The 651,181-nt window shown below is 59.0% G+C and carries 648 protein-coding genes, 15 tRNA genes, 2 other RNA genes, 6 pseudogenes and 1 riboswitch (1 of these 672 running past the window's edge); of the genes and pseudogenes, 319 read left to right on the top strand and 352 right to left on the bottom strand.

The genetic code is table 11. The features are described from left to right. Both KJA79_RS07370 and KJA79_RS07365 read left to right on the top strand, forming a co-directional pair. Positions 1 to 358, top strand: a 358-nt coding sequence (locus tag KJA79_RS07370; protein WP_246507479.1) for a helix-turn-helix domain-containing protein, incomplete at its 5' end; no start/stop codon positions are given. Continuing rightward, positions 345 to 1,421 carry a tyrosine-type recombinase/integrase gene (locus tag KJA79_RS07365; protein WP_213041321.1) on the top strand — a complete coding sequence of 359 codons (1,077 nt, stop codon included), beginning with the start codon at positions 345 to 347 and terminating at the stop codon, positions 1,419 to 1,421. The genes KJA79_RS07370 and KJA79_RS07365, both read left to right, overlap by 14 nt. A 6-nt stretch (positions 1,422 to 1,427) precedes the next feature. Here KJA79_RS07365 and KJA79_RS07360 read toward each other — a convergent pair. Then, positions 1,428 to 1,505 (bottom strand) — tRNA-Glu (locus tag KJA79_RS07360). A gap of 168 nt (positions 1,506 to 1,673) precedes the next feature. Between KJA79_RS07360 and KJA79_RS07355 the strand changes: the two genes are divergently transcribed. The 3 genes from KJA79_RS07355 to KJA79_RS07345 all read left to right on the top strand — a co-directional run bounded on the left by KJA79_RS07355 (position 1,674) and on the right by KJA79_RS07345 (position 3,185). Continuing rightward, the gene (locus tag KJA79_RS07355) at positions 1,674 to 2,108 is read left to right on the top strand and encodes a hypothetical protein (RefSeq protein ID WP_213041320.1); all 435 of its coding nucleotides are present in this window, start codon (positions 1,674 to 1,676) and stop codon (positions 2,106 to 2,108) included. Between the two features lie 122 nt (positions 2,109 to 2,230). Next, the gene (locus tag KJA79_RS07350) at positions 2,231 to 2,755 is read left to right on the top strand and encodes a hypothetical protein (RefSeq protein ID WP_213041319.1); all 525 of its coding nucleotides are present in this window, start codon (positions 2,231 to 2,233) and stop codon (positions 2,753 to 2,755) included. 16 nt (positions 2,756 to 2,771) lie between these two features. Continuing rightward, positions 2,772 to 3,185, top strand: a complete 414-nt coding sequence (locus KJA79_RS07345; protein ID WP_213041318.1) for a DUF6941 family protein — start codon at positions 2,772 to 2,774, stop codon at positions 3,183 to 3,185. A 131-nt stretch (positions 3,186 to 3,316) separates the two neighbouring features. Here the strand turns inward: KJA79_RS07345 and KJA79_RS07340 are convergent, their stop codons facing one another. Then, positions 3,317 to 4,465, bottom strand: a complete 1,149-nt coding sequence (locus tag KJA79_RS07340) for a hypothetical protein (RefSeq protein WP_213041317.1) — start codon at positions 4,463 to 4,465, stop codon at positions 3,317 to 3,319. A gap of 200 nt (positions 4,466 to 4,665) precedes the next feature. On the opposite strand from KJA79_RS07340, the gene KJA79_RS07335 reads away from it, so the two are divergent. The 3 genes from KJA79_RS07335 (at position 4,666) to KJA79_RS07325 (ending at position 8,852) form a co-directional block, all read left to right on the top strand. After that, positions 4,666 to 6,369 (top strand): glutamine--tRNA ligase/YqeY domain fusion protein, encoded by a 1,704-nt coding sequence (locus tag KJA79_RS07335; protein ID WP_213041316.1) that lies wholly within the window; start codon positions 4,666 to 4,668, stop codon positions 6,367 to 6,369. A gap of 146 nt (positions 6,370 to 6,515) precedes the next feature. Beyond that, positions 6,516 to 6,851 (top strand): hypothetical protein, encoded by a 336-nt coding sequence (locus KJA79_RS07330; protein WP_213041315.1) that lies wholly within the window; start codon positions 6,516 to 6,518, stop codon positions 6,849 to 6,851. A 153-nt stretch (positions 6,852 to 7,004) separates the two neighbouring features. Continuing rightward, positions 7,005 to 8,852: an ABC-F family ATP-binding cassette domain-containing protein gene (locus tag KJA79_RS07325; RefSeq protein WP_213041314.1), complete on the top strand. Its 1,848-nt coding sequence runs from the start codon at positions 7,005 to 7,007 to the stop codon at positions 8,850 to 8,852. 10 nt (positions 8,853 to 8,862) lie between these two features. On the opposite strand, the gene KJA79_RS07320 is transcribed toward KJA79_RS07325, so the two are convergent. The 3 genes from KJA79_RS07320 to gltX form a co-directional block, all read right to left on the bottom strand. Then, positions 8,863 to 8,936, bottom strand: a tRNA-Gln gene (locus tag KJA79_RS07320). A gap of 53 nt (positions 8,937 to 8,989) precedes the next feature. Beyond that, positions 8,990 to 9,063 (bottom strand) — tRNA-Gln (locus KJA79_RS07315). A gap of 67 nt (positions 9,064 to 9,130) precedes the next feature. Continuing rightward, a complete protein-coding gene (gene gltX, locus KJA79_RS07310) occupies positions 9,131 to 10,546 on the bottom strand; it encodes a glutamate--tRNA ligase (RefSeq protein WP_213041313.1) in 1,416 nt (471 codons plus the stop codon). Between the two features lie 117 nt (positions 10,547 to 10,663). Here gltX and KJA79_RS07305 point away from each other — a divergent pair, with 117 nt between their 5' ends. Further along, positions 10,664 to 11,362, top strand: coding sequence for a ferredoxin--NADP reductase (locus KJA79_RS07305; protein WP_213041312.1), 699 nt, complete (start codon positions 10,664 to 10,666; stop codon positions 11,360 to 11,362). 27 nt (positions 11,363 to 11,389) lie between these two features. Here the strand turns inward: KJA79_RS07305 and KJA79_RS07300 are convergent, their stop codons facing one another. Further along, entirely contained in the window at positions 11,390 to 11,806 is a 417-nt protein-coding gene (locus KJA79_RS07300; RefSeq protein WP_213041311.1) for a 2Fe-2S iron-sulfur cluster-binding protein, read from the bottom strand. Between the two features lie 198 nt (positions 11,807 to 12,004). On the opposite strand from KJA79_RS07300, the gene KJA79_RS07295 reads away from it, so the two are divergent. The 7 genes from KJA79_RS07295 (at position 12,005) to iscX (ending at position 17,492) form a co-directional block, all read left to right on the top strand. Beyond that, entirely contained in the window at positions 12,005 to 12,484 is a 480-nt protein-coding gene (locus KJA79_RS07295) for an RrF2 family transcriptional regulator (RefSeq protein ID WP_213041310.1), read from the top strand. Continuing rightward, positions 12,481 to 13,698, top strand: coding sequence for an IscS subfamily cysteine desulfurase (locus KJA79_RS07290; protein WP_213041309.1), 1,218 nt, complete (start codon positions 12,481 to 12,483; stop codon positions 13,696 to 13,698). The genes KJA79_RS07295 and KJA79_RS07290 overlap by 4 nt, the downstream gene beginning before the upstream one ends. A 44-nt stretch (positions 13,699 to 13,742) precedes the next feature. Beyond that, positions 13,743 to 14,126 carry a Fe-S cluster assembly scaffold IscU gene (iscU, locus tag KJA79_RS07285; protein WP_213041308.1) on the top strand — a complete coding sequence of 128 codons (384 nt, stop codon included), beginning with the start codon at positions 13,743 to 13,745 and terminating at the stop codon, positions 14,124 to 14,126. 20 nt (positions 14,127 to 14,146) lie between these two features. Further along, entirely contained in the window at positions 14,147 to 14,506 is a 360-nt protein-coding gene (locus KJA79_RS07280; protein WP_213041307.1) for a HesB/IscA family protein, read from the top strand. A gap of 14 nt (positions 14,507 to 14,520) precedes the next feature. After that, positions 14,521 to 15,237, top strand: coding sequence for a Fe-S protein assembly co-chaperone HscB (gene hscB / locus KJA79_RS07275; protein ID WP_213041306.1), 717 nt, complete (start codon positions 14,521 to 14,523; stop codon positions 15,235 to 15,237). Between the two features lie 155 nt (positions 15,238 to 15,392). Beyond that, positions 15,393 to 17,213, top strand: coding sequence for a molecular chaperone DnaK (gene dnaK, locus KJA79_RS07270; protein WP_213041305.1), 1,821 nt, complete (start codon positions 15,393 to 15,395; stop codon positions 17,211 to 17,213). A gap of 66 nt (positions 17,214 to 17,279) precedes the next feature. Further along, positions 17,280 to 17,492, top strand: a complete 213-nt coding sequence (gene iscX / locus KJA79_RS07265; RefSeq protein ID WP_213041304.1) for a Fe-S cluster assembly protein IscX — start codon at positions 17,280 to 17,282, stop codon at positions 17,490 to 17,492. Between the two features lie 117 nt (positions 17,493 to 17,609). Here iscX and KJA79_RS07260 read toward each other — a convergent pair whose 3' ends face one another. After that, positions 17,610 to 20,003 carry a penicillin-binding protein 1A gene (locus KJA79_RS07260; RefSeq protein WP_213041303.1) on the bottom strand — a complete coding sequence of 798 codons (2,394 nt, stop codon included), beginning with the start codon at positions 20,001 to 20,003 and terminating at the stop codon, positions 17,610 to 17,612. A 227-nt stretch (positions 20,004 to 20,230) separates the two neighbouring features. Here KJA79_RS07260 and typA point away from each other — a divergent pair, with 227 nt between their 5' ends. The 5 genes from typA (at position 20,231) to KJA79_RS07235 (ending at position 24,947) form a co-directional block, all read left to right on the top strand. Next, the gene (typA, locus tag KJA79_RS07255) at positions 20,231 to 22,114 is read left to right on the top strand and encodes a translational GTPase TypA (RefSeq protein WP_246507476.1); all 1,884 of its coding nucleotides are present in this window, start codon (positions 20,231 to 20,233) and stop codon (positions 22,112 to 22,114) included. A 37-nt stretch (positions 22,115 to 22,151) separates the two neighbouring features. Beyond that, positions 22,152 to 22,907 carry a hypothetical protein gene (locus tag KJA79_RS07250; RefSeq protein ID WP_213041302.1) on the top strand — a complete coding sequence of 252 codons (756 nt, stop codon included), beginning with the start codon at positions 22,152 to 22,154 and terminating at the stop codon, positions 22,905 to 22,907. 158 nt (positions 22,908 to 23,065) lie between these two features. Then, positions 23,066 to 23,536, top strand: a complete 471-nt coding sequence (locus tag KJA79_RS07245; RefSeq protein ID WP_213041301.1) for a redoxin domain-containing protein — start codon at positions 23,066 to 23,068, stop codon at positions 23,534 to 23,536. Between the two features lie 73 nt (positions 23,537 to 23,609). Beyond that, entirely contained in the window at positions 23,610 to 23,942 is a 333-nt protein-coding gene (locus KJA79_RS07240) for a thioredoxin family protein (protein WP_213041300.1), read from the top strand. A gap of 156 nt (positions 23,943 to 24,098) precedes the next feature. After that, positions 24,099 to 24,947, top strand: coding sequence for a formylglycine-generating enzyme family protein (locus tag KJA79_RS07235; protein ID WP_213041299.1), 849 nt, complete (start codon positions 24,099 to 24,101; stop codon positions 24,945 to 24,947). 187 nt (positions 24,948 to 25,134) lie between these two features. Here the strand turns inward: KJA79_RS07235 and KJA79_RS07230 are convergent, their stop codons facing one another. Both KJA79_RS07230 and KJA79_RS07225 read right to left on the bottom strand, forming a co-directional pair. Next, a complete protein-coding gene (locus KJA79_RS07230) occupies positions 25,135 to 25,887 on the bottom strand; it encodes an OmpA family protein (RefSeq protein ID WP_213041298.1) in 753 nt (250 codons plus the stop codon). 1 nt (position 25,888) lies between these two features. Then, positions 25,889 to 27,115: a hypothetical protein gene (locus KJA79_RS07225; RefSeq protein WP_213041297.1), complete on the bottom strand. Its 1,227-nt coding sequence runs from the start codon at positions 27,113 to 27,115 to the stop codon at positions 25,889 to 25,891. A 266-nt stretch (positions 27,116 to 27,381) separates the two neighbouring features. On the opposite strand from KJA79_RS07225, the gene KJA79_RS07220 reads away from it, so the two are divergent. Continuing rightward, positions 27,382 to 27,711, top strand: a complete 330-nt coding sequence (locus KJA79_RS07220) for a hypothetical protein (protein ID WP_213041296.1) — start codon at positions 27,382 to 27,384, stop codon at positions 27,709 to 27,711. 178 nt (positions 27,712 to 27,889) lie between these two features. On the opposite strand, the gene KJA79_RS07215 is transcribed toward KJA79_RS07220, so the two are convergent. The 7 genes from KJA79_RS07215 to KJA79_RS07185 form a co-directional block, all read right to left on the bottom strand. Next, a complete protein-coding gene (locus KJA79_RS07215) occupies positions 27,890 to 28,642 on the bottom strand; it encodes a 6-carboxytetrahydropterin synthase (RefSeq protein ID WP_213041295.1) in 753 nt (250 codons plus the stop codon). A gap of 84 nt (positions 28,643 to 28,726) precedes the next feature. Beyond that, positions 28,727 to 29,314 (bottom strand): DUF3501 family protein, encoded by a 588-nt coding sequence (locus KJA79_RS07210; RefSeq protein ID WP_213041294.1) that lies wholly within the window; start codon positions 29,312 to 29,314, stop codon positions 28,727 to 28,729. 24 nt (positions 29,315 to 29,338) lie between these two features. After that, positions 29,339 to 30,640 carry a heterodisulfide reductase-related iron-sulfur binding cluster gene (locus KJA79_RS07205; RefSeq protein ID WP_213041293.1) on the bottom strand — a complete coding sequence of 434 codons (1,302 nt, stop codon included), beginning with the start codon at positions 30,638 to 30,640 and terminating at the stop codon, positions 29,339 to 29,341. 108 nt (positions 30,641 to 30,748) lie between these two features. Continuing rightward, positions 30,749 to 31,177: a rubrerythrin family protein gene (locus tag KJA79_RS07200; RefSeq protein WP_213041292.1), complete on the bottom strand. Its 429-nt coding sequence runs from the start codon at positions 31,175 to 31,177 to the stop codon at positions 30,749 to 30,751. A 35-nt stretch (positions 31,178 to 31,212) separates the two neighbouring features. Continuing rightward, positions 31,213 to 31,665 carry a Fur family transcriptional regulator gene (locus KJA79_RS07195; protein ID WP_213041291.1) on the bottom strand — a complete coding sequence of 151 codons (453 nt, stop codon included), beginning with the start codon at positions 31,663 to 31,665 and terminating at the stop codon, positions 31,213 to 31,215. Positions 31,666 to 31,873: 208 nt separating this feature from the next. Then, positions 31,874 to 32,431 (bottom strand): dTDP-4-dehydrorhamnose 3,5-epimerase, encoded by a 558-nt coding sequence (gene rfbC / locus KJA79_RS07190; RefSeq protein WP_213041290.1) that lies wholly within the window; start codon positions 32,429 to 32,431, stop codon positions 31,874 to 31,876. Positions 32,432 to 32,604: 173 nt separating this feature from the next. Further along, positions 32,605 to 33,006, bottom strand: coding sequence for a hypothetical protein (locus KJA79_RS07185; RefSeq protein ID WP_213041289.1), 402 nt, complete (start codon positions 33,004 to 33,006; stop codon positions 32,605 to 32,607). A gap of 107 nt (positions 33,007 to 33,113) precedes the next feature. On the opposite strand from KJA79_RS07185, the gene KJA79_RS07180 reads away from it, so the two are divergent. After that, positions 33,114 to 33,386: a MoaD/ThiS family protein gene (locus KJA79_RS07180; RefSeq protein ID WP_213041288.1), complete on the top strand. Its 273-nt coding sequence runs from the start codon at positions 33,114 to 33,116 to the stop codon at positions 33,384 to 33,386. Positions 33,387 to 33,488: 102 nt separating this feature from the next. Here KJA79_RS07180 and KJA79_RS07175 read toward each other — a convergent pair whose 3' ends face one another. Further along, complete coding sequence (locus tag KJA79_RS07175; protein WP_213041287.1) at positions 33,489 to 33,776, bottom strand: HU family DNA-binding protein; 288 nt, start codon at positions 33,774 to 33,776, stop codon at positions 33,489 to 33,491. A 296-nt stretch (positions 33,777 to 34,072) separates the two neighbouring features. On the opposite strand from KJA79_RS07175, the gene KJA79_RS07170 reads away from it, so the two are divergent. The 5 genes from KJA79_RS07170 (at position 34,073) to KJA79_RS07150 (ending at position 38,220) form a co-directional block, all read left to right on the top strand. Continuing rightward, positions 34,073 to 34,630 (top strand): hypothetical protein, encoded by a 558-nt coding sequence (locus tag KJA79_RS07170; RefSeq protein WP_213041286.1) that lies wholly within the window; start codon positions 34,073 to 34,075, stop codon positions 34,628 to 34,630. Between the two features lie 5 nt (positions 34,631 to 34,635). Beyond that, positions 34,636 to 35,244, top strand: coding sequence for a YkgJ family cysteine cluster protein (locus tag KJA79_RS07165; protein ID WP_213041285.1), 609 nt, complete (start codon positions 34,636 to 34,638; stop codon positions 35,242 to 35,244). Positions 35,245 to 35,310: 66 nt separating this feature from the next. Further along, positions 35,311 to 35,387 (top strand) — tRNA-Arg (locus KJA79_RS07160). A gap of 49 nt (positions 35,388 to 35,436) precedes the next feature. Next, positions 35,437 to 35,512, top strand: a tRNA-Lys gene (locus KJA79_RS07155). Positions 35,513 to 37,755: 2,243 nt separating this feature from the next. After that, positions 37,756 to 38,220, top strand: coding sequence for a PilZ domain-containing protein (locus KJA79_RS07150; protein WP_343224232.1), 465 nt, complete (start codon positions 37,756 to 37,758; stop codon positions 38,218 to 38,220). A gap of 47 nt (positions 38,221 to 38,267) precedes the next feature. Here KJA79_RS07150 and KJA79_RS07145 read toward each other — a convergent pair whose 3' ends face one another. The 8 genes from KJA79_RS07145 to KJA79_RS07110 all read right to left on the bottom strand — a co-directional run bounded on the left by KJA79_RS07145 (position 38,268) and on the right by KJA79_RS07110 (position 45,391). Further along, the gene (locus KJA79_RS07145) at positions 38,268 to 38,615 is read right to left on the bottom strand and encodes a c-type cytochrome (RefSeq protein WP_246507474.1); all 348 of its coding nucleotides are present in this window, start codon (positions 38,613 to 38,615) and stop codon (positions 38,268 to 38,270) included. A gap of 186 nt (positions 38,616 to 38,801) precedes the next feature. Further along, positions 38,802 to 39,353 (bottom strand): DUF1264 domain-containing protein, encoded by a 552-nt coding sequence (locus KJA79_RS07140; protein ID WP_213041283.1) that lies wholly within the window; start codon positions 39,351 to 39,353, stop codon positions 38,802 to 38,804. Between the two features lie 51 nt (positions 39,354 to 39,404). Further along, complete coding sequence (locus KJA79_RS07135; RefSeq protein WP_213041282.1) at positions 39,405 to 39,911, bottom strand: DUF1264 domain-containing protein; 507 nt, start codon at positions 39,909 to 39,911, stop codon at positions 39,405 to 39,407. Between the two features lie 111 nt (positions 39,912 to 40,022). Next, positions 40,023 to 41,093 carry a cytochrome-c peroxidase gene (locus tag KJA79_RS07130; RefSeq protein WP_246507472.1) on the bottom strand — a complete coding sequence of 357 codons (1,071 nt, stop codon included), beginning with the start codon at positions 41,091 to 41,093 and terminating at the stop codon, positions 40,023 to 40,025. Positions 41,094 to 41,260: 167 nt separating this feature from the next. Next, complete coding sequence (locus KJA79_RS07125) at positions 41,261 to 41,857, bottom strand: VOC family protein (RefSeq protein ID WP_246507470.1); 597 nt, start codon at positions 41,855 to 41,857, stop codon at positions 41,261 to 41,263. Beyond that, positions 41,838 to 43,394 carry an L-piperidine-6-carboxylate dehydrogenase gene (gene amaB, locus KJA79_RS07120; protein WP_213041281.1) on the bottom strand — a complete coding sequence of 519 codons (1,557 nt, stop codon included), beginning with the start codon at positions 43,392 to 43,394 and terminating at the stop codon, positions 41,838 to 41,840. The genes KJA79_RS07125 and amaB overlap by 20 nt, the downstream gene beginning before the upstream one ends. Positions 43,395 to 43,400: 6 nt before the next feature. Further along, positions 43,401 to 44,492, bottom strand: coding sequence for a saccharopine dehydrogenase family protein (locus KJA79_RS07115; protein WP_213041280.1), 1,092 nt, complete (start codon positions 44,490 to 44,492; stop codon positions 43,401 to 43,403). A 125-nt stretch (positions 44,493 to 44,617) separates the two neighbouring features. Beyond that, entirely contained in the window at positions 44,618 to 45,391 is a 774-nt protein-coding gene (locus tag KJA79_RS07110; protein WP_213041279.1) for a PSP1 domain-containing protein, read from the bottom strand. Positions 45,392 to 45,609: 218 nt separating this feature from the next. Between KJA79_RS07110 and KJA79_RS07105 the strand changes: the two genes are divergently transcribed. Then, positions 45,610 to 45,855, top strand: coding sequence for an ImmA/IrrE family metallo-endopeptidase (locus KJA79_RS07105; protein ID WP_213041278.1), 246 nt, complete (start codon positions 45,610 to 45,612; stop codon positions 45,853 to 45,855). A gap of 53 nt (positions 45,856 to 45,908) precedes the next feature. On the opposite strand, the gene KJA79_RS07100 is transcribed toward KJA79_RS07105, so the two are convergent. After that, positions 45,909 to 46,394, bottom strand: coding sequence for an EVE domain-containing protein (locus KJA79_RS07100; RefSeq protein ID WP_213041277.1), 486 nt, complete (start codon positions 46,392 to 46,394; stop codon positions 45,909 to 45,911). 79 nt (positions 46,395 to 46,473) lie between these two features. Here KJA79_RS07100 and KJA79_RS07095 point away from each other — a divergent pair, with 79 nt between their 5' ends. Continuing rightward, entirely contained in the window at positions 46,474 to 47,286 is an 813-nt protein-coding gene (locus KJA79_RS07095) for a YdcF family protein (RefSeq protein ID WP_213041276.1), read from the top strand. Between the two features lie 37 nt (positions 47,287 to 47,323). Here the strand turns inward: KJA79_RS07095 and KJA79_RS07090 are convergent, their stop codons facing one another. Then, positions 47,324 to 47,695, bottom strand: coding sequence for a hypothetical protein (locus tag KJA79_RS07090; protein WP_213041275.1), 372 nt, complete (start codon positions 47,693 to 47,695; stop codon positions 47,324 to 47,326). A gap of 271 nt (positions 47,696 to 47,966) precedes the next feature. Here KJA79_RS07090 and KJA79_RS07085 point away from each other — a divergent pair, with 271 nt between their 5' ends. Both KJA79_RS07085 and thrH read left to right on the top strand, forming a co-directional pair. Further along, a complete protein-coding gene (locus KJA79_RS07085; protein ID WP_246507468.1) occupies positions 47,967 to 48,644 on the top strand; it encodes a YkgJ family cysteine cluster protein in 678 nt (225 codons plus the stop codon). 107 nt (positions 48,645 to 48,751) lie between these two features. After that, complete coding sequence (gene thrH, locus KJA79_RS07080; protein WP_213041273.1) at positions 48,752 to 49,372, top strand: bifunctional phosphoserine phosphatase/homoserine phosphotransferase ThrH; 621 nt, start codon at positions 48,752 to 48,754, stop codon at positions 49,370 to 49,372. Between the two features lie 331 nt (positions 49,373 to 49,703). Here thrH and KJA79_RS07075 read toward each other — a convergent pair whose 3' ends face one another. The 6 genes from KJA79_RS07075 to KJA79_RS07050 all read right to left on the bottom strand — a co-directional run bounded on the left by KJA79_RS07075 (position 49,704) and on the right by KJA79_RS07050 (position 56,730). Continuing rightward, the gene (locus KJA79_RS07075; RefSeq protein ID WP_213041272.1) at positions 49,704 to 51,557 is read right to left on the bottom strand and encodes a RecQ family ATP-dependent DNA helicase; all 1,854 of its coding nucleotides are present in this window, start codon (positions 51,555 to 51,557) and stop codon (positions 49,704 to 49,706) included. A gap of 285 nt (positions 51,558 to 51,842) precedes the next feature. Continuing rightward, positions 51,843 to 52,271 carry a hypothetical protein gene (locus KJA79_RS07070; protein ID WP_013250561.1) on the bottom strand — a complete coding sequence of 143 codons (429 nt, stop codon included), beginning with the start codon at positions 52,269 to 52,271 and terminating at the stop codon, positions 51,843 to 51,845. 110 nt (positions 52,272 to 52,381) lie between these two features. Further along, positions 52,382 to 54,046 carry an alginate export family protein gene (locus KJA79_RS07065; protein WP_213041271.1) on the bottom strand — a complete coding sequence of 555 codons (1,665 nt, stop codon included), beginning with the start codon at positions 54,044 to 54,046 and terminating at the stop codon, positions 52,382 to 52,384. 253 nt (positions 54,047 to 54,299) lie between these two features. Then, positions 54,300 to 54,599 (bottom strand): Sec-independent protein translocase subunit TatA/TatB, encoded by a 300-nt coding sequence (locus KJA79_RS07060; protein WP_013250563.1) that lies wholly within the window; start codon positions 54,597 to 54,599, stop codon positions 54,300 to 54,302. Between the two features lie 93 nt (positions 54,600 to 54,692). Next, positions 54,693 to 54,977: a twin-arginine translocase TatA/TatE family subunit gene (gene tatA, locus KJA79_RS07055; RefSeq protein ID WP_213041270.1), complete on the bottom strand. Its 285-nt coding sequence runs from the start codon at positions 54,975 to 54,977 to the stop codon at positions 54,693 to 54,695. 271 nt (positions 54,978 to 55,248) lie between these two features. Then, positions 55,249 to 56,730 (bottom strand): SAM-dependent methyltransferase, encoded by a 1,482-nt coding sequence (locus KJA79_RS07050; protein ID WP_213041269.1) that lies wholly within the window; start codon positions 56,728 to 56,730, stop codon positions 55,249 to 55,251. A gap of 186 nt (positions 56,731 to 56,916) precedes the next feature. Here KJA79_RS07050 and KJA79_RS07045 point away from each other — a divergent pair, with 186 nt between their 5' ends. From KJA79_RS07045 to KJA79_RS07020, 6 genes are all read left to right on the top strand, one after another. Then, complete coding sequence (locus KJA79_RS07045; protein WP_213041268.1) at positions 56,917 to 57,492, top strand: hypothetical protein; 576 nt, start codon at positions 56,917 to 56,919, stop codon at positions 57,490 to 57,492. 155 nt (positions 57,493 to 57,647) lie between these two features. Beyond that, positions 57,648 to 58,379 carry a sulfite exporter TauE/SafE family protein gene (locus KJA79_RS07040; RefSeq protein WP_213041267.1) on the top strand — a complete coding sequence of 244 codons (732 nt, stop codon included), beginning with the start codon at positions 57,648 to 57,650 and terminating at the stop codon, positions 58,377 to 58,379. A gap of 98 nt (positions 58,380 to 58,477) precedes the next feature. Next, positions 58,478 to 58,552: riboswitch (Fluoride riboswitch) on the top strand. A gap of 20 nt (positions 58,553 to 58,572) precedes the next feature. After that, the gene (locus KJA79_RS07035; protein ID WP_213041266.1) at positions 58,573 to 60,264 is read left to right on the top strand and encodes an ATP-binding cassette domain-containing protein; all 1,692 of its coding nucleotides are present in this window, start codon (positions 58,573 to 58,575) and stop codon (positions 60,262 to 60,264) included. Positions 60,265 to 60,377: 113 nt separating this feature from the next. Further along, on the top strand, positions 60,378 to 61,139 hold the full coding sequence (locus KJA79_RS07030) for a glycosyltransferase family 2 protein (protein WP_213041265.1): 762 nt from the start codon (positions 60,378 to 60,380) through the stop codon (positions 61,137 to 61,139). Beyond that, positions 61,136 to 61,435, top strand: coding sequence for a lipid-A-disaccharide synthase N-terminal domain-containing protein (locus KJA79_RS07025; RefSeq protein WP_213041264.1), 300 nt, complete (start codon positions 61,136 to 61,138; stop codon positions 61,433 to 61,435). The genes KJA79_RS07030 and KJA79_RS07025 overlap by 4 nt, the downstream gene beginning before the upstream one ends. A gap of 11 nt (positions 61,436 to 61,446) precedes the next feature. Further along, complete coding sequence (locus KJA79_RS07020; RefSeq protein ID WP_213041263.1) at positions 61,447 to 63,234, top strand: ArnT family glycosyltransferase; 1,788 nt, start codon at positions 61,447 to 61,449, stop codon at positions 63,232 to 63,234. A 4-nt stretch (positions 63,235 to 63,238) separates the two neighbouring features. Here KJA79_RS07020 and KJA79_RS07015 read toward each other — a convergent pair whose 3' ends face one another. The 20 genes from KJA79_RS07015 to KJA79_RS06920 form a co-directional block, all read right to left on the bottom strand. Further along, entirely contained in the window at positions 63,239 to 64,324 is a 1,086-nt protein-coding gene (locus KJA79_RS07015) for a phosphatase PAP2 family protein (protein ID WP_213041262.1), read from the bottom strand. Next, the gene (locus KJA79_RS07010; protein WP_213041261.1) at positions 64,321 to 65,433 is read right to left on the bottom strand and encodes a TolB family protein; all 1,113 of its coding nucleotides are present in this window, start codon (positions 65,431 to 65,433) and stop codon (positions 64,321 to 64,323) included. The genes KJA79_RS07015 and KJA79_RS07010 overlap by 4 nt, the downstream gene beginning before the upstream one ends. 7 nt (positions 65,434 to 65,440) lie before the next feature. Beyond that, positions 65,441 to 67,633, bottom strand: coding sequence for a M1 family metallopeptidase (locus KJA79_RS07005; protein ID WP_213041260.1), 2,193 nt, complete (start codon positions 67,631 to 67,633; stop codon positions 65,441 to 65,443). Between the two features lie 33 nt (positions 67,634 to 67,666). Continuing rightward, entirely contained in the window at positions 67,667 to 68,452 is a 786-nt protein-coding gene (locus KJA79_RS07000; RefSeq protein WP_213041259.1) for a response regulator, read from the bottom strand. 154 nt (positions 68,453 to 68,606) lie between these two features. Further along, positions 68,607 to 69,521 carry a signal recognition particle-docking protein FtsY gene (gene ftsY / locus KJA79_RS06995; RefSeq protein ID WP_213041258.1) on the bottom strand — a complete coding sequence of 305 codons (915 nt, stop codon included), beginning with the start codon at positions 69,519 to 69,521 and terminating at the stop codon, positions 68,607 to 68,609. A 70-nt stretch (positions 69,522 to 69,591) separates the two neighbouring features. Next, the gene (gene ybeY / locus KJA79_RS06990; protein ID WP_213041257.1) at positions 69,592 to 70,050 is read right to left on the bottom strand and encodes an rRNA maturation RNase YbeY; all 459 of its coding nucleotides are present in this window, start codon (positions 70,048 to 70,050) and stop codon (positions 69,592 to 69,594) included. Next, positions 70,050 to 71,108, bottom strand: a complete 1,059-nt coding sequence (locus KJA79_RS06985; RefSeq protein WP_246507466.1) for a PhoH family protein — start codon at positions 71,106 to 71,108, stop codon at positions 70,050 to 70,052. The genes ybeY and KJA79_RS06985 overlap by 1 nt, the downstream gene beginning before the upstream one ends. 120 nt (positions 71,109 to 71,228) lie before the next feature. After that, entirely contained in the window at positions 71,229 to 72,227 is a 999-nt protein-coding gene (locus KJA79_RS06980) for an Ig domain-containing protein (RefSeq protein WP_213041256.1), read from the bottom strand. Then, complete coding sequence (locus KJA79_RS06975; RefSeq protein ID WP_213041255.1) at positions 72,212 to 76,615, bottom strand: pilus assembly protein; 4,404 nt, start codon at positions 76,613 to 76,615, stop codon at positions 72,212 to 72,214. The genes KJA79_RS06980 and KJA79_RS06975 overlap by 16 nt, the downstream gene beginning before the upstream one ends. Positions 76,616 to 76,692: 77 nt before the next feature. After that, entirely contained in the window at positions 76,693 to 77,013 is a 321-nt protein-coding gene (locus tag KJA79_RS06970; protein ID WP_213041254.1) for a hypothetical protein, read from the bottom strand. A 14-nt stretch (positions 77,014 to 77,027) separates the two neighbouring features. Continuing rightward, complete coding sequence (locus KJA79_RS06965; protein ID WP_213041253.1) at positions 77,028 to 77,663, bottom strand: PilX N-terminal domain-containing pilus assembly protein; 636 nt, start codon at positions 77,661 to 77,663, stop codon at positions 77,028 to 77,030. 14 nt (positions 77,664 to 77,677) lie between these two features. After that, positions 77,678 to 78,781, bottom strand: a complete 1,104-nt coding sequence (locus KJA79_RS06960; protein ID WP_213041252.1) for a PilW family protein — start codon at positions 78,779 to 78,781, stop codon at positions 77,678 to 77,680. Positions 78,782 to 78,801: 20 nt separating this feature from the next. Continuing rightward, on the bottom strand, positions 78,802 to 79,317 hold the full coding sequence (locus KJA79_RS06955; RefSeq protein ID WP_213041251.1) for a type IV pilus modification PilV family protein: 516 nt from the start codon (positions 79,315 to 79,317) through the stop codon (positions 78,802 to 78,804). A gap of 16 nt (positions 79,318 to 79,333) precedes the next feature. Then, a complete protein-coding gene (locus KJA79_RS23140; protein WP_213041250.1) occupies positions 79,334 to 79,837 on the bottom strand; it encodes a GspH/FimT family pseudopilin in 504 nt (167 codons plus the stop codon). 317 nt (positions 79,838 to 80,154) lie between these two features. Further along, a complete protein-coding gene (locus KJA79_RS06945; RefSeq protein ID WP_213041249.1) occupies positions 80,155 to 81,954 on the bottom strand; it encodes a GspE/PulE family protein in 1,800 nt (599 codons plus the stop codon). 67 nt (positions 81,955 to 82,021) lie between these two features. Continuing rightward, positions 82,022 to 83,509 carry a pilus assembly PilX family protein gene (locus KJA79_RS06940; protein WP_213041248.1) on the bottom strand — a complete coding sequence of 496 codons (1,488 nt, stop codon included), beginning with the start codon at positions 83,507 to 83,509 and terminating at the stop codon, positions 82,022 to 82,024. A 21-nt stretch (positions 83,510 to 83,530) separates the two neighbouring features. Next, on the bottom strand, positions 83,531 to 84,307 hold the full coding sequence (locus KJA79_RS06935; protein WP_213041247.1) for a PilW family protein: 777 nt from the start codon (positions 84,305 to 84,307) through the stop codon (positions 83,531 to 83,533). Then, positions 84,304 to 84,807 carry a type IV pilus modification PilV family protein gene (locus KJA79_RS06930; RefSeq protein ID WP_213041246.1) on the bottom strand — a complete coding sequence of 168 codons (504 nt, stop codon included), beginning with the start codon at positions 84,805 to 84,807 and terminating at the stop codon, positions 84,304 to 84,306. The genes KJA79_RS06935 and KJA79_RS06930 overlap by 4 nt, the downstream gene beginning before the upstream one ends. 20 nt (positions 84,808 to 84,827) lie before the next feature. Next, on the bottom strand, positions 84,828 to 85,262 hold the full coding sequence (locus tag KJA79_RS06925; protein ID WP_213041245.1) for a GspH/FimT family pseudopilin: 435 nt from the start codon (positions 85,260 to 85,262) through the stop codon (positions 84,828 to 84,830). A 295-nt stretch (positions 85,263 to 85,557) separates the two neighbouring features. Beyond that, positions 85,558 to 86,331 carry a prepilin peptidase gene (locus KJA79_RS06920; protein ID WP_213041244.1) on the bottom strand — a complete coding sequence of 258 codons (774 nt, stop codon included), beginning with the start codon at positions 86,329 to 86,331 and terminating at the stop codon, positions 85,558 to 85,560. Between the two features lie 217 nt (positions 86,332 to 86,548). Between KJA79_RS06920 and KJA79_RS06915 the strand changes: the two genes are divergently transcribed. Further along, positions 86,549 to 86,839 carry a LuxR C-terminal-related transcriptional regulator gene (locus KJA79_RS06915; protein ID WP_213041243.1) on the top strand — a complete coding sequence of 97 codons (291 nt, stop codon included), beginning with the start codon at positions 86,549 to 86,551 and terminating at the stop codon, positions 86,837 to 86,839. Positions 86,840 to 86,849: 10 nt separating this feature from the next. Here KJA79_RS06915 and rlmB read toward each other — a convergent pair whose 3' ends face one another. The 13 genes from rlmB to alaC form a co-directional block, all read right to left on the bottom strand. Next, on the bottom strand, positions 86,850 to 87,626 hold the full coding sequence (gene rlmB, locus KJA79_RS06910) for a 23S rRNA (guanosine(2251)-2'-O)-methyltransferase RlmB (RefSeq protein WP_246507464.1): 777 nt from the start codon (positions 87,624 to 87,626) through the stop codon (positions 86,850 to 86,852). After that, entirely contained in the window at positions 87,601 to 89,064 is a 1,464-nt protein-coding gene (gene cysS, locus KJA79_RS06905) for a cysteine--tRNA ligase (protein ID WP_343224241.1), read from the bottom strand. The genes rlmB and cysS overlap by 26 nt, the downstream gene beginning before the upstream one ends. A gap of 6 nt (positions 89,065 to 89,070) precedes the next feature. Continuing rightward, entirely contained in the window at positions 89,071 to 89,697 is a 627-nt protein-coding gene (locus KJA79_RS06900) for a DedA family protein (RefSeq protein ID WP_343224240.1), read from the bottom strand. A gap of 5 nt (positions 89,698 to 89,702) precedes the next feature. Continuing rightward, a complete protein-coding gene (surE, locus tag KJA79_RS06895; RefSeq protein WP_213041241.1) occupies positions 89,703 to 90,518 on the bottom strand; it encodes a 5'/3'-nucleotidase SurE in 816 nt (271 codons plus the stop codon). A 163-nt stretch (positions 90,519 to 90,681) separates the two neighbouring features. Next, a tRNA-Pro gene (locus KJA79_RS06890) sits at positions 90,682 to 90,758 on the bottom strand. Positions 90,759 to 90,820: 62 nt separating this feature from the next. Continuing rightward, on the bottom strand, positions 90,821 to 91,174 hold the full coding sequence (locus KJA79_RS06885) for a MerR family transcriptional regulator (protein WP_213041240.1): 354 nt from the start codon (positions 91,172 to 91,174) through the stop codon (positions 90,821 to 90,823). A gap of 41 nt (positions 91,175 to 91,215) precedes the next feature. Continuing rightward, positions 91,216 to 91,491 (bottom strand): integration host factor subunit alpha, encoded by a 276-nt coding sequence (locus KJA79_RS06880; RefSeq protein WP_013250598.1) that lies wholly within the window; start codon positions 91,489 to 91,491, stop codon positions 91,216 to 91,218. 145 nt (positions 91,492 to 91,636) lie between these two features. Next, entirely contained in the window at positions 91,637 to 93,280 is a 1,644-nt protein-coding gene (gene cimA / locus KJA79_RS06875) for a citramalate synthase (protein ID WP_246507459.1), read from the bottom strand. A 66-nt stretch (positions 93,281 to 93,346) separates the two neighbouring features. After that, a complete protein-coding gene (locus KJA79_RS06870) occupies positions 93,347 to 94,582 on the bottom strand; it encodes an aspartate kinase (RefSeq protein ID WP_213041239.1) in 1,236 nt (411 codons plus the stop codon). A 5-nt stretch (positions 94,583 to 94,587) separates the two neighbouring features. Next, positions 94,588 to 95,838 (bottom strand): 2,3-bisphosphoglycerate-independent phosphoglycerate mutase, encoded by a 1,251-nt coding sequence (gene apgM, locus KJA79_RS06865; protein ID WP_213041238.1) that lies wholly within the window; start codon positions 95,836 to 95,838, stop codon positions 94,588 to 94,590. Positions 95,839 to 95,856: 18 nt separating this feature from the next. Next, positions 95,857 to 96,915: a threonine synthase gene (gene thrC / locus KJA79_RS06860; RefSeq protein ID WP_213041237.1), complete on the bottom strand. Its 1,059-nt coding sequence runs from the start codon at positions 96,913 to 96,915 to the stop codon at positions 95,857 to 95,859. 43 nt (positions 96,916 to 96,958) lie between these two features. Continuing rightward, the gene (locus tag KJA79_RS06855; RefSeq protein WP_213041236.1) at positions 96,959 to 98,272 is read right to left on the bottom strand and encodes a homoserine dehydrogenase; all 1,314 of its coding nucleotides are present in this window, start codon (positions 98,270 to 98,272) and stop codon (positions 96,959 to 96,961) included. Then, positions 98,269 to 99,465: an alanine transaminase gene (gene alaC, locus KJA79_RS06850; RefSeq protein WP_213041235.1), complete on the bottom strand. Its 1,197-nt coding sequence runs from the start codon at positions 99,463 to 99,465 to the stop codon at positions 98,269 to 98,271. Before alaC ends, KJA79_RS06855 begins: the two co-directional genes overlap by 4 nt. 302 nt (positions 99,466 to 99,767) lie before the next feature. Between alaC and KJA79_RS06845 the strand changes: the two genes are divergently transcribed. The 5 genes from KJA79_RS06845 (at position 99,768) to mutS (ending at position 105,687) form a co-directional block, all read left to right on the top strand. Then, positions 99,768 to 100,481 (top strand): pyridoxine 5'-phosphate synthase, encoded by a 714-nt coding sequence (locus KJA79_RS06845; RefSeq protein ID WP_213041234.1) that lies wholly within the window; start codon positions 99,768 to 99,770, stop codon positions 100,479 to 100,481. A 66-nt stretch (positions 100,482 to 100,547) separates the two neighbouring features. After that, positions 100,548 to 102,104: an NAD(P)H-hydrate dehydratase gene (locus tag KJA79_RS06840; RefSeq protein WP_213041233.1), complete on the top strand. Its 1,557-nt coding sequence runs from the start codon at positions 100,548 to 100,550 to the stop codon at positions 102,102 to 102,104. Next, the gene (gene tsaE / locus KJA79_RS23300) at positions 102,076 to 102,702 is read left to right on the top strand and encodes a tRNA (adenosine(37)-N6)-threonylcarbamoyltransferase complex ATPase subunit type 1 TsaE (protein WP_425518097.1); all 627 of its coding nucleotides are present in this window, start codon (positions 102,076 to 102,078) and stop codon (positions 102,700 to 102,702) included. Before KJA79_RS06840 ends, tsaE begins: the two co-directional genes overlap by 29 nt. After that, positions 102,699 to 103,043 (top strand): LapA family protein, encoded by a 345-nt coding sequence (locus KJA79_RS06830; RefSeq protein ID WP_213041231.1) that lies wholly within the window; start codon positions 102,699 to 102,701, stop codon positions 103,041 to 103,043. The genes tsaE and KJA79_RS06830 overlap by 4 nt, the downstream gene beginning before the upstream one ends. Beyond that, a complete protein-coding gene (mutS, locus tag KJA79_RS06825; protein WP_213041230.1) occupies positions 103,036 to 105,687 on the top strand; it encodes a DNA mismatch repair protein MutS in 2,652 nt (883 codons plus the stop codon). The genes KJA79_RS06830 and mutS overlap by 8 nt, the downstream gene beginning before the upstream one ends. A gap of 111 nt (positions 105,688 to 105,798) precedes the next feature. On the opposite strand, the gene KJA79_RS06820 is transcribed toward mutS, so the two are convergent. From KJA79_RS06820 to KJA79_RS06750, 15 genes are all read right to left on the bottom strand, one after another. Then, the gene (locus tag KJA79_RS06820; RefSeq protein ID WP_213041229.1) at positions 105,799 to 106,473 is read right to left on the bottom strand and encodes a hypothetical protein; all 675 of its coding nucleotides are present in this window, start codon (positions 106,471 to 106,473) and stop codon (positions 105,799 to 105,801) included. A 60-nt stretch (positions 106,474 to 106,533) separates the two neighbouring features. Beyond that, positions 106,534 to 107,046, bottom strand: a complete 513-nt coding sequence (locus tag KJA79_RS06815) for a hypothetical protein (RefSeq protein ID WP_213041228.1) — start codon at positions 107,044 to 107,046, stop codon at positions 106,534 to 106,536. A gap of 372 nt (positions 107,047 to 107,418) precedes the next feature. Continuing rightward, a complete protein-coding gene (locus KJA79_RS06810) occupies positions 107,419 to 108,672 on the bottom strand; it encodes a M16 family metallopeptidase (protein ID WP_213041227.1) in 1,254 nt (417 codons plus the stop codon). Positions 108,673 to 108,674: 2 nt separating this feature from the next. Further along, positions 108,675 to 110,792 (bottom strand): polyribonucleotide nucleotidyltransferase, encoded by a 2,118-nt coding sequence (pnp, locus tag KJA79_RS06805; RefSeq protein WP_213041226.1) that lies wholly within the window; start codon positions 110,790 to 110,792, stop codon positions 108,675 to 108,677. 187 nt (positions 110,793 to 110,979) lie between these two features. Continuing rightward, positions 110,980 to 111,249 carry a 30S ribosomal protein S15 gene (gene rpsO, locus KJA79_RS06800; protein ID WP_213041225.1) on the bottom strand — a complete coding sequence of 90 codons (270 nt, stop codon included), beginning with the start codon at positions 111,247 to 111,249 and terminating at the stop codon, positions 110,980 to 110,982. Positions 111,250 to 111,255: 6 nt separating this feature from the next. Further along, positions 111,256 to 112,254, bottom strand: a complete 999-nt coding sequence (gene truB / locus KJA79_RS06795) for a tRNA pseudouridine(55) synthase TruB (RefSeq protein ID WP_213041224.1) — start codon at positions 112,252 to 112,254, stop codon at positions 111,256 to 111,258. A 36-nt stretch (positions 112,255 to 112,290) separates the two neighbouring features. Beyond that, complete coding sequence (gene rbfA, locus KJA79_RS06790) at positions 112,291 to 112,689, bottom strand: 30S ribosome-binding factor RbfA (RefSeq protein ID WP_213041223.1); 399 nt, start codon at positions 112,687 to 112,689, stop codon at positions 112,291 to 112,293. Positions 112,690 to 112,698: 9 nt separating this feature from the next. Then, positions 112,699 to 112,980 carry a DUF503 domain-containing protein gene (locus KJA79_RS06785; protein ID WP_213041222.1) on the bottom strand — a complete coding sequence of 94 codons (282 nt, stop codon included), beginning with the start codon at positions 112,978 to 112,980 and terminating at the stop codon, positions 112,699 to 112,701. Next, a complete protein-coding gene (gene infB, locus KJA79_RS06780; protein WP_213041221.1) occupies positions 112,977 to 115,556 on the bottom strand; it encodes a translation initiation factor IF-2 in 2,580 nt (859 codons plus the stop codon). Before infB ends, KJA79_RS06785 begins: the two co-directional genes overlap by 4 nt. A 63-nt stretch (positions 115,557 to 115,619) precedes the next feature. Beyond that, positions 115,620 to 116,759, bottom strand: a complete 1,140-nt coding sequence (nusA, locus tag KJA79_RS06775; RefSeq protein WP_213041220.1) for a transcription termination factor NusA — start codon at positions 116,757 to 116,759, stop codon at positions 115,620 to 115,622. Positions 116,760 to 116,800: 41 nt separating this feature from the next. After that, positions 116,801 to 117,283, bottom strand: a complete 483-nt coding sequence (locus KJA79_RS06770; RefSeq protein WP_213041219.1) for a ribosome maturation factor RimP — start codon at positions 117,281 to 117,283, stop codon at positions 116,801 to 116,803. Between the two features lie 129 nt (positions 117,284 to 117,412). Further along, the gene (gene dat, locus KJA79_RS06765; protein ID WP_213041218.1) at positions 117,413 to 118,252 is read right to left on the bottom strand and encodes a D-amino-acid transaminase; all 840 of its coding nucleotides are present in this window, start codon (positions 118,250 to 118,252) and stop codon (positions 117,413 to 117,415) included. A gap of 23 nt (positions 118,253 to 118,275) precedes the next feature. Next, complete coding sequence (locus KJA79_RS06760; RefSeq protein ID WP_213041217.1) at positions 118,276 to 118,608, bottom strand: protease inhibitor I42 family protein; 333 nt, start codon at positions 118,606 to 118,608, stop codon at positions 118,276 to 118,278. 36 nt (positions 118,609 to 118,644) lie between these two features. Then, positions 118,645 to 118,962, bottom strand: coding sequence for a Rieske (2Fe-2S) protein (locus tag KJA79_RS06755; protein WP_213041216.1), 318 nt, complete (start codon positions 118,960 to 118,962; stop codon positions 118,645 to 118,647). 18 nt (positions 118,963 to 118,980) lie between these two features. Next, the gene (locus KJA79_RS06750) at positions 118,981 to 119,478 is read right to left on the bottom strand and encodes a DUF192 domain-containing protein (RefSeq protein ID WP_213041215.1); all 498 of its coding nucleotides are present in this window, start codon (positions 119,476 to 119,478) and stop codon (positions 118,981 to 118,983) included. Between the two features lie 248 nt (positions 119,479 to 119,726). Here KJA79_RS06750 and KJA79_RS06745 point away from each other — a divergent pair, with 248 nt between their 5' ends. Together KJA79_RS06745 and KJA79_RS06740 are read left to right on the top strand one after the other, a co-directional pair. Beyond that, the gene (locus tag KJA79_RS06745) at positions 119,727 to 120,074 is read left to right on the top strand and encodes a 4Fe-4S dicluster domain-containing protein (RefSeq protein WP_213041214.1); all 348 of its coding nucleotides are present in this window, start codon (positions 119,727 to 119,729) and stop codon (positions 120,072 to 120,074) included. Between the two features lie 227 nt (positions 120,075 to 120,301). Beyond that, positions 120,302 to 120,637, top strand: a complete 336-nt coding sequence (locus tag KJA79_RS06740; RefSeq protein ID WP_213041213.1) for a hypothetical protein — start codon at positions 120,302 to 120,304, stop codon at positions 120,635 to 120,637. 101 nt (positions 120,638 to 120,738) lie between these two features. Here KJA79_RS06740 and KJA79_RS06735 read toward each other — a convergent pair whose 3' ends face one another. The 3 genes from KJA79_RS06735 to KJA79_RS06725 form a co-directional block, all read right to left on the bottom strand. Then, entirely contained in the window at positions 120,739 to 121,218 is a 480-nt protein-coding gene (locus KJA79_RS06735) for a hypothetical protein (protein ID WP_213041212.1), read from the bottom strand. Positions 121,219 to 121,501: 283 nt separating this feature from the next. Continuing rightward, positions 121,502 to 123,067: a fused MFS/spermidine synthase gene (locus KJA79_RS06730; protein ID WP_213041211.1), complete on the bottom strand. Its 1,566-nt coding sequence runs from the start codon at positions 123,065 to 123,067 to the stop codon at positions 121,502 to 121,504. A gap of 64 nt (positions 123,068 to 123,131) precedes the next feature. Next, entirely contained in the window at positions 123,132 to 123,542 is a 411-nt protein-coding gene (locus tag KJA79_RS06725) for a CBS domain-containing protein (protein WP_213041210.1), read from the bottom strand. Positions 123,543 to 123,732: 190 nt separating this feature from the next. Between KJA79_RS06725 and KJA79_RS06720 the strand changes: the two genes are divergently transcribed. Further along, complete coding sequence (locus KJA79_RS06720) at positions 123,733 to 125,052, top strand: UDP-glucose dehydrogenase family protein (protein ID WP_213041209.1); 1,320 nt, start codon at positions 123,733 to 123,735, stop codon at positions 125,050 to 125,052. A 20-nt stretch (positions 125,053 to 125,072) separates the two neighbouring features. Here the strand turns inward: KJA79_RS06720 and KJA79_RS06715 are convergent, their stop codons facing one another. From KJA79_RS06715 to KJA79_RS06685, 7 genes are all read right to left on the bottom strand, one after another. Continuing rightward, the gene (locus tag KJA79_RS06715; protein ID WP_213041208.1) at positions 125,073 to 125,783 is read right to left on the bottom strand and encodes a HEAT repeat domain-containing protein; all 711 of its coding nucleotides are present in this window, start codon (positions 125,781 to 125,783) and stop codon (positions 125,073 to 125,075) included. A gap of 22 nt (positions 125,784 to 125,805) precedes the next feature. After that, the gene (locus KJA79_RS06710; protein WP_213041207.1) at positions 125,806 to 126,567 is read right to left on the bottom strand and encodes a HEAT repeat domain-containing protein; all 762 of its coding nucleotides are present in this window, start codon (positions 126,565 to 126,567) and stop codon (positions 125,806 to 125,808) included. After that, positions 126,560 to 127,660 carry a HEAT repeat domain-containing protein gene (locus KJA79_RS06705; RefSeq protein WP_213041206.1) on the bottom strand — a complete coding sequence of 367 codons (1,101 nt, stop codon included), beginning with the start codon at positions 127,658 to 127,660 and terminating at the stop codon, positions 126,560 to 126,562. The genes KJA79_RS06710 and KJA79_RS06705 overlap by 8 nt, the downstream gene beginning before the upstream one ends. 37 nt (positions 127,661 to 127,697) lie before the next feature. Next, positions 127,698 to 128,780 (bottom strand): HEAT repeat domain-containing protein, encoded by a 1,083-nt coding sequence (locus KJA79_RS06700; protein ID WP_213041205.1) that lies wholly within the window; start codon positions 128,778 to 128,780, stop codon positions 127,698 to 127,700. Between the two features lie 250 nt (positions 128,781 to 129,030). Continuing rightward, positions 129,031 to 130,401, bottom strand: coding sequence for a HEAT repeat domain-containing protein (locus tag KJA79_RS06695; RefSeq protein ID WP_213041204.1), 1,371 nt, complete (start codon positions 130,399 to 130,401; stop codon positions 129,031 to 129,033). Further along, positions 130,382 to 130,807 carry a hypothetical protein gene (locus KJA79_RS06690; RefSeq protein WP_213041203.1) on the bottom strand — a complete coding sequence of 142 codons (426 nt, stop codon included), beginning with the start codon at positions 130,805 to 130,807 and terminating at the stop codon, positions 130,382 to 130,384. The genes KJA79_RS06695 and KJA79_RS06690 overlap by 20 nt, the downstream gene beginning before the upstream one ends. Before the next feature lie 67 nt (positions 130,808 to 130,874). Continuing rightward, positions 130,875 to 131,924 (bottom strand): alkaline phosphatase family protein, encoded by a 1,050-nt coding sequence (locus tag KJA79_RS06685; protein ID WP_213041202.1) that lies wholly within the window; start codon positions 131,922 to 131,924, stop codon positions 130,875 to 130,877. 364 nt (positions 131,925 to 132,288) lie between these two features. On the opposite strand from KJA79_RS06685, the gene KJA79_RS06680 reads away from it, so the two are divergent. The 5 genes from KJA79_RS06680 to KJA79_RS06660 all read left to right on the top strand — a co-directional run bounded on the left by KJA79_RS06680 (position 132,289) and on the right by KJA79_RS06660 (position 136,154). Further along, positions 132,289 to 133,392 carry a hypothetical protein gene (locus KJA79_RS06680; RefSeq protein WP_213041201.1) on the top strand — a complete coding sequence of 368 codons (1,104 nt, stop codon included), beginning with the start codon at positions 132,289 to 132,291 and terminating at the stop codon, positions 133,390 to 133,392. After that, a complete protein-coding gene (locus tag KJA79_RS06675; protein ID WP_213041200.1) occupies positions 133,389 to 133,952 on the top strand; it encodes an LPP20 family lipoprotein in 564 nt (187 codons plus the stop codon). Before KJA79_RS06680 ends, KJA79_RS06675 begins: the two co-directional genes overlap by 4 nt. Before the next feature lie 67 nt (positions 133,953 to 134,019). Continuing rightward, positions 134,020 to 135,273 (top strand): hypothetical protein, encoded by a 1,254-nt coding sequence (locus KJA79_RS06670; RefSeq protein WP_213041199.1) that lies wholly within the window; start codon positions 134,020 to 134,022, stop codon positions 135,271 to 135,273. Positions 135,274 to 135,435: 162 nt separating this feature from the next. Then, on the top strand, positions 135,436 to 135,639 hold the full coding sequence (locus KJA79_RS06665) for a hypothetical protein (protein ID WP_213041198.1): 204 nt from the start codon (positions 135,436 to 135,438) through the stop codon (positions 135,637 to 135,639). Then, positions 135,618 to 136,154 carry a nucleotidyl transferase AbiEii/AbiGii toxin family protein gene (locus tag KJA79_RS06660; protein WP_213041197.1) on the top strand — a complete coding sequence of 179 codons (537 nt, stop codon included), beginning with the start codon at positions 135,618 to 135,620 and terminating at the stop codon, positions 136,152 to 136,154. Before KJA79_RS06665 ends, KJA79_RS06660 begins: the two co-directional genes overlap by 22 nt. 197 nt (positions 136,155 to 136,351) lie before the next feature. Here KJA79_RS06660 and KJA79_RS06655 read toward each other — a convergent pair whose 3' ends face one another. From KJA79_RS06655 to KJA79_RS06640, 4 genes are all read right to left on the bottom strand, one after another. Then, entirely contained in the window at positions 136,352 to 138,577 is a 2,226-nt protein-coding gene (locus tag KJA79_RS06655) for a KAP family P-loop NTPase fold protein (RefSeq protein WP_213041196.1), read from the bottom strand. A gap of 217 nt (positions 138,578 to 138,794) precedes the next feature. After that, positions 138,795 to 139,181 carry a metallopeptidase family protein gene (locus KJA79_RS06650; protein ID WP_213041195.1) on the bottom strand — a complete coding sequence of 129 codons (387 nt, stop codon included), beginning with the start codon at positions 139,179 to 139,181 and terminating at the stop codon, positions 138,795 to 138,797. A gap of 172 nt (positions 139,182 to 139,353) precedes the next feature. Beyond that, positions 139,354 to 141,999, bottom strand: a complete 2,646-nt coding sequence (polA, locus tag KJA79_RS06645; protein WP_213041194.1) for a DNA polymerase I — start codon at positions 141,997 to 141,999, stop codon at positions 139,354 to 139,356. A 144-nt stretch (positions 142,000 to 142,143) separates the two neighbouring features. Then, positions 142,144 to 142,497, bottom strand: a complete 354-nt coding sequence (locus tag KJA79_RS06640; protein ID WP_246507455.1) for a PGPGW domain-containing protein — start codon at positions 142,495 to 142,497, stop codon at positions 142,144 to 142,146. 170 nt (positions 142,498 to 142,667) lie between these two features. Here KJA79_RS06640 and KJA79_RS06635 point away from each other — a divergent pair, with 170 nt between their 5' ends. Further along, complete coding sequence (locus tag KJA79_RS06635; RefSeq protein ID WP_213041192.1) at positions 142,668 to 143,063, top strand: hypothetical protein; 396 nt, start codon at positions 142,668 to 142,670, stop codon at positions 143,061 to 143,063. Positions 143,064 to 143,068: 5 nt separating this feature from the next. Further along, a complete protein-coding gene (locus KJA79_RS06630) occupies positions 143,069 to 143,488 on the top strand; it encodes a hypothetical protein (protein WP_213041191.1) in 420 nt (139 codons plus the stop codon). An 80-nt stretch (positions 143,489 to 143,568) separates the two neighbouring features. Here KJA79_RS06630 and KJA79_RS06625 read toward each other — a convergent pair whose 3' ends face one another. From KJA79_RS06625 to KJA79_RS06605, 5 genes are all read right to left on the bottom strand, one after another. Next, a complete protein-coding gene (locus tag KJA79_RS06625) occupies positions 143,569 to 144,228 on the bottom strand; it encodes an endonuclease III domain-containing protein (RefSeq protein ID WP_213041190.1) in 660 nt (219 codons plus the stop codon). 70 nt (positions 144,229 to 144,298) lie between these two features. Then, positions 144,299 to 144,493: a 30S ribosomal protein S21 gene (gene rpsU, locus KJA79_RS06620; RefSeq protein ID WP_013250651.1), complete on the bottom strand. Its 195-nt coding sequence runs from the start codon at positions 144,491 to 144,493 to the stop codon at positions 144,299 to 144,301. Between the two features lie 23 nt (positions 144,494 to 144,516). Continuing rightward, entirely contained in the window at positions 144,517 to 146,076 is a 1,560-nt protein-coding gene (ftcD, locus tag KJA79_RS06615; RefSeq protein WP_213041189.1) for a glutamate formimidoyltransferase, read from the bottom strand. Between the two features lie 141 nt (positions 146,077 to 146,217). Continuing rightward, complete coding sequence (locus KJA79_RS06610) at positions 146,218 to 146,463, bottom strand: sulfurtransferase TusA family protein (protein ID WP_213041188.1); 246 nt, start codon at positions 146,461 to 146,463, stop codon at positions 146,218 to 146,220. Between the two features lie 19 nt (positions 146,464 to 146,482). Continuing rightward, positions 146,483 to 147,013 carry a DsrE/DsrF/DrsH-like family protein gene (locus tag KJA79_RS06605; protein ID WP_213041187.1) on the bottom strand — a complete coding sequence of 177 codons (531 nt, stop codon included), beginning with the start codon at positions 147,011 to 147,013 and terminating at the stop codon, positions 146,483 to 146,485. A 230-nt stretch (positions 147,014 to 147,243) separates the two neighbouring features. On the opposite strand from KJA79_RS06605, the gene KJA79_RS06600 reads away from it, so the two are divergent. After that, on the top strand, positions 147,244 to 148,332 hold the full coding sequence (locus KJA79_RS06600) for an aromatic ring-hydroxylating oxygenase subunit alpha (RefSeq protein WP_213041186.1): 1,089 nt from the start codon (positions 147,244 to 147,246) through the stop codon (positions 148,330 to 148,332). A 32-nt stretch (positions 148,333 to 148,364) separates the two neighbouring features. Here the strand turns inward: KJA79_RS06600 and KJA79_RS06595 are convergent, their stop codons facing one another. Next, positions 148,365 to 150,389, bottom strand: a complete 2,025-nt coding sequence (locus KJA79_RS06595; RefSeq protein WP_213041185.1) for a monovalent cation:proton antiporter family protein — start codon at positions 150,387 to 150,389, stop codon at positions 148,365 to 148,367. A gap of 139 nt (positions 150,390 to 150,528) precedes the next feature. Here KJA79_RS06595 and KJA79_RS06590 point away from each other — a divergent pair, with 139 nt between their 5' ends. After that, positions 150,529 to 151,248: an HAD family hydrolase gene (locus tag KJA79_RS06590; protein ID WP_213041184.1), complete on the top strand. Its 720-nt coding sequence runs from the start codon at positions 150,529 to 150,531 to the stop codon at positions 151,246 to 151,248. Positions 151,249 to 151,292: 44 nt separating this feature from the next. On the opposite strand, the gene KJA79_RS06585 is transcribed toward KJA79_RS06590, so the two are convergent. Next, entirely contained in the window at positions 151,293 to 151,703 is a 411-nt protein-coding gene (locus KJA79_RS06585) for a hypothetical protein (protein ID WP_213041183.1), read from the bottom strand. Positions 151,704 to 151,975: 272 nt separating this feature from the next. Between KJA79_RS06585 and KJA79_RS06580 the strand changes: the two genes are divergently transcribed. Beyond that, positions 151,976 to 153,112, top strand: coding sequence for an IS5 family transposase (locus tag KJA79_RS06580; RefSeq protein WP_213041182.1), 1,137 nt, complete (start codon positions 151,976 to 151,978; stop codon positions 153,110 to 153,112). A gap of 157 nt (positions 153,113 to 153,269) precedes the next feature. Here KJA79_RS06580 and KJA79_RS06575 read toward each other — a convergent pair whose 3' ends face one another. From KJA79_RS06575 to KJA79_RS06565, 3 genes are all read right to left on the bottom strand, one after another. After that, positions 153,270 to 154,292: an NAD-dependent epimerase gene (locus KJA79_RS06575; protein ID WP_213041181.1), complete on the bottom strand. Its 1,023-nt coding sequence runs from the start codon at positions 154,290 to 154,292 to the stop codon at positions 153,270 to 153,272. Positions 154,293 to 154,411: 119 nt separating this feature from the next. Next, positions 154,412 to 156,034, bottom strand: a complete 1,623-nt coding sequence (locus KJA79_RS06570) for an MBL fold metallo-hydrolase (protein WP_213041180.1) — start codon at positions 156,032 to 156,034, stop codon at positions 154,412 to 154,414. Positions 156,035 to 156,058: 24 nt separating this feature from the next. Beyond that, positions 156,059 to 156,484, bottom strand: coding sequence for a VOC family protein (locus KJA79_RS06565; RefSeq protein ID WP_213041179.1), 426 nt, complete (start codon positions 156,482 to 156,484; stop codon positions 156,059 to 156,061). 174 nt (positions 156,485 to 156,658) lie between these two features. Between KJA79_RS06565 and KJA79_RS06560 the strand changes: the two genes are divergently transcribed. Continuing rightward, positions 156,659 to 157,498: a formylglycine-generating enzyme family protein gene (locus tag KJA79_RS06560; RefSeq protein WP_213041178.1), complete on the top strand. Its 840-nt coding sequence runs from the start codon at positions 156,659 to 156,661 to the stop codon at positions 157,496 to 157,498. Positions 157,499 to 157,539: 41 nt separating this feature from the next. After that, complete coding sequence (locus tag KJA79_RS06555) at positions 157,540 to 158,382, top strand: uroporphyrinogen-III synthase (protein WP_213041177.1); 843 nt, start codon at positions 157,540 to 157,542, stop codon at positions 158,380 to 158,382. 85 nt (positions 158,383 to 158,467) lie between these two features. Here KJA79_RS06555 and KJA79_RS06550 read toward each other — a convergent pair whose 3' ends face one another. From KJA79_RS06550 to KJA79_RS06535, 4 genes are all read right to left on the bottom strand, one after another. Beyond that, positions 158,468 to 159,397 carry a formylglycine-generating enzyme family protein gene (locus tag KJA79_RS06550; RefSeq protein WP_246507453.1) on the bottom strand — a complete coding sequence of 310 codons (930 nt, stop codon included), beginning with the start codon at positions 159,395 to 159,397 and terminating at the stop codon, positions 158,468 to 158,470. Positions 159,398 to 159,427: 30 nt separating this feature from the next. Continuing rightward, entirely contained in the window at positions 159,428 to 160,024 is a 597-nt protein-coding gene (locus KJA79_RS06545) for a hypothetical protein (RefSeq protein WP_213041176.1), read from the bottom strand. Between the two features lie 350 nt (positions 160,025 to 160,374). Next, the gene (locus KJA79_RS06540; protein WP_213041175.1) at positions 160,375 to 160,986 is read right to left on the bottom strand and encodes a YceI family protein; all 612 of its coding nucleotides are present in this window, start codon (positions 160,984 to 160,986) and stop codon (positions 160,375 to 160,377) included. Positions 160,987 to 160,988: 2 nt separating this feature from the next. Beyond that, positions 160,989 to 162,017, bottom strand: coding sequence for an energy transducer TonB family protein (locus tag KJA79_RS06535; RefSeq protein WP_213041174.1), 1,029 nt, complete (start codon positions 162,015 to 162,017; stop codon positions 160,989 to 160,991). 247 nt (positions 162,018 to 162,264) lie between these two features. Here KJA79_RS06535 and tdh point away from each other — a divergent pair, with 247 nt between their 5' ends. Both tdh and KJA79_RS06525 read left to right on the top strand, forming a co-directional pair. Then, entirely contained in the window at positions 162,265 to 163,299 is a 1,035-nt protein-coding gene (gene tdh / locus KJA79_RS06530) for an L-threonine 3-dehydrogenase (RefSeq protein WP_213041173.1), read from the top strand. A gap of 53 nt (positions 163,300 to 163,352) precedes the next feature. Then, positions 163,353 to 164,543: a glycine C-acetyltransferase gene (locus tag KJA79_RS06525; RefSeq protein ID WP_213041172.1), complete on the top strand. Its 1,191-nt coding sequence runs from the start codon at positions 163,353 to 163,355 to the stop codon at positions 164,541 to 164,543. Positions 164,544 to 164,547: 4 nt separating this feature from the next. On the opposite strand, the gene KJA79_RS06520 is transcribed toward KJA79_RS06525, so the two are convergent. The 5 genes from KJA79_RS06520 to KJA79_RS06500 all read right to left on the bottom strand — a co-directional run bounded on the left by KJA79_RS06520 (position 164,548) and on the right by KJA79_RS06500 (position 168,486). Beyond that, on the bottom strand, positions 164,548 to 165,528 hold the full coding sequence (locus tag KJA79_RS06520; protein ID WP_213041171.1) for an MlaA family lipoprotein: 981 nt from the start codon (positions 165,526 to 165,528) through the stop codon (positions 164,548 to 164,550). 219 nt (positions 165,529 to 165,747) lie between these two features. Further along, entirely contained in the window at positions 165,748 to 166,509 is a 762-nt protein-coding gene (locus tag KJA79_RS06515; RefSeq protein ID WP_213041170.1) for an alpha/beta hydrolase, read from the bottom strand. Positions 166,510 to 166,515: 6 nt separating this feature from the next. Continuing rightward, entirely contained in the window at positions 166,516 to 167,148 is a 633-nt protein-coding gene (locus tag KJA79_RS06510; RefSeq protein ID WP_213041169.1) for an outer membrane protein, read from the bottom strand. Positions 167,149 to 167,254: 106 nt separating this feature from the next. Next, entirely contained in the window at positions 167,255 to 167,581 is a 327-nt protein-coding gene (locus KJA79_RS06505; RefSeq protein ID WP_080879671.1) for a TRL-like family protein, read from the bottom strand. Positions 167,582 to 167,763: 182 nt separating this feature from the next. Beyond that, positions 167,764 to 168,486: an outer membrane protein gene (locus tag KJA79_RS06500; RefSeq protein ID WP_213041168.1), complete on the bottom strand. Its 723-nt coding sequence runs from the start codon at positions 168,484 to 168,486 to the stop codon at positions 167,764 to 167,766. Positions 168,487 to 168,768: 282 nt separating this feature from the next. Between KJA79_RS06500 and KJA79_RS06495 the strand changes: the two genes are divergently transcribed. Further along, complete coding sequence (locus KJA79_RS06495) at positions 168,769 to 169,191, top strand: PEGA domain-containing protein (RefSeq protein ID WP_213041167.1); 423 nt, start codon at positions 168,769 to 168,771, stop codon at positions 169,189 to 169,191. A 23-nt stretch (positions 169,192 to 169,214) separates the two neighbouring features. Here the strand turns inward: KJA79_RS06495 and KJA79_RS06490 are convergent, their stop codons facing one another. The 5 genes from KJA79_RS06490 to KJA79_RS06470 all read right to left on the bottom strand — a co-directional run bounded on the left by KJA79_RS06490 (position 169,215) and on the right by KJA79_RS06470 (position 174,285). Next, positions 169,215 to 171,116 (bottom strand): lipoprotein N-acyltransferase Lnb domain-containing protein, encoded by a 1,902-nt coding sequence (locus tag KJA79_RS06490; protein ID WP_213041166.1) that lies wholly within the window; start codon positions 171,114 to 171,116, stop codon positions 169,215 to 169,217. Between the two features lie 59 nt (positions 171,117 to 171,175). Continuing rightward, the gene (locus KJA79_RS06485) at positions 171,176 to 171,685 is read right to left on the bottom strand and encodes a DUF3015 domain-containing protein (RefSeq protein ID WP_213041165.1); all 510 of its coding nucleotides are present in this window, start codon (positions 171,683 to 171,685) and stop codon (positions 171,176 to 171,178) included. A 125-nt stretch (positions 171,686 to 171,810) separates the two neighbouring features. Continuing rightward, positions 171,811 to 172,296: a metallophosphoesterase family protein gene (locus KJA79_RS06480; protein ID WP_213041164.1), complete on the bottom strand. Its 486-nt coding sequence runs from the start codon at positions 172,294 to 172,296 to the stop codon at positions 171,811 to 171,813. Between the two features lie 14 nt (positions 172,297 to 172,310). Then, the gene (locus KJA79_RS06475) at positions 172,311 to 173,444 is read right to left on the bottom strand and encodes a M48 family metallopeptidase (RefSeq protein WP_213041163.1); all 1,134 of its coding nucleotides are present in this window, start codon (positions 173,442 to 173,444) and stop codon (positions 172,311 to 172,313) included. A gap of 157 nt (positions 173,445 to 173,601) precedes the next feature. Then, the gene (locus KJA79_RS06470) at positions 173,602 to 174,285 is read right to left on the bottom strand and encodes a TIGR00266 family protein (protein ID WP_213041162.1); all 684 of its coding nucleotides are present in this window, start codon (positions 174,283 to 174,285) and stop codon (positions 173,602 to 173,604) included. Between the two features lie 213 nt (positions 174,286 to 174,498). Here KJA79_RS06470 and KJA79_RS06465 point away from each other — a divergent pair, with 213 nt between their 5' ends. Genes KJA79_RS06465 through KJA79_RS06455 form a run of 3 tightly spaced genes read left to right on the top strand, consistent with a single transcriptional unit; the run spans position 174,499 to position 176,641 of the window. Then, positions 174,499 to 174,834 carry a hypothetical protein gene (locus KJA79_RS06465; RefSeq protein ID WP_213041161.1) on the top strand — a complete coding sequence of 112 codons (336 nt, stop codon included), beginning with the start codon at positions 174,499 to 174,501 and terminating at the stop codon, positions 174,832 to 174,834. Then, positions 174,831 to 175,667, top strand: a complete 837-nt coding sequence (locus KJA79_RS06460) for an HDOD domain-containing protein (RefSeq protein WP_213041160.1) — start codon at positions 174,831 to 174,833, stop codon at positions 175,665 to 175,667. Before KJA79_RS06465 ends, KJA79_RS06460 begins: the two co-directional genes overlap by 4 nt. Continuing rightward, complete coding sequence (locus KJA79_RS06455; protein WP_213041159.1) at positions 175,664 to 176,641, top strand: GGDEF domain-containing protein; 978 nt, start codon at positions 175,664 to 175,666, stop codon at positions 176,639 to 176,641. The genes KJA79_RS06460 and KJA79_RS06455 overlap by 4 nt, the downstream gene beginning before the upstream one ends. A 47-nt stretch (positions 176,642 to 176,688) precedes the next feature. Here the strand turns inward: KJA79_RS06455 and KJA79_RS06450 are convergent, their stop codons facing one another. The 5 genes from KJA79_RS06450 to KJA79_RS06430 all read right to left on the bottom strand — a co-directional run bounded on the left by KJA79_RS06450 (position 176,689) and on the right by KJA79_RS06430 (position 183,583). Beyond that, positions 176,689 to 177,195 carry a DUF3106 domain-containing protein gene (locus KJA79_RS06450; RefSeq protein WP_213041158.1) on the bottom strand — a complete coding sequence of 169 codons (507 nt, stop codon included), beginning with the start codon at positions 177,193 to 177,195 and terminating at the stop codon, positions 176,689 to 176,691. Then, positions 177,192 to 177,485 (bottom strand): hypothetical protein, encoded by a 294-nt coding sequence (locus tag KJA79_RS06445; RefSeq protein ID WP_213041157.1) that lies wholly within the window; start codon positions 177,483 to 177,485, stop codon positions 177,192 to 177,194. The genes KJA79_RS06450 and KJA79_RS06445 overlap by 4 nt, the downstream gene beginning before the upstream one ends. A 10-nt stretch (positions 177,486 to 177,495) precedes the next feature. Beyond that, complete coding sequence (locus KJA79_RS06440; RefSeq protein WP_213041156.1) at positions 177,496 to 177,852, bottom strand: hypothetical protein; 357 nt, start codon at positions 177,850 to 177,852, stop codon at positions 177,496 to 177,498. Continuing rightward, entirely contained in the window at positions 177,849 to 178,400 is a 552-nt protein-coding gene (locus tag KJA79_RS06435; protein WP_213041379.1) for an RNA polymerase sigma factor, read from the bottom strand. Before KJA79_RS06435 ends, KJA79_RS06440 begins: the two co-directional genes overlap by 4 nt. Before the next feature lie 494 nt (positions 178,401 to 178,894). Then, positions 178,895 to 183,583, bottom strand: a complete 4,689-nt coding sequence (locus KJA79_RS06430; protein WP_213041155.1) for a tetratricopeptide repeat protein — start codon at positions 183,581 to 183,583, stop codon at positions 178,895 to 178,897. Between the two features lie 552 nt (positions 183,584 to 184,135). Between KJA79_RS06430 and KJA79_RS06425 the strand changes: the two genes are divergently transcribed. Further along, entirely contained in the window at positions 184,136 to 184,960 is an 825-nt protein-coding gene (locus KJA79_RS06425; RefSeq protein ID WP_213041154.1) for an HAD-IIB family hydrolase, read from the top strand. A 61-nt stretch (positions 184,961 to 185,021) separates the two neighbouring features. Here the strand turns inward: KJA79_RS06425 and KJA79_RS06420 are convergent, their stop codons facing one another. The 8 genes from KJA79_RS06420 to pyrF form a co-directional block, all read right to left on the bottom strand. Then, on the bottom strand, positions 185,022 to 185,240 hold the full coding sequence (locus KJA79_RS06420; protein WP_213041153.1) for a hypothetical protein: 219 nt from the start codon (positions 185,238 to 185,240) through the stop codon (positions 185,022 to 185,024). 29 nt (positions 185,241 to 185,269) lie between these two features. Beyond that, a complete protein-coding gene (locus tag KJA79_RS06415) occupies positions 185,270 to 185,977 on the bottom strand; it encodes a mechanosensitive ion channel family protein (RefSeq protein WP_213041152.1) in 708 nt (235 codons plus the stop codon). 57 nt (positions 185,978 to 186,034) lie between these two features. Next, positions 186,035 to 187,336, bottom strand: a complete 1,302-nt coding sequence (locus KJA79_RS06410; RefSeq protein WP_213041151.1) for a glycosyltransferase — start codon at positions 187,334 to 187,336, stop codon at positions 186,035 to 186,037. Positions 187,337 to 187,670: 334 nt separating this feature from the next. Further along, positions 187,671 to 188,039 carry a hypothetical protein gene (locus KJA79_RS06405; RefSeq protein WP_213041150.1) on the bottom strand — a complete coding sequence of 123 codons (369 nt, stop codon included), beginning with the start codon at positions 188,037 to 188,039 and terminating at the stop codon, positions 187,671 to 187,673. Between the two features lie 152 nt (positions 188,040 to 188,191). Continuing rightward, the gene (locus KJA79_RS06400) at positions 188,192 to 188,536 is read right to left on the bottom strand and encodes a PilZ domain-containing protein (protein WP_281412664.1); all 345 of its coding nucleotides are present in this window, start codon (positions 188,534 to 188,536) and stop codon (positions 188,192 to 188,194) included. Positions 188,537 to 188,693: 157 nt separating this feature from the next. Further along, a complete protein-coding gene (locus KJA79_RS06395) occupies positions 188,694 to 189,068 on the bottom strand; it encodes a PilZ domain-containing protein (protein ID WP_246507500.1) in 375 nt (124 codons plus the stop codon). A gap of 35 nt (positions 189,069 to 189,103) precedes the next feature. Then, positions 189,104 to 189,180 (bottom strand) — tRNA-His (locus KJA79_RS06390). Positions 189,181 to 189,305: 125 nt separating this feature from the next. Then, positions 189,306 to 190,025 carry an orotidine-5'-phosphate decarboxylase gene (pyrF, locus tag KJA79_RS06385; protein WP_213041147.1) on the bottom strand — a complete coding sequence of 240 codons (720 nt, stop codon included), beginning with the start codon at positions 190,023 to 190,025 and terminating at the stop codon, positions 189,306 to 189,308. Positions 190,026 to 190,152: 127 nt separating this feature from the next. Here pyrF and rpsT point away from each other — a divergent pair, with 127 nt between their 5' ends. Continuing rightward, complete coding sequence (gene rpsT, locus KJA79_RS06380) at positions 190,153 to 190,431, top strand: 30S ribosomal protein S20 (protein WP_213041146.1); 279 nt, start codon at positions 190,153 to 190,155, stop codon at positions 190,429 to 190,431. Here the strand turns inward: rpsT and holA are convergent. From holA to leuS, 3 genes are read right to left on the bottom strand one after another with little or no spacing between them, the layout of a single operon-like run. After that, positions 190,412 to 191,524: a DNA polymerase III subunit delta gene (holA, locus tag KJA79_RS06375; RefSeq protein WP_213041145.1), complete on the bottom strand. Its 1,113-nt coding sequence runs from the start codon at positions 191,522 to 191,524 to the stop codon at positions 190,412 to 190,414. The genes rpsT and holA overlap by 20 nt on opposite strands. A 22-nt stretch (positions 191,525 to 191,546) precedes the next feature. Beyond that, positions 191,547 to 192,239 (bottom strand): LPS assembly lipoprotein LptE, encoded by a 693-nt coding sequence (gene lptE / locus KJA79_RS06370; RefSeq protein WP_213041144.1) that lies wholly within the window; start codon positions 192,237 to 192,239, stop codon positions 191,547 to 191,549. 1 nt (position 192,240) lies between these two features. Beyond that, positions 192,241 to 194,676, bottom strand: coding sequence for a leucine--tRNA ligase (gene leuS, locus KJA79_RS06365; RefSeq protein ID WP_213041143.1), 2,436 nt, complete (start codon positions 194,674 to 194,676; stop codon positions 192,241 to 192,243). 216 nt (positions 194,677 to 194,892) lie between these two features. Between leuS and KJA79_RS06360 the strand changes: the two genes are divergently transcribed. Further along, positions 194,893 to 195,501 (top strand): class I SAM-dependent methyltransferase, encoded by a 609-nt coding sequence (locus KJA79_RS06360; RefSeq protein ID WP_213041142.1) that lies wholly within the window; start codon positions 194,893 to 194,895, stop codon positions 195,499 to 195,501. Between the two features lie 123 nt (positions 195,502 to 195,624). Further along, positions 195,625 to 199,569 carry a PAS domain S-box protein gene (locus KJA79_RS06355; protein ID WP_213041141.1) on the top strand — a complete coding sequence of 1,315 codons (3,945 nt, stop codon included), beginning with the start codon at positions 195,625 to 195,627 and terminating at the stop codon, positions 199,567 to 199,569. A 30-nt stretch (positions 199,570 to 199,599) separates the two neighbouring features. On the opposite strand, the gene KJA79_RS06350 is transcribed toward KJA79_RS06355, so the two are convergent. Further along, positions 199,600 to 200,283, bottom strand: a complete 684-nt coding sequence (locus KJA79_RS06350; RefSeq protein ID WP_213041140.1) for an HAD family hydrolase — start codon at positions 200,281 to 200,283, stop codon at positions 199,600 to 199,602. 78 nt (positions 200,284 to 200,361) lie between these two features. Here KJA79_RS06350 and der point away from each other — a divergent pair, with 78 nt between their 5' ends. The 8 genes from der to KJA79_RS06310 all read left to right on the top strand — a co-directional run bounded on the left by der (position 200,362) and on the right by KJA79_RS06310 (position 207,933). Further along, complete coding sequence (der, locus tag KJA79_RS06345) at positions 200,362 to 201,738, top strand: ribosome biogenesis GTPase Der (RefSeq protein WP_246507448.1); 1,377 nt, start codon at positions 200,362 to 200,364, stop codon at positions 201,736 to 201,738. 243 nt (positions 201,739 to 201,981) lie between these two features. Next, positions 201,982 to 203,016 (top strand): hypothetical protein, encoded by a 1,035-nt coding sequence (locus KJA79_RS06340; protein WP_213041139.1) that lies wholly within the window; start codon positions 201,982 to 201,984, stop codon positions 203,014 to 203,016. A gap of 78 nt (positions 203,017 to 203,094) precedes the next feature. Continuing rightward, positions 203,095 to 203,727 carry an RNA polymerase sigma factor gene (locus tag KJA79_RS06335; protein ID WP_213041138.1) on the top strand — a complete coding sequence of 211 codons (633 nt, stop codon included), beginning with the start codon at positions 203,095 to 203,097 and terminating at the stop codon, positions 203,725 to 203,727. A gap of 28 nt (positions 203,728 to 203,755) precedes the next feature. Beyond that, entirely contained in the window at positions 203,756 to 204,055 is a 300-nt protein-coding gene (locus KJA79_RS23295; RefSeq protein WP_425518095.1) for an anti-sigma factor family protein, read from the top strand. Between the two features lie 9 nt (positions 204,056 to 204,064). After that, a complete protein-coding gene (locus tag KJA79_RS06325; protein ID WP_213041136.1) occupies positions 204,065 to 204,451 on the top strand; it encodes a c-type cytochrome in 387 nt (128 codons plus the stop codon). A 90-nt stretch (positions 204,452 to 204,541) separates the two neighbouring features. Then, on the top strand, positions 204,542 to 206,257 hold the full coding sequence (locus KJA79_RS06320) for a hypothetical protein (RefSeq protein ID WP_213041135.1): 1,716 nt from the start codon (positions 204,542 to 204,544) through the stop codon (positions 206,255 to 206,257). A 150-nt stretch (positions 206,258 to 206,407) separates the two neighbouring features. After that, positions 206,408 to 206,833 (top strand): PEGA domain-containing protein, encoded by a 426-nt coding sequence (locus KJA79_RS06315; protein ID WP_213041134.1) that lies wholly within the window; start codon positions 206,408 to 206,410, stop codon positions 206,831 to 206,833. Between the two features lie 53 nt (positions 206,834 to 206,886). Further along, positions 206,887 to 207,933, top strand: coding sequence for an NAD(P)-dependent alcohol dehydrogenase (locus tag KJA79_RS06310; protein ID WP_213041133.1), 1,047 nt, complete (start codon positions 206,887 to 206,889; stop codon positions 207,931 to 207,933). Positions 207,934 to 208,123: 190 nt separating this feature from the next. Here the strand turns inward: KJA79_RS06310 and KJA79_RS06305 are convergent, their stop codons facing one another. Together KJA79_RS06305 and KJA79_RS06300 are read right to left on the bottom strand one after the other, a co-directional pair. Next, positions 208,124 to 209,089 (bottom strand): multicopper oxidase domain-containing protein, encoded by a 966-nt coding sequence (locus KJA79_RS06305; protein WP_213041132.1) that lies wholly within the window; start codon positions 209,087 to 209,089, stop codon positions 208,124 to 208,126. Positions 209,090 to 209,405: 316 nt separating this feature from the next. Continuing rightward, positions 209,406 to 210,776, bottom strand: coding sequence for a M20/M25/M40 family metallo-hydrolase (locus KJA79_RS06300; protein ID WP_213041131.1), 1,371 nt, complete (start codon positions 210,774 to 210,776; stop codon positions 209,406 to 209,408). 97 nt (positions 210,777 to 210,873) lie between these two features. Here KJA79_RS06300 and KJA79_RS06295 point away from each other — a divergent pair, with 97 nt between their 5' ends. The 3 genes from KJA79_RS06295 to KJA79_RS06285 are packed head-to-tail and all read left to right on the top strand — an operon-like array spanning position 210,874 to position 213,052. After that, complete coding sequence (locus tag KJA79_RS06295) at positions 210,874 to 211,353, top strand: hypothetical protein (RefSeq protein WP_213041130.1); 480 nt, start codon at positions 210,874 to 210,876, stop codon at positions 211,351 to 211,353. A gap of 3 nt (positions 211,354 to 211,356) precedes the next feature. Then, positions 211,357 to 212,307 (top strand): NAD(P)-dependent oxidoreductase, encoded by a 951-nt coding sequence (locus KJA79_RS06290; protein WP_213041129.1) that lies wholly within the window; start codon positions 211,357 to 211,359, stop codon positions 212,305 to 212,307. Positions 212,308 to 212,320: 13 nt separating this feature from the next. Then, positions 212,321 to 213,052: a hypothetical protein gene (locus tag KJA79_RS06285; protein WP_213041128.1), complete on the top strand. Its 732-nt coding sequence runs from the start codon at positions 212,321 to 212,323 to the stop codon at positions 213,050 to 213,052. Between the two features lie 133 nt (positions 213,053 to 213,185). On the opposite strand, the gene KJA79_RS06280 is transcribed toward KJA79_RS06285, so the two are convergent. The 21 genes from KJA79_RS06280 to pyk form a co-directional block, all read right to left on the bottom strand. Continuing rightward, entirely contained in the window at positions 213,186 to 214,418 is a 1,233-nt protein-coding gene (locus KJA79_RS06280; RefSeq protein ID WP_246507446.1) for an outer membrane beta-barrel protein, read from the bottom strand. Between the two features lie 132 nt (positions 214,419 to 214,550). Continuing rightward, positions 214,551 to 215,072 (bottom strand): NADH-quinone oxidoreductase subunit B family protein, encoded by a 522-nt coding sequence (locus KJA79_RS06275; RefSeq protein ID WP_213041127.1) that lies wholly within the window; start codon positions 215,070 to 215,072, stop codon positions 214,551 to 214,553. Between the two features lie 84 nt (positions 215,073 to 215,156). After that, a complete protein-coding gene (locus KJA79_RS06270) occupies positions 215,157 to 216,749 on the bottom strand; it encodes a hydrogenase large subunit (protein ID WP_213041126.1) in 1,593 nt (530 codons plus the stop codon). Between the two features lie 3 nt (positions 216,750 to 216,752). Continuing rightward, positions 216,753 to 218,285, bottom strand: a complete 1,533-nt coding sequence (locus tag KJA79_RS06265) for a hydrogenase 4 subunit F (RefSeq protein WP_213041125.1) — start codon at positions 218,283 to 218,285, stop codon at positions 216,753 to 216,755. Between the two features lie 37 nt (positions 218,286 to 218,322). Next, a complete protein-coding gene (locus KJA79_RS06260) occupies positions 218,323 to 218,988 on the bottom strand; it encodes a hydrogenase (RefSeq protein WP_213041124.1) in 666 nt (221 codons plus the stop codon). Between the two features lie 4 nt (positions 218,989 to 218,992). Continuing rightward, positions 218,993 to 219,949, bottom strand: coding sequence for a respiratory chain complex I subunit 1 family protein (locus KJA79_RS06255; protein ID WP_213041123.1), 957 nt, complete (start codon positions 219,947 to 219,949; stop codon positions 218,993 to 218,995). A gap of 61 nt (positions 219,950 to 220,010) precedes the next feature. Continuing rightward, positions 220,011 to 222,038 (bottom strand): hydrogenase 4 subunit B, encoded by a 2,028-nt coding sequence (gene hyfB / locus KJA79_RS06250; protein WP_213041122.1) that lies wholly within the window; start codon positions 222,036 to 222,038, stop codon positions 220,011 to 220,013. Between the two features lie 332 nt (positions 222,039 to 222,370). Then, positions 222,371 to 223,300: a carboxypeptidase-like regulatory domain-containing protein gene (locus KJA79_RS06245; protein ID WP_213041121.1), complete on the bottom strand. Its 930-nt coding sequence runs from the start codon at positions 223,298 to 223,300 to the stop codon at positions 222,371 to 222,373. A gap of 244 nt (positions 223,301 to 223,544) precedes the next feature. Next, positions 223,545 to 223,784, bottom strand: coding sequence for a tetratricopeptide repeat protein (locus KJA79_RS06240; RefSeq protein ID WP_013250751.1), 240 nt, complete (start codon positions 223,782 to 223,784; stop codon positions 223,545 to 223,547). A gap of 516 nt (positions 223,785 to 224,300) precedes the next feature. Further along, positions 224,301 to 225,659, bottom strand: coding sequence for a sigma-54-dependent transcriptional regulator (locus tag KJA79_RS06235; RefSeq protein ID WP_213041120.1), 1,359 nt, complete (start codon positions 225,657 to 225,659; stop codon positions 224,301 to 224,303). After that, positions 225,656 to 227,053, bottom strand: coding sequence for a two-component system sensor histidine kinase NtrB (locus KJA79_RS06230; RefSeq protein WP_213041119.1), 1,398 nt, complete (start codon positions 227,051 to 227,053; stop codon positions 225,656 to 225,658). Before KJA79_RS06230 ends, KJA79_RS06235 begins: the two co-directional genes overlap by 4 nt. Before the next feature lie 108 nt (positions 227,054 to 227,161). Further along, the gene (locus tag KJA79_RS06225) at positions 227,162 to 228,841 is read right to left on the bottom strand and encodes an ATP-binding cassette domain-containing protein (RefSeq protein ID WP_213041118.1); all 1,680 of its coding nucleotides are present in this window, start codon (positions 228,839 to 228,841) and stop codon (positions 227,162 to 227,164) included. A 917-nt stretch (positions 228,842 to 229,758) separates the two neighbouring features. After that, complete coding sequence (locus tag KJA79_RS06220; RefSeq protein WP_213041117.1) at positions 229,759 to 230,232, bottom strand: Lcl C-terminal domain-containing protein; 474 nt, start codon at positions 230,230 to 230,232, stop codon at positions 229,759 to 229,761. Positions 230,233 to 230,308: 76 nt separating this feature from the next. Further along, a complete protein-coding gene (locus KJA79_RS06215) occupies positions 230,309 to 230,953 on the bottom strand; it encodes a hypothetical protein (protein ID WP_213041116.1) in 645 nt (214 codons plus the stop codon). Between the two features lie 81 nt (positions 230,954 to 231,034). Next, complete coding sequence (locus tag KJA79_RS06210; RefSeq protein ID WP_213041115.1) at positions 231,035 to 231,994, bottom strand: site-2 protease family protein; 960 nt, start codon at positions 231,992 to 231,994, stop codon at positions 231,035 to 231,037. Positions 231,995 to 232,009: 15 nt separating this feature from the next. Beyond that, on the bottom strand, positions 232,010 to 232,852 hold the full coding sequence (locus KJA79_RS06205) for an MBL fold metallo-hydrolase (RefSeq protein ID WP_213041114.1): 843 nt from the start codon (positions 232,850 to 232,852) through the stop codon (positions 232,010 to 232,012). A gap of 201 nt (positions 232,853 to 233,053) precedes the next feature. Further along, on the bottom strand, positions 233,054 to 234,493 hold the full coding sequence (locus KJA79_RS06200; RefSeq protein WP_213041113.1) for a M16 family metallopeptidase: 1,440 nt from the start codon (positions 234,491 to 234,493) through the stop codon (positions 233,054 to 233,056). Between the two features lie 56 nt (positions 234,494 to 234,549). Continuing rightward, a complete protein-coding gene (locus KJA79_RS06195; RefSeq protein ID WP_213041112.1) occupies positions 234,550 to 236,121 on the bottom strand; it encodes a M16 family metallopeptidase in 1,572 nt (523 codons plus the stop codon). Beyond that, positions 236,118 to 236,768 carry an HAD family hydrolase gene (locus tag KJA79_RS06190; RefSeq protein ID WP_213041111.1) on the bottom strand — a complete coding sequence of 217 codons (651 nt, stop codon included), beginning with the start codon at positions 236,766 to 236,768 and terminating at the stop codon, positions 236,118 to 236,120. The genes KJA79_RS06195 and KJA79_RS06190 overlap by 4 nt, the downstream gene beginning before the upstream one ends. Next, positions 236,765 to 237,325, bottom strand: a complete 561-nt coding sequence (locus KJA79_RS06185; RefSeq protein ID WP_213041110.1) for a hypothetical protein — start codon at positions 237,323 to 237,325, stop codon at positions 236,765 to 236,767. The genes KJA79_RS06190 and KJA79_RS06185 overlap by 4 nt, the downstream gene beginning before the upstream one ends. A 3-nt stretch (positions 237,326 to 237,328) precedes the next feature. Continuing rightward, positions 237,329 to 238,780, bottom strand: a complete 1,452-nt coding sequence (gene pyk, locus KJA79_RS06180) for a pyruvate kinase (RefSeq protein ID WP_213041109.1) — start codon at positions 238,778 to 238,780, stop codon at positions 237,329 to 237,331. 204 nt (positions 238,781 to 238,984) lie between these two features. Between pyk and KJA79_RS06175 the strand changes: the two genes are divergently transcribed. The 4 genes from KJA79_RS06175 to KJA79_RS06160 all read left to right on the top strand — a co-directional run bounded on the left by KJA79_RS06175 (position 238,985) and on the right by KJA79_RS06160 (position 242,875). Then, entirely contained in the window at positions 238,985 to 241,324 is a 2,340-nt protein-coding gene (locus KJA79_RS06175; protein WP_213041108.1) for a 6-phosphofructokinase, read from the top strand. Positions 241,325 to 241,484: 160 nt separating this feature from the next. Then, positions 241,485 to 241,886 (top strand): guanyl-specific ribonuclease, encoded by a 402-nt coding sequence (locus tag KJA79_RS06170; RefSeq protein ID WP_213041107.1) that lies wholly within the window; start codon positions 241,485 to 241,487, stop codon positions 241,884 to 241,886. Positions 241,887 to 241,892: 6 nt separating this feature from the next. Then, the gene (locus KJA79_RS06165; RefSeq protein ID WP_213041106.1) at positions 241,893 to 242,429 is read left to right on the top strand and encodes a barstar family protein; all 537 of its coding nucleotides are present in this window, start codon (positions 241,893 to 241,895) and stop codon (positions 242,427 to 242,429) included. A 35-nt stretch (positions 242,430 to 242,464) separates the two neighbouring features. Continuing rightward, positions 242,465 to 242,875, top strand: coding sequence for a YidB family protein (locus KJA79_RS06160; protein WP_213041105.1), 411 nt, complete (start codon positions 242,465 to 242,467; stop codon positions 242,873 to 242,875). A 51-nt stretch (positions 242,876 to 242,926) separates the two neighbouring features. Here the strand turns inward: KJA79_RS06160 and KJA79_RS06155 are convergent, their stop codons facing one another. After that, complete coding sequence (locus KJA79_RS06155) at positions 242,927 to 243,169, bottom strand: hypothetical protein (RefSeq protein WP_213041104.1); 243 nt, start codon at positions 243,167 to 243,169, stop codon at positions 242,927 to 242,929. Positions 243,170 to 243,868: 699 nt separating this feature from the next. Here KJA79_RS06155 and hemL point away from each other — a divergent pair. After that, a complete protein-coding gene (gene hemL / locus KJA79_RS06150; RefSeq protein WP_213041103.1) occupies positions 243,869 to 245,152 on the top strand; it encodes a glutamate-1-semialdehyde 2,1-aminomutase in 1,284 nt (427 codons plus the stop codon). A 146-nt stretch (positions 245,153 to 245,298) separates the two neighbouring features. Here hemL and KJA79_RS06145 read toward each other — a convergent pair whose 3' ends face one another. Beyond that, entirely contained in the window at positions 245,299 to 245,529 is a 231-nt protein-coding gene (locus KJA79_RS06145; RefSeq protein WP_213041102.1) for a hypothetical protein, read from the bottom strand. Between the two features lie 234 nt (positions 245,530 to 245,763). Here KJA79_RS06145 and KJA79_RS06140 point away from each other — a divergent pair, with 234 nt between their 5' ends. The 4 genes from KJA79_RS06140 to KJA79_RS06125 all read left to right on the top strand — a co-directional run bounded on the left by KJA79_RS06140 (position 245,764) and on the right by KJA79_RS06125 (position 248,079). Then, positions 245,764 to 246,393, top strand: a complete 630-nt coding sequence (locus tag KJA79_RS06140) for a thermonuclease family protein (RefSeq protein ID WP_213041101.1) — start codon at positions 245,764 to 245,766, stop codon at positions 246,391 to 246,393. Between the two features lie 257 nt (positions 246,394 to 246,650). Next, positions 246,651 to 247,223 carry a dihydrofolate reductase family protein gene (locus tag KJA79_RS06135; RefSeq protein ID WP_213041100.1) on the top strand — a complete coding sequence of 191 codons (573 nt, stop codon included), beginning with the start codon at positions 246,651 to 246,653 and terminating at the stop codon, positions 247,221 to 247,223. 117 nt (positions 247,224 to 247,340) lie between these two features. Then, positions 247,341 to 247,748: a DUF1398 family protein gene (locus KJA79_RS06130; protein WP_213041099.1), complete on the top strand. Its 408-nt coding sequence runs from the start codon at positions 247,341 to 247,343 to the stop codon at positions 247,746 to 247,748. 40 nt (positions 247,749 to 247,788) lie between these two features. Then, on the top strand, positions 247,789 to 248,079 hold the full coding sequence (locus KJA79_RS06125) for a sunset domain-containing protein (RefSeq protein WP_213041098.1): 291 nt from the start codon (positions 247,789 to 247,791) through the stop codon (positions 248,077 to 248,079). 119 nt (positions 248,080 to 248,198) lie between these two features. Here KJA79_RS06125 and KJA79_RS06120 read toward each other — a convergent pair whose 3' ends face one another. After that, a complete protein-coding gene (locus KJA79_RS06120; RefSeq protein WP_213041097.1) occupies positions 248,199 to 248,414 on the bottom strand; it encodes a tautomerase family protein in 216 nt (71 codons plus the stop codon). Between the two features lie 60 nt (positions 248,415 to 248,474). Further along, a complete protein-coding gene (locus KJA79_RS06115; RefSeq protein WP_213041096.1) occupies positions 248,475 to 249,197 on the bottom strand; it encodes an SDR family NAD(P)-dependent oxidoreductase in 723 nt (240 codons plus the stop codon). 160 nt (positions 249,198 to 249,357) lie between these two features. Here KJA79_RS06115 and KJA79_RS06110 point away from each other — a divergent pair, with 160 nt between their 5' ends. The 5 genes from KJA79_RS06110 (at position 249,358) to KJA79_RS06090 (ending at position 252,732) form a co-directional block, all read left to right on the top strand. Then, on the top strand, positions 249,358 to 249,726 hold the full coding sequence (locus KJA79_RS06110; RefSeq protein ID WP_213041095.1) for a winged helix-turn-helix transcriptional regulator: 369 nt from the start codon (positions 249,358 to 249,360) through the stop codon (positions 249,724 to 249,726). Positions 249,727 to 249,862: 136 nt separating this feature from the next. Beyond that, the gene (locus tag KJA79_RS06105) at positions 249,863 to 250,405 is read left to right on the top strand and encodes a GNAT family N-acetyltransferase (protein WP_213041094.1); all 543 of its coding nucleotides are present in this window, start codon (positions 249,863 to 249,865) and stop codon (positions 250,403 to 250,405) included. Between the two features lie 54 nt (positions 250,406 to 250,459). Beyond that, positions 250,460 to 250,960 (top strand): META domain-containing protein, encoded by a 501-nt coding sequence (locus KJA79_RS06100; RefSeq protein WP_213041093.1) that lies wholly within the window; start codon positions 250,460 to 250,462, stop codon positions 250,958 to 250,960. A gap of 196 nt (positions 250,961 to 251,156) precedes the next feature. Further along, a complete protein-coding gene (locus tag KJA79_RS06095; RefSeq protein ID WP_213041092.1) occupies positions 251,157 to 251,837 on the top strand; it encodes an N-acetylmuramoyl-L-alanine amidase in 681 nt (226 codons plus the stop codon). A 157-nt stretch (positions 251,838 to 251,994) separates the two neighbouring features. After that, complete coding sequence (locus tag KJA79_RS06090; RefSeq protein WP_213041091.1) at positions 251,995 to 252,732, top strand: GDSL-type esterase/lipase family protein; 738 nt, start codon at positions 251,995 to 251,997, stop codon at positions 252,730 to 252,732. A gap of 162 nt (positions 252,733 to 252,894) precedes the next feature. On the opposite strand, the gene KJA79_RS06085 is transcribed toward KJA79_RS06090, so the two are convergent. Further along, the gene (locus tag KJA79_RS06085) at positions 252,895 to 253,296 is read right to left on the bottom strand and encodes an acyl-CoA thioesterase (RefSeq protein ID WP_213041090.1); all 402 of its coding nucleotides are present in this window, start codon (positions 253,294 to 253,296) and stop codon (positions 252,895 to 252,897) included. Between the two features lie 20 nt (positions 253,297 to 253,316). Beyond that, on the bottom strand, positions 253,317 to 254,573 hold the full coding sequence (locus KJA79_RS06080; protein ID WP_213041089.1) for a TIGR02710 family CRISPR-associated CARF protein: 1,257 nt from the start codon (positions 254,571 to 254,573) through the stop codon (positions 253,317 to 253,319). A 143-nt stretch (positions 254,574 to 254,716) separates the two neighbouring features. Between KJA79_RS06080 and KJA79_RS06075 the strand changes: the two genes are divergently transcribed. The 10 genes from KJA79_RS06075 to KJA79_RS06030 all read left to right on the top strand — a co-directional run bounded on the left by KJA79_RS06075 (position 254,717) and on the right by KJA79_RS06030 (position 265,739). Continuing rightward, positions 254,717 to 255,154 (top strand): NfeD family protein, encoded by a 438-nt coding sequence (locus KJA79_RS06075; protein WP_213041088.1) that lies wholly within the window; start codon positions 254,717 to 254,719, stop codon positions 255,152 to 255,154. A 27-nt stretch (positions 255,155 to 255,181) separates the two neighbouring features. Further along, complete coding sequence (locus KJA79_RS06070) at positions 255,182 to 256,120, top strand: SPFH domain-containing protein (protein ID WP_213041087.1); 939 nt, start codon at positions 255,182 to 255,184, stop codon at positions 256,118 to 256,120. A 55-nt stretch (positions 256,121 to 256,175) separates the two neighbouring features. Then, on the top strand, positions 256,176 to 256,754 hold the full coding sequence (locus tag KJA79_RS06065) for a D-sedoheptulose-7-phosphate isomerase (protein ID WP_213041086.1): 579 nt from the start codon (positions 256,176 to 256,178) through the stop codon (positions 256,752 to 256,754). Beyond that, positions 256,738 to 257,736 (top strand): GSU2086 family protein, encoded by a 999-nt coding sequence (locus tag KJA79_RS06060; protein ID WP_213041085.1) that lies wholly within the window; start codon positions 256,738 to 256,740, stop codon positions 257,734 to 257,736. Before KJA79_RS06065 ends, KJA79_RS06060 begins: the two co-directional genes overlap by 17 nt. A 55-nt stretch (positions 257,737 to 257,791) precedes the next feature. Beyond that, complete coding sequence (locus KJA79_RS06055; protein ID WP_213041084.1) at positions 257,792 to 258,415, top strand: SprT-like domain-containing protein; 624 nt, start codon at positions 257,792 to 257,794, stop codon at positions 258,413 to 258,415. Positions 258,416 to 258,421: 6 nt separating this feature from the next. Then, a complete protein-coding gene (locus KJA79_RS06050; RefSeq protein ID WP_213041083.1) occupies positions 258,422 to 259,615 on the top strand; it encodes a DNA polymerase Y family protein in 1,194 nt (397 codons plus the stop codon). 92 nt (positions 259,616 to 259,707) lie between these two features. After that, positions 259,708 to 260,190, top strand: a complete 483-nt coding sequence (gene rfaE2, locus KJA79_RS06045) for a D-glycero-beta-D-manno-heptose 1-phosphate adenylyltransferase (RefSeq protein ID WP_213041082.1) — start codon at positions 259,708 to 259,710, stop codon at positions 260,188 to 260,190. Positions 260,191 to 260,197: 7 nt separating this feature from the next. Beyond that, positions 260,198 to 263,671: a transcription-repair coupling factor gene (gene mfd, locus KJA79_RS06040; protein WP_213041081.1), complete on the top strand. Its 3,474-nt coding sequence runs from the start codon at positions 260,198 to 260,200 to the stop codon at positions 263,669 to 263,671. A 29-nt stretch (positions 263,672 to 263,700) separates the two neighbouring features. Beyond that, positions 263,701 to 264,597 carry a peptidylprolyl isomerase gene (locus tag KJA79_RS06035; protein WP_213041080.1) on the top strand — a complete coding sequence of 299 codons (897 nt, stop codon included), beginning with the start codon at positions 263,701 to 263,703 and terminating at the stop codon, positions 264,595 to 264,597. Between the two features lie 110 nt (positions 264,598 to 264,707). Beyond that, positions 264,708 to 265,739 carry a peptidylprolyl isomerase gene (locus tag KJA79_RS06030; protein WP_213041079.1) on the top strand — a complete coding sequence of 344 codons (1,032 nt, stop codon included), beginning with the start codon at positions 264,708 to 264,710 and terminating at the stop codon, positions 265,737 to 265,739. Here the strand turns inward: KJA79_RS06030 and yihA are convergent. Further along, positions 265,729 to 266,331 carry a ribosome biogenesis GTP-binding protein YihA/YsxC gene (gene yihA / locus KJA79_RS06025; RefSeq protein ID WP_213041078.1) on the bottom strand — a complete coding sequence of 201 codons (603 nt, stop codon included), beginning with the start codon at positions 266,329 to 266,331 and terminating at the stop codon, positions 265,729 to 265,731. The genes KJA79_RS06030 and yihA overlap by 11 nt on opposite strands. Positions 266,332 to 266,431: 100 nt before the next feature. On the opposite strand from yihA, the gene mtgA reads away from it, so the two are divergent. Continuing rightward, positions 266,432 to 267,211, top strand: a complete 780-nt coding sequence (mtgA, locus tag KJA79_RS06020; protein ID WP_213041077.1) for a monofunctional biosynthetic peptidoglycan transglycosylase — start codon at positions 266,432 to 266,434, stop codon at positions 267,209 to 267,211. A gap of 26 nt (positions 267,212 to 267,237) precedes the next feature. On the opposite strand, the gene KJA79_RS06015 is transcribed toward mtgA, so the two are convergent. From KJA79_RS06015 to KJA79_RS05975, 9 genes are all read right to left on the bottom strand, one after another. Continuing rightward, positions 267,238 to 267,666 (bottom strand): VOC family protein, encoded by a 429-nt coding sequence (locus KJA79_RS06015; protein WP_213041076.1) that lies wholly within the window; start codon positions 267,664 to 267,666, stop codon positions 267,238 to 267,240. 16 nt (positions 267,667 to 267,682) lie between these two features. Next, positions 267,683 to 268,645 (bottom strand): isoaspartyl peptidase/L-asparaginase family protein, encoded by a 963-nt coding sequence (locus KJA79_RS06010; protein WP_213041075.1) that lies wholly within the window; start codon positions 268,643 to 268,645, stop codon positions 267,683 to 267,685. Continuing rightward, positions 268,642 to 269,208: a hypothetical protein gene (locus tag KJA79_RS06005; RefSeq protein WP_213041074.1), complete on the bottom strand. Its 567-nt coding sequence runs from the start codon at positions 269,206 to 269,208 to the stop codon at positions 268,642 to 268,644. Before KJA79_RS06005 ends, KJA79_RS06010 begins: the two co-directional genes overlap by 4 nt. Positions 269,209 to 269,522: 314 nt before the next feature. Continuing rightward, positions 269,523 to 269,972, bottom strand: coding sequence for a D-aminoacyl-tRNA deacylase (gene dtd / locus KJA79_RS06000; protein WP_213041073.1), 450 nt, complete (start codon positions 269,970 to 269,972; stop codon positions 269,523 to 269,525). A gap of 202 nt (positions 269,973 to 270,174) precedes the next feature. After that, entirely contained in the window at positions 270,175 to 270,669 is a 495-nt protein-coding gene (locus KJA79_RS05995) for a methylated-DNA--[protein]-cysteine S-methyltransferase (RefSeq protein ID WP_213041072.1), read from the bottom strand. 1 nt (position 270,670) lies between these two features. Continuing rightward, the gene (gene murJ / locus KJA79_RS05990) at positions 270,671 to 272,299 is read right to left on the bottom strand and encodes a murein biosynthesis integral membrane protein MurJ (RefSeq protein ID WP_213041071.1); all 1,629 of its coding nucleotides are present in this window, start codon (positions 272,297 to 272,299) and stop codon (positions 270,671 to 270,673) included. Between the two features lie 58 nt (positions 272,300 to 272,357). After that, positions 272,358 to 273,020 carry a TPM domain-containing protein gene (locus tag KJA79_RS05985; protein ID WP_213041070.1) on the bottom strand — a complete coding sequence of 221 codons (663 nt, stop codon included), beginning with the start codon at positions 273,018 to 273,020 and terminating at the stop codon, positions 272,358 to 272,360. Then, the gene (locus KJA79_RS05980) at positions 273,007 to 273,891 is read right to left on the bottom strand and encodes a TPM domain-containing protein (protein WP_213041069.1); all 885 of its coding nucleotides are present in this window, start codon (positions 273,889 to 273,891) and stop codon (positions 273,007 to 273,009) included. Before KJA79_RS05980 ends, KJA79_RS05985 begins: the two co-directional genes overlap by 14 nt. Positions 273,892 to 273,922: 31 nt before the next feature. Further along, positions 273,923 to 274,525, bottom strand: coding sequence for a LemA family protein (locus KJA79_RS05975; protein WP_425518094.1), 603 nt, complete (start codon positions 274,523 to 274,525; stop codon positions 273,923 to 273,925). A gap of 162 nt (positions 274,526 to 274,687) precedes the next feature. Between KJA79_RS05975 and KJA79_RS05970 the strand changes: the two genes are divergently transcribed. Next, entirely contained in the window at positions 274,688 to 274,996 is a 309-nt protein-coding gene (locus KJA79_RS05970) for a hypothetical protein (RefSeq protein WP_213041068.1), read from the top strand. Positions 274,997 to 275,075: 79 nt separating this feature from the next. Here KJA79_RS05970 and KJA79_RS05965 read toward each other — a convergent pair whose 3' ends face one another. After that, positions 275,076 to 275,405, bottom strand: coding sequence for a PilZ domain-containing protein (locus KJA79_RS05965; protein WP_213041067.1), 330 nt, complete (start codon positions 275,403 to 275,405; stop codon positions 275,076 to 275,078). A 695-nt stretch (positions 275,406 to 276,100) separates the two neighbouring features. On the opposite strand from KJA79_RS05965, the gene KJA79_RS05960 reads away from it, so the two are divergent. Then, entirely contained in the window at positions 276,101 to 276,280 is a 180-nt protein-coding gene (locus KJA79_RS05960; RefSeq protein WP_213041066.1) for a hypothetical protein, read from the top strand. Positions 276,281 to 276,337: 57 nt separating this feature from the next. Here KJA79_RS05960 and xth read toward each other — a convergent pair whose 3' ends face one another. From xth to KJA79_RS05925, 7 genes are all read right to left on the bottom strand, one after another. Continuing rightward, positions 276,338 to 277,111, bottom strand: a complete 774-nt coding sequence (gene xth / locus KJA79_RS05955) for an exodeoxyribonuclease III (RefSeq protein ID WP_213041065.1) — start codon at positions 277,109 to 277,111, stop codon at positions 276,338 to 276,340. A gap of 150 nt (positions 277,112 to 277,261) precedes the next feature. Continuing rightward, a complete protein-coding gene (locus tag KJA79_RS05950; RefSeq protein WP_213041064.1) occupies positions 277,262 to 277,654 on the bottom strand; it encodes a hypothetical protein in 393 nt (130 codons plus the stop codon). 135 nt (positions 277,655 to 277,789) lie between these two features. After that, positions 277,790 to 278,614, bottom strand: coding sequence for a mechanosensitive ion channel family protein (locus KJA79_RS05945; protein WP_213041063.1), 825 nt, complete (start codon positions 278,612 to 278,614; stop codon positions 277,790 to 277,792). Between the two features lie 17 nt (positions 278,615 to 278,631). Continuing rightward, entirely contained in the window at positions 278,632 to 279,099 is a 468-nt protein-coding gene (locus tag KJA79_RS05940; RefSeq protein ID WP_213041062.1) for a hypothetical protein, read from the bottom strand. Positions 279,100 to 279,106: 7 nt separating this feature from the next. After that, complete coding sequence (locus KJA79_RS05935; protein ID WP_213041061.1) at positions 279,107 to 279,322, bottom strand: hypothetical protein; 216 nt, start codon at positions 279,320 to 279,322, stop codon at positions 279,107 to 279,109. Positions 279,323 to 279,399: 77 nt separating this feature from the next. Then, positions 279,400 to 280,083, bottom strand: a complete 684-nt coding sequence (locus KJA79_RS05930; protein WP_213041060.1) for a tetratricopeptide repeat protein — start codon at positions 280,081 to 280,083, stop codon at positions 279,400 to 279,402. Then, positions 280,080 to 281,540: a dihydrolipoyl dehydrogenase family protein gene (locus KJA79_RS05925; RefSeq protein WP_246507442.1), complete on the bottom strand. Its 1,461-nt coding sequence runs from the start codon at positions 281,538 to 281,540 to the stop codon at positions 280,080 to 280,082. Before KJA79_RS05925 ends, KJA79_RS05930 begins: the two co-directional genes overlap by 4 nt. On the opposite strand from KJA79_RS05925, the gene KJA79_RS05920 reads away from it, so the two are divergent. Then, complete coding sequence (locus KJA79_RS05920) at positions 281,539 to 281,757, top strand: DUF1653 domain-containing protein (RefSeq protein ID WP_213041059.1); 219 nt, start codon at positions 281,539 to 281,541, stop codon at positions 281,755 to 281,757. The two genes, KJA79_RS05925 and KJA79_RS05920, sit on opposite strands and share 2 nt — an antisense overlap. On the opposite strand, the gene KJA79_RS05915 is transcribed toward KJA79_RS05920, so the two are convergent. From KJA79_RS05915 to KJA79_RS05905, 3 genes are all read right to left on the bottom strand, one after another. Further along, positions 281,701 to 282,210, bottom strand: a complete 510-nt coding sequence (locus KJA79_RS05915; RefSeq protein WP_213041058.1) for an MEKHLA domain-containing protein — start codon at positions 282,208 to 282,210, stop codon at positions 281,701 to 281,703. The genes KJA79_RS05920 and KJA79_RS05915 overlap by 57 nt on opposite strands. A gap of 91 nt (positions 282,211 to 282,301) precedes the next feature. After that, positions 282,302 to 282,853, bottom strand: a complete 552-nt coding sequence (locus KJA79_RS05910) for a hypothetical protein (protein ID WP_213041057.1) — start codon at positions 282,851 to 282,853, stop codon at positions 282,302 to 282,304. A 187-nt stretch (positions 282,854 to 283,040) separates the two neighbouring features. Next, positions 283,041 to 283,274, bottom strand: coding sequence for a hypothetical protein (locus KJA79_RS05905; protein WP_213041056.1), 234 nt, complete (start codon positions 283,272 to 283,274; stop codon positions 283,041 to 283,043). 159 nt (positions 283,275 to 283,433) lie between these two features. Between KJA79_RS05905 and leuC the strand changes: the two genes are divergently transcribed. The 3 genes from leuC to KJA79_RS05890 all read left to right on the top strand — a co-directional run bounded on the left by leuC (position 283,434) and on the right by KJA79_RS05890 (position 285,945). Beyond that, complete coding sequence (leuC, locus tag KJA79_RS05900) at positions 283,434 to 284,837, top strand: 3-isopropylmalate dehydratase large subunit (RefSeq protein ID WP_213041055.1); 1,404 nt, start codon at positions 283,434 to 283,436, stop codon at positions 284,835 to 284,837. Between the two features lie 78 nt (positions 284,838 to 284,915). Continuing rightward, positions 284,916 to 285,536: a 3-isopropylmalate dehydratase small subunit gene (gene leuD, locus KJA79_RS05895; RefSeq protein ID WP_213041054.1), complete on the top strand. Its 621-nt coding sequence runs from the start codon at positions 284,916 to 284,918 to the stop codon at positions 285,534 to 285,536. Positions 285,537 to 285,555: 19 nt separating this feature from the next. Then, positions 285,556 to 285,945 (top strand): hypothetical protein, encoded by a 390-nt coding sequence (locus KJA79_RS05890; RefSeq protein WP_213041053.1) that lies wholly within the window; start codon positions 285,556 to 285,558, stop codon positions 285,943 to 285,945. A gap of 8 nt (positions 285,946 to 285,953) precedes the next feature. Here KJA79_RS05890 and corA read toward each other — a convergent pair whose 3' ends face one another. Next, a complete protein-coding gene (gene corA / locus KJA79_RS05885; RefSeq protein WP_213041052.1) occupies positions 285,954 to 287,018 on the bottom strand; it encodes a magnesium/cobalt transporter CorA in 1,065 nt (354 codons plus the stop codon). Between the two features lie 148 nt (positions 287,019 to 287,166). On the opposite strand from corA, the gene KJA79_RS05880 reads away from it, so the two are divergent. Further along, complete coding sequence (locus tag KJA79_RS05880; protein WP_213041051.1) at positions 287,167 to 287,979, top strand: 3'(2'),5'-bisphosphate nucleotidase CysQ; 813 nt, start codon at positions 287,167 to 287,169, stop codon at positions 287,977 to 287,979. Between the two features lie 257 nt (positions 287,980 to 288,236). Next, positions 288,237 to 289,112, top strand: a complete 876-nt coding sequence (locus KJA79_RS05875; RefSeq protein ID WP_213041050.1) for an NAD(P)-dependent oxidoreductase — start codon at positions 288,237 to 288,239, stop codon at positions 289,110 to 289,112. A gap of 3 nt (positions 289,113 to 289,115) precedes the next feature. Here KJA79_RS05875 and KJA79_RS05870 read toward each other — a convergent pair whose 3' ends face one another. Continuing rightward, on the bottom strand, positions 289,116 to 289,601 hold the full coding sequence (locus KJA79_RS05870) for a hypothetical protein (protein ID WP_213041049.1): 486 nt from the start codon (positions 289,599 to 289,601) through the stop codon (positions 289,116 to 289,118). 345 nt (positions 289,602 to 289,946) lie between these two features. Here KJA79_RS05870 and KJA79_RS05865 point away from each other — a divergent pair, with 345 nt between their 5' ends. From KJA79_RS05865 to KJA79_RS05850, 4 genes are all read left to right on the top strand, one after another. Further along, positions 289,947 to 291,329, top strand: coding sequence for a response regulator (locus KJA79_RS05865; RefSeq protein ID WP_213041048.1), 1,383 nt, complete (start codon positions 289,947 to 289,949; stop codon positions 291,327 to 291,329). Between the two features lie 5 nt (positions 291,330 to 291,334). Further along, the gene (locus KJA79_RS05860; protein ID WP_246507498.1) at positions 291,335 to 291,661 is read left to right on the top strand and encodes an Hpt domain-containing protein; all 327 of its coding nucleotides are present in this window, start codon (positions 291,335 to 291,337) and stop codon (positions 291,659 to 291,661) included. Positions 291,662 to 291,880: 219 nt separating this feature from the next. After that, complete coding sequence (locus KJA79_RS05855; protein WP_213041046.1) at positions 291,881 to 292,276, top strand: response regulator transcription factor; 396 nt, start codon at positions 291,881 to 291,883, stop codon at positions 292,274 to 292,276. A 22-nt stretch (positions 292,277 to 292,298) separates the two neighbouring features. After that, complete coding sequence (locus KJA79_RS05850) at positions 292,299 to 293,411, top strand: HEAT repeat domain-containing protein (RefSeq protein WP_213041045.1); 1,113 nt, start codon at positions 292,299 to 292,301, stop codon at positions 293,409 to 293,411. Positions 293,412 to 293,478: 67 nt separating this feature from the next. On the opposite strand, the gene KJA79_RS05845 is transcribed toward KJA79_RS05850, so the two are convergent. The 3 genes from KJA79_RS05845 to KJA79_RS05835 form a co-directional block, all read right to left on the bottom strand. Beyond that, on the bottom strand, positions 293,479 to 295,419 hold the full coding sequence (locus KJA79_RS05845; protein ID WP_213041044.1) for a polysaccharide deacetylase family protein: 1,941 nt from the start codon (positions 295,417 to 295,419) through the stop codon (positions 293,479 to 293,481). 4 nt (positions 295,420 to 295,423) lie between these two features. Further along, a complete protein-coding gene (locus KJA79_RS05840; protein ID WP_213041043.1) occupies positions 295,424 to 297,673 on the bottom strand; it encodes a tetratricopeptide repeat protein in 2,250 nt (749 codons plus the stop codon). Positions 297,674 to 297,818: 145 nt separating this feature from the next. After that, positions 297,819 to 299,384, bottom strand: coding sequence for a hypothetical protein (locus KJA79_RS05835; protein ID WP_213041042.1), 1,566 nt, complete (start codon positions 299,382 to 299,384; stop codon positions 297,819 to 297,821). 61 nt (positions 299,385 to 299,445) lie between these two features. Between KJA79_RS05835 and KJA79_RS05830 the strand changes: the two genes are divergently transcribed. Then, a complete protein-coding gene (locus KJA79_RS05830; protein ID WP_213041041.1) occupies positions 299,446 to 300,852 on the top strand; it encodes a glycosyltransferase family 2 protein in 1,407 nt (468 codons plus the stop codon). A gap of 23 nt (positions 300,853 to 300,875) precedes the next feature. Here KJA79_RS05830 and KJA79_RS05825 read toward each other — a convergent pair whose 3' ends face one another. From KJA79_RS05825 to msrA, 6 genes are all read right to left on the bottom strand, one after another. Next, complete coding sequence (locus KJA79_RS05825) at positions 300,876 to 302,030, bottom strand: pyridoxal phosphate-dependent aminotransferase (RefSeq protein WP_213041040.1); 1,155 nt, start codon at positions 302,028 to 302,030, stop codon at positions 300,876 to 300,878. An 81-nt stretch (positions 302,031 to 302,111) separates the two neighbouring features. Then, on the bottom strand, positions 302,112 to 302,729 hold the full coding sequence (locus KJA79_RS05820) for a lytic transglycosylase domain-containing protein (RefSeq protein ID WP_213041039.1): 618 nt from the start codon (positions 302,727 to 302,729) through the stop codon (positions 302,112 to 302,114). 34 nt (positions 302,730 to 302,763) lie between these two features. After that, positions 302,764 to 303,150 (bottom strand): hypothetical protein, encoded by a 387-nt coding sequence (locus KJA79_RS05815; RefSeq protein ID WP_213041038.1) that lies wholly within the window; start codon positions 303,148 to 303,150, stop codon positions 302,764 to 302,766. A gap of 150 nt (positions 303,151 to 303,300) precedes the next feature. Further along, entirely contained in the window at positions 303,301 to 303,741 is a 441-nt protein-coding gene (locus KJA79_RS05810) for a hypothetical protein (RefSeq protein ID WP_213041037.1), read from the bottom strand. Next, positions 303,738 to 304,187, bottom strand: a complete 450-nt coding sequence (locus KJA79_RS05805; protein ID WP_213041036.1) for a CoA-binding protein — start codon at positions 304,185 to 304,187, stop codon at positions 303,738 to 303,740. The genes KJA79_RS05810 and KJA79_RS05805 overlap by 4 nt, the downstream gene beginning before the upstream one ends. After that, the gene (msrA, locus tag KJA79_RS05800) at positions 304,184 to 304,804 is read right to left on the bottom strand and encodes a peptide-methionine (S)-S-oxide reductase MsrA (protein ID WP_213041035.1); all 621 of its coding nucleotides are present in this window, start codon (positions 304,802 to 304,804) and stop codon (positions 304,184 to 304,186) included. The genes KJA79_RS05805 and msrA overlap by 4 nt, the downstream gene beginning before the upstream one ends. Positions 304,805 to 304,943: 139 nt before the next feature. Here msrA and KJA79_RS05795 point away from each other — a divergent pair, with 139 nt between their 5' ends. Continuing rightward, complete coding sequence (locus tag KJA79_RS05795; RefSeq protein WP_213041034.1) at positions 304,944 to 305,429, top strand: LEA/WHy family protein; 486 nt, start codon at positions 304,944 to 304,946, stop codon at positions 305,427 to 305,429. Positions 305,430 to 305,692: 263 nt separating this feature from the next. On the opposite strand, the gene KJA79_RS05790 is transcribed toward KJA79_RS05795, so the two are convergent. The 6 genes from KJA79_RS05790 to KJA79_RS05765 form a co-directional block, all read right to left on the bottom strand. Next, entirely contained in the window at positions 305,693 to 306,223 is a 531-nt protein-coding gene (locus tag KJA79_RS05790; RefSeq protein ID WP_213041033.1) for an SLOG cluster 4 domain-containing protein, read from the bottom strand. Positions 306,224 to 306,231: 8 nt separating this feature from the next. Beyond that, positions 306,232 to 307,044: a class I SAM-dependent methyltransferase gene (locus KJA79_RS05785; protein WP_246507441.1), complete on the bottom strand. Its 813-nt coding sequence runs from the start codon at positions 307,042 to 307,044 to the stop codon at positions 306,232 to 306,234. A 58-nt stretch (positions 307,045 to 307,102) separates the two neighbouring features. Then, positions 307,103 to 308,737 (bottom strand): tetratricopeptide repeat protein, encoded by a 1,635-nt coding sequence (locus KJA79_RS05780; protein WP_213041032.1) that lies wholly within the window; start codon positions 308,735 to 308,737, stop codon positions 307,103 to 307,105. Positions 308,738 to 309,053: 316 nt separating this feature from the next. Then, the gene (locus KJA79_RS05775) at positions 309,054 to 309,761 is read right to left on the bottom strand and encodes a hypothetical protein (RefSeq protein ID WP_213041031.1); all 708 of its coding nucleotides are present in this window, start codon (positions 309,759 to 309,761) and stop codon (positions 309,054 to 309,056) included. A 114-nt stretch (positions 309,762 to 309,875) separates the two neighbouring features. Continuing rightward, the gene (locus KJA79_RS05770; protein WP_213041030.1) at positions 309,876 to 311,222 is read right to left on the bottom strand and encodes a TldD/PmbA family protein; all 1,347 of its coding nucleotides are present in this window, start codon (positions 311,220 to 311,222) and stop codon (positions 309,876 to 309,878) included. Next, complete coding sequence (locus KJA79_RS05765) at positions 311,219 to 312,682, bottom strand: TldD/PmbA family protein (protein ID WP_213041029.1); 1,464 nt, start codon at positions 312,680 to 312,682, stop codon at positions 311,219 to 311,221. Before KJA79_RS05765 ends, KJA79_RS05770 begins: the two co-directional genes overlap by 4 nt. Positions 312,683 to 312,832: 150 nt before the next feature. Here KJA79_RS05765 and KJA79_RS05760 point away from each other — a divergent pair, with 150 nt between their 5' ends. After that, a complete protein-coding gene (locus tag KJA79_RS05760) occupies positions 312,833 to 313,144 on the top strand; it encodes a transcriptional regulator (protein WP_213041028.1) in 312 nt (103 codons plus the stop codon). A 114-nt stretch (positions 313,145 to 313,258) separates the two neighbouring features. After that, positions 313,259 to 313,480: a tetratricopeptide repeat protein gene (locus KJA79_RS05755; RefSeq protein WP_213041027.1), complete on the top strand. Its 222-nt coding sequence runs from the start codon at positions 313,259 to 313,261 to the stop codon at positions 313,478 to 313,480. Positions 313,481 to 313,797: 317 nt separating this feature from the next. Here the strand turns inward: KJA79_RS05755 and KJA79_RS05750 are convergent, their stop codons facing one another. Further along, a complete protein-coding gene (locus KJA79_RS05750; protein WP_213041026.1) occupies positions 313,798 to 314,598 on the bottom strand; it encodes a DUF1295 domain-containing protein in 801 nt (266 codons plus the stop codon). Between the two features lie 45 nt (positions 314,599 to 314,643). Here KJA79_RS05750 and KJA79_RS05745 point away from each other — a divergent pair, with 45 nt between their 5' ends. Continuing rightward, positions 314,644 to 315,144, top strand: a complete 501-nt coding sequence (locus KJA79_RS05745; protein WP_213041025.1) for a c-type cytochrome — start codon at positions 314,644 to 314,646, stop codon at positions 315,142 to 315,144. A gap of 205 nt (positions 315,145 to 315,349) precedes the next feature. Here the strand turns inward: KJA79_RS05745 and KJA79_RS05740 are convergent, their stop codons facing one another. From KJA79_RS05740 to ettA, 4 genes are all read right to left on the bottom strand, one after another. Next, complete coding sequence (locus KJA79_RS05740) at positions 315,350 to 316,234, bottom strand: SDR family oxidoreductase (protein ID WP_213041024.1); 885 nt, start codon at positions 316,232 to 316,234, stop codon at positions 315,350 to 315,352. Beyond that, positions 316,231 to 316,905 (bottom strand): SDR family oxidoreductase, encoded by a 675-nt coding sequence (locus KJA79_RS05735; RefSeq protein ID WP_213041023.1) that lies wholly within the window; start codon positions 316,903 to 316,905, stop codon positions 316,231 to 316,233. The genes KJA79_RS05740 and KJA79_RS05735 overlap by 4 nt, the downstream gene beginning before the upstream one ends. Further along, the gene (locus tag KJA79_RS05730) at positions 316,902 to 318,158 is read right to left on the bottom strand and encodes a patatin-like phospholipase family protein (RefSeq protein WP_213041022.1); all 1,257 of its coding nucleotides are present in this window, start codon (positions 318,156 to 318,158) and stop codon (positions 316,902 to 316,904) included. The genes KJA79_RS05735 and KJA79_RS05730 overlap by 4 nt, the downstream gene beginning before the upstream one ends. A gap of 543 nt (positions 318,159 to 318,701) precedes the next feature. Beyond that, a complete protein-coding gene (gene ettA, locus KJA79_RS05725; RefSeq protein WP_213041021.1) occupies positions 318,702 to 320,384 on the bottom strand; it encodes an energy-dependent translational throttle protein EttA in 1,683 nt (560 codons plus the stop codon). 99 nt (positions 320,385 to 320,483) lie between these two features. On the opposite strand from ettA, the gene KJA79_RS05720 reads away from it, so the two are divergent. Next, positions 320,484 to 321,203, top strand: coding sequence for a lipid-binding SYLF domain-containing protein (locus tag KJA79_RS05720; RefSeq protein WP_213041020.1), 720 nt, complete (start codon positions 320,484 to 320,486; stop codon positions 321,201 to 321,203). Positions 321,204 to 321,251: 48 nt separating this feature from the next. Here KJA79_RS05720 and KJA79_RS05715 read toward each other — a convergent pair whose 3' ends face one another. From KJA79_RS05715 to KJA79_RS05675, 9 genes are all read right to left on the bottom strand, one after another. Then, entirely contained in the window at positions 321,252 to 322,058 is an 807-nt protein-coding gene (locus KJA79_RS05715; protein WP_213041019.1) for a HugZ family pyridoxamine 5'-phosphate oxidase, read from the bottom strand. A gap of 217 nt (positions 322,059 to 322,275) precedes the next feature. Next, positions 322,276 to 322,443 (bottom strand): hypothetical protein, encoded by a 168-nt coding sequence (locus tag KJA79_RS05710; protein ID WP_213041018.1) that lies wholly within the window; start codon positions 322,441 to 322,443, stop codon positions 322,276 to 322,278. Positions 322,444 to 322,445: 2 nt separating this feature from the next. Beyond that, positions 322,446 to 323,237: a hypothetical protein gene (locus KJA79_RS05705; RefSeq protein WP_213041017.1), complete on the bottom strand. Its 792-nt coding sequence runs from the start codon at positions 323,235 to 323,237 to the stop codon at positions 322,446 to 322,448. Further along, the gene (locus KJA79_RS05700) at positions 323,234 to 324,094 is read right to left on the bottom strand and encodes a hypothetical protein (protein ID WP_213041016.1); all 861 of its coding nucleotides are present in this window, start codon (positions 324,092 to 324,094) and stop codon (positions 323,234 to 323,236) included. Before KJA79_RS05700 ends, KJA79_RS05705 begins: the two co-directional genes overlap by 4 nt. Before the next feature lie 208 nt (positions 324,095 to 324,302). Continuing rightward, entirely contained in the window at positions 324,303 to 325,052 is a 750-nt protein-coding gene (locus tag KJA79_RS05695) for an alpha/beta hydrolase (RefSeq protein WP_213041015.1), read from the bottom strand. 4 nt (positions 325,053 to 325,056) lie between these two features. Further along, a complete protein-coding gene (locus KJA79_RS05690) occupies positions 325,057 to 325,770 on the bottom strand; it encodes an alpha/beta hydrolase (protein WP_213041014.1) in 714 nt (237 codons plus the stop codon). An 89-nt stretch (positions 325,771 to 325,859) separates the two neighbouring features. Beyond that, the gene (locus KJA79_RS05685; protein ID WP_213041013.1) at positions 325,860 to 329,111 is read right to left on the bottom strand and encodes a hypothetical protein; all 3,252 of its coding nucleotides are present in this window, start codon (positions 329,109 to 329,111) and stop codon (positions 325,860 to 325,862) included. 228 nt (positions 329,112 to 329,339) lie between these two features. Then, positions 329,340 to 330,815 (bottom strand): protein adenylyltransferase SelO, encoded by a 1,476-nt coding sequence (locus KJA79_RS05680; RefSeq protein ID WP_213041012.1) that lies wholly within the window; start codon positions 330,813 to 330,815, stop codon positions 329,340 to 329,342. Positions 330,816 to 330,820: 5 nt separating this feature from the next. Then, positions 330,821 to 331,189 carry a Na-translocating system protein MpsC family protein gene (locus tag KJA79_RS05675; protein ID WP_213041011.1) on the bottom strand — a complete coding sequence of 123 codons (369 nt, stop codon included), beginning with the start codon at positions 331,187 to 331,189 and terminating at the stop codon, positions 330,821 to 330,823. Positions 331,190 to 331,557: 368 nt separating this feature from the next. On the opposite strand from KJA79_RS05675, the gene KJA79_RS05670 reads away from it, so the two are divergent. From KJA79_RS05670 to KJA79_RS05650, 5 genes are all read left to right on the top strand, one after another. Then, positions 331,558 to 333,252: an NADH-quinone oxidoreductase subunit 5 family protein gene (locus tag KJA79_RS05670; protein ID WP_213041010.1), complete on the top strand. Its 1,695-nt coding sequence runs from the start codon at positions 331,558 to 331,560 to the stop codon at positions 333,250 to 333,252. 58 nt (positions 333,253 to 333,310) lie between these two features. Then, complete coding sequence (locus KJA79_RS05665) at positions 333,311 to 334,618, top strand: hypothetical protein (RefSeq protein ID WP_213041009.1); 1,308 nt, start codon at positions 333,311 to 333,313, stop codon at positions 334,616 to 334,618. Next, positions 334,606 to 337,872 (top strand): DUF2309 domain-containing protein, encoded by a 3,267-nt coding sequence (locus tag KJA79_RS05660; RefSeq protein ID WP_213041008.1) that lies wholly within the window; start codon positions 334,606 to 334,608, stop codon positions 337,870 to 337,872. The genes KJA79_RS05665 and KJA79_RS05660 overlap by 13 nt, the downstream gene beginning before the upstream one ends. A 54-nt stretch (positions 337,873 to 337,926) precedes the next feature. Further along, a complete protein-coding gene (locus KJA79_RS05655; protein WP_213041007.1) occupies positions 337,927 to 338,268 on the top strand; it encodes a P-II family nitrogen regulator in 342 nt (113 codons plus the stop codon). Positions 338,269 to 338,386: 118 nt separating this feature from the next. Next, positions 338,387 to 338,656, top strand: coding sequence for a hypothetical protein (locus KJA79_RS05650; protein ID WP_213041006.1), 270 nt, complete (start codon positions 338,387 to 338,389; stop codon positions 338,654 to 338,656). Positions 338,657 to 338,827: 171 nt separating this feature from the next. Here the strand turns inward: KJA79_RS05650 and KJA79_RS05645 are convergent, their stop codons facing one another. Next, complete coding sequence (locus KJA79_RS05645; RefSeq protein WP_213041005.1) at positions 338,828 to 339,865, bottom strand: tetratricopeptide repeat protein; 1,038 nt, start codon at positions 339,863 to 339,865, stop codon at positions 338,828 to 338,830. A gap of 18 nt (positions 339,866 to 339,883) precedes the next feature. After that, positions 339,884 to 341,365: an FAD-dependent thymidylate synthase gene (locus tag KJA79_RS05640; protein ID WP_213041004.1), complete on the bottom strand. Its 1,482-nt coding sequence runs from the start codon at positions 341,363 to 341,365 to the stop codon at positions 339,884 to 339,886. A gap of 325 nt (positions 341,366 to 341,690) precedes the next feature. Between KJA79_RS05640 and hisS the strand changes: the two genes are divergently transcribed. The 9 genes from hisS (at position 341,691) to KJA79_RS05595 (ending at position 352,749) form a co-directional block, all read left to right on the top strand. Then, entirely contained in the window at positions 341,691 to 342,968 is a 1,278-nt protein-coding gene (gene hisS / locus KJA79_RS05635) for a histidine--tRNA ligase (RefSeq protein ID WP_213041003.1), read from the top strand. A 97-nt stretch (positions 342,969 to 343,065) separates the two neighbouring features. Continuing rightward, complete coding sequence (locus tag KJA79_RS05630; RefSeq protein WP_213041002.1) at positions 343,066 to 343,386, top strand: DsrE family protein; 321 nt, start codon at positions 343,066 to 343,068, stop codon at positions 343,384 to 343,386. 22 nt (positions 343,387 to 343,408) lie between these two features. Further along, entirely contained in the window at positions 343,409 to 343,759 is a 351-nt protein-coding gene (locus KJA79_RS05625; RefSeq protein WP_213041001.1) for a DsrE family protein, read from the top strand. Positions 343,760 to 343,774: 15 nt separating this feature from the next. Continuing rightward, complete coding sequence (locus KJA79_RS05620) at positions 343,775 to 344,047, top strand: hypothetical protein (RefSeq protein WP_213041000.1); 273 nt, start codon at positions 343,775 to 343,777, stop codon at positions 344,045 to 344,047. A gap of 348 nt (positions 344,048 to 344,395) precedes the next feature. Then, positions 344,396 to 345,739, top strand: coding sequence for a chromosomal replication initiator protein DnaA (dnaA, locus tag KJA79_RS05615; protein WP_213040999.1), 1,344 nt, complete (start codon positions 344,396 to 344,398; stop codon positions 345,737 to 345,739). Between the two features lie 23 nt (positions 345,740 to 345,762). Beyond that, complete coding sequence (dnaN, locus tag KJA79_RS05610; protein ID WP_213040998.1) at positions 345,763 to 346,893, top strand: DNA polymerase III subunit beta; 1,131 nt, start codon at positions 345,763 to 345,765, stop codon at positions 346,891 to 346,893. A gap of 92 nt (positions 346,894 to 346,985) precedes the next feature. Continuing rightward, positions 346,986 to 349,460 (top strand): DNA topoisomerase (ATP-hydrolyzing) subunit B, encoded by a 2,475-nt coding sequence (gene gyrB / locus KJA79_RS05605; protein WP_213040997.1) that lies wholly within the window; start codon positions 346,986 to 346,988, stop codon positions 349,458 to 349,460. A gap of 173 nt (positions 349,461 to 349,633) precedes the next feature. After that, positions 349,634 to 352,093, top strand: a complete 2,460-nt coding sequence (gene gyrA / locus KJA79_RS05600; protein WP_213040996.1) for a DNA gyrase subunit A — start codon at positions 349,634 to 349,636, stop codon at positions 352,091 to 352,093. A 47-nt stretch (positions 352,094 to 352,140) separates the two neighbouring features. Beyond that, positions 352,141 to 352,749: a hypothetical protein gene (locus KJA79_RS05595; RefSeq protein ID WP_213040995.1), complete on the top strand. Its 609-nt coding sequence runs from the start codon at positions 352,141 to 352,143 to the stop codon at positions 352,747 to 352,749. Here KJA79_RS05595 and KJA79_RS05590 read toward each other — a convergent pair. Then, the gene (locus KJA79_RS05590) at positions 352,694 to 353,191 is read right to left on the bottom strand and encodes a DciA family protein (protein WP_213040994.1); all 498 of its coding nucleotides are present in this window, start codon (positions 353,189 to 353,191) and stop codon (positions 352,694 to 352,696) included. The two genes, KJA79_RS05595 and KJA79_RS05590, sit on opposite strands and share 56 nt — an antisense overlap. Positions 353,192 to 353,242: 51 nt before the next feature. On the opposite strand from KJA79_RS05590, the gene smpB reads away from it, so the two are divergent. The 11 genes from smpB to KJA79_RS05535 all read left to right on the top strand — a co-directional run bounded on the left by smpB (position 353,243) and on the right by KJA79_RS05535 (position 361,191). Then, a complete protein-coding gene (gene smpB / locus KJA79_RS05585) occupies positions 353,243 to 353,722 on the top strand; it encodes an SsrA-binding protein SmpB (RefSeq protein WP_213040993.1) in 480 nt (159 codons plus the stop codon). 437 nt (positions 353,723 to 354,159) lie between these two features. Then, complete coding sequence (locus KJA79_RS05580; protein ID WP_213040992.1) at positions 354,160 to 355,017, top strand: NmrA family NAD(P)-binding protein; 858 nt, start codon at positions 354,160 to 354,162, stop codon at positions 355,015 to 355,017. A 14-nt stretch (positions 355,018 to 355,031) separates the two neighbouring features. After that, on the top strand, positions 355,032 to 355,916 hold the full coding sequence (locus KJA79_RS05575) for a pirin family protein (RefSeq protein WP_213040991.1): 885 nt from the start codon (positions 355,032 to 355,034) through the stop codon (positions 355,914 to 355,916). Next, on the top strand, positions 355,913 to 356,554 hold the full coding sequence (locus KJA79_RS05570; RefSeq protein WP_213040990.1) for a DsbA family oxidoreductase: 642 nt from the start codon (positions 355,913 to 355,915) through the stop codon (positions 356,552 to 356,554). The genes KJA79_RS05575 and KJA79_RS05570 overlap by 4 nt, the downstream gene beginning before the upstream one ends. 12 nt (positions 356,555 to 356,566) lie before the next feature. Further along, the gene (locus KJA79_RS05565) at positions 356,567 to 357,013 is read left to right on the top strand and encodes a VOC family protein (protein ID WP_213040989.1); all 447 of its coding nucleotides are present in this window, start codon (positions 356,567 to 356,569) and stop codon (positions 357,011 to 357,013) included. Beyond that, positions 357,010 to 357,468, top strand: coding sequence for a DUF5069 domain-containing protein (locus KJA79_RS05560; protein WP_213040988.1), 459 nt, complete (start codon positions 357,010 to 357,012; stop codon positions 357,466 to 357,468). The genes KJA79_RS05565 and KJA79_RS05560 overlap by 4 nt, the downstream gene beginning before the upstream one ends. Positions 357,469 to 357,819: 351 nt before the next feature. Continuing rightward, positions 357,820 to 358,926: a Rieske 2Fe-2S domain-containing protein gene (locus KJA79_RS05555; protein WP_213040987.1), complete on the top strand. Its 1,107-nt coding sequence runs from the start codon at positions 357,820 to 357,822 to the stop codon at positions 358,924 to 358,926. A gap of 29 nt (positions 358,927 to 358,955) precedes the next feature. Continuing rightward, the gene (locus KJA79_RS05550; protein ID WP_213040986.1) at positions 358,956 to 359,348 is read left to right on the top strand and encodes a hypothetical protein; all 393 of its coding nucleotides are present in this window, start codon (positions 358,956 to 358,958) and stop codon (positions 359,346 to 359,348) included. Between the two features lie 109 nt (positions 359,349 to 359,457). Continuing rightward, positions 359,458 to 359,904 (top strand): VOC family protein, encoded by a 447-nt coding sequence (locus KJA79_RS05545; protein ID WP_213040985.1) that lies wholly within the window; start codon positions 359,458 to 359,460, stop codon positions 359,902 to 359,904. Between the two features lie 264 nt (positions 359,905 to 360,168). After that, positions 360,169 to 360,405 (top strand): CDGSH iron-sulfur domain-containing protein, encoded by a 237-nt coding sequence (locus tag KJA79_RS05540; protein ID WP_213040984.1) that lies wholly within the window; start codon positions 360,169 to 360,171, stop codon positions 360,403 to 360,405. 45 nt (positions 360,406 to 360,450) lie between these two features. Continuing rightward, on the top strand, positions 360,451 to 361,191 hold the full coding sequence (locus KJA79_RS05535; RefSeq protein WP_213040983.1) for a ferredoxin--NADP reductase: 741 nt from the start codon (positions 360,451 to 360,453) through the stop codon (positions 361,189 to 361,191). Here KJA79_RS05535 and KJA79_RS05530 read toward each other — a convergent pair. Beyond that, positions 361,185 to 361,349, bottom strand: coding sequence for a hypothetical protein (locus tag KJA79_RS05530; RefSeq protein WP_213040982.1), 165 nt, complete (start codon positions 361,347 to 361,349; stop codon positions 361,185 to 361,187). The genes KJA79_RS05535 and KJA79_RS05530 overlap by 7 nt on opposite strands. Before the next feature lie 154 nt (positions 361,350 to 361,503). Between KJA79_RS05530 and KJA79_RS05525 the strand changes: the two genes are divergently transcribed. The 9 genes from KJA79_RS05525 to KJA79_RS05485 all read left to right on the top strand — a co-directional run bounded on the left by KJA79_RS05525 (position 361,504) and on the right by KJA79_RS05485 (position 372,577). Continuing rightward, entirely contained in the window at positions 361,504 to 361,845 is a 342-nt protein-coding gene (locus KJA79_RS05525) for a c-type cytochrome (RefSeq protein ID WP_213040981.1), read from the top strand. Positions 361,846 to 361,859: 14 nt separating this feature from the next. Next, positions 361,860 to 362,738 (top strand): twin-arginine translocation signal domain-containing protein, encoded by an 879-nt coding sequence (locus KJA79_RS05520; protein ID WP_213040980.1) that lies wholly within the window; start codon positions 361,860 to 361,862, stop codon positions 362,736 to 362,738. A gap of 18 nt (positions 362,739 to 362,756) precedes the next feature. Continuing rightward, on the top strand, positions 362,757 to 364,301 hold the full coding sequence (locus KJA79_RS05515) for an FAD-binding oxidoreductase (protein ID WP_213040979.1): 1,545 nt from the start codon (positions 362,757 to 362,759) through the stop codon (positions 364,299 to 364,301). A 56-nt stretch (positions 364,302 to 364,357) separates the two neighbouring features. After that, positions 364,358 to 365,488, top strand: a complete 1,131-nt coding sequence (locus KJA79_RS05510; RefSeq protein ID WP_213040978.1) for an NAD(P)-dependent alcohol dehydrogenase — start codon at positions 364,358 to 364,360, stop codon at positions 365,486 to 365,488. A gap of 38 nt (positions 365,489 to 365,526) precedes the next feature. Beyond that, positions 365,527 to 366,045, top strand: coding sequence for a hypothetical protein (locus KJA79_RS05505; RefSeq protein WP_213040977.1), 519 nt, complete (start codon positions 365,527 to 365,529; stop codon positions 366,043 to 366,045). Between the two features lie 151 nt (positions 366,046 to 366,196). Then, a complete protein-coding gene (locus KJA79_RS05500) occupies positions 366,197 to 367,270 on the top strand; it encodes an HlyD family secretion protein (protein WP_213040976.1) in 1,074 nt (357 codons plus the stop codon). After that, complete coding sequence (gene rbbA / locus KJA79_RS05495; RefSeq protein ID WP_213040975.1) at positions 367,267 to 370,065, top strand: ribosome-associated ATPase/putative transporter RbbA; 2,799 nt, start codon at positions 367,267 to 367,269, stop codon at positions 370,063 to 370,065. The genes KJA79_RS05500 and rbbA overlap by 4 nt, the downstream gene beginning before the upstream one ends. Then, positions 370,066 to 371,187: an ABC transporter permease gene (locus tag KJA79_RS05490; RefSeq protein ID WP_213040974.1), complete on the top strand. Its 1,122-nt coding sequence runs from the start codon at positions 370,066 to 370,068 to the stop codon at positions 371,185 to 371,187. Positions 371,188 to 371,278: 91 nt separating this feature from the next. Beyond that, positions 371,279 to 372,577: an NAD(P)/FAD-dependent oxidoreductase gene (locus tag KJA79_RS05485; protein ID WP_213040973.1), complete on the top strand. Its 1,299-nt coding sequence runs from the start codon at positions 371,279 to 371,281 to the stop codon at positions 372,575 to 372,577. On the opposite strand, the gene hepT is transcribed toward KJA79_RS05485, so the two are convergent. Both hepT and mntA read right to left on the bottom strand, forming a co-directional pair. Continuing rightward, entirely contained in the window at positions 372,561 to 372,974 is a 414-nt protein-coding gene (gene hepT, locus KJA79_RS05480; RefSeq protein ID WP_213040972.1) for a type VII toxin-antitoxin system HepT family RNase toxin, read from the bottom strand. The two genes, KJA79_RS05485 and hepT, sit on opposite strands and share 17 nt — an antisense overlap. Next, the gene (mntA, locus tag KJA79_RS05475; RefSeq protein ID WP_213040971.1) at positions 372,967 to 373,362 is read right to left on the bottom strand and encodes a type VII toxin-antitoxin system MntA family adenylyltransferase antitoxin; all 396 of its coding nucleotides are present in this window, start codon (positions 373,360 to 373,362) and stop codon (positions 372,967 to 372,969) included. Before mntA ends, hepT begins: the two co-directional genes overlap by 8 nt. A 112-nt stretch (positions 373,363 to 373,474) precedes the next feature. Between mntA and KJA79_RS05470 the strand changes: the two genes are divergently transcribed. From KJA79_RS05470 to KJA79_RS05420, 11 genes are all read left to right on the top strand, one after another. Next, a complete protein-coding gene (locus KJA79_RS05470; protein ID WP_213040970.1) occupies positions 373,475 to 375,556 on the top strand; it encodes a sigma 54-interacting transcriptional regulator in 2,082 nt (693 codons plus the stop codon). A 94-nt stretch (positions 375,557 to 375,650) separates the two neighbouring features. Beyond that, entirely contained in the window at positions 375,651 to 376,091 is a 441-nt protein-coding gene (locus KJA79_RS05465; RefSeq protein WP_213040969.1) for a Spy/CpxP family protein refolding chaperone, read from the top strand. Positions 376,092 to 376,094: 3 nt separating this feature from the next. Continuing rightward, positions 376,095 to 377,198, top strand: coding sequence for an HlyD family secretion protein (locus tag KJA79_RS05460; RefSeq protein ID WP_213040968.1), 1,104 nt, complete (start codon positions 376,095 to 376,097; stop codon positions 377,196 to 377,198). After that, complete coding sequence (locus tag KJA79_RS05455; protein WP_213040967.1) at positions 377,195 to 379,174, top strand: ATP-binding cassette domain-containing protein; 1,980 nt, start codon at positions 377,195 to 377,197, stop codon at positions 379,172 to 379,174. The genes KJA79_RS05460 and KJA79_RS05455 overlap by 4 nt, the downstream gene beginning before the upstream one ends. 20 nt (positions 379,175 to 379,194) lie before the next feature. Continuing rightward, complete coding sequence (locus tag KJA79_RS05450) at positions 379,195 to 380,325, top strand: ABC transporter permease (RefSeq protein ID WP_213040966.1); 1,131 nt, start codon at positions 379,195 to 379,197, stop codon at positions 380,323 to 380,325. 10 nt (positions 380,326 to 380,335) lie between these two features. Then, positions 380,336 to 381,490 (top strand): ABC transporter permease, encoded by a 1,155-nt coding sequence (locus tag KJA79_RS05445; RefSeq protein ID WP_213040965.1) that lies wholly within the window; start codon positions 380,336 to 380,338, stop codon positions 381,488 to 381,490. A 266-nt stretch (positions 381,491 to 381,756) separates the two neighbouring features. Beyond that, positions 381,757 to 382,263 carry a DoxX family protein gene (locus KJA79_RS05440; RefSeq protein WP_213040964.1) on the top strand — a complete coding sequence of 169 codons (507 nt, stop codon included), beginning with the start codon at positions 381,757 to 381,759 and terminating at the stop codon, positions 382,261 to 382,263. 40 nt (positions 382,264 to 382,303) lie between these two features. Continuing rightward, entirely contained in the window at positions 382,304 to 382,591 is a 288-nt protein-coding gene (locus KJA79_RS05435) for an STAS domain-containing protein (protein WP_213040963.1), read from the top strand. A 13-nt stretch (positions 382,592 to 382,604) separates the two neighbouring features. Next, on the top strand, positions 382,605 to 383,522 hold the full coding sequence (locus tag KJA79_RS05430; RefSeq protein WP_213040962.1) for a hypothetical protein: 918 nt from the start codon (positions 382,605 to 382,607) through the stop codon (positions 383,520 to 383,522). A 119-nt stretch (positions 383,523 to 383,641) separates the two neighbouring features. Then, positions 383,642 to 383,944: an antibiotic biosynthesis monooxygenase family protein gene (locus KJA79_RS05425; protein ID WP_213040961.1), complete on the top strand. Its 303-nt coding sequence runs from the start codon at positions 383,642 to 383,644 to the stop codon at positions 383,942 to 383,944. Between the two features lie 56 nt (positions 383,945 to 384,000). Next, positions 384,001 to 384,348, top strand: a complete 348-nt coding sequence (locus KJA79_RS05420) for a hypothetical protein (protein ID WP_213040960.1) — start codon at positions 384,001 to 384,003, stop codon at positions 384,346 to 384,348. 92 nt (positions 384,349 to 384,440) lie between these two features. Here KJA79_RS05420 and KJA79_RS05415 read toward each other — a convergent pair whose 3' ends face one another. Then, entirely contained in the window at positions 384,441 to 385,217 is a 777-nt protein-coding gene (locus tag KJA79_RS05415) for an HAD family hydrolase (protein WP_213040959.1), read from the bottom strand. 103 nt (positions 385,218 to 385,320) lie between these two features. Here KJA79_RS05415 and KJA79_RS05410 point away from each other — a divergent pair, with 103 nt between their 5' ends. From KJA79_RS05410 to KJA79_RS23130, 5 genes and pseudogenes are all read left to right on the top strand, one after another. Next, positions 385,321 to 387,708 carry a glycoside hydrolase family 65 protein gene (locus KJA79_RS05410; RefSeq protein ID WP_213040958.1) on the top strand — a complete coding sequence of 796 codons (2,388 nt, stop codon included), beginning with the start codon at positions 385,321 to 385,323 and terminating at the stop codon, positions 387,706 to 387,708. A 49-nt stretch (positions 387,709 to 387,757) separates the two neighbouring features. Continuing rightward, positions 387,758 to 388,183: an OsmC family protein gene (locus KJA79_RS05405; protein WP_213040957.1), complete on the top strand. Its 426-nt coding sequence runs from the start codon at positions 387,758 to 387,760 to the stop codon at positions 388,181 to 388,183. Positions 388,184 to 388,188: 5 nt separating this feature from the next. Beyond that, positions 388,189 to 388,880: pseudogene (locus KJA79_RS05400) on the top strand (HAD family hydrolase). 24 nt (positions 388,881 to 388,904) lie between these two features. Beyond that, a pseudogene (locus KJA79_RS23135) lies at positions 388,905 to 389,450 on the top strand (sugar O-acetyltransferase); the annotation flags it as partial. Between the two features lie 57 nt (positions 389,451 to 389,507). After that, complete coding sequence (locus tag KJA79_RS23130; RefSeq protein WP_213041374.1) at positions 389,508 to 390,113, top strand: nitroreductase family protein; 606 nt, start codon at positions 389,508 to 389,510, stop codon at positions 390,111 to 390,113. A gap of 16 nt (positions 390,114 to 390,129) precedes the next feature. Here the strand turns inward: KJA79_RS23130 and KJA79_RS05385 are convergent, their stop codons facing one another. Beyond that, positions 390,130 to 390,813, bottom strand: coding sequence for an SAM-dependent methyltransferase (locus KJA79_RS05385; RefSeq protein WP_213040955.1), 684 nt, complete (start codon positions 390,811 to 390,813; stop codon positions 390,130 to 390,132). A 104-nt stretch (positions 390,814 to 390,917) separates the two neighbouring features. Here KJA79_RS05385 and KJA79_RS05380 point away from each other — a divergent pair, with 104 nt between their 5' ends. Genes KJA79_RS05380 through KJA79_RS05360 form a run of 5 tightly spaced genes read left to right on the top strand, consistent with a single transcriptional unit; the run spans position 390,918 to position 394,300 of the window. After that, positions 390,918 to 391,649: an SDR family oxidoreductase gene (locus KJA79_RS05380; protein WP_213040954.1), complete on the top strand. Its 732-nt coding sequence runs from the start codon at positions 390,918 to 390,920 to the stop codon at positions 391,647 to 391,649. Between the two features lie 18 nt (positions 391,650 to 391,667). Then, positions 391,668 to 392,051 (top strand): RidA family protein, encoded by a 384-nt coding sequence (locus KJA79_RS05375; RefSeq protein ID WP_213040953.1) that lies wholly within the window; start codon positions 391,668 to 391,670, stop codon positions 392,049 to 392,051. Between the two features lie 59 nt (positions 392,052 to 392,110). Then, a complete protein-coding gene (locus KJA79_RS05370; RefSeq protein ID WP_246507435.1) occupies positions 392,111 to 392,701 on the top strand; it encodes a DNA-3-methyladenine glycosylase family protein in 591 nt (196 codons plus the stop codon). A gap of 43 nt (positions 392,702 to 392,744) precedes the next feature. After that, a complete protein-coding gene (locus KJA79_RS05365; RefSeq protein ID WP_213040951.1) occupies positions 392,745 to 393,620 on the top strand; it encodes an MBL fold metallo-hydrolase in 876 nt (291 codons plus the stop codon). Then, on the top strand, positions 393,617 to 394,300 hold the full coding sequence (locus KJA79_RS05360) for an ankyrin repeat domain-containing protein (protein ID WP_246507433.1): 684 nt from the start codon (positions 393,617 to 393,619) through the stop codon (positions 394,298 to 394,300). Before KJA79_RS05365 ends, KJA79_RS05360 begins: the two co-directional genes overlap by 4 nt. 26 nt (positions 394,301 to 394,326) lie before the next feature. On the opposite strand, the gene KJA79_RS22775 is transcribed toward KJA79_RS05360, so the two are convergent. After that, positions 394,327 to 394,443, bottom strand: coding sequence for a hydroxyisourate hydrolase (locus KJA79_RS22775; RefSeq protein ID WP_246507431.1), 117 nt, complete (start codon positions 394,441 to 394,443; stop codon positions 394,327 to 394,329). A 26-nt stretch (positions 394,444 to 394,469) separates the two neighbouring features. Next, a complete protein-coding gene (locus tag KJA79_RS05350; RefSeq protein WP_213040949.1) occupies positions 394,470 to 395,384 on the bottom strand; it encodes a hydrogen peroxide-inducible genes activator in 915 nt (304 codons plus the stop codon). A 131-nt stretch (positions 395,385 to 395,515) separates the two neighbouring features. Here KJA79_RS05350 and KJA79_RS05345 point away from each other — a divergent pair, with 131 nt between their 5' ends. From KJA79_RS05345 to KJA79_RS05330, 4 genes are all read left to right on the top strand, one after another. After that, positions 395,516 to 395,722, top strand: a complete 207-nt coding sequence (locus tag KJA79_RS05345; RefSeq protein ID WP_213040948.1) for a hypothetical protein — start codon at positions 395,516 to 395,518, stop codon at positions 395,720 to 395,722. A gap of 45 nt (positions 395,723 to 395,767) precedes the next feature. Beyond that, positions 395,768 to 396,841 (top strand): cytochrome-c peroxidase, encoded by a 1,074-nt coding sequence (locus tag KJA79_RS05340; protein ID WP_213040947.1) that lies wholly within the window; start codon positions 395,768 to 395,770, stop codon positions 396,839 to 396,841. Between the two features lie 145 nt (positions 396,842 to 396,986). Continuing rightward, entirely contained in the window at positions 396,987 to 398,612 is a 1,626-nt protein-coding gene (locus KJA79_RS05335; protein WP_213040946.1) for an MFS transporter, read from the top strand. 15 nt (positions 398,613 to 398,627) lie between these two features. After that, positions 398,628 to 399,581, top strand: a complete 954-nt coding sequence (locus tag KJA79_RS05330) for a DedA family protein/thiosulfate sulfurtransferase GlpE (protein WP_213040945.1) — start codon at positions 398,628 to 398,630, stop codon at positions 399,579 to 399,581. Between the two features lie 19 nt (positions 399,582 to 399,600). Here KJA79_RS05330 and KJA79_RS05325 read toward each other — a convergent pair whose 3' ends face one another. Further along, entirely contained in the window at positions 399,601 to 400,635 is a 1,035-nt protein-coding gene (locus tag KJA79_RS05325; protein WP_213040944.1) for an STAS-like domain-containing protein, read from the bottom strand. Positions 400,636 to 400,970: 335 nt separating this feature from the next. Between KJA79_RS05325 and ssrA the strand changes: the two genes are divergently transcribed. Then, positions 400,971 to 401,321: a transfer-messenger RNA gene (gene ssrA / locus KJA79_RS05320) on the top strand. Between the two features lie 137 nt (positions 401,322 to 401,458). Here the strand turns inward: ssrA and KJA79_RS05315 are convergent. Beyond that, positions 401,459 to 402,412, bottom strand: a complete 954-nt coding sequence (locus KJA79_RS05315) for a LysR family transcriptional regulator (RefSeq protein ID WP_213040943.1) — start codon at positions 402,410 to 402,412, stop codon at positions 401,459 to 401,461. Positions 402,413 to 402,551: 139 nt separating this feature from the next. On the opposite strand from KJA79_RS05315, the gene tmpT reads away from it, so the two are divergent. The 9 genes and pseudogenes from tmpT to KJA79_RS05265 all read left to right on the top strand — a co-directional run bounded on the left by tmpT (position 402,552) and on the right by KJA79_RS05265 (position 409,175). After that, positions 402,552 to 403,196, top strand: coding sequence for a thiopurine S-methyltransferase (tmpT, locus tag KJA79_RS05310; protein WP_213040942.1), 645 nt, complete (start codon positions 402,552 to 402,554; stop codon positions 403,194 to 403,196). Between the two features lie 2 nt (positions 403,197 to 403,198). Beyond that, complete coding sequence (locus tag KJA79_RS05305) at positions 403,199 to 404,614, top strand: MFS transporter (protein WP_213040941.1); 1,416 nt, start codon at positions 403,199 to 403,201, stop codon at positions 404,612 to 404,614. A 191-nt stretch (positions 404,615 to 404,805) separates the two neighbouring features. Further along, entirely contained in the window at positions 404,806 to 405,081 is a 276-nt protein-coding gene (locus KJA79_RS05300; protein ID WP_213040940.1) for a type II toxin-antitoxin system Phd/YefM family antitoxin, read from the top strand. Next, positions 405,081 to 405,422 carry a type II toxin-antitoxin system RelE/ParE family toxin gene (locus KJA79_RS05295; protein ID WP_213040939.1) on the top strand — a complete coding sequence of 114 codons (342 nt, stop codon included), beginning with the start codon at positions 405,081 to 405,083 and terminating at the stop codon, positions 405,420 to 405,422. Before KJA79_RS05300 ends, KJA79_RS05295 begins: the two co-directional genes overlap by 1 nt. Positions 405,423 to 405,509: 87 nt before the next feature. Then, entirely contained in the window at positions 405,510 to 405,815 is a 306-nt protein-coding gene (locus KJA79_RS05290; RefSeq protein ID WP_213040938.1) for a hypothetical protein, read from the top strand. Between the two features lie 12 nt (positions 405,816 to 405,827). After that, positions 405,828 to 406,313, top strand: a pseudogene (locus tag KJA79_RS05285) (ATP-binding protein); the annotation flags it as partial. A 156-nt stretch (positions 406,314 to 406,469) separates the two neighbouring features. Then, positions 406,470 to 407,930, top strand: a pseudogene (locus tag KJA79_RS22770) (class I SAM-dependent DNA methyltransferase). Positions 407,931 to 408,048: 118 nt separating this feature from the next. Continuing rightward, positions 408,049 to 408,612, top strand: a complete 564-nt coding sequence (locus tag KJA79_RS05270) for a heme-binding beta-barrel domain-containing protein (protein ID WP_213040935.1) — start codon at positions 408,049 to 408,051, stop codon at positions 408,610 to 408,612. 152 nt (positions 408,613 to 408,764) lie between these two features. Next, a complete protein-coding gene (locus KJA79_RS05265) occupies positions 408,765 to 409,175 on the top strand; it encodes a cupredoxin domain-containing protein (RefSeq protein ID WP_213040934.1) in 411 nt (136 codons plus the stop codon). A 235-nt stretch (positions 409,176 to 409,410) separates the two neighbouring features. Here the strand turns inward: KJA79_RS05265 and KJA79_RS05260 are convergent, their stop codons facing one another. Further along, positions 409,411 to 411,195 carry a glycoside hydrolase family 15 protein gene (locus tag KJA79_RS05260; protein WP_213040933.1) on the bottom strand — a complete coding sequence of 595 codons (1,785 nt, stop codon included), beginning with the start codon at positions 411,193 to 411,195 and terminating at the stop codon, positions 409,411 to 409,413. A 50-nt stretch (positions 411,196 to 411,245) separates the two neighbouring features. On the opposite strand from KJA79_RS05260, the gene KJA79_RS05255 reads away from it, so the two are divergent. Both KJA79_RS05255 and otsB read left to right on the top strand, forming a co-directional pair. Then, positions 411,246 to 413,477: an alpha,alpha-trehalose-phosphate synthase (UDP-forming) gene (locus tag KJA79_RS05255; protein WP_213040932.1), complete on the top strand. Its 2,232-nt coding sequence runs from the start codon at positions 411,246 to 411,248 to the stop codon at positions 413,475 to 413,477. Between the two features lie 8 nt (positions 413,478 to 413,485). Next, positions 413,486 to 414,259 (top strand): trehalose-phosphatase, encoded by a 774-nt coding sequence (otsB, locus tag KJA79_RS05250; protein ID WP_213040931.1) that lies wholly within the window; start codon positions 413,486 to 413,488, stop codon positions 414,257 to 414,259. Here otsB and KJA79_RS05245 read toward each other — a convergent pair. Further along, complete coding sequence (locus KJA79_RS05245; protein ID WP_213040930.1) at positions 414,256 to 414,741, bottom strand: macro domain-containing protein; 486 nt, start codon at positions 414,739 to 414,741, stop codon at positions 414,256 to 414,258. The two genes, otsB and KJA79_RS05245, sit on opposite strands and share 4 nt — an antisense overlap. Positions 414,742 to 414,925: 184 nt before the next feature. Here KJA79_RS05245 and KJA79_RS05240 point away from each other — a divergent pair, with 184 nt between their 5' ends. The 4 genes from KJA79_RS05240 (at position 414,926) to KJA79_RS05225 (ending at position 419,019) form a co-directional block, all read left to right on the top strand. Then, entirely contained in the window at positions 414,926 to 415,744 is an 819-nt protein-coding gene (locus KJA79_RS05240) for a polyphosphate kinase 2 family protein (RefSeq protein WP_246507429.1), read from the top strand. Positions 415,745 to 415,857: 113 nt separating this feature from the next. Continuing rightward, positions 415,858 to 416,733: a DUF4412 domain-containing protein gene (locus KJA79_RS05235; RefSeq protein ID WP_213040929.1), complete on the top strand. Its 876-nt coding sequence runs from the start codon at positions 415,858 to 415,860 to the stop codon at positions 416,731 to 416,733. Further along, positions 416,733 to 417,401 (top strand): DUF4412 domain-containing protein, encoded by a 669-nt coding sequence (locus KJA79_RS05230; RefSeq protein WP_213040928.1) that lies wholly within the window; start codon positions 416,733 to 416,735, stop codon positions 417,399 to 417,401. Before KJA79_RS05235 ends, KJA79_RS05230 begins: the two co-directional genes overlap by 1 nt. A gap of 1,081 nt (positions 417,402 to 418,482) precedes the next feature. Beyond that, a complete protein-coding gene (locus tag KJA79_RS05225; protein ID WP_213040927.1) occupies positions 418,483 to 419,019 on the top strand; it encodes a mechanosensitive ion channel family protein in 537 nt (178 codons plus the stop codon). Between the two features lie 40 nt (positions 419,020 to 419,059). Here KJA79_RS05225 and KJA79_RS05220 read toward each other — a convergent pair whose 3' ends face one another. Beyond that, entirely contained in the window at positions 419,060 to 419,992 is a 933-nt protein-coding gene (locus KJA79_RS05220) for a glycerophosphodiester phosphodiesterase (RefSeq protein ID WP_246507496.1), read from the bottom strand. Between the two features lie 13 nt (positions 419,993 to 420,005). Between KJA79_RS05220 and KJA79_RS05215 the strand changes: the two genes are divergently transcribed. The 3 genes from KJA79_RS05215 to KJA79_RS05205 all read left to right on the top strand — a co-directional run bounded on the left by KJA79_RS05215 (position 420,006) and on the right by KJA79_RS05205 (position 422,838). Then, positions 420,006 to 420,494, top strand: a complete 489-nt coding sequence (locus KJA79_RS05215; RefSeq protein WP_213040925.1) for a CBS domain-containing protein — start codon at positions 420,006 to 420,008, stop codon at positions 420,492 to 420,494. Between the two features lie 91 nt (positions 420,495 to 420,585). After that, on the top strand, positions 420,586 to 420,936 hold the full coding sequence (locus tag KJA79_RS05210; protein ID WP_213040924.1) for a 4a-hydroxytetrahydrobiopterin dehydratase: 351 nt from the start codon (positions 420,586 to 420,588) through the stop codon (positions 420,934 to 420,936). A gap of 39 nt (positions 420,937 to 420,975) precedes the next feature. Then, on the top strand, positions 420,976 to 422,838 hold the full coding sequence (locus KJA79_RS05205; protein WP_213040923.1) for a RiPP maturation radical SAM C-methyltransferase: 1,863 nt from the start codon (positions 420,976 to 420,978) through the stop codon (positions 422,836 to 422,838). A gap of 124 nt (positions 422,839 to 422,962) precedes the next feature. Here the strand turns inward: KJA79_RS05205 and KJA79_RS05200 are convergent, their stop codons facing one another. The 3 genes from KJA79_RS05200 to KJA79_RS05190 all read right to left on the bottom strand — a co-directional run bounded on the left by KJA79_RS05200 (position 422,963) and on the right by KJA79_RS05190 (position 424,590). Beyond that, positions 422,963 to 423,295, bottom strand: coding sequence for an arsenosugar biosynthesis-associated peroxidase-like protein (locus KJA79_RS05200; RefSeq protein WP_213040922.1), 333 nt, complete (start codon positions 423,293 to 423,295; stop codon positions 422,963 to 422,965). 89 nt (positions 423,296 to 423,384) lie between these two features. Next, entirely contained in the window at positions 423,385 to 423,654 is a 270-nt protein-coding gene (locus KJA79_RS05195) for a hypothetical protein (RefSeq protein ID WP_213040921.1), read from the bottom strand. 105 nt (positions 423,655 to 423,759) lie between these two features. After that, positions 423,760 to 424,590 (bottom strand): inositol monophosphatase family protein, encoded by an 831-nt coding sequence (locus tag KJA79_RS05190; protein WP_213040920.1) that lies wholly within the window; start codon positions 424,588 to 424,590, stop codon positions 423,760 to 423,762. Between the two features lie 249 nt (positions 424,591 to 424,839). On the opposite strand from KJA79_RS05190, the gene KJA79_RS05185 reads away from it, so the two are divergent. After that, entirely contained in the window at positions 424,840 to 425,352 is a 513-nt protein-coding gene (locus tag KJA79_RS05185; RefSeq protein WP_213040919.1) for a winged helix-turn-helix domain-containing protein, read from the top strand. Positions 425,353 to 425,597: 245 nt separating this feature from the next. On the opposite strand, the gene lpxC is transcribed toward KJA79_RS05185, so the two are convergent. From lpxC to rplI, 6 genes are all read right to left on the bottom strand, one after another. Next, a complete protein-coding gene (lpxC, locus tag KJA79_RS05180) occupies positions 425,598 to 426,524 on the bottom strand; it encodes a UDP-3-O-acyl-N-acetylglucosamine deacetylase (RefSeq protein ID WP_213040918.1) in 927 nt (308 codons plus the stop codon). A gap of 283 nt (positions 426,525 to 426,807) precedes the next feature. Continuing rightward, a complete protein-coding gene (locus KJA79_RS05175; protein ID WP_213040917.1) occupies positions 426,808 to 427,479 on the bottom strand; it encodes a response regulator transcription factor in 672 nt (223 codons plus the stop codon). Continuing rightward, complete coding sequence (locus KJA79_RS05170; protein WP_213040916.1) at positions 427,466 to 428,587, bottom strand: sensor histidine kinase; 1,122 nt, start codon at positions 428,585 to 428,587, stop codon at positions 427,466 to 427,468. The genes KJA79_RS05175 and KJA79_RS05170 overlap by 14 nt, the downstream gene beginning before the upstream one ends. 107 nt (positions 428,588 to 428,694) lie before the next feature. After that, positions 428,695 to 429,159, bottom strand: a complete 465-nt coding sequence (gene nrdR, locus KJA79_RS05165) for a transcriptional regulator NrdR (protein WP_213040915.1) — start codon at positions 429,157 to 429,159, stop codon at positions 428,695 to 428,697. 15 nt (positions 429,160 to 429,174) lie between these two features. Beyond that, positions 429,175 to 430,452: a serine hydroxymethyltransferase gene (locus KJA79_RS05160; protein WP_343224238.1), complete on the bottom strand. Its 1,278-nt coding sequence runs from the start codon at positions 430,450 to 430,452 to the stop codon at positions 429,175 to 429,177. Between the two features lie 53 nt (positions 430,453 to 430,505). Continuing rightward, on the bottom strand, positions 430,506 to 430,982 hold the full coding sequence (gene rplI / locus KJA79_RS05155) for a 50S ribosomal protein L9 (protein WP_213040914.1): 477 nt from the start codon (positions 430,980 to 430,982) through the stop codon (positions 430,506 to 430,508). Between the two features lie 300 nt (positions 430,983 to 431,282). Here rplI and KJA79_RS05150 point away from each other — a divergent pair, with 300 nt between their 5' ends. Together KJA79_RS05150 and KJA79_RS05145 are read left to right on the top strand one after the other, a co-directional pair. Continuing rightward, positions 431,283 to 432,758, top strand: a complete 1,476-nt coding sequence (locus tag KJA79_RS05150) for an AAA domain-containing protein (protein WP_213040913.1) — start codon at positions 431,283 to 431,285, stop codon at positions 432,756 to 432,758. A 91-nt stretch (positions 432,759 to 432,849) separates the two neighbouring features. Further along, positions 432,850 to 432,936 (top strand) — tRNA-Leu (locus KJA79_RS05145). Positions 432,937 to 433,111: 175 nt separating this feature from the next. Here KJA79_RS05145 and KJA79_RS05140 read toward each other — a convergent pair. Beyond that, positions 433,112 to 433,576, bottom strand: a complete 465-nt coding sequence (locus KJA79_RS05140) for a flagellar basal body-associated FliL family protein (protein WP_213040912.1) — start codon at positions 433,574 to 433,576, stop codon at positions 433,112 to 433,114. Between the two features lie 395 nt (positions 433,577 to 433,971). On the opposite strand from KJA79_RS05140, the gene KJA79_RS05135 reads away from it, so the two are divergent. Next, positions 433,972 to 434,403, top strand: coding sequence for a ribonuclease H family protein (locus KJA79_RS05135; RefSeq protein ID WP_213040911.1), 432 nt, complete (start codon positions 433,972 to 433,974; stop codon positions 434,401 to 434,403). A 19-nt stretch (positions 434,404 to 434,422) separates the two neighbouring features. Here the strand turns inward: KJA79_RS05135 and KJA79_RS05130 are convergent, their stop codons facing one another. After that, positions 434,423 to 434,824: a thiol-disulfide oxidoreductase DCC family protein gene (locus KJA79_RS05130; RefSeq protein WP_213040910.1), complete on the bottom strand. Its 402-nt coding sequence runs from the start codon at positions 434,822 to 434,824 to the stop codon at positions 434,423 to 434,425. Between the two features lie 16 nt (positions 434,825 to 434,840). Then, entirely contained in the window at positions 434,841 to 435,758 is a 918-nt protein-coding gene (locus KJA79_RS05125; protein WP_213040909.1) for a MerR family transcriptional regulator, read from the bottom strand. A 138-nt stretch (positions 435,759 to 435,896) separates the two neighbouring features. Here KJA79_RS05125 and KJA79_RS05120 point away from each other — a divergent pair, with 138 nt between their 5' ends. From KJA79_RS05120 to pyrE, 23 genes are all read left to right on the top strand, one after another. Further along, positions 435,897 to 436,193 (top strand): hypothetical protein, encoded by a 297-nt coding sequence (locus tag KJA79_RS05120; protein ID WP_213040908.1) that lies wholly within the window; start codon positions 435,897 to 435,899, stop codon positions 436,191 to 436,193. A 47-nt stretch (positions 436,194 to 436,240) separates the two neighbouring features. Further along, on the top strand, positions 436,241 to 437,200 hold the full coding sequence (locus tag KJA79_RS05115) for a formylglycine-generating enzyme family protein (protein ID WP_213040907.1): 960 nt from the start codon (positions 436,241 to 436,243) through the stop codon (positions 437,198 to 437,200). Between the two features lie 73 nt (positions 437,201 to 437,273). Beyond that, positions 437,274 to 438,332, top strand: coding sequence for a formylglycine-generating enzyme family protein (locus tag KJA79_RS05110; RefSeq protein WP_213040906.1), 1,059 nt, complete (start codon positions 437,274 to 437,276; stop codon positions 438,330 to 438,332). Between the two features lie 53 nt (positions 438,333 to 438,385). Continuing rightward, positions 438,386 to 438,754: a hypothetical protein gene (locus KJA79_RS05105; protein ID WP_213040905.1), complete on the top strand. Its 369-nt coding sequence runs from the start codon at positions 438,386 to 438,388 to the stop codon at positions 438,752 to 438,754. Beyond that, positions 438,751 to 439,611: a formylglycine-generating enzyme family protein gene (locus KJA79_RS05100; protein ID WP_213040904.1), complete on the top strand. Its 861-nt coding sequence runs from the start codon at positions 438,751 to 438,753 to the stop codon at positions 439,609 to 439,611. Before KJA79_RS05105 ends, KJA79_RS05100 begins: the two co-directional genes overlap by 4 nt. 171 nt (positions 439,612 to 439,782) lie before the next feature. Continuing rightward, the gene (locus KJA79_RS22930) at positions 439,783 to 439,914 is read left to right on the top strand and encodes a hypothetical protein (RefSeq protein WP_281412652.1); all 132 of its coding nucleotides are present in this window, start codon (positions 439,783 to 439,785) and stop codon (positions 439,912 to 439,914) included. 171 nt (positions 439,915 to 440,085) lie between these two features. Beyond that, entirely contained in the window at positions 440,086 to 440,358 is a 273-nt protein-coding gene (locus KJA79_RS05095) for a hypothetical protein (RefSeq protein ID WP_213040903.1), read from the top strand. Positions 440,359 to 440,389: 31 nt separating this feature from the next. Next, on the top strand, positions 440,390 to 441,307 hold the full coding sequence (locus KJA79_RS05090) for a TIGR01777 family oxidoreductase (RefSeq protein WP_213040902.1): 918 nt from the start codon (positions 440,390 to 440,392) through the stop codon (positions 441,305 to 441,307). Beyond that, positions 441,304 to 441,786, top strand: coding sequence for a DUF4149 domain-containing protein (locus tag KJA79_RS05085; RefSeq protein WP_213040901.1), 483 nt, complete (start codon positions 441,304 to 441,306; stop codon positions 441,784 to 441,786). The genes KJA79_RS05090 and KJA79_RS05085 overlap by 4 nt, the downstream gene beginning before the upstream one ends. Before the next feature lie 19 nt (positions 441,787 to 441,805). Further along, on the top strand, positions 441,806 to 442,291 hold the full coding sequence (locus tag KJA79_RS05080; RefSeq protein ID WP_213040900.1) for a PDZ domain-containing protein: 486 nt from the start codon (positions 441,806 to 441,808) through the stop codon (positions 442,289 to 442,291). 7 nt (positions 442,292 to 442,298) lie between these two features. After that, entirely contained in the window at positions 442,299 to 442,823 is a 525-nt protein-coding gene (locus tag KJA79_RS05075; protein WP_213040899.1) for a hypothetical protein, read from the top strand. A 50-nt stretch (positions 442,824 to 442,873) separates the two neighbouring features. Further along, on the top strand, positions 442,874 to 443,305 hold the full coding sequence (locus KJA79_RS05070; RefSeq protein WP_213040898.1) for a hypothetical protein: 432 nt from the start codon (positions 442,874 to 442,876) through the stop codon (positions 443,303 to 443,305). Next, positions 443,302 to 444,747 carry a cryptochrome/photolyase family protein gene (locus tag KJA79_RS05065; RefSeq protein ID WP_213040897.1) on the top strand — a complete coding sequence of 482 codons (1,446 nt, stop codon included), beginning with the start codon at positions 443,302 to 443,304 and terminating at the stop codon, positions 444,745 to 444,747. Before KJA79_RS05070 ends, KJA79_RS05065 begins: the two co-directional genes overlap by 4 nt. After that, entirely contained in the window at positions 444,744 to 445,697 is a 954-nt protein-coding gene (locus KJA79_RS05060; RefSeq protein ID WP_213040896.1) for a YbgA family protein, read from the top strand. The genes KJA79_RS05065 and KJA79_RS05060 overlap by 4 nt, the downstream gene beginning before the upstream one ends. Before the next feature lie 70 nt (positions 445,698 to 445,767). Then, positions 445,768 to 446,277 carry a sirohydrochlorin chelatase gene (locus KJA79_RS05055; protein WP_213040895.1) on the top strand — a complete coding sequence of 170 codons (510 nt, stop codon included), beginning with the start codon at positions 445,768 to 445,770 and terminating at the stop codon, positions 446,275 to 446,277. 87 nt (positions 446,278 to 446,364) lie between these two features. After that, complete coding sequence (locus KJA79_RS05050; RefSeq protein ID WP_213040894.1) at positions 446,365 to 446,913, top strand: chalcone isomerase family protein; 549 nt, start codon at positions 446,365 to 446,367, stop codon at positions 446,911 to 446,913. Between the two features lie 42 nt (positions 446,914 to 446,955). After that, positions 446,956 to 447,372, top strand: coding sequence for a nuclear transport factor 2 family protein (locus KJA79_RS05045; protein ID WP_213040893.1), 417 nt, complete (start codon positions 446,956 to 446,958; stop codon positions 447,370 to 447,372). Between the two features lies 1 nt (position 447,373). After that, positions 447,374 to 448,144 (top strand): SDR family NAD(P)-dependent oxidoreductase, encoded by a 771-nt coding sequence (locus tag KJA79_RS05040; protein ID WP_213040892.1) that lies wholly within the window; start codon positions 447,374 to 447,376, stop codon positions 448,142 to 448,144. Beyond that, positions 448,141 to 449,400 carry an NAD(P)/FAD-dependent oxidoreductase gene (locus KJA79_RS05035; protein WP_213040891.1) on the top strand — a complete coding sequence of 420 codons (1,260 nt, stop codon included), beginning with the start codon at positions 448,141 to 448,143 and terminating at the stop codon, positions 449,398 to 449,400. Before KJA79_RS05040 ends, KJA79_RS05035 begins: the two co-directional genes overlap by 4 nt. After that, the gene (locus KJA79_RS05030; RefSeq protein ID WP_213040890.1) at positions 449,397 to 450,182 is read left to right on the top strand and encodes a DUF1365 domain-containing protein; all 786 of its coding nucleotides are present in this window, start codon (positions 449,397 to 449,399) and stop codon (positions 450,180 to 450,182) included. Before KJA79_RS05035 ends, KJA79_RS05030 begins: the two co-directional genes overlap by 4 nt. Then, on the top strand, positions 450,179 to 451,489 hold the full coding sequence (locus KJA79_RS05025) for an SAM-dependent methyltransferase (protein ID WP_213040889.1): 1,311 nt from the start codon (positions 450,179 to 450,181) through the stop codon (positions 451,487 to 451,489). Before KJA79_RS05030 ends, KJA79_RS05025 begins: the two co-directional genes overlap by 4 nt. Beyond that, the gene (locus tag KJA79_RS05020; protein WP_213040888.1) at positions 451,486 to 452,022 is read left to right on the top strand and encodes a DUF2878 domain-containing protein; all 537 of its coding nucleotides are present in this window, start codon (positions 451,486 to 451,488) and stop codon (positions 452,020 to 452,022) included. The genes KJA79_RS05025 and KJA79_RS05020 overlap by 4 nt, the downstream gene beginning before the upstream one ends. Before the next feature lie 113 nt (positions 452,023 to 452,135). Then, complete coding sequence (gene pyrE / locus KJA79_RS05015; protein WP_213040887.1) at positions 452,136 to 452,714, top strand: orotate phosphoribosyltransferase; 579 nt, start codon at positions 452,136 to 452,138, stop codon at positions 452,712 to 452,714. Position 452,715: 1 nt separating this feature from the next. On the opposite strand, the gene KJA79_RS05010 is transcribed toward pyrE, so the two are convergent. After that, on the bottom strand, positions 452,716 to 453,027 hold the full coding sequence (locus KJA79_RS05010; protein ID WP_213040886.1) for a hypothetical protein: 312 nt from the start codon (positions 453,025 to 453,027) through the stop codon (positions 452,716 to 452,718). 63 nt (positions 453,028 to 453,090) lie between these two features. Between KJA79_RS05010 and KJA79_RS05005 the strand changes: the two genes are divergently transcribed. After that, complete coding sequence (locus KJA79_RS05005; protein ID WP_213040885.1) at positions 453,091 to 453,516, top strand: rhodanese-like domain-containing protein; 426 nt, start codon at positions 453,091 to 453,093, stop codon at positions 453,514 to 453,516. A gap of 9 nt (positions 453,517 to 453,525) precedes the next feature. On the opposite strand, the gene KJA79_RS05000 is transcribed toward KJA79_RS05005, so the two are convergent. From KJA79_RS05000 to KJA79_RS04925, 16 genes are all read right to left on the bottom strand, one after another. Next, entirely contained in the window at positions 453,526 to 454,452 is a 927-nt protein-coding gene (locus tag KJA79_RS05000) for a phosphodiester glycosidase family protein (protein WP_213040884.1), read from the bottom strand. Positions 454,453 to 454,585: 133 nt separating this feature from the next. Next, entirely contained in the window at positions 454,586 to 456,226 is a 1,641-nt protein-coding gene (locus KJA79_RS04995; RefSeq protein WP_213040883.1) for a response regulator, read from the bottom strand. A gap of 22 nt (positions 456,227 to 456,248) precedes the next feature. Then, the gene (locus KJA79_RS04990) at positions 456,249 to 456,716 is read right to left on the bottom strand and encodes a response regulator (RefSeq protein ID WP_213040882.1); all 468 of its coding nucleotides are present in this window, start codon (positions 456,714 to 456,716) and stop codon (positions 456,249 to 456,251) included. Further along, entirely contained in the window at positions 456,713 to 458,212 is a 1,500-nt protein-coding gene (locus KJA79_RS04985) for a sensor histidine kinase (RefSeq protein WP_213040881.1), read from the bottom strand. Before KJA79_RS04985 ends, KJA79_RS04990 begins: the two co-directional genes overlap by 4 nt. A gap of 153 nt (positions 458,213 to 458,365) precedes the next feature. Further along, a complete protein-coding gene (locus tag KJA79_RS04980; RefSeq protein ID WP_213040880.1) occupies positions 458,366 to 459,862 on the bottom strand; it encodes an NADH-quinone oxidoreductase subunit N in 1,497 nt (498 codons plus the stop codon). Then, on the bottom strand, positions 459,859 to 461,514 hold the full coding sequence (locus KJA79_RS04975; RefSeq protein WP_213040879.1) for a complex I subunit 4 family protein: 1,656 nt from the start codon (positions 461,512 to 461,514) through the stop codon (positions 459,859 to 459,861). Before KJA79_RS04975 ends, KJA79_RS04980 begins: the two co-directional genes overlap by 4 nt. A 4-nt stretch (positions 461,515 to 461,518) precedes the next feature. Next, complete coding sequence (locus KJA79_RS04970) at positions 461,519 to 463,078, bottom strand: complex I subunit 4 family protein (protein WP_213040878.1); 1,560 nt, start codon at positions 463,076 to 463,078, stop codon at positions 461,519 to 461,521. A 24-nt stretch (positions 463,079 to 463,102) separates the two neighbouring features. After that, positions 463,103 to 465,106, bottom strand: coding sequence for an NADH-quinone oxidoreductase subunit L (gene nuoL, locus KJA79_RS04965; protein ID WP_213040877.1), 2,004 nt, complete (start codon positions 465,104 to 465,106; stop codon positions 463,103 to 463,105). Between the two features lies 1 nt (position 465,107). After that, positions 465,108 to 465,410, bottom strand: a complete 303-nt coding sequence (gene nuoK / locus KJA79_RS04960; protein WP_213040876.1) for an NADH-quinone oxidoreductase subunit NuoK — start codon at positions 465,408 to 465,410, stop codon at positions 465,108 to 465,110. Then, a complete protein-coding gene (locus KJA79_RS04955) occupies positions 465,407 to 465,931 on the bottom strand; it encodes an NADH-quinone oxidoreductase subunit J family protein (RefSeq protein WP_213040875.1) in 525 nt (174 codons plus the stop codon). Before KJA79_RS04955 ends, nuoK begins: the two co-directional genes overlap by 4 nt. Positions 465,932 to 465,942: 11 nt before the next feature. After that, positions 465,943 to 466,530 carry an NADH-quinone oxidoreductase subunit NuoI gene (nuoI, locus tag KJA79_RS04950; protein ID WP_246507426.1) on the bottom strand — a complete coding sequence of 196 codons (588 nt, stop codon included), beginning with the start codon at positions 466,528 to 466,530 and terminating at the stop codon, positions 465,943 to 465,945. Between the two features lie 44 nt (positions 466,531 to 466,574). Beyond that, positions 466,575 to 469,283: a molybdopterin-dependent oxidoreductase gene (locus KJA79_RS04945; protein ID WP_213040873.1), complete on the bottom strand. Its 2,709-nt coding sequence runs from the start codon at positions 469,281 to 469,283 to the stop codon at positions 466,575 to 466,577. A gap of 77 nt (positions 469,284 to 469,360) precedes the next feature. After that, positions 469,361 to 470,503 (bottom strand): NADH dehydrogenase (quinone) subunit D, encoded by a 1,143-nt coding sequence (gene nuoD / locus KJA79_RS04940; RefSeq protein WP_425518100.1) that lies wholly within the window; start codon positions 470,501 to 470,503, stop codon positions 469,361 to 469,363. Between the two features lie 134 nt (positions 470,504 to 470,637). Then, positions 470,638 to 471,135 (bottom strand): NADH-quinone oxidoreductase subunit C, encoded by a 498-nt coding sequence (locus KJA79_RS04935; protein ID WP_213040871.1) that lies wholly within the window; start codon positions 471,133 to 471,135, stop codon positions 470,638 to 470,640. Positions 471,136 to 471,153: 18 nt separating this feature from the next. After that, entirely contained in the window at positions 471,154 to 471,681 is a 528-nt protein-coding gene (locus KJA79_RS04930; RefSeq protein ID WP_213040870.1) for an NADH-quinone oxidoreductase subunit B, read from the bottom strand. Continuing rightward, a complete protein-coding gene (locus tag KJA79_RS04925) occupies positions 471,672 to 472,055 on the bottom strand; it encodes an NADH-quinone oxidoreductase subunit A (protein ID WP_213040869.1) in 384 nt (127 codons plus the stop codon). The genes KJA79_RS04930 and KJA79_RS04925 overlap by 10 nt, the downstream gene beginning before the upstream one ends. A gap of 579 nt (positions 472,056 to 472,634) precedes the next feature. On the opposite strand from KJA79_RS04925, the gene KJA79_RS04920 reads away from it, so the two are divergent. Together KJA79_RS04920 and priA are read left to right on the top strand one after the other, a co-directional pair. Next, entirely contained in the window at positions 472,635 to 474,185 is a 1,551-nt protein-coding gene (locus tag KJA79_RS04920) for an OmpA/MotB family protein (protein WP_213040868.1), read from the top strand. A gap of 128 nt (positions 474,186 to 474,313) precedes the next feature. Then, positions 474,314 to 476,677, top strand: a complete 2,364-nt coding sequence (priA, locus tag KJA79_RS04915) for a replication restart helicase PriA (protein ID WP_213040867.1) — start codon at positions 474,314 to 474,316, stop codon at positions 476,675 to 476,677. Positions 476,678 to 476,683: 6 nt separating this feature from the next. On the opposite strand, the gene KJA79_RS04910 is transcribed toward priA, so the two are convergent. From KJA79_RS04910 to KJA79_RS04895, 4 genes are all read right to left on the bottom strand, one after another. After that, a complete protein-coding gene (locus KJA79_RS04910) occupies positions 476,684 to 477,115 on the bottom strand; it encodes a hypothetical protein (protein ID WP_213040866.1) in 432 nt (143 codons plus the stop codon). Positions 477,116 to 477,232: 117 nt separating this feature from the next. After that, the gene (locus KJA79_RS04905; protein WP_213040865.1) at positions 477,233 to 477,604 is read right to left on the bottom strand and encodes a response regulator; all 372 of its coding nucleotides are present in this window, start codon (positions 477,602 to 477,604) and stop codon (positions 477,233 to 477,235) included. A gap of 107 nt (positions 477,605 to 477,711) precedes the next feature. Further along, positions 477,712 to 479,304, bottom strand: a complete 1,593-nt coding sequence (locus tag KJA79_RS04900) for a PAS domain-containing sensor histidine kinase (RefSeq protein WP_213040864.1) — start codon at positions 479,302 to 479,304, stop codon at positions 477,712 to 477,714. A 412-nt stretch (positions 479,305 to 479,716) separates the two neighbouring features. Beyond that, positions 479,717 to 479,800 (bottom strand) — tRNA-Leu (locus tag KJA79_RS04895). A gap of 225 nt (positions 479,801 to 480,025) precedes the next feature. On the opposite strand from KJA79_RS04895, the gene KJA79_RS04890 reads away from it, so the two are divergent. The 6 genes from KJA79_RS04890 (at position 480,026) to KJA79_RS04865 (ending at position 485,303) form a co-directional block, all read left to right on the top strand. Next, the gene (locus tag KJA79_RS04890; protein ID WP_213040863.1) at positions 480,026 to 480,718 is read left to right on the top strand and encodes an HAD family hydrolase; all 693 of its coding nucleotides are present in this window, start codon (positions 480,026 to 480,028) and stop codon (positions 480,716 to 480,718) included. A 52-nt stretch (positions 480,719 to 480,770) separates the two neighbouring features. After that, positions 480,771 to 481,409 (top strand): 7-carboxy-7-deazaguanine synthase QueE, encoded by a 639-nt coding sequence (gene queE / locus KJA79_RS04885; protein ID WP_213040862.1) that lies wholly within the window; start codon positions 480,771 to 480,773, stop codon positions 481,407 to 481,409. A gap of 37 nt (positions 481,410 to 481,446) precedes the next feature. Next, entirely contained in the window at positions 481,447 to 482,967 is a 1,521-nt protein-coding gene (locus KJA79_RS04880) for a leucyl aminopeptidase (RefSeq protein ID WP_213040861.1), read from the top strand. Positions 482,968 to 483,040: 73 nt separating this feature from the next. Beyond that, positions 483,041 to 484,192, top strand: a complete 1,152-nt coding sequence (gene nagZ, locus KJA79_RS04875) for a beta-N-acetylhexosaminidase (protein ID WP_213040860.1) — start codon at positions 483,041 to 483,043, stop codon at positions 484,190 to 484,192. Between the two features lie 46 nt (positions 484,193 to 484,238). After that, positions 484,239 to 484,619, top strand: a complete 381-nt coding sequence (locus KJA79_RS04870) for a hypothetical protein (RefSeq protein WP_246507424.1) — start codon at positions 484,239 to 484,241, stop codon at positions 484,617 to 484,619. Positions 484,620 to 484,838: 219 nt separating this feature from the next. Next, entirely contained in the window at positions 484,839 to 485,303 is a 465-nt protein-coding gene (locus tag KJA79_RS04865; RefSeq protein WP_213040858.1) for a hypothetical protein, read from the top strand. A gap of 39 nt (positions 485,304 to 485,342) precedes the next feature. Here KJA79_RS04865 and KJA79_RS04860 read toward each other — a convergent pair whose 3' ends face one another. The 4 genes from KJA79_RS04860 to KJA79_RS04845 all read right to left on the bottom strand — a co-directional run bounded on the left by KJA79_RS04860 (position 485,343) and on the right by KJA79_RS04845 (position 488,707). Further along, positions 485,343 to 486,782 (bottom strand): amino acid permease, encoded by a 1,440-nt coding sequence (locus KJA79_RS04860; RefSeq protein ID WP_213040857.1) that lies wholly within the window; start codon positions 486,780 to 486,782, stop codon positions 485,343 to 485,345. Between the two features lie 64 nt (positions 486,783 to 486,846). Beyond that, positions 486,847 to 487,623 carry a gamma-glutamyl-gamma-aminobutyrate hydrolase family protein gene (locus tag KJA79_RS04855; protein ID WP_213040856.1) on the bottom strand — a complete coding sequence of 259 codons (777 nt, stop codon included), beginning with the start codon at positions 487,621 to 487,623 and terminating at the stop codon, positions 486,847 to 486,849. Between the two features lies 1 nt (position 487,624). Further along, positions 487,625 to 488,095 (bottom strand): hypothetical protein, encoded by a 471-nt coding sequence (locus KJA79_RS04850; RefSeq protein WP_213040855.1) that lies wholly within the window; start codon positions 488,093 to 488,095, stop codon positions 487,625 to 487,627. 150 nt (positions 488,096 to 488,245) lie between these two features. Continuing rightward, positions 488,246 to 488,707: a hypothetical protein gene (locus KJA79_RS04845; protein WP_213040854.1), complete on the bottom strand. Its 462-nt coding sequence runs from the start codon at positions 488,705 to 488,707 to the stop codon at positions 488,246 to 488,248. Positions 488,708 to 488,801: 94 nt separating this feature from the next. Here KJA79_RS04845 and KJA79_RS04840 point away from each other — a divergent pair, with 94 nt between their 5' ends. From KJA79_RS04840 to KJA79_RS23290, 3 genes are all read left to right on the top strand, one after another. Next, positions 488,802 to 490,019, top strand: a complete 1,218-nt coding sequence (locus tag KJA79_RS04840) for a M24 family metallopeptidase (RefSeq protein WP_213040853.1) — start codon at positions 488,802 to 488,804, stop codon at positions 490,017 to 490,019. 142 nt (positions 490,020 to 490,161) lie between these two features. Next, positions 490,162 to 491,013, top strand: a complete 852-nt coding sequence (gene tatA, locus KJA79_RS22925) for a twin-arginine translocase TatA/TatE family subunit (protein WP_213040852.1) — start codon at positions 490,162 to 490,164, stop codon at positions 491,011 to 491,013. 192 nt (positions 491,014 to 491,205) lie between these two features. Continuing rightward, positions 491,206 to 492,048, top strand: a complete 843-nt coding sequence (locus KJA79_RS23290; RefSeq protein ID WP_213040851.1) for a HEAT repeat domain-containing protein — start codon at positions 491,206 to 491,208, stop codon at positions 492,046 to 492,048. Here the strand turns inward: KJA79_RS23290 and KJA79_RS04825 are convergent. The 6 genes from KJA79_RS04825 to KJA79_RS04800 all read right to left on the bottom strand — a co-directional run bounded on the left by KJA79_RS04825 (position 491,969) and on the right by KJA79_RS04800 (position 496,807). Further along, positions 491,969 to 492,487 (bottom strand): PilZ domain-containing protein, encoded by a 519-nt coding sequence (locus KJA79_RS04825; RefSeq protein ID WP_213040850.1) that lies wholly within the window; start codon positions 492,485 to 492,487, stop codon positions 491,969 to 491,971. The two genes, KJA79_RS23290 and KJA79_RS04825, sit on opposite strands and share 80 nt — an antisense overlap. A gap of 65 nt (positions 492,488 to 492,552) precedes the next feature. Beyond that, positions 492,553 to 493,077 (bottom strand): PilZ domain-containing protein, encoded by a 525-nt coding sequence (locus tag KJA79_RS04820; protein ID WP_213040849.1) that lies wholly within the window; start codon positions 493,075 to 493,077, stop codon positions 492,553 to 492,555. A 213-nt stretch (positions 493,078 to 493,290) separates the two neighbouring features. Next, positions 493,291 to 494,547, bottom strand: a complete 1,257-nt coding sequence (gene clpX, locus KJA79_RS04815) for an ATP-dependent Clp protease ATP-binding subunit ClpX (protein ID WP_213040848.1) — start codon at positions 494,545 to 494,547, stop codon at positions 493,291 to 493,293. Positions 494,548 to 494,573: 26 nt separating this feature from the next. Then, positions 494,574 to 495,209 carry an ATP-dependent Clp endopeptidase proteolytic subunit ClpP gene (gene clpP, locus KJA79_RS04810; protein ID WP_213040847.1) on the bottom strand — a complete coding sequence of 212 codons (636 nt, stop codon included), beginning with the start codon at positions 495,207 to 495,209 and terminating at the stop codon, positions 494,574 to 494,576. Between the two features lie 125 nt (positions 495,210 to 495,334). Then, on the bottom strand, positions 495,335 to 496,660 hold the full coding sequence (gene tig / locus KJA79_RS04805) for a trigger factor (protein WP_213040846.1): 1,326 nt from the start codon (positions 496,658 to 496,660) through the stop codon (positions 495,335 to 495,337). 64 nt (positions 496,661 to 496,724) lie between these two features. Then, positions 496,725 to 496,807 (bottom strand) — tRNA-Leu (locus KJA79_RS04800). A gap of 242 nt (positions 496,808 to 497,049) precedes the next feature. Between KJA79_RS04800 and KJA79_RS04795 the strand changes: the two genes are divergently transcribed. Together KJA79_RS04795 and KJA79_RS04790 are read left to right on the top strand one after the other, a co-directional pair. Beyond that, on the top strand, positions 497,050 to 498,228 hold the full coding sequence (locus KJA79_RS04795) for a HEAT repeat domain-containing protein (protein WP_246507423.1): 1,179 nt from the start codon (positions 497,050 to 497,052) through the stop codon (positions 498,226 to 498,228). Between the two features lie 288 nt (positions 498,229 to 498,516). After that, positions 498,517 to 499,767, top strand: a complete 1,251-nt coding sequence (locus tag KJA79_RS04790; protein WP_213041368.1) for an ABC transporter substrate-binding protein — start codon at positions 498,517 to 498,519, stop codon at positions 499,765 to 499,767. A 23-nt stretch (positions 499,768 to 499,790) separates the two neighbouring features. Here the strand turns inward: KJA79_RS04790 and KJA79_RS04785 are convergent, their stop codons facing one another. The 11 genes from KJA79_RS04785 to KJA79_RS04735 all read right to left on the bottom strand — a co-directional run bounded on the left by KJA79_RS04785 (position 499,791) and on the right by KJA79_RS04735 (position 513,066). Continuing rightward, positions 499,791 to 501,233 carry an OmpA family protein gene (locus KJA79_RS04785; RefSeq protein WP_213040845.1) on the bottom strand — a complete coding sequence of 481 codons (1,443 nt, stop codon included), beginning with the start codon at positions 501,231 to 501,233 and terminating at the stop codon, positions 499,791 to 499,793. Positions 501,234 to 501,478: 245 nt separating this feature from the next. Continuing rightward, the gene (locus KJA79_RS04780) at positions 501,479 to 502,702 is read right to left on the bottom strand and encodes an OmpA family protein (protein ID WP_213040844.1); all 1,224 of its coding nucleotides are present in this window, start codon (positions 502,700 to 502,702) and stop codon (positions 501,479 to 501,481) included. 67 nt (positions 502,703 to 502,769) lie between these two features. Further along, positions 502,770 to 503,195, bottom strand: coding sequence for a large conductance mechanosensitive channel protein MscL (gene mscL / locus KJA79_RS04775; RefSeq protein WP_213040843.1), 426 nt, complete (start codon positions 503,193 to 503,195; stop codon positions 502,770 to 502,772). Between the two features lie 51 nt (positions 503,196 to 503,246). After that, the gene (locus KJA79_RS04770) at positions 503,247 to 504,359 is read right to left on the bottom strand and encodes a DUF481 domain-containing protein (RefSeq protein WP_213040842.1); all 1,113 of its coding nucleotides are present in this window, start codon (positions 504,357 to 504,359) and stop codon (positions 503,247 to 503,249) included. Between the two features lie 265 nt (positions 504,360 to 504,624). Then, on the bottom strand, positions 504,625 to 504,942 hold the full coding sequence (locus KJA79_RS04765; protein ID WP_213040841.1) for a response regulator transcription factor: 318 nt from the start codon (positions 504,940 to 504,942) through the stop codon (positions 504,625 to 504,627). Positions 504,943 to 505,205: 263 nt separating this feature from the next. Beyond that, complete coding sequence (locus KJA79_RS04760) at positions 505,206 to 507,002, bottom strand: sigma-54 interaction domain-containing protein (protein WP_213041367.1); 1,797 nt, start codon at positions 507,000 to 507,002, stop codon at positions 505,206 to 505,208. Next, on the bottom strand, positions 506,992 to 507,528 hold the full coding sequence (locus KJA79_RS04755) for a Rab family GTPase (protein WP_213040840.1): 537 nt from the start codon (positions 507,526 to 507,528) through the stop codon (positions 506,992 to 506,994). The genes KJA79_RS04760 and KJA79_RS04755 overlap by 11 nt, the downstream gene beginning before the upstream one ends. 12 nt (positions 507,529 to 507,540) lie before the next feature. Further along, positions 507,541 to 509,271 carry a hypothetical protein gene (locus KJA79_RS04750; protein WP_213040839.1) on the bottom strand — a complete coding sequence of 577 codons (1,731 nt, stop codon included), beginning with the start codon at positions 509,269 to 509,271 and terminating at the stop codon, positions 507,541 to 507,543. Positions 509,272 to 509,387: 116 nt separating this feature from the next. Then, positions 509,388 to 510,002, bottom strand: a complete 615-nt coding sequence (locus KJA79_RS04745; RefSeq protein ID WP_213040838.1) for a hypothetical protein — start codon at positions 510,000 to 510,002, stop codon at positions 509,388 to 509,390. A gap of 136 nt (positions 510,003 to 510,138) precedes the next feature. Next, entirely contained in the window at positions 510,139 to 510,939 is an 801-nt protein-coding gene (locus KJA79_RS04740; protein WP_213040837.1) for a mechanosensitive ion channel family protein, read from the bottom strand. A gap of 18 nt (positions 510,940 to 510,957) precedes the next feature. Beyond that, on the bottom strand, positions 510,958 to 513,066 hold the full coding sequence (locus KJA79_RS04735) for an AsmA family protein (RefSeq protein WP_213040836.1): 2,109 nt from the start codon (positions 513,064 to 513,066) through the stop codon (positions 510,958 to 510,960). A 223-nt stretch (positions 513,067 to 513,289) separates the two neighbouring features. Here KJA79_RS04735 and KJA79_RS04730 point away from each other — a divergent pair. The 6 genes from KJA79_RS04730 (at position 513,290) to KJA79_RS04705 (ending at position 517,105) form a co-directional block, all read left to right on the top strand. Continuing rightward, a tRNA-Ser gene (locus KJA79_RS04730) sits at positions 513,290 to 513,379 on the top strand. Between the two features lie 108 nt (positions 513,380 to 513,487). Further along, positions 513,488 to 513,587: signal recognition particle sRNA small type (ffs, locus tag KJA79_RS04725), an RNA gene on the top strand. A 90-nt stretch (positions 513,588 to 513,677) separates the two neighbouring features. Next, positions 513,678 to 515,540: a DNA polymerase III subunit gamma/tau gene (gene dnaX, locus KJA79_RS04720; RefSeq protein WP_213040835.1), complete on the top strand. Its 1,863-nt coding sequence runs from the start codon at positions 513,678 to 513,680 to the stop codon at positions 515,538 to 515,540. Beyond that, positions 515,537 to 515,860 (top strand): YbaB/EbfC family nucleoid-associated protein, encoded by a 324-nt coding sequence (locus KJA79_RS04715; RefSeq protein ID WP_213040834.1) that lies wholly within the window; start codon positions 515,537 to 515,539, stop codon positions 515,858 to 515,860. Before dnaX ends, KJA79_RS04715 begins: the two co-directional genes overlap by 4 nt. A gap of 76 nt (positions 515,861 to 515,936) precedes the next feature. Beyond that, the gene (recR, locus tag KJA79_RS04710) at positions 515,937 to 516,539 is read left to right on the top strand and encodes a recombination mediator RecR (RefSeq protein WP_213040833.1); all 603 of its coding nucleotides are present in this window, start codon (positions 515,937 to 515,939) and stop codon (positions 516,537 to 516,539) included. A 158-nt stretch (positions 516,540 to 516,697) separates the two neighbouring features. Then, positions 516,698 to 517,105, top strand: coding sequence for a TraR/DksA family transcriptional regulator (locus KJA79_RS04705; RefSeq protein WP_213040832.1), 408 nt, complete (start codon positions 516,698 to 516,700; stop codon positions 517,103 to 517,105). A 66-nt stretch (positions 517,106 to 517,171) separates the two neighbouring features. Here the strand turns inward: KJA79_RS04705 and KJA79_RS04700 are convergent, their stop codons facing one another. Both KJA79_RS04700 and KJA79_RS04695 read right to left on the bottom strand, forming a co-directional pair. Next, entirely contained in the window at positions 517,172 to 518,317 is a 1,146-nt protein-coding gene (locus KJA79_RS04700) for a tetratricopeptide repeat protein (protein WP_213040831.1), read from the bottom strand. A 148-nt stretch (positions 518,318 to 518,465) separates the two neighbouring features. Next, complete coding sequence (locus KJA79_RS04695) at positions 518,466 to 518,795, bottom strand: hypothetical protein (RefSeq protein ID WP_213040830.1); 330 nt, start codon at positions 518,793 to 518,795, stop codon at positions 518,466 to 518,468. Positions 518,796 to 519,361: 566 nt separating this feature from the next. On the opposite strand from KJA79_RS04695, the gene KJA79_RS04690 reads away from it, so the two are divergent. The 7 genes from KJA79_RS04690 (at position 519,362) to KJA79_RS23125 (ending at position 525,175) form a co-directional block, all read left to right on the top strand. After that, positions 519,362 to 519,616: a hypothetical protein gene (locus tag KJA79_RS04690; protein WP_213040829.1), complete on the top strand. Its 255-nt coding sequence runs from the start codon at positions 519,362 to 519,364 to the stop codon at positions 519,614 to 519,616. Positions 519,617 to 519,629: 13 nt separating this feature from the next. Further along, positions 519,630 to 520,019, top strand: a complete 390-nt coding sequence (locus KJA79_RS04685; RefSeq protein ID WP_213040828.1) for a putative toxin-antitoxin system toxin component, PIN family — start codon at positions 519,630 to 519,632, stop codon at positions 520,017 to 520,019. 947 nt (positions 520,020 to 520,966) lie between these two features. Further along, entirely contained in the window at positions 520,967 to 521,212 is a 246-nt protein-coding gene (locus KJA79_RS04680; RefSeq protein WP_213040827.1) for a DUF2188 domain-containing protein, read from the top strand. A gap of 290 nt (positions 521,213 to 521,502) precedes the next feature. Continuing rightward, the gene (locus KJA79_RS04675) at positions 521,503 to 521,856 is read left to right on the top strand and encodes a Rap1a/Tai family immunity protein (RefSeq protein WP_213040826.1); all 354 of its coding nucleotides are present in this window, start codon (positions 521,503 to 521,505) and stop codon (positions 521,854 to 521,856) included. 846 nt (positions 521,857 to 522,702) lie between these two features. Continuing rightward, a complete protein-coding gene (locus KJA79_RS04670) occupies positions 522,703 to 523,710 on the top strand; it encodes a replication initiation factor domain-containing protein (protein WP_213040825.1) in 1,008 nt (335 codons plus the stop codon). 42 nt (positions 523,711 to 523,752) lie between these two features. Beyond that, positions 523,753 to 524,067, top strand: a complete 315-nt coding sequence (locus tag KJA79_RS04665) for a helix-turn-helix domain-containing protein (protein ID WP_246507494.1) — start codon at positions 523,753 to 523,755, stop codon at positions 524,065 to 524,067. Next, on the top strand, positions 524,054 to 525,175 hold the full coding sequence (locus KJA79_RS23125) for a tyrosine-type recombinase/integrase (RefSeq protein ID WP_213041366.1): 1,122 nt from the start codon (positions 524,054 to 524,056) through the stop codon (positions 525,173 to 525,175). The genes KJA79_RS04665 and KJA79_RS23125 overlap by 14 nt, the downstream gene beginning before the upstream one ends. Here the strand turns inward: KJA79_RS23125 and KJA79_RS04655 are convergent. After that, positions 525,132 to 525,206 (bottom strand) — tRNA-Val (locus KJA79_RS04655). The two genes, KJA79_RS23125 and KJA79_RS04655, sit on opposite strands and share 44 nt — an antisense overlap. A 204-nt stretch (positions 525,207 to 525,410) precedes the next feature. Here KJA79_RS04655 and trmFO point away from each other — a divergent pair. Genes trmFO through KJA79_RS04625 form a run of 6 tightly spaced genes read left to right on the top strand, consistent with a single transcriptional unit; the run spans position 525,411 to position 531,282 of the window. Continuing rightward, complete coding sequence (gene trmFO, locus KJA79_RS04650) at positions 525,411 to 526,727, top strand: methylenetetrahydrofolate--tRNA-(uracil(54)-C(5))-methyltransferase (FADH(2)-oxidizing) TrmFO (protein ID WP_213040823.1); 1,317 nt, start codon at positions 525,411 to 525,413, stop codon at positions 526,725 to 526,727. After that, positions 526,700 to 527,656: a tyrosine recombinase XerC gene (locus KJA79_RS04645; RefSeq protein ID WP_213040822.1), complete on the top strand. Its 957-nt coding sequence runs from the start codon at positions 526,700 to 526,702 to the stop codon at positions 527,654 to 527,656. Before trmFO ends, KJA79_RS04645 begins: the two co-directional genes overlap by 28 nt. Further along, positions 527,653 to 528,189: an ATP-dependent protease subunit HslV gene (gene hslV, locus KJA79_RS04640; protein ID WP_213040821.1), complete on the top strand. Its 537-nt coding sequence runs from the start codon at positions 527,653 to 527,655 to the stop codon at positions 528,187 to 528,189. Before KJA79_RS04645 ends, hslV begins: the two co-directional genes overlap by 4 nt. 12 nt (positions 528,190 to 528,201) lie before the next feature. Beyond that, positions 528,202 to 529,605 (top strand): ATP-dependent protease ATPase subunit HslU, encoded by a 1,404-nt coding sequence (hslU, locus tag KJA79_RS04635; RefSeq protein ID WP_213040820.1) that lies wholly within the window; start codon positions 528,202 to 528,204, stop codon positions 529,603 to 529,605. A 30-nt stretch (positions 529,606 to 529,635) separates the two neighbouring features. Continuing rightward, positions 529,636 to 530,532 (top strand): acetylglutamate kinase, encoded by an 897-nt coding sequence (gene argB, locus KJA79_RS04630; protein ID WP_213040819.1) that lies wholly within the window; start codon positions 529,636 to 529,638, stop codon positions 530,530 to 530,532. Positions 530,533 to 530,583: 51 nt separating this feature from the next. After that, a complete protein-coding gene (locus KJA79_RS04625) occupies positions 530,584 to 531,282 on the top strand; it encodes a hypothetical protein (RefSeq protein WP_213040818.1) in 699 nt (232 codons plus the stop codon). 46 nt (positions 531,283 to 531,328) lie between these two features. On the opposite strand, the gene KJA79_RS04620 is transcribed toward KJA79_RS04625, so the two are convergent. Further along, entirely contained in the window at positions 531,329 to 531,868 is a 540-nt protein-coding gene (locus KJA79_RS04620) for a gamma carbonic anhydrase family protein (RefSeq protein WP_213040817.1), read from the bottom strand. Between the two features lie 83 nt (positions 531,869 to 531,951). Between KJA79_RS04620 and rimO the strand changes: the two genes are divergently transcribed. Continuing rightward, positions 531,952 to 533,406, top strand: coding sequence for a 30S ribosomal protein S12 methylthiotransferase RimO (gene rimO / locus KJA79_RS04615; RefSeq protein WP_213040816.1), 1,455 nt, complete (start codon positions 531,952 to 531,954; stop codon positions 533,404 to 533,406). 39 nt (positions 533,407 to 533,445) lie between these two features. On the opposite strand, the gene KJA79_RS04610 is transcribed toward rimO, so the two are convergent. The 7 genes from KJA79_RS04610 to KJA79_RS04580 form a co-directional block, all read right to left on the bottom strand. Next, positions 533,446 to 534,924 carry a DegQ family serine endoprotease gene (locus KJA79_RS04610; protein ID WP_213040815.1) on the bottom strand — a complete coding sequence of 493 codons (1,479 nt, stop codon included), beginning with the start codon at positions 534,922 to 534,924 and terminating at the stop codon, positions 533,446 to 533,448. Between the two features lie 120 nt (positions 534,925 to 535,044). Further along, positions 535,045 to 536,448 (bottom strand): sensor histidine kinase, encoded by a 1,404-nt coding sequence (locus KJA79_RS04605; RefSeq protein WP_213040814.1) that lies wholly within the window; start codon positions 536,446 to 536,448, stop codon positions 535,045 to 535,047. After that, positions 536,448 to 537,119, bottom strand: a complete 672-nt coding sequence (locus tag KJA79_RS04600; RefSeq protein ID WP_213040813.1) for a response regulator — start codon at positions 537,117 to 537,119, stop codon at positions 536,448 to 536,450. The genes KJA79_RS04605 and KJA79_RS04600 overlap by 1 nt, the downstream gene beginning before the upstream one ends. A gap of 69 nt (positions 537,120 to 537,188) precedes the next feature. Further along, on the bottom strand, positions 537,189 to 538,331 hold the full coding sequence (locus KJA79_RS04595; RefSeq protein WP_213040812.1) for a M48 family metallopeptidase: 1,143 nt from the start codon (positions 538,329 to 538,331) through the stop codon (positions 537,189 to 537,191). A 2-nt stretch (positions 538,332 to 538,333) separates the two neighbouring features. After that, positions 538,334 to 539,611 carry a YjgN family protein gene (locus KJA79_RS04590; RefSeq protein WP_213040811.1) on the bottom strand — a complete coding sequence of 426 codons (1,278 nt, stop codon included), beginning with the start codon at positions 539,609 to 539,611 and terminating at the stop codon, positions 538,334 to 538,336. Positions 539,612 to 539,614: 3 nt separating this feature from the next. Next, positions 539,615 to 540,928 (bottom strand): ankyrin repeat domain-containing protein, encoded by a 1,314-nt coding sequence (locus tag KJA79_RS04585; RefSeq protein ID WP_213040810.1) that lies wholly within the window; start codon positions 540,926 to 540,928, stop codon positions 539,615 to 539,617. 176 nt (positions 540,929 to 541,104) lie between these two features. Then, the gene (locus KJA79_RS04580; protein ID WP_213040809.1) at positions 541,105 to 542,760 is read right to left on the bottom strand and encodes an FAD-binding protein; all 1,656 of its coding nucleotides are present in this window, start codon (positions 542,758 to 542,760) and stop codon (positions 541,105 to 541,107) included. Between the two features lie 202 nt (positions 542,761 to 542,962). Here KJA79_RS04580 and gcvP point away from each other — a divergent pair, with 202 nt between their 5' ends. From gcvP to rbsK, 4 genes are all read left to right on the top strand, one after another. Further along, positions 542,963 to 545,848, top strand: coding sequence for an aminomethyl-transferring glycine dehydrogenase (gcvP, locus tag KJA79_RS04575; RefSeq protein WP_213040808.1), 2,886 nt, complete (start codon positions 542,963 to 542,965; stop codon positions 545,846 to 545,848). Next, positions 545,835 to 546,494 (top strand): hypothetical protein, encoded by a 660-nt coding sequence (locus tag KJA79_RS04570; protein ID WP_213040807.1) that lies wholly within the window; start codon positions 545,835 to 545,837, stop codon positions 546,492 to 546,494. Before gcvP ends, KJA79_RS04570 begins: the two co-directional genes overlap by 14 nt. 74 nt (positions 546,495 to 546,568) lie before the next feature. Next, positions 546,569 to 547,564, top strand: coding sequence for a nucleoside hydrolase (locus KJA79_RS04565; protein WP_213040806.1), 996 nt, complete (start codon positions 546,569 to 546,571; stop codon positions 547,562 to 547,564). Then, positions 547,552 to 548,469, top strand: coding sequence for a ribokinase (gene rbsK, locus KJA79_RS04560; RefSeq protein ID WP_213040805.1), 918 nt, complete (start codon positions 547,552 to 547,554; stop codon positions 548,467 to 548,469). Before KJA79_RS04565 ends, rbsK begins: the two co-directional genes overlap by 13 nt. 53 nt (positions 548,470 to 548,522) lie before the next feature. Here rbsK and KJA79_RS04555 read toward each other — a convergent pair whose 3' ends face one another. Beyond that, positions 548,523 to 549,164 carry a tetratricopeptide repeat protein gene (locus KJA79_RS04555; protein WP_213040804.1) on the bottom strand — a complete coding sequence of 214 codons (642 nt, stop codon included), beginning with the start codon at positions 549,162 to 549,164 and terminating at the stop codon, positions 548,523 to 548,525. Positions 549,165 to 549,218: 54 nt separating this feature from the next. Further along, positions 549,219 to 549,803 carry a mismatch-specific DNA-glycosylase gene (locus KJA79_RS04550; RefSeq protein WP_213040803.1) on the bottom strand — a complete coding sequence of 195 codons (585 nt, stop codon included), beginning with the start codon at positions 549,801 to 549,803 and terminating at the stop codon, positions 549,219 to 549,221. Positions 549,804 to 550,080: 277 nt separating this feature from the next. Here KJA79_RS04550 and KJA79_RS04545 point away from each other — a divergent pair, with 277 nt between their 5' ends. Continuing rightward, a complete protein-coding gene (locus KJA79_RS04545; protein ID WP_213040802.1) occupies positions 550,081 to 550,305 on the top strand; it encodes a hypothetical protein in 225 nt (74 codons plus the stop codon). 75 nt (positions 550,306 to 550,380) lie between these two features. On the opposite strand, the gene KJA79_RS04540 is transcribed toward KJA79_RS04545, so the two are convergent. The 12 genes from KJA79_RS04540 to KJA79_RS04485 form a co-directional block, all read right to left on the bottom strand. Continuing rightward, positions 550,381 to 550,899 carry an NUDIX domain-containing protein gene (locus KJA79_RS04540; RefSeq protein WP_213040801.1) on the bottom strand — a complete coding sequence of 173 codons (519 nt, stop codon included), beginning with the start codon at positions 550,897 to 550,899 and terminating at the stop codon, positions 550,381 to 550,383. A 2-nt stretch (positions 550,900 to 550,901) separates the two neighbouring features. Then, positions 550,902 to 552,011, bottom strand: a complete 1,110-nt coding sequence (gcvT, locus tag KJA79_RS04535) for a glycine cleavage system aminomethyltransferase GcvT (RefSeq protein ID WP_213040800.1) — start codon at positions 552,009 to 552,011, stop codon at positions 550,902 to 550,904. A gap of 58 nt (positions 552,012 to 552,069) precedes the next feature. Next, positions 552,070 to 552,441: an FKBP-type peptidyl-prolyl cis-trans isomerase gene (locus KJA79_RS04530; RefSeq protein ID WP_213040799.1), complete on the bottom strand. Its 372-nt coding sequence runs from the start codon at positions 552,439 to 552,441 to the stop codon at positions 552,070 to 552,072. A gap of 127 nt (positions 552,442 to 552,568) precedes the next feature. After that, positions 552,569 to 553,789, bottom strand: a complete 1,221-nt coding sequence (locus KJA79_RS04525; protein WP_213040798.1) for an FIST signal transduction protein — start codon at positions 553,787 to 553,789, stop codon at positions 552,569 to 552,571. Positions 553,790 to 553,836: 47 nt separating this feature from the next. Beyond that, entirely contained in the window at positions 553,837 to 554,064 is a 228-nt protein-coding gene (locus tag KJA79_RS04520) for a hypothetical protein (RefSeq protein WP_213040797.1), read from the bottom strand. A gap of 86 nt (positions 554,065 to 554,150) precedes the next feature. Next, on the bottom strand, positions 554,151 to 555,416 hold the full coding sequence (locus KJA79_RS04515) for a DmpA family aminopeptidase (protein WP_213040796.1): 1,266 nt from the start codon (positions 555,414 to 555,416) through the stop codon (positions 554,151 to 554,153). A 44-nt stretch (positions 555,417 to 555,460) separates the two neighbouring features. Next, positions 555,461 to 556,858 (bottom strand): MBL fold metallo-hydrolase RNA specificity domain-containing protein, encoded by a 1,398-nt coding sequence (locus KJA79_RS04510; RefSeq protein ID WP_213040795.1) that lies wholly within the window; start codon positions 556,856 to 556,858, stop codon positions 555,461 to 555,463. Next, complete coding sequence (locus KJA79_RS04505; RefSeq protein WP_246507420.1) at positions 556,855 to 557,712, bottom strand: LOG family protein; 858 nt, start codon at positions 557,710 to 557,712, stop codon at positions 556,855 to 556,857. Before KJA79_RS04505 ends, KJA79_RS04510 begins: the two co-directional genes overlap by 4 nt. Positions 557,713 to 557,770: 58 nt before the next feature. After that, positions 557,771 to 558,193 carry a hypothetical protein gene (locus tag KJA79_RS04500; RefSeq protein WP_213040793.1) on the bottom strand — a complete coding sequence of 141 codons (423 nt, stop codon included), beginning with the start codon at positions 558,191 to 558,193 and terminating at the stop codon, positions 557,771 to 557,773. Positions 558,194 to 558,197: 4 nt separating this feature from the next. Continuing rightward, positions 558,198 to 558,578 (bottom strand): hypothetical protein, encoded by a 381-nt coding sequence (locus KJA79_RS04495; protein ID WP_213040792.1) that lies wholly within the window; start codon positions 558,576 to 558,578, stop codon positions 558,198 to 558,200. A 36-nt stretch (positions 558,579 to 558,614) separates the two neighbouring features. After that, complete coding sequence (locus KJA79_RS04490) at positions 558,615 to 559,133, bottom strand: GNAT family N-acetyltransferase (RefSeq protein ID WP_213040791.1); 519 nt, start codon at positions 559,131 to 559,133, stop codon at positions 558,615 to 558,617. Then, positions 559,130 to 559,756, bottom strand: a complete 627-nt coding sequence (locus KJA79_RS04485) for a DUF502 domain-containing protein (RefSeq protein WP_213040790.1) — start codon at positions 559,754 to 559,756, stop codon at positions 559,130 to 559,132. The genes KJA79_RS04490 and KJA79_RS04485 overlap by 4 nt, the downstream gene beginning before the upstream one ends. A 94-nt stretch (positions 559,757 to 559,850) precedes the next feature. Here KJA79_RS04485 and KJA79_RS04480 point away from each other — a divergent pair, with 94 nt between their 5' ends. Further along, complete coding sequence (locus KJA79_RS04480) at positions 559,851 to 560,195, top strand: Trm112 family protein (protein ID WP_213040789.1); 345 nt, start codon at positions 559,851 to 559,853, stop codon at positions 560,193 to 560,195. Positions 560,196 to 560,324: 129 nt separating this feature from the next. On the opposite strand, the gene KJA79_RS04475 is transcribed toward KJA79_RS04480, so the two are convergent. The 4 genes from KJA79_RS04475 to KJA79_RS04460 all read right to left on the bottom strand — a co-directional run bounded on the left by KJA79_RS04475 (position 560,325) and on the right by KJA79_RS04460 (position 561,753). After that, positions 560,325 to 560,561, bottom strand: a complete 237-nt coding sequence (locus tag KJA79_RS04475) for a hypothetical protein (protein ID WP_213040788.1) — start codon at positions 560,559 to 560,561, stop codon at positions 560,325 to 560,327. Between the two features lie 112 nt (positions 560,562 to 560,673). Then, positions 560,674 to 560,913 carry a hypothetical protein gene (locus KJA79_RS04470; RefSeq protein ID WP_213040787.1) on the bottom strand — a complete coding sequence of 80 codons (240 nt, stop codon included), beginning with the start codon at positions 560,911 to 560,913 and terminating at the stop codon, positions 560,674 to 560,676. A 57-nt stretch (positions 560,914 to 560,970) separates the two neighbouring features. Continuing rightward, entirely contained in the window at positions 560,971 to 561,339 is a 369-nt protein-coding gene (locus tag KJA79_RS04465) for a hypothetical protein (protein ID WP_213040786.1), read from the bottom strand. Positions 561,340 to 561,423: 84 nt separating this feature from the next. Continuing rightward, positions 561,424 to 561,753, bottom strand: coding sequence for a hypothetical protein (locus KJA79_RS04460; protein WP_213040785.1), 330 nt, complete (start codon positions 561,751 to 561,753; stop codon positions 561,424 to 561,426). 275 nt (positions 561,754 to 562,028) lie between these two features. On the opposite strand from KJA79_RS04460, the gene KJA79_RS04455 reads away from it, so the two are divergent. After that, positions 562,029 to 562,103 (top strand) — tRNA-Gly (locus KJA79_RS04455). A 664-nt stretch (positions 562,104 to 562,767) separates the two neighbouring features. On the opposite strand, the gene KJA79_RS04450 is transcribed toward KJA79_RS04455, so the two are convergent. The 10 genes from KJA79_RS04450 to KJA79_RS04405 all read right to left on the bottom strand — a co-directional run bounded on the left by KJA79_RS04450 (position 562,768) and on the right by KJA79_RS04405 (position 573,394). Beyond that, the gene (locus KJA79_RS04450; protein ID WP_213040784.1) at positions 562,768 to 563,187 is read right to left on the bottom strand and encodes a BLUF domain-containing protein; all 420 of its coding nucleotides are present in this window, start codon (positions 563,185 to 563,187) and stop codon (positions 562,768 to 562,770) included. 493 nt (positions 563,188 to 563,680) lie between these two features. After that, entirely contained in the window at positions 563,681 to 564,805 is a 1,125-nt protein-coding gene (locus tag KJA79_RS04445; protein ID WP_213040783.1) for a PstS family phosphate ABC transporter substrate-binding protein, read from the bottom strand. Beyond that, on the bottom strand, positions 564,802 to 565,257 hold the full coding sequence (locus tag KJA79_RS04440; protein WP_213040782.1) for an arsenate reductase ArsC: 456 nt from the start codon (positions 565,255 to 565,257) through the stop codon (positions 564,802 to 564,804). The genes KJA79_RS04445 and KJA79_RS04440 overlap by 4 nt, the downstream gene beginning before the upstream one ends. Then, positions 565,257 to 565,727: an ArsI/CadI family heavy metal resistance metalloenzyme gene (locus KJA79_RS04435; protein ID WP_213040781.1), complete on the bottom strand. Its 471-nt coding sequence runs from the start codon at positions 565,725 to 565,727 to the stop codon at positions 565,257 to 565,259. Before KJA79_RS04435 ends, KJA79_RS04440 begins: the two co-directional genes overlap by 1 nt. Positions 565,728 to 566,001: 274 nt before the next feature. Next, the gene (gene arsB / locus KJA79_RS04430; RefSeq protein WP_213040780.1) at positions 566,002 to 567,102 is read right to left on the bottom strand and encodes an ACR3 family arsenite efflux transporter; all 1,101 of its coding nucleotides are present in this window, start codon (positions 567,100 to 567,102) and stop codon (positions 566,002 to 566,004) included. A gap of 47 nt (positions 567,103 to 567,149) precedes the next feature. After that, entirely contained in the window at positions 567,150 to 567,473 is a 324-nt protein-coding gene (locus KJA79_RS04425; protein ID WP_213040779.1) for an ArsR/SmtB family transcription factor, read from the bottom strand. 95 nt (positions 567,474 to 567,568) lie between these two features. After that, positions 567,569 to 569,782 (bottom strand): transglutaminaseTgpA domain-containing protein, encoded by a 2,214-nt coding sequence (locus KJA79_RS04420; protein ID WP_213040778.1) that lies wholly within the window; start codon positions 569,780 to 569,782, stop codon positions 567,569 to 567,571. Then, on the bottom strand, positions 569,754 to 570,914 hold the full coding sequence (locus KJA79_RS04415; RefSeq protein ID WP_213040777.1) for a DUF58 domain-containing protein: 1,161 nt from the start codon (positions 570,912 to 570,914) through the stop codon (positions 569,754 to 569,756). The genes KJA79_RS04420 and KJA79_RS04415 overlap by 29 nt, the downstream gene beginning before the upstream one ends. A 59-nt stretch (positions 570,915 to 570,973) precedes the next feature. Further along, a complete protein-coding gene (locus KJA79_RS04410; protein WP_246507417.1) occupies positions 570,974 to 571,915 on the bottom strand; it encodes an AAA family ATPase in 942 nt (313 codons plus the stop codon). A gap of 150 nt (positions 571,916 to 572,065) precedes the next feature. Further along, complete coding sequence (locus tag KJA79_RS04405; RefSeq protein WP_213040775.1) at positions 572,066 to 573,394, bottom strand: hypothetical protein; 1,329 nt, start codon at positions 573,392 to 573,394, stop codon at positions 572,066 to 572,068. Between the two features lie 141 nt (positions 573,395 to 573,535). On the opposite strand from KJA79_RS04405, the gene KJA79_RS04400 reads away from it, so the two are divergent. From KJA79_RS04400 to KJA79_RS04390, 3 genes are all read left to right on the top strand, one after another. Continuing rightward, positions 573,536 to 574,552 (top strand): ChaN family lipoprotein, encoded by a 1,017-nt coding sequence (locus KJA79_RS04400; RefSeq protein WP_213040774.1) that lies wholly within the window; start codon positions 573,536 to 573,538, stop codon positions 574,550 to 574,552. A 266-nt stretch (positions 574,553 to 574,818) separates the two neighbouring features. Continuing rightward, positions 574,819 to 575,631 (top strand): SWIM zinc finger family protein, encoded by an 813-nt coding sequence (locus KJA79_RS04395; protein ID WP_213040773.1) that lies wholly within the window; start codon positions 574,819 to 574,821, stop codon positions 575,629 to 575,631. A gap of 144 nt (positions 575,632 to 575,775) precedes the next feature. Then, positions 575,776 to 575,952, top strand: coding sequence for a hypothetical protein (locus tag KJA79_RS04390; RefSeq protein ID WP_213040772.1), 177 nt, complete (start codon positions 575,776 to 575,778; stop codon positions 575,950 to 575,952). Here the strand turns inward: KJA79_RS04390 and KJA79_RS04385 are convergent. After that, positions 575,939 to 576,811, bottom strand: a complete 873-nt coding sequence (locus tag KJA79_RS04385; protein ID WP_213040771.1) for an arylesterase — start codon at positions 576,809 to 576,811, stop codon at positions 575,939 to 575,941. The genes KJA79_RS04390 and KJA79_RS04385 overlap by 14 nt on opposite strands. Before the next feature lie 154 nt (positions 576,812 to 576,965). Here KJA79_RS04385 and KJA79_RS04380 point away from each other — a divergent pair. Together KJA79_RS04380 and KJA79_RS04375 are read left to right on the top strand one after the other, a co-directional pair. Continuing rightward, positions 576,966 to 577,574: pseudogene (locus KJA79_RS04380) on the top strand (ABC transporter ATP-binding protein); the annotation flags it as partial. Next, entirely contained in the window at positions 577,571 to 580,243 is a 2,673-nt protein-coding gene (locus KJA79_RS04375; RefSeq protein WP_213040769.1) for an ABC transporter permease, read from the top strand. The pseudogene KJA79_RS04380 and the gene KJA79_RS04375, both read left to right, overlap by 4 nt. Before the next feature lie 23 nt (positions 580,244 to 580,266). On the opposite strand, the gene KJA79_RS04370 is transcribed toward KJA79_RS04375, so the two are convergent. From KJA79_RS04370 to KJA79_RS04345, 6 genes are all read right to left on the bottom strand, one after another. Continuing rightward, the gene (locus KJA79_RS04370) at positions 580,267 to 583,044 is read right to left on the bottom strand and encodes a M1 family metallopeptidase (RefSeq protein WP_213040768.1); all 2,778 of its coding nucleotides are present in this window, start codon (positions 583,042 to 583,044) and stop codon (positions 580,267 to 580,269) included. Continuing rightward, positions 583,041 to 583,742: a ribose-5-phosphate isomerase RpiA gene (gene rpiA, locus KJA79_RS04365; protein ID WP_213040767.1), complete on the bottom strand. Its 702-nt coding sequence runs from the start codon at positions 583,740 to 583,742 to the stop codon at positions 583,041 to 583,043. Before rpiA ends, KJA79_RS04370 begins: the two co-directional genes overlap by 4 nt. Further along, positions 583,739 to 584,824, bottom strand: coding sequence for a glucokinase (glk, locus tag KJA79_RS04360; RefSeq protein ID WP_213040766.1), 1,086 nt, complete (start codon positions 584,822 to 584,824; stop codon positions 583,739 to 583,741). Before glk ends, rpiA begins: the two co-directional genes overlap by 4 nt. Next, the gene (gene pgl, locus KJA79_RS04355) at positions 584,821 to 585,603 is read right to left on the bottom strand and encodes a 6-phosphogluconolactonase (RefSeq protein ID WP_213040765.1); all 783 of its coding nucleotides are present in this window, start codon (positions 585,601 to 585,603) and stop codon (positions 584,821 to 584,823) included. Before pgl ends, glk begins: the two co-directional genes overlap by 4 nt. 1 nt (position 585,604) lies before the next feature. Next, positions 585,605 to 587,311, bottom strand: a complete 1,707-nt coding sequence (locus KJA79_RS04350) for a glucose-6-phosphate isomerase (RefSeq protein WP_213040764.1) — start codon at positions 587,309 to 587,311, stop codon at positions 585,605 to 585,607. Positions 587,312 to 587,484: 173 nt separating this feature from the next. Beyond that, entirely contained in the window at positions 587,485 to 588,633 is a 1,149-nt protein-coding gene (locus KJA79_RS04345; protein WP_213040763.1) for a L,D-transpeptidase family protein, read from the bottom strand. A 478-nt stretch (positions 588,634 to 589,111) separates the two neighbouring features. Between KJA79_RS04345 and rpmH the strand changes: the two genes are divergently transcribed. The 18 genes from rpmH (at position 589,112) to KJA79_RS04255 (ending at position 606,053) form a co-directional block, all read left to right on the top strand. Beyond that, the gene (gene rpmH, locus KJA79_RS04340; protein ID WP_080879302.1) at positions 589,112 to 589,249 is read left to right on the top strand and encodes a 50S ribosomal protein L34; all 138 of its coding nucleotides are present in this window, start codon (positions 589,112 to 589,114) and stop codon (positions 589,247 to 589,249) included. Positions 589,250 to 589,416: 167 nt separating this feature from the next. Continuing rightward, positions 589,417 to 589,785: a ribonuclease P protein component gene (gene rnpA, locus KJA79_RS04335; RefSeq protein WP_213040762.1), complete on the top strand. Its 369-nt coding sequence runs from the start codon at positions 589,417 to 589,419 to the stop codon at positions 589,783 to 589,785. Beyond that, positions 589,782 to 589,991, top strand: coding sequence for a membrane protein insertion efficiency factor YidD (gene yidD, locus KJA79_RS04330; RefSeq protein WP_425518099.1), 210 nt, complete (start codon positions 589,782 to 589,784; stop codon positions 589,989 to 589,991). Before rnpA ends, yidD begins: the two co-directional genes overlap by 4 nt. Positions 589,992 to 590,038: 47 nt before the next feature. Continuing rightward, positions 590,039 to 591,790 (top strand): membrane protein insertase YidC, encoded by a 1,752-nt coding sequence (gene yidC / locus KJA79_RS04325; protein ID WP_213040760.1) that lies wholly within the window; start codon positions 590,039 to 590,041, stop codon positions 591,788 to 591,790. 21 nt (positions 591,791 to 591,811) lie between these two features. Then, positions 591,812 to 593,242: a tRNA uridine-5-carboxymethylaminomethyl(34) synthesis GTPase MnmE gene (gene mnmE, locus KJA79_RS04320; RefSeq protein WP_213040759.1), complete on the top strand. Its 1,431-nt coding sequence runs from the start codon at positions 591,812 to 591,814 to the stop codon at positions 593,240 to 593,242. A gap of 13 nt (positions 593,243 to 593,255) precedes the next feature. After that, the gene (gene mnmG, locus KJA79_RS04315) at positions 593,256 to 595,136 is read left to right on the top strand and encodes a tRNA uridine-5-carboxymethylaminomethyl(34) synthesis enzyme MnmG (protein WP_213040758.1); all 1,881 of its coding nucleotides are present in this window, start codon (positions 593,256 to 593,258) and stop codon (positions 595,134 to 595,136) included. Positions 595,137 to 595,231: 95 nt separating this feature from the next. Continuing rightward, on the top strand, positions 595,232 to 595,879 hold the full coding sequence (rsmG, locus tag KJA79_RS04310; protein WP_213040757.1) for a 16S rRNA (guanine(527)-N(7))-methyltransferase RsmG: 648 nt from the start codon (positions 595,232 to 595,234) through the stop codon (positions 595,877 to 595,879). Positions 595,880 to 595,942: 63 nt separating this feature from the next. Continuing rightward, on the top strand, positions 595,943 to 596,719 hold the full coding sequence (locus KJA79_RS04305) for a ParA family protein (RefSeq protein ID WP_213040756.1): 777 nt from the start codon (positions 595,943 to 595,945) through the stop codon (positions 596,717 to 596,719). Further along, entirely contained in the window at positions 596,697 to 597,545 is an 849-nt protein-coding gene (locus KJA79_RS04300) for a ParB/RepB/Spo0J family partition protein (protein ID WP_213040755.1), read from the top strand. The genes KJA79_RS04305 and KJA79_RS04300 overlap by 23 nt, the downstream gene beginning before the upstream one ends. Positions 597,546 to 597,695: 150 nt before the next feature. Further along, complete coding sequence (locus KJA79_RS04295; RefSeq protein ID WP_213040754.1) at positions 597,696 to 598,178, top strand: bactofilin family protein; 483 nt, start codon at positions 597,696 to 597,698, stop codon at positions 598,176 to 598,178. 122 nt (positions 598,179 to 598,300) lie between these two features. Beyond that, positions 598,301 to 598,756 carry a bactofilin family protein gene (locus tag KJA79_RS04290; RefSeq protein ID WP_213040753.1) on the top strand — a complete coding sequence of 152 codons (456 nt, stop codon included), beginning with the start codon at positions 598,301 to 598,303 and terminating at the stop codon, positions 598,754 to 598,756. Between the two features lie 29 nt (positions 598,757 to 598,785). After that, a complete protein-coding gene (mnmA, locus tag KJA79_RS04285; RefSeq protein WP_246507414.1) occupies positions 598,786 to 599,871 on the top strand; it encodes a tRNA 2-thiouridine(34) synthase MnmA in 1,086 nt (361 codons plus the stop codon). Positions 599,872 to 600,018: 147 nt separating this feature from the next. Continuing rightward, the gene (atpH, locus tag KJA79_RS04280; protein WP_213040752.1) at positions 600,019 to 600,558 is read left to right on the top strand and encodes an ATP synthase F1 subunit delta; all 540 of its coding nucleotides are present in this window, start codon (positions 600,019 to 600,021) and stop codon (positions 600,556 to 600,558) included. Between the two features lie 2 nt (positions 600,559 to 600,560). Continuing rightward, positions 600,561 to 602,078, top strand: coding sequence for a F0F1 ATP synthase subunit alpha (gene atpA / locus KJA79_RS04275; RefSeq protein WP_213040751.1), 1,518 nt, complete (start codon positions 600,561 to 600,563; stop codon positions 602,076 to 602,078). Between the two features lie 82 nt (positions 602,079 to 602,160). Continuing rightward, entirely contained in the window at positions 602,161 to 603,045 is an 885-nt protein-coding gene (gene atpG / locus KJA79_RS04270) for an ATP synthase F1 subunit gamma (protein ID WP_213040750.1), read from the top strand. A 67-nt stretch (positions 603,046 to 603,112) separates the two neighbouring features. After that, on the top strand, positions 603,113 to 604,555 hold the full coding sequence (atpD, locus tag KJA79_RS04265) for a F0F1 ATP synthase subunit beta (RefSeq protein ID WP_213040749.1): 1,443 nt from the start codon (positions 603,113 to 603,115) through the stop codon (positions 604,553 to 604,555). 122 nt (positions 604,556 to 604,677) lie between these two features. After that, positions 604,678 to 605,100, top strand: coding sequence for a F0F1 ATP synthase subunit epsilon (locus KJA79_RS04260; RefSeq protein ID WP_213040748.1), 423 nt, complete (start codon positions 604,678 to 604,680; stop codon positions 605,098 to 605,100). 185 nt (positions 605,101 to 605,285) lie between these two features. After that, a complete protein-coding gene (locus tag KJA79_RS04255) occupies positions 605,286 to 606,053 on the top strand; it encodes a hypothetical protein (RefSeq protein ID WP_213040747.1) in 768 nt (255 codons plus the stop codon). 134 nt (positions 606,054 to 606,187) lie between these two features. Here the strand turns inward: KJA79_RS04255 and KJA79_RS04250 are convergent, their stop codons facing one another. After that, complete coding sequence (locus tag KJA79_RS04250; RefSeq protein ID WP_213040746.1) at positions 606,188 to 606,784, bottom strand: Tll0287-like domain-containing protein; 597 nt, start codon at positions 606,782 to 606,784, stop codon at positions 606,188 to 606,190. Between the two features lie 527 nt (positions 606,785 to 607,311). Between KJA79_RS04250 and KJA79_RS04245 the strand changes: the two genes are divergently transcribed. Further along, entirely contained in the window at positions 607,312 to 608,274 is a 963-nt protein-coding gene (locus KJA79_RS04245) for an RluA family pseudouridine synthase (RefSeq protein ID WP_213040745.1), read from the top strand. Here KJA79_RS04245 and KJA79_RS04240 read toward each other — a convergent pair. Then, entirely contained in the window at positions 608,257 to 608,742 is a 486-nt protein-coding gene (locus KJA79_RS04240; RefSeq protein ID WP_213040744.1) for a hypothetical protein, read from the bottom strand. The two genes, KJA79_RS04245 and KJA79_RS04240, sit on opposite strands and share 18 nt — an antisense overlap. A gap of 380 nt (positions 608,743 to 609,122) precedes the next feature. Here KJA79_RS04240 and KJA79_RS04235 point away from each other — a divergent pair, with 380 nt between their 5' ends. Further along, a complete protein-coding gene (locus KJA79_RS04235; protein WP_213040743.1) occupies positions 609,123 to 610,088 on the top strand; it encodes an RluA family pseudouridine synthase in 966 nt (321 codons plus the stop codon). Positions 610,089 to 610,368: 280 nt separating this feature from the next. Continuing rightward, on the top strand, positions 610,369 to 610,791 hold the full coding sequence (locus tag KJA79_RS04230) for a hypothetical protein (RefSeq protein WP_213040742.1): 423 nt from the start codon (positions 610,369 to 610,371) through the stop codon (positions 610,789 to 610,791). Between the two features lie 76 nt (positions 610,792 to 610,867). On the opposite strand, the gene KJA79_RS04225 is transcribed toward KJA79_RS04230, so the two are convergent. Then, entirely contained in the window at positions 610,868 to 611,047 is a 180-nt protein-coding gene (locus KJA79_RS04225) for a hypothetical protein (protein ID WP_213040741.1), read from the bottom strand. 63 nt (positions 611,048 to 611,110) lie between these two features. On the opposite strand from KJA79_RS04225, the gene KJA79_RS04220 reads away from it, so the two are divergent. After that, positions 611,111 to 611,551: a GNAT family N-acetyltransferase gene (locus KJA79_RS04220; protein ID WP_213040740.1), complete on the top strand. Its 441-nt coding sequence runs from the start codon at positions 611,111 to 611,113 to the stop codon at positions 611,549 to 611,551. A gap of 87 nt (positions 611,552 to 611,638) precedes the next feature. Here the strand turns inward: KJA79_RS04220 and KJA79_RS04215 are convergent, their stop codons facing one another. From KJA79_RS04215 to KJA79_RS04205, 3 genes are all read right to left on the bottom strand, one after another. Next, positions 611,639 to 612,460: a metal ABC transporter permease gene (locus KJA79_RS04215; protein ID WP_213040739.1), complete on the bottom strand. Its 822-nt coding sequence runs from the start codon at positions 612,458 to 612,460 to the stop codon at positions 611,639 to 611,641. 104 nt (positions 612,461 to 612,564) lie between these two features. Further along, positions 612,565 to 613,344 carry a metal ABC transporter ATP-binding protein gene (locus KJA79_RS04210; RefSeq protein ID WP_213040738.1) on the bottom strand — a complete coding sequence of 260 codons (780 nt, stop codon included), beginning with the start codon at positions 613,342 to 613,344 and terminating at the stop codon, positions 612,565 to 612,567. A gap of 58 nt (positions 613,345 to 613,402) precedes the next feature. Then, the gene (locus tag KJA79_RS04205) at positions 613,403 to 614,329 is read right to left on the bottom strand and encodes a metal ABC transporter substrate-binding protein (protein WP_213040737.1); all 927 of its coding nucleotides are present in this window, start codon (positions 614,327 to 614,329) and stop codon (positions 613,403 to 613,405) included. 145 nt (positions 614,330 to 614,474) lie between these two features. Between KJA79_RS04205 and KJA79_RS04200 the strand changes: the two genes are divergently transcribed. Next, the gene (locus tag KJA79_RS04200; RefSeq protein WP_213040736.1) at positions 614,475 to 615,659 is read left to right on the top strand and encodes an anhydro-N-acetylmuramic acid kinase; all 1,185 of its coding nucleotides are present in this window, start codon (positions 614,475 to 614,477) and stop codon (positions 615,657 to 615,659) included. Positions 615,660 to 615,674: 15 nt separating this feature from the next. Next, the gene (locus KJA79_RS04195; RefSeq protein ID WP_213040735.1) at positions 615,675 to 616,193 is read left to right on the top strand and encodes a DUF2726 domain-containing protein; all 519 of its coding nucleotides are present in this window, start codon (positions 615,675 to 615,677) and stop codon (positions 616,191 to 616,193) included. Positions 616,194 to 616,253: 60 nt separating this feature from the next. On the opposite strand, the gene ybgF is transcribed toward KJA79_RS04195, so the two are convergent. Continuing rightward, positions 616,254 to 616,769 (bottom strand): tol-pal system protein YbgF, encoded by a 516-nt coding sequence (gene ybgF / locus KJA79_RS04190; protein ID WP_213040734.1) that lies wholly within the window; start codon positions 616,767 to 616,769, stop codon positions 616,254 to 616,256. Between the two features lie 331 nt (positions 616,770 to 617,100). On the opposite strand from ybgF, the gene KJA79_RS04185 reads away from it, so the two are divergent. Further along, positions 617,101 to 617,934, top strand: a complete 834-nt coding sequence (locus KJA79_RS04185; RefSeq protein WP_213040733.1) for a right-handed parallel beta-helix repeat-containing protein — start codon at positions 617,101 to 617,103, stop codon at positions 617,932 to 617,934. Positions 617,935 to 617,951: 17 nt separating this feature from the next. On the opposite strand, the gene KJA79_RS04180 is transcribed toward KJA79_RS04185, so the two are convergent. Further along, positions 617,952 to 618,884 carry a GGDEF domain-containing response regulator gene (locus KJA79_RS04180; protein WP_213040732.1) on the bottom strand — a complete coding sequence of 311 codons (933 nt, stop codon included), beginning with the start codon at positions 618,882 to 618,884 and terminating at the stop codon, positions 617,952 to 617,954. Positions 618,885 to 619,444: 560 nt separating this feature from the next. Between KJA79_RS04180 and KJA79_RS04175 the strand changes: the two genes are divergently transcribed. Continuing rightward, positions 619,445 to 620,209: a lytic transglycosylase domain-containing protein gene (locus KJA79_RS04175; protein ID WP_213040731.1), complete on the top strand. Its 765-nt coding sequence runs from the start codon at positions 619,445 to 619,447 to the stop codon at positions 620,207 to 620,209. A gap of 363 nt (positions 620,210 to 620,572) precedes the next feature. On the opposite strand, the gene KJA79_RS04170 is transcribed toward KJA79_RS04175, so the two are convergent. From KJA79_RS04170 to KJA79_RS04155, 4 genes are all read right to left on the bottom strand, one after another. Then, a complete protein-coding gene (locus tag KJA79_RS04170) occupies positions 620,573 to 621,877 on the bottom strand; it encodes a BamA/TamA family outer membrane protein (RefSeq protein ID WP_213040730.1) in 1,305 nt (434 codons plus the stop codon). 808 nt (positions 621,878 to 622,685) lie between these two features. Next, the gene (locus KJA79_RS04165) at positions 622,686 to 623,750 is read right to left on the bottom strand and encodes a PDDEXK family nuclease (RefSeq protein ID WP_213040729.1); all 1,065 of its coding nucleotides are present in this window, start codon (positions 623,748 to 623,750) and stop codon (positions 622,686 to 622,688) included. A 108-nt stretch (positions 623,751 to 623,858) separates the two neighbouring features. Continuing rightward, positions 623,859 to 624,542, bottom strand: coding sequence for a hypothetical protein (locus tag KJA79_RS04160; protein WP_213040728.1), 684 nt, complete (start codon positions 624,540 to 624,542; stop codon positions 623,859 to 623,861). Positions 624,543 to 624,686: 144 nt separating this feature from the next. Continuing rightward, positions 624,687 to 626,261, bottom strand: a complete 1,575-nt coding sequence (locus tag KJA79_RS04155; RefSeq protein WP_213040727.1) for an AAA family ATPase — start codon at positions 626,259 to 626,261, stop codon at positions 624,687 to 624,689. 251 nt (positions 626,262 to 626,512) lie between these two features. Here KJA79_RS04155 and KJA79_RS04150 point away from each other — a divergent pair, with 251 nt between their 5' ends. From KJA79_RS04150 to KJA79_RS04135, 4 genes are all read left to right on the top strand, one after another. Continuing rightward, positions 626,513 to 626,761 (top strand): plasmid mobilization protein, encoded by a 249-nt coding sequence (locus tag KJA79_RS04150; RefSeq protein ID WP_213040726.1) that lies wholly within the window; start codon positions 626,513 to 626,515, stop codon positions 626,759 to 626,761. A gap of 145 nt (positions 626,762 to 626,906) precedes the next feature. Continuing rightward, a complete protein-coding gene (locus tag KJA79_RS04145) occupies positions 626,907 to 627,914 on the top strand; it encodes a replication initiation factor domain-containing protein (RefSeq protein ID WP_213040725.1) in 1,008 nt (335 codons plus the stop codon). Positions 627,915 to 627,957: 43 nt separating this feature from the next. After that, positions 627,958 to 628,251 (top strand): helix-turn-helix domain-containing protein, encoded by a 294-nt coding sequence (locus KJA79_RS04140; protein ID WP_213040724.1) that lies wholly within the window; start codon positions 627,958 to 627,960, stop codon positions 628,249 to 628,251. Beyond that, positions 628,248 to 629,348: a tyrosine-type recombinase/integrase gene (locus KJA79_RS04135; protein ID WP_246507413.1), complete on the top strand. Its 1,101-nt coding sequence runs from the start codon at positions 628,248 to 628,250 to the stop codon at positions 629,346 to 629,348. Before KJA79_RS04140 ends, KJA79_RS04135 begins: the two co-directional genes overlap by 4 nt. A gap of 17 nt (positions 629,349 to 629,365) precedes the next feature. Here the strand turns inward: KJA79_RS04135 and KJA79_RS04130 are convergent. After that, positions 629,366 to 629,442: transfer RNA gene (locus KJA79_RS04130), tRNA-Met, on the bottom strand. 87 nt (positions 629,443 to 629,529) lie between these two features. Here KJA79_RS04130 and fmt point away from each other — a divergent pair. From fmt to pheT, 5 genes are all read left to right on the top strand, one after another. After that, positions 629,530 to 630,480, top strand: a complete 951-nt coding sequence (gene fmt, locus KJA79_RS04125) for a methionyl-tRNA formyltransferase (protein WP_213041363.1) — start codon at positions 629,530 to 629,532, stop codon at positions 630,478 to 630,480. Between the two features lie 61 nt (positions 630,481 to 630,541). Continuing rightward, positions 630,542 to 631,984 carry a 16S rRNA (cytosine(967)-C(5))-methyltransferase RsmB gene (rsmB, locus tag KJA79_RS04120; RefSeq protein WP_213040723.1) on the top strand — a complete coding sequence of 481 codons (1,443 nt, stop codon included), beginning with the start codon at positions 630,542 to 630,544 and terminating at the stop codon, positions 631,982 to 631,984. Beyond that, positions 631,984 to 632,685: a ribulose-phosphate 3-epimerase gene (gene rpe, locus KJA79_RS04115; protein ID WP_213040722.1), complete on the top strand. Its 702-nt coding sequence runs from the start codon at positions 631,984 to 631,986 to the stop codon at positions 632,683 to 632,685. Before rsmB ends, rpe begins: the two co-directional genes overlap by 1 nt. A gap of 30 nt (positions 632,686 to 632,715) precedes the next feature. Beyond that, positions 632,716 to 634,260 (top strand): phenylalanine--tRNA ligase subunit alpha, encoded by a 1,545-nt coding sequence (pheS, locus tag KJA79_RS04110; protein WP_213040721.1) that lies wholly within the window; start codon positions 632,716 to 632,718, stop codon positions 634,258 to 634,260. A gap of 9 nt (positions 634,261 to 634,269) precedes the next feature. Then, the gene (gene pheT / locus KJA79_RS04105) at positions 634,270 to 635,988 is read left to right on the top strand and encodes a phenylalanine--tRNA ligase subunit beta (protein ID WP_213040720.1); all 1,719 of its coding nucleotides are present in this window, start codon (positions 634,270 to 634,272) and stop codon (positions 635,986 to 635,988) included. Between the two features lie 51 nt (positions 635,989 to 636,039). Here pheT and rplT read toward each other — a convergent pair whose 3' ends face one another. The 7 genes and pseudogenes from rplT to KJA79_RS23120 all read right to left on the bottom strand — a co-directional run. After that, positions 636,040 to 636,408, bottom strand: a complete 369-nt coding sequence (gene rplT / locus KJA79_RS04100) for a 50S ribosomal protein L20 (protein ID WP_213040719.1) — start codon at positions 636,406 to 636,408, stop codon at positions 636,040 to 636,042. 43 nt (positions 636,409 to 636,451) lie between these two features. Continuing rightward, positions 636,452 to 636,643: a 50S ribosomal protein L35 gene (gene rpmI, locus KJA79_RS04095; protein ID WP_213041362.1), complete on the bottom strand. Its 192-nt coding sequence runs from the start codon at positions 636,641 to 636,643 to the stop codon at positions 636,452 to 636,454. 39 nt (positions 636,644 to 636,682) lie between these two features. Next, a complete protein-coding gene (gene infC / locus KJA79_RS04090) occupies positions 636,683 to 637,189 on the bottom strand; it encodes a translation initiation factor IF-3 (protein WP_213041361.1) in 507 nt (168 codons plus the stop codon). 3 nt (positions 637,190 to 637,192) lie between these two features. Further along, positions 637,193 to 639,178, bottom strand: a complete 1,986-nt coding sequence (gene thrS / locus KJA79_RS04085; RefSeq protein WP_343224237.1) for a threonine--tRNA ligase — start codon at positions 639,176 to 639,178, stop codon at positions 637,193 to 637,195. Between the two features lie 59 nt (positions 639,179 to 639,237). After that, positions 639,238 to 639,312: transfer RNA gene (locus KJA79_RS04080), tRNA-Val, on the bottom strand. A 134-nt stretch (positions 639,313 to 639,446) separates the two neighbouring features. Next, entirely contained in the window at positions 639,447 to 639,719 is a 273-nt protein-coding gene (locus KJA79_RS04075; protein ID WP_213040718.1) for an HU family DNA-binding protein, read from the bottom strand. Between the two features lie 104 nt (positions 639,720 to 639,823). Then, a pseudogene (locus KJA79_RS23120) lies at positions 639,824 to 639,979 on the bottom strand (helix-turn-helix domain-containing protein); the annotation flags it as partial. Between the two features lie 742 nt (positions 639,980 to 640,721). Between KJA79_RS23120 and KJA79_RS04065 the strand changes: the two are divergent. The 10 genes from KJA79_RS04065 to KJA79_RS04020 all read left to right on the top strand — a co-directional run. Next, the gene (locus tag KJA79_RS04065) at positions 640,722 to 641,174 is read left to right on the top strand and encodes an RrF2 family transcriptional regulator (protein WP_213040716.1); all 453 of its coding nucleotides are present in this window, start codon (positions 640,722 to 640,724) and stop codon (positions 641,172 to 641,174) included. 51 nt (positions 641,175 to 641,225) lie between these two features. Then, complete coding sequence (locus tag KJA79_RS04060; protein ID WP_213040715.1) at positions 641,226 to 643,730, top strand: sulfurtransferase TusA family protein; 2,505 nt, start codon at positions 641,226 to 641,228, stop codon at positions 643,728 to 643,730. Positions 643,731 to 643,747: 17 nt separating this feature from the next. Next, a complete protein-coding gene (locus KJA79_RS04055; protein WP_213041359.1) occupies positions 643,748 to 644,470 on the top strand; it encodes a phosphoadenylyl-sulfate reductase in 723 nt (240 codons plus the stop codon). Positions 644,471 to 644,511: 41 nt separating this feature from the next. After that, a complete protein-coding gene (locus KJA79_RS04050) occupies positions 644,512 to 645,570 on the top strand; it encodes an anthranilate phosphoribosyltransferase (protein ID WP_213040714.1) in 1,059 nt (352 codons plus the stop codon). Positions 645,571 to 645,583: 13 nt separating this feature from the next. Next, positions 645,584 to 646,381: a sulfate adenylyltransferase subunit CysD gene (gene cysD, locus KJA79_RS04045; protein ID WP_213040713.1), complete on the top strand. Its 798-nt coding sequence runs from the start codon at positions 645,584 to 645,586 to the stop codon at positions 646,379 to 646,381. An 82-nt stretch (positions 646,382 to 646,463) separates the two neighbouring features. After that, on the top strand, positions 646,464 to 648,311 hold the full coding sequence (locus KJA79_RS04040; protein ID WP_213040712.1) for a GTP-binding protein: 1,848 nt from the start codon (positions 646,464 to 646,466) through the stop codon (positions 648,309 to 648,311). 147 nt (positions 648,312 to 648,458) lie between these two features. Then, entirely contained in the window at positions 648,459 to 649,385 is a 927-nt protein-coding gene (locus KJA79_RS04035) for an Mrp/NBP35 family ATP-binding protein (RefSeq protein ID WP_213040711.1), read from the top strand. Positions 649,386 to 649,411: 26 nt separating this feature from the next. Next, a complete protein-coding gene (locus KJA79_RS04030) occupies positions 649,412 to 650,161 on the top strand; it encodes a PCP reductase family protein (RefSeq protein ID WP_213040710.1) in 750 nt (249 codons plus the stop codon). Between the two features lie 96 nt (positions 650,162 to 650,257). After that, complete coding sequence (locus KJA79_RS04025) at positions 650,258 to 651,019, top strand: hypothetical protein (RefSeq protein ID WP_213040709.1); 762 nt, start codon at positions 650,258 to 650,260, stop codon at positions 651,017 to 651,019. Between the two features lie 146 nt (positions 651,020 to 651,165). After that, positions 651,166 to 651,181: the beginning of a YebC/PmpR family DNA-binding transcriptional regulator gene (locus KJA79_RS04020; RefSeq protein WP_213040708.1), read on the top strand. It continues 740 nt past the right edge of the window; the window shows 16 of its 756 coding nt (coding positions 1–16); its start codon is at positions 651,166 to 651,168; its stop codon lies off the right edge, out of view.

Here is a 651,181-nt window from a genome sequence, read left to right as displayed (position 1 = left end):
GGGGGACTGGGGGTGTCGTCAGACTCCCCCGGTGTATCTGCACATGCTCACTGTCAAAGAGCTTTCGGCTTGGCTCAACATCAAAGAATCCACACTCTACCTCTGGGCCTCACGGAACAAAATTCCGTGCCGTCGCATTCATGGCCTCGTCAGATTTGAACGAGAAGACATTCGGAAGTGGCTCGATGCCTTTGAATCGGCCACAGCAAGCCGCTTACCCGCCCTCAGACGCGACGATACCCGCGACCTAGACCATCTCATTGAAGCGGCGAAATCCGAGGTCTATACTCCCCGGCACGGGGAAACTAGACCGAAATCAGGCCTCATCCAGAAGGAGGATGCAGATGGGGCTGTTTAAGCGCAACAAAGTGTGGTGGATGACGTTTGTCTATCAGGGGCGGCAAATCCGGCGGAGTACCGAATGTACGGACCGCCGACTCGCAGAAGCGGTGCTCGGAAAGATCAAGGTCAAGTTGGTCGAAGGTCGCTATTTCGACCGGCTCGAAGAACAAGAACGGACCTTTGAAGAGATGGTCGAGCGTTACGTGGCTGAACGAGTCGTGGGAGCGAGCCGTCATGGCGAACGAAGGGCGCGAGGCGTCCTGGCTCACCTTCTACCGGTCTTTGGAAAGAAGACCTTGGTTCAGGTCACACCGAAGGAAATTGCCGCGTACAAGTGGAAACGGCAACAAGCGGGAGCCGCGCCAGCCACCATCGTGAAGGAATTGGCCTTGATGAAGACCGCCTTCAATATCGCCATTCGAGAGTGGGAATGGTGCCGTGATAATCCGGTCTGTCGCGTGTCGATGGGCAAGGTGAACAATGCCCGCGTCCGGTACTGCGATGACGAGACGTTGGCGAGGATTTACCAAGCCTGCCCGATATGGTTGCAACCGATCGTGATGCTGGCACGCTATACCGGCCTACGCCGGGAAAACGTGGTGTGTTTGCAGTGGGAGCAAGTCGATATGGCCCGGGGGCTCATCATTCTAGATCACACGAAGAACGGGGATCGTTTAGGCATCCCGCTGTGTGATCCTGCATTGAGGACCTTGGAAACCGTGAGACCATCCAGACCACTCGCAAGCGGCCCGGTGTTCCTGCAACACACGGAGGACAGGGAACCGGTGACGCCGGATATGGTCACGACGGCCTTTCGACGCGCCTGCGAGTCTGTAGGCGTGACGAACTTCCGCTTTCACGACCTGCGGCATACGTTCGCTTCTGCGCTGGTGCAGAAAGGCGTAGATCTGTATCGCGTACAGCGTTTACTGGGCCATCGCGACGGACGGATGACGCAACGCTATGCGCATCTGGCGCCGGAGAATTTGCGGGAAGCGGTGCAGGTGTTTAAGGACGACTATCACAAATTTAGCACAATGCCGGGGGTAGGTCCGACCCGGCTCGTGCTAACTGCCTGAAAAGGTTGGTGGTCCCAACGGGATTTGAACCCGTGTCTGAGCCTTGAGAGGGCTCCGTCCTAGGCCAAGCTAGACGATGGGACCGGAGAGTCGACTCATGCGGAAGCGGAAAGAGCAGGACTGTACCATAGCCGGTTTTACCTTTTCAAACGGCAAGTCACTGGGGCACGGACGCGCCAGTCGATACAAAAACCACCGCCCGTCGCGCAACCCCGGCTTGCAGCGTTTAGCGAATTGGCCTAAAGTGCGCCTATGCATCTGCTCTCTCTGGGTCCCAAGGAGTTCGTCGTTGCCGGCTTGCTTCCCACCTTTATGACTTTGGCTGGCTGCGGAGCCAGCTTCATGGAAGGGATGATCGCCCCACCCAATTCGAGCGCATGGACCAAGTGTGGCACTACCACGAAGGTGCATGTGAAGCCGCCGAAATCCACCATCACCGTATCGTATACCGAACCCACGACCGGGACGGACGGCAAACCGCTCACGAACCTCGCCCATACCACCATTTACTATAATGCCGGAGATGGGCCCGTGATCGCCAAGGTGGTCCCGGCCTCACATAAAACCGGGGGCGGCGCCGTCTCTCAGACCATTACGATTCCGCTAGCCAACCAGACGGAGCAAGACGTCACCGTCTGCGTGACAGCCACCGACTCAGACGAGCGTGAAGGCCCTGCGACTCCCTAGCCGATCCCACAACAGACTTGACAGCGCCCGACTAACGGCCTACCTTGCTCTCCACTTGCTCAGGGAAACAACGCTCGAATGCGTTGCTCAACCGGTCTTCTGATCGCCCTAGATCTCGACGCATGGACCTACGCAATCCTGACGCATCACACGCATCCCACCAGGCCGAGTCGGACCGCCACAAACACAGCCTGGAAATCCGGCTTGGCTCCAACATTTTCCGCAATACCAACGGCGTCATCCGCGTACAAGGCAAAGAGCAGCTGGTGCTGGAGCTCGCACCAGAACTGGATCGCATTCTCCTCACGATCGACCTGTACGACGGCAGCGGCAATCATGTTGCCCACCTGCGTCGCAATCGTTGGGCGTTCAACGACGGTAACCGCTTTTCCCTGAATACGAGCGATTCCCCGCCTACTCTCTTTCCCAACCTGCCTTGGCTTAAGGTGACGGATCAGGAAAGCGGCGAGACGGTGTTAGAAGCGGCGGTGGCACCGGGGGAGAAAATCCACGTGGCGACGGGAAAGTTCTACTCGCATCGCGGCCAACTCATCGAAATTACCTCGCACTTCTGCCGCATCGGCTCCACCCATACCCTGTTCGGCGACGTATTCGAGGCGCGCGGCGGCACCGCGGTGCTGGGGTGAGCCTCCCCCTAATCCCATGACGGACAGTCCGACTCCCAGCATCCAAGCCTTCCTGGTCTGCGACTCCGTCATCGAAGACAGCCTCACTAAGAAAAAATCCCTGATCGGTCTTTTCACGCACCTTCAGGCGATGAGCTTCCCCTTTCAGCACCAGCAACTCGGCCTCTACTTCTGCCTGACCGACGCCGAAGGCATCTACCATTTCGACATCGACCTGATGCACGTCAACACCGACCAACTGGTCTGTCGCGCCTCGCTTCCGGAGATTGTGGTCGGGGATCGGCTACAGATTGCTGATTTCGGCATCAATGTTCCGGCCTTGCTGTTCCCCCTGCCGGGGCGTTACGAATTTCGGCTGCGCATGAACGGCCGCGTGATCGCGCAAAAAGATTTCAACGTGATCCAGGTGACGCCCCCGGCCGGCATCTAGCCCGGGAAGCGCTCGGCAGATCTCGAAGGGGAACCGGACACGGTGGGCATGCAGAGCGGGTTCCGCAACGAGCGCGCGGCATCCGTCACCACCTCATGCGCGAGGAAGGATCGGGGCGATCAGCAGGCTGATTAAAACGCCGTGGCGTTGGCGAGGCAAGCCTCGACGTACGGCTCTTCGCCCCTGCGACAGGCCTGTGCCCGCTTATTCTTATCATCATACAAAGGCACAACCATTTCGCCGACGGTGGCGTAGCAGTCTTTCTTAAACGGCCCATCCAGGCTCCGGCACAGGGCCAGACCGGGATCCGGATTGGCATCAGTGAGAATGAAGTCCTTCACCGCGCCGATGAAGCATTGTTGGATCTGATCGCCTTGCCCCAGCCGACAGAGTTCGTTTACCCGAGCCGCATCACGCAACGTGTAGCCGCTGATATCGCGCCCCAGGCTTCGGTAACAAGTCGTCTGGTGCTCCCCTTCCACCCGGGCGCATTGCGTAAAGGCCTGGGCGAAATCGTAATTCAAAAACGTCAGCACCGCCGATGTCTGCATCAAGTAACAGGCCCGCAGGTATTTCTCCGTCAGAACCGAGCAGGGATACAACAGGTCCTGGGGATTCAGGAAACTGGTCGCCTCATGGTGATGATGCTCGCCGGCCGGTTGCACCCGGTGCGCCTGCTGGAAGGTGACGATGTTTTCCATGAACACCCCGCCATAGCAGGACTCTCGATCCCAGCTCCCCGGTAAGGCATCGCAGAACGCCAGACTCTTGAGCACGTCATAGCGAAACTGAATGGTGAGACCATGACCGAGACCATGCAAACAGTTGTACCGCTGAAACGAGTAGGCCGAAACCGTCTCACTGATGGGGCAGAGCGGCAGGATATGTTGGGGTCCCACATTGGAAAGGCTGCTGAGAAATGCTTGCAGCACACCGTGGTAACAGCCGGACCAAAAAACATCCCGGCAGTGCGAGAGCGCAGCCGGAGCCGTTCCGTAATGGGCAAACGAGCGCTGGCCGATGTGGTGCACGAGCGGATGGGCCTCGCGTAGTGCTTCGGGATCCTGTGTCGTGATCTGTTCCAGAGCGGTCAACGCCGACTCGGTCCCTTCGGACCGCAACACCGTTTCCAAATGCTGTTGGTAGCACTCCATCTTCGCCTCAAAAGGCTGGGGCCTACAGGTCTCGGGAGGGGCAGGCTCTCCTGCCTGAAGCCCTCCAACCCACACCATGCCGAGCAGCACCACCAATACCCGTGCGCTCCATTGACCACGCATCATCCGATCTCCCTTAAATTACATTCGGTCGGCTTACGAGGAACATTGATCGCAGACTGAGATTCTAAAATACCAGCTGAGATCGTTCCAGAAAAAACCTCCTCGCCACGGTGCCACCACGGCGCCCCCCTTCTCCCACCCCGTGGTTCTGTGATAGAACCATGCGCGTTTCATCATCGTGCCTCGGCGAAATCGCAACCACCATGTCGACCACACCAGAGCCTCCCACACGCTCCGACTTTATTCGCGAGATCGTCGCGGCCGACCGTGCTGCCGGCAAACACCATGGGCGGGTCGTCACCCGCTTTCCGCCGGAACCGAATGGGTATCTCCACATCGGCCATGCCAAGTCGATTTGCCTGAATTTCGGCATCGCCAATGAGCAGCCGGGCGGCGTGTGCCATCTCCGTATGGATGACACCAACCCGACGACTGAGGACCCTGAATACGTACAGGCGATTCAAGAAGATGTCCGCTGGCTTGGATTTGACTGGCATGACAAGATGTTTTTCGCATCCGATTATTTCGAGCGGCTGTATGAGTTTGCCGTCGGCCTCATCAAGAAAGGGCTCGCCTACGTCGACAGCCTGACGGCCGACGAGATGCGCCGCTACCGCGGAACCCTTACGGAACCGGGCCAGCCCAGCCCCCATCGCACACGCAGCATCGACGAGAACCTGGACCTCTTCAGCCGGATGAGAGCGGGGGAATTTCCCGACGGCGTCCATGTGCTGCGCGCCAAAATCGACATGGCCTCGCCGAACATCAATCTCCGCGATCCGGTGCTGTACCGTATCCGGCATGTGGCGCACTACCGGACCGGTACCACCTGGTGCATCTACCCCGCATACGATTTCGCGCATCCGCTCTCCGACGCCATCGAGGGCATCACCCATTCGATCTGCACCCTGGAGTTTGAAGACCATCGCCCGCTGTACGACTGGGTGATTGCCCAATGCGAGACTCCGCAGCGTCCCCAGCAGATTGAGTTCGCCCGGCTCAACGTGACATTCACGGTCATGAGCAAACGCAAATTGCTCGACCTGGTCGAACGCAAACTGGTGAACGGCTGGGATGATCCCCGCCTTCCGACACTCAAGGGACTCCGCCGCCGCGGCTTCACCCCTGAGGCGCTGCGTGCCTTTTGCGAGGCGATCGGCGTGGCAAAGCGGGATGCCATCGTCGAGATGCAGCTGCTCGAGCACTTTGTCCGCGAAGACTTGAATAAACGCGCCCCCCGTGTGATGGCCGTGCTGCGCCCCTTGCGCCTGGTGATCGAGAATTATCCCGAGGGGCAGGTCGAGCAGCTCGATGCCGTCAACAATCCTGAAGATCCGTCCGCGGGCACACGTCAGTTACCCTTCTCCCGCGTGCTTTATATCGACCAGGAAGATTTCAAAGAAGATCCGCCCAAGCAGTTCTTTCGCCTTGCACCAGGCCGCGAGGTGCGATTGCGGTATGCCTACATCATCACCTGTGTCGGCGTCGTGAAGGACCCGGCCACCGGGGAGGTCACCGAACTCCGCTGCACCTATGATCCCGAGACGAAAAGCGGCGGAGCGCAGGCGCAACGGAAAGTGAAGGCCACGATCCACTGGGTGTCGGCCAGCCATGCCGTCGACGCGGAAATACGGCTCTATGAAAGTCTCATGCTCACGGATCCGGCCAAGATCCCAGCCGATCAGGATTGGACGCAACACCTGAATCCTCGTTCGCTGGAACGGCTGCCGGCTTGCAAAGTGGAACCCAGCCTGGCCTCGATCACTCCCGGCACCAGCGTCCAGTTCGAACGCGTCGGCTACTTCTGTGCCGATCCCGACTCATCTCCCGCCAAGTTGGTCTTCAACCGGACCGTCACGCTCAAAGACGCCTGGGCGAAGATCGAAAAATCCCAACCCTCACGCTGACGCCTTCCAGTCACCCGCCAAGTCCGCTTCAGCCCCACTCAAGGTGGGAGCAGTCCAGACTTCGGCAACCTTGCGCCTGCCCCCATTGATGCAGGAAAATCCCGTCTCACCAATCGAGCCCAACACAGACCGAAGGAGCCAAGAGGATGAGCACGAGACCAGAGCGCGACGAGTATCAGGCGAATAGCCCCTCATTCCACGATCGCCTGTCCATGCTCAAGGCGGCGATCCCCGTGGCAGTCCCCGCGGCACAGGCGCTGCTCACAAGCATATATCACTCTACTCGCCGGCTGCACGACGAGCTGCAGCGCATCGACACTGCACCGCTCCTGCCGCGATCCATCGTCAGCCGGGTCCGCTGCTTCGATTGCGGCGCCACGAACATGGACTCGTTTCATACGTCATCACAAGGCGGCTACAATCTCTGTCCAAGCTGCTTCCAGCATCGTCTTCGCACCGGCCGCGCAAAAACTGCGCATTGACCGCCACCGCCGGAGCCGAAACGCGCCCCCCATGCAGCCTCCAGACTCTCGAGCGCCTCGGCGGAAGACCATTCTGCGCTGCCTTCTAGCCCCGAACCGCCCGCACACCGTATACTGCAGGCTTTACCGTCCCAAGAGAGGTACGTCAGGGTTATGGCCCCGAACATTCTATTGAGCTGCGAATCGATCAGTAAAAGTTATGGCGTGCGAGCCTTGTTTGCCAACCTGACCCTGGCGCTCTTCGAGGGCGACCATGTCGGGTTGATCGGCCCGAACGGGTCCGGCAAGTCGACGCTGCTGAAAATTCTGGCCGGGCTTGAGCCTCCGGATGACGGCACTCGCACCCTGCGCGGCCATACACGGGTCGGATATGTCCCTCAGGAACCGAGTTTCCCCGCCGGCTTCAGCATCGAGCAAGTCTTGCAACAGACCCTCACCGACGCAGGGCGTGATCCTCACGAAGAAGGGGGCCGGATCGCTCGAGCCCTGAGCATCGGCACCTTTCCCGATCCGGAACAGAGCATCGATACCCTCTCCGGAGGCTGGCGCAAGCGATTGGCCATCACCCAGGCGTTGCTGCTCGAACCGGATGTGCTGCTCATGGACGAGCCGACCAACCATTTGGATGTCGAGGGCATTCTTTGGCTGGAGCGACTGCTGAAGAATCGCGCCAAGGCCTTTCTCGTCATCAGTCACGACCGCCGCTTTTTAGAGTCGATCGCCACACGCATGGTGGAACTCAATCGTTGTTATCCCGAAGGGCGCTTTGAAGCCAAAGGTCGATACAGCGACTTTCTGGAACAACGGGATGCCGCGCTCCAGGCGCAGGCGGACTATCAATCATCGTTGGCCAACCGTGTGCGGCGAGAAGTGGAATGGTTGCGGCGCGGCCCCAAGGCTCGCACGACCAAAGCCAAGGGTCGGATTCAATCTGCGGGGAAACTCATTGATGAACTGGACCAGGTCGAGGCCCGCGCGGCGCAGTCAACCATCGGCATCGACTTTGCCGCCTCCGGCCGAAAATCCAAACAACTTCTGGTGGCGAAACAGGTCACGAAAAGCTTTCAAGGCAGGCCGGTCGTCTCAAATCTTGACCTGCTCCTCGGCCCCGGCCAGCGACTCGGCCTCCTCGGTCCCAACGGCAGCGGCAAAACCACGCTCCTCCGCCTACTGGCGGGCACACTGGAGCCTGATGCGGGCACGATCATGCGTGCCGACGGGCTGCGCATCGTCTCGTTCGAACAACACCGGGAGTCGCTGGACCAAGCTGCCAGTCTCCGCCGTGCACTGGCCCCGACCGGTGATGCGGTCATCTATCAAGGCCGCTCCGTCCATCTGGCGTCGTGGGCGAAACGTTTTCTCTTTCGCCCTGAACAGCTTGACCTACCGGTCTCGCGACTCTCCGGAGGCGAACAGGCACGGCTGCTGATTGCCCAACTGATGTTGCAACCGGCAGACCTACTGATTCTCGACGAACCGACCAATGATTTGGATATTCCAACACTCGATGTGCTGGAAGACAGTTTGCTCGAATTTCCCGGGGCGTTGGTGCTGGTCACCCATGATCGCTGGTTGCTGGATCGCGTCTCAACCATGCTGCTGGCTCTGGACGGCACCGGCCGCGTTGAATGGTTTGCCGACTACGCCCAATGGGAAAGCGCGCAAGAACGGGTCGCCGAGTCGGAAACGAGCGCGAACAAGGAGACCACCGCGTCCGCCACGACCGACGAAGGGGCCGGAACTACCACGATTCGCAAGCCCAAGAAACTGAGCTATCGCGAACAGAAGGAATGGGGCGCGATCGAAGACAGTATTCTGAAAGCCGAAGAGCTGGTCGCGAACTGCCAGGATGCCCTTCAGGATCCGGCGGTGGTGTCGAATGCCGCAGAGTTACAGGCGCGGAGCGAAGCCTTGGTGGCAGCGCAGGCTGAAGTGGAGCGCCTCTACGCCCGCTGGGCCGAATTGGATGAGAAACGCGCGCAGACCGTGCAGAGTTCGTGACAGGGGGATTTGGCTGGGGGACTAGGAATCGAACCTAGGTAGCCAGCTCCAAAGGCTGGCGTCCTACCGCTAGACGATCCCCCAGCGCGGTACGGAACCGAGACGTCGAGCTGAAGAGCAAGGCAGGGAAAAGATTTTGGCTGGGGGACTAGGAATCGAACCTAGGTAGTCAGATCCAGAGACTGACGTCCTACCGCTAGACGATCCCCCAACCGGTCCACACAGTAATATAAGCCTCTCCATTGCGTCAAGATCGAGCGCGATTCTTGAGTAGCCCATCAGGATTTAGAAGCCTGCTCGATCGCTTTGCGCAAACGAATCAACGTACGTTCCCGGCCGAGAACCTCCATCACTTCAAACAGGCCCGGGCTTGCCGTTCGGCCGGTCAGGGCAACTCGCACAGGCTGGGCCAACTGCCCCATTTTAATGCCCGCTTCCTCGACCAACTTTTTGAACGCCTCTTCCCATTCCTGCTTGGAGAAGGCAGGCAACGCCTCAAAGCGTTCCACCAACCTGAGCAGCATCGGAGCCTGGGCCGCAGTGAGAAACTTCTTCGCCGCCTCCTCATCAAACGACACCGCTTCGCCGAAGTAGGGCTTTACCCAATGAACCATCTCAACCAACGTCTTGGTCCGCTCTTTCACCAAGACCACCAGTTGCGCAAGCCATTCAGTGGACACAGCGCGAACTTCATCCTTGAGACCGGCCTCTTCCAATAGGGGCACAAGTGCCTGGGCGATCTGCTCCGGAGGATTGGTCTTGAGGTACTCGGCATTGAGCCACAACAGCTTGTCGGGGTTGAAGACAGCGGGAGAAGTCTGGACATTCTTCCAGGAGAATTTTTCGATCAGCTCTTCTCGCGAAAAGAGCTCTTGATCTCCATGCGACCACCCGAGGCGAACCAGATAGTTGACCATGGCCTCCGGCAGGTAACCCATGTCCTTATAGGCCATGATCGACGTCGCGCCATGACGTTTCGAGAGCCGCGTCTTGTCCGACCCGAGAATCATCGGTAAATGTCCGAAGCGCGGCAGCGGGAACCCGAGGGCCTGAAAAATAGGAATCTGGCGCGGCGTATTCGTAAGATGGTCGTCCCCCCGCACCACATGCGTAATGCCCATCAGCGCGTCGTCCACCACCACGGAAAAGTTGTAGGTGGGAAAGCCGTTTGATCTCAGAATGATGACGTCATCCAGAATTTGATTGTCGAACACCACCCGCCCCTTGATGAGGTCCTCGACAACCGTCTGACCGTCCTGCGGTGCCTTGAACCGGAGCGCCGCGTCACCGGGTGGCTTGGACAGGCCCAGATTCCGGCAACGGCCGTCGTATCGGGGCGATCCGCCCTTGGCTTCCGCTTCTTTTCGGCGCACCTCCAGCTCCTCCGGCCTGCACACGCACCAATAGGCATGGCCCTGCTCAAACAACCGAAAGGCATGACTTCGATAGAGATCCATGCGGTCGGTCTGACGAAAGGGACCTTCATCCCAATCCAGCTTGACCCAGCGCATGCCATCGAGAATAGCTTGGATCGATGCGTCGGTCGACCGATCCTGGTCGGTATCTTCAATCCGAAGAATAAACACGCCGTTCTGTTGCCGAGCAAACAGCCAGTTGAACAAGGCCGTCCGCACCCCGCCGATATGGAGGAAGCCGGTCGGACTGGGCGCAAATCGAACCCTGACCTGACTCATCGCGTCACCGTAGTGTGTGTGGAAGAATGTAACGGGGGGCTATCTATAACATGGCACCGAAACGATGTACAGAACGGGGCAGTTCCATTCTGAATCCGATTTTGCTAAGAACAGTCCATGGCTGAACCAACACAACTTGCTGAAGTCGTCTCGCTCACCGCGTTGACACCCCATACCACAGAACTCGTGCTCCGCCCGATTGAGTTCCCCCTGGCGTTTCAACCCGGCCAGTGGATCTCCCTCCAATTGCCGGTCGGAGACCATCCACCACTGAATCGCGCCTATTCGCTGGCCGAGCCTCCGTCACCCCACGGGCATCTGACACTCGTCTTTGACCATGTTCCAGGGGGGAAAGGCTCAGGCTATCTCTCGTCGCGTAAGCCAGGCGATCGCATCCCGCTCTCAGGCCCCTATGGCCACTTCATACTTCCCGAGACGGAGGCGCAGCACCTATTGTTGATCGGCCGGTATTCGGGCCTTGTCCCGCTCCGCTGTATGGTCCGTGCGCTTGCTGGACACAACACCCTGCGCAAGACAACCCTGATTGCCCATGCGCCGACCACTAGCGAACAGCTGTACCACGAAGAGTTCACGGCGCTGGCCGCGAGGCACTCACATTTTCACTATCTGCCGTTTGTGAGCGAGGCCCCGGAGGGCCATGCAGGGACGGTAGAGGCGATCAAACAACTCGCCGGAAACGGGCGCCGCGTCACACCAATGATCGCAGGGATCAAGGCTTTTGCGCGCCCGCTCCGGAGCCTCTTCATGGAACTAGGATTCGATCGGCGGGAGGTGAAACTCGAAACGTACGACTGACGCCTCGGCAGACCTCTGCCTCCTCGATCAGTGGCCTTCTTTCGCCAGATTCTTATTGATGGCGGGAATTTCCACAATCACATCCATCGATCCGTTCGGGACACACTGACAGCCCAGGCGCGATTGCAGCGTCGTGACGGGGGCTTCGTCTAATTGATCGAACTCATCGTCCGTGCCCTCATTGCAGGTCTCTAGACCCTTCTTCACCATGACATGACAGGTGGAGCAGGCGCAGACCCCCCCGCACACATGCTCAAGATCGATGTCGTTCCCCATGGCGATATCCAGAATGCTACCCGGCAGTCCTGTCGGTCCGTAGGGAATCTTGTCCGGGAGCACTTCCACCTTCTTTTCGCTCTTGTCCGGAAAAATAAAGGTCACGGTATAACGTTTCGACGGCAATTCGACATCGGCTTTTTCGATGTAGGGATTGGTTCCACCCATGTTGCGTAACCCCTTCTGTGATTCAACCAGTGATGCGAGGTCTGGCGTACCAGCACTCAACGGCTTGTGAAGCACAATGCTTGTGCGTTCTTGGTCTTTTCAACCCTTGACAGGTCAAAAGATCACATGATAACTTTTGTACGACTCATTTGATCGGAGATCATTATAGTCTCCGATCTGAAAGATCGGCAATAGGTCATGTTGAAATTATCCAAGAAAGCAGACTACGGGCTCATGGCCCTTCAACACATTGCTTCGAATCAATACGGCGATGTGGCTCATGCCCGGGTGGTGAACACCAAAGAGATCGCCGAGGAATATCATATTCCGGTCGAGTTACTGGCAAAAGTCCTTCAAACCCTCTCCAAGAGCGGCATCATCGAAAGCCACAACGGCCCCAAGGGTGGCTACCTCCTCGGCAAAAATCCCCGTGAGATCACGATCGCCCGCGTACTCGAAAGCCTGGAGGGGCCGCTCGGGATTATGGATTGCGCCCATGAGAAAAACGGCGACGCCTGCATGCAGCGCGAACACTGTAACATCAGGACCCCGCTTCTGAAAATTCAGAGCAGCATCTATCAGCTTCTGAACAGCATGACATTGCAAGATATGCTGGGGGGCACCCCTCTCATCACCATTCAATCCGTCGCGACGGAACAACAAGGAGTCGAGCGATGAAGTTCCCGATCTACCTGGATAACCATGCGACCACCCCGATGGACCCTCGGGTGTTGGAATCAATGCTGCCCTATTTCATAGAAAAGTTCGGGAACGCCGCCAGCCGGAACCACGCGTTCGGATGGGAGGCTGAAGAGGGTGTGGAAACCGCGCGTAAACAGATCGCCAAGTTGATTCATGCGGACGCCAAAGAAATCGTCTTCACGAGTGGCGCCACCGAATCCAACAACCTAGCCCTCAAAGGCGTGGTGGAGATGTACCACGAGAAGGGCGACCACATCATCACCTCGTCGACCGAACATCGCGCGGTGCTGGATACGGCCAAAACGCTGGAAGCCAAGCGCGGCGTCAAGGTGACCTACCTCCCCGTCGACAAGTTCGGCATGGTGAATCCGGAGGACGTCCGGAACGCGATCACCGACAAGACCATTCTCATATCCGTCATGTTCGCGAATAACGAAATCGGAACGATCAACCCAATTAAGGAAATCGGAAAGATCGCAAAAGAAAAGGGCATCCTCTTCCACTGCGATGCGACGCAGGGCGTGGGAAAGGTCCCGGTCGACGTGCAGGACATGGGCATCGACCTGATGTCCTTCAGCGCGCATAAGATTTATGGGCCTAAGGGCGTCGGCGCGCTCTACGTCAGAAAAAAGAATCCTCGGGTGCGTATCGCCGCTCAAATGGATGGCGGCGGACATGAACGCGGCATGCGGTCAGGAACGCTCCCGGTGCCTTTGATCGTGGGGTTCGGGAAGGCTTGTGAACTGTGCGAACAGGAAATGGGGGCCGACGCGACGCGACTCTCCGCCATGCGTGACCGGCTACATGCAACCATTACCAACGCGCTTGAGGAGGTCTACTTGAACGGTCATCCGACGGAACGCCTCCCGCACAACCTGAACATTTCGTTTGCCTATGTCGAGGGAGAGTCGTTGCTGATGGGCTGTAAAGAAATCGCCCTCTCTTCCGGCTCGGCCTGCACATCGGCGACACTGGAACCGTCCTATGTCTTGCGCGCCTTGGGAGTCGGAGCGGAACTAGCGCACTCCTCTATCAGGTTCGGACTGGGACGTTTCACCCTCGACGAGGAAGTTGACTATGCCGCGAAGAAGATTATCGAAACCGTGACCAAGCTGCGCGAAATGTCGCCGCTCTATGAAATGGCCAAAGAAGGCATCGACCTGAAAACCGTGCAATGGGCAGCGCATTAATCTGAAACCATCACCATTCTGACTGATATTTTCCGGAGGACACCATGGCCTACAGCGAAAAAGTCGTCGACCATTTCAACAATCCCCGCAATATGGGCAGCTTCAAGAAGGAAGAAGACGGAGTCGGTACAGGTATCGTGGGCGCCCCCGAGTGCGGCGATGTCATGAAGCTCCAAATCAAGGTGCAAAACGACACGATTGTGGACGCGAAGTTCAAAACCTTCGGATGCGGTTCCGCGATCGCCAGTTCCAGCCTGGCCACCGAGTGGCTGAAAGGCAAAACGGTGGAGGAAGCCGGCAAGATCAAGAACACCGATATCGTCCAGGAACTCAATCTGCCCCCGGTGAAAATCCACTGTTCGGTATTGGCAGAGGATGCCATTAAGGCGGCCCTCGCCGACTATCAAAAGAAAGCCGAATCGAAGTAATCGACAGGAAGGAGCGCACTATGGATGTCACCACGAATACCGATGCCCAAGCCCCGGTGATTACGCTGAGCGATGCCGCCCTCAAGGAAGTGAAACGCCTCATCAATGTCCAAGGCATTGATGAAGGGGGCCTCCGCCTGGGCGTCAAAGGCGGCGGCTGTTCCGGACTGAGCTACACCATCAACTTCGATGAAAAAATCGGCCAGTACGACCAGGTGTACGAATTCGACGGCGTGAAGGTCATCGTGGATGCCAAAAGCGCCATCTATCTGCAAGGGACTCAATTGGACTTCCAGAAAGACCTGATGGGCGGGAATTTCAAATTCGTCAACCCCAACGCCAACAAGACCTGCGGCTGCGGAGAATCCTTCTCGGCTTAAGCGAGCAAACGCAGATGGACGAACATACTCATAACACCGGAGACCGGCGCGAACTCCGAATGGCTCGCAGCATGTGCTGGCATTGCCAATCCGAAATGGCGGGGGAATATTTTTGCGACCGATGCGTCAAGGTACAACCGGTCTCGAAAGATCTCGACTATTTCACCTGCTTTGGGCTACCCCGGCGCTTGGTCATCGACACGAACGTCTTGGAAACCAAGTTCTACGAATTGAGCCGCGCTTTTCACCCTGATTTTTACCAAAACAAGAGCGATGCAGAGCAGACGATCAGCCTCGGAAACTCGGCGATGCTCAACACCGCGTACCGCACTCTGCGAGATCCGATTCAACGCGCCGAATATCTGCTGGACCTTGAGGCCGGTGCGGTGAAGGATATCCGAACCACGCCCCCCGCCGACCTGTTTGAGGAAATCCTCGAATTGCAGGATACGCTCGACGAATTTCGGGGGAGCGATCGCGCCTCTGCACATGCGTCTACACTCCGGACTAAACTCCACGCTGATCGGACAGCACTGGAACAACGCCAACGTGAGATGGAAGCCCAACTCCTTCAGCTGTTCGGCCGGTGGGATGCACTACAGGACCGCGGCGAAGCCACTGAGCAAGTCAGAGCCGAGCGTAACCACTTACTCAAAGACATGCGCAACATCCTGTCCAACCGTACCTATGTCAAAAATATCGTGAACGACCTCGTCGAAACCATCGCCTAACCACCAATGAACCACCAGCATGGCGCACACAGCACACTCCAGAGACGTACGCATGAGACTGGTTGGAAGAGAGCACGCCTCGCCGGCCTCTATGACCTCGCGGACTAGGCGACCGGACGAAACACCGAACTGAGAAACCGTTTCAGGATTTTTCTATGACACGCATTGTCGGCATTGACCTCGGGACCACGAACTCGCTCGTCGCCTATATGGATAAGGACACCCCGCGTGTCATCTCGGCCCGCCATGAACGCGGGATGGTGCCTTCCGTCGTGGCACTGACCGACAACGGGCTCATCGTCGGTGATCCAGCGAAAGAACATCTCACGAGAAGTCCCGAGCGTACCGTCTATTCCGTCAAACGCTTCATGGGCAAAAGCCTCGCCGATGTCCAGAGCGAACTCGCCTACTTCCCCTATACACTCACTGAAAAAGGCGGGGTCATCCGAATCACGCTGGGCGAAAAATCCTATTCACCTCCACAGATCTCGGCCATGATCCTGAAGGAGCTCAAACTTCGAGCCGAGGCTTTTCTCGGAGAGAGCATCAGCAAAGCCGTCATCACCGTACCGGCCTATTTCAACGATAGCCAGCGGCAAGCCACCAAAGATGCCGGCATGATCGCCGGACTGGAGGTGCTGCGCATTATCAATGAGCCGACCGCTGCCTCGCTGGCTTACGGCCTGCAGAAAAAGACACAAGGCACGATTGCCGTGTACGACCTTGGCGGCGGAACGTTCGACATCTCGATCCTGAAATTGAAAAACGGCATTTTCGAAGTGCTGGCCACCAATGGCGACACACACCTCGGCGGTGATGATTTCGATCAGGTGCTGACCGAACTACTCCTGAACGAGATCCGGACGCAGCATGGGCTCGATCTGGCCACACTGCCGGACCAAATGCAGGCGATCCGCCTGGAGGCCGAACGCGCAAAGATTCGCTTGTCCGAAGAGTTGCAGACTACCGTGACACTCGACCTACCCAACGGCCAGGGGCGGTTCAGCCGAGAGCTGACTCGTGATCAACTCAATGGGCTGTGCACCGCATTGGTTGAGCGAACCCTCGGCCCTTGCCGTCTCGCCCTCAAGGATGCAGGCCTCAATCCGACTGATATCGACGAAGTCGTCCTCGTGGGAGGATCAACCCGCATGCCGCTCGTGCGCCAACAGGTACAGGCGCTCTTCGGCAAACAACCGCACTGCGACCTGAACCCGGATGAAGTCGTCGCGCTGGGCGCCGCGGTCCAGGCCGACATCCTCAGCGGTGGCACGACGGACATGTTGCTGCTCGACGTCACCCCGCTGTCCTTAGGCATAGAAACGATGGGCGGGGTCATGAGCAGCCTCATCCGACGCAACACCACGATTCCCGCCAGCGCCAAGGAAATGTTCACCACCTATGTGGACGGCCAAACCGGCGTCGACATTCACATTCTCCAAGGCGAACGCGAACTGGCACAAGACAACCGCAGCCTGGCTCGCTTCCGATTGAAGGTTCCACCCTTACCTGCGGGGGTTCCACGCATCGAAGTGACGTTCTTGATCGACGCCAACGGGATCTTGAACGTCATGGCCAAGGACATGCGAACCGGAGAGAGCCAATCGATCGAGGTCAAACCCTCCTATGGCTTATCGGATCAAGAAGTCGAACGAATGATCGAAGATTCATTTAAGTTCGCGGCGGACGACGTCAGCGCACGTAAGTTGATCGAGGCCCGGCTTGACGCGGGGGCGCTGATCACCACTACAGAAAAATCATTGGCTGACAACGGCCATCTCGTCGCACCAGAGGAAGTCGCCGGCATTCGTGCCGCACTTGCTGGCCTAGCTGCGGCGAAGGATGGCACCGACCCTCGGGCCATCCGAGGGCGCATGGCCGACCTTGAACAAGCAGCCAAAACCCTAACTGTAGCCATGTTGGACGATTCCTTGAAGCAAGGGCTTCAAGGCAAAAAAGTCTCCGATGTGACATGATTGACGGAATGGACGACGACCGTCCGGACGAATATTTCCAGCACCTGTGAGTAGCGAGGAGCCGTGATGGATCTCAAGTGGCAGAACGCAGAGGATATTGCAATCCGACTGGTTGAGGAACACCCACATACCGACCCGTTGACCGTGCGATTCACAGACATGCACGCCTGGATCGTCGCCCTTCCGGATTTCAAGGATGACCCCAAGAAATCCAACGAGAAGATCCTGGAATCCATTCAGATGGCCTGGCACGAGGAATATCAGGATTCACAATCCTGACCGGCCTCGCCCCTCACCACTTTCTCCCTGAACGCTGACACCACACCTCTTCGTGAGGAGGCATGCCTCCAGGATAGGCGAATGCCTGTAGCGGAGCGCCAGCCTGTGGGAGAGTCGCTACGGTTCGACCGCTGGCGGTGGGGCACTGTCCTGGAGCTGATCCAGTCTGTAAAAATCGGTGGGATCAATCTTGGATCCGGCGCTCTTCGTCGGCTCAGTGCCTTTTGTGAAAAGCTCCACGGTACCGTGTTGTTCATCCTGGTCGGTGAGCAGTGCCGTCGTCGGATCCACCTTCACGAACATGACGCCGTCAGGAATTTCAAAGGGCACGACCGGCAACTGTTTGAGGGCCTCTTTCATAAACGCGATCCAAATCGGCAACGCCGCATGCGCTCCGGACTCGGTTTCGCCCAACGGCCGCCGATCGTCAAACCCCACCCACGCCCCGGTCGCCAAATTCGGCGTGGACCCGATGAACCAGGCATCGGTAAAGTCGTTCGTGGTTCCGGTTTTTCCCGCGACCGGCCGATCGATGACCGCTTTGGCCGCGATGCCCGTACCACGCTGGATCACGTCTTCCATCATATTGGTGATCAAATACGCGGTTTCGCGGGAAACGACCTGTCGAGGCTGGACAACCGCCTGATCCAGTGTACGCCCCCCGCTGTCCTGCACGCTTGCCACGGCATAGGGCTCCACACGCACGCCCTGATTGGCAAACACCCCATAGACAGAAACGAGTTCCATCAAGCCGACACTGGAAGAGCCCAATGCGAGCGACAGGTCGGCAGCCAATGGACTGACGACGCCCACCGTCCGGGAAAAATCGATCACGTTCCGAATCCCGACTTTATCCAGAAGGCGAACAGTGGCTAGGTTGTGGGAATGGATCAATGCTTCCCTCAGGCTGACAATACCGTGAAAGCGCCTGCCGTAGTTCTCCGGCTTCCAGGTTTTGTCTTCCTCTTCCTGCTCATACACCACCGGCGCATCCAACACGACCGTCGCCGGACTCATCCCTTGATTCATCGCCGTGGCATAGATGATCGGCTTGAATGACGATCCCGGCTGACGGCGAGCCAGCACCGCGCGATTGTATTCGCTGCGTGCAAAATCATACCCGCCGACCATGGCGCGAATCGCCCCGGTCTTCGGATCTACGGCCACCAGCGCACCCTCGACCACCGGTGTCTGCTCCAACCGCAGATGCACAGTCTCCTTTTCAAGCTTCTTCACTCCGACCTCAATCACATCGCCGGGCGTGAGGAGTTGCTTGATGTTCTTCACGGGAACGGCGTCTTTCGTGGGATCTTTCCCCTTGAGATACTTGGAGGCCCAGGCCATGTCGTCGAAACTCAGCCGGCCCGTCGTGCCCCCGATCTGCACCAGCACATGATCCTTCGCGATCTTCGTCACCACCCCTTCCATCATATCGCCTTCGGCAAGTTTGACCGCGGGATCAGGGGCCGGGACCTCCAGAGTCGTCAGATCAACCGTGCGCAGCGGGCCACGCCATCCCTGGCGTTTGTCCACCTCGCGCAGTCCGTGAAACACAGCCGCTTCCGCGGCTTTCTGCATATCGGCATTCAGCGTGGTGAAGACTTCCAGTCCACCCTTGTAGACCATGGCCTCCCCGAACTTGGCCACCAACAGCTGACGGATGTACTCAACAAAATATGGCCCAAGGTGTTCGCTACCCGGCCGGCGAAAGTTCAGTTTTTCTGCCACAGCCTGGTCCCGATCAGCCGCGCCGATAAACCCTGCCTCGGCCATGCGGCTCAATACATGCTCTTGGCGCTTCTTGGCCCGGTCGTATGCTTTGAACGGCGAATAGTGGCTGGGTGATTTGGGAAGCCCGGCAAGGAATGCCGATTCAGCCAGCGTGAGCTTCGAGAGTTCCTTGCCGAAGTAGGTTTGAGCGGCCGCCGCCACGCCGTAGGCGCCCTGCCCGAAGTAGATCTGGTTCAGATACATCTCCAGAATCTGCTCCTTCGTCAGCACCAACTCCATCTTGTAGGCCAGGATCAGCTCGCGGACTTTGCGATCAAACGTCCGTTCCGCCGAAAGAAACAACGAACGCGCCAACTGCTGGGTGATGGTGCTGGCACCCTCGACTTTTCGGCCGCCATGTCGAATATTCGTCCAAGCTGCGCGAAGAATGCCGACGATGTCCAAGCCGGGATGCTCGAAGAATCGCGTATCCTCGGTGGCAATGACGGCCTGAGTCAGGCTCTTCGGCATGTCCTGAATGGGCTTGAGAAAGCGTCGTTCGATGAAAAACTGGCCGATCACCTGCCGGTCATCGGAATACACCCGCGTGACCAGACTGGGCTGATAATTCTGTAACGGGTCTAGGGACGGCAGATCTTGAGAAAAATACCAGAGGATCCCGGCAGCGCCGCCGCCCCCGAGAATCAGGGAGAGGAGAAGCCCAATCAGGGCGATTTTCCACCATCGCCAGCGACGACGAGGCTTCTCCGGCTTATCAAGTAGGTGATCGAGTTCGGACATGAAGTTGGATGGTTGCGAGGGAAGAGGTCAACCCGCGACACACCCACCATACAATGCACACCCGACAAACTCAAGCAAGGTTCGAATCGTCGGCCGAAGAAGTTTCCGTTGCACATTCCACAATCAGCTTGCGAGAAGATTATTGAATCGGGTATAGTCCATAGGCTTAGACGCCTTCATTCGAAGGCGTCTTTTTTTTGGCACTTTCACGGTAGGCACTGGAGACTATGAACAGCTCAGCCCCCTCATCCACCCCATCCGGTCTGCATGCACCGCAAGGTCGTCGGACCGATATTCGCAACATCGCCATCATCGCGCACGTCGACCATGGGAAAACGACCCTTGTCGATGCCGTGCTGCGTCAGACCCACGTCCATCGAAAAATCGACGACATGGGCGAACGGATCATGGACTCCATGGATCAGGAGCGCGAGCGGGGCATTACCATCCGAGCCAAGAATGCCAGCGTCACTTACAAAGGCGTCAAGATCAACATCGTCGACACGCCGGGGCACGCTGACTTCGGAGGCGAGGTGGAACGTACCTTGCGCATGGTCGATGGGGTGCTGATCCTCGTCGATGCCAAGGAAGGACCGATGCCGCAGACAACGTTCGTGCTGCGCAAAGCATTGGCCCTCGGCCATAAGGCCATTGTCGTCGTCAACAAAATCGACCGCCCGGACGCCGTGATTGACGATGTCGTGAATCGCACCTTCGACTTGTTCGTCCATCTGGGAGCCAGCGACGAACAGCTCGACTTCCCCATCGTGTACGCCTCGGCCATCAAGGGTCTCGCCACGCTCGATCTGAAACAGCCCGGAACGGATATCTCCCCGCTGCTGGATACGATCCTCGACAAGATTCCCGCACCGGCCATCAATCGGGACAGCCCATTTCAGCTTTTGGTGCTGGCCCTGGCGCAGGATTCGTATAAAGGGAAAATGGGGATCGGCAAGATTCAGTCGGGCTCAATCGCCCGACGACAAAACGTGGTCACCCTCACGAAAGACGGTGACCAGGTGCCGGGAAAAATTTCCGATCTTGCGGTGTTTTCAGGGCTTGAGCGCACTGATATCGAAACGGCTGAAGCCGGCGAAATCGTCGCCCTCTGCGGGCTGGAAGAGGTGAACATCGGGGACACCATCGCCGACCCCAGTAACCCCGTCGCGCTGCCGCGGGTGACAATCGATGAACCGACTGTTCAAATGACCTTTTCCGTGAACAACAGCCCGTTCGCCGGCCGTGAAGGCAAATATCTCACCTCCCGCCACCTTCGCGAGCGATTGTTCAAGGAGTTGGAAACCAACGTGTCCTTGCGCGTCCAGGAGACCGACAGCGCCGACCGATTCCTGGTGGCCGGTCGAGGCGAACTCCATCTCGGGGTCCTGATCGAACAGATGCGGCGCGAAGGGTATGAACTTCAGATCTCGCAACCCGAAGTCATTCTGCATCGGGACGGCGAGACCGTCACGGAACCGTTTGAAGAACTGACGATCCAGGTGCCGGCGGAATATCAAGGCCCGGTGATCGAGGAGATCGGCAAGCGACGTGGCGAACTCCGTCACATGAAACTCGTCGGGGGGGAGACTGCGTCGAGCGAAATGCACATCGAATATCACATTCCCACTCGCGGCATCATCGGCCTAAAAAACATGCTATTGGCCAAGACGCGGGGGACGGTCATTATGCATCACGTGTTTTCCGGCTACGCCCCGGCCGACGAGAAGGCGCTCCTCGTGGCGCCCCATGGCTCACTGGTGGCCTTTGAGGCCGGAACCAGCACGGCCTATGCCCTGTTCATGACCCAAGAGCGTGGGGAACTATTCATTGGCGCAGCGGTCGATGTGTACCAAGGCATGATCGTCGGCCAGAACAGCCGCGATGAAGACCTGGACGTGAACGTCTGCAAGCAAAAGCAATTGTCCAACATGCGTGCAGCCGGTACCGACGAAGCTCTGGTCCTCACTCCTCCGCGAGAGATGTCTCTGGAATTTGCCATGGAGTACATCGGCCCCGACGAACTGGTCGAAGTGACCCCGAAGCATCTGCGCCTCAGGAAACGGCTCCTGAACCCTGAGGACCGCCGGAAAGCGAAGAAGAGCGCCAAGTAGCTCCCGACGAGTGAGCAGGGCCTGACGTGCGGACGGCATGAAGATTCGGAAAAAAATCCCGAAGCCTGCACCCGCCAAGTTGCCGTTGTATGTGATCGGCTATCGAGGGATCCCCCCGTCACTCGATGAACTGAAACTCTGGTACGACCTCCAATACGGCGGCCCACTCCTGTGGACCGACCGTCACGAGGATGGTCGTGCCAGCGCCTCCCACGGCCCATGGCGCGCCCATGTCCTGGCCGGCCTGCCCGAGACAGAGGCCGTGCACTGGCAGTCCGTCCTCACCTGGGAACACCCTCAACTCGGCGTCGTCTCGCCATCCACGACCGCACCGGGCACCAAAGGCGACACCGTACTGGTTGCTGCCCGGCTTGCCCGCGGCCTGACGTTACTCACCGACGGCACCGCGTTCGATGTCACCTGCCATGAGTATCTGAACCCCTCTGATTGGAACGACCGGCCGTTAACGGTCTTCGTGACGCGCGACCATGTCACCGTCCAGCATCAGGAGACCGATGACGCAGGCTCCGACTGGTATTACACCCTCGGCCTGACGAAATTCGGCCTGGATGAGCTGGAGCTGATCCAACCACGCGGCCTCCCGGAAGCCGACGCGATCGCGCTGCTCGAATCGGCGGCCGACGAGGTCCTACGAATCGGACACAACCAGAAAGTCGGCAGTGCGTTGGACCTCTTTGCCCTTGCCCGCACCATTCACTTCATCAAACATCGTACGACGGCACCGACCGGTCGCATGGTGACATTCAGGCAAATCGCAATCACGCCCCGCTAGCACGACGGCACGAATGGGCTCACGCTCTGGGAAATCAACACGTTGGGTCTGCCCCTCTCGCCGGTAGGCCTTCTGGCCCCGTTGACAAGGTTTTTCTGGGCATGGTACCACGAAAGGGTTTTGCGTCGTGCTGTAGGTCTAACCTAGGAGGATTCTCAATGAGTGATGTGGCTGCAGAAATTAAGGTCGGCGATACCGCGCCGGATTTCACATTAAAGGATCAGGACCAGAAGGACGTCAAGCTGAGCGATTACCGAGGCAAGAGCAATGTCGTCCTCGCGTTTTACCCGCTCGACTGGAGCCCGGTCTGTCAGGGCGAGAACAAGTGCCTGACCGATGACTTTCCCAAGTTCCAAAGCGCCCACGCTGAGCTCTTCGGGATCAGCTGCGACAGCTTCTTTTCGCACAAGGCCTGGGCGGATTCGCTCGACCTGAAGCACCGTCTCTTGTCCGACTTCAACCGCGAAGTGGTCAAGAAGTACGGATTGTATTTTGAGCCGTTGAATTGCGGCAAGCGCGCCACGGTCATCGTCGACAAGAACGGCAAAGTGGCCTACGTCAAAGTTCAGGAAATCAAGGTGGCACGTGAAGATAAAGATATTCTCGCCGCCCTGGCAAAGCTGAGCTAATTTCTCTCAACGATCGAGCAGGAGGCGTATCACTGCCTCTTGCTCGATCAGTGCCCACCCCTGAGGAGCGCGCATGACCGGCACAGTGCAGGACGTCAGAGACGAGAACTACAAAGAGTTTACCGAGAGCGCCGGAGCCGTAGTTGCCTATGGCCTGGCCACCTGCGAGCCCTGCAAACAGTACGATCCCATCCTGGAAGAAACCGCCGCCAAGTTTCCGGACATCAAGATCGGCAAGGCCAAGATGCACGTCCCCGGCCGGTGCCGCGAGATCAAGAAGGCCCATACGTTCGAAACCTATCCCACCACCCATTTCTTTGCGCACGGGAAACTCCTCCTCACCCGTGAAGGCGTCGTTGAACCGGCAGAACTCGCCGCCCTCATCAACGATCACCTCCTGAAATAGCGCTCTCCGAGTGCCGACAGTGACCATCTCCTCTCTCAATCGACCCTTCCGCTCCATCAAAACGTGCTCACGTCCCACACTTCCTCACACAAAGCAGATACAATGACTACGGGCGTCCCCATCTGATGCCACACTCCATCGCTTGGGTACCACAGCATGCGACGCATTTCTCTGTTCACCTACACCCTGGTATTGCTCCTGTTGGCCATATGCGCCGACGTCAGCCGCAGCCACGACCTCGCCGTACAACCATCACCTCCCAATTCATTCCAATCACATTCCGCCTCCGGCAACCCAACTCGTGATGCGCCGATGATTCTGGTTCCCGCCGGCGAGTTCGCCATGGGAGACGATCGCGGACAGGATGATGAACAGCCGGTCCATCGAGTCACAGTCAACGCCTTCTACCTGGATGCCTATGAAGTGACGGTGTCCCGCTACGCTGAATTTCTCCATGCGCAAAAGCCGGACCCGCCCTTTAAATGGCATGAAGCGAACCTCAACACCCATGCCCGCAAGCCGGTCATTGGGATGAGCTGGTTCGATGCACGTGACTACTGCCGATGGGTGGGGAAACGACTACCGACCGAAGCGGAATGGGAGTTTGCGGCACGCGGCACCGAAGGCCGCACCTATCCTTGGGGCCACGCACACCCGACAAAAGGGCACACAACCGCAGGGCAGACCGCTTGGCGAGGCTATGACACCGTGAGCAATGTGGGACAGTTGGAACTCGGCCGGACTCCCAACGGGATCTACGACCTGGCCGGCAACCTCTGGGAGTGGGTGGCCGACTGGTACGACTCCACCTATTACCAATTCAGCCCACGCGACAATCCAACCGGCCCCAAAGCCGGTCCACTGCGAAGCTTGCGGGGAGGCGCCTGGAACAATGACTCGAAGGCGATACGATCCGCGAATCGCGCCGGATACGCACCCGACGCCAAACGAAACGATGTGGGATTTCGTTGTGCCAGGGACGCACAACCGTCAGGCACCCGCTAGCCCGTATTATTCATGACGGTTCGTCGCGACATCGCAGAGTCATGTTGCGAGACCGGCGCGCGGAGCCGGGAGGATCCGACGCGTACTCGTGCAGTACGTTGAGGATCCGAGGGGCGAGCCCGCCGGCCGAAGGCCCGTCGCAGCCATGAATCGGTGATTGCAGCAGAAACGTCATGAATAATGCGGGCTAGAACAGGCGAGAAGTGACGGTTGTGGATTCGAGCGGTTGCATGAGGTGACTCGCTTCTGCCAGTTGGTCCGGTGATCGCAGACGAATCTTGAACACGACCCGTCGACTCTTCTCTCGGTCCAGCGCGCGGGATTGATCCAGCACCAAGTCCTGTCGCCCTCGACCACTGGCGGAAGTCTTCTCCTGGAAGCAACGATAGGCCCAGGGCGCCGAATCCTTGATGACCTCCAGCCCTTTGACCATCACATTGAGCGAACGTTCCTGGCTCAGCTTCAAATTGTAGATATCCGACCCTCGATCGTCGGTATGCCCTTCGATCACCAGCGAATCGATGCGATCCCGCATGGCGCCGCACAAGAGCGCGGCATACGTCGGCATTGCATCCGCGAGGAATTGATCAGCGACCACGGAGAGCGTGCCCTTGCCAAACTCAAAATTCAACAAGGCATCGGGCACGACAATTCGTACCACATTGGGATCCGTTGAATCGGCATCCAGCGACAAATCAAACCGCTGGAAATGATCCCGCAATACCCCTCTGATATCCTCCGTCGTCTTCTTTGCCACACGTGGCTCAGACGTGGGGTCAGGGATCGACGCCTTCGTCTGCGCGTCCGTTTCGGACACCTTGGTGACATACGCGCTGAACAGGAGAATAAAAATCACGGCCAATGAGGTCATCAAGTCCGTCACCCCGATGGTCAGCACCGACGAATGTTCCGGAGAATCCACCGACGAATGCGTTTGCATCTCAAGCCGCCTCCTTTATGGAAGCCCCTTGCCGCCAGTTGGCAAACCAGCGTAGCCCACGCATACTGTCATCCGGGATGACGTCTTCATCCCCCTGCTGCGGCACCTCGTCATCGAACATGGTCAGCTCCTGCTCGGGAGCGGCCGAGTGGCGCTCCTGCTTGAGGTCGTCAACAGAACGGGCCAGCGTCTGAATCGCCTGATTCAATTCTTGGATCGGTGTCGCCATCGTCTGCTGCATGACCCGTGACAAGTCCTCTGCCAGCCGATCCGAAGCTGCAGCGCGACCACCGTGATCCCGCCGACCCAGCGCTTCTACAGCCTCCCTCAGCGCAATGACGGTGGGATTCAAGCGATCGGTCAGGGTCCCGACTAATCGATCACCGAGATCGCCGGGAATCACGCCCTTGCCGGCTGAAGCTTTCGTGGACCCAGTCCCCGGGGTGAAGTTCTCCAACATTTGCTCCATGGTTTTCCGAGGAAAGAGCTCATCGACCATGGTCACAAACTGCTGCTGAGTCGTCGCCAGGCGATGCAAGGCCGACTTCTCGAGCAACACAAACACATTGGCACAGAGCAATCCCACAATCGACGTCAGAAACTTTCCGGCCAACCCATTGATCAGCCCCTGAATGCCGACGATATGAGTTCCATCCGCATGCAGCTTACTCAGGCCGATGAGAATCGCCAGGAACGTGAACAACAACCCGCCCCCCGTAATCAACGACGGAAACTGATGATAGAAGGAGAGATTCAACCGGCTATTCAGCAGATCGCGCGGGAAAAATTCCGCTGCCGTCCGGGTCGCGAACACTTTCGGTTCGATGAACCACGCGGTACGCTCCACGACAAATGTCTTTCGAAAGTGTAACCAGGCCTGTTCAAGACGCGGCTCGCCACGCATCGCCCTGTCCAGCGTGTGGAGATCGTCCAGATCAACCCGTTCTGGTTGTGCGCCGGTTTGATTCGCTGCTTTCTTGACCTCACTCAGATGAGGGACCACCAGCCATTCGGCCTGGAGACTTTTTCGGCTGGCGGCGAGGCTTTCCAGGGTGGGCCACACACGCATGTAACAGGCCTGTCCACTAGAGATGGCCGACATCAACCTTCCGGCATGCCAGAGAAATAGGGCGATCAATCCGCCTGAGCCAAGCCAGCTCAACATCGGGCTGTGAAGTTCACCGAAGAGCGTTATATCTCGGCCGAAGAATTCCCAGATAGACATCATGACGCCCGTTCCTCCAGAAAAGACCCAAGCATGCGATCACACCGGGAATCAGTCTTTTCAACAATCGAGCCAGAGGCACCACCTCATGGAACTGGCCACATTTCAGTCAGTTGAAAGAGTGTGCCATGGGAAGAACAAGGTCACCCGGCAAGAACTGCCGGCCTGAGACGGAGCTTTTTTCCGCCTCCAGGCAAGTGGATTTGGGCATCCCCCCTGTGTCATGAATAGGCAGAAGCATGTGTGAACAATGGTTCGGATAGGTCAGCATGAACATTCCCTGGATCGCCGCGCTGCAGGTTGCCAAAAAGTTGTTGCCCGTGGTCGTGGACAACGCCCCTGAGTTATTCAAGACCATCGGCCGGCTTCGCACACCAGTTCCCGCCGAGCCGCCGACCACTGTCGACCCGATCGTCGCCGCACTTCAGGAACAGATCGATGCCCATCAACGCACCATCGCGGTTCAAGCCAACACCATCGAGGGGCTCCAGGCGGCCTTGCGCACAACACAACGATCGCTCTCTGTGGCTCGGAGCCTCCTGGTCGCGATTGCACTGCTTTCTCTGGCGACATTCGCCTACGTCCTAGTCCGCGGGTAAGATCCTCACGATCCCCTCGATAGGCTCACTGTCAGCCGGTCGAGTACCCTGGCAAGATCCAGTCGCATAATGTGAAGCGACTACCTGGCTGATCAGAAACGGGACGGGATGAAGAGGGATGGGGTAATGACGGAAGATCAGAGGCCTGCCAGAGAACAGACCTGCCAGTTGCTGCGGCTCACCCGCAGTATTCGTAGGAGAGGTCGCGAGTTTGGACCAGCTTGACGAGCTCTAGTCGCCCTGCCGGCACCGCCGAGACGATTCGATCCCACACGGCTTTGGCCAGATATTCTCCCGTGACGGATGGCGTCGCGAGCGCAATACGGAGATCGCGGCCTTCGAATGGCACGAGGACTCGGTCATGGACCAAACGATCCAGCGCGACAATATCGGTCACCATCCCGGTCTCCCGGTCGATCGGCCCGTGCACCGACACAAACATATCCCAGGTGTGTCCGCGGTGGCCTTCATGGACGGCAGTAAATGAATAGCGCCTGGTGACCGACGCCACATCCAGACCGGCTTCCGCTGTGAGATCTGCGCACAAATCCTCGTCCTCATAGAGAGACAACCGTTGCAGCGTGCCGATGTCCCGCTGGGCATTGAGTTTGTCCCAGAGTACACGCGCGATGTTTTCAGAAGTCGGAATCTGTTCCTTGAAATAGGGTAGGTCGAGGTTGAGATGTTTGTGATCAAACTCTTCCAGCACCTGCAACAACACGACCTTCAGATCAAACAAATTCACGACCATACCGGTTCGTGAATCAACTTCACCCGCCACGGTCACTTCCAGCATATAGTTATGGCCATGCCCCGGATCGTTGTTACAGGCACCGAACGTCGCCCGGTTCTTCGCCGCATCCCACTCGGGTTTGTGATAACGGTGAGAGGCACAAAACTCTATGCGTTTATTGAGGAGTACCGAGGCCATAGCACCGTAGTTCTAAGTTGTGATTGGTGAATGCGGTGATTATAAATGAATCCTGACTTAAAACTGACAATTAAAACTCGACACTCATGCCTGCATGTCAGCCAACCACTCCTGACGCATGATCCATGGGACCTCGACTTCGGCATCGTAGCCGGGATGATGAACGGACAGAGCTACGCGTGCGGCTGGGTCGGCCAGGGTGGCAACCATAGCGGAAGTCGGACGGAATCGCACAAAATGCACCGCGCTGATTTTTGTCTCATGGCTATGCCCGCCTTCGAATTCCCCGTAGATCACTTCGCTCCCAGCTCGCAACTCGACCTTCTCGCCATGATCGAGCCCCATAAAAAGATCGAGCCACTGCTTCATCGTGTTCGAATCCGTCAGTTCGATCAAGAGCGTCGCGCTCAACTCACCGGGAGCAGGCAACAGGGCGTTATAGACATCCAACTCCTCCTGGATCTTCTGCGGATCCACGATACGTTCCACCCGGATCATTTCTTGAACTTGGAACCATAAGGTCTCGCGATTCTCGAAGACGAGAGTGAGTTTATCACCCACAGAGATCCGCCGGCGACGCTTGAGCTCAATAATGCTCTGCCGATACGGCTCACGCTGTCGTTCGTACTCGTCCGAACCCACTACATCAGCCTGCGTCAGCGGTTGCATCATGACGTTCCTCGCACGCTCCCTCTCTTATCTGTGCCCAACCGAAGAAGCCGGCGGATCACTCGGCAACCCATAGGCATCACGGACAATCTGAACGGGATGCCGTGTGGACCTTCCTCCGACATGGGCGGCCGCCCCGGCTTGGTCCAATTGCAGACCCGCCAGCGGACAATCGGACGCAACCAGGTCTGCCGGGACCTGCTCCACCAGACGGACCACCTTCTGTGCGATTTTCATCGACAGCGGGAAAAATTCCGTCTTGGCCGACCAAGATCCATCATGGCCGGAACATTTCTCTATCAGCTCGACCTTCGCCCCGGCGCACTCCATCAATTCTTTGGATTTGAAGCCGATGTTTTGGTCTCGTAAGTGACAGGGCATCTGATAGGCAATCCGGCCTGGATTCCTGGTGAAGTCCGTCGAAAGTCCCCCCTCGCGCTTAAGCTTCATAAGGTATTCGCAGATGTCGTATGTCTGATTTGCGACGCGCTGGGCGGCGTCTCCCTTCAGAAGACTGGCATATTCACGCTTGATCATCAGGCTACAACTGGGGGTAGGGACCACAACATCGTAGCCCTGGTCGATCCACGGCTTCAGGGACGCGACCGTTCGTTCCGCCGCCGCAACCATCGCCGCCGTATCCCCGATATCAAACGTCGGCATCCCACAGCACGACTGGTCCGGCAACTCCACATGGACATTGTTTTTTTCGAGGACCTGCACGGTCGCCTTACCGACATCGGTAGCCTGATAGTTGACCAAACAGCCGGCAAATAACGCCGCCTTCTTTCCCGTCGCCGGCTTGCGGCTTCTCACCCACTGCCCCCACCACCGCACAAATGTCTCACGCTGATAGTGCAATACCTGGCGCTCACGGTGCACTCCCAGAAGAGACTGCATGAGCCCGCGCACCCACCCCTGCGCAAGCCCCCAATTGACCAACGGCGCAAACGCGCTGTTCAGTCGCCCCAGCAAGTCGGTCCTCGTCAGAAACCAGTCTCGCCACCTGGTGCCTCGTTCCGCTGCCAACCGTTTTTTCCACACTGCCATCAAGAGCGGAAAGTCGATCCCATATTGATGCGGCGGCGTGTAAGGGCAATGGTTGAAGCACAGTTTGCAGTAGTAACACTCATCGACGACGCGGTGATGATCCGCGGGGGTCAACCTCGCCACATCGCTTTCGTACTCATCGATCCGATCCAGCAACGTATTGAAGGATGGACAAAGATTAAAGCAGCGACGACAGCCATCGCACACATCGTAAATTCGCAGCGTTTCTTGTTCGAGCGTCGACGGATCGATGGGTTGGAGCAGGCGAAGTTCTTTCACGGACGGAAATCCTTGTCCCTGAGTCGACCGAGGCAGGATGCGCGGCCGGTGGTATCCCGCACCCCCCATCCTGCCCCAGACACGCCCATGGCCGACATTGGAGGGAGGTTATTGCTGCTTCAAGCTATCAAGGCCCTTGGTAAACCGGTTGGCGTGGGACCGCTCGGCTTTGGCCAACGTCTCAAACCACTCGGCCAATTCGGAAAAGCCTTCATCACGCGCCGTCTTGGCCATGCCCGGATACATCTGCGTATACTCGTATGTTTCGCCTTCAATGGCAGACTTCAAATTGGCCTCGGTATTCCCGATCGGCACACCGGTCGCGGGATCACCGACTTCCTTCAGAAAGTCCAAATGTCCGAAGGCATGGCCTGTTTCCGCCTCGGACGTGTCGCGGAACAATCCACCGACGTCGGGGTATCCCTCAATATCGGCGCGGCGCGCAAAATACAGATATCGCCGGTTGGCTTGCGATTCACCGGCAAACGCGTGCTTGAGATTTTCATGACTCTTGGTGCCCTTCAAACTGTTTCCCATGCTGCCCTCCTTACATGAATGGATGCTGTTGCTACTTATCCCTGCGACGGTGACGCATCCCGCCTGCCCTCTCGACAACTCGCACAATAGCCGTGAAACTCAACGCGATGTCCGAGAACGTGAAATCCCTTGGCCCGCCGGTTTGAGATTTTCACTTGATCCAGCTCCTGGTCCATCACGTCCTCAATCCGACCGCACTGCACACAGATAAGGTGGTGATGCATCGTGACGTTGCCGTCAAACCGCGCCACCTCGTGCCCGACGTTGACTTCCTGCACCAATCCGGCTTTCCGCAACACCCCCAGGGTGTAATAGACCGTATTCCGCGACATCGCCGGATGCTGCCGCGTCACCATCCGGTACAGATCGTCGGCAGTGGGATGGCTACCAGTCTCGACCAACGCGGCATAGATGGCCGCTCGCTGACGCGTCACACGAACTGCGTGTCGACGAAAGCGGGCCTCGATTTCCTGCGGATGCAGCGTCATGGCATTGATACCTAGACAGGAATGATTCCTACATAGCATGATGCTCTATCGCACGGCAAGACGCGCGCTCGCCCCGGAAGTGCCAGGAGGAGCGTCGCCTGGAGTGAACCAAGCACGGGTGAAGGAACCACTCCCTCGGATCGAGGGTCGAGAGCTCGCACGACGGAGAGTTGTGAAAAAGTCGGTCCGGCAAAAAACGCTGTTCAGGCTACCGACCGGAGTAGCGTGGCAATTCCGTCATCATATCGGCGAGGCACTTGTACGCCTGATCTTTTGCCGAAAGCAGCGGCGTGGTGATGGGCCAGGAAATGGCCAGTTCCGGATCATTCCACAGAATGCCCCGCTCATCGGCCGGGGAATACACATCGGTACACTTATACAGGAACCCGGCCTCTTCACTGAGTACGCAAAACCCGTGGGCGAACCCGGGCGGAATGTAGAGTTGCCGCATCGTCGTATCCGACAATTCCACCCCATACCATTGCCCGAAGGTCGGCGATCCCTGCCGGATATCCACCGCCACATCGTAGACCGAGCCTTTCACGACTGTGACAAGCTTGCCCTGGGGACGCCCGAGCTGATAATGGAGCCCCCGCAACGTGCCACGCACGGACCAGGAAAAATTGTCTTGCACGAAAGGCTTCTCGATCGCCGCCGCGTCATAGCGCGACTCACGAAAAATCTCGACGAACTTCCCCCGAGCATCTCCAAAGACATCGGGCTCGATTTGAAACAGACCGCTAAGCGGCGTCGGCAGAATCCGCATGACACCTCCGGAATCAGAGCCAGTAGCCATCATACCTGATCTCGTCCAACGTGAAAACTCGATCGAAGAAAAATTCGGCGACCGCCGCACGGACCATGGCTCTGGGAAGGAAACCGCTCAGCGGCAATCGTGGTGAACATCCTGATCAAGACTCTCAGATGTTCAACAGATGGTCAGTTATGGTTGGAAGGATCTGAGCTCGGAGGCGGATCCGGATACAATTTGTGCAACCGGTCAATGAGTGGTTCTGCAGCCGGGCTGCTGGGACGTGTGGGGTCGCTGGGCGCATGATCCCATGTCAACGTTGCAATTCCCGCTTCCGAAAAGAGTTGGCGAATCGTCGCCACAAGCGCATCCAGCGTCAACTCCGTACCAAACCGAAGGTCCAACACTCGCTCCGCCTGAGTGACGGGGGGAGGATCGGTGTTGACCAAGGCCCAGCAGGCATCAAAGACTCTCCGGCGGAGCTCTTCCGGTACGTTCAGCGTCTCCAACCCGGAGGTGCATAGTGCGGACACGACGAGCACGAATTGGAGATCCGGCATCCCGGGACGCTGGATATTCAGGGATTGCATAGTGGTAATATTAGACGCGGCTGCCAAAGCGAGTCAATTTTGCAAAACTCTACGGAATGCTCCCCTCAACACTGCGTGATACATCGTCGACGGAGGATTCACAACGCATGATTACCATCACCCTCATGGGACAACTCCAGACCACGGATGGGGAGCGGGACTTGGCCTGCGAACTGCCTGCTCCGGTTACGGTCCGCCAGGTCATTCAGCGGCAGGGCCGTGGTCTTCGCCACATGCTCCAACTCTTACGTGAAAAAAAGGTCTTGGTTACGATCAACAAGCGGATCGCGAGCGAGGATTCGATCGTACAGGATGGAGATGCGGTTCGTTTTGTGGGGCACGACGGTGCCGGAGGAAGCGGGCTGGCCCCGTCGTTTTAGGGGTTGTGCGCCACCGGATCACCGGCAAACCTGTAGGAAAAGCAGGGCCGGTGCTTTCCCGCGGAAAGCACCGGCCCGTAAGTCGGCAGAGGAACGGGCTGCTTACTTCTTTCCGAGGATCGAATCTTTGGCCATCTTCGCGACCCGGAACTTCACCACGCGCTTGGCGGGAATCTTGATGGGCTCACCGGTCTGCGGATTCCGGCCCATGCGCGCTTTCCGATTGGCAAGGACCAACTTTCCGATGCCGGGGACGACGAAAGCATTCTTCGCTTCTCGATAGGCAAGCGCGGCAAAATCGTCCAGGAGTTGGACCGCGGTCTTCTTCGTAATTCCCGCCTTTCCAGCAAGATGGTCAGCAATCTGCGATTTCGTCATCGACTTGGCCATGCGTTCCTCCCTTTGAACAACGAATGAAAGTGAACTGACTTGTGCGGGCTGCGATCTATAAACTCGTACGTACAGAGGTGGAGCCGGAAATCTGCGCGTGGTCTGCAGAATCAGTCCGAAAACAGGGCGAGAGTGTATCCAAAGCCCTGGGGGCTGTCAAGAGCCGCTATGCGGAGCACGCGCGTCCAGACTGGCGAGAAGCACCATGCACGCCCTTGCGCGTGGTACAGACCAGAGAGTAGAGTACGCTGACAACTCGATAGTCAGCGTATCACTCAGCGTCACGAGGCGTCTTCATGGCCAGAGAACTTCCCATACTTCCCTCAACAGCCCAACCGGCGGAAGGCACCGCGCCGGAGGCGGTCATTTATTCACGGGTCTTTTGCAAGAATGAAAATGCCCCTCCTCTGCGGCTACTCGTCGAGTTTCTCAAATCTCGAGGACAACTGCCGATCCTTCCTCCTGATATGAGCGACGCCATGCTGGATGACTGGGCATGGGTTCAGGTGATTTTGGGGTATGCGCGCGATCGCAAGCCCATTCAGGTGTTCTGCGTACGGGATCGCGGCACGTATCAAGACCTGTTCGAACAGGAACAGCGGCAGTTCCGGGAGGACCTCTCCTCCCACGATGACCTTGAGGCCAGCCTTGCTCAGGAACACGTGACTCGGGCGCGCTTCATTCTCACCACGCGCATGATTGAGGCGGATATCACGGAAGACGGTTACGATTTTAATGGCTGGATTCTGGAGTTTTTCCAGGAACACTGCAACGGCATCGTCCAGATCGATCGTCAAGGATTCTTCTCTCCTAAGGGAGAACTCATCGTCGATCTTTCCCTACCCGAGGAGTAGGGCTTATGGGGACGGATCCGGCCTCCCCACTCCGCCTCTCCATATTCGAAGAAGCGTCTGGCTGGTTCCGTCGCGCGCGCGCCTCGCTTCTCGAGGCTATTCCGTGCGGCCGCGGCTGTTGTAACTGCTGTGTCGGCATCTTCCCCATCACCCGCCTTGACGCCCAAGAGTTGCGGCTTGGTCTCAACACCCTGCCCCCCGCGCAACGAGAGGCCATCGTCGCGCGCGCGACGCATCAGATCGGCGTGATCGAAGCGAGTTACCCAAGGCTCCGCTCAACACCCTGCCTCGATGCATGGGCCGATACGACCATCGATGCGATGGTCGAGCAGTTCGCACACCTACCCTGTCCCGCCCTCGGAGAAAATGGCACTTGCCACGTCTATGCATTTCGCCCGATCACATGTCGCACCATGGGAATTCCAACTGAGTCCAACGGAATGGTTGAGGGCGCCTGCACCGTTCAAACTGCCGTTCCCCTTATCCGCCTCTCGCCTAGCCTCCAGGCAGAGTCGGTCCGATTGGCCGAGAATGAAGCGGCCGCCTTATCTGCAGTAGGCCAGAATCATCTCCAAGCTGGCGACGAACTCCTCCTGCCATACGGATTCCTCTAAGCCCCTGACAACTCCCTAGACAGACACAGAAACGCTATGCTAATGTGCCTGGTCTGATCGACAGGGGCGCCTGTAGCTCAGCTGGATAGAGCATCAGCCTCCGGAGCTGAGGGCCACAGGTTCAAATCCTGTCAGGCGCACCAATCGCTCCGTCAGGCACATCGAGTTCGATACACATAGTGCACACCGGTGGGGCCGTTAGCTCAGTTGGTAGAGCAGCTGACTCTTAATCAGCGGGCCGTAGGTTCGACCCCTACACGGCCCACCATTTTTTTCCTTTCACCTTTTTAAGTGCTTGCGATTCTCGCCCAGCCGAATCCCCTTCATTTCCACCGTTGGTGCCAAACTCTCTCAAACTCTCCATCCAGCACATCGTCCCAGCGGCGATTCTCATTCGGCATCCGCATGGCATGGTGACCCCAAAATCAGGTTGGCTTCGAATAAATGGAACTTTTGGCTAGCGAAAGCTCGAGTGAACATCTTTCCAAGATACCGTTCCCACATCGGTTCACCGTTGTTGTGGGCCAATAATCAATCATTCTGTCACTCCTATCCAGGGCAATCGCTCTCGAAGCCAGCAAGGTCATATAGTCTCCAGGGGAGCACGATTTACCGTCGGCTTTCGAATTCCTAAATCCTTCCGTCGAAACGCCCGCCCTATTTTCTACCTGGGCGTTCGCCCTTCCTTCAACACCGGCCAGCATCGGCAGGGACTGCCGATCGCCTTGGTCAGAACTTTCCCAATTCTTTCAACTTCAGGAAAGTGAACATTCCCAGGATCTCGAATGATAGGCATACTGATTTTGAGAATTCATATCATATGCATGAATTCACCCTGTTCCGCCCTCTACGCGACCAGGAACTGAACAGTTCGTTTATGTCCCTCGCGAGACGGCGTTACGGCACTGACCTTACCCATCAGTCCGGGAACAGCGTGAATGGACCCGCAGGACGGAGCGAGTGGAGTGGCATATCCCACTTCACCCGCCTCCCTCCTGTGGCTTCGTGCAAGCCGACGCAGATCGGAAGGATGATCCGTGAAATGTCCACGATGCGAAAGGCATCCTGCGCCCGACCAGTCCATCGAGTTTATCAGCGAAAAGGTCGTTGGGCTGCGTCAACTGCGAAGTTCGCAACGATGTACGGACTAGCCCCTCTTCACAATTGGTTACCCGCTCGCTCTCTTTGCAAGATCACCCAGTTACGCATGCAAATTCCGAGAGTCGTCGACTCAACCTCATCAATCGCCGAAGATCAGTCACTAATGCAGGAGCTTGGCAATGAAAATTTATGACTGTCCCCGCTGCAGACATCACAGCTTAATCCCCACAGGAGGCTTCTTCTCCTGCGAAGAGTGCAGCTATGCCATCACTGCTGCTGCCCTCGCTGTCGAACGACGGCTGAGTACCTCCCGGTCGCACGACGCACAGAAGTAATCCTAATCTGCCACCGCATGAGCACGGAGAAGATAGCCCCTGAGGGCATGTTCACACGATGAAAAGGGATCTTCCGGCCGCACTTAGTCTATTCATGTCCTTGCTCATGGTACTCGTCGCATTGTTGGGCTCTCTCCTGCTCGCGCATTGAGCCTGATTTCCATTGCGCCTTAGAGAGACGGTCTTACACAGGACCGTGCCGCTTGACGAACAACCGTCAACGCATGTCGCAGCAACGGACAGCGCCAAAGCCTTCCTCACCTAACACCTCGATTGAGCTCCATAGTATTTCCCCCACGGATCACATTCAGACTCTGCAACTTTATCCAAATCGATTCGTTTTTATCGAATCGGATACACCCCCAGCACACTCCGAGTGAAGTACAGCCGGGAAGGCAAATACGTTGCCTTGCAACTCAAAGAAATTGTCGCATCCTCACCAGATGGGCAGAATGGCTTCAGTGGTATGCGAGTTGCTTCTTGCAGGAAACAATACGTCATCCGATGCAACCATCATTTCAGTGCAAGTGGGAGGATCACATCATGCTCTGGGCAATCTTCATCGCAGGAACCTATGTGGCGGGAATTTATCTAATCCGTTTGGTGTGGTGGCAGGAGTGACGAACACTCACACACCAGCCGTAAACCGGTTCAACCGGCACACCGTTTCGGGCAGCCAAGAGGAGCGTGCGCTCCAGTCCCGCTGTAGGCGTTTTGAATTGCGACTCATCCCAATCGAGCCCGAGTGTTGCGTCTGAGGCAAACGCGGCGAAGTGCGATCTACACCTATGCGGCTCTTCCGACGAACGTGTCGCCAAAGGGATATGCCCGACAATAGACAGGTCCGGACATGAGCGCTCCTGATATTCGTGGTCGCCCTCCGCTTCCGATAGAGTCGTGCGCCTCTCTCACTTGCCCCCGCTGCATTGGACTCATGCGCCGATCCGCGCGTCGCGGGTTGCGAAACTGCATCTGGCATGATGCAGCCGGTTCCCCTGGCAATACCGGTCCTGTCACCATCGACTCTACGCTTCCACCCGAGGACGCTCCCTGAGGACCACGCCAGCAGCAGTTGATGCCCCCAAGGAGCGACCCCACCTGCTCGACACACTCCCCTCCAAGGCAGGGATGTTGTTTTGTCTTTCCACGCCGTACACTGCAACTCATGCGCTCAGATTCGTCATCATTACTCAAGTCACAAAGCCACCCCCTCGCGGCAACAACTGCCCTTACCTTTCAGCGATCCCACGATCGCCTGAAAATGAGCTGTCCGATCATGTTCGCCGGCGCCCCGTTTATTGGAGAGGGATTGATCCACAACCTGTCGGAGACAGGGTGCCTGATCGAGTGTGAGCGTAGGGTCCTGGAAGGCAGTTACGTCACCGCACGCCTGCTGCTGCCTGACCATGTTCGTGCCCTGGTCATTGAACTCGCGGCCATTCGCTGGGTTCGCGAGCATTGCTTCGGCATTGAGTTCCTGCGGGTTCCCGCTGAAGATCGCAGTCGTCTCAGGCGGTTCTTATCTCCCCACCGTCTTTGATTCCCATCTTCCCCATAAGACCGCCACAGAAGTGCCAGGCCTACAGCTCATTGCCTACCAAACGATCGAACATACATCAGAACCTGCCAGGCTTCCTCTTCGGTCAAGATCAACGGAATGAAGGACGCCATGTCGGTACCGGGACTTCCATTCTTCAAAATCCAAAACAATTCACCATCCGTCCTCGCCTGCTGCCACATCTTATCGGTAAAGTTCCTCGGGAGCGGCCCTTTAAAAGTGGAATAGTCCAAATCCATCCCCAACCCCTTTCCATCTGCCCCGTGGCAGGCCCGGCAGAATGCTTTCCCTTCAAACAGCACTTTGCCCTTCTGAAGCATATCAGGGTTCACAGGGAAGGGATTGGTCACGGCGCGAGCGGACTCCATCTGATCCATCGGCACACGAGGTCGCAGGACCTCAGAATCTGCAGACCAACCGATACCAGTAAGGCCACCTAGAACTCCCGCGGTCATACACACCAGTCCAAATCGCATCATGGCATCCCCGTCCCTATTAAAAATGGCACAGGCGGAGAGGCGACCGTCTTCGGCCTCTCCGCCTGTGCCCATTGACTCGTTCGATTACTCAGTTCGATGCTTGTGGCCAACCGACTGCGGGTGCCCCACCTCACCATTCGGCGCCTTCGCCCCGTCAGGCCAGAGGTGGAAAATGATCCCATCTGTCTTAGCCGCAACCGCTGCGACTTCCTTCGCTTGCGCCTCGGGCATGTCGAGAATCTGAACCCGCCCCGTCGCGATCTCTACCTCATGATCATGGTAATACTTATTCCATGTCTCCAACGGGACATGAGCTCGGGAAACCGACTTAGCGACGAAATATTCGATGTCCGTCAGCAATGCGTTCGAATCGGTTGATTCGAACAGCAGACATTGCAGCACCTCTGGAGAAATTGGCTTGCAGTAATGATGATACGGCCCATGGACCGACCCGTCTTCAAACTTATGAGGCGCCATCACGTGAATAGTATAGCCCTGCGCCGGAGTCGGCATGGCCTTCGCCGCTGCAGCCGGAGCTGCAGTAGAGGCAGTTTTCATCTCGTGCGACGTTTCCGCACAACCAGCCGCCGTCAATACAGCCGCGCACAACCCAATCATCGCAATCGCACTTCGCATAAAGGCCTCCTTACTCTGGGGCTAAGAATCAGTCATTGGTGAACGACAGCGTTACTCCGTCCTCGGCTTGTGTCCCACAGAGGTCGGATGCCCGACCGATCCATCCGGAGCTTTGGCGCCTTTCGGCCACAAATGAAAAATGATGCCGTCCGTCTTGGCTGCGGCGGCCGCAACTTCCTTAGCCTGCGCATCAGGCATATCCAATACCTGAACCCGACCGGTGGCAATTTCCACTTCATGATCATGATAAAATTTATTCCATACATCGAGCGGCACCGCCGATCGAGACACGGGCTTCGCCACAAAATACTCCACATCCGTCAGCACCGCATTCGGGTCCGTCGATTCAAACAACAGACACTGCAGGACTTCAGGCTTGATGGCCTTACAGTAGTGATGGAACGGGCCGGCCACCGAGCCGTCTTCCATTTTATGCGGCGCCATCACGTGAATGTCGAATCCGTCGGCCGGACCCGGCTTCATATCAGCCGCCAATACGGGCCCACCGATGGCCAGCGCCAGCGTGCCCGCACCAAGCACGCAAAGATGTCGAAACATATGAGGCCTCCTCTGGTTGGGGTTGGAATGCACCGATGTGACGCATGAACAGACCAATCCGTCATACGCATCTGGCCGTGAGAGTCATGGCCATTCAAAAGGATTCACAACTTATTTTGGCAACTGCGGCATGGAGAACTTGAGCGGTTCCCCCGTCAGCGCTTTCAAAAATGCCACAAGATCGGCCTTTTCTTCTGTCGTCAAATGCAGGGGTTGCACCAGCGAACTCAGATGGGGATTGCTCCCTCCGCCCTGATCCATAAATTCAACCACTTCCTCCAGCGTCTTAAACGCACCGTCGTGCATGTATGGGGACGTTTCCGTAATGCTGCGCAGCGTGGGTGTCTTAAACGCGCCTTTGTCTTTTTCCGCCCGAGTGACATTGTACCGGCCGAGGTCTTCTTTCATCGGCCCGACCTGGGGCACGCCAAGATTGTGGAACTGATTATCGGTCAAATTTGGCCCATTGTGGCACAGGATGCAGCGAGCCTTTCCCTTAAAAAGCGCAAGACCTCGAGCAGCCGCCTCGTCCATCGCCTTCTGATCCCCCATCATGTATTTGTCGAAGGCTGAGTTCGTCGAAAGGACCGTGCGTTCATAGGCTGCGATGGCTTCAGCGATGCCCTGCAAATTCACATCCGTGCCAAAGACGGCTCGAAATCGCTGTTGATAGCCCTTGATCTTGCCCAATTTGGCCACCACGTGTTCGTGCGTTTCGGCCATCTCGACAGGGTTATGAATCGGCCCGATAGCTTGTTCTTCCAAGGAGCGCGCCCGCCCATCCCAGAACTGCACATGGTTGAATGCCGTATTGTAGACCGTCGGCGACTGGCGCCCCCCAATCCCACCACCGACTCCGATTGATGTCTGCCGAGAATCCGCAAAGCCGGTTCCCGGATTGTGACAGAAGGCGCAGGAAATGGCGTTATTCTTGGAAAGACGCCCATCGAAATACAATTGTTTCCCAAGCTCGATCTTCGCCGCATAATTCAGATTGGAGGAAGGAACCGGAACGACGGCAGGCAGCGGACCAATATCGGGGACGGTCACGCCATCAATTGTCACCGTGCCATGAGGAGCATGGCCGGAAGGCGAGGCCTGCACGAGGCCGTCACCGCCTCCAAACGCACTGATAGCTACCAGCATTGTGATTGCTCGAAGCGGCAAGGCAACTCGCACCATATCAATGACCTCCTGTGTAGTTCGCAGCAAAACGAACCGATCACCTCGATTCAGCTAAGGGGAGCATTGTACGCACATTCGCGGAATCGGTCGAGACTCAACGTGCAGCAACCACACGCCCGTTGCAACACACTGGTGGGAAGAAAGGAAGGCTCTGACCAAGGGGGTCAACGCACGGTAGACCGCATCAAACTGTCCGCTTGCGGAGGAAGAAACCCCTGATACCCCTGATGCCGCTCGGCCAATTCCAGCACTGAGAAGGGCTGGCCATCGACCATCTCGGGTGCCGTAAAAATCTGCCTCAGTGGGCCTCCAGGCGCACCAACAATCTCCCCTGAAAAGACGACGCCCCTCGCTTTCAACTTGAGAATGGCATGCTCGATGTCTTCGACCCGTACCGCCACATGGTGCCACACTCGATCACCGAACTTTTCAACCCAGCGAGGAATGATACTGGTTTTCCCGCGGTCGTCGGGATAAGCCTGATCGACGAAAAGCGCCGGATACCCAACCTTCCTGTACACCTTGGCGTACCAATCCTCATAGCGAATCGTTTCATCATACCCATACCCCAGCCCAACGAACTCCTCCGCTCGACGGTCAATATCCGTCGTTCTGATGGTCACGTGATCCATGACCGGCACAAACCCGATCCCGATCTCATCCAGCGCCTGACGAAGCAGTTCAGCCGCACTGTTATGTGCCAGAAAGTCAGCGGTCATTCGAGCCAGGACGGCATCGAGTTCAGTGGATTGCTCCATCATCGCCTCCTTCCGCTCGCCCAAACCTCACGCCCTGCGCCAACGGCAACTCTGTTCCCCAATTGATCGTCGTAGTCTGCCGCCGCATATACGCTTTCCAAGCATCAGACCCCGCTTCGCGCCCGCCCCCAGTGGCCTTCTCCCCGCCGAATGCCCCACCAATTTCCGCTCCCGACGTACCGATATTGATGTTCGCGATTCCGCAGTCACTACCCATGGCCGACAAGAAGGTCTCGCTCTGGCGAAGATGCTGGGTAAACAGGGCAGACGACAGCCCCTGCGGCACCGCATTCTGCATGTGGATAGCTTCATCCAGCGTTTGAAAGGTCATCACATAGAGGATCGGCGCAAACGTTTCTTGTTGAACAATGTCCCAATCGTGTTGAGCGCGCACGATCGTCGGCTGGACAAAATGTCCAGGGCCTGGCAACACATGCCCCCCGTAAAGAATTTCCCCACCAGCCTGAATCACCGCATCCAAGGCCGCTTGATACCTCGCCACCGCGTGACCATCGATCAACGGCCCCATCAAGACATCAGGCATCAGGGGATCGCCAATCGTCACCTGAGCATAGGCAAAACGGAGTCGAGACACCAACTGCTCATATTGCGACTCATGTACGATCACCCGTCTGGTACTCGTACAGCGCTGCCCCGCTGTCCCGACCGCACCGAAGACAATCGCGCGGGTGGCTAATTCTAGATCTGCCGTCTCATCCACAATCACGGCATTGTTCCCACTCAATTCCAACAGACTGCGGCCCAGGCGATGTCCGACCACTTCCGCCACATGCCGTCCCACCGGTACAGACCCGGTAAATGAGATCAGGGGAAGTCGCTCGTCACGAACCATCCGATCTGCGAGGGCGTTCCGATCCGTGATGAGCAGCGCGAAGACGCCGGGATGCCCGGCATCATCCAGCACACGGTTGCAGAGATGGTGCACGGCCAGAGCACAGAGCGGCGCTTTCGGCGAGGGTTTCCACAGTACCGTGTTGCCGGCCACGGCGGCGATGAATGCGTTCCAGGCCCAGACGGCAACGGGAAAATTGAACGCGGTAATCACCCCCACGACCCCCAAGGGATGCCATTGTTCGTACATCCGATGTCGAGGGCGTTCCGATTGCATGGTCTGCCCATACAACATGCGGGAGAGCCCCACGGCAAAGTCCGCCATGTCGATCATCTCCTGCACTTCACCGTCACCCTCGGCTTTGATCTTGCCCACTTCCAGCGACACCAGCGTCCCCAGAGCGTCTTTGTGCTCCCTCAACGCCTGCCCAATCAATCGAATCACCTCGCCTCGCTTGGGAGCCGGCACCTGCCGCCAGGAGAGCTGCCGTTGGCACACGCCGTCGACGAGTATGGTGTAGTCTGCATCGGAACACGCGCAGACACGACCCAACACCGCGCCATTCGACGGATTCCGAGACTCCACAAATCCCGCCCCCGCCGCACTGGTCCATGCGGTGGAGGAGAAACAGCCTCCCGGCTGTTCCTGCGATAAGCCCAATGACGTGAAAAGTTCCGCCGTTGTCATGATCTACTAGGAGCGAAAGCAGTCTCCGAAGCGATTGTCCAACACATCCTGCAGGAGGAAGTCTTCCTGTCTAACAAAGCCGCGATAGTCCGGTGAACTGGCCATGACAAGATCAACCACACAGCACAATGACGAGGCTGTGGTCACCTGAATCGCAGACCACAGACGTCCCATCATGGTCCGCGGATAGACCTTCTTGACGTAGGTTTCTTCAAAGAGCTCGCCCTGCCGAGTCCCCGTCACGGAGGCGTACATCAAGACGACATCTTGATGTGTCTGCGGAATCGCTCGTTCCAGAATCCGTTTCAGTGTGTCCCGATCTTCATTCAATTTTAGATCGTTCATGAGGAATTGAATTTTTTCGCAATGGCCAGGGTACCGCAATGTCTTATAGTTCATGGTGCGGACCCGTCCACGATAGGTATCCGCTAACGTCCCCAACCCACCGGACGTATTGAACGCCTCGTAGAGCAGACCATCCAATTCAATCGTCTCGTACCCTTCCAGGGGTTGCAGACGGACCTCCTGCCCCCCCTCGATTCCGACACAAGCGTTCCCATACTCATTGAGGAGCCCGTCGGTGGACCATGTGAGGGAATACTTCAACGCATTGCTCGGATGGACCGGCAGCGCACCGACACGCATCTTCACATGGTCAATGGAATCGAAGTGGCCGATCAGATCGTTGGTGACGATACTGATAAACCCTGGTGCCAAGCCGCATTGAGGAATGAAGGCCCGATCAGCCCCTTCGCTGATCAGCTTCACACGCTCAGTTACGGCCACGTCCTCAGTTAGGTCAAAATAGTGCAGGTGATGGGTCCGTGCGAGTTCGGCGACCGCTGGATTATGAAAATAGGGCAGCCCGGAGAGAACGGCATCAAACCGATGGGAGGTCACATAGTCTTCAAGCGAGTCTGGACGACGCACGTCCACCGCACACGGCGTGACCGTGGACAGAGACAATTCTTCGATCAGTCGCTTAGGGGCATCGAGAGTGAGATCGGCCAGGTGAACATGATACTCCCCCTTGGTCGCCAACAGCGCCGCAACCAACGACCCGATCTTCCCGGCCCCGAGCACAAGTACCTGAGGCATTCAGCACCTCATAGTGATTATACTCTTTCGAGGGAAAAGCACGAGGGGGTCCGAGCGCAAACCACGGAACAATCAGAGTTCCGGTTTTTGAACCGGTGCGAGACACCGGAGTGGAGGCCTATAGACTAGGACGAAGCCAGACGGGAACGGGAAGGATTAATGAGGGTGGACCACTTTGACGAGGCCGGGATGGGCTGACTCTCCATAGCCTCAAATAACAGGCAACACTTGAGGCGGCCACACACGCCCAGCAATTTGGGATCGTCGACCGGAAGCCCCAAGACTCGGGCCTGTTTCACAGTCACCGGCTTGACCTCTGTCAGAAATGCCGCACAACACAGCACGAGGCCGCAGGTATCAATTCCACCCAATCGGCTCGCTTCGTCACGCACTCCCACCTGGCGCATTTCGATGCGTCCTCCGAACCGACGCGCGAGCACGCGAACCAGTTCGCGAAAGTCGATGCGATCATCGGCGGTATAGACGAAGGTCATCTGCCGTCGATGAAAGGAGCAGAACACCTCGACCAGCTTCATCCTGAGCCCAAGTGCTGCCGCCTGCTCCCGGCAGGCCCTCATTCCTTCAGATGCCAGCCGCTCATACCGATCGATGGTCACCGCATCTTCCGGGGTGGCCTTCCTGACAATCGGCTGCATCACACGCATGGGTGGGATAAACGGCGTCACCTGCGGAACCCCATACACCACTCCATAGGTCAATTCGCCGGAGACATCGAGCAATACGCGATCCCCAAACGCCAACGCTGCTTCTCCAGCATCGAACTTCTTTACCTCTCCCCGATCACGAATCTTCACCCCCACGATCCGCACGACCGAGGGATAGGGAGTTGCCAGTTCCTGTGCAAGCAGTTTGTCGACCATGGCCGGATGATACACCATCCAAGCGTTCAATTGAAATCCTCAAGCACGGCCCCTCACGATCCGGCACGGTGCGGTCGCCCTGGGGTGTCCAGCAAAGCCTCCCTTGGAAGAAATTACACAACCGATTGATATTAATCGACATTTTAACCAGGAAGCGAAAAAGGGAAATGTGTTAGGCTATCCGGGAGCAGGAACAGGGCGCACAAACGCCCATTGGGAAGACAGCGAGGGATACGGTGCGAATACCAAATAAAGTCGTCCTTCCATTTGGCTATCACATCATGATCCGCCAGGTGACCGACTCTGAGATGGACCGGCAGGATGCAAACGCGGATGGAATTTGGGACAACGAAGCCAAAGTCATCTATATCCGCAAACGACTTCCTGTCACGCGCCGACGATACATACTTGCCCATGAGCTCGGACATGCCTGGTTGGATTGGCAACACCGCTATCTCGATGACGGAAAAGCCCGTAGCTAGCCAGCCTTCCTCCCCCAGCAGCGCTTCTCCGCAACCCATTTGAATCAGTCGCCCTATCCGTCGGCGCGACCGCGGCCGAGCCGAACAACCTGATTCCACTCGGCTGCCCGCACCGGCTGAACCGACAACCGTGATCCCCTCCTCAGCAACTCCATCCCCTTGAGCCTGGGCTGCCCTCGCAGCACATCCAGCGAGAGCGAGGTCTCGAACTTGTGCACAAACCGGATATCGACGACATCCCAACGCGGTTGCTCAGGCTTACTGGCTGGATCAAAGTGCGGATCCTGTGGATCGAACTGGGTCGCATCGGGGTAGGCGATCTTCACCACCTCAGCAATGCCCACCACAGACGGCGGATTGGCATTGCTGTGGTAAAACAGCACCTGGTCTCCCAGCTTCATCGCACGCATAAAGTTGCGCGCCTGATAGTTCCGCACCCCGTTCCACGACGTCGTGTGGTTCGGCGAACGGGCCAGGTCGTCGATGGAAAACACGTCAGGCTCCGACTTCATCAACCAATACTGACGTCCCTCACCCATCAATTCCTCCTCACGGCTTGGTGTCTCCACTGCCTCCGTGTATGCTGAACCTCTGTCGGTCAGTCAACTGGGAGTGGTTATGGCCCTAACACCGCTATGGTATGGCGTTTATAAGGCTTCGAAATATGTCCTGTATCCTCTGTCTTGGATCGTCGTAGCAGGACTCCTCACCCTGCTCTTCGCCTGCCTCCCAGTGACACCCAGGCGCACAACCCGGATCAGGCGCTTCGCCTTCTGCACGGTGCTGCTCTTACTCCTCACCGCAACCCCTATGCTCGCCACGACGTACATTGGGGCCCTCGAAATGAGATATCCGCCGTTCATCCCGGGTTCGGAATCGAACTTTGACGCCATCGTCGTGTTGGCAGGTGGCATCTATCACAAGGGATCACTGCGGCCATCGGACGAAGCCAAGGACGCATCACGCCAACGGACCGCCTGCGGGGCCGAATTGTGGCGTCAAGGCCTGGCGCCCACGCTGCTGCTGACGGGAGGTGATGCCACCGTCTTCCGGACCGGCCCATCCGAGGCCAGCGAGATGAAACGATGGGCCCTCCATCTCGGCGTCCCCGAATCCGCCCTGGGGCTCGAGGAAAAATCCCGCACGACATACGAGAATGCCCTGGAGACCAAGGCCATGCTTGGATCGGCACGCATCCTGCTGGTCACCGCCGCCTACCACATGCCACGCGCCGTGGGCCTGTTTGAGAAGCAGGGGGTTGTAGTCACGCCGGTCGCCTGCGGCTTTGAAGCGCAGCACCGGCCACAGGAGGCTTGGGCGAGGGCGACGTTATTCGACTTCATCCCAACCGTCAACGCCTTACTGCTCACCACAGAGGCCGTCGATGAGGTGATCGGCATCCTCGTCTATTGGCTCGCAGGGAAATGGTGAGTCCGGCGATGGCATGGCGCCCGCTGACCACACGCGCTCATTCCCCAACTGAGTCCTCCTCGAGATATTTGATGAGAGCCGCGTAGGTCAGTTCCCGGATCCTAGCTTTGGAGGATCCAGGCGGACCGAGGTTCGTCTCCATCCACACGTGGTCCATCACCTGACTGCGGGCCTCGTTACAACGACGCCACATCTCATGCAGAAACTCCAGGGGCATACCGACCTGGACGCCCTCCGACTCGATACGGTCATCCAAGATGGCCAGCAAATCGGCAATGGCATGATCCAGCTGATACGGTGGCGCGGAAAAGCCGAAGGCTTGATGGGCGTACGATTCCTGTCTGGCCTGCTCGACCAGATCCCCCATATATTCCTTCAACAACCCGATGATATGACCGGAAACACGCATCGACGACAGAGTAGCCCCAACGGTCCATGGGGAGCAAGTCCAGCACACAGCGCGGTTGACCCTCGATTCGGGGGTTCTCTATGATAGGTGCCGGCACAACGCCGTTGGGCTTCGCCGCTAATCACCTCAACGACATTCGGACACCAGGCCCGTGAGCAATCAGTCCCTAGTTGAACATTTTGAGATTTCCCTGCATGCCCCGTGTGGAGAGGTGTCCACGTCCGTGGGAGTCCCCACGAGTTTCGTGCCGGTGACCGCAATCCTCCCCCTGATGCGGGGTCTCGGCGAGGAGGTCCAGGCGCTGGAACTGACTCGTGTGCGACAGACCGGCCACACCGTGTCCTGCCACAAAGGATGCGCGGCCTGTTGCCGCATGCTGGTCCCGATGTCGGCGCCTGAAGCCTTTGCCCTCGCAAATAGGATCGATCGCCTGGACCAGCCGGAACGCGACCGTCTGCTCACCAAACTCGGGCTGGCGCAACAACAGCTCGCACGAGCCGGGGTATTGACACAGCTCTCTGCCTTGGCCGAGTCTTCTGACCCTCCGAGCGACGAAGCGATTGAGCCCCTGAATAGGGCCTACTATGCCCTCCGCATGCCCTGCCCGTTTCTGGAGAATGAAGCCTGCAGCATTTACGAGGACCGCCCCGCGGCCTGCCGGGAACTCGCGGTCACCTCGCCGGCCACGGACTGCCAGAACATGGCGAGCCAACGCATCCGACCGGTTCCCGTCGCCCTTCGGATCAGTACGGCCTTGAGCCTGCTCTGGGCGGACCTGACGGGAACGGCACCGCGACTGATTCCGCTCCCCCTCGCCGTCACGTGGGCGAAACAGCACCACGCCGAGCACACTCGCCGATGGACGGGAACGGAGATTTTCGAGAAGGCACTGGACAAAGTCTGGCGCTATCTCAGCCAGGAAAAGGCCCGCCGCGAGAGCGGCGGATAGAGAATAGTGTTGAGTGCCGAACCGCGAGTGCTGAATGTTGTGTGAGCAGTTCTTTATTCCACTCAACACCCAGAATTCAAAACGCAGAACTTTCTGAAGGAGGATCGATGCAGAACCCCGTGATTGTCTGTCTGGACCTTGAAGGCGTGCTGGTTCCGGAAATTTGGGTCAACTTTGCCATCAAGACCGGCATCGAGGAACTCAAGATTACGACGCGCGAAATGCCCGACTATGATGCGCTCATGACTCGCCGCTTGAACATTCTGGCGCAACACGGATTCACGCTCGCCGATATTCAATCCGTCATCGACGCCATGGGCCCGATGGAAGGAGCCGCCGACTTCATCGCCTGGCTGCGTGAACGTGCCCAGGTCATCATTTTGTCCGATACGTTTTACGAGTTCGCCCTCCCGTTGATGCGACAACTAGGCTATCCCACGATTTTCTGTAACCAATTGGAGATCGGAGCCAACGGCCGCATCGTCAATTACAAACTCCGCCAGCCCAACCAGAAAAAACATGCGGTCGCCGCGCTGAAGAACCTGAATTTCCACGTGATGGCGGCAGGAGACGCCTACAACGACACAGCGATGTTGGGCGAAGCCCATGCCGGATTCTTCTTCCGTCCTCCGGACCATCTTCCTAAGGAATTCCCGCAATTTCCCGTGACGAGGACCTATGCCGAGTTGCAGGAACAGTTTCGCAAAGCGGGTGGGCTGAAGTCCTAGCAGGTTGCGGGAAAACTCATGGTGAGTCCCATAGCCACTACAGATCCGCGGTGTGGGACGACGTTGAACAGCCTTGCAGGATGCGCAAACAGGCCGTCCAGCAAGGCCGCAGCGAGGTCCGCGACGCGAGCGAAGAAGGAGCGTCACGTCTGCGGACGGGCGAGAGTCGGTGAGCGCCCAATGTCCCAGGGGCGGAATCGTACTCTTGCGGTACGGTGAGCCGCTGAGGTTCACGACGCGCGGAATAACGCGCGGCACGCTTGTGAACGCCGCTGGTGGACTTTTCCGCATCCTGCCAGGCCGGAAAGATGCAACCGGGAAGGAGGACACCCTACTGCGGCTCAGGATTCACCACGTTCAGCACTCGGCGACCATATCGCTCCACCTTGACCTCGCCGATGCCGGATATCTCCCGCAAGGCGCTGAGCGTCATGGGCCTATGTCCGGCGATCGTGCGAAGGGTCTTGTCGTGGAAGATCACAAAGGGGGCAACGCCTTCTTCCTCAGCCAATTCCTTCCGCAGCTGGCGCAGACGTTCAAAGAGTTGCGGATCGACGGATGAGGTCAGCGCCGCCGAATTCCCACCCGTGCCCCAGGCCTGATTTGTCGGAGCCGGCGTCGAGGATTCAGCCCGACCCAATTCCACGGGACCCATCCCTTCCAACACTTCCCGGCCACGTTTCGTCACATCGAGTGTGGGATACTCCTCTCCCTCAACACGCAGATAGCCCCGGTCGATTAATGTTGTGCCCAGACGGGTCAGGGCCGGCTTCGACCAGGCATGATACAGCCCATATTCGGGGCAAGCCTCGGCGCCGCACGCCAGCAGGACTTTGGACCGGCTCCCGCGCAACAACTCGACGATGCGAGTTACCCCGAATCGTCCCCGGCACCAGGAGACTGCCGCCACAAACGCACGGGCGCAGGCAACCTCATCGTCGGCAACAGCCTCCCGAACCGGCCTGGTTACGACACAACGATCGCACAGCCTGCAGGGCCCGAAGGCTCGTTCGGCCTCATCACTGAAATACTCAAGGATGGCCAGCTGGCGGCAGGTCTGCACCGAGACATAGTCCAACATGTCCTGTAGCAATGTCTTCATGCGCTCGACGCGCGCCGCACTACTTGACTCCTTCGCTGCCTGCTGAATGAAATATTCCTGCGTGGCCACATCCCGTTTATGAAACAGCAACAGGCAGGAGGCAGGCTGTCCGTCACGGCCGGCCCGCCCAACTTCTTGGTAGTAGGCCTCCAGGCTTCCGGGAATGTCGAAATGGACGACCAGCCGGACATCCGACTTATCGATCCCCATCCCGAACGCGTTGGTCGCTGCCAACACACGCAGTGCCCCGGCGCAAAACCGGTCATGGACCGCTCGCCGTTCCTCATCCGACAATCCGGCATGATAGTACCCGACAGACGGGTCAGACCGCCCGAGACAGGTGGCCACCTCTTCGACTGCGCGGCGGGTGGCGCAGTAGACTAGAATCGTCCCCGTCTCGTACTCACGCACCATGCGCTCCAGCACCGCCAACTTCTCCTGTCGCGACCGGCAAAGTCGCACAGAGAGGGCGAGATTGGGCCGACGAAACCCCGTGACCAGTCGAAGCGGGTCGTGGAGTGAGAGTCGCTCACAAAGATCCGCCTGCACACGCGCTGTGGCTGTGGCCGTTAAGGCCAGACAAGGCGGATTTTCAAGCTCGCGGCGCAGCCGGCCGATGTTCAGATAGTCCGGTCGAAAATCATGTCCCCACTGGGAAATACAATGGGCCTCGTCCACGACCAGCAGGGACACCCACAAGGATCGCAAGAGGCGAAGGAAGCGCTCATGTTGCATCCGCTCAGGGGCCAGATAAAGCAACTGCAGCCGCCGCAGCTTGAGATGGAGCACCACACGATCCCGTTCCTGCTCGGTGAGCCCGGAATGGAATGCCGCCGCGGCAATATTGCGAGCCTTCAAGGCATTCACCTGATCCTGCATCAGCGCGATCAATGGAGAGATGACGAGAGTGAGCCCGGGCAGAATCGTCGCCGGTAGTTGATAACACAACGACTTTCCCTGGCCTGTCGGCATCACCGCCATGGCATCACGACGAGACAACACGGCATCGATCACCTCGCGCTGGCCAGGGCGGAATGCAGAAAACCCGAAGTGTTGGGCCAGTTGCTTGGTCAGATCATCCACGGTGAGAACTCAGAACACGCGGTACAAGACATGGCAGATGAGCGGAGTATAAGACGCTCGATGAACCGTGGGCAAGCCGCTTGGCAGACTCATTCCGCGATATGCGTGAAGCGAGCGGACAGTCGGTCTACTCCCAACCAGGCTCCCGTCGGACCATCAGCATCGGGAACCTTGACGAACCGGGTCTAAAACAGAAACCCCGCCGGGGGTCACCCGGCGGGGTTTCAGAAGTAGAGACAGACAGGGGATCTCCCGGCCGCCTCGTCGTGAAAGTCACGGTTCCGGTTATGGTGCGGTGTAGCTCCCGAACTTCGGTACCGTGTCACAGCCAGGACCCTGATCCTGATTCGCGACGCACAGATGACGCAGCGCGCCCTGCGCGGACAAACGGGCTTCCTTGTGCAGACGCGCCTTGCCGTAATCCACCGCCAGCTTCAATTGGCGCATGGCATCGGCTCCGGCTCCACCGGACTGAGCCTTGCTGAGCCCGTCCTGCAATTTCGCCGTGGCGCTATCGATGACGGACCGGTCGGCCCCCCACCGCTTTGCCAGATCGACGGTCGTCCGCTTGCCAAGACCCGGCGCATCGGTCAACTCGACGATGGCATCGTTGACTGCTTGAATCGCATCCGCGACCTGGGCCTGCGCAGTGACCGGCTGGCTGCCGATCGCCAACGCTGCGACGCCCAGCGTTACGAACATGAGTTTCTTCATTGCGTGTCTCCTTTTCTTTTCATCATCGGGAAGGACGCCCCGCCAAATTGACACCGATCAGCAGGAACAACGGCCCGTCCCGACGCGTCACGTTTACACCTCACGCATACTTAGAAGTTCATCCATAGCGACAGATTGGCCCAATGCTGATTCTGCGTCTGGTTCAAGGTGCTGGTCAAATAGCCACCAGCGAAAATGGTGCCATACGCAGCCTGAAGGGCCACCTTGCCGTCAGCGAACATTCTGGTATAGGCCACATCGATTTCGTCGCCGATGTGGGTCTTCGTGTTGTTGGCGTTCGAGAACACGTAACAGCCTTGAGCCCCACGATACCAACAGTCTTTGGAATTGGCCAGGTTCAGATTCGTGTACCAAATTTCGATATGGTCACGCGCCGAAGGACGGGCCTGCAAGTTGACTGACGGCGACAGCATGTTCTTCCACGCTTGCACGTCCATATAACCCATGTGGATGTGGTTCGTCGGGAAGAAGTTTTCAAACGTGTTGGCCGATTTACATGTCGCGGCGTTGGTACAGGTATTGTTCCGGCTGTCGCCGGACGCGTAATCGAGGTTGAAGGCGATGCGCGTCTTCCACGCCGTATCGTAGAACGTATAGCCGATCCAGTTTCTGGTCGCCCAGGCATTGATGTGCAAACACTTCTGTTCGCCCACGCAGGCCCCGGCCTGTCCCATCTGACCAAATTGATAGGCGATTTCGTTGCTGAAATCGAACCCGCCTTTGCGCACTTCGATCCGGTTTCCGATCATATGCCGGGTCTGGTTGGAGTGTTTCGCGGTTCCCAGTCCCTGCGCCGCGTTGTCGGCAGAACCATAACGGTTCTGATACAACACATAGAAGGGCTCGATGACCATGCCGGGCACCATTTTAATCTGGTTGTAGAAAATGAACATGTCGGCATCGCGCTGCGCATCCTGTGCGCCGCTGCCTGCGATATTGGGTGCCCCGCTCCCGACGGGAGAGGCCTGACCCAAATCACTCTCTGAGTTGCGGAACCAACCAAAGTAGCTGTCCCAGTTCTTGGTCTGATACGCGAACATCACACCGTCATGTGAATAGCCAGTGTTCGCCCAGTCAAAGTGACCGAACAGGGAGTGGTTACCAAAGACGACATATTGACGCCCGACCTTCACGCTCAAGCCTTGAATGTCGGCCAGATTGCGGACCAACATGTAGGCCGCCCTGACGCCCAATCGGCCGCCGTTTCCGGCCCCGCCGGCGCTGGCGCCGTTATGGTTCAAGGGATCGCCGCCGTTGCCCGCATTCACGGCGCTCCCGTTGCCGCCCCACACCGCGCTATCAATGATTTCCACATAGAAATTGACGTCCGGCGAGAGATCGTACCCGATGCCCAAACGCATCCACTGTTGCACGAAGAAGTCGTTTCCTTTGTTCCCGCCGCCGGGAGCCGCGCCTCTGGCGTTGGCGCCGCCGAAGGAGTTACAGGCTCCGCCGCCAAGCTGAGCACCTCCGAAACAGGCATTGTTGCGCATTTCCGGACGCACACGCAGGTCGGCGCGCATCCAGAGATTCTTGATGTCGAAGTTCCGGCCGATGACCGGATCGTACAGTTCGTACGCTTCTTTTTGCGGCATGTTGCGGGGAATGGCAGGGAGATTGGTGATACGTTCGCCCGGGGGAAGTTCGAATCCGGCGAAGGCCGGGAGTGACAGACACTGCAGAGCCGTAACTGCCGCAGCGCCAAAGATGGCGGCCAACCGGCCCCATCTGGTCCGTCCATGGATGCTGTTCATAGCGTTCCTCCTGTGAATTGGATGGCATCCCTTCGTGTACCCATTTCACTCCGGGTGCCGCCTCTACATCCAACCGCTATTGCACTACAAAGCCAACTCGCGCATGCGGGGGTTGGTCTGCCGAACCTGAATGGTGCCCACCATCCGGCTACGACTCCGCTTCAGTCCAGAAGCGGACCCCACACACCGTCCGGTCTTGTATTGTCGCTGTGGTCACCTCCCTTCACAGCCGTAGAGCGAGTATGAATTGGTATTAGGCCTGCTTGGGCAAACCCGATTCCTCTGCCCCGTGCTCTACGCCCGATGTTGCATGGTTGATCTGTTCTTCTGCTTCCTTCATCGACGACTCGAAATCCTGTTCCACCATCTTCATTTCCTGTTGAATCATGTTGAGCTCGGGCTCAACCGTCTTTTTCAAGTCATCCGCTGTTTCCTTGAACCCTTTGACGGCCTTGCCCACTTGACGTCCGATTTCGGGCAATTGCTTAGGTCCGAACAACAAGAACGCAATGACCAGGATGATGAGAATTTCTCCAGCGCCAAGACCGAACATGGTGTTCCTACTGAGGAGGTTGTGGTAAAGACCGGGCGGCGTATCTACGACATACCAATGCCGTCATTCGGTCTGCATCCTCAGTCCCGCAGGTTATCCCTGCGTCGTCCGTGGCGGTGGAGCCGCGGCGGCCTGCTGCGCAGGCGGCGGCGTGGATGGCTGTCCGGGGTGCTGGATTTGTGCCGTGGGTTGAGCCGCGGTTGGTTCCGCCTCGGTCGCCGTCACATCGATGGCATCCGCTTCGTGAACCGATTTCTTGAACCCTTTGATGGCCTTACCTAATCCCTCACCGAGCTGGGGGATTTTCCCCGCCCCGAAGATGATCAGGACAATGATAAGAATCAGCAGCAACTCCATCCAGCCGAACGAACCAAACATGGTACTGTATGCTCCTTGTTACAGCTGTGCGATTATTCGCACGACGTATATCCACGCCCCGGCGACGACACTGCCGTCTCGTGAAGGAAGTCGTCTGAGATGATCGTGTCTGCGAATCCTACCCTCGTCTGCATGCTCGCGATACCTCAAGCAGAGACAGGTCTTCTCTCGGAAATCGCGGGAAAGGCTATAGAAACGAATTTAATTAGTCAAGCTCTTTCTCCTACGAACGCCACGCGCGCAGCCTGCGGCGAAGACCGTTCCACGCTCGTTACGGTCGAAACGCGAAGTGATAGTACTCGACAGGACTCGGCGGCGCCCCGAGGGCCATCATCACCGCCTCACGCTCATAGCCGAGGGTCTCCAACTCGGCCTGCGCCTGACTCAATTCCTCTTCTGTGACATAGGCGATCGTATCGGGAATCCCGTTCGGCTTCAGCGAACGCAGGATCCCCTGCGCCGATTCACGCTCCTGCGCGGGCATCTCGTGGCGGAGCGGGAAATCGATCGTGCGCTGATAGGGGCTTTCATAGATCTCGTTCAGCGCGCGAATGGTCTGCAAGGTCAAGCGATCCAACTCCCAGGCCGGCACTTTTGAACCGACCATCGGATGGCAGGCCAGTACATCCATCAGCGTCATCACGTTAGTCCCGAGCCGGCTTCCAACGAACTCCCGTTGCGTTTCCACGGTGGTGGTCGCAATGCCCAGGTGCTTGGCCACCGCCTGAATCAATGCCAGGTTCACCATGAAACTGTGTTGTCCTCCGAACTGACCATAACAGGGCTTGTCGGGATCGTTGAGCACCCGCAGATCCGCCGTCCCGGCATCGAAACTGCTGAACCCTACGGCATTCGACGCCAACACCCGCTTGGCTTCCTTGATTGACGCGCAGGCGCCAAGATTCACCGGCACCAGCACCTCGTCGTCGATGGCCTTCATAAATTCGGTGATCGTCTTGCGATATGGAACATCTTTCCACTCCACCTTGTGGTACTCGCGCTCCCAGATCAGGTCGTCCAGGAACGGCGGACACTGCTTCAACTTCTCGATATCTTTCGCTTCAAAGGCCCGGACAAAGCCGGACCAATCGGCAATCGCGGCTGCCTTGCGCTCATTGAGGTTCGGCCGGAGATGTTCTTCCTCATACTCCCCGCCCTTCTTCACAATGAGCTTGGTCGCCAACTCATTCCAAAGTTCATTGCAGACGATGCGATCGACGGTTCCGTCCGCAACGGTAGCCAGATTCTCGACATCAGCGCAGAGCGACTCCACCTTGGACAGATGAGGAACCAAATCGGGATGGGAGCGCGCCTGTTCCAAGGCAGAGGCCTGAGAATCAACCAGGACATACCGCACGCGGGGGTAGACCTGCCCGGCCTTGTCGAGCCTCTGTAAATGGCCAAGGAAGCAGGCTGCCAGATTGCCGTTTCCGGGGCCCCACTCCATGACCGTCAGCGACGCCGCAGACACAGCGGGTGCCGTATCACCGGCGCTCCGAGTGACGGACGAACCTTGCTTACTCGCGGCGCGGTCTCGCTTCGTCACCTGCTCAAAATAGTCGGCGGCCAGCGCGTGGGCCAATCGATAGTCGGCCGATGTGAATGTCTGATAGAAACTCCGTTGCTGGTCGCCCCGTAGTTGATAGAACAGAGTATTGATATGCGCCTGCCAGTAATCGACCGGCTTGTACTCCCCGAGCGGTTGAGGCAATGCGTCGGGATCCTCTACCTGCGTCATCAGGTGCTGTTCCATGCTGTCCCCCTGTGGAAAGGGGGAAAGTCTAACAGGAAGCAAATTTCACCCGCAACCAGTCTCCGATGACTCCGGAACCCATCGCGCCTCGACATGGCCCCCCTGATGCGCCGCCCTCACACCCCAACATCCGCACGCCCACGCACTTCCTTGACAGGCCTGCTAGGGCAGGTGTACCAAGACAGCATGCGGGAGCTCGGCGCGCTTGTCTGCCTCATCGTCCTCCTCTCAGGCTCCCCCCTTGGAGCTGAGGATCTCCCTCTCACGCGCAATGTGCCGATCCCGGACTTTCAGAACCGCACTGAGAACGCCAAACCTTACAATTTCGACGCCCCGCCCGAAGGCATGTTTCGCCGCATCGTGCTCGCCGAGGGATTCGATGAAGAACTGGGGTTTCAACGGACCCATGAAATCGTTCCCGTCGCCCCCACAGAGCAGTTCACCGCCGGATCGAAGCCGATTTTCATCGTGTTCGAACTGCACCAGCACTATCAATCGTTTCAAGTATTCGGGCGCTGCTATCCCGAGCCGGAAGCAGGAGCCGCGGGGCAACCGGTCGTGGCCGAAGACGCCATGTACATCGCCCTGGAAGACCAAACCGGCTACCTCACATTGCTCCCCGCGGAAGGCAGTTGGAAACCCGGTCGCTATAAAGTGGAAATCCACGCTGGCGAACAGATCAACGACATGAGCTTGATGGGCACCATGCGCTTCACCGTCTCCGCTCCGCCCGATCGCCCGGTTCCCTCCAAGCCACAATAACCCCGCAGGCATGCCGTTCCATCAACCGCCGATCACCTCCTCGACGCCATTTACACTGTTTGACCGGCGCTACGACCCTGCGCTATATCCGACAGCAACCGTAAGAGGCACAAGCCGGGCCGAGAAAAGCCCGCGCCGGATGGGACAGCGTCACCATGCACTGGGACATTCTCGCAACGATTCTCCTGACGGCCACCATTCAATCCCTCTTCGGCGTCGGCGTCCTCCTGTTCGGCACCCCGATTCTGCTGGTCTTGGGCTACGACTTCATCACCACCCTGACCACACTCCTGCCGATCTCGCTGGCCATCAACCTGCTCCAAGTCAGTAAGGACTATCGGCAGATTCATCTTCCGTTCTACCGGCAGATCCTCACCCTCTCGATTCCCTGCGTCATCCTCTGGCTTCTGCTGGTGACGACACGCAAACTGAACATCGGCGGCATCGTCGGGGTTTTTCTGATCGTGGCCGCCCTGAAAAGCGTATATCCGCCGTTTCAACGAGTCATCGAATCACTCGTACGGTATGAGCGTACGTACTTCGTGGTGATGGGCATGGTGCATGGCTTGACCAATCTGGGCGGCTCACTGCTGACGGCCATCATTCACAGCAAGCCATACGACAAAGACCAGACCCGCGCCACCACCGCGGTGTCCTACGGGACCTTTGCGCTCTTTCAACTCCTGACGCTCGGGCTCTCCCTTGGTCCTTCGACCATCGCCACCCCCACGACTGTCTTATACCTGGCCGCGGGCATCAGCATGTTCCTGGGCACCGACCTGCTGCTCTACAGCAAGATGAGCACGGATCGATACCGGACCACGTTCGCGGTATTTCTGTTTCTGTCGGGCACCGCGCTGATTTTCAAATCGCTCTTCCTGCGTTAGCCCCTCCACGGCCTCAGCGACAGGCTCAGCGAACCGAGAACCGTCGATTGTCTTGACGGCGGCAGGGATGCCGGTCTAGACTTCGCACTGTTCCTGACGAGTCCCAAGGTGATGGAGTTCACCGAGAACCGCCGACCGCCCTTCCGCGCCCGGCTGATAACTCCTACCAGCGCCCCACGCGGTAGGAGCCTCTTTGAGCGAACAGCCCACGACCAGCCCGGCCTATCCGCAATATCAACTGACCCGGGTCCTCCGCGACATCTTCACGCACTTGAGCCTCCTCCTGACGCTCGAACGGTCGATGCTCGGTATCATCGCCTCATACGCCGTCGCGATCGGATTCTTCCTTCTCTGCGTCCCCATCGCCGTCCAGGAATTGGTCAGCACCTTCTCCTTTGCCATGGAGCCGCGGATGATCTTTACGCTGACGATCTTCGTCGCCAGCTCGCTGACCGGGGTCGCCGCCTTCCGCGTGCTCCAGGCGCGCGCGGTCGAAACGCTCCAGCAGCGGATCTATACACGCATCGCCATCGCCTTCACGCGGCTGCTTCCTCGCTTGCGTGACGACACGTTCGCGCCGCAACAGGCCCATCGATTCATGGAGGCTGACTTACTCACCCGGGCGCTGGTTGCCATGGTGGCGGATCTGTTCAACGTCGCGGTGGTCGGCACCATCGGGGTGACCATGCTGATCCTGTTTCACCCCTACTTCACCCTCTACATTCTGGTCCTGATTCTGGGCTTTGTCGGACTGCTGACACTCTTCGGCCGCGGCGGCTTCTTCATCACCCTGGAGATGTCCCGACTGCACTACCAGATTTTCGGCTGGATTCAGAACATCGCACACAACCTCCCGCACCTTCGCGCGGCAGGCGACAGCCCCTATCTGCTGGAACGCACCGATGGCCTCACCCGCCTCTATGCCCGTATTCGACAACGCCGCTCGGATACCTTGACCGGAAGGCAGTACAAGGCCGCCGCTCTCTGGCAGGTGGTCGGCCACAGCGGACTCATCATTACCGCCGGACTTCTCGTCGTCGACGGCCAATTGACCGTGGGCCAATTCGCCGCCGCCGAGGTGCTGGTGGGGAATCTGCTGGTGAACATGGACACGTTGGCACGACGCATGGTGGCCATGTTTTTCGCCTTCGTCTCCTGCCGGGAAATCGCCGCCGTGTTTTCACTACCGACAGAAGAAGAGCAGGCCAAGGAGGATGTACCGGCGATGCAATTCGGGGTATCAGGTATTCGGCTGACCTGCCGGAACCTGTCCTATACCAGTCCGGATGGAAGCACGATGTTTCAGAACGTCTCGCTGGAGGTGTCACCAGGAGAAAAGGTCGCCATCCTCTGCAGCAGCAATCCCGCCAAGACCGCTCTCGCCAAAGTGCTGGCCGGGCTTCATCCCCCGACCACAGGCTTCGTCCGGTACAACGAAATGAATCTGGTCGAAGTGAAGCGGGATGCCATCAGCCGGGTACGCGGCCTCATCCTGGACTCTCATCCGACGTTGCTGGACGGCACGCTGGAGGACAACCTCACCCTCGGGCGACCGAGCATCGAATATGACGACCTCCAATGGGCCCTGCGCTTCGTGGAGTTGGATACCGACATCGACGCGATGCCGCAGGGGTTGCACACGCCGGTCTCCGGCCTGGAGGTTACCCTGTCCATCAGCCAGATTCTCCGTATTCTCGTGGCCCGCGCGATCGTGACACGGCCGCAGGTGCTGATTTTCGACGGGACCCTACACAACATGCTGCCCGCGACACGCACCCTGCTCCTGCGTCGGCTGTGCGCCAAGGACCAGCCATGGTCGGTCGTGTTCCTGTCAAACGATCCGACCTTCTCGGCCGACGTGGAGCGACGGATTATCATCGAATAGCCGTCTGGCCCGTCTCTCGGTGCGGGAACTGTTTGACCACTCCTCCGCCCCTTCTGTAAAATGGCTCCGATGTTGACCGATAACCTGCGGCTTGAAGGACCTGTTCCCTCTCCATGACTGTAGCGACCCGCCCATGGGCCTCCGTTGTCATCCCCATCAAGGATGAGCGCGAGAATCTGGTTCCCCTGACAGAGCAACTCGTGAAAGCACTGGAGAGCCGGGAGGAATCCCGATCGGCCCCGTTCGAACTGCTGTTTATCGACGACGGCAGCACGGACGGGAGTTCCGAGATCCTTGATGGCCTGGCCGCGCAGTATCGCTGGGTCAAGGTGTTTCACTTCGACCGCAACTACGGCCAGTCGGCGGCCTTCGATGCAGGGTTCAAACAATCGACCGGAGACCTAGTCATGACGATCGACGGCGATCTGCAAAACGACCCGGCGGACATCGCCACCCTGCTCCCGCTGATCCACCGGTTCGACCTGGTCTGCGGCTGGAGGAAAGACCGGCACGACAACTTGACGCGGAAGATCTCCTCCCGGATCGCGAACAGCGTCCGTAGCGCCGTCACCGGCGACCGGGTACACGATACCGGCTGCTCGCTGAAACTGTTTCGACGGGCGGTGGTCGACAAGTTGCAACTGTTCGAGGGCATGCACCGATTCTTTCCCGCCCTGGCCTTGATGCACGGATTTACCGTCACCGAAGTGCCGGTACGCCATTACCCACGCGCGCATGGCACATCGAAATATGGTGTGGGCAACCGGCTCTTCAAGGGCCTCTACGATCTGGTAGCCGTGCGGTGGATGCAGCACCGTTGCCTGCGTTACCGTTACCGCGCGACCGGGACGCCACCAGCCCCCGTGCGCCTATGACACTCGATACCATCTGGATCATCATTGGATTCCTCGGGCAGGGGATCTTCTTCATGCGCTGGGTTGTCCAATGGATCGCCTCCGAACGCCATGCAGAGAGCCGTGTCCCGACAGCATTCTGGTACATGAGCATGATCGGCGGACTGATCACGCTAGCCTATGCGATCTATCGGCAGGACCCGGTCTTCATTGCCGGACAGAGCATCGGCAGTATTGTGTACCTACGTAACCTCATGCTCATCCACCGCCCTAACCAGGGCGCCTCCGGTACGGCCTCTCCGGCGACCAAATCGTAATGGAACCACAGATGAACGGAGAGCTCACTCCATTGTCGGCGTCTGCGCCGATTGACCGCTCCATCCAGCCGCTCGCACTCGTGCTGTTGCTGGCGATGGCCACGGTGTTGTTTTTCGTCGGACTCGGCTCCCTCGGTCTCACCGACCGGGACGAAGGACGCAACGCCGAAGCCGGCCGGGAGATGTATGAAACGGGCAACTACATCAGTCCAACCTTCAATTATGAACCGCGCTTCGCCAAGCCGGTCTTTGTCTATTGGCTGATGACCGGTTCGTACCACCTGTTCGGCGTCAACGAATTCGCGGCGCGATTCCCCTCGGCTCTCTTCGGGCTTGGGCTGATTCTGCTCCAATATCTCTTCCTGACACGGTGCCGGGGGCGGGTCGTGGGCCTCTTCGGCGCGGCAATGCTATTACTGAACCTTGAGATCATCGGTCTCAGTCGCATGGCCCTGACCGACAGCGTGTTGATCTTCTTTACCACCCTGTCGCTGTATGGCTTCTGGCTGGGCGTATCCGGAGAGGAACGTGAGCGTCACTACATGTGGCTCTTCTATGTCGGCATGGCGCTGGCAACGCTGACCAAGGGCCCGATTGGTTTCCTCATTCCCATGCTGGCGGTAGGCTTATACCTGTGGCTCACCCGCTCCTGGCCGCTGTTCCGTCGTCGCGGGTATCTCATTCCCGGCCTCATCCTCTTCGTTGCCCTGGCGCTCCCCTGGTATCTCACGATGCTGAACATTCACGGGGAGCGTTATACGAGGTCTGCACAGGGCGATACGATCGGTCGTTTTTTCGGGGCCATGGAAGGGCATGGCGGCACGCTGCTGTTCTACATTCCCGTTTTCCTGCTCGGATTTTTTCCCTGGAGCGGCCTACTCCCCTTTGCCTGGTACCACAGCTATCGGAGTTGGCGTGAGGCGAGACGGGCCGGAACCCTCCCCCCCCGCCAGCCCTCTCCTGTCGAGGCCCAGGCGTCGCCCGATGCGCTCGAATGGTTCGCCGCCGCCTGGGTCCTGGGAGGCTTCGTCTTCTTCAGCCTCTCCTCGACCCGCTTGCCGCACTATATCGGTCCCTTGTTTCCTGCTGCGGCAATTCTGGCGGCCTGCTATTGGAATCGCTGCGTCACGGATCAGGCTGCGCCGGGCCTGCGGGCCGCGATCCATACCATGACCGCCGTGGGCTCCATTCTGGCACTGGCCTTTGCCGTGCTTCCCCCGCTCTACGCCAAATTCGCCGGGAAATTGGTGGATGAGTTTCCTCTGGCTGGACAAGTGACGCTCGGGCCCGGCCCCTACACCGTCGCCTCCATTTTCCTCCTGGGCATGGGACTCGTCGCCTATTTCGGGTTGAGCGAGACGCGAAAACCGGCCGCCTTCTGGGCCGCCGGCGGATCGCTCGCCCTCGTGGTGTTGGCCGTCACGCAACTGACGTTTCCACTCATCAACCATTTTGTCATCGAGCCGCCCCAACAACTGGCCGAAGTCGCAGGGCTCAACCTTGGGCCTCAAGACCGGCTGATTCTCTACGGGCAACCACGCCCGTCACTCGTGTTTTACGCCAAACGCAAAGCCATCGTCGTCCCGAAGGGAGAAGAGGCCAACATCAAGCCCTACCTGACTCAACCGGGACGCACCATGATCCTCTTGCCGGCAGCCCTGCGCAATCGATTGCCGTTTGAGACGATGGACTACCCGGTCATGCTCGAGCGTTACGGCTACATCCTACTGGCTAGTCAATCGCTGATCCACGTGCCGGAAGAGGCCGAGAAGCCAGCGATGCGCATCCCCGGCCATTGACCGGTTAGTGCAAGGGCACAAGCCCTTTAAGCAGCTGAACCGCAACCACAGCCGCGAGCAGGCCCAGCGCATACACGCCGTCCGCGCGCCAGGATCGTCCTGCCGCCGACTCGCAGGCCGGCACACCGGTGGCGGCAATCCATTGCGCCACGCAAAGCAGCGCCGTCAATCCGATCACGACGGGTGCACCAGTGGCCACTCCCAGCCCAAACAATATGAGGGCATTCGAACCTGTTCCTCTGTCGCCTGCTGCGGCACGTCTTGCGAGTAGGCCCCATCCCGTCCGCACCAACCAGCCGCTCCCTAACAGCACCAGTCCCACCACGAGGAACACAGTGTCCATCACGGGATCGACAACACGGTGCGTGAGCACCCAGAAGAGTCCCGTCAGCAACAGAACGATCGGCGCGATACGAACCAGTGCCCGTGAGCCTGACTGCCTCCACTCGCGCAATGGTTCGTTACAGACCGAACCTACCACAAACCCCAACGCTACCCCGCCCACCACATCGCCCGGGAAATGAGATCCTCGCCAGATCCGACTGGCCCCGACCCATGTGGCCAGTGCGAACGGCACCCAACGCAGGCGAGGCAGTGCCCGCGCCAGAACAGTCACCACGGCGACCGTCGCCGACGTATGGCCGGAGGGAAATGAATCCAGACCCGACTCCAGCGAGGGCCACCAGTGCCACCCGCCCGAGTGCGTCAGACGCGGCCTGGGACGACCGATGATATGTTTGAGACTGTTCACCACAATCGCCACCATGCCGTGCGCCAGCAAGCTATCCAGCGCAATCTGCATCCATGCTTGACGCTTCAGCCAGAACCCGGCTCCCAACAGGAGCAGACTGATGGTGATGAGGGTCCCGCCATTGCCGAGCTTTTCGCCGAGATCACCGAACGACTGGAGCGCCGACAAATTGTGGGATCGGAGAAACCTGAGGATGGGAATGTCGATTTGGAACAACGCGGCGAACGACCCAAGCAGCACGAGCACCGAGAAGATCACCGCCGGAACCGACGGGCAATCCGGCGCTGGTTCAGGCTGCGCCGGAGCCGACGCAACCTGCCCGTCACCCGATCCGATCATGGAACCCAGTCGGCAAGAAACACGTTGAACTCTCCCGGCTCTTTCGCGTTTCGGTCGGATACCCAGACGAAATGCTTGCCGTCCGGCGAGAACATCGGGAAACTGTTGAACTTCCCGCCAAAGGTCACTCGTTCCAGCCCCGTCCCGTCCTCATTGATGAGATAGAGGTGAAACTCGGGTCGCCCTCCCTCGTTGCGGGTTTCCACATTCGAAGAAAAGATGACGCGATGGCCATCGGGATGGAAATAGGGAGAGAAGTTGGACGCGCCATTGTTCGTCACCTGCTGTTTGTTGGCCCCATCGGCATTCATAATGAAAATTTCGAGCCGACCCGGTTCCACGAGGTGTTGCGCGAGCAGCGCCTTATACTGATCCAGCTCTTCCTGATTGCTCGGGTGCTGGGCACGATAGACGATCCGCTTACTGTCGGGAGAAAAGAACGCTCCACCGTCGTAGCCCACCTCGTGGGTCAGCCGCCGTGGATGGGTCCCGTCGAGATCCATGGCATAGATATCCAAATCCCCATCTCGCATGGAGGTCCAGACAATGGTCTTCCCGTTGGGAGACACCGTGGCCTCCGCGTCATACCCCGGCGTGTTGGTCAACCGTTGGGGGTCTTGCCCATCGATCCGAACGGAAAACAGATCGTAGTCGTCCAAGGCCCACCGGTATGCCCCACCGTCACGCTTCGGCTTCGGCGGACAGTTCGGTCCACGCAGGTGTGTGGACGAATACAGCACCCGCCGGTCGCCGGGGAAGAAATACCCGCAGGTCGTGGTGCCGGAACCGGTGCTGACCATCCGAATCTTTTCGCTTCCGAGGTCCATCACGTACATTTGATAACAGCCGAGCGGGATGTCGGCCGGATGCATCGCCGCGGCAAACGTATCCTTCATCCAATTGTTCGTCGACTGGAAAATCAGTTTGTCGCCGCTGAACGAAAAATACGCCTCGGCATTCTGCCGACCAAACGTCAGTTGTCGGACATTCGTCAGATGTCGCTCACCCGACACGGCGGCCGGCGACGCGGGCGTGGCTTGCTTTGAAGTCTCTGCCCATGCCGAACCCGTCGCGGCGGTGGACAGCAGCAGTCCCAACACCCCTGCCATGAATCTGTTACCGTGTTTCACTGGGCACCTCTGCACTCATCATATCCTCCCAATCTCCGCGTGCTACCACGGCTCCGTCCTGAAACACCACATAACTCTGCCACCCGTAAAAAAACAAGAGCCGGGCGACACGACCCAATGCCTGTGGGGTCACCCCGTACAGCAGAGTCACCACGCTGCCCGGATGGTCCTCCCGCCGACAAGAAACCAACAGCGCCATGCCTGCCCCTTCGTAGGTCTTGCCGTCAACGAAAAAGCCGTTGTCGGTCAGTCGAAGATGATCCCGGCACTGCTGCACCACTGCGGACGCTGCCGGATTGTCTCGGGGGCCGCCCAGCACCAACCAGGATCCAGCCCGCGCAGCACTCCACTCCTCCGAGCCCGCAGTCACCACTGTCGTGCGTGACAGGGCTGGTTTTGCCGCTTCCTGGGCAACGATACGTTGCACGATGTCGGGAAACGGGCCGGGGGTTCCGGAGCCCTCCCGCGAAACGACCATGGTCCGCTGAGCGTCTGTCACATACAGATTCAGCATCGGTGCCATGTCGGCTCGAGCGATGCGCCGAAACAGGTGGACGCCGGGATCCAGCCGTACCGCCCGCGGCCGTTCCGGTACCAGGACGATGACGTCTTGCTGTGAGTCGGTGAGTTGCACCCGCGTCCGGTGGGTACGCCCTTCGCTCAGCACAAACTCCAGTTCGATCGAGACACGGTAGGGCACCCCCCGTTGAGCGAGATGCACCACCACCTCAGTTCCGCCCTGTGCCTCGGCCACGCTGCGGGACGGCTGCACACGCAAACCCGACAGCTCGATGTCCGGCACACCGGCCCGTTCAACCCACTGGGCAAAAAACCAGCGAAGATTTCGGCCGGCCACCTCCTGGAAAATCCGCTCGAGATCGTCCCAGTCTGCCACGGCACCGAGGTATCGCTCCGGGATCTGCCTCACAGCCCGCCAGAACGCCTCTTCGCCCACTTCCTGTCGAAGGGCGTGAAACACCATGGCGCATTGCTGATAGCCGATGGCATTGTCCTTTTCATCCTGCTTCTGTGCAAACTCCTTGACGGGATATCCCTCGCCTGGACGAACGTAGACGGCATATCCCAGCAGCATTAACCGCCGCTGCTCGCGCGCCTGAACCGCGTCGCCCGTCAGTTCATGATAATAGTAGTTGGACAAATAGGTCGTGAGCCCCTCCACCCAATTGCCACGACTCACCCGATTGAACACCCCATTGCCGATCCAGGAATGTACGATTTCATGCCCCAGCGCATAGGGCTGAGTATAGTGCCGCTTGATCACTCCACTTCCTAGCAGCGTAAACGACGGCATGCCCAGGCCGCTTGAAAAAAAGTTCTCGACGACTGCGAATTGCGTAAACGGATAGGGGCCGAGCAATGGAATATAGGCATCGAGATAGCGGGCCGACGCATCGAGATACTCATCTGCCAACGCCGCTTCGTCCGGAAACAGATAGGTGGCCAGAAGGATTGCCTGCCCTGATTGCGCCTTCCATGGACGGGTCTTCACCACGAATCGGTTGGCGACCACCGTCAACGCTTCACTTTTCGTGGAGACAATCCAGCGCGCGGGATCGGATTGAGCCGTTCCTTGCGTGACGGCAGACCATCCTTCCGGTACCGTAATCCTCACGTCATAGGTAGCCAACGAATCGTCCAGATCGGGGTACCACTGACTTTCGCTACTCAAGTACACCCCCTCCGGGCCAATGTGGCCGGACGTCTCACTCGGGGTGACAAAACGCAGGTGACGTGGATCACGCGGAGGATCGTCGATGACACCACGGTAGGAAAATTTCAACTGTACCCGGTTGTCATTTTCACTGTTAGCCGGCTGCGACAGGATGACGCGAGGCAGGACTGTCCCACCGGCCACATTCTCTCTTCTGAACACAACCTCTGGAGCAGACTCGCAGGGATCCTGACAACGAGTGACATCCTCTATCCGTTCCAGCACAAGAGCCGGCGCAAGGGAAAACACCAACTCCTGCCCAGAGAGCCCTCCGCGCACGGTCAGACGATCCGTCGCGATCAGTTGATGGGAGTCCGGCCGCAGTTCGAGGATGAGTTGATGGTGTTCAATCGACGGGGTCTGGGAAAGAGGATGGGCCGCTGCAAGCGCAGGAACGAGCAAGCAGACAAGTAGACTGAAGCGGAAGAGGCGATACAACCAATTCACCCTTCACCGACACCACAAGGTGGAGGGTGAAGATTAACACTCCCGGCAGACCATCACAAGCTGAACGGCCATCAAGGTCCGTTCCAAATCCAGGGGCTTATCCAGCACCTCCTGCGGCCCCAACGCCCAGGCGTCGGCCAGCAACGGATCGTTTTGATGCCCGCTCAAAATAATCGTTCTTCCGGCATAGTCCCTCGCGGCCAGCGCCCGCAGAAGTTCCACACCGTTCATCTCCGGCATGGCCAGGTCGAGTATCAGCAAGTCAGGGGCCGATTCCTCGACCAGGCGTAAGGCTTCACGGCCGTCTTTGGCCGCACGCACACGATAGCCACGCAGACTGAGGAAACGGACGAGCAGCTCACGCGCCATCACATCGTCATCAACCACGAGGATCTGTTCTTCCGGAGTGTGCTCCCTGTCCTCTCCCGCTCGCGACTCGGACGCGGATGCGTCTCGCTTAGCCTGCTGTGCCGCACGGTGCACGGCCCCGATGAGCACGTCCAGCGACAACCCCTTCCGAAAAAAATCTGTGACGCGCAATTTCCGAGCATGATTTTCTAACTCCTCGGTTGCGCCGCCTCCCAACATAATCACCCCCGCCCGGGGATCGAGCGTTCGAATCTCCTTGAGCACAGCCAGCCCGTCCATCTCCGGCATACGGAGATCCAGCAGTGTCACGACGGGTCGGAGCTGCCGAAACAATACCACGCCTTCCCGACCGCCTGTGGCCGTGCTGACCTGATACCCATGACGCGCCAATGCCACCTGCAACAGGTCGCAGTGCAACCGATCATCATCAATCACCAACAGCGTACTCATAAGCTGCTCCCGATGCGGTGCAATGCCCGGCACTGCCGAAGCTCCTCCTCGCGGGAGCCCGGCAGAAATAGCCTAGCATGGGCCACACCGGATGAGAAGAAATTGCACGAAAGCGTTTGAGCAGACGGGACCGCCGTCGGCCAGGGATGGACGGTTAGAATAATGCGTCGACAAACGCCTTGGCGTCAAAGTCCTGTAAATCTTCGACTGATTCTCCGACTCCGATCAGGCGAACCGGAATCTTGAACGTATCGGCGATGGCCACCACGATCCCGCCCCGCGCCGTTCCGTCTAGTTTGGTCAGAGCGATACCTGTCACGCCGACCGCGTCGTGAAATTGCCGTGCTTGGGCGATGGCATTCTGACCGACCGTGGCATCGAGGACAAGCAGGACTTCATGGGGAGCGCCGGGACACTCTTGCGCGACCACACGTTTGATCTTTCGCAGCTCGTCCATCAGATTGGTCTTGGTGTGCAGCCGGCCGGCGGTATCGATGAGTACCACGTCGACCCCACGCGCCTTGGCGGCCGTGATTCCGTCGTAGGCAACCGCCGCCGGATCGGCACCGGGTCGATGGCGAATGACCTCCACGTTGATGCGGTCCGCCCACACCTGGAGCTGATCGATCGCCGCCGCACGAAACGTGTCCCCGGCAACAAGAAGCGGGGTCTTGCCCTGTTGACAAAATCGCTGGGTCAGCTTGGCCACGGTGGTCGTCTTCCCGACACCGTTGACCCCCACGGCAAGGATCACAAATGGGCGCGGCCCCTGACTCACAAGTTGTTCCATCGAAGCGGATTGCGTCGGAAGCAAGATATCCAGCACGGACTTGCGCAGCAGCTCGCGAACCTTCTCGGAGTCGGAAAAATTCCCCCCGCGCATCTGCGCGCGCAGCTGTTCCATCACGCGATCCACAACCGGCATGCCCAGATCCGCGCTGATTAGGGCCACCTCCAGCTCGTCCAGGAGCGCCGGATCCGCTGCGCGTCCGAGCAGTCGGTCGAGGTGCCCCGTGACCGCATCACGCGTTTTGGCCAGCCCCTCGCTCAGTTTCTGAAACCAACCCACGCTCACCTCGTACGTCTGTCTGCCCAGGAGCTACACGCACTAGCCGTCAGGGGGGTCATCATACCCGATCTCAATCGCCGGACACCAATAGTCTGGGGATTCGGCCGACGGCACGGAGCACAGCCCGTTCACGCCGAGTCATTCTTCTCGCTTCCCGCTCACTCCGCTCATGGTCGTAGCCGCACAGATGCAGAATGCCGTGAATCAACAGCACCACCAGTTCATAGTCGACCCCTCGTTGATGTCGACGGGACTGCCGAATAGCCTGGGGCAATGAAATGACCACGTCTCCGAGCAGCGCAGAAGGCGGCCCTGGACCTTCCCTGGTCGCGAACGCAAGGACGTCGGTTGTTTTGTCGCGCTGGCGAAACAGTCGATTCAGGCGACGCATCCGCACGTCTCCCACTATTTCCAGGCTCAGCAACGCGTCAGATTCACCGATGGACTGAAGGATATGACCGGCGAGTTTCGTGAGCTGTTCGAGGCGGAGACGCCGCCGCCGAAGCCGCATGCCGACGACGACCGGCATTAATGCGATTGGCCCCAGGAGCCTGACTGGGAGGGAGTGGACCGAGAAGCCTTGGAGTCCTGTTGCTGCCTTTTGGGTGGCTCACTCTTTCGCGAGGGAGAAAAGTGTGGCGGCGTGGCGGAATGACGATCGTACGCCTTGATGATTTCTTGCACGAGACGATGTCGAACGACATCTCGCTCATCGAAGTGGACAAATTCAATCCCCGCAATGCCCTGGAGAATTCCCCGTACTTCGATCAACCCGGAGACCCGGTCCGAGGGCAAATCAATCTGCGTGATATCACCCGTGACGACGGCTTTCGAGTGAAAACCCAAACGCGTAAGGAACATCTTCATTTGTTCGGCGGTGGCGTTCTGCGCCTCATCCAAAATCACAAACGAGTCGTTGAGCGTACGTCCGCGCATGAACGCAAGCGGAGCGATTTCGATATCTCCCCGATCGATCAACCGGTTGGCCCGCTCCATATCCATCATATCGAATAGCGCATCATAAAGAGGACGAAGGTATGGGTTGACCTTGGCATACATATCACCCGGCAAATACCCCAGCTTCTCCCCTGCCTCCACGGCCGGCCTGGCGAGAATGATGCGACTGACGTCCTTTTTCATCAGTGCGCTCACTGCCATCGCCATCGCCAAATACGTCTTGCCGGTTCCGGCCGGACCGATGCCGATCACGATGTCGTGCTTTTCGATGGCCTCGAGGTAGTGCTTCTGCGTTGGAGTCTTCGGAACAATGAAGCGCTTTCTGGTGACGATAGGAGAGGCGCTGAAGAGCAGCTCTTTGAGCGAGGCGTCCTGGTTGTGGCGGAGTGCGGTTAGGGCATGACTAATATCATCGGACCTGAGTTCATAGCCCTCATTGGTGAGCGCGGCAAGTTCGTTCAGGACTCGTTCGGCCTGCTTCACAGTCTCAGGCATTCCTTCGACCGTGACTTCTTCCCCCCGCGCCGAACATCGCACGCCGTATTCCTCCTCAATCAACTTGAGGTGGCGATCGTGATGTCCAAAGAGGACCGCGGTGTTCGTGCCTTCCCGTAGTTTGATCTTGCGCACGCCGGTGTCGAGAACTCCTTTCGCCGAGGCGATAGAGAGATTCTAACAAACAGCGAAAGTCCGGAACAAGATCGGAAGAAGCATGTGAGGGCAGGAGGGATCTCCGCCGCCCGCAGACCATTAGCCTTGAGGCAACGGTCGCGCCAACGACTGGGCCGTCGAGGGAATAGACAGTTCGAATTCTTGCCAGGCCGCCCCTCCCTGTCCGTCCTCTGCCATAACCTTCACACGATGGGTGCCCGCCACACCAGATAAAAGTTTCCAGGTCACTTGTCCCGTCGCCGCATCGATCGTCATTCCCGGAGGCCCTGTCTCCAACACATAGGTGACGCTATCTCCGTCAACATCCTTTGCTTGCACGAGATACTCGTACAACTCTCGATTCGTCAACGGAACCGGATCCGACACAATCAGCGGCGGCGAGTTCCCCAATGCGCTGGGGACTGAACGGACCGGAGCGGCGGCCGCATCCTGATCCCGCGCAATCACCTCGACCACAATGACATCTTTCCTGCCAAATCCTGTGGTGTCGAGCACACTCTCCTCGCCTTCCTGGATCTGTTTGTCATTCCTCCACCAGCGATACGTGTAGTGGATCTCATCCCGATCAGGGTCGACGGCGTCTACCTTGGCCTGCACCCGATTGCCGTTTCCCGGAGACTCCGTCTCCACCACCACATGGGCAATCAACGGCGGGGTATTCACCACAGTCATCGGCTGTGTGCGATAGGGTGCGCTTTCCGACTGACCATCTGTGGCAATCACCTCAAGAGCAACCCGATCCCCTCGCTTGACGTGACTCGGAGCCAATTCCAAGCCAGTCGCACCTAGCACAGGTACCTCATTAACGATCCATTGAAATCGCGTCGTCGGTTCCGTCCCGTCCGGATCATCCGCCACGACGTGCGCCGTAATGGGTGCCGCGAGCAAAAGAGGATCCGGAACGATCGTCACGAGACGAATCGTGGGAGGGTGATTACTCTTCACCCCACCCCCGGCAGCCGGTCCGTCCTGGGGGGAGGAAGAACAACCCCAGTATGCAGCAGCCGCCAAAGCCATCAGCGGCACCCGAAGGGCCGGGAGAAGGGTTCGCCAGACGGTCTTCACTGGTTCGTCCATGAGAAAAATCTACTCCGCGGGTCAATCGCGACAGGAACACTAATATTTGACCCTAAGGTCCCACCAGCAGTCGTACAGGTCGCACAATCTCCGAAATTTCCCTGACTCATATTGATCAAAAGCCCGAATGGGCTTCCGCCATCCCGGCCGGACCCCATGTGAACCACGACACCGAAGGCCAACCCTTCGCCGAGCGATCCAAATTTGTTGACGGTCTGATTTGCCCCTGCTCCAGTCGTACCCAAAATCGGCTCCTGATAGGCGCTCCCTGTTTTGTAGAATAACGCCCAGAGCCGGCTGGTTCCGGACGAGACGCAGATGTCGTTGGTCGGAATAAAGGTAGGGAAAAACACCACGCCGCCAAAGACCGTCGGACTACTTACTGCCCGCTCTCCAATGCCATACGGAACCGGCTTCGTCGGCGGGTTGGCAGGCTCAACAAGCTTGGTCACCCACCCATCCTTGCTTTGAACAAGACCGATCAAGCCTGCGAAGGTTGTCGCACCGGTCACACCAGATACCTGATTGGTGCCACTTGCCAACCCGCAATCGCCGACACCCACCACACATACCGTGGCATTTGACACATCCACCAAATCATTATCCATACAGCTCAACGCGCCGGCGGACTGATTGCATCCGGTATTGAGCACAGAATCTTTCATCCCTACGAAATACTGAGTAGAGAGATCTGTCTTGTCAGACTTGCTGTAGTAACGTCCGCTGCCGACAAACACCCAGACATTCGCGGCATCATCCACCGTGACGGAAGGGGCACTCGCAACGGGCCCCATCTCCGCTCCAGAGGTGAACGTATCCAACATTTCCGTCGGCACACGCGCACTGCCCGAGGCAATCCCCCACTGCGACGGATTCGTGACTGTGCCGAACTTCGATGTCGCCCCCCCTGCGCCCATCGTCAGCCTATAAATCTTCCCTCTCCATGGAAGCGCGCCATCATGAATGACACGACCGAAATAAACGACATCGTGGCGGTAATCGAGATCCCGATCCAGCGCCGTGATATCACCAATATAGGAATCCCACGACCCCACCGAATACGATGTCACCAGAGCGTTACTGCTCCCCGGCCCCGTTGCCAGGTCTACCGCAAAGACTTTCGCACTCTGTGTCACGCTGGCGTCGTACCCGGTCGGCCCGGACCCCACCACCATGTACCATTTCGCGTTGGTATTGCTGGCTTTCGCATCAGCAGCCGGATTCACGCGAACCACCGCCGGTACGCTGGTCGACAAACCCAGATTCGAACTGCTGAATGACCACAGCAGTTTTGGGCTGTCGGGATTCGTGACATCCATCGCAAAATAGGCGCTGTAGAACGTGTAATCCGTCCCGCTGATATTGACCGTCATCGGAGGCGCACCGGTCCCCGCCGTGCACGCGCCACAACTTCCCCCCATCCTAAATCCGCCGATCAGAATTGTGCCCCAACCGTTGGGGTGGTCCGTATCCGCGGTAAAGATCCGCACATCGGCCACCTTCAGGGGCAAATCTACATAGTAAACATGTTGATAGTCGGCCCGGCTGAGGAACTCGAGCTGCGGGAGGAGTTCATAGGGCACAAACCCCCACAACTCGTCACCGAGCGCCGCGCCACTGGAGTTGTCGGCTGGGGCCGTCGTAAACCAGCCGTGCTCGATCGTATTGGCAGGGGCAGACGCGCTCGCGTCATCACCCGGATGGTAATACCCGGCGTTGAACGCATGCAGCATACCGTCGTTGCCACCGACGTAGGCTACCTGTCTACGGTTGTACCACTTCTGAAGAAACGCGGTATAACTCTGATCCCCATAGATCGCATCGTGCCGGTCTCGAGGCCCCGCCACCACCGTGGGTGTTGAGTGGATCACATCTCCCAGCTTCCACACCTTTAAGCTTCCGCTTCCGGCGGGCACCTGCAGGCGCCGATCTCGGGTCGTCGCCTGCTCAGTGCACGTGGCCACATCGCAGCCGCGCACGAAGTTGATAATCTTCGTCCCTTCCGTGCTCGATGCGGCACGAAGGTATGGGCGAAGAGTCGGCTCATTCGCCGTTGAGAACGCGATCTGCTCACCGGAGTCAACCACTCCGTCATGATCGGCATCGACCCAGGTAAGAATGTTCCGAGTGGACGCATCCTTCAATGCCAACTGCTTCCCGGCTTCCCAGATCGGCAGGATATCGCTCAGCGCTTGCCCGCATGGGTTGCAATCTGCCAGCGTCACGGCGCCGTCGCTATTCTGATCATTCGGCAACCCATCGCCGTCGGTATCGACAAATTTATCGACCCTCACCGAGTTGGAGAGTGAATCAAAACGAGTTTTGATGATCTTGTCGACCTTGTAGTCAAGGCGACCATCTTGATTCGTGTCCTCCCGGGTATTGCCGAAGGTATCGACAAACAACGCCTGTGTATAACCGGTCCATTTCACATCGCTCAACGTCGAAGGCTCAATCGTGCTGGGATAGAAGTACGACTGATAGAGCGCTCCTTCGCCGGTCGACGCGGTGGCCAACACCGATACGGATGAGCCGGAGGCGCTTCGTCGGAGAATGCTCGCGATTGTGGCAAGCAGCTTGTCCTGAAGGTCGTCAACGTTAGAGGATTCGAAATAGGCGTCAGGGATCCCGTCGGGAGTCGCCGCGCCTGTGAGATTGTTCTCTTTATCCCACTCATTGGTTTGTGGAACGCCATCGTTGTTGGAATCCTCAAAGCCTCCCAACCGAGCGGCTTGAGCCAAGATGCCCCGACCATTGATGTTGCCGAACGCAAAGAACGAGTACACCGTCAAACTCTGAGTTCCTGCGATGCAATGTCCGGTCACCGATAAACCGGCGATGGTACCGTCACTGGTACCGCTGCAAGGCCGCAGATCGGTCGTATGAGCCCAATAGGCGACATCGTCCAAGTAGTGGCTTCCGCTATCGGCATAGTCGGTTTTGTGCTCCGCAAGTAAATCACTATAGGGGGTCGCGGCGTTCGTGTTACAGGTTCCATTGATGGGACGTGGAGGCGCGGCGTTATCGCTCCCGTTGCAATGCTGCCCATGATGGGCATGCGCATAGTCTTGCAGAGCCGTCGGGATATTCTGATCTTGCGTCGGTTCGCCGTCGGTGAAGACGATCACAAACGTCCGGCAGCAGGCCACCACCTGAGAACTGGCAGACCAAGGCGGAGTATGGTTTTGCCCAAAGAAATACGGGTCACGGCCACAGGCATTCGTGATATAACCGGCGGGGCACGTTTCAGATCCGACCAATGCCGTGATTTCACTTGTGCCGATGGAGCCAGCTCCGCTCGTGGCAAAATTGACCCCGTTGGAAATACCACCGGAAAACGCGATCGGATACACATAGCCCGTCGTAAACGTGGATTGGATCTGCGCAACATAGCGCGCGGTTTCATACAGAGCCTCACTGAGCGGGGTCCACGTGGAAGGGTAGGACTCCTGCACGGCATCAACCATGGCCGCCGTGTTGGTCGTGAACGTCTCCACGTCGCCGTCGGCCCAGTCGATTGATTGGCGAGAACCGGCCCCTACCAGCATGCGCGCGCCTTCGCTGCTGGACTTGAACTCAACCAATCCAAACCGCGCCTTGCTTCCGATCTGCTGAATGACCCCGGTCGGCTCGGTCGTGTACCCAATCTTCAGATGATATTTTCGAACACTGTAGGAGTCCCCGCAGTTGCTATTGAAGCTCGTATCGTTCTCAACACAAAAATAGGCATCAGATACATGGATAGAAATCGTGGCCGGGCTACCGGTTCGATCGGCCAATGGAATACGGCCGACATAGGTATTGGCGCCTGTGCCACCGCCATAGTTCACGTCTGCACGTTCGTTGCTGAGGCCGCTGGCCTGCGCGCGAACGGTCTTGAGTGCCGGCGTTCCGCTGGTCGGACAGGTTCCATCGGTCGCTCTCGTGCTGGCGCAATCCCCGCCGATCATCGCTCGCTTCACCGCATCGAACCGGCGCAGGGTGGCCCAGTTGAGGAAATTGCCGTCCCATTCCGTGTCCGGACAAGCCGTCGCCAATGCCGTTTTTCCGGTTCCGCTCTCGAATCGAGTATCGGTCGTGTTGTAGGTGTAGCACCGCAGCGAATCAAAGTACCCGGAGTATCGTGTGCTATTGGTCCATGTGGTGGTCGTGGACGTGCTTCCGTCCGCCAGCGTTCCGCATGACGATGACTCACACGCCCGGTTGCTCATACTGCCCGAGTTGTCCATGACCACAATGATGTTCGGCGTCGTCGCGCTTGAGACAAAGGGTGGTACGGCAGTGTAATCGGCATTGGAGACGACGGCGGCCACATTGCCGGAGCCAAACAGACCGGAACTGACACTACCGGCAAGCACCATCAGCGAAACCAGAGTTCGGCGATTCATGCGTTCTTCCTCCTCATCTCAAACAGGACAACAGCCGTCGCGTTTCGGCTACGAGTTGAGACAAGACCTTTCATGCGCTATTGCGGCAACGTCACCACCATCTTATCGATGTGGCCTTCTTTCAAATGAAATTTGACGAGGGAGGTGGGAACAATTCGCTCAACTTCGAGGGGCTCCATCTCGTGAGTCACGACCACCACCGCGGTCTTCAACGCGTACGTCCGGCCATCAATACGAATCGTCGATCCCTGCATCTCATCAATCACACCGGATTGAAACCCGACGGTCGAAAACAACATCGACTCCTGGCTTTGCTCGACGTCGGCGTAGACGGAAGGCGATCTCACCGGCGCCAGTATCAGGAGCCCAAGTACGACAAGGCAAATCGTGCGTGTCATGACCATCCCCCTTCTCAGCTGACCTTTTTTACACATGTATCGCCGAGCAAACATCCGTACACCGACGTCACCGTACTATTCGAGCCGGTTGCCGTGTTCGTTGCCGCACAGGTGATGCGGTAGACAAATTCCGTCGAGATCACTCCACTACCTTGTCCGTCTTTGGAATGGGCATACAGCCGGTCGATGTCGCCATTGACCGTAAAGCCGGGCATGTTCGTCATGACAAAATTTGGATCCGTCGCTGCTGAGTCGGCATAGTTTTCGGCCAATGTTCCGGTGGGCGCCGGCGACGGAAGGGGCGAGGTGCCGTAGATTTCCTGCGCGAGGATCGTGGCATTGGCGACAGGAACGGGGCCTGTCGGCGCAATGAATGCTGCCGGAAGGATTCCTGGGGGCGACAACGTTTGCTGGATGATATTCACCCCGAGGCCTTCACAGGAATCCGCTGCCGCCACCACCGCCTCGGTCGTGCGAAAGAACCCCGCCATCCGATTCTCCATGCTGGTCACGGTGATCGAGGCGATGCCGAGTATCGACAAAATCAACAGCATCAACATGACGGTCAGCAGCGCGATGCCGTGCTGCCCTTCCACAGCAGTAGTGGCCTGCATCCGTTGCCCGGCAGTTGTGACCTGTCGAAGACTCATGACCCTATCTATCATTACAAATTCCTCGGTTGGATCGTGCGGATCACCACCCGCCTTCGCTGCTGTTGATACGTCTGTGCGTCGTAGCCGGCATCCGCCGATGGATTGTGATCACCGACGATCACCGGTCCAGTCGTATTGACGGCTTTGGTTCCCTTCTCATCCAAGCCGTCGTCGGTTTTCGTCGGCCTCACCACCAGGCTCACCTGCGCCATTCTGATCTTGTCCGGCGTCCTGGGTGTGATCGCCCACGAGCCGTTGGAAACAAAGTCCCCTTGCGAGAACGTTGGGAAACCGCCGGACGAGGACCCGTCCTGATCATCGATCACGCCATCTGGATAGAGAGGATTGGGCGCGGATTGGTTGCACCCGTCACACGCATAGGTGATCTGCATATCCTCCACGCCATCGACGAGTGGCACATTGTCTCGAACCAGGCAGGGAGCATCACTGCCACAAGTGGCCGGCGTATTGGTGATAATTTGATATCGGACGCATTGCATCAAATACACCGGAGTGCCGACGGGAAATTGTCCGCTCACGTAGTTCCCCGTGCCGAATCCGATGGACGTCGCGCCGATGGTCTTGACGGTTTTTGACAGTGCTCCCCCGATCGAAACGGTCGAATTGACCGCCAAGCCCTGAGCGACCATTTCAGTAATGGCAGTTCCTGAGAGGCTTATCGAATCTTCCAGTGCCACCGCGTTGGCTGTGCCACCCGCCGCTGCCGTTAGGGTCCATCCCGTGGTATTCATCACCGGTAGCACCATCGAGATGCCATCAGGACCGCTATCCGCTGCATTTGGTGATTGGTCCTGAGGGAGGAGTCCGACCGGTTTAGTCACGGCACCAATGGTCGCGTTACAGGCACCTACCGCCGTACTCGACGGATCGGTGGCATTGTAGTTATACCCCGCAAGTTTGATATCTCGACTGAGGAGGTCGATGGCTAACCGGACGTTCTGCTGAGTGTCGGCCACCTGACTATTCACCACATTGGCGCGATTCGACGTCACAACCGTGGTCATCATTGCCGCCACGATCACGACGGTGATCAACACCGCTGCCATCAACTCGACAAGCGTGAAGCCTTGTTGATTTCCTGTCACTCGACGCATGGTCGTGCTCCACCCCATATCTATTCAGGCGCAATGATCGTGGTGAACGCGGCAGTCTTGTTGCGAGAGGTACTCACATCTGTCCTTCTGGTCTGCCAGTTCAGAGTGACCGTGACCAAGAAGCGATTCATCGTCACGGGGTTCGTCGTCGGATCAGGATCGAGACGAGTGGCTGTCACGGTGCCAACAGCCAACTGGAGACCGGAGTTGGCCACCAGCGTTGACCATTGCGTACAATCACCCCAGGCCATACGTTGCGTACTGACGCTCTGCGGACAGGCCGCATTCGTAGCCGTGCCATGGTAATCCAGCACACGCTGGCGGTTATTTTGAATACGCTCGGCCATGTCCGCCGCAAGGTTTGTGACTCGCGACATGTCGTTGGCATCCACATTCTTTCCCAGCGCCATTCCCGACAATCCCGCCAAACCCAACAGGCCGACCGAGAGCACCCCTGCCGCAAACATCGCCTCCAACAAGGTAAATCCTCGTTGGCGGCGCGCTATGGCAGCAAATTGTCTTGTATCGATTCCCATGCTCGTCATTCCGCCTCTAGGGGCAGCTCGCGCGGGCGCACCAATTCACCTTGCCTGCCGGTGTGATGACCAGGGAATAGACTGTTCCGTGCTGTGAGACCAAGGTCAGGGGCACATTCACTGACGACCCGCTCAGCCCCTGCCTCGTGAATTGCACCGTCGGGCCGCCGGTAAACCCAACAATCCCTTGGGGCAGCACGATAGGAGCGAGCGCACCACCGAAATCCACGTTCACTCTCCCAGAGACCAGAGCCAGCGTCACGGTGACAGCAAGGTTGCGGTTCATGGCCGCCATCCGGGCCAGAGTGAGACTTCCAGCAAGTTCGGTCGTACCTTGCTTCAGCTGATACCGCGCATTCCATTGGAGATAGTTGGGAACGGTCACCATGGCCAGAATGCCGACGATCGCCACCGCGATCATCACTTCGATAAGGGTGAACCCCACCTGAGAACGGGCGGCGGCAGTTCCTGACTGGTAGCGGTGGCTACACATAGCAACAGGCAGATGAGCAAGTGCCATGCCGATGACGCCGCGCCAAAACTTTATCGCAAGCCTTTGATATATAGGGCTTGTTCATTGAGGCAGGCGTACAATTCCGCGCGTTTCGCAATCCAACAAATGACAATTTTTGCCGAGGGGCTTGCGATAGTGCTTCAGGAGAGGAGCCAGAATTTAGATGGGAGTGCGCCCACCGGGCAACGCGCGAGGACAAAGACACGGGATTTCCGGCCGCACGTAGGCTCACCACCACTTTGCCGGGTTGGCCTAAATATGTGCTGAAGCGGAATGATCCTTGACGGAGGGCAACATGTCATTGCGGGAGAACAGTCACGCCACTATTTGATCGCTACCGCTCGCACCTGCTTGTAGGTCGTCATTCCCTGAAGGACTTTCTCGATCCCGTCTTGGAGTAATGTCTTCATACCTTCGCTCTTCGCGAGAGCCAACAATTCACCCGTGCGAGTTCGTGCCTGAATCAGCGCCTTCATGCGATCAGAGACCACCATGAGTTCATGAATCGGTACCCGTCCATGATAGCCGCTGTGATTGCACGCCTCACACCCACGCCCCCGGTATAACGTAAGCGACGTAGATCCACCAGCGTGAACGCGCTCCCATTCTCCGAGGCCAAATGCCTGAACTAACTCCTCAAATTCGTTACGAGTGGACTGGTACGCCTCACGACAATTGAGGCAGATACGCTTGCATAACCGCATGGCCAGCACACCCAGCATAGCATCAGAAAAATTGAAGGGATCGCACCCCAAATCGAGCAATCGCACAACGGTTTCCACGGCGCTATTCGTATGGATGGTGCTGAAGACCAGGTGTCCCGTCAGAGAGGCTTCAATAGCGATATCGGCCGTTTCCTTGTCTCGCATTTCTCCGATCATGATCACGTCCGGATCCGCCCGTAGAAATGCCCTCATGGTGGTCGCGAACGTCAGGCCGATCTTAGGATGAACCTGCACCTGTCGTAGGCCGTCCTGCGTGATTTCGATCGGGTCTTCTGCCGTCCAGATCTTCCGTTCGTCCGTATTGATCGATGCCAGAATAGCGTGCAAGGTCGTGGTTTTGCCTGAGCCCGTAGGTCCTGCGCACAACACAATGCCGTGCGGCTTCTCAGCCAACGCGCTGACCAACCGACGCGTTTCATCGCTGAATTCAAGATCGTCAAGACGCCGAGGCCCATTGGCACTCAAGAGCCGAATGACCACATCTTCGTTAAACCCCGCGGTGGGGAGCGTCGCAACACGTAATTCGATCTCCTGCCCTGTACTCAGCTTGAATCGAATCTTTCCATCCTGAGGCTTTCGCCGTTCTGCAATATCCAGACTGGCCATGATCTTCACCCGAGACACAATCGCACGACGATACGCAGCCGGGATCTTCATATAGATAAAACAGCTGCCGTCGACGCGAAAGCGCACCGCCGTTTCCTTTCGATCGGAATAGGGCTCGATATGGATATCGGAGGCGCCGCGCCGATACGCCTCCGCAATAATCTGGTTCGCGAGGCGAACAATGGCCGAATCGTTTTCCGTGATCGCCGCAATGGTCGCATTCTGCTGCTCTTCCAACTGAGCTTCACTCACCAGCTCGCCAAGGATGTCATTGATCGGATCACCGACCTCTCGTCCGGACACCTCACTGAGGACACGCTCAATGTCGGCTCTCAGGCCGACACGGTACGAGATAGCCTGTCCGGGGAACGCCCGCCGAATATCGAGAAGCTTGTCGGCATCGTGAGGGTTGTCGATCAGCACGTCGACTCCAGAGCTGTGGCGCCGAAGCGGAACCCAATGATTCATTCTCAGATAATCGAAGCTCAAATTTTTCAACAGATCACGCTCGACGACTATCTGTTCATCATAGTCAAGAAAGGGACAACGATAAAATTCAGCCAACGCGGCGCCGATGGCCGGCTTAGGGATTCGATACCGATCCATGAGGCACGTGGCTGCGTCAAGCCGTTTGCGTGCCGCTTCCGACAGAGCGATTGCCAATTCCTCCTGCCGAAGAAACCCCTGTAGAACAAGCTGGTCATAACGGCCACGGCCGTGCGTTTCCTGTGCACGTGAAACGGATTGACCTACTCCCGCTGACGGTAGTGCGGATACAGTTGCACGAATCATCACATCAGTTCCTTTCTCACGGTCTGAGGCTGAGACTCTACGACAAGGATGTACACTCCCCTGAGAGCTACAGCTTGGCCTGCCAACTGCCAGGCGCAACGAACACCAGTGGCAACCCTTGCACGAACCCCTCGCGAAGATCATGGTTGTACCAGACCTCTAGCGTACTCGATCCATTGGTTCCATCCGCAATCGTGCCCTGCGCCACCACTCCGCCATAGACCTTAAGGTGTCCCGCATACCGCACGTCTCCCGCCGCATACAACACACCCTGCAGATGGATGCCTGACAAGTGCACGGGGATTCGAGCCCCAAGCGAATGTTGTCCATCTGGAGGTGGACTCAGCGCGGGGACGGCTCTTCCCGCTGGGCCCGCCTTCCAGAGCACATGGGCATTCACGATGAAGATACCTTCCGCATAGTCCTGCTCCAGCACGATCGAGCCCAAGTTATCGAGGCGGGGCGGCATCCCATCAAGTGTGTCCACAAAAACAAGTCCCCGATGATCCCCCGGCCCCCTTGAAGCAAACACCTCCGACGCAGGGCGTCCCAATCCCGGCTGAATCACACCGCCCGGATATAACAGACCGTCCCGATCGATCCCATACAACTGACCAAACTGCATGGCCATTCGCTTCAATGTTGCATACTCCCACTGATCCACCTGAATACCGGGGATCGGTTCCTGATGAGCCTGGAGGTTCAATGGGACATCCGCCCACGCTTCGAGAGGCAGTTGAGCAAACCTAGCGTCCCCCCCGATCTTGATGTTAAACCAACGATCGGTGCGTTGCCCCATCTCGTCATAAGTCTGCCCCGTCACCGGAGCAAGGGCGCTCTTCACCGGCAGCTCGCTCGGTTTTGGGAAATGAGCCTGGCCACGAACGATCATCTCCCCCCAGTGAGCAAACACAACTCCGGCACCCAATTCACTAAACTGACTCCCCAGCGCACCGCTCTGCAGGGGGGCATGCAAGGTCGGAACGGCATACGCTCCGAATTCCACGGATGATGTCTTCGTCACCCGAGCGGCCTTGCCGGCTCCTGCCGTCACCTCCACCGTGCAGAGCAAACCGGGTCGCGTCGCTCCGTACACTCGTAACTTAAGAATCCTGGCCAGCCCCTTGAGAGACTTGAACCACCCTGTTTGAGGATCGTTCAGCAAGCGGTCGTGCTGGGGATTGGCCGCATCAAAGACCATGTCGGGCTGAGCGACGGTGCCCACGAATTGGGCACGCCCCTCCGCATCAAAATATGAGGGATCGCCTTGCGCATTGACGAATCGCTTCGCGAACCATGTCGTCCCGATCTCCTGCGGCACAAGCGAAGGATCGTGAAACCATCCCATCACGACATCAACAGCAGATTCCGCAGCGTGATGGGCGAGACGCTCTTCCTGCAGCACACTGACGCCGACAACCTCCTGTCCAGCCAGATGCATGGAGGTCATCCCCAACAGCGTCAACAAACACACCACCATCAACACCGCCAACAAGGCAATACCGCGCTCATCCCGTTGGTTGCCGACACGTCGCTGCGCGTTACTCATATCCATGTTTCTCTTCCTTCTTCCTCATTACGTCCGAATCGCGATATCTCTCGAGAGCACCAATCCTTGCGTTCCGACCTCTATCCTCACTTGCACACGGACCACCTCCCGCGCATCGTCCGTCACGTTTCCAAGCCTGTTGAAATATCGCAGTTGGAAACGGCGCACGTCGCTCAATAGCGTACTGACCCCACCATCCACCTCGCGCATCAGCCGCAGCGCCCCCTCTCCTTGGGGTTTGACGTAATAGCGTACGCGATTGAGCAGAAACACAGCACTGCGGATCTGGAACTGTTCCGTCGGCGGTGTGGCGAGCGTCAGCTGGTGCTTCCGGCCGTCCGCCGCCAGTTGATTCCACATACAACGCGTCGCTGAGCACAACACGATCTGCTTTCCCCTCGGCCAATCAGTGCCATCGTCTACCTGCAAATCCTGCAAACCGGGAACCGCACTCTGCGTCAAGGTGGTGGCGGAACTGCTCAGATTGGCGAAGAACTCGGCTTCGTTTGCTTCCGCTTTCAGAAATGGAGCCTCGCCCCCCAACAACCCGCTGCTAGCCAGACGTAGCTCGCTGCACAGCACATCCATCCCCAGCCGCAATTCCTGGTTCCCGATCATCGCGACTTGTTGCTGGCTCAACCGAAGACCATACGCCGCAAAGGCTTGGATCGCAGCCGAGATTCCAACACTGCTGATCGCCAAGGCGATGAGCAGTTCAACGAGACTGACCCCAGCCGAACCCAATCGTGTATCGGCCTGTTTTCGCGCTACGGAGCTCGCCCAAACCCTTGTGATGTTCATCATGAGAGCACCGGCAGGCCAGCATAGCGCGGGTTGGCGCGGATCGTACGAACCCGCACCTCCCGTTCCTCCCCTCCCAGCACCCTGAATAGTGCTCGTGCTTCGATAATCGCGAGACTGGCGGCACCGGGCTGCCTGCCGCGATTGAATTCCACCGTCCACACCAGGCGTATATTCGAACGCGACATGCTTCCGGTAAAGATCCCGTCTCCATTCGTCATATCCTCCTGCGTTCCGTCGTCATGCATGACCGACTCCGCCGTCCCGTCTTGATCCAAATCATCCGTCAACAACTGTTCCCACGGTAAGCTGCGCTTCTGCTCCATCCGCGACTCCACCATCGCCAACGCCGTCGTCGTCAACGCCCCGCGCTGAAGGCCCTGCTGCGCCCACTCACACATCGCGATCGTCCCAATCACGCCAATGGAGAGCACCACCAAGGCGACCATGCTCTCGACCAGCGTGAATCCGCCTATTCCCTTCACCAGGACACCTTGCTTCATGATCCTCCCCATCACATATTTCATGACACCACCACCCGTCCCGTGAGACTCACCGTGACCTGGTGCATCACCCGTCGCGAATCGACGAGCACCATGGTCGTCGCTGTTGCCGAACGCCCACTCGGCTGAAAGACGATTTCGGGCCGCGTACTCATTGAGTCGACGACCGTCCCTGTCTGCCCAAACTCATAGCGACGAAACGCACGCTGATCACCGTCCATGCATTCCGTCCTCAACTCGGACTGCTCCAAGTTCACCACCACTCGAACACGCTCATGCCGCGCCATTGCCAACTGCCTGGCCATACGCAATTCAGATGCAATTTCCGTCACCGTCGCATGCTGGCGATGTTTTGCAACCAACGCCGTCCAGCCAGGCACGCTCACCCCCATCACCACTGCCAAGACCGCTAGCACCACACACAGTTCCACGAGACTCACTCCACGTTCACTCATGCCTACTCCTTTCGTCGAGCGTGTAGAGCGATTCCAAGTTCCATGCCGTTGCCTAGGCACAGGACACGCGGGAGACGACAGTGCTGCCGACCTCTCAAAACCGCACGGGAACATGCCGGGATTTCCAGAAACGACTCAGTAGTGGAGGTCCGTCAACACCGGAACTCACTGCAGTCAGGAGGCAGGTACAATTGTGAACTGTTCCCAATCAGATACAGTTCTACATCGATTCAGATACAGAGAAACATCGGCGAAAATGCCGGAGAAGTGGCTCTGCAAGCCAGTTTGCGGGTTATTACTGGGGGACGGCGATCAGCGACCAATACCAATCAAACAGCGGTTGATGGAACAGGAGCGCAAGGAGGGAGCCTGCTGCAAGGAAGGGGCCGAAGGGGATATACTGATCGCGACGCATGATTCCGAGGGCCATCAACCCCACACCGACCACGGAGCCAAGAAACGATCCGATCATGATGGCCAACAACACCGGCTTCCATCCGATGAATGCGCCGACCATGGCCATCAGCTTGATATCGCCACCCCCCATACCTTCTTTTCCAAACACATATGGGCTCGCCCAAGCCAACCCCCAGAGAAGCCCTCCCCCCAAGACCACACCGAGCAGTGAGTCCACCAAGCCTATGGGTAGAATCACGGCGGCACAGAGCAGGCCGATGACGATTCCCGGTACCGTCACCGCATCGGGAATCATGGTGTGCGAGAGGTCGGTTCCCGTAATCACGATCAGGGCGGAGAGCAAGCCGGCGTACACATAGGCCTCCCCGGAGAACCCGAACATCCCAAATATCATCAGATATCCGAGGGCATTCGCCGCCTCAACCAGCGGATACCGGATCGCGATTGGCACCCCGCAGGTGCGGCACCGCCCCCGCAAGATCAGATAACTCACGATCGGAATATTGTCGTAGCTCGCGATTGACTTCCCACAAGACGGACAATGAGAGGATGGCCATGCCACGGACTCCTCACGCGGCAAGCGATAGATGCAGACATTCAGAAAGCTGCCGATGACTGCACCGAACACACATACGATCACATAGGACATCATGAGGACACTCGTATCGATCGACCTTGCTGCACCCTCTACCGTAACAGCAGATAATACGTATTAAGGCCTAATATTTTAATACGAGAAACATCAGACCCGCCGGCCGGCGCTTTCCATTTACAAACGCCCGAGGCACTGCGTATAATCCGGCATCGATTTGGGCACGGGAGGTCGCAGGCCTCAATCTGTGAATTGCCTTTACCCGAAGTGGAGCTAGATGTACATGTCGACAGCCGCCAGGACCACCAAAAGTCGAACCAAAGCCATAGTCGCCGATCCGATCCCTCTCCCTCGCAAACGACGCCCGGAAGCGCTGACCACCCGGGAGCAGGAAATTCTTGAGCTGATCTGGACTGGATTTAAGAACAAGGAAATCGCGCAGCGCCTCAAAATCAGTGTCAAAACCGTTGAGGCCCATCGGGCAAACATGATGAAGAAAATTCGGGTCTCCAATACCGCCCAACTGCTCAAGGCTGCCATTCAAGGGAAAATGTTGAAGCTCCGGTAACCCGGTCGCCTCACACCGTTCCGCCTCCCCCCTCTCGACGCTGGCGCACCGCTTCATAGAGTACGACGGCTGCCGAAACCGAAACATTCAGGGAACTGACCTTCCCCAACATGGGAATCTGCGCCGCATCATCACAGGCAGCGCGAACACCGGGACGCACACCCTTGCCCTCTCCCCCAAATACCAATGCAATCGGGCCTCGAAAATCCAGCTGTGTATACGACTTCGGAGCCTCAGCATCCAACGCGTACACCCACACACCCACGCTCTGAAGACGCTCGATCCATCGCGCAAGGTTTGGGACACGCCCGACAGGCATATAGTCGACGGCGCCGGCTGAAGCCTTGGCGACCACACTGGTCAGCCCCACCGCACGACGTTCTGGAATGAATACGCCCTGGGCCCCTGAGGCTTCAGCCGTTCGGAGAATCGCTCCGAGGTTGTGCGGATCCTCCACTCCATCCAGCAATACCAACAGCGGCGTGTGGCCGACCGCCCGAGCGGAAGCAAGGATGTCTTCCGGCTCCGCATAAGCTTTCGCGGCCACGAACCCAACGACACCCTGGTGGTGCCCCCCTGGAACAAGGCGATCCAGCGCGACGCGCGGCTCGACGTACACTGGAACCCGCTGCTCCCTGGCCAAGCGTACGATTTCGCCGAACTGTCGATCGGTTCCCAGCACGGACAACCGTTGAAGCGGGCGAGCACCGGCGCGGAGCGCCTCGCGAACGGCATGGAGGCCGTAAATCAGCTCCGGGGAATTATCGCTTCCAGCGGCTGGTGCCATCCGGTCGATCCTCAATCGTAATGCCCTGGGACGCCAACTCGGCTCTGAGCTGGTCGGCAAGCTTGTAATTCTTGGATTGTTTCGCGGCCAGCCGCGCGGCAATCTTCGCACCAATCTCTTCATCCGACAGGCCTGCCTTCTCGCCGTCAGATGTCCCTGAAGCAACCAGCTTCGGTTGGCTCTTGAACTGCCAGTCGTCGGACTGCAGGAGACCCAACACCGCGCCCAAGCTCCGAAACTCTTCTCTGACGAACCGACGCGTGTCACCGGACAAACCGCCATCGAGAGCTTTGTTGGTTTCCCCGCGGAGCTTTTGCAGGGCGGCGACAGCGTTGGGCGTATTCAGGTCGTCATCCATGGCGTCGACAAAGGCTTGCCGCGCTCGAGCCATTGTCTCGCGCAACGACAGATCAGCGATTCCTTGCTCGGGAGCCGTCTCCTTGAGTCGGTCGAAGAGGTCGTAGAATCCATTGAGGGCATTCTTCGCTTCCGCCAGGCTTTGATCAGAAAAATCCAACGGGCTGCGATAGTGCGTGGAGAGCAGAAAGTATCGCAACATCTCGCCTGTGACTGCATCGGGCCATTCAGACTTGTCGAAAATTTCGCGAATGGTAAAGAAATTCCCCAAAGACTTGGACATCTTCTCCTGATTGATCTGCACAAATCCGTTGTGCACCCAATAGCGCGCGAATTCTTTACCGGTCGCTCCGCACGATTGCGCGATCTCATTCTCATGATGCGGGAAGATCAAATCCATCCCACCGCCGTGAATGTCGAAGGTCTCACCAAGATGCCGCATCGCCATCGCCGAGCATTCGATATGCCAGCCTGGACGGCCAGGGCCCCACGGGCTGTCCCAGGATGGTTCACCGGGCTTGCTCCCTTTCCACAAGGCAAAATCCATAGGGTGACGTTTTCGCTCGTCCACGTCGACACGCGCGCCCGCCTGCAAATCATCAATCTTGCGCTTGGAGAGGCGACCATACACCGGGTACCGATCGACTTGGAAATAGACATCCCCTTCGACGCGATAGGCCATTCCCTTGGCCAGCAAGGTCTCCACCAGGGCGACAATGTCGGCGATGTGCTCCGTCGCCTTCGGCTCAAGGGTGGCCCGTCGAACTCCGAGCTTGTCCATATCGTCGTAATACGCCTTGATGTACGTCGTCGTGATGTGCTCGCAACTGACCCCTTGTTCATTGGCGCGCTTGATGATCTTGTCATCGACATCGGTGAAGTTCTTGGCAAACTCCACGGCCATGCCGGAATATTCCAGGTACCGTCGCAACACATCAAAGACTAACGCACTGCGGGCATGCCCGATATGACAATAATCGTAGACCGTGACTCCGCACACGTACATGCGGACCTTCCCGGGGGCCATTGGTTTAAACAGGTCTTTGTGACCGGTCAGCGTATTGTAGACACGCAGCATAATCCGTCATTACTCCACAGATGCACGGCGCTTCGGCCAGTGTGACCAGAGAAAATACCCGAGGCCCAGGGCGAGACACAACCCGATCACCAGATCCGCATGATGGAAATACTGATGCAACTGATTCCAGTGCTCCCCCATCTTCAAGCCCACATAGGCCAGCGCGTAACAAAAGGGCACCGCTCCAACAAACGAATAGAGCACGAACTTTTTGATGTCCATGCGCGCGATGCCCGCCGGGAGGGAGATGAATGTTCGCACCACGGGCAAGAGCCGGCCGATCAACACCGCCGCCTCGCCATGTTTGGCAAACCAACGGTCGGCCAAATCGACATCCTGCTGGGAAATGAGCACATAACGCCCATAGCGCTCGACGAACGGACGACCTCCCCATACCCCCACATAGTAGGCGACCAGCGACCCAAGCACATTCCCGATCGCGCCGGCCAGTGTCACTCCCAGCAAGGAAAACTGTCCGGTGGAAACCAGGTAACCGGAGAAGGGCATGATGATTTCACTCGGCAGGGGAATGCAGGCGCTTTCGATCGCCATCGTAATCACGATACCGGTGTAGCCGAACGTCGAAATCGTCGCAATGACGAATCGCCCGAGCACCTCGATCAACCACTCGATCAGGCCGCTCATACACGGGACCTCCCTGGCACACGCCGACGCCCGCGGGGCCGGCTCACGAGCGGGCGCGAAAGCGTCCCCTCCCAGGCTTTGAAGTGATCCAACATGGCGTGATGGGTTGTATCGAGGCGGATCGGTGTCACGGAGACCATATGACGCGCCAGGGCTTCATGATCGGCGTCTTTTTGCCGACTCCACGATTGCCGAGTCCCGGCGATCCAATAATACTTTCGCCCCCTCGGATCAACCTTCTCCACGATGGGATTGTTGAAGCGGCGCCGACTGAGACAGGTCACCTTGACCCCCTTGATTCCACGCAAGGGAACATCAGGGATATTCACATTCAAGATGGTTTCCGGCGGCAAGCCGTGCGCCAATACTTCTGACGCCACCCGAGTTGCATATCGGGCTCCGACCTCAAAACGAAATGTGTCTTCACCTTCCTGAGAGACGGCCACAGAAGGAATACCGAGAATCGTCCCTTCCAAGGCACCCGACACCGTGCCGGAATACATGACATCATCACCGAGATTGACGCCGCGATTGATCCCCGACACGATGAGGGCAGGCTTGTCCGGCAAGACCTTCACGAGCGCAAGATTGACACAATCCACCGGGGTCCCGTTGACCATGAACACCCGAGGGGCCATTTTGGTGATGCGGAGCGGCTTGTGCAAGGTCACCGCATGCCCGACCGCAGTCCGCTCCCGATCCGGGGCGACAATCCATACCTCTCCCAACGCACCGAGTGCGGTTGCCACTGCATGAATCCCGGGAGACGCAATCCCATCGTCGTTGGTTACAAGAATCCGTACACGCGCCACGCCTGCTCCTTATGTATCGAGCCCGTGAAGAAAGGGGAGAATCGGAACCGTCGGAATAAGGGGAGTGACAAGAGAGGGGAGCACACTCACACAGGCGCGCGCATAATCGGTCGCAGTTCTCAACGTGCCTCAGGACAGTGCGTGCTGGACAACATCATGCCGATGGTCGGGGCGGCGGGATTTGAACCCACGACCCCTCGCACCCCAAGCGAGTGCGCTACCGGGCTGCGCTACGCCCCGACACGACCGACATCGATGTGACCTACACGGTTGGACGCAGCCGCCCGCATCACCGGAACGAGTTATGCGGAATGTGAATCGATCATCCGGATGATCGCCTGGAGATCGCCCCTGACACGTTGCGCCAGTTCTTTCCGCGAGCCGCTCTTTTTAACGGTTGCCCGTCCTCGACGGGCCCAGTACCGCTTCACGCCTGCCAGCGTGTGCCCTTCATCATAGAGCATTCGCTTAATCTCCAGCACTGTATCCACATCACGCTGCACATACAGACGCTGATTGCCGCGGCTTTTCTTGGGCCTCAGGAAGCTGAATTCCGACTCCCAAAACCGCAAGACATAAGCCGGCAATTTAGAAATCTTGCTGACTTCGCCGATCTTATAAAAAACCTTACTTCCCAGTCTGGGCTCATTCCCCATGACCGGTCCTCATGCTGCATGTGCTCGTGGCAAGATGGTGACTAAGAATTGACGTACTTCTTAAAGACCTGACTGGGACGAAACGTCACCACTCGACGGGGAGTAATGCCGATTTCTTCACCGGTTCGAGGATTGCGTCCCTTCCTGGCCCCTTTGCTTCGAACGACAAAATTTCCAAATCCCGCGATCTTGACCGCATCGCCTTTTTGGAGCACCCCCTTCAGCAGATTGAGCACGAGTTCGACGATATCGGCTGCATCGTTTTTAGACACTCCAACCTGCTTGAAGATTTCGTTCGCGATATCCGCCTTTCTCATGCCTTTCCCCCCGCCGTCCACTAGCGTCGTTCCTTAGGAAGTGCTTCTTGGTGTCGAGCGTCCAAGACAAAGAATTTCCCCATAAGTTACGTGAGGTTACCTGGCCTGTCAAGGATTATATGTGCCGAACGGAGGGAAAACAGCGCTAGCGGTCGGTGAGCAGCAACTTGTACTCGATGCTGTCGGCCAGCGCCTGCCAGCTGGCCTCCATGATGTTTTCTGACACCCCGACTGTGCCCCACTTGTCCTTGTGATCTCCCGATTCGATCAACACCCGCACCTTCGATTCCGTTCCCTTTTCCGCCGATAACACTCGCACCTTGTAGTCGAGTAATTTCACTTCACGCAGCTGCGGATAAAACTTCTCCAACGCCTTACGGAGCGCATGGTCGAGCGCATTGACCGGGCCAGCCCCCACGGCCGCCGTGTGTTCGACCACATTACCAACCTGCACCATGACCGTCGCTTCCGACAGCAGGAGCCCATGTTCCTGTTTTTTTTCGACAATCACGCGAAAGCCCAACAATTGAAAGGACGGGCGATGACTGCCCATCGCCTTCCGCATCAGCAACTCGAACGACCCTTCCGCACCTTCGAATTGATAGCCCTGGCTTTCTCGCTCTTTGAGCGTTTCAACCAGCTCCTGCAGTTTCACATGGTTCTTGGTCAACGAAATGCCATAGGCCTCGACCTTCTCCAACAGCCCGCTACGGCCCGCGTAGTCCGAGACGAGGATCCGGCGACGGTTGCCCACGACCGCGGGATCGATGTGCTCATAGGTGGCCGCGTTCTTGAGGACCGCATGAATGTGCACGCCCCCCTTATGCGCAAAGGCCGCATCCCCGACGTAGGGCTGCCGCTTGTTCGGCATGAGATTAGCGATCTCCGTCACGAATCCCGACACATCCTTCAAATGGGTCAGTTTGTCTCCGAGCGCCGGCCGTTGCATCTTCAACTGCAAGTTCGGAATGATGGAGCACAGATTGGCGTTACCACAGCGCTCGCCGATCCCGTTGATGGTGCCTTGCACCTGTACGATTCCCGACTCCACCGCCACCAGCGAGTTGGCGACCGCCATCTCACTGTCATTGTGCGCGTGGATGCCCAGCGGCACGGGGCACTCCTGCTTCACTACGCGGCAAATCTCGCGAATCTCCCAGGGCATGGTGCCGCCGTTCGTATCGCAGAGGATCACGCGCTCGGCCCCTCCGGCAATCGCCCGGCGGATGGTTTGGAGTGCATAGTCGGGATTGGCTTTGTAGCCGTCGAAAAAATGCTCGGCGTCATAAAATACCCGCCGATTCTTCGATCGTAAATAATGAATAGAGTCTTCAATGAGTTCCAGGTTCTTCGCGAGGGCGATCCCTAGTGCATCCGTCACCTGAAACGACCAGCTCTTTCCGAAGAGCGTAATGGTCGGCGTACCTGAATCGACCAGCGCTTGAAGGTTCTTGTCCTTACGGACAGAATTACTGGCCTTCCTCGTCGAGCCGAATGCCACGACGGTCGCATTGCGAAGCGGAACGGTTTTGATTTTCCGAAAAAACTCAATGTCTTTGGGGTTCGCCCCTGGCCATCCACCCTCGATGAAGTGCACCCCGAGTGCGTCGAGCTGTTGCGCCACACGGAGCTTATCCTCCACGGAAAAACTCACGTCCTCCGCCTGAGCACCGTCTCGCAACGTCGTGTCGTAAATTTCCAGCGCCGACGCCGGGGTGGCAGTGAGGCTCGGCACCGAAACAGGCTCCGCAACACGAGGGCGGCGGGAGGGTGTGGTTCGACGTGTCATAAATTAGAGGGTAACAAGGCCGGACAGGATCTGTCGAGGGCTCAGGCCATCGCCGGTTCCGGACGATTAGCCCAATGCGGGCGCTGACACGCGATCCAGACCGAACGCCGTGTGGAGCGTGCGCATCGCCAACTCCAAATACTTTTCCTCGATGACGCAGGAGATTTTGATTTCGGATGTGCTGATCATCATGATGTTGACGCCTTCGCGGGACAACACCTCGAACATTTTCGCTGCCACGCCAGAATGCGAGCGCATGCCCACACCGATGAGGGACACCTTGGCGATCGATTCCGTCACTGCAACCGACCGGGCGCCGATCTCCTGCGAGAGAAGCTGGACGAGATCCACGGCCTTGCGCAAATCCGGCTTCGGCACCGTAAACGAAATGTCGGTCATGGAGGCCTGACTGACATTCTGAATGATCATGTCGACGACGATATTGGCGTTCGCGACGGCCCCGAACACTCGCGCGGCAATTCCCGGGCGATCCGGCACCCCGACAATCGTAATCTTGGCCTGATTGCGGTCTCCCGTCACCCCCGACACCATGACCCCTTCCATATCGGCATCTTCACGTGTCACGAGCGTTCCCTTTCCTTCCTTGAAGCTTGAATTAACTTCCACTGGAACGGAATATTTGGCCGCAAACTCGACCGAGCGACTCTGAAGGACTTTCGCCCCAAGACTGGCCATCTCCAGCATTTCCTCATAAGAAATCTTGTCGAGACGACGCGCAGCCGGCACGATGTTCGGATCAGCGGTATACACCCCATCCACATCCGTATAGATAATACAGCGGTCGGCCTTGAGCGCAGCGGCCAAGGCGACGGCGGTCAAATCGGACCCGCCCCGCCCCAACGTCGTGACATCCGAACTGGCATTGATCCCCTGAAACCCGGCTACGACCGGAACGGTCCCCTGCGACAGGGCCGCCTTGATACGGTCGGCCGAGACACGAGAGATTCGTGCTTTGGTGTGGGCGCTATCGGTGTGAATGCCGACCTGCCGACCCGTGAAGGACTGCGCCTGGACCCCTCGACCACGAAGCTCCATCGCCAGCAGTGCAATGGTCACACGCTCCCCTGTCGAGAGGAGCATGTCCAATTCACGCTCATCCGGCGCACTCGTCATCTCATGCGCCAATTTGAGCAACCGATCTGTCTCTCCGCTCATCGCCGACAACACGACGACAACGTGGTGTCCTTCTTTACGGGCTCGTTCCACTCGCTCGGCTACGCGATGAATCCGCTCGACATTGCCGACCGACGTACCGCCATATTTTTGAACGATGAGTGACACAGGTGTTAGGCTCCACGAGGAAAGAGTCGGATCATGAGCTTCGTGGCATCGCGCGGCGCGCTTCCGGCAATAGTCTTGTCCTGCTCGTGGAACCGTGTCGTCGCGCCAGACTGTGGCGCGGCAGCACTATCACAAAGGGCATAGAGGATTGGGGGAGCCGCAGCTCCATGCCCTCGTGACAAACCCGGATCACAGACAATCAGCAATCGATGAGCCGGATACTTGGCCAACGCCGCAAGGACCGGCCCGACCACCTGGGTATCGAAACGTTCGATCGCCCGCACCTTGTCCTGAACATTGGTCGCATGCAGCACGTCATCGGACAAACCGGCATGAAGATAGACAAAATCGCGCTTGGCCAACTCTTGTGTGACTGCAGTGACACAAGCGGAAAACTTCTCCGCTTCCTCACCACCGTCAACAGGCAACTCTGCGGCATCCAATCCCGCACACAACCCGACGCCACGGTGCACGTCGCTCGGCGAGATCACGACGCCAGAGACTTGATACCGTTCCGGCAAGGGCGGCCAGAGAGGGGCACGGCCCTGCCCCCACAACCAAAGACAATTGGCTGGCTTGAGCCCATCCGCCTCGCGTTCTTCATTGACCGGATGGTCACGCAGGATCACAAACGATGCGTCCATAATCTTTCGCAAGACATCGGCTCCATCACCGTTCGGCAACGCCTCGGCAATCGATCGACCAACCAATTCTTGAGGATCCACACAAGCCGCGCGGGATTTGCCCCCCACCCAGACCATGAGATGCCGATGACCGGACCCCGGGTAAAACTGAATGCTCTCCGACCCAAGCTGTTCGTTGACCGCATCCAGCAATTCGCGAGCCTGCTCCGTATCGATGAGGCCCGCCGTCGCATCCTCCATCACGACATGTGGCCCTAACTTCTTGATATCAGCAGCCCGATCCTTGACACCGGTCGAGGACTCGCCACGCACCGTCACCATGGTGCACCGGAACACCACATCTTGCTCACCAACCGTCACCCCCAATCCCGCAGCTTCCAGCGGACCAGGGCCCGGATAGTACTTTTTCGGGTCATACCCCAACACGGCGACGCTCGTGACATCGCTGCCCGCAGCACCCGCGTCTGAGGGAAGACTGAGCAGCCCTACCTCTCCACGTTGGGCAATGTGGTCAAGGAATGGAGTTGACGCCGCCTGAAGCGGGGTGTTGCCACCAAGCTCCGCACACGCAAGATCAGCCATCCCGTCGGCATGCAGGATCAAATATTTCATGCAATGTTCCTGAAGTAATCAGACATGAAGGAGGCGGGCCACATCATCGCGGGTTGCTTTCACCGTTTGAGGCTGACGTGAAATGCCAATCGCCGTATCGGCATCTTTCAAACCATGTCCAGTCAACGTACAGACGACCGTCGTACCTTCCTGTAATTGCCCGGCCTGACTCAACTTAATCACTCCGGCCACGGAGGTCGCAGATGCCGGCTCGCAAAATACGCCTTCTTCGCGAGCCACCAGGGCGTAGGCGTGCAAAATTTCTTCGTCGGTCACCATATCAATGGCGCCGGAGGATTCCTTCACTGCGGTCAACGCCGATTGCCAACTGGCCGGATTGCCGATTCGGATGGCCGTGGCCACGGTCTGCGGCGCTTCAACCACATGACCCAGCACGATCGGTGCAGCCCCTGCAGCTTGAAATCCCATCATGCGAGGCAACCGCGTCGTTTGGTTGGCAGCCCGATATTCACGATACCCGCTCCAATAGGCGGTGATATTACCCGCATTCCCCACTGGAAGTACATGGACCGTCGGGGCATCACCGAGGTCGTCGCAAATCTCCATTGCCGCGGTTTTTTGTCCCTCGATCCGGAAGGGGTTGAGCGAGTTCACCAATTCAACGGGATAGGTGGCCGAAAGCTCTTTCACGATCGTCAAGGCCTGGTCAAAGTTTCCCTCAACCTGAATCACGGTGGCCTGATGCATCATGGCCTGCGACAACTTCCCAAGCGCGATTTTCCCAGCTGGGATGAGCACATACACGGCAATGCCCGCCCGGGCACCATAGGCGGCAGCCGACGCAGAGGTGTTGCCCGTGGAAGCACAAATCACCGCCCGGGCACCGGCTTCCACGGCTTTCGAAATAGCCATGGTCATGCCGCGATCTTTGAACGATCCCGTCGGATTCATCCCTTCATACTTCAGATACAAATCCACTCCCGGTGCGATCTTTTTGGCCAGCCGCGCCGCGCGAATGAGCGGGGTATTCCCCTCCCCCAGCGTGATGACCGGCGTCTGAGCCGTCACCGGGAGAAACTTCCGATACTCTTCGATAATGCCACGCCAACGGCTCATAACCACCTACCCACACTGCCTCCGACCATAGAGGGAATGCGCATCATTCGTCACGCCCCTCCACACGAATCAGCGTCGTCGGCTCGGAGATGTACGGCATCGGATTGATTTCGCGGAGCGCGTTCTGGATATCCCGTTCTTTGGCCATGTGCGTCATGATAACAACCGGCACAGTCTGCCCTTCTTTGCGTCCCTGCTGCAACACGGAGGAAATGCTGATGCCATAATGTCCCAACACCCCGGCAATCTTGGACAAGACGCCCGGCCGGTCCAGGACCATGAAACGGATGTAATACAGCGAAGTGATTTCCTCCATCGGCCGCATCCGCAATGGCCGGCGTTGATCAGGCTGATAAGAGGCCGGTGGCACACGTCCTGTTGCGTTCTTGAGCACGTCGCGCGCGATGGACATCACATCGCTCACGACTGCGCTGCCGGTCGGCATCGATCCCGCGCCACGCCCGTACAGCACCACGTCTTCGACGGCGTCACCGACTAACTGAATCGCATTGTAGACCCCATCTACTTTCGCAATCTGCGAGGCAGACGGCACCATAGTGGGATGCACACGCGCTTCAATTTCTCCATCAGAAAACTTGGCGATCGCCAGCAACTTGATGGTGAACCCGAATTCTTTGGCGTATGCGATATCGAGGGGCGTGAGCGCGGTGATCCCCTCCGTGTAGATTTCTTTGAAATTGACGGGGGTGCCGTACGCCAGGCTGACCATGATCGTCAACTTGTGCGCCGAATCAATCCCAGCCACATCGAAGGTGGGATCGGCTTCGGCATAACCGGCCCGCTTTGCTTCCTCCAGCACCACATCGAACCGCTGCCCCTCGCTGGTCATGCGGCTCAGAATGTAATTCGAGGTGCCGTTGATAATGCCGTAGATCGACTGAATGTTGTTCGCGGCCAGCCCTTCGGTCAACGCGCGGATCACCGGGATGCCGCCCCCGACACTCGCTTCGAATCCAAGATCGATGCCTTGACGGGATGCTGCGGCAAAAATTTCTTCCCCATGCACGGCCAGCAGCGCCTTATTCGCCGTCACCACATGCTTTCCCCGCTGCACCGCATCCAACATGACGCGCTTCGCCACGTCATATCCGCCCATCAACTCGATGACGATATCCACGCGCGGGTCCGTGAGCACCTGCTGAATATCCGTGGTCAACACCCCAGCTGGAATTGCCACCCCACGATCACGGGTAATGTCCAAATCCGCAATGCGAACCAACTTGATGGGCACGCCCACGCGCCGGCGGATCAGTTCCGCATTCTCAGTCAGCACTCGAGCCACGCCGGTACCGACGGTGCCGAAGCCGATCAACCCTACTCCGATCTCAGTCTTCATGGCTCCTGATCATCCAGATTCAACACTTTCCGAATACCGCGAAGGGCCTGGCGTGTACGATGCTCGTTTTCTACTAACGCGAATCGGACGAATTCATCTCCACCTTCTCCGAATCCGATGCCAGGTGACACCGCCACCTTCGCTTCCCGCAACAACAGCTTTGAAAACTCCAACGACCCCATGTGGCGGAACGGATCCGGAATACGGGCCCACACGAACATCGTGGCTCGGGGCAAAGCCACCGGCCAACCGATGCGATTCAGCCCATTCACCAAGACATTCCGACGGTTTTGATACCGCTGCACGACCTCTTTCACGCAGTCCTGCGGTCCATTCAAGGCAACGGTACTGGCGATTTGAATCGGCTGAAAAATACCGTAGTCGAGGTAGCTCTTCAGTTTCGCGAGCGCGCCCACCACTTCACGGTTCCCCACACAAAACCCGACTCGCCAGCCCGGCATGTTGTAGGCCTTCGAGAGCGTGTAAAACTCGACGCCCACATCCTTTGCCTCCGGCACTTGAAGAAAACTCGGCGCCTTGTAGCCGTCGAACGCGATATCCGCATAGGCCAGATCGTGAATCACAATGACATCGTGCTCTTTGGCAAACGCGACGATTTTCTTAAAAAACTCGAGATCGACCACGGCGGTCGTGGGGTTGTGCGGGAAATTGATGACCAAAATGCGCGGACGCGGCAAGGTCTGTCGATAGACCCGCAGCAGATCGTCGAAGAAATCGCTGTCCTGACGCAGCTCAATCCCACGCACTTCGCCGCCCGCAATAATGAAACTGTACATGTGAATGGGATACGTCGGCGTCGGAGTGAGCACGACATCGCCAGGCCCGATCGTGGCCAATGCCAGGTGCGCAAGACCTTCCTTCGAGCCGATGGTGACGATCGCCTCGGTCTCGGGATCCAAGTCCACATCATAGTTGCGCTTGTACCAACCGGTAATCGCATGACGCAGTTTGGTGATGCCACGCGAGGCTGAATAGCGATGATTTTTGGCTTTTCTGGACGCCTCAATCAGTTTGTCGACGATATGGGGCGGGGTGGGCTGATCCGGATTGCCCATCCCGAAGTCGATAATATCCTCACCCCGTTGACGCGCCTCAAGTTTCAGGGTTTGTACTTGGGCAAATACGTACGGAGGAAGTCGTTTGATGCGGTAAAATCCGTCGCTGATCGACATGTCGTTGTCAGGCTCCTACAGGCGGGTCCTCTACTGAACTGGTTCGATCGCCATGCCTCTGAAAGGGGCGTATTTTAATGGAGGCCTCAAAACGAGTCAATTTCACTACAATTCTGGGGAGTTGTGGAGAAGCACGCGGCGCCGACGTCCCATCGAGGGGTCAGAATTCCCTCACCATGGCCGCCTTGCTCCGCCCCATCCTCTTCTGTTAATAATGCCTCACTGACAACAGAATTGTCTATGAATTTCGGCCAGTTCCGAAATCTTTCTCGTGCACCATTCATGGTAATTGCGGAGGCATCATGGCTCGATTGGGCGTCAATATCGATCACGTAGCGACACTGCGACAGGCACGTGGAGGAACAGACCCCGATCCCCTGACCGCCGCCATTCTAGTCGAGTTGGCCGGCGCAGACGGCCTGGTGGTGCACCTGCGTGAAGATCGTCGGCACATTCAAGACCGCGACCTCACCCTGTTGCGAGAGATCGTCCGTACGAAATTGGACTTAGAAATGGCTGCCGATGACGCCATGGCGAAGATCGCACTCAGCGTGAAGCCCGACCTCGTCACACTGGTTCCCGAACGCCGGCAGGAACTCACCACCGAGGGGGGACTGGATCTCGTCAACCATCGCGAACGAATCCAGAAGATCGTCGATCTGCTTCGAGATGGCGGCATCCCCACCAGCCTCTTTGTGGAACCGACGCTCGATCAAATCAAAGCCGCCCACAAAATCGGCGCGGCCTACGTCGAACTCCACACCGGTCGATACGCCAATGCCAAGCGGTCCAAGGAAGAGGATGAGGAATTCGAGGCCATCACCCAAGCGGCCAAGCTGGCTTACAAACTGGGGCTCGGGGTCAATGCCGGCCATGGCCTGAACTACAAAAACGTCAAACGACTGGCCAAACTGCCGGAGATCGTTGAATTCAATATCGGCCACAGCATCATCGCCCGATCCGTGATGGTCGGGCTCATTCAAGCCGTCCGCGAAATGAAGGAACTGGTGAACTAAACAGTCGGACCGGCGGCAATGATCCCTCGCCGCCGCCTGCCCCAGACTGGAACACCACGTGGCACCATGATACCAATCGTAACCGCAGAACAGATGCGCCTGCTTGATGATCAAACGATCACACAAGCCCACGTCCCCTCTCTGGTCCTGATGGAGCGGGCCGGAGCCGGTGTCGTGACTCAGCTTGAAGCCCTGTATGGACCGATGGCCGGAAAATCGGTTGCGATCCTCTGCGGAAAGGGCAACAACGGCGGAGACGGCTTCGTCGTCGCCCGGCTCTTGCGGCGGAAAAAGGCGCGCGTCCAGGTGCTGCTCCTCACCCCACCCTCCGAACTCAGTCGCGACGCGAAGACCATGTATCAACGCTTTCAACGAACGGCCGGTCAGGCAGCCGTGACACGTCCTGTGGATGCTCAGGGCCTTCAGCAACGTCTGAGGACAAGCGACCTCGTCGTGGATGCGATTCTCGGCACAGGACTCTCCACAGGTGTCACTGGTCTCTACCGTGACGCGATCGAGGCCATCAACACGGCCGCACGTCCGACGGTGGCAGTCGATCTTCCCTCGGGCCTGCATGCCGATAGCGGCGCCATTCTGGGCGCGGCCGTGCGTGCAGACCTGACCGTCACCTTTGGATTGCCGAAAGTGGGCCTGTATTGCGGAGCCGGCATCGAGTGCAGCGGCCAGGTCCGCCTGGTCGATATTGGAATTCCAGCACCGTTTGTCGATGCCATCGGAAGCCGGTTATTACTCCTCACCGACCGCGCCGCGCGAACGGCACTTCCCGCCCGCCGTCCATCCTCGCACAAGGGAACCTACGGCCATGTCGGCATCATCGCGGGATCGGTTGGCAAAACAGGCGCAGCGGCCATGGCGGCCCTCGCGGCACTTCGAATCGGGACCGGGCTCGTCACCGCCGCCGTACCGTCGAGCGTCAACGACGTTCTCGAAGCCAAATTGTTGGAAGCCATGACCCTCCCCATGCCAGAGACGAAGGCGCGGACCTTCGCACGGTCAGGCCTTGATCGTCTGCTGGCATTCGCGGGTGCCCGGGATGCGGTGGCCATCGGCCCGGGCCTGACCACCCATCCGGAAACCGTCGAACTCGTGCAAGAATTCGTCAAACGCGTCGACAAACCGTGCGTGCTGGACGCCGACGCACTGAACGCTCTGGCGGGAAAAGCCTCGCTCCTGACGGAATGCAAGCGCCCGCCGATCATCACCCCTCACCCCGGCGAAATGGCCAGATTGGAGGCTGAGGCAACCACGCAGTCCGTGAATGAGGACCGCCTTGGCACCGCCACCAGGTTTGCGCGTGAGCGCGGGGTGTTTGTGATTCTCAAAGGAGCCAGGACAGTGATTGCCAGGCCGGATGGGCTGGCGGCCATCTGCCCCACCGGCAACCCCGGGATGGCCACTGCCGGAACCGGGGATGCCCTCACGGGCATGGTCGGGGGATTACTGGCTCAAGGCCTCTCTCCATGGGATGCCGCCTGCACCGCCACTTATTTTCATGGCCTCGCCGGAGATTTGGCCGCGCAACAATTCGGCCAGGCCGGCATGATCACACGCGATCTCATTCGGCAGATTCCCCATGCCCTTGCGCCAATCACGCACACCTAAACCAAACCGCCCATCCGACTCCTCTCCCCCTGAGGCGCAGGCAGGGGCAGGGCCTATCGGCAAGCCCTGGCACCTCGTCCTTCGGACCCCTCAACAGACACACCGCCTAGGACAGTGTGTGGGTGCCCTTCTTCGTGGGGGAGAAGTCATCGCACTGTTCGGCGAACTGGGGACGGGGAAGACCTCGCTGGTTCGAGGCATGGCCGACGGATTGCTCGCCGACTCCGCTGCCGTCAGCAGCCCAACCTTCACGTTGATCCATGAATACCGGGGCCGCCTTCCCCTGATCCACACCGATTTGTACCGGCTCACCGCCTCCCAACTTGAGGACACGGGTCTTGGCGACTACGTAGACGGACACACCGTTGTCGCAATCGAATGGGCAGATCGATGGAGAGAAGGACTTCCTGCGGATCATCTGGAGGTGCGCCTGAGCCATCACCCGCCTGCCGCACGGCAGGCCCTCCTGACAGCCACGGGACCTTCGTCGGCCCGCCTCCTCGCCGAACTCCGCACCAGCCTCTCCCGGCGTCGTCCCACTAGAGTGGTTCGACAATCCCGTGTACAATCATCTCGGCCAAGGAGGGCCTCGCATTGATCCGATTGATACTGGTGGGAACGCTGCTACTGCTCGCCCTATCGTTTGTGCTCCAGAATCAGGAACAGGAAGTCACCCTACGGTATTTCTTTGGCCTACGCTCCGCCTCCATCCTGATCTATAAGCCGATCTTGGCCGCGTTCGGCGTCGGCCTCCTGGTATCGGGCATCCTCCTCTTTCCCGCCTGGGTCCGCGGGCGCATTGAGCTGCGACGAAAGACTAAGGCCCTGCAGGAAGCGGAGGTGGATCTCGAGCGTCTCCGCCAGGCTCTCGATAAGGCCGCCCGCCGTGTAGGGAGCTCCTCAGACCTTCCCTCCGAGGGAGAACAGACCGATGGGTGAGACCGAGGGCACCCCCTTGATGCGGCAATATCGCGACATCAAGCAAGCCTATCGCGATGCCATTCTGTTTTTTCGAGTCGGCGATTTCTACGAGATGTTTCAGGAGGACGCGGTGGAAGCGTCCAAGCTCCTGTCGATCGCGCTCACCTCTCGCGACAAGTCGAGCGACACGCCGATCCCCCTCTGCGGCGTCCCCTACCATGCGGCCACGAGTTATATCGCGAAGCTGCTGCGTGCAGGCCGCACCGTGGCCCTGTGCGAACAAGTGGAAGACCCCAAACTGGCCAAAGGCCTGGTGCGCCGAGAAGTTGTTCGGCTCTACACACCCGGCACCCTGATCGATAGCGAGTTTCTCCCTGCCGCAGAATCCAACATTCTCGTCGCCGTGGCGACCCGTCTCCGCACGGGCGGCCCGGACAACAAAGGTTACGCCATTGGCCTTGCGACATTAGAGGTATCGACCGGCGACTTCTGGCTGTCTGAATTTCACGGTCCTCGCGCGGAAACGGCTCTCCTGGACGAACTTGCGCGACTGGAACCCAAGGAATTGTTGTTTGCCGAGGGCCCCCCTTCCGATGAACACCAGTGGATGAACGGGTTGACGGGCCTTCGTTGCTGCGCGCAACCCGCCGCCTGGTTTGACCTGGACGCGGGACGCCTCAGGCTGCAGGAACACCTTCGCGTCCATTCTCTGGATGCCTTCGGCTGCCACAACCTGACCCTCGGCATCCAAGCCGGAGCGGCCGTCCTGCGATACGTCCGCGAGACGCAACCAACCGCCTCACTCGACCACATTCGCCAGGTCCGCGTCCGACATCAGCACGATGCCATGCATTTGGACAGCGTGACGATCCGCAATCTGGAACTCGTGAGATCAACAAGCCGCACCGACGAATCATCGGGTCAGTCATCTACGACCCTCCTTGGCGTCTTAGACCGCACCGTGACCGCCATGGGCAGTCGCTTGCTCCGCGAATGGCTTTTGCGACCACTGATTGCTTGCGCCCCCATTGAGGCACGGCTCACTGCAGTCGCAGAGCTCCATCGCCACCTTGATACGAGGGTCCGTCTTCGATCGGCCTTACGCCCCGTTCAAGACATCTCCCGTCTCTGTAGCCGTATGTCTCTTGGCGTCGCAAACCCGCGAGATGTCTTGGCCCTCAAATTGTCGCTCTCCTCACTCCCAGCCATTCACGCCGAGTTGTCGGAGTTGAAGGCTCCGCTCCTGATCGATCTGACCGCGTCGTGGGACAACGCCACCGACTTGTACGAGTTGATCGAGCAAGCCATCGTGCCGGAAGCTCCGGTGTCGGTTCGTGATGGTGGCATTCTGAAGGATGGGTACCATCCTGACGTGGATGAACTCCGCAAGGCCAGTCGCGAAGGCAAAGGCTGGATCGCTAGTCTGGAGACGAAAGAACGCGCCCGGACCGGCATCGAGTCGCTGAAAGTACGATATAACCAGGTCTTCGGCTATTACCTGGAGATTACCAAGGCCAATCTGGGAAAGGTCCCCCCTGACTATATCCGCAAACAGACGCTCGTCAATGCCGAGCGATTCATGACCGCGGAGTTAAAGGAACTGGAGGAACGTGTCACCGGAGCCGATACGAAACTCACCGCCCTCGAACAACAACTGTTCGAGCAACTGAGAACAGAACTCGCCGCTCAAACCGCACGACTACAGGAGATCGGCCAAAGGCTGGCGATTCTGGACGTACTGGCGGCCCTCGCCGAAACGGCCGCGCAACATCGATATGTGCGACCGAGTGTTGATACGGGGCCCGTCCTCCACATCGTCCAAGGTCGTCACCCGGTTGTTGAACGACTCACTCTCTCAGACGGCTTTGTCCCCAATGATACCCATCTGGACCTTCAGACCAGTCGCCTCCACATCATTACAGGGCCCAACATGGCCGGAAAGAGCACCTACCTCCGACAGGTCGCGCTCATTACCTTGATGGCTCAGATGGGAAGCTTCGTGCCCGCCACCGAGGCTCGAATCGGACTCGTGGACCGCATCTTCACTCGCGTGGGGGCCTCGGACAATCTCGCCGCCGGCCAAAGCACGTTCATGGTCGAAATGACGGAATCAGCGCATATTCTCAACTGTGCCACCGCCCGCAGCCTGATCCTTCTCGACGAAGTCGGACGAGGAACAAGCACGTATGATGGATTAAGCATCGCCTGGGCCATCGCAGAATTTATCCAGGCCCCCTCGCGACTCGGGGCGCGCACGCTGTTCGCGACGCACTACCATGAAATGACGCAGCTGGAAGGGTTACGAGAGGGGATTACGAACTATTCTGTGGCCGTCCAGGAACGGAACGGTCACGTGCTCTTTCTGCGCAAGATCATTCCGGGTGGGGCTGATCGAAGTTATGGCATCCATGTGGCTCAGCTGGCAGGCCTTCCAGAGGTGGTGATACACCGAGCCAAAGCGGTCCTGGCACAGCTCGAATCTACAACTTCCTCCCAAGCACCCATTCGCGAAACTCAACAGGCACTGCAATTCGATTCCACCCTGCCTGCGCCTCACCCCATGCTGGAGGAGGTCCGGCAAATGGATCTCTTCTCCATGACACCGCTTGACGCCCTCAATCGACTCGCCGCGCTCCAACAGCGCCTCTTGCAGGAAGAATAGTCTCCCGCTCGAATCAACCCACCTGCCTTCGCTTCGTTGAGAACAAAGAAAAAAGCGGCACCCCGCAAGGAAGTGCCGCCTTCTCTTCTCAGGCCAGGTGCCTGCTAGAACTCAGTGATGCCCACCGCCACGATTGTAGTGAGCAGTCCAAGGAATCAAATTCGCGATTGGCTTGCCATTGGGCAAGAGCACATCATACTGCAACGGCAACATCGCTCCATCCGGCGACTTCGGCGACGTGTTCAACGTCTGTTTCGCCGCGGCGCAAGGTGCGTCAACTTCAGTCTTCCCTTCACACTCCTTCAAACGGAGTGAAGAGATGCTTTTTGGCTTACCCATTTCGCCGGCATTGTCATTGAGCTTCTTCACGGAAGTGATCACGCGATGATTCTGCTCGGTCTCTTGAGCCACAAACTCAACCAGCGTGGTCGGAGATCCCGGAGGAACTTCCTTCGCGGCAGCCGGGCCTGAGTGCGGACGGGCCATCGACTTCAGTTGTTCCCAGACGTTCTTGTCGGCCGGATAGAACTTGAGGTTCTTCCCTGGATGAACTCTCTGCCACCACAAACCACTCTCGGCATTGCCGCCGAACACCGCAATGTTGAGCCACACCGCCTCATCGTATGGGTCCAGGATGATGACGCGACCCTGCAACGTCGTGGGCTTGCTCAGATCTCCCCACTCAAAACGCTCCTGGAATGCCTCAATGGCCAGCGCAGTGGAGGCAAAACTTACCACCAAAGCCGCGGCAGCCATAAAGGTCCACCCTTGCTTTTGAAGCTTCATAATCACATCCTCCTTAAAGAAGACAAAAGAACCTAAAGAATGTCGCCTCGCGTATAAATTCTACTTCAGAACCTTGAATCCGGTAATGGTACGACCATCAAGCGTCACTTCCATCGCGACGAGCTCCTGCGATGCCTTGATGATTTGGTCCATCAAACCCTTGTCCTTAACGGCCAACCGGACCGTTGTCTGAGCATGGTGCCAACCGGCATAGGGATTATTTTTGTCCGTCCCGCCAGTGTAGCCCCAGGCGCAGCAGGTGAACAAGGGATCCGGCGGCTTCACATCCATGGAGGTAGAAGAACGGCCACCACCCTCGCCGGACGCAGGATCGCCGGTGTTCCAATACTGGATACCGAACAAAATTTCACCATCAGGATTGTCTGCCCACTGCGACCACACACGGCCCTTCAGGGTGTTCGTAGGTTCACCCTTAAAAAACTTTCCGCTCCCCGTGGTGATTTCGCTGGGTCCGCCACCGGCTGGAGCGTCGGCCGCCATCGAGACACCGGCGGTCAACAAGCCGACAACGGAGGAGACTGCTAGTGCGGCTAGAATTCCGACCCTATTCATAACCCTACCCTCCTTGGAAAAATGATGACCAGAGAACCGTTGAATCACAATATCCAAAAAAATAGTTCAAAAAACAAAAAATCCAGAGAACGCGCTAGCAGGAGGAAGTGCGAACCACACCCCCTTTCTCTCTGCTTACCTTCCCCTGTAATGCAGTCGAAATAAATTCGAACTTATGGGACGAAAACGCGGCCATGGTACTTAAATCCACCAAACGTGTCAAGAAAATGTTTTCCTAAAATTCCGGTTCAACCTTTCCCGCCAAGCCTCTGAGTATTCAATGAGTTGGGTATTCCTCTCCAGCGATGGCTCGGCTGTTTCCCTCATGAATACCGGCTCATTCCACGCAAGGCTACTTTGCCCTGTGATCGATTATGAGGCAAATGCCTGAAGACTATTCGCCGGGATCGGCCCAAGTGCCGTGATGGCAAGACACCGTTGATCTAAGAGAGTTTGCGCCACTCGATAGACTTGGTCTGTTGTGACTCGATCAATTTCCCCGATCATCTGTTCGAGGGAAACATGGCTCCCCTGCGTCAACTCGTCCTTTGCCAACTTACTCATCCGACTATGAGAACTTTCGAGACTGAGCATAAGACTGCCCTTCATTTGATTCTTCACTCGGGCCAGGTCTTTCGCATCAATGCCGTTCGTACGAAGTTTCTTCAGTTCACGGCACACGACTTCTACCACACGCTCCACTTCCTTCGGGCGCGTGCCGGCATAGACTGTGGTCATACCTCCATCCGAGTATGTGGATAAGAACGAATAGATTGAGTAGACCAGCCCGCGCTTCTCCCGCACCTCTTGAAACAGGCGTGAACTCACGCTTCCACCGAGCACACCGTTCAACGCGTGCGCGGCGTACCGATCCTTGTGCCCGGCGCTCAATCCCTGGAGCCCTAAACACAAATGCACCTGTTCGAGCGATTTCCGTTTTACCAGCACCCCCCCACGAACTTCCGGCGGACGACGGCTTGGCTTGACCGCCACGCCCTTGTGGGATGCGGAAAAATAGCGAGCCAACAGTGACTCAAGGCGCTTCCACGTAAAATTGCCTGCCACTGCGATCACCGTGCGCTCAGGGTCGTAATGGGAGCCGACATACGACACGAGGTCTTTGCGCCCCAATGCCTGAATCCTTGGTGCCTGCCCGAGGATGGGTCTTCCCAACGGGTGACTGCCGAGCGTGTGCTTCATATGGAGTTCTTGGACAAGGTCCTCCGGATCATCCTGAACCATCCGGATCTCCTCCAAGACCACCTGCTTTTCTTTCTCGACTTCCTTAGGCTCAAACCGGGAGCGGTAGAACAAATCGGAGAGCAGCTCCAGGGCCGCCTCCAATTGCTGATCCAGCACCTTGACGTAAAAGGTCGTCGTCTCCCGGGTGGTAAAGGCATTCATCTCCCCACCGAGCGCATCAATTTCGCGGGAGATCTGCGTGGCCGTTCGGCTCCGTGTCCCCTTGAAAAACATGTGTTCGAGAAAGTGGGACAACCCCTCTTCACCCGGTCGCTCATCGCGTGATCCGACGTTCACCCAGATCCCGATGGTGACGGATTTCAAGGTCGGAAGCAGTTCGGCCACGATGCGCAGCCGGTTGTCGAGCACGATCTTTCGATACACGATTATCCCGCAGGCGTTGGTTCGGTCGCGGGAGACCCCGCTGGAGCCGGCATCGCTTCTTTCCGACTGAGGCGGATTTTCCCCTGCTTGTCGATTTCCAGCACCTTCACCATGATCTGATCACCTTCCTTGACCTCATCGGTGACCGCCTTCACGCGGTGGTGCGCCAACTGAGAGATATGCACCAATCCGTCCGTGCCGGGCAGGACCTCGACGAAGGCGCCGAAATCCATGATCTTTCTGACGGTGCCCTGATAAATTTTCCCGACTTCGACTTCTTCGGTCAGACGCTTGATCATGTCGATCGCCTTCTGTGCGGAAGCCTCATCCGACGACGCAATCGTCACATCGCCCGTATCCTCGACATTGATCTTCACTCCGGTCTCGGCAATGATGCTGCGGATCATTTTGCCACCCGGCCCGATCACATCCCGAATCTTGTCTTGCTTGATCTTCATCGGGAAAATGCGCGGAGCGAACGCGGACAACTTGGTCCGCGGGGCAGTCAGGGCCTGAGCCATACACCCCAAGATGTGGAGCCGACCCGCCTTCGCCTGTGCCAGCGCTTCCCGCATCAGCTCGGACGTGATCCCCCCGATCTTGATGTCCATCTGCAGCGCCGTGACACCGTTTTTGGTCCCGGTCACCTTGAAGTCCATATCACCCAAGTGATCCTCAAGCCCGAGAATATCGGACAGCACCAGCACTTGGTTGCCTTCCTTGATCAATCCCATGGCGATGCCGGCCACCGGCTCTTTGATCGGCACCCCCGCATCCAACAGCGCCAGAGTACCTCCGCACACCGTCGCCATGGACGAGGAGCCGTTGGACTCCAAAATCTCAGACACAATCCGAATGGTATAGGGGAATTTATCCTTTCCAGGCATGATCGACTTCAACGCACGTTCGGCAAGTGCCCCGTGCCCCACTTCACGGCGTCCGGGCGACCGAAGCGGCCGCGCCTCGCCGACGCTGAAGGGAGGAAAGTTATAATGCAGCATGAACGTGCGCATGTACTCTCCCTCCAGAGCGTCAATGCGCTGTTCATCGTCAGTGGTCCCCAGCGTGACCACCGCCAAACTCTGCGTTTCTCCACGGGTAAACACCGCCGATCCGTGTGCGCGCGGTAACACCCCCACTTCGCAGGTAATCGGACGAATGTCCGCAGGCCCACGGCCATCCGCGCGAACCCGTTTCTCAAGAATCATGTTACGGACTTCGGTGTACTCCAATCCATGGAAGATGATCTTGACGTGCCGATCCCGATTCGGTTCATCCGACTTCAGCGCCGCGAGCGTCTCAGCCAACACCTGATCCAACCGCTCCTGTCTGGCGCTCTTATTGGGAATTAGGATCGCTTCACGAATCGCTCCGGCAACCAACTTGCGCACCTGTTCGGCCAAGACAGCATCGATCGGTTCTTGCGTGACAACCCGTTTCGGCTTCCCGGCCAGCGCACGCAGCTCTTCAATCTTCGCGACGATTTTCTTAATCTCGCTGTGCGCGAGTTCGATCGCCTCCAACATGGTCGCTTCCGACAACTCATTGGCTCCCGCCTCAACCATCATCACGGCATCGGCAGTACCCGCCACCACGAGCTGGAGCTCGCTGGATTCCAACGTCTCAAGGTCAGGGTTGACCACCAGCTGCCCATTCACGCGACCGATTTTCACGCCGGCGATCGGTCCGTTGAACGGAATTGACGAAATCGACAGAGCCGCAGATGCAGCGATGATCGCAATTACATCGGATACGCCGGTCTTATCTGCCGACAGCACGGAGGTGATGACCTGGGTTTCAAAATAATAACCCTCAGGAAAGAGGGGCCGAAGCGGACGATCAATCAACCGGCTGGTCAACACCTCTCGCTCCGACGGACGACCTTCGCGCTTGAAGTATCCGCCGGGAATCTTGCCGGCCGCGTAGGTCTTCTCCTGGTAGTCCACCGTAAGCGGGAGAAAATCCACACCCGGCTTCGCCGTCTGGGACGCAACCGCCGTCGCCAACACCACCGTGTCGCCGTAGGTGGCCCAAATCGCACCGTCCGCCTGCTTGGCAATTCGGCCGGTTTCCAGCGTCAAGCGGCGGCCTGCCAGCTCGATCTCTACAACATGTTTCATCTATGGTCTCCTTCGGTTAAATCCCACAGATGCCCACAGAGATACGCTCAAACCATACAACAGGCCCTTCAGCCCTTCTGGGCACCGTTGCATAGGTTCCCTCAGTTTGAACGTGTTTCAGTGTTCACCTGCGGGGACAATAGGTCGGCCGCCACGCAACAAGGTGGCGGCCGATTCGATCACCCGTCTACTTGCGGATGCCCAGTCGCTCAATGACGGCCCGATAGCGACTCTCTTCGATGCGCCGCAGATAGTCCAATAACCGACGGCGCCGCCCTACCAGCGTCAACAATCCACGCCGCGAATGATGGTCCTTCTTGTGCAACTTGAAATGTTCCGTCAAATACGTGATGCGATTCGTGAGAATGGCGATTTGCACTTCCGGCGATCCGGTATCCTTCTCGTGCTGCTGGAAGTTCTTCACCAATTCCGTTTTCACTTCTTTTACCAGTGCCATACGTCCCTACTCCTCTATTGAGTTCGCGATACTTGACCCTTGTGACTCATCTGTGACCAATACTTTTGAGACGGCAATCGGGAGCTCTCCCGCGCTCCCCCCTTGAATTCGTAGGCCGGCGGGCATGGTGCCGATGGCCAATAACCGCCCGTCTTCGTCTTTGATCCGAATCGCACGACTGGTTCCCTCAGGAAGGTCCGTAGGCACCCCTTCCCAGCCCAGCACTTCCGAACATGGAACCGGCATGCCGTGCAACACGCGTCTGGCCGTTCCTGCACCCACCATGCACGTCGGAAGCCCGAATAACGCCTCATCCAGCGTTAACAATGAGGCCTCCAACGTTCCCTGCGTCAACCGCGATTCGACTTCGCCCACGGTCAACGCCTGCTCCAGCACGAGTGGCCCCACACGCTCACGAACAAGCGAGCCCATATGACCACCCGTCCCTAACTGCGCTCCGATATCCGCGCACAACGTTCGGATGTACGTCCCTTTGGAGCATGTCACGCGAAGCATGACGTGCGGGAGCTGCATACTCACAATCTCGATTCGATAAACAGTGACGTCACGCGCCTGACGCGCCACGTCTTTGCCGGCTCGTGCAGACTTATAGAGGGGAACTCCCCCAACCTTTACCGCTGAATACATGGGGGGAATTTGCTGAATAGGCCCCTCAAACGCGGCCACCACGTCTCGGAGGCGGGCTTCACTCAGCGAGTCAACCGGTAAGCGCTGAAGTACGGTTCCCGTGGCATCTTGCGTGTCGGTTGTTTCACCGAGTCGCATCTCGGCGAGATAGGTCTTATCCCACTCGAGCAAATATTCTGCGATACGTGTCCCGCGACCCAGAAGTAGAGGCAGCACCCCGGTGGCGGCCGGGTCCAACGTTCCCGCGTGTCCAAGCTTGATCCCGCGCAACTTCCCACGGATGCGCGCCACTACGTCGTGAGACGTCCACCTCGCTTCCTTATGGACATTCAGCACTCCGTCCTGAAGCTTCCTCACGACCTGGGATTCCGTCGTCGGCATCGCGATCATTTGCTAGACATCGGTGCGAGGGGATTCCATGAGCACCTCATCCTTCGCCTCGTCACGCTGCAATCCATCCAATAGCTTCAGCACCCGATCCGCCCGTGCGCCGCTGACATCCTTCATGAAGATCACTTCCGGCAGATACCGCAACGCCAGGCGTCGGCCTAATTCCGCCCGCACAAACCCGCTCGCCTTCGCCAACCCGTCGAATACGTGCCGTTCGTCCTTGTTTTGCTCCATCGTCGTCACGAAGACGCGCGCGATGCGCAAATCCTTCGTCAACTCGACATCCGTCACGGTCACGGACCTCACACGCGGATCTTTGATCTTCCGCATCAGGATGTCAGCCACTTCCATGCGAATCTGATCGGCCACCCGATCGGCTCGGCTATATGTCGACTTTGACATGAGTCGGCCTTAGAGCAATTCGATTCGCGAGCGCAACAACTGGATCGTGGGTACCGCCTGAATCAAATTCACCGCTTGGTCGAGGACCTGATTCACGTGCGTGGACTCATTCGCCACGCAGGCCAAGCCGAGAATGGCCTTCTGCCACAACTCCTGATCACCGACCTCAGCTACCGACACATTGAATTTATCCCGCAGCCGGGCTTTCAAACTTTGCAGGACCTGGCGCTTCTCTTTCAATGAATGGCCATCAGGAATAAACAATTCGACCGTGCAGAGCCCAACGATCATGCCCGGTGACTTTGCGGAGCCGCACCACGATTTGTCGTTTCAAGCTTGGCCGCAACCTTATCTATCGCAAACGCCTCGATAATGTCCCCGGCCTTAAGGTCATTGAAGTTTTCAACCGTAATACCGCACTCATATCCCTGCTGAACTTCACGCACATCATCCTTGAAGCGCCTGAGCGAGCCCAGCTTGCCTTCATAGACAACCACACTGTCCCGAATGACGCGCACCCCCGCACTGGCCCTGGAAATTGCGCCATCCACGACGTAGCAGCCGGCCACCAGGCCAGCCTTCGGAATCGTGAACATCTGCCGTACCTCAGCCCGCCCAAGCACGCGCTCCTTGAGCGTCGGCTCGAGCAGCCCTTCCATCGCCGCGCGGATGTCGTTCAGCGCGTCATAGATGATGCTATAGAGGCGAACATCAACGCCTTCACGCTCGGCCAACGCCGCCGCCTTCGGTTCCGGACGGATATTGAATCCGATCACGATGGCCTTGGACGCCGCCGCCAGAAGAATATCGGTTTCCGTAATTCCGCCGACCCCAGTGTGCATCACTCGCAGCTTGACTGCACCAGCCGGCATCTTCTCCACCGCAGCCGCCAAGGCCTCCGCAGAGCCCTGCACGTCGGCCTTGATCACGATCGGCAACTCCTTGACGTTGCCCTCCTGAATCTTGGCAAACAGATCATCCAGGCTCACCTTCGCCGGACCGGCCAGATCGGCGGCTCGCTGTTTCATTGCCCGCTCCTGAGCGATCTCACGAGCCACGCGCTCGTCCTTCACAATGGTAAAGACATCACCGGCGGACGGCACTCCCGGCAATCCGATCACCTCAACAGGCACCGACGGCCCGGCTTCCACGGTCTTTTTCCCTGTGTCTGTGACGAGAGCACGAACACGGCCGCTGAAATTGCCGACCACAAACGCATCACCGACATGCAAGGTCCCGCTCTGCACCAACACCGTCGCGATCGGTCCACGACCACGGTCCAGCTTCGCCTCGATCACTAACCCCTTCGCCATACGCTCGGGATCCGCCTTCAATTCCAACACTTCCGCCTGCAGGAGAATCATTTCCAAAAGATTATCGAGGCCGGTTCGCTGCTTCGCAGAGACCTCGACCATGATCGTATCGCCGCCCCAAGACTCCGCGACCAATCCGTGCTCGGTCAGCGCATTCTTAACACGATCGACATTCGCCCCCGGCTTGTCCACTTTGTTAATGGCGACGATCAGCGGCACTCCGGCAGCTTTGGCGTGATGAATCGCCTCGACCGTCTGCGGCATCACACCATCGTCGGCGGCCACCACCAGAATCACAATATCCGTCGCTTTGGCGCCACGAGCACGCATTGCCGTAAACGCTTCATGGCCGGGAGTATCGAGGAAGGTGACCTGCTTGTCGCGCACCCCGACCATGTAGGCGCCGATATGCTGCGTGATACCTCCCGCCTCGCCTTCCGCCACCTTCGTCTGCCGGATTGCATCGAGCAAGGACGTTTTCCCGTGATCCACATGGCCCATGATCGTCACGACCGGAGGGCGCGGTACGGCATGTTCCTCACCTGACGATTGCGCAGCCTCTTCCAGTAACGCCTCTCCGGCTTTTTCCGTGGATACTTCCACCTTCGCCCCGTACTCTTCAGCGATCAATGAGGCCGCCTCGAGATTGATCGACTGATTGAACGTCACCATCTGCCCCATCTCCATCAGCTTCCGGACAACATCCGCAGGTCGCTGACCGATGAGTTCCGCGAACTCCTTGACACTGACTCCCGCGCTCAATTTCACGCTTTTCTTTCTCGGCTTTGTGATTTCCGTCGGCGAGGCATGGTGGATATGCTTGGACCGGTCTTCGCGCCGCTGGACCGGGATCGCCCGCAGATCACCCCATCGGGTGGCGTCGTTCTTGAACTTCGCTTCGTCTTCTTCCCGCGTCCGTGGCGCCTTTTTAGCTTTTTTCAGCTTCTCGCGGGCCGCCGCTTCACTCTCCAGCGCCTCCGTTGCTAAAGCCTTCTTTTTCGCAGCTGCCGCCGCATCGGCGGGAGTCGCCGTGACCACAGGAGGCTGGGTCGGCTTCGTCGCCGCTTCTACCACAGCCGCGGCAACCGGCGGTTGCGAGACAGCTTCGTCAACCGGGGCCGCCTCTGACGACACAGCCTCAGCAACCTCAGGAGCGGTTACCACAGGAGGCGCAACCGGCGCCGCTTCGGCGCCTTGAGAAGCAGCCGGCGCAAACACCGCCTCTGCCGCAGCCAGCGGCGCAGCAGCCTCCTCCGCACCCTCCTCCTTCTTCTTCTTGATGAGGATGCGCTTTTTGTCAGGCTTCGGCGGCTCTTCATGCACCAGTGCATGTACGGCCCCATGCTCTTTGGCGCGACCCGCCTTTTTCCCCTCATGCCCGGCAGAGGTTTCTCCGGCTCGTGCCTTAGAGCTGAGCTTCTCGATCGCCACGCGAACCGAATCGTCATCCAAGGCGCTGCTGTGGGATGCCACCGGAATCCCGAGCCGTTTCAGTTCAGGAATCAGCTCCCGATTTTCCATCCCCAGCTGCTTTGCTAATTCGTACACGCGCATACTGTACCGCTCAGCTCCACCCGCTTAGATAATTGCCAGTCGGCTCGTGACCATCGAGCCGCGTTACTCTGCCTGCTGGGCCGCAGCCCGCGCCTCGTCCTGCTGGCGCTGGGCTTCCGTCTCTTCCGCTAAGGCCGCCTTAATATCCCGATCCCGCTCAGCCTTTTCCTTCTCGTACTCTGTCGCGCTGATGATGTCGATCTTCCAACCAGTCAGACGCGCGGCAAGTCGAACGTTCTGCCCGTTCTTCCCGATTGCCAATGACAGCTGCGAATCCGCCACCACCACGAGTGCCGACTTCTTTTCCTCGTCGATTCCGACCTTCTCGATCGTCGCCGGGTTCAGCGCTTCCGCGATGAAGACACGAGGATCCTGCGTCCACGTAATAATGTCGATCTTTTCTCCACGCAACTCGCGGACCACCGCCTGGACTCGCGACCCCTTGATGCCGACACAGGCCCCCACCGGATCCACAGCCTTATCACGCGACGACACGGCGATCTTCGTGCGATCACCAGGCTCACGCACGATCGACTTGATCTCAACGATTTTCTCCCCGACTTCCGGTACCTCCAACTCAAACAACTTGGCCACAAATTGGGGATGACTGCGCGAGAGAATCACCTGGACATCTTTGGGCGTCCGGCGCACTTCCAACAACAAGGCCTTCACGCGATCGCCGCGGCGATAGGTTTCGCGTGGGATCTGTTCCTGAATAGGAAGGATCGCCTCCGTCTTGCCGAGATCGACCAGGAAGTTCCGCCGCTCCATGCCCAGAATAATGCCGTTGACCAAGTCACCTTGACGGGTCGAATACTCCTTTTGAACGGCTTCCCATTCCGCCTCTCGCACCTTTTGGAAAATGACCTGCTTGGCCGTCTGAGCCGCGATACGGCCTAACTCATCCATCTCGATCAGCGAGCCGATCTCATCGCCCACTTCTGCACCTTCGTCATACTCGCGGGCTTCCTTCAGAGAGATTTCAGCCTTTGGATTGGCAACGGTATCGACGATGATCTTCTTGGAGACGACCGAAATTTCTCCGGTCTTGCTGTCAATTTCCACCTGAATATTTTCCGCCTGGCCAAATCGTTTTTTGGCGGCAGTTTGAAGCGCGGACTCGATCGCGCCAATGACCCGGGCCTTGTCGATTCCTTTTTGACGGCCGATTTCATCGATGACGGCGATCAACTCTCGGTTCATAGCTCACACCTCATGGTTAACACAGCCCTCGGCCACCTCTGCTATTTGGAAAACTCGATCTTCCGGCGCGCCAGGGCGATATGATCAAACTCAATTCGCATCGTTTCCGCAGTTTTCTTCTGCGGGACCGACAGCGTGACCGCACGGTCATCCACATCCAGGACGGTACCCTCAAGCCGCCACTGTGCCTGAATCGGTTGCCGCAATTTCAGAGTGATCGGCTGCCCGATCAGTCGCCGATAGTCTTGCGCGCTCCGTAACGGACGATCCAGTCCCGGCGAGGAAATTTCCAGCGTATAGGCATGCGGGAACGGATCAATAACATCCAGCGCCGGGCTCAACGAACGATGCGCTTGCTCACAGTCCGTCAGCGAGATACCGCCGGGCTTGTCGATGAATACTCGAATGACGGTCCGTGGCCCCTGACCGACACACACCGCCTCGACTAACTCAAGACCGTGGGACTGTAAAATGGGGGCTGCGACTTCCTGCACGCGAAGGTTCAGCGCCTCAGCTCGTTTCACCGAAGGCTTTCCTTCCGACACTGCTCCCGCGTCACGCATAAGCAAAAGTTGCTCAAACAAAAAAGTGGGCCCAGGCCCACTTACAGCGCTGGCACCTTACCATGCCATAGGAGTGAAAGCAAGGGACGGCTAGCCGACCAGGGCTTCCCAGCGGCGAGACAGAAGCTGAGCAATGGGGCCAGGAACAGCAGATCCGATCGCCTGTCCATCCACACGCACGACCGGCAACACCTCCACAGTTGTCCCTGTCAGGAACACCTCTGACGCCCCGAGCAAGTCTTCGCGCCGGACCATGGTTTCGGCAACCGGAATCCCCTCTTTCTTCGCCAGCTCCAAGACCTTGGCCCGCGTCACCCCCGAAAGAATGCGTGGTCCTTCAGGCGCAGTCTGAATCGTCCCGTTCCGCACCACCATGACATTACTGACGGACCCCTCAGTCACCACTCCATCCCGAAGCAAAATTGCCTCAAACACGCCAGCTTCCTTCGCTCGTTGGCGCGCCAAGACGTTCGGCAACAGATTGACGCTCTTGATATCGCAACGCCCCCAGCGAATATCTTCCAGCAAGATCGCCTGAACTCCGGTTTGGCGAACCAACACGTCCAGGGGATGGAGCTCACGAAAGGTCAACACCGTCGTCGGAAGGAGCGGAACCGGAAAGGGATGATCGCGCGGCGCCTGCCCACGGGTAATCTGCAGATAGATTTTCGTCTCGGGAAGATCGCTCAATCGTAGACCCTCCTCAATCAGTGTGCCCCATTGAGCCTTCGAGGGCCCAAGAGAGAGTTGGAGCGCCTGGGCACTCCGTTCCAGTCGGGCCAGATGCTCGTCGACGGCGAAGGGCCGACCTCGATACGTACGAATGACTTCGTATACCCCATCCCCGAACTGGAAGCCCCGGTCTTCGACGCTGACGACGGCGTCGGCCAAAGGACCAAACCGACCATTCACGCACGCAATGTCAGGCATGACCTCTTTCCACACCCGGCAAGTCAAGACACCGTGACATAATAGATCTGCCGGTCTTCAGACGTAAATTTCCATCCCATCCGCTTTTCGAAGACCAACCGATGCGTGCCGGCGGCCACCGGCCTGAACTCGAAACTGCGCTGCCCCGCATCCACCGCATTGTTGCTGGCTATCCGGAGAAAATCGTCTTCCACCAGCGACATGACGCCAGGGTCATAGGAAGGAACCCACTGCTCTCCCCTCGTCCGATCCTCCCAGAGCCGGATATGGACCGGTATGCCCACCTGGGCCTTGATCGTCCTCGCGCCCGCCTCCGGTTCAGTACCCGTCGGCATCACTTTACTTAATGGACTCATAGACGCTCTTACTACCTCGACTAGAATTTCGTACGACTAGACCTTCCGTCTGGCACCAACAAACACCTCCCCACCCTCAATGCGCACATCATAACTCCCCACACAGTAGCCCCCACCGTCCGTGCCTTGACCATTTCGCACATCAAACTTCAAGTCATGCCAGGGACAGGAGACGACATGCCCCTTCACGCGCCCTTTGTGCAGAGGCCCGCCTTCATGAGGGCAGGAGTTATAAATCGCGTGAAAGCGACCCTCGATATTGAAGACGGCAATATCGCGCTCGTTCACCTTCACGACTTTCACCTGGCCGGGCGGAATCTCCTCGACCGTAGCGACGCACTGAAACCCTTCCATAACCAATATCCACTCCCTCTACATACGAAGCGTAAACCTGAGCTCCATCCCGGTCGTGATCTCGGCGCGTTTGGCGTAACCGGCCTCGGCCTGGATGAGGTAACGAACCGGCTCGGGAGGGGGGCCATACAGGGGGCAGGGGTCCTGGGCACAAGGCGGCACCTGCTCCAGGATCTGCACGATGTGATGACTTTCATCAATCCACAGCATGTCGACGGGAATACGAAACTGCCGGGTCCCCACTCGATGCAATCCGGTCGACTCAAAGATATAGAGCATCCCCGTGTCGGCTGGCAATCCTTCCCGGAACGCGAGACCAAACAGTAACTTCTCCGGCGTACTCGCCACTTCCGTTTCCATGGTTTTGCCGTTCGGAAACTCGACGATAATGAGTTCCGACTCCTTCGGTCCCCCGAGAAACAGGGTCACGCTGATCAGCAAAATCACCAGCAGCACAAACGTCACAATTTTCTTGCGACGCTGCTCCGACTCCGCTCCACTCGAACGCGTTACCATACGCACATGCTGTCGAACATCGATGCATCCTCATGTGACCACACACGCGCAGAGCCGCATGTATATTGGGCCCAAAGCCCCATGACTTTCCCGGCGCTAGGCCTTCTTACCAAGCCGCACTCTGTTGACTTGCCGAAGAACGCCAGCTTAGAATGCGGACCTGTTTCGCCGCGAACTATGGTCGCGGCGGCACGAAATTGTCAACATCTTATCCGTCATTAAAAGGAACCGAGAAGGAGGCACAGGCCATGGCGCTTCTGATCACCGATGAATGTATTTCCTGCGGGGCATGCCTGCCAGAATGTCCCAATGAGGCGATTTTCGAGACGCGAAGCGACGCTGAAGGTAAGGGCAACCATGTCGGAGACGGTCAGGGAGTCGGCGACAATATCTATGTCATCACGCACGACCGCTGCACCGAGTGCGTCGGGCACTTCGATGAACCCCAATGCGCGGCCGTCTGCCCGGTGGATAATTGCTGCATCGCAGATCCAGCCTACCCGGAAACGACCGACGTGTTGCTCGAAAAGGCCAAGTCCTTGAATCCGGACAAAGAAATCGATCCAGCCAAAGTGTGGAGCGGCGTTCGCAACTAACGCATCCGACCGACACCTGTGCATGGGACCACGAAGGCTCCTCCGGGAGCCTTCGTCATTTCCAGACCGAATCAACTCCGCCCTGACCGCTCGTCAGTAACGGACACTTCCCTGGCTTTCCCCGCTCGACCACTGTAGACTTTAAGAAGACGTGGCATGCGAAGGCCACCGTTCTCACGTGGCCCCGATGCACCCGTATTTCTCCATCCTCTCAATGGGAGGTCCACATGAGACGTCTTGCTCGCCTGGCGCTGCTCGCCTGCCTGACCCTCGCCCCGCTCCCAGCATCCGCCATGACTGATACTGCTGATATCGGAACGCTAATCGACAGTTTCGTCACTCGACAATTTCCTGATGCTGCCAGTCACTTCTGGATCGTGAACGAAACCCAATGGGATGGCGATGAAATGATTGTGGATGTGAATGCTATCGTGACAGAGCGTCGGCAATCCGCCCCCACGGAGAATCGCTTCTTGCTACTGATCGTGGAGGGACAACTCAAAGGGATCCAAAGTATCCCGTTGGACGCTGCGGTTGAATGTCAGAAAGAGCAGGAAGCGTAGCCGGACGCTACTTGCTCCGCATCAGTGGCGCACAAACACCAACGCCCCATCTGCATCACTGCAGATGGGGCGTTGCGCTAGATGCGATTGTCCCAAACCGACTACTTGATCATCACGAGCTTGCCACCGACATGAGCCGGGTGCAAATGGCAACGATAGGTCAGGGTATTGCCCTGGGTCGCATTGAACATGTCGCTGGTCGGCACACCAATGTACTTGGTCTCGCCAGGCTTCAGCACCACTTCTGCCTTCATCACAAACGGAGAAGCGGCGTTCACCGGATCGGTCATTTGGAAACCGTGCTCACTCGAAGAGTTGTTCGTCACTTTCAGAACAACCGGACGACCGGGGCGAACCTTAAAATCGATCACGGTCACCGGCGGATACCACGCCTTCATGTTGCCGATTTCGACGGCGTACAATTCCGCATCTACGACCAATTCTTTAAACGGTTGGCCAACGACAGAACCGGTATCCAAATCACCGATTTCGACACCGCCAGCTTGCAGCGCGTATGCGCCTGATGCCCCAGCGACCAGCATGACCAGGCCGAAAAATACTGCCACCATCGTCTTACCCATGACCTACCTCCTTAAAGAGATTAAGAAGAGATGCGATTAGGTTGGTAAATAATGACCACCGCGCGCTGAACCTTCTGCTAGACGCTCCTCCCAGGAGGCTAGCAACAACTACTCGAATGTATCCTAAATAACAGGCTAATGAGCGACCCCTTATAGCACAGGGATTTAAAAGGAAGCAAGAAAGTTTCTTGGGCGGCCAAGGCCAACAGGAGAGGACCATCTACCTCGGGGGCCGTCAGGCAATGACGCAGAATAGATTCTGCATTTCAACGGCTTGCGACCATCACTTCCCGTCGGGAGCCATCTCCACCGCGTGGGATCCGATCAAGAGGTCGTAGGGAGTGTAATCGTCCGTCAACTGCAAGCCCGGCGACCAGGGGGTGGTCCGTCGGGCAGCCAGGAGCGAAACCGCTTCAAGCGGCAAACGTCTGGCCTCCACCTGCGATTGAATCCGCTGCACGAACTCACCGTACGGCATGGTATCGATCGGACTGCCGCCGAAAAAGATTAGATTCTCCGCCGTCGTTTGGTGTGCCCGCCACGGCCCTTTGACGCCAAAGGACTCGACCGCGGGAAATGCCGTCTTCAGTGTCTGCACCACCGCACTCGCACGCTGGAGGTCCCCTCCCTCACCGGAAGAAGCCAGGTTGAGAGCCAGCACCCCGCTTGGGTTGAGTCGCTCACGGAGCTCGGAAAAGAACTCCACGGTGGTCAAATGAAAGGGAATCAGGTGCCGGGCAAATGCATCCACCCAGATGACATCATACGTCGCCTTCGTGTCGCGCAGGAACACACGAGCATCCTTGACCCAGACATGGTGATTGGCCGGGGGATGATACTCGAAGTACTGTTCCGCCATCCGCACCACGACGGGGTCAAACTCGACGACATCCAACTCCAGTTCAGGCCAGACCTGGGCCAGCCACTTCGCCAGCGATCCTCCTCCATGCCCCAATATGAGTCCCCGCTTGGGTTCAGGAGTCAACGCCACCGCAGCGACCATGAGCTGACTATACGGAAGAAAGAGGGTGTGTGGATCAGCCCGCCACATGACGGCATGCCAGGTGCGGTCAAGCACCAGATACCGAAACAGATCGTCGTCCCGCACCCGCACTTGTTGATAGGGACTATCCTCCTGGTACACCAACCCCGCTACAGGAGGAGCCTGGCCGAATAATTGCCACCCTAGGATGAGCAAACCGGTGAAGGCGATCCCAGTGAGCCTTGTCACCTTGCCGCTTCCCTGTTGCAACCACGCCAACCCCAACAGGAGTTGGATCACCCCCAATGACGCCACCAGCGTCTGGGTCCCCAGCCACGAGAGCAGAAAGAATGCCGTCCCCCAAGTCCCTGCCAGGCTCCCCACGGTCGACAAGGCAATCATGCTCCCCGTGTGACGACCGAGATAGCCCATATCGACCACGGCCAATCTGAGCAATGCGGGCATCACCCCGCTCAATCCAAACGCGGGAGGGGCGAGCAGCACGCAGGCCGCAACGCTGGGGCCCCAGCGAGGGTCCTCAATCATTTTGGCGACCTTGAAAATCGCACCTTGCCCCAACCACGACATCAGCAAGGTCCAGGCACCTGACCCCAGCAGGAGCCACGCCAACACGGCCGCAACACGATACCGATCCGATGCCCAACCGCCGAACGCGTAGCCGGAACTCATCGCCGCCAGAATAATGCCGATCAACGCGCCCCATACAAAGAGCGAATTCCCAAAGACGGGAGCGAGCAAACGACTGCCCAGGATCTCGAGCGCCATGACAATCGCGCCCGTCACCAGCGCCGTCGCAAGGAGAAAGAGACGTGAAACGGACGCAGCGGAAGGTCCCTGAGTCATCATAAACGGGGGACCGCGGAACACCAGGTGGGAGCAGGAAATGGTTTGCGGGCTTGTCGAATCATCGCTACAGCGTGCCCCAATTTTTGAAGTATCGCAGCAAATCGCGCACGGAGATCATGCCGACTACTCGCCCTTCTTCGGTGATCACCAGATGCCGGATGCCTCGTTCAGCCATCAGGTCGCTCGCGTCATGCGCCGACTGAGCGATGTCGATCGTCATGACCGGCGTACTCATCACAGTACGAGCCAACACCTGCTCAGCTGGTGCCCCGCTGGCCATGGCTTTTCGGACGAGATCGGCCTCGCTGACGATCCCCACGTAGTCACCGTGGTCGGCCACCAGCATCGCCCCGACCCGGGCATCACGTAACCGCTGCGCCACCACCAACAGAGAATCATCGGGGCGCACTGTGTTACTGATGGGACGCATCATCATTGCTAACGGTCGCTGGATCGGTCCGCCTACCACCGCCATCTGTCGGCGTCTCCCGTGAAGAGGCCCGAATTCTACTGAACTGCACCACAATCTGCAATTCACCTCGTCGACGCTCCCCGCAAAAACCTGCGAGATGATTGCTCGGTTTCCCGGGCATTGTTATACTACCGACTCTACACACGTACTCACCCAAACGGCTCGCGGCTGTTCTTCAAGAGGAGATGCATCCATGCATATTAGCGTGATTGGAACGGGCTATGTCGGCTTGGTTACCGGTGCCTGCTTCGCGGAATTCGGCGTCAACGTGACCTGCATGGATACAGACGCACGCCGGATTGCCAAGCTCGAAAAAGGCGAGGTGCCGTTTTTCGAGCCCGGCATCACCGAACTTGTCTCCAAGGGCATCAAAGAAGACCGACTCCATTTCACAACCGATGTCGCGAAAGCCGTCGATAAAGCGCTGGTCATCTTCATCGCAGTTGGCACACCGCCGAAATCCGACGGCTCCGCCGATCTGTCCTATGTCGAAGAGGTCGGTCGCGGGATTGCCAAGAACATGACCGGATACAAAGTCATCGTCACCAAGTCGACGGTACCGGTCGGCACCGGCGAAAAATTGCGCGAAGTCATCAAGGCCAACCAAACCGGCCGATTCCGATTCGATATCGTGTCCAACCCCGAATTCCTGCGGGAAGGCTCCGCCATCGAAGACTTCATGCGGCCCAACCGCGTGGTCATCGGCGCGGACAGCGAACAGGCCGTGGCCATCATGAAGGACCTCTACCGCCCCTTGTATCTACTCGAGACCCCCATTGTCGTCACCGACATTCCGACCGCTGAAATGATCAAGTACGCCTCCAACGCCTTTCTCGCCGTCAAAATCTCGTTCATCAATGAAATTGCGACGGTCTGTGAAAAGGTGGGAGCGGACGTGCAGATGGTGTCCAAAGGCATGGGGCTCGACAATCGTATCGGCAACAAGTTTCTGCACGCCGGCCCAGGATTCGGCGGTTCCTGCTTCCCGAAAGACCTGGCGGCGCTGGTGCAGACCGGCGAGCGCGTGGGCTACCCGTTTCAGATTGCCGGCGCGGCGGCCAAAGTCAACTATGAGCAGCACCTGCGCATGGTTCAGAAGGTGAAGGACGCGTGCGGGGGCGTCAAAGGGAAAACCCTCGGCGTCTTGGGCCTCTCCTTCAAGCCTAATACGAACGACATGCGCGAAGCCCCGTCACTGACGATCCTGAGCGAACTGATGAAGGAAGGGGCGACGATCCGCGCCTACGACCCGGCGTCGATGGAGGAATCGGTCAAGCTCTTGCCCGGCATGGTTCCCTGCCAGGATACGTATGACGTCGCAGAAGGCGCCGACGGCCTGATCATCATGACCGAATGGAATCAGTTCAGAAATCTTGACTTTGAGCGGCTCAAGAAATCAATGAAGGAACCGCTGTTGCTCGACCTGCGCAACACTTACGAATCCGATCGCGTCGTCACCTACGGCTTCCGCCACGTGTCGGTCGGTCGTACGACGAAAAATCCGGCCGCCTAACGGCGGCCGGACGGCCACTGTTAACTCAGGAGCTTCGCCGGCTCAGCCTGGGCACTTTCCTTGGGCTTCGGTTTATAACCCATCCGGTCCAGCACCTTCATAATCTTCGTTTTCAATCGGTCATCCGCGTCCGCCAACGCCGTAGCCAGCGGCTCCACAGCGGGCTTGCCGATTTTCCGAATGATTTCCGTCGCCGACTGACGCACATCGTCTTCTTCCGCCGCCAACAACGGCACGAGCGACGGCACGGCCGACCCTCCGATCTTAATCAACGAGTCATACGCCCGCTGCCGGACATCCCCGACCTCGTCGGTGAGGGCCTCCACGAGCGGGACGACCGCCCGCGGATCCTTCAATTCGCCAAGGACCTCCGCCGCATATTTGCGATTGAGCCAATGCGAGTCTTTCAAATCGATGAGCATGGCGTCGGCCTTCGCGGCATTTGGATCCTTCGCACGAATGCGGAAGCTTTTCGCCACACGTTTGCCACCCTCTTCCACAACACGAATCGTGGCTCCGTCACCAGGCTTGATCTTGAGAAAATCTTCGAGCGCTTCGTCCCCCACATCCAGCACAACGGTCTTTCCGTCATACGCGAGCAGCTCGACTTCCAACTGCTTGGCTTCTGGATTGACCGCGACAACCCGCTCCGTGACCAGGTTGAATCCATCCTTCTTGGGCCCGCCCTTGGGTCCGATCTGAATCAGTTTTACCGGTGCTTCTTCAGCCATAGTAACGTTCCTTTATCCGGGGTTATGACGAGGTCGCCTGTTTCCATCCCAAACTCGCAAGGACACCTTCGACGGTCTCCTGCACCATCGTATTTTCGTCTTCCAGGAGGGGAAGCAGCGGTTCGATGGCCTGCTTCGCTCCGAGCCGTGCCAGCGATTCAGCCGCATTCCGGCGCACGAGCCAGTCCTCATCCTGTAGCGACTGGATCAGGGCCTCGGTGCTGCGGGGGTCGCCGATTTTACCGAGCGCCTCCGCGGCATGGCGCCGCACCATCCAATTGGGCCCCAAGAGCCCCTCAATCAACGCATCGACCGCTCGAGTATCACCGATCTTTTTCAGCACCCGGGCAACATCCTCACGCACCGTCCCATCGCCAAGCGCTTCAATCAATCCCGGCGTCGCACGTGAGTCCCCGATGCGCTCCAATGCCCACACGGCCGCCGTCCTGACCGCCCCATCCTTGTCCTTGAGCGCCGCCATCAGGGGATCGACAGCACGGGGATCGCGAAACCGTCCAAGCGCATTGGCCGCCTGCTCGCGAATCGCCCATTCATCGTCACCCAACGCCTCCACCAGCTGATCGAACGCGACGGGGCCGATGCGCACCACCGCCGTAGCCGCCGCCTCGCGAATAACCACATCCTCATCCGCCATCAGACCGATAAGTTGTGGAACGGCCTCGACGCCCATCTGCCCGAGACTTGCCATCGCATGGTCCCGCAGCGCTTCGTTGTCATCCCGCAATGCGGCAATTAGTTGTGCAATTCGCTCGGCATCACTCATGATCCTCCGACTCCTCCTGTCCGACCGGCTGCTCGCCTTCAAGCGCCGCCAGTTTGTCCGCAATAAGGCCGGCGCTGTATGACACGATGCCGTCCCGATCACTGCGCAACCGGTTGAACAGCTCGTTATAGGGACGCAGGACCTCGACGTCTTTGATCTTCGCCAACGCCTCGATGGCCATCACCCGCAACGGTCTGATCGGAATGGCCTCGATGTACAATTGTGCCGGGCGCGGGTCACCGATGAGTCCCAACGACTTCACGGCGTACTCCTTCACTCCGGTATCCTTATCCTTCTCCAGCCGCGTCATCAGCGGTTCAACCGCCCGCACATCGCCGATTTTTCCCAGCAAATCCGCGGCAGCTTCGCGGATGAGCCAATCGTCGTCCTCAAGATATTCAATCAAAATCTCAACCGCCGGCCGCCCGATTCCCAGGAGCTCCATGACGGTTGCCATACGAGCTTCTTCGCGCTCACTGGCCCCCTCCACGTCGCGCAAGGCATTAAACGTCGCGTCGATCCGTTCCCGGATCGCGCCCAGTTTCTTCAACGTCCGCACCGCGATGTCGCGAACCGCCGGCGAGGCCATGGCATCGATCAATCCGTCTGCTGAACGCGGGTCGAGCAGATGCTCGAGAATCGTCGCCGCCGTCGTCTGTGCCTCGGCATCCGGATGCTTTAACATGTCACAGAGGGGCGTGATCGCATTGGGGATCACACCCAGGAGCTGCCGAACGCGGTGACGCACATCCTCATCCGGTGATTCATGAAGATTGCGCACCAACCCCACCGCGGTCTCGTCGTCTACATTGCCGGCCATCTGCTCAAGGGCGGCAAAGGCGGCCTGCCGAACCGACTCCTCGGAATCCCGCAACGCATTGACCAACGCGACTCCCGCAGCCGGATCCTTGATGCGCGACAACATCGCCGCCGCTTCAATCCGAAGCGGGACATCTCCCGTCCGCAACGCCTGTGTCAACGCCTGCACCGCACGAGGACCACCGGCCAAACACGCCGCCGTCGCCCGCATGCGCCGCCACTCCTCCTCATGGGTCAGTTCGGCAACGAGTGTATCGATACTTTCTTTCGGCATAGTTCCCGACAAGACACAGGAATGGGTGCTACACCCGCTAGACTCGCCCCGCGCGCCATCCGACGGCCGTCAGCGTTTCCCGCAGATGGTACCGCACGTTTTCATCTTGCTCTTTGGCCAACATCGGCAACAGCGAGGGGATCACGGTCGGGCCAAATTTCGTCAGTGCCGCAGCCGCTTCAGACCGCGTAATGGTATTCCGCAACGCGATGATCAAAGACGGAATCGCCACGGCATCGGCAATCATTCCCAGCGCACGAGCCGCCATGCCCATGGTGGCCATTTCGTCCGTCCATCCATCGGCACAAGGAGTGGCCGAATCTCTTGGCTCTCCAAGCGGCACCCCCTCCACCACACGACACAGCAGCGGCACCACACGACGATCCCCGATATGGCCGAGGGCTTCGACGGCCAGGAGCCGCAGTCCCGGCTCCTTCATGACCACCACCAGGTAATCGACCGCGCGCACATCTCGAATCGCACCGAGTGTTCTGACCACATCCTCACGGATCGCGGAATCTCGCTCATTGAATAACGCACGGAGCAAGGGTTCGACGGCGTCCGGAGACCTCAGCTTGCCTAATGCCTCCACCGCATGGAGGCGAACCAGCCAATCATCATGCTGCAGGGCCTCGATCAATCCGGCCATCGCGGCAGCGCCGATGGCGGCCAGCGCACTGGAAGCTTCCTCGCGGACAGCTTTGACCTTGTCCTGCAACAACGGCATCAACGCGGGAACAGCTTCCGGATCGCCGATCCGCCCCAACCCCTTCGCCGCGTGCATGCGCACAATCCAATCGCGACTATCCAAGGCCTGCATCAGCGGTGTCAATACTCGCGCGTCTGCCAGGGAAGCGAGAATCGCCGAAGCCGCCTCCTGCACTTGCAGGGCCGGATCAGTCAAACATCCGGCCAGCGCCGGGACCGAGACGGGACCCAACGCTGACAACGCCCCGACAGCCGCCTCGCGCACCGCACGATCCGAATCACGCAGAGCCTTCGTCAGCGGAAGAACCGCCCGCGCATCCTTGAGGACACCCAGCAGAGTCGCAGCTTCTTCTCGAATGGCCCAATCTTCATCCGACAATGCTGCAATCTGCTCACTGACCCTGTCGGCCATGGTACCTCGGCATCCGGTGGGGCCATCGACCTTCGCTTCGAATTCGTGGGCAGATGACTGATCGAGCAACCAGCGCGCCTACCGCAGGAGAGGACAGGTCACTGGAGGGGACCGCTCTCATGCCCTTCGTTGCCTGCTTCAGCGAGGCCTCACACCATCATCACGGAGCCAGTCAACACATCAAGAGAAGAAACGGCTGGAACGCCGGACGCTCCCAACAGACAGGGCTGCTGGGAGAGCTCACCGGAGATTACCGCACCGATCCTTTTGCAAAATCTCCGCTCGGGCCGAAGCGCCCGATATCCCCCAAGGGCCGATCGACGCGAAGATTGTCGGCCTGGCTGGAATCCACCGACGCTTCTTCTTCCGGAGGAGTCCACCCGAGCTGCTCCAACGTTTGCAGCACCAGCAACCGCAGAGAATCTTTGGCCGTCAACCGCACCGAGGCATAGGAGAGCACCCGCTCCCCCTCGGCTTCGACCTCCGAGGCCTTAGGATCGTAGAGGAAGGAAATCAGCGGCTCGATAGCCGAGTCACCGATCAGCACCAGCGCAGCAGCGGCCTTCTCACGCAAGACGCCGTCTTTCAACAGCATGATGAGGTCAGGGATTACGCGCGGATCGCGGAAATGTCCGAGCGCCGTGGCGGCAGCCTCCTTGATGAATGCATCTTCACTCACGATGCAACCGGGAGTCGGCGTTCCATCCTGGCGTACACCTTTTCCCTTGAGCGCCGCCAAGACGGCAGGAAGGGCGCGTGGATCTCCAATCATCCCGAGCGAGGCGATCGCGTGACGCTTCACGGCACCGTCTTTCATCGCTTCCAATAACCCATCGATGGCGCGCGGATCCCCGATCATCCCTAACGCGATCGTCGCATCCTCCCGCACCGCTCGATCCGGATCTTTCAACGCCTCGATCAATGCATCAACCACGCGGGGTTCGCGAACCCAGCTTCGACCGATTTGGTAGTCGGTCGTCATGCCTCCCAGCGCACGAGCCGCATGGCAGCGCACGACAAAATCCTTATCCTTCATGGTCTCGAGCAGCAGATCAACCGAAGGCTGTCCGATGGCGACCAACGCGATGCCGGCGGTTTCACGAACGATCTTGGACGAATCCCGGAACAACTTCACCAACGCAGGCACAGCCTTCGCGTCGCCGATTTTTCCCAGCGCTTCCGCGGCGGCGCTCTTCACCGCACCGTCGCGATCCCGGCAGGCAAACATCAAGCCGTCGACGGCGCGCGCATTGCGGAGATCACCGCAGGCTTTCGCCGCGTGTTCCCGCACCCGCCATCGTTCGTCTTTCAGCGCGGTCAGTAGGCGATCCAATTGGCCCGCCCCCAGTGAGACGACGGCTGCCACCGCTTCGTTGCGGACCTCCATGATCGGATCGTTGAACAAGGCGATCAGGGCTTCAACGGCTTTGGGGCCGCCGATCTTCGCCACGCCCCAGCTGGCGCGCGTCCGGACGGACCAGTACTCGTCGCCACAAGCGCCGATCAGCGCATCCAGGGTCGTCGGGTCCGCCAACTGTGCGAGAGATTTTGCGGCCTCCTCGCGGGTCGCATCATCCGGATCTTCGAGGGAATCCAGCAGATCATCGAGTGCCTGTGCCATCACCCACCTCACTATTCCCATAATAGGCATCACGTTGACCGCCATGGGGATAGGTTCGCTTGCAGAGTACCACCAGGGTCTGCGTCCCGCGGCCCTCCACACATTGATCGAGTGACTTGGAGTATTCCAGTTTCCCGTCCAAATTCACCGTGAAGGGGAAGTCGAAGGTAAAACTGATGAACTTGTATTGTCCCGGCTTGAGCTTCAGTTCACGCGTTTCCGTCGTACGATAGGCATCTGAGGTTTCGGGATCCAACACCCAGAGCGGGGGCGTGATACCCGGCACCTGCCACCATGATTGCGGCACCAGCGGAGTCGGGTCGATCGTAATCGTATGCTCCTTCGTATAGGCAGGGGGAGGGCCGGCCGCCAGAAGCCGCTCCGAATAGCCCGCTACACAGGTCATGATCAGGGCTAACAGGAACGCCGACCGCCCGATATGAGATCTATGCGACGCTGTATACATCGGTCCTCTATTGCAGCAGTGGGCTGACGGGAGCCGCCGTGAATGCCGTCTTGAAAATCTCTTCGACAGGATGGCTCTCCCATTCAGTGTATGTGGTAAGTCCCAGCGCGCGCATAACGGTCGCGCCGGTATCCATGATCGACACAGGCTGACGGATCGCATAACCGGATTTAATCCCAACTCCGGACGCGATCCACGGCACCACCGGAACGGCAGCCGTCGGGTCGGCGGACATCTCCCCTGAAGAGAACTGCGTTTCCCCAAAGGCGCTTAGCGACGTGGCAAACACCGTCGTCCGTTTCATCAGGCCAAGTTCACGGTACAAATCCAGCACCGTGCCCATCGCCTTATCCACGGCTTTTAAGGCGTCTTTGTATGCGACCGATTTCCAGCCCTGGGCCTCGCCAACGCGACCGGGAGCCGGCAAATGAACAACCAGAAGATGAGGCAACGAGGGAATGGCATGACCATATCCGGAACCGCTCGTGGCCTTCTTGAAATAGTCCCGCACGTACCCGACCAATCGGTCGGGACTGCACTCGGCCCTGAGTGGCCCACACATTTGATAGTCCGTATACGGTTCCGGCTTGGCGAGCTGATACAAGGACTCATCCATATAGAAGATGGCGCTGTCCCGGCCTCCGCTCAGGTCAAGATAGTCAAACACGGTGGGAGCGCGCGGATACCCACGGCTGAATTCAAAGACGTTCCAGGTGATGCCGTGTTTGGCGACCGGCATCCCCGTCACCAGCGAGGCCATCGTCGGCAATCGACGCGCGGGCGCAACGGCAGTGGCCGACCAGGTGACGGATCCATCCTTGACAAGGGACGACAGCACCGGCATCGCCCCGCTTTTCAATGACTCTTGGCCGAATCCTTCCAACACAAACAACACCACATGTTCGGTTGACGCTTCAGGCGTTGACGGTGCACCAGCCCCTCCTCCGCGCGCGGCCAACGCCATGGAAGACGTCGAGGAGAACAAGAGAATCACACCCAGGAAAAGGGCCATACGGAATGCTGCCGCAGTGACAGAAAACGTGCGGATATCACTCATGAGCTGCCTCACCACAGGATCGTGTAAAAATGCGAAGAGAAAATACCTTAGCACGCTGTTTTCCGCGAAGGCAAGGCGCGAACCGCGCCTCTCATAGCGCTCAAACAGGATCGATGCTATTCTGAGTACGACGGCAGAATACTCCCAAAAATCCAAGCATCGGTGGATTCCCGTGCAGCGGTGCGAGCCCATGATCGACAACCGTCAACATCACGATCCGCGTCTCCCCACACACAGGTTCCTCCAGAAATTCGCGGCCTCCTCACTTCGCAGCCTGACTACGCTCAGCTTGGCCCTCTCAATCGCCTGGCCCGTTTCAGCCCATGCCGAAATTCGAGTGGTGAAGGCCTCGGGGGAGCATCGCATGACCGATCGGGAAACGAGGGTGGATGCCATCCGGCTTGCCGGTGAACAGGCGAAGAAAGAGGCATTGGAGCAGGTAGCCTCCTATCTCGAGAGCGTCACGGTCGTGCGAAACCTGGACGTCACCCGGGATGAACTGCGCAGTTACACAGCCGGGATGGTGCTGGTGCTCGATCAACAGGTCGACACCAGACTGGACGGAGACGTCGTGGTGATCCGCGTCGACCTGAAGACGCAAGTGGACACCGACCAGGTGGCCCAGGCTCTCGCAACTCTGAAGCAACAAGAGACCGTGCGGGAGGAATTGCTGGCGTTACGGGCAGATGTCGATCACCTCCAACAGCAATTGGGTGAAGCCAATCGAGCCCTGGCGCAAGCGCGCTCACCCGAACAGAGCCGCCAGCTGAATCACCAGCGCGCCAACTTGCTTGATCAGGCCGAGTCACACGCGATTGTGGCGCAAGCCTGGACCGATTGGCTGTTGATCGCCCCGTTTGCGCAGCCCTACCCAGCGGCGGGCCTCGCCCATATCCAAGCCCTCCTCGGCCTTGCCGGCCGGCTCAATCCTGATAATCCCCACCTCGCCTTCGCACAACAGATGGTGGCAGCGAACACGGCGCCTGCCCCCCCTCAGCCGCGACAACCGCCCGTGCCCCATACCGTTCCCTTTCTGCCCGGCTACTACGTGGTCCCACAACAACCGGCTTCGCCCGGCACCACCCCGTCCCCCGACTCCCGGGAACTGTCCAGTGTTTCTCAACTCAATCCCCTGCTGCCCAACCCGTCAGGACAGCCGCCCCAACCAGGCAACAGTACGACCATCATCCAAGTGCACCCTCCGCCGGGGACAGCCACGCCTCCCGCGGACCGCGGGATGATGCCCACCTATCGGCAAGTCCCAACACCCAACGGTCAGCCGAGTCAACCGACCTTGCACACCTATCGCGCCGGTGGAGCCACTGGTGCACCGGGCGGGTTGGCGCCACAAGGTCCGACCGCTCGCGGGATTCACCCTCCGAGTCCTCCACAGACTCCACAGAGTGGTCCCCCCAGCCTGATTCCGCCAGGCAGTGTGCCCCGGAGCAATGACCAGGGAGGGCAATGACGATGTCTGCGGCAACCGGCTTACTCCCTGCGGGAAGGTGGCTTCTCTGTGCCCTCGTGATCACCTCTCCTGCGCTGGCTGCGGATTCGTCCTCCGATGTCCGCAACCATGCCGACCGCACGTTCCGCCAGATGCGCACCGGGGAGCAGAGCGTTGCGCCTGAACAGCAGAATCGGCCGCAGCCTCCAGCTGCTCAGGCCTATGATGTTGATCGCTTTCTGATCGGGCAGGGCCAGGGTGATTTGAGTAAAGGCCCCTTGGTGTGTCAACGCGTGTCGGAATTGGCCGCACGGGCCGACATCGCCAAACAAATTCGCGTGCAGGTCAAGGAACATGCGATCGATCGTCTGCGCGAGCGGAGCGGTCGCGAGACGGAGCAGGACATTGAAGTCGTGCGCGAGGAAATCGTGCAGGAATACCTGCAGGGCGTCACCATCGTGGAACGCCGCAAGGATGAGGAATCAAAAACCTGCTCAGCAATGGCCGTCATGCCGAAAAGCACGCTCCCAACTCCCCTCGCCATCGAACCAATGACCACTGATTCGCCCGCACATCGATAAACAGATACAGCGAACGCCACGCCCTCCATTGAACTTCAGGTTGTATTTCGGGTAAGACAGTCGTCCCATGCCCGTCGAGAATAATTTTCAGCACGACGAACTTTCCCGAAAGAATCCCGGCGATCGCCTGACGTATGCCGAGTGGACGCCTCCACCCGATATCGGATCACCTGCGTGGCAGGTCGCCATGGGGGACATCGGACAGAAATTGTCGCAAACCGGGGTCCGTGTCATCCTCTTCCTTCACGGCGCCATCCCAGGGACGGATATCTTCGGACTGGGACGACTCGATGAAGTGGGGGGCCTCAAACGCGGCTACTCACGTGGGATTTCCGGCCTGGATTCGCTCCTCTCCTTCATGCGGGAAGGCACGAACGGCATCACACCGCTCCCCGGCGGCCTCAAACCGCCGCTCCCTAACGACGAGGCCACGAAAAACCTGCTCGACAGCCAGATCGGCGACGCGGGCAATTTCACCGCTCAGACCGTCGAACAATGCCGGAAGGCCCTGAATCAGCAGGTCTCGAAACCGATCGCCTGCGTTCGAGAACTCTGGTCCAGCGAGCACCACCATCTGGGGCGCGCCCTGGCTGCCTGTCGGCTATTGGATCGTTTGCACACCCTTGTGAGTGAACACCATCTGGGGGCCGGGGATCGAATCCTGATCCAGGCCCACGGTCAGGCGGGACTCATACTGGCGCTGGCTTCCAATCTGCTCTGCCCTTCACCGATCACCGGCCGGAAGACGTTCTTCGATCTGCTCCTCGCGGCGAACCCACAGGGCCCGGATGCGCAGGCCATTCACCGGATCGATCCCTTATTGACCTCGGGCTCCTTACTCAACAGCGCAGCCCTCGATCTCGTCACCTTCGGGACGCCGGTGCGTTACGGATGGGACCCCTCCGGCATCGGCAAGCTGCTCCACATCGTGAATCACCGCAATCTGCGCACCGACGGAAAGACCTGGCTCTCCAAAATGGACTTGCCACAGATCACCGTGGAAATGCCCATCGCCTGGGGTGGCGATTATGTGCAGGAACTGGCCGTGGCCGGAAGCGATGCCCTACCCGCTGAGAGCGCCAAGGCCGCCAATAAAGCGGTGTGGGAATTGCTGGAACCGTACGATGGGTTCGAACGCTGGGTGGAATGCGCGCGCCGCGCCACGCGTTTCCCAAGCGAAGGACAATGCCTCCTCGTCGATTACAAAGACTGCACCAGCTCAACCAACGTCCGCGATCACTACTACGGCCACGCCGCCTACACCCGCGCGAACGCCATGCTCTTCAACTTCAATCAGATCGTCGCGCGGCTGTATTCGTAAGGCTGAACTCTCATCTCGCTCAGCAGTGATGCCCCCGCATCGATGCCCGGTGCCACCCTTCCACCAGAGAGACCACCAGCAGAGTGCGCCTTCTTGCTTGCTCCCTCTCGAATCGTCAAGTAGACTCACTTTCAGAGTCCATTCTTCCTCGGAGCCCCGGTCATGTCACGAACCTCCTCCCATCCGGACGACAGGCGCATTGCCGATAATTTGCGCCGCACGATCGAACTGACGGAGTTGGGGCTGGCCTTGCGTCAGGCCGTCATTGAGCAGCGGAATGGGCTTAGCGCCGGTGAAGGCATCACCCGGCTCATGCATGAAATTCGACTGGCTAAAGAGCAGGCATGGCAGCAGAGCCAATCCTAGTCCAGGCGTTCTCCGACCTCATCACCGACTTCAACAGACGCAGCGTAACCTATGCGCTGGCGGGGGGCTGGGCCTACAGCGCCTTGGTGGAGCCTCGGGCCACCACGGACATCGACCTTCTTATTCTGCTGGATCCGCCTTCACGCGAACAAATACAGACACTCGTCTCATCTCTCTTCGACTCCACCATCATTCATCCGAGTCCTATGGTGCTTCAGGGGATCTTGATTTGGCGAATTGTGGGAATCCGTTCCGAGCAGGAAGTCGTGATCGATTTCCTCTTGGCAGACTCGGCCTACCTTCGCACCGCATTGGAACGCAGACATATGGTTGGATTTGGCGCACTACAGGTCCCGATGCTGTCAATCGAGGATCTCGTCATCCTCAAGATTGTGGCGGGGCGACTCCAGGATCGTGCCGATTTGGAGAAAATTCGCGCACGGGAAGCCGATTTGCGTATCGATTGGTCGTATGTGGACCGGTGGAAGGCGACGCTCGGGCTCGTCGACCGTTAGATCGTGCGAAGGCCAGTGCCTGCTGGTCGATTACAAGAATTACACGAGTTCCACCAATATCCGAACCACCACTACAGCCACGCCGCCTACACCAGCACCAACGCAATGCTGCTTAACTTCAATCAGATCGTGGGGCGGCTGTATTCATAACGCGCAGTGCTTCTGCGCTTCCTGAACGGCGGAACGCTCATACGCTGCTAGCCAACGACGTCCAACCAGTCGGGTGTGAGCAACAGCTGTTCATCGCCCAATGACTCAACTAATCGCGCTCTTACCTCTTTAAGCGATCCAAGCGTTCTGGGTTGAATTTTTCTTGAGACGGCTCCTTGCCATACTAACGGCATGATTTCCTTGTCGCTTGCCAGAGGATTTACGTCGGATGGGCCCAATACTTTGAGACCATGTCTCGATGCATTGCCGATCATCAACACAAACTGCAACAAATTCGAATGGATTATGGCATCTGTACTGGCACGCCCAACAATAGACCTAAGGAACTCCAAGCCACTCTTAGAGTAAAAACCGCTGTCTCGTCGGAACAAGATCCATTTTTCCACCAAATGCCGATCATGCCCCCACATAGAATTGACTCCATCATTCCGTGTGAAGCGGCTCCTGACTTCCTCAATCACACCAGGAATCAATTCATCAACGACACTGTCCCTCAACGCTTGAGCCTCCTTTACCATTGATCCTCGAAGAGGGTCCCAAGGTTTAAGGTCATTCAAAATATCCACAGCCCGCTTTGATGCTTCGCGTCCTCCTCGCTTCAACACTTCAATCTCTGCTGCACGTGCCTGAACATAGCGAGGATGGTTCGTGAAGTGTGCCCACTTTGAGAAATGCTCAAACATTCCCATAAAGTCGTTGGTGAACAGAAATGCAGGTTCTCCGGCAAACCCTCGCAAATCGGAAATCAGCATACTCATCATCGAAAGGCATACCTGAGCCATTTCCACCGCAGCGACTAAATCACTCTCAGTGCCAGAATCAGCTGCTTCAGCTAAAAATTGCTCCCTGTATGCGATAACCATTCCGAACAGATCTCTCAGCACAATCTCCGCAGGCGTCTCTGTTCGCTCGGCATGATCCTTCCCCAGTTTCTCCAGGCTGGCTTTAGTGGGATCACCCCGCCACTCTTGGAAAATATTTCTGAACTCCTTCCATGTGAGTACAGGAGGATCATCTTCAAGCCTCGCCCAATAGCGAACATTGCTTAACTTCTCGGCAGAAATGAGGTCCCTCATTGCATTCATGAGTTTAAAAAACTGCGCCTTCTCTAGCTCCTTCTTTTGTTGCTCCTTATCTGCCTCCTCATCAATGATGTTGGTCATGATCTTGGCCCATTTCTCTTCCTCGATCACTTGCCTATCCCCTCGGTCTGGCATACGGCCGACAAATGAACTTTTCTGCAATTCATCCCACAGATCTTTGTTCGCGAGCAGCCGTTCTGCTGTCTTAAAGGAGATACCTCGAAGAAGTTCTATGAGTAGTAGGAACATCCACTCCCTATCAGCCTCATCATGGCGCTCAATCTGAGCATTGAATCGCCACAGCCCTCGAAGAAAACGTTTCAACTTCCTGGGATTTGTTGGCAATAGGTGCGTAACCTCCTCGAGTGCATGGCGGTCAAGGTTGACCGGAGAAGACTTTAGCTCCTCGTCCAGAAGGCGGCGGAGGTCATCGCTTTGAACGGGAGGAAGCCAGAATGGAAAGTCGATGATCTTCTCTAGAAATTCTGGTGTGCTTCCCCACCCAGCATGAACCGCAGGAAGTGCTTTCGAAATGACAACGGGATCGAACCCCATAACAAATGCACACTGTTGTAAATCTAGTATCTCCCGCAACCCCAGCAACAGGTGCGGCACTAGGTCTGGGTTAGCTCGGTCAAGATCATCTACGAGAACTATTAGCTTGCGATCACCCAATCTCTTTCTAATTACATGCTCAGCATCGCCTTTTTGCATGCTCAGCTGGCCTTGAATCAAAGGCCCTAGAACGCCTCCGATTGCTTCCGCGACTTCCCCTAGTCCGGCAAACTTGAGCCCCTCATCCAATACCTTCTTCGTCACTTCAGACTGGACAATCTTTTCTGCCTTACCCTTGATTTTTGCTTTACTGAAATTCCCTGCTTTGAAAGCATCTTCTATGGCAAGAACCAACGTTTTCCAAAGCTCTTTCCTATCCTGGACAGCCCAAGGATTAAACTTTGCGACAGGACATTCATCTCTTTGTGCCATCTGTTCAATAAAGTTAAGAACCGTCGTTTTTCCTTCACCCCACCGGCCGAAGATTCCGATCCGCAACGACCACTCCTTGGGAGCACCATGGATCAATTGATAGATTGAGTGAGCAAACGTCCAACGGCGAAGAGCATCGCTCTCGCGGCTATACTGTGGCATTTCAGGCTGCTGTTTAGTCATTGTGTGTTCTCAAATGTGGCTCTTTATGCTCGCCACTATCCAATCCTAAGCGGATCTTGCGAAAAGTGTACGCCCTCATCCACTTCACCCTTGCAGGATGGTCAAAAAGTCTGCCCGGCAAGGCCGCAGGAAGCGCGACGACTGAGGCGTACACGTGTGTACGTCGCAGGGAGGCGTGCGACCGAGAACGCCGCTGGCGGCCTTTTTCACCATCCTGTCAGTACGGCATCTCGTCGTCGTCAAACCCGAAGTGATGCCCGATTTCGTGCACGACCGTATCACGCACTTCCTGCACGACTTCTTTTTTGGTGCGACAGAGCCGGAGAATCGGCCCACGGTAGATCGAGATTTTGGCCGGGAGTTGCCCGCCCGCCTGGAAGAAAGATTCTTTGTCGATGGGCAGCCCCTGATAGAGGCCGAGGAGATCCTCGCCGTCCTCCAGCTCCAGATCGGTGCGGACATCGGGCGAAGGCTCTTCTTCCACGACCACGGCCACGTTGGTGAGGAGTTTGGCGTATTCGTCAGGTAGCCCGTCGAGCGCTTCTTGGACTAAAGCCTGGAACTCCGGCTCAGGTATGGTCAATGAGCGCTTTCGCGGCGACATAGGCTACATTGGATCGACTCACGCGCTGTACACCATCCACAGTGTGTCAGGATGTTCAAACGGGCTGCCGGCAAGGCCGCAAGGAGCACGTCGACTGAGGCGTACAGCCGGGCGTACGTCGCAGGGAGGCGTGCGACTGAGAACGCGGCCAGCAGCCCGTTTCAATATCCTGCTACGGATGGGCGACTCGCCAGTTACCTCCCACACCCACATCCACTTTGAGCGGAACCGACAGTTTCAGCGCTGCGCCAGTGGCCTCCATTTCCCCCTTCACGAGCTGCTTCGCTTGCTCCAACGCCCCGTCCGGCACTTCGAAGATCAATTCGTCATGGACTTGCAGGATCATCTTGCAAGCCGGCAACTCGTCCTGCAACCGCCGGTGCACGTTGATCATAGCCACTTTGATGAGGTCCGCAGCCGAGCCCTGAATCGGACTGTTGACCGCCATCCGTTCTCCGACCCCGCGTTGAGAGGGATCCCCGCTTTGCAGCTCCGGGATTGGCCGGCGGCGGCCGAGAATCGTCGTCGTGTACCCTTTTGTCTTGCCGTCGTCGATGTTCCGGTCCATGAGCGCCCGGACGGCCGCAAACTTCTCAAAAAAGGTCTCAATATAGTGTTTGGCTTCCGCCTGGGTCACACCGATGTTCGACGCGAGACCGAACGGACTGATACCGTACACGATGCCGAACACCACGCTCTTGGCCGCTCGCCGCATCTCACGCGTCACCTCACCGGCGGGCAGATTAAAAATCTCCATGGCCGTGGCCATATGAATATCCTCACCCTTCTCGAACACATCCAGCAGCCGGGGGTCTTGCGAAAGATGCGCCAGAATCCTCGGCTCGACCTGACTATAGTCGGCACAGAGCAACTGATGTCCGGGCGGCGCAATGAACGCTTCGCGGATGCGCAGGCCGTAATCGCCCTTGACCGGAATATTCTGGAGATTCGGGTCGGTGGAAGACAGGCGCCCCGTGGCCGCCACTGTTTGGTTGAGCGATGTGTGGAGCCGCCCGCTGTCGGGATTCACCAACTGCGGCAGAGCATCGACATAGGTCGATTTCAGCTTCGTCAGGGTCCGGTAATTGAGGATGTGCGCGGGCAACTCATGCTGACCGGCCAGCTGAGTGAGTGTATCCTCATCGGTGGAGAAGCCGGTCTTGGTTTTCCGGAGCGGCTTCAAGCCCAGGTTCTCAAAGAGCACCGTGGCCAACTGTTTTGGCGAGCCAATATTGAACTCGCCTCCGGCCAGCCGATAGATGGTGCCCACCATCTGCTCGAGTTCCCGCTCCAGTTCTCGGCTCAGCGCGCCTAAGCCCTCCACATTGAGCAAAAACCCGTTTTGTTCGATCTCGACCAGCACCGGGACCAGCGGCATTTCGACGTCTTCAAACAACGACAAGCTACCCTGCGCCCTCAAACGGTCGCGCAACAGCGGCGCCACCTTGGCCGTCACGGCGGCCGCCTCACCGGATCGACGAATCACCCGCGCATCAACGTCAAACAACGATGGCGGATCTTCGTCTGGCTTGTCACTCGCTCCGGCACCGAGCTGATAACTCAGCACATCCATCGCGATGGCTTCCAGCGTGTGTGCACGACGATTCGGATTCAGCAGATAGTCAGCCACCATGGTGTCGAAAGAGGGCCCCGGCATGTCCAGGCCCTGCCGATGGAGAGCCAAGAGGAGGGGCTTGAGATCCTGCACGACCTTCCTGCGGCTCCCGTCGCGCAGATAGTCGATCAACGGACGAGGCCAGCTTCGAGCTTCGCCTTGCACGAACGCCGCAGCCCCGTCCGGCCAACCAAACGCACAGCCCCGAATGTCCGCCCGCACGCCCGGCTCGTCGTTCAACACACAGGACACTCCCAGGAACGGCTCGGCCCCCGGCCGCGCCAGAAATTGTTTCGCTTCCGCATCATCACGGATGTCGATAACCTCTGCGCCTAAGCGGTTCGGCTCCGGCGTGTCGCCCTGGAAGGCTTTGGCCAGCGTCATGAATTCCAATTCGCGCAACAGGCTCACGAGCGCCTCGGTGTGCGGCGCCTTCGCCTGAAACCGGGCTGGAACAAATTCCACCGGACAATCGATCTCGATCGTCGCTAGTTGCTTACTCATGCGGGCGTTCTCGCCCTGCGCCAGGAGTAGCGCCTTTGTCTTGGCCGGAGTGACTTCCTCGACCCGGCGCAGGAGTTCATCGATCGTCCCAAATTGCGAGATCAATTTCAGCGCGGTTTTCTCCCCGATTCCTTTGACGCCGGGAATATTGTCGCTCGTATCGCCCATGAGGCCCATGATCTCGACGACGCGCGCCGGCTCCACGCCGAACCGCACCAGCGAATCCGCCTCGTTGAACCACTTATCCTTCACCGGATCGTAAATCCGTGTCTTTGGCGTCAGGAGCTGGAACATATCCTTATCACTGGTCACAATGACGACGTCGAGCCCCTCGCCCTCACCTTTCCGCGCCAAGGTGCCGATCAAATCATCCGCCTCATAACCCGCTTGCCGGATGACCGGCAGGGACAGCGCTTCCACGACGCGATGGATATAGGGAATCTGCGCGCTCATCCCTTGCGGCATGGGCGGCCGTTGCGCCTTGTACTCCTTGAACGCCTCATGGCGGTGGGTGGGGCCTTTTTCATCAAACACTACGGCCACATAGTCCGGCCGATGGTCGCGCAGTACTTTCAGCAGCATGGTCGTAAATCCATAGACCGCGTTGGTCTGCAGGCCCTTGGAGTTTGACAGGGGAGGCAGGGCAAAAAACGCCCGATAGATGTAGGCGCTCCCGTCGATGAGATACAGAGTCGGCACGTGAATAGGCCTCAGGTTTCAGTGATCGAGCAAGCGACGGTTCGGCATGTCCATTCCAACCGGAGCGAACGCGATGACACATGTCGTCGATGCGTTCCCTGATCCAGTTCGAGATGCTACACGCGGAGAACCGACGGCGGACGACTATCGATCCGGCGCAATAATCAAGGGCGGTTTGCCGAACTTGGCTCGCATGCTGTTGATCGTGCTCAGAACGGTGGACTGGCCCACGATCTTCGCCTCTACCCGCCGCTTACCGGGGAATTCAATCAGCGACAGGCCGATCAACATCGTCAACACCCCCTGTCCAGGCAGGAACAGCATGAGAAACCCCGCAAAGAGGAAAATTGCTCCGACGACATTCTTCACAATATGTCCCAGCAGCCGAAGCACCGGATGGTGGTTTTCCATCCAGGGGCGCGGCTTGCGGATATCGAAATAATCAGCCGGCAGCCGCATGAGAATGATGGGAATCGCGATGAGGGTCCCGACGAACATGAATACCGAGGATACAGCGAACCAAATAAGCACATTCGCCGGCACGTAGGATTCGATCTGCGCTAACACGTCGGATATCACTCGCGCATCCTAGCATGGGGCTTTGGACGGCGGGAAGAGTGTCGGCAAGCCGGTTTACGTTCCCCGCGTCTCCGGATATAATTCCCCCCATGCGGTCGCAACCATGTGATAGTGCTTCCCCGATACGCCATCGCGCTGCCGCCTCTCTCCTGCCCCTGTTGGGCCTCACGCTTTCACTGAGCTACCTTGTCCAGAGCGATCACAGAGCGCTGGCCGCGGATGCGCCTGCTGAGCCCCCGCTCGCGATCGAGATCACCAAAATCGGGCTCGGAAAGGAAGTGGTCATCACCCAGGGCGAAAAAGAATGGTTCATGCGGGTCGAGGTGACTCCAGAAAACTCTGTGGTGGTCCGGCAGGAAAAAGAAGGCGTCCGTTATTTGCTTGATGAAAGCGAGGTGCACGATCGTGCCATGACGCCGGCCGAAGTGGATGCCGCTATCGCCGATTTTGTGAACAGCATCAAGACTCGACAGAAGGTCAAATAGCCATCATGGCCGAGAAACCCAAGTTCGTCATCTTCGCCCACAACGCCACGTACGACAAGCTCCACCAGGTGGCCACCCTCGGCCTGACCGCTGCGGCCATGGGCAAAGACGTCATCGTCGTGTTGCTGTTCTGGACGATCAAGAAACTGGCTGAGGGCAAGATCGATCAGATCGACTTCCCGCAGGAATATGCCGCCTCCGCCGAAGAAGTCACCCGCCTCCTGAAAGAAAAAAAGGTTCCTACGATTTCCGAGATGTTTCACGAAGCTCGGCTCGTGGGCCAATTCCGCCTCATCGCCTGCAGCGCAGGCCTCGAATACATGGGAGTGGAGGCGGGTGCCGTCGAGCGTCACGTCGACGAAGTGCTCGGCCTGCCCTCCATCCTGTCACTGACGGCGCAGGCCGAAACCAAGCTGTTCATCTGACCGCGTCTACTCTCACAGCCACACCACACGTTCCGCCGGCGGACGTCTGCACTCCGGCAATCATGAGGGTGGCCTCATGCCTAGCGGCTTTTCGTGACGCCCACTCGATCGCAATACTCCGCAATTTTGCATCGGCTGCAGAAAGGTGACACGGGCTGGCAGAGGTGCTGCCCATACGGCACGAGTAAGTCGTTGAAGGTAATCCAATACCGGCGGGGTAATTTGTCGCGGAGCGCCTGCTCCGTCTCCTCCGGGGTCTTCGTCTTCACGTATCCCCACCGGTTGCTGATCCGGTGGACATGAATGTCGACACAAATTCCCGGCTTCTCATATCCAACCGTGACCACGAGATTCGCCGTCTTCCGGCCTACGCCCGGCAAGGTCAACAACTCGTCGATGCAGTCCGGCACACGTCCCTCGTAGCGTTCAAGCAACTGGGTACAAATCTGCTGGATCTGTTTCGCCTTGGTTCGATAAAACCCGACGGGGTAGATGGCTTTCTCAACAGCCGGCAGCGTGAGCTGCCGCATCGTGGCCGGAGTAGAGGCCAGGGCAAAGAGACGCGCACTGGCTTCGGCAGTGGTCTTGTCTTTGGTACGTAAACTGAGAAGGCAGGAAATCAGGACCAGGAACGGATCGCGGCCGCTTTCCTTGGCCACCACACCCACGACCGGATCAGGCCAGCGGGCAATCTCCCGCTTGACCTTGCGAATGGCGGCGTGGATCTGTTGCGCCTGCATGAATCTGCCGGAACGGGGAGCTCAGCTGGAGTGATCGAACCGGTCGCCTGAAGGAAGGAATACCCGACGACTATTCAGGCCGTCGCTTCGCAAGCCACTTCTGCCGCCGACGTTGTGCCTCGCGCTCTTTCGCCTTCTTGCGGACACTCGGCTTTTCATAATACCGGCGGCGCTTCAGTTCGCGGAACAATCCTTCGCCCGCCAACTTTTTCTTGGCGACCTTCAGGGCTTTTTCAACGTTGTTATTGAAAACCTTAATTTCCATCGTCAGCTACCTTCGACTCTCTTTCACCGAAGTTTCAGGATATTCAACATGTTTTGGGGCCACGAATCGAAGGGCGGAGTGTAGCATAGCGATTTCGCATCCACAAGCATTTGTTCCACATGTGAAAACCGCTGCCGTATCGACTCAATAAGTTGCTGATTTGGTTGAGTTTTCATATTTTCCTCAACCATGGCGACACAGCCATCAATAACCGCATCGGCAAGCCGCAACCCCATCGTCAGATCCGGATGCACCTCAGGCTTCGCCTGCGCCATGAGGCCGCGCAAAAGGGGAATGAGTTCACAGGAGAGCTTCACAATTTCCAGCGGTGTCTCGACCGCACCCAAAAGACTGGACGAGAGCGCGACCCCACGATCGGGGTGATTGGGAGGCAGCTTCTTCGCCTGGAGCACCAGGGCGTAGGCGTCACGATCGGCCTGCACCAGTTCATGGAGTCTTGTGGAAATTTCGGTCAAACGTGTTTCCACCGTGCGCGCACGGTTCAACTTCGCCACCATGATCCCTAACGCCGCCGCAAATGCTGCCGAGCGAGCGCCGACACTGCCTCCGGTCACCCCCTGCTCAGCGGCCCCCCTCACTTCAGGCATCCCGAAGCGAGTCGCAGGAGGTTGTTCCTTGGGCGGCGGTGATGCAGCCAGGCGCCCGATGGCTGATCGTGATTCGACGCTCTCCAAACGCGCTTCAAGCACCTGCCGCCCATCGAATCGATCCAGAGAAAGCGCCTGTTGCGCCGTCTCGATCAGTGCTTGCTCGGGAACGAGGCCGATGATTTCCGTTCCGGCCACCTCCACCCCACGGGCCGCGGCCTCCTGCTGCACGGCGGCGAACGCCTTGTGCAGCGGAGTTTCCTCATGGTTTGTCAGATTCATCGAGACCTGCACGAGCCCCTGGCTGCGCAGATCGACGCCGATGGCTTTCACAGAGGGAAGCCCTCCGCTCGACTGACGGACCACCTTCGCAATCGCCTTGGCAACCGACAGATCCTGAGTCTTCAAACTCACGTTGAAGGCGATGAGCGGCCACCGCGCGCCCACCACCGTCGCCCCGGCGGACGGATGCAACTGCTTCGGGCCGAAATCCGGAGCCCATCCAGGATCGGAAGCCATTCGGTCCGCCAATCCCTTCATCCCTCCCTTTCGAATCCATTCCAGTTGCTTCCGCTCAGGCTTACTCGCTGCTTGTTCGTACAGAAAGACGGGGATTTTGAGTTCGTTTCCGATCCGTTGCCCCACCATACGAGCCAACTGCACGCAGTCCTGCATACTGATGTCCCGAATGGGCACGAAGGGCATGACATCCGTCGCCCCGACGCGCGGATGTTCGCCCTGGTGACTTCGCAGATCGATCAATTGCGACGCGAGCCGCGCCATCTGAAAGGCGACCTCCGCCACGGCATAGGGCCTCCCGGCAAAGGTGAGAACCGCCCGATGGTGGTCCGGATCCTTCGTCTCATCCAGCAACACCACGCCGGGAACCGATCGAACGAGCGCAGCAAGCGCCTGAATCACTTCTGGATTCCGGCCTTCACTGAAGTTCGGCACACATTCAACGATTTGAGTCACTGCACGGCGACTCCCATTTCCTCATGGCATGGCACCTTCATCAGGGGCGTTTCTACACAAGAAAAAAGCCGGGGGGTTGCGGTCATCCCCTCCGGCTTGATCACACGTGACAGCCTCGCATATGCGGCCTGTCGCTGAATGTTACTTGGCCTTCTTGACGAACGCCTTGTAGATCCGCTTGGAAGAACTTTGCTCTTCCTCCAACCCCACCATTTGATGGCCGGTCGTTTCACACCAGGCCGGCATGTCTTTCTTGATGCCTTCATCGTCCGAAACGACTTCCAGCACCTGCCCCATCGTCAGTTCCTTGATCTTCTTCGACGTCAGAATGATCGGCATCGGACAGAAATACCCGAGCGTATCCAGTTTCACATCCGCCTGTATCATGCCCTCTCCTCAGCCCTGCTTAAATGAACAGATTGACGCTGCCCTGCTTGGCTTCAGCCAAGTAGGTGGTCACGCCGGCAAACTGATCCACCCCGTCGATCAAGGTATCCTTGGTAATCCCCATCAACCCCATCGTCGTCGTGCACGCGATGAAGCGGACGCCCAAGTCCAGCGCCATCTGCATGAGTTCCGGCACACCGGGCATGCGATTCTGCTTCATCACAAGCTGCATCATTCTCGTGCCCAATCCCCAGAAGTGGAAGCGGGACAGAGGCAAGGTATCGGCGCCGCCCTTGTTCAGAACCCCGAACATCCGGCGCAGCCAATCCGACGCGGAGCTGCTCGCCCCCTTCTTGCGGATTGTGTTGAGTCCCCAGAATGTGAAGAACACCGTCACCTGCATACCCATGGCAGCGGCACCGGTGGCAATAATAAACGCGGCCATCGCCTTATCCAGGTCTCCGCTCAGAAGCACGATCGTCACACGATCTGCCTTGGAGTCACGGAGTTCTGCCAGGGCAGCTGCCGGCTCGATTTGTGCGGTGGTCATCGCATCCCTCGCCAATAAACACTCAGGGCGCACTAGGACAAACTGCTAAAATTGACTATAGTCTCCGCTTCTTTTTCTTGTCAAGAAAAGCGGGCTCAGGCCCCTCACAGACTCACACGGACGTCACCTCAAGGCGGCCCTCAACCAACACGGGCACTTGCTTGACCTGCTGCAGGCCCGCCGTTATAGTCCACTCGTTCAGTCAGCCTTGGAATCTTGCCGGATCATCCATGAGCACAGACCTCATCACGGAACTCAAACCGACGAAAAGCGCCCCCCTGTTCGGTTTCTGGTATCCTGCCACGACCAGCGAGGCCTTGGCCGTCGGCCAGATGCAGACCCAGGTCATGTTGGGACAGCCGATTCTCGTGTGCCGTGACCGGCAAAGTGCAGTGGCGGCCATGCGAGATATTTGTCCGCATCGAGGCATGCCCTTGTCCTTCGGTCACTTCGACGGAGAACGGGTCGAGTGCGCCTATCACGGATGGCAATTTGATACGGGCGGTCGCTGTCGTCACATTCCGGCCCTTGTCGAGGGATCGGCGCTTCGACCCGAGAAGATCGGGATCACCTCCTACCCTTGCCAGGAAGCAGACGGGTACGTGTGGGTGTATCTGCCCGATCCGCAGCGGCCGGATCAGCCGATACCGGAACTGCCGCGCCTTCCGCTGCCGTCCACGCCCTATCGCATGGTCCAGATCTCCACGATCTTGGATTGTACCATCGACGACGGCATCGTCGGGCTCATGGATCCCGCGCACGGCCCCTTCGTCCACCAAAGCTCGTGGTGGCGAACCCAAGCCAGCATGCACGACAAGGCAAAGACCTTCGAGCCCATCCCCAACGGGTTCCGGATGGTGCCGCACGCGCCTTCCAAAAACAGCGGGCCGTACAAGCTCCTCAACAAACTCTACGGCGGGCCGCTGACGACGACCATCGACTTCGTCCTCCCCAATCAGCGGTTTGAGTTCGTGCAGTGCGGATCGATGTTCGTCTCCTCTCGTGCCACCGTGACGCCGGTGGGGGAGCAGCAATGCCGGATCGATTTTGCCGCCGCCTGGAACATCCTTCCCTGGCTCCCGTTCGCCAAGCCCCTGTTCCGGTATTTCGCCAATATTTTCATGAAGCAGGACAAACAGGCAATGGAGCGGCAAGCGGTGGGATTGAAATACAAACCGGCACTGATGCTGATCGACGACGCCGACACCCCGGCCAAGTGGTACTACAAGCTGAAAGCCGCCTACCTGACTTCGGTGCAAACCGGAGCACCGTTGGACCATCCATTGAAAAACCGCGTCACGCTTCGCTGGAGAAGTTAACAGATCGGTGAACTTGGGCAGGACCGATGAGGCTAGCTCATCGGGTGACTCGTGCCGTGGTTCGGCTCGTTCAGGAGCGCCATAGCCCGACGAATCTGCTCCCGAGAACCAAGCAGTGTGACTACGTCACCTGCCTGCAGACGCACGTGCTCCGACGGATTGGATTGCGTGACCTGACTCCTGGTCCACGCGATCACCGAGGCACCGGTCCGCGGACGAATGGACAGTTCGGCCAACGATTTTCCGACCGCCGGCGCCTCATCATCGATCCGGCATGTCTCCACCTCGACATCGGTCAATGTCCCGCCACGGAGGTGATGCGCCAATTCCGGCATTTCGCTGCGTCGCAGCAAGGCATACCCTTCCCGCCGGATCTGCTCGGCCTTGCGCGCCACGAATTCCTGCGGCAGGCTGTAGGTGCGTAGCACCAGGGCAAAAATCTCGATCGATGTCTCGAATTCTTCCGGCACCACGTCATCCGCGCCCAACTGGTGCAGTTCTTCCAGCTCCCGCAGGTACCGCGTCCGCACCACGATGTGTAACTTCGGATTCAAACCCTTCGCGACTTTCACCGTCCTCCGCGCAGTAAAGGGGTCGGACAGGGCGACGACCAGCACTTTGGCATCCTCGATCTTCATATGCCGTAGCACATTGGCATTCGAGCCGTCGCCGTAATAGATCGGCACACCGTGGCGCGCCTCGCGACGGACGGTTTCACCATCCAGATCCAGGGCCACATGGGGAATTTCCGTCTCACCCAGAACGCGGGCCAGGTTGCGACCATTGAGCCCGTATCCCACAATGATGACATGATCCTTGATACGGACCTGCGTCCCCTCCAATTGTTCGACATGCGCGGCCGTGCGCGTCGGCATCCACCCTCGAACCCGCTGCAACGCCTCGATCCGCCTCCCCAGATGCGGAGACCATTGCATGCCGAAGGGCGTCACCACCATCGTCAGGACCGACACCGCCAGAAACAACTGATACTGATCTCCCGTGAAGAGGCCGGCATCCTGCCCCTGCTGCGCGAGGATGAAGCTGAACTCTCCGACCTGCGCGAGCGCAACCCCCACCAGCAACGCCGACCTTGGAGGAGCCCCTGCCGCCACCATCGCCCCGGCGCCGGTGAGCAGTTTACCGGCAATCACGGCCAGCAACAGTCCCAAGACGATGAAGGGATGGTCCAACACGACCCGCAAATCCATCAGGACGCCGATCGACACGAAAAACAAACTATTGAAGCTATCGCGGAACGGGAGGACCTCTGCCAGTGCCTGGTGACTGTACTCCGACTCCGACATCACCAGCCCCGCGATGAAGGCACCCAAGGCCAACGACAGTCCACCCAAAGAAGTCAGCCAGGCGATCCCCAGGCATAACACGATGATCGAGAGCAGGAACAATTCACGGCTTCGGCTCCGCACGATATGCCGCAACAGGCGCGGCACCAGATACCAGGCCGCCGCGACAATCAACCCGACCACGACCGCCGCTTTCACCAGCGTCATCAACACCATCCCCATCGCACTCCCGCTGGGCGTGGCCAGAATCGGCGTGATGAGCATCATCGGCACAACCGCAAGATCCTGAAAAATCAAGATCGCCACCGTGGCACGGCCGTGGAAGGAATCGCTCTCTCCCTGTTCAGAAAGCGCCTTCAAGACAATGGCCGTGCTGCTGAGCGAGAGAAGGAATCCCCAGAAAATACCTTGCTGATAGGACAGTCCGACAACCAGCGCCCCGAGCAGCGCGAGAATGAGCACCCCCCCGGTCTGCACCGGTGCCGCCACCATCAGCGTGCGGCGGGCCGCCGCAAAATGCGCGGACGAAAACTCCATGCCGATTGTGAACAGCAATAACACGATGCCGATCTCGGCGAGCACATGAACCTGCGACACATCGGGAATCAGATGCAGTCCGTGCGGGCCGATCAGGGCCCCGGCCACAAGAAAGCCGGCGATCGACGGGAGGCGAAATTGGTGAAACGTGAAGACGACAGCAGTGGACACTGCATAGATCACCAACAGGTCGCCGAGAACTGCGTAATCACTCATAGAGGAAGTTGGGCCGGCACACCGCTTCGAACGGCTAGAATGCGGATTGGTGACGCAGCATACCGTAGGGACCTCGCTGGAACAAGGCGTTCCATTTGTCCTACGCCTGTCGCTCAGTTAGAGTAGTGCACCGGGCCACTTGCTCTGCACGAAGGAGGCTGCTCTGCGCGCCATCATTTTCGATTTCAACGGTGTCATTGCCGACGACGAAACCCCGCACCTGGAATGTTTTCAGCAGGCGCTTGCCGAATCCGGACTCACGTTGACCAAGGAGGAGTACTACGGCACCTACCTCGGGATGGATGAACGAACTTGTGCCGCCGCCCTGCTCCTGAAGCGAGACGGCCGGTGCGCCCCCTCGATCCATGCCAGGATCGCCGAACGCAAAGCGACTCTCTTCCGTGACCATACTGCGACACAGAAGCCGGCACTGTTTCCCTGGGTGTCTGGGTTTGTGGAACGAGCGGCCGGGCCATACCGGCTGACCATCGCCTCCGGAGGACGGCGGGAACAGATTCTCTCCGCCCTCGCAGGAACGGCCATCGAACAGCACTTCGAACTCATCGTGTCCGCGGACGAATGCGCGGTCGGCAAACCCGATCCCGCAATTTACGAATTCGCCCTCCGACAACTCAACGCCCGTCGCCCCAGACCACCGCTGCTTCGGTCGAGCGAATGTCTAGTGATTGAGGATTCCCGCGCCGGAATTCAGGCGGCGCTGAAAGCAGGCATGCGCGTGCTTGCGGTTGCAACCACCTACCCAGCGTCGCAACTCACCGACGCGCATCTGGTCGTCCCCTCCCTGGATGGAATTCAGCCGAAAGACCTGGCCCAGCGGCTCTTTCCACCCGGCAATTGAGGCACGTACCGAATCCGCGCAATCATGTGGGAGATGGATTGGGACTAGAAGGGAATGCGAATGCCCATCTGGAACTCGTTCGGCATCATGCTTTTCCCCATGGAATCGCCGAAGAGACTTTGCTGCGGAAGGACCGGTTGAAGGTTCAACGCCCGATCACGCTCAGTCACATAGCCCCCGCCAAAGCCGGCGCCGATGTAGGGAATCAGGGTCTGTTCGCTGACACGTATTTGACCGCTCAGCGTGGGCGACTGGCGAAACAGGTCCGGCCGCTGACTGGTTGCTGCTGGTGCCTGCGAGCCATCGCTCAGCGCCTGGGTCCGTAACTCAGTCCAAGCCGGTGCATCGGTCGCAGGAGAATCCGCCAGTGCCGCGCCCACCCCTCCAACATGCAACAATGCTGTCACAAGCAGTGCGCTTCCCGTCGATGCCTTCCGAATGCCGATTGATCGCATGATTGTTTACTTTACTCCATCCATCCTGCAGCAACAAGGGCAGGAACTCGTGGAGTTGCGGAACGGTCGGCTGAAGATCCCCTGGCGTTACCGCAGGCCAACCAGGATCGTGAGACCCTATGCGAGGAGGGCCGCCGACAATCCGCGACTGCAGGAGGGTGGCCGCGTGCGGCGGAGTCACGCCCCAACCTTCCTAGCAGTGTGTTGACAAACCCCTCTTGCCTTCGCTGTGCCATATGGTAGAAGGGGGCGTCACCTGGAGGGGCACACCAATGATGGGTACCGCCGATCCCCAGCCATCGATGTTCTACCATATCAATTTAGAGCAGTTTGTGACGGTCGCTCATCCCATGCGGAAGATCCGGCCGTTGATCGACGCCGAGCGGATTCGGCAGCTGTGTGAGCCGCTGTATGCCGAGACGGGGCGGCCCTCGATTCCGCCCGAGCAATTGTTCCTGGCGCTCTTGGGCGGCTATTTACTGGGCGTGACCTCCGAACGGGCGTTGGTGCGGGAGTTGACCGGCAATCTGGTGCTCCGCTGGTTTGTCGGCCTGGATCTGGATACGGACCCATGGGATCACTCCACGTTCTCGCAGAACCGGAAGCGGCGGTTTACGGAGAGCGGGCTCCTCGAACAACTCTTTGATGAGACGGTGGCCCTGGCCATCAAACAGAAACTGGTCTCCCAGCATACAACGCTCGACGGCACGCTGGTGCAGGCCAATGCGTCGCACAAGAGCTTCGTGCCGATCGAGGTCTTTCTGCAGCCCGAGGACTATAAGAAACGGATTCGGTCGCTGGATTCACCAGCGGAGCAAGATCCGGGCAACCCGACGATCACGTTTCGGGGCGAGCGGCGCTCGAATCAGACGCATGTCTCGATGACCGATCCCGACGCCAAACTGGCGAACAAAGGGAATGGGACGGCGGCGATGGTGGGCTATACGGTGAACGGGCTGATGGAGAACCGGCATCGACTCTTGTTGGGGATCAACGTGGAGTCGTTCCGCGGGCCCGCCTCCGAGACCGACGGGGGACGCACCCTGATCGATCGGTTCCCTCGAACCCATCGCCAGCGGATTCAGACGGTCGGTGCCGATAAAGGGTATTTTGCCCAATCATTTCTGACGGCGCTCTTCCGGCGACGCATCACCCCGCACATTGCGACCAAGGCGACCGGACAGGAGGCGGTGCATCAGCGAGTGCGTCGGCTGGGTCAGACGGTGGGTTACCGCCTTTCGCAGCGGGCGCGCAAGAAGATTGAAGAGCTGTGGGGCGAGGCGAAATGTTGGCACGGCTTCCGCCGATTTCGCCGCCGGGGGCTGCTGCAGGTCAGAGATGAAGCGTACCTGATGGGATGGCTGCTGAACCTGAAGCGGCTGGCAAAACGGCTTCCAGCTCCAGCTTAGTGGGTGATCCACAGCGTTTGCGGCGTGGGGAGTGAGCGGGAGATGGGCGAACTGAGGGAACGGCAACCATGAGAGACACACCGCCCATCAATCACTGCAGTGAACTGATCAGTGCAACGCCGGTGGGTTTCAAAAACCACCGTTTGTCAACAGCCTGCTAGATCTTGTAATACTCCCGGTACCAGCCCACGAATCGGGCGATGCCGGTTTCGATCGACGTGGCCGGCTTGAAGCCCGTGTCACGCATCAGGTCTGCGACGTCGGCATAGGTCGCCGGCACATCGCCTGCCTGGAGCGGCAAGAAGTTTTTGACAGCCTTCTTGCCAAGGGTGTTCTCCAGCACCTCGATGAATCGCAGAAGGTCTACCGGCTGGTTGTTGCCGATGTTGTAGAGGCGATACGGCGCCGAGCTGCTGCCGGGATCGGGCTGATCACTCGACCACTGCGGATCAGCCTGCGCGGGCCGATCGAGCGTGCGCAGCACGCCCTCGGCGATATCGTCGACATAGGTGAAATCCCGTTGCATCTTCCCATGATTGAAGACATCGATAGGTTTGCCTTCGAGAATCGCCTTCGTGAACAAAAACAGCGCCATGTCCGGGCGACCCCAGGGGCCATAGACGGTAAAGAACCGTAGCCCCGTAATCGGGAACCGGTACAGGTGCGCATAACAGTGGGCCATCAGCTCGTTGGCCTTCTTCGTCGCCGCATAGAGCGAGACCGGATGGTCGACGTTGTCATGCACCGAGAACGGCATTTTCGTATGACCGCCATACACCGAGCTCGTCGATGCATAGACCAGATGCTCGGCCTGATGATGCCGGCACCCTTCCAGAATATTCAGAAACCCTTCGATATTGCTTGCCGTGTAGGCATGGGGATTGACGAGTGAATACCGAACACCGGCCTGCGCCGCCAAATGCACCACCCGCCGAATGGATTGCTTCTCGAAGAGGGCAGCCATACCGGGCCGATCCGACACGTCCAGCTTCACGAATTGAAACTGCGGATGGGCCTGCAGCCGCGCGAGACGCGCCTCCTTCAGGCGGACGTCATAGTAGTCGTTCAAGTTGTCCAGACCGAGAACAGCATCCCCGCGATCCAGCAATCGCCTGACCACATGAGATCCGATAAACCCGGCGGCGCCGGTGACCAGCACGACCCCTTTTGAAGCCCCCATAACAGCGCTCTCCTTTTGACAAGCAATTTAACCAACCCGATCGGCAAGGACACAGCATACACCGCAGCAGTGCACCGGCGCCTGCCTCACGGAACGCGCACGAGCGGCAACCCAGCGGCTTATCGGCCCCCGCGCGTCATAAACGATGGGTCCCCATGATCAACTCGGTAGAGCGGCAGCGGGGTCAAGACTTCGGCCGCAGAGAGGACCTGCACCGATCCATCGCCGACGCTGCGGAACACATCCAGCGCCTGAGCGCGATGATAACGGCAATCGTGGTGCGCCAGAAGATCTTTCAGTTTTTCCGGCGGCTCCCAATGCGCCGTGAGCAGGGCCGTGCGGGCGGGATTGCGCTGGCTGAACATAAACGACAGATGATCGGGATACCAATCGGCGCCGCCCGTAGCATAGGACACGAACAGCCGCGCCTGTGCGATGGCACATAACTCATCCAGGTATCGATTCGTCAGGTACCCGTTTTCACCCACATCGAGCCACTGACCCGGGTGCGACAGCGGCGCGTGAGCAGCGTAGCTGCGAATCTCCTGTAATTGTTGTTGGGAAGCCAGGACCAGCGAGAGTGGACCATACTTCTGGACTAACTGCTGAATGACCCCTTCCTGAATGGCCGACCGACCGCTGTTCGTCGGGCCACTGTCGGCATGCACCAGCACATTCTGCCCCCGATCGGTCACGAGATAACAATTTCTCGGCATCTCCAAGTCGCACGGGTCCTCGCCATAGAACGGCACCGAGACCACGGCACCGCCGTCAAAGTTCCAACTCTCGCCATGCGCGAGTTCAATGATATGGCTGAACCCCAATTCTCGGAGTAACGGCAGATAGTCATAATAGAACTTCTTGCGATTCCGACGGCTGGGGATGACGATCGGGACATCCTTCGGCACATGCAACAACGTGCGGGGATCCACATGATCGTCATGATCATGCGTCAGGAAGATCGCCGCCGGCTTCGGCAGTAACGACACCCAGAGGCTCGGCACATTGGATTCCGCAAACCAGGGCAGCAGCCAGGGGTCGAAGAGGAGAAAATGATCGCGTTGCCGGTACAGCAACGCGGCGTGGCCGAGATGCACGGTGTCCCGGTCTTTCGTCTGCTGCAACCATTGATTGCGAACCGAGGACTGCGTCGTGGGCGTGAGGCACTCATATTGAACGAACAGTTCCATCAATTTGGTGAGCAGCCGCTCGCCCTCTCGTCCCGCCGTCGTCACGATGGTCCGAATCGCCCCGGCCTGCTGCGTGCCATCCAGCATGCCCAACAGTTTACCGACCAGCGGGCCCATCGGACGTTCGAAGGGCACAGGAATCGCCTGCCGCTTCACCGCGTTGAAGATGCGCAAACCGGTATTGACTACGGTGGCGGATTTTGTGGGGTCGAAGGGATGCGCCCAAAGGAATTGCCCGTCAGATTGGCGACGGGCCGTGATGTGTTGACTCAGTTGCTGCCGGGAATTGACCAGTTCGGCATAGGCATCCTCCATCCGCACTCTGGTCTGCGGGTCGCCGAGCGTCGCGCGGCGGGAGAACACATCGCTGATGGCGGTTTCCACACAGGCGAGAAAGAGGCTATGGGCCTCGTGCAGACTCGCCACGACCTCCGGAGCCACCCCGCCCACAAACGGAAAAGGCCCGGGCGACTGGTTGCTTTCAAGCTGCACCCACACCCAGGGGGCCAACCCCACATACTGATCCCGCAGCAATGCGTCCCAAAGTCCCATGCGTCACAGGCCTGTGCCGTAGCCTTATGGCTTCAGTTCCATCCGGCTGATCGTCGGCTCGTACAACGCCTGAATCACGTTGCCGTCCGGGTCGGTGAAATAAAAGGAGTAACTGCCGTCACGATGCTGCTTGGGGGGCTTGGCGATGGTGGAACCGTATTGCCCCCCTTCGCGCTGCACCTCGCGGAACAGGTCGTCAACGTGGGCGGGGCTTTCCAGAATCACGCCGAAGTGGTCGAGTAACTGGCCTCGCGGCGGCTGGTACTGGGCCAGCTCAGCCTGGCCGATTTGATGCAAGGCCAGATTGTCGGACCCCGAGCTGAAATACACGTTGTCCGGATCCGGCTCCCAGACGACCTTCATCCCTAAGAGATGTTCATAGAAGGCGCGTGATCGGGCCAGATTCGTGACGCGGAGGGCCAAATGTCGTAAGCCTCGATGAGGCGTCATGCCGCAATCTCCTGGCGCGTATAGTAGGTGCGGGCCCACCATCGCGTCAATCCTCAACCGCCAGGGTTGAACTTTCCCCCGGCGATCATTTTGCGTCGGCCGGTCATGTTTGAAAACTCTGCGGCTGTGGTACGATCGGGTATCGTTTGTTACGAACCAAAGGAGCTTGGAGCTATGTTGGCACGATCCGTCCTCGCACTCGTGGTGGCGCTCATCGGACTCAACGGAACAGAATCTCACACATTTGCCGCAGAGCAGGCCGCACTGCCCAAAGAGATCACGGGAAAAGACGGGGCACCGCTGGTGCTGATTCCTGCGGGCTCGTACCCCATGGGGGTGCCGTTCGGCGACCGTGACGGTGGACGCGATGAATATCCCCGCCATGTCATTGAGATCGATCCGTTCTACATCGACAAGTATGAGGTCACCAATGGACGGTACTTGGAATTTGTGAAAGCCACCAATCACCGCGTGCCGCAAAATCCCAAAAATCCCACCCGGAATCTCTGGGAAGGCATCGGCATTCCCGCCTCCCTGGCCGACCGCCCGGTGATCAATGTAGATTGGGCCGATGCCGACGCCTACTGCAAATGGGCGGGCCGACGGTTGCCGCGTGAAGCCGAATGGGAGAAGGCCGCCAAGGGCAATAATGATTGGCGCTTTCCCTGGGGCAACGTCGAGCCCACCAACGGCCATTTGAACTTCAATCAGAAATGGATCGGCGAAAAGACGCTGATGCCGGTGGGCAGTTACGAGAAGGGCAAGAGTCCATACGGGGTCTACGACATGGCCGGCAATGTTTGGGAATGGGTCAACGACTGGTATGACGCGAAGTATTATGAAAAGAGTCCCGACAAGAATCCGCCGGGCCCGGACAGCGGCGAGAAGAAGGTCATCCGGGGAGCCGGCTGGCAGAATGAGACCCCGACCGTTCGTATCTTCACCCGCGTGGACAGCGACCCGACCATGAGAAACGAATCGACGGGATTCCGATGCGCGGCGGATGCCAAGTAACCCAGTCGGCTTCCTAGCCGGCGATTGAATCACGGAGTGCGATGGCCAGTGCAGGGTATCACGGGTTGACCGTCGTCGCATTTGAATCGCGCATGGCGGCCGAAATGGGGCGACTGATCGAGCGCCACGGCGGCAAACCACTGGTAGCGCCGGCCTTGCGCGAGATTCCGCTGGAAGACAATTCCGCCGCGTTGCAGTTCGGCGAACAGCTGATGCGGGACGGGTTCGACGTGCTGGTGTTGATGACCGGTGCCGGCACAACCACCCTCTTTGAGGTGCTGCATCGCCGTTATTCCAATGACCAACTCGCCGCAGCCCTGCGCAATACCCTGTTGATCGCCCGCGGCCCCAAACCGGTGGCCGCACTCAAAGTCCTGGGATTCCAACCGACGTTCACGGTCCCGGAGCCCAACACCTGGATGGATGTCGTCTCCACATTGGACGCCCACCGGCCGGTCAAAGGGTTGCGCGTGGCGGTGCAAGAATACGGGCTACTGAACCGCGACTTGGTGGAGGCGTTGAAGCAGCGCGGAGCCGCTGTGGTTTCAGTCCCCGTCTACCGCTGGGCGCTCCCGGAAGACACGGCGCCACTCAAGCAGGCCATCAGGCAGATCCTGGAAGGACAGGTGCAGGTGATGCTGGCGACCAATGCCGCACAGATTGATCACGTGATGCTGGTCGTCGAGCAGGAGGGAAAGACGGAGGAGTTCAAAACGATCTGCCGGAAACTGGTCATCGCGTCTATCGGTCCCACCGCCAGCGAACGCATCCGCAGCCACGGACTGCCGGTGGATTTCGAACCGTCACACGGCAAGATGGGCATTCTCGTGAAGGAAACGAGCGAGCAGGTTCGCATACTTATGGCGAAGAAAGCGGTCGTGTGATCTTATCCAGGACCAGGTCCCTGAGCACTGAGACGAACTGATTTGTCCTCCGCTGTGGTGGAATCGTGAGGTGGGGCACCTCGTCCTACTTCCCCTCCGCCGGCTGCCCGGCGACTCCTTCGTTCACATCTCGCGCACAGCGGAACCCCATCCAGTTCATCTTGGTGTTGGGATCCGTCCCATTGCGCTGCGCGACGCGGACGCTGGGCGTGCTGTCGATCCAGCCTCCGCCGCGAAAACCCCGCTGACTTCCGGTCTCGGGCCCTTTCGGGTTCTTGTCCGGCCCGGTGCTGTAGTATTTCGGGTCGTACCAATCCGCAACCCATTCCGACACATTGCCGGCCATTTGAAGCACCCCATAAGGGCTGGCGGCATTGTCGTACTTGTCCACGGAAATGATGGGCGGATAGAGCAACAGTCGTTCAGGACGATCCCGCACCGGTCCTGACAGACCCGTCCGGCCGAAGTTCGCTCGCGAGAGTCCGGCCATTTGATTGCCCCAGGGATAGATGCGCCCATCCTCGCCACGCGCGGCCTTTTCCCACTCCGCCTCGGTCGGCAACCGTTTCCCTGCCCACTTGCAGTAGGCCTCCGCGTCGAACCAGGACACATGCATCACCGGGTGGCTGACCATCGTCTCCTGAAAATTCCCGCCGTCGTACTGCCAATCGATCAGCGGGGCGAGGTTGTGCGCGAGGACATACTTCAAGAACTGTACGGTGGTGACTTCGTACTTGTCGATCTCATAGGCATCGAGATAGACCTTCCGCTGCGGAAACTCAGCCAGGTAGGAATTTTTATCGATCTTCTTATCGCTCCCCATGAGGAACTCACCCGCCGGGATACGGATCATCTCGTCATGTGCCGGCAACTTGGCACGCTCCATCGCCAGCTTCTTTCCTTCCGGCGTCCATTCACGAACTACGTCCGCGACATCCAACGCATAGAGAGATCCGCTCATTCCCAGTAGCGCCGCGCCCAACACCCACATTGCGAGACCTCGTGTACGCACCATGACACTCCTTTATTGAGGGATCACACCTTGTTACATCGGCTGGTGATTCGGCTCCGCAGCAGCCGGCTGGTGATCAAATTCTTCCAATGGTTCGAAATTGAGCGGCAACTGAAATAGATAGTCGATCAAGGGCCGGAATTTCACATGCTGGTACTCGACGATCCAACTTCCATCCTTCTTCGCTAGTTTCATCGGAAAGTGAATATCGGTCGCGAGCCACTGGTAGTACACTTCGGTCCGCTCCCCCTCCTTCACCGTCACCTCATACAAGGTCGTCGGGTGCCCCTCGCGCGTTTCCGTGCCGATTTCCTCGCGCGACACCTCCCCTTCCAGATGCTCCGTCACTTTGAGATCCTGCTCGGCCTTGTACGGCACGGTCTTGAAGTGTTTCATCCTCGATAACAGGAGCCAGACCACCTGCTTGTCCTTCCGGACAATGCTGACGTTGACCGGACCCATCGTATGATGCTCGATCCGCCACATATTATCGCGGTAGTAGATGTTGGCTTTCTGAGTCCGGCCATTGATCTTGGTTACCTGATCCGCCGTGAATTCCAGCGCCACGGCGTTCCCGATGCCGATCGTCCACAACAAGGCCAGCGCCCCTACCAGCTTCCAGGACCACATCCGCCGTATCCTACCGATGACCTGCCTGAATTTTCCAGTCTGCGTCATGCACATGGCCATACCCCTCGGGACTCGCAGTCCACTCAGTTAATCGCTCCCTTGGTCCCCACCCCATCCTCATCGTCCAGCACGCGGTGCAACCGGCGCACCGAGCCCGGTCGCGAACCAGATGCCGAGACATCCTCGCTACACGTTCACCAGCGGCTCTGTCTGCTGAGATCGGCGTCACGAGATGGGGGCGGCCTGCATCCCTGGATCAGAGATACCCCGCCGCATGCGCCGTTGCTGGTTCAGCCTGCCCGGCAGAAAACCGGGCAGGCGCGTGGCCCCTTGGAGAGGGGGTGTTCGACCTACGATTTCGCCTTAATACATTCGATATCCAATTTAATAAACACCTCGTCGCCGACCACGAGGCCCCCGCTATCAAGCGCCTTATTCCACACCATGCCGAAGTCTTTGCGGTTCACTTTCCCTTCGGCCGTAAATCCGGCGCGGGTATTGCCCCACGGATCCTTGGTCACGCCGTTAAACGTCCCTTCCAGCGTGATTTCCTTCGTGACACCATGTAGGGTCAGATCGCCGACCGCGATATAACCGTCGCCGGCTTTCTTGTAACTTTTCATCTTATAGGTAATGGTCGGGTACTTCTCGACATCGAAAAAATCAGGGTTCCGCAGATGCGCGTCGCGCTTTTCATGATTGGTGGTCACCGACGCCGTCTTGATCGTCGCTTCGAGCGCCTTCACCGTCCCGGCCTCGGGGTCCATTTCGATGAATCCGGTGTAATCTTTGAAATGCCCGGTCGTTTTGGACACCACCATGTGCGCCACCTTGAACTCCACGATCGAATGATCAAGATCGACGTCATACCGGGCCGTCTCCGCCTGCACAACCGCTGCACCGAGCAACATCCCGGCTCCAAGACACCACATGGTGAGCACACGACCGATCGATTTCGTCATAGCTACTCCTTTGTGGAACCGCTTGGTGCAGTTCCGTCCTTCGGTGTTGGGGATGCGGGCGGCGCAGACTTAGACGGCTTTTTCTCAACCGTCATCTGCACATCGCGCGTGGCGACTTTCGCTCCCGTTCTCATGCGCACATGCACATCGACCACATCGCTGCCGAGATCGGGCGGAATCGGAGGGAACGGCTGCGCATGGATAATGGTCTGTAATCCCGCATCGTTGACATCCCGTGCCCCGGAACTCTTTTCCAATTGAATCACCTGGGCCACGCCGCTTGCATACATTTTGAAATAGACCCTAACGGTTTCGCTGCTGGGTGCGCGACGGATGGAACGGATTTGCCGGCTCCAGTTCCGGCTGATCAAATCGCTGACCTGTTTCCAATAGGCTTTCGATTCGCCGGGCGGGGGCAGGGGCAGCAAATCTTCCTCGGCGATCGTCGCATTCACGGCCAACACCTGCTCCGTCGCCTTTTGCACGGCCGCGGCATCGGCATCAGAATTTTCGGCCACCGGCCCCGGCTGGACTTCGGCTTCGGTATCACTGGGGGGCGGATCACCGAGTGTGACGTAGACATCACGCTTCAAGAATTCTTCCAGTCCCGTGATCTTCGCACGCGCAAACGACACCCGAACTCGCACGGCCTTTGGATGCACCGTGGTGCGGCTCTTCAGCGTCGAGTTCGGCTCGAGAATGACCGTGCCCTGGTAGACCGAGGCCGTCGGCTCTTCGCTCAGGGACACCGTCTGGCTTTGAAATCCGTTGGACTCGATGATGGCCATGACGGATTCCGTTCCCGCCGGCACACCCCCCAACGTGATACTCAACACCACGTCTTTTCCGGCTTGCACCGATCCATCAGGCTCGGTGCTCACCAAATCGAACTGGGCCCATCGTTTGGGCGCAGCCGGAGCCGGGTTGGCAGAAGGCCCGGCCAGGGCACCAGCTACAGGCGCGCCGACACAGATCAACAACGCCACCGCCCCGATTAGCCCCCTGCAGAACGTGTCACACTGGCGCAGCATGCTGGCATCCTACCCAGGAGCCTGACCCAGTTCAACCCGTTTTTTCCGTCGTCACGAAGGCCACCAGACATCATCAGGGCACAGGCGCGCAAGCGTCCGCCCCGGTACAGGCAATCCCCGACACCCCATCGAGTGACGCTCCGGCGCAGCAGTCTAATCCCCTTGGCGGATCATGACATCGCACTCCACACGATGCCTCTTTCACTCCTTGACTAGGCATTTCACGCCGTCTTGTTATAATGGACCGATGCGTGCGCTCGTCAAAACTGCCGCCCAACCCGGCCTCACCTACACCGAACGCCAAGACCCAACACCTGGCCCCAACGACGCCGTCATCCGAGTCAAAGCGACCTCCCTCTGCGGAACGGATGCTCATATCTACAACTGGGACGCCTGGGCTCACAGCCGGATTCATCCGCCACGGACGATCGGACATGAAATGTGCGGTGAGGTGGTCGCGGTCGGAACGGATGTCAGCCTGGTGAAGGTAGGCGACTACGTCGCAGCAGAATCACATTTGACCTGCGGCGCCTGCTTTCAATGCCGCACCGGCCAAGCCCATGTCTGTAAGAACTATCGCATTCTCGGCGTCGATCTCGATGGATCGTTTGCCGACTATATCGTGCTGCCTGAGACTGTCCTCTGGAAGACGTCGCCGGACATTCCCCCGGAGTTGGCCTGCCTGCAAGAACCGTTGGGAAACGCCGTCGATGCGGCACTCGTCGAGGACTTGACCGGCCATACCGTCCTGATCACCGGCTGTGGCCCGACCGGCCTCTTCGCGGCCGCGGTCGCCCGTACGGCCGGAGCCGCCACCATTATCGTCACCGACGTCAGCGACTACCGCCTTGGATTGGCGAAACAGGTGGGGGTGGATCACATCCTGAACGCAGGAGCCGACAGCTCGGAAGCCATCGCCGCCGCCATTCAGGAAATCACCAACGGCGAAGGCGTCGATGCGTCATTGGAAATGTCCGGACACCCGACCGCGCTGCACCATGCCTTTCGATCCGTAAAAAACGGCGGCCGGGTCACCTTGTTCGGTATTCCCACCGGGCCCGTCACCTTTGACCTCGCCAACGAAGTCATCTTCAAAGGCATTCGCGTCCACGGCATCACCGGCCGCCGCCTCTTCAGCACCTGGTATCGCCTGGCTGGACTCTTCAAGGCCGGCCTCAACATCCGTCCTGTCCTGACCCACACCTTCCCCCTCAAAGACTTCGCCCAAGGATTTGAATTGATCAAATCCGGCCAATGCGGCAAAGTAGTCCTGTTTCCATAACCTTATTTTCCGTTGTACCTTGCACGCTTTCTAGTTCACCTTTCATGAAGACGATGGCGTACACATCCCTCAAGCGAGCGGCGGAACAGCAATTGGCGGACATCCGCTCGGCAGGCCTCTACAAAACCGAACGGCAGATTTTAAGCCCGCAGAGCACCGAGATTCGTGTGGCGCAAGGCGAGGTCATCAATCTCTGCGCCAACAACTATCTCGGCCTGGCCAATCATCCGGCGGTCAAACAGGCGGCCGAGGACGGCCTCAGGGAATTCGGCTACGGAATGGCCTCTGTGCGTTTTATCTGCGGAACGCAGCACCTACACAAGCAGCTGGAGCAGGCCATCAGCACGTTTTTCGGCACCGACGACAGCATCCTCTACAGTTCCTGTTTCGATGCCAATGGGGGACTGTTCGAAACGCTGCTCGATGAGCGGGACACCATCATCAGTGACGCCTTGAACCACGCCAGCCTGATCGACGGCATTCGTCTCTGCAAGGCCGCCCGCCTGCGGTATGCCCACGCCGACATGGCGGAACTCGAAGCGCGATTGGCTGAATCGGCAGGGAGCCGCGTGCGGATGATCGTGACGGACGGGGTGTTTTCGATGGATGGCGATCTGGCCAAACTGGACCGCATCGTGGACCTGGCCGATCGCTACGAGGCCGCGTTGGTCGTGGATGATAGTCATGCCACCGGCGTGCTGGGCAAGGGTGGGCGCGGGACTCCCGATCATTTCGGTGTGGCCGGACGAATCGACCTCATCACCAGCACATTGGGCAAGGCACTTGGGGGCGCAGCCGGCGGTTTTACCACCGGCCGCAAGGAACTCATCGAATTGTTGCGGCAACGCTCACGACCATACCTCTTTTCAAACAGCCTGCCGCCGGTGATCGCCGCAGCGGCACTGAAGGCCCTGACCTTGGTCGAGCAGGGCGAGCACTTGCGCGCCACCCTGATGGAACAGGCCCAGTGGCTCCGGAGTCGGCTCACGGCTCTCGGCTTCACCCTTGTGCCCGGCCACCACCCGATCATTCCGGTCATGTTGGGGGATGCGACGGTGGCCGCGAACATGGCCGACCGTCTGCTGCAGGAAGGCATCTATGTGGTGGGGTTTAGTTATCCGGTCGTGCCCAGAGGACAGGCGCGGATTCGCCTGCAACTCTCGGCGGCCCATACCCGCGCACAACTCGAGCGAGCCGTTGGCGCCTTTTCCACCGTCGGCCGCGAGCTCAACGTGATTCGTTAGCCGATCACTCCCGAATCGCGTTCCGCCGCTTCTGGATGTAGGCGTTCTTCACAGCCGTATACAAATCCAGCGTGGCTTCCTCCACTCCTTGAAACTTTTCCAAGTTCAGGGACCGATCATTGAGAATTTCTTCGACACGGCCGCCGATCTGCGCGATCGAGGAGGTAGTCCGGTTATGGTGCGCAACCAGTGAAGGCACCCCGTTTACCTCAATGATGGGAAACACCATCCAGTTGATCGGATTCAATGCAATGTCGCCGACATACCCGACGAGATCCCGCAGGGTAAACGGCGGCAGGAACGGCAGCACGACGTAGGGTCCCGGCTTCACCCCGTAATAACCCAGCGTCTGCCCTGTATCCTCCTCCGGCGTGGTGATGTCCATGTACTTGGCCACATCGACCAACCCGCCCAACCCGAACGTGCTATTCAGCAAAAACCGGCCGACTTCCGCCCCGGCGCCCGAGAGTTTGCCCTGGGCGAGGTTGTTGATCAATCGCGACGGAAACCGCATGTTGTAGAACAGATTACTGATGCCGATTTGCACGGGATTCGGCACCACCTTGTTATATCCCTGCGCGACCGGCTTGAGCACCCACCGGTCCACTTGGCGATTAAACTCGAACACCTTGGTATTGAGCGGCTCCCAGGGATCGTACTCCTCCCCTCCCGGCGGCTCGTCGCCTTTCGCAAAGGGATCGTAGAACGGATCTTCGGCCGGATCGAGATCCGGGACCTTCTTCTCGGCCGGAACGGCCGCGTTGGCGATCAACACGACTTGTGGTGATGCCACCTGGAGCGCGGCACGCTCAGCTGATTCGGAGCGGGTGTTCGACTGTTTCTCCGATGCCACAAGCCGCTCTTCCGAACCGGTATTCACGGTCGGGCGTCCAGGCCCACCGGCACATCCCACCATCAACAACAGCGCCACCACAGACACCGCACTCGCAAACCCCGTCTTGCTCACGCCTGTCCGCTGCACCATGCCTCCTTAGCAACTTACACCAGACGCCGCTCTCCCGCCGCATATGACCAGCGCGGCAAGCGGTCGCACTCTACCAGAATGTTCCTGCACTCGCCAGATGAGGAGTCGACTTCTGAACATCCGAGGCAGGTGACGCGCTCGCTCTACGTGATGCATCTTACCAAGCGATCCGCGCATGAACAGAAAAAACACACAAGCGGCAGCGCAGGGCACGCTTCTTCATCGACCGATCACGCCCGAAATAAATTCGTACAGTTTGGTGAAATAGGCCCGCCCACCGACCGTCGGCACATCATTGTGATCGGCACCCTGCACGACATACCACTCCTTCGGTGCTTTTGCGGCAGCATAGGCCCGTTGTCCCAATTCAATCGGAATGATGTCATCACGATCGCCATGCACAAACAGCTTGGGTAGAGAAAGCTGGGGCAGTCGGTCCTCCAGCCTGAACGAAGCCCCCAGCAACCAATGGACAGGCAAGCCCAGGTAGTGGTGGCGCGCCACCGCTTCGATTGAGGGAAAACAGGATTCCAGCACGAGACCCATCGCCGGTCGTTGGGTCGCTAATTCTCCGGCCACCGCGCCGCCCAACGAACGACCGAATATGACCAGGCGCTCCGGCCTAATTCGACGAACACGCGTGAGATGGTCATAGGCCCCGATCGCATCCTGATAGAGTCCTTCTTCAGACGGACGCCCCCGGCTCTTCCCATACCCACGATAATCGAAGAGGAACACCGAGAACCCCAACCGATACAAAGCACGAAGATTGTCCAATCGGTGGATCATATTGCCCGCATTACCATGGCACCACAGCAAGACCGCAGAACCGGCAGATTGCTCCGCATACCAACCGAACAGTTTCGTCCCGTCCGCAGCCTGAAACCAGACATCCTCCAACGGCACGCCGGCGGCGGCCGACCAGTCACGCTCTTCCCAGGGATGGGGATGATAGACGAAGAATTGATCGAGCAGACTCATGACGTCTCAGAAGCGGAGTCCCGCACCGAACAGCCCGTAGTGCGCACGAAAGTCCAGCGCGAGACTGTCCCAGTGGTAGTTGGCTGAAAAATGGCGATATTCGCCGAACACGAACACCCTGGAACTGACCATGACCTGCACACCGGCCAGATACTGATGGCCGAAGGCACGGGCAGAATCAAAATCTCTGTCGTTCCGGCCGATGATATTGGGATTGAGCAGCGTTCCATGCGACCAGCCGCCCCCGATGCCGATGTACGGAGTCACGGTCTCGCCGGGATATCTGAGCACGAGATTGAACATGGTATTCAGCACCAGGAGATTCGAGCGCCCGGTTCCATGGTGCTGTCCGTTCGCAGTATTGGGAAACGACAACGCGCCGCCGTGCGCGGACGAATCGATCTCGATGCCGAGCATCCGTCGTGTGGCGTGGGGGAACAGGCCGATTTTCAGGCCCGCGCCAAACCCCTGCCGAATCGAACCCGACACCGTGCTGCCCTGATTAAAAATCGGCTCATCGCGCGGCCAGCTTCCCAACAGATAGGCGGCTAAATCGACCTCCCCGAATTCAGCGCTCCTGCCGGATACGGGATGCCATGCAGAACCGATCAGAACGAGGATCAGGATGGGGACCCACATACACCGTCTACCGTACCATGCAGAAGGTGACGGGGCGAAGAACGAAAAAAGGGTCTTCGGGAGAAACTCCCGAAGACCCTTTTCCTCAGAGGGACAACAAGCGTGATCAGCTGCCCTTAACGATCGTGCACCATTCGCCAAGGATGCCGAGGATGTTCTTCGCCGAGTGATCGACCGACGCCACCGTGGTGATTCCGCCGGCCGCTTTCGCCGCCGAGACGCTGGCATCACCGGTTGCCACCCAACCGAGGATGGACGTACCGCAGGCCTTGCCTTCCTTCGTCGCGCTGTTGTGGGTCGTGGCCACATCGCCGTACTTCGTTTCGTTGTAGATTCCACCCGCCATCGGAGACGCCACGATCTGACAGCCCGTGAGGCTGAGATACGCCGCGCTGATCAGGCTCAGAGAAAACAAGACGGTCACCTTCTTCATAAGTCCTCCCTCTCGAGGTTAGTTGATGGCGCCCACCAAGTTGGGGCTCTACGTGGCGGGAGTATAGGTAACCTCTCCAGGCTTGTCAATCGCAAAGCCGGTTCGTGCCACGTACCATTACGTCTGACCGTACTAACCCTAGGGCCATATGACTCCATCAAGCAACAACTGTCGAGTTCGATTCAGAATGTGATCCCGAAACCGGCCGCCACAATATGCGTCCGAAAAGTCAGCGATGTCGTTGGTCCCGATCCTCCGGAGGAGCTTTCGCTCTTCCAGTCGTACGCGGAGCCAAAATACTTATACTCGCCAAACAGGTAGAGTTGCTTATTCATGTAGGCACGCGCCCCGGCCAAAAACTGGTAGGCAAAGGCGGCATCACTCCCCTTACCCGACAATGAAGCGAAATTCGTCTGCAGGTTGAGATCGCGGAGCTGCGCGTACGACACACCCGCGCCGGCGCCCACGTATGGTTGAATCGTATCCCCGGGGTACCGCAGCAATAGATTGACCATCGAATTGATCACCAGCAGATTGGCGTCAGCACTCGGGAAAGCCCCTCCGGGAGTCTTCAGCTTTCCGCCATGTCCGAACACTTCGCCCTCCAATCCGATCACGCCTCCCATCGCGCCGGGATAGACACCGGCTTTGAGTCCCCCGCCGGCTGATCCTTGAATGTTGGTCCCTAAGAACGGAGTATTCCCAACGCCGTTGCCTCCAAGCGACAAACTCTTATCCACCGGGAACGTACCGAGCAGATATGGAGCGATATATGCCTCCGTCTTTCTCAGACTGCTCACCCCGGACTCCTGGGCAGGCCCATCCTGGGCCTGCCCATTCGACAACAGACCGAGGCTCCCCCCAAGCACCACACCGGCACAAAGAACCACTCGCAACAACAGCATAGCCCCTTCCCCTTTCTTACAGATGACCTGATGCGCGAACGCCGCAGCCTCAGGTTGAGGGCTCCTAAGTGCCATGAATGCCTACCGTGTGCTACCCCACGTATATGTGCCCTCATCCTCCTTCGGTATAGCCCAGCTTGGCCTCCGTAGGATTGCAGGGGATCCTGCTTCGGCCACATAACACCTCACGTGATCGGCTCACATCGTGGTGTCCTGGCAAGCGCGTACGTTGACGGTTACACACAGTACAAGGAGGGGATGATGGCGAGGGGATGGCACACAATGGCAGCGTTGACAGTAGTGGCGATGATGACTTCCGGCTGCGCCACTATCGTTCATCTTGGTAGCAACGAAGAGCTCAGCGTGTCGTCAGAGCCGCCCGGCGCAACAGTGGTCATCGACGGGACTGAACGGGGCGTGACCCCACTAGCCACCAAGGTGGAGCGCAAGAAAGATCATGCCGTGGTCCTGACGAAGGAAGGCTTTGAGGAGAATCAATCACGGGTCGAGAGCCATATCTCCTGGTGGATCGCGGGTAACGTCATCCTCGGCGGCCTTGTCGGCATTCTTGTGGATGTGATGAGCGGCGGCGGGTATACGATCGAACCTGACAAGGTCGCTGTCACCCTGAAGCCGGTCGAGGGGGGTGGCAGCTCTCCGGCACCCTCACTCTCTAGCCTCACACAATCTCCCCCCATTCCGTAACCCACCCCAGCCGTACAGGCGTCCTAGAAAAACGCCTGCACGGTGAACAGCACGTCATTGTCGTGATCACGGTGGTTGTATTCCAGACGAAGGGCCCAGTTCTGCGCCAGCGTATAGCGTTGTCCGACCGACCAACGGACATCATCGGATTGTTCTCCTAACGCATAGCGAAGATAGCCAGCCGAGGCCAACAGGCGCCAACGCTCGGCAAGATCGACGTAGAACCCTGCCGATGCACCGCCTCCGATCCGATGCCGCTCCTCATACGCCCGGCTGTAATTCCCCTCTACCTCGGCAAACGCAAAGAAGACTTCGCGCCGCAGCAGATGCGTTTCAGCCGACGCGCCGATTCCACCATTGACACTCCAGTTACTGCAGAGTTCACACCCTCGGTGCGTGATGGTCTGCATGCCCAGATTCAATTTCCACGACGGCGCATGAAACAGGCCGTCGATTGGAGAAAGGGACACCACGTTCAGCAAAGTCGCCCGCTCAATCCGCGTCTGCTCGGCCCGGTTGTAGTGTCGCAGACTGAGGGAACCCACTTCGATCTGCGCATCCGGCGTGTACCCGGGCTCTGGATCGAGCAGATCATGATAGGCGGCACGGACCGTGATCTCTTCGAACGTATCATTGTTACGCCAGCCTCCTCCCAGCGACGCACGCGACGTGCGGTGCCCCACGTCCGGCTGGGTGGCAAAGGGGCGTATCGAGATGTCTTCCGATGGAATACGTAGGAGGCTTCGCGCCGTGAGAATCTGTCGATTGTGGACGCGAGCCGATGCCGCCTCGGCTTCATCGCGTTCACCCCTGTAGCGCACATAGTCCGATGCCACATCTAACACAAACGCCTGGCGCGACAAGGGCAGGCTCCGCAGCTCCTCAGACTGCGCGGCTGTCGCATCGCGCACGACTCGCCTGACCAGTTCGTGTTCAGACACGGACAAGTGCTCCCGCTTCCGACGAATGAGGGTGACACGGGATGGGCGAAACGCGATGTCGGTTACCAAACTCGGTTGGGCGGCAAGCAGGCGCACGGTATCCGCGGGGATGGTCCAAAAGCCGAACTGCTCTGTGAGGTGCAACGAGGGGTCGGCATATTCCAGCAATGACAAGAGGTGATACGAGCAATTTTCCTTGAAGAAGAAATAGTCGAAGGACGCGTTCCCCAATTCCCATGCGTGCATCAGCAATCGTCGGATTTGCGGCTCGCCAAAGTTCAGTCGGTACTCCCAGATATCGCGATTCTCCATGTCCCGGTACTCCTGCACTTTGAGGTAGTAGGGAATGGTCGAAAAATACCCCCGATACCCACCGAAAATACCCCGCACGGGATAGGCCAGGCCTTCGTCCTTCGGGACATCGGCGGCGAAATTAATGGTGTAGGCGAGGATGCGCGTCTGAGGCGTCTGCCCTTCCTGATCGATCCGGAGCAGCGTGTGGCCGAACATGGACGCCGGGTTATTCATGAAGGCCGATGGAAACACCAGCGTAATAGACCGAGCGTGAAACTCTTCAATCCATCGTTCGAAGCGCTCGCAAGGCATGGGCGGAAGCTGGCCTGGATCAAAACCAAGACGATCTTGGAGCCACGCATACCGCGCCACAAAGGCACATTGAGCCGGCTGCTTCGATCGACCGACCAACTCCGGTGAAAAGAATTGAGTCAGGGTGGCGTCGAGCTCGGCCTGAGGATTGGTCTTGCCTTTGGGAGAAAGAAAAAATCCGGGTTCGTCTTGTTCGCTCGTATAGCCGCCGAACAGATCCGCGCGATAGTGAAGCAACAAATGCCACTCACGCTCATCAGCCAGATGCGCGTCGTGAGCCCGCTGAAGCAGGTGCGAAAGATAGGGCGACGGTGGCTCCTCCGCCTGGACAGAGATTGCCCAGAGACAGGCGGCCAACAGGAGAGTTAGGAGTTGCACGATCGGGGCAGAACAACACAGGGCCCCGGTCGATGACCGGAGCCCTGGTCGGATATGAATTAGCGGCTGACGACTTGGGCGAGGACGGGGCTCTTGGAGACCGCGTCATTCAACGTCTTCACCAGCGCGACGGATGCGGTCTCACCGTCCTGCACCAGCGCGGTGTACCGCTCCTGGGTCAAGGCGAAGAAGGCTGCATGCTGCTCGCTCGGTACGCCCATCAGGGTCGCCAGGGACGCCAAGTGTTCACCTTTCCCCTGCGCCATTTCCTGCGTCAGGTTCTCGAAGTTCAACAGCGCGAACATCGTGGTCTTTTGATCCGCCATGACTTGACCATCATTCGTACAGCCTGACGTGCCGGAACTGATACCGAACGTCCCGCTGCCAAACGTGCCGTTCGTCGTGGCCATCATGACCTGCGGCGCAATGTTCTTCTGGTTCTTATAATCCGCCCAGGCCAACTTTCCCAGACCGCACCCCGGACCGGTATCAGGATTGGCCGCCATGACCAAGCCGGCCTGTGACGCAACAGCGACCACACCCAACGCAACGATGACTTGTCTCAGCATACGTCCTCCTCCTCTCAACACGTGGATAATTACGCTCGCTCGACCGTCGGACAATCAGACAGCCTGGCGCATTATAGCCAAGCCTCCGCAGCATGTAGAGGGAAAAATCCCCTGCTTGGCTTCGGCTATTCCGCTCGATCGGCCAAGAGGATGTGTCTCGATTCAACGCTATCGTGGCCGAGCAGGAGCACCCCCACCGCTCGGGGCAAGTGAAACCGCTTCGGCCCGGCGGAACCCGGATTGAACAACAATACCCCGTCTCGCCATTCGGCCTTCGGCTGATGCGTATGCCCATACACACACACCGCTGGACGGAGGCGCGCCAACAGATCCATCCCGTCTTTCGTCAGCCGCCCGCCTTCATACAGACGATGGGTGATCGCAATTCGATGGCCCACCAACTCGACGAGCTGCTCGACCGGAACGCCGCTTGCTTCGAATCCGTCCACATTGCCGGATACCGCCGTCACCGGCGCGATTCGTTGAAGCTGCGCGAGGACATCCCCTCGGCCGATATCACCCGCATGCAGAATATGGTCGACTCCGGAAAAATGACGCAGGATCGCCCGATCAAACAATCCGTGCGTATCCGAAATCACCCCAATCCGCATCAGAGGCTCCGGGCCTATTTCCTATGCTCGGATGAACCCAGCGAATCCTGAACCAGCTTCCATTCGAAGGTGAACGGGTCCGGCGCCCGTTTGGGCAACGCGGCCAGTTCGGCCTTCAATCGTTCCGCACGGGCCGCACTCATGGGATGGGTGGAGAGCAGCTCAACACGTTCCTTGTCTTTCTCAGACAAGCGTTCAAAAAATCGGATCATGCCGTCCGGCGCGATCCGCGCATCAGAGAGCAATCGAAGGCCGGTGATATCGGCTTCCGTCTCCTGTGCGCGGCCGAACTTGAGCGTCGCCAGCTCCATACCCAACTGCTTCGCCAGGCCAAGCATGCCCTGCTGATCCCCCAACACAATGCCGACCACAGCGGCCAACCCCAACATTTTGACCATGCGCTCCATGCCGTGCCGTTGCAGCACATGGTTCAGCTCGTGGCTCAAAACCCCGGCCACTTCCTCGCCGCTTTCTGCCTTGTTCATCAAACCGGTAAACACCACCACATAGCCTCCGGGTAAGGCGAAGGCGTTCACCACGGGGCTCTGCACCACCGACACCTGAAATTTGTAGGGACTGTTGGGAATTTTCTCGGTCAGCCGCTGCGTCATCTCCTGCACGGCGCTGACCGCCGGCCCTTCCTTCAGGACTGTCTCCTTGGACAGGAAGTCCTGGTACACCGTTTCGCCCACTTTCTGTTCCCATTCGACGGGGATTCTATCGACCGCCCATTCGACGATCAGATCAGACCCGAACCACAGGAACAGGAACAGGCCAACCAGCACGCCAAGCACGCTGCTCCACAGCAGACGATGGCTGTGCCGCGCGCGCCGGACCTGCTCGGCCGCCCGCTCAAGATGCGCGGTCAACTGTTGCGGAGCTGTGCGGCGGAACGCGACGATCAAGGCCGGATCCTTGAGATACAACGTCCGGACCGATGCGCCGGCTTCCCACGACACCACCAGCTGATCATGATCCAGCCCCCCCGCCTCAACGGACATGGCCGTGAATGCGATAGCCTCTTCGCGAAGCACAGAGTCCCCGACCGGAACCATGGTCAACCCGTTGTCGGATACCGTGACATGACACGGAGCACCCGCGCCCGGCAGACCATCACCAAAACAGAGTGCATTGGGAACGAGGGGCATCTTCAGTACTCAACCCTCTTCACACGGGTGCTCAAAACGGCGGCCAACGCGGCCGCAGGCGAGAAAAAACCGGAGGCGTACCCTCGGGGGTACGTTGAGGATTTTTTCGAACCGAGAACAAAGTTGGCAGGCGTTTTCAGCGCCCGCCATTCAGTCGCTACTCCGAGACGGGGATGAATTGTCGTATCCAATTTCCAAAACTACCGGGATTGCGGCTTTGAATGTAGACAACTCCCGGACCACGGAAGCGACACACGAGTCCTTCACCCGACGTGAGGCTCGCGATCCAGCCGGATGAGGCCTTCTCGATATTGTACGTTGTGGTGGAGGTCCAGGCCACCAGGTGGCTGTTGTCGACGATGTACTCTTCGTTCGGCTTCAGCTCAATTTTATGGATGGCGCCGAAGCTGTTGAGGACGAGCTGGCCGATCCCACCGATTTTGAGGATAAAAAATCCTTCCCCGCCCAACAAGCCGCGCGTGAGGCTTTGCATCTTGCTCTCGATCTTCACGCCCTCCGCGCCGGCCAGAAACCCGTCCTTCTGCACCATGTATTCATTCACACCGTCGAGGTCCAGCAAGACAATCTCACCGGGCACCGTCGGCGCCAGCAGAACCTCACCCGCCCCGCGGCTGGCCCGGAGGGTCTGAAAGAAAAATTTTTCGCCGCTTAACATCTTCCGTGACAACGCGCCCAGGAATCCGCCCTCCATCTTGCTTTCAATGTCGATGGTCGGCGAGGCGGCCACCATGGCCCCGGATTCGGCCTTCACCGTCTCATTGGCATCCAAATACACCCGCACCATCGGAAAAGCTCCGGGATACAAAATCTCACACTTCATCGATCGTTCCTTTCGTCAAACGACAGCCCCTGGTGACCGGCATGATTCTGTGGAATGTCCCCCATCCTGTCAAGCCGACGACACAAAGTCGTATGCCGCCTTGATACTCTCAGCCGCCAGGTTCCTTCACTCCTTTAGATTCAGACGGAATCGACCGATAAGGCACTACCGTATCAGGCCCCTGCACCGTTCGCCCCAGCAGAGACCAGTCACATGAAACGCGTCGTGATCGAAGAACTCACGCCGGGGATGATCCTGGCCAAGCCTGTCACCAACAGCACGGGGTTGGTCGTGCTCCCCATCGGCGCGGAACTGGATGATGCGACCCTGGCCCGGCTCCAACGCCTGGGGCTCCCCTCCGTCTACGTGGACGGCGAAGCCGGTGGCGCCAGCGGGAAGACCCTCGATGAGTTGGAAGCGGAACTCGACCATCGCTTCCGACGCGTGATCGACGATCCAATCCAATACCAGCTTCGTGAAGCAATTCGCCTCCAACTTCGGGCGACACACGGAGTGTCCGATCCTCCGGAGGCACCGCCGACCACATGAGCCCTTCGGCCAAGGTAGACCTTCGACGACGGATTGAGCAGGTGGGGGAATTGCCGACCCTGCCCCATGTCGTACAGAAACTGGCCTCCATGATCGGCCGGCCTAATGTCTCCGCCGAGGAGATCGGCATCCTGATCGAAAAAGACCAAGTGCTGTCGGCCAAAGTCCTACGACTGGCGAATTCGCCGTTTTACGGATTCCCCTCGCGCATCGCCTCGGTCGCCCATGCCGTGGTGGTGCTGGGCCTCAATGTCGTGAAGGGCCTGACGTTGTGCGCCACCGCCTTCGACATGATGCGTAACGCCGGGATGAATGAACTGTGGCGCCACTCCTTGGGCGTCGCCATCACGTCCCACATTCTCGGCACGAAGGCGGGCCTGAAGAACCCGGAAGAAGTATTTGTCGGTGGGCTGCTGCACGATATCGGTAAGGTCGTGCTGTATGTGAAATGGCCTGATGTCGGCCAGCAGATCACGCAGGCAACCAAAAACACCTCCCACTCCCTGATGGAAACCGAACAGGCGCTGTTCGAGGTAACCCATGCGGACGTGGGGGGCTGGCTCGCCACCGCCTGGCATCTCCCGGCCAGCCTGCGGGAACCTATCCTCCATCATCACACGCCGGCGGCGGCGCAAGACGCGAAGCTGCAAACCGCCATCGTGCACGTGGCCGATGTCTTGGTGAAAGGCCTTGCCTGCGGCAACCCCGGCGACGATCTCGTGCCCCCGCTGTCGCGCCAGGCCTGGGAACTGGTCGGCTTGGACGCACAGAGCCTCGCCGGATGTCTCGCCCAAGCCACGGAAGAATTCCAAACCATCGACGACTATTTATGAGTGGGCTTCCTGCCAATCGACGGATCCTGCTCCTGCACAACGACCCGATCGAAATCGAGCGGTTGACGATCGGGCTCAATCGGTCAGGGTTCAGCGTCATCGCCGCCGATGCGGGACGATTGGCCATGCATGAACTGGTGCACGATCCGCCGTGCCTGGTGCTGGCGGCGGAAGGCACGAATGGGCGCTCGGCGGACACGCTGGCCCGGGAGCTACGCACCGATCCTTTCTTGGGGCGGCTGCCATTGATCATCCTGGTGCGGGATATCCGGGTCAACGATTTGGATTGGGCCACACTCGGCATCGACGATTACATTGCCGTGCCCTACCGCCCGGAGGAAGTCCCGCAACGGGTGCGTCTGTGTCTCAGTCGGCTTGAGCGTTCGCTGGACGCCAATCCGCTCACTCGCCTGCCGGGGAACAGCACCATTCTCCACGAAACGACGGCACGGATCGAAAGCGGCGCGCCCTTCGCGCTCGCCTACCTGGACATCGACAACTTCAAATCATTCAACGACCGCTACGGGTACGCCCGAGGCGATGAAGTGTTGGTGGTCACCTGCCGGATTCTCACGACCGTCGTGAGCGAACTAGCGGGAACGGACGGATTCGTCGGCCATGTGGGCGGAGACGATTTTGTGTTTATGAGTGTGCCGACCACCATTGAAGTCATTTGCCAGACCCTGATCAAACGGTTCGACTTGGTGATCCCGGATTTCTACGATCCGGAGGACCGCGCCAAAGGATTCATCGACTCGGTCGACCGACGCGGCAACCACGAACGCTTTCCGATCATGAGCCTGTCGATCGCCGTCGTGACCAATGAACATCGCACCATCTCCCACCCTGGCGATGTCAGCAAGATTGCCTCGGAATTGAAGAAGCTTGCCAAGAGCCAACCGGGCAGTGTCTACGTAAAAGACAACAGAAAGACAGAGACCGAAGACCCAGCCTCCGACTCACACGCAGCCTAGCAATCCGCGGGAGCACGGGAAGCTGAGGGACTGAAGGCGCCCCGCTACTAACGTGAGGATGTCCCCTCCGGAGCCTGGTTGCCGCCATTCCCCCCGTACTGGCGTCGCAGCTCGCGTCGATAGGCACGACGTTCCTCCGGGGACATCGTCTGAAACTTTTCCCGCAATTCCTTCCGCTGTTCGGGAGGGAGCGACCGAAACCACCGTCGGGCATTGCGCACCGACTCACGCTGTTCCAGCGGAAGCTGACGAAACTGTTGAAAACGTTCACGCATCTGCTGTTGTTGCTCCGGCGGAAGCGCTCGCCATTGTTTGAAGCGTTGCTTCGCCTCCTGTCGCTCTTCAGGCGTCATGGTGCCCCACTGTTGGGCACCCTTCCGCAAACGTTGCTGTTTTCGCGGCGGTAACTGATCCCAGCTGTCACTGAACCGCTGCAACAATTGCTGCTCACCCGGACTCAGCTGGTTCCACGGCACCGCTGCCGGATCACCCTGCGCCCAGGAAGGCATCACCCCGATGAACACCAGCATGATTCCTACCAACAGTATGTTCATGGGCCAGTTTCCATGCTCAGCGGGTCACGCGAACGGTCTTTGCCGGACGTTGGCGAGGGCTCCTGTGCAGGCTTGCGAGTTTCCGCGGGCATGCCGTTGAGATTCGGTTTCGGTTCGGCATGGGGCAGCGCAGCATGATCGTCGGTTGAGGTAAAGGGATCGATCCAACGGCCTTGCTCGTCCTGCCAACTGCCCAAGAAATCCAGCAACTCACCATCGGGCTCGTCTGCTGGCGGCGTTGATGCCGGCGCCGCGTCTCCAACCGCGACCGCCAGACAGACCAGAAGCATCAGTCCCGACCTACCCGGTTGTGGCAGTACCATCGGCCAGCCAATCGTAAAACTCGAAGTCTTCAGACAATTCGAGATTTTCCGGCGATTGCATTAGTTCGAGATCTTCCAACAGCAGAGGCGAATGGTTCACGCCATTCACCTGCCACAGCCACATCGTCACCGCCAAAGCGGCCATCGAGGCCAAGGCCAGAGCAGGGGCCCATCGAGGCCAGGGTCGCCGCGTGCGCGACAAGCTGACAGCATTCAGCCGCGCACGCTGCAGTGCGAAAACTGTCTTCCGATCAAGCTCCTCGACACTCTGATCAAGCAGACGCTTCGCCGCTGATGCCAGCGGATCCAGCTGCTCATCCGATCGTTGGTTCATGGCCAATGTGCTCCCAATCGCTGTCGCAAGACCTGCAGGGCACGAAACAAATGGGTTTTGACGCTGCCTTCCGAGCACCCCATGGCCCGCGCCGTTTGTGCCACGTCCAGTTCCTCCCAGATACGCAAGAGAAACGCCTGTTGCTGGCGCAGCGGAAGGGCTTGCAAGGCGACCTCCAATGCCGCACAGGCCCGTTTCCGCTGTACCTCCTCATCGGGTGCGGGCCCCGTCGAGTCGGGAACCTGCTCCAGCGGGTCTTCGCCCTCTTCCTCGTCCTGCGAACCGCGAAAGAACTCTCGCAGCCGATTCCGCACCCGTTCCCGTCGATACCAATCCCGAATGCGGCTTTGAAGAATACAATGAAACAGCGGCCCCCATTCCTCCTCAGGCCGCGCACCATACTTCTGGGCCAGTTTCAGCATGGCATCCTGGACGAGATCCAGCGCCTCATCTTCATTCCCCGTGGCGAGATGCGCCATACGAAATGCGCGCCGCTCAATCCCCGCCAGGAACCGGTCCAATGCCTGGATTCGATCCAGAGAGCCCACCCTCTCACCCAGGCAGAGGTCGCCTGGCTGTCCATCGACGGCTGCGGGAGCATGCCAGCCGCTCATTCCCCCACCCATTTCACATGCATCGAGAGGCCGGCCTCTGGAGAACAACCGGCACTCAACCATCCACCGATGCCCTCTTGCCGATGAGGCCTGCCCTGACAATCCTGCGGAGTCTCGTATGCCTGGGGCCAAAAACCGATGCAACCGCTCCGATTCTCGGCCTGCATCATCATGAAATCAAGGGTCGCTGCAGATCGCACCATGACACTGGGAAACATCCGTGCACTCCCTGATCCGCCCTGCCGGATGGCCGTCCTGTCTCGGTTCCGATGACACGCCGGACGAGCCACTCCCTTGAGAGGAGAAAACGCAGACACCCACGTCCGGTTGACCTGATTTACGATGGGATTTGATCGGGCTGAGAAGAGCCAACGCCCAAGACAAGAGGGATACCAAGCGGCATCGAGGAACAAAAGTGGCGGGAAGGATTATTTGGCGGCGCCCTGATCTATCCCCTTCTTCCCGCCGCTCCAGGCGACCGGCGGAATCTTGGCGACAAGGTCCAGCCGCTCATGCGCCTCATGGTCCTTGAGGTCAGGACCGACGCTGTAGAGGACACCTTTCTTGAGATTCACCAACATCGGCAGGCCCGTGAAGGGGTCATACACGCCTTGTCCGGCCTTGGCGAGCCTCGTCAGCAGGTCTTGTTCCGACGGTGTCCGGCGCAACCACGCCTGCAATGAGGCCAGTCTCAAGCGCGCGTCGGTTTCCAACACTCGACCGGCATAGGCCTCCCAGGTCGGGAGGGGATCGACTCCGACGAGGCTTTCGATGGGATTTAGCACAACATCGCTCACGCCGTACGGAGGCGCATGCACATATTGCGATTGCTTCGGCAAATCGGCATAGCGGCCGTCAGCCGCGGCCTTTCCGGCGACATCATAATACTCGGCATAGGCATTGAACCGACGTTGCTTGGGCAGGGGCAAGACCGCCGCAATCGCACCGTAGAACGGACGGGTAGCAGCCCGGTCACGGCTGATGGCCTCATCCACCGAGTTCGTGGCCAACACGAACTGACTCTGCATCGGCCAGCGAACGGACTGCTCCGCAGGCTCAAGCGGCCGCGCCAGTTTGGCCAACCGGCCGATCTGGCGTTCATCGAGGTCGGGCCGTTGGAACAGCCCCCCCATCACCGCAATGTCGTCATTCATGGCGGCAGCGGCCAGTAACTTCATCGGCATGGTCTTCGCCTGACCCAACACCGTTCGCCACGCCGTCAGATCGGTTTCGAGCCGGGCCACCCCTGTCTCAACATCCTGCGCAAACCCTTCCGCAACATAGAGCCGATGGGTCTGGAGGATCAGGGCGCAGTTCGGACTGATCGGTTTCCCGTATCCCTCGTCTTCAAACGGCTTGCTCAACCATTGTCGATACCGAGCCAACCCGACCTCGTTCTGGGACACCAAGGCCTTCACCCCACCGGCGTTCTGCGATATCTGCAAAGCCGGGTCTGAGGCCTTGAGCCACTTTCCGGCCGCCTCCGCCGATGCGCTTTGTTCCCCGCCGACTCCTGCGCCTTCCCCGCCGAGGCAGGTGAGCGCGAAGGCCTGATCGGCTCCTTCGACGCGTCGGTCCATCCCCACTTGAACCGGATCCTGCGTCGAGGACGCACCGAGGCCGAGGAGAAGGAAATACCCGTTCTTGGTCGAATCCTGCAGCATCTGCTGTGGCACCGATGTCATGTTGCGATAGGCCGCACTCGGCTGCTCCTCGAGAACCAGCCATGTGAGCGCTACTACCGCCACCGTTCCCCCGACGAGGAACAACACCAGCCCGACCAGGGCCAACACCATGACAACCAACGATCGCGTCGTGGACACTCCGGCGCCGACGAGCGAGGCCACCACCTCTCCCACGCGGGTCCACACAGGTTTCCCGGCAGGCCGGCTGAGCGCAGGGCGCTGAGGAGGCTCGTGCACAAGCACCGGGGCAGCCTCTGCCACCGGCTCAAGCACGGGCTCCTCCAGAGGCTCAGCGGGAGTCTCCTCGTGCAACGGCAGCGGAGCTTCAGCTACAGGCGGTTGATCAACAGACGGTGCGACCTCTGCAACCGCACCGGTGTCAGCATGAATCGGCGCGGCGGACTTTTTGAACCAGCGGGTCAACAGGTTCCCGCTGGAGGCAGCGGGGGGCGGCGCTGAGGACGAATCCTCCCAGAGAATCTTCACACCGTCATCGGCCACCGGCTCTAAGTGGGCTGTCGTCGCAGGCGTGGACTCCTTTGCTACGGGGAGCGCGACAGCGTCAGCCGGCACCTCTATCTCCGTCACACCAGCAGACACCACCGGCTCCGGGCCATCCACAGTCTCAACGGGGATGGGGGCCGGGACCGATTCTTCCACCGGAGCCATTGCCGCAGCCTGGATCTCCGCAACCGCCGACGACTGTTGAATGGAATCCGTCGGCACAGGCACGCACTCGATACGTTCAGCGAGGGGCTCACCGGTCGGAGCCTGAAGCGGACTGTCCACCTCGGGGACTGGCATCGGTTCCTGCCCAAGAATGGGAGCATCCTCTGAGGCCGGCGGCTGCACCCCAGCCTCTTCCACTTCAGCGGCGATGGGCTCGACCAATGGCTCAGGCAAATCTGGCGAAACAGTGACCTCCGAGGTCATTTCGATCGGGGCGGGCTCAACGATCTCCTGCACGGCCGTCGCGTCAACAGGTTCCACTACCGGCGTGACCACTTCCGACGCTGAGGCCTCCATCGATGTCTGTTGGCCCTCGGCAAGCGCGAAGTCTGTGACCGGCTCCATGCTGACAGGAGGCGGGGCCTCTGCTGCCGTCGGCATCAGCATGGTGCTCTCGGCCAGACGGAAGGCCGGCTCCGCAGACTGCACTCCCGTGACTGTCGAAAGCTGGTCAGCCTTCGACAACTCTCCCGGTAACAGATCCGGCACCGGTTCATGAATCGTCTGCTGTGTCTGCACGGGCAGCGGGGTCGATTCCCGTTGTGGCTCTATCGGAACATCTGGAGACAGAATCCTGCCCTCCGACGCGGCATCGGCATGCGCGTCCAGGGCGGGAGCGACCACGACGTCCTGTTCGGGGATCTCGTCTGTCGCCGCCGGGCCTGACAGCTCAGGCGCAGCCGGTAACACCAACGTGGGCTCCCGTTCGACACCGGCAGCCTCAGCCGTGACGGGGACACCCTCTGTGTCCGGCTCCTGCCGCGGAATCGTGACGTGCTCCAGTTCGATCTGCTCCCACGGCATGGGTGCCGACAACGAGCGAGCGGCAATGCCCGATTCGCCCAAGGGCTCCACCGCCGGCAGATCGGCCGGCAACGGGTCTGCATCGACACCGTCAGCAGAGTCGGTGACCACGGAAGCAGATGATTGAGCTGGAGGCTGATCGGAAACCAGTTCAGGCGGCTCATGTACCTGGGTCGATGCAGGCTCGGTGGGAGCTTGCATGGCCGCAACTGCCGCAAGAATCTCGTCCCACGTCAGCCCGGAGGACGTGACTTCAGAACGGGCCTGCCCGGCAGCCTGTTCCGACGTCACAGCAGAATCAGTCGCAGGCTGGGCCACCGCTGTTTCGCCAGGCAGCGTGGTTTCCACGCTGGGGCTGTCATCTGTGAGCTCAGCTGGTACAGCTGTCGAACTCGTCCCCTCCTGAACTTGATCCCATGGCATGGAGGCCGGGCTCGTCGGTGCCTGGGCAATCGGATGGCTGCTGGTCTGTGTGAGGACTTCGATGGTGGGAGGCGTCATCTCAGCCGATGCCGAAGGCTCGGTCGGCGGTGGAATCAGGATGGCCGTCTCCTCCACTTGGTCCCAAGGCATGGGTACAGGGGCCTTGGGCACCTCGGCGATCGGGTGAGTCCCACTCTGAGCCAGCACCTCCAAAACAGGAGGCACCGGGTCGACCATGGAGGTTGGTTCCATGACCGACTCAGTCGACTGGACAGGAGCTGGTGCGCTGGCCTCTTCCGCCACGCTCGCTTCCGGAGTTAAAAGGGGAGGGGCGATTGCCGCGACATCTTCCTCGACCTGATCCCACGGCATCGCCTTCGGGCCAGTCGGCGCCTGGGCAATCGGGTGCGGATTGGGTTCCGTCTGGACTTCGATTACAGACTGGGGCACGTCCGCAACCGGAGAAACAGGCACCGCCACCTCTTCCGTCGACGCAGCAGTCTTGTCGCTCACAGGCGGGAGATCGTGAACGACGAGTTCAACGGGCTCTGCCGCACCAGCTGCAAGGACAGGTGCCGGTTCGATAGATACCTCCGGTTCCGGCTTGGCATCAAAATCCACGGCTTGCGCCGGTGCCGGCACTTCGGGCGGCATCTCCTGTTGATTCATCACTGACGCCGCTTCATCCGGCAGGACCGGAGGCGCGATCGCTTCCAGCGCCTCCGTCGATGGCTCGGCTGCCGAGGCGGGCAACACCTCTGGAGTCACTGGCACCGTCGGCACCGAATCCATCTGCTCCCAGGGCATAAGCCCGGCACTCTCCACGGACGAGTCCGGCACCGCCTCAACAGCAGTCGGTTCACTCGCCACATCGGCAATCGTGGGCTGAGGGGCGGCCTGCAACACTTGCCCCGTCACGGTGTCAAACATAGCAGCGAAGCGGAAGGCGACCGGGCTCCCGGGTGCGAGCGCACGAATGCGCGCAAAGAGTTCACTGGGCCGATTCGGGTTCTCGGCATCGGGATCTTCCAGCAAGACTTCGACCGCCTTGCCGTACTCGGCCACCGCAGCCATGACATCGCCCTTTTCTTCATAGACATGTCCCAGCATTTCCAGGAAGGGGACATAACGAGGGCCCGCCGTGAGGTATTCACGCAAGAGCGACTCCGCCAACCAATAGTCCTGGCGCTCCATGGCCTCCCGGGCCAATGATTCGAACGCCGTCCTGGCGCTCATGAGACTGCCCAGCCGCAAATGCAGCGTGGCAAATAGCCGTCGCGCTTCGGCATTGAGCGGATCGAGCGCGAGAAGATCTTTCAACGCAGACGAGGCACGGCCGTACTTGCCGGCGTTCATTTGCGTAATGGCGTCTTCCAGCAACGCCGACTTTTTGTTATAGCCGATGCTGCCCTTCTTCTGGGTCTTTGGCGGGACTTTCTTGTCGGATTTCAGGGGCGGTTTTTTATCGAATCGCACGGGGTAACCCTATGACCTTCCAGATGTGTTGATCGCGCTTTGACTGAGTTGATGGAACGGCCGTTCCACCAGGATCGTGCGAGCCTGCTGGCAACAAGCACGAGAGCGTTCGGGGAAAAGCAAAGGAAGTGCCTTGGCCACAACAATGGTCCTCTTCTGAGCCATGGCGCACGGGGGGTCGGAACTGCCGTTCAGGGCCCTGCCTGTTTGCCAGATGATCCGACAGTGCCATGTAACTATCCTTGTCGGCATCTCTGGGTACGATCTTGATTGGGGATTCTCCTGTGCCAGTTCTGCTACAGCCGAAAGCAGGCCAAATCTCCGACAGGACATGGCAGTCAGGTTCATGGAGTGGGTAGATTGGGGGACCTGCGGGACACCAGAGGGTAAGCCAGAGAGGGCCGGACTCCTTCGTGCGCCGACACACAGTCGACGTTGAACCAACGGGCCTCCCAGCCGGAGCCGGTCCGACCATGCCGGTCGTGTGCCGACACCGGGTTTTATCTGCGGCAGGAGTTCCGTATACTTCCGTGAAGGAGTGCCTCCGTCACCATGCGCCGCATCCTCATTTTTACAGACCTGGACGGCAGCCTGCTCGACACGACGACCTATTCCTACCAGGCCGCCGGCGAAGCACTCGCGCTGCTTGAGCGGCTCGGCGCACCGCTGATCCTAGTATCCAGCAAGACCCGGTCGGAGATGGAGCCGCTTCGCCTCCGACTGAACAATCATCATCCCTTTATTGTCGAAAACGGCGGGGCCCTGTTCATCCCGAGGGGTACCTTTCCCTTCCCAATTGAGAAGGCATCGACTCGGAACGGGTACGAGGTCGTCGAAATCGGCACCCCCTATGCCAGGCTTCGCACCGCGTTGAACAGCATTCGAGAGGAACTCGGTTGTCGGTTGCTGGGATTCGGCGATCTCTCCGTTGAAGAAGTCGCCCACTTGACAGGCTTGCCAGCCGCCGAGGCGCTCTTAGCGACTCAGCGTGAATATGACGAGCCGTTTATTCTGGAAGACGAAGGAGTCGCTTGGGATCGGCTCTGTGCGGCGGCGGCCGCGCAAGGGCTGCGCTGCACCAGGGGAGGACGGTTTTATCACTTGATGGGCGCGAATGATAAGGGCATAGCCAGTAGGATGCTTATGTGGTGGTATGAGCGGTTGTCGGGGCGGGACGGGCAACGGCCGGTGACCATCGGCCTCGGGGACAGCCTCAATGACCGTCCCCTGTTGGCGGAGGTCGACTATCCCATCCTTGTCCGGAAACCTGACGGCTCCTACGATCCGGATGTGCAGCTTCCCCACCTCATCCGCGCAGATGGAGTCGGCCCGGTCGGATGGAACCGGAGTCTCACCGCTCTCTTGTCTCGTCTGTGAGGCTCGGCTGAGCCACACTCTCGTACCACCCTGAGCCAACGATACAGCGGTCGACGCATAATTACCCCTTTGGTGGAGCAGTAGGGCGCCGGCTCTGCAACCCTAGCAACAATCCACCGGCAAACCCTAACCCAACGGCGAAGGCCACCAACCCCAACAACGAGCGGTTGAACCGAAATGGATTCTGGCGCCGGTGCGGGTAGCGGGGCACCGCCGCCTCCCCGCCCAACCAACGTCGTGCTTTCGCCTCGCCATCGATTTCCGAGATTTTATTGGTCATACCATGTCCTTTATACGCACGCTCGGCAGTCATAAGTGCCTCAAATCATCGGGCGCGCCATTGCGCGTACGAACCGACAACCCCCGCTCGAGGTAGTCTTTGGCCAAATCTTTAGCGCCCAGACCAAAGGCGATCGCCCCCGCCATGACTATTCCGCCCAATGTAATACCGAACCCGACGACCACGATATTTTGTGCGATGCCCAGCTGCTCCAGCGCCATCGCGACGGCCAACAGTTGGATGCCCCAGCGGGAACAGGTCGCCACCAGGCGCGCGGGAGGCAGTCCTGCGTTGACCGCAGCGATCAGCACCGCCTGGGAGACGAAGTTGGACAGCAACCATCCAGCAATGAGGATCAGACTGGCCGTCACCAAATGCGGCACGTAGGCCAGGAACGACTTGGCAAAATCGTTGATCGGTTGCAGATTAAGTGCGCCCAACGCGGCGACGGTGGCAAAGATCATCACCAGCCAATAGGCTGCCTGCCCGATCAATCGAGAGGGATCAGTCTTTACTCCACCACGGAGCAAGGCGCCGGTGACACCCAATCGATCGAATAGTCGATCCAGCCCGACCACACGCAACAATCGTTCAAGAGCCTGACTGGCGGTCCACGCCACCACGAGACCCGCGAAGAAAATGATGGACATCGCCAGGAGGCTCGGCAATACCGCGAGCACCTGCCGCGCCATCAACTCCAGAGGGTCGAGGAGACCCTTCTCGAAAAATTCCTTCATAGTTCCCTCCTCCGGCCTCGACTGCAGCCTGCCTTCAGATGGACGGAATTGCGACCATCAACTGGTATGCGGTTCATTCCAACGCGCCACCAGGTACGACTTATCCTTTTCAAACGCCTGGCAGAGCGCCTCGATCCGGCCCTCGGCTTCGCTCGACGTCAGCCCCTGGGTATCCAACACGAACGAGGCAGTCCGCCCCAGATACAAGGGAGTGAACGCCTTCAACACGTGATCACGCGGCAACACACGATTGCGGTAGGCCACGGCGGCGTCATAGACGACTCGCGCCCACAGACTATCGGCGATGCGAAAATCCTGCAAGGCACAGGTTCCCAACGGTCGCAGGCTTTGCCTGGTCCCGGGAGCGAGAATTTGATCCCAGATCGTCCCCAAGTCGCTCAATCCCTGCCGGAAGGTGCTGATCATGCGATCGACATTCACGTTGACCGGCTCCACGCCGACTTCGTACTGGAACCCGAACAGGGGCACCGCATTCGAGCCATCCGTCTTGCCCCACACCGCATAATGATCTTCCATGAGGGCGAACACGGCGCCGAGCACCTGCACCAACATGGCCGACAAATCAGCGGCCGGGTCCTTGGGATTGTGGATTTTGGCACCCAGAAAGCTCTGGCACACCCTCGCCCCGCTGGCAATGGCCTCTGTCGTCATCCAGATGTCGATCCCGAACTTCGCGACTTCCGACTCCCACACATGTTTGTCCAAATAGTGCTGGGCCAATTGGCCGGAAAATCCGAAGTCCCCGCCGATCGGCTGCCTGATCCGGTGGCCATAAAGCGTGCGCGTCAACGGATAGACAATGCTGTTGGTGATGGTCCCGTCATATTTGTGCCGCAGGTAATAGGGCGCGACATAGTCGAACCCCTGCTCGAACACCGGACTCACCAGCAGCTCAATCCACTCGGGAGTAATGCTGCGCAAGTCCGAATCCACGACGGCACAGGCCTTGGCTTTCAAGCGGCGCGCGATTTCAAAGATCGTCCGAAATGCGCTGCCCTTTCCCGGAATCCCGTGATAGGGCGTGATGATCTTATGGAGCGAACTCTGTTGGTCCCCGATAAACAACGTCTTCAGGTCGACCACCGCTTGGGCGACCACTTCCTGCGTCCCGTCGGTCGACCCACCGTCCGAATTCACCAAGACGGCGCGGGCGTCGGGGAAATATTTCGCCAGGCCGGCACTCACCGCCTTGACCACATGACCGATCGTTTCGACATTGTTGAAGCTGGGAATGCCAACCAAAATATCCGTCTGGGCGAATTGGTCGACCTGCGCTTCCGTTTCCGGGGTCAGGGGCGTGGTATGGGCGGTATCAGGAAGATTGGAGCCAGGCGTCATACGTCTTTCTCGCACGCCTCCGCCCTGGCAACACTGTTATGACATGACCGAACAGAAGCGGCGAAAGGCAGGTGTGTGTACAAATGTCTCTTAGCTAAGAGACACCATCTTACCCAACGATGTCAAGCCAATCGACCGCGACACCGACCGTTGGTTGAATATGCGTGCAGCAGCGAACGACGCAAACCGAACCGGACCCATTGCGTCTGTTTTCCGCATAGCGAGGCGGCACCTGGACATTGGGCTGATGCCTTCATGCTTGCAATATGATTGCAGCGAGGAATTCGAACGACGGCAGGTGGGGAGAGGCCAGATGGGACGAGGTTCGACCGAATTATCCGGCATCCGAAATGACAATCTGTTCTCGTCGATCGCTACTGAACGGCGGCAGAGGAACATGTGCGCTGACGAAGTCGTTGAGACGAAGTTGATCATCGGCATCCATGAGAATGGGATCGACCCCGAGCCGAGAGTCATTCGCCCAACGGATCGTTGCCAACCTCACGGACAGCGGCCTCGGCTGTCCAGGAATATGCAGATGCAATTGGAGGAGATCCCCGGCTTGCAACCCTTTGAGTCCGGTTCGCGACCAACCCGGAATGGACAGGTCCAGCATTCGACCATTCCACACCAGCAATCCGTCCTCGGAACGCGATCCGGTACACTCGATAATAAACCGCGGGCGATTCTGTTGTTCCATCATCCCTCCAAGCAAACGCCTCGGCAGAATATGAAAAACAACAGATTGCGGGATAGTCCCCGAAAGTGGGGGACTTGCATGAGCCAACCGATCGTGGGGCGAGGATGCGCGGGAAGGCCGGAACGGCCAATGAGGTGAGGGACCTGCCCTCCCGGTCAGGCGACGCGGGAGGAATCCGAAGACTTCACCACTGACTCGACAAATCTGTGAATACGCGCTTCCGCGCCGGCGTTCATTTTGACCGTTTCGAGGCCGAACACTCGATCCTTCACCCACTGAACCGTCACCCCTTCCACATCAATGGCCTTGGGTTGATCGGGCAGAAAGACCCGCAGGGTGAGTTTCATACCGACTGTGACCGGCTTATCCCCCTCGATCCGCCAGCCCTTGACGGAAAGATCACAGACCTTGCCGGTCCCGACCAGCCCTTCCCCGAGGTAATAGAGAAAGCAGCTGACCGGCACGCGCGAATGCGAACGAGATGTGTGTGACTTGGCCATGGTCATGAGCAACAATGTTGGCTGTGGACGAGAAGAACCCCGACCATGGTCGAGTCTACTCAACTTGCGGACAATGACCAAGGAGATTCTCGTTCTCCAGCAGAGGCACCCGTCTCGATACGCAGGCATGTGTGGGGAGAAACCGCCAGGGAAGGAATTAGACGAGGGCTGTCACAAACTGTTCGAGCCGAGCCCGCTCATCGGCTTTGATCGAATCAACTTCGATCCCGAATTCCTGGCCCCGGGACCAGCGGACAACCGCCCGATCAACAAACACCGTGGGATGGTGATCAGGGAGAAAGATGCAGAGCGTGACCATCATCCCAGGCTCAACCGGATGCGTCCCATCGACTCGCCAGCCGTTGAGGGAGAGATTCCAGGCCATCCCGCTTCCTTGAAACGCATCACAGGAGTAATACACCGAGCATTGAATAGGAAAGCGCCGAAACGATCGAACCTGAAAGCGGGTACTGAGAGCGACTGGGGGGCGAGAAGGAACCAGCGGAGTCAGATGTTTGTTGCCACCGGTCATCATATTCCTGTTCGAACAATCCGGCCGCACGAGGTTGGGGTGAGTGACGGGTTTCGAACCCGCGACCTCCGGATCCACAATCCGGCGCTCTAACCAGCTGAGCTACACCCACCGCACACACCCACAGGGACGCGCATCTTAACAAACCACGAAGAACAGTCGCAACCGCCCGCCCCATTCCCAACCAGCTGACACCTCTGGATGACGAACGGGGCGAGAGCATCACACCCTGGGCCGCTATCCAATTCGGCGATCGAACGCCGTCTGCATTTCTGCCAGGATCGCCGCCGTCGCGAGCGCAGGATCGTCTGCATCCCGAATGGGTCGACCTATCACCAGGTAATCAGCACCGGCCGCGATAGTCTGGGTGGGAGTGGTCGCCCGAGCATGGTCGTCGGTCCCTGTTCCCGCCGGCCTGACCCCCGGTGTGACGATGATCAACCCTGGACCCACCGTGGCGCGAATTGCCGCAGGCTCTTCTCCTGATGCGACGACCCCGTCACACCCCACTTGCGCCGCCAACTGGGCTCGGGCCGTCACCAGATCCCTGACGCTCCGCTGAATGCCCATATCACGCAGATCTTCTCCGTCGAAGTTCGTCAAAACCGTCACTGCAAGCAATTTGAGATTCGACTGTCCCCGCCCTTGCACGGCAGCCAGCAACGCCTTGCGATTCGCATGAACGGTCAAAAAGGTGGCTCCCATCGCGGCAACCCTGGCAGTCGCACGCCGGACGGTTTCTTCGATATCAAGAAATTTGAGGTCAAGAAAGACGCGTTTTCCACGGTCCACCAATATCCGTACGATGTCGGGTCCCGCCACCGTATAGAGCTCCAGCCCCACTTTTACGAAACGCACCTGGTCTCCCATGCGATCGACCAGCCGCTCGGCCTCGGCAGCCGAAGGGACATCCAGTGCGACAATTAACCGATCTCGAGCATCGATGTGCGTGTTCATAACTACGCCGCAGCCACCAGGGAAGCCCCCCCTGCAACCCGGCTGACTCCTTTCCCTCGTTCACTCTCCTTGACCTATCTTCTCCACCTGTGCTACAAGACCAAGCTTTGAACGTAGGAGATTCCGTATGCCTGTTGTCCACAAATCCACGATCCGACGTGCCCGTCAATCTGAGAAGCGCCGGTTGCGCAATCGCGCCACCCTCAGCTCGGTCCGGAGCATCCTCCGCAAGGTTCAGGATGCGATCACGGCCAAGAAACCGGAAGAAGCCAAGGCGACCTTGCGTGATGCGACGGCAGCCCTGGGCAAAGCGGTCACCAAAGGTGTCCTGAAGCCCAACACGGCCTCACGCCGCGTGTCTCGGCTCGCTGTTCGAGTGAACGCACTCACCGCTTCCGCGTCGTAACTGTTCTGACATTCGACACCGGTCTCGAACTCGACGGGCGCGGGGCCGGTGATGCCGTTTGCATCCGCTCCACCGATGCTGTCGGTTTTGACGGCTGTCCGCAGAGTCGGAACAACAGATCTTCCATCACACGGACAGGACTGCTCCCGCTCCCGCCTTTGAGCTTCGAATCCGTGTCCAAAAACCACTGAAACGCCTGCGTCAACTGCGTATCTGGAAATTGCGCGAAGAACCCACGCACCCGTGATGGGTCCATCCTGAACGTCCGCGCCGCCTCGCCCTCACGCCCTCCCGACTTCATCTGCTCTTTCAATTTCCACAGTCGCCGATACTGCCAGACCAACGCTCCCAAAATGCGCAGCGGCGCCTCTCCATTCTCCACATTGCGCGTCAGAATCCGCATCGCCCGCCCATGATCATGGGCACCGATGGCGTTCATCAGGTCAAACACCGACGCGCCCGGCTCGGTTCCCCGCAACGCCTCCACCTCCGCCGACTGGACAGTTCGCTCGGACGGCACATAGGCAGCCAGCTTTTCCAACTCCCGCTTCACGGCATAGAGCGATTCGCTGCCTACCTCTTTGAGCAACTGAATCGCGTCATCCTGCATGCGTACCCCCAAGGCCACCGCTTCTTGACGAATCCATGTCGACAGCTGGGCTTCACGCAGCGGCGCGCAACTGACCGACACCGCCTGCTTCGTCAGCGCCTGGGTCCACTTGAGCCGCCCATCCAACTTCACCGCGACGACGACCAGCGTCGTCGTGTCATTCGGAGCCGAGAAATAGGACAGGAGCTTTTCCCCCTCACGCGCCGGGAGCTTCTCCACCGTTTTGTAGACCACAACGCGGCGCTCAGCGAATACCGGAATCTCCGCCGCGCAGGCCAACACGTCCTCAACCGCCGCATCGTCGCCATGAAAGATATCGTAATTGAACCCACTGTCCGAAGCTGAGCCGAGAGCGGCGACTCGCAATGCGGCGACGGCCTGGTCGCGGAGATAATCCTCCTCCCCGACTACCGCATACAGCGGCCCGACTCCACTCCGCGCAAGCGCCTGAGACAATTCCAGACTCGTGACCGAGGCACCCATCCGCGACAGCCTTTCCGTCCCCCTATCGCGCCGCCTCGGGCCGTGGCTGGACACCCTGGCCAGCCTCCGCCTTCACCGAGCGCTTCAGCACCTTGTCTAACTCACCCGCATCCAGAAACAGCAAAAAGCGTGACGCGAGATCTTCCGCGACAAACCGCCCTGCCTGCTCAAGCGCGCGATTTTGCAGAACCCGATTGAATTGCAGGTCCTGGGTGAGAAAAAACTCCGAGGTGCCTTTGGCGACCTGCGACCAGACGACTCGCTTGGTCTTCGCCTCCTCGATCTTCACACTCACCAGCATTTCCACACGGCTTTCAAAGGTCGTAGTCTGATCAAAACTTAGCGTCGGCAGGAGGATTTGCATGATTTGCCCGGACAAGAACAAGTCGGCTCCGGCCGAAGGGCCGACAATTTCCGCCCCCGCCCCCGCCGAAAATTCCCGGCGCAGATAGTTGGCGAGTTTGATCTCGAAATTCGGCTCATACGTCGTATTGGAGATGGGAAGAATGGCCAACCGTGGAGTCTGTGTCCGCTTGGTCGTCTGCTCCGCCGCCCCGCCGACCGTCGGACCGGCGCCTTGCACTCGAAACTGATAGCCGCACGCACTGAGCAACAGGCTCAGGGTCACGACACCGGTCGCACGGAACACATACCCGGGAACGGCCGAGCCACGCAGGCACCCATGATCTCTGTTCCCTGTGTCCAGACGAACCATTTCACACCACGAAATTCATCAACTTCTTCTCGACGTAGATCACCTTCTTCGGCTCCTTCCCTTGCAGCCACTCAGCAACTTCCTGCTTGGCCATGGGCTCCAGCTGATCGCGGGACGTGCCGGCATCCACCTCCAGCTTGCCGCGGAGTTTGCCGTTCACCTGAATCGGAATCGTCCAGCGGTCGCTGACGACCAGGGCCGGATCGAACTCCGGCCAGGACTGCTGACCGGCGCTGGGGGCATGCCCGAGACGCTCCCAGAGTTCCTCGCTGAGGTGGGGCGCGAAGGGCGACAGCAGCAGAACAAAGGGTTCCAGCAGCTGTCGAGGTCGCTGCTCCAGCTTGGTCATCTCGTTCGTAAACACCATCATCTGCGAAATAGCGGTGTTGAATCGCAGCCCGTCGATATCGTCGGTGACTTTCTTGATCGTGTAGTGCAGCAGCCGCTGCTGCTCGGGCGTCGGTGCCGCCCCTGTCACTGCCGCGCTCAACGCACCATCCTCGCCGATCATCAAGCGCCAGACACGATCCAGGAATCGTGTAATGCCTTCGACGCCGCGCGTGCTCCACGGCTTCATGGATTCCAACGGCCCCATGAACATTTCATACAATCGCACCGCATCGGCACCGAACTGGTCGATCATGTCGTCCGGGTTCACCACGTTGCCGCGCGATTTCGACATCTTCTGATTGTCTTCCCCCAACACAATGCCCTGATGCACCAGCTTCTTGAACGGTTCCGGAGTACTGACCACTCCCGCATCGAACAGCACTTTGTGCCAGAACCGGCTGTAGAGCAGATGCAACACCGCATGTTCGCTGCCGCCGATGTACAGGTCCACCGGCATCCAGTATCGCTCCTTCGCCGGATCGACCATCTGCCGGGAATTCTTCGGATCGATGAACCGCAGGTAATACCAGCAGGAACCCGCCCACTGCGGCATGGTATTCGTCTCGCGCCGCGCCGGTTTGCCGGTCGCGGGGTCCGTCGCATTCAACCATTCCTCCAGATTGGCCAAGGGGCTCTCGCCGCTTCCGGACGGCTTGAAGTTCTTGGTCTCGGGCAAGGGCAGCGGCAACTGCTCCTCCGGCAATGGTCGCGGCTCTCCATCGACCCACACGATCGGAAAGGGCTCGCCCCAATACCGTTGCCGGGCAAACAGCCAATCCCGGAGTTTGTAGTTGATGGTCTTCTTGCCCTTCCCCGCAGTTTCGAGCCAGGCGGTCATTTTTGGGATCGCGTCGCTGGGTAACAACCCGTTGAGCGAACAAGACCCGTCCGGGGTGGTCGAATTGATGACCCGGCCGCGATCCGTGTCGACGAAGGCGGACTTGTCGATCTGCCCGCCCTGAATCACCTCGCGAATCGGAAGGTGGTACTGCGTGGCAAAGGCCCAATCGCGTTCATCGTGGGCCGGCACGGCCATAATGGCCCCGGTGCCATAACTCATCAATACGTAGTCGGCGATCCAAATCGGCAGCCGCTCCTGATTGACGGGATTGATCGCATAGCCGCCGGTGAAGACGCCGCTCTTGACCTTCTCCAATTCCTGGCGCTGCAGGTCGCTCTTCCGGGCGGCGGCTTCGCGATAGTCCATCACCTGCGCCCGTTGCGAGGGAGTCGTCACCACATCGACCAGCGGATGTTCGGGGGCCAGGACCATATAGGTGGCACCGAAGAGCGTATCGGGGCGGGTGGTAAAGACGCGAAGATTTCCCGGCGCGTCGGCAAGCGCAAAATCGACCTCGGCCCCGATGGAGCGTCCGATCCAATTCTTTTGCATCTCCAGCGTACTGGCCGGCCACTCCACGAGACTCAGATCTTCCAACAACCGCTCCGCGTAGGCGGTGATTTTCAGGACCCATTGCCGCATCGGCTTGCGGATGACATCGAATCCGCCGACTTCGCTTTTCCCGTCGACGATTTCCTCGTTGGCCAGCACCGTTCCCAATGCCGGGCACCAATTGACCGGAACCTCGGCCACGTAGGCCAGCCCCCGCTCGAACAGCCGGAGAAAAATCCACTGGGTCCAACGATAGTAATCCTGGTCGGTGGTGCTGAGCTCACGCTCCCAGTCATAGGAGAGACCCGCGCGCTTCATTTGTCGCTTGAAGGTTGCAATATTTTGCGCCGTGGTGATGGCGGGATGAACCCCGGTTTTCACGGCATACTGCTCGGCCGGCAGCCCGAATGCATCCCAGCCCATGGGGTGCAAGACGTTAAACCCGCGCATCCGCTTATACCGGGACACAATGTCCGTGGCGGTATACCCCTCCAAATGCCCGACATGCAGGCCGGACCCGGAGGGATAGGGGAACATATCGAGACAATAAAACTTCGGCTTCGAGGGATCATCCGACGCTCGAAACGGACGATGCGTCTCCCAATAGGCCTGCCATTTCGACTCAAGAGCCTGGTGATCGTACGATTTACTCATCCTACTCACATCACATGCGAGGCGCCCATTCGCACTCGGCGAGAGAACGGACGACTCTAGCATACGCGGCACGGAGCGACAAGGATGAGTCCGGCCAGCGCAGTATCGCAGAGCACATCCCGGCCTCTTGATCCCCGGTCCGACTCCTGGTCAAATGCGGAGAAGACAGCGACACACGACAGGCTCCCTCATCCATCGCCGGGATCCGCCCACGCCATGTACGCGACCTACATCTTCCCTCGACTCATGGATTGGGTGCTCCGGGGAGAGCGTTTCCAAACCGAGCGTCGCCGTCTGCTTGTCGCTGCGCATGGCAACGTGGTGGAGATCGGCTTTGGAACCGGACTGAACCTGCCGCATTACCCTCGAACCGTCACCGCCTTGTATGCGGTCGACCCCGCCCCGCTCCTTCCCGATCGTGTGGCGCAGCGAGTCGCGAGCGCCCCATTTCCGGTCCATCTCCAGCATGTGACCGCAGAGGAGCTGCCGTACGACGATCGCACGTTCGACTGCGCAGTCAGCACCTTCACGCTCTGCACGATCCCGGATCCGCTGCGATCGTTGCGCGAAGTTCGGCGGGTCCTCAAGCCAAACGGACGGTTCCTGTTTCTGGAACACGGCCGGAGCGACGATCCTGCAACCGCCCGCTGGCAGGATCGTCTCAATCCACTGCAACGTCACCTGGCCTGCGGATGCAATCTTAACCGGCCAATCGACCGGTTGGTGATCGAGGCGGGCTTGCGGATCGAACAGCTCGATCGAGACGTCCTGCCCGGCGTGCCCAGAATCGGCGGCGAGCTTTACCGTGGCATCGCCAGCTCCTAGCACCATCACTTAAGTGGAACCAACGAGATCTCGCAAATTGTATCCCTCACGGCAATTTTGTAGACTGCAGCCTATGACGCACGTGCCTCGCAGTCGTCCGTCCCCAAAGCGGGAGTGATCCCGATGGCTTCCTCGCAACCAGTTCCCGGCGACCGACCTTCTTCCACGTCCGCCATCCCGCAACCCATCGATGCAGCCATGGACGCCAACCTGATGTGGCAGCGGGTCACGCTGCTCTACGAGAGCATGCCGGCGGCCCTTGCGGCCGGACTCGGCTGTGCATTCGCGCTGGTGGTCGTCAACTGGAACGTGCTGCCCCACAACCAGCTCCTGGCGTGGCTGACCTATCATGTCATCCTCGCGACCGGTCGCTACCTACTGGCGAGATCATTCAGGGCTACCAGGCCGACCGCGACCACGAACCGACGCTGGCACCGGGCATTTCTGACCGGCACCACCTTGGCCGGAGTCGGATGGGGCGCGTCGGCGCTGATCCTGTTTCCGGAATCATCTCCCACCCACCAGGTATTTCTGGCCTTCGTGCTGGCAGGGGTTTCGGCCGGTGCCTCCTCCACGCTGTCGGCGCGCTTCGATGCATTTCTCTCGTTTGCCCTTCCGACCCTGACGCCGCTCATTCTGCGTTTTCTCTTTCTCAATCATGCGCAGGCCCTGCCCATGGCGGTCTGCACCTTGTTGTTCTCCTTGCTCATGATCTATACCGCCTCCCGAACCTCGAACACCGTGCTCGAAACTCTCCGGCTGAAATACCACAACGCACAACTCGTGGATCAACTCGCCTCGCAATTGGAGGAAGGGGAACAGACCGCGCTACTCCTGAATGTCCACTCCGAACACTATCGTTTCATCATGGAGTACGCACAGGACATCATTTACCGCACCGACCGGAGCGGCCGGTTCACGTTCATCAATCCCGCCGTGATCCGCCTGCTGGGGTATCACGAGACAGAAATGCTCGGGCACCGTGCGCTGGACCTGGTGCATCCGCACTACCGCCGTACCACCGAGCATTTTTACATCCGCCAGTTTCTCAGAAAGATTCCCAGCACCTACTACGAATTCCCGCTGGTGACCCGAAACCGCCAGACGCTGTGGGTTGGCCAGAACGTGCAGCTCTTGCTGCGCGACCAGGAGGTCATCGGGTTCCAAGCCGTGATGCGTGACATCTCTTCACGCAAACAGGCCGAGGAAGCGTTGCGCTTCAGCCAGGAACGCTACCGGGCGTTGTATGAGAGCAGCCCAGAAATGTTGCTGACCGTCGACGCGAAAGGCACACTCCTCACGGTCAACGCCACCGCTGCCGCCGAACTTGGGTATGATGCGGACACTTTGATCGGTCAGCCCGTGTCCCTGATCGTCCATGCGGACGATCAAGCCAGAATGCAGCAGCATTTCGATGATTGTCTCGCCCATCCGGGTAACGTGCTTCGCTGGGAGTTCCGGAAAATCAGGAAAGACGGCAGCCATCTTTGGGTGCGAGAAGCCGCTCGAGCCGTCCGGAACCCAGACGGCCGGGTCGACATCGTCATCGTCTGCGAAAACGTGACCGACCGCAAAGGCATGGAAGACGCGCTGACCCATACGCGCCAACTTCTGGAGTCGATCGTCGAACACATTCCCCACATGGTGTTTCTTAAAGACGCGCGGGAGTTGCGCTTCGTCCAGTTCAACAAGGCCGGGGAACAGCTGATCGGCATTCCGCGGGAGGCGCTGCTGGGAAAGAACGATTATGATTTCTTCCCCCGCGAACAGGCGGAGTTTTTCACTGCACGGGATCGTGAGGTCCTGACCGGCGGGACCCTGCTGGACATTCCAGCCGAACCGATTCAGACAAAGGACCACGGGTTGCGTTGGCTCCATACCAAAAAACTTCCCCTCTACGATCACACCGGCGTGCCACGGTATCTCCTGGGAATCTCAGAAGACATCACGGACCAGAAGCAGCGACAAGAGATCGAGCAACAGCGCCTGGGACAACTCGCGACGCAGCAATCGGTCCTCCACAAACTGGCCGAAGATCCGGCCATTCATAGCGGACATCCTCAACAGGCCTTTCCTGTGATGACCGAGCATGCCGCAGCCACATTCGCCGTCGAGCGGGCAAGCATCTGGCTCTTCGACGAGACCCAAACCACGCTGATCCTACAAGACCTGTTCGAAGCCACCCCCACACGCCACCTGCGTGGAGCCACCCTGTCCACCACACAATACCCGGCATACCTTCGAGCCCTGGAAACCGAACCCTATTCCCTGGCCGCCCATGCGGCCCAGACCGATCCCCGCACCAGCGAACTCACTGCATCCTACCTGGCCCCGCTCGGCATCGTGGCGATGCTGGATGCTCCGATTCGCCGGCATGGGCGCGTGGTCGGGGTCTTGTGCCTCGAACATATCGGCCCGCCCAAAACCTGGACCAGCGAGGAAGAGGCCTTCGCCGCATCACTGGCGGCCATGGCCACCCTGACGCTGGAAGCCGCCGACCGCCGACAGGCCCAAGAAGCGCTCGAGCAACATGTTCGTGAGCGCACCGGTGAACTACGCCGCATGACCGCCCACCTGCAGACGATCATCGAAGAATCCCCGCTGGCCATGATCGAATTGGACCAGGCCGGACATGTCACGACCTGGAATGCAGCCGCCACCTCCCTGTTCGGCTGGACCAGGGAAGAGGTCATCGGACAGGAACTTCCGTACGTACCATCCGGGCAGGAGGGGGAGTCCGATGCATTGTGGGCCTCGGTCATGAGCGGAGGCGCGCCACGGGGCCTGGAACTGCGCCGGAAGCGCAAGGACGGCACCGTCATCGACGTCAACATGTGGGGGACGCTGCTCCAGGGCCCCGGTGGTCAGACGACAGGGTCTATCGGCTTCTTCATCGATGTCACGCAACACAAACAACTGGAGGAGCAGCTCCGGCAAGCCCACAAGATGGAGGGCATCGGCCGGCTGGCCGGCGGTGTCGCCCACGACTTCAACAATCTGCTGACGGTCATCAACGGGTGTGCCACCCTCGCTCTGGAACAGGTACGGGCCGAAGATCCGCTGCATCGCTCGCTGACGGAGATCCTGACCGCCGGACAGCGGGCGGCCGCGCTCACCAAACAACTGCTCGCCTTCAGCCGGAGACAGGTCCTGACCTTCCAAGTCTTCGATGTGAACGAGGCGTTGTCGTCGATCAGTTCGATGATCGAGCGGCTGATCGGTGAGGATATCGTCCTCATCCGGGATCTCACACCGCAACCATGCATCATCCGCGCAGACCGTGGGCAGATCGATCAAGTGATCTTGAATCTGGCGGTCAATGCCAAGGACGCGATGCCTCACGGAGGGACCCTCACGCTGAGCACGCGCATCCTGCTCATTACCGAGGAGACGCCGGTGCCACATCCGGCCCTGCTCCCGGGGAGCTACACACACCTGTCGGTCCGCGACTCTGGAACGGGCATGGACCGCGCCACCCTGTCGCATATCTTCGAGCCGTTCTTTACGACCAAGGAAGAGGGCAAGGGAACGGGCCTGGGGCTGGCAACAGTCTATGGCATCATCAAACAAAGCCAGGGATTCGTCTTTGCCGACAGCAACCCCGGCGAGGGCACCACGTTCGACATTTATTTTCCGTCGGCCGAGGCGCCCCCCTTGGCCGTTGGGCCACCTCCCGCCTCCCGACCGCATTGCGGCCGGGAAACCATCCTGCTCGTGGAAGATCAACAGGCCGTGCGGCTGCTGCTCACCCAGGCACTGTCCGACTACGGGTACACCCTATTGGAAGCCTCCAGCGGACAGGAAGCGCTGCGGCTCGTGGCCGCAGCCAAGACACCCATCCACATCCTGCTCACCGACGTGGTGATGCCGCAGATGACGGGACCGGCGTTGGCCGAGCGCCTCCGCCAACAATGGCCGGAGCTGCGGGTCCTGTTCATGTCGGGATATGCGGAAGGAAGCGTGCTGCCGACGTTCCTCGCCGAACCGGGCACCGGCTTCATTCAGAAACCGTTTCTCCCCACGGAACTAGCCAGGAAATTGCGCGAGCTACTCGATCCGGCCAAATAACACACCTGGCGAAGAAACAGGGGGACTGCCCTACCCCGGCAAAATCGACTGAAAGGTTTCGATGGAGTGAAATCGCAAGGAAGGGACCGCGGACGCCTGCGAACTCGACTTCGAACGATGAAGGATGCGGCCGATGCCGAACTGCGCAGCCGCCGCGAGGCACTGCTCGTCGTCATCAATATAGAGCGCGCGTGACGGCTCAAATCCGACCAGTTCCCGGCAGGTCGGCCAATATTCAGACCGCATCTTGAGCCATCCCACCTCGAAGGCGTCCACGATACGATCGACCTGCCGGTCCAGCCCTGTCTTGGCGGCTTTGACTTCGACTCCCGCCCGATGCGCATTCGTGAGAATCGTGACGCGTTTCCCCAATCGCCGTAACGACATCAGGAACTCCTCTGCGTCGGGGAGAAAGCCGATCATATGGTCGAGCTCGCGATGCATGGCCACCACGTCGATGTCCACCCGCTCCGTCCAGTAGTGCAAATCCGTCCAGGCCAGTTCTCCCTCCACGGAACGATACATGCCCATCAAGCGGTCCCGGGCTTCCTCAAACGGCAGCGCATGCTTCGCGGCATACCGTCTCGGCAGCTCCTCCTCGAAGAAGAAGTTGTCGAAATGGCGATCCAACAGCGTGCCGTCCATATCGAGCAACACATCGTCGATCTGAGTCCAATCAAGCGTCTGAGGAGGCCGACCGGCTTGGTGGTGCATATCCGCAGTATACCGGAGACCCGTTGGAGATGACGAGTGATTGTGTTCCTTGAAATCTCTGTGTTACCGTCCCTCACCATGCCCCGCTCAAAACCCGCTCGTGGTCCCGTTACGCCACTCTTCACGCTTGAAGGCGGTCGTCTGCCCATCATCGCCCTGATCGGGCGGCCCAATGTCGGCAAATCGACGCTCTTCAACCGCATTCTCGGAACGAGAGCCGCCATCGTCGACGACGTCCCAGGCGTGACGAGAGACCGCAACTATGCGGATACCACCTATCGCAACCGGCACTTCCGACTGGTCGACACGGGCGGACTTGATCCGACGGCCCAGGAGGGCATGTTGTCGTTGATCCGGCAACAATCCCAACTCGCCATTGCCGAAGCCGACATCCTGGTCCTCGTCCTCGACGCCAGAGCCGGCCTGACTCCGCCGGACGAAGAGGTCGTGGCCACCTTGCGTGGAACGGACAAGCCCGTGTTTTATGCGATCAACAAGGTGGATACACCGAAGGCCGATCCGCTCATCGCCGATTTCTATCGCTTAGGCCAGGAACAGCTCTATCCCTTGTCGGCCGAACATGGGATCGGCGTCGCCGAGCTGCTTGACGACCTGTTTCCTCACATGGTGGAACTGTCCGAGGAGGAAACCGCGTCGGAGATCCCTCGGATCGCCATCGTGGGACGCCCGAACGTCGGAAAATCCACCCTGGTCAATTCGGTCCTCGGTGAAACGCGGGTGGTCGTCAGCAATGTGCCCGGCACAACGCGAGACCCAGTGGATTCGGTAGCGACGTTCAAGGACCGTCAATATGTGTTGACCGACACCGCCGGCATCCGTCGGCGAGGCCGCGTGGAGCGCGGCATTGAAGGCTACAGCGTCGCCCGTTCGTTGCGCGCCATCGGCCGTTCAGACGTGGCGGTGCTCCTGCTCGACGCTGAAGAGGGCGTCACGGAACAGGACACCAAGATCGCAGGCCTGGTCCTCAAACAGGGGCGCGCCTGCATCCTGATCGTCAACAAGTGGGACCTCAAGGCCGACGACGTGGGCGCCCGAGAGACCTACAAACAGGACCTCGAACGCCGCTTTCCTTTCCTCGCCTGGGCGCCGGTGCTGTTCATCTCCGCGCTGGGACAGGATTTTTTGCGCGGCCTGTTTGCCCTGATCGACCAGGTGTACTTGTCCTTTTGCAAGCGGGTTCCCACCGGCAGCTTGAACCAGTTTTTCCAGGGTCTCCTGGAAGAACATCCGTTGCCGGTGCGAAAAGGCAAACCGGCCAAGGCCAGCAAATCAGCCTTTATGACGCAAGTTGCGACACGCCCTCCCGCGTTTGCCCTGTTTGTGGGACACCCTGACAACATGACTCCGGCCTACCTGCGTTTTCTTGAGAACCAAATCCGCAAGGAATACCATTTTTCAGGCACGCCCATTCGGTTGATGGTCCGCAAAAAATGACTTCGTCTCCGCGCGGGTGCTCGCTCTCAGTTCGCGAGACCTGACACTGGGCCGATACGAACCTCTCAGCGGCCGTGCCGAGAGGCTTTCAACTTGACTCACACCGACCAGCATGTTATTCGCACAGGAGACGTTGTACGCCACGCACGATCCGGCAGGACTCGTCATTCGAAGAGGATGACTGGTTTCTCCCCCGCTCAATCGGCGTCACACCATTCCACACAGAATCGGTCGACGAACACTATGGCTACCTTCGTGCATTCCCAACAGCGATCGCTGCGTTTCTCTCTCGCATGGCGCGCCTGTGTGTCCCTGGTGTGTCTGGCGGCACCGACTTGGGCAGATACAGCCACACCGCTCATCGAACCGCCGCCCCTGACTGAATCCGGCGAGGCCCCCCCTGCACCCGTCCCTGCCGAAACGGCTGAGCCCGAGGCACCGGCACCGCAGGCACCGGTCTCGCCATCCGTGCGAGTATCCGGCTCGATCTGGCGGTCCAGACCCGGAATCATCTTCCTGCAGACCCCGATCGGCCCGCTCTCGCTCAGTTCAAAAACCACGCTGCGCGATATCAAGAACTCGCACAAGATCACGCTGTATGTTCACGGCACCACCAGCGTCGTTGATATTCGCGAGAGAAGCGCCGATAAACTGGTGCACCGCTACGTCACCGGTATGCCCAACTTCACGACGCCGGACAAGCATGCCGTCACGCTCTGGACCCCGGACGGCGAACGGTCTTTCACGCTCGGCGTATTTGAAGCGAAAATCGCCGGCCGTTCGGACCAGCAGCCGTTGACCGTCGAAGTCGACGGGGCGGGAACCGTTCGCGGCCTGCACGACGTGCAGTTCGACCTTCAGGTAAACCAGATTCCCCGCAACACCTCGGCCGTCCAGCTGCTGTTAAATGGAACGGTCTCCAAACTGAAATCGAACTATGTCTTCCTGAAAACCTCGCTCGGCATCGTGACCGTCAGCTCGAAAACCGGCGTCCGTAACGCAAAGGTTGGGCAGGAGATGTCGGTCTGGGTCCAGGATCGGCACGTGGCCATCGACCTGTATCAAGACGGCCTCACCACCCCGTCCCGCCGGTTCCTATCCGGCCCGCTGGCGTACGAGGATGGGCAGAACGCGCTGATCATGCAGAGCCCGGAAGGGACGCAGTCCATTCCTCTCGCACAGCGACCACCCTCCCTCGCGGCGATGAAAGAAGGCGTGCCGATTACTGTGGAGCTGGGCCAGCAGGGTGAACTCGTCGAGATCCGTCGCGTCCCCTAACTGCGGCCGTAGCCACGTTGGGGTCGGTTCCGCTCCCTTGACAGGGTTTGGACGTGGCCCGTAGACTCGCCTCCGCGTATGGCAGCACGGAAGCACAGTGAGTCCGGCTCAACAGACGGCCATGGCGCGTCTTCCCCCACTGCCCGTCCCTTCGACCAGCTCTATCGCGACAACGTCGATGTGATGTACCGCTTCGCCTATCGCCTGTGCGGGGAGGCGGAGGCGGCCAAAGATCTGGTCCAAGAGACATTCCTGAACGCGTATCGCGCGTACGACCGCTTCCGCGGGGACTCGCAAGTGTCGACCTGGCTCTACGCGATCGCGTCCCATGCCTGCCAGCGCATGCGACGCAAGCGAAAGGGAGAACCGGAACGCGAGTTGTCCCTCACCGAGTTCATCCCGACGTCGGAAGGCGAATTTTCCTTACAGATCCCGATGGAGGGCCTGAGCCCTCAAGAAGCGCTGGAAAATAAGGAGCTGCGCCAGATTCTTGACCGGGCCATCGCCAAACTGCCACGCAAATACCGCATGGTCCTGGTCCTGCGCGACATGGAAGGATTGAGCGCCAAGGAGGTGGGCGGCATTCTCGGGCTGAACGAACGCGCCATCAAGTCCCGCCTGCACCGTGCCCGCTTGTTTGTCCGAAAGGAACTGAGCGGCAAAGGCTTGACTGTCGATGGGCACGAGGACGTTACCACCCGACACCGATAGTTTGGTATAGTCAAGAAGAAGCACCACCATGGCAGACCGCGTACGCACATATCCAGGCACTCGCAAGCCCACCCCTCACCAGGGTCACCGTAAGCGGAATTGTGTGAAAGTCCTCGAACGTCTCTCGGCCTACCTGGACGACGAGCTCTCGGGCGACGTCTGCTCGGAAATTCGCCTGCACCTTGGCGATTGCCCGAATTGCGAGGTCTTCCTCGACTCCCTGCGTCAAACGGTCCGCCTGTGTCAGCACCGCCCCTCACCGCCCCTCTCTGAAAAAGATCGCGCCGCCCTCCGCCTCCAGATATTAAAAGCTGCCGACGCAGTGTGACCGGACGTGATGGCTCCGTTCTCCGACCGCCTGTTCCTCGCGCTTGTGCTGGTCGGAAGCGGCAGTGCGCTGCTGATGGCCCAGCCTTCGGACGTGCTTGATCGCGGCCAAATCATCTATCGCGAGCATTGCATGGAATGCCATGGAGAAACCGGCAAAGGCGACGGGCCCAAGGCCCCGTTCCTCTCGCCACGCCCCGGCAATCTCGTGTCGGCCGCCACCTCCGCCAAAACCGATACAGAACTGCTGCGCACGATCGCGCATGGCAAGCCCCGCACCGCCATGCCGGCCTGGCAAGACCGGTTAGCGGTGGAAGATCAACAGGCCGCGCTCCACTATATTCGTTTCCTGGTGCGGTTCAGCCGATCCTCCACGCCCCCTCCGCCTGCCCCCTAAACCCGTCCTCTTCCCGATCGCGCCTCTTTCGCCTGAAAAGAGCCCCATGATAGAGTGATCCTCTTTTCATCCTCACGGGAGGTCGTTCGCATGATTCTCGGGAACCTGTTCCATCGACGACAGACGATTGTTATCGCAACCCTCGCGGTCGCGCTCGGGGCCTGGGCCGGAACGGCCGAATCGGCACCGGCAAGCGGCACGAAGGGACATGCCAAAGCCGGCACAGTCAAAACGACACCGGCCATACAGACTGCCATCCGGTATGCCGAAGCCCTTTCGCAGGGTGATCGAGTCACAGCAGGACAGCTGGACTTTGCGTGCCAGTACCGTTTCGTGACAGCCCTTCAGGGAAAGGCCAAGCAGTTTGCCCCAGCCGGAGATGCCTTCTACGATGCCTGCTGGCAAACCCTGACCGAAGCCTATGCGCCGATGCTGAAACGGTCGGACATTGCCATGGATATTCTATGGCCGAGCACAGGTCCATTGGTCTTTTTCGGGGATGATCTCCCGAGAGCCCCAGCCTCCGCCTTTGTAGCGGATGTGGTGGGGATTTCCCCGCCCGGCAGCGGCCTCCATGTGAGAGCCCTCGGCAGCCGCACGATTCCATCCGGCTCATTCAAGCTGACACGCGCCGGCAAAGTGCTGGCGGCTCCGACCACCTTGGTGCAACTTGCGATTCAGTATCAGGACCCCCTCACCTCGCCCGTGAGCTACGCCGCGGGCCATGTGAAATGGACGAGCACGATCAAGCGCCCACGGCGAGCGCTGAAATCCGTGACCACGCAGTGGGTCGTCTTTACCGGCCTGAAGCAACATGGATTCCCCGGCGATACGGCGGTGTTCAACCTGCCGGTGGCGTCACAACCGGAAGCGCCAGGCATGATCGCAGATAAAATCCCGTTCACCACCGAAGTGAGCCGGGTGTTGCCGGAATCCCTGGCCTGGTGGGAGCCGAACGACCAACCGGGTGTCCTGACCGCGGCGGCCGCGCGCGCGGCTATTTTCCCCGAGCTCCGCGATCGAGTCGCCTTGCTCAACCGGGTACTGATCATCGACCCGCAACAGCCGGACGCCCTCACAGTCCTGACTCGGCATCTCTACAGCGCTCTCCTGTTTGAAGCGCGAGGCGCCCATCAGGTGCCGGCAAAAGATCCGGCGCTGGGGATCGTGGTGGACGAGTTTTACTGGAACATCTATGCACAGGGCCTCCGGATGGATCTCTCAAACGCGATGGAAATGGGCGGCCTTTCCCAACCCACGCCGGCCGACCTCCTCTATCGCTTGATACCGGCCCTCCAAACCCTGACCACAATCAGGCCGGAACAACTGGACAACCGGTTCAGACTCGGGGTGGCCTATCGATGGAACAACGACCAGATTCCCATGGTCGAAACATTCGAAGCTCTCGTCAAAGACATTCCGGAGAACCGCAAGACGCCCAAAGCCGAGGCCTTGCTCCAACTCGCCTGGTCTCGCATCAACAAGGTCTCCTGGAACCGTATTCTGCATGACCCGGAAACCCCACGAGCCTATGCCAACGCCGAGGCCTCCTTGGCCTATGCCGAACTGCCGCTCGACAAATTTCTGGCCGAATACGCCATGGCCTACGCCATGATCTTTTTGCCGAACTATGGGGACAAGACGAAGATGCTGCACCACCTCACCGAAGCCAAACGGTGGTTTGATGAGGTCCCCGGCAAGTCGGATGAAGTGTGGCGCTACTTTCTGCACACCGGACTGCTGAAAGCGGTGCTCGACGCCGATCCGATCTTCGCTCCCATCCTCGCCACGACTCCCCCAGTCTAACCGACACACCCTGGACCGGTAGAGGGCAATACCAGCCTCTGCCGGTCTGTTTGATGACCCATGTGAGCGCCCTCTCCGTTCCCCTTCATACCTTGTCAACTACGGATAGCTGTGGTAACGATGTCGCGGATGTGTCGCCAGGGAATCCCTATGCCATGCAGAGGCCGGAACCCAAGCACCCCGAAGACCGCCACAGCCGTGATGCTGCTCGCCTGCTGCCTGCATCTTGCCGGCTGCTCGATCTTTGGTGGAACGTCACAACCGCTGATCGTCAATTCTGAACCGCCGGGGGCGGACGTGATGATCAACGGGACCCTTGCCGGGACGACGCCGCTGCAGCACCAGGTCCCACGCCGGGGGGACCTCACGGTGGAGATACACAAAGCCGGCTATACGCCACAGACCAGAGTGACAGGCCGAAAACTCAGCAGCGTCGGCCTCGTGGATGTGATCGGGGGAGCGTTCTTCCTGTTACCGCTGCTCGGCCTCATCGCACCCGGCGCATGGGAGCAGGACCCGTCGGCAATCGGCGTCACGCTCGAACCGGAGCATTCTCCACCGGCACCCACGCCATAACCGATCCGACCGTCACGCGCCGCCCCCAAACCAGATCGGAAGGAACACACACCATGATCGACGTACGAGGCTACGCCGCTCGCACCGCGAAATCCCGGCTCGCTCCCTTCACATTTTCACGCCGAGAGGTAGGCCGGCAGGACATACTGATCGGCATCCGGTACTGCGGCATTTGTCATTCGGACGTGCATCAGGCACGAGATGAATGGGGCGGCTCGATCTTCCCCATGGTGCCCGGGCATGAAATCGTGGGAGTCGTCGAACGGGTCGGCGCCTCGGTCAAGCAATTCAAAGTCGGCCAGATGGTCGGAGTCGGATGTTTCGTCGATTCCTGCCGGACCTGCCCGCAATGCAAGAAAGGCCAAGAGCAGTACTGCGAAGGCCATCTGAGCTTTACCTACAATGGCAAGGAGCGGGACGGCATCACTCCGACCTATGGCGGGTATTCCACCAAGCTGGTCGTTGATCAGCGATATGTCCTTCGCATCCCCAAGCAATTACGTCCCGAGGAAGCCGCACCGCTTCTGTGCGCCGGCATCACCGCCTATTCCCCCTTACGCCACTGGGGAGTAGGCAAGACCCATCGCCTGGCAGTTGTCGGCCTGGGAGGACTTGGTCACATGGCCGTCAAAATCGGAAAGGCCTTGGGCGCTCACGTGACCGTGCTCAGCCACTCCGGCAAAAAACGTCACGACGCCAAGCGATTGGGGGCCACAGACTTCTTCAAGACATCCGACCCCAAGACATTCACCACACTGGCCAAACGGTTCGACTTCATTCTGGACACGGTCTCGGCGCCTCATGATCTGGATGCGCAGTTGGAATTGCTCAAGACCGACGGCACGATGATCCTCGTCGGCGTGCCGGACAAACCGGCGCAACTGGGAGCCTTTCCGTTGATCCTCAAACGGCGAAGACTCGTGGGATCATTGATCGGCGGCATTCAGGAAACGCAGGAAATGTTAGACTTCTGCGCCAAGCACAAGTGCGGGGCCGACGTGGAGGTCATCCCGATTCAGCAGCTGAATGAGGCCTACGATCGATTAGTCCGCGGTGACGTCCGGTATCGTTTCGTCATCGACATGAGCTCGCTCACGTAATCCATCATGAACTGCCCCTTTGCAGACGACGTCCGCGCCCGACTCTCGCCCAGGCGTGAACTATCAGGCCGCACCGGCACGCCATCAAGTTTGCGATGTTGTACAAGTTGGTGAGTCGGAAGAAAAAGTAGGCCGGGCGGCTGTGAAGCCGCCCGGCCTGTCGTCAGTGGCGCGAGACGCGGCGCGCCGATTACTTAGCAGGCGTCACAAGCGGCATGAGCGGCAACTGCCTTGCATCCTTGTCCACCTTCAACAGTGCAATGGCACCGCGAAGCGCGTCGGTCAAGGAGTGGGTGACGATCGGATACACCCCGTCATTGTTATCCAGGACCATATCGAGGATCGCCGCGCCGGCAGGTGGAATCAGCTGAGTCTGCACGCCGCGCGTATGGTTGGCAGGATTGCCGCTTTCCCACACATCGTCCCAAATCTCAGCGATCGGATGGACCGCTGACACGTTGTTCGGGCCGGCGTTCACAAAATAAAACCGAACCCGCTCGCCCGGCTTGGCGTCTAAGAAATCGCCTCCCGCCTTGCTGTGCACCGGGTCATACCGGAAGACGGATCCGTTGAACACCACATGCTGGTACTTGCGATCGAACATGGCGTCCGCATCGTCCGGATCTTTGAATAACTCACTCTGCACCAGCACGTATTCCCGATCCGCCTTCGGCAACGCCTTAGGATCTTTGGGATCGACGATAATCGCCCCCATCATTCCCCGCGCGATGTGCTGAATCATGGGAGACGCGCCGCAATGATAGGCAAAGATGCCCGGCCACTTCGCCTTGAATCGATATTGCAAGGACTCACCGGGGCGCACTTCCTTGTAATGCTCGAGGAAGTTGGTCTCCGCGGCATGGAAATCCATGGAGTGGGGACGCCCGTTGGTTTCAGGATTCGTCAGCGAAAACACGACTTCGTCGCCTTCCTGCACTCGAATCACCGGACCAGGAAATTGCCCGTTGAACGTCCAGGCATCGTATGTATGTCCCTCGCCGTCGATGACGAGCTTCGTTTCTACGGCGGTCATGGAAACTTCAACGACTTTCGCGAACGCGGACTCGACCGGCTGCATGGCGAGGCCCGAGACTGCGGCCAGCCCCAAAACCGTGCGGATCACCGACTGACGAAAGCGGGTATTGCATCCTGTCATGATACTGCGGCTCCTCCTGTTAGTGTGAATGGGCACCGATCCATTGAGACACACTGGCAGGATACCGAGGTTACCAGCAATAAAATATGATGTGTATCATGTTTCAAAAATACCGCGATCTGCGCACTCGAAGCAGCGTCCGAGGGGCGAGGGACGATTATCGCCCTCCTGCCAATTCCGAAAACGATCTGTGAATCCTTGCTGTATACGGCACGTGATGCCATGCCAGTGGCCTGGCTGGGCTCCCACTGCGCGCGCCCAACGAGGGTCTGTGAGACCGCGCGTTGCGCGAGCAAGGGAGATCCACCAGATCACTCTATCCCCTTGCCATCTTCGCCAACTCCGAAAAATAATGGGAAAATGCTTTGATGCCGCCGGAGGCCTGCCCCCAATCGAAATACTCATTGGGCGCATGGTAGCCATGCTCAGGCAGACTCAGGCCCATGAACAGAATCGGGACCTTCCAGGCCTTCTGCATCGTCACCACCGCGCCGATAGAGCCCCCTTCACGGATGAACGCCGGTTGCTTCCCGAATCCGGCTTGCACCGCACGCTTCACCGCCTCGACATACGGCCCCTCGAAGGCACCCCGGAACGGGTGCAACATGCCCTCTCGTTCCACCTTCACCGCGGGATTCAACTTGGCCACATATGTCCTCAGCAAGGTGAAGACCTTCTCAGGAGTCTGACTCGGCACCAGCCGCATGCTGATTTTGAGTTCGCTATGGCCGGGCACGATGGTCTTGACGCCGGGACCATGATAGCCACCGGTAAGCCCATGCACCTCGAACGTGGGAGCGGCCCAAATCCGCCGCATGACCTCAGCCGGATCCTCCGTGCGCAACGTCCTGAATCCGTAGGCTTGCTTGAACTTGCTCACCTGAAAACCCGACTTCAGGAAACTCGCGATCTCAGCCTTTGTCGGCGGCACGACCTCATCATAAAACCCTGGGATCTTCACCTTCCCGGTCTTGGCATCAACACAGGCATGGACAATGTCCATCAACTCGACGAGCGGGTTACGAGCAGCCCCGCCGGTCACACCGGAATGAGCGTCCTTGGTTCCGGTTCGCAGCACCAGGCGCGCGCCGAGCAACCCCCGCAATCCGTACGGCATCGCCGGCTGATTCTTGGAGAGCCAGATCGTATCCGAAATGACCACTGAGTCGGGACGCGGGATCGCCGCCCGGCTCTTGATCGCCGAGGCAAAACTGGGACTCCCGTTCTCCTCTTCCAGCTCCCAGAGAAACCGCACATTGATCGGCACCCCCTGGTCGATCGCATAACGCGCGCCGAACAGGGCCGCGAGGGCCGGCCCCTTATCATCCGTCGCACCACGTCCTCGGTAGATGCCGTTGTCGTTCTGAAAGGCAAAGGGAGACTGTTTCCACTCGGGCTCCTGCGCCGGCTGGACATCCATGTGATTGTAGACCGTGACGGTGGGATAGCCGGGATCGACCGTCCAACCGCCCGACACCACCGGATATCCCGGAGTCTCGACGATGTGCGCCTCGGCGCCCGCAGCCCGCAGGTACTGTGCAGCGAGTTCGGCCATGCGGTGCACGTCGGGAGCATGCCGGGGATCCATGCTGATGGAAGGAATTTCCACCGCCTGCCCGAGCATCTCTTCATACTGCGGACGACTGTCATTAATGTAGGTCTCCACCTGCCGTTGCACGTCGCTCATTGATCTACCTCCCTCATGGTCGTGGCGATTATATCGACTCGCGGCGCGAAAGCCTATGAGAGGGATCCTCGAAACAAACAATGCTAGAATGCCCGCAATGACTATCCTGACTCTCTCCACTGCGCCACGCCTCAGGACCGCCCTGCTCGCGTACGCCACGCTCTTGTTCCTGTCACCTCTCGGCCTAGGCCGGGCACAAGAAGTCCTCACCGTACAGGAGGTGCTGGCGGACCCCGCGTTGTTCCATCTGCGGCAAGTCACGCTCAAGGGAACCGTACGCCAGGTGCAGCCGCTCGATCCCTACGAAATCCCGGCCGGCTCGACCTGCTATGGGGGCTACCTGTTCAACCTGGAGGATGACACTGCAACGCTGTCCGTCGCCGTACCAGGGCTCTGCGGAGTTCCGATGGTGAAAGATCCAGACGTGGAGGATGGCGCGCGTGTGGTCGTGGATGCCACCATACAAGCCCCGAGCCACGGAGGATATGCATTAAGCTTCAAAGGATCGAAGATCGCCATGGATCAAGAGGGAATCGTGCAAGCGATCGCCAACCGGATCACCCCCTTGGTAGAGTAGCCCATGACCTCACCTCTCCCTCCCCAACTTCCCGGCCTGGCGGCTCCAGCCACGACCCGCATCGGGTGGATCGGCACCGGCGTCATGGGCGGGCCCATGTGCCAACACCTACTGCACGCCGGTTACCGTCTCACGCTCTTCACCCGCAACCGCACCAAAGCCTTGCCGCTCCTGACAAAGGGAGCCACCTGGGCCGATTCACCCCGCGCCGTGGCAGAGCAAACCGACGTGCTGTTCACGATGGTCGGCTTTCCCAATGACGTGCGGGAGGTCTACTTCGGAAAGCAGGGCGTGCTCGCCGGATCACGTCCCGGGATGGTGCTCGTCGATATGACCACGACGGAACCGTCCCTGGCCTCTGCCATCGCGGAAGCCGCGCAGACCCATGGCGCTGCAGCCCTCGATGCGCCGGTGTCCGGCGGTGACGTCGGAGCGCGCAATGCCACCCTCTCCGTCATGGTCGGCGGCGAGACCGAGGCGGTGCAGGCCGTCATGCCGCTGTTTGAATGTCTGGGAAAGAACATTGTCCACCAGGGCGGGCCCGGCGCAGGACAACATACCAAACTGTGCAACCAAATCGTGATCGCCGGCACCATGGTCGGCGTCTGTGAAAGCCTGCTCTACGGATACCGCGCCGGACTCGACGTGCCACGCATGTTGGAGTCGATCCGCGGTGGGGCTGCCGCCTGCTGGACGCTGGACCACCTGGCCCCGCGCATATTGGCGAGAAATTTTGATCCCGGGTTTTTCGTCGACCACTTCGTCAAGGACATGGGCATCGCGCTGGAAGAAGCGCGGCGACGCGATCTCACGCTGCCGGGTCTGACCTTGGCGCATCAGCTCTATCAGAAGGTCCAGGCGCTCGGCCATGGCCGCTCCGGCACCCATGCCCTCATGCTGGCACTGGAAGCTCTGTCGCATGGCCAAGAGTCCGCGTCTTCCCCCTCACGGTAACCGCAGGAGAGACATGAACAGAGCCACACTACCCATCGTTCTGGTACTCGTTGGAGTGATGAGTCTCTCTGCCTGCAGCGGCAGTCGAGGGCTCAACCGCCAGATCCTGCAGGAATCGTTTCACGATCATCCCGAGGTAGTCACGGACCGCGATGTCGCTGCCACCATGGCCTTGCAAGCGAACCTGCCGACCCCCTATCGCCTGGCTATCTATTTCAAACACCGGGATTTTCCAAGCCGGCCGGCATTACAACGCGCAAACTGGTTGGGGGCGGATGCCGACCGCCTGCAGCGGGCGCTCGCGTCGGTGCAGGAGGAAGGTATTCTTCAACAGGCATTTCTCCTGGCAAACTCCACGGTCCAAGGGAGCACGCTCCGCGACATTCGCTTGGCCGCCGCGCGCTACAATGCCGATGCGTTACTCATCATCGATGGAGCCTCCGCCGTGGAGCGCTACAACAACGGGCATGCCGCCTGGTACGCCACCGGCATCGGCGCCTACTTTGCGCACGGCACGGAAAGCCATGCCCTGTTCATGGTGGAGGGAACACTCTGGGATGTTCGCACCGGCGCCCTGTACGGCACACAAACCGCCGATGGCGAAACGACCCTCATCGGCCCGGCGCCGTCACTCGACGACAAGGCTGCTGTGGCCGAGGCGAAGGATGTCGCGATGGCAAGGTTCGGCAGAGAACTCGCCGATACATTGCGGCTTTTGAGAGAAAAACAGCGCGTCCCTGACTGAGCGGCGGCGCGGACACTCTATAGGGCTGCAGGGCGAGGCCGCAGTGAGCAAACAGGCTGAGGCGTACTTCAGACAGGGCTTCGAGGGCGTGATCGAGGCGAGAACGAAGCCCCAAGCCAGTTTCAGCGCCGGCTCACGGGCTATCGAAGGTCCACAGAATCCCCAACAACACCAGGTGCTGATTCGGCGTGAGACTCAGCACGCCGGGTTGTACCTCACCCCGCCGAAAAAATCCCCCGCCTGCTCCGGTCGATTCATCCCATCGATGCTCGAGCCGAACCGTGGTGTTGGTCCATTTGTAGGGAATTCGATATTCGATAGTTGAAGTCACGGCCTTGACGAATTGCTCCGACCCCGTCCAGCGCCCGTTTCGGTCCCAATAGAACTCCGGTCTCACTGCCAGAGTCCAGGGGCCAGTCACATGCCACCGTGCCACGATATTCCCACCAGTGACGAACGCACGAGGATGCCCGGGACGATCGGCGATGTTCTCCGTTCCAATGTCATAGGAAGCCGCAAGCGTCAGAGCGTCCCCCTTCCACTCGACTATGTGATTCGCGTAGAACCGCCAGAACTGCACGGCTGTGTTGGTCTGGTCGGGACCGCCATACAACGTTTGAGTCAGGGTGAGCCGCGGCGTCGCGTGATACGACCACTGGCCTCCATACGACGGCTGATCGTTCGTGTACGCGAGATGAAAGTATCGGTTGATGACAAACGCAGCGACGGTCAACCGGTCACTGAGTGGATATTTCGCATTGATGCCGAACATCATGTACGGCGTATTGTCGGCGATCCATGAGCGGGTGTAATTCGTGTTATCCTTCGCGTACAGCGATTCATACCCGATGAGGCTATTAAACAACCCGGCAGTGATGGTGAGACCGTTGCCGACCGGGGCAAGGTAGGACACATTCGCCCGATGGATGTGCCGAAGCGCATCCGCCCCGTTTACCTCACGCTCCCCCTGCAAAAACGCGAATCGTTCGGAGTCGTACCCGCCTTGCATCCCGAGTTCCATCCCCCAACGCGATGACTCATTCGCATCCTTCCGAACATACACCAGGGCCATATTCGGCACGAACTCGTTGTGCCGCACCGCCGTCCCACGACTCCGCCAGAGATGGTTCTCGGGAAAATTGAAATTGAGCACGTAGCCGACATCGAGATACGCGCCGTAATGCCAGAGCGAGACCGCCTCATCGGCTTCAGGTGACGAATCCGTCGCAGGAACACTTTCGGCACAGGCTGGCGCGACAACAAAACTCCACAGGAAGGCCGCCCCGCCAAGCCACATCGTCCACCGGCGCAGAACATTCCGGAGATTTACCCTGACAGGGGTACTCGAATACTGAACTAGCGCCATCCCACACTCACAAGCCAGCACGCATCACACCTTGGCGATGCGCGCACTCAGGTCATCGAGAATCAGGAGAGATGTAAACGAATCGCGGAGAGAAAGGAACCGAAAAAGTACATGCAGTGCGCCCGCGGCTGATCACGTGCCCGGACCGGCAGGCTCGTGCCGGAGCGTGTCCAACACCGCGAGAATCTCCGCCGGCCGCGGAGGACAACCGGGGATACGGACATCGACCGGAATGTGACGTTCTACCGGACCCGTCACCGCATAACTGCCCTTAAACACCCCGCAGGTGATCGCGCAATCCCCCAGCGCGATGACGAGCTTCGGCTCAGGCGTCTGCTTATAGACATCCTTCAATGCACGCTCCATGTTGACGGTCACCGGCCCGGTTACTACCAAGGCATCGGTGTGACGCGGCGAAGCCGCAATGTGCACTCCGAACCGCTCCACGTCGTAGACGGGATTGGCCAGCGCATTCATTTCCATCTCGCAGGCGTTGCACGACCCGGTGTCCACTTCACGGATCGTCAGGGATCGCCTGAACGACTTCGCCTTTTCGATCGCCTCCCGGCTCACCGGCTCAGAAGGGGACTTCGCGGCAGGATACTGCCCCGTCACGACACCGGTCGCGAGACTCTTCTTAATGATCCGAAACATGGCACCTCCTTAGCCGTCAGCAGTCAGCGATCAGGTGGCCGCTCGGAACCGGCTGCTCAGAGCGGATTGCTCAAGGCTAGTTTCTCACAGATCATTGCCTGCATAGGACAAATTGAAGCTTTTATTGATCAACGGAAAATCCGGCACGATGTTTCCCACAGCCGCCCACTGAATCGCCGGCCAGTGCACAAACGACGGGTCACGGACTTTGCACCGGTGAATCCGCCCCTCCGCTCCCGCCATGACGACATACAGGATTTCGCCGCGCCAACCTTCGACAGCCGCGATTGCCCATTCACCCGGCGACGGATTCCGGATCGGCTGGACCATGAGCGGCCCCAACGGCAATTGTCGGTGAAGCGCATGGATGAGACGGACCGAGTCATGCACTTCATCCAGGCGCACTCGCATGCGGGCACGGACATCTCCGTAGCGATAGCCGGCCACCGTCGGTTGACACTCGTGATACGCGGCGAATGGCCGATCTCGACGAAGATCTCTGTCGATACCGGACGCGCGGCCCACGACCCCCATGACCGCATGGTCCCATGCGATGTGTTCGGACAGCACTCCCGTGTTCTCCAATCGTTCGGTCAGCGAGGCATTCGCAAACAGAATTTTTTCAATTCCGGCAAACTCCTGCTCAATGGCCTGCAACTCCGCATCGACTTGTGACAGTTGCACGCCGGAGAGGTCCATCGACACTCCGCCGACCGTATTCACCCCCCGCAGGAACCGTGACCCGGTCAGGCGATCGTTCAGCTGCATGAGCTGTTCTTTCATCCGGCCGCAGTGAGCATGCGCCAGGGCATAGGCCGTATCGTTACAGATGGCGCCGACATCGCCGATGTGATTGTGCAACCGCTCGAGTTCGAGAAAGATGCTGCGCAGATACCGGGCTCGCGGCGGCACCGTCACCCCCAAAAGCCTCTCCACCGCCTGGCAATAGGCCAAGCTATGGCCGACTGAGGTATCGCCGGACACCCGCTCCGCGAGCGTCACGGCTTCCGTCAGGCGCTGTTGCTCGAACAGCTTTTCCACCCCACGGTGCTTCCAGAAATGACGCACTTCGAGCTGCAGGATCGGTTCGCCGGCCACCGAAAACCGGAAATGGCCTGGTTCGATGATCCCGGCATGGATCGGGCCGACAGGGATTTCGAACACCCCGTCGCCATGAATTTTCCTGAACGCGTACTCTCCCTGCATGCGGCCCAGCACCTGATCCCATCCAAAATCTTTCTTCAGCGGATGGGACCCCTTCGGCCAATGTTCGTGACGAACCAACCTCCGCATGTCCGGATGGCCAACAGGAATCAGACCGAAGAGATCACGAATCTCCCGTTCGTACCACTTTGCCGCATGCACCACCGGCGTGATCGACGCAAACTCGCGCTCGCCTCCTGTGAGATCAACCGACAGGAGCAGCCAGTCTTTGCGTTCCGCCAGCGTGAACAGATAGCAGAGTTCATAGCGGGCCTCGCGAGGGCGGTGATCGACAGCCCAAAGTAGCGAAAGCGAGCCGCGCAAGTGTGGATCCGTATGGATATAGCGGGCGACCGCCGGGACGTCCTGCTTCCGCAACCGCAGCATCGGCACACCGTCAACGGCACCGATGTCCGTGATGGCCCGGGCGAACGCCCCTCGTATCTGCTCGACCGCTCCCGATCCGTCGTTCATGTGCTACCTCTGGACGATCACCGTGACAGCCCGGGCCAGCAATGTCCGTACCGGCTCAGGGAGTGCGAACCCTAAGCCGATCAACGCCACCATCATGGCCAGCAGAGGCACATGTCCCACCGTCCAGGACTCGCCTCGAGCGACGCCCTCCCGTGGAGCGCCCCACACCATGGAGCCGATTTTCGACAGCATGCCTCCAAACAAGACGACTCCAAACAGCAAGAACACGGCGACGAGCCCCACGCTACGCATCTCGTCCGAAATGGTCACGGCCACAAACCGGCCCACATGCACCGTATCGGAGGCGAAGTTCTGGGCAGACAGGGCCGATACCACCAGTAACTCGCTCACGAACGGCGAAAAGGGAGGCAGCCCGACCAGCGCGAAAGCCGCCACCAGCGTCGCCACCGCTGTGACCGGCTGAGACTTGGCCAGACCCCGCACATCGTCGATTTCCAACGTGTCATGCCGCCGGTGAATATTGCCGGCAACGAAAAACGCCAGTGCCTTGGCAAGGGCATGGTTCAGCAGATGGAAGAGCCCGCCGAACGTGCCGACGAGTCCGCCGACCCCGAAGCCGATCATGGCCAGCCCCATATGCTCGATGCTCGAATAGGCAAAGAGCCGTTTATAATTGTGCTGGAGCAGGATAAACAGCGAGGCCACCACAAACGACACAAACCCGAAGACCAGCAGCAGATTTCCGGTGAATTCGGACGGGAGCGCCTGATCGACGATGGCCTTGCTGCGCAGTAGCGTATACACCGCCACCGTCTCCAAGACCCCGGCCAACATCGCCGCAATCGGCGCTGGCGCTTCCGTGTATGCATCCGGCAACCAGGTATGCATCGGCACCAAGCCGACCTTTGTGCCGTACCCGACGAGAATAAAGAGAAACGCCAGCTTCAGGACGTTCGGGTCTAATCGATCGGCGACTCCGATCAACTCCGTGACGTTCAACGCCGAACTCGCATCGCCGAGCACCCGCACCGACGAGTAGTAAGTCAGCACGACGCCAAACAGGGCCAGGGCGATACCCACCGAGCAGAGGATCAGATATTTCCAGCCCGCCTCCAGCGACTCCCGCCTCCGGAAGAAGGCAATCAGGAAGGTTGTCGCCAGCGTGGTGCCCTCCACCGCCACCCATTGCACGCCGAGGCTGTTGGCCATCGTCGCGGCCACCATCGCGAACAAAAACATATGAAACAGAAAGAAGAAGACACCCAGATGCTTCGGCGCAATCACGCCACGCGCCACCTGTTCGTCCATATACGACCACATGTACAACGAGCAGGACAGTCCGATGGCGGTGATGATGATCAGAATAAAATCCGACAGCGCATCCACATAGACGAGCGCGCCCAACGTCGTGACCGCTCCTTCCGCCAACACCTGTCTGGTCAAGACGGTCTCGGCGACGCCCAATGCCAGCATCGTTGCAAAATTCACGGCGTGCAACACCCGGGCACGGCGGATCACCAGGCTCAATAACCCGGCGAGGACCGGCCCCGCCAGCAAGACGATCACCGGCCACATGTGGCACCCGCTTCCAAGACGTCGCTCATCACTCCGCTCATTCCTTCAATGCCGTCAGCTCGCTGGTGTCCACACTGTCGAAGGCATCCTGCAGTCGATGGGTGTAAATCCCTGCGATCAGGCCCGCGACGAGTACATCAAAAAACACTCCTAATTCGACGATCAACGGCATGCCGTAGGCCGCTGCCGTGGTGCCCAGAAACACGCCGTTCTCCATCACCAGGAATCCCACCATTTGCGTGACCGCCTTTTTACGGGCGATCATCGTAAAGAATCCGATCAGAATAATGGCCAGGGCGAGAGCCAATGAATCCCGAGTCAGGAGATACCCCAGCGGAATGATGGGCTGCGTGATGAAAAACGCCACCACCACCAGTCCGCCACAGATCAATAACCCGGCCGGAATGTTGATGTTCATGACCAATTCCCGCGACACATTCAGGCGCTCGATGACCTTCCGGAGAATCCGTGGCAACACGATCACTTTGATAACCACGGTCAACGCTGCGGCAAAATAGATGTGCCGATGCCCGGTCAGGAACGCGACCAACGCCGCCGTGCAGGCCAGGAAGAACGACTGCAAAGCGAACAGATCCACGCAGGCCGAGAGCCGTCGCTGTGCGACGATGGCGAAACAACTCAACAGCAACAGCACAGAGCAGAGGTTGACCAACTGCGACCCGAGATGCGTGGATTCCGACACCGCCTTATCCTCTCAACGTGTAGAAAAACACCAACGCCAACAGGGCCAGAATGAAGGCCGCACCCAGCAGTTCCGGCACGCGAAACAGCCGCAACTTGGCGAACATCGATTCAATCACCCCGATGACGACCGCCAGCCCGGCCACTTTCAGCACATACACCACGGTGCCCGTCGCCAGGGCAGCCGGCGCCAGGCTCGTCGCGATGCCCCAAGGGGCGAAGACATTTACGATAAGCGTCAACAATACCAACAGCTTGATTCCCGCCGCCCATTCCATCAACGCCAGATACCGGCCGGAGTATTCCAGCAACATCGCCTCATGAATCATCGTCAGTTCGAGATGGGTCGCGGGATTGTCCACCGGCACACGCCCTGTCTCCGCCAGCGTCACGATAAACATCGCCGCCAGCGCCATGAGGTGCGCGGGAGGAGCCAGCACCACGCCCTCAAGCAACGCCGACTGGTGGACGATCGTGCTCAAATTCGTGGACCCTGCCGTCAGCGCAATGGCCAAAATGGACAACATCATCGCCGGTTCAGCCAGGGTCGCGATGATCGCCTCCCGGCTGCTGCCCATGCCGCCGAATGCCGACCCGGCATCCAGCCCGGCCAGAATCAGGAAAAAGGTCCCCAGGGCCAGGAGATACACCAGCGCAATAATGTTGCCCGCGAAATTGAGTGGCGTGTGGGAGAGGAACACGGGCATCAACAAGCCTGCCGCCACGGTCGACGCGAATACGATGTACGGGGCAGCCGCAAAAATCCAGGATGTGGTCGAGGAGCGCACCGGCTGTTTGCGGAACAGTTTCGCCAGGTCGGCATAGGGTTGGAAGAGGCCGGCACCGCGACGGCATTGCAGCCTGGCTTTGACCTTCCGGATCACCCCGACGATGAACGGAGCGAGGGCGAGCAGCATGATCAACTGCACGACGATCAGCACCACTTGCACCATCACCTGCATCCTACGTCTCACCTCCACGCCGGTACACCGGCATCACCCCATTCGACACGTCCGGCGCGAGCTACCCCGCCCAGAGCAACAACAAGACGAGCGTCACAAAAATATAGGTCAGATACAGATGCAGGCTCCCGACCTGAATGACGCGTAGGCGCTCCGCCAGGGCCAGCAGCTTCCTGACGACCGGCCGGTAGAGATACGTCTCGAAGAGTGGTTCAGTGTGAAATTCCACTCGCTGATGCCGGATGAAGTACTTCGACTGCTCCAGAAATTCCCGCTCCAGTTTCACCGTCGGCTGGTAGACCGTCTCAAACACCTGCTTGATCGGTTGCACGAAGCCGGTGGCGGTATATTCCATACGCGGCGTGAGCGGGAGCCCGCAGCCCCACGTTCTGGTGTAACGCGCCGGCACCCCTTTCCCGAGCCAGCGAGCGATCAACAACCCCAGCAGTCCGGCGCCGACCAGGAGCCCCGCCAACACCGGCGTCGAGATACTGGAGAATTCCACCGTCACCGGGGCCACGACCCAGCCGTCAAGCGCCAACACTTTTTGGCTGATCGCCACCCCTGTCAACGGACCGGTGACCCGATCCAACAGAGGCACGACCAGCATGGGAGCGAGTCCGAGTACCACACAGCTCCCCGCGAGGATCCCCATTCCGATTCGCATCGACACCGGTACTTCCACCGCCTTCCGGGCATGGGCGCTGCGCGGCTGCGCCAGAAACGCCATGCCGAAGGCTTTCGCGAAACAGGCCAGCGCTAGCGCACCGGTCAGCGCCAGGATCGCGGCGGCGATCGGCAACATCAGCTTGAGAAACAAGGTCGGCAATTGCACGCTGAGAAAGAGGCTCTGAAAGACCAGCCACTCACTCACGAATCCGTTGGTGGGCGGAAGCGCCGCAATCGACACGGCACCGATCAGAAAGAACAGCCCGGTCCATGGCATGCGGCGCAGCAAGCCGCCGTACTCCTCGATATCCCTCGTGTGTGTGGCGAACTGCACGGCGCCGGCACCGAGGAACAGCAGAGCTTTGAACGTTGCGTGGTTGATCGTATGGTACAGACCGGCGAGGAGGCCGAGCGCGGCCAGTTCATGCAGCCCATAGGTGTGAAAGATCATGCCAGCGCCGATGCCCAACAGGATAATCCCGATGTTCTCCACACTGTGAAAGGCCAGTAGGCTCTTGAGGTCGTGCTCCATCAACGCGTACATGACGCCCAGGAGGGCGGACAGCGCGCCGATGCTCAACACTGTAAAGCCCCACCACCAGGGAAACACCCCTTCAAGAAAATCGAAGTACACCCGGATCAAGGCATACACGGCCGTCTTGATCATGACGCCGGACATCAGCGCTGAAATATGGGACGGCGCCGCTGGGTGGGCGTAAGGCAGCCACACATGCAAGGGAACGATGCCGGCCTTGGCCCCGAATCCGATCAAGGCCATGAAAAAAGCGATCGATCGCAACCCATCTGGCAACCGTTGATCGGGATGACGAAAGTCTTCGAAGGAAAAGGACCCGGCCTCCTGCGAGAAAATCACAAACGTCAGAATGATACACGCGGTGCCGACGTGCGTCATGATAAAATAAAACAACCCAGCATAACGAACTTCGGCTTTTTCGTGTTCCGTAACCACCAGAAAATAGGACAGCAGCGACATCAGCTCCCAGACGATCAAGAAGAAGAACCCGTTGTCGGCCATGACGACGAGCATCATCGCGAGCAAGAAGCCGTTGAAGAGAGATCCCATTGCGCCGAGGGACGACCGACCATAGAATTCAGTCACGTAACCCAGCGCAAAAATAGACGAGGCAAGGCCGACCACGGAGATCGTGAGGACGAAGAACGACGCCAGCGGATCGAGGCGGATTGCAAAGCTGAGAAAAGGTATTGTTGATTCAGCGGAGGCTGTCCAGGGCTCCGGTGCCAGGAGTCCGGCAAGCCCAAGAGCGGTGCCTACGAGACCTGCCCCGATCGCAAGCCCATGCGCGACAAGGTTCTGAATCCTCGGTCTCCCGGGGAAACAGGGAGGAAAGATGATGCCGGCCATGTAGATCGCCAGCAGGCCGACGAATAGAACGGTCATCGTTGCAGGATAATCCTCAAGAAGCATGCCCAGAAACTAGGCACATAACACATCTTCTCGCCCCCACTGGTAGTTTCCCGGCACCTTACAATGGACGGATGGACACATCAATTGATATCCGAGAAGCAGCCGTGCATGAGGGACAACGAGCAGTACCCAGAAAACCACTTCATGCGAACTGAGGCTCCTCCGTGGGACCATGCCGGCTCGAATTGGACCGGCTCCCTCATTCTCTTCTCATGCCAGCGTCGCCAGAGGTAGCGCGCCTTTTCTTCTACTGTTCGGCCTCCACCAGATACGGCTTGGCGCTTCGCTCCCCGATCACTCCCGATTTAGTGCGCCTGCTTGTGGATCATTGGATCGATTTCTCGCTTCGTTTCCTCAAGCACGTTATAGCGAGTGTACGGATGCTCCATCACCTCGTTGGCATAGAGCCGCCCCGTCGGCGCCGGGACGCCGATGGTGGCGTCAACAGTTCCCTTAGGACCAATGGTGACCGTCTGCTCAACGGTCGTCCTGATGTAGGGATGCCAGACAACCAACTTATAGGTGCCCGGCGGCACATCGGTCAGGGTAAACCGGCCATGCTCGTCGGTCTTGGCAAAATACGGATTGGTGACGGCCAGCCCCCAGCTCTCCATGTAGGCATGGAAGCCGCATTGCATGACGAAGATCCGGCGACCCTTGCTGAGATTGACCAATTGCTTCATCGGCGGGCCGGCCATATGTTTGTGGTACATCCCGGCATCGCTGCGATCTTTTAGATTGCGCGGGTGTTGCGGATTCATGGGCAGCGGCACATTGAACAATACGCGGGCACCTAATTGGGACGTTTCATACGCCTGAATGTCGTGCATGACGGGATCCATGTTGACCACTGTCACAGATTGATCGTCCCGCACAACCGTGGTGAACGGTTCGAAGAGGCAGTCTTTCGCATCGATTTGCGGTACGCTCCCTTCGCTGAAGGGTTTGCCCTTGTCGATCCCTTCCAGATAAACCACGACGTCGCGAAACTCGCCTCCAGGCCCGACCTGGAACGGTTGCAGGATGCGCCAGCCTTGCCCATCCGAAATGCGCCCGCAGTAGAATTGGTCCGGCAAGGTCGTGAGGTTGTACCCCTTCGGCTTGGGGACAGTCCCTTCGAGCTTGACGGTGCCCGTAAGAGTCCCACCCTCTGAAACCGTGATGGCTTCATAGGCCCAGACGGCTTCTCCGCACATGGTCGCAACAAGCAGTAAGACAGTCATGGCGTAATACATATGTGGGCTCTCCTCTACCAGGTTGCGGAAAAACTCATTTTGAGTCCCAAAGCCACCACAGATACGCGGTGTGGGACGACGTTGAACAGCCTCGCAGGATGCGCGAAAAGGCCGTCCAGCAAGGCCGCAGCGAGCACAGGGGCGAATCGTACTCTTGCGGTACGGTGAGCCGCTGAGCGATGCGAGAACGCCGCTGGCGGACTTTTTCCGCATCCTGCTACAGCGTCATACAGCGATGTTCTGTTCATAGCAGAGATTGCAGCGGTCGGCCCGTTCGACGTCGGCAGCGGGCGATGCCTTCACGAGCTTTGAGATTATTCGGATCAGAGTCCAGTACCGCCTTCCAGTTAAATTGAGCTTCTTCATGCTGGTCTAGTCTTTCAAGTAGGAGAGCCAAATCACACCGTGAGGCGAGATCGGTGGGAAAGACCGTCAGCACTTCTTGCAATTCAGCCAGTCGCACCATCCAAGACTCATTCAACATGGGAGTCCTTGCTCACTTTCTGGGTGGAGAGGAACATGCAAGCCGGGCACGCGATGAGCGGTCCCCATCTGAGGACAATCGAATGATGCCCGGACATCCGGCAATACTCCATACGCCGCGACCAACAGAATGAGCACAATGGCGATGTCGAACGTCAAGAGTTCAAGGGGATTCCCATCCCCAGATACAGGGTTGCGACGATTACACGAGCTCGACTCGCCCAGTCGCGTTTTCAGGCGCGGCTATGCTCATCTGCTCAAGGCACGTCGCAACGCATGGCATGACATACTGCAGGGAAGATGCCTGCGGTCACGGTCTGCGGCCATTCAATGAGAGCATGAAAGAAATAGCATACTTACGAGCGGGAGCGGATTCTCCCTATAGATTGCGCAAGCGTGTTTTCTCCACCATCTGCAGGACTTGCAGATGATCCCGCAGCGCCGGTGGCGGGGTCTGCAAATATTGCAGTCAGACATCAGACCTGCTACTGCATGGGAGATCGCAACGTGGTGAGCGTTAGGCCCGGATGCCGTACTCTTTGATCTTGTACTGCAACGCACGGAGGCTGATGCCCAGGAGTTTGGCCGCTTTCTCTCGATGATTCGTCACTTCGGCCAATGTCCGTTGGATGACATCCCGTTCGATCTGTTCCAGGGGCGCCCCCAACGTCACGAGCATCGTGCGGGCATCCTCCTTGCTGGCCTGGATTTCCTCCGGCAAGTGTTCGGGCTGAATCATGGCATCTTTCACCGTGACCACCAGCCGCTCCATGAGATTTCGGAGCTGGCGAATATTCCCGGGCCAGGCATAGAGGCGGAGCAACCGCATGGCGTCACGTGACACCTCCTTTGGCTCGCGGCGGTACTGGGTCGAGAAGGCGATCAGAAACCGGTTCACGAGCAGCGGGATATCTTCGGCACGCTCGCGCAGGGGCGGGAGGTGGATCGGGACGACATTCAATCGATAGTAGAGGTCTTCGCGAAAGTCACTCTGCTTGACGGCTGCTTCGAGATTGCGATTCGTGGCGGCAATGATCCTGGTATCAACCTTGATCACCTTGGTTCCGCCCAGGCGTCTGAATTCCTTCGTCTCCAAGACACGAAGGAAATCCACCTGCGATTTTAAAGAGAGCTCGCCGACTTCATCCAGAAGCAGCGTTCCCTCATGGGCGAGTTCGAATCGCCCCAGCTTCGTGGCCATCGCTCCGGTAAACGCCCCTTTGTCGTAGCCGAACAGTTCACTTTCAAACAGGTTCTCTGGTAATGCTCCGCAGTTCAGCGTGATAAATGGTCCGTTCGCCCGGGCACTCCTATGATGGATCGCCCGGGCGACAAGTTCCTTTCCGGTCCCGCTTTCCCCCGTCAGTAACACTGTGACATCGCTCTCGGCCACCATCCCAACCATGTTGTAAACACGCCGCATCGGCTCGCTGTCACCGACCATCTGATCGAAGCGTGTGCGTGTGTCCAGGCGGCTCTTGAGCTGCTTGTTCTCCGTCGCCAGCGCATGGCGCTCCAGCGCTTTCTCGACCACGATGGGAAACCGCTCGCGATCGATGGGTTTCGTGAGGTAATCGTATGCGCCGCATCGCATGGCCTCTACTGCCGTATCTATCGAGCCATACGCCGTCATGACCACGAGTTCCGTCTCCGGCCACTTCTCCTTCAGACGACGAAGGAACTCCATGCCGCCGATCCCGGGCATCTTGAGGTCGGTCATCACCAGATCGGCCGGGACGACCTCAAGCTGTTCCAGCGCTTCTTCTCCTGTCCCGGCCCCGCGCACGCGGTGACCTTTCTTTTCAAGAAGCGTCACTAACGCGCCACGAATATTGACCTCGTCGTCTACGACGAGAATATGTGCCCCTTGCGTCATGATCCCACCGCAACACTCTGCTGATGATCGACAGCAACAGGAAATTGCATGACCACCTGGGTGCCGTTTCCCGGCACACTTGTCACATGAATGGTCCCGCCATGATCCTGCATAATCCGGTAGGCGATCGCGAGGCCGAGCCCTGTTCCACCCGACTTGGTCGTATAGAAGGGCTCAAACAGTCGCGGCAGATCTTCCTGCTCAATACCGATGCCCGTGTCGCTCACGACAATCTCTACCAAGCGATTCCCTTCCTCCGTGCGTTCTTCCGTAGCGATACAGCAACGCCCACCATTCGGCATGGCATGGAACGCGTTGACGACGATGTTCACCAACACCTGGCTGATTTGCGTCTCATCACCCAGCACCGGAGACATATCCTTGCTCACCCGTTGCTCAAGTTGAATCTTACGCTCCTCCGCTTCGAACCGCATGAGCGCCACGATGTGTTCGATCAAGGCGGGCAAATCCACCGCATGGAGACCCATGGAGCCGGGTCGCGCGAACTTCATGAAGTTATCGAGAATCACCGACAAGCGGCGGCATTCGGCATTCAACACGCGGAGGTAATACGCGGCCTGTTTCGCCGGCCCCCCCTGCTCTTTGAATTCTTCCTCAAGGAGATGCAAATTCAAATCGATCGCGCTCAACGGATTGCGCAACTCGTGCGCCACCCCGGCAGACAGGGTATGCAGAGCCGCCAGTTTTTCCGCAACCCGGACTCTCCGCTCAAGAGCCAACCATTCCGTGACGTCCTGCGCCTGGAGGATGACGCCGGCGGGCCGTCCATCGTCTCCGGTCAACTCGGCCGTACTGACGCGGATGGTGTGCAGGGTTCGATCGCGGCTTTCATAGGGCAAATCTTTCTGACACATGTGCCGATGGATCCGCAGCGCTGCATCAAGCGCCCTGCGGATGGTATCGCCCTCCGTAAAGACGGATTCGTACGAATGGCCCAGCAAGTCGGTCGACGCACGTTTCAACACCACCTCAGCCGAGGGATTGACGGCCGTAATAATGCCGCTGCGGTTCAGCGTCAGGACACCGGTTGGAATGCTCTCGAGGATATTGCGCGCCAGCCCCTTCACTTCTTCGAGAGTTCGTAGGGTGCTGTCATGGTGCAGAAACGTGATGACCGCGGTGATCCCGATCGCACTCACCAGAAAAACGAGGAGCGCCACAAGCGTCAAGTCGCGGCGCGACTGCCAGAGCGCTGGAAACAAATCCGTCGGAACCGTCTTGCCTTGAGTGACGCCCTGCAGGAGAAGTTTCTCCTGTTCCAGACTGAAGAGCAGGATGACGGACACCACCAAAGCCAAAATCAACAGCACCGCCGCGATCAACCGATAGGGAGCCCTTCGAAGGAGAGCGGCTTCAGGAATAGGTCTAAACATACCTGCGTCCTATAGGAAGATCCGAGCAGGATTTCATGCTACCACGCAGGGTTGGGGCTGTATAGCCGAACGGTCTGGCAGCCGAGGGCAACCACCGCGCGGCTGAACTCACCCCAGCATGACGCGGCGATCGACATATTCTCCGATGGAAGGGTCATTCGTGACGAAGATCACAGACCACGTTTCCTCTTTTGAACAGAGTCGCCGCAGCAGAATCTGCCTCAAATCCGGCTCCATGTTATGGAGCGTCCCGTCGAAGACAAGCAATTGCGGCCTCGTGACGATTGCGCGAGCAAGCAGAATGCGAAGAATCTGACTCTTCGTGAAGAGCTTCCCCCCTGCCAGAGTCGGGGTTTCCAGGCCCTGCGGCAATCTATCGGCTTCCTCATCTAATTCTGCGAACTTCAGCGCCCAGCGCAGGTCTTCAAACCGGACGGACGGGCGTCCGAGTGAGACGTTTTCCTCCAGTGTCCCGCCGAACAACGTGAGATGCGAATCGAGAACCAGTGCGCGGGCGGCATTGATATCGTCCATGGTCATATCGCGCAGATCCATATCGTTGAATCGAACCACCCCGGTGGTCGGGCGAGAGAGACCGGCCAGCAAGAGGGCAAGGGTGGACTTGCCCGTGCTGGTGCGAGAAATGACCGCCACCTTTTCCCCGGGAGCCACCTCCAAGTTGAACCCCGCAATGATCGGTGGGGAGTGGGGATAGGCAAAGCCCACGTCTTTGCACGTCACACGCAGTCCGTGGATGGTGGGATCGGGCAACCGTGCGAATGACGCCTCCTCTCTCAGATCATCTTTTGGAAGAGAGAACACCCGCGTCAGCTCATCGAAGGACGTCAAGATATAGGTCACGGCATAGATTCGACGCGTCACCGTATCGAGGTTCAGAAGGAGCGTGCCGACGATCACTTCTGCGGCAACGAACTGACCGAGCGTGATCTGCCCGATCGACAGCAGCCATCCGCCCATGCCGATCATGCCGCTATGGCAAATCGCCTCCCAGATCACCGTGCTGATGTACTGGCGCCAGGTCAGCACCCCTGAGCGAACCCTTCGCGCCGCAAGGTAAGACTCCAACAAGCGGTCGGTTTTATTCAGCAGTAACGGAGCGCTCTGGGTGGCCTTGAAATGCAGGCGGTTCTGCGCGATATCCTGCATCCAGGTCATGAGATCGTAATGGTGTTGTGAGACCGTCTGCGTCGCTCGAACCCCTCCTTGCCCGGAGGTGAATTGCACCAGAGCAAATCCACCGAGCAGGAAGGCGTTGTACACAAGGAAATACGGATGATAGACCACGAGAATCACCATCCCCGTAGCACCTGAGATGAAGACATTGATCAGGTCCACCAGCACAACCACCACGGCGCGCGGCAATAATTCCGCTTCTCCAAAGTAGTTCGCGTAGCTGGGCACGAACACTTCTTCCCGTACCCGTGGCAAGTGCTCCGTCATGGCGAGAGCGATACGGGTGTAGAGCCGTTGAAAGAGTATTTCCGTCGCGCTCGTCTGAAAGACCCGGAAGAAGCCGATGAAGAGGAGTCCGATCAGAATGATCAACGTGAGGGTGACGATCATGACCGGCTCGATCGAAAACGCAAATGTGCTGACGAGTTCCTGCACGGTCAGGGGAACGACCAGGGAGAAAAGAGCGATGGCCAAGGCGTAGGAGACGATGAGAGTGAGGACGCGCTGTTCGAGGCCGATCACCAGCGCCAGCCGGGAAACTTCCCCCCAGAAGGTGCTGCGAACCGGCTTCAGCTCTAAATAGCGACCGGGCATGAGAGTCTCTCAGGGAGAACGCCGTCCCGGATCGCACCGCACCGGTACAGCGTGATGAGGGACAGTCCCGCCGCGAGCAGGAGAGAGGAGCGAGCCATGAGGATCCTTACTGTCTTGGCTTCGTTGGCCTGGTGATAAATCCTCTTCGCTTGGTCAAACGGTTCAGGCATTCGGAGCAGAGCTCTTGCCGGCTGAGGTCGTCGAAGCATAGTTGGACAGAGCGCCTGGCGCAGCGCTCGCAATACAAGATCACGGCGGATTGTCGATTATTCGAGATCACAGTAGACTCCTTCGCTTTCCTTCCCCCATTCATTCATGCCCTGGGATGACCCAGCCGATGCCTCAGGCATCTCAGCCTCGCGCAGAAGAGACCATGTCTGCTGCCACCTCATGCACTCGAGGCAATTTTCGCAGAGCAGCAGTTTGCTCCATGGGTCGGAGATGAGCCGCGCGTCGGTTCGACTGCATCGCTCACAAGGATGATCCGTCGGTTCCATAACTTCACATTCCTATTCCGATCCGTTCATTTGAAGGATGCGACTATTCCGCTGCTGGCCTAAGCAACTCGTATGCCTTACTGTCCAAGCCAGGAAATCTATTGAATCTATGATGGTTTGGACCTATACGCCGAGTCGCCTACAGCGCCGCAATCCTGACCCAAGTAACATTCAGGCGGTAGTTCTGCAAAAATTGCACGTAGGCTTATAGTAGGAATGGCGTCCTGCCCATGGAAAGAAACAGCAATGCTCGCCACCGCTGCCCGACGCTCGAAGAAGTCTGCGTACGTGAGGCGCGTTGCCGTAACGGCGAGAGCTATTGGTAGTTGCCATCCATACGGGTTACGGATGGACGGAGAACCATCCCGGCAAATCAGGCTAGGCGTGGGAGGAAGGGACCACCGGCGAGATCGTCATGGCTTACTTACGCACATCCCCCAACACACACCAGAGCCGGCGCGTGCCGGATTTCTGGTCGGTCACAGCTTGGCCTGAGAAGAAACTCTGTTGCCAGGCGACAATCTCGTCTTTGGGATGGGCGGTGGCGGTCCAGTAGATGCCGGATCGGATATTGCGGAAGGGATGACCTTGCGGAAGCGAGGGATCCTGCTGATCGGGATCAACCAATGTCTTGATTTCGTCGATGGTCGGTGCCCGCCAGCCCTGCCGGCCTCCGACAGTTTTCGTCGCGCATCGCGCGACAGAGCGGTCCCACACATCAAAGACGTAATCCGGCTCGCGCTCCCAGACCAAGCCGGTCTTCTGGTCTTGTACCGCTTCGCCCTCGAACTGCAGCACAAACCGAGACGCTCCCTCGTCGGCCGGCGCGGTACCGGGCGAATAGGCGACCAACAGCAGGATCGACACCAGCATCGTGTGGCGACAAGCAGGCATGACGACGCCAGTGTGCCCGATGTCCGAGACCTTTGCAACGGGCTTGGAAGCGGCCGGGAGAGGAAACGAGACCTGGCTACCAATCGAGACGCCGATACTGGCGACGGAGGAGCCAAGCGCCCCAGAGCCACGACACCAGCATCAGCACGGTCCCGATGCCGTACGAGACATGCGCCAGGCGATGATCATACTCCAGCCAGCCCAACATGGTCAGGAGGTTGTTCCAGTCATGGGCATCGACTTCCTTCCCGGTAAATCCACCGAGCAACATCAGATCCATCGCACGGGCGTCGTTGATATAAGGCGCCACATCCATGAAGTTTTCCGCCGTCCACCAGAGCGCCACCGACCCGCCGAAGGGATCGCGCGTCTTGATGAGGAACGTGCCCAGACAAATCAGCGGCATGAGGATCTGGCCAAGACTGCCGCCGAGGATGGTCATGAATCGCCCCAAGGGCATGAAGATCAGATGCCCGGCTTCATGAAACGGCAGGTTGATCAGGTGGAGAAAGAATTCCCCTGTGTAATTAGTTTCGAGCGGCGTGGTGATCAACCGCCAACCCCACCAGGTCAGCAAGAAGAAGACCAGTACACGCCCGGCAAAGTAAAAGGGATTGACCGACTCCTCAGTGACGAGCAACCACTCCTCGAGCAACCGTGCTCCGGTCGATTGGTGAATCGGCGGGAGCGGCACTGCAGCCGGACGTAGGGAACGATGCATCTTGGCGAAGATGATGCCGCAGCGAGCGCAGTCTACCCGCCCCTCGTCCTGTTCCCATCCGCATTTTTCGCAATGCATGGGTTAGCGGAGAATGAACGGCTCCCAGGAAAACGTCACGACAAAGATGATCAGGGCAATCCATCCGATGAACAGGCGCAGGCCACCGAGTTCTCGCCCTGGATTCCGCACGGGGGGATGCGCCAGCCCCATCAGACCGGCGAGCCCGACCCACAAGAACCACCCTTTCCACCCCAACCAGCCAAACACCATCAGAATCGGAATCAGGGCGACCGCCACGCTGCGTTGACGTTCCCCCAGCAGCGCATAAGCCACATGCCCGCCGTCCAATTGGCCGATCGGCAGCAGGTTGAGCGAGGTAATGAAGAGGCCGAACCAGGCGGCAAAGCCGACCGGATGCAGGATCACGTCGGCGGTGGGGGACAAGGGCCCGATCACGACCCAGGAGGCGAATTGTAGCAGCAGCGGTTCCCCGAGGTGCATGCCGTAACTGGTTTGAATCGGCACGACCGTCGAGAGCCGGAGTCCGATGATGAGCGCGATCACCGCGACCACGAATCCGGCGATCGGGCCGGCGACCCCGATGTCGAACAGCGCCCGGCGATCCGTCAGCGGAGCGCGCATGCGGATAATCGCCCCGAATGTCCCCACGAAATGCGGCAACCCCGGCACGAACAGGGGCAAGGAGGTCGGCACACCGTGCAACCGCGACAAGACATAGTGACCCAGTTCATGCGTGACGAGGATCCCAAGCAGCGTTGCGGCGAAGGGGATCCCGCTCCACAAGGAGCGTGGCTCATCCATGAGAAAATCCCAGGGACCGACCAGGGGATTCGTGTTGGTTTGATACGCGCCGGCCCAGAGGACGGTAAATACGGTGAGTGCAAACAGAATTACGGGGAGCACGAAGGCAGAGAAGTGTGGTCGCTCGTCTTCCTCCCACTCCTCGTCCTCATCCTGATCGGGCTCGACAGGAGTCAGATCGTCCGGCATCAGCGGCTGCCCCGACTCGTCACGATTCATGCAGACTCTCCGGCCTCACGGAGCAGCAGAAAACGGGTTGTGCAGCAGTTCTTCCCTCACCGTCGTGGCCGGCCCATGCCCCGGAAACAGCACCGTGTCCGGATCCAGGGTTAAAACACGCTCGCGGACCGACTGCAAATGAGTCTGGTACAAACCGGCGGGATTCGAACGGCCGATCGAGCCGGCGAACAGCGTATCGCCCACGAAACAGATCGGGGAGCCATTCTGCTCAAGCCGATAACAGATGCCGCCTGGGGTGTGGCCTGGCGTCGGCATGAACCGCAGCGTAAGGCCGCCGACCTGCAGCGTTCCACCCGGCTTCGGCACGTGCAGCAGCTCCGGTGCGGGCCGCCAATCAAGCAAGTCGAGATCGTCGGACCCGAGATAGACCGGCACAGGATGAGTCTGCAGAATCACCTCAATCCCTTCGGCATGGTCGGAATGCCCATGAGTGAGACAAATCGCCCGTAGACGCAGGTTTCGTGCGGCCAACCTCTCCAACATGGCACCCGCATTGTACGCGGTATCCACAATCACGGCTTCCCCGCGATCATGGACGAGGTACCCCTTGACCTCGTAGCCGCCGATGGAGCCCAACACCGTCTCGATATGCGAGAACGTCGAGGGAATGGCCTGCGGCGTCCAGCCCTCGGCCACCTGCCCCAGCGGATCGGCCCTCAAGCCGAGCGCACGCGCCACGGCTTGCACCTGTTCGCGACTCTGCGGAGCCTGGCCACGTTCCAATCCGGCCACATCCGCTTCCGAAATTCCGGCCGCGCGCGCCACATCTGCGACCGACCGCTGCTGACCGGTTCGGGCCTTTTTGATGATATCGCTCAGTTCGTCTTCAAGAGGCATAGTGAGTTCTATCTAGCCTTATTTCGATTGGGCGTATGACCGCATGGACCGTCACTGCAGGAATCGTATCAATCTCTTTTCTCACATCAACGCCCTGGCGCACGGCAGGTCGGGGCGGCTTTCACTGCGCGCGTACAACGAGGGCCTTCTGAGGCCGCGCGTTGCGCGAGCAAAGAGCCACTCGATCTGCAGCCCTCCCCCTCAGCTTTCCGGCGCCAGCGTAATTTCCTTCACCTCACCGAAACTCGCCAGCACTTTCGACAGGGCCTCGCCGGAGCCGACCGCGAGAATCCGCAACCGTTCCGGATTAAAATGAGCCTTCGCCGCCCGCTGAATATCCTCCTTCGTCAGCTTCACCACCTTGTCCCGAATCTGCTGCAGCCAGTCTTTCGGCAACCCGTCATATTCCAGATCCATCAACCGCCCCACAATGCTGGAGGCGCTGGTGAATGAGAACACGAACGAGTTGACGTAGGCCTCCTTGGCCTCTTCTAACTCGCTGTCCGTCACCGGCTCATTGCGCATGCGCTCCATGTTCGCCACGAAACGATTGACCACTTCCTGTGTGGAAGCCAGCTTGGTCTCCGCGCGCATCAACCACACGCCTTCATCGTAGACGCTGGCGCGCAGACCGCTGCCCACCGAGTAGGCCAGTCCTCGCTTGGTGCGCACGTCATTGAACAACCGGCTGCGGAACGAACTACCGCCCAGAATATCATTGGCGATGGCCACCGCCACGTAATCCGGGTCGGTTTCCTTTACGGTTAGGTGCCCCACGCGCAAGTGGGTTTGCGACGTGTCCTTACTGATGAACCGCACGACCCCGGTCTTGAGCTCCGACTCAGCCACAGGGGGAATCTTCACCTCGGATACCGACCCCTTCGCCCAGTCACCAAACGCCTCGCGCAACAGCGCCAGCATCTCGCCCTTCTCGAAGTCGCCGGTCACGCCCAACATGATGCCGTTGGGATGGACCGTCTGCCGATGAAAGGCGATAAGATCTTCGCGGGTCAGCGATTCGATCGACCGCACGGAGGTTTCGCGCGCGCTCGGATGGGTCGCGCCATAGAGCAGCTTGGCAAATTCCCGCCCGACGATGGAGCCCGGGCTGTCCTGCCGACGGCGAATGCCCTCCAGCGCCTGTAATTTCGCCAGTTCCACTCGGCCCTGCTCAAACGCCGGCCGCCGCAGCAGATCGGCAAAAATGTGCAAGCCGCGTTTCAGATCTTTCTTCAACACGTCAAGCGAGGCAGAGCCGGACTCCTTACCGAATCCGATGGAGATGGTCGCCGCCAACTGTTCCAGTTCTTCATCGACCTCGTCCGGTGACATTCCCGCCGATCCGCCTGTGCGCATGACGGCGCCGGTCATGCCTGCGAGACCGACTTTGTCCGCCGGATCCAGCCAGCTGCCCGTCTTGAGCGTGGCATTGATGGTGACCAACGGCAACTCGTGGTCTTCAAGGAGATAGACGACCATGCCGTTGTCGAGCACCAGGCGTTCCGCATCAGGCGGATTGAACACCACCGTCGGAAATCGCATGGTGCGCGGATTCTCCGCAGCAAGGTCCGCCGCCAATCCGACCGTAGCCTGCAAGACGATCACTACCAGCACCGCCAGCATCGACGTCCATCCTCTCATTCCACATCCTCCGAAACGTTCACGTTTCACGAGATACGCTTCACGAATGACGCGCCTCATCGGGACACCTCACCCACGGCCGCCATCTTCTTCTCCGGCGCCTTTTTCACCAACACGCCCACCGTGCGGTTGGATTTCGTCAAATACTGCGACGCCACGCGCTGCACATCGGCGGGAGTGACTGCCGCAATCCGGTCGCGCGCGCTCAGCACATAGCGCCACGTGCCGGCCACCGTTTGATAAAACGCCAACTGCGACGCGAGCCCACTATTTGAACGCAGTGACCGTACCAGGTCCGCGTCAAGTCCGTTGAGAACGCGCTCAAACTCCTTGGTCGAAATCGGCTCGGTTTTCAGTCGATCAAGCTCGTCATAGATGGCCGCTTCCACTTCCGCAGTCGTATGGGGCGCCAGTGGAGTCGCGGCGATCACAAACAAATTGGGCGCGCGAACACCGGGATAGTTGGTATCCGACAACACGGAGGCGGCCAGCCGCTTGTCCCGCACCAGCGTCCCGTACAATCGCGAGGTCACGCCTTCCGTCAGCACTTCATCGATCACATCGAACACGAAATCGTCCGGATGCCCGATGGTCGGCTTGTGGTAGCCGATGGCCAGCGCCGGCTCGGCGTCGAACTCGATTTCGACGCGCCGCTCTCCGCGTTGCGGCGGCTCTTCCGTCACGAGAGTCGGAATGGGCGGCGCGGCCGGAATCTTGCCGAACGTCTGGTCGATCAAGGCAATGACGTCCTTCGGGTTGATATCACCGACGATAGCGACCGTCGCATTGTTCGGCCCGTAGTAGGTCTTGAAGAACGCCTCCGTCGCGGCAGGCGTGAGCGCCATGATGTCCGAGCCCCAGCCGATCGTCGGCACCCCATACTGATGCGCCTGGAACGCGGTGGAGGTGAACGTTTCGTACAGCAGCCCGTTAGGACTGTCGTCCGTCCGCAGGCGCCGCTCCTCCATGACCACTCCCCGCTCCTTGTAGAACTCGCGCAGCACAGGGTGCGCCATGCGGTCGGATTCCAGCGCGGCCCAAAGCGGCAGCCGATTCGCAGGCAGGCTGATGACATACCGTGTGATATCTTTGCCGGTCGAGGCATTCAATCCGACTCCGCCGTGGCGTTGATACAACAGGGCCATTTCGTTGCCCACCACGAACTCGCCGGCCTTGTCCTGCAGTTCCTTGAACCGCCGCTGCAGTTGTTGCACCTCCTGGGAGGGGGCATACGGCTTCCCTTCCGTCTCCGCGCGCGTCGATTCCTCTCGCTCCCGCCGGTCCAATTCATTCCCGACCAGGGTCAGATCGTCGAGTACCGCCTGCTCCCGCTCATAGTCTTTGGTACCGACCGTCCGGGTACCCTTGAACGCCATGTGTTCGTAGAGGTGCGCCAAGCCGGTCAGTCCGACCTGCTCGTTGACGCCACCGACGCCGAAGGTCATGTTGATGCTGACGATCGGGGCTTGATGCCGTTCCACCATGAGCACGGTCATCCCGTTGGTGAGCTTGTGTTCAATCACCCGGTCGGCCAGACTCGGAGACTCAGCGTACCCGGGCGCAACCGCCGCGAACATGCCGGTCAGGATCAGAACCCCCATCATGCGTGCGCGTTCGATGCTGATCATATGAAGAGCTCCATCAATTCTTCCGGTCGTTCAATAAACCAATCGGGCTGGCAGGCCGCCATCTTTTGTCGATTGCCCATGCCATACCCCACCGCACAGACCCGAATGCCCGCATTGTGCCCACCGTTGATATCGTTCGTGCTGTCGCCGATGAGTACCGTGCGATCCTTCTCGACTCCGAGTTGTTCCATCACATGCACCAGCATGCCCGGCTCGGGCTTCAGGCCGAACCCGTTGTCGCCGCCAACTACGTAGGCAAAATGTTTCGGCCCAAGCCCGTTCAGAATGACATTGGTATATTCGATCGATTTATTCGTCGCCACGGCCTTGGGCTTGGCGGAGAAATGCGTCAGGACCTTGTCGATGCCGGGATAAAACACCGTGCGATCGAGACAATGATCCAGATAGTGTCCGCGAAAGATCCGGAGCGCCTCGTCATATAAGTCGGTCTTGCCCTCGCCCACCGCCAGACGCAAGAGCTTCTTCACGCCGTCACCGACGAATCCGAAAATTTCTTCCTGCGGGCGCTCAGGGACGCCCAAATCGCGCAGCGTCAAGTTGACACTGTCGGCGATATCCCATTTCGACTCGATGAGGGTCCCGTCGAGATCGAAGATGAGCAAATCGACTTCAGCCTTCTTTGTCATTCTTTCGCCTTTCGTAACTCTTCCTGCAAGGCGGCCAGAGACGCCTGCCGCGTCCCGTCCTTCTCCTCCAACATGGCCTGCCGCACAAAGTTCAGCATCCGCTTCTGCCCGACGTGCGGCGGCAGGATGGGTTCCACGATTCTCCATCGTCCGTTCTTAACCTTCAACCGAACACGGGCCTGCTCGGCGCCGGGCTCCGGCACGAATCCGGCCGTATCCAAATACATGACGCCCAACACGTGAAACTCCACCGGCACGATCACTTCCAACCGATTCACGATCTCCCACTGCCGAAAATCGTCCGGCACCGTGAAGCCATGAATCACGATGACCTTGCCCCAGGCCGGCTCTTCTTTCCAATCCACATACCCGGCCACCGACTCGAACGAGGCGGCATCGAGCCGCACGCCTTTATTATCAAGTGTGAAATATTTTTCGACGACCTTCGCCGGCGAATGCGTCACCGAGCTGGTTTGCGCGAGACCGGGCAGGGCCCAAGCCGCCAGCCAAACCAGGCCCATCATCAATCCGATGATCCGCCGCCGCACATGCGTCATGCCCTATCCTACCTCATGCAGTTTCATGAGATTCGTCCCCCCGGGCTGCCCGATTCTGGTCCCTGACAAAATGACAATGCGCTGCCCAGGCGACACGAGACCTTCCGCCTTCAACCGACGCTCTGCTTCGTTGACCCGCTCGTCGGTGGTCGGAATCTGCACCATCGTATGTGGGAGGACTCCCCAGTATAAGGCCATTTGCCGGCGAACCGGCGCAAAGGGGGTAAAACTAATAATCGGGGCAGCCGGACGTTGTTTCGACACCAGCCGGGCCGTCATGCCACGTTCGCTGAACGCGACAATCGCACTCGCGCCGGTCGCAGCGGCAGCCGATGAGGCAGACAGGCAGATAGCCTCTTCGAAACTCAGCCGTCTCTCCTCCTTCGCGGCCCTTCTGACGAATGCCGGCCCCGTTTCGACTTCCGCCGCCCGGACGATTCGGTCCATGACCTGCACCACCTCAACCGGATACTGTCCGACGGCCGTTTCCGCCGAGAGCATCACGGCATCGGTTCCGTCGAACACGGCATTGGCGACGTCCGACGCCTCCGCCCTCGTCGGTCGCGTATGTTGAGTCATCGATTCCAGCATTTGCGTCGCGGTGATGACCAGGCGCCGATGACGATTGGCCGTCGCGATGATACGCTTTTGCAAGACCGGCACCGCCTCCGGCCCCAGTTCCACGCCGAGATCGCCGCGCGCGACCATCACTCCGTCGGCATGGGCGAGAATCGCCTCCAAATCCGTCACGGCTTCCTGTCGTTCGATTTTTGCGATGACCGGTACATCGCCACCACACTCGGCGATCAACCGCTTCGCGGCAATGACATCCTCCGCCCCACGCACAAACGACAGCGCGATATAGTCCACACCCTGCGCCACACCGAATCGCAGATCGTCCCGGTCTTTGTCCGTCAATGTCGGGGCGCTGACCACGGTGCCCGGTAAATTCATGCCCTTGTGGGACGTCACGCGACCACCCACCACCACCGTACATTCCACCATGCCATCGACGACGCGGTCGGCCGTCAATTCCACAAGCCCGTCATCGATCAGTATTTTGGCCCCCGGCCGAATGTCCCTGGTCAGCGCCTGGTAGGTGACCGGAATTTCTTGCATGGCGCCGGGGGAGAGCGCAGTCCGGGCGCCGATCTGCCCGCCGGATCGTAAGGTCATGGTCCGCAACCGGACACGGCCACCGGCGACCAACACCAAGGCGCCGTCGATCTCTCCGACGCGAATGCGCGGGCCCTGCAGGTCTTGGATGATGGCGACGGCGACGCCCTGACGGTCGGCCGACTCGCGAATGACTTTGATCGCATGCCCATGGGAGTCATGGGTGCCATGGGAAAAATTCAGGCGCGCCGCGTTCATGCCGCTCTGGATCAGCTGATCAAGCACAGCCGCGCCATCGCTCGCCGGACCGATGGTGCAGACGATTTTAGCTTTACGCATGGTGCTGTGCTTCTGTCTTGACAAGAGTGGCCCGACACACCATCTTGTACGTAGACGGTGAGACGCAATGCGCGTGTGACCCGGTCGGGTCATTCTAACAAACCCGTCCCCATGCCGCAAAAGAACATCTCCCTGATGAATGGAGCAGTAGCGGGCCGAACCACATGAGGTGATCGTACCAATTCGAACCCCACGAGGCCGGATATGAGCGGATCGGACAAGCAGGCCAGCGACCAACTGGATTTCGTCACGCTGGAAGGGTTATTGGCGTATGGTGAAACCCTCGCTCGACGCGTCTCGAGCGGGCGATACCTGTTGCCGCCGTCCCCTCCCCCGTCCACCGACAGACCGGAGCGCGCACGAGCCGCTCTCGACCGCATCAAGGCCTTCATCCAGCGGGCACAAGCCGGCCTGCCCAGCGCCGAAGCGTATCGCACCGCTCGACAGACATTGCTGACGGAGGCCTGCGGCGGCGACCCGGTGGTGTTCTTCGCCGCCTGGAACCTGTTACTCGCACGCGGAGAACTCGCGCCGTTGTATCGGGCTCCGATCGGCGCCACACAAAAACCCACCCATCGCCGCCCGGTGGCGATCGTCCCGCGAACCCAACTGACGCCCCAACTCGCCGAAGGGCGCATCGTCCTCGACCTGGGCGACGACCGCTTCTGGCTGCTACCCCGCGACCTCGGCGACCGCACGCTGTTTCTCACGATGCGCCATGGGGTCTCGGAAGTGGAAAGCAAGACCCATCGCGTCGGACGGCGACTGGCGAATGTGTTGGATCATGAGCGCGGCGTGCCCAGAGCGGATGCGGTTGGGGCAGCCCTGGCCCGCATGGTGGGCGTCGTCGGCCAGCAATTGGGCTATCTGCAGCTCCGTAACTACCTGGATCCTCGCACGTTCCTGCACCTCATCAGCCACAGCCCGAATACCGAACAACTCTGCCGACGCATCACCCAAGCATTACTGCCCGACCGGACGGATGCCGTGCATCCCCATGTCGAGGCGACCCTGGAGTCACAGGATTTCGGCTGGGTCACGGGTATGGAAAAACAAGCGGAGATCGACGCAGCGGCCCAAGCCTTCGGCGTTGATTCAAAGACCGCCAAGCGGCTGATTAAGCACCCCTTCTACAGTTATCCCGGCGGGCATTCATTTTTCGATCTGTACGTCGATGTGATCGACGGATTGCACTGGTTGGGCCGGGCCCATCCCGGAGAAGTGCTCTGTCTGTATACCCATAGTTCGACATTACGCGCACTGCGCATCTACCTCGATCCTCGCCCCTTCCGCGAAGCCTTTTCCGAGTTCGGCGAATACAAGGAAGGCCAGGACAATGTGGTGCTGCTGACCTTGGAGAACGGTAAGCTCTCCGGCTACTCCACCGCCGTGGGCTTGATCGAAAGCGACCGGGTTGCTCGAGAAGCCTGGGTCACTGTGGAACGGGAGCGCAGCCAGCGCGTCACGCTCAAGCCGAAACGGATCAAGCGCCTCCTGGCTTTGGTCTCCGGGGGAGATTTCGGCGGCGCCGGGGCGGCCTTGAAGGAATTGCGCGTCACCGGGAATCGTTTCGGGCTGGAGGTGTTCTTCGTCCGGCATGGATTCCTGGGTCTGGCCAACAACTGGATCGATGCGGTCACCGAAGAAGATACGCGGGGCATGAGCAGCCATGCCAGCAGCCCCATCGGCAGCAGCCGCTTCGAGGACTTCAAGGACGAACAGGTGCAACGCGCCGCCATGCGTTCCCTCACGCCCTATCTCGAGGATTCCGCACTCGTCGTCCTCGGAGGCGACGGAAGTTTGCGCGGCGCGCGGGCCATCCACGAAACCTACGGCGTCCAGGTGGTGGGCATTCCCGGAACCATCGACAACAATATCGCCGGCACGACCTCGCTGGGCTTCCACTCCGCGGTTGCGCTCGCGAATCAATCCATCGAATCGCTCAAAGCCACCAGCGCCGCCATGGGCAGCATCTTTTTTGTCGAGGTCATGGGGGCCGGATCCGGCCACCTGGCGCTGGCCTGCGCTTACCAGGCCAGGGCGGAGGGCATCCTGGTCAACGAGCATCCTGACCCTGACGCGTACATTGAGGAGGTGGTGCTCGGCACACTGAAACGCACGTTGGGTGTTCCCAATAAGAGCCACATCTTTATCGTGGCGGAACGGACACCCCACCGTCACCACAAGGAAGGCGGGGTCCACGGGCTGGTCGATTATGTGGCCCAGACCATTGCCTCCTGGCCGCCGCGCAAAGAAACCTCCGGTCACTATTCGCTGGCCTCGGCCACGAAGGCCACGATTCTTGGACATACGTTGCGGGGTGCGCCTCCGACACCGGAAGATAAAATGATCGCGCAGCACTTGGCCTACGAAACGGTCCGCCGCCTCGTTGAACAACCGGAGAGCATCGTCGGCTGCATGGTGGCGTATCACGATCCCCACCGGATGGAAACGATCCCGCTCCACGCGGTGTCGCCCAAACCGTTCGACTGGGAATTGTTCACGCGCATGCATGGAGCCGAGCTGCCGAACGACACGGTGTGAGGCGACTCGCACGGCTCCGGAGGCCTGGCCCGCGACGTTGACCGCTCCCATGTGACATGTTAGGGTCTGATTCTGTCGATGTCACCGGTTGCGAATGACGATGTCTAGTCGACGCCTCACAGGTGTTCTCCTTTGGCTCTGCGCAACCCTTCTGCTGCACATGGGATTCTCCGTCGCCGGTGAACCCCGCAGCACCCTGCAGGAGGCGCCGGCTTCCACCCTCGCGTCCGCATCCGCTCAGGCCCCAGCCTTTCAGGACGGGTTAGTTCGTGCTGGCCCCCAGGCCACCCAGCGAGACGTTCGGGATACCATCCCTTCAGCCGCCCGGGAAACCCTCAAGGCCATTGAGGAACGACATGGGAAACCCCTGCCCGGGTATGTGGGAGGACGCACGTTCCAAAATCGCGAGCGCGTGCTTCCACGCGGCCGCTATCGTGAATATGACGTCCATCCGAAAATGGCGGGGAAAAATCGCGGGGCCGAACGCATCGTCATCGACCAACGCAGCGGCAAGGCCTATTACACGGCCGATCACTATCGCTCTTTTATTCCGATGAATTGAGGAGACATGTCGCTTACCGCACTCCAGTCAATAAAAAAACCCTGGGCGCATCTCCTGGTGCATGCCGAAGGAGAGGCGCTCGATAAACTGCTCTCCGTTCCCGCGCATTTTATCACCAAGATCATCTCCGGCAAAAAATGCAGAACCAAGGCGGGACTGCTGGATGAGTTCAGCCGGGTCTTCTCTTTTCCGGACTATTTCGGCCACAACTGGGATGCCCTCGAAGAGTGCCTGGCCGACCTGGACTGGTTGCCGGCCAAGGGCTACCTCATCGTGGTGACGGATGCCGACCAGGTGCTGACGAAACCGGACGAGGAGGACGACTTCGAAACGTTTGTCGAAATCCTGAATGAAGCCGGTGAGGCCTGGAGCCTGAAAGAATCCGAAGACGCCACTGGCGACGGCCTGCCGTTTCACGCAGTGCTGGCCGTGTCCGAGCGGCATAAGCGCAGTCGTCATAATTGGTTCGCCCCACCCTTAGCCATGGAACGGAAGACACCCAAGTCCGCAGGGACCAAGGGGTCAAAACCAAGCGGTCGCTAGGTCGTTCAGCGACCCACTTATCGAAGGAGGTTACGATGGGACTGCTCGATCAACTCGGCCAGGCGGCAGTAGGAATGATGGGGCAGGCGAGCGATCAGAACCCTTTGATGAAAGCGGTGGTCGGCCTGCTGGGGCAACAAAGCACCGTCGGCGGGCTCGGCGGGCTCATTCAAGCCTTTCAGAACAATGGGCTGGGCGAGATCGTCAATTCCTGGGTCAGTACGGGAAAAAATCTGCCGATCTCTCCGCAACAAATCCAACAGGGATTGGGCGGGGACCTACTGAAGCAGCTGGCATCTCAAGCGGGGCTGAGCCCGGATGCAGCCGGCAACCAGTTGGCGAACCTGCTCCCCGGCCTCATCGACAAGCTGACACCGGACGGCAAACTGCCCGATTCGCACGTGATTGAGCAGGGACTGAATCTCTTGCGGGGAAAACTCGGCTAGCGGTGAGGCTCCAGAGAGCCCGCCAAACGGATCCTGAGCGGCGATCCCGACTTAACAGAGGGAGAAGAACCGTCCTCTCATTCGCTGCACCCGGCGGATCAGTGCCCAGTAGACGTCGTGCACACGCGACAACAACCAGACCTTGGGCGTCACCACCTGATTCACGCTCGCGCTCAACGACGTGAAATGGTCGCCGCACAGCCCATGCGTTTCGCTGGGATCCTCGAATGGCCATTTCTCCCGCAGAAACGCCGGTCGGCCGTCTCGCACACACCAGGCACAGAGCACTTTCACTGGTTCACTCCATTCTTTTCCATTGGGTAATCGCCTCGTGAGGCGCAAGACCCGCACCAGCGCGTACTGGCACATCTGTCTATAATCTTTTCATGGAGTTAGATGGGTCCAGCGGGGAAAATCCGGCGTCGTTGAACCAAGAACCGCGTGGCATTCCGCCAGGAACGGACATTTTTTGTCGCCCGCCCGACGCCGAGTCAGACATTGGTCAGGTCATAGCAGTGCAGCAGAGGAGGCATGTCTCCGGCTGGTGAGGACTGGTTCATAGCGAGGCAACGCACCCTCCTCATAACAAGGCATCAGTGGATCTCTCCCTACCCCCAGTTGCTGGAGGTGATCGGCACAGATTCCATGGGTGTCGCGATTGTCGCTCAGCGGAGCCTTTTCTCGCACCAACGCGGGCCGGCCTTCATTCTCACACCATGAACAGATTACGCGCATCATCTTCTCCTACGCAGTGATACCCGGTGATCAGCAAGACTTGCGCCATTGGACGAACCGATCTAAGTCATCACATTTACTGAAGAAAGCCGTCTCGCTCCCTGAGTAGGCCCCGGCGCTGTATCTCTTCGGATAACGTGCCGTATCAAATCGTTACGACAGGAAGCCCACTCAACCAGGGAGTGCCAGGCGGAATTGACCGTTTTCAATTTCTCATGGTACGTTGGCCCCCCTACTCACCCCCGATGAAAGAGGCCCATGAAAACACTACGCTCGGAGCAGCTCTTCGCAGAGGCACAACAGATCATTCCTGGTGGCGTGAACAGCCCAGTTCGGGCGTTTCGCTCGGTGGGCGGGCAACCTCGATTCATTGAACGCGCCAAGGGCGCACGCCTCTATGATGTCGACGGAAACAGCTACCTCGATTACGTCCTCTCCTGGGGACCGATGATCCTCGGCCATGCGCCGACCACGGTGACGAAGGCCATTCAACAAGCCGCCGCCAACGGGACCAGCTATGGCGCACCGACCGAATTGGAAATCCAGCTGGCCACGATGATTCGCGAGGCCCTGCCCTCCATGGAGCTGGTACGGCTGGTAAGCTCAGGGACCGAAGCGGTCATGAGCGCCATTCGAGTCGCTCGCGCCTATACCAAACGCGACGGCATCCTGAAGTTCGAAGGCTGCTACCATGGCCACAGCGACTACCTTCTGGCCAAGGCGGGATCGGGACTCACCACCCTCGGAATTCCAGACTGTCCCGGGGTACCGGAGGATTTCACGAAACACACGCTCACTGCCCCGTATAACGACCTGGCCACGACGGAAAAATTGATCAAGAAACATTACCGGCAGCTGGCCTGTGTGATTGTCGAACCGATTGCAGGAAACATGGGTGTGATCCCGCCTTCACCCGAGTTCTTGCAAGGCCTGCGTACATTGACCGATGCGCACGGCATGCTCCTGGTTTTTGATGAAGTCATCTCGGGGTTCCGCGTGCAATACGGCGGAGCGCAGACGCTGTACGGAATCAAGCCCGATCTGACGATTCTCGGGAAAATTATCGGCGGCGGACTGCCTGTGGGAGCCTATGGCGGGGCGAAGGACATCATGAAGATGATTGCCCCGTCCGGCCCGGTGTATCAGGCCGGCACGTTATCAGGCAATCCACTGGCCGTCACGGCCGGTATCGAAACGCTGAAACGCTTAAAGAAGCCCGGCACCTACGAACAGCTCGAACAACGGTCGGTCGCGCTGTCCGAGGGCATCGGGCAGGCCGCGCGCAAAGCAGGCGTGGCACTTGCGCAAACCCGTGTCGCCTCCATGATGTGCGCGTTCTTCACGCAGGGGCCGGTGACGGATTGGGCATCGGCGAAGAAGTCGGACACGAAAGCCTACGCCAAGTTCTTTCATCAGATGCTGGAGGCAGGAGTCTATTTGGCCCCGTCACAGTTCGAGGCCGCGTTTATGTCGGTGGCCCACACGCCCAAAGACATCGAGCGCACGATCAAGGCCGCACAGGAAGCCTTTAAGTCGTTATAGCGTCGATTTCATATTTCCAGACGCGTCGTTGGTAAAAGCAGGGGCCCGTATCTGTTCAGATACGGGCCCCTCCTCTTTTGATACAGTTCTGACGTCGCACTGCCCTCAGTCGCGTTTCACCAGACAGGCGTCAGGACCGAGCAGGTCTACTCGTCGTCCTCGTCGTCCATTTCCAACGCTTCCTGCCGCTTCTGTTCCTCCATTGCGTTGTGCAAGAGCATGCGGATAAACATCGAATAGAGCGAACCTTTTTCCAACGTCCCCCCGGGAGGAATCGCAATCTTGCCTTCCTTGATCATGCGATCCATCCAGGCCTTCTGGTCCGGAGCGATCAAGATCGGGACCTCGACCAACCCCACTTTTCCAAACATATCCATGAGCGGCTCTCCTGTAGTAGTTCGTAAAACGTCCTTAAGAGCGAATGGCTTATAGCTGGTAGGACGAGAAGAAGAGCGTCCGAAACCCTACCATTCGCTATGGGCCATCAGCCATAAGCTCCGCGTCCGAGGGGCATTTGAGCACGCGGTTTTTCGGCTTGTCAACCGCGCGCGCCCAACACGATGGCATGAACCATGCTCCCCTGAGCGCACGAACCACGGAGAACCTGTCCCATGCGTCACTTCATCATCCCCGACCCCCGCAGTTTGAGCCGGTTGACCCTGCTATTACTGGTAGCCTCCCCCACGGCGCTGGCACTCGGCGCGGTGGAAGAAAGCCGGTCCACCCTCCATACGTACACCCCGGCCTCCACGAACAACCCCGCGCCCTTTCACTGCGACAACTGTTGGGACCTGAAACCGGACCAACGGCAATCACTGCCTCAGCATTCAACACCGCGGTATCGACGCGGACATCATGATCGAGGCCTTCGCCCCCACAAAAACCCCTTCGCAAAAAAATCGCGGTTTCACAGCCGTGGGCTTCGATCCCTTCCGCGTCATGCGCTGTCGATGGGCGGATTCGAGCGGAATGTGGAATCCTGGCAAGTTCGCACCGTCGATGGCGATACGATCCGCTACGGCACCGATCGCATCCGCATTCGCGGCTATAACGCACCGGAATTGTCTGAACCAGGCGGGCGAGAGGCCGCTCTCCGGTTGGAGCACCTGCTACAGGAAGGAACGATCAGCATCGTCCCGCATGGTCACGACGTCTATGGACGGACCCTGGCCGATGTCTTCGTGAACGGCCAGAACGTAGCGGACGTGATGATAGGGGAAGGGTTTGGAAGAAGAGGGTAAGGCAGCAGGCCTTCGACACGAAGCCCGACAGTCACTCGTGACCGGCTATCATGATGTCGCCTTGCACGCAATCTCACTCAAACCATCAGCCTCCTCCCACCCGCCGAGGACCTCTTTGACCCTACTCCGCAGTCGGGGTGATGGTGGTGGAAACATGTCGTGGATTCATGGTCAGATGGCCGACAGGATTCTCCGTCTGTTCGGGGACAGAACGCTTTGTGACAGGGAACAGTCACCGATCCACCACACTATGTCGTATGAAGACACAGTACTACACGGCCACCAGTCTCGATGGTTTTATCGCAACTGAAGACGACTCGCTCGATTGGCTGTTTCCACTGGGCGACGTAAACGAGACGAGTTATCCCTCATTTATTGCAGAGGTGGGCGCCTTAGCCATGGGGTCGGCGACCTATGAGTGGATGCTCCACCATGGCGAGAGCATTGCCGCGCAGGCTGGCGCACCTTGGCCCTATTCCCAACCTACGTGGGTATTCTCCAGCCGCCCACTTCCTTTGGTCCCGAATGCCGATATTCGCTTGGTTCAAGGTGATGTTCGAACCGTTCATACCGAGATGCGCCAGGCTGCCGGCACCAAGAACATCTGGATCGTCGGGGGTGGAGATCTCGCAGGACAGTTTTACGATGCCGGCCTGCTGGACGAGGTGATCGTTCAAGTCGGGTCTGTCACGCTGGGGAGAGGCAAATCACTGTTTCCCCGCCGCGTCACGAATCCGCCGCTTCAATTGGTATCCGCACGAAAAATCGGGCCAGGCTTCGCCGAGTTGCGATATGAGGTGCCGACAGACAGGCAGGCCGGCCCGACCTAACGAATTCATCGACATGGTGGCGCGATTCGGCCCTGGCAGCAACTGCCCCGGATTCCTCACGCATAACAACAGTCGATGACATAACCTCACCGCCATAGCTGGTACAGGGAGATAGACATGAACGCGAATGAGATTGCGGAATTGGCAACGGCTACCGTGAAGGGATCGATGCCCTTTCCTGAGATCGTCGGCAAACTGATCGCCAACGGTGTCGAGTACTACCATGTGGATTATGCCCTCAGGCCTTTTTCCTTCTACAGTGCCACGGGAGCTGTGGTGACCGCGCCCCTGCTCCTCGAAGGTCTGCCTCGGATTTCCAAGCGCTTCGATGCGGCCCTGCTCAAAGCCGCCATCCTCGACAGTCAGCAGCATGGTCAAGCGTTTCGGGCCTTTTGTGAGCGCGCCGTCACGGCGGGGGTGCATGGCTACTTCCTTCGAAGCAAGCGCGTGACCTATTTCGGCCGCCAAGGGGATCAACATACCGAGTGGTTTCCCGGCACTCGACCGAGCGAGGTGTCAGAGTGATGAAACCACCGCGACTCTACCAGGCTCTCAACCCGACACCATGAAACCTACCCTCGTCTATCTGCTTCTGATCGGACTCCTCCTGGGAGTAGCTGACGCGGAAGGCGCCAAGAACCGACCCTCCGTCTCCCACCGCAGCGGCGTCGAACCATCCAAGAATGGCCAGTGTCCCCCTGAACATCCGATCAAAGGCAACTTCACACCCCATAGCGGTGAACGCTGCATCTACCACATGATCGGACAACGCTGGTATCTACGAACCAATGCCGAACGCTGCTACGCGACCGAAGACGAAGCCGTACAAGACGGCTGCCGCCGATCGAAGCGGTGAGAGGACCACGACGCAGGCATGACCCGCACTCCTCGCCCGAGCAGCACAAATGAGGCCTCGACAGCAGCGTGGCTTCGCCTGGCGGGAACAGGGTCGGGAGTCATTGTTCGGCTACGCTCTCATTCAAGCCCTCTCCGTTCGAGTGTCCGCAGTTGTGTGACCGTGAGGCCGGCGACACCCCAGTTGTCCGTGTCCACCTCCTCGATCACGACAAACGTCTGAGACGGTTTCTTGTCCAGGACACGCACCAACAGGTCGGTGATACCTGCAATCAGCGCCTGTTTGTGTTCGCGGGTGACACCTTCGCGCGTGACTCTCAGATGAACGTAGGGCATGGCTTTATTCCTTTCAGACTGAGGCCCGAGCGCTCATCATGAGCGCCCAGGCCGGTTTGCTCACCACTTGCCTGCGTGAGCGCCGCCGTCCACATGCAACACTTCCCCGGTGACGAACGTCGCCTCCGTGAGATACAACACAGCATCGACGATTTCCGACACGCGCCCGATCCGTTGAATGGGGTGCAGTGTCTTCAGAAAACCGTGCGTGTCGGGCTTGTGCATGGGGGTGTCGATGATGCCGGCGCCGATGGCGTTGAACCGGACACCGTCGTTCGCGAACTCAATGGCCAGCGCAGCCGTCGCGGCGTTCAGCCCGCCCTTCGTCAGCACCGGTACCGAGGCGGGCACTCCCGCGATGGGTTGGTCGGCTAAGGTGGTGGTGATCGTCACGACATGGCCGGCCCCGCGCCGCTTCATGTGCCGAACGGCCTCCTGGGTCACATAGAGAAATCCCGCCAGATTGGTGGACACCAGTCGAGAGAAGTCGTCCGGCGTGTATTCCGTGAACGGCTTGGGGATGAAAATGCCGGCGTTGTTCACCAAGAGATCGATGCCGCCGAAACGGCTCACGGCCGTGTCGACGAGCCGCCGCGCTGTTTCAGCTTCGCCGATGTCCCCATCCACGAGCGCTACCTGCGAGGACGGAACCACCGTCCCGGCCTCGGTGATGCGCCGCGAATTGGCCACCACCCGATAGCCATGCTCCACCAAAGCCGTCGTCAGGCCGAGCCCGATCCCGCTCGACGCCCCGGTCACGATCGCGGTCTTGTGCGTTCCCATATGCCAACTCCTTTCATGAGGTGATGAATGAACGACCTGCTGCGCTGTCGAAGCTCAAGGTAAGTCGTGCACTGTCCCGAAGCAATATGCTATCTCTTGGTAAGTACAGATTGTGCTTACCATTTGGAAAGCTCCGCAGCGCACGAACGGAGGTCGTCACATGGCAGTCAAACGCAGGAAATCGAAGGTTGCCCAGCCTCCCACAGGCTGCCCGCTTACGGTGTGCATGCAGTTTCTGAAAGGAGCCTGGACGCCGAACGTGATTTGGTATTTGCGCGAGGAACCTCGGCGCTTCAGTGAATTGTTGGCTGACATTCCGGGCGTGTCACCGAAGGTCTTCACGGCCCGCCTCAAACGGTTGCAGCAGGATGGGATCGTCACGCGCGAGGTCCGACCTACGTCACCGCCGACTGTCGAGTATTCGCTCACGGACTTGGGACGCGAATTGACGCCGGCGATTGAGGCGATCGTGCAAGTGGGACACAAGCTCAAACGGCGCCGGCTTGCCGCGGGAATGGCAACGTCTTAACCATGGGGCCACAGGTCGCGACGACACTGGCATACGTCGGACTGCCGGGACAGACAAACACACCGGTCAGGCAGGAGAGACAGAAAGCGATCCCTTGTCTGATCAACGATCATAGATTCACCGCCACCGACTTGCCATGCGCTCCTCCATTGAGCTCCTCACTCCCCGCCTGATACTCCGACAGTGGCGGCCATCAGATCTCGAGCCGTTTGCCGCGATGAATGCCGACAGCGAGGTCATGCGCTACTACCCGGCGCCTTGGCCCAGAGAACAGAGCGATGCATTCGCCCAACGGGTGAAGCAATTGATCAACGAACGAGGTTGGGGATTCTGGGCGGTTGAGGAACGGGCATCGGGGCACTTCATCGGCTTCGTTGGTCTACACACACCATCTCCGGAGCTTCCGTTCTCCTCTTGCGTGGAAGTCGGCTGGCGCCTGGCCAAACCATACTGGGGCCTGGGCTATGCCACAGAGGCCGCGCAATCGGCTATCGCGTTCGGCATTCAGCAACTTCATCTGATAGAGCTCGTGTCCTTCACCGCTGTCGCCAACCAAAAATCGCGTGCCGTCATGGAGCGACTCGGAATGCGACTAGACTCCAAGTTCGACCATCCTCAGGTACCTGTCGAATCCGGGCTGCGCCGGCATGTGCTGTATCGTCTTCGCCGACCGCTGTGATCACCTGGCCTTCGACGTGGCAAGCGATTCGAATTCATCGTACAATCCGCCTCCATGAAAATGTCCTTGCTTCGTCTTTTCCCGAAAGTCTGTACCCTGTTGCTCATGACGGCCTGCGTCTCGACTCCTTCGCCAGACGTGATGAAGCAGGTGGCTGAACGGAACCGCTGGGAGCTGGCGCATTGGGGAAACCGCGCGATTCCCTCTGCGGATGACGGGCAACCGGTGGTCTTGGCATTTGAAAGAGATCGAGTGTCGGGCCACGCCGGATGCAATCGATACACTGCGGCCATTTCGTTTGGGCCGAGCGCTGGTGAGGTCTCGGTATCGCACGGCATCACCACACGTATGGCTTGCGAACCACGCCGCATGGAGTTCGAAGCCGCATTCATCAAGGCGTTTGAAGCTTCACGACGGTACCGGTTGGATGGGGAGAGCCTGTCGTTTCAGAGCGAGGGCGGCCCGCCGCTGGAATTCTACCGCCGCCCACTGGCATGCCAGGCATCGCCGTTTGCTGCCTGCGGCGAGACGCAGGAATCCACCCCGTCGCGCTGACGCGACCGCCCCCTCACTTCCGCCTGGTCACGGACCAACAGGCCATGTTTCCACCTTCGATTTCCGGCATGGGCGTTGCCTACTTATGATAGGTTGCTCGCCTCGGGACCGGATCGCGGTCGCCAACATCGGCGGGACATGACCGCTCTCGATCGCTGCCACGCGGACATGACCCATTACGACGGAGGACAACACCATGCCCAACCCGAAGACCTATCAATTTAATCTCCCGCGAACAGGACGCCCCTCCGACGTCATCCTCAACGAAGTGTGGTATCCGGGTATCCAGGCCTATTGGGAACAGAGCACATCGAGCCGGATCTTCGACGCGATTTTAGGGATCAAAGCGGTGGTGATTCACGCAACCGCCGGCTCCAGTTCGGCCGGAGCCATCTCGGTGATGCGGGACGGCAAGGCGTCGTTCCAATGGCTGGTGCCCGATGAAGACGAGCCGCAGCATGGACAGTTGGTCTGGGCCTGTGCGCCAGAAGCCAGGGCTGCGTGGCATGTACGGAACGCCTGCTCCCATCCGGACGTGAACGACGGGGCCGACAAGGTCAACCACTGGTCCCTCGGAATCGAAGTGGTGAACAATCAGACCACTCGCGACGGGTTTTCCGATTGGCAGATCCAGGCGACGGCACAGATCGTGCGGTATTGCTGGGCCAAATATCCCAACCTGAAGCATGTGGTGTCTCACGCGAAACTCGATCCGACGCGACGAAGCGATCCGGGCGCCGGGTTTCCCTGGGCGCGACTGAAAAAACTGGTGCTCACCCCTCAGGACGAAGACAGCGTTCCCGCCATCGCGATGGAGGCACAGCCGGCTTCGGCCATCTCCACCGAGACGAGTCCGAAGGGCTGCTGCCACGGTTAAGGTCGCAGCATGACAACCAGCAGGGTCGGCGCTCGCACCGACTACACATCAGGGATTGACACCAACGCCGTTAGGGTGACGCCCCATGGCCAACTAAAGAATTGATCCGACACACATCGTTCTGTAACAGTTACGGCACCATCAAGGAGGATCGTGAATGTTACGCACCGCGTTCACTAGCTGTTCACGGCTCGCCTGCTTACTTGCCCTGCTGCTCTCGCTCGGCCCAATCGTCGCCGACGCACAACCGATCAAGGCCGAAACCCCAGCGCCTCAACGCGAGGCGTGGTGGACAGAACGGCATGACCGGACGGTCGCGCGCATCCGCCAAGGCCAGGTCGATCTCTTGTTTATCGGCGATTCCATCACGCAGGGCTGGGAGGAAGATGGGCGCCCGGTGTGGGACCGGTACTATGCCGCCAGACGAGCGGTGAATCTGGGCTACAACAGCGATCAGACGGATAACGTACTATGGCGACTCCAGCACGGGGAGCTTGATGGCATTGCACCTAAACTGGCGGTGGTGATGATCGGAACGAACAATGCGACAATCCGGGAAGATCCTCCCGAACACACCACTGCGGGCATCCAGGCAATTCTCACCACGTTGCGCACACGCCTGCCGGGAACCAAGATTCTGCTCTTGGCGATTTTCCCCCGAGGCGCATCGGCCGACAACCCGTTTCGCCGCGTGAACGAAACCGTCAATGCACGGCTGCCGGCGCTCGCCGATCAACACCAGGTCTTTTTTCTGAACCTGAACCGGCGCTTTCTCGACGGCGACGGGCGCCTGCCCCCGGAGATCATGTCCGATGCGCTGCACCCCAGCTTACTGGGCTACCGCCTCTGGGCCGAAGGGATGGAAGAGATGATTCGGAAACTCTTGGGGGAATGAACGGGGATCGGCCGGGACCGCGACAGCCAGCCGACCTACAAGATGCTCGTCAGGACTTCTTGTTTTTCTTGTCCTTCGGATTGTCGGAAAACAGCAACCAGGCGAGGACGACGAACCCGATCGCCACACCCGTGACCGCCAACCATGTGCCGAGTTTATCCATTAGCTCCTCGTCTGTGGAGGTCCTTGTAGCGCAGCCAGGGTGGGTTTGTCGAGCCGCCTTACTTTCAACTGTTCATCCACCGTCACCAGCTTCGCCGACCCTTCGACCACCAGACGCCCGCTGGTCCGCTCTCGCACCACGTGCGCGAAGGTGAATGAGGTCTGACTGGCAGCGGCCAGCGTCGTGTCAACCACCAACGTGTCCCCGTACCGACCAGGCGATCGATAGTCTACCTCCGCATGCACCACCACGAACTGCGTGCCCTGCTCACGCAGGCCTGCAACCGACAGTCCCCGTTCTTCGAGATAATGGGTCCTGGCCCGCTCGAAATACTTGAGGTAGTTGGCATAGTACACCACTCCCCCGCAGTCGGTGTCCTCGTAGTAGATACGGATGTCCATGCGTGAAGGGCCAAGCAGACTTAGAGATTCAGCGTCGGGAACTTCGGCAGCGAGAACTCGCTCACGCCCGTGAGCTTCATCACCACATCGGACAGCTGCTGCACCCGCTCACCTTTGACCGCCTCAAACCCGTGCCCCAACACCGCATGATTGGCGGCATCAAGCAGCGGCTTCATCTTGGGCCAGTCGCGGAGAAACGCCTGTCCCATCGGATCACCAAGATCGGCCAAGGCGCGCCACTGACTCTGGAGCGGCAGCTTGTACTTCCCATCTACATCGTCCAGGTAACAGGCGCGGCAGGTGTCGCGCATCGCTTCGGGCAATTGCTCCGGTCGCACATCCCAGCTCTTGATCTTGTGTTGTTTGAACAATTGCCGTTGAGCGCAGGCCTCCAGCGCGCGGACCAACGCGACCATAGCTCGCTCGTGATCATGGTCCACCTGCGCCCGTCGATGCGCATGGGCCAACAGATCAAGCACCACACCTTCCTTCACATCAGCAGGATCGAGCACCAGCTTCTCTAAGAATCCGCTGTTGGCCTTGATCAAGGGCAGCAGCGCCTTGAGTCCCGGAGGCCCGCCCCAGAGCGAGGCCATATCAAGCGCCTTCAGCGAGCTTTTCAGCTTCTCCCAGGCCTGGCGATAGTGAAACTGCTCCCACAGCCCATAGCCCAGCGCGAGTTCTCCTAAGGCCCGATAGAGAGGTTTCTGCCCCCCGCTCACCCGAGCCTCCAGCGTATGAAAAAGGGTCGCGGCAGCCCTAAACGAACCGTGATTGAAGGCCTCACTGGCTTCCCGACGAACCACCACCGCCGCCTCGTCCCAGGGGTTGCCTTGCAACCAATACTTGGTCAACCCGCCGATCGCGATCGCCTCCCCCTCTTCGCGACCCGCCGCATCGACCAGACTGATGACTCGCGACGTCCAAGGTTGGCTCACCGTCGCCAGCGCGGCGGCCATAGCAGGGGTGGCGCCGGTCAAATCGACCACCACTTCCCCCACCTGTACAGCCCAGGTGCGAAAGAGATCGTGAATCGTGCGCGACAAGGCCTGATGGCAGGCGATGACATCAGCCGGATCGGGCGTGACGACCCAATCCCAGCGTTTCGGCATCTGCTGAACCAACGGTTGCACGGCTGATTCGACTTGGGCCTTCGCCGATTCCGGCACAAAAAAACACAACAATTCCGGCTGCAGTCGATTGATGACGTAGGCGGCAAGCGCCGGCGCATCGGTGAACGCGAGGATCAAGGCTTTCACAGGAATATCTGGCGGCATAATCGGCGGACTATACCATTGCGATCTCGCCGCTTCAACGAACGAGGGTTTACGCACAATTCTTGACGCTCCGGGGAAAGGCGCATAGACTTTCGCCAGCATTCCTGTGCCATCCGACCGCTTGTGACGTCTGAGGAGGTGCGATGACCTGGTGGTTGTGGGCGTTTCTGGGACTGTTTCTGCTCGGCACCGAAGTCGTCACGCCCGGCGGATTCTACATGTTGTTCTTCGGCATCGGGGCACTTCTCGTCGGAGCGCTCGTGGGCTTCGACGTCATCCACAGTGAATGGATGTCCTGGCTGCTGTTCTCGGTGTTCTCGGTCGGCTCGCTCGTCCTCCTCCGCCAACCGCTCCGCCGTCTCATGAAAACCGATCGAGGCGACCTGTCGCCGGTCGATACGATGGGCGGCGAAACCGCCGTCGTCCTGGACGACATTCCGCCGGACGGCCGGGGCAAAGCGGAATGCCGCGGCAGCACGTGGAATGCGCACAACGCGGGAAACAAGCCGCTCACCAAAGGTCAACGCACCCGCGTCGAGCGGGTCGAGGGGATCACCCTGTGGATCACACCTGAATCATGAGGTCGCACCATTATGGAGGATAGCGGCATGCCAGGCGGACTCTGGGTCGTGATATTCCTTGCGGGACTCGTCCTGCTCGTCATCTCGAAAACGGCGCGGGTCGTGCCGCAACAGAGCGCGTACGTCGTCGAACGTCTTGGTCGATATTCACGCACGCTCGGCGCAGGATTTCATATCCTCTGGCCCTTCATCGACAGCGTGCAATACAAACACTCGCTGAAGGAAACGGCGATCGATATTCCCGAACAGGTCTGCATTACGAGGGACAACGTGCAAGTCGGCGTCGACGGCATTCTCTACGCCAAAGTCCTGGACCCGCAACGGGCGTCCTACGGCATCAGCGACTATCGATTCGCCATCACCCAACTCGCCCAGACCGCACTCCGCAGCGAGATCGGCAGAATCGAACTCGATCGCACGTTCGAAGAACGGACCAACATCAACAGCCAGGTGGTGAACGAGTTGGACAAGGCGACGGAGCCCTGGGGCGTGAAGGTCCTGCGTTACGAGATCAAGAACATTACGCCCCCCAAAGACGTGCTCGCCGCAATGGAAAAGCAGATGCGCGCCGAACGGGAGAAGCGTGCGGTGATTCTGACTTCAGAAGGTGAGCGCGACGCCGCCATCAACCAAGCGGAAGGCGAGAAGCAACAGGTCATCAAAGCCTCCGAAGCGAAAAAGCAGCAGCAAATCAACGAGGCCGAAGGCGCGGCGGCGGCCATTACGGCCATCGCCGGCGCCACAGCCGACGGACTGCGAAAAGTGGCCGAGGCCACGCAAATCCCCGGCGGGTACGAAGCGGTGCAGCTGCGCGTCGCGGAACAGTACATCACCAAGTTCGGGGAACTGGCGAAGGCCAGCAACACCCTCGTGCTTCCCGCCAATGTGTCGGATGTCGGCTCGATGTTGACGCTGGCGATGAACATGATCACCAAACGGTCTTCCCCCGCGTCTCCCACGAAGTGAAACCGGGCACCGGGTCGTTTGACAGTGACCGGGGGCTTCCCTACAATTCCGCACGATGAAAGAGTTTGCCCTCAAGGCGTTCGACGAGAGCGCCGAGATCAAGCGGCGCTTCGCCCGGGACCATGCCGACAAGATCGTGCAGGTCGCCCAACTCATCGGCCAGGCCTTGCGAAACGGACATAAAGTCTTGCTCTTCGGCAACGGCGGCAGCGCGACCGATGCCGCGCACATCGCCGCCGAATTCGTCGGCCGTTACAAACGCGAGCGCGCACCCTTCCCCGCCATCGCCCTAGCCACTGATATCGCGGCCATCACCTGTATCGCCAACGACTACGGGTTCGAAGAACTCTTCGCCCGCCAGGTGCGGGCGCATGGCCGGCAAGGGGATGTCGCCATCGCGATCAGCACCAGCGGCAATTCCCCCAATGTGCTCAAAGGCGTCGAGGCTGCCAAGGCGCTCGGATTGACGACCATCGCCTGGACCGGCGGCTCCGGCGGCAAATTGGCCGGGATGGTCGAGTACGCCTTCGTCGTTCCCTCGACACTGACCGCTCGCATTCAGGAAAGCCACATCACGCTGGGCCATGTGCTCTGCGAACTCATTGAGGATCACGTTCTTGCCAACCCGGCCTAAGCGCTCCGCGAGATCATCGACGCCCCCCGCGATCATCAAGCCCATTGATGCCTCGCGGCTGAAGACCTATCCCCTCCAGCGGCGGCACAGCAAGGTGCAAGTGTCGAATTTTGCCAAGGTCTGGACGAGCGGGCGGTCATTCAAGCGATTTCTGGATTCCCTGCCGGACATCCTGGCCGTAAAGACACTACGCGAAGTGGCACGGGCCATCGCCAAGGCGCATCGGCAAGGCCGGCCGGTGATCGTCGGCATGGGCGCGCATGTGGTGAAGGTCGGCCTGGGCCCGCTGCTCGTCGATCTGATGGAACGCGGCATCGTCACCGCCCTCGCCATGAATGGCGCGGTCATCATCCACGATTTTGAACTGGCCTTCATGGGCCACACGTCGGAAGAGGTGGACGCGGAAATCGATTCCGGCCGATTCGGCATGGCCGAGGAAACCGGCCGCATGCTCAATGAGGCCATTACGCTGGGCATGAAAGAGGGCGCGGGTCTGGGCGAGTCACTGGGCCTCTACATCAACCGTCGCAAAGAGCACTTTCCGAATCGAGCGACCAGCCTGCTGGCCACCGGGGCCAGACTGGGCCTCCCCGTCACGGTCCACGTGGCCGTCGGCACCGACATCATCCACATGCATCCGTCTGCGGATGGCGCGGCAATCGGTGCGGGCTCTCTGCTCGACTTCCGCCGCCTGGCCGCCGTGGTCTCCGGCATGGAAGGCGGGGTCTACCTCAATCTCGGATCCGCCGTGATTCTCCCGGAAGTGTTCTTGAAGGCCGTGTCGCTGGGGCGGAACCTTGGCCACTCGTTGACGAACATCACGACGGTCAACATGGATTTCCTCACGCACTATCGCCCGATGACCAATGTCGTGCGCCGACCGACCCAAAAGGGCGGCAAGGGATACGCGCTCACCGGCCATCACGAAATCATGGTGCCGCTCTTGGCTGCCGCGGTCCTCGAAGAGTTATCCAGCCGCTGAAGCCGCACGCTTGCTCCTCTCGCATCGTCAGCAGTCGACTGATCCTGTGAGTACCATGTCGCCTAACTCCGAATCGCTGCTCACCATCTGGACCGATCTCAATCATCGGTATTTCCACGGCGCTCTTCCGCCCATCCCCATTGAATGGAGTCGTCGCCTGACCTCTTCCGCGGGAATGTTTGTCTGCCGGGTCGGACCGCGGCACAGCATGCCTCAGACGATAGATGAATGTGCACCACGCCGCTGCATCAGGCTGTCGTCGGTCTTGCTACAGGACAGTGGCCCGGAGCCAGAACGCGAAACGATCGTGACCCTGGCGCATGAAATGATTCACCAGTGGCAGTACGACGTTCTGAAACGCCGCCCAAACCATGGACCTGACTTTCGCCGCATGATGACACGCATGAACCAGGATGGGCTCGGCATCACGCTGTATCATTCGCTCGGCACAGCCGTGGCGGCCCTGGCCAAATACGCCTGGTGCTGCCAGCACTGCGGATCCATCTACCGGCGGCACCGCCGGAGCATCCAACCACGCCGGCATTTGTGCGGAGCCTGCCGCGGCCCGCTTCGAGAGCTCACCGTCGTTCAACAGGCGTCGCCACCGGTATCGACGCCCGCTCCGTTATCCGCCCCTTCGGCCAACCGGCAAATCGACCTGCCGTTCCGAAGGGGATAAGCCCTCATGTCCGCACGATGGACCCGCCAAATTCTCTTTGGTGACATCGACGCGATGTTTGCCTCCGCCGCGGTACTCGCCGACCCCTCGCTCGCCGGGAAACCGGTTGCGGTCGGCGGCCCACCGCCGCGTGGCATCATTGCCGCCGCCAGTTACGCCGTCAGGCGGTTCGGCGTTCGATCCGCCATGCCGACCATTCAGGCCATGCGCCTCTGCCCCCAATTGATTCTGGTGCCGCCCAATCGCCCGCTGTATGCACGTCTCCACCGCCAACTGCAGGACATCACGACCCGCTTCTTTCCTGAAACCGAATGGACCAGTATTGATGAATTTTACACGGACACCACCAGACTGCAGACGCGCCATCCCGATCCCCGGGCCTTGGGACTGGCCCTCAAAGCCGCCATCCTCGACACGACCGGATTGACCTGCACGATCGCCCTGGCTTCCGGAAAAACCGTCGCCAAGATCGCCGCCGATGCCTACAAACCCGACGGGCTGGCCGTGATTGAACCAGGGTCAGAGGCAGCCTTTCTTGCTCCGCTGCCGATTCGTTCCTTACCCGGGATGGGGCCGAAATCCACGGAGGCCGTCGAACGCCTCGGGGTGCATACGGTCGGCGATCTGCTGGCGCCGCGTTTTACACCATCGCTCATGCGTCTGGTCGGCACGCGTCTGGCTGCGTTGCAATCTCTCGCCCGCGGCCTCGATTCGGACCCCGTGGTGCCGGACCGTGAGGCCAAGAGCGTGAGCCATGAGACGACCTTCGAAGAAGATACGAACGATCCGGCCATCCTGGAACCGATCGTCCACGGGTTTCTTGAAACGCTCGCACACGATCTCCGGCGGGAAGGGCTGGCTGCCGGCGCTTTCACGGTGAAACTGAAAGATTCGCACTTTCACATCACGACGCGGCAACGGAAGTTCGCGACGCCGCTAAATTATGATCCCGACATGTGGCCGGACATTCGCCTTGCGCTCACCGATCTTGTACAGCCGCGATCACGCTACCGTCTGGTCGGACTCGGCCTGTCGGACCTCGCGCCGGCTCCGGAACCACTCTTCGACCGGCGCCAACGCGACGCGGTCGCGGTGCTCGACCAATTGATCGAGCGGCACGGCACCGGCGTGATTCGCCTTGGGGGATTACCGCAGGGCAAGGACAGCGCTGCGACCCGCCCACGCCGCACGAAAGAGTAGTTCGTCCGGCGCGGCGAGGTCATCATGGTTTCGAGGTGGCGGACTTTTTCCCCATCCTGTTAAGATGCACTTCTGAATCGACGCACAACATCATGCCCACAAAAGTGACCACACGAGAAGAACTGGCTTCCCTTCTGGCCGACCACCGTCGGCAGCATCACCGCGTCGTCTTCACGAACGGCTGCTTCGACCTCATGCATATCGGCCATGTTCGCTATCTGCAGGCAGCCCGCGATCTCGGTGAGGTGCTCGTCGTCGGGGTGAATTCCGATGCCTCTGTACGCGCCTTGAGCAAAGGCCCTGGTCGCCCCATCGTGCCCGATGCCCAGCGGGCCGAGGTCCTCGCGGCATTGGCCTGTGTGGACTACGTGGTGATTTTTCCCGAGCCGGATCCTGGTGCTCTGATTGCGTCCCTTCAGCCGGATATTCTGGTCAAGGGCGGCGACTGGCCGATCGACCGGATCGTGGGCCGTGACACGGTCGAAGCGCGCGGCGGACGCGTCCAAACCATCCCGCTCGTCCCCGGTGTCTCAACCACCACACTCGTACAACGCATTCGCGCCACCAACGCCTAAGGATCCCGTGCCGCCTGTCACGCCATTGCATCTCACGACCTGGCTCGCGCCTGTGCGAGAAGCCCTTCATACCGGGTCGGGTAAACCCTGTCTCATGGGCCTGCACGGCTCGACGACCGGCTTCGGCCTCGCGCTGCTTACACAGAGCGTGCCCTCGCAACCGCTGGCGGACCGCTCCTGGCTGGTCGTCACCAAGACCGACGACGAGGCGGAGCGCCTCTATCGAGACACGCTCTTTTATCGAACCCTGTGCGGACAATCAGGGGATGACCTCGCGCTCTTCCCGAAGTGGGAAACCTTGCCCTATGAATCGACCGTCCCTCACATCGATTTGGTAGCCCGCCGCATGCAGACGCTGCACCGGCTCTGCACGACCGCCCGCACGGTGCTGTTTACCTCCGTTCCGGCGTTGACCCAGCGCGTGCTGCCGGCGCTGGTCTTCACCGATGCCCTGCTCTGCTTCCAACCCAACGGCTCATTGGAACGGGAGACGCTCGTGTCCGGCCTGCTGCGCCTGGGCTATCGCAAAGGGTCAGTCGTGGAAATTCCCGGCGAGTTCAGCATCCGCGGCGGGATCGTCGATATCTACTCGACCGCGTATCCCGATCCACTGCGTGTGGAATTTCTCGGCGACACCATCGAATCGATCCGCTTTTTCGATCCGGCCACACAAAAATCGACCGACAAGATCAAGCAGGCCTGGGTGTTGCCCGCGCGTGAGCTCATTCGCTCAGAAGACGCGCCCGATGCCCTTGCGCCACTCGGCGCCGATGCCGAATGGCACGCCCCGTCCGTCTACGGCGCAATGGATAGCCTGCTGGATTATTTCCCGCAGCCCCCGGTGCTGGTGCTGGATCAACCCACTACCCTCAAGGCTCACACGGCCGAATGTTGGCAGGTGGTCGAAGAGGGCTTCCTCCGTCATGAAGATCGCTCCGACCCGAACCCGTATCCGACGCCGGATCAGCTCTATCTCACCTGGGATCAGATTCTCGCCGCGACGAACGGGTATGCGATGCTCGCCCTTGAGCCGGTCACCGCCCCGGACGCGAGTTGGGAGCCGGTGATCACCTGTCCCGCGCAAACCCCGGCGAGTGTGGGACTCGGCCAGCGCGGCACCGCCTTCAGCCATACGTTGGAAGTGCTCGACCGTTTGCGCGAAGGCGGCCCGGTCGTCTTGGTCGCACGCAGCCAAGGCCAGGTCGGCCGATTGCTCGCGCTGTTCGGCGAGCATGACCGGCCGGCGGTGGAATGGAAACCTTCCGCCCTGTCCGCCGGCGGCGCACAGAAGGCGCCGTTCTCGGTCTTGAACGGCGACGTGTCCGCCGGCTTCCTTTCGCCTGAGCTGCGCCTGGTCGTGCTGACCGAGGAAGAACTGTTTGCGAAGGGTACCCGCCACAAGCCGCAACACAAAAGCAAGGCCGCCACCTTCCTCTCGTCATTGGAGGATCTGAACGTCGGCGATTTTGTCGTACACGTGCAGTACGGCATCGCGAAATATCAGGGGTTGCGCCGTCTCTCCGTGCAGGACTTCGACAGCGATTTTCTGGTGCTCGAATTCGCCGGAACGGACAAACTCTATGTGCCGCTCGACCGGTTGAATCAAGTTCAACGGTATGCAGGCGCCGACGCGCATGTGCCTCGACTCGACCGGCTCGGCGGGACCAGTTGGGCGAAAACGACGGCGAAGGTCAAGAAAGACATCGAAGAAATGGCGCATGAGCTCGTCGATCTCTACGCCAACCGGGAATTGGTCCATCGCACGTCGTACGGCAAAGACAGCACGCTCTACCATGAGTTCGAGGCCGCCTTCGAATATGAAGAAACGCCCGACCAGCGGAAGGCGATCGAGGACATCACCCACGACCTAGCCTCGACAAAACCAATGGATCGCCTGGTCTGCGGCGATGTGGGCTACGGCAAGACCGAGGTCGCCATGCGGGCCGCCTTCAAGGCCGTTGAAGAAAACAGGCAGGTCGCCGTGCTGGTGCCCACTACCCTCCTCGCCCATCAGCATTACGACAATTTCGTGGAGCGGTTCGCCCCCTTCCCGACCCGTGTGGCGCTGATTTCCCGCTTTCAGTCTCCGAAGGAGACGAAAGCCATCATCAAGGACACGGCGGCCGGCCTGGTCGACATCTTGATCGGGACCCACCGGCTCCTCCAAAAGGACGTGCAGTTCCGCAACCTCGGGCTGGTGATCATCGACGAGGAGCAATGGTTCGGGGTCAAGCACAAGGAGCGCCTCAAGCAGTTGCGCACGCAGGTCGACGTCTTGACTCTGACGGCCACGCCGATTCCTCGCACGCTGCAAATGACCATGACGAGCGTGCGCGACCTGTCGATCATCAACACCCCGCCGTCCGGACGACTGGCGATCCGCACGCAAGTGCTTCGCTTCAGCGAAAAGGCCATCCGCGAAGCGATTCTCCGCGAGCTCGGCCGCGGCGGACAGACCTACTTCGTCCACAATCGCGTGGAGACCATGGAGCGGATGGGCGCCTGGCTCCAGGAATTGGTGCCGGAGGCGCGCATCGTCATGGCGCACGGCCAGATGGATTCCAAACCCTTGGAAGCCGTCATGCTGAAATTCTTCCACCGGGAGGCGGACATTTTGATTGCGTCCGCGATCATTCAATCCGGCATCGACGTGCCGACGGCCAATACGATCATCGTCAATCGCGCCGACACGTTTGGCCTGGCCCAGCTGTATCAGCTGCGCGGCCGGGTGGGACGGGGCGGCGAGCAAGCCTACGCCTATTTCCTCGTACCGGATGAAGGCAACCTGTCGGAGGATGCGCAAAAGCGGCTCACGGCCATCCAGCAATTTACCGAACTGGGATCGGGTTTTCGCATCGCCGCGGCAGACCTGGAAATTCGCGGAGCAGGCAATCTGCTCGGCAAACAGCAATCAGGCCACATCGCCGCCATCGGTCTCGATCTCTACCTGCAAATGGTCGAACAGGCCGTGCAACGCTTGAAAGGCCAAGTGGTGGAGGAGGAGCCGGATCCGGAACTGCGACTCAGTGTCTCCGCCTACATTCCCGAGGATTACGTGGCCGATAGTCATCAACGCCTGTCACTCTACAAACGCCTGTCGTCCTGCGGCCAACTCGGTGACCTGGCCCTCTTGCACGGAGAGATCGAAGACCGCTATGGCCATCCACCGGATCCGGTCGAGCGACTGTTCGAACTCATGCAGATCCGCCTCCTGGCCAAACAGTTGCGCCTGAGCTCCGTGGTTGAGCAGCCGCACGCCGTCGTGATCACCTTCGATCCCAAGGCCAAGGTGTCGGAAATCGCCGTGCAAACGCTCATGGACCGATACAAGCGTCGATTACGATTCTTGTCGCCGCTGTCGTTTGAACTCCAGATGCCGCATGACGACTGGAGTTTGGTCTTTCCAGAACTCAACGCAACCTTGCAAACCCTCCACGTCTGTGGTACCAACAACCAAGGGCCGAAGACAGGCTCACCCTGATCCTCGCACAGGATGCATTCCCCGACCGCATGACGTCACGGCAGACCACTCATCATTCGCATCGGCACCTTCGACTGACCGGCGCCGCGTTGGCATTCTACGCACTCGGCTCGCTGTCCGGCTGTGCGGAACCGCCGCAGGAAGAGCCGGTGATCGCCATGATCAACGGACGCTCCATTACTCAAGCCGAATTCGATATCCGGTGGGAGGAACTGTCCCAGGCCACCCGCGCACGTTACGAAAAAGAGGGCGGGAAACGCCGGTTCCTCGATGAATTGATCATGCGCGAGTTGCTGATGCAGGAGGCGCGCAAGCAGGGGATCGATCAATCGGATGACATCCGCGAGAAGACGTTGCGGTACCGCGAACAGTTGATTCTTGATGAATTGCTGAAGGACCGGATCAAGACGAAGGTCGAGATCTCCAAAGAAGAGTTGGATGCGTACCTCGAAAAACATGCCAACCAACTTCTGGCCAATCCCAAGGTGCAGGTCTCGGTCATGCTGCTGCCGAACGTCTACGCGGCCAGAGACCTCAAACGTCAGGTGGAAGCCGGCGGTAACTTCACCCGCTTCGCCCTGCGGTATTCGATCGACGAGCGAAGCCGCGCCAAGGGCGGAGACCTGGGACCCTATCGCAAAGGCTTGCTGGAGCCGGAACTCGATGCCTTGATTCCTTCCATGCACCCCGGGGTGCTGAGCGATCCGATCAAGACCGACAAGGGTTACTACCTCATGAAGGTCAGTCCGCTGGAGCCGGAAATTCTGCAGGCGGATCAAGCCACCCGCGAACGCCTCCGGCAGGAATTGCTGGCCGAAAAGCGCCGCAAGCGGCTGGACGACGTGTTCGCCGAGCTCCGCACCGGCGCGACGATCCGCATGGCCGACGCCGCTCGTTACGTGACGGATGAACCAGGGCGCCAGTAATCCGGCACGCATCGGCCCTACGCACATTCTTTGTTCTGACGATTCCCTCCTGTGCTTCGTAACAACGCTCCCCTTCTGAAGTCTCGATTGTGTACAATCCCACTACCTGTATGAATCACCGATTGCATGTCGTCTCGACGCGTCTCCGCGCCATATTGCGCATGTCCGCCGGCACCAGGCCGGATTCCGCTCCGTGGACCCGCCCGCTTATCGGCTGGCTTGTCACCGGTCTCCTGCTCGGTGTCTGTGCCGTCACGCCCCTGACCCATCCCGCAGAAGCCGCCAAACTGGAAGACCGCATCGTGGCCGTCGTCAATTCCGATCTGATCATGTGGTCGGAACTCAAGCGCGACCTGCTGCCCGACCAGGAGCGTCTGCGCAAACTGTATAAGGGCGAGGAGCTGGAACGCCGCCTCAAGACGGCCGAGGCCATCGCTGTCACAAAAATGATCGAGCGCAAACTGCAGCTGCAAGCCGCCAAGAACAAGGGTGTGGATGTGTCCGATCAGGAAGTCGCGCAGGCGATGGAAGAAATGAAGAAGCAGGGGGAAGCGCTCAACAGCACCGACCCGAACACCGCCAGGAACGTCCGCGAGCAACTGACGTTGATGCGTGTGGTGGACCGCGAAGTGCGCGGCTTGATCATGGTCGCCGAGTCGGAGATGAAGCGATACTACCAGGAGCACCAGGATCGTTTTGCCTATCCTGAGGAATATCAGTTGAGCCAAATCCTCATCAAGCCGCGCACGCCGGACGGGCTCTCGGCCGCCCAGGGGCGGGCAGAAGCACTCCTGGCCACCCTGAAACAGGGCGAACCTTTTGAGGATCTGGCGATTCGCTTTTCCGACGGAGCGGACGCCTCACGCGGCGGTCGATTGGGACTGGTCCGGCAAGGTGAGTTGATTCCGGCGCTGGAACAGGCCCTCACCTCGCTGCAAGTGGGACAGGTGACGGGCATCGTGGAGACGGCGGAAGGACTGCACATCGTGCGCGTCGACGACAAAAAGCCGCGCCAGTTTCGACCCTTCGAACAGGTCAAGGCCGAAATCCAAACCCTGGTCTTTCAGCAAAAGACCGAGGATCAATATCAGATCTGGATGGCCGACCTCAAAAACAAGGCATACATCGAAATTAAGTTTTAAACTGCGTGCGAATCTCCCCCCACAAGGCATCCCGCCCTTCATGCGTTTCCGCGGAATAGAGCAGGATCGGTACTTCCGGGCCCAATCCGCAGGCATTGCGCACGGCGGCGACGGCCGGCTTCCGCTCGCTCTGCCGCAATTTGTCGGCCTTGGTCAGGACGATGATGAGGCCGCAGCCAAGCGACTGGACCCATTGCACGGTCATGACATCCTGCGGCATCCACACCCGCGACTCGATCAGCAGAATGATTGCGCCGAGGGATTGGCGCTGTTCCAGATATTGCTCGATCATCGGCCCCCACTGTGCCCGCATGGTTTTGGACACTTTGGCATAGCCGTAACCGGGCAAGTCCACCAGCGACAACAGCGGCAGATGCTGGTCGGACGTGCGCACCGTGAAAAAGTTGATAGCCCGGGTTTTTCCCGGAGTCTTGCTGACCTTGGCCAGCTTCTTTCGATGCAGCAGGGAATTGATCAGCGACGACTTACCGACATTCGATCGACCGACAAACGCGATCTCCGGCAAGCGGTCGGCAGGAAACTGTTCTGGGGACACGGAACTTTTGATAAACTCGGCGCCAAGTAGTTTCATCGTAATTGAATGGCAGGGCGATGTGGACGGCCCCTTCTGATCCGTCGATTCGCAACAGATCGGTCAGGCTTCTTGTCTCCACATAGATAGAGTGTAGGGAATGAGCAAGTCAACAGGCAGTCGATTTGGCCGGATACTGCTGTGGGTCACCGCGTTGATCGGGCTGCCCGCCGCCGCCTTGGCCCTGTACTGGCTGGTGACGCTCCCCGACGTCTCCCGCCTCGCGAAACACCATCCCACGGAAACGGCTTTGATGGAAGCCCGCCGGGCTCAGGCCAAGGAGCAGGGGCATCCGTTGCATATCAAGTATGCCTGGGTGCCGCTGTCGCGCATTGCACCCGCGCTGCAGCGAGCTGTTGTCGCCGCGGAAGATGCCTCGTTCTTCGCCCATGAAGGGTTCGACTGGGAAGGCATCAAGGATGCCGCGCTCTACAACCTGGAGGTCGGGGAGTTCAAGCGCGGCGGTAGCACCATCACCCAGCAGCTGGCGAAAAATCTCTACCTCTCATCCGAACGGTCCTTGTTGCGAAAAGCCCGGGAGGCGTTGATCACACGATCTCTGGAACACCATCTGACCAAAGAGCAGATTCTGGAGCTGTACCTCAACGTCGCCGAATGGGGGCAGGGGGTCTTCGGGGCCGAAGCCGCAGCGCGGCATCATTTCGGAAAATCTGCGAAAGAGCTCAGCGTGGAAGAGGCGGCTCTGCTGGCGGCGATTCTGCCGTCACCTCGACGGTACGACCCGATTCGGCACACGGCCTATCTGAATCGACGACAACGGCACATCGTCCGTTGGCTGGAGCGTGGAGGCAGCCGGAAAGCAGGCTCCGTCAACCGAAGCCCTTCGGAGCCCCTCGAAGTGGTTCCTGTGGAGGAGTGAGCCACCCACCGGGATCGATGCCTGTGCTACTTGGACTCGCCGACTGAGGCGTAGTCCTGTTCTCCGAAGATCGCCGACTCGTGGACGTAATACTTAAATTCGAGCAGATTTCCTGATGGGTCCTCTAGGAAAAACGTGCGGTGCTCAATCCGTGTCCCGGGAAAGCGACGGCGTGGCTGCTGATAAAACGTGAGGTGGTTGGCCTGCGCACGATCGGCTAACGCCTGCCATTCCTCCTCCTGCGTCAACACCAGCCCGAAATGCCGGGGATAAATGCCCTTTTGCCGATGGATCTCCTCCGGGCAGAGATGGGCGACGATTTGATGACCGGCGAGTCCGAGCATCGCAGCCGTGGAGGATTCCCGCCCGAGCGCGCAACCCAGACCGTCGACATAAAACCGTTTGGCCGCCGCCAAATCGTGAACGGGAAACGCGAGGTGAAACAGTGCGGGCATGGTTGGGCTCCTTTCTTTACTCAATCACATCTGTATGGCGCGACACAAACCGGCTACGCACAAACGGTCGGCCACCACGCCCGATGACCCCGGCCGCCATGTGCGGCGTACTGTGGCGAATGGCGAATCGGCCATCAGGCGACAACACCAACACCCCGGCCGCGCCGTGGACGCGCTGTACCACCTTACGGAGCACCCGGGTGGCTGCCACGGTCGGACTCACGCCGGCGGCGAGACAATCGGTGATCTCCTTGGCCACAGCCACACGGATGATGCTCTCTCCCAATCCCGTCATCGAGACGGCACCGGCGTCGTTGTCGGCGTAGACCCCGCAGCCGATCAAGGGCGTATCGCCCACCCGGCCGGGCAACATGACATCCACGCCACCGGTCGAAGCCCCCGCAGCGACGGTGCCCGACAGATCCAGCGCCACCGCCCCCACCGTTTCTTTCCCCAGACTCCTTGCCCGAAGGCGGCCGGTTTTTAGAATCGCCTGGTGCAAGCGCACTGTGCGACTCACCCCGGCGCGCGGTCGGAGTTGCCGAGGTTGGGGGCCAACCGTTGCTTTGGCACGGGGGATGCGCTCCAATCCGAAATAGCGGGCGAAGCGGGACGCCGACTGTCCGACCAGCAGCACATGCGCGGTCTGTTCCATCACCAGCCTGGCAGCCGTCACCGGATGGACAATACCCTCGATGGACGCCACGGCCCCGGCTCGCAAGTCATGGCCCTCCATGATCGACGCATCCATACGGCACACGCCGTCGAGTTGCCGGTTCGAACCGCGCCCGGCATTAAACAGTCCGGAATCTTCCAGTCGGCGAATCGCTTCCTCAACGACTGAAAGTGCGGGTTTCCCGGCCATGAGCAAATGATGCCCCTCGGCCAGGGCGGCCTCAAGGCACTCCGCTTGGACGGCGGTCATGGCGCGGCGCCCCGCGCCACCATGGATGAGAAGGGTCGGTCGTGTACGTGTCAATTCAGCAGCAAGTCTTTCACGCGGCGGCAGGTGGGATCTTGCATACGATCCAAATCCGAGCGGACGAATCCTAATCCGGTCACGCAGAGCTCAAAGTTTTCCGACAACTTTCTAAACAAAGGCGAGTCCTGTTGCGGGTCGACACTGCCGTACTCCGCGACCAGCCCATACGAGCGTTTGCCCGTCTTCACATAATCCACCAGGAAATCTTTGTGGTAGATGCGACCGACCGTCTTGAGCCGGCGGAGGTATTCAGGAAAGAGCCCCGTCATGAACAGGGTAAAGTCGCCAATGTGCCGATGCACATCGCGCTCTCGCTCGAACGAGTGCGCGCCCAAGAGCACTTCGGATTCGAACAGCATGTCGACGACCGAATCGACCGCGCGGCCCTGGGTATTCTGGATTTTGTAGAGTTGATCGCTGTGCGCGAACTCGACGAGCAGGTTGGAGAGATACTCGGTGACATTCAGATCCGGCCACCCGAGGTGTTCAGTGAAACTCTTTTCCGTCAATGCACCGAAGAGCTGGCGGAGTGGATGGCTGCGAGAAACGGGACTTCCCATCTCAACCTCCCGGGCAATCCCTGCCCTTTGCAGGTAGTATAACAGACCAGACTCAAACCAAACGGACTTTCTCCCTGCTTCTCTATCGGCATCCGCACGGAAGACTTAACAGGATGCTGAAAAAGTCCACCAGCGGCGTTCTCACATCGCTCAGAGGCTCAACGTACCACACGGGTACGCCTCGCCCCTTCGCATCGCTGCGCCTGGCTGGACGGTCTTTTTGAGCACCCTGTGGATCTTTCATCATCACATAACCAGTCGATGTGCCGATGAGGCAAAGGAAATACCATTCATCGCCGGCTATGCTCATGGACTCACGATCCCCGACGACTGTCCAACAGAAACGTCACCGGCCCATCATTCAGGAGTTCCACCTGCATATGAGCACCGAACACACCTGTTTCCACCTTCACTCCGGCCGAGCGAAGGCGAGTCACCGCCTGCTCATACCATCTCCGCGCCTCGTCCGGCGGGGCCGCGTGATCGAACCCCGGGCGACGCCCCTTTGTGGTATCACCAAGCAACGTGAACTGAGACACGAGCAGGATCGCGCCGCCGACCTCAGTCAAAGATCGGTTCATTTTTCCTTGCTCATCGGCAAAGATCCTGAGCGTATGAAGCTTGTCGACTACGTGCAGCAGATCACGCTCCTCGTCGCCTTTGGCTATACCCAACAACACCAGGAGACCGACACCAATACGGCCGACGGTGTGTCCCTCTACCTCGACGGAGGCTCGTGTCACACGTTGAATAACTGCCTTCATGGGAACAGACCAGCCTTGTGATGCATGGGGGATGTCTTGTTCGTCTTGAATGGGCCGGGGAGGCGAGCCCGCATTATTCGTGACGGTTCGTCACGAAATCGCTGAGCCGCGTCGCGAAACTGGCGCGCGGAGCCCGGCGGCCGGAGGCTCGTCGCAGCGGCGGATCGGCGATGGCAGTGGAAGCGCTCATGAACACTGTGGGCTAGGACAGGAGTTGATCAAGCGTCCCTTCCAGTTTGAGGAGACGCCGTTTCAGCGGCAACCCGCAGGAAAACCCGCCCAACGATCCATCATGCGCCACGATCCGATGACAGGGCACCACGATGGGTACCGGATTCGCCCCCAGGGCCATCCCCACGGCTCTCGCATACTGTTTCCCACCGACCCGCACGGCAACCCATTGATAGGAGCGCAGCCGGCCGTAGGGAATCTTGGTGATCGCTCGCCACACGTTTCGTTGGAACGTCGTTCCCGCCGACCAATCCACCGGGAGCGAAAACTCACGCCTCGCCCCATCCAGGTAGGCCAATAGCTGTCGCTTCGCCTCCTCCACAATGGCACCGGCAGGATCATCTCCCACTGGTCCCGACTCGCTCACGCGGGCCGAAGGAGACAGGTCGATCGAGGTCAATCCCTTCTCTGAGGCGGTGATCGTCACCCAGCCCCAAGGTGTCTTGAACGTGCTGGCCTGCGTCATGTCATCCTGCGCCGAATTTCCGTGCGACTCGCCCGAGTTTTCGTTTCACCATTCCTAATACCACGTCCAGTTCCTCCGACCCAAGCACCAGATGCACCCCGAGATAGGCCGTGATGCTCAGTCCGATACCGCCGAAGAGCATGGCGGACTTCAGGATCCAGCCGCCGCTCTCCGTCCACAGTGAAGCACCCGCGATCCATAAGCAGATCGCGACCATCGGAATGCAGGCGCCCAGCACCCGAGCGACCGATCGCAATACGGCCTCCCAAGCGACACGCCCCAGTCGGCGATGGAGGACCCCGACAAGAATGCTCCCGTTCAGCATAGACGCCAAGGCCGTGGCCAACGCCAAGCCCGCGGCGCCCAAGAGAGTCATCAGCCAGAGCGACAGGAGAATATTGGCCATGACGGCGATGCCCGCCGTGATCGCCGGCGTCCTCGTATCCTGCAACGAATAAAATGCGGACACAATAATCCGTACCCCGGCGAAGGCCCAGAGTCCGACGGCGTAACACAACAGCGCCGTGGCCGTGGCCAGCGTGTCTGCCTGCGTAAACGATCCATGCTCGAACACCAGATGCACGATCGGATAACGCAGAAGAATCAATCCCACCATGGCCGGCAGGATGATGAAAAAAATCATCCTGAGTCCGAACCCAATCGTCGTCCGTAACTCGTCGAGCGCCCCGCGGGCGGCCTGGGCGGAAAGGGTCGGCAGAATCGCCGTCGCCAGCGCCACCCCGAAAATGCCGAGCGGAAACTGGATCAGCCGCATGCCGTAGAACAAATAGGTCGGACCGCCGGGGAAATACGACGCGAGAATCGTGCTGACGGTGATATTAATCTGCGTCACCGACAATCCCAGCAGCGAAGGCACCATCAACAACCCGATGCGTTTCACACCGGGATGGCCGGGATTGAACCGCCAGCCGAACAGCATGCCGCGGCCCTTCAAGCCGGGGAGCTGCATCGCAAATTGAGCCAGCCCGCCGACCACGATGCCGATCGCCACTCCAATAATAGGTTCTGGTAGCCAAGGCGCCAGGAACAGCATGCAAGCAATGGTGAAGACATTGAAGAAGACCGGCGAGAAAGCCGGGGCGGCAAAGGCCCGCAACGAATTGAGAATCCCCATGGCGAGCGCGGCCAGACTGATGAAAATCAGGTAGGGAAACATCACCTGGGTCAACAGGCTCGTCAACGCCAACTTGTCGGGGCTTTCGCGAAATCCTGGGGCGAGGAGCCACACGATACCGGGTGCGGCCAGAATCCCGAGCAACGTAACGGCGGTGACGATCGTGAGCAGCGTCGTGAACGTGGCGCTGGCCAGTTCCCAGGCGTCCCGTTTGGCTTTCAGAGTGTAGTATTCGGTAAAAACCGGAATGAAGGCCGCCGACATCGACCCTTCTGCAAACAATTCCCGTAACAAATTGGGAACCCGATAGGCGACGAAAAATGCGTCCGCCGCCGGGGTCGCACCGAAAAGTCTGGCCAACACCATATCCCGGACGAATCCGAGGATGCGGCTGGATAATGTGGCCACACCAATGAGGCCCGCCGCCTTGACGACGGAATGGGTCTCGTCCGAAGCTGGTCGAGATGGTTCAACAGGAGCGGCGGGATCCGACATTATCAGGGATTGTAACCAAACGCAGCGGAGCCGTCCATTCTCCGCGAAGAACCGGCCATCAGAGATCCTGGATCACATCGTTGGACAATTCGTTCGGATTATCTCCGCTACGAGGGGGACACACAGGCGCCAAGAGTCTTCCGCTCGCCTCGATTCCACGACACAACCCGCCAGCGAGATCCCCGGCCCTCAAACGCTCGACCATCACCCCTGTCACGTCCTGCCACTGCTCAGTCGACACCCGATCGCGAAGGGCATGGTCGGCCAGCACGTAGACCTGACGCTCAAGCCAAGACACCATCAGCAACAATCCGGTCCGTTCACGCGTGCGCGTGAGTCCATGCTGGGCGAACGCCCGCTCCGCGCGCAATTGCACTTTGTGCCGCATCCGTTCATGGGACGTGAAGAGGCGCAACACGGGCGGCCACCGCCCGATCCATGAGCCGCCGGCGTAGGCGGCCAGCGCCGCCCCCAGCAACCACACCGCATTGGCGGCATGCCATCCCCAGGGCAGCCAGACGCTGTCGATCGTGAGTAACGCGGTCAGCATCAGCGCGGCTGCCAGCAGACCTGCTCGATGGTGCGCCTCGCGGTACAGACCAGACCGCCCGACAATCATGGGGACAATCTCCGCGCTGGTCATCTGTTCGGCGGCATGCACCGCCGCCTCAATCCGTGCGCGCTCCTCATCGGTCAGTGCCGGCCGCTCACCAGTCGCCACTGGCACCTCCTCCTCCAAAATCCCCGCCGCCGCCGAATGACCCGCTCAGATCACCGCTTCCCCACCCTCCTCGCTGAGTGCTGAACCAGGTCTCATCGAACCCGCTGGTGCGACGCCCTCGCCTCGGCCCGACCGATAGCCCCCATCCACCCAACAGACTCACCAGCAACAGACTTAACCCGCCGGCGATGAGGGCGGGGACCAGCCACGGCGCCGCGACGAACGACAAACCACCGCCCACGACAGGCCCGAGGACTCGGTGGGCCCGGGAAAACAAGAGGCCGATCACCACGCCGACGATCACGGCCAACAAGACCTGCCCCAGCCTGTCACTATCTGAAGGGCTAACCGTAGGGCGTTCAGGAACATGGTAGGTCCCCTCGATGGTGCTTAACACAGCCCGCACCCCGACGGTGATACCCGCCGCAAACTCGCCGGTCCGAAACCGCGGCACGATTTCGTTTCTGATGATCTGAGCTGAGCGTGCGTCGGTCAAGGCCCCTTCAAGCCCATAGCCGACTTCCAGACGAACTTTTCGATCCTTGAGCGCCACGAGGAGCAAGACGCCGTTGTCCGTGCCCTTCCGACCCAGCTTCCAGGTCGTCGCCACGCGATGGGAAAAATCGAACAGCGGCTCGCCCTCCAGTGATGGCACAATCAGTACCACCACCTGGTTGGAGGTCTTCGCTTCATGAGCGCGGAGTTCTTGGCTCAATTGCTCGACTGTGGCAGGCGGCAAAACATGCGCCACATCGACCACAGGGCCGCTGAGCGAGGGAACGTCCAGCGCCAAGGCCGGAAGGCCGGGCATCAGCACGAGCCATACCCATCCGGCAAGGACAGCTTTCCTTACTCGGCCACACAGCCGCATCGCATTCGCTCCCTGCCGCACGAGACGGAGGTTAGAACTTTACTTCCGGCGGCTTCGCCACAGCTTTTTCGTCGGCCACGGTGAAGTTGGCCTTCTCGTCTAAATGGAGAAGGAATTTGGCCGTCAGGTTCGTGGGGAAGTAGCGGACCATCTTGTTGAACTCCGCCACCTTCTCGATGTAGCGCTTGCGCGCCACGGTGATGCGGTTTTCAGTTCCTTCCAATTGGCTTTGAAGATCGCGGAACCCTTGATCCGCTTTGAGGTTGGGATACTGTTCCGCCAGTGCAAGCAAACGCCCGAGCGCTCCGGACAGGCCTTGCTGCGCCTCCTGGAATTTCTTGAAGGCCGCCTCGTCCTTGAGGAACTCCGGCGTGATCTGCACATTGGTGGCCCTGGCGCGCGCCTGCACCACACTCTCCAAGGTCTCCCTTTCATGCGCAGCGTAGCCTTTGACCGTATTCACCAGATTGGGAATTAAGTCGGCCCGGCGTTGATATTGGTTGATGACCTCGCTCCATGCGGCTTTGGTGTCTTCATCGAGCCCCTGCAGATCGTTGTACCCGCACCCCGATGAGGTCAACATGCCTGTGAGCAGCAACGATACCAGCACCATTCGCGCAACAATCATGCTCATTACTCCTCCTCCGCGCCGCCGTCATACCAGCGCTTCTTCAACACCTAAGGCTGATGCCGACGAAGTCAATGATCTCCGGGAGACTTGCCCTCTCGAGATGTCGCTTCTCCCTGTGAGCTTGTTATACTACCCGTCACCACTCGCAGATCAGCTTTTGGACGCATGATGGCACTTGACCGCTCAACGGATACGCCGGGAGGATTTCAGGTTCGACATCGCACCCTGGGCGTATTTCAGGGTAGCTCGATCGGCTTGGCTTTCTGGCATCCCTCTTCCCACATGCCTGAGTATGGACTCTGCCGATTCAGCACTGAGGCGAAGGCACAGGCCTATGTAGACTTTCTCTCCTCACCCTCCTGTCCTGAACCATTGAACCGCACCGACCTGATCGTTGAATCGTTCGACCACGCCGAACACGAACGGTTGACCACGGACTATCCGCAAGCCTCGGCCTGGGAAACTCCACTGTAGCAGAATATCCGCAAGATTTTTTTCGTGGACGCTGCGGGGGCTGAGACGAGGGCCACCAGCCTGCGAGATGCGAGGAGGGTCAGACGGACGAGTGTGTGCCCAAGATTTCCGTCTTGGATTGCACAAACGCTAAGAGCCGTTTGTTCTCCTGCGCGGAGCGGAGAAACTTAAACGCAATGCCACGTGAGCTGACGGATCGGACCATCGCCGCAACCTCGAGTGGAGCCTGCTCATTTTCGAGCACGATTTGCAGATAGAAAATGTCGTCCACGTGGACCGACGCCTGACTCTCGATCACACATCCTCCCATCGAGATATCCAGCACCGTACCTTCACCACGTATCTTGCCTCCCGAGAACGACAAAAACAGTCGAACCGGGATACGCAAATGTTCGCGACGATCGAGCATCTGATTGGAATAACTGTATCCCCACCGTGAAGCCGAGAAGCGGCAACTACACGATTGGCAGTGGAATGGCGAGATGTAGACAAGCGACTTGAGCCGCTCCATGAGCGTGGTACAACGGGAACGAAAGACGTGATGTTGCCCGCACTGTGGACACGTCAGCAATTGAGCCATAGTTGAGTAATCGGCGTAGATACGCGTAGACCCCTCCTCCGCTTGATACGGTCTGGGGCGTTGAATGTCAGACTCCGATGACACGAATACGCGTTCGCTCCCGATGGGGAGCGCAGCGCCAGTTCATCGATAAAGTATGAAGGACGTTCTGTCAAGAAACTCGACGGTTCTTCCACCCCGAGGGCCAGTCCCTGTCGTCACACATCTATTTGTTGTGTTCCACACCACCATCAGTGCGCCCCGACGATTCTTCACACCTGCCCTATGGCTCTGGATCTGCGGGCGCGGTCTGCGCCGTCTCAGGCTCATGACTCTCATTTCGCATGGGGATTTTAGACAGAACCCTCTTGATCGCCTCTCAATTTGTCTAAGCCGTGGACGTCAACATGCTGATATTTCAGATGAAGTTTGATTAATGTGTTCTAACGTCTCACTAACACCTCTTTAATCTCACGTTGCTACTCTCTCCCTCACATGGGCACGGCCTTCACGCTTTGGAGGCACATTCTAAGGAGGTGGACACCATGACATGCGGACGATGCCAAGGACTGATGGTGGACGAATGGCGGCCGGATTTTTCCCCGGAAACGTTTGTGTGGCGATGCATCAATTGCGGATCGATCGTCGATCCATTAATCGAACAAAATCGGCGTACCCGAATGGCCGAACAATTGTTATTGGAACCAGTGGAAGCGTTGCAGTAAGCGCACGAACGGCGGGAGAGGGGTTGCTCAATGCCCTGTCCCGCCGCAGGCACGAGCTTAGAGAGAGAAGTCGGCCCAGAGCACGGTGTGATCCGAGGGGTCTGTCGCGCGGCGCGGTTCTAAATCTACATCGACACGCTGACATCGTTGTGCCAACGGTGCAGTCGCGAGGATATGATCGATCCGCCACCCTTTGTTGGCGGCAAGGGCACTGGGCGCACGGTAGTCGAAAAACGTGAATTGCTGGCGATCTGGATACAGTTTGCAGAACACATCTTCGAAGCCCCACGCAACCGTCTTCCCATAGGCATTGCGCGCGTCTTCGTGGTAGCAGACATGTTTCAGATGTTTCTCCGGGCTGTGGACATCAATGGGTCTTGGGGCCACATTCATGTCTCCACACCAGATCGCCGGCTCCTTCGGGGAAAGATGCGATTCGAAGTGGTTCCGTAGACGTTCGTACCATTTCAATTTGTACTGATACTTGGGGGAGTCGATCTCAAATCCTTGCGGCACATACGTGTTGATAATCGGGATCCCCTGAATGACCACCCGCAACAGACGAGCATCCTCAACATCACCCCCGTCGTCGAAGCCGTAAGACACCGCTTCAGGCTTGGTGCGGCTGAGCACTGCCACGCCGTTGTACGCTTTCATCCCCCGGAACGTGATGTCATAGCCGGACGCGGCAAGAGCGGTCAGAGGAAATTCGCTGTCCTGAACCTTGGTTTCCTGCAAACACAGGACATCCGGCTGATGGCGTTCCAACCACTGCAACACAATTGCAAGACGCTTCCGCAGGGAATTGACGTTGAAGGTCGCGATTTTCATACAGCGGGCGGATTCTAACAGAGCCGGTCCGCCGCAACAACTGACACTTCCTTGAAACACCACGGCCTGCGAGCGGGAGGTAGCCGATCACAGGCCGTGGCTCACAAACCCCGATGGGGAAGACCCCGCCGGTTGTGTTATTCATTTGGGTCAGTAGCGTGCGGCGTCCTTTAGCTCATTCGTCATTGCCCCGACTTCGCTCGCGGCATCATTCGCGGCCCCCTTCGCCTCTTTCACCTTGGCATGCGCCGCCTCTTTCTTCGCCTTCGCCTTGGCTTTGACGTGCTCTTTTTTCGCCTTGGCCTGCTTCTTCTTCGCCTTCGCCTCGTCCCGCTTCGCCTTCAATTCGCGCTTCGCCGATTCCTTCTTCGCCTTCAGGTCGCTCTTCAGCTCCTCTTTGTGGGCATTCAGATCGTCGGACACGGCGCTCATGTCCTGCTTGATCCCCTCAGACATGTTGCCCAAGCCCAGATCGTCGGCAACGGCCAGTGAACTCATGCTCACAAACGCGGCAGCGACCATCACAGCGATTGACCTTCTCATCGACAACTCCCTCCTTGACTGAAATGTGGTGTCCGGTTTCCTCATTACACCGACCGGCATGTAGCACCAATCAATACTCCGATGGGTTTCTTTTGCCAATTGTTTTGCCGATTTTGGCGGAGACCGCCGAAGGCGTTACGGGCGGAAGGAGGTCAGGTAACGACGCAGGATGGCCTGCTCGACTCGCGAACGTCCGCGGTCCGGAGCCGGAAAGCGAAGGACCAGGTGAATACGGCCGGCCTCGGGAAGTTGAATGGTGATGCGAGGCTCCGGCGAAGGGGCCTCCAACAAATTGCGCTGCTCCAACAGTTTCATCTGCCGCCCCATCTGATCCATGAAGGGCGCGCACTCTGCCTTGGCAGCAGTGAGAAGCGCCTGCTCGGCAGCCTGCCAATTGTCGGTGCTCAACAGCGGAACCGAAAGCACGTAGAGACCGTATTCCTGCGACGGACTTTCCTTGATCAACGGATTCCCGAAGAGGAGGCTATTGGGAAACACCACCGTTCGACCGGTATACAGGTGCGAGGTCTGCCCTGGGCCAATCTCCAGCAACTTGGTGGCGAAGACGTCATACTCCAGCACGACACCGCGATAGGTCCCCAGCTGTATTCGATCTCCCACACCGTACACCCCACCCCCGACGCGCAACGCGGCGCCGCTCCAGCAGAGAATCAATTCTTTCGTCGCCAGCACCACGGTGGCCGCCAGCGCAACCAGGGAGACGGCAAAGGCCTCCAACTCGTGGGCCCAAATCACCACCAGTCCCACGAACAGGCCCAACACTATACTGTTGCGAGTGGTCACAATCCAGCGGCGCTTGGCGTCGATGGTCAGGGTGGAATTGCCCTTAATCCAACGAACCAGGATGGTTCGCGCGATCAAGAGGATGAGCAGCAGGAGAATGGACTTCAGGAGATCGAAGAATACGCTGGACCCGATCACCGGCAGCAGCTCTTGCATAGAGTCGTCTACAGGCCTCACTGTGAGTCGGTCTCTTCCTCACTCGCGCGAGGAACACATTCTTCGCGTTTCCAGTCCTTCAATCGTTTGTCTTCGTCAAAGGACAGGGTATACCGATAACAATACAGCGGCTCTCGATAGGGCTCTTCGTTGCCGGCCAAGCTCTTTCCGAACGGCGAGGGTGAAGGCGGGGCTTTCGTTTTCTTTCCGGCGGTCAAGCTACTGGGATCCCACGGATGGACTTCACGATCCCCCATCGGCACACGATAGGTCCAGACGGTATTGCCGCCCAGCACCGGTGTCTTGGCGGTGCTCGGCGGACCGAACTTCTCCGCAATATCGTCCTGCGTGAGTCTCTTCAATCCCTTGTCCAGATACCGATCGCGCCAGGGTCCCCCGCAGCCGGACAGCGTCACGAGGCACAACAGTAGCAGGATCGCCGTCACTCGACCCCGGCCTGTCCGCTCACGACGCGTGGTCTCCATCGACGGCCTACCGTTCCGAATCACGCTGTTCCCTGACCCACCGAACAGAACAATACATTGCATACCCCTGAGCCATCATGCCGGTCACCAGCAGCCCCAATGCAGTTTGCAGCCAGATGGTGTTGGGAAACTCCAACCCGTAGACGCCGAGCATAAATCCGCCGGCGATGCACACCACGCCGACTCCGCGCGCAATCAATGCACTGGTCCGCAAATCCGCCATCCCCGTCCCCCTACTCACCTCGATGCCCTACGCTACACCGGCACATCCAACCGGTTCAACTTTTTCCCCGTTCGGCGTCAGGACTTCGCCTTCGCTCGAATCTCGCCTGCTCGTGCGTCAAGCGCATCTGCCTCAGCGTTCCGCCCGACCTTGCGCAACGCAGCAGCGTAATCCACGAGCGTCTTGGCCACATCGGGATGATCGGCCCCCAACTGCTTTTCCCGCACCGCCAAGGCCCGCGCAAGCAGCGTGGAGGCCTGCCCGGCCTCACCTTGCGCCATGGACAGCGCGGCCAGGTTACTCAGCGCCAGCGCGACTTCAAGATGCTCTTTCCCGAGCAAAGTCTCTTTGATGGCCAGCGCGCGGGTCAACAGTCGCTGGGCGTCGGCAAATTGCCCGTGCTTGCGGTGCAACACGCCGAGGTTGTTCAGCATGGCCGCCACATCCAAGTGATTCTCGCCATGCACCTCCTGGTAGATCTTGAGCGCCTCCAGATACATCGGTTCGGCCTCGACATATTTCCCTTGCGCGCTGTAGGCCTGCGCGAGGCGGGCCAGTGTGACCGCAACCCGGCGATCATGTCGCCCGAACTCTTCAGCCTTCTTGATCGCGGCAGCATAAATCCGTTCGGCTTCGTCATACTGTCCCCGCTGCACTGCCGCCTCGCCGGCCTGCATCGCGGCATCCCAGGTCTGCTGCCCGCAGGATACCAGCGCGAGGGCCAGCACGACGGACGGAGCTGCGATACCAAGTCGTCTCATGCCTGCCCCATTTGCTCGAGGATGGATTCCGCGGGATAGGTCACGATCTCCGCGAGCGTAGGATGATAATGCGGAATGCGGAGCAGATCCTGTGCCGTCCCATGAAAATACATCACGGCAATGAGTTCATGGATCAATTCCGCGGCTTCGGGGCCAACAATCTGAGCCCCCAACAGTTCACCGGTATCCGGCCGGCACAGCAATTTCACGAATCCATGGGACGCCCCCAGGCACATGGCCTTCCCATGATCGGCAAACGGGTAGGACGCCGTCAAATACGGGATCGACCGCGCTCGACATTGACGCTCGCTCAGCCCTGCAACCGCCACCTGCGGATCGGTGAAGACCATTTCACTGTCAAGCCGGTGATCGATGACCCGCGCGGGCCCCTCTGCATGGGTCGCATTCCACGCGGCCGTCTCACCTTGCTGAATCGCCAAATGGACGATGGGCGTGAGATCGTTGACGTCTCCCACGGCAAAAATGTGCGGCTGCGAAGTCCGCATATCGGGGCCGACAACCAGACGACCATCGATGACGTCCACTCCGGCCGCCTCCACATTGAGCCCGTTCAGGTTCGGACGACGCCCCAGCGCCTGAAAAATGAGCTCGGCTGATCGCGAATGCACGGCACTTCCCTGACGGAAATGCACTGTCTTCTCAGTCGGCGTCGACGTCACCTGCTGGAACGATACTCCAGTGATCACCTCAATGCCTTCGGCTTGGAACGCGGCTTCCAGTGCCTGCCCGACATCCTGATCCATATCGGACAAGAGCGTCGCACCGCGTTGCAACATGGTCACCTTGGTGCCGATGCGGGCGAAGAATTGCGCAAACTCCACTGCAACCAGCCCGCCTCCCAATACCAGCAATGACGACGGCGCGCGACGCACATCGAGCATGTCATCGCTGGTCAGATACCCGGCCTGGTCCAGCCCAGGAATCGCGATTTCAGCCGGGCGCGATCCGGTGGCGATCACAAAGGCGTTGCCGCGAATATGCAGCGTGCCCACGCGAATCTCGTGGGGCGAGATAAACTCGGCGCGGGACTCATAGAGGGTGAACCCTGGATCACGCAATGCGGCGATGCGATAGTCTGCGAATTCCTGCACCAACCGGTTCTTGCGATCCACGATGGCCGCAAGGTCGGCCTGCGCGTTCACCGGAGCCAGCCCGAACTCCCGCGCACGTTTCATCAGCGCCATGATTTCGGCGGAGCGAAGGATTGTCTTGGTCGGCATACAGCCACGCAAGATACAGAGTCCCCCCAGCGGCCCCTGATCGACGATCGCGACATCTGCGCCGGCGTCGCGCGCCGTCCGCGCGGCAGCGTACCCGGCCGATCCGCCGCCGATCACCACGACATCATGCCGACGGTCAGTGCGTTGAGAGAGTTGTGATGACATGCCCGGTTCGATAGACTGTCCCGCAGGTTGGAACGTGTAAGGATACACCATGATCAAACCCGGTCGCTATCGTCACTATAAAGGGAAGGACTACGAAGTGCTCGGCGTGGCCAGGCATTCGGAAACCGAAGAAGAATATGTCGTCTATCGACAACTCTATGGGGAAGGCGGGTTGTGGATCAGACCGGCAAGCATGTTTGCCGAATCGGTTTCACTCGGCGGGGAGCATGTGCCTCGATTCCGTCGGCTCGAGGAAGGTCCAGCGTGAAAACGTGGCGGCTTGTCCCCGGCGATGCCCTGCTTGATCGACGACCGTCCACACGAGGGCCTGCTCAATGAGAAACCGGCGCCCGCCACGTGAAATTCTGACCCCTCGATAATTGTCGAGGTACCCCTGGACTCGGGCCCGTTCCAGCATGCGTTCCCGCTCGGCACGATTCACCGGTTCCGCCGTCAACCGGGACGGAGTCTGGACCAACTGCTCCCACGTCATCTCCCAGAGGGTCAGCGCCAGTTGCGATCCGTAATTCAAAATCGGATCGTCTTGCGTCCCATGCGACACCACCACAAATGGCGCGGTAAACAACGCCTGGGCCTGCGCTTCAGGTCCGCCCACCCGCTGCATCAGCTCCTGGCCCACGCACTGGCGATAGCTGTCGAGCAACCATTGCGACCACTCAACCACTTCCGGCCTGCGCCACACCTGAATCGAATCGTCCACGTCCTCCTCGGCGGAAGGGACCGACGCAACAGGTCCGGCTCTCCGCATGCTGCCGGTAGTAGCACGCCGACTTGTCGCCTGCCAAGCCCGGTCATGTCGCGATTTTTCGCAGATGGCGCACGAACAATGCCTGACCGTGGCTTCCGAGGAGGGTCATCACGACATCGCCGCGTCGGAGATCAGTCCCGTCGCCCGTCGCCCCCGCGTCTTGCCCCGCGACTGAACACGACCAGGTTTCCACCACCGCGCCACGGCCCTTGCTCTTGAGCACGACGCGGCCTCCCGGCTCGACCTGGTACGTCAGGTCCAGCGGCACGCCCTCGAACACCCGATCCGGGCTGCCGAGAATGGGCGTGCGCGAATGAGCCGACTTGGCTCCATGCTCAGAGGAGTATTGAAAAACCTGGTAGGGAAATAGATAGGGGGCCTGTGGCTGTTTGAATCGATAGGAAGACTCGAATGTCAGGAGGTTCCAATTGCCCAGCACATCCTCACCGGAACAGGATCGCAGCGACGATGCCGGGATGGTCAACCCGGGTGGCATCAGCGACTTCACATGCGGGCGGTCCTTCGCCTCGGCCAATCCCCCTGCGATCAGGCTCGCGCATCCCATAATTAGAAGCGCCCATCGCCCTCGTGCCATGTGAACCTCCATTTCACTCTTGATTCAGCCGGTTCCTGGCCACTGTGCGCCAGAAACAGTCCGACCGCTCGATGCCACAGCAGAGCCTGCTCCAAGCGGAACGGGCTCGGAGGGAATGAGCCGGAACATCCGGCAGCATCCACCGTCTATGAAAAGAGAATCGGCGCTCGTCGGTGTTCCAACGATATTACGGATCTTTGCGTGAATCTGCGGCCGGGGACGGGGCAGGCAGGGCCTTGGGAGCTCTCGGCAACACACGGTACTCGATCAGTCTGCAGGTACAGAACGACACCTGTCGCCATTCCGCGGTGATTTTCACGATCGCCGAACCGCAGATGGAACAACCCAGCGCCCGAGGATCACGTTTGATCGTCCAGCGTGGGATCGTGATGCGTTCGGCGTCGATCGGTTCCTGTTCCATGGAACCCTTATCGGTCCGCAGTGTGAAAAGCTGAAGAGGCAATTTTTTCCGCTGTCCCTTTGCCCTTGATGCAACAGGCCTGGTCGCATATATAATAGACGCGCATCAGCCCAACGCCACAATCTCTCGCAGAGGCGCGGGTTTACAAGGAGCATGACCATGGCAGCACAGACACTGTTCGAAAAAATTTGGAACGACCATGTGGTTCGAGCCGAGTCCGACGGGACCACGTTGCTCTATATCGACCGCCATTTGGTGCACGAAGTGACCTCGCCGCAGGCATTCGAAGGGTTGACGGTCGCGGGTCGTACCCCTCGTCGTCCCGGCGCCGCACTCGCCGTTCCCGACCACAACGTCCCGACGACCGATCGCCGCGTGGCGATCGCCGATCCGATCAGCGCCAAACAAATCCAAACGTTGGAAGATAACTGCAACACGTTCGGCATTACCCTCTTCGGGATGAATGATATCCGGCAAGGCGTGGTCCATGTCATCGGCCCTGAGCAAGGATTCACGCTCCCGGGCATGACGATCGTCTGCGGCGATTCCCACACCTCAACCCACGGCGCCTTCGGCGCGCTCGCATTCGGCATCGGCACCAGCGAAGTCGAACATGTGCTGGCGACGCAATGTCTGGTGCAGAAGCGGCCCAAAACAATGGAAGTCCGGGTCGACGGCCAACTCTCGCCGCGCTGCTCCGCGAAGGACGTCATCCTCACCATCATCGGCAAGATCGGCACAGCAGGCGGAACAGGCTACGTCATCGAATATACAGGGGCCGCCATTCGCGCCCTCAGCATGGAAGGCCGCATGACGCTCTGCAACATGTCGATCGAGGGCGGCGCACGGGCCGGGATGGTCGCCCCGGACGACACCACATTCACCTATATCAAAGGCCGCCCGATGGCGCCGAAGGGGGCGCTGTGGGACCAGGCCGTGGCAGCCTGGCGGCAGCTCCACACCGATACCGGCGCGAAATACGATGCCGTCGTCGAATTACGCGCCGAGACGATTGCCCCGCAAGTGACGTGGGGAACCAGCCCCGGCATGGTGACCGGCGTGGATGGGACGGTGCCAGACCCGCGTACCATGGGAGATGAGAAACTCCGTCAGGCCACAGAGCGCGCCATCGAGTACATGGCCCTCAAGCCAGGCATGCCGATTCGCGACATCAAAATCGACAAGGTGTTCATCGGGTCCTGCACCAATTCCCGGATCGAAGACCTGCGCCTGGCCGCCTCGTTCGCCAAGGGCAAGAAGGTCGCGGGCAGCGTGCACGCCATGGTCGTCCCCGGCTCCGGCCTCGTCAAGCGGCAGGCGGAACAAGAGGGCCTGGATCGCATTTTCAAGGACTCTGGATTCGAATGGCGCGAGGCGGGCTGCAGCATGTGCCTGGCCATGAATGCCGATGTCCTGCAGCCGGGGGAACGTTGCGCATCAACGAGCAACCGGAACTTCGAGGGACGCCAGGGAGCCGGAGGACGCACCCACCTGGTGTCGCCGGCCATGGCCGTGGCAGCGGCCATTGAAGGACATTTCGTCGATATCCGTCAGTGGTCATAAGCGGGAAGGCATGTCGATCCTGAGGCCGAGTCCGTTGATGACAGCGGCCGGCCGATACGAAGCACAAAAGGACAAATCATGGACGCATTCACAACACTCACCGGCCTGGTCGCTCCGTTGGACCGGCTGAACGTCGATACCGATCAGATCATTCCGAAACAGTTTTTGAAAACGATCAAGCGCACCGGGTTGCGGGAAGGGTTATTCTACGATTGGCGGCGGCGGAAGGATGGATCGCAGGATCCTGAGTTCTTCCTGAACCAGCCGCACTATCAACAGGCCTCGATTCTGCTGACGCGGGATAACTTCGGCTGCGGCTCCTCGCGTGAACATGCTCCCTGGGCGCTGCTCGACCAGGGATTCCGGTGTATTCTCGCGCCTAGCTTCGCCGACATTTTTTACAACAACTGTTTCCAGAACGGCATTCTTCCGGTGGTCCTGCAAGGCTCAGAGATTCAAGCCCTCTTCGACGGCGTGGCGGCGCATGACGGCTACCGATTGACCATCGACCTGGCGGCGCAGCAGGTGACGACGCCTGAGGGCACTACCTATCACTTCGAGATCGACCCCTTTCGAAAAGACTGTCTGTATCGCGGATTGGATGCGATCGGCTTGACGCTGCAGCACGCGGCCCAGATCGGAGCGTACGAACAACGCCGCCGCACACAAGCCCCCTGGTTGTTTCAAGACGTGAGGTAACCGTCAGAAAAGGAGTCCTATGACGTGGTGGGAAACCCTTCTGTTTCCTGTGGCCTGGCTCTGGAGACCCAAACTTCTCTTCACGTTGTTGTTGTTCGGCGGCGCAGCCTATCTCCTGGTCGTCTTTAATTGGAGCTACTCGGACGGGGATCGCGCCGGTTACCTGCAGAAACTGTCCCGGAAGGGGTGGTTTTGCAAGACACAGGAAGGTGAGCTGGCGATGACGACCGTCCCCGGCGTCGCCCCGGTGCTCTGGAACTTCACGGTGTGGGATGAGAATGTGGCGAAGAAGCTCGACGGGCAGATGGGTAAGCGAGTCATCCTGCACTACAAGGAGTTTCGCTATATTCCCACCACCTGTTTCGGTGAAACGCCCTACTTCGTGGATCGTGTCGAGGTCTTAGACTGACCCGCCAGTCAGAGCCACTTCTTCTGTTTGAAGAAGTACAACATCGCCAACCCTGTCGCGGCCATGACGCCCAACACCGCCGGATAACCCCAAGGGGATTTCAGTTCCGGCATATGCTCGAAATTCATGCCGTAGATGCTGGCAATAAAACTGAGCGGCATAAAAATCGTCGTAATGATCGTGAGCACTTTCATGACACCGTTCAGCCGGTAGCTGACGCTCGACAAATAGACTTCCATCATCGACGACACCATTTCCCGCAGCGTCTCGACCGTGTCGCCGATCTGAATGATGTGATCGTAGACATCGCGAAAAAAGACCTTGGTAGAGCCCTGCAAAAACTGACCATCCGACCGCGAGAGGTTGTTCATCAGGTCGCGCAACGGCCAGACCGAGCGTCGGAAGTACAGGAGCTGCCGTTTGAGGGCGTGGATATCCCGCAGGGTTTCCGGGCCGGGATTGGTCACACACACATCCTGCAGCAGCTCGATTTTTTCTCCCAGGCTTTCCAGGATGACGAAATAGCGATCCACGATCGAATCCATCAGCGCATACAGGAGATAGTCGGCGCCCGCATGGCGTAAACGCCCTTTGCCGTTCCGCAGCCGTTCCTTCACGCCTTGAAACACATCGCCGCCGTTTTCCTGAAACGACAGCACATAATTTTCCCCGAACACCAGGCTGACCTGCTCAACATTGATGTCGCCTTCGTGCTGCCCCTCGTAGAGCATCTTCAACACCACATAGCCGTAGGTGCCGTAGTCGTCGAGTTTTGGACGTTGGTCGGTATTCGCGATATCTTCCAGCAGCAGCGGGTGGAGGCCGAACATTTTCCCGAACGTCTCCAGCACCTCCATCTTATGGATGCCCCCAACGTCGACCCAGCGAACAGTCGGCTCACCCGTCAAGATGACCTCGTCCGGCTTGGCCACCGATCGCTCCTGGAACTGACCTTCGCCATACTCATAGACGGTAATGGTGACGGCGTCCGACTTTTTCTCGCCGATGTGGACCAGCGTACCAGGCGGCAGTCCCGCCTTACGGGAATGTTTGTGCTTCAATTTCATCGTCATCGCAGCTTGTACGCGGAAGCATTGTGCTGGTCAAGCCCCACCTCCGGCACCAAACCAGTCAGGACTTTGTTCCGGCACGAAGACCTGGTACGGTGAACAAAGGGACCGACTCCGTTCCTTCGCACTCATGGACAGGAGCTGTAGCACCATGGATCGTGAACTCGCCCTGCTGTCGGAGGCCATGCAGCAGGCCGGACGAGAAGCGCTTCGCCTCTCGGCGGCCGGCTTTGACACGTACACGAAGGCGGACCATTCACCGGTGACCTCCGCCGACCTCGCCGTCAATCGCATCCTGCACGACCGGTTGTCGGCCGCCTTTCCTGACGACGGCTGGCTGTCGGAGGAAACCACTGACAATGATGAACGGCTGAGCAGAACACGTGTGTGGATTGTCGATCCGATCGACGGCACGCGTGCCTTCGTACGCGGCCTGCCGGAATATTGCCTGTCGGTGGCCCTGGTCGAACAAGGCTCGCCGGTCGTCGCCGTAATCTTCAATCCGTCGACCGGTGAATTCTTCTCGGCCATACGTGGAGGCGGCTTCCGGATGGAGCGCGTCTTCGTGCCTGCGCTGCCTCCATTTGCCTCGGACGAGCGGCCGCTTGTGCTCGTCAATCCCTGGGAACTGCGAGTCGGCCGATTTGAAGGCCTTGAACCTCATGTTCGATGCCGCCCCATCGGTTCCATTGCCTACGCCCTCGCGCTGGTCGCAGCCGGACAAGCCGATGCGGCCATCACGCTCAACGGCGGCAACGAGTGGGACATTGCCGCCGGCGTCCTCCTCATTGAGGAAAGCGGGGGACAGGCCACGACCCCGACCGGCCAGCCGTTTGCCTTCAACCGTTCCGATCCGAGACTGTCGGGCACCTTGGCGATCGGGTCGAGCCTGTCGGCACCGGTACGCGCACAGGTCATCCGCCATAGCGTCGTACAGGCCGGCACTCGTTCGTCCACACCCTAACCCACATTATTGATGAACACTTCTGCTGCACTCACCGATCCGCTGTTCCGACAAGCCTGCGGCCGACGGGCTCGCCTCTCGGCCCCTCGACGCACTGCACGAGTACACCTCGGGCCCTCACGGCTCCGCACGCCGGTCTCACGACGCGGCTTGGCGAGTTCGCGACGAATCGTCATGAATAATCCGGGCTAGCCCTTTTCATCCCCGCCACTTCTCTGTACCATGCCGGCTCGCGTCACCATCCTTGGAGGTGTGTCATGAAGGTCGCGCTGCTGGGGACAGGATTGTTGGGCGAGGCGGTCGCGGAGCGGCTGCATGCCGCGGGGCATTCCCTCTCGGTCTATAACCGTTCCGTCGAGAAGACCCATGCCCTCCGGCAACGCGGCATCCGTATCGCGCCGACTGCCTCAGCAGCCATGTCCAAGGCACAGGTGGTCTTACTCCTGCTGGCGGACGCAGCCGCCATCCATGCCGTTCTGTTTGATCCCTGTACGAGTGCCGAGATCAACGGGCGTATGGTGATCCAGATGGGGACGATCGGGCCGTCGGAAAGCCGCTCGATTGACGCAGAGGTCACGCGGCTTGGCGGTCGCTACCTCGAGGCGCCGGTCCTTGGGAGCATCACGGAGGCCAAGGCAGGCACGCTGCTGATCATGGTCGGCGGGATGCCGGAGTACTATGCCGAATGGACGCCGTTGCTTCAGATCTTGGGGGCAGATGTGCGCCTGATCGGGCCGGTGGGAAAAGCCGCCGTCATGAAACTCGCGCTCAATCAGCTGATCGCCACAGAGATGGCTGCCTTCGCCCTCAGCTTCGGACTGATTCGCGAAGGCGGTGTTGATCGGGACACCTTCATGGACATCCTACGAAAAAGCGCCCTGTATGCCCCGATGTTCGACAAGAAACTCCCGCGACTGGCGAAGCGACAGTACGAACAGCCGAACTTCTCAACCCGGCATCTCCTCAAAGATGTCGATTTGTTTTTGGCAGCGGCCGAACAGGCGCGTCTCTCAACGGACGGGCTTCAGGGAGTGCGATCGCTGCTCACCGACACGATCGCCCATGGTTTGGGAGAGGTGGACTATTCCGCACTGTATGAGCGAGTGGATCCGGAGGAAGGGCACAACAGATAAGGGCTATTGAGGCACGTGTTCGGCAGGCCCTGGATGATGCTCTGCCATCGATTGCACCTTCACCACGTGGAAACGCCCACCGGCTTTGGTCGGGGCATGGTCTTCTTCAATCCGGGTGTACCACCAGCGGCCGTCGCCTTCTGAAAAGTCCGGCGACAGGGTAATTTCAAATCCACCTTCACGATCATTTTCCTGCTGAGCCCAAGCCCCTGCCCACCGGTGATCGGAAAGCACATCGGTCCGAAACCGTCCGTCCTTAAAATCATACGAGCCGTTGCCGAATCGATCCAACTTTAACGGCACCACCATGCCGCCTTCTTCATATTCCCACTCGCCGGCAAGCACCGCGTTCTCCCCGCGGTGTAAGGAGATTTCTCCCACCGCCGGTTCGACCCAGACAGCTTCATGCGGCCGAGGCGTGTGACTGCAGGCCTGTACCAGCACCAAGCTGAGCGCGAGTGAGAGTAGAGATAACGGGTGGTGTGTCATGCGGTTCATCCTGAATGTGTGAAGCAGGCGCGGCCTCTGTGCCTGGAGGCAATCTTTTACATACCACGCATGGGCGGGAGCCTCAAGTCTCATCCAGAATTTTGCTCATATCAACCACTCGACGCGCTGCCCCCCAACACCTTGAAAATATTCCCTGTGCCAGATCTGTACGGCGCCGCAGAGCATTTCTGATCCTCCTCGCATCAAAGCGTCCGGCCCTGAACGGCCTGCCACATCGCTACGCCCCACCCTGCCTTAAGGTCAGTCGCGCATGTCCGATAAAGAGAAAACGGGGAAAGACGGTTTCGCCGGACACATCGACAACAGCATTCCCACGCACGCCTTATGGCGGAGACGCCCTTGATCGCACCCTATCCTGACCATGAAGCACAGCGGGTCGAGGCCCTAAGAAGGTATGAGCTCCTCGACACAGAACCAGAAACGCCGTTTGACGAGCTCGTGCAGTTGGCCGCACAGATCTGCCAGGTGCCGATCGCGTTGATCAGTCTGATTGATCCCCTCCGTCAATGGTTCAAAGCCAAGACTGGCGTGGGAGTCTGCCAGACCTCGCGCGATATCGCCTTTTGTGCGCACGCCATCTTGCAGCGAGATATGTTCGAGGTGCCGGACGCGCTAGGAGATGTACGCTTCGCGACCAATCCGCTGGTGACGGGGGAACCGCACATTCGATTTTATGCCGGGGTACCCCTCATCGACCGGGATGGGCATGCCCTCGGAACGCTCTGTGTCATCGATCGGGTTCCGAAACGGCTCTCTGCGCAACATAAAAAAGCCCTGATGGTGCTCGGTCGCCAAGTGGTCGCCCAATTCGAGCTGCGATTGCGCAATCGGCAACTCGCGACTCACGTGGCCAAACTTGAACAGGCAGACTCGCTGCGATCGACATTTCTCTTTGCTGCCGAGCAGGCACTCGACGGAATCGCCTTCCTCGACGAGACAGGTCGCTATACCTATATGAACCGCGCGCATGCTGCACAGCACGGGTATGAACCGACCGCGCTCATCGGAAAATCGTGGAGGGAACTCTACACCGCTGCCGAAATCGCCAAGATCGACACCATGGTGTTCCCACTCCTGAAGGAGAAGGGCCGCTGGCAGGGAGAGACCATCGGCCGCGGGAGGGACGGTGCACCGATCACCACACAGGTCTCACTGGCCCTCTTCCCCGACCAGGACCGCCGGAGCAACTGGCTTCTCTGGATCAGCCGCAAACGGCTCCTGATCACGGTGGAAAACACGCTGCGCTCCCCGGAGGGTGCTCGACCCGCGCAACAACCGATGCCGGATCGGTCCGCCCCTTCTGATCCCTATCCCCTTCACATCCTGCTGGTCGAAGACATGGAAGACAATCGAGTCCTGATCACGTTCTTATTGAAAGCCTTGCCCTACCGCTTCGATCTGGCTGAAAACGGTGCCGTGGGGGTGAAGAAGTTTCAAGCCGGCCAATACGACCTGGTCCTGATGGATGTTCAGATGCCGGTCATGGACGGCTACGAGGCGGTACACAGCATCAGGGCATGGGAAGCGGAGCAGGGACGCGACGCGACACCGATTATCGCCCTGACCGGCAATGGTTTGACGGAAGACATCGAGAAAGCCCAGGCCGTCGGCTTTACCGCACATCTGACCAAACCCATCAAAAAACACACGCTGCTGGAGGCCATTCAGCAGCATGTGATCGTCCGGACAAAGGAGGCGGCCCTGTGAGCGAGATGACACCCGCGATGTCCGACGTCGGAGCCGGACCGATTGTGGTGCTGGTGGACTCGTCATTCGAGCCATTGATTCCCAAATTCATGGCCAATCGGCATAAAGAAATCACGGTGATGACTGAGGCCGTCTCCGCACACGACTTCGACACGATCAAGCGGGTCGCCCACGGTATGAAAGGGGTCAGCGGCAGTTATGGCTTTCACGTCATGACCACCATCGCAGCTCACGTGGAAGAGGCGGCCAAGGCCGCCGATGAATCATCGATTCGCAAAGCTCTTGCGACCCTGGCATCGTATCTTGAACGCGTGGAGATTACCTATGAGTAGCCGGAGTGCACAGTCTCCCCCAGGCACATGATCCATCGAAGGCCGGCTGCTGAGCCCTAACCGGCACCAACCGCTCGCCTGGGCATTTCGTGCCAAGGGCGAAAATGAAGAAGTTTTCGTGTGTTTGTAGGAATCCGTGCTACAAAAGAATGAACTCGTCCGGACTAGGGGCATCTGAAGCTTCAGCCCCTCACTCTTCGACACCGAAGGAGCGCGTGCATGGAAAGCCCCGCAAGTCCCAAACCCAGAGTGCTCATGGTGGAAGATGAGGAAGACACGGCGAGCTTGCTGACGTTTCTTTTGGAACGGGCGAGTTATCAGGTCATCCACGCCAAAGACGGCCGACAGGCGCAGGAACTCGCCGATACCATGGCACCCCCGGACATTGTGCTGCTGGATGTGATGCTTCCGTTTCTGAGCGGACTGCAAGTGTTGACCTATCTGAGAGCGCGCGAGGGCTGGGGAACGGTGCCGATCGTCATGCTGACGGCCGACGGGAGCGAGCATGACATCAAGCGTGCCTTGGAGAACGGCGCCAACGATTATATGGTCAAGCCGTTCAACCCACGCGAACTGACCAGTCGACTGAAGCGGTTCGTCAGTCAGGCGGCCTGAGCGACCCACCGGGAGGAGTCGCGTGCTGGCCCTCGACCAGTCAAACCTGACCCTTCGCATCGGCAGCATCGCCGCAATCTCCATTTATTCGGCCGTGCTGTTGCTCCTGCTGGGGATTCTCCTGCTCCGGTTCATTCGCCGCAATAAAGACCGACGCCGCCGCGCCGTCACCGAAACCTGGCGGCCGTTACTCGCCCAATGTGTCGTCGAGGTGCCGGACTCGCTTCCCCCGCTCACCACCCGCGACCACCTCGTACTGCTCTATCTCTGGAACCATTGCTATGAGTCCATCCGCGGGGAGGCACGCACAAATCTGAAGAAACTCGCCAGACGAACAGGGACGGACCAGTTCGCGAAACAACTCCTCCACGCCAGACTGCTCCGCCGCCGATTGCTGGCCGTCGTGACGCTTGGTCACCTGCAGGAACGATCAATCTGGAATGAGCTTGCCGCGATGTTGCAGGCGGACAACGCTTTTGTCTCCTTAGTCGCCGCCAAAGCGCTGCTGCACATCGACGCGAAGGCGGCGATCCCTCTCTTAATTCCCGTCATCAGTCGCCGTAGCGATTGGTCACCCCTCAAGGTGGTCGCCATGTTCGAACCGGCCGGTGCGGACATCGCTGCCGACGCCATCGCAAAGGCCGCCTGTGAGGCCAACCCGGAAATCGGCGCTCGCCTCATCCGCCATCTTGCGGCCACCCAGAGCCAGCACGCACTTCCGCCGCTCAGAGCGTTGCTCCAAAAGGGAGCACCGTCTGATGACGTGCTGGCCGCCTGCCTGTTCCTCTTTGGAGAATGCAGCGACCCGCGAGATGTGACGATGATTCGCGCACATCTCTCCCATCCCACATGGTTTGTTCGACTTCAAGCGGCATCGGCGTTGGGCAAGGTCGGAGTCGAAGAAGATGAAGTGCGGCTCATCGCGCTCCTGGATGATGAGCATTGGTGGGTATGTTATCGGGCCGCCGAAGCCCTTTCGAATCTGCCTTGGATGACCGCTGAACGGCTGACGCACCTGTGCAACGCGCTCACGACCGTCGAGGCGCAGGAACACTTACTTCCGTTTATGGCGCAATCAAATGTAAAGACTCACCGCCCAGCTCCCGCCAGCCCTCCGCAGGCACGCACGGCCTAACGCACGGCCCTCTGCTATCTTTCCCTCTCAGGAGGCCGTCGCTGCCGCCGAATCGTTTGAGATCAGGTTACGCACGATGACCGGCCGTCGAGACATTCCGGCCGTCGGGCACGTGGGCTCGCGGCGTCAGCAGGAAGGTATGGGTACCCTGCAACTCGGGGACTGTCAGGATAGTGCCCTGTTGTTCCAGTCCTCGCACAGAGGAGCCGGAACGCGCCAGTTCCCATCCGTTCGGTACCTCGATCGTCAACCCGGCCACGGAACTCGGTGCCGTCAGTGTCACGCGCATCCCCGTCGAATCGCGCGCCACATCCACCTGAACCTGGTTGCGCGCCGCCCACCACCTGCCGAACTCTCCCACCGAACCGAACCAGGCATAGGGACGCACCCCTTCCACGAACCCCTTCTCGAAGGCGAGCTTGTGGTCGAGGACGTTCGGATGAATGAGCACCACCACCAAGCCGCCATAGCGGCTGAGTTTTCCTGCCAGCTCCAACGCCTGCGGAAGCCGGTCGCCCAGTTTCGGGAGTTCTTCGTCTTCGATCGTGACAGGAAACTCAAACACCTCGACTTCACTGTCCGTCAGGCGGTCATAGGTCAATTGATAGGGCAGATGGGTGAGCGAGTTATTGGCCGTGGCAGTCGAACTAAAACGAAACCCCGTCGCAAGGAGCGCTTGAGGAAGTCCAAAAGGATTCGAGAGCTCTCCCGGTCTGAAGGAGACAATCGTCTGTCCGGAAAAGTGATCGATCAGAAACTTACTAACCCGCAATTCGCCCAGCAGGCTGGCGTTGAGGGCGATTCTCCGGCTTTTCACAAACGGCGCATACGACGGATAGGCTTCCCGACCGGTCCCCAAGGGAAACTGATCGAACACCTTCGAATGCGCGATCGTATGACTTCCCAGCTCCATCCCAAGTTCGGCAAGACGAGCCAGATCCCGCACCCCTTCGTCGTTGAAAAAGATATCGTCGTTGTAGTCACGAATATATTTCACCTGAATGAAATAGGTGCCGACCACCCCCTGACTCTTTTCGTACTCCGCATAGACCACCGCGTTCTTGATCGACTGGGTAAAATCCACATCGTGCGTCAGCATGACGGAGAGCGATTTCCCGAACGGCACCGTCCCAAGCGTGACCGCCCGCTCTTCCGCCGTGCGATAGATGGATTTGAGCAACCGCAGCCACACATCAAGTGTCGGATCAAACTGATTGTCGTAGGTCCGGACGAGTTCGTCTCCGCGATTGTTGTACCCCTTCGAGAGCAGAAAACCGAGATCCACCCCGATGGCATAGGCCCGGCCACGCCCGTGGGCCACCTGCGTCACGGCGGCCGTCCCGTCGTCGAATCGCGCGAGCGGTGTCGTCGCGTCGGTGTAGCCGTAAGTGCCCATCACTTCCAGGTGCTTCTCCCGAACACCGATCCGCAACGTTCGCTCTTGTGGATCGGTCAGCTCGGCCAGCAACGGATCAGCCGCGGCCAATGTCAGGTCATACCGCTGGCGCGAGGCAACGGCCTCACGAAACCCGAAGACCTGGTTCAATCCACCACCCAACACCTGCACGCCGATCAACGTGCCACCAGCCTTCGGAAATTCCGCCAGCGCCTGGAGTTCCTCCGAGTTCAGCACCTTTCCGGAAATCATCGGGTAGACCAGCACCGCCTGATGGGACAGGGCTTCGCGCACATCTCGCGTGATGCGAAACGGCACGCCGATCGACTTGAGCCCGTGGGCCAAACCCAGCCAGCAGGAGTCCGGATCGGTCAGGAGGATCGCCAGGCGACTGCCTGATCCCTGCCCATACGTGCGCCACAAGGTCGGAACTTTTGGGGGCACGACCGTGACATGACTGGGCCCTGACACGCCGGGAAACCGGTGAAAATCCTGTGCAGGAACCTCGAAGGGCCGGTCGGATTGCGACCAGAACAGGCCCCATCCTCCCATCACCAGGAGCAGCGTGAGGGCCGAGAGACCGACAACACGGACAATGGTGGCACGTCCCATCAGATCACCAATGATAGATGAGGCTGAAGTTCCCGCCCCGCCGGACATAAAGGAATCCGCGGTCTTCGTAATATCCGGACGTCTCAACCGAGAATCGTTCGTTGATCGGAAACGTGACGCCGCCCTGAATAGTGCGACTCCCTACGCGGGTAAAGTCCTGTGCAGCCACGATCCGTTCGCCGGACGTGCCAAAGGAGCCGGAGGCAAAGATCTGCACACGTTCCGTAGGCCGCCAGGTGAGCTGGGAAGCAAGCGTGACCGCCCCCGTGTTTGGAATCAGGTAGAGTTTCTCGGTCAGCCAAAGATTGAAGGGCAGAAAGACCGTCAGCCCCGGCATCAGCAGATCGATGTCGTCCTGCTTGTAATTGAGTCGCCGGTAGCCGAAGGAGAGTTCAAAGGGGGCGAGCGAGGCATGCAACCCACCCAGTCCTTGCGCCACCTCTCCCATCACGGAGTAGTTGGGGGAGAAATGCGGATTCACCGTACCCTGCGCCGCCACATACCCCCAGGCTCGCTGCCACAGGGGACTATAGAGTTCCGCCGAAATCGGCGTGTCGTGGAACCCGAACCGATTGATCGGCTCGGCCCGTACCACCAGCGTTTGATTGCCCAACGGCTTGGCGATTTCAAACAGCAGATCACGCTCATCCGGTTGATTCTTCGTATAGGAATAATGGCCGTAGCCGATCTTGGCATAGTCACGATAGGGAAGCCGCAGTCCGGTCAGCCCTTGCCCCACCGCAGCCCGCGGCGAAACTAGCAACTCGGATTTCACCGCAGCAATCCGCTGCTCAATCGCCGGGTCGTGGGTCTCGGCAAGAAGCGCCTCATAGCGTGCCAGGGCCTCTGAACGGTCGCCCCGCCAATGCGCGACCTCGGCCAGGCCGCGGCGCGCCTCGATCTGTCTCGGCTCGGCTTGCAAGACCTCCCGGTACAAACGTCCCGCCTCCTCGAACTGTTTCTGCCACGACAACACCTGCGCCAGCGCCACCCGAATGTCCTGATCCTCCGGATGACGAACCAACACATCCCGATACAGCGTCGTGGCCTCCTGGTGAGAGCCTTGCCAGGACAAGACGCGCGCCAACGCACTCCGGATCTCGTCATTGTCGGGATGTTGCCGCAACGCCTCTCGGTAGACGTCCTCCGCTTCGTGATACTGTTTGGCCACCTCGAATCTGATGGCTTGTTCCATGGCACCAGCCACGGCTCGTGCCCCTTGCTCCTCAGTTGCCGAGCCTGTGGCGGACAACTCGGCTGCAGGGGCTGATGCGACCGATCCTTCCGACCGAATGGCGCTCAGCCGTTCCTCGATGTCGGGGTCGTGGGTCTCGGCAAGAAGCGCCTCATAGCGTGCCAGGGCCTCTGAACGGTCGCCCCGCCAATGCGCGACCTCGGCCAGGCCGCGGCGCGCCTCGATCTGTCTCGGCTCGGCTTGTAAGACCTCCCGGTACAAACGTCCCGCCTCCTCGAACTGTTTCTGCCACGACAACACCTGCGCCAGCGCCACCCGAATGTCCTGATCCTCCGGATGACGAACCAACACATCCCGGTATAACTCGACGGCTTCGGCATGGACCCCCTGCCAGGAAAGAAGCCGGGCCACAGCGGCACGCAACTCATCATTCTCTGGAGACTGCCGCAATCCCTCGCGATACACGGCCAGGGCATCTTCGTGCTGGCGCATCGTTTCCAGACGATGCCCTCGCTCCAACGCCTGATTTCCATCCGCCGGCTCCAAATTATTTCTGTAAACAGGCGACGGATCTGGGACAGCGGGAACGGATTCGACCTCGGCTTTCACGACGCGCAGCCGTGCCGCAATCTCTTCGTCGCCGGTGGCCGCTACCGCCCGTTCATAGTATGGAATCGCCTGTTCACGATGGCCGCTCCACAACAGCAGGTCTCCCAGGCCCGCCAGGGCTTCGGCATGGGTCGGGTCGTCGTGAAGGACCCGATCATATTCGTCTCGCGCGTCGGCGAACTGTTTGTTCCAGGACAAGACCCGGGCAAGGCCGACACGAGTGTCATGGTCGAGCGGCTGGCGAGTCAGAATGTCGCGATAGAGGGCGATGGCCTCATCCCTCTGTCCCTGCCAGGACAGGAGTTTCGCAATCGTCGCGCGCGCGTCATCATGGTCCGGTTTGGCCAAGAGGTATTGCCGGTAAGCCACGATGGCCTCCTCATACCGCTGCTCCTCCTCCAAGGCTCTGGCTTGCTGCAGAATCCGGCTCGGAGACGAGTCCGGCGCCATAGCAGCAATCATCGTGGCAGGCGTAGAGAACCAGCCCGCGGCGAGCAACATCCCCGCCAGCAGACCGGCTGCAAACCTTCGTCGAAGTATCCACCTGCGGGGATCGATCATCCGTGACGACCCTGTTCTTCCGATATGCACGACTCTATTCGGCGAGGGCACGGAATCCATCAAGATCGTGAATCATCACCCCCGAGAAACTCGAGTGCGAGGTGGTGTCTCGTATCGTCTTGATCGCCGAGGACACCTGGGCACGAGAACGTCCGGCAAACGATAGTCGTTCAGGATTGACCGTGAAACGACGATGAACTCGGAACCACTCCCGATGGAGGCCTGTACTGTCCGCTTCGCCGATCGGTCGCCACCGCAACAGACGGTGGTCGCGATCTAACAGGGCATCGGCCTGGCCCGACTGCGGGGCTCGTCGCAACACCACATGCTGTTCAACCGGCAAGACGGTCGTCTCGACGGCTAACCACACAGGAATCCCGCTCACTGACCCATAGCGCAGGATATCGTCGGCAATGTCCTGGATCTCATCGAGATCGGTACGGTAACTCATCACCGCCACTTCATCCGCCAGATCCATCACGGCAAAGGCCAGGGGTCGCCCACTGACGGTCGGCGCAGCGAGCCAGAATGGGATCACCATCGACAACCTGGCCCGGCCTTGTATGGCATCTTTCACCATCTCGATCGTGCCGAGATACCGACGAAGTTGCGCCTCATCCTGAAGAAACCCCGACACGAGATAGGGTTCGAGGTCGAGCTGCACGCCCGATAGGAGGCCCAGCGGTACGAGATGCAGTAGTCTCCAGATCTTATCGGCCAATCGTTGGGGTTCCTGTATCGCTTCGGGATAGCCATCCAGCACCCACGGCTCAATGCCGGCGTCCCGCACCTTGGCCATGAGCTGCGCATACTCGCGCCAGAGTCCCTCGTCATCGGATTGGGCCGGCACTTGAATCAGCAGCCGCGAGCAGCCCTGCGCACGACAGGTGCTCAACATCGCCTCCGGGTCCTTGACAGCCTGACGATAATTCCACACCCAGAAGCCGGTCCCGGCCTGTCGCTTCATGACCGGCGTCTCTTGCGTCACCTCAATCTTCTCCAGCTGAATCTGTCCGCCTTGCCCTTCAGCGGACACCACGAGGGCCGTGACCTGCCGAAGATCGACTCCCCGGCTGATCTCCTGCAGAGAAACCGTCAGATCAAAGGATCCGGACAGGGTGCTTACCGTCCAATTGTCCTCACGCCTGTAGCCGGCCAGATCTTCTATTCCCACCACTACAGAGCCGGTGGCACGACCACGGAGCCGCAACATTCGGTAGGACAGTAGGTCCACGGGCTTTCCGGCTGGATGCAGCTCGATACGCTGTCCACAACGGGCCGCTCCAGCGGCGCTCCACTGTACCTCGAGACTGGCGTTCAACTTCGTCACCTGACCCCGGCAAGGACCGAAGGGCCGGACCGCCCCCAGGCTCGCGCGCAGTTCAAGAATGGGCAGAAACGGTCGATAAGGAAGAGGGGCCGCTGTCGGCGGCGGTCCGCTGAAAGCGACGGTCGGATCGGTACGCTCGCCGATATAGGTCAGTTCGATTTCGTAGACGGTGGAAGGAATGGGTTCTGACAAGGGAACGTCGGCAGCACGCGCGGGAAGGAGTGAGGCACCCAGTCCGATTCCTGCGAACAACGCCAGCCAGAGCGACACCCTCAACCGCCTTCCCCTGTGGGTTCGGCACGTTCCGGTCGATATCACGAGCCGCTGATTGATGTGGATAGACACTCTCATTTCACTATCCGAATGGCTGTTCCTGCTCTACTTTCTCGGCTTGACCGCCGGATACTTGATGCTGGACGTCATCGCCATCGTGCACTTGCGGCAATATCTGCAGGAGCGGGTGCTGGAAAGCCTGCCGCGCAGCTACACGGGTTTCGAGCCGCAGATCAGCATTCTTGTTCCGGCATACAATGAAGCCGCCACGATCGCGGGCTCTATTCGGTCGCTCCTCCAACTCAGCTATTCCGAATATGAAATCGTCGTGATCAACGACGGATCGAAGGACGCCACGATCGACGTGCTCCGCCAGGAGTTCGAGCTTTTTCCGTTCCCGGAGGCCTACAACACCCAGCTGTCGACTGCGGAGATTCGGGCGATCTACCATTCTGCGTTGCATGCCAACCTGCGCGTCATCGACAAGGAGAACGGGGGCAAAGCCGATTCCCTGAACGCCGGCATCAACCTGTCGCTCTATCCCCTGTTCTGCTGCATCGATGCGGACTCGATCCTTCAGCCGGACAGCCTACGGCGGGCGGTGCAACCGTTCCTGGACGACCACCGCACGGTCGCGAGCGGCGGCACCGTCCGCATTGCCAATGGCTGTCGCGTCGAGAATGGGTTTCTGACGAAGATCGGCCTCCCCACGAATCTGCTGGCGCTCTTCCAAATCGTCGAATACCTCCGCGCGTTTCTGTTCGGACGCCTGGGCTGGTCGCCGATGAACGCGATGCTCATCATCTCAGGCGCGTTCGGGATTTTTCGCAAGGAAGCCGTTGTCACCGTGGGCGGGTATCGATCGGACACGATCGGTGAGGATATGGAGTTGGTCGTCCGGCTGCACCGCCATTTTCGGCTGAGCGAGAAGCCCTACCGGATTACCTTCGTTCCCGACTCGGTCTGCTGGACCGAAGCACCGGAGGACCTACGCACGCTGAAGAATCAACGCGTCCGGTGGCAGCGTGGACTCTGTGAAAGCCTGACCAACAACCTGGATCTCATGTTTCATCCCAAGGGCGGCACGATCGGCTGGCTGGCCTTTCCATTTATGGCCGTCTTTGAATGGATTGGGCCGGCGATCGAAGTGTTCGGCTACTGCTTCCTGATCCTCAGCTTTGTGTTGGGATTTGTGTCCGTGCAGACCTGGTTGATCCTGCTCATCGCGGCCATTGGCCTCGGCGTGCTGCTCTCGGTGAGCGCCTTACTGTTGGAAGAAATGTCGTTCCACGTCTACCCGGCCCAGCGCGATGTCATGAAACTGCTGCTCGCCGCCGTCGTGGAAAACTTTGGCTTTCGCCAATTGAACTCGGTGTGGAAATTGATCGGCCTGTATCGTTGGGTAAGCGGGAAGAAGGCCACGTGGGGTGCCATGACCAGAACCGCATCCTGGCAAGCGCGATAGTCGCGCGAGTTCGTACCGTCCGCTTAGCTTGCAAACCGCTCGATCGCCCGGCTGGCTTTCTCCAGATCACTGTCGGTCTTCGCCATACAAAACCGCATATAACGACTGCCTTCCGGCCCTTCAAAAAAGGCCTCTCCCGGCACGCCCGCCACTCCGGTCTTATCCAAGAGATACAGTGCACGTTCGCGACTGGTCTTCCCCGGCACGCGAGACACATCTGCCAGTACGTAGTAGGCCCCTTGCGGCACGGCGGGTGGAAGCCCCGCTTTCGCCAAGGCGCCGCAGAAGCGGTTCCGCTTCTGTTGATGTTCGACAGCAAGCTCGCGGTAAAAAGACGGGCCAAGGGCACGAATTCCGGCGGCCACACCATGCTGCAGGGGTGTCGGCGCACAGACGTACAAGACATCGCTCATCGCACCGATAGCTTTCGCCCAGGAGGCTTCCGCCACACTGTACCCAATGCGCCACCCGGTGATGCTGAAGGTCTTGGAGTAGCCTCCGATCGTAATCGTGCGGTCGGCCATGCCGGGCAACGAGGCCATACTGATGTGCTCCCGACCGTCGAACACGAAGTACTCGTAAATCTCGTCCGTGATCACCAGTAGATCGTGCCGACAGACGATCTCGGCGATCTGCTCTAACTCCCGACGCGTGAAGACCTTACCGGACGGATTCCCGGGGCTGTTGACGACGATGGCCTTGGCCTTGGACGTCACGGCCTGTTCAAGACTCTTCACGTCCAGGTTCCAATCCGGGGGCCGCATCGTGACATAGCGAGGCACCGCCTCCACGGCAAGGATCGCCTGCACATGGTAGGCATAGAACGGCTCGAACAGAATCACCTCATCCCCGGGGTTGAGCAACGCCATGCAGGTGGCTTGAAACGACCCCGTCGCACCCGCACTCACCGTGATCTGGGTTTCAGGATCGGCGGTGATGTGATTGTATGAGGCCAATTTGTCGGCGATCGCCTCACGCAACCCCGCAATACCGTCAAAGCGGGCATAGGTATTGTGTCCCTGGGCCATCGCCTGCTGCGCAGCCTGCACCACCACCGGAGGCACGGGTGTATCACAGACTCCCTGAGACATATTGATACCGTTGACCTTCGCGCAGGCCAGGGTCATCGCGCGGATATCCGACTGGGCCAACCGGGCTGTCCGATCACTTTTCTTCATGCGCGTCCTCGATCTGGAAATCTGAGTGTTCTCGCGGAATTCCCTACTCCGTTTCCGGATGAAAATGCAACCGGACGCCACTCATTCGGCCGAATGGGACTCGTTCGCCCTGGCCCGGACCGACCGGCGACCAAGGACGGAGCGGAGAACCGGCGGCCCGCTGCCGGTCCGGAACCGCTCGTAGTAGCCCATTACTCGGTCGACATAGATCTGCGTCGCCGGGAGGGTCGGGACGCCGACAGTGTGCCGGACACGCGCCTCACCGGCATGGTAGGCCGCCAATGCCAACGAAAGATCCCCACCGAATCGGTCGAGTAGTCCCCGGAGCAACGCTGCACCGGCGCGGATATTGTCGTTGGGGTCAAACGGGTCCAGAACGTGAAACGCCGCAGCGGTCAACGGCATGAGCTGCATCAGTCCGATCGCGCCTTTTGACGAGACGGCGTCGGAGTTGAAATTCGATTCGACTTTGATGATCGCCTGCAGCAGCGCCGGATCCAATGCGTATTGTTCGGCATACCTGGCCACCAGGGAGGCGATCGTTTCGGAAGCTGGTCGTCCCTGGTCATCCTTCATCCCAGGATCGAAGGCGAGCCTGCTGGCCGGAGGCAGCGCGGCGATCAGGCAGCCGGCCACGGCGAGGGGAACGAGTGCGCGAGCGACTCGGCTCCAGAGCTGATTCCAATCCGGCTGTTGCATGATAAGGAATCATCCGGCGGCGGCCGGACAGCTCCTATCGATTCTCCTCATCAGCGCTTCGAATCAGCACGGCACGCCCATGCCGGTCGAACCAGGATTGAATGCGATCGCCTATATGGGCCGGACGATCAATTTTCGTATTTTCATCGTGGGGGATGCGATGCTCCTGACCCCGGACGTCGCGGACCAGATAGGCACCCCCTTCCAGAGCTTGCACCTGACCGACCAAAGACCCGACCACCTGTTCATCACCCATGACGGCACCCGGTGTTTGCGCACCGATTGTCCCGGTTACGATGCCCATGCCAAGATGCTCTTGCGGAGAAGGCGTCGGGAGAACCGACTGTGTACAACCCACCGCGAAGGACTCCAGGAGAAGGATGAACAACAAGCGGCCGCACACCGTGAGCAAGGGCATCATGGCTCTACCTCCAAATCTAGATGGCGTGGAAATTCTAGCAGGACGGGCTGAAGCGTACCGTCACGTCACTATTCCATGGAGATGGGGAATGCTCAAGAAAATGAGGGAAACCAACCGGGGAAGGAATGGATCGTCGGAGCCAAGGATCGGTTACCCGGAGACAGGATGCGTCGTCGAACGTCGCCGCTGATCGTGCCAGAGATAGGCCGAATACATCGTCGCGACCAGCACGACGCCCATGAGCAGCATCAAACAACCCACCGCGACCGCTCCTCCAATCACCCCCTGATACGCAGATTGAATGACATGGAGCGGCTGATCAGTGACGGGGCTGAAATGCGACAACCATCCAAGCGCCAAACCCGCACCTCCGATGATGGTCCAGAACCGAGGACCGACCCTCCCGCTCCACGAGAGCCGTAATCCGACTCCAATCAACAGGTAGATACTCGTGATGATCAGAAGAAAACCGACCGATTGCCCGTCGGGTGGCCAATGAAAATCTCCTCGGATCACGTGATCGATGGTATGCGCGGCATTCAACATGGCGATGACCCAAATCAACCTCAACAGGGTACGATCCGGTTTCATGATCGCACCGGCCTGGGATCGCAGCCGTCCTCGCCAAGACACCGGCCATGCTCCTTCAGCCAGCAGCAATCCATCACGACCTCCAACCCGGCCTGACGGGCGCGCAGCGCCGCAGCCTCGTCGATCACGCCTTCTTGGAGCCAGACTCCCTTGGCCTTGATACGAATCGCCTCGTCGACGATCGCGCCGGCCTCCTCGGATCGGCGAAAGACCGTCACCAGATCCAACACGCCGGGTACTGCGGACAATGACGGATAGGCCGGTTGCCCCAACACCACCGTCTCACGGGGGTTGACGGGAATCACGACCTTTTCCTGTTGCTGCATGTAGGCAGCCACGCGATAAGACGGCCGGGCCGGATTCGACGACAACCCCACCACGGCAATTCTTTCACAATCCACAAGCAGGCGCCTGAGCGTATCCTGCGACGGCACGTCGCCCATCATGGGGCACCCCACACTTCCTCGAGACGCTGTGCGCGCCCGCAATTGAACTTGTAAAACTTGTACCGGACCGGATTTTTCTTATAGAAATCCTGATGGTAGTCTTCCGCCGGATAAAACTGCGACGCCTTCGTCAGTTCCGTCACGACCGGCTGGGACAGTCGCGGAGATTGTTCGATCGCGCGCTTCGACTCCTCGGCCAAGCGCTGCTGTTCTTCCCCTTGGTAGAAAATCACCGCCCGGTACTGGCTCCCATGGTCGCAGAACTGCGCGTTGGGCGTGACCGGGTCCACATTGTGCCAGAAGGCATCCAGCAAAACCTGGTAGGAGACCTTGGTCGGGTCATACACCACTTCCACCGACTCGGCATGGCCGGTTCCCCCCGCCGATACCTGCTCATAAGTCGGGCGCTCCACCCGCCCGCCCATATAGCCGCTGGTGACGGAGAGGACGCCAGGCACTTTCTCAAACACTTCCTCCATGCACCAGAAACAGCCGCCGGCAAAGTACGCCTTACCGCCGGACTGATCCGCTGCGTGACCGATGGAGACGAGAGCCCCTGCCAGCACCACTGGCAACATGAGTACGACACAGAGCTTCGTGCGTGCGATGGGATTCATGGGTGGCAACCTCCTGAAGGAAAACGTAGTCGACGTCCGCCCCGTCATCTTACCAAAGCCTCCGGGCTTCCGGCGCGGGTCAGATCGCCAGGGCCGTTACTCATCTCTACGCAGGTCGCAAACGATTGGATGTTTGTGTATGATGCGCGAGATGAGGCGATTGACGCTGCTGAGCGGCTTACTGGCCCTGTTTCTGCTTGCCGGGTGCGCGACCTGGCTGATGAAGGGTGAACCTCCCGAGGTGCTGGTGACGAATGTCACGCCGCTGGAGGCCAGCGCCTTCGAGCAGCGACTTCAGGTCGATCTTCGAATCCGGAATCCCAACGACTTCGACCTCGCTGTGACCGGGATCGACTTTCGTCTGGATCTAAACGGCAATCGGCTTGTACGAGGACTGGGCAACAAAGAATTGGTCGTGCCGCGTTTAAGCGACGCCGTGACCTCCGTCGAAACCAGTACGTCCACTCTACAGGTCGTGAGGCAGCTCCTGTCCTTTTCCGGCGATCAGTCGCTCACCTACCATGTCACGGGCGTGCTACACACGAAAGGCGGCCGCCTCCCCTTCGACAACTCCGGGGTGCTGCTGGACAAGGACACGGTGACCGGCTCTCCTTCTGCCCAGTAACCGATCTCAACGTACTGCTGATAAGAGACAGGCGGCTGAAACAGCCTATCCAGCAAGGCCGCAGCAATGCGAACAGACGAGGCCATATTCTTTCTCGCCCACCCCGACCCTGCCGGGACAGGCTCTTTTCCCCTGTGCGGTACGTTGAGTCTGAGAGGTTCACGACGCGCTGAATAAAGTGCGTCAGGTTTGTGAACGCCGCCGAGGTGGTGAGGCGGCAGTGTCACGCGAGAACGCCGCTGGCGGGATTTTTCAACAGCTTGTCAGACGCCCCAGGAGCGCGCGCCTTGGACCAGATCCGGTTGCTGCTGCTCAAACTGCTTCATCATCAGGGTGATGGCCTCTTCCGGGGTCTCCACCGCGGCGATCAGCCGACCCCCGAGTTTCTTGAAGAATTTCTCTTCGGCCGGCGTTGCCCCGACCAGAATGACCGGCTTCCCTGCCTTCAACGCGAGTGCGACCTCAGACACCGTGCCGGCCCCCATCAGGCCGCACACCACCACCACGTTGCTGGACATCACATTGACGTTGTTGCGTGCGTTGCCCATCTCGGTGATGATCGCCAGATCGACATATTTCGACACGCGTTCACGAGCCGACGGGAGCACACCGATCGTCAAACTGCCGGGGACCTTCTTGGCACCCTGACAGGCGGCATCCATGACGCCGACATCGCGTCCACCGGTCAGGACCACCCATTCCCGCCGCGCGATCAACTCGCCCAGCACACGGGCGTTGTCCACATCCTTCTTCCTGGCCTTTGCCGGCCCCATCACGCCCACAATATAGCGCATGCCCATCCTTACACCCGCCCGCCGCATTGCGGCTGCCACCAGCCCGTCACCGCCCCCGTCGCATAGTAGATCGCCCAGGAGTCGGGATCGTCCGCGAGCCGTCCATACTCTTCAAGATCGGCCTCCGTCACCATGCCGGTCGCGATGTATTTGTCGCGCAATTGCTCGGCGGACAACTTCATCATCTGTGCCACCATTCCTCCGCCGGCGGACAGATGTCCCTCATGTTCCACCGTCAATTGCGTCAAATCGTGGCGCCGAAACAGCGCGGGCAACTTCACCCCCAACGCGTGATCCATTCCGAGCGAAGTGAACATCCGCTCGATCGCATCGGACACGCGAGCGAACGAGGCCCGCCCTTCCTCCGAGCCGGCCACTGCGCGAGCCGCTTGAAAATCAGGCTCCTCAAGCACGACCCATCCACCCGGCTTTACGCAACGCAACATCCGCTCGAACGCGCGCTGATACTCCACAATGTGAATCATCACGTAGCGCGCGTGGACCAGGTCAAAGGTAGCGAGGGGAAGATCCGCGTCGCAAATGTCGCCTTGAAGGATTTCAATGGTCGAGCTGCCGCTGCCCCGCAGGAATCGCGGGTTGGTGTCGAGCGCGACTACTTTACCCGACGGCCCGACGCGCTGCTCCAGCCACCGGACGATGGAGCCGGCCCCGGCCCCCACTTCCAGGCAATGCCACCCGCTCGTCAAACCCGTGGACAGCAGGCGCCGCTGGGTGCCCGCATCAAAGATCCGCTCGAGCATGTGCAACCGCATGAGTTCGCGCGGCTCCTCGCTCGTATGAAATACATACTCTGTGTTCACCGTCTCCCTTTCATGGATCGATTCATCATTCGCTCCTGCACGCCGCTCCTGCTGAACCTCAGAAACGCGACCCTGTCAACGCCACATCGGCCTGTGCCCAGGCGGCACGCAGCCGGGCTTCTTCGTGAGCCGCGTCTTTACGCTGCGCCTGGAGGCTGTGCACGAGTCCATGCAGCGCCCAGCCGTTCTCCGGATTCACGCGTAAATCATCCCGGTAGACGGCTTCCGCCTCGCCGGGACGTCCCGCCAGCAACAGCACCGCTCCCAGGTTGTGGCGGACCGGCTGAAACCAAAACGGCGGTTCGCTGTATGGCAACGACGATTCCAACTGTAGCGCCTCGCGCAAGGCCTGAATCCCCGCCTCGTGGTCTCCACGGCGTGCAGCCATTTCTCCGACGAGCACTCGCTCCGCCACCTTCAGCAGCGTACGACTCAACTTGCCCTCCGTCGTCTTCGCCTTGGTGAAGGCCTTGAGCGACTTCCTGAGATTCGACAATTCCCCTTCAGCGCTTCCAAACCGGGCCGTTGCGGCAAAGGCCAATCCCCGCACGTAGTGCCAGAGGCCCGTCGTGAACCGCAACTCCCTGGGCGGCGGAGGCTGCCGGATCAACTCTCCCCACTGACCAAATCTCGCCATGGTGAGCAGCAGAGTCGGTGCGTACCATTCAAGCGACGGCTCTTTCACGATCTCGTCGACCGAGATCTTACCCAGCAAGTCGCGCGCGACCTGCGACGCCTCCGCGCTCCGCCCTTCCATCACCAGAGAGGCGTTTAAGAAATGCAGATTGTGCGCATAGTATCCTGATGCGTAGTTGCCCTCAAGGGGGTGATGACGCAAATACTCGTAGTCCACCGTCGCGGCGTTCGCATTCCGCTCAGACGCCTCCCGATAGCGGCCCACCCGCATGAAGATGTGCGCCGGCATATGCACCAGATGCCCGGCACCGGGCATCAGTGACGGCAGGCGCTGGGCACAGGCCAACCCGCGCTGCGGATCGGGCGAGGCTTCCACGGCGTGAATGTAATAATGGCAGGCGCCCGGATGATTCGGATCTCGCTCCAGCGCCGCTTCCAACGTCGCCACGATCTCCTCTGTTCCCGGTTGGGGACGACCATCGGCTCGCCAATAGTCCCAGGGGCGAAGGACCATCATCGATTCTGCAAACAGCACGGCGGCATCGACATCGTCGGGAAACTCCGACGCGAGCCGGCGCATGGCCTTGGCATACGCGTCATCCCTGCCTTTTCTGGAAGGAGACTTTTTGCCGGAGTACCGTGTCGCCAATGCCTCAACATAGGCCCGCTCACGGGGAGTGGCCTGCGCAAGGCGTGCGATGGCCTTGTGTATGGCGTCGGCCGCGCGTGATTCAGCTTTGGCGTCGATCGCGGCATTGATGTTCGGCCCCAGGCTCAACGCCACACCCCAATAGGGCATGGGCGCCTCGGGGTCTAGGCGAGAGGCCTCCGTGAATGCGGCAATGGCTTCCTCGTGGTTGAACGCATAGACCAGTCTGAGTCCTTGGTCGAAATATTTCTGTGCGAGCTCGGAGGTCGTGGTGATCTCGTGGTGTAACGTACCGAGATTGTCGAATAAGGTCACCTCCGCCCGCGCGCGTCCCTCCCCCAGAGATGACGCCAGCCCCACACACACGAGACCGGACAGCAGTACCTGCAGATATCGTCGCTTCACCATTGATCGCACTCCTGATCGTGTGACGGCGAGAGACCGAACCATCTTTCGATCCTCCGGCAACGGCTCGCCCGTGAGGAGACGCACAAAGTAGCAGTCTTATCAGGAAGTTGCCAGCACGTTGTGGATTGAGGTCCGACACTGCGGCGGATACGTAGGATGTGACCTGACACAACCTCACCGCGCCCGACGAATCCCGCCGTTCGGGACAGCAGACCGGCAACAGGCATCGCCTACTGCGGAGCGGATGTACGAGATCGATGAGCAACCAGCAGAGCAGGCTTGATCCTGGCGTACCGCCGGATCGTGCACCGGTGATCTATGCGTTCAGGTAGGGAATCTCGGAGGCCTCGGCAGAAGCCTCGCGCCGATCTCTCGAAGGTTTCATCTCACGGTCGCGATAGGGCAACGCGCGCGGCGGGACGAGGGACAGCTCTAACTCAGCAGGCGGGGCCATCTCCATATCCTTGCCCATGTACATCAAGACTTGCTGCTGCGAACTCACCAGCGCACGCAAATCCTGAAGCTGCGACGAGAGTTCTTCCATCTGAGCTTTCTGCGTGGACACCTGTTCCCGCAACTCATGGAGTTCCGCCTGAGTGGATTGGGTATGTTGGATGACCCAGTCCTTGAGTTCACGGGCTTGCGCCGCCAAGGCGCGCTGCACAAATCCCGCACGGTCACGCAACCGGAAAATGAGATCGCCGACGGCGCCATCCCACCGCCGGGCCGGAACCAACCCATGTTCTGCCTGCACTTCATGTTCGATATGACGCGCGACAGGCGCTCCCAGCCATTTCGACACCCGCTGTCCCAACGGCTGTTCCGTCCGGTCCTCAGAGCTGCCGTACTGGCACCAATCCTCGAACCGCTCGGTCATATCTTCGAGCTTGACGAACACCTTTCCGATCGCCGCACGCAAAGGTGAGGGCGCGAACGGATTGACCGCTCCTTTTTCACCCTTGTCGGGGGCGAGGGTCAGGAGATGAACGGGCTTTTCAGCCAGACGCTGTTGTTTCCGATTCATAGGGGCACACCGAACTCTTATCGGCCAATTACCCTTAATTCATTACTCTTTCCCATAGGCCGAGTCAATGGCCGCGAGGGGCTTTTTTCGGTCCGCAGGCCGGGCACGGGGCGACTAGAAGCGCGTGACGCTGGAGAAGTTGAAGTCGTGAATCCGCATGGCAGGAACCAGCGCCTTTCCGGTCTCCGAGGTCACAGCCTCGGCGGGGGTCGTGTAGGCGTCCACTTGGTTAAACGCGCGCAACGGACTCTCATGAAACCGGAAATTCCGGATGGCCGAGGTAATCTCACCGTTTTCAATGAGAAACGTGCCGTCTCTGGTCATCCCGGTCAGCGTCAGATCGGACGGATTGACCGGACGGATGTACCAGAAATTTGTCACCAGGATCCCACGCTGGGTGGTACGGATGAGGTCGTCCACCCGCGTGCCGATGGGACGCTCACCTGAGAAATGGGGCGACTCCAACGTGGCGAGGGGGTCGATCTGATGTTCCCGCGCCGTGTACCGGTCGTGCAGGAGTTGCGTCAGTACTCCCGACTCAATCCAGCCTGATTCGATGACCGGCAGCCCCTCATGGGTAAAACCGTGTCCGAGCAGGTCGGTATGGGCCGGTTGATTCAACAGGGACAGGCGTCGATCGATGATGCGCGAGCCCAACTTCCCGCTGAACGGACTGGTGCCTTTGTAAAACGACTTGGCATCCAACATCCAGATCATCCAACTGAGCAGACCCGCCACGGCAGCCGGCTCCAGGATGACCGTGTAGCGGCCCGGCGGTAATTCCTGTGGCTCGTCTGCTCCGCGCTTGGCTTTGATAATAGCGGCCAGGGTGCGCTCCTGAATATGCAACCGATCGATGGATCGATGGGCTGCCGCCGACCAGCCCGTGGCGTCGCCGGCCTGCACAGTCAGGCTGAACCGCGCCTCCGTGCGCTCCTCATAGGCTCGCAATCCCGTCCCGGCGGCCAACCCGATCGTCGCGACGCCGGACGACACCGTGCCGGCCGCGTTCAGATTTTCCATCTTGCACTGGCCGATAGCCTCACGCGCGTAATCGAGGCGACGTGCCGGTCCTGCGGCACTCGTTTCCGGACGGGAGGTCGGGAGCGACAAATAGGTCTGTGGGCCAACCGGCGGAAGATATTCCGGGTCGTCCGGCGACAGACGGGCAATCGATTCCGCCTGCTTCAGCGTTTCTCGTACCGCCCCGGCAGTGAAGTCCGTCGTGCTGGCCGTCCCGTGCCGGTGCCCGAAGGCCACCGTGATCGACAGGCTGCCACGCCGCTGATTCACGTTCTGAATGACCTGGTTGTTGGCGAAACGAGTCGTGCCGCCATGGGAATCCCGCAACGACAGAAACGTCTCGTCCCCGGTGGAGTGGCCCATCACCAGATCGGCCAGGAATTCAAACTCCTGACGACTCGTCAATTTCGGCCATGACGCGGTGATCGAGGAGGTCATGGGTTCGCCTTCGTCTCTCCGCTGATGACATCCACGCGGCGGAACCGGGCATGGGACGCGGCGTGGGTCATCCAGCCCGATTGCCCCGGTTGGCCCTTTCCGCAGGTGATAAATCCATACCGCCGACGATGACTCCGGTCGGCGACACCGTCGCACCGTCCCCAAAACTCCGGCGTGATCCCGTGATAGATCACGTCGCGTACCATACCCGTTCGCCGGCCGTTTTCAATCAACCAGAAGGCGTCCCCGCCGAACTGAAAATTGTACCGCCGCTGGTCGATACTATACGACCCGTGGCCTTCGATGTAGATGCCCCGTTTCACGTCGGCCAAGAGCCCGTCGAGCGTGGCGGTTCCCGGCTCAAGCCCGATGTTCGCAATACGCACCATCGGCACGCTGCCCCAGCTATCGGCCCGGTTCGACCCGCGTGACCGCTCCTCTTTGATCTTCGGCGCCACTTCGCGATTCGTGCAGTATCCGACAAAAATACCCTCCCGCACGATATCCCATTTCTGGCAACTCACACCGTCGTCGTCGTATCCCGTCGCCGCCAGCGTACCGGCTTCGGTGTTGTCGGCAACCAGATTTACATCGGAGGAGCCATACCGGTAGGTGCCACGCTTGTCGGGTGTGAGAAAACTGGTGCCGGCGTAGTTCGCCTCATACCCAAGCGCACGATCCAATTCACTTGGATGGCCGCACGACTCGTGCATCGTCAACGAGAGATGTTCAGGATCCAGGACCAGATCGTAGCGGCCCGGTTCGATCACCGGCGCTCGCACCTTTTCCACCGCTTGTGCCGCAATTCGTTCCGCTTCACGAGCAAAGTCGGCATCCCGCACCAGCTCATACCCCATGCGGAGATGGGGCGTGTTGAAGGAGCGACTGGCGAACCGTCCTTCATGCACCGCCGTAGCCGTGCAGTCGCCTTGCATCGCCAACAGGTCGAACTCCAGATGGGAACCCTCGGTGGATACAAACAGTTTTCGGTCACGCTGCGCCCACATGCCGGCATGGCTCCTGACGACACCAGGCTGCCGCTGAATGATGTCCATGGTGTTCAGCAGCAGCGCCGTTTGTTCTTCGAGCGGAACGGCAAAGGGATCCAGGCGGCAGGGTGTGACAATCCGGTCTCGATGCACCGGCTCGGGCGCGAGGTGCACTTTCGAAATCGCAAGAGAGGCCGATCCCTTCGCAATTTCCACCGCAAGGTCGGCGACCCGGGGCACCTCCTCGAGGGACAGGATGGAACTGGCGGCAAATCCCCAGGCGCCCCGATGGAGCACGCGAATGCCGAACCCGCGATCGGTCGACTCGCGGATATGCGCGATGCGCCGGTCTTCACCAACGATCGTCCGCGTGGTCGAATCGAGCAGTCGAATATCGGCATACTCTACCCCGGCCGCACGAACACGCGAGAGCGCCAGCTCCGCCAATTCGTCCCACGAGGGTCCCGTCATCGCAGCATCTCTGGTTGCGGGGCACGTACAAGCAATCGTGCGTAGTATACCAAGATCGCGTCGACCGCTGCCTGCCTTTTCATCAGCCCATGCTCGGCGTGAGGCGTCGCGCTGGAGGAGACGCCGTCCATCCTGGTAAAATCTTCGCGCATGACCTCGCAGGAACAGACGCCCCGACGCCGAATGATCGCGCTGCTGACGGGTACGTTACTGTCTTCCCACCAACTGGCCCAGCTTCTCGGCATGCCCGTGCGCCAAGTGGAGGACCACATGACGCACATCGTCAAAACGCTCGCTCGCGATCCGGCTCGAACATTTGTGCTGGAGCCCTCGACCTGCCAGGACTGCACCTATACGTTCCGCGACCGCACCAGGCTGACAAGACCCAGCCGCTGCCCTCGCTGTCGCAGCGAAGGCATTACCTCCCCGCGCTTCGGCATCCGCGAGGAGCACATCTCGTAACGGAAACAGGGTGCCGCTTCCACCGTCTTGAACCCTGTGCGTGCTGGCGACAGACTACGGCAATCGCCAGTGCATCACGCGCCCCGCCGGACAGTCATGAAAGGAACCGATCGCATGCCGAGATCATGTGCCTGGATTGCCCTGACCGTGGTGCTGCTCGGATCGGGCTGCGGTCCCGACCAGTCGGCGCAATGGCTGGAAACCGCCCAGTTCGAAGAACGCCAAACCAACCTGACCCACGCCAGGGAACTGTACGAAGACATCATCCGCCAGTATCCCGACAGCCCCGCCGCCAAGACCGCTCGTGCGCGATTGGCAGAATTGGCAGGCAAGTGATCTCCGGGGAGGCCCGCAGCGAGTAGGTTGCGGAACAACTCATGTCGAGTCCCGTAGCCACCACAGATACGCGGTGTGAGACGACGTTGAACGGCCTTGCAGGGTGCGCAAACAGGCCGTCCAGTAAGGCCGCAGCGAGGTCCGCGATGCGACGAGGAAGGAGCGTCACGCCTGCGGACGGACGCGAGTCGGTGAGCGCCCAGTGTCCCAGGGGCGACTCGTACTCTTGCGGTACGGTGAGCCGCTGAGGTTCACGACGCGCGGAAGAACGCGCGTCACGCTTGTGAATGCCGCTGGCGGACTGTTTCCGCATCCTGTTAGAGCCGACGCGGAGGCCAGGGAATAAACGCATTGGTGCTGCGCTGATACTCCGCATACTGGCGACCACGGTTTTTCATGGTCTGCGTCTCCGTCCAGGGAATCCCGGTGACTTTCAAGAGCGCCCACCCCATCGTCAGCGGGCCGATCAGGGTCAAACCCCAAGTGCCCAGCGGACTCGCCAGCCCCATCACCACATAACTCCACCAGTGCAGCCATTCGAAAAAGTAATTGGGATGGCGCGAGTAGTACCAGAGTCCCTCACGGCACACACGGTCCCTGTTCCAGGGCTGACGTCGAAAGACCGCCAACTGCCGATCAGCGACCGCCTCCCCCGTCACGGCGACTCCCCACAGGAGTACACCGAGCAGTTCGATGAGATGAAACGGCGGATGCGGATTTTGCATGACGACCAGGGGAGGAAGGGAGAACCAGGCAATGGCCGCAGCCTGCAGTTGAAAGTACCAGAACCGGCGCAGCGGACCCTGCTCGCCCCATCGCAGACGCAGGGCACGGTACCGGCCGTCTTCGGGTTTTCGCCACAGCCGATCCACCAGCACATGCGTACCCAAGCGCACGGCATACAATAGAACCAACAGAGCGACCAGCAGCCGCCTAGCCGGTTCACCAGGAGCAGCACTGGCGTACCACAACACCACCAAGGCTAATCCGTAACACCACCCGACATCGGCGATCGACAGATGCTGCAGGCGGCGCTCAAGCAGCCAGAGTCCGACCATGAGGATCGCCGAGGCAACCCAGGCGGTGAAGAGGAGGGAGAGTGGATCCGTTGGCGACATGCAATGGGCCCCGGAAGTAAAGCGCGCGCATAGAACACACAGGATATGATACAGCGATTGTACTATGATGAGTGCCGGCGGCAACACCGGGCCGGCCAGTGCAGATGGTCTTGGTATTGTCCGCCGCCCGGCGGTATGATGCCCGAGGCCCTACTCTGCAAGATGAAGGATCGGTATGGAGGGACTATGGTGAAGGCGGGTGTCGTGGGCATCGTGATGATCATCGTGGCATGCATCGGCTGGTCCGGTATTCCCTCGGAGGCGAGTGGCGCCGCCGGCACGAAGACGCCGGAGAGTGCAAAAGGCAAACGCATCTTCAGCCGACACTGCGCCGGTTGTCACGGTCCTGAGGGAAAAGGCGATGGCTATAAGTTGCTCGGTCCGGATCCGGCGAACCTGACGGCACCGGCAACCAGGAAGAAATCAGACAGCGCGTTGCTCACCACCATCCACGAGGGCAAACCGAACATGCCCTCCTGGAAGGGACTCCTCTCCGACCGCGACATCCAGAGCGTGTTAGCCTACATTCGTACGCTTCCGCATTGATTTAGCAGGATGCGGAAAAAGTCCGCCAGCGGCGTTCTCGCATCCCTCAGCGGCTCACCGTACGGCGTGAGTACGATTCGCTACTTCGCTCGCTGCGGCCTTGCTGGACGGCCTTTTTGCGCATCCTGCGGGGTATTCTGCTACCGATACGGCGCATGAGTTGATCCGAGCGTATTGGGCAAAACACGAGTTGTTCCGCAGCCTGTTAGCGCGCCACCGCAGGAGGATAGTTCCAAGGATCGTCGCCATCCGACGGTTTCTCCGTCAGCCACTGGCGAAAGCCTGGCAGGCGGAAGGACAGAAGTGCCTGGATCTTGTCGCTGCACATCGACAAATCCGGCGGCCGTGGCGGGCCATGATAGTCGGCGACCGAGCCAGGCTGGATCGAAGACCGCAATTCCGGGAATCGCGCCGACAGCAGCTTCCCGATCTCCCAGCGCGACAGCCGTTCATAACCGCCCAGGTGATAGAGACCCGGTGGGCCCTGGAGTCCGATTTCCCAGAGCGCCCGCACCAAGGCACCGGCCGGCAACGGACAGCGAAACTCGTCTGTAAAGAGCGTCAGCGTCACCCCCTTCGCTGCCGTCCGCACCATATCTTCGACGAAACTCCGGTCTCGCGTCGGTGACATTCCCGCCGTCAGCGCGATGCGCACCACCGTATGGGCAGGATTCGCGAGCACCACCTGCTCCGCCTCAGCCTTCGTCTTCCCGTAGACATTCAGCGGATGGACGGCATCGGTTTCGACATACCGCCCCTTCGCGCCATCGAAGACTTGATCGGTAGAGAGGAAGATGAAGGGCACGTCCTTCGCGAGGTCGGCCAGGAACCGGGTGGCCTCGACATTAATCAGCCTGGCCTGCGCGGGATTCTGTTCACAAAGACCGGTGCGGCTCAAGGCCGCGCAGTGAATGACGAGGTCCGGCCGGTGACGCTCCCAGAGCCGTTCAGCCTGAGTTCGATCGGTGAGATCGACCTCGGCCCTGGTCATGCCTCGTACCTCCCAATCAGGCACCCAGCACGGCGCGGTCCTGACGAGATAGCCACCGATCAGTCCGGCGGCGCCGGTGACGAGTGCGACCGGTTTCATATCTCGCTCCGTACCAGACGCCTGATCTCCGGCACGTCGATGACCCTCGTCTTCACTGGAGGGTGCTCAATGGACCACAACAGGGCCGCGAGCATCTCCTGAATCGTGACCAACCCCAAGCGCATGGCCGACTCCCTTGTAGCGGGCACTTGTTCCAGGACACGATAGACCGGCATCAGCGCCAAGGGCCACCAATGCCCGGGGCCGAGAATATACCAGGGACGAAGGATGGTGGCGATCAACCCAGCTCGCGTGATGGCCGCTTCACACTCACGACGCACGGCGATGTAGTCTTGCATGATAGGCGCGGGATGGGCGACGCTGACGTAGACAAAGTGGTGCACACCGGTTGAAGCGGCGGCTCGCACCGCTGCCATGGCAGAAGGCCCATCGATCGCGCGAAACTGCGCCCCTTTCCAGGGTGACGGTTTAGGCACGCCGACCAGCTGAACCAGCGTATCGCTTCCCCGCACAGATTCCGCGAAGGTCTCGGCATTCAACGGATTGCCAACGACGACCCTGCACCCCGCGGCGACGTTCCTCGCAGAGGACTCGCGAACCAACGCGGTCACCTGATGCCCTCGTTCAAGCAGCAGCGGAATGAGCCGGGCACCTAGGTATCCGGTGGCGCCGGTGACAAACACACGCTGCTGAGTGATGGGGTGCGTCATGGATGGGAGAACAGCGCCGGCTTGTTCTCAAGCAAACCGGCCCAACCGCCCGTTGCATTCATCTCCTCGCGCCCCTTCGCCACGAGGCGGGCTGCCGCTGCGATCAATGCAGCCTGATCCTCAACCGACAAGCCCAGGTTCGTGGTGATGTGTGTGACGTGCTCGCCCAATGGATCACTGTCCGGTAACTGGCGCAATGCCACATGCCAAAACCGACAGATCCCTCCGCTTCCGTTCTGACCGACCCGAAAGGTGCCGAACATCGCTTGGTCTTGCTGAGCGGCAGGGATACCGGCGAGTTCCAAGACATTCCGGCGATGGCCCCTGAGCAGGGCCGCGGCGGCGGAGAGCGGTGTGCGCGCCTCGTTCTCCGGACGGCTCGTGGCATCGATGGAGATGACCAGGCAGCCCTGCGGGAAACGATCCGCCATCGGCTGCTCCGACAGGGTTTTCTCCACCACATGTATGAGCGTGCGAATACCCAGATTGTCGGCGGCGCCTCCGTCATAGGCTAGGACGGGATCGGCAGACGCGCCGTTCGTGCCTGTGCGTCCGTCGGTCAGCGTCAAGGGTTCCAACACGCCGGGATAGGCCGCAGACATATAGACGGCCCGGGCAATACTGAACGGCCCCAACGGGATTCCCAACGACGCGAACCGTTCCTCGGCAATGACCAGGGGATCACCGGTGACGGCATCCGTGGCGTTCAACAGCAAGATCGGTCGTGAGGGATTGAGGTCGGCGAAGGTCGCCCCGTGAAACAGTTGGTCGTCCAGGGCGCGAATCACCGGTTCGGCGGGTATGGTGTCTCGAAACGCATACCGGAGCAGGTTGTGCGGGGCGGCATACCAGGGCCCCGCCACGGCACCTTGAATATCGCGCCCGATCTGTTCCACGAACCCGTTCTCAAAATTAAAGTCACGATAGCCCTCCAGGGCATAGGCCGTAGCAGGCAAGGCACCGCCGGATACTGCGGACAACACATCGACCTGCTGCAGCAGCCCTAGGCGGTCCAATTCCTTCATGACGGCCGCCCCGAAGACGGCCGCGCGGCTACCTCCCCCGGAGAACGCCAGTCCGACGAACCGGCCATCCGTCAATTCTTTGTGGCCTAACTGCAGGGTCGCCCTCGTCGGCGCCGGGCGAGGGTCAGGGGGGAGGGCCCGAGGAGGATCACTGGTCGCACAGGACACGGAGGTCAGTAGCAGCGCCGCGATCCAACAGCCGAGGAAAGGTCCCGATAACAAGCTCATGTGTGAATCTACGGCTGAGCCGGAAAAACGGATGTTTCTCCCGCAAGAGGCAAGAATAGTGAGAAACTAAGAACCATTGCAGGCTGTTCAAAAGGGTTTTCCAGCAAGGCCGCAGGAAGCACGCCGACTGAGGAGGTACAAACCAAACTTCGTTTGACCCGTTCGCCACTCTTCATATTCCAGGCGAACGGATAAACCCCTCTAGTAGTTCCGTTTTCCCACTTGTACGTCGCAGGGAGGTGTGCGACTGAGAACGCTGCTGGAAGCCCTTTTCAACAACCTGCGAGCTCGCATGATTCATGACGATTCGTCGCGAAATCGCCGAGTCACGTTGCGAGGTCCGCGGCTCGACGACTAAGTCGAGCCACGCGTGCGGACGCCGGCGAGGCGGTGAGCCGGCCGTGTCTTGGCGCGCGGAGCCCGGGAGGACCCGAAGCGTACTTGTGCAGTACGTTGAGGGTCCGAGGGGCGAGCTCGCTGGCCGAAGGCTCGTCGTAGCAGTGAATCGGCGATTGCAGCAGAAGTGCTCATGAATCATGCGGGCTAGTTCCTGGTCAGCTTGCGATAGCGGATTCGGTGCGGCTGGTCAGCCTCTTTGCCGAGCCGCCGCTTCCGATCGGCTTCGTATTCGCTATAATTCCCTTCGTACCAGACGACCTTGCTGTCGCCTTCAAAGGCCATGATATGGGTGGCGACGCGGTCCAGGAACCAGCGGTCGTGGCTGCTGATCACGGCACAGCCGGCAAAATCTTCCAACCCTTCTTCGAGCGCGCGCAACGTATTCACATCGAGATCGTTGGTCGGCTCGTCGAGGATAATCAGGTTGGCGCCTTCTTTCAGCATACGAGCCAGGTGCACACGGTTGCGTTCCCCGCCCGACAGATCCTTGACCTTTTTTTGCTGATCGGTCCCGGCGAAATTGAAACGGGCGCAGTAGCCGCGCGCATTCACCTCGGCCTTGCCCAGCATCACCGTGTCCTGCCCGTCTGAAATGATTTCGTAGACGGTTTTGTTGGGATCGAGGCTGCGGTCCTGATCGACGTAGCCGAGCTTCACCGTTTCCCCGATGCGAATTGTCCCGCTGTCCGGCTTCTCCTTACCGATGATCATGCGGAACATCGTCGTCTTCCCCGCCCCGTTGGGCCCAACGACTCCCACGATGCCGCCTTTCGGCAAGCTGAATTCCACATTTTCATACAACACATTGTCGCCGAACGCCTTGCTGATGCCCTTCGCTTCCACGACCACGTCGCCCAGGCGAGGTCCCGGTGGAATGTAGATCTCCAGCTCGGCAGCCAGTTGGTCCTGCTTCTGATTGACCAGCTCTTCGTAGCGATTGAGGCGCGCCTTGCCCTTCGACTGACGGGCTTTCGGCGACATCCGGATCCATTCCAACTCATGTTCCAGCGTCTTCTTGCGTTTGGATTCGGCCTTCTCTTCCTTCTCCAGCCGCTCCTGTTTCTGTTCCAGCCAGGAGGTGTAGTTGCCCTGAAACGGAATGCCGTGCCCGCGATCCAGTTCCAGAATCCAGCCCGCCACGTTGTCGAGAAAGTAGCGGTCGTGGGTGACGGCGATGACGGTGCCTTTGTACTGTTGGAGGTGCTGTTCCAGCCACTGCACCGATTCGGCATCGAGATGGTTGGTCGGCTCATCGAGCAGGAGAATGTCAGGCTCCTGGATCATGAGGCGGCACAGCGCCACCCGGCGTTTTTCACCGCCGGACAGGACGCTCACCTTTTGATCGGCGGGCGGACAGCGCAACGCATCCATGGCGATCTCCAGCTCGCTTTCGAGTTCCCAGCCGTTCGCCGCCTCGATCTTCTCTTGCAATTGCGCCTGCTTGTCGATGAGTTTTTCCATCTCATCCGGGCTTGCATCGCCCATGCTGTTGCTGACCGCCTCATATTCGTGCAACAGCGCGACCAGTTCTTTCTTGCCTTCTTCCACGACTTCTTTCACGGTCTTGTTGGGGTCGAGCTGCGGCTCCTGCTCGAGCAAGCCCACGCTATAGCCCTTGGAGCGAGTAATCTCGCCGACATAGTTGGGATCCACCCCGGCGATGATTTTCAACAGCGAGCTTTTGCCGGACCCGTTCAACCCGAGGACGCCGATCTTGGCGCCATAATAAAAACCCAGGTAGATATCGCGGAGTACCTGCTTCTTCGGTGGATAGACCTTGCCTACCCCGACCAGTGAAAAAATGACTTGCTTATCGTTCGTCGCCATAGCCATCCTTAGTAGAGTGTGAACCGTCTGTTCGTTCGTGCAATCGATGACCATAACAAAGCGCGGGAGGATTCACAACCGCGCGAGGGAGGCCTGGGCATGATTCCAGACGCACGGATTCAGCGAAGATCCTGCCGCCTCATCCTGACACTGCTCCTGCCGCTACTGACCTGGATGGGTGTCGCCTCCGCAGATGCAGACGACCGCGAGCAGCGTGACCTGGTGGACCAGTCACGCATGACCCTTTCGAACTTTCTCGCCGATTCCAACATGACCTGGTTTCGCGACCACATCCAAGAGGCCAAGGGTCTCTTCATTGTGCCGCAATACATGAAGGGCGCATTGATCTACGGCGCGGCCGGGGGCAGTGGCGTTTTCGTCGCCAAGGATGAGAAGACCGGCGAATGGAGCGAGCCGGCCTTCTTCACGATGGGAGCCGCCAGCTTCGGCTTTCAGTTCGGCGCACAGATGTCGGAGGTCGTGCTGCTGGTCCTGACGCAACGCGGGGTAGATTCGTTGCTCCTCGGTAATTTCAAACTAGGGGCAGATGGATCGGTCGCCGTCGGACCAGTCGGCGCAGGGGTCTCCGGCGCGACGACGCCCAACCTCAGCGCAGACCTGTTGTCATTCGTACGGGCCAAGGGCCTGTTCGCGGGTGTCTCGCTGGAAGGAGCGGCACTGATCTCACGGGACGAATGGAGTCGTGCCTACTACGGCAAGTCCGTGACGCCGACCGACATCGTCATCCGCCGCGAAGTCAAGAATCCACATTCGGAGACGTTGCGTCAGGAGATCTTGCGAGCGATCGACAGAAAATAATGTTGGCCGCCTCGGAGTCCCCCTGCCGACCGGGCCTGCCCTGTGCAGTTACAGCGAGTGCAGCACCGGAGTCCCCGTCCTGGCCTTCGCGGCCAGATCCGCGAGCGCGGCGCGGGCCTCTTCCGCATTACGCACTGGAACGGTGAAAGCGAATCGTCCACCCTGCATCCGGTCGGGTGTTTTGACCCGCATATGAAATCCCAATCGGTCCATCGTTGTGATACTGGCCTGTTGCGCATCGAGATTGCCGCAGGCGTGGGCGAGCAGCAGGAGTGTCTCCTGTTGCTGTGTATTGATCTCGCGGATGAGGTCCGCGGCGGTTTCGGCTAATGGATCGACTGCCGCTGCCATGTAGTCAGCCGGTGCCACCCATCCCATTGATCCGAACCCTCCGACGAAATAGATATCCGCCAACGCCATACGAAAAAAGGCGAAGTCATCGAAGTCGACCCAGTAGGCGGCATTGGCGTGACGGGCCAGGTAGCGCTCGCGCACCGATGCCGCCTCATCTTTGGGCACTTTCGTCACTGACCCCATCAGCGTCACCCTGGCTGCGCCCAGTGGATCGCGCTGACTTTCCGGCGGGGTGATCAGCAGACTCGCGCGCGGGTCGCCGAGCAGGTTCTGCGTGTGCATCGCCATGGCACTGATCAGAAAACTCGGCTGCCCCTGATCATCCAACCCATACGGCATCACCGAGCCGAAGGGCCAGCCGGGTTGTTTGCGGGAAAGTGTCGAAAGCCCGCCCGTCTGCTGCAGATGAACCAAGGTCCTGGCCTTTTCGGCATGGGATGGTTCGGGAACGTCAGGGCCTTCTGAGTCCGGTCCGCTGTTATGTGCTCCTAACGATGACATGAAATCCTCGCCTTCCTAGTAGAATGCGGAACAATCGCTTATCGTGAAATAACTCGTTCCTCATGCCGTCTCCAATCAACCCCAATCGCAGGATGCGCAAAAAGACCGTCCAGCAAGGCCGCAGCGAGCGAAGAGGCGAATCGTACTCTCGCAGTACGGTGAGTCTCTGAGTGACGCGAGAACGCCGCTGGCAGGACTTTTTCCGCGTCCTGCAGGCTCAGATGCCCAAATCCTGCGTAAGCCGTAATTCTGATTCGTCGATGATTTCTTCCAGACAGGTGAAACAGGGGAACGGAAACCGATCGACGGGAATGGCACACACTTCCCCGACGGGTGATTCCTCCAGTGCCAGGCCACCGCATTCTTTATGAATTAAGACCAACATGGTCACATGCCAACTTTCTCGTTCGAAAGGTTTTGAACTTCAGATAACCGGCGCTCTATGTCGGCTGCTTCCTCTTCCCACCTCATATCAGCGGGAAACGTTTTGGTAAAAAACTCCGGTCGCGTTCCTTCTGAATAACTGAGGAAAAGCTGATACGCAATCACTGCTTCGGTGACCTTCCCGTCCTCTTGAAAGGCACGACCTCGCCAATAGTCCAAGTCTGATATTGCTCGAAGTTCTGGTGCCAGCGCAATGGCCCGATTCCAATTGGCTAACGCTTCCTTCAACTCTCCGCGCATGAAATGAGTTCGTCCCGATTCGTATGCTGTCTCTACAGCTTCTTCCCAGGCCGACTTGAAGACCGTGCCTGCGACGAACAATGGAACTGCCGGCACGATATAAAATACTTTGGTTACAAAATTGTATGGAGTATACAGACCGGCAAGAGCATAGGCGGTATATCTTGTGGGCACCCCCACGATCTCGTGATTGACACTTGCGGCAAACCTTTGTAACTCCTGCGCAGTCTGGATTTTCTTTCCCACCGTATTACGCAAGACCGATCCCGTGGAAGCGGCTGTTCCTCCGACCCGATAAGCTAAGACCGTCTTGTCATACTGTATCTCCTCTTGAGGAGGCATATCCATGAATCCAGGCAACTGCTTGAGCTCAGATAATCCTGGAAGGGATGTACACCCTGAAAGAAATAAACAAAGGCCGATTCGACAAAGCCTTTGTCCTCCTTTCACCACTTGTGCCATTCTGTCCATCCGTACGCCCATCGCTTCGGTCATGGACGTTCCTCCCGCTGTTCAGACGAGAATGTCACCAATGAACCATTCCGTGCTAATCGCCTGCTCAGGTCAGCGATCCTAGATTCTGCATGATCCGCCTTCCACTCCCATGTCGGATCGTCAGCAAAATTCGCTTTAAAATACGACGGAAGGGAAGATTCCGAATAGTCAAGAAACGTCGAGTAGGCAAGCAGCGCGGATCGGGGCTCGCTCAACGAATCAAATGCTTGGCCACGCCAGAAATTCATATCGGACAGTGCCTGAAGTGAAGGCATCAATTGTTCTGCATGGTCCCAACTGGCGAGGGCTGACTCCGGAGAGCCGGCAGCCAGTTGTTCTCGACCTCTGTCATACGCTCGCTGGGCTTCTTCGAGATATACGGTTTCCAGGTGAGACGACACCGGCAAGGCCGGTATTCCAAGAACCTCTCCAACGACTCCTAACGCGAGGGCGCATGGAAACAACAATATGACCTGGGCGACGAATATGCCCACCCCCAGTAAAAATCCACCTCCCATGACAGCCGTTCGGCTAGGCCCGAACGTTCTCGACAACCCCGTGTCGCTCAGCGCCAATAGTTCCTCTTCCTGCCGGACCTTTTTTCCGAGGGTGTCCCTGACAACGGCCTCCAAATGTGGCTGACCATTCTGCTGTTGCTTGGACATACGCCGATACGCCCTTACAGACTGGTCATAGAAAAAGTCTGGGTTCTTTGGGTCGTAGTTGATCGCCTCGGCAGTCTTCGGAAGATGTCTGATCTGTTTGAGGCCGTCGAACGTCGTACATCCTGAGAGCGGGGCAGTGAGAAATATGAAGATCAACGCGAATCGGGGCAGGAAGCTGCACACAGGGTTCATGAACGAAGATGTTGGCAGTGATGTGGGCCGCGCAGTGAAACCTTCCTGAGCGGAAGCTTCAGCAAGCATTGTTATTCTATGTGAGCTGGCTTGGATGAACAGAAGTTTCTGGAAACTGTGTAGACACAGTGGGAAGAATGCTGATTAAGGAGTGGAACTATCACATAATAAGAAAGATGCTGCACGGAACAACGGGTAGAACTGCGCCTCAGGGTCTTCGAAAAACCAGCCGCCGGAAGGTGTCGAGATGTTCCGGACTGCTCAGCCGATGATCGCCGATTTTCAGCAGCAGTTCGATGGGGAACTCCGGATCCTGCGACAGCAGATGCTGCACGAACGTCCAACTACCTTCCGGATTAATCACCGTATCCTGCAGCCCATGCAGAATGGTCGTCTTGACGCGACGCGGCATGGTGAAGCGACGGCGCCACAGCGCCTGGCTGTCTTCGACCCAATGCCAGGGGATCGGCGCGTCCCGATGCAGAGGCTCGTCATCCCAGGGCATGGAGCCAGCCGACTGCCACTGTTCGCGCCGCTCAGCGGAGATTTGCGCCGCGCGCAGATCCATCATATTGAAGGCCGGAGCGATCAGAATGAGTTCTTCGACGATCGGTTGCTCCTGCGCGACCAACCAGGCGAGCCAGCCGCCGAGGGAGTTGCCGACAATCGTCACTGGCGGACCATTGGCCAGCAGATTGGTGACAGCTTCCGCGTCCTCCAGCCAGTGGAGCAATCGATAGTCGCCCCAGTTGCCTCCGGACTCGCCCCAGCCGCGAAAGTCGAAACAACAGAAGCCCCAGCCCCGGTCCTGACACCATTGCGCCAGCGCCTTACTCTTATTCCCCCAACGCTTGGACAAAAAGCCGGTGATGAAGAGGAACTGGCGATCCTTTCCGATCGCGCGATCGCCGCGCAGCATGGTGCCGTCGGCGCAGGTGAGTGTGAACGGTTCCATCATGCCCCTACCGCAAGATCTTCAGGAGAAAACTGCCGAGCTTTCGCAAGACCGGCTCCGGTATTTCGTGGCCGCCCCGGAAGGGATTCCACTCAACCGCCGCGCCGGCCTGGAGAAATTCATCGCGCAAGCGCTCGGCCATCGCATAGGGCAGGATCGGGTCCTGGGTGCCATGGCTCTGAAAGAGCGGCAGCCCCTTCCGCTTTGTCAGCAGCGGCGCCCATTCCTGCCTGGCGACCAGCGTGCCCGACAGTTGAATGAGTCCGGCATAGGACTGCGTGCTCTGCAGCAACGCATCGCAGGACAGCATCGCGCCTTGCGAAAAACCTCCCAGCACGGTCCGGGCCGGCTCAGCCCCTAGTTTCTTGTGCGCCTCCTCCAACAAGGCTTTCACCCGGTCGCGCGCTTCAAGCAGCCCTCGCGGGATTTCGCCGGACATGTCCCGGATCCTGCCCGCCGCTCGATCAGCCTGAATGCGGGCCATATCGATCATCCACCAGGCGCGGGAATCCCCGAAGCCCATCGGGATCTGAATCGGCGCTTCAGGAAAGAGAAAACGCGTGCCCGCCGGCGCGTCCAGATATTCGCTGAGCGGCACCAAGTCATCACCCGGCGCGCCGAATCCATGGAGCAGCACCACCAATGGACCAGCACCCCCGCCCTTGCCGTCAATGCCGCCGGTCACGCGAACCGTGAGGCCACCGAGTTTGTCGACGCGCATGTGGCTACAACTCCTTTGTCAGACCGACCCTCGGGTCAATGCCCTGGCCTGCCGTCTTACAGACCATCGTGCTACCCAGTGTAATGGGATTACTGGCCGAGATACCAGTATTGCAGGAAGGCGAGAGCGGCAACCAGCGTCGCCTGTACGACCGGCTGTTGATAGAACGGCACGAAGGCTCCTTGCTGCACACCGTCGATGTCGGTGATGATCTGGCGGAGCGCTTCAGCCGATGCGTCCCTATCCTTGACTGAACCGGCATCGCGCGCTGCCTGCGTTAGGTGATCGAGACGCTGTTGAAGGGGCGCAAGAATCCGCCGCTTCGCCTGCACGGCCGCGAGATATAACATGCTGACACTGGCCAGGGCCACCAGGGTATTGACTGCCAATACCAAAATCAGCACGGGCGGAAAATCCCAATTGTCGAAGTAGTGACTCCGAGCAGCGATCAAGAGGAAGAGCGCTAGGAAGGGATAGAGAATCCGTCGATTCACGATTTTTGTGCGCTCGACGATGAGCCGGATCTGCTGCATCTCGCTCATCTTCGTGGCCGCTGGCATCTCCTGCACCCATCTGGTGCAGAGGATCACTGCATCCAGCACGGCGAGATTCAGAATGAGTAGCAGCCACACACTCCCCATTGTTGCCGCGAAATCGACCTTGCAGGTAAATACGCCTCGGCAAGGCACAGGGAGGCGGAACTCGCCATCGTTCATGAACAACCACAGGGGCACGACCAGAAAGAGATAGGCTACCAGTCCCAAGACAACTCGTCCTATGCGCGGCAGACACCGATGGGCACGGCAGTAGCGCACCCAAAGGGCACTTCCATCACCAGGATGGGCCTGCTTGGATCCGTGAAACATCCAGTCCAGGTCACTCCCGAATCCCTTCAAGGCGTTCCGCCAGCCACTAGTGCGTGGCCGACAGGCGACATCGGGGAAAAAGGACTGCGTCAGCTCATCGATATTGCGACCGGAATCGGCGCAGGCCTTGATCAGGAAAAACAGACATAGACAGATGGCAAACAGTCGCAACGCCTCTGTAGGCCAAATGCTCACGCCATCGGACCAAGAAAAGGGCTCCTCTTCGGCATAGGGAAAATGAGCGATCCGGCACCAAAACCACAGGGCCAGGATGACGGGAATGAAGACCCATACACGACGCAGGATCCACAGGAAGGGACGTTTGGTCGAATCCGGTTCGCTCCAGGCCGTCAACCAGTTCCAGAGCCGCCCATAACCCCACAGGACCAGGAAACTCAGGAGTAACCCGACGATCCAGAGTAGTCCGATTCTCGGCGGCAGCTTGAGGGACTTGTTATCCCCGGCAACATCGCTCCTCACTGGATGGACACTCTTCTCCCCGCTTCGCGGAACATCTGTACTGAGGTCAACTGCCCCATGGCGCCCGATTTCGAAAAGGCGAGGGGGGATCGTGCTATCCGGAGGCTGCGGCGCAACTTGACCGATCGCCTGCAGCGCCGCAAAGAATGCTGAGGTTTGCAGCGAGCTGCGGAACGGCGGGATGCTCTGTTGCAGCGAGGGCTCTAGCTGCAAACCGAATTGGGAGACCACGATGAGGTTGCGCGTCCATTTCTGCTCGTCTTCATGGAAATACCGTGCATCCAGATCGGTTGCAAAGAACAGCGCGTTCGGGAACTGCTCCCGCACAGCTTGGAGAATCAGCAGCGCATCGTAGGGATCTCGCCCGAGGATTCCGATGGCCTTGACCTTTCCATTTGGTTGGTTCTCATTCTGGCTGCTGTCCTGACACTCGGCCTTGATACGCGCCACCAGCCGCCGCACATAGTCTAGTTGCGATGGGCCTTCAGGCCGCTCGTAGGAGTCAATGTCCCGGAACCGTCCCTTGCCTTCCGCCTTATCCTTTTCCTTCTCCTTGTTGTCCTCCTTGGACTTGGCTCGTTTAGCTTGATCGTCCGACGCTTCTCCGTCCAAGCCGCTCAAGTAACTGTACTGCATGATGTTGAGCCCCCGGAGCGAGGACTCACCTGCGAACACCTGACGCATCCCTTCGTCGACTGAGATACAGGACTGCCCACTTGGACTCGGTTCGCCGGATCGCACAGAAGCCCCGCCGGATTGGCACTCGTGCTTGTGACTGTTTTCAAAATGCTGATGGGCCGCGCCCAAGAAGGTAAGCGGAAGGGCACGGGCATAGAATGAGTCCCACTCTCCAATCAGCACAATCCTGTCTTGTTTGATCGTGACCTGCCGCCGGTGAAGTTCCTTCATGAGGGATTCGAAGAGAACTTCGTCGCTGGTAACGAGATATGTAGAATCAATACCAGCCGTTGTCAGCAAATGCTTAAACACTCTCTTACACTCATCATAAGAACCGCAGGCCTTTCCACCATTCTCATATTCCAACCCGTAGGCCAGAAGACCGGGTGGGGCCGTAGCCCAGGGAGAGTAGAGTGGCAGGCTTCCATTTTTCGTCGGCCAGATGTACTTGTAGCCTGGCTTTCCCAGTCCGGTCCGTTGAGGCGACGGATGTTGTTTGATCTCTTTCAGGATTCTCCGAAATTCAGATGACGTACGAGGGCCTACGAGTTTCACTCGGAAAAAGCGTTTGGGATCTTGGCTCCCAGGTGCGTAGATTATGGAGATCAAGGCATGGATACGAGCGAGGATCTTTTCGTCTGACTCCGGCGCGTTCACCCACAACACCAGCACATGGCGAAGGGGCAGACCATCCTGCGACGCGCCAGTTTCACGGCAGGTGCCGATCCCGCTTCGCTCGTACCATTCGTAGGGCGTGTATTGTGATAGAGGGTTCTTCTCCTTAGATGGGCCCTGCAAAGGATTCACATAACTCCAAGTAAAGTAGGACAGCGATTCGCTCTTGTCCGGTGCGAAACAGCCGGCCTCCAGCGCCGCCCCAATAGCGTAACGATCCCGGATACGCTCCTCGACGGCCTCGACCGAGGTTCCACCTCCGGTCATGACGACCAGCGCCAGCACTTGCTCGACGCCGACACGTTTGATTTTGTCCTGCAAGCCCCGCAGACCGCCATCGCCGGAGATCTGCGAGCGCTGGCTGACCATAGCTGTCACCTGCCCGAACTGTTTGCCGTCGGTGACCACCTGAAGGGCGATGGATTTCTGAGCATGAATATCCCGCTCAACTGCCCCAAAGGGGTCTTCCCACAACCTGGCGCGGATGGATAATTCGCCCGTCACTTGCTGAAGTCCCGTGCCTGTGCCCGGCGGCCGCGAACTCTGCAGCGGATTTTTGGTGAGCACCATGGCGGCCACGGCGATGGCCAGGGTGACCGTCGTGGCCAAGGATAGGGTGGAATCGTCTCCCTTGAAGGCCATGCGCAATCCCTTGCTTTCAGTGGCTCAAGGCTGAGGCTGTCTTCCTGACTCTACGTACGGCAGCATCTCTCGTGCCAACTACGTAGACGCTCAATGGACTGGAGAATCGGCGCTTTGCACGTCTCATGTGAGACGATGTGGAGGGTTGTCGTATCGGCGAGGATACATCACCGTATCCAATCGGATACCGCGAGCTTGCTGTTGGGGACAGCGGACAGAAGTCAGTGTCTACGACGAACAGCTCACACTGAGGTGCTTGCCCCAGTTCGGCGGAGCCGCGGCGTAGGAATTCATGCTAGGGTGGTCGGCATAGGGATCGCGAAGCAGGTCCAGCAGGCGGTCGATCTCCGTGTAATCCTTCTGTTGCGCCTTCTCGATGGCCCCTTGCGCGAGATAGTTGCGCAGCACGTATTTGGGATTGACGCGATCCATGCGGACGCGCCGTTCCTCATCGCGACTCTGCTCCGCCCTCAACCGTTCTCGGTACCGGCCGGCCCAGGCATCGAACTGTTCCGGATTGAGGAAATGCTCCCGCAGCCGTTCGTTCTTCGCCGCAGGGTCGGAGGAGAAGGTGCCGAGCTCGCGCCAGAAGATCGTGTAATCGACGCGGCTTCCGGCCATGAGCGACTTCAACTCATCCGACAGAACCGTATCTGCTTCACGCTTCTCCACCAATCCCAACTTGTTCGACATGTGCGCCTGATACGCCCCTTCGATCATCCCCTGATAACCGTCCAGCACCGCCTTCAGGTCTTCCTTTGGCACAAAGGGCAACAGGGTCTGCGCGAGGCAACTCAGGTTCCACAGTCCGATGTAGGGCTGCTGGTTGAAGGCGTAGCGCCCGTTATAGTCTGAGTGATTGCAGATAAAGCCGGGATCGTAGTCGTCCATGAACCCGTAGGGCCCATAGTCGAGCGTGAGTCCCAGGATCGACATGTTATCGGTGTTCAACACACCATGCGACCAACCGACCGCCTGCCAATGGGCGATCAGCCTGGCCGTGCGCTCGACCACCTCGGCGAAGAACCGGAGATATTTGTCGGCCACCGGCACGAGGTGAGGAAAATGCGACTCGATCACGTAATCGGCCAATCGCTGCAAATGCTCGTGCTGCTTCCGGTAATAGAAGATCTCGAAGCTGCCGAACCGCACGTGCGAAGGCGCCATGCGGACGATGGTCGCGCCGGTTTCCACCTGCTCGCGATAGACCTTGTCGTCGCTGCCGACCAGACAGAGGGCGCGCGTCGTCGGAATGCCGAGTCCGTGCATGGCTTCGCAGCAGAGATATTCGCGGATCGCTGAGCGGAGCACCGACCGCCCGTCCCCGTCGCGGGAAAACGGGGTCATGCCCGCGCCTTTCAAATGCAGGTCCCACCGCTCGCCACGCCCGTTGACGATTTCTCCCAGGAGAATCGCCCGGCCATCACCGAGCTGAGGCACATACACACCGAACTGATGACCGGAATAGAGCATAGCCAGCGGCTCCATCCCCGGTACGAGCAGACTGCCGCCGAACACCCCGGCAAACTCGGGTCGCATCGCCTCGCGAGGGTCGAGGTCGAGCAGCTCCGTGGCCGACCGGTTCGCGCTGATCAGGAACGGCGCGCTGCTGAAGGGGGTCGGATTCACCTTGGCATAAAAGGCCTCGGGCAACCGCGCATAACGATTATCGAAGCGGAGCGTTTCCAACGTGTGGCGTGTCATGACCATTATCGAAAGTTGGCTTCCACATCGGACTCCAACGTGAAGACAAAAATACGTTCGCCGACCACGGTATCGATGTCGGTGAAGAGGGCGGTGATCTTTGCCCCGATGAGGTCCGTCACCTGTTCGCAGAGACGCTCCCGGCCCTGGGCAATGAGATTCTGACGCAGCCGTTTCACCATATCGATGCCTTCCGCGGTCTTGGCCAATTGGCGTTCGGCCAGCGTCAGGACCCCCTTCAAGCGCACGACCAGCATGTCGCGCACAATGAACACCCTGACCTCGTCAGGACCTCGTCCGAGGAATTCCTGCTCAAACTTGATGATCGCCGTCCGGACGGCGGCTTCCTTTTCTCCCTTGCTGGGCACGGGCATGGTGATCCTTCTCACATAATCGCAAACAATGGCCGAAGGGATTATAGTCGCGGCTGCTTGCCTACTCCAACCCCCTTCACGCGGCATGAACCGACGTAGCCCCGGCGGCCCTCCGCCTTGGCCGACTTTTCACTTGCAATTCCAAGGGGGCACGGCTACATCTACCGAAGTTTTCCGTGGTGCCGACGAAAGGCCGTGATCCGTGCGGCCCGGACCCACGCCAGTGATGCGATGAGACAGGCAGTAGGGTCTTGCCGGTGTTTCCCCAGAGGGAAAGGCCGGGGACAGTGCAGGCCAGTCGCTGGTTCCTTGTTGTTGCAAGGACCGTCGGCTGGCCTTTTTCTTTTCATGGAACACAAGGGGTCGGCATGGCTTTCCTCGTCCTCGTCCCGCTGTTGCCGTTATTGACGGCGTTCATCGTGATGACCGGAGATCGCGCCGAACAGGACCAGAATGCGAGGGCCGGACTCCTTCCGATCGTCGCCTCCTTCTTGGGCGCCCTGCTCACCCTAGTGCTGGTGACCACCGGGGGACCGGTCACCATCCAGTTGTACGATCCGGCCGCCGTCGCCAATCTCGCCTTCCCGATCGGGTTCTATATCGACCGGCTCAGCGCCGTCATGATGGTGCTCATCACCGGCGTCACCACGCTCATTTATCGCTATTCCATGGGCTACATGTATCAGGATCGCGGGTATCGGCGCTATCTGGGCATGCTGGGCCTCACGACTTCCGTGCTGCTCTGCATGGTCTCCAGCGCCAATCTCGTCATGCTGTTCATCTTCTGGCAAATTCTCTCCTGGCTGCTGTTCCTGCTCGCACACAATCACGGCCACGGCGCCACCCTCTCCGGCGCCGCCAACACCTTCACCATGTTGCGACTCAGCGATGCCGCGTTTCTCGCAGGCATTGTCCTGGCCTATTCCCTCTACGGCACGTTCGAGTTTCAGACACTGTTCACACGCGCCACGGAGACGCCCATCACGCTGTTCATCTGGCCGGAACTCGGCTGGGAGATGAACGGCGTGACCGCGGTGACGCTGCTCATTTTCGGCGGCGCGATGGGCAAGTCGGCCCAGTTCCCGATTCACACCTGGTTGCCCCGTTCACTCTACGCGCCGACGCCGATCCATGCCCTCTTGCACGCGGGCATTATCAACGCCGGAGGGTTCCTGCTGAACCGGCTCGCCCCGCTGTACGGCCTGAGTCCGTCGACATTGCACCTGGTCTTCGTCATCGGCATGCTGACAGCTATGCTCGGCGCCACCATGATGTTGACTCAAAACGATATCAAGAAAACGCTGGGCTTCTCGACGATCGGGCAGATGGGCTACATGATCATGGAATGTGGTCTGGGCGCCTTCTCCCTCGCCGTGTTCCATCTGATCGCCCACGGGCTCTTCAAGGGCACCGTGTTTCTGAACTGCGGGAACGTCATCCACAAGGCCCGCCAGGAGCCGTCGTTTCCCCACCTTGATCGGGAGGCGGAGGAAAGCGAATTCTCCAGCCTGACCTGGTCCACCGGATTCTTCACTACGCTGTTGCTCCCGCTGGTCATCCTGCTGGTCACCCATGGCGTGCTAAGGATTCCGTTGCTCGAATCACAAGGTACGGTGATCTTCCTGTTTTTCATCTGGGTCACCTCGTCACAGGCCATCCTCTCGCTGACGCGCATACGCGCCGTGGCTTCGTGGAAAGTGTCCGCCGCCATGCTGGTGACCCTGATCATCGTGGTCTTCACCTACCTGTTCGCGGTGGAGAGCTTTACCCATTTCCTCTACCCGAACGCTGAGGAGGTGGCATCCTACTTTAAGGCAGCAGCGCTTCCCGGACGGCTCTTTGATAGCCTGGTGGTCGGCACCACTCTACTGACGGTGCTCAGCTGGGTCTATCTCTATGCCCACGCCCATGGCCGTACCATCACGATTCCCGGCTGGATCGAGGCGTTCCTCGTTCGCCTCTATGTGGTGTGCATGAACCGACTCTACCTGGATCAGCTCTACCTCAAACTCGGCCGTCTCGTGACCCACGTCGCCCATCGGTTGGAGAAACGCCTGTCGTGATTACCCGCACGTCACGCAGATTCGACCGTCGGGGAGTGGCCGCACCCGGAGGCGAGTCATGATGCGAGCCTGGATGACACCATGGCTGCTCCTCGCCGTTCCGATCCTCGGCGCGGGACTCAGCTGGCTGTTGAGAGCCGCCCTTTCGCGGATGAAAACGGCCGCCTTGATCACCACGGTGGTCAGCCTGTGCTCTATCATCGGCTCGGCCCTGGCTCTGGGCGAGCCCTCTGTGGGTGTCCCCTTTCTCTGCCTGCTGCCGTTGACGGCCTGTCTGTCGCTGCTTGGCCAGCCCTTGCACCGGGACACGAGTCCGGCCTGGCCCATGACCCTCATCCTGCTGGGCCTGGGACTCGGCACCCTGACAAGCCAGGGACTCGTCCATGGAATCCTGCTCCTCCTGCTGCTGATCCTCCTGTGCGGTGTGTTGTACCGACATCAACCAGTTTCTGCGCCGGACACCTGGCGAGGCCTGGCGTCCTACGGGTTGGGCATCATCGCAATCCTCGTGGCCCTCGTGCTTCCGGCTCCGGCATCGGACATCGCCGGCCTGATGGCGTGCGCGACGCTCTTCCCTCTACTGCCCCTCCACAGTGGATTCGTGGCATCGTTGAGCGGGTTGCCGGGCAATCTCCCCGCATTCCTGGCCTTACTGCTACCCATGGTCGGGTTTCACGACTTGCAGGTCCTGCTCCCGACCTTGTCCGGGACAGTGCTCCACACCCTGGCGATTCTGGCCCTCGCGGGCGCCGTCTACGGATCGTTGCGGGCATTAATTCAATCGCGACCGCTGCCTCGACTCGCCTATGCCGCGCTGGCCTTCTTCTGCCTGCTCTGGTGGTACGTCGCCGATACGGGAACCGCGCCGATTCCCGCCACGATCTACCTCAGTGCCGTCGGGCTCGCCACCAGCGGACTCCTGCTGGCCTGGTTCGCGATCCGAGCGCGGTACGGCGACGTGGATCTTCGCACGCTCGGCGGGATGGCCTATCCCATGCCCCGCTTCAGCACGCTGCTGGCGTTGCTCGCGCTCGCCGCCTTGGGCATGCCGCCGTTCGGCGTGTTTTCCGGCTTCTTGAGCATGTTGCTCCTACCGACCTTTACCCCATCCGGACCCTTCGCCGTCATCATGCTCGTCTGGTTGACTGCCTCCTGGTACCAGATGGAACTCGTGCAACAACTCGTGTTCGGCCGGGCGCACGCGGAGCTCCGTTACGAAGATCTCCGCCGGACGGAATTCATGTCGCTCGTGCTACTGCTGTTCCTGTTACTGGTGCTCGGAACGGCGCCCTCACGATGGTTCGAGTCGAACGCGCCGACGCCTCCCCTCTCGACCGCCTCGCAGGGGGACACATGGACCCGGTGAGCCAGACACCCGGACACAGCGATCTCGAAGCCCGCCGCATGGAATTGCGAGGGACGATTCGACTGGCCAGCGAGGTCATCGCGCAGTACTGGCCCATGCGCACGTTCGTCCACCATAATCCGTTGCACAGCCTGGAGTATCTCCCGTTTACCGAGACGGTCCGCCGCGGCAAGCAGTTTTTGGGCGGGAACGGTTACCTCTCCGGCGACATGTATCGGCGGTACTTGAAGTCCGGCCGCATTCTGGTCCGGCACGTGGACGAGGCCTTGGCCACCCTCGCGCGTCCTGACGAAGTCGACCTCGGATCCTGTCGCATCGCGCATCGCGAGGTCTTGCGAGCCTGCCTGACCCACGGCCTCTCCCGTCCAACCGACGAGCCATTCGACCGGCTCATGGAACCGGCGCCGGACGAAGAACCCATCGACGTGTTGGCCGAACGCCTCGTGTCATTCTGCACGCCGAACGTGCAGGAACGCATGGCCGCCGCCATCCGCGAGGATGTGACGGCCCTCGGACGGGAGTTGACACTGTCGAGCTGGTGCGACCGAACCATGGGGACCACGATCGTCGACCAGATTAACGGTGAACTCGTCAAATGGTGTGAAGCCTTCCTCGACGAGGGTCACGCCGCCTGGCCGATGCCGGAACGGCATCAAGGCTTCTATGCCGCATGGAAACAGGCCGCCGGGAAGGAGTGGATGACCTGCGGCATCGAAGACAGCCGCCGGAAAATTGCCGCGCTCCCGGAACATCCGGAAGACGTGGTACTCGATTGTCTGGAAGCGCTCGCCATCCCGGTGGAGTTCAGGCAGGACTACCTGTCCCTCCAGCTCGCGGCGCTGCCTGGATGGGCCGGTTTCATCAAATGGCGGGCGGAGGAAAATGACTACGCCTGGCAGCAGGCCTACCCTGTCGGCCTGGTGAAATTTCTGGCCGTCCGGCTGTGGTACGTGCGGGAGCTGGTCCAGAAGGTCTGTCAGCACGACTTGGGCATCGACGGCACCTATCGCGCCGTCTTGCGCTTCATGGACCAGCAGCCCCACGCGTACTTCATACGGAAGGAATGGGTCGCCGGTCGGCTACCCGCCGCCTATGTCGATCGCGTGGCCCGGCTCCACGCCAAGGCCGGCTCCACCCAGAACAACGCTCGACTCACACGGGAATGGGAGCAACTGACCCATCACTACCAGATCGAGTATGGCCCACGCCGGGAGCGGGCTGCGCAGCGAAGCATGGCTCGCCGCTTGCTCACACTCGCCCAGGCGCTTCAGATTGTGCCGACGCTCTTGATGGACGCTCCGCTGCCGGCGCTACGCCAACTCCTGGACTGGATGGACGCGTTTCCCGAATCGGCGCATGGCCCGGTGTGGCTGAACGCCTTCGAGGCCGGGTATCACGAGCATCTCTTCGGGATGTTGCAGCGCACACCGACCAAACCGCAGCCGGCGACTCCCGACCACCGGCCGCCGGTCCGGCCCCATTCGCAATCGGTCTTTTGCATCGATGTGCGCTCCGAGCCGTTTCGCCGCCATCTGGAATCGACGGGCGCCAACGACACCTATGGCTTCGCCGGATTCTTCGCCGTCTTTATCCGCTACCGGGCCTGGGGCAAGGAACATGAGACGGAGCAATTCCCCGTCATCATGCGCGCCAAGAACGAAGTCCGCGAGATTCCGCGCAGTTATCTGGATCACTACGTCTCCAAACATCAGTCGCGCGCCAAACTCGTCCACGCCGGACATACCCTGTTGCATGACCTGAAAGAAAACGTGGTCACCCCGTACGTCATGGTGGAGTCGCTCGGCTGGTTTTATGCTCTCCCCATGATGGCCAAAACCCTGGTGCCCGCGCTATACAAACGCCTGACCACCTGGGTACGGCGATTGTTTGTTCCGCCGATCGCGACCATCTTGACGGTGGATAAACTGGCGCCGGCCGAAACCGAGGAAATGGTCGTCTCCGAGCAACGCGCGTTGATCTGGAAAGCGTTGCGTGACCAACTCGGGCTCCACGGCTCTCGCGTCGAGGCCGAGTTCGTGGAGGCCCTCCGGCGGCGTGCACTGGATGAGGAGGCGCCCGTCGAACCGTACCTGACTGACGCCGCCAAAGCGGTCGATCTGTCAGCCGAGCAGTTGGCCACATTCCTCGACGATTTGCGCCGCCACTACCGGATCAATCGCCGCGCGGCCTCGCGCCAGAAGGAACGCATCACTCGCACCGGCTTTACGCTCGACGAGCAGGTCCTGACGGTCGAAACCGCCTTGCGCATGATGGGGCTGGTACGAAATTTTGCGCGACTGGTGCTCTTCTGCGCCCACGGCAGCACGACGGAGAACAATCCCTTCGAGTCGGCCTTGGACTGCGGCGCCTGCGGCGGCAACGAAGGAAAACCGAATGCCCGCGTCCTGGCCGCCATGGCCAACCGGCCGCCGGTGCGCGAGCGGCTGGCGAAACGCGGCATTGAGATTCCACCCGATACTCATTTCCTCGCCGGGCAAGTCGACACCACAACCGACGAGGTGCAGCTCTTCGACCTTGAAGACGCGCCCCCGACCCATCGTAAAGACGTCGCACGGCTGTATGACGATTTGCGGGAGGCGGCCCAGCTCACCAGCCAGGAGCGCTGCACGCGGTTTCCCGACGTCGGTGCGGTTCTGGCCCTCGACAAGGCCTCGGCCCATGTGGCTGGACGCAGCGCGGACTGGAGCCAGGTCCGGCCCGAATGGGGCCTCTCCGGGAACACAACGTTCATCATCGGCCGCCGGGAATTGACGAAGGGATTAAATTTGGGCGGACGTGTCTTCCTCCAGTCCTACGACCATCGGGAAGATCCGACCGCCCGCTGGCTGGAAGTGCTCCTGACCGCGCCCCAGGTGGTGGCGCAGTGGATCAACATGGAGCATTATTTCTCGGCCGCCGACAACGACGTGTATGGAAGCGGAAGCAAGATCTATCACAACGTCGTCGGGCGCATCGGTATCATGGCCGGTCCCTGGAGCGACCTGCGGCTCGGTCTGGCCTGGCAGACCGTCATGAACGACGAGGTGCCGTACCACGAACCCATGCGTCTGCTGACACTGGTGGAGGCCTCGCGGACCCGGATTGAACAACTCATCGCCCGGCATGAGATTTTGCAGCATTTCTACCACAACGAGTGGGTCCATCTGGCCGCGCTGGACCCTGAGGATGGAATTTGGTACCGCTACATGCCGTCGGGAGTCTGGCGTCGAATCAGGCACCCCGGCGACACCTAACGCACACGAGACATCAGGAAGAACTCGCAGGATCTTTTTCAAAGGAGTGGAGAGATGGCCGCACTCACGTTGCATCCCATGAAGGAAATTCGCGTCATCGTATCCGGGGAGCATCGGCCGTTTGTCACGGAGTTGCTGGACAAGGTGGAAGCGACCGGGTACACCATCATCGGTAACATCTCGGGAAAGGGCCATCACGGCGTACGCGAGGCCCACTTTATGTTCAGCGAGCAGGAAAGCCTGATCATGATCATGGCCGTGGTGCCGGAGGAAAAAGTCGAGCCGGTGCTCGCCGGACTCCGGCCGCTGTTCGAGCGTCATTCCGGCGTGATGTTCGTGTCGGATGTGGCCGTCAGCCGGCGCGACTACTTCGGCAAGAAAAGCGGGAAATCCTGAAGCCAGAGACCGGCAGGAAGCCCAGCCGGCCTGTCGTTTCGGGCACAGCTGACCTTGTCTTCTCCCCGGTGATTGTCTACAATGTGCCCCCGTTGGCCTGTAAGAGGAAGGACGGCACGTGAAGGGACTACGGTTCGAACGGCTCGGGCGCGATCGCCACTACAATATCATTTTCCACATCGGCAGCAGCTATGTGCCGGTGAGCGACGAGACCATCGACGAACTGAAGGCGCAGAGCCTGCTGTCCTCCGAACGTTTTCTCGACCTCCTCATCGACAAAATCGGCTACACCACCTACCTCAAAGAACAGATCCGCGCAGAGCTCCAAGCCTCCGGCGACCCCATGACCCAGATGACCGTCCTGCAAGGCGCCATCCGGGAACTCTAATACTCCTGCCGGCGACGTTCGTCACACTCCCGCAAAACCGTCCATAGCTTGATTCCCGCCATTTCCACCTCGGCAAGGGAGCTGAGAGGATGTGCTTCCCCTGCGCGCGTCGGTCGAGGTCCTTCCGAGGGCGCGCGTTGCGTAAGCACGGGAGGGGCGACCCTGCAGGCCTCAATCCCCTACCTGACCGCTGGCGAGGAGGGCGTTCATGATGGCATTTTTCTTGGCGGGATCTTTTTCGAAGCGGATGGCTTTGGCGAAATTCTCGGCGGCACTTTCCCGTTTCCCCTTGGCGGCGTAAATCCGGCCGATACCGTACAGCGCTTGCGCGTCCTCGGGGTTGGCTTTGACGGCTCGGTTGAACGCGTCCATCGCCTCGGTCGGGCGGGCTTGCTCCATCAACAACCAGCCGAGGGCGGTATGGGCGGGGGCCAGGTCCGCATTGGCCTCGGTGGCTGCGCGATACTCCTTCATGGCGAGATCTATGCGGCCTTTGGTTTCATAGACACCGCCGAGCGCAAAGTGAATTTCGGCATCGTTCGGGTTGAGTCGTAACGCCTCTTTGTACGACTGCAGCGCCGGTTCCACCTTTCCCTGCTCCGCCAGCGCGCAACCGAGATTCGCATGGGCGACGGCGTCGTTCGGATTCAACTTGATGACTTCCCGATATTGCGGGATGGCCATTTCGAGCCGACCCTGTTCCTGATAGGCGACGCCGAGATTGGTGCGCGCGGCGGCGAATGACGGGTCCAGTTTCACCGCTTCACGATATTCCTTAATGGCCATTTCGAGATGGGACGCCCGCTCATGGATCTGAGCCAAAAAGTAATGAGGGTAGGCCGACTGAGGGGCGAGCTTCGCGGCTTCTTTGTAAAACACTATCGATTGTTCCGACTGCCCGGACTGCGCCAGAAACATCCCCTGCACCAAATTCACCTGCGCATTGTCGGGATGCTGTTTCAGAATCGTCTGGAGCCAGTCTCCCACCCGGTCGATGTCGGCGGCTTCTTGCAGCGCATGGGCATGCACCCGCCACGCATCGGCGAATTCACCTCGAATCAGGTGCGTCACATTCAACGCAAAATAGGGACGAGGGTCCTTTTCGCCGGCCGCGTCGATCGCACGAACCCAAACCCCGGCTTCGTACCCCAACCGGTCCCAGTCGCCCGCAAGGAGAGCTGTTTCGATCTTGTGGATGGGCTGATTCATGAGATGGCTGGATGCCGGTCAGCGCGTCAACGCATCCTGCACGTCGGGCGAAGTGGCCTGCATGCGCGCGCCGAGCACGGGATATCGTTCGGTGATTTTTTCTTTCATGAGCCAGGCGATGGTGCGGTAGGACCAATGCCCCTTCACCCCGGATCGTAACTTGGCGATATATTCCGCTTCGGCGAAGTCCATCTTGAAGAGACAGCGCACGGAAAAGCCGAAGGGGATGGCATAGAGCGCGGCTTCCTGGCTCGACTTGCGGAGCTGCTCGATATCGGATTTCACATGCCCCATGGCCTCGCGATACTCCTGTTCGAGTCCGGCCTCGGCCAGAATGGGCGGCGTGTCGAAACCGTGCACCGTGGTGAAATTCTGCTGCACCTGCTGACAACGCCGATGCCGGTGCATGTCGCGCCAGCCGCCGATATCCATCAGGACGTCGAACACGAATGCGTACCCGCTCCGGAACTCCTTGATCAACTCGTCGTACGGGCCGCGTTTGCGGAACGCGACTTCCAAGGTGTCCTGCTTTTGTTGCTCCGTCCAGTCGCGCACCACCGCCAGGATCTTTCGATAGGGAGCTTGCGAGGCACGATAGAGCAGCGTCGTGACCACTTCATCAAGCGGATCATGTGGCTCGATCAAATCCACCGGCTCTGCGGCCCCCCAGGCGGACGGTTGATCCAACCCGGTCCCCTTCAAGGCTTCTTTCGCGTGACGGGCAAGGTCGCTATAGACCTCGGCCTGATACACGTTCGGTTTGGCATACCGCGCCAGCGTCGGGGCCATCGGCTCCCCGGCGCCCGCCGTCTGCCCGCACAATTCCCCCCACACATTCACCGGCGGCTTGCGACAGGCTTCCTGCAATTCCTCCCCGATCTGGCGAAGTTCGGGGATTTGCGAGGAGAGCAAGCGGGTGATCTGCTTTTCAAGCGTGCGAATGCTGACCACTTGCCCGACGTTCGTCTGCGCCGCCAGGGGCAGCAGATAACGGGTGACGTCGAACGACCGCGCGGCAATCGCCCGTTGATACGCTGCGGGGGTCATGCTGTCAGGTCGCGGTTCACGCTCGGTGAGGAACTGACTCAAGGGATCGTGCAGGGCCCGGTACACCGTCGAGAGGCTGCGCAAAATGCCCAGATACACCGCCTCCGTTTCCTGCCCGCGAATGGTGTCCGGCATATACCAACCGGTGGAGGAAAAATTCTGATATCGGCTCGATTTGGCCTGACCATCCCAGACTTGTTCATCTTCCAAGCGGATCGCAGCCAGCTCAGAAATCTGTTCGAAACAGATGATGACGTGGCCGAGGTCCGCAATCGACCCATGGCCATAGTCGAAATAGAACTGCTCCCAGAATTTTTCCGAGGAGTGCCCGTGGACCCACTTGAGACTTTCTTCGATGGAATCCGGGGACCGGCTGTAGCGCGCCAGGGCGTAGGCGGACTTTTCCGGTGGCATCGGAGCCAGAGCGATGACGCGGCGGGCGGGAGTCGTCATAAATATCCCACGTTGGGCACGGCACTTGGGTGATCGAGCATTACGAAGAAGGCACAATGAACCGCCGAATTTTTTACAAGCTCGGCACTATACCTCCGCGGCGAACTGGGTGCAACCTTGGGGACATTCCCCAGGAATGGCCGCACCGTTCCGCGAGGTAGCCCTGCAGGGGCTGCGACTCCGGTTCGCCTCGCGCCGGAGCGCATGACCTATGCCGACCATGACAGGTACGAGGGTCCGCCGCATAACGACAGATTGCGTTGACTTGCCCGTAATCCCGCCGTTATAGTCCCGCACAAACGACCGGAAACAGGCCACCAGCGTGATGATTAAAGCGATTAAAGGTGTGAAGGATCTCCTGCCGGAAGAGTCTCCACGCTGGCGGTTCATCGAGGAGACCGCCAGGCGTTGGGCACTCCGCTACGGGTTTCAGGAGATCCGTGTCCCGATCTTCGAAACCACAACGTTGTTTGCGCGGAGCATCGGCGCGACTACCGACATCGTCGAAAAGGAGATGTACACCTTCGCCGATCGGGATGGGTCCTCCCTGACCCTCCGCCCGGAAGGGACGGCCGGCACGGTGCGCGCGTTCATCGAACATAATCGCGCCGCCGATCCCAGGCCGCAGAAATACTGTTACGCCGGTCCTATGTTCCGCCACGAGCGCCCCCAAGCCGGTCGTCTCCGGCAGTTTCACCAGTTCGGGGTGGAGTCCTTTGGTGTGGCGGACCCGCGCGCCGATGTCGAAGTCATGTCTCTTCTCTGGCGTCTGTTGTCCGATCTGTCGCTACCCGGGCTCACCTTGGAAATCAATAACCTCGGCTATACGGACGATCGGGCGCGGTACAAACCTGTGCTCGTCGCGTTTCTGAAGGGTGTGGAACAACATCTCTGCGCGAACTGTCAGCGCCGGATCGAAGCGAATCCCCTGCGCATGCTGGACTGTAAGGTCCCGGATTGCCGGACTGCCACGGAGGATGCGCCCCGCCTCGCCGATTCCCTTTCGCCGGCGGCGCGTGACCACTTTGAACGGGTCACGGCCGGCCTGCAGGCTATAGGCATTCCTTTTCACATGAACCCTCGTCTGGTCCGCGGTCTCGATTATTATTGCCTCACGGCCTTTGAAGTCACCTGTTCACATCTAGGTGCGCAGAATGCCGTCGGCGCCGGTGGGCGATATGACGGCCTTGTCGAACAACTCGGCGGTGCGGCCGTCCCGGCGGTTGGGTTTGCTGTCGGTCTTGAGCGGATCGCGTTGATGTTGCCGGAGGCCGTCGTGATCCCTTCCACCCCAAGGGTTTACGTAGCTGCGTTTGGCACGAAAGGCGCTGATGCGGGATTCTCGCTGCTTGACGAACTGCGCCGGGCTGGGGTTCCAGCAGATATGGACTTCCGCTCTGCGTCATTAAAGGCCCATTTGCGTCAGGCGGATCGTCTTGGAGCTCTCTATACCATCCTCCTTGGTGACGACGAAATCGACAAGGGCATCGCCACCCTCCGCAATATGCAGACGAAAGCACAGGAGGATTTCCCTATTCGAGAACTGGTTTCCTCCCTGCAGAGCCGACTCCTCACCAGCGTATCCACCCCTTTTTCTAGTTGACTTTCCTTCCCAAAATTCGTACGCTCCGCTTGCATTTCGGTATATTCAAACCATTGATTATTAAGCACTCCTAAACTTTTTCCACAGACGACGTCGTATGAGCGCCAAGAAGGTCGGGATCCTTTTATCCACAGCCCCGTCCCACCCCAGTGTGGAGACGGTCGCCCGGTTGTCATCCGAAGCCATCGCCCAAGGCCATGATGTGTACCTCTATTGCATCGACGAGGGGGTGAAGAACCTTCGTGACCCCCGGTATGCCGACCTTGTCGGGCGCGGCATGAAGTTGTTCGTCTGTGCCTACGGCTGTCAGCAACATGGGGTCTCCACGGATCAGCTGGATTCCAGGATTTCCCTCTGTGGTTTGGTGGTGCTTTCCAATATCGTCAACGGCTGCGACCGTTTCCTAGCCTTCACCTGACAATGCTCCTAAGGACATGACTGTGGCCGCGACTGCTTCCATCGTGTTGATCATCCGCCAAGACCCTCGCACCTCCGCCCTACCGGTTGAGGCACTTCGCATCGCATTGGGTTTGGCCGCCGGAGAAAATCCTATTACCGTCGTGCTCATGGGGTCGGCTGTTCTGCTCTTAGCCGAGGACACGGAGGAGATCGTCGATCTCGACATCCTCGAAAAATACCTCCCCTCATTCGAGCACCTCCAAATTCCCTTTCTCCTCGTGCAGGACCCAGGGCCACAACCGGCGCTGCTGGACGGATTTGCCGTCACGGACGGGACCTTGGAATCGGCACGGCAAGCCATGACGGCAGCCGATCGCGTCTTGGTCTTTTAATCAGGGTGAGATGAGATGACCACTCGAAAGACCTTATATCTGCTTCGGCAACCGATTCAGGATCCCAGCCAATCGCTGTTGCCTTCGCCGGAGGACACTCACGCGGCCGGTACTGCATCCCTGGTCCTTCTCGAACTGGCGGTGGGTTCGACACCATCCTTTCCCGGTCCTGTGTATGTGCTTTCACCGGAATCGGAGACGTCAGGGAGCCCTGGTTCGAAGTCTGTCATTTCCTATCGCGATCTCGTGACCTTAATTGCTGAGCATGAGACAACCATTGTGTTATGACCTGACGACTCTTCTCTTATCTCTCTTCTCTAGAAAGAGAAAATCCGTAGCCGTCGGAGTAGGAGTAGGTACTGTGAGTTCTGTGGATGGCGGTGAAGAGGTGCGTCATTGTTGGCGATGGAAGAACCTAGCCCATGTTGATGAGATGGTGTATAAGGCAGGGTGTGTTGTGGGATAAGGTGAGGGGGACTGTGTAGGAGATCTACCGACGGTCGAAATAGGATTAGGATGTCCACAGGAACCGGGTAGAGAGGCACCGCGCGAGACCAGGAAAACAGGGGCATCCCGCGATATTATCCACACCTGTTGATAAGCCTGTGAACATTTATAAGCTATTGAAATACTACGATGAATCAGATGTGGGATGACGCCCTTGTCTATATTCAGGAGAAGGTGCCGAAGCAGGTCTATGAGACCTGGTTTACACCGGTCGTCCTGGATCGGGTTGAAGATACGACGGCCTACCTTGCTGTGCCGAATAAGTTTTTCGGCGAGTGGCTTGGCGAGCATTATCACGACCTGTTGGCAGAGGCCGTCTCGGCGGCACAGGGCGGCGGTCGCATGGACGTCTCTTTTGTCATTAATAATAAGCAGACGTCCGCTCCTGTCCAGCAGGAGGCGTCCTCTCACGATGCGGGTGGGCGTGGCTTTGTGGCGTCCCGATCGAAGCGCGGTATTCAGCTCAATCCGAAGTACACGTTCAAGAGTTTCGTCGTCGGGGCCGGGAACCAGTTCGCCCATGCGGCCTGCATGGCGGTGGCGGAACAGCCGGCCAAGGCCTACAACCCGCTGTTTCTCTATGGCGGAGTGGGACTGGGGAAGACGCATTTATTGAATGCGATCGGGAACTACCTGGCTGAACGGAGCGATCTGCGTATCGCCTACCTGACCACGGAACAGTTTACGAACGAAGTGATCAATTCAATCCGGTACGACAAAATGATCGACCTGCGCAAACGCTACCGCAACGTCGACATGCTGATGATCGACGATATTCAGTTCTTGGCGGGCAAGGAACGGACGCAGGAAGAATTCTTTCATACCTTCAACACGCTCTACGAGGCCAGGAAGCAGATCGTCTTGTCGAGCGACCGTTTTCCGAAAGATATGCCCGATATCGAGGAGCGGCTTCGTTCCCGGTTCGAATGGGGTCTCATTGCCGATCTGCAGCCGCCGGATGTCGAGACACGTATCGCCATCTTGCGCAAGAAGTCCGAGGATGAACGCATCGCGCTGCCCGAAGAGGTGATTCATTTTCTCGCCACGACGATGAAGAACAACATCCGTGAACTGGAGGGGTCCCTCGTGCGGGTCGGGGCCTATTCCTCGCTCACGGGACAAGCGATCACGCTGGAGATGGCCAAGAACGTGTTGCGTGATCTCATCGGCGACAAGAAGAAGATCGTCTCGATCGAAGACATCCAGGAAGCGGTGGGGGCGAAGTACCACCTGAAGATTGCCGATCTGAAATCGCGCCGCCGAAGTAAGACCCTGGTCCATCCCCGTCAGATCGCCATGTACCTCTGCCGGGAGCTGACCGACGCGTCATTTCCCGAGATCGGCCGTCAGTTCGGGGGGAAGGATCACACCACGATCATTCACGCCTGCCGGCAGATCAGCAAGGCGAAGGAAGCCGACAGTGCCTTGCACACCACGCTGGAAGGCCTGAAAGAACAGATTTTGAGAGCGTGAACGCGCTCTGAGGGGGATCGACCATGAAGGTACGCATCGGACGAGAGGAACTCTTGACGGGCCTGCAGCGGGTGCAGGGTGTCGTCGAAAAGCGGAACACCATGCCCATCCTCTCGAATATTCTGTTGGAAGCCAAGCATGACGGTGCGGAAATCGTAGCAACCGATTTAGAACTCGGTATGCGCGGGCTCTACAAGGCCTCCGTGTTGGAGGCCGGGGGCGTGACCATTTCTGCGCGCAAGTTGTACGAGATCATCAAGGAATTGCCGAGCGGCGAGATCGAACTGACCTCGGGGGACAACAATTGGACCACGATCCAGTCCGGTAAGAGTCAGTTCAAGGTCGTCGGCCTGCCGAGCAGCGACTATCCGGCATTGCCTTCCATCGAGCGCGAGGGGTTGACGCCGCTGGCCGGTGCGGGATTGTTGGAATTGATCCGGAAGACGCTGTTTGCCGCCGGTGACAACGACGCGCGGTACATTCTGAACGGTCTGCTCGTCAGCCTCACGACGACCGACAAAAAGACCACGCTGTTGCGCCTGGTCGGTACCGACGGCCACCGGTTGGCCGTCGCGGAGCGTGAGGTCGGCGGCCCGAACGCGAAGCCGTTGACGCAGGACATCAAGGCGATCATTCCCAAGAAAGCCGCTCACGAAATGCGGCGCCTCCTCGAGGAAGGCGGTGACGAGGAGCCGCTGATCGGGTTCACCAAGAACCTCATGATCTTCCGGAAAAGCGGGCTGCTGCTCACCTCCCGACTCATGGAAGGGAACTATCCGAACTATCAACAGGTGGTGCCGAAGGAAAGCGGCAAGCGGATTGTGGTGAATCGAGGCTTGTTGGAAAGCGCCTTGCGCCGGGTGTCGGTGCTGTCGAAAGACAAAGCCAATGCCGTGAAACTCTCGTTTGCCCCGGGCGGCATGACGCTGTTCTCCAGCAACCCGGACTATGGTGAAGCGACGGAAGAATTGGCGGCGCAGTACGAGGGCGAGGTGCTCCATACCGGCTTCAACGCCCGCTACCTCTTGGACGCATTAAGCGTCATGGATGGAGAATCGGTGTCGCTGCAAATGGATACGGCCTTGAGCCCCTGTCTGATTCAGGAGCCTGAAAGTCCCGGATTCAAATGCGTCGTGATGCCGATCAAGATCTGAACGAGCGATCAGCAGTCAGCGTGCAGCGATCAGCGGATCGCCCCAGGCTGAAGCTGATGGCTGAAGACTGAAAACATCGACCAAGGAGCTGAATGGCCAAGGACGACCAGCAGGACACGACCACCAAACCGAAATCCGACAGTTACAGCGCGGATCAGATCAAAGTTCTCGAGGGCCTCGACGCCGTGCGGAAGCGGCCGGCGATGTACATCGGCAGCACCGGGGTCGACGGGTTGCACCATCTCGTCTATGAAGTCGTCGACAATAGCGTCGACGAACACATGGCCGGGTTCGGCGAAGCGATCGAAGTCACGATTCATATCGACGGCAGCGTGACGGTTGTCGACAACGGCCGCGGTATCCCCACGGGCATGCATCCCACCCAAAAGAAATCAGCGGCGGAAGTCGCCCTCACCGTCCTGCACGCGGGCGGCAAGTTCGAGCAGGGCGCCTATACGGTCTCGGGCGGGTTGCACGGCGTCGGCATCTCGGTGGTGAACGCCTTGTCGGAATGGCTGGAGCTGGAAATCTGGCAGGACGGCCAGGTCTTCGAACAACGGTATGAACGTGGAAAACCCCAGGCCCCGCTGGCCGTAACCGGAAAGACCAAACGTCGCGGCACGAAGGTCCGGTTCAAGCCGGACGGTCAGATCTTCGAGACGCTCGAATTCAGTTTCGACGTGCTGGCGCAACGGCTGCGCGAACTCGCCTTCCTCAACAAGGGCCTGGCGATCACCCTCAAGGATGACCGGAAAGAAAAGGAACAGATCTTTCACTACAAGGGCGGCATCGTCTCCTTTGTGGATCACCTCAACGAGGCCAAAACGCCGCTTCACAAACCGATCTACGTGAAGGTCGAGAAGCCCGATCTCATCCTGGAGGTGGCGCTGCAGTACAACGACGGATACGCCGAAAATCTGTTCTCGTTTGCGAACAACATCAACACCAAGGAGGGCGGGACTCACCTGGTGGGGTTCAAAGCCGCCTTGACCCGCACGATCAACAGTTACGCCAACGCGAATGATCTGCTGAAAAAGGACACGGAATCCCTCAGCGGCGACGACGTGCGTGAAGGCCTGACGGGCGTGGTGAGCGTGAAGGTCCGCAATCCGCAGTTCGAAGGGCAGACGAAGGCGAAATTGGGTAACAGCGAGGTGAAGGGAATCGTCGAGGCGGCGGTCAATGAGGCTCTCGGCACCTATTTTGAAGAGAATCCGCCGGTCGCTCGGAAGATCATCGGCAAGGCCGTGGATGCGGCCCGTGCCCGCGAAGCGGCCCGCAAGGCCAAGGAGCTCATCCGCCGGAAGAGCGCCTTGGACGGAGGCAGCTTGCCGGGGAAACTCGCCGATTGTTCCGAGAAAGATCCCGCGTTGAGCGAATTGTTCATCGTCGAGGGAGATTCGGCCGGCGGCTCCGCCAAGCAGGGGCGCGACCGCAAGTTCCAGGCGATTCTTCCGCTCAAGGGCAAGATTCTGAATGTCGAGAAGGCCCGCTTCGACAAAATGCTGACCAGCGATGAGATCCGCACACTGATTCTGGCGCTCGGCACCGGCATCGGTCGAAAAAAGGAAGACAGCGACAAGCCGGACAAGGAAGCGTTCGACATCGCGCGCACACGGTATCACAAGATCGTCCTCATGACGGACGCCGACGTGGACGGCAGCCACATCCGCACGCTCCTCCTGACGTTCTTCTTCCGCCAGATGCCGGAACTGCTGGAGCGCGGCTACATTTATATCGCGCAGCCTCCCCTGTTTAAGGTGAAGAAGGGCAAGACGGAACGGTATCTCAAGGACGAACCGGCGATGAACGAATACCTCGCGGATTTGGCCGTCGAGGAGGTCGAGGTTCGGCTGGAGAACGGCCAGGACACGCTCACGGGTCGCCGTCTGCTGCCGGTCCTGAAAAAACTGATCGCCTTCGAAAGCCTGCTGCACAAGGTGAACAAGAAGCATCATGAAGCCAACATGCTGCGTGTCTTTGTGGATCAGCCCGGTCTGACTCGGGAGACATTAAAAGATCAGGCCGCCTTGCAGACGATCGTCGCCGATGCCAAGGCTGCGCTGGGCTTGCTGTACCCGAAGGCCGAGCCGACGATCGAGATTCTTGAGGATGAAGAACACCAGACCAGCAAACTGGTATGCAAGGTCGCCACGGCAGGCATGTCGCATCAGGTCGACATCACGCATGAGCTGGTGGGGTCGGCTGATTTTCGCGAACTGCAGAAACAGGCGCCCTCAGCTATGGGGCTGGGGAAACCGCCCTACACGATCAAGATCAAGGGGGCCGAAGTCCGCAAGAACGGCTCAGCCGAGCTGGTGCAAGCCATTCTTGAAGAAGGCAAACAGGGATTGAACATTCAGCGATACAAGGGGCTGGGCGAGATGAATCCGGGGCAGCTCTGGGAAACCACCATGGATCCGGAGAAACGAACGCTGCTGCGGGTGAAGCTCGAAGACATAACCGGCGTCGATGAAATTTTCACGATTCTCATGGGCGACGAAGTTGAGCCCAGGCGCAATTTCATTCAGCAACATGCGATGGAAGTGCGCAATTTGGACGTATAGGAAATCCGCTGGGAAACGAAGAATTTTTTGTTGATTCGGCGGATGCTCAAAATGGCTCTCCGGCAAGGCCGTAGGCGAGAGAGGACCGGAGGCGTACCCTCCGGGGTACGTTGAGGACCTCTCGAGCCGAGAACGAAGCCAGGGACCATTTTTCAGCATTCGGTGGAGGGTAGATGCCGCCAGATGAACGCTTAGGCCAGATTGCGATCGAAGATGAGATGCGCTCGTCGTACCTCGATTATGCGATGAGCGTGATCGTCGGCCGTGCGCTGCCTGATGTCCGGGACGGATTGAAGCCGGTGCACCGGCGCATTCTGCACGGCATGAATGAGATGGGGCTCGCCTCGAACCGGCCCTACCGCAAGTCGGCCAAGATCGTGGGCGAAATCATGGGTAATTACCATCCCCATGGCGACTCCGCGATTTACGACACGCTCGTGCGCATGGCGCAGAACTTCAACATGCGCTACATGCTGGTGGACGGCCAGGGCAACTATGGTTCGATGGATGGCGACGCGGCCGCGGCCATGCGGTACACCGAAGCCCGGTTGACGAAGCTGGCCGAAGAGCTGTTGGCGGACATCGAAAAGGAGACGGTCGACTTCGGGCCCAACTACGACGAGTCGCGCGTGGAGCCGCTGGTGCTGCCGTCCCGCGTGCCAAATCTGCTGGTGAACGGTGCGGGCGGAATCGCCGTCGGCTATGCGACCAACATTCCGACGCACAACCTGGGTGAAGTCATCGAGGGGTTGCTGTTGTTGCTGGAGAATCCCGACGTCACCATCGCGCAGCTGATGAAGAAGATTCCCGGGCCCGACTTCCCCACGGCCGGCTTCATTTACGGCACGTCCGGCATCAAGGATGCGTATGAGACCGGACGCGGGCTCCTGACGGTCCGGGCCAAGGTTGCGATCGAAACGGATGAACGGACCGATCGCGAGCGGCTCATCATCACCGAAATTCCGTATCAGGTGAACAAGTCGAAGCTGATCGAGAAGATTGCCGATCTGGCGCAGGAAGACCGTGTCACCGGCATTTCCGATATCCGCGACGAATCCGACCGGGAAGGCGTCCGGGTCGTGATCGAGTTGAAGCGAAACGAGATTCCGCTCGTGGTCCTGAACAACTTGTATAAGCACAGTCAGTTACAGACGACCTTCGGCGTGAACATGCTGGCGCTCGTCAACAACCGGCCGGAAGTGCTCAACCTGAAGCGGATCCTGGAAGCCTTTGTCGAGCATCGGCGCGAAGTCGTCGTGCGACGTACCGCCTACGATCTGCGCAAGGCGGAAGAACGCGCGCACATTCTCGAAGGGCTCAAGATCGCGCTCGACAACCTGGATGCCGTGATCGCCTTGATTCGCCGGTCGCAATCGCCGGATGTGGCGCGTACGGGCCTGATGCAACAGTTCCGGTTGTCTGAGATTCAGGCCAATGCCATCCTGGAAATGCGGCTGCAGCGACTCACCCAGCTCGAGCGCGACAAGCTCGTGGAAGAGTATCGCGAGGTGTTGAAGACCATCGAGTATCTGCGCTCGGTGCTCGGCAGCGAGGCCTTGGTGCGGAAGATCATCCAGGATGAACTGATCGAGATCAAGGAGAAGTATCAGGATGAGCGGCGTACCAAGATCGTCAAGGAGGAAGCCGAACTGACGCTCGAAGACCTGATCGCCGAGGAAGAAGTCGTCGTGACGATTTCTCATGCCGGCTACATCAAACGCAATGCGGTCACGCTCTATCGAGCCCAGCGCCGCGGCGGCAAAGGCAAGATCGCCATGGGTATCAAGGAAGAGGATTTTGTCGAAACCCTCTTCACGGCCTCCACGCACGATTCTCTGCTCTTTTTCACCGATGCGGGAAAAGTCTATTGGCTCAAGGTGCATGAAATTCCTGAGGCCAGCCGGGCCGCGAAAGGCAAGGCCCTGGTCAATCTGCTCGCGCTCTCGAAAGACGAAAAGGTCACGGCGACGTTACCGGTGAAGGAGTTCCGTACCGATCGCTTCGTGATCATGGGCACGAAACAGGGCGTGATTAAGAAGACAGAATTGTCAGCCTACAGCAATCCGCGCCAAGGCGGCATCATTGCCCTCTCGCTCGATCAGGGTGATAAACTGATCGGGGTGGACCTCACGGACGGTCAGCGCGAAATTCTGCTGGGCACAAAGCAGGGTATTACCATTCGATTCAAAGAAGAAGATGTGCGTGCCATGGGACGGACGGCTCACGGGGTGCGCGGGATCACGTTGGAGCCGGGTGATGAGGTCATCGGCATGGAGACCATCACCCCCGACTCAACGACCGCCATTCTGACCGTCACCGAGGGCGGATACGGCAAGCGGACGCCGGTGAATGAGTATCGGGTGCAGGGCCGAGGTGGTAAAGGCATCATCAGTGTCAAAACCACGGAACGGAACGGGCCTGCGGTCGGATTCCTCCAGGTACGCGGCGAAGATGAGATCATGGTGATGGCGGCTCAAGGAAAGGTGCTGCGCTGCAAGGTCGACGACATCCGGGAAATCGGGCGCAATACCCAGGGCGTTCGCTTGCTCGACGTGGATGGCGATGAGGATCGCGTGGTTGCGGTGGTACGACTCGTCGAACGCGAAGAAGGGGTGCCCGACGAGGGCGAGTAATCACTCCGTGAGCCGCTTGAATTCGAGCGGCCCGCTTCACCATGGTCATGAATCATCAGACTCCGCCGCCGGCCGCGGCTCCCGCCGGCCCCCCTGCCAAGCGTCCGCTGGATACGGTGGTGAAGATGGCGCTGGGGGTGCTCTTCTGCTCCTTTGCGTTAATTTGGGGCGGCATGTTTCTGAGCCGGCCTGATCGTTCCATTCCTCCCTACAGCATCGGCTCCCAGGAAGGCTCAATCGTGGCGGTGCACGTCCCGCCCTGGACCAGCGACACCGAAATCGAAACCCTGCTCGAACGCTTCCGCAAGGTCGGTGCGGAGACACGAAATTTCGGCCCGATGAAAATCCGTCCGACTACCGGAGATGATCCGAAAGGGCGCTACCAACGTATCGCGATATACGTCTTCACGGATGAGGGGTGGACGGAGCCCGAGATGCTGCACAAGTATGTGACGGGCGAAGACCCGGCGGTGCGGGACGGATTCGAAGGATCAGTGCGAGGGTTTTACAAGCTGGACGAGCAGGAAGAAGAGGGCCGGATCGGACCGGTTCCCAAAGGCAAAGACAGCGCGGCAACCGCGGTCTATTCGCGGCAGTTGTTTAAGGGGCCCGCCGCGAAGAGTCCGGCGGTGTCATCGCCAACGCCTGCGCCATGACGGCCGCCAGCTGTTCGCGCAGAGCCTGATCCTGAATTCCTTGTGTATGCAGTGTCGCTTCTCGAAGGAGTTCGGCACTCGGCTGCGGCGGTCCGGCCTCGGGCGCTGATGCCATCGGCTGTGAGGCGCGGTCCAGGGACACGTCTCCGATGCGCAGCACGAGTTCCGTCACCAGCTTCTCTCCGGCCATCGAGTTGACCTTGTCCAGCAGCTCGGGTTTGAGGAAGGTGAGTTGTTGCAGCCAGACCGAGTTGTGTACGAGGATGTAGAGCTTCTTAAAGCGGACTTGGTCAGGGCGTGTGTGCGTGGCAATGGGCTCGCCCACGATTTCAGGCCAGTGACGTCGCAGACGGGCCTCGAAGAGTTTGCTCTCCAGGCCCAGCCGGTGAGCCACCCCGGCCAAAATCGTACCGAATGAATCGAGCCTGCTCTGTCCTCGCATGGGGCATCATAACAAAATGCGCCCGGCGGAAATAGCCGCCGGCGAACCACGATGACGAAGACACAGGGTCAAGACGATCAATTCAAGGTAGTGGCCACCAACCGGAAGGCCTACCACGACTATTTTATCGAGGAGAAATTCGAAGCCGGCGTCATCTTACGGGGGACGGAGGTCAAGTCCCTGCGAGAAGGGCGGGTGAACCTGCAAGACAGTTATGCCTCGGTCGATGACGGTGAGGTCTATTTGAATCATTGTCACATCAGCCCCTATTCGCACGGCAACCTCATGAATCATGATCCGCTTCGCAAGCGGAAGCTGCTCCTGCATCGCAAGGAGATCAATAAGCTGATCGGGAAGACTCAGCTCAAGGGTCTGACCCTCGTGCCGTTACGTATCTACTTTTCGAAGCGTGGGCATGCCAAGGTGGAACTGGCGTTGGCCAAGGGAAAGAAACAGTACGATCGTCGTGAATCCATCAAGGCGCGTGAAGCGGGGCGCGAGGTGGAGCGGGCGATCAAGAGCCGAAAGTAACGCAGTCTCCCGCCGCCTGGCCGTTCCACCCCGATTCGTCACCCTGAAATCACTCCCCATCCTGTTGCTGGCGTCGTCCGGCGTGCTCAGACCGCCTGCCTTCGTGAGTGAATAGGTGTGCTCTGCTCCAATTCCCTCGCCGCTGTGACTGTCGGCGCGACGCTTGCATCCTCTCCTGTTCGTGTCCTCCACGAGGATAAGATGCTCCGGCGCGTGGTGCCCGGCTCGGTGTGCCGCCAGTCGAGAGTCACCGGCCCTCGAACCATCCAGCGATGCTCGATCGCATGCGAGGGGTTGACTTTGTTCTAACTAGAACTATTATACTGACTCTGATGAGAGCCGGTCGGAAAGGCGGCGGCCTTGCCGATGACGGAAGCCGGGTGCTGGACAAGCTCGTGGCGGGCCGACTTGACTGACGGGGGAAAGGAGCGAGAGCAATGTTTGTCGTACTGGGAGTGACCGGACATACGGGAAAGGTTGTGGCAGAGACATTGCTGGCGCGCAAGCAGCCGGTGAGGGTGGTGGTGCGATCGGCTGACCAAGGCGCGGCATGGCGCACCAAGGGGGCGGAGGTGGCTGTCGCTTCGCTGGATGATGTGCCGGCCTTGACGCGAGCCGTGCAAGGCGCTTCAGGTCTGTATCTGCTGATTCCGCCAAACTATGGCGCCTCATCCTGGATCGCGGAACAGCGGAAACGGGTGGACCAGGCGGCGGAAGCGGTGAAAGCCGGCGGTGTGGCACAGGTCCTATTGTTGTCGTCTGTCGGCGCGCAGCTTCCGGATGGGACCGGGCCGATCCGAGCAGTTCGGTATGGTGAGCAACAGTTGGGTGTGGTGACGCGCAATCTGACGGTGTTGCGTCCGTGCTATTTCATGGAGAATTGGGCGATTGGTCTCGGCATGGCGAGGGAACAGGGGGTGCTCCCCACCTTCATACCCCCGCAGGCCAGCATACCGATGATTTCGACGAGCGACATCGGCCGGGTGGCGGCGGAGCGATTGATGGCCGGTGGATCGGGGCATGAGATTGTGGAACTTGCAGGCCCGGAGGAGTACAGTCCGGAGCAGGTGGCGGTGGAATTCGGCCGGATCCTCGGGCGCAAGGTCGAGTCACAGGCTGCGCCGCTCAGTGCTGTCGTGCCGACCATGACCTCATTCGGGTTTTCTGATGAGGCGGCAAGGCTGTTCGAAGAGATGTACACCTCCTTCTCCAAGGGCACGATCGGGTATGAGTTTCCCAAGGCAGTGGTGCGCGGAACCATCTCCTTAGCCGAAGCCGCGCGAGGGATGGCGTAAGAAAGGAGGCCGAGATGCACACAGAGACAATCGGAACGAAAGAACTGGTCGGTGTCTATCAGCCGGGCTCGCATCATATGGTGGGTGATGGATTTCCTGTGCGCAATATGATTCCGGGCGCCGGTGTCGACGAACAGCTGTCTCCGTTCTTGATGCTCGACTATATGGGGCCCGACCAGGTTCCGCCCAGCGCCAGACAACGCGGGGTGGGAGAACATCCGCATCGCGGGTTCGAAACGGTGACGATCATGTATCATGGAAAGGTGGCGCACCGGGATTCGACGGGCAGCGGCGGTGTCATCGGGCCCGGTGATGTGCAGTGGATGACGGCCGCATCCGGGGTCGTGCATGAAGAGCTGCACGAAAAGGAATTCGCACGGCAGGGTGGGTTGCTGGAAGGCATTCAGCTGTGGGTGAATTTGCCGAAGGCCTTCAAAATGACGACGCCACGGTATCAGACGTTGGTGAAGGAAGACATCCCGTCAGTTGATCTTGGCGGAGGCGCCGGCCGGCTTCGGGTGATCGCCGGCACGTTTCGGGGCGTGAACGGTCCTGCGAGGACGTTCAGCCCGGTTCATCTGTATGATGTGCGGCTGACGGCGGGGCACCAGGTGGAACTGGCATTGCCCGACGGGTTTAATTCGTCGGTCTTTGTGCTGCACGGACAGGTCGTGGTGAACGGCACGCAAGCCGTGGGCGACGTGGAACTCGCACTCCTCGGGAAGCGCGGTGAGCGGGTGACGCTCGAGGCCAAGCAGGACAGCACCCTGCTCGTGATGAGCGGTCAGCCGATCGAGGAGCCGATTGCGCGGTATGGACCGTTTGTGATGAACACGCGAGAAGAGATCATTCAGGCGGTGCATGATTACCAGGCCGGAAAGATGGGCCATTTGTCATGAGCGAGAGATCGCTCACCATCGACATCTATTCGGACGTGGTCTGCCCCTGGTGTTACATCGGGAAGCGGCGGTTGGAACAGGCGCTCGAATCGGCGCAGGCGCAAGAACGCGCTCGTGTCTTCTGGCGCCCGTTCCAGCTGAACCCGACCATGCCCAAAGTCGGTATAGATCGCCGTGTGTATCTCGAGACGAAGTTCGGCGGGCCGGAAGAGGTGCAAGCGATCCACGATCGCATCACCGTCGCAGGAGTCAGTGCAGGCATCGAGTTCGCGTTCGGCCGAATCACGCGCACCCCGAACACGTTCGATGCGCATCGGCTCGTGTGGTTTGCTCAACAACAGGGTCGGCAAGACGCGTTGGTCGAGGCCTTGTTTTACGGGTATTTCATGGAGGGCGTGAATGTGGGTGAGGCCGACCAGCTGATCTCGCTGGCCGCCGGGGCTGGATTGGACGGGGCGGCGGTTGGTCGGTTCCTGGAGTCGAACGACGGGGTGGAGGGCGTGCGACAGGAAGAGGCCCGTGGGCGGCAATTGGGGATCAGAGGCGTCCCCTACTTCGTCTTGAACGGAAAGGCCACAGTGTCGGGGGCGCAGCCGGTCGAGACATTTGTCGCCGCGATCAACCAGGCGAGTGCGTAAGGAGCAACGAACATGGCGGTCCACGTCTACGGATGTAACCACATCGTCATTGAAGTCACCGACGCCAAGGAGGCGGTGAAGTTTTATTCGGATGTATTCGGGCTCGAAATGTTGCGCGGTGGCGAAGGCGCCGCATGGTGCAAGCTCGGCGAGCATCAATTCATGGCCATTTTTGAAGTCGAGCAGTTGCAGCCTGACCGCGTGAAGCATTTCGGGTTGATGGTTCGCGATGCGGAGCAGATCAAAGAGGTACGGCGAAAACTCACCAAGAAATACAAATTGAAGATGGCGCCGCATTTCCGCTGTGATTTCCGCGACCCCTGGGGGAATCGTATCCAGGTCGGCGACCTGTCGGATGAGTCATTGGTGTGGCTCCTCCCCTATCAGGAAGTTCAAAAAACGGGCATCACATTCTCCAAGCCCTCGCGCACGAGAGCAGGAAAAGGAGCGACCACATGATTGGTATGGAACAGGTCCGCAAGCTGGCGAAGGATCTCACCAAGACCTATCCTCGCAGCCCGAGGGAAATGCTCGGCGGATATGTGATCGCTGCTCGCTGCGCGGATAAATGCCGGGCGTTCTTGTTGGGCATCAATGGGGAGTACAACTACTGGCCCTGTTCCCTGGCGAGCCTGTTATTCGCCTATACGGGGATCGCTCCTGACCAGTTCAAGGAGGTCGTGGCAACCGGAGCGACGGACGAAGAGCTTGGTACATGGCTCAAGGTCCACAGCAAGGTGCAAGACCGACAGGCCATCATTGAGTGGAATAACAAGATGCGGGACCTGCGTCTGTCCGAGATGGCTCCGTCGGTGCAGGCCTATATGGAAGACTACATCCCGAAATACGTGCCGACGCATCGCCCGGTGTATACCTACTTCGATGTGTACGATCTGGAAGAGAAGCGTTTCTAGCAGGATGCGGAAAAAGTCCGCCAGCGGCGTTCTCGCAAGACACTGGGCGCTCACCGACTCACGCCCGTGCGCAATCATGAGACGACTTATTCGTCGTCTCGCGCACCTCAGAGGCTCACCATACGGCCACGGGACAAGAGCCTGTCTTGGCAGGCTCGGGGTGGGCGGGTAAGAATGAACGATTCGCCTCTGCCTTCGCTGCGGCCTTGCTGGACGGCCCTTTTGCACATCCTGCGGGCGATTCTGACGCGAGACGGCCCGTGTGCGAAATGCGACGTATGACGCAATCATCGAGTGTTTCCGCAGCCTGCTAGTCCCGGTCGTCTACGCTTCACCTGAGAGGGAGATCCCGTGCCGGATGCGAATTGGACTGAAGTCGGTCAGGTCGACGAGCTGAAGCAGAAGCCGCTGCAGGAAGTCGTCTGTGGCAAGACCACACTCGCCCTGAGTTATCACGACGGCAGGTTTGCGGCCATTTCGGGCATCTGCAATCACATCGGCGGGCCGCTGGGACAGGGTCGGCTCGACGGCGACTATGTGGTCTGTCCCTGGCACTACTGGAAATTTCATCGCCAGACGGGTCAGGGTGAACCGGGGTATGAGGGGGACTGCGTGCCCAGCTATTCGCTGATGATTGACGGGGGACGCCTGTACGTCGATCTGGCGTCGGCCACCAAGCGGAAGAAGTTACCGAAGACATCCCATCCCTTGGCCCGTCCGATCGTGCGCGGCGAGGGTCCGATTCGCGTGTTGGGCCTCGCCACCACGGCGATGACGGTCGACCAACCGCGCTATAGCGCCTCCGACGCCCTACTGGAAGTCGCCTTGGGACACGCGCGCGAGCAACTCCAGGCCGACACGCGGCTCATCAAGCTGCGCGACCTGTCGTTCAGGCCTTGTGAAGGGTTCTATTCCAAGGCGGCGGAAGCCTGCACCTGGCCCTGTTCCATTACCCAGATGGATCCGGCCGACCAGATGGAGCAGGTGTACGAAGGGGTTGTGCACTGGGCGGACGTGATTTTGGTTTCCACCCCGATCAGATGGGGCGGCGCCAGCAGTCTCTACTACAAAATGGTTGAACGCATGAATTGCATTCAGAACCAGGAGACGGTCGCGAACCGGCATCTGCTCAAGAACAAGGTGGCCGCGTTCATCATCATGGGCGGGCAGGACAATGTGCAGGGCGTTGCGGGACAAATGATGACCTTCTTTGCTGAGGTCGGCTGCCAGTTTCCTCAATTCCCGTTCATCGCCCATTCACGGGGATGGAGCGCGGAAGACATGGAACGGAACAATTCCGAAGTGCAGCGCAGCCGTGAATTGCGGGATGGTGCGCAGGCGCTGGTCTCCCGCGCCGTGGAGATGGCGCGGCTGATGGTCGAGGGACGGCTGGCCGAGCCACCACTGGCCCGTGGCGGCCGGAAGGCGCACCAACTCGACAGTGAACCAACAGGATGAGCGAGACCGATTCGCAAGGAGGCGACATCATGCCGGGCGACCATCACATGCGCGCACATTTGGGTAACCTGTCGCGGTCGTTGCTGCGCTTGCACAAGGCTCTGCTGGACAGCGAACGGGTCTCCTATGAACGGGTGCATGGGCGGATCGAGACGAGCGGCGCATTCTTTCAGCTCGTGTTGGGTGACGCATGGTTCGCCTGGCTGCGGCCCTTGTCTCAATTGATGGTCAAGATCGATGAATTGTCGGAGCAAGATGAGATCGAGGATCGGACGGAGATGACCGTGGCTATCGACTCCATACGGACCATGTTAACGCCCTCGGAAGAGGGCGATGGTTTCGGTAGACATTATTACGATGCGTTGCAGCGTGAGCCGGATGTGGTGCTGGCGCATGCGGCGGTCAGGGCCTTGCTCCGGTAACGGCCGTCCGATCCTACGGGCACCATCGTAGGTGGATCGTGTGAAAGGGACACTCGCCGTCATGTGAGGACGAGAGCCGAGCGACGCTTCACGAACAGGAAAGGAAATCATGAAGGCGCACTATCTCGGGCATGTGGTGTTCTACGTCAAGGATCTCCAGCGCTCGCTGGCGTTCTATCGCGATCTCCTGGGCTTTCAGGAAGTCGGGCGGATTTTCAACGGCGCCGCTGCGGCACTGACCTCTGGTCGGACGCATCACGAGTTGCTGTTGATTCAAGTCGGCGATGCGCCGGCTCCTCCGCAAGGCCGACGGCGCGGGCTCTATCATATCGGTATCAAGGTCGGCGACAGCCTGGATGAGCTTCGTGCGGCGAAACAGGAACTGGAAGCGGCAGGTGTCGTCATCGACGGCATGAGCGACCATACCGTGAGCCAGAGCCTCTACCTCCGCGATCCGGACGGCAACGAAGTCGAGGTCTACGTGGATGCCGATGAGGCCTTGTGGAAGAACAACCCGGCGGCGGTCGTGTCGCCGATCAAGCCACTGTCGCTCTAGCAGGATGGGAAAAAGGACCTAGGTCTGGTCGACACGTGCCGGGCTGGATCACCCGTGCCCCTTTCTGCTGCAGGACGCAGACGGAGGCTGGCGCATTTCTCCTCAACGGTGTCGGTTCTCATGGTACCGGCAAGTGACAGAGCGAGCTCCTCGCCTGCTGGAGATGGCAGGAGATTTGCCTCTGACGCGTATGAGCGATCGGAGCCCGGTGGGGCAAGAATGCGTGTGGAAATGAAAACATTCAATTAAACAGGAGGGCAGAGCATGGAAGAACCAGTCATTGCAGCGAAGCAGCCGGCGGTCATGGAGTTGGAAGCCGGGACGTACTATTGGTGCCGGTGCGGGCGCTCGAAGAAGCAACCGTTTTGTGATGGGTCTCACAAGGGAACCAGTTTCACGCCTATGGAGTTCACGACAACCGAAAAGAAAACCGTGGCGTTGTGCCAGTGTAAGCACACCAAGAACCCGCCGTTCTGCGACGGGACCCACAAGTCGCTTTGAGCTCCTGGTTGACCGGCGTGCAGCGCGTGACACGAGAGGTGAATCATGAGTGAGGCGGCGGGTGAGAGCGGGTATTCGGTCACATTGACAGAGCGCCGGCTGGTGGCGGAAGGGACGATGGCGTTCTACTTCGACAAGCCGACGCAGTTTGCCTTCACGCCGGGTCAGTTTGTCGACCTGACGCTGCCGCAGCCTTCTGAGACCGATGCGGCGGGAAATACCAGGGCCTTTTCCATCGCGAGCGCACCGCAGGAATCGATCCTGATGGTCGCCACCCGGCTTCGCGATACCGCCTTCAAGCGCGAACTGCAGCGTATGCCTCTCGGCTCAACTGTCCGGATGGAAGGGCCGTTCGGAAAGTTGGTGCTGCATGCCGACCAGACCCGCCCCGCCGTCTTTCTGGCAGGCGGAATCGGCATTACACCGTTTCGCAGCATGGTGGTGCAGGCGGCGATGCAGCGGTCATCGCACCCCATGGTGCTGTTCTACTCCAATCGGCGACCGGAGGATGCGCCGTTCCTTGAGGAGCTACAGGCTTTGCAGGACAAGAATCCTCATTATCGCTTCGTGGGCACCATGACCGAACCCGAGAAATCCTCCCGACCTTGGCAGGGCGAGACGGGGTACATCAATGCGGCGCTGCTCTCCAAACATCTCGTGAATGTGGAGAAGCCGATCTACTACGTGGTCGGCCCGCCAGGTATGGTGACCGCGCTACGGGCGATGTTGAAAGAGGCCCGCATCGAAGACAGCGATGTTCGCACTGAAAAATTTGCGGGCTACTGACTCAAGATGCCTTCATCCCGTTGTTGTCGGCGTTCCTCGTAAGCGCCGACAACGATGCCCCCGCCAGCCGACACCGACGCCTCAAAGACAGTGCCGTTTTTGATCGTCCCGGTCTGAATGGTGACATGCTCGCTATGTGCTGGTGAGGATCGGGCCATTCGTCGAATCGATGAGGGGGCTGTGCGCGATCTTCCCACCGCCCCCTATTGATTGGCTTAGGATATGCAGGACGATTGCTGCCGAGAAGTTCGAGAGGAGCAGCTCCGTGGCTTGCGAGAAAGTAGAGGTCGGATTGGATAGGGAGGAGACGCCATGCAAGCGTTAAAAGTAGTATGGACGGTGCCGGCCTTGATCCTGACGGCATTCGTGGTGGTGGGGAATGTGCTCAGCATCGCAGAGGCCACATTTCAAGAGGCTCCCGAACCTGGGTTCCAATGGAAAGACGGGGCCGAAGTCTATGCGAAGGTCTGTGCGTTTTGTCATGAGGCCAAGGTCGGCCCGACCATTCGCGGGCGTGGCCTTGCTCCCGCCTACATCACATTCATCGTCCGCCACGGTAACCGTGCTATGCCATCCTTTCGCGCCGCGGAGATCGACGACGAGTCGCTGGCGAGGGTGGCCGAGTATGTCTCGAAAGCCGCAGCCAACCAGTAAGGAGGGCTCACCACATGGATATCGATCGACGCAGCCTCATGAAAGGTTTGTTGGCGGGAGGGGCTCTGCTGGCGCTCGGGACTCCGTCGTGGGCGTTTGCGGACAGGCCGACCAGGAATCCCAAGCGGTGTCTGCTCTTCCTGGGAGACAACAACGTGGACGACCAGTTTGCCAACGGTGTCCGCGCGGCCTGTCAGGAAGTGGAATACGATGAGCTGGAAATGATGAAGGTGCACGGTGGACTCCTGTCCGCTCCTGGCACGCTCGTGTCATTGCTTGAACAGACGAGCGGAGCGCGCTGGATTGCCGTCATGGACGACGCGAGTGCGGCGGTGTTTCAGGAACTGGCGCGGACATCCGGAGGTCGGTTCCTCTCAGTCGGTTCTCATGCTTCAGTGAACGACCAGGCCTGCTCGCTTCGGCATACGTGGCTCACGGCCTCATCTGCTCAGGGTGTTGGTGGCTTCCTCGCTTCCCGACTCATCGCGGCACGTGAAAGTTTTTCGATTACCGAAAGCTTCCTCAACGAATCATCTGCCACGAGCATGCCGAGCGGCTGGTCTGCATCGGGATTTTCCTCCTATCGGCGTGCCGGATCCGACGCGATGCATCTCCACTGTTCGGGACTGTCGCTCCTGGAAGGATGTGCACAGCTGGGCTTGACTGGAGGTGAGGGATGGACGCCCATCCCACCCCCCATCTCTGCAAGTGAAACGGTCTCGCGGCAGTCTCGACAGTGGGTGGAATCCGTGGGTTATGCGGTGGCGGCTTCGGCTCTTGGGGTGAATGAGGTTCAGGAAGTCTGCTCTACCCGCGCGTTCGTCTCTCGAACGTTCAATCCTAATCCATTGCGTTCCACACAACGATTCGTCTCATTCGTGATGGATCTTTAGGCGCACAGGAGGATCAGCATGGCCAGCAAATTTATCGCGCTACCGAAAGGTGTCTCGGAGAAAACCTTTGAGGCAGCGATCGCCGAATTCCGCAGTATCCTGGGCCAGGATTCCGTCCTTGTCACGGCGGAACAGCTTGCCCCTTACATCAAGACCATGATGCCGGTCCCGGACGCGGACCATACTCCTTCGGCCGCGCTCCAGGCTACGACGGTCGAACAGATCCAGAAGATTGTCGCGGTCTGCAACAAATATACAGTCCCGATCTGGATGATCTCGACCGGTCGGAACTTCGGGTATGGTTCTGCCGCGCCGGCCGAACGGGGTCAGGTGGTGCTCGATCTGAAACGGATGAACCGCATTCTGGAAGTCGATCCGGATCTCTGTTTCGCCCTCGTCGAACCGGGTGTCACGTACAAACAGCTCTACGATTACATACAGGAACACAAGTATCCGCTCTGGCTCTCCTGTCCCGCCCCTTCTGCCATTGCCGGGCCGACCGGCAATACGTTGGATCGCGGCGTCGGGTATACGCCCTATGGAGAACATTTTCTCTTTGCCTGCGGGATGGAAGTCGTCCTCGCGAACGGCGAGGTGTTGCGCACGGGGATGGGCTCGCTGCCGAAGTCCAACACCTGGCAGGTCTTCAAGTGGGGATATGGACCGTATCTGGATGGGATCTTTACCCAATCCAATTACGGCATCGTGACCAAATTCGGATTCTGGCTGATGCCCGCCCCTCCCGCCTTCAAACCGTTCGTCATTCAGTACGAGAATGAAGACGATATCGTGGAAATCGTCGAGACTATTAGGCCGCTTCGCATCAGCGGGGTCATCCCCAATGCGATCGTGATCGCCCATGCGCTCTATGAAGCGCCAACGAAGGCCAAGCGGAGCGACTATGTGACAGGCACCGGGGCGATCACCGATGACGCGGTGCGGCAGATCATGAAGGACCACAAGCTAGGGGCCTGGAATGTCTATGCGGCGCTGTACGGCACGCAGGAACAGATCGACGTGAATTGGAAGATCGTGACGGACTCGTTCAGCAAATCCGGTAAGGCAAAGATTCTGACGGAACAGGAAGCGGCTGACGATCCGGCCTTCCAGTATCGCGCCGCACTGATGCGCGGAGACATGACTCTCAAGGAATTCTCGCTCTACAACTGGCGCGGCGGCGGCGGCTCCATGTGGTTCGCCCCGGTCTCGCAGGCGCGTGGAAGCGAGACCCTCAAACAAATGGCCATGACCAAACGTATTCTGGGGAAATACGGACTGGACTATTCCGGCGAGTTCATCGTGGGCATGCGTGACATGCACCACATCGTGGACGTGCTCTATGACAAAACGGATCCGGCCATGACAAAGGCCGCCTACCAGTGTTTTGATGAGTTGCTGACCGAGTTCTCAAATGAAGGGTACGGCACCTACCGGGTCAACACGGCCTTCATGGATAAGGTCGCGCACACCTATGGTCCTGTGCAACGCCACGTCCATAAGACGCTCAAGGAGGCGCTCGATCCCAATGGAATTCTTGCGCCGGGCAAATCCGGCATCCGATAACCAAGCCGTTCATTCCGGTCAGTGCCATCACCAATCGCGCATGAAGGAGCACACACATGGCGACGATATCCAAGAGGCAGAGCAGAAAGATTAAGGCAGCGGTGGTCCGTAAGAAAGGCGGACCGTTCCAGGTCGAAACGCTTACCTTGGAGGAACCGCGCCCCGACGAGGTCTTGATTCGCATCGTCGCGACCGGGATGTGCCACACCGACATGGTCGCGCGCGATCAGCTCTACACCGTCCCGCTTCCTGTTGTGTTAGGGCATGAGGGAGCGGGCATCGTCGAAGAAGTGGGCAGCAACGTCAAAAAAATTGCGCCGGGCGACCACGTGGTGCTGACCTACATGTGGTGCGGCCACTGCAAACCTTGCCTGAACGGCGACCTGACCTACTGCGCGAATTTCTACCCGTTGAATTTCGGGGGCGCCCGCGAAGACGGCAGCACCGCGACGCACGATGAGCAGGGAGTGGTTCACGACCACTTCTTCGGACAGTCGTCGTTCGGCACCTATGCACTCGCTCACGAGCGTAATGTCGTGAAGGTTCCCAACAATGCGCCGCTGGAATTGCTCGGTCCCCTCGGCTGTGGAATCCAAACCGGCGCGGGAGCGGTGATGAATGGCTTGAAGGTTCGTCCCGGCAGCAGCTTCGCCGCGTTCGGGGGCGGCGCCGTCGGTTTAAGCGCCGTGATGGCGGCGCGTGTAGCTGGAGCAACCACGATCATCGCCGCGGATGTCGTTCCGTCGCGCCTGGCTCTGGCCAAGGAGCTTGGAGCGACCCACACCGTGAACAGCCGCGAGACCGATCCCGTTGAAGCGGTCCGGAAGATTACCGGCGGCGGCGCAGATTTCACGCTTGAATCGAGCGGACGTCCCGCCGTGCTGCGCCAGGCGATCGATGCCTTGGCAATTAGAGGCGTGTGTGGCATCGTCGGCGCTCCGGCGCTGGGCACCGAAGCCAGCTTCGATGTGAACGGCGTCATGACGACAGGCAAACGGATTATCGGAATCATCGAAGGCGACAGCGTGCCGGATCTGTTTATTCCAAGCCTCGTCGAACTCTATCAGCAGGGACGATTCCCATTCGACAAACTGGTGAAATTTTATAACCTGGATCAGATCAATCAGGCCGCCGAAGACAGCGAGAAGGGCATCACGATCAAGCCGATCGTCCGCCTTGGCTTGTAACCGAACGACACTAGGTTTGAGACCGCAGGGGGACCATCATGAATTGTCAGACGTTTCGGTGCCTCGCATTGGCGACGGTACTGGCCGCGTTCTCCATTGCCTCGCCTGTCGCTCATGCGGCGACCGGCTCGGAGCATCTTGCGCAAGGCCACACGCAGTTCGCCAGCGTCGTCACGAAGAAAGCCGGAGCGCTCGTGGTGACGACACCGAACGGCGCGATACACCAGCTCAATGCAAACATGGCTCGACGTCACGGACAGGAGCCGTTCAAAGCGGGGGATGAAGTCATCGTCGTGTTGGACGAAAACAACTACATCGTCGACATGCACCTCAAAGGGAAAGAAGGCACGCATCGACAGGTGACAGGTAAACTCATCCACGTCGGTCGGATGAACAAGCAGATCAAGTTGCAAACGCCCGACGGCGAGCAAGTGTTTCCGCTGGCGGAAGAAGGACAGAAGACAAAGGGAATGGAAGAAGGCGAATTGGTCACCGTCGAACTGAATGAAGCGGGAACAGTCATCGACATGCACCGGGCCGACATCGGCGGGCATTAGAGACTCGGCAAGAGGGTCGATGGAGAGCCGGAGGTGACGTTGAAGATTGCATCGAAGGGCGCCACCGGATCGGGGTGCGGACGCGCCATAGCCCGTTTGGTCTAAACCGCATGCGTCGGTGCATCCTCCATATCAATCATCGGAGATCGGAATGATCGAGTGGAATCGGCGATGGCTCGCGGGGATCGGATTCATTGGGGTTGTGGCGGGACTCGGTTTTCTGGCTTGGCACTATGTCCAGCCGAGCACACTCGGTGAGGGATTTGCCTCTGGCAACGGCCGCATCGAGGCGGTGGAGATCGACATCGCCGCCAAGATGCCCGGGCGCATCAAGGACATTCTCGTCAACGAGGGCGACTTCGTCACAGCCGGGCAGATCGTCGCGCATATGGACACGGATGTGCTTGAGTCCCAACGCCGAGAGGCGGAGGCGCAGTTTCAACAGGCGCAGAGTGCCGTGGAACGGGCCCGTAGTCTGGTGGCGCAGCGCGAGGCCGAGAAAACCGCGGCCCTGGCTGTGGTGGCGCAGCGTGAAACCGAGCTGAGGCTGGCGCAAAAGCGCCAGGCGCGCTCCGAACCACTCGCGTCCGATCAGGCCATCGCCCTTCAGGAACTAGACGACGCGCGCGCCGCGGCCAAGGGCGCGCAGGCGGCGGTCGGCGCGGCGAAGGCGCAGGTGGCGGCGGCGGACGCCGCGATCGCGACGGCCCGATCCCAGGTGCTGGAGGCAGCAGCCGTCGTCGAGGCGGCTCGGGCGACTATCGAGCGACTTCAGGCCGACATCAACGACAGTGCGCTGAAGACGCCCCGGGACGGCCGTGTGCAGCATCGCATCGCCCAGCCCCACGAGGTGATCGGCGCCGGCGGCAAGGTGCTCAACCTCCTTGATCTGGCCGATGTCTACATGACCTTCTTCCTCCCCACCGCCGCCGCCGGCCGGGTCTCGATCGGTTCCGAGGTGCGGTTGGTGCTTGATGCCGTGCCTCAGTACGTGATCCCCGCGAAAGCGTCGTTTGTCGCCGATGCCGCCCAGTTCACGCCCAAGACGGTTGAAACTGCCAGTGAGCGAGAGAAACTCATGTTCCGGGTCAAAGCCCAGATCGACCCGGAACTCCTCAAGAAACATATCCATCAGGTCAAGACCGGCTTGCCTGGGATGGCCTACGTCCGTCTCAATGCACGGGCCGAGTGGCCTGCCGCGCTGCAAGTCAAGCTGCCGCAATGAGCTACGATCAGCCAGCCCCCGTGTCGACATTGGAAGAAGCGCCGGTCGTACGCGTGCGCGACGTCAGTCTGCGTTATGGGAAGCGGCTCGCCCTGGACGCGATCAGCCTCGATGTGCCGGCGGGGAAAATGGTCGGCCTGATCGGACCGGACGGCGTGGGGAAGTCGAGCCTGTTCTCGTTGATTTCCGGAGCCCGCGCGATCCAGGTGGGCCGAATTGACGTGCTCGGCGGGGACATGGCCGAACCGCGCCACCGCCTGGCGGTCTGCCCGCGTATCGCTTACATGCCGCAGGGTCTGGGGAAGAACCTCTATCCGACGCTTTCCGTATTCGAAAACATCGACTTCTTCGGTCGGCTCTTCGGCCACCACGAGATCGAGCGGGCCCAACGCATCGAGGACCTCGTCGACAGCACTGGCCTGGCTCCGTTCCGCGAGCGGCCGGCCGGCAAGCTTTCCGGCGGGATGAAGCAAAAGCTCGGACTCTGCTGCGCGTTGATTCACGATCCGGATGTGCTCATCCTCGACGAGCCGACCACAGGGGTCGATCCCCTGTCGCGGCGCCAGTTCTGGGAATTGGTCGAGCGCATCCGCACCGGCCGGCCTGGCATGAGCGTGCTCATGTCCACGGCCTATATGGAGGAGGCCGCCCGGCTCGACTGGTTGGTGGCGATGGATGCCGGCCGCGTGCTGGCTACCGGTTCACCCGATGAGTTACTCGCGCGCAGCGGGACCGCCTCTCTCGAGGAAGCCTTTATTGCGCTGCTGCCGGAGGAAGAGCGACGCGGCCACCGGAAAGTCGTGACCCCGCCCCGCACCGGCGACGACGGCGATATCGCAATCGAAGCCAAGGACCTGACGATGCGCTTCGGCGACTTCGTTGCGGTCGATCATGTGAGCTTTCGTATCGAACGAGGGGAAATCTTCGGCTTTCTCGGCTCGAACGGGTGCGGCAAGACCACTACCATGAAAATGCTGACGGGCCTGCTGCCGGCCAGCGAGGGACGGGCCTGGTTATTCGGGAAGGCGGTGGACCCGAAAGATCTCACAGCCAGGCAACGCGTCGGCTATATGTCGCAATCCTTTTCGCTGTATTCGGAGCTGACGGTGCGTCAGAATCTGGCGCTGCATGCCCGGCTGTTCCATGTGCCCGAACAGGAGATCGGCGACAGAGTTGAAGCTATGGCCGAACGGTTCGATCTGGACGACGTGATCGACACAAGGCCGGACGCCTTGCCGCTCGGCCAGCGCCAGCGCCTGTCTCTGGCAGTAGCGATGATCCATCGGCCGGAGATGCTGATCCTCGACGAACCCACGTCCGGCGTCGACCCGATCGCCCGCGATGCCTTCTGGCAAATTATGATCGACCTCGCGCGCCGGGACAAAGTCACCATTTTCATCTCGACTCATTTTATGAACGAGGCGGAGCGTTGTGACCGCATTTCGCTGATGCATGCGGGCCGAGTGCTCGTCACCGGCTCGCCTGTCGCACTGACGGAGCAGCGCGGGGCGAGGAGCTTGGATGATGCGTTCGTCGACTTACTGGAAGAGGTTGTGGCGCAGGACAAGGCGAAGGAGCCGTCATTGCCCGCAGACCCGGTGCCGTCTCAGATCCCTGTCCGCTCTGCTCCTCCGGCAGCAGCCCCGATCGGTCACAAAAAGAGGCGGGGGTTCGATCTCGGCCGCCTGTTCAGCTATACCCGTGTCGAGGCCCTCGGGTTGCGACGGGATCCCATCCGCGCCACGCTGGCGCTCCTCGGCAACATCATGCTGATGTTCATCGTCGGGTACGGCATCAACATGGATGTCGAGGATCTGACCTTTGCCGTGCTCGACCGTGACCAGACGACCGTCAGTCGCGACTATGCGCTGAACCTTGCCGGCTCTCGTTATTTCATCGAGCACGCGCCCATTTCCGACTACGCCGAATTGGACCGGCGCATGCGGAGCGGAGAGTTGAGCCTCGCGCTCGAAATCCCTCCCGGCTTTGCCCGCGATCTGGGCCGAGGCGATCGGGTGGAGATCGGCGCCTGGATCGACGGGGCCATGCCGCAACGCGCCGAAACCGTGCAGGGCTATGTCCGAGGCATCCACGCCCATTGGCTGGCTGACGCGGCTTCACGCCGGCTCGGGCAGAACCTGTCCGCCGGGTTGGTCAACATCGAGACCCGCTTTCGCTACAACCCTGACGTCAAGAGCCTGGTGGCGATGGTGCCGGGGATGATTCCGATTCTGTTGATGCTGATCCCGGCGATGCTCACTGCGCTCTCCGTCGTCCGGGACAAGGAGATGGGCTCGATCGTGAACCTCTATGTGACGCCGGTGACCAGGCTGGAGTTCCTGCTGGGCAAGCAACTGCCCTACATCCTGCTGGCCATGCTCAACTTCCTGCTGTTGGTCGCGCTCGCGGTCACTCTGTTCGGTGTACGGATGACCGGAAGCTTTCTCGCCCTGTCGACGGCGGCGCTGCTCTATGTCATCTCCGCCACCGCCGTGGGACTCTTGATTTCCGCCTTTATGCGCAGCCAGATTGCCGCCATCTTCGGCACCGCGATACTGACCATCCTCCCGGCGACACAGTTCTCCGGCCTGATCGATCCGGTCTCTTCGCTGGAGGGAATTGGCGCCCTCATCGGACGTCTCTATCCGACGACCCATTTTTTGACCATCTCCCGCGGGACGTTTTCCAAGGCGTTGGGATTCGAGGAGTTGCAGCCTGCTCTGCTGTCATTGGCGCTGGCTGTGCCGGTCTTGATGGGCCTCTGCGTCGCTCTTTTAAAAAAACAGGAGGCCTGATTGCGCGCCGCCAATATCCTGCATCTTGGAATCAAAGAGTTGCGCAGTCTGGCCCGTGACTCGAGACTGCTGATCCTGATCGCCTACTCCTTCTCGCTTGCCATCTATGTCGGGGCGACGGCGATGCCGGAAGCACTCAACAAGGCGCCGATCGCCATTGTCGACGAGGATCGGTCGCCGCTTTCGACGCGAATCGTCGGCGCGTTTTATCCCCCGCACTTCCTTGTGCCGACGTTGATTCCGCAGGCCGGCATGGACGAAGGCATGGACGCCGGCCTGTTTACCTTCGCGCTCAACATTCCGCCGGATTTCCAGCGCGACCTGCTGGCTGGTCGGGTACCGACGATCCAACTCAACGTCGATGCCACCCGCATGAGCCAGGCCTTTGTCGGCAGCGGTTATATCCAGACCATCATCAGCGACGAAGCGAACGAGTTCGCCCGGCGCTCTCGCGGAGGTGCCGCGCCACCGGTGGATCTGGCGCTCCGCGCCCGCTTCAATCCCTCGCTGACCCAAACCTGGTTCGGTGCGGTGATGCAGGTCATCAACAACGTCACCATGCTGTCGCTCGTCCTTACCGGTGCCGCGCTGATCCGGGAGCGTGAGCGCGGCACCGTCGAGCATCTGTTGGTCATGCCGGTCACGCCGTTGGAGATCATGACCAGTAAGGTCTGGCCGATGGCCTTGGTCGTCCTCGCCGCCTGTGCCTTCTCACTCCTGTTCATCGTGCAGGGATTACTGGCGATGCCGATCGAGGGATCGCTCGCCCTGTTCTTCGCCGGCGCGGCCGTGCATCTGTTCGCCACCACGTCGCTGGGGATCTTCTTGGCCACGGTCGCGCGCTCGATGCCCCAGTTCGGCCTGTTGCTGATCTTGGTGCTGTTGCCTCTGCAGATGTTGTCCGGCGGGGCCACGCCCCGCGAGAGCATGCCGGAGGTTGTGCAGACCGTGATGCTGGTCGCCCCCACCACCCATTTCGTCATGCTGGCGCAAGCGGTGTTGTACCGCGGGGCCGGCCTGGATGTGGTATGGCCCCAACTCCTCAGCCTCACGGTGATTGGTGCGTGTTTCTTCGGTATCGCGTTGGGGCGACTCCGGAAAACCATTGGGCAGATGGCGTGAACCGATCTCGTGAGGTACTGAGAGGCAGTGATGGATCCAGCGGCGATGACTTGACAGGATGGACAACCGAGTCCGCCGAGAGGGAGGCGAGATGAGCACAGGACCGCACTGTCCGAAAGTCGTCATCGTCGGCGGGGGGTTCGGAGGGCTCTATGCGGCCAAAGGCCTGTCGAATGAGGCGGTGGCCGTCACCCTGATCGACCGCAAGAACCATCACACCTTTCAACCCCTGCTCTATCAGGTGGCGCTGGGCGTGCTGTCTCCCGGCGAAATCGCCTCCTCGCTGCGCCGCATCCTGCAGCCTGCGCGCAATCTGCACACCATCCTGGGCGAGGTCGTTGGGATCGACGTCGCCGCCCGCAACGTGCAACTCAACGACGGCGCGGTGGTGGCCTATGACTATCTCATTCTCGCCGCCGGAGCCCGCCATGCCTACTTCGGCCATGACGAATGGGAGGCCGATGCACCGGGCCTGAAGACGATCGAAGACGCGGTCGAAATCCGAAGCCGTTTGCTCCTGGCGTTCGAGCGGGCGGAACAGAAGGCGCAGCTCACGGGACGGGACGAGCCGTTGAGTTTTGCCGTCATCGGCGGGGGGCCGACCGGTGTGGAATTGGCCGGAGCCATCGCCGACCTCGCGCGGTTGGCGCTGGCCAAGGATTTCAAGGCCATCGACACGATGCAGGCACGTGTCTGCCTATACGAGGGCGCCTCACGCATTCTCGGGACCTATTCGGAAGACTCGTCGCGCAAGGCTGCCGAACAACTGGAGCAGCTGGGCGTCGAAGTCTGCACCGACAGCCTCGTGCGAGCCGTGGAACCGGGTCGGATCCGGGTAGGAGACGAGTGGATTGCCACGGACGTGACGATTTGGGCGACCGGGGTTGCGCCCTCCCCGCTCGCGAAGACACTGGGAGTAGCCACGGATCGTTCGGGGCGGGTGCCCATCGAGCAGGACCTCAGCGTGCTGGGCCATCGCGAAGTTTTCGTCATCGGTGACATGGCGGCCCTCGTCGATGCGAACGGCAGGCCGGTGCCGGGCTTGGCTGCTGCGGCTTTGCAGCAGGGGCAACAGGCGGCGCGCAACATCCTGAACGATTTACAGAGACGGCCACGCGAACCATTTCGGTACGTGGATCGGGGCAGCATGGCGACGATCGGCCACCACCGTGCGGTGGCGGAGTTTGGTCGATGGCACCTCTCCGGCATACCGGCCTGGTTGCTCTGGTCGGTGGTGCACGTGTTCTTGTTGATTGGTTTCCGCAATCGCATCGCCGTGATGCTGCAGTGGATCTGGGCTTATGCCACGCGCAACGGCAGCAGTCCCCTCATCACTGACTTTCAGCGGACGGAGGCCAAGCGCGCCTTCCCCGCTACGCGCAGGCTTTGACGATTGTGGATGAATACAGGCGAAAGTCGTCGAGGTGCGAGGTAATGATGGTGTGAAGGATCTCCAGATTCAGGCTGGTGTAGTCATGCACGGCGACGTTGCGGAAGCCGACCATTCGCTGGAGCCGGCTCGCCAACTCGGCCGGGAGCAGTCCTGCTTTCTCTAACAAGCCGAACGCCTCTCTGCTTTCCTGCGGAAGTCCCAACCCTTTACGTCTGACCACATACATGGCGAGATCAATGGCGGTCTCGCAAGCACGTTGCAGATTGCGCACGATCGCATCCTGCTTGGTTTGATTGTCAAACAGGTTGCTTCGATCCCCGCCATATTCTTCGGTGATGCGGCGCAGGCATCGTTCGATGTTCCCCGCCTTGTTCACGATCACATCGTCAGCCATACACGAGTCCGCGAGTCTTGATGTCGTTGAGTAGCTCCCGTCGTTCTTCGTTCAGCCGTGCGTAATCGGAGTAGGCGTACATTTCGAACTCGGCCCGAGCGGAATGCTCTCTGCTGTCGAGGATGCGGCCGGTGGCAATGACTTGCGCACGCATGACCGTGGAGGCTCGCTTGAGATCGAGCAGGTCCACATCTCGACCAAGTTGAGTCGCGAGCTCCTGAGCCCATTCGAAGAGCTGTTCGCCGGACAGCGTCTGCTTGGCCAGAACAGCAAGGTCGATGTCGCTGCCCCGGGTCGCATCGCCTCGGACCTCTGAGCCGAACTGGTAGATGGCCACGAGGTCGGGAATGTGCTCCCGCAGAAACTGCACAATCGTCTCACTGTTCATGGAAGGATCTCCACTCCGGAGAGGCAGTATACGTGACAGGGCAGGAAATGTCGAAGCGGGGCAAACGGGGAAGGTTGCGCGCGGTCGGAGCGATGGGCATACTAGGCCACGCATGAGCCACGAACCATCAGCAGAGACGGTGTCTTCCAGCCTCGACCGGTATCGTGCGTTGTTGCGCGTGGCGGAGGCAATTGCCAACCACTCCGACTTGTCTGCACTAGTGCAGGATCTTGCCCGGCAGCTGCCGTCGGTCGTGCCGGTCAATTTTGTGGGGCTTTCGTTGCATGACCCCCAGCGAGGGGTCATGCGGCTGCATGTGCTCCAGGCCAATGTGACGGCCGACATCATCGGCGGGCATGAAAGCGCGCCGGCCGAGACGCCCGCCGGATTGGTGTGGGAGACACAAGAACCGCTGCTGCTCAACGATCTGGCCGCCGAGCATCGCTGGCCGAATGTGATCGGGTTGATGCGGGAAGATGGTGTGCAGTCCTGTTGCCTGGTGCCGCTGACCTCCGCCGCCCGACGATTGGGGTCCTTGGAGTTTTCGAGCCTGGAACAGCACGCATACGGCATCGCCGATGTGGAGTTGATGCAACAGGTCGGGCACCAGGTGGCGGTGGCTGTCGAGAATGTGCTCAATCGTGAGGCCGCGGAGGCCTCCCGCCGCGACGTCGAACGGCAGCGCGATCGCTTCGGCCTGTTACTGCGCATGACGAATACCATTGCGTCCACGCTGGATCTACGCGAGGTGTTCAAGGCCGTGAGTCTCTGCCTGCGCGAGATGGTCCCGCAGGAATACGCCAGCCTGATTCTGTGTGACGGCAAGAACGGCCGCGTCCGCCTCCATGCCTTGGATTTTCCCGACAACGAAGGCGCCTTGACCGAGGGGGCGATGTCGGATGTCGCCGGTTCCCTCGCCGGCCTGGCGTTGGAGCGGAGGCGCCCCGCGATAGCGAACACTTTGCCGGACCTGAAGGCGTTTTCTCACGCCGTGCCGCAGCTCCTGGTTATGAAGGGCTTCCAGTCCATGTGTTCCTTGCCCCTGTTGTCGCGCGATCGCGTGATCGGCTGCCTGAATCTGGCAAGTCATCAAGAGCAGGCGTTCAGCGAGCAGGATGTGGAATTCTTGAGCCAAGTGGCCGGGCAGATCGCACTGGCCGTCGACAATGCCTTGGCGTATCAGGAGATTCACACGCTCAAAGATCGATTGACCGAGGAAAAGTTGTACTTGGAGGAAGAAATCCGTGTGGAACATGGCTTCGACGATATCATCGGCGAGAGCCGTGCGTTGAAACAGGTGTTGGGGCAAGTCGAAATCGTGGCGCCGACCGATGCGACGGTGCTGATCCTGGGTGAAACCGGAACGGGAAAAGAACTCATTGCCAGGGCGATCCATCGCCTAAGCGGTCGCCACGCACGCACGTTCGTCAAACTCAACTGTGCGGCGATTCCCACCGGGTTGCTGGAGAGTGAATTGTTCGGCCATGAACGGGGCGCCTTCACCGGGGCCATCGCACAGAAGGTCGGCCGGTTCGAGTTGGCCCATGGCGGGACGATCTTTTTGGACGAGGTGGGAGAAATTCCGCTGGAGCTGCAGTCCAAACTGCTTCGGGTGTTGCAGGAGCAAGAATTCGAACGACTCGGGAGCACCCGCACGATCCGCGTGGACATCAGGCTGGTAGCCGCCACGAACCGGGACCTGGCGAAGCTGGCCGAGGAGGGCCGGTTTCGAAACGATCTGTACTATCGGTTAAACGTGTTTCCCCTCACGTTGCCGCCGCTCCGCGAGCGTCGCGAGGACATCCCCATGCTCGTGCGGTATTTCGCGCAGCATTATGCCGCGCGCATGAAGAAAAGCATCGAGTCGATCCCTGCCCCGACCCTGGAGGCCTTGTCCCGTTATCACTGGCCCGGCAACATTCGAGAACTGGAGAATCTGGTCGAGCGGGCCGTCATTCTGACCCAGGGGACACAACTGCACGTGCCGCTGCAGGAACTGAGGCTGGTGGAACCGGAGCGTGCGGCTGCGTCCCCAACCTTGCATGATGCGGAACGCCAGCAGATTCTTCGTGTCCTGCGAGAGACGAAGTGGACGATCGGCGGACCAGACGGCGCGGCGGCTCGCTTAGGTTTGAAGCGCACCACCCTCACATCCAAACTCAAAAAGCTCGGGCTCTCGCGCCCGAGAGAATAATCGTCTGGTGCCCCTACCGCGTGGTCTCGATTCCTGATTCAATGTGAAGGGAGAACGTCCTGCGAATCTCACAGTATTCACCAAGGAGGGCAGCATGAAGATGCAGAGCACGGTCAGGGTGGCGATCGGGGCGTTGATCATTGCCGGGGCGCTGGTCGGTGCCGGGTGTCACCGACACCATACGCCGACGGAGCGCGCGGATTGGATGACGGGGAAGATCGCCAAACACTTGGACCTCGACGATCAGCAGAAGGCCAAGCTGGCCGCCGTGAAGGACGAAGCGATGGCCGTCCGCGCGGAGTCGGAGAAGGAGCGCAAGGCGACCATGGAAGAGGTCATCGCTCAGGTCCAGAGCGACCGGCTGGATCAGGCCAAGCTGGCTCGTTTGTTTGAGCAGCACCAAGCGGGACAGACCCGCCTGATGCAGCGTGTGTTGCCCAAGCTGGCGGAATGGCATGCGACCCTGCGGCCCGAACAAAAGGCGGAAGCCGTGGAACACCTTCGCAAGTGGATGGAGCGATACGGAGACCACTGATTCGTGAGCCTTCGGACCTCGACTATTGCCGCGGCCGTCCTCGCATCGGTGCTGATCGCCGGATATGTGGTCCTCGATCGGCTAGTGTGGCAGGACGGCCTCCCGGAGGGGCTGATTCAGGCCAATGGACGGATCGAAGGCGACCATGTCACCGTGGCCAGCAAGTTCCCGGGGCGCGTCGTAGACCTGGCGGCGCGCGAAGGGGCTGAGGTCGTCAAAGGCACCGTGCTGATACGGCTTGACGATGCCCAGACGAAGGCGAAAGTCGACCAAGCCTTGCGGCTCGTCGAGAGCTTGATCTCGCAGGTGGAGGCGGCCCATACGGCACTCGCGGTCCTCAACCTCGAAGTGCCTCTGAGCATCGAAGCGGCGGACGCCAAAGTCGCCAGTGCGCGCGCCCTCATCCGTAAGGCGAAAGCCGTCGAGTATGAAGCCCGCCGGGACGCCGAGCGTGTGCGCGCTCTGCTTCCCGAGCAGGCCGTGTCACAGCAGCATGTGGACCAGGCGGACGCGCGTTGGAAAGTCGCGGTCACGGACATTGCGGTGTCGCAGGCCGCCCTCGATCAGGCCGGGAAGGAACTCGCTCAGGCCGAATTGGGGCGAGAGCGAATCCGATCGAAGGAAGCGGAGGTGGCCGCGCTCGAACGGCAGCGCGACCAGGCGGATGCGGCACTCGCGGAAATCCGCAGCGTGCTCGACGATCTGACGATCGTGGCCCCGACGAGCGGGACGGTGACCACGCGCATGGTGGACGTCGGCGAAGTCGTGGCGACCGGCGCGCCCCTGCTCGAACTGGTGGACCTCGACCGCCTCTATTTGCAGGTCTATGTCCCGGAGCTCCAAGTCGGCAAGGTCCGCCTCGACCTGCCCGCCCGCATCCATACGGATGCCTTTCCTGACGAACCCTTCGAGGCGACGGTCCGATACATTGCCTCGAAAGCGGAATTCACTCCAAAAGAAGTCCAGACTCCCGACGAACGCGTCAAGCTGATCTACGCCGTCCGGCTCTATCTCAAGGCGAATCCAAATCATCGGCTGACACCGGGTCTTCCGGCGGATGCGGTGATTCGCTGGAAGGACGATGTTGCCTGGTCGAAGCCCCGATGACGAGCCTCACCGCATCGTCACCGGACCTGGTGGTCCGGGTCTCCGGCCTCGTGAAGCGGTACAAGCAGCACCTCGCGGTCAAAGGCCTCGACTTCACCGTGAATCGCGGAGAGATCTATGGCCTCATCGGACCCGATGGGGCCGGAAAGAGCAGCGTGATGAAGGCGCTCGCCGGAGTTTTGCAGTACGAAGGCGGGTCCGCGGAAGTGTTCGGGACCGTCGTGGATTCCGAGCAGGCGGCCGAAAACGTGAAACGACGAATCGGATTTCTTCCTCAAGGGCTGGGGCTCAATCTCTACCCTGAACTCTCCGTCGAGGAGAACATCGACTTTTTTGCCAAGCTGCGGTTAGTTCCCGAGGCGGAGCTACGTGAGCGCAAGGGACGGCTGCTGGCCATCACCCGCTTGGATCGTTTTCGTGGCCGGCTGATGAAACAGCTCTCGGGCGGGATGAAGCAAAAGCTCGGCCTGATCTGCACGTTGATTCACGAGCCGGAGCTTGCCATTCTGGACGAGCCGACGACCGGCGTCGATCCGGTTTCGCGGCGCGACTTCTGGGCCATTCTTGCGGAGTGGCAGTCAGCCAAAGGCATGACCGCGATTGTGTCGACCGCCTACATGGACGAAGCGGCCCGCTTTCACCGGCTCTCGTTTCTCTCTCATGGCCGGATGCTGGCCTCGGGAACTCCGGCAGAAGTCACGGCGCTGGTCCCGGGCCTGGTCGTCACCTTCGAATCGACCCCGCAATTGGAAGCCGTTGCCCGGTTGAAACGCCGCTATGCGCAGGTGGAATCCTTGGGTCCCTCGGTGCACCTGTTCACGCCGGAGCGGGACGCGCACGCCGCCGTGGCAGAAATCCGCGCGGTGTTGGGCGATTTGCCGGTGGGGCACCTCCACACGGATGAACCGGAGTTGGAAGATGTCGTCGTGGCCCTGCTCCTGAAAGAGCAGGATGGGCAAGCGGGAGCGTCGGAAGCATCGGTCCGACCGACTCGCGCCGGAGATAGGCAGCAGCGCGATGGGCTGGCCGTTCAGGCCAGGGAACTCGTTCGGGATTTTGATTCGTTTCGCGCCGTGGACCGGGTGAGTTTTGATGTGCAGCAAGGTGAAATCTTCGGCCTGCTGGGGGCGAACGGTGCAGGCAAAACGACCATCATCAAGATGCTCACCGGAATTGTGCCTCCGACGGGTGGAGAGGGGCGCGTGGCCGGTGCGGACATGCGGACGGCAGGCGGGGCGATCAAGGAACGCATCGGCTACATGTCCCAGGCCTTCTCTCTCTATCTCGACCTGACCGTGGTCGAGAACATCCGGCTGTTTGCCGGGATCTACGGCCTGGCTCGCCGACAGGCGCAGCAACGGATGGAGTGGATCGTGGAGATGGCGGGCCTCAGCGGCTATGTACACGATCGGACGGGACGCCTTCCCATGGGAGTGCGGCAACGTCTGGCGTTGGGGTGTGCCCTCGTCCATAGCCCGCGCGTCTTATTCCTGGACGAACCGACATCCGGCGTGGACCCCATCGGCCGTCGACGGTTCTGGGAGTTGTTGTCCAGATTGGCTCGCGAGGAAGGCGTCGCGATCCTTATCACCACCCATTATCTCAGCGAAGCGGAACACTGCGACCGGCTGGCCCTCATGTATGCAGGGCGTATCGTGGCCGAGGGGACGCCGGCGGACCTCAAAACCCAGGTGGAGCAGGAAGTCGGGCAATTGCTGGAGATTGCCGTGGATAGGCCGGGGGCCGCACTCACGCATATGATGGCGGCCGGATTCTCCGGCGCCGCGCTCTTCGGTACGAAGATTCATGTGCTCTCACGCGATCCTTCCCGTGACGAGGCGCATCTCCGTGAGGTGTTGGCGCGCGTCGGCCACTCCGTCGAGGCGGTACGGCTGCGAACACTCAGTTTGGAAGATGTGTTTGTGTCGCGGGTCATGGCACTGGAACGGGCGGCGCAGAAGGAGAAGCACACCTGAATCTGCAACGCATCGGCGCCGTGGCGCTCAAGGAATGGAAGGAAACCACCAGAGACCGGCTGTTCCTGCTGCTGGCCTTTCTTCTGCCGGCTCTCTGGCTCGTGGTGTTCGGATACGGGTTGAACCTGGATGTGGAGGACATTCCGTTCGCGGTCCTGGATCGGGATCACAGCGAGTTGAGCCGGGATTATCTCCAGCGGTTCATCCAATCGCGCTATTTTTCGTTTCAAGGTTACGCTGATGAGGAGCGTGCCCTGGGGCGCCTGTTGACCGACACGAAGATCCGAGCGGCCATCATCGTGCCGGAGCGGTTCCAGGAACAATTGGTCGCAGGCGAACCGGTGGCCGTGCAGACGTTGCTCGACGGAACTTTCCCTCTCCATACGGATATCGCCAAAGGGTATGTCATTGCCATCAACCAGGCCTTCACCGAGGATCGCCTGATTGAGTACCTGCGGGGAGCCCGTGGTCTCACTGACGAGCAGGCGGCTGTGCTGGTGCGCCCGCTGAGCGTTGAAGTGCGATATCTGTACAACGAGGAGGTCCGCAGCACCTGGTCCATGGTACCGGCGCTGGTCATGTTTACGTTGATGCTCGCGTCCCCCCTGCTGACGGCGCTCGGGGTCGTGCGGGAAAAAGAAACGGGCTCGATCTACAATATTTACAGCTCTACCCTGAGCCGCGCCGAATTCCTTACCGGAAAGCTGCTGCCCTATATCGTCATTTCCCTCGTGAACGTCGTCGTCTTGTGGCTGATGGCCGTCGGCCTGTTCCAGGTGCCGTTTAAGGGACACTTCCTCCTGTTTTTTTCCGCGTCGGTGCTGTTCGTATGCTGTACGACAGGAATCGGCCTCCTGATTTCCTTGCTGGTGCAGACGCAAATGGCGGCGTTGATCATCACGATGATCGTCGCGATGATTCCGACCATTCTGTTTTCCGGGCTCTTGGTTCCCGTCGCCTCATTGACGCGCGGCGCCAAGGTCCAGGCCCATCTGTACCCTGCCATGTACTACACCAACATCGTGCGAGGAAGTTTTCTGAAAGGCGTCGGTGCCGACGTGTTGTGGTTCGACCTGCTGGCGCTGGGGATGTTTGCCGCCGCCATCAGCGGCGTCACCTATCGGCTCTTTACCAAGAGGCCCAAAGCATGAGGAATGGGAGATGACGGCTCGCCGGCAGGCAACCATGTGGGGGCGACGGCTCGCGGCGCTGACGTGGAAAGAACTGTTGCAACTGACGCGCGACTTGCCGCTCTTGCTGTTCTTGCTCTATTCGTTTTCCCTTTCGGTCGTGGTGAGCGGCGCCGGGATCACGATGCAGCTCACCAACGCCGAGTTGCTGGTGCATGATGCGGATCACAGTCCTTCGTCCCGCGAGCTGATCCACCGGTTTCAGCCCCCGTATTTCGCCTTTACCGGCGAGATCCGCGATCCACGGGAGGGACTCAGACAGTTGGATGCGGGCCGCGCGATGTTGCTGTTGGAGATTCCTCCCCGATTTCACGAGGCGTTGATGAGTGGGGAGCGAACGGCGGTCCAGCTGCTCGTTGACACCACCAATGCCCCTCAAGGACTTTCGGCCGCCGCCTATACCGTGCGAATCGCCGGCCTGTTCGGCGCCGAGCGGGGCCTGGCGTCCGCCGGTCTTTCCGGTGCGAAGGCGAGCCTGCCGATGGTGACCAGTGCCCATCGCGTCTGGTTCAATCCCACCCAAGATGAACGATGGTTCCAGTCCATCGCCCATGTCCTCCGTATGACGACCATCTTTGCCGTGTTATTGCCGGCGGCTGCGCTGGTGCGTGAGAAGGAGCGGGGCACGGTCGAACAATTGTTGGTGTCGCCCCTGTCTTCCTTCCAGATCATGTTTGCCAAAGTGCTCGCGATGTCCGGGGTCATCCTCCTCGCGCTCAGTCTCGCGCTGTACGGTGTGCTGCAGCCGGTGTTTCATGTGCCGATGAAGGGGTCGACCGGACTCTTTTTTCTCCTGACCGCGTTGCACGTCTTCACCACTGCCGGATTCGGGCTGGTGGCAGCGACACTCGCGAAGAATCAGGCCCAGGTGGGCATGATGACACTCTTCGTCGTGGGGCCGATGCTCCTGTTGTCTGGCATTACGTCACCGTATGAGTCCATGCCGACGTGGGTGCAGGCGATCATGACGCTCTCACCGCTGCGCTACTACATCGACATCACCTATGGCGTGATGCTGAAGGGCGCAGGGTTGGATATGCTGTGGAAGTCGGTCGGTGCCATGCTCCTGTTGGGCGGCAGCCTGTTCGGCTTCGGTATGTGGCGATTCCGGCGGCAATTTCAATAAGCAGCCATCACCATCACCGTGCTCGTTGACGCTCACCCACCACGTCCCGTCATCTCGTGACGACGGCCTTCGTCACCTGACGATGGGTCGTCGTCGCTCCTTCGTCACTTCAGCCCAACACAGCGAGACTCACCAGGGCGCATCTTCGAAATTCTCCATATCGTCAATGTGTTAGCACGTGTCGTTGGCATCGCGATGAACGGGAACGACCCTTGCCATACCGCACGTACAACGGATCGGTCATCAATTCTAACTGGAGGTGCAGCATGCAGGCGTTGTTCAAAACAGATGAGTCCTGGGCCGGGTTGATCTTGCGAGTGGCGTTGGGCGGCGTGATCTTCGCTCATGGCGCGCAGAAATTGTTGGGCTGGTACGGAGGGTTTGGCTTCGAAGGCACGATGGGATTTTTCACGCAAAAGATGGGGCTGCCCTGGCTGGTTGCGTTTCTAGTCATCATCGGTGAATCCATCGGCAGTCTTGGATTAATCGCAGGTCTGCTCACGCGGTTCACGGCGGCGAGCTTCATCGTCATCATGCTCGGCGCGATCGTGACGGTGCACTTGCCGCAGGGCTTCTTCATGAATTGGTTCGGCCAGCAGCAAGGTGAAGGCTTTGAATATCACCTCCTCGTGATCGCGATGAGCCTGGCGCTGTTGGTGGTGGGTGGCGGCAAGTGGTCGCTGGACGGGCTGATCGCCAAATGGCTGGGTGAGCCGGCGAAGAGTCAGTCCTCGGAAGCACGCGACCAGAAGTATGCGTTCCGCACCTTGTAAGGCGCAGTCTAATTCGCGTCACGCGGAGGCTGGTACGACCATGCTGAAAATTACGGTGTCGAACGAACATCCACGGATCACCTTCACGCTCTCCGGGCGTCTGGTCGGTCCCTGGGTCCAGGAGCTCCGGCAATGCTGGCTGATGGCGGACTTCGACGATCCGAGGCAATGTCGGGTCGACCTCCGGGACGTGAGCTTCATCGATGAGGCGGGCACGAGGCTGCTGTCTCAGATGACCCGCGAGGGGGTCTCGATTCAGGCGTCAGGGTGTCTGACGAAGGCCATCGTGCAGAGTTTAGACAGGACAGGCGTTCACAAACATGGATGAAAGGAGTCACACCATGACACGGACCATAGTGATGCTCGGTGCAATCGTACTCAGCTTGTCGATGGCGGTGCCCTCTGGACAAGCCGCCGATGGCGGGGCGAAAAAAGCGACACATATGAAGGTCAGCGGGGTGGTTTCGAATGTGGCGTCAGGCATCACCACCGTGAAGACGCCCTGGGGGACGATGAAAATTGCGTCGACACTCACGCCCAAGAATCTTGAGGTGGGAGAAGAAGTGGACATGCAGGTCAACGAAAACAATGCCGTGATCGACGTCCATCGGAAGGGAGACAGGGCGCATACCCATCGCTTCGTGACGGGTAACCTGGCCTATACCTCGCCGGATAGGAAGGAAATCAAGGTGTGGACCCCGGAGGGAGAGAAGGCCATCGATGTGCAAACAGGCCGGTCCAAGTTGTCGACATTGGAAGAAGGGGCGCCGGTGACGGCCGAGTTGAACGAAGCGGGAAAGATGATCGACATCAACCGTTTCACTGTGGAGATGAGCTTCGACGAACATCCGCGCACCAAGCCTGGCTATGTCATTCAGGTGAATGGGACGGTGACCAAGATCCAGTCCGGCCTGATCTATGTGAAAACGCCGGCGGGACAATACACGATCAGCGCGAACACCGCCCCTGCCGATGCGGCGGTCGGCGATGACGTGTCGCTCTGGGTCAATGAAGAAGGTATGGTCATCGATCATCATGGAAAAGAAAAACACAAGGCCGGCAGCCACCGGCTGATCTTCGGCAAATTGATCTATGCGGGGACGACGAAGAATGTGATCAAACTGGCGACGCCGGAAGGCGTGAAAGAGTTTCCGTTGGAGCGCATGGAAGTGAAGACCAAGCCGATCGCGGAAGGGTCCCACATCGTGGTCGAGTTGAATGAAGAAGGCACCGTCATCGACCTGCGGAAGGCGCAGTAACCTGAATGGGTCTGGCGGGGGCCCTGCTCCCGCCGGACCGTCGCTGGGTCGAGATCAGGCCGGTGGTTCAACAGGTGTCGGTATGAAAGTGGCGGCCACCGCCGAAGCCGTTCAAGGAGGTGCCTGATGCCGGTGACATTGATCAATGTATTTTCGGTCCCGCCGTCAACGAAGCAGAGTTCGTGCAGTGGTGGCAGGACGTCAAGGCGCACATCACGAAGCAAGAAGGATTTCTCAGCGGGAAATTCCATAAGAGTCTCAAGCCGGACAGCCGGTTCACCTATATCAACGTCGCCATCTGGGAGAACGAAGGCTTGTACTGGAAGGCGTATGAGAAGAGCGTCACGCCCATGAAGGAGAAACTGGCGCAACTGGGGGTGGACATGACGCCGGCGCTCTATCACGTCGCCTTTGAATACTGATCATAGGTGCACGAGAAGCATCGTGCGGAATTCAGCCAGCGATCAAGGAGGAGAGTATGAAGATGCACAATACGATGAGGGTTGCGATGGTGGTGTTGGGTCTGAGCGGGGTGTTGGTGTCGGCCGGTTCCCTGTTCGCCGAGGTCGATGATGGATCACTTGTCACAATCACCTCCCCGAAGGACGGAGCCAAGGTGGGAGAGACCTTCGAGCTCACCTACGCGCTCACGAAGGGTTCCAAAGCCGCTCATGCACATGTGTACCTGGACGGCGAACCCCAGAAGAAGTTTCCCGGCACCTTCAAGGGCCTGAGCAAGGGCAAGCATGAGATCAAGGTTCAAGCGGCGACTCACGATCACGACCATTTGACCGCGACTGACACGATCACGGTCGAGGTGCAATGACGGCAGCTCCGAGCGGGGAGGTCTTGCCTCCCCGCCCCGTGGGAGGCTGCGCGGGAACTTGCGACGTGGTGAGAAGAGGCGCTTGGAACAGGTTATGGGCAGAGTTCAGTCAGGTCCGCCGTCACGACGTGCGCCCCGTTCCGGATGAGGTCTTCCGCATGCCCGGTTCGATCGACGCCGATGACCAGTCCGAATCCACCGTTACGCCCGGCCTGCACCCCTGCGACGGCGTCCTCGACGACAATGGCTCGAGGCGGATCGACCTGCAGTCGCCTGGCCGCTTCGAGAAAACCATCTGGGGCCGGCTTGCCTGCAAGATGGAGCCGTTCGCTTTCGATACCGTCAACCCGAGTCTGGAAGAAATCCGCGAGGCCGGTTTTTTGTAGCACGGCCGCAGTGTGCTTGCTGGCTGAGACGACCGCGGTTCGCATGCCCTGTGCCCGTACGTTCCGGAGAAGCTGCATCGCGTCGTCATACAGCTCGATGCCATGTTGTGCGAGATGCGCTTGGAAGTACCCGTCCTTCTTGTTCCCGAGCCCCTGGACGGTTTCCTGCTCCGGGCCATCGTGCGCCGTGCCATTGGGCAGGACGATGTGGCGAGATTCCAGAAAGGCCCGGACCCCGTCGTATCGAAGTTTGCCGTCCACGTATCGTTGATAGTCGAGCAGGATATCGAAGGGCTGAAAAGGCACGTGATCGCGCAAGGCTTTCGCTTGCAGGTACTCATCGAACAGTCGTTTCCAGGCGGTGGCATGCACGACGGCGGTTTTGGTGAGGACTCCATCGAGGTCGAAGAGCACCGCATCGAACTTGGTCGGATCGATGGACGGCGGATGGAAAGGTTGTTCTCCGGATGCGCCCTGTGTCATCCTCGGTCTCCCTTGCGTGTCAGTCTGTGTGTCGGCATGCGGGATACGTGGTCGTGACTGCATGCTACCATTCTCCCCTTCGAAGATGTGAAGGAACGTCACGATGTGGAAACCTCACGACAAAGCGATCCTGCCCGTGCCGGATCAGGGCGAAGAAGGGGTGAACGCGGCTACGCCGTTCTTGTCGGTCAGGGTTCCATTCGCCGTTGACCCACGCTGGGCCCTGGTCGAAGCAGGGTTCGACCACAATTGCGAGCCTGGGATCGAGTCGATTTTCACCGTGGCAAATGGTTATGTGGGAACGCGGGGTTCGCTCGACGAACGTGCAGGCCCATCCTCTCCGGTGACGTATCTGGCCGGCGTGTTTACGGGTACCGGGGGAGCAGGAGGCGTCCTGAAACTCGCGGAGCTGCCCGATTGGACGCATCTTCGCGTACTGGTGGAAGGGGTCCCGCTGTCGCTCGAAACCGGAACGACGCTCGATCACCGACGCATCCTCGACCTGCAGCACGGGGTGCTGTTTCGACAGTGGCGGCACCAGGATGACCGAGGCCGAGTGACGGCGCTCACCTATGCGCGCGCCGTGTGTCTTCACGATCGACACCTTTTGCTCCAGTCCGTCACGGTCACGCCGGAAAACTATGAGGGGGACATCACGATCCAATCCGCCACGAGCAATCCTCAGTCGGAGATCCACTGGTCTTCCGAGCTGAAAGGCAATGCAGCCCTGCTCCTGGGGCAGACGGACAGAGGAACAACGATCGCCATGGCCTCTCACAGCCGGCTGGAACATGAGAAGGGTCTGGAGAGTGTGGGGAACGGCTCGGGCGAAGCGTGCGCCGAGCAGTGGGTATGGCGAGCCCAACGGGGCGCGGCGGCTCGGTTCGATCGCTCCGTCGTCGTCTATTCATCTCGCGAGGTCCGGGATCCTGCCGAGGCAGCCACCGGCCATGTTCGCCGAGCTGCCGAGACGGGGCTGGCCGCGAATCTGTTACGACACGCCCAGGCATGGGAGGAGCGGTGCTGTGCGAGCGAAGTCGAGGTGGTCGGCGATGAGACGGCGCAGCGCGCGCTCCGCTTTGCGGTCTATCATCTCAACAGTGCGGTGAATCCACAGGACGAGCGTGTATCCATCGGCGCCAGGGCTCTGAGCGGTCCGACCTACAAGGGGCACGTCTTCTGGGATACTGAAATTTATCTGCTGCCGTTTTACACCTTCACCGATCCTGCGGCGGCGCGGTCGCTCTTGCAGTATCGTTTCCATACGCTTCCGGCCGCTCGCGACAGGGCACGGCGGCTGGGATATCAAGGAGCGTTGTACGCCTGGGAGTCTGCCGATACGGGAGCGGATGTCACGCCGGAGACGGTCCGCGCGCCGGACGGCCGGGTGGTTCAGGTCCTCACGGGGATTCAGGAGCACCATATCAGCGCGGATATCGCCTATGCGGTCTGGCAATATTGGCAGGCGACGGCGGATGAGGAGTTTTTTCTCACGGCCGGCGCAGACATCCTCATCGAAACCGCGCGATTCTGGGCCACTCGTGGTCGGGTAGAGCCTGACGGGCGGTACCACATTCGAACGGTCATCGGCCCGGATGAATACCATGAGTCCGTGGATGACAATGCCTACACGAACGTCATGGCGCAATGGAATCTCGAACGGGCCGCAGACACGGTCGATTGGCTCCGCTCCCACCGTGCGGATGTCTGGCCTATCATCAGCGAGCGTGTGCGGGTCACGCCCGATGAACCGGACTCCTGGCGTCGGACTGCGGCGCTCATGGTGACGGGATTCGATCGCGCAACCAATCTGTTCGAGCAATTTGCCGGCTTTTTTGACCTGGAGGAACTCGACCTCCAGCCATACCGCCCGATGTCGGTTCCCATCGATGTGACGATCGGACGCGAGAGGACGCAGCGCGCTCAAGTCGTGAAACAGGCCGACGTGGTCGCGCTGAGCGCCCTCTTTTGGGAACGGTTCCCCGTTGCCGTCCATGAGGCGAACGTCCGGTACTATGCGCCGCGTACCGCACATGGCAGTTCCTTGAGTCCCGCCCTCCATGCCGTAGTGAGCGCGCGGCTCGGCGAGGCCGATCTGGCGGCCCAGTACTTTTACGACGCAGCGGCGATCGATCTTGCGCATCACGGGGGCAAGTCGGCCGGGGGCGTGCACATCGCCACCCTGGGGGGACTCTGGCAGGCCGCCGTGTTTGGGATGGGGGGAATCAGGCTTCGAGAGGAGGGACTTGTCGTCGCCCCGCACCTTCCATCGAACTGGGACCGGTTATCGTTTCCCCTGCAATGGAGAGGTCGGCGAATCTCCGTGACGATCGATCGCGAGCCGGGACAGGTGACCGTCGATTTCCGGAGCGGTGAACCAATGACCATTGAGTTGAGTCAGGGGTCCATGCAAAGGATCACGTCCCACCATCGTTATGTCGCCCATCGGGTCGGACCCGGTTGGAGCGCCTGGCAGGAATCCAAGCGGTAGTCCGATCGGCTCTGCCTATGTCATCAACGATACACATGAGGAGGATCACATGAAACGTCACGCCTCGGCACAATGGAACGGCGATTTGAAAACCGGCAAGGGGACGGTCTCGACACAAAGCGGTGTCCTGTCCCAGACCCAATATTCTTTCACGACCCGATTCGAGAACGGTAATGGGACCAATCCCGAAGAACTGATCGCGGCGGCCCATGCCGGCTGTTTCACCATGGCCCTCTCCGCACAGTTGGGCGCGGCGAATCTGGTCGCCGACCAGCTCGCCACGACTGCGACGGTCACGATGGAAAAACTTGACGCAGGGTGGACGGTCACCGGCATTCATTTGGACGTGAAGGGCAGAGTGCCCAAGGCGGATGCAGCCGCTTGGGAGAAAGCGACCACGGCGGCCAAAACCGGATGCCCGATTTCCCGCTTGCTCAATACGACGATTACGATGGAGACGAAATTGGAAAGCTAAAACCGATGGCTGCCTCGCAGGATCTCGACTCTCTCGCGTTTCTTTTCGACTTGGACGGCACTTGGTGGATAGCGTCTACCAGCATGTGCTGGCCTGGCGTGAAGCCACTCAGGCAGCCGGCATCGAATTGCCGGTCTGGAGGATTCATCGCCAAATCGGCATGAGCGGCGGTCTCATGTTACAGGCTCTCTGGCGTGAAACCGGTCGGCCGGTTTCGAAGGAAGAAGCGGAACGCATTCAGCGGGTGCACGCAGAGGCGTTTGTGAAGCAGGCTCCATCGCTCCGGGTGCTGCCGGGTGCGCAGAACCTGCTGGATGCGCTGACGGCGGGTCGTGTGCCTTTCGCCATTGCCACCAGCGGGCGGCTGCAGAGCGCGCAACATACGTTACAGTTGCTGGCGCTGCCTCCAGGAACGCCGGTGGTGACTCGAGATCAAGTCAAACGCGCGAAACCGGATCCTGATTTATTTCTGGCTGCTGCAGAACAGCTTCGGGTCCCGATTGCGAAGTGCATCGTCGTCGGAGACAGCGTCTGGGATTTGCTGGCGGCCCGTCGTGCCTCCGCGCTCGGGGTGGGACTCTTGTCAGGCGGCTACGGTCGAGAAGAACTGGAGCGGGCGGGCGCGTACCGTACCTATGATGACCCGGCTGACCTCCTGCGTCATCTGGACGAATGCGGAGTCCGCCCGACCCGCTGATGTGAGGGGATGCCGCGCGAAGAGATGACTGAGAACCGTGACAAGCACAAGATGTTGGCGGGAGAGTTGTATCGTGCGTCGGCGGCGGAACTTACGGTTGAGCGTCGTCGTGCGCAGGTGCTGTTCGCTCGGTACAATGCCATCTCGGATGGGGACTCCGACCTTCTGTTGTCGTTGCTCCGAGAAATCATGGGTGCAGTCGGAGAGGGAACCGTCGTCATGCCTCGTTTCACCTGCGACTACGGTTACAATATCTGCCTCGGCCGCAATGTATTCATCAATTATCACTGCATCTTTCTTGACTGTGCTCCCATCATGATTGGAAATGATGTGCAGGTCGCCCCCGCCGTGCAGCTCTACACGGCGCAGCATCCGCTAGAAGCAGATGTGCGCCGGTCTGGCCTGGAATCTGCGCGTCCGATCCGAATCGGGAACGACGTCTGGATCGGGGGCGGAGCGGTGATTCTGCCCGGTGTGACGATTGGTGATCGCAGCGTGGTGGGTGCGGGAAGTGTGGTCGTTCATTCGGTCCCCCCTGATTGTGTCGTGGCCGGTAATCCGGCACGCGTCGTGCGCACATTGGCATCAACAACCCAGATAGAAGAAGAGTTCATGGAAGGATCATTCATGGAAAAGCCGGCCGAGACACAGTTTCCCCTTCACGATTTGCTCCAGCGCCGATGGAGCCCGCGAGCCTTTTCGGAGCGCATGGTGGAGCCGGACAGGTTGCGGAGCCTGTTCGAGGCAGCCAGGTGGGCGCCTTCGTCGAATAACGAGCAGCCGTGGCATTTTATCCTCGGAACGAAGGCGGATCCGGCTGGGTACGATCGGCTCTTTTCCTGTCTCAAGGAAGGCAACAAGAAATGGGCGTTCCGGGCTCCGGTGCTGTTGCTCTCAGTGGCGAGGATGCATTTTGAAGATGAAGGCACACCGAACCGGCATGCCTGGCACGACACCGGTATGGCTGCCCTCAGTCTCTCCTTGCAGGCTACCGCGCTCGGGTTGATCGCTCACCAGATGGCGGGCTTCGATGTGGAGAAGGCTCGCGCTGACCTTGGCATTCCCGCGGGGTTCGAACCGGTGGCGATGATTGCGCTCGGATATCCGGGTGATCCGGCGATATTGGACGAGCGCTTGCGTCAGCGTGAACTGGCGCCGCGCGAGCGGAAGTCTGCGAGGGAGTTTGTTGCCATCGGCCGCTGGAACGTGCCTCCGGATTGGCAAGCCGACTGAGCCGATTCGGCGGGGTTCATGGTCGATAGACGCGCAGCATGTCATGGCCCCCGCGTTGTAGCTCATACCCCACCGGTTCAATCGAGACGCGGTACCCGTCCCGTTGCAGCCGCTCACAGACCGGCTCAAGGTGTTGCGACCGCTCGGCCCGCAGCGCGATCAATGGGAAGATCCGCACCTCGGACGCGACTCGTGTCATGGCGCGAATCGACTCCAGGTGAAACGCCTGGGAGAAGTGGTCCGAGTACAGAAACAGAAAATGGGACGAGAGTGCGAGGTCGAACTGATCGGGCTCGAACGGCAAGGTCGGCAGTGCGCCGCAGACATACCGGTCTGTGCCTTGCCCTGTCCGGTAGTCCGCGAGAAATCGTTCCATGACACCGATTCGATGTTGCCGGAGTTCGTCGGGGTTGCGATGGTAGCGCCACACCCAATGCTCGGGAGTCGCCCGGATCTGATCGATGACCTGGTCCAGTTTGTGGAAGAATTGCCGTTGGATCTCGTCTCCAGGGAATTGATACAGTGGGTCGAACGAACAGACCGTGCCGCCGTCGGCGGTGAGCTCCGCATTGAAGCTGGCCGGCCCGGCGGCGCAGTCCAGAATGCGGCGTTGACGGTCGGACGCGCTCAACGAAAACATCAGCTCGTATTCGCCTAACCAACGGCCGAACGGCACGGTCTGATCCAAGCGAATACTCATGGGCGGACAGTAGCAGATCGCTTGGACGGAGGCGAGTGCCGGAAGATGGTGCATCGCTTCGGGCGAGGTCTGCTGAGGGTGCGAGGCAAACAGAGGTGTCGAGGATGGGTGCGTTGAACGGGAAGGTGGCGATCGTCACCGGGTCTTCCAGCGGTATCGGGAAAGCCATTGTCTTGAGGCTGGCCAAAGACGGGGCTGCCGTCGTGGTCCATTACCGGACGCGCGCGCAGCAGGCCGGTGAGGTGGTCGCGGCGATCCAGGAACAGGGCGGCACGGCCTGGCTGATCCAAGCCGACATGAGCCGCGCGGACGAGGCTCGACGGGTGATTTCGGAAACCGTCGGGCGATTCGGCCGGCTGGATATTCTGGTGAACAACGCCGGAAAGTTTTCGCCGAAATCGTTTTTTGAGACCACCGAGGCGGATTTTGACGCGCTGATCGGTCTGCATGCCAAGGGGCCCTACTTTGCGATGCAGGAGGCGGCCAAAGTGCTCCCGGAGCATGGGCGCATCGTGAACATCACCACCGCCGGCACGCAGTTGCATTTTCATGGTGCCAGCGCATATTTGGGCAGTAAACGGGCGCTGGAGCAATTCACCAAGGGTATCGCCCAGGAACTGGCTCCGCGAGGGATTACCGTCAACGCCGTGTCGCCCGGCATTACCGATACCGGAGTCTTGACCGACCAGTACCGGCAGATCGGCCTTCACGGCTCGCCGACGCAGCGCCTTGGATTGCCTGGGGATATTGCCGATGTGGTGGCGTTTCTCGTGAGTGAAGATGCGCGGTGGCTGACGGGACAGACGATTCAGGCCGGCGGCGGCATTGTGATGTGAGGCTATTCAGGAGGAATCATGAGCAGACGGAATGTGTCGACAGGGGGCCCGTGGGAAGCAAAAATCGGCTATTCACGCGCGGTGCGAGTCGGTCAGTCGGTGCAGGTCTCCGGAACAACCGCGATGACGGCTACGGGGCTGGTCGGCAAGGGCGATCCCTACGCGCAGACGATCCAGGCGTTGAAGACGATCGAAGCGGCGCTCGTACAGGCCGGCGCGTCGATCGCCGATGTGGTCCGCACACGGATCTATATGGCCAATATCGATCAGTGGCAGGAAGTCGGCCGGGCGCATGGAGAAGTTTTCGGTTCTGTCCGGCCGGCGACCACGATGGTGGAGGTGAAACGGTTGATCGATCCGGACATGCTCATTGAAATCGAAGCCGACGCGATCGTGGGCTAGCCGGTTGGATGAGCAGGCCGTCGCCAGCGGTCGCCCACCTGTGTAGGGTCGATCCGGTGATGAAGCGTCTGATCGGGGAGGTCGGGCCCTATGCGCTTCCGATCAGGGCCAGGCGTTCGCCGTTTGAGTCGCTGGTTCGCGCCATCGCCTTTCAGCAACTACATGAGAAGGCGGCGGAGAGTATCCTTGCGCGCTTCAGGACCTTGTTCCCCGGTCGCCGGTTTCCGCGCCCGGCCGATGTGCTGGCGGTTCCGGCCGAGGTGATTCGAGAAGCGGGGTTTTCCCGCGCCAAGATCGCGGCACTACAAGATTTGGCAGCCAAGGCGCTGGATGGGACTGTGCCGACCACGGCTGTGATCCAACGGCTGGATGATGAGGCGATTATCGAGCGGCTGATTGCCGTGCGTGGTGTCGGGCGATGGACCGTCGAAATGTTGCTTATTTTCCAACTCGGGCGGCCCGACGTCCTACCCGTGGACGACTTCGGTGTGCGCAACGGATTTCGACTTGCCTACGGTCTGTCGCGCATGCCGACGCCGAAACACGTGCTGCAGTACGGCGAACGCTGGCGACCCTATCGCACCGCTGCCGCCTGGTATCTCTGGCGCGCGGTTGACATCGCAAAGCGACGGATGCCGCCGGCGGTGTGAACGCCCTCACCTGTGGAACCGGAACGAATACGCGAAGCATGTTATGGCAAACCCGACGCAACGATTGATCGAGAATGTGGAAGGCAATTTCTACGTGGATGTCAGGTGCATCAACTGCGATGCCTGCCGTCAATTGGCTCCGTCCAGTTTCGCGGAAGCCGGGGACTATTCGGTCGTGACTCGTCAGCCGGTCACGGATCGCGAGATTCGAGAGGCCTACCATGCCCTGCTCGCCTGTCCCACCGGGGCGATCGGCGTCGCTCAGGGAGACAAGGGTGCGCTGGATCTCGCTCGGACCGACTTTCCCCTTCCCATCGAGGACCAGGTGTATTACTGCGGGTTCAATTCGGAACAGTCGTTCGGGGCCAACAGTTTCTTCGTACGGCACCCCGATGGAAATTGGTTGATCGATTCGCCGCGGTATCTGAAGCACCTGGTGGATGCCTTCGAGCGCCTCGGCGGCCTGTCGTATATTTTCCTGACGCATGAGGATGATGTGGCGGATGCCGCACGGTATGCGCGGCGCTTTGGCGCGACACGCATCATTCACCGGGCTGATGCCCATGCCCTACCTGGAGCGGAGGAGATCATCGAGGGAGCGGACGAGATCGTGTACCGACCGGAGTTTCGCATCATTCCCGTGCCCGGTCACACCGAAGGGAGCCTCTGCCTCTTGTATCGAGATCGGTTCTTATTCACGGGCGATCATCTGTGGTGGGAGCCGGAGACTCGGCGACTGGAAACTCCCCGGCAGTTGGTATGGAACGCCGATGCCCTCCTCCGGTCCTGCGAACGGCTCACCCGACATCCTTTCGATTGGGTCTTGGCCGGCCATGGGGGGCGGATACGTCTACCGCCACAGGAGATGCGGGCGGCACTCCAGGATCTGGTCCTTCGCAGACAAGGGGTTCGCACGTGAACCTCCCCTTCCTCACGCTCTCCTGCGTGCTTAGCCTGTGCCTCGGCGGCGTCGGCGGGGCGGACGCGGCGTCGGTGGCCGGGGACCGGGACCAGGCCTTGATCAGGGCGGCGGAAGGGAACGATGTCGCGCTAGTCCGGCAGTTGGTGGCAGACGGGGCCGACCTCCGCGCGCGTGACGGACGCGGGCGCACGGCCTTGCTGGCGGCGACGTATCAGAATCACGTGGAAAGCGCCGGGTTGCTCATCCAAGCGGGCGCCGACGTTAATGCCCAAGACGTGATACAGAACAGCCCGCTGCTCCTGGCCGGCGCCAGCGGCTACCTTGAGATTGTGAAGCTCGCCTTGGTCGCTGGTCCCGATTTCACCGTCTATAACCGGTTCGGCGGGACGGCACTCATTCCAGCCTGTGAGCGTGGCCATGTCGACGTGGTGCGGGAACTCTTGAAGACGACGATCGATGTGAACCACGTCAACCGATTGGGGTGGACGGCCTTGTTGGAAGCGATTCTGTTGAGTGACGGCGGGGCGACACATCAAGAGATCGTTCGACTGTTGCTGGCCCGTGGGGCGAATCCGAATCTCGCCGACCACGATGGGGTGACGCCGTTGCGGCACGCCAGGCAGAAAGGATACCGGGTGATGGCGGACCTGTTGCTGGCTGCGGGAGCCCACGAATAACGGTCAGGTGTGCCCGAGGTCCCCGCTCAGCTGCGTCGGTAAGTGCTATACCCAAACGGGCTGAGCAGCAGCGGGACGTGGTAGGTCTGCGTCAGGTCCTGCACGGTAAACACCACGACCACCTCGGGGAAGAAACTCGCCACATGAACCTCTCCCTTCAGGCTGCCGGTCAGGCCGTCGCGGAGATCGGTTCCAGTCCTGCAATCTTCAACATCTTCACGGCTTCTTGAATCACGCTGATGACGGCCGGTCTGGCGAACCCCTTGCGCCAAGCCAGGGCAATGCGACGCTCGGGCACCGGTTTCGTAAAATCCAACACGGTGAGCCGTTTGTTCAGATGTCTGCTAGTGACGGCGCTGGAGGGCATGACGGTAATGCCGAGCCCTGAGGCGACCATTTGACGAATGGTCTCCAGCGAATTCCCCTGCAAGCCCTCGGAGTCCGACCGGCTGAGTTCCGGGCAGGCCTCCAGCACCTGATGTCTGAAGCAATGACCGGCATGGGGTAACAGGACTCGCTCGCCCATCATGGCCGAAGGATCGATGGTTCCCTTCTTCGCGAGTCGATGGTCTGACGGCACGACAGCCTTAAAAGGTTCGTCGTACAGTGCTTGCACCAATATCCCAGGCTCTTCAAACGGCAAGGCGATCATGATGACGTCGAGCTTGCCGCTCTTCAACATGGCGGTCAGGTTGACCGTAAGGTTCTCCTCGATCTCCAACGGCATCTCCGGTGCCCGCTTGTGCAGGAGCGGCACGAGATCCGGCAGCAGGTACGGGCCGACCGTCGCAATGGCGCCGAGCCGTAACGCTCCCACCAGCTGATTCTTCCCTTGGGCGGCGAGAAGTTTGATGCGATCCACTTCCTCCAGCACCAGCTGGGCTTGGTGGACGATTTGTTCCCCAAGGGGGGTGAGCACTGCCTGGTGTTTGCGTCGCTCAAAGATCGCCACGCCCAACTCTTCCTCCAGCTTCTTGATGGCCAGACTCAGCGCCGGCTGCGTCACGAAACTCCGCTCGGCTGCGCGGCCGAAATGCCGTTCTTGTGCCAAGGCGACGATGTACTGCAGTTCGGTCAAGGTCATAACCGGAGTCCTCGCATGATTAATTTCGCTAATCGTCCATGCATACACTATCAATTGGACTGATAGTTCGGCCACCGGTATCGTCTCATCATGAAGTCGCAATCGAACAGGGTGCAACAAGGAGGTGGGTCATGCGACAGGTGGTAGTGGCTTTCGGCATGGGATGCGTCGTGATGATGTTGCAGGGGTGTGCCGCGCCGGCCAAGCAGATCGGGCATGAGCCTGCGGCATTCGCGGATGGCAATCGGGTGGCCCTATCGGATGACGACGTCCTCAAGAAAATGGAACGGCATGTCGAGCGCCAGGATCGCCCAGGGTCCACGTTGATGTTTCGATGATTCCCCGGCGCAGGGCATCACGAGGGAAGGAGAAAAGGAGGAGCCATGCGGAAGACAAGGATGAGATGGGTCGCAGGCGTCGCGGCAGGGGTCATGGTCGGAGCGTGTGGTCTGGCGGCGACGCGTGTCATGGGCGAACCGTCGGGGCCTCAATCGACTCCGACTTCCGTCACGCAGGAGATCCCGTTGGGACTAGAGGACCCGGCGGGCTACATTCCGGCGGACAATCCACAAACGGCGAAGAAGATCGAGCTCGGGCGGGTTCTGTTCTTTGATAAGCGGCTGTCTAAGACGAACACCGTCGCTTGTGCGAACTGCCACATGCCCGGCCTGGCGTTTACCGACGGACAGGCCGTGTCGATGGGGATCAATCGGTTGCAAGGCGGTCGAAGCGCCCCGACAGCGATCAATCGCGTGTATAGCAAGGCGCAGTTTTGGGATGGACGCGCTCAAACCCTGGAAGAACAATCGACCGGACCGTTTATCAATCCGGTTGAACATGGCTTTCTCGACTATGATGAGATGATCGCCAAGATGAAAACGATCAGCGGCTACCGCACGCTCTTCGGCGAGGTGTTCCACAGCGAGATTACGGAGCAGAACATCGGCAAGGCGATTGCGAGTTTTCAACGGACGCTGATCTCGGGCAATAGTCCTGCGGATCGGTTCGACTTCGGCGGAGAGGAGCAAGCCCTGAGCGACTCCGCCAAACGAGGCTTGGAATTGTTCCGCGGCAAGGCGCGCTGCACGCGTTGCCACTCGGGGTTCAATTTCTCCGATGAAAAGTTCCACAACCTGGGGATCGGCTGGGATACGAACACGGTGGACTTGGGCCGGTACATGGTGACCAAGAATCCGGAGGATATCGGGGCGTTCAAGACGCCGACCTTGCGGGAGATCTCGCGCACGGCTCCGTACATGCACGACGGACGCTTCGGCACGCTGGAGGAGGTCGTCGACTTCTACAATCAGGGAGGGATTAAGAATCCCCATCTCGACAATACGTTGATTCCGTTAGAGCTCACTGCAGAAGAGAAGCGGGATGTGGTAGCGTTTTTGCGGTCACTCAATGGTGAAGGCTGGCAACAGGTGGCGGCACCGGTCGAGTTTCCAAAGTAGCTCTCCCTGCAGAGACGGGAAGGGCTGTGGCCTGCGGGCTGCCGCCCTTCTCGCTCATCTTCCTGCCTGCTTGCAAATCCCTCCCTTGTACGGGTAACAGAGAAGACGACGAAGAGAGTGCCAGAGCTTACTCGGTTACGCCGATATGATGACTGCCGTTTCCCGCTGGATCGATCGTAATATTCTGGAACTCGTTCGCGATTTCCAACTGTCCTACCTCCCGCCGCTCATGGTCTACATGGCCGCCGGCATTTCCGGGCTCACCGGCATCGTGGGCACCTTCTTCGTGAAAGACTATCTCGGCCTCTCCGCGGCGTTTCTCGCTGCGCTGGGATTCTGGGCCGGGATCCCTTGGGCGCTCAAAATGCCGTTCGGGCATCTGGTCGACCTGCTTTGGCGATGGAAGAGCCTGCTCGTCTATCTCGGGGCCGGGGTGATTGCGGCGAGCTTGCTGATCATGGTCGGGCTGATCGGTCATCGTGAGGCGATGGTGGCCGTGATGCCGGCGGAGGTCTGGTACGTGCTCAGCGTGTTGTTGTCGCCGATCGGCTACGTGATTCAAGACACCGTGGCCGATGCCATGACCGTCGAGGCGGTTCCGCGGGTAGACGAGCGGGGGCAACCGATCGATGAAGGGACGCTGAAGCTCATGCACACCACGATGCAAACGCTCGGGCGCGTCGCGATCATCGGCGGCGGCATTCTGGTCTCCCTGATCAATCTGTATCTGTTTACGGGTGTGGAAAACCTGCCCAAAGACAAGGTCGCTGAGATCTATCAACAGGTCTATCTGCTCGCGTTGGCGATTCCGGCCGTGTCGGTCCTCGGCGTGATCACTGCCTCGATCCTGCGTGTGCGGGAGAAGCGTCGGTTCCTGAGCCAGGGACTGCCGCCGAAACAGATTGCGGCGTTGTTGGAGCGGCCTGAAGAGCCAACCAAGCCCAATTGGTGGATTCTTGGCGGGAGCCTGGCCTTCGTGTTGTTTACCCTGACGGTCGGTGTGGCGGACTTCCCGTATAGCGAAGAAATTGTTTTCGCCGGCTCCATGGCCATCGTGTCGGTGTTGATGGTGCGTTTGACCCGTGAACTGGAACCTCAGGCCAGACATGTGCTCGTGGGGACCGCCCTGGTCGTGTTCGTGTTCCGTGCGGTGCCAGGACCCGGGGAAGGCGCGACCTGGTGGATGATCGACCAGCTGAAATTCGACCAGCAGTTTCTGTCGGTCTTGTCGCTGATCGGCAGCGCCTTGACGCTTGCGGGCATGTTTCTTTTTCGCCGGTTCATGGCGGAACGGTCCATCGCTTATGTGGTGGGCTTTCTCGCCGTGGCGGCGTTTTTCTTAGGGCTTCCCATCGTCAGCATGTATTACGGCCTTCATCAGTGGACCTCGGCGATGACCGGCGGCGTGGTCGATGCGCGGTTTATCGCCCTGGTGAATACGGCGCTCGAATCGCCCTTGGGCCAGATCTCCATGATTCCCATGCTGGCCTGGATTGCGAACTCCGCGCCGGCCAATCTGAAAGCCACCTATTTTGCGGTGATGGCCTCGTTTACGAATCTCGCCCTGTCGCTCAGCCAGCTCGGGACGAAATATCTCAACGAGCTGTTCGTGGTCACCCGTGAGGTGCGCGATCCGGTGACCAACGCCATTCAGACCCCCGATGACTATAGTCAGTTGGGCATGTTGTTGATTGTCCAGACTTTGCTCGGTCTGGCGTTGCCCTTCGCGGCGATCCTGTTCGCCCGCTTCACGCGATTCCGGAGCGCTTGACGAAAAGGGGGAACGGTGGCCACCTTTCAATTCCTGGCCGACCATGGCGTGGGCGTACTCTTCTGGGTGATCTTTGCCGAGCAGATCGGCTTTCCCATTCCGGCCATTCCCCTGTTGATCGCCGCCGGGGCCCTCGTCGGGGCCGGCAAAATGTCGGTGGCGGCCGCGCTCCTCGTGCCGGTGGCCGCGTCGTTGCCGCCGGATGTCGCCTGGTACTATCTGGGGCGGTACAAGGGCGGAACGGTACTCGGCTTCCTCTGCCGGCTCTCGTTGGAGCCGGACTCTTGCGTGCGCGACACGGAAAATCTGTTTCATCGGAACGGTCCCCGCGCGCTGTTGCTCGCCAAGTTTATCCCCGGCTTCAGCACGGTGGCGCCTCCGCTGGCCGGGATCGTCGGCATGAGCCCACTCACGTTTATCCTGTACGACGTGGCCGGTACCCTCATCTGGGCCTCTGTGAGTGCCGGAGTCGGAGCGCTCTTCAGTAATCAACTCGAACAACTCATCAGCCTGTTCGATCAAGGCGGGGGGTTGCTGCTCACGTTGTTGGCTGTCGGCCTCGCGGGGTTCATCGGTTACAAGTTCTATCATCGGCAGACGTTCCTGCGGCACCTGCGCATGTCGAAGATCTCCGTAGACGAACTCAAACAGCGGCTTGATGCAGGCGAGGCGATCAGTGTGGTGGACGTGCGGCATCCTCTGTCGGTCCAACTCGATCCGGACACGATTCCCGGCGCCATCAATTTCACGCTGGAGGAGATCGAACATCGCCATCACGAAATCCCGCGCGATCGCGATATCGTCCTCTACTGCACCTGCCCCAACGAAGTGTCCAGCGCCAGGACGGCGTTCCTGCTCAAGAAGAAAGGCATCCATCGCGTCCGCCCGTTGGAGGGTGGCCTCGACGCCTGGCGGGAGCGAAAGTATCCGGTAGAGCGGCGCCCCATCCCACCCCTGACATCCCCTTGACCTGTGCGGACTCGAATAGTTACTGAGAGGGAGTCGTGGAAGGAGTCACGGGGCGGACGTGTTTGATCATGGCGAGGACGGCAGGGCTGGCGTGCTCAGGGTGGATCATGATGCCAGGGTGGCGATTGGCGAACACGCGAAACACTTCATCTGCAAATCCCTGTCCCACGGAGCGTACGTCACGAAAGTCGAGGCTGATTTCTCTGAACTTCTCCAGATTGGCCAGCAGACGTTTTGCCTCCGATCGAGAGACGTAGTCGTGCCGAAGGAGTTTCACGAACACTCTGGTTTTCTGGAACTGAAAGTCATATTCCGCCGGGGCAAACTCACCGAACACCTCTTCTAGCTTATGACGGGCACTGCGGTGAACGGTGAAGTGGACGGCTGTTCCGGCGAGGTGCCGCTGTTGAGATACAAAGACGTCGTGCTTGGCGCGCTTCCATTCCATCTGTATGCGATGAGAGCGCACGGTGAAGGCGTCACCGATGCGGGAGGTAAAAAAGATCCCTTCCCCCGCATGTGCCTCCGGCATCGTGGTGGTTTTTCCCTTCAGTAGTTCGACCAAGGCTGTCTCTTCGTCGGGCAAGCCATGCTTGGTCGCGATGGAATGAAACAGGCCGATACCGGCATCACGGATGTCGAAACTGACGAAACTCGGCGTCACAGTGAATCGTATGGAACAACGTTCCGCCTGCGAATGATCGATCGCGTTGTTGAGCATTTCCGTGAAAGCATATCGAACGATGGCCAGCACGTTAGGTCTCAGCACTCGCTCAAGGTTAAGTTGCACCGCAAGCTGGTTCCATACGCGATCCTCATCGCAGTCGCGGATTGGGAGGAGCCTCGCAATCGTGGCCGGCTTCTCGGCTTTTCCTGCCAAGCTATAGCGAGCGCTTCGGGTCGTTCCCGATCGGACGATCTGATGGGTTTCGAGCAGACTTCGCAGATGCAGACTGAGGGCCTGGCGACTGAGACCGAGGTGTTCACGGAGCTCTCCCCCCGTAGCCGAGTCTCTCCGTGCGAGAAACGCCAGGACTTTTTGCTTGGGACCCACGTAACGACGGTGGCACATTGTCAAAGTATTGTCAATGTGTAGACATTGCAATTGTCAATGCATGATCGAAGTCATATCGAACAAGCAGCGTGCGGAGTCGTGGAAGAACTCCGGGCTGGCATCCCCTTGATCTGTGCGGTATGATGAGCATCTAAAGAAGAGCGAATAGCTGATGGCGTATGGCCAATAGCCAGGCCGAAGACCTTGCGGATGTTCAAAAAGGTCTTGTGGCAAGGCCGCAGCGATGCGAAGGTCCGAGGCGTACTGGTTACGTACGGCGAGGAGCTGAGCGAGTGAGAACGCAGCCAGAAGCTTTTTCAACATCAGACCGAAAGGGGGGCGACCGGTTTCGACGGGGATATTGACGCCATCGTTGCATGTCGAGATCTCGGGAACTCGTAAAATTCCGGGAAAAACGCAACTGCCAACCAAGAACTGGCACTCGCAGCCTAATTTAGGCTGAGACGTCGTTCCATCTGAGGCCCGCGGGGGTGGAATGGCGCGATGCAGCGGGCTGGTTCCACGCCGGTGCTCAGCGGCGTGGGGCGAGACAATACTGGGCTAGCGGTGATTCTAAGCCGGCCGATAGGCGTGGGTCGCTGCGAAGCTTAAAGAATCGGCTACACATGTAGATGCGATGTGCCGACGATCTTCGGACAGGGGTTCAACTCCCCTCGCCTCCACCAAACAACGCGCGCTCGACCCGGAGCCAATGATGATGGATCCGGGCGACGGGATAAACCACTTCTAGAGTTTCTCTCTTTTTCGTGCGACCCCGCGCCTTACATGAGCGCGGGGATACTTCACCTCAAGTGAGTGCCCTTCAGGAAGGGCACGGAGACTCTCCGAGCCCTTTTTTCTTGCCTGAACTCCTCTGGTGGGCCAGATGCGTCGTGCAGACCTCCCGAACACAGGTGCGTAACCAGCGATGCGCAAGATCAGCGTCCAGTCGAGGGTGCCAGAGCAACGACACGGTGAACTCCGGCGTCGAGATCGGCAGGGCAAAGCTATACATGCCGGTACGCAAGATCCCGGTGTGTCGTTCGGGAACGGTGGCGATGAGGTCAGAGGCGCGAGCCAGCGCAAGAGCCGTCGCAAAGCCCCCAACAATCGTCGCGAGCTCCCGTTCCAATCCGAACGCTTCTAAGGCATCATCGATCGGGCCCTTTTCAAGTCCCTCTCGCGAGACACAGATGTGTTTTCCGGCGGCATAGCGGGAGGGCGTGATCCTGCCCTTCGTCAGCGCATGACCGGCTCGCACGACACCAACATATCGGTCATTGAACAGGGCCTGCATGCGCAACTCCTGAGCCGTTGTCTTATCAACCACCCCGGTCTCCAACTCGACGGTGCCTTCCCGCAGCGGCGCGCTGTCCTTCTGTGACTTCTGCACAAAGCGCAGTCGCACGCCTGGCGCCTCCCTACCGAGACGGTCCAGAAGCGGCGGGCCGAAGTTCTCCACAAAACCTTCGCTGGTTCGCAGGGTGAATGTCCTGACGAGCGTGGTGAGAGTGAGTCGCTCCGCCGGGCGAAGCACTGATTCGGCGTCTTGCACCAGCTGACTCACGCGTTCACGCAAGGCAAGCGCCAGAGGTGTCGGCACGAGCCCTCGACCAGCTCTGACCAACAGGGGGTCGCCGGTTGTCGCGCGCAATCGGGCGAGTGCCCGGCTCATTGCTGATGGACTGAGTCGTAACCGGTGCCCGGCGCGCGCCACGCTGCCTTCCGCCAGCAACACATTGAGGGTCACCAGCAGGTTGAGATCGGGCCGAGACATGGCGCGATGATAACACGGTTCACCTGTGAGATGGCGTCAGATGCACGCATAACATGCAATCGCTGCGTGTTCCGCCAGGTCACGGAGCAGCGTAAGATGACCTCATCGTCGGTGATCATTTTCAAGGAGGTCGGAACACATGGACGCACAGTTTTGGCATGACCGGTGGGCAAGCAATGAAATCGGGTTTCACAAGAGTGAAGCGAATCCGTTATTGGTGAAGTATCTCGGCGAGCTGTCCCTCCCGAAGGGCAGCCGAATATTCCTGCCGCTCTGCGGCAAGACGCTCGATATCGGGTGGTTGCTGGCTCGCGGCTATCGAGTGGCCGGGGCCGAATTGAGTGCTATTGCCATTGACCAATTGTTCGCGCAGCTTGGCGTAACCCCGACGATCACGAAAGTCGGCGCCCTCAATCACTACCACGCCCCGCAGGTCGACCTCTTCGTGGGCGACATCTTCGCGATGACGCCGGCGTTGCTGGGTCCAGTCGATGCCATTTATGACCGGGCGGCCTTGGTCGCCTTGCCACAGGACATGCGTGCTCGGTATGCAGCACACCTCACGACGCTCACCGCGCAGGCGCCGCAACTGCTTATCTCGTTTGAATACGATCAGCGAGCCATGGAAGGCCCGCCGTTCTCGGTCAGTGAAGAAGAGATCCGGAAACACTATGGTCAGCGATACGACATCGCCGTCCTGACCAGCCTTGATGTCCCCGGCGGCCTCAAGGGACGCTGCCCGGCCACGGAACGGGTGTATCTGCTGACGAAAGGGAGGCGTTAGCTGTGGAGAAGAAGCGGATCGTGTCAGTTCGAGGGAGCCTCGTCGCCCTCTCGTTGTGCGTGCTGCTGTCCTCGATCGGGACGAGCATTGCCAATGTGAGTTTGCCGATGTTGGCGCAGGCCTTCGGCGCGTCTTTTCAACAAGTGCAATGGGTGGTGCTGGCGTATCTCCTGGCGGTGACGACGATGGTGGTCAGTGTCGGACGCCTCGGCGACATCATAGGGCGTCGGCGACTGCTGATGGTAGGCGTTATCTTGTTCTCCGTGGCCTCCGCTCTCTGCGGAAGCGCACCCACGCTGTGGCTTCTCATCGCTGCCCGAGCGATGCAGGGACTGGGAGCCGCCATCATGATGGCCATCACGATGGCCTTCGTCGGTGAAACGGTTCCCCAAGCCAGGGTCGGCCGTGCGATGGGATTGCTCGGGACAATGTCGGCGGCCGGCACGGCGCTGGGTCCTTCCCTCGGGGGCCTGCTGATTTCAGCATTCTGCTGGCAGGCGATCTTTCTCATCAATGTGCCGCTGGGCGTCACCATTCTGCTGCTCATCCATCGCTACCTCCCCGTCGATGCGAATCCGCGGCGGACCATTCCACCCAGCTTCGATGTTGTGGGGACCCTCGTGCTGGCAACGACGCTCGCGGCCTATTCGCTGGCGATGACGGTTGGACGAGGTCATGTCGGAGCACAGAATCTAGCGCTGTTGATGGCGGCCTTGCTTGGCCTCAGCCTCTTCATCGTGGCGGAGAGACGGGTCGCGTCCCCGTTGGTCCGATTGGCGCTGTTCCGCAATGCCTCAGTGAGCACGAGCTTAGCCATGAGCTCGCTCGTCTCGACCGTGATGATGGCGACACTGGTGGTCGGGCCATTCTATCTCTCGCAAACGCTTGGGCTCAGCGCGAGCTGGTTGGGATTGGTGTTGTCGATCGGTCCACTCTTCGCTGCGGTGGCCGGGGTACCGGCCGGTCGCTTGGTGGACAACGTGGGCGCCCACCGCATGACTCGCATGGGACTCATCGGAATCGCGGTCGGGTGTTTGTTGCTGTCGACACTCCCGGCATCACTGGGGACTGTTGGCTACATCCTCCCCATCGTTGTCCTCACCGTCGGGTATGCGTTCTTCCAGACGGCCAACAATACGGTGGTCATGATGGATGTTCATCCCGACCAGCGGGGCGTGATTTCCGGCTTGCTCAACCTCTCGCGCAATCTTGGGCTGATCACCGGGGCATCCGTCATGGGTGCGTTGTTCACGTATGCGTCAGGAATGACCGACATCGCCACCGTCGCTCCTGAGGCCGTGGCCACCGGGATGCAGATCACGTTCGCAGTCGCAGGGCTGCTCATCCTCGTTGCGCTGGCCCTGGTGGTTGGCAGCCGGATGCTGGGAACGCGAACTGTGCTGGCTGAGCATGTGTGACCGTCCGTTGTCTTGTACGGGGGATGTCGACTTCACAGTGCCTGCCAATCCCATGAGATGGCTTGGCATGACTGGCCCAAAAGCCGCAGCCCGGCAGTCCGGGGTTACAAAAACCGAGAATCAAGCGGCTGTTGTGATCAGACTAAATAAAGACTATATTTAGTCCATATTGAATTACGAGGAGTCACTCGATGCGCTATTCTTCGCGAGTCAAACCCATCAGCTACCTCAAGGCCAATGCTGCGGAAGTGCTGACGCACATTGCCGAGCAGCGGGAGCCGTTGATCATTACCCAAAACGGGGAAGCCAAGGCTGTGCTACAGGATGTGGCATCGTTCGAAGAAACCCAAGAGACCTTGGCCTTGCTCAAGATCCTGGCCCTTGGCAACCAGGATTTGGCGGCAGGTCGGGTCAAGCCCGTGACCGGGGTGGTGGCGCGTCTACGCGCAAAGCGAGCGACGGCCTGATGGTCGACAGACAGAAGCGCTATGAGGTTGTGCTCACCCTGGGTGCTGAGCGGGACCTGGAGTCCATCTACGACTACATTGCTCAATTCGATGGCGTGGCCAATGCCGACGACGCGCTAGACCGGTTGATGGAGGTCGTGGAGGGGCCGGCCCGGTTTCCAGAGCGTGGCAGCTACCCAAAAGAACTTGCGGCACTGGGCATCAGGGAATACCGCCAGACTCGGTTCAAGCCCTACCGGGTGATCTACCGCGTCATAGGCAGGCAAGTTGTGATCTACCTCATCATCGATGGCCGGCGGGATATGCAGTCTTTGCTCACTAGCCGTTTGCTTGGCGCTTGACACGAATCGCCCCCCAAGATGCTCATGAATTGAGGGGGTAGCCGTCTTACGGTCAGTCACTCTCCCCCAAACCTCCAGGGCCCTGACGTGCTCCAGGCCGATTTTCTTGCCAGACGCTTGCACCAGGGCAATGCCATCACCTCCGGCGCGGTGCTCAATCTCAAGAAGTCGCCGAAGACTCTTTCGGGATCGCTGTACCAGTTAATCGCACAGACGCATGCCTACGTGCTGGACGAGCTGGCCAGTGGCCTCACACTGGCCGCCTCGGGCTTTCGGACGGTGCATCGGTATCCGGAGCGTGTCATCAAGGAGGCCATTACCAACGCGATTATCCACCGTGACTACCGGCTGAACCGGGATGTACAAATTCGCATCTTCGACAATCGGATTTAAGTCGTCAGTCCTGGTTTATTTCCCGGCCGCATCACGCCGGCTTCCGTACATCGCACAGGCTCGTTCGCGCGTAACCCATTACTGGCCGGTAATCTGCGGGAGTTTCCGGAGCCGCCGAATGTGGATGCCGGCGAAGGGGTGCGAATGATGTTCAGCCTGATGCGGGCGGGCAATCTGTACCCCCCGCTATATCGGGAGCTTAGGGAACAGGCGCAGGAAGCCATTTCCGTGGTGCTGTTCAATGAAGCACGCCCTCCCATTTGGGAACAGGTGAGCGGCTGGATCGATCGCCAAGGGCCTTTGGCGAACAGCGATCTGTGCGGTATTGCGGGACTGGATACGTTGAAGGCTTCGAAGCTCTTGAAGCGCTGGGTTGAGCAAGGTTTGTTGGTTCCTGATACCAGCCGGGGTAAACGCCATGTTGTGTATCACAAGCCGGTGTCCGATACCGAGTCGCCTTTTAAGACAGCGCTGTTATCCGAGCCACCGGATAGTTGAACAGGGCTAGTTGTAGCCGAAGGGCACACGGGCTCACTCCTGTTTCATTATCCAGCTGTCTGGATAATGAAACAGAAAAACTTGTAACTCATTGATTATGCGAAAGATAACCGCACGCTCATTATCCAGGATGGCTTCCTGTCCCGAGGCGGCCTCATGAACACCTCTACCCTAGTCCAAAAAGTCTGGAACTTCTGCCACACCCTGCGCGACGACGGCGTGGGGTATGGCGACTACCTTGAGCAGCTCACCTATCTGCTCTTCCTGAAGCTGGCGCACGAATATGCGCAGGAGCCCTATAAGCGCGATACGCACATTCCCAAGGGATACGACTGGGCCAGCCTCAGAGCGAAAACGGGTGAGCCGCTGGAAGCACAGTACCTGGCTACGCTCCATAGGCTCGGTCAGGAACCGGGGATGCTGGGGGCGATTTTCTTCAAGGCGCAAAATAAGATCCAGGACCCGGCCAAGCTGTCGCGCCTGGTGCAACTGATCGACGCCGAGAACTGGATCAGCCTCGACGCCGACACCAAGGGTGATTTGTATGAGGGGTTGCTGCAGAAGAACGCCGAAGACACGAAAAGCGGCGCCGGCCAGTATTTCACGCCGCGCGCGCTAATCGAAGCGATGGTGGCCTGTGTCCGGCCAGAACCTATGAAGACGATTGCCGATCCGGCCTGTGGCACGGGCGGGTTTTTTCTCGGCGCCTACAACTGGTTGACTCGCCCAGGGGCCGCGCTGAACAAACGCCAGAAGGAGTTTCTGCGAGACAAGACCTTCCACGGCAACGAGATTGTGCCGAACACGCGCCGCATGTGCTTGATGAACCTGTTTCTGCACAACATCGGTGAGCTGGACGGCGAGCCTTCCGTCGAGCGCTCAGATGCATTGATTGCAGAGCCCAAGCAGAGGGTGGACTACGTGCTGGCCAATCCGCCGTTCGGCAAGAAGAGCAGCATGACGATCACCAATGAGGAAGGTGAAGAAGACAAAGACGCGCTGACCTATGAGCGGCAGGACTTCTGGGAAACCACCTCGAACAAGCAGCTCAATTTCCTTTAGCACATTGTCAGCATGCTGAAGGTGGACGGCAAAGCGGCTGTGGTGTTGCCGGATAATGTGCTGTTTGAAGGTGGCGCCGGTGAAAAAATCCGCCGCAAGCTGCTGGAAACTTGCGATGTCCACACGATCCTGCGTCTGCCGACCGGTATGTTTTATGCGCAAGGGGTGAAGGCGAACGTGGTGTTTTTCGATGCCAAGCCGAAAGATGGCCGGATTCATACCGCGGGGGTGTGGTTCTACGATCTGCGGACCAACAAGCACTTCACGCTGAAGACCCGGCCGCTGAAACGTGACGATCTGCAGGAGTTCATCACCTGCTACAACCCGGAAAACAGGCATGAGCGCAGCGACACAGAGCGTTTCAAATATTTTCACTATCAGGACGTGATCGCCCGCGACAAAGCGAGCCTGGATATCTTCTGGCTCAAGGATGATAGTCTGGACAATCTCGATGACCTCCCGCCGCCGGATGTGTTGCAGCAGGAAATCATTGAGCATCTGGAGGCGGCCTTAGCCTCCTTCAGGGATGTGGCCGCCGGACTGCAAAGAAAGTAGCGTGCCGCTCGCCCTTCCCTCCGTTTGAGTCCCCCTCTTCTCTTCTGCTACAAGAGCAGCCAACTCTGGGCTGGTCGTTCGACCGAGGGCACCGGAGTATCACAAGGAGGAATGCGCGATGAGTGACGATCTGTTGAAGTATCTTGGTCCGCTGGCTGCGCTGGCCGGTGTGTGGGAGGGCGATAAGGGCGACGACGTGGCGCCGTCGGATGATCGTGGCACAGAGCGCAACAAGTTCCGTGAGCGGATGACGTTCGAGCCGTTCGGCCCCGTGAATAACCATGAGCAGCAATTATATGGCTTGCGGTATTCTACTGTAGCCTGGCGCTTGGGCGAGGACGCGCCGTTTCATGAGGAGACCGGTTACTGGCTCTGGGATGCGGCCGCAAAACAGGTGCTCCGTTGTTTCATCGTGCCGCGGGGAGTTACGGTGCTGGCCGGGGGTACCGTGGAACCGGATGCCACGTCGTTTCAGATTTCGGCGGAGGCCGGATCGGACACGTATGGGATTTGCTCCAATAAGTTTCTTGATCGGGAGTTTAAGACCGTCCGATATGAGTTGACGGTGACCCTGCATGGCCGCGACAGCTTCAGCTACAGCGAAGATACGCAGCTCAAAATGAAGGGCCGCGACGAACTGTTCCATCACATCGACGCGAATCGAGTGACCCGAGTCAGATAATTCTGTCGTCGCAACCTGGTTGGCTTCTACTCCGCACGCCCTGGTATAGTGAAGTGAGGCTACGCTACGTAGTACGTTCATGGTCACGCTGTGTGTCAGCACGCCGCAGGCGGGAGCGACCGGCAGACACACGTCGAATAAGGAGGTGCAGGATGTGGAGATCAGGGGTTGCACTAGCGGGAATTATGTTGGCGACCGGTTGTGCGGGGCTGCCGCCGACCACCAGGACGGCGGTGATCCACGAGATCAAAATGGAAACGCATCTGGCGCCTGCAGAGCTGACTGTGCATGTCGGCGACGAAGTACGCTGGGCGAACCACCGCACGTTGGCGGCGCTGATCGATATTCCCGGCCTGAAGTCGGAGATGTTGTCTTGTCAACGCGGCTTCACCAATCTGTTCGGCAGCCCGCGGGAGCTCACGGAACTTGCTCCGAATGAGAGCGCCAGCCTCTGTTTCGACCGGCCCATTGTCATCAGCTACAACGCGCGCATGCGATCGGCCGCGCCGGGCGGTATGCAGATCGAGGCGGGCACGATTCGCGTCGTGGCTCCGGCTCAATAGCCATTCGCTTTTTCTCCCGCCCCGGAGTCGCGTCATGGGCTCCGGGGTGCGCGCGCTCTCCTGAGCTATCACCCCTCCCCCTAGCCCGTATTATCTTATCCATGAGCGCTTGTGCCGCGATCGCGGATTGGCAGCCGCGACCGGCCTATCGGTGCGCCAGGACTATGGCGATCTGTTGGTTTCCGGTGTCTTGTGTGGAGCTCTTGGCCGCGAGGTGCTGGTGCCGATTGGGCGATCAGAGGACCGTGGTCCAAGGTGGACTGACGGCGAAGGCGGCGTTGATCAGGCCGACGTGGGAGTAGGCTTGGGGAAAATTGCCGAGCTGGGTGCGGGTCTCGGGGACGAAATGTTCGGAAAACAGCCCGAGATGATTCGCGCCGGTGAGGACCTGCGCCATGATCTGCTGCGCTTCCGCCATCCGTCCGAGGCGCGCCAGGCCTTGAACGACCCAGAAGGAACAGATGACGAAGCTGGATTGCGGCCGGCCGAAATCATCGGGGCGGAGGTAGCGGAAATAGAAGCCGGTCTCTTTCCCGCCTGCTTGCACGGCGAGGGCCCGCGCAATGCTGTGCATGGTGGCCTCGCACACGTCGCGGTTAGGAAAGCCGAGGATCGCCGCTTGCGCCAGCGAGGCATCGTACGTCTCGTCCTTGGGTCCGTTGCGGAGCGAGCCGTCTTTGGTCGCGTGTAGGAGTGCCTGGGCTGCGCGTGCCCGGGCTGCATCGAGGTCGAGCGTTAAGGACGGTAAGAATCCGGCCTTGTGCATGCGGTGCGCCCGGTCGAGTCCGGCCCAGCACATCAGGTTCGAAAACGAATGTTCCTGCCAACCGTTTCGGATTTCCCACAGTCCCGCGTCGGGCTGGGCAATGGTGCGATCGCAGAGCCGGGCCAGGTTGGCCACGAGCTGCTCCTGATCTTTTGTCCGCAAGTCGTAGAAGCGGTTGTCGCTGAAAATCGGCGTGAGCGCGAGCACCAGTTCGCCGTACACGTCGTTTTGAATGTGCTCGGCCGCTTGGTTGTGATTGCGCACCGGCGCGCTGCCTGAGAAGCCGGCCCAATTGCCATGTTCGGTTTCCGGCAGCGGGAGATCCTGACTCAGCGTGTACACTGGCGCGAGCCGTTCCCGTGAATGTTCATGTGTATAGGCGATGTTGAGGAGAAATTTGAGAAACCCTTCCATCTCCTCGAAGTGCCCGAGATTGTGAAAGGCGGTGAGCGAAAAATAGGCGTCACGCAACCAGCAGTAGCGATAGTCCCAATTCCGCGGCCCACCGGGCTCCTCGGGGAGGCTGGTGGTCAAGGCGGCCAGGATGGCGCCGGTATCCTCATAGCAGTGAAGTTTGAGCGCCAGGGCGGAACGAATCACCTCTTCCTGGTGCAATACGGGAATCGAACAATGCTTCACCCACATCCGCCAATAGCGAGTCGTTTGATCCAGAAATTCATGGCTGACCTTGGCGAGGTCATCCTCGATGCCCAGGCCCCAGGTCAGGGCGAAATAGGTCTTCTCGGTCAAGGCGAAGGGTCGTTCTTCGTAGAGATACGTCAGCGGCATGTTGGTCAGCAGCCGCAGGTATTCTCCGCGGATGTCGTAGCGTACGTGGCTGTTGCCGCGCATGCCGCGGGCATACTCTTTTCCCCACCCCGTGACCGGGCGACAACTGACGCGGATGGAGGGTGTGCCCGCCAGCGGTTCGACGATTCGAAAGAGTGCGGCTGGGCGGTAGACGCGGCCGTACTGTTCGAACCGGGGGCAGAAATCCGTGATTCTGAAGGTGTCGCCCTTGGACGTGGACACCTCTGTCACCAGGATATTTGTATTGGGGAGGTAGCGTTGCGTTGTCTTGACTTGAGCGGAGCTGGTAGGGCTTGATATGGAAAAGTGCCCTCCTTCCGGATCAAGGATTCGTCCAAAGACCGGATCACTGTCCGGTCTGGGCAGGCAGAGCCAGTCGACCGACCCGCTTTCATGAATGTGTGCCGAGACGTGGCAATTGCCGATGAGTCCGTAAGGGTACATGTCTCAGACCATAAGAGATTTCGGTCTCAAAGTAAACTGCAGGAGTAAAAATGCGGCTGTCCCTCCGGTTTATCCTTCCCCTCTTGCTGGTTCTGGGCGTCGTGGCCTACAGCGTCGTGCCGTTGGTGGATTCGCTCACGCTGAAATGGTTTACGCGCGACCTTGAAAGCCGCTCCAAGTTGCTGGCCAGCACGATGGAGGTGCCGTTGGCGGAACTCGTGGTGTCCCGCTCGCGCACGAAAATTTTTGCCTACTTCCATAAAGTGATTCAGGATGAGCGGTTGTACGCGCTGGGGTTCTGCGATACGCAGCAGCGCCTGCTCTACCAGACGCTGACCTATCCGGATCAATTGTCTTGCGAAAGTCTGGCGCACCTGGCGCCCGGTTCCTCAGAAGTGGTGGACTTTGCGCAGGGACCGCTGCACGTGGTGGTCGCGACGATTCAATCGGCCGGCAAGGTCCAGGGCCGGCTGATGCTGGTCCACGATATGAGTTTCGTGCACCAGCGTAGTACCGACACCAAGTGGTACATCTTCTATTTGTTCGTCGGCCTTGCCGGACTGATTTCCGCGGTGACGGTGCTCGTCGCTCAGCTCAGTTGGCGAGGGTGGGTGGCCGGAGTGCGGGCCATGTTGACCAGTAAAGGGTTGCCGGCTGAAGCGGCCGCAACGCATTCGCCTGAACTGCATCCCGTGGCTCAGGATCTCCATGCGCTGGTGCGGGAACTGGAGGCTGATCGCCGCATGCGGGATGAAAGCCAGATCACCTGGAGCCCGGCCAGCCTGAAGACGATTCTTCACGAACATCTCTCGGGCGATGAAATCCTGATTGTCTCCAATCGCCAGCCCTACATCCACAATCGGCGAGGCCAGAAGATCGAGGTGCAGCTACCGGCCAGCGGGTTGGTGTCCGCGTTGGAGCCGGTGATGCGGGCCTGCTCGGGCGTGTGGATCGCCCACGGCAACGGCTCGGCCGACCGAGAAGTGGTGGATAGCCGGGATCACGTGCGGGTGCCGCCGGACCATCCCTCCTACGATATTCGTCGGATTTGGCTGTCGCCGGATGAGGAGTCCGGGTTTTACTATGGCTTCTCGAACGAAGGGCTCTGGCCGCTGTGCCATAATGCGCATGTGCGGCCGACGTTCCGGACCTCAGACTGGGAACAGTATGTGGCCGTCAACGCCCGGTTTGCGCAGGCCGTGGTGGAAGAGGCCAAGACGGATGATCCGGTGGTGCTCGTTCAGGATTACCATTTCGCGCTCCTGCCGAAAATGGTGCGGGAAAAGCTGCCGAACGCCACCATCATCATGTTCTGGCATATTCCCTGGCCCAATTCGGAAAGCTACGGCATCTGTCCCTGGCGACAGGAAATTCTGGAGGGACTGCTCGGCAGCAGCATCGTGGGCTTCCACACCCGCGAGCACGGGAACCACTTCTTGTCCTGCATCGATCGCATTCTTGAGGCACGCATCGACCGTGACTCGTCCACTGTCTCGTACGGCGGTCGGCTGACGGCGGTGAACCCCTACCCTATTTCCATCGAGTGGCCGTCGCGCTGGTTGGAAAATCAACGGCCCGTGCCGGACTGCCGGGTTCATATCCGCGAGCGGCATGCCATGGGGCCAGACCGGCTGGTGGGCATCGGGGTGGACCGACTGGACTATACGAAGGGCATCATCGAACGGTTTCTCGCCGTCGAGCGTTTGTTCGAATTGCAGCCGGAGTGGGTCGGCAAGTTTTCGTTCATCCAGATCGCTGCGCCGAGCCGGACGATCATCGATCAGTACCAGCACTTTCACGATCAGGTCTATGCCCTGGCGGAACGCATCAACAAACGGTTCGGTCGTGAAGGGTATGAGCCGATCGTCCTGAAGGTGAAGCACCACGAGCCGCCGGATGTCTATGAATATTATCGGGCGTCGGAGTTGTGTTTCGTCACGAGCCTGCACGACGGGATGAATTTGGTGGCCAAGGAATTCATCGCGGCTCGCGACGATGAACAGGGTGTCCTCATCCTCAGCCAGTTTACCGGTGCGGCGCAAGAACTGCCTGAGGCGTTGGTGGTCAATCCCTATGACATCGATCAATGCGCGGCGGCCTTGCACATGGCGCTGTCGATGACGCCGAAGGAACAACGCGCCCGTATGCGGAGCATGCGGGGACTGATTCAGGAGTTCAATGTGTATCGGTGGGCGGGACGTATGCTCATGGATGCGGCACGGATGCGTCGTCGCATTCGCGTCATGAAGCAGGTGGGCCAGGCTTCAGGGCGGGGGCGGTAATCGCACCAATGCGCGACCTGCTCAGCGCTCCAGGGAAGCGGCTTCTCGATCGTCTGGCGGGCCAGGCGGGGGCTCTGTTTGCCTTCGATTTCGATGGCACGCTCGCACGCATTGTTCAGGACCGGCATGGTGCCGGCCTCTCGGAACCCACACGCCAGGCGCTGCATGCTCTCGCGATTGTTGCGCCGACGGCGGTCATTTCCGGGCGCTCCCTCGAGGATCTGCGTCCCCGGGTGGATGGCATCCCCACGCACTTAATCGGCAATCATGGGCTGGAAGGCTTGCATGCGTCGGAGCGGGTCATGCAACAGGCGAAGGACTGTTGCCGGGCCTGGCTCAAGTCGGTCGCCAAGGCCGAAGAGGCTCTGACACGAGCCGGCGTGGTGGTGGAGGATAAGATCTATTCCCTGACCTTCCACTATCGGCAGGCCTGTTCGCCCCCTGCCGCGCGAGAGGCGATCTTTCATACGGTGTCCACGCTGCTGCCGGCGCCGCGACTGGTGTTGGGCAAAGCCGTGGTGAATGTCATCCCCTCCGGCAATCTGCACAAGGGGACGGCCATGCTGGAGTTGATGCACCAGCTTCAGTGCTCTGCGGCGTTGTATGTGGGAGACGACGATACCGACGAGGACGTGTTTTCGTTGCCGGATGAGCGCATCGTCACCGTGCGCGTCGGAAAGAAGCTGACGACCGCCGCGCAATGGTACCTCGCGCGGCAGTCGCAGATCGGACAGTTGCTCCAGTATCTCACCGAGGCGCGGGCCCGGGCCGTTTCGGCCTAGGCTTCTTGCGCGGCCACGCCTTTTTTGTACAGCCCATACACGTAGACGGGAATGTGCAGGTCCTTCAGGGCCTGCTGGAGGAGCGGATAGACCTTTTCCCATTCCAACCCGCCCACTCCGGTGGCCAGGCGAGGGAGGGCCAGGCTCTTCACCTGATGTTCCTGCAATTCCTTTTTCAGTGCTTGAAGCGCATGATTGACGTTGGGCAGGGTGGCCTTGCCGGGATGGTCTTGGTCGCCGGCGGGAGGCTCTTGCGTAAACAAATTGATAATGACGGGGGAGTTCGGCCCTTTCCACGACCAGGCGCCGCCCGGCTTCGGATTGTAGGTCTGACAATAATGGCGGAAATCCTTGTACATCCCCGGCCACTGTTCACGAAGGGATAACGCCAAGCCCTGCTTGAAGTTATCGTGTGGCGCAATTCCATGCGCGATGGCACCGGCCGTGGATAACAGGATGTCTCCGGTCACTTCCTTGAGCATGACTGACGCCTCCTTGAGTTGGTAATAGCTTCGTCTTGTACCACATAAGGCCGAGTCCCGTTCAATCAATGGAGGAGTCGAAAGAAATATTTCCGTCACCCGGCCGGCAAGGCGCGAAACGGCTGCCACCTTCTCTCTGATGATGGGGCCTGAGTGGAGACCCGAACGTGGAAGGAGCGGCGACATGAAAGAGTATCGCATCAAGCCCGGTACACGACTTGCGCTGACGGAGTTCGATCCCAATGACACGGGGAGCTACCAAAAGAATGACGAGGGAAAGGCCAAGGCGAAAGCGGCGACAGCTGAGCTCATTGCCGCTCTCGATCAGCTGCAGGAGCGGCTCTACGCCAACGGCTCGCGGGCCTTGCTGATCGTGTTGCAAGGGATGGACACGAGCGGAAAGGACGGGACGATCCGCAGCGTGATGACGGGCGTGAACCCACAGGGCTGTACGGTCGTGTCATTCAAGGCTCCGTCTACCGAAGAATTATCCCGCGATTTTCTCTGGCGCGTGCATCAAAAGGTGCCTGCCAAGGGCCAGATCGGCATCTTCAATCGCTCGCATTATGAGGATGTGTTGATTACGCGCGTGCACGGCTGGATTTCGGACAAGGAGGCCGCGCGTCGCTTTGGTCAGATCAGGGAATTCGAGGAACTGCTGGTCGAGCAAGGGACGGTGATTGTGAAGTTCTTTCTGCATATCTCGAAGGATGAGCAGAAAGCCAGGCTGCAGTCCCGCATTCGGGACCCAGACAAGCGCTGGAAGTGGAGCTCGGGAGATCTGGAGGAGCGCAAATTGTGGGACGCCTACATGGCCGCCTTCGAAGAGGTCATCGCGGCGACGAGCACCGAACGGGCGCCCTGGTATATCGTGCCGGCAAACCGGAAATGGTATCGCAACCTGGTGGTGGCGGAGCTGGTGGTTCAGGCGCTCGCGGCCATGAAGCTCTCCAGGCCTCCGGCTCCCAAAGGGGTCAATTTCGACCGGCTGAACATTGTGTGAGATCCGGCTGTGCTCGTTGTCGATCCCGCACCGTCGGTGGGCTAGCGCCGTTGGTAGGCCTCGGCTACACTGCGACCGCAGTTGTGGGTAGACTGTAACCAGGAGTATCCAGTATGCGAAAAAGTTGGCCTCTCGTCGTCGGTGGTCTCGTGTTTGGCCTCGCTCCCCTTGTGAGTCACGCGGGAGAGTTTGAGGGTGTATTGCACATGAATGCCAGCCATGCGGAGACTGGTTCGGTAACCAACATGGATTGGTATCTCAAAGGGGACAAGGCGCGGGTGGAAATGGCCCGCTCGGAAGGTCAGAAGCACGTCATGATCTTCGATGGGAAGACGCGGACGATGCAGGTGGCCATGCCTGACCAGCATACGTTCATGGAAATGAGACTGGACGGAGAACGCGGGGAGCACATGAGAGACGTATTTGAAAGTCAGCTCGTCGAGCGAACCGGCAAGACCGAGAAGCTGGCCGGATACTCTTGTGAGGTGTGGCGGATCACCGACAAGCACGATCGTCGTCTGAACAGCGAGCTCTGCGTGGCAAAAGGATTCGGAAAAGCCGCGACCTTCTGGGTCGATCCCAAGGAGACGCGACAATCCTCGCAGCCCGGGTGGGTGAAGCAACTGGTGGAGGAAGGAGGATTCGGTCTGCGGAGCATTCAGTACGATGAGGCCGGCAAGGAAACGTCGAGGATGGAGGTCATCAGCGTCGATAAAAAAAGTTTAGACCCGGGTTTGTTCGCCTTCCCCTCTGATTGGACCAAGCGGGACTTGTCGGCCATCCAGGAAGGGATGAAGGCCATGCGTGAGCCGAAAGGACAGGGCGGCGCCGATCTCTCCAAGATGATCGAGGACATGAAGAAGCGCAGGGCCGCACGTGGGAAGACGGGGGCACCTTCCGGGGAGGGTGAGCCGCAGCCGGATCTCAAAGAGCTGATGAAACAGCTGGGCGAGGCGTTGAAACAGCAACAGCAGCAGGGTGGGCAATAATGCCGGGGCGTGGCGTCTTGTTGAGTCTCCTGGGAAGCACGCTGCTGGCTGGTGTTGCGGCAGCGAGCGACTTCGAGGGCATCATTGTCCTGAAGGAAACGAGCGGGGGCCAGACGGCGCAGCAGCAGTGGTGGCTCAAAGGTCATGCCCTGCGTTTTGAAGAGATCGGCCCCGATGCAGGGAGAGGCGCCATGATTTTCGACGCCAAGAAGCAAGCGCTGTACAGCCTTCATCACGACGAAAAAATCTATCTGGAAATCTCCACGGCGACCACGTCAGAGTCGCAGCCGCAGGCGTTCGACGAGATCCTGATCACCAGAACCGGCAAGCACGAGACGGTGGCCGGATACGCCTGCGAGGTCTATCACATGAAAGATCGGTCGGACGGCAGCACCGGCGAATTCTGCATGGCGAAGGCGATCGGGAGTGCCGCCCTTTTCGGTATGACAAGTGCGCAGGCCGGTGGCGCATCCCTGTGGCCGGGATGGATGCGAGACCTGTTCAAGGATGGAGGTTTCCCGATCAAGGGCGTGGATCGTGACGGTAAGGGTCGGGAAGAGGCGCACTGGGAAGCCGTGAAAATCGAATCGCAACCCCTGGCGGATCGGCTCTTCGTTCCTCCTGCCGATTACCAGAAGCAGGAGATGGCCGTAGTCAAACCGGAGTGACGGACCGGCGTGCTCCCTGTTGACAGAATGTGGTGAGGAGCGTAGATAGGATTTGCGGCCCGACTTTACCGTCGTGGTGGGGGACCGGACAGACCGCGCGGCTGTCATCTAGATCTTCCACGGATTCCCGCATCAGAGAGGAGGGTGGATGATGAACGATACGACTCCACCTGGCCCTGACGGCCTGCCGAGCTGAAGGCAGCTGTCTCGTCGGCCTGTTCGACCGGTTCTCCACCGGCTATGCCACTCGGCATCAACCCTGCGCCACAGCCTCTGATGGCGTCACGTGTTTGCCCAGGAACCGGTTGACCTTCTTGAATCGTCGCCCGCTCGGGGCACCCTTCTTGTTCCGACGAGATGTTGTTCCTGCTGTTGCACTCGGCCGGTCTTGCACGGGCCGCCACATTGTTTCTCATACGGTCGGCGTCCCAAGCGCCGCACGCGGGCTCCCGGTTCAACGGGGGCCCGTGTTGTATTGTGAGAGAGGCGACATTCAAGGGATCGAAAAAAAATTCCTAGGGCCGATTTTTCTGTTGACAGGATTTTCTAACGAGCGTAAGAGGACATTGTGAGTTTCAAGAGCTGTGTGTACCGTGACGAGGCGATGAGCAGTGCGCGCCTGTTCGGGAAACCTCGCCACTCCTCAACCGGGGAGGTTCACAGATGGAAGAACTTACGCCACCGGACTAGAACGGCCCGCAGAGTTGAGGGCGGGTTGCTCGTCGGTCGTGTGGAACGATCCTTCGCTGGCTGGTGCCTCATGGCACTGTCTGATGACAGAATTCAGCCACCGAACGAACCGAGGGATTGAATTCTCACGAGGCACACCTGAATCCTGGGAGCATCACTCCCCTGACGAACATCCTGACACTCCGTCTTCTCGAACGGGTCCCCTGATTCAGACAACCTAAATGATCTTCGGCGTCCCAAGCGCCATCCACGGGCGACCTCCCACCGCAGTGTAGGGTCGCCCGTGGCATTTTCAGGCCCGCTGTTCCGCTCTTGTCCCCCGGCTCCCCTCTGACCTACTGTCGAATCAGCCACTCATCGTGACCCACGTGTTCTGTGATGGAGGTATCCCATGCCTGTTCTCGGCCTGTTTGTCCGTGGTGAGTTCATTGATCCTACTACGCTCGTTGGCGCGGCATTTTATGCGTTTCTCTTCATCCTGGTGGCATGGTTTCTGGCGCGACTGGTTCGGGCGGGCGTGCGACGAATCGGGTACCTGCTCAACGATCAAGCCGCCTGCACGCTGCTGACCAGGCTTGGGCAAGTCGTTGTCTACAGCTTGGCCGTGATCCTCTATTTCAATGCTATTCCGCAACTCCATTCCGTGGGCACGGCGTTGCTCGCCAGCGCCGGGGTGGCGTCGATCCTGTTTGGATTGGCGGCGCAGACGACGCTGAGCAATTTGGTGTCAGGCTTTGCCCTGTTGTTGTATCAGCCGTTCGAAGTGGGTGATCGCGTGCAGCTGTCTGCTCCGACCGGCCTCGAGACCGGGGTGATCGATGAGATGACGATGGGGTATATTTTGGTGAGGACATCGGACGACCGGCATATCGTCGTGCCGAACAGCGTCGCGTCGCAGCAAATTGTGGTGAAGTTGAGGGCCGCGTGAGAAGTCCCGCGTTCGTCGGGACCTCGCGTATGGCCCTGACTCAGATGCGATCGGGATAGTCGGACACGATGCCGTCCACACCCAGCTCCCGCATCCGCTGAATGTCCTGCCGCTCGTTCACGGTGTAGGTGAACACCTGCCGCCCCAGGTCATGATAGGCCTGGAGCAACGCGGGTGTGATGCTCGAATAGTGGAAGCCGACGTAGGCCGCATTCAACGCGAGCACGTCCGCGATCGGATCGGGCGGGAGGCGGCGATGATGGAGGACCATGATGCGCGCATCGGGATCGGCTTGACGCACGCGGTGCAGTTCCGCGATCAAAAACGACGCATAAATCAGCGGGCCGGAGAACCCGGTACGTTTGACGATCGCGCACGCCTCGTTCCCTATCCCCTCCACCTTCAGCTCAAGGATGACCCCGATGGCCTGCCCGGCGATGTCCAGGGCCTCTTCCAAGGTCGGAATGCGCTGCCAATTCCCCGCATCGAGCCGTTGCACCTGCTCCAGTGTCATGTCGGCGAGGGTGCCTGATTTGTTGGTGGTGCGGTCGATCGTATCATCGTGCAGCAGCACCAAATGGCCGTCGCTGGTTTCGCGCACGTCGACCTCGATAAAATCGACATGGAAGGATCGAGCTTTCCAGATAGAAGCGAGGGTGTTTTCGGGAGCGTGGCCGGAAGCTCCGCGATGACCAATGCGAAGGACGGAAGGGATAGCGACCTCGCGTGAGAAGGTCCGAAGCGTGCTCCCCGCTGTCGCCCCACTGGGCTCGGGGAGGGGGGCTTTCTTTTCAAACGGCACTTCCCTACCATATTTCGCGTATCTCTGCAAAGAATGCCGAAGGGACAGGGCCGTTGGGGGTACTCGCGATCGGAGTCTGCACAGGCCGAACGTCGTAGAGAACCGCTCGGCTGAGTCCCTCCACCCCCATTGACGTTGTCCGGTGACTCGCTCATGAGTCACGGTGATCATCAAGGAGGCTGCCATGCTTGTTCAGGATGTCATGTCTGCCGGTGTGGTGACGGCCAGGCGCAACGATTCCGTCCGTTCCGTGGTGACCAAGATGCTCAGCCGCCATTGCGGCGCCATCCCCGTGGTGGAAGACGGGGAGGTCTTGATCGGCATGGTGACGCTGCGCGATGTGTTGATTCCGCTCTATCCGAATTACGGCGAGTACATTCATGACAACGTGCACAGCCGTGATTTCGTGGAGATGGAGGAAGGATATGCCGATGTGCTTGCCCAGCGGGTCGAAGAGGTGATGAGTCTGAATCCACTGACGGTGTCCCCGCGCACTCCCGTGCTGGAGGCTGCGTCCTACATGGGCATCAAGAATTTTCGCCGGATTCCTGTGGTTGAAAAGGGAGCGTTGGTCGGGATGGTCAGCGTGGGGGATATCAATCGAGGGCTGTTTTTCGAGAGAGGACATGCTGCGATGAACCTGGACCGGATGGTGCACCCGTCAGGGCGGTGACACGGTTGCGGGCTGGAACAGGTGGCTCGTACAATGGCGCGTGAATGGCTGATGATGCCGGGCGATGCCGGTTGCCTGGGGAGGAGAATCCATGAGTCTCGCCGACAACAAATGTATTCCCTGCCGGGGCGGGGTCCCTCCCCTGCCTGCGGAGCGTACGCAAGCCCTGCTGAAAGAGTTGGGGCGCGGATGGGCCTTGAACAACGACGGTCATCTGGAACGGCTCTATACCTTCAAGGATTTTGCGCAGTCGCTCGCGTTTGCGAACAAGGTCGGAGCGGTGGCAGAAGCCGAAGGGCATCATCCGGATCTGTATGTGGCCTGGGGTAAGTGCAAGGTGGAGATTTGGACGCACAAGATCAGCGGCCTCACCGAGAGCGATTTTTATCTGGCGGCGAAGGCCGATCGGGAATTCGAATCGTTCCGGGCCGTGGCCGGGTGATCGTGGTGATCTGCTCCGCGAGGACCATCGAGGTGGCTCATGAGTGACAGGGCCCAGGTCGCGCTCGTCAACATGCCCTTCAGCTTCTCGAAGTACCCGTCCATTCAGTTAGGCACGCTCTCTGCGTTGCTGAAAGCCAAAGGCGTTGCGGTCGATTGCCACCATCTCAATGTGCGGTTTGCTCACAAGATCGGGATCCCTCTCTACGAATCGATTTGTGAGAAGCGGGCGTTATTCGGTGAATGGTTGTTCTCCTACCTGCTCTTTCGTGACAACCCTAAGCGGGCGGAGTATCCGCGCGTGTTTAAGCCGGTCTTCGAGCAGATCGCCCGGGAGAGTGGTCAGCCGGTGTCGTTTTTTGAGGACATGGCCACGCGCACGGCGCCGCAATTCCTGACCGCCGCGATGGCGGGGATTGATTGGGGGCAGTACAAGATCGTCGGGTTTACCTCCACCTTTGATCAAAATGTGGCCAGCCTCACGATGGCCAAGCTGATCAAGGATCTGTATCCGGACGTGAAGATCGTGTTCGGTGGTGCCAACTACGACGGCGAGATGGGCTTGGAATTCTTTCGGGCCTTTCCGTTCATCGACCACGTGGTCGTCGGCGAGGGTGAGGTGACGTTCCCCGCGTTGGTCGACTATGTGATGCGCGGATCGACCGGGCCCTGCCCCAACGGTGTTACCCATCGAGAGCAGGGAGCGATTCGGTTCACACCGAACACCGCCCTCTTCACCGAGTTTGCTCAGACCGGCCCGCCGGACTATGACGATTACTATCATCTCCTGGCCGAACTCGGCACAGAAGCCTCCCGCGGGTTGGACCGCATTCTGCTGTATGAAGGGTCTCGCGGCTGCTGGTGGGGTGAGAAGCACCATTGCACGTTTTGCGGGTTGAACGCCCAGAGCATGAAGTTCCGGGCGAAATCCCCGGAGCAGGTCGCGCAGGAAATGGCCTACCTCTCGAGCCGCTACGATACGACTCGCTTCCGGCTGGTGGATAACATCATCGACATGAAATATGTCGACAACCTGTTCGGACGATTTGCTGCTGAGCATTGCGACCTGGATGTGTTTATCGAGACCAAGAGCAATCTGCAGAAGAGCCAAATCCGGACGCTGGCGGTTGGTGGTGTGAAGTGCATGCAACCAGGTTTGGAAAGCCTCAGTCTCTCGCAGCTCAAAGCGATGGACAAGGGCGTGACGCCCATGCAGAACATCATCTGTCTCAAGTGGAGTTGTTATTACCGGGTCGCGGTCTCCTGGAATATTCTGCTTGGTTTTCCCGGTGAAACGAATGAGGACTATCGGCGGCAGATCGATCTCCTGCCGTCGCTGTTTCATTTACAAGCGCCGGAGGCGACCGGGAAATTTTGGCTGCAACGCTTCAGTCCCTACTTTACGAAACCGCATGAGTATGGCGTGCGCATCACGGGTCCAGGGACAGCGTATGAATATGTGTACGATGCGGCGCGCGTCGATCTGCGCAAGATCGCCTATGATTTCGAATATGAACTCGACGCCTGGCCCGTGGACCCGCACGTCTATCAGGAATTGATCGGCTTGGTGGAGGAATGGCAGCGGAGGGCGCGCAGCAACGACCGGCCGTTCTTGTATTTCTCCAAGGCCATGGACTACGTGACGATTTATGATGGGCGCGATCCGCAGATGCCGACCAGACGACGATACGACTGGCCCGCGGCGGGCATTATCGAGGTGTGCAATGAGGCCGCGAAGAGTCGTGATCAGATTCGCGCGGCATTGAGCGAGGCGAAGCGGGACAGGTCATGCTCGGAAGACGAGTTGACTGAGGCGCTGAGCATCCTGATCAGTCGTTGTATCCTGTACGAAGAGCGCGGGAAGTATTTCACGTTGGCCATCCCCGAGCATCCCTACTACTAGCGGAAGGTGAACCAGGTCGCCGGCGTTGTGTTTGTTTCGCTGAGGCCATCCCCGTACCGATTCCGTGCGCCTCGGCCCTGCGCTTGCCGTAACCTTCCGCGTGAGCCGAGTCGCCGCTGAACAATCACATCGAGAGCTTCTCGGCGACGTTCCGCATCTGGACGCCGTGCACCAGCGAGGCCCCACCGCGGATGGCGCAGGCGACGTGGACGGCTTCCGTCATTTCTTCCGTGTTCGATCCCTTTTCCAGGCAGGCTTGTGTGTAGGCGTCGATGCAATAGGGGCACTGCACCGCATGGGCCACACCGAGCGCAATGAGCGCCTTCTCCCGTTCCGAGAGCGCGCCGTCGGCAAAGACCGCGCTGTAATAACTCATGAACTTCTCCCACAGGGCCGGGTTCCCCTTCCCGATGTCTCCGAATTTGCCAAGATCCTTCGAATGGTAATAGCAGTCCATGAATGACCTCACTGGTTCAGTCTGTGTGATGGTGCTCGCGTGGACGCCGAGCGACCGGCGCGCGAGCGGTGCCTGTTGGCGAGACGTGACTACGCGTTTCCGGGCGGCGCCGGATCGGCCTCGTTGAGGGCCTGAGAAAAGCGATATCCCACGATGGTGGTGACCTTGTTCATCAGCTCGCCGAGTTCCTTCCACTCGTCCGCACTGAGGTCGGCCTTGATCTGTGGATGGAGGGCCCACTCGGCGTTGACGAGTTTTCCCTTGCGTGACACGTGCACATGCAACAGTTCCACATCCCACACGTCTTGATTGTTCGTTGGTGACGCGCCCGGCTTTTGTGGAGGAACCTGACTGGCCATGCTGCATGCACTCCTTTGGTCTGACGGATAAGAGCCGCATGATACCGCATCGGTCGTCGCACTGTACATGGGATGTGCGGCTGGTGACGCGCCCGCGCGGCGCAGCTATGCGGGGCGGCCCTGGTCTGTGCGCTGGTGAATGGCGTCGAGGAGCTGATGGTGGATGCGGCCGTTGGTGGCTACCAGTTCTTGTGCATACAATGAAAAATGGTCTGTGCTGAATCCCGACACGACACCCCCCGCTTCCCGTACCATCACGATTCCGGCTGCCATATCCCACGGGCTCAGCTTGACCTCCCAATAACCGTCGAACCGTCCCGAAGCCACGTAGCAGAGATCCAGCGCTGCCGAACCGGTTCGCCGAATGGCCTGGGCGCGGAGGGAAATGCGTGAGAAGTGGTCGAGATTATTGTCGGCCGTTTCACGAATATTATAGGCGAAGCCGGTGACCAGCAACGACCGCTCCAATGTGTCAATCGGCGACACGTAGAGGCGCTGGCCATTCAGGTAGGCTCCCTCCCCTACGATGCCGGTAAACAGTTCCCGCCGAACGGGATCCAGGACCACGCCGACGATGCATTCCCCTCGATATTCCAGGCCGATCGACACGGAATAGAACGGAAAACCGTGGGCGAAGTTAGTCGTGCCGTCGAGAGGGTCGATAATCCACTGATAGGGTGAGTCGGTGGATCCGTCTTGCCCACGCTCTTCCGCCAGAATGCGGTGAGAGGGGTGCGCCGAAAGAATCGTACAGACAATACACTCTTCTGCCTGACGATCTGCGTCGGTCACGAGGTTGATTGCGGCCTTGTAGTCGATCCGAAACCCGGATTTCGCGCAATCGAGCAGGACCGTTCCGGCCGCTTCTGCTGCGCGGATTGCCGTCGCAAGATAGGTGGAACACTCATCAGAGGAAGGAATGCGTGCAGCTTGCATAGAAGCAGCATCCTAACACGAGATTGCAGTCCGTGCGCCAGCGCACCAGACATTTTTCGAAAGAGCACTATAAAATATTGATAAATAACAATATTATAAAAGCTTGTTCTTGCAGAACAAGGCTTGGTTAGGCATTGATTGCACTCTGCTTGTATAGGCGAGACGTGCGAACAAATAGTTATTTTCAGTTACTTGACAGATTTTGAATCACTTGCTATAAAGCAAGTATGCTTTATTGAGGTCTTGCTTGTGGAAGAATTGACCGACATTCTGGTTGGCCTGGAACAGCGGATCAGCGCTTACCGGAATCGCTACCAGGAACTTGAGAAAAAGCGACGTCGGCTCGACGATGAAATCGCGATGATCAAGAAGTACTTGGAGCTTGCCGAAACGCTGTATCGTGTTGAAGCAGATAAGGCCAAATTGGCCAGCCTCTCCAGCCAAATTATCACCGACGAAAAAGGCATTCGCCCTCTCCCCGTCACGGATGTCACCGATCAGTCGCGTGAGATCCTGCTTGGAAAAAGCAAGTATGTCGGGAAAAGCGTTCCGGAAGCGGCCTATCAGATTCTTCGGGAAGCCAGTCGGCCGATGCATGCGAAGGAGCTGTTGCAACGCCTCTTGGAGGGCGGGTTGCAAATCAAGGGGAAGACGCCGTTGACCTCCGTCGCCACGTCATTGAAGCGGGATAAGCGTTTCCAAAAAGTCGGACCCAATACCTTTGCGGTGACGACACAGCAGGAATTAACAGCGGTAGTGTAAGTGGGCCGAGGAAGTTCATATCAACTTTAATGTGTGAAGGGAGGTGAGAGTCTTGGCAACGAAGAAGGCAGCGAAGAAACCAGCGAAGAAGGCAGCGAAGAAGAAGTAAGTCCTGCCGGGATTTGCACGCCGGGGGTAAGGCCACTTACCTCCGGCGTTTTTTTGTGCCTGAATTGCAAAATGCCGCAATCACCGCCTATCGCCGGTGGCCGCAAGCGCTGGCGAGGAGATCTTCGGTGAAGCCGTTAGATCGCGAGAGAAGGCGCGGGGCGAAGTAGTCCGAGAGAGGATCGCGATTCCGGTGCGGCAACCGCATGTTCTCCGGTAATCAGCGCCCACTTATCGCGCTGGAGGAGGATTTGTTCCACGAGCCGTGTGTGCATGGCATGGCCTGATCGTTCAGCCACGATGTGGCCGATGAACGGGAAGCCGAGCAGTGCGATATCACCGATTAAGTCCAGTACCTTATGCCGGACGAATTCATTTGAGAAGCGCAGGCCGGATTCATTCACGACGCCCTCTTTGGATAGCACGATGGTGTTATCCAGCGTCCCGCCCTTTCCGAGTCCCCTCGACCACAGCGCTTCAACTTCATGGAGAAAGCCGAACGTGCGCGCCTGCGCGATGTCCTGTTCGAACGCCTGGGCGGAGCAGGTATGGGTGTAGGACTGGGTTTGGATCATGGGGTGATCATAGTGAATGGAATACGTAATTTTCGGCGTTGACGAGGGTTCGATCCTCACCCGTTTCGACCCGTCCACCACCTCGATGGGTTGCATGATCTTGACGTATGATTGCCGACGGGTTTGGGGGATGATTCCGGCCGATCGGATCAAGCGAACGAATGGGTTGGCGCTCCCATCGAGCACGGGCACTTCCCCTGCGTCCACTTCTGCGTAGACGTTGTCGACTTCCATCCCGACCAACGCGGCGATGAGGTGTTCGATTGTCTTAACTTGACGGCCGTTGACGCTGATCGCCGTGCAGAGTTCTGTCGGGACCTTATTGGAGATCGAGGCAGGGATGAACGTTTCTTCTGATCCGTGCCGATAGATGAAGGCGATGCCAGTGTTTGGAGGGGCCGGGCGAAGCGTCAGTGTAACCGGCTGGCCCGAATGAAGCCCGACGCCAGAACATGAAACCGGTGAGCCGATCGTTTGCTGAAAGCGCACGGTGCCTCCTTCGTATAATCCAGCACTGAAGCTAGCAATGCTTGTGCCAATTCGGAAGATGATCATAAGTCATGGATTTATAATGACAATGTCTTGATCTTGCGAAACAGTTACTGTTGCTAAAAAAGCACAATTGTATCTTTTGCTGAAAGGGTAAAACCACGAAAGTAGCGGGTTTTCAACGAGTTACTGGGTGAGGCCAGTGAAAGGGGCGTGGCTCATCACCAATGAGCCCGCGAGTTCCTCCGGCAGATGGAGCCCTTTCCTGATGACGTGCTCTTGGTTACGGTCGTGGCTCCAATTCAATGAGGCCTTTCCGAATCGCTAAGATTGCGGCTTGGGTTCGGTCGTACACCTGCAGCTTATGGAAGATATTGCGGACATGGTTTTTGACAGTTTTCTCGCTTAAATCCAGACTGTTCGCAATTTCTTTGTTCGTTTTTCCATCGGCAACGAGCCGCAAGACGGTGATTTCGCGTTCGGTCAGGTCATGCTCGACCCAAGCCGGCTTTTTCCCTTTCTTCTGCGACATGAGGGAGAACTCAGCGAGGATTTTGCTGGCGACCGAGGGGTGAATGAGCGATTCTCCTCGATAGATCGCTCGAATTGCCGCGACGATTTGCGAGGACTCCGAGTCCTTGAGCAAATAGCCTGTCGCGCCGGCTCGCACAAGGTCGAAGATGTACTGTTGCTCCTCGTACATTGTCAGGGCCACGATGCCCATATGGGGGAATTCCCGTTTGATTTGGCGGGTGGCTTCAATGCCGCCCATGCGTGGCATGCTGACATCCATCAGAATGACATCCGGCTCGAGCGTCTTGGCCTTTTCGACCGCTTCCACGCCGTCCTGTGCTTCTCCGACCACGTTAATGTCGTCTTTGGTCTTGAGGATGGCCGCCAGGCCTTCGCGCACCACACGATGATCGTCAGCGATCAGGACTTTAATTTTTTCCATGACGAATCGTCTCCTTGTCGGCTAACGGGATGCGCAACACGATTCGCGTGCCGCGCCCTTTCTTCGAATCGATGGTCGCCTCGCCACCTACCAGTCGCGCCCGTTCTAAGATGCCGCGAATGCCAAAGTGATCCCATTTTTCCGGATCGCGCAGCACGGCGTCCATGTCGAACCCAATTCCGTTGTCGGAGATGGTCACTTGCAGTAAGTCGAGGCGAATGTCCAGTTGAACCGACACCCGCCTTGCCTTGGCGTGTTTTTGGACGTTCGACAACGCCTCCTGGACAATCCGGAACAAGAAGATCTTCGTGCGCGGGAATAAAATCGTCTCGTCTCCGGTGACGGAAAACGCGGTTTTGATGTGGTACTGCGTTTCATAGGATTTCAGATAATTCGTCAGTGCCGGGATGAGCTCCATTTTATCGTAGTGGAGCGGGCGCAAGTTGAAGATGACCTGTCTGGCCTCTTGAATGGCCATCTTGAGCTGGGCTTTCGACTCCCGGATCGTGGCGAGGCTGGCTTTGGGATTCTTGCGGAGGAGTTCTTGGGACAATTCCAGTTTGAAGTTCACGCCGGCGAGACTTTGCACCAGCCCATCGTGGATTTCGCAGGCGATGCGCGTCCGCTCTTCCGTGACTGCCGCCCCTGTCTCTTTGACATAGAGCCGGTAGAGGGATTGGTACTTGTTCAGCGCCTTTTCGATATCGGCGGTCGCGCGGATGCGAGCTTCAATCAGTTGCCACATGAACTTCGCGCTGGCTCCACCGATCACCGAGACACCTCTGCGGCGGATGTCCTGCAGGTATTCGCCGACTTCCGGATTGCCCGACACATCGATGACCAGATCGACGGGACCCATGGTCATGAGCTTCCGGTAATGGCGTGTGACACGAATACGTAAACGACGGGCGAGGCCGAGGCCCGGTGCCTGCGCGCTGATATCGGCGACTCCGACGATGCGCACCAGCGGGTCGTTGGCAAAAATCTCCATGAGGGCCGTGCCGCCGCGTCCGGCGCCGATGATGGCGACATGCGTCGCTCCGGGTGTTGGCCGTGTGGTGGGCCGAGGGGCTGCGCGTCGCGCTTGGGTGGTTTTGGCGGTTGGCATGTGTGTCGGCAATAGTGGAACGGAAGTCACTCCGCGGTTGCTGCCTCGCTTCTGTCTGGACTGACACCGAACGAATCAATTCGACGCAGCGAGGAAAAGGGGAGGGGCTAACGTTCCCGGCGCTGCTGGGCCAGAGATTTGATCTCGTCCATGAACTGGTCGATATCCTTAAACTCTCGGTACACGGAGGCAAACCGGACGTAGGCCACCTGATCGAGCTGGGACAGTTCCTTCATCACTTCCTCGCCGACGGCGGTGCTCTCGATTTCAGTTTCCCCCATATCCTGAATACGTTTTTCGATACGGTCGGTGACGGCTTCGATGGTCGCGGTGCTGATCGGCCGTTTCTCGCAGGCCTTCTTCAGTCCGGAGACAATCTTGCTTCGATCGAATGGCTCCCGGCGGCCATCCTTTTTGACGACGGCCGGCATGGTTTCTTCGACCCGTTCGTAGGTGGTGTACCGGCGTTTGCACGACAGGCATTCGCGCCGCCGACGGATGACCTCACCTTCCTTGGCCATCCGCGAGTCGACGACTTTGTCCTCGACATCGTCGCAGAAAGGACACTTCACTGGCGAACGTCCTGCCTAAGCGGGAGACGAATCGTAGGCATGAAAGATGGGGAAACGGTTGCACAATGTCTTTGCCTGCGCACGGACCTCGCTCTGCACCTGTTGGTCTTGAGGATGCTGCAAGACCCGATCGATCAGCGCCACAATTTCGCGCATCTCGGCCTCACGCATTCCTCGTGTGGATACGATGGGACTCCCGATCCGGATGCCGCTCGCCACGGCAGGCGGTTTTTCATCGTAGGGGATGGCGTTCTTGTTGACGATGATGCCGGCAGCATCCAAGGCGGCATCGGCTTCTTTTCCCGTGATGCCCTTGGGGGTCAGATTGACCAACATCAGGTGCGTATCGGTTCCGCCCGACACGATCTTGTAGCCGCGTTCGATCAGCCCCTGTGCCAACGTGCGGGCGTTTGCCACCACCTGCTGCTGGTATCGCTTGAACGCCGGCGACATGGCCTCCTTGAAGGCGACGGCCTTGGCCGCGATGACATGCATGAGCGGGCCGCCTTGCAGGCCCGGGAAAATAATCTTATCCACGGCCTTCGCGTGTTCGGCTTTGCACATGGTGACGCCGCCGCGGGGGCCGCGGAGGGTCTTATGGGTGGTGGTCGTCACGAAGTCCGCATAGGGAACGGGATTGGGGTGCAAGCCAGCCGCGATCAGCCCGGCAATGTGCGCAATGTCCACCAACAGATAGGCACCCACTGACTTGGCAATTTCTTGGAACTTGGCGAAATCGAGGGTGCGGGCATAGGCGCTGGCGCCGACGACCAGCATGCGCGGACGACATTCTTCGGCGATCTTGCGGACCGCGGCATAGTCGATGGTTTCCGTCTGCCGGTCCACCCCGTAAGAAAACGCTCGGAAAATGATGCCGGAGAAGTTGACCTTGCTCCCGTGAGTGAGGTGCCCTCCCTGAGCGAGGTCGAGGCCGAGGATGGTGTCGCCGGGTTTCAGCACGGCCAAGTACGCAGCCATGTTGGCTTGCGACCCTGAGTGCGGTTGGACGTTGACGTGCTCTGCCCCGAAGATCTGCTTGGCACGCTCGATCGCGAGGCTTTCGACCGTATCGACATGCTGGCATCCGCCATAGTAGCGTTTGCCAGGGTACCCTTCCGCGTACTTATTGGTCATCAGGCTGCCCTGAGCGGCCAGCACGGCAGGACTCGCAAAGTTTTCCGACGCAATCAGCAGCAACTTATCCCGTTGCCGTTGTTCCTCGGCCAGGATGGCTTCGTACGTTTCAAGGTCGGTTGACTTCAACGCGTCCAATGACCCGATCAGATCCTGCATGTTTCCTCCGAGCGTGGTCCCGGTCCGGCGGCCACGTATCATCGCATCACGGATTAAGCCGTAGGAGTGGCTTCTTCCGTCTCTTCTTGTTTCTTGATCACGTGAACGGCGATCGTGGCAGTCACTTCGCGCGGGAGCTTCACGGCAATCGCGTGGGTACCCAGTTCCTTGATGGGCTGCGCGAGCTGAATTTTGCGACGGTCCACGGTAAAGCCTTGTTCGGCCAGACCTTCCGCGATGTCCTTCGCCGTCACCGACCCGAACATCTTGTCGTCTTTGCCGACCTGGGCTGCGATCGTGATGGACACGGTCGACATCTTTTTGCCGTGTGCCTCGATTTCCAGCTTTTCCTTCTTGGCTTTCTCGGCGGCGGCTCGCTTCGCATGTTCGAATTCTTTGATGTTCCGGTTATTGGCTTCCACAGCCTTCTTGCGAGGCAAGAGGTAGTTCCGGGCAAACCCGTTGGAGACGTCCAAAAGATCGCCGAGATCGCCCACGCCTTCGAGTGTTTCCTGGAGAATCACCTTCATACTGCAACTCCTTCTGTTGGAAAGGGAAAAAGCATACTGACGGGCTGTGCAAAAGTCAATTGATCCGGAGCGGCTGGTTCGGGATTTCTTGGGACCTCCCGAAGCGGGACGAAGTGCTTGTGCGGCGGTTGTGTGCGCGTGAGCCGGTCGGATCCGGTGAATCCGGCAGAGGTAGGAGACGCTCCTGGCTGGACAGGTTCTTTCGTAACTCTTTAAGATACGCTCCCTGTTTGGCGGTGAATGCCGCCGTACAAGCCGGGAGCTTCTTGTCCTGGTCCACAGTCAGGAGAACGACGAGTTATGGCCGCCATGCCCGGCACGTTGCCGGACCTTCTCGATCAATTGGCCGTGACGCTTGAGCACGACGCCGCGCGCCTCACAGAAACAGGGCGCGATCAGCCGGTGACGGTCGAGCGGGGTCGGTTACTCCAGACGGTCGGGAATCTGCATCTGTATGAGTTTTATCTGCCGCCGGATATCGCGATCGGGGCTGACCTGTCAGTCACGCTGCTGCTGGGCGAGGAATCGGAGCCGACGGAGGGCATTGTGTTGTCCCAAGACGGACAGCGTCTTGTGCTCCAGGTGTTCGACGCCATCGGGGATGTGGTGCCAAGCGCCACGTTGGTTCCGGACACGAGCGGATTAGTCCTCACGACCAGTCGTCGCCTGGCAGAAATGAGCAAGGCCGGCTCATCCTACACCTTAGGTCCGGCGGAACGGCTTCTGCCGATCCTGGAAGCAGGGCAATCAGGCGATCGCGGCTCGCTGGAGGCCCTGACGCCGACATCGGTCCTGACGCCCCTCTGGCTGGAGGATCTCACCGCGCGCCGACAGAAGCTGGCCACGCTGGTGATCGAATTGATTCGTGGAAATAAGCGCATCCTGCTGGTGACGCCGGATCATCAGAGCGCCGATGCTGTCACGCTGGTTGCCGCGCGGGCGATGAAGGCGGCGGGCCTCACCTTTAAGAGCTGGCTGAGCCGGTATGAGGTGGCCATCGGGAAAGAAAGTGGCGGCATTCCCTTGCCGGAATTAGGCTTTGAGTCACAGATGCATCAGTTTTACGCGAAATCGCGATCGGACAAGGCGGCACTCCGCAAGAAGTATGATCGGTTCCGGGAACTCACCCCGATTCTCGCGTATAAAGCGCAGAAACAGAAGGATCTCGATGAGGTGCGCCTGTTGGAGTGGCGCCTGGTGACCCAATTGAGCGAATACCAAGCCAAGATCAAGGAAATCGACGCGACCTTGGCTCAGTATGAGCAACTTCCCATCTGGAAGCGCCTGTCCATGCAGGCGGTGGGCAAGAATGTGGAGTCGTTGCGCGAGTATAAGGTCATCTACGAGCGGTATAGCGCCGGGCTCAGGAAGGAGGTCGACATCGCCAAGCAGCGCATCGACGAACTCATTCCAGAAGCGACGGTTCCGAAGGAGATGAAGCCGGAGTTTGCCGAACTGAAGGAAGATGTGATCCGGTTGGGCGGGACGAAAAAGATTCGTGAATTGCTCGCGGCTCAGGAAGATACGAACCGGCAGGCGTTTGTGCAGAACCGGCGGGTGATCGTCACGACGGCCGCGCGGGTGGCTGCCGATCCCTTGTTTCGCAAGGTGCGGTTCGATGTGCTGATTGCCGACGAGGCGCCCCGTATACGAAGCCCCTTCTTGCTGGCTGCCGCAGGATTGGTACGTGAACGGATTGTGTTGAGCGGCGATCTGCGGGAGGTTGTTCCGCACGGAGCCTGGGATCCAGACGTCGAGCTGCTCTCGGCCGGATGACAGGCGGCATCGGCAATCCTCTGGAGATTTTCCCCGGGCTCACCTTGACGGGTTGGAATCGATCAGCGATAATCCCCCCTTCATTCCCCGAGCCGAAGTGGCGGAACTGGCAGACGCACTGGTTTCAGGTACCAGCGCCCGTAAGGGTATCCGGGTTCAACTCCCGGCTTCGGCACCATCCCCCCGCAACCGTTTCCATTCCGGGCACCTGCCACCAAGAACGATGGCTGGACTCTGTTCGCTTCCTGAGGTAAGAGGCTTTCCCGCTTCGGTTGAGCCCGTGTGTCAGGGGTGCTCGCTTAGCACCTTGTGGTGGGATGTCAGGCAGGGCTCGATGGTGCACGAGGGTTGGATCAGGACCCGACCGGAGTCATCAACCAATTGGTGATGTAGACATTCCGTACCTGGCCCTTGGGCAACAGTCTGTTTACCGTACGCTTGAGGTCCTCGCGCAACGTGACGGATTGACCGGGCGCGCGCAAGTCTTGAACGGGATAGGTGTGCAGCATCTCCATGATGTATCGATCGATCTGGTCATGCCGTTCTCTGATGAGTGTGCCCGTCGCCGCGCGGTCGATCTCCACGGCAAGATTCGCCTGGATATAATAAAACCGCGTCCCGTCATCCACCGGGGCTACAATGGCCGGTAGGTTGATGGTGAGGCCCGCCGGTGTTGGTGAAGGTTCGGAGGAAGGCTTGTTGCTCAGTGAAAGCGTGCGCGGGATCAGGTCGGGAGAGGAGAATCCGCCCAGGTAACCGACCACCAAGAGGATGCAGGAGATGCTGAACAGCAGGGCGAGGGAAATGCGCAAGGTCATGTTCATGGTGTCACTGACTGGGTGCGTCGATTGTTCAGCCGGCGGTGTCGTTCAGGGGCCGGATTCGCCTTCCGGATAAGCGTACCACCTGCTGCCTAAATGTCAGTACGTAGTCGCTACGGGTTTCGTACTGGGTAAATGCCCAGGCATTCGCGGACATTGTCGGAATACTCTCTCCTAATAAATTCAAAGATGTCTGGAGCGATGTCAGATGTGTCCGACAGCGGCCTGGCCAGGCCGCGTGGTGCAAGGCGGACATTGAGGATTCTCCGGCCTGCACCGTGAATCGCGCTATGCTCGTTTGATATACTCCCGGCTCTTAATCGGTTCGTAGCAGGTCCGATCGTGACTGGTGAACGAAGCGCAGGCGATCGAGGCGGCGAGGAAGGACGGATGTGGATTCATTACGCGTGATTCAGATCTTTACGGATGGAAGTTGTCTCGGGAATCCTGGCCCCGGCGGGTGGGCGTACATTATTCAGGACGGTCAGCAGCGCAGAGAGGGATTCGGCCACTGCGTGGAAACCACGAACAATCGTATGGAAATGATGGCTGCGATTGAAGCGCTCAAAGTTCTCAGCGCCTGCCAGTCGGTCGTTCTCCATTCAGACTCGCAACTGCTGATTAAGACCATGACGCTGGGGTGGAAACGAAAGAAGAACCAGGATCTCTGGGCGGAGCTGGATCAGTTGGCGGGTATGCACCAAATTAGTTGGACCTGGGTGCGTGGCCACAACGGCCACCCGGAAAACGAAGCTTGCGATACGCTGGCGCAACGGGCCGCTTCCATGGCAGCCTTCTCGCGTGGCGCGCAGATTCGGAAATGAGGCAGTGCCCGTGCCGCGCTTACCGTTGTGGCGTCGCGGCTGTTCGACACGTTCCCGAATTGCAGGTTTTGCGTCCCGTCAGCCACAACCGGTTCCTCGCGAACCACGCATAACCCCGAATCAATAGTGGATCGATCACAGGAAGCCGGCTCAAGCAAGCCAGGACGCCCAGGCCGACGGCCTGCCAGATGGCGCGGAAGACCTCCACGCCGGTGATGATCGTTCCGTCTCCCCATTGCGCGTGAAGCACTGTACCAAGACGTGCCGGATCGAGGCCCGTCGATTCAGCGTCATATCCGGGCGCAGAAAAATCACAGAGTCTTAGCCGATGGTTGCTGTCGAGGCGTCTCATCAACGCCATCTCGCGGGCGCACAGAGGGCAAGCGCCGTCGTAGAACACGGTGAGTGGGTATGGGATCATCTCGACCGCCCCTTCGTCAGCCGGGGATCGGAAAGCGCCGGGTGAATTGCTCCAACTTCTCGTCGAGCTCGCCGAAGGTTTCTAGCACGTCGATATTGAATCCGCTGAAATGGCGCCGCATGGTCAGCGCTCCCTGGCCGCCGGCCAGGACATTGGACAACGGTAACACCTCTTGAGCCAACGATTTAATCAGCTCGATGGCCAGCGAATCTGGGAGTGCGATGGTGCAGGAGAAAATGGTCAGGTCCGGCGTGACTTCGCGGCAGAGATTGCTGAGAGAGAGGATCGGGACGTTGGCGCCGAGATAATAGACGCGGCAGCCGCGGACACGGCAGCGATAAGCGACTGCCAATGCCGCCAGGTCGTGTTCCTCGCCAGGCGGACAGGCCACGACCACGGTGGCGCCGAATTCGGCGACCGGCAGCTGGTTCATGGCCGCATAGAGTTTCTGTTTGATCTGGCTGGTCACATAGTGCTCGACGGCCACGCTGATGCGGCCCGTGTGCCACAATTGACCGACCCGTTCCTGAAGGGGCAGCAGGATGCCGTGTAGGGCCTCTTCAAACGGCACGACGGCCACGGCACCGTTCAATCGCTTTTCAAACGTCACCCGATCGAGCGGCTCCAGCGCGATGAGGAGTTCGCGCAACAATCGGTCGAATGTGTTGTCGACGACCGCCGTCCGCGGCGCCGCGGCGCGCATACGGCCGATCAGCTCTTCGCGTCCAACCTTGGCGAGATCCCCGATGGAAGCCCCGGCATCCAGCTGTTGCTTGAGATACCGCAGCAGCGCCACGTCCTCATCCGAATAATTGCGATATCGGTTTGCTCCTCTGGTCGGTTTGAGTAGGTCAAACCGGCGCTCCCACACACGAATTACGTCACGGCTTAGGCCGGTGAGCTTTGCAACCCTATGAATTCTGTGGGTATTCATTTGCTTTGTCTCAGTATAGTTTTGTGTCCAATGTTTGTCAAATATTTTTAAATAAAACACTTGACACATTGGACAATAAGGGTGTAAACATTGGACATAGTCGTTGCAAACATTGGACACAAATACTCAGGAGTCACCATGGCAACACAACACACACATCAGAAAAGCGAAGAAGGAAGGGAGTCACGATTCGAGTTTCTGAACTTCCGGCACGAGTCGAGCTGCATGCGGTGTGGGGGGCTCATGGTGCCTGACTTCTGTACAGACCTTCTCAACGGCTCCGGCTCGCTCGACTGTTCCACTCGGCGTTGTGTGCAGTGCGGTGACATCGTTGATCCGGTCATTCGGTTGAATCGTCATCTCCAGCAATCGGCCGTTGTTGCTCGAGAGTTGAAGGCCGTCGGTCCGTTTTCCCAGGCTCAGGTATCTGCGTAGCGGTCAGCATTAGGAACGTCATAGGCGATCTAATTAAGGAGGGTGACATGCGGAGACAAATAACCATTCAGATTGGCATAGCGGCGGTGTTGTTGGTGGGTACGGCGACGTTGGCTGGCGCGGCCGAGTCGGCGGGCGATAAGGACATGGTGCTCATTCCCAAAGGTGAGTTCACCATGGGCAGCAATGAGCATGCGGACGAGACCCGACATCAAGTCGTGTTGGACGCGTACCTCATCGACAAATTCGAAGCTTCGAATGCGCGGTACAAGGAATTCATGCGGGCGACCGGCCATCCGGCCCCAGCCTACTGGGACGATCCGCGTCTCAGCAAGCCAGAGCAGCCGGTGGTGGGTGTGAGCTGGACTGATGCCAATGCATTCTGCAAGTGGGATGGCAAGCGATTGCCCACTGAGGCGGAGTGGGAAAAAGCGGCCAAGGGGCCGGAGGGCGATAATCACTATCCCTGGGGCCATCATCTCGATCCAAAGAAAGCCAACTACGGACAAAATGTGGGCCGCACCATGCCGGTCGATTCCTACCCTGAGGGCGTGAGCGGGTATGGTGTCTACAACATGGCCGGGAATGTCTTCGAGTGGGTAGACGATTGGTACGATCCGAAATACTACCGGAGCAGTAACGCGCTGAATCCGCGCGGCGCAGACAAGGGGTACAATTTCGCCAATCAAGGTCCGGTCAAGGTCTTGCGCGGCGGATCCTGGCTTGCTCCTGAAACATCCCTGCACACCAGTCATCGATTCTGGAACCAACCGGAGAACAATTCCTACGGCGTCGGCCTGGGCTTCCGTTGCGCGAAGTCGGTCAGCGCGGTGTCGGAAGAAGCGGCTCAGGCCGGGCGCGATGCCTTTATTCAGGCACTCGTCGGCATGGGGGCGGAAAAGAATGCAGACGCCATGGCATCCATTGAGAAGGCGCTCGCTGCGGATCCAGACAACAAAGAGTATCAAGCGACCCGCGAGCTCATTAAGAAGAGCATGAAGAAGTGAAGAAGTAATGCGTGGCTGCAGAGGGGCGGGTATGCCCGCCTCCCTGCCGCACCGACATGCGAGGAGGTACGGCATGGACATGATGAGACACGTACTCGGAGCAGGATTGGTTGCGGGAGTGATCTTCGCACTTCCGGCAGCCCATGCAGAAGAATCGGCCATACCGAAGGACATGGTCTATATCGGTCAGGGGCCTTCCATCATGGGACTGGACAAGAGCGAGGCCGCACAATCAACTCGGAAATTGTCCCTCTATGACAAGCGGATGAAAACCCCCTGGTCCGCGGAGGCCTTTCATGACGAAGGGCCGGCCCACATGGTCTTTCTGGATTCCTACCTCATTGACAAGTACGAGGTGTCGAACAAGGACTATGGCGACTTCATTCGTGCCACCGGTCACCCCGCGCCGGCGTATTGGGACGACCCTCGCCTGAACAAGACTCATCAGCCTGTCGTCGGGGTGAACTGGATCGATGCCAAAAGCTACTGTGAGTTCCGCGGCAAGCGTCTGCCGACCGAGGCGGAGTGGGAGAAGGCGGCTCGCGGACCGAACGGGAATCTCTATCCCTGGGGCAACGATTTCGATTCCAACAAGGCCAACTATGATCGGCACCATGAGGCGACGCTACCGGTGGATTCTCATCCGGAGGGGGCGAGTTACTACGGGGTCTACCACATGGCAGGCAACGTTTTCGAATGGGTCTCGGACTGGTACGATCCGAAATACTACGGCCGCCTGGAGACGATGGTGAATCCGACTGGTCCGGAAAAACCACTGTGGCTCGGCGGCACCGGTACCTATGTCGATCGACTGACGGTGGGGGAAAAGCGCGTCATTCGAGGCGGTTCCTGGATCGCACCGGAAGGAGCCATTCGTTCCACACACCGGTTCTGGAACCATCCGCTCAACAACAGTTACGGAGTCGGGTTGGGTTTCCGCTGCGCGAAGGCGGCGCCGCCTGACTGGGAACAACGGATTCGGGACAGCTACATCACGGCGTTGGTGGAAATGGGTCGGGAACGATTTACCGAGGCCTTGCAAGCGGTCAATCGGGGACTGGTGCTGGACCCGGTCAACGTGGAACTCCTCGCGCTTCGACCCTTGATTGAGCAGTCGTTGACTCGGCGGTAAGGGCGGAGAGCGAATGGAGTCGCTCAACAGGTTCCTACGATGGAGGCAGAGCCATGATGAACAGGGCGATGATCACGCTGGTCGGCGGGTTCGCGGTGTTGCTGTGGTCGACAACGGTCCAGGCCGGACCGATCGATACCAGCCGCCATACCCATCCCGAGAATGTGCAGCTCGTGCATGAGGCGGAACATAGTGTGGACCATGCCTGGGAGGTCTATCACCGTGCGGCCCTCGGCGGGACCGTGGCGTCGCCCGATCTGCAGGCACAAATCGAACAACACTTGCATGAAGCAAGAACCCTCGTGACCCAGGCGCAGGAGGCCGCCGACCGTGGCGATGCAGGTGCTGTGGAGCGCCTCGTCGGACAGATCAATCTGCACACGGAACAGGCGATCGCGGGGAGCAAGGAGCAGAAGCGATGACACAAGGTTTGAGCAAGAGAAGGACCAGGTTGAGTGCGGTAGGTCTCTTCGCAACGGCCGCCTTCACGCTCGCCCTGAGCCCTGTGCTGGCGGCGCCACCCGCCAAGGAACTGGATCTCGTGCCCATGATCACGATTCCCGCAGGGTCATTCATCATGGGCACGCAAAGTCCGAAGGGGCGAGCTGACGAGTGGCCGCAACGTAAGGTCCATGTCGATGCCTTTGCGATCGATCAGGTGGAGGTGACCAATGAACGGTACCTGGCCTTTGTGGCCACGACCGGCCACCGGAATCCGCCGAACCCCTATGGTACCGGTGCGCTCGTGTCGGCGAAGGGAATCGAGCAGCTCCCGGTGGTGCAGGTGACCTGGTACGACGCCAAGGCCTACTGTGCATGGGCGAAGAAGCGTTTGCCGACTGAGGCGGAATGGGAAAAGGCGGCACGTGGGACTGACGGCCGGACGTTTCCATGGGGCAATGAGGAACCGACGTCGACGCGGGCGAATTACGACCGTGAGTGGGTGAACGATAAGACACTCTATGCGGTAGGTTCGCTGCCGGGAGGGGATTCGCCCTATGGCATCAAGGATATGTCCGGCAATGCCCGCGAGTGGGTACAGGACTGGTACGACCCGGACTATTACGAGAATGCCCCGACGACGAATCCACAAGGGCCGGACAAGGGCATCGTGCGGGTGATCCGAGGAGGATCCTGGCACAGTCCTCTGGCCGACATCACAGCGACGGCGCGTGGGCGAGGCGGATTCGCGTTGCAGACGCATGGCACCGGCTTCCGTTGTGTGCGCAGCCTTGAGGGGCATGGTCAGGATAGCTCGGCGCAGGAACCGGCTAAATAAGACTGCCGGCTCAGATTGATGGGGTTGTGATCTTGGAGGTACCGCGACTCCGCACGCGGCCTCCCGTTGAGGCGGATGGGTTCTTCCTTCGGAGGAACCCGTCCCCTCAGCGAACCATCTGACGGAGTGGCGCGAGGACCAGATTCACGGGACTCGCAGTAAGGGGGGTGCATGGGGCAACTGATCGTTGTGGGCATCGCGTTCATCGCGGTGAGCGTGGCAGCCGCCGCACTCATGGGCCGGAGGAAACCGGCCTATGCCGTCGTACCGAGGCAGGGGAAGAATCGGGCTCGTGTCAGCTAGGGTGTGCGTGGGAGCGGGTATGGCGCATGTCCGTAACAGAGATGACATTGTGAGGAAGGCCCTTCAATTTTCTGGAAGTCGGGGGTTCCAATGGACACACATGGGACGCCGGAATCATACACTCCTCCACAACAAGACAATCACCGCTGTTCTCGTTGCGGGGGGTTACTCTTGACGCAACAGTACATCGATCTGCTGGACGACACTGGTCAAATAGACATTACCGCATGGCACTGCACCATCTGTGGGGAGGTGCTCGATCCGGTGATCTTGAAGAATCGGTATGGCCCGCCTCCGAATCTGTTGTATGGCACGAAGGAGCGAAAGTACAGTCAACGTGTGACGGCCCTTCCAGGGCAATCAGGATCGAAACAGGCACCCGAACAGGGAGATGCGGGGAACGGGAGACAGTCACCACGGAACGGCTCACAGATCGAGCCGTAGTCTACAAGTGCTGTAGGAGGAGAAGCGAACCATGCGGATCGTCGTCACCGGAGGCACAGGGTTCATCGGTCGGGCGCTGGTCGAGGAGCTGGTGCGACAGCAGCACGATGTGGTGGTGTTGTGTCGGAAGCCCGGACAGCCGTCCGGGTCGACTGCCCGTTACGTCGAGTGGGATGCTCGGACGATGGGTCCATGGCGGGCGGAGGTGGAGGCGGCCGACGCAGTCATCAATTTGGCCGGTGCCCCCATCGCCGAAGGTCGATGGACGGTGGCCCGCAAGCGGTTGCTGCTGGAGAGCCGGACGTGCAGCACCAGATTGCTGGTGGACGCCCTCGCTGAGCGGGCTTCGCCGCTTCCCGTTCTCGTCAGTGCGTCAGGCATCGGATACTACGGCGCCAGCGACGACCGGGTGCTCGACGAACGGTCGGCACTCGGGACGGGATTTCTGGCGGACCTCTCCGCGGCCTGGGAGGCCGAAGCGTTGCGCGCCGCTCAGTTTCATACAAGAGTAGTGGTCCTGCGCACAGGCATGGTGCTGGAACAGGACGGCGGGGCGCTGCCGAAGATGTTGCTGCCCTTCCGGTTCTTCGCCGGAGGGCCGGTGCTGCCCGGGACGCAATGGGTGTCGTGGATTCATCGTGCCGATCTGATCGGTCTCATTCAATGGGCTATCGCCACGCCGACGGTGTCCGGACCGGTTAATGCGGTGGCTCCTGAGGCGGTAACCATGAAGAACTTTTGTTCCGCCGTCGGCACAGTGCTCCATCGACCCTCGTGGCTTCCTGTCCCTGGGTTCGCCTTGCATCTGGCGTTGGGTGAGCTGGGGACATTAATGACCACCGGGCAACGTGTGGACCCGTCCAAGGCGCGGGCGGGAGGGTTTGCCTTTCGATATCCGACGTTGGAGCCGGCCTTGCGAGCGATTCTCGACGTGGAGGGGCGAACATGACCGCCATCATTGAGCCGGTGATGCAGTATGCGCATGCCCTGGCGGTGGCCGTTCTGGTCGGCAAGGTCGTGCTACTGTCCTTTGTGGTTGCGCCGATTCTTGCGAAGCAGTTGGGGCCCGAACAGTTTGGAGCTGTCGTGCGCCGTCTATTCCCTGCGTACTATCTCCTGGGCATGGCAGCGGCGACGCTGGGGTTGCTGTCCTTGATGGTGCTGGGACTCCTTCGCGGCCTGACCGCCTCTGTGCTGGCAACCGGAGGAATCTGGCTGATGATTCTTCTGGCGGAGTCGTACTGCCGCTCCCCCCTGACTCCCCAGAGTAACGCCATGAGGGATCGGCTTAAGGAACAGGAGCGGCAGGGCTCCGTCGATCCTGTGCTGCAGGCGGCCTGGACTCGATTGCATCAACGGTCGCTGTACTTGAATTCACTCGTGCTGCTCGGCGGTCTTTGGTTGGTCGGTTCGATACGCCAATTCTGATCATGATGAAGGGAGAAGGATGATGCAGACACATACGTATGTTGGGCGTTGCTTCCTCGCCGCGTGTCTCAGCCTCTGTGTGAGCCAGGCATCGGTGCTGAGCCATCAGGCGTGGGCCGGTGAAGGGCATGACAACGCGGGGTCGCAAGGCGGCATGTATTCCCTCGAGGCCAGCATTCCAGATGGCGTGATAGGCGTGGCGCTGCATGTCGGAGCGGAGCGAGTGGGTGATCCTTCGGTGTTGTTGATCGCCCAGGTGTTGCCCGATGGTCCGGCGGAAAAAGCCGGACTCAAGCAGGGTGATCAGCTGATCACCGTGGATGGGGCTGCGTTGACCGGCAAGACCTACGAACAGGTCGCCCTCATGGTTCGTGGGGAGCCGGGAACCGTGGTGAAACTGGGCGTGAAATCTGAGAGCGGTGTGCGGGACGTGTCGGTCACCAGGGTCGCCGGTCAGACATTGTACAAAGGGCAGATGGGGTCGCACGGCGGCCCGGCCAAATAGGTGATGCGTGAGACAGGTCATTGCAGGACTGGTGGTGCTGATGCTCATGACAGGCCTGTCGCCGGCCGGGGCGTGGTACCGTCCTTCTCTGTCGCCGACTCTGTCGGGAATCGAGAGGACAAGTCTGTATCTGCTGGCGGGTGATTATCGTCGGGCGCTGGAAACCTGTGAGCAGGAGATTCACAACCGTCCGTCAGCCGAGACCTATCTGCATCTCACGTACGTCTATCAGGCGATCGACGCGTATCTGGAACAATTGTCCAGAGACGAAAGCTGGATGGCCGTGGAGCAGTTGTATTTGAATCTGGCCTATCGGCATACGGAAGATCTCGTCGATCCCTCCGGCGGTTTGGCCAGGATGGCGAAAGAGATGATCCAGACCAGCGTTCGTCAACAGGCCGACGTCAGCGCCGCCATGGCGGTGCGACTGAACAAGGCCGTGTCCGACCGCCTCTGGCAGGAACAGACGCAGTGGCGGAACGCGCACCCCACGACCTGGTGGCAGGCGTTTCCTGACGCCTGGCTACGATAAGAATAGTGACCCCTGCGGTGCCGTATCCGCACAGCGAAGGAGGCAGGACCATGGTGAGACAGACCACACAACGGGGCATCGATCTCAAGTTGTTCGGCGCGCTCTTTCTGCTGGTGGGGCTGATCGACCTGCTCATCATCGAATTTTTCCCCGCCTATGCGTTGAAGTTATTCGGTGTGATGATCGTCGGTCCGCTGGCCTACCTGGTCAAACTGCATTCGCCGGCCGTGCATTTCCTGATCGGCTACGGGTTTGTGTTTCTCCGCCCCTGGTCCTGGGGGCTCGCGATGGCCTATGGCGGATTCGGCATCACGAGCGAACTGATGAATCAGTTTCAATTCGGCTACCATCATCTCCGCACGGGATTTATGGCCGCAACAGCGCTGTTTCTCTGTTATGTTGCGTGGCGACGAGTGCTATTCGCAGATCCCCTGCCGCCGACGACTCGGTTGACCTCGTCTTCCCCGGAGGTGCCTTCGTGAGAGGATTGGTGTGGTTTCGCCGAGATCTTCGCATTCATGACAACCCCGCGCTCTCGGCGGCTTGTCGTGAGTGTCGTGAGATTGTACCGCTGTTTGTCTTCGACGAGCCGTTGCTGCGATCCCATGTGTTCGGCTCCGCCTGTGTCGGATTCATGCTGGGGTGTTTGGACGATCTGCGGCACTCATTGGCTGAGCGGGGGGTGTCGCTTCTCTGGCGAATGGGTGAGCCGGTTGAGACGGTGCTGCGGACCGCTCAGGATCTGGCGGTGGATGCGGTGTACTGGAATCGAGACTATGAACCAGCCGCTATCGATCGAGACCGCCAGACTCAGCAGCAGTTGGCTCGACAAGGCCGCACGGTGAAGACGTTTAAAGATCATGTCGTGTTTGAGGCGGAAGAAGTACGAGGTCTGACCGGGGACCCGTTTCAACGATACAGTGCCTATCGGGATCGGTGGTGGACCAGGTGGCGCGCGGCCGCCCCGCCGGTGCTCGTGGCTCCTATCATCCCTTCTGCGAAGAACTCGGTGGATTCCTCTATGCCCGCCTGGCCTACGGCGGACACTCTCGGCTATATGCCGGTGCCGATGTGGATCGAGCCGGGTGAACAGGCCGCCCGTGCTCGGTTACAGTGGTTCTTGAAAGGGCCGATCCATCGCTACGTCAGCGGCAGGAATCTCCCGGCTCAGGACGGGACGTCCAAGATGTCTCCCCATTTGCGGTTCGGTACGATCACGACGCGCACGATGGTGCATGCCGCGCTCCAGACGCTTTCGAAGGGCGGAACGGTCTCTCGTGCCGATGTATTCACCTGGATGGATGAGCTGGTTTGGCGGGAGTTTTTTCAACAGGTGTTGTCGGCGTTTCCGCATGTGGCCGAGGGACCGTTCAAGGCGAAGCCTGGGCTTCCTGCTCCGCGTCCCGCCGGGCCGGAGCGTGATCGGTTGTTTGCCGCCTGGTGTCAGGGGCGAACCGGCTATCCGATCGTCGACGCGGGGATGCGCCAGCTGAACGAAACGGGCTGGATGCACAATCGCGTGCGGATGGTCGCGGCTTCGTTCCTTGTGAAGGATCTACGGCTGGATTGGCAAAGCGGAGAACGCTACTTCATGGAGCAGTTGGTAGACGGAGATCTGGCGGCGAACAACGGCAACTGGCAGTGGTGTGCGTCGACCGGGACCGATGCGATGCAGGGCTATCGGATTTTCAACCCCACCCTGCAAAGTGCGAAGTTCGATCCTGAGGGAGGCTATGTGCGCCAGTACGTCCCGGAGCTGAGTCAGGTGCCGACCAAATGGATTCACGAACCGGCGCTCATGCCCAAGGAGGAACAGGTCCGGGCTCGATGCCGGATCGGCATCGACTACCCGGAGCCCATTGTGGATCACCGGCAGGCGCGCCAGGAATATCTGGATCTCGGGAAGCAGAAGGTGGCCCCATGACGACCTCGGCACTTCGCCTCGGCATCAGCCGATGTCTGCTCGGTGAGCAGGTTCGCTTTGACGGCGGCCACAAGCGGGATCAATTCTTAACGGATGTCCTCGGCCGATATGTCGAATGGGTTCCGGTCTGTCCGGAGGTCGAAGCGGGACTCGGCACGCCGCGTGAGGCGATGCGGCTGGTAGGAGATCCGCAACGGCCGAGACTGGTGAGCATCAAGAGCGGTCAGGATCACACACGAGCCCTGGAAGTAGTGACCGACAGACGCCTGGTTGATCTGGAAGCTGTCGATCTGTCGGGATTTGTCTTCAAAAAGGACTCTCCAAGTTGCGGGGTGGAACGTGTCCGGACATACAACGAGCACGGCATGCCGAATCGCAAAGGCGTGGGTCTGTTCGCGCGCGCGTTTGTCGGGCGATTCCCGCTCATCCCCGTGGAGGAAGAAGGTCGGCTGAGCGATCCCCTGCTGCGAGAAAATTTCATCGAGCGGGTGTTCTGCTATCGCCGCTGGCAGGATCTCATCCACGTCGGGGTGACGAGGCAAGCGGTCGTCCGGTTTCACACGATCCATAAGTACCTGCTCTTGGCCCATAGCGCTCAATACTACCGCCAGCTTGGCCGGTTGGTCGCGCAAGTCCATGAGTATCGTCCCAAAGACCTGGCGCTTCGATATGGCGAGCTGTTCATGCAGGCCTTGGCTGTGCGGGCGACGGTACGCAAACACGTCAATGTCTTGCAGCATATCCTGGGGCATTTCAAAGATCGTCTCGATGCGCAGGAAAAGGCGGAGCTGTTAGGAGTCATTGCCGATTATCACCAGGGGCTGACGCCGTTGATCGTGCCGCTCACGTTGATCAAACACTACGTGCAGGTGTTCGATGTCGAATATATTCGTGATCAGGTGTACCTCAATCCGCATCCGAAGGAGTTGATGCTGCGCAATCATGTCTAATGGCGTGTCGACCCCACACAGGGGGCGGGCAGGATCGATTCACCACATTGTCAAGAAAGGAAACGGCACCATGGCGGGGACGACGCGAGGGGTGATTTTAGTGGGGCACGGGGGGATTCCCAAGGATTGTCCGCAGGATCTCGTGACGAAATTGAAGCGGCTGGAGGCACAGCGTCGCGCGGCGAAGTTGCCTCCGTCGGCAGAGGAGCTGGAATTGGACGGCAAGATCCGGCACTGGCCGCGCACGGCGGAGACCGACCCCTATCAGGCCGGGCTGGAAGCGGTGGCGGCGCAGCTGCGCCCGCAGTTGAACGGCGCCCTCTTCGCCGTGGCCTACAACGAATTCTGTGGCCCCACTCTGGAGGAGTCGGTGGAGTCGCTGATCAAGCAGGGGGCGACCGATATTACGGTCACCACGACGATGTTTACGCCGGGTGGCTCGCATTCCGAAGTGGAGATTCCCGAAATTCTGGAGCAACTACGCATCCAGTATCCGAATGTGGCGTTGCGCTATGCCTGGCCGTTCGATCTGACGAGGGTGGCGACCACGTTGGCGGACCAGATCCGGCGGTTTGTGTGACCAAAGAGGCGGAAGGCAGGGGCGTGAGGGGTCGTGGGGAGAGAGGCGATGCAAGGACGAGGGCGAGCAGCAAGGAGCCGGGCAGTCGTGTACGTGCTCACTGGTCTCCTGCTCGTCGCGCTGCCGATTCCAGGGGCTGCCGCCCTCGTTGAGGGCGTGAGCTTTTCCGATTCGATCCAGGCCGGTTCGGTCACCCTTCCGCTCCGAGGAGTCGGCCTCGCGAAATTCTTGCGGACCATTTCGGTGTACGTGGCTGCACTCTATCTCCCGTCCGGGACGGAGCCTGATCGGGTGCTGGAGGATGTGCCGAAACGCTTGGAACTGTCCTATTTTCGCAGCATCCGGGCGGGAGACTTTGGGCGAGCTGCCGATAAGGTCTTGGCGGACAATGTCCCCCCGGAGCGGCTGACGGTCTTGGCGCCGCGCATCGCCCAGCTGCATCGATTGTATGAGGATGTGAAAGCGGGTGATCGCTACGGGTTGACCTATACTCCGGGCGTGGGTACCGAGTTGAGCCTCAACGGAGTGGTGAAAGGAACGGTAGAGGGAGCGGACTTTGCTGCGGCCTACTTTGCCATTTGGCTGGGGCCGAACCCCATCAATGAGGCCTTGAAGCTGCGGCTGTTGAATCGGTGAACGTGCCGCCGGATAAGATCTGAGCGGCGGGAGACCGTGACTATGCAGTCCGTCGTGGAGCAGTTCAAGCAGACCTATGGACGGCTCAATGCCCGGTCGTTGGGACTTCTGGCGGAACTGTATACGGACGACGTGCTGTTTCAGGATCCGTTCCGGCGACTCGAAGGGCTCGGGGCGCTCACGCGATATTTTGCCGAGCTCTACGCCCATGTTGAAACCTGCTCATTCACCTTTGAGGATGAAGTGGTGCAATCGCAACAGGCCGTGCTCCTGTGGACGATGTCGCTGAGGCATCCGAGACTCAACGGCGGGCAGCCGGTCGTGGTGCCCGGTTCCACACACGTTCGGTTTCGGCACAAGATCTATTTTCACCGGGATTACTTCGACGCGGGAGCGATGCTGTATGAACACCTTCCCCTGATCGGGATGATCGTACGCTTCGTGAAGGAACGGGTGTGAGATGGGACAGCATACAGTCAGCGGTCGACGGGTCTGGGTCACCGGCGCGTCAAGCGGCATTGGCCGAGCCGTGGCCGTCGAGCTGGTCCGTCGCGGCGCCACCGTTATTGCCTCGGCTCGGAACGAATCCGCACTTCACCAGCTCGTGAAAGACTGTGGCAGCGAGCGTGTGGCGGCTCTACCCTGCGATGTCACCGACCGTGACGCCAACCACCGGGCGGCCGCCGACATGGTCCGTCGAGTCGGAGGTCTTGATGTGGCGTTTCTCAACGCGGGCACCTGCGAATATGTCGAGGTTGAAACCTTCGACAGTGCGGTGTTCGAACGGACTATGCGCACCAACTTTCTCAGCATGGTGTACGGGATCGAGGCGGTATTACCGCTCTTGCGGCAATCTCCCGCGCCGCACCTCGTCGGCATGAGTAGCACTGTGGCCTACGCGGGGCTTCCGCGCGCTGAGGCCTACGGCGCATCGAAGGCGGCTATCACGTACTTGTTGGAGTCCCTGCGGATCGACCTGTACCGATCCGGTATCACCGTGTCCGTGGTGGCCCCCGGTTTCGTACGAACGCCCCTCACGGATCGGAACGATTTCCCGATGCCTTTTCGCATCGAAGTGGACGAAGCGGCCCGCCGAATCGTCGACGGGATCGAGGCGGGGAAGCCGGACATTCACTTCCCCAAACGGTTCAGTCTGGCGTTCAAATTGTTGGCCCTCTTGCCGGGGCGAGTTTACACGCGCTTGAGTTCCACGCTGGTGAGACGGCCATGAACATCGCCATTGTCGGCACCGGGATTGCGGGGATGACGGCGGGCCACCTTCTGCACGGCCGGCATGCGCTGACCCTGTTTGAAGCAGGCGACTATATCGGCGGGCATACGAACACCATCGAGGTTCCCTGGGAGGAGATGACCTACGCCGTGGACACCGGGTTCATCGTGTTCAACGACTGGACCTATCCCAACTTCATCGCCCTGCTCGATCGATTGGGCGTCGCGCATCAACCGAGCGACATGAGCTTCAGCGTCCGCTGCGAGCGCACCGGCCTGGAGTACAACGGGACCACGCTGAACAGCCTGTTCGCGCAACGACGGAATCTGCTGCGACCGTCGTTCCACCGGATGATCCGCGACATCCTTCGATTCAACCGTGAGGCGGTGGCGTTGCTGGAGCAACCGGGACCGGGCCCATCCCTGGGAGCCTACCTGGAACAGCAACGGTACTCGGAGCCATTCGTTCGCCAGTATCTCCTGCCCATGGCGGCGGCTATCTGGTCGGCCGGACAGGCCACGATCCGGGAGTTTCCGGCGCAATATCTAGTCCGATTCTTTAAACACCACGGGATGTTATCGGTGAACGATCGGCCCACGTGGCGCATCATTACAGGTGGGTCGCACCGCTACGTCGAACCGCTGGTGCGGCCGTTTCGTGACCGGATCCGGCTGCAGGCTGTGGTGGAGTCGATCGGGCGCTTTCCGCAAGGTGTGGAAGTGCGCTGGCGAGATCGAGAGGGGCGACGGCAGACCGAGCGGTTCGACGCGATCGTGCTGGCCTGCCACAGTGATCAAGCGCTGGCGCTGCTGGCGAAACCGTCGCCGTTGGAACAGGAGGTCCTGGGGGCCATCCGGTACCAGCGCAATGAAGCGGTGCTGCACACGGATCGTTCGCTGCTGCCGAAACGGCGACTGGCCTGGGCGGCGTGGAACTATCATCTGTTGCCCAAGCCGCCTGAGCATGTCGTGGTCACCTACCACATGAACCGGCTGCAGGGGCTCCAGGCGCCCTGCGAGTTTTGCGTGACGTTGAACCACAGTGAGGCGATTGATCCAGAGAAGGTCCTGAAGCGCATCGTCTATCATCACCCGTTGTATTCGCCGCCGGCGGTCGCCGCGCAAGCGCGGTATGAGGCCATCAACGGGCAGCAGCGCACGTTTTATTGCGGAGCCTATTGGGGTTTCGGCTTTCATGAGGATGGAGTGAAGAGCGCCATGACAGCCTGTCGGGCGCTGGAGGCCTGGGTGCAATGAATAGTGCGGTGTACGAGGGAATGGTGCGGCATCGGCGGTTGGCTCCGGTGGCCCATGTCTTTCGGTATTCCCTGTTCATGCTCTACGTGGATCTGGCCGAGTTGCCGGGCTTGTTTGACGGGCGCTGGTTGTGGTCGGCGTCGCATCCGAATCTAGCCTGGTTTCGCCGCGCCGATCACGCGGGCGACCCGCAGGTGCCGTTGGATCAGAGCGTGCGCGACCAGGTCGAGGCAGCCACCGGTCGGCGACCCACAGGTCCGATTCGTCTGCTCACGCATCTCCGGTACTTCGGCTATGTGTTCAATCCTGTGAGTTTCTATTACTGCTTCGACCATGAGGATCGGTGCGTAGACACGATCGTGGCCGAGGTCACGAATACGCCTTGGGGCGAACGGCATTGTTATGTGTTGGATGGATTGTTGGACGAGGGCCGCGGCCGTCACCATCGGTATCGATTCGGAAAACGATTTCATGTGTCGCCGTTCATGCCCATGGAGGTGGACTACGATTGGCGGTTCGACACGCCGAGCGAGCGGCTCGTGGTGCACATGGTCAATTCGAAAAGCGGGAGCCGCTTCTTCGACGCAACTATGGTTCTGGCGCGCCGCGAACTGACGGCCGCGTCCCTCGCGCGGACCCTGGTGCAATATCCGTTCATGACTGCCAGAGTCATCGGCGCGATTCATTGGCAGGCCTTGCGCCTCTGGATCAAACGCTGTCCGTTTTACTCGCATCCCAAGACACGCACCTCAACGGTGCAGACAGGGAGGTTCTCAGGATGAACGGTCTTATGAAGACCGACTGTGCATCGAAACCGACGGAATGGAGCCTCGTCTCGCGTGGGGAATCCGGCGTTCGTGACGGCTTTTCTATCCGGCTGGCCCGGCGCATGGTCTTTGCTCGGCTCTTTCTGATCACGCAGGGCCTCCTCACCATCGTGGAGGGTGAGCGACGGACGACCTTCGGCAGCCCGACGTCGCCCTGTCCGCTCCGGCCGGTGGTTACCATCGATGACCCATCTTGCTATCGGGACATCGCCTGGGGAGGGACCGTCGGCGCCGGAGAAAGTTACGGTCGTGGCGCATGGAACTGCGACGATCTCACCGCGCTCATACGGTTATTCGTCCTGAACCGCGCCGTGCTTGACGGGATGGAACAGGGAGCCGCTCGCTTGTCCGCTCCGTTCCTGAAGCTCATGCACGGCCTGAGGCGCAACACGAAGGCGGGCAGCCGGCGCAACATCGCGGCGCATTACGACCTCAGCAATGAATTCTTCGCGCTCATGCTGGATCCGACGATGATGTATTCATGCGCGTACTTCGCGCGTCCTGACAGTACGCTTGAGGAGGCCTCGCGCGCCAAGATCGAGCTCATTTGCCGCAAGCTGCATCTGTCGCCCGATGACCACCTGCTTGAAATCGGGACCGGCTGGGGTGGGCTTGCCTGTCATGCGGCTCAGACCTTCGGCTGTCGGGTGACGACGACCACGATCTCTCAGGCCCAATACGACTGGGCGCTGCGGCGTATCCGTGACGCGGGCCTGTCCGACCGTGTGCAGGTGCTGCTGTGCGACTATCGGGACCTCCCCTATCTGGATATGCAATTCGACAAGTTGGTGTCGGTCGAGATGATCGAGGCGGTCGGGTGGCAGTATTATGGCGCGTTTTTCGACGTCTGCCGCCGGCTGCTGAAGCCGGATGGCTTGATGCTTTTGCAAGCCATCACGATCGACGAGCGGTATTTCGAAAGGGCCAAACGGTCGGTCGATTTCATCCAGCGTGTTATTTTCCCGGGAAGTTGTATCCCTTCGGTGACAAGCCTCTGCCATGCCATGGCCTGTGCATCGGATTTCAGCTTGCTGCATGTTCAGGATATCGGCGCCCATTACCCGCCTACGCTACGCGGTTGGCGTCAGAACATTCGACAGAACCTGGAGCGGATCTCTCAGCTCGGGTTTGGACCGGAATTTCTTCGCCTGTGGGAATTCTATCTGTCGTATTGCGAAGGCGGGTTCCTGGAACGATCAATCTCGACAGCGCATGTACTGTTTGCCCGCTCCGGCTGGCGACAGGATCCCTTGGCAGGATGATCAGGACCCTTGGCAATGCCGTTGTTTTCCAGCTCGGATGGTGGGTCGCCATCCTGAGCGCCGGGTGGGGGGAGGCTTGGCTGGCCCCCCCGGTCCTGGCGGGTCTCATCACAGTCAACATCTGGTACGGATCCCAGCCTCGCGTCATGACCCTCGTGGTCCTGGCGATTGGATCTGCCGGCCTGTTGTTGGATAGCGGGCTGACCGCGTCGGGCCTGCTTCGGTTCGGGGCCCATCCCTTTGCGCCGTGGCTCTGCCCGCCCTGGCTCTGTGCCCTCTGGTATCTGTTTGCGACGACGTTGCACCAGTCGCTCCGATGGCTGGAAGGCCGGGTATGGTCGGCTGCGATGATCGGTGGGATTGCCGGACCCATCAGCTACGGGGCCGGAGAAGCCTTGGGGGCCCTTACGTTGGGACCGAGTCGCAGCAGCGCCCTCCTGTTGCTCGCATTGGTGTGGGTGGGGCTCTTGCCGCTCTTCGTTCGAATGGCCGAGCAGCTTTATGGTGCTGCGGCAGGCAGCCATCTGGACTGAAGCCGCGTGCTGTGTTCGACTTCCTGAACAGTGTACAATCAGCCGCCTTCGAATCGAACGGCAGGGCCCCGCGCGGCCGGATGAAACCATCATTTAAGGGAGTGAGAGGACTCATGACGGTGCGAGATCAATTGATTGCCGCCTTCCATGCCACCCAATCGTTTAAATGGGATCCCGACAAGGGATTCAAGCTGGCCTCCGGGTTGATGAGCCCATTTTATGTCGACTGTCGCACCCTGATGGCGTTTCCGCATGCCCGCCACTTGGTGGCCCAACGAGCCTGGGAGGTCATCAAGGACCGGGAGATCGACTGTCTCGGGGGGTTGGAAATCGGTGCGATTTCCATCGCCACGTCGATCTCCGACTTTGTCTATCTGGCATCCCCGCGCCGGGAGTGGCGGACATTCTTCGTGCGCAAGCAGCCTAAAGACCATGGTCTTGGCCGATTGGTCGAGGGTGTCGTGCGAGCTGGGGACCGTGCACTTGTCGTCGATGATGTGCTCACCAGTGGTGGGTCGGTCGTGAAGGCGATTGTCGCGGCACGTGAAGCAGGGCTCGAGGTGAAGGAGGCTCTCGTCGTTGTCGATCGAAACGAGCAAGAGGGCCGAGCCCGTGTTGAGCAGTTAGGAGTCCGGGTGGTGAGTCTGTTGACGATCGATGAGCTGATGACGGGTCGGCCGACTGCCCCCTGAGCTACTTGCAGTCGAATTGGATTCCCCACCGCCGCTCCTCGACGACATCGCTCGATCCTGCGAGTGGGCTGGCCTGGCGTAGCCGCCCCTTGGTTTCTCCCTCGCGGACGATCGTGTGCCCGCGTGGGCATTTCTGGTCAATGAGGCGCATGGCATCTTTGCGGAATGAGGACAAGAGTGTGCCTTGTTCGGGCCGGTAGGGGTAGATGACGACGCCGCCATGGTCTGAGTCTTTGACCAGAATGGCGCCGTCTCCGCAGGCAGCCAGGAGCAAGCCCAGCGCAGGGCCTATCAGACTTGACCAATTTTTCATCGGGCTCCTATCATACGAGGTCCATCCCTGCCCCACCATGCTATAAGCAAAGGAGTGGTCGCCATGAGGTATATCATTTCTATCACGTGTGCAGTCGTGCTGAGTGGATTTCTCTTCCAGGAACCAGTGCCGTCCCTTGCCTATCATTCCTACGTCTTGAGCGTGCAACAGTTACGAGCCGGCCTGACCAAGGCACCCTCCACGAGCGCGAAGGGATTTGTCTTGGTCGATGTACGTTCCCCTGAGGAGCATGCGTCGGGCATGATTCCCGGCACAGACCTGAACATCGATTTTCGAGAGATGAAGGCGCGTCACCGGGAACTGGGTGCGAAGTTGGAAGACCACATCGTCGTGTATTGCCAATCGGGTCATCGCAGCAACATTGCCGCCGAAACCTTGGCCGATTTGGGGTACACGCATGTCTATAACGTGGTGGGAAGTATGAACGCCTGGACCGAGGCGGGATTTCCCGTCGCGCCAGGCCGGTGAGTCGGGGTGTCACGGTTTGCGGGGAGTCTGTAACGATTCTACAGGTGCCCCTGTCCTCACAGGTGTCCGGGGGCTGATCCCAATGACCGTCGGAAGGGGAATATGCACTCCCGTGTTGCCAGACAATAAGGATCGCCACGTCGATTGTGAAGCGGTTTCCTGGGCGGCATGGAGCAGGTCCTGGCTGGCGATGACATCAGACGATGCGCCCCCATCCATGGCCATTGCCTGCTGCAGTGAGGGCAGTTGCCGATGCAGGCAATCGGCCAGGTGATGGAGCGAGACGACGTCCGCCGTCTTAATGACCAGAATCGTTCCTTGCCCGTCTTCAGCCACCACTGTTTGAAACGCGCGCTTGCCGCTGTCTCTCACCCGAAGTTTGCCCATCCGGTCGAACAACATCAGTGACTGTGCGGCTTCGCGGTACAGCGGCGGATCCTCCGCGAATGCGTCGAAGGCCAGGTCGAAGACGCGGGCTTTTCGAAGTGTTCCGTCGGTTGGTTCTGCGGCGAACAGGCCTTGCCACGAATGATGTTTCTTGCTTCCGAGTGATCGCCCCTCTTTCAACAAGACGCCCAGATAGGAATAGTCTTCGCGAAACAAGCCCGCATTGAACATCACGTAGGCGTCGGTCCGTTGCTGCCAATCATGAATCGAGATCGGAGCTCGAAGCCCTTCATCGCGAAACTGGTGGATGGAAAACCGGAACCGTTCCGGGTCGATTTGGAGCATGAGCAAGGCGGGAACTTGCGGGCAGGTGTTGCTGGGGTTCCAGAGTGCCACCTGCATCCCGCTGGTCAATCGCTCCCAAGGGATTGCCTCTGCGGCAGTCGGCTGGGCCGGAAGGAGTGCGGTGAGCGAGAGTGAGATCAGGAGGCAGGAGAGCGCCCTTCCCCAACGATTGGACTGTGGTCTCAGCCGGCTGCGGTCCTTCATCAATTCCCGTTTCCCGTTGTCCGTGATGGTCTCGACAGGATATCTCGGCGCAACTCTCCTATGGCCAGAGTATAAGAAGGATGGACACATGGGTCAAACTGATGACCGGCGATGGTCGGCTTGAATAGGCCGGTTACGAGGCACGGGCGGTACGAGGGGCATGGCTCGGCAGTGGTGTCTGAAGGTGCGCCGGTCCGGTACCGGGCGAAGAGGAGTCCAGGAGTGCACGCACGGTACGAAGCAGCAGGTCCGGCGTGAACGGCTTCTGGAGGAAGGTGGTGCGGTGCGGGTCCATGTCGCTGTTGACGCAAATGTCGTCGAGGTATCCGGACATGAAGAGCACTCTGAGATTCGGCTTGATGACCGACAGATGTTCGGCCAGTTCTCGACCGTTCATGCCCGGCATGACGACGTCGGTCAACAGAAGATCGACGTGATAACTCTGTTGCGTGGCCGTCAGACAGGCTTCGACGCCGTTCTTGGCCTCGATCACCTGGTAGCCGGTTTTGAGCAACTCATGGCGCACGAGGTCGCGGACTCCGCTGTCGTCCTCGACCAGCAGAATGGTTTCAGATCCCTGGCGTGGCTGGGCCTGCGGGGATTCGGCGGAAGTGGTTTGGGTTTGCGGCGTGGCGCGCGGGAAATAGAGGTCGAAGGTCGTCCCATGGCCGACCTGGCTCCAGACGTCAATGCCGCCGCCGCAGGTCGTGACGATGCCAAACACGGTCGACAGGCCGAGTCCGGTGCCCTTGTGCGCCTCTTTGGTGGTAAAGAAGGGTTCAAACAAGTGGCTCAGGACGTCGGCATCCATGCCGCACCCGGTATCCGTCACCGTCAACTTCACATAGTGCCCGAGCGGTAACGGGTGAAGGTGGTGCATCGGGGTGCGTGCCAGCTCGACCTGTGACGTTTCAATGGCCAGTAGGCCTCCGTTGGGCATGGCGTCCCTGGCATTCACGACCAGATTCATCAGCACTTGTTCCAATTGTCCGGGATCGGCTTTCACATGGCCATTGTGGGGATCGGGCCGGACGACCAGTTGGATGTCCTCCCCGATGAGGCGGCGGAGCATCCCTTCCACGTTGCCGATGACTGAGTTGAGCGGTAGCACCTTCGGTTCCACCGGCTGCTTCCGGCTGAAGGCCATCAGTTGGCGAATGAGATTCGCGGCTCGCTCACCAGCCTTTTGCATCTCTTCGATCTTGGCGCGGATGGGACTGCCGACGGACAATTCTCCCAGCAGCACCTGGCTATGTCCCATGATGACGGTCAGCAGATTGTTAAAATCATGGGCAAGTCCCCCGGCCAGGCGGCCCACGGCTTCCATTTTTTGCGCCTGACGCAGCTGCTTTTCACTCATCCGTAACGCATCCTCGGCCCGTTTTCGCTCCAACCGCTCATCGAGTTCACGCAACGTTCTGCGAATGGATGGCACCAACCTGCCCAGCCGCTGCTTGGAAATATAGTCGGTGGCGCCGCGCTGCATCATGTCGACGGCGAACTCTTCTCCTTGCATGCCGGACACAAAAAGAAAGGGCACGTCGGGGTGGAGCGCCCGTGCGAGGTCGAGGGCCTCCGCTCCGTCGAAGCTGGGTAATGTCGTATCGGCGAGGATGAGGCTAAATCCCCCCTGGCGGAGGGCCGCGAGAAAGTCTTCGCGCGTGTGCACGCGTTTCACTTGGCAGGGAATGCCCGCGTTCCGGAGTGTGGAGTCGATCAGCTCCGCGTCCGCCTGGTTACCCTCAAGATGGATGAGTCGCAGGGGCTGAGTCATCGTATGGATCACGCTCGGAAGGTTATGCAGATCGGCCTGCTGCGCGGCTGGCGCCCTCAGGAGGCGGCTCGTTGATCATGCCCCAGAATACACCGAGTTCTTTCACGGCCTTCAGGAATTGGTGAAATTCAACCGGTTTGACCACGTACGCGTTGGCGCCCAGGGCGTAACTTTGAGCCAGATCCCGTTCTTCACGGGAGGAGGTGAGCATCACGACGGGAATGGGCCGCAGGTCGGCGTCATTCTTGATCGTACGCAACACTTCAAGTCCGTCGACCTTCGGCATTTTCAAGTCGAGGAGGACGACGGCTGGATTGCCCTGGAGTCTCGTCTTGAAGGGGCCGCGGCAATACAGGTAATCGAGTACTTCTGCTCCGTCATGACAGAGAATGACCTTGTCGGCCAGCTGATGTTCTTCCATGGCGGCGAGCGTGAGTTCGGCGTCGCGCGGATTGTCTTCTGCCAATACAATGGGTTTGGAGAGCGTCATGTGGAGGGCCTCGCTATCGGGAGGCTGACGTAAAAGGTGGCGCCTTTGCCGAGCGCCCCTTCCGCCCAGGTCTTCCCCCCATGTCGGTGAATAATTCGTCGGACATTGGCCAGCCCGATGCCCGTCCCTTCGAATTCGTCCGCGCGATGGAGTCGTTGAAAGACCCCAAAGAGTTTGTTCGCATACTGCATATCGAATCCTACCCCATTGTCGCGCACGAATAACACTGCTTCGTTGGGATCGTCGCTCCGGCTGCCGATTTCGATGGTGGCGTTCGGCTGCGTGCCGGTGAATTTAATGGCATTGGCGATCAGATTGACGAACACCTGTCGCAGCATGGCGGCGTCCCCCGTGACGTCAGGAAGTTGAGCGATTGTCCACGAGATAGTGCGATCTTGCAAGTCATGTCGAAGATCGTGCAGCACCGCCGCGATCAATTGGTCCAGATTCACCGTGCCGCGCAGCATTTCCTGCCGGCCCATACGGGAAAAGACCAGCAGATCGTCGATAAGTTGTCCCATCCGAGTGGCGGCTTCCGAGATCGTGTGGAGGTAGCGTTTGGCTTTGTCGTCAAGGGACAGGGCTGTGGCCTTCGCCAGCAGGGAGGCATAACCATCGATGTGCCGAAGCGGTGCGCGTAAGTCGTGCGAGACCGAATAGCTGAACGCCTCCAATTCTTTATTGGCCGCCTCAAGGAGTTCTCCGCGGTGATGAAGTTCTTCGGCGATGCGGCGTCGGGCGGTGATGTCATGCCGGATCAGGTAATATACGGCGGCAAGCAAGACGAACAGCAGGAGGGCACCGATGCTGAGAAGAATGATGCTGGAGCGGGTTGTGCTTGTGGATTCGATCACCCGTTGGGCAAGCGCCTTGTTTTCTTCCTGCTCCATTTGTGCCTGAAGTTTCCTTGCCGCCTCGAGTGAGGCCTTCGCCACACCGGTTAAGGCCATGCCCCGCACGGCCTCAAACCCCGTCTTGTTCCGTAATTCAATGGCGTTGCGTTCCTCTTGCAGTTGCTGGGTGATGAGTTGTTCGAGGTGCGTGACGTGCGCGCCCTGACTGCTGTCTGGGCTCGTAAGTTCTCGCAAGTAGCGGGCGAATTCAGGCGCGCGTTCGCGCAGCGTGTGGTAGGCCGCGAGATAACTCTCGTCTCCGGTGACGAGGAAGCGCCGGTGGCCATTTTCTGCGTCATCCATGGCTTGCCCCATGGCACCGAGCAGCTGGATGAACTCGTGACTCCGCTGGTCTTGGTGGCCGTTTCGGATGAGGATGGTCATGTTGCGATAGGAAATGACGGAAATGACCAGGATGCCCGCAAAGACCAAGCCGAAGCCAGCCAGGACGCGCTGTTCTATGGAGCGTTGTTGGATGCTTCGAAGGACCGAAGTGATAAATGAGTGCTGTGCCATGGCTCGCGCGCCCGGTTGCGGGGAGGGAAGAGCGACGTCGACATCGGCATCGAGAGTCTGTTGTTGTTTCGGTTCGTCCGTGCTCATGAAGAAAGCCCCGTGGCTTGGCCAGATGACAGGTGCAGGTCCTACAAGACGGCGTCGTGTGCAATCCATGGACTGCAGCCAATATTGTAGCAGAAGGCCTTGATATGCGAAGGGATTTGATGGAAACCGGAGGCAGCGATCGAGGCGAAGTCTTTAGCCTCCGAATGGCGTCGTCGGAGGATGAATGGATGCCGCCTGGCCCAGGAGATTGGAGAACATCAGGGTTGCAGATACCGCCCAGTCGAGGAACGGTTGGGGATAAATGCCGATCACCAGCGTTCCAGCAAGTCCGACATAAATCACCGCACGCAGTGGGCCCGTGGTCTTGATCGGAGAAGAATCAAGCGGTTCGTTGATGTACATCTTCTTGACCACGATCAAGTAGTAGTACATCGACACGACGATATTGACGAGCCCCACGGTGATCAGCGTATAGAGGCCTTCTTTGATCGCGGCGACAAAGATATAGAGCTTTCCGATGAAACCGGCGAGTGGGGGGACGCCGGCCAGCGAAAGGAGGAAAATCAGCATAGCAAACGCAAGAAACGGCGACCGCCGGTTCAAACCACGGTAGTCGTCGATTTCATCGCTGCCTAACGAATTGCTGATCGCCATGATGACGGCGAAGGCCCCTAGATTTGCGAAGAGATAGGTCAGCAGGTAAAACAAAATGGAGTCCGTGCCCATTTTGGTGCCAGCAGCCAGACCGATGAGGACATTGCCGACCTGTGCGATACCAGAATAGGCCAAGAGCCGCTTAATGTTTCGTTGCGCAATGGCCACAATGTTGCCGTAAGTCATGGAGAGGATCGAGGCCGCGACGATGAGCAACGCCCAGGCCGGCTTGAAGGTCGCGAGCGCGACAAGGAAAAGGCGCAAGAGGATAGCGAAGGCCGCGACCTTCGGCGCAATGGACAAGAAGGCCGTCACTGGCGTCGGGGCACCATGATAGGTGTCAGGAATCCAGGAATGGAAGGGTACGGCACCGATCTTAAAGCCTAGTGCGGCAAAGATGAGGAGGAAGCCGATAACGAGCCCGGTGGTCGGATTGGCGCCGGTCATGTCCGAAAAGACGAGCTTTCCGGTTTCTCCGTAGACGAGGCTGATGCCATATCCAAGCAGTCCTGCAGCAAAGACGCCGAGAATGAAGAATTTGAGGCCCGCCTCGTTAGAAGCCATGTCGTCCCGCAGGTAGGAAACGAGGACGTAGAAGCCAAAGGTGGCAAACTCCAGCGTCACGAAGAGTGACAGGAGATCGTTGGCCGAGGCCATGAACATCATGCCCAGCGCCGACATGGCAACGAGGAAATAGTATTCCCCCCGGAAAAACGAAAACCGGTGCACATAGTCGATGGAGAGCAGAATAACCAAAATAGTCGCCAGCAGAATCATGACCTTGAAGAAGATGGCCATGCGATCGACCACGAACATCTTGGCGAACAGGGTCCCGGTGATGCCGGTCATGTCGAACCATGCGAGGCAGGCCAGGGTAATCATGAGACCGAGGATAGTCAGGTATGCCAACTGCTCCTGCACGATTCGTTTGAACGAAAAATCCACGGCCAGAACCACGCACAGCCAGATGGTCAGAAACAGTTCTGGAAGGAGGAGCAAGAGGTCACTGGCGGAAAGCGTCAGGGAGAAGTTCATCGCGGGGTCACCTTCGCGATCGCCTCATGCGAAGCCGACACCGGCGTAATGGGCGAGCTGGCAAGTGGAATGTGAGTCGGCTGCTCCGCGACCGGCACGACTCTCGTGATACGGGCGATGAGCGGGTCGACGCCGGAGCGGACGACCGAGTAGAGGTGGCCGGGGAAGATACCAAAGCTCACGCTGACCATAATCATGAGGAGGAGCGGCATCCGATCGACCACGGCGACGGCGTCGTGGGAGTGGCTATATTTTTCCGCCATCGATCCATAGAAGAGCCCGCGCATCATCTTGAAGAGATAGGCCATGGTCAGCACGATGCCGAGGACGGCGACGACGACTTGGAAGGGGTACTTGTTCCAGCTACCGACAATGATCATGACTTCGGCAATGAAGTTCACGGTCCCTGGCATCCCGATGGAAGCCATGCAGCCGATGACGAAGGCAGCGGAGATGAACGGCATCCGGTTGGAAAGACCGCCGAGTGACGGAATGTCCCGAGTATGTGTTTGGTCATAGACCCAACCCGCCATAGCGAAGAGCATGCCGGTGGCCATGGCGTGAGCGAACATGTAAATCACGGCACCGCTGAGGCTGATGTAATCCAAGGCTGCCATGCCCAGGAAGACGTATCCCATGTGGCTGGAGCTGGAGTAGCCGATGACGTATTTGGTGTCCTTAGCGTAGTAGGCGACGAGGCCGCCATAAATGATGCTGAAAATGCACAGAACGGCGGCGATCGGCATCAGTTCACGGGTCGTCTCTGGCAGAATTTCAAATGCCACGCGAATGATGGAGAAATGCCCGAGTTTCATCAGCACGCCGGCGTGCAGCATGCTGGTTGCAGCCGGTGCCGCTGCGTGTCCGACGGGAGACCAGGAATGTAATGGCCAGATCGGAGCGATGGACGCAAACCCGAAAAAGATGAGTAACCAGATGAGCGTGGCCAATGGCCCGGAGAAATGGGCCTTTTCGCGTAGCACCAGGATATCAAACGTATTGAGCCCGGAGAATTTATAGATGAGCAAGATGCCCATGAGTGCGGCGACGGCGAACGCAGAAAGGAAGAGGACCAATTTCATCGCCGCATATTCTTTGCTGTTGGCGCCGAAGTTGAAAATGAAGCCGACGGAATCCCGAAGTTTCAAGCCTTCTGGGTCGGTCATTTCAAGGTACTTCTTTGTGTGACTACCCCACATCCCCAGGAGCAAGTACATCGGAATCACGGACATTTCGTAGAAGAAGTAGAGGAAGAACAGGTCGAGCGACATGAAGACGCCGATCGTGGCGGCAGCGAGAATCAAGATCCAGATGTAGAACTCTTTCATCCGGTCTTTGATGTGCCAGGATACGAATATGCCGGCAAAAAGCAGGATACCCGAGGCCAGCACCAGCGGTGTGCCGATGCCATCAACTCCCAGGTGGAGTGAGATGCCCAGTTGTCGCGACCACTCAATGCGCTGGATGAACTGATACCCGCCTTTTACCGGGTCGTAGGCATAAAACAGGTAGACCGACGCTACCAGTGTGACGAAGGCTGAGCCGGCCGCCACGCCGCGCACCAGCGACACCTGGCGGTTAGAGACGAAGATGAGCGCGAGTGCGCCGACGAATGGGGAGAATAAAATTATGAGGAGCGTGTATTCAGCCATGGTCTTACTTCGAGGGCACGTGAGTCACAGTGTTTACGGACGCCACTTTGGCGCGATCCAGCCGGTCGACGAGGGCCTGGATTGAGCCATTCATCATCCTCAGGAATGGAGATGGGTAGAGGCCGATCCACAAAATCATAATGGACAGCGAAAGCGCGATGGTGATTTCCCTCATGTGGAGGTCCTTGATGGCGGCAGAGACGTGTTTGCCGACAGGGCCCAGCATGGAGCGTTCGTAGTACCAGAGGAAATAGGCTGCGCCGAAGATTACGCCGAGGACCGCTACCGCACCAAACCACCATTTGGCCTTGAAGGCTCCCAGGAGGATCAAGAATTCTCCGACGAATCCGTTGGTGCCCGGCAATCCGATGGACGCCATGCCGATCAGGAGGAGAAAGGTGGCTAAGAGCGGCGCTTGTTTGGCAAATCCCCCGAAGGAGCCGAGGTGGGAGCTCTGTTGCCGTGTCGAGAGAAAGCCGGCCATGAAGAAGAGTCCTGCCGTGCTGAAACCGAGGTTGATCATGGTCAGCAGGCTGCCTTGGAGTCCTTGGAAATTCAGGGCGAAGAGTCCGACCACCACGAAGCCAAGGTGGCTGATGCTGCTGAAGGCAAGTAGCCGTTTGAAGTCGAGTTGGACCAACGCCACAACCGCCCCATACAAAATCGCGGTGAGGGCCAACACCATGACGATGGCAATCACCCCCTCACTTTTCGATGCCTCAGGAACCAGCGGGAAGGTGAATCGAAGGAAGCCGTAGGTGCCGAGCTTCATGCCTGCCAACATCACAGCCATGCCGATGGGCCCTTCGACCAAGGCATCCGGGAGCCAAGTGTGGAAGGGGAAGACCGGGGCCTTAAAGGCGAAGCCCATGAACATGAGCCAGAAGATCAAGATCTGCTGAGAGAGCGGAATCGGCACCGACAACAGTTCCAGCAGGTCGAAAGAATAGACATGGTCAAGGTGATGCGTGACGGCCCATTGGTGATAGTTGATGTCGAGCAGTGCGATGCCGACCAGCATGAAGACGCTGCCCAACAACGTATAGAGCACGTACTTGAGGGCGGCATAATGGCGATCGGCCCCGCCTCCCCAAAGCTTGATCAGGAAGTAGCTCGGGATGAGCATGAGTTCCCAGAACACAAAAAATAAGATGAGGTCTATCGATACGAAGATGCCGATGGTCGTGGTTTCGAGTGCGAGGAGCGCCATAAAATAGAGGCGCACTTGGTGGCGGATCGTGTCCCAGGAGTAAATGACGACCAGGACAGTGAGAAATGCCGTCAACCCTACGAAGAGCACGCTGATCCCGTCCACGGCGAGGTGATAACCGATGCCGAGCGCCGGAAGCCATCGCGCATGTTCTGCAAACTGCATGGCTGCAGAGTCGGGGACGAATCGTGCCAAGACGAGGCACGCGAGCGCCAGTTCCACCAGGGTGATGCCCAGGGTCATGGACTTGAGGAGATCCTCGTCGTCAATCAGCCAGAGGACTGCCGCCCCGACCAAGGGGAGGAAGATCAGGTACGACAGGATGGGAAACCCGAAACTGAACTCTTCAAGCATCGTAAATCCAAAAAATCTGCCGCGTCAGCGTGCTGAATACCCGGTGGATCCGCCTCCGGTCCAAATTAACAAGATGAGGTGGACGAGGATGAAGAGTCCCGCCACGATGATGGCCGCATATTGATGTACCATGCCGGTTTGTAGGCGGCGCCACGAGCGCGCCAGGAGGTGATTCCCGTAGCCGATAATATTGAGACCGGCATAGACGACGTGTTTTTCCGTCCAGGTGATCGCGGCGGAGCTGAGGTCTGTGCCCCGGTCGATACCCCGGACGAGTCCGTCGATAATGGTTCGATCGAACCAATCGCAGAGTTTCCCCAACTGCTTTGTGGGCTCCACGAAGACGGTATCGTACAGCTCGTCGACATAATACTTGTTGAGCAGCGTGGTGTAGGCGCCGGGCATGCGTTCGGCGAGGGCTGTGGCCGCGGTCGATGGGCCGCTATAGAAATAATGTGCGAGTCCCCAGCCAAGGAGTGCGATGACCGTAGCTGTGCCCATCAGGCCGAACATCAGTGCGGGCGGTGTCGCATGTTCCTCGCCTGCGACCCCTGCGACGGAATGGAGGAAATGGTGGAACCAGCCGTTTTCAGGCGGCACACCTGGAAAGCCTCCGACGACCGAGAGGGTGGCAAGGACAATCAATGGTCCGATCATGACCATGGGTGATTCATGAACGTGTTCGGCCGTGTGATGATCGAGCCGGGAAGTTCCATAAAATGTCAGGTAGGTGAGGCGGAACATATAGAACGATGTCAGGAATGCGCCGATTGCCGCCATACCGTAGAGCAGGTAATGGTGGTGGACGAACGCATGACCCATGATTTCGTCCTTGCTCCAGAATCCCGCGAGTGGCGGGATTCCGGCAATAGCAATGGTACCGATCAGAAAGAGGGTATGGGTCCACGGTATCTTCGACTTGAGGGCGCCCATTTTCCGGATGTCCTGCTCGCCCGAGAGCGCGTGGATCACGGATCCGGCCGAGAGGAACAGTAAGGCCTTGAAGAATGCGTGGGTCATGAGGTGGAACACGGCGGCGGTGTAGGCACCAAGACCGCAACCAAGGAACATATACCCGAGCTGGCTGACCGTGGAATAGGCCAGGACCCGTTTGATGTCTGTTTGGACGAGCCCGATGGTGGCGGCGAACAGGGCCGTCAGCCCCCCGATCCAGGCGACTGTGGTCATGGCGATGGGCGCCAGGTCGAAAATGGCATGGTTACGAACGATCATGTAGACGCCGGCGGTGACCATGGTGGCGGCGTGAATCAGCGCGCTGACCGGCGTTGGGCCTTCCATCGCATCCGGCAACCAGGTGTAGAGAGGAAGTTGTGCGGATTTTCCGACGGCACCAACGAGAAGGCAGAGGGCGATGGCTGTCGCCATTTCTGGCGAGAGCTTGGCCGCGTTCTGCATGACTTGCGTGTAATCGAGTGTCCGGAAGTTGACGAAGACGAGGAAAATGGCCAGGAGGAATCCGGCGTCACCGATTCTGTTGACCACAAAGGCCTTGGTGGCGGCCTTGGCTGCTGACACTTTGTCGTAGTAGTAGCCGATCAGCAGATAGGAGCAAAGGCCCACTCCCTCCCAGCCGATGAACAACACCACGTAGTTGTTGCCCATGACCAGGAGCAGCATCGACACCATGAAGAGGTTCATGTACACGAAGAAACGCGTAAACCCCGCTTCCCCATGCATGTAACCGACGGAATAGACGTGAATGAGGAAGCCGACGCCGGTGATGACCAGCAGCATGATGCAAGTAAGCGGGTCGATCAAATAGGCGAGGTTGATGGTGAGGTCGCCGCCGAAGATCCATTTATAGGCGATGACTTCACGCGCCGCGCCCGTGCGGAGCGTTTCCGTAAACACCGCCAGGACACAGAGAAAGGACATCAGGACCGATCCCCACGCGAAGCGATGCGCAAGGTCGTGCGAGTAGCGGTGTCCGAAAAGGCCGTTGACAACGACAGCCATCAGCGGAAACAGGGGAATCAATTTGACGATCAGATCGATAGAGTCAGACACGTTACCACTTCAACAGGTTCATTTCGTCGACGTTCGTGGAAATTTTTCCGCGGAACACCACAATGATGATCGCGAGCCCGATGGCCGCCTCCCCCGCCGCAATGGCGATGATAAACAAGGCGACGATTTGTCCTTGCATGGATTCGAGATAGTGCGAAAAGGCGACCAGGTTGATCGTGGCCGCGTTCAACATGATCTCGACGGACATTAGCACGATAATGAAGTTGCGACGGATGAGCACCCCGAGGAGACCTGTTGTAAACAGGATGGCGCTGACCACGACATAGGCGGATAAGGGAATCATGCGTCCCGCCTCGTTTCAATCGACTTGGGAGTTTTGGCCAGCACAATCGCGCCGACAATGGCCCCTGTTAGAAACACACCGATGATTTCAAACTGGAGCAGATAGTCGCTGAACATCTTGATACCGACGGCATGGGCGTCTCCGTTGAGGAGGATGGCAGCCGTTGACGCATCGCCGCGTGAACCGCTAAACGGCGAGCGGACCAGCAGAAACACGAGATAGGCCAAGCCGATCGCAGCTGGAGCCAGCAGATAGGGAGTCTTGGCGTGGAAATATCGGTCATCGGTTTTGAGGTTCAGCAGCATGAGGACAAACAAATAGAGCACCAAGATCGCTCCGGCGTAGACGATGACTTGTACCGCCCAGAGAAATTCGGCGTTGAGCATAACGAACAGGCCTGAGACGTGAAGGAGCAGGGCCAGGAGGGCGAGGCCGCACTGGACCGGGTTCTTCAGCGAGACCGTCAGAATGCCGGCGACAATACTGACCACTGCGAAATACGCGAAAAACAGGAAAGCCATAACGGTACGGTTCAGCTCAAATGTTTGGGTTGTGACTGTGTAGGCTTGAGGACTGATTGTGGAAAGTAATAGCGATACTCTCGACTCTCGTCCGAGTTCTTTTCTTGGTTGTGCGTATAGAGATATTTCTTGGCGTCGTCGAGATGGCGTGCGCCGACCTCGTAGAGGCGCTTCTTGTCGAAAAGGAGGGTACGTTTGTCGTGAGTGGAGAATTCATACATCTTGGTCATGGCCAGCGCATTGACCGGACAGGCCTCCACGCAATAGCCACAAAACACGCATTTGGTAATATCGATATAGAACTCACTCGCGAATCGTTGTAAGGGCCGTTCTGGATCTTCCTGGCTGATGACCTTGATGCAGCGGGATGGACAGGCCGCTTCACAAAGGTCGCAGCCGACGCAACGGTCCCGTCCGTCGGCATAACGGAGCAACCCGAGCGCGCCGCGATGACCATCAGGAATCGTGCGTTGCTCGCGAGGGTACTGGAAGGTGATGGGCCGGTGAAACATATGTTTGAACGTCACCTTCATGGCGTCCCATATTTCGTAGAACAACGCGGCATGAAGAATTTTTTTGGTCAACGCCCCGACACTCATTCCCACCACCTCTAGCGACATCAAAAAGACGGACGAGCTTACTCTTACGCACCAACCTTTTCAATCGTTACACGAGTCGATTTGAAATATGGCACCCCGGTCACTGGATCGGCCTCCGTGGTCATCAAATCTTTCACCGGCGGTTCGTTGAAATGTTCAGGGAAGAAGCAGGACCCGGCCTGAATGTCCGGGTCGGCTTTCACCCCCGCCTGCACGGAGCCTTGTCGAGACGTCAGTCGAACGGTGGACTGCTCGGTGAGGCCGAGTTTCTCCATATCGGCCGGATTCATTCGTATCCGTCCGTTGTTGGGCTCGATGTTGATGAGTCCCGAAGCCTGGGTGGACATTTTCCCTGAGTGATAGAGCACTTGCCCCATCGTGAGGACAAATGGCCGGACATCGTCACCTGGAGAAGCTTCTGCTGCAGGGCGACGATAACGTTTGGGGACCTCGGCTGCATAGCCGTTCGAGAGATAGGCGTCTGGCGAGGGCGAGATCCGCCGAGGCTGGCCGAGATTGTAGTAACCGGGCAGCAGCTTCATGATTTCGTTCTGCACGTCCTGAGGGGATTGGTAGGGCCACTCGTAGCCAAGGCCGTTGGCCAGTGCGGTCATGATGTGCCAATCCGGCAGGCTTTCGCCGACATGATCGAGGGCCTGTCGGACGCGCAATACTTTCCCCTCAAGGTTGGTGAAGGTGCCGTCTTTTTCGGCATAGGTAGCTGCGGGCAGCACGACGTGCGCGAGTTGGGCCGTCTCAGTGAGGAACGGATCCTGGACAATCAGGAGTTGCAGCTTTTCGAGGGCGCCCTTCACGTTCATCGAGGCGGGCAAAGTGGCTAACGGGTTTTCTCCGATTACGTAGAGGGCTTTGATTTGGCCGCTGTGAATGCGCGCCAGAATCTCAAGCAGGTTGGCACCAGTCCCGGTGGCGGGCAGGGTGACTTCCCAAGCCTTGCCGAAGCGTTCACGTGCGCCTGGATCATCGAAGCGAGCCTGTCCGGGCAGAAATTCGGGCGCAACACCCATGTCGATGGCGCCCTGTTCATTGCCCTCTTCGGTAACGGTCGTCACGCCGGATCCCGGCTGTCCCAGTTTCCCTGTCACCCAGGCGAGGTCGATCAACTTGAGGACATTCTGGTAGCCATTCGACCGACGAACGATGCCTTCAGCGCACAACGCAATGGCACGCGGGGCTTCGGCGAATATGGTCGCTACCTCGCGGATCTGAGCGATCGGGATGCCGGTCTGAGCGGAAACCTGGTCGAGTGAAACCTGTGCGACCGCCTCCTTGAGCGCCGCAAACGCCTGCGGGTGCTGCGCCGTGCTCGTTTCATCCACGAGATCCTGCTCGATGACGGCCTTGACGAGTCCATCGATCAGCAGTGGTTCAGTCCCAGGCTTCACCAAGAGCGGATGCGAAGCGAGTTGGGCGATGTTGGTCGTGGCCGAGTCTACGACGATCACCTGGGAGTGATAGACGCGGATAGCTTCCTTGATGCGGACGGCCGTCAACGGGTTGGTTTCGGTGATGTTCGAGCCGATAACAAGGATGGCCTTGGCTTTGGTGAGATCCTCCCAATCATTTAGCGGGCGGCCGATGCCGACGGCATGTCGAACGGCATGCACGTAATTCAGATGACCGTACCGCGCGCTACTGTCGAGTTGGTTGGTTCTGAGACCGGCCCGCATGAGCTTTTGGAACAAGTAGAGCTCTTCGTTCGTGCAGCGGGCGGTGATGAGTCCGGCGATGGACTCAGGGCCATGCTTGCGGTGGATGTCGGAGAGCCGGTCGATAACCGTTTGCATGGTGTCCAGCCAAGGCGTTTCCGTCAAGGTGTCACCAATGCGGACCAGGGGCTGTCGAAGCCGCTGCTCGCTGTCGATGTACTGAAAGCCGAATCGGCCCCGGACGCAGAGCCCGCCGTGGCCCTTGGCAGTTTCGGAGCGATCACCCCATTTATTCTTCCACGAGAGCGGCGACGTGACGCGGACCACTTCGGTGTCCTTGGTCTCCAGGTGCATCTGGCAGCCGTCACCGCAATAGTTGCACGTGGTCGTAGTCTTCTTCATCTGCCAGGGCTTGTACAAATACTTGGAGTATTTGTTCGTGATGGCTCCGACGGGACAGACCGCCAGGCAGTCTCCGCAGAATTCACAGGCCAGCGGCTGGTCGCCCTTGGCCACGACTTGGTTGAAACCGCCCTTTTTCATGAATTGCAGCGCGTCGATCATCAGCACGTCTTTGCAGACGTTGATGCATTCTGCGCACGCGATGCAGCGATTCATGTTGAAGTCCAGCACCAGACTTCGCGTGTCCTCGGGAATGAATTTTTGCTTGGCGTTGGCGAGATTGGTGACGCCATGCTGGAACGCCATATCCTGGAGTTCGCAATGTCCGTCGGCATCGCAGACCGGACAATCCAGTGGGTGGACGGATAGGTGTTTTTCGACGGCTTTCTTGCGCGCCGCGAACAGATCGTCGCCCTCGGTTCGGATGACCATGCCGGCTGCGGCCTTTGCGGTACAGGAGCGAACCGGTGCCTTCTTGCCTTCTTGCATCACCAGGCACATGCCGCAAGATCCGAAAGGATCAAAGGTATAGTGGTAGCACATGGCAGGGATGATCTTGCCCGTGCTGGCAATGACGTCGTAGAGCGAGACGCCGTCCTTTGCCGATACCGTTCTTCCATCAATAGATAGTTCTATGGTAGCGGCTTCGACGTCGGGATTGGTCGCTGGTTTCAGGCCCATGGTTCCTCAACTACGATTTATCGATTCGGCGATCCGTCGAACGACAGGGTTGTCATTCTTTCAGATCACTCCATGCGTCAACGGTCACATTCGCCCATGACGATGTCGTAGGTTCCAAAAATCGTCACGGCGTCGGCGATCATATAGCCTTTCGACATATGATCGAACGCGCCCATGTGAATGAATGAGGGCGCGCGAATTTTGAGTCGGTACGGCTTTCCGCCGCCCGTACTCACGATGTAAAAGCCCAGCTCGCCTTTATGCGCCTCGGTCCCGCAGTAGATTTCTCCGGGAGGCGCGTTGAATCCTTGTGAAAACAGTTTGAACTGCTGAATCATGGATTCCAGGTTGGTGAACACGCGTTCCTTGGGAGGCAGGGTCACGCTGGGGACGTCGGCCATGATCGGCCCGTCCTGGATTTGTTCAAGACACTGGCGGATGATCTTGACGCTTTCGTACATCTCCTGCACGCGAATCCAATACCGATCATAGGTGTCGCCGTTCTTGCCGACGGGGACGCTGAATTCACACTTCGGATAGGCCGAATAGGGTTCGTATTTGCGAAGGTCGTAGTCGACGCCGGAGCCGCGCAGGGTCGGTCCGCTCAGCCCGAAGCTCAACGCATCCTCGGCCGAGATCACGGCCACGCCCTTGGTTCGCGCGAGCCAGATGCGGTTCTTCTCCAAGAAGATCACGTATTCGTCGATTTTCGGCGGGAAGTAATCGAGGAATTGCTTCAACTTGGCGAACAAGGATGGTGTAAAGTCCCGTTCCACACCCCCGATGCGGTACCAGCTGGTGGTGAGTCGCGCGCCGCACAGCTCGTCAAACCAGTCCAGCAGAATTTCACGGTCTCGGAAGCAGTAAAAAAAGACCGTCATCGCTCCAATGTCGAGTGCCTGAGTGCCCAGCCAGAACTGGTGGCCGATGATGCGCTGAATTTCCGCCACGATCGTCCGCAGATACTCGGCTCGGTCCGGCACTGTGATGTTCATCAATTTTTCAACCGCCCGGCAGTAGGCGAAGTTGTTATACATCGCGCATACATAGTCGAGGCGATCGGTGTGCGGGATGAATTGATGATAGGTTCCCTCCTCGGCCAGTTTTTCCACTCCTCGGTGGAGAAAGCCCATGACCGGGGTTGACTTGACCAGCCTCTCGCCTTCCAACTCAAGGATGACTTTCAACACCCCGTGAGTGCTCGGGTGTTGCGGTCCCATGTTGAGGAGGAGCTCTTCGGTCCTCAGTGTCGGGAGCGTCTCGCTCTCCGGGTGTTCGGGATCGACTTTATAAACGGTTGTTCGTTGATCTTCGAACTGCGCCATGATCGTGTAATCGTCCTACCAGGCTGTCGTTACCGGGTCGGTTCATCCAAAAATTCGAACGTGTCACGCCAGCCCTTTCCACGGAGCGGAAAGTCTTTGCGCAGCGGATACCCTTCGTCGTATTCGTCCGGCATCAGAATGCGGCGAAGATCGGGATGGTTCCGGAATCGGATACCCATCATGTCGTAGACCTCGCGCTCCATGAAATCGGCCCCTTTCCAGATGTCAGTCAGGGAATCCACGATACAGTCTGATTCAGACACCCGCGTTTTGAGGCGGATCCGCTGTCGCGTGCGAATTGAATAGACTTCGTATACGACTTCAAACCGTTCCTCATCGTCAGGCCAGTCGACTGAGCTGACATGGACGATATAATCGAACCGCATGGCGGGATCGTCTCGCAGAAACCGCGCCACATCCCGCAGGGTCTCAGACTTCACCGTGACGGCGAGATCTCCGCGCCACTCGACGACTCTTGTGCAGGCGCCGGGAAAGGTGTCCTCGATGCGTTTTGCTAGTTGACTCATGAAGCCGGCTTCTGTCCGTTAGACTTTCAGTGCGTCCTTGACTTCCTTCGGTTGCGAGAGGAACACGCGCTTTTGCATGATGCGCTCTTGCAGTTTCAGAATGCCATCGAATAGGGCTTCTGGAGTCGGAGGGCATCCCGGCACATAAATGTCGACCGGCACGAATCGATCGACTCCCTGCACCACACTATAGCTGTCGTAAATGTTGCCTGATGTGGCGCAAGAGCCCATGGCAATGACGTATTTTGGTTCGGGCATCTGGTCGTAGATTTTTCGGATCACCGGGGCCATCCGCCGGCACACTGTTCCCGCGACGATCATGAGATCGGATTGGCGAGGACTGGCTCGGAAGACCCCTGCTCCATAGCGATCCATGTCATACCGGGATGAGACGGCCGCGATCATTTCAATGGCGCAGCAGGCGAGTCCAAAGGTCATGGGCCACAAGGACCCCTTCCTGGCCCAATTCACGGCTTTTTCCACCGTGAGGGTGATGACGTCGGGGGAGCCGTCCTTCTCGTGGCCACCCAGTTGAATTAGTCCCATTCCAAGGCTCCTTTTCGCCACGCATACACATAGGCGACGAGGAAAAGACCGATAAAGATCAGCATTTCGAGCAGGCCGATGAGGCCGATTTTGTTGAAGACAATGGCCCAGGGATATAAAAAGATCACTTCTACGTCGAAAATTACAAACAGCATGGCAAAGATGTAATACCGCACGGGAAACGGCATTCTGGCGTCGGAAAAGGGTTCAGATCCGCACTCATAGGTAGATAGCTTCTCAGGCTCCGGGTACTTCGGTTGGACGAAATAGCTGATCAGTAGCGTGCCGGCACCGAATGCAAGGGCCACGAACACGAAGACCAATACGGGAAAGTATCGGCTTAGATACTCTAAGAGGAGCTCGGAACCGGCCATTGACTCGAACCTCAACGGGTTTGAGGACTTATAAGGCTATCGAAGAGGTCGGAATCTTAGCCCCTGGTTATTTTTAATAGCAAGCGCACAAAGGACCTAGGTCTTTAGTCCCGAAAGTCCTAGAAAGTGAATACTGTCCAGCAGTTAGGAGGCAGGGAGGGAGATGGTCATCGGAGGTGATTAGGAAGGGGGGTTCGTTGGGATCTTCTCGTGCGATTCCGAGCAATCGTTCGTCGAAGCCTGAACCTTCCCGGTGGTTGCGATCATTTTATTGGCGGGCGTTCGCAATCCGTTCGGTGGAATTCCGGTGCTGATGTCCCACTCCGACTCCATGGGCGTCGCGGGTTGCACTTTTGTTCTGCGTGGGACTTGGGTATTGATGCGGCGCATCCCGGTGGCCATGTGATGTCCCGCGTCGCTCGGCTCGTGAAGCGGTTCCAACGGACGGCTTACGATAACATCCACAGCGAGCTGAATCAAACCACAAGGCACCGTCCTGTTTCTTGACAACCCCCCGCTCTTTGCTAAGGTTGCTACAGGCAACCCTCCTAAAGTGTGAGTAAGATGAGGATATTATCTATGCGCGCCAGCCTGACCATCCTGTCCTGCATTCTCATGGCCAACACAGCCGCCCCTGTTCATGCCCAGGAGGCGCAAAGCGTACGCTTGGGCCAAGCCGCGTTGACTTATGCGGCCGGGTCGATTCGACAGGACATGCCCGTGGAGGGCGTGGTCAATGCGATTACTGGTGACAATCAACTGGCGGGCAACCGCATGATGTTGGGCTGGTCGGGGACTGACACGCTCTATCTCAAATTGAATAAGCCCGGCGAGGCGGCCCTTGGGGACCTCTATGCAGTATATCGCCGGGCTCGCAAAGTGTTTCATCCCATTACCAAAGAGTACCTCGGTTATGTCATCAACCGGGTCGGGGTGGTCAAGGTTATTCAAGTCGATCCGCTGCTGGTCGGCGTGCAAGTCGTGCGCTCGTACGCGCCCATCTCTACCGGTGATCCGGTCGCGCGGTTTACGCCTCCTGCCGCCGAGGAGATCGTTGAGCCGGCCTCAACCGGCGGTGATGTCGAGGCCATGATCGTTGAATTGCAGTCCGACAAGCACATGTCTCTCGTGGCCCAAGGCAACATCGTCTATCTCGATAAAGGCCAGGCTGACGGTCTGCACGCCGGAGATTGCCTGGAAGTATTCCGCACGGGTGGCGGCCTTCCTGAACGAAAGATCGGCGAGGTCAAAGTCCTCTCTACCGAGGCGCATACCGCTGCTGCGGTCATATCGAAAGCTGTGGCTCGAGCCCTCATCGGTGATCGTCTGCGCACGAAACATGTTTCAACAGTTCAGCAGGCGCTGCAATCGGACCAGAGGGAAGAGGACTTTCCTGCGGCAATAGTTCAGCCGGTCACAGTTGCGAACAGCCACTCCACCGCTTCCGCTCAGCAGGAGCCGCGGGCCGCGAACAAGGCGGGCACTGAGCGCCTGCGCGGCGGGATACGGTTGAATCTTGATGATTTGGCAGATCAGTTGGAATATGAGTCGGGTGAGGTGAAGATCAAGCCCGCAGGCATGCCTATCCTGGAACAGGTGGCGGAATATTTGATGACCGCGGCCGGCTCCCAGCAGGTGCGTGTTGAGGGTCATTCTGACAATATGGAGATCGGACCGTCGTTGAAGGGGGCCTTTCCTACGAACTGGGAGTTATCCAAAGCACGCGCGGCGGAAATCGTACGCTATCTGGTCGAAAAGGGCGGAATGGATTCCGCAAAACTGTCGGCGGTAGGGTATGGAGCGAGCCGACCGGTTGCTAGCAACGGTACCGAGGCCGGAAGAAAGAAAAATCGCCGCATTGAAATCGTGCTCGAATCGCCGGAAAGCGGCGCACTGCCTCAATCGGTGAAGGTGCCCGTCACCGAAGGAGAGGCGGGGCTGGCGCAGTATAGCTACAATCAACTGGGCTCGGCGCCCGCCACGGACGATGGCCTACCAGCCGCACCTGCCATTCAGCCTCTGGCGACTTCGTCCGAGGTGCCGGCTGATCGAGCGCCTGCGGTTCCGGATGTCGTCGTCCCGGTTACGCCTGCGGATGCAGGCACGCCTCCACCCACTTCCGGTTCATAGTCCTTAACGGCGGCCGGCTTGCCTCATGTAAGCCGGTCGCCGCGTCGTTCTTCCCTCGGTGTCACTCCCTGTCTGATTCCTTCGTCGACTGTCATTGTTGCTCCAGTCCGCTGTTGTTAGAATGCCGCATGCGAAACCAACCTGTGCAGGCGGCTGCACCCCTCCCGGGCTATGTCGATGTGGTGCTGCCTCGTCGGCTTGACCGATCCTTTACCTACATTGTCCCGACAGAACTCCGTGGACAAATCGTCATCGGGCAATCGGTGATCGTGCCGTTTGGGACGCAGGATCTGCAGGGCGTGGTCATTGCTCTTCATCACCGGCCACCGTCAGGAGCACCGGAGGCAGGACTCAAATCGCTGCGTTCGTGCGGCGAGACGTCGCTAGACCACGTGCTGACACCTGCTCAGGTTGAATTAAGCCGCTGGGTTGCGGAACGATATGCCGCACCCTGGGGGCAATGCATCAAACTCGTCCTTCCTCCCGTTGAGCAGCCTCGACGACTTCAGGCTCGATATCTCCCGACAGCGCATGGGTTGGCAGATCTCTCCACTCACAGTGGAGTGGGGGAAGACGAAATGCGGCTCCTCGCGCGTCTGCGTCGGCGCCCGAAGGGCATCATGGAACGCACTCTTCTACAAGGCGACACGTCGAGCTCGGTGACGGCGTTGCGAGCGCTGGTCCGCAAGGGGCTGGTCGTGCGGAGTGATGCAGCAGTCGCTCCGACGGGTACTCGCAGGGGGAAGAAACTTGTCCTGACCACGGGGCTTTCCCTGCCAATGGAGGAAGCTGGTGAGGCTTCACCGCCCCTGTCGGCGGAAGCGCAGTCGTGGCTGATGGTGATCGACAAACAGGTGGCGGCGGACGGGTATTCGGCTCTTTTGCTTGAAGGTGAACGTGCCACGCGGCACTGGTGTCTTGTGCAGGCTGCGCAAGCCACTCTTCGCCGCGGTCGGCGAGTCCTAGTCGTCACGGGGGATGTCGAAAACGCCGGTCGGTTGGCTGGAGTGTTTGCGGCGGTCGGCGAGCAGGCGATGCTCCTGCATAGCGGTCTTTCCGTGAAGGAGCGGGAGGCGGCGTGGCAAGCGGCCCGAGTGGCGTCGGCTACGATCGTGATTGGCACCCGCATGGCCGTATTTGCTCCGATCGACCGACTTGGACTGGTGTGGGTGGAAGGAGAGGATGATACGTCACTCAAGGAAGAGCAGGTGCCGCGGTACCATGCTCGAGATGTGGCGCAGGAACGTGCCCGTCGCGACCGTGCGGTGTTGGTGCTGGCCTCGAACCATCCTTCGCTGGAAAGTTGGTTGGCAGTTCGGCAGGGCCTGATGATGGCCTGTGTGTACCGCAATCCCACACAGGGTCCCAAGATTCAGGTGATCGACCTGAAGGCATACGGCAGAGACTCCTCTGCCGGAACGGTGCTTACGCCTCCCCTATGCGAAGGTATTCGCGACGCCTTGCAGCAACGGTTGTTGGTGGTGCTCTTCCTCAATCGGAAGGGATTTGCGAGTGTCCTTCATTGCGGGGATTGCGGAGCGATGCCGCAGTGCGATGTCTGCAGCGTTGCATTAACGTTCTTCAGGCACCGCAGCCAGGTGCGGTGCCACTTCTGCGGGCGCGCCAAACCTGTGCCGGATCATTGTCCGCGATGCCGATCTCTGAAGCTGGAACCGGTCGGGTCTGGTACAGAACGGATCGAAGAGGCGGTTCGACGGATGTTTCCCCTGGCCCGTGTGGGGCGCGTGGATGGTGAGACGATCCGTCGCCCGGCTGACGCTCGAGCCGTCAGGCGACTGCTGGATGCGGGAGAACTCGACATCGTGATCGGCACGCAGATGTTGTTTCGGTTGGCGCTGCAAGCGAAGGCTGCCTTCGTGGCGGTGCCGGACGCGGATGCGGGCTTGCACATTCCCGATTTCCGCTCAGCGGAACGGATGTATCACGGTCTTGTGGATGCAGCTGACTTGGCCCTCCCGGCGACCGCCGGCGGCCGCCTGCTCGTGCAGACTCGGCTCCCCGATCATCACGCGATCCTGGCGCTCGCGTCTGGTAAAGAGGAATTGTTTGTGGCGCAAGAACAGGCCTTCCGGCAACTACTCCAGTATCCGCCCTGGACGTCCCTGATTCGGTTGGACGTGTCCGGGACAGCAGAGCCGTCGGTGGCGCGGGCCGCTCATCGCTGGGTGGCGCTGTTACGAGGGCAAGTCTTCTCTGCTCAGGGCGCACCGATCAGTGGCGGTCATGGCGTGCCCCAGCCAGCAGGCTTCGCCGGGGTGGCGGGGGAGTCGCGCCAGCCTCTCATTCTCGGCCCCTCCCCAGCGCCTCATGCCATGGTTCGAGGTCGGTATTGTTACCAGATCTTGGTGAAAGCTGATTCTTCGGAGGGCGGAAGGGCCGCGGTGTTGCGGACGCGTGAGGAACTGGAGCGGGAATCGCGGCAGGGTGCGCTCCGGTTCGAGATTGATGTGGATCCGGTCTCGATGACCTGATGCGGATTAGGTCCGTGCCCGCTTTTTGTTCTTCCGGCTCGGAGCGGATTTTGTCGCGGGAGCCGGGGGTGCCTGTTGTTCCCGGAGGCGTTTAAAGAGGCCGAAGGCAAAGGTGACCCAGAAGACCGACGTGAAGAGTCCAAAGATGACCGCGTTTAGAATGGTGCCCATCTGTTCCTCGGTCGGTTGACTGCCTTCCATGCGCATCTTCACCATGGTCACGATCGGCCAGGTCATGCTTTCCACGCCGAGTCCCAAGGTGGTCCATGCCCAGACGGTTCCGATACTCCGTCCCTTCCACAGGAGAAAGGCGGTGGCGATGGTGCCAACAAGCAGTGCCCAGAGCAAAACGGCTTGCTCCCACATGACGACGATGCCGATGGCGATGACAAGCCCGCCCAGCACCGCGTGTAATTGAGGAGTCCACCAAGCGATCATTCTGGTCTCTTGCTCGTATGAACGGCCCACGAAAGCGGGCGTAGTGTGCGGATCGCTCGGCAGGAAGTCAATGTGGAGAAGGGAGCGGCGTTAGGGGTGGGTTGAATCGGGATCCGGTCAGCCGGCGATCTCGGCTTGGACGGCGTCCAGCAGCTGCTGCATTTCGAAGGGCTTTTGGAGCGTACGGCGGGCGCCAAGCATGCGGGCGACATCCAAGAAGTTCAGGATGCCGATCATGTCACTCCCGCCGGTGATCGCCATGATCTTCGCATTCGGAAATTCACGCCGTAACGTCAGAATGCTTTCCAAGCCGTCTTGATCCGGCATGAGAATATCCATAATCACGAGATCAGCAGGCGACTCGCGGTATTGCGACAAGCCCTGTTTTCCGTTCGCTGCTTCCTGAACCTGATACCCCGCCTGTTCCAGCGTGTTGCGGATGAGCTGGCGAATCGCTTCTTCATCGTCGACAATCAAAACCGATGGCATATCATTCCTCGCAGAAATGCTGTTCGGTGAAATTGTGTGGTTGGTGTGCGGAGGTGATGACACGGCTGATTCGGGCGTGACTGGGCCGCTTCACCAGCCATATGACTCTATCGCTCTTTGTCGCGCTCAGCAAGAGATTCCCTCTGTTCCGTGAGCTGTGGGGCTCTGTTTCGTTCCGGTTCAGTCGCGACGACCGTGCCGGGAGGAATGATTGCCGGCAGGTAGACCTCGATCGTGGTGCCGTGACCGACTGAACTGGTGGCACGAAGTGTCCCACCTTGTTCGCTGACAATCTGCTGCGCGGTTCCGAGTTCTGCCCCCGACTGAGCTCCTGCGGGAAGATGAGCGAAGAGCGGGCCTAGTTTCTGGAGCTGGTCCGCTACGCCCATATCATTGCCGGTATCCGAGACCGTGAGGCGTACATACTGACCCGGCCGAAGAGGGAGTTCATGTCCATCCATCACACTGCTCAAGTCCACATTGTCCAGGCGCACCTCTAGGACTCCGCCGGTCGCGCTCATCGCTCGTTCAGCATGGGCGAGGAGTTTGACGCAGACTTGATGGACTTGGGTCGGGTCGGCAAAGACCGGATGTGTGGCCCCGGGAATCCACTCGCGGAGGCTGATACTGTTCGGCAGCCGGCCTTTGAGCATTCGCAGGGATTCCTTGAGCAGGATATCCAGGGAGACCGGTTGTTTAGCCCCGTCTGCCTGGCGCCCGAACATGAGCATCTGCGTGACCAGGTCCCGGGCTCGCCTTGATGCGAGGATCACCTGTTGCACATGCCCATGGGCCCGACTGTCCGGGACCAGGAGCGGCAAGGCCAAATCAGAAAATCCCATAATGGCGGTGAGGCAGTTATTGAACTCATGGGCCATGCCCCCGGCCAGTGTGGCTACGGCTGCCATTTTCTGTGCGCGACGCAACTGTGCCGCGAGTCGCTTCTGCTCCGTGAGGTCGGTGGCCAGTACCTGAATGGCCGGATGGCCGTCGAACAGGACGGGGCTTGCGACCAGTTCCACGTCGATTATGGTTCCATCGTGTCGCGTGCATTGCCGCTCGACCGGAGCAGCGGGGGGAGACAATGGGAGATCCTGGAGGAACTCCTTGGCAAAACAGTCTGACAACGTACGGCCCTCAAGCGGGGGTGTCGCCGGGAGAGTGAACAGTTTCGCGCCCGCCTCATTTATGAACAGCACGGTCTCGTCGGCGTACACGAAGACCGGGTGTGGGGTAAGCGATGCCAGGCTTCGATATCGTTCTTCGCAGGCATGCAGGGCGTCGAGGGCTAGTTGCCGTGGGGTGATGTCACGGACCATCCCCGCATATCCGCTGGAGGGGCCGTCGCCGATACGAAGCGGGAAGGCCTCCGCCATCACCCAGCGCACCGAGCCGTCGGGCCGTTGAAAGCGAAACTCACGTGAGAAACTTCGATCCTGCGCGATGGCCGCGGCCCATTCGGTGGCAATGAGGTCGTGGTCTTCCGGGACGAGGGCGTTCAACCAGCAGGCTCCTGCGTCTGGTGGGCCCGGCAGGCCGGCGATGCGGCGGAGCCGCTCGTTCACATACAGCGTTTGACCTTGGGCGTCCGCGAGAAAGATGCCGACTGAGGCTTGGTTGGCGAGGGTCCTGACGAAGGCTTCAAGCAAAGGCGAATCCCCGATGTACGGAAACGTCGCGGGCAGGTCTTCGGCACTCACAGCTGGCTCCTTCGTCTGTGTTGCATGGCCTGGGGGCTTGAAGCTCCCCGTTCTCCCCAGAGGTGCCACGCCGGTTGCTCATCGGGCGTCCAACGCCAGTCTTTACGACGCCGCATGAGCCCGTGAGGATGGCATGATACCATCAAGGTCGCGCCGGTGGTTAGAGATGATTGACATTTCGCAATGGAATTGGGCCCTAGTGCAGTAGGGCCGTTTATCTACGTAAATTGGAGCAGCCCCATGTCGGCGATTCACGTTCCTGTGCGGGGACGAGGGTCTTCCGTGAAACGGCTGATGTGAGGAGCGCAGGGGCTGGGAGGATTGCGTGGTGTGTGCGAGAGGGATGGCCCAGACGTTCGGATCAGTGTCCGATGTGTGCTGCGTCCTGAGCCCGTGACTGGACTGTCGGGTTTGGTGCCGAAGGCGGGACTTGAACCCGCACGGCTTGCGCCACACGCCCCTCAAACGTGCGTGTCTGCCATTCCACCACTTCGGCAACCGAGGCTGTCTCTGTCGGAACATCAGGCCCGCTCTCTGCGCACACGGTAGACCGTCGCTGGTCCGCTGTGCGACGCTGGTGCTGGCCCTCAGGGGAAGCGCATTATAGAAGTGGTCCAAAATGCTTGTCAATCAACTAGTTGTCCGGTAGAATCTGACGCGGGCTTCGGCGACACGTCGCACATCCTTTCCCATCACAGCGATCGACGGGCTCACGTTTGAGATGACGCCTCTCTCAACCCCTCATATTTCGTCCGGCCGGCAGACTCGCATCGCTGCGCTCTTTGACGTCGATAACACGCTGCTTCCGGGAGAAGCGAGCGAGGTGCGTTTTTTCAGGTTTCTCTGGAAGCGAGGACTGGTCGGGTGGCGAGAGGTTCGGGACAGCATCGGCTGGGTGTTGCGGAGTGCGCCTCCGGTGTCATTGCATCCGTTGCGTGAACGAAAACTTTACCTGGCCGGGAAAACCGCCGCGGATGTGCGTGCGCTGGCCGAGGAGTTTTGTCGGTTTGACCTGTTTCCTCGTGTGTCGAGGCAAGGGCTGTCGTGCATGGACGACCATCGTCGGGCCGGACACCATATCGTGATGGTGACCGGATCCCTTGATTTCCTGATCGCACCGCTCGCTACGCTACTGGAGGTCCCGACCTTGTTGGCGGCTCGCCTGGAGCAACAGCAACATCAATTCACCGGTCGCGTGTGCGCACCGCTCCCATATGGTCCGGGCAAGCGCGAATTGATCACGCAACTGACGCAGGACTCCGGCATTGACCTGGCACAGTCCTTCGCCTATGGCGACAGCCCCGGCGATGTCGAATTGCTGTCGATGGTAGGGCATCCGTTGGTCGTGAACCCGATTCGCGGCATGGGCCGGATCGCGCAACGAAATGGATGGCCGACGACCACCTGGATCTGAGGAGAAACTTCCTGTGGAGTCCTCGCAGGGCTCGTGGCTGATGTGATCGATCATGCTCAACGTCACGGAAATCTTCCATAGCATTCAAGGCGAATCCACCCATGCCGGCAGGCCGTGCGTGTTCATTCGTCTGACCGGATGCCCGCTTCGGTGCACCTGGTGTGATACGGCCTATGCATTTTACGGTGGCCGTGATCTGACTGAAGACGATGTGATCGCGCGGGTGCGCGCCTTCGGGTGTCCGCTGGTCGAGGTGACCGGAGGAGAACCTCTCAGTCAACCGGATGCGTTTCCGCTCTTGACTCGGCTCTGTGACGAAGGGTTCGAGGTGCTGTTGGAGACGAGCGGCGCTCTTGATACTGCTGGAGTTGATCGGCGGGTTCATGTGGTGCTCGACGTGAAATGTCCAGGGAGCGGGATGGCTGAACGGATGCACTGGCCGAACCTGCAGCGATTAGCGTCTCACGACGAAGTGAAGTTTGTGATCAAGGATCGGGGCGATTATGAATGGGCGCGCGAGGTGATTCGCAGTCGGGACCTAGCCGCCCGGTGCACGGTGCTCGTGAGCCCGGTTTTTGGTGAGACGGATGCGCGGCAATTGGCGGAGTGGGTGTTAGCCGATAGGTTACCCGTGCGGTTCCAGTTGCAACTGCACAAGCATGTGTGGGCGCCGGACATGCGCGGGGTGTAGGCGCGGCCGGTGAACGGTACGAACCAGGGGAGGATTGATGAAGAAGATCCAAGTTCAAGCACAGGTCGGACGGGCGGAGAACGAGGTCACGGAGGTGCTGGTGTTGCTCTGTTGCGAGGGCGCCTCAGACCTTGCGCAGGAAACGGCCGCCATCAATACCCAACTCGGGGGCCAGCTCGCCGCGCTGATCCAACGAGGAGAATTTGAGGGCAAGCTCGGTGAAGGCTTGATGGTTCATACCCAAGGTAAGGCCAAGGCAAAACGCCTGTTGCTGGCCGGGCTGGGGAAGGCCAAGGACCTGCGCTTGGATGCGTTCCGTCAGGCGTTGGGGTCGGCGGTCAAACGTGTCCGTCAGGCCAAGGTGTCCTCGTTTGGTGTGGTGCTGCCCGGAGCTCTGTTGGAGGAGATCCCCGTTCAGGATGTCGCGCAAGCCATGACCGAAGGGGCCATCCTTGGGAATTACCAATTCACGGCCTACCGCAGCCCCAATGGGAGCAAGCCGGTCGATGTCGAACGACTGACGATCTACACTGCACAAGCGTCGGTGCTTCCCCAGATCAACGAGGGTATTCGGCGCGGGGTGGCGACTGCCGAGGCGACGGTTCTGGTGCGGGACCTGTGTAACCATCCGGCCAATGTGATGACGCCGACGCGCATCGTGCAGGAGGCGAAAGCGGTGGCGAAGGAGTCGGGCGTGCGGCTCAAGGTGCTCGAGCAGAAGGATATGGAGCAACTCGGCATGGGGGCATTGCTCGGCGTGGCTCGAGGGAGTCATGAACCGCCGAAGTTCATCATTCTGGAATACAAGGGTGCAAAGGCTAAGAGGGGCGACCCGCCGGTCGTACTGGTCGGTAAAACGATCACCTTCGATACAGGCGGCATTTCGCTCAAGCCGGCCGAAAACATGGAGCACATGAAGGCCGACATGACGGGCGGCGCTGAAGTCCTGGCCACGATGCGGGCTGCGGCGCGGCTCAAATTGCCGCTCCACCTCGTGAGTATACTGCCGGTGGCGGAAAATATGCCGGGCGGGCGCGCGATGCGGCCGGGGGACGTGGTGAAGACGTTGTCCGGCAAAACAGTCGAGGTTCAGAACACGGATGCCGAAGGGCGGTTGATTCTCTCGGACGCCTTAGCCTACGCCACTCGATACAAGCCGGCGGTGTTACTCGACATCGCGACCTTGACCGGCGCCTGTGTCGTTGCCCTTGGCCAATTCGCCATTGGGATGTTCGGCAACAACGATCAGTTGAAGGAACAGGTTCGTAATGCCGGAATGCGGGCCGGTGAGCGAGTGTGGGAGATGCCGTTGTGGGAAGAATATTTCGAGCAACTCCGCAGCGATGTGGCGGATATGCGGAACATCGGCGGCCGTGGGGGAGGCATGATCACCGCCGCGCTGTTCCTGAGCAAGTTTGTGGGCGACTGTCCGTGGATCCACTTGGATATTGCCAGCACAGATTGGAGCGAGCGTGAACGGGCCTATCTGCCGAAGGGGCCCACCGGCATCGGTACGCGACTGCTGATTCAGTTTTTGCTCGATCGTACCTTGCCGTAAGGGCAAGGATGGGGATCGATCAGTGTTCAGCAGACATCAGTCGCTTCTCACCAGTTCGTCGGAGTAGGGTCGTATGACGTTACGTGAGCAAATCGGTCAGCTTTTCATGATGGGGTTTACGGGGACCTCGGTCAGTAACGATCTGGCGTCGTTCATGAGGGCGTACACGCCGGGCGGCGTAATCTTGTTTCGACGCAACCTCGAATCGGTTCAGCAGACTGTCGATCTCACGAACGGGCTGCAAAAGCGGTCGCCTGCCTCGCCATTGCTGATCGCAATCGATCAAGAAGGGGGGCGCGTGTCGCGGCTCCCGGCTGAATTTACCATCTTCCCTCCCTGCGCCCAATTGGGACAGTGCAACTCCAGCGAGCTGGCCTATTCGGCCGCAGCAACGATCGCCAAGGAGTTGCGAGCCGTGGGCATCAATATGAACATGGCTCCTGTGCTCGATGTGAACAGTAACCCGGAGAATCCGGTGATCGGTGACCGGGCCTTTGGTGCTGATCCTGAACTTGTCGCTGAGCTGGGGCAAGCCACCATCGGCGGCCTGCAGGACAATATGGTGGTGGCCTGCGGCAAACATTTCCCCGGCCATGGCGATACTTCGACCGACTCGCACAAGGAACTTCCTGTGGTGGACGCAGGGGTTCAGAGACTCCGCGACACGGAGTTCCCCCCTTTTCAGCACGCGATTCGGTTCGGCGTGGCGAGCCTGATGACGGCGCATGTGCTCTATCGAGTCTTGGATCCCGATGCCCCGGCTACCCTCTCGCCGGCCGTGATTCAGCGGTTGCTGCGAGAGGAATTTCGGTATGACGGGGTCGTCTTTACGGATGACTTGGAGATGCATGCCATTATCGATCATGATGGGATCGGCGAGGCGGCAGTGCGGTCTTTCGTGGCCGGGTGCGATGTCTTGTTGATCTGCAAGGATCAGGATCGGGTTCAGACCGCGATGGAGGCGATGGAGCGCGCGGTACGAGATGGCCGGATCACTCAGGAACGTCTGGAGCAGTCCTTGGCCCGCGTGGCGCGACTCAAGTCTCGATATCTGTCTCCCTACAAGCCGGTTACCATTTCCGATGCCCGCCTGGTTGTTGGATGTCGCACGCACAAGATGTTGCTGGAGTCGTGGCACAAGGCCTATGCCCGTGTGCCTGCGCCGAAATCGCTGGAGAACAGCCAACCGGCGGCGGCGCTCGATTCGCCCGTGACGCATGTCTGAGCTATTCGGCGGCTTTTCCTGATTCAAGGCCTAACGAGGTGTGGTGATGAAGAAAGGTGACATTCTCGATGAGCGCAAACGTTTCCCCGACTCCTGTGGGTTGGTCGTCAAGTGCGCGGGGGGTGGTCAGGGATTCCAAAAGATTTTCTGTTGCGGTCATGAGTTGACGGAAGAAGATCTGGTCCCGGAGATCCTGCCGTCGAGAGGCCGCAAGCGCGGCACCCTCCTTCCGGGCGCCATGCTGGAGGAGAGTCGGCAGTTTCCAGACTCTTGCGGCCTACGACTCATGGTGATGGATGGAGGGGCCGGCTTTCAGGGGATCGACTGTTGCGGGCATCTCATCACAGCCGGCGCGGTGCATGGGTTACGATTCGGTCAGCCCCGAGAGGATTTTCCCACGCCGACAGGTCCGGCCGGACAGGCATAAGCTCCCACCATGGTTCACCTGCTGAGATGAGGCCGTTTCTCCCCCAGCTTGGGCTTCATCCCTCGTCCTGATCAGCTCCTGGGTAGTAGCTGTGTCGCCTGGGGGGCGGCGAAATGGCCCCGTCGCCTGTCATCGTGGGTACCCCAAAAAGCAGGGGGGACTAGGTCCTTCTTGCCCTCCTGATGCCTCTTATGGCATCATGCACGTCTTCCTGGAGGTATGGTGGCCACATTGCTTGAATATGTGGGGTCGGTGCATATCTATCTCGGGCCCTACCGAGGGAATCCGATTGCCTTGTATTTGAGGCGGACGGACACCGGATGCCAGATCGGGCCACGCGCCTATCCGTGGAATGATGTGGTGGGTGCGGGGGAAACCCCGAACAAGGCCGCTGCGGATTTCGAAGAAAAATGGAAAGGCAAGGGGCTGGCTGCGGATATGTATTCAGGCCCTTCATGGGAAGGTGGGATTAAGCCGGAACGTCCTGCCCCGCCGAAGCCCGCCGCTCCTCCGAAGCCTGAGGTTGTACCGGCTGCAGCCACGGCTGCTCCAGCTGCTGCCGGAGCCACGAACACAGCGGCGGCATCTCCTGCGTCTGCCGCGAAACCGGTTGCTCAAGCTCCCGCCCCTGCTGCGGCAGAGCCCAAGACGTCACCGGTTGCCCCAGCCGAAACTTCGTCCTAACTCCTCCGTCTCGCTTAATCAGTTCAGTCACCGATCAAGTTACTCTGTCGTGCCCGATTCCACAGCAACAGGACGCCGGGCGAGTTTGCTCCGGTGGATCCCATACGTCGCGTAGACGACGATGCCGATGATCGTCCAGACAAAAAACCGGATCCAGGTCATCCAGGGCAGGAAATACATCAGGCCCAGGCAGGCTAGGACGCCCAATAGGGGGATGACCGGCATGAAGGGCATGCGAAATGGCCGAGGATGGTTCGGGTTGGTATACCGAAGCACAATGATGCCGATACAGACGAGGACGAAGGCGAAGAGCGTGCCGATGTTCGTCATATCCGCCGCTTCGCCGATGGGAATCAATGCGGCCATAATGGCGACTGCTACGCCGGTCAAATAGGTCGCGTGATGCGGCGTTCGAAATTTGGGATGGACGCCGGAGAGCCAGGGACCAAGCAGCCCATCTCGAGACATGGCAAAAAAAACGCGAATCTGGCCTAACATCATCACCACCAGGACGCTCGTAATCCCCGCCACTGCCCCCACGGCAACGAGCGCGGCGCCCCACTTGAATCCAACGACGCGAAGCCCTTCGGCCACGGGTGCGTGGATGTCGATTTTCGAAAAGGGCACCAATCCCGTCAGGACCGCGGCGACTGAAATGTAGAGGAGTGTGCAAATGGCTAGGGAAGCGAAGATGCCGATGGGAAGGTCCCGTTGGGGATTCTTGGCTTCTTCTGCGGTGGTTGAGACGGCATCGAAGCCGATATAGGCAAAGAAGACGATCGCGGCAGCTGCACCGACCCCTGAAAACCCGAATGGCATGAACGGTGACCAGTTCGCCGTGTCGACGGAAGAACTGCCGACGGCAATGAAGAACACAATGACGGCCAGTTTGACCAGCACAATCCCGCAGGTGGCCCGGGCGCTTTCCTTCACACCAACGATGAGGATCCCTGTGACGAGGAGGACGATGATCGCGGCTGGGAAATTCGCGATCCCTCCATCCGCGCCGGGAGGATGCGTGGCCCAGTAGGGAAGTTCGAGGCCGCAGAGTTTGAGGATATTGTTGAAGTAGCCGGACCAGCCGATCGCGACTGCCACACAGGCTACGCCATACTCCAAGATCAGGTTCCATCCTGTCAGCCACGCTAAAAACTCTCCCAATGTGGCGTAGGAGTAAGTGTAGGCACTGCCTGCCACCGGAATCATCGCCGCAAATTCAGCATAACAGAGGGCAGCTAACGCGCAGGTGATACCTGAGAGGATGAACGACAGGATGATGCCAGGTCCGGCTCCGGGGCGGTGTGCATCTCCGACGATGGCCGTGCCGATCAGGACAAAGATGCCGGTACCGATGATGGCGCCGATGCCAAGCCCGGTCAGATCCCAGGCTGTGAGGCTCCGTTTCAGGCGATGCTCGGGGGCGTCGGAATCAACAAGGATTTGTTCGATGGATTTGGTGCGAAACAGTGGATTGCCCACGCAAGTGTCCTCTCTCCGGTAGCGTCACGTTCAGATCGTTTCTGCTGGCTGGGTGAGCCACGTGTCAGGAGTTGGTCCCGCGAATTGCCGGCGAGGGTTGGTGTGACGCGCGACGCGAGGCGGCCCGTAGGAATGTCTGAAACAGTCGCCGGTGTAACAGGTGGCGTTCGAACAGAAATTCCGGATGCCATTGGATGCCTAGGAAGAATGGGTGTCGTGGGTGTTCGATGGCCTCAACGATCCCGTCTGGGGCGGCGGCACTGGCGACCAGCGTGCGCCCGACGCTTTTGACTGATTGATGATGTGAGCTGTTCACGTTCATGCGCGTGCGTTTCACGATGCGGTCGAGCAGGCTGCCGGGTGTGATGGTGATGCTATGGGACACCTGCACGGCCGGTATTTGTTGTCGGTGCTGGAGGACATCGTTCACTTGGGCGGTGAGATCCTGGTAGAGCGTGCCCCCACAGGCGACGTTCATGGTCTGCATGCCCCCGCAAATGGCGAGAGTCGGAATCTGTTTGCGGATGGCGAGGAGGACCAAGTCGAGTTCAAAGCTGGAACGCCGTTGGGCGACGATCGGAAAGCGGTATCGCTGTGATTCCCCGTAGAGGGTCGGGTCCAGGTCTGGGCCACTGCCCGTGAGCAGCAGCCCGTCGATACCTTGGAGGAGACGCCGCCGTGCCGCACGGTCCGCGACAAGGGGCAGGATCACCGGCACGCCGCCTAGTTCTTCAATGGCGCGGATGTACCGGGCCCGAAGAAAATACGTGGGCTCCTTGCCGCCCCATTCTTTGCGATCGCCGGCATTGAAGTCGGGCGTGACTCCGATGACCGGTTTCATGCTACTTGATCGGTTCCAAGGGAAGGGGAAGCGGTTCCTGAGGTGTGTAGTCGCCAGCCTCCCGGGCCGGTTCGGCTGACACGCCCAGGAACCGAATGGGCTTATCACCTTTGAGGTGATCCGGCGTAATGATGTAGGTGCCGTACATGCTGGGAATCCAGATATTCTTTGCCGTCTGTTCACTGCCTCCGGAGAAGCCATAAGCGAGGCCGCCGACCACTCCTCCGCCGATGGCAAATGCGAGCTTGAGAGGAAAGTACACAATGGTGGCGAGCGCGGATCCGGCTTGAATGCCGACGCCAGACGCGCTGGCATCATTGGATGACACAGGGACATTGGAGCCACCCGATTCCTGTGCCGAGACCGGCACCACGAGGATGGCCAGGGAGCAGAGTGCCACCACGCCAAGGACTAGGGCGTTCGACCAGAGGCTGCGGCGTCTTTTGAAGGGCAGATTGACAGAGACGTTCACGTTGAGTGCCTCCTTGGGGCTGAAGTTCTGGGATGAGCGAAACAAGATGAGTGCTGGTGAGCTCTCTGCAATTCAGAGTGCTCCTTTGTCGTTATAGCAAATTCATCTTCATTTTCAAACCCCTTCCGGGTTTGCTGTAGGCTGCGCTGCTCATGCGAGATCGGATGGCTCTGCGAGGTCCAGTTCGAGCCGTATTCGGTCGGTGACTTCTGTCGGAGCATTCCGGATGAGATGCTCCAGCTCGGAGGCAAACGCTGAGGCCTCGATGACCTGGTTCTGTTGTTCAAGCCCAGCGTGGAGTGCCAGGTTCAGTGCGCAGGTGCAGAGTGACTGGATGAAGAGATCATCGGCCCGCTGCACGGTTGCAACTCGTTCCTCTTGCTCCATGTCGCGCAGGAGGTCCTGCAGCCAGGAAGCAAACCCGATGTGTGCGCGTGCCTGATCGAGGTGAGCGTGCGCCAAGTCGACTCCAACCTGTACACCGCCTTTCCAACTGCGCTTCTTGACGTTGAAGACGCAGCGCAGATGGTCCGGTCGATGCTCAACCGGTTCCGGTCCAAAGAAGAATGTGACGCGGTATTGTGCGAGATCTGCCGGAGATGGAATAGCCATGGCGATTGACGCGCATTGTATCATTGCGGCGGCAGATGCGCACAAACGGATTGTCCAGTAGTATCGATGTGAAAATGCAGCTATGATGCGGCTTATGGATACACATTCGTTATCCCATGCGCAGGTGAGCCGGATCCAACAAGCTATCCGCAAGCAGCCGGGACTGGACGGATGGCTCTTTTACGACTTTCGTCACCTAGATCCCATCGCTTATCGGGTGCTGTTGTTAGATCCATCGCTCCATGTGACGCGGAGATGGTACTACTGGGTCCCGGCAGTGGGCAGGCCGGTCAAAGTCCAACATCGCATTGAGCCCCATGTGTTGGAGCGGTTACCGGGGGACCTGCAGTTGTATGTCTCGTGGAGGGAGCAGCATGCGGCGCTCAAGTCCCTCCTTCAATCGGCCAAGCGGATTGCCATGCAATACTCTCCGATGAATGCCATCCCCTACCTCTCCCGCGTCGATGCGGGGACCATTGAGCTGATCCGTGGCTTTGGCGTGGAGGTGGTGACGTCCGCCGACTTGGTCCAGCAATTTGAGGCCGTATGGGATGAGAGCCAGTTAGCATCGCATCAAGTCGCGGCGGAAGGGTTACGGGCCATCGTGGATGAGGCGTTCGGATTTGTCGGGGCGTCGCTCGCTGCTGGGCGTGCTCTGACCGAATACGGCTTGCAGCAATACATCCTCAGCCGCATGCAGGCTCATGGCCTGGTTACCTCGAGTCCGCCGATTGCCGCCGTCAACGCGCATAGCGCAGATCCGCACTATGGGCCGCTCCCGGAGGGATCTGCTCCTATCCGAGCCGGGGACCTTGTGCTGATCGACCTCTGGGCCAAGCAGCCATGCGCGGGAGCTGTCTATGCCGACATCACGTGGACCGGGTTTGTCGGCCAGACGGTGCCGGTACGGCAGCAAGAGATTTTTCAGATTGTCCGGCGCGCCCGAGATGCGGCGGTCGGTTTCGTGCAAGGGCGCGTGCGGGACGGGGTGTTTCCGTTCGGATGGGAAGTGGACAATGTGTGCCGTCAGGTGGTGTGCGACGCGGGGTACGAAAAGTATTTCCTCCATCGTACCGGTCATTCGATCGGCGAAGAAGTGCATGGAAACGGAGCGAATATCGATAGCTTGGAAACACAGGATGCGCGTCGGTTGCTGCCTGGCACTTGCTTCTCCATCGAACCGGGTATCTATTTGCGTGATGAATTTGGAATCCGAAGCGAACTCGATGTGTACCTGTCAGCATGCGATGCAATCGTGTATGGACAACCAGTGCAAACTGAACTCATCGCGATCTCCCCCGCTGCCAAGTAAACAGGGCCACTCCCTCTCCGTTCCTCTGTCCCCGCCCTTTCTTGACACCCTTTGCATCGGGCAGCTATCGTGAGGTGTCATTTCGCAGAAGCGGGTTTGTCGTGCCCACGTCGCTCCTATTTGCCGAGGAAGGATATCGAACATGTTTGGCACTATGGGATTTTCCGAACTGATTATTATCCTGGTGATCGTCCTGATCATTTTTGGGGCCGGGAAACTTCCGCAAATCGGTGAAGGTGTGGGCAAGGCGTTGAGGGGATTCAAGAAGGAAGTGAACGACATTCCTGCTGCCGACCCCGCCGCTGACACATCCGACTCGGCAACAGTGTCTGCTCAGGTGCAACCGGTACCAGAGATGGCCCAAGCCGGACAGCCTGCCACGGTAGCTCAGGCTCCTTCCGCCCCAAAAGCCACGGCTCCCTATACCCCAGGTCCGGAACTGACACCTGGTACCACGGCTGCCTTGATGGCTTCGGCAGCTCCTCAAGGTCCCCAGTCCGCTCAATCGGTCAAGCCGAGGGTTGCCGCCGTGGCACCTGGCCAGGCTGCGCCGGGGTCGGTGGTGGCACAAAGCCATCAGCCCCCGACGATGGAAGATCGGATGGCCACCCCCGCGCCGGTCATGCGGGCACAATATCCGCCCCTTCCCGCTGCGGCTCAAAGTAAGCCTGCGGCCAAGCGCCCTTCTGCCATTGTGAACAAGGACGCAGTGGCTCGTGTGCAGGCGGCCCAAGCCGCCATGAAGGCGAAGGCCGCGCAGGCCCAGCCGGGCGGGCTTTCGCCCCAGGACATGCAGGGTTTAGGTGAAGGACTAGGAGAGGCGGTGCGGACGTTTCGTCAAGCCGTGGCAGATGTGCGGAGTTCGGTCGACCCTCAGATGCGAACGATTCGAGCAGAAATGGACTTTGCCCAAAAGGAGCTTGAGCAGTCGATTGAAGCGGCCAAGCAGGCTCCGGTGGTGGAGGAAGAGGCTCCGGCCAAACCTCTCTCATAAGTGTCTGTTCCCGCCGCTCCCCTGCCTGCCACCGGTGATGTCGAGCCTCTATGGGCATGGTATGGCGTGAGGGGATGATCACGTCCCAGCTGTCGGCCCTTCCAATTTGAACGCTTCCATACCTAGATAGCGTTCATTCTCTCGAGTGTTACCTGGATCCGGCTCACGGGGAGCGTGGTACACTGATCGAATATGAACATGCATCGATATGTGAAGGTTCGCTTTCTCTCCTGGCTCATCTTTCTGCTGAGCGCCAACTACCTGATTGCCGGCTGTTACGTCGATGTCCCGCCGAGAGGTGCGGCCGAGGTGTCAATGCGCGTAACCGAACTTCTGACGGATTCTGACCCGGATGTTCGGCGCACTGCGGCCGAGTCGCTGGGGAAAATTGGAGAACGGTCCGCTGCCCACGGACTCCTTGTGGCTCTGAAAGACCAGGACCCGCGGGTGCGTGCGGCTGCGGCGCGTTCGCTTGGTAACTTGGGCGATGAAGCGAGTGGGATCCCGTTGGCTGGGCGGCTGGCAGATTCATCCGAGGCCGTTCGGATGGCATCAGCCTTGGCCCTCTCTGAGATTGAAAGTGCCGCGTCTTCCGAGGCCGAGTCCCTTCGGATGCTGCGCCACCAGGACGCTTCTGTGCGAATAGCGGCTACCCGTGCCTTGGCGGGTCAGGACACCGTCCGGTTTACAGGTGAACTTGTCGGAGCCCTGCAAGATCCTGACGCACAAGTGCGACAGGGCGTGGTTGCCGCTCTTGGAGAAACGGGGGACGGGAGAGCCATCCGGCATCTAGTGCGTCTCCTGAAAAATGATTCAAGCGCGGGCGTGCGTTCTGAGGCAGCATTTCGGTTAGGGAAGCTTGGTGATATGAGTATTGTACGTGAGTTGTCAACGGTGGTTCAGGCGGACGCTGATCCCATGACTCGCGGTTGGGCTCGCTGGGCCGTGGAACAGATTATGTCGTCGCGCGGGTCCGATTCAGGGATTCGACCAGTTCAATCAGCCGTGCTTGGGTCTCAGGGGCAATCTCGGTGAATTGTACGCCCATTCCTGGGAAGAGTAGGTATCGCTCCGGTTTTTTTCGTGTCCAGGCCACCTTGGCACGCGTTTCAAATTTCTGATTCGGGCGATCCGGTAGCGCAAACTCTACCTTCAGCTCCGTCCCCGGTGCTAGCGGCGCGCTACTCTCAATGAACAATCCTCCGCCACCGATTCCGCTGGTGAGGCTGTCAAAATTCTTTCCATCAGGCGTACTGCAATGGACTTTCACTGCCAGCGGGGCCCGCGGATGGGCTCGGCTGTGTGCGAAGTGTGTGTCCTCATCCATCGACAGCATATGCTCGATCAGTGTCCCCCAGCCTAATGTGCTGAGGCGTTGTCCCTTTTCGTCGAAGACGGAGAGAGCTTCCTGCTCACAATCGAGGTCGAGTACCTTTCCCTGATATTCACGAGTGGCGGTAACGGGAAACTTCATCTATCGTTCTCGGTGGGCATGCGGCAAATGTAGAGGTAGTTCTAGCTGGCCCGGGGGGCTACCCCCTACAGAGGCTCACTTTGTGGAACGCATTTCACGGAATGCACAAGGGCGAGCACACGATTCCGAGTTTCTGAGGTGATGTCTGTAAAGCGCACTCCCATTCCAGGGCTAAATGTATACTGATCGGCTTTGGGACAAACCCAGGCTATCATCCCTTTTGCTGAAAGCCACTCGTTTGGGGCTTCCGGAAGCGTAAATTCCATGGCGAGTTTGGTCCCCACGCCCAAAGGAGTGAAGCTCTCGATAAACAGTCCGCCTCCTCCGATTCCGCCAGCTCGACTTTCGAAGTGTGCCCCTTCGGGCGTCTGGTATTTGACACGGATGGAAAGCGAAATTCGCGGTTCGGCTCGGGCCTCACGTGACTGTTGAGGTTTTCGGTAGGTCAGGATTTGATCGACAAGAAAATCCCATGCGAGGCTTCCCATCGGTTCGCCATTGATTCCGACCAGCGTGATCATTTCCTTGGAGGAATCGATTTCGAGCGTCTTGCCCTTGTGCCTGGTGCTGGAAACAACGGGATATTTCACGAGTGTCGACCTATGAAAATTGCGCAGTTCCTTACAGCAACTATCCTTTGCAAGTATAGCGCACGGATCGAACTTGTCGACAAAAACCTAGGATTGTGGAGTCGCGGTAGGGGAAAGAGTCGAAGTTGCGCTCTGAAGTGGGGGGGGAAGAGGGGGCCTACGCCCCCTCTCACTTGTGGCTCTGGCTAGTAATAGCCATTCATTCTCAAGAGGTTAGGCGCTTTTGACATCCTTGTCTTGCTCGAAGATTCGAATCGGTGCGTGTTTGCCGCTGATGGAGTCTTCGGTAATGACGACTTCCTTGATTTGTTTCTGAGAGGGAGCGTCGTACATCACATCAAGCATGGCCTCCTCAAGGATCGCCCGCAATCCCCGGGCGCCGGTCTTCTGGGTGAAAGCCTTTCGGGCCACGGCGCTCAAGGCGCCTTCCGTGAACCGAAGTTTCACCTTTTCAAAAGACAGCAGCTTCTCGTACTGCTTGGTGAGCGCATTTCTTGGTTCGGTGAGGATGCGAATCAGTGCTTGCTCATCCAGTTCGTCGAGGGTCGCGACGACTGGTAAGCGACCGATAAACTCAGGAATCAAACCGAACTTCAGGAGATCCTCGGGCTGGACATGTGGCAACAATTCGCCCAACCGAATGTCGTTGCGGCCACGGACATCGGCTCCGAAGCCCATGGCTTTCCGGTTCAAACGTTGTTCGATGATATGTTCCAACCCGACGAAGGCACCTCCGCAGATGAACAGGATGTTGGACGTGTTCACCTGAATGAATTCTTGATGCGGGTGTTTACGTCCGCCTTGAGGCGGAACATTCGCAACCGTGCCCTCAATGAGCTTGAGAAGCGCCTGTTGAACACCTTCACCAGAGACGTCTCGGGTGATCGAGGGACTGTCACTCTTCCTGCTGATCTTGTCGATCTCGTCAATATAAACGATTCCGCGCTCGGCCCGTTCGACATCGTAGTCGGCGGCTTGAAGCAGCTTGAGGATAATGTTCTCGACGTCTTCGCCGACGTATCCCGCCTCCGTCAGCGTTGTGGCGTCCGCCAGGGTAAAGGGGACATCCAGAAACTTTGCCAACGTTTGGGCAAGTAGGGTCTTTCCGGTACCGGTTGGTCCGATGACGAGTATGTTGCCCTTTTGAAGTTCCACGTCATCGACGTCTTTGTCTTTGGCAGAGATGCGCTTATAGTGATTATGTACGGCCACGGAAAGGATTCGTTTTGCACGATCCTGGCCAACCACATATTGATCGAGGTGATGTTTAATTTCGGCTGGCTTTTTCAGTTTCGAGGAGATTTCTTCCTTGGCTTCTTCCCAATCCTCCGCAATGATGTCGTTGCAGAGGTTCACACATTCGTCGCAGATGTAGACGGTTGGACCGGCGATGAGCTTGCGTACTTCATCTCGGCTCTTCCCGCAAAATGAGCATCGCAGGTGCCGATCGATCTTTTCCTGTTTAGCCATGCTGCCTCCTGTACACCAAAGGTCAACTAGCTCTTGCCGCCGTCCTTGCCTGAGTCCGTCGCTCCCAATGGTTTGAGACTCTTCAGGGGGCGTGTAATAACTTCGTCGATCAACCCATAACGTTTGGCTTCCTCGCTCGACATGAAATAGTCACGCTCGGTGTCTTGAGAAATTTTGTCCAGGGGCTGGCCCGTATGTTTAGCCATGATTTCGTTCAGGCGTTCGCGGATTTTTAGGATTTCTCTTGCGTGGATATCGATCTCAGTGGCCTGGCCTTGGAAGCCCCCCATGGGTTGGTGGATCATGACGCGGGCATTGGGAAGGGCGTAGCGTTTGCCCTTTGTGCCGGCAGTTAAAAGAAAGGCGCCCATGCTTGCGGCCTGGCCCAGGCAAATGGTGTTAATGGATGGTTTCACATATTGCATGGTGTCATAGATGCCGAGTCCGGCCGTGACACTGCCTCCCGGGGAGTTGATGTACAGATTGATATCCTTTTCCGGGTCTTCGGCCTCAAGGAACAACAGTTGGGCGATGATCAGGTTTGCAAAGACGTCATCGATTGGTGCACCGAGAAAGATAATGCGGTCTTTGAGCAGGCGTGAATAAATGTCATAGGCACGTTCGCCGCGGTTGGTTTGTTCGACAACAATCGGAACTAGCATTCAACTGAATCCTTTCCGCTAGAGGTCTGACGCGTGAAAACTCCTTAGTTTACCATACTCATCTCGTCGGGATGGGGTGATCACCGCGCGACCTTCAGTGCCGCAACTAGAGGCAGTCGAGCGAGCTATCCCTGGATCATTGCGTGCCTGTAGACAAAATCCAACGCTTTATCGGCTAAGATTCTCGAGCGAAGGTCGTCCAGCGCTTCCTGTCCACCGGCCCGAATCATCCGGGTCACTTCCTCGACAGAAAGTTTGACTTCTGAGGCCAGCCTCGTAATCTCATTGCTGAGATCCTCATTGGTTACGGTGAGTCCTTCCTTGGCCGCAACTGCTTCCAGGATGAGGCCGACCTTCACGCGCCGCTCTGCCTCGGGACGATACTCGTCCTGGAGTTGCTTGGCCTCGTCAGATTGCGTGATGGCAGGAGCAGGGGCAGCGGAGTCTCCAGGTTTCCGTTGACGAGACTGTAATTGTTGCCGAACCATGGCGGACAGCTCGCGTTCAACAAGTGTGCCGGGAAGGTCAAAATGATGAGTCTCTGCCAGTCGTTTCAGGATCGTGTCCTTGTAGGAGTCTTCGATGTCTTTCTTCAATGCCCGCTCCATCTCAGTGCGAAGCTTCTCCCGGATTTCCTGCAGCGACTGGTAGGGGCCGCAGTCTTTTGCAAATTCATCATCCAGGTCGGGAAGTTGCTTCCGCTTGATCGACTTGACGGTACACGTGAAGGTCACAGTCTTCCCCGCAACTCTCGCATCAGGGTGAGACGCCGGATAGGCTTGAGGAATGGCGAGCACCGCGCCTTCCTTCTTGCCCATCAGATGAGGTTCAATGTCGACGCCCAGCACGGAGGTACGGGAGCCCATCTTGTGAAGATGTCCCGTCTTGGTGGTGCCGTCTAGAGGTGTGTTGTCCACGGTTCCCTCAATGTCCAAGACGGCATAGTCACCATCTGCCAAGACGGCATCGGCTGGAGCTGGATGCAGTTGGGCCATCTGTTCACGAAGGACTTCCAATGCTTTTTGGACTTGTTCGTCTGTAACGGTTCGTTGGTCTTGCTTAAGCGAAATGGGATTTGGGGCCTTGTAATCCCGAAGCTCGATGGTCGGTTTGATTTCGACAGTTGCCGTGAAGCTGAACGGGGTGTCTTTCTTTACCTTGACTCGTTCCAGGGGTGGGATTTCTACCAGTACCGGCACAATGCCAGCCTGCCGGACTGCGCGATCGTAGAAGTCGGGGACAAGGCTGCGGATCACGTCTTCTTCGATGGTTTTTGCGTATCGCTTTTCAAGCAATGGGAGCGGGGCTTTTCCTGGGCGAAATCCAGGAATGCGAACCTGGCGATTGAGCTCTGAGTAGGCCTGTGCGAAGCGTAGGTTCACTTCGTCCGCCGGAACCTCAATTTTGAGTGCTCGCTTCATGGGGCCGAGTTCGGTCATTTCCATTTTCATAAGTCTGTTCGCGTCCTCCGAGTCCAAATAAAGTTATGGGCGCCACGCAAGGTTGTTGATGAGGTGGTGCGAGAGGGGGGACTTGAACCCCCACGGTTACCCACGAGATCCTAAGTCTCGCGCGTCTGCCAGTTCCGCCACTCTCGCGCGACGCTGAGTGCTAGGCTACCTGTTGATACGGCAAAAGGAAAGTGCCTGTGTGCGGAAAGACACGATGAATAATGGCATTTTGTACCGTCGATCTAGTCTGCCTGTCAACCCATACGCAGGTGGGGCCGGCTTTCTGAGAGGGCTTGTCGAGGTGCCCATAGTATCTTGATGGTCATATGCAGGGGGGAAGCTTGGGCATGGTTGGCGATGCTCTAATCCTGTGACAGATTCCTCGCATCGTGCACTTCCTCTCGCGCTATAATATAAGGGCGCTTTCCTTCGTGCCATGTTCTTCTTTTCATCTTCATGCTGAGGGAAGGGAGGAATACGTTATGACGCGTAGCGGGTTGACAGCCGCAATAGGATTCCTCGTTCTCCAGGTTGGTCTCGCCTCTTCGGCCTCGGCCTATCGAGATTACTTTACTGAGGCTCAAAAAACTGAGCTGGCAAACATCCGTAGCATAGTGGTTGAGGCGTTAGCTCTGACCGACAAGGGTGCCGGCAATGCTGATGGCATTCGGGACATTGTCCTTCGGCGCATGAGTGATTTGGGGTATATCGTGAGTTCCGATCCGGGTGTCCCTCATGACGTGGTGGTACGCGTCAAGTGTGAACAAAAGAAGACCTGGGAGGGAACGGCGTCGGCCGGTGGAGACAATGACCTGTTGGATGCGCCGTCTCGCTTATGGAAGGGCCCTGCCTGTCAGGTGACCTATGCGTTAGGAAATCTCAAAGTGAAGTGGCAAAAAGAAGCCCGTACGGACTTTGAGGATGCCACCCAAGCTGCTCAAGTTGCCGGTGCACCTGATCCCGGAGCATACGCCATGAGCGCCCTTCGCGATGCATTGGAGGCACATGACTTTCCACTACTTCTTACCGCTGAATGGGGACAACCTGATCGGTTGTTGAAATTTCTAGATTCACCGCAAACCAGTCAGGTTAGGAAGCTCAAGGTGATTTCGTTGTTGGGAGAGATGGCGGCGGATGAGGCGCTGCCCCATCTCAAAGAGGCTCTTAAGGATAAAGATCTGGCAAAAGAAGCGGCTGTGGCATTGGGAAACATGGGGAAGGAGGGCATCCCGGTCCTCATCGATATTTTGCGGTACTCCAAACAGCCCGATTTGCAGGCCGCCGCCGCCAAAGGTTTGGGAGATCTCGGAAATATCCATAGCGATTCACGGGTCGTTCCTCCGCTACTTGAGATGCTCGACGCCCCCGGCATCGATATCATGGTACAGACTGAAATTGCCTGGGCCTTAGGACGTGTGCCGGATCGGCGATCCGTCGAACCCCTCTTTGCTCTCGATCGAAAATTGCAGAAGATTCGAAATGATCCCCCCGATCCGCAGATCAAGAAGCTGAAGGAGGCGGTATTCTGGTCCATCAAGCAGGTATACACGGAGGACCAGTATAGTTGAGGGAGCAAGATGGTCTCTGTGAGCAGTGTACTGGTGCCGGCAGGTGGCGGGAACGATCATCCACTCAAGCGGCGAGCCTGGTTCCGCTGCTCGCCACCCTCGCTGCCTGCTTGACTAGATAGTGCCGTATTCATGGCAGAGGCATGTGCGTACGACTGCCGCGGGAGATTTTTATGATGTGAAAACTCAGGCGGGTCTGCCAAGAAAGACTTCCGCCGTCGTACCTGAAGTTTGTACGTAGGCGGGCTGAGCGAACGCGGAAGGGTTCTCGGGACAAACGTGGGGGACATGACTATGGGAAGGATTTCACGTAGACAATTCTTGCAACTGTCGGCCATGACCGGTGGGGCACTGTTCTTGTCGGATTGGACCGACCGCTTGCTGGGATCGCCGTTTCCAGGCTCATTGGCGAATGCAGCAGAGCCCATTAAAATCGGCATTTTGGATCCACTGTCGAGCCCCTATAAGACGTCGTCGATCCATGATTTGCACGGCGCCAATGTAGCGGTGGATCTGTTCAACAAGCGAGGTGGGGTGTTGGGCCGGCCGGTGACAATTCTCGAGGCCGATGATGCTTCACTCCCAGAGACCGCGCTCAAGGCCGCTACCAAGTTGGTTCATGATGATCGTGTGGATGTTCTGATGGGGACGTTTAACGCCGAATGTGCGCTCGTCGTGTCGGAATTTGCCAAAAAGGAGAACAAACTGTTTCTCGTGACAGGGGCGCATCTTCCAGAACTCACCGGGGGGGCATGTAACTCCCACACCTTTGTGTTTATGCCGAATGCCTCGATGTTGGCGCAGGCGGTCGTTCCGCATTGGATCAAGGCATTCGGCACTCGTTGGTTTATGGTCACGACCAGTTCGTTCGATGGGAAAGCCATGGCTCAAGCGGTCGTGACGGCCGGCCAGCCCCATGGAGTGGAATTTGTGGGTGAGATGTTGATGCCGTTTGGCGCCACGGACTTTACCGCAGCGTTGGCGGCAGCCAAAGAGAAACATCCGACGTTGGTGGTCTTCAATCTTTATGGATGGGACTTAGTGCATGCATTGAAGGCCTATACCAAACTGGAACTGGCGAAGGAGAAGATAGGTGTCGGTGGCCTGATAGCGGGGGAGCAAATCGGTCGGCCGCTCGGGTATGCCAATAATGCAGGAATCTGGGGCCTCATTTGGGATCCCAAGGTCAACACGGAGGGGTCGAGGCGATTCATTCAAGGCGTGGTCGAGAAATACAATCACACTCCCACCTCGCGTTGTTATCTCGGCTATGCGGCCATGACCCAGATCCTCGAGGCCATACAACGTGTGGGCTCAACCGAGACGCCGGCGCTCATCAAGGCGTTGGAGGGGCACGAGTTTGATGGCCTCAAAGAAGGCCGATCCTATTTTCGGGCTTCGGACCACCAGCATGTGCAAGATGTACTTGTCGGGGAAGCGTACGGGAAAGAGCTTGGTCTTGGGCACTATAAGATTCTCGCGACGGTTCCTGGAGAGAGCTTCACCCCAGGGCCCGAAGCCGGTCAGTGTCAGTTGTAAACTGCTCCGCGGGCGAGTCGGCGCTAGCGGGAAGACCCGAGTGCCGCGAGGCGGGGCTGAACATCCACCACCTCGGCTGTCGATGCGACGGTGGGGCGTGACACAATAATCAATTCAAGCCGGCGGTTTTTCTGACGACCCTGTTCGGTGGCATTGGAGGCGACCGGTCTAGAGTCCGCAAGGCCGACCGCCTTGACCCGTTCAGCGGGCATCCCTCCGTTGACCATCGCTTGACGGGCATTGTCAGCGCGAGCCAAGGACAGTCCTTTGTTATCGGCATAGCTTTTTTGGAGTGCTTTGCTGAGGGCGAGGTTGTCCGTATGGCCAGCGACTTGCACGAATGTGCCTGACAGAGCACCCAGCACCGTGCCGATCCGCTTTAGCGCGAGGACGCCTTCGGGGCTTAGCGCCGCATCGGCGGATGTGAAGAGCCAACTCCCGGCTAGTGCGATCACCAGACGATCCCCGTCTTGTCTGACCGTGAAGACTTTCTGCTCGGCCTGTGCCGGCAGGGCCTTTCGTAGCTCTTCCCTGATCGCCGCCACGCTCGCGCCGCGTGCGTCTGTTTGGCTCGGGTTGGCCTGAGAGAGCGACCCGTTCCGTCCCGAAGCTTCCGTCGGCGAGGCTATTTTCCGGCTTGCCGCCGTTTCTGAGTCCCTGGGAGATGTGGCTGTGGACGTCCCTTTCTGCCGCGCGGACAGGTCTCGGGATTTATCGTTCAATCGTTGCTCCAGGGCGGTGATCCGGTGCCTCGCTTGATAGATTTCTGCGATCATCGCGTTGTATTGGGGTACGAGTTTATCTCGTTCCATGAGGCGTGAGCGGACGGTTTCATAGGCTTGGTCGCGCTCTTTGAGCTGTTGGTCTAGGGTGTTGATGCGGGCCTTCAGCGAATCGATGGTCGCAGTGGCGGTTTGCAGCTGAGCGGCGAGACTGTCTCGCTCCGCATTGCCGGCGCGCACGGTGCGAAGATCTTGCGCTTGATGCGCCACCTGCGTTTCCAACTCGACGATCCGGCGTCGGGCCACGTCAAGGTCAGCGAGAGCCGTCGTGCGAGTGTGGAGTGCAGCGAGATCCTTGTCGCGCGTAGCCAGTTGTTGTTCAAGTGAGCTGATACGCTGACGGGCCTGCAGAAGCTCGTTGGTCGCGATCGTGAGTTGACTGCTCAGCCGATCGCGTTCCGGCGCCAGTCGCCGCAACTCAGCGAGTTCGACTTCCTTCTCGTGGAGCAACTGATCATAGGACGCACTCGCTGATTGGTTCTGTCGATCACCCAATCTGCTTTCGAGGTCGCGAATCCTGTCATGGAATTCACCGAGCGTCGTCAGGAGCTGCTCGCGTTCCTGCTGAAGCGCCACGAGTTTCGCATCGCCTGATGATGCCATGGGAGGAAGGGGTTGGGGAACGGTTTCGCAACCTGTCACGAGGGAACTGAGCACAATGAGCGCCCAGACAGCTCGTCTCATACGATCCCTCCCTGGTGCCTATGCGCAAGACGTGCTGGTGGAAGGAGGTCAACAGTCGTCTGAGGGAATTTGATGCAGGCAGCAGGAGAAGACGACTGAGATCCAGCTGGCAGATGTTGATCAGCCGGTGTGAGCACTGGGTACCTGATGAACTGGGTGATGAACACGCACGCCCCGGGAACCCGTCGATACTCTAACGGGTTCCCGAGGCAGATGCAACGTGTTCGGGACGTTGGGCGTGATCGTTATTGGCCGACGACGATTTCGACACGTCGATTTTTTTGCCGACCCTCGGCCGTTGAATTGCTGGCGATAGGTCGGCTGTCGGCATGACCTTTGGCGACGATCTTGTCGGCTGCCATGCCGCCTTCCGTCAGGGCCTGGCGTGCGCTGTCAGCGCGCGCTTGAGAGAGCTCCGCGTTAGTGGGAAATCGCTTGGCCAATCGTCCCTTAATCGGCACATTATCGGTGTGGCCGGCCACATGGATCGAGCGGTCGGGATAGTTCTTGAGCACGCTGCCGATACGATTCAACACGTCCGCTCCGCCGGGCTTGAGGGTGGCCTCCCCAGAATCGAACAGCAAGGTCGTAGCCAGGCCGAGGGTGAGCTGATCCCCCAATTGCTTCATGGTCACATTGCCCTTGGCCACCTCCGCTTGGAGGAGTTTGGATAAATCGTTCTTGGCCTCAGCAAGGCTGGTCTTTTGTTGATCAAGCGCACCGCGGAGGCCGGCCATCTCGTGGTCTCGCCTCGCAATTTCGCTTTCGAGGTCCGATGCCCGCTGCTTGGCGGCGGCCAGATCCGCTACCAGTCGATCGCGGTCACCGGCGGCGGCCTTCAGCGTACCCAGCTCCTGATCCTTCCCGTGGAGTTGGCGCTCCAGCTCGGCGATGCGCTGCTTCGCTTGTGCCAGCTCAGATGATAGACGATCCCGATCCCCGGCATTGCTTTTCAATCCGGCGAGTTCTTGTTCTTTCGAGGCGAGTAGGCCTTGAAGGGCGGCGAGCTCTCCGGCAAGGCGGTCCTTGTCCCCGGCGCCCTGTCTCAAGGCCGCCAGTTCTTGATCCTTGGCCGATAACTGCCGGTCTGCGTCGGACAATTGGCTGGCCAGCCGATCTTTGTCGCCGGCGGCGTTCCGAAGCCCGGCCAATTCCCGGTCGCGCTGGTTGAGCTGGTTCTCCAGTTCGGTGATGCGCGCTTTTGACTGATCCAGGTCGGCGGCGGCGGAGGAACGGAGTTTCGCCAACTCTGCTTCGAGCTCGGCCTTTTCCCGCTGGAGGTCGGCTTTCTGTCGTTCGAGATCGGCGATCTTGAGATCGCGCGGATCCGGTTTGGGCGGAATGGGCCGGGCTACCGCCTTCATCTCGTTCAGAGCCCGGCTGGCCGAATCATTGGGGGACGGTGCGGACGTGCAGGCTGCGAGCAGTAGGGTGCTCAGCAGTATAGGAACTACGCGAACGTGTCTCATGCATTCCTCCTTAGAAAACAGTCAGGCCGCCGGACATGTCCGAGCAGCACAGTCCAACGGTGTACGGTTAGTGCCGTTGATTTTTCAATAGATCACGGATCTCCGTCAGCAAGACTTCCTCTTTGGGCGGTGCCGGTGGTGGTCCGGGAGGCGTGGCCTTCTTCAAACGGTTCATTTGTTTGACCACCATGAAAATGACAAACGCCAGGATCGTGAAATCCAGCAGGGTTTGTAGGAAGACACCATAGTTGATCGTGGCGGCGCCGGCAGCTTTGGCCGCAGCGAGGGATTTGCCTTTGGCTTCTTCGCTCAGCGGAATAAAGAGGCTGGAAAAATCCATGTGCCCCATGAGGAGACCGATGGGAGGCATGAGAATATCACTGACGACGGAGGACACAATCTTTCCAAATGCCCCTCCGATGATGACCCCCACCGCCATGTCGAGCACATTCCCCTTCACGGCAAATTCTTTGAACTCACTCATCATGCCCATCGCGCAACCTCCTTGTGTGAGACGAGTGCCATCCCGAATCCGTCTCGGATGCTATTGTTTTCGACTGGTGTCGAAGCTGTATCCCAGCGTGATCAGGTAGAGGTTATCGGTATCCGACACGCCCGGCGGCGGATTTTTGTTGTACCGCATGGTCCATTGGAATCCGCTGACCAGTCCGCCCCACACTTTGAACCGCAATCCGGTATCGGCCGTCAGGTAGAGATCTTTGGAATTGGCGAGTGATTGGAAGCCTTCCTGGAAATGGTACAGGCTGACTTGATCACCACCCCAGAGCGGCCAATTCCATTTGACGGCCCATCGGCCACGAGCGCTGGATTTGTCGTCGGCGACTTTGAAATCCTCGTTGAAGTATGCCGCACCGGCTTCCGCCCAGAGCGTCATGTCTTTGAAGAACCCTGTCAGGTCACCACGGTCGAGGAATTGATAGCCGGGACCGGTTGCGAGCGCCGTGCGCAGTTTCAGATCCTGAAAGGTGTCTTGCTCGAAGTAGGCTGACGAGAACCAATACAACCGCTTCGTCAGAAAGAAGTCAAGCTTGATGGTCCCGCGGCTGTTCCGCACGATGAGATTGCCGCTGTTGTCGCCGTAGATGTACCGCCCCAGGATGGTCAGGCGCAGCGATTCGCTGCGGGCCGACAACTCGCCGAGTAGGCTGGCGTTTCGCAGGTGGCTGTTGCCAGTGGTTTGAGAGAAGCCGGCTTGAAGGGCGCCCGTATAAATCACGGCAGGCTGATTCATGCCCACGACTGCGTCCAGAGGGATCGCCATGGGCGTGCCCATCGGCGCGGCTTGCAAAGTGAGTGTGCCTGGCTCGCCGGGCTGTGCCGTGCCGACCACCGTGGTGCCCTCTTTGAGGCTGAAGGGAAGGGGACGATTCACGACCAGTTTGGCCACGTTCGGCCACATGATCTTCACGATGTCGTCTCCGGCGGTCGGGCCGAATCCGGTCTTGATGTGCAACTCATCGGCGATCATGCCGAGGACCCGTCCATAAATGACGGTGCCGTCCTTGAGCGTGACCGAGTCGAGCGTGGCCGAGGCGGGTGCGGCATCCGGAGAGGCCTGAGTCTCAGCTCTCGCACCCGTAGCTGTGAGCGCCACGATGAGCAGCGCGAACAGGAAACTTCCGAATCGTCGCATCATTCCGTCCTCCTGGGCTTGAGAATGGCAACGGTGTCTCGGTTGCCGGATGGGTCGAAATTCTGGTGTTGTATATTGGATTCCGCGCAGGAGATCAACACGGTGTTCCGCAGGCCCCAGTTGTGTCCTCCGCGTGCCCCAGCGATGCGACCCCGAACGCGGGAAGAGTGGGGGCGCATGGATAGTGCGTGTCGCACTGGTACATCCTGTATTTGAATGATAGGGCGGTGCACCGACCTGGCCTGGGTGTTCGTGATACTGGGCCCCGTCATTTGAGGGGCGTCAATTTTCGCACCGCAGGACTACGTTGTGTGCGGGCCTTCGGCGACGTGTTCGTGTCACTGTTCGGCGAGGGAACGTCGAGCAAGCCTTCCAGGAGCGCGAAGCGAAGTAATTGCGCGGCGTTGGCGGCGCGAAATTTTCTCAGCAGGTTCGCGCGGTGGGATTCCACGGTCTTCGGCGCAACACGTAGACGGGCCGCAATTTCCTGGCTCGTCAACCCTGCCCAGATACAATTGAGTATTTCCCTCTCGCGCGGAGTCGGTTGATCCGGCCGAGGGTGTGAAAACGGGACGACGGTGTCCATGGGTATGTCACTCGCTCCTTTCTGGTCGTTGTCGCCTGACGATGACACGGGATTGCACGCAGTGGTTTTTCCCGCGATGTCTATCAAGCTCCGTGCCTGCGGCATTGACGGTAGCGGTCACGAGGGCCATGCCGCGATTGTCGTGCAACAGGAGAGTGGCCTGTCGAGTGGTTGTGCAATGGCGAGACGCATGAGATCGTCTCGTGCTGTCTCGCGTGAGACGCTATGAGACAGGGCCAGAACGTTTGTGCCGGAGCATAGATCTAGCTGGGCGGGAGGTCGAGCTCGGTCAATCGGCGATAGAAGGTGGCACGGCTCATGCCCAGAAGCCGCGCGGCCTTGGTGCGATTGCCCCGGGCTTGTCCAAGGGCGAACAGGAACCGGCTGCGTTCATCAGTGGGAGGTGTCGGTCCGGGGGGAGGGACAGGATTCGTCTGGTGAATCTCGGACGGCAGGTCGGAGGCATCCAGTGTATCTCCTTTGCAGTGAATCATGGCGCACTCGATCGTGCTCTTCAGTTCCCGTACGTTGCCGGGCCAGTGATAGTCCATCAATACCGCCATGGCAGCCGGGCTTGCCCGATGGATCGTCTTCCCCATACTGGCTCGTCCCTCAGTAAGGAATGAGCTGACCAAGAGCGGGATATCTTCCTTGCGCTCCCGCAGGGGGGGGAGCTGGAGGCGGGCGACTCGAATCCGATAGAGCAGGTCTGCGCGAAACACGCCCTTGGCGACGTCCTGGCTCAAATTGTGATGCGTCGCCGTCACAACCCGTACGTTGATTTTTCGTGGCTTGGTCTCGCCGAGTCGAGTCACTTCCTTTTCCTGCAGCACGCGCAACAGGTGGGTTTGGACGGTGTGAGGGATATCGCCGATCTCATCAAGAAAGAGCACGCCGTCCTGCGCGGCTTCGAAGAGTCCCGGCTGATCGTCGATGGCGCCGGTGAAGGCCCCTCTTTTATGGCCGAAGAGCTGGCTGCCGAGTAGGGAATCGGTCAGGCCTGCGCAGTTGGCGGCGATAAACGGGCCGGTACGCCGGGCACTCGCCTGGTGTAAGGCGCGCGCTACCAACTCCTTCCCCGTCCCGGTTTCCCCTTCAATCAAGACGGTCGAATCGACGCGTGCCAGGTCTTCAATCTGTTCGTAGACCTGCGTCATGCCATGGCTCTTGCCGATCAGATCGTGGAAATGCGCCTTCAACTCCAGCAGGCGCCGAAGATGGTAGACATCCGTCATGTCGTGCAGGAACGCAATCCGATGGTGCGAATCCCGCGGGTCGTCGTGGAGTTCGATTTCCAGCCAGAGGCGCCGCCCGGTGGGCGTTTCGATGTGACATCGTGCCCGTTCCCGCTGAGAGACAGGTTGGCGCAATAACGTCTGCAGTGCCAGGCGATCCGGTTTTGAGGCCGGCAACAGCGCTTCCCAATGCATCGCCCTGGATGCGGAGGACGAGGATACATCCAGCAGACGGACGGCTGAATCGCTGAGAAACCGGACGTGTCCATCCCCGTCGATCAGCAGGGTCGCGAGTCCGAGTCGCTGTAGAATCGCCGCGAGATCATCCCGCGACCGTTCACTATCCGCCAGCTTGGTGGTGAGGACCTGGTGAGTTCGTTGGTGCCCGCGGTCCTGCTCATGTTGCTGAAGCGCACGCTCACGCGCCTTTTGCAGCAGGGCGGCCTGCTGATCATAGCTCTCCATGTGGTGCTGAACCAGGAGCAGGCGATGACTGCCTTCTCGAAGCGCCAGGGCGTCGAAGTGTTGGGGTTCGTCGAACATGGTGTGATCGGTCCAGAACCCTGACCGGGCGATGGGGCTGTTCTGCGCGTCCCATGCTGCAGCTGCGTCATGCAGAAAGTTGTGCAGCACCGGGGTGCGAGTATCGATGGAAAAGTCTGCCTGGTGCTCGGCCTCCGGGTACAGGCGCAACAGCCAGGGGGGCGGCTCCCCGATGAGACGGAAGCGCGTCTCGGCAACGTGTTCCAGCACCGCAATGAGGAATCGTGCCAACAGTGTGCTGTAGAACGCGTCCGGTACGGAGGGGTGTGAGTTAGGCGCCATCGGGGTGGTCGGCTCGTGATGATGGTTGAGGAGCCTGCGTGAGAGCGCGGGACAGCGTGGTGAATGCGTCTTCAACCCCCTGCCCTGTCTTGGCACTGCTCATCAAGACCGGCCAGCCGCGTTGGGCCAGCTCTGCGAGGTCGTGATCATTGAGCTCCCACTCTGCCCGTCGGTCGTGTTTGTTGACCAGGGCGACGAAGGGTACCGGGCCGAGTTCGTCGGTGACACTCTCTTGGATGCGCAAGGCGATGTCCAACGTGGGCCGACGTAGCCCGTCCAGGACGAGGAGGTACCCCGCTGAGCCGCGTAGGTAGGAGCGGCGCAACTTTTGGAATTCGTCTTCTCCATACAGGTCCCAGAGCACGAGTGTCAGGTGCGTGCCGTCCACTGTCAGGGATTTCTTGTCGACCGTCACCCCAATGGTGGTTTGATATTGTTCGGAAAAACAACTGGTGACAAACCGCCGGACCAGACTGGTTTTTCCGACGGCAAACGCCCCCAACATGCAAATTTTTTTCTCGATCATAGCAGGAGATTCTCACGGAGCCTGGTGCACAGTCACCCGAAATGACACGCGTCGATCTTCAGGCAGTACGGCTGTGGCTCTAGCTCCTTGGGCTTCAGGCGGCGGGGTGACTCCGTGGGCTTCGAACCTGATCGAGGGAAATGTTGCGGGATGAATGGCATCAAGGGCCGACTGGGCGCGGATCTCGCTCAAGCGCCGGTTCTGAGCCAGGCCACCGACGATGTCGGTTTGGCCGGTGATCCGTATCGTCAGCGTGGTGCCGGATAGGCGAGCCAACTCGTCAATCTGACCAAGGAGGGTCACAATGCGGGACAGACTATGACGTTGCTCCGATGAACGAATGTCCGCTCGCCCCTGTTCGAACAGGATCGAGGCCTGTGCCAGCTCCTGGGTTACAACGTCGAGCGACTGTCGCGTGAGACGCCGGTCGTCGTAGTGCTCAAGGCCGGGTAGGAGCTGCGCGAGCCTTCGGCTTTCCCGGATCCATTGTGCCGGCGCAGTTCCCGCCGCAATCAGGCGCGTTCCCTCCAGGGTCAATTGAACGGTGGTTGGGGGCGAGAGGACGAGCCCGGCACGTTTGAGGATGAACGCCGCGTCCAGCGCGTAATATGGGCGCCATTGTGTCGTGATGTGCCCTGGATCCAGTCCGCTTTCTTGCAGCAGGGCCGCAGGGTCCGCAGCCAACGGGTCGCGAAGCCCGGCGAGTCGATACTGCCGTCCTTCCGTGTCCACGGCCGTGAGCACGAGTCCCGGTTCTGCCCCGAGACGTGCCAGAAAGGCTTGCCAGCGTTGGCGCTCCTGGTACACCGACGCTCCCCACCAGGCCGCACCCAGAAGAAGCACGGCCACCAACGTCCACGTCATCGGGGAAACGGCGCGCCGACGCGGCTCAAACTGCGCCTGCAGGCAGTCTTCGAGGAGCGGTGTCACGCCGGCCAAGGTCGAGGCATCTCCCTCGAAGCGGGCCAGTGCGTCGGCCTGTTCGGCATGGATGCGGGTGAGTGTATCCTGAAGGCGAATATGGAAGTGTTCGGGTGGCGTGCCGCGAATGACCGCGGCGAGAATCGCGACCGGTCCTTGTTCGATCCACACGGTGAGCTCGCCGACCCGCAGTGTGTTCAAAACCTGGTCCGGTGCGGCTCCGAACGAATCCTGCACAAACGCTCTGATGGCCGACAACATGCCCGACACCAGGGTCTCGTCTTGGACGGCGACAGAGTCGCCTGCCGCGTGGGCCAGGAGCAACCCGGTCTGTGAGTGAATGAGAAAGACCTGTTCGACCCGATAACACAAGGTGTGCAGGAGCACGATTTCTGCGAACGGTTTGCCGGTGCGTAGCGCTTCCAGTCTCCACTGCATGCTGCGGAGCGACAGACTATGCTCGATGGTTTGATTGAGCGATTGCACCATGCTTCGCAGGGCATTGGCGATGGACTGGCGGATGGCCGGCATCATGATCGGTGCGATCGCGTCGACGATCATCTGCGGCTGTTTGCGCACGGCCGTGCCCAGGGCTTCCGACACGTGCGGGGTCAACACCTGTGTCAAGCGCTGGTCGTGGCCGCCGCGCAGGGCGATCGCATCAGGAAGCAGTCGACTCACATTCTGGGCATTGAGATCGATGTGCTCGACCTGCTCCTGGAGTTCCTCCAGACGCGATTGCTCTGGTGCCAGAAGAAGGCTGCGCAATTCGGCGTAGTCGCCGTCGCCGGTCGGCGCAATGGCTTTAGGTGCCTGCGCCATCGCGTCTCCTCTGTTCGACGTGCAGGAGAAACTCTCGATCGAGGAACGTGTGTCGAGGAGCGGTGCTGCGTTCCGTTCTGAACACGAGTCGCAGCCGCTGAGCCACAGATGGGGGGTTATGTCTGTGAAGGAGGCTGATCATGTGAGAGCCTCTGCGAGAGTTCTTGGAACAACGTAGCCAAGGAGACACGGTCGGTCTTTTGGTGGGTCAATTGCCGAATCGCCTCATCCAGCGTGGCTGAGAGTGCGGTGTGTCGTTGCGTGAAGTCACCGGCGAGCGTGGTTGCCTGATGGTGCAGTTGATCCTGCAGCTCACGGTGGGCCTGTTCACTCTGCGTTCGCAGCTGGGAAGCTGTCTGCTGGAGCACGCCGGCCAGTGTCTGCAGTTCCGTGGTCAGGTGGCTCACGGCATCGGTGCGCTGTTGTTCCTCAGCCTTCAGCTGCCCCGTCACGGACTCGACTTCGTGTCGTATGTATTGGTCCAGCGCGGCAAATCGGTCTTTCAGGTCAGTGCGCAATTGGGCCGCCTCCGCGAGCAGCTGAGCCTCAAGTTTGGTAAACCGCCGTTCGTGATCCCGTACCTGCGCGCCGAAGAGGATGTCGCGGATCTTGTCGAGGTTGTTGCCGGCGGCATGTTCCTCGGTCAACGAGTCGTCCGCTTCTGCCGCGGCAAGCGCGTCGGGTGTGCGTTCTGAACGTCGCGTGCGGTCGAGGTCTGTGTGCCTGCTCATGGGTCGTCTCCCTGGTCGCTGTCGCCCCGCATCGAAAGAGCGCCAGGGTAGCATATTGCGATCAGAGGCAACAAGTAACGCCCGCTTCTATGCAGCGAAGGAATACGTACAAATGGCGGTGGGCATTCTACATGATCTAGGAAGGGTTGAGCAGACGCACTTCACGCTGCGGGAACGGGATCTCGACGCCATCAGCTTGTAATCGTTGAAGGATTGCTTGGTTGAGCTCAATATGGGCGGAGCCGACTGTCGCCACCTCAACCCAGGGCCGAATGGACAGGGTAATCGACGAGTCGGCGAAGGCCGCAATGCCGATGATGGGCGCAGGTGTCTGGAGCACCTTAGGATGGCGGGTGACGAGGTCGCGGAGCATTCGTAGCGTCGAGTCGATGTCGGTCCGGTACGAGACTCCGATGGACAGGTCCAATTGTCGGATGGTTCCGAAGTTATGCAGGATCTCTCCAACGACCTTTCGATTCGGAATGACGATGCGGGACTGATCCGGGTGCACAAGCGTGGTGGTGAAGATATCGATTTTTGCGACGTCGCCATGCACGCCTAAAAGCGAGACATGTTCGCCCACCCGGTACGGTTTCGTGAAGATGATCGAGAGTCCGGCCACGATGTTACTGAGCACCCCCTGCAGTGCCAGGCCGACGCCGAGTCCGGCGACACCGAGTCCGGCGACGAGCGGAGCGATTTGCAGGCCCAGTTGATCCAGCGCAATGAGCAGCCCGAGGATCACGACAAGCGCCTTCACGAGGCGGAGGAGCAGGAGGCGAAGGGGCGGCTCCAAGTCCTGCTCGTTCAACCAGCGCTCGAAGAGCCGGCCCACCGACTTGGCCACGAAGAGGGCGGCGCCGATAACGAGGATCGCGCCCATGATTCGAAAGCCGTATTGGACGATGTACTGTGTGGCCAAGTTTGCCAGCGACATGCTCCCTCCGCGTGAATCTCAGCGCCCGAAGAGCCCCTTCAGGAGATCTTTCCCCTGCTGTTTCAGGTCCTCCGGCTTGGCCGTGCCTTTCAAGAGGTCTCCGACCGCGCCTTTGACCTTTTCCTTCACCTGCTCCTTCACTTTCCCGGCGAACATTTTCGTGTCGAGACCATACGACGGGGCTTGGGTGCTGCCGGTGATCAGCAACGGCAAGGAGAGGCGTCCTCCGGTCATCGCCACCCGCGCAATGGGGGAGCCGGCTGCAATCTTCTGGCTCAAGGCTTGAGAGAGATTCAGATTCAGTTTCATGTCGAGCGATTGATCAAGCCCGATCGTGCCGCTTCCGGTGGCCTGAAAATCATGACTGTCCATGAGCAGGCGTTGCACGGCCACGAGTCCCTGTTTGATGGCGAAGTCGCTTTCGATAGTGGAGAATGCCGTGGCTTTGACGTTGTCCAATTGCACGCCGACCACCTTGAGCAGCATCGCGGCTTGCTGCAGAAGATTGATCCCTTCGATTCTGCCGTCCCGCACGGCGACATGGCCGGTGCCGGCGAGGGCCTTGACCAGGTCAGGATGGGTAAACCCGCGCCCGCTGAGCGTCAGATCGGCAGTGGCCGTGCCGCTCATGGACACCTGGTCCGTGCCCACCGCTTGCAACGCCGGTCCCAGCTGGAGCCCTTGAAGGGAAGCCGTGCCGCTGAACGGCGGGGCAGTCGTGGCAAGGCTCAGTGTGCCCTGTGCGCGCAGGAGGCCTCCGAAGAGCTGCAGGGCGAGCGTGGTCAACCGCACGTCCTGCCCTTTCATTTCGGCTGCAACTTGGAGATCTTTGATCTCTACCGGCTTTTTCAGGGGCAGCGTGAACGGCACGTCGCTGGTATTCACCAGTTTAGCGTTGGCCGTCACTTTCGCCAGGCCCCCCAGGACCGAACCTTTCACCTCCATCCGCGAGCTTCCCAGGGCGACGGTCAGGCCGAGGTTCGGGATCTCGGCGAGTTCGAGCGGTGCAGCTCCTTCCTTGGGCGGATACTTGGCCTTCACATTGACATGCAGGTCTTTCAGTTCAACCGGTTTTGTCAGGGGGAGCGCGATGGGGAGGTCCGAGCTGTTGATGCTGGCTGAGGCCGCCGTCACATTCGCCAGGCCTTTGCTTGCCGTGCCTTTGACGTTGATCGCCGATCCGCCCATGGTCACCGTCAGGCCCAGATCCGTCAGGTCGAGCTGACTGATGGGGCTGACGTCAGGCGGGATGGGGTATGGCGTGTGAAGCGTGAGGTGGACATCTTTGATTTGCACCGGCTTCGTGAGCGGCAAGGCAACGGGTATATCAGCCGTGTCGATCTGCAGGGCGTTGACCGTGGCATCCAGATTCCCGCCGACCGCTCGTCCTTTGAGCCCGATGGCGATCTTGCCGAGTCCCAGGTTGAAGGTGAACGATTTCACATCCAGGGTTTCAACGAGTGGCCCGAACGTGCCGTCGAGTTGCACCGGGAGGTTGTAGGGTTGAACGGTCGCGCCGACATGCACGGCAGGACTGTCGCCGAGATGGACCGACGTCAACAAGAATTCGAGTTGATTGACGGTGTATTCGACCGGTTTCGGCGAGGATTCGTCGCGATAGGTCAGTTTTCCGCCGTCGATGGAGACGCGATCCACCGCGAACAGGGCTAAGGCCTGAAGCGGGCTGCCGGCCGGTTGTGTCGGGACTTCGGGTTTTGAGGGCGTAGGTGGAGCCGCTGCTTTCGCGCCGAGTGTGGAGACATTGAGTTGGCCTTGCGCGTTTTTCAGCACCATGATCACCGGATCGCGCAAGGTGATGTCTTCCACCTCGACCTGGCCGCGGAGCAGCGGCAACAGCTTTACACCCACATCCAGTGATGAGAGGGACGCAAAGGGCCCGGTGCGGAACGCGGGATCATCCTGAACCACAAACCCGCCGACTCGCGCGCCGATGCGCGGCCAGATCGTCAGGCGAATATCCTGGAGTTGGACCTTGCGGTTCAGCGCCTCCTCGATCAGAGGGCGATACCGGTCCTGGTACCTGTTCAAGTCGATCAGGAACGGGAGTGCGATGATCAGGATCATAAGCAGCAGGATCACAATGCCGGTCCCGACCAGCACTTTCATCAGACACCTCCGGTGAAATTGTTCCGCAGTATAGGAACGCGCGCGAAATCGGTCAATGGTCGCACATGAGGCCGCGCGGCCCATTCCCGGTTGTCCCTCCGGGTTTCCCCCGGTGTCCCGCAGCCTATCAGGTGCGATTTCGATGGACCACCCGCCAGCGGGCTTACCTTGCCGCCCACACACCTGCGTGATAAGATGCGACCCCTTGAAGTCGTCCGATCGTGGAGAGGTGCGAGAGTGGACGAATCGACATGCTTGGAAAGCATGCGTCTCGGCAACGGGACCGTGGGTTCGAATCCCACCCTCTCCGCCATTTGAAGGTGTGACGCGGCAGGCGTGACAGGTGACTGGCCTGATGGCGGTGCGGCCTCGCACCGTCACGGTGTCCCAGGTTGACCCTGCCGGTTCACGAACTCCTCGGGGCCGGGCCCTGTGCAACAGAACCCTGTGAACCCCGCCAGGTCCGGAAGGAAGCAACGGTAAGCGGTCCGTTCTGTGTGCCGCAGGATCACCTGGCCCCACTTCCATTGATGACGTCTCTCGTGATGCGTCATTTGTGAAGCGTCCGCATAAGGGACGGGATTCCGATTCACGAGGAGCGATCCAGCCCCATGGATTATCAAGTCTCCGCACGAAAATACCGGCCCGGAACGTTCGATGATGTCATCGGACAATCGCACGTCGTCCAGACGCTGATGAACGCCATCGGGACTAAGCGGATTGCCCATGCGTTCCTGTTTTCCGGCACGCGGGGCGTGGGGAAGACGACGGTCGCTCGCATTCTGGCGAAGGCACTCAACTGCGAACAGGGGCCGACGGGGTCCCCCTGCAACACGTGTGTGAATTGTCAGGAAATCACGCAGGGTACGTCGGTGGATGTCGTCGAAATCGACGGGGCGTCGAACACCAGCGTGGACGATGTGCGGGAGATTCGCGAAAACGTCAAATTCACGCCGTTTCGCGGCCAGTACCGGGTGTACATCATCGACGAAGTCCACATGCTCTCCAATTCGGCGTTCAACGCGCTGTTGAAAACGTTGGAAGAGCCCCCGGCGCATGTGGTGTTTATCTTCGCCACCACGGAAATCCATAAGATTCCCGCGACGATTCTCTCACGCTGCCAACACTACAACTTTCGTCGCATCTCCAAGGCCGAGATCGTGCAGCGGCTGCGCCATGTCGCCGATCAAGACGGATTGGTGATCGAAGATCGTAGTCTGTTGGCCCTGGCACGGGCCAGCGAGGGTAGTATGCGTGATGGGCTCAGCCTGCTGGATCAGGTGATCGCGTTTGGTGGCAAGACGATTCGGCATCAGGATCTCGAAACCTTGCTTGGCGCGGTGCCGCAAGAGCGTGTGCGGGCCCTCGTTGAGGCCGTAATCGAACAGAATAGTGCCAAGGCGCTGCAGGTCATTGCGGGCTTGCTGGATCAGGGACACGATGTGCGCGCTTATTGTGCCGACCTGGTGGAGTACGTACGAAATATGTTGGTTGCGGCGGTGGTGCCGTCGGGACCGGAGTTGCGGGGGTTGGTTGAGGCCACCGATGACGATTTGGCGCAACTGGCTCGTGATGCAGAGCGATATACCGTTGAGCAGCTGCAAGAGTTATTTCGCGTCTGGACGTCAGCCGAAGATAGTTTGCGTGTGAGCGCCCATCCACGATTCGTGTTGGAGACGGCCGCCGTTCGTGCCACGCGGTTGTTACAGACCGCTGCGGGGTCGTCGCGATCGGTCGGAACGAATCCCCCACAGGAGAAGTCAGTGCCCGATCGTGGAGCGCAGGCTCGAGCATCGGCCCCGAGCGAGAGATCGGTGCCACCTACCTCGTCTCAGGCTGATGGACCGAAGGCAAGCGTTGAGCCTACGCCGAAGATTTCGTCAAGCGGGGCGATCCCAAAGCCCGCACCTGTGGCCCGTGCTCGTGAGACGAAGCCCGCACCTGGGCCGGCTCCAGTTGCCGCTCCGACCGTTTCGATGAGTGCGCCTGAGGCTCCTGAGCCTGTCCCGCAGGAATGTGCGGTGCCGTCTGCTTCGACGGCTGCCTCTGCCGCGGTGGAGGTGAATTGGGAGCAGTTTCAGGAGGCGGTCTCGGCTCATCATCCGAATATCGCGCCCTTCCTTGAAATGGGGCGGGTGGTGAAGATTGAGGGTGGGCTCGTGACGCTGGGCTTTGGGAAGCAGGCGACGGTGGCGCGGGCGATGTTGGAGAAGGAGGATAATCTCAAGGCCCTGGCGGCCCTGGGGGAGCGCCTCTATGGGAGTGCCCTGCGAGTGCGCGTGATCGAGGCGGAGCAGGAAGCAGGGGCGGCTCCCACCATGAAGCAACTGCGAGTGGCGAAAGAACAGGAGCAACGGTTGATCTTGACCCAACAGGCCAAGGCGCATCCCCTAGTGAAACAAGCGTTAGAGATGTTCGGCGGAGAGTTGGCGGAGGTCCGAACGACCCTTCCGGCGCAGGAGGTACAGGAATGAAGAGTCCATTTGGGAACATGTCCAATATTTTGAAACAGGCGCAGGCCATGCAGGAACAGATGGCCCGAGTGCAGGAACAGGCGGCGAGTAAAACGGTCTCCGGGACTGCAGGCGGTGGGATTGTAACCGTCACGGTGAACGGGGCCATGGATGTGCTCAGCGTGAAGATTGACCCAGAAGCGGTGAAGGCCGGCGATGTGGACATGCTGCAGGATCTCGTGGTTGCGGCGAGCAATGATGCCCTAAAGAAATCCCGCGACATGATGGCGGAAGAGATGAAATCCGTCACCGGCGGGATGAAGATCCCCGGTCTATTCTGATCGTGCCGGCATTGTTGGAGCAGCGGGAGCGCCTGTTCAGCCTCCTTCACGGCTGTTCTGGATGTGACGATGTGTCATGAGCGTTGATCAACAAGGGTTGTTGGCGAAATTGGTGCGAGAGCTCGTGCGTTTGCCTGGAATCGGGCAGAAGAGTGCGCAACGGCTGGCGTTCCATCTGCTCAAAGCGGAGCGAGAGGATGCCATGCGCCTCGCCGAGGCGATTCAGGCCGTGAAGGACGGGCTGTCGTTTTGCCGCCAATGTCGCAATATCGCCGAGGGCGAACTCTGTGAATTCTGCCGCGACCCGAAGCGAGATCGCAGCAAAATCCTCGTGGTGGAGGAACCGAGCACCTTATACGCGGTCGAGCGCGCAGGGGGATACCGCGGGCTGTATCATGTGCTGCTCGGGGTGTTGTCCCCACTGGACGGTGTCGGCCCGGCCGATATTCGTGCCGAGGAGTTGCTAGAGCGTGTGAAGGCAGGAGGGGTCGAGGAGGTGATCGTCGCCACAAACCCCACAATTGAGGGCGAGGCCACCGCAATCTATCTCACCCGGTTGCTGAAGCCGCACCAGGTTCGCGTGACCCGGATCGCCTATGGCATTCCCGTCGGGATGGACATCGAATATGCCGATGAAGTCACATTGGTGAAGTCGATTGAGGGCCGTCGGGACTTGTGACTTGCAGCCTGAGCGGGGAACGTCAATCGAATCGGGATGCGCAACAGGGCCTCCTGAGAGGCGTAAGGAACCGTTGACCCCTCTGATTTGCGGCTGCTATAGTCCAGCTTCGTTGTACGGTCTGGCGGTGGTACCGGCGTAACGATACCGAGTATTCGATGAAGACTTCGGCGAAAAAACCCTCCTCGCCTCGAAAGAAGCCTGCCAAGGCCAACGGAATCAAGTATCCTGACATCCTGCACGATCTAGAAGGCCAACGCGCGGCGATCCTGGCCGAAGCCGGAGTCGTGCTGACCAATCCCACTGGTTTGGAAGTGTTCCCTGACGTCAGCGATCAGGCATCTGCCGAAGCCGATCAACATTTCTCGTTCCGCATTCGCGAGCGGGAGCGAAAACTTCTCAAAAAGATCGATGAGGCGATCGGTCGGCTTGTCGCGCAGACGTACGGAATCTGCGAGGGGTGTCAGGGCGACATCCCCTATAAGCGCTTGAAGGCGCGTCCCGTCACCACCTTGTGCATCGAGTGCAAGACAAGTCAGGAAGAGGCCGAGAAGTCTCCCCGTTGAGCCCTCCTCCCGTTCCCCCGTTCTTCTTCATCCTTCGAGATGTGGCTTTGCCGCACGCGTCACTCACTATTGGTGTTTGAGGGCTTTGACGCGGTTTTGCGCGAGAGCACCCCGATCTGCCTCTTCAGGGATTCCTTCGGTGAGGGCCAAATAGGTTTCGTATTCCGTAATGGCGCGTTTGGGGTTGGTGTCTGCGACCGCTTCAGCCAGGTTAAATCGGGCAATCGCGTAGTTGGGACGCATGAGCACAGCTTTTTCGAATGACGCAAGGGCATTCTGCTTCTCGCCTAATTTGCTGTACACGTACCCCAGATTGTTGACGACTTCCGGTGAGTTGGGACGTTTCGCCAGTGAGGCGAGGAGCTCGCTTTTGGCCTTTTCCAGGTTGCCGGCTGCTTCCCACGAGACGCCGAGGCGATGGTGGAGTTCTGCTTGCCACACCGTGCTGGTGAACCCCGAGACATTGGCCTTCTGGTACGCATCGAGGGCGAGAGGCTGATTTTTTGTCCCGCAGTAGGCCAGTTGGGCGGTTTGTCCTCGTGCAAACTGCTGAAGCGATGCGAACGGTTCCTTATCTTCGGCTCCCTGAGTGTCCAGATGCTGCCCCCCGCCCTGCTGCGTCGTCTCTCGCAGGCGCTCGAGAAACTCCTTGCGATAAGGGGAGAACAACTTCACGTACGGATCGATGGTGAACGAGGCGGCTAGGAGGCGCGGAGTGGTGGGATCGTTCAGGACCAGGTACCGCGTGGTCGTCTTTTCATCCCCCGTGTCGTACAGGGTGCTGAAAGCCATATTTTGTCGATCGGCCAACTCTGCTACGGTTAGATAGAACTCGAGGCTTGGTTTGAGCCTGGACAGGGTATAACGGAGCGTCTTGTAGGGACCGAGATCGAGGCCCGAACGAAACAAGAACAACGTTCCGACCAAGGTTCCGTCCTCGTCGAAAAAGTAGGACTCCTCGCCTTTGGAAGGACTCCGCTCCGCTGGAATTCGGATTTCCTGGCCGCTGCCCCACGCCTGAGTCTGGGGAGCGATACCGGGATGTTTGTCAATGAAGGCCTGGCGAGAGTCGCAGAGTTTCGTAGATTTCAGGAGATCGAGGTCGCTTTCTGAGGGAGGAAGCGGTGCGCGTTGCGGTGGGGGAGTCTCGCATCCCGTCCACAGGGCGAAGGTCGTGAGTAAGACGGGCAGCAATAGGAGCCGACGGTGCATGGTCGGGTCGATGCCTCAGTTCAATGCGGGGCACGGGTGTGAGGCAGAGCATACCTGAATGGTGATGAAGATGCGACCGGCTGGAGACGGGCAGGGGCACGCTCCCCCGCCGCCGGAACCTGTCCCGGCTGGCGAGGGGCGAGCAGAATTACCGTCGTTGTGAGTCGATCATGGAATCTTCGGGGGTGTACCCGAAGATATATGGAGCATGTTTGGCGATGGCATACAGAGGGCGGTTTACCGTGTAATCCACCACGTGACCGACAGGATGCAGGACAAATCCCAGCCATCGATAGGGATTGTCGTTTGCCTGTGATGCGGCCATGGGATCGGAGTAAACCAGCGAGGTGCTATCCATCGCGCTGTAGATGCTGAGCGGCGCATTGTAGCTCTGGTCCTGCGTTGCCATCTGGTTGGTGGTTGAGCAACCGGTGGTGAGCAGTAATCCCAACATGATCGTGGCTAAGGTTCCCCGCATACAGTGCCTCTCTTTCTTCTGTCGGAACATGCGACACAACGCAATCTGTTCCTTGTGAAAAAAGTGTAGCGCAGGGTCGTGATTCTGTCCAGTTTGGGGAAGCCCCAGGCGGTCGTTGTGGAACACGAGGGAAATTTAGAGGTTACCAACGGAAGGCGGAATCAAATGAGGATGGTGGGCGATACAGGTATCGAACCTGTGGCCTCTTCCGTGTGAAGGCGAAAAGCTAGATTTTTACAATGTTCGCTGTTGCAATGGTTTCCCCACAAAAGCCTTACAAGTCAGGTGTTTAAGAGCTTTCTATTGCTTCGACTGTGTACAGGACATTTTGAGGTTTTGGATAGTTTCTGACACAAAAATGACCACAGTGAAATGACCTCGGACGACAAGATCGTTAACCAGCAGGCGACGCCGAAAGGAAGTGGTTCGGCAGGGACGATCACAATCGAGCCCTCAGAGAATGAAGCGACAAACGACAGTCGAGCGGCTCGCAAAATCGCCGACCGCTGACTACAGAGCCGCAGCACCATGGTATACTGCCTGCGGGTACACTGGTTGCGTTGCCGATGAAAGCCGTGAAGTACACCAAAGAAGGCGTGGTGATTCCCTCCTCCTGGATGAAGGGGTGGGGAAAAGCCGTGGTGGCACATCGGGACTCCGACGTGCTGATTTTGGAGTCTCCAGCCAGAGCAGCCAGTCGGAAGAAGCTGGCTCGCATGGTCGGCAAGGTGCGCCGTGCCGCACGCGAGCTAAGCATCACTCCTGAACAAATTGCCGCTGAGGTGGCAGCGGTTCGGCGCGAGCGTGCGCGTCGTTCTTGATACCAATATCTTCGTGTCCGGTCTGCTATCCGCCGCAGGGCCTCCTGCACGGATCATCCAAGCCGTCCTACAGCGTCGCCTCATCTCTGTCATGAGCCCTGAGACCTTCGCGGAACTGGAAGCCGTCTTGCGGCGCCCAAAACTCCAGCGAGCGTTTACTCGGGCGGGGGTGAATATCACGAGCTTTCTGACGACCATCCAAGCTGAAGTGCAGTTCGTCGATCCCCATCCCACTAACACCCCTCTGCGCGATGCGCATGATCGACCGTTCCTCGATCTCATGGCGACCACACCCCCGCCCAAATACTTCGTCACCGGGGATAAGGATTTCGAGGCCTCACACTACAGCGGAGTGCCGGTCATTTCAGCCGCCGAGTTTGCCCGCCTGCTCGCACAGCGATAACTAATCCCTGCCTTGCCCCACAGTACGAGGGAGTGGAACCGAATACACGGTGGGCGAGTGGACGGCCTGATATAACGCAGTCTCCTCCTACATCTGCGCGAAGATTTTTTTGTCGTCACCCTGAAATTTCTGGCCCTACCTCTAAATTGTCCTTTCATGCTCTCTATGCAGCTGTGGATAACTTGGTGAGAAATTCATAAACGCGGCTCCCAATCTGGCCGCAGCGATATCACCAGCTTATCCCCATTACTCACAGGTGTGCCACAACATTTTGTTTGACAAAAAAATGGGATCACTATATCTAGTAGGCAATGACGGAACGGAATCTGGAACGATTCTTGTCTGGAAATGCAAAGGCCTCGGCTCCCCTCTCGCAAAGTTGAACCGAGGCCTTTGTACTGTGTGGAAAGGGGGTGTCTCTATGAGAAGACGTTGACCTCCCTGTCACGGGCGTCCTTGCCTGGCACGATAGCCCAGGCACCCACTGGTGGGCAGGGTGCTTGTGTTTGGATGGCACACACCCTGTTCACCCGAAAGGGGCCTGATTTTAGGTGCCCCTTTCGTATATGTCAATATCACAAATATGAAAGGTCACCATGCAATTTCTCATTTCCTACGATCTCACCCAACCGGGTCAAGACTATAAAAACCTGATTGCAGGTCTTCAGAAGTCTGGAGCTCGGAGGGTTCTGCTCTCTGCTTGGGTAATCAACACACCCTGGTCCGCGACCGCAATTCGAGACTGGGTGATGAAACTCACCGACAGGAATGACCGTGTGCTTGTGACGGAGTTCAGTGATTGGGCCGCATCCAATGCTTTGAGCAAGATTGCTTGATCTAGCTCTGGATGGGCATTGAGGCTTGCCATTCCTTTGGGAGTGCGCAAGCCTCATGCTCCAATACTAAGTTACCTAAATGGACACACATATGAATGACTGGAGATATCCATGGCAAACTTAAAGAAATTCTCGCTCACGTTTGATCAGAAAAATGATGATTGGGCGCTAAAGAATCTTGATAGCGGTAGAACTTTACGCCGTTTCGATACCAAGGCGGATGCTACCAAAGGAGGTGTTTTGAAAAATGTAATCGGAGTCGAAGGCGGTTCAGTAAAAATTCATAAAGTGAATGGAAGATTTGACGAGGAGCGCACATTTCCAGGGAGCAAAGACCCACATTCGTCCAAGGGGTGAATGCGAATAAATTGAGGTGTTGTGGTTAGCATGCGCTAGTGGGATCGTCGTCAGGCGTCATCTAAACATAGGCGTCTGACGATGTCTCCTCTTCTATCTCCTTCAAAACGTGCGTGATGGATGGGAATTTATACTGGAGCATTAACTCGTCTAGGTGTCCCATGATAGAGTGTCGCGCCGCTGATTGAGGGGGCCAGGGACGCAAATGGCAACTGATACTAGATCTAATTCCGCAAGCATAGAAAGTAGGGTTCGTCATGCTTCAAAACGCTAGGTGTCTGAGATAAAGCATGGTCCGGATCAAGATATTGATAACCATTGCGATATTAAGTTCAAACATCCTCTCAGACGCTTCGGCTTACTTCTATGATGGCAATCAACTCATACCGATGATGCGTGAAGGAGAAAGAGCCGAGCGCTCTGAAAATGGGGCTGATTATTTGAAAGCGTCGAGATTTATGGGGTACGTCACGGGGGTTGCTGATGCCTTGGGCACGTCGGTATGTCTTCCTGATAATGTCACGATTGCTCAACTCGGGGCTGTGGTAACGAAGTATTTGAATGAACATCCAGATCAGTGGCATTTGACGGGCAGTCACCTTATTGAGAGTGCGCTTCGAACCATCTTTCCCTGCAAACAATGAAATCCTGCTAGATCCTACGTGAAAGAAGAGCGAAGTCCCCCGCGCAGCCAAGAAAGACTCCCTGAGTTTCCTCAACTTCCCCAATCAATCAACGTTTCCCGGACCAAGGAACACCCACCAAGTCTCCATTTCAGATAAACACAGTCCAATGGTAATTCGCTTGTCAGGCGATTGGAGATTAACTTCGGCGACGATCTGAATGATCCTTGCCCAGGTAGGGCGACCTTGGTTGCTCCTTGCCTATGAGGATCGCCTCATAACAAGAGGAGTCAAGGCATCCGCTCCTTCTCTCGACGTCCCAGTAAGTGTATCCTTAATCCCAGAGCCATGGGTCACACGGCTACCATCTCCGCTAGAATGCGTGGGGCGTCTGCCTCTGATCTCAGCCCAGAACACTAGAAATGCCTGCCAAACTTTTTTTCGCGCACCACTCAAAAACGAGCTGATTTGTGTTCGCTCCCTGTCCCGCCTCCGAACGATGCGCACAATTGCCGCTCCCAGCGCACGAAAGCGCACATAAGCATGCTCATGCCTACTTCCCTTCTGGCCTCCGTGATCCGATAATTTGTCCGCTATTTGTCCCCTCGTGACCCCTCCTGTCCCCTCGAGGGTTCTTTACTGCGTGGGGGCGTTTGCATAAGGTCGGAGCGTGCAACGGAACGGTCACAAGGATGCGATGACACCACCAATGGAGCCCTGTTCAGAGCAACACCGTCATCCGTCGCCGGGAGGCAAAGCCGGTCCGCGCCGCATGCCGATAGGCTGCGGGGCGGAGCGGAATGGCCCCCGTCTTGGTAACACGGGGGCGCTACCTACAGCGCTCTTTACAGGAGTTCGATAGGTTCCATGGATTCTGCATTCACCCTCACGATTGATTGGCTCGCCTTTACGGTCCTGGCCAGTAACCCCCAAGAGACCATGAAGGTCCTCGGCGGAGATTGGAGTCGAGCCAAAGGCGGGTTCCGAGGGTACCCCTTATCATGGATACGGGTAGACGGCCTGCGCGGAGTCGGCAAACTGGGCACCAATGCCCCTCGTCGTCCGAATGAAATCCATGTGGATCTGTCGGGCGGCCTGGCGTCCGCCCTGACACGGGATCAAATCCGAACTCTTTTGCAATGGGTGCATAAGCAGCAAGGACACGTCACGCGCATTGATTGCGCCCTGGATGATCGAGCGGGTACGGTCCCGGTCAGCACGATTCGAGAGGCCGTCGCTGCCGGTCAGTGTGTGACCCGTGCCGCGCAAGTCCGGCATATCGTCTCGAACCTGATGCATGGCACCGGGGCGACCACCGGCGAAACGATGTACTTCGGGAGTCCGCAGAGTCAGACACTCTTGCGCATTTATGACAAGCGCCTCGAACTCCAGAGCAAAGGACAAGAGCACTATCAGGACTACGGGACTCGGTGGGAACTGGAACTCAAGAAGGACCGGGCCGAACAGTGTGCCCGAGCATTGGCCACGTTAGACGAAGCCGATTGGAAGGAGTTGGTGGTCGGCTTACTTCGCTCGTATGTGGACTTCCGGCAGATCCCGAAGGATGCCGAGGATGAGGAACGGTACCGGGCTCCAGTCTTGGAGTGGTACGCCCTCCTGACGGAGGGATTTCAGAAGGGGCGATTGGCCCAGGAGAAGCAGGTGCAGACCCTGCAAAACGTAAAACGATGGGTGAGTGACACCCTGACGCCGATGTTGGCGGTGATTTGTGCCACCCCTGGAGGGGAAGAATGGCTACTGAACGAAATTGTCAGGGGCATTGCTCGGTGGAAAGACCGACACCGCAATTTGCTCAAGCAACCACCCACTCGGTTTCACCGGTCTGCCGGCGGTCACGCCGGCAGCCCATGTTAGGGGGACTGGGGGTGTCGAGAGACTCTCCCGGTGTATCTGCATATGCTTACCGTCAAAGAACTCTCCGCTTGGCTCAACATCAAGCCGTCCACACTGTATCTCTGGGCCTCACAGAATAAGATTCCCTGTCGTCGTATTCATGGCCTCCTCAGATTTGAACCTGAGGCCATCCAGGCTTGGCTGAACGGCTTTGCTGCCACACCCACTCACAGGCCTCCTTGCGTGCCTCGCCACAAAGCTGGTGACGTAGACCACCTGATTGTGGAGGCTAAACGTGCCATCTATACTCCTCGCCACGGGGAAACCAGACCAACAGCGAGCCCTCTTGGAAAGGAGAACAACGATGGGGCTCGTTAAGCGAGGGAATATTTGGTGGATGAATATTGTGTTTCAAGGGAAACGAATTCGCCGGTCGACAGGGTCATCGAATCGAGCCTTGGCTGACGCCATCATGGCGAAGGTGAAGGTGCAATTAATCGAGGGACAGTATTTCGATCGAGCGGAGGAACAGTCTCGGACCTTCGCGGAATTGATGGATCGTTTTGAGCGAGAACATCTCGTGAAATTAGCCAGCCGACAAACTGGACAAGCCTTCCTGAAGCGTTTCCGGGCCTTCTTCGGAGATCGGACGCTTGGCGAGATTACCCCTAAGCTGATCGTGGAGTATAAAAGTCGACGGTATGCTGCCGGGGTGAAACCTGCCTCGATCAATCGGGAGCTGACCTGTCTCAGAAAGGCCTTCAGCCTGGCGAAGCGGGAGTGGGAATGGTGCCGAGACAATCCCGTCAGTCGCGTGTCTCTCGAAAAGGGCGTGACGAAACGAGACCGCTGGCTGATGGAGGATGAAGAGGCGCGATTGCTCGATGCCTGTCCGTCCTGGTTACGCGAGCTCGTGGTGTTCGCGCTGCATAGCGGGATGCGGTTGGGCGAGATCCTGTCACTGACCTGGAACGGCGTGGATCTGTTTCGGAAAACTGCGACCGTGTTTGAGTCCAAAAACGGGGAGCGGCGGACAGTGCCATTGAACCAGACGGTAATGGCGCTCCTGACGGAGAAGGCCAAGGTGCGGCATATCAAAACCGCGCTGGTCTTTCCCAGTCTCGCCGGGACACGGTTAGATCCCAACCATCTGCGACGGGCGTTGCGGCCTGCGATGGCCAAAGCGGGGATTGTGAACTGCCATTTCCATGATCTCCGCCACACCTTTGCAACGCGGCTGGTCCAGGCGGGAGTCGATCTCTACAAGGTGCAACGGCTCCTCGGGCACAAGTCGCCGCTGATGACGCAACGGTATGCGCATCATTACCCGGAAAGCCTGCGAGATGGAGTGGAGATTCTGGACCGACGGTCACACCGTGACACAAAAATGACCACAGTGTTGCGCGTGTCAGAGAGTGCTGTCGTGCAAGTGGTTGAAAAAATGGTGGGCGATACAGGTATCGAACCTGTGGCCTCTTCCGTGTGAAGGAAGCGCTCTCCCACTGAGCTAATCGCCCACACCGGCCGCAGTCTAGCATGGTCGGCCGAAAGGGAGCAACAAACCCGGGAGTAGCCTGTCCGAAAAGTTATGCGGTCAGGGACCTGTGTTGATGAGCAGCCGGTGTCGCTGGAGATTGTGAAATACCCCTCCGTTTCTTGACATCGAGAAAAGGCGATTCCTACAATGGGCCTCCTTCCATCTTTTCAAAGGTTTCCCATTCATGCGTGAAGACATCGTCATCATCGGCGGCGGTCTGGCCGGCTCGGAAGCGGCCTGGCAGGCGGCACATCGCGGGGCCAAGGTGACGCTCTACGAAATGCGTCCGAAGGAGATGACCAAGGCTCATAAAACGGGCGATTTGGCGGAGCTGGTCTGCTCGAATTCCCTCGGTTCCGTCGATCCGTTGAACGCTCCAGGCATTTTGAAGGCCGAGATGCGTCACCTGAACTCCCTGGTGATTCGTGCCGCCGAGGAGGCGCGCGTGCCGGCCGGTTCGGCATTGGCGGTGGATCGCGAGATCTTCGCGCGTGCCATCACGCAGGCGCTGGAAGGGCATCCCAATATTCGGATCATCCGCGAAGAGGTAACGGAAATCCCTGCAGATGCTGTCACAATCATTGCGACCGGCCCGTTAACCTCTGAAAAATTATCGAAGGCCATCGCCGAATTGACCCATGAGCGGCACCTCTATTTCTTTGACGCGATCTCGCCCATTATCGATGCTGAGTCCATCAATATGGACATCGTGTACCGGGCATCGCGGTATGGAAAAGGCGGCGCGGATTATCTGAATTGCCCGCTCGACGAAGCCGCATACAACGCCCTGTATGACGCGATGATGACGGCTGAAAAGGTGCAGCCAAAAGAGTTCGAGAAGGTTCCCTATTTCGAAAGCTGCATTCCCATCGAGGTCATGGCAGAACGGGGCCGACAGACCATGCAATTCGGGCCGCTCAAGCCGGTTGGGTTAGAAGATCCGAAAACCGGGAAGCGTCCCTATGCGGTCGTACAATTGCGAACCGAAAATGTCCACGGGACCTGCTACAACATGGTGGGATTCCAGACGAAACTCACCTATCCGGAACAGCGGCGGGTGTTTCGTCTCATTCCCGGACTGGAGCAGGCTGAGTTTCTGCGCCTGGGAAGCCTACACCGCAACACCTTCATCAACTCACCTCAATTGTTGAGGGAGACGCTCCAGCTCAAGAGCCGCGGTACCGTCTTTTTTGCCGGCCAATTAGTGGGAGTCGAAGGGTATACCGAGTCTGCGGCCATGGGTGGGCTTGCCGGCATCAACGTCGCCCGGGGGGTGGCCGGGCAACCTCTCGTGACTCCCCCGCCCACCAGTGCGCACGGGTGCCTGGTCGCGCATCTCACCAAGAGCGATCCGGCGCATTTTCAACCGATGAACACCAACTTCGGACTCTTCCCGCCCCTCTCCGCTAAGACGCGCGACAAGGATCAGAAGCGGCGTCTCATCCAGCAACGAGCCGTTGAGGATTTTGACGCATGGATCGCGCAGTCCGGGCTTTCCTAGACGTCCTGGTGGTGCAGGACGGCGCCTCTCCCCAGACCATTCGTGCGTATGAGTCCGACTTGGCTCAGTTTCAAGCTTTTGCCGGCGCGCGGGCACAATCTCGTGGGAGGGTGCCCCTCGAGTCGATTGATGCGGCGTTGATTCGTGAGTTTCTCGCCGCCCGGGATCGTCAGGGGGACAAGAAGACGTCGTTGGCGAGAAAATTAGCCTGTCTGCGGAGTTTCTTTCGTTACCAGGTAAAGGTCGGCCGGCTTCCGATCAGTCCCGCCGAGGATGTACGCGCGCCGAAGCTGCCCAAACCTCTTCCTCAGGTTCTGACGAAGGATGAGGCCGGAGCTCTGATGGAACTCCCCGAGGGGCCGCAAGGGGAGACCTTGCGGGATCGTGCCATCCTCGAAACCCTCTATTCGACGGGTGCGCGTGTCAGTGAGCTGGTCGGGATGAATTACGAAGATCTCTCGCGAAGTGAAGGCGTGGTGCGCGTTCGCGGCAAGGGCCGGAAGGAGCGTGTGATTCCCATCAGCCAGCTGGCGCTTGACGCCATTGATGCCTACCATGCGCAGGTCGGCGTAGCGCCCGGAGCCTCTGCCCGACGACCCTCTGATGCAGGTGCCGTGTTTCGTAATCACCGCGGGGGGCGGTTGACCACCAGAACGGTAGCCCGCATTGTGGGGAAATATTCCCGGCAGCTTGCCGGGGGAGCGATTCATCCGCACACTTTGCGACACTCCTTTGCCACGCATCTCCTGGATGAAGGCGCCGATCTCCGTGCCATTCAGGAAATGTTGGGACACGTGTCGCTCAGCACCACTCAGAGGTACACGCATCTTGCGACAGACCAGTTACTCGCGTTATACGATCGCACCCATCCTCGTGCCGTCAATCCGGGGGAGGCGAGTGTGGTGGCCAAGCAGAAGAGGACCCGATGAGGATTCGATCGACGACGGTGTTATGTGTCAGGCGGGGCAATCAGGTGACGATGGGGTGTGACGGGCAAGTCACGGTCGGGACGACGGTGATGAAACATAATGCCAGGAAAATGCGACGGATGCATAACGATGCGGTCTTGTCCGGATTTGCCGGTGCGACGGCGGATGCCTTTACCCTGTTCGAGAAATTTGAAGCCAAATTGGCTGAGTATCGGGGCAACCTCACCAGAGCCGCCGTTGAATTAGCCAAAGACTGGCGCACGGATCGAGTCTTGCGCCGCCTGGAGGCGCTGTTGGCCGTGGCGGATCGTGATCATTCCTTCATTATTTCCGGTACCGGCGATGTCGTTGAGCCGGAGGACGGCATTCTCGCGATTGGCTCGGGTGGGCCCTATGCACTGGCTGCTGCCCGCGCGTTGTTGGGACATTCTGAGCTGGCCGCCGAACAGATTGTCCGGGAATCGCTCTTGATTGCCGGGGGGATCGACATTTATACCAACCAGCAGATTGTGCTCGAATCGCTGTCACGTTAGGATCGGCCTGCCATGACGACCGAATCAACTGCTCGTCCACTCAATGTGAATAGCCTGACTCCCCGGCAGATTGTCGAGGCGCTGGACCGGTATGTGATCGGCCAGCAGGATGCCAAACGCATGGTGGCGATCGCCTTGCGGAACCGCTGGCGTCGGCAGCAATTGGCCCCGGAGTTGCGCGATGAGGTGATGCCCAAGAACATCATCATGATTGGTCCCACCGGCGTGGGGAAAACCGAAATCGCCCGGCGCCTGGCCAAGCTTGCGGAGGCGCCCTTCATCAAGGTGGAGGCGTCCAAGTTTACCGAAGTTGGTTATGTCGGCCGGGATGTGGAATCCATCATTCGTGACCTCACGGAATTGGCGATCAGTTTGGTGAAGACCAAACATTTAGAGGATGTACAAGAGAAAGCGTCGCGGCTCGGGGAAGAACGGCTGCTCGATTTGTTATTGCCCGGCGCACCGTCCCGCTCAGTCCCACCCGGATTCGATCATGGCGCGTCGCGTGCCGAGGCTGCAGAGCCCACCGAGTCGTCAGACGCCACGCGCTCGAAGCTGCGATTGCAATTGCGCGAGGGCAAACTGGATCAGCGATCCGTAGAAGTAGAGGTGAAGGAACGGGCATTGCCGCTCGGGGTCATCTCCAACGCGGGCGGGATGGAAGACCTCGAAGGGAACCTCCGTGACATGCTGGGCGGCATGTTCCAGGGAAAGAAAAAGAAGCGGGTGATGAAAGTGCCCGACGCCCTGAAGCATGTGACTCAGGAGGAAGCCCAGAAACTGATCGACATGGACGAGGTGGTGCGGGAAGCCATCACCAAAGTCGAGCAGACCGGCATCGTCTTTTTGGACGAGATCGATAAAATCGCCGGCCGTGAGCGCGCCTTGGGCCCGGATGTGTCCCGTGAGGGCGTACAACGCGACCTCTTGCCGATTGTGGAAGGATCGACCGTCAGCACGAAACACGGTGCCGTCCAGACTGACCATATCCTTTTCATCGCCGCCGGGGCCTTCCATGTGGCCAAACCATCGGATCTCATTCCCGAGCTTCAGGGTCGGTTTCCCATACGTGTCGAACTGGCGCCGCTCACCAAAGAAGACTTTGTCCGTATCCTGACCGAACCACGGGGAGCGTTAGTGCGCCAGTACCACGCGCTCATGGCGACGGAAGGGCTCAACGTCGAATTTACAGAGGACGGTTTGGCGGAAATCGCGGCGACAGCCGTACAGGTCAACGACCGCACCGAAAATATCGGGGCCCGTCGCCTGTTTACGATTATGGAGCGCCTCCTCGAACAGGTGTCGTTCGAAGGGTCCGACATGCAGGAGAAGCGCGTTGTGGTCGATGCCGTCTATGTACGCGAGCGCTTGCAGACTATTGTGAAGGATCAAGACCTGAGCCGCTACATTCTGTAGTCCGGCCGCGGGTGGAGCGAGGAGTGACGCATGAACAAACTGATTAAAAAGGCCGATGTGCTGATCGAGGCGCTGCCGTACATCCGTACCTTCAAGGGGAAGACCGTCGTCGTGAAGTACGGGGGTCATGCGATGACGGACCCTTCGCTCAAAGCGCGGTTTGCGCAAAACGTCGTCCTGCTCAAGTATGTCGGGCTGAATCCGGTCGTTGTGCATGGAGGTGGTCCGCAAATCGATCAGATGCTGGATCGGTTGGGCATGGAAGCCAAGTTCAAGCATGGAGTGCGGGTGACTGATGCCGCGACGATGGAAATTGTGGAGATGGTCTTGGCCGGTCGAATCAATATGGAAATTGTCGATCTGCTCAATCGGCACGGCGGGCAGGCGGTCGGACTGAGCGGCAAGGACGGGGGATTGATGTTGACCAAGCCGTTGACCGCAAAGGCTTGGGCAGAAAGCATCGAGAAGGACATGGATGTCGACGACAGCGACGCGGATTTCGGGTTTGTCGGAGATGTGAAGTCGATCGACCCCACCCTGCTCCTCAAACTACAGGAAGATCACTACATTCCCGTCATCGCCCCCATCGGGACGGATCGGGAGGGCAACACGTACAACATTAATGCCGATCTGGTCGCGGGCGCGATTGCGGCGGCGTTGCGGGCAGAAAAGTTGGTGATGCTGACCGATGTCAAAGGGATACGCGATGCCAATGGCCGCCATCTGTCGACGGTCTCCCGCAAGGACGTCCAGCGCATGGTCAAACGCGGGACCATCAGTGAGGGCATGTTGCCGAAGGTGCATGCCTGTTTGGATGCATTGGCCGGCGGCGTGGGGAAAGCGCATATCATCGACGGGCGGGTGCCGCACGCCATTTTGCTCGAAATCTTTACTCACAAAGGCATTGGAACCGAGATCGTTGCGTAGCCTCTGGCTGTGCGAGGCCCGGTTCATCATCGGTCGTTGATCGGAGTGTCCATGGCGCGGAAGAAGGTCACCATCAGCTCGTCAACCAGACGCGCCATCAGGGAGATATTTGCCCGCCTCGACTATGCGCGGTTGGGTCCGATTTACTGCGACGAAGGTGGTGACGAATTTTGGAAGGCGAAACGGGGGCTCTGCCAACGTCTTGGGACGCGAGTCGCCAATGCCCTCCTGTCCAGACTGACGCCGGGTGGTGCCAGTCTGTATGTGGGGGCGGGTGTGGCGGAACTTCCGGCGCTCGCCATGGAAACCATGGAGCTGGGACGGCGCGTCGCAGCCTGCAATCTGCGCCGACAGGAAGTACAGCTGCTGAATCGAGCCTGCGCGAAATACCCGATTCGGGTGCTTCATCAGGACGCCGGTTCGGTGAAAGGCCGGGTGGACCATCTCTGGTTGGTCAGCGTACTGAATGATCCCGAACGGTTTCCGGAACTGTCGGCCCTGTCATACGGGCAGGCGAATCCGGTCACATTCGATGCGCGCAAGTTCATCCCGCAACAGCGCACGGTGGCCATGCTGGTGAATCGGTGCCTCGCTCGGCTTACGGTGCCGGGATTAGTGACCACGACCGTGGAAGAGGCGGTCTGGGTGGCTGAGTGGTGTCACCGGCGAGGAATTCCCTACAGGATCGAACAGCAGACATTTGCGTCGCCTACGGTGGGGGACCCGCTTTGTTTCATGTGGATCGGGTAGCGGGTTGTGTGCTGTGAATAGGAGCCGGTGGTGTTGCGGACCCCCGCTAGACCCAAAATCCTGGGGGGGGCTTCTCCGGCCCCGAGAGGTATTGGCGGGAATAGCGGATATAGTTCTGCGCCGATTCTCGAATCCAGGCGAGTTCCTGCTCCGTGACAGGCCGTTTGACCTTGGCGGGTGATCCCAGGATCAGACTCTTGGGAGGCACGATGGTATTCTCTGTGACCAAGGCTCCGGCGCCGACGACTGAATCTTCTCCGATCACCGCCCCGTCCATGACGATGGCACCCATGCCGACCAGGACCCGGTTGTGAATGGTGCAGCCGTGCAGCACCACGTGATGGCCGATCGTGACGTCGTCGCCAATGATGAGGGGGTGGGTGTCGTGCGTCACGTGTAACATGCAGAGGTCCTGCACATTCGTCCGGTGCCCGATGCGGATGTAATTGACATCGCCTCGAATGACGGCGTGAAACCAGGCACTGCATTCTTCGCCCATGACGACGTCGCCGATGATGACGGCGGTGTCTTCGATAAAGCAGGAGGGGGGAACCGTCGGCGCGATGCCCTGAAAGGTTCGAATCATGAGGCAATCTAGGACAGCTTCGGCTGGAATAGCAAGAGGCCTCGTTTGACAGACTTTTCCGGCCTTTCGTAGACTCAGCGACTATGGCTTCATCATTGATTACTCCATCACGCACAAAACGCACGAAACCCACCATCGGTTTCGTGAATCTGGGTTGTTCCAAGAATCAGGTCGATTCCGAGGTCATGCTCGGCACGCTGGTGGCGGGCGGATTTCAACTGACCGGCGACGCACGTGCCGCCGAGGTGGTCATCATCAATACCTGTGGATTTATTGAGGAAGCCAAGCAGGAGTCGATCAACAGCATCATCGAGCACGGACGCCTCAAAAAGTCCGGGTCCTGTCGCGTATTGATTGCCGCCGGGTGTCTGGCGCAGCGGTACCAGGGCGAACTCCTGAAGGAACTCCCTGAACTTGATGGTGTGGTCGGAACGGGCGAGTTCGGTCGCATCGCCGAGATTTGTCGCAGCCTGCTGGCTCCCAAAGCCCGCCAACAACGTGTCTGGCTCGGCCAGCCACCCTACTTGTACGATGCCGAGACGCCACGTCTCCGTCTTGGGACCCCCCACAGCGCCTATCTCAAGATTGCCGAAGGCTGTAACCGCAACTGTGCGTTCTGCGCCATCCCGATCATGAGGGGCAAGCAGCGAAGCCGCCCGATCGACTCGATCGTGGCGGAGGCGAAGCGGTTGGGGCAGGAAGGCGTGAAGGAACTCAACCTGATCTCTCAGGATACGATCAACTACGGCGTTGACATTGGGTTGAAGCAAGGACTCACGGCGCTCCTGCGCGAATTGATCAAAGTCGATGACGTACGGTGGATCAGACCCTTCTATTTGTACCCACAGCAAGTCACTGATGAGCTATTGGACCTCTATGCCGAAGGCCCGCGCATCACGAAGTATCTCGACATGCCGTTGCAGCATATCAGCGATGGCATGTTGAAGCGTATGCATCGGCTGGGCGATCGCACACATGTCACCAAGCTGGTTGAACGCATCCGCACGAAGATTCCCGGCGTGTTCTTTCGCACGGCGTTTATCGTCGGGTTTCCCGGCGAGACGGACGCCATGTTTGAGGAACTGCGGCAATTCGTCCTGGACATGGAGTTTGATCGTGTTGCGGTGTTTCTCTATTCAGACGAGGAAGGGACGTCGGCGGTTGATCTCGATCACAAAGTCGAGCAGGCCGTGATGGAAGAGCGCCGCAACGAATTGCTGGCGCTGCAGGAGTCGATTTCAGAGTCCAAGAACCGGCAGTATCTCGGCCGTACGATCGACGTCCTGGTGGATGGAGTGTCGGAAGAATCAGACCGGCTGCTTGAGGCCAGGCATGAGGGGTTGGCGCCCGAGATCGACGGGGTGGTCTATTGCGAACGTGGAATCGCAATGCCGGGTGACTTTATTTCGGTGACGGTGACGGATGTAGCTGGGTACGATCTCATCGCGCAACCTGCCTCCGGGATGGCGGCGCGGGCAACCTCCAGCGCATCCCCGACCCTCCTGATGCCGAAGAAGAGCGGGACGGGCTACCGGTAGGATTGTGCCGACCGGCAGCCCGTCGCCGGGACCTGCCTGTTACACCTTGGCGCTGAGATACAGAGATGCTCCCCGTCTATTGATCAAGACCAGCACGGTTTGGCCCTTCTTCAGACGTGACGCCGCCTGATCGAACTCCTTGAGTGATGTGACCGCTTTGCGGTTGATCTCGCGGATCACGTCGCCAGGCATCAACCCCGCCCGTTCCGCATCGCTGTCCGGGTCGACCGCGGTGACCACGACTCCGTGGACCTTACCCTTCAGTCCGAGTTCTTGCGCAGTGTCCCGATCGAGTTCCTGCACCGCCAGTCCCGCCAGAGGCTGGTCCGATGGCCCGGGCTCCGCCTTGGCCACCTGCGGATTGTCAGGCAACTCGGCGATGGTGACGACCAGTTCCTTTTCTTGGCCATCCCGCATCACCTTCACGGTGGCGTTGCTGCCGACTGCGCTCCGGGTCACTGCGCGTTGAAGCGTGACGGCATCTTCGATCGGGGTGCCTTGAAATGAGAGGATCACATCACCCTGCCTCATGCCGGCTTTGTCCGCCGGTCCCTCTTCTTTCACATCGGTCACCACAGCTCCGTTACTGCCTGTGACCCCGAAGGACTTGGCGAGATCCTGGTTCAGGTCTTGGATGCCAATGCCGAGGTACCCGCGTACCACTTTGCCGGTCTTCACGAGGCTTTCATAGATGGGCTTGCTCATGCCCGTGGGCACGGCGAACCCCACGCCCTGATACCCTCCGGTTTGGGAGAAGATGGCCGTATTGATGCCGACGAGTTCACCTCTGGTATTCACAAGCGCGCCGCCGCTGTTCCCGGGATTGATGGCGGCATCGGTCTGGATAAAATCTTCATACTGCGTGATGCCCATGTGTCCGCGGCCCAAAGCACTCACGATCCCCAGGGTGACGGTAGAATTTAGGCCGAACGGATTTCCCACCGCCAGGACATACTCACCCACTTGTAGCCGACTGGAATCACCCCAAGGAATGGTCGGCAGTTGCGCCGCGTCAATTTTCACCACTGCCACATCACTCTTGGGATCAGTGCCGACGATCCGTCCTTTGAACTCACGTTTGTCCGGAAGGATCACGGTCACGGTTTTGGCCCCTGCGATCACATGGTTGTTGGTGAGCACATAGCCATCAGGGGACACGATGACTCCTGAGCCCTGCCCGCCACCGCGCCGCTCTTTCGGTTCCATCGGTGGTCCGAACCGCCGAGGACCGAACGGCGCTCCGAAGAAGTCATCCGGGCGTCCGCGGTGACGGCCCCCGTCGGACACTTCCTCGGCGCCGCTTGTCGTGATGTTGACGACTGCGGGGGTGACGGTTTTCGCCACATCGGTGAACCCGGCTGCGGGAAGCGCACCGGCGACTGCGACCGGACGTGGGTCGGTGCTCGGCGACGGATTCGAGGCGTGAGATGACGTGAGAGGGGTATAACTCCAGATCAAAGCCGCACCCAAACCGGCGACGCCGGCGAACAGACTCATGGACTGCGCGGGTCGTTTCATGGAACTCCTCCTCCTAAACGTTCGGTGATCGGCCTGCGCGAGAAACGGTCCCGCGCGTGAGATTCACTTGGAACGTAGCAACCGTGGATGAGAAACCAATTAAGGTGGGATTAAAAGTTCTTAAGCTGCTGGTGGCGCGAGGGGAAGTACGAGCGTAAAGGTGGAGCCTTTGCCCACCTCGCTCTGTACCTCGATGTGGCCGTGATGCGCCTCGGCAATCCAGGCGCAGATGGACAGACCGAGTCCGGTCCCTTTTTTCGTGTGGGCTCTCGCATCGTCGGTGCGGAAGAAACGGTCGAAGATTTGTTTGTGCGCCTCCGGGGGAATGCCGATTCCGTAGTCGCGCACGGAGAGGCGTGCCCAGTGGCCTTCCACCCGGAGATCAATTTCCACTTTGCCATGCGGGTAGGAATACTTCACGGCATTGTCGACGAGGTTGAGAATGAGCTCCCGCAACCGGAGTTCGTCACCACGCACGGTAGCCGGCTGAATCGTGCCCATGATGACGTCGATCGCTCGTTCCTGGCCCAGCAGGCAGGCCTGGCGTTGAATGTCTTCCACCAACGCCTCCAGGCGAACCGGCTCGCACTCGGTTTTCACCTGCCCCATATCCGCCCGTGAAAGGAACAGGAGTTCCTCCACAATGCGCGACATACGGTCGATTTCCTCCAGATTGCTTTCCAGTACGGCGATGTAATCTTCCACCGGGCGAGGCCGGCGCAACACCAACTCGCTTTCGCCCTTCATGACAGTGAGCGGGGTACGCAGTTCGTGGGAGGCATCGCTGCTGAATTGCCGGATTTGCGCGAAGGAGGTTTCCAGTCGCGCGATCATATTGTTGAAGGTGTCGGTCAGGCGCCCGATTTCGTCGGAGGATCGTTCGGAAGTGAGCCGTTGCGTCAGGTCCCCCGCGGCAATCCGTTGCGCCGCAACGGTAATGGAATCGACCGGCCGCAAGGCGCGCCCGGCTAGAAACCAGCCGCCCACCAGTGACACGACTAAGGCGATCGGGGCCATGACCAACAGGACCAGGAGGAACCGGCGGAGGGTTTCCTCGACTCCTTCCAGGGTCGTGCCGACCTGCACGATGTAAAGCAGAGACCCGCGATAAATGATCGGAACGGAGACCAGCCGGAGCGGGGGCTCGTTGGGATATCTCGCCGATTCGAACACGGTGCTGCCGGTAAACGCCGCCTCAAGCGCCGATCGGCTAAGAGGCACGTCGTGTTGACGGATGTTGGGTGACCGGATGGTGATCGTCCCGGTGGGACTGAAGATTTGAAAGAATTTGTCGATACGGGTCAACTCGGGGAACTGGCTCAACAGCGCGTCTTCATCGATCAACGGCAGGAATCCACGTTTCTCCAGCGAGCGCACGGCTGCCGATGCGGTTTCCTGCAACGACTCATCAACCTGATCGCGGAGGCTCCGGGCCGTGATGGTATACAGCACCACGGAGAAGGTCATCAAAATCAGGGCCAGGGCCGTTCCGTACCAGAGCGTGAGCCGGAGGCGAAGCGGCATCAGTCCACCTTGAGCATGTACCCACTCCCTCGGATGGTGTGAATCAACTTTCGAGCTCGTCCGCGATCGATCTTATTCCGCAAGTAATTCACATAGACGTCGATGACGTTGGTGAAGGTGTCGAAATCCTGATTCCAGACGTGATCGGAAATCATGGGACGAGTCAGGACTCTCCCCGCATGCCGCATGAAATATTCCAGCAGCGCGTATTCCTTGACCGTGAGGTCGATGCGTTGTCCGCCGCGCGTCACTTCACGAGTGGCAGGGTTGAGGATGAGGTCATCGACCTGAAGGGTGCCTGAGGATTCTGCTGTGCCACGCCGCAGGAGCGCCCGTACTCGGGCGAGCAGCTCATCAATGGCGAAGGGTTTGGTCAGGTAGTCATCTGCGCCCGCGTCGAGGCCCTTGACTCGCTGATCCACCTTTGACTGTGCGGTCAGAATCAACACCGGCGTTTGAATCTTTTCTTTGCGCAGGCGGGTGAGCACCTCCATGCCGGGAAGGCTCGGCAGCATGAGGTCGATCATGATGAGGTCGTAGCTGCCGGTGAGGGCTAGGTCGAGCCCCTGCGCGCCGTCTTCGCAGAGGTCGACGGCATAACTCTCTTCTTCAAGGGCTCGTTTGATAAACGAGCCCACTTTGGTTTCGTCTTCAATGACGAGGACGCGCATACGAGAGGCCCATACAGTTGGCGGATTATAGCAGAGGTGATCGGTTCTGTGAGCAGGGGAAACATCACGTCAGGGGAGATCGAGAGAGAAGGGGACTGAGCGGCCTGGGTCGCGTAGCCGGCAGAGCGAGCGGATGTCTGTCCAATCTTCTCCCGGAAGCAGCTGTTGTGGATCGAGTGGTGTGGGGCCTGCCAGCGCGACAAGGGTGGCGAGCCGTTCGTTCATGTCCGGGTGAGTGGAGAGAAATTCCGGCGGGGCCTGATGGTTCTGCTCGCTTTGTTGCATGCTGCTGTAGATTGCCACCATGGCGGCCGGATCCAGATGGGCGGCTTGTAGCATGTGCAACCCTTCGATGTCGGCTTCCCGTTCATGAGCGCGACTATAGTGCAGGGCTCCCATCGCACGTGCGCCCTCGATGCCCCAGGCCAATCCTCCCGACAAGTCTCCCGAGATGGCCGTCAGGAGCAGCGAACCGGCGGTCTGTTCGAGGATCGTTTTGGTGGTGTGACGTTGATAGATATGTTGGAGTTCATGCGCCAGGACCCCGGCGAGTTCTTCCGGGCTGTTGGTTCGTTCCAGGAGACCACGGAGCAGGATGACCTGTCCGCCTGGCGCGGCAAACGCATTCACCGTCGGGTTGTCGACGACGGTCAGGGTGATCCGGTAGGGGGCTACCGGACGCGTGGCCGCGAGCGTCTGCGCAATGTGATCCAACTTTTGTAGCCGTTTAGGGTCGCGACATTGCTGATTGTTTGGCGCCAGTCGGTCGACGACCTGACGGCCCAATGATTCTTCCCAGCTGACAGGGACATAGGGCGCGGCAACGGAGGCAATTCCGGGAATGCCCCACCGGTATAAGCCGATGAGCATGAACACCACACTCAGTGCGGCGCCCAGGGTCCAGCGGAGGCGTGCATGCCGCCAAGCTGGGTCATGAAGATGACGCGCGATGCCGGGTGCGGCCGCATGGATCTCGGTCAAGATTGCAGGTGTAGCGACGACGAGCGCTTCGCAGGGATCCGGCCCGAATTCCAACCGGACCGGTTCGCCGCGGTAGGCGCCCTGGGTCTGGCGGATCTGATCATAGGGCCACTGCCGGCTGCTGCCATCCGCCATCACGATCAGTAGGGTGCTCGGAGTCACGGTGAGGGTCACCGGGTGCCGCGTCGCGGTACGGCCATCCAGATAGTGGGCGGGTCGAGCGGTCGGCATACCTATGCATCCATGTCGAAGCCGGTGTCGAGAAGGTGAGAAAAGCCTTCTCCGGTCACCGAGGACTCGGCCTGGTCTTGCAGCACGCGGTCGAGATCCACGGGGCCTTGCAACGACAGGGCTCCGATGTAGAAGCGGGCGTTGCGAACGGTGACCCAGGGCCAGGCCCACCCCATCGTGACCAGAAGGAGGCCGATATTGCCCAAATACAGGGTGAGCAGTTTCTGCCAGGTGATGTTCGATGAGAAGCGGGCTTCCCCGAAGGTGGTGTGATCCCAAAAATACTTCTGCTTCTGCCCCAATAGCCAGATCCACAGGGGGCCCAGCACGAAGGGAATCAACAGCAGCGTCAGTCCCGCATTGGTCAACTGGAACGCTAGGGCGAGTCCGCAAAGACCCAGGACGACATACGTGGAAAGTAGGGTGAGGGCAAAGGGAAGCATAATGCCCGAGCCGTGTCCGGTGAACCCAAAGCGATGATTGCCGAAATAGGTCTGCGCGTGGAGAAACGCCTGGCGCTGGGTTTGGAAATACGGATAGTAGGTCCCCAATGTGAGGAACGTGAACGCCCAGCCTCGAACATAGAGCTTCAGGAAATCTGTGGTGCGCCCTCGAAACGAGAATCGGATGCCTCGCCACGAGGTGCGCGTACAGCGATAGCGGCGCGCGTTGACCGTGGCGATCGGAACATAGAGGAACAGGACAAGGCCGGCCAGTGCCTGCGACAGCAGATCGATCCATCGTGGAAGGTCAAGAAAGCTGTGCATGGCTATCAATGAAACATAGGGAAGACCGAACACCAGCATGGCCTTGAGGAAACCTTGGTAGAGTTCCTTGCCGGTACCGTGGTAGGCGAAGCGATCGCTTCCAAACGCCGTATGACTGAACAGGTAGCGGCGGATCTTTGCCTTTCCCCAAAAATGATAGACCCCAAGAGTGATGAGCGTCAGGCAGAGGTTCACGATCTGCATGCCGAGCAGGGTGCCGCCTGACCCACGAAAGGTGCCGTGCATAGTTGAAGGTTGCTGCTGGTCCTGGTCGGAGTGATCCGGTGCGGGCGGAGTCGTGGTCTCAATGAGTACGTGAAGTGCCTGCTGTTCGGCATCGATGGGCAGCGCTGGGGTCACGACGGCGAAACGGGCCCCGCAGTCCCGGCAGGTGCTGCGAGAGGCATTCGTCAATCGGTGTGCGTCGCGGATTCGATACTGGGCAAGGCAGCGGCGGCAGGTGATGCCAATGGTGGCACGATTGGTCTCGTCGTGTGCGGCGGTGGTGGTCATGCGTCAACAGGCTGCCACATGTCCCAACGCGCAGGCTCGTTGCAGGCCCTCCAGAAAGCCGGCGCTGTCGCCTTGAGCCCGTTTGACGATCGCTCGTTCAAAATGTGCCCGCCCATGTTGTGGTTGTTGCGCGAGGAATTGATCCCACAGTGCGAGGGCCAGCCTCCACTGTTTGCGTGCCGTATAGACAGAGGTCGCTGCGCTGTAGGCCTCAAAGTAGGTGGGGTTGAGACGGATGGCGGCGTGAAAGGCGATCAGGGCTTCGTCGGGTTCGTTCTTTTGGAGCAGGGCGGTTCCGCGGCCGTAGTAGGCCTCATAGTCGTCTGGATCGAGATTCAAGGCTTCTGCAAAGGCAAAGAGTGCTCTGTCGGCATGCCCTTGTTTCTGATGTGCGATGCCTTGGGCACGATGAGCTTTTGCCTGGGAGAATTCTCGTCCACCGTGCGCGCGCAACAGGTCGATCAACTCCTGGTCTTCTTCGTGTTGCGCGATCTCAAGCGCCGTTTCGCCATGGGTCTTCCGATTGACGGAGATCCCGTGCTCAAGGAGGGTTTGTGTGGCGGCCAGATGGCCGCTTCTGACGGCCCGGTGCAGGGCCGAATCACCGAGGGTGGAGATGGCGCGGTGGTCTGCGCCATGGCGTAGCAAGGCGGCGATGGTGTCGGCATGGCCTTCTTCCGCTGCCGCCAGTAGCGGAGTGTAACCAAGTTTCCCGCGCGCATTGGGATTGGCGCCGCGATTCAGGAGTAGGGTGACGACCGCCGTCTGCCCCCGCTTTGCCGCTTCATACAGCGCAGTACGACGATTGCCATTGGGTTGGTCGATGGAGGCTCCATTGTCGAGAAGGGAGGCGGCGAGAGGAAGATCTCCTCGCGCTGCGGCGAGATGCAGCGGTGTCCACCCATTGGCTTTCACAATCAAGGGCGACAGGAGGAGCGCATCGACATCGTACGGATCGTGAATGGTGGTGATTTGGCCGAACATCCAGAACCCCAGTGTTGAGAGCAGGACGTAATTCAACAGGCAAGCGAGGGTTGCCACCGCAAGGCCTGCGATTCGACACGACAGATCACTCGAAGGCGGAGCGGTCGATCCCTGTTGATCGATGAGTGCTACATCGGTTTCTTGCGTCCGCTGGTTGAGGAGCAGAAGATTTTCGCGACAGGATGGGCAGGCGACCTGATGGAGGAGACGCCCGGGGGACGGAGCACATGACGTGACTGCCTGACAGAATGGGCAGGTGACGGTCTGTGCCGGGGCAAGGGGTGCGGACAGAGCGGGTGTCTGGGGTGCCGTGCCTGGGAGAACGGGAGCCATGGTGCCTTACCACCCTTCACCCGGGCGTACGCTGGACGGTCCGGTCAGTGAAACGATCGGTGATCACTCAAAAGGATAGCGCAAAACGCGAGGAGCGCAACCGGATGGAGCGCTACCCCTGGCAGCCCGTAGGATCTTGTTCGCCGGGCGCGGGGGCGGATGACAGGACTGAGGGCCTAGGCAGGGGGAAAGCGGGTAATGGTAACGGGGGTATAGGTCAGGTGCGGGCCGTCGGTGTGCCGGTGGCTGATGGTGTGGCGAAGCCAGGCGTTGTCGTTTCGTGTCGGGAAATCGGCTCGATAGTGGGCTCCCCGGCTCTCTTCCCGTCCCAAGGCGCCGACGACGATGGTCTCCGCAATGTCCAGAAGGCACTGCAGCTCCAGCGCCTGAATCAGGTCGGTATTGAAGATCTGGCCTCTGTCCTGCACACACATGTGTCGGGCACGCAGCTGTAACGCCTGGATAGCGGCTCGAGCCTCCTGCATGGACTGCTTGGTGCGGAAGATGCCCAGATTGAGACTCATGGTTTTCCCGAGATCGTCCCGAATGTGCCAGGCCCGCTCCGGACCGGGATTGCCGAACAGGGCCTTCACGCGTTGTGTTTCACCCTGCAGGTGTGTGTCGGGGATGGGCGGAAGGCGACAGTCGCGGATGGATTCCGCCGCTCTGGTGCCGGCCCGACGTCCGAAGACGATCGTTTCCAGGAGTGAATTGCCGCCCAGCCGGTTGGCTCCGTGCACACTCACGCAGGCGCATTCACCTGCGGCGAAGAGTCCGGGAAGGTCGGTTTCCCCCCAGGCGTTGGCCTTCACGCCGCCCATCTGGTAGTGGGCACCGGGGCGGATCGGGATGGGCGTTTCGATCGGATCGAGCCCCGCAAACTCCATGGCCAATTCCCTGATCTGGGGCAGCCGTTCCAGAATCTTGGTGCGCCCCAGGTGCCGCAGGTCGAGTAACACGCAGCCGTCGACGCCCCGCCCTTCTTGGATTTCCTGCCCGATGGCCAGCGATACGGTCGAGCGGGTGGCCAGTTCCATTTGTTCCGGCGCATACCGCTTCATAAACCGCTCTCCGAGCGTATTGAGTAGATAGCCGCCTTCCCCGCGCGCCCCTTCCGTAATCAGAATACCGGTGTCTTTTAATGTGGTCGGGTGAAACTGGACGAATTCCATGTCCTCCAGCGGTACGCCAGCCCGGTAGGCCAGGGCCATGCCATCACCGGTATTGATGACGGCGTTGGTGCTGGTGGAGAACACGCGACCGCTCCCCCCGGTGGCAAGAATCACAGCTTTGGCCTGCAACACTTGCAACCCGCCACGGACGACGTCCCAAGCAACGACCCCACAGCAACGTCCTTCCTCAACGAGCAAGGCCGTGACATACCATTCTTCGTAGACCTTGCACCGGCGCTTCATCAGCTGTTCGTACATGGCGTGCAAGAGGGCATGTCCGGTGCGGTCGGCGGCGTAACAGGTTCGCGGGTACCCGGCTCCGCCGAACGGTCGCTGCGCGATCCGTCCATCCGGTGTGCGACTGAAGATGACTCCCATGCGCTCCAGTTCGAGAATGTCTTGCGGGGCTTCCTTGCACATGGCTTCGATGGCATCTTGGTCGCCGAGATAGAGGCCGCCTTTGGCCGTGTCATAGGCATGTGCCTCCCACGAGTCGTCTGTCCCGATGGCGGCGTTGATCCCGCCTTGTGCGGCGACCGAATGGCTGCGGACCGGGTGAACCTTGGAGAGGAGTGCGACATTAACGTCAGGCGGGACTGCAATCGCCGCGCGCATGCCGGCGAGCCCTGCTCCGACAATGAGGATGTCATGTGTAATCATGGGTCGTCCTGTGTCGGCGACAGGTCGATAGTCGACTGCATCCTGCGCCGGGATTCGCTGTCACTATTACGCTATGAAATTTGGGAAAACAAGCGACGAGAGTCGCGTGCCGAATGCTTGGAAAAATCCGTGCTGCATGATAGGGTACCCGTTGCTGCGTCGAATGGACGAGTGCGTCAACTTCTAGCAGGATTTCACCCCCATGCCAGACCCTCACTTTCTCGAGTCGAACGATACCTTTGTCCCTCGCCATATCGGTCCTACGGAGTCCGATATCCAGGCGATGTTGGCGACCCTGAACCTCTCTTCCTTGGAGTCTCTCGTCGAGGCGACGGTCCCCTCGGATATCCATCTGCAGGGGCCTCTGACGCTCCAGCCCCCGCGTGGCGAACAGGAGGTCCTGGCGGAATTGCGTGGAGTGGCTCAACAGAATCACGTTTGGCGCTCTCTGATCGGGATGGGCTACTACGACTGCATTACGCCTCCGGTGATCCAGCGCAACATTCTCGAGAATCCAGGCTGGTATACGCAGTATACGCCGTATCAAGCCGAGATCGCCCAGGGGCGGCTCGAAGCCTTGGTCAATTTTCAAACCATGGTCGCGGATTTGACCGGGTTGCCGCTTGCCAACGCGTCGCTGCTTGATGAGGCCACCGCCGCTGCCGAAGCGATGACGATGTGCGCGGCCATTTCGCGTGCTGCGGGGAACGAGCGGCATAAGTTTTTCGTCTCTGAAAATTGTCATCCGCAAACCATCGCGGTGGTGCAGACGCGCGCCGAACCGTTGGGTATCGTTCTGCAGATCGGTGCCATCCAGTCGTTGGATTTGTCGAAGGGGGAGTTCTTCGGGATGCTGCTTCAGTACCCCTCGACGGACGGCTATGTGGGCGATTACAGCGAATTCATCACACGGGCGCATGCTGCCGGCGTCTATGTTGTGGTCGCGACCGATTTGCTCGCGTTGACGTTGTTGCGCTCTCCGGGTGAATGCGGTGCGGATGTCGCGGTCGGCTCCAGCCAGCGGTTTGGTGTGCCCTTGGGATTCGGAGGCCCCCATGCCGCGTTCATGGCGACCAAGGAAGAGTTTCGTCGACAAATGCCGGGCCGTATTATTGGTGTCTCGAAAGACGTCACAGGTCGTCTGGCCTATCGCCTCTCGCTCCAAACAAGAGAGCAGCATATCCGCCGTGAAAAGGCGACGAGCAATATTTGCACGGCGCAGGTGCTCCTGGCGGTGATGGCGGGCATGTATGCCGTCTACCATGGTCCGGCTGGGCTGCGGCGGATTGCCGAACGCATCCATGGGCTGACGATGGTCTTGGCAGAGGGGTTGCGCCGGCATGGGTGCGCCATTGGTCTCGAGCCTGTGTTCGACACCTTGCGGGTGCCACTGTCACCTGGACAATCGGACACGATTCTGAATCGGGCGCGCCAGCAGAAGATCAATCTCCGGCGGTACGATGATCACAGTTTGGGGATGTCGCTGGATGAATGGAGCAGTCTGGATGAAGTCCGCCGGTTGCTGGCCATCTTTGTGGGACAGGACATTCCCGAAGAAGAGCTTCGGTCGATACTCACGTCGGCGGATGTTGGGTACCCTGCAGGGTTGGGGCGTACCAGTGCCTACCTGACTCACCCGGTCTTCCACCGCTATCATGCCGAACACGAACTTCTGCGGTATATCCATCGTCTCCAATCCAGGGACCTGTCGCTGGTGCATTCCATGATTCCGTTGGGTTCCTGCACGATGAAGTTGAATGCGACGGCGGAAATGATCCCGGTGACCTGGCCGGAGTTCGGGCGGCTGCATCCGTTTGCCCCCGCGGATCAAACGCAGGGCTATCAGATATTGTTTCAACAGCTGGAGTCCTGGCTGGCCGAGGTGACCGGATTTGCCGGAATCTCGTTGCAACCCAATGCCGGTTCGCAGGGCGAATATGCGGGGCTTATGGTGATTCGGGCCTATCATCGTCATCGAGGCGAGACGCAACGCGATGTCTGTTTGATTCCGGTGTCGGCCCATGGCACCAATCCAGCCAGCGCGTCGATGTGCGGGATGACGGTGGTCCCGGTCGCCTGTGACCAGCGTGGCAATGTGGACTTGACCGATCTTGAGGCGAAGGCGACGGCGCATCGGGCTCGCCTGGCGGCGCTGATGGTGACCTACCCCTCCACACACGGTGTCTTTGAAGAGAGCATTCGCCGAATGTGCCAGATCGTGCATACCCATGGCGGGCAGGTGTACATGGATGGCGCCAACATGAACGCCCAGGTCGGGCTTTGTCGCCCGGCTGATCTTGGGGCCGACGTCTGCCATCTGAACTTGCATAAGACCTTTTGCATCCCTCATGGCGGCGGCGGACCGGGAATGGGGCCTATCGGTGTGGCCCGTCACCTCGTGCCGTTTATGCCGGGACATCCGGTGACGCAGTTGGGCGGTCCGCAGTCGATCGGCCCGGTTTCGGCGGCTCCATACGGCAGTCCGAGCATCCTGACGATCTCATGGGTCTACATTGCGTTGATGGGTAGAGAGGGGCTCACCAGGGCCACACAGGTGGCGATTCTGAATGCCAACTATATGGCCAAACGGTTGGAGAAGCACTATCCGGTGCTGTACACCGGGGCCCGGGGATTTGTTGCGCATGAGTTTATCCTCGATCTGCGGCCTCTCAAAGAGAGCAGCGGCGTAGAGGCCATGGATGTGGCGAAACGTCTCATGGACTATGGATTCCATGCCCCCACCGTGTCGTTCCCCGTAGCGGGCACCTTGATGATTGAGCCGACGGAGAGTGAGGTCAAGGCAGAACTGGATCGGTTGTGCGAAGCGCTCATCGCGATTCGTGGCGAGATTCAAGCCGTCGCCGAGGGGCGACAACCACGCGCAGGCAATGTCTTGAAGAACGCTCCACACACGGCGTCGACAGTCACCGCCCAGGAGTGGGCCAGGCCGTACTCGCGTGAAGAGGCGGCGTTTCCTGCTCCGTGGGTTCGTGAAAACAAGTTTTGGCCGAGTGTGGGACGGATCGATGAAGCCTATGGCGACCGCCACCTGTTTTGCACCTGTCCGCCGGTGGATGCTGTTTCCTAATCGGTGTTCAAGCTGCGCATTGGGACCTGGGCCTGCCGCTGGTCTCCGACGGCACTGGTACGCCATCGTTCAGGTCGCCGCTACGACCCTCTCGCTCACCTTGCTCTTTACGGCACCGACCAGGGCTTCTTCAGAACCGGTGGCCATGGAAGAGCCGGCTTCCGAGACCCGCCCCATCGAGATCGTGTCCGGTGTGACCTATCGTGCGGGTGCTCGATTAACCATCCCGGGGACTGGGTGGTCGTTCGTGGTTCCGGAGCATTGGCAGAGCAGCCGACCGGACGACGCCGACATGCCGTTCCTCACGCCGGAGGAGGGGAAGGACCTTGGCATGCTCTTCCCGCTGACCGGGGCGACGCGCGAGTCGATTCGTGAGCAGTTGAGTCAGCCGTTGTCGTTGCTCCATGGCATCTCATTTATCCCTGCCGGTTCCCAAATCGAGAACGAGACATCCATCGCGCAATCGTATCAAGGGGAAGATATGGTTGGGCGCGCCCTGGCGGTGCTCGGCCCTGGGGAGGCGGCGGTCATCTATTTTCTCATGGGCCCTCCCCATGATGCGGCCTTGTTCCAGTCGGTTCTAGAACAACTCGGGCAATCGACGCACTTCGGTGAGCCGGGCGCCGAACGCGGTCCGGGCTTGTAACAGGATATCATTGAGGTGCGGTGGCCCATCATGCGGTCCCGCCCTGCCACGGCAGCGCAGTCTAGCGGCACAGCATGTTGAATACTCCTCCCTTGAAGGTCATCATCGATACAGATCCCGGGGTTGATGACGCACTGGCCATTCTGCTGGCGTTGGCTTCACCGGAACTGGACGTGGTGGGCATCACCACGGTTTGCGGAAATGTGCCGGTCGGCCAGGGGACAAAAAATCTGTTCCGCCTTCTGAACCAGCTGAACCCCCCATCGGGTCTGCTGGTAGGACAGGGTGCCGCCCGTCCGTTGGAAGAGGACCTGATCACGGCGATCCAGGTTCATGGGAGTGATGGGCTGGGTGAGCTGGATGGTGCGTTGACGCCAGGAGGTATGCCGCGGTACCCGGCGGTGCGTTTGCCTCAAATGTTGCCCACCGCGCAGGATGTGTGGAACGAGTGTATTCGCCGATATCCCGATGAGGTGACATTGATCACCCTGGGGCCGTTGACGAACGTGGCCGTGGGCTTGAAGGTAAATCCCCTCACCGTCCAGAAGTTTCGTGCGGTGGTGGCGATGGGGGGGGCGATCGGCGTCCCCGGCAACATTTCCCCGGTGGCGGAATTTAATATGTATGTCGATCCGCATGCGGCGCATCGGGTGTTTCATGCGTCGCTGCCCTTGACCCTCGTCCCACTTGACGTGACGACCCGTGTCGGGGTGACCAGAGCCGGTTTGGAAGCATGGGTTGCTGGGTCCCCTCACCCGATCGGTCGCCTGGTGGTCGACATGACCTCCAAGGCGTTTGACTTCGCGGAGCAGGTCGAAGGTCACGGGCTCCTGTACTTCCATGACCCGGTTGCAATTCTGTCGGCCATTGATGCCTCGTTGATGAGGATGGAGCCGCTGCATGTGGACATTGAGATGGTCGGCCGGGTGTCGCGCGGGGCGACTGTCGCCGATCGCCGATCTCGGAAGCCTGAGGAAAAGGCGACTCCCAACATGCATGTCGCGGTGGACATCGACGCCGATCGGGCGTTGCATCTCATCCGCAGCCGACTCTGCCCATGGTCGTCGTAATCGGCTCCAGTAATATTGACCTGACCGCGACCGTAGACCGGCTTCCGGCTCGCGGCGAGACCGTGCTCGGTCAGCGCTTTGTCCAGTCATTCGGCGGGAAGGGGGCGAACCAGGCCGTCGCAGCGTCTCGTGCCGGGGCGGAGGTCCGTTTCTTGAGCAAGGTGGGAGCGGATGCCCACGGCGACTTGATGGCAGAGCATTTACAGGAGGAGGGTTTATCTCAACAGGTGTTGTTGCGCGATGCCGACGCGTCGACCGGGGTGGCGATGATTTTGGTCGACGGCGCCGGCGACAATCAGATCGTGGTTGTTCCAGGAAGCAATCACCGGCTCACGGCGGCGGATGTACGCCAACATGCCGCACTGATGGCGGATGCTCGTGTCCTCCTCGTCCAGATGGAAATGTTGCCTGAAACGGTTGAGGCAGCCTTGTTGTTGGCGAAACAGCACGGTCTGACGACGATCCTCAATCCTGCCCCGGCCTGTCCCTTGTCGCCAGACCTCCTGAAGCTGGTGGATATTCTGACGCCCAACGAAACCGAGGTACGTACGCTGACCGGGATGACAGATCCGTCGGAGGGCGCGCATCTTTTGGCATTGCAGGGAGGAGGAATCGTCGTGGTGACCTGTGGCGACGAAGGAGCCTTTCTGTCATGCGGCAAGAGGCGGACTCACGTGCCGACGTTTGTCGTAGAGGCCATCGATTCCACTGGGGCTGGGGATGCCTTTAACGGGGTCCTCGCTTGTGCACTGGCCGAAGGAATTGAAATCGAGTCGGCATTGGAGAAGGCTAGTGCTGCTGGTGCATTGGCTACGACGACAGCGGGTGCGCAAGCGTCGATGCCAGGGAGACGTGACATCGATCGGCTTTGTCAGTTTGGGACGAAGCGGATCCGGAGGCAGTGAGTGTTAGGTGCAGGATACCGTCGTTACCTGGTGATCGGCTCAGCCCTGCGTGACTAATTGCCTTTGGCCGATTGCGATCGGAGCTGCGAGATGACCTGTTGTGCTTCGGGAATAAAATCGACGCGGTGCAGGCTTTGTGCGAGATCCAGCGCTTTGGTGGCGATGGCGAGCGCTTCTTCGTGCCGCCCACCGGCACAGTAGCTTTTTGCCAAGCTTAAGCGGGCGTTGACCGCCGCCGGTTCCCGGCTGATCACGTGACGCAGGAGCGATTCCCCTTTTTCTTTATCTCCACCAAGGAAGCCCGGAACGCGAGTCAGTACGGTGCCCTTGGCCGACAGCGCATCCAAATGGTCCGGGGCCAGTTCGAGGGTACGATTCAACTCCCTCATCATCCGACGGAATCCAAACAGCGACGTGAGGCTTTCTCCGTCGACCCGCAGTTGCTCCCCGAGGTTACAGAAGAGGGCAAAGTGCGCATCGGCTGACGAGTCGTCTGCCGCGACTGCCTGTTCTCCGAACGCCTGGCCAGAGGCGAAATGCTGAATCCGCTCGGCACGCGTGTCGGCAAGGCGACCCAGTGCGCATTCGTTCATGGCATTCGCGGTCAGTTGGTGTACCGGTGTGCCTGCTGATGCCTGTTCGGCACTGCATGCAAGACTGACAGTCAGAAGGATCGCGCAGGCGGAACGTTTCATAGGGTATAGGCTTCGTAGGGTGTCGGAAAAGGCGACGCCGAATGGTACAGGAAATCAACGACTGAATTCTAGTGTATCAGATGGTGGGATCTCACCGGCTGTTTGAGGATGCGCGGTAGTGATCAACTGTGCAAGCATCTGAAAGGCCTCGAGCATTGATTGATAGGAATAGGCCGCGTTCCGTCCGCTGGGATTCGGGAGCAGCACGATACGGGCATCGTCGAGCGTCACTGCCTGCAGGCCTGGGTGTGGTGCGGGTTGTCTTGGTTCAAGCGGGAACAGAGCCGGGTAGAGAGTCATGCCGAGAAGTGCGACCACACGCGGGCGGTAGCGACGTATTTTCTGTCGTAACGCCTGGCGTCCGCCAGCTAAATCCTGCGCGGTCAGATCGGCCAGTCCTGCAGTGGGGCGTGAAACCAAATTGGTGAGTCCTAGTCCCCAGTGAAGCAGTCGGCCATCGTCTCGATAGCTCAGCCGTTCAGGGACCAGGTTCGCCTCATACAACAATCTCCAGAACCGGTTCGACGGCCCAGCGTAGTGATGCCCGAGCGCAGCTGAGCGCAATCCCGGGTTAATGCCCACAAAGAGGATGCGCAGCCCAATTGCGAGATGGTCGGGCAAAGGTTGTCGTCTTGGCATGATGAGTTACACGTTGTGTTGGGCCGGATGTTAGGAATTTTTGCACTAGGTTTGTCTCCGCTGCCCGTTTTGATGCCGATGATGAGGCGGTTTAGTATCGGCCAGGCTATTCTGCCACAGACTTGCAGAGTGCTTCATTGGGGCGTCAGCAAGTATCTCTTCATGGAAAGCTAGAAAAACAAGGAGTTACGGTTCATTGCCCATACGGCAAGGACCTTGCTTAAAGGGAGAACCGTCGGTGGTCGGTAACTTCAAACCTAACAGGAGGTACGTCAGTATGAAGAAGATGATGTTGTCGGTCATGGCAGTTGCGATGTTGGTTGCTTTCAGCGCTCCTTCGTTTGCCGGTGACGATAAGAAGAAGGAAGAGAAGAAGGGCGGCCACTTCTCCCAGACCGTGTTCGGTGACGACAAGAAGAAGGAAGAGAAGAAGGGTGGTCACCTCTCCCAGACCGTGTTCGGCGACGATAAGAAGAAGGAAGAGAAGAAGGGCGGCCACTAAGAGAAACTGTTTTCCGGCGAGGCGAGCTGGCTTGGGAGGTCTCTCATCCTGCTGGGTGAGGACCTCCCGGTCGTTTTAGTGGAAGTGTTGCTGCCGGATATACACGGCCTGTAGTCCTATGATTGTCTTTGCGTCCCGAATCGTCCCATCCTCGATTTTTGCAATAGCCTCGCGCAGGGGCATCTCCACCACTTCCAGCACTTCATCCTGATCCAGATTCTGGGTGCCACGAGTCAGGGCTGTCGCCACATAGACGTGAATGACTTCGTCGGCGAAGCCCGGCGCCGTGAAAATGCTCGACAGCAATTCGAAGCGTCCTGCCTTGTAGCCGATCTCTTCTTCCAGTTCACGCGCGGCACAGTCCAGCGGGTCTTCCTTGGGATGTAACTTCCCCGCAGGGATTTCGTAAATAAACCCGTTTGCGGCATGGCGAAACTGGCGAATCATCACGACCGTTCCATCGTCTTTCATGGGCACGACCGCGGCAGCCCCGGGGTGACGAATGACCTCGAGGTCGATGGTGTGGCCGTTGGGCAGGCGCACGGTATCAACGTTGAGTGTGACGACTTTGCCTTGATAGATCGGTTTGACCATGTCTATGTCGTGCCGAGCGCACGCTTGTAAAAGGGTGGCTTCACGACGACGGCTGGGCATGCCTTGCCCCGGATATCGATCAGGATCGATGATCCTGGTTGGGCGGCTGCGGGGGCGACATAGCCCATTCCGATACCCTTCTGCAGCAGGGGGGACAGATTTCCGCTGGTGACTTCGCCGATCACGGCATGCGGCTTTTCTGGATTGAGGATTGTAAACCCGTGCCGTGGCACGCCCTTTTCAACCAGTTCAAATGCCACAAGTCGCCGCGATGGCCCAGTGGTGTGCTGCGCCAGCAATTCGGCGCGGCCGATAAAATCACCTTTATCAAATTTCACCACCCAATCCGCGCCGGCTTCGATTGGGGTGGTGTCCTCGTTCATGTCGTTGCCGTATAGGAGATACGCCATCTCGAGCCGCAGCAGATCGCGTGCACCGAGTCCCGCTGGTTTTATCCCGAACGGGCGTCCCGTCTCAAGCAGGTGGTCCCAGGCTGCTGCAGCCCCCTCTGCTGGGAGATAGAGTTCGTACCCTAATTCGCCTGTGTATCCGGTTCGTGTCACCAAGGTCTGGTGGCCGCACAATGTGGTGTCCAGGCATTGACGGACCTTCAGGCTGCTGATGTCACCCATACCGGCGGCGGCCAAAATGTCACGGGAGGCAGGGCCTTGGATTGCAATCTGTGCAAGAGCTTCCGACCGGTCTTGAACCTGACACCCCTGAGCCTGTGCGACCTTTTCGTGCAACCAGTCGACGATCTTGGCCCGGTTCGAGGCGTTGACGCAGACTAGGAATTCATAGGGCTTCACGTGGTAGATGAAGATATCGTCTTTAATCCCGCCGCGTGGCGTGCAGACCATGGAGTATTGCGATTGACGCACGGAAATTTTGGAGACGTCGTTCGTCGTCACCCGTTGCAGGAATGCCAACGAGCCTGGGCCCGTGACACTGATCCGCCCCATGTGGCTGACGTCAAAGAGGCCTGCATAACGGCGCACGGTCTGGTACTCATCGACCACGCCGGAGTATTGGATGGGCATCTCCCACCCGGCAAAGTCGACCAGCTTCCCCTGCGCCTGTCGGTGCGCGTTGATCAGTGGTGTCTGTTTCATTGTGTGATATGGCCGTTCAGCATGACGCTCTGTGCGACTCCATGTCGCCGAGCCGGAGTTATCGCACCTCGAGCAATTCCACGTCGAAGACCAGCGTGGCGTTCGGCGGAATCACGCCGCCCGCGCCACGGGGGCCATATCCCAGGTCCGGGGGAATGGTCAGTTTCCGCTTGCCGCCGACTTTCATCCCGGCGACCCCCTCATCCCAACCCCGAATGACCTGGCCTGCTCCGATGGGAAACGAAAACGGATCCCGGCGATCGACGGAACTATCGAACTTTTTGCCGTTCGTCAGCCATCCGGTATAGTGAACGGTGGCAAGGTTGCCGGCTGTGGCTTCCCGGCCGGTACCCACGACCACATCAATGTATTTGAGGCCGGAAGCGGTGGTCACTTCGGCGGCCGAGCCGGCTGGTTCCCCTTGTGCCATGATTGGTCCTCCCATGCTGAGTGCAACGAACCCCACAATACTCCAAAGTGTTCCCCGGAAGCGAGTGTTCATACGTATGTCTCCGTGGTGCGTGTGATGCGACGTTACGGTGCCAGACCCGCGTAGCTCAATAGTGGCTGCCAGCCTCATTTCTGCGTCCGGGTTCGGAAAAAATTGCGATGCTGGCGGTATAGCCATGCAGAAAATTCCGTCCCCCGACTGGGCCTACCTCTCCTTGGGCGAAAAATCCTGCAACGGGAATCGCGCCGAACTGTTCTCCCAACACCGCGGCATCATGGTTTGGTACGCCGAACAACCCCCTCCCACGTCCACAACAACTGAATAACAAGGCACCCAGCGGGAGCGCGCCGGGATGGGAGGCGGCAAGTAACACGCGCAGATCCTCGTCGGCGGACTGAGCATCCCGGACCTGAAACTGTACAGTCTGTCCCTCCTGAACGACGTCTCCTATGACGATGGCTCCGGTCTGTTGGTCCGCTCCGAGAAGATTGCGGATCAGGAAGTCACCTCGTGTGAATTGAGCCCGCTGCTCATCCATCGCGATCCCGATATGCAGGGCGCGTTGAGCCTGGGCGCGTTCCTCGCTGCTCAGTTGGCTGAAGGCCATTTGTAAGCACTGAAGGGCAGGACGCCCGCCAAGTTCATGGATGACGTTGTGCTCAGACTTCGTGACGATAAACCGTTCTCCGATCGGGCGACAACCTTGGGAGATCACGCTGTGCACGGCGATGCGCCCGGAGAGGGCCACGCCGACCAGCCCATCGGTGTAGATTTCATCATCGAGGAACAGCCGATTCTCTCCCAGGTCTTGGCCGCCCCCTGCTAGCCCGCCTAATGCGCGAGTTCCCGGATATTGTTCCTCAAGGACGGCCAGCACGTCCTGCATCGGGGTGGAGAAGGGATCGGCAAGCAACAGCATGGCGGGAGGAGGAATGCCGTCCGTGTCCATGTCTGGCCAGTCACGCAAGGAGAATTGGTCGTGGACGCTTGAAAACGAGAGTCGCAGCGGGTGAGTGACAACTCCTGGCAGATGGGCGGCCCAGAGCGTCGCTGCCGGTCCTGTTTCGATCTCCTGCCCCGTGGCAATGACACCTTCACCGGTGCACCCAACAAACGTGGCTGGATCGAGGGCTTTGCGTAGTGCCTGGGCAAGGGCATCGGCCTGATCGGCATGCTGGATCGAGATAAACAAGAACACGACATCGATGCGAGCGGAGCCCAACTGATTTCGGATGGCATGGACCAATTCATCGGCTGCCGCTTGCGCGGTACGTTGGCGCGTGAGGGCTGAGGCAAACCGAAGTGTCGATGACGGTGTGGTAATCACGAGACTGTCTTTGGTATCGGGGATCGGAGCGTCTCAATCTGACGTACTTAGACGCCTGGGTTCATGCGTTCAGGTCGTTCCGTCGCGAGCTTTTTGTAATAGCGCCATATGTACGAGTGATAATCGTCCAGCTGTGCCAGCAAGTAGTGGAGTTCCGTCGGGTCCTGCGTTTCGAGGGCTTGGGTCATTCGGGTTTTGAGAAACTCTGCAAACCGGGTGCTCTTCTCGATTGCGTTCAGCAGCGAGAGGCTGCCTCCCAAAGCATAATCAGCCATAGCCCTCCGAATGACGTAGGGATGAGTCAGGAGAATAGCCGCGGGCCTGACTAAAAGCAAGGTGCAGGAAGCCGCGCCAGGATGGCCTACCGGCCAACTGGGGCATCGGGGGTGAGCAGCGCGCGCAGGCGCGGGAGCGAGATGGCTTCTGCGCGGAACCCATCACGTCCGGTGACGGTTGTCGCGCTGGTCAGCGCATTGAGAATCGCTTCCTCCGTGGCCTCTACCGTGGCCGTAATCATGGAATTCAGGTGTGTGTCGGCGAGATGCAGGAGTGAAAAGGTCGGCTCCGTGGGGTAATGGGGAATGACGTTGCCGGTGGAGAACGCTAGCATGAAATCGCCGCTCCCGTGGCGTGCCGTCGAGCCGGTCCGCGCGAGGCCGAGCGCGGCTCGCTTCCCGAGACGAGTCAGTTGCCGACTGTCGAGCGGGGCGTCGGTGGCGATGATGACGATAATCGATCCCTCGGCATTTCCACTCGTGCCCTCGCGATCGACGTGCAGTCGCGATGGCAGTTCATCTCCCAGGTGCCCGGATCTTGGCCCCGCCGCGTCATACTGACGCCCGACCGGGACTCCGCCCATGGTCAGTTCAGGTCGCCGGCCATGGTTGGCGTTGACCAACACTCCGACGGTATATCCACCGTCGGACGCAGCGAGGCGACGAGAGGCTGTGCCGATGCCGCCCTTGAACCCGTAGGAGATCATGCCGGTTCCGGCTCCGACACTTCCTTCCGCCACTGGGCCTGTTGCCGCGTCATCAAGGGCTCGCATGACATCGGCTTCGGAGACATGGCGCCCTTGAATATCGTTTAATCGCCCGTCATCACATTCCGCAACGACCGGGGTGAGTGTGTCGTCGGTAATACCGATGCCGGGATTCTGACGCAACATCCAGCTGATGACCCCGTTGGCGACACGAGGCACGTTCAAGGTGTTCGTAAGGGCAATCGGATATTCAAGAAAACCCGATTCCGCGACCCAGGCTAAGCCGGTCATTTCCCCGGTGCCGTTCAACACGAAGGCCCCAGCCGGAACTTTTTTGTGCCACACATCATCACGGGGGACGATGACGGTCACGCCGGTACGAACCGGTCCTTCGCCGGGGATCAGCGTCCCCTCTCCGCGCATCAACGTCACGTGTCCGACTTTCACTCCAGGCACATCGGTGATGGCATTGAGGGGCCCTGGCTCGAGATGCCCCAGGTTCAGGCCGAGGGTACGAGCCCGAAGACGATGGTGATCGGTAGTGTCGGACGTGCTGTCCGCACTCCAAGCGGGTGAAGCGAGGAGGGTAATAAGGATCACCGCGCGGGTGATCAGCGAAGCAGATGTGGTTCTGGAGTGGGTCATACCTGGGGAGATCCTCCGCACGTCACGGCCATAGAGGAGCTGTGCTAGATGTCGTAACTACTCTCTTTTGTAGGCACCACTATGGACATGTGCGGATGTTCCGCTTGAATGGCGGCCCCGAGTGAGAGTGCCTGTTTTTCTTCCCCGTGGACGACGAACACCTGCTGGGGGGCCGGTGTAATAGCTCGCACATAGGCCAGCAGGTCGTTCCGGTCCGCATGGGCGGAGAGTCCATTGAAGACCACGACCTGTGCCCGGCGCGGTGTCGGAATGCCGAAGATCGGGACCACATCCCACCCCTCGACCAGCCTGCGTCCCAGCGTATGTTCGGCCTGAAACCCAACGATGGCGATCGTGTTGGCTTCGTCTTGGATCGCATGTTTCAGGTGATGCACAACGCGTCCTCCCTCGCACATGCCTGAGGAAGCGATGATGATACAAGGACCTTTCAGCGAGTTCAGGCGTTTGCTTTCGTCCGGTGATGATACGTACCTGATGTAGCGGGCGGCAAACGGATCCCCTTCCGATGTGAAGGTGCGATAGGTTTCCTCGTCATAACATTCGGGGTGCTTCCGGAACACGTCCGTGACTCTCGATGCCAGCGGGGAGTCGATGTAAATCGGCAGCGGGTCGATTCGTCCCTCGGCTACCAATTGCTTGATCCGCATCACGAGCTCCTGCGTCCGTCCGAGGGCAAAGGCGGGCACGATGATCTTGCTGTTGTGTGCCTTTGCATGGGCGACCAGCTGTTGGGCTTTCCTTGTGAGCGCCTCGCCGACTTCTTCATGTACTCGGTCGCCGTAGGTGGATTCAATGATCAGCACATCGCAACTGGGCGGCGGTGCCGGGTCACGGAGAATCGGCATCTGGGCGCGGCCCAGGTCTCCGGAAAAAAGGACGGTGGTGCTGTTGCCGCGGGCCGAGTACTTCAGGCGAATCGCTGCAGAGCCGAGAATGTGTCCCACATCATGGAATGAGGCAGTGACGCGGGGCGTAACCTTGACGGTGTCGCCATACCGGGTGCCGACAAATCGGCGGATGATGGCGCGTGCATCGCTGGGTTCATAGAACGGTTGCAGACAGCGCTTCCCGCGGCGGTTTTCCTTTCGGTTCAGATAGGCGCAATCATTCTCTTGCAGGCGGGCCGAGTCTTCGAGCATCACGGCGGTAAGATCGGCGGTCGCGCGGGTCATGTGGACGTCTCCGCGAAACTGGTGCTTGCCAAGCACGGGCAGCGCGCCGGAGTGATCGATATGAGCATGCGAGAGCAGGACGGCGTTGATCGCGCGTGGCTCGAACCCGAGAAATCGGTTTTGCCGATCCGCTTCTTGTCGCTGTCCCTGAAAGAGTCCGCAATCCAGGAGAATTTTGCTGCCGGGCATTTCCAGCAGATGACGACTGCCGGTCACCGATCGAGCGGCCCCATGAAATGAGAGTTTCATCGTGCGGAGGGGCCTCCATGGGTTCGGCTAATGAGGTCCCAGGCTTGCTGGGCCGTTTCTGCGAAATGGAACAACGAGAGGTCATCCGCCCCGATCAGGCCCTCCTCGACCAGGAGTGTCCAGTTGATGAGGCGCTCCCAGTAGGCTCGGCCCATCAGCACAACGGTGATATTGCGGGTTTTGCCGGTCTGCAGCAGCGTAAGTGTTTCGAAGAGTTCGTCGAGCGTGCCGAATCCGCCGGGGAAAACGACCAGTGCCCGGGCGCGAAGGAGGAAGTGCATTTTGCGCAGAGCGAAGTAGCGAAATTGAAAGCAGAGGTCCGGCGTGATGTAGGGGTTGGGTTGTTGTTCGTGGGGCAGGGTGATGTTCAGCCCCATCGATTTGGCGCCGGCATCCGCCGCGCCTCGATTAGCGGCTTCCATGATGCCGGGACCTCCGCCGGTGACGATGACGTAGTCGCATTGCCCGTCGATTTGACAGGTGGACGAGACCAGGTGGCCGAACTCGCGAGCGATGTCGTAGTACTGGGCGAGGGCCAGTCGCCGTTCGGCGACCGCGACGCGTTGCTGTCGTCCTCGATCATGAGGGGCAGCCGTCAGTGCTGCGGTGGCCTCCTGCAGTGCCTGTCGAGCACGCGACGGTTCGAGGAGGCGCGCACTGCCGAAGACGACGATCGTCGAGCGGATGCCCTGCTCGGTTTGAATCAATTCCGGTTTGAGTAACTCCAGCCCGAGACGCAGCGGACGCAACTCATCGCGCTGCAGAAAGTCGGTGTCTCGATCAGCCGGGATGTAGGAGGATGACGTGGCAGAGGCGTGATGGTTTGGTGACTCGTCGGAAAGCCCTGCACCCATGGGGGGCATTATAGCGAGATGCCCGGCAGGCGGCAATTCGGATGTCGTGAAAGCGGCGTTAAAAGGGATACGGGGTAAAGGGCAATTCCGGGCGATGCCGTACGAAGGCTCGGTGCGTCACAATCCAGTTGTGGTCGCAGACAAGCTCGAAGGCATCGGTGCCGAGGCCTGAGCGAGAGAAGACGAGGTCAGGATCCACTGGAGACCAGGGTTTGACGAGCCAGCCGAAATTGACGCGGGAATACTTGGCGTCAAGGAATCGGTAGGTCACGACGGTACCTGAGTCGGCGTCGGTGATCGTGTCGGGAGCCCCCAAGGTCGCGATCACCTCTGTGAGTGTGGTGCGCCCCTCGGTTATGAAGGCGACTGATTCCGGCGTCAGGGGGGTGTTGATGGTGAGCCGGGCGACGTTACAGCCGGACAGCGTCAGCACCAGTGTGGTTGCGGCAAGAAGCCTGCGGCAACCCGTCTTGCTGATCATGGTGTCAATCTCCGAAGGGCCAGAAGCGGAAATCGAGCCGGTCGGTGCGTTTTGACGCAATGACCTCTTCCACGATGCCCTCACGATTGATGATGACAAAGAGGTCGTCGCTCTTGACGGAGACACGGGAAAAGTTGGCGATGATCAGGAGTAAACTGCCGACTTTGGCATCGTACCGGTAGTATTGGAACAGATCGCGCCCATTGAGTTGCAGAAGACGGTCGGGCGCGCCAAGCTGCGCCAGAATTTCCGTCCTAGTCGTCACCCCCTTCTTGATGGCATTAATGGTGTCTGTTTTGATCTCCTCACCAAGGGTGCCGCGGCTGAATGCGCAGGCATTCAGCGTGAGCATCATGATGGTGAGGGGTAGGGCTGATCGTCGCATGTTCGTTTCTCCTTCCGCGGGCGGACCACGAGCTTCTCAGGGATTTTGTCCAGGGGCATTGTGGCCGGGTAGCACGAAGTCCGATTCATAGATCCTGTAGGTCGACGAGAAGAGTCCGACGCGTTCATACACCTGTTTGGCGATGGCGTTGTCCCCCTCCACGTACAGACGGACGCCGCACACATCGGTTCGCGAGCGGGCGAGTTCGACGATGGTGCGATGCATAGCTCGATAAACGCCATGCCGTCGCCAGTGAGGCGTCACATAGACGCTTTGGATCCACCAAAATTGGGCATTCCGCCAGTCGCTCCATTCGTAGGTGATCAGCAGTTGCCCCACTATCACTGTATCGGCCGGAGGCTCCTGGCGCAACTCCGTCACGTAAAATTGTCCCCGTTCAGGGCGATCGATCACGGCTTGCGTACCCTGTCGCAGTCGCGTGAGGTCGAGCCGACGCTGTTCCGTCTCCCAGGCCATGGCGGCGCTGAATGTGGTGAGGATGTCCAAGTCTTCCACCCTCGCTGGGCGGACGCACAATCGTTCGGCGGGGATCATGAGGGTTTCTGTGCCGGTGAGGTGAGCCAGCCTTGTAATGGACGGTACAATCCTGCGGAGAACTCCAGCTTTAAGGCCTCTTCCGGCAGGAGGTTCAGCGGGTGCAGCTGAGATTTGGGGATCATGGCCAAATATCCGGTAAAGGGGTGGATGGCCGTCGGCACGAACACCATGACGAGTTCGACCATCGGGGCGATTTGCAGTGCCGGCGGCGGCGAGCCCATCACGAAGCCGAGCGCCCACAGCCCATCCCGTGGAAAGGGAAACGCCACGACGGTACTTTGCCCGAAGCGGGCTCGATAGTTGAGGAGGTCCGTCATACTCTTGAGCGTCAGATAGATGCTGCGGATCAGCGGAATCCGTTCGAGTGTCGTTTCGGTCCAATGGACAAATCGTTGCCCGATGACTTGCGTGGCGATAGCGCCGACGATGAGGACCATGCCGAGGAGCAGCAGGACGCCGAGGCCGGGAGCGTAGGGCTGGATTTGTCGTCCGATTAGGTCGAGTAGGAGTGAATCCAATGTCTCGAACAGGGCCGCCAGGATCAGAAAGGTGGTCCATGCCGGGACCAGCACGATAAGCCCCGTCAGAAAGATGCGTCCAAGCCGATGAGAAGAAGTCACGTGGAATCCCGGTGCTGGTCAGTAGGTGCCGTCTGAGAATTCCACGATACCAGATGGAGAAGAGTTTTGGTATCTTCTTGATCTACTGTTCCGTTTGGACTATCTTGCCCCAAACATCCAAGTCGCCCTGTCGGGTGAGATTGAGAGAATGATCGTGAGTGACGCCTTGCGAAAAAAAATGAGCCTCGCGAATGATCTTGTGGCGATTCTGTGCTGTCCCGACACGAAGCAGCCTGTGGCGGTCGCCGACGAGGGTTTGATTGAGAAGATTAATGGGGCGATTGATCGCGGTCAGCTGAAGAACTATGCGCAAAAGCCGGTCACCGAGAAGCTGGATGGCGGGTTGATTCGCTCAGATAAGAAGATTCTTTATCCAGTGCGGGAAGACATCCCTGTGATGCTGATTGACGAGGGGATCCCGCTCGATCAGCTTGCCTAAATTCCTTCCTTCGAGCCGCCCTCCTCCCCACTCCGCAACCAATCTCCTCCCGAGTTTCCGGTGTGTTTTCCGCCTGGCGTGGGCTGCCGTCGGTTCCCTATACCAGAGCTCACGACAGAGAAGGGAGGTCTACGGACTGAGCAGTCCGCCCTCGGCCGCAACGCTTTCAGTTTTTGAGCCGGTTGAAGTTCCGCATTGGGCACAGAAGTATTCGTAGAGATTTCCCGTCGGCAACACGAGCAGGAGACGTTGGCGAGTGGGGGTGGCTTGTCGACAATGCCCGCAATAGAGCAGGGAGGCATTGAATGAATCGTATTGATCCGGCTGGCGGGGGGGCTGAGTTCCGGGAGTAGCTCGTGGCTGCATGGGCCTTGGCGGCCAACCTGGAGGGGAGGGTCTGTTTGAACGCCGTTGCATGGAACCTATTCTACTGAGGAGAGGGGGACGGTGCAATGTTTGAAGTCCGGCACGAGTGACGTCACGAACGGCCGGCCGGTTGATCCTCGCGAGCCTCAGACTCGTCGGCATTTCTGCCTCGAAAGACCCACCAGAGGGAGCGAATCACCTGCACCACGACATAGAGGGCGACCCCTGACAGCAGACCGTATAGCCAGGCCTTGCTCCATGGCCACATCTCGGGGGCGTGTAACACGACAGCAAGGGCAATATGGCCTCCCAAGCCGAGACAGATGGCGAAGATGATCCACTCACGGGCCATAGTCGCCCTCGGAGGAGGCCATAACGAAAAATAAGCCTGGAGATAATCGACAGGCGGTTATACGGAGGTTTTTGCGGATTCGATTTCAGTCGCCGTGATCAGGCTGGACAAATAGTCCGCCACGAAGGTCAAGGCTTCCTCACGACCGTCGGCCCGTCTGCCCTTTTCGCGACGCTGCACGGAGAGCTCATGATCCAGATCCGATTTCACTTCCGTCAGCACACGTTGCAGTGTGGTCGGGGTAATGTTGGTGTCCATGTCCTCGAGTTCTTGGCAGCGGTCCAGGACCCAATTCAAGCCCTCGATTCGGCCGGCGTAATGCTCCTGCTCGGCGGTATCGATTCGGGACATGGTGGTCGCAAACGTCTGGGCTTCATAGACCAGATTATAGAAACTCGTAACAGCGCGTTGTAACGTGGGATTCATAGTGCTCCTTGGCTCATTAAGAGGTTCTCGTGATTATACCTGAGATTAGGGGGGCGACAAGGTATTTTTTTGTTGGACGGCGACTTACGTAAACAGGAGGGAATGGAACTCGTTCATGAATCCGTAATAGAGCGGTGCAAAATCCTTCAAGCTGTCCGGACTGTTTTCCTTGAGTCGCTTAAAGAAAAATACCTGGGCGCGGGGATCGATTTGCTCGAGCAGGCGGCTGAGCTGAGCCATGGAATAACTACCGGCCGGGACGCTCAGTACGTAGTGCACTAACCGCTCGACGAATTGCTGCTCCACATATTCGCTGATCAGAAGTCCTTCAGGAATCTTGCCTGATGCGAGATACTCGTCAAATGGAACGGCTAGTGCTGCAAAGGGAGCCGAGTGCTGCGGGCGGGAGGTCACGCTAGGGGTACCTCGCTGATGAAATGGGCAAAACGCGACATCACACTCACTTTACTCAAGCCTCTCAAGTCCGTCAAGTGGACAGAAGAAGCAGGCACATCTGAGTCGAAAGGCCAATTTCTCTGCGGGAGGCGGGGCGTCTGCGCGCGCATCGTCGGACAGAGGCGTGGTTTTGAGTAGTGGCCTGGTGTCGAATCGCCGATGATATTTGTGGCCTCCTGCTTGACAGTCTTTGCATGTCGCCGGTAGAATCCCGCTTCTTCTGGCACGCGGACGCGGGAATAGCTCAGTGGTAGAGCATCGCCTTGCCAAGGCGAGGGTCGCGGGTTCAAATCCCGTTTCCCGCTCCAATTTTTCCTACTCTTGCCTTTCTTCCCTGGTCATCAGGCCGTTTTCAGACAGTGTTAAAGACGGTCTTTGAGTCGTCAGCCTCTCATCATTTCCCATGGTCGCATTCGCACGCCACATCCGAGATACCGAGATCCCATAACTAAGTAATACCTGTAGTTAAAGGATCGAGGTGCGACTTAGGAAGGAGCCGTTTCCTCTGTTTCTCACATTCGCCATGCCATGAATTTGGTCAAATGGCAGGGAACGAATATGCGGCTCCGCTGCTAAATGGAGACCATCGCTAGGGCATGGTTTTGAGAGGATGAGCGTTGTGAGGTGATTGATCGCGAATGAGGTAGCGATATTTCCATGAAACCATCGGACGACAACGATGGCCGGCCCTTTTCGATTCCCCATCTAAGTTTCTTACCCGCTGATCCAGCAGATCTGGAGTGTCTTCAGCCGCGAGGCGCTGATGTGAGAACAGTCTCGTCATGCCTTGGGGCGAGTCAGGGTCCTCATCGACATGGGCGAACTGATTGCTCGAGGATCCCCGCACTAGGGGCAATGGGTTCCCAGGCTATTCGGATCGCCCTTCAGAGAGATAGAAGGATTCTGTGCAAATATGAGGTCAGCGGGGGGAGGGTGCAGGAGGAGGCGGGCATTTGGGAAACAGAGATACGTTTACATCATTTTCTTAAATATCGTCAGAAGCCGTTGGCAATACGTGGGATCGGATGAGAACTCGGCACCGGTAAGCGGCATATTCAAGAACTCGTTATATCCGAGCAGCGATCGTACCTCGGGAGAGTTCAGATCGCGAAACCCCATGGACCAATCAGGGAATTGTCGCGCCGGTATGGTTGTCTGCAAGAGCGTGAGTATTCCGCTATGGCGCTCGTCCTGGAAGATTTTTGCGTAGAGATTCAACACCGCTTGTTCCTCGCCCTCAAGCGCCTGCATAAAATTTCCGTTTTTGTAGAGCAACATTCCCGTAATACCCAATTGACTGTTGTGTGCATGGCAGGAGGCGAGCAGGTCGGTTAGCTGAGCTGGAGAAAAGGGTCTCGTAGCAGAACTGGCATACACGAGGCAAAACATCATGTCCTCCCTATGACGGTAGGTTTACGCTGGTCAGTCGTGACAAAAAGCCCGCGATATGTGCAGAGGAAAGCCGGTGGGGCTCGAGACTACTCTGCTGCCATTTTTGCGCTCAATCAAGTCAATTTAACTTTTCCTTCTATTCCGATTGTCTCCAATTCGTGTCACGGTCTTCATGTCCGTCCTGTCCTCTGTTGATCCTTTGGAAAATTCGAAGTGGTGCGTCCCTTCTCCAACTCAGGTCCGCGAGAACCTTCCACATCCTGCCACTCATATGTTCGAGGGATGAGACTGAGCCTGTTACGTTCACTTACAGCGCTTCCCCATTGTTGCCTGATGACCGATGGTTGAGCTGTTCGGTGACCCCGACATGGTCCGTCATAATTCTGCTGCCTATGGAAACGGTCCTTTTGCTGGGTGCCGACCCTCTCAGCCCCTCTCACGATGTCGAGTATTGCTCGGAGGGTCGTTATCTGTTCAATCTCATCAATGGGCGCTATTGAACCAGTTGAGCGTTGATTCTCTCCTCCTCATTGACGTTGAACCAATTGAGGCTCACTCCAAGCACCGTGCGACCGCCGAAGGCCGAGCCCTTGACCTCCTTCTCGAATCGAGCGGTCTGGACGGCGCGGGCAGCAGGAGGCAGTGGCACGTAACCAGCTTTCGAGACGTACTGCTCGCTTTCGGGGGAGAGATAGAAATGCGTGAACGCCTCGATACCCGGGCGGGCGGCGGCAGCGGCGTTGACATAGATGAACAATGGTCGTGAAAGCGGTTCGTACGTAGCATCGATGACCGTTTGTGTGCTGGGTGCAACGCAGCCGTGTCCGTTGTCTACCGAAACAAGCTTTAACGTCTCTCTATTGCTTTGGTAGTACGCGTGGCCGAGGTAGCCGATGGCGTGTGGGTTGGCCGCGACGCCACGCTGGATCACCATATCGTCTTCGCTCATGGTGACGTCGCCTCTGCTTTTGCCTTCGCTGCCGACTATGGCCAGTGTAAAATAGTCGAATGTTCCGGAGTCTTTGCCTGGACTGAACAACACCAGCGGGTCTGCCGGGAAGCTCGGTCGGATCTGTCGCCACGTGCTGATCGTCCGCGCAGCAGCCGGTTCCCACATGCGTCGAAGTTCGTTCACAGTGAGGCAATCGGCGAACGTGTTCTTGGTATTGACCACAAGGGAGAGAGTATCGAACGCGACCGGCAGCTCGATGTACTCGATATGCCGAGCTGTGCACTCCTCAATCTCTATCGTGTTGATGGGGCGTGAGGCGCCGGCAATATCGATTTGACCCGCACACAATCTCTTGAAGCCTCCCCCGGTACCGGAGAATTCAATCTGGAATTTTACGCCGGGATTCGTTTTGCCGAAGGCTTCCGCCATCGCCTTGGAGAGCGGGTAGACCGTGCTTGATCCGTCGATCGAAACGGCTCCGGCGGGTGTTTCGGCATTGCACGCGGTCAGGCAGCCGGCCATTAACATCGTGAGAGAAAGGAGTGTGCGCCATCTTTTCGATTGCATCAGGAGGTCGGCCCGTCGTTGGGAGGCGTGCGAAGAATCAGGCGCTCCACCATTACCGGTCTCTACCATTTGCACGTCCTGGACAGTTGCAATGTTCATTGCGCTCCTCCGTGACTAGGGCTGGAACACACTTGTACCAGATCCTCGACACGTTGCCTCAGCAGACGAAACGCACTGTCAAAGGCCGTCCGAATGTCCTCATTGCTCCCGGTCGCCTTTGCCGGGTCAGGCGTGCTCCAATGAAGCTTCTTCGGCGTTCCGTGAAAGAGGGGGCAGCTTTCGCCGGCGGCCTGATCGCACACGGTAATCACGAGATCGAACGAATTATCGGCAAACTCATTCCACGACTTGCTGCGCGGCTGACCCGGATCAATGCCGTGCCGCTTGAGGGTTGCGATGGATTGGGGATGTATATGTCCCGCCGGATGGCTGCCGGCGCTCCATGCCTGATATCGACCGCGGCCTAGGTCGTTGATCAGCGCTTCCGCCATCACTGATCGACAGGAATTCCCTGTACAGAGGACTAAGACTTTGGTGACGTCGCCTTCCATTAGTCGCAACACCTCGCAGTGTGTGCGGATGGTTCACAGCAGTTCGGCGTGGCCATGGTGAGAGGCGTGCAACAGGCACCATCCGACGATTCACTGGAGCCTGAGAATAGTTGCGCATCCTCCATTGTTCGGTACGTTTCCCATGGAAGGCCGGACGGGTCCTGTATCCATGATTTGTCCGACAGCGCATAGCAGCACACCGTTTTTCCTTCATTGACGACCGGTAAGTGGCCGGCTTGAATCCGTCCACGGAGCTCTGCCAGTTCGTCTTCACCATCGGCCTGAATACCCAGATGATCGACGCCTTTCTTGGCACGGGTGGATATTGCGAAATTAATGCGCGGGTCCTCCAGCATCCATTTGGCGTAATCTGCCTTGGTTTTCACGGGTGGGGCGCCAAACAGTGCCGTATAAAAGCGAATGGACTCATCAAGATCCTCTACTCCCATGTGGAGATGAAAGCGTTTCATGATGCTGCCTCCCTCTTGGTCATTCAGTTTGTAATGGCGTCTGCTAACAACTCACTGAACATGCGAACGTCAACATTCGTTCCAGCAACGTTCCCAGGCCTGCGAACAGGAGCATATAAAGCAACCACTCGCGGGCTAGCTGCTTGAGAGTGAACGGCCTGTGGAATCCAGGCCATGTCCTACCGAGCCATCTCTCCAGGACGTACGTCGCCAGCAGTAGGCTCAAGGCCAGGATTCCGAAGAGCCCCAGCAATTCCCGCAAAGCCCCCATCGTTCATCCCCTGGACTCGCTTACGGGGAACCAGTGCCGGGTTCGATTGCACACATGACAGACGGAGAGCATGACCGGTACCTCCACCAAGACGCCGACGACGGTTGCCAGTGCTGCGCCTGATTCCGGGCCGAATAAGGCAATGGCTGTGGCCACGGCCAGTTCAAAGAAGTTACTCGCGCCGATCAATGCTCCCGGTGCTGCGACCGCATGGGGTACGTGTAGCCACTTCATCAGCCCATAGGCGAGAGACGCATTGAAATAGACTTGGAAAAGAATCGGGATCGCAATGAGCAGCACGTGAAGGGGCTTCCCAAGGATGTTCTCGGCTTGAAAGGCAAAGATGAGAATCAAGGTGATGAGTAGCGCCGCGATTGTGATGGGGGCAAACCGAGGGAGGAGGGTCTCTTCAAACCATTTCTTTCCATGCCGTGCAATGAGCCTATGGCGGATGAGAACACCCAGGAGCAACGGGACCACAATAAATCCCACGACCGAATAGAGGAGCACAGTGAAGGGAACGGTGAGAGCGGACGCGCCGCTGACCAGCAAGCCGACGATCGGCGCAAACAGGATCAGCATAATCAAATCATTCACCGACACTTGGACAAGGGTATAAGCCGGATCGCCATCCGTGAGATAGCTCCAGACAAAGACCATCGCGGTACAGGGGGCGGCGGCCAAAATAATGGTTCCAGCGATGTATTGGTCTGCTTCGCCAGAAGTCATCCAGAGCGAGAAGATGACTCGAAAAAAGACCCACGCTAAGAGAGCCATGGAGAATGGCTTCACCACCCAATTGACAAACAAGGTGACCAGCAGCCCTTGAGGACGTTGGCCGACCTTCGCCACGGCGCGAAAGTCGACTTTCATCATCATGGGGGTGATCATCAGCCAGATGAGGAGGGCCATTGGGAAATTCACATGACTGTTCTGGCCAAACTCCATTCCTCGTAACGCTTGAATGAGGTTCGGCGCTGATTTCCCCAGGAAGATCCCCGCGAGCATACAAAGTCCCACCCAAACCGTAAGGTAGCGCTCGAACATATTGAGTTTCTTTTCCGCCGGAATACTCTGCTGGTGGATGGCAGCAATCGCGTCCATGGGTCCCGTAATATCAATAAAGGTTGATGAATAATGGCAAAAAAAAGCTACAGACAACACCCCTTCTTGGTGGCCTTGTGCGGGGGAGACTTGAAAGCATTGACTGCTTCTTGGAGATCTTCCAGTGCGTCTGGGTTGAGGGAGTAGTAGACCCAGCGTCCTTCAGGCCGGTCAAGGACCAAACCAGCGTCTTTCAAAACTCGCAGGTGGAAGGATAGCCGTGACTGGCCCGTTTTGAACGTGCTTGTGAGGTCGCACACACACTGCTCGCCCTCTTTCAGTTGTTCCAGTATCAGTAATCTCGTTTCATCTGACAGGGCCTGGAACACTTTGGCAATGGCTGCTATTGGTGTCGCTGTCTTCACGCGCATGCGTCATAATATATCAATGAGAATTGATTAGTCAAGGGCGGCCGTTGTACGACGTAGCCGTAAGTAGACGTGTGCCGGATTGAGCGCAAGAAGCCCTAGCGTGATGGTCGTGGAGCAGGTCTTACGGATTGCCTGAGTGCGCGGAGTTGACGTACGTTGTTTTCTGCAGTACTGATCTCCTCTGTCGTAAGTGGGGCCTTCCCAAATCGAACCCGCGCATACAGTTGCGTCACGGAATGGACGATGGGCCAGGCCTCGCTCCATCCTTCACGAATCTTGTGAAGAAATTCCTGTGGCGTGGTACTGGCGGGTTTCGTGATTCCCCGCTGGGCACAGTAGCGCAGCATGTCGGCGTAGAGCATGATGACGGTCTGCTGCTGGGGCGAAAACCTGCTCTGCGTCGTCGTTCTGCTCCGATACCGTCGGAGGAGCATGATGCCCGCATAGAGGACGCTGACTGCCAGCAACAAACTCACGGCGCGGTGTGGAATGCCGGACGGGGTCAGGCTGATCACCATGCCGCCGATGATGGCTCCAGCCTGCGCCGCCAGGGCACTGATCGTTTCGGAAAGTCCTACCCGTACGGCCTCCCCGCTTTCTCGAATGCCTTGCACGACAGTGAATTGGTCGTGCGCGCTGTAGTGGACGAACAGCCGATCCCATTTGAGCCGCATTGAGTCCATCGCGCTGGTCGCTGCATGCCACCAGGTCGGGCCGACTGCGCCCGGTGAGGGCGGGGTCGGATCAATCGTGATCCATCCTGATTGTGGAAAGTAGACTTCCACCCAGGCGTGGGCGTCCCGCTGCCGCACCGTATAATAGCCGCCGAATTCGTTCCATTCGGTGGCGAGGAATCCCGTTACCAGTCGAGCCGGAATGCCAACTGTTCGGAGCAGGACCACCATGGCCGTGGCGTAGTGCTCGCAATAGCCGGTTTTTCGAGTCAGCAGGAAGTCATCGAGGGGATGGGCAGATTGCAGAGAGGGAACATCCAAACTGTACCGATAACTGGTCAGCAAGTGAGTGTGGACCAGGGAGACCGCCTGTATCACGCTGGTCGCCGGCTGTGTGATCTGTCTTGCGAGGTCCACGATCTGGGGATTGACGTCAGGTGTTTGAAGGTAATGCCGGAGAATAAAATCCGGATACAGTAGCGCACTCGCGTTTTTCTCCGTCGCGTTCAGGTTCGGGGACAAGGAGTATGCGGTGTACTGGATGCGGGTATGCAGGGGATACGGCAGGTGGAACGATCCGGTGAGGTCCGACTGGACCGAGAGGAAATTGCCTTTGACGGTGGTGAGCAACGGGGCACCGAAGAGCACCGCCGTGTCGAGTGGCTCAAGGAGAATATCCTGTCGAAGTTGCCGCGCGGTGACCTGTGGTTTTGTCCCTGGCGTGCGGTGTGAGAAGGTGCCTTCGGGAAGTTCCGTAAGCATCCGTCGTTGTGGCAGACTGTTGCTCCACGCTTTCCCGTCGTATCGGTTGTACGCCACGCCGCGCAGATAGAGCGGTTCCTGTTTGAATTCATGGCTAATGCGGTCAGGCAGTTCCACGCGCATGACGATACTCGGGTCTTGCTTCACCGGACCGATGACTCCCAGATCGACCTGCTCGGAGAATCCCGTGGTCCGCAAACTATCCCCCTGGTCGTGTTGAAAGAATCCTACCCCGACTCGTGGAATTGAGAAGAAGAACAACAAAGTGAAGCCGAACGCGACGGCCGCCATGGCATTGGTCGTCCAGAAAAAACGAATCGTCAGTCGGGGGAAGGGTGTGACAGGTGTCGTTGCCGGAGAAACGTGATCCGGAAGACCCACCTGCTCTTCCTGTTCTTGTACGAGGTGATAGAGGAGCAGTGTCCAGACGCCGATGATCAGATAGATGAAGAAAAAGGGGGCGTACCAGACCTGTGTCGTCAAGGCGGCTGATGCCAGGAGCGCGATCAGGCTGATGGCGTAGAGATGCAGGAAGTCTCGCCGCAAGTCGAGGTTGGAGAGTTTGTTGACCAGCAGGAGCACGAGGAAGTGGATGCCGGCTGGTAGGACTTCCTGAGAAATGAGCAACAGGTCAATCCAGAATCCGGCGAAGGCAAGGAGGAGAAAGATATTCCACGTGAGGGCGGAGAGCCGGAAGTGGCGCATGGTGTCGGAGATCACGCCGGGGTGCCGAATCCGCAGGAGGGCCATGGCAAATGCCCCGCCAGCCAGGACAAGGAGCCAGGGCGGCAGGGTGATGGCGAGCGTCAGGCTCGCAAAGCCGGCTGCGGCCAGGAGGATTGAGCTAAGCCGGAAGGCCTGATCCAGCAGCATCGAAGAGATCCTTGTGGGTCTGAGGCGAGAGAATCAGGTCGACGGCCGGAAGGGCCTCGAACCAGGCTGCGTCCATCCAGGGAGATAGCCAGATGGTCGGGCCCTCCGATGCATTAACCAACGCCTGGCCCATGGCCTGGTGTACGGAGGCGCTGGCGGTCACCGGGCGTCGTTCGCAGAGCGCCAGGGCGTGAAAGAGATCCCGGGACTGTTCTTCCCCGTCCGCCAACAGATGTGGCTGATCGCCAAGGATCAGGCGCAGACGCACCCCGCGCTTCACATAATAATCAACCAACGAGGCGGTGATGGACAGTGTGCGCTCGAAGGTGCGGTCTAGCTCGTCCGGGCAGACTGTGAACAGGGCCAGCGTGATCATGTGCTGGTCTTCGGCTTCGGTTTCCTTGATCATCAGTTTGGCCGTCCTGGCCGTGGTGAGCCAGTGGATGGCGCGGGAATCGTCGCCGGGGCGAAATTCTCTGAGGTTGTAAAGGGACGTGCCTGGGCCGCGTCGCGCCAGCGCCTGTTCGTGCCCGATCGATTGCAACTCCTGAAGGCGTAGCGGCGGGAGCGGGATGATGGCGGGACACACCAGCAGGCTAGCTTCGCAGGGATAGAAGGCTTTTTTCTGGAACAGCCCGAACGGAAACGGTGTGATAACGCGAATGCCCTCGATGTGGTACCGCCCGCGCCGACAGGCGAGCAACGGGTACGAGCGCAGGGTTGAGGCTCCCGGGGCCAAGTGGGTGAGGTGGATGCCGCGATCGTGGTCCTGCCCGGCCACGACATCGAGGATCCGAACCGATACGGTCGGCACATGTGCCTTGTGATTGGCGATCCAGAGCGTCGCGACGGCCGGTTGGTTCACGAACAGTGAATCCGGTAGGTGGCGATGGAAGTCCAAGCGGCGGACACACTGTTCCGACAAGAGCCCGGAGAGCACAATCAGGCTCAGCATCATGGCGAGTAGGAGATAGAACAGATTGTTGCCGGTGTTGACGGCGGCGATCCCGACGGCGAGGGTCAACAGGAGGAAACGAGTCCCCTCCGTCGTCACGCGAATCGCGCGATGGTGAGAAAGGCGATGGAAGAACGCGCGGAGATCTCGTGGGGCCATGTAGGTGGCCGGTCGCATCGTGAGGTGCCTGTCCTGGCCGTGGTTCGTTGGGCCCTGGTCCCAGTGTCCTGGCTGAGTCACACAGGAACCGGGACGCTCTCGAGCAGATCGTGAATGATGCCTTCTGCCTGCTCGACGCTTCTTGCCCGCGCACCCTGGGCTCGGTTCGGCATCACCCGATGTGAGAGGACGGCAGGAGCGAGCTCTTTGATGTCCTCCGGCAGGCAGTAGGTCCTATCCCGCACCAGCGCGAGTGCTTTGGCTGCCTTGGTCAGCGCGAGTGCGCCCCGCGTGCTGACCCCGAGAGACAGCACATCGGCCTGCCTGGTTGCCTGTACGATTGCGAGCAGGTAGTCCATCAAACTGTCGTCGATCCTGACCTTTTCGACAAGGGCTTGGAGATCCAGGATGTGTTGTGCGGTGAGGACGGGCTGCAGCTCGCTGGCCGGATGCAGCGACTGTGGCCGCTCCAACACCTTTCGTTCCTCGTCCGGAGTGGGATAGCCGATGCGAAGTCGCATCAAGAATCGATCCAATTGCGATTCGGGGAGCGGGAACGTGCCGTGATACTCCGCGGGATTTTGCGTGGCAATGACCATGAACGGCTGATGCAGCGGGTAGGTTTGGTTATCCACGGAAATCTGCGCTTCGCTCATCGCTTCCAGCAGGCTGCTTTGCGTTTTCGGGGTGGTGCGATTGATTTCATCAGCCAGCACGATGTGGGCAAATAGGGGGCCGGGGATGAATTCAAAGGATTGTTTCTGGCGATTGAAGACAGAAATGCCGACGATGTCGGAGGGCAAGAGGTCGCTCGTGAACTGAATCCGTTTGAAGGAGCAGTCGAGTGAGCGTGCCAAACTGTGAGCCAAGGTGGTCTTGCCCACGCCGGGCACATCCTCGATCAAGAGATGTCCGCGTGCCAACAGGCAGACGACGGCGAGTTCAATGACTTGCGACTTGCCCTTAATGACCTGCGCGATATTGTCCTGTAACAATTTGATTGATTGAGAGGAATTCACGATTGGGGTGTTGGTGACGAGGATTATGATCGGCGCATGGCGTGTATGTCCGAAGTCTAACAAAGGGTCTGGAGACCGTCAATTTATAGGGCGGTTCGCGCTGGTGAAGGGGCAGGGCTGGGGCACGCCCGGTCGGCTGTATTTAGCCGGTCAGGTGGTTTCTTGCAGTTCTGGCACCAGGCTGAGAAACCAGGGAGGAGTTTCTTCCGCCATGCCCTGGAACTTCCTGGCGGTGCTGCTTGCGGGCATACCCTCGAACAAGGCACCCCGCTGGATCGTCACCTCTCGGAACCGATAGGATGCGGCCTGGCCTCCTGCTGTGCGGAGGACAGAGGGAAATCGGCTCCGCAGTGGGGCGAGGTCGGCCAAACGACAGGTCTGGCCGAGCGGGAGGCCTGACAGGTGGTGATAGATTTTCCCGAAGACGGCCGGCAGAGTCTGAGGCGAGAAGACGGTATCAGGCGGTCTCATGGCCGGGTCATCAACCAACTGGGACAGTATCTCCCAAAACACCTGAGAATCGACGGCGCCGAGTAGGCACAAGGCTCCTCGGGTGGCCATCAACTCCAGCAAGGCGAGCGGGCCGCGGATATCGAATTTCCAGGGAGGGAAGAGCAGGCTCCGTCCGTCATGCAGCACTTCGAGTGCGGGCTCTTTCCCATGCCGCACTTGGCGGGAATCTCCCTTCGTGCGTCGCAATTCTTCGGTGAGGCAGGCCGGGGAGAGGCGTGTCGGCTCATAGGCAAAGGTCGGTGTGGCCGGGGCCCAGCAGGTGACGATGAGATAGCGGGAAGCGAGACGCTGGTCTCGTTCCAGCAAGTCTAGCGCAAACATGTCCTGATCGCCGTAGAAGCGAAAGTCCAGGTTCGGCATGGCCCGCAAACGGCTGAGGCGAAGCGGATGGGCGTGCAGTGGTCCACCGAGTTGCGAGCGTGGGTCCAGCCGGTCGAGGCAGTGCAGGATCAGGGGTCTCTGTTGGGCCGCCAGGGATGAGCCATACCGGGTGGCCAGTTCTTCCGCAAAGGAGAGGTCGCCCGCCCCCAGATCCAGCACGGATGCGGGCACTTGATCTAGCAACAGATCGAAGGGGTTGCGGTGGCGCTGAAGGAACGTGTCTACCGTCGCAGGTGAAACCGAGGGGCTGAGCCATTTCGCAACGGATGCTGCCCGCACTCCAAAGAAGATGCACAGGGCGCGCAGGCCTTTGGTTGTCGGCAACCCGGTGAGTTGCTTGAGTACGTCGGGGTACGATGTGCGGCCTGTCGAGGGTTGGTCCTTGGCGAAGGCGGCCGTAAGGTGCCGTTTGATGTCCTCTGAAACGGCTGAGGCCGCGATGGCCTTGAGGAGACGGTCCCGCGTGACGGGCCATTCAGTCGGATGGACCAGGTGGCGAGTGCCTTCCCACGCAGTGGGATCGGCGGACCGGGCGGCCGCGACCTGTTTGCGGAATGCGGCCGATCTGTCTGGCTCAAGTACCATGAAAAATCAGCAGTTGATGGGCACGTGGGTGATACGCAAATGCTATGCTGTGAAATAGCGTTACGCAGAGTATCGAGCCTGTCGTAAAGGAGTCAAGCACGGTGCCCTTGCGGCTGCGCCATGCGGAGAGAAGGAGACGTGATGTGTAGAGCAGAGATGGGTTCCTGCAGGAGGCAGTTCCATAGAGTCGGTCGATTTCTCACCCTGGCGATGGTGCTGTTGGGTCTGTGGGGGTGCCACACGAAGGGGCCTGTGGGAATGCCCGCAGGGCAACCGTGGAGTGACTGGGCGCCAGGGCAGCTGCTGGATGCGAAGACCGGCCTCGTCGTGCCGACCGATACATGGTTAGAACAATTGACCGGGTACGATGTCATTTATCTTGGTGAGGAGCATCACAACCGCTTCCACATCGATGCGGCCTTGACCGTGCTTCGGTCGCTCGCCGACCGAGGGCGCAAGCCGGTGCTGACGATGGAGATGTTCGGGTGGGACGGTCAATCTGCACTTGATCACTACCTCACCTCGACAGATGCGACTCGCGCTGGTTTTTTGGAGGATGTAGGGTGGAAGCAAAATTGGGGTGGTGCGTTCGAGGATTACGAGCCGTTGGTGCAGTTTGCGAGGGATCACCGATTCCCGCTGGTGGCAATGAATCCACCAAAGCCCTTGATTCGCCAGGTTGTGAAGCAAGGACTCGCTCAAGCGAAAGCGTTGCCGGAATGGAGTCAGTGGGGGATGGAGGGAGAGGACGTCGTCGATGACACTGCGTACCGCTCGCGAATCTTGTCACAGCTTCAGGCTTGTCATGGGGGCGGGGCCCCCGAAGACTATTTGACGATGTATGAGGCTTCCATGGTACGGGATGAGGGGATGGCCAAGACCGTGGCAGCTGCTTTCCACAGGGTTCGAGCCGGAGTGGATCCCGCTCAAGGCCCTGTGGTGAGTTACACCGGTGGAGGTCATGTCCAGTACCGATTGCCTGTTCCGAACCGTGTGGCCAGGCGGGTGCCCGCTGGACTCAAGCAGGTGACGGTGTATCTGGCGACCTTTGAGCTGGATCGGGCCGCGGAGCTCTACCAGTCGATGCAAGAGGGAATCGCGGATTTTGTCTGGTTGACGCCGCCCGGATCTCAAGGCGCTCCTCGGCGGTGCCGATAAGAAGAGTCAGTGGTTGGGTGGGGCTGGGGGCGTCCCGCGCTGTGCCTGTGCTCGTCCCCTCCCTCGCAGGGATATGGGGAAAGGCCCGTGTCGTACACGTGGCTCTCCTCCCGAACTGGCGGCAGTCGGGGTGATGAATGTCTGGGCCGCGGGCGATCGTTCGCCGCGTGCAAGGGTGATGGAGTGGGATCATTCATGTTGCAGGTGACAGGATGAGGGGGAAAATCGCATGTTCAGCTGACCGCCTGGGGTTGTTGGAGGCGGCCATGATCAGTTCGGTCGTGGAGCCCAAAGCCTTTCAGATCGGAAAGCAGTACCAGGCGGAGCGGCGTGTGCAGCTGACTGATGCCTCGGATACCGAATTGACCTCCTCGGTCATGGGCAATTCCGGGTTGTACGAGCAAACGATTCGCCTCGCCAACGGCCAGCTGGAGGCCAAGTGTTCCTGCACGTTGCCTGAACAGCCCATGTGTCGGCATGGTGTGGCCGCGCTCCTGGAATACCATCGATGGTCGAACGCGCGGATCGTTCCCAAGGCCAGACCGACCGTCCCTCGCCCTGAAGCTGTGCGCGTTGCCCAGAAGGCTGCGCCGTCCAACGATGTCAAATTGGGGGAGCTGACTCAATTTACAGAGTGGATGCAGCGAGTGGTGCAGGCGATCCAGAGTGGCCAGCCGGTTCCCGAGCAGCCGAATATCGAACCAGGGCTCGTCTCAACCTGGACTCACATCATTCAGCAGCTGGATGAACGTCGCAGAGAAAGCGAAGTGACGCAAATTCAACTCGATACGGACATTCGCAACCGGGAAGCGGTGGTTGGCCGTCTCACCCAGGACCTAGAGGCATCAGTGAAGGAGGCAAAATCTCTGGAGGTCCTCTGCCGGGATCTGCAGCGGGAGGTGGAGCAACAGAAGGCGGTGTTCACCAAAACCGCTGATCTCTCGCACCATATCGAGCAGGTCGAGGGAGAGGTCAAAGCTATTGCCGCGCTTGTGACCGAAAAGGGCCGTCGGCTGGAGGGGCTCTCTGACACTTGTCGGGAGGTAGCGACCATGCTCAAGGCTCTCGGCAAGGCGTAACAGCGATCGAACGGCAATCGACCTCCTGCTGGCCACGGGTGAACGCTCCCCAGCCTTTCCCTCTCATACCCCCTTGCGTCCTCCCTCGTGGCTTCAGTACAATGCAGGCCTCTTTGGGCAGTCCTTGATTACAAGGGGGAGATCATGAACAAGCTGATAGTGGGAGTCTTGGGCGGAGTCGGGGTCCTTCAGGCAGCCAATGCGTTTGCCAACGTCAGCGAAGGTCCGCCGGATTACAGTGGTATCACGGGTCTGTACTACACCTTGATCGCCCTAATCTTGGGCTTCGGCGTGTACGACACCTTTTTCAAGAAGAGCTAACCAACCCGTTCCGGTTTCTTGGCGTGGAATGTTGCTCTGTTCGTGACGGCAGAGACGATGTTTCACGCCAGTTTTTTACTCCGGTTCTAGCCGGTGCTCGCTCGTTCAGCACTGGCAGCAGGCTCTTCAACACGTTCTCGACAACCATCCGATAGCCTTCCGCTGTGGGGTGGATGCCGTCTGCCTGATTAAGCGATTTCTCTCCACCAACCCCTTCCAGTAAGAATGGAATCAAGGGGAGAGAATGGACTTGAGCCAGCTCCCTGTACATTGCCTCAAACTTGCTCGTGTACTCTTCTCCGTAGTTCGGTGGTAGTTTCATCCCGGCAAGGATCACCTGCACCTCCGCCTCTTTCAGTCGCCTGATGATCGCGTCCAGGTGAGAACGGGTTTCCATGAGACCCAAACCCCGCAGTCCGTCGTTCCCTCCCAATTCGAGGATCACTACACGCGGGTTGCCCGCAAGGACCCAGGAAACGCGCCGGAGCCCGCCCGCAGAAGTGTCACCACTGACCCCGGCGTTGAGCACCAGGTAGGGCTGCCCCAACGCATCGAGCCGTTTCTGTAACTGTGCGGGATAGGTCTGGTCGGGAGCGACTCCAAGACCGGCCGTCAAGCTATCGCCGAACGCCACAATTTTGAGCCGATCGTCAGCGTGCGGGGGTGGCGTGGAAGCCTGGGGCGTCTGAGGATGGGGCTCGCGAGGCGCGGGTTGTGGTGTCAAGCTGGTGGTCGGTGAGGGTGGCGATGTCGGCGTTGTCGAGGGATCACAACCTAACAGGCCGATGATGACGACCGCCGCGAAGCAGCCTGTCTTAAGACGCAAGGTGATAGGGAAATGGTCGGAGCCGGTCTTCATGACTACAGTATAATATGAATTTGCGGATGCGTGCCGTCGTCAACGGAGCAGATACACCATGATTGCGACTCAACATGTGACGATGCAACTTGAGGCCGGCGGGGAAATGGTGAGGATTCTTGATGATGTCACGCTGGAGATTCCAGACAAGCAGACGGTCGCGATTGTCGGACCATCCGGAAGCGGCAAGTCCACGCTGCTGGGTTTGATTGCGGGGCTTGATCGGCCAACCTCCGGAAGGATCTGGCTCAACGGCGTTGACATCACGACACTCGGAGAAAAGGCGATGGCTCGTCTGCGCCTCGCGAGCATCGGGTATATTTTTCAGTCCTTCCATCTGATTCCGACGCTCACGGCGTTGGAGAATGTGTCGATTCCACTCGAACTCGCCGGCGATACGCGCAGCCGTGAGCGGGCTGGTGACTTGCTGGAGGCGGTCGGATTGGGGCACCGGGTGTCGCATTATCCGGTGCAGCTGTCAGGCGGGGAACAGCAGCGTGTGGCCGTGGCGCGAGCCTTTGCTTGTCGGCCGCCGATTCTGCTGGCAGACGAGCCGACCGGAAACTTGGATTCTGCCACCGGCCGACAGGTGATCGAGTTGATCATGGCGTTACATCGTGACGTGGGAACCACACTGGTCTTGGTGACTCACGATCCGCAGCTGGCTGTCACGATGGAGCGGGTCATCACGATTCGGGACGGCCGGATTGCGTCAGACCAACTGACGGATGGTCCCCACAACCTGTCTGATTCTCTCTCATGATGCCCTTCTGGTTCATCATGGGCTGGCGGGAATTGCGGTCCGCCTGGCGCCATTTCCTCTATTTTTTGGCATGTATCGCGCTCGGTGTCGGCGCGGTCGTCGGAGTGTCCCTCTTTTCGGCGAATGTTGAGCGCGCCGTGCTCAAAGAAGCGCGAGGTTTGCTCGGTGGTGATCTGGAAATTCGAGTGTCCAGACCCATGGGTGATGCCGGCTTGGCGGTGCTCAAGCCGCTCGCAGAGCGTGGGATTCTCACCACGCGGGTGAGCGAGTTGGTGGCGATGGTGGCTCGAATCAATCGTGCCGCAGGCGGGGTCGACGTCACGCAGCTGGTTGAATTGAAGGCGGTCGAGCCTGGGTATCCGCTGTATGGCCTGGTGAGAACGGCCCCGGATCGTCCGCTCACGGAGTTACTGCATCCAGCTGGCACTGGTTGTCGAGAGGCCTGCCACGGGGCAGTTGTACAGGACGGGCTTTTGATTCGTCTGGGGCTGGCCATCGGTGACGCGATCAAGATCGGGCAGGTCTCCTTCGTCATCACCGGGGTGATTCACAACGAGCCCGACCGGATGGCCAACATGTTCAGCTTGGGGCCGCGGGTGCTGATTTCTCAAGAAGGACTCGCGGTGGCGAATCTGATCAAGCCAGGCAGTCGCTTGCGCGAGCGGCACCTCTTAAAGCTGCCTGGAACCATGGCTCCCTCGCCGCTGCTGCACGAGCTGCGGGGGCGTCTGGCCGCGGAGTCCGCACGTGTGTCTTCGTATCGGGATGCGCAACCTCAGCTCAAGCAGTTTCTGGAGCAATTGGCGCGCTATTTGGGACTCGTCGGCCTGACGGCGTTGTTTGTCGGCGGAATCGGTGTGGCACTGTCGATCCAGGCATTCTTGCGCGAGAAGCTGCAATCCATCGCCATCCTGAAGACGGTGGGCGCGGATACGCGAACCATCATCGCCTCCTATTTGGGACAGGCCGTCGGATTGGGCTTCCTGGGCAGTGCGGCAGGCATCGCGATCGGTGTCGCGCTGCAGTCGGTCCTCCCGCAGGCCGTCTCCACTGTACTGGCAACCGATGTGCTACAGCAGATCGAGTTTTCGGCGGTGCTCTCACGCTCGGCGTTGGAGCCGCTGGCGAAAGGCGTGGCTTTGGGCGTGCTGACGACGTTGCTCTTCAGCGTCTGGCCCTTGTTGACCATTCGTGAAATCAAACCGGCTTCCATTTTTCGGCGTGAGGTGGAAGGTGTGCCTGTGCCAGCGGCGCGGCGGGGCACATCGTGGTGGGGGCGAGCGGTTTGTCTGATCACGGCGGATCCCGTTCGGGCGGCAACGGCAGCCGGCATCGGACTGGGCTTGGCAGGACTTTCGGTATGGCAAGCCGGCTCGTTCGCCATCGGCGGTCTGTTTATCGCCGGTTTAGTGATGGCGTTGCTGGTGTTGACCGTGGCGGCCAATCTGTTGTTGTGGGGATTGCACACGATTCCCGTGCCACGGGTGCTGTCCGTGCGGCAGGCACTCGGCAATCTTCAGCGTCCCGGTGCGCAGACGCTTGGCGTGATGGTCGCGATCGGCGTCGGGGTGATGGTGATTCTCGCGATTGGGCTGCTGGAACATGCCTTGGTGCGGCAGGTGGGCGAGAATCGGCCATCCGATTCGCCGACATTCTTTTTCATCGATATCCAGCCTGATCAAGTGGCCCCCTTCACCGAGCTGGTCCATCGACGGACCGGCGATTTCGCCCCCGATCTGACGCCGTTGGTTCGCTCTCGATTGCATGCCATCGACGGTCGGGTCGTCACGGTGGACCGCGAATCCGAACAGGAAGAACCGCCCAGTCAGTCTCGCGAGGAGAAACGCAAGAACTGGTATGTGAACCGGGAGTACGTGTTGACCTTTTTGGATGACGTACCGAAGGACAACCGGATCGTGCGGGGCACGTGGTGGAAGCCCGGGCAGAAGTTTGTACGACCGCAGGTGTCTGTGGAAGAAGAAGCGGCAAAAAGTCTCGGAATCGATATCGGCACGGTCGTGGATCTCAACATCCAGGGCACGATCCTTCAGGCCGAGGTGAGCAGCATTCGAAAAGTCGAGTGGGGGAATTTTTCGACCAATTTCTATCTGATCATGTCGCCGGGGTCACTGGATGGCGCGCCGATGACCTACGTGGCGACGGTTCGCGTGGCGCCGCGGGACGAGGCTACCTTTCAGTCTGCCGTGGTGGCGGCGTTCCCCAATGTGACCGCCATCAACATCGGCGAAGTGTTGAGCAGTTTCGCCAGGGTACTCGATCGGTTATCACTGGCCATTCGCGCCGTTGCCGTGTTCTGTCTGTTGGCCGGCGCGCTGGTGATGGCGGCCGCATTGGCTGCCACGCGGTATCGGCGACTCTATGAGGCGGTGATTTTGAAAGCGCTTGGCGCGACCCGCGGGTTGATCGCCCGGTCCTTTGCGGCCGAATATGCGCTGCTGGGTTGTGTGGCAGGCACGATCGGCGTCGTCCTCGCGAGTGCGTTTTCGTGGGCGATCCTGCGGTATATCTTGGAATTGCCCTGGGCCCTGGAGCTTGAATTGTTGGGCGTCGGCCTGGGCTGCACCATCCTGCTCACCCTTCTGGTCGGATTTCTCAGCACCTACCGCCTTCTCGGGCAACCTCCCTTGAGTGTGCTGCGGCACGAATAACGGGATCCCACTGTCGCGTCCGATCAGGTGGCCCTGCGTGTTAATACGGCGCGAATTGCCTCGCGATCCCGTTCGCCAAAGCGCACCGCGATATGCAGCTGTTCGAGGTACTGCTCCAGGCTTTTCCCGCCCAGATCGATCTTGCGGGTGGCAAAGAACTGCCGCACGTCTCGTTCCAGTTCAGGCGTGGAGAGTCCGACAATGCCTCCACACATCCGGCGCAGGCCGCTCTTGGGAAACAAGCGGTCCATCCGTTCCCAATGTGTCTTCACAAACTCCCAGGCCTTTTCACGAATGTAGACATTGTGGAGTAGGCTGCTGACGAGGAAGGGCGCATCCTGGGTCCGGACTTCATCGGTGAGGGTTTTTGCCAGCGTTCGCTCCAGCAATGCGGGGTTTCGAAAGGCCGCAAGTGAAAAGAGATAGCGGCGTTCCTCTTGCGGGGTAGTCGCTTCACGGAAATGTCGAGCGAATTCTTCGTAGCGAACCTCGTCCCCTGTGAACGCCAAAATAGACACCAGCGCGGGTATGGCGTTGGGGTCTATGGGCCTGGTTTGGGTTTGCAGGGCACGGTAGGCTTCTTCCGCCTGTGCCTGAACGGTCTCATCGCGACCCAGGGTGCCTAAGGCGCGTATGATATCGCCGCGCAATTCCCTGACGAGTTCACGTTCATCAGCGCGTGGTGCCCAGCCAAGATCAGCGAACGTCGAAGCGAGGCGCTTTCGCACAAGCGTGGCCAGCAGGGGGCGATCCTCCTCGGCGAGCAGTTGATGGAGGGTGGAAAACGACCCCAACATGACGGCCCAGACATGCGGATCACGCTCCCCATGAAAATGCTCGGTAAGAGCGAGGTAGTCTGCGGGGGACACCATGCCGGCGATGGTGGAGGCCCAGGTGTCGTTCAAGAGATTGAATCGTTCGACCGGATCTAGTTTATCCAGGCCTCGCGTCTGCAACCCGGCCAGCAATTCAGCGCTGTAACGGACGCGGTAAAATCCATGTCCGCCTTCATTGGCTAGGATCGACGTCCAATCTTGCGGTAAGGGGATACGACTCTCCCGCTCGCGAAGCAGCACGCGTCTGGTTTCAGCTCCTTGCTTGGTGACAATGCGCAATTGGACCGGAATCTGCCAGTGTAGCGTAGCCGCTGCCGACATGGCCGCCGAACCATCCTCGGCATACGTAAACCTATGTTGCCTGAGGGTGAGCGACGAGGGTGTGTCCACGCTCAGCGAGAGCAAAGGATAGCCGGGTGAGAAAATCCACTCGTTCATGAGTGCCGGAACATTCTGCTGTGATGCGTGCCCGAGTGACACCCAGAGGTCGGTGGTTTCGGCATTTCCATAGGCATGCGACGTGAGATAGTGACGGACTCCGTCGCGGAATACCGTTGGCCCGAGATGTTGTTCCAGCATGCGCAACACCGAGGCACCCTTCTCATAGGTCAACACGTCGAACATGGCCTCGGCTTCTTTGGGGGCACGTACGGGAAACTCAATCGGCCTGGTGCTGAGGAGCCCATCCACCGACAAGGCGGCCGCGCGCGCGATACCGAACGCCGTCCAGCGTTCCCATTGCGGCTTCCATGCGTCGACCACGAGCATTTCCATAAAGGTCGCAAACGCCTCGTTGAGCCAGAGCCCGTTCCACCAGGCCATCGTGACTAGGTCTCCGAACCACATATGGGCATTCTCGTGTGCCACGACATCGGCCACGCGCCCCTGCTCAGCGTGCGTGGCGGTTCGCTGGTCGAGGAGCAAGGCTGTCTCTCGAAAGGTGATCGCGCCCAGATTCTCCATAGCACCGGAGGCGAAGTCCGGAATGGCAATCAGATCCAACTTGTCCCCTGGATAGGGGATGCCGTAGTAGTCGGCTAGAAAGTTGAGCGAATAGACCGCGATCTCATGGCCAAAGGAGGTGAGGTGTTGTTTGCCCGGCACGGACCACAACCTGACTGGAGTCTGTTGGGCCATGATCGGGGGAGTCGCCACCAGTTCTCCGACGATGAATGCGACCAGATAGGTCGACATCTTGATGGATTCCGCAAAGCGGACCACGCGCTTGCCCTGTTCCTGCCGATCCTCGATGATTCGCGTGTTTGAAATGGCCGTCAGAGAGGGATCGATCACCAACGTCACGGCGAACATGGCCTTGAAGTGGGGTTCATCCCAACAAGGGAAGGCCCGCCGCGCGTCCGTGGCCTCAAATTGCGTAGCGGCCAGATTGCGGACGACGCCGTGACTATCTTTATAGCTGCTGCGATAGAACCCGCGGAGTTTGTCGTTCAAGGTTCCACGAAAGGCGAGGTGCAAGATCCAGATGCCGACCGGAATCTCTTGTTGAAAGCTGATACGGCATCGCTGATGTTCCTCGTCTATCTGGACGGTTCCGGTTCTGGGCTGTCGTCCCTCCGCGGACACCATCGCCGAGGAGATGTCCAACTCTGTGGCATTCAGGAGGATCTCCGAGGTCGGTTCGGTCACCGTCAAGGTGACGACCTCATGGCCGATGAAGGAATGGGCCGTGAGATCGGGCTCGATGCGCAGGTCGTAATGAGTCGGCCGGACGTGGTGCGGGAGTCGATAGGGATCTTGCAAGTTCATGGATGACGCCCCCAAGTTATGCGTGGACTGTCGTCGGTTGTAAGAGGGAGTCGGACCACTCCACGCGGTGCGTGCGAAGAGCAGCCATGAGGCGCCCTGCCAGGTCCCGATCCAAAGCATTGCGTTGGCGGTGGCGCGAACGACCAGCAGAGCCGTCTGCCGGCGTGTGACCGGAGGATCGGTAGATCCATCGGTCATGGTTTCGGGGCATGGGTCACGTCGACGCCCTGTGCGTGGCCGACGATGAGCATACTGGTCCGCCCGATGAACAGCCCGGTTTCGACGATGCCGGGGATTTGATTCAACTCGATTTCCAGCGTAGCTGGGTCAGCGATCTTGGGCATGTGAAGATCGAGGATCACATGGCCGGCCTCGGTCTGGAACACGGTTCCATTGCGTTCGCGTAACACGGCCTTTCCGCCGGAAACCTGTTCGATGTTTCGCGCGGTGCTGCCCCATCCGAACGGCACCACTTCAATCGGCAGCGGGAAGCTTCCTCCGAGTCCCGGCACGAGCTTCGTGTGATCGACCATGACGATGAACTGCTTCGCCGCAGCGGCCACGATTTTTTCTTTAAGTAACGCGCCTCCGCCGCCTTTCACGAGATTCAACGCGGGATCGACCTGGTCCGCTCCGTCGATGGCGACATCAATCATCCAGGCATTGTCGGACTCGATCAAGGGAATGCCGGATTGTCGTGCCAGGGCGGCGGTATCGTGAGAGGTCGGGACAGCCTGAATCTTGAGCCCGGCACAGACACGTTCACCCAGGGCTAGGATCAAATGTTTGGACGTCGTGCCGGTGCCCAGTCCGACGACCATACCGTCGCGCACAAATTCGGTTGCCTTCAGGGCGGCTTGCCGCTTTTCAGCATCGAGATCGTATGGTGGTGTCATGATGAATGTGATGAGGTGAGTTGAGCAGCCATGGATGCCGCACCAAGCAGGGCGGTCTTATCGTTCATGACGACCTTCACGGGAATCTGGGTCATCAGGCGTTTGTATCGGCCTTTGTTCGTAAAGCCGCGCATAAACGAGCCATCCTGCAGTTTAGTGAGTAATTTGGGGGCGATACCTCCGGCGACATAGACACCGTCCAGCGTGAGGGCCTTCAAGGCCAAGTTGCCCGCTTCTGCGCCATAGATGGTGGCGAATAAATCCAGGGCCTGCTTGGCGATCTCGGCTTGGCCCTTGAGTCCTGCTTCGGCAATCTCGGCGGCCGGGTTGCCGACCTTGATCTTTTCCGCCAGCCAGGTCGGCTCATTTTTTTTGGTGTCGCGGAGATATTCATAGACGGCGTGCAGGCCGGGGCCGGACACGATCCGCTCGTAGCTGACATGGAGGTAACTGCCTCGGAGATGGCGTAGCAACTCGATCTCGGTGTCGCTGTTGGGCGCAAAGTCCGTATGCCCGCCTTCTGAGGGCATGGGCCGATAGCGGGTACCGTCCCAACACAGAATACATTCGCCAAGGCCGGTGCCAGCCGCGATGAGGGCCAGGGCTTGTTTCTTTTTGGGCGGCGCTCCGGCGTTCAGCACGACGATTTCATCCGGCGTGAGGAGAAGGAGGCCATGAGCCGTCGCTTCGAGATCATTTAAGAGTCGCACCTGCGGAATGGCAAATCGCTCAGCGAGGGTGGCCCCCTCGATGACCCACGGCAGATTGGTCGTGCGACAGCGGTTATCGATCACTGGGCCTGCCACACCGAAGCATGCCGCGGCGACTCGGATCGGTTCGGGAGTCGCCTCATCGGCCTCCGTATCTGACCCCGGAGCCGAATCACCGGACTCTTGCTCCTCGTCGCCCTCTATCGCCGGTTTGGCCAGGGGAGTGCTCAGGAATTCTTCGACGATGTCTTCTAAGGTTTTGTAGTCCGCGCTGTGGAAACTGTCTTCGCGGACCGGCTCGACACGTCCGTTGGTCCATTCGTAGAGGGCTAAATTCGTTTTCGTGCCACCGATATCACCTGCCAGAATCATGGATCCTCTTGCGATGTCGAATGTGGTGGTGTCGTTGTCAATTTGGATGCTGCGGCGTAGTCAAGATACCACAACAGTCGTCCGTGCTCAGGCCGAACCAATGCGGCCGGATAGGGGATCGGATCATCGCCTCGATGTTCCAAGATGCGTTGGACGACCGTTGCCTTATTGTGCCCGGTGACGAGAAACAGTATCACACTCGCATGATTGATCACACCTAGGGTGATGGTGATGCGAGACCGGGGCCCCTGTGGAGCGGAACTCGGGACTACCCAACGCGTCGATTCGCTCACGGCCGGAGTGCCGGGGAACAGCGAGGCGGTGTGGCCATCATCGCCCATCCCCAACAGGACAAGGTCGAAAACCGGCCATTGTTCTTCCGGCGTTGCGGTTAGACGACGAAGAAGCGTCTCGTAGCTGATCGCAGCTGCCTCCGGCAGATCTTCGCCCTGTATGCGGTGGATCGAGGAAGGCGGAATGTGTAAAGGCGCAAACAACATCGCCTGGGCGAGCCCAAAATTGCTCTCGTGGTGCTCAGGGGGAACGCAGCGCTCGTCTCCAAAGAAAAAATGGACTTTGGCCCAGTCTAATCGGCGTGCGATGGTTGGACTCGTGAGGGTGGCGTAGAGCGCTTTCGGCGTCGATCCGCCGGAGAGAGCCACCAGAAAACGGTTGCGTTCGGCGATCGCGCGCTGTCCCAGTTGTACAAGAAGGTCTGCCGCGGCCAGCACAAGTTCCTGTGCGTCTGCAAAGGTATGCAGCTCCGGTGCGAGTGGCATCTCAGCGACGGGCTCGACGTGCTGAGGGAGTTGGTCTGGTTGTCGCAGGCTTCTTCCGACTGGCACGCGCGGAGGGGGTAAGCAGTGCCACGAGCTGGCGTATGGTACGAACAGGATCTGCGCCCAGGCTGATTCGAACGGCAGGACGTTGGTGGCTGTGCAGCGACTGAAGATCGCCGAGCGCCTGGGCTTGCGCGAGCGTGCCGAATGTATAGGACTGTTCTGGAATCGGGAGATCCGGCCTCATGGCATCGACCAGCTCCAGAAACAGCCCGGTGTTGGGGCCACCCTTGTGCAGTTGCCCTGTGGAGTGCAGGTAGCGCGGGCCGTACCCGGCCGTGGTGGCTAGGCGATGTCGGACCATGATGGCCTTGCGCAGGGCGCGCAGTGCGGCATCGATTTGGGGATTTGGAGTCGTGTATGCGAGAATCGCCACATATCGATGAGGCGCCGCTTGCTCAAGCAACTGCGCAAGGGCCTGCCGGGGGGGTGGCATCGGTCGTGCCGGAAGTCGTCCCCGACTGTCGACCTCCTTCAAGACGCGGGCGGTGTTGTCTTTGCTTTCCTGAACATTCGGCTGATCGAAGGGATGAATCCCGAGGACGTGGCCGGCGACCGCGGTGGCGAATTCCCAGCGGAAGAATTCCGCGCCCAGGTCGTACAGATCGTTCAGGTTGAGGCGGAAGATCGGATGCCCCGCCTTGTGAAGGGCGGCGAGGCCCCGGTCCAACGACGCATTGCGGTCCCCCTTCAAGCGAAGGCAGACGAAAAATCGATCGGTTCCATAGGTCGATGGTGTGGCAAGGGCCTCTCCTGCTATGGGGACGAGCCCTGTTCCTTCCTTGCCGGTACTTTCCGCCAGGAGTTGCTCTACCCAGAGGCCGAACGAATTCAGTGTCGGCGAGGTAAGAAGCGTAACTTTGTCGCGTCCGCCGCGGGCCATGACGGCCATCGTAGCCCCTAGGACTGCGCCGGGATTGTCTTGTGGCGAGGATGTATGCCGACACGCTTCGCGCATGGAGAGGGCTCGTGAGAGGAGCTTTTCAACATTGAGTCCTAGTAGGGCCGCAGGAACCAGGCCGAAGTAGGAGAGCACTGAGTAGCGCCCGCCGATATCGGGTTGGTTGATGAATGTGCGCCAGAACCCGCGCTCACGCGCCAGTCGTTCGAGACCTGTCCCGGGATCCGTGATGGCGACAAACTGGGCTCCACCCCGATGCCCTTTGGTCTGGTGTACGAGGTTCCAGAAGTGGGCGAAGAGCGACATGACTTCGATCGTTCCGCCGGACTTGCTGGCCACAAGGAAGAGAGTTCGCGCCGGCTGGATCGCTTTGGTAACCTGCCGGACCCAACCGGGCACCGTGGAGTCCAACACCCAGAGTTGTGGGGCGCCTTTGGCGGGGCCGAAGGTACAACGCAAGACTTCGGGGCCGAGGCTGCTTCCCCCCATGCCGAGCAGGACCACGTCGGTGATGCGAGCTTCCCGCGCCGCTTGCGCGAAGGTTCGCAAATCGGACAGTCCGTCTTGCATCTGATCAAGGACTGTCAGCCAGCCGAGGCGGTTTTCGATTTCCGTCGGGGCGGGCTTCCATACGGTGTGGTCTCGAGTCCAGGTCCGCTCAATGGTGTGGCTTCCGGCGAGGTCCTCAAGTGTTCGGGTGATGGCCTGGTCGGCCGGTCGTGACGATGGGTTGGGGCGGATCGGCATAACACGCTCTCTTCCATGAGGTGGAGGAACGACAATGCACGTCGGCTCTGTCGTATCTTAGGTTCGGGAATTCAAAAAGGCAAACAGGTGGGCGTCGAGGTCGGTCAGGAGACGGGACGCATGCATGGCCGGAGCGGATGCGTTCGACTCAGTCGGAGCGGGTGGTCGTAACGCTAGGTTTCTTCTTCTTGATCGCCCAGGTCGGCCAGGACGAGTGAAATAGAGTTGTGTGATTCCAAGGCACCAACGATGTTGACCGGTGTGCCCACCGCGACCTGATCAAACAGCACGGCAATCTGCGGATTGTCCAGCACAATGCCGCCGTATGGCTGATCCGTGATGCCCTGAGCGATGCCGTGAAGTTCGATGAGCCCGGGCATCTGCCGGTTCTTGGGAATCAATCCCGCTTGTTGCGCGTCTGCAAACCGGCGTCGGTCCTCTGCGTTGGGATAATCGAGAATCAAGGCACGAAAGAAGGGCGTTTGTCCGGGTCCGCGTTTGCGCTGGATGCGATATTCACCCTCGGGGGTCGCCCCGTCTCCGTAATGTTGTTTTGCACGGATGCCTCTTGAGCCCAGGCGGATCGGATAGGTCAGAATTTTCCGGCCGCTTTTATATACCGTGAGGACGCGGTCGGCCTTACTGATCACAATGGCATGCGCTCGATTTTTTCGGGACCAGTCGATGGTGCGTTGCGCAGATTCTCGCCAGGCGGCGATCAGGTCGTCGTCGGCATACCGTCCTAATTCATTCGTGAGCAGGGCGGTTTGGGTCAGGAGGATTTTGCCGGCGCGTTCTGAGGCCTGATTCGCATACTCAAACTGTCCCTGCTCAAGGTAATGGCGGGCTTGCTTCACGAGCAGTTCGGTTTCGAGCGGATGTTCGCCGAGCACCACGCGACTGCCGATGTCTCCTACGCGGGTATTCAGGAGCCGCAGGCGTTGCTCAACTTTGGCTAGCTTGGCTTCCGCTGCGGTTCGTTGTGCGAGGAGTTGGCTGTTGACCTCGGCGATGAGTTGCGTTCCTTCGGCCTGAAGCGCTTCCAACTCCGTTTCCAGCTCATTATCTTCCCAAGGCCAGCGAACGATATTCTCCTCCGACCGGACGCGGCCTCTGAGGGCCATCCATTGGCGAGAAAACTTGGAATAGGCCTCGGGCGTGATGGTTGAGGCTCGCAAGGTGCCGAGATCACGATCAATGCTTTCGATCGCTTCCACTAATTCTTCAGGGACGGTCTCGACGCACCCGCTCATGCTCATCGCGAAGAGGCTGACGAGGGCCACGCGTGAAACGGTGTGAAAAATGTTGAACCTGTGATTCATGCTGGGTGTATTCTATCGCGCGCGGGGAGTACCTGCGAGTTCTTCCTGCCATTTGGCAAGCTCGTTTCGCAAGGATCCCCAATGAAACCCTTGCGCAACGTGATCGGCCAGATCTACGAAGGCTGCTCGCAGTGGATTCTTCCCCTGGATGCTGAGACGCAATGTGAGTGCCAGAGATGTATCATCCCACTTGGTCGGGCAATTGTTTTGTGGAACAAGTAGTTAGACGGAAATGACCGAGACGGCGCCTGCCGTGACGCTGTGGCGTCTTTGCCAATCGAGGGCAAGAGTGCCTCAAGCATTTCGCGGGCGGTCCAGCACTATTCGGCTTCCTCACGCGGTGCTCGTGGCGTGAGGGTGACTGTTGTTGCTCCCGCTGGCGACTGCCGAGTGGGTGCGCATCGATTGACACCCTCCTGTCCCGCCCCTATAATGCGGCCTCTTGATTGAAAATTGATTTCTCGAGAAGGAGTGCGCAATGTCGTTCACTTTTAAGCAGCCCTCGAATCTCAAGCGCAAGCGGGAGCACGGATTTCGGAAGCGCATGAGCACCAAAAATGGCCGAAAAGTCATTGCTCGTCGTCGAGCCAAAGGCCGCGCTCGTCTCACCGTCTGATTCTTTCCTGCCGCTAGGCTATCTGCATGTAGGCAAACATCCAGGTGGTGGGTCCTTAACCTGGCGTGGGTACTGCCGCCTTACCTGGTTGTCGTATATCAATGTGACGATGCGCGATTTCTGGTCTTCCAGGGCTCGCGGTCAGGTAACCAGCGGGCGGATTTGTGATGACGGCAGGACAAAAGTCTGTGCCGTTTTTCTTGAAGCGTAGCCGGGAGATCCAGCACATCAAGAAGAGCGGACGGCGTGTCTCAACGGGATTGTTCAATCTCCAAATTTGTTCGGGCTTGTCCCAGGATGCAATGATGGGGATTGTGATCGGGCGGCGGTTTGGAACAGCGGTGCGCCGGAATCGCGCGAAACGCCTGTTTCGAGAGCTGGGCCGTGCAGCTCGGTCTGTATTAGTGCCAGGACAGGCCTTTCTGGTGTTTCCGAAACGCGAGTGCCTGAATCTGCCGTTTGTGGAATTGCAGAACATATGGCGAGCCACATTGGAAAGACAGCGGTTGGCCCGTTTTGGGGAGCCCTCGCGCTGAGGCGCCTCTGTCTTATACTCTTGACGGTCTATCGCACCTGTGTTTCGCCATTGGTCGGGCCCGCTTGTCGTTTTTATCCAACCTGTTCGGTCTATGCGCAGGATGCCATCGAGCGGTATGGCGTGATCAAGGGGGGGCTTATGGCAGTTCGACGGCTGCTGAAATGCCATCCCTTCCATCCCGGCGGTGTGGATCCCGTACGGTAACCGTCGTGGCAACAACTCCTCAGACCCCACTTATCAGCTGAACATCCATGGAAAAACGAGTCGTTGTGTTCCTCATCGTATCCTTGGCCGTCATTATCGGCTACGACTATCTGCTGAAAGGTATGGGGTTGTTGCCGCCCTCCGAGCCGGTGCAGGTGGCCACCACGGGTACTTCTGCAAGTGCCATCGACAAGGCCTCTGGCCCGGAAGGTGGTTCCGCGCAGAGCGCCAGCGCCGAGGCGAGGACAACCTCGCCCGCCGCCGCAAAGTCTGCTCCAATCGACAACGCTGTAGGCGCGGGCCAGGCGGAGGAACAGACGGTCGAGGTGGACACCGAACTGTTTCGGGCCAAGTTCAGTAATCGCGGTGCAGTACTCAAATCTTGGGAACTGAAGCGCTATACGACGTCGGGTGAAAATGGCGCCACGCCGGTGCAGCTGGTTTATAGCGGGGGGCGATTTAAGGGACCGCTCAGTCTCGTCACCAGCGATCAGGCACTTACGGGTGATCTTGGCACCGCTGTCTACCAGGTTACTCAGGACATTACTCGTCTAGACAGTGCACATCCCGTCGGCCATCTCACCTTCCGCTATCACGACGCACAGCGAAATCTCGAGGTCGAAAAGGAGCTGACCTTTCATCACGGATCCTACGTCGTGGATATTGCGATCAGGACGAAAGGGGTGACGACTCCGCTCGATGTGACCCTGGGGACCAATTTCGGCATCGTGGAGTGGGGAGAAGGCTTCATTGGGCTCATGGGGTCGGCCTCGTCTGTCGATGACAAGGTGTTGAAGGAAACGCCGGATGGCGAGGCCGAGCGCAGAGGTGAGGTGAAGTGGTCTGCCATTCAGGATAAGTACTTCTTGAGCGTGCTCATGCCGCAGAAGGCCGCGGCGGCCCTTGCCAAGAAGGAGGGAGACAAGCTGGTGTCGGCTGGTGTCCGATTCCCCGCCCCCGCAAATGGATCCGTCCTGACGATGCAATTGTATGCCGGCCCCAAGGAGTATGACATCCTCAAGGCGTTGAATGTCGGACTGGAGGATACGATTGACTTCGGTTGGTTTGTGTTCGGTAGCTGGGCGTTGGTCAAAGCGGTGGCCAAGCCGATTTTCTACGTGCTGCGCTTCCTGTACGAATTTACACACAACTATGGCATCACGATCATTTTGCTGACCATGCTGATCAAGCTCATGTTCGTGCCCTTGCAGTACAAGAGCTACAAGTCGATGAAACAGATGCAGGTGATTCAGCCGAAAGTGCTGGCCATTCAGAATAAGTACAAAGATGACCGCGATCGGCTGAACAAGGAATTGATCAAGCTGTACAAGGATCACCGGGTCAATCCGGTTGGCGGCTGCTTGCCGATGGTGCTGCAGATGCCGGTGTTTGTTGCGCTGTTCAACATTCTCTACATGACCATCGATCTTCGCCAGGCCCCGTTCATGTTCTGGATCAAGGACCTGTCCGTACAGGACCCCTATTACGTGCTCCCGATCATCATGGGGGCGACGATGGTCATTCAACAGAAGATCACGCCTACCACCATGGATCCGACCCAAGCGAAGATCATGTTGTTCTTGCCGGTGTTCATGACCTTTCTCTTCGTGAATTTCCCTGCGGGCTTGGTTCTCTATTGGTTGACGAACAATACGCTCACGATCACCCAGCAGGTTGTGACGGAGCGGCTGTTCGGCAAAAAGTGGCAAGTTCCGGCGGCGGATGGTGAGATTCCCGGCGGAGATGAGTCGAAAGAGCAGAAGCTCACCGGCAAACGGCAAAAGGGGCAGTCCGAGTAACTCCACCCTACTGGGTGCGTCATGCATGGCGCGCTGGACGATACCATCTGTGCCATCGCCACTCCCCCGGGGGAAGGTGGCATCGGCGTCATCCGCGTGAGCGGGATTCATGCCCTCGACGTGGCCGCTCAGGTGATCCTTCCCCGCTCAGGCAAGCTCCTTCACGAACTAGTTTCCCACAAAATGACGGTTGCGGATGTCTGTGCTCCAGCTCTCACTGCAGGAACGGTTCGAGGAGTACAGCTTCCGGCGAGGTTCGTCATTGATGAGGCGTTGGTCGTCGTGATGAAGGGCCCGCATTCTTACACGGGGGAAGATGTCGTGGAGGTGCAATGCCATGGAGGTCCCGTGGTGCTCGATCAGCTCTGTCGGGGGTTGCTCGCTGCCGGAGCGCGGCTCGCTGAGCCAGGTGAATTTACCCGGCGCGCGTTTCTCAATGGGAGGCTCGATCTTGCACAAGCCGAGGCCGTGCTTGATACCATTCGTGCCAAGACCACCCGTAGCCTGACCATCGCCCAGTCGCAGCGGCGCGGCGAATTGTCGCGTCAGGTGGAGTTGATTCGCTCCGATTTAGTGACCGCCCTGGCACACATAGAAGCTGCGCTCGATTTCGGGGACGAGGATATTACGTTTGTGGGGAAGGCTGAGCTTTGTGGGCTCCTGGAGGCGGCAGGGTTCAAGCTCCAGCGTTTGGTTGAATCCGGCAACGAAGGGCGTATCTTGAGGGAAGGCGCCGTGGTCGCGATCCTCGGCCGGCCCAATGTGGGGAAGTCCAGCTTGCTGAACGCGTTGCTGCATAGCGACCGAGCCATCGTGACTCCCATTCCCGGCACGACACGAGACGTCCTTGAGGAACTCGTGAGTATCGAGGGGATTCCGGTGCGATTGGTTGATACCGCAGGCATCCGTCAGACCGATGATCCCGTGGAGGCAGAAGGGATTCGTCGCAGCAGGCTCGCTTGGCAAGATGCGGACTTGGTATTGATCCTTCTGGACGGGTCCGAGGCGCTTTCCGACGACGATCTTTCCCTCCTATCCAGTTGCGAGGCCGCGCAGGTGATCCTGGTTCTGAACAAGTGTGATCTGCCACGTCAGTTATCTCGGGCACAACTCGAGGCCCTGTGCCCCGGTCATGGGGGCATGATCGATATTTCTGCCACGATGCGTCTCGGCCTGGATGAATTGCGTGGAACAATCCGTACGCGTTTGATGACCGGCGGTTTGGAATCGCGTGAGGGCGTGTTGGTGACCAACCTTCGGCACATCGATGCCTGTTCGCGTGCACTGCTGGGGGTTACGCAGGCTCAGCAATCGGTCGCGGATGATCGTGCGGGTGAATTGATTGCGGTCGATCTCCGCATTGCGGCAGATGCATTAGGGGAGATCACCGGGGTCATCACGACGGACGATATCCTCGAACGTATTTTTTCCGAGTTTTGTATCGGGAAATGAAGGGATCATTGTGATGGGGGAACGGTGGGATGTGATCGTGGTCGGGGGAGGTCACGCAGGGTGTGAAGCCGCTCTGGCCGCAGCGCGCATGGGGGCGCGGACGTTGTTGCTGACCATGGACCCCGACCGGATTGCGCAGATGTCCTGCAATCCTGCCATCGGCGGTATCGCTAAGGGCCACCTGGTGAAAGAGATCGATGCCTTGGGTGGTGAGATGGGCCGGAATACGGACCAGGCGGGTATTCAGTTTCGCATGATCAACACGAGTAAAGGGCCGGCCGTTCGTGCCTTGAGGGCGCAGTGCGACAAAAAGGTCTATCGGCAGGTCATGCAGAAAACGCTCAAAGGGCAGCCCGGACTTACGATCATGGGCGGGACGGTCGCTCGCGTGCTCACACGCGCTGGGGCAGTCACTGGCATCATCACCGACTCCGGAATGCACATTCAGGCGAGCGCTGTCGTGCTCACGTCCGGGACGTTTTTGAAGGGGCTCATCCATATTGGTCTGAACCATTTCCCTGCTGGGAGAGCCGGGGAGTCATCGGCGGAGCACCTGTCGGACTGCATGCGTGATTTTGGCTTTGAAGTCGGACGTCTGAAAACGGGAACTCCGCCTCGATTGGATCGGGATTCCATCAATTTTTCTGTCATGGAACTGCAGCCGGGAGATGACCCGCCCCCGCCCTTCTCCTACAGGACTACGCGGATTCCACTGCGTCAGGTGCCGTGCCACCTGACGCACACGAACTCACAAACGCATGATATTATTGCTAAAAATGTCGACAGATCGCCGCTCTTCAGTGGAGTGATTGAATCTGTTGGTCCGCGGTACTGCCCATCCATTGAAGATAAGGTCGTCAGGTTCGCCGACAAGAACCGCCACCAAATCTTCATCGAACCGGAGGGGCTTGAGACCAACGAGTTTTACCCGAACGGCATCTCAACCAGCTTGCCAGTTGATGTCCAGGCCGCCATTTTGAAAACCATTCCAGGACTGGAGCAGGCGAAAATACTTAAGCCCGGGTACGCCGTGGAATATGACTATTTCCCCCCACGGCAGCTGCATGGCACGCTGGAGACCAAGTTGGTTGAGGGGCTGTACCATGCGGGGCAAATCAACGGGACATCCGGCTATGAAGAGGCGGGGGCTCAGGGCATCATGGCTGGCATTAATGCGGCCTTGAAACTCCGTGGAGAAAAGCCGCTTGTGCTTGACCGGTCACAGGCCTATATCGGCGTCTTGATTGATGATTTGATTACGAAAGATGCCAGAGAGCCCTATCGCATGTTTACGTCACGAGCTGAGTATCGTCTATTGCTTCGTCATGACAATGCGGATCTACGCCTGATGGAAATCGGCCACCGTATCGGACTGATTGCCGAGGAGGCTTGTGAAAAGCTTCTCGCGAAGCGGGAACGTATCGAGCGAGAGGTCATGCGGCTGAGGGAGACGAGGCCAAGGCTCACGCCTGAGGTGAGGCGCCTTATCGAAGATGAGGCAGTGGGCGCAGTATCTCCCACGCAATCGCTTGCTGAGATTTTACGCCGCCAGGACATGACGTATGAAAAGGTTGCCGCTGTATTCGGTGGGCCGGGCATTCTTGATCCTGATGTGGTGGAAGCCGTTCAGCTTGAGGTGAAGTATGAGGGGTATATCAAAAGGCAGCTCCAACAGATTCAGCGATTGCAAAAGTTTGAGCATAGAGCCATACCGGCTGAGTTTGACTATGACAACGTGCCAGGATTTTCCGCCGAGGTCAGAGAGAAGCTCAAGCGAGTGAGGCCGGCTTCGGTGGGGCAAGCGTCCCGCATTTCCGGTGTCACACCTGCCGCTATTTCGCTCTTGCTGGTTGCGATCGAGCGCTGGCGGCGGCAACCGGCAATGGGTGACTAGGCGGGGACCTGCGAATGATCCTTCCCTTGCTTTTTTCTACAAAATCCTCGACCTGGTCCTTGACCCCTGGGACCCCTTTCGCGTAATTGTTCCACGTGGAACAGGACGCAATTCAGTTCGAGCATTCCCTTCGTGTATTGGCCGCGCAGCTCTCACTGCCTCTCCCTGATTCGTCAATACCCCATTTCTCTCGCTATTTGAACGAACTCAAAGCTTGGAACCGGGCCATCAATCTCACGGCCATCGATCAGGATATCGAGATTGTGGTGAAGCACTTCATTGATTCAATGGCTGGCGTTAAAGCCATTGATAATGATAGTGAAAAGTCAATTTTGGACATTGGGGCCGGAGCTGGTTTCCCCTCCATTCCCATCAAATTTATACGACCGGATTCGGCCATGGTACTGCTCGAGCCGAGCGAGAAACGGAGCTCGTTTTTGCGGTACATGATTGGATCGCTTGGTTTGAGAAGGATGGCTGTGGTGACCGCCAAAGTGGAAGATTACATCGAGAGGCAGGAATCGGCGCAGAGATTTGATTGCATTGTTGTTCGGGCCTTGAAGGTGGACGGACGGGGACTGGAGCTTGGAAAGTTGCTCAAGCCGGGCGGGAAGGTGATTTTGTATCGAGCTGAGCGGGTTGAGAAGGGGTTTGAGCTGGCCAACCTTGCTTTGCTCGAAGAACTCGAGTATGAGCTTCCGTCGGGATACGGTCATCGAGTGTTGTCGGTCTTTTCGAAGTGAGTCGATGTTCCACGTGGAACATCGACAACGAAGCGGCTAGGTGCTAGCAAAATTGGGGGCGATATGGCTCGAATCATTGCTGTTGCAAACCAAAAAGGTGGAGTAGGCAAAACGACCACCTCAGTGAATCTTGCCGCAGCCCTGGCGATTGAAGGGGGGGCTGTCCTGTTGGTGGATATTGATCCTCAGGGCAATGCCACCAGCGGGCTCGGCGTGGATGCCATGGCGCTCGGGAAAACGATTTACAATGCATTGATTGTGAAGGAAAGCCTTGGCTCGCTTACTATGAGCACTGCGGTCAACGGGTTGTCGCTGGTCCCCGCTAATTCCCACCTGGCTGGCGCTGAGGTTGAGCTGGTGAATATTGAGGGGCGAGAGCAGCGGTTGAAAGAGGCATTGGCTGAAGTCGCCGACCGCTATGACACGATTTTGTTGGATTGTCCTCCCGCTCTGGGCCTCTTGACGATCAATGCGATGGTGGCTGCCCATTCCGTACTGATTCCTGTGCAGTGTGAATACTATGCGATGGAAGGATTGGGGCGGCTTATGGAGAGCATTCAGCGTCTCCGTCAATCTCTCAATCCCAGCCTTGAAATTGAGGGCATTGTCCTTACCATGTATGACGCGCGTAACTCGCTGGCACGCCAGGTCGTGGAGCAGATTCGCGGGCATTTTGGCGAGAGTGTCTATCAAACTATGATTCCCCGTAATGTGACACTGGCCGAGGCGCCGAGCTACGGCCGTCCTGCGCTGCTCTACAACGTGGCATCTTCTGGTGCCCAAGCCTATCTGTCCCTAGCCAAGGAGTTTGCGGTCCATGGAGAAAAAAGCCCTCGGTAGAGGTCTCGATGCGCTCTTGCCGAGCGGTCGAACAACGGCGGATCCTGAGCGCGGTGACGTTCAGGAGTTGCGCCTGGAAGCCATTGTCCCGAACCGGTTTCAACCGCGACAGCAATTCTCGGAAGTTGAATTGGCCGAACTGACGGCATCCTTGAAGGAGAATGGCCTACTCCAGCCGATTCTCGTGCGGCGCAAGGGGGACGGTATCTATGAATTGATTGCCGGAGAACGCCGGTTGAGAGCTGCTAAGTTAGCGGGAATGCAGAAGATTCCTGCTCTTGTTCGGAACGTGTCTGATCAGGAGTCCATGGTCCTCGCGTTGGTGGAAAACCTACAGCGGGACGACCTGAATCCCATGGAAACCGCACGGGCCTATCAACGGATGCTGAATGAATTCGGACTCACCCAGGAGGCCATCGCGCAGAAGGTGGCCTGCGATCGGTCGTCTGTGGCGAACATGTTGCGGTTGACCTCGTTGCCTGCGGAGGTGCAGCACATGATCGAGACCGACCAATTGTCGACAGGACACGCGAAGGTCATTCTGGGGCTCGTGACGCCGGCTGCACAAATCAGCTTGGCGACCCAAATCGTCCGTGAGCAACTATCGGTGCGTGATGCGGAACGGATGGTGCAGGGGCACGCGGAGGCGAAAAAGGCCGGGAAGCGACCGGTCCGAGCCCCCCTGCGATCGGATCTTGAGGAGCGGCTGCAGAAACGCCTGGGAACGAGGGTAGACGTTCAGCGAGGGCGTCGCAGCGGTAAGATCGTCATCCATTATTTTTCCCCTGAAGAATTGGACGGGCTGGTGGAGCGATTGCTTGAATGATGGCCGTAGCATTTTCAAGGCAGATTTTCTCTCCTTTCCCGGAGTAGAATGCCGTCAGAATTTGGGAGTCGAGAGTGGCATCAGTCTACGGTACTGTGCATGTCCTCCGGTCAGCGGGTGAGTTGTTGTCATTTGTTGGAGGTGTGAGAAATGGCGTGGATTAGTAAGGACAAGCCGGAAGGGAAGCGTCAAGCGGGACAAAGTGAGGGAGCTGAAATGGATAATTTGGAAGCTGCGGTACCACGTGAGGGGAGCGAAGAAATCAATGCGTTTGTCGGGAAGGGCGTGAGCTTTAAGGGAGTGATTTCCTATAACGGCACGGTCCGCATTGATGGCAATCTGGACGGGGAGATTCATACCGAAGGGGTGTTGCTGGTCGGAGAGGATGCGGTCCTGACGGCGAAGATCACGGCCGGGACGGTTGTGTGTAAGGGGAAAATCACCGGCGATATCAGCGCGCGTGAGAAGGTGAAATTGCGGGCTCCTGCCGTGGTGAATGCCGGGGTGAAGGCACCATTGCTGGCTATGGAAGAGGGTGTGGTCTTCAATGGCACGTTGGAGATGAGCCAGACGGGTACGCGCGAGCCTCAGGGTACCACGCGGGGACAGGGCGTGAAGCTGGTGAACGGATAGTTCCCTTCGACGCCGAGTTCGTGTAGGCAGATCTGGCCTTGCGCGCATGAAGCGGGCAGGGTGGTTGATTCAGTCCGCGCCACGGCTGGTCACTGCCGTGGGGTATGTCAAGGAGGACGCTGATGTGGGGTGAGACCAAAAAGCAGTCCGTCGCGGAAGACGACAAGTTCACCTTTCTCGGGAAGGGCACGAGTTTTAAAGGCATCGTCACGTTTGATGGGACGGTTCGCATCGATGGGCGTGTCGAGGGAGAGGTTCATACCGGCGGAGCCGTGATCGTCGGGGAGAGTGCGGTGATCAAGGGCGTGATTGCCGCCGGTTCAGTTGAAATCAGTGGGCGAGTGAAGGGGTCCATCACGGCCGTTCAGAAAGTTGAGATCCAAAAGCCGGGAATCCTGATCGGTGACATCCAGAGTCCAGTGGTAGTGATCGAAGAAGGAGCTCATTTCCACGGAATGAGCAATATGGGAGCGGAGAAGTGGGTAGAGGACGAGGCGTCGGAGTTCGCCACGCCGCAAGATCCTGGAGTCCGTGACCTGGTCGCCCACCGCGGCAAGGTTAAGACGCAAGAGCCGTAAATCATCGTCCCAATACCCTCCCGGTCGTCATGATGAAACGCCAAACCGTGCTGCTAGGTATGAGCGGCGGAGTGGATAGCTCCGTCGCTGCGGCGTTGCTCGTGCGACAAGGTTACGATGTCCACGGTGTCACGCTGCAGGTGTGGGAGCACGAAGACGAGCAGGTTGCCGTATCGAAACGCTGGGAAGAGCGTGGATGCTGCAAGATCGGCATCGCGAAGTTCGTCGCGCAGCGTCTACGTATTCCTTATGAGGTGGTCGATCGCCGAGCAGTCTTTCAGCAGGGCGTCATCGACGACTTCGTGACGGGGTATGCGTCTGGCACGACCCCGAATCCGTGCGTCCGGTGCAATGAACGTGTGAAGCTACATTCGCTCTATGCGCTGGCTCAGGAGCGTGGGATGGACTATGTCGCGACCGGGCATTATGCGCGTGTCGAGCGGGGCGAGGAAGGCTGGTCGCTGCATCGGGCGTTAGACGCGCGGAAGGACCAGAGCTATTTTCTCTATCGCATGAATGCCGCCTGGCTGCCCAAGATGCTCTTTCCGGTTGGGCGCATGCACAAGCAGGAAGTGTGGCAGGAGGCGGAAGTCCTGGGATTGCCGGTCGAAGAGCTGAAGGAGAGCCAGGAAATTTGTTTTGTGAGTCATGGTGACTATCGCACGTTCCTGGAGAAGGAACGGCCGGAACTGAGGCAGCCAGGGACCTTCGTGGGCGTCGATGGAGAAGTGTTGGGACGGCATGAGGGCATCGCCTTTTATACCCCTGGCCAGCGCCGTGGACTCGGTGTGGCGGTGGGACAGCGGTTGTACGTGCAAAAGGTGGTGCCGGAGTCAGGCCAGGTCGTGTTGTGTGCGGGCGAGCAGCTGGCGCAGTCGCATTGTCTGGTCGGCGAGCTTAGGCTTTTCGCCGAGGGGATTGGCACGCACCCGGTGGAAGCCGAGGTGAAGATTCGTTATGCGACGCCGCCGATCGCTGCGACCCTCCTTCCCTCAGGTGACGGGACTCTGTTGGTTCGATTTCACCAGCCGCAGGGGGCTCTGAGCCCTGGACAGTCCGCGGTCTTTTATCGCGGCGACCAGGTTCTTGGGGGCGGGATTATTCAACGTTCCTAGGTTGTAGGTCGTTCGCACCCTCCGGGTCACGTTCTCTCCTTGACAGTGCCCGCGTTTGAATGCTAACTTGGCGCGCTTTTTGTCGTGCCCACCGCACGCAAGCTTCCCGTTTGATCAAAACACGGTTAACCGTAGCGGATAGTCATTGTGATTAAGACAGCCGTCGCACGTCGATACGCAAAAGCTCTGTTTGAACTGCTTGACACTCCCAGCATCGAGTCGGCCCGCGTGGCTTTGAACGGCTTAGGAGAGGCCTTCGCGCAATCAGCCGCCCTGCGGCATGCCGTCGCCTCACCGGTATTTCCGGAAGCCACCAAGCTCGGGGTGCTGATCGAAGTGGCCACCAGGCTCGGGTGTCCGGCGGTCGTCAAGCGGTTCCTCGATCAGTTAGTAAAAAAAAATCGCGTCAGTTTCCTGCCCGACATCGCCGAGGCCTTTGCCAAGCTGGTGGATGAATCCAAAGGGACGCAGCAAGTGCTCGTGTCCTCCGCAACCGCCTTGCCTGCGATCGAGCAGGATCGGATCACGACCCGATTGCGCGATGTCTTGAAGCGCGATGTCGATGTCACTTTCCATACAGAACCTGAACATGTCGCCGGCCTCCATATCCGCCTGGGCAGCACCGTCGTAGATAGCACGGTCCGGGGCCGACTGAGCGCCATGCAGCGTGTGTTGACCAAGGAGTAGCCATGCAGATCAAGGCAGAAGAGATCAGCTCCATTATCAAAGAGAAGATCAAGGGCTTCGACCAACAAGTCGATGTCAGCCAGACCGGTTCCGTCATTCAGGTCGGCGACGGCATTGCAAAAGTCTACGGACTCGATGGCGCAATGGCCGGAGAAATGCTTGAATTCCCCGGTGGGCTGTACGGCATCGCCTTGAACCTCGAAGAGGACAATGTCGGCGCGGTGTTGATGGGCGACGATGTGGGCATCAAAGAAGGCGATCCGGTCAAACGTACAGGCCGAATCGCGGAAATCCCCGTCGGTGAAGCCCTGGTCGGCCGCGTCGTCAACGCGATCGGACAGCCGATCGACGGCAAGGGTCCGATCAATTCGCAACATTCTTCCCGCATTGAAGTGGTGGCTCCCGGTGTCAATACCAGACAGTCTGTGCGCGAACCGCTGCAGACGGGCATCAAGGCCATCGATGCCATGATTCCCATCGGTCGTGGTCAGCGCGAGTTGATCATCGGAGATCGCCAGACCGGAAAAACTGCCATTGCCGTCGATACGATCATCAATCAGAAAGGGCTCGGCGTCTTCTGTATCTATGTCGCCGTGGGACAAAAGCGGTCGACCGTCGCCCGCGTCGTGAAGACCCTGGAAGAAAATCACGCCATGGAATACAGCATGGTTGTGGCGGCCACCGCCAGCGATCCTGCGCCGATGCAGTTCTTGGCCCCGTTTGCCGGCGCCGCGATCGGTGAGTATTTCCGCGATAACGGCAAGCACGCGCTGATCGTATATGACGATCTGTCGAAGCACGCGGTTGCCTATCGTCAGCTGTCCCTCTTGCTCCGTCGTCCGCCCGGTCGTGAGGCCTATCCCGGCGACGTGTTTTATCTGCACTCTCGTCTCTTGGAGCGTGCCGCAAAATTAAGCGATAAGTTGGGCGGTGGTAGTTTGACGGCGCTTCCGATCATTGAGACTCAAGCCGGCGACGTGTCGGCGTATATTCCGACCAACGTCATCTCGATCACCGACGGACAAATCTATCTCGGCAGTGATTTGTTCTATTCGGGTATTCGTCCGGCGATTAACGTCGGTCTGTCCGTGTCCCGCGTCGGCGGCTCCGCGCAGATTAAGACCATGAAGCAGGTCGCGGGGACGCTCCGCCTTGATCTAGCGCAGTACCGAGAAATGGCTGCTTTCGCCCAGTTCGGCAGCGAGTTGGACAAGGCGACCCAGATGCAGCTCGCTCGTGGCGTCCGCATGGTGGAATTGCTGAAGCAGGGGCAATACAAGCCGATGCCGGTAGCCGACCAGGTCTTGTCGATCTATGCGGGTGTCAACGGATTCCTTGACGATGTGCCCGTGGACAAGGTCCTGCAATTCGAAGCCGATCTGCTCCACTATGTCGCGCAGAACCATCAGGATATGCGCAAAGACATTGCCACGGTCGGAAAGATCGATGACAAAGTGGGCGGGAAGCTCAAGGAAATCATTTCGACGTTCAAGCAGAAAATGGGCTATGGAGGAAAGTAAGACTTCGTGATTGCGTGATTGGGGAGTGACCATTCCTCTCTTCACTGAATCGTCCAATCGGACCGGTCTGCTTCCGTAAAATATGCCGAGCTTACAATCTCTCAGGCGGAAAATTGCCGCCTTCAAAAATACCCAAAAAATCACCAAGGCCATGAAAATGGTCGCGGCGGCCAAGCTCAAGCGCTCGCAAGATCGTATTCTTGCCGCCCGTCCGTACGCGCACAAAATGCGCGGCGTGCTCAGCAATCTGAGTCAGCGCGTGAACCGTACATCCCATCCCTTGCTTCAAAAACGCGAGGGGAAGAAGATCGAAATCCTCGTCGTCACGAGCGATCGTGGTCTCTGCGGCGGTTTCAACGGCAACATCGTCAGAAAGAGCGCCGAATTTGTCCGGCAATGCGAGTCGCAAGGGTTGTCGGTTAATCTCAGTCTGATCGGACGTAAGGGCCGGGACTATTTCCGCCGCCGCTCGTGGCCGATCCGGCAGGAGTGGACGGGGATTTTCGATAAGTTGAGCTTCGAGCACGCTATCGACATCGGTGGCGACCTGACCGAAAATTTCATCAAGGGTACGTTCGACGAACTCTATGTGGTCTACAACGAGTTTAAGTCTGCCATCCAACAGCGAGTGATTGTCGAAAAGCTGTTCCCAATCGATGCGGCGGCGGAGTTCGGTGCGCCACAAGCCACCGAGGGTTCCTCCCTTGGGGGCAGCTATCTGTATGAGCCTGATGAGGGCGAGCTTCTGAGCGCGTTGGTTCCGAAGCACTTTCAGATTCAGACCTACCGAATCTTGCTGGAGTCGGCGGCCGCAGAACATGGCGCACGAATGGCGGCCATGGACGGCGCGACTCGCAATGCAGGGCAACTCATCAAAAAAGTCACCTTGTATTACAACAAGACTCGCCAAGCGGCTATCACCAAAGAACTCATGGACATCGTGGGCGGCGCAGAAGCCCTGAAATAAAAAGTGGAATGAGGAATGCTGCACGCGGTAATCCGCCGGGTGCAGCATTGACGACAAGAGGAGCCTTATGAGCACAGGAAAAGTCATTCAAGTCATCGGCCCCGTGGTCGACGTGGAGTTTCCTCCAGGTCAACTGCCGAACATCTACAATGCGCTCAAGGTGACGCAAGAAGAGAATAAGGCTGCCGGGAAGCCAGCCGTGCGGATCACGCTTGAAGTCGCGTCGCACCTTGGCGAAAATCGTGTGCGCGGCATTGCCATGTCCACGACCGATGGTCTGACGCGCGGAATGGACGTGACCGATACCGGTGCGCCGATCGCAGTCCCCGTTGGCCGGGAAACGCTGGGCCGATTGATCAATGTTCTTGGCGAACCGGTCGACGAAAAGGGCCCGATCAAGTCGAATAAGACGTATCCCATCCATCGTCCAGCACCAAGATTGGAAGATCAAGACACGAAGACGGAAGTGTTGGAGACTGGCATCAAGGTGGTCGATCTCCTGGAGCCGTACAGCAAGGGTGGTAAGGTCGGTCTCTTCGGCGGAGCCGGAGTCGGTAAGACGGTCATTATCATGGAACTGATCAACAACATCGCGCTCCACCATGGTGGATTCTCGGTGTTTGCAGGCGTCGGAGAACGGACGCGCGAGGGTAACGACCTCTGGCACGAAATGCAGGAATCGAAGGTTATCGATCCCGATGACCACACCAAGTCTAAAGCGGCCCTGGTGTATGGACAGATGAATGAGCCGCCGGGAGCGCGTCTCCGAGTGGCGCTGACTGGCCTGGCCGTCGCAGAATTTTTCCGCGACGAAGAAAATCAGGACGTGTTGCTGTTCGTGGATAACATCTTCCGGTTTACTCAAGCTGGTTCTGAGGTGTCCGCGTTGCTGGGCCGTATGCCGTCGGCCGTCGGTTATCAGCCGAACCTTTCGACGGAAATGGGCGCGCTGCAGGAGCGAATCACGTCGACGAAAAAGGGATCGATCACGTCGGTGCAAGCGATTTACGTCCCTGCAGACGACTTGACCGACCCGGCCCCGGCGACCGCCTTTGCGCACTTGGATGCCACCACGGTGTTGTCTCGTCAATTGGCTGAGTTGGGGATTTATCCGGCGGTCGACCCGCTGGACTCCACGTCGCGTATTCTCGATCCGCAAGTCATCGGGGAAGAGCATTACAAGGTTGCTCGAGGTGTCCAGTCTGTCTTGCAGCGGTACAAAGATTTGCAGGACATCATCGCCATTTTGGGCATGGACGAACTGTCCGAAGACGACAAGATGGTTGTGGCGCGCGCGCGAAAGATTCAGCGGTTCCTATCGCAGCCGTTTCACGTAGCCGAAGCCTTCACCGGCGCTCCAGGGAAGTACGTGAAGCTGAAGGATACTGTTCGCAGCTTCAAGGAGATTCTCGAAGGAAAATACGACCATCTGCCGGAGCAGGCCTTCTACATGGTGGGTCCGATCGAGGAAGCCGTCGCCAAGGCGGAAAAGATGGGAGTCAAGGTTTAAGAGGGCGCGAATCGAGCGTCCTCTTTGCTCGCGCAACGCGCGGCCTGAAGGCCCTCGTTGGACGCGCGCAGGAGAGGCCGCATCGCTTCTCCCTCATGGTGCCAAGGGAGTGGTAGAAAAAGATGGCAGGGAAGATTCTCTTAGAAGTTGTGACGCCGGAAAAGTTGCTCTTGAGTCAGGAGGTCGATGAGGTCATCGCCCCAGGCAGTGAGGGCGAGTTCGGCGTCCTGCCGGGACATTGCCACCTGTTGTCCAGCCTGCGCATCGGAGAGTTGCGGTACAAGAATCAGGACGCGTGGCACTATATGTCGATCCTGTGGGGTTACGCCGAGGTGACGCCTTCCAAAGTCACTGTGATGGCGGAGATTGCCGAGAAAGCCGAAGACATCGATGTCGGTCGTGCGCAACAGGCCGTCGAAAAGGCCGAGCAGCGGCTGCAGGCCGGTGGGCTCCCTTCAGAAGTGAAAGAGGCTCAGATCAGTCTCGAAAAGGCTCGTCTCCGAAAAAAGATCGCGGACCGTGCCAAGAAATCCGGGCACGCCTAACCTCTCTTCCCGATACGTCACGTAGTCTGTCAATTGCTCCTCCCTGATCCGTTGTCGGGTGACGTCAGGTGTTACGAACCACGTCATTGCATTCTTGCTTCCTTGGTCTCGCGATCCTCTTCTGTCTCGGCTGTGCCGGGCCGATATTAACAAGTCGAGTCATTGAACAGGACTCCTCCTGGTTTGTGCGGCTCGACTCCTTTCTCGATGCCGGCAGTGCATCCCCACGGTATGATCATCCGATTGTGTGGAGCGATGAAGAGCTCTCTGCCGTCCTCAGCCGATTGATCGTTCAAGAACGAGTCGGCCTGATGGATCACGCGAGACCGCCGCGTTCTGTCTTCTCGTTGGAAGAGATCAACCTCCTTGTGCCCACCGTTCGGAAGTCTTTTCAAGAAGCGACGCCCCATGAATGGATCGTCTTTACGCTTGCCGGGCAACAAGGCACAGGTCGAGAAATCACGTCCGGCGGAATGTTTGTTGAAGAGGGCAAGCTCCATCTGGTGATCGCGAATCATCGACTCCCGCTCCCGGCGAATTCCCCAGAGCTTGCACGTGTGCGGGCGAATCCTCTCCATTCCGTTCAAGGCAGCGGCGGCGTCTTGTCGTTTGATTCACCCAGATATGTGATCGCCACCAAAGCCAATTGGTCAGGCGGACATCGAGCATCGGCCAGCGAAGTGATTCTCGATCACACGGAATTTCTCTCTCCCCTCCACCGTACGGGGTCGGCGCTAACCTCCCTGCATGCGGGTGGATCACCCGGGGCAGTCGCTGCGCCTGAATCTGATATCCGACGGTCGGGACCATCCAGCTCCGGGCCGGTGGATTGGGAAGGGATTGTTTATCGACTACGGGAAGAGATCGAACGACTGAAGCAGCAACTCGCGGAAAAGGACGCAGAGCTTGATCGATTAAAGCGTCGCGAAATCCGTAGCATACCAACTCCGTGATCCGCACTCCTCCCTGGAGCAGACTCGCAGGGTTGCAGGTGAAGGAGCGGACCTGTTCCCACCGGCAGGATCGTGGTACGTCCTGCCGGTCTGGTCGCGGCGCCTGAATGACGGAGTGCCGAACATCCGCGATATTATTGTCCGACGGGGATTGTAATCACGATGGCACCCATCACGTCATTGAGCTTGAAATCACGTTTGGGACTGTCGGGATGCGCGTTGTGGCAACCGAGGCAGGCTTGGGTGGCTGCGAGATCGGCATACACCGCTTGAAAATAGCGTGTCTCCCCGATCTTCATAAAGCCGGTGTGGGGTCGATTCGGTTGCGTCAAGATGGTTCCGAGCCCGGCCTTCTCAAGCTCGTTCCCCGCAACATTGCGCTTGTTGATCGGCCACAGACTGATCAGGCGATATTGGATGCCCAGGCCTTTCTTGGCGATGTACCGTCCTGACTCCATCAGGAACTGAGCCGGTAGAGGCAGCGTATTCTTCTGCTCCCAGTTCTCCGATGCCACGACCACACCCTTTGTTTGCAAGCGCTCGACGACATGTCTGGTATACACATCCCGGTCTGCTTCAATGACGGCGTGGATGTAATTGGCTACCGTTTCGATCGGCAGAGTGACAGTCGCATTCTCAGTCAGTGCTCGACTAGGCCACAACACCGTCGCGCCGACTAATGCGAATCCCAGCACCGTCGCGACCCGCAGCAATTTTTGAAAGGATGTCATGACAACCTCCTTGTGGCGCACACGGGTGGTCCGGTCTGGCCGGCGCACCACGTGGGCAGATGAATGGCACAGTACGGTCTGGCCCGTGAGTGCTTGCGAAAGTGGGAGGACAGACGAGAGCAATTGCCGGGCGAATGAGGAGAATGGGATAAGTATCGACCCTGATGAAGGGGAGGAGCGATGAGCCGGGATGCCGGCCCTATCGATGGCCTCCTGGAGAAGCGACCGGTCGTGGGAAGGTACCGAAGGCATTGCCCCAGCTCCTTGCCCGTACGAACCAGCGTGCCCGCAAGATCATACGATGATGTATCCTACTCCGGAGTCAAGGGGTTGTCCAATGCGGAGATTGCACGTATTGAAGTGATCCTGCTCTCACACATCTGCCAGTTCAGCCACGCGGAAAACTCTCGCGCTGCAGGTCGTTGATCACCACGGACTGATTTCAACGACGCTCTTGATAGGGCCGAACCATGTAAGAACTTCTCCGATTGCATTCGGTTGCCACGCTGCCGTAGCGTAGCCGCGCTATGCAGACGGAATTTATCATCTCCGCGGGGGAGCAGCCCAAACGGTTGGATGTCTTCCTCGTACAACGCGAGCCGAAGCTCTCGCGCGCGGCCTTGCAGCGGATGATTACGGCGGGCTGGGTGCGGGTGAATAATCACATCGCCAAATCGAGTCAGCGCATCAGGGCTGGAGATGTCATTGTCTTTGATACTCCCCAGCCAGCCCCATTACGCATCGCTGGCGAGACACAACAGTTGGAGATCCTGTTTGAGGATCATGCGTGTCTGGTGCTGAATAAGCCCGCCGGGATCGTGACCCACCCGTCCCCTGGACATTGGTCCAATACACTGCTGAATGCATTGCTGGACCATTGCGCCCGCGGAGGCGGGGCCGCGACACCGGGCGTCGTGCATCGGTTGGATAAAGACACATCCGGAGTGATGGTGGTGGCCAAGACAGAGGAGGCGCACCGAAAACTGTCGGAGCAGTTCGAACGGCATTCCATTACCCGTCAGTATGAAGCGCTGGTCGTGGGTGTGCCGGCTCAATCGGAAGGCCGGATCGAGGCGGCGATTGGTCCGGATCGGCACCATCCCAAACGCACCTCAACCCAATCGCTTCAGCCGAAACCTGCGGTCACAGACTATCGAGTCGAAGAGGTGTTCGACAAGGTGGCCGCCCGCCTCGTGCTCAGTCCACACACAGGTCGCACGCACCAAATAAGGGCGCATCTTCACGTCATCGGCCATCCCATCCTCGGTGACAGATCCTACGGGGGTGAGCGAGTCGTTGCGATAGCGGGGTATGAGATTCCGCGGGTCATGCTGCATGCCCGTACGCTGGGGTTCAGGCATCCTGCCACCGGGCTGTATGGCGAGTGGACGGCCGACGTTCCGCTTGATTTTCAGGCCGTACGACAAGGGCTCTATGCCGGCCGGCCATTCGCGCCGGTGGGTGATGAGCGGTTAGAGCGAGAGGCCTGAGATGTCTCGGTCGAGGTGTTGGCGCTGGACGAGGAAGTAGGGGAACCGGCCGAAGGCGAGGCGGCAACCGACCAGGTAGCGCGGGTGCGTGGCGCCCACCGGGAGGTGAGTGGACCAGCGCACCTCGAACAACGTCAGTGAGCGTTGTCGCTGCAGTGCCGGATTCTGAAGACTGAGTAGTTGTCTGCTCTGCGGCTTTTGGTCAAGGAGCAGGAGAATGCCGTCCGAGCTGACATTCAACGAATAGGCCTTCCCTAGTAGTGTAGAGGCGTCGGAGCCATGTTCTTCCATCAACTCGTAAGTGCAAGGAGTCCTGACGGCGAAGCGAGTGTCGATGCGCCGGTCGCGCACGGAGGGCGGCATGGGCTGCTCAGTCCGGTTGTCCACAATGGGGGGCAGAGCTTCCGTTGTCGGAACGAACGTGTCTTGCAGCGACTTGAGGATTCTGTGGATAAAATCAGCAGCCATTGGATCGTCACAATCTCCACATGTTGAAGCGGCAAACCCTCTCTCTAAATAAGCAAGTCAGGTGCCTGTGGCGAGAGGCATAGGCATGACGCTAACAACATGAATTTTTTCTGGGATGCGAGTGTGCCATCATGCGACACCATGGGGATGCGCAGAAACATGGTGTCAAATCCAACGCACCACTGACAGAAATGAACGACCATACGTACAGTCGTGCGGGGGTTAAAAGCCGCGACGAGGCAGCACAACATGTGGATGGATTGTGGACGACATGTGTGTGAAGTGTGTAGAGGATGGGGACGGAGCGGGCACCTTGTGTTTGACCAGCCTCTGTGGCAGCCTATGACTACGCATGTTGCAGGATGTCAGGCAGTCACCACGTGAATAGGGTAAGCACCACTCCGGTTGAAATTGTTGTGACCGGTGGAGAATCGTCGAAGCGGATCGATGTCTTCCTTGCCAATCGCGACCCGACTTTTTCTCGCTCGGCCTTGCAGCGTTTGATCGGGGAAGGGCGCATTCTCATCAATGGGCAGACAATCCGGCCGAGCCAGAAGATCAAACCTGGTGACCGCATCCGGCTGGAGGTGCCGCGGCCTGAACCGCTGGACCTCAAACCCGAAGCCATCCCGTTTGATATTCTCCACGAAGATGCGGAGTTGCTCGTGCTCCATAAGCCGGCCGGCCTCGTGGTACACCCCGCGCCTGGGAATTGGTCAGGGACGTTGGTGAATGCGCTCCTGCATCACTTCGCCACATCGGGCGTCACTCCGTCGCATATTGGAGGCAAGGAGCGTCCTGGCCTCGTACACCGGTTGGATAAGGACACATCCGGGGTGATGGTGATTGCCAAAACGGACCAGGCGCATCGCGCACTGGCTGCACAGTTCAAACTCCACACGATCACCAGGGTGTATGAAGCCTTGATTTGGGGGGGCCCCAAGAAGGGCCATGGCCTCATTGAACTGGCGATCGGGCGCGATACCAAAGAGCGGAAAAAGTTTTCGGCGCGGACGACCAAGCCAAAACCCTCGGCGACCGACTATCAGGTGGAGGAGCGGTACGGCAAGATCGCGGCCTATGTGCGCCTCTTTCCCAGAACGGGACGCACTCATCAGCTGCGGGTCCATCTCACGTCAATCGATCATCCCATTCTCGGGGATAAGACATACGGCGGGGCCAAAGTGATGTCGGTGGCCGGGGTGACGATTCCCCGGGTCATGCTCCACGCGCGCACGCTGGGATTTACGCATCCCAACGGCGGGGAGTATCATGAGTTCGATGTGCCCTGTCCGCCTGATATGGAGCAGGTGCAGGATCTTCTTCGCGCAGCCATGGCGCACTAGCGCGATGGGGAAACAGTCTGCCAGCAGACTGCTCGCATCACTCAGAAGCTCATCGTACAGCTCGAGTACGATTCGCTTCTTCGCTCGCTGTAGCCTTGCTGGACGGTGATTTTGCGCATCCTGCTGTGATTCTGCGCCGATACGGCACGTAGGCCGATCGCAATATATGATGCAGAAATAAGTTTTTTCGTGGCCTGCCAGGAGTTCCGGGTGATCGGCCTGGGCCAGATTGAAGCACATGCCGAACATGACGGTCGGCGAGAGTGAGGAGTGACGAACGATGGAAACCAGTGCCGTGCTTGACCGGATCGGTGAACTGATTGCGCAGCTCAAAGGCTACGCCTCCAAGTTGCCGACAGTCGTGCATCTCGCATCCGTGCCGACCGGGGTCAAACCTAAACCGGAAGCCGTGGAGGCGTTCGAGCAGGCACTCTTGCGATTTCGGGAGCAAAGCGGGCGTTCTCCATATAGGGGCCTGCAGGACTATCTCATCGAATCGCTCGAAGCGTTCGAGGTCGGCAACGTGCTGGGCGCGGTGCAGCCGCTGCTGGCTGTCCTCGATCATCTGGAACGGATGCAACGGGACAAGGAAATTAAGGTGACTCCCGCAGAAGAGAAGCGGATGGGGGAGTACCGCAGCGCCTTGGTGAAAATCCTCCCCGGTAGTCAGCCGGAGCTTGAGGGGGCGGGGCGGGGCATGTAGGGAGGCTGTCGTGAGTGCTCAGTGTTGAGGGGATGAATTGAATTGCCAACTCAGCACGTAGAGCTCGTCCGACGAATCAGTGCCCCATCTTCGGGCCGGCTGCATTCGCCCCAGCGGTGACCAGTTGAAACCGGACGGTTGAGCCGCAATGCGGGCACTTGGCACGGACGGTCTGCTCATCGAGCACTTCGTAGTGATCTTGCTTGAGCCACATCAGCTGAAAGCACTTCGGACAGCTTCGTACTTGCGTTCCCATGGTCTTCCCCTTACACTACGGTGAATCGTCTCCCCACGCGCGGAGGGATTAATTTAGTACAAGATGCCTCCTGCTCTCAAGACCGGCCAACGACCCATCACATTTTCCGATCGCAACGATTTTGACGCGGCAGAACTGATTCAATTGTACCGGCAGGCTCCGTGGGCGAAGGATCGGGCCCTTGAGCAAGCGAAGGCGATGTTAGCCCACACGGATCTCGTGATTTCGGCCTGGGACGGATCCCGGCTTGTCGGCTTCGGGCGCGTGCTGACGGACTATGTGTTCCGGGCCTCTATCTGGGATGTGATCGTCGACCGCGACTATCAAGGTCAGAAGATCGGTACCGAGATTGTGCGCCGCATTCTCGACCATCCCACGTTGCAACAGGTTGAGTTGTTCTGGCTGTGCACGCGACGACCAGGCTTCTACGAGAGGCTTGGCTTCAGCGCCAAAGAGCAGACCGGCATGGTCTGGTCGCGAAAGAGTTCGGGCTCGCAAGCCTGAGTTGTCTCTATCCCGGTCAAGGTCCCCCGTTCACATTTGCTTGTGTGATGAGCCTGTGCCTCAGGGGATTCCTCTGTCCAACGAGGGCTATTCAGGATGCACGCGATGGAGTCGTTTGGGGGAGCAGCAGACCGCGAGGAAAAAGAGCGCGGTGGCGAGCAGAACGATGGACGGCCCCGAGGGTAAGTCGAACATGTACGACAGCAAGACGCCTGTGACGGCGCAGAACACGCCGATGAGCATGGAGTAGAGCGTCATCTGGGTGAGACTATGGGTGAGTTGGTAGGCCGTCGAAGCCGGAATCAGGATCATGGCAAATACTAGAATGGCGCCGACAGTCTTGAGTGCAATCACCACGGTCAGGGCCACCAGTGTCAGGAGGAGGTAGAAAATCTGCCTGGCCGGCACGCCGGAGGCTGCGGCCATCTCCTGATCGAACGCGATAAAATATAATTCCTTCGACAGCAGAAGGATCGTTCCCAATACCCCGACGCTTAACCCAACGATCGTCAGGAGTTCCTCCTTCGTGACGGACAGCACACTGCCGAACAGGTATCCGTAGACCTCCGGGTTGTATGTCTTCATCAGGCCGAGAAACAGAATCGCCAATGCCATCGTGGCGGTGTAGAGGATGCCGATCGAGACATCCAGTTTCATGCGGCCCTTTTCCTCAACCCAGCCGGTGATCCAGACCGTAGCCAGTCCAAAGACGATGGCGAGGCTCAGAGGCGGAAGCCCGAGAAGGTAGGCGAGCGTCACGCCGGCAAAAGCGGCATGGGCCGTTCCAGCGCCGGCAAAGGCCAGTCCTCGCAGCACCACGAACACGCCGATGACGGAACAGACAGATCCGACCAAGGCGGCGGCCAACAGGGAGCGTTGCATGAAATCGTACGCGAGCAGTTCGAGCATGGTGTTAGTCGATCATGGGAACGTGTCGGACCAGCAGAGGGGATGTGGCCGATCCTTCAGACGCCCAATGGATAGGGCGCCTGCCTCACCCCTCACGAGAGTCTTCAATGGTGGTGGTAGTCCTCCACGATCACAAAGTCCTTGTCGGTGATGACCAGTTCCTTGCCATAAACCTGACTCAAGATGTCCGGTTGCAGCACCTCGTGCGGGGGACCCGCCGCAAACAGTTTTGTCTTGAGCAGCACTAACCGGTCGACTCGTGAACGGATCATGTTGATGTCGTGGGTAATCATGAGAATGGTCAGTTTCAATTGCTGATGCAGCTGTTGGATGAGTTCTACCACGCTATGTTGTGCCGTGAGGTCCAGGCCGGTGGTGGGCTCGTCCAGCAGAAGAATGCGGGGCTGTTGCGCCAGTGCCCGGGCAATGAAGACGCGCTGCTGTTGCCCGCCAGACAGGGCCCCCAGGGCCGAGTCCCGGTGGTGGTCCATGCCGACTTGCGTGAGGGCTTGCCGGGCGATGTCACGATCCTTTCCTGAGGGGCGTCGAAACAGGCCGAGCGCTCCGTAGCGACCCATCATGACGGCTTCCAGGACGGTGACCGGAAAGTTGCGATCGAGCATGCCCTTTTGCGGAAGGTATCCAATGAGGGCCCGGTGGTGGCAACGGAGTTCCTCACAGGCACAGTCGAGGACACGGAGGGTGCCGCTGAGGGGGGCCATCAGGCCGAGTACGGCGCGGCAGAGCGTGGTTTTCCCCGATCCGTTCGGGCCGATCACGCCGACGAATTCCGACTCCGGAATGGACAGCGAAATATCCTCCAGTGCGATGGTGCCGAGAAATCCGAAGGTGGCATGGTCGAAGCGAATAATGGGATGGCTCATGCGCGGCGTGTTCGATGGAGCTGCTGGGTTGTCGTCGATGTTCGAGTGGAAGCGGCGGTTATGTCTGTTCCAGGGCCCGTGCCAATTGGAGCACATTATAGCGGAGCATGTCGAGGTAGGTCTCGGTGCCCGGCAGACCTCCGGGGAGCGTGGTCAAGACAGCGATATGTGCTCCGGTTTCCCGTGCCAGGAGCTGCGGAACCTTCTGATTCAGCTGCACCTCGGAAATGATGACCCGAATGTGGTCGCGCTTGATGGTCTCGATCAGCGAATGGAGGTGTCGTGCAGAAGGTTCCCCTCCGGGTTGCGTGAGGATGGTGCCCGCGATGCGTAGGTCGTAGCGCTTGGCGAAATAGGGCCAGGCCGGGTGATGAACAATGATCGCGCGATTCGGTAGCTGTTTCAAGAGGCCCAGTGTTTCATCCTGGACGCGGGCGAGTGTTCGGAGGTAGGTCGTGGTATTCGTGCGGTAGTCTGTCGCATGGACCGGGTCTACTGTGGCCATCGCGTTGAAAATGTGCTGTACCATCGTGGCGGCGGAAGAGGGGTCGAGCCACACGTGGGGATTCCCGGCCTGATGGCCGTGTCCATGCGCATCTCCGGTTGGTTCCGGTTGATCGTGAATCAGCGGAATGTCTTTGGACGTCGTGATGACTTGCAGCGAGGCATTTCCCGCATTTTTGACGAGCGACGTCACCCAGACCTCAAGTCCCGCACCGACTTCGAACAACAGCGCCGCCTTTCGGACCGCTACCAGATCGCTGGGTTTGGGCGAGTAGGTGTGTTCGCTCTCGTAGCCTGTCATGAGGGAGACGACGCGCACATGCGCGCCACCGACCTGTTGCACCCAGTCTTTCAAGACAGGGAGCGTGACGACGACGTTGAGTGGTTCAGCTGCGGCCGCCACGTGAACCGGAGCGGATGCGCTCCACTCAAACGGTGCGGCAAGGGCGATGAGCAACACACAGAGGATCAGGCGACACATCCGGCGGACGGTAACACCCGATTTCCGCAAAGTCAACGCGACACCCAGGCTGATTGCGCCGCTTGACCCGTTGCCGGCTTTCGATTAGCGTAGCGCACCGAAGCCGAAGTGAAGGCTTGGGTCTGGTTGGCGAGAGGAGCGCGGGATGAAGGTGGTCGGACTCATGTCCGGGACGTCGGCTGACGGGGTGGACGCAGCGTTGGTGAATATCGTCCGACGGGGCGGCATCTCGCGGATCACCCCGCTGGCCTTCGCGTCTCTGCCCTATTCGCGGACCCTGCAGCAACGACTGGTGGAGCTCTCGCTTCATGGGCAGGTGGCGGAGATCTGCCACATGAATGCCTATTTGGGGGAGCTGTTCGCAAACGCCGCACTCCGTGTTATTCGCAAGGCGAACTATCGGGCGACCGATATCCAGTTGATCGGATCGCATGGGCAAACGATTCACCATTTGCCCAAGGGGATTCGGGAGCCTGGCGTGGGAGTCGTCCGATCGACGCTGCAGATCGGCGAGCCGGCCGTTATCGCAGAACGCACGGGCATCACCACGGTGGCGAATTTCAGGCCGCGTGACATGGCGGCGGGGGGAGAAGGGGCTCCGCTGGTTCCCTATGCCCATGCGATGGCGTTCCGCCATCCTCGGCGATGTCGCCTGGTCGTGAATATCGGCGGGATCAGCAACGTGACCTATCTCCCTGCGGGAGGGGGCGTGCAGGACTTGCGCGCGTTCGATACCGGTCCCGGCAACATGGTGCTGGATGCGATCATGCGGGTGGTGACGCAGGGGAAACGGTCGTACGATGTCGGAGGCAGAATGGCGCGGCAAGGGACGGTCAACGAGGCGTTGCTTCGAGAACTCATGGCCCATCCCTTCCTCATTCGGCGTCCGCCGAAGTCGACCGGAAGGGAAGAGTTCGGTGCCCCGTTCGTTCAGGCGCTCGTGGCCAGGCAGCGAACATTGCGGTTGTCCGTCGAGGTGCTGCTGGCGACCTGCGCGGCCTGGACCGCTGAGGCGATCGGCTCCTGTCGGCGATGGATCTCCGGTGAGATTGATGATGTGATCGTCGGTGGCGGCGGCGTCTACAATCGCGCCATTATGGATGCGCTGCGCGGGGTGTTTGCGCCGGCGCCGGTGTTGACATTTGATGACTGTGGCTGGAGCAGCAAAGCCTTTGAGGCGACAGCGTTTGCCCTGCTCGCTCACGACATGCTGTATGGGCAATGCACGAATGTTCCAGGGGTGACGGGCGCACGCCATCCCGTGGTGCTCGGTTCGGTAGTGCCCGGAGGGGCGGGTGTGCCGGTCATACAAGCACGGCGTTCCCGCTGATCCCATCAGGCTCGTATGGAATTACTGTATCCAATTGTCGGTATCGGCGCACTGGTGTTTCTGGGAAGTCTGGCCTGGGAGACATTCGGCCGCCGACGCGCACCCGACGCGTCGGCGGGTAGCCCTGCGACTGGGATGACGTTTGCGGCGAAACCGTTGTTGACCGACCGGGAGGTGCAGCTCTATAACCTGCTGCGACTGGCGGTGGAAGATCGGTATCTGCTGTTCACGCAAATTCCGCTCTGGAGCATCCTGGATCTCCGGGCGCCATCCGGCACTCCACCGGCCATGACGCTGCGTGAACTGGCGCTCAAACGCGCTACGTTCGTGCTGGTGCATCCAGGCAGCCGATTAGTCGAGAAGGTGGTGCAAGTGGACCCGCCGGTACCACATGACGCTCCGGATGCGGCGGACGAGGCGCTGTTTGACGGGGCGCTCCGGGCAGCCGGTGTCCAACTCGTGCGACTGAGCCCACTGCATACCTACACCGTTCCGGGGCTCGTGACCGTGTTGGATCTTGCCGACCCGGACTGAGGTTGCGTGATTGCCCGGGCGGTGAGGCGGTGGGAAGTGCCTGGCCGCCTGCTGCCGTTGTTAATTCGGCCCGGTTGCCACTGGTTCACCCTTTGCGGCGTCGGCTTCCAGTGCCTTACGGGCAACTTCGGCTTCAGGGCTGTCGGGATATTGGCCGGTGACCCGCTCATACATCATCTGCGCTTTGTCGCGATCGCCCTGCTTGGTATAGATTTGTCCGATCTTGAGGGTTGAGGCGGCGAGTTTCTGGCTCATCGGGTAATCGGAGATGAGTTTAAAGAACGAGGCCAGCGCATCGTTGTGCCGACCCATACGGTACTGACATTCACCCATCCAGTACTGCGCATTGGCTGAGAGGGACGACTGCCCATGGAGTTCGAGGAAGAAGCGAAATCCCGCGAGCGCGGCCGGGTAGTCCTTATGTCGAAACTCCTCCATGACGCGATCGTAGAGGCGGTGTGCGGCATCCGGAGGCTGGGGCGTTGCCGCGAACAGGTTGGGCGTGGCGGTGAGGGTGCCCAAGAGCAGCAGTGCGGCGGTGAGGCCTCGTAGTGAATCTGCGATGAATCGAGCCATGGTCATGAGAGTCCCTCTTGCTTCCGTGGTGATTGGGGTGGTTCTGGCCGCTCGTTGTGCCGTCTCACTATGAAAGAACTACACCAGTGTGAGGGCCGACAGAAATCTGCCGTGAAATTGGATGGTTCGGGTCTTGATGGCATCGGAGGCATCCGGTTTGAGCCGAACATCCTGTGCGGAAAGCAGACAGAAGTGTACGGAAACTGCTTGGGGGAGGACGGCACAAGCGCGGCTTGACAGATGCCGGTTGGTCAGTTGTTATTGGTTAGCATGCGTTCGTTTCGCTGAGCCGCGACTTCGTGCAAGCGGGACGAGCATGGTGCAGGTGTGTATGGAAAGACCCTATGCCCCTGGCTCCCCTGGAGCAGGGAACGAACCGCTGCATGAACCGCCGCCCAATCCTAAAGGGGGCAAGACGCTGATCGTCGATGCCCGCGATCCCCACGCGTACCTCCTGCCGAGCGCGGCGCTGAAAGATGCCGGGGAAAGCGACCAGATCTTTATCCGTCCCGGTGTCTACGAGGATAAGGTGTTTATGGCAGATCGGCCAGTCCGGCTCATCGGGGCCGGCCGAGATCATGTTCAGATTTATAGCCGCCGCGGAGGACCGCTGTATGTGCAGAGAGTGCCTGGCGGCATCATTACGGGGATCACCTTCCGGTACGTAGGAAGCGATCAGCATTCAGCGATGAATCTGCTGGATTCGGTCTGTACCGTCACGCAATGCCGGGCCACGGAAGGCGTGTTGTCGGGAGTCGTCATCTATGGTCCGGAGGCCCGCACCACCTTTGTCGACAACGAGATCTGTTACAACCGGGAGTCCGGCATTTTTGTATTTGCGGGCGCCCAGCCGCGCGTGGCCGACAACCAGTGTTTCGGCAACCATCATTTTGGATTAGCCGTGCGAGATCCCGGTAGCCATCCGGAATGTGTGCGCAATGTGTGCCACGCCAACATGCTCAGCGGCATCCTGCTCTTCCACCACGCAGAGGCACTGTTGTTGGGTAATACCTGTCGCGACAATCAGCACTGGGGGCTTGTGATGACACCGGATACGCATCCGACGCCGTCGCACGAAGAGCTGGTGAGCGCGAATGTGTTCCTGCCCAATCCCCGAGGTTCGCTGGTTGTGACGGAGCAGCCGCTTGCTGATATCGGACGGTAGGAACGCGGGGCTTGCGGTTAGGGCCGCGACGCGGGCTCGCTCGATGCTGAGCGCCCGGCTGGTGCATGAAAATGAAACCGCCCCCCACCTTGCTGTTTTGCGGCATACATGGCTTTGTCCGCATGCCTGAGCAGTTCGTCGATGTTGTCATCATCAGACGGGTAGAGTGTGATACCGATGCTCACGCCGATGGAGAGATGATGGGGCCCGATCTGAAACGGAGAACCGATCGACTCCACGATCCGCTTTGCGACAACCAAGACATCGTCTTCGCCTGAAATGCCTTCCAGGATCGCAGTGAATTCATCGCCGCCCATGCGTGCGACGGTATCGACTTCACGCACGGAGTCCAGCAAACGCTTGGAGACTTCCTTTAGCAGCTGATCGCCGACATCGTGCCCGAGGGTGTCATTGACGGCCTTGAAGCGATCGAGGTCGAGCAGCATGACGGCCAGGGGCTGATCCTTCCGCTTGCTGCGCGCCATCGCATGGACGAGGCGGTCACGAAAGAGGGGGCGGTTGATCAGTCCGGTCAGTTGGTCGTGCTGCGCCAGATAGGTCAGCCGCTCCTGTGCTTTCTTGCGCTCGATCGCATACAGAATCGAGCGCGCAAGAAACTCGGTTCCGCCGTCTCCTTTCACCAGATAGTCCTGCGCGCCGTGTTGGAGCGCTTGCAACGCAAGCGGATGGTCATCATGTCCGCTTAAGACCACGACCGGCACGTCGGGGCTGGTTGCCAATACCTGGGTGACCGTGCTGAGGCCATGGGTGTCGGGGAGCGAGAGGTCGAGCAGCACGGCGTCGAACCGGCCGCGGCTCAGTTTGACGAGTCCGTCCGACAACGTGGAGGCATGGGTGATCTCGAACTGATTGAGGGACCACTCGGCGAGGAGGTCCTGCGTGAGTTGGGCGTCCACGGCGTTGTCTTCGACGAGCAGCAGCTTGATCATGAGGTTGTGTCCATGCCCTGGAAGAAGGCAGTTGTGGCGTTCCAACAGTGTAAGGGTGGGGCTGCAACACAGTGGGTGAAAGTCATGGAGAGGAGAGTCGTCATCGTGGGTGGAGTCTATCCTGCTGACAAATCAATATGTCGGCTGCGCATTCCGTACGGGTGATCTCTGCGCTGGAGCGATTCTAACACGACGATTTCAACCTTCAAACAAGAGCCTGTTTCTGCGTGGGGGCCTTCCTGCCGGTTGATTCCATTCAGATCGGCACAGGAGACGCCTTGCCGGCAACGACCATGCCGAGCGTGCCGGCGATACTGTAGTGTAACGACGAGGAATGAGCGAACGGCCAAAATATGGCCAGGCCATGACCAAAAACAGCTCTCCTCGTTCGACCGTTTGTCCAAGAGTTGTCCCCGGGGCAGGTGATAAACACATGAAGAGATTGGGGGAGGGCGCTTTTGTACACGGGAAGCGAGTGGCACGAAATCTGCGGGAGTCAGGCTGGTTCGCGACGTGCCGGAGTGCCTGCACCATACGCTGCGGGAACAATGGGAGGATGTATGTCCCACGCAGGATGTGTCACGAAGGAGCTGGGCCCCACGATTATGGAGCAGAGCGAGGCCGGGGAGCGGACCTCTGTCGCCTGGGTGATTCCACTGGTGATTGCGAGTGCCCTGGTCGTCGGAGAGTCGGCGTCCGCCGAGAGCGAGATCTATGGATATGTGGGGGTGAACGGCCTGTTTGAACTGACGAATGTCCCGACTGAGCAGCGGTTTCGCTCGGCTGACTCCCGCGCACGTCGATTGACGCGTCGGGTGTCGGTGGAGGAAGTGGAAGAGGCCGTGGAGCGGTACGCCTGGCAGTTCCACCTCCATCCGGCCCTGCTCCTGGCTGTGATCAAGGCCGAGTCGGACTTCAACCCGACGGTCATCTCGAGAGCGGGGGCGGTGGGGCTGATGCAGTTGATTCCTGAAACGGCGATTCGGCACGGTGTGCGCAACTTATACGACACCGGCGACAATATCCGCGGCGGCGCGCGGCACCTGCGCTATTTACTGGATCGCTTCAACGGCAACCTACGGTTGGCGGTGGCCGCGTATAATGCGGGAGAGCGACGAGTCGAGCGATATCGTGCCATCCCGCCTTATCAGGAAACCCGTGACTACGTTCGGAAAGTGATGATCTACTACAAGAATTTCCGCGGGGATTATCAAGTCAGTCCCGGAAAGGCGGTGCTACTTGCCATGCATCACAGGCCGTTGCAACTGGCATCGCAGTCGACATCCGCGGAGCTTCGCAGCACCCGGCCCATATTGGGTAAATAGCGTTCTTGCGTAGGCGTCTGCATTCAGCCGGAGCCGTTACAAGACGAAAAAATGAAAAAGCCGACCAGGTGGTCGGCTGCTGTTTGGATGTTCGGGATAAGAGGCGTTGGTTGCGGGGGCCGGATTTGAACCGACGACCTTTGGGTTATGAGATGCCTAATGGGTGATTTGCTAACGCTCTGATCTTTCGTCTGGTTTCTCGCTTTATCTAATTCAGTCAGTAGCTTACACGATTCTGTATGGTAGAGTTCTTTCCATTGATTCTGGTCTATTTGCGCGAAGTTTAGCACAAATTTAGCACAATCCAATGTGTGAACCTTGGAGGTGATGCCCCCCTTTTGTACGACTCATGACCGAGTTGTCCTAGAAATATTGTGTAATTCCAAATTGCACCAGCGAATTCGGACTTGGAGCCAAAAGTTGGGCAAAGTCCACCCGCAAAAGGGTATTGGCCAGAAAGGTAGGAATGAGCCGCACTCCACCGCCCACGTTGATTGCATTCTGCCAACCTCGCGTCCTCCCTTCGTCCGTGAAAGACTGGAAGGTGCCGAAATCCGAGAACACGACGCCTTGCAACGCCCAGCGTGGCGCGAGAGAAATCGCATGGCGGAACTCCAGGTTAGTGTAGGCCTGCGCACGGTTCCGATAGAGGTTATCGGATAGCCCTCTGATCCCCGTGATACTTCCGAGCAAGAGGCTGTGATTCGGATTGCCTGAATTATTCACGGCCTCCGCCACGCCGTTGATCATGAACACCGTCGTAGGCGCTAAAGGAAGACCTTGCAAGTAGCGCACGCGGGCCTCATGGCGCTGTTCATTCGAGCCCAGGAAGTATCCTGGCCGTAATTCCAATGAGAGTCGGTAGCCCTTGGGCACCAGATCATGCCAATGATATTTATCCCAGAAGATCTCCGGCGCGAGGCCCACATAGTAACCGTTGGTCGGTGCCGTGCCTTTCTGATCCTCGACGAGTTCTCGATACCCTTCGACTACGATTTCGTACCGTAACGGGGAGCCATAGGCATACGGGGCTTTGAGTTCTAATTCCGTACCGATGCGATTGCGGGTCCAGGATGCGGCAGAATCGGCAAAGCGAATGCCGTTGCTGTAGTAAAAGCCTTTCAACTCTTTCGCAAACCGGTCCGGCTGGAAGGCATGTTGGGAGAGCCACACATCTACGTTCGGGCCTCGCTGACTGTAACTAAATTGCGCGCCCAGTTGCGCACCGGTCCCACCCAGGTTGTATTCGACGAGTCCCCCCGTTGCATTCAAGTCCTTCACGCTCGTGCCACTCGTGAAACTCAAGATGGGGGAGAGCGTAAACTTCTCATGCACATCGACCGCAAGACGAGAGGCTTGAATGGTCACGACGACATGATCAAAGAGGCTCAGGTTTCGGATGCGCCGTTCGAATTCGGCAAGCTCCGCCTGTGTAAATCGTCCCGGCACGGGTCGAGGCAAAAGCTTCCAGATGGTCGCTTCTTTCGTGTTGATGAGCCCATTGACCTGTGTCTCACCAATGAATATTGGTTCGGGATCGACAGCCCCGTTGTCCGCAGACACCATGAGGGGCGAGACGAGAGGCAAGACGAACGTAGCGCAGAAGAACCCAACACTTAGCACAAGATAGAAAAATGATGATCGCACAACGAAAAAAGCTAACCGCATGATGGCCTCCAGCCAGAAAAAGACCAGACAACGGGCGACTGTTCGAACGAACAGACCAACCCAATTGATGGAGACAACCGCTGCGGATCAAATACGAAGAGCTAGGAGGAACGAGGGAGGTCGAAACCGAGAAGCATAACTTGAGGCTGGAAAGGACCTTCCAGACACATATGAGAGGGATGACGGCTTAGGAGAGATGCCTGTCGCGTCAAACTGCGTGATCAATTGGAGTGGTGTCGCTCCCGCCGAGGAGTCGCCAGCTGGGGAAGGCATGAGCACGTGCTCGGCACTGTTGTCGGGTTCTTCTGAGATGGGCTCTGCCCCAGACACGTCACTAAGTGCTGAGGACTCGAACGACAAATCAACCACAAGATCTCCACTGATCACGCCAGCCAACACGATGGCCAGCCAGGTGACCGTGAGAAATAGTGGTGCAGTCTTAAATCGAGCCATAGTGTAGCCAGCTGTTTTAATTCCTAAACTATAGAGCCGCCTGGGTGGACTGTCAAATTGACGGATTGATTTGAGCCTTGAGAGTCGATACAAAGCAGTTTTCACAGTGGCTTGATTTTGCGAAGGTTTCCCCGTTTATCGTTTCGAATTAAGCAGTTAACGGCAGTCTATGGATTCTACTAATTCGAACCAATATGAGCGATTTTGAAAATTTTTAGCACAAATTTAGCACACGACCGTGGGGTGAACGCCTTCACTGAGACAGGTTGGCATTAGCAAACGTGTTGGTTTTGATTTTGATCCCCTCCGGGGCAGCCTTGGCCAAAGTATGCTGCCACTGTCGACCCGGTGGATTTCAAGAAACTCGTTCGGTGTCAGGGGCCGAGGGAGTGTCAGCAGTCAAGAACGATTCCAATGTGGCAAGCAGCCTTTGAGACTCCCCGCCGTTTAAGTATGGCACCTTGATAGTTCTAGCCCAGAAAAAGTTTTTTCCTGTAGCTCTTACAATTTCTGAAGCAGGCATAAATCTAATCAACCCAGCTTGCCGATTTGGGATCGGCGTCAGAAACCTTACGGCTCGGTATTGCTCTTCGTCGCCGTTTTTACGAACTGGGCCATACACTTCGCCCGCGGCAATAAGCCCAACCAACTTATGGTAAAAGAAGACTATGTCGCCGGGGTTAAGATATTCGACTACATACTGGATGTCACCATAGGCGGCGACTTTTGAATTCTCAACCATTTCCCATATACAGTTTTCACCGTAGGATCGATTGGTGTCAAAAAGGACACCTTTAATTTCCGACGGATTTCTATGACGATCATACGGAAAAGAAAAAAACTCGAAATAGCGCGTTCCGTTTACATCGTAGATTCGGTAGGGAAGAAACTCCACTAACAGCCCCTTTGACTTCCAGTAGTCAATTGCGTCGATTAACGACTCATTCGCTGCATTTCCCACTACATAGAGGCTTTGCCGACGATTGAAATCCACCGGATCGAGGGGAGTCGAGAGCTGAAAAGCTTCTTTATGCGCCAGACATAAATCAACGCAAGCAAGCCCTGACTTCTCAAGGTATATTTTGTAACGGCGATCAAGTTCAGCGTAGACCCAACGACCGGCCCGCTGAGTGTATCCAATCGCCTGCAGAACCGCTTCTTCTCCGGCCACTCCTCGTTTCAATTCGAAGATCACCAAATCGCCTTCGCGATTGATCGCGTATAGATCCGCCTCGGACTGCAGTTGCCGCTCCTGGAAGATGGGCAGTAGAGGTGCACCTTCAAACAGAACATCCAAGAGGTGAGTTGCAAGAAGGTTTTCTAAGTCCTTCTCACTTCGTTGCAGATCTGAAGCCGCCAGAAAAGGAAGCGGTTTGAGTTTGCCGAGCCCTTCGCTAGAAGGTGTAAGGCGGTACAGCATATGCGAAGTCCTAACATTGCCTATTCACTAAAACTTGCTGTCTGTTGAATTTGCTCCACTCAAAAACACAGTGAGACATATCGAAATTAAGGTATGCTAATGCAGTGCTTAAGCCAGAAGCCTGAGGCGTCGTGATGGTAACTTGCCGGTTGTTAGCGCAAGCTTTATAACTCCAAGAGGATATCCGCAATAACTCTTGAGTTGGTTCAACATATTATCCCCAATCTCTCGCCCCCAGTTGCGATCGCATGTCCAAGCGCTTCCATTCGGAAACCGAACCTTGTAATGACTTCCATTCGAGGGAGTTTCGAAGGAGATCGCACCAAGACTGGAGTAGCGCTGTTTAACATCCTCAAAACTAACTTTAATTTGATAGGCATGATCAGGCAATTCCCATTCATAAGCGTCCTCCAATGTCCCTATTTCTTTAGGACCGATCAGAGGGAACATTCGAGAATATCTGCTTACATGGTAAGTAGCAGTATCCTGACCCGAGAAGCCTTTGTCGCATGCCACCCCAATGAAGTAACCCGCCCCTCGTATTGATTTATCGTGAAGCTTTAGCAATCTGCCAAGCTCATCAGACCATTGCCACACTCTTCCATCTTCTGTGGCTCCGCTCGGGACGGGATGAGGGACATGTCCTGTCACGGCAAGTACATCTACCATTATGGTGTGGGTATTCGGCTGCAAGAATAGTTGGCTCAGCAATCTGTATATCTCTAGCAATAGAGCGGGACGTTTAGAGGTCCAATCCATCTCCTCTATGAAATCTCTCAGCGTTACCGTCATTACCAGCGACACCTTGGATTCAAGTGCGTGATCCGTGAGACTGCCTAAAGCTGCCGCCGCTACCTTTAAATCTCGCTCACTTCGTGGAAACGTATGGTCAAGAATGATGGGGGACGGACAAAGCAGTGGGGGCATAATTACAGTTTATGCGTTACTAGGTTTTGATGTGCTAATGAAATTTCTTTGGGCCTTTAACAGGCGAGAACTAAGGGACATCGCCTCTCCAAAGAATGAAGGGGGCCAATCAGGGACTGTTCCATCTGGCTGGAGGTTAAGATTGTGCACGATCGGCCCACTGGCAGTCATCTCCATGAATATGATACCCACCCTCTTTGCCACTTCGTTTGACGGGTCCTCTGCTGCGAGCACACGAATCGCATTAACTAAATGCTCACTGTGAGTTTCTATAAGAACCTGCTTTCCAGCTTTCACCATTTCGATAAAGAATACAGCTAGTCGGACTTGCAATCCTGGATTTAGATGCAATTCCGGCTGCTCAATAATTAGTGTACTGTTTGGTGAGGCAAGCAAGCCTCTAACGAGAATTGGTAATACTTGAGAATATCCAAATCCCGAATCGGTGAGAGCATGGGAGCTAGCCCCAGAAGGAGCTCTTAACAGCAGTTCTACGAGCACATCCTTAGTAGCAGATAGCTTAATTTCCTGGGGGGCATCTGCGGAGTGTCCCATTTCACCTGTGCGAAGATAATGCAGCCAATGGTTGAGGCCCCCTTCAAGAGTGTCTAGCTGTTGCGGACTTAGTTGATTCACACCGGGCGCGCCACCAAATATTTTCTCATTTCCCCGCTGATGAAGAATTGAAGGTAGGAATGCGCCTGTAGAGTCAAAATCTGGAGCGTCGTCCAGGCTAGCAACATAATATCTCTGGGCAGGGGTGCGAAGCGGGCCTAAATAGTGGATACTTTTCAAAGCCCTTTCAAGGTCAGACTGGGCATAGTGAAGTTGCGTTGGAAGAGGCCAAAATATTTGTTGGTCTGTTTTTAATTTCTTGCCCTTTTTGCCCATTTGGGATCTCACACCTGCAGGCAATAGTCCTGCAAGGAATGCCTGATAACGCTCGAAATCAGTTTCCTTGTCTACCCCGACACTTTTCAAATGCCCCATCGCTTCCTTAGAAAAAAAGGACGGGACCAAAAGTTCATATCGTTCAAAATTTTTCTCTTCCGTTGCCTTTCCAAGAGTCGAGACAATTTTCCAATGGAGTAAAGAATTACCTAGATAACCTATCTCAAAATTCGCCTCTTTTAGAAACCCTTGAGTCCTTGCAAGCGATGCTTCTTTTTTATCGAGGCTAAATCTGAACGAAGCGGTCAAGGTGTAAGGTAGCCATGCATTTTTATCGGCAACCTGGTGGGAAGTACGGCCATTTTTCATTGAGATAAGATCTTCTATTGTCTTCCGCCGCAATCGATCCTCAATTGTTATTGAGATCCTTATATCTTCCTCCAGCATGTTGTTCGAAACGAACGAAGCATAATTTCCCAGGTCTGCCTGATTTGACACAAACCTTAATCGCCCATCAGCACCCTCGTAACTTTCCGGTACGACAACGCTTTGTCTCAAAAGAAGCAAGGTCTTCAGTAACGTGGATTTGCCAGCGCTGTTGGTGCCACAAAAAACCTGGAGCGGGTGGATAGGGAAAGTCCAGCCAGTACCACTGAAAAGGCGAACATTATCTATTGAGATTGAGCGAATCATTGGACGAGAAATTATCACAAAATGTCATTTCGTCTCTACAATGACAAATTTCTCTTATTAACGGTCTCCCGTCATTCCACAAACTTGCAGCCTCGCAAGGTTGGAGTTCTTGAGCGAAGCAGTAGGGACAGCGCATGCAGCTACTCCACTCGGCCATTACAAAATGTAGACTGGATCGTCCCTAGCGCTGGAAGCTTGACAACGGCAATATGAAGTGTAATATATGTCGTAATATATGCTAGGAGGCCGCCATGAAAAGTGACGACACAAAGAAAGAAACGCTTCAATTTAAGGTGACTGACCAGGAACGCAAGCTCATTGAGCGATGTGCCAGCGATGAAGGGACAACCGTCTCCAAGTATGTCCGTGGTGCAGTCCTCATGAGTATGGTGATGGATGGCAAGGCCGAGGCCATCAAAATTGTAGCGAAAGAAGTGGGCGAAAAAGCGTTTGCCGTCGTCCGCCAGAAGCTCACTCGACCGGTTCAGGAAGGACGTTGAAAAGAGTGCTGTCCGCCTCACCATCAACAGGCAAAGCCGGTCCGCGCCGCATGCCGTCAGGCTGGGGCGCGGAGCGGAATAGCCCCCGTCTTGGTAACACGGGGGCTCTCACCACAGGGTTCCTTATAGGAGTTCGATAGGTTCCATGGATTCTGCCTTCACCCTCTCCATTGATTGGCTCGCCTTTACGGTACTGGCGAGTCGGCCTCAAGAGACCATGAAGGTCCTTGGCGGAGACTGGAGTCGGGCCAAAGGCGGCTTTCGAGGCTATCCCCTGTCCTGGATCAGGTCGGATGGAGGACGGGGGGTCGGCAAGCTTGGCACGAATGCCCCTCGTCGCCCGAATGAGATCCATGTCGATCTGTCTGGTGGACTCGTCTCTGCTCTGACCCTCGATCAGGTTCGGGTTCTCTTGAAATGGATTCATGAGCAACAAGGCCATGTCACTCGGATGGATTGTGCCCTCGATGACCGAGCCCGGACCGTTCCGATGGCCACCATTCGACAAGCCGTAGCAGATGGTCACTGCGTCACGCGGGCCGCTCAGGTAAGGCAGATTGTGTCTAACCTGACTCGTGGTACCGGTGCGACCACCGGCGAAACCATGTATTTCGGCAGTCCTCAGAGTCAAACCTTGTTGCGTATCTATGACAAACGTCTGGAGATGCAGAGCAAGGAACGAGAGAACTGGCAAGAGTTTGGCGTGCGGTGGGAATTGGAGTTCAAACAAGACCGCGCCCAGCTCTGTGCCCGGGCCTTGGCGAATTTGGATGAAGCCGACTGGAAGGAATGCGTTGTGGGATTGCTTCGCATCTATGTGAACTTCCGGCAGATCCCAAAAGACGCCGAAGAGGAAGATCGCTACCGGGCTCCCATGCTGGAGTGGTACGCCCTCCTGACGGAGGGATTTCAGAAGGGGCGATTGGCCCAGGAGAAGCAGGTGCAGACCCTGCAAAACGTGAAACGATGGGTGAGCGACACCCTGACGCCAATGCTGGCGGTAATTTGCGCCACCCCTGGTGGGGAAGAATGGCTACAGCACGAGATTGTCAGGGGCATCTCCCGGTGGAAAGACCGGCACCGGAACTTGCTCAAGCAACCACCCAATCGGTTTGTCACGTCTGCCGGCGGTCACGCGGGCAGGCCATGTTAGGGGTACTGGGGGTGTCGCGAGACTCCCCCGGTGTATCTGCACCATGCTTACGACGAAAGAGCTGTCGGCTTGGCTCAACATCAAGCCGTCCACACTGTATCTCTGGGCCTCACAGAACAAGATTCCGCACTGTCGCATTCATGGCCTCATCCGGTTTGAACCGGACGCCATCCAAGCATGGTTGAACACCTTCAGTGCACCTATGAATAACCCTCCTCGCCTCACTCGGCATGACGCCAGGGACGTAGACCACCTGATTGCCGTGGCCAAAGCTGCTCACTATACTCCCAGGCGCGAGAAACCAGACCAAGACAGGGCCAAACAAGGAGGGCGATGATGGCACTGTTTCGGCGAAACCGAGTCTGGTGGATGGGGTTTTCTTACTGTGGCAAACAGGTCAGAAGATCCACTGAGGTGACGGATAAGAAGGTGGCGGAAAAGATTTATCACAAGGTGAGGACTCAGATCGCTGAAGGGAAGTGGTACGAACCAGCAAGGGGAGCTGATAAGACGGTGAAGGAATTGTTGGAGCGCTATCTCCGAGATCATTCAGCGGTCAATAAGTCTCCCTCTTCTCAGCGAAGTGATAGGTCCGTGGCGCTGCATCTCATTCGTTCATTCGGGGATCTCACCCTAAGGGAGTTACGTCCGTCTCTTATTGCAGCACATAAGGCGAAGCGACGAGCAGAAGGGGCCGCGGCCAAGACCATTAATATCGAGTTAGGGATCTTGAGCCACGCTTTTCAGCTTGCCGTCAAGGAATGGGAGTGGGTCACGGAAAATCCGGTGATCCGTGTATCGAGGGAGAAGGTGCGTAACATGATTGAGCGATGGCTCACGGCAGAGGAGGAACAGCGATTGTTGGCCGCCTCTCCGCAATGGCTACAGGAGATCATTGTCTTTGCCGCAAACACGGGGCTTCGACAAGGAGAAATCTTAGACCTCCAATGGTCCAGGGTTGATCTCTTCCGGAAGACGATTACGTTGCTGGAGCAAAAGAATGGAGCGAAGGATACCCTTCCAGTCAACGCAAAGACGTTTGAGGTACTGAAAGCCAGAGCACGGGTTCGCTCGCTCAAAACTGATTACGTGTTCTTCAACGGCGCGGGTAATCGGATGGATGCGCGAGACCTGCTTCGCGTGTTTTACCCTGTCATGCGAAAGGCAGAAGTGAAAAACTTTCGTTTTCACGATCTGCGCCATACCTTTGCCACCCGTCTTGTGCAGGCCGGAGTCGACATCTATACCGTGCAGAAACTTGGACGATGGAAAACCATCTCCATGGTGATGCGGTATGCCCATCATCATCCAGAGAGTTTGCGTGCTGGTGTGGAGATCTTGGATCGCGTTCCGGCAGGGGTTAGCACAAATTTAGCACAATCGGTGTCTCACACGAGTGCTAAAGTCGGGACCGAAACTGCTCTAAGTGGTTGAAAGATAAGATGTAAGGTTGGTTGCGGGGAGAGGATTTGAACCTCTGACCTTTGGGTTATGAGCCCAACGAGCTACCAGGCTGCTCCACCCCGCGACCGGATAGTAACAGGCAGGTGAAACGAGAGTCAAGGAAGCTGCCGCGAGAATTGCATTCGCGAGGGGAGAATGATAAAGCGTGAGCATGCGCATCGTGTTTATGGGAACACCGGACTTCGCCGTGCCGTCGCTGGAGGCGTTGCTGAAGTCGGACGACGAAGTGGTGGGAGTGGTCACCCAGCCGGACCGGCCGAAGGGGCGCGGACAGGACGTGATTCCCTCTCCAGTGAAAGTCGTCTGCCAGCGTGAAGGCATCCCCGTGTTGCAGCCCCTGAAGATGAAAGACCCTGCCTTTTTGGATGCGTTGCGCCAGTGGGCTCCTGACGTGATCGCGGTGACGGCGTTTGGCCGGATTTTACCGCCGGTGATTTTGTCGCTCCCGCCGCATGGCTGTATCAACGTGCACGGATCGTTGCTGCCGAAGTATCGCGGGGCGGGCCCCGTTCAATGGGCCATCATGCGAGGGGAGCGGGAAACCGGTATCACGACCATGTTCATGGCCGAGGGGATGGACACCGGCGACATGTTGTTGCGTGAAACGGTGGAAATTCGTCCGGACGACACGGCGGGGACGCTGGCGGTTCGTCTTGCCGAGGTGGGCGGACGATTGTTGGTTGAGACCTTGCGCCGTCTCAAAGCGGGGACGCTCACTCCGGAACGACAGGATGATGCGCAGGCAACCTTGGCGCCCCTGCTCAAGAAGGAGGATGGATTGATCGATTGGACGTTGACGGCCGTGGAGATTGCCAATCGCGTGCGTGGCTTGTCTCCTTGGCCGGGTGCCTATACCTTCGTGAACGGGGAGCGCTGGGCCCTGTGGCGTGTCCAGGCCAGCGACGAATCGACGGGAGCTAGCCCCGGGACCGTGACCAAAGTTGCCAAAGACCGGGTTGAGGTCGCGACCGGTGGCGGGACCATTCACATCATCGACATTCAACCTTCCAACAGTCGGCGGATGACCATGGCCCAGTATTTGGTAGGCCATCGGTTAGCTGAAGGCCTCAGTTTGCAGGCCGCTCCGCCGCCGGCGGGATGATCATGCGCGCATTATTCACGCGCCGCTGACGACCTTCCCACCGTAATCGATTTTTCTATTCATGGTTTCTGATCCGCAAGCACTACAGCCGATTGACGCCGCATCCGCGGGGCGTCGTGCCGCCATGAAGGCGTTGGTGGCGATCGAAAAAGCCGGGTTGTTGAGCGATGATCTGTTCGATCAGGTTTCGGCTTTCGCCTCGTTGGATCAGCGGGACCGGGCCTTCATGGTCGAGCTTGTCCGCGGCGTGCTGCGCTATCGGGCGACGCTCGACTGGCGGCTGGGTCTCTTGTCGGATCGGCGGATCGCAAAATTGCCCACCCTTGTTCAGGCAGTGCTGCGGTTGGGGGCGTACCAACTGCTGTATCTCGATCGTGTCCCGGATTCGGCTGCCGTCAATGAGTCCGTACGTTTGATCAAGCAGCAGAGCCGTCGCCTCGGGCGAGACTGGAGTGGGTTTGTGAATGCTGTGCTCAGGGGGCTACTGCGATCGCCGGAACCGGCCTGGCCGGATGTGGTGCAGGACCCGGTGACGGCCTTGAGCGTCCGGTATTCCTGTCCAGCCTGGATGGTGGAGCGATGGTGTCGCACTTGGGGCACTGAGCGGGCCGAGGCCTTGTGCCGAGCGACGGTTGAGATGCCTCCGTTGACGCTTCGGGTGAACCGACTCCGAACTTCGCGTACCGCGTTCCTGGCCGAACTGGCTGCGGCCAATGTTGCCGCCAGCCCGACGTTGATCAGCGAGGTGGGCGTTCAGCTGGCTCGCGCCACCTCCGTCGCAGACCTTCCGGGATATGCGGCGGGACATTTTTATGTCGAAGATGAGGCGGGCCAACTCATTCCGTTGCTCCTGGACGTACAACCGGGACAGCGGGTGCTTGATGCCTGTGCGGCGCCGGGAGGAAAGACGACGCAGGTGGCAGCGTTGATGGAAAATCGGGGGACCATCGTCGCTGTTGATCGGGCCACCGCACGGCTCAGTTTGGTGATGGAAAACTGCCGGCGCCTTGGGGTGAACATCGTCACCCCGCTCATGGGTGATATGCGTGAGCTGATCCAGGCAGAGACGGCATCGGGAGCAGGACGGTGGGCCGTTGCAAGGCGTGAGTCAGCGCTCTCCGTGCCGTTTGACCGCATTCTGCTCGACGCGCCCTGCAGCGGCTTGGGGGTGTTGCGACGCCATCCGGACGGCAAGTGGTACAAAACCCCGGAGAGCATCGCACAGCATCGATTGGTGCAGCAGGACTTGCTAGCGGAGACGAGTCGTCTCTTGCGGCCTGGTGGGGTGTTGGTCTATAGTACCTGCTCGATCGAGCCGGAAGAAACCGAATCGATCATCGACGAGTTTTGCCAGTTTCATTGCGAATTTCAGCGTGAGTCGGTCGCGCCTTGGTTGCCCCCAGCCGGTCTGCCGTTCGTGACCCCTCAAGGGGATCTATCTACGATGGCGAACATGAACAGGATGGATGCGTTTTTTGCCGCTCGTGTGCGGAGGAGCGAGTGATGGTCGGTCGGACCGTACGTATTGCCCCGTCTATTCTGTCGGCTGACTTTGCCCGTTTGGCCGAAGAGGTCTCGCGGGTGGAGAAGGCGGGCGCCGACTGGCTGCACATTGATGTGATGGACGGCCACTTTGTTCCCAACCTCACAGTTGGGCCGCCCATCGTCGAAGCGCTGCGGAAAGTGACGACGCTTCCGTTGGATGTCCATCTCATGATGACGAATCCGGATGCGTTCATCGCGGAATTCGCCGAAGCGGGAGCCGATTATCTCACGGTTCATGTGGAGACCTGCCCTCACCTGCATCGGACGGTTCAGTCGATCAAGGAGCGCGGCGTGAGGGCCGGCGTCACGCTAAATCCCGCCACGCCGGCGGTGATGTTGTCGGAAATTGTGCGTGACGCCGATCTCATCCTGATCATGTCCGTGAATCCGGGATTCGGCGGACAAAAGTTCATTCCCTCGTCGCTTCAGAAGATTGCCGAGGTTCGCGGGTTGATCGACCGCACCCACAGCCATGCGCTCTTGGAAGTCGATGGCGGCGTGAAGCCGGACAATGCAGATGCGATTCTTGCGGCAGGTGCGGACGTGTTGGTGGCGGGGTCCGCCGTATTTTCCGGTGACGACTATGCTGCCGCCATTACCGCGTTGCGGGCCGGATACGAATCTGCTGCTCGAACAGCGAGGACTGCCGCTGCCCGATGATCGACGAGGGCCAGACCGCACCCCTATTTCATGGATAATCTTCATCCCCTCGAAAGCAAAGTGCTGCTGGCTTTAGCCCCGCCGCAGAGTGCCCCGCCGACACTTGATCAGCTTGCGTCGACCGCCGGGTTAGAGCCGTCGCAGTTGAGCATGGCAGTGGAATGGCTCTTGGCCAAGTCCCTGATTGCCGTGCATGCTGAAACGGTGGCGCATATTGCGTCGCTGACTCCGATCGGGGAAGCGTTTTGTGACCAGGCTGCGCCGATTGAACGTGTGCTCTCGGCGGCTCGGGAAGCCGGGCAGACCGGGAAGCGGCTGACCATCCAGGATATTCAGTCCAAGGAACAACTTGAGCCATCCGATGTGAGCAAGGCCGTCGGGACCCTCAAGAAGGAGGGGGCGATTCTCATCGTGCAAGGCGGCTGCATTGAGAGCACCGGCCGGAACAGCACCACCGCTGAGGCCATGCGTGCCTTGTTGCAAGAATTACGGGGTGGGCAACGGGACCTGGAGACGTTCGCCGAGCCGCTCCGATCCGTGCTCCAGCAGCATGCGGTGAAGCGAGGGAATGCGCGCGAGCCCTTCCGTGTGGACGAACGGGTGACACGGTCGTTCGTGTTGACCGATACTGGCCGGAAGGTCGCAGAGCAGTTGTCGCGCGACGGTGTGGCGGAGGAAGTCTCGCAGTTGACGCCGGAACTCCTGAAAGAGGGGGCGTGGCGGACGAAGCGGTTCCGGAAGTACACCATCAGTTTGCGGGCTCCGCGCATCTCGGCGGGGAAGCGGCATCCCTATCGAGAATTTCTCGATCTGGTCAAGCTCAAGCTGGTCAGCATGGGGTTTCAGGAAATGCGGGGAACACTGGTGGAGACCGAGTTCTGGAATATGGATGCGCTCTTCATGCCGCAATTCCATCCGGCTCGCGACATTCACGATGTGTATTTTGTGAAGAACCCCACGCATGCCCGTGATATTGCCGAACCCTATCTCAGTAACGTGACGCAGGTTCACGAGAAGGGAACGGGGGCGGGTTCCACCGGTTGGGGGTATCAGTTCGATGTGGAGCGAGCCAAGCGTTTAGTGCTCCGGAGTCAGGGGACCGCGGTGTCTGCACGTCGGCTGGCGGCGAATCCGTCCGTGCCGGGGAAATATTTCTCCATTGCACGCTGCTTTCGCTACGACCAGGTCGATGCCACCCACGCCACGGACTTTTTCCAGGTGGAAGGGATCGTCTTGGGGGCGGATATCAACTTTCGCACCCTCTTAGGTCTACTCAACCTGTTCGCGCGGGAAGTGGCTCAGGCCAAGGAAGTGAAATTTCTCCCGGCCTATTTCCCGTTCACAGAGCCCTCTGTGGAAATGCATGTGCGTCACCCGAAGCTCGGCTGGATGGAGCTAGGCGGTGCAGGATTGTTCCGTCCCGAAGTCACGACGCCGTTGGGTGTGTCGGTGCCGGTGATTGCCTGGGGGCTTGGGTTGGATCGGATGGCGATGGTGGCCCTGGGGATTCACGATATTCGCGACTTATTCTCGGCGGACCTGGAATTCATTCGCACGATGCGAGGAAGTTTTTAGGACGACATCATGCCTACCATCTCCGTACAACGAGACGATCTCGAAGCCCTCATCGCAGGACCGGACGGTACGCCTGTGCGCATTTCCCTTGATCAGCTGGAGCAGTCGCTCATGTTGGTGAAGGGGGAGTTGAAGGGACACAACGCCGAAACGGGCGAACTGCGGATCGAACTCCAAGACAGCAACCGTCCTGATTTGTGGTGTTGCGAGGGTATCGCCCGGCAGATCCGGATCAAGCAACAGGGCGCGTCTATTTCGTATCCCTTCTTCAAAAAGCAGAAACGTGCGGCGGGGAAACTGGTCGTCGCGCCGGGGTTGGATCGGATTCGTCCCTATGTGGCGGCGTGTACGGCGGTCGGATATCGGGTGACGGCTTCCGGGCTCACCCAGCTCATCCAGACGCAGGAAAAGTTGGCCGATATCTTTGGGCGCAAACGACGGACGGTCTCTATTGGCTTGTATCGGTTGGCTCCCATCGTCTTTCCCGTGTCGTATGATTTAGTGAAGCCTGACGAGGTGCGGTTCACGCCGTTGGGCATGGAAACGGTGATGACCCTGCGCGAAATCCTCATGGTCCACCCTAAGGGCGTAGAGTATGGCGGGATCCTCAGTGGCCATGACCGGCTTCCCGTGTTGCGCGATGCGAAGGGGCAGGTGCTCTCATTCCCACCGATCATCAACAGCCGGGAAATCGGCGAGGTGCAGGTCGGCGATCATGAATTATTCGTCGAAGTGACCGGAACCGATTTACAGATGGTGTCGCTGACGCTGAATATTTTTGCCGCCAACCTTGCCGATAGAGGGGCGGTGATCACTCCGGTGGAGATTCAATCGCCTGTGAAAACCGCTTTCGGACGGCGCTGGCACACGCCGGTGGATTTCGGTGCGCCGCGGTCGATTCCTCTCAAGGCCATTGAAACGGCTCTGGGGGAGGCATTGGGGGGGCGTGAGGTGGCGGCGGCGTTAAAATCCTATGGCTACACGGTGAAGTCCGCCGGACAGAAGGTGGGCGTGCAATTGCCCCCGTACCGGAACGATCTGTTGCACACGGTGGATGTGGTCGAGGATGTCGCGATCAGCCAGGGGTATGCCAGGTTTGCGCCGGTCATGCCGTCGCAGTTCACCGTCGGCGGACTGTCGCGGCTCGAGCACATGGCCGACCGCATTCGGCATCTCATGGTGGGCATGGAGTTTCAGGAGATCATTTCCAACATCATGGGGTCTCACCAGGATTTTTGCACCAAAATGCGGGTGGACGGCACCGAGTGGGCGAAGGTGGTGGAAGTAGACAATGTGATGTCTCTCAGTTATTCCTGCCTGCGTCAGTGGATCACCCCCTCGCTGTTGCAGGTGGAAACGAATTCGAGCCGTGCGTTTTATCCACATCGCATGTTCGAAGTCGGGGAGGTGGCGGTTCCGGATGTGAATGCTGACATCGGGTCACGCACGGTGACGAAGTTAGGGGCCGTGATTGCGCATGCCGACGCACACTTCTCTGAAATTCACTCGTGCCTGGATCTGCTGCTGTACTATCTGGATCGCCCATTTACCCTGGAACCTGTACCCCATCCTTCATTTCTTGAGGGGCGGGCCGGAGCCATCATTGCGGGCGGACGGGTGATCGGGCTGCTGGGGGAATTGCACCCGGAGGTTCTTGAGCAGTGGCAGATTGGCGTGCCGGCCGTCGCACTGGAGCTGGAGATCGACCGGCTACTCGATGAAGGATGACGGGGAAGTCGCTGATGAGGACCTCCCCGCCACGTGACTGATGCGCCTTGATTAGCTCGCGGCTGTCGCGAGCTGCTGTTTGGCTACCCCGACGAGTTTCTCGAATCCCGCCATATCCCGGATCGCCATATCGGAGAGGACCTTCCGATCCAATAGGATATTTGCCTTCTTCAGGGCATTCATGAACCGACTGTATGCGATGCCATGCATACGGGTCGCGGCACTGATGCGTGCAATCCACAACTGGCGGAAGTCGCGTTTCCGCTGCTTCCGTCCCGAATAGGCGTACGCCTGACCTTTATCGACGGACTCCGTTGCGCTTCGGAACAAGCGGCTCTTGGCACCATACTGGCCTTTCGCCAGTTTCAGGCGCTTCTTTCGCCGCTGTCGGGTTTTCGGACCACCTTTTGTACGAGGCATGGGGAACGACTCCTTTCAGATCCTGTTCACGGGACAATCATCGTTACTGCGGAAGTAATTTGTTCAATGCGGGAGTCGAGGCGGAAGAGACATCCGTGGCTCCCTTCAGGTTCCGCTTACGATCGCGCGGCTTGCCGGTCAACAAATGCCGACTGCCGGCCTTTCGGCGAACCAATTTGCCGGTTCCCGTGCGCTTGAACCGCTTCTTTGCGCCGCTGTGGGTTTTCATCTTCATCTTCATGCTCTCATTCCTTCCTTGTGTGCGTCGCGCACACTACTTGGGAGCCAGAATCATGATCAGGCTCCGCCCTTCCATCCTCGGCGCGAATTCGACGGTTCCCGCCTCCGAACATTGTTGAATGACGGTGGTCATCATGGTGCGGCCCATTTCCTGATTCGCCATTTCGCGACCGCGATATGTGAGTGTTACCTTCGTCTTGTTGCCGTCGGTCAGGAATTCTTTGATCTGGCGGATCTTGATCTCGAGATCATGCTTGTCCGTGCGGGGGCGCAGCTTGATCTCCTTCACTTGCGTAGACTTTTGATGCCGCCGACTTTGGTGATCTTTCTTGCTGAGCTCGAACTTGTACTTCCCATAGTCCATGATGCGGCAAACCGGCGGCTGGGAAGTCGGGGCCACCTCGACAAGGTCGTATCCCCCCTCCTGTGCCTTATTGTATGCCTCGACAGTCGGCAGTATGCCCAATTGCTCGCCGTCAGGACCGATGACTCGAACTTCCCGAATCCTGATTTCCCGGTTTACACGTAATTTAGGGACGATAGGTCACCTCGTTTGTGAGAGGGTTGCTGTGCCGCGTAATGTTTGATTCGTGTCCGTGCGAATGAGTTCCAGGAACTGTTCGATCGGCATGCTCCCATGGTTGGTGCCGCTCCGTCCCCGAACCGCCACCATGCCGCTTTGTACTTCTTTGTCTCCGACGACCAGCATGTAGGGAATCTTGAGCTTTTCCGCTTCGCGGATCTTGAAGCCGATCTTCTCGTTCCGGAGGTCCGCTTCGACCCTGAATCCGTGGCCCTTGAGGGTCGAGACGATCTTGGCTGCAAACTCCTGCTGATTGTCCGTGATCGTCAGTACCACCGCCTGCACTGGGGCCAGCCATGTCGGAAAGGCCCCGGCAAAGTGTTCGATCAAGATGCCGAAGAAGCGTTCGATGGAACCCATCAATGCCCGGTGGATCATGATCGGTTGATGGTGTTTGCCGTCCTCGCCGGTATAGGCGAGTTTGAACCGCTCAGGGTTATTGAAATCGACCTGCACGGTTGAACATTGCCAGGATCGGCCGAGGACATCCTTGATCTTAATGTCGATCTTGGGGCCATAGAACACGCCTTCGCCCGGATCTACTTGATAGGCCACGTGACGACTCTTGAGTGCGGCCTCAAGGGCGTTGGTGGCGATGGCCCAATTGTCATCCGATCCGACTGACTTCTCGGGGCGCGTGGAGAGATAAATTTCAAATTCATGAAAGCCGAAGGTGCCGAGCACGAAAAAGGTGAAGTCGAGCACCCGACTGACTTCAGCTTCGATTTGGTCAGGGCGACAGAACAAGTGAGCGTCATCCTGCGTGAAGCCTCGGACGCGCAGGAGTCCGTGCAGCACACCGGTCCGCTCGTAGCGGTAGACGGTACCTAATTCTCCGTATCGAATCGGCAGATCCCGATAGCTCCGCAAGTGAGACTTATAGATCATGATATGGAAGGGGCAATTCATTGGCTTGAGCTGATACTCGCTGCCCTCCAGCTTCATGGCGGCAAACATGTTCTCGCGGTAGTAATCGACGTGGCCGCTGGTCTTCCACAGATCCAGCCGGGCGACATGGGGCGAATAGACCAGGTCGTACCCGTCTTTGATGTGCTGTTCACGCCAGAAGTTTTCGATGAGCAACCGGATCAGCGCACCCTTGGGGTGCCAGAGCACCAAGCCGGGGCCGATTTCGTCTTGAATGGTGATCAGGTCGAGTTCCTTGCCGAGTTTTCGATGGTCACGACGCTTGATCTCCTCAAGTTTCGCGAGATGTGCATCGAGTTCCTTCTTCGTGGGAAAGGACGTTCCGTAGATACGTTGCAACATGGGGTTGCGTTCGTCCCCTCGCCAATAGGCGCCGCCGGTCGACAGCAGCTTGAAGGCGCCGACATGGCCGGTGGTCGGAAGGTGCGGACCGCGGCAGAGGTCGACGAATTCACCCTGACGATAGAGAGAGATGGGAGCCGCGTCATCGAAGCTGTTGATCAATTCAACTTTGTACTGTTCGCCTCGGTCCTGAAAAAACTGGATGGCGTCCTGTTTCGACAGTTCGCTGCGACTGACGGTCAGACCTCGCTTCGTGATTTCCACGGCGCGGGCTTCAATCTTCTCCAGATCTTCGGGGGTGAAGGGCCGGTCGAACGCGAAGTCGTAATAAAACCCGTCTTCGAGCGCGGGGCCGATCGTGAGTTGCGCCGTTGGAAACACTTCTTTCACGGCTTGGGCCATGATGTGGGTGCTGCTGTGGCGATAGACTTCGCGGCCTTCCGTCGACTCGAATGTCAGGAGTTCAACGGTGGCGTCTTGGTCCAATGGGTAGAACAAATCCACCGGCATCCCGTTGACCTTGGCTGCCAGGATCTTCTGGTCGAGGCGTTTCCCGTCCGGCGTGACTGCATCGCGGACAGTGCATCCTGCTGGTACTTGTTTTCGAGTTCCGTCAGGAAGGGTAATCTGAATGAACTGTGAGGCCACTCCGGTCAATCCCGCCAAAAAATACGACATCGTGCCGACCGCCCTGCTTCCGGCAGTCGGATCACAAACGTATCGCACACACAATAAAATGGTAGGCGCGGACGGTCTTGAACCGTCGACCTCTACCGTGTCAAGGTAGCGCTCTCCCCCTGAGCTACGCGCCTATCGAACGGCGATGCTAATACAGCCTTGCCAAAGGTGTCAAGGAAACGCATGGGGAAAACAGGCTTTTGTCCGTGGTGTTGTCACGGAACGGCTGTCTTTCCTGGTGTTCCTGGTTGCTTGAGCCGGCGGCGAGTTATTTGACCGCTGCCTTGAGCTCCTTGCCTGCCGAAAATTTCGGAATCCGGGCCGCAGGGATTTTGAGGGATTCGCCGGTTCGCGGGTTGCGGCCCATTCTGGCCTTCCGTTTGGAAATGGTAAAGGTGCCGAAATTGACCAATGTCACGCGCTTACCCTTCTTGAGCGACGTGGTGACGGCGCCGGTAAAGGCTTCGAGCGCCACTGTTGCCGCGACCTTGGTAATGCCCGCGCTGCTGGCCATTTTCGCGATCAATTCTTCCTTGGTCATTGCATGCCTCCATGAGTGGTTGGCAACCGGTAGATCTGATGTGATGAACGGACTGACGGGTTTGGGTTCCGAGTGAAGTGCTGATGGGCTGTGCCCGTACGAACCTAGCTTGCTCTGGCTCGTTTGACTGGAATATCCAGATCGAGAATTTTCTTTCTCAGCGTGTTGCGGTTCAGCCCGAGCAACTCTGCGGCTTGGATCTGGTTGCCCTTGGTTTCCCGTAGAGTCAGGAGAATCAATGGACGCTCCACTGCGGCGATCAACATCGGATGAAGATTTTTCCCCGAGCCATTCCGCATGCCTTTGACGAAATCTCCGACCTTGTGCTCCAGGTAGGTATCCAAGCACAAGGATTGGCCTTTTCCATTGGATAGAGGGACCTCTGCCTTCGGAGGCTTGGCGGCTTGCAGTGACGACGCGGCCTGTTTGAGTACGGTTCGAGATCCGACAATCAACAGTGTGTGTGCTGGATCGATGCCTGCTATGAGCTTGGCAACATCTGGAGAAGTGATTGTTTTAGACTCGACGATCACGGCGTCGTATCCACGTTTCGCGAAGTCTTTTGGCAGCGTCAACCCTTCTCGGCCGATCGTGATCGATGGCTCGCCGAACAGGTCTTTGTAGTGTGCCTGGACTTCGCCGTCCGCGCTGAAGAGCAGAATGTTGAATGTTGATGAACGCTGCGTCATGAACGGTACCGAGGAAGAAGAGGGCGGGATTATTGCGCAGGCCCCACATGATGTCAATCACGAAAAATGCGTGGAAATCATGAAGGGGACAGGCTGTGCGCATGCTGGCCTGGCGAGTTGAATTGCCTCTGTGCGGATGGTTGTTGAGGGGCGGTCTGCGTATTGCGCGAGGTTCGTTCAGTAGGGGCATCAAACGTCCTTTTGGAGAGTGAAGCACAAGGGAAATTGTTCGTGAGTCCGGCGCAGCCATGCTTGACAGAGCTGGCACGGGGCAGGTATAGAGATGTACGAATCCCTATCGGAATAGTCGCAAATGAAAGTGAGCCTTCGAGCTACCTACGGGATCATTGCCGCCGTAGACCTTGCGTTGCACGACGCCGAACAGCCGGTGTGTGCGAAGTCCATCGCCAAGCGTCAAGCGATCCCGGCTCGGTTCCTCGAACAGGTGCTGCATGCGATGAAGAAGGCTGGCGTGGTGACGAGTCAACGCGGGGCGCAAGGCGGGTATGTCTTGAGTCGCAAGCCGTCCGAGTTGTCCGTCGCGGACATTCTGGATGCGTTAGAAGGTCCCCTTCTTTCGGGAAACGGGGAGGCCGGTCCTAAAAGCACATCGGCGCGAGCCGCGAAGCAAGAGGCGCTGCTAGCGCACATGTGGGATCGTGTGAAACGGGCGGAACTGAGTGTCTTGTCGGAAGTCACGGTCGAGGAGTTGGCCATGCGACAACGAGCCCTCGATGCACAGCATACGTTGATGTATCACATCTGAACCATACAGAGTCATGCGTAGAGGCATGACCACCCAACAGACGAGGTCGTTATGACGAGTTCTCATACAGTGGCCCTCCGCCCGGCCGTCAAGACAGAGCCCATTCCTCCTCACATCGTGGAGGAGATCGAGACATTCGAAGCGGAAGCCCATCGCGTCCTTGCGGGGGATCTTTCGACCGACATCTTTAAGCCGTTCCGGCTGCAGTATGGCATTTATGGTCAGCGCCAGCCGGGCGTGCAGATGTTCCGAATCAAGATTCCGTTCGGCGGCCTGACGGCCAATCAGGTGCGGCGGGTTGCCGAATTGGCCGACCAGTTCGCCACCGGTGTGGGCCACGTGACCACGCGGCAGGATATCCAGCTGCATTTCGTGGAGCTCAAGCACGTGCCGGAGATGATGCGGTTGCTGGCCGCCGTGGGTTTGACGACGCGTGAGGCCTGCGCCAACACGGTCCGCAATGTCACCGCCTGTCACTTGGCGGGCGTGTGTCAGGGGGAGGTGTTCGACGTCACGCCGTATGCGAAGACGGTGGCCTACCACCTGCTGCGCAATCCGCTGAATCAGAGCCTGCCGAGGAAGTTCAAGATCGCCCTCTCCGGCTGCCGTCAGGATTGCGCACTCACGCCCATTCACGATATCGGCCTGCTCGCGGCCAAGCGGGCGGACGGGACCATCGGATTTCGAATGGTCGCCGGTGGGGGGTTAGGCTCGACACCGCGGATGGCGCAGGTCCTCAGAGAATTTACGCCGATGGAGGAATTGCTGCCGAGCATCGAGGCGGTCATCAAGGTGTTTGACACCCTGGGCAACAGGAAAAATCGCAACAAAGCCCGGATGAAGTTCGTGATCGAGAAACTCGGCTTCGATGAGTTCAAACGTCGGTGGGAAGCGGCCTACGCGGCCATGGGGTACGCGGTGCCGACCCACGAGCCGATCACGTTATTAGAATACGCCGACGCCCCGCCATTGATCATGCCGACCAAGGCGTCTGTCGCGTCCGGCGGGAACGGCAATGGGAATGGCAACGGGAACGGACATGCCTCTGCAGGAGGCTCGTTCAGTGGGCAGGAGACCGCCTTCCAGGCTTGGAAGCGGACCAATGTGGTACCGCAACGTCAGGCCGGGTTCGCGACCGCAGCCATCAAGCTGCCTATGGGTGATCTCACGGCCGCCCAGATGTGGGTGGTGGCTGATTTGGCTGAGCGGTACTCCAATGGAAACATCCGCACCACCATTAATCAGAACATGGTGATCCGCTGGATTCCTGAATCCCGCTTGGAAGCCTTTCATGACGAGCTCGTGGCCCATAGTCTCGGTGATCCTGGTGCCGAACTGGTCGAAGACATCATTGCCTGTCCCGGAACCGATACGTGCGGATTGGGTATCACATCGTCAAAGGGGATGGCCCGTGCGTTGGCCGAAGTGTTTCCCGCCGGCCAAGTGCCTGAGGACCTCCGGGATGTGAGCGTCAAGATCAGCGGTTGTCACAATTCGTGCGCCCAGCACCATATCGCCACCATTGGGCTGCACGGCGTCGGCAAACGTCTTGGTGAGCATACGGCGCCGCATTACGAGTTGCACCTTGGCGGACATGTGGATGGCACACCGAAAATCGGACAGTTGGCCGTCAAGTTGCCGGCGAAAAGCGTCCCGGCCGCCGTCCGTCATCTGGTAGACGTGTATCGACGCGATCGCACGACCGGCGAGAGTCTGCAGTCGTTTATCGGCCGGGTAGGGAAACATGTCCTCAAGGACGAACTGATCCCCTATACGTTTGTGCCGCCCTATGAGCAGGATCCGACCTATTACTACGATTGGGAAGGTGAAGCGGAATTTGTGCTGGAGGATCTGGGGCCCGGCGAGTGCGCGGGTGGTGCCCTGGAGATGATCGATGACCGCATGTTGGAAGCGGATCAGGAACTGTATCAGGCCAAACTGCTGGTCGAGAAACATCAATATGCCCTGTCGGTGAATAAATCGTATCGAGCCGTGTTGGCTGCGGCCAAGGGGCTCTTGGTGACCGAGGGGCTGGATCCGGCAACCGACGCGGACACGTTCCAGGAGTTCGACCAGCGCCTGGCGAGCAAGGGCATTGTGCCGACCAGTTACGCTAATCTCGGCGCACAGGTCGGCGATCTCGGATCAAAGGACGCGACCGCCGAGGAGGCCACGGAGAAAATGGCTTTTGCCAAACGGTTTCTTGCGGTCTGCCGGGCGGCCACGGAACAGATGGGAAAGGATCTCAAATTGGCCCAAGTCAAAGAAGAGGTGTTGCCGACCCCGACTCCGAGTGCGGCGCCGGCCGCGTCGGTTTCAACAGCGCCGGTGTACGACTTGCGCGGCGTTGCCTGCCCGATGAACTATGTGAAGACCAAACTCAAGCTCGAGATGATGGACAATGGCGAGCGCCTCGAAGTGTGGCTCGACGCCGGAGAGCCGATCCGGAATGTTCCGATGAGTTTGCGGAACGACGGGCACAAGATTCTCGAAGAGGGACCGTTGGAGCCTGAGGCGACCCATTTCAAAATTCTAGTGGAAAAGGTCGAGGAGTAGGAAACATCGTGGCAGAATTGAAGACCGGTCAATCCGTGGTCAATCGTCCGGCGGATGACGAGCTGAAATCGCTGAGCGATTCCTTCGAGGCCAAGCAACCGTGGGAGGTGCTGGAATACGCATTGAAGGTGTACCGGCAACGGATTGTGCTGGCCTGTAGCTTCGGGGCAGAGGATGTCGCGCTCGTGGATATGGTGCATCGAATCGATCCCGAAACGCCGTTGTTTTACCTCGATACCGACTTTTTGTTCCCCGAAACGCTCGAGGTGCGCGATCGCATTATTGCGCGGTACGGATTGAAGCCCGCCCAGGTCATTCAGATGAAGCCTCTGTTGACGCCCGAGCAGCAGGGGGCGCAGCATGGCGACGCGCTTTGGGCGAGCAAGCCCGATCAATGCTGCGAAATCAGAAAGATAGAACCGCTGACCCGCGTCTTGGCGCAATACGGCGCGTGGATCACCGGCATCAGGAGAGATCAAGCTCCGACGCGGGCCAATGCCGGATTGATCGAGTGGGATAAGAAATTCAACTTAATCAAGATCAATCCGCTGGCCCGCTGGACCAGCGAGCAAGTCTGGATGTACCTCCAGCTCCACGAAGTCCCGTACAACAGGCTCCACGACCGTAACTACCCCAGCATCGGCTGCACCCATTGCACCGCGCCTGTCCTTCCGGGCGACGATCCGCGTTCTGGCCGGTGGAAGAATTTCGGCAAGACCGAATGCGGGCTGCACAAATAACATCATCGTCACCCTGACATTGAGAAGGTTACCAACGATCCATGCAACATCTGCTCGCCAAAGTCGCCAAGGGCCCAAAAACGTCCAAAGATCTCACCTGGGAAGAAGCCAAGCAGGCCATGCGGTTGATGATCGAAGGGACGGCCACACCGGCGCAGGTCGGGGCGTTCCTCACGGCCATGCGCTTCAAGTCGGAATCTGTGACGGAGCTGGCGGCGTTCACGGCCACCGCGCGGCAATATGTGCCGCCCGTGCCGGTCCGTGCCGGACTTGGAGTCGTCGATGTTCCTGTCTATGCGGGTAAGCGGGAGACGTTCCACGCCATCGTACCTGCTGCCATCGTCGCGGCCGCAGCGGGAGCGGTGTTGTTGCTCCATGGTGTGGACGGTCCTCCCGACCGACAGGGTGTCTCGTCGGTGCTGAAGCTGTTGGGAATTCCGGTTGATCTCACCGCCAAGCTTGTCGGGCCGGAATTGGAACGAACCGGCGTCGCGTACCTGGATCTGGCGCTCTATCACCCGCCGGTCAGCCGGTTCCTTGAGATGCGACAGGAATTGGGTGTGCGCAATTTCTTCCATCCGGTGGCGAGGATGCTCAATCCCGCTCGCGCCGCTTCGCAGGTAATCGGCCTATCGCATCCGCCCTATTTCGAAAAGACGGTCGAAGCCTTGCGCATGCTGAGCTGTCCGCGCGCGCTGGTGATCCGCGGGGTCGAGGGCGATCCGGAACTGTCGATCGGGAATACGACGCGTCTGTTGGAGCTCAAGGGCGAGCGCATTACGCCATTCATCTTCCAGCCCAAGGATGCGGGGCTGACTATGGCCACGTTCAGGGAAATGGCAGGGTTTCCTGCCGAGCAACGGGAGCGTGAAGCAGATCTGATCAAGCGATTGATGGCTAATGAGATACAGGGCGGACAACGCGACTGGGTGTTGCTCAATGCGGCTATGCTGTTGTACGCGGCGGGCAAGGGGACATCGATTGCGGGAAATCTGGCCACCGCTCGGCACGCGCTCGAGTCCGGGCAGGCCAAGGCGAAGCTGGCGGCGCTCAGTGTCGGCGCCGGAACCGCGCCGAAGGTCGGCATGTCGGCACAATAAGAAGAGTGGAACCATGAAGCACTTACGTCAACTTGAAGACCAAAGCGTCTATATCCTTCGCGAAGCCTATAAACATTTCAATCACCTCGCCATGCTCTGGTCGATGGGGAAGGATTCAACGGTGCTGCTGTGGCTGGCTCGCAAGGCCTTCTTCGGACACGTGCCGTTTCCCCTCTTGCACGTGGACACGAGCTATAAAATTCCGGCCATGATTGAATATCGTGACCGGATTGCCCGTGAATGGCGGCTGAATCTCGTGGTGGGCCAAAACAAAGAGGCGCTGGCCGCCGGGATGAACCATACGCTGGGTCGCGACGTCTGCTGTACGGCGTTGAAGACCACGGCGATGAAGAATCTGGTCGAGGAAAAAGGCTATACCGGCATCATCCTCGGTGTTCGTGCGGATGAAGACAGTACCAGGGCCAAGGAGCGGTACTTTTCGCCCCGCGACAAACACGGTGATTGGGATTTTCGCGATCAGCCGCCGGAATTGTGGGATCAGTTCAAGACGACCTTCCCGCCGGGGACACACATTCGCATCCACCCACTTCTCGATTGGACCGAGATCAACATCTGGGAATACATCAAACACGAGAACATTCCCTTCATGGATCTCTATCTCGACAGGGGAGATGGCACACGGTATCGCAGCCTGGGCTGCGCTCCCTGCACCACCCCCATCAAGTCGACGGCAAAGACGGTGGACGAGATTATTGTCGAGCTGCGCAAGAGCACTGTGGCCGAGCGGGCCGGTCGTGCGCAGGATGCAGGGCGAGGCATGGAGATGCTTCGTAAAAAGGGCTACATGTGAGGCCGGCGCGAGCCTGCCTCTTTGCCGGCACGTATTGGTGAGGACCATCCAGCAACCGAAGTTTTCTTGAACGAGAAACGCTATGACACAGCATGATCAAGGTAAGCCGCAGGAGAGTCTGAACATCGTCATCGTGGGGCATGTGGACCACGGGAAATCCACGTTAGTGGGCCGTCTCTATGCCGATACCGGCTCGTTGCCGGAAGGCAAGCTGGAAAAGGTGCAGGCCATCTGCCGCCAGCAGGGCAAGGAATTCGAATATGCATTCCTGTTCGATGCCTTCTTGGAAGAGCAAGAGCAGGGCATTACGATCGATACCGCGCGCACGTTTTTCATTTGGAACGAACGGCAGTACATCATCATTGATGCCCCGGGGCATAAAGAGTTCCTGAAAAACATGATCTCCGGCGCTGCTCGTGCCGAGGCGGCGCTGTTGTTGATCGATGCCGTGGAGGGTGTGCGCGAACAGTCCAAGAAACACGGATATCTGCTGTCCCTGTTGGGGGTGACGCAGTTTGCGGTCGTCGTCAACAAAATGGATCTGGTGGGGTATCGTCAGGATGTGTTTGACGGAATCGAAAAGGAATATCGGGAGTTTCTCGGGCAGTTTCGGGCCGTGCCGCAACAGATGATCCCCGTCAGCGCCAAGATGGGTGACAACATTGCGGTGCGCAGCCGCCACATGAATTGGTATCAAGGTCCCACGGTGTTGGATACCCTCGCGCTCTTCAAAAAAGAGCAAGTGCGTTCCGAGCAGCCCCTCCGGTTTCCCCTGCAGGATGTGTACAAGTTCGATGCACGACGGATTTTAGCGGGACGTATTACTGCAGGCCGTCTGAAGGTCGGCGATCATCTGGTCTTTTCCCCGTCCAACAAAACGGCGATTGTGCAATCGATCGAGGGATTCAATGTCGATCCGCCGACGAGTGAGGCCCAAGCCGGACAGTCGGTCGGGATTACCCTCGACGAGCAAATTTTCGTGGAGCGCGGAGAGATCGCGTCGCACCGGGATTCGGTTCCCCTGGTGTCGACGGCTATCCGAGTGAATTTGTTCTGGATGGGGAGGCGCCCGCTGGAAAAAGGACGGAAGTACACACTGCGGCTGGCCACGCGAGAGGTCGCCTGTGAGGTGGCGACGATACACCGTATTATTGATACGGCTGATCTGGCCCAACTTCAGGAAAGCCAGTCGGTCGCCAAAAACCAGGTGGCCGAGTTAACGTTGCGCGTCAAGTCGCCGATTGCGTTCGACCTCTCGTCTTCCTTCGAAGCGACGGGTCGCTTCGTGCTGGTTGATGAATATGACATTTCCGGTGGCGGGATCATCACCGAACTGGTGCATGATGAACAGGAGGGGCTGCGTGAAGAAGCTCGGCAGCGGGAATATGCCTGGCTTACGGGTGACGTCCGTTCCGAAGACCGCGCCTTGCAGTATGGGCATCGGGCCGCCATTGTGCTTTTTACCGGATCAGCCCAGACCGGCAAGACCTTCCTCGCGCGGCGGGTCGAGGCCTTGCTGGTTGCCGACAGCCGGCACGCCTATCTGTTGGAGGGCGAGAACCTTTTGCAGGGACTCGATGCAGATTTGTCGGCCGCCGATCCCTCGTTCGCCTCGGAGCGGGTGCGTCGGTACGGCGAGGTGGCCAGGCTGCTGATCGATACGGGGCTCATTGTGGTGTCCACGAGCAAAACGTTCGGCATCAATTATCAACGCATGGCAGAGATGATACGAACCCTGGTCCAGCCGGCGCCAGTGATTGCGGTGCATATGAGTCGAGCCGGGGAGGAGCCGCCGCCGAATACGGATCTGCATTTTGCGGGGCCGCAGGACTTTGATGCGGCCGCCCGCCAAATTATTGAGGAGCTCAAGCGGCGGGGCGTGTTGATCCAACCCTCCGGCACCAGGTCCACCATTCAATATTCCATCTGAGGGTAGGGCGCCACACTCGGTCGGTTGGTTTCGGTGACCGTCACGGGATCAGCGCACGATCCACGGACGCGTGGCCGTCCCAGGGCTGTTTGACTCCATTCAAATCCCTGTGGTAGCGTCCTTCATCAACAATTTCGAGGGCTTTTCATGACCATGGCTGCCGGAAAGGATCTCAAGTCGATCCTGACAAAACTGCAGTATTCCGACGACGCGAAAGTCGTGCAACAGATTACCGCGCAGATGAAGCAGGTGCAGGCTCGTATGGCCGGCATCAAGCGGAAGCTTGTGGTGATGAGCGGGAAGGGTGGCGTCGGGAAGAGCATGACCACCGTGAATCTCGCGTTGGCATTCGCACGCCAGGGAGTCAAGGTTGGATTGCTCGATGTGGATTTGAACGGTCCCTGTGTTCCGCGGATGATGGGTTTGCATGGCCAGTCGTTGACCATGACCCCCGATGGAGCATTGCCGCCGGTCGGACCGCTCGGGATCAAAGTCGCCTCGATGGATTTTTTCCTCGGCGATGCGTCACCGGTCCGGTGGAAGGGCCCGATGGATCTGAGCCCCGTGTGGCTGGGATTGATGGAAATGAACGTGATCCGGGAGTTCCTCGCCGATGTGGCGTGGGGCGAGCTGGATTATCTTCTCGCCGACTTGCCTCCAGGAGCGGCCGCGGATAAACCGCCTGTCATTGCGGGGTTCATCCCGGATCTGGCTGGGGCAATCGTCGTGACGACACCGTCGGAGGTGGCGTCTGATGTCGTGCAGAAATCAGTGACCTACGCCAGGGACATGGGCATCCGGGTGTTAGGCATTGTGGAAAATATGAGCGAGTATCGGTGCCCGTCCTGTGGCGCTGAGAATGAACTGTTCGAGGGGAATACCGAGGCGATGTGCGAGGTGTTGGACTTGCCGTTGTTGGGTCGTATTCCCTTCGATCGTACCCTCGCCAAGACGTTCGATAAGGGGCAACCGCTTCTCGATCCTGACTATCCGACCATTCGGAAGTATCAGGACATTGTCGGGCGGATTCAAGCGTTATTGGATTATAAAAAAGTCCTGGCGGAAAAGCTGTAAGCACACCGACCTGGAAGGGGGATCCTATGAAGTTCGTTTGCCTGAACTGCGAGACCTACATGACGTTTCAGAAGGTCGAAAAACCCGGTGAGGGCTCACTCGGTGTGTTCTTCGGCTGTCCATCGTGCGACGCAAAGTTTTCCATGGTAACCAACCCCGGTGAGACGCAGATGGTCGCGTCCCTCGGCGTGAAGCTTGGAGGCCGAACAGAGACGGCGGAGCCATTCGAGATGACCCGTGGAACCCTGAAGGATGAAGCACAGGCCGGCGCAGGGCAGATGGCGGCATATCTCAACGAGAAGATCCAGGGTGGTCAACCGGCGACGGCAAAACCTGCCGCTCCGGCAGCCAGCGGAGAAAAAACCAGCGGGGGATGTCCGTTCTCGGCGATGGTCGCGGAGATGGGGCTGACCTCCGGTGGGAAGCCTCAGAACGGCACTGGCGCCAGTGAATTTACCTGGACCCCGGATGCCAAAGAAAAACTGGAGCGCCTCCCGTCGTTCGTGAAGCCAATGGTGCAAAGCAGCGTCGAGGCCTATGCGCGTAAACACGGATATAAGTCGATTACGCTGCAAGTCATGGATGATTCCAAGAACGATTCGCCCAACGGAATTGCCTGGACGAAAGATGCCGAGCAGCGTATGGATAACATCCCTGACTTCATCCGTCCGATGGCCAGACGAGAAATCGAACGGATTGCCAAGGAGCGGGGCTTGGCCGAGATCACCGCGCAAGTGATGGACGAGGCCAAGGAAAAGTTTATGAAATTTATGTAGTGGGCGTGCATGCCTGAGCCGAGTTCTTGGCCCATCCGGCTTGCCGGATGGGCCGTTCGATGCCTGCCGAAGGGTTTTCTCTCACCCATACAGTGCTTGAGCGCTCTGACGTCAGTGGTCCCGCTGCTGGCGCTGCTGTGTCTGTTGCTCTCCGTCGTGGCCGCCTCTCATTCCATGGCCCAGTCTGCCGATCATGGCCAGACCCATGCGCTCGGCGGGCAGGCGCACCACCATGGTCATCCTTCCGCCGGGGAGGATCAATGGGAAGGATCTCGCCAAGGCGTTGCCTATTCCGAGTTTAATCACCATCTGGCTGGGGTCTTTCTGTTGTTGATCGGCCTTGGTGAAGTGCGACAGGCGCTCGGCTGGACGTCCTTGGCCTGGACACGAGTCTTGCTACCCGGTGCGTTGATCGTTGCGGGGATCTTTCTCCTCATCTGGAGCGATCACGACGCATGGCCCGTCGGGTCGATGACGTTTGTTCAAACATTTGGCGGACTTGATCCGGAAGTGCTCCAGCACAAAGTTTACGGGATCCTCGCGCTGGCTGTCGGCTCAGTGGAATGTTTGCGGCGTGTCGGCTGGTCTGATCATGCTGTGTGGGCGGCGCCCCTGCCGCTGTTCGCCATTGTGGGGGGGCTGATGTTGTTCGGGCACTCGCATGGGGAGCACCCGGCCGCTCAGAAAATCGCGCTGCACCATGTCATGATGGGGACCATGGCAATTACTGCCGGATCGTCAAAGTTGATCTCCGGCTGGCGATCCCGACAACTCATCGCAGAGCGATCCTACTGGGAACTGTTGTGGGCCTGCCTCGTCGTCGCCATCGGGTTGCAGCTGTTGATCTACTCTGAATAGAGACGTGCGGCGGATCGAGCCGAGTAGGGCATGCTGCGTTGACACCCCTGTTAAGACTATGTTAGCTGTACATTTTTCAATTCTGTTGTGCATGGACACAGGGATCTGCGGACACGTCCGATTCACCTGGGTCAAGAGGAGTCGCCATGGGTGGCCATAGCC

Origin of the sequence: Nitrospira defluvii, assembly GCF_905220995.1 — a bacterium.
Classification (GTDB): Bacteria; Nitrospirota; Nitrospiria; order Nitrospirales; family Nitrospiraceae; genus Nitrospira_A; species Nitrospira_A defluvii_C.
The sequence above is the reverse complement of the archived record's forward strand: the minus strand, read 5'-3'. Positions and strand labels throughout refer to the sequence as shown.

Excerpts from the sequence above, each read along its gene's own strand:
- KJA79_RS05930 (WP_213041060.1), bottom strand. The coding sequence starts at position 280,083 with ATGAGACGACTTGGTATCGCAGCTCCGTCCGTCGTGCTGGCCCTCGCG.
- KJA79_RS06240 (WP_013250751.1), bottom strand. The coding sequence starts at position 223,784 with ATGTTGAATGAGTCTTGGATGGTGCGACTGGCTGAATTGCAAGAAGTG.
- KJA79_RS05795 (WP_213041034.1), top strand. The coding sequence starts at position 304,944 with ATGATGCGCGAGATGAGGCGATTGACGCTGCTGAGCGGCTTACTGGCC.
- KJA79_RS05575 (WP_213040991.1), top strand. The coding sequence starts at position 355,032 with ATGCACACAGAGACAATCGGAACGAAAGAACTGGTCGGTGTCTATCAG.
- KJA79_RS06035 (WP_213041080.1), top strand. The coding sequence starts at position 263,701 with ATGACGTCACGGCAGACCACTCATCATTCGCATCGGCACCTTCGACTG.
- KJA79_RS04405 (WP_213040775.1), bottom strand. The coding sequence starts at position 573,394 with ATGGTACTTGAGCCAGACAGATCGGCCGCATTCCGCAAACAGGTCGCG.
- KJA79_RS06545 (WP_213041176.1), bottom strand. The coding sequence starts at position 160,024 with ATGTGGTCCTGGAAGCTGGTAGGGGCGCTGGCCTTGTTGTGGACGATC.
- thrS (WP_343224237.1), bottom strand. The coding sequence starts at position 639,178 with ATGTCGTATTTTTTGGCGGGATTGACCGGAGTGGCCTCACAGTTCATT.
- KJA79_RS04925 (WP_213040869.1), bottom strand. The coding sequence starts at position 472,055 with ATGGCCGGTTCCGAGCTCCTCTTAGAGTATCTAAGCCGATACTTTCCC.
- KJA79_RS05945 (WP_213041063.1), bottom strand. The coding sequence starts at position 278,614 with ATGCAAGAGCTGCTGCCGGTGATCGGGTCCAGCGTATTCTTCGATCTC.
- KJA79_RS04565 (WP_213040806.1), top strand. The coding sequence starts at position 546,569 with ATGTTGAATACTCCTCCCTTGAAGGTCATCATCGATACAGATCCCGGG.
- KJA79_RS06880 (WP_013250598.1), bottom strand. The coding sequence starts at position 91,491 with ATGAGAAAGGCGGATATCGCGAACGAAATCTTCAAGCAGGTTGGAGTG.
- KJA79_RS06140 (WP_213041101.1), top strand. The coding sequence starts at position 245,764 with ATGCGTCACTTCATCATCCCCGACCCCCGCAGTTTGAGCCGGTTGACC.
- KJA79_RS07200 (WP_213041292.1), bottom strand. The coding sequence starts at position 31,177 with ATGGGAAACAGTTTGAAGGGCACCAAGAGTCATGAAAATCTCAAGCAC.
- ybeY (WP_213041257.1), bottom strand. The coding sequence starts at position 70,050 with ATGCCGGTCGTCGTCGGCATGCGGCTTCGGCGGCGGCGTCTCCGCCTC.
- KJA79_RS06130 (WP_213041099.1), top strand. The coding sequence starts at position 247,341 with ATGAACGCGAATGAGATTGCGGAATTGGCAACGGCTACCGTGAAGGGA.
- KJA79_RS04185 (WP_213040733.1), top strand. The coding sequence starts at position 617,101 with ATGGAAAGACCCTATGCCCCTGGCTCCCCTGGAGCAGGGAACGAACCG.
- KJA79_RS06500 (WP_213041168.1), bottom strand. The coding sequence starts at position 168,486 with ATGCTGTTGTTGCGAGTGGTTCTTTGTGCCGGTGTGGTGCTTGGGGGG.
- KJA79_RS04495 (WP_213040792.1), bottom strand. The coding sequence starts at position 558,578 with ATGCGACGATCAGCCCTACCCCTCACCATCATGATGCTCACGCTGAAT.
- rbbA (WP_213040975.1), top strand. The coding sequence starts at position 367,267 with ATGAGCTACGATCAGCCAGCCCCCGTGTCGACATTGGAAGAAGCGCCG.
- KJA79_RS05630 (WP_213041002.1), top strand. The coding sequence starts at position 343,066 with ATGAGCGCCAAGAAGGTCGGGATCCTTTTATCCACAGCCCCGTCCCAC.
- KJA79_RS05730 (WP_213041022.1), bottom strand. The coding sequence starts at position 318,158 with ATGAGCTTGTTATCGGGACCTTTCCTCGGCTGTTGGATCGCGGCGCTG.
- KJA79_RS06200 (WP_213041113.1), bottom strand. The coding sequence starts at position 234,493 with ATGAGAGGATGGACGTCGATGCTGGCGGTGCTGGTAGTGATCGTCTTG.
- KJA79_RS05695 (WP_213041015.1), bottom strand. The coding sequence starts at position 325,052 with ATGATGGAACCGTTCACACTCACCTGCGCCGACGGCACCATGCTGCGC.
- KJA79_RS06015 (WP_213041076.1), bottom strand. The coding sequence starts at position 267,666 with ATGCCCGCACTGTTTCACCTCGCGTTTCCCGTTCACGATTTGGCGGCG.
- KJA79_RS04995 (WP_213040883.1), bottom strand. The coding sequence starts at position 456,226 with ATGACTCAGCCCCTGCGACTCATCCATCTTGAGGGTAACCAGGCGGAC.
- KJA79_RS04505 (WP_246507420.1), bottom strand. The coding sequence starts at position 557,712 with ATGGGTGCAGGGCTTTCCGACGAGTCACCAAACCATCACGCCTCTGCC.
- nusA (WP_213041220.1), bottom strand. The coding sequence starts at position 116,759 with ATGAACCGAGAGTTGATCGCCGTCATCGATGAAATCGGCCGTCAAAAA.
- KJA79_RS06915 (WP_213041243.1), top strand. The coding sequence starts at position 86,549 with ATGTACATGTCGACAGCCGCCAGGACCACCAAAAGTCGAACCAAAGCC.
- KJA79_RS06510 (WP_213041169.1), bottom strand. The coding sequence starts at position 167,148 with ATGTGGGTCCCCATCCTGATCCTCGTTCTGATCGGTTCTGCATGGCAT.
- KJA79_RS06440 (WP_213041156.1), bottom strand. The coding sequence starts at position 177,852 with ATGAACCAACGATCGGATGAGCAGCTGGATCCGCTGGCATCAGCGGCG.
- KJA79_RS22930 (WP_281412652.1), top strand. The coding sequence starts at position 439,783 with ATGGGGCAACTGATCGTTGTGGGCATCGCGTTCATCGCGGTGAGCGTG.
- KJA79_RS04385 (WP_213040771.1), bottom strand. The coding sequence starts at position 576,811 with ATGAAGACCGGCTCCGACCATTTCCCTATCACCTTGCGTCTTAAGACA.
- KJA79_RS06680 (WP_213041201.1), top strand. The coding sequence starts at position 132,289 with ATGACCGATCGGGAAACGAGGGTGGATGCCATCCGGCTTGCCGGTGAA.
- KJA79_RS05760 (WP_213041028.1), top strand. The coding sequence starts at position 312,833 with ATGACCTCGCAGGAACAGACGCCCCGACGCCGAATGATCGCGCTGCTG.
- KJA79_RS06940 (WP_213041248.1), bottom strand. The coding sequence starts at position 83,509 with ATGGATATGAGTAACGCGCAGCGACGTGTCGGCAACCAACGGGATGAG.
- cimA (WP_246507459.1), bottom strand. The coding sequence starts at position 93,280 with ATGACACGTCGAACCACACCCTCCCGCCGCCCTCGTGTTGCGGAGCCT.
- KJA79_RS05105 (WP_213040905.1), top strand. The coding sequence starts at position 438,386 with ATGATGAACAGGGCGATGATCACGCTGGTCGGCGGGTTCGCGGTGTTG.
- rbsK (WP_213040805.1), top strand. The coding sequence starts at position 547,552 with ATGGTCGTCGTAATCGGCTCCAGTAATATTGACCTGACCGCGACCGTA.
- KJA79_RS04160 (WP_213040728.1), bottom strand. The coding sequence starts at position 624,542 with ATGACGGTAACGCTGAGAGATTTCATAGAGGAGATGGATTGGACCTCT.
- KJA79_RS04295 (WP_213040754.1), top strand. The coding sequence starts at position 597,696 with ATGGCGTGGATTAGTAAGGACAAGCCGGAAGGGAAGCGTCAAGCGGGA.
- KJA79_RS06285 (WP_213041128.1), top strand. The coding sequence starts at position 212,321 with ATGAACAGAGCCACACTACCCATCGTTCTGGTACTCGTTGGAGTGATG.
- KJA79_RS05080 (WP_213040900.1), top strand. The coding sequence starts at position 441,806 with ATGATGCAGACACATACGTATGTTGGGCGTTGCTTCCTCGCCGCGTGT.
- KJA79_RS04035 (WP_213040711.1), top strand. The coding sequence starts at position 648,459 with ATGACCATGGCTGCCGGAAAGGATCTCAAGTCGATCCTGACAAAACTG.
- tdh (WP_213041173.1), top strand. The coding sequence starts at position 162,265 with ATGCGTGCGCTCGTCAAAACTGCCGCCCAACCCGGCCTCACCTACACC.
- KJA79_RS05805 (WP_213041036.1), bottom strand. The coding sequence starts at position 304,187 with ATGATGGGCGACGTGCCGTCGCAGGATACGCTCAGGCGCCTGCTTGTG.
- KJA79_RS06690 (WP_213041203.1), bottom strand. The coding sequence starts at position 130,807 with ATGACCTGTGTAGCGGGCTATTCGGAGCGGCTTCTGGCGGCCGGCCCT.
- KJA79_RS04790 (WP_213041368.1), top strand. The coding sequence starts at position 498,517 with ATGACTATGGGAAGGATTTCACGTAGACAATTCTTGCAACTGTCGGCC.
- rpe (WP_213040722.1), top strand. The coding sequence starts at position 631,984 with ATGGTCGGTCGGACCGTACGTATTGCCCCGTCTATTCTGTCGGCTGAC.
- KJA79_RS05970 (WP_213041068.1), top strand. The coding sequence starts at position 274,688 with ATGATGGCACTTGACCGCTCAACGGATACGCCGGGAGGATTTCAGGTT.
- KJA79_RS05160 (WP_343224238.1), bottom strand. The coding sequence starts at position 430,452 with ATGCAGGATCTGATCGGGTCATTGGACGCGTTGAAGTCAACCGACCTT.
- KJA79_RS06630 (WP_213041191.1), top strand. The coding sequence starts at position 143,069 with ATGGCCGAGAAACCCAAGTTCGTCATCTTCGCCCACAACGCCACGTAC.
- gyrB (WP_213040997.1), top strand. The coding sequence starts at position 346,986 with ATGGCCAAGGACGACCAGCAGGACACGACCACCAAACCGAAATCCGAC.
- KJA79_RS06105 (WP_213041094.1), top strand. The coding sequence starts at position 249,863 with ATGCGCTCCTCCATTGAGCTCCTCACTCCCCGCCTGATACTCCGACAG.
- KJA79_RS05130 (WP_213040910.1), bottom strand. The coding sequence starts at position 434,824 with ATGATCCCATACCCACTCACCGTGTTCTACGACGGCGCTTGCCCTCTG.
- KJA79_RS07175 (WP_213041287.1), bottom strand. The coding sequence starts at position 33,776 with ATGGCCAAGTCGATGACGAAATCGCAGATTGCTGACCATCTTGCTGGA.
- mnmE (WP_213040759.1), top strand. The coding sequence starts at position 591,812 with ATGCATGGCGCGCTGGACGATACCATCTGTGCCATCGCCACTCCCCCG.
- KJA79_RS05950 (WP_213041064.1), bottom strand. The coding sequence starts at position 277,654 with ATGAGAAGGTCAATCGCTGTGATGGTCGCTGCCGCGTTTGTGAGCATG.
- KJA79_RS05735 (WP_213041023.1), bottom strand. The coding sequence starts at position 316,905 with ATGACGCACCCCATCACTCAGCAGCGTGTGTTTGTCACCGGCGCCACC.
- KJA79_RS07230 (WP_213041298.1), bottom strand. The coding sequence starts at position 25,887 with ATGCAAACGCATTCGTCGGTGGATTCTCCGGAACATTCGTCGGTGCTG.
- nuoI (WP_246507426.1), bottom strand. The coding sequence starts at position 466,530 with ATGAGTGTCGGGGCGTTGACCAAAAAAATTCTTCATGCCGCGTTGTTC.
- KJA79_RS04755 (WP_213040840.1), bottom strand. The coding sequence starts at position 507,528 with ATGATCGAGAAAAAAATTTGCATGTTGGGGGCGTTTGCCGTCGGAAAA.
- KJA79_RS05195 (WP_213040921.1), bottom strand. The coding sequence starts at position 423,654 with ATGGCCAGTCAGGTTCCTCCACAAAAGCCGGGCGCGTCACCAACGAAC.
- KJA79_RS04390 (WP_213040772.1), top strand. The coding sequence starts at position 575,776 with ATGAACAAGCTGATAGTGGGAGTCTTGGGCGGAGTCGGGGTCCTTCAG.
- KJA79_RS06305 (WP_213041132.1), bottom strand. The coding sequence starts at position 209,089 with ATGACAGGATGCAATACCCGCTTTCGTCAGTCGGTGATCCGCACGGTT.
- KJA79_RS05265 (WP_213040934.1), top strand. The coding sequence starts at position 408,765 with ATGTGGAGATCAGGGGTTGCACTAGCGGGAATTATGTTGGCGACCGGT.
- gcvT (WP_213040800.1), bottom strand. The coding sequence starts at position 552,011 with ATGAAACAGACACCACTGATCAACGCGCACCGACAGGCGCAGGGGAAG.
- KJA79_RS05665 (WP_213041009.1), top strand. The coding sequence starts at position 333,311 with ATGATGCGAGCCTGGATGACACCATGGCTGCTCCTCGCCGTTCCGATC.
- KJA79_RS07325 (WP_213041314.1), top strand. The coding sequence starts at position 7,005 with ATGGCCCCGAACATTCTATTGAGCTGCGAATCGATCAGTAAAAGTTAT.
- KJA79_RS04350 (WP_213040764.1), bottom strand. The coding sequence starts at position 587,311 with ATGCCGATCCGCCCCAACCCATCGTCACGACCGGCCGACCAGGCCATC.
- KJA79_RS05790 (WP_213041033.1), bottom strand. The coding sequence starts at position 306,223 with ATGCGCTATATTGTGGGCGTGATGGGGCCGGCAAAGGCCAGGAAGAAG.
- KJA79_RS04905 (WP_213040865.1), bottom strand. The coding sequence starts at position 477,604 with ATGCCATCGGTTTTGATTGTCGACGATGAAGAAGCGATTCGCCAGCTC.
- KJA79_RS06280 (WP_246507446.1), bottom strand. The coding sequence starts at position 214,418 with ATGGCGCTAGTTCAGTATTCGAGTACCCCTGTCAGGGTAAATCTCCGG.
- KJA79_RS07040 (WP_213041267.1), top strand. The coding sequence starts at position 57,648 with ATGCACTGGGACATTCTCGCAACGATTCTCCTGACGGCCACCATTCAA.
- KJA79_RS05085 (WP_213040901.1), top strand. The coding sequence starts at position 441,304 with ATGACCGCCATCATTGAGCCGGTGATGCAGTATGCGCATGCCCTGGCG.
- KJA79_RS04175 (WP_213040731.1), top strand. The coding sequence starts at position 619,445 with ATGTCCCACGCAGGATGTGTCACGAAGGAGCTGGGCCCCACGATTATG.
- KJA79_RS07235 (WP_213041299.1), top strand. The coding sequence starts at position 24,099 with ATGCGACGCATTTCTCTGTTCACCTACACCCTGGTATTGCTCCTGTTG.
- rpiA (WP_213040767.1), bottom strand. The coding sequence starts at position 583,742 with ATGACACCACCATACGATCTCGATGCTGAAAAGCGGCAAGCCGCCCTG.
- KJA79_RS04215 (WP_213040739.1), bottom strand. The coding sequence starts at position 612,460 with ATGCTCGAACTGCTCGCGTACGATTTCATGCAACGCTCCCTGTTGGCC.
- lptE (WP_213041144.1), bottom strand. The coding sequence starts at position 192,239 with ATGGTTCGTCTGGACACAGGGAACAGAGATCATGGGTGCCTGCGTGGC.
- KJA79_RS23130 (WP_213041374.1), top strand. The coding sequence starts at position 389,508 with ATGGAAAAGCCGGCCGAGACACAGTTTCCCCTTCACGATTTGCTCCAG.
- KJA79_RS04250 (WP_213040746.1), bottom strand. The coding sequence starts at position 606,784 with ATGACATCCTTTCAAAAATTGCTGCGGGTCGCGACGGTGCTGGGATTC.
- KJA79_RS05645 (WP_213041005.1), bottom strand. The coding sequence starts at position 339,865 with ATGAATCAGCCCATCCACAAGATCGAAACAGCTCTCCTTGCGGGCGAC.
- KJA79_RS06715 (WP_213041208.1), bottom strand. The coding sequence starts at position 125,783 with ATGGCTGAAGAAGCACCGGTAAAACTGATTCAGATCGGACCCAAGGGC.
- KJA79_RS04450 (WP_213040784.1), bottom strand. The coding sequence starts at position 563,187 with ATGATGTTTTGCCTCGTGTATGCCAGTTCTGCTACGAGACCCTTTTCT.
- KJA79_RS04225 (WP_213040741.1), bottom strand. The coding sequence starts at position 611,047 with ATGGGAACGCAAGTACGAAGCTGTCCGAAGTGCTTTCAGCTGATGTGG.
- KJA79_RS05705 (WP_213041017.1), bottom strand. The coding sequence starts at position 323,237 with ATGACCGAAGCGATGGGCGTACGGATGGACAGAATGGCACAAGTGGTG.
- KJA79_RS04060 (WP_213040715.1), top strand. The coding sequence starts at position 641,226 with ATGACGAGTTCTCATACAGTGGCCCTCCGCCCGGCCGTCAAGACAGAG.
- KJA79_RS07135 (WP_213041282.1), bottom strand. The coding sequence starts at position 39,911 with ATGTTTCGACATCTTTGCGTGCTTGGTGCGGGCACGCTGGCGCTGGCC.
- KJA79_RS07115 (WP_213041280.1), bottom strand. The coding sequence starts at position 44,492 with ATGCCTCAGGTACTTGTGCTCGGGGCCGGGAAGATCGGGTCGTTGGTT.
- KJA79_RS05140 (WP_213040912.1), bottom strand. The coding sequence starts at position 433,576 with ATGACCTTGCGCATTTCCCTCGCCCTGCTGTTCAGCATCTCCTGCATC.
- KJA79_RS06100 (WP_213041093.1), top strand. The coding sequence starts at position 250,460 with ATGAAAATGTCCTTGCTTCGTCTTTTCCCGAAAGTCTGTACCCTGTTG.
- KJA79_RS06470 (WP_213041162.1), bottom strand. The coding sequence starts at position 174,285 with ATGAAGTGTGAGATTTTGTATCCCGGAGCTTTTCCGATGGTGCGGGTG.
- KJA79_RS05100 (WP_213040904.1), top strand. The coding sequence starts at position 438,751 with ATGACACAAGGTTTGAGCAAGAGAAGGACCAGGTTGAGTGCGGTAGGT.
- dnaA (WP_213040999.1), top strand. The coding sequence starts at position 344,396 with ATGAATCAGATGTGGGATGACGCCCTTGTCTATATTCAGGAGAAGGTG.
- KJA79_RS04920 (WP_213040868.1), top strand. The coding sequence starts at position 472,635 with ATGCGCGCCAGCCTGACCATCCTGTCCTGCATTCTCATGGCCAACACA.
- KJA79_RS06350 (WP_213041140.1), bottom strand. The coding sequence starts at position 200,283 with ATGCACCACCAAGCCGGTCGGCCTCCTCAGACGCTTGATTGGACTCAG.
- KJA79_RS05515 (WP_213040979.1), top strand. The coding sequence starts at position 362,757 with ATGGCCAGCAAATTTATCGCGCTACCGAAAGGTGTCTCGGAGAAAACC.
- KJA79_RS04740 (WP_213040837.1), bottom strand. The coding sequence starts at position 510,939 with ATGTCGCTGGCAAACTTGGCCACACAGTACATCGTCCAATACGGCTTT.
- KJA79_RS04935 (WP_213040871.1), bottom strand. The coding sequence starts at position 471,135 with ATGAGTCAACTAGCAAAACGCATCGAGGACACCTTTCCCGGCGCCTGC.
- KJA79_RS05920 (WP_213041059.1), top strand. The coding sequence starts at position 281,539 with ATGATCAAACCCGGTCGCTATCGTCACTATAAAGGGAAGGACTACGAA.
- KJA79_RS05860 (WP_246507498.1), top strand. The coding sequence starts at position 291,335 with ATGACACCCGCGATGTCCGACGTCGGAGCCGGACCGATTGTGGTGCTG.
- KJA79_RS04695 (WP_213040830.1), bottom strand. The coding sequence starts at position 518,795 with ATGCGGGGAACCTTAGCCACGATCATGTTGGGATTACTGCTCACCACC.
- KJA79_RS06610 (WP_213041188.1), bottom strand. The coding sequence starts at position 146,463 with ATGATACAGGCGGATGTGAAACTGGATACGCTCGGGTATTTCTGTCCG.
- KJA79_RS04220 (WP_213040740.1), top strand. The coding sequence starts at position 611,111 with ATGCCTCCTGCTCTCAAGACCGGCCAACGACCCATCACATTTTCCGAT.
- KJA79_RS07240 (WP_213041300.1), top strand. The coding sequence starts at position 23,610 with ATGACCGGCACAGTGCAGGACGTCAGAGACGAGAACTACAAAGAGTTT.
- KJA79_RS06120 (WP_213041097.1), bottom strand. The coding sequence starts at position 248,414 with ATGCCCTACGTTCATCTGAGAGTCACGCGCGAAGGTGTCACCCGCGAA.
- KJA79_RS07170 (WP_213041286.1), top strand. The coding sequence starts at position 34,073 with ATGGCCAGAGAACTTCCCATACTTCCCTCAACAGCCCAACCGGCGGAA.
- KJA79_RS04625 (WP_213040818.1), top strand. The coding sequence starts at position 530,584 with ATGGCGCGGAAGAAGGTCACCATCAGCTCGTCAACCAGACGCGCCATC.
- pheS (WP_213040721.1), top strand. The coding sequence starts at position 632,716 with ATGGATAATCTTCATCCCCTCGAAAGCAAAGTGCTGCTGGCTTTAGCC.
- KJA79_RS04260 (WP_213040748.1), top strand. The coding sequence starts at position 604,678 with ATGGCAGGGAAGATTCTCTTAGAAGTTGTGACGCCGGAAAAGTTGCTC.
- KJA79_RS04445 (WP_213040783.1), bottom strand. The coding sequence starts at position 564,805 with ATGAACATTGCAACTGTCCAGGACGTGCAAATGGTAGAGACCGGTAAT.
- KJA79_RS04200 (WP_213040736.1), top strand. The coding sequence starts at position 614,475 with ATGAAGGTGGTCGGACTCATGTCCGGGACGTCGGCTGACGGGGTGGAC.
- KJA79_RS05045 (WP_213040893.1), top strand. The coding sequence starts at position 446,956 with ATGCAGTCCGTCGTGGAGCAGTTCAAGCAGACCTATGGACGGCTCAAT.
- KJA79_RS06785 (WP_213041222.1), bottom strand. The coding sequence starts at position 112,980 with ATGATCGTTGGGCTCTGCACGGTCGAATTGTTTATTCCTGATGGCCAT.
- rimO (WP_213040816.1), top strand. The coding sequence starts at position 531,952 with ATGGCTTCATCATTGATTACTCCATCACGCACAAAACGCACGAAACCC.
- KJA79_RS05270 (WP_213040935.1), top strand. The coding sequence starts at position 408,049 with ATGAGTGACGATCTGTTGAAGTATCTTGGTCCGCTGGCTGCGCTGGCC.
- apgM (WP_213041238.1), bottom strand. The coding sequence starts at position 95,838 with ATGAAATATTTGATCCTGCATGCCGACGGGATGGCTGATCTTGCGTGT.
- KJA79_RS04980 (WP_213040880.1), bottom strand. The coding sequence starts at position 459,862 with ATGAACTTCTCCCTGACGCTTTCCGCCAGTGACCTCTTGCTCCTCCTT.
- KJA79_RS05200 (WP_213040922.1), bottom strand. The coding sequence starts at position 423,295 with ATGGACTGCTATTACCATTCGAAGGATCTTGGCAAATTCGGAGACATC.
- KJA79_RS04345 (WP_213040763.1), bottom strand. The coding sequence starts at position 588,633 with ATGAATCACAGGTTCAACATTTTTCACACCGTTTCACGCGTGGCCCTC.
- KJA79_RS06485 (WP_213041165.1), bottom strand. The coding sequence starts at position 171,685 with ATGCTGAGACAAGTCATCGTTGCGTTGGGTGTGGTCGCTGTTGCGTCA.
- KJA79_RS06655 (WP_213041196.1), bottom strand. The coding sequence starts at position 138,577 with ATGACTAAACAGCAGCCTGAAATGCCACAGTATAGCCGCGAGAGCGAT.
- amaB (WP_213041281.1), bottom strand. The coding sequence starts at position 43,394 with ATGACAACGGCGGAACTTTTCACGTCATTGGGCTTATCGCAGGAACAG.
- KJA79_RS04735 (WP_213040836.1), bottom strand. The coding sequence starts at position 513,066 with ATGAAAGTGCTGGTCGGGACCGGCATTGTGATCCTGCTGCTTATGATC.
- KJA79_RS04680 (WP_213040827.1), top strand. The coding sequence starts at position 520,967 with ATGGCAAACTTAAAGAAATTCTCGCTCACGTTTGATCAGAAAAATGAT.
- KJA79_RS05670 (WP_213041010.1), top strand. The coding sequence starts at position 331,558 with ATGGCTTTCCTCGTCCTCGTCCCGCTGTTGCCGTTATTGACGGCGTTC.
- KJA79_RS05715 (WP_213041019.1), bottom strand. The coding sequence starts at position 322,058 with ATGTCATCGTTAGGAGCACATAACAGCGGACCGGACTCAGAAGGCCCT.
- KJA79_RS06300 (WP_213041131.1), bottom strand. The coding sequence starts at position 210,776 with ATGAGCGACGTGCAACGGCAGGTGGAGACCTACATTAATGACAGTCGT.
- KJA79_RS05340 (WP_213040947.1), top strand. The coding sequence starts at position 395,768 with ATGCGGAAGACAAGGATGAGATGGGTCGCAGGCGTCGCGGCAGGGGTC.
- rfbC (WP_213041290.1), bottom strand. The coding sequence starts at position 32,431 with ATGCGGATTCTGCCGACGCCGCTTAGCGGTCTGTTTCAAATCGAGCCC.
- KJA79_RS07020 (WP_213041263.1), top strand. The coding sequence starts at position 61,447 with ATGAACGGAGAGCTCACTCCATTGTCGGCGTCTGCGCCGATTGACCGC.
- KJA79_RS06475 (WP_213041163.1), bottom strand. The coding sequence starts at position 173,444 with ATGCCCCTCGTTCCCAATGCACTCTGTTTTGGTGATGGTCTGCCGGGC.
- otsB (WP_213040931.1), top strand. The coding sequence starts at position 413,486 with ATGCGCGACCTGCTCAGCGCTCCAGGGAAGCGGCTTCTCGATCGTCTG.
- KJA79_RS05590 (WP_213040994.1), bottom strand. The coding sequence starts at position 353,191 with ATGCGAGGACAGAGCAGGCTCGATTCATTCGGTACGATTTTGGCCGGG.
- KJA79_RS04530 (WP_213040799.1), bottom strand. The coding sequence starts at position 552,441 with ATGGCACAAGGGGAACCAGCCGGCTCGGCCGCCGAAGTGACCACCGCT.
- KJA79_RS06925 (WP_213041245.1), bottom strand. The coding sequence starts at position 85,262 with ATGAGTGAACGTGGAGTGAGTCTCGTGGAACTGTGTGTGGTGCTAGCG.
- KJA79_RS04065 (WP_213040716.1), top strand. The coding sequence starts at position 640,722 with ATGAAAGTGAGCCTTCGAGCTACCTACGGGATCATTGCCGCCGTAGAC.
- KJA79_RS07340 (WP_213041317.1), bottom strand. The coding sequence starts at position 4,465 with ATGATGCGTGGTCAATGGAGCGCACGGGTATTGGTGGTGCTGCTCGGC.
- KJA79_RS04180 (WP_213040732.1), bottom strand. The coding sequence starts at position 618,884 with ATGATCAAGCTGCTGCTCGTCGAAGACAACGCCGTGGACGCCCAACTC.
- KJA79_RS06135 (WP_213041100.1), top strand. The coding sequence starts at position 246,651 with ATGAAGACACAGTACTACACGGCCACCAGTCTCGATGGTTTTATCGCA.
- KJA79_RS07100 (WP_213041277.1), bottom strand. The coding sequence starts at position 46,394 with ATGGGTGAGGGACGTCAGTATTGGTTGATGAAGTCGGAGCCTGACGTG.
- KJA79_RS06930 (WP_213041246.1), bottom strand. The coding sequence starts at position 84,807 with ATGAAGCAAGGTGTCCTGGTGAAGGGAATAGGCGGATTCACGCTGGTC.
- thrH (WP_213041273.1), top strand. The coding sequence starts at position 48,752 with ATGCAGAACCCCGTGATTGTCTGTCTGGACCTTGAAGGCGTGCTGGTT.
- yihA (WP_213041078.1), bottom strand. The coding sequence starts at position 266,331 with ATGAAACTACTTGGCGCCGAGTTTATCAAAAGTTCCGTGTCCCCAGAA.
- KJA79_RS05025 (WP_213040889.1), top strand. The coding sequence starts at position 450,179 with ATGAACGGTCTTATGAAGACCGACTGTGCATCGAAACCGACGGAATGG.
- KJA79_RS05215 (WP_213040925.1), top strand. The coding sequence starts at position 420,006 with ATGCTTGTTCAGGATGTCATGTCTGCCGGTGTGGTGACGGCCAGGCGC.
- tig (WP_213040846.1), bottom strand. The coding sequence starts at position 496,660 with ATGAAAATGGAAATGACCGAACTCGGCCCCATGAAGCGAGCACTCAAA.
- murJ (WP_213041071.1), bottom strand. The coding sequence starts at position 272,299 with ATGTCGGATCCCGCCGCTCCTGTTGAACCATCTCGACCAGCTTCGGAC.
- KJA79_RS07300 (WP_213041311.1), bottom strand. The coding sequence starts at position 11,806 with ATGGGTGGAACCAATCCCTACATCGAAAAAGCCGATGTCGAATTGCCG.
- KJA79_RS04665 (WP_246507494.1), top strand. The coding sequence starts at position 523,753 with ATGCTTACCGTCAAAGAACTCTCCGCTTGGCTCAACATCAAGCCGTCC.
- KJA79_RS06755 (WP_213041216.1), bottom strand. The coding sequence starts at position 118,962 with ATGGAAGGGTTTCAGTGCGTCGCTACGGTCGAGGAGATTCCGCCCGGC.
- KJA79_RS05350 (WP_213040949.1), bottom strand. The coding sequence starts at position 395,384 with ATGACCTTGACCGAACTGCAGTACATCGTCGCCTTGGCACAAGAACGG.
- KJA79_RS06575 (WP_213041181.1), bottom strand. The coding sequence starts at position 154,292 with ATGGGGGCTTCAAAAGGGGTCGTGCTGGTCACCGGCGCCGCCGGGTTT.
- KJA79_RS04745 (WP_213040838.1), bottom strand. The coding sequence starts at position 510,002 with ATGAGCAGGCACACAGACCTCGACCGCACGCGACGTTCAGAACGCACA.
- KJA79_RS05745 (WP_213041025.1), top strand. The coding sequence starts at position 314,644 with ATGATACAGCGATTGTACTATGATGAGTGCCGGCGGCAACACCGGGCC.
- yidC (WP_213040760.1), top strand. The coding sequence starts at position 590,039 with ATGGAAAAACGAGTCGTTGTGTTCCTCATCGTATCCTTGGCCGTCATT.
- KJA79_RS05775 (WP_213041031.1), bottom strand. The coding sequence starts at position 309,761 with ATGAATCGGAAACAACAGCGTCTGGCTGAAAAGCCCGTTCATCTCCTG.
- KJA79_RS05090 (WP_213040902.1), top strand. The coding sequence starts at position 440,390 with ATGCGGATCGTCGTCACCGGAGGCACAGGGTTCATCGGTCGGGCGCTG.
- KJA79_RS06085 (WP_213041090.1), bottom strand. The coding sequence starts at position 253,296 with ATGGACATCCGTATCTACTACGAGGACACCGACTGCGGGGGAGTGGTG.
- KJA79_RS05980 (WP_213041069.1), bottom strand. The coding sequence starts at position 273,891 with ATGCGGCTGTGTGGCCGAGTAAGGAAAGCTGTCCTTGCCGGATGGGTA.
- KJA79_RS05205 (WP_213040923.1), top strand. The coding sequence starts at position 420,976 with ATGAGTGACAGGGCCCAGGTCGCGCTCGTCAACATGCCCTTCAGCTTC.
- KJA79_RS07130 (WP_246507472.1), bottom strand. The coding sequence starts at position 41,093 with ATGGTGCGAGTTGCCTTGCCGCTTCGAGCAATCACAATGCTGGTAGCT.
- KJA79_RS04840 (WP_213040853.1), top strand. The coding sequence starts at position 488,802 with ATGGATACACATTCGTTATCCCATGCGCAGGTGAGCCGGATCCAACAA.
- KJA79_RS06540 (WP_213041175.1), bottom strand. The coding sequence starts at position 160,986 with ATGACGAAATCGATCGGTCGTGTGCTCACCATGTGGTGTCTTGGAGCC.
- KJA79_RS04500 (WP_213040793.1), bottom strand. The coding sequence starts at position 558,193 with ATGATCAGCAAGACGGGTTGCCGCAGGCTTCTTGCCGCAACCACACTG.
- KJA79_RS05430 (WP_213040962.1), top strand. The coding sequence starts at position 382,605 with ATGACACGGACCATAGTGATGCTCGGTGCAATCGTACTCAGCTTGTCG.
- KJA79_RS05225 (WP_213040927.1), top strand. The coding sequence starts at position 418,483 with ATGCCTGTTCTCGGCCTGTTTGTCCGTGGTGAGTTCATTGATCCTACT.
- KJA79_RS07195 (WP_213041291.1), bottom strand. The coding sequence starts at position 31,665 with ATGACGCTGCATCCGCAGGAAATCGAGGCCCGCTTTCGTCGACACGCA.
- KJA79_RS06695 (WP_213041204.1), bottom strand. The coding sequence starts at position 130,401 with ATGGCACAGGCACTCGATGATCTGCTGGATTCCCTCGAAGATCCGGAT.
- KJA79_RS06080 (WP_213041089.1), bottom strand. The coding sequence starts at position 254,573 with ATGCCGCCAGATATTCCTGTGAAAGCCTTGATCCTCGCGTTCACCGAT.
- KJA79_RS06160 (WP_213041105.1), top strand. The coding sequence starts at position 242,465 with ATGGGACTGCTCGATCAACTCGGCCAGGCGGCAGTAGGAATGATGGGG.
- KJA79_RS06005 (WP_213041074.1), bottom strand. The coding sequence starts at position 269,208 with ATGGGAAGTCCCGTTTCTCGCAGCCATCCACTCCGCCAGCTCTTCGGT.
- KJA79_RS05700 (WP_213041016.1), bottom strand. The coding sequence starts at position 324,094 with ATGAACCCTGTGTGCAGCTTCCTGCCCCGATTCGCGTTGATCTTCATA.
- KJA79_RS06515 (WP_213041170.1), bottom strand. The coding sequence starts at position 166,509 with ATGAGTCTGCTCGATCAATTCTTCGTCTATCATCCCCATCCCTGGGAA.
- KJA79_RS04890 (WP_213040863.1), top strand. The coding sequence starts at position 480,026 with ATGACGCCTCTCTCAACCCCTCATATTTCGTCCGGCCGGCAGACTCGC.
- recR (WP_213040833.1), top strand. The coding sequence starts at position 515,937 with ATGAGCGTTGATCAACAAGGGTTGTTGGCGAAATTGGTGCGAGAGCTC.
- KJA79_RS05875 (WP_213041050.1), top strand. The coding sequence starts at position 288,237 with ATGAAGGTCGCGCTGCTGGGGACAGGATTGTTGGGCGAGGCGGTCGCG.
- KJA79_RS05210 (WP_213040924.1), top strand. The coding sequence starts at position 420,586 with ATGAGTCTCGCCGACAACAAATGTATTCCCTGCCGGGGCGGGGTCCCT.
- rlmB (WP_246507464.1), bottom strand. The coding sequence starts at position 87,626 with ATGGCACCAGCCGCTGGAAGCGATAATTCCCCGGAGCTGATTTACGGC.
- priA (WP_213040867.1), top strand. The coding sequence starts at position 474,314 with ATGCGAAACCAACCTGTGCAGGCGGCTGCACCCCTCCCGGGCTATGTC.
- mntA (WP_213040971.1), bottom strand. The coding sequence starts at position 373,362 with ATGAACAGTGAGACGATTGTGCAGTTTCTGCGGGAGCACATTCCCGAC.
- KJA79_RS05455 (WP_213040967.1), top strand. The coding sequence starts at position 377,195 with ATGACGAGCCTCACCGCATCGTCACCGGACCTGGTGGTCCGGGTCTCC.
- KJA79_RS04865 (WP_213040858.1), top strand. The coding sequence starts at position 484,839 with ATGGTGGCCACATTGCTTGAATATGTGGGGTCGGTGCATATCTATCTC.
- KJA79_RS07225 (WP_213041297.1), bottom strand. The coding sequence starts at position 27,115 with ATGATGTCTATCTGGGAATTCTTCGGCCGAGATATAACGCTCTTCGGT.
- gyrA (WP_213040996.1), top strand. The coding sequence starts at position 349,634 with ATGCCGCCAGATGAACGCTTAGGCCAGATTGCGATCGAAGATGAGATG.
- KJA79_RS07290 (WP_213041309.1), top strand. The coding sequence starts at position 12,481 with ATGAAGTTCCCGATCTACCTGGATAACCATGCGACCACCCCGATGGAC.
- KJA79_RS04765 (WP_213040841.1), bottom strand. The coding sequence starts at position 504,942 with ATGGACACCGTCGTCCCGTTTTCACACCCTCGGCCGGATCAACCGACT.
- tmpT (WP_213040942.1), top strand. The coding sequence starts at position 402,552 with ATGGACGCACAGTTTTGGCATGACCGGTGGGCAAGCAATGAAATCGGG.
- KJA79_RS04135 (WP_246507413.1), top strand. The coding sequence starts at position 628,248 with ATGATGGCACTGTTTCGGCGAAACCGAGTCTGGTGGATGGGGTTTTCT.
- KJA79_RS04195 (WP_213040735.1), top strand. The coding sequence starts at position 615,675 with ATGGAATTACTGTATCCAATTGTCGGTATCGGCGCACTGGTGTTTCTG.
- KJA79_RS05230 (WP_213040928.1), top strand. The coding sequence starts at position 416,733 with ATGCCGGGGCGTGGCGTCTTGTTGAGTCTCCTGGGAAGCACGCTGCTG.
- KJA79_RS04465 (WP_213040786.1), bottom strand. The coding sequence starts at position 561,339 with ATGAATCCCACGTTACAACGCGCTGTTACGAGTTTCTATAATCTGGTC.
- KJA79_RS07090 (WP_213041275.1), bottom strand. The coding sequence starts at position 47,695 with ATGCGTGTTTCCGGTCATATCATCGGGTTGTTGAAGGAATATATGGGG.
- KJA79_RS05170 (WP_213040916.1), bottom strand. The coding sequence starts at position 428,587 with ATGCCAACCGCCAAAACCACCCAAGCGCGACGCGCAGCCCCTCGGCCC.
- KJA79_RS04415 (WP_213040777.1), bottom strand. The coding sequence starts at position 570,914 with ATGCGACCGGCCACCTACATGGCCCCACGAGATCTCCGCGCGTTCTTC.
- KJA79_RS06525 (WP_213041172.1), top strand. The coding sequence starts at position 163,353 with ATGGCGTACACATCCCTCAAGCGAGCGGCGGAACAGCAATTGGCGGAC.
- KJA79_RS05445 (WP_213040965.1), top strand. The coding sequence starts at position 380,336 with ATGACGGCTCGCCGGCAGGCAACCATGTGGGGGCGACGGCTCGCGGCG.
- KJA79_RS06710 (WP_213041207.1), bottom strand. The coding sequence starts at position 126,567 with ATGAGTGATGCCGAGCGAATTGCACAACTAATTGCCGCATTGCGGGAT.
- KJA79_RS06600 (WP_213041186.1), top strand. The coding sequence starts at position 147,244 with ATGAGCACAGACCTCATCACGGAACTCAAACCGACGAAAAGCGCCCCC.
- KJA79_RS06640 (WP_246507455.1), bottom strand. The coding sequence starts at position 142,497 with ATGTTCGTCGGGACCCTCATCGCGATTCCCATCATTCTCATGCGGCTG.
- argB (WP_213040819.1), top strand. The coding sequence starts at position 529,636 with ATGAACAAACTGATTAAAAAGGCCGATGTGCTGATCGAGGCGCTGCCG.
- KJA79_RS07125 (WP_246507470.1), bottom strand. The coding sequence starts at position 41,857 with ATGATGGAGCAATCCACTGAACTCGATGCCGTCCTGGCTCGAATGACC.
- KJA79_RS23125 (WP_213041366.1), top strand. The coding sequence starts at position 524,054 with ATGGGGCTCGTTAAGCGAGGGAATATTTGGTGGATGAATATTGTGTTT.
- KJA79_RS04475 (WP_213040788.1), bottom strand. The coding sequence starts at position 560,561 with ATGCAGCCACGAGCTACTCCCGGAACTCAGCCCCCCCGCCAGCCGGAT.
- KJA79_RS04690 (WP_213040829.1), top strand. The coding sequence starts at position 519,362 with ATGAAAGCCGTGAAGTACACCAAAGAAGGCGTGGTGATTCCCTCCTCC.
- KJA79_RS05335 (WP_213040946.1), top strand. The coding sequence starts at position 396,987 with ATGATGACTGCCGTTTCCCGCTGGATCGATCGTAATATTCTGGAACTC.
- hscB (WP_213041306.1), top strand. The coding sequence starts at position 14,521 with ATGGACGAACATACTCATAACACCGGAGACCGGCGCGAACTCCGAATG.
- KJA79_RS06175 (WP_213041108.1), top strand. The coding sequence starts at position 238,985 with ATGAGCGGATCGGACAAGCAGGCCAGCGACCAACTGGATTTCGTCACG.
- KJA79_RS05125 (WP_213040909.1), bottom strand. The coding sequence starts at position 435,758 with ATGAATACCCACAGAATTCATAGGGTTGCAAAGCTCACCGGCCTAAGC.
- pnp (WP_213041226.1), bottom strand. The coding sequence starts at position 110,792 with ATGAAACATGTTGTAGAGATCGAGCTGGCAGGCCGCCGCTTGACGCTG.
- KJA79_RS04990 (WP_213040882.1), bottom strand. The coding sequence starts at position 456,716 with ATGACGCTCTCCAAACCCATTGTATTGGCAGAAGACAATCCGCGCGAC.
- KJA79_RS06705 (WP_213041206.1), bottom strand. The coding sequence starts at position 127,660 with ATGCCGAAAGAAAGTATCGATACACTCGTTGCCGAACTGACCCATGAG.
- KJA79_RS04205 (WP_213040737.1), bottom strand. The coding sequence starts at position 614,329 with ATGTGTCGCCTGATCCTCTGTGTGTTGCTCATCGCCCTTGCCGCACCG.
- KJA79_RS07345 (WP_213041318.1), top strand. The coding sequence starts at position 2,772 with ATGACGGACAGTCCGACTCCCAGCATCCAAGCCTTCCTGGTCTGCGAC.
- KJA79_RS05560 (WP_213040988.1), top strand. The coding sequence starts at position 357,010 with ATGATTGGTATGGAACAGGTCCGCAAGCTGGCGAAGGATCTCACCAAG.
- KJA79_RS06550 (WP_246507453.1), bottom strand. The coding sequence starts at position 159,397 with ATGGTGCGTACACGAGGTCTCGCAATGTGGGTGTTGGGCGCGGCGCTA.
- cysD (WP_213040713.1), top strand. The coding sequence starts at position 645,584 with ATGAAGCACTTACGTCAACTTGAAGACCAAAGCGTCTATATCCTTCGC.
- KJA79_RS07110 (WP_213041279.1), bottom strand. The coding sequence starts at position 45,391 with ATGGTGTATCATCCGGCCATGGTCGACAAACTGCTTGCACAGGAACTG.
- KJA79_RS05570 (WP_213040990.1), top strand. The coding sequence starts at position 355,913 with ATGAGCGAGAGATCGCTCACCATCGACATCTATTCGGACGTGGTCTGC.
- KJA79_RS06625 (WP_213041190.1), bottom strand. The coding sequence starts at position 144,228 with ATGCAGGCGCAACAGATCCACGCCGCCATTCGCAAGGTCAAGCGGGAG.
- KJA79_RS05825 (WP_213041040.1), bottom strand. The coding sequence starts at position 302,030 with ATGAAGAAAAGTGATCGGACAGCCCGGTTGGCCCAGTCGGATATCCGC.
- KJA79_RS06735 (WP_213041212.1), bottom strand. The coding sequence starts at position 121,218 with ATGGGTAAGACGATGGTGGCAGTATTTTTCGGCCTGGTCATGCTGGTC.
- KJA79_RS06420 (WP_213041153.1), bottom strand. The coding sequence starts at position 185,240 with ATGACCAATAAAATCTCGGAAATCGATGGCGAGGCGAAAGCACGACGT.
- KJA79_RS07095 (WP_213041276.1), top strand. The coding sequence starts at position 46,474 with ATGGCCCTAACACCGCTATGGTATGGCGTTTATAAGGCTTCGAAATAT.
- KJA79_RS05740 (WP_213041024.1), bottom strand. The coding sequence starts at position 316,234 with ATGAAACCGGTCGCACTCGTCACCGGCGCCGCCGGACTGATCGGTGGC.
- KJA79_RS05815 (WP_213041038.1), bottom strand. The coding sequence starts at position 303,150 with ATGATGCCCTTGCTCACGGTGTGCGGCCGCTTGTTGTTCATCCTTCTC.
- KJA79_RS04590 (WP_213040811.1), bottom strand. The coding sequence starts at position 539,611 with ATGACCACCACCGCCGCACACGACGAGACCAATCGTGCCACCATTGGC.
- KJA79_RS04760 (WP_213041367.1), bottom strand. The coding sequence starts at position 507,002 with ATGGCGCCTAACTCACACCCCTCCGTACCGGACGCGTTCTACAGCACA.
- KJA79_RS04700 (WP_213040831.1), bottom strand. The coding sequence starts at position 518,317 with ATGCACCGTCGGCTCCTATTGCTGCCCGTCTTACTCACGACCTTCGCC.
- KJA79_RS05975 (WP_425518094.1), bottom strand. The coding sequence starts at position 274,525 with ATGAGCATGATTGTTGCGCGAATGGTGCTGGTATCGTTGCTGCTCACA.
- KJA79_RS07140 (WP_213041283.1), bottom strand. The coding sequence starts at position 39,353 with ATGCGAAGTGCGATTGCGATGATTGGGTTGTGCGCGGCTGTATTGACG.
- KJA79_RS04825 (WP_213040850.1), bottom strand. The coding sequence starts at position 492,487 with ATGAAGTTTCCCGTTACCGCCACTCGTGAATATCAGGGAAAGGTACTC.
- KJA79_RS23140 (WP_213041250.1), bottom strand. The coding sequence starts at position 79,837 with ATGGCACTTGCTCATCTGCCTGTTGCTATGTGTAGCCACCGCTACCAG.
- KJA79_RS06115 (WP_213041096.1), bottom strand. The coding sequence starts at position 249,197 with ATGGGAACGCACAAGACCGCGATCGTGACCGGGGCGTCGAGCGGGATC.
- KJA79_RS06495 (WP_213041167.1), top strand. The coding sequence starts at position 168,769 with ATGGCAGCGTTGACAGTAGTGGCGATGATGACTTCCGGCTGCGCCACT.
- KJA79_RS05660 (WP_213041008.1), top strand. The coding sequence starts at position 334,606 with ATGGACCCGGTGAGCCAGACACCCGGACACAGCGATCTCGAAGCCCGC.
- hisS (WP_213041003.1), top strand. The coding sequence starts at position 341,691 with ATGATTAAAGCGATTAAAGGTGTGAAGGATCTCCTGCCGGAAGAGTCT.
- KJA79_RS07185 (WP_213041289.1), bottom strand. The coding sequence starts at position 33,006 with ATGCAATCCCTGAATATCCAGCGTCCCGGGATGCCGGATCTCCAATTC.
- KJA79_RS05810 (WP_213041037.1), bottom strand. The coding sequence starts at position 303,741 with ATGAAACCGGATCGTACCCTGTTGAGGTTGATTTGGGTCATCGCCATG.
- KJA79_RS06970 (WP_213041254.1), bottom strand. The coding sequence starts at position 77,013 with ATGACACGCACGATTTGCCTTGTCGTACTTGGGCTCCTGATACTGGCG.
- KJA79_RS05385 (WP_213040955.1), bottom strand. The coding sequence starts at position 390,813 with ATGAGTATTCGCTTGGATCAGACCGTGCCGTTCGGCCGTTGGTTAGGC.
- hslV (WP_213040821.1), top strand. The coding sequence starts at position 527,653 with ATGAGGATTCGATCGACGACGGTGTTATGTGTCAGGCGGGGCAATCAG.
- KJA79_RS07220 (WP_213041296.1), top strand. The coding sequence starts at position 27,382 with ATGAACATTCCCTGGATCGCCGCGCTGCAGGTTGCCAAAAAGTTGTTG.
- KJA79_RS06360 (WP_213041142.1), top strand. The coding sequence starts at position 194,893 with ATGTACGCGACCTACATCTTCCCTCGACTCATGGATTGGGTGCTCCGG.
- KJA79_RS06090 (WP_213041091.1), top strand. The coding sequence starts at position 251,995 with ATGTTACGCACCGCGTTCACTAGCTGTTCACGGCTCGCCTGCTTACTT.
- KJA79_RS05935 (WP_213041061.1), bottom strand. The coding sequence starts at position 279,322 with ATGGCGGATTTGCGGACCAGTGCATTGATTGCGCGCGGAGTCGGCGTG.
- KJA79_RS06465 (WP_213041161.1), top strand. The coding sequence starts at position 174,499 with ATGAAACGCGTCGTGATCGAAGAACTCACGCCGGGGATGATCCTGGCC.
- hepT (WP_213040972.1), bottom strand. The coding sequence starts at position 372,974 with ATGGCTGACGATGTGATCGTGAACAAGGCGGGGAACATCGAACGATGC.
- KJA79_RS06265 (WP_213041125.1), bottom strand. The coding sequence starts at position 218,285 with ATGTGGCCGGTGATCGTCTTGCTGGCGGGGCCGGTCCTCGCCGGGTTA.
- KJA79_RS04985 (WP_213040881.1), bottom strand. The coding sequence starts at position 458,212 with ATGAGCACGGACGAACCGAAACAACAACAGACTCTCGATGCCGATGTC.
- dtd (WP_213041073.1), bottom strand. The coding sequence starts at position 269,972 with ATGAAGGCAGTTATTCAACGTGTGACACGAGCCTCCGTCGAGGTAGAG.
- KJA79_RS06325 (WP_213041136.1), top strand. The coding sequence starts at position 204,065 with ATGGCTCCGTTCTCCGACCGCCTGTTCCTCGCGCTTGTGCTGGTCGGA.
- KJA79_RS06700 (WP_213041205.1), bottom strand. The coding sequence starts at position 128,780 with ATGGCCGACAGGGTCAGTGAGCAGATTGCAGCATTGTCGGATGAAGAT.
- KJA79_RS04585 (WP_213040810.1), bottom strand. The coding sequence starts at position 540,928 with ATGGCTCCCGTTCTCCCAGGCACGGCACCCCAGACACCCGCTCTGTCC.
- KJA79_RS04435 (WP_213040781.1), bottom strand. The coding sequence starts at position 565,727 with ATGAAACGCTTTCATCTCCACATGGGAGTAGAGGATCTTGATGAGTCC.
- KJA79_RS05420 (WP_213040960.1), top strand. The coding sequence starts at position 384,001 with ATGAAGATGCACAATACGATGAGGGTTGCGATGGTGGTGTTGGGTCTG.
- KJA79_RS04605 (WP_213040814.1), bottom strand. The coding sequence starts at position 536,448 with ATGCCGCTTCGCCTCCGGCTCACGCTCTGGTACGGAACGGCCCTGGCC.
- KJA79_RS04425 (WP_213040779.1), bottom strand. The coding sequence starts at position 567,473 with ATGCGCGTGAAGACAGCGACACCAATAGCAGCCATTGCCAAAGTGTTC.
- KJA79_RS06185 (WP_213041110.1), bottom strand. The coding sequence starts at position 237,325 with ATGACGCATGTGCGGCGGCGGATCATCGGATTGATGATGGGCCTGGTT.
- KJA79_RS06050 (WP_213041083.1), top strand. The coding sequence starts at position 258,422 with ATGTCCGCACGATGGACCCGCCAAATTCTCTTTGGTGACATCGACGCG.
- KJA79_RS07245 (WP_213041301.1), top strand. The coding sequence starts at position 23,066 with ATGAGTGATGTGGCTGCAGAAATTAAGGTCGGCGATACCGCGCCGGAT.
- pyrE (WP_213040887.1), top strand. The coding sequence starts at position 452,136 with ATGACGGTGCGAGATCAATTGATTGCCGCCTTCCATGCCACCCAATCG.
- KJA79_RS07000 (WP_213041259.1), bottom strand. The coding sequence starts at position 68,452 with ATGAGTACGCTGTTGGTGATTGATGATGATCGGTTGCACTGCGACCTG.
- pheT (WP_213040720.1), top strand. The coding sequence starts at position 634,270 with ATGCCTACCATCTCCGTACAACGAGACGATCTCGAAGCCCTCATCGCA.
- nuoD (WP_425518100.1), bottom strand. The coding sequence starts at position 470,503 with ATGGGACCGCAACACCCGAGCACTCACGGGGTGTTGAAAGTCATCCTT.
- KJA79_RS06055 (WP_213041084.1), top strand. The coding sequence starts at position 257,792 with ATGTCGCCTAACTCCGAATCGCTGCTCACCATCTGGACCGATCTCAAT.
- KJA79_RS05035 (WP_213040891.1), top strand. The coding sequence starts at position 448,141 with ATGAACATCGCCATTGTCGGCACCGGGATTGCGGGGATGACGGCGGGC.
- KJA79_RS04580 (WP_213040809.1), bottom strand. The coding sequence starts at position 542,760 with ATGATTACACATGACATCCTCATTGTCGGAGCAGGGCTCGCCGGCATG.
- iscX (WP_213041304.1), top strand. The coding sequence starts at position 17,280 with ATGGATCTCAAGTGGCAGAACGCAGAGGATATTGCAATCCGACTGGTT.
- KJA79_RS04375 (WP_213040769.1), top strand. The coding sequence starts at position 577,571 with ATGATGCCCTTCTGGTTCATCATGGGCTGGCGGGAATTGCGGTCCGCC.
- KJA79_RS06675 (WP_213041200.1), top strand. The coding sequence starts at position 133,389 with ATGACGATGTCTGCGGCAACCGGCTTACTCCCTGCGGGAAGGTGGCTT.
- KJA79_RS06740 (WP_213041213.1), top strand. The coding sequence starts at position 120,302 with ATGAGACGTCTTGCTCGCCTGGCGCTGCTCGCCTGCCTGACCCTCGCC.
- KJA79_RS07015 (WP_213041262.1), bottom strand. The coding sequence starts at position 64,324 with ATGATCGGATCGGGTGACGGGCAGGTTGCGTCGGCTCCGGCGCAGCCT.
- KJA79_RS07050 (WP_213041269.1), bottom strand. The coding sequence starts at position 56,730 with ATGGAACAGCACCTGATGACGCAGGTAGAGGATCCCGACGCATTGCCT.
- KJA79_RS05485 (WP_213040973.1), top strand. The coding sequence starts at position 371,279 with ATGAGCACAGGACCGCACTGTCCGAAAGTCGTCATCGTCGGCGGGGGG.
- KJA79_RS05780 (WP_213041032.1), bottom strand. The coding sequence starts at position 308,737 with ATGGTGAAGCGACGATATCTGCAGGTACTGCTGTCCGGTCTCGTGTGT.
- KJA79_RS06460 (WP_213041160.1), top strand. The coding sequence starts at position 174,831 with ATGAGCCCTTCGGCCAAGGTAGACCTTCGACGACGGATTGAGCAGGTG.
- KJA79_RS06230 (WP_213041119.1), bottom strand. The coding sequence starts at position 227,053 with ATGTTTAGACCTATTCCTGAAGCCGCTCTCCTTCGAAGGGCTCCCTAT.
- KJA79_RS05905 (WP_213041056.1), bottom strand. The coding sequence starts at position 283,274 with ATGGAACAGGAACCGATCGACGCCGAACGCATCACGATCCCACGCTGG.
- KJA79_RS04550 (WP_213040803.1), bottom strand. The coding sequence starts at position 549,803 with ATGCCAAGACGACAACCTTTGCCCGACCATCTCGCAATTGGGCTGCGC.
- KJA79_RS06665 (WP_213041198.1), top strand. The coding sequence starts at position 135,436 with ATGTCACGAACCTCCTCCCATCCGGACGACAGGCGCATTGCCGATAAT.
- KJA79_RS04515 (WP_213040796.1), bottom strand. The coding sequence starts at position 555,416 with ATGACCCACTCCAGAACCACATCTGCTTCGCTGATCACCCGCGCGGTG.
- KJA79_RS05300 (WP_213040940.1), top strand. The coding sequence starts at position 404,806 with ATGCGCTATTCTTCGCGAGTCAAACCCATCAGCTACCTCAAGGCCAAT.
- KJA79_RS04305 (WP_213040756.1), top strand. The coding sequence starts at position 595,943 with ATGGCTCGAATCATTGCTGTTGCAAACCAAAAAGGTGGAGTAGGCAAA.
- KJA79_RS07150 (WP_343224232.1), top strand. The coding sequence starts at position 37,756 with ATGCCCCCAAGGAGCGACCCCACCTGCTCGACACACTCCCCTCCAAGG.
- KJA79_RS05910 (WP_213041057.1), bottom strand. The coding sequence starts at position 282,853 with ATGGCACGAGGGCGATGGGCGCTTCTAATTATGGGATGCGCGAGCCTG.
- KJA79_RS06885 (WP_213041240.1), bottom strand. The coding sequence starts at position 91,174 with ATGGGGAATGAGCCCAGACTGGGAAGTAAGGTTTTTTATAAGATCGGC.
- KJA79_RS04870 (WP_246507424.1), top strand. The coding sequence starts at position 484,239 with ATGAAGAAAGGTGACATTCTCGATGAGCGCAAACGTTTCCCCGACTCC.
- KJA79_RS06215 (WP_213041116.1), bottom strand. The coding sequence starts at position 230,953 with ATGCATCGTTCCCTACGTCCGGCTGCAGTGCCGCTCCCGCCGATTCAC.
- KJA79_RS04945 (WP_213040873.1), bottom strand. The coding sequence starts at position 469,283 with ATGGGCCTGAAACCAGCGACCAATCCCGACGTCGAAGCCGCTACCATA.
- nagZ (WP_213040860.1), top strand. The coding sequence starts at position 483,041 with ATGACGTTACGTGAGCAAATCGGTCAGCTTTTCATGATGGGGTTTACG.
- pgl (WP_213040765.1), bottom strand. The coding sequence starts at position 585,603 with ATGCCACTCGCACCGGAGCTGCATACCTTTGCAGACGCACAGGAACTT.
- KJA79_RS07060 (WP_013250563.1), bottom strand. The coding sequence starts at position 54,599 with ATGTTCGGTCTTGGCGCTGGAGAAATTCTCATCATCCTGGTCATTGCG.
- KJA79_RS06760 (WP_213041217.1), bottom strand. The coding sequence starts at position 118,608 with ATGAGTCCATTAAGTAAAGTGATGCCGACGGGTACTGAACCGGAGGCG.
- KJA79_RS06660 (WP_213041197.1), top strand. The coding sequence starts at position 135,618 with ATGGCAGCAGAGCCAATCCTAGTCCAGGCGTTCTCCGACCTCATCACC.
- KJA79_RS05545 (WP_213040985.1), top strand. The coding sequence starts at position 359,458 with ATGAAGGCGCACTATCTCGGGCATGTGGTGTTCTACGTCAAGGATCTC.
- KJA79_RS05525 (WP_213040981.1), top strand. The coding sequence starts at position 361,504 with ATGCAAGCGTTAAAAGTAGTATGGACGGTGCCGGCCTTGATCCTGACG.
- KJA79_RS06560 (WP_213041178.1), top strand. The coding sequence starts at position 156,659 with ATGTTGGCACGATCCGTCCTCGCACTCGTGGTGGCGCTCATCGGACTC.
- clpP (WP_213040847.1), bottom strand. The coding sequence starts at position 495,209 with ATGCTAGTTCCGATTGTTGTCGAACAAACCAACCGCGGCGAACGTGCC.
- KJA79_RS05595 (WP_213040995.1), top strand. The coding sequence starts at position 352,141 with ATGAATCATCAGACTCCGCCGCCGGCCGCGGCTCCCGCCGGCCCCCCT.
- KJA79_RS04520 (WP_213040797.1), bottom strand. The coding sequence starts at position 554,064 with ATGGCTGATTATGCTTTGGGAGGCAGCCTCTCGCTGCTGAACGCAATC.
- KJA79_RS06605 (WP_213041187.1), bottom strand. The coding sequence starts at position 147,013 with ATGACCACCGCACAAATCGAGCCGGCAGCTGCCCTGGCAGAACTCCGT.
- KJA79_RS05000 (WP_213040884.1), bottom strand. The coding sequence starts at position 454,452 with ATGAAGGACCGCAGCCGGCTGAGACCACAGTCCAATCGTTGGGGAAGG.
- KJA79_RS04290 (WP_213040753.1), top strand. The coding sequence starts at position 598,301 with ATGTGGGGTGAGACCAAAAAGCAGTCCGTCGCGGAAGACGACAAGTTC.
- KJA79_RS07180 (WP_213041288.1), top strand. The coding sequence starts at position 33,114 with ATGATTACCATCACCCTCATGGGACAACTCCAGACCACGGATGGGGAG.
- KJA79_RS06595 (WP_213041185.1), bottom strand. The coding sequence starts at position 150,389 with ATGAGTGATTACGCAGTTCTCGGCGACCTGTTGGTGATCTATGCAGTG.
- KJA79_RS05220 (WP_246507496.1), bottom strand. The coding sequence starts at position 419,992 with ATGATCACCGTGACTCATGAGCGAGTCACCGGACAACGTCAATGGGGG.
- KJA79_RS04570 (WP_213040807.1), top strand. The coding sequence starts at position 545,835 with ATGCTGTTTCCTAATCGGTGTTCAAGCTGCGCATTGGGACCTGGGCCT.
- KJA79_RS05435 (WP_213040963.1), top strand. The coding sequence starts at position 382,304 with ATGCTGAAAATTACGGTGTCGAACGAACATCCACGGATCACCTTCACG.
- KJA79_RS05765 (WP_213041029.1), bottom strand. The coding sequence starts at position 312,682 with ATGACGGGACCCTCGTGGGACGAATTGGCGGAGCTGGCGCTCTCGCGT.
- KJA79_RS04470 (WP_213040787.1), bottom strand. The coding sequence starts at position 560,913 with ATGGCCCGTGAGTGGATCATCTTCGCCATCTGTCTCGGCTTGGGAGGC.
- KJA79_RS06125 (WP_213041098.1), top strand. The coding sequence starts at position 247,789 with ATGAAACCTACCCTCGTCTATCTGCTTCTGATCGGACTCCTCCTGGGA.
- thrC (WP_213041237.1), bottom strand. The coding sequence starts at position 96,915 with ATGAGCCGTTGGCGTGGCATTATCGAAGAGTATCGGAAGTTTCTCCCG.
- KJA79_RS04150 (WP_213040726.1), top strand. The coding sequence starts at position 626,513 with ATGAAAAGTGACGACACAAAGAAAGAAACGCTTCAATTTAAGGTGACT.
- KJA79_RS06555 (WP_213041177.1), top strand. The coding sequence starts at position 157,540 with ATGGCCAGTGCAGGGTATCACGGGTTGACCGTCGTCGCATTTGAATCG.
- KJA79_RS05040 (WP_213040892.1), top strand. The coding sequence starts at position 447,374 with ATGGGACAGCATACAGTCAGCGGTCGACGGGTCTGGGTCACCGGCGCG.
- KJA79_RS06415 (WP_213041152.1), bottom strand. The coding sequence starts at position 185,977 with ATGAAGGAATTTTTCGAGAAGGGTCTCCTCGACCCTCTGGAGTTGATG.
- KJA79_RS04050 (WP_213040714.1), top strand. The coding sequence starts at position 644,512 with ATGCAACATCTGCTCGCCAAAGTCGCCAAGGGCCCAAAAACGTCCAAA.
- KJA79_RS05940 (WP_213041062.1), bottom strand. The coding sequence starts at position 279,099 with ATGGAGACCACGCGTCGTGAGCGGACAGGCCGGGGTCGAGTGACGGCG.
- hslU (WP_213040820.1), top strand. The coding sequence starts at position 528,202 with ATGACGACCGAATCAACTGCTCGTCCACTCAATGTGAATAGCCTGACT.
- KJA79_RS07030 (WP_213041265.1), top strand. The coding sequence starts at position 60,378 with ATGACTGTAGCGACCCGCCCATGGGCCTCCGTTGTCATCCCCATCAAG.
- clpX (WP_213040848.1), bottom strand. The coding sequence starts at position 494,547 with ATGGCTAAACAGGAAAAGATCGATCGGCACCTGCGATGCTCATTTTGC.
- KJA79_RS04245 (WP_213040745.1), top strand. The coding sequence starts at position 607,312 with ATGCAGACGGAATTTATCATCTCCGCGGGGGAGCAGCCCAAACGGTTG.
- KJA79_RS04715 (WP_213040834.1), top strand. The coding sequence starts at position 515,537 with ATGAAGAGTCCATTTGGGAACATGTCCAATATTTTGAAACAGGCGCAG.
- holA (WP_213041145.1), bottom strand. The coding sequence starts at position 191,524 with ATGGGTGCCTCGGTCACGAGTCTGGAATTGTCTCAGGCGCTTGCGCGG.
- KJA79_RS05755 (WP_213041027.1), top strand. The coding sequence starts at position 313,259 with ATGCCGAGATCATGTGCCTGGATTGCCCTGACCGTGGTGCTGCTCGGA.
- KJA79_RS04370 (WP_213040768.1), bottom strand. The coding sequence starts at position 583,044 with ATGACCGATGGATCTACCGATCCTCCGGTCACACGCCGGCAGACGGCT.
- KJA79_RS07070 (WP_013250561.1), bottom strand. The coding sequence starts at position 52,271 with ATGAAGAAACTCATGTTCGTAACGCTGGGCGTCGCAGCGTTGGCGATC.
- KJA79_RS07260 (WP_213041303.1), bottom strand. The coding sequence starts at position 20,003 with ATGTCCGAACTCGATCACCTACTTGATAAGCCGGAGAAGCCTCGTCGT.
- KJA79_RS05530 (WP_213040982.1), bottom strand. The coding sequence starts at position 361,349 with ATGGCCCGATCCTCACCAGCACATAGCGAGCATGTCACCATTCAGACC.
- KJA79_RS06070 (WP_213041087.1), top strand. The coding sequence starts at position 255,182 with ATGCCAGGCGGACTCTGGGTCGTGATATTCCTTGCGGGACTCGTCCTG.
- KJA79_RS04855 (WP_213040856.1), bottom strand. The coding sequence starts at position 487,623 with ATGAAACCGGTCATCGGAGTCACGCCCGACTTCAATGCCGGCGATCGC.
- dnaX (WP_213040835.1), top strand. The coding sequence starts at position 513,678 with ATGGATTATCAAGTCTCCGCACGAAAATACCGGCCCGGAACGTTCGAT.
- KJA79_RS04880 (WP_213040861.1), top strand. The coding sequence starts at position 481,447 with ATGAAGAAGATCCAAGTTCAAGCACAGGTCGGACGGGCGGAGAACGAG.
- KJA79_RS05380 (WP_213040954.1), top strand. The coding sequence starts at position 390,918 with ATGGGTGCGTTGAACGGGAAGGTGGCGATCGTCACCGGGTCTTCCAGC.
- KJA79_RS05005 (WP_213040885.1), top strand. The coding sequence starts at position 453,091 with ATGAGGTATATCATTTCTATCACGTGTGCAGTCGTGCTGAGTGGATTT.
- infB (WP_213041221.1), bottom strand. The coding sequence starts at position 115,556 with ATGCGCGTGTACGAATTAGCAAAGCAGCTGGGGATGGAAAATCGGGAG.
- KJA79_RS04300 (WP_213040755.1), top strand. The coding sequence starts at position 596,697 with ATGGAGAAAAAAGCCCTCGGTAGAGGTCTCGATGCGCTCTTGCCGAGC.
- mnmA (WP_246507414.1), top strand. The coding sequence starts at position 598,786 with ATGATGAAACGCCAAACCGTGCTGCTAGGTATGAGCGGCGGAGTGGAT.
- KJA79_RS06685 (WP_213041202.1), bottom strand. The coding sequence starts at position 131,924 with ATGAGTGATATCCGCACGTTTTCTGTCACTGCGGCAGCATTCCGTATG.
- KJA79_RS06110 (WP_213041095.1), top strand. The coding sequence starts at position 249,358 with ATGGCAGTCAAACGCAGGAAATCGAAGGTTGCCCAGCCTCCCACAGGC.
- KJA79_RS06820 (WP_213041229.1), bottom strand. The coding sequence starts at position 106,473 with ATGAAGCTTCAAAAGCAAGGGTGGACCTTTATGGCTGCCGCGGCTTTG.
- KJA79_RS05315 (WP_213040943.1), bottom strand. The coding sequence starts at position 402,412 with ATGTCTCGGCCCGATCTCAACCTGCTGGTGACCCTCAATGTGTTGCTG.
- KJA79_RS04955 (WP_213040875.1), bottom strand. The coding sequence starts at position 465,931 with ATGGCTTTCCTGTTTTTCGCGTATTTCGCAGTGGTCAGTATTGTCGCC.
- KJA79_RS05370 (WP_246507435.1), top strand. The coding sequence starts at position 392,111 with ATGAAGCGTCTGATCGGGGAGGTCGGGCCCTATGCGCTTCCGATCAGG.
- KJA79_RS05995 (WP_213041072.1), bottom strand. The coding sequence starts at position 270,669 with ATGACGCAGGCCAGCACGTTCAAGACACCTTGGGGCTGGGTGACGATC.
- KJA79_RS05055 (WP_213040895.1), top strand. The coding sequence starts at position 445,768 with ATGGCGGGGACGACGCGAGGGGTGATTTTAGTGGGGCACGGGGGGATT.
- KJA79_RS04910 (WP_213040866.1), bottom strand. The coding sequence starts at position 477,115 with ATGATCGCTTGGTGGACTCCTCAATTACACGCGGTGCTGGGCGGGCTT.
- KJA79_RS07305 (WP_213041312.1), top strand. The coding sequence starts at position 10,664 with ATGGCTGAACCAACACAACTTGCTGAAGTCGTCTCGCTCACCGCGTTG.
- KJA79_RS04540 (WP_213040801.1), bottom strand. The coding sequence starts at position 550,899 with ATGGTCAAACCGATCTATCAAGGCAAAGTCGTCACACTCAACGTTGAT.
- KJA79_RS06450 (WP_213041158.1), bottom strand. The coding sequence starts at position 177,195 with ATGAACATACTGTTGGTAGGAATCATGCTGGTGTTCATCGGGGTGATG.
- KJA79_RS06075 (WP_213041088.1), top strand. The coding sequence starts at position 254,717 with ATGACCTGGTGGTTGTGGGCGTTTCTGGGACTGTTTCTGCTCGGCACC.
- rbfA (WP_213041223.1), bottom strand. The coding sequence starts at position 112,689 with ATGTCAAAGTCGACATATAGCCGAGCCGATCGGGTGGCCGATCAGATT.
- KJA79_RS05375 (WP_213040953.1), top strand. The coding sequence starts at position 391,668 with ATGAGCAGACGGAATGTGTCGACAGGGGGCCCGTGGGAAGCAAAAATC.
- KJA79_RS06505 (WP_080879671.1), bottom strand. The coding sequence starts at position 167,581 with ATGAAGAAGGTGACCGTCTTGTTTTCTCTGAGCCTGATCAGCGCGGCG.
- KJA79_RS07330 (WP_213041315.1), top strand. The coding sequence starts at position 6,516 with ATGAGCACGAGACCAGAGCGCGACGAGTATCAGGCGAATAGCCCCTCA.
- rplI (WP_213040914.1), bottom strand. The coding sequence starts at position 430,982 with ATGAAGGTGATTCTCCAGGAAACACTCGAAGGCGTGGGCGATCTCGGC.
- KJA79_RS06520 (WP_213041171.1), bottom strand. The coding sequence starts at position 165,528 with ATGGTGCAGCGGACAGGCGTGAGCAAGACGGGGTTTGCGAGTGCGGTG.
- ybgF (WP_213040734.1), bottom strand. The coding sequence starts at position 616,769 with ATGGCTCGATTCATCGCAGATTCACTACGAGGCCTCACCGCCGCACTG.
- KJA79_RS05870 (WP_213041049.1), bottom strand. The coding sequence starts at position 289,601 with ATGACACACCACCCGTTATCTCTACTCTCACTCGCGCTCAGCTTGGTG.
- KJA79_RS05965 (WP_213041067.1), bottom strand. The coding sequence starts at position 275,405 with ATGCTCGATCGTCGCGAACATTTGCGTATCCCGGTTCGACTGTTTTTG.
- KJA79_RS06095 (WP_213041092.1), top strand. The coding sequence starts at position 251,157 with ATGCCCAACCCGAAGACCTATCAATTTAATCTCCCGCGAACAGGACGC.
- KJA79_RS06815 (WP_213041228.1), bottom strand. The coding sequence starts at position 107,046 with ATGAATAGGGTCGGAATTCTAGCCGCACTAGCAGTCTCCTCCGTTGTC.
- KJA79_RS06205 (WP_213041114.1), bottom strand. The coding sequence starts at position 232,852 with ATGCCTCTTGAAGACGAACTGAGCGATATCATCAAAAAGGCCCGAACC.
- KJA79_RS04610 (WP_213040815.1), bottom strand. The coding sequence starts at position 534,924 with ATGAAACGACCCGCGCAGTCCATGAGTCTGTTCGCCGGCGTCGCCGGT.
- alaC (WP_213041235.1), bottom strand. The coding sequence starts at position 99,465 with ATGTCGATCAGCGACGGATTTTACCGCATCAAACGACTTCCTCCGTAC.
- KJA79_RS04705 (WP_213040832.1), top strand. The coding sequence starts at position 516,698 with ATGAAGACTTCGGCGAAAAAACCCTCCTCGCCTCGAAAGAAGCCTGCC.
- KJA79_RS07010 (WP_213041261.1), bottom strand. The coding sequence starts at position 65,433 with ATGGCAGGGGTGTTGGGACTGCTGCTGTCCACCGCCGCGACGGGTTCG.
- KJA79_RS05535 (WP_213040983.1), top strand. The coding sequence starts at position 360,451 with ATGAGTGAGGCGGCGGGTGAGAGCGGGTATTCGGTCACATTGACAGAG.
- KJA79_RS05175 (WP_213040917.1), bottom strand. The coding sequence starts at position 427,479 with ATGGAAAAAATTAAAGTCCTGATCGCTGACGATCATCGTGTGGTGCGC.
- KJA79_RS06395 (WP_246507500.1), bottom strand. The coding sequence starts at position 189,068 with ATGACCGGTGGCAACAAACATCTGACTCCGCTGGTTCCTTCTCGCCCC.
- dnaN (WP_213040998.1), top strand. The coding sequence starts at position 345,763 with ATGAAGGTACGCATCGGACGAGAGGAACTCTTGACGGGCCTGCAGCGG.
- KJA79_RS05510 (WP_213040978.1), top strand. The coding sequence starts at position 364,358 with ATGGCGACGATATCCAAGAGGCAGAGCAGAAAGATTAAGGCAGCGGTG.
- KJA79_RS05415 (WP_213040959.1), bottom strand. The coding sequence starts at position 385,217 with ATGACACAGGGCGCATCCGGAGAACAACCTTTCCATCCGCCGTCCATC.
- KJA79_RS04040 (WP_213040712.1), top strand. The coding sequence starts at position 646,464 with ATGACACAGCATGATCAAGGTAAGCCGCAGGAGAGTCTGAACATCGTC.
- xth (WP_213041065.1), bottom strand. The coding sequence starts at position 277,111 with ATGAAAATCGCGACCTTCAACGTCAATTCCCTGCGGAAGCGTCTTGCA.
- KJA79_RS05235 (WP_213040929.1), top strand. The coding sequence starts at position 415,858 with ATGCGAAAAAGTTGGCCTCTCGTCGTCGGTGGTCTCGTGTTTGGCCTC.
- KJA79_RS06220 (WP_213041117.1), bottom strand. The coding sequence starts at position 230,232 with ATGCCTGCTTGTCGCCACACGATGCTGGTGTCGATCCTGCTGTTGGTC.
- KJA79_RS04510 (WP_213040795.1), bottom strand. The coding sequence starts at position 556,858 with ATGAAACTCTCATTTCATGGGGCCGCTCGATCGGTGACCGGCAGTCGT.
- KJA79_RS04210 (WP_213040738.1), bottom strand. The coding sequence starts at position 613,344 with ATGAGCCATCCCATTATTCGCTTCGACCATGCCACCTTCGGATTTCTC.
- dnaK (WP_213041305.1), top strand. The coding sequence starts at position 15,393 with ATGACACGCATTGTCGGCATTGACCTCGGGACCACGAACTCGCTCGTC.
- KJA79_RS06310 (WP_213041133.1), top strand. The coding sequence starts at position 206,887 with ATGATCGACGTACGAGGCTACGCCGCTCGCACCGCGAAATCCCGGCTC.
- KJA79_RS06730 (WP_213041211.1), bottom strand. The coding sequence starts at position 123,067 with ATGATGACTCAGGGACCTTCCGCTGCGTCCGTTTCACGTCTCTTTCTC.
- KJA79_RS06270 (WP_213041126.1), bottom strand. The coding sequence starts at position 216,749 with ATGAACGACGGATCGGGAGCGGTCGAGCAGATACGAGGGGCGTTCGCC.
- KJA79_RS05580 (WP_213040992.1), top strand. The coding sequence starts at position 354,160 with ATGTTTGTCGTACTGGGAGTGACCGGACATACGGGAAAGGTTGTGGCA.
- KJA79_RS05405 (WP_213040957.1), top strand. The coding sequence starts at position 387,758 with ATGAAACGTCACGCCTCGGCACAATGGAACGGCGATTTGAAAACCGGC.
- KJA79_RS05640 (WP_213041004.1), bottom strand. The coding sequence starts at position 341,365 with ATGACGACTCCCGCCCGCCGCGTCATCGCTCTGGCTCCGATGCCACCG.
- atpD (WP_213040749.1), top strand. The coding sequence starts at position 603,113 with ATGAGCACAGGAAAAGTCATTCAAGTCATCGGCCCCGTGGTCGACGTG.
- KJA79_RS06400 (WP_281412664.1), bottom strand. The coding sequence starts at position 188,536 with ATGGCCAAGTCACACACATCTCGTTCGCATTCGCGCGTGCCGGTCAGC.
- atpG (WP_213040750.1), top strand. The coding sequence starts at position 602,161 with ATGCCGAGCTTACAATCTCTCAGGCGGAAAATTGCCGCCTTCAAAAAT.
- KJA79_RS04155 (WP_213040727.1), bottom strand. The coding sequence starts at position 626,261 with ATGATTCGCTCAATCTCAATAGATAATGTTCGCCTTTTCAGTGGTACT.
- iscU (WP_213041308.1), top strand. The coding sequence starts at position 13,743 with ATGGCCTACAGCGAAAAAGTCGTCGACCATTTCAACAATCCCCGCAAT.
- KJA79_RS06570 (WP_213041180.1), bottom strand. The coding sequence starts at position 156,034 with ATGGGACTTTGGGACGCATTGCTGCGGGATCAGTATGTGGGGTTGGCC.
- KJA79_RS05120 (WP_213040908.1), top strand. The coding sequence starts at position 435,897 with ATGGCAACACAACACACACATCAGAAAAGCGAAGAAGGAAGGGAGTCA.
- hyfB (WP_213041122.1), bottom strand. The coding sequence starts at position 222,038 with ATGACCGTTCTATTCGTCGGCCTGCTGGCGATCTACATGGCCGGCATC.
- mnmG (WP_213040758.1), top strand. The coding sequence starts at position 593,256 with ATGGGGGAACGGTGGGATGTGATCGTGGTCGGGGGAGGTCACGCAGGG.
- gltX (WP_213041313.1), bottom strand. The coding sequence starts at position 10,546 with ATGAGTCAGGTCAGGGTTCGATTTGCGCCCAGTCCGACCGGCTTCCTC.
- rpsU (WP_013250651.1), bottom strand. The coding sequence starts at position 144,493 with ATGGAAATTAAGGTTTTCAATAACAACGTTGAAAAAGCCCTGAAGGTC.
- KJA79_RS06165 (WP_213041106.1), top strand. The coding sequence starts at position 241,893 with ATGTCGCTTACCGCACTCCAGTCAATAAAAAAACCCTGGGCGCATCTC.
- KJA79_RS06725 (WP_213041210.1), bottom strand. The coding sequence starts at position 123,542 with ATGGCGGTGGTAGGCGGACCGATCCAGCGACCGTTAGCAATGATGATG.
- tsaE (WP_425518097.1), top strand. The coding sequence starts at position 102,076 with ATGCCCTTGCGCCAATCACGCACACCTAAACCAAACCGCCCATCCGAC.
- KJA79_RS06275 (WP_213041127.1), bottom strand. The coding sequence starts at position 215,072 with ATGTTTCGGATCATTAAGAAGAGTCTCGCGACCGGTGTCGTGACGGGG.
- queE (WP_213040862.1), top strand. The coding sequence starts at position 480,771 with ATGCTCAACGTCACGGAAATCTTCCATAGCATTCAAGGCGAATCCACC.
- rpsO (WP_213041225.1), bottom strand. The coding sequence starts at position 111,249 with ATGGCACTGGTAAAAGAAGTGAAAACGGAATTGGTGAAGAACTTCCAG.
- KJA79_RS05110 (WP_213040906.1), top strand. The coding sequence starts at position 437,274 with ATGGACATGATGAGACACGTACTCGGAGCAGGATTGGTTGCGGGAGTG.
- KJA79_RS06750 (WP_213041215.1), bottom strand. The coding sequence starts at position 119,478 with ATGGTAACGCGTTCGAGTGGAGCGGAGTCGGAGCAGCGTCGCAAGAAA.
- KJA79_RS04770 (WP_213040842.1), bottom strand. The coding sequence starts at position 504,359 with ATGATGCGACGATTCGGAAGTTTCCTGTTCGCGCTGCTCATCGTGGCG.
- KJA79_RS05960 (WP_213041066.1), top strand. The coding sequence starts at position 276,101 with ATGACATGCGGACGATGCCAAGGACTGATGGTGGACGAATGGCGGCCG.
- KJA79_RS06315 (WP_213041134.1), top strand. The coding sequence starts at position 206,408 with ATGCCATGCAGAGGCCGGAACCCAAGCACCCCGAAGACCGCCACAGCC.
- KJA79_RS04170 (WP_213040730.1), bottom strand. The coding sequence starts at position 621,877 with ATGCGGTTAGCTTTTTTCGTTGTGCGATCATCATTTTTCTATCTTGTG.
- KJA79_RS05060 (WP_213040896.1), top strand. The coding sequence starts at position 444,744 with ATGACGACCTCGGCACTTCGCCTCGGCATCAGCCGATGTCTGCTCGGT.
- rsmB (WP_213040723.1), top strand. The coding sequence starts at position 630,542 with ATGGTTTCTGATCCGCAAGCACTACAGCCGATTGACGCCGCATCCGCG.
- KJA79_RS06965 (WP_213041253.1), bottom strand. The coding sequence starts at position 77,663 with ATGAGTCTTCGACAGGTCACAACTGCCGGGCAACGGATGCAGGCCACT.
- KJA79_RS06840 (WP_213041233.1), top strand. The coding sequence starts at position 100,548 with ATGATACCAATCGTAACCGCAGAACAGATGCGCCTGCTTGATGATCAA.
- KJA79_RS05465 (WP_213040969.1), top strand. The coding sequence starts at position 375,651 with ATGAAGATGCAGAGCACGGTCAGGGTGGCGATCGGGGCGTTGATCATT.
- KJA79_RS07295 (WP_213041310.1), top strand. The coding sequence starts at position 12,005 with ATGTTGAAATTATCCAAGAAAGCAGACTACGGGCTCATGGCCCTTCAA.
- KJA79_RS07145 (WP_246507474.1), bottom strand. The coding sequence starts at position 38,615 with ATGGATCAGATGGAGTCCGCTCGCGCCGTGACCAATCCCTTCCCTGTG.
- KJA79_RS05925 (WP_246507442.1), bottom strand. The coding sequence starts at position 281,540 with ATGGTGTATCCTTACACGTTCCAACCTGCGGGACAGTCTATCGAACCG.
- KJA79_RS04845 (WP_213040854.1), bottom strand. The coding sequence starts at position 488,707 with ATGGCTATTCCATCTCCGGCAGATCTCGCACAATACCGCGTCACATTC.
- KJA79_RS06355 (WP_213041141.1), top strand. The coding sequence starts at position 195,625 with ATGGCTTCCTCGCAACCAGTTCCCGGCGACCGACCTTCTTCCACGTCC.
- KJA79_RS05505 (WP_213040977.1), top strand. The coding sequence starts at position 365,527 with ATGAATTGTCAGACGTTTCGGTGCCTCGCATTGGCGACGGTACTGGCC.
- trmFO (WP_213040823.1), top strand. The coding sequence starts at position 525,411 with ATGCGTGAAGACATCGTCATCATCGGCGGCGGTCTGGCCGGCTCGGAA.
- KJA79_RS06445 (WP_213041157.1), bottom strand. The coding sequence starts at position 177,485 with ATGCTTCTGGTCTGTCTGGCGGTCGCGGTTGGAGACGCGGCGCCGGCA.
- fmt (WP_213041363.1), top strand. The coding sequence starts at position 629,530 with ATGCGCATCGTGTTTATGGGAACACCGGACTTCGCCGTGCCGTCGCTG.
- KJA79_RS04030 (WP_213040710.1), top strand. The coding sequence starts at position 649,412 with ATGAAGTTCGTTTGCCTGAACTGCGAGACCTACATGACGTTTCAGAAG.
- KJA79_RS06195 (WP_213041112.1), bottom strand. The coding sequence starts at position 236,121 with ATGATCAGCATCGAACGCGCACGCATGATGGGGGTTCTGATCCTGACC.
- KJA79_RS06335 (WP_213041138.1), top strand. The coding sequence starts at position 203,095 with ATGGCAGCACGGAAGCACAGTGAGTCCGGCTCAACAGACGGCCATGGC.
- KJA79_RS04600 (WP_213040813.1), bottom strand. The coding sequence starts at position 537,119 with ATGCGCGTCCTCGTCATTGAAGACGAAACCAAAGTGGGCTCGTTTATC.
- KJA79_RS05240 (WP_246507429.1), top strand. The coding sequence starts at position 414,926 with ATGAAAGAGTATCGCATCAAGCCCGGTACACGACTTGCGCTGACGGAG.
- KJA79_RS06935 (WP_213041247.1), bottom strand. The coding sequence starts at position 84,307 with ATGATGAACATCACAAGGGTTTGGGCGAGCTCCGTAGCGCGAAAACAG.
- KJA79_RS04780 (WP_213040844.1), bottom strand. The coding sequence starts at position 502,702 with ATGAGACACGTTCGCGTAGTTCCTATACTGCTGAGCACCCTACTGCTC.
- KJA79_RS06065 (WP_213041086.1), top strand. The coding sequence starts at position 256,176 with ATGAAAGAGTTTGCCCTCAAGGCGTTCGACGAGAGCGCCGAGATCAAG.
- KJA79_RS04595 (WP_213040812.1), bottom strand. The coding sequence starts at position 538,331 with ATGCCGACCGCTCGACCCGCCCACTATCTGGATGGCCGTACCGCGACG.
- KJA79_RS06235 (WP_213041120.1), bottom strand. The coding sequence starts at position 225,659 with ATGACGCAAGGGGCACATATTCTCGTCGTAGACGACGAGGTCAATATT.
- KJA79_RS05470 (WP_213040970.1), top strand. The coding sequence starts at position 373,475 with ATGAGCCACGAACCATCAGCAGAGACGGTGTCTTCCAGCCTCGACCGG.
- KJA79_RS04785 (WP_213040845.1), bottom strand. The coding sequence starts at position 501,233 with ATGAGACGAGCTGTCTGGGCGCTCATTGTGCTCAGTTCCCTCGTGACA.
- mutS (WP_213041230.1), top strand. The coding sequence starts at position 103,036 with ATGGGTGAGACCGAGGGCACCCCCTTGATGCGGCAATATCGCGACATC.
- KJA79_RS06580 (WP_213041182.1), top strand. The coding sequence starts at position 151,976 with ATGATGGGTACCGCCGATCCCCAGCCATCGATGTTCTACCATATCAAT.
- glk (WP_213040766.1), bottom strand. The coding sequence starts at position 584,824 with ATGATTCTGGCAGGTGATATCGGTGGCACGAAAACGAATTTAGCCCTC.
- KJA79_RS06210 (WP_213041115.1), bottom strand. The coding sequence starts at position 231,994 with ATGAATCGTGACGAGTCGGGGCAGCCGCTGATGCCGGACGATCTGACT.
- KJA79_RS05260 (WP_213040933.1), bottom strand. The coding sequence starts at position 411,195 with ATGTACCCTTACGGACTCATCGGCAATTGCCACGTCTCGGCACACATT.
- KJA79_RS05150 (WP_213040913.1), top strand. The coding sequence starts at position 431,283 with ATGGCCGCCATGCCCGGCACGTTGCCGGACCTTCTCGATCAATTGGCC.
- tatA (WP_213040852.1), top strand. The coding sequence starts at position 490,162 with ATGTTTGGCACTATGGGATTTTCCGAACTGATTATTATCCTGGTGATC.
- KJA79_RS04230 (WP_213040742.1), top strand. The coding sequence starts at position 610,369 with ATGGAAACCAGTGCCGTGCTTGACCGGATCGGTGAACTGATTGCGCAG.
- KJA79_RS07350 (WP_213041319.1), top strand. The coding sequence starts at position 2,231 with ATGGACCTACGCAATCCTGACGCATCACACGCATCCCACCAGGCCGAG.
- KJA79_RS05675 (WP_213041011.1), bottom strand. The coding sequence starts at position 331,189 with ATGCCCGTGCCCAGCAAGGGAGAAAAGGAAGCCGCCGTCCGGACGGCG.
- KJA79_RS06170 (WP_213041107.1), top strand. The coding sequence starts at position 241,485 with ATGGGATTCTCCGTCGCCGGTGAACCCCGCAGCACCCTGCAGGAGGCG.
- KJA79_RS07365 (WP_213041321.1), top strand. The coding sequence starts at position 345 with ATGGGGCTGTTTAAGCGCAACAAAGTGTGGTGGATGACGTTTGTCTAT.
- atpA (WP_213040751.1), top strand. The coding sequence starts at position 600,561 with ATGCAGATCAAGGCAGAAGAGATCAGCTCCATTATCAAAGAGAAGATC.
- KJA79_RS07065 (WP_213041271.1), bottom strand. The coding sequence starts at position 54,046 with ATGAACAGCATCCATGGACGGACCAGATGGGGCCGGTTGGCCGCCATC.
- KJA79_RS06455 (WP_213041159.1), top strand. The coding sequence starts at position 175,664 with ATGAGTGGGCTTCCTGCCAATCGACGGATCCTGCTCCTGCACAACGAC.
- KJA79_RS06945 (WP_213041249.1), bottom strand. The coding sequence starts at position 81,954 with ATGATTCGTGCAACTGTATCCGCACTACCGTCAGCGGGAGTAGGTCAA.
- KJA79_RS05840 (WP_213041043.1), bottom strand. The coding sequence starts at position 297,673 with ATGGCGCCGGACTCGTCTCCGAGCCGGATTCTGCAGCAAGCCAGAGCC.
- KJA79_RS05030 (WP_213040890.1), top strand. The coding sequence starts at position 449,397 with ATGAATAGTGCGGTGTACGAGGGAATGGTGCGGCATCGGCGGTTGGCT.
- KJA79_RS06585 (WP_213041183.1), bottom strand. The coding sequence starts at position 151,703 with ATGCGATCAATCGGCATTCGGAAGGCATCGACGGGAAGCGCACTGCTT.
- KJA79_RS06635 (WP_213041192.1), top strand. The coding sequence starts at position 142,668 with ATGCGGTCGCAACCATGTGATAGTGCTTCCCCGATACGCCATCGCGCT.
- KJA79_RS04645 (WP_213040822.1), top strand. The coding sequence starts at position 526,700 with ATGGATCGCGCAGTCCGGGCTTTCCTAGACGTCCTGGTGGTGCAGGAC.
- KJA79_RS07250 (WP_213041302.1), top strand. The coding sequence starts at position 22,152 with ATGAAGATTCGGAAAAAAATCCCGAAGCCTGCACCCGCCAAGTTGCCG.
- KJA79_RS04395 (WP_213040773.1), top strand. The coding sequence starts at position 574,819 with ATGATCAGTTCGGTCGTGGAGCCCAAAGCCTTTCAGATCGGAAAGCAG.
- KJA79_RS05680 (WP_213041012.1), bottom strand. The coding sequence starts at position 330,815 with ATGACACGCCACACGTTGGAAACGCTCCGCTTCGATAATCGTTATGCG.
- KJA79_RS04490 (WP_213040791.1), bottom strand. The coding sequence starts at position 559,133 with ATGATCCCCGCCGAACGATTGTGCGTCCGCCCAGCGAGGGTGGAAGAC.
- KJA79_RS06745 (WP_213041214.1), top strand. The coding sequence starts at position 119,727 with ATGGCGCTTCTGATCACCGATGAATGTATTTCCTGCGGGGCATGCCTG.
- KJA79_RS05865 (WP_213041048.1), top strand. The coding sequence starts at position 289,947 with ATGGCGGAGACGCCCTTGATCGCACCCTATCCTGACCATGAAGCACAG.
- KJA79_RS06410 (WP_213041151.1), bottom strand. The coding sequence starts at position 187,336 with ATGACGCCTGGCTCCAATCTTCCTGATACCGCCCATACCACGCCCCTG.
- KJA79_RS04165 (WP_213040729.1), bottom strand. The coding sequence starts at position 623,750 with ATGCTGTACCGCCTTACACCTTCTAGCGAAGGGCTCGGCAAACTCAAA.
- rpmI (WP_213041362.1), bottom strand. The coding sequence starts at position 636,643 with ATGAAGATGAAAACCCACAGCGGCGCAAAGAAGCGGTTCAAGCGCACG.
- KJA79_RS05855 (WP_213041046.1), top strand. The coding sequence starts at position 291,881 with ATGGAAAGCCCCGCAAGTCCCAAACCCAGAGTGCTCATGGTGGAAGAT.
- tatA (WP_213041270.1), bottom strand. The coding sequence starts at position 54,977 with ATGTTTGGTTCGTTCGGCTGGATGGAGTTGCTGCTGATTCTTATCATT.
- rpmH (WP_080879302.1), top strand. The coding sequence starts at position 589,112 with ATGTCGTTCACTTTTAAGCAGCCCTCGAATCTCAAGCGCAAGCGGGAG.
- KJA79_RS04240 (WP_213040744.1), bottom strand. The coding sequence starts at position 608,742 with ATGGCTGCTGATTTTATCCACAGAATCCTCAAGTCGCTGCAAGACACG.
- KJA79_RS06405 (WP_213041150.1), bottom strand. The coding sequence starts at position 188,039 with ATGATGGAACAACAGAATCGCCCGCGGTTTATTATCGAGTGTACCGGA.
- KJA79_RS06920 (WP_213041244.1), bottom strand. The coding sequence starts at position 86,331 with ATGATGTCCTATGTGATCGTATGTGTGTTCGGTGCAGTCATCGGCAGC.
- gcvP (WP_213040808.1), top strand. The coding sequence starts at position 542,963 with ATGCCAGACCCTCACTTTCTCGAGTCGAACGATACCTTTGTCCCTCGC.
- KJA79_RS06290 (WP_213041129.1), top strand. The coding sequence starts at position 211,357 with ATGACCTCACCTCTCCCTCCCCAACTTCCCGGCCTGGCGGCTCCAGCC.
- mscL (WP_213040843.1), bottom strand. The coding sequence starts at position 503,195 with ATGGGCATGATGAGTGAGTTCAAAGAATTTGCCGTGAAGGGGAATGTG.
- leuC (WP_213041055.1), top strand. The coding sequence starts at position 283,434 with ATGGCAGCACAGACACTGTTCGAAAAAATTTGGAACGACCATGTGGTT.
- KJA79_RS07215 (WP_213041295.1), bottom strand. The coding sequence starts at position 28,642 with ATGGCCTCGGTACTCCTCAATAAACGCATAGAGTTTTGTGCCTCTCAC.
- KJA79_RS05020 (WP_213040888.1), top strand. The coding sequence starts at position 451,486 with ATGATCAGGACCCTTGGCAATGCCGTTGTTTTCCAGCTCGGATGGTGG.
- KJA79_RS23290 (WP_213040851.1), top strand. The coding sequence starts at position 491,206 with ATGAACATGCATCGATATGTGAAGGTTCGCTTTCTCTCCTGGCTCATC.
- KJA79_RS06720 (WP_213041209.1), top strand. The coding sequence starts at position 123,733 with ATGCATATTAGCGTGATTGGAACGGGCTATGTCGGCTTGGTTACCGGT.
- KJA79_RS04400 (WP_213040774.1), top strand. The coding sequence starts at position 573,536 with ATGTGTAGAGCAGAGATGGGTTCCTGCAGGAGGCAGTTCCATAGAGTC.
- KJA79_RS06955 (WP_213041251.1), bottom strand. The coding sequence starts at position 79,317 with ATGGGAATCGATACAAGACAATTTGCTGCCATAGCGCGCCGCCAACGA.
- KJA79_RS06980 (WP_213041256.1), bottom strand. The coding sequence starts at position 72,227 with ATGGACGAACCAGTGAAGACCGTCTGGCGAACCCTTCTCCCGGCCCTT.
- KJA79_RS05190 (WP_213040920.1), bottom strand. The coding sequence starts at position 424,590 with ATGCAAGCTGCACGCATTCCTTCCTCTGATGAGTGTTCCACCTATCTT.
- KJA79_RS07165 (WP_213041285.1), top strand. The coding sequence starts at position 34,636 with ATGGGGACGGATCCGGCCTCCCCACTCCGCCTCTCCATATTCGAAGAA.
- KJA79_RS07085 (WP_246507468.1), top strand. The coding sequence starts at position 47,967 with ATGCGGGGTCTCGGCGAGGAGGTCCAGGCGCTGGAACTGACTCGTGTG.
- rfaE2 (WP_213041082.1), top strand. The coding sequence starts at position 259,708 with ATGCCCACAAAAGTGACCACACGAGAAGAACTGGCTTCCCTTCTGGCC.
- typA (WP_246507476.1), top strand. The coding sequence starts at position 20,231 with ATGAACAGCTCAGCCCCCTCATCCACCCCATCCGGTCTGCATGCACCG.
- KJA79_RS07355 (WP_213041320.1), top strand. The coding sequence starts at position 1,674 with ATGCATCTGCTCTCTCTGGGTCCCAAGGAGTTCGTCGTTGCCGGCTTG.
- KJA79_RS05770 (WP_213041030.1), bottom strand. The coding sequence starts at position 311,222 with ATGACCTCCTCGATCACCGCGTCATGGCCGAAATTGACGAGTCGTCAG.
- KJA79_RS05365 (WP_213040951.1), top strand. The coding sequence starts at position 392,745 with ATGGCAAACCCGACGCAACGATTGATCGAGAATGTGGAAGGCAATTTC.
- KJA79_RS06975 (WP_213041255.1), bottom strand. The coding sequence starts at position 76,615 with ATGAATCGCCGAACTCTGGTTTCGCTGATGGTGCTTGCCGGTAGTGTC.
- pyk (WP_213041109.1), bottom strand. The coding sequence starts at position 238,780 with ATGCGTAAAGCTAAAATCGTCTGCACCATCGGTCCGGCGAGCGATGGC.
- KJA79_RS06030 (WP_213041079.1), top strand. The coding sequence starts at position 264,708 with ATGAATCACCGATTGCATGTCGTCTCGACGCGTCTCCGCGCCATATTG.
- rplT (WP_213040719.1), bottom strand. The coding sequence starts at position 636,408 with ATGCCTCGTACAAAAGGTGGTCCGAAAACCCGACAGCGGCGAAAGAAG.
- leuS (WP_213041143.1), bottom strand. The coding sequence starts at position 194,676 with ATGAGTAAATCGTACGATCACCAGGCTCTTGAGTCGAAATGGCAGGCC.
- KJA79_RS06565 (WP_213041179.1), bottom strand. The coding sequence starts at position 156,484 with ATGACGCCTCATCGAGGCTTACGACATTTGGCCCTCCGCGTCACGAAT.
- KJA79_RS05750 (WP_213041026.1), bottom strand. The coding sequence starts at position 314,598 with ATGTCGCCAACGGATCCACTCTCCCTCCTCTTCACCGCCTGGGTTGCC.
- hemL (WP_213041103.1), top strand. The coding sequence starts at position 243,869 with ATGAAAACACTACGCTCGGAGCAGCTCTTCGCAGAGGCACAACAGATC.
- KJA79_RS05690 (WP_213041014.1), bottom strand. The coding sequence starts at position 325,770 with ATGCGCGTCGACAAACTCGGTGGCCTCACGGTTCGCGTGACCGGCGGC.
- KJA79_RS04620 (WP_213040817.1), bottom strand. The coding sequence starts at position 531,868 with ATGATTCGAACCTTTCAGGGCATCGCGCCGACGGTTCCCCCCTCCTGC.
- KJA79_RS05550 (WP_213040986.1), top strand. The coding sequence starts at position 358,956 with ATGCCGGGCGACCATCACATGCGCGCACATTTGGGTAACCTGTCGCGG.
- KJA79_RS06845 (WP_213041234.1), top strand. The coding sequence starts at position 99,768 with ATGGCTCGATTGGGCGTCAATATCGATCACGTAGCGACACTGCGACAG.
- KJA79_RS04970 (WP_213040878.1), bottom strand. The coding sequence starts at position 463,078 with ATGCTTGAAGAGTTCAGTTTCGGGTTTCCCATCCTGTCGTACCTGATC.
- KJA79_RS06670 (WP_213041199.1), top strand. The coding sequence starts at position 134,020 with ATGCCCGTCGAGAATAATTTTCAGCACGACGAACTTTCCCGAAAGAAT.
- KJA79_RS04930 (WP_213040870.1), bottom strand. The coding sequence starts at position 471,681 with ATGGGACTAATTCAACTGGGTGGCCACGAGAAGGACGGCTCCCCCGAC.
- msrA (WP_213041035.1), bottom strand. The coding sequence starts at position 304,804 with ATGAATCCCATCGCACGCACGAAGCTCTGTGTCGTACTCATGTTGCCA.
- KJA79_RS04075 (WP_213040718.1), bottom strand. The coding sequence starts at position 639,719 with ATGACCAAGGAAGAATTGATCGCGAAAATGGCCAGCAGCGCGGGCATT.
- KJA79_RS06480 (WP_213041164.1), bottom strand. The coding sequence starts at position 172,296 with ATGCGGATTGGGGTGATTTCGGATACGCACGGATTGTTTGATCGGGCG.
- leuD (WP_213041054.1), top strand. The coding sequence starts at position 284,916 with ATGGACGCATTCACAACACTCACCGGCCTGGTCGCTCCGTTGGACCGG.
- KJA79_RS05655 (WP_213041007.1), top strand. The coding sequence starts at position 337,927 with ATGGCCGCACTCACGTTGCATCCCATGAAGGAAATTCGCGTCATCGTA.
- arsB (WP_213040780.1), bottom strand. The coding sequence starts at position 567,102 with ATGGACGCGATTGCTGCCATCCACCAGCAGAGTATTCCGGCGGAAAAG.
- rnpA (WP_213040762.1), top strand. The coding sequence starts at position 589,417 with ATGACGGCAGGACAAAAGTCTGTGCCGTTTTTCTTGAAGCGTAGCCGG.
- der (WP_246507448.1), top strand. The coding sequence starts at position 200,362 with ATGCCCCGCTCAAAACCCGCTCGTGGTCCCGTTACGCCACTCTTCACG.
- KJA79_RS05830 (WP_213041041.1), top strand. The coding sequence starts at position 299,446 with ATGTGGATAGACACTCTCATTTCACTATCCGAATGGCTGTTCCTGCTC.
- KJA79_RS07280 (WP_213041307.1), top strand. The coding sequence starts at position 14,147 with ATGGATGTCACCACGAATACCGATGCCCAAGCCCCGGTGATTACGCTG.
- KJA79_RS06340 (WP_213041139.1), top strand. The coding sequence starts at position 201,982 with ATGGCTACCTTCGTGCATTCCCAACAGCGATCGCTGCGTTTCTCTCTC.
- KJA79_RS05890 (WP_213041053.1), top strand. The coding sequence starts at position 285,556 with ATGACGTGGTGGGAAACCCTTCTGTTTCCTGTGGCCTGGCTCTGGAGA.
- KJA79_RS07210 (WP_213041294.1), bottom strand. The coding sequence starts at position 29,314 with ATGATGCAACCGCTGACGCAGGCTGATGTAGTGGGTTCGGACGAGTAC.
- KJA79_RS06960 (WP_213041252.1), bottom strand. The coding sequence starts at position 78,781 with ATGCGTCGAGTGACAGGAAATCAACAAGGCTTCACGCTTGTCGAGTTG.
- KJA79_RS06190 (WP_213041111.1), bottom strand. The coding sequence starts at position 236,768 with ATGACAAAGAAGGCTGAAGTCGATTTGCTCATCTTCGATCTCGACGGG.
- KJA79_RS07025 (WP_213041264.1), top strand. The coding sequence starts at position 61,136 with ATGACACTCGATACCATCTGGATCATCATTGGATTCCTCGGGCAGGGG.
- KJA79_RS06650 (WP_213041195.1), bottom strand. The coding sequence starts at position 139,181 with ATGTCGCCGCGAAAGCGCTCATTGACCATACCTGAGCCGGAGTTCCAG.
- KJA79_RS05070 (WP_213040898.1), top strand. The coding sequence starts at position 442,874 with ATGGTGAGACAGACCACACAACGGGGCATCGATCTCAAGTTGTTCGGC.
- KJA79_RS05540 (WP_213040984.1), top strand. The coding sequence starts at position 360,169 with ATGGAAGAACCAGTCATTGCAGCGAAGCAGCCGGCGGTCATGGAGTTG.
- nuoK (WP_213040876.1), bottom strand. The coding sequence starts at position 465,410 with ATGATTCCCTTATCCGCCTATGTCGTGGTCAGCGCCATCCTGTTTACA.
- KJA79_RS06855 (WP_213041236.1), bottom strand. The coding sequence starts at position 98,272 with ATGAAGACTGAGATCGGAGTAGGGTTGATCGGCTTCGGCACCGTCGGT.
- smpB (WP_213040993.1), top strand. The coding sequence starts at position 353,243 with ATGACGAAGACACAGGGTCAAGACGATCAATTCAAGGTAGTGGCCACC.
- KJA79_RS05255 (WP_213040932.1), top strand. The coding sequence starts at position 411,246 with ATGCGGCTGTCCCTCCGGTTTATCCTTCCCCTCTTGCTGGTTCTGGGC.
- KJA79_RS05245 (WP_213040930.1), bottom strand. The coding sequence starts at position 414,741 with ATGCTCAAGGAAGTGACCGGAGACATCCTGTTATCCACGGCCGGTGCC.
- KJA79_RS06225 (WP_213041118.1), bottom strand. The coding sequence starts at position 228,841 with ATGCCCGGTCGCTATTTAGAGCTGAAGCCGGTTCGCAGCACCTTCTGG.
- KJA79_RS05115 (WP_213040907.1), top strand. The coding sequence starts at position 436,241 with ATGCGGAGACAAATAACCATTCAGATTGGCATAGCGGCGGTGTTGTTG.
- KJA79_RS05820 (WP_213041039.1), bottom strand. The coding sequence starts at position 302,729 with ATGCAACAGCCGGATTGGAATCAGCTCTGGAGCCGAGTCGCTCGCGCA.
- KJA79_RS04545 (WP_213040802.1), top strand. The coding sequence starts at position 550,081 with ATGAAGAAGATGATGTTGTCGGTCATGGCAGTTGCGATGTTGGTTGCT.
- KJA79_RS05565 (WP_213040989.1), top strand. The coding sequence starts at position 356,567 with ATGGCGGTCCACGTCTACGGATGTAACCACATCGTCATTGAAGTCACC.
- KJA79_RS06255 (WP_213041123.1), bottom strand. The coding sequence starts at position 219,949 with ATGCAGGTGATGGTGCAAGTGGTGCTGATCGTCGTGCAGTTGATCATG.
- ettA (WP_213041021.1), bottom strand. The coding sequence starts at position 320,384 with ATGGCGACGAACGATAAGCAAGTCATTTTTTCACTGGTCGGGGTAGGC.
- KJA79_RS05410 (WP_213040958.1), top strand. The coding sequence starts at position 385,321 with ATGTGGAAACCTCACGACAAAGCGATCCTGCCCGTGCCGGATCAGGGC.
- KJA79_RS04555 (WP_213040804.1), bottom strand. The coding sequence starts at position 549,164 with ATGAAACGTTCCGCCTGCGCGATCCTTCTGACTGTCAGTCTTGCATGC.
- pyrF (WP_213041147.1), bottom strand. The coding sequence starts at position 190,025 with ATGAACACGCACATCGATGCTCGAGATCGGTTAATTGTCGCACTGGAT.
- KJA79_RS07045 (WP_213041268.1), top strand. The coding sequence starts at position 56,917 with ATGCGGGAGCTCGGCGCGCTTGTCTGCCTCATCGTCCTCCTCTCAGGC.
- KJA79_RS05710 (WP_213041018.1), bottom strand. The coding sequence starts at position 322,443 with ATGTTGGTCTTAATTCATAAAGAATGCGGTGGCCTGGCACTGGAGGAA.
- KJA79_RS04420 (WP_213040778.1), bottom strand. The coding sequence starts at position 569,782 with ATGCTGCTGGATCAGGCCTTCCGGCTTAGCTCAATCCTCCTGGCCGCA.
- KJA79_RS05880 (WP_213041051.1), top strand. The coding sequence starts at position 287,167 with ATGGATCGTGAACTCGCCCTGCTGTCGGAGGCCATGCAGCAGGCCGGA.
- KJA79_RS06320 (WP_213041135.1), top strand. The coding sequence starts at position 204,542 with ATGATTCTCGGGAACCTGTTCCATCGACGACAGACGATTGTTATCGCA.
- KJA79_RS06295 (WP_213041130.1), top strand. The coding sequence starts at position 210,874 with ATGACTATCCTGACTCTCTCCACTGCGCCACGCCTCAGGACCGCCCTG.
- KJA79_RS23295 (WP_425518095.1), top strand. The coding sequence starts at position 203,756 with ATGGCAGACCGCGTACGCACATATCCAGGCACTCGCAAGCCCACCCCT.
- KJA79_RS06535 (WP_213041174.1), bottom strand. The coding sequence starts at position 162,017 with ATGCTGCGCCAGTGTGACACGTTCTGCAGGGGGCTAATCGGGGCGGTG.
- dat (WP_213041218.1), bottom strand. The coding sequence starts at position 118,252 with ATGCCTGACATTGCGTGCGTGAATGGTCGGTTTGGTCCTTTGGCCGAC.
- KJA79_RS04975 (WP_213040879.1), bottom strand. The coding sequence starts at position 461,514 with ATGGCTGAATACACGCTCCTCATAATTTTATTCTCCCCATTCGTCGGC.
- KJA79_RS06425 (WP_213041154.1), top strand. The coding sequence starts at position 184,136 with ATGCGCCGCATCCTCATTTTTACAGACCTGGACGGCAGCCTGCTCGAC.
- KJA79_RS05440 (WP_213040964.1), top strand. The coding sequence starts at position 381,757 with ATGCAGGCGTTGTTCAAAACAGATGAGTCCTGGGCCGGGTTGATCTTG.
- KJA79_RS05010 (WP_213040886.1), bottom strand. The coding sequence starts at position 453,027 with ATGAAAAATTGGTCAAGTCTGATAGGCCCTGCGCTGGGCTTGCTCCTG.
- KJA79_RS04440 (WP_213040782.1), bottom strand. The coding sequence starts at position 565,257 with ATGGAAGGCGACGTCACCAAAGTCTTAGTCCTCTGTACAGGGAATTCC.
- KJA79_RS04145 (WP_213040725.1), top strand. The coding sequence starts at position 626,907 with ATGGATTCTGCCTTCACCCTCTCCATTGATTGGCTCGCCTTTACGGTA.
- KJA79_RS05620 (WP_213041000.1), top strand. The coding sequence starts at position 343,775 with ATGACCACTCGAAAGACCTTATATCTGCTTCGGCAACCGATTCAGGAT.
- corA (WP_213041052.1), bottom strand. The coding sequence starts at position 287,018 with ATGACGATGAAATTGAAGCACAAACATTCCCGTAAGGCGGGACTGCCG.
- KJA79_RS04750 (WP_213040839.1), bottom strand. The coding sequence starts at position 509,271 with ATGGCGCAGGCACCTAAAGCCATTGCGCCGACCGGCGACGGCGACTAC.
- mtgA (WP_213041077.1), top strand. The coding sequence starts at position 266,432 with ATGAGCAAGTCAACAGGCAGTCGATTTGGCCGGATACTGCTGTGGGTC.
- KJA79_RS04670 (WP_213040825.1), top strand. The coding sequence starts at position 522,703 with ATGGATTCTGCATTCACCCTCACGATTGATTGGCTCGCCTTTACGGTC.
- KJA79_RS07335 (WP_213041316.1), top strand. The coding sequence starts at position 4,666 with ATGTCGACCACACCAGAGCCTCCCACACGCTCCGACTTTATTCGCGAG.
- KJA79_RS06145 (WP_213041102.1), bottom strand. The coding sequence starts at position 245,529 with ATGGATATGTTTGGAAAAGTGGGGTTGGTCGAGGTCCCGATCTTGATC.
- KJA79_RS05720 (WP_213041020.1), top strand. The coding sequence starts at position 320,484 with ATGATTCCAGACGCACGGATTCAGCGAAGATCCTGCCGCCTCATCCTG.
- KJA79_RS06245 (WP_213041121.1), bottom strand. The coding sequence starts at position 223,300 with ATGTATTACGCCATGACTGTCTTACTGCTTGTTGCGACCATGTGCGGA.
- KJA79_RS05345 (WP_213040948.1), top strand. The coding sequence starts at position 395,516 with ATGCGACAGGTGGTAGTGGCTTTCGGCATGGGATGCGTCGTGATGATG.
- KJA79_RS05500 (WP_213040976.1), top strand. The coding sequence starts at position 366,197 with ATGATCGAGTGGAATCGGCGATGGCTCGCGGGGATCGGATTCATTGGG.
- KJA79_RS04140 (WP_213040724.1), top strand. The coding sequence starts at position 627,958 with ATGCTTACGACGAAAGAGCTGTCGGCTTGGCTCAACATCAAGCCGTCC.
- KJA79_RS05685 (WP_213041013.1), bottom strand. The coding sequence starts at position 329,111 with ATGGCCTTCAAGGGAGACGATTCCACCCTATCCTTGGCCACGACGGTC.
- rpsT (WP_213041146.1), top strand. The coding sequence starts at position 190,153 with ATGCCTGTTGTCCACAAATCCACGATCCGACGTGCCCGTCAATCTGAG.
- KJA79_RS04675 (WP_213040826.1), top strand. The coding sequence starts at position 521,503 with ATGGTCCGGATCAAGATATTGATAACCATTGCGATATTAAGTTCAAAC.
- KJA79_RS05845 (WP_213041044.1), bottom strand. The coding sequence starts at position 295,419 with ATGGGACGTGCCACCATTGTCCGTGTTGTCGGTCTCTCGGCCCTCACG.
- KJA79_RS05295 (WP_213040939.1), top strand. The coding sequence starts at position 405,081 with ATGGTCGACAGACAGAAGCGCTATGAGGTTGTGCTCACCCTGGGTGCT.
- KJA79_RS05520 (WP_213040980.1), top strand. The coding sequence starts at position 361,860 with ATGGATATCGATCGACGCAGCCTCATGAAAGGTTTGTTGGCGGGAGGG.